732 protein-coding genes, 49 pseudogenes and 1 riboswitch are annotated in these 762,518 nt (G+C 59.7%); of the genes and pseudogenes, 348 read left to right on the plus strand and 433 right to left on the minus strand.

Annotated elements, in window-relative coordinates; translation table 11 throughout:
• Positions 1-46 precede the first annotated feature (46 nt).
• On the minus strand, positions 47-1,261 hold the full coding sequence (locus tag N2599_RS30220) for a phosphotransferase (RefSeq protein ID WP_051336871.1): 1,215 nt from the start codon (positions 1,259-1,261) through the stop codon (positions 47-49).
• Between the two features lie 511 nt (positions 1,262-1,772).
• Here N2599_RS30220 and N2599_RS30225 point away from each other — a divergent pair.
• Positions 1,773-2,057, plus strand: coding sequence for a hypothetical protein (locus N2599_RS30225; RefSeq protein ID WP_027513971.1), 285 nt, complete (start codon positions 1,773-1,775; stop codon positions 2,055-2,057).
• Positions 2,058-2,186: 129 nt separating this feature from the next.
• Here the strand turns inward: N2599_RS30225 and traA are convergent, their stop codons facing one another.
• Positions 2,187-6,806, minus strand: coding sequence for a Ti-type conjugative transfer relaxase TraA (traA, locus tag N2599_RS30230; RefSeq protein ID WP_027513972.1), 4,620 nt, complete (start codon positions 6,804-6,806; stop codon positions 2,187-2,189).
• Between the two features lie 217 nt (positions 6,807-7,023).
• Between traA and N2599_RS30235 the strand changes: the two genes are divergently transcribed.
• The 3 genes from N2599_RS30235 to traG are packed head-to-tail and all read left to right on the plus strand — an operon-like array spanning position 7,024 to position 9,435.
• Positions 7,024-7,308 (plus strand): TraC family protein, encoded by a 285-nt coding sequence (locus tag N2599_RS30235; RefSeq protein WP_027513973.1) that lies wholly within the window; start codon positions 7,024-7,026, stop codon positions 7,306-7,308.
• A complete protein-coding gene (locus N2599_RS30240) occupies positions 7,298-7,504 on the plus strand; it encodes a conjugal transfer protein TraD (protein WP_027513974.1) in 207 nt (68 codons plus the stop codon). Before N2599_RS30235 ends, N2599_RS30240 begins: the two co-directional genes overlap by 11 nt.
• An 11-nt stretch (positions 7,505-7,515) precedes the next feature.
• Positions 7,516-9,435 carry a Ti-type conjugative transfer system protein TraG gene (traG, locus tag N2599_RS30245; protein ID WP_027513975.1) on the plus strand — a complete coding sequence of 640 codons (1,920 nt, stop codon included), beginning with the start codon at positions 7,516-7,518 and terminating at the stop codon, positions 9,433-9,435.
• Between the two features lie 105 nt (positions 9,436-9,540).
• Here the strand turns inward: traG and N2599_RS30250 are convergent, their stop codons facing one another.
• From N2599_RS30250 to N2599_RS30300, 11 genes are all read right to left on the minus strand, one after another.
• The gene (locus N2599_RS30250) at positions 9,541-10,566 is read right to left on the minus strand and encodes a methyltransferase (protein ID WP_037144703.1); all 1,026 of its coding nucleotides are present in this window, start codon (positions 10,564-10,566) and stop codon (positions 9,541-9,543) included.
• Positions 10,567-11,265: 699 nt separating this feature from the next.
• Positions 11,266-11,934, minus strand: a complete 669-nt coding sequence (locus N2599_RS30255) for a L,D-transpeptidase (RefSeq protein ID WP_027513977.1) — start codon at positions 11,932-11,934, stop codon at positions 11,266-11,268.
• A 27-nt stretch (positions 11,935-11,961) separates the two neighbouring features.
• Positions 11,962-12,996: an EscU/YscU/HrcU family type III secretion system export apparatus switch protein gene (locus N2599_RS30260; protein ID WP_027513978.1), complete on the minus strand. Its 1,035-nt coding sequence runs from the start codon at positions 12,994-12,996 to the stop codon at positions 11,962-11,964.
• The gene (locus tag N2599_RS30265) at positions 12,993-13,835 is read right to left on the minus strand and encodes a tetratricopeptide repeat protein (RefSeq protein ID WP_027513979.1); all 843 of its coding nucleotides are present in this window, start codon (positions 13,833-13,835) and stop codon (positions 12,993-12,995) included. Before N2599_RS30265 ends, N2599_RS30260 begins: the two co-directional genes overlap by 4 nt.
• A complete protein-coding gene (locus N2599_RS30270; protein WP_051336872.1) occupies positions 13,832-14,278 on the minus strand; it encodes a hypothetical protein in 447 nt (148 codons plus the stop codon). The genes N2599_RS30265 and N2599_RS30270 overlap by 4 nt, the downstream gene beginning before the upstream one ends.
• Positions 14,268-15,614: a type II and III secretion system protein family protein gene (locus N2599_RS30275; RefSeq protein ID WP_027513981.1), complete on the minus strand. Its 1,347-nt coding sequence runs from the start codon at positions 15,612-15,614 to the stop codon at positions 14,268-14,270. The genes N2599_RS30270 and N2599_RS30275 overlap by 11 nt, the downstream gene beginning before the upstream one ends.
• A gap of 82 nt (positions 15,615-15,696) precedes the next feature.
• Positions 15,697-17,844, minus strand: coding sequence for a type III secretion system export apparatus subunit SctV (gene sctV, locus N2599_RS30280; RefSeq protein WP_027513982.1), 2,148 nt, complete (start codon positions 17,842-17,844; stop codon positions 15,697-15,699).
• Positions 17,841-18,176 (minus strand): type III secretion protein, encoded by a 336-nt coding sequence (locus N2599_RS30285; RefSeq protein ID WP_027513983.1) that lies wholly within the window; start codon positions 18,174-18,176, stop codon positions 17,841-17,843. Before N2599_RS30285 ends, sctV begins: the two co-directional genes overlap by 4 nt.
• Positions 18,173-18,544, minus strand: coding sequence for a hypothetical protein (locus N2599_RS30290; protein ID WP_027513984.1), 372 nt, complete (start codon positions 18,542-18,544; stop codon positions 18,173-18,175). The genes N2599_RS30285 and N2599_RS30290 overlap by 4 nt, the downstream gene beginning before the upstream one ends.
• Positions 18,545-18,569: 25 nt before the next feature.
• Entirely contained in the window at positions 18,570-19,478 is a 909-nt protein-coding gene (locus N2599_RS30295) for an FHA domain-containing protein (protein ID WP_027513985.1), read from the minus strand.
• Between the two features lie 124 nt (positions 19,479-19,602).
• On the minus strand, positions 19,603-19,764 hold the full coding sequence (locus tag N2599_RS30300) for a hypothetical protein (RefSeq protein ID WP_165614753.1): 162 nt from the start codon (positions 19,762-19,764) through the stop codon (positions 19,603-19,605).
• Between the two features lie 370 nt (positions 19,765-20,134).
• On the opposite strand from N2599_RS30300, the gene N2599_RS30305 reads away from it, so the two are divergent.
• The 13 genes from N2599_RS30305 to N2599_RS30365 all read left to right on the plus strand — a co-directional run bounded on the left by N2599_RS30305 (position 20,135) and on the right by N2599_RS30365 (position 31,475).
• Complete coding sequence (locus tag N2599_RS30305; RefSeq protein ID WP_027513986.1) at positions 20,135-20,791, plus strand: hypothetical protein; 657 nt, start codon at positions 20,135-20,137, stop codon at positions 20,789-20,791.
• The gene (locus N2599_RS30310; protein ID WP_027513987.1) at positions 20,788-20,973 is read left to right on the plus strand and encodes a hypothetical protein; all 186 of its coding nucleotides are present in this window, start codon (positions 20,788-20,790) and stop codon (positions 20,971-20,973) included. Before N2599_RS30305 ends, N2599_RS30310 begins: the two co-directional genes overlap by 4 nt.
• Positions 20,974-21,002: 29 nt before the next feature.
• A complete protein-coding gene (locus N2599_RS30315; RefSeq protein ID WP_027513988.1) occupies positions 21,003-21,434 on the plus strand; it encodes a hypothetical protein in 432 nt (143 codons plus the stop codon).
• The gene (sctJ, locus tag N2599_RS30320; RefSeq protein WP_027513989.1) at positions 21,431-22,231 is read left to right on the plus strand and encodes a type III secretion system inner membrane ring lipoprotein SctJ; all 801 of its coding nucleotides are present in this window, start codon (positions 21,431-21,433) and stop codon (positions 22,229-22,231) included. The genes N2599_RS30315 and sctJ overlap by 4 nt, the downstream gene beginning before the upstream one ends.
• A complete protein-coding gene (locus N2599_RS30325) occupies positions 22,168-22,917 on the plus strand; it encodes a SctK family type III secretion system sorting platform protein (protein ID WP_245209348.1) in 750 nt (249 codons plus the stop codon). The genes sctJ and N2599_RS30325 overlap by 64 nt, the downstream gene beginning before the upstream one ends.
• A complete protein-coding gene (locus N2599_RS30330; RefSeq protein WP_027513991.1) occupies positions 22,914-23,519 on the plus strand; it encodes a FliH/SctL family protein in 606 nt (201 codons plus the stop codon). Before N2599_RS30325 ends, N2599_RS30330 begins: the two co-directional genes overlap by 4 nt.
• Positions 23,516-24,862, plus strand: coding sequence for a FliI/YscN family ATPase (locus tag N2599_RS30335; protein WP_027513992.1), 1,347 nt, complete (start codon positions 23,516-23,518; stop codon positions 24,860-24,862). Before N2599_RS30330 ends, N2599_RS30335 begins: the two co-directional genes overlap by 4 nt.
• Positions 24,859-25,347, plus strand: a complete 489-nt coding sequence (sctO, locus tag N2599_RS30340) for a type III secretion system stalk subunit SctO (RefSeq protein WP_084606797.1) — start codon at positions 24,859-24,861, stop codon at positions 25,345-25,347. The genes N2599_RS30335 and sctO overlap by 4 nt, the downstream gene beginning before the upstream one ends.
• Before the next feature lie 4 nt (positions 25,348-25,351).
• Positions 25,352-26,410, plus strand: coding sequence for a FliM/FliN family flagellar motor switch protein (locus N2599_RS30345; protein ID WP_027513994.1), 1,059 nt, complete (start codon positions 25,352-25,354; stop codon positions 26,408-26,410).
• The gene (gene sctR / locus N2599_RS30350; protein WP_027513995.1) at positions 26,403-27,056 is read left to right on the plus strand and encodes a type III secretion system export apparatus subunit SctR; all 654 of its coding nucleotides are present in this window, start codon (positions 26,403-26,405) and stop codon (positions 27,054-27,056) included. The genes N2599_RS30345 and sctR overlap by 8 nt, the downstream gene beginning before the upstream one ends.
• Before the next feature lie 5 nt (positions 27,057-27,061).
• Positions 27,062-27,331, plus strand: a complete 270-nt coding sequence (locus N2599_RS30355) for an EscS/YscS/HrcS family type III secretion system export apparatus protein (protein ID WP_027513996.1) — start codon at positions 27,062-27,064, stop codon at positions 27,329-27,331.
• Positions 27,332-27,339: 8 nt separating this feature from the next.
• Positions 27,340-28,161 (plus strand): type III secretion system export apparatus subunit SctT, encoded by an 822-nt coding sequence (gene sctT / locus N2599_RS30360; protein WP_027513997.1) that lies wholly within the window; start codon positions 27,340-27,342, stop codon positions 28,159-28,161.
• Positions 28,162-28,349: 188 nt separating this feature from the next.
• Complete coding sequence (locus tag N2599_RS30365) at positions 28,350-31,475, plus strand: LysM peptidoglycan-binding domain-containing protein (protein ID WP_027513998.1); 3,126 nt, start codon at positions 28,350-28,352, stop codon at positions 31,473-31,475.
• A 65-nt stretch (positions 31,476-31,540) separates the two neighbouring features.
• Here N2599_RS30365 and ansP read toward each other — a convergent pair whose 3' ends face one another.
• The 3 genes from ansP to N2599_RS30380 form a co-directional block, all read right to left on the minus strand.
• Positions 31,541-33,016: an L-asparagine permease gene (ansP, locus tag N2599_RS30370; protein ID WP_084606798.1), complete on the minus strand. Its 1,476-nt coding sequence runs from the start codon at positions 33,014-33,016 to the stop codon at positions 31,541-31,543.
• A 260-nt stretch (positions 33,017-33,276) separates the two neighbouring features.
• Entirely contained in the window at positions 33,277-36,864 is a 3,588-nt protein-coding gene (locus tag N2599_RS30375; RefSeq protein WP_027513999.1) for a hypothetical protein, read from the minus strand.
• A gap of 116 nt (positions 36,865-36,980) precedes the next feature.
• Positions 36,981-37,208, minus strand: coding sequence for a hypothetical protein (locus N2599_RS30380; RefSeq protein WP_027514000.1), 228 nt, complete (start codon positions 37,206-37,208; stop codon positions 36,981-36,983).
• Positions 37,209-37,997: 789 nt separating this feature from the next.
• Here N2599_RS30380 and N2599_RS30385 point away from each other — a divergent pair.
• Positions 37,998-38,339: a helix-turn-helix domain-containing protein gene (locus tag N2599_RS30385; RefSeq protein WP_084606800.1), complete on the plus strand. Its 342-nt coding sequence runs from the start codon at positions 37,998-38,000 to the stop codon at positions 38,337-38,339.
• On the plus strand, positions 38,326-39,603 hold the full coding sequence (locus N2599_RS30390; RefSeq protein WP_027514001.1) for a type II toxin-antitoxin system HipA family toxin: 1,278 nt from the start codon (positions 38,326-38,328) through the stop codon (positions 39,601-39,603). Before N2599_RS30385 ends, N2599_RS30390 begins: the two co-directional genes overlap by 14 nt.
• Before the next feature lie 280 nt (positions 39,604-39,883).
• On the opposite strand, the gene N2599_RS30395 is transcribed toward N2599_RS30390, so the two are convergent.
• The 10 genes and pseudogenes from N2599_RS30395 to N2599_RS30440 all read right to left on the minus strand — a co-directional run bounded on the left by N2599_RS30395 (position 39,884) and on the right by N2599_RS30440 (position 48,792).
• Positions 39,884-40,300, minus strand: a complete 417-nt coding sequence (locus N2599_RS30395) for a c-type cytochrome (RefSeq protein WP_027514002.1) — start codon at positions 40,298-40,300, stop codon at positions 39,884-39,886.
• Positions 40,301-40,621: 321 nt separating this feature from the next.
• Positions 40,622-40,993, minus strand: coding sequence for a hypothetical protein (locus tag N2599_RS30400; protein ID WP_037144712.1), 372 nt, complete (start codon positions 40,991-40,993; stop codon positions 40,622-40,624).
• 149 nt (positions 40,994-41,142) lie between these two features.
• Entirely contained in the window at positions 41,143-43,821 is a 2,679-nt protein-coding gene (locus N2599_RS30405) for an ATP-binding protein (protein ID WP_027514004.1), read from the minus strand.
• Positions 43,822-44,299: 478 nt separating this feature from the next.
• A pseudogene (locus N2599_RS30410) lies at positions 44,300-44,573 on the minus strand (type II toxin-antitoxin system prevent-host-death family antitoxin).
• A gap of 272 nt (positions 44,574-44,845) precedes the next feature.
• Positions 44,846-45,058: a GDCCVxC domain-containing (seleno)protein gene (locus N2599_RS30415; RefSeq protein WP_084606804.1), complete on the minus strand. Its 213-nt coding sequence runs from the start codon at positions 45,056-45,058 to the stop codon at positions 44,846-44,848.
• A gap of 150 nt (positions 45,059-45,208) precedes the next feature.
• Positions 45,209-45,901 carry an SCO family protein gene (locus N2599_RS30420; protein WP_027514006.1) on the minus strand — a complete coding sequence of 231 codons (693 nt, stop codon included), beginning with the start codon at positions 45,899-45,901 and terminating at the stop codon, positions 45,209-45,211.
• A gap of 6 nt (positions 45,902-45,907) precedes the next feature.
• Positions 45,908-46,276, minus strand: coding sequence for a hypothetical protein (locus tag N2599_RS30425; RefSeq protein WP_063829638.1), 369 nt, complete (start codon positions 46,274-46,276; stop codon positions 45,908-45,910).
• Positions 46,273-46,842, minus strand: coding sequence for a TlpA family protein disulfide reductase (locus N2599_RS30430; RefSeq protein ID WP_084606805.1), 570 nt, complete (start codon positions 46,840-46,842; stop codon positions 46,273-46,275). Before N2599_RS30430 ends, N2599_RS30425 begins: the two co-directional genes overlap by 4 nt.
• Positions 46,843-46,896: 54 nt before the next feature.
• Positions 46,897-47,337, minus strand: coding sequence for a DUF411 domain-containing protein (locus N2599_RS30435; protein WP_027514007.1), 441 nt, complete (start codon positions 47,335-47,337; stop codon positions 46,897-46,899).
• A gap of 27 nt (positions 47,338-47,364) precedes the next feature.
• Positions 47,365-48,792, minus strand: a complete 1,428-nt coding sequence (locus N2599_RS30440; RefSeq protein ID WP_051336875.1) for a multicopper oxidase family protein — start codon at positions 48,790-48,792, stop codon at positions 47,365-47,367.
• A 231-nt stretch (positions 48,793-49,023) separates the two neighbouring features.
• On the opposite strand from N2599_RS30440, the gene N2599_RS30445 reads away from it, so the two are divergent.
• Positions 49,024-49,227: a hypothetical protein gene (locus tag N2599_RS30445; RefSeq protein ID WP_027514009.1), complete on the plus strand. Its 204-nt coding sequence runs from the start codon at positions 49,024-49,026 to the stop codon at positions 49,225-49,227.
• A 324-nt stretch (positions 49,228-49,551) separates the two neighbouring features.
• On the opposite strand, the gene N2599_RS30450 is transcribed toward N2599_RS30445, so the two are convergent.
• The 4 genes from N2599_RS30450 to N2599_RS30465 all read right to left on the minus strand — a co-directional run bounded on the left by N2599_RS30450 (position 49,552) and on the right by N2599_RS30465 (position 55,622).
• The gene (locus N2599_RS30450) at positions 49,552-52,722 is read right to left on the minus strand and encodes an efflux RND transporter permease subunit (RefSeq protein ID WP_027514010.1); all 3,171 of its coding nucleotides are present in this window, start codon (positions 52,720-52,722) and stop codon (positions 49,552-49,554) included.
• Positions 52,719-54,158, minus strand: coding sequence for an efflux RND transporter periplasmic adaptor subunit (locus N2599_RS30455; RefSeq protein ID WP_027514011.1), 1,440 nt, complete (start codon positions 54,156-54,158; stop codon positions 52,719-52,721). The genes N2599_RS30450 and N2599_RS30455 overlap by 4 nt, the downstream gene beginning before the upstream one ends.
• Positions 54,155-54,559 (minus strand): FixH family protein, encoded by a 405-nt coding sequence (locus N2599_RS30460; RefSeq protein WP_027514012.1) that lies wholly within the window; start codon positions 54,557-54,559, stop codon positions 54,155-54,157. The genes N2599_RS30455 and N2599_RS30460 overlap by 4 nt, the downstream gene beginning before the upstream one ends.
• Positions 54,560-55,100: 541 nt before the next feature.
• The gene (locus tag N2599_RS30465; RefSeq protein ID WP_027514014.1) at positions 55,101-55,622 is read right to left on the minus strand and encodes a Spy/CpxP family protein refolding chaperone; all 522 of its coding nucleotides are present in this window, start codon (positions 55,620-55,622) and stop codon (positions 55,101-55,103) included.
• A gap of 66 nt (positions 55,623-55,688) precedes the next feature.
• Between N2599_RS30465 and N2599_RS30470 the strand changes: the two genes are divergently transcribed.
• Positions 55,689-56,243 carry a Crp/Fnr family transcriptional regulator gene (locus N2599_RS30470; protein ID WP_245209349.1) on the plus strand — a complete coding sequence of 185 codons (555 nt, stop codon included), beginning with the start codon at positions 55,689-55,691 and terminating at the stop codon, positions 56,241-56,243.
• Positions 56,244-56,298: 55 nt separating this feature from the next.
• Positions 56,299-56,502 carry a heavy-metal-associated domain-containing protein gene (locus N2599_RS30475; protein WP_027514016.1) on the plus strand — a complete coding sequence of 68 codons (204 nt, stop codon included), beginning with the start codon at positions 56,299-56,301 and terminating at the stop codon, positions 56,500-56,502.
• Positions 56,503-56,550: 48 nt separating this feature from the next.
• Here the strand turns inward: N2599_RS30475 and N2599_RS30480 are convergent, their stop codons facing one another.
• Positions 56,551-57,213 carry an adenylate/guanylate cyclase domain-containing protein gene (locus tag N2599_RS30480; protein ID WP_027514017.1) on the minus strand — a complete coding sequence of 221 codons (663 nt, stop codon included), beginning with the start codon at positions 57,211-57,213 and terminating at the stop codon, positions 56,551-56,553.
• Between the two features lie 160 nt (positions 57,214-57,373).
• Between N2599_RS30480 and N2599_RS30485 the strand changes: the two genes are divergently transcribed.
• Both N2599_RS30485 and cueR read left to right on the plus strand, forming a co-directional pair.
• Positions 57,374-59,854, plus strand: coding sequence for a heavy metal translocating P-type ATPase (locus tag N2599_RS30485; RefSeq protein ID WP_027514018.1), 2,481 nt, complete (start codon positions 57,374-57,376; stop codon positions 59,852-59,854).
• Positions 59,855-59,910: 56 nt separating this feature from the next.
• Positions 59,911-60,378 carry a Cu(I)-responsive transcriptional regulator gene (gene cueR / locus N2599_RS30490; RefSeq protein WP_027514019.1) on the plus strand — a complete coding sequence of 156 codons (468 nt, stop codon included), beginning with the start codon at positions 59,911-59,913 and terminating at the stop codon, positions 60,376-60,378.
• Between the two features lie 109 nt (positions 60,379-60,487).
• Here cueR and N2599_RS30495 read toward each other — a convergent pair whose 3' ends face one another.
• Entirely contained in the window at positions 60,488-60,925 is a 438-nt protein-coding gene (locus N2599_RS30495) for a cytochrome c (protein ID WP_245209353.1), read from the minus strand.
• Positions 60,926-61,425: 500 nt separating this feature from the next.
• On the opposite strand from N2599_RS30495, the gene N2599_RS30500 reads away from it, so the two are divergent.
• A complete protein-coding gene (locus N2599_RS30500; protein ID WP_245209350.1) occupies positions 61,426-62,010 on the plus strand; it encodes an acyltransferase family protein in 585 nt (194 codons plus the stop codon).
• A complete protein-coding gene (locus N2599_RS30505) occupies positions 62,010-62,507 on the plus strand; it encodes an acyltransferase (protein WP_245209351.1) in 498 nt (165 codons plus the stop codon). The genes N2599_RS30500 and N2599_RS30505 overlap by 1 nt, the downstream gene beginning before the upstream one ends.
• A gap of 169 nt (positions 62,508-62,676) precedes the next feature.
• Here N2599_RS30505 and N2599_RS30510 read toward each other — a convergent pair whose 3' ends face one another.
• The 4 genes from N2599_RS30510 to copM all read right to left on the minus strand — a co-directional run bounded on the left by N2599_RS30510 (position 62,677) and on the right by copM (position 65,573).
• Positions 62,677-63,891: an RNA-guided endonuclease InsQ/TnpB family protein gene (locus tag N2599_RS30510; protein ID WP_051336873.1), complete on the minus strand. Its 1,215-nt coding sequence runs from the start codon at positions 63,889-63,891 to the stop codon at positions 62,677-62,679.
• A 251-nt stretch (positions 63,892-64,142) separates the two neighbouring features.
• Entirely contained in the window at positions 64,143-64,583 is a 441-nt protein-coding gene (locus N2599_RS30515; RefSeq protein WP_245209352.1) for a cytochrome c, read from the minus strand.
• A gap of 209 nt (positions 64,584-64,792) precedes the next feature.
• On the minus strand, positions 64,793-65,125 hold the full coding sequence (locus N2599_RS30520; protein ID WP_027514023.1) for a four-helix bundle copper-binding protein: 333 nt from the start codon (positions 65,123-65,125) through the stop codon (positions 64,793-64,795).
• A 10-nt stretch (positions 65,126-65,135) separates the two neighbouring features.
• A complete protein-coding gene (copM, locus tag N2599_RS30525) occupies positions 65,136-65,573 on the minus strand; it encodes a CopM family metallochaperone (protein ID WP_375714156.1) in 438 nt (145 codons plus the stop codon).
• 530 nt (positions 65,574-66,103) lie between these two features.
• On the opposite strand from copM, the gene N2599_RS30530 reads away from it, so the two are divergent.
• Positions 66,104-66,598: a cytochrome b gene (locus tag N2599_RS30530; RefSeq protein ID WP_027514026.1), complete on the plus strand. Its 495-nt coding sequence runs from the start codon at positions 66,104-66,106 to the stop codon at positions 66,596-66,598.
• Position 66,599: 1 nt separating this feature from the next.
• Here N2599_RS30530 and N2599_RS30535 read toward each other — a convergent pair whose 3' ends face one another.
• Positions 66,600-67,040, minus strand: a complete 441-nt coding sequence (locus N2599_RS30535) for a YqaA family protein (RefSeq protein WP_027514027.1) — start codon at positions 67,038-67,040, stop codon at positions 66,600-66,602.
• A 149-nt stretch (positions 67,041-67,189) separates the two neighbouring features.
• Positions 67,190-67,609, minus strand: a complete 420-nt coding sequence (locus tag N2599_RS30540; RefSeq protein ID WP_156915397.1) for a hypothetical protein — start codon at positions 67,607-67,609, stop codon at positions 67,190-67,192.
• A 208-nt stretch (positions 67,610-67,817) separates the two neighbouring features.
• On the opposite strand from N2599_RS30540, the gene N2599_RS30545 reads away from it, so the two are divergent.
• The 7 genes from N2599_RS30545 to N2599_RS30575 all read left to right on the plus strand — a co-directional run bounded on the left by N2599_RS30545 (position 67,818) and on the right by N2599_RS30575 (position 73,681).
• Positions 67,818-68,219, plus strand: coding sequence for a hypothetical protein (locus tag N2599_RS30545; protein WP_260308593.1), 402 nt, complete (start codon positions 67,818-67,820; stop codon positions 68,217-68,219).
• Between the two features lie 89 nt (positions 68,220-68,308).
• A complete protein-coding gene (locus N2599_RS30550; protein WP_260308500.1) occupies positions 68,309-68,536 on the plus strand; it encodes a hypothetical protein in 228 nt (75 codons plus the stop codon).
• Complete coding sequence (locus N2599_RS30555) at positions 68,533-69,999, plus strand: TolC family protein (protein ID WP_260308501.1); 1,467 nt, start codon at positions 68,533-68,535, stop codon at positions 69,997-69,999. The genes N2599_RS30550 and N2599_RS30555 overlap by 4 nt, the downstream gene beginning before the upstream one ends.
• 14 nt (positions 70,000-70,013) lie before the next feature.
• Positions 70,014-71,360 carry a multicopper oxidase family protein gene (locus tag N2599_RS30560; protein ID WP_260308502.1) on the plus strand — a complete coding sequence of 449 codons (1,347 nt, stop codon included), beginning with the start codon at positions 70,014-70,016 and terminating at the stop codon, positions 71,358-71,360.
• Between the two features lie 35 nt (positions 71,361-71,395).
• Positions 71,396-71,875, plus strand: coding sequence for a cupredoxin domain-containing protein (locus tag N2599_RS30565; protein ID WP_260308503.1), 480 nt, complete (start codon positions 71,396-71,398; stop codon positions 71,873-71,875).
• Positions 71,876-71,897: 22 nt separating this feature from the next.
• Positions 71,898-72,182, plus strand: coding sequence for a copper-binding protein (locus tag N2599_RS30570; RefSeq protein WP_027512654.1), 285 nt, complete (start codon positions 71,898-71,900; stop codon positions 72,180-72,182).
• Between the two features lie 143 nt (positions 72,183-72,325).
• A complete protein-coding gene (locus tag N2599_RS30575; RefSeq protein ID WP_027512653.1) occupies positions 72,326-73,681 on the plus strand; it encodes an adenylate/guanylate cyclase domain-containing protein in 1,356 nt (451 codons plus the stop codon).
• 439 nt (positions 73,682-74,120) lie between these two features.
• On the opposite strand, the gene N2599_RS30580 is transcribed toward N2599_RS30575, so the two are convergent.
• The 4 genes and pseudogenes from N2599_RS30580 to N2599_RS30595 all read right to left on the minus strand — a co-directional run.
• Positions 74,121-75,548, minus strand: coding sequence for an oligosaccharide flippase family protein (locus tag N2599_RS30580; protein WP_027512652.1), 1,428 nt, complete (start codon positions 75,546-75,548; stop codon positions 74,121-74,123).
• Positions 75,549-75,603: 55 nt separating this feature from the next.
• A complete protein-coding gene (locus N2599_RS30585; RefSeq protein ID WP_037143235.1) occupies positions 75,604-76,509 on the minus strand; it encodes a CheR family methyltransferase in 906 nt (301 codons plus the stop codon).
• 1,072 nt (positions 76,510-77,581) lie between these two features.
• Positions 77,582-77,791, minus strand: a complete 210-nt coding sequence (locus tag N2599_RS30590) for a dodecin (protein ID WP_027512650.1) — start codon at positions 77,789-77,791, stop codon at positions 77,582-77,584.
• Between the two features lie 147 nt (positions 77,792-77,938).
• Positions 77,939-78,145 (minus strand): annotated as a pseudogene (locus tag N2599_RS30595) (hypothetical protein); the annotation flags it as partial.
• A gap of 12 nt (positions 78,146-78,157) precedes the next feature.
• Here N2599_RS30595 and N2599_RS30600 point away from each other — a divergent pair.
• The 3 genes from N2599_RS30600 (at position 78,158) to N2599_RS30610 (ending at position 79,371) form a co-directional block, all read left to right on the plus strand.
• Positions 78,158-78,532, plus strand: a complete 375-nt coding sequence (locus tag N2599_RS30600) for a transposase (RefSeq protein WP_027512648.1) — start codon at positions 78,158-78,160, stop codon at positions 78,530-78,532.
• Positions 78,533-78,688: 156 nt separating this feature from the next.
• Entirely contained in the window at positions 78,689-79,126 is a 438-nt protein-coding gene (locus tag N2599_RS30605) for a PIN domain-containing protein (protein ID WP_027512647.1), read from the plus strand.
• The gene (locus N2599_RS30610) at positions 79,123-79,371 is read left to right on the plus strand and encodes a hypothetical protein (RefSeq protein WP_027512646.1); all 249 of its coding nucleotides are present in this window, start codon (positions 79,123-79,125) and stop codon (positions 79,369-79,371) included. Before N2599_RS30605 ends, N2599_RS30610 begins: the two co-directional genes overlap by 4 nt.
• A gap of 235 nt (positions 79,372-79,606) precedes the next feature.
• On the opposite strand, the gene N2599_RS30615 is transcribed toward N2599_RS30610, so the two are convergent.
• The gene (locus N2599_RS30615) at positions 79,607-80,215 is read right to left on the minus strand and encodes a LysE family translocator (RefSeq protein ID WP_027512645.1); all 609 of its coding nucleotides are present in this window, start codon (positions 80,213-80,215) and stop codon (positions 79,607-79,609) included.
• 331 nt (positions 80,216-80,546) lie between these two features.
• On the minus strand, positions 80,547-81,533 hold the full coding sequence (locus N2599_RS30620) for a methyltransferase (protein WP_027512643.1): 987 nt from the start codon (positions 81,531-81,533) through the stop codon (positions 80,547-80,549).
• Positions 81,534-82,238: 705 nt separating this feature from the next.
• On the opposite strand from N2599_RS30620, the gene N2599_RS30625 reads away from it, so the two are divergent.
• Positions 82,239-83,486: a flavin-containing monooxygenase gene (locus tag N2599_RS30625; protein WP_027512642.1), complete on the plus strand. Its 1,248-nt coding sequence runs from the start codon at positions 82,239-82,241 to the stop codon at positions 83,484-83,486.
• Positions 83,487-83,606: 120 nt separating this feature from the next.
• On the opposite strand, the gene N2599_RS30630 is transcribed toward N2599_RS30625, so the two are convergent.
• The 13 genes from N2599_RS30630 to N2599_RS30690 all read right to left on the minus strand — a co-directional run bounded on the left by N2599_RS30630 (position 83,607) and on the right by N2599_RS30690 (position 94,709).
• Positions 83,607-84,536 (minus strand): ornithine cyclodeaminase family protein, encoded by a 930-nt coding sequence (locus N2599_RS30630; RefSeq protein WP_051336747.1) that lies wholly within the window; start codon positions 84,534-84,536, stop codon positions 83,607-83,609.
• A 43-nt stretch (positions 84,537-84,579) separates the two neighbouring features.
• Complete coding sequence (gene virB11, locus N2599_RS30635; RefSeq protein ID WP_027512641.1) at positions 84,580-85,629, minus strand: P-type DNA transfer ATPase VirB11; 1,050 nt, start codon at positions 85,627-85,629, stop codon at positions 84,580-84,582.
• A 10-nt stretch (positions 85,630-85,639) separates the two neighbouring features.
• The gene (gene virB10, locus N2599_RS30640; protein ID WP_027512640.1) at positions 85,640-86,809 is read right to left on the minus strand and encodes a type IV secretion system protein VirB10; all 1,170 of its coding nucleotides are present in this window, start codon (positions 86,807-86,809) and stop codon (positions 85,640-85,642) included.
• Between the two features lie 9 nt (positions 86,810-86,818).
• Complete coding sequence (gene virB9, locus N2599_RS30645; RefSeq protein ID WP_027512639.1) at positions 86,819-87,676, minus strand: P-type conjugative transfer protein VirB9; 858 nt, start codon at positions 87,674-87,676, stop codon at positions 86,819-86,821.
• Complete coding sequence (locus tag N2599_RS30650) at positions 87,673-88,344, minus strand: VirB8 family type IV secretion system protein (protein ID WP_027512638.1); 672 nt, start codon at positions 88,342-88,344, stop codon at positions 87,673-87,675. Before N2599_RS30650 ends, virB9 begins: the two co-directional genes overlap by 4 nt.
• A gap of 1 nt (position 88,345) precedes the next feature.
• On the minus strand, positions 88,346-88,630 hold the full coding sequence (locus N2599_RS30655; protein WP_027512637.1) for a hypothetical protein: 285 nt from the start codon (positions 88,628-88,630) through the stop codon (positions 88,346-88,348).
• Positions 88,631-88,667: 37 nt separating this feature from the next.
• Positions 88,668-89,600 (minus strand): TrbL/VirB6 family protein, encoded by a 933-nt coding sequence (locus N2599_RS30660; protein ID WP_027512636.1) that lies wholly within the window; start codon positions 89,598-89,600, stop codon positions 88,668-88,670.
• Between the two features lie 224 nt (positions 89,601-89,824).
• A complete protein-coding gene (gene virB5 / locus N2599_RS30665; RefSeq protein ID WP_245209295.1) occupies positions 89,825-90,493 on the minus strand; it encodes a P-type DNA transfer protein VirB5 in 669 nt (222 codons plus the stop codon).
• A gap of 29 nt (positions 90,494-90,522) precedes the next feature.
• A complete protein-coding gene (locus tag N2599_RS30670) occupies positions 90,523-92,889 on the minus strand; it encodes a VirB4 family type IV secretion/conjugal transfer ATPase (RefSeq protein WP_027512633.1) in 2,367 nt (788 codons plus the stop codon).
• Positions 92,882-93,220: a VirB3 family type IV secretion system protein gene (locus tag N2599_RS30675; protein ID WP_027512632.1), complete on the minus strand. Its 339-nt coding sequence runs from the start codon at positions 93,218-93,220 to the stop codon at positions 92,882-92,884. The genes N2599_RS30670 and N2599_RS30675 overlap by 8 nt, the downstream gene beginning before the upstream one ends.
• A 5-nt stretch (positions 93,221-93,225) precedes the next feature.
• Positions 93,226-93,525 carry a TrbC/VirB2 family protein gene (locus N2599_RS30680; RefSeq protein WP_027512631.1) on the minus strand — a complete coding sequence of 100 codons (300 nt, stop codon included), beginning with the start codon at positions 93,523-93,525 and terminating at the stop codon, positions 93,226-93,228.
• A complete protein-coding gene (locus N2599_RS30685; protein WP_027512630.1) occupies positions 93,522-94,184 on the minus strand; it encodes a lysozyme family protein in 663 nt (220 codons plus the stop codon). The genes N2599_RS30680 and N2599_RS30685 overlap by 4 nt, the downstream gene beginning before the upstream one ends.
• 3 nt (positions 94,185-94,187) lie before the next feature.
• Positions 94,188-94,709 carry a hypothetical protein gene (locus N2599_RS30690; RefSeq protein ID WP_084606603.1) on the minus strand — a complete coding sequence of 174 codons (522 nt, stop codon included), beginning with the start codon at positions 94,707-94,709 and terminating at the stop codon, positions 94,188-94,190.
• A 92-nt stretch (positions 94,710-94,801) separates the two neighbouring features.
• On the opposite strand from N2599_RS30690, the gene N2599_RS30695 reads away from it, so the two are divergent.
• The gene (locus tag N2599_RS30695) at positions 94,802-95,155 is read left to right on the plus strand and encodes a winged helix DNA-binding protein (RefSeq protein WP_027512629.1); all 354 of its coding nucleotides are present in this window, start codon (positions 94,802-94,804) and stop codon (positions 95,153-95,155) included.
• Positions 95,156-95,490: 335 nt separating this feature from the next.
• Here N2599_RS30695 and N2599_RS30700 read toward each other — a convergent pair whose 3' ends face one another.
• The 3 genes from N2599_RS30700 to N2599_RS30710 all read right to left on the minus strand — a co-directional run bounded on the left by N2599_RS30700 (position 95,491) and on the right by N2599_RS30710 (position 96,668).
• Complete coding sequence (locus N2599_RS30700) at positions 95,491-95,784, minus strand: type II toxin-antitoxin system RelE/ParE family toxin (protein WP_027512628.1); 294 nt, start codon at positions 95,782-95,784, stop codon at positions 95,491-95,493.
• The gene (locus N2599_RS30705; protein ID WP_027512627.1) at positions 95,784-96,083 is read right to left on the minus strand and encodes a type II toxin-antitoxin system RelB/DinJ family antitoxin; all 300 of its coding nucleotides are present in this window, start codon (positions 96,081-96,083) and stop codon (positions 95,784-95,786) included. Before N2599_RS30705 ends, N2599_RS30700 begins: the two co-directional genes overlap by 1 nt.
• Positions 96,084-96,311: 228 nt before the next feature.
• A complete protein-coding gene (locus tag N2599_RS30710; RefSeq protein WP_027512626.1) occupies positions 96,312-96,668 on the minus strand; it encodes a VOC family protein in 357 nt (118 codons plus the stop codon).
• Positions 96,669-97,238: 570 nt separating this feature from the next.
• Here N2599_RS30710 and N2599_RS30715 point away from each other — a divergent pair.
• The 4 genes from N2599_RS30715 to N2599_RS30730 are packed head-to-tail and all read left to right on the plus strand — an operon-like array spanning position 97,239 to position 99,291.
• The gene (locus tag N2599_RS30715) at positions 97,239-97,529 is read left to right on the plus strand and encodes a type II toxin-antitoxin system Phd/YefM family antitoxin (RefSeq protein ID WP_027512625.1); all 291 of its coding nucleotides are present in this window, start codon (positions 97,239-97,241) and stop codon (positions 97,527-97,529) included.
• Complete coding sequence (locus N2599_RS30720; RefSeq protein WP_027512624.1) at positions 97,526-97,903, plus strand: type II toxin-antitoxin system VapC family toxin; 378 nt, start codon at positions 97,526-97,528, stop codon at positions 97,901-97,903. The genes N2599_RS30715 and N2599_RS30720 overlap by 4 nt, the downstream gene beginning before the upstream one ends.
• A 12-nt stretch (positions 97,904-97,915) precedes the next feature.
• A complete protein-coding gene (locus N2599_RS30725) occupies positions 97,916-98,164 on the plus strand; it encodes a type II toxin-antitoxin system Phd/YefM family antitoxin (RefSeq protein WP_027512623.1) in 249 nt (82 codons plus the stop codon).
• The gene (locus N2599_RS30730) at positions 98,161-99,291 is read left to right on the plus strand and encodes a tyrosine-type recombinase/integrase (RefSeq protein WP_027512622.1); all 1,131 of its coding nucleotides are present in this window, start codon (positions 98,161-98,163) and stop codon (positions 99,289-99,291) included. The genes N2599_RS30725 and N2599_RS30730 overlap by 4 nt, the downstream gene beginning before the upstream one ends.
• Positions 99,292-99,523: 232 nt before the next feature.
• On the opposite strand, the pseudogene repC reads toward N2599_RS30730, so the two are convergent.
• Positions 99,524-99,778 (minus strand): annotated as a pseudogene (gene repC, locus N2599_RS30735) (replication initiation protein RepC); the annotation flags it as partial.
• Between the two features lie 26 nt (positions 99,779-99,804).
• Positions 99,805-100,278 carry an Lrp/AsnC family transcriptional regulator gene (locus N2599_RS30740; protein WP_027512621.1) on the minus strand — a complete coding sequence of 158 codons (474 nt, stop codon included), beginning with the start codon at positions 100,276-100,278 and terminating at the stop codon, positions 99,805-99,807.
• A gap of 114 nt (positions 100,279-100,392) precedes the next feature.
• On the opposite strand from N2599_RS30740, the gene N2599_RS30745 reads away from it, so the two are divergent.
• From N2599_RS30745 to N2599_RS30755, 3 genes are all read left to right on the plus strand, one after another.
• Positions 100,393-100,938: an RBBP9/YdeN family alpha/beta hydrolase gene (locus N2599_RS30745; protein ID WP_027512620.1), complete on the plus strand. Its 546-nt coding sequence runs from the start codon at positions 100,393-100,395 to the stop codon at positions 100,936-100,938.
• Positions 100,939-101,303: 365 nt separating this feature from the next.
• Positions 101,304-101,828 carry an antitoxin Xre/MbcA/ParS toxin-binding domain-containing protein gene (locus N2599_RS30750; protein WP_027512619.1) on the plus strand — a complete coding sequence of 175 codons (525 nt, stop codon included), beginning with the start codon at positions 101,304-101,306 and terminating at the stop codon, positions 101,826-101,828.
• On the plus strand, positions 101,825-102,496 hold the full coding sequence (locus N2599_RS30755) for an RES family NAD+ phosphorylase (RefSeq protein WP_027512618.1): 672 nt from the start codon (positions 101,825-101,827) through the stop codon (positions 102,494-102,496). Before N2599_RS30750 ends, N2599_RS30755 begins: the two co-directional genes overlap by 4 nt.
• A 304-nt stretch (positions 102,497-102,800) precedes the next feature.
• Here N2599_RS30755 and N2599_RS30760 read toward each other — a convergent pair.
• A pseudogene (locus N2599_RS30760) lies at positions 102,801-102,875 on the minus strand (ATP-binding protein); the annotation flags it as partial.
• A 355-nt stretch (positions 102,876-103,230) separates the two neighbouring features.
• On the opposite strand from N2599_RS30760, the gene N2599_RS30765 reads away from it, so the two are divergent.
• A complete protein-coding gene (locus N2599_RS30765; RefSeq protein WP_027512617.1) occupies positions 103,231-104,325 on the plus strand; it encodes a CapA family protein in 1,095 nt (364 codons plus the stop codon).
• A gap of 349 nt (positions 104,326-104,674) precedes the next feature.
• Here the strand turns inward: N2599_RS30765 and N2599_RS30770 are convergent, their stop codons facing one another.
• Positions 104,675-105,439 carry a GntR family transcriptional regulator gene (locus tag N2599_RS30770; RefSeq protein ID WP_037143228.1) on the minus strand — a complete coding sequence of 255 codons (765 nt, stop codon included), beginning with the start codon at positions 105,437-105,439 and terminating at the stop codon, positions 104,675-104,677.
• A gap of 193 nt (positions 105,440-105,632) precedes the next feature.
• On the opposite strand from N2599_RS30770, the gene N2599_RS30775 reads away from it, so the two are divergent.
• From N2599_RS30775 to N2599_RS30820, 10 genes are all read left to right on the plus strand, one after another.
• Complete coding sequence (locus N2599_RS30775; protein ID WP_027512615.1) at positions 105,633-106,889, plus strand: ABC transporter substrate-binding protein; 1,257 nt, start codon at positions 105,633-105,635, stop codon at positions 106,887-106,889.
• Between the two features lie 123 nt (positions 106,890-107,012).
• Positions 107,013-108,128: an ABC transporter ATP-binding protein gene (locus tag N2599_RS30780; protein ID WP_027512614.1), complete on the plus strand. Its 1,116-nt coding sequence runs from the start codon at positions 107,013-107,015 to the stop codon at positions 108,126-108,128.
• The gene (locus N2599_RS30785; RefSeq protein WP_027512613.1) at positions 108,125-109,024 is read left to right on the plus strand and encodes a carbohydrate ABC transporter permease; all 900 of its coding nucleotides are present in this window, start codon (positions 108,125-108,127) and stop codon (positions 109,022-109,024) included. Before N2599_RS30780 ends, N2599_RS30785 begins: the two co-directional genes overlap by 4 nt.
• Entirely contained in the window at positions 109,021-109,899 is an 879-nt protein-coding gene (locus N2599_RS30790) for a carbohydrate ABC transporter permease (RefSeq protein ID WP_027512612.1), read from the plus strand. The genes N2599_RS30785 and N2599_RS30790 overlap by 4 nt, the downstream gene beginning before the upstream one ends.
• An 18-nt stretch (positions 109,900-109,917) precedes the next feature.
• Positions 109,918-110,442: a GNAT family N-acetyltransferase gene (locus N2599_RS30795; protein ID WP_027512611.1), complete on the plus strand. Its 525-nt coding sequence runs from the start codon at positions 109,918-109,920 to the stop codon at positions 110,440-110,442.
• Between the two features lie 130 nt (positions 110,443-110,572).
• Entirely contained in the window at positions 110,573-111,730 is a 1,158-nt protein-coding gene (locus N2599_RS30800) for a Gfo/Idh/MocA family protein (protein ID WP_027512610.1), read from the plus strand.
• A gap of 13 nt (positions 111,731-111,743) precedes the next feature.
• Positions 111,744-112,628: a carbohydrate ABC transporter permease gene (locus tag N2599_RS30805; protein WP_027512609.1), complete on the plus strand. Its 885-nt coding sequence runs from the start codon at positions 111,744-111,746 to the stop codon at positions 112,626-112,628.
• Positions 112,625-113,482 carry a carbohydrate ABC transporter permease gene (locus tag N2599_RS30810; protein ID WP_027512608.1) on the plus strand — a complete coding sequence of 286 codons (858 nt, stop codon included), beginning with the start codon at positions 112,625-112,627 and terminating at the stop codon, positions 113,480-113,482. Before N2599_RS30805 ends, N2599_RS30810 begins: the two co-directional genes overlap by 4 nt.
• A 73-nt stretch (positions 113,483-113,555) precedes the next feature.
• Positions 113,556-114,761, plus strand: a complete 1,206-nt coding sequence (locus N2599_RS30815) for an ABC transporter substrate-binding protein (protein WP_027512607.1) — start codon at positions 113,556-113,558, stop codon at positions 114,759-114,761.
• Between the two features lie 85 nt (positions 114,762-114,846).
• On the plus strand, positions 114,847-115,980 hold the full coding sequence (locus N2599_RS30820; RefSeq protein WP_027512606.1) for an ABC transporter ATP-binding protein: 1,134 nt from the start codon (positions 114,847-114,849) through the stop codon (positions 115,978-115,980).
• 406 nt (positions 115,981-116,386) lie between these two features.
• Here the strand turns inward: N2599_RS30820 and N2599_RS30825 are convergent, their stop codons facing one another.
• The 7 genes and pseudogenes from N2599_RS30825 to N2599_RS37960 all read right to left on the minus strand — a co-directional run.
• On the minus strand, positions 116,387-116,608 hold the full coding sequence (locus N2599_RS30825; protein WP_027512605.1) for a hypothetical protein: 222 nt from the start codon (positions 116,606-116,608) through the stop codon (positions 116,387-116,389).
• A gap of 285 nt (positions 116,609-116,893) precedes the next feature.
• A complete protein-coding gene (locus N2599_RS30830; protein ID WP_375714140.1) occupies positions 116,894-118,093 on the minus strand; it encodes a helix-turn-helix domain-containing protein in 1,200 nt (399 codons plus the stop codon).
• A 57-nt stretch (positions 118,094-118,150) separates the two neighbouring features.
• Positions 118,151-118,336 (minus strand): annotated as a pseudogene (locus N2599_RS30835) (dihydrodipicolinate synthase family protein); the annotation flags it as partial.
• Positions 118,337-118,891: 555 nt separating this feature from the next.
• Positions 118,892-119,032: pseudogene (locus N2599_RS30840) on the minus strand (IS5/IS1182 family transposase); the annotation flags it as partial.
• A gap of 121 nt (positions 119,033-119,153) precedes the next feature.
• Complete coding sequence (locus N2599_RS30845; RefSeq protein WP_156915336.1) at positions 119,154-119,330, minus strand: hypothetical protein; 177 nt, start codon at positions 119,328-119,330, stop codon at positions 119,154-119,156.
• A 41-nt stretch (positions 119,331-119,371) separates the two neighbouring features.
• Positions 119,372-120,628: a Tad domain-containing protein gene (locus N2599_RS30850; protein WP_244564663.1), complete on the minus strand. Its 1,257-nt coding sequence runs from the start codon at positions 120,626-120,628 to the stop codon at positions 119,372-119,374.
• 225 nt (positions 120,629-120,853) lie between these two features.
• Positions 120,854-121,184: pseudogene (locus N2599_RS37960) on the minus strand (IS110 family transposase); the annotation flags it as partial.
• Between N2599_RS37960 and istB the strand changes: the two are divergent.
• Positions 121,176-121,862 (plus strand): annotated as a pseudogene (gene istB, locus N2599_RS30855) (IS21-like element helper ATPase IstB); the annotation flags it as partial. The pseudogenes N2599_RS37960 and istB overlap by 9 nt on opposite strands.
• Positions 121,863-122,591: 729 nt before the next feature.
• Here istB and N2599_RS30860 read toward each other — a convergent pair.
• The 6 genes and pseudogenes from N2599_RS30860 to N2599_RS30890 form a co-directional block, all read right to left on the minus strand.
• The gene (locus N2599_RS30860; protein ID WP_027512598.1) at positions 122,592-123,128 is read right to left on the minus strand and encodes a hypothetical protein; all 537 of its coding nucleotides are present in this window, start codon (positions 123,126-123,128) and stop codon (positions 122,592-122,594) included.
• A gap of 488 nt (positions 123,129-123,616) precedes the next feature.
• Entirely contained in the window at positions 123,617-123,958 is a 342-nt protein-coding gene (locus tag N2599_RS30865; RefSeq protein WP_027512597.1) for a hypothetical protein, read from the minus strand.
• 175 nt (positions 123,959-124,133) lie between these two features.
• Positions 124,134-125,054, minus strand: a complete 921-nt coding sequence (gene ppk2 / locus N2599_RS30870; protein ID WP_027512596.1) for a polyphosphate kinase 2 — start codon at positions 125,052-125,054, stop codon at positions 124,134-124,136.
• Between the two features lie 329 nt (positions 125,055-125,383).
• Positions 125,384-125,584: pseudogene (locus N2599_RS30880) on the minus strand (IS6 family transposase); the annotation flags it as partial.
• 96 nt (positions 125,585-125,680) lie between these two features.
• Positions 125,681-127,275: pseudogene (gene ggt / locus N2599_RS30885) on the minus strand (gamma-glutamyltransferase).
• 35 nt (positions 127,276-127,310) lie between these two features.
• Positions 127,311-127,571, minus strand: a complete 261-nt coding sequence (locus tag N2599_RS30890; protein WP_375714157.1) for an ABC transporter permease subunit — start codon at positions 127,569-127,571, stop codon at positions 127,311-127,313.
• Between the two features lie 224 nt (positions 127,572-127,795).
• On the opposite strand from N2599_RS30890, the pseudogene N2599_RS30895 reads away from it, so the two are divergent.
• The 5 genes and pseudogenes from N2599_RS30895 to N2599_RS30910 form a co-directional block, all read left to right on the plus strand.
• Positions 127,796-128,038 (plus strand): annotated as a pseudogene (locus tag N2599_RS30895) (hypothetical protein); the annotation flags it as partial.
• Positions 128,039-128,184: 146 nt separating this feature from the next.
• Complete coding sequence (locus N2599_RS37965) at positions 128,185-128,451, plus strand: c-type cytochrome (protein WP_375714158.1); 267 nt, start codon at positions 128,185-128,187, stop codon at positions 128,449-128,451.
• Positions 128,452-128,508: 57 nt separating this feature from the next.
• Positions 128,509-128,940, plus strand: coding sequence for a YeeE/YedE family protein (locus N2599_RS30900; RefSeq protein ID WP_027512593.1), 432 nt, complete (start codon positions 128,509-128,511; stop codon positions 128,938-128,940).
• A gap of 8 nt (positions 128,941-128,948) precedes the next feature.
• Positions 128,949-129,377, plus strand: a complete 429-nt coding sequence (locus N2599_RS30905) for a DUF6691 family protein (protein WP_375714141.1) — start codon at positions 128,949-128,951, stop codon at positions 129,375-129,377.
• Between the two features lie 11 nt (positions 129,378-129,388).
• Positions 129,389-129,538 (plus strand): annotated as a pseudogene (locus N2599_RS30910) (integrase); the annotation flags it as partial.
• A gap of 22 nt (positions 129,539-129,560) precedes the next feature.
• Here the strand turns inward: N2599_RS30910 and N2599_RS30915 are convergent.
• Complete coding sequence (locus N2599_RS30915; protein ID WP_027512591.1) at positions 129,561-129,887, minus strand: helix-turn-helix domain-containing protein; 327 nt, start codon at positions 129,885-129,887, stop codon at positions 129,561-129,563.
• Positions 129,880-130,245: a type II toxin-antitoxin system RelE/ParE family toxin gene (locus tag N2599_RS30920; protein ID WP_027512590.1), complete on the minus strand. Its 366-nt coding sequence runs from the start codon at positions 130,243-130,245 to the stop codon at positions 129,880-129,882. Before N2599_RS30920 ends, N2599_RS30915 begins: the two co-directional genes overlap by 8 nt.
• A gap of 315 nt (positions 130,246-130,560) precedes the next feature.
• Here N2599_RS30920 and N2599_RS30925 point away from each other — a divergent pair, with 315 nt between their 5' ends.
• The 3 genes and pseudogenes from N2599_RS30925 to N2599_RS30935 all read left to right on the plus strand — a co-directional run.
• On the plus strand, positions 130,561-130,833 hold the full coding sequence (locus N2599_RS30925; protein WP_027512589.1) for an AbrB/MazE/SpoVT family DNA-binding domain-containing protein: 273 nt from the start codon (positions 130,561-130,563) through the stop codon (positions 130,831-130,833).
• Positions 130,830-131,234, plus strand: coding sequence for a type II toxin-antitoxin system VapC family toxin (locus N2599_RS30930; RefSeq protein WP_027512588.1), 405 nt, complete (start codon positions 130,830-130,832; stop codon positions 131,232-131,234). Before N2599_RS30925 ends, N2599_RS30930 begins: the two co-directional genes overlap by 4 nt.
• A gap of 289 nt (positions 131,235-131,523) precedes the next feature.
• Positions 131,524-131,898, plus strand: a pseudogene (locus tag N2599_RS30935) (recombinase family protein); the annotation flags it as partial.
• 10 nt (positions 131,899-131,908) lie between these two features.
• Here the strand turns inward: N2599_RS30935 and N2599_RS30940 are convergent.
• Positions 131,909-134,026, minus strand: coding sequence for a carboxy terminal-processing peptidase (locus N2599_RS30940; RefSeq protein WP_027512586.1), 2,118 nt, complete (start codon positions 134,024-134,026; stop codon positions 131,909-131,911).
• 417 nt (positions 134,027-134,443) lie between these two features.
• Between N2599_RS30940 and xth the strand changes: the two genes are divergently transcribed.
• The 4 genes from xth to N2599_RS30955 all read left to right on the plus strand — a co-directional run bounded on the left by xth (position 134,444) and on the right by N2599_RS30955 (position 136,261).
• A complete protein-coding gene (gene xth, locus N2599_RS30945; protein ID WP_027512584.1) occupies positions 134,444-135,238 on the plus strand; it encodes an exodeoxyribonuclease III in 795 nt (264 codons plus the stop codon).
• A gap of 74 nt (positions 135,239-135,312) precedes the next feature.
• The gene (locus N2599_RS37705; RefSeq protein ID WP_245209294.1) at positions 135,313-135,735 is read left to right on the plus strand and encodes a hypothetical protein; all 423 of its coding nucleotides are present in this window, start codon (positions 135,313-135,315) and stop codon (positions 135,733-135,735) included.
• A 17-nt stretch (positions 135,736-135,752) separates the two neighbouring features.
• Positions 135,753-135,938: a type II toxin-antitoxin system RelE/ParE family toxin gene (locus N2599_RS37710; protein WP_244914976.1), complete on the plus strand. Its 186-nt coding sequence runs from the start codon at positions 135,753-135,755 to the stop codon at positions 135,936-135,938.
• Positions 135,935-136,261: a helix-turn-helix domain-containing protein gene (locus tag N2599_RS30955; protein WP_027512583.1), complete on the plus strand. Its 327-nt coding sequence runs from the start codon at positions 135,935-135,937 to the stop codon at positions 136,259-136,261. The genes N2599_RS37710 and N2599_RS30955 overlap by 4 nt, the downstream gene beginning before the upstream one ends.
• A gap of 653 nt (positions 136,262-136,914) precedes the next feature.
• Here the strand turns inward: N2599_RS30955 and N2599_RS30960 are convergent.
• From N2599_RS30960 to N2599_RS30970, 3 genes are all read right to left on the minus strand, one after another.
• Entirely contained in the window at positions 136,915-138,699 is a 1,785-nt protein-coding gene (locus N2599_RS30960) for an ABC transporter ATP-binding protein (protein WP_027512582.1), read from the minus strand.
• A gap of 109 nt (positions 138,700-138,808) precedes the next feature.
• Positions 138,809-139,912, minus strand: a complete 1,104-nt coding sequence (locus N2599_RS30965; protein WP_027512581.1) for a glycosyltransferase family 2 protein — start codon at positions 139,910-139,912, stop codon at positions 138,809-138,811.
• A 3-nt stretch (positions 139,913-139,915) separates the two neighbouring features.
• Positions 139,916-141,076: an acyltransferase family protein gene (locus tag N2599_RS30970; protein ID WP_027512580.1), complete on the minus strand. Its 1,161-nt coding sequence runs from the start codon at positions 141,074-141,076 to the stop codon at positions 139,916-139,918.
• A 247-nt stretch (positions 141,077-141,323) separates the two neighbouring features.
• Between N2599_RS30970 and N2599_RS37970 the strand changes: the two are divergent.
• A pseudogene (locus tag N2599_RS37970) lies at positions 141,324-141,434 on the plus strand (exodeoxyribonuclease III); the annotation flags it as partial.
• Positions 141,435-141,513: 79 nt separating this feature from the next.
• Here the strand turns inward: N2599_RS37970 and N2599_RS30975 are convergent.
• Entirely contained in the window at positions 141,514-141,918 is a 405-nt protein-coding gene (locus tag N2599_RS30975; RefSeq protein WP_084606598.1) for a GNAT family N-acetyltransferase, read from the minus strand.
• Between the two features lie 349 nt (positions 141,919-142,267).
• Between N2599_RS30975 and N2599_RS30980 the strand changes: the two genes are divergently transcribed.
• On the plus strand, positions 142,268-142,738 hold the full coding sequence (locus N2599_RS30980; protein ID WP_027512579.1) for a cupin domain-containing protein: 471 nt from the start codon (positions 142,268-142,270) through the stop codon (positions 142,736-142,738).
• Positions 142,739-142,788: 50 nt separating this feature from the next.
• Positions 142,789-142,968 (plus strand): hypothetical protein, encoded by a 180-nt coding sequence (locus N2599_RS30985; RefSeq protein ID WP_037143223.1) that lies wholly within the window; start codon positions 142,789-142,791, stop codon positions 142,966-142,968.
• Between the two features lie 134 nt (positions 142,969-143,102).
• On the opposite strand, the gene N2599_RS30990 is transcribed toward N2599_RS30985, so the two are convergent.
• From N2599_RS30990 to N2599_RS31000, 3 genes are all read right to left on the minus strand, one after another.
• Positions 143,103-143,753, minus strand: coding sequence for a DNA alkylation repair protein (locus N2599_RS30990; protein ID WP_209444083.1), 651 nt, complete (start codon positions 143,751-143,753; stop codon positions 143,103-143,105).
• A 262-nt stretch (positions 143,754-144,015) separates the two neighbouring features.
• Positions 144,016-144,270 (minus strand): YMGG-like glycine zipper-containing protein, encoded by a 255-nt coding sequence (locus tag N2599_RS30995; protein ID WP_027512577.1) that lies wholly within the window; start codon positions 144,268-144,270, stop codon positions 144,016-144,018.
• Between the two features lie 28 nt (positions 144,271-144,298).
• Positions 144,299-144,601, minus strand: coding sequence for a hypothetical protein (locus N2599_RS31000; protein WP_027512576.1), 303 nt, complete (start codon positions 144,599-144,601; stop codon positions 144,299-144,301).
• Between the two features lie 234 nt (positions 144,602-144,835).
• On the opposite strand from N2599_RS31000, the gene N2599_RS31005 reads away from it, so the two are divergent.
• From N2599_RS31005 to N2599_RS31025, 5 genes are all read left to right on the plus strand, one after another.
• A complete protein-coding gene (locus N2599_RS31005) occupies positions 144,836-145,006 on the plus strand; it encodes a hypothetical protein (protein ID WP_156915335.1) in 171 nt (56 codons plus the stop codon).
• Between the two features lie 289 nt (positions 145,007-145,295).
• Positions 145,296-145,691, plus strand: coding sequence for a DUF1236 domain-containing protein (locus tag N2599_RS31010; protein ID WP_027512574.1), 396 nt, complete (start codon positions 145,296-145,298; stop codon positions 145,689-145,691).
• A gap of 124 nt (positions 145,692-145,815) precedes the next feature.
• Positions 145,816-146,607, plus strand: a complete 792-nt coding sequence (locus N2599_RS31015; RefSeq protein WP_027512573.1) for a DUF1236 domain-containing protein — start codon at positions 145,816-145,818, stop codon at positions 146,605-146,607.
• 547 nt (positions 146,608-147,154) lie between these two features.
• Positions 147,155-147,541, plus strand: a complete 387-nt coding sequence (locus tag N2599_RS31020; protein WP_084606597.1) for a GNAT family N-acetyltransferase — start codon at positions 147,155-147,157, stop codon at positions 147,539-147,541.
• Positions 147,542-147,814: 273 nt separating this feature from the next.
• Positions 147,815-148,162, plus strand: coding sequence for an EF-hand domain-containing protein (locus N2599_RS31025; protein WP_244914974.1), 348 nt, complete (start codon positions 147,815-147,817; stop codon positions 148,160-148,162).
• Between the two features lie 464 nt (positions 148,163-148,626).
• On the opposite strand, the gene N2599_RS31030 is transcribed toward N2599_RS31025, so the two are convergent.
• Positions 148,627-149,253, minus strand: a complete 627-nt coding sequence (locus tag N2599_RS31030) for a DUF1062 domain-containing protein (protein WP_037143238.1) — start codon at positions 149,251-149,253, stop codon at positions 148,627-148,629.
• 482 nt (positions 149,254-149,735) lie between these two features.
• Positions 149,736-150,680, minus strand: a complete 945-nt coding sequence (locus tag N2599_RS31035; RefSeq protein WP_037143220.1) for a LysR family transcriptional regulator — start codon at positions 150,678-150,680, stop codon at positions 149,736-149,738.
• A gap of 106 nt (positions 150,681-150,786) precedes the next feature.
• Between N2599_RS31035 and N2599_RS31040 the strand changes: the two genes are divergently transcribed.
• Together N2599_RS31040 and N2599_RS31045 are read left to right on the plus strand one after the other, a co-directional pair.
• Positions 150,787-151,683, plus strand: coding sequence for an MBL fold metallo-hydrolase (locus N2599_RS31040; protein ID WP_027512568.1), 897 nt, complete (start codon positions 150,787-150,789; stop codon positions 151,681-151,683).
• A gap of 636 nt (positions 151,684-152,319) precedes the next feature.
• On the plus strand, positions 152,320-152,592 hold the full coding sequence (locus N2599_RS31045) for a DUF982 domain-containing protein (RefSeq protein ID WP_244914972.1): 273 nt from the start codon (positions 152,320-152,322) through the stop codon (positions 152,590-152,592).
• Positions 152,593-152,776: 184 nt separating this feature from the next.
• Here N2599_RS31045 and N2599_RS31050 read toward each other — a convergent pair whose 3' ends face one another.
• Positions 152,777-153,202, minus strand: coding sequence for a DUF4142 domain-containing protein (locus N2599_RS31050; protein ID WP_157814355.1), 426 nt, complete (start codon positions 153,200-153,202; stop codon positions 152,777-152,779).
• Between N2599_RS31050 and N2599_RS31055 the strand changes: the two genes are divergently transcribed.
• Complete coding sequence (locus N2599_RS31055; protein ID WP_157814354.1) at positions 153,186-153,665, plus strand: hypothetical protein; 480 nt, start codon at positions 153,186-153,188, stop codon at positions 153,663-153,665. The two genes, N2599_RS31050 and N2599_RS31055, sit on opposite strands and share 17 nt — an antisense overlap.
• A 208-nt stretch (positions 153,666-153,873) precedes the next feature.
• Here N2599_RS31055 and gfa read toward each other — a convergent pair whose 3' ends face one another.
• The 5 genes from gfa to N2599_RS31080 all read right to left on the minus strand — a co-directional run bounded on the left by gfa (position 153,874) and on the right by N2599_RS31080 (position 159,276).
• On the minus strand, positions 153,874-154,449 hold the full coding sequence (gene gfa, locus N2599_RS31060; RefSeq protein WP_027512563.1) for an S-(hydroxymethyl)glutathione synthase: 576 nt from the start codon (positions 154,447-154,449) through the stop codon (positions 153,874-153,876).
• Positions 154,450-154,539: 90 nt separating this feature from the next.
• Positions 154,540-155,667: an S-(hydroxymethyl)glutathione dehydrogenase/class III alcohol dehydrogenase gene (locus N2599_RS31065; RefSeq protein ID WP_260308505.1), complete on the minus strand. Its 1,128-nt coding sequence runs from the start codon at positions 155,665-155,667 to the stop codon at positions 154,540-154,542.
• A gap of 144 nt (positions 155,668-155,811) precedes the next feature.
• The gene (locus tag N2599_RS31070; protein WP_084606416.1) at positions 155,812-156,678 is read right to left on the minus strand and encodes a substrate-binding domain-containing protein; all 867 of its coding nucleotides are present in this window, start codon (positions 156,676-156,678) and stop codon (positions 155,812-155,814) included.
• A gap of 1 nt (position 156,679) precedes the next feature.
• A complete protein-coding gene (locus N2599_RS31075) occupies positions 156,680-157,207 on the minus strand; it encodes a c-type cytochrome, methanol metabolism-related (protein WP_027509254.1) in 528 nt (175 codons plus the stop codon).
• Positions 157,208-157,374: 167 nt separating this feature from the next.
• Entirely contained in the window at positions 157,375-159,276 is a 1,902-nt protein-coding gene (locus tag N2599_RS31080) for a methanol/ethanol family PQQ-dependent dehydrogenase (RefSeq protein ID WP_100770567.1), read from the minus strand.
• A 447-nt stretch (positions 159,277-159,723) separates the two neighbouring features.
• On the opposite strand from N2599_RS31080, the gene N2599_RS31085 reads away from it, so the two are divergent.
• Entirely contained in the window at positions 159,724-160,068 is a 345-nt protein-coding gene (locus N2599_RS31085; protein ID WP_027509252.1) for a hypothetical protein, read from the plus strand.
• 68 nt (positions 160,069-160,136) lie between these two features.
• On the opposite strand, the gene N2599_RS31090 is transcribed toward N2599_RS31085, so the two are convergent.
• The 10 genes from N2599_RS31090 to N2599_RS31135 form a co-directional block, all read right to left on the minus strand.
• Complete coding sequence (locus tag N2599_RS31090; RefSeq protein ID WP_027509251.1) at positions 160,137-160,877, minus strand: ABC transporter ATP-binding protein; 741 nt, start codon at positions 160,875-160,877, stop codon at positions 160,137-160,139.
• Positions 160,837-161,655, minus strand: a complete 819-nt coding sequence (locus N2599_RS31095; protein ID WP_084606415.1) for an ABC transporter permease — start codon at positions 161,653-161,655, stop codon at positions 160,837-160,839. Before N2599_RS31095 ends, N2599_RS31090 begins: the two co-directional genes overlap by 41 nt.
• Positions 161,652-162,641: an ABC transporter substrate-binding protein gene (locus tag N2599_RS31100; RefSeq protein WP_027509249.1), complete on the minus strand. Its 990-nt coding sequence runs from the start codon at positions 162,639-162,641 to the stop codon at positions 161,652-161,654. Before N2599_RS31100 ends, N2599_RS31095 begins: the two co-directional genes overlap by 4 nt.
• 499 nt (positions 162,642-163,140) lie before the next feature.
• Entirely contained in the window at positions 163,141-163,773 is a 633-nt protein-coding gene (locus N2599_RS31105) for a hypothetical protein (RefSeq protein WP_027509247.1), read from the minus strand.
• Positions 163,773-164,648, minus strand: a complete 876-nt coding sequence (gene pedC / locus N2599_RS31110; RefSeq protein WP_100770565.1) for a lanthanide ABC transporter permease protein PedC — start codon at positions 164,646-164,648, stop codon at positions 163,773-163,775. Before pedC ends, N2599_RS31105 begins: the two co-directional genes overlap by 1 nt.
• Complete coding sequence (gene pedB / locus N2599_RS31115) at positions 164,645-165,424, minus strand: lanthanide ABC transporter ATP-binding protein PedB/LutE (protein ID WP_027509245.1); 780 nt, start codon at positions 165,422-165,424, stop codon at positions 164,645-164,647. Before pedB ends, pedC begins: the two co-directional genes overlap by 4 nt.
• A 43-nt stretch (positions 165,425-165,467) precedes the next feature.
• Complete coding sequence (locus N2599_RS31120) at positions 165,468-165,953, minus strand: cupredoxin domain-containing protein (protein WP_027509244.1); 486 nt, start codon at positions 165,951-165,953, stop codon at positions 165,468-165,470.
• A 41-nt stretch (positions 165,954-165,994) separates the two neighbouring features.
• Entirely contained in the window at positions 165,995-166,972 is a 978-nt protein-coding gene (locus N2599_RS31125; protein ID WP_027509243.1) for a YVTN family beta-propeller repeat protein, read from the minus strand.
• Positions 166,973-166,991: 19 nt separating this feature from the next.
• Entirely contained in the window at positions 166,992-168,230 is a 1,239-nt protein-coding gene (gene pedA1 / locus N2599_RS31130; protein ID WP_244914729.1) for a lanthanide ABC transporter ABC transporter substrate-binding protein PedA1, read from the minus strand.
• A gap of 61 nt (positions 168,231-168,291) precedes the next feature.
• Positions 168,292-168,585, minus strand: a complete 294-nt coding sequence (locus N2599_RS31135) for a hypothetical protein (protein WP_143534101.1) — start codon at positions 168,583-168,585, stop codon at positions 168,292-168,294.
• A 196-nt stretch (positions 168,586-168,781) separates the two neighbouring features.
• Between N2599_RS31135 and N2599_RS31140 the strand changes: the two genes are divergently transcribed.
• Together N2599_RS31140 and N2599_RS37975 are read left to right on the plus strand one after the other, a co-directional pair.
• A complete protein-coding gene (locus N2599_RS31140; protein WP_051336497.1) occupies positions 168,782-169,378 on the plus strand; it encodes a VOC family protein in 597 nt (198 codons plus the stop codon).
• Between the two features lie 111 nt (positions 169,379-169,489).
• A complete protein-coding gene (locus tag N2599_RS37975; RefSeq protein ID WP_027509240.1) occupies positions 169,490-169,732 on the plus strand; it encodes a hypothetical protein in 243 nt (80 codons plus the stop codon).
• A 54-nt stretch (positions 169,733-169,786) separates the two neighbouring features.
• Here the strand turns inward: N2599_RS37975 and N2599_RS31150 are convergent, their stop codons facing one another.
• The 11 genes from N2599_RS31150 to N2599_RS31200 all read right to left on the minus strand — a co-directional run bounded on the left by N2599_RS31150 (position 169,787) and on the right by N2599_RS31200 (position 179,501).
• A complete protein-coding gene (locus N2599_RS31150; protein WP_260308507.1) occupies positions 169,787-169,918 on the minus strand; it encodes a hypothetical protein in 132 nt (43 codons plus the stop codon).
• Positions 169,919-169,960: 42 nt separating this feature from the next.
• Positions 169,961-170,167, minus strand: coding sequence for a cbb3-type cytochrome oxidase assembly protein CcoS (gene ccoS / locus N2599_RS31155; protein WP_037141422.1), 207 nt, complete (start codon positions 170,165-170,167; stop codon positions 169,961-169,963).
• Positions 170,164-172,419 carry a heavy metal translocating P-type ATPase gene (locus tag N2599_RS31160; protein WP_027509239.1) on the minus strand — a complete coding sequence of 752 codons (2,256 nt, stop codon included), beginning with the start codon at positions 172,417-172,419 and terminating at the stop codon, positions 170,164-170,166. The genes ccoS and N2599_RS31160 overlap by 4 nt, the downstream gene beginning before the upstream one ends.
• Positions 172,416-173,243, minus strand: coding sequence for a DUF2189 domain-containing protein (locus tag N2599_RS31165; protein ID WP_027509238.1), 828 nt, complete (start codon positions 173,241-173,243; stop codon positions 172,416-172,418). The genes N2599_RS31160 and N2599_RS31165 overlap by 4 nt, the downstream gene beginning before the upstream one ends.
• A gap of 11 nt (positions 173,244-173,254) precedes the next feature.
• On the minus strand, positions 173,255-173,434 hold the full coding sequence (locus tag N2599_RS31170; RefSeq protein WP_027509237.1) for a hypothetical protein: 180 nt from the start codon (positions 173,432-173,434) through the stop codon (positions 173,255-173,257).
• A gap of 8 nt (positions 173,435-173,442) precedes the next feature.
• Positions 173,443-174,324 carry a cytochrome-c oxidase, cbb3-type subunit III gene (ccoP, locus tag N2599_RS31175; protein WP_027509236.1) on the minus strand — a complete coding sequence of 294 codons (882 nt, stop codon included), beginning with the start codon at positions 174,322-174,324 and terminating at the stop codon, positions 173,443-173,445.
• Positions 174,315-174,485, minus strand: coding sequence for a CcoQ/FixQ family Cbb3-type cytochrome c oxidase assembly chaperone (locus N2599_RS31180; RefSeq protein ID WP_027509235.1), 171 nt, complete (start codon positions 174,483-174,485; stop codon positions 174,315-174,317). Before N2599_RS31180 ends, ccoP begins: the two co-directional genes overlap by 10 nt.
• A gap of 17 nt (positions 174,486-174,502) precedes the next feature.
• Positions 174,503-175,255, minus strand: coding sequence for a cytochrome-c oxidase, cbb3-type subunit II (gene ccoO / locus N2599_RS31185; RefSeq protein WP_027509234.1), 753 nt, complete (start codon positions 175,253-175,255; stop codon positions 174,503-174,505).
• A 4-nt stretch (positions 175,256-175,259) separates the two neighbouring features.
• Positions 175,260-176,900, minus strand: coding sequence for a cytochrome-c oxidase, cbb3-type subunit I (gene ccoN / locus N2599_RS31190; protein WP_037141419.1), 1,641 nt, complete (start codon positions 176,898-176,900; stop codon positions 175,260-175,262).
• Positions 176,901-177,558: 658 nt separating this feature from the next.
• Positions 177,559-177,954: a DUF983 domain-containing protein gene (locus N2599_RS31195; RefSeq protein ID WP_027509232.1), complete on the minus strand. Its 396-nt coding sequence runs from the start codon at positions 177,952-177,954 to the stop codon at positions 177,559-177,561.
• 143 nt (positions 177,955-178,097) lie between these two features.
• On the minus strand, positions 178,098-179,501 hold the full coding sequence (locus tag N2599_RS31200) for an aminotransferase-like domain-containing protein (protein WP_027509231.1): 1,404 nt from the start codon (positions 179,499-179,501) through the stop codon (positions 178,098-178,100).
• Positions 179,502-179,869: 368 nt separating this feature from the next.
• On the opposite strand from N2599_RS31200, the gene N2599_RS31205 reads away from it, so the two are divergent.
• Genes N2599_RS31205 through N2599_RS31245 form a run of 9 tightly spaced genes read left to right on the plus strand, consistent with a single transcriptional unit; the run spans position 179,870 to position 187,601 of the window.
• On the plus strand, positions 179,870-180,352 hold the full coding sequence (locus N2599_RS31205) for an MSMEG_0572/Sll0783 family nitrogen starvation response protein (RefSeq protein WP_027509230.1): 483 nt from the start codon (positions 179,870-179,872) through the stop codon (positions 180,350-180,352).
• Between the two features lie 58 nt (positions 180,353-180,410).
• Positions 180,411-181,457 (plus strand): Nit6803 family nitrilase, encoded by a 1,047-nt coding sequence (locus N2599_RS31210; protein ID WP_027509229.1) that lies wholly within the window; start codon positions 180,411-180,413, stop codon positions 181,455-181,457.
• Positions 181,384-182,502, plus strand: a complete 1,119-nt coding sequence (locus tag N2599_RS31215) for an MSMEG_0568 family radical SAM protein (RefSeq protein WP_027509228.1) — start codon at positions 181,384-181,386, stop codon at positions 182,500-182,502. Before N2599_RS31210 ends, N2599_RS31215 begins: the two co-directional genes overlap by 74 nt.
• Positions 182,499-183,041, plus strand: a complete 543-nt coding sequence (locus N2599_RS31220; RefSeq protein ID WP_027509227.1) for an MSMEG_0567/Sll0786 family nitrogen starvation N-acetyltransferase — start codon at positions 182,499-182,501, stop codon at positions 183,039-183,041. The genes N2599_RS31215 and N2599_RS31220 overlap by 4 nt, the downstream gene beginning before the upstream one ends.
• Positions 183,042-183,043: 2 nt before the next feature.
• Complete coding sequence (locus N2599_RS31225; protein WP_027509226.1) at positions 183,044-184,018, plus strand: sll0787 family AIR synthase-like protein; 975 nt, start codon at positions 183,044-183,046, stop codon at positions 184,016-184,018.
• Positions 184,015-185,184 (plus strand): MSMEG_0565 family glycosyltransferase, encoded by a 1,170-nt coding sequence (locus N2599_RS31230; protein ID WP_027509225.1) that lies wholly within the window; start codon positions 184,015-184,017, stop codon positions 185,182-185,184. Before N2599_RS31225 ends, N2599_RS31230 begins: the two co-directional genes overlap by 4 nt.
• On the plus strand, positions 185,177-185,464 hold the full coding sequence (locus tag N2599_RS31235; protein WP_027509224.1) for an MSMEG_0570 family nitrogen starvation response protein: 288 nt from the start codon (positions 185,177-185,179) through the stop codon (positions 185,462-185,464). Before N2599_RS31230 ends, N2599_RS31235 begins: the two co-directional genes overlap by 8 nt.
• An 11-nt stretch (positions 185,465-185,475) precedes the next feature.
• On the plus strand, positions 185,476-186,750 hold the full coding sequence (locus N2599_RS31240) for an MSMEG_0569 family flavin-dependent oxidoreductase (protein WP_027509223.1): 1,275 nt from the start codon (positions 185,476-185,478) through the stop codon (positions 186,748-186,750).
• 2 nt (positions 186,751-186,752) lie between these two features.
• Positions 186,753-187,601 carry a Pnap_2097 family protein gene (locus N2599_RS31245; protein ID WP_027509222.1) on the plus strand — a complete coding sequence of 283 codons (849 nt, stop codon included), beginning with the start codon at positions 186,753-186,755 and terminating at the stop codon, positions 187,599-187,601.
• 54 nt (positions 187,602-187,655) lie between these two features.
• Here the strand turns inward: N2599_RS31245 and pcaD are convergent, their stop codons facing one another.
• The 9 genes from pcaD to N2599_RS31290 all read right to left on the minus strand — a co-directional run bounded on the left by pcaD (position 187,656) and on the right by N2599_RS31290 (position 196,201).
• Positions 187,656-188,444 carry a 3-oxoadipate enol-lactonase gene (gene pcaD / locus N2599_RS31250; RefSeq protein ID WP_027509221.1) on the minus strand — a complete coding sequence of 263 codons (789 nt, stop codon included), beginning with the start codon at positions 188,442-188,444 and terminating at the stop codon, positions 187,656-187,658.
• Between the two features lie 122 nt (positions 188,445-188,566).
• Positions 188,567-189,898: an MFS transporter gene (locus N2599_RS31255; RefSeq protein ID WP_027509220.1), complete on the minus strand. Its 1,332-nt coding sequence runs from the start codon at positions 189,896-189,898 to the stop codon at positions 188,567-188,569.
• Between the two features lie 42 nt (positions 189,899-189,940).
• The gene (gene benD, locus N2599_RS31260; RefSeq protein ID WP_027509219.1) at positions 189,941-190,729 is read right to left on the minus strand and encodes a benzoate diol dehydrogenase BenD; all 789 of its coding nucleotides are present in this window, start codon (positions 190,727-190,729) and stop codon (positions 189,941-189,943) included.
• The gene (gene benC, locus N2599_RS31265) at positions 190,726-191,748 is read right to left on the minus strand and encodes a benzoate 1,2-dioxygenase electron transfer component BenC (protein WP_027509218.1); all 1,023 of its coding nucleotides are present in this window, start codon (positions 191,746-191,748) and stop codon (positions 190,726-190,728) included. The genes benD and benC overlap by 4 nt, the downstream gene beginning before the upstream one ends.
• A gap of 42 nt (positions 191,749-191,790) precedes the next feature.
• A complete protein-coding gene (gene benB / locus N2599_RS31270) occupies positions 191,791-192,279 on the minus strand; it encodes a benzoate 1,2-dioxygenase small subunit (RefSeq protein WP_027509217.1) in 489 nt (162 codons plus the stop codon).
• Positions 192,276-193,634 (minus strand): Rieske 2Fe-2S domain-containing protein, encoded by a 1,359-nt coding sequence (locus tag N2599_RS31275; RefSeq protein ID WP_027509216.1) that lies wholly within the window; start codon positions 193,632-193,634, stop codon positions 192,276-192,278. The genes benB and N2599_RS31275 overlap by 4 nt, the downstream gene beginning before the upstream one ends.
• Before the next feature lie 106 nt (positions 193,635-193,740).
• Positions 193,741-194,679 carry a catechol 1,2-dioxygenase gene (catA, locus tag N2599_RS31280; RefSeq protein WP_027509215.1) on the minus strand — a complete coding sequence of 313 codons (939 nt, stop codon included), beginning with the start codon at positions 194,677-194,679 and terminating at the stop codon, positions 193,741-193,743.
• 75 nt (positions 194,680-194,754) lie between these two features.
• Positions 194,755-195,045: a muconolactone Delta-isomerase gene (gene catC, locus N2599_RS31285; RefSeq protein WP_027509214.1), complete on the minus strand. Its 291-nt coding sequence runs from the start codon at positions 195,043-195,045 to the stop codon at positions 194,755-194,757.
• A 4-nt stretch (positions 195,046-195,049) separates the two neighbouring features.
• Positions 195,050-196,201 (minus strand): muconate/chloromuconate family cycloisomerase, encoded by a 1,152-nt coding sequence (locus N2599_RS31290; RefSeq protein ID WP_027509213.1) that lies wholly within the window; start codon positions 196,199-196,201, stop codon positions 195,050-195,052.
• Positions 196,202-196,296: 95 nt separating this feature from the next.
• Here N2599_RS31290 and N2599_RS31295 point away from each other — a divergent pair, with 95 nt between their 5' ends.
• Complete coding sequence (locus tag N2599_RS31295; RefSeq protein WP_027509212.1) at positions 196,297-197,229, plus strand: LysR family transcriptional regulator; 933 nt, start codon at positions 196,297-196,299, stop codon at positions 197,227-197,229.
• A gap of 473 nt (positions 197,230-197,702) precedes the next feature.
• A pseudogene (locus tag N2599_RS31300) lies at positions 197,703-197,839 on the plus strand (hypothetical protein); the annotation flags it as partial.
• Positions 197,840-197,903: 64 nt separating this feature from the next.
• Here the strand turns inward: N2599_RS31300 and N2599_RS31305 are convergent.
• On the minus strand, positions 197,904-198,542 hold the full coding sequence (locus tag N2599_RS31305) for an RES family NAD+ phosphorylase (protein WP_027509211.1): 639 nt from the start codon (positions 198,540-198,542) through the stop codon (positions 197,904-197,906).
• Positions 198,542-199,162 carry a hypothetical protein gene (locus tag N2599_RS31310; RefSeq protein WP_027509210.1) on the minus strand — a complete coding sequence of 207 codons (621 nt, stop codon included), beginning with the start codon at positions 199,160-199,162 and terminating at the stop codon, positions 198,542-198,544. Before N2599_RS31310 ends, N2599_RS31305 begins: the two co-directional genes overlap by 1 nt.
• Positions 199,163-199,304: 142 nt before the next feature.
• On the opposite strand from N2599_RS31310, the gene N2599_RS31315 reads away from it, so the two are divergent.
• The 3 genes from N2599_RS31315 to N2599_RS31325 all read left to right on the plus strand — a co-directional run bounded on the left by N2599_RS31315 (position 199,305) and on the right by N2599_RS31325 (position 201,425).
• Positions 199,305-199,577: a hypothetical protein gene (locus tag N2599_RS31315; protein ID WP_027509209.1), complete on the plus strand. Its 273-nt coding sequence runs from the start codon at positions 199,305-199,307 to the stop codon at positions 199,575-199,577.
• 622 nt (positions 199,578-200,199) lie between these two features.
• Positions 200,200-200,874, plus strand: a complete 675-nt coding sequence (locus tag N2599_RS31320) for a L,D-transpeptidase (RefSeq protein WP_027509208.1) — start codon at positions 200,200-200,202, stop codon at positions 200,872-200,874.
• A 14-nt stretch (positions 200,875-200,888) separates the two neighbouring features.
• Complete coding sequence (locus N2599_RS31325; protein ID WP_027509207.1) at positions 200,889-201,425, plus strand: OmpA family protein; 537 nt, start codon at positions 200,889-200,891, stop codon at positions 201,423-201,425.
• 248 nt (positions 201,426-201,673) lie between these two features.
• Here N2599_RS31325 and N2599_RS31330 read toward each other — a convergent pair whose 3' ends face one another.
• From N2599_RS31330 to N2599_RS31340, 3 genes are all read right to left on the minus strand, one after another.
• The gene (locus tag N2599_RS31330) at positions 201,674-201,844 is read right to left on the minus strand and encodes a hypothetical protein (protein ID WP_244914728.1); all 171 of its coding nucleotides are present in this window, start codon (positions 201,842-201,844) and stop codon (positions 201,674-201,676) included.
• 178 nt (positions 201,845-202,022) lie between these two features.
• Entirely contained in the window at positions 202,023-202,520 is a 498-nt protein-coding gene (locus N2599_RS31335) for a P-loop nucleotide/nucleoside kinase family protein (protein WP_027509206.1), read from the minus strand.
• A 121-nt stretch (positions 202,521-202,641) separates the two neighbouring features.
• Positions 202,642-203,385, minus strand: coding sequence for a carbon-nitrogen hydrolase family protein (locus N2599_RS31340; protein ID WP_027509205.1), 744 nt, complete (start codon positions 203,383-203,385; stop codon positions 202,642-202,644).
• A 160-nt stretch (positions 203,386-203,545) separates the two neighbouring features.
• Here N2599_RS31340 and N2599_RS31345 point away from each other — a divergent pair, with 160 nt between their 5' ends.
• On the plus strand, positions 203,546-203,755 hold the full coding sequence (locus tag N2599_RS31345) for a cold-shock protein (protein ID WP_027509204.1): 210 nt from the start codon (positions 203,546-203,548) through the stop codon (positions 203,753-203,755).
• A 583-nt stretch (positions 203,756-204,338) separates the two neighbouring features.
• Here the strand turns inward: N2599_RS31345 and N2599_RS31350 are convergent.
• From N2599_RS31350 to N2599_RS31385, 8 genes are all read right to left on the minus strand, one after another.
• On the minus strand, positions 204,339-205,319 hold the full coding sequence (locus N2599_RS31350) for an ROK family protein (protein ID WP_027509203.1): 981 nt from the start codon (positions 205,317-205,319) through the stop codon (positions 204,339-204,341).
• Between the two features lie 15 nt (positions 205,320-205,334).
• Positions 205,335-206,036: a ribulose-phosphate 3-epimerase gene (locus tag N2599_RS31355; RefSeq protein ID WP_027509202.1), complete on the minus strand. Its 702-nt coding sequence runs from the start codon at positions 206,034-206,036 to the stop codon at positions 205,335-205,337.
• Positions 206,037-206,040: 4 nt separating this feature from the next.
• Positions 206,041-206,850, minus strand: a complete 810-nt coding sequence (locus N2599_RS31360) for an alpha/beta fold hydrolase (protein WP_027509201.1) — start codon at positions 206,848-206,850, stop codon at positions 206,041-206,043.
• Positions 206,847-207,692 (minus strand): sugar phosphate isomerase/epimerase family protein, encoded by an 846-nt coding sequence (locus tag N2599_RS31365; RefSeq protein WP_027509200.1) that lies wholly within the window; start codon positions 207,690-207,692, stop codon positions 206,847-206,849. The genes N2599_RS31360 and N2599_RS31365 overlap by 4 nt, the downstream gene beginning before the upstream one ends.
• Positions 207,692-208,768 carry a Gfo/Idh/MocA family protein gene (locus N2599_RS31370; protein ID WP_027509199.1) on the minus strand — a complete coding sequence of 359 codons (1,077 nt, stop codon included), beginning with the start codon at positions 208,766-208,768 and terminating at the stop codon, positions 207,692-207,694. The genes N2599_RS31365 and N2599_RS31370 overlap by 1 nt, the downstream gene beginning before the upstream one ends.
• A 94-nt stretch (positions 208,769-208,862) precedes the next feature.
• The gene (locus tag N2599_RS31375) at positions 208,863-210,008 is read right to left on the minus strand and encodes an ABC transporter ATP-binding protein (protein ID WP_027509198.1); all 1,146 of its coding nucleotides are present in this window, start codon (positions 210,006-210,008) and stop codon (positions 208,863-208,865) included.
• A 342-nt stretch (positions 210,009-210,350) separates the two neighbouring features.
• Complete coding sequence (locus tag N2599_RS31380; RefSeq protein ID WP_027509197.1) at positions 210,351-211,283, minus strand: PfkB family carbohydrate kinase; 933 nt, start codon at positions 211,281-211,283, stop codon at positions 210,351-210,353.
• Between the two features lie 3 nt (positions 211,284-211,286).
• Positions 211,287-212,087 (minus strand): class I fructose-bisphosphate aldolase, encoded by an 801-nt coding sequence (locus N2599_RS31385; RefSeq protein WP_027509196.1) that lies wholly within the window; start codon positions 212,085-212,087, stop codon positions 211,287-211,289.
• 230 nt (positions 212,088-212,317) lie between these two features.
• Here N2599_RS31385 and N2599_RS31390 point away from each other — a divergent pair, with 230 nt between their 5' ends.
• Entirely contained in the window at positions 212,318-213,079 is a 762-nt protein-coding gene (locus tag N2599_RS31390; protein WP_027509195.1) for a DeoR/GlpR family DNA-binding transcription regulator, read from the plus strand.
• 83 nt (positions 213,080-213,162) lie between these two features.
• Here the strand turns inward: N2599_RS31390 and N2599_RS31395 are convergent, their stop codons facing one another.
• Positions 213,163-213,981, minus strand: a complete 819-nt coding sequence (locus tag N2599_RS31395; protein ID WP_027509194.1) for a sugar phosphate isomerase/epimerase family protein — start codon at positions 213,979-213,981, stop codon at positions 213,163-213,165.
• A 274-nt stretch (positions 213,982-214,255) separates the two neighbouring features.
• Between N2599_RS31395 and N2599_RS31400 the strand changes: the two genes are divergently transcribed.
• Positions 214,256-215,404, plus strand: a complete 1,149-nt coding sequence (locus tag N2599_RS31400) for a Gfo/Idh/MocA family protein (protein ID WP_027509193.1) — start codon at positions 214,256-214,258, stop codon at positions 215,402-215,404.
• Positions 215,401-216,336, plus strand: a complete 936-nt coding sequence (locus N2599_RS31405; RefSeq protein ID WP_027509192.1) for an alpha/beta hydrolase — start codon at positions 215,401-215,403, stop codon at positions 216,334-216,336. Before N2599_RS31400 ends, N2599_RS31405 begins: the two co-directional genes overlap by 4 nt.
• A 26-nt stretch (positions 216,337-216,362) precedes the next feature.
• On the opposite strand, the gene N2599_RS31410 is transcribed toward N2599_RS31405, so the two are convergent.
• Positions 216,363-217,397 (minus strand): LacI family DNA-binding transcriptional regulator, encoded by a 1,035-nt coding sequence (locus N2599_RS31410; RefSeq protein WP_027509191.1) that lies wholly within the window; start codon positions 217,395-217,397, stop codon positions 216,363-216,365.
• A gap of 490 nt (positions 217,398-217,887) precedes the next feature.
• On the opposite strand from N2599_RS31410, the gene N2599_RS31415 reads away from it, so the two are divergent.
• From N2599_RS31415 to N2599_RS31425, 3 genes are all read left to right on the plus strand, one after another.
• Positions 217,888-219,135: an ABC transporter substrate-binding protein gene (locus N2599_RS31415; RefSeq protein WP_027509190.1), complete on the plus strand. Its 1,248-nt coding sequence runs from the start codon at positions 217,888-217,890 to the stop codon at positions 219,133-219,135.
• Between the two features lie 84 nt (positions 219,136-219,219).
• Positions 219,220-220,158 (plus strand): carbohydrate ABC transporter permease, encoded by a 939-nt coding sequence (locus N2599_RS31420; RefSeq protein ID WP_027509189.1) that lies wholly within the window; start codon positions 219,220-219,222, stop codon positions 220,156-220,158.
• Between the two features lie 6 nt (positions 220,159-220,164).
• Positions 220,165-221,010, plus strand: coding sequence for a carbohydrate ABC transporter permease (locus tag N2599_RS31425; RefSeq protein ID WP_027509188.1), 846 nt, complete (start codon positions 220,165-220,167; stop codon positions 221,008-221,010).
• 279 nt (positions 221,011-221,289) lie between these two features.
• On the opposite strand, the gene N2599_RS31430 is transcribed toward N2599_RS31425, so the two are convergent.
• From N2599_RS31430 to N2599_RS31485, 12 genes are all read right to left on the minus strand, one after another.
• Positions 221,290-221,691, minus strand: a complete 402-nt coding sequence (locus N2599_RS31430; RefSeq protein ID WP_027509187.1) for a hypothetical protein — start codon at positions 221,689-221,691, stop codon at positions 221,290-221,292.
• A 290-nt stretch (positions 221,692-221,981) separates the two neighbouring features.
• A complete protein-coding gene (locus N2599_RS31435; protein ID WP_051336506.1) occupies positions 221,982-222,872 on the minus strand; it encodes a LysR substrate-binding domain-containing protein in 891 nt (296 codons plus the stop codon).
• 275 nt (positions 222,873-223,147) lie between these two features.
• Positions 223,148-223,882: an MOSC domain-containing protein gene (locus N2599_RS37980; RefSeq protein WP_084606412.1), complete on the minus strand. Its 735-nt coding sequence runs from the start codon at positions 223,880-223,882 to the stop codon at positions 223,148-223,150.
• 2 nt (positions 223,883-223,884) lie between these two features.
• Positions 223,885-224,895, minus strand: coding sequence for a GlxA family transcriptional regulator (locus N2599_RS31445; protein ID WP_027509184.1), 1,011 nt, complete (start codon positions 224,893-224,895; stop codon positions 223,885-223,887).
• Between the two features lie 100 nt (positions 224,896-224,995).
• On the minus strand, positions 224,996-225,847 hold the full coding sequence (locus N2599_RS31450; RefSeq protein ID WP_027509183.1) for an ABC transporter permease: 852 nt from the start codon (positions 225,845-225,847) through the stop codon (positions 224,996-224,998).
• Positions 225,844-226,692, minus strand: coding sequence for an ABC transporter permease (locus tag N2599_RS31455; protein WP_027509182.1), 849 nt, complete (start codon positions 226,690-226,692; stop codon positions 225,844-225,846). Before N2599_RS31455 ends, N2599_RS31450 begins: the two co-directional genes overlap by 4 nt.
• 22 nt (positions 226,693-226,714) lie before the next feature.
• Positions 226,715-227,806 (minus strand): quaternary amine ABC transporter ATP-binding protein, encoded by a 1,092-nt coding sequence (locus tag N2599_RS31460; protein ID WP_037141408.1) that lies wholly within the window; start codon positions 227,804-227,806, stop codon positions 226,715-226,717.
• An 86-nt stretch (positions 227,807-227,892) separates the two neighbouring features.
• A complete protein-coding gene (locus N2599_RS31465; protein WP_027509180.1) occupies positions 227,893-228,744 on the minus strand; it encodes a glycine betaine ABC transporter substrate-binding protein in 852 nt (283 codons plus the stop codon).
• An 81-nt stretch (positions 228,745-228,825) separates the two neighbouring features.
• Positions 228,826-230,172 (minus strand): NAD(P)/FAD-dependent oxidoreductase, encoded by a 1,347-nt coding sequence (locus N2599_RS31470; RefSeq protein WP_027509179.1) that lies wholly within the window; start codon positions 230,170-230,172, stop codon positions 228,826-228,828.
• Positions 230,169-231,686 carry an aldehyde dehydrogenase gene (locus N2599_RS31475; RefSeq protein ID WP_027509178.1) on the minus strand — a complete coding sequence of 506 codons (1,518 nt, stop codon included), beginning with the start codon at positions 231,684-231,686 and terminating at the stop codon, positions 230,169-230,171. The genes N2599_RS31470 and N2599_RS31475 overlap by 4 nt, the downstream gene beginning before the upstream one ends.
• Positions 231,679-232,590 (minus strand): dihydrodipicolinate synthase family protein, encoded by a 912-nt coding sequence (locus tag N2599_RS31480; protein ID WP_027509177.1) that lies wholly within the window; start codon positions 232,588-232,590, stop codon positions 231,679-231,681. Before N2599_RS31480 ends, N2599_RS31475 begins: the two co-directional genes overlap by 8 nt.
• The gene (locus N2599_RS31485; protein WP_027509176.1) at positions 232,587-233,303 is read right to left on the minus strand and encodes a GntR family transcriptional regulator; all 717 of its coding nucleotides are present in this window, start codon (positions 233,301-233,303) and stop codon (positions 232,587-232,589) included. The genes N2599_RS31480 and N2599_RS31485 overlap by 4 nt, the downstream gene beginning before the upstream one ends.
• A 290-nt stretch (positions 233,304-233,593) precedes the next feature.
• Between N2599_RS31485 and N2599_RS31490 the strand changes: the two genes are divergently transcribed.
• Positions 233,594-234,847, plus strand: a complete 1,254-nt coding sequence (locus N2599_RS31490) for an aromatic ring-hydroxylating oxygenase subunit alpha (protein ID WP_027509175.1) — start codon at positions 233,594-233,596, stop codon at positions 234,845-234,847.
• Entirely contained in the window at positions 234,837-235,922 is a 1,086-nt protein-coding gene (locus N2599_RS31495; RefSeq protein ID WP_027509174.1) for an FAD-binding oxidoreductase, read from the plus strand. Before N2599_RS31490 ends, N2599_RS31495 begins: the two co-directional genes overlap by 11 nt.
• 601 nt (positions 235,923-236,523) lie before the next feature.
• Here the strand turns inward: N2599_RS31495 and N2599_RS31500 are convergent.
• Positions 236,524-236,754, minus strand: coding sequence for a type II toxin-antitoxin system RelB/DinJ family antitoxin (locus N2599_RS31500; RefSeq protein WP_051336494.1), 231 nt, complete (start codon positions 236,752-236,754; stop codon positions 236,524-236,526).
• Positions 236,755-237,008: 254 nt separating this feature from the next.
• Positions 237,009-239,045, minus strand: coding sequence for an NADH:flavin oxidoreductase (locus N2599_RS31505; protein ID WP_027509172.1), 2,037 nt, complete (start codon positions 239,043-239,045; stop codon positions 237,009-237,011).
• Between the two features lie 147 nt (positions 239,046-239,192).
• On the opposite strand from N2599_RS31505, the gene N2599_RS31510 reads away from it, so the two are divergent.
• The 5 genes from N2599_RS31510 (at position 239,193) to N2599_RS31530 (ending at position 243,711) form a co-directional block, all read left to right on the plus strand.
• Positions 239,193-239,822, plus strand: coding sequence for a TetR/AcrR family transcriptional regulator (locus N2599_RS31510; RefSeq protein ID WP_027509171.1), 630 nt, complete (start codon positions 239,193-239,195; stop codon positions 239,820-239,822).
• Between the two features lie 10 nt (positions 239,823-239,832).
• Positions 239,833-240,627 (plus strand): pyrroline-5-carboxylate reductase family protein, encoded by a 795-nt coding sequence (locus N2599_RS31515; RefSeq protein ID WP_027509170.1) that lies wholly within the window; start codon positions 239,833-239,835, stop codon positions 240,625-240,627.
• A 68-nt stretch (positions 240,628-240,695) separates the two neighbouring features.
• Positions 240,696-241,697, plus strand: coding sequence for an ABC transporter substrate-binding protein (locus N2599_RS31520; RefSeq protein ID WP_027509169.1), 1,002 nt, complete (start codon positions 240,696-240,698; stop codon positions 241,695-241,697).
• Between the two features lie 93 nt (positions 241,698-241,790).
• Positions 241,791-242,678: an ABC transporter permease gene (locus N2599_RS31525; RefSeq protein WP_027509168.1), complete on the plus strand. Its 888-nt coding sequence runs from the start codon at positions 241,791-241,793 to the stop codon at positions 242,676-242,678.
• Entirely contained in the window at positions 242,671-243,711 is a 1,041-nt protein-coding gene (locus tag N2599_RS31530) for a quaternary amine ABC transporter ATP-binding protein (RefSeq protein WP_027509167.1), read from the plus strand. Before N2599_RS31525 ends, N2599_RS31530 begins: the two co-directional genes overlap by 8 nt.
• Before the next feature lie 64 nt (positions 243,712-243,775).
• On the opposite strand, the gene N2599_RS31535 is transcribed toward N2599_RS31530, so the two are convergent.
• A complete protein-coding gene (locus N2599_RS31535) occupies positions 243,776-244,192 on the minus strand; it encodes a Fic/DOC family N-terminal domain-containing protein (RefSeq protein WP_311319502.1) in 417 nt (138 codons plus the stop codon).
• A gap of 72 nt (positions 244,193-244,264) precedes the next feature.
• Complete coding sequence (locus N2599_RS31540) at positions 244,265-245,839, minus strand: winged helix-turn-helix domain-containing tetratricopeptide repeat protein (protein WP_037141404.1); 1,575 nt, start codon at positions 245,837-245,839, stop codon at positions 244,265-244,267.
• Positions 245,840-245,958: 119 nt separating this feature from the next.
• On the opposite strand from N2599_RS31540, the gene N2599_RS31545 reads away from it, so the two are divergent.
• Entirely contained in the window at positions 245,959-246,393 is a 435-nt protein-coding gene (locus tag N2599_RS31545) for a cupin domain-containing protein (RefSeq protein ID WP_027509165.1), read from the plus strand.
• A 19-nt stretch (positions 246,394-246,412) separates the two neighbouring features.
• Positions 246,413-246,895: a RidA family protein gene (locus N2599_RS31550; RefSeq protein ID WP_027509164.1), complete on the plus strand. Its 483-nt coding sequence runs from the start codon at positions 246,413-246,415 to the stop codon at positions 246,893-246,895.
• Positions 246,896-247,156: 261 nt separating this feature from the next.
• Here the strand turns inward: N2599_RS31550 and N2599_RS31555 are convergent, their stop codons facing one another.
• Together N2599_RS31555 and N2599_RS31560 are read right to left on the minus strand one after the other, a co-directional pair.
• Positions 247,157-248,548 carry an aldehyde dehydrogenase family protein gene (locus tag N2599_RS31555; RefSeq protein WP_027509163.1) on the minus strand — a complete coding sequence of 464 codons (1,392 nt, stop codon included), beginning with the start codon at positions 248,546-248,548 and terminating at the stop codon, positions 247,157-247,159.
• Between the two features lies 1 nt (position 248,549).
• Positions 248,550-250,196, minus strand: coding sequence for an acetolactate synthase large subunit (locus N2599_RS31560; protein WP_027509162.1), 1,647 nt, complete (start codon positions 250,194-250,196; stop codon positions 248,550-248,552).
• A 218-nt stretch (positions 250,197-250,414) separates the two neighbouring features.
• Between N2599_RS31560 and N2599_RS37985 the strand changes: the two are divergent.
• Positions 250,415-250,734 (plus strand): annotated as a pseudogene (locus N2599_RS37985) (zinc-binding dehydrogenase); the annotation flags it as partial.
• A 96-nt stretch (positions 250,735-250,830) separates the two neighbouring features.
• Here N2599_RS37985 and N2599_RS31565 read toward each other — a convergent pair.
• The 3 genes from N2599_RS31565 to N2599_RS31575 are packed head-to-tail and all read right to left on the minus strand — an operon-like array spanning position 250,831 to position 253,988.
• Complete coding sequence (locus tag N2599_RS31565; protein ID WP_027509161.1) at positions 250,831-251,613, minus strand: sulfite exporter TauE/SafE family protein; 783 nt, start codon at positions 251,611-251,613, stop codon at positions 250,831-250,833.
• 4 nt (positions 251,614-251,617) lie between these two features.
• Positions 251,618-252,496 (minus strand): MBL fold metallo-hydrolase, encoded by an 879-nt coding sequence (locus tag N2599_RS31570; RefSeq protein ID WP_027509160.1) that lies wholly within the window; start codon positions 252,494-252,496, stop codon positions 251,618-251,620.
• Positions 252,483-253,988, minus strand: coding sequence for an aminotransferase class V-fold PLP-dependent enzyme (locus N2599_RS31575; protein WP_051336493.1), 1,506 nt, complete (start codon positions 253,986-253,988; stop codon positions 252,483-252,485). The genes N2599_RS31570 and N2599_RS31575 overlap by 14 nt, the downstream gene beginning before the upstream one ends.
• A gap of 94 nt (positions 253,989-254,082) precedes the next feature.
• On the opposite strand from N2599_RS31575, the gene N2599_RS31580 reads away from it, so the two are divergent.
• The 4 genes and pseudogenes from N2599_RS31580 to N2599_RS31595 all read left to right on the plus strand — a co-directional run.
• A complete protein-coding gene (locus N2599_RS31580; RefSeq protein WP_027509158.1) occupies positions 254,083-254,565 on the plus strand; it encodes an Lrp/AsnC family transcriptional regulator in 483 nt (160 codons plus the stop codon).
• Between the two features lie 240 nt (positions 254,566-254,805).
• Positions 254,806-254,926 (plus strand): annotated as a pseudogene (locus N2599_RS31585) (AbrB/MazE/SpoVT family DNA-binding domain-containing protein); the annotation flags it as partial.
• Between the two features lie 315 nt (positions 254,927-255,241).
• A complete protein-coding gene (locus N2599_RS31590) occupies positions 255,242-256,510 on the plus strand; it encodes a DUF3422 domain-containing protein (protein WP_027509157.1) in 1,269 nt (422 codons plus the stop codon).
• Positions 256,511-256,617: 107 nt separating this feature from the next.
• Positions 256,618-256,863 (plus strand): annotated as a pseudogene (locus tag N2599_RS31595) (GTP-binding protein); the annotation flags it as partial.
• A 324-nt stretch (positions 256,864-257,187) separates the two neighbouring features.
• On the opposite strand, the gene N2599_RS31600 reads toward N2599_RS31595, so the two are convergent.
• Complete coding sequence (locus N2599_RS31600) at positions 257,188-258,252, minus strand: D-TA family PLP-dependent enzyme (RefSeq protein ID WP_027509156.1); 1,065 nt, start codon at positions 258,250-258,252, stop codon at positions 257,188-257,190.
• A gap of 188 nt (positions 258,253-258,440) precedes the next feature.
• Here N2599_RS31600 and N2599_RS31605 point away from each other — a divergent pair, with 188 nt between their 5' ends.
• The 7 genes from N2599_RS31605 to N2599_RS31635 all read left to right on the plus strand — a co-directional run bounded on the left by N2599_RS31605 (position 258,441) and on the right by N2599_RS31635 (position 264,106).
• Positions 258,441-259,289 (plus strand): transporter substrate-binding protein, encoded by an 849-nt coding sequence (locus tag N2599_RS31605; RefSeq protein WP_027509155.1) that lies wholly within the window; start codon positions 258,441-258,443, stop codon positions 259,287-259,289.
• A 62-nt stretch (positions 259,290-259,351) separates the two neighbouring features.
• The gene (locus N2599_RS31610) at positions 259,352-260,014 is read left to right on the plus strand and encodes an amino acid ABC transporter permease (protein WP_027509154.1); all 663 of its coding nucleotides are present in this window, start codon (positions 259,352-259,354) and stop codon (positions 260,012-260,014) included.
• Positions 260,014-260,685, plus strand: a complete 672-nt coding sequence (locus N2599_RS31615; RefSeq protein WP_375714142.1) for an amino acid ABC transporter permease — start codon at positions 260,014-260,016, stop codon at positions 260,683-260,685. Before N2599_RS31610 ends, N2599_RS31615 begins: the two co-directional genes overlap by 1 nt.
• A 10-nt stretch (positions 260,686-260,695) precedes the next feature.
• The gene (locus N2599_RS31620) at positions 260,696-261,466 is read left to right on the plus strand and encodes an amino acid ABC transporter ATP-binding protein (protein ID WP_027509152.1); all 771 of its coding nucleotides are present in this window, start codon (positions 260,696-260,698) and stop codon (positions 261,464-261,466) included.
• 50 nt (positions 261,467-261,516) lie between these two features.
• Positions 261,517-261,906 carry a RidA family protein gene (locus N2599_RS31625; RefSeq protein ID WP_027509151.1) on the plus strand — a complete coding sequence of 130 codons (390 nt, stop codon included), beginning with the start codon at positions 261,517-261,519 and terminating at the stop codon, positions 261,904-261,906.
• Between the two features lie 53 nt (positions 261,907-261,959).
• Positions 261,960-262,760 carry an IclR family transcriptional regulator gene (locus tag N2599_RS31630; protein ID WP_027509150.1) on the plus strand — a complete coding sequence of 267 codons (801 nt, stop codon included), beginning with the start codon at positions 261,960-261,962 and terminating at the stop codon, positions 262,758-262,760.
• 119 nt (positions 262,761-262,879) lie between these two features.
• A complete protein-coding gene (locus tag N2599_RS31635) occupies positions 262,880-264,106 on the plus strand; it encodes a GGDEF domain-containing protein (protein ID WP_244914726.1) in 1,227 nt (408 codons plus the stop codon).
• Between the two features lie 129 nt (positions 264,107-264,235).
• On the opposite strand, the gene N2599_RS31640 is transcribed toward N2599_RS31635, so the two are convergent.
• On the minus strand, positions 264,236-265,090 hold the full coding sequence (locus tag N2599_RS31640; protein ID WP_245209220.1) for a DUF309 domain-containing protein: 855 nt from the start codon (positions 265,088-265,090) through the stop codon (positions 264,236-264,238).
• 256 nt (positions 265,091-265,346) lie between these two features.
• Between N2599_RS31640 and N2599_RS31645 the strand changes: the two genes are divergently transcribed.
• Positions 265,347-265,676 (plus strand): ATPase inhibitor subunit zeta, encoded by a 330-nt coding sequence (locus tag N2599_RS31645; protein WP_037141398.1) that lies wholly within the window; start codon positions 265,347-265,349, stop codon positions 265,674-265,676.
• A 27-nt stretch (positions 265,677-265,703) separates the two neighbouring features.
• Here N2599_RS31645 and N2599_RS31650 read toward each other — a convergent pair whose 3' ends face one another.
• From N2599_RS31650 to N2599_RS31670, 4 genes are all read right to left on the minus strand, one after another.
• On the minus strand, positions 265,704-266,075 hold the full coding sequence (locus N2599_RS31650; protein WP_156915240.1) for a hypothetical protein: 372 nt from the start codon (positions 266,073-266,075) through the stop codon (positions 265,704-265,706).
• 170 nt (positions 266,076-266,245) lie between these two features.
• Complete coding sequence (locus tag N2599_RS31655) at positions 266,246-266,602, minus strand: GNAT family N-acetyltransferase (protein ID WP_027509148.1); 357 nt, start codon at positions 266,600-266,602, stop codon at positions 266,246-266,248.
• A gap of 330 nt (positions 266,603-266,932) precedes the next feature.
• Positions 266,933-267,538 carry a hypothetical protein gene (locus N2599_RS31665; RefSeq protein WP_027509147.1) on the minus strand — a complete coding sequence of 202 codons (606 nt, stop codon included), beginning with the start codon at positions 267,536-267,538 and terminating at the stop codon, positions 266,933-266,935.
• Positions 267,539-267,683: 145 nt separating this feature from the next.
• The gene (locus tag N2599_RS31670) at positions 267,684-268,112 is read right to left on the minus strand and encodes a hypothetical protein (RefSeq protein WP_027509146.1); all 429 of its coding nucleotides are present in this window, start codon (positions 268,110-268,112) and stop codon (positions 267,684-267,686) included.
• A gap of 855 nt (positions 268,113-268,967) precedes the next feature.
• On the opposite strand from N2599_RS31670, the gene N2599_RS31675 reads away from it, so the two are divergent.
• The 3 genes from N2599_RS31675 to N2599_RS31685 all read left to right on the plus strand — a co-directional run bounded on the left by N2599_RS31675 (position 268,968) and on the right by N2599_RS31685 (position 270,586).
• On the plus strand, positions 268,968-269,489 hold the full coding sequence (locus N2599_RS31675) for a DUF4142 domain-containing protein (protein ID WP_027509144.1): 522 nt from the start codon (positions 268,968-268,970) through the stop codon (positions 269,487-269,489).
• A 65-nt stretch (positions 269,490-269,554) separates the two neighbouring features.
• Complete coding sequence (locus tag N2599_RS31680; protein WP_087002369.1) at positions 269,555-269,827, plus strand: cupredoxin domain-containing protein; 273 nt, start codon at positions 269,555-269,557, stop codon at positions 269,825-269,827.
• Between the two features lie 42 nt (positions 269,828-269,869).
• Positions 269,870-270,586: an RNA polymerase sigma factor gene (locus tag N2599_RS31685; RefSeq protein WP_027509142.1), complete on the plus strand. Its 717-nt coding sequence runs from the start codon at positions 269,870-269,872 to the stop codon at positions 270,584-270,586.
• Positions 270,587-270,900: 314 nt separating this feature from the next.
• Here the strand turns inward: N2599_RS31685 and N2599_RS31690 are convergent, their stop codons facing one another.
• Positions 270,901-271,695, minus strand: a complete 795-nt coding sequence (locus N2599_RS31690; RefSeq protein ID WP_027509141.1) for a class I SAM-dependent methyltransferase — start codon at positions 271,693-271,695, stop codon at positions 270,901-270,903.
• A 76-nt stretch (positions 271,696-271,771) separates the two neighbouring features.
• On the opposite strand from N2599_RS31690, the gene N2599_RS31695 reads away from it, so the two are divergent.
• Positions 271,772-272,878, plus strand: a complete 1,107-nt coding sequence (locus N2599_RS31695) for an AraC family transcriptional regulator (RefSeq protein WP_244914724.1) — start codon at positions 271,772-271,774, stop codon at positions 272,876-272,878.
• A gap of 409 nt (positions 272,879-273,287) precedes the next feature.
• Complete coding sequence (locus tag N2599_RS31700) at positions 273,288-274,754, plus strand: MDR family MFS transporter (RefSeq protein ID WP_027509139.1); 1,467 nt, start codon at positions 273,288-273,290, stop codon at positions 274,752-274,754.
• Positions 274,755-274,786: 32 nt separating this feature from the next.
• On the opposite strand, the gene N2599_RS31705 is transcribed toward N2599_RS31700, so the two are convergent.
• The 11 genes from N2599_RS31705 to N2599_RS31755 form a co-directional block, all read right to left on the minus strand.
• Entirely contained in the window at positions 274,787-276,034 is a 1,248-nt protein-coding gene (locus N2599_RS31705) for a glucarate dehydratase family protein (protein WP_027509138.1), read from the minus strand.
• The gene (locus tag N2599_RS31710) at positions 276,034-276,831 is read right to left on the minus strand and encodes a sugar phosphate isomerase/epimerase family protein (RefSeq protein ID WP_027509137.1); all 798 of its coding nucleotides are present in this window, start codon (positions 276,829-276,831) and stop codon (positions 276,034-276,036) included. The genes N2599_RS31705 and N2599_RS31710 overlap by 1 nt, the downstream gene beginning before the upstream one ends.
• A complete protein-coding gene (locus N2599_RS31715) occupies positions 276,828-277,862 on the minus strand; it encodes a hydroxyacid dehydrogenase (RefSeq protein WP_027509136.1) in 1,035 nt (344 codons plus the stop codon). Before N2599_RS31715 ends, N2599_RS31710 begins: the two co-directional genes overlap by 4 nt.
• Positions 277,859-278,422 carry a hypothetical protein gene (locus N2599_RS31720; protein WP_027509135.1) on the minus strand — a complete coding sequence of 188 codons (564 nt, stop codon included), beginning with the start codon at positions 278,420-278,422 and terminating at the stop codon, positions 277,859-277,861. Before N2599_RS31720 ends, N2599_RS31715 begins: the two co-directional genes overlap by 4 nt.
• A 7-nt stretch (positions 278,423-278,429) precedes the next feature.
• Positions 278,430-279,179, minus strand: a complete 750-nt coding sequence (locus N2599_RS31725; protein WP_027509134.1) for an SDR family NAD(P)-dependent oxidoreductase — start codon at positions 279,177-279,179, stop codon at positions 278,430-278,432.
• A gap of 17 nt (positions 279,180-279,196) precedes the next feature.
• Positions 279,197-281,527, minus strand: a complete 2,331-nt coding sequence (locus N2599_RS31730; RefSeq protein WP_027509133.1) for an alginate lyase — start codon at positions 281,525-281,527, stop codon at positions 279,197-279,199.
• A 76-nt stretch (positions 281,528-281,603) separates the two neighbouring features.
• On the minus strand, positions 281,604-283,133 hold the full coding sequence (locus N2599_RS31735; protein ID WP_037141394.1) for an extracellular solute-binding protein: 1,530 nt from the start codon (positions 283,131-283,133) through the stop codon (positions 281,604-281,606).
• Positions 283,134-283,193: 60 nt separating this feature from the next.
• Positions 283,194-284,075: a carbohydrate ABC transporter permease gene (locus N2599_RS31740; RefSeq protein WP_027509131.1), complete on the minus strand. Its 882-nt coding sequence runs from the start codon at positions 284,073-284,075 to the stop codon at positions 283,194-283,196.
• A 10-nt stretch (positions 284,076-284,085) separates the two neighbouring features.
• Positions 284,086-285,015 carry an ABC transporter permease gene (locus N2599_RS31745; protein WP_027509130.1) on the minus strand — a complete coding sequence of 310 codons (930 nt, stop codon included), beginning with the start codon at positions 285,013-285,015 and terminating at the stop codon, positions 284,086-284,088.
• The gene (locus N2599_RS31750; RefSeq protein WP_027509129.1) at positions 285,012-286,127 is read right to left on the minus strand and encodes an ABC transporter ATP-binding protein; all 1,116 of its coding nucleotides are present in this window, start codon (positions 286,125-286,127) and stop codon (positions 285,012-285,014) included. Before N2599_RS31750 ends, N2599_RS31745 begins: the two co-directional genes overlap by 4 nt.
• A gap of 30 nt (positions 286,128-286,157) precedes the next feature.
• Positions 286,158-286,868 (minus strand): GntR family transcriptional regulator, encoded by a 711-nt coding sequence (locus N2599_RS31755; protein ID WP_037141473.1) that lies wholly within the window; start codon positions 286,866-286,868, stop codon positions 286,158-286,160.
• A 252-nt stretch (positions 286,869-287,120) separates the two neighbouring features.
• On the opposite strand from N2599_RS31755, the pseudogene N2599_RS38150 reads away from it, so the two are divergent.
• The 5 genes and pseudogenes from N2599_RS38150 to N2599_RS31775 all read left to right on the plus strand — a co-directional run.
• Positions 287,121-287,293 (plus strand): annotated as a pseudogene (locus N2599_RS38150) (IS5/IS1182 family transposase); the annotation flags it as partial.
• 227 nt (positions 287,294-287,520) lie between these two features.
• On the plus strand, positions 287,521-287,778 hold the full coding sequence (locus N2599_RS31760) for a type II toxin-antitoxin system VapB family antitoxin (RefSeq protein ID WP_027509126.1): 258 nt from the start codon (positions 287,521-287,523) through the stop codon (positions 287,776-287,778).
• Positions 287,778-288,164 (plus strand): type II toxin-antitoxin system VapC family toxin, encoded by a 387-nt coding sequence (locus N2599_RS31765; protein WP_027509125.1) that lies wholly within the window; start codon positions 287,778-287,780, stop codon positions 288,162-288,164. Before N2599_RS31760 ends, N2599_RS31765 begins: the two co-directional genes overlap by 1 nt.
• Positions 288,161-288,349, plus strand: a complete 189-nt coding sequence (locus tag N2599_RS31770) for a hypothetical protein (protein WP_027509124.1) — start codon at positions 288,161-288,163, stop codon at positions 288,347-288,349. The genes N2599_RS31765 and N2599_RS31770 overlap by 4 nt, the downstream gene beginning before the upstream one ends.
• Positions 288,318-288,710: a DUF2218 domain-containing protein gene (locus N2599_RS31775; RefSeq protein ID WP_375714143.1), complete on the plus strand. Its 393-nt coding sequence runs from the start codon at positions 288,318-288,320 to the stop codon at positions 288,708-288,710. Before N2599_RS31770 ends, N2599_RS31775 begins: the two co-directional genes overlap by 32 nt.
• A 279-nt stretch (positions 288,711-288,989) precedes the next feature.
• On the opposite strand, the gene N2599_RS31780 is transcribed toward N2599_RS31775, so the two are convergent.
• The 4 genes from N2599_RS31780 to N2599_RS31795 form a co-directional block, all read right to left on the minus strand.
• Positions 288,990-290,666: an ABC transporter permease gene (locus N2599_RS31780; protein WP_027509123.1), complete on the minus strand. Its 1,677-nt coding sequence runs from the start codon at positions 290,664-290,666 to the stop codon at positions 288,990-288,992.
• Between the two features lie 43 nt (positions 290,667-290,709).
• Complete coding sequence (locus N2599_RS31785) at positions 290,710-291,726, minus strand: Fe(3+) ABC transporter substrate-binding protein (RefSeq protein ID WP_027509122.1); 1,017 nt, start codon at positions 291,724-291,726, stop codon at positions 290,710-290,712.
• Positions 291,727-291,823: 97 nt separating this feature from the next.
• Entirely contained in the window at positions 291,824-292,915 is a 1,092-nt protein-coding gene (locus tag N2599_RS31790; protein WP_084606421.1) for an ABC transporter ATP-binding protein, read from the minus strand.
• A gap of 180 nt (positions 292,916-293,095) precedes the next feature.
• A complete protein-coding gene (locus N2599_RS31795; RefSeq protein ID WP_027509121.1) occupies positions 293,096-294,001 on the minus strand; it encodes a LysR family transcriptional regulator in 906 nt (301 codons plus the stop codon).
• A 95-nt stretch (positions 294,002-294,096) separates the two neighbouring features.
• Here N2599_RS31795 and N2599_RS31800 point away from each other — a divergent pair, with 95 nt between their 5' ends.
• From N2599_RS31800 to N2599_RS31815, 4 genes and pseudogenes are all read left to right on the plus strand, one after another.
• The gene (locus tag N2599_RS31800) at positions 294,097-294,819 is read left to right on the plus strand and encodes an SDR family oxidoreductase (protein WP_027509120.1); all 723 of its coding nucleotides are present in this window, start codon (positions 294,097-294,099) and stop codon (positions 294,817-294,819) included.
• A gap of 164 nt (positions 294,820-294,983) precedes the next feature.
• Positions 294,984-295,145, plus strand: a pseudogene (locus N2599_RS37990) (Atu4866 domain-containing protein); the annotation flags it as partial.
• Positions 295,146-295,223: 78 nt separating this feature from the next.
• Complete coding sequence (locus N2599_RS31810; RefSeq protein WP_027509119.1) at positions 295,224-296,273, plus strand: IS110 family RNA-guided transposase; 1,050 nt, start codon at positions 295,224-295,226, stop codon at positions 296,271-296,273.
• Positions 296,274-296,552: 279 nt separating this feature from the next.
• Positions 296,553-296,645 (plus strand): annotated as a pseudogene (locus N2599_RS31815) (Atu4866 domain-containing protein); the annotation flags it as partial.
• A 290-nt stretch (positions 296,646-296,935) separates the two neighbouring features.
• Here the strand turns inward: N2599_RS31815 and ribB are convergent.
• The 7 genes from ribB to N2599_RS31850 form a co-directional block, all read right to left on the minus strand.
• Positions 296,936-297,562, minus strand: a complete 627-nt coding sequence (ribB, locus tag N2599_RS31820) for a 3,4-dihydroxy-2-butanone-4-phosphate synthase (RefSeq protein ID WP_037141387.1) — start codon at positions 297,560-297,562, stop codon at positions 296,936-296,938.
• A gap of 115 nt (positions 297,563-297,677) precedes the next feature.
• Positions 297,678-297,822: riboswitch (FMN riboswitch) on the minus strand.
• Positions 297,823-297,928: 106 nt separating this feature from the next.
• Complete coding sequence (locus N2599_RS31825; protein WP_027509117.1) at positions 297,929-298,711, minus strand: glucose 1-dehydrogenase; 783 nt, start codon at positions 298,709-298,711, stop codon at positions 297,929-297,931.
• Positions 298,712-298,787: 76 nt separating this feature from the next.
• Positions 298,788-299,525 (minus strand): triose-phosphate isomerase, encoded by a 738-nt coding sequence (gene tpiA / locus N2599_RS31830; RefSeq protein WP_027509116.1) that lies wholly within the window; start codon positions 299,523-299,525, stop codon positions 298,788-298,790.
• 4 nt (positions 299,526-299,529) lie between these two features.
• Positions 299,530-300,318: an SDR family oxidoreductase gene (locus N2599_RS31835; protein WP_027509115.1), complete on the minus strand. Its 789-nt coding sequence runs from the start codon at positions 300,316-300,318 to the stop codon at positions 299,530-299,532.
• Between the two features lie 19 nt (positions 300,319-300,337).
• Positions 300,338-301,816, minus strand: coding sequence for a sugar ABC transporter ATP-binding protein (locus N2599_RS31840; protein ID WP_027509114.1), 1,479 nt, complete (start codon positions 301,814-301,816; stop codon positions 300,338-300,340).
• A gap of 28 nt (positions 301,817-301,844) precedes the next feature.
• On the minus strand, positions 301,845-302,774 hold the full coding sequence (locus tag N2599_RS31845; protein ID WP_027509113.1) for a sugar ABC transporter substrate-binding protein: 930 nt from the start codon (positions 302,772-302,774) through the stop codon (positions 301,845-301,847).
• Between the two features lie 117 nt (positions 302,775-302,891).
• The gene (locus N2599_RS31850; RefSeq protein ID WP_027509112.1) at positions 302,892-303,872 is read right to left on the minus strand and encodes an ABC transporter permease; all 981 of its coding nucleotides are present in this window, start codon (positions 303,870-303,872) and stop codon (positions 302,892-302,894) included.
• A gap of 208 nt (positions 303,873-304,080) precedes the next feature.
• Between N2599_RS31850 and N2599_RS31855 the strand changes: the two genes are divergently transcribed.
• From N2599_RS31855 to N2599_RS31870, 4 genes are all read left to right on the plus strand, one after another.
• Positions 304,081-304,890, plus strand: coding sequence for a transketolase (locus tag N2599_RS31855; protein WP_027509111.1), 810 nt, complete (start codon positions 304,081-304,083; stop codon positions 304,888-304,890).
• On the plus strand, positions 304,890-305,846 hold the full coding sequence (locus tag N2599_RS31860) for a transketolase family protein (protein ID WP_027509110.1): 957 nt from the start codon (positions 304,890-304,892) through the stop codon (positions 305,844-305,846). Before N2599_RS31855 ends, N2599_RS31860 begins: the two co-directional genes overlap by 1 nt.
• A 65-nt stretch (positions 305,847-305,911) precedes the next feature.
• A complete protein-coding gene (locus N2599_RS31865; protein WP_027509109.1) occupies positions 305,912-307,378 on the plus strand; it encodes an FGGY-family carbohydrate kinase in 1,467 nt (488 codons plus the stop codon).
• A gap of 21 nt (positions 307,379-307,399) precedes the next feature.
• Positions 307,400-308,353 (plus strand): sugar-binding transcriptional regulator, encoded by a 954-nt coding sequence (locus tag N2599_RS31870; protein WP_027509108.1) that lies wholly within the window; start codon positions 307,400-307,402, stop codon positions 308,351-308,353.
• Positions 308,354-308,856: 503 nt separating this feature from the next.
• On the opposite strand, the gene N2599_RS31875 is transcribed toward N2599_RS31870, so the two are convergent.
• A complete protein-coding gene (locus N2599_RS31875) occupies positions 308,857-309,855 on the minus strand; it encodes a L,D-transpeptidase family protein (protein WP_037141384.1) in 999 nt (332 codons plus the stop codon).
• A 212-nt stretch (positions 309,856-310,067) separates the two neighbouring features.
• Positions 310,068-310,445, minus strand: a complete 378-nt coding sequence (locus N2599_RS31880) for a helix-turn-helix domain-containing protein (RefSeq protein WP_051336505.1) — start codon at positions 310,443-310,445, stop codon at positions 310,068-310,070.
• Between the two features lie 204 nt (positions 310,446-310,649).
• On the opposite strand from N2599_RS31880, the gene N2599_RS31885 reads away from it, so the two are divergent.
• Positions 310,650-310,802, plus strand: a complete 153-nt coding sequence (locus N2599_RS31885) for a hypothetical protein (protein WP_156915239.1) — start codon at positions 310,650-310,652, stop codon at positions 310,800-310,802.
• A 557-nt stretch (positions 310,803-311,359) separates the two neighbouring features.
• Here N2599_RS31885 and N2599_RS31890 read toward each other — a convergent pair.
• The 5 genes from N2599_RS31890 to N2599_RS31910 all read right to left on the minus strand — a co-directional run bounded on the left by N2599_RS31890 (position 311,360) and on the right by N2599_RS31910 (position 314,387).
• The gene (locus tag N2599_RS31890; RefSeq protein ID WP_156915238.1) at positions 311,360-311,716 is read right to left on the minus strand and encodes a hypothetical protein; all 357 of its coding nucleotides are present in this window, start codon (positions 311,714-311,716) and stop codon (positions 311,360-311,362) included.
• Positions 311,717-311,743: 27 nt separating this feature from the next.
• Positions 311,744-312,046 (minus strand): hypothetical protein, encoded by a 303-nt coding sequence (locus N2599_RS31895; protein WP_027509105.1) that lies wholly within the window; start codon positions 312,044-312,046, stop codon positions 311,744-311,746.
• Between the two features lie 4 nt (positions 312,047-312,050).
• Positions 312,051-312,269 (minus strand): hypothetical protein, encoded by a 219-nt coding sequence (locus N2599_RS31900; protein WP_143534138.1) that lies wholly within the window; start codon positions 312,267-312,269, stop codon positions 312,051-312,053.
• Positions 312,270-312,648: 379 nt separating this feature from the next.
• Positions 312,649-313,668, minus strand: a complete 1,020-nt coding sequence (locus N2599_RS31905; RefSeq protein ID WP_027509103.1) for an S-adenosylmethionine:tRNA ribosyltransferase-isomerase — start codon at positions 313,666-313,668, stop codon at positions 312,649-312,651.
• A complete protein-coding gene (locus tag N2599_RS31910; protein WP_027509102.1) occupies positions 313,665-314,387 on the minus strand; it encodes an SDR family NAD(P)-dependent oxidoreductase in 723 nt (240 codons plus the stop codon). The genes N2599_RS31905 and N2599_RS31910 overlap by 4 nt, the downstream gene beginning before the upstream one ends.
• An 86-nt stretch (positions 314,388-314,473) precedes the next feature.
• Between N2599_RS31910 and soxR the strand changes: the two genes are divergently transcribed.
• Positions 314,474-314,908, plus strand: a complete 435-nt coding sequence (gene soxR, locus N2599_RS31915; protein WP_027509101.1) for a redox-sensitive transcriptional activator SoxR — start codon at positions 314,474-314,476, stop codon at positions 314,906-314,908.
• 146 nt (positions 314,909-315,054) lie between these two features.
• On the opposite strand, the gene N2599_RS31920 is transcribed toward soxR, so the two are convergent.
• The gene (locus N2599_RS31920; protein ID WP_167333885.1) at positions 315,055-315,300 is read right to left on the minus strand and encodes a hypothetical protein; all 246 of its coding nucleotides are present in this window, start codon (positions 315,298-315,300) and stop codon (positions 315,055-315,057) included.
• Here N2599_RS31920 and N2599_RS37995 point away from each other — a divergent pair.
• The 11 genes from N2599_RS37995 (at position 315,199) to N2599_RS31970 (ending at position 324,850) form a co-directional block, all read left to right on the plus strand.
• Entirely contained in the window at positions 315,199-315,702 is a 504-nt protein-coding gene (locus N2599_RS37995) for a calcium-binding protein (protein ID WP_027509100.1), read from the plus strand. The two genes, N2599_RS31920 and N2599_RS37995, sit on opposite strands and share 102 nt — an antisense overlap.
• Before the next feature lie 68 nt (positions 315,703-315,770).
• On the plus strand, positions 315,771-316,892 hold the full coding sequence (locus N2599_RS31925; RefSeq protein WP_027509099.1) for a Fic family protein: 1,122 nt from the start codon (positions 315,771-315,773) through the stop codon (positions 316,890-316,892).
• 375 nt (positions 316,893-317,267) lie between these two features.
• The gene (locus tag N2599_RS31930) at positions 317,268-317,591 is read left to right on the plus strand and encodes a BufA1 family periplasmic bufferin-type metallophore (RefSeq protein ID WP_027509098.1); all 324 of its coding nucleotides are present in this window, start codon (positions 317,268-317,270) and stop codon (positions 317,589-317,591) included.
• 32 nt (positions 317,592-317,623) lie between these two features.
• Complete coding sequence (gene bufB, locus N2599_RS31935; RefSeq protein WP_037141460.1) at positions 317,624-318,550, plus strand: MNIO family bufferin maturase; 927 nt, start codon at positions 317,624-317,626, stop codon at positions 318,548-318,550.
• Complete coding sequence (locus tag N2599_RS31940) at positions 318,537-319,337, plus strand: HvfC/BufC N-terminal domain-containing protein (protein ID WP_027509096.1); 801 nt, start codon at positions 318,537-318,539, stop codon at positions 319,335-319,337. Before bufB ends, N2599_RS31940 begins: the two co-directional genes overlap by 14 nt.
• A 1-nt stretch (position 319,338) precedes the next feature.
• Positions 319,339-319,857, plus strand: a complete 519-nt coding sequence (locus tag N2599_RS31945; RefSeq protein WP_245209219.1) for a DoxX family protein — start codon at positions 319,339-319,341, stop codon at positions 319,855-319,857.
• A 1,066-nt stretch (positions 319,858-320,923) separates the two neighbouring features.
• The gene (locus N2599_RS31950) at positions 320,924-322,237 is read left to right on the plus strand and encodes an epoxide hydrolase family protein (protein ID WP_027509094.1); all 1,314 of its coding nucleotides are present in this window, start codon (positions 320,924-320,926) and stop codon (positions 322,235-322,237) included.
• Positions 322,238-322,312: 75 nt separating this feature from the next.
• Complete coding sequence (locus tag N2599_RS31955; RefSeq protein WP_027509093.1) at positions 322,313-322,945, plus strand: VOC family protein; 633 nt, start codon at positions 322,313-322,315, stop codon at positions 322,943-322,945.
• An 87-nt stretch (positions 322,946-323,032) separates the two neighbouring features.
• Positions 323,033-323,731 (plus strand): type 1 glutamine amidotransferase domain-containing protein, encoded by a 699-nt coding sequence (locus N2599_RS31960; RefSeq protein WP_027509092.1) that lies wholly within the window; start codon positions 323,033-323,035, stop codon positions 323,729-323,731.
• A gap of 156 nt (positions 323,732-323,887) precedes the next feature.
• A complete protein-coding gene (locus tag N2599_RS31965) occupies positions 323,888-324,598 on the plus strand; it encodes an SDR family NAD(P)-dependent oxidoreductase (RefSeq protein WP_027509091.1) in 711 nt (236 codons plus the stop codon).
• A gap of 12 nt (positions 324,599-324,610) precedes the next feature.
• The gene (locus N2599_RS31970) at positions 324,611-324,850 is read left to right on the plus strand and encodes a tautomerase family protein (protein ID WP_084606419.1); all 240 of its coding nucleotides are present in this window, start codon (positions 324,611-324,613) and stop codon (positions 324,848-324,850) included.
• 192 nt (positions 324,851-325,042) lie between these two features.
• Here the strand turns inward: N2599_RS31970 and N2599_RS31975 are convergent.
• The 5 genes and pseudogenes from N2599_RS31975 to N2599_RS31990 all read right to left on the minus strand — a co-directional run.
• Positions 325,043-325,252: pseudogene (locus N2599_RS31975) on the minus strand (nucleotidyl transferase AbiEii/AbiGii toxin family protein); the annotation flags it as partial.
• A gap of 22 nt (positions 325,253-325,274) precedes the next feature.
• On the minus strand, positions 325,275-325,490 hold the full coding sequence (locus N2599_RS37715) for a type IV toxin-antitoxin system AbiEi family antitoxin domain-containing protein (protein WP_051336503.1): 216 nt from the start codon (positions 325,488-325,490) through the stop codon (positions 325,275-325,277).
• Positions 325,491-325,721: 231 nt separating this feature from the next.
• Positions 325,722-325,937, minus strand: coding sequence for an AbiEi antitoxin N-terminal domain-containing protein (locus tag N2599_RS37720; RefSeq protein ID WP_084606418.1), 216 nt, complete (start codon positions 325,935-325,937; stop codon positions 325,722-325,724).
• 15 nt (positions 325,938-325,952) lie between these two features.
• Entirely contained in the window at positions 325,953-327,038 is a 1,086-nt protein-coding gene (locus N2599_RS31985; RefSeq protein WP_027509089.1) for an alkene reductase, read from the minus strand.
• A gap of 120 nt (positions 327,039-327,158) precedes the next feature.
• A complete protein-coding gene (locus N2599_RS31990; protein WP_027509088.1) occupies positions 327,159-327,947 on the minus strand; it encodes an SDR family NAD(P)-dependent oxidoreductase in 789 nt (262 codons plus the stop codon).
• A 112-nt stretch (positions 327,948-328,059) separates the two neighbouring features.
• Between N2599_RS31990 and N2599_RS31995 the strand changes: the two genes are divergently transcribed.
• Positions 328,060-328,638: a TetR/AcrR family transcriptional regulator gene (locus tag N2599_RS31995; RefSeq protein WP_027509087.1), complete on the plus strand. Its 579-nt coding sequence runs from the start codon at positions 328,060-328,062 to the stop codon at positions 328,636-328,638.
• Between the two features lie 39 nt (positions 328,639-328,677).
• On the opposite strand, the gene N2599_RS38000 is transcribed toward N2599_RS31995, so the two are convergent.
• From N2599_RS38000 to N2599_RS32050, 11 genes are all read right to left on the minus strand, one after another.
• Entirely contained in the window at positions 328,678-328,905 is a 228-nt protein-coding gene (locus N2599_RS38000) for a hypothetical protein (RefSeq protein WP_027509086.1), read from the minus strand.
• Positions 328,906-328,943: 38 nt separating this feature from the next.
• Positions 328,944-330,563: a GMC family oxidoreductase gene (locus N2599_RS32005; RefSeq protein WP_027509085.1), complete on the minus strand. Its 1,620-nt coding sequence runs from the start codon at positions 330,561-330,563 to the stop codon at positions 328,944-328,946.
• Entirely contained in the window at positions 330,560-332,080 is a 1,521-nt protein-coding gene (locus N2599_RS32010) for an FGGY-family carbohydrate kinase (protein ID WP_027509084.1), read from the minus strand. The genes N2599_RS32005 and N2599_RS32010 overlap by 4 nt, the downstream gene beginning before the upstream one ends.
• Before the next feature lie 31 nt (positions 332,081-332,111).
• Positions 332,112-332,954: a class I fructose-bisphosphate aldolase gene (locus tag N2599_RS32015; RefSeq protein WP_037141379.1), complete on the minus strand. Its 843-nt coding sequence runs from the start codon at positions 332,952-332,954 to the stop codon at positions 332,112-332,114.
• A complete protein-coding gene (locus N2599_RS32020; RefSeq protein WP_027509082.1) occupies positions 332,927-334,675 on the minus strand; it encodes a glycerol-3-phosphate dehydrogenase/oxidase in 1,749 nt (582 codons plus the stop codon). Before N2599_RS32020 ends, N2599_RS32015 begins: the two co-directional genes overlap by 28 nt.
• A 12-nt stretch (positions 334,676-334,687) precedes the next feature.
• Positions 334,688-335,683, minus strand: coding sequence for an aldo/keto reductase (locus tag N2599_RS32025; RefSeq protein ID WP_027509081.1), 996 nt, complete (start codon positions 335,681-335,683; stop codon positions 334,688-334,690).
• Positions 335,680-336,687, minus strand: coding sequence for a sugar-binding transcriptional regulator (locus N2599_RS32030; RefSeq protein ID WP_027509080.1), 1,008 nt, complete (start codon positions 336,685-336,687; stop codon positions 335,680-335,682). Before N2599_RS32030 ends, N2599_RS32025 begins: the two co-directional genes overlap by 4 nt.
• Before the next feature lies 1 nt (position 336,688).
• On the minus strand, positions 336,689-337,678 hold the full coding sequence (locus N2599_RS32035; RefSeq protein ID WP_027509079.1) for an ABC transporter permease: 990 nt from the start codon (positions 337,676-337,678) through the stop codon (positions 336,689-336,691).
• Between the two features lie 22 nt (positions 337,679-337,700).
• On the minus strand, positions 337,701-339,227 hold the full coding sequence (locus N2599_RS32040; RefSeq protein ID WP_027509078.1) for a sugar ABC transporter ATP-binding protein: 1,527 nt from the start codon (positions 339,225-339,227) through the stop codon (positions 337,701-337,703).
• A gap of 61 nt (positions 339,228-339,288) precedes the next feature.
• On the minus strand, positions 339,289-340,317 hold the full coding sequence (locus N2599_RS32045; protein WP_027509077.1) for a substrate-binding domain-containing protein: 1,029 nt from the start codon (positions 340,315-340,317) through the stop codon (positions 339,289-339,291).
• Positions 340,318-340,540: 223 nt separating this feature from the next.
• Entirely contained in the window at positions 340,541-341,440 is a 900-nt protein-coding gene (locus N2599_RS32050; protein ID WP_027509076.1) for a LysR family transcriptional regulator, read from the minus strand.
• Between the two features lie 113 nt (positions 341,441-341,553).
• Between N2599_RS32050 and N2599_RS32055 the strand changes: the two genes are divergently transcribed.
• The 7 genes from N2599_RS32055 to N2599_RS32085 all read left to right on the plus strand — a co-directional run bounded on the left by N2599_RS32055 (position 341,554) and on the right by N2599_RS32085 (position 348,811).
• Positions 341,554-342,486, plus strand: coding sequence for a VOC family protein (locus tag N2599_RS32055; RefSeq protein ID WP_027509075.1), 933 nt, complete (start codon positions 341,554-341,556; stop codon positions 342,484-342,486).
• A gap of 107 nt (positions 342,487-342,593) precedes the next feature.
• On the plus strand, positions 342,594-343,283 hold the full coding sequence (locus N2599_RS32060) for a hydrolase (protein WP_027509074.1): 690 nt from the start codon (positions 342,594-342,596) through the stop codon (positions 343,281-343,283).
• A gap of 72 nt (positions 343,284-343,355) precedes the next feature.
• Positions 343,356-343,646 carry a XapX domain-containing protein gene (locus tag N2599_RS32065; RefSeq protein ID WP_027509073.1) on the plus strand — a complete coding sequence of 97 codons (291 nt, stop codon included), beginning with the start codon at positions 343,356-343,358 and terminating at the stop codon, positions 343,644-343,646.
• On the plus strand, positions 343,646-345,628 hold the full coding sequence (locus N2599_RS32070; protein ID WP_027509072.1) for an amidohydrolase: 1,983 nt from the start codon (positions 343,646-343,648) through the stop codon (positions 345,626-345,628). Before N2599_RS32065 ends, N2599_RS32070 begins: the two co-directional genes overlap by 1 nt.
• Positions 345,629-345,638: 10 nt before the next feature.
• Complete coding sequence (locus tag N2599_RS32075; RefSeq protein WP_027509071.1) at positions 345,639-346,070, plus strand: DoxX family protein; 432 nt, start codon at positions 345,639-345,641, stop codon at positions 346,068-346,070.
• Positions 346,067-347,662, plus strand: a complete 1,596-nt coding sequence (locus N2599_RS32080) for an MFS transporter (protein ID WP_027509070.1) — start codon at positions 346,067-346,069, stop codon at positions 347,660-347,662. The genes N2599_RS32075 and N2599_RS32080 overlap by 4 nt, the downstream gene beginning before the upstream one ends.
• Before the next feature lie 312 nt (positions 347,663-347,974).
• Complete coding sequence (locus tag N2599_RS32085; RefSeq protein ID WP_375714159.1) at positions 347,975-348,811, plus strand: alpha/beta fold hydrolase; 837 nt, start codon at positions 347,975-347,977, stop codon at positions 348,809-348,811.
• A gap of 166 nt (positions 348,812-348,977) precedes the next feature.
• Here N2599_RS32085 and N2599_RS32090 read toward each other — a convergent pair whose 3' ends face one another.
• Positions 348,978-349,883, minus strand: coding sequence for a helix-turn-helix transcriptional regulator (locus tag N2599_RS32090; protein ID WP_244914718.1), 906 nt, complete (start codon positions 349,881-349,883; stop codon positions 348,978-348,980).
• A 291-nt stretch (positions 349,884-350,174) separates the two neighbouring features.
• On the opposite strand from N2599_RS32090, the gene N2599_RS32095 reads away from it, so the two are divergent.
• Positions 350,175-351,008, plus strand: a complete 834-nt coding sequence (locus N2599_RS32095; RefSeq protein ID WP_027509067.1) for a helix-turn-helix domain-containing protein — start codon at positions 350,175-350,177, stop codon at positions 351,006-351,008.
• Positions 351,009-351,259: 251 nt separating this feature from the next.
• Positions 351,260-352,324 carry a class II fructose-bisphosphate aldolase gene (fba, locus tag N2599_RS32100; RefSeq protein WP_027509066.1) on the plus strand — a complete coding sequence of 355 codons (1,065 nt, stop codon included), beginning with the start codon at positions 351,260-351,262 and terminating at the stop codon, positions 352,322-352,324.
• A gap of 8 nt (positions 352,325-352,332) precedes the next feature.
• Here the strand turns inward: fba and N2599_RS32105 are convergent, their stop codons facing one another.
• From N2599_RS32105 to N2599_RS32135, 7 genes are all read right to left on the minus strand, one after another.
• Positions 352,333-354,078, minus strand: coding sequence for a glycerol-3-phosphate dehydrogenase/oxidase (locus N2599_RS32105; RefSeq protein ID WP_027509065.1), 1,746 nt, complete (start codon positions 354,076-354,078; stop codon positions 352,333-352,335).
• Positions 354,079-354,106: 28 nt separating this feature from the next.
• The gene (locus N2599_RS32110) at positions 354,107-355,657 is read right to left on the minus strand and encodes an FGGY-family carbohydrate kinase (protein ID WP_027509064.1); all 1,551 of its coding nucleotides are present in this window, start codon (positions 355,655-355,657) and stop codon (positions 354,107-354,109) included.
• Between the two features lie 37 nt (positions 355,658-355,694).
• Positions 355,695-356,537 (minus strand): DeoR/GlpR family DNA-binding transcription regulator, encoded by an 843-nt coding sequence (locus N2599_RS32115; RefSeq protein ID WP_027509063.1) that lies wholly within the window; start codon positions 356,535-356,537, stop codon positions 355,695-355,697.
• A 181-nt stretch (positions 356,538-356,718) separates the two neighbouring features.
• Complete coding sequence (locus tag N2599_RS32120; protein WP_027509062.1) at positions 356,719-357,666, minus strand: D-ribose ABC transporter substrate-binding protein; 948 nt, start codon at positions 357,664-357,666, stop codon at positions 356,719-356,721.
• Between the two features lie 111 nt (positions 357,667-357,777).
• A complete protein-coding gene (locus tag N2599_RS32125; protein WP_027509061.1) occupies positions 357,778-358,830 on the minus strand; it encodes an ABC transporter permease in 1,053 nt (350 codons plus the stop codon).
• A gap of 2 nt (positions 358,831-358,832) precedes the next feature.
• Complete coding sequence (locus tag N2599_RS32130) at positions 358,833-360,398, minus strand: sugar ABC transporter ATP-binding protein (RefSeq protein WP_027509060.1); 1,566 nt, start codon at positions 360,396-360,398, stop codon at positions 358,833-358,835.
• A complete protein-coding gene (locus N2599_RS32135; RefSeq protein WP_027509059.1) occupies positions 360,395-361,051 on the minus strand; it encodes a DUF2291 family protein in 657 nt (218 codons plus the stop codon). Before N2599_RS32135 ends, N2599_RS32130 begins: the two co-directional genes overlap by 4 nt.
• A gap of 789 nt (positions 361,052-361,840) precedes the next feature.
• Here N2599_RS32135 and N2599_RS32140 point away from each other — a divergent pair.
• The 7 genes from N2599_RS32140 to derI all read left to right on the plus strand — a co-directional run bounded on the left by N2599_RS32140 (position 361,841) and on the right by derI (position 369,033).
• Positions 361,841-363,418 (plus strand): FGGY-family carbohydrate kinase, encoded by a 1,578-nt coding sequence (locus N2599_RS32140; RefSeq protein WP_027509058.1) that lies wholly within the window; start codon positions 361,841-361,843, stop codon positions 363,416-363,418.
• Between the two features lie 41 nt (positions 363,419-363,459).
• Positions 363,460-364,971 (plus strand): glycerol-3-phosphate dehydrogenase, encoded by a 1,512-nt coding sequence (locus N2599_RS32145; RefSeq protein WP_027509057.1) that lies wholly within the window; start codon positions 363,460-363,462, stop codon positions 364,969-364,971.
• Positions 364,972-364,982: 11 nt separating this feature from the next.
• Entirely contained in the window at positions 364,983-365,915 is a 933-nt protein-coding gene (locus tag N2599_RS32150; RefSeq protein ID WP_027509056.1) for a sugar phosphate isomerase/epimerase family protein, read from the plus strand.
• Positions 365,916-365,986: 71 nt separating this feature from the next.
• On the plus strand, positions 365,987-366,922 hold the full coding sequence (locus N2599_RS32155; protein WP_027509055.1) for a sugar-binding transcriptional regulator: 936 nt from the start codon (positions 365,987-365,989) through the stop codon (positions 366,920-366,922).
• A gap of 99 nt (positions 366,923-367,021) precedes the next feature.
• The gene (locus tag N2599_RS32160; RefSeq protein ID WP_027509054.1) at positions 367,022-367,798 is read left to right on the plus strand and encodes a DeoR/GlpR family DNA-binding transcription regulator; all 777 of its coding nucleotides are present in this window, start codon (positions 367,022-367,024) and stop codon (positions 367,796-367,798) included.
• Positions 367,795-368,565 (plus strand): triose-phosphate isomerase, encoded by a 771-nt coding sequence (locus N2599_RS32165; RefSeq protein ID WP_027509053.1) that lies wholly within the window; start codon positions 367,795-367,797, stop codon positions 368,563-368,565. Before N2599_RS32160 ends, N2599_RS32165 begins: the two co-directional genes overlap by 4 nt.
• 12 nt (positions 368,566-368,577) lie before the next feature.
• Positions 368,578-369,033 carry a D-erythrulose-4-phosphate isomerase gene (derI, locus tag N2599_RS32170; protein WP_027509052.1) on the plus strand — a complete coding sequence of 152 codons (456 nt, stop codon included), beginning with the start codon at positions 368,578-368,580 and terminating at the stop codon, positions 369,031-369,033.
• Between the two features lie 171 nt (positions 369,034-369,204).
• Here derI and dhaL read toward each other — a convergent pair whose 3' ends face one another.
• The 7 genes and pseudogenes from dhaL to pdxR all read right to left on the minus strand — a co-directional run bounded on the left by dhaL (position 369,205) and on the right by pdxR (position 375,693).
• Positions 369,205-369,855, minus strand: coding sequence for a dihydroxyacetone kinase subunit DhaL (gene dhaL / locus N2599_RS32175; RefSeq protein WP_027509051.1), 651 nt, complete (start codon positions 369,853-369,855; stop codon positions 369,205-369,207).
• A 17-nt stretch (positions 369,856-369,872) separates the two neighbouring features.
• On the minus strand, positions 369,873-370,868 hold the full coding sequence (locus tag N2599_RS32180; RefSeq protein ID WP_027509050.1) for a dihydroxyacetone kinase subunit DhaK: 996 nt from the start codon (positions 370,866-370,868) through the stop codon (positions 369,873-369,875).
• A gap of 22 nt (positions 370,869-370,890) precedes the next feature.
• Positions 370,891-371,145: pseudogene (locus N2599_RS32185) on the minus strand (SDR family oxidoreductase); the annotation flags it as partial.
• Between the two features lie 1,134 nt (positions 371,146-372,279).
• Positions 372,280-372,393: pseudogene (locus N2599_RS38010) on the minus strand (ABC transporter ATP-binding protein); the annotation flags it as partial.
• A gap of 39 nt (positions 372,394-372,432) precedes the next feature.
• Positions 372,433-373,781 (minus strand): annotated as a pseudogene (locus N2599_RS32195) (DUF7986 domain-containing protein).
• 121 nt (positions 373,782-373,902) lie between these two features.
• Entirely contained in the window at positions 373,903-374,109 is a 207-nt protein-coding gene (locus N2599_RS32200) for a LysR family transcriptional regulator (protein ID WP_156915237.1), read from the minus strand.
• A gap of 126 nt (positions 374,110-374,235) precedes the next feature.
• Positions 374,236-375,693, minus strand: coding sequence for a MocR-like pyridoxine biosynthesis transcription factor PdxR (gene pdxR, locus N2599_RS32205; RefSeq protein WP_027509048.1), 1,458 nt, complete (start codon positions 375,691-375,693; stop codon positions 374,236-374,238).
• A 74-nt stretch (positions 375,694-375,767) separates the two neighbouring features.
• Here pdxR and N2599_RS32210 point away from each other — a divergent pair, with 74 nt between their 5' ends.
• From N2599_RS32210 to N2599_RS32225, 4 genes are all read left to right on the plus strand, one after another.
• Positions 375,768-376,391: an FMN-binding negative transcriptional regulator gene (locus tag N2599_RS32210; protein ID WP_027509047.1), complete on the plus strand. Its 624-nt coding sequence runs from the start codon at positions 375,768-375,770 to the stop codon at positions 376,389-376,391.
• A gap of 30 nt (positions 376,392-376,421) precedes the next feature.
• The gene (locus N2599_RS32215) at positions 376,422-377,117 is read left to right on the plus strand and encodes a B3/B4 domain-containing protein (RefSeq protein WP_027509046.1); all 696 of its coding nucleotides are present in this window, start codon (positions 376,422-376,424) and stop codon (positions 377,115-377,117) included.
• Positions 377,118-377,263: 146 nt separating this feature from the next.
• Positions 377,264-377,512: a type II toxin-antitoxin system VapB family antitoxin gene (locus N2599_RS32220; protein ID WP_027509045.1), complete on the plus strand. Its 249-nt coding sequence runs from the start codon at positions 377,264-377,266 to the stop codon at positions 377,510-377,512.
• Positions 377,509-377,895, plus strand: coding sequence for a type II toxin-antitoxin system VapC family toxin (locus tag N2599_RS32225; RefSeq protein ID WP_027509044.1), 387 nt, complete (start codon positions 377,509-377,511; stop codon positions 377,893-377,895). Before N2599_RS32220 ends, N2599_RS32225 begins: the two co-directional genes overlap by 4 nt.
• A 405-nt stretch (positions 377,896-378,300) precedes the next feature.
• Here the strand turns inward: N2599_RS32225 and N2599_RS32230 are convergent, their stop codons facing one another.
• The 4 genes from N2599_RS32230 to N2599_RS32245 form a co-directional block, all read right to left on the minus strand.
• Positions 378,301-378,990 (minus strand): formylglycine-generating enzyme family protein, encoded by a 690-nt coding sequence (locus N2599_RS32230; protein ID WP_027509043.1) that lies wholly within the window; start codon positions 378,988-378,990, stop codon positions 378,301-378,303.
• 29 nt (positions 378,991-379,019) lie between these two features.
• Positions 379,020-380,057, minus strand: a complete 1,038-nt coding sequence (locus N2599_RS32235) for an aldo/keto reductase (protein ID WP_027509042.1) — start codon at positions 380,055-380,057, stop codon at positions 379,020-379,022.
• Between the two features lie 132 nt (positions 380,058-380,189).
• Positions 380,190-381,053 (minus strand): helix-turn-helix transcriptional regulator, encoded by an 864-nt coding sequence (locus N2599_RS32240; protein ID WP_051336485.1) that lies wholly within the window; start codon positions 381,051-381,053, stop codon positions 380,190-380,192.
• Between the two features lie 55 nt (positions 381,054-381,108).
• Complete coding sequence (locus N2599_RS32245; protein WP_027509041.1) at positions 381,109-381,987, minus strand: LysR family transcriptional regulator; 879 nt, start codon at positions 381,985-381,987, stop codon at positions 381,109-381,111.
• A 131-nt stretch (positions 381,988-382,118) separates the two neighbouring features.
• Between N2599_RS32245 and N2599_RS32250 the strand changes: the two genes are divergently transcribed.
• Entirely contained in the window at positions 382,119-383,546 is a 1,428-nt protein-coding gene (locus N2599_RS32250) for an LVIVD repeat-containing protein (RefSeq protein WP_156915242.1), read from the plus strand.
• A 229-nt stretch (positions 383,547-383,775) separates the two neighbouring features.
• Here N2599_RS32250 and N2599_RS32255 read toward each other — a convergent pair whose 3' ends face one another.
• Positions 383,776-384,687 carry a LysR family transcriptional regulator gene (locus tag N2599_RS32255; protein WP_027509039.1) on the minus strand — a complete coding sequence of 304 codons (912 nt, stop codon included), beginning with the start codon at positions 384,685-384,687 and terminating at the stop codon, positions 383,776-383,778.
• Between the two features lie 218 nt (positions 384,688-384,905).
• Here N2599_RS32255 and N2599_RS32260 point away from each other — a divergent pair, with 218 nt between their 5' ends.
• Together N2599_RS32260 and N2599_RS32265 are read left to right on the plus strand one after the other, a co-directional pair.
• A complete protein-coding gene (locus tag N2599_RS32260) occupies positions 384,906-386,093 on the plus strand; it encodes a beta-propeller fold lactonase family protein (RefSeq protein WP_167333887.1) in 1,188 nt (395 codons plus the stop codon).
• A gap of 392 nt (positions 386,094-386,485) precedes the next feature.
• A complete protein-coding gene (locus N2599_RS32265) occupies positions 386,486-387,682 on the plus strand; it encodes an ROK family transcriptional regulator (RefSeq protein ID WP_027509037.1) in 1,197 nt (398 codons plus the stop codon).
• Between the two features lie 81 nt (positions 387,683-387,763).
• Here N2599_RS32265 and N2599_RS32270 read toward each other — a convergent pair whose 3' ends face one another.
• From N2599_RS32270 to N2599_RS32280, 3 genes are read right to left on the minus strand one after another with little or no spacing between them, the layout of a single operon-like run.
• Positions 387,764-388,582, minus strand: a complete 819-nt coding sequence (locus N2599_RS32270; RefSeq protein ID WP_027509036.1) for a carbohydrate ABC transporter permease — start codon at positions 388,580-388,582, stop codon at positions 387,764-387,766.
• Positions 388,579-389,532, minus strand: coding sequence for a carbohydrate ABC transporter permease (locus tag N2599_RS32275; protein WP_245209218.1), 954 nt, complete (start codon positions 389,530-389,532; stop codon positions 388,579-388,581). Before N2599_RS32275 ends, N2599_RS32270 begins: the two co-directional genes overlap by 4 nt.
• Positions 389,529-390,770 carry an ABC transporter substrate-binding protein gene (locus N2599_RS32280; protein WP_027509034.1) on the minus strand — a complete coding sequence of 414 codons (1,242 nt, stop codon included), beginning with the start codon at positions 390,768-390,770 and terminating at the stop codon, positions 389,529-389,531. The genes N2599_RS32275 and N2599_RS32280 overlap by 4 nt, the downstream gene beginning before the upstream one ends.
• A gap of 304 nt (positions 390,771-391,074) precedes the next feature.
• On the opposite strand from N2599_RS32280, the gene N2599_RS32285 reads away from it, so the two are divergent.
• Both N2599_RS32285 and nagB read left to right on the plus strand, forming a co-directional pair.
• Positions 391,075-392,214 carry an ABC transporter ATP-binding protein gene (locus N2599_RS32285; RefSeq protein WP_027509033.1) on the plus strand — a complete coding sequence of 380 codons (1,140 nt, stop codon included), beginning with the start codon at positions 391,075-391,077 and terminating at the stop codon, positions 392,212-392,214.
• Entirely contained in the window at positions 392,214-392,975 is a 762-nt protein-coding gene (gene nagB, locus N2599_RS32290; RefSeq protein ID WP_209444069.1) for a glucosamine-6-phosphate deaminase, read from the plus strand. Before N2599_RS32285 ends, nagB begins: the two co-directional genes overlap by 1 nt.
• Before the next feature lie 61 nt (positions 392,976-393,036).
• Here the strand turns inward: nagB and N2599_RS32295 are convergent, their stop codons facing one another.
• The 7 genes from N2599_RS32295 to N2599_RS32325 form a co-directional block, all read right to left on the minus strand.
• Positions 393,037-394,785, minus strand: coding sequence for an amylo-alpha-1,6-glucosidase (locus tag N2599_RS32295; RefSeq protein ID WP_260308509.1), 1,749 nt, complete (start codon positions 394,783-394,785; stop codon positions 393,037-393,039).
• Between the two features lie 64 nt (positions 394,786-394,849).
• Positions 394,850-395,854, minus strand: a complete 1,005-nt coding sequence (locus tag N2599_RS32300; protein WP_245209217.1) for an ROK family protein — start codon at positions 395,852-395,854, stop codon at positions 394,850-394,852.
• A gap of 62 nt (positions 395,855-395,916) precedes the next feature.
• Positions 395,917-396,795 (minus strand): DMT family transporter, encoded by an 879-nt coding sequence (locus N2599_RS32305; protein ID WP_167333886.1) that lies wholly within the window; start codon positions 396,793-396,795, stop codon positions 395,917-395,919.
• 675 nt (positions 396,796-397,470) lie between these two features.
• Entirely contained in the window at positions 397,471-398,259 is a 789-nt protein-coding gene (locus N2599_RS32310; protein WP_027509030.1) for a transporter substrate-binding domain-containing protein, read from the minus strand.
• A gap of 94 nt (positions 398,260-398,353) precedes the next feature.
• Complete coding sequence (locus tag N2599_RS32315; protein WP_027509029.1) at positions 398,354-399,013, minus strand: amino acid ABC transporter permease; 660 nt, start codon at positions 399,011-399,013, stop codon at positions 398,354-398,356.
• Positions 399,014-399,015: 2 nt separating this feature from the next.
• A complete protein-coding gene (locus tag N2599_RS32320; protein ID WP_027509028.1) occupies positions 399,016-399,813 on the minus strand; it encodes an amino acid ABC transporter ATP-binding protein in 798 nt (265 codons plus the stop codon).
• Entirely contained in the window at positions 399,810-400,433 is a 624-nt protein-coding gene (locus N2599_RS32325; protein ID WP_027509027.1) for a DUF1989 domain-containing protein, read from the minus strand. Before N2599_RS32325 ends, N2599_RS32320 begins: the two co-directional genes overlap by 4 nt.
• 374 nt (positions 400,434-400,807) lie before the next feature.
• Between N2599_RS32325 and N2599_RS32330 the strand changes: the two genes are divergently transcribed.
• Positions 400,808-401,986, plus strand: coding sequence for a M24 family metallopeptidase (locus N2599_RS32330; RefSeq protein WP_027509026.1), 1,179 nt, complete (start codon positions 400,808-400,810; stop codon positions 401,984-401,986).
• Between the two features lie 72 nt (positions 401,987-402,058).
• Here the strand turns inward: N2599_RS32330 and N2599_RS32335 are convergent, their stop codons facing one another.
• The 8 genes from N2599_RS32335 to pxpB (N2599_RS32370) form a co-directional block, all read right to left on the minus strand.
• Positions 402,059-402,472, minus strand: coding sequence for a VOC family protein (locus tag N2599_RS32335; protein ID WP_027509025.1), 414 nt, complete (start codon positions 402,470-402,472; stop codon positions 402,059-402,061).
• 45 nt (positions 402,473-402,517) lie between these two features.
• Complete coding sequence (locus N2599_RS32340; protein ID WP_027509024.1) at positions 402,518-403,684, minus strand: M24 family metallopeptidase; 1,167 nt, start codon at positions 403,682-403,684, stop codon at positions 402,518-402,520.
• A gap of 135 nt (positions 403,685-403,819) precedes the next feature.
• Positions 403,820-404,452, minus strand: a complete 633-nt coding sequence (locus N2599_RS32345; RefSeq protein ID WP_027509023.1) for a GntR family transcriptional regulator — start codon at positions 404,450-404,452, stop codon at positions 403,820-403,822.
• 10 nt (positions 404,453-404,462) lie between these two features.
• Positions 404,463-405,704, minus strand: coding sequence for a Zn-dependent hydrolase (locus N2599_RS32350; protein WP_027509022.1), 1,242 nt, complete (start codon positions 405,702-405,704; stop codon positions 404,463-404,465).
• Positions 405,701-406,648: an NAD(P)-dependent oxidoreductase gene (locus N2599_RS32355; protein WP_027509021.1), complete on the minus strand. Its 948-nt coding sequence runs from the start codon at positions 406,646-406,648 to the stop codon at positions 405,701-405,703. The genes N2599_RS32350 and N2599_RS32355 overlap by 4 nt, the downstream gene beginning before the upstream one ends.
• Positions 406,645-407,289 (minus strand): GntR family transcriptional regulator, encoded by a 645-nt coding sequence (locus N2599_RS32360; protein ID WP_051336483.1) that lies wholly within the window; start codon positions 407,287-407,289, stop codon positions 406,645-406,647. The genes N2599_RS32355 and N2599_RS32360 overlap by 4 nt, the downstream gene beginning before the upstream one ends.
• Complete coding sequence (locus N2599_RS32365; protein ID WP_027509019.1) at positions 407,286-408,257, minus strand: 5-oxoprolinase subunit C family protein; 972 nt, start codon at positions 408,255-408,257, stop codon at positions 407,286-407,288. Before N2599_RS32365 ends, N2599_RS32360 begins: the two co-directional genes overlap by 4 nt.
• Complete coding sequence (gene pxpB, locus N2599_RS32370) at positions 408,254-408,979, minus strand: 5-oxoprolinase subunit PxpB (RefSeq protein ID WP_027509018.1); 726 nt, start codon at positions 408,977-408,979, stop codon at positions 408,254-408,256. The genes N2599_RS32365 and pxpB (N2599_RS32370) overlap by 4 nt, the downstream gene beginning before the upstream one ends.
• A gap of 185 nt (positions 408,980-409,164) precedes the next feature.
• Here pxpB (N2599_RS32370) and N2599_RS32375 point away from each other — a divergent pair, with 185 nt between their 5' ends.
• From N2599_RS32375 to N2599_RS32385, 3 genes are all read left to right on the plus strand, one after another.
• Positions 409,165-409,938 (plus strand): LamB/YcsF family protein, encoded by a 774-nt coding sequence (locus N2599_RS32375; RefSeq protein WP_027509017.1) that lies wholly within the window; start codon positions 409,165-409,167, stop codon positions 409,936-409,938.
• An 11-nt stretch (positions 409,939-409,949) separates the two neighbouring features.
• Positions 409,950-410,804, plus strand: coding sequence for a D-amino-acid transaminase (locus N2599_RS32380; protein WP_027509016.1), 855 nt, complete (start codon positions 409,950-409,952; stop codon positions 410,802-410,804).
• 240 nt (positions 410,805-411,044) lie between these two features.
• The gene (locus N2599_RS32385; RefSeq protein ID WP_260308511.1) at positions 411,045-411,179 is read left to right on the plus strand and encodes a hypothetical protein; all 135 of its coding nucleotides are present in this window, start codon (positions 411,045-411,047) and stop codon (positions 411,177-411,179) included.
• An 81-nt stretch (positions 411,180-411,260) separates the two neighbouring features.
• On the opposite strand, the gene betI is transcribed toward N2599_RS32385, so the two are convergent.
• Positions 411,261-411,851, minus strand: a complete 591-nt coding sequence (betI, locus tag N2599_RS32390; protein ID WP_027509015.1) for a choline-binding transcriptional repressor BetI — start codon at positions 411,849-411,851, stop codon at positions 411,261-411,263.
• A gap of 108 nt (positions 411,852-411,959) precedes the next feature.
• Here betI and choX point away from each other — a divergent pair, with 108 nt between their 5' ends.
• Complete coding sequence (gene choX, locus N2599_RS32395; RefSeq protein WP_027509014.1) at positions 411,960-412,898, plus strand: choline ABC transporter substrate-binding protein; 939 nt, start codon at positions 411,960-411,962, stop codon at positions 412,896-412,898.
• Positions 412,895-413,731 carry an alpha/beta fold hydrolase gene (locus tag N2599_RS32400; RefSeq protein WP_027509013.1) on the plus strand — a complete coding sequence of 279 codons (837 nt, stop codon included), beginning with the start codon at positions 412,895-412,897 and terminating at the stop codon, positions 413,729-413,731. The genes choX and N2599_RS32400 overlap by 4 nt, the downstream gene beginning before the upstream one ends.
• Before the next feature lie 39 nt (positions 413,732-413,770).
• Here N2599_RS32400 and N2599_RS32405 read toward each other — a convergent pair whose 3' ends face one another.
• Positions 413,771-414,673: a LysR family transcriptional regulator gene (locus N2599_RS32405; RefSeq protein WP_027509012.1), complete on the minus strand. Its 903-nt coding sequence runs from the start codon at positions 414,671-414,673 to the stop codon at positions 413,771-413,773.
• Positions 414,674-414,782: 109 nt separating this feature from the next.
• Here N2599_RS32405 and N2599_RS32410 point away from each other — a divergent pair, with 109 nt between their 5' ends.
• Genes N2599_RS32410 through N2599_RS32425 form a run of 4 tightly spaced genes read left to right on the plus strand, consistent with a single transcriptional unit; the run spans position 414,783 to position 418,520 of the window.
• Entirely contained in the window at positions 414,783-415,865 is a 1,083-nt protein-coding gene (locus tag N2599_RS32410) for a 4-oxalomesaconate tautomerase (protein WP_027509011.1), read from the plus strand.
• Between the two features lie 47 nt (positions 415,866-415,912).
• A complete protein-coding gene (locus tag N2599_RS32415; RefSeq protein ID WP_027509010.1) occupies positions 415,913-416,914 on the plus strand; it encodes an ABC transporter substrate-binding protein in 1,002 nt (333 codons plus the stop codon).
• Positions 416,915-416,929: 15 nt separating this feature from the next.
• The gene (locus N2599_RS32420) at positions 416,930-417,760 is read left to right on the plus strand and encodes an ABC transporter ATP-binding protein (protein WP_027509009.1); all 831 of its coding nucleotides are present in this window, start codon (positions 416,930-416,932) and stop codon (positions 417,758-417,760) included.
• Positions 417,744-418,520, plus strand: coding sequence for an ABC transporter permease (locus tag N2599_RS32425; protein ID WP_027509008.1), 777 nt, complete (start codon positions 417,744-417,746; stop codon positions 418,518-418,520). The genes N2599_RS32420 and N2599_RS32425 overlap by 17 nt, the downstream gene beginning before the upstream one ends.
• A 312-nt stretch (positions 418,521-418,832) precedes the next feature.
• Here N2599_RS32425 and N2599_RS32430 read toward each other — a convergent pair whose 3' ends face one another.
• The 6 genes from N2599_RS32430 to N2599_RS32455 all read right to left on the minus strand — a co-directional run bounded on the left by N2599_RS32430 (position 418,833) and on the right by N2599_RS32455 (position 425,720).
• Entirely contained in the window at positions 418,833-419,291 is a 459-nt protein-coding gene (locus tag N2599_RS32430) for an NAD(P)-dependent oxidoreductase (RefSeq protein WP_037141370.1), read from the minus strand.
• Positions 419,292-419,390: 99 nt separating this feature from the next.
• On the minus strand, positions 419,391-420,623 hold the full coding sequence (locus N2599_RS32435) for an amidohydrolase family protein (protein ID WP_027509006.1): 1,233 nt from the start codon (positions 420,621-420,623) through the stop codon (positions 419,391-419,393).
• 9 nt (positions 420,624-420,632) lie between these two features.
• Positions 420,633-421,982 (minus strand): 8-oxoguanine deaminase, encoded by a 1,350-nt coding sequence (locus tag N2599_RS32440; protein ID WP_027509005.1) that lies wholly within the window; start codon positions 421,980-421,982, stop codon positions 420,633-420,635.
• Between the two features lie 37 nt (positions 421,983-422,019).
• The gene (locus N2599_RS32445; RefSeq protein WP_027509004.1) at positions 422,020-423,216 is read right to left on the minus strand and encodes an amidohydrolase; all 1,197 of its coding nucleotides are present in this window, start codon (positions 423,214-423,216) and stop codon (positions 422,020-422,022) included.
• A gap of 18 nt (positions 423,217-423,234) precedes the next feature.
• Positions 423,235-424,272 carry a questin oxidase family protein gene (locus N2599_RS32450; protein ID WP_027509003.1) on the minus strand — a complete coding sequence of 346 codons (1,038 nt, stop codon included), beginning with the start codon at positions 424,270-424,272 and terminating at the stop codon, positions 423,235-423,237.
• Positions 424,269-425,720: a SidA/IucD/PvdA family monooxygenase gene (locus N2599_RS32455; protein WP_027509002.1), complete on the minus strand. Its 1,452-nt coding sequence runs from the start codon at positions 425,718-425,720 to the stop codon at positions 424,269-424,271. The genes N2599_RS32450 and N2599_RS32455 overlap by 4 nt, the downstream gene beginning before the upstream one ends.
• Positions 425,721-425,939: 219 nt before the next feature.
• Here N2599_RS32455 and N2599_RS32460 point away from each other — a divergent pair, with 219 nt between their 5' ends.
• From N2599_RS32460 to N2599_RS32470, 3 genes are all read left to right on the plus strand, one after another.
• Complete coding sequence (locus N2599_RS32460; protein WP_027509001.1) at positions 425,940-427,226, plus strand: ABC transporter substrate-binding protein; 1,287 nt, start codon at positions 425,940-425,942, stop codon at positions 427,224-427,226.
• A 152-nt stretch (positions 427,227-427,378) separates the two neighbouring features.
• The gene (locus N2599_RS32465; protein WP_027509000.1) at positions 427,379-428,320 is read left to right on the plus strand and encodes a carbohydrate ABC transporter permease; all 942 of its coding nucleotides are present in this window, start codon (positions 427,379-427,381) and stop codon (positions 428,318-428,320) included.
• The gene (locus tag N2599_RS32470; RefSeq protein WP_027508999.1) at positions 428,317-429,135 is read left to right on the plus strand and encodes a carbohydrate ABC transporter permease; all 819 of its coding nucleotides are present in this window, start codon (positions 428,317-428,319) and stop codon (positions 429,133-429,135) included. The genes N2599_RS32465 and N2599_RS32470 overlap by 4 nt, the downstream gene beginning before the upstream one ends.
• A gap of 13 nt (positions 429,136-429,148) precedes the next feature.
• Here the strand turns inward: N2599_RS32470 and N2599_RS32475 are convergent, their stop codons facing one another.
• Together N2599_RS32475 and N2599_RS32480 are read right to left on the minus strand one after the other, a co-directional pair.
• Complete coding sequence (locus tag N2599_RS32475; protein ID WP_027508998.1) at positions 429,149-430,297, minus strand: ABC transporter ATP-binding protein; 1,149 nt, start codon at positions 430,295-430,297, stop codon at positions 429,149-429,151.
• 46 nt (positions 430,298-430,343) lie between these two features.
• Complete coding sequence (locus N2599_RS32480) at positions 430,344-431,129, minus strand: SDR family NAD(P)-dependent oxidoreductase (protein WP_027508997.1); 786 nt, start codon at positions 431,127-431,129, stop codon at positions 430,344-430,346.
• A 164-nt stretch (positions 431,130-431,293) separates the two neighbouring features.
• Between N2599_RS32480 and N2599_RS32485 the strand changes: the two genes are divergently transcribed.
• From N2599_RS32485 to N2599_RS32510, 6 genes and pseudogenes are all read left to right on the plus strand, one after another.
• Positions 431,294-432,145, plus strand: coding sequence for a DeoR/GlpR family DNA-binding transcription regulator (locus tag N2599_RS32485; RefSeq protein ID WP_027508996.1), 852 nt, complete (start codon positions 431,294-431,296; stop codon positions 432,143-432,145).
• A 68-nt stretch (positions 432,146-432,213) separates the two neighbouring features.
• A complete protein-coding gene (locus tag N2599_RS32490; protein WP_027508995.1) occupies positions 432,214-433,014 on the plus strand; it encodes a BtpA/SgcQ family protein in 801 nt (266 codons plus the stop codon).
• A gap of 15 nt (positions 433,015-433,029) precedes the next feature.
• Entirely contained in the window at positions 433,030-434,511 is a 1,482-nt protein-coding gene (locus tag N2599_RS32495; protein WP_027508994.1) for an FGGY-family carbohydrate kinase, read from the plus strand.
• Between the two features lie 73 nt (positions 434,512-434,584).
• The gene (locus N2599_RS32500) at positions 434,585-436,144 is read left to right on the plus strand and encodes a gamma-glutamyltransferase family protein (protein WP_027508993.1); all 1,560 of its coding nucleotides are present in this window, start codon (positions 434,585-434,587) and stop codon (positions 436,142-436,144) included.
• 218 nt (positions 436,145-436,362) lie between these two features.
• Positions 436,363-436,608, plus strand: a pseudogene (locus N2599_RS32505) (hypothetical protein); the annotation flags it as partial.
• A 31-nt stretch (positions 436,609-436,639) separates the two neighbouring features.
• Entirely contained in the window at positions 436,640-436,852 is a 213-nt protein-coding gene (locus N2599_RS32510) for a hypothetical protein (RefSeq protein ID WP_027508991.1), read from the plus strand.
• Positions 436,853-437,135: 283 nt separating this feature from the next.
• Here the strand turns inward: N2599_RS32510 and N2599_RS32515 are convergent, their stop codons facing one another.
• A complete protein-coding gene (locus tag N2599_RS32515; RefSeq protein ID WP_027508990.1) occupies positions 437,136-438,140 on the minus strand; it encodes a PQQ-dependent sugar dehydrogenase in 1,005 nt (334 codons plus the stop codon).
• A gap of 92 nt (positions 438,141-438,232) precedes the next feature.
• A pseudogene (locus N2599_RS32520) lies at positions 438,233-438,484 on the minus strand (Gfo/Idh/MocA family oxidoreductase); the annotation flags it as partial.
• A gap of 365 nt (positions 438,485-438,849) precedes the next feature.
• Between N2599_RS32520 and N2599_RS32525 the strand changes: the two are divergent.
• Positions 438,850-439,104 carry a hypothetical protein gene (locus tag N2599_RS32525; RefSeq protein WP_027508987.1) on the plus strand — a complete coding sequence of 85 codons (255 nt, stop codon included), beginning with the start codon at positions 438,850-438,852 and terminating at the stop codon, positions 439,102-439,104.
• Between the two features lie 119 nt (positions 439,105-439,223).
• Here the strand turns inward: N2599_RS32525 and N2599_RS32530 are convergent, their stop codons facing one another.
• From N2599_RS32530 to N2599_RS32555, 6 genes are all read right to left on the minus strand, one after another.
• A complete protein-coding gene (locus tag N2599_RS32530; protein WP_027508986.1) occupies positions 439,224-439,418 on the minus strand; it encodes a hypothetical protein in 195 nt (64 codons plus the stop codon).
• Between the two features lie 66 nt (positions 439,419-439,484).
• Entirely contained in the window at positions 439,485-439,868 is a 384-nt protein-coding gene (locus tag N2599_RS32535) for a type II toxin-antitoxin system VapC family toxin (RefSeq protein ID WP_027508985.1), read from the minus strand.
• Positions 439,865-440,122: a type II toxin-antitoxin system Phd/YefM family antitoxin gene (locus tag N2599_RS32540; RefSeq protein WP_027508984.1), complete on the minus strand. Its 258-nt coding sequence runs from the start codon at positions 440,120-440,122 to the stop codon at positions 439,865-439,867. Before N2599_RS32540 ends, N2599_RS32535 begins: the two co-directional genes overlap by 4 nt.
• A gap of 790 nt (positions 440,123-440,912) precedes the next feature.
• Positions 440,913-441,143, minus strand: coding sequence for a hypothetical protein (locus tag N2599_RS32545; protein ID WP_244914709.1), 231 nt, complete (start codon positions 441,141-441,143; stop codon positions 440,913-440,915).
• A 668-nt stretch (positions 441,144-441,811) separates the two neighbouring features.
• The gene (locus N2599_RS32550) at positions 441,812-442,081 is read right to left on the minus strand and encodes a hypothetical protein (RefSeq protein WP_027508981.1); all 270 of its coding nucleotides are present in this window, start codon (positions 442,079-442,081) and stop codon (positions 441,812-441,814) included.
• Positions 442,082-442,150: 69 nt separating this feature from the next.
• Positions 442,151-442,924 (minus strand): SDR family oxidoreductase, encoded by a 774-nt coding sequence (locus N2599_RS32555; RefSeq protein WP_027508980.1) that lies wholly within the window; start codon positions 442,922-442,924, stop codon positions 442,151-442,153.
• 138 nt (positions 442,925-443,062) lie between these two features.
• Here N2599_RS32555 and N2599_RS32560 point away from each other — a divergent pair, with 138 nt between their 5' ends.
• The 3 genes and pseudogenes from N2599_RS32560 (at position 443,063) to N2599_RS32575 (ending at position 445,058) form a co-directional block, all read left to right on the plus strand.
• Positions 443,063-443,962 carry a LysR family transcriptional regulator gene (locus tag N2599_RS32560; protein WP_027508979.1) on the plus strand — a complete coding sequence of 300 codons (900 nt, stop codon included), beginning with the start codon at positions 443,063-443,065 and terminating at the stop codon, positions 443,960-443,962.
• A gap of 202 nt (positions 443,963-444,164) precedes the next feature.
• Positions 444,165-444,323, plus strand: coding sequence for a hypothetical protein (locus N2599_RS32565; protein WP_156915234.1), 159 nt, complete (start codon positions 444,165-444,167; stop codon positions 444,321-444,323).
• 211 nt (positions 444,324-444,534) lie between these two features.
• Positions 444,535-445,058 (plus strand): annotated as a pseudogene (locus tag N2599_RS32575) (enolase C-terminal domain-like protein).
• On the opposite strand, the gene N2599_RS32580 reads toward N2599_RS32575, so the two are convergent.
• The 4 genes from N2599_RS32580 to N2599_RS32595 form a co-directional block, all read right to left on the minus strand.
• A complete protein-coding gene (locus N2599_RS32580; RefSeq protein WP_027508977.1) occupies positions 445,027-446,226 on the minus strand; it encodes a mandelate racemase/muconate lactonizing enzyme family protein in 1,200 nt (399 codons plus the stop codon). The pseudogene N2599_RS32575 and the gene N2599_RS32580 sit on opposite strands and share 32 nt — an antisense overlap.
• Positions 446,227-446,243: 17 nt before the next feature.
• Positions 446,244-447,605, minus strand: coding sequence for a mandelate racemase/muconate lactonizing enzyme family protein (locus N2599_RS32585; protein ID WP_027508976.1), 1,362 nt, complete (start codon positions 447,603-447,605; stop codon positions 446,244-446,246).
• 64 nt (positions 447,606-447,669) lie between these two features.
• On the minus strand, positions 447,670-448,836 hold the full coding sequence (locus tag N2599_RS32590) for a mandelate racemase/muconate lactonizing enzyme family protein (RefSeq protein WP_027508975.1): 1,167 nt from the start codon (positions 448,834-448,836) through the stop codon (positions 447,670-447,672).
• 50 nt (positions 448,837-448,886) lie between these two features.
• Entirely contained in the window at positions 448,887-449,597 is a 711-nt protein-coding gene (locus tag N2599_RS32595) for a GntR family transcriptional regulator (protein ID WP_027508974.1), read from the minus strand.
• 208 nt (positions 449,598-449,805) lie between these two features.
• Between N2599_RS32595 and N2599_RS32600 the strand changes: the two genes are divergently transcribed.
• The 6 genes from N2599_RS32600 (at position 449,806) to N2599_RS32625 (ending at position 456,275) form a co-directional block, all read left to right on the plus strand.
• Positions 449,806-451,284: an ABC transporter substrate-binding protein gene (locus N2599_RS32600; RefSeq protein ID WP_027508973.1), complete on the plus strand. Its 1,479-nt coding sequence runs from the start codon at positions 449,806-449,808 to the stop codon at positions 451,282-451,284.
• A gap of 74 nt (positions 451,285-451,358) precedes the next feature.
• Entirely contained in the window at positions 451,359-452,315 is a 957-nt protein-coding gene (locus N2599_RS32605; protein WP_027508972.1) for a carbohydrate ABC transporter permease, read from the plus strand.
• Complete coding sequence (locus N2599_RS32610; protein ID WP_027508971.1) at positions 452,312-453,202, plus strand: carbohydrate ABC transporter permease; 891 nt, start codon at positions 452,312-452,314, stop codon at positions 453,200-453,202. The genes N2599_RS32605 and N2599_RS32610 overlap by 4 nt, the downstream gene beginning before the upstream one ends.
• Before the next feature lie 10 nt (positions 453,203-453,212).
• A complete protein-coding gene (locus tag N2599_RS32615) occupies positions 453,213-454,310 on the plus strand; it encodes an ABC transporter ATP-binding protein (RefSeq protein WP_027508970.1) in 1,098 nt (365 codons plus the stop codon).
• 33 nt (positions 454,311-454,343) lie between these two features.
• Positions 454,344-455,507, plus strand: coding sequence for a mandelate racemase/muconate lactonizing enzyme family protein (locus tag N2599_RS32620; protein ID WP_027508969.1), 1,164 nt, complete (start codon positions 454,344-454,346; stop codon positions 455,505-455,507).
• Positions 455,508-455,528: 21 nt separating this feature from the next.
• Positions 455,529-456,275 (plus strand): ribonuclease activity regulator RraA, encoded by a 747-nt coding sequence (locus N2599_RS32625; protein WP_027508968.1) that lies wholly within the window; start codon positions 455,529-455,531, stop codon positions 456,273-456,275.
• A gap of 250 nt (positions 456,276-456,525) precedes the next feature.
• Here N2599_RS32625 and N2599_RS32630 read toward each other — a convergent pair whose 3' ends face one another.
• From N2599_RS32630 to N2599_RS32640, 3 genes are read right to left on the minus strand one after another with little or no spacing between them, the layout of a single operon-like run.
• Positions 456,526-457,368 carry a type 1 glutamine amidotransferase domain-containing protein gene (locus tag N2599_RS32630; protein WP_027508967.1) on the minus strand — a complete coding sequence of 281 codons (843 nt, stop codon included), beginning with the start codon at positions 457,366-457,368 and terminating at the stop codon, positions 456,526-456,528.
• A 54-nt stretch (positions 457,369-457,422) separates the two neighbouring features.
• Positions 457,423-457,725, minus strand: a complete 303-nt coding sequence (locus N2599_RS32635; protein WP_027508966.1) for a putative quinol monooxygenase — start codon at positions 457,723-457,725, stop codon at positions 457,423-457,425.
• A 14-nt stretch (positions 457,726-457,739) separates the two neighbouring features.
• A complete protein-coding gene (locus N2599_RS32640; protein WP_027508965.1) occupies positions 457,740-458,531 on the minus strand; it encodes an SDR family NAD(P)-dependent oxidoreductase in 792 nt (263 codons plus the stop codon).
• Between the two features lie 97 nt (positions 458,532-458,628).
• On the opposite strand from N2599_RS32640, the gene N2599_RS32645 reads away from it, so the two are divergent.
• Positions 458,629-459,549: a LysR family transcriptional regulator gene (locus N2599_RS32645; protein WP_027508964.1), complete on the plus strand. Its 921-nt coding sequence runs from the start codon at positions 458,629-458,631 to the stop codon at positions 459,547-459,549.
• A 61-nt stretch (positions 459,550-459,610) separates the two neighbouring features.
• On the opposite strand, the gene N2599_RS32650 is transcribed toward N2599_RS32645, so the two are convergent.
• Entirely contained in the window at positions 459,611-460,219 is a 609-nt protein-coding gene (locus N2599_RS32650) for a TetR/AcrR family transcriptional regulator (protein WP_027508963.1), read from the minus strand.
• Between the two features lie 119 nt (positions 460,220-460,338).
• Between N2599_RS32650 and N2599_RS32655 the strand changes: the two genes are divergently transcribed.
• The gene (locus N2599_RS32655; RefSeq protein WP_027508962.1) at positions 460,339-461,373 is read left to right on the plus strand and encodes an aldo/keto reductase; all 1,035 of its coding nucleotides are present in this window, start codon (positions 460,339-460,341) and stop codon (positions 461,371-461,373) included.
• A 329-nt stretch (positions 461,374-461,702) separates the two neighbouring features.
• Here the strand turns inward: N2599_RS32655 and N2599_RS32660 are convergent, their stop codons facing one another.
• Positions 461,703-463,484, minus strand: a complete 1,782-nt coding sequence (locus N2599_RS32660) for a peroxidase family protein (RefSeq protein ID WP_027508961.1) — start codon at positions 463,482-463,484, stop codon at positions 461,703-461,705.
• A gap of 833 nt (positions 463,485-464,317) precedes the next feature.
• Between N2599_RS32660 and N2599_RS32665 the strand changes: the two genes are divergently transcribed.
• Positions 464,318-465,673: a S8 family peptidase gene (locus N2599_RS32665; protein WP_027508960.1), complete on the plus strand. Its 1,356-nt coding sequence runs from the start codon at positions 464,318-464,320 to the stop codon at positions 465,671-465,673.
• Positions 465,670-465,900, plus strand: coding sequence for a hypothetical protein (locus tag N2599_RS32670; RefSeq protein ID WP_027508959.1), 231 nt, complete (start codon positions 465,670-465,672; stop codon positions 465,898-465,900). The genes N2599_RS32665 and N2599_RS32670 overlap by 4 nt, the downstream gene beginning before the upstream one ends.
• A gap of 158 nt (positions 465,901-466,058) precedes the next feature.
• On the opposite strand, the pseudogene N2599_RS32675 reads toward N2599_RS32670, so the two are convergent.
• The 7 genes and pseudogenes from N2599_RS32675 to N2599_RS32705 all read right to left on the minus strand — a co-directional run.
• Positions 466,059-466,487, minus strand: a pseudogene (locus N2599_RS32675) (hypothetical protein); the annotation flags it as partial.
• A gap of 59 nt (positions 466,488-466,546) precedes the next feature.
• Positions 466,547-467,221: a 4-carboxy-4-hydroxy-2-oxoadipate aldolase/oxaloacetate decarboxylase gene (locus tag N2599_RS32680; RefSeq protein ID WP_027513486.1), complete on the minus strand. Its 675-nt coding sequence runs from the start codon at positions 467,219-467,221 to the stop codon at positions 466,547-466,549.
• Between the two features lie 94 nt (positions 467,222-467,315).
• On the minus strand, positions 467,316-468,152 hold the full coding sequence (locus N2599_RS32685; protein ID WP_027513487.1) for an ABC transporter substrate-binding protein: 837 nt from the start codon (positions 468,150-468,152) through the stop codon (positions 467,316-467,318).
• A 31-nt stretch (positions 468,153-468,183) separates the two neighbouring features.
• Positions 468,184-468,948 (minus strand): amino acid ABC transporter ATP-binding protein, encoded by a 765-nt coding sequence (locus tag N2599_RS32690; protein ID WP_027513488.1) that lies wholly within the window; start codon positions 468,946-468,948, stop codon positions 468,184-468,186.
• Complete coding sequence (locus N2599_RS32695; RefSeq protein ID WP_027513489.1) at positions 468,945-469,703, minus strand: amino acid ABC transporter permease; 759 nt, start codon at positions 469,701-469,703, stop codon at positions 468,945-468,947. The genes N2599_RS32690 and N2599_RS32695 overlap by 4 nt, the downstream gene beginning before the upstream one ends.
• Positions 469,700-470,407 (minus strand): amino acid ABC transporter permease, encoded by a 708-nt coding sequence (locus N2599_RS32700; protein ID WP_027513490.1) that lies wholly within the window; start codon positions 470,405-470,407, stop codon positions 469,700-469,702. Before N2599_RS32700 ends, N2599_RS32695 begins: the two co-directional genes overlap by 4 nt.
• On the minus strand, positions 470,404-471,183 hold the full coding sequence (locus tag N2599_RS32705; RefSeq protein ID WP_027513491.1) for an SDR family oxidoreductase: 780 nt from the start codon (positions 471,181-471,183) through the stop codon (positions 470,404-470,406). Before N2599_RS32705 ends, N2599_RS32700 begins: the two co-directional genes overlap by 4 nt.
• A gap of 195 nt (positions 471,184-471,378) precedes the next feature.
• Here N2599_RS32705 and nac point away from each other — a divergent pair, with 195 nt between their 5' ends.
• Complete coding sequence (nac, locus tag N2599_RS32710; protein WP_027513492.1) at positions 471,379-472,338, plus strand: nitrogen assimilation transcriptional regulator NAC; 960 nt, start codon at positions 471,379-471,381, stop codon at positions 472,336-472,338.
• 13 nt (positions 472,339-472,351) lie between these two features.
• On the opposite strand, the gene N2599_RS32715 is transcribed toward nac, so the two are convergent.
• The 7 genes from N2599_RS32715 to N2599_RS32745 all read right to left on the minus strand — a co-directional run bounded on the left by N2599_RS32715 (position 472,352) and on the right by N2599_RS32745 (position 478,406).
• The gene (locus N2599_RS32715) at positions 472,352-473,554 is read right to left on the minus strand and encodes a pyridoxal phosphate-dependent aminotransferase (RefSeq protein WP_027513493.1); all 1,203 of its coding nucleotides are present in this window, start codon (positions 473,552-473,554) and stop codon (positions 472,352-472,354) included.
• A gap of 61 nt (positions 473,555-473,615) precedes the next feature.
• Entirely contained in the window at positions 473,616-474,383 is a 768-nt protein-coding gene (locus N2599_RS32720) for a 5-oxoprolinase subunit PxpA (protein WP_027513494.1), read from the minus strand.
• Positions 474,384-474,468: 85 nt separating this feature from the next.
• A complete protein-coding gene (locus N2599_RS32725) occupies positions 474,469-475,464 on the minus strand; it encodes a 5-oxoprolinase subunit C family protein (RefSeq protein ID WP_027513495.1) in 996 nt (331 codons plus the stop codon).
• Positions 475,461-476,168, minus strand: a complete 708-nt coding sequence (gene pxpB / locus N2599_RS32730; RefSeq protein ID WP_027513496.1) for a 5-oxoprolinase subunit PxpB — start codon at positions 476,166-476,168, stop codon at positions 475,461-475,463. Before pxpB (N2599_RS32730) ends, N2599_RS32725 begins: the two co-directional genes overlap by 4 nt.
• On the minus strand, positions 476,165-476,590 hold the full coding sequence (locus tag N2599_RS32735; RefSeq protein WP_027513497.1) for an acetyl-CoA carboxylase biotin carboxyl carrier protein: 426 nt from the start codon (positions 476,588-476,590) through the stop codon (positions 476,165-476,167). The genes pxpB (N2599_RS32730) and N2599_RS32735 overlap by 4 nt, the downstream gene beginning before the upstream one ends.
• A complete protein-coding gene (locus N2599_RS32740) occupies positions 476,587-477,972 on the minus strand; it encodes an acetyl-CoA carboxylase biotin carboxylase subunit (protein ID WP_027513498.1) in 1,386 nt (461 codons plus the stop codon). The genes N2599_RS32735 and N2599_RS32740 overlap by 4 nt, the downstream gene beginning before the upstream one ends.
• Complete coding sequence (locus N2599_RS32745; RefSeq protein ID WP_027513499.1) at positions 477,972-478,406, minus strand: acetyl-CoA carboxylase biotin carboxyl carrier protein; 435 nt, start codon at positions 478,404-478,406, stop codon at positions 477,972-477,974. Before N2599_RS32745 ends, N2599_RS32740 begins: the two co-directional genes overlap by 1 nt.
• Positions 478,407-478,693: 287 nt before the next feature.
• On the opposite strand from N2599_RS32745, the gene N2599_RS32750 reads away from it, so the two are divergent.
• From N2599_RS32750 to N2599_RS32760, 3 genes and pseudogenes are all read left to right on the plus strand, one after another.
• Positions 478,694-479,374: a hypothetical protein gene (locus tag N2599_RS32750; protein WP_027513500.1), complete on the plus strand. Its 681-nt coding sequence runs from the start codon at positions 478,694-478,696 to the stop codon at positions 479,372-479,374.
• Positions 479,367-480,068, plus strand: coding sequence for an RES family NAD+ phosphorylase (locus N2599_RS32755; protein ID WP_027513501.1), 702 nt, complete (start codon positions 479,367-479,369; stop codon positions 480,066-480,068). Before N2599_RS32750 ends, N2599_RS32755 begins: the two co-directional genes overlap by 8 nt.
• 377 nt (positions 480,069-480,445) lie before the next feature.
• Positions 480,446-480,661, plus strand: a pseudogene (locus tag N2599_RS32760) (IS5/IS1182 family transposase); the annotation flags it as partial.
• A gap of 187 nt (positions 480,662-480,848) precedes the next feature.
• Here the strand turns inward: N2599_RS32760 and N2599_RS32765 are convergent.
• The 5 genes from N2599_RS32765 to N2599_RS32790 all read right to left on the minus strand — a co-directional run bounded on the left by N2599_RS32765 (position 480,849) and on the right by N2599_RS32790 (position 486,803).
• Positions 480,849-482,063 carry a multidrug effflux MFS transporter gene (locus tag N2599_RS32765; RefSeq protein ID WP_027513502.1) on the minus strand — a complete coding sequence of 405 codons (1,215 nt, stop codon included), beginning with the start codon at positions 482,061-482,063 and terminating at the stop codon, positions 480,849-480,851.
• 319 nt (positions 482,064-482,382) lie between these two features.
• Positions 482,383-483,513, minus strand: coding sequence for an NAD(P)/FAD-dependent oxidoreductase (locus tag N2599_RS32770; protein ID WP_027513503.1), 1,131 nt, complete (start codon positions 483,511-483,513; stop codon positions 482,383-482,385).
• Between the two features lie 51 nt (positions 483,514-483,564).
• Entirely contained in the window at positions 483,565-484,365 is an 801-nt protein-coding gene (locus N2599_RS38155; RefSeq protein WP_425338265.1) for a Gfo/Idh/MocA family protein, read from the minus strand.
• 20 nt (positions 484,366-484,385) lie between these two features.
• Complete coding sequence (locus tag N2599_RS37725) at positions 484,386-485,906, minus strand: amino acid ABC transporter permease/ATP-binding protein (RefSeq protein ID WP_027513504.1); 1,521 nt, start codon at positions 485,904-485,906, stop codon at positions 484,386-484,388.
• Positions 485,907-485,966: 60 nt separating this feature from the next.
• Positions 485,967-486,803 carry an ABC transporter substrate-binding protein gene (locus tag N2599_RS32790; protein WP_027513505.1) on the minus strand — a complete coding sequence of 279 codons (837 nt, stop codon included), beginning with the start codon at positions 486,801-486,803 and terminating at the stop codon, positions 485,967-485,969.
• A 226-nt stretch (positions 486,804-487,029) separates the two neighbouring features.
• Between N2599_RS32790 and N2599_RS32795 the strand changes: the two genes are divergently transcribed.
• Positions 487,030-488,094: a LacI family DNA-binding transcriptional regulator gene (locus N2599_RS32795; RefSeq protein WP_027513506.1), complete on the plus strand. Its 1,065-nt coding sequence runs from the start codon at positions 487,030-487,032 to the stop codon at positions 488,092-488,094.
• On the opposite strand, the pseudogene N2599_RS38025 reads toward N2599_RS32795, so the two are convergent.
• The 7 genes and pseudogenes from N2599_RS38025 to N2599_RS32825 all read right to left on the minus strand — a co-directional run.
• A pseudogene (locus N2599_RS38025) lies at positions 488,085-488,174 on the minus strand (LysR family transcriptional regulator); the annotation flags it as partial. The gene N2599_RS32795 and the pseudogene N2599_RS38025 sit on opposite strands and share 10 nt — an antisense overlap.
• A 9-nt stretch (positions 488,175-488,183) precedes the next feature.
• Positions 488,184-488,846 (minus strand): hypothetical protein, encoded by a 663-nt coding sequence (locus tag N2599_RS32800; RefSeq protein WP_027513507.1) that lies wholly within the window; start codon positions 488,844-488,846, stop codon positions 488,184-488,186.
• 224 nt (positions 488,847-489,070) lie between these two features.
• A complete protein-coding gene (locus N2599_RS32805) occupies positions 489,071-489,418 on the minus strand; it encodes a YciI family protein (RefSeq protein WP_027513508.1) in 348 nt (115 codons plus the stop codon).
• Between the two features lie 183 nt (positions 489,419-489,601).
• A pseudogene (locus tag N2599_RS32810) lies at positions 489,602-490,169 on the minus strand (glutathione S-transferase N-terminal domain-containing protein).
• Positions 490,166-490,627 (minus strand): SRPBCC family protein, encoded by a 462-nt coding sequence (locus N2599_RS32815; protein ID WP_027513509.1) that lies wholly within the window; start codon positions 490,625-490,627, stop codon positions 490,166-490,168. The pseudogene N2599_RS32810 and the gene N2599_RS32815 overlap by 4 nt, the downstream one beginning before the upstream one ends.
• A pseudogene (locus tag N2599_RS32820) lies at positions 490,624-490,957 on the minus strand (ArsR/SmtB family transcription factor). Before N2599_RS32820 ends, N2599_RS32815 begins: the two are co-directional and overlap by 4 nt.
• A gap of 339 nt (positions 490,958-491,296) precedes the next feature.
• Positions 491,297-491,554 (minus strand): hypothetical protein, encoded by a 258-nt coding sequence (locus N2599_RS32825; protein WP_027513510.1) that lies wholly within the window; start codon positions 491,552-491,554, stop codon positions 491,297-491,299.
• A gap of 338 nt (positions 491,555-491,892) precedes the next feature.
• Here N2599_RS32825 and N2599_RS37730 point away from each other — a divergent pair.
• Positions 491,893-492,081 (plus strand): annotated as a pseudogene (locus N2599_RS37730) (MFS transporter); the annotation flags it as partial.
• A gap of 29 nt (positions 492,082-492,110) precedes the next feature.
• Positions 492,111-493,259: an ABC transporter substrate-binding protein gene (locus N2599_RS32835; protein ID WP_037144007.1), complete on the plus strand. Its 1,149-nt coding sequence runs from the start codon at positions 492,111-492,113 to the stop codon at positions 493,257-493,259.
• A gap of 257 nt (positions 493,260-493,516) precedes the next feature.
• On the opposite strand, the gene N2599_RS32840 is transcribed toward N2599_RS32835, so the two are convergent.
• From N2599_RS32840 to N2599_RS32860, 5 genes are all read right to left on the minus strand, one after another.
• Positions 493,517-495,658, minus strand: coding sequence for a TonB-dependent receptor (locus N2599_RS32840; RefSeq protein ID WP_027513512.1), 2,142 nt, complete (start codon positions 495,656-495,658; stop codon positions 493,517-493,519).
• Between the two features lie 545 nt (positions 495,659-496,203).
• Positions 496,204-496,956, minus strand: a complete 753-nt coding sequence (locus N2599_RS32845; RefSeq protein WP_027513513.1) for an SDR family oxidoreductase — start codon at positions 496,954-496,956, stop codon at positions 496,204-496,206.
• Between the two features lie 153 nt (positions 496,957-497,109).
• Entirely contained in the window at positions 497,110-497,514 is a 405-nt protein-coding gene (locus N2599_RS32850) for a cupin domain-containing protein (RefSeq protein WP_027513514.1), read from the minus strand.
• Between the two features lie 107 nt (positions 497,515-497,621).
• Entirely contained in the window at positions 497,622-498,377 is a 756-nt protein-coding gene (locus tag N2599_RS32855; protein ID WP_027513515.1) for an SDR family oxidoreductase, read from the minus strand.
• 527 nt (positions 498,378-498,904) lie between these two features.
• Positions 498,905-499,201, minus strand: a complete 297-nt coding sequence (locus N2599_RS32860) for a hypothetical protein (RefSeq protein ID WP_167333950.1) — start codon at positions 499,199-499,201, stop codon at positions 498,905-498,907.
• Between N2599_RS32860 and N2599_RS38030 the strand changes: the two are divergent.
• From N2599_RS38030 to N2599_RS32870, 3 genes and pseudogenes are all read left to right on the plus strand, one after another.
• Positions 499,166-499,377: pseudogene (locus N2599_RS38030) on the plus strand (ATP-binding protein); the annotation flags it as partial. The gene N2599_RS32860 and the pseudogene N2599_RS38030 overlap by 36 nt on opposite strands.
• Positions 499,378-499,723: 346 nt before the next feature.
• Positions 499,724-500,641: an MBL fold metallo-hydrolase gene (locus N2599_RS32865; RefSeq protein ID WP_260308512.1), complete on the plus strand. Its 918-nt coding sequence runs from the start codon at positions 499,724-499,726 to the stop codon at positions 500,639-500,641.
• A gap of 368 nt (positions 500,642-501,009) precedes the next feature.
• A complete protein-coding gene (locus N2599_RS32870) occupies positions 501,010-502,053 on the plus strand; it encodes an alpha/beta fold hydrolase (RefSeq protein ID WP_027513241.1) in 1,044 nt (347 codons plus the stop codon).
• A 148-nt stretch (positions 502,054-502,201) separates the two neighbouring features.
• Here N2599_RS32870 and N2599_RS32875 read toward each other — a convergent pair whose 3' ends face one another.
• Entirely contained in the window at positions 502,202-502,951 is a 750-nt protein-coding gene (locus N2599_RS32875) for an SDR family NAD(P)-dependent oxidoreductase (protein WP_027513240.1), read from the minus strand.
• A 95-nt stretch (positions 502,952-503,046) separates the two neighbouring features.
• Between N2599_RS32875 and N2599_RS32880 the strand changes: the two genes are divergently transcribed.
• Positions 503,047-503,943, plus strand: coding sequence for a LysR family transcriptional regulator (locus tag N2599_RS32880; RefSeq protein ID WP_027513239.1), 897 nt, complete (start codon positions 503,047-503,049; stop codon positions 503,941-503,943).
• A 23-nt stretch (positions 503,944-503,966) separates the two neighbouring features.
• Here N2599_RS32880 and N2599_RS32885 read toward each other — a convergent pair whose 3' ends face one another.
• The 7 genes from N2599_RS32885 to N2599_RS32915 form a co-directional block, all read right to left on the minus strand.
• Complete coding sequence (locus N2599_RS32885) at positions 503,967-504,329, minus strand: response regulator (protein WP_027513238.1); 363 nt, start codon at positions 504,327-504,329, stop codon at positions 503,967-503,969.
• Positions 504,330-504,332: 3 nt separating this feature from the next.
• On the minus strand, positions 504,333-504,497 hold the full coding sequence (locus N2599_RS32890; protein WP_156915367.1) for a hypothetical protein: 165 nt from the start codon (positions 504,495-504,497) through the stop codon (positions 504,333-504,335).
• An 80-nt stretch (positions 504,498-504,577) separates the two neighbouring features.
• Entirely contained in the window at positions 504,578-508,306 is a 3,729-nt protein-coding gene (locus tag N2599_RS32895; RefSeq protein WP_051336818.1) for an MASE1 domain-containing protein, read from the minus strand.
• Positions 508,307-508,591: 285 nt separating this feature from the next.
• Positions 508,592-510,082 (minus strand): cyclic nucleotide-binding domain-containing protein, encoded by a 1,491-nt coding sequence (locus N2599_RS32900; protein WP_027513236.1) that lies wholly within the window; start codon positions 510,080-510,082, stop codon positions 508,592-508,594.
• 158 nt (positions 510,083-510,240) lie between these two features.
• Positions 510,241-510,648 (minus strand): cupin domain-containing protein, encoded by a 408-nt coding sequence (locus tag N2599_RS32905; RefSeq protein ID WP_027513235.1) that lies wholly within the window; start codon positions 510,646-510,648, stop codon positions 510,241-510,243.
• A 75-nt stretch (positions 510,649-510,723) separates the two neighbouring features.
• On the minus strand, positions 510,724-511,479 hold the full coding sequence (locus N2599_RS32910; RefSeq protein ID WP_027513234.1) for an SDR family oxidoreductase: 756 nt from the start codon (positions 511,477-511,479) through the stop codon (positions 510,724-510,726).
• 72 nt (positions 511,480-511,551) lie between these two features.
• Positions 511,552-512,325, minus strand: a complete 774-nt coding sequence (locus tag N2599_RS32915) for an alpha/beta fold hydrolase (RefSeq protein WP_037143805.1) — start codon at positions 512,323-512,325, stop codon at positions 511,552-511,554.
• A 280-nt stretch (positions 512,326-512,605) separates the two neighbouring features.
• Between N2599_RS32915 and N2599_RS32920 the strand changes: the two are divergent.
• Positions 512,606-512,827: pseudogene (locus N2599_RS32920) on the plus strand (lipase); the annotation flags it as partial.
• Between the two features lie 290 nt (positions 512,828-513,117).
• Here N2599_RS32920 and N2599_RS32925 read toward each other — a convergent pair.
• Complete coding sequence (locus N2599_RS32925) at positions 513,118-513,768, minus strand: response regulator transcription factor (RefSeq protein WP_037143803.1); 651 nt, start codon at positions 513,766-513,768, stop codon at positions 513,118-513,120.
• Positions 513,769-514,070: 302 nt separating this feature from the next.
• Here N2599_RS32925 and N2599_RS38035 point away from each other — a divergent pair, with 302 nt between their 5' ends.
• From N2599_RS38035 to N2599_RS32935, 3 genes are all read left to right on the plus strand, one after another.
• Positions 514,071-514,268: a TetR/AcrR family transcriptional regulator C-terminal domain-containing protein gene (locus tag N2599_RS38035; protein WP_027513229.1), complete on the plus strand. Its 198-nt coding sequence runs from the start codon at positions 514,071-514,073 to the stop codon at positions 514,266-514,268.
• 320 nt (positions 514,269-514,588) lie between these two features.
• Complete coding sequence (locus N2599_RS32930) at positions 514,589-514,969, plus strand: VOC family protein (RefSeq protein WP_027513227.1); 381 nt, start codon at positions 514,589-514,591, stop codon at positions 514,967-514,969.
• 199 nt (positions 514,970-515,168) lie between these two features.
• On the plus strand, positions 515,169-515,387 hold the full coding sequence (locus N2599_RS32935; protein WP_027513226.1) for a hypothetical protein: 219 nt from the start codon (positions 515,169-515,171) through the stop codon (positions 515,385-515,387).
• A gap of 29 nt (positions 515,388-515,416) precedes the next feature.
• Here N2599_RS32935 and N2599_RS32940 read toward each other — a convergent pair whose 3' ends face one another.
• The 5 genes from N2599_RS32940 to N2599_RS32960 form a co-directional block, all read right to left on the minus strand.
• Entirely contained in the window at positions 515,417-516,115 is a 699-nt protein-coding gene (locus tag N2599_RS32940) for a DUF2161 domain-containing phosphodiesterase (protein WP_037143820.1), read from the minus strand.
• A 105-nt stretch (positions 516,116-516,220) separates the two neighbouring features.
• Complete coding sequence (locus tag N2599_RS32945; protein ID WP_027513225.1) at positions 516,221-517,132, minus strand: agmatinase; 912 nt, start codon at positions 517,130-517,132, stop codon at positions 516,221-516,223.
• Between the two features lie 296 nt (positions 517,133-517,428).
• Positions 517,429-520,698 carry an error-prone DNA polymerase gene (locus N2599_RS32950; RefSeq protein ID WP_027513224.1) on the minus strand — a complete coding sequence of 1,090 codons (3,270 nt, stop codon included), beginning with the start codon at positions 520,696-520,698 and terminating at the stop codon, positions 517,429-517,431.
• Entirely contained in the window at positions 520,695-522,218 is a 1,524-nt protein-coding gene (locus tag N2599_RS32955; protein ID WP_027513223.1) for a Y-family DNA polymerase, read from the minus strand. Before N2599_RS32955 ends, N2599_RS32950 begins: the two co-directional genes overlap by 4 nt.
• The gene (locus tag N2599_RS32960) at positions 522,133-522,894 is read right to left on the minus strand and encodes an ImuA family protein (protein WP_027513222.1); all 762 of its coding nucleotides are present in this window, start codon (positions 522,892-522,894) and stop codon (positions 522,133-522,135) included. Before N2599_RS32960 ends, N2599_RS32955 begins: the two co-directional genes overlap by 86 nt.
• 246 nt (positions 522,895-523,140) lie before the next feature.
• Here N2599_RS32960 and dinB point away from each other — a divergent pair, with 246 nt between their 5' ends.
• From dinB to N2599_RS33010, 10 genes and pseudogenes are all read left to right on the plus strand, one after another.
• Entirely contained in the window at positions 523,141-524,277 is a 1,137-nt protein-coding gene (gene dinB / locus N2599_RS32965) for a DNA polymerase IV (protein ID WP_027513221.1), read from the plus strand.
• A 206-nt stretch (positions 524,278-524,483) separates the two neighbouring features.
• Positions 524,484-524,754 (plus strand): annotated as a pseudogene (locus N2599_RS32970) (FAD-dependent monooxygenase); the annotation flags it as partial.
• 70 nt (positions 524,755-524,824) lie between these two features.
• Positions 524,825-526,780: an SARP family transcriptional regulator gene (locus N2599_RS32975; RefSeq protein WP_027513219.1), complete on the plus strand. Its 1,956-nt coding sequence runs from the start codon at positions 524,825-524,827 to the stop codon at positions 526,778-526,780.
• 41 nt (positions 526,781-526,821) lie between these two features.
• Positions 526,822-527,844, plus strand: coding sequence for a phosphatase PAP2 family protein (locus N2599_RS32980; protein ID WP_027513218.1), 1,023 nt, complete (start codon positions 526,822-526,824; stop codon positions 527,842-527,844).
• 31 nt (positions 527,845-527,875) lie between these two features.
• The gene (locus N2599_RS32985; RefSeq protein WP_027513217.1) at positions 527,876-529,570 is read left to right on the plus strand and encodes a S8 family serine peptidase; all 1,695 of its coding nucleotides are present in this window, start codon (positions 527,876-527,878) and stop codon (positions 529,568-529,570) included.
• Positions 529,571-529,807: 237 nt separating this feature from the next.
• Positions 529,808-531,253, plus strand: coding sequence for an aKG-HExxH-type peptide beta-hydroxylase (locus tag N2599_RS32990; protein ID WP_027513216.1), 1,446 nt, complete (start codon positions 529,808-529,810; stop codon positions 531,251-531,253).
• Complete coding sequence (locus N2599_RS32995) at positions 531,253-532,212, plus strand: ThiF family adenylyltransferase (protein WP_027513215.1); 960 nt, start codon at positions 531,253-531,255, stop codon at positions 532,210-532,212. The genes N2599_RS32990 and N2599_RS32995 overlap by 1 nt, the downstream gene beginning before the upstream one ends.
• Positions 532,209-532,466 (plus strand): hypothetical protein, encoded by a 258-nt coding sequence (locus N2599_RS33000; protein ID WP_084606689.1) that lies wholly within the window; start codon positions 532,209-532,211, stop codon positions 532,464-532,466. The genes N2599_RS32995 and N2599_RS33000 overlap by 4 nt, the downstream gene beginning before the upstream one ends.
• 74 nt (positions 532,467-532,540) lie before the next feature.
• Positions 532,541-532,846 (plus strand): DUF982 domain-containing protein, encoded by a 306-nt coding sequence (locus N2599_RS33005; protein WP_027513214.1) that lies wholly within the window; start codon positions 532,541-532,543, stop codon positions 532,844-532,846.
• A gap of 502 nt (positions 532,847-533,348) precedes the next feature.
• Complete coding sequence (locus tag N2599_RS33010) at positions 533,349-535,169, plus strand: ABC transporter ATP-binding protein (protein ID WP_027513213.1); 1,821 nt, start codon at positions 533,349-533,351, stop codon at positions 535,167-535,169.
• Between the two features lie 54 nt (positions 535,170-535,223).
• Here the strand turns inward: N2599_RS33010 and N2599_RS38040 are convergent.
• The 9 genes and pseudogenes from N2599_RS38040 to N2599_RS33050 form a co-directional block, all read right to left on the minus strand.
• Positions 535,224-535,346 (minus strand): annotated as a pseudogene (locus N2599_RS38040) (hypothetical protein); the annotation flags it as partial.
• A gap of 207 nt (positions 535,347-535,553) precedes the next feature.
• Entirely contained in the window at positions 535,554-536,531 is a 978-nt protein-coding gene (locus N2599_RS33020; protein WP_027513212.1) for an alpha/beta fold hydrolase, read from the minus strand.
• A gap of 216 nt (positions 536,532-536,747) precedes the next feature.
• Positions 536,748-536,879, minus strand: coding sequence for a winged helix-turn-helix transcriptional regulator (locus N2599_RS38045; protein WP_375714161.1), 132 nt, complete (start codon positions 536,877-536,879; stop codon positions 536,748-536,750).
• 464 nt (positions 536,880-537,343) lie between these two features.
• Positions 537,344-538,234: a LysR family transcriptional regulator gene (locus N2599_RS33025; RefSeq protein ID WP_027513211.1), complete on the minus strand. Its 891-nt coding sequence runs from the start codon at positions 538,232-538,234 to the stop codon at positions 537,344-537,346.
• Between the two features lie 131 nt (positions 538,235-538,365).
• Positions 538,366-538,683: a hypothetical protein gene (locus tag N2599_RS33030; RefSeq protein ID WP_027513210.1), complete on the minus strand. Its 318-nt coding sequence runs from the start codon at positions 538,681-538,683 to the stop codon at positions 538,366-538,368.
• Positions 538,684-538,712: 29 nt separating this feature from the next.
• Positions 538,713-539,178, minus strand: a pseudogene (locus N2599_RS33035) (nuclear transport factor 2 family protein).
• A 68-nt stretch (positions 539,179-539,246) separates the two neighbouring features.
• Positions 539,247-539,795 (minus strand): carboxymuconolactone decarboxylase family protein, encoded by a 549-nt coding sequence (locus N2599_RS33040; RefSeq protein WP_027513209.1) that lies wholly within the window; start codon positions 539,793-539,795, stop codon positions 539,247-539,249.
• Positions 539,796-539,924: 129 nt separating this feature from the next.
• Positions 539,925-541,991, minus strand: a complete 2,067-nt coding sequence (locus N2599_RS33045) for a 2Fe-2S iron-sulfur cluster-binding protein (RefSeq protein ID WP_027513208.1) — start codon at positions 541,989-541,991, stop codon at positions 539,925-539,927.
• Positions 541,992-542,049: 58 nt separating this feature from the next.
• The gene (locus N2599_RS33050) at positions 542,050-542,661 is read right to left on the minus strand and encodes a glutathione S-transferase family protein (protein WP_027513207.1); all 612 of its coding nucleotides are present in this window, start codon (positions 542,659-542,661) and stop codon (positions 542,050-542,052) included.
• An 895-nt stretch (positions 542,662-543,556) separates the two neighbouring features.
• On the opposite strand from N2599_RS33050, the gene N2599_RS33055 reads away from it, so the two are divergent.
• Positions 543,557-544,546, plus strand: coding sequence for an AraC family transcriptional regulator (locus tag N2599_RS33055; RefSeq protein WP_027513206.1), 990 nt, complete (start codon positions 543,557-543,559; stop codon positions 544,544-544,546).
• 58 nt (positions 544,547-544,604) lie between these two features.
• The gene (locus tag N2599_RS33060; RefSeq protein ID WP_027513205.1) at positions 544,605-545,813 is read left to right on the plus strand and encodes an MFS transporter; all 1,209 of its coding nucleotides are present in this window, start codon (positions 544,605-544,607) and stop codon (positions 545,811-545,813) included.
• Positions 545,814-546,043: 230 nt separating this feature from the next.
• Here N2599_RS33060 and N2599_RS33065 read toward each other — a convergent pair whose 3' ends face one another.
• Both N2599_RS33065 and N2599_RS33070 read right to left on the minus strand, forming a co-directional pair.
• Positions 546,044-547,171 (minus strand): NADH:flavin oxidoreductase, encoded by a 1,128-nt coding sequence (locus N2599_RS33065; RefSeq protein ID WP_027513204.1) that lies wholly within the window; start codon positions 547,169-547,171, stop codon positions 546,044-546,046.
• Position 547,172: 1 nt separating this feature from the next.
• Complete coding sequence (locus tag N2599_RS33070; protein ID WP_027513203.1) at positions 547,173-547,571, minus strand: RidA family protein; 399 nt, start codon at positions 547,569-547,571, stop codon at positions 547,173-547,175.
• A gap of 135 nt (positions 547,572-547,706) precedes the next feature.
• On the opposite strand from N2599_RS33070, the gene N2599_RS33075 reads away from it, so the two are divergent.
• Entirely contained in the window at positions 547,707-548,600 is an 894-nt protein-coding gene (locus N2599_RS33075) for a LysR substrate-binding domain-containing protein (protein WP_027513202.1), read from the plus strand.
• Positions 548,601-548,810: 210 nt separating this feature from the next.
• On the opposite strand, the gene N2599_RS33080 is transcribed toward N2599_RS33075, so the two are convergent.
• Positions 548,811-549,311, minus strand: coding sequence for a GFA family protein (locus N2599_RS33080; RefSeq protein WP_027513201.1), 501 nt, complete (start codon positions 549,309-549,311; stop codon positions 548,811-548,813).
• A gap of 199 nt (positions 549,312-549,510) precedes the next feature.
• Positions 549,511-550,395, minus strand: a complete 885-nt coding sequence (locus tag N2599_RS33085; protein WP_084606687.1) for a LysR substrate-binding domain-containing protein — start codon at positions 550,393-550,395, stop codon at positions 549,511-549,513.
• 217 nt (positions 550,396-550,612) lie between these two features.
• Here N2599_RS33085 and N2599_RS33090 point away from each other — a divergent pair, with 217 nt between their 5' ends.
• The 11 genes and pseudogenes from N2599_RS33090 (at position 550,613) to N2599_RS33140 (ending at position 561,632) form a co-directional block, all read left to right on the plus strand.
• On the plus strand, positions 550,613-552,130 hold the full coding sequence (locus tag N2599_RS33090; protein ID WP_037143817.1) for an ABC transporter substrate-binding protein: 1,518 nt from the start codon (positions 550,613-550,615) through the stop codon (positions 552,128-552,130).
• Between the two features lie 67 nt (positions 552,131-552,197).
• Positions 552,198-553,601 (plus strand): class-II fumarase/aspartase family protein, encoded by a 1,404-nt coding sequence (locus N2599_RS33095; RefSeq protein WP_051336816.1) that lies wholly within the window; start codon positions 552,198-552,200, stop codon positions 553,599-553,601.
• Positions 553,601-554,581 (plus strand): ABC transporter permease, encoded by a 981-nt coding sequence (locus N2599_RS33100; RefSeq protein ID WP_027513198.1) that lies wholly within the window; start codon positions 553,601-553,603, stop codon positions 554,579-554,581. The genes N2599_RS33095 and N2599_RS33100 overlap by 1 nt, the downstream gene beginning before the upstream one ends.
• Complete coding sequence (locus N2599_RS33105; protein WP_027513197.1) at positions 554,578-555,789, plus strand: ABC transporter permease; 1,212 nt, start codon at positions 554,578-554,580, stop codon at positions 555,787-555,789. The genes N2599_RS33100 and N2599_RS33105 overlap by 4 nt, the downstream gene beginning before the upstream one ends.
• 12 nt (positions 555,790-555,801) lie before the next feature.
• Entirely contained in the window at positions 555,802-556,770 is a 969-nt protein-coding gene (locus N2599_RS33110) for an ABC transporter ATP-binding protein (RefSeq protein WP_027513196.1), read from the plus strand.
• A 3-nt stretch (positions 556,771-556,773) separates the two neighbouring features.
• Positions 556,774-557,766, plus strand: a complete 993-nt coding sequence (locus N2599_RS33115) for an ABC transporter ATP-binding protein (protein ID WP_027513195.1) — start codon at positions 556,774-556,776, stop codon at positions 557,764-557,766.
• A gap of 658 nt (positions 557,767-558,424) precedes the next feature.
• The gene (gene blh / locus N2599_RS33120) at positions 558,425-559,723 is read left to right on the plus strand and encodes a bifunctional sulfur transferase/dioxygenase Blh (protein ID WP_027513194.1); all 1,299 of its coding nucleotides are present in this window, start codon (positions 558,425-558,427) and stop codon (positions 559,721-559,723) included.
• A complete protein-coding gene (gene bigR / locus N2599_RS33125) occupies positions 559,714-560,061 on the plus strand; it encodes a sulfite-sensing transcriptional repressor BigR (RefSeq protein WP_100770458.1) in 348 nt (115 codons plus the stop codon). The genes blh and bigR overlap by 10 nt, the downstream gene beginning before the upstream one ends.
• Complete coding sequence (locus tag N2599_RS33130) at positions 560,058-560,468, plus strand: YeeE/YedE family protein (RefSeq protein ID WP_027513966.1); 411 nt, start codon at positions 560,058-560,060, stop codon at positions 560,466-560,468. The genes bigR and N2599_RS33130 overlap by 4 nt, the downstream gene beginning before the upstream one ends.
• Positions 560,465-560,896, plus strand: a complete 432-nt coding sequence (locus tag N2599_RS33135; RefSeq protein ID WP_027513908.1) for a YeeE/YedE family protein — start codon at positions 560,465-560,467, stop codon at positions 560,894-560,896. Before N2599_RS33130 ends, N2599_RS33135 begins: the two co-directional genes overlap by 4 nt.
• Positions 560,878-561,632: pseudogene (locus N2599_RS33140) on the plus strand (sulfite exporter TauE/SafE family protein). The gene N2599_RS33135 and the pseudogene N2599_RS33140 overlap by 19 nt, the downstream one beginning before the upstream one ends.
• 668 nt (positions 561,633-562,300) lie before the next feature.
• Here N2599_RS33140 and N2599_RS33145 read toward each other — a convergent pair.
• Positions 562,301-562,465, minus strand: a complete 165-nt coding sequence (locus tag N2599_RS33145) for a hypothetical protein (RefSeq protein WP_156915392.1) — start codon at positions 562,463-562,465, stop codon at positions 562,301-562,303.
• 78 nt (positions 562,466-562,543) lie between these two features.
• Between N2599_RS33145 and N2599_RS33150 the strand changes: the two genes are divergently transcribed.
• From N2599_RS33150 to N2599_RS33160, 3 genes are all read left to right on the plus strand, one after another.
• Complete coding sequence (locus N2599_RS33150; RefSeq protein ID WP_027513905.1) at positions 562,544-563,113, plus strand: nucleoside 2-deoxyribosyltransferase; 570 nt, start codon at positions 562,544-562,546, stop codon at positions 563,111-563,113.
• 193 nt (positions 563,114-563,306) lie between these two features.
• Entirely contained in the window at positions 563,307-563,657 is a 351-nt protein-coding gene (locus N2599_RS33155) for an MbcA/ParS/Xre antitoxin family protein (RefSeq protein ID WP_027513904.1), read from the plus strand.
• A gap of 9 nt (positions 563,658-563,666) precedes the next feature.
• Positions 563,667-564,170 (plus strand): RES family NAD+ phosphorylase, encoded by a 504-nt coding sequence (locus tag N2599_RS33160; RefSeq protein WP_027513903.1) that lies wholly within the window; start codon positions 563,667-563,669, stop codon positions 564,168-564,170.
• A gap of 591 nt (positions 564,171-564,761) precedes the next feature.
• Here N2599_RS33160 and N2599_RS33165 read toward each other — a convergent pair.
• The 4 genes from N2599_RS33165 to N2599_RS33180 form a co-directional block, all read right to left on the minus strand.
• The gene (locus tag N2599_RS33165; protein ID WP_084606540.1) at positions 564,762-564,908 is read right to left on the minus strand and encodes a DUF1127 domain-containing protein; all 147 of its coding nucleotides are present in this window, start codon (positions 564,906-564,908) and stop codon (positions 564,762-564,764) included.
• A 607-nt stretch (positions 564,909-565,515) separates the two neighbouring features.
• On the minus strand, positions 565,516-566,589 hold the full coding sequence (locus N2599_RS33170; RefSeq protein ID WP_027513092.1) for a lipocalin-like domain-containing protein: 1,074 nt from the start codon (positions 566,587-566,589) through the stop codon (positions 565,516-565,518).
• The gene (locus N2599_RS33175; protein WP_027513091.1) at positions 566,579-568,993 is read right to left on the minus strand and encodes an ABC transporter permease; all 2,415 of its coding nucleotides are present in this window, start codon (positions 568,991-568,993) and stop codon (positions 566,579-566,581) included. The genes N2599_RS33170 and N2599_RS33175 overlap by 11 nt, the downstream gene beginning before the upstream one ends.
• Positions 568,993-569,649, minus strand: a complete 657-nt coding sequence (locus N2599_RS33180; protein ID WP_027513090.1) for an ABC transporter ATP-binding protein — start codon at positions 569,647-569,649, stop codon at positions 568,993-568,995. Before N2599_RS33180 ends, N2599_RS33175 begins: the two co-directional genes overlap by 1 nt.
• Before the next feature lie 405 nt (positions 569,650-570,054).
• Here N2599_RS33180 and N2599_RS38210 point away from each other — a divergent pair, with 405 nt between their 5' ends.
• Positions 570,055-570,540 (plus strand): hypothetical protein, encoded by a 486-nt coding sequence (locus N2599_RS38210; protein WP_051336804.1) that lies wholly within the window; start codon positions 570,055-570,057, stop codon positions 570,538-570,540.
• Positions 570,541-570,871: 331 nt separating this feature from the next.
• On the opposite strand, the gene N2599_RS33190 is transcribed toward N2599_RS38210, so the two are convergent.
• A complete protein-coding gene (locus tag N2599_RS33190) occupies positions 570,872-571,903 on the minus strand; it encodes an L-idonate 5-dehydrogenase (protein WP_027513089.1) in 1,032 nt (343 codons plus the stop codon).
• Positions 571,904-571,915: 12 nt separating this feature from the next.
• On the minus strand, positions 571,916-572,863 hold the full coding sequence (locus tag N2599_RS33195) for a 2-hydroxyacid dehydrogenase (RefSeq protein ID WP_027513088.1): 948 nt from the start codon (positions 572,861-572,863) through the stop codon (positions 571,916-571,918).
• A gap of 88 nt (positions 572,864-572,951) precedes the next feature.
• Here N2599_RS33195 and N2599_RS33200 point away from each other — a divergent pair, with 88 nt between their 5' ends.
• From N2599_RS33200 to N2599_RS33220, 5 genes are all read left to right on the plus strand, one after another.
• The gene (locus N2599_RS33200; protein WP_027513087.1) at positions 572,952-573,710 is read left to right on the plus strand and encodes an SDR family oxidoreductase; all 759 of its coding nucleotides are present in this window, start codon (positions 572,952-572,954) and stop codon (positions 573,708-573,710) included.
• Positions 573,711-573,723: 13 nt separating this feature from the next.
• Complete coding sequence (locus N2599_RS33205; protein WP_027513086.1) at positions 573,724-574,215, plus strand: gluconokinase; 492 nt, start codon at positions 573,724-573,726, stop codon at positions 574,213-574,215.
• Complete coding sequence (locus N2599_RS33210) at positions 574,212-575,099, plus strand: NAD(P)-dependent oxidoreductase (RefSeq protein ID WP_027513085.1); 888 nt, start codon at positions 574,212-574,214, stop codon at positions 575,097-575,099. Before N2599_RS33205 ends, N2599_RS33210 begins: the two co-directional genes overlap by 4 nt.
• Positions 575,096-575,428 carry a hypothetical protein gene (locus N2599_RS33215; protein ID WP_027513084.1) on the plus strand — a complete coding sequence of 111 codons (333 nt, stop codon included), beginning with the start codon at positions 575,096-575,098 and terminating at the stop codon, positions 575,426-575,428. The genes N2599_RS33210 and N2599_RS33215 overlap by 4 nt, the downstream gene beginning before the upstream one ends.
• A gap of 84 nt (positions 575,429-575,512) precedes the next feature.
• Entirely contained in the window at positions 575,513-576,532 is a 1,020-nt protein-coding gene (locus tag N2599_RS33220; protein ID WP_027513083.1) for a LacI family DNA-binding transcriptional regulator, read from the plus strand.
• A 49-nt stretch (positions 576,533-576,581) separates the two neighbouring features.
• On the opposite strand, the gene N2599_RS33225 is transcribed toward N2599_RS33220, so the two are convergent.
• The 4 genes from N2599_RS33225 to N2599_RS33240 all read right to left on the minus strand — a co-directional run bounded on the left by N2599_RS33225 (position 576,582) and on the right by N2599_RS33240 (position 579,526).
• On the minus strand, positions 576,582-577,313 hold the full coding sequence (locus tag N2599_RS33225; RefSeq protein WP_027513093.1) for an amino acid ABC transporter ATP-binding protein: 732 nt from the start codon (positions 577,311-577,313) through the stop codon (positions 576,582-576,584).
• Complete coding sequence (locus N2599_RS33230) at positions 577,294-577,953, minus strand: amino acid ABC transporter permease (RefSeq protein ID WP_027513082.1); 660 nt, start codon at positions 577,951-577,953, stop codon at positions 577,294-577,296. The genes N2599_RS33225 and N2599_RS33230 overlap by 20 nt, the downstream gene beginning before the upstream one ends.
• A complete protein-coding gene (locus N2599_RS33235; RefSeq protein ID WP_027513081.1) occupies positions 577,950-578,654 on the minus strand; it encodes an amino acid ABC transporter permease in 705 nt (234 codons plus the stop codon). Before N2599_RS33235 ends, N2599_RS33230 begins: the two co-directional genes overlap by 4 nt.
• Before the next feature lie 68 nt (positions 578,655-578,722).
• Positions 578,723-579,526, minus strand: a complete 804-nt coding sequence (locus N2599_RS33240; RefSeq protein WP_027513080.1) for a transporter substrate-binding domain-containing protein — start codon at positions 579,524-579,526, stop codon at positions 578,723-578,725.
• Positions 579,527-579,725: 199 nt separating this feature from the next.
• Here N2599_RS33240 and N2599_RS33245 point away from each other — a divergent pair, with 199 nt between their 5' ends.
• The gene (locus N2599_RS33245; RefSeq protein ID WP_027513079.1) at positions 579,726-580,748 is read left to right on the plus strand and encodes a LacI family DNA-binding transcriptional regulator; all 1,023 of its coding nucleotides are present in this window, start codon (positions 579,726-579,728) and stop codon (positions 580,746-580,748) included.
• 98 nt (positions 580,749-580,846) lie between these two features.
• On the opposite strand, the gene N2599_RS33250 is transcribed toward N2599_RS33245, so the two are convergent.
• From N2599_RS33250 to N2599_RS33260, 3 genes are read right to left on the minus strand one after another with little or no spacing between them, the layout of a single operon-like run.
• Positions 580,847-581,947: an ABC transporter substrate-binding protein gene (locus N2599_RS33250; RefSeq protein ID WP_027513078.1), complete on the minus strand. Its 1,101-nt coding sequence runs from the start codon at positions 581,945-581,947 to the stop codon at positions 580,847-580,849.
• A gap of 40 nt (positions 581,948-581,987) precedes the next feature.
• Entirely contained in the window at positions 581,988-583,052 is a 1,065-nt protein-coding gene (locus N2599_RS33255) for an ABC transporter permease (protein ID WP_027513077.1), read from the minus strand.
• Positions 583,053-583,069: 17 nt separating this feature from the next.
• The gene (locus tag N2599_RS33260; protein ID WP_027513076.1) at positions 583,070-584,566 is read right to left on the minus strand and encodes a sugar ABC transporter ATP-binding protein; all 1,497 of its coding nucleotides are present in this window, start codon (positions 584,564-584,566) and stop codon (positions 583,070-583,072) included.
• A 279-nt stretch (positions 584,567-584,845) separates the two neighbouring features.
• On the opposite strand from N2599_RS33260, the gene N2599_RS33265 reads away from it, so the two are divergent.
• The 5 genes from N2599_RS33265 to N2599_RS33285 all read left to right on the plus strand — a co-directional run bounded on the left by N2599_RS33265 (position 584,846) and on the right by N2599_RS33285 (position 590,146).
• Complete coding sequence (locus N2599_RS33265; RefSeq protein ID WP_027513075.1) at positions 584,846-586,189, plus strand: extracellular solute-binding protein; 1,344 nt, start codon at positions 584,846-584,848, stop codon at positions 586,187-586,189.
• A gap of 77 nt (positions 586,190-586,266) precedes the next feature.
• Entirely contained in the window at positions 586,267-587,157 is an 891-nt protein-coding gene (locus N2599_RS33270; RefSeq protein ID WP_027513074.1) for a carbohydrate ABC transporter permease, read from the plus strand.
• A gap of 7 nt (positions 587,158-587,164) precedes the next feature.
• Complete coding sequence (locus N2599_RS33275; protein ID WP_027513073.1) at positions 587,165-588,052, plus strand: ABC transporter permease subunit; 888 nt, start codon at positions 587,165-587,167, stop codon at positions 588,050-588,052.
• Positions 588,053-588,082: 30 nt separating this feature from the next.
• Positions 588,083-589,213, plus strand: coding sequence for a sn-glycerol-3-phosphate import ATP-binding protein UgpC (locus N2599_RS33280; protein WP_027513072.1), 1,131 nt, complete (start codon positions 588,083-588,085; stop codon positions 589,211-589,213).
• A 30-nt stretch (positions 589,214-589,243) separates the two neighbouring features.
• On the plus strand, positions 589,244-590,146 hold the full coding sequence (locus N2599_RS33285) for a sugar phosphate isomerase/epimerase family protein (RefSeq protein ID WP_027513071.1): 903 nt from the start codon (positions 589,244-589,246) through the stop codon (positions 590,144-590,146).
• 472 nt (positions 590,147-590,618) lie between these two features.
• On the opposite strand, the gene N2599_RS33290 is transcribed toward N2599_RS33285, so the two are convergent.
• Entirely contained in the window at positions 590,619-591,773 is a 1,155-nt protein-coding gene (locus N2599_RS33290; RefSeq protein ID WP_156915362.1) for a helix-turn-helix transcriptional regulator, read from the minus strand.
• 205 nt (positions 591,774-591,978) lie between these two features.
• Between N2599_RS33290 and N2599_RS33295 the strand changes: the two genes are divergently transcribed.
• Positions 591,979-593,076: a radical SAM/SPASM domain-containing protein gene (locus tag N2599_RS33295; RefSeq protein WP_051336803.1), complete on the plus strand. Its 1,098-nt coding sequence runs from the start codon at positions 591,979-591,981 to the stop codon at positions 593,074-593,076.
• Between the two features lie 58 nt (positions 593,077-593,134).
• Positions 593,135-593,257, plus strand: a complete 123-nt coding sequence (locus tag N2599_RS38050; RefSeq protein WP_167333946.1) for an adenylate/guanylate cyclase domain-containing protein — start codon at positions 593,135-593,137, stop codon at positions 593,255-593,257.
• Between the two features lie 185 nt (positions 593,258-593,442).
• On the opposite strand, the gene N2599_RS38055 is transcribed toward N2599_RS38050, so the two are convergent.
• Positions 593,443-593,760: a hypothetical protein gene (locus tag N2599_RS38055; RefSeq protein ID WP_167333945.1), complete on the minus strand. Its 318-nt coding sequence runs from the start codon at positions 593,758-593,760 to the stop codon at positions 593,443-593,445.
• Between the two features lie 27 nt (positions 593,761-593,787).
• Between N2599_RS38055 and N2599_RS33305 the strand changes: the two genes are divergently transcribed.
• From N2599_RS33305 to N2599_RS33345, 9 genes are all read left to right on the plus strand, one after another.
• Positions 593,788-594,057, plus strand: coding sequence for an acylphosphatase (locus N2599_RS33305; RefSeq protein WP_027513069.1), 270 nt, complete (start codon positions 593,788-593,790; stop codon positions 594,055-594,057).
• A gap of 169 nt (positions 594,058-594,226) precedes the next feature.
• Positions 594,227-594,880: a Rieske 2Fe-2S domain-containing protein gene (locus N2599_RS33310; protein WP_027513068.1), complete on the plus strand. Its 654-nt coding sequence runs from the start codon at positions 594,227-594,229 to the stop codon at positions 594,878-594,880.
• Positions 594,877-595,722 (plus strand): aromatic ring-hydroxylating oxygenase subunit alpha, encoded by an 846-nt coding sequence (locus tag N2599_RS33315; RefSeq protein WP_027513067.1) that lies wholly within the window; start codon positions 594,877-594,879, stop codon positions 595,720-595,722. Before N2599_RS33310 ends, N2599_RS33315 begins: the two co-directional genes overlap by 4 nt.
• Positions 595,719-596,378 carry a glutathione S-transferase family protein gene (locus N2599_RS33320; RefSeq protein ID WP_027513066.1) on the plus strand — a complete coding sequence of 220 codons (660 nt, stop codon included), beginning with the start codon at positions 595,719-595,721 and terminating at the stop codon, positions 596,376-596,378. The genes N2599_RS33315 and N2599_RS33320 overlap by 4 nt, the downstream gene beginning before the upstream one ends.
• A 1-nt stretch (position 596,379) precedes the next feature.
• Entirely contained in the window at positions 596,380-597,759 is a 1,380-nt protein-coding gene (locus N2599_RS33325; protein ID WP_027513065.1) for an amidohydrolase, read from the plus strand.
• 25 nt (positions 597,760-597,784) lie between these two features.
• The gene (locus N2599_RS33330) at positions 597,785-598,882 is read left to right on the plus strand and encodes a BMP family ABC transporter substrate-binding protein (protein WP_198521544.1); all 1,098 of its coding nucleotides are present in this window, start codon (positions 597,785-597,787) and stop codon (positions 598,880-598,882) included.
• A 3-nt stretch (positions 598,883-598,885) separates the two neighbouring features.
• On the plus strand, positions 598,886-600,409 hold the full coding sequence (locus N2599_RS33335) for an ABC transporter ATP-binding protein (RefSeq protein ID WP_027513063.1): 1,524 nt from the start codon (positions 598,886-598,888) through the stop codon (positions 600,407-600,409).
• On the plus strand, positions 600,406-601,506 hold the full coding sequence (locus N2599_RS33340) for an ABC transporter permease (RefSeq protein WP_027513062.1): 1,101 nt from the start codon (positions 600,406-600,408) through the stop codon (positions 601,504-601,506). The genes N2599_RS33335 and N2599_RS33340 overlap by 4 nt, the downstream gene beginning before the upstream one ends.
• Complete coding sequence (locus tag N2599_RS33345; protein ID WP_027513061.1) at positions 601,503-602,414, plus strand: ABC transporter permease; 912 nt, start codon at positions 601,503-601,505, stop codon at positions 602,412-602,414. Before N2599_RS33340 ends, N2599_RS33345 begins: the two co-directional genes overlap by 4 nt.
• An 88-nt stretch (positions 602,415-602,502) precedes the next feature.
• Here the strand turns inward: N2599_RS33345 and N2599_RS33350 are convergent, their stop codons facing one another.
• On the minus strand, positions 602,503-603,573 hold the full coding sequence (locus N2599_RS33350; RefSeq protein ID WP_037143594.1) for a LacI family DNA-binding transcriptional regulator: 1,071 nt from the start codon (positions 603,571-603,573) through the stop codon (positions 602,503-602,505).
• Positions 603,574-603,786: 213 nt separating this feature from the next.
• Between N2599_RS33350 and N2599_RS33355 the strand changes: the two genes are divergently transcribed.
• From N2599_RS33355 to N2599_RS33380, 6 genes are all read left to right on the plus strand, one after another.
• Positions 603,787-604,740 (plus strand): sugar phosphate isomerase/epimerase family protein, encoded by a 954-nt coding sequence (locus tag N2599_RS33355; protein ID WP_027513059.1) that lies wholly within the window; start codon positions 603,787-603,789, stop codon positions 604,738-604,740.
• A 58-nt stretch (positions 604,741-604,798) separates the two neighbouring features.
• Complete coding sequence (locus tag N2599_RS33360) at positions 604,799-606,031, plus strand: ABC transporter substrate-binding protein (RefSeq protein WP_027513058.1); 1,233 nt, start codon at positions 604,799-604,801, stop codon at positions 606,029-606,031.
• Between the two features lie 71 nt (positions 606,032-606,102).
• Entirely contained in the window at positions 606,103-606,981 is an 879-nt protein-coding gene (locus tag N2599_RS33365) for a carbohydrate ABC transporter permease (protein WP_027513057.1), read from the plus strand.
• Between the two features lie 8 nt (positions 606,982-606,989).
• Positions 606,990-607,874, plus strand: coding sequence for a carbohydrate ABC transporter permease (locus N2599_RS33370; RefSeq protein ID WP_027513056.1), 885 nt, complete (start codon positions 606,990-606,992; stop codon positions 607,872-607,874).
• A gap of 4 nt (positions 607,875-607,878) precedes the next feature.
• Positions 607,879-608,961, plus strand: a complete 1,083-nt coding sequence (locus tag N2599_RS33375) for an ABC transporter ATP-binding protein (RefSeq protein ID WP_027513055.1) — start codon at positions 607,879-607,881, stop codon at positions 608,959-608,961.
• A 30-nt stretch (positions 608,962-608,991) separates the two neighbouring features.
• On the plus strand, positions 608,992-610,671 hold the full coding sequence (locus tag N2599_RS33380; RefSeq protein ID WP_051336802.1) for a GMC oxidoreductase: 1,680 nt from the start codon (positions 608,992-608,994) through the stop codon (positions 610,669-610,671).
• Positions 610,672-611,036: 365 nt separating this feature from the next.
• Here the strand turns inward: N2599_RS33380 and N2599_RS33385 are convergent, their stop codons facing one another.
• Positions 611,037-611,912 (minus strand): LysR family transcriptional regulator, encoded by an 876-nt coding sequence (locus N2599_RS33385; RefSeq protein WP_260308517.1) that lies wholly within the window; start codon positions 611,910-611,912, stop codon positions 611,037-611,039.
• 158 nt (positions 611,913-612,070) lie between these two features.
• Here N2599_RS33385 and N2599_RS33390 point away from each other — a divergent pair, with 158 nt between their 5' ends.
• The 3 genes and pseudogenes from N2599_RS33390 to N2599_RS33400 form a co-directional block, all read left to right on the plus strand.
• Positions 612,071-613,144 (plus strand): alpha/beta fold hydrolase, encoded by a 1,074-nt coding sequence (locus N2599_RS33390; protein WP_037143592.1) that lies wholly within the window; start codon positions 612,071-612,073, stop codon positions 613,142-613,144.
• 619 nt (positions 613,145-613,763) lie between these two features.
• A complete protein-coding gene (locus N2599_RS33395) occupies positions 613,764-614,201 on the plus strand; it encodes a VOC family protein (RefSeq protein ID WP_027513052.1) in 438 nt (145 codons plus the stop codon).
• Between the two features lie 126 nt (positions 614,202-614,327).
• Positions 614,328-614,455, plus strand: a pseudogene (locus tag N2599_RS33400) (IS5/IS1182 family transposase); the annotation flags it as partial.
• A gap of 131 nt (positions 614,456-614,586) precedes the next feature.
• Here N2599_RS33400 and N2599_RS33405 read toward each other — a convergent pair.
• The 5 genes from N2599_RS33405 to N2599_RS33425 all read right to left on the minus strand — a co-directional run bounded on the left by N2599_RS33405 (position 614,587) and on the right by N2599_RS33425 (position 619,538).
• Positions 614,587-615,564, minus strand: coding sequence for a 3'-5' exonuclease (locus N2599_RS33405; RefSeq protein ID WP_027513051.1), 978 nt, complete (start codon positions 615,562-615,564; stop codon positions 614,587-614,589).
• Between the two features lie 295 nt (positions 615,565-615,859).
• On the minus strand, positions 615,860-617,389 hold the full coding sequence (locus N2599_RS33410; protein ID WP_027513050.1) for a SulP family inorganic anion transporter: 1,530 nt from the start codon (positions 617,387-617,389) through the stop codon (positions 615,860-615,862).
• 4 nt (positions 617,390-617,393) lie between these two features.
• Positions 617,394-618,098 carry a carbonic anhydrase gene (locus tag N2599_RS33415; RefSeq protein WP_027513049.1) on the minus strand — a complete coding sequence of 235 codons (705 nt, stop codon included), beginning with the start codon at positions 618,096-618,098 and terminating at the stop codon, positions 617,394-617,396.
• Between the two features lie 466 nt (positions 618,099-618,564).
• Positions 618,565-618,819 (minus strand): hypothetical protein, encoded by a 255-nt coding sequence (locus N2599_RS33420; RefSeq protein WP_027513048.1) that lies wholly within the window; start codon positions 618,817-618,819, stop codon positions 618,565-618,567.
• On the minus strand, positions 618,816-619,538 hold the full coding sequence (locus tag N2599_RS33425) for a response regulator (RefSeq protein ID WP_027513047.1): 723 nt from the start codon (positions 619,536-619,538) through the stop codon (positions 618,816-618,818). The genes N2599_RS33420 and N2599_RS33425 overlap by 4 nt, the downstream gene beginning before the upstream one ends.
• A 364-nt stretch (positions 619,539-619,902) precedes the next feature.
• Here N2599_RS33425 and N2599_RS33430 point away from each other — a divergent pair, with 364 nt between their 5' ends.
• The 5 genes from N2599_RS33430 (at position 619,903) to N2599_RS33450 (ending at position 623,768) form a co-directional block, all read left to right on the plus strand.
• Positions 619,903-620,292: a c-type cytochrome gene (locus tag N2599_RS33430; RefSeq protein ID WP_027513046.1), complete on the plus strand. Its 390-nt coding sequence runs from the start codon at positions 619,903-619,905 to the stop codon at positions 620,290-620,292.
• Between the two features lie 108 nt (positions 620,293-620,400).
• A complete protein-coding gene (locus N2599_RS33435) occupies positions 620,401-620,571 on the plus strand; it encodes a hypothetical protein (RefSeq protein WP_156915361.1) in 171 nt (56 codons plus the stop codon).
• A gap of 95 nt (positions 620,572-620,666) precedes the next feature.
• A complete protein-coding gene (locus N2599_RS33440) occupies positions 620,667-621,137 on the plus strand; it encodes a (2Fe-2S)-binding protein (RefSeq protein ID WP_027513045.1) in 471 nt (156 codons plus the stop codon).
• A gap of 10 nt (positions 621,138-621,147) precedes the next feature.
• Positions 621,148-623,322, plus strand: coding sequence for a xanthine dehydrogenase family protein molybdopterin-binding subunit (locus N2599_RS33445; protein ID WP_027513044.1), 2,175 nt, complete (start codon positions 621,148-621,150; stop codon positions 623,320-623,322).
• A 104-nt stretch (positions 623,323-623,426) separates the two neighbouring features.
• Entirely contained in the window at positions 623,427-623,768 is a 342-nt protein-coding gene (locus tag N2599_RS33450; protein ID WP_027513043.1) for a hypothetical protein, read from the plus strand.
• A 680-nt stretch (positions 623,769-624,448) separates the two neighbouring features.
• Here the strand turns inward: N2599_RS33450 and N2599_RS33455 are convergent.
• From N2599_RS33455 to metC, 5 genes are read right to left on the minus strand one after another with little or no spacing between them, the layout of a single operon-like run.
• Positions 624,449-625,234 carry an amino acid ABC transporter ATP-binding protein gene (locus N2599_RS33455; protein ID WP_087001040.1) on the minus strand — a complete coding sequence of 262 codons (786 nt, stop codon included), beginning with the start codon at positions 625,232-625,234 and terminating at the stop codon, positions 624,449-624,451.
• 9 nt (positions 625,235-625,243) lie between these two features.
• Positions 625,244-626,350 (minus strand): amino acid ABC transporter permease, encoded by a 1,107-nt coding sequence (locus N2599_RS33460; RefSeq protein WP_244564597.1) that lies wholly within the window; start codon positions 626,348-626,350, stop codon positions 625,244-625,246.
• A gap of 2 nt (positions 626,351-626,352) precedes the next feature.
• The gene (locus N2599_RS33465; RefSeq protein ID WP_027513039.1) at positions 626,353-627,468 is read right to left on the minus strand and encodes an amino acid ABC transporter permease; all 1,116 of its coding nucleotides are present in this window, start codon (positions 627,466-627,468) and stop codon (positions 626,353-626,355) included.
• A 40-nt stretch (positions 627,469-627,508) separates the two neighbouring features.
• The gene (locus N2599_RS33470) at positions 627,509-628,543 is read right to left on the minus strand and encodes a transporter substrate-binding domain-containing protein (RefSeq protein WP_027513038.1); all 1,035 of its coding nucleotides are present in this window, start codon (positions 628,541-628,543) and stop codon (positions 627,509-627,511) included.
• 31 nt (positions 628,544-628,574) lie between these two features.
• On the minus strand, positions 628,575-629,780 hold the full coding sequence (gene metC, locus N2599_RS33475) for a cystathionine beta-lyase (protein WP_037143587.1): 1,206 nt from the start codon (positions 629,778-629,780) through the stop codon (positions 628,575-628,577).
• Positions 629,781-629,882: 102 nt separating this feature from the next.
• On the opposite strand from metC, the gene N2599_RS33480 reads away from it, so the two are divergent.
• Both N2599_RS33480 and N2599_RS33485 read left to right on the plus strand, forming a co-directional pair.
• The gene (locus N2599_RS33480; RefSeq protein ID WP_027513037.1) at positions 629,883-630,809 is read left to right on the plus strand and encodes a LysR substrate-binding domain-containing protein; all 927 of its coding nucleotides are present in this window, start codon (positions 629,883-629,885) and stop codon (positions 630,807-630,809) included.
• Between the two features lie 18 nt (positions 630,810-630,827).
• Positions 630,828-631,208: a hypothetical protein gene (locus N2599_RS33485; RefSeq protein ID WP_027513036.1), complete on the plus strand. Its 381-nt coding sequence runs from the start codon at positions 630,828-630,830 to the stop codon at positions 631,206-631,208.
• 281 nt (positions 631,209-631,489) lie between these two features.
• Here the strand turns inward: N2599_RS33485 and N2599_RS33490 are convergent, their stop codons facing one another.
• The 13 genes from N2599_RS33490 to N2599_RS33550 all read right to left on the minus strand — a co-directional run bounded on the left by N2599_RS33490 (position 631,490) and on the right by N2599_RS33550 (position 645,457).
• Positions 631,490-632,395: a nucleotidyltransferase and HEPN domain-containing protein gene (locus N2599_RS33490; protein ID WP_260308522.1), complete on the minus strand. Its 906-nt coding sequence runs from the start codon at positions 632,393-632,395 to the stop codon at positions 631,490-631,492.
• Between the two features lie 300 nt (positions 632,396-632,695).
• Positions 632,696-633,619 carry an ArsR/SmtB family transcription factor gene (locus N2599_RS33495; RefSeq protein ID WP_027511454.1) on the minus strand — a complete coding sequence of 308 codons (924 nt, stop codon included), beginning with the start codon at positions 633,617-633,619 and terminating at the stop codon, positions 632,696-632,698.
• A 165-nt stretch (positions 633,620-633,784) separates the two neighbouring features.
• Complete coding sequence (locus N2599_RS33500; RefSeq protein WP_027511455.1) at positions 633,785-634,609, minus strand: carbohydrate ABC transporter permease; 825 nt, start codon at positions 634,607-634,609, stop codon at positions 633,785-633,787.
• A gap of 3 nt (positions 634,610-634,612) precedes the next feature.
• Positions 634,613-635,446: a carbohydrate ABC transporter permease gene (locus tag N2599_RS33505; RefSeq protein ID WP_051336690.1), complete on the minus strand. Its 834-nt coding sequence runs from the start codon at positions 635,444-635,446 to the stop codon at positions 634,613-634,615.
• 102 nt (positions 635,447-635,548) lie between these two features.
• On the minus strand, positions 635,549-636,817 hold the full coding sequence (locus N2599_RS33510) for an ABC transporter substrate-binding protein (protein ID WP_027511457.1): 1,269 nt from the start codon (positions 636,815-636,817) through the stop codon (positions 635,549-635,551).
• A gap of 142 nt (positions 636,818-636,959) precedes the next feature.
• Entirely contained in the window at positions 636,960-638,045 is a 1,086-nt protein-coding gene (locus N2599_RS33515) for an ABC transporter ATP-binding protein (RefSeq protein ID WP_027511458.1), read from the minus strand.
• Between the two features lie 59 nt (positions 638,046-638,104).
• On the minus strand, positions 638,105-639,625 hold the full coding sequence (gene arfA, locus N2599_RS33520) for an arabinosylfuranosidase ArfA (RefSeq protein WP_027511459.1): 1,521 nt from the start codon (positions 639,623-639,625) through the stop codon (positions 638,105-638,107).
• Between the two features lie 173 nt (positions 639,626-639,798).
• The gene (locus N2599_RS33525; RefSeq protein WP_051336682.1) at positions 639,799-640,356 is read right to left on the minus strand and encodes a flavin reductase family protein; all 558 of its coding nucleotides are present in this window, start codon (positions 640,354-640,356) and stop codon (positions 639,799-639,801) included.
• 54 nt (positions 640,357-640,410) lie between these two features.
• Positions 640,411-641,154 carry an aspartate/glutamate racemase family protein gene (locus tag N2599_RS33530; RefSeq protein WP_027511461.1) on the minus strand — a complete coding sequence of 248 codons (744 nt, stop codon included), beginning with the start codon at positions 641,152-641,154 and terminating at the stop codon, positions 640,411-640,413.
• Between the two features lies 1 nt (position 641,155).
• Positions 641,156-641,977: an ABC transporter permease gene (locus N2599_RS33535; protein ID WP_027511462.1), complete on the minus strand. Its 822-nt coding sequence runs from the start codon at positions 641,975-641,977 to the stop codon at positions 641,156-641,158.
• Between the two features lies 1 nt (position 641,978).
• Complete coding sequence (locus N2599_RS33540) at positions 641,979-642,893, minus strand: ABC transporter permease (protein WP_027511463.1); 915 nt, start codon at positions 642,891-642,893, stop codon at positions 641,979-641,981.
• Between the two features lie 154 nt (positions 642,894-643,047).
• Positions 643,048-644,346, minus strand: a complete 1,299-nt coding sequence (locus N2599_RS33545; RefSeq protein ID WP_027511464.1) for an ABC transporter substrate-binding protein — start codon at positions 644,344-644,346, stop codon at positions 643,048-643,050.
• A gap of 28 nt (positions 644,347-644,374) precedes the next feature.
• Positions 644,375-645,457, minus strand: a complete 1,083-nt coding sequence (locus N2599_RS33550) for an ABC transporter ATP-binding protein (RefSeq protein WP_027511465.1) — start codon at positions 645,455-645,457, stop codon at positions 644,375-644,377.
• Between the two features lie 268 nt (positions 645,458-645,725).
• Between N2599_RS33550 and N2599_RS33555 the strand changes: the two genes are divergently transcribed.
• The gene (locus tag N2599_RS33555; protein WP_027511466.1) at positions 645,726-646,442 is read left to right on the plus strand and encodes a GntR family transcriptional regulator; all 717 of its coding nucleotides are present in this window, start codon (positions 645,726-645,728) and stop codon (positions 646,440-646,442) included.
• Between the two features lie 61 nt (positions 646,443-646,503).
• Here the strand turns inward: N2599_RS33555 and N2599_RS33560 are convergent, their stop codons facing one another.
• Positions 646,504-647,514 (minus strand): alpha/beta hydrolase, encoded by a 1,011-nt coding sequence (locus N2599_RS33560; RefSeq protein ID WP_157814293.1) that lies wholly within the window; start codon positions 647,512-647,514, stop codon positions 646,504-646,506.
• An 807-nt stretch (positions 647,515-648,321) separates the two neighbouring features.
• Between N2599_RS33560 and N2599_RS33565 the strand changes: the two genes are divergently transcribed.
• From N2599_RS33565 to uxuA, 5 genes are all read left to right on the plus strand, one after another.
• Positions 648,322-648,897 (plus strand): TetR/AcrR family transcriptional regulator, encoded by a 576-nt coding sequence (locus N2599_RS33565; RefSeq protein ID WP_027511468.1) that lies wholly within the window; start codon positions 648,322-648,324, stop codon positions 648,895-648,897.
• A gap of 96 nt (positions 648,898-648,993) precedes the next feature.
• On the plus strand, positions 648,994-649,281 hold the full coding sequence (locus tag N2599_RS33570; RefSeq protein WP_027511469.1) for a YciI family protein: 288 nt from the start codon (positions 648,994-648,996) through the stop codon (positions 649,279-649,281).
• A gap of 330 nt (positions 649,282-649,611) precedes the next feature.
• On the plus strand, positions 649,612-650,973 hold the full coding sequence (locus N2599_RS33575; protein ID WP_027511470.1) for an APC family permease: 1,362 nt from the start codon (positions 649,612-649,614) through the stop codon (positions 650,971-650,973).
• A 112-nt stretch (positions 650,974-651,085) separates the two neighbouring features.
• Positions 651,086-651,808 carry a GntR family transcriptional regulator gene (locus N2599_RS33580; RefSeq protein ID WP_027511471.1) on the plus strand — a complete coding sequence of 241 codons (723 nt, stop codon included), beginning with the start codon at positions 651,086-651,088 and terminating at the stop codon, positions 651,806-651,808.
• Between the two features lie 39 nt (positions 651,809-651,847).
• The gene (uxuA, locus tag N2599_RS33585) at positions 651,848-653,035 is read left to right on the plus strand and encodes a mannonate dehydratase (protein WP_027511472.1); all 1,188 of its coding nucleotides are present in this window, start codon (positions 651,848-651,850) and stop codon (positions 653,033-653,035) included.
• Between the two features lie 706 nt (positions 653,036-653,741).
• Here the strand turns inward: uxuA and N2599_RS33590 are convergent.
• Positions 653,742-653,994, minus strand: a pseudogene (locus N2599_RS33590) (hypothetical protein); the annotation flags it as partial.
• A gap of 442 nt (positions 653,995-654,436) precedes the next feature.
• Between N2599_RS33590 and N2599_RS33595 the strand changes: the two are divergent.
• Positions 654,437-656,227, plus strand: coding sequence for a methyl-accepting chemotaxis protein (locus tag N2599_RS33595; protein ID WP_027511474.1), 1,791 nt, complete (start codon positions 654,437-654,439; stop codon positions 656,225-656,227).
• Positions 656,227-656,706 carry a chemotaxis protein CheW gene (locus N2599_RS33600; RefSeq protein WP_027511475.1) on the plus strand — a complete coding sequence of 160 codons (480 nt, stop codon included), beginning with the start codon at positions 656,227-656,229 and terminating at the stop codon, positions 656,704-656,706. Before N2599_RS33595 ends, N2599_RS33600 begins: the two co-directional genes overlap by 1 nt.
• A 275-nt stretch (positions 656,707-656,981) precedes the next feature.
• Here N2599_RS33600 and N2599_RS33605 read toward each other — a convergent pair whose 3' ends face one another.
• Positions 656,982-658,304 (minus strand): NAD(P)/FAD-dependent oxidoreductase, encoded by a 1,323-nt coding sequence (locus N2599_RS33605; RefSeq protein WP_051336683.1) that lies wholly within the window; start codon positions 658,302-658,304, stop codon positions 656,982-656,984.
• A complete protein-coding gene (locus tag N2599_RS33610) occupies positions 658,304-659,710 on the minus strand; it encodes an aminotransferase-like domain-containing protein (RefSeq protein ID WP_100770445.1) in 1,407 nt (468 codons plus the stop codon). The genes N2599_RS33605 and N2599_RS33610 overlap by 1 nt, the downstream gene beginning before the upstream one ends.
• Positions 659,711-659,938: 228 nt before the next feature.
• On the opposite strand from N2599_RS33610, the gene N2599_RS33615 reads away from it, so the two are divergent.
• From N2599_RS33615 to N2599_RS33630, 4 genes are all read left to right on the plus strand, one after another.
• Entirely contained in the window at positions 659,939-661,021 is a 1,083-nt protein-coding gene (locus N2599_RS33615) for an ABC transporter ATP-binding protein (RefSeq protein ID WP_027511478.1), read from the plus strand.
• A 52-nt stretch (positions 661,022-661,073) separates the two neighbouring features.
• Positions 661,074-662,123, plus strand: coding sequence for an ABC transporter substrate-binding protein (locus N2599_RS33620; protein ID WP_027511479.1), 1,050 nt, complete (start codon positions 661,074-661,076; stop codon positions 662,121-662,123).
• Positions 662,124-662,192: 69 nt separating this feature from the next.
• The gene (locus N2599_RS33625; protein WP_027511480.1) at positions 662,193-663,449 is read left to right on the plus strand and encodes an ABC transporter permease; all 1,257 of its coding nucleotides are present in this window, start codon (positions 662,193-662,195) and stop codon (positions 663,447-663,449) included.
• Positions 663,449-664,261, plus strand: coding sequence for an ABC transporter permease (locus tag N2599_RS33630; protein ID WP_027511481.1), 813 nt, complete (start codon positions 663,449-663,451; stop codon positions 664,259-664,261). The genes N2599_RS33625 and N2599_RS33630 overlap by 1 nt, the downstream gene beginning before the upstream one ends.
• A 14-nt stretch (positions 664,262-664,275) precedes the next feature.
• Here the strand turns inward: N2599_RS33630 and N2599_RS33635 are convergent.
• Positions 664,276-664,549: pseudogene (locus N2599_RS33635) on the minus strand (DUF2092 domain-containing protein); the annotation flags it as partial.
• Between the two features lie 167 nt (positions 664,550-664,716).
• Positions 664,717-666,522, minus strand: coding sequence for an adenylate cyclase (locus tag N2599_RS33640; protein ID WP_027511483.1), 1,806 nt, complete (start codon positions 666,520-666,522; stop codon positions 664,717-664,719).
• A 177-nt stretch (positions 666,523-666,699) separates the two neighbouring features.
• On the opposite strand from N2599_RS33640, the pseudogene N2599_RS37735 reads away from it, so the two are divergent.
• A pseudogene (locus N2599_RS37735) lies at positions 666,700-666,897 on the plus strand (DUF1254 domain-containing protein); the annotation flags it as partial.
• A gap of 43 nt (positions 666,898-666,940) precedes the next feature.
• On the plus strand, positions 666,941-667,174 hold the full coding sequence (locus tag N2599_RS33645; protein WP_027511484.1) for a hypothetical protein: 234 nt from the start codon (positions 666,941-666,943) through the stop codon (positions 667,172-667,174).
• 80 nt (positions 667,175-667,254) lie between these two features.
• On the opposite strand, the gene N2599_RS33650 is transcribed toward N2599_RS33645, so the two are convergent.
• The 5 genes from N2599_RS33650 to N2599_RS33670 form a co-directional block, all read right to left on the minus strand.
• On the minus strand, positions 667,255-667,635 hold the full coding sequence (locus N2599_RS33650) for a hypothetical protein (protein ID WP_084606542.1): 381 nt from the start codon (positions 667,633-667,635) through the stop codon (positions 667,255-667,257).
• A gap of 45 nt (positions 667,636-667,680) precedes the next feature.
• Entirely contained in the window at positions 667,681-668,019 is a 339-nt protein-coding gene (locus N2599_RS33655) for a DUF2147 domain-containing protein (protein ID WP_027511485.1), read from the minus strand.
• A gap of 546 nt (positions 668,020-668,565) precedes the next feature.
• Positions 668,566-671,637, minus strand: a complete 3,072-nt coding sequence (locus tag N2599_RS33660) for an efflux RND transporter permease subunit (protein ID WP_027511486.1) — start codon at positions 671,635-671,637, stop codon at positions 668,566-668,568.
• Positions 671,634-672,719, minus strand: coding sequence for an efflux RND transporter periplasmic adaptor subunit (locus N2599_RS33665; RefSeq protein ID WP_027511487.1), 1,086 nt, complete (start codon positions 672,717-672,719; stop codon positions 671,634-671,636). Before N2599_RS33665 ends, N2599_RS33660 begins: the two co-directional genes overlap by 4 nt.
• Positions 672,716-673,792, minus strand: coding sequence for an efflux RND transporter periplasmic adaptor subunit (locus N2599_RS33670; protein ID WP_027511488.1), 1,077 nt, complete (start codon positions 673,790-673,792; stop codon positions 672,716-672,718). Before N2599_RS33670 ends, N2599_RS33665 begins: the two co-directional genes overlap by 4 nt.
• 124 nt (positions 673,793-673,916) lie before the next feature.
• On the opposite strand from N2599_RS33670, the gene N2599_RS33675 reads away from it, so the two are divergent.
• Positions 673,917-674,534, plus strand: a complete 618-nt coding sequence (locus tag N2599_RS33675) for a TetR/AcrR family transcriptional regulator (protein ID WP_027511489.1) — start codon at positions 673,917-673,919, stop codon at positions 674,532-674,534.
• 104 nt (positions 674,535-674,638) lie between these two features.
• Here the strand turns inward: N2599_RS33675 and N2599_RS33680 are convergent.
• The 8 genes and pseudogenes from N2599_RS33680 to N2599_RS33715 all read right to left on the minus strand — a co-directional run.
• Positions 674,639-674,921, minus strand: a pseudogene (locus N2599_RS33680) (polyphosphate kinase 2); the annotation flags it as partial.
• Between the two features lie 13 nt (positions 674,922-674,934).
• On the minus strand, positions 674,935-675,546 hold the full coding sequence (locus N2599_RS33685; RefSeq protein ID WP_027511490.1) for an alkylhydroperoxidase domain protein: 612 nt from the start codon (positions 675,544-675,546) through the stop codon (positions 674,935-674,937).
• A gap of 12 nt (positions 675,547-675,558) precedes the next feature.
• Positions 675,559-676,191 (minus strand): CMD domain protein, encoded by a 633-nt coding sequence (locus N2599_RS33690; RefSeq protein ID WP_027511491.1) that lies wholly within the window; start codon positions 676,189-676,191, stop codon positions 675,559-675,561.
• 31 nt (positions 676,192-676,222) lie between these two features.
• Positions 676,223-677,272 carry a putative FMN-dependent luciferase-like monooxygenase gene (locus N2599_RS33695; RefSeq protein ID WP_027511492.1) on the minus strand — a complete coding sequence of 350 codons (1,050 nt, stop codon included), beginning with the start codon at positions 677,270-677,272 and terminating at the stop codon, positions 676,223-676,225.
• Positions 677,269-678,969: a dipeptide ABC transporter ATP-binding protein gene (locus N2599_RS33700; protein WP_027511493.1), complete on the minus strand. Its 1,701-nt coding sequence runs from the start codon at positions 678,967-678,969 to the stop codon at positions 677,269-677,271. Before N2599_RS33700 ends, N2599_RS33695 begins: the two co-directional genes overlap by 4 nt.
• Positions 678,966-679,883, minus strand: coding sequence for an ABC transporter permease (locus tag N2599_RS33705; RefSeq protein ID WP_027511494.1), 918 nt, complete (start codon positions 679,881-679,883; stop codon positions 678,966-678,968). Before N2599_RS33705 ends, N2599_RS33700 begins: the two co-directional genes overlap by 4 nt.
• Positions 679,880-680,824, minus strand: a complete 945-nt coding sequence (locus N2599_RS33710; RefSeq protein ID WP_027511495.1) for an ABC transporter permease — start codon at positions 680,822-680,824, stop codon at positions 679,880-679,882. Before N2599_RS33710 ends, N2599_RS33705 begins: the two co-directional genes overlap by 4 nt.
• A 54-nt stretch (positions 680,825-680,878) precedes the next feature.
• The gene (locus N2599_RS33715) at positions 680,879-682,516 is read right to left on the minus strand and encodes a TIGR04028 family ABC transporter substrate-binding protein (protein ID WP_027511496.1); all 1,638 of its coding nucleotides are present in this window, start codon (positions 682,514-682,516) and stop codon (positions 680,879-680,881) included.
• 755 nt (positions 682,517-683,271) lie between these two features.
• On the opposite strand from N2599_RS33715, the gene N2599_RS33720 reads away from it, so the two are divergent.
• Both N2599_RS33720 and N2599_RS33725 read left to right on the plus strand, forming a co-directional pair.
• Positions 683,272-683,736 (plus strand): hypothetical protein, encoded by a 465-nt coding sequence (locus N2599_RS33720; RefSeq protein WP_027511497.1) that lies wholly within the window; start codon positions 683,272-683,274, stop codon positions 683,734-683,736.
• A gap of 52 nt (positions 683,737-683,788) precedes the next feature.
• Complete coding sequence (locus N2599_RS33725) at positions 683,789-684,325, plus strand: CYTH domain-containing protein (RefSeq protein ID WP_027511498.1); 537 nt, start codon at positions 683,789-683,791, stop codon at positions 684,323-684,325.
• Here the strand turns inward: N2599_RS33725 and N2599_RS33730 are convergent.
• From N2599_RS33730 to N2599_RS33740, 3 genes are read right to left on the minus strand one after another with little or no spacing between them, the layout of a single operon-like run.
• Positions 684,288-685,223, minus strand: a complete 936-nt coding sequence (locus tag N2599_RS33730; protein ID WP_027511499.1) for a DUF2950 family protein — start codon at positions 685,221-685,223, stop codon at positions 684,288-684,290. The two genes, N2599_RS33725 and N2599_RS33730, sit on opposite strands and share 38 nt — an antisense overlap.
• Before the next feature lie 33 nt (positions 685,224-685,256).
• The gene (locus N2599_RS33735) at positions 685,257-686,690 is read right to left on the minus strand and encodes a DUF3300 domain-containing protein (RefSeq protein WP_027511500.1); all 1,434 of its coding nucleotides are present in this window, start codon (positions 686,688-686,690) and stop codon (positions 685,257-685,259) included.
• 47 nt (positions 686,691-686,737) lie between these two features.
• Positions 686,738-687,052 carry a hypothetical protein gene (locus N2599_RS33740; RefSeq protein ID WP_027511501.1) on the minus strand — a complete coding sequence of 105 codons (315 nt, stop codon included), beginning with the start codon at positions 687,050-687,052 and terminating at the stop codon, positions 686,738-686,740.
• Between the two features lie 326 nt (positions 687,053-687,378).
• Here N2599_RS33740 and N2599_RS33745 point away from each other — a divergent pair.
• The 4 genes and pseudogenes from N2599_RS33745 to N2599_RS33760 all read left to right on the plus strand — a co-directional run.
• Positions 687,379-687,567, plus strand: a pseudogene (locus N2599_RS33745) (DUF3302 domain-containing protein); the annotation flags it as partial.
• Positions 687,568-687,694: 127 nt separating this feature from the next.
• Positions 687,695-689,383, plus strand: a complete 1,689-nt coding sequence (locus N2599_RS33750; protein WP_027511502.1) for a SulP family inorganic anion transporter — start codon at positions 687,695-687,697, stop codon at positions 689,381-689,383.
• A 32-nt stretch (positions 689,384-689,415) separates the two neighbouring features.
• On the plus strand, positions 689,416-690,252 hold the full coding sequence (ppk2, locus tag N2599_RS33755; protein WP_027511503.1) for a polyphosphate kinase 2: 837 nt from the start codon (positions 689,416-689,418) through the stop codon (positions 690,250-690,252).
• A 40-nt stretch (positions 690,253-690,292) separates the two neighbouring features.
• Positions 690,293-691,450, plus strand: coding sequence for an AI-2E family transporter (locus N2599_RS33760; protein ID WP_027511504.1), 1,158 nt, complete (start codon positions 690,293-690,295; stop codon positions 691,448-691,450).
• Positions 691,451-691,895: 445 nt separating this feature from the next.
• Here N2599_RS33760 and N2599_RS33765 read toward each other — a convergent pair whose 3' ends face one another.
• Complete coding sequence (locus N2599_RS33765) at positions 691,896-692,207, minus strand: potassium channel family protein (protein WP_179213857.1); 312 nt, start codon at positions 692,205-692,207, stop codon at positions 691,896-691,898.
• 214 nt (positions 692,208-692,421) lie between these two features.
• On the minus strand, positions 692,422-693,516 hold the full coding sequence (gene cax, locus N2599_RS33770; RefSeq protein WP_027511506.1) for a calcium/proton exchanger: 1,095 nt from the start codon (positions 693,514-693,516) through the stop codon (positions 692,422-692,424).
• On the opposite strand from cax, the gene N2599_RS33775 reads away from it, so the two are divergent.
• A complete protein-coding gene (locus N2599_RS33775) occupies positions 693,517-693,678 on the plus strand; it encodes a hypothetical protein (RefSeq protein ID WP_156915310.1) in 162 nt (53 codons plus the stop codon). It begins immediately after the preceding gene.
• A 985-nt stretch (positions 693,679-694,663) separates the two neighbouring features.
• Positions 694,664-696,445 (plus strand): membrane protein, encoded by a 1,782-nt coding sequence (locus tag N2599_RS33780; protein ID WP_027511507.1) that lies wholly within the window; start codon positions 694,664-694,666, stop codon positions 696,443-696,445.
• A 178-nt stretch (positions 696,446-696,623) separates the two neighbouring features.
• On the opposite strand, the gene N2599_RS33785 is transcribed toward N2599_RS33780, so the two are convergent.
• From N2599_RS33785 to N2599_RS33795, 3 genes are all read right to left on the minus strand, one after another.
• Positions 696,624-697,235: a TetR/AcrR family transcriptional regulator gene (locus N2599_RS33785; RefSeq protein ID WP_027511508.1), complete on the minus strand. Its 612-nt coding sequence runs from the start codon at positions 697,233-697,235 to the stop codon at positions 696,624-696,626.
• Between the two features lie 141 nt (positions 697,236-697,376).
• Positions 697,377-700,487, minus strand: coding sequence for an efflux RND transporter permease subunit (locus N2599_RS33790; RefSeq protein ID WP_027511509.1), 3,111 nt, complete (start codon positions 700,485-700,487; stop codon positions 697,377-697,379).
• Positions 700,487-701,599: an efflux RND transporter periplasmic adaptor subunit gene (locus tag N2599_RS33795; protein WP_027511510.1), complete on the minus strand. Its 1,113-nt coding sequence runs from the start codon at positions 701,597-701,599 to the stop codon at positions 700,487-700,489. Before N2599_RS33795 ends, N2599_RS33790 begins: the two co-directional genes overlap by 1 nt.
• Positions 701,600-701,697: 98 nt before the next feature.
• Between N2599_RS33795 and N2599_RS33800 the strand changes: the two genes are divergently transcribed.
• The 5 genes and pseudogenes from N2599_RS33800 to N2599_RS33820 all read left to right on the plus strand — a co-directional run bounded on the left by N2599_RS33800 (position 701,698) and on the right by N2599_RS33820 (position 705,453).
• Complete coding sequence (locus N2599_RS33800; RefSeq protein ID WP_027511511.1) at positions 701,698-702,285, plus strand: TetR/AcrR family transcriptional regulator; 588 nt, start codon at positions 701,698-701,700, stop codon at positions 702,283-702,285.
• Between the two features lie 192 nt (positions 702,286-702,477).
• The gene (gene fabF / locus N2599_RS33805; protein ID WP_027511512.1) at positions 702,478-703,776 is read left to right on the plus strand and encodes a beta-ketoacyl-ACP synthase II; all 1,299 of its coding nucleotides are present in this window, start codon (positions 702,478-702,480) and stop codon (positions 703,774-703,776) included.
• A gap of 61 nt (positions 703,777-703,837) precedes the next feature.
• Positions 703,838-704,021, plus strand: a pseudogene (locus N2599_RS33810) (cell division protein FtsZ); the annotation flags it as partial.
• A 229-nt stretch (positions 704,022-704,250) separates the two neighbouring features.
• Positions 704,251-705,066 carry an oxidoreductase gene (locus N2599_RS33815; protein WP_027511513.1) on the plus strand — a complete coding sequence of 272 codons (816 nt, stop codon included), beginning with the start codon at positions 704,251-704,253 and terminating at the stop codon, positions 705,064-705,066.
• A gap of 90 nt (positions 705,067-705,156) precedes the next feature.
• Positions 705,157-705,453: a hypothetical protein gene (locus N2599_RS33820; RefSeq protein ID WP_027511514.1), complete on the plus strand. Its 297-nt coding sequence runs from the start codon at positions 705,157-705,159 to the stop codon at positions 705,451-705,453.
• On the opposite strand, the gene N2599_RS33825 is transcribed toward N2599_RS33820, so the two are convergent.
• The 6 genes from N2599_RS33825 to N2599_RS33850 all read right to left on the minus strand — a co-directional run bounded on the left by N2599_RS33825 (position 705,450) and on the right by N2599_RS33850 (position 710,778).
• A complete protein-coding gene (locus N2599_RS33825; RefSeq protein ID WP_027511515.1) occupies positions 705,450-705,737 on the minus strand; it encodes a MurR/RpiR family transcriptional regulator in 288 nt (95 codons plus the stop codon). The genes N2599_RS33820 and N2599_RS33825 overlap by 4 nt on opposite strands.
• 127 nt (positions 705,738-705,864) lie before the next feature.
• Positions 705,865-706,857 carry an inositol 2-dehydrogenase gene (gene iolG / locus N2599_RS33830; RefSeq protein ID WP_027511516.1) on the minus strand — a complete coding sequence of 331 codons (993 nt, stop codon included), beginning with the start codon at positions 706,855-706,857 and terminating at the stop codon, positions 705,865-705,867.
• A gap of 42 nt (positions 706,858-706,899) precedes the next feature.
• The gene (locus N2599_RS33835; protein ID WP_027511517.1) at positions 706,900-707,703 is read right to left on the minus strand and encodes a TIM barrel protein; all 804 of its coding nucleotides are present in this window, start codon (positions 707,701-707,703) and stop codon (positions 706,900-706,902) included.
• An 82-nt stretch (positions 707,704-707,785) separates the two neighbouring features.
• A complete protein-coding gene (locus N2599_RS33840; RefSeq protein WP_027511518.1) occupies positions 707,786-708,580 on the minus strand; it encodes an ATP-binding cassette domain-containing protein in 795 nt (264 codons plus the stop codon).
• 2 nt (positions 708,581-708,582) lie between these two features.
• Positions 708,583-709,704, minus strand: coding sequence for an ABC transporter permease (locus tag N2599_RS33845; RefSeq protein ID WP_027511519.1), 1,122 nt, complete (start codon positions 709,702-709,704; stop codon positions 708,583-708,585).
• Positions 709,705-709,830: 126 nt separating this feature from the next.
• A complete protein-coding gene (locus tag N2599_RS33850; RefSeq protein WP_027511520.1) occupies positions 709,831-710,778 on the minus strand; it encodes a sugar ABC transporter substrate-binding protein in 948 nt (315 codons plus the stop codon).
• Positions 710,779-710,953: 175 nt separating this feature from the next.
• On the opposite strand from N2599_RS33850, the gene N2599_RS33855 reads away from it, so the two are divergent.
• The 9 genes from N2599_RS33855 to N2599_RS33895 all read left to right on the plus strand — a co-directional run bounded on the left by N2599_RS33855 (position 710,954) and on the right by N2599_RS33895 (position 725,336).
• Positions 710,954-711,949: a LacI family DNA-binding transcriptional regulator gene (locus tag N2599_RS33855; protein ID WP_027511521.1), complete on the plus strand. Its 996-nt coding sequence runs from the start codon at positions 710,954-710,956 to the stop codon at positions 711,947-711,949.
• 487 nt (positions 711,950-712,436) lie between these two features.
• A complete protein-coding gene (locus N2599_RS33860; protein ID WP_027511522.1) occupies positions 712,437-713,303 on the plus strand; it encodes a MipA/OmpV family protein in 867 nt (288 codons plus the stop codon).
• A gap of 422 nt (positions 713,304-713,725) precedes the next feature.
• Positions 713,726-714,826, plus strand: a complete 1,101-nt coding sequence (locus N2599_RS33865) for an efflux RND transporter periplasmic adaptor subunit (RefSeq protein ID WP_037142709.1) — start codon at positions 713,726-713,728, stop codon at positions 714,824-714,826.
• The gene (locus tag N2599_RS33870; protein WP_051336686.1) at positions 714,823-717,921 is read left to right on the plus strand and encodes an efflux RND transporter permease subunit; all 3,099 of its coding nucleotides are present in this window, start codon (positions 714,823-714,825) and stop codon (positions 717,919-717,921) included. The genes N2599_RS33865 and N2599_RS33870 overlap by 4 nt, the downstream gene beginning before the upstream one ends.
• Positions 717,922-718,837: 916 nt before the next feature.
• The gene (locus N2599_RS33875; RefSeq protein WP_037142712.1) at positions 718,838-719,593 is read left to right on the plus strand and encodes a response regulator; all 756 of its coding nucleotides are present in this window, start codon (positions 718,838-718,840) and stop codon (positions 719,591-719,593) included.
• Entirely contained in the window at positions 719,590-721,002 is a 1,413-nt protein-coding gene (locus tag N2599_RS33880) for a sensor histidine kinase (RefSeq protein WP_027511526.1), read from the plus strand. The genes N2599_RS33875 and N2599_RS33880 overlap by 4 nt, the downstream gene beginning before the upstream one ends.
• A gap of 884 nt (positions 721,003-721,886) precedes the next feature.
• A complete protein-coding gene (locus N2599_RS33885; RefSeq protein WP_027511527.1) occupies positions 721,887-722,507 on the plus strand; it encodes a methyltransferase family protein in 621 nt (206 codons plus the stop codon).
• Positions 722,508-723,269: 762 nt separating this feature from the next.
• On the plus strand, positions 723,270-724,439 hold the full coding sequence (locus N2599_RS33890; protein ID WP_027511528.1) for a patatin-like phospholipase family protein: 1,170 nt from the start codon (positions 723,270-723,272) through the stop codon (positions 724,437-724,439).
• A 195-nt stretch (positions 724,440-724,634) separates the two neighbouring features.
• Entirely contained in the window at positions 724,635-725,336 is a 702-nt protein-coding gene (locus tag N2599_RS33895; RefSeq protein ID WP_311319503.1) for a DUF3313 domain-containing protein, read from the plus strand.
• A 140-nt stretch (positions 725,337-725,476) separates the two neighbouring features.
• Here N2599_RS33895 and N2599_RS33900 read toward each other — a convergent pair whose 3' ends face one another.
• The 3 genes from N2599_RS33900 to N2599_RS33910 are packed head-to-tail and all read right to left on the minus strand — an operon-like array spanning position 725,477 to position 728,420.
• Positions 725,477-726,247 (minus strand): FadR/GntR family transcriptional regulator, encoded by a 771-nt coding sequence (locus N2599_RS33900; protein ID WP_027511530.1) that lies wholly within the window; start codon positions 726,245-726,247, stop codon positions 725,477-725,479.
• Positions 726,248-726,300: 53 nt separating this feature from the next.
• Positions 726,301-727,398: a Gfo/Idh/MocA family protein gene (locus tag N2599_RS33905; RefSeq protein ID WP_027511531.1), complete on the minus strand. Its 1,098-nt coding sequence runs from the start codon at positions 727,396-727,398 to the stop codon at positions 726,301-726,303.
• 11 nt (positions 727,399-727,409) lie between these two features.
• On the minus strand, positions 727,410-728,420 hold the full coding sequence (locus N2599_RS33910; RefSeq protein WP_027511532.1) for a Gfo/Idh/MocA family protein: 1,011 nt from the start codon (positions 728,418-728,420) through the stop codon (positions 727,410-727,412).
• Between the two features lie 260 nt (positions 728,421-728,680).
• On the opposite strand from N2599_RS33910, the gene N2599_RS33915 reads away from it, so the two are divergent.
• Genes N2599_RS33915 through N2599_RS33930 form a run of 4 tightly spaced genes read left to right on the plus strand, consistent with a single transcriptional unit; the run spans position 728,681 to position 733,150 of the window.
• Entirely contained in the window at positions 728,681-729,958 is a 1,278-nt protein-coding gene (locus tag N2599_RS33915) for an ABC transporter substrate-binding protein (protein WP_027511533.1), read from the plus strand.
• A gap of 26 nt (positions 729,959-729,984) precedes the next feature.
• On the plus strand, positions 729,985-730,983 hold the full coding sequence (locus N2599_RS33920) for a carbohydrate ABC transporter permease (RefSeq protein ID WP_084606544.1): 999 nt from the start codon (positions 729,985-729,987) through the stop codon (positions 730,981-730,983).
• Positions 730,976-732,064 (plus strand): carbohydrate ABC transporter permease, encoded by a 1,089-nt coding sequence (locus N2599_RS33925; protein WP_027511535.1) that lies wholly within the window; start codon positions 730,976-730,978, stop codon positions 732,062-732,064. The genes N2599_RS33920 and N2599_RS33925 overlap by 8 nt, the downstream gene beginning before the upstream one ends.
• Positions 732,065-732,073: 9 nt before the next feature.
• The gene (locus tag N2599_RS33930) at positions 732,074-733,150 is read left to right on the plus strand and encodes an ABC transporter ATP-binding protein (RefSeq protein WP_027511536.1); all 1,077 of its coding nucleotides are present in this window, start codon (positions 732,074-732,076) and stop codon (positions 733,148-733,150) included.
• 30 nt (positions 733,151-733,180) lie between these two features.
• Here N2599_RS33930 and N2599_RS33935 read toward each other — a convergent pair whose 3' ends face one another.
• The 8 genes and pseudogenes from N2599_RS33935 to N2599_RS33970 form a co-directional block, all read right to left on the minus strand.
• Positions 733,181-734,095 (minus strand): DMT family transporter, encoded by a 915-nt coding sequence (locus N2599_RS33935; RefSeq protein ID WP_027511537.1) that lies wholly within the window; start codon positions 734,093-734,095, stop codon positions 733,181-733,183.
• 97 nt (positions 734,096-734,192) lie between these two features.
• Positions 734,193-734,821, minus strand: a pseudogene (locus N2599_RS33940) (LysE family translocator).
• Between the two features lie 119 nt (positions 734,822-734,940).
• Entirely contained in the window at positions 734,941-735,585 is a 645-nt protein-coding gene (locus N2599_RS33945; RefSeq protein ID WP_027511538.1) for a CDP-alcohol phosphatidyltransferase family protein, read from the minus strand.
• Positions 735,585-735,974 (minus strand): hypothetical protein, encoded by a 390-nt coding sequence (locus tag N2599_RS33950; RefSeq protein WP_027511539.1) that lies wholly within the window; start codon positions 735,972-735,974, stop codon positions 735,585-735,587. The genes N2599_RS33945 and N2599_RS33950 overlap by 1 nt, the downstream gene beginning before the upstream one ends.
• Positions 735,971-736,921, minus strand: a complete 951-nt coding sequence (locus N2599_RS33955; RefSeq protein WP_027511540.1) for a phosphatidate cytidylyltransferase — start codon at positions 736,919-736,921, stop codon at positions 735,971-735,973. The genes N2599_RS33950 and N2599_RS33955 overlap by 4 nt, the downstream gene beginning before the upstream one ends.
• Positions 736,918-737,562 carry a lysophospholipid acyltransferase family protein gene (locus N2599_RS33960; RefSeq protein ID WP_027511541.1) on the minus strand — a complete coding sequence of 215 codons (645 nt, stop codon included), beginning with the start codon at positions 737,560-737,562 and terminating at the stop codon, positions 736,918-736,920. The genes N2599_RS33955 and N2599_RS33960 overlap by 4 nt, the downstream gene beginning before the upstream one ends.
• Positions 737,563-737,671: 109 nt before the next feature.
• Complete coding sequence (locus tag N2599_RS33965; RefSeq protein ID WP_027511542.1) at positions 737,672-738,973, minus strand: hemolysin family protein; 1,302 nt, start codon at positions 738,971-738,973, stop codon at positions 737,672-737,674.
• A gap of 130 nt (positions 738,974-739,103) precedes the next feature.
• On the minus strand, positions 739,104-740,438 hold the full coding sequence (locus tag N2599_RS33970; RefSeq protein ID WP_027511543.1) for a PQQ-dependent sugar dehydrogenase: 1,335 nt from the start codon (positions 740,436-740,438) through the stop codon (positions 739,104-739,106).
• 472 nt (positions 740,439-740,910) lie between these two features.
• Between N2599_RS33970 and N2599_RS33975 the strand changes: the two genes are divergently transcribed.
• Positions 740,911-741,432 carry a sigma-70 family RNA polymerase sigma factor gene (locus tag N2599_RS33975; protein WP_051336688.1) on the plus strand — a complete coding sequence of 174 codons (522 nt, stop codon included), beginning with the start codon at positions 740,911-740,913 and terminating at the stop codon, positions 741,430-741,432.
• 18 nt (positions 741,433-741,450) lie between these two features.
• Positions 741,451-741,693 (plus strand): DUF2934 domain-containing protein, encoded by a 243-nt coding sequence (locus N2599_RS33980; RefSeq protein WP_027511544.1) that lies wholly within the window; start codon positions 741,451-741,453, stop codon positions 741,691-741,693.
• A gap of 342 nt (positions 741,694-742,035) precedes the next feature.
• On the opposite strand, the gene N2599_RS33985 is transcribed toward N2599_RS33980, so the two are convergent.
• The 5 genes from N2599_RS33985 to N2599_RS34005 form a co-directional block, all read right to left on the minus strand.
• Complete coding sequence (locus tag N2599_RS33985) at positions 742,036-744,276, minus strand: xanthine dehydrogenase family protein molybdopterin-binding subunit (protein ID WP_027511545.1); 2,241 nt, start codon at positions 744,274-744,276, stop codon at positions 742,036-742,038.
• Positions 744,276-744,767: a (2Fe-2S)-binding protein gene (locus N2599_RS33990; protein WP_027511546.1), complete on the minus strand. Its 492-nt coding sequence runs from the start codon at positions 744,765-744,767 to the stop codon at positions 744,276-744,278. Before N2599_RS33990 ends, N2599_RS33985 begins: the two co-directional genes overlap by 1 nt.
• The gene (locus N2599_RS33995) at positions 744,764-746,161 is read right to left on the minus strand and encodes a c-type cytochrome (RefSeq protein WP_027511547.1); all 1,398 of its coding nucleotides are present in this window, start codon (positions 746,159-746,161) and stop codon (positions 744,764-744,766) included. The genes N2599_RS33990 and N2599_RS33995 overlap by 4 nt, the downstream gene beginning before the upstream one ends.
• Before the next feature lie 86 nt (positions 746,162-746,247).
• Positions 746,248-746,502 (minus strand): DUF2934 domain-containing protein, encoded by a 255-nt coding sequence (locus N2599_RS34000; RefSeq protein ID WP_027511548.1) that lies wholly within the window; start codon positions 746,500-746,502, stop codon positions 746,248-746,250.
• A 164-nt stretch (positions 746,503-746,666) separates the two neighbouring features.
• A complete protein-coding gene (locus tag N2599_RS34005; protein ID WP_027511549.1) occupies positions 746,667-747,065 on the minus strand; it encodes a VOC family protein in 399 nt (132 codons plus the stop codon).
• Between the two features lie 175 nt (positions 747,066-747,240).
• On the opposite strand from N2599_RS34005, the gene N2599_RS34010 reads away from it, so the two are divergent.
• Entirely contained in the window at positions 747,241-747,885 is a 645-nt protein-coding gene (locus N2599_RS34010) for a ThuA domain-containing protein (RefSeq protein WP_027511550.1), read from the plus strand.
• A gap of 139 nt (positions 747,886-748,024) precedes the next feature.
• Complete coding sequence (locus tag N2599_RS34015; RefSeq protein WP_027511551.1) at positions 748,025-749,182, plus strand: fumarylacetoacetate hydrolase family protein; 1,158 nt, start codon at positions 748,025-748,027, stop codon at positions 749,180-749,182.
• A gap of 70 nt (positions 749,183-749,252) precedes the next feature.
• Here N2599_RS34015 and N2599_RS34020 read toward each other — a convergent pair whose 3' ends face one another.
• Positions 749,253-749,990 carry an MBL fold metallo-hydrolase gene (locus N2599_RS34020; protein ID WP_027511552.1) on the minus strand — a complete coding sequence of 246 codons (738 nt, stop codon included), beginning with the start codon at positions 749,988-749,990 and terminating at the stop codon, positions 749,253-749,255.
• 44 nt (positions 749,991-750,034) lie between these two features.
• On the minus strand, positions 750,035-752,173 hold the full coding sequence (gene scpA / locus N2599_RS34025; protein ID WP_027511553.1) for a methylmalonyl-CoA mutase: 2,139 nt from the start codon (positions 752,171-752,173) through the stop codon (positions 750,035-750,037).
• Positions 752,174-752,447: 274 nt separating this feature from the next.
• On the opposite strand from scpA, the pseudogene N2599_RS37740 reads away from it, so the two are divergent.
• The 3 genes and pseudogenes from N2599_RS37740 to N2599_RS34040 form a co-directional block, all read left to right on the plus strand.
• Positions 752,448-752,696: pseudogene (locus tag N2599_RS37740) on the plus strand (recombinase family protein); the annotation flags it as partial.
• A gap of 430 nt (positions 752,697-753,126) precedes the next feature.
• A complete protein-coding gene (locus N2599_RS34035; RefSeq protein ID WP_027511554.1) occupies positions 753,127-754,854 on the plus strand; it encodes an adenylate/guanylate cyclase domain-containing protein in 1,728 nt (575 codons plus the stop codon).
• Between the two features lie 50 nt (positions 754,855-754,904).
• Complete coding sequence (locus N2599_RS34040) at positions 754,905-755,387, plus strand: GNAT family N-acetyltransferase (protein WP_027511555.1); 483 nt, start codon at positions 754,905-754,907, stop codon at positions 755,385-755,387.
• Between the two features lie 172 nt (positions 755,388-755,559).
• Here the strand turns inward: N2599_RS34040 and N2599_RS34045 are convergent, their stop codons facing one another.
• Complete coding sequence (locus tag N2599_RS34045; RefSeq protein WP_027511556.1) at positions 755,560-756,762, minus strand: MFS transporter; 1,203 nt, start codon at positions 756,760-756,762, stop codon at positions 755,560-755,562.
• 318 nt (positions 756,763-757,080) lie between these two features.
• On the opposite strand from N2599_RS34045, the gene N2599_RS34050 reads away from it, so the two are divergent.
• Positions 757,081-757,542 (plus strand): helix-turn-helix domain-containing protein, encoded by a 462-nt coding sequence (locus tag N2599_RS34050; protein WP_027511557.1) that lies wholly within the window; start codon positions 757,081-757,083, stop codon positions 757,540-757,542.
• Positions 757,543-757,621: 79 nt separating this feature from the next.
• Here the strand turns inward: N2599_RS34050 and N2599_RS34055 are convergent, their stop codons facing one another.
• Genes N2599_RS34055 through N2599_RS34065 form a run of 3 tightly spaced genes read right to left on the minus strand, consistent with a single transcriptional unit; the run spans position 757,622 to position 761,366 of the window.
• Positions 757,622-759,913: a xanthine dehydrogenase family protein molybdopterin-binding subunit gene (locus N2599_RS34055; RefSeq protein ID WP_027511558.1), complete on the minus strand. Its 2,292-nt coding sequence runs from the start codon at positions 759,911-759,913 to the stop codon at positions 757,622-757,624.
• Positions 759,910-760,893 carry an FAD binding domain-containing protein gene (locus N2599_RS34060; RefSeq protein WP_027511559.1) on the minus strand — a complete coding sequence of 328 codons (984 nt, stop codon included), beginning with the start codon at positions 760,891-760,893 and terminating at the stop codon, positions 759,910-759,912. Before N2599_RS34060 ends, N2599_RS34055 begins: the two co-directional genes overlap by 4 nt.
• Positions 760,890-761,366 carry a (2Fe-2S)-binding protein gene (locus N2599_RS34065; protein ID WP_027511560.1) on the minus strand — a complete coding sequence of 159 codons (477 nt, stop codon included), beginning with the start codon at positions 761,364-761,366 and terminating at the stop codon, positions 760,890-760,892. The genes N2599_RS34060 and N2599_RS34065 overlap by 4 nt, the downstream gene beginning before the upstream one ends.
• A 270-nt stretch (positions 761,367-761,636) precedes the next feature.
• Here N2599_RS34065 and N2599_RS34070 point away from each other — a divergent pair, with 270 nt between their 5' ends.
• Complete coding sequence (locus N2599_RS34070; protein ID WP_027511561.1) at positions 761,637-762,230, plus strand: TetR/AcrR family transcriptional regulator; 594 nt, start codon at positions 761,637-761,639, stop codon at positions 762,228-762,230.
• Positions 762,231-762,518 lie beyond the last annotated feature (288 nt).

Genomic DNA, 762,518 nt, shown 5'->3' on the forward strand with positions numbered 1-762,518 from the left:
CCCTTCGCAGCGGATAGCGGGCCCGATCCGAACCCGGGTGCGCGCTCTAGCTCCCCGCCCTCAGCAATGCCGCCGTCCGCCTTAGCCAGTCGGCGGGATCGTCGCGGTGATAGACTTGTTCCGACGCCTCGATATTGTCTAGGAACCGCCGATAGATCACGGCCTGCCTGGCTGCGGCAATGGGCGCGAGGAGGCCGGCAGCGCGGGCGGGTTCGCAACCGGGCAGCCGGGCCAGCCATGCGCGAGCCCAGTGCTCCTTGATCGTCTCCACGTACTCGAATGCGACGCCGTCGAGAAATGCCGGCTGGTCGAGCATCGGGTGGCCGATCCCGCTGTCGCCCCAATCAAGCAATGTAAGGGTTCGTCCTGTCCCGCGAAAATTGCCGGGGTGGAAATCGCCATGGACCAGGGTGTCAGGCAATCCGCAGGACTCGAGCGCGGCGAAGCGGTTGGCGAGACCGCTCACGAAGCGTTGGAGCAGTGTACGCTCGTTCCGAGACAACTCTTCGCTCGCCCGCTCCGTCACATCGCCGATCGCAGCGATCAAAGCCGGGCCGCCCCAGTCCGGCAGTCCCATGGAGCGCAATTGATCGACGCTGCCGGTCCACGCTGACTGCAGTTCAACCAGCAGGGTCACCATCTCGAGCAGTCGCGGTAACGGCGCCTCATACATGTCCTCACCCGCGACGTCTGCGAGCAGCATGCGTCCGCCGTCGTGGCCAAGCAGTTCCGGAACGGAACGGCCGGCCAATGCTGTGATGACGCGCGGCTCGTGCGCGAAGAATGGCGGCACGACCTTTAGCCATACAGTTTGGCGGGCGACCGGAATGCGCCAGATGCTGGATAGATTCCAGCTGCGGATCTGGACAGGCCTCCCAGCGGGCTTCAGGCCATGCCCGGCTAGTATGCGTGTCGCCCAGGCGAGATCGGCGGCAGGCCCGCCGGGCTCAGCGTAGCTTTGGCGGAGCGGGTGGGGCTCGAGTCGCCCCGCCCAGACCTCGGCCGGAACGGGCTCTGCGACCTCGGCCAGATACGTGATTTCTCCGCCGTGCGGTCGGTCGCGAACTGCCTCCAGCAGCCGCAGGATCGTGACATCGATCCCATGGTATTCCTGGACGGCGAGGACTACCGACTGCGCATCCTGCCACCAGGGAAGACCGACCGGGACCGGTGCCAGTCTGCCGACCATGGCACCCTCTGGCGTAACGAGCACCAGACGGGCGACACGTGGCGGCGGCTCCGATTGCCTCTGGCCGTTCATGCAGCCCCCCTCGCGACCTTGACGCGCTCTTCGCGGCTATCATACCGGCCGAGTCCGCACGCTTCAAGCGCAAGGCGAATGTCTGCTTCATCACGCTCTCTGCCCGTTTCCGATCGAAAACGCTCTGTGTCTGTGAAGCTGAGCCACGTGCTGATCCGGTCCTTCGACGCTCTCCTTGGAACGAGGAGCGGCTGATGCGCGCGTCGCCTCAACTGCGCCTAGGAGCGGCCTTTCGCCCCTATGGTTGAACGGCTGTTTTGGCCCGCTTAGCAGAAGTGGGGGGCCCGACTCGAAAAAGCGGTCTCATTCAACGCACGCCGGCAGAAGCCCGAAGCATTCAATTGCTGATCGAACCCGAAGCCTTGCCCATCCTGCGATAAGGCTCCAACCCGTCATGATCTCTGGGGAACGAACTAGATGATCCGGACGCCGCTGATCGGGCACCTGACCAGATCCCTGGAACCAAATAATGCGTCACGACATTCTCCTCCCACGGAACAAGGAGATGCAAATGGCGTATGATCCTGAAAACGCAAACCGTGATCGCGAGCGTCGAACCCCATCGGTTGATTATCGCCGCACGAATTGGGTCGCATGGATTGCAGCGGCTGGGCTGATTGCGATTGGTGCTTTCGCTCTTATCCAGTCGCCGAACGCACCCGGCACCGATCCACAGACCACCGGTTCGACGAGCAATTCCGAGCCTGCGCCGGCTCCAGCAGTCCCACCCGCGCCGGCCGATAATAATGCCGCGCCTGCTCCCGTCACGCCGCCTGCAGGCACGACGCAACAGTAAGTTTGACTTTGCGGTAGTTGGACGCCGCTTGCGACGGGTGATAGCGACGATGCCAAATGCGCACCACCGCAAGCGCTCTGCCATGAGGACGATGGCAGCATTGGCTGGCGGGCCATCCTTTTTCGCGCCTTATTGATTGAGGCCGCGCCCACGGCCGATTGCTTGCACCCGACGCTCACTCTGGATCTTTTGGCTGCTTTCGATCCGAACAGCCCGCTGCAAGACCTTGAACGATGCCCGCATCGCTTCGAACGCCTTTCGGTCGGCCGGTGGCACCATGTTGACGGCTTCCTTCTCATCGCGCCCGATTGCACCAGGCCCGAAGCGCGCATCGAGTGCCTTGCTAACCGCGGCAAACTCGTCGCGGATCTTCGGATCAAGCGCGCTGATCATTCCGGCAAGTGCCCGCGGGTTCTTCGCGACGGCTAAGGTGAGGCGCGCGAGATCATCGCGGGCGCCCCTGCTCAACCCAGGAATGGCTATCCCCATGCGCCGCCGTTCTTCGCCGAGCGTGCGGAAAGCCGCATCGAACCTATTCGAGTAAGCCGAAGCAAGGGCGGTCAGGCGAATGGCAACCTCCGGAAGGGCTTGGAGCGCATCCCTACGCTCTCGCCCGGAAGCAAGCAGCCGGTCAATCAGGCGATCCGAACCGCGCAGCGCTCCATAAGCTTTGGGATCGCTGGCCACGGCAGCAGCGATGCGGTCCGCCACAATACCCTTTGTGACCAGCGCCTCGATTGTCGTCACCGCTGCGGCAGGATCACGCCAGATGCTGATAGCGGCTTCCGCAAGGGCTACGCGACGCTGGTGGTAATGCGGCGTCGACAAGGCCGCCGCTTTCGCGGCCTCCTCGATCGGCGCCTTGAATTCAGCAACCGCGGCAAGCAGCGGCGGCGCCGAGGCTTTCTGCCGTGTCGGATCAAAAGCTGCAGCGGCGATAATCCGCGAGCGATCCTGGCGTTCAGTCTGATGCTGCGCTTTGGCAAACCTCTTCACGGCCGTAAAGAGCTTCACCAACTCCTCGCGTTTTTTCGACCCCAAATCCTCCGGCATGCGCTCCATAATGACGCGATCGACATGCTCGTTTGCCTTGTCCGTGAAGGCACTCCTGCCGAAGCGGACCGTCAGCGCCTCGCTTACGGCCTTGATTTCCTGCACCACGGAACGATCCTCGGCGGCAAGCGCAAAGGCAGTCTTATAGGCCTCCTCGCCACCCCTTTCGCGAACGGCTTCGATTTCGTCGAGGCGCGCACGGGCACCTCTCGATAGCGCTGGAACCGATAAAGACACATGCATACGGCGCGTCCGCTCACGCGCTGCGAAACGTTCGGCGTTCTTGCGGAAGGCCGCGGCATGGGCGCGCACCAGCGGCTTCAGTTCAGCAAGAGCGGCAATCGCTGCATTGCGCTCGTCACGCGCCGCCCGCCCATCGACCAAACGGTCCGAGCCCAGCAAACGTCCGAGTTGGGCCGGCGCACGCGTGATGTCGTCGGCAAGCCGGCGAGGCATGACACTAGTGTGTGAAGCCCGGTCGTTCAGCAAGGCAAGCGCCCCGCCCGGATCAACAAAGATCTTCCCGAGCCGAGCGCGAAGGATCCCTTCACGCTCCTGACAGCCGGGTGAACCCAATTGCGCCAGGCGCGCATCCTCGTCCACACTCCTCGAGAAGGACGTCACAGGCGCCAGAAGATACCGCATCTCCCCGGCACTGGTCCGCTCGACGGATGGTACAGGGACTCGGTCATCATAAGCGGTGCGCCGCTCGCGCTCGATCGCAAAGCCCAGGGCAACGTTTGCCCGTTCCCACAGCATCGCCAGTTCCTTCCTCATTCCGGCAAGTCGCGCCAGCTGTCGGGCAACGTTCCCCTCTATCCCGGCTGCGACCTGCGCGAAATGATCAATCCCGCGACGCCGCGCGAAATCACCCGCAAAAGTCTGGTAGCCGGCCTCGTCTTCGAAATCGAGCGTGGTGGTCTTAGCGCCGGACCGCGATAACCGTTCGACAAGCTGATTGAACAGTTCGGGCCGGTGACTTTCCTGCTCAATCCGCTTCCGGCGGGCCACCGCCGCCTCGACCTGTCTGGCCCTCCAGACATTGCGATCCACTTCCCTTTCCTCGAAACGTTTCTGCCCGGTTTCCTCATCGATGACAGGAACTTGAACCTTGACTTTCTCAACCCCGTCCTTGCGCAGGGTGACCGTGTCCCCGACGTCGACTCCACCCTCCAGTAGTGCCTTCGGTAAGCTCACACCCCAGAGCCTATGCGTAACCCCGTCATCCGTTTTGACGTCGGCGTAGGGACTTGGATCGGCGCCCCCTCCTTCGCGGAATTGTGCCCCGCCCACATCGACAAGTTCTCCGGTGACGCCGGCCGCATGATCGACCCGGCTCTTCGCGCCCCCTTCCGGTTTTGCCTGAAAATCTTCCTTGGCCGCATAGAGATCGGCACGATCGCGATGGCGGGTCATCGACACATAGGTCAGATGCTGATCCATCATGGCGGTCGCGAGAACGAACGTCCGGTCGACTGTGGCACCCTGCGATTTGTGGATCGTCGCGGCATAGCCATGATCGACATCGCGGTAGCTGTCCTCACTGAAGCTGACATGGCGGCCATTGTCGAGGCGCACTGAGAGCAATGTCCGACTGCCTTTGTCGGTCGTCGAAACAACTGTGCCCAGCATGCCGTTCTTGACATATTGGGCCTCGGGATGCTCGGCGTACGGCTCGAAGAAACGGGCGTTTTTAAGGAAGATGATGCGGTCGCCAATGGCAAACTCGCGCGCCCCTCTTTCGGTCTGGAAGGCATGACTATCACCGAGCGCGCCCTCGGCCGTCATCACGGTCCTTAATGCCTCGTTCAGCCGCTTCACATCCACGTTCGTGTGAGCAAGAACGAGGAGTTCGTCGCCGCGTAAACCGCCCAGGCTTCCTTCATTGACGGATTTATGAAGCAGCTCACGACGAGCATCGGTCCAGTCGGAAACGATGCGTCCGATGGCTTCCTCCCGCGTCTCCGCTTCGACAAGATGGCCTCGCTCCACATAGGCGTGCAGACCCTGTTCGACTTCGCGGCGCGCAAACAGCCGGGACGCGTCGCGTGCCCATTGCTCGCTCTGGCGGCGCACGCCGGAAAGCTCGGCAAAGCCGATCCGCTCCGTGATCGCGCGGAACGCTGCACCTGCCTGGATCGGCTGGAGTTGCATGGCGTCACCGACAAGGACGATTTTTGCGCCGGCCTCTTCCACAACCTTCAGGACGCGCGCCATTTGCTTCGATGACACCATGCCGGCCTCATCGACCACCAGCACGTCCCCGCGCCCAAGCCTGGCGCGGCCGTTGGCCCAGGCGAGCTCCCAGGATGCGAGCGTCCGCGACTTGATGCCGGAACTGTCTTCCAGACCTTCGGCAGCCTTTCCAGCAAGCGCAGCACCGATCACTCGGCGGCCTTCGCTTTCCCAGGCGACGCGCGCAGCATCGAGCAATGTGGATTTGCCCGCACCCGCCAGACCGACGACGGCAGCAATGGCACTGTCACCAGTGACATGTCGGACAGCGTCCACGTGCTCCGCATCGAGCGGGAAGCGCCTTTGCGGATCACGTGTCTCAACGCTTCCGATCGCCTCAGTGATCCGCCGATCGGCAACGGCGTGCCCACCGCGCTCCGCGAGCACCCGAGCCGACTGCGCCATGTCATATTCGGTGCGCAGGATGTCGCGCGTGGTGAAGATTGCCGGCTCTGCAGCTCTTCCTGTTTGCGGATCGAACAGCTGCGGCTTCAGCGTCACGAGGTCGTTCGACGCCATCAGCCGCGCACGGATATTGGCAAAGTCAACCGGATCGTCGACATAGCGGTGGAGCGCCCGGGCGATATCGCGCTCATCAAAGGTCGAGCGCTCATTGGCAAGCCGCTTCAACAGGAGTTCGGGATCCTCAAGCAGGCGATCTACTATTCCCTGCCGGCGGGCAAGCTCCGCCGGCGCGAAGAATATCTCCTTACCCTTGCGTGCCAATGCCACTCGTTCCAGACTGAGACGTTTCCGTGCGATCCCGTCCAGCCCCTGTTCAGCATAGGAGCGGCCGTCGAGCCAGATCTCATGACCGGCGAGTGCCAGATGCCGATTGGCCGTGTCCGCCCAGCCGATCTTCCACGCCTCTATCGTTTTCTTGTCGCCGGCCCATTTCCGATAGACAATCCTGCCCCTCGGCAGGTCCGGCGTGACGACGCGCAGCGGCTTACCGTCTGCTCCTGTTACCGCCATGCGCTTCGGCCCGAATCCCTCCTCCGTCAAAGGACGCAGCGTCACCAGCAGGTGGATGTGAGGATTGCCGTCCTTGTCATGATAGACCCAGTCGACGACCATTCCTTTCGACGTGAGGTTGTCGCGGACGAATTCGCGCACCAGGGCGATGTTCTCAGCTCGCGTCAGTTCTTCCGGCAGAGCAATGATCAGTTCGCGGGCAAGCTGCGCGTCGACGCGCTTCTCGAAGGCTTCGACGGCGCTCCAAAGCACCTCGCTGGCACCGGCGACCGAGCGTCGGTCAACCGCCTCGCGCAGCCACGCCGGCGTCTCATCCGGCAAGGCCAATTCCTCGTGCACCAGTTCCGACGAAGCGCCGCGACGGCCGAACGTCGTGCCGACCTGCTGATCGGTCATTTTCGTGCGATGACGATAGGCGGCGGCCGAGACAATGCTGCGTCCGGCTCCCCTGCTGATCATCTGAGCTCTAACGAACATGATCGCCACAACTGTCTCCTGACCCTCCGGGTACGTCGCGCAAGCGACGTTCGTTGCGCCCACAAACCGATCGGCCCGACTGGCGATGCCGTTTTCTGCGGAAGACGGCCAACGGCGGGAATTCCTTGATTCTTAGCGTCCGCGCAAACTAGCCTATTTAACTACCTTATACTAGTGTGTATAAATGCGCGAGCATCACAGTGACAAAACAAGCGGAGGATCGTCAATGGCTGCCAAAACATCGATTTCCGACCTCGACGCGCAGATCGAGAAGCTGAAGGAACGCCGACGATTTTTGATAGTTAAATCGGCCGAGCGGTTTGCTCGCGCCGCGACCAAGGCCGGCCTGGCGGAGATGGATTTACCCGACGAAGAGCTCGATCAGATCATCGCTGAGATCGCAGCGCGATTTCAAAAGAAAACAAGGGACGCAGCCGACGCATCACCTCAACCGCATCGACCGGAGGCTGGCCGGATTGGAACGGCGGCGGCGGTTTCGCATGGCAGCTGAACGCAAGCGCGAGGCGCGGCAGAAATTTCTGCTTGGCGGAATCGTCCTCAAGGCCGGGCTATCGAAGGCCGACCGGGCGTTCCTGCTTGGCGGCCTGCTCGAACTGGCTCGGATCGTTCCGGGCTCTGCGGAACATCAGAGGCTGCGCGACATCGGCATCGACGCGTTCAAGGCCTCTTCGCGGGATACTGTTTAGGAGAAAGCGAAATGGCACTGACGCATCGATTGCATCCGGGTCCTCTGCTTGTTCTCGTCCCTGTCGCCGCTACCGGCCTTGCCGTCTACGTGACTGGCTGGCGATGGCAAGAATTGGCCTCCGGCATGTCGGCGAAAACGCAATATTGGTTCCTGCGGTCAACACCCGTGCCAGCACTTATGTTCGGGCCGCTCGCGGGGCTTTTGACGGTCTGGCCCTTGCCGTTGCATCGACGCCGGCCGATCGCGGTGGCAAGCCTTCTTGGCTTTCTCGTCACTGCCGGCTTCTACGCCTTGCGGGAATATGGACGTCTTGCTCCCTCCGTTGAGCGCGGCGTCGTCACCTGGGACGTGGCGCTCTCGTATCTCGACGCTTTCGCCGTCGCTGGATCGGCTCTCGGCTTTCTGATTGTCGCGGTGTCGGCGCGTATCTCCGTCGTCGTTGCCGATCCGATCAAACGCGCCAAGCGCGGAACCTTTGGCGACGCCGACTGGCTCTCGATGCCTGCGGCCGCAAAGCTTTTCCCGCCGGATGGCGAAATCGTCGTTGGCGAACGTTATCGCGTCGATCGCGAGCTCGTGCATAAGCTTCCATTCGACCCGAACGATCGTTCGACGTGGGGACAGGGTGGCACGGCGCCGCTCCTGACCTATAAGCAGGATTTTGACTCCACGCATATGCTGTTCTTCGCCGGCTCCGGTGGATTCAAGACAACCAGCAATGTCGTGCCGACCGCGCTTCGATATACCGGTCCGCTCATCTGCCTCGACCCGTCGACAGAAGTGGCACCGATGGTGGTCGAACACCGCCGGCGTGTTCTCGGCCGTGACGTGATGGTGCTCGATCCCGCCGATCCGGCAACTGGCTTCGACGTCCTCGACGGCATTGAAACATCCGTCCGCAAAGAAGAGGACATCGTCGGCATCGCACATATGCTGTTGTCGGAAAGCGCACGTTTCGAATCGTCAAGCAGTGCCTATTTTCAGAACCAGGCGCACAATCTGCTGACCGGCCTGCTTGCGCATGTGATGCTCTCGCCGGAATATGCCGGAAGGCGAACTCTGCGCAGTTTGCGCCAGATCGTTTCCGAGCCGGAGCCGTCAGTGCTCGCCATGCTGCGCGATGTTCAGGAGAACTCAGGGTCCGCCTTTATCCGCGAAACCCTCGGCGTTTTCACCAACATGACGGAGCAAACGTTTTCCGGCGTCTACTCGACGGCCTCGAAGGACACGCAGTGGCTGTCGCTCGACAGTTACGCTGGCCTCGTCTGTGGCAACGCCTTCAGATCCCGCGATATTGTTTCTGGCAAAAAGGATGTGTTCCTCAACATCCCGGCCGCGATCCTGCGCTCCTATCCTGGCATCGGAAGAGTGATCATCGGCTCCCTGATCAAGGCCATGGTGCAGGCCGATGGCGCATTCGAACGCCGCACATTGTTCATGCTCGATGAGGTCGAGCTGCTCGGCTACATGCGCATGCTGGAAGAGGCGCGCGACCGCGGCCGCAAATACGGGATCACGCTGATGCTCATGTACCAGTCGGTCGGACAGTTGGAACGGCATTTCGGCAAGGACGGTGCGACCTCATGGATCGACGGCTGCGCCTTTGCCTCCTATGCCGCAGTCAAGGCACTCGACACGGCTCGCAGTGTCTCAGCCCAATGCGGGGAAATGACCGTCGAGGTAAAGGGCAGGTCGCGCAATGTCGGCTGGAGCAGTTCTGCCATGGGGTCGCGCCAATCGGAGAGTGTGAATTTTCAGCGAAGGCCGCTGATCATGCCGCACGAGATCACCCAGTCGATGCGAAAGGATGAACAGATTGTCATCGTCCAAGGCCACAGCCCGATCCGCTGCGGGCGAGCGATCTATTTTCGGCGCAAGGACATGAATGAGGCGGCCGAGGCCAACCGCTTCGTCAAAACAAGCCTCTAACCGGTCAACGATATCGACGATCAATCAAGATTTATATTTCCATGCCTTTCAATTCTGACTGCCAGGTTCCGAGTAGCCGGCGAACTGCGCGCGGGTGCCAAGCCTCTACTTGTAAGCCACCGCTGCACTTGCAGGTCCCGCCAACGGAATAATCTCGCAGCGACCGAACCCTGCCTCCTTGCACCACTCGGTGAACTGGGCGCCGGTAAAGTCAAACGCCTCGCCAAATTCGATGAGCATGTTCAGCGACATCATCAGACCGAAGCTGTTTTGCCTGCGCTCGTCGTCGATGATGTTCTCGATGGCGACCAGCGCGCCGCCGGACGGCAACGCACGGTAGGCCTTGGCGATCAGCATCTTCTTGTTCTCGAGATTCCAGTCGTGAAGGATCAGTCCCATCGTGATAATGTCTGCCTTGGGAAACTCGTCCGCGAAGAAGTCGATCGCCTCGGCGGTGACCCGGCCGCCGAGATTGCGCTCCCTCAAGCGCCGCTCCGCGATCGGCTGCACATCGGCGAGATCGCACGTCCGGCATTGCATGTGCGGATGCCACGCCGCGACGATGGCCGAAAGCTGCCCGGTTGCGCCGCCTATATCAACCAGCGTCTTGAATTTGGAAAAGTCGAATTTCTCGGCGAACGCCGTGAAATTGCCCATCGAGATGCCGCTCATCGCGTCCATGAACTGCTCCAGGCGCGCCGGGTCCGAATAGAGTTCGGCGAACATGGACCTGCCTGTCTCCTTGATCTCGTTTTGAGGCTTTCCGGTTTGCAATGCCTGCGTGAGATCGCCCCAGAACCGATACAGGCGTGCGTTCGCCATCTCGAGGATTCCACCGATGTATTGAGGGCTCCGCTTGTCCAGGAACAGTGCGGTTGAAGCCGTATTGCCGTATTTGCCGGTTTCACCGGCGCCGTCCCTCTGCAGCAATCCGAGCGCGACAAGGGTGTCGAGAAAATCATACGTTCCGCGCGGATGCAGCCCCATGGCGCCTTGCACTTCGAGGCCCGTTTTGGGGCCGTCCGCAAGCAGCGAGAAGAGCCCCAGTTCCACGGCGCTCAACAATGTCTTGGCTGGCCAGAATCCAAAGCCAATTTGCAGGATGTGGTCTGGAGAAATTCCGTTTTGCATATGAGCCTCCCCGATGGGCGAATGCACCCGTGGGAGCCACGCCGATGCGCCCCGTTATCATTCAATGTTAATCCAATCCGCGGAAATTCACCAGCCGGACGCATGGAACGGGCTATCGGCAAAAACAAGCATCACACGGCCCGGAGTACTATTTACACGCTTCAGAAGGGGGTCCGCCTTCCGGTTCCGCATTTGCCGCCTTGATTTGATCGTTCAGCCACCCTCACCTGACAGCTCCCAGCGGGTCGCTCTGCCCTTTCGCCCGCCTCGACGGCCGCTTCCCTCAGCACCATCACGCCGTAGCGGGTCGCTGCCATCAAAAGCTATTTGGAGATCGGAGAAGGAACCTTTTTCAGCTGGTCACGGGACCGTTCGACACAATCGCTGAGATCGAGACCTAGGAGCGAGAAATCGATACAACCCTCCGCAACCTAGCCAACTTCGGTAGTTCCGATTAAGGTAATTTAAATTACTGTATTTTTGACTAAGGTAATTACGATTAAGGTAATTTAGATTACCTTAGGGAGCCACAATTGAATTTTTTAGGCCGTGAGGGGGAACTCAAGTTATTGAGAAACGCTCGACGCCGCCACGGCCGCTACACTCATCAGGGCGGCGCCTGCGGCAGCGTGGGGCGACCTTCTGCTCGGTCTTGCGCACAAACCGCAGCGTCTCGACTTCCTCGGCTGCCGGGTTACTCTACAGCACGATGACTTTCGCGCCGATTTTTACCCGCTCATAGAGATGGATTACATCTTCATTCGTCATGCGAAAACACCCCGAGGAAGACGACTGTCCGACGCTCTGCGGTTCGTTCGAGCCGTGGATGCGGTAAAGCGTATCTCCCAGATAGATGGCGCGCGCGCCTAACGGATTGTGGGCGCCTCCGGCCATATAGGCAGGAAGGTCCCGTCGCCTTGCGCGCATGTCCGCAGGCGGACGCCAATCCGGCCACGGGCGCTTGGCGCTCACCACCTCGGTTCCGCGCCAGCCGTAGCCTTCGCGTCCAACACCGACACTGTAGCGCAGCGCCCTTCCACCCGCTTCTATGTAGTAAAGGGCGTAATTGCGGGTTTCGATGATGATCGTACCGGGCGCTTCCCGGGTCTGATAGTCCACCACGTGCCGCCGCACGAACGTCCCGGCATGTGGATAGGGCCCCTCTTCCCGGGTTCGCCGTGGCGGGTAAGCCGGCGGTGACATCAGAAAGCCGATATAGCCGCTGTCAATCCAGACCCTGTTGTTTTTCTTGTCCAACAATGGCGGCGAGACCTGGTCTGCTGCCGCGTGGTTGATCGCCGTCGACAAAAGAACAGTGAAAAGCAGCCCGCCCATGCCGCACCTAGTCAGTGCTTTCAGTTCCGACATATGAGGTCTCCATCGACGTTGCGACGTTCAAATCAAACCATTGGCCACCAAAGTATTCGCCACCTGCTGGAAGACACGGTCCGGAACAGGCGCTCCCACCGGCGTCTTGCCAAGCTCTGCGGCGAGTTCCGCATCAGTCACTAATGGGATCCCTTGACCTCTGGCCTGCTCTCTCATCGAGGCCACCGCTTTACCGGCGGCACGACAAACGATGATCGGCACAGGCGTTTCGCCCCGAACGTAGCGGATCCCGACTATTGCCGATTGCTCGCCAATCAGCAGCACTGCGTTGGCAAGACCGGTCCTGCTCGTGCCAAGCAAGTGCGCGAGCTTGCGGCGCTCCCGCCGTATCAGCGGATCGCCTTCCGTGTCCTTGTGTTCGCGTTTGGCCTCCGACTTGGTCATCCGCATTTCGCGCATGAACAGCCAGCGTTGCAGAAAGACATCGAAGGTGCCCATGACGATAAAAGCCGCGATTGCGATGAAGGCCGTGGTTTTCAGCATCGACAGCGAGGTCGCGTGCAGGCAGGCAAAACCACATGCGGGCGCCTGAAACAGCGCCTTCAGGCCCGCATAGAAAACAACGGAAAACGCCACGGAAAGCGCAAGAATCTTGAACAGTGCCTTGCCGAACTCGACAACGCTCTTGAGTGAGGTCAGGCGCTTTACGCCCGCCGCCGGATTGATGCGGCTGAAATCCGGCTCGACGGGCTTTGCCGAGAAGACGAAGCCCTTGGTAATCGCGATGTTCGTCGCAAGGATCGCTGCGACCGTTATCCCGAGGATCGGCAGTACCGTTGCCCAAAGCGCACCGGCGGCAATGGTGCTCAGCCGATACCAGACGTCCGCGAAGGGGCGGTCGTAGATATGCGACGCCTCGTCCAGAAGCATGTTGATCTTCACTTGCAGATGCGGCGCGGCATAGAAGAGAAAGAGCGTCGAGAACAGGATCATGATGCCCGAGACCATGTCGGGGCTGTGGAGCACCTGGCCTTTCTTGCGCGCGTCCAGGATCTTCTTTTCGGAAGCCGGAAGCGATTTTTCTTCGCTTGTCTCGCTCATGTGATGCCGCCATCCTTGGATGACGCCAGCAGGCCGATTTCCTGGGCGCGCCTGGCCGTATCGGAAATCGACCGCAACTTTGCCGCTTTCGCCAAGATCGCGCTCTTCTGCTTCTCCGTCATGTCGGGCACGCCGACGGATCGTGCTTTCTCCGTCTCCCCGGCCATGGTCAGGACGATCAGATAGTTGACGAAATGCCGCCTTTCGGCGAGCGGCGACGCGACCACGCTGCTCATATGCGTTACCGCCTGCGGCAGGTCGTTCGCAAGCGCCTCGGCAAGGGCGAGGTTCGTCGTTGTGTCGAGATTCGCTGGCTGCAGCGAAAGCGCTTTCGAAAAGGCTTCCTCCGCCGCGGCCCCGCTACCGCTGAAGACGAGCGCCGTTCCGAGCCGGTTATAGGCGATGACGGAGTTCAGTGCCTCGGCGGCCGGCGCCAGAGTTCGTGCAGCCGATGCTGCCTCGCCTTTGCGCAATTGGGCGGTGCCGAGCCCGAGCAGTGCCTCAGGATCCTGGGGGCTCACCTGCAGAGCGGCGCGAAAGTCTTTTTCCGCCCCTTCGGCATCGCCTGCCCTCAGGCGTGCATTCGCAAGCCGGACGCGCAGCGATACGTCGTCAGGAGCGTTCGCGGCGGCGCGCTCGTAAAGCGCAAGCGCCGTTGCGCTTTCCCCCTTAGCCTCGATGCTGTGGGCGATGTTCAACAGTTTCGCCTGCTCGCTCGAAGGCTTGTCCTTCTCCTTCTCGGCTGACGTCGTCGTGCATGAGGAAAGTGCCTGAAGCGCAAGGAGTACGGCAATACCCTTCCCTAGCGCTCCGAATTTCAGAAAGGAACGCGCTCTCATTCTTCACCTGTATTGTTGTTCGCCGTGTTGCGGCGTCTGCGGCCCTCCTCGCTGTAACCGTCGAGGTAGTTCTTCGCAGCGCGCGCCACCGGAGCAGCCATGGCAGGACCCATTTCACGGCCCCGGATGAGATGTCCCTGATCCTCTGCCATGAACTGCAGATTGAGATTGTTGGCGCAGCCCGGCGGCAGGTAGAGCGGCTGATCGGCGGTATCGGGGGTGATACAGGCGTCGGGAACCAGCGTCCGGCTTTCCGCCTCCTCGTAACCCTTGCGAACAAGCCCGCCTTTTTCCGGCGCGCCGTGCGTCGAAACATAGCTGTAGTTGGGAGAGTAGGGTTGCGGATGGGAACCGTTGCAGCCCGCAAGGGCAAACAGCAGGCCCGCGGCCAGCATCACGCGGGCCTTTGCCGCACCATCGCCCGACAAACGATCACTCCACATAAAAACCGTATCCGTTGTTGTTGACCGCGGGCTTCGTCTTCTTGCGCGGCGCCGTAATGGCGCCTGCAGGACTATCGAGCGGCGTTTTCATCTTTCGTTCGGAGGTCGGCGACACGAGGAAAGGGGTAATCAGGATGACGAGTTCCGTTTCATTGCGCTGAAACCGTTTCGACTTGAACAACTCGCCAAGGATCGGGACGTCGCCGACGACCGGTGTTTTGTTGAGCGTCTGCGATTCCTGCCGTTGAAACAGGCCGGCGATCGCAAACGTCTGGCCGCTGCCGACCTCGACGGTCGTGTCTGCACGGCGAATGCGCAGCGACGGCACGACTAGGCCGCCGATCGAAACGACGCTGTCCTGCGAAACGCTGCTGACTTCTGGACGCACCTGCAGCGCGATGCGGTTGTTCGGCAGAAGCGTCGGCGTAAACTGGAGTGAGACACCGAACTGCTTGTATTCAATACCGATCTGGTCGTTGCCGACCGGCACTGGCACCGGTATCTCGCCGCCTGCGAGAAAGCTGGCGCTCTGGCCGGTGACGGCGGTGATGTTCGGTTCGGCAAGGATCGTCAATATGCCATTCGCCTGTAGCGCATCGAGCAGCACGTTGACGTTGACGTGCTCGCCCCTTGCGCCGATCGCAATCCCCGTGTCGTCCTCGTTGCTGGCGCCGCCGGTCCGGATGATGCCGAAGGAGAACGATCCACTGTTGACGAAGGCGCTCCAATCGATGCCGTAGCGCGTCAATTCGTTGCGGGCGACTTCGGCGAAGCGGACGCGAATATTGACCTGGTTCGTGCCGGCGATCGTCGTATTGTTGAGCGCCGGATTGTCCGGGGTCGAATAGCTCTGCAGGACATTTTCCATGTCCATCGCTTCACCGACATTGCGGGTCTGGCCGGTGCCGACATATTGGCCGCCGAACAGGCTTATATCGACTCTGGTGGTGGGCTGCAGCGCCCGCGCCGACTGGTTGGCGGCTCGCGGGTTGCCGCTGACGCGAACCTGCACTGTACCGCGCGTGCTCTGGTCGGCGCTGAGCGCAGTGAGATCTGTGTCGCCGATCTTCGTCGCATAGATATAGACCACGCCCGGCGAAACGACGCGCACATCTGCGATCGCCGTATCGGCGAGGAAGACCGACTCGACCGGTTCGTCGAAGCGCAGGATCTGGCCCTCCCCGACGGCGAGCTCAAGAACCTGGCCGTTTTTCGCATCGATCTTCACCTGCGCCTTCGCAGATGGCGCAAAAAAGCCGAGCGCAAGCGTGGCCACCAGGATGAATGAAAGTAAATCTCCTGCCGCAATCGCGCGGAGGCTTCGCAAGCTCAGCATTCCATTTCCTATTCGTTCCCCTCACCGGCGCGCCCGGGCGCGCATGTCAAAGCCTTGTGTTTTATGATGTGCTCCGGAGAATTCATGCACGGCCGCCTTCGAGCTGCGCCGTTCCGGCGACCGGGAGCGCGATATAGCCAATGCACTGGACGCTGAACTCCGGGGAAATTTCCTGGTAGGAAAGAACTGCCACATTTACGTCGTGGCGCGTCAGAAGGTTCCGGATGTGCCGACGGACATCCATCGACGTCAGGATCGCGGTTCGGCACTGGAGATCCGCTTTCTCCTGCCGCTTCTTCAATTCTTCCAGGATCGGCGCCGCCAGCCGGTCCGAAATCGCGCCCGCCGGCCCCATATTCTTTTCGATGGCCGCTCTCACCTCGTCTTCGAACGGCCGCGTCAGCAGATAGGCCGAAACGATCCTGTTGTCGTCGGCAAGGCGGAAGCAGATCTGCCGGCCGAGGCTTGCCCGCACGCTGTCGGTCAGAGCCTGCACACCCTGAATTTGCGCGCCGCGCTCGGCAATCGCCTGAAGAATGATGCGCATGTTGGTGATCGGAACGTCTTCTTCGATCAGCCTTCGCAAGACGTCGGCAAGCTTCTGCACGGAAACTGCCTCCAGAACCTCTCGGATCAGGTCGCCGTAGGGCTCCTCCAGGCGGCCAAGGAGCGCGCGCACTTCCTGTGCGTCGACGAACTCCGGCGCATAGCGGCGCAGGACACGCTCCAGAAGCGTCATCACGACATCGGCTGACTCGCAATAGCCGACGCCGGCAGCGTCAAGTGCTGCCGCATGGGATTGTTCGACCCAGACGAGCTTCAGGCCCAGGAGGTCCGGTTGCCTCACATAGGGGACCAACATGATGTCGAGATCGACCGTTTCGTCCCACACCATGACATGGCCGGGCAAGAGCGCGGCCTCGACGACCGGAACGCCCTCGAAATCGATGCGAAACTCAGCCGGCGCCCGCCGGGGATCCGCCACCAGGCCGATCCCCGGGACGCGAATACCGAGGTCGTCGAGGATCGCTGCGGCGGACGCCTCTGTCCGCTCGGCGAAGACCGGCAGCGGAAGAGCCCGGGCAAGGTCCCCTCCAAGCGATACAGTGATCCTGTGCGCGACCCCGACGAGGTTGCCGGGACCGCCGGGCAAACTGCCGGCTATATGCTCGACGACGGGACTGCCGGAAGAGACCGGCCGGAGCGCCTCGCGTCGGATCGATGCGGTTCCTGCCGCATCGCCGACGGCAGGCCGCCGGCGCGCGGTGTGGGCAAGAAGCCCGGCCACGGCAGCGAGAGTCCAAAAGACAATCAGCGGAAAGCCCGGAACCAGGCCGAAGGCGAAGAGGATGGCGGCCGCCAGCGCCAGCGCGCGGTCGCTCGCACCGAGTTGCCCGAGGATTTCAGAACTCAAGTCCTGCGGGCGCTGGCCAGACGGCACGCGTGTTACCACCGCTCCGGCCGCCACTGCCATCATCAGCGCAGGTATCTGTGAGATCAGGCCATCGCCGACGGTCAGCAGTGAATAGGTATGGGCAGCGTCGCCGACGGTCATGCCGCGTCGCACGGATCCAATCGTAAGCCCGCCGATGAGATTGATCGTGATAATGATCAGGCCCGCGACGGCGTCTCCTTTGACGAACTTCATGGCACCGTCCATGGCGCCGTAGAACTGGCTCTCGCGCTCGAGCTCTTCGCGCCTTCGACGCGCCTCCTGCTGGTCGATTTCGCCGCTGCGGGCCTCATTGTCGATGCTCATCTGCTTGCCCGGCATGGCGTCGAGGGCAAAGCGCGCGCCCACTTCGGCGACACGCTCAGCGCCCTTGGTGATTACAACGAACTGAGCGATGGTGATGATCAGAAAGACGATGAGACCGACGAGCACATCGCCGCCGACAACGAAGTCTCCGAAGGCCGAAACAATCTGCCCGGCGTCTGCCTGCGTCAGGATCAGCCGGGTCGTCGTGATCGAAAGCGCGAGGCGAAAAAGGGTTCCGAGCAGAATGATCGATGGCAGAGACGAGAATTGGACGGGGCTCGACACATAGAGCGCGCCGACAAGGATAAGGAGGCTGTAGAAGAAGTTAAATCCGATCAGAGCGTCGACCAGAAAGGTCGGCATCGGAATGATCATCATCGTGATCGCGAGCATCACCAGTGCCGCAACGACGATATCCGACCGGCGCGAGGCGGCCCTGGCGAACTGGTTGACGGTGGCGATTGCGTTCATTTCACCGCCCTCGCCTGAAGATAGGCCTTGAAGGTGTCGCGCGCCTGGTCTTCCTGTCCACGCAGCCAGTGCGCCCTGCTCCTCAGGCGGGCAAGATCCGGATCGGCTTCCTTTGAGATTTCGCTGATGCGATCGATGGAGGCGATCGCACGCATTCCAGCGTCCGTCTCGACAAATGCGTCGGCCAGCGAATGCAATATCGAGACGTTTTCCGGTGCCATTCGTGCTGCGAGAAGCAAGAAGACGAGGCCGCGCTCATGGTGTCCGGCGCGACAGTAGAGCAGGCCGAGCGCATGAAGAAATTCGAGGCTGTCCGCGCGTTGCTGCGTCAATTGCTTTGCGCCAGCATGAGACGGTGCTGAAGATCGCGGCGACTTTCGATTTCGTCCTTCAGCATGGACGCCGTAAGCTTGGCGACATCCTCGTCGAGGTCGAGGCCGGGTAACACTTCCTGGACGATATAGGCCAGGATCTCCTGGGACCGCGACAGGTCGAACAGGGAAGCGTTCGAGAGCCTCGCCCGCTCCGTCGCACTGGTGCGCGCGCCGCGCGTCTCAGCCTTCTGCCTGGCCTGGCGGACCGATTGCAGGATCCTGGCGTCGAAGGCCTGATGCTGCGCTTCCACGGCCGCATCCGGCCGCACGGAAACCGCGCTTGACTGGGCGCGGCGATTGTCGTGTCGGCGGACCTCCAAACTCATCTTGCTGTTCCTCTCGTCGCGCCTGTCAGAAGCGAAGGATGAATTCTTCGCCTTGCCGCCCCACCTTCAGGCTGCCGTCGCGAATGTCCTTTATGTACCAGCCGTCCTCGAGCGCGGCACCCTTGTAGAGGTGGGTGCCGTCGGCACCGATCGCATAAGGCGTTTCCCCGAACCAAACGGCCTGGAGATTGAATTTTGGCGACGTTTTGGCCGCGGCCTCGCCGACCATGCTCGTCAAGACGTAGTTGGTGCCATAGGACCGGTCGAACCAGGTCTGGATATCGCTCCACGACTTGCGCGCCTCCTCGTCGAGCGCACCGGAAACGGCAAACCGCGTCCCGTCCGCCTTTACCTGAAGATCACTCAAGCCCGCCGCAGCGAGGTTTGCCGCAAGCGCCGAAGACACCTCATCGGCCGAGGGCATTGAGGCGCTCGCAGTTCCGGCCGCCACCGTCTTTTCGTCAAAGCTTGCCATCGGCAGCCGGTCGCCGACATTAGCAATCCCTGCCTGGACCGCAGCAATCGTGAGAAGCGAGAAAGCCGCCGCGCCGCCGATCATCCAGGTTGTGCGCTTCGACTTGTCTGCTTTTCTGCCCGGCGCTGCCTGCGCCGGTCGGCAAAGACGAAGGCGCGCGCTGCCAAGCGAAATCGTCACAGGGGTTTTGACGTGAAGGCCGTGGCCAACGGGCACGCTTGTATCCTGCACCATCACGTCGGCGCCGGTTGCCTCGATCATCACCTCGGAACCCGCAAACTGCAGACGCATATGATGCGCGCTCACGTCGCGGTCACTGAGCATGAGATCGCAGTCCGGGGCTGAACCGATCAAGTAGGAGCCGTTTTCCAAAGGCAAGGAGACGCCACTGTGTACGCCGTTGAGGACATCGAGTGTCAAATCGGCAGCAGCATTCCTCAAGACCAGATTGGATGCCATGAACTCTCACCTCGCTCGCCGTATACCAAAGATACCGACGCCACGCTGAAAGCACGGCGCCGTCCAAGCCAAGTCTTTGCAATGGAGATGAGAGGGGCGACGCAAGTCGCCCCTCGGCTTGTGCTTAGCCGTTCGGACGCTGCTTCGCGGCGTCGAGGGCGACCTTCTTTTCGGTCGTGACTTTGGTAATCTCGGCAGACTTCTCGATCGCCTTGTCGAAGGCTTCCGTCATCGTCTTGATTGAATTGTCCGAGGTTTGCGTACCGCTTACACCGGAAACTGCCATTGTCTTCTCCTTGATAATTCAGTCCGGCCGGGAGCAACGCCCCAGCGCCGGTGTACAGTTCTCATCGAGTCGACCGCCCCTGCATAGGGCACCGTAATGGTTAAAGTTGAAGCTCGGAATTGACAATTTCCAAGCGCATCACATAATCTTTCAATGCGTAATATATCGTGATTTCAAACGATTGAAACGGACGTTTCAATGTCATGGAACTGTTACGCATTGAAGAAACACAGTTATTTTTCAGGGCGTTTCAGTTTTCGCTTGTTTAGCAAATAACATTGCTTTGAATTTTGTCCAACTGCGAGTTGCGCATTCCCGGCTGCTGTAATAGTTTTTGGGCCGCTCGACGCGAACAATCGGAACGTTTGACATGAAGAACGTCATGGTTGCGGGGAAGCTATTTATGTTAGCTACGGCTATATTGGCATCCACATATCCGGCCCTTGCAGCTATGCCGCGCTGGTACAGCAGCAAATACCGCTACGTTTTAATCAGCCAGGATGTTCGTGACGCACTGAAGGAGTTCGGGCGCAACCTTTCGATTCCGGTGATCCTGTCGGATCGAATCCGTGGCCAGGTACGCGGGGAGATTCGCGCCGAAACGGCGGGCGGATTCCTCGACAAGGTGACGCAGGCCAACGGGCTGATCTGGTATTTCGATGGCTCGGTTCTGCACGTCAATGCCAGTGACGAGTTCGCGACACAGATCATCAATATCGGCAGGGCAAACGGCCAGTCGGTCATAAACGAGATCAAGCGGTTAGACCTCATGGACGAGCGCTTCTCGGTACTTGCGACCGCCAACGCCCCGGCTATTCGTGTCTCAGGTCCGCCTGCCTTCATCGCCATGGTGAAGCAGGTCGTTTCATCCGTTCAGCCACCCCCAATGACCCAGGTGGACGATCCCCGGGTGCGGATCTTCCGGGGCGGCCAGCACAACGAGGTTGCGGACGATCTGACTGGCAAGGGCCGCCAGACCGTCGCCAATTCCAGCACAAGCGACACCTCATCAGGAGAACACAAATGACCGGATCGGTAGCCGCGACAGCGCAGACGCCCGCCCAGACGCAAAATGTGGACCCCTCGCAGGCACAATTCGAGGAAGCCTTGCAGCAAGCCGTTGCAAGCGGCGGCGGCCAGTTGATCGGGCAAGAAATGATGAAGATCGCCCAGGAAGTGCTCAACGAAGCCTTGTCCGACGAGGAATAATCCCCTTTTTTCCAGCAGGAGACGCAACCATGACGGTTGTCCAGCCAGTTGAGAATGCAACGCTTGCGATGTCCTCTGCGCCGCAGGATCCGGCCTCGGTCGCGTCGCAAGGCCTGTTCGAGCATTCGGCGCTGAACGCCCAAACCCTGCCGCACGGGGCAAGCCCGGCCGATCTCGGCCGGACGATCGTCGACAACCTGAAAGGTTTCGTCGAGCGCGCCGGAAAATTCGCAAGCAACACCGAGCTTTTCGCCCCATTGGACCAATCTCCGGCATCCCAGTCGTTTGCGCCGGATGCGGCCGGCGCTCAAACAAGCGTGACGCGGACACCGGACGGCGAAGCAGGACGGCTAGTCGAGGCACTGGGGAGGATCTTCGATCATGCGATCGAAACGCAGATGGTCGTTCGCGGCCCGACGCAATTCACAAGCGCAACGATGACCCTCGTCAAAGGTCAATGAATATCTCCTGGTGCTCCTCATCGATTGCGCGCGGACTGCTGCTCGCGCTTATGGTCCTGACGCTGCAGGCTTGCAGCGTCGATCTCTATACCAATCTTGACGAACGCGAGGCCAACGAGATGGTCGCAACCCTGCTCTCGAAAGGCATTGCGGCGAGCCGGGTCGTGCAGAAGGACGGCAAGCTGACAGTGACGGTCGACGAGGATCAGTTCTCGCAAGCCGTCACCGCGCTCAACATGGCCGGGCTACCCAAGGCGAAATTCGCGACACTCGGCACCGTGTTCAAGCAGGAAGGCCTCGTCGCTTCGCCCGTGCAGGAACGTGCACAGATGATCTATGCGTTGAGCGAGGAGCTTTCCCGGACTGTTTCCGAGATCGACGGGGTCCTCTCGGCGCGCGTCCACGTCGTGCTCCCGGACAACGACCCGCTGCAGCGCAATGCCATACCGGCCTCCGCTTCTGTCTTCATCCGCCACGAAAAAGATCTCGACGTCAATCCGCTGATCCCGCGGATCAAGACGCTGGTCGCCAACAGCATATCCGGCCTCACCTACGAAAAAGTCTCGGTCGTGCCCGTCGCGAGCGAGCGGGCGAGCGGGCCTGTCACCGGCGCGGAACTCACATCATTCCTGGGGATCTGGATGCTGCCGGCGAGTGTGGCCAGGGCCAAGCTCATCTTCGTCTGCCTTGCCGGCGCCCTGTTTGCCGCGATCGCCGGCCTTGGATACCTGGCATGGCGCAAGCACAGCAGCCGGCGGAAAGTCTATCCGCTGCAGCCCTACGGTCCGGCAAAGTGACGGATCGCTCATCGGCAAACGGCGCGGCGGCCGCCGAACTGGAGAATGTCTGGGCGGCCTTCCGCACCGCCCCGGCCCGCCTTGTTCATCACCGCCATATCGTTCAAGCCTATGACGAGGCGATCTCGATCGAGGCCGCCGTCAGGCTGCAGCAATCCGATCGGGTCCAGCGGCTGCTTATGCGGCTGCTTATGGACAAATTCGACCTTCCGGACGCCGGCTTTTGCCCTTGTCCCGAACCGGACGATCTCAAACTCCTTGCGTTGCCGCCGGAGGCTGTCGCGCAACATAGCTACCTGGCTGGGGCCGTGTTCTGGGGTCATGCGCTTGCCGGCGAAATCCGCAGCCGCGAAGTCGCCTTGATGAAAGAGCGCGTCGGTGACCGCGCTTTCCGGGTGGCCGTCGATAACCGCGACCTTGCCGCGGGCCATGAGATTGCGGGCGGCCTCGATGCCTTGATGCAGGCGATTGACGTCGACGGTCGCAGATGCTGGGCGAGCTGGCAGGCCTCGCTGCCCACTGCACTGGCGGAATGGCTTCGACTGAGGGGTGAGACTGGCGGCGACGATGCTCCGTTCACCGAGCCGGGAGACGCCGCCACCGGCGCTGCGATCGTCAGGCGCCTGTTGCGGCACGAAACCGCCAGGGACGATCACACCGGCGCCACCGTCAAGGAGGAGCGATGAACGAGATCCCCACAAGCCCGGCCAAGAAAATCCTCAAGCAGGCCGAAGGCGAACATTGGCTTGAAGGCTTCGCATTCTTGGAGGCGGCGAAGGCCAAGGCGGATCAGCAGCTTGCGCAGGTTCGCGACGTCGTCGAGACGAGCAGAAGAAAGGGCTACGAGGCTGGCAGGCTGGAGGGAGAACGGCAGGCAGCGGCCCTGCTCCTGAAGACCACCGCCGACGTCAATGCCTATCTGGCCGGCATCGACCGGCAGATTGCCGAACTCGGCCTAGCGATCGCCGAAAAATTGCTCGGCCGTTTCGATCAGGCAGAGCTGGTCGCCAATCTGGCGCAGCAGGCGCTTCAATCGTTTCAGCATGAGCGCGAGGTAACGATCACTGTCTCTCCCGCATTGGCCGACCGGGTCGCCGAAGTCGTTGAGCGCCACAACGGCAGTGGCGCGCTCAAGATCGCCGTGCTTGCCGATCCGCGGCTCGACGGCAACAAATGCGTTCTCGCCAGCGCCGTAGCCGTCGTTGATGCAGGCCTCGATACACAATTGTCGGTCATCCGCGAAGCCTTGCTCGGCGTCCGGTCCGACCGATCGGAACCTGCCGCATGAACGAGCATGTGCTGTCGGATCCAGGCGCGCTCATCGAGCGCCTGCGCCAGCGGGCGCTCACGAGCGAGACGCGACCCCTTCGCGGCCGGATCCGCAGGATTACCGGCATCATCGTCCATGCGACCGCGCCGATGGTCAGGATCGGCGAACTTTGCCACCTCAGGGATCCTGTTTCCGGTGTGACCGTGCCGGCGGAGGTGGTGGGCTTCGAAGACGAGGAGGCCATCCTGACGCCGATTGGCGATCTTCAGGGCATGTCCACGCGCGCGGAGGTGATCGCAACTGGCAAGACCTTGCAGATCCCGGTTTGCGACGACCTCCTCGGCCGCGTGCTCAATCCCTTGGGAGAGCTCCTCGACTTTGCCGATGATCGTGCCATTCCGGTCGTCACCGACACCTACTATCCGACCCACCGGCCACCGCCCAATGCGCTCCAGCGCGACCTGATCACCGAGCCACTGCAACTTGGGATCCGTGCGATCGACGGGCTGCTGACGGTTGCCCGCGGGCAACGCGTCGGCGTTTTCGGCGAGCCTGGCGTCGGCAAGTCCTCGCTCCTTTCCACCATCGTCCGCGGCACGAAGGCGGATGTCGTCGTCATCGGGCTGATCGGCGAGCGCGGGCGCGAAGTGCGGGAGTTCATCGAAAGACAGCTCGGCGAAGAGGGCCGCAAGCGCTCGGTGGTCGTGGTCGCAACATCCGATCGTCCGGCGATCGAGCGGGTGAAAGCGGCCTACGGTGCGACGGCCATCGCCGAATATTTTCGCGACCAGGGTCAAGACGTCCTTCTGCTGATGGACAGCGTCACCCGTTTCGCCCGGGCGCAACGGGAAATTGGCCTGGCGGCGGGCGAACCGCCGACGCGGCGAGGTTATCCGCCCTCGCTCTTTGCCGCGCTGCCGCGCCTGTTGGAGCGCGCCGGCCCCGGACAGGGCGGCTCGATCACAGCCCTCTATACCGTGCTGACCGAGGGTGACGGCACGCTCGATCCGGTTGCCGAAGAGACAAAAGCCATTCTCGATGGTCACATCATGCTGGGCTCCAGCCTGGCCGAGCGCAACTTCTTCCCAGCCATCGACATCCTGAAGAGCCGCAGCCGCCTGATGGAAAGCGTCGCAGGCAAGGCGCACCGCGATCACGCCGCCCATATCCGCACGCTGCTTGCCCGTTACGAGCAGATCGAACTCTTGCTCCGGGTCGGCGAATACGAGCACGGCGTCGATCCGTTGTCGGATGAAGCAATCGAAAAGCACGGCGCCATCGAAGCCTTTCTGCGGCAGGAGAGCGGCGATTTTTCTTCCCTGGAAGAAACCCAGGAGCAGTTGAAAAGGATCGCATCGTGACCCGGAAGGTCGATTTGCGACAACTCGTCGAGTTGCGGGCGCTTAGAATGCGGCGGGCGCAAGAAAAGGCGCAGCGTCAGCTAGGCCGCCACCAGCAGGCCGCCCGGGCCGCTGAGGCGGCAAGGGACGAAAGCCTTTCCCATGAGGATGAGCGCAGACGGGAAGAAGACGTTCTCTACGCCCATCTCGCTCAAGGCACCGCCGGTCACCGCGACCTCCAAAGTTACCGCGGCGCGCTCTCCGCCATGGACCACCGCGCCCGCCAGCTCGAGGAGCAGGTTCACGCCGCCGAGATGCGCGAAAGGCAGGAGGCAAAGCAAAAGCAGGAGCTTGCGGCCGAGTACCGGCGCAAACAGAAACTGCATGATCGCCTCCTGTTCCTTGCCGAGGAAAGCCGGCGCGAGGAAGCAAGGCGTGCCGACGTCGTCAGCGAGATGGAGGACGAGGACATCACCCACCCGAAGAGCAAGAAGCGGGGAAGGTGACAGGATGAGCATCTCAACGCAGACGCGCGCCGGCGCCCAGGAAGTTCGTACCCTTGCCGAGGACCCGTCCTGCCTGCCAGAGGTCGCGGCCGCCCATGTCGACGCACTCAACATGCTGGCAAGGATCCGCATGGCTTTTCGGCTCTCGCTGGCGACGGCAACCATCGTCATTCGGCCCGAGGACAGCACGCGATCGCTGACGGAACCGGTCGAGCTTGCGTTCTTCATCGGCGCGTCGGCCGGCCGCTTCATGATTCCTGCAGCCGCGCTCGACGAGCTTGCGCCGGGCCTTGGGGTTCGCGGAAGAATAGCGGCCCTTTCCCCTCTGCAGCGCAACATCCTCATCGAGGAGGCACTCGCCTCAAATCTTGCAGAACTGGAAGACCGTATCGGGGAACCGGTCCGGACCGGCCCGCCGCCGGATGCTGCGGGCGAATGTCCCATCAAGCTTTGCTGGACGATCGATTGCGGCAGCTTGCCCCACCATGCGGAACTGCACTTGAGTGCTGCGGCGGCGCTCAAGATCGGCAAGGCCCTTGGTGGGCATGCGAGCGGCCTGGGCGCATTGACGGCAAACCTGGTCCAGCCCATCCAGCTATGCGCCGGCATCCAGCACCTGACCACAGGCGAATACGAAAGTCTTGGCGTCGGCGATATCGTCATGTGCGAGCAGCCCAATGGCGAAGAACCCTTCGCCCTTATCGGCAACCACCTGATCGCCTCGCTGCGCCGGGGCGATTCCGGCCTCGTATTTACGTCTACGTGGCGAGATCTAAGAGCAAGTTGGGAACATTCCGCCATGTCAAAAAAGGATACGCCTCCGTCCGACCAGCTCGAAACGCTGGCAGACCTTCCAGTCCAGCTGGTATTCGAGATCGGCCGCGCCGAGTTCCCGCTGAAGGAAATCGCCAGGATGGGCGAAGGGACGGTTCTTCACACAAGCCCGAGCCTTTCTACCCCCGTCAACATCATGGCGAACGGGCGGCTCGTCGGAAAGGGCGAACTGATCAGGATCGGCGAAGGCCTTGGCGTGCGCGTGGTGCGGCTTTCGGCAGATGGGTGAGGCGACCACCAATCTCATCCCGATCATTATCATCGTCTCGACGATCGGGCTCATTCCGCTCGCGGTGGTGACGATGACCGGGTTCCTGAAAATCTCGATCGTTCTTTTCCTCATTCGCAATGCGCTCGGTATCCAACAATCGCCGCCCAATCTCGTGCTCTACGGCGTTGCGCTGATCCTCACGGTCTATGTCACGACGCCGCTGGTCGGAGAGATGTACCGCACATTGTCAAGCGAGCGGGTCGACGTGCAATCGACGGACAGCATGATGCGGGCGGCGGAGTCCCTGCGCGCACCGCTGCAATCGCATCTTGAACGCTACACGGATGAGAACGAACGTCAGTTCTTCATGCAGGCGACCGAGCGCATCTGGTCGGAGGAAGCCAGAGCCTCGGTGAAGACCGACAGCCTTCTGATCCTCGTCCCGGCCTTCGTCAGTTCGGAGCTGACGCGCGCCTTCGAGATCGGCTTTCTGCTCTATCTGCCGTTTCTCGTCATCGACCTCATCGTTTCAACCGTGCTGATGGCGATGGGGATGATGATGGTCTCCCCTACCCTTATTTCCATTCCGTTGAAGATATTCCTCTTCGTCGCGGTCAACGGCTGGTCGCGGCTGATGCACGGCCTGATCCTGAGTTACGGATAGCGCCGATGGATCAAACCGCCTTCCTCGCCCAAATGCAAAAAGCCATGTTGACCGTGCTGATCGCCTCGGCCCCGGCGCTCGCAATCGCGATCGTCATCGGCGTCAGTGTCGGCCTCATCCAGGCGCTGACCCAGATCCAGGACCAGACGCTGCCGCAAGCCGTCAAGCTCGTCGCCGTCATGCTGCTACTCGTGATTCTCGGTCCGGTGCTTGCCGCTCAGGTCGCCAATTTCGCCAGCAACACGCTCGACATCTTTCCGGCCTTGACGCGGTAGGTGGGCGCGTGGATTTTCTCACCGCCACATCAGCGCTGTTCGATACCATCTATCCGATACTTGCGGGCACAGCCATTGCGATGGCGCGCGCGCTCGGCATGATCGTCGTCACCCCTGCCTTCGTGCGGCTCGGCCTTACAGGGCTGATCCGGTCGGGCGTGGCGATCGCCATAGCCCTGCCGCTGATACCAAGCTTCACGGCAACGCTCGCGGAAGGGCAGGGCCTCTCGACCTTGATGGTGACCGGTCTTATCCTGAAGGAAATCATCATCGGTGTCATCCTGGGCGTCGTGCTCGGCATCCCCTTCTGGGCCGCCGAGGTCGCTGGCGATCTCGTCGACCTGCAGCGAGGCTCGACATCGGCGCAGCTCGTCGATCCGCTGCAGGCGACGGAAACCAGCATCGCCGGAACCTTTTTCGTCCTGGCTCTAGTCGCCCTGTTCTTCAAGTCCGGCGGCTTTTCCCTGCTCGCCGACACCTTCTACAGAAGCTACGAAATATGGCCCGTGACCAGCTTCTCGCCGACGCTGGGCTCCGGAGCGGCCATGGCCGTGCTCGCAATCCTCGACCGGATCATGCAGACCGGCGTTCTTTTGATCGCACCGATCGTGCTCGCCCTACTGATCGCGGACCTCATGCTCGCCTACTTGTCGCGCATGTCGCCGCAATTGCACGTGTTTGATCTTTCCCTGGCGGTCAAGAACCTGATCTTCGCTGTGCTGATCGTCCTCTACCTCAACTATCTCCTGCAATACATGGTTGCAGAGCTCGCCATCCTGAAAGAGGCTCCAGCGATGCTGCGCAGCCTCCTTGGAACGGCGCCTCAATAAAGGTCTCCGCCCGCGGCGCAAGAAATCCGGCCCTTGTCATCAAACCATTAAGCAGGCCCGCCATAGTGGCCTCGCGCGCACGCGCGCAACGACCAGTGTCTTGATTTCAGAGACGAAGTTCGCTTCCGGCGCTTTCCGCTGGATGTGCATCCCTCGCGTGCCGCATAAAGCCAAGGAGATCACGCCCCATGTCCTTTCGCATCGATATCGACGGCAAGAGCCGCTACGACGCAAGCAGCGGTCGCGCCGCCGCCGTTTCCGAGGAGCAGCGCCGGTTCTTCATCGAGCAGATCAACCAGGCCGTGCGCGAACGCACCGAGCAAGGTGGGCCGAAGACGATCGATCCTGGAACCGAGAAAGTGATTGTCGTCGAGAAGGGCGACAGTCTGTCGGAGATCGCCAAGGAGAACCATGTCAGCCTCGACGACCTCATGGCCGCCAACCGCATCAAGCTGACGGCGGACACGGCGGCGATCGACCCCAATGACGTGGTGATCGTGCCGCTCGCCTCGCCCGAGCTCGTTGCGCAAGGTCCCGTGGACGGCAAAGGCGTGCCCAAGGGCGAGGCCGCCTTCATCGATGATCTCTATGGCCGCGGCAACAAGCTCGCCTATGCCGACGACCCTTCGAAAATCGACTATGCCGCCGAAGGCAGGGACATGCAGCGCGACGCCGGAGCCTATCTCGACAACCTGCCGAAGGCGGAACGACAGGCCGCAGCCCTCAGGCTGATCAACAGCGACTGGCTGGATGCGGGCCCCGCCGGCAACGCCGTCAAGGCGGCGATCGAGGAACGCGGCCTGAAGACGGACGAGGAATCGGTGATGGCGGACGGGATCTATGATCGCGGCAACCGGATCCAGTATTCCGACGACCCGAAAATCGACTATCAGGCGGAGACCGGCGAGATCGCCAAGGACCTCAAGACTTATGTCGAAAAGCTGCCGGAGAAAGAGCGCTCCGAGACGCTGCAGCGCCTTTACGACCGCGACTGGACCGATGCGGCACCCGCCCGGATGGCGATCGAAGACACCGCGAAAGCGCTGAATGTCAGCCTGCGCCCCTCGACGCATGCCGGCGTCGACGCCGAAGCCAGGGCACGCACAATCATCGACACTGCAAACGCCGCCGGCGGGCCGGACGAAGCGTTCCGCAAACTCTCTTCAGCCTACGGCTCGGCCGCGCCGGAGGTCCAGCAGGTTCTCGCGCGCTCCGACGACGCGAAGGCCCTGATCGACAAAGCCGCGGACTGGGCATCGAAGCCCCTCGCAGACTACCAGCCTGGGAAGGGAATGAGCAATCAGGGCGATGCCGCAACGACGATGGCTAATCTCGAGCAGCTGACCGCCGGCGCCGATCCGCGGCTGGCCGTCGAGCTGGTCTCTTCCGCCATGCCAACCATCGAGGCGGCGAATACCAGGAAGCAGGAAAAGATCGGCGGCGACTTGATCGGAATGAACGGCCAGGCGGACATGATGACGATCATCGACCGCATCAGCGGCAGTCCGGGCGCCGATGCAATCGTCGAGCGCTTTGCCGAGATCGGCGGCTATCACCCGAACTCCATACCGATGGCGATCGGCAACGGCTCCCGCCTCGACTACCCGATTGCCATCGCGGCCAAGAGTGCGGCGGCCTCGCCCGATTTCGTCGTCCGGAACATCATTCCAAACGTGAAGCAATATGCCGCCAGCAGGGTCAACCAGGATGTCCTTGCCTATTCGGCGCATATGCAGGAGCTGCAGTGGTTGGTTTCCAACCACGGAAGGACCATGACACCCGAGCAACTCGCCAAGGCGATCGAGGACTACAAGACGGAAAAAGGCCCGGAATGGGCCAAAACAGAAAAGCGCCTGGAGGACAACATCGCAGCAAGCGGCGAAAAACTGCTGCAGCAATTGACGGCACTCGGCAATCTGCCGCCGGAACTCGCCTCGCAGCAGCAAGCCGTCAACGATGAGATCGGCAAGATCTTGTCGGACGAAAAGACCGCGATGGCGGTCGAAATCGCAATGAAGAAGAACCCGGCGCTGCTCGACAGTCCGGCCGCGCTGAACCTGCTGGGCGCTCAAGCTCGCCTGACCGACCGGGGCAGGAAGCTCGCCGAAGAGGCAACGACCCAGATCATCCGTCACAAGGTCCTGCCGGCCTTCACCGACCTGCAATCCGGCGATCCGGCCGCACTTGGCAAAGCCAGGAACAGTCTTGAGGCGCTGAAGCAGGGTAAGCTCTCGCAGATGCTCGGCATTCCCAAGGCCGACATGGACGGGGCGATCGATGCGGTCGCCAAGTCCCTGCCCGAGCCGGGCGAGACGGTCGAGCAATCCCGCGCAAAGATGGCCACCCTCAACGACGACCTGAACGATCTGAAGAGTTCGAGCGGCGTCAGGTCTTTTGCGAACACGACCGGCCCTGGCCAGATGCTGCGGCTGATCGGCATTGCGGCCACGGGAGCGAGCGTCGCAAACTCGGCGACTGTGGCGCAGAACAACCCCACTTTCAGAAACGATCTGAAAGTGGTGATCGATGCGGTCGGGCTCGGCCAGCGAACGGTGGAGATTTTAGGCGGAATGGACCGTCTCAACGCCGACTCCGCCGCCGTCAAGCATTTCGGCAGCAGCAGCAGGCCGGCCGTCAAGTTTCTCGGGGCGCTGAGCGGCGGGTTCGATGCGTGGGTGGCCTTCGACTACTTCAAGGCCGGCGACCCGCTCATGGGCAGCCTTTCGGCCGCAGCAGCCGGCGGAACCATCATGGCGGCTCTCGGCACCGGCACGATGTTCGGTCCGGCCGGTCTCGTCATCGTCGGCGCCGCTGTGATTTCCCAGATGATCGTTGCCGATACGCGCGATTCGAACAAATACATGACGGATACCTCAAAGCGCTTCCTCGCCCATTCCGAGCTCGACGAAACCACCGCCGGCGCGCTCGTCGACCAGAGCGGCGACGGCCACAGCCCGGTGCCGATCCTCGCCAGATACGCGGAACTGAAGGGCTATCGTCTCGATCAGCCGGCCGATCGCCAACGTTTTATCGACTGGCTGAACAGCATTCCGAAGGAAGGGCTGGAGAAGTTGCGCGACAATCTGCACCATACGCTCGACGAGTTCGGCGGCGATCCGGCGAAATTGCCGGCGACCACCGGCTCAGACGGAAGCTACACGGACGCGCAGCGATTGAATGAGCGCTATATCAGCGGGCAGGTCTATATACCGAGCTTGGCCGACAAGATCAGAAACGGCGATGCCGCTCCTTCCTCGGCAAAGCAGATCGACGTGGTCCTCGTCGAATTGGGAATTGGAATTCCCGTGGCCTGATGCGCCGTTCCTTTAAGATCAAGGGGCGCCGCCAGGTTGACGGCGCCACTTGAGGAATATGGTGGTCACTGACGCATTTGCTGCGCCAGCATTACGTCGGACAGCGTCTCCGTCCGCCGATGCTTGCTGACCCAGTTCCATCCGCCCCAAAGCGCCAGCGCGACGAAGGGGATCGAGGCGACGGTATAGGTCCCGTTCGGATAGTCGAGCGCCATCAGCACCACGACCCCGCAAAGGAAGGCGAGCGTCAGCCACGAGGTGACCGGGGCGCCGGGCATCTTGAACGTCACGTCCTCGACCTCGCCGCGGGCGACGGCCCGGCGGAAGGCCATCTGGCAAACGATAATGAAACCCCAGGTGCTCAGGATCCCGAGCGAGGCGACATTGAGGACGATCTCGAATACATGAGAGGGCACGAGATAGTTGAGCAGGACGCCGAAGACATAGATGGCCAAGGTCACCAGTATGCCCACATGCGGCACCGCCTGCGCATTCATCCTTGCAAGGGACGCCGGCGCGGAACCGCCTTGCGCCAGCGAGCGCAGCACGCGGCCGGTGGAATAGAGGCCGGAGTTCAGGCTCGACAGGGCTGCAGTCAGCACGACGATGTTCATCACCGTGCCGATGCCGGGTATGCCGAGTGCGCCGAAGAATGTCACGAACGGGCTCTCTCCTGCCTTGTAGGCCGTCCAGGGCAGCAGGCAGACGAGAAGCACGACCGAGCCGACATAGAACAGAGCGATGCGCCAGATCACACTGTTGATGGCGCGCGGCAAGATGGTCTTCGCGTCTGAACACTCACCGGCTGCCGTACCAACCAGTTCGACGCCGGCAAAAGCGAAGACGACACCCTGCACGAGCACGAGCGCAGGAAGCAGGCCGTTCGGGAAGAGGCCGCCGTTCTCGCTGATCAGATGCAGACCGGTGGCACTGCCGGCGACCTCCATGCCGGTTCCAAGGAAAAACGTGCCAACGGCAAGGAAGAGCAAGATCGCCGACACCTTGATGAGGGCGAACCAGAACTCCATCTCGGCAAACCACTTGACCCCGACAAGGTTCATCGAGCCGACGATCAGCAGCGCGCCGAGCGCCGAGACCCATTGCGGCAGGCCGGCGAAGACATCCCAGTAGTGCATATAGAGAGCAACGGCAGTGATATCGACGATGCCGGTCATTGCCCAATTGAGAAAATACATCCAACCGGCCACGAAGGAGGCCTTCTCGCCGAGGAACTCACGTGCATAGGAGACGAAACTGCCGCTGCTCGGCCGGTGCAGTACCAGTTCGCCAAGCGCGCGCAGGATGAGAAAGGAAAAGGCGCCGCAAACGAGATAGACGATCGCCAGAGATGGACCTGCGGCCTGCAGACGGGCGCCGGCGCCTAGAAACAGCCCCGTACCGATCGCCCCGCCAATCGCGATCATCTGCACCTGGCGATTGCCGAGTGCCTTGTGATAATCGGCCTCATGAGACTCCAGCCACCTTCTTTTGTCGAAGATGGCGGTTGCATCGTCCGGTCGCGACTTTTCCATGACAGTCATCAGAACTCTTTCCTCCTTCTTGGCAATTTGCCGGTCGCGTGCTGGGCGCCGCTTCCTCCGCGACAGGCACGCCGATCCCAAGGCGCGCTGCTCTATCCTCAGCCGTGCGTGGGTTGTCCCTGGTTTTGTCTCTGATTTTCCGGTTCGGGCGGCAGCGAGGTTCGGTCAATCGACGCTGAACCCCGCCTTTGTGCTTCCGCAGGTAGCGCCCATCCGCGCGAGTACGGTGGGCGCAGCAGGGCCGGCTCCTTTATGGGCGCCTAAAGATAACCCTTTCGTCTGAGCCACGCCTTCAGTCCCTCGGTGCTGCGCGGCTCTACGTACGAGGCAAAGGCATTTTCATGCATCAGCGTCCCGTCCGAGGGTTGGTACCATAATGGATCGTCGCTCGGCAGCATCGCATCCTCCGCGGAAATCTTCTTCTGCGGCATCCACCACTGGCTGCCGTCCCAATACATTGTCGTCACGGAATCCTCGTAGCGCTTGCGCTCAGCGTTGTATGTCACCGTCGGGTAGTCCGACAGATCCGCCTTTGCTGGATCGACCGGAAGCTTCAGGTATTTCAGATCGTCCTGCGTACCCGGCAGCTTACCCTTGCTATCAGCCGTCATGTCGCGAATAGTTTCGGACAATTCGGTCGCCTGCTCCGGCGTCAGGCGATTGAAGAGCTGGCCAAGACGGGCCCGCGTATATCCCTCGGCGCCGTAGGTCCCGCTCAGAACAGCGTCGGCGCTGCGGGTCCCCTTGTCTCCGCCCATCAAATGTTCATCACCGGGGAAGACCGTCTGCAGGATGCCCATGACCCCTTCGTCGAGAAGATCATTGTGTTCCGCCAGGGCCTCGGCGACCTTGCGATCCTTCACGCCGAACATCACCTGGATCGCGTCTGCATCCGCCTTGTCATAGGTATGGGAGGCATTATAGGCGCTCCGGCCCTGGACAATGCCGGCGCCGGCGAGCTGCAGCACCGCCGCGACGCCGGAAAACTTTAGCGGACCGAGCCGCTTCATGAGCCGCACGAGTCCGTTGTTCGCCGCCTTCGCTTCAAGTGCACCCGCTCCACCAGCGGCCGCAAACATGGCATCACTCACGGTTGCAATGCCGTAGCCTGACGCCTTGACGCCGTCGGCCTTGTCTCCGACGATCCAGCCTGTGCCCTGCATGATGGCGTTGCTGAGATCCGCTCCGACATAGAGCGCGTCGATGCCCGTGCCGCGAAGGAAATGCCCCGAATTCAACGCGCCGCTCCAGACCTTCTTCTGGCCTGAGGAGAGACCGCTGCTATTGACGCGCTCCTTGATCGCGTCGATCCTTGCTTCTGCCGTCGTCGGGACGTCGGGGCCTTTGCCAAGGATTATCTCGCGGGCGTTCGGCATCAGTGCCGTCTTTGCCGCCGTCATCATCATCATGGTGTGCGGCACGTAATAGACCATGTCGTCGCCGGTCGTGCCCAGCGCGTCGAGGTTACGCCCGAACAGGATCGCGCTGCCTCCTCCGGAAACCCTGGTGATCGCATTGGTACCGACATTGAGCCTCTCCATTTGCTGGATTTGGGCCCGTTCGCTGCCGGTCGCCTGGACCCGACCCGCCACGATATCCTTGAGGCGGCCCTCGCCGATCTTGTCCACCACGTCCTTCACGTACTTCTTGAGGTCGGGATTCTTGTCGTCCCCCTTCCCCTCGATATACTTCGTGACGGCGTCCTGCTCCGCCCTGCTCAAGCCGGCTCCACCGTTCGTGAAAGCGGCTTGGATGCGGTTTTCCGCAAGCGCCGTATGGATATCGCCGACACGGCCCTTGAGGCTTTCGGTTACGGCGAAGGTCGCAAGCGCGCGCGCTGAGCGCTCCACCCAGATCGTGCCGGTAGCGGCAGGATCGGCGCCCTTTTCCACGTTCGCGTAGGGATCCGGAGCCTCGTTCTTGGGCATGTCGGGCAGGCCCTTCATCGCCTCGCTGATCGATTTCGACTTCGTCATCATGATGCCGGTGCCGAACAGTGACGGTATCGGCGCATCCGTATTGAGGCCGTCGACCTTGTTGAGCGGCGTCTCGTAGATCTTGAGGGCGAGATCGATGCTTTCCTGCTGCTCCCAGAGCTGCTGCCGGACCTCGCCTTCCTTCACCAGATCCTTGGATTTCTGCTTGTTCTCCGGGCTGAGGTTGTCGATCGCCTCCATGTCGCGGGCGAGCTGCGTGGCGCCCGAAACCGGGTCATCGGGCTTGGCGCCATTCCAGCCGGACAGGCCGTGATAAAGCTCGTTGTAGAGCGTCGTTATCTTCTCGTCTTGCGCCTTCGAGACATTGCCGAAATTCTCGATGCTGTGGCGGACCGCCCACTGCGCGTCGGAGTTCTGCTCCAGATAGTCGTTGTAGCCGAGCTGCCCCTTGGCCTCCAACTCGTCGCTCTTTGCAACTCCGAGCTCTGCCGTGCGGGCCGCGATCGCAGTCAGCAGCGCCGTGCCGCCGCCTTTGGCGTCCTCGCTGCTCAAAATGCTGAATATCCGCTGATGCGAAAGCACGTTGATGTAGCTGCCGGGCAGATCGGTGTTCATCTTGTCGACGAGGCGATTGGCAATATGGTCGACGATCTCCTTGCCAGCGCCGGCTTTCTTGCCGTCGCCATAAAGAATATTCTGCGAGGCAACAGCGAGATCCTGCAAAGCCTTGATCTTCGCCGGGGTGTCGCCGTCGGTCCCGGAAGCGGCGAGGCTGTCGATCGACTGGTCGATCATCTTGCGGACGCGAGGGTCCGATGCGATCAGCGAGCCGCTCGATTGATCGAGCAGCTTCTTTATATCTCCCGCCGCCTTGCCGGAGGTATCTAAACTCGGAAGCGCATGGGCGAGGTCGGTCTTCTCGCTGAGCTTGGCGAGGAATTTCTCGGCACCCTCGACGCCCCCCTTTCCATAGGCGCTTTCGAGATCACGGACGTGGCGATCGACACGCACCTCCTGAAGTGCGTCCTTGATCCCCGCCTTCAGAGCGGCACCGTATTTCTCCGGATCTCCGGCGGTGTAGCCCGCATAGATCGAGGCGCGGTTCGTGAGCGCAGTGATCTGTGCGCCCTCCTCGCTACCGGCGGCGAGGGCAACATCAACGAGTTGATCCTTTGTCTCCTTGGCGACCGCGTCATAGTCCTTCTTGTCGCCGAGGCTGGCGATGCGTCCGAGCTGATCGTCGGTCTTGCCGTCGGCCTTCCACTCCTTCTCCTTCATGTCGCGCACCTGATTGAGCGCCTCCATAAAGATCGGGTCGTCCGGTGCCCGCTCGGCGATGGGGCGGATGAGATCGCTCACCTCGCTCACGTCGAGCTTCTTGTCTTTCTTGTCCGTGCCGAACTTCGGCGTTCCGAGGCTTTTTGAGGCCAGATCGACCTCCTCGGCGATCGCGACCACGAGATCGTCCTTCGCCTTGTCTCGATCGGTCTCGCTCTTGGCCTTGTCGTTGGCCGTGCCGAGTGCCGTTCGCTGCTTTTCGAGCAGATCCAGCCGTTCCGGGCTCAGGACGAAAACATCGTCTCCCTGCTCCAGCGCCTTGTCTGCCTCTTTGCTCGCCGACGGCCGGTTACCGAAAGCCTTTGGGTCGAGCTCGGGCGTCGCCGCCGTTTGCTCGTTCAGCGCCTTGTTATCCTTCGGGTCGATGCCCGCCTCCTCGTAGATGCGGAATGGCCAAAGCCCCGGCTCCACCTGGCGCTCGACGATGCCGGACGGACCGCCATTCCACGGCAGTGCGGGTGGAACCTCGTTCTTTTTGCCGTTCTTTGGCGTCTGATCGATGATCGAGTCGAACGGCTTCGACGAGTCAGGACGTACGAAACGGTTGCGTGCGAAGAAATTGATCAAAGACATCAGCTATTCCCTGCTCCGTTTTTTTGAAACTCGGATCGGCAAGAGTGCCGCAGAATGCAGATCAAAGGGCGGCGGTGCCGCCCTTTGAGAACGTCAGGATCTTGGGGGTGGGCACCCTAGTGGATGCCGTATGCAATGCGCGCATGGTCGCCGATAGATGTGTTCATGCCCTTGTCATCGATGGCTCTGTCGTTTGACGCTTCCGATGACCATGAATGCTGCGGCAGCGCGGCGAATATCTCCCGCCAAGCCTTTACCTGTTGCGGCGAGACGTCGATTTCGCGGATGTTGTCGGCGTTCTTCAGCCGAAACCCTTTGCCGACGACCTCCAAAGTGAACGCCATGATTACCTCCCCTGCGTGCGTCGATCGTGGTGGAGTTATGCCTACTGAAAGGCGTTTCGTTTACTCGGCTCGCTACTTAAGATGTTCTCCATACGATACGTTTGCAAAGATGAAAAGAGACTATAATATCTATTAGTGATTGCAAATATATAAAGAAATGAGCAATATTACCCCATATAGTGGCATAATAGGCGCCGTGGTTCCCTCACTTTCCACCCTCAGCCGAGTTTTGCGACACTCCCGCGCGCGATGCATTCCAAGGGGTTCCGTTTCGCCCGTTAGCGGTTTCTGGTTGCAATCTTTAGGAGAGTAATAAGGTCGGGGGGCGCACATTTTTGGAGCTCTGTTCAAAGGAATGACGAGGGCCGCGGAATCGGCTCGTGACTGCTGCTTCAAACTGCGTAGATCCAACTGCCTGTTGATGAGGCGCACTTCTTCCATGTGGTTGGAACGGCTTTGCTATGCGGTGCTATCGTCAGACGGCAAAGGACCGCTTGCGAGGCGTTTTGCTTCTGACTGTGAGTCCGAGTGCTCCCGCCAGAGCCGACTACCTGAAGCGGAAGAAAGTCAGGGAACCGTTTCGACGCAGTTTGCCGAAACCCACGGCGTATAGAGCAAATGCCACAAGGACCGCTTCCGGTGTTTGATGCACTATCCGATAACGTTACCTTGAAGGCTCACAATCTCGCTTTATGTCACCTTGAGATGACATCTCTTGACATATTGGGTAAGTGCTGTAAATGTTCTCTTGAGGTTACTTTACGGCAGATAAGGAGCTTTCAAGGCATCATGGTAGCAAAAAGCGCATTACTTTTGGCACCCCCTTACGCTGTAGAGCGCTCACTGAACGTTCTTGGGGCAAACCTCAAGACAGCTCGCCTTCGTAGAAATCTTACGCTTCAGGAGGTCGCTGAAAAGATCGGTGTCATCAGGCGCGTGGTTTCAGACGCTGAGAAGGGTAAGCCCTCAACAAGCATTGCCGTATATGTCGCGCTGCTTTGGGTCTATGGCCTTACGGAACAACTCATGCAAGTTGCCGATCCCGAAACAGATCAGGAAGGGAGAGCTCTCGAAAGGGCACGGGCACCTCAGCGGGCACGACAGGAAAGAACATTGGATGACAATTTCTAAAGACGGTCCTTCGAATTGCTTTGTTTATATAACGCTTCCAGAAAAGACCAAGCCGGTAACCGCTGGCCGCTTTTCGCTAAAGCAGGATCGGCAAGGCACAAACGTGGGCCAGTTTGTCTACGGTCGGACCTATCGGGAAAACCCGGAAGCCGTAGAGATTGACCCTGCCGAACTACAAATTGCCGCTCGAACTTATGAAACAGCGGCAATGGGTGGTATCTTTGGTTCATTACGCGACGCAGGACCAGACCACTGGGGGCGTAGACTGATCGAGAAATGCGCTGGCAAAGCGCCTCTGGGCGAACTGGACTATCTACTCCATTCCCCTGACGATCGCGCGGGCGCATTAGGATTCGGATTGAACGTCGATCCACCTGCTCCGAGCCATCATTTCAATAAGACTATTGACCTCGCACGACTACAAGAAATCGCGGACACAATAGTGCGCGACGAGGAGGTCGACGAAGCTGCCGATCGAGAGCAGATCGAGAAAATCTTATTGCTCGGCACGTCCATGGGCGGTGCACGACCGAAAGCAGTCGTTGAAGACGAGAGCGGCCTATGGCTCGCCAAATTTAACCGCACCGACGATCGTTGGAATCAAGCGCGAGTGGAGCATGCGATGCTACTACTCGGCCGCGAATGCGGCCTGGTGACGGCTGATAGCCGCATTACGTCAGTCGCCGGGCGGGATGTCCTTTTAGTGAAACGGTTTGATCGAGAAAAATCCGAAGACGGCTATTATAGAACGAGGATGGTGAGCGGATTGACTTTGCTCCGTGCAGAGGACAGCCACCGTTCTCGTGGTCTATGGTCATACATTTTACTTGCGGAAGAATTACGTCGTGTGTGCGCAGAACCGCAGCGTCAGGCACAAGAGTTATTCAAACGCATGTGCTTCAATGCACTTATCTCGAACACCGATGACCATCCCCGAAATCACGCAGCTATTGCAAAGAATCGGAGCTGGAAGTTGTCGCCCGCCTATGACCTGACTCCCTCGACGCCAATAAGTGTTGAACAAAGAGACTTGGCGCTCATTTGTGGAGATCAAGGTAGGATAGCTCGCGCAAGCAATTTTCTCTCTCAGTGCCATCGTTTCCTCTTAGATAAGGAGGAGGCCGTTAAGATTATAAAAGACATGACAAACATCGTTCGGACGACATGGTACAATATTGCCCGATCAGCGGGAGTATCTGAAAGCGATTGCAGGACCATTGAAGGCGCATTCGTCTATCCAGGATTCGAGGCCGAAAAATTGTGAAGGATGCTTAGATGACCACTTTGACCGTGCGCTTGAGTACGATAGCGGACGCCAAGGCCCGCATTGTCGAAGCCGGAAGGTGCGCGCTAGCGGGTGATACCGTTGAAGCCGTGCCTTCGGTCAATTTCACGTCCTATGACGACATGCATCGGGTGCTTGCTTCTTCCCGCCTCGCTATTGTCAAGGCACTCGCCGGACAGGAGGCGTTGTCGATCCGCGAGGTGGCGAGGCGCGTTCCAGCAACCTGTTCGACCGAACCACTCCTCGGGTCGACGCGGTTCTACGGATCCATTTTTTTGGGCCGACCGCGGCCGAGAGCGCCGTCGGCGCGGGCTTGCAGATAGGCATAAATGTCATCGATATAAGGAGCGAAATTGGGATCGTTGGCGAACCCTTTCATGACCGAGCTCCCGCTCTTGCTCTGCCCGTCGCGGACGACACGCCTGAATGTCTCGATATCGAGGCGCCGGTCGACGAGAGAGGACGCAAAAGTCGAGCCGACGCCATCAGGCCCGTGGCAATGGTTGCAGCCACCATGATAGCGCCGGTAACCGTTGTAGGTCCGCGCATCAGCCTTGCCCTCGACCACTCTGTAGAGCTTATCGGCGGCCGCGGCCTCCTGCGAACATCGCCCGGAACCGACCGCGACGCCACAGGCGACGACAGCGAACAGTACCAGACGCTGCAATGGACGCATCTCCCGTTACCTTAGAAGCCGCTTGGCGGCTCGATCGGCCACGTTGTCCGATGGCGAGTTCGTGCGGACCAATAGCGTAAAGTATCAAGCCCCAACTGTATCACAAGCCCCTGCCGGAAAAGCCGAGCCAGCTTTCTGTGCTCGAAAAGTCGCCTTCTCGCACACAAAGCTCACTCGGCTCTTTCCCCGACCAGCCCTCCGGGTTGATGGTCCTTGCGTTGTCATCGTAGACAGCAAGTATGTTGGGCCGCTCGCCCGGCATGGCCAGATGGGTACGGTCGGAATCACCCTTTCATCGCCCGAGGATTCCGGCCAAGAGGATCACTCCTCGATTAAGGCGCTGGTCGACACGTTATCGATCAAAGTGACGCTGGGCTCCTGCACGAGAAGGACGTCGCCATCGCGTATGATCTCGAAGTCGGCGGACGGCTGGCCGAATGCTTGAGGCACGGAGATTATCAGCCGCTGGCCCGGTGCGAGTGTGGACACGAAGCGGATCGGCTGTACTTCACTTCCGGAAGCCATGGTCGCAACCACCTGGTAGCCGCCGTCTTTGTCGACCGTGTAATACACCGCACCACTGAAGCGGTCGAGATGAATACTGTGGCCGTTCCCCGGCGCCAGTTCCGACGCCGCGGCGGCGCCTGTCGTGGCGAGTAAGGCCAATGCAAATGCGGTAGAACCTCTGGTCATCACTATCCCTCCTCCGCGAACCATCACTTGCCTGGGCATTCACTTCCCATGACGGCAAGCGCAGCTTATGCGCGGAGCAGCTCGGGCACATCGGTACGGTCACCCAATTTCCCGGCGACTGGTACCCTAAATTCTCAAGCTTGCTCGAATTAGCTATCGACAGCGCGCGGAGCGTCAGCGGCTGGCAGGAGCCATGGCTCGCCGCGCAGGCGCAGGAGGACCTCCATACGATTAGCGGCGTTGAATTTGCCGAGGACGGCGGAAACCTGATGCTCGATCGTGCGCGGGGAGCGCGACAAACGTTGGGCGGCTTCCTTGTTGCTCATGCCCGCTGCGATTAAGGCGAGCACTTGTTGTTCGTGCCACGTCAAACCAAGCGGATGATGGCGGGCCACCCCATATGGCCCTCTGCGGGCTTTCGGCAACTGGCTTGCAACACCCAGGCGCTGCGCCTGTTTTCGGGCGAGCGCCGCAGCGGGACGCGCCTCCAAGGTCTCGAACGTCGTGACGGCACGACCCAATGCCGGCCCGGCATCGGCTCCGCGAACCTGCATCAGGGCAAGCGCCGCTTCATAAGGAAGCCCCAGGCGATCCCACTCCTTTGCCGCCGCCAGCGGATCGCCGCGGAGCTCGGCGGAATGCGCCAAGGGAATCTGCGCCTTCGGCGCCGGCAGCGGGATGGTCATGCCGCATCGCCGCCACCACACTGCCAGTTCGCCGAAATCCCAGGTACGGAAGTTATCGAGATCCATCTTGACGAGGACGCTTAATTGCTCATGGCCGGCACTGTCGTCTCCGTCAAGCCAGGCCGCTTCAGCCAGCGCAAGGCGGACTGGCACAATGCGTTGGAGCTCGCCGGTCGCCAATCCCTCTTGGAGCGCCTGCTGGAGAAGCGCCAAGCTGCCGGGCTCACCTAGTCGCGCGCGCACCCTTCCGAGCACAGTGAGCGCCGGCAGGTGCATGACCATCGGTAGGCGTTCCAGGTTCATGACCCCCTGCGCAACGGTCTCAGCTTCGCGAAAACGGCCCTGCTCCATGCGAAGCTGCGCCTGCCGGCCGAGCAGGTATTGCGTCGCTGAATCAAGGTCGTGCCTGGTGGCGAACGCGATACCTTCGGCCAACAAGCGTTCAGCCAGGACAAAGTCCTTGGACACGACGGCGCATTCCGCGAAGTTGGTGTAGGCTCGCGCCGCATCGTCGTGAAATCCGTGCTCGAGCGCCAGCGCCAGGCTTTCCTCCAGCCGCTCGCGGCCGCCCGGACGGTCGGCGAAAAGAAGCGCGGTGCCGACATTGTTCAAAGCGTGGACGCGCGTTTCGATTTCGCCCAGTCGGTCGGCCAGTGAGATCGCGCGCAAGCCCCAATCGATCGCTTCGTCGAAGCGATAATGCAGCATGTGAAGCTGAGAGCGCGTGCTGTAGGCCATCGCCAGTTCCGAGCAAGGCGGCAAGTTTTCCATTTCGCGCACCGCCTGGTCTGCGTAGTCCTCCGCCGGCTGGCCTTCGCCGCGGCGCCAGTGCAGCCGTGACAGCCTGCACAGATTAGGACCGATCTTGTCGGTGCGTCCGAGGTCGCGCCAAATCGCGATAGCACGATGGTGCGCCTCAATCACCGGTTCATAGTGTAGGAGAGCCATTCCCGCCTCATAGGCCCAGTTCTCGTAAAGGTGTGCGGCGAGCTCCGGTGTAGCTTGTGCGACGTATCTGAGAGCTGTCGCCAAATGTGAAGCCGCCTCTCCGTGAGCGCCAAGACGCGCCGCATGTGCCGCGGCTTGTGGCGCGAGTTCGAGAACGCGCGCCCCATCGTTAGCCCCGGCAGCGTGGTGTATCCGGCGTGAAAGCAAGCCAGACGCATGGGTCGTGATGAGTTGCGATATCGCCGCCTCCACCTTTGCATGAAGCGACCTCTGAAGGCTCGGCGGCAGCCGGTCGAGCGTTGCCTGCCGGGCAAGTTCGTGTCGAAACATCACGGCGCCCTGGTCGTCTCGCCGCAACAATCCGCGCGCCACGCATTCGTCCACCAGTGCTTCGGCCTCTACGCCGAGCAGAGGCCGGATGAGCCACGGTTCCACGCTGCCGGGCACTATGCTGATCACCTCAAGCACTTTGCGCTCACCCGCTGTCAGCCGAGACAGGCGCGCCCAGACCGCATCGCGTATGGAATCCGGCACCCGCCCGGGCTCCACCTCGCCGCTTGCCAAAAGTTCGGTGATGAAAAAGGGGTTGCCCTCCGTAACGCGATAAAGGTCGGCCGCGCTGCGGCCGGCCTGCTCAGCCAATACCGTCACCGCTTCGGGAGACAACGGCCCAAGCGCTATGCGGGTGACTGATGCGGACGGAAGATCGCCGATCACATGCGTCAGGGGATGATCGGCGCCGATTTCATCACTGCGCAGACTGAGCACCAGCACGGTTGGAAGCAAGGAGATGCGGCGGCCGAGGTATTTCATGAGGTCGAGCGTCGCGTTGTCGGCCCAGTGGACGTCCTCGAAGATCAGTACGATCACACCACTGGCGTGCTGGAGCACATTCAGCAGTGCCGGAAAGAGCCGCTCCTGCGGAGCCGCCTGATCGAGCAGTGCTGCAACGCGCGGATCAAGCAGGTGCCCCATGTCCTGCAAGGGTCCGAGCGGGCGCGGCGTGAAAAGCGCCTCGCACCAGCCCCACAAGACCTGACAACCGTTGTCGGCATGCTCCGCGAACGCGCGCAGGAGGGAGGTCTTACCAATCCCGGCTTCGCCTTCGAGCAGCACAGTGCTGCCGTGCCCGGCCGCAGCGTTGTGCATTGCACTCAGCAAAGCTTCGAGTGGACCCTCTCGGTCGAGCAGCATCGCGAACCCTCTTCGTCGAGAGTATAACAAATTAGATCATTTTGGCACAATGAGGTCTGTTCGAGTTTACGGCCGTATTTCGTCAGCAAAAGGGATAGGTTTTCGCTTTTTCCTCCTCAGAATGTTAAGTAATCCTCTTGCGGTTGCTTCCGAGTTATACTTGAAACCGGAGCGCGCGGAGATCTGAGCAATTCATTATTGCCACTCATACATCTTTAGATCGCAGAAAGGACAATTTTAAAGTCGATCGCACGCATCAGGGGAAATCAGATTCCAGCGTCATCCGAAAGCGTGATGAAAACAATCACCGAGATTGAGACCATGGCGGTAACAGTCAAGATCACCGTCATGTCGTGAAAGCCTCACGCCAACGGCAACCGGCCGACCTTATGGCCCTCGGTCTCACCCTTGCCGGCCTCCCTCGCCCAAAGATAGGGATAACGGATTACCGTCGTGGTCTGGATGTCGTCATAGCCGCTCATCGGCTGACCTCACGGGTCTCCGCATAGGCGTCGACCGCGGCCTCGAATTCGTCGAGCAGCTCGCGCGGCATTGTTTCAGGCCTGCCAACTGTCCGAGCACCGAATTGCCCGCATCAGCCGCTCGTAGTCATCGATGTTGAGAAGCACGAGGCGCGGTTTGTTGCGTTGGGTGATCGTGACCGGATGGCGTAACGCCTCGGCGATGATCTCGCCGGATCTCCGGGAAAGATCGCTTGTGAAGATCGCTGCAAGAGGACTTGACCTTACCACCACTGGAAACCTTAGGCTTGCCGAAAAGGTGGAGGTTGCCTCGATGCGCACTCGCCCCGATCAACTCGAAGAGAACATCCTCACTCTGTTCAACCGGGCCTGTCGCCAGAGCCGATGGGAGGTTGCCGAACATCTGCTCCGTGCGCTCGAAGCGTCGAGCGATGAGGGTGACGGTTGCGAGCCGCCTTGCGTTCGTAGTCCGCTCACCGACGCCTACCTCTCAATCGCAAGTCTTCACTCGAAACAGTGACGGCCTGCCAAGAGCGATCCTATCAGCAGCACCCACACTGCCGTTGAACCGGCGGACACCGCACCGAGCCGAACGAACAAAACACGCAGCAATCTCCGGGCTTTGGACGAAGCAGCCTCTTGCAATTGGTGCATTCGTAAAAGAACTGACAGGCATCCGTGGGCATGGTCTCGCGTTTGGCAAAGCCGCAATACGGGCAGGTCAACATGGATTCCAGAATGACGGCAGATGTCATTGCCATTTCCTCACTTCAGCCAATGCAAACGAGCATCGGCACGTTTCCCGGAGCCGGAAAGAGGACGTCGACATTCGTCATCGACCGTCTGCGCGGCTGCGGAGCGGGAACCGGCTGCATCGGAAAGCGAATCGTCGGAGAGGTTCGGTATCATCGAAACAATCCCTCCAATTTCTCCCATAGGCTCGGCTCTGGATGTCCGTGAGGCTTCTGGGTTCGGTTGGTGAGCGCGTTGACGAAGACAACGAGGTTGACCGGCTCGAACTTCAACGTGTGAAAGCGGGCTCGAAGGCGGCCGTCCTGATCGATGACGTGAGTGACGATCCCGTGCATCTGCATGCCCTGTTCGCTTTCCGTGAACTTGAGGCCATAGGCCTCGGCGATCTTCCGGGTGCTGTCTTCGGCCTGATCCGACGCGGCGGTCAGAAAGATCCAGTTCTCCGGATCGAGGCCGTGGGCCTTGCCGTAATCGCGCAGGACCTCGCCGGTGTCGCGCTTCGGGTCGGTCGTGATGGTGACGAATTCGACCATCGCCTTCATCGGCGTCTGGTTGATCATCGCTTGGAGTTCGGCGACTCGTTCACTGTGAAGCGGGCACACATCCGGGCAGTTGGTGTAGATAAAGTTCAGCACGACGACCTTGCCGTGCAGACTGGCAAGGCTCACGACGCGGTGATCGGCATCCTCCAACGTGAATCCGGGCGCTTCGCTGTCGACCGGCTGGAAGTATGTCTCCTTGGCGCGGAGGTCCTGGCCAACCTCACCGAGCGAATGCGCCAGTACCGAGGCGACGCAAGCCACCGTCACCGCGATGGCCAGCAGGGCTGAATGCAATGTGCGCATGGGTCGTCACCTTTCGACAGCGGTGGCCGCGTCGTCTTGCCCGGACGAGCAGCACGACCGCGGTGGCCCGATCGGAAGAAAGTCGGATTGGATCTGCGGGCGGACCGCGGATGATGCCTTGCCCTGAAGCCCGGCCATGCGGTTCATGCAGAGCCCGAGCGCGCACATGGCGACGCAGGGCAGCGCGCTCAGAATCAATGGCGCAACACCGGCAGCGACCAGCCAGTTCCAGTTTAGTCCCAGGCCGAATGCAAACATTAGGTCTCCGAGGACGACGAGCCCGCGCTGCCCTCGCAGCCAGGAAGGAAGCCGGCCGGCGAGCGGCCGCGAGGAGGTAGCGTGCGGAGGTGCCTTGGCCAAACTCGGTTTGTTCATAACGGTTTCTCCTTGTCCTGCCTGGTCTGAGGAGCCCCTGGTGGCATACTGTCTTTCCCGATTATCGATCCGAGGAAGGAAATCATATCGGGTGCGTACCAATCGGCAGGCCCCACGAGCCGTCCGAGCTCCTGTCCCTGCCGGTCGATGAGCAGCGTCGTGGGTAGGCCGATGGTGCCGAGCGCAAACCCTGCCTTGGTCGTCGCATCAACGTGGATGGCGAGATGTTGGATGCCGGTCTCGTCATAGAACTTCTTCACCGCCTCCGGCCCGCCGCGATCGATCGAAAGCGCCACAACCTCGAAATCCTGGCCGCCGAGAACTGCCTGAAGCCGATCGAGCGTCGGCATCTCCTCCCGGCAGGGCAGGCACCATGTCGCCCAGAGATTGAGGAGGACGACCTTGCCGCGAAACATCTCCAACGTCTGCGGCCTGCCGGCTTCATCGGTGAATTGAAGCGCGGGAACTGGCTCTGGCGTATCGCGTAGCACAAAGTTCTTCGGCGGCTCGGCGGCGACGGGAGATGCCAGGACAACGAGGAGTGCTGCCATGAGGAATGATTTCATAGCGTCTCTCCCCCTGCGCTGATTTCAGTCACGGACATGTTCTGACGTCCTCGATCACTCCGTCGCGTAGACGGCCGGAGGTTTGCCGTCCTTCGTGACGGAGTAGATCGTGAACGTCTCGGTCTTCGTGCCGACCATGCCGGGCGAGCCCATCGGCATCCCTGGCAATGTGATGCCGGCGATGGCGGGCTTTTCCGACAGGAGCTTGCGGACGACGTTTACCGGCACGTGCCCGTCGACCACATAGCCGTCGATGAACATGGTGTGACAGCCTTGCATCTCCGCCGGCACCCCCGCCTTGCGGCTGATCTCGGCAAGGTCGTTGGTGGGCTTGACCTGGACGCTGAAGCCGTTGTCGCGGAGATAGACGGCATAGCCCTCGCAGCAACTGCACTGCGGGTTCTTGTAGAGCGTTGCCTGGAGGGGCTCGGCCAGTGCGGGAATCGGCAGGAACAGCATGGCGGTCCCTGCGAGGAGAAACGTTCGTCTTTGCATGAGAGTGTCCTTTCTTCAGGTTTAAGTTCAGGCGACACGCAGCACGGTCATCATGCCGCTCATCTGGTGATCCATAACGTGGCAATGCAGCATCCAGTCGCCGGGGTTGTCGGCGACGAAGGCGACTTCGACGACGTCCTTCGGCGCCATCAGCACCGTGTCCTGCCATTGGCGGTGCGGGACCGGCTCGCCATTGCGGCTCAACACCCGCATGCTGTGGCCGTGCAGGTGCATGGGATGCCACCAGGCTGTCTGGTTGCGCAGGATCAGTGCGACGCTGCGTCCGCGCTGGAACGTGAGGGCAGGCTTCATGTCCGCATGGCCGTCGCCGGTCATCGACATGCCGTTGATCGCCCAGGCCGGGCCGCCGGCCGTCCCCATCATCCCCTGCATCATTCCACCACCGTTCATTCCGCCCATTCCCGCCATCATGCCTCCGCCCATCATGCCGCCCTGGAGCGTCAGGTCATGACGTTCGGTGGCGGCAGGGTCGGGGTCCGGCAGGGGATTGCGCGGCAACACGAACGGAGCATCGAGCGGATGCGAGCGAAGCGGCGGAGCCTCTTCATAGGCGAGCTCAGTCAGTTGGTAGGAGAGACCGTCGTAGAAATCGTCGACGACACCGTAGCGCCGTCCCGCTTCCCCCTGCATGTCGAGCACGACATCGACGCGCATGGCCGGACCGAGCAGGATGCGGCCGGCCTCGGGCTCATGCGGGTCGCAGGGCTGGCCGTCGATCGCGACGACCACCGGATTGTGCTCCTCGAAACGCAGCGCCATGATCCGGGCAAGCGAACCGTTGACGAGGCGAAGGCGGACACGTTCGCCGGCTCGGACCGGTTCTGTCTCCGAGACCTCGCCGTTCAGGGTGACGGTGTTGCCGATGCGGCCGGACATCGCCGCTTCCATCCGGTTGCTGAAGCCCGAGGCGATCTCGCCCGTTTCCCTGAGCCGCCAGTCAGCCAGAAGCCAGAGCAGATCGCGGTCGACGGCGACCAGGTCGCGCTCCTCAACGATCACGGCTCCGGCGAGGCCTCGGCCAAGCTGCTCAAGGCTGTTGGCGTGCGGGTGGTACCAGAACGTCCCGGCGTCCGGCGGCGTGAACTCGTAGACGAAGCTCTCGCCGGACCTGATCGGCGGCTGCGTCAGGCCCGGCACGCCATCCATGGCGTTGGGCAGCCTGATGCCGTGCCAGTGGACCGTGGTGTCCTCATCGAGCCGGTTTTCGACGACGAGCCGAGCCGGTTCGCCTTGCCGCAGGCGCACGAGCCGCCCCGGCACGGTTCCGTCGTAGGCCCAAACGCCGGTCTCCGGACGATCTGGGCCTGCGAGACGCGAGCGCGCCTGGGCGGCGACGATTCGGTACTCGTTCGAGTCTGCACGCACCTGCGATGACGGCAGCCCAGCGGCCAATAAGAGGCCCGCACCGGCCTGGAGAAAACCCCGACGCGACATGCGGCCATTGAATTCGGTACTCACGGTCGATCCTTCCGATCATCGTTGATGACGGGACGCGTGGCCTTGTTGGTTGGGATCACCTCCGGGCCGATGCGCACAAAAGCGCAGACGCGTTCGTTCGCCCGGCTTGATCGCTTTAAGCGACGGCCGGAACGTCAGCCGATGTCGGTGGTTCGCGGAGGGTCAGGATCGGGTGGCGCTCGCGTGCCATGAAGGAGCGAGTCACTCATGGAGAACGAGACGAGCTGTCTGACAACCGGCACGGATACTCCCTCGGGAAGCACGGCGAGGACGGGCATCGTGCAAACGACGCTGCATACCATCGCCTTCATGCCGTCGTCACTGCCCGCCGGGCAGTCCGGGCAGCCGTCATGCATCGAACCGGTCATGTCGGAGGTCATCGCCATTTTCATCCACATGCCGGTTGCCTGAGCGGCGGAGAGACTCATCCCCACGGCGACGAAGACCGCGAGGAACACGGCGACAAAGCTGCGAGCCGACCAGCGTTTCATAGCAGTAGAGAAGATGCCGCTAAAATGCGTCGAACACAAGCCGTGACGCGTCTGACCGCATCCCGACGCTCACGTTGTGAAACGACTGTCCACGACGCGGGCGCACATTTCAGCGGTAGAACAGATACTTGATCAGCGCGGCGATCACGAGGATGACCACGACCAGTCCCAGGAGACGCGCAAGCCCCAGGCCCCACATCATGCCGCCGCCCATGATATCGTTCATCATCGCATTCTCCTTTCATCACTCAGCCGCCTCGAGCCTGTCGTCGCTCTCTTCGATGAGCTGATCGGACAGCGATGCTGACGGAAGCCGCCATCCCTTGACTAACCCGTAGACGGCAGGAATTACGACCAGCGTCAGCAGGGTCGACGACACCATGCCGCCGATCATCGGCACGGCGATGCGCTGCATGATCTCCGATCCGGTTCCGGTTCGCCAGAGGATGGGAACCAGACCCGCCATGATGGCGACGACGGTCATCATCTTCGGCCGGACGCGTTCGACCGCGCCGACCATGATGGCCCTGTTGAGATCACCTCGCGTGAACAGCCGCTTTTCGGCCTCGCATTTCGCGCGCTGCTCCTTCATGGCGTGGTCAAGGTAGATCAGCATGATCACCCCTGTCTCCGCCGCGACGCCCGCAAGCGCGATGAACCCGACGGCAACCGCGACCGATGCGTTAAATCCCACCCACCACATCAGCCAAATGCCGCCGACCAGGGCGAACGGCAGGGACAGCATGACGATCATTGTCTCCGTCAGCCTCTTGAAGTTCAGGTAGAGCAGCAGGAAGATCAGCGCCAGCGTCAGGGGGACGACGACGGCAAGCCGCGCCTTGGCCCGTTCGAGATACTCGAACTGACCGCTCCAGGCGACGGAATAGCCTGCTGGCATCTTCACGCTTTTTGCGACGGCCTCCTGAGCTTCCGCCACGTAGCCGCCCAAGTCTCGATTGGCGATATCAACGAAGATGTAAACGGCAAGCTGACCGTTCTCCGTCCGGATTGTCGTGGCCCCGCGTGTGAGTTTGACATCGGCCACTTCCCCTAAAGGCACCGACCCGCCGCCCGGCAGCGATACCTGCACGTCCCGGGCAATAGATTGCGGGTCACTTCGGGAGGCTCGTGGATATCTGATGGCCACGCCGTAGCGCTCCCGTCCCTCGACCGTCGAGGTGACGACTTCAGAGCCGAGCGCCATGCTGATGACATCCTGGATATCGTTGATCGTCAGGCCGTATCGCCCGAGGGAGATACGATCTGGAACGATGTCGAGATAATAGCCACCGATGACCCGCTCAGCGTAAGCGCTGGAGGTGCCGGGGATAGTTTTCAGGACGCTTTCGATCTGGCGAGCGACCTTTTCCATCTCCCCGAGATCGGTACCGTAGACTTTGACACCGACGGGCGTCCTGATCCCGGTCGACAGCATGTCGATGCGGGCCCGGATCGGCATCGTCCAGGCGTTTGAGACACCTGGAAACTGCAAGGCGGCGTCCATCTCCTGTTTCAGGCTGTCGGTCGTCACACCCGGCCGCCACTGCGACTTCGGCTTGAGAGTGATGATCGTCTCGAACATCTCTGTCGGAGCCGGGTCGGTGGCGGTCAATGCACGGCCTGCCTTCCCAAAGACACTCTCGACTTCGGGGAACGATTTGATGATGCGATCCTGCGTCTGCATCAGTTCGGCCGCCTTCGTCACTGATATGCCCGGCAAGGTGGTCGGCATATACATCAGCGTGCCTTCGTCGAGGTTGGGCATGAATTCGCTGCCGATGTGCTTGACCGGCCATGCGGTTGCCGCCAGGATCGCGACAGCGGCCAGGATGGTAAGCGTTTTGACGTTGAGGACGCCCGCGATCACCGGTCGGTAAATCCAAATCAAAAAGCGGTTCAGCGGGTTCTTATGCTCCGGCACAATGCGGCCCCGCACAAAAAGGATCATCAAGGCAGGAACAAGTGTGATTGAGAGGAATGCTGCCGCCGCCATGGCGAACGTCTTGGTGAAGGCGAGCGGCCCGAACAGCCGTCCCTCCTGAGACTCCAGGGTAAATATCGGGAGGAACGATACGGTGATGATCAGCAGGCTGAAGAACAGTGCCGGACCGACCTCGCTGGCGGCATCGACCAGTATCTTGATCCTGGGCTTGTCTGGCGCAGCGCGTTCGAGATGCTTGTGGGCATTCTCGATCATCACGATGGCCGCGTCGATCATCGCCCCGATGGCAATGGCGATACCCCCAAGGCTCATGATGTTTGCGCCGATACCGAGCAGCTTCATCGCGATAAAGGCGATGAGGATGCCCACCGGCAGCATGATGATTGCCACGAGAGCACTGCGAACATGCAGAAGGAAGGCAACCGTTACCATTGCGACGACAATGGACTCCTCGATCAAGGTGCCTTTCAACGTCTCGATGGCGGACTGGATCAATGTTGATCGGTCATAGACCGGCACGATCTTCGTGCCGCCGGGGAGGCTGCTTTGGACCGAAGCCAAACTCTTCTTCGCGTTGTCGATCACGGTCAGGGCATTGGATCCGAACCGCTGCAGGACAATGCCGCTTGCGACCTCGCCTTCGCCGTTCAGTTCGGTTATTCCTCTTCGTTCATCCGGAACAAGCTCCACCCTGCCGACGTCGCCCAGCCTGAGAGGCGCGCCGCGCTGGGTCTTGAGCACGATGTTCTCAATATCGCTGATACCCTTCAGATAGCCGCGTCCGCGCACCATGAACTCGAATTCGGAAAGCTCGATGGTTCGGCCCCCGACATCCGTGTTGCTGGCCCGAACCGCATTGGAAATGTCGGTAAGCGATATGCCCTGAGCCTTCAACCGAGAGGGATCAACGACGATGGAATACTGCTTCACAAACCCTCCGACGCTGGCCACTTCCGCCACGCCCTCCGACTTGGAAACACCGAACCGCACGACCCAGTCCTGCAGCGAGCGGAGTTCAGCAAGGGTCAGGTTCTTGGCGACGATGGCGTACTGATAGACCCAGCCGACACCCGTGGCATCTGGGCCGAGCGTCGGTGTCACTCCTTGGGGCAAGCGGCTCGACGCCGCGTTCAGATATTCCAGCACCCGGCTTCTCGCCCAGTAGGGGTCGGTGCCGTCTTCGAAGATGACGTAGACGAAGGAGACGCCGAAAAAGGAGAAGCCGCGAACGACCTTCGACTTCGGCACCGTCAGCATCGACGTTGTCAGCGGATAGGTCACCTGGTCCTCGACCACCTGCGGGGCTTGCCCCGGATATTCGGTGTAGACGATCACCTGGATGTCTGAGAGATCGGGAATGGCGTCGAGCGGAAGGGACCGTAGGGCATAGATACCGCCCGCTATGGCAAGCGCCGCGCCGACGAAGATGAGAACGAGATTGTGAGCGGACCAGGAGATGACGCGGGCGATCATGGCTTCACCTCTTCTGTCGCCATGCCGCTTAGGGCCGAGTTGAGATTACTTTCGGCGTCAAGAAGGAAGTTCGCCGCCACCACCACCTGATCGCCTGCTGCGATGCCTTTGGTGATCTCGGTCTGCTCCTCGCCGCGCATGCCGAGGGCGACATCCTTCGGCTCGAATTTACCGTCGCCCTTGTCGATGAAGACAACCTGCCGGTCGCCCGTATCAATGACTGCACTGTTGGGCACGGCGACAACGGGCTCCTGTACGCCAGCTTCGATCTCGACGTCGGCGTACATGTTGGCCATCAGAATACCGTCCGGGTTTGGAAGCTCGATCCTGACTTTCGTTGTCCGGGTCTCCTGCTGGATTTCGGGATAGATGAGATCGACGGTTCCTTCGAAGATCTGGCCTGGGAGGCTCCGAACCCTCACGGCAACGGGAACTCCTTTTTGAATGGAAGCCAGATCGAATTCCGGGATGTCGGCGATGATCCAGACATGGGAGGTGTCCGCAATCCGAAACAACGGATCACCCGGTTTCGCCATCATTCCGGTTGTCGCCATGCGTTCGAGGACAACCCCATTGCGCGGGGAAACATATTCGATGCTGGCTGGCACCTGATGCTTCTCGGCGATGCTCCGGATCACTTCGTCCGGTACACCCAGGTTCTTCAGTCGAAGCGCCGAACCAGCATCGCTGCGCAGATCGCCCTTCCCCGCAGCGAATTCCGACCCAGCGGTGGCGATCTCCCGAGAATAGAAGTTGAAGAGGCTCTCTCCCTTGCCGATGCGGTCACCCGTCGTCACATTCGCCACGTCATCGATGAAGGCATCTGTGCGCATGGAAATGACACTGATAAGCCGCTCGTCCAAGGCCACCGTTCCGGGCACCCGGATTTTGCGGGAAATGCTCGCCATTTCCGCCGTGGCCGTCCTGACTCCTGTACGCTGCAGCTTGCCCAGCGAGACCTTAACCGTCGATGCGTCGGGCTGATCGCCTTCAAAGACCGGAATGTAGTCCATTCCCATGGAATCCTTCTTCGGCACCTTGGAAGTGTCCGGAAGCCCCATTGGGTTGCGGTAATAAAGCACCTTGCGTTTCGTCGCGGCCGACCGTGACGCTTTCGTTTTTGGCTGGTCGGAGGCTTCGGTCGTTGTGATGCCTGAGGCTGTAAAGCTGACGTCTTCACTTTCTCGGACGGACACGAATTCGCGCCCATCGGGTGTTTTCCTGGGTTTGGCAGAATATTCGGCAAGGCCGTCGGGATGACGGTAATAAATAATCGGCCCCGACCCTTCAGGCTTGCTCGGCTGAGCTTCGGCGACGGCCATGTCGACGAGCATGTGGAGTTGCTGCTGGCCTACTCCCCGGGCACCAGCCAGGTACGCTCCCCCGCCGACTACGGCGAGGGAGGTAACGGCGACCAGCCATGTTGCGGTCTTCACGGGGTGGCCTTGACGACGACTTCACCTGTCACGGTTTCGCCTTCGCCCTGAACTTTCGCCCCAAGCTGAAAGCGCCATCCGCCTTCCATGCTCAGATTGGTCTTGAATTTGTAAGTCCCCGCCTGTTCCGAGGGCAGTTCCTGGACCTGCGTGGTCATCGTCTCCATACCTTCAGGGGCCATGTCCATACGGGTGGTGAAAATAACCGCGTCAGATACGGCCTGACCGTTTCGTTTATCGACGAGACGAACAGAGACTTCGGCGTCGGATCCCTGTCTCACCTCTTCTGACAGAAGCTGAAACTCATAGTCCTGAGGGCTGGCATAGGAAAATGTCGATGAGGCTGACAAAACGACAACCGCGGCGAGGCTTCCTCGCGCAAAGTTCCTTGTGGTTTTCATAGTTCACATCTCTATAGGCGGGCCACGGCCTCGCCAGGAAACAGGTAGCCGCACTCGCGCTCACGCAAGCAGCGACGGTCAAAAGAGGATGAAAACTAGACGCGTGGCGGTCGTGCCGGAGGCTCCACCAGGGCGGATGCCAAACTTGCGTCATGACCGACCGCGAAAGACGGCGCTCCCGAATAAGACACCGATAGGCTGGCGGCGTCTGAGGCTTGCACAAGAAGCATGGACGCGCAGATGAGCGCCAACGGGCAATTCTTCGAGCAGTCAATCGGTGGCTGCTTCTCGTCCGGACAGCAAGGCATCTCCTCGGTCGTGGAAGCGGTGTCCGCAGACGCCATCTGCATGTCCATGCCTGCCATCGCGGCAGGTGCTGGCGAGGCCATCGCGGTTCCCGCCACGCCCATACTCACGGGACCAAGAATGACCCCGAGCATTGCAAGGACGCAAAGCAGTCGTTGAATGGCAGCGGCGAACTTCATCTGCCTATACTCGCATGCCACCTTGGCCGAAGAAAGCGGGCTCACGAAAATTTGTGCTATTCTCGATATCCGCGAAGCTCATTGTATTTAGCAATCTGCTCTGGCGTCAGGATCGCTTTTACCTCCAAGTGCGCTGAAAGATGAATCATTCGCAGGCGTGAGCGGCTTTCCTCAGCTTTATCGATCAGGGCCGGTAGTTGGCTTTCCGCAACCGACCTGTCCTGGAAGACGGCATCAAGCTCGCGCTCGGCCGCCACGAACCTCTGCCCTTCCTGTATCGCGCGACGTTGCATGTCGGCGAATATGGACTGGACGCGATGAACCTGCTCTTGCGTAAGCCCGATTTCATTTTTCATCGCAAGCAGGTGCGATGGGCCAGGATACCCGTTCAGCTCCGCAGGTTTCGCAAGGCCCCAACCGCCCCCACGCATCAATTCGTCGATGTCAGCTTCGGAAAGCGATTTGATCTGGCGTCCAGTCTCTTCGGTGTATGGCGACATCGTGGCGTGCTGGTGCTGTTCAGTCGCGAAGGCGGCATTGGAAAGAAGAACGACGGCGATAGTCGAAACAACATTCATGAGGGTTCCTCAGGTGGACGCCCTCCACTCTTGCCCGCTTTCGCTCCGTGAGACATGATAGTTATCATGTCCGATCTCTTCCTCGACCATTTTATGGAACTCTCGACAGGCAAAGCAACCTTTGCTGCCGGACAGCACATCTTCAATCAAGGTGACGCGATCACACGGCTCTATCTGATGCAGGCCGGTACAATCCATCTTGTCCGACACCAAGCCGATGGGAACGTCGCCGTGCTTCAGCGGGCCCTGCCGGGTATGGTCCTCGCAGAAGCTTCCGTGTTCTCGTCCCGGTATCATTGCGATGCCGTCGCTGTAACGAATTCGGAGGCGCAGATCATTCCCGTCAACTCAGTCAGACGGCTCCTGCGGAGTGATCACGCATTCGCAGGAACTTGGGCCTCCTATCTGTCGTATCAGCTGCAACAGGCACGAAAGCGTGCTGAGATCGCGAGCCTCAAAACCGTTGCAGCTCGCTTAAACGCGTGGCTTGCGTGGAATGACGGGTTGCTGCCATCAAAAGGCGAATGGAAAAACCTCGCCGATGAGATCGGAGTGTCGGCAGAAGCACTTTATCGAGAACTGGCAAAGCGCGGCAAATCTTTTTCGCACAAGACTTCTTGACCTTCCCACGATGGGAAGCCCCACATGTGAATGATCGCAAATTACGGAGACGACCATGTACGAGTTCGACATTCAGAATATGACCTGTGGCCATTGCGCGAGCACAGTCGAAAAAGCAATCAAAGCAGCCGACCCTGAAGCGTCCGCTACCATCGATCTTACGGCCAGGACTGCCAGAGTGCAGAGCAAGCTCGAACCGGCGGCCATCAAGGCTGCCGTCGAAAAAGCGGGCTATCCGTCCAGCTTCAAGCACATTTGATTTCCGTAGTGGGCCGCCAAGTTAAACAGGTGTCCCATCGGCTTACTGTCACCGGGGCAACTCATAGGTCTGCGGCGACCGTCGATATGCCTCTTCACAACGCGGCGAACAAAACCACGGTCCCTGCGGAGCGGCCCGCCTGAAGGCTGAGTACGGTGCATGCATCTTACACACCGGATCGATCCAGGCTGGGTCCGCCGACGGAGCAAGCTCGATCTCATAAAGAGGGACTTCCCCGGCTACCGATCTAAGCGCCACCATTCCGAGGTCTCGCACCAGGATGCCTCTGGTGACAGCCGCCTCGGCAATGGGTTGAGTGGCAAGCAATTGACCGGGTGATGCGAGCGCGGCGATTCGTGCTGCAATGTTGACGGTCGATCCAAAGAGATCGCCTGCTCTGCGGATGACCGGCCCATGGTTCAGCCCCGCCCGAGTGAGCGGTAGCCGCGATTCTTTGCGGCATGCCTGCAACAGCGTTCCGAGCACCTGGATCGCTGTATCGGGCTCAGGAAACGAGAGCATTGCCTCATCGCCGATCCATTTGATCGGAGGCTCATAGCCGCTGAGGGCGTCGCGGACCATGCGCTCGAATACCTCAAGCACGTCAAGCGCGGCAGCGTCTCCATAAACATCCGCAATAGCACTGAATCCCGCAATATCTATGAACGCAACGGTGGCCGGTGCTTTCTCCAGATTCTCTCGCTGCCTCACATCGCTCTCCATGACCCAACGATTTGATCCCTCGCAGTGCCGCATTTTCGCTTGCGTTTGCTTCCTAAGCAACTTCTGGAACTCATCTCCAACAAGAGCCCTTGACCTTCCCATCATGGGAAGGATTACTTATGTGCGCAGTTCAATGAGGGATCGTCCCATGACTGCCATATCACAGATCGAAAAATCGACCGCGCTGCCCATCCCGACGGAGTTCGGGATCGAAGGAATGTCCTGTGCGTCGTGCGTCGTCCGGGTCGAGAAAGCCATCAAATCTGTTCCCGGCGTCAATGCCGCATCAGTTAACCTTGCGACGGAGCGAGCAACGGTAACTTTCAAGGATGCGGTCGATACCGCTTCCGTCCTGCGGGCCATCGCGGATGCTGGTTATGAAGCAAAGATCGAAACGCAGGAGTTTCTCGTCGAGGGTATGACCTGCGCGTCTTGCGTCTCGCGCGTCGAGCGTGCTCTCAAGGCGGCTCCAGGCGTTACGGAAGCCAACGTCAATCTTGCGACGGAGAAGGCGACAATCCATTATGTCTCAGGCGCAACGACCTCAGCGGCTCTCTCCGCCGCCATCCGCAATGCGGGGTACGAGGCCAAGGTCATCGTCAATGTTGCCCCCGAGGATCAAAAAGATAGGCGCGACGTTGAAATTCGGTCGCTCGGCACACAGCTACTTCTCGCCGCCGCTTTAACGCTGCCGTTGTTCATCGCGGAAATGGGGTCGCACTTCATTCCCGCGATCCATGAATACATCATGGATACAGTCGGAATGCGTGAGAGCCTGTATGCCCAGTTCGGGCTGGCAACCCTCGTATTGTTTGGCCCGGGGCTTCGTTTCTTCCGCAAGGGTGTACCAAACCTCCTGCGTTGGACACCTGATATGAATTCGCTCGTGGTTCTCGGGACAACGGCGGCGTGGGCCTATTCGGTCGTCGCCACGTTTCTTCCGAGCGCCCTGCCCGCTGGTACCGTTAATGTCTATTATGAGGCAGCGGCTGTCATCATCACGCTGATCCTCCTGGGTCGGTACCTTGAGGCTCGGGCGAAAGGCAAAACCAGCCAGGCAATCAAGAGGTTGCTCGGCCTTCAGGCCAAGACTGCCTTTGTCGATCATGGCGGTGAATTCGTAGAAATACAGATCAGCGACGTGGTGGTCGGCGACGTTATTCGAATTCGTCCGGGCGAAAAAGTGCCTGTGGACGGCACCGTGGTGTCAGGTGAATCCTACGTCGACGAGGCCATGATCACCGGGGAACCGATACCCGTCTTGAAGACAGCCGATTGCGAAGTCGTCGGCGGCACGATCAACAAGACGGGTTCATTCACGTTCCGGGCGATGAAAGTCGGAAGCGACACCCTGCTCGCGCAGATCATCAAGATGGTCGAGGCAGCGCAGGGCTCTAAACTGCCAATCCAGGCGCTGGTTGACAAGGTCACCGGCTGGTTTGTGCCTGCTGTGATCGCCGCAGCTCTCCTGACGTTCGGCGCTTGGATGGTATTTGGCCCATCACCGGCTTTGAGCTTTGCACTGGTCAATGCGGTCGCGGTCCTGATCATTGCCTGCCCCTGCGCCATGGGCCTCGCGACGCCAACCTCGATCATGGTCGGTACCGGGCGCGCGGCCGAACTGGGCATCCTGTTCCGCAAGGGCGAAGCCTTACAGGGTCTTCGGGATACACAGATCATCGCAGTCGATAAGACGGGTACACTGACCAAGGGCAAGCCCGAACTCACCGACTTCCAGGTGTCGCCCGGCTATGGCCGTGATGATGTGCTCTCTTGGGTTGCCAGCCTTGAAACCTTCTCCGAGCATCCGATTGCGGAAGCTATTGTTGCAGCAGGAAAGGCTCGTGGGCTGCCGAACCTGGAAGTATCTGGTTTCGAGGCGTCGCCGGGCTTCGGCGTGCGCGGTATCGTTGCCGGGCGTAAAATTCTCGTCGGTGCTGATCGAGCGCTGGCCCGCGAAGGCATTGAAGTCACAGCCTTCGCTAACCTCGCGAGCGATCTTGGTCGGGAAGGAAAGTCGCCCCTTTACACAGCGGTCGACGGACAGCTGGCAGCCATCATTGCGGTGTCGGATCCGATAAAGGAAACGACGCCAGCCGCAATCCAAGCACTACACGCCCAAGGCTTGAAGATTGCGATGATTACCGGCGACAATCGTCACACGGCAGAGGCAATTGCCGCGCAATTGGGTATTGATCAGGTTATCGCGGAGGTTCTTCCGGACGGCAAAGTCGAGGCCGTTAAACAGCTTCGCAAAAACGGCAAGAAGGTTGCGTTCATCGGCGATGGCATCAACGATGCCCCGGCCCTGTCTGAAGCTGACGTCGGCCTGGCGGTCGGTACCGGCACCGACATAGCCATCGAAAGTGCGGATGTCGTACTGATATCAGGCGATCTGAGAGCTGTGGCTCGCGCCATTGCACTCAGCCGGGCAACGATCAAGAACATCAAGCAGAACCTGTTCTGGGCCTTCGCCTACAACGTCAGCCTGGTGCCGGTCGCAGCAGGTGTCCTGTATCCCGTAAATGGCACCTTGCTTTCGCCGGTATTTGCGGCGGGCGCAATGGCAATGTCTAGCGTCTTCGTCTTGGGCAACGCGCTTCGTTTGCGTCGTTACCAAGCCAACTGATAGCAGAGCTGCATCGCGGATTCCCGGTGGAGCTCTCTCGCATGAAGGAAAATAAGATGAACATCGGACAAGCAGCGAAAGCCAGCGGCGTCTCGGCGAAGATGATCCGCTATTACGAGCAGATCAAGCTTATCACGCCGCCGCATCGTACGGAGTCGAGTTACCGGACCTACGCTGAGAACGACATTCACACGCTCCGTTTCATTCGCCGAGCACGCGATCTCGGGTTTTCGGTTGAACAGATGAAAACCTTGCTCGCGCTGTGGCGAGACCGGTCACGCGCGAGCGCAGATGTAAAGAGCATCGCTCTTGAGCACATTGCTGAACTGGAGCGTAAGGCTGCCGCGATCCAAGCGATGACTGAAACGCTTAAACATCTTGCAAATCATTGCCATGGAGATAACCGGCCAGACTGCCCAATCATCGAGGAGTTCGCGAACTCAGGCCAAAAAGATGATGATCTGCCTGCCATCAATGCTCGTTTTGGAGTGAACGGCTTCAGGACAGAGCAGTCCTCGCCCTGACGACGTTCCATATTAAAGGTTGTCGTCAGAACATCTGTAGCCGCCACAACATCCAATATGGCTCGCCGTTGTTGCGCTGTATGAAAGGCTAGGTCGGCTGCCGTTGCCGTCACTCCATCCTGAATCGAGAATGGCAGGTCGTACAGGTTTGCAGCATCAGATGAAAGGCGTGCTCGGCCGGTATGGAGGACAACTGAGCCTCGTTCTTGACATGTGTTCCGAGCGGTCCACCGCCCATCGGCTCCCCCGGCTTCATGCGCATGCTCTCTGTCATCGCTGCAGGATTTCTGTCGGCGGCTGCGTCTAGTGCGGTCGCGTATGACTTCAGATCGTTCGCCAGACGATCAAACCGCTCGCGCTCTTCGACGATATTTGGTTTTGCCTTCGACTTTGGATTGGCGGCTTCGGCTGCAAAATGGCCGACCAGTACCTCTCCGGATTTGTCGCGAATGGTGTCGGCGGCCCACTTGAACTCGGCTGGAGAGTATGTCGCTGGTTCCCTAAACATTCCGGCGATGGTCTTCGTGGCGGTGGCAATCGCTTTCATATCGGATTGCCTCAGCGCAACGATATCGCCAGCAGCAACGACCGCCGACGCAAGCGCGAAGCAACAGGTAATCGCATAGAATAAGACGCCTGGCTTCATTTCAAACTCGTCATTCGGTTTCCACCACTCGGTCGTGTCTCAGCAGGTTCCTGCTGTGGATTCAAAAGACCAAAGGGAGGGCAAAGTGACCATCACCTAACGAAAATGTAAATCAGATGTATCTTCACACATCGAAATTTACGAAAAATTTAGGTTAATTTTATCGATCCAAATCTGCTTGTTTTGGCCTGAAAAAAGAAAGCTTAGGTTGCAACAACACGTCCCTTTGGCGTGTCGCAATCTTTCAGAGGCAGTCACGGATCGTCGCAATGAATACTATTGCCAATGCAGATTCAGCACATCTTCCTTCAGCGCGAAGTCTCTCATCTCAAACCATAGAGAAGGCGCAATCCAGGGCGCTTGGTCCCGATGTTCTTCGATCATTGGCGATCCTTCTCGTTATGCTCGTGCACCTCCCTATCGAGGCGACACCGTCGATGCTCGTCGGTGTCCGTACCTATGCATGGGTGGGCGTCGATATTTTCTTTGTTTTGAGCGGTTTTCTGATCGGAACTCAACTCTTCAAAGAGGTCTCGCGGACGGGAGACGTGGATTTGAAGTCCTTCTATCTCCGCCGCGCCTTCCGTATTTTTCCAGCGTTTTTCGTTGTTCTCGGCCTTTACGCAATTTTTCCCATTCTCCGGGACGCCCCGACGATGCAATCGATCTGGAGCTTTGCGACCTTCACTGTGAACTTCGACTTCGACCCGCGCATAGGTCGGGCCTTTACACAGGCTTGGTCGCTTTGCGTCGAGGAGCATTTTTATCTGGTCTTGCCGCTACTCGTGTTGATGTTGCACCGCCGGATCAGCATGCGCTGGACGCTTGTCATCGCTGCTGCAATGGTGATTGCGGGAATGATCCTTCGGTACACAATCTGGGAAAGCCAGATCGGAGCCCTCGTTGACGCGGACAAGCTGAAAGATGCTTTCGCCGTCTATCTCAGGGACGTGTACTACCCGACATACACCCGCCTAGATGGCTGATGTTCGGCGTGACCCTTGCTGCGGCGAGATTCTTTAAACCGGAACTCTGCAAGCGTTACGCGCCTCCGCGTGTAGCCCTGCCGATAGGCGTCGGCCTCGTCGCGGCCGCTCTTGTGCTGTTTTCGATTCGAGGGCCGCTTGCCGGAACAGATCTTTTTCTCGTCTTTCAGGCGCAGCTTGGTTCGGATGCTGGATTCCCGCTCGTTTCAATCGGTATCGCTCTCATTCTCGGCGCTCTGCTCGACCTGGAGCATGTTTTGAAACGATTGCCGGTTCCTGGTGCCATGGTCGTCGCCACCTTGTCATACAGCCTGTATCTGACCCACAAGTCGGCCTTTCATATCGACAGGCTCATACTTGGGGAAGCGAACCTCCAGGGCGGTTCCGGCTTCGTGGTCTATCTGGTCACCAGCTTCGCCGTAGCATTTGTGCTGTGGTTCTGTGTGGAGAGGAGCTTTCTCCGGCTTCGGGATCGCATTCTCTCACCGAGCAAATGACTTAGACTTGCCAGCTTCGATTACAACTCGACGCTGGCAAGAGTCAGTTTTTCGCGAAGGTTTTTGCAACAGCTCCGAATTGGGCCAGCGGTAGACCGTCGCTCCTGTCGCGTTTGGCATTATTCTTGTGACTTCTCCCCGCCGTGAAGGACGGGGCTTCCGGTCTTGATCACGCCGCATTCGCGCGGGGACTGCTACCGTCTTCTTCCTGCTTCCGACCCGCAGCCGGGTTCGATTCACAGGCCATCTCCGGATGTCCTCCGGTTCGGGCCTTGCGGCCCAGGTGAAGGATGTTCAGCGCCGCATTGTGGTCGGCGCAGGCGGCGTGGCCGCAGGAGAGGCACTTGAACGTGTCCCTGTCGGGACGGTTGGCCGCCTCGATGTGTCCGCACGCGTGACACCTCTGCGAGGTGTAGGCGGGGTTGACGTAGTAGACGCCGCCGCCGGACCGGCGCATCTTGCATTCAATCTGCCTGACGGTCTCGCCCGGCGAGACGTCGAGCATGGAGCGGTTCGATCCCGCCTTCCGGGCGACGTTGGTCCCCGGCTCCTCGACGGTCCCCCTGGCCGAGGCTGTCAGGTTCTTCACCTTGAGGTCCTCGAGATAGATGACGGCGCAGCGGCAGACGACGGCGGTCGTCACCTTGTGCTTGGCGTCGCGGCGACGTCTTGCGATCCTCGCCCTGAAGTTCCGCAGGTCCCGCTGCGCCTTGGCGCGGTTCTTCGACCCTTTCTTGCGCCTCGAGACGACGCGCGCGAGGGTCTCCTCCCGGCGCTTTTCCGCGTCGCTCATGCGCGGCAGGTCGTAGACCGCGCCGTCCGACAGCGCCAGCGCGTTGACGACGCCGAGGTCGCCGCCGAGTTCGATCCCGTCGCGGACGCTCGGCTCGGCCACCTCCCGCTCCACCTGGATCGAGGCGTACCAGTGGTCGCCGCTGAGCGAGACTGTGACGTTCTTCACCGTCCCAACGACCTCGCGGTGAGCGACCATCCTCACCCATCGCGCCTTCGGAAGCAGGATTTCTCCCTCGCGAAAGGCGATTTGTTTGGCGTCCGGATATCGGAAGCTCTCGTTTTCGTACTTGCGCCGTGGCTTGGGATAGGCCGCGCGGCCCTCGAAGAAGTTGGCATAGGCGCGGTGCAGGTCGATGACCGCCTGCTGCAGGCAGTGGTGCGGAACCTCGCGGAGCCATGGCAGCTCCGCCTTGAGGTCTGCGAGCTGCTTGTTCTGGTCGATGGCGCTCAGCCGCCGCGGATCGGAACGGTGTCTTTCCAGGCGCTTCTGTTCGAGGCAGGTGTTGTAGACGAGGCGGCAGCACCCGATGGTGCGGCGGAGCAGGCGGGCCTGCTCCCCGTCGGGGTAGATGCGGAATTTGTACGCCATGCGCTCTTTCATCGCAGACGACGCTACCGCGTTCACCTTATGTTCGCAAGCCGCCGACGGCGGAATGATGAACGGTTCCCGGATGTTGCCAGGAAGATGCCGTCCCGACCGCGCCTTACCATCATCTGAAGGAAAGGGGTTGCGGCGCGAGTGTGATCAACTCGGGTGACAGCAATCCACCAACGAATCCCTACTGCAACCGAAGTGCGAGCCCCCTACACGCCCTCAGCAGAGGGGAACCTTCGACAGGTCTACTGATGTTTCTCCCGAAATCGAGCATGACATGCTTTGCACGTTTGGAGCATCAGGTGGAATAAGTGTTCTGCAGGGATCGAGCCAAGCATCTCAGCCGAGACGTCCGTGCCGAAAGGGCCGCCGCTCATCGGCTTTCCAGGCTTCATCCGCATGTCGTTGGTCATCTCGCCCGGATTTTTCTGCGCCGCCGCTCCCAATGCATCGGCGTACGCCTTGAGATCGTCGGCAAGTCGGGCGAAGCGATCCCTATCCTCAAGGATATTTGCTTTGGCGTCGGACCCCGCCGCCGGAATTTCGAAACTGAAGTGCTCGATGATGGTCTGTCCAGACTTGGCGCTGATCGTCTGGGCAGCGCTACTAAGCGCTTTTGCGTCATAAGTGGTCGGATCGAGAAACATGTCAGAGATTGCCTTAGCCGCCGCGGAGATGTCTTTCATATCCTGCTTTCGCAACGGGACCAGGTCACTTCCTGAAAGGCTTGCGTCGGCTAAAGAGCCCACTCCAATGACGAGGAGGAGAAAAAGACGCGCCTGTAACGGTCTCATAAGGATCACCGGTTCGCCCAGAGAATAGATGCGCGATATGCGATTTGATAATATTATGATTTGCAAGAGGAGGCGGTAGCCACCTCCTCTGAGAGCAGCATTTAAGCTCCCATTTTCTCGCAGCTTTCCGCACAACGACGGCATGCATCAACGCAGCTTTCCATGTCCCCGACGCGTTCGCAGTCGGCCGCACACTCGCGGCAGATTTCTGCGCATTCCCGACAGGTATGCTTGTGGTGCTCTGTGCCGATCAGCATGAAGTGCGCCGATGTCCGGCAGATTTCAGTGCAGGCCATCATGAGCCGGAAGTGCTCTGGCTTCGTGTGCTCTCCGCCCATCTCCAGGCAGTGCGACATGGCCGTCGAGAGGCATTCCTGATAACAGGCGAGGCAGTTGTCGATGCATTGTTTCATCTCAGCCGATTGGTGATGCATGATCGATCTCCTACTTGGCTTCCTTGTTGACCCACTTGGTCATCTGGGCAATCTCTTTCTTCTGAGCATCGATGACCTTTCGGGCCATAGCCTTGGCTTCCTTGTTGTCGCCGTACTTCAGCTCGACCTCAGACATGCTGATCGCTCCCATGTGATGAGCAATCATGCCACAGACGAAGGACACGTCGGCGTCCTTCTTCATCATTCCCTGCATCATGTTCATGTGCATGGACTTCATTCCGTCCATCGATGCCTTCTGATAGTCGGTCATCTCGCCCTTGGGCATGTCGCCCGTCTTCGTATCCCCACCCATGGACATGCCCATCTTCGACATGTCCATTCCTTCAGTCTTGCACTTTTCGGGATAGGCCATTTCCTGGGCCGATGCGGCAAGTGGAGTCAGCGACAGCAGAGCAGTTGCGCCGATCATGGCGATCGAAGTTTTCATGAAAACGTTCATTGGATTCTCCTTTTGAGATCATTTGATGCTTGAAGACCTTCAGACGCCGGTAGCCTTCGGCGGTGGGTCAATCGGCCTGATCAGGAGAAGCGGACTGGAGGTGGCAACCGATGGGCGAACGACGAGCGGCTCCGAAAGTGGCTGCGCGGCGGTTGGAAGTGTGGGCATGATCGGGCAGCAGTGCATGCTCACGCAGCACAATCCCGGGAGACGATTCAGCTGATGACTTTGCGAGTGACCCGCAGGCACACGCAGAGAAATGCAGCCTTCATCGCCGGCATTGGCGAGGCGGCCCGGAATGTTAACCAAGGTCAACGCCACCAGCAGCACGACGACTAGACGGCAGATCTTACTCCAGCTGACCATACGTCGAGATTCCCTTCCGCCGGAGAACTCTCGCGGTAGAAAGATGTTCCGTTACCCTCTGAATTGGGCCAGCCGCGCGAGAAGACAACCGCTTTACCCTTAACCGAAGTTCAATGGACGTGCGGTACGACTGGTGGCGTTGGGGGATTGATATGACGCCGCGCTACTCACTTTCGCAGATTGTGCTCCATTGGGCTGTGGCCGTGCTGGTACCCATCCAGTATTGGACGGGCGGAAGCATCGAGCGGACGCATCACGCGGTTCACATGGGCCTGTCCCCAGACCCTTGGGACGTGATCCAGCATCAGATTCACAACTATGCGGGGATCGCTATCGGGGCGCTCATGGTTGCGCGGCTCACGCTTCGCATATTTGACCGAGGAGTTTTGAGGATATCCGCGAGGGGTCCGGTGGATCGACTTGCACAAGCGATGCATTTTGCATTCTACGCAGCGGTTATCGCTCAAGCAGCTATGGGCTTCGTTGCAAGCTATTTCTGGTTCGGGATCGGTTCATTCCATGTTCTGGGCTCGCGCGTTATTCTCGGGCTGCTGGCACTGCATATTGCTGCAGCTGCCTGGCACACTTTTGTTTGGCGCGACGAAACGGTCGACCGGATGATCATTCCCAGACGCACGAGCTCTTGAATTACGCCATCAATTTCAGAGTGGCGAAAACCAGAACCAAGTAGCGCCCCGTTTTCGCGATGAATACCAAGATTGTGAATGTCAGAAGCGGTTCGCGCAATACGCCTGCTACGACTGTCAGGGCGTCTCCAAAGAGCGGCATCCATGACAGTAGCAGCGACCATTTTCCATACTGTCGATACCAACGCGACGACCGTTCAAGAGCCTTTTCACTCACCGGGAACCAACGTCGATCCCGAAATTGCTCGATCCCTCGCCCGAGGAACCAGTTCAAAATGCTACCTAAAGTATTGCCGACGCTGGCGACGACCAAAAGCGCAAGCCAAGGAAACTTGCCAGTTAAAATTAACCCGACAAGGACTGGCTCCGACTGCATCGGCAATACCGACGCCGCGCCCAATGCCGCGAAAAACAGTCCCAGATAGGTGGAGATATCGATCAATATGGGCGTTCAGCCTTCGAGGACAGACCAGAAGAAGCTGCTAGAAAAATTTCTGAACTTCATTTCAGCTTGGCGGCTCCCGCAGAAAGGACCGGCTCGTATTTGTAATGAGTCAGCTTCAGAGATGAACAGGGTGATTACGACCAACCTCAGGGCGCTTCTGACGGAAGATCCTTATCCGCAACCCAATTCTTGAATTGGCGCTCAGATTGTAATTTCCTTTCCCTCGCCTGCAACTCCGCCTGTGTCATCGCAGCTTTCGTTGCGCATTGGGCAAAGGAGAGATGCGACTTTGTTTTCTCATCCCTTCGAATCTTTTCCAGCATTTTTTCCACTGAGCGGAGCGCGATATCTGTCGGCATGCCACTGAGCCTCAGACTGTTCTCCGCTGCAACACGGGCGTTATTATACCGAGAACGTCCAATCAATGCTCGACAGTTGTAGACAGTCGCCAAGTGGCGATAGGCAGCTCCTACATAGCCGCGATAAGCCTCATCATACCCGTGATCAGCAAAGGCTGGGATCGCGGAAGACGACGATATCAAGCAAACAGACAGGAAGGTTTTCATCAAAACTCAGCTGCTGACTAAATGAGATTGAATTATGGCAGCTACGCTGGTTTCGACCCTGATACTTCGCACGACAACGCTCGACCTTCCAATGGTAGGAATGCTTACCAGACGAACGAGTGCTGTTCGCGCCACAGAAACGACGCGAATCGTTGGCAGCTATTCGTCGCAATTGAAAATCGACTGCTTTGATAGTAGTCGACGGAGCATGGGCAGAATGTACCGAATCGCAATGAGCAAACTGCTCTTGATTGTGCGGCTGGCGATCATCGTATCGCTGGCAGGCTACAGCTTGTCCAATGCGAACGCGGCCATGCACGGCACGCCATTTCCTGAGTTCGAGCAAGCCGCTTCGCAAGCCATGCAGAACGGCGATCGTGACATGAAGCAAATGTCTCCCCACGGTCACTCACGCGATCATGCTGCTGGTGACAAAGACGGCACCAAATTGGTCAAGCAGGAATGCTGCAGCGATTTCTGCGGCGGGCTTGGCATGATTTGTGAAGGCCCCGACGTCGGCGGACCCGTCGAGACATCCATCCGGCAGTTCATCGACGATCAGCAAACCTTTGGCGAGCTGCCGCCCCTGCACCGTCCCCCGAATATCTGAATAGAGACTAACCCGCATTGCCGGGTCCGCAGGGCATTCCCGGTATCACCGGGTCTGCCGCTCGAAGTCTATTATTCGGATTTTCAAAAATGAGACCTTCCATATTGGTGGTGGGGCTGGCCCTTATCATAGGTGGCTGCGCATCCACATTACCTCCCGATGTCATTGCATCGACGGACGTTGAACAGACGTATTCTGTGCGTCCGGTTCGATATCACTCGCCCATTTCCGGCTATGTTTCCCGTCAACCGGTCGACCCCAAACCCTGGCGTCGGCAGAATGAGCAGCAGGCTCCGAAGACCGGAGATGCGTCATGATCACGATCAGGAAACTTGCTGCCGTCGCGACCCTTCCCGTTGTCTTGGCGAGCTGTGTGAGCGGAGCCGACTACGCAAAGCGCGACGCGGGCTTCAGCACCGTCGCGGCGAAGACCTCGACGGTAACCGCCAAGCAGACCGTCTGGGTACAAAATCAGCAACAGGCTCAGGCAGCCTCGGCCCAAGTCAAGACGCTTCTTGCCCGCAAGCAGGCACTCGACGCCGAAACCGCCGTCCAGATCGCCCTGCTCAACAACAAAGGTCTGCAAGCGGCGTATGCCGATCTCGGCGACAGCGCGGCCGACGCCTGGCAGTCGACGCTGTTCATCAACCCGACCGTCTCCATCGGCACGACAGGCATAGGGACGCCGGAACTCGAGGCGTTCAAGACGATCGAAGGGATGATCACGACGAACATCCTGGCGCTCGCGACGAAGAACCGGGACGTGGCGATCGCCGACACCCGCTTCCGCCAGGCGCAGTTGACCGCGGCGGTGACGACCCTCCAGCTCGCCGCCGACACGCGGCGTGCCTTTATCGGCGCGGTGGCGGCCTGGGAAAACGTCGGGCAGCTCCAGCGTGCCCAGGCAGCGGCCGACGCCGCTTCCGAACTGGCCGAGAAGCTGGGCGAGACCGGCGCGATGGCCAAGGGCGCCCAGGCCCGCGAACATGTGTTCGTCGCCGAACTCGCCGCAGAAACGGCGAAGGCCCGCCTGGCGGCCCGTCTCGCCAAGGAGGAACTGACACGGCTGATGGGTCTGTGGGGCTCCGACCTGGACTACCAGGTTCCCAACAGCCTGCCACCGCTACCCAAGGCCGTCGTCCGGCGCGACACCATCGAGGCCGAAGCACTCCGAAACCGAATCGACCTGCAGGTCGCGAAGCTCGAACTGGAGGCCACTGCCAGGTCCTATGGGCTCACCGAAGCCACACGTTACGTCACCGACCTCGAAATCCTGACGGGCTTCGAAACCGAACAGGAAATCGAGGACGACGAGAAGAAGACAAGGACGACGGCTCAGGTCGAGCTGGAGTTCGCCATCCCGATCTTCGACACCGGCAAGGCCCGCATGCGCAAGGCCGAGGTGGCCTACATGCGGGCGGCAAACCAGCTCGCCGAGAAGGCCGTCAATGTCCGCTCGCAAGCACGGTCCGCCTATGAGGCCTACCGCGCGAACTACGACATCGCGCGGCACTACCGCAACGCCGTCGTGCCGCTGCGCACCAAGGTCGAAGAGGAATCCCTGCTGACCTACAACGGCATGATCACCAACACCTTCGAGCTGCTGACCGACACCCGCGACAAAATCAACGCCACCCTGCTTTCCGTCAATGCGAAGCGCGACTTCTGGCTCGCCGAAGCCAACCTCGCGCCGGCGATCTACGGCGGCGGCGCGACGAACGCATCGGCAGAGACCGAGGTCGCCGCTGCTTCCGAAAGCAGCGGCGGCGGCGGCCATTGAGAAAGGAACTCACCATGTTCAACAGACGACAACTGTTCGGTGCGAGCGCGGCGCTGCTGGCGGCCGGCGCCTGGACAAAGACATCGGCGATGGGTCTGCCCGACGCCCCGACAATGGCATCGGCCGACATGCAGCCGCCGCTTCATCCGGCCTCGGGTCCGGACTACCAGCCGGTGGTCACCCTCAACGGCTGGACCCTGCCTCACCGGATGAACAACGGCGTCAAGGAGTTCCACCTCGTCGCCGAACCGGTCGAGCGCGAGATGGCCGACGGCATGACCGCATATTTATGGGGGTACAACGGACAGTCGCCCGGCCCGACGATCGAGGCCGTCGAAGGCGACCGCGTCCGCATCTTCGTCACCAACAAGCTGCCGGAGCACACGACGATCCACTGGCACGGCATGCTCGTGCCGTCGGGCATGGACGGCGTCGGCGGCCTGACGCAGCCGCATATCCCGGTCGGCAAGACCTACGTCTACGAGTTCGACCTCGTGAAGTCCGGCACCTTCATGTACCACCCGCACTCCGACGAGATGGTGCAGATGGCCATGGGCATGATGGGCTTCTTCGTCGTCCATCCCAAGGATCCGAAGTTCATGCGCGTCGACCGCGACTTCGTCTTCCTGCTCAACGCCTACGACATCGATCCCGGCTCCTACGTGCCGCGCATCATGGAGATGACCGACTTCAACATGTGGTGCTGGAACAGCCGCGTGTTCCCGGACATCAGCCCCCTGGTGGTTTCCAGGAACGACCGCGTCCGCGTCCGCGTCGGCAACCTGACGATGACGAACCACCCGATCCACATGCATGGCTACGATTTCGAAGTGACATGTACCGACGGTGGCTGGGTGCGGCCGGAAGCGCGATGGCCGGAGGTGAGCATCGACATCCCGGTCGGCGCGATGCGCGCCTACGAGTTCGACGCCAGGTATCTCGGCGACTGGGCGATCCATTGCCACAAGTCGCACCACACGATGAACGCCATGGGTCACGACATTCCGACCTTCATCGGTGCGGACAAGTCGAAGGTCGCCGAGAAGATCAGGAAGCTGCAGCCGGACTACATGCCCATGGGCACCAAGGGCATGGCCGACATGGGCGAAATGGAAATGCCCATTCCCGAGAACACCGTTCCGATGATGACCGGCTGGGGGCCGCACGGCCCCATCGAGATGGGCGGCATGTTCTCGGTCGTGAAGGTCCGCGAGGGCATCTCGGCGGACGATTACGCCGATCCGGGCTGGTACGAGAACCCGCCCGGAACGCAGGCCTGGGAATGGACCGGCGAACTGCCGGCGGCGACCAAGGCCAAGGACGCGAAGACGCAAATCACCCCGAAGCCGACAAACGGCTGAGGCTCCATCTTCCACATCAAGAAAAGGATTTACCCATGAAGAACTTTGTATTGGCACTGGCGCTGGCCGCCTTCGCAACCCCAGCCTTGGCTGCCGGCAATCATGCCGGCGGCCACGCTGAGAAAATGGCCATCGGCGAACCTGGCGATAAAGCCAAGGCCACGCAGACGATCCGCGTCACGATGAAGGAAACCGACGACGGCAAGATGCTATTCACCCCCGCCGTCTTCAACGTCCGCAAGGGGCAGACGGTCAAGATCGCGATCAAGAATGCCGGGACGGTCGACCACGAGTTCGTGCTCGATCAGGAAGACAAGATCCTTGAGCACAAGGCGGTCATGGAGAAGTTCCCGGAGATGGAACACGACGATCCGAATTCGATCCGACTTCCGGCCGGCCAATCCGGCGAGATCGTCTGGAAGTTCACCACCGACGGGCAGTTCAAGTTCGCCTGCCTGATCCCCGGCCACTACGAGGCTGGCATGCATGGCGACGTCACCGTCGCCGGGAAATAATCGAAACCAAGGAGACACAGAGATGAAAACCGCAATGAAACTCGGCCTCGCCGCCCTGCTTTCGGCCAGCGCAGCCTTCGGTGCGTTCGCCCAGGAATTCACCAAGGGCGTCGTCAACAAGGTCGACACCAAGGCCAACAAGGTCACCATCAAGCATGAGGACCTGAAGAGCCTCGACATGCCTGCGATGACGATGGTCTTCCGCGTCGAAGACCCGGCTCTGCTCGAAAGGCTCAAGGAAGGTTCGAACATCGAGTTCGTTGCCGAACGCGTGAATGGCAAGCTGACCGTCACCGAGGTAAAGTAAGCCAGCCTCCCGCCGTCGCGGAGGCGACTATATACGCGGCCGTTACTGGCGGCCGCGTAACCTTATCCACATAAACTGTGACAACGAGCGCGTCGGTTATAAAACACGCTGGCGCAATCAAATACCTTCCGGTAACGACCGCCATGAAATCTGCAATCGGCGCTCATTGGGACTACGCGCGAGAAATTCGCTCGATCCTTCTGCGCTTTGTCGCCTTCGCCATTCTTCTCGCTAACCTCTTGCTGGGCGGCAATGCAGGTGCCGAAAGGACGCATTCAGTCGTCGTCGTCAGCTATCTCGTCATCAGCATCGCTTCGGTCGCGACAGCGCGATTTCTTCCTGATCGCTCCTGGCTGAAAACGCTGTTTGTCGTACTCGACGCCTTGCTGGTCGTCTTAATTCTATATGGGCACATCCTTGGCGGACCGATTACCGAAAACCACAATTTGACGACTACCAGCTTGGTGGTGGCATTTATCTTGCTCAACCATGTGGGCCTCAAGCTGGATCGGCGGCTGGTCCTTATCTTCTCCAGCCTCGTCCTCGTTTCCTGGATGACCATGCTGGCTATCACCGCTGCGAGACATCATACGGCTGATACGGTGTCGGTAATCGCATCGTTTTTCAATCAGGACCTGGGTCTCACGGTCAGCTTTGGCTTCACCGCCTTTGCAATCTATCTTCTCGCGAAAGACCACGACCGTACGCGCAAGGAGGCGCTGCGAGCGGATGAGCGACGTCTCAACCTTTCGCGTTTCTTCTCGCCGCTCGTGGTCGCGGACCTTGAGGAAGGCAGTTCGGCGCTCGATCTCGAACGTCGCAACGCGGCGATCATGTTCGTTGATCTGCGCGATTTCACGAGCTTTGCCGAGACTGCGCCAGCACGTGAACTGGCATGGGTGCTGGGGGAATACCGGCACCTTGTTTCCGGCATCATTTTTGAGCATGGCGGGACCGTCGATAAGTTTATCGGCGACGGGGTCATGGCGGTCTTCGGCCAGCCCTCCCCCACAGACGACGACGCAGATCGCGCCTTGGCGTGCGCTCTTGACCTCGTCGATGCGCTCAGCGATTGGAAGAACCACAATGTGCGGAATGGCTACACCGCCCTCAACGCAGGCATCGGCTTGCACTACGGCACGGTCGTCGGCGGCGTCCTGGACAGCGGATGCCATAGCGAGTTCACCGTGATCGGTGATGCGGTTAACGTCGCCCAGCGCCTGGAGTCTCTGGCCAAATCATTCGACGCGCGGCTCGTCGTATCGTCAGCACTGATGGCCCAACTGCGTAAGCCAGTCCCGACCGCCCTCTGGATATCGCAGAGTTCGGTGGTTCTGCCGGGACGTCGGCTTCCGATAGATGTGTGGTATTTGTCCCGCGAAGCGGGCCTTGCGCTCGCTGAGTCCAATCTGCGCTACGAGACAGGGGGCATGCAGACCGCCCTCCAAAGGTCGTCCTTCCAGTCATCGCCTCCCGGGCCTGATGTGTGCACCGGATAGTCGATGCCTCGGACGGATACCTTGGCCGGATCGCCACACTTCACGAATGCTCGATGCTTCCCCGGGTCGCTGTAACTGGCACCTGCAGGATTGCCTTGTGAAAGCGAGATCAGGACATCGAAATCGTATCCGGCTCGCTCTGCGGTGTGGTTGCTTACAAGGCCAAGGCTAACAACGGTGTCGTCGTCGAAATGCGCCGTATGAAAAATCAACGGTTCCATTGCCTTCGCATTGGAAACCACTGACAGCCCGGCGACAAATACGGTCAGATACCAACGCATTCACCCCTCCCGTGGTTCATGCGAATGGCAGATCATATCACTTCAACGGCCGGGCTGCTATCAATTCCCAGAGATCAGAAAGAACGCGGGGGACTCAGCGAAACTAGCACGAACTCCCTCGCTTGTTCGGGTACGCAACGGACATCATCGCGCACCGTCTATCTACCTCTCCTACCCGCATTCCACCGGAACCGGGTGATGATCCACAACTGTGACAGCACGAGAATAGCCGCATAGGGGGTAGTAGTTACGGCAGTCCGAAGGATCAGTCCAGCAGCCCCGGGCACGCTGCTGAGCGTCCTGATGCTTCCTGCCCAATAAGCGACGGCAAGCATGACCACAAGCGCTGGAAAGACAACCGTAAGGAGTTGCTTACAGATGTCTCTCCACTTCACTCCGCCACTGCTTTCCTGAAGTGCCGCTATCGCAAAGAGACTATACGCGGCAACGCCACACTGGGCGACCGCCAGTATCATCGGGCCAAACGGTGCGGCCAGGAACGCAACCGCGACCAGGATAACAATATTCCGCATTGTGACACGCAGTCGTTTCCCGATTGCGCCGGTTACTGAAAGAAGCGGCTCGTTGAAGTATCCCGGCAAGAGCAGAAGCTGCCTGACACAAAGAACCGAGGCGATTGCGGCGCTAGCCTGCCACCGGTCGCCCAGCAGGAGATGAATCAACTGACTCGAGTAAAGGAGCAAGGTGATGAATATGGGCGTTGCAACAGCAAAAGTACCCACAACCACGTTTCTCGTCGTCTTCTGCAGCTGATCTTCGCCCTGGACCGATGATTTCCGGAACATCACCCAGGCTATCGCCCTGATGGGCTCGCCAAGCGCCTCGGACACTGCTGCGACAAGCCGTTCCGCCGCCCGGTAATAAGCGGCATCCGTTACGCCCTGAAAACCAGCGACAGCGAAGGTGCTGCAGTAAGAGCCAGCGAATATGATGAGACGGTTGACCACGATATGGTGTGAAAATTCCGCCATGTTCGCCGCGTCCCTAATGCTGGCGCGAAGAGCTGGTGCTTGACCGAGCCTCGCCCATCCCATGAAGAGTGCTAACGTCTGAGAGATGACCTTCCCGAGCGCGAGGGAGAAGACGCCGATACCAGCTGCGAACATGGCGACCGTTGAGCAGAGCCCAACAACCTCTGAGATGACCCGGATCGCGGCTTGAGTACGCAAATAGCCTTGGGCCGTGAAGGCCGCCTCATAGGATGTGGCGAGCGTGCAAGGAAGGATCGAAAGGCTCCAGACCGCGAGCAGAGCTGCCGCCGTGAAGTTGCCAAACTCGAACACGCCAAGAGCCGCGATGCCCGACAGGACTGTGAACAACGAAGCTGTCCAAAATGATAGCGCGGTGACCACGCGGAACATTGGCAGGGTGTAGCCCACCCGAAGCAGTTGCTCTGCCCAACCAGCCTCGGCCATGATTGTCAGCAGCGTTATGACGGCAGCCAGGACCGCGTACAGGCCGAAATCGGCAGCCTCCAGGGACCTCGCTGCGATGAAGAACAGCAGAAACTGGATGGTCTGTGACGCGATCTTTGACGCGAGCAACCACGCTCCGCTCTTGAACATAGACAACCTCAAGCAATTGGGCGACAGCCAGTTTAGCTGCCGCCAGATGAAGCTTTTAGCGAAGCCGCTGGAAAATGATCGTGTACCTCACGCGCCAGTCGGGCTCGCTCGTGTCGATAGGTTCTGCACCCCACCTCAGCCAGGGCCAGCCCTGTTTCGACCCGTCACAACCCCAGATTTCACGCAGGTTTGTGAGGATCGGGGCGAACGGCGCATCCCGAAGTACCCTGGTTTTCAGGTCGAGATCGACCCCGTCCACTACCAGGTACCCCCCCGCTTTTACCAACCTCATCATGTTGTGAAGGCACAGCTGCGCAGAGCGGTCATCCATCGGCCCCATGAAATTGTTGGCAAGGACGAGGTCCTGCGGTCCGATGGAGGTCAGAATGTCATCTTTGATGGCGTCGGCAGCAAACCACGATGTATCATGTCTGAGGAAGTCACGTACGCGGCAGGTGCCGTCAGCCTGCTGTTGAACAATGCCGTTCAGCGCGGAAATCTCATCTTCCTCGATCTCCGGACGGCCCGCGGCAAATAAAGCACCATCAGCCGCTGGAACCCCGGGCGCGTAAAGCGCTCGTTCAGCGATCCTTACGACCTCCGGTGACAAGTCGCAGCCGACACCGATGATCGTTCGGCCGGGCATTGCGCTGCGAAGGGTATAGAGGAGGGAATACAGTTCCGCGCCGGTACTGCAGCCGATGGACGCCACCGCCAGAGCGGTGGACGAACTGTCCCTGGCCATGATTTGCTTGAGCGCGTCGAGCAGAGGTGGGTTGCGCATGAACTGCGTAAAGTGCGTCTGTACCTTGAGAGTGTCTCTGGTGAACCGCCGGTAGAGAAAGCGGCCAGTTCTGTTCATGAGCGGCGTTTGGGCCACAGATGTAGGCATAGCGTCCCACATCGTTCGGCAGACTTTGCGTGGCACTTGGCGAAATTTCGCCAGCGTTTGGTTCAACATAAGCAACTCCTTTAACGCGCAGCCGTCCAGAGGCAGCGTTGAGATGGAAACGATTACGCCAAGCGTCTCGCGCTTTCGCGTTTTCGCCGTGGGTTCAATACGAGAGAGAAAGTCTGCCAATCACAGTGCTGTCGCGAACGCCAAATGCTCGCAGAGCGGCTGGCAGAGCTGAGGGAATTAGGCTCTTGGCGGGCGAAAAATGCTGCAGGGAGGCAAGGACGTCAACGATACGGCTCGCTGCGAGGATCGCTCCTGATGTGAATGGGGCACATTAACTTGAATGATCCCAGTAAGGATAGCTGACGTGTTGCAGGTCGGGCTGCAGGATCGGCTCGACTGATGATGGCTCTTCCCTGAGTGCTCCTCATGTTTGTCGCAATGGACTTCGTCAGCAAGACGTACGGACTGCTGGATCGGTCGAGGCTCAAACGTGTTTTCACTTAAGGCAACCCCGAACGACATCGACAGCGCGAGTATGATCGCGATCAACTTCAGCGCATCTCTCGTCGAAATCGTAGCCATAACCGTTCGTAGAAAAAACGGTGTTGCGGATCAATTTGGCCAGTTGGTCGCGCTTTGGCCGAATTAGGTAAGGGAAGCTGGCAAAAAGAAGGGGAGAGACCACGGCTTCAGCAGAGTTCGAATTCGGAAACAGCGATACCTGCGGTGACCGATTTTGGCTTCGTCACTTTTCCCAAGGCCTATTGACACTTTCACCAGGACGCTATTGACGCTTTCCCCACATTTCTATTGACACTTTCCCCACATCGCTTTTTGCCGAGAAAATGAAGTGACCATCATGGACGACAGTCTCCTACCGCGTCATCTGTCGTCGGCATCGTCGTCTATATGGGAGAGCGCTTACTCAGTTTCGGCGAACATGTTCGCGCTCCCTCTGTCGATATTTTGGTCGTTCAAAGAAGTTTCGTCTGAGTGGGCGATTGGACAGCTTTCGGGACCGGGCCTTTTTCAGTGCGCATGGATTATACTACCATAGCAAGGTCGTTGGCTCACAGGGCGAATCGTTCCGATCAGCTCCTTGGAGCGCTCTGGACCGCAACCGCCCGGCGCATCAGTCGTCGATCCGAAACCCGACTTTCATGACCACCTGGTAGTGGGCCACAACGCCGTCCTTGATTTGTCCGCGGATCTGATCGACTTCAAACCATTCGAGGTTCCTCATCGTCTTCGAGGCCCGCGAGATCGCCGTCTCGATCGCCTCCGTGACAGAGGTCGTCGAACTGCCGATCAGTTCGACCTTCTTGTAAACGTGGTCGCTCATGTCATCCTCCGTTCGGGTCAGGTCGCGATTAGCTTGAAACCTCTCCACCATGGCGTTCAAGCTTGCCGACGACAGCAGACGATCCGGCAATAGGCGCCTGTTGTCAAACGGCCCGGGATACGAGCGCTTTTGACTGGGACGGGACGGTCAGTCGACCCGATTGATCCGGTGCCCGCCGCGCCGGGTGGCATTGGAGAACGTCGCTACGACCTTCATCATGAACGGCTTGGAAAAACGGCCGAGGATATCCTGTCCGGACTCCAGATAGTAGGAACGCTCGGCGATATCATAATTGTATTCGTCGACGACGATCCATGCCCGCTTCAAGTCGCTGAGCCCGCCACGCCGGCATTCCGTGACGGTCGTGTGGCCGCTCAGGTCATCAAGCGGGCCGACGCCGGAACAATCGGGAGGTTCCTCGACCGATTTGTCTCCCAGAATGCCGTCATCCTGTCCGACGACACGGCGATCGGCCGCGCCGCGAAGGCATTTTCAGGTCATGAAACGGTGGCCCACCGCGATCATAACTATGCGGACGGGGAGGTTCATTCCAACACCGCCGAAAACCTGGCGTCTGTCCTGAAGAGGGCGCAGTTCGGTGTGTTCCACTTCCTGAGCCTGCGCCATCTCCAGCCGTACGTCGATGAGATCATCTTCCGGATGAACCAGCACGAGGTAACGCGCAGGGGCCTATCGGAAGGGCGGACGTATATCGCTCGAACTGAGCTGCATCAGCATTGAGACGCAACTGAAGAATCTATTGAAGAGAGCTGTCCGGTCGACACGTCCGCCGATCTCAAAAGGGTGGATGAAGCGGCCGCTGCCAATTGCGCCGGGATTTGGGTCAGCGCCATCGGCGACTTGACGTGACATCACATACGATATCATACTAACGCCATGATTGTTGTCGATCCTAACGTGATGCTTTCGGCTCTGCGCTCGTCAAGAGCAGCGTCGCACCAGCTATTGAGGGAAATGCTCGTTGGCGATGTTCCCTTTGCCGTGTCGCCTGCCGTGGCCTTGGAATACGAGGATGTCCTGAAGCGACCCGGTATACTTGGTGATGAACCGTGGCTGAGCGGGGACGAGATTGACACTGTGCTGGATGCGATTTTCAGCCAAGCTCGTCTCGTTTCCCCATGGTTTCGGTTCAGGCCGTTCTTGGCCGATCCAAAGGATGACATCTATATTGAGTGCGCTTTGGCGGCGGGTGCGACATTTATCGTAAGTAGTGACAGGCACTTCCAACATCCAGCCGTAAAAGCGTTCGGCATGTCTGTCATGAGAGCCGGAGATTTTGTGGCAGAAATAACGAGAAGGAGACAGCCAACATGAGTACCTATCCTCTCAGAATAGCAGATCATGTCATGGAAGAAGCCAAGCGGGCAGCAGCGGAAGACAACGTATCACTGAACCAGTTGCTTTCGGCATTTATCGCTGACGGCATTGGTCATCGACGTGCCATCATGAGCCTTCGTAAGCGGGCGGCACGCGGAAATGTCGATGCGGCGCTTGCCATCCTTGATCATGCACCTGATGTCGAACCTGATCCCGGCGACGAACCGGTCCGCGAGACTTAGAGAGTATGTTTCTACGCAGTGCGCCTGCTAAATGGCGACAACTCACGCTCAACTGGAGCCTTCCAACTTGTTTTTTTGGGAAATGACGAAGCTTTCAACCCAAACGAACCGCCTCGCACCGAAGATGAAGCAGCTTCCATCGGACCAAGCGATCAAGGCTCATCCGGGCCGGACTATGTTTGGCGCATTAGGCATGCCTAATATCGTCGCCCATTGGCCACTGTTCGGTGCGATTTCACATGAGTCTGATCACGGTGATGACTGCGATCGAGAGATAGACTGCGGCGCCGAGGTTCGCAAAGCCGCCGACCTGTGCACAGCCGACCGGTAGCCGGAGATGCGTGATTGTAAAGACGCAGACAGAGGCGGAGACCGAGCGCATGCAAACGTATATCGCGCTCAGCAAGACTATTTGCATAGCGATCGAATGATCCGGATCTATGAATTGTGGGAAGAAGGCGGCATAGAAGAGAAGCGCTGCAGGATTTGCGAAGGCAATCGTCAGCCCATCTAGGACCGGCGGACGAGCGCGAGACAAATTCGGAGAGCGCCAAGGCCGGCGGCGGAGGCGCAACGCGCCCGCAGCGAGCCAGATGAGATAAACGGCTCCGGCGAGTGAAAGCCATCGCAACAGCACTGGCAAGAGTTCACCGGAAAGTGACAGGCCGGCGAACATTGCCCCGAGCAGACACACCTCCCCGAACTCTACGCCAATCGCGGTCGAGAAACCGGCCATCGCCCCGTGCCGAAGCGTATTACAGGCAATGATCGCCATAATCGGGCCGGGCGTGATGAGAATCAGAAGTGTCGCGGCCGAGAATTGGGCAAGACTGTTCCAGTCCATCTTATCAGCTTTCGAATTCGCTTATCGCATCGATATCAGGTTCGTGACTAAACCTGCCTTGACTTCAAGCACGGGCGCGGGGGCCTCAGCATGACCGATGTCCCTCAACTGATCGGGACTCAAATCCGCGATTGCCCGACGTCTTGAGACGGTCCGTTGCCAAGTCCTGAGAGCCGCGATTGCGGTTGCTGTGGTTTTCAGCACGAGTCCAAGCAGACGTACCTTTGACGAGTGACGATTGACGCGAGTTTCCGTGTGAGCCATTTCGGCCTCCATCATCATTGTCGGCAGGGTTGACCTGCAGGGAGCCTATTGCCCTCCGCTTTGCGCTCTACGGCTTGCGCCCGATCACGGCGCCGTTCGCGCCGGGTGCGTCGAACCAGACCGTCTCGATGTGCCGGAATCCGGCTTCCTCGAGCCACGCCGAATATTCGGCCGGCGTGTAGTTTCGCCCTTCCGTCTCGATCAGCATGTTCAGGCTCATCAGTGCAGCCGGCGCCGGCCCGGTCTTTTCGTCATTGACGAGAAGCTCGCTGATGACGACTGCGCCGCCGCTCGGCAAAGCATCGAAGGACCGGCGCAGCAGGGCGCGGTTCTTTGCCTCGTCCCAATCGTGCAGGATCATCGACAGGAGATGCACGTCGTGATCTCCCGGAAGTTGTTCGAAGAAGTTGCCGCAGGCCGTCTCGATGCGGTCGGTCAAGCCGGCCTCGGTTATTTTTCCCGCCGCGATCGCGGCCACATGCGGCAAGTCAAACACGGTCGCGTGCAGCTCCCCATACTGTTTGCAAAGCTCGATGTCGTACGCGCCCGATCCCCCGCCGATGTCCAGGAGGCGACGGAAATAACGGAGATCCACGGCTTCGCCGAGCTTGCGCGCGGTCATCGTGGAGACCGAATGCATCGCCTCCCAGAAGAGTGCCAGCATCGTCGGATCCTCGCCGTCGAACAGCGAGGATTGCACTGCCGGGTCCCACGTGGTTGGCCGGTTCGTGCGCAGCGCCTCTGTAAGCCTTCCCCAGCCCGCGTAGAGTCGCTTGTCGGCCATCTGCACGAAGCCACCGAAGTAATACGGCTTCCCGCGCACGAGATAGGCTTCGCTTAAAGGCGTATTGCGATAACGGCCTTCCGTTTTCTCCAGAAGCCCGAGTGCAGCGCAGCCGGTCAACAGCATCTCGGCCGGGCGTGGATGCAGACCGACCGCTTGCGCGAGCTCGCCAGCAGTCGTGCCTGGGCCGCCCGCAAGGTGGCCGAAGAGGTCCAACTCGTGCGCAGCGGCCAGAGTCTTGAAGGCCCAGAAACCGGTCGAAAGCGCCATCAGCGGGACGGCGGAAGGAAGTTCCGGCGTGGCGGAAATCGGCTGGACGTTTGCATGCTTGGCCGGAGGCGCTGTCCGCGAAAGCTTTCTGGCCATGATTACCTCTCTTCCAGAGCAGGTCACAACCGCAACCGGCTGGTTTGTGGCCATCCACTCGGCGAGCTGTGGCTACCGTCTGCTCAGGTGCGAATCTGGCGGTGCGGGGTTACGCTACGATTTCGGAAGGAGAAAAATTCGGTTACACTTGAAACTTATATTATTTGGTCGGAGCCGGCTGACTTTCTCGATCGTGGAATGTCGATAATTGATTATTGGATGCTTGCGCGCATTGAACACAGCCAACCGGCCGAACTCCCATTTAAGCGCAAGAGGATTGATTGCCTTCGCTTCCATCTTCGCAGTGATTGACCGATCGGCTCAGTAATGTCGGCTAGCCTCCCACCAGTTAACGGCTCGGGCACTCTCGTCAGCGCAAGCGGAGAGGTCGAGTGTCGCATTTCTAAATGGCTGGCGGAGGCGCATCCCTAACCAGCTTTGACATCGAAGCACGGAACGAGAAGATCTTCCGATCATAGGTCACACCCCTGCGCTAGCGGCCGCCTTGTGGCTTCCGGGCGGCGGTCCTAGCGCATCTCCCATGGACTTGTATCCCTGCCAGAAGGCGCGCATACAGTGAAATGGACCAGGAGGTTGGTAGGGGGACGCATGAGCGAGGTTCTCGACGCGCTTGTGATTGGCGCCGGTTCGGCCGGTCTCGGCGTCAGCTATTTTCTAAAGCGGGCTGGCCGCAACCACCATATCCTCGATCGAGGCCGGATCGGCGAGACCTGGCGGACGCAGCGATGGAACTCGTTTAGACTGAACTCGCCTACAATCCGTTCCATCCTGCCCGGTGACTCATATGAGGGACCCGATCCTTGGGGCGCGATAACCCACCACGAGTTCGTGGCATATCTCGAAGGATATGCCGAGCGTCACTGCCTGCCAGTGGTCACCCAAACGCCGGTGGATGAGCTGTCCAAAGACAATGGGCTTTTCCGCGTCGCCACGGCTCATGGCCCGCTGCTGGCGCACAATGTGGTGATCGCCACTGGTGACCAAAACCGACAGGTGCGGCCGCTAGGCTCGACCGCCCTGCCGATCGGTATTCACCAAGTCGATTCTTCGGCCTACCGCAGCACCGCCGATCTCGAGAATGGCGCGGTACTGGTCGTCGGCAGCGGCCAATCGGGCGGCCAGATCGCCGAGGATCTGGCACGAGCTGGGCGAACCGTCTTTCTAGCAACCAGCCGCAACGGCCGTTGGGTCCGGCACTATCGCGCCGGCAATATACTGAATTGGCTGACGCTGTCCGGCTTTCTAGACGTCCCCCGCAAGGAACTCGTCCTCCCTTCCGGTAAGTTGCCAGCGCGCGCTCTCGTCGGCGCGACCCACACGATCAGCCTGCAATCGCTGAGCGCCCAAGGCGTTGTGTTGCTCGGCCGGTTCGGGGGCGTGGAGAATGGCAGTCTCATCTTTGGCGACGACGTCGACGGCAATATGCGATTTGCCGACGACGTTTCCGCGAATACCAAGCGGCTGATTGACGAATACATCGAGCGTGCCGGCCTTGATGCGCCACCAGCCGAGAGCGACCCGGCCGAGACGGTTGAACCGCGTGTGCCCGATCCACGGATCCGGTCGGTCGATTGGATTGCTAGCGGCGTCAGATCGGTAGTCTGGTGCACGGGCTTCACCGGCGACTTCTCATGGATCCGGCTCCCCGGCGCCCTCGACACAGCCGGCCAGCCCGTACACGAGGATGGGGTGGGCACCATTCCAGGCCTGTTTTTCGCCGGTCTCGATTTCGGCTCGACGCGAAAATCAGGCACGATCCCGGCTATTGCAGAGGAGGCAGCTCGCCTCGTTGAGCGGCTCGTCGGCAAAAAGAACTCCACCTGGCCGGCGCGCTAAAACCCTGCTGAGCAGCAATGTCGACGCCGGACTTTGCCGTCATCACCCTCGCTGGCGCAGGAGTTGGCGGATCTCGCCAACGCGGCACAGGCCCGCAAACCAGAACGCGCGGCGGCGTGATCACAGCGGCCTACCCCCCTCCTGCTGGCGGTCCAACTCACCTAGGACCGCCAGCGCGACATAGCTATCCTGTAGCGAGAGGCCAGAGCTGTCGAATACCGCTATCTGCTCGGCAGACTGCCGACCGGGCGCGGTACCCCGTAATACTTCGCCGATCGCAATCAGCGAGGCATCGCTGGGAGCGTGCTGAAACTCGCCGACAGCGCGCCACTGCGTAGGCAGATCGCAGAACAGCCGTGCAGCGGCCAGTAGCGGCACGGGCAATTCCTGCTTGCCGATCGCATCAGATCCCATAGTCGAGACATGGGTGCCGTCCCGAACCCAATCGGCCCGAAACAGCGGCGCTGTGGCCCCAGTTGCCGTGACGATGATATCAGAGCATCGGCAGGCGGCCTCTGCCTCCGACATCTCTGCTGCAATTCCAGCGACGTTCAAGTGTCCGACCATGGCGAGCGACGACGATTGTGCGCGGCCCACGACCAGCACCCGGCGCAGCCGTCGGATGCGTGACAGTGCTGCCACCTCATATTCAGCCTGATGGCCAGTACCAAAAATCGCCAGGACCTCAGCCTCCGGCCTCGCCAGGATGTCAGTCGCGACAGCATCAGTCGCAGCTGTTCGAAAGGCATTCAGCGTGCCGGCCTCGACGATCGTACCGATCCGTCCACGGGTCTGATCAAACAGAAGGATCAGCGAGTTGTGGCGGGGCAGGTCAAGCGCGTCATTGCCAAGAAAGCAGGATCCGATCTTGATCCCCGCGGCGGCAGGCCCAGCGGCGGATTTGATCCGTGAACCGGTCAGATTGCGATTGGCAAGCGGGAGCGCTCTGAGCTTTACAAAACCGCCGATCGCAGATGAACAGCCGTCGTTCCGATTGCGTGGCCCGACAAGTGGACACGCATGATCCACCAAAATGGAAGCCGAGCTCATCGCGGACGCAGACCATGCGAACCAGCAAAACTCGCGCACGGACCTATCGGAACTCACGATGATCGCGACTGCTGCCATCGGACATGCCGGCTGCGGTCGCATGGGCGTCCCGGTAATAGACCTCGCTCACCCGAAACCGTCCATCGATGCGTTTGCACTGGACGATGACGTCAATGGCGATCATCAACAGCTCACGGATATCATGCCTGTCGAGGTCCCTGCCGCCTTCCGATTCCTTGACCAGCAAGGTCAGCTGTTCGAAGGCCAGCTGCGCGGAGTCGGCGTGGACTGTCGTGATCGAACCGGGGTGGCCCGAATTGACATTGCGGATGTAATAGAAGGCCGTTCCGTCTCGCAGTTCCTGCAGCAGGATCCGATCCGGCCGCATGCGCAGGCAGGATTCCAGCAGGTCCTTGGCGCCGACCTTCGCCAGGCCTTGACCACCCTTGGAATAAAAGAGGCGAACGTGGTTCGATTGCGGGATGACCAGCTCGGGCGTGTCCTCGATCGAAATGATCCGCTCGCTTGCCGGGATATGACGGATCAACGCCTTCGACAAGGTCGTTTTGCCGGAGCCCGTTGCGCCGGAAATGATGATGTTCTTTTTCGCTTGGACGGCTTGTCGCAGAAACGCCCTGTAAGCCCTGTTCCTGTAGAACCCCAAAAGCTTGCGGTCCGATGTGTTACCGTCTCTTTCGGCTTTTGCGGCATCGTCGAATAATCCGCCCTGCTCGAGATCGTCGAGGCTCAGCGAGACCGACGACGGCTTTCGGATCGTGACGCTGACGGTTCCCTGCGTCGTTGCCGGTGGGATCACGATCTGGATGCGCTCATCACCTGGCAGCGTGGCCGACAGGATCGGCCGCGTTTCGTCGATCGATTGATTGGAATAGCTTGCGATAGCGCGCGCGAGACGCATCAGCTTGTCGAAGGATAGATCAGGCAGATCGTGGGTCTGCCATCCGGCCGCCCCCTCGGTCACCACCTGACCTGGCCGGTTGACGATGATCTCGTAAAGCGACCGGTCGCGCAGATAGGGGCAAATTGGCGCCAGGAGCTCGCGCACTACACCGGAATCAGCTCCTTCCGCCATTTGCGATCTCCTATTTCGTGACAAGCCTCGATGCGGGACTGAAGTCGCCGCGCAAAGCGCGATCGTAGACCCTGTTGCGAGGCTCGGTAACGCGCAGCCGGTAGATGCCGGAAAAATCAAGATCCCGCGCCACGAAGATTAAGACCAGTTCGCCCTGGTGTTTCTGAAGCGTCGGCGGAATGTTGATCGACTGTTCCACGGCGATTGCCGCGGCCTGTCGTCCGGCGCTCGTCGTGTTCTGCGCTTCGACATCGCCGTCGTGCAGCCGGCTGCTCGCGTAGGAGGTCGCATCGCCGACGATCGACAGCAGGATCGCGCTGCCGAAACGCTCCCACCAGTGGGTGTCGACATGGCCGTCCAAGCCGGCGCGCCCGAGAGGATCCGTCGCAGGCGACGCGAGCGTAACGATCACGCCCTTTGGCGTCTTGGCACGGTTCCACAGGACAAACAGGCGTTTTTGACCGCGGCGAAGACCGCCGCGATATTCGCCGACGATCTGTGTGCCCTTCTCCATCAGCACGATACGGCCATTGTCCGACAGCACGTCGCGATTGATGACGCAGCTTGCAAAGCCCGGCTGGTCCGAGGAAAGCGCCGTTTCCAGCACGCAAGGGATGGACGTTCCCATGGCCACGATAAAATCGCGATCTCCAAGCATGCCGGCGCGCGAGCCTTGCAGTTGCGTCGGCGCCAGAATCCTGTTGAACCGCTGGTCTTCGTTTGCTGCCTGCGAACCGGGAGCGCCGGGATTGACGCCGAACGGAAAGTCGTTTGATGCAGCATCCGAACTCTGGTTCTGCCGATCGCCAACCGGCGCCTTTTCGCCGCCATAAGCGATCACCGGCGCACGGCGAGCAGCGTCCAGGAGCTTATCCTCCTCGACCGGCGCCTGCTCGGTCACGACGGGCGTTGGCAGCTCGACTTCCGCCGGCATCGTGACAGGTTGGACCGGTTCCCTGGCGGGCTCGAAATCCGACGTCTGGCGGATCACGACCCGTTCGGGTTGGGTCCCCTCCGCGGGCTTGTTCTGGCCGCGCATCGACCAGAGTGCAAACGCGACGAAGGCCACGATCGCCATGGCAATCGCGCCGCGTTTCAGGATCGGGTTGTTGTCGAACTGGCGGCCGGCCGTTGTTTCCGCGCGCTCGCCGGGGATCCGGGTGTTGTCTTGCTCGGACATGACGTTTTCCTATTGCGCGACAGCGGGTTGTGTCTTCACGACCCGCTCCACGTACGGTGACGTCGTGTTGGTCTCAGGCTTGATGCCGACACGATCATAGGCCTCGTTGAAGATGCACAAGACGTCCCCTCCCCTGCGCAGAATGAACTTGCGGCTGACGGCATGGACCAGCACCAGATTGCCGTCGACGGATTTCGGAACCAGGCTCTCAGTGCCGTCGGAGTTTTCCAGGTAGATTGCCGGCATTTCCTGATTGCCGGCAAAGGCGAAGGTCGTGAGCCTGCCGTTGTCATAGACGGCCTGCGGTTCGAGCGAGACAGAGCCTTGCGCCGAATAGCGCCAGTTCCGCGGCCCATAGGCCTCATGGAGCGCGAGCACCCGGTCCGCCCGACCTGCCTCAGCAGCCTGAGCACGGAGGGCGGCCTCCTGACGGCGGCGCTCCGCCTCATCGGCTGGGTAGCGGTACTTCACGTAAAAATAGGTGTTTTGTCCGACCTCGACCGTTCCGTCCCGCACGGTCAGTTCCATCTGATAGCTGCGGGTCGATCCGTTGCGCCTTGTCGTCACAACCGAGATATTGGTCACCGGCTGATGTTCGCGCGGCTTCAGGAACAGCATGTTGCCGGCCGGCGCCACCTCCCATGCGACGCTATTGCCGAGCGCCACATGGGCAATCTCCTCGTCAGCAGCAAACTCGACCTGGATCGACGAGCGCAAGGTGCCGACGATCCTTGTGATGTTGTAGGGCTGATAATCCACGAAGCGGATACGGCTATCCTGCGATGCGCCGCGGGGAATTTCCAGGGCACCTGCTGTCAGTGAAAGACCAAGGCTCAAAACAGAGGCGATCAGGAATATCTGTTTCAATTGATGGCCTCCGGATCGGCGCGATATTCGCTGACCGCAAAGCCCAGGGGATTAACCAGACGGTCGGTCGACGACATCGGCGCGTTGACATAGGAAAAGGTGAGCGTTGCAACCCAGTGCGTGGTGCGCACATCGTCTCCGCGGGTGATCGTCCGCATGTAGCGCACGGAGGCCACGTTGGCATTGATCAGGGAGATCGAAACAATATTGATGCGCGCCGTCGCGCTGCGGCCGTAGACATTCTGCGGAGATTGCGGGTTGCTGCCCCGGTAGACGGTTGCAAAACGCGTCTGCTCCGGCTGCGTGGAGAGCAAGGCAACGGTTCGGAAATTCTCCTCGGCCTCGCTCCAGACATAACCTTCTCGCGCGCGCACATACTTGGCCCCGAAGTATTTGGTGACGGCCTCGTCATAGCTCCCGGCGACCGACTTCAAGGCGGAGACGACGTCGACGATGCCGGTGGCGTTGTCGACGCGGACCACAAAGGGCTCGACCGTTTTCAAGGGGGTCAGCCCGGCAATGGCGAAGACGGAGACGGCCGCCACGATGCCGGCACAACCAGCAACGAACCAGGCGATGCGGGCAGAGCGCTCCACTTGGATGAGCCGATCCTGATCGAACCGGCGCGCCTTTTCGAAGTAGCTCTTCAGATTATCCGGCGTCACCATCTCACTCGCCCTTACCTGGATGGTTGGTACCTCCGACATTGAAACGCGCGAAGGCGGCCGGCTTTGCTGAGGCTAGCTCATGCGCGTAGGGCGCGGCATGGCCTGCCGGGTCCGCAGGACTGGCCTTCGACGTAGGCTGCTTCAGCTTACTGTCATCTTCCCACTGCCACATGGACCGGTTCAGCGGCCGGCGGGAGTAGCCGTCGCATTTGGGAAGCGGGTGTGTCATCGCGCTGCAGGCGGAAAGTGTCCCGGCGATGAGAAACAATGAAACGGTGCGAAGCATGCGGAAACAACCTGTCATTTTCTTAGGGAGGCGGCCGTCATTCTGCCCCTTTCGGTCTGAAACGGCGCGAAACGGTGCGGGCACGTCGCCCGGCCGCTCTCGCGGTATACGAGGCTGCCCGGGCAAGCGTGCTTTCGTGAGCATCGCGAGCGGCACCATAGCCGTAGGTCAAGGATGCCCCGCCTGCGGCGAGAGCCGACGCAATACCGGGCAACTGATAGAAGACGTAAAGCGCGGCAAGGCAGATGGAGCAGAGCGCGATCGGGCGCATCAGGACGTCGCTATAGCTTTCGACAGCCGTAAAGGTCGTGTCGATGCAGGTGATCAACAGCGAGCCGATCGCAACGACCAAAACCTGCAGAATGACGAAATTGGCAAGCTGTCCTATCCAGGATTCGGTGAAACGGCGCGTGGACTGGAACATGGCAAGCGCAACGAAGATCGGGCCGATCGCAAGCACGACGGCGAGTGCCAGCCGAGCGTAGAGGGAAATGATGTAACCGATCGCCGCGACAATAAAGCTCGCGCCAATAACCATCATACCGCCGATACCGGTAACGATGTCGACCGGCCAGGAAGCGCGGGACCAGATCTCGTAGGCGCACCTCTGGCCCTTGTCGAGCAGGCTGTCGAACGTCGAGGCGCTCGGCGCAGTGCCCGCATTCAACGCCTGAGAAATCTCCTTGGGCAGCATCTCGAAGAACAGATCGGTCACATAGGTCTGGTACTCGCTGGCGTTCCTCACCAGCATGACGATGATTGCAAGCTTCATTGCCCGAAACGCAAACTCAAGAATGGGCTCCTGGACAGAACCGCGCAGCACAAGGTAGCCGAAGAGCACGACGTAGAGCGTCAGCGCCGCGGTGAGCGGGGCGGTCACCCAGTTGGCGATGTTTGCGGTGCCTGACGAGATGAAATTCTCGAGCGGCGCCTTGAACTGCCCATCCACGAAGCTGAAGACCTGATACATCCCTTAGCCTCCGGGCGACTTGCGCATCGGTCCAGACCGCAGCTTCACGTCCGCCGCCTCCGCGTTTTCTTGCGCGTCAGCAGGTCCGATGCGATTGTTCCGGCACTCGGCTGTGACCTTCGCAAGCAAGGCCTGATCAGCAGGCTGGTCGATGGTAGAGGTTTCTTCCGTCTGACCGAAGCAAACCGGCAATGCCGGCGCGATCATTCCAAGAGGGGCCGGTTTCATTTGAGCGCTGCTCCCATTGCGTCCATGCGGCTGCGCCAATCTTCCGCCTTTCGCTGGTCATCGACCTGCACCTGCGCCTGCTGGACCATCTGCAAACCCTGCATGCGCAGCACGTCGGTTTGAAGAAACGCCGTTTCCGCCTGCAGCCGTGCCTGAAGATCGGCGATGTCCTTGGCGCCCGCCGCGCTGGAAATCTGCTGGCGGAGCTGATCGATGCCCTCGACGCGCTTGGTGGCTGCGTCATAGATCTGTTGGCCGAGGCTCATCTGGCCTGCGTTCTGCTTCTGGGCGCGCTGCAATTCCTGCGCGTAGAAATCATTGGCGTCGGTGTGATAGGTCGAATTGTGCTCGAGGAATTTCGAAGCGGAATTGCCGAAGGCGCCGGTCCCTGCCCCCTTGAACAGACCTTCGATGGCATTAAAGTCCTGTGGCAGCGCCTTGCGGATCGAAGGGTCGTTGAGCAGGCCTGCGACGTCCGCCATGTTGGTGATCTTGTTCAGCGATCCATAAAGCTGCTCAGCCTGCCGGAGCTGCTGGTTCAGCGTGTCGAGCTGGGATTTCAGCTGCGTGATGCTTTCGATCTGCTTTACGATCGCCGTCTGGTCGATGACCGGAATGCCCTGTGCGGATGCCATTGCGGTCGGCAACACGGTAGCTGCCGTCATAAGAGAAAACCTTGCCCTTTTCCTTTGCCTCATCCCGCTCTCCTTCTTTGCTGAAATATCGCCAGCCAGTCCTCGCGCCGGTCACCGGCTTCTGCCCTGATCACCTCGGCAAGTTCCACGTTGGCCGTGCGGCCGGACAATATGGCAAGCTCGTCATCGAAGCCTCTGAGGTTCAGTTCTGCGACGACGCTGTTATGCCCTTGCTTGACGATGAAGCGGCGGCTTTCGGCAGGGAGTTCACGTGCGACAAGCTCGAACTCGCGTTCTGTGAGCTTGAAACCGTCTACGTAGTCGGCATGATCGCCGCGCGGATTGGGAAGGAAGATCTGCGTCGGGCACTGCTCGATGATCGTGTGGGCGATCGGCGACACGATCGCATCGCGCGGGCTTTGGGTCGCAAACAGCATGAGCCCATTCTGTTTGCGGATCGTTTTGAGCTTGTTTTCGGCGAGATCGCGAAAACCTTCGTCCTGCAGGGCCTTCCAGAATTCATCGATCACGATGATGATGCGGCGCCCGTCGATCAGCTGCTCGATGCGGAAAAAGAGATAGGCCATCAAGGGTGTGCGGATTTCCTCATTGTCGAGGAAATCCGTCATGTCGTATCCGATGAATTTGGCACCGATCCCGATCTCGTCACCATCGTTGTCGAAGACCCAGCCAAGCGGCCCTTCTCGTTCCCAGCGCCGCAATCGCGAGGCGATGCCCTCAGGGTCGGTGTTGTTGAGGAAAGTGCGCAAGGCGCCGATGGAGCGTCGTTCGACCGGCAGGTCCGCCAGACCGTCGATGGCCGAGGCGATCTCGCGCAGCTCTGTCACCATCAGCTCACGCTTCGCCGATCCCGCGAGCTTGCCGACCCACCGTGCGAGAAACACCTTGTTTTCCGCTGTGAGCGCAAGTGCCTTGAGCGGTGCGCAGCCGGTGGCAATGCCATTCCTCAGCGGCAGGTAAGCGCCGCCCGCTGCCCGGACGAAAAGGTCCGCTCCACGATCCTTGTCGAAAAAGACCATGTGGGGATCGTGCTTTTCGAGCTGGGAAAGCATGAAGTTCACGAGCACGGTCTTGCCCGTGCCCGATGGTCCGCAGATGAACGTGTTGCCAAGGTCGCCGTGGTGGAAGTTGAAGTAGAAAGGCGAGCCGGACGCGGTTTTCAACATGGCGACGGCCGGTCCCCACTCGTTTCCGTCCTTCTGCCCGATTGGATAGGAGTGGAAAGGCGAAAATGCCGCGAAATTCCGGGATGTGATGGCGCCAGACCGCGCACGGTAGCGAAAGTTGCCGGGCAGTTGCGCCCACCAAGCCGCTTCAAGCCCGAGATCCTCGCGCGCGACGACCGCACCGCCACTGGTAAGGTGCGAGCGCGCCTTCGCCAGATTGTCGGTCAGCTCTTTGACCGAAATAGCGAAGACTGAAAGAGTAAGGTGATGCTCGCCGAGCACGAAGCGGTTGGATTCGAGATCGTCCATCGCCGCGTCGAGTTCCTCGACCTGGGATGCCGCCTTGTCGCCGGCGCTGACCATCTGGTTCTGCTTGCGCCCCATGATGACGCGCGCATCCGCTTTCGAGATGAAGGCGAAGGATTGTGTGAGGATAAGCTCGAACGGGGCCGTCAGAATGCCGTCGAGCATGCCGCTGCGGGTGGTTGCCGGATATTCCTTGAACCCAAACATTGCGGCATAGCGGCTTTCGGCTTCGTGACGGATTTCGATCGTCTCGCGGCCGAAAATCACCCGATCGGAATAGATCGCAGATGAAATCCGTCCTTCCGTCAATGGAACGGGCTCGCGCCGGCCGCCCACGATCTGGTGCAGAACCTCGCTCGGCTCGGAGAAAAGGGTGCCGTCCTGCTCGTAGAGGGAGAGCACGCGGGGCTCGAAGCGTTTCAGGCCCGCGGTGATGTCGGACAGCTTGTCGTGCAGGTGCTTCAGCGCAGTTTCGTTGAGCTCGATATCGGCCCGGCGTGCCCTGCGCAGCCGCGAAAGAATCTCGGCGGCCTTTTCGGCGGGATCTCGTCCGGGATGCCAGACCAGTGAGAGGTAGAGATCGTTGCGAAACAGCTCCTCGCCGATCATGCGCTCGCGGTATTTTGAATTCAGCGCGTCGGAGAAAGAATTGGTGAATTTTCCTTCCGGATAGTCGTTGTCGCGGCGGCGAATGACATGCGTCCAGAGCGCGAGGCGCTCGTCGGCGATGTTCCGGTAGAGGGTGTTCAGGTTGCTGTGCAGGCTGTTGAGGTCCAGGACATCCGCTGTTTCAAAGGAAATGCCTTCGAGCGCGATCATCACCATCAACGCCCTGGAATCGAGCCCGATCGCTATTTCGTCGACATGGCGCACGTAAGGAATAAAGGTCTCAGGCCCGAGTTCGCGGGACCGAAGCGTTGCTTTGCTAGGCAAGGCTCAAGTCCCCTTCGTCATAGCGTCTGGTGAGCTTCAGAGGTGAGAGCGTGGTCCCGCCCCAATAGGAGGTGTTTCGCGATCGACCGCGGGTTTCGATCCACGAAATCAGGATCCGGAACGTGTTGTGGTCATGCTTGACGAGCGTTCGGAATAAGAGGTGGATGACGATTCCGACAAGCGCGTAGGCGATTGATCCCGCCGTGATGTAGAGGATCGTCGTCAGCATGACGTTCAAACCCATCGCCTCCATCGTCACACCGGCGATCATCGCCGGCCGTGTGCAGGCAAGGAACAGGGTGTCTTCTTCGATACCGGGACCTGCCGCCATCGGTCTCATCCTCCAACGATGGTGTTGACGAGTTCAGTGGCGCCAAAGATCCCTCCGATACCAATGATCCAGAAGCCGGCGCGGCGCAGATCCATGTAGCCGAACATCCAGGCAATGCAGATGATGATCACGGCGATGACCGCGAGCAGTCGGGCGATGTTGCCGGTCAGCATATCGACGATATTCTGCAAGACGGTCTCGATACCCGCGGCTTGGGCGAAGGCCGGTTCTGCCATGCAGGCAACAATGGCTGCGGCCGTCAAGGCAGGGGCAGCGACACGGCGAAGACTGGATTTTGAAGTCATTCACTTTGCTCCGATCGATCATTCTGAAACACAAGAACCGAGGATCGCCGCCGGGAATTGAAGACGTCCCATGAGGCGGTCTCACTGGCTTGGGGAAGGCGTTTTGCGACTGCTGGCACGTCCTGTATGTCTGCGGGCTTCTCGAAACGAGCCTCAATGCGCGGCGCGATAACGGAAAGCGACGCCAGTTTGTGGGACAGCCGGACCATTTCCTGGCGGACCTGCTCGTCATACCGGACCACTTTGCCGAGGGACGGATCGCCTCGGCCGAAATGAGACTGAAGCATGATGTTTTCCGCTTGCGCCGGATCGGCGCCTGCGCGCAGGGCACGGCGATAGTATCCATCGAGGAGCGTGGCAGTGGCCTTGAGGTTCAGGCAGGCATCGAACGCATCCGATATAGAAAGGTTCAGCTTGCGCATTTCCTCCAAACCGAGACCGCCAAGGCCGATCTGGATGTCCTGGTGATCCACAATGAGAGAAGTGGCGAGCTCAATTGCCTCCGCCTTCGATGCCGGTTGTGCGGGACGCGGTGGGCCACTGTTGATGCGAGTAGCATAGGGATGGAAATCGCTCTCCAAGCTGACAACGGCGGCGATCGTCTCGACCGCAACGTTGGGAGCGCATGTCCGTGCAAGATCGGCGAAGGCGACCGGCATTGCTCAGTACCACACCCTTTGGCTTCCGATCCCATCGATGGTCACGTCGACGTAATGGGGCCGCATGCGCATATGTGGCTGTATCGTCAAGTAGCGCCGGCATTGCCGCTGGCCGTCATCCCAGCGCCAGCCGGAACTGTGAGTTCCGCGTTCGTGGTCGAAGGTGCATTCGTTGTTTGAGACAGTCTGCGGCGTGGTCGAGATGCAGCTTACCTGCCGTCCGCGATCATTGTATCGAATCGTTAGCCTATAGCCCTCGTCGCAATAATAGGGCGCGTATCCGGGCCTAGATGCCCGGAAACCAGCGCCGTTGCAGCTTGGGAACGCGTGTCCCTTTGAAAGTTCTCGCCACAGTTTCTCAATCGGCGGGCGGCATTCGCCAAATTGTGTTGCTCCACCGGGATTGGAAAGACATAGGATAACCTGGCATCCCCAATCATCTGCCCGCGCATAACTCCCTGAAATGAGATATGATGGCGAGACGTTGAGAAGAGCCAAGAACGTCCTGATCAGAAGGTTTTTCATGAGCCGTCCCTCCGCAATCAACACGCCAACGATGCCGCGGGCGTCTGTGTCGTCTGGAAATTTATACAACCTTATATTATGCAGTTAAACAAATGACAAGAGCACTCAACATTCAGTGGCACAACCTTGCCTTCTCGGCTTTCATATTCCACGAGATTTTTGACAATCCGCTGGAGGATGAAACGCCTCAGTCGCGGTTGAAGCAGATCGGCATGATGAGCGTCCTCTACATCATGCATCAGGGGCATCAGCCGCTAACGCTTTCAAATATCGTCGAAACCACGGGTTTAACGCGCACTGGCGTAACCGAAACTGTCGACCCGTTGGCGCGACGCGGGCTCCTGACGGAGAGCTTCGTGAAGAACTCGATGGGGCGCGGCAAGGCGCGGCGGTTTGAGATCGCGCCGGAACTCCTGGAGAAAATCCGCGGCTTTCAGGGAAATTAAAACCCTGCCAAAGATGACATCGCTGCCGAATCAGAACGCCTTAAACACGTGACTTTGCGCCTGGGTTAGACGTGCGCTCTTCGCTGGCCGGGAAGGTAGCCCTACGATTTCACAGCCTATCGTTCCGTTGAAGATCATTACCCCTTGCGCCCGGCGCCGCGTTTCAATCGGAACGTCTTCCGAGACAAGGCCCCTAACACTCCGAGGTCGGCCGGCAACGTCCTCGATAAGATCAATCGGGGAACCGCGGGGAGGTGAATGCAGCCATTTCGACGATGGCGCTTTGGATAAGAGAGGCACGATCGGGCCGACACGCGCAGACGACTGTTAGAGGCCTACTTGTCTTCTATCTCAGCGGGCCACATCTGGGCGCCATGCAAAATGCGCAGAATACGAATCTTGTCGTCCATCGCCACGTAGGCCGCGATATAAGGTGTACGCGGGATAACAAGTTCGCGTGTCCCAGCAACCCGGCCGGGGCGTCCACTTTCAGGAAACTCAAGGAGACGGCGCGCCGTGCGAACTATCTCTTCATCGACATGAACCGCCGCCCGTGGGTTTGCTGCTTCGATATAGCTGAAGATATTGTCGCGGTCATCAAGAGAGTATTGTGTCCAGACGAGTCTCATCATTCATCGGCTTTGCGCAGCGCTGCTGACCGGCGTGCACTGAAATGCCTATCGGCGTCGGCGTCCTCGACATCGGCCCGCGTATCCTCGAGCGCTTGCAGTACCCTAGCACGGAACCAGGCATCATGGACGTCGCTGTTGCTGACGAGCTCCAATGGCAGGGCGCCTTCATTTGCAGTTCGGGTCAACAGGATGCGGACAGCATCCGAAACCGTCAGTCCCATGTTTTCGAGCACCGCCGTGGCGCGCTCCTTTACAGCGGCGTCAATCCGCGTCTGAACCAGCGCATTTGAGGCCATATGCAGATCTCCCTTTGGTTCTTAGCAATGTAATACATTTGCATGACATGCGCCAGTGTCATCACACTTTTCTGCATCTAGTGGCGAAAGGCTGACACTTGATACCGATGGACGGCAAGAACCGACCGATAGCTTGAAAAAGTCCGGCAGAGCAAGATGTTTTGCCTTCCAATCTCCATCCCGCTCCAAGTCTCTACTTGGTTGCGCGTCCGAACGGAAAACCACCATTTAAGCTGCCCCGGCTTTGTGCGCCAAAGGATGCCTCGGCTGGTAGAGGCCAAGCGAGCCGCCACTGGGAAGCGAGACATGCGTGAGCAGGCCCCAGCCTTCATCGGTGACCGAAGTGCATTCAACATCGCGCGATTTCAGCTCTTGGATTGTGGCATTGACGTCTTCGCACATGAGATAGACTTCGTGGCTGTCACCTTCGGCGGCCGGGTGAACGGCAATCTCGGCCGGCGGCAATGCGAAGATCAACCAGCCTTCGCCAGCATCGATTGCTGGAAAACGCAGAACATTGCGAAAAAATGCGCGATCTGCCTCGGCATCCGTGCTGTAGATGATCATGTGTGCGCCGGAAATCATGGCTCCTTACCTCCCCGAAAAGTGATGCGGACAAGCTATTGCCGTTGCAAACGACGTTCCGGAGCTACCGCCGTCCACACAGCCGCTCGCTACCGGCAAGCTTCAGTTAGATATAGGTCGGCTGGCCGTGATTGCAGGTGCCGGAACCCGGCGTTGCCTCCACTTTGGCCGCCACCGTTATCGAAAAGTGCGGCGACTGGGCATCACTCGGCCAGCGCAGAGAACATTTCCGACGATATCAAGAGCAAATCGTGACTGTCTCATTGCTGCCATTTGAGCAGCGGCCACAGCTTGCCCGCCGACGGCGGAGCCCTTTGCCTAAAAGGCCTGGCTGAAGACGTCTTCCCGCATCCGCAAACGATAAGCATGATGGGGAGCGCCTCCGACGCGCTCTCCTCTAAAGGGCGCGCGAGAAAGTAAATATGTGGGGTTCGTCCCGTCATGGCTGCGGATTTTTAAACTGCATCACTTCCGATAAGTGATGCTTATCGGAAGTTAGATGTACACACGACTTGTACATACGCGTTTGCGGTGATATCGTGGCGCTCAAGAATAATATTGGAGCGCACGATGCCCCAGACCAGCTACAAGATCAGCGAAGCGCGCAAAAATTTCGCCGAGGTGCTCGAGCGCGCCAACCAGGGCGAGGAAATTCTTATCATGCGCGGCAATCAGATCTATGCCCGCATCGGCCCGGCCGATCTCGGTGGTAAAAGGCCGTTCGGCCTGCTGCGCCATCGCGAGCTTCCCGACGATCTGTTCGACGACGCCGATGCCGAGCAGGCGGCCATCGACGCCGGAGACTTCAACGACGATACCGGTGTCTGGCAGGGCAAGTCTAACGGCAAGGCTGACAAATGAGGGTGCTGCTCGACAGCCACGCCGTTTATTGGTGGACGATCGGCAGCGAGCGCCTCTCATCGAGAGCACGATCGCTGATCGAGGACAAGACCAACACCATCCTGGTCAGCGCGGTTTCCTTCTACGAGCTGGACAACAAGATGCGCCTGAAAAAACTCGACTTGAAACCGCAAGAACTACGAGCAGCCGTGACGGCCAGCGGTCTTCAGGCGCTTGCTGTCACCGATCTGCATGCCGAATTGGCGGCTGTCTTTGATTGGGAACACCGGGATCCGTGGGATCGGATTCTGGCAGCCCAGGCGCGGCTCGAGCATTGCACCTTCGTCTCGACGGATGTGGTGTTCGATGCCGTGCTGCACGAACGTGTCTGGTGAGGTGCGCTGCAGATGAAGATCTTGGTAGAGATAGCCGAGGCGGCGATGCGGTTTGAGGAGTTAATTGAACTGGCTCAGCGTCATGATGAAATTCTGATCTGCCGAGAGGGGCAGCCAACCGCGACTCTGACGTCGATTGCCACCCGGAATGGGACGATGGACGAGTTCCTGAGACTGGCTTCTGAGGGGCGTGCCAACGTCCCCTCTGATGCGACCTCCAATCATGACGATCTTTACGACGAACATGGTCTGCCTAAATGAGTGCCGTTGATCGCCGCGCCGAGCAACTCGACACGATCGCCGCGGTGCTGCTGACCGACCGGCGCGATAAGCTCGCCGAACTGCTGACAGACCAGGACGTCGAGACGCTCAAACACCTCGTCAACCAAGACATGGGCGAAAACACGCTGCGGGCGCTGACCTCAGATCTTGCCTATCTTGAAGCCTGGTCGGTTGCGGCAACAGGTAGCCCCCTCCCCTGGCCGGCGCCGGAAGCTCTGTTGCGGAAATTCGTTGCTCACCACCTCTGGGATCCTAGTCGACGCGAGGATGATGCAGAGCATGGCATGCCGGAGGCCGTCACGCTGGAGCTTCGGCAATCCGGCTTTCTCAGGACTGCCGGACCGCACGCGCCTGCAACCGTGCAACGACGTCTCGCCAACTGGTCGACCCTGACGAAATGGCGCGGCCTCGATGGCGTGTTCTCTTCCCCTTCCGTCAAATCCGCGATGCGGCACGCCATTCGCGCCACGCCGCTGCAACGCCGCCGGAAGAGCACCAAGGCGGTCACCGGTGACGTGCTGGCGAAGCTGCTCGCGACCTGCGGCGGCGACAGTCTGTGCGATCTGCGCGACCGGGCGATCCTGATGGTCGCCTTTGCGTCTGGCGGTCGTCGTCGCAGCGAATTGGCCGGCCTGCGCCGGGAGCAACTGACGGTCGAGGCACCGGTCGTCGGCGAGGGCGGAAGCCCCCTCCCCTCGCTGTCCATCCATCTCGGCCGCACCAAGAATTCGGGCCTCAGCCAAGATGAGGTCGTTTACCTCACCGGCCGGCCGGTGGACGCGCTGAACGCCTGGCTGAAAGCTGCGAAGATCGACAGCGGCAGTGTCTTTCGGGCGATCGATCGCTGGGGCAATGTCAGTCGGCGCGCACTCGATCCGAAGGCGGTCAATGATATCGTCAAGCGGCGGGTGGCGGCGGCGGGACTGGAGCGTGCGGAGTTTTCGGCGCACGGATTGCGGTCCGGTTATCTCACCGAAGCCGCGAACCTCGGAGTTCCCCTACCCGAAGCGATGGAGCAATCCCGTCACCGCTCCGTGCAACAGGCATCCAGCTACTACAACAGCGCCACGCGGCGAAGCGGTCGAGCGGCTAGAGTGCTATCGTGAGCGTGGGCGTCGCGGCAGCCACATAACCGTGAAATCTCTCCGCCCTGATGGTCAGGCCAAGCCGATCCCATTGTCGAGAGCAAGTTCACAATCGTCAGCGTTTGTCACCTCGGTCTCGACGACGATGAACTGCCGATCCTCCCACCGCTGATGTTCCTTGTAGTAGCTCTGACCCGCTTGGCTTTGTTATTGAGGGTTGCCCCGTTTTTCAGACGCAGCCCGGTGAGCTTGATGCCACGGCGACGGCGGCGTTTTCGGCTCCAATGACCTCGCAGGCATCCTGATAGGCCGACGGACTGACCCCGAGCATCAATCGCACCACGACTGCGGCCGACATCAGGTCCTGCCCACCGCTGACAGCTCCTCCCGGCCCGTAATCCACGATAGCTGGGCAGGCCTGCAACACCATACCCAGCGGAAACGCTTTTGTCGGCTCCCATATTGGTCGGGTGTCGGTACTCGATTTTGCACCCGGGCTAGGCTCTGCTCGTCGACTGAGGCATACGCTGAGGGTTAGAGCCGCTGGACAAGGTCGCGTCCGATCAACTTGGGCCGCTCGCTCCGCAGCACGAGAGATGTGGTGACCGCCCCGAAGCGCGCAATGGAATCGACGATCGTCTCCAGCTCTCCCGGTGACGGGACGAGCACTTTCAGTAGAAAGCAGTCCTCACCCGTCAGCCGCAACACCTCGATGACCTGCGGCATTTCGGAAAATTGTTTCAGGCACGCGCGAATGTGTTCATGCGTTGTGCGCAGCCGGACGACCGCCATCATTCCTAATCCAAGGCTGGCGGGATCGATCCGGGCGCCGTAGCCGACAATGATACCCCTCTCTTCGAGGCGCTTCACTCTTTCCGACGTTGCTGGCTGCGACAGTCCGATTTTGCGCCCAAGCTCGGAGATCGCGATTCGGCCGTTCTCCTGCAGCGCCTCGATGATTGCAATGTCGGTCGGATCCAGAGGGGAACGATTATTTCGAGTGAGCAAGACATTTGACCTTTAATCTATCGGAATTCAGGCACGTTCTCCGATAGTTCTCCATTCAGTGCGGCGATGGAAGATGCCATCTTTCGATCCACTCAATAAAATAGGAGTAAACGCATGGCCGAAATCGTTATCCTGCCCGGCATCGGCGGCTCGGGAGAGACGCACTGGCAGACTTTTTGGGAGCGCGCAAATCCACGCGCACGGCGTTTCCAACCCAAGAGCTGGGATCAGCCGGACTTGGTCGACTGGATCGAAGCGCTGGACCGCGCCGTAGCCACCGCGGACGAACCGCCGCTGCTCGTTGCGCATAGTCTCGCCTGCCTTCTTGTGGGCCATTGGCAGCGCGCCTCTTCTCTTGCTGTAGCAGGGGCGTTTCTCGTCTCCGTGCCCGATCCGCAATCCGAAGCCTTTCCGGCAGCGGTGGCCACATTCGCGGCTGTGCCCGAGGGTAGGTTCCGTTTTCCCTCGCTCATCATTGCAAGCTCCGATGATCCCTATAGCGAGGTCGAGTATGCCAGGACACGGGCGGCTCAGTGGGGCAGCGGCATTGTCGAGGTCGGCGCATTCGGACACATCAACAGCGGCAGCGGGCTTGAGGACTGGCCAAGCGGCTTGGCCCTCTTTCGGGCCTTTGCAGCGGGGACAGAATGCATGGAATAGCCCACTTGCCCATTACGCTCTTCACTGCATTCCTGATCTCTTTCTCAGAAGCTCTGTTTAATCTCCAATTCTCCATACCCAGCTGGCTCGTTATAATCATGACCCAACTTTCGGGGGTCAGTTCAAAACGCGGTGGCACTGCTTTTCTATCGTCGCGACAAATCACGCTCAGAAGAAGAGTGTGGCAGGTTGCTCCGTTCGGAAGAGATTGGGGTCAGAGGCGCGGAATGCCCGCGCTTATTTCAATAAGCTCGCTCGGCTCTTGAACGTTAAAAGGCTATAGGTGCACGCTCCTGGCCCAGCTTTAAAACTGCTTGCGATTAGTCCAGATCTGGACTATGTCTATTTCAAGACAGGAGGCTATTATGCCGCATGCGCGACGCACAGGGCAACAAGACAAGCATGAGCCGCAGCGCCTGGAAACCGACCGGTTTGCTCCTGCAACCCGCAAAAAGCTGAGCGCGCCGGCGTTGCGAACCTTTCTGGCGATCGCCGATCTTTGGGGCCTGAATGAAGAGCAGCGGATGCTTGTGCTGGGTTACCCGTCCCGGTCCACGTATCACAACTGGGCCAAGCAGGCGCGTGAACATGGTACCTTCACGCTGGACGTCGACACCCTCATTCGAATCTCGGCCGTGCTCGGCATTCACCAAGCGCTTGGGATCCTGTTTCCCAATGAACGCGCCGCCGTCGCGTGGCTGCGGACGCCGCATGAAGCGCTTGTTTTCGGTGGCCATCCCCCGCTCAACGTCCTGACGAGCGGAACACAGGACGGCCTGATGACAGTTCGTCGATTTCTCGATGCGGCAAGAGGAGGCATCTACATGCATCCGAACATCCTGGACGAAACGTTCACACCTTACGACGATGGGGACATCGTCTTCCGGTGAGTGACCGTTTTGCCCAGGCGCCACGCCCTTCGTACCGGCTGATCCCATCGCAATTTCCGCCGATCGGGCTTTTTGATACAGTTGCGACGGCGGCCGATCTCGAAGCCGTAATGGAGCTTGCCGGCTGGACCAATGACCGTCTCGTTGCCGACCGCATCCAACGGCTTCCCGAGGGTGAATGGGTCTATGGCACTGCCAATTCCAGCATTGTGATGGCCGCATTTCTCCATGTAGCGCCGGGAGGAATGCGGTTTAACGGCACCGATCTCGGCGCATGGTATGCCGCCGACGATCTCCGCACAGCCGCAGCCGAGGTAGGCCATCATCTTCGGCGCGAAGCTGTTGCGCGCGGTGTGGCGACGATGAGGCGCACCTATAGAAGCTACACGGCCATCCTGATTGGCGACTATCTCGACATTCGTGGAGAGCAGATGCTTCGGCCCGAGGTTTATGACGGCACCAGCTACGCCGCTTCGCAAGCGCTTGGTGAGCAAGTGCGTTCTAACGGCGGGGCCGGCATCCTCTATGACAGCCTCCGGCGCAGAGCCGGCATGAACATCGTCGCACACCGGCCGCGGAACATTCGCGACGTTATGCAGACCGACCACTTCGAGATCACCGTTTCTGCCGACGATCGACGCATCGATGTGCAAAAGCTCGCAACCTAACGGTATCGCGGCAGCCGCGTGCCGGCGAGATAGCCACAGGAAGGGGCTTCTTCCACCTCCGATTTCAGATGTCTCTTGTATAGGTGATCGGTCACGGTTTCCGCGCGATCCAATGGAAATAAATTAAGCAATTAAGTAACTTAATCGCGGCGAAACGTTAATTAGATGCACGGCGAAACGTTAATTAGCGGTGTCGCTGGCAACCGGGGGTGTCCGAGCATTGCATTGCCGAGGGGACGCTCCAAAGAGTGGCTCCTAGATGGAGTTCATCGTGCGTAAGTGCTGATTCCGATGAAGCCGCCTGGTTTCGCCGCAGGCTTTCCCCGGATAGGTCGACGTGGTGAGCGTTATGAACCAGCCTGTCGAGGATGGCATGGGCCGAGCATAGGCTGTCCGAGTTGCGGACGGTAGGCCTTCAGGAGCGGCAATGCCAGAAAGATCTCGTTCTGCACTCCTTCCGGCAACGCTGAAAACTTCGGGATGCTGCCCGGGTTCTAAAATTTACGGAGTCATAGGGTGGACTCGACTCTTGTCTCTGTCTCAGACTGCCGCCCGATCGGAGCAGGTGTTCAGGCGACATCACGCGACGGAATGGCGATCGGCCAGTTCGGCGCTGGTCGGTAACGCCATTGAGCGCTACCTTGTTCACCGATCCGCAGCCACCGACACAGGGGCCGTGATAAGCGCCCCGCGGTTGATCCGGATCGACATTCAACTGACGAGGATGCGCAGCAATGAAGCTCTTCCTAAGTGGGGACGTGATGACCGGCCGCGGCATCGACCAGATCATGCCGCATCCCTCCGACCCGACCCTATACGAGCCGCATCTCCGCTCAGCGCATGGCTATGTGGACTTGGCGGAACGTCGGTCGGGCGAAATCCCGAGGGCGGTGCCTTTCGACTATGTCTGGGGCGATGCGCTGAACGAGATTGATCGGCGTGAGCCGGATTTGAGGATCATCAATCTCGAAACCAGCGTTACCGCAGACGGAACGCCCGAGCCTAAAGGTATCAATTATCGGATGCACCCCGATAATCTTCATTGTATCGTCGCTGCAGGGATAGACTGCTGCATCCTTGCCAACAACCATACCGCGGATTGGGGGCTGAGGGGCATGAAGGACACCTTGCTTGCCCTGCAGGGGGCGAGGCTTGCGACAGCCGGCGCAGGACTCGATGCCGATGGTGCAAGCCGCCCCGCCGTGCTCGAAACGGTCCCAGGGCGGCGACTTCTTGTATTCGCCTTTGCCTGTCCATCCAGCGGGGTTCCGGCCAACTGGGCGGCCGGGAAGGAGCGACCGGGCATAAACTTCCTCGCGGATTTCAGTGACGACGCACTTGCAGCCGTCGCTGACGGCATCGGCGAGTGGCGACAGCGCGACGACACCGTCCTTGTTTCCATACATTGGGGATCCAACTGGGGCTATGAATTGCCCCTTGAACACCGACGCTTCGCCCATCGTCTGATCGACGGCGCCCGCGTCGACGTCGTTCACGGACACTCATCGCACCACCCGTTGGCGATAGAGATCCATGCTGACAGGCCTATCTTTTACGGATGCGGCGACTTCATCAACGACTATGAGGGAATCGGCGGGCAGGAGAGATTTCGCCCGGATCTGACTCTCGCCTATTTCGTCGATCTGGATGATCAAAGCCATCGGCTGCGCCGAATTGAAATGGTGCCCTTCCGGCTGCAGAAATTTCGGCTCATCCGCGCATCTGATGAAGAAGCCGCCTGGCTCGGCCACACCATGAAACGCGAATGCGGACGTTTTGGCCACGATGTTGCCACGAGTGAGAAAGGGACCCTGACGCTATCGGCCTGAGCGGTACGGGAGGAGATGTGCCTTGTTGTGGCCGACGGTGACGGTCGGCCTAGGGACGAAGCCGCCCTTCTGGCGAGCGTGCTGAGAGGTGTTGAAAGCAGACAATGGTGGGCTTGTATTTGCCCGCGGCGTCGAACGCAGAAGGTTGAGGTCGTTTAGCCCTGCTTGAGCGTGTCGATGACTGCGCCGGCTTTTGCGGAAAGATGGCGCTGGCTCGGATAGTAGAGGAACAGCTTATCATCGGAGGCACAGCTAGTCGTCATTGAAACTTCAGTCGATGCTGTCAGAGAAATGTGCTGCTGGTCGCGGGCTTGCGGCACTTGGACATCGCCAAGACTGTGACATCTCTTCAATATTGCGCGATGTCGCCAGTTTCAGATTGCGCGAGCGTCAGGGGATAGCGCTCCGGGTGATGCACGAGGGCCGTGAGGTTTACCGGCCGGTTGCGGTTGTCGAAGGCGATCTGATCGACGGTCAGAACGGCCGCCGGCGATTGTAGATCCAGCATTGCCGCCTCCTCGGGAGAGGCCAGACGCGCACTCAGCGTTGTCTGTCCGCGCGATGGATGGATATGGTGGTGGCGGCGCAGCTCTGCGTAGAGCGAGCGGTTGCCCACCGTCCAATCCAGATCCAGCAGTCCTGGAACGCGGCCCGCCGGCAGCCAGTCCGTTTGAATGACGACCGGCACCTCATCGAGCAGCCGCAATCTGGAGAGCACGACAACATCGGCGCCGGGCGGCAGGAAAAGTGGCCGGCTGATCTCCAGCGGCGCGCGAAGAACACGTGCCTCGATCAGGCGATGTCCGGGCACCCGGCCGTTCGAGATGGCCGTGGCCGTGAAGCTCTTGAGAACCTGCAGCTCAAAGCCGCCGCTGTGCTCTGCCACATAAAGCCCTTTGCCAGGCTGGCTCGTGACCACGCCCTGCTGGACCAACTCGCGTACTGCGTGCCGAATGGTGATCCGACTTACGTCGAAAAGATCAACTAATTCACGTTCTGAGGGCAATTTTCCCCGCAATGGCAGCTTGCCGTTACGGATTGACGTCAAAAGCGCTTCGTAGACTTGCTTGTGGAGCGGCCGCGGATCCTCCCGATCAACCAGACTTTGAGGCATAATGGAACGCGGGTGCTCCTGACGCTTATTCAAACCTGTTCGCCTTTCCCTTCCCGTCATTTTGCAACCACTCTCCACGCAAATCCCGACAAAGTCCATATTGACATGACTGGATATAACCAGTCCTAATGTGTGCCCAGGAGCCGGAGAGTTCCATAGATACCGAAGCACCATCACAAAAAGGGAACAGTTCATGTTGAAGAGAAGTCTCGCTGCTTTAGCCATCTCCGTCGGCATCTGGACCGGGAGCGCACATGCGGAGACCATTTCGGTCTTCTGCTCACCCACCGAATTCGAGCTTTGTACGACGGTCGCCAATGCCTGGAAGGAAAAGACCGGCAACGAGGCGAAGATCAACAAGATGCCGGCATTGCTGGATGACGCCATCCCGCTTTATCAACAGCTGCTGGCATCGAAATCCAAAGATATCGACGTCCTGTTTTTGGACGTCATCTGGCTCGGCATGTTCAAAAACAACCTGCTCGACCTGAAGACCCTGGTGCCGCAGGCAGACCAGGACAAGCATTTCGCCTCGACGCTCGGTGCGGCCAAGCTTGACGGCAAACTCATTGCCATGCCCGCCTATATGGATGTCGGGCTGATGTTTTATCGCAAGGACCTTCTGGAGAAGTACGGCAAGCAGCCGCCGAAGACTTGGGACGAACTGGCGGCCAGTGCGAAGGAAATCCAGGACAAGGAGCGCGCAGCCGGCAATGGCGAGATGTGGGGCTATGCCTGGCAGGCCAAGAGCTACGAAGGGCTCACATGCGACGCCATCGAACTGATCGCCTCAAACGGCGGCGGCACGATCATCTCGGACGACGGCAAGGTCACGATCGACAATCCGCAGGCAGCCGAAGCGATAGAAAAGGCCAAAGGCTGGATCGGCAGCATCAGTCCGGAAGGCGTGCTGAATTATGACGAGGAAGCCTCGCGCGCGATCTTCGAGTCCGGAAACGCGGTTTTCCACCGCAACTGGCCCTATGTCTGGGGAACGTCGCACCAGCAAGGCAGCTCCATCATCGACAAGGTCGGCATGATGCCGCTTCCCGTCGGCAAGGACGGCGAAAAGTCGAGCGGCTGCCTCGGTCCGATGTATTACGGCGTTTCGAAGTTCAGCGCCAAACCCGAGGTTGCGGCCGACTTCGTCAACTTCATCGCCGGCCCGGACATGCAGAAGATGCGCGCGATCCAGGCAGCGCTTAATCCGTCGATCCAGGCACTTTACAGCGATCCGGACGTGCTGGCGAAGTTGCCCTTCCTCAAGGACAACCAGCAGGCATTTGCCGACAGCGCAGTCCGCCCGTCCGGTTATACAGGCACGAGCTACAACCGCGTTTCGCAAGCCTTTTATCGCTCGGTCCACGACATGCTTTCGGGCGGCGGCGACATCAAGGCCGGGCTGAATGCCCTTGCAACGCGACTTGAGAAGCTGAAGGAGAGCCGTTGAGGCTTTCTGACAAGCCGGCGCGAGCAGGGCCCCTCGCCTGCTCGCGCAGCCGGCTTGCTTGCCGTGCAGCCGGCCACCGAAGTGGCCGTTTCCCTTTCAGCATAATTCAAGTCCGGGTGTAAGATGGCATCGGTTTCATTGGACTCCGTTTCAAAAAGCTATGGCACGCATTCCGTGATCGACGATGTCGATCTTCGGATCAGAGATGGCGAGTTCATCGTCTTTGTCGGCCCTTCAGGTTGCGGCAAATCCACTCTGCTGCGTATCGTCGCTGGCCTTGTTTCCCCGACGAAAGGCGCCGTCAGCATTGGCGGCGACGATGTCACCGACGTTCCAGCCTCCAAGCGGGGCGTTGCCTTTGTGTTCCAATCCTATGCGCTTTATCCGCACATGAGCGTTGCCCGCAACATCGGTTTTGCGCTGGAAACGCTTGGTCTTGCGCGCACCGCCGTCAGCGACAAAGTGCTTGCCGTTGCAAGGATGCTGAAAGTCGATCATCTCCTGAATCGCCGTCCAAGAGAGCTGTCCGGCGGGCAGCGACAGCGTGTTGCGATCGGCCGGGCGCTGGTCCGTCAGCCGGAGATTTTTCTTTTCGACGAGCCCCTTTCGAACCTCGATTCCGATCTTCGCATGGAAATGCGCATGGAGATCGCCAAGCTTCACGACGAACTCAAGACGACGATGATCTATGTGACGCACGATCAGTCCGAAGCCATGACGCTCGCCGACAGGATCGTTGTTCTCAATTACGGGCGCATCGAGCAGGTGGGTACGCCGCAAGCTCTGTACCGCACGCCGGACAACCGCTTCGTGGCAAGCTTTATCGGAAGCCCACGCATGAACTTCCTGTCCGTTTCCATGCAGGACGCTGCCGGCGGCCGGAGGATCATCGGACCGGGTGGTCTTTCTATCGGCGCTGGATTTCTAGGTTCCGATGCAACCGCAGCGACGATTGGCGTGAGGCCGGAGGGACTTGCGATCGCAGCCGATGGGACTGGGCGCATATCAGGCGTCCTCGAGCGCGTCGAGGACCTCGGGCACGAGCATTTTGCCTATTGCCGCATCGCGGAAGACGACGTGTGGGTAATCCGGGTGACTATCCCGCCTGCCAAGGAAACGATCGGCACGCGGATCGGATTGAGGTTTGCTGACGAGGCGGTTTTCGTCTTCGATACGGCCGACCGGCGGATCCCGCACGAAATGGCGACCGCCAGCAATGTGAGGGCAGCCGAACAATGAGTGCGCGTCTGGCACGCCGCGACCATCTGGCCGCATGGCTTTTCCTGGTCCCCGTCATCATCGTGATGCTGCTCGTCGCCGTCTGGCCCCTCGGACGGACGTTCTTCTTTGCCTTTACCGATGCCTATCTCGACGATCCCTCGGTCTATTCGATGGTTGGGATCGCTAATTTCCTCGATGTCATCAATGACAGAAGCTGGTGGGTGGCCGTCAGGAATACGATGGTCTTCACGGTCATTTCGGTTGCCATCGAAACGGTTCTCGGCCTTGCAATTGCGCTTTTGATCAATGAGGCCATTCCAGGTCGAGGGCTGGTGCGTGCCGCCATCCTCGTCCCTTGGGCCATCCCGGTCGTGGTTTCCGCGAAGATCTGGGAATGGATGCTGAACGACCAGTTCGGCGTACTCAACAAGATCCTGATCGGACTGGGTTTTATCGATCACGGAATCGCCTGGACGGCGAGCAGCTCGCTGATCATGGGCGTCGTCATTTTCGCCGACGTGTGGATGACGACGCCTTTCATGGTGCTGTTGATCCTCGCCGGACTGCAGCTGATTTCGCCGGAGATATTCGAAGCTGCGGAGGTGGATGGCATCCCGGCATGGAAGCGCTTCTGGTCGATCACGTTGCCGATGCTGAGGCCGGCAATCGGCGTGGCCGTACTCTTTCGCGTGCTCGATGCGCTTCGGATGTTCGATCTTGCCTATGTCATGGCTGCGAGCAACGAGAACGTCATGACCGTGTCGATCTATGCGCGTGACAGGCTCATCAGCTTTCAAGAGCTGGGCGTCGGCTCGGCCGCATCGACATGGGTGTTCCTGCTGGTGGCGCTCGCCGCCATCATCATCATCGGCGCGCTGCGTCTCGATCGGGCGAGCGGGGAGCTGACGAAATGACGGACGTTGCACTCTACAGAACGGTACGCAAACCTGCCGCTTACTACCGCGTGCGGCGACGCATCGTAAGGTTCTTTCAATCTGCAGCACTCCTGCTCGTGCTGATCTATACACTTTTCCCGTACTATTGGGCCTTTGTGTCCTCGACGAAACAGGGCGCAGCCCTCTATCAGGCAGCGCTCGTTCCCGCACTCGACTTCACCTACTACCGGCAGCTCATCGACAATCCCGTCTTCATGGGTTCGCTGCTCAATTCTGCCTATGTCGCGGTGTCGACGACGTTTCTGTCGCTCGTCATTGGCCTCAGCGCCGCCTATGCGCTCGGGCGGATCGATTTTCCGCAGCGCCGGGTGCTGCTGATGATCATTCTGATGATCTCGATCTTTCCGCAGGTCGTCGTTCTCTCCGGCATGTTCGAACTGATCAACTGGATGGGCCTGTTCAATCGCCCAAGCGCGCTGGTTCTGACCTATCTTCTCTCGACCGTGCCGTTCACCACCTGGGTTCTCACGACCTTCATCCGCGAATTCCCGCGTGAGCTGGAAGAAGCGGCCATCATCGATGGCTGCTCGCATTTTCGCATTCTGATGAAGATCCTACTGCCGCTGATGGGTCCGTCGCTCGCCAGCACCGGCATTTTAGCGTTCATCCTGGCATGGAACGAATTCCTCTTTGCACTCACCTTCACATTGACCGACGAAAACCGCACCGTGCCGGTTGCAATCGGCCTCATTGCCGGAAACAGCCGCTACGAATATCCCTTCGGCCAGATCATGGCGGCCTCGGTCACCGTCACCCTGCCCCTTATATTGGTGGTGCTCTTCTTCCAGCGCCGCATCGTTGCAGGCCTGACGGCGGGCGCGGTCAAGGGCTGAAAGACAAAGGATAAAGTCATGGACATGCTGGTCAAACTCTACGAACTCAAGCCCGACGCCACGCTCGAGAAACGTTTGGCAGATCAGGACATCCTGATCCGCCGGGTGCTTGCACCCGAGCTCAAAGCACTGACCTCGTGGATCGAGCCGCGCTTTGGCGCCGGCTGGGCGGCGGAGGCGACTGTTGCGACGATGCGCCAGCCGCCGTCGTGTTTTATTGCGGTCAAAGGTGGCGATCTCATCGGTTTTGCTTGCCATGAGGCGACGGCAAAAGGCTTCTTTGGACCGACGGGTGTGGATGTTTCAGCCCGCGGGCATGGTGTCGGTCAGGCTTTGCTTGTGACCACCCTGCTCGACATGCACGCCCAAGGCTACGCCTATGGCATCATTGGAGGTGCCGGCCCGATGGAATTTTATCGCCGCAGCGTCGGCGCGATCCCGATCGAAGGTTCCGTTCCGGGCATTTATCGCGACATGCTTGCGATCGCCACGCCAAGCGAAGTATCCGACTCCGAAAAGCCGCTAACGGGAAAATTGGCGTGAAAATCGCGGTCGCATTCGGCGTATGAAAATTAATTTCATGATTCCCGAAGAAGCCGCGTTTACAGTTGACGACTTATAATTTTTGCCCCAACCTGAAGAAAATAAATTACGAAATGGGAACGACAACGGCATGAAAGTGGGAATCGTAGGGCTGGGATTCCGGCTCGGCTATCTTGGCTACGTTTTCAAGGCAATCGACAGCAGCTTTGAAATCGCAGGCTATGTCGATCCGGAGCCTGCCGGTCTGCCCGGATTGACGGAAAAGGGTATTTCTGTCGGCAAAGCCTACGCATCGCCCCAGGAGCTTCTTGCCGGCGAAAAGCTCGACCTGCTGATGATCGGCTCGCCCAACCACATGCATCTCGAGCACATAAGGCTGGGCCTTGAGGCCGGCCTAAAGGTATTCTGCGAAAAGCCGATCGTCACCACGATCGCCGAAAGCATCGAACTCGCCAGGCTGATGGCAAGGTTCGGCCATGAACGGCTGATGGTCGGCCTGGTACTGCGCTATTCGCCGCTCTACAAGGACCTGCGTGCCGTTCAGGCAGCCGGCAAGCTCGGCCAGATCGTCTCGATCGAGGCATCCGAACATATCGAACCCTATCACGGTGCCTTCTTCATGCGCGACTGGCGCCGCTACGAGCGTTTTTCCGGCAGCTTCATGCTGGAAAAATGCTGCCATGACCTCGACCTTTACAATGGCGTCGTCGGTGCCCGCCCCGAGCGGGTTGCGAGCTTCGGCGGACGCAAGAGCTTCATCCCTGCAAATGATCCGGCGCGTGAAGGGATCAACGACCTTGAACTCTTCCATCGCAAGCCAAGCGGCTGGATGGGGTCGGACAGGGTTTTCGACAGCGATGCCGACATCATCGACTACCAAGTCGCCATCGTCGAATATGCCAATGGCGTCGGCATGAACTTCCACACCAACTTGAACGTTCCAGACCAGTTCCGCCGCTTTGCCATCATGGGCTCGCGCGGCATGGCCGAAGGCGATTTCGTCCGCGGCTATCTCGACGTGCACGAGCAACTGACCGGCAAGAAGATCGTTGAGAACAAGTACGCGGCAACCGAACTTTCCCAGCATTACGGCGCGGACGAGCAGATGGCCGCCGACCTGCTCGACAGCGTCCGCACTGGGACCGAACTCCCAGTCTCCACACTGAATGCGCTCGAGGCCGGCATCCTTGCCTTGGCGATGGACGAAGCGCGTATGAAGAGGGCGGTCGTCGATCTGCGGCCGGTATGGGATCGCTTCGACGAGGCGCTCCACGCCAGAGCGGCTTGAGGAGGACGGCAGGATGGGTGTTCAAAAAAGCACGGTCATCTTCGCCTGGATCCTTCTCCTTCCAGCTGTCCTTTACGTCATGGCGATCGTCGCCTACCCGCTGGTCGATACGTTCATTCTGTCCTTCACAGACGCATCGCTCAGGAAGACGACGAATTGGGTCGGCTGGATCAATTACGAGAAGATCTTCAACGCCACATTCGCGGAGGTCATTTTCCGCACCTTCATCTGGACGTTCTTTTCGGTATCGATCAAAATGATCATTGGTACCTTTGGCGCGACAATGCTGAATGCTGCCGTGCCCGGCCGTGCGCTTTTCCGCCTGCTGACCATGCCGCCATGGATCGTGCCGATGGCGATCGGTATCTTCATGTGGGGGTGGATGTATAACGGCCAGTTCGGAATGATCTCCGGCCTTTTGCAGCGCTTCGGTCTGGTCAATGGTCCGGTCGCGTTCCTCGCCTACGGAAGCACGGCGTTCTGGGCAACGATCATCACGGATGTGTGGATCGGCGTCCCTCTGGTCACCATCTACTTTCTGGCCGCGATCCAATCCATTCCGAAGGACCTTTATGAAGCCGCCTGGACTGATGGGGCCGGCCGTTTTTATCGTTTTCGCCGCATCACGCTGCCGCTGATGGTCCCGGCAATTATTACGATGTCGATGCTGTCTTTGATCGCCACGTTCAATTCCTTCGACATCATCTGGATCCTGACCCAAGGTGGTCCGAGCGGCCAGACGACGACGATGATCATCGATACCTATCAGACCGCGATCGGCTCCAAGAAATATGGTGAAGGTGCGGCACGTGCCGTGCTGATTTGCATCTTCCTGTCGCTCTTCTGCTTTGCCTATTTCCGTGTCACCCGCCGTCTCAACCCGGAGAAGCGCGCATGAGCAGTCCCGCAATGATCGATCGCTACAGCTGGTGGGAAATCGTGCTGATCTATTGCGGCATCGCGCTGTTTCTGGCCTTCGTTCTTTCGCCCTTCGTCGAAGGTTTTCTGGTTTCGCTGAAACCGTTGAGCCAGCTCTTTTCGTCGCCTTACCGGTTCTGGCCGGAGAACGGCTCTTTCGAGGCCTATCGAACGATGTGGGTCAGCGTTCCAGGTTTCGGGCGCTATATCTTCAATTCGTTCTTCATATCGATCATCGTCACAGTGATCGTGCTCTGCCTAGTCATTCCGGCGGCTTATGCCTTTGCACGGTTCGAGTTCAGGGGGATGGGCATCCTTCTCGGCGCCTTTCTCACCGTCAACATGTTCTCCGGCGCGGTGCTTCTCATCCCCCTCTTCCGGCTGATGCGCAGCATGGGCGTTCTTAACACTTATCTTGCCATGATCGTGCCGGGCGTGGCTTTCCTCATTCCATCGGCGATCTGGCTGCTTCGGACCTATATGATCCGCATTCCCCAGGAACTGAATGAGGCCGCGTATATGGATGGCGCAAGCCATTTTTACACGCTTCGCCGCGTGATCCTGCCGATCGCCATGCCCGGGATCATCGTCGTCGCGATCACCACCTTCATCGGTGCCTATGCGCAGCAATTCATCTTCGCGCTGACCTTCAACTCGAAGACCGAATACATGCCTCTGCCGGTGGGACTCTTTGCTTATTTCGGTAAGCAGGAGGTCATCTGGAATGAACTGATGGCGGCCTCTTTCGTCGGCATCCTGCCCGCGATGATCGTCATCTTCTTCCTGCAACGCTATCTCGTCGGCGGGCTGACCGCCGGTGCGGTGAAACAATAAGACCAAGAAACGAGTGAACAGCTAACACAAGAACGGGAGTCGTGAAGTGAACATTACCTTCAAAACAGGCCTTATGGCACTCGCCCTGCTCGGTTCGACGGCGCTCACCGCCGTCACAGCCGAAGCCGCCGACCAGGAGATCAGCTGGATTTATTGCGGCGACAAGCTCGACGATATCCATGCAAAGTACATCAAGCAGTGGGAAGAAAAGAACGCCGGCTGGAAGATCGCGCCGGAAGTCGTTGGCTGGGCCCAGTGCCAGGACAAGGCGACGACGCTGGCGGCTGCTGGAACGCCGGTTGCCATGGCCTATGTTGGTTCGCGCACCCTTAAGGAATTTGCGCAGAACGACCTCATCGTCGAGGTCCCGATGACGGACGAGGAAAAGAAGGCCTACTTTCCGCACATCGTCGACACTGTCACCTTCGACGGCACGCAGTGGGGCGTTCCGATCGCTTTCTCGACCAAAGCGCTCTACTGGAACAAGGACCTCTTCAAGCAGGCCGGCCTTGATCCCGAGAATCCGCCGAAGACCTGGGATGAAGAGATCGAATATGCCAAGATCATCAAGGAGAAAACCGGAATCCCGGGCTTCGGTCTTTCGGCCAAGACCTTCGACAACACGATGCATCAGTTCATGCATTGGGTTTACACGAACAACGGCACGGTGACGGACGCAGAAGGCAAAATTACCCTTGATAGTCCCGAGGTGCTGAAAGCGCTGGAGGCCTATAAGAGCATCGTGCCCTATTCTGAAGAAGGCCCGACGGCCTACGAGCAGAACGAAGTCCGCGCCATCTTCCTCGATAGCAAGGTCGCGATGATCCAGGCGGGCTCCGGTGCCGCCTACCGCCTGAAGGACACCAAGATCGATTGGGGCATCACGACCCTGCCGCTTGGCCCGCAGGCCAAGGGACCGGGCACTCTGCTCATCACCGACAGCCTAGCGATCTTCAAGGGTTCAGGCGTCGAGGACAAGGCGATCGAGTTCGCCAAGTTCATCACCTCTCCCGGCCCGCAGGAGGAATACGAGCTGAACGGCGAATCCGGTCTGACGCCGCTTCGCCCCTCGCCGAACATCGACAAGCTGGTGGCTGAAAAGCCCTACTGGAAGCCGTTGATCGAGGGCATCAGCTACGGTGGCCCCGAACCGCTTTTCACCGACTACAAGGGCTTCCAGAACTCGATGATCGCCATGGTGCAATCCGTCGTGACCGGCCAGGCCCAGCCGGCCGACGCACTCAAGAAGGCTGCTGGCGAAATCGAGGCGTTCAAGTAGCCTTCGTGGGGATCGCGGGGAGCAACAACCCGCGATCCTTCCCTGATTGTATAAGCGCTGCTTCGACAGCGACCGGAGACAGGTTTTGGGACAGCTTTTTCTCAATAATGTGCAGAAATTCTACGGCGACTACGAAGTTCTGAAGGGCGTACAGCTCGATGTGAAGAATGGCGAATTCGTTGTCTTCGTTGGTCCCTCGGGCTGCGGCAAGTCCACCCTGCTGCGCATGATCGCCGGTCTTGATGCGACAACTGCAGGCGACATCGTCATCGACGGCATCCGGGTCAACGACCTGCCGCCGGTCAAGCGCGGCATTGCCATGGTGTTCCAGTCCTACGCACTTTATCCGCACATGACCGTTTTCGAAAACATCGCCTTTCCGCTTCGCGTCGAGAAGATGGACGAGACGAAACTCAAGGCCAAGGTCGAGAATGCGGCGCGCATCCTTCATCTCGATCAGCGACTCCAGCAGAAGCCCGGCATGCTCTCCGGCGGCCAGCGCCAGCGTGTCGCAATCGGCCGGGCGATCGTTCGCGAGCCGAAGATATTCCTTTTCGACGAGCCGCTGTCGAACCTCGATGCGGCGCTGCGCGCCGATATGCGCATCGAGCTTGCAAAGCTGCATCGCCAATTGAAGGCTACAATGATTTATGTGACGCACGATCAGGTGGAAGCCATGACCATGGCCGACCGCATCGTCGTGCTGGATGCCGGCGATATCTCGCAGACCGGCGCGCCGCTGGAGCTTTATCACAAGCCGGCCAACCTTTTTGTTGCGGGCTTCATCGGCAATCCGAAAATGAACTTTCTGCCGGTTATCTGCAAACGCGTCAGCGATGCCGGCGTGGAGGTGGACTATGGCGGGCAGACCGCCATACTGCCGGTTACACCGCGCGACGGCATGGCCGGCAAGGCATTGACGCTCGGCATCCGGCCGGAACATGTGCAGCTTGGATCCGGCGACATCTCGCTGACTGTTACGCCCACCGTCATCGAACGCCTCGGCGCCCATACCGTCGCCTACGCTTCACTTAACGGCGAGGGCGAGAATTTCTGCGCAATGCTGCCTGGCAGCGTCGGCATCCGCGCCGACGTGCCGGTTGCCACCGGCATCAACGCTGCCGATTGCCACCTGTTTGACGATACCGGCATTGCCTTCGAGCGGCATGTGGAACTGACGGAAATCGACATGGGCGTGCTTGATCCGACGGCGCCCTAGACCCAGAGCTTCGTGGTTGTGATCGGGCAGGTTGGAACCGCGAGACCGCGGAAGCGCCACGGAGTTTCAGAGCACGATCGTGATACTCACGCGGTCGGGGAACGCCACGATCCGCCGCTGCCAACCGCCCCAAAACCTCGGGGCTCTGGTACTCATAGACGGATGTAGGACTTCCATTCAGGAACCACATTGCTCATCGAAGCGAGAGGTCATTCAAGGCGTTGAATGTAGCAATGGCCAGCGGGGCCCTGATAGTCCCATCAAGGCGACAGAGCGACGGCTTGTACGTGCCGCTCATGCCGCCGGCGGACCGCTTTCGCTAAGAAGCGGCAACGCCGGCGGCCTGATCGAAGGTTGTCGGCGGCCATTTTGCGCTCGTCTGAGAACGCGAAATGGCAACGCAATACTAATTTGCCGAAATCCTTCGAGCGAGAGCCATGACGTAGTCATCGGCGATATCGGCCAAGGTCAAGGCGACCTCCGGTTCATGCCAGCCCGCAGCAATTGCCCTTTGTACGAAGTCCCGAAATGCCGCTGCAAGGACCTCCTCGCGCTCGACGGTGCGGTACGGATTATCCGTAGCGTGCTGAGGCTTGCTGATCTGTATAGTCGGACGAGTGGATTCCATTGATACGCCCCCTCATGGTTGCCTTACTGCATGGAGAGTACATTCGCCATGCACCCAGTCTCTTTTGCATGTACTGCTATTGTGCTTCTTTTCTAATAGGTTACGTGGCAGGTGTCGTTAGCCACGCATCCTGAAACTTGCAGCAGCGTCCATTTCTGCAATCACCGTTCCGCGATCCAAGCCTTGCGGCCGAAGGGCCGCTCGCCATGCCGAACGCAATGGGTATGCGCAGCGAAATTGCGGCGTCACGGGTCGCCTGATGCTGATGATGATGATCAACCGGGATCAGCGACTATGGCCGAGCGCCTTCAACCATCTGTCGAAGGAATGAGCGCTCTCGGCCTCCGGCACCGGCGCAACAGCGTGTCCGAGATGGGGCGGAACGGCAACGTTCCGCGCCTCGCGCGGACTGTAGCCAAACTCGTTGCTGAATGCCCGGCTAAAGTGGGCAGCGGAAGAAAACCCGACCGTGAAGGCGATGTCCGCGATTTTCTGCCGGTTGGCGACGTCACTGAGCGCGGCATGAGCCGTCAGAAGCCGACGGCGTTGAATATAGTGATGAACGCCGCCATCCGGCTCGAACACCTGATACAGGCGGGTACGCGAAACGCCCAGTTCCCGGCATAAACGATCCGTCGTGAGATCGGGCGACGTCAAATTGCGTTGGACGAAACGGCGTACACGCTCCATCAGGGCCAACGTGCTTTGCTGCTCCGGGAGAGTAAGATAAGCCGACGATGATGCAACACATGTCAAAATCATGTCACGCATCGTCTGGACCACGTAGGGAAGGTCTGTTGCGGTCAGGCGCGAAAGGTTCGTCTCGACTCCATCCAGATAGTCGATGAGCAGTTTGGTGTACGTCCCGGACAAGGAGATATTGTTCTTAATCTCAGCGGAAGCCGGAATATCGAGAAACAACTCGCGCGGCAGATAAACCGACAGGGTTTGCGCCTGGGTGGATCGGCCTCGAAAGGGCTCTCCCAAAGACCGCAGGTCCACTTTTCCCGGCTCACCTTCACAGACAAGCCCATGGACTTCGGTCCACGTCCGACCGCTGCGCAAGACCGAAATATGCCAATGATCGATGAGGTTCGATCTTATCTTGGCCTCCGAGCGCATGTAGCTGTGGGGAGGTGTGCTTTGTTGGACGACCAACATCGCACCGAGATTCCATGCCATATGATCGGCTAGAAATTCTGCTTCAGGCTGTATATTTTCTGCGCGTCGGATATCCATAAGAGGCGCCACATAGGCCTGCCAGGCGGCAAACTGATCTGCCGGTTCCAGATCGCGCGTTGAAAACTGCAGCGGCTCCAAGGCCGGTGGAGCCGGAGGTTCTTCATCAGTTACCTTCGGCCGTGGAAAACGGCGGCGCTCGGCCTGCACCGGCCCGGCTCCTTCGACCCGCGCGTCATTTTCAGTCTCAGCGGCGCCGGATGCGGGTGGCTCCTTGCGGTGAACATCTGACAATTTGGCCTCCAAATCGTGTCAGCCCAAAATAGTCACCACGAAATCTTGTTTTCGGATCTATCAAGGAGTGAGAGCTCTGAGCACCATTTCGCGCTCGCGGCCGCCAATCGACGATCCTTCGCCGGTCATCCCAAACAGCGTGACGCTTGAGCAACCAGCCGCGAGACTGCGTCTGTCCTGCGCAATCATCGCATTCACTGCAATGTTACCCTCACAATCGAAAGGTGTCGCCAGCGCGACCGATAGCCGAAAAATGCAACGAAACGGTGTCCTCTATCTTGCTAACGTGTCAGTCGTGACTCGGCAAGCGGAATTTCACGAACTCCAGCCAGTCATGGAGCGAGAGAGGAGCTGCATCAGGCGCAGGGCCTATCCCCAAAAACAGGCTTTCGATATCTCGGCTCGTGCCTCCTGTGGCGTGACGCCGATATCGCTCATATCGGCTCCAATCTCTGTTGAGTTGATGCATCCGGCAAATCCGGGCGCGGTCCAATCGGTTCGTATGGCTGGGTAACACGCCAATCTTTGCAGATGTGAACCACAGATCGAAAGACAGCGCTATCAACTGGCGCCTGGAAGACAACATGTTCGAAGTCCTCGAGACGCAATACGTGAGAGTTCTAAACCTGAATCACCCGTTTTTGTTTTTCAAGGCTAGGATGTCGCAAGTTCCCGCGTCTAAGCCGTTGGCATTGTTTAGCGGAAAACCAATGCCACGCCCGCTAGCGCGTCCGTATGTGTCAGATGAAGCGTGGCTCTTGCCCCGCTGAGCCCACTGCCGGGGCGATCACGGGGCGCGTGCTGGGATTCCCCGTTGGCCTTGTCAGTTCGTCTGCCAATGTGGAGGGTGAACCTTGCGATCTTTTGCAAAGCCCCTCGCATTTTTGCACCGGCATATCCTCCATCGGCGGAGATATGCCTGAGCCAGCGGATGAGGATCGTTTTGAGGACTGGATGTCGGCGTGCCTTGATCATTCAGTCTCTACGAGAGAATGCCAATGCGCACTTGGATGTGTGCAATCAGCGCCCCGGAGAGGGAACGCGGGTGAAGGCACTGTTTGCGCGGGACAACTCAGTCGATGATGGATGAAAGCGCACTGGCGTAGGGTGAAAGAATGATCGCCGCCGCAAGGCCAACGATCGCTCTACGGATGCCGCAAACTAAACCGCAGCCCGTCACCACCTCCGACGGCAGAATCGTGGCGCTGGTCACCGCCGGAATTCGATGCATCGCATCTTCGAAGATCACGACCAAAAATCCTGCACGGCCGTCCGCTGGTCATCACTCCCTCATTCGATCAGCCGGATGGCACCGGGATTGTTGATCTCGTTGTTTGCCAATTCCGCCTTGCAATCCAGCTTAAACGTGCTGTTGCCGATCATGGTGATTTTCTGGGCGATGATGCGCACGCATTCGCCGGTCGTGGCGCCATTGCCGGCATACTCGATTTCCTCGGCCGCGGGCATATAGATGATACCGTTGAGATGCGAGTTGCTGTTGCCGGTGATGACTGCGGAGGCGGTATTGTTGCGGTCGGCGACGATCGAGAAACCAGCCCATGTACCCGACGTCGGGGCGGTGACATTGAAGGTGGAGCCGCCATGAATATCGATCTGGGCACCGTTCAGCAGAAAGAAGGTGACCTGATCGCCGGTGATGACCGACTGGCTTGTGAACTTCAGCGTGCCGCCGTCGATAAGGTAATTGCCGGGTTGTAGCTTCACATTGCCCTTGATTTCAAGGTCGTGGTAGGTCCCCGGCTTAAGCGTCACGGTATATCCATCGGGCACCTTGTTCGGCGTCTTGCCCATGCCGTTGCAGTCGCCATTGCCGCCGCCGTTGCCCACAAATGTCTGTCCGCATCCTCCCAGGTCCACCCAGAATCCGGCCTCCGGCATGACTTTGCGCTTAAATGGGTCGCTGGCCGGTGACGTTCCCTCGCCCGCCTTGTCGCATTCGAGATCAATGCTGCTCGGCAAGGCGGAGACCTTGCCTGGTGTATAAAGGCATTCCGTCTTAAGGGTCCCCGACCCGCCTACATAGATGGCTTCGCTACTGCGCGAGTTTGCGGTGATCGTGCATCCCGATGTGTCGACCGTCGAACTGCCGCTCACTTCGAAGGCGCGATCGGCCGTGGGGTTGAGCGCCAAAATGCATGCCTCCTTGTCCGGCTGGCGAGCGGCGGCGCTGCGGCGGGAGATCGGGAACGATAACCGGGTCAAGAACACCGGTTGGTAGTTGAGGGCATAGTCGCCCGTCGCCATGACACCTTGCCCCGCCTGGGCATAGACGATGTGGAGGGATGGGAGTTCCGCCGGTGGCGTGGTTTCCTCGGTGCCCCGGAATAAGGCCAAATTGCCGAAGAACATTTCGTTTGCCAACTGGGTGGCTTCCTCCTCGCTGCTGCCTTCGCCGTAAAGCCGCACCGCTGCCAGCACGGCGGTGTCCAACGACTCCTGCAATTTGTCAGCCTCGAACCTGGCGTTGGTAAAGTCGACCGCGACGGAGGCCGCCCCTAGCAGCGGAACCATTGCCAGCGCAGTCATGACTGCGAAATTGCCACCTTGGTCGCGCAGAAATCGATTGGCATGCCGTTTGAGAAATTCATGCATCTCTGCGCCTCGGGTCCGTTTCAACCTATACGTACTTTATACATCAGTAATATACGGTTTATTACTCCATCTACTCGAATTGTAATTAACGCAAATACCGCGCTCGCATTCAGTTGATCTGACAAGCCACCCCGCCACCCCGCCGTCTCCCCTCGAGCCCACGGCGCGGATCCCCGGGATCGTCATCAACAGCTTCGTCGCCTGGCTTTCCCGCGCCGCTACGAGCAACTGGCAATCAAGATCGGCTGCGCGCTTGCGTATGTCGCACCACGCCTCAGGCGTCATTCCGATCGAACGGTTCCCTGACATTGCCATCAAACGCCCGATCTATTCCTTTGGGGACGATAAGATCGAACGTCTTCATCAGGCCGCGGATCTGGTTGCTGAGGTGGGTTGAGATGCTCAGGAGCCGATTGCGAGCTCCGACCAGCGTGCGTGTCAGCATGCTGTCGAACGCTTTCACCCGGATCGCCTTGTAGAAGCGGGCTTCGATTTCACGTTCCAACATCGCTCGACAGAGATCGGATCTTCACCCTCGCACAACTCGGCTTTGTTCACCGCAACGAGGCCATTCACTTCCTCGGGCCACCGGAAACCGGCAAAAGCCATCTGGCAGTTGCGCTCGGCGTCGAAGCCGTCAAAGCCGGCAAAAGCGTCTACTTCTGCCCACTGGCCGATCTCATTGCGGCCCTGTCCAGAGCCGAACGCGAAGGACGACTTCAAGAACGCATCCGCTTCTTCTGCAGGCCCAGTCTCCTGATCGTTGACGAGATCGGTTATCTCCCGGTCATCGCTGGCGGAGGCAACCTGTTCTTCCAGCTCGTCAACGCATGCTACGAGAGAGGCGCAATGATCCTCACATCCAATCGCGGCCTTGCCGAATGGGGCGATGTTTTTGGAGATGCCGTGGTCGCCACAGCTTTGCTCGACCGACTTTTGCACCATGCCGTCGTCTACAAATCGAGAGATCAAGCTACAGGCTGCGCCAACATGCCGAATTGATGCCTGAACACGTGCGATCGAAGGCTTTGATCACCCCGCCGCCCTTCGCTCCGCCGCAACGCCAACGCGAGAGACGCCGAAAAATACGCAAGTCTCCACGTCGTCCGAGCGGCATAGTTGGGGAATTTTACTTCGGCACTTCTGCGGAAATTTCACCCGGCATTGACAACATGATTTGCTGGTTGGTCAATTCTTCACCGCCTTGTCGCCCGCGTCCCCAAAATAAAGCAGTATGTCACTTCCAAGTCACTCGACAATATTTATTAAGTATGTTTGAGTAGTTGTTGCTCGGCTAATCAGCTTTTTAGAAATGGCGATACTTGCATGACAAGAATTCGAGATGCACTTATGACCGTTGAGACTTGGGCGCGTTACCCTGTGTCAGACTTGGAGGACATGGACGCCAACTTGCCGGGTCTCCGCGAGGCTTGGGAGATGGATCTAGTTCAGGAAGACAGTTCCGGCTTCGACGTCAGCATGAACTTCTCATTGACCCGCGCCGGTGTAGAGTTCCTTCACGGCCCTCAACCTTCGTTGTTTGATCAAATATTGAAGTCTGCGAGAGGCCTGTTCGGTCACATCGTGGGGTATCCCACCGCTTGAACGAACGTCCTGAACGCAGGATCGTTTTGAACATACATTTATGTCCACTATCAATTGCAGCGCGACGTTGGGTCGCGCTCGCCTCTCGAGGCCGCTCAAATACCGCTGGCTGAAGTCCGTCCGCGATTCCACGTCCTCCTGCATCAGATCCATTTCATGACTCAAGCGCCAAATTTTCGGCCGCTATCAAGTTTTGCTCGGCCAGACCATCGCAGCCATGCTCTCGGAGGGATCAATGAAGATCGATCGCCCCCAGCGGTCAGCCTCCTCCTCCCGCTGCCCGCGTTCGGCCTCAGCTTTTGCGCAGCTCAAGGTTTAGGCTCTGACCTCGACCCGGCTTTGTTCCACGAAGTGTCAAAACCATGCCGCCGTCCCTTCGCACGATCGTCAGTCGTGCGGGTGGGTTGGGGCGAATACTCTCTGGCGTTTCGGTAAAAGAGAGCGAAAGCATCTGGCCCTGTCGAGAGCCTGCGAGGTCTGCGATTGTGCCCATGCTCTCGCGAAACGAGCCCGAATAGCGCCCCGTTCCCGCATCGTATTGGATATCAATGCGCATCGATGTACCAAATATGATTGCCGTTGAGCAGCGCCCATCCAGGAGAACTTGCCGCCCTTCACTATTGCCAGTGAACCTGCATGTCAGCCTATGGCTCGAACCGCTGGCACGCTCCAGGCTGCCGGTTCCGGCAAACTGCCCGTCAAACGCACGAAGAAAGGCGATCTCGCGGCTGACAGCACTGGGCGCCGGCTGCGCCGTCGCTGTCGGCGCCGCCACGGCCAGAAGCAAGACCGGGGCAAATGCCTTGAGTGTTATTGCGCGATGAAACATCGGATTCCTCCAGTAAGCCGAAACGTCGGTCATCGAGCGGCGACGCTTGCTCCCATTCAATGTTTGCTCAGAGGTTGCGCAAGTTGCAGCTGCTTCTGCAGCGCCGGTGATATTTTCATCCGAACTTTGGGAGCGTAGTTCTGTTCCAAGGGCGCGGGAGATCGATTGTCGCTTTCACGTCCGGCAAAGTGCTTCGTCAGGTCAATGCAGCAGTTCATACCTTGCAGCGGACGCATCGGGTCGAAACAACTCACCTGGCACATTCGAACGAACTCCGAACCCAAGTTCAAGAAGACGGCACACGCTCGGCTCTTAAAGCTGCCTCACCGCCGGCCGCAGCCGTAAACATTCCGCCTCTGCTTGGTGGGCAGCGGAAAGACTCATGCTTTCATCAACTCATGTGCGTTTCAAACGACAACGGTAGATATTGGTGGGCGGTCAACGCGAATGCTTTGTCCCTTGGGCGCCCGACTATCCCGGTGCCGGGTTCAATTCGGATTTGCTTCCGGGGGCATCGAAGCAGATGCGGCCGTCTTCTTCAACTTCCGCAGAACTGGGCTCTTTTCTGCAGGATCTTCCTCATCATCGGGGTCACTCGTCGACCCGACCTCATCCATTCGGTGCGCTATCGCAAGCGCGTAAATGGTGTGCAAAACATTGCGATCCTTCACGTGAGGATCCGAAAGAGCAAGAAGCGAGGCACGCACAATCTTCTTGCTGGTCGCTTTAGGACAGCGCCGCAGCACGAAATTGTAAAGCTCCTTACCGGAAAGACCTTCTGTGGCACCATCCAACAGCGCCTCGTAAACTCGTTTGCGTTTTTCGCTCACGGTTCCTCCTACCTCCAACGATCATCGCGGCAGCTTCTGTCGCAAAACTGTCATATACAATAAATCACCGCGCGCAATTCCAACGCGAACTCGCGCCTACGCCAGACACGTCGCCGCAGCCCGCGACAGCTGATCCAGGACCACAGCAGGTGTTTCTTGGCGACCCTGAGCTGACCTAGTATTTCGACGGCACATAGAGCTCCGGCGGGAGGACCTTGCGTTCGTAGTCGGGATTAAATACCCGCTCGGGAAGCGTGATGTCTTCGTGCGGCACGTCTTCGTAGGGAATCTGCGTGAGCAGGTGGTCGATGCAGTTGAGGCGGGCGCGCTTCTTGTCGTTGCCCTCGACGATGTACCAGGGCGCCTCAGGGATGTTCGTGCGGGCGAAGGTCTCTTCCTTGGCCTTGGTATAGGCTTCCCAGCGTACGCGTGATTGCAGGTCCATCGGCGACAGCTTCCACTGCTTCAGGGGATCGTGGATCCGAACGAGGAACCGCATCTGCTGTTCCTCGTCGGTGATCGAGAACCAGTACTTGACCAGGCGGATACCTGAGCGCACCAGCATACGCTCGAACTCGGGAACGTCGTCGAAGAATTGCTCCACCTGATCCTCGGTCGCAAACCCCATGACCCGCTCGACACCCGAGCGGTTATACCAGGACCGGTCGAAGAGCACGATCTCGCCGCCGGCCGGCAGATGCGGCACGTAGCGCTGGAAGTACCACTGGGTCTTCTCGCGATCTGATGGGGCCGGCAGCGCCACCACCCTGACGACGCGAGGGTTGAGGCGCTGGGTGATGCGTTTGATCACGCCGCCCTTGCCGGCCGAGTCGCGTCCCTCGAAGATCACCACGACCTTCTCCTTGTGGTACGAGACCCAATCCTGCAATTTGATCAGCTCGGCTTGCAGCGACAGCAGCGTGCGGAAGTAATCGATGCGTGGCATCGAGGGCGGATGCGACTTGCGATAAACCTTCCGGATTTCTTCCGACAGGGCCGGTTCCGAAAGTTCAAGTTCGTAATCCTCGTCAAGTGTATCGGCCAGTTCGGCTTGCAGCCAGTCAGGTGTATCGAAATCGTCCTTCGATCTATTCATGTCGCTCTCCACCGTGCCGCCACATCATGCTGCAACGTTACCCTTATTCCATTACCGGATGAAGGGAATGTGAAGCAGTTCCGTCATGTTCAACGGCGATGCAACAGTCCTTAAAAGACGCCGATTTGACGCCGCGGCATGCGCACGGCGTCAAATGCCCTTTATCCTGCCGGGCAAGCTGCGCCGGTTTCCACCCGGGCCTGGTAAGCTCACCAAACTCGGCCTGCGTGCCCGGAACCGGTTCGCGGCCTTCGCCGGGGGTGCAGCCCCAATCCGTGCTCGACGATCTGGTTGAGGTCCTTGCCGCTGTTCCGCGCCCGGTCCTTCCGGCGCCAGTGCCATCGCAACCGCTTTTCAATCTCCGGAGCATATTTCTGAACCCAACGATAAATCGTGGAATGATCGACTGGCACACCCCGTTCGCCCATCATTTGCTCAAGGTCGCGGTAGCTGACCCCATAGCGGCAATACCATCGTACCGCCCACAAAATCACTTCACCCTGAAAATGACGCCACTTGAAATCGCTCATCAAAAATCTCGCTCAGAATCTTCGCGCTCCTTCGGACATCAACGGGATTTTTTGCAACAGAGCGGCCGGACGTCCCCGGGGGGCACCTGTCTCTCATCAAAGGCCAAGTGCTACCCCGTCCTTGCGTGATCCCGACGCGCCGGTCAGCGTGCCGTTTTCCCAATCGACGCGGATCACCTGCGCGCCACCGATCGGGTCCTCAGTCGGTACGATCTCGAAGCCGCGCGCCTGAAGTTCGGCAATGGTCGCGGCCGGAACGGTCTGCTCCGCCTCGATCTTCGGCGCGAGCCCGCTTGCCGGCACCAGGCGCGGCAGGTCGATCGCGTCCTGCAAGTCCATGCCATAGTCGAGCACTTTGGAAATCAAATGCGCGTGCCCCATAGCTTGGTAGTACCCGCCCATGACGCCGAAAGACATTTCGGTTCGACCGTTGCGCGTCACCATACCAGGGATGATCGTGTGCAGCGGACGCTTTTCCGGCGCGATCATGTTGGGATGGCCGCGCTTCAGCGAGAAACTCTGACCGCGGTTGTGCAGGATGACGCCCGATTTCGGCGCAACGATGCCGGCGCCAAAACTGTCGAAGATCGAGTTGATGAAGCTCACCGAATTCCGCTCAGCATCCACCACGGAAATATACACCGTGTCGCGGTGTCGCGGCAGTTCGAACGGCGGCAGATCCGCAATGGCCTGCGCCAGGTCTATCCTGCCCGCGAGCCGACTGGCCAGCTCGTCGGACAGCATCTCCGCGACCGGTACATCGGCCTTGGCGGGGTCCGCCAGCCAGGCGTCGCGCGCCGCATAGGCAAACCGCGTCGCCTCGATTTCGATATAGATGCGGTCGATCGCGTCCGGCGCGCCAGCGGCCTCAAAGTGCGACAGAATGTTGAGGATCATCAGCGCGATGATGCCTTGCCCGTTGGGCGGGCATTCATTGATCGTGTAGTCGCGGAACGTCGTGGTGACGGGCGTGACGTACTCGCCCCTGGCGGCGGTGAAGTCGTTGAGTGTATGAAGCCCGCCAAGCGCGCGCAGGCGCTCCACCATGTCTTCGGCAACCGGCCCGCGATAAAAGCCGTCGCGGCCTTCGGTAGCGATCCTGCGGAAGGTTGCGGCCAATTCCGGCTGGCGATGTATCTCGCCGATGCGCGGCGCGCGGCCTTGCGGCAGGAAGATGCGCGCTGCTGCCTCGTCGGCAGCAAGCACCCGCTCCTCCTTCGCCCAGTCATGATGCACACGTGGCGAAATCGCATAGCCGTTCTCGGCAAAGGTGATGGCGGGCGCCAGAAGCTCGGCAAAGGCAAGACGGCCATGATCCGCGTGAAGTCGCGTCCAGGCGTCGATGGCCCCGGGAACAGTCACAGAGGAAGGCGACTGGCGCGGCACTTCGGTCAGGCCGCGTTCTTCGAACCAGTCCACCGTTAGGGCTGCCGGTGTGCGGCCCGAACCATTATAGGCAATGACATCGGCTTCGCCCTTCGGCGCGTAAAGCGCGAAGCAGTCGCCGCCAATGCCGGTCGATCCCGGCTCGACGACGCATTGGACGGCGCAGGCGGCTATGGCAGCGTCCATGGCATTGCCACCTGCCTGCAGGATGTTGATCGCTATCAAGGTAGCGGACGGTGCGATGTCGCGGCCATTGCTTGAGCGGACACGGCCACCGATCGTGTCGGCGTCTCGAAATTGCGCATTGTCTTTCAGTCTCCGTAGTATGCGGTCATGGTGGTCAGGCACGTACGCGATCAGGCGTCAGCCTTGTTTCAAGCCGCGCAAGCGCCCACACGGTGATGAAGTTGAGGACGAGGTAGATTGCGCCGGCGGCGATGAACACCTCCATGGCGCGATAGGTCTGCGAGATCAACTCCTGCGCAATGCCGGTCGCTTCCGTCAGCGTGATGATGGAGGCAAGCGAGGTGCCCTTCACCATGAGGATGATCTCGTTACTGTAGGCGGCCAGAGCTTGGCGCAGCGCCATCGGCAGGACCACAAGCCGCAAAGCCAGAACTCGCGACAGACCCAACGCCGGATCGACGAGATGCGCGATTATGGCAGACGGGCCCGCTGATTTTAACCTCCACCGGATTGCGATTGGAGATCCGACTTTGAGCTCGATCAAGGCGTTGCCATGCGCGCGAAGCATAATGCTTGAGTGAACACTCTTTGGTGGCTCGAATTGGTGGCTCGAAGCGCATGCGCGCCGGGAGGATGAAAATGCCCTTGAAGTTGGTCCGTGGAATGATGAAGGCATCGGGTGACGAGGCGCTTCTGATCATGGAAAGAGACATCGGGGGCGACGAAATCGTCCTTGTTGCGAAGGAGGCCCTGCTCGATATCGCCGACGAGTGCCGCCTGCAGGAATCTATCTCAGACTTCAGCGATAGCGCGTCCCGCAAATTCGATGCCAAGGAACTCACGTCCGATGGTCGCGTGGCAGTAAACGCGACTGATGCGTCTGATCATCACCTGGACGCGGCTCGAAATGGATCGAAGGCAACGCTAGCCAATGACCGAACGCGAGTTGCTGGTGAACCCTATAGGACCCGGCTGCAATGAAGCGAACACATGGCCTGCAATGCGCTATTACCGTTGCTCTCCTTCTGATGGTCATTGGCGAGAGCGCTGCGGCCGATCGACTCCGCGGCCGCAGCATCGCCCAACGCTGGTGCGGCGAGTGTCACGTCGTTGCACCCGGACAAGTTCACGGCTCCGATACTGTCCCGACGTTCGCTCAGATTGGTGAATCGGAGCAGTTTGACGCAGCGAGCCTTTCGGCCTTCTTGGCTGCACCTCATCACTCCCGGATGCCCAATCTGTCCCTGACACGTACCGAGATTGCCGATCTCGTCGCATATATAAAGTCGAAATAACCTTAGCCGATCCGTCGTGACGATCGACGCCCGAACCGAAAACGCAGTGTGAGCGCAATGACTGAAATATATTATCTCTGGCCCCTGGCAGGCGGCCTCCTGATTGGCCTGTCGGCAGGCCTCTACCTTCTGCTGAACGGAAGGATAGCCGGAATTTCCGGTCTGGCCGCCGATGCAGCCGGATTGACCCATGACGGCGTCAGCAAGTTGGGACTGGGTTTCATAGTCGGCCTCATTGCAGGAGCGTGGCTGGCGGCCGCCCTCGTCCGCCGACCCGACATCGCTATCACCTCTTCCCCAGCACTGCTGATCGTTGCCGGAATATTCGTTGGATATGGCACCCGACTCGGATCGGGTTGCACGAGCGGCCACGGCGTTTGCGGGCTTGCCCGTCTTTCGCCGCGTTCGCTTGCCGCCACAGCGATCTTCATGGCTGTTGCGGGTGCGACGGTCTTCGTCGCGCGACATCTCCTTGGAGTGCAGCAATGAGGGCCCGCATGGTAGCATCGGTCTTCTGCGGGCTCATCTTTGGCGCAGGCTTGGTAATCTCCGACATGATCAATCCCGGACGTGTGCTAGCTTTCCTCGATGTCGCGGGTAGCTGGGACCCGTCGCTGGCCTTTGTCATGGGTGGCGCGCTGATTCCTTCTGCCGTGGCTCACATCATCCGCGCTCGCCGCTCGGCGCCCTTGCTCGACAGCCGCTTCTATGTGCCGGCGAACAGATCGATCGATTGGAAACTGGTGACTGGCGCGGGCTTGTTCGGGCTTGGCTGGGGACTGGTGGGGTTCTGTCCCGGCCCCGCCATCGCTGCATTGTCGACGGGGCGGTGGGAGGCCGTTCTGTTCGTTGCGGCCATGCTGGTTGGTATGTCGGTTTACCGCTTATCACGCCGCCAGCGCCTTCCGGGCTACTCGGCAAATTGAAGTGTACTCCCTCACGGCGCGCCGGCCTGGCTTCGTCATCCGAAGTCGATGAGCGCTATATCCAGAGGCAACTCGGCCATGCCTCCGCTGAAATGACCCGCCGCTATCACCGCCACCGCGACCGTTTCCGCGTCAACTTGACGAAAGCGGCAGGACTGTAGCTCCCCTCCCCTGCCACGGCGTTCAGAGCTTTGAACCGCGTCGGGAACGCTCTGCAATGCTGGAAAGATCGACTTTCTTGCCCGCGACATCCGCGACGATCTTCAACGTGCCGCCGAGGGATTCGACATAGTCGCGAAGCGTCGACAGCTTCATGTCGGCGCGCTTCTCCAGTCTTGAGACGTTGGTCTGCTTGAAACCGGTCCCGGCAGACACGTCTTCCTGCGTTCGTCCAGCAAGTGCCCGCAATTCACGCAGACTGTGTGCTGCGAAAAGCTCGTCGGCACGCTTTGCAACGGCGCGCTGTTCATCATCAGGAAGCGTCTGTATCAGCTTATCGAGATCATCCATGTTTCTTCTCCAACTCGCTCAAATGCTCGTCGTATCGTTTGTCCGCCAGATCGATCAGCCGTTTATAGGAGAGTTTCTGGCTCACACCGCTCTTCGCACCACCGCAGAGAACCACAGCCTTTCGCTCCGGATCAAAGGCAAAGGCGAACCGCCATTGCACCTTCAACACCTTGACGCGCAGTTCCTTCATGTTCGCGTGTTTGGATCCTTCGAGTGTGTCGACCTCAGGTCGTCCCAATCGAAAGCCCTTCTCGCGAAGTAGCACCAAATGCGCGAGCAATTCGACCCGAACATCGGCTGGAAGGTCTGTGATCTCGCCTTTGAAGCGGTCATGAAACTCGACCTTCCATTCCGTCATTTCATATCCTGAATGATATAGATACTTTGGGATATATAGTCCACGTCCTCATGCCAAGCAATAGGTGGCACTTCCTACAGAAACGCCCACAAACGATCGTTTATCCGCATCTTCTGCGTTTGGAAATCCGGTGTGAGCCGACCACCGTTAGTGCGCAAGGCCTTCTTATCGGTACCGAGTTTTAAAGCCGCTAGGATTAGGGGGTGGGCCGAGCGACCTCCTGCGCCCGACCTTGCGCCGCGATGAACGAGCAGTCGGACTTGAATCGGCGCAACACGGCATATACATTGTGGCATATACAACGGAGGCTGCCATATGCCTATTTCATTGCCGTCATCAAGACCGAAAGAAGTGAAGCTGTTCCGCAACAACCGTAGTCAGGCGGTGCGCATCCCTGCGGAATTTGAGTTGCCAGGGGATCGCGTGATGATCCACCGCGAGGGGGATAAGCTCATCATCGAGCCTGTAACCGGGCCGTCCAATTTCGCGGAGCTTATTGCCGAGTGGAAGAAGGAGCCTCCGCTCGGGCCTGAAGACCAGTTCCCGGATATTGAGGATATGCCTGCAAAGCCGGAGAACATTTTTTGAACGGGTACTTGCTTGATACGAAGATCATCAGCGACATAATACGCAATCCCTTCGGACCGGCGGCTCGCCGCATCGAAGAGATCGATCCCAAAGAGATTTGCACCAGCATCATCGTCGCAGCGGAGTTGCGATACGGTTGCGCAAAAAAGGGATCAGCCAAGCTACTGGCCAAGGTCGAAAGCGTGCTCGAAACGCTTCCCATACTGCCCATGGATATCCCCGCCGACATCAAATACGGCGCCATCCGTGCGGAGTTGGAAGCAGCGGGGCAGACGCTTGGCCTCAACGATCTATTGATCGCCGCGCATGCCTGTGCGCTAGACCTGACACTTGTGACGGACAATACACGCGAGTTCCAGCGCATTCGCGGCCTCACCCTCGAAAACTGGATTGTGAGATAGCGGGGTGCATCATGGGACCAGTAGCAAATTCCGAAACGCTCGCATCCATTTCCCCGGCCAGCGCAGGGAAGCTCAAAGGGCATGCACTGATGAGTGCTGAGGGTGATATGTCGCCATTTTTCCTTTTCATCGACACGTTTTCCGGAAATGTTGATCGGATCGTCATATCGTGTCTGCTGTGATTCTCAGGCGAGACCGACATGAAACAGGCGAAAGGCCAACTTATAGGCTACGCACGCGCTTCGACGGAGGAGCAAGCGACTGAGGCCCAGGAGATTGAGCTCCGCTCGGCCGGCTGCCTGGCAACCCGGAGATCCGGGAAAAACGCCCAGATGCGTTGGCCAAAATGACTGCCGCGCAGAAAGCCGCCTACAGCGATCGCATCGCTTCCGCGAGCCAATGGCTTCCCACCGTCCGGCGCATGAGGCCGGACCACACATGGGACGACATCGCTCACGTGCTCAAGCAGCGGGGCCTCGACTGGACGCCGGAACGCCTTCGCCGCGCCGTGAAGTGGATGGTCGCGGAGCGCATCGCCGATCCCGTCTTGCTTCGTAAATCCCCTCCCCGTCTGCCCGAGGATCGATTGATGACGTTGGTCGCCGGCATCCGTTCGTCTAACCCCGACCTGACGATTGCGAAGCTTCCCATACCGCTGCCCCGGTCGGTGTGACTTATTTTCCGTTCGCGTTTCCCCATTGCTTTGTGGCTGCCTCTCCGACGTGTTCCTGCAAATCCGTCTCGTCTGCAAGAATGGCGGCGGCCTCGTCCAGCAGGACGTCTTTTGCCTTCTTGCGGGCATTCTCGATGGCAATAGCAGCGCTCAGGCTGCGCTCATCTGCCTCCAGACCATCGTCTCCACCAGGATCCTCGCCATCGCTTGCCTGCGCTCGAGCCTTGAACCGATTCTTTCGAGCAGTCGCTTCTTTGCGACGTTCCGTTTCATTCAGGGAAACAACCCCCTTCTCGCGCTGCGCCTTGAGGTCGGCAATGTCTTGCAGCAGACGTTGGAAGTCCGGATCACCCTTGACCCGCGCATCATGGCGGCTTTGCAATGTCGGCAGCAAAGTCTTGACGGTGTCGTCGGGAGCGTAGTTCGCGGGCTTGATCTGCGCCCACGGCAGCGCATTGTCATAACTGGTCTCGCCGAAGCTCGTCGGATCGGAAAGTCCCGGCAAGCTGATATCAGGCTTCACGCCGCGCAGCTGCGTAGTCCCGCCATTGACCCGGAAAAACTGGGCAATCGTTACTTTCAGCTCCCCGAATTCGGGTTTGCTGTTGCGAACGATCCGGTCAAGATCAATGACGGTTTGAACAGTGCCCTTCCCGAAACTGGGTTCGCCGACGATCACGCCTCGACCGTAGTCTTGGATGGCCGCGGCAAAAATCTCCGAAGCCGACGCCGAGCCGCGATTGATCAGGACACCCATCGGACCTGTCCAGACAGGCGCTGCAAACTCCGCGCTTTTGACTTCGATCTTGCCGTTGCTGCTGCGTTGCTGAACAACCGGGTCATTGCCGATGAAGAGACCAGTCAAATCAATCGCCTCGTCCAATGAACCGCCGCCATTGTTGCGCAGGTCAATGAGAACACTGTCGACCTTTTCCTGCTTCAGTTCGTCGAGAAGTTTGGCGACGTCGCGGCTTGCGCTTTTGTAATCCTTGTCTCCTTTGCGCTTGGCTTCAAAATCCTCATAGAATACCGGCAAAGTAATGATCCCGATTTTGCGCGCGGCGTCGCCCGCCTTCACGGACAGCACAGCCTTCCTGGCAGCCTGCTTATCGAGACTGATTTTATCGCGCACCAGGCTGATAATGCGATGCGTGCCATCTGCTCCAGCATCTGCCGGCAGGATGTCCAACCGCACGACGGAGCCTTTTTTCCCGCGTATCATCTGCACGACTTCATCAAGGCGCGTGCCCACCACTTCTTTTATCGCCCCATCCTTGCCTTGACCAACGCCGGTAATGCGGTCTCCGACCGAGAGGCTGCCGGACAGCTGCGCCGGCCCGCCAGGCACGAGCTCACGGATCGTCGTGTAGTCGTCGCGCTCCTGCAGCACAGCACCGATACCAAACAGCGAAAGCTTCATCGAGACATTGAAGTCGGCTGAAGCGGCCGCGCCGAAATAGTCCGTGTGCGGATCAATCGACGTTGAATAGGCGTCCATGAACGACTGGAAAACGTCGTCGCTTTTAAACTTGTAAGCGCGCTCGAGTCTGTTTTCATAACGTTTATCGAGCGTTTCGCGAATAGCCGCGTCGGTTTTGCCGCCCAGCTTCAGCCGCAACCAGTCGCTTTTGACGCGCTTGCGCCAGAGCTCATTGCTTTCGGCTTCCGACTGTGGCCAAGGCTCTTTGTCGCGCAGCACGGAATAGTTTTCCTGTGCGCGGAAGTCGAAGTCCTGTTTAAGCAAGTCGCGCGCGTAGTTCATGCGATCAACAACGCGCTGTTCATAGGCGTTGAAGATGGCAAATGGGATCTTCAAGTCCTTCCGTTCTATCGCATTGTCAATCTCGCTGCGGTCAGACATGAACCCGTCGATGTCCGCTTGCAGGAAGAGCATGCGGTCGGGATCAAGTGACTTGATGAACCGATCCATGACCCTGGCCGACAAGGTGTCGTCGAGTGGAATGGGCCTGTAGCTATACCGCGTAAGAAATTGCGCACTTAACTGGGCGGCTTGCGCCTGTCGCGTCAGCGGCTTCAAAACAGGCGGTGGTGCGACTTCAGCATATGCGGACTGTACGATTGCAAGAAATGCACCGAGAAAAACGTAGGGTATGCGCATTCAGCGTTGATCCAATTCTTTATGCCTGTTGTCGACGTATGATCTAGGCGAGGCAATTATGGTTTTTTGGTAACCAGGTGGCGAACGGCATCGTCTGCAAAGCCGCGGAAAAAGTATCCGGCATGATCAAGCAGAAGAAAATGAAGCGTATCGTTATCTTCGAAACGGCCGCAATCTGTCGGCGCCGGGAAATCGTCCGGGCCGGCGGCAGGCGTCCACATGAACGTCAAGCCGTTCGCGGAGTTCATCGCGGAGCGCACTTCTTGGTCGATGAGCAAGGCAGTCTCAAATCATCCAATTGTCCGCTCTGCGCCGAGGGATCCGTCGGGAGCCATCAATTGCCTTCCTGCCCAAGGAACTTTGCCTTTCAGCTTCCATTTCCTTTCTGGTTGAGATTTGGAAATGCGGTTCGGTCCGGTGAAGATCGCCACCTACAACGTCAATGGTATCAATGGTCGCCTTGACATCCTCCTTCGATGGCTGAAGGAGGACAAGCCCGACGTCGTCTGCCTTCAAGAGCTGAAGACCGAAGACACAAGGTTTCCGCGGAGAGAAATCGAACGGGCCGGCTACGGCGCCGTCTGGCATGGGCAAAGGAGCTGGAATGGCGTCGCGATCCTCTCGAACGGCTCGATGCCGGTCCTGACGCGTCGCGGCTTGCCCGGCGATCCCGACGATAGCCATAGCCGCTACATCGAAGCGGCGATCAACGGCATTTTGATCGGGTCCTTGTATCTTCCGAATGGAAACCCTGCGCCTGGTCCGAAGTTCGACTACAAGCTTCGGTGGTTCCAACGTCTCCATGAGTACGCGGCCGAGCTGCTTGAACTTGAGGTCCCTACCCTCCTCGTCGGCGACTTCAACGTCATGCCGACGGAGATCGATGTTTACAAGCCGGAACGCTGGCTCGACGACGCGCTCTTTCGGCCGGAAGTTCGGAAGGCCTATGCTGATCTCGTGGCGCAGGGATGGACGGATGCCGTGCGCCATCTTCATCCTGGCGAACGCATTTACACCTTCTGGAAATACTGGCGGAGTTCCTTCGAGCGCGACGCCGGGCTGCGGCTCGACCACTTCCTGCTCAGCCCCGTCGTCGCTCCATGGCTCAAGTCGGCGAACGTCCGGAGGGCGCCCAGGAGCTGGGCGCATACGAGCGACCACGCTCCCGTTGTGATCGAACTCGATGTTCCCAAGCCCCGGGACGACGGCTGAAGGAATTTGAAAGCGTCATGATAAAACGACGACCATCGGCGATATCTGCTTCAAGCATGCCTCTGAGCGCTTCAGTGCTCCTTGCGGATCGGCGCGGCTTGCAGGTTTCGTGTATCCCAAATGTCTGGGTCGAGGTGAATGAGATCAGCATCTTTGACCCGAATCGCCTGCGCGCCTCTTTAGGTGCGGTGGTCAGAATCGATACGCGGCTGAGAATTCGTTCGGATCATCAACCTCGGTCACGCTGCATGACTTCCGGAAAGCAGAACCAGTTGTCACCCTTCCCAGTACGGATGGCGGCCGCAGCGCGATTTTCATTGACGTGTGTTGATAAATATATCAACATGGACTATATGCCAGACAACGTCCGTAGAGTATCGTGGATCAAAGCCGCCCGGAAAGACTTTGAGGATTTTCCGCCCGGCGCACAGATCGAAATGGCGCGGGCGTTGAATGTGGTTGCCGCGGGCCCCATCCCGATATCGCAAAGCCGCTGACGGGCCTCGGATCGGGCGTGCTCGAGCTGGCATTGAAGCACCGGGGCGACGCTTTCCGCGTCGTCTACGTGTTGCAGATCGATACGGACATATGGGTTGTCCACGCGTTTCAGAAAAAATCGAAGTCGGGCATTGCGACGCCAAAAGCCGAAATCGATCTGATCCGCGAACGACTAAAACGACTGAAGGAGGCTTTACGATGAGCGATGATTTGGAACTGGTCCGGGGCAGCGATAACATCTTCCGCGACTTCAATATGCCGAACCCGGAGCTGGAGCATCTTCGGGCGACTCTGGCGGCGCAGATTATCAAGACGCTCGACAAGCGGAAGCTGTCGGTGCGTGAAGCCGGAACGCTGACCGGAATCAACTACACCGAATTCTCCCGCATCCGCCGCGTCAAGCTGGACGGCTTCACGGTCGATCGCATGTGGAAGATGCTCGACCTTCTCGGCCAGACGGTGGAAGTGAAGGTCAAAGTCCATCCGGCCGCAAAGCCGCCGCGGGCTGTGCACGCCCATGCGTAAGATCCGCAGCCGCTGAAGGGCTGCTCCGGCAAACGAGCCTTTGACCGTTCCTGTCCTGAACTGCTGGATCTGCGGTGCGCCCGCAACCACGGGCGAGCACAAAACCAAGCGTTCCGACCTGCAGGCCGTGTTCGGCCGTCCGTCGCAGGCTGCGCCGCTGTTCGTCCACGACTACAAAACGAAGAACCGGCGCGTGGGCAGTCTCAAGTCGGATTACCTGAAGTCTTTCGCGCGGCTGTGCGAACCCTGCAACAGCGCGCGCACGCAGCCGCACGACATGGCGTGGGAAAAAATGTCGGCGGCGCTGCGGTCACGGATGCCGCCGATTGCGCCCGGCGCAATCGTGCGGGACAACCGGATTTTCGCGCAGGATACCAAGCGGCAGATGCTCAACGTTCATCTGTACTTTGTGAAACTGTGCGGCGGCTCTTTCAAAGGGCAACGTCCCGATAGACACCGGGACGTTGGGCCAGGCCATTCAGCAGGGCAGGGCGCATCCGCGCATTTGCCATCTAAACGCGCCGCGCGCATATCTTGCGGTGTACAACCAGATTATGCCAAAAGAATTCCGGAGGCTCCACCACCTTCTCGGTTCCTAGATTGGCACAATCCCCGATGCCCGCAACTTCCGGCGGGCCGAAACATGCCCTCGGTTAGGAAGCAGGCGTTGCGTGTTCGTAGAGCTGGTCCATGCTTAACGTCGCGATTTCGGCAAACGGGGTCTGATGCCTGACGCGGCCGCCGTCAAGGATCACGATGTCGTCGCAAAATGAAATCGTGCTGCGGTGATGGCTGATGACGATCGTCGCACGACGACCGGCTCTGGATTTCAAGGTCTCCACGATCGCTGCTTCGGACAATCCGTCCATGGCATTCGTGGCCTCGTCCAGGATGAGGATTTCCGGATCGCGCACCAGTGCCCTTGCCAGCGCAATCCGCTGCCGTTGGCCAGCCGAAAGACTGGCCCCCCTATAGCCGACGATCGTCTCATATCCGTCAGGAAGCTTCTCGACGAACTCGTGCGCCTCAGCAAGCTTTGCTGCGCTCTCCGCTTCGGCCAAAGAGGCATTGTGACCATAGGTGATATTCTCAAGGATAGTACCGTCAATCAGCTCAAGGTCCTGGCTGGCGAGCGCAATTTTCCGTCGCCATTGGACTGGGTCGATTTGATTAAGAGAGGTGCCGTCGATCAGAACCTGCCCTTCATCGGGCTCTACAAATCGGCACAGAAGATTGACGATCGTGGTTTTTCCGGCGCCAGAGCGTCCGACAATGGCCGTCGAACGACCTTGGCGAATTTCGAAAGTCGCAGCGCGCAGCACCACGTCTCGCGAGCCAGAACCCGGATATTTGAAGGTCACGCGATCAAATTTGATCTGCTGGAGAGGGGCATGAAGCTGGCCGCCGCCTGCTGGCGGCGCTGGCTTATCGGATGAGTCCAGAAGCCATCTGACCTCCTCCAGAGAGCCGCTCCAGCTTTGCACCTGGCTCCACGCCATTTGCAGTGAACGTACATGTGGCTGCAGCCGATAGAGCAGCACCACGAAAGCAACAATAATCGGGAAACTCACGCCCCAAAGCCAGGCGCTGACGACGACGGCTAAAAAAAGGCCCGAATGCAGCGCCTCCGTCAGCGGCGGCAGTACGGCCTGGCGGGACTGTAGAACGAAACCTGATTTTCGTACGGCATCTGAAGCAACATCAAAGACTGCTCTCTCGCGCTGCTCCTGTCCGAATGCACGGATGAGCCGTCCGGCGTGTACAAGATGAAGCATCCTGGCGGCGAGCTCGCTGTTGAACGACGTGACACTGCGGCTCGGGGCTTTCAGGCTGGCTGACAAGATCGCGTGAAGGGCTTGGATCAGAACAAGACCCAGCGCAACGCACAGGGTCATCTGCCATGAAAGAAGCAGGAGAAAGGCGAGCAGAATGACAATGGCCGAGGCGTAGACGATCGAAGCGAGCATGGTCTGGATTGCATCCGAAGCGCGCCAGGATTCGTTGGAAATGATATTGAGCAGCCGCCCAGGACTTTCCTTGAGGAAAAACGGGTATCCGATTGTCAGAAGCTGACCGGCAAGAGAGCTGCGGAGCGCGTGGCCCGCTTTGCCGTAGATGAAACCGGCAAGCACGGCGTTGGCAAACGCTAGCACATTCTTTAGAGTAATCAGTCCAAGGATGGCGGCAGCAATTGCAATCAGTCTTGTGCGGTCGTCCAAACCGGCACCCACTTGCTGGAAGACCGCTGAGAGCCCGGCCATCCCCGAAGGATCCTTTTCGCCGGCAATGATGCCGAGCATCGGAATGATAAGACCAATGCCCGTGCCTTCAAGGACAGCGCTGCCTAGCCCAAGAACGACGACAACCGCAACGAGGCCGATCTTGTTGCCCAGCGCCTGGCGCAATAGCCGAAAACTCGACGCAATGAATTCTAGCATGGCGGTTGTGACCTCGGCAGACGAGTTCTACAGTCGAGCAGGGTTACCTCTGACAGCGCCTGCCCTAAGAAGATGACAAGAGGCGCAGACCTGGCAGCAACGCCGTCCACTATGTGAGCCCCTGAAGCGGCGGGACCGTTTTGACAGGCACCGATCGGCAGTAACGCGCCAGCGTGTCCACCCGCCGGGTGGCCCCGTCCGAAAAGCGACATAGCCACGGGGCATGAACGGCAGAGCGAAGTCCATATCGCTCGCGCCGCCGAATGACCTGCCACTTTCCGGTTCGCGTGAGAAACTCATGGGTTAGGTCGGGACGCTGCTCATCGGCAATGAGCTGATAAAGGAAATAGAAGAAAGACAAGGCTCCCTCCGCATAGCTGGTGGCTGCCGGTGCAGCCTGCTTGGCGATGTTTCTCTCCACCGTGAGGATGCAATTTGCAGCACGGCGTACCGTGTCTAGTGTGACGGCTGCACCGATGTCATGAAGAGCCTCCGGGTCATCGTTGAGAGATAGCCGTTCGAGGTTCTCGGCAACGATCTTCAGATGGGTCCGGCGCATTTGCGGCTTATGTCTGTTTGTGATGCTGTCGCCGTGAATACGATAGGCGACCAGGCTTTCATCGATCATGGCCGCCGGAAACTCTCGTGCGATGCGCCTGAAGAGATCGAAATCTTCCGCGTGCACATAGCTGGCGTCATAGACCAGCATGTCCTCAGGAATGAGCTTTCGGTTAAACATCACCGTCGAGTGCAAGAAGATTGTGAAGAACAGCGACAAGATGTGCCAATCCCCGGACTGATAGACCGGATTTGGCTTACCGCGTACGACGCGATTGCCGAGAAGCTGATCGATGCCCGTGCCACTCATCGCGAGCTGGGGCTGCTGCGCAAACAGCGCCACCTGGCGTGAAAAACGAGACGGATAGGAAACATCATCTGCGTCCATCCTGGCGATGAGATCACCCTCCGCCAAGGAAATGCCCTCATTCAAAGTCGCCACAAGCCCGCGGTTCTCCCGCGAAACGATACGGACGCGCTGGTCGACGTCGCGATACCGTTGAAGAATAGTCAGCGATCGATCGGTCGACCCGTCGTCAAGCGCGATGACTTCAAGGCGCCGGTAGTCCTGGCGCAGAATGCTCTCTAGCGCGGCCGCCACATAGGGTTCGGCGTTGTAGACAGGCAGCACAACGGAGATCAATGGAACAGACATCGTTCAGCTCGCACGTTCGTCGGAAATGCGGCGATAGGCCGAAGTATCATATTCCCGTCCGCCAGCCTCACTTGGCTTCATAGACGAAGGAAGGCTGGCCACGCGTCCGGCGCGGACGTAAGGGAAGTAGCGTTTAAACTGGTTGAGCGGTTTTTCAAAAGCCAGCCACGAAATCGAAGCGACCAGCAAGGTGGCCGTCGTTCCAATCATGAATCGCCAAGGACCCTGTTCAGAAACATTGACCGGGATAAAAGGCTGGGCCTTGACGATCAGCGATAGGACGATTGGATGGAAAAGGTAAACGCCGTAGCTTACCCGCCCCACGGCAACAACCGGCGGCAGCTCCAGCAGGCGGCCGAAGGCGCCTCGCAAGCCTGCCGAACAGCATCCAACGAGCATGACGAGCGGGACGAGCGGAGAAACCTCGCTGCCAATCCACGTCAGCCATTCGAGCGCCGGCGTCATCGAGATTGATCTCAGCCAGAGCAAAATGACGGCGGCAGCAGTCAGCGGAGCCCAGCTTAGCCGTATCCATTGTGGCCAAGCCTCGGTGCTGCTTCGATAAACTGCGAGGAGCGCGCCTGCGACAAGCGCATCCATCGACGCGGGAGGAAGAAGGTCACGCGCAAGCGATGGTATGCCTGTCAGTGGCCAGTAGAAACGATACCCGAGTGAGAATGTGATGACGGCGATGCAAATCGGTGCAATCAACCGGCGTGGTGCGAACAGGATGACCAGCGGCCAGACGATGTAGAACTGTTCCTCGATGCTCAGGCTCCAAGTGTGGCACAACACCCATGGCGTCCATTCGTCGCGAAGGGCATACCAGAAATTCGAGAGATAGAGCGCGTGCCATTTGAGGCTGCCTCGAGCGCCCTCGAGATTGACGAGCCAAACGAAGCCCAGGATCGCGAAGTAGGGGGGAAATATCCGAAGCGCGCGGCGAATGTAGAACGACTTCAGCGTATTGCCTGGCTCATATTGGGTTGCCGATCGGGATTCCAGGAGGAGCCGCGTTATCAAAAAGCCGCTGAGCACGAAGAACAGGCGAACGCCGAGATGGCCCAAAACTGAGCCTTCGCCTGCCCAAAAATGGTCGTACAGCACCATTGAAACGGCAAAGGTCCTCAGACCATCCAGTTGCCGTTCGCGTGCATAAGACATGGATCCCCCTCAGTCCCGTAGGCCTCTTGTCGCCGGACTCCCCGGGCGGCACCCGCTCAGCCTGCTGCTGCTTACTCCGGTCCCGGATGGGGCGGATCGATGTATCAAAGCGCTTTCTAAAAATTCCGGGGAATCGGGCCAAACTGTGACGCTGACGCTTTTTTCGGACTTTAGTCCGATACGGTTGCACAGTATCGACCGCGACTTCGACTGAGTTCTGTCCCGCGCGTTTCGGGCGAATCAGCCGGTGACGATTGCCACCTGCAACGCCAATGGTCTCAACGGTCGCCTTGGCATCCTCCTTCGATGGCTGACGGAGGACAGCCGCGCCTTGAGGCTAATTCCAGAGCTGTTGACCGGTCATTGAAGCAAGGCCGCCGCAGGTCCTTCCTGTGAAAAGGAAGCACGAACGAACTCCGCGTACCGTAGATGATGTCTTACCGGCCTGCACCGCTTTTCAGCGACATGACAAGCGTCAGAGGATTGGCAGGGGATGGGATAAAGCCATAGTGTTCGTAGAAGGCCTTGGCCTCTTCGAAGATCGCGTGGAGCAGAAAGCCGCGAATACCCATGATATGGGCCGCCTGTCCGGTCCGCAGCACAGCGCCTTGCAACAGCGCGGCTCCGAGTCCTTTTCCCCACCAATTGCGATCGATAGCCAAGCGGCCAAGCACCGCCAAGTCACCGACGACCCGGGCACCCGGCAACAAGCTCTTGCCGATTGCGATCGTCGACGAGTTTGTATCGTTCAACCCAACCAGCGACACAATGGCGTTGCCGCAGATGCCAAGTGCAAGCACAATAAGAAGTGAAGTCGGGCCCGTCTTAATGGAAATGTTCATTCTGCCCCCTGAAAATAAACTTTCGCTAAATTAATCGAAAGAAATGGAATTGGTTAAGCGGCTGGCCGGTCGCGACCGGGCAGCTCTTCAAGGGTACGGCGGGCGAGTCGGCTGCGCCGGATCGCGTGGTTTTGTGGCTCTGGTACGGACACTCGCAGCGCCTTTGGCGAGGAGAGACTTCGTCGGCTCCCGAGGAGCTTTTATCATCCCCTCCGTCCATTAGAAAATTCTTATAAAATCCATTAGTGAGAGCTTGCTTAGACGTGGTGCGCGGACGTACTATTTGCAGTTCGCGAGCCTTGCCCCTGCGCTCAGCCGAGGTAAAGGCCTGGCGAGAGGGAGGTTTGTCATGAGAGTTGCATCGATATTCGCAGCCAGCGTGATCGGATTATGCGGGATGGCCTCCTTTGCTTCGGCAGAGGGTGCGCACACAATGGTCACTCCCGATGATGTCAAGTGGGGGCCGGCCCCCAAAGTGCTTCCTGCCGGAGCAGAAGCGGCGGTCCTATTCGGCGATCCCACCAAGGAAGGTTTGTTTGCCCTCCGGCTCAAGGTGCCGTCGGGCTATGCGATCGCGCCCCACACACACCCTGCGGATGAAGTGGTCACAGTCGTATCGGGGACTACTAATCTTGGAATGGGCGAAACGGCCGATCGGAAAGCCGCCAAGGCACTGCCTGCAGGCAGTTTCTTCGCGTTGCCGCCCGGCATGGCGCATTTCGTTTACTTCGACGAGGAGACAGTCGTTCAAATTACGACTACTGGCCCATGGGGCATCAAGTATGTCAATCCGGCCGACGATCCTCAAAAGTCACAGTAGCCAGCCGCTGCGTTGATGGCCGACTGCCCCGCCGAGGGCGGCGGGGCTAGATGCCTGTTGCGGTCACGGATCTTGCCGACAATCATATGCTCGCACTGGCGCCGAACGACGACACGTCCGCCTTGCTTGACGTGCTGAAGAGGTGGCAGAGCTTGGGGCTTGCCAGTGTTGCCGACAACGGCGGTGTTGAAGGAGTTTGGCGTCATCCCGGCGCCTCGTCTGAATCATGAAACCAGTCGAATGCGAAAACCACATCCTCGATGCAGACTACGCTTCAGTCAACATGACCCGCTCCCGGCATTTTGGCGGACTGAGGCGGACCGTTCGGGCAAGTCCCACGCCGAAACACACGCTGGAGGTGTGGTCATGGACCTCCCGTCCCTTCCAGTCGGCGGACCATCTCGGCGATCCAGACCGGTGCGTAGGGTGGCGTGCAGCCAGGTGATGCAGGGTAGTCGATCAGGACGGCGAGCCGCTCGCCAATGCCCATAGCTCGCGCGCGGTATTCTGGATGATGAATGCCAATCTCGGCAAGGCAATGATTCATGGCCCACTGTTTCTGAGCAGGTGCCTGCTTCATCTCCTTCTCGATCTGGCCGAGCAATGCATCGAGGTCGAGGCCCTCAGGGTTCTTGACGACTCTTTCAGTTGTCAGGCTCCAACCGGCGCGACCGACAAGGTCGTCGCCGTCCTTCCAGCCCAGACGGAGTTCCTCGGCGTAGCGACCGGGCTTGACCACGTTCACGATAAACCAATCAAGCAGCTTTGGAGAGCGAATGTCGCGGATCATTGCGTTGAGCTGGGCCGCGGAGAAGGCCTTGGGCCTGCACACGAGGGTCGCGAGAAGGCGCGCGGCGGTGTCGCGGGTATCCCACAGATGAAGTGCGAGTTCTTGCTGTGTCTTCAGCCGCCTGGCGAGAGAGCGAAGATGGGTAAGGTTCACGCCGTGATCGTCACCACGGCGTTCATTAGCCGCGCGCATCTTCGGGTCTTCGAGTGCGGCGAGCTCGCCCATGACTTCCTTGATTGTCATTCCCGGTGACATGATGCTCCCTTCGTCATGCTCCCTATGCTCGCTTGATCTGTGAGTTGCACGCCTCTTCGATCCGCAATCTCCGCGTATCCTCTGGCGTTGCGCGGCCAGCTATTCACGAATGTGTTCCAGTCTATCGGGACATACATAGGGCAAAGGGCCGCAACACATCAAATCAGCCGCCTTTCCTTGCCGAGGAAAACGGCTCTCTCTTCTGGCTGGATGCGATGAATCAGCCGTTTTTCTAGCAACGGGCCTCGTAGGTCCGTCCGTAGCGATCTCGATACACGCAGTAGCCGCGACGTTCGGTGGAGCGGCCAATCAGGGCGCCGGCGACGCCACCAGCGACGGCTCCAACCGCAGCACCTTCAACGCTGTTGCTGACGGCTCCGCCGATGATCGCTCCGGTGCCGGCTCCAATGGCCGTTCCCCTCTCGGTGGCTGTGCAAGATGCCAGGGCGCCAACGAAGGCACTGGCAAGAACAATTTTTCTCATCATTTTGAATGTCTCCTTCTCTGCCAACAATTTACTGCTGTGCGGGAGCCGCCGGCGGTGTAGGCGGTGCCGGCGCCGCGCTGTTATCAGCGGGTGCCGTCGGCTTTGCCGGGACAGATGCAGGCTCAGAATTCGTGGTGGATGCCGTTGTCTGCAAATCGGAACCCGGCGTATCGGTCCACAGCGTGTAAGCAAAGGCGGCCACGGCGATCGCGGCGATGGCAGCGATCCAGCCCACCCACGGTTTGGAGCGAGTACGATCCACCGGCGTAGTTCGTACGTCCAGATCACTTAGGCGATTAGGGTCGTGCAGGGGATTGGGATTTTGGATCATCATACATTCTCCGCGTTTTTGACGACAGGGGAAGCATTTCACCGACTGTTTGTTCCACAGCGACGCCCGCTCAAGCGCCCGTATTGGACTTCGGTCCCTGACGGGATCGGACTTTGGTCCGTGAACGACAGGGTCCAAAGCCTCTCGGGCCTTCGGACTGTGGTCCAGGGCGGGAACGTCATTTGCTGCCGGGCATTGGGTGCGATGAGGGAAGATAGTCAATGGAGGATTGCGATGAAAGACGAGGGATCAACCCGGGGCAAAGCTGGCTGGTGCACGGCGGCCGTCGCACTTGTCATCGCCCTTGCCGGCTTGCTCTATGTCTATGGCGAGCTCCTTTCAGGCGACGGCGGGCAGTTGACGATAAGACTTCGCGATGCCGTTGTCGTGGGCGATGGTGGCTAAGGAAATTCGGAAAGCGCATGGGATCCCTAAACGGACTGCTGACGTTGACGGTCATTCAGCTCGTAGTCGGATTTTCGATCGATTCGACGATCGAGCCAAGCCCTCGGTTCTGCGCTCTCAAGTTAAACATAGATGTTGCGATGCGAACATTAGTTATTACTAAAAACCCAGTCAGACTAAAGTCTTACGTCATTCCGGCCTATGGTCTTATGTAGGGAACTCCTTCATTGAACCATCGTTTGGTCACTGCGCGGTTGCCAAGACAGCCGCTGAACCAATGGAGGAAACAATGCTCAAGAAGATCCTGGTTTCCACCACAGCGCTCGCATTTATGTCGGGCGCGGCTTTTGCAGGATCGTCGACGGTAAACGGTGCGGTTGGTGGTGCAGCAACAGGCGCGATCCTCGGCGGCCCGGCTGGTGCCGCAGTCGGTGGTGCAGCAGGCGCCGTCGCCGGCACTCTGCTTGCGCCGCCGCCGCCAAAGGTGGTCACCTACGTCCGCGAGGCACCGGCTCCGTCGGATACCGTCGTGATTGAAGAGAAGGTTGCAGTTGGCCAACCCCTTCCACAGACGGTCGTCGTGACGCCCGTGCCCGAAGACCCGAAATATGCTTACGCTGTGGTCAACGATCAGCGGGTGATCGTGGAGCCTTCTTCCCGGAAGGTCATCCAGATCGTCAACTGACGACAAGGAATGGGTGCGGCCTGCAGCATCCATTCCGTCAAACGCTCAAGTTGATATCGACGCTTAAGGACGCCGTGTTGCGACGCCCGCTGGAAAAGTGCGTCCCAACCCAAAGGAGATAGACATGAACCGCAAGATCCTACCTATCCTGATCGCCTCTCTGGCGCTCGGTACGTCACCGCTTTGTCTGCTTTCCGCATCTGCGCAGGATGCGGCTCCCATACTGCCGAAGAAAGGCGCCGCGCAGGGCGAGCAGCCGCAGTCCGGCACGCAGCAGCCGTCAGGCGCAGAAGCGCCAAACGCGGGCTCGGGTCAACAAGCCCCGTCCGGCGGAACGGGCGACGCCACAACCGTCAAGCCCGACGTTGGCGGAACAGGAACATCCGACTCGTCTTCGCAAGGGACGGATCAGCCTGACACGCAGCAGCAAGACACAACGAGACCGGCCGAGGGATCCTCATCAGAGAAGGCGCCTGCATCCGGCAGCGAGAGCGGCAAGAGCACGACGAAGAGCTCCGGCGAGGCAACGTCGCCTGATGGAAAAACCACATCCGACAAGCCGGCAGGCGACGCAGGATCGGGCAATGCCGGCACCACGGGCGGGAACACCTCGTCGGGCACGTCCGATCAGTCCTCGACGACGACTGGAGGCGACACGACTGTCAATATCTCCGTCGAACAGAAGACCGAAATCCAGCAAGCCGTGAAGGAAGTCAATGTCGAGCCGGTTCGCGAAACCAACTTCACGGTGGCTGTCGGCACGACGATCCCGCAAACCGTCCGGCTTGAGCCGCTGCCGCCGCGGATCATCAAGATCGTCCCGCAATACGAAGGCTACCGCTTCTTCATCTTGGCCGATGGCCGGATCGTCATCGTCGAACCTTCGACGTTCGAGATCGTCTACATCATTGCCTGAATTGGCAAGGGACCTTCCCGGCGGCGGCGACCGCCGGGGCCTGCGCCGGGAGCGACTTTGGCAATCCGCCAGCGCCGTATCAGCATGTCGACCCGGCCCTTAAGCAAACGGGCTCTTGTACCGTTCCACGTGCGTCTGGTTGGCAATAGCCCCATTGCGGCTCGGGTATTTTCGCGCCAGCTATCACGCGATTTACTGCCCGCGTCATGGCCGTACGTCCGCCGTCGCTTTCAAGTGAGACGTTGTGCTTTCGCACCAGCTTCCGATCACGTAACCGTTGCCGTCGAGCGGTATGCTCCACAACTTTGCGTCCCTTGACCAGGCGGCCTTATTTGGAACCGTGCAGCGTCGAATGAACATCTGGCGCAGTACGCAAGCCAACGCATTGGCAAACCAGCGTCAGGTTTGCCGGAGGCTCCAACTCGTGAGAGATTGGAGCTCGTCAGATTCCGCCGGAAAAATCGCGAAATTGAGATCGGGTCAATACGCTTTCAACACTTGTTGCCATCGCCGACGACGCCGACATCAGTGAACGGGGATAGACCTAATGGTAACACTTCGAATTGATCCCTTTCCATCTGCAGATGAGCTCTATGCGCTTTGGTTGGAAGCCTGGGGTAGCCATGAACGAAAAGACTTCTCTGCCATTCTATCTCGGAGCCTCACCCATATAGGGGCTTATGAAAACAGTCAGTTGGTCGGCTTCGTGAACGTGGCGTGGGATGGGGGCATTCACGCATTCATCCTTGACACTTGCGTCCACCCTCGGATGCGAAGGCAGGGGATTGCCACACGTTTGGTAAAAGAAGCGACGAGGGTCGCTCAACATCGAGGAGCACAGTGGCTACATGCGGACTTTGAACCGCATCTGAGCTCCTTCTACCGGGCTTGCGGGTTTAGACCTACTGAAGCAGGCCTCATTAGGCTTAAATGACCAACTCCCCGGCCGACGCTGGCTATATCTTAAGTTGCAACCCGCTGGCCATCTAGCAACGCTGGCCTCTGGGGCAAACCGTTACAGTTGCAATATAGCGCGTTAATGCAAGTGATCCGCAAGCTTGAGGCAAGTCCTGTTCTCCAGCCTGCACCGGCTTAACGAATCCAGAAAAGGATATCGATTTTGAGAATAGGGTCAGACAATTCAATTTATAGCCTCTTTGCGCCGAAGTCCCGTAAAGGTCCATCGGTGGCAGACGAGAAGATCGACATGACGCCTACGCAGCCGCCAAGGGCTCCACCGGTCCGGACTGATGAGCAACTTGTTGCCGAGTTTTACGCTCGGCTGACCAAACAGCAACTTGACTGGGCGGATGCGGACAATGACGACAGGGTTACCAAGAACGAGTATATGGACGGTCAAGTGCGCTTGGCACAATTGAACGGAAGGCCGCTCGACGCAACGTCCTTCGAAAGCCATTGGACGACGATCGACCCAACTGGCAAGGGATGGGTTGACGAAGCCGAACTTCGCGAAGGACTTGAAAAGATGCTCCCCGTCAGGGTTGGGCATCTGGATGCAAACTACGCCGAACGCCTACGGACAAAGCAAGCGTGAGATCGCGCCGAGCACGCAACTAGGCGCTGTAGACCTGAATTGCGGTGGCTGACGAACCATTTCGTGAGGTTTATGAGCAAAGCCGCTCAAAGCGTTAAAGAGATCTACGTCGTAGACGTTGGACCATCATAGACTTCTGCGACGGTCGACCCCCAAGACGCCGGCCGCGTTGTGACCTGCCGGTAGCGCGAGCAGGCAATACCGATAGCGAGCATAGCGGCCCACAGCGATAGCGTCATCTCGACCACTTGGAGATTGAGAATTGGCGGCAACGAGCGGCACGGGAGCTGGATACCATCGCCGGGTACACGCTTGATTATGGGATCGTGCAACGGGAATTGGCTGTGAGCGCCCGACTAGCGACGCTACGTTTCTACAACGAGGAGGGATTCCCCTCTGGTGGACCGCGTAGAGGTCAAGCGCAGCAGGAAGCGATCCTGCCGCGCTTGGCATGGAGCCGCCAGCTATCGACCACACGCTGCCATTTCGATGGATGGCTGATCACTTGGATCGGCCACATCCAGCACCAGCCGCAATCCGTGCGTGACGCGCCGCCGCAGTATATTGCCCCTATCGGTGTTAGATCGGATCGCAGAAGCGGCCCAAAGTGACCGCACCCGATTGCGCGACAAGCCAAACTCGGAGGCAATCAGCTTGTCGACGCGAATGCTTGCCAGCATCGGCACGACCATGTTGATTTCCACCAAAGACCAAACCGGCGTCACGCTGAGGACGACCTTCCGCACCTCCACATCATCGAATTCGTCGATACGTTGGGTCTTTCGTCTCAGCGCGACTAGGTCGAACGCTTGGACGCTGATCCAGGTCGGATCGTTGCCTTGGAGGGCCTGCAGCGTCTTGGCATCAATATCACCGATATTGCGGCGCTCAAAAATTGGCCGGTTCCAGGTCTTGCTGCATGCTGGGCACCCGTAGATCAGCCAGGCATCGAGCTTTTTGCCATTGGCATTCAGCCTCGCCTTACCGCTGCATTCAAACGGTCTCGGGGCAGAGCATCCATTGCAGTCGAGCCACGGCTGTGGTGGAATTTGGGGAATAATGGTCCATTCAACTTTAAGAACATTGCTCATGTCGTCTTGGTCTTCCTGAAGGAAGCTCATCAAGACGGTGGCGAGATCAGCCCATGGCGGGCACGGCATGGCGATGTTTCGGGCGACGGAAGAGCTGAGACAGCTGAAGCTGGCGCATGGCACATTTCAACAATGCCAAACCGGTCTCAGACCACCACCCGATGAACGTGATTACAGTCAGGATGAGCGCGAAGCTATCCTGCCTATGAGGGTGAAACGGATTGAGACCGGTGTTTACGACGGCAAAGTGGAACCTCAATGTGCCCAAGCTCTTCGCCTCAAGCCATACCAAATGAAACTGCACTTTAAAAGTGAGAAGGTTACAAGGCCCCCAATCACTCGCGCCTCAGCCAGTCGGTTGCTGGCGGGTCAGGTTTGTACTCCTGCGAAAAAGCAGGGCCGTCTCCAATGTAAAGACTGCTGCTGCTTGGCGGACGGGGCATCCGCGATCGTTTGCATTGCACAGGCTCCGTTTCCGTTTGCTATGGCGCCATCGGGTCAAGCGTCGATATGACGGAGGTTTCCCGTATACGCCTGCGCTCCGCAATCACCAGCATGTCAAGAAAAGCCCTGACCTTGGCCGGCCGAAACCGGGCAGGTGGAAACACGGCATGAATGCCGCCTTGCGGCAGCTCCCATTCAGGAAATAGCCGAACGATCTTTCCAGCCCGCATATCCGCCGCCGCCATGTAGTCGGGAAAGACCGAGACACCGATGCCGGCCAGCACGCAAGCGTAAGCGGCCGGCGTCTTGTCCGTCGTAACGATAGGGCGCGTTTCGATTGTCACGGCTTCCCTTTGCCCGTGGGAAAATGTCCAGCGAAGGGCATTTTTCAGGGCGCCATTGGCGATCCATGGAAGACTGGCCGCGTCTGCCGCAGCAAGGTCAGCCGGGATGCGGGCGGCAACCGACGGCGTCGCGGCAAGAACTTGCTCGAACGTCCCGAGCCGGCGCGCCTGATGACTGGAATCCGACAGCCACCCCACCCGAATGGAGAGATCGATCCGATCGGCGACGAGATCGTTGACGCTGTCGTCAAAGATCGCGTCGACGTGCATCTGCGGGTAGGCCTGAAGATAGTCCGCGATCGTGGGCGCCACGACTGCCGCTCCGTAGTCGAGCGGAGCCGTCAGCGTCAGCGTTCCGGAAGGCTCCGCGCTACGAAGCGACATTTCCCCATAGGCGGATTCCGCCTGCCGCAGAATGAGCACGCAGCGCTCATAAAAGAGGCTGCCCTCTTCCGTTGCGTGTAGGCTGCGGGTCGTGCGCGTCAGCAGCGTCACGCCCAGTTCCTCCTCTAGGCGCGCGATCTGGTGGCTGACGACCGCCTTGGCGACGCCGAGACGGTCTGCGGCGGCCGTAAAGGAGCCAGCCTCGATCACGGCGGTGAAAAAGATAAGCCGGTTGAGATTAAGGTGGTCGCCCATAGTTTGTCTCAATAGATCATACAGTCTGTACGATTGAACGATATTTATTGCCCTATCAAGACCTGAGATACAGAAGGAAGAGCGATTCAACCTCAGGAGACATGCCATGATCACCCGCCGCGAAACCCTCAAGATGGCCGCCGCCGGCTTTGTGACGGCCCTTCCCCTGACCTTTGCCCAAGCGGACGGTGGCGGCGGCCTTGCGTGGACGTTCTTTCAGGCCAGCGAAACAGGCTTCCGCCGCACACCAGTGCTGCTGACGGGCGACAAGGACGCGATCCTGATCGACGGTGGTTTCACCCTTCCCGACGGGAAAGCCGTCGCGGATGCGATCAAGGCAACGGGTAAGCGTCTGACCACGATCTATGTGAGTTGCAACGATCCGGACTACTATTTCGGCCTGCGCCCGATCGTTGATGTATTTCCCGAGGCGAAGGTCATTGCAAAGCCCGTCACCGTCGAGGCGATCAAGGCCAATGTCCAGGCAAAGCTCGGGGTCTGGGGACCGCAGTTGAAGGAAAACGGTCCGCAGACACTGGCGGACGTGGTGATCCCGCAAGCTTCGGACGCCACATCGCTCGATCTGGAAGGCAATGCGATCGAGATCGTCGAGGTCCCCGGCATGCATGACCGGCGCTACCTCTTCGTACCCGTGCTCGAGGCGGTATTCGGCGGTGTTCTGGTCGATTCTGGCAACCACGTCTGGATTGCGGATACGGCAACCACCGAACTGCGCGCAGCCTGGATCAAGGCGCTCGACGGCATCGCCGCCCGCGCGCCGAAGATCGTCGTTCCGGGCCACCAGGTCGAGGGCGCGGCCCAGGGTCTTGAGGCCGTCGCGTTTACCCGCGCCTATCTCATCGCTTTCGAGGAAGAAGTGAGCCGGACCAAGGATAGTTCCGAACTGGTTGCGGCGATGATGAAGCGCTACCCGGACCTCGCCGACGTCTCCTCGCTGGAGCTGGGTGCGAAGGTCGCGAAAGGCGAATTGAAGTGGGGCTGAAGTGCTGCAACACTCGAGCCTCATCCGGAAAAGGTCGCCTCTCTGTCCGGCGCGGAGCCGTTAAGGTCGATGTCTCGGACAAGGACGGTCTCTAGCGTCGATATTCGCCGATACCGCTTCGTCCGAAGCGAGGGTCCCGCGTCACGCTCGACGGCGCTTCCGTCCAGGCGGACGTTTCGTGCCAAAGGCCGGATGATTCATGGGTGGTCGGTTGGTTGCGACTGGCGAATGCGGATCCGGACCGTCTTGCGCTCCTGATCTCCAATCCGACCAGATGAGCGGAGAAAAAGCCCCGTGGCTTAGACGGGGCAAGATCAAGCTCGTCTTCTGATAGGATCGCGGCAGCTGTTGACGAGGAAGGGAAGCGTCCGCACCGCGGTCTAGCACAACAACGAAATGAGTCGCCCGATGTTCCAAAACGACCGTCGAAAACGAGGCTCATCTGATGAAATAGCCCGGCAACTTCAAAGCTGAAGACATCGGAGAGGTCCTGAATGTTGGCTCAAACCCAGACGCCGGACCGTTTCGCCTGCCGACCGAAATTGCGCGCAGCATGACCATCGCAGCGCATTTTTTTTGATGGAACGTTTCCAATTTTCCTGTCGTTTACGGTTAGGCTTCAGGAGGAGCCCAGCCATGACCCCAGCCATGAACATCGAAGCGAGAACCCCCCCTCTGATATATTGGAGCGCACCGGTGAATGTCAGAGTAGGAAACGGTTTCAGCGAAGCGATTTTTGGCCCAGAAACCGCACTCGACTATCTTGAGCATCGATGGCCAACGAGAAGTGGCCCGCATTATTTCAACGCGCTGCGTATCTGCAGGGCGGCGGTCGACAGAAGGGAGCCGCCCGATTTTGCTCGCGACGCATTTATCGCCGCAGGCATTGAAGCGGGCATGTTGGCCTAGTTCGACCCCAGGCCGAGCGGAATCGAGCATCCATCTGAGGCCCCAGAATTGCTCACCTGTCGCCGCGGTTGCGTTCAGAACCGAACCCGCGGCAAACGCAATGAGCATCATGGTACGGCACGATGAGGCTGTCATTCCGCCAAAGCCGAAAACGACCCAGCGAGCGGTCGATGTTTTCCGGTTTTCAGTGTCTGCTCAGCGATTGCGCAAGTTGCAAATGCTTCTGCAGCACCGGCAACATTTTCTTTGCAAATTCCGGGACCGGCCTGCCACCCTCGCCGGCCTTTTCCTTGAATTCCGCAATATCCTTCTCGAGGTTCGAGATCATATAGTCCACGAACGCCTGGTCAAACTCAGGCCCGCTCTTACGCTGCAGCTTTTCAACCGCACTTTGCGCCTCGACGGTGATAGTGGTGGTTATCTTCACCTCAAGATCGCTGGCGAGAGCCGTGGCTTCGTCCTTGGCTTTACGGTGGTCGTCAACCAGCGCCCGTCCTAGCGAGCGCACATCCTCGCTTCCACCCTTTTGGGTAGCGAGTTCCCCGAGCGTGATTTCTGAATTGTCGCCCTTCATCGCGTCGCTCAGAAATTCCTTGTCGCTCTTGGCCATTCCAGCAGAGGCCAGTGCAAGGATCATCGCTATCGTCATAGCGGCAAATATCAGCATAGATCGCATTACTGCACCTCGCAATTTCATAGCGCGACACCAAAAACCTAAAACCCCATCGGACGAGGTGTTGTTCCGCTTTGTCTACACTATTATCGAGAACAGACGCCTGCCCGGCAGTGACGTCGCCGTGCGGGCGGCCGAAACGACTCTCACGCAGCAACCTACCGTTGTCGCCCAGATCTGCCTTGCCGGTCAGGAGCAACAGAAATTGTACGGCTGCCACATCGCCGTAACATTCGACGGTCAGTCACGCCTCCTACTCAAAAGAAAGGCCGCCCAAATCAGCGGCCCCGAAGTGAAGAAAGAGCCTCCAGTGAAAACCGGCGCGACCGCAATCGAGAAAAGCAAACCAGACGGCAATGACACAATGGACCATCCGCAATTTGCGGATGATTTCCAATAAGCCATTGGCGCAGGATGCTACTCATGCGAGATGCGGCGCAGGTGGGATTTCGTCCAATCGATGAACCATCTTGTCGATGAACGCCATCATATCGAGGCATCATGGTCTGCCCGGAGGGCGTCAGAAGAACTTCCAAATTTCGTCATCGAGAGGCTGTCAGCGTGCTTGTCCTGCACGCTGACAGCCTTCATCAATTCCGTCTGCTCATTCAACTAGGCAGAGCACCGGACTTCTTTGCGACGAAGGTGGCGACGACGTCCATCAGGGTCGGCGACAGGCAGTCGTATGGTTCCAGTCCAAGCTCCCGCAAGCGGGCGCGTATGCCGTCCATTCGGCTAGGATCAACGCCGGATTCGATGATCGAGGAGACAAAAGCCGCGAACTCAGGCGGAGCCCAGCCGGATTCTTGAAAACGCTCGGGGTGAACGAAGTCCAGCCCTTGGAACGCATGTTCTCGCTCTACCGGCCCATACATGTGCACGCCGCATTGCTTGCAGGCGTGACGCTGGATCAACGCGCTTGCATCGACCACCTGCAACTTGTCGCCGTTCTCGAGCACGGTCACCTTGTCATGTGGGACAACCGCAACGACGGAGAAATAGGTGCCTTTGGGCTTCCAGCATTTGGTGCAGCCGCAAACGTGGTTATGGGCGACCTGTCCTTCGATCCTTACCTTGACCGGCCGGTCCGTGCACGCACAAACAAGCGTGCCGCCGGTAAAGCCGGGATTGGCGGGCTTCAAACCGCCATCGACCGCCGGATGAATTTGAACTGCGCTTTCCATTGCATGTTCCTCCCCTGTTGCGCCGAAGCCCGTCCGGGTCTCCGGACAGTGGCTAACCTCGGCTTTGATGCGAGCGCCCGGCTGACGCGCTCAGTAGATGACAACACTCCTGATGCTTTCGCCGGAATGCATGAGCTCAAAGCCCTTGTTGATGTCTTCGAGCGGCATGGTGTGGGTGATCATAGGATCGATCTGGATTTTGCCTTCCATGTACCAGTCGACGATCTTCGGCACGTCGGTGCGGCCGCGCGCACCGCCGAAGGCGGTGCCCATCCAGCTGCGGCCGGTGACCAGCTGGAAGGGACGCGTCGAGATCTCCTGGCCGGCGCCGGCAACCCCGATGACCACCGACTTGCCCCAGCCGCGATGGCTGGCTTCCAGCGCCTGGCGCATCACCTTGGTGTTGCCGGTGCAGTCGAAGGTGTAGTCGGCGCCGCCGATCTGGTCGGCGCCGCGCTTTGTCATGTTGACGAGATAGGGCACGATATCGTCGCCGACCTCCTTCGGATTGACGAAATGCGTCATGCCGAAGCGCTCGCCCCATTCCTTCTTGCCGTTGTTCAAATCGACGCCGATGATCATGTCGGCACCGGCGAGCTTCAGCCCCTGGATGACGTTGAGGCCGATGCCGCCGAGACCGAAGACGATGGCCGTTGCACCGATCTCCACCTTGGCGGTGTTGATGACGGCGCCGATGCCGGTGGTCACGCCGCAGCCGATGTAGCAGATCTTGTCAAAGGGGGCGTTAGGATTGACCTTGGCGAGCGCGATCTCCGGCAGCACCGTGTAATTGGCAAAGGTCGAGCAGCCCATGTAGTGATGGATCTTGTCCTTGCCGATCGAAAAGCGCGAGGTGCCGTCCGGCATCAGGCCCTGGCCCTGGGTGGAACGGATCGCGGTGCAGAGATTGGTCTTGCGCGACAGGCAGGACGGGCATTCACGGCATTCCGGTGTATAGAGCGGGATGACGTGGTCGCCCTTCTTCACCGAAGTGACGCCCGGGCCGACATCGACGACGATGCCGGCGCCCTCGTGGCCGAGGATTGCCGGAAAGAGACCTTCCGGATCGGCGCCCGACAGGGTGAAATCATCGGTATGGCAGATGCCCGTCGCCTTGACCTCGACCAGCACCTCGCCGGCGCGCGGACCCTCCAGATTGACCTCCTTGATCTCCAGCGGTTTTCCTGCCTGAACGGCAATCGCAGCGCGGGTTTTCATATCGTTATCCCCCTTTAATGGTCATTCCCTCATCGATCCGGCTCCGGGAGATAGCCTGGACAGGCGGCGGCCACTCCCGTTGCGGCAACCGGCGAACAACGGATCGAGATGATTGACGTGTGCTGCTTTTCAAGCGCCCGAACATCATTGCGTGATCCTCTGATCGTGCTCATCAAGCAGCGGCACGTCAGACTCGATAAGCAGCTTGTTGATTTCGGCCTGGTTGTCCCTGATGAACGTGTTGAGCGTGCGTTTCCATTGCTGGTCGGAAGGGCGGACGCCCATGGTGATTCGATAGGTCATGGGCTGGCCACCCTGCTCTTTGGTCAACGGCACGATCGCCAGATCGGCTTCCGACTTGCGGGCGTAGTAACCTGCCATCGGCCCCCAGATCACGGCAGCGTCGATCACGCCTGCCAACATGTCCCGTATCATGACTTCCGCCATCGACGGCGTGACGCGGGTGTCGACCATGAGCGGATAGATCTTGGCCTTGCGCATGAGATTTGCTGCCGCCATATTCGCCGACGGCGGCGTCCCATGGACCACGCCAATCCTCTTGTCGGCAAGTTTCTGGTCGGTCAGCGTTTCGACGCCCGCAAGATCGCCATCCTTCTTGTAAAGCAGCACATAGGAGGAGCGATAATAGGCATTGGTATTCTGGACGAGCTCGTCGCCTTGCGGGTATCCCATGATGATATCGCAGCGATTGGCGCCGAGCGTATTGCGTACAAAACCGGTAATCGAGGGAAACCACGTATAGGCGACGGAGCGACGTCCTGTCCCGGTGGCGACCAACTTGGCAAGCTTATCCTCGAACCCTTCGCCGCTTTGGTCGGAATAAGGCATGTTGGAGGGGTCGGCGCAGACACGCAGGATGTCGGGGTCGACCAGTTCGCCGGCCGCCCCAAGCCCGGCGCTCTGTGCATATGCGGGCAACGGGGCCAATGCTACGACGGCCGTGATGACCAGGGCCGCCTTGTAACTTGCCTGTCCGTCGCATCGCGCCATGTCATCCACCCATACAAGAGGCTTCGTGGTCCTTCGCCGCTTGCGGCTTGTCTGCCTTCTTGGGCGGACGACCGCGTGGCGCGTCACCGACGGCTCGGGCACGCAGATAGACGTAGATGTCGTCAAGGTAGCAATAGACGTTCTTGTTTTCGCCGAACGCGGGCATGACGTTTTCCTTGCCGCCGCCGACATTCTTGCGGCCTTCCGCGACGATCGACAAGAACGTTCCGTAGTCCATGCCTTTCATGCTGTTGATCAATGGGGGCGCATAGCTCGAGCCGACGCCGTCCGGTCCATGGCAGACATGACAGTCGGCATGGTAGCGCCGGTAGCCGCTGAACGTGTACCAGTCGACCGTTCCGTCATCCTGGATCTTGAATGTCGGATTGCCTTCCGCATCGAGATATTTGCCATCCTCGTCCTTCACGGCAGCGGCCTTTTCTTTAGTGTCTTGCGCCTGGGCGTGGCCTGAAATCGTCAGTGGGAGAAAGATCATTGCGAGTACCGAAATTGCGTTGCGAAGAAACATCCGTACCTCTTTTTCGTTTCGCGACGGACACCGGTTTGCTGTCGCGATGCGGCGTTGAAAATGCGTTGCGATTGCGCGGCGAATTCGAGAGCCCGGTCGGTTCCGGACCCGGGCTCTCGTTTCTCAGGTCTTCTGGCAAGACCTCGGCGGTTGGTGGTTTCCCAGAATCAGTCCGGGAGACCGAAGACCGTGAGTTGACCGCCCAGCGTCGTATAGTCGGCAAGGGCTGCGTAACCACCGACAGCGCCCAGACCTGCCGTAGAAATGGCCTTTTCTTGGTCGGTCGGAGCGTTCTGGCCCGCTACCGCCTGCTGCCAGGCTGCAGCGCCTTCGGCCCCTAAGAGACCACCCGCAAGACCGATGCCGGCCCATCCGCCGACACCCGACAGAACAGCCACGTACTGCTTACCCTTGTGCTCAAAGGTGTTGATGTTTCCGATGATGCCGGACGGCGTTTTGAACTTGTAGAGCTCCTTGCCTTCGGTATCGACTGCCTTGATGTAACCCTCCAGCGTGCCGTAGAAGACGACGTCGCCGTCGGTGGCAAGCGCGCCAGACCAGACCGAGAACTGCTCGGGTTTGGACCAGACGATCTCGCCCTTGGCTGCGTCCCAGGCAATGAAGTTGCCCATGCCGCCATGGCTGCCGGGCGTCGGGTACATAGCCACCGTGGCGCCGACATAGGCCTGACCGGCGGTGTAGCCGACCCGGTAGGGCTCATAGTCCATGCAGACATGGTTGGTCGGCACGTAGAAGAGACCGGTCTTCGGCGAATAGGCTGCCGGCTGCTGGTCTTTTGTTCCAAGAGCCGCCGGGCAGATTCCCGTCGAATTTACGTCCTCGCCGTTCTGCTGGGTCGAGTACTGGGCAACCACCTGCGGACGACCATACTCCTTACTTTTTGGATCCATGACGACTTCCGTCGCCCAGTTCACCGTAGGATCGTACTTCTTGGCGACGAGGAGCTCGCCGTTTGCGCGGTCCATCGTATAGGCGAAGCCGTTGCGGTCGAAATGAACCAGCACGTCGCGTTTCTGACCGTTGATGTCCATGCCATCGACAAGGATCATCTCGTTGACGCCGTCATAGTCCCATTCGTCGTGCGGGGTCATCTGGTAGACCCACTTGGCCATCCCCGTATCGGCATCACGTGCGAATATGGTCATTGACCAACGGTTGTCGCCTGGACGCTGGACGGGGTTCCAGGTCGAGGGATTGCCAGTTCCGTAGTAAACGAGATTGAGCTTCGGATCATAGGAAAACCAGCCCCAAGTGGTCCCGCCGCCGGTCTTCCACTGCTCGCCTTCCCAGGTGTTGATGCCGGAATCCTTACCGACGGGCTTGCCAAGATGGGTGGTCTTTTCCGGGTCCATCAGAGTCGCGTCATCCGGTCCGGTAGAATAACCCTTCCATGCGAGCGAACCGTCCTTGAGATTGTAGGCGGCGATCCAGCCGCGGACCCCATATTCCGCACCCGACACGCCGATGAGGACCTTATCCTTAAAGACCATCGGTGCGGCGGTGCCGGATTCACCCTTGCTGCCGTCGGTCTCGGCGTTCTTCACCGACCACACGACCTTGCCGGTCTTGGCGTCGAGGGCAACGACCGTCGTGTCAGCCTGGTTGAGGATTATCTTACCATCGCCATAGGCGACGCCACGATTCACAGTGTCGCAGCACATGATCGCAATGACGTTGGGATCCTGTTTGGGCTCGTATTTCCAGAGGATCTTGCCGTCGTTGTTAAGATCCAGGGCATAGACTGTGTTGGGGAACGGCGCATGGACGTACATGACGTCGCCGATCACCAACGGTCCGCCCTCATGACCACGCAGGACGCCGGTCGAGAAGGTCCACTTGACCTGCAGGTCCTTCACATTCTCCTTCGTGATCTGGTTGAGCTTGGAATAACGCTGATTGGCGTAATCGCCGGTCGGCATCGCCCAATTCTTCGGGTCGGACGCAAGTTTCGTCAACTCGTCATTGGCCAACGCATTTCCAAAAGAAGCCGCGGTCAGAAGTCCAGCGGCGGTCAGCGGTAGGTATATACTTTTTCCGAGTGTGCGCATGCGAAGTCCTCCCGATGTTGATTTTCACCCGAGGATCGTCATTACCAACCTCGGGAGACCACAAGGGCCGGCCCAAGCGTTCAGCTTGTCTATGGGACATGCGCTTCCGTCAGCGTGTCACGATTCGGCAGGGTGGGCAGGGGCACCGTTATTGCCCATCCTCGTACCTACGAGACTCTGCCGCTCCCATGCAGCAAAGCCTTGAAGCCGGAAACCATCAAAAAGAATAATCCTTTCAAAGGGCGTAAGCAATAATAAATATATCGCCTTGTGCAGAGCAATATATTAATGCTGCCCTGCAATATACTAATGCTGCTTAGCAATATTCCTCATAATGCAAACGACGCAATCCAGCACCAGAGTGCCCATAGTAATTATTTGCGCATATAACACTATTAGGCGAGAATAGATTAGTCAGGCTTCAGATCAACGTCGGCGGAGGTTGCAGTGCTTACCGAAGTCCTACGAGCCATCGTCTTTCTCGCTGCGCTCACGGGTGCGATCACAGCTTCACGGGCCGCCACCTATCCTACGATCGCAATCGTGGACTACGTCTATGCCTGCATGAAGGCCAATGGAGAAACACGCGCTGCGCTCGAAAATTGTTCTTGCTCGATCGACGTCATCGCCTCGATCGTCCCGTACGAACGCTACGAGGCGGCTGAGACCTTCAGGAGCCTTGGACTCCAGACCGGCGAGAGGGGTGTGCTGTTCCGGCAGAGTGCGCCGGCGAAGTCTGCAGCCACTGAGTTGAGGCGCGCCCAGGCCGAGGCAGACGTCCGCTGCTTCTGACGGGGCCCGTCGGGCCACGGGCGACCGGTCTTGCGGCAGGTTAAGACTTCTCCTGTTGCGGACGCAAGTCAGGGAAACCTCGTCCGGAAATCCGAAACCAGGTCGTCCAGCGCCTTCGTGTCGCGCGCCTGGCGCGCCATCTCCACTTCGAAGATGCCGAGCACATGGGCTGGCCGTGATGACAGCACTATGACGCGATCTGCCAACAGAAGTGCCTCCCGTAGATTGTGTGTCACCATCAGGGCGGTGGTAGGTCTCGCCGACCAGACCGTCATCAGAAGGCGCCGCAATCTGTCGGCCGTCCGTTCATCGAGTGAGGCGAAGGGCTCGTCCAGCAAGAGCACTGCGGGTTCTGTGGCAAAGGCACGCGCCAGGGCAGCGCGGCGTGCAAGGCCGAGCGAAAGCTCCGAGGGATAGAGCGACCGCATGGCCGACAGACCCAGAATGTCGAACAGCCCGTCCAGGTCCATGTCCCGTGCATCTCGAGACAGCGCAAGGCGGACATTCTGCTCCACCGTTCGCCAGGGGAGAAGCACCGGCTCCTGGAAGACCGCGGCGATGCGACTGGAACCGCCTTCCGGCAACTGGTAGCTACCCGAAAACTCCCGGTCCAGCCCCAAAAGGATGCGCAAGGTCGTGGTCTTGCCGCAGCCCGACGGCCCGAGCAAACAGGCAAATTCTCCCTGCCGCACCTCGAATGACAGTCCGCGCAGGGCCGCAATGATCACGTCCTCAGCCGACCGGAACGTCTTCTCGGCGATTTCGACCTTAAGCGGGGCGGCGGCGCCAGCGTGTTGCGTGTCGTTCAAATGGCTGCACCAGAAAGAGTTCGATCAACAGCATAATGGCAACGAAGGCCAGCGAATAGGCGAGGATGGCGGCAACGTCGAATATCTGGAAGTGAAGATAGATCTGGAAACCCACCCCGTTTGACCGGCCAAGTAGTTCGACAACGAGCACGATCTTCCAGATCAGCGCAATACCTGACCGCGAAGCGGCCGCAAAATAAGGCTGCAGTTGCGGCATCAGGATATGGCGGATCCTGTCGAGCGGACTGAGGCGGTAGACTTTCGCCATTTCGGCGTAGCGGGGGTCGAGTGCACGCGCGCCCTCGCGCATGGTGACCACGACGTTGGGTATCTTGTTGATCGCCACCGCGCTGATCGCAGCCGCTTCAGTCAGGCCGAACCAGATATACGCAAGAACAATGACGACCAGTGCCGGGAGGTTGAGAAAAAGGACAAGCCACGGATTGAAGAAAGAATCCGCCCGCCGGTGGGTGCCGAGCAGGACGCCGATGACCGACCCGGCCAGCATCGCAACAACATAGGCGCCGGCAACCCGGAAGAGCGTCATGGCGAGATGATAGGCGAGATCGCCGCTTGCCGCCTCCTTGACCAGCACGCGCCAGACTTCGATCGGCGGCGGAAACACCCGGCTTGGCCAAATCCCGGCCGCAAGGTTCCAAAGCAGGCACAGTCCGAGCAGGGATGCCAGCGCCGTTGCTGCCGGCAGAAGACCACGGGAGATGGCGTGCGCTCGCCGGCCTGCAGCCACCCCATTTTCCAGCCCGGGTCCTGCTGTCATGTCTTTAAGGCCCAGAACGTTCCCGGAGCCATCTGCCGCGCCTCACCGACAAGCTTCTCCCCACCCAGTTCGGCCAGGATTGCGTATAGCTTGGCGGCATCTCTCTCCTCCTCTGCGAGCGGCCTGTTCGGGATGCCTTCGCGGTAGCGATCGCGCAGCACCTCGAGTTCCCGGCCTTCGGCCCGCACTATCGGTGCCAGCCGCTGCCATTCAGCATCCGAGCGGGCCAGAAGCTTCTTCGCCTCCCCGCTTGACCGGAGAAAGTTCAAGGCCACGTCCGGGTTTTCGTTCGCCCATTTTTCATGGAAGACATAGCCGAGCGCCGAAACCGGCCCCGATGCCCCGAGCGCCCTGGCGGCATCGTCGGCACCGATGAGGCGACGAAAACCGTTTGCCTCCAGCCGGGCGCAGAAATGCCAGAAATTCAGCACTGCATCGAGTTCGCCGGAGATGGCCTTTTCCGACAGAAGGGGCGGTGCGCCGAAAACGATGTCGCTTTTAGTGGTCAGGTCAATCTTGTGATCACGCCGGGCAAGGCCCTGGATCAGAAGCCAGCTCTTGTCGAGCGAACCGCCGGTCACACCGATTTTTTTTCCGACGAGATCAGGGATGGCACGAATGGGCGCATCCTGCTTGACCATGATGGCGCCAACCGCAGTCGAGTAAGGTGCGAGAGTGAGATCCGTGCCCTGCGAACGCTGGCGCGACACCCACAGCCAATCGGAAACGATCATGTCGAGGTCGCCGGCCAACATGGCGACGTTGGTGGCGTCTTCGCCCGCAAAGTAAACGATCTCCACGTCGATCCCGTTGGCGGCATCGAACTTGTTGTGCTTGATGGTGTCGAGTTCCCAGTTCACCGTCCCGAACCTCAAGACACCGACCCGGATCTTAGGCGCTGACGGCTTGGCCAAGGCATGGAAGCTCAGGGGGCTTACCGCAGCCAGCAAGGCTGCTGCGCAAATCGCGCGCCTCGATATGTTCATGATGCCACCTCCCGGCAAAATGTTTGCAGCGACGTCATATGTCCCGCCTCCTGCCCGGAAAGACACATGTCCAACGGATGACCTTCAGCGACGGATGGCTCCCGGACCACTTTGCGATCTCCGCCGGCGCCAGGATCATGCATTGGCCAAGCGAGCCGCGGCTTTCAAAGTAGAGATGCTCGGTGCGGCAACTGGTCGGGTTGGCCAACAAGCAGACGGTCAGGACGAGATCGACGAGGTTCAATGAAGCACCTTTCACTGCACGGCATGCGCATGCGAAGAACTGCGGACTTGCGTACTTGGCATGCCGCCCGCTTGGTGGCTTTCACAAGGTGCCCGATGGGAAGCCGGCAGTGAGGATACGCGGGTCACAAAGACGCGTCAATCATTCCGCGAGGAACTGCGCCACCTCTGGAGAGTGCCGCGGCCATGTTGACATGCCCCCAGTGTCATATCCTGCCTGAAGCAATTCTAGAAACAGGGACCCGGCCACCAGCTGTCATTTCGCCTCGAGCGCCTCCGCGATCGTCTTGGTAAGCGCATACAAACGCTGTTCGATCAGCGTCGGGACCTCGCAGACGAAGGTCAGCGACTGCGCACGCTCCTGAAAAACACGTGTCTGGAACATGAGCCGGTCATTGCGCAGCGCGACCTCGTTCGGATCAGCATCGGGCTTTGCCCGAAGGGCGTCGACCGCGGAGGCCTCCTGACGCAAGAGTGTTGCCATGTCCCTCTGCCGGTGGGCATACCGCGCAATGCCGGAGATGACGTCAGATCGCTCCCGGTTCATATGATCGAACAGCCCCCGCACAAGCATGGCCATGCGGTTCTTCCTCTCGCCCTCCGACAGGCTTTCCTCAAAAGCGCTGATCTTTTGCTGCGCTTCCGGCAACGAAACGCGGCGTGCCGAAAGCTCCTGCACCAGCGCAGCGATGGCCGCATCTTTGGACCAATCGGCGGCCGTTTGCGGCAGCTCGGGGCCATTCCAGATCTGACCGAGCGAAAGCAGTGGCACCTTGCGCTGGATACACGGCCAGTCCGGATCGTTACCCTGCGCGGACAAGGCGGGCCACGAGACGATTGCGCCAAGTGCGACGGCGGGGAGAATGTATGTCGGAGATCGCCACCCCATCAGGTATTTCCTCCCGTGTCCTGCCTGCGGCTGAGCAAGCCATTCGATGGATCATAGGCAAGAATTGCGCCCCCGAGAAACAGCGCCGTACATCCGATCACGACGGCAAGCGATCCCCAATCGATCTGTCCATAAATGGCGAAGCGAACCAGCTCGACCGCATAGGTGAACGGATTTGCGAGGCAGATCTTGTGGAGGAGCGGGCTCGATTCCTGGATACGCCAGAGCGGATAGAGCGCGGGCGAGGCAAAATACATCGGGAAGATCACGAAGTTCATGATGCCCGCAAAATTCTCGAGCTGCTTGATCATCGACGACAGGAGCATGCCGAGCGAGCAGAGCATCATGCCTGACAGGAACAGCGCGGGCAGAACCAGCAGGTAGCCGACCGGCGGCGGTTTGACACCCCAGAACCATGCAATGGCCAGGAAGGCATAGACCTGCATGATCGATACCGCAACCCCTGCAAGCAGCTTGGAGACCAGCAGGAACCAGCGTGGAAACGGGCTGACGAGCAGGGTCCGCATGTTGCCCATCTCCCGGTCATAGACCATGGAGAGCGATGACTGCATGCCGCTGAACAACAGGATCATGCCGCACAGGCCAGGTGTGATGTAGACCTCGTAGAGCACGTAGGTCTTGTAGGGTGGGATGATCGAAACACCGAGCACCTGGCGAAATCCTGCGGCGAACACGAAAAGCCAAAGCAGCGGGCGAACCAGCGAGGAGATGAAGCGCTCACGCTGGTTGAGGAAACGAAGGCCTTCGCGATATAGAATTCCCTTCAGACAAATGAGATGCTGACGCAAGCTGAAGCCGCGAGTTGAGGCAGGATCAGCAGGAATTGTGCGTGGATCACCTTGGAATGCCATCATGGTGCTCCTTCCGCCGGAGCGAGCCCGGTTAAGGCGACAAATGCCTGGCGAATGCCGTCTGTACCAGCCGATCGGACGACGTCGTCCACGGTACCGTCCGCCAGTACCCTCCCCTTGTGGAGGATGACGACATTGTCGCCCTCTTCAACCTCATCGATCAAATGAGTCGCCCAGAACACGCTGATACCATCGGCAGCCACAAGCTCACGGATGGTCGCAAGGATCTCTGCGCGCGACTGTATGTCGAGCCCAACGGTTGCCTCGTCGAGCAGCAGCAATGGCGGCCGGTGCAAGAGTGCGCGTACAATCTCGATGCGCCGCATCTGCCCGCCGGAAAGGCTACGCGCCTTGTCGTAGAGCCTGTCGCTCATGTTCACCTGGGCAAGCAGTGTTTTAATCCGCTCCATAGCCTGTTCGCGGCCGATTCCATGCAGCGAGGCGTGGTAGGAAAGGTTCTGGTAGACGCTGAGGTCGAGATCGAGCGTCCGCGCCTGGAACACGATACCGAGGCGGCGCAGCGCTTCGCCAGGCTCCCGGCTGATATCGTGGCCAAAGATGCGGATCGAGCCTTGGCGGGTGTTGTAGAGATGGCTGATCAGCGAAAGCAGCGTGGTCTTGCCGGCCCCGTTAAGGCCAAGCAAGACTGTAAAATGGCCTGCCGCGATCGAGAAGGAAACGCCGGACAAAGCCTGCTGCTTTCCATAGAAATGGCTGACCTTCGAAACGTCAAGTGCGGCGGGCAGGCTCACCCCATCGTTCGCATTCACATGCTGCATGGCGCCGTATCCTCCCACCTGAAAAACCCCAATCCTCCCTGTCCTATTTGATGGTGATCGTTCCTTTCATGCCCTTGTCGGCCAGATCGGGAACGGACCACCTGTACGTGCCAGGCCGGATCGTCGTGAATTGCACCTGCATCGTGCCTTCTTTATCGAATTCCAGCCACGCAGGCGCGCCGTTCATGTGAACCTCCAGATCGTTGATGACGATCTGGTTCATCCAGACATTGCGGAAAAAGTCCGTGGCAAACTTGTATTCGAGCCCCGCTGCCGACGTAATTTTCCAGCGGTATCCCTGCCCGGCGATCAGTTCGAAATCCTTCTGATTGACGGTGAAACTGTCGGCGGCCGATCCGAGGATTAGTTCAGGCACATCCTTGCTGGCACGGGTCACCTTCTGAGCGGCGGCCGGAGCGGCTGCGGTATCGTCATCATCGTTGTCATCTGCATCTTGTGCAAAGCCTGGAACCACCAACAAGGCTGTTCCAACGAGCACAGTCAGCGCGATGGCCTTATATTTCTGCATATTTTCCTCCCTTTGATTATCAGAAATGCCTGCGCAACCAGTCAGTTCGGGGACACGACGACACCCCAGGGCAGCGACCCGACAGTCACGGATTGAACCGGCTCATCGGTCGCGACATCGATGAACGTGATGTCGTTGGACACCCCGTTTGTGCTGATGATCGCCTTTTGGTCGGGGGTGAAGGCAAGTTGCCAGACCCGCTGCCCGACCAGCACATATTTTTCGACCTCGTAGGTCTGCGCATCGACCACTGCGACACGATTGGCAGGACCGAGCGCGACATAGGCCTTCTTGCCATCGGCGGTGATGCGCACGCCCACCGGCTGAATCGCTTCCGATCGCAGGCCGGGTATCTCGAAGGTGATCTTGTGCTTCACTTCCCGGCTGGTGTTGTCGATGACGGAGACGGTACCGCCGATTTCGGCGCTGACCCAGACCTCCGAATTGTCCGGCTTGAACTCGGCGAACCGTGGCCTGGAATCGACGAGAACATTGTGGGTGATCTCGTTGGTTTCCGTATCGATGAAGTGCGCCATGTTGGTCGTTTCGGAGGTGTTGACCATGGACTTTCCGTCCGGGCTGATGCCCATGCCCTCGGGTTCGACGCCGACCGGCACTTCGGCCCGCACCTCTTTGCTTTCAAGATCGATGACCGTGACGAGATTGTCGTCCTCGTTGGCGACATAGAGCGTCTTTCCATCAGGCGACAGGACGAACAACTCCGGATCAGGCCCGGACGGCAGCGATCCGACGATCTCGTAAGTCGTCGTATCGATGATCTCGATCGTGTCGTCGTCGCTTGCGCAGAGGTAGATGAACTTGCCATCGCGTGAAATGGTGATGCCGCGCGGCCGCTGGCCGACATCAATCGTGCGCAGCACTTCCTTCGTCTGCGAGTCCACCACGCTCACCGTGTTGTCCTTCTCGTTGGAGACATACACCATGTAGGCACAAGCAGGTGCCTGCAGGCCGGCCGCCACGACAAATCCCAAGGTCAGAAAAGTCAGTCTTCGGTGCATCTGGCTTTCTCCAATGAAGCTATTTCAGCGTACATCGGGTTTCCGGCTGATCGACACCGAGCGTGTCGAGTTCGGAAACCTGGTGCAGAAACCCCTCTTGCGGTGACGTCGACACCACGGAACGCCCGTCTCCGAGGAAGATCGGCTGGCGCAATTGCCAGTTCCAGTTCCGGAAGGTCAGCTTCTGTCCCTTAAAAGCCGCAATCGAAAAATCATCGGCGCGGATGAAGGCGGAAATCTTCCCGGGGTCAGTACCTTGCGTGCGCGTCGCCGCCTCGCCGACAATTCTTGCCGCAGTCCACGCGGCCATGTCCTTCGACAGCATGCGCCTGCCATTCGTCTTGGCGAAGCGGTTCTGGATCTGGGTGCCGCCCCATTGCTCGCTTGCCGGATGCCAGGCGGATGGCATGAGGCCGGCCGTTCCGGCAACAGGGCGCGGGATCCATGTGCGGAATGGTACGTAGGTGCCGAAGACCTCGCTTTCGTCGGCCACGAGCAACACGTCGTAGTCGGGAAAATCCTGCGTGAAGACCGGCATTTGCCGCTGAATCTGGACCACGCCGGTATCCGTCCGCCGCGCCGTGCCGGTGTCGATAAACTCCTTTTCCGCGACGATCTCGCCGCCGAAGCGCATGGCGGCGCGCCGCAGCGCGTCGGCAAAAAGCTTGTCCGGCGCATGGGAGCCGAAAACCAGCACCCATCGACGCCACTGTTTCCAAATCAGATACTGCGCCAGCCCGTCGGCGAGCATGGTGCGGGTAGGCGCAGTGTGAAACACGTTCACCCGGCACTCCTCCTCACGCAGACTGTCGTCGGTGGCGCCGACATTGAAGATCAAAACGCCCCGTTCGCGAGCCAGATCGGCGATCGACAGAAGCTGGCCGGCTGACAGGTCCGCGAGAACATAGAGAACACCTTTCGATATCATCTCGTTAAAACCCGGAACGATGTCAGCATCGGGCCTGACCTCGGCCACGTCGAGCGAAAACGTTTGTCCAAGAAAGGACCCGGTGGTGTTGTTGTCGCCGATCGCCACCTTCGCGCCCGCAACGCCTTCGTCGCGCGGCGGTACATCCAAGACGGAAAGCGCCAGCCGGGGTGCATAGGCGCGAAGATAGCCCAGCCGGATCTGCGAAACCTGCTGCTGGGATTTGGCCGGCTTGTTGACCGGAGCGGAAGCGGGTTCATCCGCAACGGCGCTAGACGGGCCGAAAGGCGCAAGAAAAGCCACGACAAACAATATGAGGACATTAGGCACCGTACATCCCACACGATGAGCAGAATGCTTCAGTTCCGACGAAAACCGGATCTGTGCAATTCTAAGGTGCCGCCGTCAGCTTAAACGACATACTTTCGATTTCAAACTGAAAATTTAACGGCGTCACCGCGCCGCCCTGCTTCGGACCAGAACCTGCGTGGCCTGGTCTGTATCCGCGCCCGATCGGCTCCACGTGTGTGCAGGAGCGAGACGAGACGTTCTCGTTGGATTCGATCTTGGTTTCGTCGCGGCGGTGAATGAGCCCATCCTTCAAGGCCGGATGCGACGCCACGTCCGCCATCCCGAAGTCGCGACAAATGCAGAGCTCCCAATACTTGAGGCGGTCAAGGTCCAAGCGCTCGTCGTTTCGGTTGGCGGTTGGGCAAACGGGTGGTGGTGCATATGAGACAGGCGGTCGCGTATTGTGTTTCAACTGAAAGCAGATTCCTGCCCTCCTGAAATCAGAATGCAACCTCCCTCCCGAATTCTCGCGCCCGCCGTCGTTCGTATCTGATCGACGACGGAATTGAATAAACACGGAGGTTGTCACCATGACTGGGAAGCACGCCAAAACCGGGGTGATCGTCGTCGATCGATCCGATCCCGCCATCGTGCCGGCGAAGAAAACAAATGGGCCGAGCGGGCCACAGATCGTCGGTCTCCGTCACGTCGGCATGGTCGCCGAAAACCCGGCTGCGCTTGGACGATTCTATCAGGATACCCTGGGGCTTCAGCTGGTCGGCGGCAGTGGCGAAGAAAACCCGTTCGGCGCCAGCGCCTTCCTGACCAGCGATCCAGCCGAAGATTCTCATCAGATCGCTATCTTCACCGATCCTGCCTTGCGCCACGTCGCATTCAAGGTCGCTACATTGGCCGACCTGCGTGCCGCATACCATCGCATCGTCGACATGGGGCTGGCGATCAAGATGGCCTTCAATCACGGCGTATCGCTTGCGTTCTATTTCGAAGACCTTGAGGGGAACCTCGTCGAGGTCTACTGGGCAACCGGCATCGCCCTTGGCCAGCCTTATGGGGATCCGCTCGATCTGACGCTGCCCGAAGAGGCTTTGCGGCGAGATATCGAGCGCGTGGCGCGGCAGGCAAATGCGTTTGGTCCTCTATCTGCGCCATCCACATCAGCGCCATAGCGCGGAGCTACTCTCCCCGTTCATCCCTGCCATTCAATTCACACCTGAAGAGGAAATAGCAATGACGAAACCGCTATCGCTACCGCGCGCCCTTCTGCGCCCGGCGACGACATGACGGACGTCTGGCAGTCCCATATGGTCGATCTCATCTCACGGATCGTCGGAGAAGAACGCATCGTCGACGAATTTCTGTTCTCTTTCATTCACGACAGCGAGATGGCGTGGATCTTGCCCGGCGTCGAGCCGACCGGCTGGCTGGTGAACATCCCGGTGTCATCGCGTCGGACTTGCACGGTCGCCCGTGGGGACGTTTCGGAGTTTCCATGTGTTGCTTTTATCATAACGCGTTATTGATGAGGCGGGCGCGACGGGCATCAGGCAGTCGAAACCAAAAGCGATCGCCGGCAGTTAAAATAATGCGGAAGCAATCGCGAGAAGGCTCACGGCTAGCGCAGCAAGACTGGGGATCATGACGGCGACGCCGGAAACCAACGCCAGCGCGGCTACCCAATCGAACGGCCTGTCAACAGACCTGATCATGACAGCTTCCCTTCTTTCTGTCCTTTAAACGAACGATGTCGATCAGACGTATGTTCCATGTCCTCTGCAGCCCTCGCCTTTCCGCTTCTTGTCACGAAGGGGAGCGTCCGCGGCATTGGGTAGCAGCACCCTTTCCGCCGCTCCGTCGAGATCGTCGTACTGGCCGCTGCGTATCGACCACAGGAATGCCATCAGGCCGACGACACCCATTCCCAAGGCGATTGGCACGAGATACACGAGATAGTTCATCGGGCAGCCTCTTTGAGATCAAGCCCACGAATAGCCTTGGGCCGCCGCCGGGACGAAACCTTGTCGCCCGAAAGGCGCAAGGCATTGCCGACAACGAGGATCGATGACGTGGACATCGCGACCGCCGCCATGAGAGGCGTGACATGGCCCGTGATAGCAACAGGCACGACCAGAACATTGTAGCCGACGGCAAGGGCGAGGTTCTGCCGCACCAGTCCGGCGGCGGCACGCGCAACGCCTATCGCTTGCGGGACAGCTTCCAGGCTCCTGCCCAGGAAGACGAGATCGGCGGCGTTCCGCCCGATATCCGCGGCCGACGAGGGCGCCATCGAGACATGCGCGGCAGCGAGCGCCGGGGCATCGTTCAACCCGTCGCCGACCATCAGGACGTGGTGGCCGGCCGCCGCCAACTCCGTCAGCCGCTTGACCTTATCTTCGGGGATGGCGCCGTGGCGATGTTCGGTGATGCCCAGCACAGCGGCAACCTTGCCGACCTCCGCGGGACGGTCGCCGGAAAGAACCTCAGTTGCCAGTCCGTCGGCTGCCAGCCTTTGGACCGCGGTCCCGGCGCCGGGGCGCGTTTCGTCGGCGATTGCGAACCAGCCCGCCGGCTGGCCGTCGCGCAAAAGCCATACGTCTGCCTGTTTCGAATCCTCGAATGTGCCCTTGGAGACCCATTCCTTGCGTCCCAGCCTATAGACGGTTCCGCCGATACGGCCTTCGATTCCGTAACCCGGAATCTCGCGGAAATCCTCGACCTCGGCCTCGGCTGGCTGTAGCGCCGTGACGGCCCGCGCTGCCGGATGCCTCGACAGCGCGGCAAGCCCGGCCGCGGCGGCCAGATCCCACGGCGCGACGGTGTGCTCGATGACGCGGGCGACTCCGGTCGTGAGCGTCCCCGTCTTGTCGAAAACCACGGTGTCGACCTCGGCGAGCCGCTCCAGCGCGCTGCCATCTTTGAGCGTGATGCCGAGGTCGAACAGCCGGCGGGCGGCCATGACCTGGACCATGGGCACTGCCAGGCCCAGCGCACATGGGCAGGTGATGATGAGGACCGAAATCGCCACTGTGATCGACCGATGCCAGTCGCCCGTCTGCAGCATCCAGGCGGAGAAGGTCGCCAGTGCGAGCAGATGGACGATGGGGGAGTAAAGCGCTGCCGCGCGGTCGGCGATGCGGCGGTAGCGTGCACGGCTGTCCTCCGCCGCCTCCATCAGTCTCACCATGTCGGCAAGGAAGGAATCCTGTTCCCTCCTGTCGACCCTGACTGTCAGCGCGCCATCGACGCTCATCGTTCCGGAAAGAACGATGCTCCCGGGATGCGCGCTTTCAGGCGCGGACTCGCCGCTTGCCACCGAAACGTCCAGGTTCCCCGTGCCCGAAACGACCGTTCCGTCGACAGGTATACGGTCGCCCGGCCCCACGAAGACGATCTCTCCCGGTTCGATCTTCGTCAATTCGCGGAACTCGCGGCTTCCGTCCGCCCCAATCACTGTCGCGCCCCGCGGCAGCAGGCGGGCAAGTCCGGTGACGGCAGTCCGCGCCTTCTGCCGCATCGCGTGATCCAGCGTGCGTCCTGCCAGGAGAAAGAAGATCAGCGACGTGACGGCGTCGAAGTAGGCGTGCGGTCCTCCGGCAATGGTGTCGTAGAGGCTCAGTCCCAGTGCGAGCAGGATACCGACGGAGATCGGCAGATCCATGCTGGCCGTCCGCTTCCTCACCGCATTCCACGCCGAAACGAAGAACACCCGTCCGGAATAAGCAACAGCGGGTATGGCCAGCAGCGCAGAGATCAGGTGGAAGGCATTCCGTGTCCCAGCGTCCGCGCCCGACCAGATGGACACGGACAGCAACATGATGTTCATGGCGGCGAAGCCCGCGACCGCCGTCGCTCGCAGCAGCCGGGACATTTCTGGATCGCGTCCACCGTCCCCCGTCTCTGCAAGACAAGCGTCGTATCCGAGGTCCCGCAATGCCTCGATCATCGGAGGCACTTGGTCCTCGGCCCTCCACCTGACGGCGACGCGCCGGGACGTCAGGTTCAATCGTGCCGCCACGACGCCGTCAAGGCGCTGCAGCGCGCCCTCGATCGCGGCAATGCAGGCGGCGCAACGCGCCTGCGGCACCGAGAGGTCCGTCTGGAACATGCCATCGCCGAGGTCGCGGCTCGCGAGTACGATTTCGCGCGCGGAAATTTCTCGCGGCGGCACGAGCAGCAAGTCGGCTTCGGTTCCCATCGCACAGCAGCTCATTGTCCTGGCTCCTCGGAACGTGCCACGGCCCTGTAGGCATGCCAGGTGGCGTGGCCCAGCAGAGGAAAGAGAACGATCATCCCGATGAGGCCCGTTGCGACGCAGGCTGCAAAGAGCACGAGCAGCATCGCCCCCCAGGCGACCATCGGCGTGAGGTTATTCCACACCACCTTCATGCTCGAACCCATAGCGGTCAGCGCATCGACACGCTGATCAAGTAGCATCGGCACCGAAAAGACGCTGACGGCAAAGGCAAAGGCCGCAAAAAGGCCGCCAATTGCCGTCCCGACCACCAGCATCGTCCAGCCGTAGGCCGTACCGAACAGCATGCCGGCAATGTGGTCGAGGCCGGGGAATGCTGTCACCCCGAAAAACAGGGCGTAGAGGAGCACGGCGGCCCGCATCCACAAAAGCACGAGCATGAAGAGGAGCAGGCCGGCGAAGAACACCTGCGCACCGGCACGGGGCCGTACAAGCAACATCGAGCCGAAGCCGATCTGTCGGCCCTCTTCGATCGACCGGCTCTTCTCGTAGAGGCCGATTGCCAGAAACGGGGCAACGATCATGAAGGCCGCTAGCGCAGGAAATAGAATGTAGTCGAGCCCAAAGGCGACGAGCATCCAGACGAACGCGACGGAAAGAAGGAAGACGCCTATTCCGTATGCCAGGCTCGAAGCCGGCCGCGTCCACAAATCCCGCCAGCCCGCTGACAGCCAACGGAGCCCCTCAAGGACGGGCAGCCCTCGCTGAAGGCGGGGATCCCGCGTTTCGCCAATGCCCGACGTCTCGCTCAGCAGCCAGTACGACTTGTCGCTCTCGCCCATCTCGTGTCTCCTCAGCATGCCGGCTTGGCAGCACGATAGCCGTGACCATCGCCCACTGACTTCGAATGCTCGACGCATTCAGGCTGCGACTGGATTGCCACGTAGACCAGGTGCGCATTGGCCGCGGCCACGAGAAGCAGCCCTGCGGGGACCAGCGCCCAGAGGAGCCACTTCGTTCGGGATCTCTTCATGCGTCCGGTCATGGCTGTTGCGTCCCCAGGTCGTGGACGTAGAGCGCCAGCGTCCGGATCTCGGCGGTCGTCAGCCTCTCGTCCCAGGTCGGCATGTGGCCCTGGCGCCCGCCGTGCACGGAGGCGATGATCGTGTCCAGGTTACCGCCGTAGATCCACGTGGAGTCGGTGAGGTTCGGAGCGCCCACGTCGCTTTTTCCCTTGGCGTCTTCGCCGTGGCAGGCGGCGCAGGTGGCGATGAACACTTCGCGCCCGGCCTCCAGGCGGTCGACGTTTGCCGGCGTCGAGTAGTCCGAGTGGGACAGCGAATAGACATAGGCGGCGACGCTTCGGACCTGCTCGCGGTCGAGCATCTGATCGCGCCCGAAGGCCGGCATCTGCCCGATCCGGCTTTCCGCATGCCGGGTGTTGATGCCGACGCGCATCGTCTGCTCGATAAGCTGTGGACCTCCGCCCCAGAGCCAGTCGTCGTCTGTGAGGTCGGGGTAGTTCGCCCGCCCCTTCCCGTCCCTGCCGTGGCAGGCCGCGCAATTGTCGCCGAAGAGCTGCCGTCCGGTATCGCGCACGGTCTGCATCAGCGCTTCGTCGGAGAGAATGGTGTCGTAGGGCTCTGTCGCGATGCGGCTCATCCAGCCGGACCGGCTGCGCTCGGCCTCGACGACCTGAGCCTCGACCGTGGTCTTCTGGTCGATGCCAAAGAGCCCCTTGGTGTAGGTCGTTCCGAGCGGCCAGGCCGGCACGAAGAACCACCAGGCAATGGCCCAGATGTGGGTCACGATCAGGAAGATGAGAACGCCGCGCGGAACGGGGGTGTCCAGTTCCGTGATGCCGTTCCACTCGTGGCCGGTCGTCTCGCGGCCGGTGACAGGATCGCGCTCACTCACTTCCATGGCGTGTCGTCCCGCTCGAGGATGCTGTGCTTGGCCCGGTCGAAGCGCGTCCGGTTCGACGGCCAGAAGGTGTAGACGAGCACGCCGACTGCAAGGGCGATCAAGTAGAGCAGTCCCCAGCTCTTGGAGAATGCGACGACGGTGTCGTGGTCCAGGTCCATGTGACAGTCCTCCGCCTTCAGTTTCCGGGATCCGGTTTCTTCTCGGGAGCCGCGGTATGTTCGTACGCGGCATTGGTCAGCCGTCCCAGCACCTGGAGATACGCGACGAGCGCGTCCATCTCGGTGACGTGCGTCGTGACGCCGTCGAATGCGCTCACCTGCGTCTCCTCGCCGTAGCGCTCGGTAGCTCCCGCGGCAAAGTCCGTGTCGGGAGTGGCCTGGCCGTAGGCGTCCCGCGCTGCGTTTTCCACCATCTCGTCGGTGTATCGAACGCCAAGGGCCTGCTGCACCGCGAGGTGCTGTGGCAAATCCTCCATCTTCAGCGGGTTCCGCGCCAGCCAGCGATAGGCGGGCATGTTCGATTCTGGGACGACGTCCCGCGGGTTGGTGAGATGGGCAACGTGCCAGAAGTCGGAATACTTTCCGCCGACGCGGGCAAGATCCGGGCCTGTCCGCTTCGAGCCCCAGAGCATCGGGCGGTCATACCGGGATTCGACGGCCAGCGAATAGGGGCCGTATCGCTCCACTTCGTCACGGAGTGTGCGGATCATCTGGCTGTGGCAAGCATAGCATCCCTCGCGGATGTAGATGTTGCGCCCGGCGAGCTCCAGAGGCGTATACATCCGCATGTCCGGCGCCTCTTCGACCGTCTCGTCGATGGTGAAGAGAGGGGCGATCTCGACGATGCCGCCGACGCTCGCAGCCGCAATAATTGCGATCACGAAGCCGATCGCCGAACGCTCGAGCTTGCGGTGGAAGAGTTCTGGCATGTCGTCACTCCCCCGCTACGGCGGTGGGGACGACGGGCGTATCCCCTTCATGCGCCACGGCAAGCTGCGCGGACCGAACCGTCATCCAGATGTTCCAGCAGCCGACGATGGCGCCGAGAAGAAAAAGCAGGCCTCCGAAAGCGCGGGCGATGTAGTACGGATACATCGCCACCAGGGAATCGACGAACGAATAGGCAAGCGTCCCCTCCCCGGTATAGGTCCGCCACATCAGGCCCTGGATGAGGCCGGAGTTCCACATCGCGAAGACGTAGATCAGCGTTCCGGCGATCGCCAGCCAGAAATGCACCTCGACGAGCGCCGCCGAATACATACGCTCGCGCTTCCACAGGCTAGGCACCAGTGTGTAGAGCGAACCGAAGGTGATCAGCGCGACCCATCCGAGCGCTCCGGCATGGACGTGACCGACCGTCCAGTCCGTGTAGTGCGACAGCGAGTTCACCGGCCTGATGGCGAGGAACGATCCCTCGAAGGTGGAAAGCCCGTAAAATACCGCGGCCGCCATCATGAAGCGCAGCGTCGCGTCGTCTCGAACCCGGTGCCAGGCGCCGTTGAGCGTCAGCAGCGCGTTGCCCGCCGACGCCCAGGACGGCACCAGCAGCATGACCGAAAAGGTCATGCCGAGCGTCTGGACCCAGTGTGGAAGTGCCGTGTAGTGCAGGTGGTGGGAACCGGCCCACATGTAAAAGAAGGTGATGCCCCAGAAGCTCAGGATCGACAGCCGGTAGGAGAAGATCGGCCGCTGCGCCCGGACCGGCAGGTAGTAGTAGAGCATTCCGAGGAAGCCGGCCGTCAGGAAGAAGGCGACGGCGTTGTGTCCGTACCACCACTGCACCATCGCGTCCTGGACGCCCGGCCATATGGTGTAGCTCTTGGCGTGTCCCAAGGAAACCGGGAGGGCGAGATTGTTGACGATGTGGAGGATCGCGACGACCAGGATGAACGCCATGAAGTACCAGTTGGCGACATAGATGTGCGGCTCCTTCCGGCGGGCGATCGTTCTGATGTAGAGCACGAGATAGGTGACCCAGACTACGACAAGCCAGATGTCGGCGTACCATTCGGCTTCCGCATATTCCTTGGACTGGGTGATACCCATCAGGTAGCCTGACACGGCCAGCACGCAAAACAGGTTGTAGCCGAAGAGCACGAACCAGGGACTGAGCTGGCCCGCCAGCCGCGTCCGCGAGGTGCGCTGGACGACGTGGAAGGAGGTAGCGATCAATGCGTTGCCGCCGAAACCGAAGATGACGCCTGTGGTGTGCGTCGGCCTCAGGCGACCGAAACTGGACCATCCGGCGTCGAATGCAAGATCCGGCCAGGCGAGCTGCGCCGCCACCCAGACTCCCATGAACATCCCGAACACAGCCCAGGCCATGGAAAGCACGATGCCGATCTTGATGGGATCGTCGTAATATGACGCCTCTCGGTCCTCAACTGCTTCAGGCTCGAAGAGCGACGACATGACGAGGTAGAGGAGGACGCCGGAAAACAGCATGACGATCACGCCGTGGACCCCGAGGACGTCCGACCGGCCGGCCGCTGCCATCGTTGCGCCGGCTATCGCGACGGCAATCGCGATGGCGAAGGCGCTCTGGCGCTCCGAGATCGTAAGCTGCGTGATCATTCTTTATCCCCCGCGCGGTGCAATTCACCACGCGACCTCTCGCAACCGCCACGGACGTTGGAAGCGGCTCCCACACAAGTAAAGTGTGTGTGCATACGATATCGGCAAGGTGCAGCCGTCGAAGACTTTGGCACCCCCTGTCGGCCGGTGAGGTGGGAGGAATGCGCGGTGCGCCCCGCGAGACGTGGAAACGACTGGAGGCAAGAATATGAGAAAGAGCAATTTCGCATTGAGGCTGCAACCCTCGCTTCTCGACGAAGCCGCAAGGTCGCCGAGACGGAAGGCGTGGCGCTCTCGGCGCTGCGCACGGAAAGCTATTTTCAGGAACGCGCGGCCCGCGCCGACATCCCCAGATGTGCTCGACATTCTCAAGCGGGCTGGCAAGGGAAATCCGCCCGTCAAGGGCGATTAAATGCCGAACTGAACAGGCGAGCGACCCCGAATGACCCGTGAGGCTGCTCCACCGGCAGATGTTGGGCACCTGCGCTCCCACCAAGCCTTGTTTGCTTCCTGGCTCGCTGCCGGGCCTGAACCGGGCTGTCCCTCGATCATCACCTGCATCTCAGTGATCCGTTCTCTCAGCGGGCGCGGCCTCTTTGATGCCACCTCCTGTTTTCCGAGAAAGCGCTATACGACCCGTGGGTAGCGTGAACGGAACTTAAACCTTTTTCGGCGCGGGAGAGGTGCGGGCAAGCTTCCCTTCTTCCGCCTTGTAGAAATATTGGCTGGCAATCAGCCATCCCTTGAGAGGCCGCAAGGGCGGGATACAGGTGGCCAGCATAAATGGACCGGTGACCAGCAGATGGACCCACAAGGGCGCGCTGTACTGGACCTCGAGCCACACGCCGAGCAGGACACTGGGCACACAAGCGAAGCATATGACAAAAAATGCGGGACCATCTGCCGGATCGGCGAAACCGTAGTCGAGGCCACAGACTTCACATTCGGGCCGGATTTTTAGGAAGCCGTTGAAAATATGCCCCTGGCCGCAACGTGGGCATCGGCCTCTCGGCCCCGTTGTCGTTGGGGGGATTGGCGGCCACTCCATTTGCATGACGAATGCTCCCATATCTACGATCAATAGTGTTATTGACTGCATTCAATATAGATACATTTGCCTGATTGATGCGATACGACATAGTGCCGCAGAGCCCATCGCCCATGAACGAGAGCAAATTCGCTGATGCGAAGTCGAAACTAGAAGAAGGACGCCGCGAGTTCGGGCGGGCCTTCGAGTGCGTGCCCCATGAATTCCAGAGCACCCCGGAGCTTTTCGCGGTCGATCGGGCCGCCCAGGCAGACGCGCACCGCTTCTGGCGCCTGGCCTTCGACCGTGAAGGCGTCGCTGGCAACGACGCCAATGCCCGAGGCGCGCATATGGCTGCCGAAGGTCGACCGCGTCCAGCCATTCGTCAGCGGCAGCCAGATGTTGAAGCTGATGGGATCGCCGCGATAGCTACCGGCCGGAAGGATGGTTGCAACCATTTCCTGGCGTGCTGTTGCCTCCTTGCGGATGAATCGAAGGATGGTATCGGCTGTGCCATCCTCGATCCAACGCGTGGCAAGCGCCATGTTGAGCGGCGACGCCATGACATTGTTGGCACGCATGGCGCTCACGAAGGGCCAGATCGCCTTGGTATCTGGTGCAACGACATAGGCCAGCCGGAGACCGGCGCCGATGCATTTAGCCAAGCCACCGATATGCCAGGTGAGGTCCGGAGCCATTGCCGCAAGCGGCGGCGGCGCATGCAGCGGAATGAAGCCATAGGCGTCATCCTCGATGATCGGGACGTGATATTTGCGCGCCACTGCGCAGATCTCTTCGCGCCGCCGCTCCGGGATAGTCAGGGTCAGCGGGTTCTGCAGGGTCGGGTTGAGATAAAGCCCCTTGGGTCTCAATCTCTCGCAGGCTTCGGCAAAGGCGTCCGGCAGAATGCCGTCAACGTCCATCGGCAATCCCGAAAGATTGAGACGCAGCTGCGCCGCAATCGAGCGGATGCCCGGATAGGTGATGCTTTCCGACAGGATGGTTTCCCCGGGCTTCGCCAGCAGGCCGCAAATCGCCAGCAGCGCCGGGTGAGCGCCGGGTGTCACGAAAATACGCTCCTGGGAAGGGACAAGGCCGCGACGGCTGAGCCAGGCGGCGGCGGCCTCCTTGTCCATGCCCGAGCCGCCAAATCCCTGATAACGCAGAAGCGGGATAAGGCTGGAAGCCACCGCCGAGATACCCTCGCGCATCCGCGTGATCAATTCCGGATCGGTCGGCTCCGGCGGCATATTCATCGAAAGGTCGATCGCCGACATACGGCGCGGATCGGGGGCGGCGCCGGACGCAAAGCCCCGGCGCTCCTTGTCGGCCCCGCCGGTGACGAATGTGCCACGGCCGACGTGCGAATCCACCAGTCCGCGCTTCTGCGCCTCGGCATAGCCCCGCGCAACAGTCGTGAAATCGATATCCAGATGTTTCGCCAGTTCGCGCTGCGGCGGCAGACGATCACCGATGGCCAGATGACCGCTACGCAAATCCATCTCGATAAGGTCGGCAATAGCCATGTAGCGGGGGCTGCTGCTGCGGGTAAGGTCGGGTCGCCAGTCTTTCATCGTAATATCGCCATGTCCTTCTTCATCGACATTGACTGTATATTGTTGCAATCGCCCTCTGTCACGAAAAATGACACAAATTCCAGTGCCAATGGCGACAGATGCTCAACGTTATAGACATAGTTTGCCTTTCCATGAATGATTGATGGTCAATTGAATGCATTCATATTGAGCTTTCGTGCATTCTATTTTTGCGTCTGATCGCCCAGAAAATCAGCCGATAAAATTTCATCCTCATAATTGATCGCATAATTGAATGTATTTTTGCATTGTTTGACTGCCATTTGTGCAAAATCAATCTGGCACACAGCTTGCAATTGGATGGATGCTCCCCGGATGGGGATCGGATTTCAACCAAGGAGCCATCCATGCCCGCAGTGACCAAGCCAGCCAATCAAAAAGGCGACTTTCTTGTCGATTACGAGGAAAAGGTTTTTGAGGACGTACAGGCCGGCGACGGTGAAAAAGCCCTCGTCACTTTCCATACCGTGGCCTTCGAAGGATCGATCGGATTCGTCAACCTGCTGCAGGCGACGCGCCTGAGGCGGAAAGGTTTCGAGACCTCGATCCTTCTCTATGGCCCGGGCGTGACGCTCGGCGTCCAGCGCGGTTTTCCGACCCTCGGCGCGGAGGCTTTTCCCGGCCATCTGAATTTCAACAACCAGATCGTCAAGTTCATGGAAGAAGGTGGCAAGGTCTACGCCTGCCGTTTTGCCCTCCAGGCGCTTTACGGCCATGGCGAAGGTGCGCTGATCCCCGGCATCACGCCGATCAGTCCGCTCGACGTTCTCGACCTAGTCCTCATCCATCGCCGCGACGGCGCCTTCATCCTTGATACCTGGACCCTTTGATCCGCTGGGGCGGAGCACCCTGCTCCGCCCTCTCAATTCACTGACCGAGGATTTTGTTATGGAGAAAAAAACGAGCGTCCGGGTTGCCGCCGCACAGATCGCGCCGGATCTGACCTCGCGCGAGAAAACGCTCGCCCGCGTACTAGAAACGATCCGCGAGGCGGCTGCCAAGGGCGCCGAGCTGATCGTCTTTCCGGAAACTTTTGTCCCCTGGTATCCCTATTTTTCCTTTGTGCTGCCGCCTGTTCTCTCCGGCAAGGAGCATGTCCGGCTTTACGAGGAAGCCGTCATCGTTCCGAGTGCTGCCACCGATGCGGTCTCTGCAGCCGCCCGAGAGCACGGCATCGTCGTGGTGCTTGGCGTCAACGAGCGAGACCATGGATCGCTCTACAATGCCCAGCTGTTGTTCGATGCTGATGGCACGCTCATCCTCAAGCGCCGCAAAATCACCCCGACTTTTCACGAGCGGATGATCTGGGGCCAGGGAGACGCCTCCGGCCTGAAGGTGGTCGACAGCGCCGTCGGACGTCTTGGGGCGCTGGCCTGCTGGGAGCATTACAATCCTCTGGCCCGCTACGCCCTGATGGCGCAGCACGAGGACATCCATATCGCGCAGTTTCCGGGCTCCATGGTCGGGCCGATCTTCGCCGACCAGATGGAAGTCACCATTCGCCACCACGCGCTGGAAAGCGGCTGCTTCGTGGTCAATGCCACGGGTTGGCTGACCGACGAGCAGATCACTTCGATCACGCCGGATGCAGGCCTGCAGAAGGCCCTGCGCGGCGGCTGCATGACCGCAATCGTCTCGCCCGAAGGCAAGCATGTCGTGCCGCCGCTGACCGAAGGCGAAGGGCTGCTGATTGCAGATCTCGATATGAGCCTGATCGTCAAACGCAAGCGGATGATGGATTCGGTCGGCCATTATGCCCGCCCCGAACTGCTGCATCTCGTCATGGATGGCCGCGCCACGGCGCCGATGGTCGCCACCTCCCAACCATCCTTCACCTCAGCCGAAGCAAGGACCCTTTCCGATGGAGAATACGACACGTCTTCCGACCGAGATTCTGATCAACGAATTGCAGTCCTACGGAGCCCGGCTCGTTGATCCCAAGGTAGGCCACGAAAGCCGCCGCGGTGGCGCCGGACCGTCCGACCACAAGGCGCTGACCATCGACGGCATGACGGTGATGGTGCCGGTGCACACCGCACCCGCGTTTGAGAGCCCTTATTTGGTGGAGAAGCCGGATGATATGGGCCGCAGCCGCATCAGCCGGGATGGCACGGTGCTGGGCGAGGTTTCCTTTCCGCTGCGGCCGCGCTTCTACGAGCGCTCGACCGCCGACGGCATCCCCTATTCGCAGATCGCCGTGCTGCACGGCAAGGACGTGCTCGCCACGACCGTGCTACAGACCTGCATCCGCTATCAGAGCCGCACCAAGACCTGTCAGTTCTGTGCCATCGGCCAGTCGTTGGCGGCCGGCCGCACCATCGCCTACAAGACGCCCGAACAATTGGCGGAAGTCGCCAGGGCCGCCGTCGAACTGGATGGCGTCAAGCACATGGTGATGACCACCGGTACGCCGAAGGGCGACGACCGCGGTGCTGCCATCCTGGCCGACAGCGCCCGCGCCATCAAGGCGGCCGTCAACATTCCCATCCAGGCGCAATGCGAGCCGCCGGAAGACGACATCTGGTTCACGCGCATGAAGGAGGCCGGCGTCGATGCGCTGGGCATGCACCTGGAAGCCGTCACCCCGGAGGTCCGTGCTCGCATCATGCCTGGCAAGGCGCAGGTGTCGATCACCAAATACATGGCTTCGTTCAAGGCTGCCGTGGAGGTCTTCGGACGCGGCCAGGTCTCGACCTATATCCTGGCCGGCCTCGGCGACAGCCGCGAGGCTATTCTGGATATCTGCGAAAAGCTGGTCGCGATCGGCGTTTATCCCTTCGTCGTGCCCTTCGTGCCGATCTCAGGCACGCCGCTCGAAAGCCACCCTACCCCCAAGCCCGACGTCATGCATTCGATCCTCAGCCCGCTGTCCCGGATGCTGGTCGACAGCGGTCTGAAGGCCGTCGACATCAAGGCCGGCTGCGGCAAATGCGGCGCATGCTCGGCCCTTTCCACCTATGAAAGGATGCTGTCCAAATGATGCTCGAACCCTTTGCCCCGTATCGCTCCAGCGAATTCCAGGTGAAGTTCGCGACATCCGGTTGGGAGCGCAGCGAAGCGCATGCGCTGCGCCGCGCCGTGTTCTGCGAGGAACAGCAGATTTTCGAAGGCGACGACCGCGACGCGATCGACGATCACGCTATCCCAATCGTTGCCCTCTCCATGCTGGGCATTGCCGCCGACCAGCTAGTCGGCACGGTGCGTATTCACCAGGCCGAACCCGGCCTCTGGTGGGGCTCGCGGCTGGCGGTGCATCAGGATTTTCGCAAGATCGGCGCCTTGGGGGCGACCCTGATCAAGCTCGCCGTGTCGTCCGCCAATGCCATGGGATGCCACACGTTCCTTGCCAATGTGCAGTTGCAGAACAGCCTGCTGTTCCGCCGGTTACACTGGCACGTCATCGAGGAATTCGAGATCTATGGCAAACCGCATCTCAGGATGAAGGCCGATCTTGCCTGTTATCCGCCCTGCATCACACCCGAAGCCGGCTTCGTCGCCCTTCCCAGGAAGGCAGCGTGAGCATGGGCGCGATCGACATCAGCATACTGGCGGAAAGACTCTCGGCAAGCATCGGCATTGCTGCCAAGCAGGATATCGGCATGATCGCGGCAAGGCTCGGCCTGCAGGGGCAGCAGGATGCTGTCGGCGATGATTGCGCGGCGCTGCGCGACGGCGACGGCTACCTGCTCTTTGCCATCGAAGGGTTCATGAACGAGTTTGTCGCCGCCGATCCGTGGTTTGCCGGTTGGTGCGGCATCATGGTCAATATTTCCGACATCGTCGCTATGGGCGGGCGGCCGATCGCCGTGGTCGATGCCGTCTGGGCCGATGGCGAGGAGGGCGCGGTCCCCGTTCTGGAAGGCATGCGGGCGGCATCGGCCACCTTCGGCGTGCCGATCGTCGGCGGCCACACCAATATCCGCACCGATCGCGGCCAATTGTCGGTCGCCATTCTCGGCCGTGCCCATAAACTGCTCACGAGTTTCGATGCACGGCCGGGCGATGTGCTCGTCGCGGCCATCGACCATCGCGGCCGCTACCGTGAACCCTTCAACAACTGGGAAGCGGTCACCGATACCCCGCCCGTCCGCCTGCGCGGCGACCTCGAGTTACTGCCCGAGATAGCCGAGGCGGGGCTGGCGCTTTCCGCCAAGGACATCAGCCAGGGCGGCATCGTCGGCACGGCCATCATGCTGGCCGAATGTTCGCGTGTCGGCATCGATATCGACGTCTCCGCCATCCCACTGCCCGCCGGTGTTAGCCTCGATCGCTGGCTCGCCACCTTTCCGAGCTTCGGCTACCTGCTCGCCGTCGCACCGGAACATGTGGCCGATGTCGTCACCCGCTTCACCGCGCGCGGCATCAGCGCTGCGGTTATCGGCGCCGTCGTGGCTGGCGCCGAAGTCGCACTGGTCGATGGCAAGAGCCGCGCAGTTGTGCGCAATCATGCCGAAACACCACTGCTGCAGCTTGGCCGGCAGGAGGTTGCCGCATGAGCCTCCCCTCGCACCGAACCCTGCGCATTGCCATGCTGACCCATTCCACCAATCCGCGTGGCGGCGTGGTGCATGCCATGCAGCTCTCCGAAGCGCTAACGGCCTTGGGCCATGACGTGGTCCTGCATGCGCCTGACGCCAAGGGAACGGGCTTTTTCCGCACACCGTCTTGCGGCGTGGCCTGCATTGCCGTGCCGCCAGCGCCCACAGAGATGACGGCCATGGTCGAACAGCGGATGGCGGACTACGTCGACTATTTCCGCAGAACTGGAACCGGCGGCTTCGATCTCTTCCACGCCCATGACGGGATTTCCGGCAACGCGCTGGCGACCCTCAAGGCGGAAGGCCTGGTCACCCGCTTTGCCCGCACCGTCCACCATATCGATCAGTTCGCCGATCCGCGACTGATGGCGCTGCAGGACCGATCTATCGACAAAGCAGATGTGTTCTTCACCGTCAGCGCCCATTGGCAGAAGATCCTGCAAGACAGGCGCGGCATCACCTCGACTGTTGTTGGCAACGGCGTCGACATGGAGCGTTACGCACCCACCTGGAACGGCGAGCAGACCGCCCTTCGCGACCGGCTGAAATTGCATGCTGGACCGGTCTTTCTTTCGATCGGCGGCATCGAAGCGCGCAAGAACACGCTCGGCATCCTGGAAGCCTTCCGCCAATTGCGCGCGGTGCGGCCGGACGCCCAGCTGATAGTCGCCGGCGGTGCCTCGCTGCTGGATCACCGCGACTATCATGAGGAATTCCGCTCCGCCCTTGCAGCACTGCACGATCACGCCCAGGCCGTCCACATCATCGGCCCCGTGCCGGATGCGGACATGCCCAACCTCTACCGACTAGCCGATGCGCTGGTCTTTCCGTCCTTGAAAGAAGGCTTTGGCTTGGTGGTGCTGGAGGCGATGGCAAGCGGTATTCCCGTGATCGTCCCGTCCATCGCGCCCTTCACCGAATATCTCGGGACTGATGAGGCGATCTGGTGCGACCCGCACCATCCGGCTTCCGTTGCCGAGGCCATGGCTCTTGGCCTGATCCCGGAACTGCGCGACCGGCTGATCCAGCGGGGGCTCGAGGTTGCCACCCGGTTTAGCTGGCCACAGACCGCCGCGCAGCATCTGTCAACATACGCGACAATGATGGAGACCGCCCATGCCTGAAATGCGCTTCGTCATTGCTTGGCCCGATGGCCGCAAGGAGACCTGCTACTCGCCCTCCCTGGTGATCAAGGACTATTTCGCCGAGGGCCAAAACTATCCGCTGTCCGACTTTCTCGATCGCAGCCGCATCGCACTCACGATCGCCAGCGACAGGGTCAAGGCGAAATACGGCTATCCCTGTTCACTGGCGCTCGGCCAATTGTCGCGCATCGAACAGGCCGCCACTCCCTATCTCACCGACGCAGCGGCCGAAGTCCGCTGCGAAAGCTTCATCCTGTGAAAGGACCCACCATGACCATACCATCCCTCAAGAGCCACTACAGCGCGGTCGTCATCGGCGGTGGCCAGGCCGGGCTCTCGGCCTCTCACTATCTGAAGGGGCACGGCATTGATCACGTGGTTTTCGAAAAGAAGACCGTTGCGCATAAGTGGAAGAACGAACGCTGGGACGCCTTCTGCCTGGTGACACCGAACTGGCAATGCCAGCTTCCCGACCATCCCTATGACGGCCCGGATCCGCATGGCTTCATGGTCAAGGACGAGATCCTTGCTTATGTCGATCGCTTCGTGAAGAAGGTCGACGCCCCGGTCTTCGAGCAAACCAGCGTGACGTCGCTCCAAAAACATGGTCACCTCTTCCGGCTCGAGACCTCGGCCGGCGCGATGACCGCCGATGCCGTCGTGATCGCCACTAGCCTCTATGCCGATCCGGCCATTCCGCGCGCCGCCGAACGCCTGCCGGACGAGATCGTCCAGCTTCACACCGCCGCCTATCGCAATCCCAATCACCTGCCGGAGGGCGGCGTCATAGTCGTCGGCTCTGGTCAGTCCGGCTGCCAAATTGCCGAGGATCTGCATCTGGCCGGCCGAAAGGTGCACCTGGTCACTGGCAATGCGCCGCGCTGCGCCCGTTTTTATCGCGGTCGCGATGTTGTCGATTGGCTCGCCGATATCGGCCAATATGACATCAGCGTCGAGCATGACGGCATGATCAAGAAGAAGCACGACACCAACCATTACCTGACAGGACGCGACGGCGGCCGCGACATCGACCTGCGCAAGTTCGCGCTGGAGGGCATGGCGCTGTATGGCCGGATGTCCGGTGTCGCCGGCGGCAAGATGCTGTTCGAGTCGAACTTGAAGGCCAATCTCGACGGCGCCGACCGTGTCTACAACGGCATCAATGCCCTGATCGACCGGCATATCGCAGAGAAGAACATCAAGGCACCCGACGGTTCCGTCTATGAACCTGTATGGGAGCCCGAAACCGAGATAACCGATCTCGATTTGAAGGCAGCGGGCGTCACGTCCGTTATTTGGGCCACCGGCTTCAGCCCCGACTGGTCCTTCGTCGGCCTGCCGATCTTCGACGGCAACGCCTATCCGGTGCATCGCCGCGGCGTCACCGCCGTCGACGGTGTCTATGTGCTCGGGCTTCCCTGGCTGTGGACCTGGGGCTCGGGCCGGTTTCTCAGCGTCGGCAAGGATGCCGAGCATGTGGTCGGGCACCTCACGGCTCGACTTTCGGCACAGACATCATCTCTCAAGCAAGCGGTAAACGCCTGATCATGAACGCAGCCCTTCTCGATTTCCCTCCTGCAGGTCCTTTGCCACGCGACCTGATGGAACGTGCCCTTGATCCGCATATCCTTCTCGGCATGCCTCATTTGAACGGCTCCGGGCTGTCGGAAACCTGGCTGATGAAGGAACTCGGCCATCGTCACTGGCTGATGCTTGCGCGTCACCTCGGGATCGACAATGCAGACTTCAGAACGGCTGAAGGAGAAGAAGCCTACGCCGCAATCTGCGCAACCTCGCTTGCGGCTGCGCGCTTCGATACGGTGTGTGCAAACGACATTCTGACCATCCATTCGAGACTGTCCGCAGTATCGAGGACCCAGACGTCGACACGACACGAGTTATCTGTTTACGGCAGAAGCGTCGGCACGGTCGAATTAATCTCAACCTTCGTTCACAGGAGAATCAAAGGCAACAATCACTCGATAGCACGAGTGACGTTGCGTGGGGCGCAGGCGCAGCGGTTCGAGTTCAGCCCTCTGGCGCAGAATGCTGCAGATATCCGGAATGGGCGGCTCGGGACGCATTTCGGGTTTCCTGTCTTCGCTAACGAAGCGCTCCGAACCTTTAAATTTTATCCTAGCACCTCGCAAGAATTCAATGGCGCCGGACTATTTTACTTTGCCGAGTATCAGGCCCTGGTCGATCGCGCCTTAGAAAATTGGTTTCCCGGAAGGGGGCCGGTTGTTCAACGAGAGGTCTATTTCCTCGGCAATATCGAGAAAAATGAGAGCGTCTTCTTTGAACTGATTGAATGCTCTGTCGAAACGGCCACAATCTACGGGCTGCTCCGACGCCAGAATGGGAAAGTGATCGCTAGAATATTCAATACCTCCTAACGACAGCCGTATGTGTCCGCCCAAAGTCTCACATTGGACTGAGCAAATGGCTTGCTATCTATAGAACTCCAAAAGCGCAGCGTTGAACGCACATGCTGACTCGATATTGACGATGTGTCTCCCCCGCAATGACATATGCCGGCCATGCTGAACGTTATTGGCAATGTCTTCAAGATCTGAGGGCGGGCACACCGGGTCGTCATCTCCTGAAACGGCAAGCACGGGATTGACGATGCGTTGGAGGTCTTCGCGCAAGTCGGCCTGCCCGAGCGCTGCGCAACAGCCAATATATCCTTCGGCCGAGGTTGCGACAAAGGTGTCGAGTATCGTGGCAACAGTTGCAGGTGTGGCGGCATGGAAATAGGGGGTAAACCAGCGTTCTGCTGTTGCAGCAGCCAGCGTCGCAAGACCGTTCTCTCTTACGACGGCCATACGTGCTCCCCAGCTTTCTGTGGTGCCGATCTTGGCTGCAGTCGCACATAAAGCGATCTTGCCGAGGCGCTTTCCGACGTGAATGCCCAACCATTGCCCGGTCAGGCCGCCGATCGACAAACCGCAGAAATGCACCTGCTCTATGTTAAGCGCATCGAGCAGCGCAACTGCATCGCCACCAAGGTCTGACAACGCATAAGGCGCAGGAGTAGTGGAGGACATGCCATGGCCCCTCCTGTCGTACCGCAATATGCGAAAATGCCGCGACAATTCGGGTATCTGGCGATCCCACATATGGAGATCGGTGCCTAGCGAATTGCAGAACATCAACCAAGGTTTACCCTGATCGCCACGAGTGTCGCCGTCGATGCAGTAGTGCAGGCGGTGGCCGGGAAGATTCAGAAAAGCCATCTCGTATCTTCTCAATGTCGGAAGCCCAGCTCCCGCCGGCTTCGCTACTCAACGTTACCGCAATCGCGTAGGGCATCAGTTCACGGCGGCCGCGCGAAGCTGTCCGCACCCGCCGTGCTTCCTCATGCAGGGACGAGCTGCGCCTCGCTTGAACGGCGCGCATTGCTTATCGCGAACACCAGCATCGCCAGAGCCGAGACCGCCGCCGGGATGGAGAAGATCAGGAAGTTCTGCTGAAGCGGGAGTTCGTTTGCCAGAAGCGCTCCCCCAAGGGTCGGGCCGACAATCGCACCGATCCGGCCGACGCCTGAGGCCCAGCCCAGGCCGGTCGAGCGCACCGAGAGATTATAGAGCTGCGCCACGCTGGCATAGAGGAGGATCTGTGTGCCAATGGTCGTGGCGCCAGCAATAAACACTAGGAGAAACAGCAGTCCCGCCGGCGGGTTGAAGCCGATCATCGCGATCGACAGGGCCGCGACGACGAAGAAGCCGACGACGACCTTCGGCAAGCCCAGCCGGTCGCCGAGCCAGCCGCCGGCGATGGCACCGGCCATGCCGCCAAAGTTGAGCGAGAAAAGGCTGAGCAGGCTGGCCTTCTCGGCATAACCGGCTTCCTGCAGGACCTTCGGCAACCAGGATGACAGGAGGTAGACAAGCAGAAGGCAGCAGAAGAAAGACACCCAGAGCATGACCGTGCGCAAGGCGCGTTCATGGCGGAACAGTTCGGAAACGGATGCCGATGCACCCTTGGTCTCGGAGAAAACGAGAATGTCGGAACTGCCCAGCTCCAGGGCCGGATTGATCCTGGCATAGATCCGCCTCGCCTGCTCCTGCTTTCCCTGACGAATGAGGAATCCCAGCGATTCCGGCAGTTTCCACAGGATGAGCGGCAGCATAAGCAGCGGAACCGCGGCGACAAAGAACATCGGTTGCCAGCCATATTGCGGGATCATGCCGATGCCAAGTCCCGCCGCAACCATACCGCCGACCGAGTACCCGGAGAACATCAGCGCGACCATGGTCCCGCGAAGGCGTTTCGGCGCATATTCGTTCATCAGCGCTACGGCGTTCGGCATCAGCCCGCCGCAGCCGAGACCGGCAAAGAAACGAAAGACTTTGAACTCGCCCGGCGAACTCGCAAAGCCTGTGAGAAGAGTGGCTACGGTGAACAGCAGGAAGCTGATCGCGATGCCTTTCTTCCGACCGATCCTGTCCGCCAGCGGCCCAAAGATGAGGGCTCCGAACATCATTCCGAACAGCGCCCAGGCTTGCAGGGCGCCGGCTTGCGGCTTGGTAAGCCCCCACTCCGCGATCAGCGTCGGCAGCACGGTGCCCGCGACGAAGACGTCGTAGCCGTCGACGATCAGCAGCAGCGCGCAGAGCGCGACCACTGTCCACTGAAAGCTACCAAATGGGCTCCGGTCTATGGCTTCATTTACATCGATTGTGCGCATCATCGCTCCTCCTCGAGTCGTTACGCATTCAGTCTCAAGTTCTCAGCCGAGATCGCCGCCGGCGACCGGCAACACGCTCCCGGTGATGTAGGACGCCTCGTCTGAGGCCAGGAACAGGATCGGCCCGGCCTGCTCCTCGATGGTGCTGTATCGCTTCATGAAGCTGGATTGCTTCACCTGCCCGACGACCTCGGCCATCCAGCTCTTTTCGGCCTCGCTATCGCCTACAGCGTTACGCGGAATGCGGCGCGGCGGCGCCTCGGTCCCGCCCGGCGCTGTGGCAACCACGCGGATGTTGCGCTCCGCCAGTTCCATGGCCAGCGACTGTGTGATGGCGTTCACGCCGCCCTTGGCCGCCGAATAGGGCAAGCGATGAATGCCGCGCGTGGCATTGGAAGACACGTTGACGATCGTGCCACCGCCGCGCGCGAAAAGATGCGGCAGCACGGCGTGACAGCAGTAGAGCGTCGGCATCAGCGAGCGACGGATTTCCGCATCGATCTGCTGCGGCTCGAATTCGCCGTAGGGCCGCATGCGGATGGCGCCGCCGACATTGTTGATCAAGATGTCGACGCCGCCGAATGTCTCGGCAGCAAAGCCCATGGCTGCCGCGGCTCCCTCATAAGTTTCCAGATCGGCGCTGAAGGCGGCGGTTTCGCCCCTGCCAGCCTCGGTCGCGACCTCTGCGACGAAATCAGCGCGGTCCACGAACAGCACCTTACCGCCCTCCTCCGCCGCCCGAATTGCCACGGCGCGGCCGATGCCCTGGGCCGCGCCGGTAACGACCAGCACCTTGCTGGCAAAACGACCCGTGAAGCGCGCACCGCTCATGCCGCTTCCTTTGCTGACGCATTGGGCGTGAACTTCTCGTAGTGGAAGCTGTTCGGCTTGACTCCGTTGTCGTCGAAATAGTGGCGCACCGCATCCACCATCGGCGGCGGACCGCAGAGGTAAACGTCGACGTCGCCGCCATTCAGCACCTCGGCCGACATGTGCTGGGTGACCCAGCCCTTGCGCGGATGGTCCGACGCCTCCTCGGCCACCACCGTCGCGAAGGTAAAGTTGGTCAGGCGTGCCTTGTAGGCCTCGATCTCGTCGACCAGCACCAGGTCGAGATCGCGCGTCACGCCATAGATCAGGTGGATCTTCTGCTGCGCGTTCTCGCGTGCCAGCACCTCCAGCATCGACAGGAACGGCGCGAGACCTGTGCCGCCGGCCAGAAACAACAGCGGGCGCTTGACCTGCCGCAGGTAGAAGCTGCCCATCGGCCCTGTGAGCTCAAGCTTCGTGCCGATCTCGGCGCGCTCCAGCCAACTGCTCATCAGCCCGCCGGGTATCTTCTTGATGAGGAAGCCGATGCGCCGCTCGCCCGGCGCCGAATTGAACGAGTAGGAGCGATGCTGCCCGCTGCCCGGCACGTCGATATTGACGTACTGGCCGGGCAGGAAGGCAGGCGCGGAGTCCGCGTCCAGCTCCAACATGATGGCCGCGTCGTTGTGCGGGCTCACGCGCGTCACCCTGGCAGTGAATTTCTGCTGTCCGGTCTTGCAGGAGACCGAGATCGTCGGGACCGCGATCACGCAGTCCGACGATGGCTTCATCTGGCAGGTCAGCACCAGACCGCTCTCCGCTTCGTCGGCCGTCAACGCGTCGTCGATGAAGTCGTCGCCAAGGTCGTAGCTGCCGCTCTCGGCCCGGCACTTGCAGGTGCCACACACGCCGTCGGAACAGTCCATCGGCAGGTTGATCTTGTTGCGGAAGGCGGCATCGAGAACCTTCTCGCCGTCCTTGCAATTGATGAAGCGGGTCACCCCGTCCTCAAAGTTCAATGCAATCCTGTAGCAGGCCATGCAACCCTCCTCAGCAGTCTTTGTACCGGCCGGCGACGTTCCTCAGATGTGATAGACGTCGATGACCTGGCGGATGTAGTCGTTCTTCAGCACGATCTTTTTGTTGGTGATCAGCAGCCCGTCGCCGCTTTGGCGCAGGGTGACGAACATGGTTCCGAAGAACTGGTCGGTGACCTTGTAGCGATGGTTCAACGTGTGGAAGTTGTAGCGCACGTCCGTCTCGTCGCCGCGGACCTCCAGTACTTCGACATTGGTCACATTGTGGCTCGTGCGCGGCTCCGGCGTAGAGGCGCCTGAACGCTCGGTCTTGATGCGGAACACCCGGTCTTCCAGGCCGTCGCGGCTCGGATAGTAGATCAGCGAAATCTGCGACTGCGGATCCTCGGTGATCTGGTCGTCATCGTCCCAGGCCGGCATCCAGTAGGTCACGTCGGGTGCGTAGCAGGTCAGCCATTCATCCCACTCGCGATCGTCCAGCAGACGCGCCTCCTTATAGAGAAAGGCGCAGATGGTTTCGTGGGACATGCTCATGCGACCGCTCCGTCCTTCTCGGCGACGAGCGCCTTGCGCATCACCTTCGCCCAGTATTCGTGCTGGCGGACGAACAGGCCCTCGTCCTCGCTGCGCTCGCCGGAAAGCAGCGGCTCGATGCCCATGCGCCTGGCGTTCTCGTCAGGGCCATCGATCCAGAGCGGCGCGCCGCGCGACAGGTCGTTCCAGAGCGCGGCCGTGCCTGCATAGCCGGCCTGGCATGCGCGGAATTCTTCCAGGTCGTCAGCCGTGCCCATGCCGGACACGTTGAAGAAATCCTCGTACTGGCGGATGCGCAGTGCACGGTCCGAAGCACTTTCGCCCTTCGGCGCGAAGCAGAAGATGCTGATCTCGGTCTTGTCGACGCTGATCGGGCGGGTGACTCGGATCTGCGTGCTGAACTGGTCCATGAGGAACACGTTCGGATAGAGGCAGAGATTGCGGGTCTGGTTGACGATGAAATCTGTCTTGTCTTCGCCGACGCGTGCCTTGATTTCGTGGCGCTGGTCGTAGACGGGGCGGACCTCGGGGTTCATGGTATTGGTCCACAGTAGGATGTGGCCGTTCTCGAACCCGTAGACGCCTGCGACGGACCGGCTCCAGCTGTTGGCATCGACCGCCTTCGTGCCCTCTTCCTTGCGCCGGCCCATGGTGGCGGCGTAGTTCCAGTGCACGGAGCTGACGTGATAGCCGTCGCAACCGTTCTCCATCTGCAACTTCCAGTTGCCATCGTAGATGTAGGACGAATTGCCCCGCAGCACTTCCAGCCCGTTCGGCGCCTGATCGACGATCTGGTCGATGATGACCTTTGTCTCGCCGAGATAGTCCTGGAGCGGCGCCACGTCCTGCTTGAGGCTGCCGAACAGGAAGCCACGATAGCTTTCGAAACGGGGAACGCGCTTCAAGTCGTGCGAGCCGTCTTTCGCGAACTGCTCAGGATACTGCGTGGTCTTCTCGTCCTTGACCTTGAGCAGCTTGCCGGTGTTGGAAAAGGTCCATCCGTGGAAGGGACAGGTGAAGCTGCCCTTGTTGCCGTGCTTGCGCCGGCACAGCATCGCGCCGCGATGGGCGCAGGCATTGATGACAGCGTGGAGTTCGCCGTTCTTGTCGCGCGTCACGACCACCGGCTGACGGCCGATATAAGTTGTGTAGTAGTCGTTGTTCTCCGGGATCTGACTCTCATGGGCAAGATAGACCCAGTTGCTCTCGAAGATGTGCTTCATCTCCAGCTCGAACAGGTCTTCGTTGGTGAAGATGTCGCGGCGGCAGCGGAATATGCCGGCCTCCTTGTCGTCTTGCACCGCGGTTGCAAGCAGTTGATCAAGATCCCGGGCTTTGTCGATAATCGCAGACATGACCTACCTCCCGCAAAGGGCGCGTTGCGGAGCGCAGCCTTTGCACACAAGTCGTTGATGACGATGTTGTCAGGGTGGCGGCCCATCAGGGCCGCCGGTATTCCGCTCAGGCGGCTGCGCGCTTGCGCTGCTCGTTGATCTGGTTGTCGGCGCCGTCCACCAGGGCCGTCAGGTAGATGTCGAATTCGATCTCCGCAAACGGACCGGTCAAACCATTTGTCTTGATGCTGGCCTCGTCGCTCCGCTCGATGACGGCCGGAACCAAACCGTCGCGGGTCGCATAGGCGAAATCGTCATTGACCAGCGGGTCGCCCTCGATGTTGATCTGCGTCGTCAGCTTGCGGTGGCCATCGGCGCTGATGAAGAAGTGGATATGCGCCGGTCGCTGGCCGTGGCGGCCGAGTGCGTCTAGCAGTTGTTCGGTCGGGCTGCCTGGCGGCACGCCATAGCCGTGCGGCACGATGCTCTGGAACTTGTAACAGCCCTTTTCGTCGGCGACGATCGTGCGGCGCATATTGAACGGCGCCTGCTTTCCCGTCGGGTCAAAGTGCGAATAGAAGCCACGGGTATCACAGTGCCAGACTTCGACCGTGGCGCCCGGCTGCGGATTGCCGTCGGCGCCATAGACAGTACCATGCATGATCAGGGTATGCCCGTTGGCATCGGTGCCGTCGTCAAGACGGGCAAAACCATGCGACACGGGCGCACCGGCGACGTAGAGCGGACCTTCGATCGTGCGCGGGGTGGGGTTGTTGATGCCGAGTGCCTCATCGATTGCGTCGAGACGCTCATCGAGGAAATGGTCAAGGCCGAGACCGGGTGAGATCAGGCCAGCCTGGCCGGCGGCGCCAATCTCGTTGAGCCAGGCGATGCCGGTCCAATATTCGTCGGGGGTGATGTCGAGATCGTCGATGGCCTTGAACAGGTCCGACATTATGCGATGGACGATCAGCTTGACGCGCGGATTGCCGCCATCCTTGTCAAGGCCGCTCAGGACCTTCAGAAAGTCCTGAATGTCCGGTCTTTCGAAAATCTTTACACTCATATTGATTCCTCCACTTGGATTCTTTTGAAACTGCAGTTGTTCCCCGTCCTCCCGGGAAACCCGCTGACGAAGGTTCTAGGTATCGTCCTCGCGGATGGCATTGGGATGCCGCAGCAGCGGCGTCACCTCAATGTCCATGAACTTGAATAACGGCAGGCCGGACAAAATCTCATGCAACTCCACGTTGTCATTCACGTCGAGGACGCTGTAGTTCGCGTACTCGCCGGCGATGCGCCAGATGTGCCGCCACTTGCCGCTGCGCTGCAGTTCCTGCGAATAGGCCTTTTCCCGTGCAATGATCTCCGCCGTTTCCTTCGAGGGCAGATCATGGGGAATGCGCACATCCATCCGTACATGAAACAGCATGATCTCACCCCACCACGCGCAAGGTCGAAGCGTGCTTGCCATCCCTGCGGAAACGATTGACGGCTTCCTCGGCGAGCGTTACTCCGAGTCCGGGACCCTTTGGCAATTGCAGCTCGAAGTTCTCGAAGCGAAGCGGCTCCTCCAGGATTTCTTCGGTCAGAAGCAGGGGACCGAAGAACTCGGTGCCCCATTCCAGTTCCTTGACGCCTGCCATCAACTGAGAGGCGGCGATCGTGCCGACCGGTCCCTCCAGCATGGTACCGCCATAAATGCTGACGCCCGCGGCTTCCGCGATCGCGATCACCCGGGCGGCGGCAAACAGCCCTCCCGCCTGCTCGATCTTGATCGAGAACACGTCGGCAGCCCGCGCAGTCGCCGCCTCGAGCGCGCTCTCAGGTCCAACCAGCACCTCGTCTGCCATGATGGCTATCGGGGAAGTCCGCCGCAAACGGGCGAGCGGTGCGATCCCCGGCACAGGTTGTTCGACCAGCACACAACCGGCGTCGGCCAGAGCCTGGATTGCCTTGCGCGCCTCCCGCTCCCGCCACGCCATGTTCACGTCGACCCGGATGGTGGCCAAGTCCGGCAATGCCTTGCGGATTGAACTTACATGGCGGATATCATCTTCAACCGATTTTACGCCGATCTTCAGCTTGAAATCCTTGTGCCGCCGCCGATCGAGCATGGCTTGCGCCTCATCGATGTCCTTGGCAGTGTCGCCGGAGGCGAGCGTCCAGGCGACCGGCAGGCTGTCGCGGCGGCGTCCACCGAGCAGTTCCGACATCGGCAGACTAAGGCGGCGCGCATGGCAATCGAGCAGGGCGGCCTCGACCGCGCATTTGGCGAAGTGATTTCCCTTTACGGATTTGACGACGAGGTCCATGGCAGCCTGTATGCGTGTCGCATCACGGCCGATCAGCAGTGGCGCGATATACTCGTCGATCGTCAACTTCATGCCTTCCGGACTTTCCGGCCCATAAGCGAGACCGCCGATCGTCGTCCCCTCTCCGAGCCCCTCGAAGCCGTCAGAGCAACGGACACGGACGATCGTCATGCTCTGCCGGTTCATGGTCACCATCGACAGCCGATGGGGCCGGATGGTGGGCAGATCGAGCATAATCGTCTCGATTGCGCTGACGCGGATTTCCGTAGACACCAGGCTTCTCTCCTTTGATTACGAGGAAACTAGCGTCCAGTTTAAAATCAGTCCAAAACTATAAAAGTTGGTTTTGATACCTGAAAGGTATGATGATGGAACTGAGACAGCTGCGCTATTTTCTTGCTGTCGCGCGCGAGCGGAACTTCTCGCGTGCCGCGGACATCCTGCATATCGCGCAGCCGCCCCTCAGCCGACAGATCCAGCAATTGGAAGACGAACTGGGCGTTCTGCTTATCGACCGGTCGAACCGTCCTCTCGATCTGACGGAAGCCGGCCGCTTCTTCTACGAACAGGCTGGACAGATCATTGCCCGAACCGAGCACATGCGAGAGCAGACGCGCAAGATCGGCTTGTCCAAGCGGGAGCGGTATGTCATCGGCTGCGTCGGCTCGACCCTTTATGGCGGCATGCCGGACCTTGTCCGCCGCATGCGCCAGCGCTGGCCGGAACTCGACATCGAGATCCGCGAAATGATGTCGACCGAGCAGGTCACCGCTCTCAAGGAGAGGCGGATCGACCTTGGCTTCGGCAGGGTTCGCTTCAACGATCGGGAGGTCGAGAGGCTGACGCTTCGAGAGGAACGACTGGTTGTGGCTTTCCCCAAGGGGCATCCGAAATCGCTCTCCTCGGACCCAATCGCGCTTGCCGAACTGGAGGGTGAACCGCTCATCGTCTATCCATCGGCGCCGCGTCCGAGCTTTGCCGACGAGATCCTCAACATGTTAACCGAGCAAGGCATTTCTCCTGGCAGCGTGGAAGAGGTCCGTGAAATCCAGACCGCATTGGGTATCGTGGCAGCCGGGGTGAGCTTGTGCATCATTCCCGCGGCGTCGCAGCGGCAAAGACCCGACGACGTGTGCTACCGCACCATAAAGGACGAGAACGCCACGTCGCCGGTCATCATGAGTTTCAGACGCGACGACGCCAAAGGAAGGATCGGAGAGATCAAGCAGCTCATTCGCGAGATGTACGCCGACAACCCGCCTTGGCTGCAACTATCCAACGTACAACTCGACGGAGCCTGAAGTTTGCCTTGCCGTACTGATTATGTGGGGCCGCGAACTGCGCCGCCAAGGCAGACTTCCACTAATTGCGGCTTTTTCCTGGGGGTTACCCTGATGGGACCGGTCATCTGCCTGAGTTGCTGAACGACTTTCTCATTGTCACTGGCGGGCGGGTTTTCTATCAGAGCCCTGACGCCGGCGTAGAATGGCCGTGACGTCAAGTTTCCCTCTTCTAGACGCTCCCTGTTGATTTCCGGTTTCGCACGCAACCTCTCAGCTTGGCGCTCAAGCTGCTGGAAGCCGTCTGAGCCGCGGAGAAAGCCGCCCGTCGATTCATCCAGAAGAAAATCGCTTGCAGTGGGCAGATCGTAATTTCACGTTTCGAAACGCTATCGACGTCGAGAACAGCCAATCTCCCTATCGCGATTGGTTGCGAGGGTCGGCCAACCCGATTTTCACCTGCGGTACTACGCCACTGATTTTATTGGATAAAGATGTCGACGCTCGTGGGGGCCATGGGAATTTACATTCCGTTCTCGCCGCTGGGAGCCATGGTCGGAATGACCCCGTCCCATGGGAATACTTCCCCCGGCTGGCGGCGACCGTGGTCTCCTACTGCCTCGTCGCGCAGCGCCACGGTGATATTGCGAGAACGCAAAGACGCCGCTTTTCAAACGTGGCTTTTGGCCATTTTGTCATGCGCCGTGCGATATCGATTTACCATAGCCGTCGAGCAGATCTGCGACGTCCTTGAGCATGGCCGTCAGGAGCTTTGTTCCGCTGATCATAATCGCGAGGTCCGCACGCTCGAACAGAGCAACGCAGATCTCGCCGGGATCGTGCCTCGATTGGTAGGCGATGCCATCCGGACTGTCCGGATGGTCCCAAAGTGCATCGGCCCATAGCCCGCATGGCTCATACGGACCCGTCGAAATCGCATTGTCCGTGCCGAGCGCTTGCAATCCCGTCCCGTGCATGCGCACAATGCGAAGTTCCCTTTGAGAGCTGAGCTCAGTTGCAGCCCGATCGGTGATCTCCGTTGCAGCCACCATCAGGCGCTGCGGATTGCGCAGGATCGTCTCTGCCAATGCGCCGCTTCGGGTCATTCCGACATAGAGAATTCCGAAGCGACCGCTCACGCTGTCGAAGCGGTTGGTTGGAGCGATGCCTTTTCCCGGTCCGAAGAAGATCGGGGAGAACGTCGAACGGTGGATGCGATGAAGAAGCTGTCCAGCGGGCAATATGTCGATCGGCAGGGACTTGGTGTTGAGCCAGTCAGGAGGTGGCAGGGCAGCGCCGGAAGGACCACGCTGACGGATGCGTCCCGCCGGCATCAGGCAAAGCCATCCGATCCATTGGCACGGACAAGCCGCAGGACCGCGTCCGGCTCGCCGCCGCGCAGCATCTCCAGGGGCGAGCGCCCGCCAAGCACCGTGTCAGGCGCCAGCAAAAAGTCCAGTGTCGCCCAGGGACCTGCTGATGCAAAGCCACGCACGACATCGGCGATCCCGGCAACCACCTCACCCTCATCGAACTGGCAAGCAGGGTAGCGCCAGTCACTTCCTTCGCGCACAGCCAGCATGGTATTCGACCGCCGTCTCTTGTCGACCGCCTGTCTGGTGATACCCAGCGTCCGTCCGGCCTCGTCTGCGGACAACACGCCGCCGGCGAGCTTGAGCAAGCGCTGGCGATGTTCGACATTCCGGGCCAGCGCCGGGACCAGGGGATCGAGATCGGTCACTGCCGATCCAATGATATCGGAGCGGCTGAGAAGCTGGGCGAGGGAGCCGGCGTCGGTCGGGGCGGCGAGCGCATCCGTCAGGGTCTTCGTCGACACATTCGCGGAAATGCGCTCCAATGCCGACATCGCTCGACGGAGGAAAGCTGCCTGGACGGAATCCGGATCGGCATGAATGTTGAGCACCAGGCTCGAAGCTGGATGTTCACGGGCCATGTCGGCCTCCTTTTTGGTTGTCGTAGTATTTATATGGTGAATGCATCTACGAAGTCAACTTTCCTGACGCGCCCTTGGTCATGAGAAGGGCTTCCAGGACAGCCGGGTTGAAAGCGAGCACATCTATTGGGACCAGGCCTCGGTGCTGGCGCAGGTCGGACTGCTCGACGAGGCGACTCTGCCGATTCTCCGCGCGGCGCAATCGCGCGTGCTGAGCGACGCGGCCGAGCCGCTCAACACGCTGATCTCGCCTTCGTGCGCTTCGTGCGGCGTGCGGCGTGCGGCGTGCGAAAAGAAAGATGCAACGACCGGCGACGGGATTGCAACCAAAGAGGCCGATGAACGATATACATTGATCAGTGCCGCGGCTCCCGGATTGACTATTCGTCCGTCCATTAATAGGCCGGAACGCTAATTCATTCTGGAGGAAATTCGCAGTGGCAGGTCAAATTGGTCGCACCCATCAACATTAGCAAATTCAAACGGGTGACATTTCCCTAGTCGGTGAGACGAGATGATAGCAGGAACAAAATGAAATTCGTTTCAGTCATAGTTTTAACGTTTATGTCGATTTTTTCTGGATGGTTATTCTATGAAAGGTACTGGAAGTTTCGAGATTGCATATCCCAAGCATTATCCAGTTGCCTCACTCCCGGTGGTGATAATCTAACGCAAGGCGGTTCTCTGTGGGCCGGTTTCGCAGGGTTGTTCTTGTTGCTCGCTATGATGTCAGCCTGGCGCGCGCTCCGGAACGGGGATGATGCTGACAAATAGCTGTAGGGCCTGCATTCGAAATGTTGCGAACTGCAGGACATAAGCCAGGGCTTGCGTTAGCTACCACCCGTTTTGCCGTCGATACGGTAATGGAGGCAATGACTGTAATGTTATCCTCCCTGAGTAACGATCAGGGCGATGCAGATCCAACTCAGCTGCAACTCGATCTCGGCCTTTCGGAAGGAGACGAATTTTCGGTTGTAGCAAATGAAAAATCTGATTTATTGACACTTCGCTGCTTGGCTTTCAGGGGGATATTGCCGATGGTGCGGACGCGCAGGGATATTTTGCTTGGTGGTTTGGCGTTACTTGGCACCGGCGCGGTGCAGAAACCGGCGCTCGCCTTGGCCTCTTCCTATTTTGCCGGCACCGAGGTCGACAATGGGGTGACGTTCCGAAAGACCAACTTCGCCAAGATCGACAAGCAATGGCACCGCCAGGTTGTCAAATATTTCAGCAGTGAGCCGGTCGGGACCGTTGTTGTCGATACAAGGCACCATTTTCTCTACGTGATCATGGAAAACAAGACAGCCATCCGCTACGGCGTCGGCGTCGGCCGCGAGGGCTTCAAATGGTTTGGCCGCGCCACGATCGACCGCAAATCACTTTGGCCGCGCTGGACGCCGCCGCCGGAGATGCGCAAGCGCCATCCCGAACTGCCCGAATTCGTGGCGGGAGGCTCGCCGAAGAATCCACTCGGCCCCCGCGCCATGTACCTGCTTCGCGACGGCGTCGACACCGGCTATCGCTTCCATGGCACGCTTGAGCCCGGGAGCATAGGTAGGGATGCCTCCAGCGGCTGTATCCGCATGTTCAACGAAGACGCCATCGATCTTTACCAGCGTTGCCCCATCGGCACCGCCGTGCAGGTCTTGCCGCATATAGCCGACCAGGCTGAAAACGCCGCTCAGGTCAGCGTCACAACCCCGGTCGAATGAGGAATACAACCCTGATGTCTGCTCCGACCGGATACGCGGGACGCCTTGCGGCCGCGGCCATGCTCCTGGCGCTCGCCGCCTGCACCACCACCGATATCGCCTCGGTGGAAGAACCTACTGCGGCGCCAATGACTGGTCAGACCAACGATCCAGCGCCCGGTTTCGAGAACATCACGGCTGGCAGCGAAGAGGATTTTATCCTCAATGTCGGCCGACGGATCTACTTCACGGAGGACTCCGCCACGCTCGACTCCGTCGCCATGGCAACGTTGGATAATCAAGCCATTTGGCTCAACAAGAACCCAATTTGGCTGCTCAAGCTGCAGGGATTTGCCGACGATTCCGGTTCCGCATCCAAAATGGAGGCGCTGTCGCAGAAGCGCGCCGATGCGGCGATGGCCTATCTCGCCTCGAAGGGCGTGGACGCTAGGCGAATGTGGGCCAAGGGTTACGGCAAGGACCGCGACGTCCGCGACTGCACGGAGCGCTCGTGCAAGGTGCAGAACCGGCGTGTCGTTTCCAATCTGCGCACCCAGCGTGAGGGGGTCTGAGCGCACGTTGCCTGAGCCTCGTTTCGCGATTCACAAAGTCGCGCATGAAGTTCGCATTAGGAGACGTCGATCTGGCTTCCCTTCGCTGATATCGCCGACGCTGGATAGCCGGTACCCCGGGCGAACTGCATCAAGGCGTCTCCACAGGTAGAATAGCGGACGATCTGCCTAGGCTCAAGCAGTGTCGCCCTCGATAATTTCCTCAAGACCGGTCATAAGTTCCTCGTGGATGTCTTCGGGAGCATCCATCAGGCCGTATGCAGCGGTGTGGGAACGACCGATGAGCTTACGGTATTGCTCAGCGGTAAGGATACGAGCTTTTCCTTACCGCGCTTCGTCAGGGTGACAGGCTCGACCAAAGCCGCCTCGAGGATTTCCTCCGAAGCGCGGTTCATATCTGAGAAGGTGAATTGCTTCACGGCCCTATGTCTCTCTATTGAATTGCCTGTCATACGTATTCTATGCAATTGGAATGGCGATCGTTGCCCCGGTCGTTTGTCACCTAAATCAACAGCAGCGTGGAGCATTCGAAACCTCCTCGCTGCTGACGATGATCTATTTCGACCGACGGTTGGCTCTCAGGCTAACCGCATCGCGTCATCCGCCATTCAATCGCACGACCAGTTCATCAACGGCAGCCTCCACGGTTTTTGAAGCCGTATCGATGACAATCGGGCCGTGCCATTCGTCATACGCTCTTTCGGAAACTTCTTGCCATGTAGGCTTCACGAAACCTTCGACGTCGGTGACGCGTGTTTCAACACGCTTGCGGTGCTCCGCTTCATCTGAGCATACCACCTCGACCTCCACCGCCGTCACGCCCGCAGCTTGCGCGACCGAAAGCCAGGATACCCGGGTGATTTGGAGTGGATTGACGGAGTCCGCGATGACCGTTCTGCCGAGGGCCAGATTATCTCCGGCAATGCCGTAAGCAACGATGTAGCCTGCAGGTCCGACGTCATCTGCCACTCCGGAAGCGCGGATTGCTTGCTCGATGGTATCGACGCGCACATGGATAGCACTCAGCCGCTGCGCCAAAGCGCGGGCAATCGTCGTCTTTCCACTGCCAGGCAGACCGCCGAAGATAATGAGCATGAGGTGACCGTGGAATAGGTTGCTGAAAATTCCCGTCAAAATTCAGCTTACCGACTTCCAGCGCACGATCAACGACCGAATTCACGTGATGAGGACGGCCATTCATCGACTTATCGATCCGTCACTCGCCACAAGGGATATCGAAAAACAGCAGTCCCGGTTCGCCAAGGGAAAGCTGCGCCACAACTTGGCCTTCCGGATTCAGGATAGCGGTTGGTCCCCAGGCAATACGCTCGTCCCGCTCGCCGGTCACGTCTGCGGATATGATCCATAGCCCCGTCTCACGGCATCGATCACCTCGCACGGCATTGTGCAAATCCTTGAAAGCTTCGGCCTTTTGCCGTGGCATCATGTTGTTTGCGCAGCAGACAATCAGCGATGCTCCAAGTTCGGCGACCTTCCGCGCCGCCTCGGGAAAGTTGGTATCGTAGCAGATGTTGATTCCGAAACGCAGGCCATCGACTTCGAAGATAGGGGCGTCATTTCCTACGTCGAACACCGCCTGCTCGCGATCGAGAAGGTGCTGCTTGCGATAGCGGCCGACAAGGACCCCGCGTTTCACGACGACGGCGGTATTGAATATTCGCCCATCCTCTATTTCGATTAATCCGAACACGATCATCGGCCGCGCTTTGGAGAGCCGTCGCAACACGGAACCGAAGACGTCTGATCGGAGATCGACGGCGACCCGTCGGGCTGAGAGTTCGTCGGTCAGATAGCCCTGAAGAAAGCACTCCGGGAAGCAGATCAGAGACGTGTTGTTCTCCTCGGCCTGACCCACAGCATCAATCGCATGTTGGGTCGCAGCTTCAATCTGGTCTCGGAACTCAGGCGTCTGGGCCGCAGCAATCCGTACGGTCTTCATGATGACAGGCCTCGCTCCACCTCCGGTACCCAAATGGCCCATCAACATTCCGATCGCGGATATTCACGCAAATGACACGATGGCACTGATGTGGCCCCTTGCCAACGCACGACCCTTCTTTCAATGTATTTGCACGAGGCTTCCATAGACGAGGATCAAAATGCCAACGGGAACCGTGAAGTTCTTCAACCAAGCCAAGGGCTTTGGCTTTATTCAGCCGGACGACGGATCGACCGACACGTTCGTTCATATCTCCGCCGTCGAGCGCTCGGGGCTTGCCAGCTTGAGCGAAGGTCAGAAGGTCAGCTACGAGATCGTTCAGGATCGCCGGTCAGGCAAATCGTCCGCCGAGAACCTGAAGGTCCTGTAGATTTCAAATTGTTATCGGCGATTTGCCGGTAACGCTCAGGGAGGCAGGCACGTCAGGAAAGAAGAAAGCCGCAAGCGCCAACGTTGTTCCTGCTCGCAAGCATCGCTTACGGCCGAAACGAGGTGTGCGCCGCGGCGTGCTCGTCAAGGCAAATCGTCAGATCGCACTGCTTGCTGCACTCGCGGCTCTGCTCTTCCTCTTTGTGCTCACGGTGGGCACACTTTTCGACTGAAATGGAGTGCGCCCCTGGGGGTGGGCAGATATCAGCCGCTGTTTTGCTAGTCGGCCGCTGATCCTCGAACTGGTGCGAGCTCAGGAACATGTCGAGCCTGCCTGTGCACATTCGCTATCCTGAACGGGCGTTCCCATACTGAGGGCGATGGCGCCGACCTCCTCTCGACGGGGATGCCGCCGGCAACGACGAGCAGGCGTCCGACAATTCTGGTATTGATTCCGTAAGACGGTTTTCCTGACTGGCTCACATCCACATCGCCATAGCGCTCGGTGGTGCGGTTGGGGTCCGGCGGCCCCACAGGCCTTGTCCTGTGCCATGATGGTCCTGGTCCTCGACGTCCTTTGTTCTCTAAGTTTTGCGAGGTTGACGGGAATAATCCCGCGGCGACTTCTCCGCCAGGAAAACAAGCGCCGCCGCGCCTGCCAGGCCCGAGTTCTGGCCCATTGCCGCCCGGACGATCTTCACGTCCCTAAAGGCCGGCATGGCCCATCTGGCAATATAGGCCTCGATTCCCGGATGAAGCCGGTCGAATTCATTCGAGAGGCCCCCGCCCATTACAACGATGTCCGGGCTGAAGATATGGACCAGGCTCATGATGCCCCGCCCCAGAATTTCCGCCTCCTCGTCGACCAACTGGTTCGCAACGCGGTCGCCCTGTCTTGCGGCAGCAAAGACATGCTGGCTGTCGATCGTGGCGCCGTCACGTCCCAGGACGGTCTCGCCGCATTCGATAGCCCGCATGCGCGCGCGCAATGTAAAGGCGGTTCCCGACCCGCAGGCTTCGAAGCATCCCCTGTTGCCGCAGGGACAAAGTGCGCCGTCGGGCATGACTGACATATGCCCGATATGGCCCGCCATGCCCTTGCGCCCGCGAAGCACCCGGCCGTCTGCGACAATTCCGCCACCGATGCCGGTGCTGACCGTCAGATAGACCAGATTGTCGAGCGCCCTGCCCGCCCCAAAGCGCCATTCTCCGATCGCAGCCGCGATGCCATCGTTTTCGAGGCTGACGGGGAACGGGAAGCGTGCCTGCAACTTTGCCTTTAGCGGAAAGCCGGCGAAGCCGGCAAGCGTCGGCACGTCGCTTGCCACACCTGCGACTGTGTCGATCGGGCCCGGTGCGGAAACGCCGACACCAACCACCGACACCGTTGGAGATGCGGCAAGCAAGCCTTCGGCCAAGCCATGAATTTGAGACAGCACGCGTTCAGGACCGGCCGCCGCGTCTGTCCTGTCCTCTGCGCGGGCAAGAATATTGCCCTGCTCGTCGACGAGTGCGGCCCGAACCTGCGTTCCACCCAGGTCTATTCCGATGGCGATCTGCTTCATCTCGCAACCGGACCACTAGAGGGCGTGCAGCCACGCCATGCGCTCCTCGAGCGACGGCGCGTTGAACGCGAGCGAACCGAGGACGACGGTGTCGGCCCCGGACTGACGAAGCAGAGGCACGGTATACTCGCGAATGCCCCCGTCGGCGGCCAGCACGATCCGGTGCGCCGCCCCGCATTCTGCGATGATCTTTTGCGCTTCTTGCAGGCGTTCTCCGGCCTTTTCGTTCAGGCCCTGACCCTTGACGCCGATCGCCGTACCAAGCAGCGTCACGAAATCCAGGCGGGCGGCATATTTGCGCAAGCGCTCTACAGGTGTCTCCACCTTCAGGACCATGCCGGCCGCGACGCCCCGGCGCGCGATGAGGTCGAGGGCGGCCTCGGCAACGCTTTCATTTTCCACGTGCAGGCTGATCAGGTTGCTGCCGGCCTCGGCAAACTGTTCGATCTGCGAAAGCACGATGCTGTCGGCCACCATGAGGTGGACGTGGATCGGACGCGCGGAAATACTGCGGACAGCAGCGACGAGATCGGGGAAGAACAGCATTGCTGGCGCGAAATGCCCGTCGGCGACGTCGATATGCAGCAGGTCCGCATGCGCATCGACGCGGGCGAGATCATCCGCCAGCCGCACGAGGTCGGCCGACCAGACGGAAAACTCCGCGATCAGCCGATTCGTGGGAAGATCGGCAATCCAGGTCTTGGAAGGGACGTTCATAGTCTCAAAGCTCCTTCATAAACGTGCCCATGGCATGCCGGAAGTCGGCAACATATTGCGTGCGGCTTTCAGCTTTCGGGGTGATTTGCACGAAGCGCGCCGCCGGGATCCAGTTCGCGAGAGCGCGCGCGTAGGCGATCGGATGGATGATGTCTTGCTCGTGGCCAATCACGAGCGTCGGGACGGCGATGCGCGCCACGTCGGCGTCTGTGACATCCGGCCCGTCGTTAGAAATCGCGGTGAGAAGAGCAGCCGTTACCGCGATGGGTTCTCGCAAGAAGAACCCGACAAGCGATGCCAGATTGTCGGGGGCGTCGACGGCCAGGCGTTCGCCGACAGGCCCTGCTAGGAATGCTGCCTTTGCCTCTTCCAGGGGCAATTGCGTGAGCAGACGTCCAACCTCCGCATTGGGGATCATGTTATCCGGCGCCGGTGCGGTCAGCCATGCCGACCTTGCGATGGCCAGAGCCCTGACCAGATCGGGTCGTTTGACCGCCAGGCGAAGCGAAATCGCAGCGCCCATGGAAATCCCGCCGATGGCGACCGGTGCGTCGAGGTTTTTTTCGATGTAGGCGACGACGTCGTTAGTGAAGGTGGCAATCGACAGTTGCTGCAATGTGCCAGGCTCAGAGTGGCCGTGGCCGCGCGCCTCGATCGTGATGCGGCGAAACCCGGACTCCGCCGGGAAGGCCTCCGCGGTCTGGCCTGCATCCCCGCACAATCCGTGCAGGAAGATCATGGGCGGCCCCTCTCCCGCCACGTCGACGTTCAGGCGCGTGCGGTCGCTTGTTTCGAAGACCCCTGCCCCGCTCATCGCCCTGCTCCGGCAGGGATGTGCGCGAGTTTTTCGGTGAGAAAGGCGGCGACCCCCTTGGCTTCGACGGCAGAGAGCCCGTGCGCAATCAGGCTGCCGGTAAAGCCGCTTGCCTTCAGCTCGTCGAGATAATGCGCGTAGTCGAGAACACCCTTGCCGGCCGTCGTGAAGCTGCCGTCCGGGTTGCGATCCTTCGCATGCGCCATGACGATGCGGTCGGCCAGAAGATCGATGGCGGACGAGACGATGGATCTCTGCGCGCCGAGCGGCGCGATCTCGAAGAGGTTGGCCGGATCGAAGACGATCTTGATTCGCGGGCTCTGCAGCTCATCGATCAGCCGCCGCGCTTTTTCGGCCGAGTTGACCACATTGGCGAGCTCGGGCTCGATGCCGACATCGACATCGTAGTGTTCGGCGATCTCCACTGCCGTTTCCATGGCTTCGAGCAGGTCCCGCCAGGCTTCCGGTGTGTTGTTATCGGGATGCGCCTTCCACTGGTCTAAGGGATCGCGCGTGCCGGTACAAAGTGTGATGAGGCCCGTCGACAAGGCACCGCACCGTTCCGCCAGCGTCGACAGCCGGCGATGACCGGCCTGGCGCACCTCCTGATCGGGATGGATCATATTATAGGTGCCGGACACGGCGGCGATCTCTATGCAGGTATTTTTGGCCGCATCCGCGACCTCGCGCGCCTCCGCCTCGGAAATTACGTCCGGCATGGAGGGCAGGCCCGAGCAGGCCATGTTGTACTGCGCGCAGGCGAAACCCGCATCGGCGACGGTCTTGAGAACCGACCCCGGCTCCGTCCCCCCAAAAGTCTTGGCGAATATCCCGAGCTTCATCAAACACCACCCGCCACATCGGACAGTGCAACGGCCTTGCCGCTTTCGGCGGAGCGGGCGATGGCGACCATGGCCTGCACGCAGGCGAGGCCGTCGTCGATGTCGGCTCCCTCCATCGGCGCGCCGTCAAGAACGGTGCGGGCGAAGCCTTCGACCTGCCGGCGATAGAAATGACCGTCCGCGCCGAGCACACGGTGCGTCGCACCATCGGCCTCGCGGAAAATGTCCACCTCGCTCGTCTTGTAGTACCACGGGTTATAGGTCTTGCCGAGAATGCTGCCGTTCTTGCCGTAGATCTGGAAGCCTTCGTGCCAGTCCATGCGGACCTGTACCGTCAGGTCGAGATGACCGAGCGCGCCGGAGCCAAATTCCACGTCCACGAACCAGCACCAGATGCCCGCCCGTTCGGAGAGGCGTGCATTGACGGACACGATGTCGCCGGCAAAATAGCGGGCCGTATCAATCAAGTGGCAACCATGTGCCAGCATGTAGTAGCGCCGGAGATCGGCCTTCGGATCGGCGGAGGGCTTGCGGGCATTGGCGCTGCTGACGATCAGCGGCTGCACCGCATCGGTCATCGGATAGCGATGCGTGCTATCGCAGTACCAAGCCTTGAGGGCTACCATCTCGCCCATTTCATTCTGGATAAACGACTTCGCCGCCTGGAGGCCGGCATCGAAACGCTTCATGTGGCCGACCTGGAGGACTTTTCCGGATTTTTCGACCGCGGCCTTCAGTTCAAGGCATTCCTCTACCGTGACGCCGACCGGCTTTTCGCAAAGCACATGCTTGCTAGCCTCGAGCGCTCGAATGGACGCCGGGACGTGAAAGGCATCGGCCGTCGCGATGATCACCGCATCCAGGTCCGGATCGGCAAGCATCCTGTCATAGTCGTCGTAGGATTTCTGCGCCCCGTGCGTGATCGCCATACGCTCGCGAAGATCGTCGGCGACGTCGCAGATCGCATAGAGGTCGGCATTCGCCGCCTTGGTGCAGCTTTCGAAATGGGCGGCCTGGGCAATCTGGCCTGCACCAAGCACGCCCACGCGAAGACGTCGTTCCTGTTTTGCTGGCATCGGTAACCCTGGTCTCATCGTTGCGGAACGGCACCGGTCACGGCACCGAAGGAATTTGCGTGCAGGAACGGCACCATCGCGCCGGACCTTGGCCTCACAGCGCGATATGCGTCTGCGGGTCGAAAAAATGCAGCTTCGCCGGATCGACGGCCAGGTCGATCCGCTCGCCCGCCCGGACCGTGCTGGCCGCTTCGAACCGCCCGACGGCGTTGGCGGCACCAGTCAGATCTTCGACGGCATCGGGATCGCCGGAATCGACGCGAACGGCATCGAGGTTCAGATGCACGATCAGCTCGGATCCCAATTCCTCGATCGACTTCACCAGGGCTGGAATCGTGGGATAGATACCGCCCGACGGCGGGCGGCTGTCATAGAGGTCTTCCGGACGGATGCCGAAGACCACCGTCTTGCCTTCGAAGGCGGGAAGACCGGGCGCCCGTTCGAGCACATTGGCCGGCAACGGGATCGAGAAGCTCGGCAACTGGATGCTGCCGCCCTCCACCCGCCCTTCGAAAAGGTTCATGGAGGGCGAACCGATGAAGCCCGCGACAAAGGCGTTGACCGGCCGGTTGTAGAGCGCCTTGGGCGTGTCGACCTGCTGAAGCACGCCGCCCTTCAGGACAGCCACGCGGTCGCCCATCGTCAGCGCTTCGGTCTGGTCGTGCGTGACATAGATCGTCGTGACGCCAAGCTGGCGCTGGAGGTTCGCGATTTCTGCCCGCATCTGGACGCGCAGCTTCGCATCGAGGTTGGAGAGCGGTTCATCCATGAGAAAGGCGGCCGGTTCACGCACCATGGCGCGCCCCATCGCCACGCGCTGGCGCTGGCCGCCCGAAAGCTGCGCCGGCTTGCTGTCGAGTAGCATTTCCAGTTGCAGGACCTTCGCGATTTCATGGACGCGCCTGGTGCGCTCTGCCTTGCTCTTGCCCGCGAGTCTCATCGAGAATGCGATATTGTCGAACACGGTCATGTGCGGATAAAGCGCGTAGCTCTGGAATACCATGGCAATATCGCGATCCTTCGGAGGAAGATCCTCGACATCCTGCCCGCCGATGCTCAATGTTCCGCTGGTAATCTCCTCGAGCCCGGCAATCATGCGCAGCGCCGTCGATTTTCCACAACCGGACGGACCGACTAGGATGAGGAACTCGCCATCATTGATGGTCAAGTCCAAATCTTTGATCGCATGATAGTTGTTCCCATAGGTCTTACAGATCTTGTCCAGCACAACTACAGCCATGTCGTTTCCTCCCGCCATATGCCGCGACGCCGCAAACGGCCCTCTCCGCCATCTGCCGGTTTTCAAATAAAAGGGGCAGTGCCGCTCGTCAAAGTCAACACAAAAACGCACGCTGAAAATTTAAAAGATGATCTTGCGTAAGCTATATCCTTGTAAATGTTAATGAATTACAGTTCAAAAAATTATATGCGTGACATTTTATTTCTTAACGCGCGTAATTTTTTTCTGAAGACCCGGAACTGGGCCTGCGCGAAGCGCTTTATCTCGTTTTGGGTTGCACGGGCGACCGCAGAGAGGTCGTTTTTGGGGATCGGTGGACGCGCAATGGCCCGGTCGCTGCCATCAGCCCGCAATCGAAGCAGGCACGGGCGCATCGTCCCGCGCCATCCAGGCGCGGCATGTAGCATCGTCGGGCAGGCCCTTGCGGCCGCCCCGCGCCGTGACGGAAATCGCCGCGGCGGTCGTGGCGTAGACAACGCAGTCAAGCGGCACTTCACCGCGCGCAAGCGCAAGCGCATAGGCTCCGTGAAAACAGTCCCCGGCACCGGTGGTATCGACGGCCTCCACCCTGTAGGCCGGAACATGCCAAACAGCCGCATCGTCCTTCTGCCGGAGATAGGACCCGTGATCGCCATCGGTAAGCACCACCGCAGAGCGCTCGGGCGACCAGAGCTTGTCCAGGATCGCCGCCGGATCGTTTTCGCCGGCATAGGTCCGTCCGAAGGAGAGCGGCAGCACGAGATGATCGGAAAGCGCGATGATCCCGTCCGTCGCCGGCCCGGCCGTCCATTCGATATCTGCCACCACGATGAGTCCGAGCGCCCGCGCACGCGCAACCACTGCTTCGGAATGCGTGGCATAGCCGTCGATCAGCAGCACCGGCGCCTGGGTCAGAACCTCGTCCGGCAGCGCCTGCGATGTGCCATGCAAGACGTCGTCGTCATAAGCGATGAACCGGTCGCCATCAGGACCGACCGTGATGACGGACCGGATCGGCGCTGCATCGGCGTGGCGTGGCGCGAAGGAGATGTCGACGCCATCCCTTTCTAGTTCGCTGCCGCCAAAATCCGTCAAAGGCTGTTCGCCGAGCCATCCGACGAAGGCGGCACGCCCGCCCAGACGGACGACCGCGACGAGCGCCGTGGCGACGTTACCGCCGTGGTCCGTGACGCGCTTTGTGACCTTTCCCTTGCCGGCCGTCAGTGCTCGATCGACATACACGATGTCGTCAATTGCCAGGGCGCCGAAGCCCATAACGTGGAAAGGCCAGGACACGGCTCAAGCGCCGGCAGCCGCCAGCGCCTCTTCAGGCGCCGTGCCGTCGTGAATGACCGCCTTGAAGGCACGGGCCGCCCTGGTCGTGTCGCCGTGCCCCCAGAGATTACGGCCCACCACGGCGCCCCTGGCGCCTGCGCGTAGCGCGTCCGACGTCTGGACAAGCGCGCCGAGCAGCGTTTCCATTTTTGGGCCGCCGGCAATGACGACGGGAATGGGGCAGGTCGCGACCGTGTCGCGAAACGACGCAAAATCGCCGGTATAGCCGACCTTGACGACGTCCACGCCGGCTTCGTAGCCAATGCGGACGGCATAGGCGATTTCATCTGGCGTAAAGACGATCTTGCCGCCGTTGGAAAAGTCGCGCGGATAGATATGAGCGATCACCGGCATTTCGAACCGGGCGGCGGCGTTCACCGTATCGGTCAGCCAGCGGATATACTCCCCTTCAGTGTTGCCGCGCACCGGAATGGCAACGGCCAGCGCGTCCGCACCGTAGCGGACGGCGTCCTCGGGCGTCGCGATGAGCTGGCGGATACGGTCGTCGGCGGTAAAGCAGCCAGCCTGGACGACGAGTGCAGCCTTGCCCGCATATTCCGACCAGAGGTGGCGTGCCGCGCCGGGCTGGATGCTGATGTAATCGGGACCGCCCGCCATGACGCGCCTGAGCGCACCCGGCAGGTCCGCAAGGCCGCCTTCACGCACATTGCCATAGCCGACGAAATGGTCGACCGCGCCCCCGAACAGATTGCCCGACGGATTGGAAAACAGGCGAGAGAGGCGAACTTTGGTTCCGAGACCCATGGCAAAAATTCCTTCACGTTTGCTGCCGCCGAGGTTTGAGGGAGCCTAGCTCGAAAATAAAGCAAAACTCAATATTTCGATTTCTTTCATTTCATTCTTGGCGTACGATTTTTGATGTAAATTTTAGCGTATGGCCGTCGCGTTCTCGATCGAAAGCAATCGAAAGAAGCAAAATGTTTTCGAATTTCGAAAGTCACAGTTGCCGTCCAGAGGCTATGCCGGAGCAGTCCATGCTTGCAGTACAAAGACGACATCAGATCATGCTGGAGCTCCAGCGGGTGGGTCAGGCGCGCACGCGCCAACTCGCCGAACTCTTCGGCGTCTCCGAGGTGACGATCCGGTCGGACCTCGAAATCATGGACGGGAAGAAGCAGCTGATCAAAACGCACGGCGGCGCGATCGCCCTGCCGGCGGACTCGCCCGCGGCCGCCTTCGAAGAACGCATGCAGCGCAACTTCGACGCCAAGCGGCGGATCGCCCAGATGGCCGCCCGCCAGATCATCGACAACCAGTCGATCGTATTCGACAGCGGCTCCACCCTCCTGCAAGTCGCCATGCAGATGCCGCCAGTCAGCAACGTCGTGGTTGCGACGACGGCCATGAACATCGCCCAACACCTTATGTACCGGCCAGGACTGGACGTCCACATGATCGGCGGGCGCGTATTTCCCGGCACAGTCAGCACGATCGTCTCGGATTCCGACAAGGCGGTCGGCGGCCTCGTGGCACATCAGGCCTTTGTCAGCGCTCATGCGATCGATCCCGCCTTTGACGTCGTGGATATCTCGGAAGATATCGCGCGCACAAAGCGCAACTTGGTGCGCATGGCGCGTCGTGTCGTCCTGGTCGCCGATTCGAGCAAATGGGACATTGGCGCCTCATCGAAGGCGTTCTCGCTATCACGCGTCGACCTCATCATCACTGACAGCAACATGCCGCACAGCATTCGCAACCGCTTGGAAAAGCTGGGCGTGGAGGTCCGCTACGCGTGAGAGAAACAGGCCTTCCCGCAGGAAAGGGAGCGATGAACCGCGGCCATGCGCTGTGCCCGACAATACTTGCCAGCGGCCACCCATCAGAACCCGAAGCGATGAAGTGTCTCGCGGTTTGCGCGCACCGCTGCGGCAGGATCGGAGCCGGCGCGGTCCGATTCCTCCTCGACCACCACCCAGCCGGTGAACGCCGGCGCGCCGCAAACTGCCGCGATCACGGCCTGCACGTCGCAAGCGCCCTCGCCCAGCATGGCCCAGGCGCCGTTCGCATCGACATCCTTCAGGTGCACGTAGCGTATACGGTCCCGGAACGCGGCCAGGGTGTCGAACATCGTCTGGCCGCCGCGCAGAATATGGCCCGTGTCCGGTACCCAGCCCACCTGCGGGTCCAGAAGGGCAAACAGGCTGTCATAGTCCTCCCGTGTGAAAAGGAGCGTATTGTGATGCGACGAAGGATGAACCGCAACGCTGACGCCTGCGGCTTTTCCTATCTCCGCCGCGCGGTTGTAGCATTCGGCCGCAATGGCGAATTTGTCCGCAAGCGGACCATCCGAGACAATAGTGGCCGATCCCATCGAGACGAGCGCACCGGAGAAGTTCGCCGCGAAATCGATCCAACGCCGGGCCGCATCGACATCGACGTCAATCTTTTCCCGCACCGTGAAGCCGCTACCCGAGCCGAAGGCGAAGGAGACAAGCGTCAGACCCGCCTCTCGAAGCGTGCGCGCGAAGGCGTCGGGCGCCGCAGCGTACCGGCCGATCATCGTGTCGGTGATTTCGATGCCCGAATATCCGCCATCGGCAATGGCGCGTACAAGGTCGTCGGGGCCACCGCGCCAGCGTTCGCCCAGCATTTCCCATGTGAAGGTCTGGCAGCCGATTTTCAGTTCCGCATTCTTCATGTTTGGTCCTGGCCCGTTCATCGATCAGCGTCCGATACGGAAGACGGCCGCTTGCACACAGATCCGACGGGTAAACGTATCGCCCGGGCCTGCGCCAGGCAAAGCGGAGACCGTCATCTCGGTATGTGCATGAAGCCAAGGCGCCTCCCGAATGCCTTGTCTTCACGTAAGATAAAATGTTATCGTGCGTCAATAAATTTTCTGCTTTGCGTTCAATAACAAGATCTCGTCCACCCTCTCCTCCTCACGCAACAACAAGAACCAGGCCCTTCACATGACACAGGCCAAAGGCACGAAACTCAGGATCGGCGTAGTGGGATGCGGCAACATTTCGATGGCCTACATGCGCAACGCTCCGCTGTTTTCGGGCGTCGAGATCACGGCCTGCGCAGACCTCGACGGGCAAGCGGCACGGCGCCGTGCAGACCAATTCAACCTACGCGCAACAGATGTCGATTCCCTGATCACCGCCGACGACATCGATCTCGTCTTGAACCTGACCGGTCCGTCTGCGCATTTCGACGTCTCCATGCGCGCGCTGTCGGCCGGAAAACATGTCTTCACGGAAAAGCCTCTGGGCGTGACCGCCGACGAGGGAGGCCGCCTTGTCGATACGGCCGCTGCGAAGGGATTGGCTCTGGGGTCGGCCCCCGATACATTTCTGGGCGCGGCCGGACGCCACGCGCGCCGCCTGATGGACGCCGGCGCCATCGGCAAGCCGGTGACGGGCACCGCCTTCATGATGGGGCGCGGCATGGAGCACTGGCATCCCGACCCGAGTTTCTACTATCAGGCCGGCGCCGGACCGGTAATGGACATGGGTCCTTACTATCTCACCATGATGGTCAACTTGATGGGCCCCGTGCGCCGCGTGCAGACCGTCGCCACCAGCGGGCACGAGGAACGGATCATCACAGCCGAGGGGCCAAAGAAGGGCACGCGCTTCAAGGTCAACACGCCGACCAGCGTCCTCTCTCTCCTTGAATTCCAGTGCGGTGCCACCATGACCTTCGGCGCATCCTGGGACGTGTTCCGTCACTCCAACCACCCCATCGAACTGCATGGCACGGAAGGCTCCCTACGCCTGCCAGACCCGGATAATTTCGGCGGCGTGGTTGCCCTGTCGAGCCAGGGTGCGCAGTGGCAGGAGACGGACACAGCAGGCGAACTCTTCGGCGCAGCCAACTGGCCGGCCGCCGCTCCGGACCGCGCCAACTATCGGATGCTCGGCCTTGCCGATCTGGCCCGATCGATCGTCGAGGGACGGCCGCCCCGCGCGTCCGGCGATCTCGCCCTGCACGTGCTGGAAGTCATGGAAGCGATCCTGCGTGCCGGCGAAATCGGCGCCGCCCAGGCCGTTTCCGGAACTGTCGCGCAGCCGAAGGAACTGCGCGAAGACGAGGCCCGGAGCCTGCTGGCATGACGGGATTGGACGAATCTGCAAGGCGTGCCCTCGCATGGCCAAGCACCCCGCTGAAGCCGGTGGAAGATTGCACGCCGGAAGAAGCGCGGCGCCAATATCTCGACCGCTTCGCGGACAAGCAGTGGCCGCTCGAAGACGTCGGCGAAGTCCTGGAAAGGCAGGCGGGCGGTATTCGACTGAAAGTATGGCGCGGGCGGGATGCGCCGCGCGGCCGCCAGCCGGCGCTGCTCTATCTCCACGGCGGCGGTTGGGTGATCGGAGCGCCGGAGACCCACGAGGACATCTGCCGGAACCTCGCCAATGCAGCCGGCGCCGTCGTGGTTTCGCCCGACTATCGCCTTGCACCCGAGCATCCCTTTCCCGCAGCGCTCGATGACTGCGCCGGCGCGCTCATCTGGATGAACGAACAGGCCGGCGCGCTCGGTATCGATCCGACCCGCATCCTGATTGCGGGAGACAGCGCCGGCGGAAACCTCGCCGCCGTCGTCGCCCTTCTGGCGCGCGACGGAACGCTGCCGGCGGTCATCGGACAGGTGCTGATCTATCCGGTCACCGATCAGCGGCAGACGTCGGAAAGCTATTACCGCTATGCGCAGGATTTCGGCCTGACGGCCAAGGGCATGCGATGGTTCCGGGATCACTACATCCCGGAAGGCGCCGGCGGTGTTGACTGGCGTGCCTCGCCCCTTCTGGCAGCATCGCTGAAAGGCGTTGCAACGGCATTCCTAGTCCTGGCGGGACACGACGTGCTCTTCGACGAGGGCCACGCCTATGCGCGGCGCCTCGAGGCAGAAGCGAGCTGCACCTGCCGCATATGGCCGGGCCAGATCCACGGTTTCGTTTCAATGGGGCGCGCAATACCGGAAGCGCGCGAAGCACTGGATGCCATCGTGGCGGCCTGGCGTCGGATGGATCCGGCGTTCGGCCCGTGACCTCCGCGGGCAGGATCTGAAGACGCTCAGGCGGAGTCACGCATGACGAGGGTCGCCTCGAGGATGACTTTGTTTACCGCAACCTTCCGGTCGGCTTCCCGATCCTCGATGCCGCCCAACAGCAGTTCCACGGCATTCGCCGCGATCTCAGAGGCATTCTGGGCCATGGTCGTCAGCGAGGGGCAGGCGTATCGGCTGAGCGGATGGTCGTCGTGGCCGGCAATGCGCACATCGCACGTCTCGGTGCGGCCGATCTTCAATCCCGAAGCAAAAGCCGCAGCCATTGCACCGAAGGCAAAACGATCGTTGGCGCACAAAAGCGTCTTGCCGGGCAGGCCATTCTTCGCGAGAATTCTCCGCATCTGCTCGTAGCCGAGCCGTTCGAACTCCCAGGAGGGCGGCGCGTCGCAATCGATGACCAGCGGCGAATGTCCCTCCTTGATCATTGCTGCGCGGTAGCTGTCCTGTCGCTCGCCCGCATTTTCCGTCAGATGCGGAACATCGAGGAAAATCGGCGGCTCGCCGGATCGGCAAAGATACTGAACGATTTCCGCCACGCTCTGAGAATTGTCGTTTCCGACGAAAGGCAGGTCGGCGCTTGCAGGATTGTCGAAGCAGACAACCGGTATGGCATCCGTCAGCCTTTCCAGGGCCGAACGGCGCGAGCCGGACCCCAGGGGCGCCACGATCACACCGGCCACCTTCAGCGATAGCAGCGTCCGCACCGCCTCCTCTTCCAGCTCGGGTCGCGTATGCGACGAAAGCTGCACCGGCCAGAATCCCTTGGCACGCAGCTTGAGCTCGATCAAAGACACGACCTGGACATAGAAAGGATCCGACATCGTGGGGACGATGATTCCAATGTTCTTGGTCCGCTTGCGGTTGAGGTGCCGCGCAAAGAGGTTCGGCTCGAAGTTCGATTTCTTGAGGGCCGCCTCGATCCGCTTGCGCGTAACATCCTTGATCAGCGTCGGATCGTCAAAATACTTCGACAGCGTCGGACGCGATACGCCGCAGGCGCTGGCGAAGTCGTCCATGGATCTGTAAGTCTTCTTGGCCATTCAATTCCTTACCGCCGTGCGGATCGTTTCACTAACGGTCGAATCTGCCTTTGCACACGCAGCAAGACATTCAATGACAGGCGAAATTAGGCAATAGATAAATCGTATCAAATCGCACCGGGCAACCCATTGCCGTTTCGAGCAGAAGCATTCTCGAAGACCTCGCAAACCGGAACCTCGCGCCGTTTTCCGAAGAACGAGGTGTGAATTCTCGACGCCGGAATTCCGACACATTGGGCAAACTTTCATTTGCTTACGAAAGTAAAGAAAAAACACGTCGCAAGCAATAAAAATGATGCAAGAACTTTTCGCGCGCAAAATTTTTTAAATTGTTTTAAATCAATAATTTATCGAGAAAATCGATATCTTGATGATGCCATGATGGCACCTTTCAAGCGCTTCCTTGTTGACAGGCAGGGGCGTCCGGGAACCTACTCTTCAAGCGATCTTTGGGAGGATCGATCCATTGAACGTCTAACGGGAGGTAGACATGAGATTCAACAATTTCAGCAGGAGTGTTAGAGCCGCCGCGGCCGCTTGGGCGCTCTGTGCCACGTCCGCATTCGCAGACACCACGATCGAGTTCATCCAGTGGTGGGAACCGGAAATGCCCGCCGGCGCGTTGCGCGGCATCATGGATGATTTCGAAGCCAAGAACCCCGGCATCAAGGTCACGCTCGTCAGCGGTCCCTATGCCACGACACGCGACCAGATCGTCGTCGGCGCCGCTTCTGGCACGCTGAGCGACGTGGTGGGCCTCGATGGCGCATGGGTCAACAGCCTCGCCAAACAGGGCGCCATCGCTTCGATGGACGAGCTGATGGACGAGGTGGGCTACGATAGGACCCAGCTTGCCGATATCGTCAAGGTCGACGGCAAGAGCGTGATGTTCCCGCTCGCCTCCTTCGTCTATCCGGTCTTCGTAAACATGGATCTGGCCAAGGCTGCCGGCATCGACAAGATGCCGTCCACGCGCAGCGAATTCGCCGACGCCGCGAAGAAGATGACCGATGCCTCCAAGAACCAGTACGGCTGGGTGCTGCCGCTGTCGCTGCAGTCCCCGGGCGGCATCCAGAACGACGTGATGTCCTGGGTCTGGGCCTCAGGCGCCTCCATGTTGAAGGACGGCAAGCCGGACCTCGAAAACGAGGCCGTCGTCGGCACGCTCGACTACATCGAGTCGCTGAACAAGGCGCACGTCATCTCGCCCGGCATCTTCGCGAAGAAGGAACAGGACAAGGTCGAGGAATTCGTCAATGGCCGCGTCGGCATGATGGTCGATTCGCTCGCGCACGTTAACCTCATCCGCGAGCGCAGTCCGAATCTCAAATTCGGCATCTCCGCGTTGCCGGCCGCCGACGGCTACACGGGCAAACGCGGCATGCCGTACGCATCCTGGGGCATTGGTATCAGCGAGGGCAGCGAGCACAAGGACGAGGCCTGGAAGCTGGTCGAATATCTGATGAGCCCGGAAGTGAACGGGCGTCTCGTGTCGATCGCCAACGCCTTCCCCGGCAACGTCCATGCGAAGCCCGACTTCGTCGCCTCCGACCCGATATTCGCGGAAGCCTTCAAGATCTTCCAAAGCGGCTATCCGGCCAACGAATTCGTCGGCCTTCCGGTCGCCGAAGAGTTGATGCGCGACCTGAACGTCGAAGTCCAGAAGGTGTTCGATGGCGGCCAGACGACCAAGGAAGCGGTCGCCAATGCGCAGAAGGCCTGGCTGGCCAAGTTCTGATCGACGATGTTTTACCAGCACCGGCAGCGCAACCTGCGCCGTCGGTGCAAATCGTCAGTTTCCGGCACATTGGAAAGTCGCACAATGATTGGTTACGCTCCGGCATTGACCACGGCACAGACAAGGACGCACAAGAAGGGCTGGCTCAGCTATAACACCCTGAGAAAGCTGGTACCGTATTTCTACGTGTCGCCGGCCACGTTTCTTCTCGTCCTGTTGATGCTGTTTCCCATGCTGATGGTCCTACGCTATTCGCTGATGGACGGTGCGATCATGAAGAAGGACGCTGCCTTCGCCGGATTGCAGAACTACATCACCATCTTCGCGGATCCGGTTTTCTGGCAATCGGTCGGCCAGACGCTCTATTTCACGGTGATGAGCGTGGTCTTCCATTTCATCATCGGCCTCGCCTTCGCGCTTCTGCTGAATACGACACGCGTCGACCCGGTCATTCGCAGCATCCTGCGCGTTCTCTACATCCTGCCGTGGCTTTTTACGGCTGTCATCATCGCCATCATCTGGCGCCTACTGCTCGACCCGAACGGTGTCGTCAACAGCGTGCTGTCGGCGCTCCACGTCATCGACTTCAAGGTCGAGTGGTTCTCCTCCACGAGCACCGCAATCCATGCGCTCACCTTCGCGAACATCTGGGCAGGCTATCCGCTCTACATGGTTAGCCTGCTTGCCGGCCTCCAGGGCATTCCGAAGGAGTTGTACGAAGCCGCCAGCATCGACGGCGCCAACGAATTCGACATGTTCTGGCATATCACCATTCCCCAGCTGATGCCGATCATCGTCAGCATCGCGCTCCTGGATTTCATCTGGACGATGCAGGTCTTCCCGCTCGTATGGATGACGACGGGAGGCGGTCCGATCTACTCGACGGAAATGCTTTCCACATTCACCTACAAGCTCGCTTTCGCCCGTTATGAATTCTCGCTCGCCTCGGCCAGCGCGATCATCATTCTCATCATCTCGATGAGCGTCACTTACTTCTACATCAAGCACCAGCAGCGCAGGTAGGCGGCCATGGCAAAGCGTTCCTTCAAAAACACGGTCCTGCCGACCATCCTCACCTATATCGGGCTTGCCATCGGCCTCGTCTTCGCGGCCTTCCCGATCGTCTGGATGTTCTTCAGCTCCCTGAAATCCAACACCGAGATCTTCGCCCTCCCACCCACGCTTCTGCCGAAAACCTTCACGATCGCGGCGTATCTCACGATCTTCAACGACCCTGTGAAGGTCCGGTTCTTCATCAACAGCTATTTCGTCGCGAGCGTCGTGACCTTTCTGACAGTGGTGATCGCGATCCTGACTGCCTACGCCTTCAGCCGCTATTCGTTCCGCTTCAAGAACACGTTGAACGTCTTCATCATCAGCACGCAGACCGTTCCGCCGATTACCTTGCTCATCCCCTATTTCGGCATGGTCGTGGCGTTCCGGATATTCGATACCTATCTGGCGCTGGTTATGACCTACATGGTCTTCACCCTGCCCTACGCCGTGCTCCTGATGACCGGTTATTTTAACACGCTTCCGAAAGAACTCGACGAAGCGGTTATGGTGGATGGCGGATCGAGCTGGACGGCCCTGTGGCGGGTGATCGTCCCCGTCTCGGTCCCCGGGATCGTCGCGACGGCGGTCTACACCTTTCTGCTGGCCTGGAACGAATTCCTCTTCGCCCTGACGCTCACCAAGTCGATGGATCTCAGAACGGTGCCCATCGGCATCCAGCTCCTGATGGGACAACACGCCTTCGAATGGAACGAGATGATGGCGATGAGCGTGCTGGGATCGCTTCCGCTTCTGGTTCTATACCTCGTCGCCCAGCGCTATTTCCTGGCCGGTATGACCGCCGGTTCCGTGAAGAGCTAAAGCGGTCCCGAGCTTCCACGCGGCGCTAAAGACATCATCAACCGCAAGGGGATTGGCGAAGAGCTCGTCCGCCGCGCCCGACCGCCTTCAGAAAGCGCATAACGAGATCAGCAAATGTCTCGCTGGCGGCGAATGCGATCATAAGGTGATGTTTCGTCTTCGCCCAAATCGAATTTCGAGACTGCCACGGTGCCGGCCTTGAGATAGAATTTTCGCGATGAGCCTATGTTTGTAGAATTCCGCGGCTACCGATCCCATCAACGGCGCTCATCAACCGCCTTATTCGGCAGCTGCCAGAAAGAAGCTGTTTTGTGAGGAAGCGGCGAGAGCATGAACCCTAGCTTCAGTCTTGGCGATCAGCTGATAGAATTCGTCCTGCGCCTCCACATCCAGCTGGATGACAGCGTTGACATCGTCTGGCGTGTCACAGATGCAGGCGACTGCCGAGATCGGACAGATGCCGCCTGGATAGCGTTTCCCGGTTCCGGTATAGGCGCGGCGGCCCCAGCGTTCCGAATAAACTGTCTCTTCGCGGTCGAGGTGCAGAATGGTTCCCTTGCACGCGGTGACGATGGCGGCCTTGCCGTAGGCGAACCAGTGGTAGTTCAGCTTCCGCAGAATATATTTGCCGGTGATGTCCTCACCCGCCAACTCCGCTGGGTCATCAATCATTCTGATCATGATGGCTACCTCTCATGTCGCGCTAATATCCTTCAGCGTTGCCAGCGCGACAAGATAGAAAAACGTAATATTCGTAGTAGCTTAGTCACAAAGTGTTTCCGATTCTTACACTTCGAGCACCCGTTCAGACGGCTGGTGGTGTTTGGGAAGAGCTGAATCGAGTTGGAATCAACCGAAAGCGCGTCGTTTCGTGGTGAAGGTTCAAAGATACGTGGGACGGCCGAGCCGATGGCATAAATTACCCTGACCTGCGTGTCCGACGAGCTTTTTAGCGACGACTTATCTTTGAACTACTGGTTTGGTTCCAGGTCCCGCGCTTCAACCCTCAGCCACTCGACAAACTGTGCAACGCGAGCATTCTTGGCGCTTCGCGACGGCTCGATGAGGAAGTAGCCGTTTCGTGTAGTGACCGAATGCCCGGTAAGTCTGACCAGAGCTTTTTGATCCAACAAGTTTTTGACCAGACGCTTCCACCCCAATGCAATTCCCTGACCGTTCAAGGCCGCGTAGATAGCTTCGGTATAAAAACTGCATCGCAAGCCTGCCGGCCGTTTCGGGGCCTGAATCGCAAACGCGGCGAACCACTCGTCCCATCCGGTCCAGCTTGGATCTTCGGTGTCAGAGCTGATTAGAGGGTGCCGCGTTAATTCGTGCAGGTCTGCAAACTGCCCCAGCTGCTCGGCATAATCCGGGCTGCAGACCGGAAAAATCTCGTCCTCGAAGAGAAGTTCGGCTCGACCGTCTGGCCACATCCCATTTCCATAACGGATCGCTAAATCGATATCGCTTCCATCGAGGCTTGCAGCATTGTCTTGAGAGATGATCCGAAGCGGGATCTCCGCGTACTTTTTAGAAAATGAGGCGATCTTCGGCAGTAGCCAGAAATGGGAGAAGGCGACGCTCGCCGAAATCGTAAGGCCCTCGTGGCTTTCGTCCCTTTTTATTTCCGCGATCGTGTCAGCCATAAGGTTAAAGGCCGTCGTTGTAGCCGCAGAAAGGCTCCGGCCCTTGTCTGTGGCTTCGATCTTTCGATGCAAGCGCCTGAAGAGCGGAACGCCAAGGTCTTTTTCCAGCAGATGGATCTGACGGCTGACGGCTGCTTGCGTGACGCCCAATTCACTCGCCGCCTTGGTGAAGCTCCCTAGCCGGGCAACAGCTTCGAACGCGGTCAATCCGGTCAAAGGAGGGAGCTTTCTACGCAAACTCACCAAGACAAAGGACCTCCTATGACCTTAACCGCCGTCTCTTTAGCATTACACTGAGTTATGTCCTATACGGTTGAGAAATGCCATTGACGACGACGTCTGCAGGACTTCATCACGATCCATAGCATAAGGCCAAATTATAGTCCGGCTCGAACGTGGCAGCGGCAGATGGAAAACGTTTCCCGTCCTCTCGAACCGTCTAATTCGGCAAAAGGCGCTGAATCCGCCGTGCTGGGCGTCGGTTCCCGGCCTTAAAGAAGCACGGGGTCGCCGACCCTCAAAATGCCTCGATGAGCAGGTCGGCAATAGACACCCATATTCCGGTTGCCATACCGGATGACATTCCTGAGTATTTCAGGATCATTCTCGAGGCCTTCCTGAGCGATAATTGTAAACCCACAACGCTTCGTCGGCGCGACTACGGCGTTTGAGACTGCTCCCAGGCGGAGCGGCCGACCGATCCAGTCCAACTCAGCAAAGCCTTTGATGCCGATATCAGATTTCACGAATATATTAGGCCTAAATCTCCGGCAGTCTGGATCGCCGTCGGGATGGATGGATTTAAGGTATTCCACAGAAGCGCTTGTGAGCAGATGGAGTGGCGCAACATCATATCGATTGACGGCAAATTCCGTTTCGGCCGTACCGTATCCGGATCGCTCATACGGTCTCACAGTCACTTCGAAACCGAAGAATGCAGACAAAAGGCTCGTGAGATGTGGTGCGCCGATGGCAAGCCAATCTTGGTCTGGCACTTGGACTTCAACTCCGCCGGCAGCCGCAGTCCTGGATTTGACGAATATGGCTTTATGCCAACGCTGATCGCGTTCGGGATGGGCAACAGTTCCCGTCGCTACCTCCACCAGGGCAAACCGTCGATCACCGACCACTCCGTCGACGGAAACCTCAGCATGATCCAGCCTCTCTCCCGCCACTGAGCTTACCGGATAGCGCCAAAGTTCACCGATGCTACCTATTTGCCGCACGTTTAATGAACTCCCACGGTCGCAGCGCGAAGCTGGGAGGGAGTCTGTCCGAATAGGCGCTTGAACGTTCTCGTGAAATGAGACGCGTTTTCGAAACCGACGTCGAGGGCAATCTCGATCATCGGCAGTCTTGAATGGGCGAGCAATGACTTTGCACGCTCCATGCGCACACGGGTATAGGCCTGGGCTGGCGACATTCCAGTCTTCTCAAGGAATACGCGCTCGAGTTGGCGCCGCGACAGTCCCACCGACGACGCCAGCGCCGGGATCGAGATCCCGTCTTCCAGATGCTGTTCCATCGTGATCATCGCAGCCTTCACGCGTGCATCGTCATAATTTTCGTGGAGCGGCCGGCGGGGCTGTACATCGGCTGGAGACCGTGCCTTTTCGATCTGCAAAACCTCCAAGGCGTTTCGCTCAGCCTCCCGGCTGATGTATCGTCGCACGAGCAAGGCAGCCATGTCGGCAGCGCTGCTTCCGCCTGCGCAAGACCCGCGCTGGCGATCGAGATTGAAAATCCGATCCGACCGCACCGGAAGATCGGGAAACCTCTCCCGGAAACTCTTGGCATGCAGCCAGCTTACGCACGTCTCATGACGCGTCATCAGACCGGCATCCGCAAGAATGAACGAACCGGTGCAGAGCCCAATCAGCGGTACCTTCTGGATGGAGGCCCGCTTCAGGAAGGCAACCGTCTCCTGGTCAACAGGCCGCTCCACGCAGAGCAGCCCGCCAACCACGACGATGTAGTTGAAACGGGACGGATCGACGAAGTCCGACGTGGGAGCGACCTGGACACCACAACTCGATGTAATCAGATGTCTGGTACTTCCGAGCACCTGCCAATCGGCAAGGACCCTTCCGGAACGATCAGCTTCGTCGCTCGCCAGGCGCAAGGTATCGACGAACAGCGCGAAGGCCGAAAGCGTAAACGATCGAGCCAGAACGAAGCCCACCTTAAGGCGCTTAGGTGGTACCGTGGTATCTCCGGTTCGTAAATCTTCTCGTCGCATCATCTTGTCTCCCTGGTACATTTGCTCGCCTGGAGCAGACGTTGATTTGATCCGAAAACTGCGAGCAAGCAGTGTTCATCGATGCAGAAGAAGCTATTTTTCATCTCGGCTTTGAGAGACTGTTGCGATTAAACAGCCCGCGGGACAACCGGTCGAGCAGCAGCGCGACTGCGACGATCGCCAAGCCTGCCCGCAGGCCCAGGCCCATTTCCATGCGCGTCAGACCGCGTGTCACCTCGGCTCCGAGACCACCCGCTCCCACGAGGCCAGCCAACACCACCATCGCCAGGGAGAGAAGGATGCACTGGTTGAGCCCCACAAGAAGCGTCTGCTTCGCAAGAGGGATTTCAATCTTCCAGAGCACCGACCGAGGATGGGCGCCGATGGCGCTGCCGAGTTCCATGAACTCCTTCGGCACCTGGTTGAATGCCAGCGTGGTCAAACGGAGCATCGGCGGAATGCCGTAGACGATGGTGGCAATAATTGCCGGGACGCGCCCGAGGCTGAAGATCATGACCGCCGGGATAAGATAGACCCACGGCGGAACGGTCTGCATCACGTCGAGAACCGGGCGAACCATTGCCTCCAAAGTCTTGTGGCGCGAACATAGCACGCCGATCGGAAACGCGATGAGAACGGATATCAACACAGCGACGGTCACCAGAGCGACAGTCTGCATTGACGCCGTCCATAGCCCCACGAGCAGGCAGAAGCCGAGGCAAAGGCCCGCGAGGACTGCGGCGCGGAGGCCGACAGCAAGAAATGCCAGGCCAACAACGATCGCGATCAGCGCATAGGGCGGCACGAAGAGAAGCGCCCCCTCGATTCCGGAGAGAACCACTTCTACCACATAGCTGATTGCGGCAAACAGCGGATGAAGATTGGTATTGAGCCAATCGACCGCGGGGGCCAGGAAGGTACCGGGCGAAAACTGCAAGATCGAAGGGTTCATGACATCCTCCCCGTTCCGAGGCTGGCCGCACTCTGGGTTATCCGGTCAAGCACCATGGTGAGGACCACGATGGCGATCGCTCCGTTGATCGAGGTCGCGATGTCTAGCGTTCGGATCGCGCCGTAGATTGTCTCCCCGAGCCCACCGGATCCGACGATGCCTGCGATGACGACCATTCCGAACGCCATCATCAGGCTTTGGTTGATGCCTGCCATGATGCTGGGCAATGCAAACGGAAGGCGGATCTTGAAAAACATCTGGCCCGGCGTGATGCCGCTTGCCTCGCCGAGTTCGATGAACTCCTTCGGAGTCATCCGGATACCGAGTGACGTCAGCCGGATGGCAGGTGGCATGGCAACGACGACGGTTGCGATCAGCGCAGTCGCCGGCCCGTAACCGAGGAGCGCGATCGCCGGCAGCAGGTAAATGTACGGCGGAAGCGTCTGGATCAGATCCAGGCCCGGCTCCATGAACCCGTCCAAGGCGGTGAAGAAGCCCGCTAAAATGCCGATCGGGATTCCGATCGCCAAGGCGAGAACGGTTGCGGTCAACACCAGGGCCAAGGTGCTCATCGTTTCCGGCCAAAGCCCCATGGAAAAGCAGAGCGAAAGTGCGGCGGCGCTTAGTATCGCGAACCAGGCATTGACCAGCCGCCAGCCGACAACCGCTACGATCAGAGCAACCACGTAGAATGGCGGAAGCTCCAGGAGCCACAGGATCGCATCGTAGAGTCCTTCGAGAATCCATCTGAGATAGTCGAAGAGGAACTCGCCGTTGTCGCTTACCCATTCGAGGGCGGAGTCCGTCCATTCGTCAAAGATATTGGTGAAGCCTGAACTGTCCATGTCAATGAGCTCCAGTTAGGGATCACGCGGCTGCGAGATTGTGTGTGGAAGTTCCCTTGACGCCCATCAGCAGGCTCCGTGGCGTGACCACGCCGATAACCTGATCGTTGTCTACGACGGCGATCGCATCGCGTTCCGACTGCATCGTCAAGGTGATGAGCTCGTCGATGTCGGCATCGGGCGTCGTGCGCACCAGCGACGAAATGTCTGAGTTTGGCTCGCTCCGCTGGAACTCGTTGACGCTGCGCATGACAGAATGTGCCTTGATCAGATGAAGGCGGGATATGCCGGCAACGAATTCGGCGACGTAGGCGTCGGCGGGATTGAGAATGATCTCCTCGGCCGTGCCCGTCTGGATGATCACGCCATCCTTCATGATGGCAATGCGATCGCCGATCCGGATGGCTTCGTCGAGATCGTGGGTGATGAAAACCGCAGACTTGCCGAGCGCCTTGGTCAGTTGCCTGAACTCATCCTGGAGCTGGCGCCGGATCAGCGGATCGAGTGCGCTGAACGGCTCGTCCATCAGGATGATTTCGGGGTCAGCGGCGAGCGCGCGGGCAAGGCCGACGCGTTGCTGCATGCCGCCGGAAAGTTCATTGGGATAGCGGTTCACCCAGTCAGCAAGGCCGACCTTCTCCAAAGCCGCACTTGCGGTCGCGTTCCGCTCGGGCTTTGGAATTCCCTGCACTTCAAGGCCGAAGGCCGCGTTCTCAAGGACCGTCCTGTGCGGCAACAGAGCCACGCTTTGAAACACCATTCCGATATTGCGGGCGCGCATCTGCCTGAGATCAGCAGGAGACATGGCAGCCAAGTCGCGTCCCTTCACCAGGACCTTTCCCGCACTAGGCGTGATCAGCTTGTTGAGGAGACGGATGAGCGTCGACTTTCCGCTCCCCGACAGTCCCATGATGCAGAAGATTTCACCCCGGCGGACCTGGATGCTCGCGTCGGATACGCCGACAACGCAGTTGAACTCCTGGAGGACCCGCTTTTTGCCAAGGCCGCGCTCTGCGATGGACTTCATCGCGGCAGAGGACTTGTCTCCGAAGACCTTCCAGAGGGATTGGCAGTCAATCAGGACTTCATTGGTATCGACATTTGCGGTTTTCATAGCGATCCCCTTTGAGCCAATTGGCGCTGGCTTTTCTCGTTGGCTTCAGCGTGGCCGCCCGACAAGATCGGACGGCCACGACGCGATTAGTTCTTCTTGATGTTTTCCCAGCGCTTGATGAGGTCGGCATGGGCGCCGATCCAGTCCTGGACTGCCTGTTCCATGGTCTTGCCGTCCTTGACTTCGCCATTGATCGTCGTGATGTCGGCGAGTGGAACATAGACACTGGCCATCACTTCACGAGCATGCGGGTTCTTTTCCGAAAAGCCCTTTTGGCCGATCCAGTAATAGCTCTGCGGCGGCGGGAAGACGCTTTTTGGATCCTTGAGATACTTCACCTCGTACTTCTGGACCATCCACGACGGCTCCCAGATCGTCACCGCGATCCACTCCTTGCGGTCGTAGGCGGATTTCAGCGCCGCGGTCATCGCGGCCGTGCTGCCTTCGACAAGCTGCAGCTTGATATCGTAGTCCTTGACCGCGTTCGACGTGTCGCGCATGAGGCCGGAGCCCGGCTCGATCCCGATGATCTTGCCGCCGAACTTGTCGGCATTTTCGTTGAGCTGTTCGAGCGAATCGATCGGGACGTATTTCGGAACGGCAACGCCCTGGTAGAGACCATGCGAGACGGGCGAAATCTTTTCGAGACGGTTCTTGTTCTTGTCCCAGTAGTCCTGGGCGACATAATCCGTCTGCGAGGCGAGAACCTGGATGTCGCCCTTGGCAAGCGCGGCATAGGCAATGCCCCATTCGGAGAACTCGGTCACCTTCACGGTGTAGCCGGCGTCCTCAAGAACCTTCTTTGTTATTCCGGTGATGGGCGTCAGGTCTTCCCACGACAGCGTGCCCATATTGATCGTCTTTTCTTCCGCGTGCGCTGGAAGCATGCTCATTCCGATCATCGCAGCGGCGCAGAGCGCCTTCCACAAAGCCTTCATTGTTCTTACTCCTAGTTCTCGTTCCCATTCTCATTGAAGGCCTGCGGGCGGCGCAGTCTTCATATTGCGTGGGCCGAGGGATCATCCCTCGCGACCTGCACGCAATTCCTGAAAGCGGATGACCGAATTGACGCCCAGCCATGCGATCGGCTCGGGAGGCAGCTTGCTCGGTTCCGGTTGCTTCTTGTACTGATTGAGTTCACGGCTATCGGCTCCGGCCGCCAGATCGGCGGCCATCATGCCCGCGAGCGTGCTCTTGACGGTGCCTAGACCATTCTCGCAACACGCGGAGAAAAGGCCCTCTTCCACCTCGCCAAACGCCGGCACATGGTTCCTGCTGAGGCACAGCGCACCGGCCCAGCTATATTCCATCGGCACGCTCTCCAGTCCGGGGAAACGGGCATCGAACGACCGACGCTGCTCAGCGGCAACGCCGGCCACGCGTCTTTCCGATACCTTGAGACCTGGGTCGTATGTAAACCGCGTCCTTATGACGATCCTGGAAAGTCCGTTGGTAGTGATCTTGCGAACGGTCGCTCCCATGGGATCGGCCGGCAGCAGCGCCCATCGATCAGCGCCTGCAACGTCGCCGCCGAATTCGTTCTGGGAGAAGGCGGCGGTCATCGATGCGTAGGTGAAGATATGCATCAGCCGTCCACGGAAATGGCCGAAGCTTTCAACGTGGCCGTTCACGCCTAAGATGACTTTCGGCGCGGAGACGGATCCGCGGTTGGATAGAGCCTTCCAAGACCTGCCTTCGCGCGAAAGCTCCAGCACTGGCGAGTGTTCGTAGATGGCGATTTTCGATCGAAGCCCGCAGGCTAGGCCGCGAATGTAATCGGCGGGCTGGATCATTACGGCCCCTGGGGTGTAGAGCCCTCCGCGATAATAGCGCGAGCCGGTCATCTCCCGCATTTGATCGGCGTCGAGAACGCGATGCTCTTCACCGATCTTCTCAAGCGATTTCCGGTAATTGTGGTTGAGGCCGAGCCCTCGGTCCGTAGCCGCGGCATTGACCTTGCCTGACGGATCGAACGTCTCCTTCGGCAGGTCGTATTCGGCTGCGACGCCCGCCGCGAAAGCGATCGCCAAGCGGTTCTGCCTGATCTCGTCCTTGGTCGCCTGCTCGTCGGCCACCGAATATTCGCCTGCCGACAGATTGTGCGGCACGTCGATCATGAACCCGGAGTTCCTCCCGGCCGGTCCCTTTGCGAGTTCGCGCGCCTCCAGGACGACGATCTTGTCGTGGGGCCGCAATTGCGAGAGACGTCGTGCCGCCGACAGACCGGCAAATCCCGCGCCGATGATCAGCCAGTCAGCCGTTATGTGGTGGTCAAGCGCCGTTGCGGGAAAGGTGCGTTCGCTGATCGCCTCCCATCCAGAAACACCGGTGTCGATCGGTAGACGCTTGATCACATGGCGGGTCATCGGATCGTCTCGTCAACCGACCGGTCCGAAACGTCGATCCAGATGGTCTTGAGTTCGCAATAATTGTCATGGGCGAAGACCGACTTGTCGCGGCCGCCGAACCCGGACTCCTTGTAGCCGCCGAACGGCGTGGTCGCGTCCCCTTCTCCGAAGCAATTGACGGTGACGACGCCCGCGCGGATTTCGCGCGAGAGCTTGATCGCGTTGCGCAGACTCCCGGTGTAGACCGAGGCCGTGAGTCCGTAGTTCGTGTCGTTGGCAAGAGCGATGGCTTCACCGAGCGAATTGACGGTTGTGACCGAAAGAATCGGTCCGAAAATCTCCTCCTGAAAAAGTCGGCTGGAAGGCGTCACCCCATCGACCACCGTCGGCTCGATGAAGATGCCGCCATGCGTGTCACCGCCGTGGGCGACTGAGAGCTTCTCTTTCTTCGCGTCGTCGAGGAAGGATTTCACCTTCTCGAAGTGGGTCTTGCTGACGAGCGCACCGATACGGTTTTCGGGATCGAGCGGATCGCCGGTCTTCCATTCGCGCATGTAGGCTCCGATGCGCTTCAGCAACTCGTCCTTGACCTTGGCATGGACGATAAGCCGCGACGTGGCCGAGCAGTTCTCGCCCATGTTCCAGAAGGCACCGTTGACCACCTGCTCGGCGACAAGGTCGAGGTCTTCGGCGTCGTCGAGAACGACCGCCGGATTCTTGCCTCCGCATTCGAGCACGACGCGCTTGAGGTTGGAGTCGGCGGCATAGCGCAGGAAGCGACGGCCGGTGGGTGTCGATCCGGTAAACGCCACCATGTCGACATCCATGTGCATGCCGATCGGTTCGCCGACCTCCTTGCCGCCGCCGGTAACAACGTTAAAGACGCCCGCAGGGATCCCGGCGTCATGGGCAAGTTCGGCGACACGCAGCGTGGTGAGCGTTGTTTCCTGCGCAGGCTTCACGATCACCGAGCAGCCGGCTGCAAGAGCCGGACCGATCTTCCAGGCCAGCATCAGCAGCGGGAAATTCCAGGGAAGCACACATCCGACCACACCGACAGGTTCGCGGACGATCATGGTCAGTGCGTTCGCCCCGACAGGTGCGGTGCTGTCGTAGAGCTTGTCGATCAGTTCGGCATGCCAGCGAATGGTATGAATGGTATCGGGAACGTCGACCGTCTGGCATTCGCGGATCGGCTTGCCACTGTCCAGGCTTTCCATAACGGCGAGCTCATGACGATTGCGCTCCAGCAACTTGGCGAGCTCGAGGAGCACGGCCTTGCGCTCGCCAGGCGAACGCAACCGCCAGCGGCCATCGTCGAAGGCTTGCTTGGCCTTGGTCACGGCGTAGTCCACATCGGTGGCATCGCACGCGGCGATTTCGGCAAGAACGTCGCCCGTGGCAGGGTTCGTAGACGTGAATGTTTGGCCGGAATGCGCCGGACGGAATGCGCCGTCGATAAATGCATTCGTCGGGAATTGAAGGCCTGCGGCGATCGCCTTGTATTCGGGAGCGGTCAAGGGTTCATGCATGATTTGCTCCCGACGTGATCTGGGCGACCGTGCGCTTCAACATGGCGACGACGGTCTGAAGGGTTCGCTTTTCTTCGGAATTCAGCGGACGCAGCGGTGCGCGGACCGGCCCTGCATTCAGGCCGATCAACTCGCATCCATGCTTGATCGACTGGACGAACTTCCCGCACTCCAGGAAATCCATAAGCGGCAGCATCGCCGTCATAATCGCGCGGCCCTTGTCAAAGTTTTTTTCCAGGACGCAGGCTTCGTAAAGTGCGACGTGCTCGCGCGGAAGGAAGTTGGAGCCGGCACATACCCAGCTCTTCGCGCCCCATGCGAAAAATTCGAGAGCCTGGTCGTCCCAGCCGCAGGAGAGCGAGATGTGCGGATACTTGCGGGCGAGAAGATGAAGGTTGCCCATGTCGCCGGAACTTTCCTTGATGGCGACCACGTTCCTGGATTTGCCGACGCGGGAAAAATACTCCTCCGCCATCATGACGCCCATGCGAGCCGGATAGTTGTAGAGCATGATCGGCAGGTTGGCCGCGCGATCGACAGTCAGTGCATGGACTGCGTTCTCACGTTCTGTCGGCAGTGCGTAGGGTGGCGAGGACACGAGGATCGCATCCGCGCCGATTTCCTTTGCCGCCTTCGCGTACTCGACCGAGTCTTCGGTTCTCGTTGCGCCCGTTCCAATGACGAGCGGCAGCCGGGTACCGATGACGTCCTTGGCATAGGCCGCAAGTTCGAAGCGCTCCTGGCTGCTCTGGGCGTAATACTCGCCCGTCGAGCCGCCGACAATGATACCGTGCACGCCCGCATCGATGAGTTGCTCGATGACGGCGGAAAACGCCACGCGGTCTATCTGCCCATCCCGGTCGAGCGGCGTCACCGCCGGCGTATAGATCCCCTCAAACTTCACGACGACCTCTCCAATGATTGCGTAGCCGGACCGCCGACGAAGGCGTCCGCCTTGAGTCCTTGCGGCGCGATAAACATCTCCATGTTCTCGCGAGACAATTCCCAGTGCTCGAAGACAAGGTCGACCACCGCGTCCTCGTCATGAACGCTAAGCGCCTCGATGAAGCTGTCGTGATGTTCGATAGCCAACTGGAGTCGCCGCTTCATGTCGTCGTTCCTGGGCCGGAAGAACGTGTGCCCGATACGCGCGTGATCGATGAGGAGCCGGCCCAGGCTGGGCTGCAGGTAGACGTTGGCCGACATCTCCCCGAAGATCTCGTGAAAGCGGTTGTTCTCGATCACCATCGCCAGGACGTCCATATTCTCGCTGGCGGCGCGGAATCGCTCTTGAGTTTGCTTCAGGTCTGAGAGCTGGACGGGCTTGAAGTTCTGCACTGCGAGACGGCCGATTGCCGCGTAGATCATCGGCGCGACGAGAAAGAAGTTCCGCAGAGTGGAGTGGTTCATCGGGATGACTCGCGCACCCCTGTTCTCGCGAATGTCGACGTAACCCTCGCCCGCGAGACGGCGGAATATGTCCCGAACGGGCGTTCGGGACAGACCGTACCGCTCGCTTAGACTCGCCTCGTCCAGGTCGGCGTCCGGGTCCAGTTCCATCGTCAGGATCTGACGCTTCAAGTCCTCGTAGAGATTGCTCTTGACGCTCTTCGCCATCGGTTATCTCAGCCCCTTTTTTCATCTGACCAGGCCACGTTCGCATGGCTCGGCACTGGAGTCAACGCTTGTGTACTTTGCGTACACAATTCGTATTGTTAAAAAATACAATTGACAGATCGACCATTTTGACGCTCGCGAGCCCGCTAGGTCTCAGGTGAACCGGCAAGTTCTCATGGTCGCGTCTTCGCCGTGCCATTACATCTGGTTATGTGAGCAAGGCTGATTTGTGCCGTTGAACCATAGGAAGATCGAGCGGATTATTTCCCATCCAACCATGAGGTAGAATTATGCTTCAGACCTTCGCTTCTTCGATTTCCTCGCTTCTCGACACGAGGGCGGACGGCCATTCGCTTCCAGCCGGGCTCTACACCCGCGAGGATGTTTTCGAGGCCGACATCGACGTATTCTTTCGCAAACACTGGATTTGCATAGGTTTGGAATGCGATGTTCCCGAACCAGGAGACGCTACCGTTGTCGATATCGGCAACAGCGGCCTCATCATTCTTCGCGACGATGACAATCAGGTTCGCGTCGTGCATAACGTATGCCGTCATCGCGGCTCACGAATCCTTAACGCGGGATCAAGCGTCATCTCCAAGCTCGTCTGTCCATACCATCAGTGGACATACGAGCTTGACGGCGAACTCGCCTACGCGCCTCACATGGGCGCCGATTTCGACAAGAGCTGCAAGAGCCTCAGGCCGGTCAATTTCAAATCGATCGGCGGTCTCATCTATGCTTGCCTCTCCGACAACCCTCCGTCCGACATCGACCGCCTTGAAGAGGCGATGACAGAACGGCTCGCGCCTTACGATATCCGCAACACAAAGGTGGCGTTTCAGGCTGACGTGGTCGAACACGGCAACTGGAAGCTCACTATGGAAAATAATCGCGAATGCTATCACTGCTCCGCGAACCATCCCGAGCTCTGTGTGTCGTTCGTCGATCTGGATTTCGGATTCGATCCGGAAAGCCTGAGCCCAGAAGACAGGGAGCAGGCAGAACAGCACGAAGCCCTGTATGCAGAGCGAACCAAGAGCTGGGAGGCCGACGGTTACCCTTCTGCCGCCGTCGAACAACTCGTCGATTGCGAGACAAACTTCAGAACGCAGCGCCTGATCATTTCGGGTGCCGGTGAATCGCAGACGCCCGATGCGACCGCCGCTTCGTCAAAGCTTCTCGGCACCATGACCCGGAAAGACTTGGGTGACACGCATCTGTGGGGACACAATAGCTGGAACCACTTCATGGGCGACCATGCGGTCGTTGCGATCGTCATTCCGCTCTCCGCTGACAAGACCCTCGTGCGCACGAAGTGGCTTGTTCACAAGGATGCCGTCGAAGGCATCGACTACGATCTCGAAAAGTTGACGAACGTTTGGGTCGCAACGACCGACCAGGATGCGGAGCTTGTCGCCCGATCTCACGCCGGTGTCCTCGATCCTGCATATGTACCAGGACCCTACTCGCCGTTTTCCGAGACCAACTTGGACCGGTTTGCGGCCTGGTACATCGACCGGATGCGGGCTCATGGATACTAAGATCGTGCACCCCTCATCAAGCAATCGGAATGACGCCTGGGATCCAGAGCGCGACGACACCGTCGTCTGCATAGACGTCCATCAGGAGACGCACGACGTGAAGAGCTTCACGTTTGCGTCCCCGCAAGGCAAGTGGTTCGCCTTCGACAGCGGTCAGTACTTCTTGTTCGATTTCCCACTCGGCCCCGACGCTGAAAGCCGCTGCTACAGCATTTCCTCTTCGCCTCAGCGGACGAGCACCTTCACCGTTACGGTTAAGCGCGTCGCGGGTGGAAAGATCTCGAACTGGCTGCACGACAAGCTAGCGAGCGGCACAACGGTCAAGGCGCAGGGGCCGCTCGGTCATTTCGTCCGGCCGCGTGGTGCTGGAAGAAAATTCCTGCTGCTCTCTGGTGGATCCGGCATTACGCCGGTTATGTCCATCGTCAGAGACCTGGCTGATACATGCGAGCCAACGGACGTCGTCTTTCTCCATGCCGCTCGGACCCCCAAGGATCTTATTTTCAGGGAAGAGCTCTCGAATTTGGCAGGCAGGATGAAAGGATTGAGACTTCATTTCCTTCCGGAAGTGGTTGCCGGGGAGCCGTCATGGGCTGGCTTGACCGGCAGGATTTCGCCGGAATTCATGAAACTTGCGGTTCCAGACATTGCCGAGAGGATCGTTATGTGTTGCGGACCGGCCCCATTCATGGCCGCAGCACGGAAGATCTCCGCCGAACTCGGGGTGCCAGCGTCGAGCTACATCGAAGAAAGCTTCGACGCCGCAGTGATCGATGAAACGCAGCTTTCCATTGGAGAGGTCGTCACTGCGAGATCCTTCGAGGTGGAGTTCCTGAAGCAGGCGCGGACGATCGACGTTGCCGGCGAACAGACGGTGCTCAGTTGTGCCAAGAAGGCAGGATTGAGAATTCCGTCCTCATGCGCGAACGGAGTATGCGGTACTTGCAAGTCCAGGCTCGTCTCCGGATCTGTGGATATGAAGCACAACGGCGGCATAAGGCAGCGAGAGATCGACGCAGGCTTGTTTCTCCCTTGCTGTTCCAAGCCGTTAAGCGATCTTGTGATCGATCGGTAGAAGACCTTGCGCGTAAAGGAGCGTAGATACCACGCTGCACGAGCGCGCTACATATCTGGAGAAAGGGGGACCGTTGCCGGGCGCTTGATGTACATCGACCCTTTCTCTCAGAAGATGGAGTTAGAGCTGGGAAGTGTGCCGCGCATCGTGGGATTCGACCCCACGCGGCCATCTGCGATCATTGACTTGAGTGAATTCAAGGCGGCGAAGGCATCTGGTCACCACGCTATCGCAGAATGCGTGCATTCCCGAGGTGTGCGATCTTTTCAAAAGGAAGAGAGACGCGTTCGAGCGTCTAGCCTGCATTGGGGCCAATCCGTCGAATTTGCTGTCACTCGTGCCCGGTGAACTGTTCGTCGTTGACGTAGACTGGGCTAGCCAATGGTCAATGAAATGACATCACACAGCAAGCTACTGCGTTCATCACTTATCTGTCCTGATTGGGACAGACCCTTCCCGAAAATTGTTCGTGGACAAGGCAGCATACTTTTTGATGACCACGGCCAAGAATTGCCGCGGCTTGCGGGAAGCGGACTTCGCTCGTTTCTTATCACTTGACAATCTTGTGTCCCTCGAGTGACTCAAACATCTCATCAGCAGTTTAAAAATGCTTGCCGTGGCCCGCCTTGATAGCTCTTGCTTCCTCCATCGCAGCGATTGTTTTGGCGTTCGGTCGAGTCAATTCGACGGGAAGAGCTTTATCTCGGGCGATCCTGGTCAAAACGATTCGGATGATATCCGAGGTGGTCAGTCCGAGACTATCGAGTACCAAGGCGGCGCTATCCTTCACCGAAGGTTCAATGCGGGCGCGTACGTATGCGTTTGCAGCCATTTCTTGCCTCCTTTTCGAGTTTGATACGGATGTGGCTCAACTGAGCAACATGTTCAAGCTCCGTGATGAATCGATCGAACTGGGGCCGCCATGATAGTTGCCCCACACACTCGCCACTCCTGCGGGAATCCCAGGTAAGAACCTGAGCTATGTCCAGGATGATGCCCATGCAGCTCTGATCTTCCCGCGGCGTTTTTCGTCCGCCGATCCGCTGTCTCTGCCGTCAACTTCTGGAGCCTGAACCGCCATTTTGATCAAATATCCTTGGCGATCCGCAACCCATCGTAGATGGCGGCATGGGTATTGCGAGCGGCCACGGCATCCCCGATCCGGAAAAGCTGGAATTTCCCTTCAGGATTTCGGACCACAGTCTGGGGTTCACCGGCGACCAATTGCTGCTGCGAGATTTCACCGAGATTGGTGGAAGAGGGTTTCATCTCGAAATAGAGTTCATCGAGCGGTATCGTTCCATGGTTGATCACAACCTGGTCGACCGTGCGCCTCTTCGCAACACCGCCGTAATCGCTGCCGACACGGGCTATGAGCTGATTGCCGTTCTTTTCGACCGCTTCGAGCCTGAAGGTTACGGTGAAGGTGACGTCGAGTTTCTGCAGCGAACGCATGTAGGGCACGAGGTTCATCGCCATGACTTCCGGCGCGAAGGAACGGTCGGGTGTCATGATTTCCACCTTGGCGCCTGCCTCGGCAATGAACTCGGCAGCCTGCAGCCCTGCGTGATCGCCCGCGTCATCGAAGATGAGAACGTTGGCTCCTGGTTTCACGTCACCTGAGATGATGTCCCAGGCCGAGACGACCAGTTCGTTGCCTGCCGAGAGGACTTCCGTATGCGGCATGCCACCCGTGGCGATGATTACCACGTCGGGCCTCTCCGCCTCCACTGTGTCTGCTTCCGCCCAGGTGTTGAAATGGAAGACCACACCGTACTTCTCGCACTGGTTCATCCGCCAGTCGATGATGCTGATCATTTCCCTGCGGCGCTCGCTTTGGGCCGTTAGGCGGATTTGGCCGCCGGGATCGTTGGCCGCCTCGAATACGACGACCTCGTGGCCACGCTCGGCTGCAACCCGTGCAGCTTCGAGCCCACCTGGGCCTGCGCCGACGACGACAACTTTCTTCCGAAGGTCCGCCTTTTTGACCACGTGCGGCATAGTCAGCTCGCGGCCGGTTGCTGCATTGTGGATGCAATAGGCCGCCCCGCCTTGGTAAATGCGGTCGAGACAGTAGTTGGCGCCGACGCAGGGACGGATGTCCTCTTCGCGCTTCTCCATAATTTTGCGAACGATGTGCGGGTCCGTCATATGAGCGCGGGTCATACCGACCATATCGACCTTGCCCGACGCGATCGCATGGCGGGCAGTTGCAACATCCGGGATTTTGGCCGCGTGGAAGGTCGGGAAATCCGTCGCGGCGCGAATTTCGCCCGCGAAATCGAGGTGCGGGGAGTTCGCCATACCCTGGATCGGGATGACGTCTGTGAGGCCGGCATCGGTGTCGATATGACCGCGGATCACGTTCAAGTAGTCAATCAGGCCGCTTTCCTTGAGACGCTTCGAAATTTCGAGGCCGTCAGCCTTGCCGGTGCCGCCTGGAAGACATTCATCAGCGGTGTAGCGTATTCCCAGAATGAAGTCCTCTCCAACCCGTTTCCGGATCGCCCTTAGAACATCCAGACAGAAGCGCATGCGATTGTCGAGCGAACCACCGTAAGGACCTTCGAGTTCGTTCGTCAGCGGAGATGCGAACTGGTCAAGAAGGTGCCCGTAGGCCTCGAGCTCAACGCCATCCATACCGCCGGCCTTCATGCGTTCTGCAGCGTCGGCAAAGTCCTTTATGATGCGCTCGATGTCCCAATCTTCGATCTTCTTGGGGAAAGCCCGGTGCGAGGCCTCGCGATGATGCGACGGTGCGACAATGGGAAGCCAGTCGCCCTTGTCCCAGCGCGTGCGCCGGCCGAGGTGAGTGAGCTGGATCATGATCGCCGCCCCTTCCTCATGCACCGCATCGGTCATTGCCTTCAGCCACGGTACGATCTCGTCCTTGTAGGCGAGCAGGTTGTTGAAGACGGGCGGGCTGTCTTTTGAAACAGCCGCGGAACCGGCCGTCATCGTCATGGCGACACCACCCTTTGCCCTTTCCACGGTGTAGGCGAGATAGCGCTCCTTGGGCATACCGTCTTCCGGATATGCCGGTTCGTGCGACGTCACGATGATGCGGTTGCGAAGCTTCAGGTGCTTGAGTTGATAAGGCTGAAGGAGAGGATCGTTCGACATCTGTCGGGCTCCGGACTAGGACAGTTGTGGTAAACGCTAAGCGGAAATGTACATACATGTCAACTAACAAAACACTTAAGTCATTTCCATTGACATAGATGTACATTTTTCTTGTATCGAGTTTCATTTTTTGTTAGGAGGTCAATCATGGAACAGGCTTTGAACGATACCGGCTGGCGTGGATCGCAGGAGGGCTGGCTGGAAGCAGCCTACGAGTCTCTCCTGGAATCCGGCGTCGATTCAGTGAAAATTCTTCCCTTGGCCAAGAAACTCAACCTTTCGCGGACGAGCTTCTACTGGTTCTTCAAGGACCGCGACGAATTGCTTGCCGGCCTGATTGCGCGCTGGCGGGAGAAAAACACCGGAAACATAATAAAGCAGAGCGAAGCCTACGCGGAATCACTTGCCGAGGCCATGCTCAACGTTTTTGACTGCTGGCTCGATCAGAACTTGTTCGACTCCAAGTTCGAATTTGCCGTACGCAGTTGGGCGCTGCAATCAGAAGAGATTCTTTTCGAGGTTCAAAAGGCAGATCAAATTCGGCTTGAGGCGCTCAAGCGAATGTTCCTGCGCTTTGGATACGAGGAAACAACAGCCGACGTCCGAGCCCGGACGACCTATCTCGTTCAGATCGGCTACATCTCGATGCAGTCCCGCGAAGAGATCGCGGTGCGAATGAAGCGTATTCCCGAATATATCGCGATCTACACCGGCCAGATTCCCCAGCAAAGAGAGCTTGATCGCTTCTTTGCCAGGCATGGCCATAAACCGAAATGAGAAGAAGCGGATGCAGGACTCGATGAGGATCGGAGTGATCGGTGGCGGAGGGTGGCTCGGGAAAGCCCTTGCCAACGCGATTCTCAACAAGGGAGTTGTTCGGCACGAAGCACTTGCGCTCTCCTATCGGCACAAGAGGCCTGCGGGTTTTCCGAACGTTTACTGCACGCAAGACAACCAGGAGCTTGCAGAGCGATCGGACGTGATCATCGTTTCTGTCCGTCCGGCCGATTGGCCGTCTCTGTCGGTCGAGGCCCAGGGCAAGCTCGTCATCTCTGTTATGGCGGGCATCCGCCTGCACCAGCTTGCGGCACATCATCAAACGAGCCGCGTTGTCCGTGCCCTACCCAACGCCGCAGTTGAGGTTGGCAGATCCTATACGCCGTGGATTGCATCAGGTGGCATGGACGAGGCCGATCGAAATGTCGCACGTCGTATCTTTCGTGCTTGTGGCGTCGAGGACGAAGTGAATGGCGAAAGCGATATCGACTATTTGACCGGTTTGTCCGGGTCAGGGCCCGCGTTTCCGGCGCTATTCGGCGCCGCGATGATGAAAGATGCCGTCCATCACGGCCTTTCCACAGACATCGCACGGCGCGCCGTGAACACGGTGCTGATAGGGGCTGGGGCTTTGCTGGAGCATCGGGATGACTGTCCAAACAACATCGTCAATTCGTTTCTCGATTATCGGGGAACGACCGCAGCGGCAATCGAGGCGATGCGCGCTTTTGGCCTGGAAGCCACCGTTTCGGAAGGACTTTCGGCAGCATTCAGAAAATCGGTGAGTATGGGAGATGCCTCCTGACAACCGCTTGAGCGGGCTAACGCAGCGCCCCGCTTCGCAAAAGCGCCGCTTAAATAAAGGGAACGATAATGAACAGACTCCTTGCATCAACATGCCTGATGTTCGGCCTCCTGGGTGGAGCATCACTTGCGAACGCCGCAGAGTGTGGAAGCGTGACGATTGCGAGCATGAACTGGCAAAGTGCAGAAGTTCTCTCGAACCTCGACAAAATAATCCTGAACGAAGGCTATGGATGTAGCGCGGACATCACCGTTGGCGACACCGTTCCGACCATCACCTCAATGGCGGAAAAAGGCCAGCCGGATATCGCGCCGGAAGCTTGGATCGACCTTTTGCCGGATGTCGTGAAAAAAGGAACCGAAGCAGGCCAGATCATTCAGGTCGGCTCCCCTCTTCCCGATGGCGGCGTTCAAGGCTGGTGGATTCCCAAATATCTTGCGGACGCTCATCCCGACCTCAAGACAATCCCCGACATGCTGAAACACCCCGAACTTGTCCCCGATGCGGAGGATTCGAAGAAGGGCGCGATTTTCAACGGTCCCCAGGGTTGGGGAGGAACGGTCGTCACCTCGCAGCTCTACAAGGCTTTCGCCGGCGAAAAAGCGGGCTTCACGCTTGTGGATACTGGTTCGGCCGCCGGCCTCGATGGGGCGATTGCAAAGGCCTATGAGCGTCAGCAAGGCTTTGCGACATATTACTGGGCTCCGACTGCGCTTCTTGGCAAGTATGCGATGGTAAAGCTGGATCCCGGTGTGCCCCATGATTCTGCCGAGTGGAAGCGTTGCAACACTGTGGCGGATTGCCCTGATCCGAAGCCGAACGCCTGGCCGGTCGACAAGGTCGTGACCTTGGTGGCGAAGCCGTTCTCCGAAAAGGTCGGCCCCGAGGTCATGAGCTATCTCGAGAAGCGCTCCTGGAGCAATGACACGGTCGGCAAGCTGATGGCCTGGATGACTGAAAATCAAGCATCCGGCGAAGATGGTGCGAAACACTTCCTAAAAGAAAACAAGGACATCTGGACCAAGTGGGTCTCGCCTGAAGCAGCAGAGAAAATCGAAGCTTCTCTTTAAGTTCTGTGTGCGGTGCGTATCCATGCGCACCGCACTTAAACGCCGAAAATAAGAAGAATTTGGCCGGCTCTTTTTAAGAATAAGGGGAACCGCATGGAATGGTTTTACAAATTCCCGCATATGGATGATGACGCTCTTCGCAATCTCAAGAAGGCGATCGACGACGGGTTTCGCACATTCACCCGCGCTTATGGCGATGCGATCGAAGGTTTCTTCTCCCCGCTGCAGCATTTTCTCATCGCCGCCGACCGGTTTATGACGCAGACGCCGTGGCCGATCATCACCGTGCTTGTCCTCGCGATCGCCTGGGCGGCAAGCCGCAGCTTCAAGGTCGCATCAGGCTGTCTTTTTACGCTGCTGGCCATTGGCTATTTCGACATGTGGGACGACACCATGCGCACCGTCTCGATGATCTTTGTGTGCACCCTACTCTCTATCGCCATCGGTATTCCGGTCGGCATTTTAATGTCCCAGTCTGACCGGGTTCAGAGGATCGTCAATCCGATCCTTGACGTTATGCAGACCATGCCGAGCTTCGTCTATCTCATCCCGGTGGTCATGCTCCTGGGGATTGGCAAAGTGCCCGGGCTGATTGCAGTCGTCATTTACGCCATTCCGCCGATGATCAGACTGACCGATCTGGGTATTCGCCTCGTCGACAAGGACGTCCTTGAGGCCGCCGATGCGTTCGGATCATCAGGCCGACAGAAGCTGTTCAAAGTCCAACTGCCGCTGGCGCTTCCGACCATCATGGCCGGCATCAACCAGACCATCATGATGGCACTCGCCATGGTCGTGGTCGCATCGATGATTGGCGTGCAGGGGCTTGGCCAGCCTGTTCTCAAGGCGATCGCGAACCAGTACTTCACATTGGGAATTTTCAATGGCCTTGCCATCGTCGGCATCGCCATAATCTTCGACAGAGTCAGCCAAGCCTATGGCAAGAGACTCCAAAGGCACCGGGAGATCGTCCATGGTTGATCACCATTTCGGCGGCATCAAAATCCGCCGCCTCTACAAGATCTTCGGGCCCAACGGCGCTACCTATGTCGACGCCGTCCGGAACGGTCTCGGAAAAGCCGAACTGAACGAAAGGCACGGACACGTGCTCGGTCTGAAAGATATCAACATCGAGATGCCGGCTGGTTCCATTCAAGTGATTATGGGGCTGTCGGGCTCCGGGAAGTCCACGCTGATCCGGCATATCAACCGTTTGATCGATCCGACCGCCGGCGAGGTTCGAGTGAACGGTGTCGACGTTGTCAAGATGAACCCCGCGGAATTGCAGGAGTTTCGTCGCCACCAGACGGCAATGGTGTTTCAGAAATTTGCGCTGCTTCCGCATCGCACTGTTCTTGAAAACACGATCTACGGATTGGAAGTCCAAGGCGTCCCGCGCTCCAAAGGCGTCGAAACAGCCATGCAATGGATCGAGCGCGTCGGGCTGAAGGGATTCGAACAGAAATATCCCAATCAGCTTTCAGGAGGAATGCAGCAACGCGTCGGCCTTGCCCGCGCGCTGGCCAACGACGCGCCCGTCTTGCTCATGGACGAAGCGTACTCGGCCCTTGATCCGCTGATCAGGACGGACATGCAGACCGTCCTGTTGGACCTGCAAAAAGAGATCAAAAAGACGGTCGTATTCATCACTCACGATCTCGATGAGGCTCTCCGCCTGGGTGACCAGATAGCCATTCTCAGGGATGGCGAGGTCATTCAGCAAGGCACCAGCCAGGACATCGTCCTTAGACCGGCCGACGAATACATCGCCAATTTCGTGAAGGAGGTCAATCGGGGACGAGTGATCCACGTAGATGCGGTTATGACGCCGGCCGGGCCTGAGCATCGCCTGAATGGCACGAACATAGCATCGGGAACGACAATCGAAGATGCAATAAGGATATTGACCGATCGACGCGCGGACGAGGACGTGGCCGTGACGGATTCGACCGGAGCGGCCATCGGCACCCTTAGCCTCCGACAACTGGCATCTGCGATAGTCACTCCTCATTAAACTGGCCGCTCCGGCCTTCTGCAGAAGACCGGAGCTGCGCTTGAAACAAAGGAGCCGACCAAAATCAATGAAGGGGAGGTGCGGACGAATTCTTGGGAATTGCAGCATAAACAGTCCAAGAATTCGTCCGCACCTCCAGGGGGCCAATTCCTCGATTCGCTTGACAGGTCGAGTACTGCCGCGGCCCGGACTGCGTGAAACGCAGCTGACCAACGTGAGGCCCTCGTGACCTCTTCGATGTCGGCATTGGGTGCAGAATGCTCTTCGGCGTCGAAGGTGAGAAGGTCAACGAGCGATGCCTTGGTGTGCCCTCGACCTGCGACGAGATCACCGCCTCCTTGCGCACGAAGGCGTCGATGAACCAATCGAACGATGGCACCATCTCGCCTGCCAAATCGAGCCGAACGGGCGCCTGGTCGGCTTCCCGAAGGCGACGCTCAAGCTTGCCGTCAGTTATGAGCGGTGGCCAGGCGGGTCGCATTCCCCTGCCGACTCCACCAAGAACGAAGTCTTTATTAACAAGATTCGTTAGTAAAGGAATCGTTCCTCGTTCCTAGACTTCTGGAAAGGTGGTGGTACGATCGGAACCGGTCGTTTGATGCCCCGCCTGTCGCAGCAGGCCCTCGAGGCAGGTCGCCCATTCCTTGTTGCCATCTCTGAACGGACCAAGCGCATCGCCGGCAGGCTCCGGGAGATCGCCTGCAGCGGCGGCGAAGCGGCGAGCCTCCTGACTATCTCCCACGGCCGTGTGGCAGCACGCCTGAATGCGGAGCAGCGCCGGCCAGTCAGGCCGCGCCTTTAGCGCCGCACGCCCCGTGTCGAGCGCGCCCTCGAGGTCGCCCGAAAAGAACAGCGCAAGCATCAAGAGGCTGAACCAGACCGCATTCTGAGGATCGTGGGGGTTGAGTTCGAGGCCGCGAGCCAGCGGCTTTCGCGCACCGGCCGCATCGCCCACGAAAAGACGGGCCATGCCGAGCACGAGATACCCCAAGGCGAAGCTCGGACCGAGTTCGATGGACCGTTCCGCTGCGAGGATCGCCTGGTTAGCCCTGCCTGTGTAGGCCGACACAATCGCCAGCGCATAGTGGGCATACGGATTCCGGGCGTCGAGATATATCGCCCGCAGGGCCGCATCGAGTCCTTCCTTCCCGTCCGAGGCGGGATTTTCCGTCCAGCCATAGGCGATGAGGCCTGCGTTGACCCGCGCCCGCCAGATCTGCGCCTCTGGCAGCATGGGATCGAGCTCCGCGGCCTCTCGGAAGAATCGCCGTGCGAGAAGGTGGGTTGGCTGCGTTACCTTGTGAAAATTGAATGTACCTTGCCGTACAAGGTCCCAGGCGGTCACGTTGCCGGTGTGCGGAGCAACCTGAAGTCCATGGCGCAAGAGCAGTTCGGGCTCGACCGCAGCTGCGATCCGCTCGGCGATGGCGTCCTGCACCGCAAATACCTCGACCACTTGAAGATCGTAATGTTCGGACCAGACGGTGGCGCCCTTGATTGCGTCGGCGAGGTGCACCGATATCCGCATCCGATCGCCGGTATGCCGGATGGCTCCATCCACCAGAAAATCGACGCCAAGGTGGTGCGCGATAGACTTCGGATCCCTCGGGCCGTTCCTCAATGCGAAACTCGCCCCACGCGACGCGACGCGGAACCATCGGAACCGAGCAAGCGCCATGATCAGGTCGTCGGCGATACCGTCGGCCAGATATTGTCTCTCGGCATCGCCGCCGAGATTCTCGAAAGGCAGTACTGCAATCCCGGGGCTGGATCTCGCCTCCGAATGCCTTGGGCTATCGGGTCCGTCGGTCCGGCGCTCCACCGGACTGGAAAATCTGTATCCGACCCGCGGGACCGTGACGATCCAGTCGCCGCCGTCTGATGCCGGGCCGAGCAGCTTGCGGAGGGCAGCAATCTGAACGGAAAGATTACTCTCCTCGACGGCGAGGCCCGGCCAAACGACATCCATCAGCGCCGACTTGGTGACGACACGCCCATCTGCAGCGAGTAGAACGGCAAGCAGCGAAGCGCCACGGGCGCCGATGGCGACAGGCCGATTGTCACGGAGAAGGCATCCGTTCTCGGCAATGAACTCGAAGGGGCCGAATGCAAGGCGCTGGGTGCTCATGATTGGGGATGATACGCCCGATTTCGGAATTTTTTGGAATTTTTCGGCCCTCGTTTCAGGACTTGCGCCGGCTCCGCGAGCAAACTCAGCTCCATGCAGCAGTTGAGGTCCTGAGAGCGATGAAGAACGAAGCAATGCAACCGAAAAATGCTCATGTATTAACCGCGAAAATCGTAGGCGGGAGTGACAGCTATGTCGCCGAGCAGGGATCTGTCTATCGCTCGGGAGTCTCGGCGGAGAGCGTCGGATCCAGCATCCTGTGGCTCGGGATGATATCGCTCCCCGCAGGGAGACGAACCAGCGCCCATCGCCATCAGGGACACGAGACGGCCCTGCTTATGACCGCAGGCAAAGAGATCGAGATTTGGTCGGGGGCCGGGCTCGAACGGTGCGAAAAGGTCTTCCCCGGCGACTACCTATTCATTCCGGCCGGCGTTCCGCACGTGGCCGTCAATCGCAGCACGGAAACCGCCGAGTTCCTCGGTGCCCGCAACGACCCCGCAGCGAACGAGAGCGTCGTGCTGATGCCGGAACTCGACGACATCGTACCCTAATCAGGCCGGGAGGTGCGCTATGGCCATCATTGAACAACGTCTGGCCGCTATGGGTCTGGAACTGCCCGAGCCTCTGAAAGTGCGCGAAGGGCTGCATATGCCTTTCGCCTGGGTCCGGGTGCGCGGCACGCGCGCCTACATCTCGGGTCACGTCGCGTGTAACCGGGATGGGACATTGGCAAGGCCCCTCGGCAAGGTCGGGACCGAGGTTTCGCCGGAGCAGGGTTACGCGTCAGCGCGGCTCGTTGCCCTGGCCCATCTCGCGAGCCTCAAGCGGGCTGTCGGGAACCTCGATCGGGTTACGGCCTGGCTGCGCGTCTTCGCCATGGTGAATGTTGCTCCGGGATTCAATGAGACGCCGCTTGTCACAAACGGTTATTCTGACTTGATACTGGAGCTGTACGGGCCTAACGCTGGCGCTCACGCCCGCTCGTCCATCGGCATGGCCATCCCTTTGAACGCGCCCGTAAACTGCGAAGCGGAAGTGGAAATTGACGGGTGACCGCTTAGGATCGATCTTTAACCGTCTTCGAATCCCAAGGCCGTCTACAAAAAGCGTAGCGTCGTCGAGCGCATGTTCTGCCGCCTCAAGGATCGCCGGCGCATCGCTTGTCGGACGCTAAGCGGCGCGGTCGATCGCTACCCACTTGCAGATCAGAGCGACCCGGGCCGGCCCTACGGGCCCAGGTCTCCTGAGACGATTCGGCGTTGCACGTTCTCCAACTGAATCCCTGAGGCATGGATGCTGCGACGACGCGATTGCTTAAGAAACGTGGTTGAACACGATCATTTTGTCGTCGGCCATCTCTTCCATCGTCCAGGGAATGCCGCCGACCCCGTATCCCGACTGCCGGCGCCCTGCAAACGGCATCCAGTCGGTCCGGAAAGCGGTGTGGTCGTTCACGAGCACAGCCGACGCATCCAGACGCTTCGCCGCCCTCAGGGCAACTGCCATGTCGGAGGAAAAGATGCTCGCCTGGAACGCATATGGCAACGCGTTGGCAATGCGGATTGCCTCGTCAAGTTCGCTGTAACGATATACGCAGGTCAGTGGCCCGAAAACCTCGAGACGAGATACCCTGGCGTCTTCGGGAGGATCAAGAAGGACCGAAGGCAGGAGGGTGGTCTCTGACATCCGCCCTCCTCCGAGCTGCCTGGCGCCGGCGTCAACCGCTTCCTTGATCCAGCTCGCGACACGTTCGGTCTCGCGTGGCAGGATGAGCGGTCCGACCTCTGTCTCTTTCAGTGTCGGATCACCGACACGAAGGGTGCCGACCTTGGCGGCGAGAGTGTCCGTGAACGCGGTCAGAATGTCCTCATGCACGAAGAGACGCTGCGCGGACACGCAGACCTGCCCGGCATGATAATAGCCGCCTTTGACAATGGCACCGACGATCACGTCGAGGTTTGCGCTGCGGTCAACGATGACGGGCGCCGCCCCGCCGTGCTCGAGCGCGCATCTGGTGCCTGGCGAAAGCTTGCTCTTGAGGTACCACCCAACTTTCGCAGAGCCGATGAAGCTTAAAAACGCGACGCGGTGATCGGTTGCGAACGCTTCGGCAAGCGCATTGTCCTCCGTAACGAATGTCTGACACCACCGCTCATCGAGGCCGGCTTGCCAGAGCAACTTGGCAATCTCCACGCAGGAAACCGGCGTCGTCGCCGCCGGCTTTATGATCACCGGGCAACCGACGGCGATTGCTGGCGCGATCTGGTGGATGACGAGATTGAGCGGATGGTTGAACGCCGAAATCGCCGCCACCACGCCCATCGGCTCCTTGGTGGTGAAGGCCCATCGATTCGTGCTGGCAGCAGTAAGTCCCATCGGGATTTCCTTGCCGCCGAAGTTACGGAGTTCGTCGGCCGCGTTGACGAGGCCGTCGATCGCGCGTGTAACCTCAATGACCGCATCCGTAAGCGGCTTGCCGCCCTCGCGAGCGATCATCATTGCAAAGCGGTCACGGTTCTCCTCCAAAAGCTCCGACGCCTTTCTCAGGATCGCCATCCTCTGATGCGCTGGCAGCCAGGCATCGCGGTCGGCGAAGGCTTTCGCGGCGACAGAAAGCTTGTGATCGAGAGCCGCGGCATCGTCGGCTGGGACTTCCGCGATGAGTTCGCGATCAAACGCCTGGTAAACCTTCAAGTTGAGCGGCATCTCAGATCTCCAATATCGCGGGGAGCCGTTCACGGAGCTCCTTCACCAGCACCCGTTCGTTTTCCGAGTAGTCGACCGGGACGGTCACCAGATGCACGCCGCCGCCGGAGAACGCATTTTCGAGAACCTGTTCGAACTGGCCGATGTCATCGACCCTGGTCCCGCTCGCACCGTAGGACTCGGCATATTTTACGAAGTCGGGATTTGCGAACGTCATGCCGAAGTCAGGGAACCCGTCGACGGCCTGCTTCCAGCGGATCATTCCGTACGCACGGTCCTCGATGACGAGGACGACGAGGTTCAGTTTCATGCGCACCGCCGTCTCGAGTTCCTGGCTGTTCATCATGAATCCGCCGTCGCCGCAGATCGCCATGACACGGCGATCGGGGTGGAGCATCGAGGCGACCATGGCCGAGGGCAGCCCTGCTCCCATCGTGGCAAGCGCGTTGTCGAGCAGCAGCGTGTTCGCCATCTTCGTCCGATAATTCCGGGCAAACCATATCTTGTACATGCCGTTGTCGAGCGCGAGGATGCCGTCGTGCGGCATCACCTCACGGATGTCGTGGACAAGGCGCTGGGGCGTGAAGCGGTCCTCGGTGGCGCGGGCCGCGATGCGCTCGAGGATACGCTCCCTGAGGTGGAGCAGTGCCTGGGCGTTCGGGAGCCGGCCTTCAATGCGATCGGCAAGCGCCTTAAGCGACGGCCCGATGTCGCCGATCACCTCCGACTGTGGAAAATAGACCTGTTCGACGGTCGCCGGCTGGTATCCGACATGGACGACATGAGGGCCGCCCTTACCCATTATGAACGGCGGCTTTTCGATCGTATCGTGGCCGATGGTAATGATCAGGTCGGCCTGCTCGATGGCCTCATGGACATAGTCCCGCTCCGAAAGCGCGGCCGTGCCCATATAAAGTTCGGTCCCGCCTGGAACCGTGCCCTTGCCCATCTGGGTCGTGAAGAACGGGATGCGGGTGCGCAAGACGAACTGCGCAATGTCGGACGTCGAGCGCGGGCGCGAGGCAGCGGCGCCGAACATCAGCAGCGGACGTTTCGCTGCAGTGATGAGGGCGGCGGCGCGATCAAGCGCCGCATTGCTTGCGGTCGGCAGCTCGAGCTGATGCGGCGCGACCATGGCCATCGGCTGACATTCCTCGGCGGCGATGTCCTCCGGGAGCTCCAGGTGAACGGGGCCTGGCCTTTCCTCCTGCGCAATCCGGAACGCTTCCCTGACCGTCGTCGGGATCATCTGCGGCGATACGATCTGCCTTGCGAGCTTGGTAAGCGGCTTCATCGAGGCAACGACATCGACCACCTGGAACCGGGCCTGGCGAGACGACAGGATACCTTTCTGACCGGTAATCATCACCATCGGCATCGCGCCGAGCAGCGCGTATGCCGCACCCGTCGAAAGGTTCAATGCACCCGGCCCAAGCGTCGCCAGGCACACCCCCGGTTTTCCCGTCAGGCGGCCGTAGGTCGCAGCCATGAACGCGGCCGCCTGTTCGTGGCGGGTGAGCACCAACTGGATTGACGATTTGCGGATGGACTCGACGACGTCGAGGTTCTCTTCGCCGGGAATGCCGAAGATGCGGTCGACACCTTCGTTCTCAAGTGCGGCCACGAGAAGATCAGAGCCTTTGGTCATGGATGGGTGCCCGTGCTGGTTGGCGTGTCGATCGGTCGAGGGTTCCAGGATTGGAAGACGGCAACTCTGAAGATAGGCGCCTTTGCGGCGTAGTCCAATCGGATTTGGCGCCGGTTCTGACGGGGCGCCATCGGCTCATCGATTGTTGCCTTCAACGAGAAAGTCTGTCGCGACGGCCAGCCACCTGATATTCTCCCCCAACCTTGGAGATCAGGCTCGGGATGAAGCCGATCTCGATTCCCGGTCCGCCCGATCCGGGCTTTGCGAGGCAGAACGGCTACGGCTGGCTGCGTCAACAGGTCATGCGCCTGCTGAGCTCCGGCATCAGGAGAAAATCGAAACGCCGCCCAAAGGATCGGCCATTCGTTTCTCTCCGTGACAACGAACGGCGGGCAGCTCGGAAACATCACCTCCCTGATCGAGGGGGTCAAATCCGCCCAGTGATGGACGGATCTTCCCGTTCGAGAGGACCACGAGGCGCTGGGACTGCGCCGAAACGGGTCGTGCGGAGGGGAAGGTCATGGGCGCGGTGCAGTGACGCCCGGGCTGGCGAACACGATCCTGTTAGGGCATGCTCGCGTGCTAGCGGACAGGAAGCGTCAGGTTGGTTTCTTGTATGCGGATGCGAGCAGCACTAAAATGCGGCGTAGCTGCGCCATAAAACATAAAGGCTGACGCAGAAGACGACCCACCGGAAGATCTGGGCAAGTGCGTTTCGATGGGTTGCCAGCCGACTGGCGGCTATGGTGCCGACAATTCCGCCACCAATGCCGCCGGCAATAAAGTATCCAGCGGTCAGCCAATCTACAAAGCCAGACGCGGCATAGTTTGCGGCCGTCATCAGACCGAAAGTGCCGACAGCGAGAAGTGACGTGCCGACCGCATTGATGAGGGGCATGCCGGTGGAAAGTAAGAGGCCCGGGACGATGAGGAAGCCACCGCCTATTCCGAAAAAGCCCGAGCTCAGTCCGGTTACAAACGCAACCAAGCTCGTCTTCCCATGCGTCCGGATCGTCAGCGATTGTGCTGTGACATCTGGCTGGCTCCTCGTCTTTCGCATGACAACACTGACGAACATCATCAATAGGCCGAACATGAAGAGCAAGCTTTGCCCCTCGGCGATCTTTCCAAGGCTCGAACCCAAATAGGCGCCGAGTGACCCGGTGATCGCGAAGATAACGGCGCATCGCCACCAGACGTGGCCCTTAATGGCATGACCGGCCAGGTTGAGGTAGGCGTTGACCGAAACGCCAAGGGCGCCGGTGCCGATCGCCATATGAACATCGCGCATCCCGACGACGTAGATCAACAGGGGCGTGGCGAGGATCGACCCGCCTCCGCCAATCAGACCGAGCGTACATCCGATCAGCGATCCTGAACCGATCGCGAGTAAAAGCTGCTGGAGAGAACCATCCACTTCGTTACGAACCCCAGACCGATCCTGGCAGCGCGTCGAGCGGGATCTTCAGATAACGCCGGCCATTTTCCTCGGCCTGAGGCAATTCCCCTCCACGGATATTGACCTGTAGCGCATGCAAGATGAGCTTTGGCATCGGCAATGTCCTGTCGCGGGTCTCTCGAAGCCTGATGAAGTCCCTCTCTGATTGGCCGGCCACGTGCGGGTTTTTTTCCTTCTGGTCCGCGACCGAACTCTCCCACAGAGCCTGGCGCCCCCCCGGCATATAGTCGTGCCCGGTGAAGAGGCGGGTTTGGTCGGGTAGGCTCAAAATGTCCTGAATTGAGTGCCACAGGCTGGCTGCACTGCCGCCTGGAAAATCTGCGCGGGCAGAGCCGCAATCGGGCATGAAAAGTGTGTCGTGAATGAACGCTGCATCGCCGATGACATAGCTGATCGACGCCAATGTATGTCCTGGCGAATGCATGACGCGGGCTTGCAATTCACCGATGTTGAATGTCTCGCCGTCGCAAAACAGCCGATCCCATTGTGAGCCGTCGCAGGCGAGATCCGGCCAGTTATAGATCTGTTGCCAGATCTTCTGCACTTCCGTCACATGCTCGCCGATCGCTGTCGGCGCGCCGGTGCGTGACTTGAGATAACGTGCAGCCGAAAAGTGATCGGCATGCGGATGGGTATCCAGAATCCACTCGAGCGTCAGATCGTGGCTGTTGACATAGTCAAGGATACGGTCCGCATTTGTCGTTGCTGTCGAGCCAGACTTTTCGTCAAAGTCGAGCACTGGATCGATGATGGCGCATTTACGCGTACTCGGGCATGCAACGACATACTGGATACTGCCCGTGCGAGTATCGTAGAACCCAGCGACTTCAGGCTTTCGCATAGGCTGTGCCTTCTGTGGCTGCGGCTCGCGGAAAGAATCTAGCCCGGTGCGGATCGACGTCATAGTCGGATTCGAAGGTCGTTGCGTCGGCCGCGATCTGCGCCACTGAATCGAGAATGAATTGTACCTTCTCGTCCGGCAGCAGAACGCTGAAATTCAGCCGGATGAAGCCGGGTTTCTTGATCTCCTCTCCGAAGAGAATGGCTTGCCTTATCTCCTCGGACTGCTGGTCATCGATCGACAACAGTCGATGGACGTATGGTCCGGCACAGGCGCAGCCACCGCGGGCCTGGATACCAAACCGGTCGCTCAGCATGCGCGTGATCAACTGCTGGTGGACATACCCGCCCTTTGCGTTTTTCACCCGGAAGGAAAAAATCGGCAGCCGGTCGGGGTCGGATAGACCGAGGAGCTCCAGTTGCGGCACGGCCTTCCAAGCGCTGAATGCACGCTGCGCAAGCTCGCGATTGCGCCTTACCATCGTATCAAGCCCGATCGCATCCTTGACGATGAAGGCCAGCGCGGCACGTATGTCGCCGACCACGTTCGGCGTGCCGGCTTCCTCGCGGGACTCAAGACTGTCACTGTAATCATGCGTCTTCGGCGAGACGAACTTCACCGTCCCGCCGCCTGGCCACGACGGTTTATTCGTCGAAAGCGCGTCTCGACGGAGGATCAAGATCCCGGAGGCGCCGGGACCGCCGATGAATTTGTGAGGTGAGACAACGATGGCGTCGATCTCCGCATCAGTGGCGGGCGACATGGAAATCGGCACATAGGGGCCTGCGCCCGCGTAGTCCCAAATCATCTTTGCACCGGCAGCCTTCACTATCGCTGTGATTGTCGCGACATCGCTGGTGATGCCTGTGATATTCGATGCAGCAGACAGGCTGCATATCGTCAGATCTGGCGATCCGTCCCCCAGCGCCTCTTTGAGAAGGGACAGGTCAGGCCCGCCGGACCCATGCTCGGCGATCTCAACGATCTCTGCTCCGCTCTCCCGCCAGGGCAGAATATTGGAGTGATGCTCATAGGGGCCGATAATGATCCGGGGGCGCTTGCCCGCGGCGGCAGCTTCGGCAACACCGAACAGCTTGACGAGGCGGTTGATCCCCGATGTCGCGCCGGAGCCGGTGAAGATCACGGCATGCCGTTCGGTGGCACCGCAGAACCCGCCGATCAGCGCGCGTGCCTCCCGCCGCATCCGGGTCATGAAACCTCCGCAGTAAGAAGCTTCCGTGTGACTGTTGGCGTAATAGGGAAGCACCTCCTCCAGGACGAAGTGCTCGATCTGATGGAGTGCGCGGCCTGATGCGACATAGTCGGCGTAAACCAGGTCCTTTTCCCCGTAAGGCCCGGCTATTTTCGCGGTCGCGCCGACGAGTCCATCTCTAAGGTCGGCAGTCACGCCCGCATTTCTCAGACTCTGGCGGAACCTGGAAAGAGGGGTTGCGGTCTGACTTGTCGCTGGGCGAACGGCTTCCACGGTCATTCTCCTTGGCTCGGGATATTGACACAGATTGTAATCTGCTCCACCGTGAGAAAAATCACTTATTTTCTGCCAATTTTCGCAAAAGACGTGTCACATGATCGATATTTTAAATAAAGTCGACACATTTGATATGAAGATTTTGACGGCCATGCAGATCGACGCGAACCTCTCGCAGCGTGATTTGGCGGAAAAGGTCGGACTGTCTCAAAATGCTTGCTGGCGGCGGCTCCAGCGCCTCCACTCGCTCGGTCTGATACGTGGATCGCACAGCGATATCGACCTCCAAGCGCTTGGGCTCGACCTGACCGTCTTCGTGATGATCCGCACTCGCCACCATTCAAAGGAGTGGAGTGAAAGCTTCCGTGCTCATGTCGAACGGCTGCCGGAGGTAATCGATTTCTATCGGATTGGCGGGGAGTGGGACTATCTGATCAAGGTCGTGACGAAAGGCATGTCCGGCTACGATGCGTTCTATCAGAAGCTGATCACGAATTTCGACCTTGCGACGGTGACAGGCTTCTTTTCAATGGAAGCGATCATCAACAATCGTCCAGTGGATCTGAGTAAACTGCGATGAGCGAGCAGGTGCAATGACGACCGCCCCTTGCAGCCTGCCCTGCTTGCGGGCACGCCGCTCGTCGTGTCGCGCGCAACTGCCGTTGCCACGCCGTGCCGCAGTGCCGCCGGTCAATTGCCCGATCCCGCCTTCGCAGGCCGCCATAGGCGGCAAGTAGAGCGTGGCCCGAAGCGCGACGCCCCTGTAATTCAAGAGTTGCGAAGTTTGGTCTATCCCAAGTGGATATGCCGGAGGTACGCCATGACCAATGCCACGGTTTTCATCAGCAATCGCAGCCAAGCGGTCCGGCTTCCTAAGCCTGTCGCCCTTTCCCGAAGACGTGCATCAGGTCGACATTCTCAAGATCGGCCGCAGCCGGTTGCCTTATCGTTAATTGCGCCAGCTGCTGTGCGTGAGCAACTCGTTCGACTGAACTTGACCCGGTGCACCTTCCTTGCTCTCTTGAAGTCTCAGGCCGCTGTCGTCAGCGTCGACCTGCGGCTATGCGAGACTGATGATCTCGCCGCGCCGGCGTCTGTCAGTGCCAATTGGAGAGCGGGAAGTGAGACCATATACTGCGAAGCTCGAGGATGCCGGTGCCGTCCCGGTCTATGAAGATCCCGCCGACCTAGATCATCAAGTCGACGAAGTTGGAGGGGAGAGATAGGTGGCGAAAACACGGGCGACATCGAGCAGTATCGGCTCCCCTGCACGGCTCTCGTTCCCAATTGCGGAAAACCGCAGCCAGGCGCTGGGCGAGATCCACGCGCGCCCGTTCGTGGCAGTTACGTGCCCGCGGGTGATCCTTCAACTGGCTTTTTTGATGGAGTCTGGCCACGCCAGCCATCAAGAGGCAATCGAGGATCTTGCACGCTCCCAAGGGGCGGCGGTGCCAGATCGAGCCTCTAGACATTGCGCAGTGCAATGGGGCCAAGGGACGTTGCGCTGGGAAAGACACACGGAGTTCTCGACATGGTTCTGGGACGGGCCTGCAGCGACGGAATTCGGAGGAGCCATTCCACGTCATCCCTTTGGAGGGAACTTCCGCGCTCCAGGTAGCCTAATCTCAGGTATCAGGCTCGAGATTTGGCCGGAGGGGGCAGCGGCAGAAAACGCGCTGGCGTTATTTGACATCGCAAGTCTGTGTCGAAGCCGCGTTCGCGGTGGTATGGCGGAGGTCGCCACCGATTTTCGGCAGGATGGCGATGGTCTGACCCGCATGTTGCTCATCGACCGCGGTCTCACCGACCTCGGTCGCGGCGCCACGGTGCAATGCCTCCTTGACATCGAAACCTACCGCACTCTTGCAACACTGGCTCTACCTCTGGCCCAGTCATTATCCCCAGAGATACGGCAGATCGAAGAATCTCTGGGCGCAGTCACACAGGAAATGAGGGGCCAGGTGTGGGAGAGCGCCGATGGAATGCTGACCGAAATAACGAGGCTGGCATCGGAACTAGAGGCAAACGCGGCCCAGTCGCTTTATCGGTTCGGAGCCAGCAAAGCCTATGACTCGATCGTAAGCGAACGCATCGCCTCGCTCGGCGAGGAGCCGATTGCCGGCGAGACATTGGGTTCCTTCCTGGAACGGCGGCTTGCCCCGGCCATGCGCACGTGCAAGTCGCTCGAAGAGCGCCAGGGAAATCTGTCGCTCAAGCTTTCGAGGACGACAGATTTGCTGCGCAGTTGGGTTGACGTAGGTCTCGCACGCCAGAACACCGCACTCCTTGCGTCGATGGATCGACGAGCAAAGCTTCAGCTCCGGCTCCAGCAAACGGTTGAGAGCCTCTCGGTCGCGGCCATTTCCTACTATATCATAGGCCTACTCAGTTACGCAGCGAAGGCCTTGAGCCATGGCCTCTCCGAGACAATGTCATCCGTTGCATTGGGAGTGTCTGTACCCGTCGTAGTGGTCTTTGTCTGGATCTTTGTTCGAAGTGTGAGGCGCCGGCACGCAGACTCTTAGCGGGCCGATCGGGCCAAACTAGCCGCGACGTCCAGTTTCTCCTGCGATTGGAACCGGAAATTTCAAGCTCCCGCATGCCACAAAAAGGATCACCTTCGGTCGGCGGCGCCGCTGTCGTACGCGATGGTGGCGCGACCCTGTCCCCCACACGCAGGAGCGGCTGGTGGAGATGACCAAGGGCTGTATTTGTTGCACGTTACGCGATGACCTGCTCAATGAGGTGCGCGGCTGAACAGAACCGGTTCGCCTACCTATTGATTGAATCGAGGGGTATTCCGGAGCCCCTGCCGATTGCAGCGACCTTCGATTTCCGCGACGAGAATGGCCGGAGCCTTTCGGACTGTCGACGCTTGACACAATGGTTATGGATGGCTCGCCGTTTTGGGATGCACCGCCCAATGCCCGGGTTCAAAGATTAGTGGAGAAGCTGAAGCACCCTCTGGTTGCTGACACCGTTAAATAGGCAGCAATGCACTTCGATTATCAATGTCGAATGCTAATTAACGTCGGCACATTTAGTCGATTCGGAAGGGCCGAGGTTTTCCCTATCAGGAGATTCAACGCCATTGATGTCGTCCACAATCACAATGACGGAAAGCCTGTTTTCCGACCTGCGTGGTTGATTGAGAATTCTTCTCGACCTCGTACGAAAGGGGCGGTCTTGCATGACCGGCGTTTCAAACAATCTGTCCGCGCGCAACCACCGGCCAGATCTCCGGCTGTTGGAAGCCGTCGCTCACCACCACGAGACGGTCAACCATATTGGAGACAACGCAAGCGTGATTGGGGACGATCCGGACTTGGTCACCAACATTCAGGCCAATTAGCCCGTCGGCAACCAGCCGCCCGTGCTCTTCAGAAAGCTGATCTATTACGATATCGTCCCGACCGACCACATGTCCGTAACCAGAAAGTCCAAGCAGATCGGAGGTAAGCACCTTCGAGCCGGCGTCGATAATTGCTCGATTGCTTGATGGAACCGACACAACTGTAGCCAGCACCGTCAGCGCGCAGTCTTCCCAACCGCAGGCACCGCGTGAAACGAGCGATCGATCGTTATAGACGTAGGTGCCCGGTCGGTATTCCGTTGTTACGGGCGCTTCGGCTGCGTCCATCATTGAAGGGGTTCCTCCGGAGGTAATCACCGGGACTGCGAGGCCACTTGCCTCAATGCGAGCTTTCGCTTGCATCATGAAGCTTTCAACTGCCTCAGCGCCGTTCACCGGGGGGTATGTCATCAACCCACCAAACACGAGGCCGGGTGCGGCGGCGATCTTATGCGCGAGCAACAACGCCTCCTCCGGGCTTGCGACGCCGCAACGGTCTGCGCCTGTATTGCATTCGACAAGGACCCTGAGCGGCGTTGGCTCACTTGCAAAAGCGGACGAGAGTCCATCAATGACAGTCTCGTTGTCGGCAACAACACTCAACGCGACCTTGCGGGCCAGGATTTTCAAATGCTTCAGTTTTTCCGCACCCAGAATGTTGTAGGTGATCAGAACATCCCTAATCTCCGGGCTGCCCGCAATCATAGCTTCCGCTTCAGATAGCTTCTGGCAGGTGATGCCGATCGCACCTGCCCGCAACTGCATCTCTGCAATGGCGGGAAGCTTATGCGTTTTGATATGTGGCCTCACCTTCAAACCATGTGCATCCGCATAGTTCTGAAATCGACGGATATTGCGATCAGCAATATCCAAATCGACCAGAACGACGGGTGTATTCAGCCCATGAAATGACATCGTTGCCATGCTCAAAAGTGCTCCACTGAGTGCTGATCGAACTCGTCTGAATCTGAACCGCGCTTCTCACCATACATCATCCCTTGACAATCTATGCATCTTGGCGCTCACTACGTCAATCCGATAAAGCGGACTCATGTCCGATATATTGGACATCAAAAGAACGAACTGTTCATCAGGGGAACATCATGACCATCTCACTGCGCACCAGCGCGCTCTCGCTGGCCACCGCTTTCGTCCTTTCCGCAATGCCGGCCGCTGCTCAAGAGGCAAAGAGCAGGCTCGATGAAGTGTTGTCCCGTGGCCATCTGGTCATGGGTACCGGCAGCACCAACGCGCCTTGGCACTTCAAGAGTGCCGACGACAAGCTCCAGGGCTTTGACATCGATATGGGCCGCATCGTGGCCAAGGCGCTCTTCGGCGATCCCGACAAGATCGAGTTCGTCAACCAGTCGTCCGACGCCCGCATTCCGAACATCACGACCGATAAGGTGGATCTCACCTGCCAATTCATGACCGTCACGGGCGAACGCGCGCAACAGGTTGCTTTCACGATTCCCTACTACCGCGAGGGCGTGGGCCTGATGCTGAAGTCTGATGGCAAGTATGCAGATTATGCTGCACTTAAGGCTGCGGGCTCTTCCGTGACTGTCTCAGTGCTGCAGAACGTCTATGCGGAATCGATGGTTCATGCCGCTCTCCCGGAAGCGACAGTGGACCAGTATGAATCGGTGGACCTCATCTATCAGGCGCTGGAATCCGGCCGCGCCGATACGGTTGCGACGGACCAGTCCTCGCTTGCCTGGTACATGACGCAGAACAGTGGCCGCTACAAGGACGCGGGCTATGGCTGGAATCCACAAAGCTACGCCTGCGGCGTCAAGCGCGGCGATCAGGACTGGCTGAACTTCGTCAACACCGCCCTGCACGAAGCAATGACCGGTGTCGAGTTCGATTTCTATGCCAAGTCCTACAAGACTTGGTTTGGCAAGGATCTCACGCCGCCGCAGATCGGTTTTCCGGTTGAATATAAGTAAAATCGTCTAGGACGGAAGGTCTCCTTCCGTCCTTTCCTCGCCCTTGATTGCAGGACTGCGCCATGGGTTATACGCTTAATTTCGCCGCCGTCTGGCGCAGCTTCGATCAACTCCTGGAAGGCTTGCTGCTCAGTCTCGGCCTGGCTTTCGTTTCCATCGCCATCGGTGCAGCGCTCGGTCTCCTCGTTGCCTTTGCATTGACATCGAAAAGCGGCTGGGTGCAGAGACCGGCTGCGCTCTATGTCACGATCATTCGGAATCTGCCGATTCTCGTCCTCGTTCTCTTCGCCTTCTTTGCCCTGCCGCAGCTGGGCGTTCGGCTCGGCAAGATCCAGAGCTTCATCGGCGTGCTATCGATCTACTCCGGCGCTTATCTTGCGGAAGTGTTCCGGGCCGGATTGCTGTCTATTCAAAAAGGCCTGACGGAAGCCGGTCTTGCGATCGGGCTGACGCCGACGCAAATTCGCGTCTCAATCATCACACCACTTATGCTGCGCAATGTATTGCCATCGCTTTCTTCGACGATCATCTCCTTGTTCAAGGATACCTCGCTCGCAGCCGCAATTGCCGTGCCGGAGCTGACCTTTGAAGCGAGGAAGATCAACGTCGAGAGCTTCCGCGTCATCGAGACCTGGCTTGTCGCCTCGGGCCTCTATGTTGCAACCTGCTCTGTGCTTGCCGCGCTGATGCGCGTCGTCGAGCGCCGCCTTGCCGTTCCGAGGTGATGCCCATGGCAAGCATTTCTCCTTTTCTCGACCAGCTTTGGATTGCCCGCTTCGTTATCCTGAAGGGGCTCGGCGCCACAGTTTCAATCTCGCTGCTTGCGATCATCGTCGGGTCACTGCTCGGAGTTCTTGTCGGTCTGGCGCTCGTCTACGGCAATCGCATACTGCGGCTGATCGTCCGAGCTTACACGGACTTCATCCGAGGAACACCGGTTCTGGTGCTCGTCCTGGCAAGTTACTATGTGCTTTCGACCGTCGGAATCGAACTCGGCCCGTTCCAGGCAGGTGTGCTCGCCTTGGCAGTTTTCTGCTCCTCACATGTCGGAGAAATAGTACGCGGCGGCCTGCAGGCCATTCCTGTGGGCCAAACCGAAGCGGCAAAAGCGATCGGCCTCACCTTCGGACAAACGTTTGCCTATGTCCTTTGGCCGCAAGCGTTGCGTCAGTTCCTACCCGCGTGGGTTAACACCGCGGCAGAAATGGTCAAAGCCTCGACGCTTCTTTCGGTGATCGGAGTGGCCGAATTGCTGTTGCGAACGCAGGAGATCATCTCGCGTAATTTCATGAGCCTCCAGTTCTACTTCTTTGCGGGGCTTCTCTACTTTGTAATCAATTACGGCATCGAGCGTTTCGGCAAATATGTCGAGCGCAAGACAGCCGTACCGTCGTGAGGGCTCAACCATGAGCAAGGTACTTCTCGAAATTCAGGGGCTCCACAAACAGTATGGCGCGGTTGAAGTGCTGAAGGGCGTTGATTTGACCATGCACCAGGGCGAGGTCATCTCGATCATCGGCTCGTCGGGCTCCGGCAAAACAACAATGCTACGCTGCATCAACATGCTCGAAGAATTCCAGGGCGGGCGCATCCTTCTGGAGGGTGAAGAGATTGGCTACGAGCAGTCAGGTGGGATCCGCAAACGCAAGAGCGAACGGGATATCGCGCGTCAACGTGCGCTGACTGGAATGGCGTTCCAGCAATTCAACCTGTTCCCGCATATGACGGCCGCCCGCAATGTCATGCTCGGCCTGGTGAAGGTCAAGAAGATGCCGCGCGAGGAGGCGCGCGCCATCGCGGAAAAGTGGCTCGAGCGAGTGGGTCTCGCGTCTCGTGCCGATCACTACCCCGGCCAGCTCTCCGGTGGACAGCAGCAGCGCGTTGCGATTGCCCGTGCCATCGCGATGAACCCGCGCCTGATGCTGTTTGACGAAGTCACGTCCGCGCTCGATCCGGAGCTCGTCGGCGAAGTTTTGCAGGTTATCAAGGGCTTGGCGGCCGATGGTATGAGCATGCTGCTCGTCACCCACGAAATGCGCTTTGCCTACGAGGTTTCCTCCCGCGTGATCTTCATGAATAAGGGTGTGATCTGTGAGGAAGGACCTCCGAAAGAGATGTTCGTAAACCCGAAGACCGAGCGGCTGGCCGAGTTCCTGAAAACGTCCAGTTTCAACTGACGGGAACCAGGTGATCGACCATTGCTTTCCAAAAAAGAAAGAGAGATCGTATGACTATCAAGCGCTACGGCGTCGGAGAAACCGGGGCTGGCGGACAACCCCTGCCCTTTGCCCGCGCCGTTGAGGCTAATGGCTGGCTTCACGTATCGGGCCAGGTGCCGATGGAGAAGGGCGAAATCATCGGCGGGGGCATTATCCCCCAGTCCCGCAAGGCAATCGAAAACCTGATCGCCATCCTGGACGAGACCGGCTATGGAATCGAGGACGTTGTGCGTGTCGGTGTTTGGCTCGACGATCCGCGCGATTTCTGGAGCTTCAACGGGGTCTATGCCGAGTACTTCGGGAAAAACCCGCCAGCGCGCGCTTGCGTCCAGTCGCGGATGATGGTCGATTGCAAAGTCGAAGTGGACTGCATCGCCTATCGTGCCGACAGGACGTGAGGTCATGGGATGCGGCCCTGTACGGGTCGTGTCCGACATCGAACGAGGTAATTATGGCCGACAGCGCAGAGGACATCACATCGCGACGCATGCGTGGGCTTGATCGCGCCTTCGAGATTCTTGAGTTTCTGCGGGTCAAGCGTCAACCGATGAGACCAAACGAGATCGCCGTTGAAATTGGTGCTCCCCGCTCCTCGGTCTATGAGTTGGTTAATCTCCTCTTGCGCCACGGCATGCTCGACTACCAAGGCGGCGATGGGCGGGTCTTCGTTGGGCGGAAGCTGTATTTTCTCGGCACGGCTTACGCCGATCAGTTCGATCTGATGCGCGAATCCGAAGAGATGCTGGTGCGTCTTGCCACCGAAACCCGTGAGACAGCGCAGATGTGCCTATTGGAGGGCAACAAATATACCGTGGCGATGATGCGGGAGGGAATCAGGCCTTTCCGGATTTCGTCCAACATTGGCGAGTTAGTGCCGATCCCATGGACGGCGTCTGGACGGCTCCTCGTCTCACATCTGACAGACAGCGAAATTCTCGATTTCATCCCAGCAGATGACTTTGTGCTGCCGAATGGCAATCCCCTTGATCCGGCGAAGTTCATAGCCGAGGTTAGACAGGCCGCGATCGACGGCTATTTTACCTTCAATAGCGCGGTTGAGAATTTTACCCATTGCTTTGCCGCTCCGGTAAAACAGGTCGACGGCCAAGCGGTGGCAACTCTTTGTCTCGTTGCGCCAAAGGAAGACGGATTGCGCAATCGTACGCAGTATCTCGAGAGCCTTCTTGCGGCTTCGAACGAGATCTCGGAGCGACTTGGCTTCAGCGCGACTCGCGCTAGGATGGCGAGATAGTGGGATGCCTCGGGATCAGGACATTCCCAACAACGTGAGGCGCGCATAATAGCTCTTTAGGACGTATTCAGACTTTTTTGTTACGAAGACGTAAGTCTGCTTCTTGAACCGGAGAGTCGATGATGGGCGTCGCGACGCTAGAGGACGTCGATCGTCAAATCGGCAACGGATTTAGGCTGCTACGTTTTACACCAACCGTTGAGGCGGCTTTCCTTTGCGACTATGCGGCAAGCCGGGTCAGGCTCGCAGCCATCTGGGCTCTGATCGGCACGCTGATCTACGATATGGTGTTCTTCGGCGACGCCACGATGATGCCGGATGTGTTCTCCGAACTCGTTGCGGTGCGGTTTGGAATTTTCACGCCATTTGCGTTGTTCAGCGTGCTGGCCTTGAGGCGCTGGCCGACCGCACGGAACTACGACCTGCTATCCATTGCCGTCGCGTTGCTCGGCGTTCTTTTGCCGATGTCGGTCGCGGTCTACAGTCATAGTCCCTACTTGTTCGTCTACCAGAACGGCAATGTCGCCGCATTCCTGTTTTTCGTCATCGCGCTGCGGCCGCGCTTTGCGACCATCGTGCTCGGCCTCGTGCTGATGTGCATCGTGCAATTCACGACGACGAAGTTGAACGGGTCCTTTGATGCGGTCACCTATACCGGAATTGTCACCTTTTACGTTACCCTCGCCATTTTTCTGGCGATGAGTGCCTATTTCATGGAGCACAAGGATCGGATGAATTTCCTCCATCAGCTGCGCGGCGGCCTGCTGCATGCTGAGCTGGAGCGCAAATCGGAGCGCGATGAACTCACCGGCCTTTTCAACCGCCATTCGCTGGCGCGGAATCGCGATACGATCTGGTGCGGGGGAAATGCCGCCGCTTCGGTCGCGGTGATCATGCTTGATATCGACAGGTTCAAGCTCTTCAACGATGTTCACGGCCATATCGACGGCGACGACTGCATCCGCGCCGTCTGCCGGTGCATTTTGCGCGAAGTGGCAAGTGCGGGCGAAACCTTCCGCTTCGGCGGCGAGGAGATCCTCGTGTTGATGGCCAATGCCGACCGCGATGCGGCACAAGCGATGGCGGAAAGGACAAGGGCGGCGATAGAATCCCTCGGTATCCAACATCGCGGGCTCAGCGACGGACACGTCGTCACAGCCAGCCTCGGCGTGGCTTATGGCAAAACGTCGGAATTCTCGCTTGAGGACCTGCTCAAGGGTGCCGATGCTGCGCTCTATGACGCGAAGCGGAACGGCAGGAACACCGTTTCGATGTTCATGGCCGCAATGGCCGATCGTTCCGGAGAAGCCAAAGGGACGATGGAGACAGCGCTTCTGACTTGTTGACCAGCTGACGGCTAGCTGATTCGTTCTTCCGACGACTTTGCACGCCCAAAAAGCGGGTCACCGAGCACTCCCCCGGCGTCCCTTTCTCACCCTGCGGTCACACGGAGTCGCGCTTGCAGTTCAGAACAGTTAAAGGTGAGCTTGCCCTCTCGCACGTGCTTTTGGCCCGAGGATAAAATCAAACACCGGTTCAGGCTGTCCCGGCATCGTCGACGCTAAAACAGCGGGCGTTCTCGCGGCTATCTCCACGTGCTCAGCAAGCACCGCCGGCGACATGCCAAGTGCCCGCGCGAAGGGGTGACGCGGCCCTATCATCAATCGGCGAAACAATGCGGCGGCGCGTCCGGCATGACGTACGGTTGCGTCATGTTTACCCTCGCGGATTTTCACACCCGCCGCCGAAACCAGAATTAATCCCTTCAGGAGCATGCGCATTGCACTGCCGCGTTCCGCTACCTGCCAAAGGCCTTCCCAAGCCTCATGCGCCTCCCAGTAATAGCCGTGATTGAAGAGATCTTCGCCCCAGGCGAAGGCGTCAGAATCCAACGATGCCTTTGCTGCGAGGGGCAAAGGTCCGACATGATAGCTGTGCCCCGCGGGATCACGCACCGGATGCGGCTGCCGACCCGGCAGATAAGCATAGTCCGGAAAACTTCTTTGCGGCAACAAACGAGGACGTTTCACAACACCGATAGCCGAAGCGGATAACATAATGGCAATGACCATGGTCCCATATAAACCTGTTGCCAAGTCTGTTTGCAAATCGGCCGAGCGCTTCTGGTCCATGATGCTTGCGACGGAGATGACGGAAAAACTTTGGACGAAGAAAGAAGCGGGCACGGTGCGAACTGTTTCCGTGATCTGACCGGATCGCTCAAATGGAGAAATACGTATCCACTCGGCGTGGTTCGAACACTGCCGTCGTCTTCTGCAGTGGCGACGGTCATCCTTGATATAATTCATCCTCGGAGAGAGGTGGCTCATCCGTCAGGCCACCATCAGCGGGGTCCTTGCGGTCGGCCAAATTGCTCAATCGAACAACAAGTCGGGAACGGCAGGCCCTGTCACAGCGTTTTCAAACGAGCGAGCCTGATCGCTATCAAAGCGTCTTGCCGTCGCGCGCGTATAGTCGCCTCAAACGGAGGTAAGGTCATGGCGCACAAGCAAGTCCTGTTTTCATCTGGTCACACTCGACCGCACCCGGCCTTTGCGCGTGGCGAGAAAAAAGGAGAGCTTTCACATGACATCCTTGGACGATAGAAGACGGGCGCTTGAAGACAAATACATTCTCGACCTTGAGCGGTCACTGAAGGTTCGGGCCCGCCGAAACCGCCTGTTGGCAGAATGGGTTGCCGCTGCAATCGGCCGAAACGACCTCGAGGCTTATGTGGATGAGGTTGTGGCAACGGCCCTCGCCTCACCGGAAGATCAGGATTTGCTGCGGAAGATTGTCGTGGACTTCAATGCCGCCGGCCAGGCTGCCGATGAAGCATTCATTCGCGAAAAGATGCACGACCTCATGTACACGGCTGCGGAAGCCATGGAGGGCGAGGCCGCAACGCCCAGTTAGCGGTGTCGGACGTCGCCGAAATCCGAGTCAGGGAGCAACCGAACTGGCTGCGATGTCCTCGATCGTCCGCAAGGCCTCGCCGCGTGCGATTGTCTCGGTCTCTTTCGCAGCCTTTGCCGCCACGGCAAAGATTCGGCTGCTTTCGCGCGCATAGTCCGTGATCATTTCTGCTGAGAAATCATTGAAAACGTCTAATGCGTCAGGTGCGGCCTGCGCGCCCGTCAGGGCGCCGACAAACGCGACGTCCTTCTCGATGCGATCGAGCCAGAACGTGAGGCCCTCCATCTGAAACCGAAGCGCCGCACCCGCGAACCCGGCTTGAAACCTCGTGCTTGCCAAAATGGCAGCGCCGAAGGGGCTGAATTGCGAAAATGGAAGTGGCATGTGCAAACTAGTCATGTGCGGCCTCCGCGGTTGTTCAGAATATCAGGCTAGATTGTTTCTTCGCCTTCGTCCTTGATCTCTCTCAAGCCGGATCGGGCAATGACCGCTGCCGTTCGTGGCGTCCTGTGACAGATCACGCTTGTTCCGCCCCCCTGCCGCATTTGGATCGGCAAGCCTGAGGCGCACTAGTTCAAGCCCCGCATCACCAGATGAGGTCGCGACCTCAAATCCAAGCTTGCGGCACAACCCGAGCATCTTTGCGTTGCCGCGCAGAACGGAGCCACGGACCTCCGCCAGACCTCTGCGCGTGCGAACAGCAGGAGCTGCTGCAAGAGCGCCGTTCCCAAGCCGATGCGCTGTTGGTCGCTCCTGACGAGCAGGTCATAGTCGCCCCACTCCCGCCCCGCGTCAATCACGAGGCGAGAAACGCCTACAAGCTGGCCTGCCGGATTGATCGCCACGAAGGCCATCTCCCTCTCGTAGTCGATATGCGTTATGCGGACAATTGGCGCCTTGGATTTGATCCCGGAACAAGGCGTCATCGGTCTGTCCGATGTCGCGTGGGAGGAGGCGAAGCGGAGCGTGGTAGTTATCCGCCCGCTCGCTGAACTGCCGGCTGCGCCAGCGCATCTTGCGCGACGAGCTGGAAGGGTATTCGGCCTTACGGAGCGGACGGTCTATGCGCTCATCCGCCGGTATCGCCAATCCGGGGTCTTGTTAGTTCGTTAGCACCCAGGCCTTCGTCACGCGGCAAGGGCCGTCGTCCGCATACGGCGGAGACAACCACAATCGGCATGCTGGCTGGCGCTCGTTTTTGTCTACCGGTCGCTTGCAATGCGCAAGCCCGAACTCAATGCCGGTCCCCACGCCTACTATACGTCAAATCGCTCAAGCATCCTTTTAAGCTGAATATTCTGCAACTGGAGCTTTTGGGCCAGCTCGGCTCTCAGTCGCCTGATTTCATCGTCCAGGACTGCCACCTCATCGAAGAAGGCTTCCCGGGAGGGCGAGGATCGCGCACTTTCACCCTTGTTCCCCGGGGCATTGCTCTGGGAAACCACGTCGGCTCGGGCATTCTTCGCGCGTCCTGACAGCTTCGCCAAGGGTGCTCGCGGGGTTTTTTTGCGTGTTGCGCTTCGCGGCACCAACGCATGCGCTTCAGCACCCGACCGACTGACCTCTTGATGCGCAGCTGTTTGGATGTCTTCAGCATCGATTGGCGTCGAGAGTGCTCCCCCGGTGTCCGGATGGCGTTCGCTTCTGTTTGAAGTCGTTGCTGCCCCGAGATCAAAAGGTCGGTTCTCGGCGCGGTCGGATACGGGGAATGCATCTGTTGAATTTAACGGAAGTACCGTCGATTGTTGCGCTTCGCTTTCGCTGGGCTTGGAATTGGGACTATGCCCGGCCGAACTCTCTCGAACTTCCGCCGGTCGTCGCGGCGACGTTAACTGAGCAAGGAATTTCCATGGTGATTTCATTGTGCTTCGACCTCGAGTGACCCCCGCGCTGCGACGTTGCCGCAGCCTCAGGTCCAAGCTCATGACGTGAGCCCGGCGAATTTCTCCTACCGAAAATGTAGTGGCTGAGGCCGATCTCGCAACCGGTCCTGTTGTTACTCGGTGATCAATCGAGTCCAAGCCGCTTGCGCAGATCGGCGTTTTCCGCACGCAGCTTTTCTGCCATAGCTTTCCGGAGCCTTTTATTCTCTTCCTCGAGGTGAATGAGGTCTGCCATCTCATCCATCGTCGAAAGAGTCGCCTTTGCCGTTGGTCCGGGTTGCTTTGCCGTCCTCTTTCTGCCCCTTGCCTCGATGGCGTCCTTCCTCGTGCTCTTGCCGGTGACTTCCGTTCCCACGGGCGTCAGCTTCGCTTCTTCAGCGTGTTCGCCACTCTTCTTGCGACCCCTCGGCAACTTCGCTGAGGCGATTACCGTTGCTTCGGCAGTTGCCTTCTGACGCCGTGGTGCGCGTTGCTTCTTAAGCGCCGGCTTTTGTGCCGAGGTATTCGTTTCGACGCCCTCCGTAGTGGAGCCCGTATTATTCTGGTCAGCCATCAATTATCCCCTTTGTGCCCGACAGTCTTGTCGGCTGGGCGAAAGGCGGAGTCAACATGATCATTATGGAAAGCCCGCAATTTTCGGATGCACCGCCTAATCGGTAGCGCGTTGGAGCTCGCTCAATTGTTCAATGCTTACCTTGAATTGGGTCGCGTCGCGTGCAAGCGCGGCCCGTCCAGAAAGATCGGGATCGATTTGGGCTCGACGCGGATAATGCGGTTCCCACCGAAGCCAACGCGATCCTGAATTTCCCGCCAATCGTTACCATTTTCGGGCCGGCTCCTCATCTCGCCGCGTTATGCCCGCAGACCGACCGCCCTCTATGAAGACGGTATCGAACGTGATCCGTGCGTTTCCCACAAAGTCGAGGTATCCGACGTCGAAGTCACGGCAAAGGGTCCGCGCGTCCTGAGATAGGTAGGGAGCGATGAAGATCGCCACCGCTGGCGGGTCAAACTTCTCCGCAGCCCTCCGAAGCTGAAAAACTGCGGAACACACATGCCGCGGCCGGCTGACCGGTTTGAATTCGCAGACGAGGGAGCGGCGGCTCCCTGCTAACCACGCCAACCCAGCAACCTTTCAAATGCCTACGCAATCCGGCTGCAACCCTCTACGCCTTGAGTGAATTTGAACCATTGACCCGCGAATGGCATTCTGGGGCACTGGCCTCTAATCGATACTTGCGGTTGTCACGAAGCAGTTCGTGAGCCAGGCTGTGACCCTGCTTCTGTCATTTGAATCCGTGCCAAATATTTCCGGGGAACCTTTCCGGGGATGCTGCATCCAATGTCTGCCGTCGAATACAGGAGTCGCCTGTTTCGGCGCAATAGTTGGACCTTAGGGAGTTAGATCATGTTGAAGCGCATTCTGGCAGCGACCTTCTTCGCGGCATCATTGGCCACCGGTGCGATGGCTGACGATGCCAAGCCGACCGATCCGCAGATCGCCCATGTCGCCTACACAGCTGGACAGATCGACGTCACCGCCGCAGAGCAGGCGCTGAGGAAAAGCAAGAACGCCGATGTCATCGCATTCGCGAAAGTTATGGAACGCGATCACAAGGCGGTCAATGAACAGGCATTGGCTCTGGTCAAGAAGCTGAAGGTTACGCCGGAAGACAATGCGATCAGCCAGTCCTTATCCTCCCAGGCGACAAAGGAGTTGGCAACGCTCGACGCGCTCAATAGTGCCGCCTTCGACAAGGCCTATGTCGAAAACGAGGTGGCCTACCACAAGGCGGTCAATAGTGCGCTCGCGGAAACCCTGATCCCCTCCGCAAAAAATGCCGAACTCAAGGCGCTGCTGGAAACCGGCCTGACGTTGTTTAAGGAACACCAGATGCATGCTGAGCATCTGGCCTCGATGATCAAATAGACGCAACGATGACCTCGGCATTCAGAACGGTATTGCTCACGGTGGCGGTTGCGGCAACCTTTGCCATGGCATCGCCTGCTGCTTTGGCGGCGGAATATCAGATCACGATCGCCAATATGGGGTTCGGTGCGCCGGCGGGCTCGCTTCACGTGGGCGACGTGATCATCTGGCGAAACGATGATATCTTCCGTCATACAGCCACGGCGCGCGACAAGAGCTTCGACGTCGATCTTCCGCCGAAGTCGGAGAGACGAATAACGGTCAGGCAGAGAGGAGTCATCGATTTCTACTGCCGTTTCCACCCTGCGATGGTGGGGAGACTGGACGTCCAGCGATAGGGCTGGACGCTGCCCGACAACAGCGAAAAAAACGGAGAATTCATGGTTATTCCACTGGTCACGGCCGAACGACAGAATCTGGAAACATTTATGCTCGCCGAAAACCAGCTCGTCGAGCTTGCACGCGAGGGCAACGAACGTGCGATCCGCATGATTATCCAGCGGCACAATCGACGCCTGTTCCGTACAGCGCGCGCCATCATTCGCGACGATGCCGAGGCGGAGGATATCGTGCAGGCCGCCTATGTTCAGGCCTTCACACATCTGGCTTTGTTTCGCGGCAAGGCCCGGCTGTCCACCTGGCTGACAAGAATAGTCCTCAACGAAGCGCTCGGGCGCATACGCCGTCAACGGAAGACCACCGGGCTCGAGGACCTTGACATGCAGTTGAAGAACCATGGAGGCCAAGTGTTGCAGTTTCCAATGTCGCTCGCTGTGTCCGATCCAGAGATGGAACTTTCACGCAGTGAAGTTCGCACGTTGCTCGAGCACGCGGTTGACGGGCTGCCGGTCGATTTTCGCGCTGTCTTTGTGCTCCGCGACGTGGAAGGCATGAGCACTGAGGAAACCTCGGCACATCTCGATATCAGGATCGAGACGGTCAAGACCCGTCTGCACAGGGCGCGAAAGCTGATGCGCGTGGCAATAGAAAAGCAGCTTGCAGGAGCGTTCTCGGCCCTCTTCCCCTTCGATGGCTCCCGCTGCTCATCTATGGCCGATCGGGTTATCGTGGCGCTGCAGTCCCGCACGAAGGCTTGAGATCAGTGCGCTTTTATCGCGATATGTAAGCTGCATAGCATTCATGGCGACATCAGCTCGGGACAAAGGGCGGGTTCATCGGAAGCGGCACTTTGAAGCAGATAGCGAGAGCATGGTCAGTCACCCAGTTACTCGTGCATGAACCCTCGTCGGATGATTTCGATCATCGGCCTCGTTTCGACCTTCTGCCTCTCGTTCGAATTAGCCCTACAGCAAATCCTGGTTACGCTTGCGACCTTCCGGCGACCGTTCGTCAGAACTGGAGGCGCCGCTGCCTCCATTCGCCGGAGCCGCCTTCTCAACTTAGATTTAGACTACGACTTGCGTACCTTCATGATGAGCGACGGCATTTGGAATTCGATCGAGCCGTCATCGATCACGAAGGACCTGAGTGCCGTCTTCGATTCGTTGAGAAGCTGCTCGAACTGTTCGTCGGTGAGCACACCACCGAGCGTCCACACGCAGGCGCGTTCGGCGGACACCAGGGCGTCGATCGACTTGAAGCGGACTTTTCCTTCGCGGCAGACAACCTCTGCGCCTGCGACACCCGCTGTATTGCAGATTTCATGCAGCCGCCCGGCATCACCGAGGCTGAAGGGCGCGCGGAAGGCATTCCCCACCTCCTTGCCGAACAGCCGGTCGAGTAACAGCGCGAATGCGCTGTATCCCGGCGAGTTCTCGACCGCATCGCATACTGCGACTACCAGCCGGCCGCCCGGTTTGAGGACCCGCATCATCTCGGCGAGCGCCTTCGGCTTGTCCTCGAAGAACATGAAGCCGAACTGGCTGACAACGGCGTCGAAGCTGTCGTCCGGCAATGGCAGCGCCTCAGCCATTCCTTCCATCCATTCGATTTTGCCAGGTTTGCGGCGCGCAACCACCAGCATTTCCGGGTTTGCGTCAAGCCCGACAACCGAACCCGACGGACCGGTGATTTCAGCCGCGGCGAACGTCAGAGCGCCGGTACCGCAAGCCACGTCAAGTACGCAGTCGCCCTTCTGCACCCCGGCTTCAGCAGCGATGACCCGTCCCCATGGGGCAAACAGCGCCGGCACGAAATGGGCGTCATAAACCTCGGACGGACTGCGCACTTCCTCATGCGTCACCATGGCTTTCCTCCACGTTGAATTCGCGGCACCGGCACATTCGCTGGATATGCCGGTGCGCACAGGATATGCTTCAAAAATGGTTCAGGCCCATGATCGGACGTCTTTGTCGCTTGCCGCATCGTCCAAGATGCTCGATGGGCGAGGGTGCGACGGCCCTTCTGCGGCAGCGGAATCGCGTGCCCAGCACAGGCCGCTTGGCACCGACCCGCTTTCGGACGTGCTGGGCACAGTCAAGCTGACGGGAGCGCTATTCTTTCTTGTGGAGGCGTCCTTTCCCTGGGGCCTGGAGGTGCCGCACGCAGCGGCGTTTTCCTCGATTATTCTGCCACGCGCCCAGCATATCGTATCCTATCACATTATCCTGAAGGGCTCGGGCTGGGCCGGCATTCCACACGCCACCTCGACATGGTTCGAGGCCGGCGACATACTTGTGCTGCCGCATGGCGACCCGTATTCGATGCTCAGCGAACCCGACCGGGCGCCAGAATTCGACGTCCAAGCGACAATGGACTTTTTCCGCGACATGGCGGCGGGCAAGCTGCCCTTCGTGTCCAGAGAAGGCGGCGGCGGCGATCCGCGCTGCGAATTCGTCTGCGGCTTTCTCGGCTGTGACATGCGGCCGTTCAATCCCTTGCTGTCAACCCTGCCGCGCCTTCTGCGGATCAAGCGGTCGCACGACCGGCGCGAGGGACTCTTGAGCCCTCTCATCGACCTCACGCTTGCCGAGGCGCGCCGGCCGCGGGTTGGCGGCGGATCCATCCGGCTGAGATTGAGCGAGCTGGTTTTCGTCGAGCTGATGCGCCAATATCTGGAGAGCCTGCCGGCCCATGAGACCGGCTGGCTTTCGGGCCTGCGTGATCCTGCGATCGGTAAAGTCTTGATCATGCTCCATGAACAGCCCGCATACCCGTGGACGCTGAACGAGTTGGCAAGTCGCGCCGGCATGTCGCGCGCAGCCTTTGCGGGACGTTTCACGCATCTCGTGGGCCATGCGCCGATGCAGTATCTGACCCTCTGGCGTATGCAGATTGCCGCGCGCTTCCTTGGCGACAGCTCCATGAAGGTGGCGGCTGTAGGCCGTGAAATTGGTTATGAATCCGAGGCTGCCTTCAGCCGGGCATTCAAAAAGACCGTGGGCGTTTCACCTGCAGCATGGCGGGGTAATGCCGCTGGAACCGGCTGATTTCGATACGGGCTGCTTCTCAAGCTCAGTGGCATTCGCAGCTCTGGTCGCCTCAGTCACCCATCGACTTTGCCCAATATCGGAACGTGGAACTGCGACCTCATGCCGAGCCTGCAGGCGACGGTTTCGTCAAGGCAGGCGACACGGCCGAACCTTTCGAACTGATTGCGGTCGGCGCAGACAGACTGACCCGCAACGTGCTTCTGCAGATATCACTCAATGCTGTTTGCCGGCGAATAAGAGCTGATGATCGGCAGGAACAGATATTGCTGGGCCGCCTGGGTCGATAGCAGTCCAATCGTTGCTTGACGCCAGGGATCTGAAGAGTAGTTAGGTCCTCATGCAATAGCCCCTCATTGCCGCCCAAGCCCTCCCCCTCAAGGCGTCCTTTTTGTCTGAAGAGCCATCCATGTCTGAAAAAACTTCCCATCGCGGGCTCGTTGTGGTCGCGATCATGGCAAGCATGGCGATGATTGCCATCGAGGCAACGATCGTTTCGACGGCGATGCCGCAAATCGCCGCCCAGTTGGGGCAGATCAACCTCTATTCCTGGGTTTTCTCGTCATTCCTTCTGACGCAGACGGCAACCACCGTTGTATTCGGCAAGCTCGCGGATATTTATGGCCGCAAACCGATGATCCTCCTGGGTATCGGATTGTTCCTGTTCGCATCCGTGCTTGCCGGCTTCGCATGGTCGATGCCGTCGATGATTGCTTTTCGGCTGCTCCAGGGTATCGGCGCCGGATCGATTCAGCCCGTCGCCATGACCGTAGTTGCCGATCTTTTTCCCGGAAACCAGCGAGGCAAGGTCCAAGGCTATCTCGCAAGCGTGTGGGCGCTGTCGGCCGTCGTTGGCCCGCTCCTCGGCAGCCTGATCATTCACAATCTCCCATGGGCCTGGGTATTCTGGATCAACGTGCCGGTAGGACTTCTCGCGGCATTGGGGTTCATACTGTTTCTGCACGAGGAGAAGCGGAGTCGAATAGTCTCTGTCGATGTGCTCGGCGCGACACTTTTCGCCATTTCTATTTCCTCGTTGATGATTGCTTTGACGGAAATGGAAAATGCCGTATCGGGCCAAACCATCGCTGCCCTCGTCGTCGCTGTTGTCACTCTCACCGCTTTCATCTGGCAGGAACGCCGTGCCGAAGCGCCCATGGTCGCTCCTGACCTGTGGCTGAAACGGCCGATAGCATTCGCAAACCTGGCGGTCTTTTTCGCAAGCATGTCGATCATGGGTCTGACGACATTCCTGCCGATGTACGTGCAGACGGTTCTCAACCGCTCGCCTCTCGTGGCAGGCTTCGCATTGACCATGTTGCTGCTGGGCTGGCCCTGCGGTGCAACGATCGCATCCCGCCAGTTTGGCCGCTTCGGTTTGCGACCCATCATGATCGCCGGCAGCGTCTGCATTCCGGCGGGCACGTGCCTGCTGCTTCTCTTGACACCCTCGAGTTCGGCTGTCCTGGCTGGCGCCGGCTCACTTGTGATGGGTTTTGGCATGGGATTACTCAATATCTGCGCCTTGATCCTCATCCAGGAAAGCGTGAACTGGTCTGAACGCGGCAGCGCTACCGCCTCGAACGTCTTCTCGCGAAATCTCGGTAGCACGCTCGGCGCAGCCGTCCTTGGTGCAGTGCTGACCTATGGCCTGGCGCACACCGCCAGCGGCCAGGCGATAACGCCGGAGCAACTGCGGGCTCTCTTGAATGGCACGGGTGCTGTCGTCAGCAGTGCAGAAGAGCTGCGGCTCGCCCTTCAGCACGCACTACATTCTACCTTCCTAGTCATGCTGGTGACCGCCGTATTGATCGTTCCAGCCTGCCTGCTTGTTCCGCGACCCGTAGCACGTCTGGAGATGCAACAGGAGACCTGAGCTTAACGCTCGCCCCACAAGCTCGCCAAAAACTACCATCGGGGCACTCGTCGCTCGTAGCCCGGATCAAACTGCTTCATGTAAGCGGTGTCATCGCGCTCCTTCATGTCCGCCTGTTTGTAGAGAGCCGCCAGTTCGGCCAGACTGTCGCGATCAAGGGTAACGCCAAGACCCGGACCATCCGGCACAGTCAAGGCGCCGTCAGAAAAAGTGAATGGCGCACCCTCGATCACATCGACGCCGATCCAGGGGTAATGGGTGTCGCAGTCGTAACTCAGGTTCGGTGTTGCCGCCGCCACATGAACCATTGCCGCAAGGGTGATGCCGAGATGCGAATTGGAATGCATGGAAACGCCGAGGCCCAAGGTCTCGCATAATTTGCCGAGATGCGTCGATGCTCGCAAGCCACCCCAATAATGGTGATCGGACAGAACGATCTGCACCGCTCTTTTGCGAAAGACTTCGGCGATCTGATCAAATTCCAGCACGATCATATTGGTGGCGAGCGGGATCGAGGTAGCGGCGGCGACTTCCGCCATGGCATCCGTGCCGATGACCGGGTCCTCCAAATACTCCAGGACGCTCTCCAGCTTGCGCGCAACATGAATGGCCGTTTCGACAGTCCAGCCGCCGTTGGGATCGATCCGCAGTGGATGATCGGGGAAGGCCTCCCGCAGCTTCAACATCGTCTCGATTTCGAGGTCTGGATGCAGCACGCCGCCCTTCAGCTTGAGCGAGCGGAATCCGTGAGCTTTGATCATGACCCGCGCTTCGGCGACCATCTGCTCCGGCGTGAGCACCTCGCCCCACGTATCTTGTTCCTGCCCGACATGGGCGCCGAACTTGAAGAAAAGATAGGCACTGAAGGAGACACTGCTGCGCACCGCGCCTCCGAGCAGGTCGGCCACGGGGCGCCCGAGCAGCTTGCCCTGGATATCAAGACACGGAACCTCGAAGGCGGACGCAACCACATCGGTCAGCTTGTGATCGGCGACTGCGGACCTCGCATTGATGCCGCCGCCTTCGGGCAGCGCCGTTATGACGCGCGACTTCAGCTCGTGAAGATGGAAAGGATCGAGCCCTATCAAAGCGGGCGCCGCACGCCGCAGGCCTTCCAGCGCCTTGGTGCTTCCGTAGCTTTCGCCCAATCCGACCGTCCCGTCATCGCAAATGACCTCGATCACAGTGCGCAGCGCATAAGGCTGGTGGACGCCCTTGCAGTTCAACAGGGGTTTGTCGGGTATCGCGACAGGTGTGAGATGGATTTCGGCTATGCGCATCAGAAAACTCCTTGTCGCCACCAACCAGACGCTGCCGTCAATGCGTCCTCGAGGGGAGGCAATTCCGGATGCCAATGGCGCTCCCATTCCAGACTGATCGGCAGGCGGCGCTCGTCCGACGAAAGAAGCGACATCAGCCCTGCCATGGGAAAATCACCCTGTCCCGGCAGGACGTAATGCCGGCGCCCATCACCATCCAGCGCGCTGTCCTTGACGTGCAAATGGACGACGCTCGCCGCAATGCGGCCCCAGAGAGCCTCGGCGCCCGACCCCTTCGCCCATGTATGATGCGTGTCCCACAAAATTCGCGCTGCCGGCACCTGCTCGACAAACGCAACAAGTTGCTCGAAATCCGCCAGCGCATCGTGGGTCTCGATCATCAGGTCGACCTTCAGACCACGCGACTGCCGCATCGCCTGCCAAGCATCCAGCATGTCCCCGGCTTGCACCATACCGGCTTTGCTCAATCGGCTGCCGCCATCGAAGACACGCAGATATCCGGCGCCCGCCGCCTCAGCCCAGGCGATAAATGGTTCGATCGGGGACAGATCGGGCCCATCGAACAGACGTACGGACGTATTCAGCGCAGCGACTCTTATCTTTTGACGGGACAGGAAAGCCGCCAAGCCGGAAGGCTTGCCGAACTCGGCGGCAAGTGCCGCCGGCAGATCGAGTGTTCCGGAAAGCCCACGCAGTTCTACGGCCTCGATGCCGTTTCGTTTCGCCAGATCGGCCACTTGGTGCAGGTTCAGGTCCGAGCAGCCAAGGGTGGAGAAGCAATATTCCAATCCCCTCATGCCATGTGCTCCAGATCACGCTTATGCACGGGATGGAGCGGCGGGAGGCCGCCGACGAACCGTTCGATCTCGGTAATCGCAAGGTCGGAAAGCGCCCTCAATTCATTGCCCAACGCCCCGGCGATGTGGGGAGTCAGCACGACATTGGGAAGATCGTAGAACGGGCTATCCGGTGGCAGAGGCTCGGGATCGGGCGTATCGATCAGAATGCGCAACCGCCCCGACCGGGCTTCGACCAGCAGCGCGCCATGATCGACAAGCCAGCCCCGCGCCGTATTGATCAACACAGCACGATCTGCCATCAGCGACAATTCGCGCGCGCCGATCATATGGCGGGTCTCGGGCAAAATCGGCGCATGGAGCGAAACCGTATCGGACCATGCGAGAAGATCATGCAGTTCCATCTTCATGGCGCCGAGTGCCGCGGCTTCTTGCGCTTTAAGGAAGGGATCGTAAACCGCGATCTGGAATTTGCTGCGGGCGAGCATCTCGATGATCAGACGGCCAATCCGCGAGGCCCCCACAATCCCGACGCGACGGGAATGATTGCCGAGATAGGGAAAATTCAGGCCGCGCCGGCTGCCGAAGCCACCAGCACCTCGCTCGGCTCGGTGATCGTCGCGCAGGCGGAAGACATCCTTGCCGCACATGATGATCGCCGCAAAGGTGAATTCGGCAACAGGAACGGCCATGGCCGACGCGGCCGTCGTAACGAGGATGCCGGGCGCGTCCCAGAATTCAGCTGGCGCGAACGTGCGCACGGACGCTGCCGCATAGGCGACCATCCTGAGCCGGGGCGCACGCTTGAGACGCGCCCTCGTCAACGCCGGGGTGCCCCAAGCCGCCAAAAGAATATCCGCCTCGGCAAGCGCTTCGGCACCCGTCAGCGTGTCGAAGTCGGTGAAGGGGAAACCCGGAATAACATCCACCACTGCCTTCAACCTCACCCATTCGTGCGGCCCGAAAAATCCCTCGGGAAGTTCGTCCCGCATGGCGACGAGCAGTCTTGGTTTACGCGAGCTTCCCGTCATGCGCGTACCGGACTTGGAACAGGCCGAATGTCGATACGGGAAATCTTGATCTCGAGGGGCCTCGCATCCGCGCGCAAGATGACATCGAGGTGAAGTTCGGGCGCCTTGGCACCGGCCTCGAGCTTCAGCGGCGGTGTCCCAATCGCTCCTCGCCAGGATGTGCTCTGGAACGGAAAAAACGAGCCGTCATCGGCGCAAAATGGCGCGAGCGTAATTGCCTCCTGGCTTGTGTCGGCATCGACGACGATCAGATCGAAATCCGATGCGAACGGCCGCGGCAGGCGGGGCTCGATCTCGATTGCTTTCTGTCCGGAACCTCCGAAATTGCGGCCCGAAAAGAAGCGACTGACGCCGTCGCGATTGCTGGGCTCCCAGCCGGAAACAATACCTGGATCATGATGGATGGGACAAGAAAGCCGGCCGTTCGACAACACCTCGGCCCAACTCATCCAGCCGCGCGCCGAGGTGGCACGCGACGTAGCATCACCAATGTGGTTCTGCTGGACAAGCGAGGTGCCAAGAATGGCGATGCGGCCTGCCCTTCGTAGAGACACGGACATCCAGACCTCAGGAAAACAGCACGCCGCCATTGATGTCGTAGCAGGCACCGGTGATGTAGGCCGCGTCGTCCGACACCAGGAAGGCCACCAGCGCCGCGACGTCTTCGCTCGATCCTTCTCGTTTCATGAGCGCGGCACCGGCCACCCGTTCGCGAACTTCGGGCTTGGTGAAGGTGTCATGAAAGGTCGTCGCGATCATGCCAGGGCAAACTGCATTGACGCGAATATTGGGGCCGACTTCCTTTGCAAGACCCCGCGTGAACGTCATGACGGCACCTTTGGACGTGGCATAGGCGATAGCACCTGGCCCGCCGCCATCGCGGCCAGCCTGGGAGGAGAAGGTCACGATCGCGCCCCCCTTCGCCATCCTCGGAAGGACGGCCTTTGCCGTCACGAACAAAGACGTTAGGTTCACGTCGAGGACCTGATGCCAGAACGCCTCGTCCATCTCGGCTATGGTCTTGCGAGCGACCATGCCACCGGCGACATGCACAAGGCTATGAATGGCACCGAACCTGTCGGAGGCTGTGGCAATTGCCGCTTCGGCATCGGCACGTTTCGTAAGGTCGGCCTTGATTGCTAAAGCCGAACGGCCGAGCTTCTCGATTTCGGCCGCTGCGCTCGCCGCCCCCTCTTCGGCACCGTTGTAGGTGAGCACAACATTCGCCCCTTCCTGGGCAAAACGAATGGCGCACGCACGCCCGATATCGCGACCGGCTCCGGCGACGACGACAGTCTTGTTTGTGAAACGCTGCATTGAAAACCTCCGACGGACTAGAATTGCTTGGGAAGAGACAGTTTGAAACGCTGGTCATCGACATCGGTAAAATAGATGTCGGTGGAGAAGCCCTGATCGTCGATGAAGCTGAAAATGCGCTTCGGCTCCTTCAGGCTGTAGGGAACGAGAAGGGTCACAAGGCTGTGGCGCGTCGCCGCCGGCGCGGTGGCACAAATGTGGTGATGCACTTCGAGCCCTTCGAGTTCCGCCGGATCGATGCCGGGGAATCCTTCGACGGCCGTGATTTGAGGCATGCCCGCGGAGGAAAAGATGAACTGTCCATAAAAGCCTGCCTTCCGACCATTGTAGCGGAAACTCGATCGGCCGGCCTGCGGCGCGCCCACCGTGTGGCAAAGCCACTGCAGTTCCTGCGGCTCGGAGCACTCCACGTGATCGACAATCACGAAATAGCTGTCGTTGACGAAGTGGATTTCGCGCTCGGCTTTTTGAACTAGCGGATTGGCGACCTGATAAGCAGCCGTCGCATCTCCAAGAATACGAAGATGGCCGGGATTTTCCTCGACCTCAACGATGCGACCGGCGGCGCGGCGGGCAAGCGCCTTATCCTTTTCTGCATACTGCCCCTTGCCGCCGATGAGCACCGCATTTTTCGACCGGGTCTGGCGCCGCCAGTGGAGATGCATGCTGGAATTGAAGGCGATGTAATAACCTGACTGGATCGCCAGATCTTCGCCATAGGCATAAAGAACGAAGGCGTTCTGGTCACCGTGGCTGTGGCTCAGCGAACCATAGGGACTCGATTTGAAGACGAATTGCAGATGCTGGTCGGGATCCTGCATATTGTTCTGGATCGCCACCCAGCCGATATCGTTGAAGACGGCAAGCGCGGGGAGGTCGGCAGGCGAAGCCGCTGCCACCTCCCGATAATCGTGACGATAGACCAGTTCGTCGAAATTCAGGTCCCACCAACCGTAGTTATAGAAGGCCGCTTCCGTGCCGATCGCATCCGCCTTGATGCGATCGAAATACCACTGATAGTGGCCATCCCCGGTCACGCCGGCAAACTGGCGCACATTGTAGCCGACCTTCAGGCCGGGCAGATCGCCCATGGTCGAATCATCGCCAAAACCGGCACGCCGCGTTCCCGGTGCCTTGGTGTAAAGGGGAAACCGGCCGGTATTCTGAAAAAACGGCCGCTGATAGAGATCGAAGCCGATATAGGACCGGATCAGGTTGGCGGCCTCGATGAGATAGGCCATGCCGGTCATCCAGTAATGGGGGCCCTCGGCCCATCCCCCGTCTGTTCCCGCCCAGGGGGAATAGAGGGTCGCTAGGAATTCGACGGTATAGTCGAGCCATTCGACCGCCTCGTCGCTTTCGCCGTAAAGCGCGATGCAGGCCGGCGTCAGCACCGCCGAGAGCGAACGCACCGCATGGCTGTCGTAAGGAAACACGTGGATGCGGGCGTGGGCGATGACATGTTCAGCCACCTCGCGCGTCCGGCGCAGAAGGACGGCTCGAACTGTATTGCGTTGCTCTTCGCTCAAGTGGTCATGAAGCCAGTCATAACCCCAGGCCAATGCGACGACGACGCGGAACGCGGCTTCATCATTATAGGCGCGCGAGGTTGCGCCGGTCGGATCCCATGCCGCAACGGCGAGCAACCAGTCGCGGGATGCGTCCAGCAGATCGTCCCGGCCCAGGACGCGGCCTGCGATGGCAAGATGCCGGATCGCATAGATGGCCTCCTGGCAATCGATGTACATCTGCCGCCAAAGTGTCGCGACGCGCACATTGTTGGGATAGGGCTTGGGTTCCTCGATGATCGGACGCTCAAGCCAGGGTTTCGCGGATTTCGCAAAAAAATCCGACCAGCCGCAGTGATCCGGATCCTTTGCCACGGCTGCCGCAAAAGTTTCGAGCCGATTGGAATTCATCCACAGCCGAGGATGACTGATATGCGAGGCAGTGTGTCGGGCGGCCCTGCCCGGCAGCGGGGTCAGCGGCAATTTTTCACTGATTTCAAAACTGCGCACCGCGCTCCAATTGGAACTGCATGTGGCGGTCTTCGGATCCCAAAGCGCATAGGACCAATGATAGCGACCTTCCGGCAGGGTTTCGTCCGGAGTGAAAAAACTCCAGGCAAGGTCCTTATAGGTCCTCGTCTTGTCATCGGCGAAGCCGGGATCGGCCGACACCCGCAGGATATATCGCCCTCCATCATCGATGTCGGGCAGCCAGGAGAAGCGCGGCGGGTTCTCTGTCGGAGGGCTCTGCTCGCTCGGCGCGTAGCCAATGGTCAATGAACCCGGTCGGGGTTCATCGAGATGAGCTTGTTTGACTATGGCCGGGGCAGAGTGACGCATCGCGGCTCGAACTCCTATGAAAAAGCGTGGTGTGAGGATGGCAGCGACCGGCGCCGCCATCCAGGATAAGGAAGGATTACCGCGCCGCCTTATATTGGCGGTCGTAGGCGGCCTGCATGATATCGATGACCTGATCATAGCCGATGTCGGTCAGGCGCTTCTTGTAGGCGTCCCAGCCCGTATTGATGTCCTGAGCACCGAGGATCCACGTCTGCTGCATCTCGGTCATGTAGGTGAGGATGCTCGGCCAGTAGCGGTCGAAGACGGCCTTTTCCTCGGCATTGAGCGACACGCCCAGGAACTCGTCCTTGAGGCAGTTGCACTGCTCGTACATGTCGATGCCTTCAAGCGCGATCTTGTTGGTCCACTGGCGCTCGTATTCGTAGGTCATCCAGAACCCGCGCGGTACCTGGGCGCCGACCCCCCAGAGCTGCGCGTTCACGGGGTCCTTGTTTTCCAGAACCTCCTTTTTGAACTGCGGCTTCCCGCTGACCATTTCATAGGTCAGGCCTTCAACACCGAAGTTAGACAGAGTGCGGCCTTGGTCGGAGAACCAGAAGTCGAAATATTTGATGGTCTCGACCGGGTGCTCGTTGGTCGCCGAAATTGCCCATCCCGCCGGCTGGACGCGCAGCCGCCGGGCATCCTCAAATCGCTCGCCGGAGGCGGTTTTGGGCGGCAGCATCGGTTTCAGGGCAAAACCCTCAATCTTTCCCGACAATGCGTCGTTGTAGGTCGAGGTGCTGGCGAACCAGTCATGCGTCATGCCGCCGAGATTATTGCCCAGGAGATATTCTCGCGAGCGCGCGCCGCGCGTGAAGATCTCCTTGTCGATCAGCCCTTCCTTGTACCACTGCGCGACATGCGAAATCCCGGTCTTGTAGTTTTCCTCGGCCCAGGGATGGCGAAGTTTTCCATCATAGACGGCGAAATCGCCGTAGCGCTCGGACCCCGACACGCGCGCATCCCAGAGATTGATGAGGCGGACCGCGTCGACTTCCTCGCGGGCAAAATAGGGCACTTCGTCCTTGATACCGTTGCCGTTGGGATCCTTGTCCCGGAAGGCCCTGAGGACTTCATGGACCTCTTCCGGCGTTTCGGGTCGCTTCAGTCCGAGCTTGTCGAGCCAGTCCTGGCGGATAAACCAGCCGCGCGAGAGCTTCCCGTCCGGCACATAGGGAATGAAATAGATCTTGCCGTCCGGTCCGGAGATCGCATTGCGAATTTCAGGATGGCTGTCGAAGAAGGCCTTCAGATGCGGTGCGTTTTCCTCGATCAGGTCATCCAGCGGGATAAAGGCGCCTTCCAACCCGTAGCGAATGAAGTCTTCCTTCAGCCCGCCGGTCGCGTCGCCGCCGACGATATCGGGAAGATCGCCCGAGGCGATTAGGAGGTTGAACGCATCGCGGCTGCTGGTCGTTGCAAGCGACGCCACGTTGCGGACATGGATATTGGTAATCTCTGCCGCCTTTTGCTCCACCGGCCACTTTTCCGAATAGACATATTTGTCGCGGAAGTGGAAATGGATCGTCAGCTCCAGCGGATCCTCGGTTACCTTGCCCGCATCCTGGGCCGAACCGGGCGATGCCATCATCACGGCCGTCATCAATGCCAGTAGGGGCGCTCCTTTATGCAGTGCTTTCACAGGTTTTCCTCCCTTGTGTTGCTACTCTTTGACCCCGCCCAGCAAAATTCCCTTTGTGAAATACTTCTGTGCGTAGGGATAAATGATGAGGACGGGGATGATGGAGGCGATCATGATCGCCGAGGTGACCGTCTCGAACGAATACCGGGCCGTCAGCAGGCTGGAGGCAAACTCGTCATTCGAGTTGAGATCGACGATCACGCGCTTGAGGTAGACCTGCAGCGGGATCTTTTCCTCGCCGCGCAACAGTACCATTGCCCAGAAGTATCCGTTCCAGCGCGAGACGATGCAGAAGAGCGCGACGGTGACGATGGCCGGCTTGGAAAGCGGAATGAAGACCTTCCACAGGAGCTGCAATTCGCTCGCGCCGTCCATCTTGGCGGCTTCCTCAAAGGATTTCGGCACCGCTTCGAAGAAGTTGCGCAGGAGGATGACGTTGAAGGCATTCGCGGCAAAGCCGATGATGATGCCGAAACGGCTGTCCAGAAGCCCGAGATCCCGCATGTTCAAGAAGAACGGGATCATCCCGGCGTGGAACCACAGCGTGAAGGCGATCGCGACGTTGAAGAAGGTGCGGCCGCGCAGGCGTTTGCGCGACAGCGCATAGGCACCTGGTATCATGATCGCCAGGCTCATCAGCGTGCCGCCGAAGGTGTAGATGAAGGTATTGCCGTAGGCGACCCAGAACATCCTGTCCGAGAGCACGCGATCATAGGCGGCGAGCGTAAGATCAACCGGCCAGAGCGTCACACGGCCTGCCGTGACAGCCGCGCCGGAGGAGACCGAAACCGCAAGGACATAGATGAACGGATAGAGCGTCGACAGAACGAACAGGCCCAAGAGAATGGCGTTGGCCCAGCCGAAAATCCTGTCGCTGCGGGAATAAAGATTGAAGCTTGCCATCTTCAGCTCCTCACCAAAGCGATGTCGAAGAGACTTTTCGGCTGATGCGATTTGCCGAATAGACAAGGGCGAAAGCGATGACCGCGTTGAATAGGCCGGCAGCGGTGGCCAAGTCATATTGGGTTCCCTGCAGACCAGTCCGAAATATGAAGGTCGAGACGACGTCGGCGGTTTCATAGGTCGACGGACGGTAGAGTAGAATGATGTATTCGAAGCCGACCTCGACCAGATTGCCGATCCGTATGATCAGCATGATGATGATGGTGGGCAGGATGCTGGGGAGCGTGATGCGCCACATCATCTGCCAGCGTGATGCTCCATCCACCCGCGCGGATTCATAAAGGGTCGGGCTGACGCCCGCGATCGCCGCAAGGTAGACAATCGACTCGAACCCGGCCTCCTTCCAGATCGACGAACCGATGAAGACGGGCCGGAACCACTCAGGCTGGGTAAGGAAGTAGACGGGCTCCAGCCCGAGGCTTTTCACCAAGAGATTGACGACACCGGTGGAGGGCGAGAGGAAGTTGATGACGATGCCCGCAACGATCACCACCGAGATGAAGTGCGGCAAATAGACGACAGTCTGGGCCCACCGGCGCGCCGTCGCGCTCTGAACTTCGTTGAACATTAGCGCGAGGATGATGGGCACCGGAAACGCGAAGATTAGGCCCAGGCCGCTGATGATGATCGTGTTCCCGAAAGCCCTGACGAACATGTCGTTTTGAAAGAGTTCCGCGAAATTCGCAAAGCCGACCCAAGGGCTTCCTTCGATGCCGCGGAAAATCGAAAAATCCTGGAAGGCGATCAGAAGCCCGTACATGGGTTTGTAAAGAAATAGTGCAAACCAGATGATCGTCGGAGCTAGTAGCAGATAAAGCTGCCAATCCCGGCGCAGATCATCCCAAAAATCATGCATGCTCTCGCGTAGGTTGTGCTTCATGGCCTCAACCCGCTCCCTGCCTTGAGAGACCGGCCGGTTGCGGCATCGAAGACATGAATGCGCGCCGTATCGATACCGAGCCGCGCCACGGCATTCAGTTCATGATGGGAGTAGAGCGTTTCCGCCTTGGCGATGAAGGAATGCCCATCCGTCTTGCCATGAAGCAGCGCCTCGGCACCGAGGGGCTCCACAAGTTCGATGGCGCAGTCCAGCGTTTCGCGTCCGTCGCCGGTCCGGACGGACATGATCTCAGGCCGGAGGCCGAGCTTGATCGGCTGGCCTTCTGCTGCGGCCTTCGCAAAAGCGTCTGGGATGCTGAGGCTCTGGCCGGTATTGCCTGTCAGCACGGCCTTCACTCCACCGCCGCGCTTTGCAATCACGGCGTCGAGAAGGTTCATGGGCGGCGAGCCGATAAAACCGGCAACAAAGGTGTTTGCCGGTTCGAGAAACACCTCCATCGGCGAACCGATCTGCTCGATATTTCCGCCGTTCATGATGACGATACGGTCAGCCAAGGTCATCGCCTCGACCTGGTCGTGCGTCACATAGATGCTCGTTGCCTGCATGCGCTTGTGCAGATGCTTGATCTCGGCGCGCATGTGGGTACGCAGCTTGGCATCAAGGTTCGAGAGCGGTTCGTCGAATAAAAAGACCTTGGGCCTGCGAACGATGGCGCGGCCCATGGCGACGCGCTGGCGCTGACCGCCGGAGAGATCGGCAGGCTTGCGGGCCAAATAATCCGTCAATCCCAGGATTTGCGCGGCTTCCACAACTGCCTTGTCGATCACGTCGCGCTTCTCGCCCCTGACGCGCAGGCCGAAGGCGATATTCTCCGCCACATTGAGGTGGGGATAGAGCGCGTAGTTCTGGAACACCATCGCGACGTCCCGGTCCTTCGGCGCAACCTTGTTGACCACCCGTCCGCCGATCGAAACCGTGCCGTCGGAGATATCCTCCAACCCGGCAACCATGCGCAGCGTCGTCGACTTGCCGCACCCCGACGGACCGACCAGGACCACGAATTCCTGGGGTTGGATCGCCAGATTGATGCCATGGACGACTTCGAGAGCACCATATCGCTTGACGACGTCGTTGATTTGAACTGCAGACATGAAAGGCCCCTCCTCAAAAGCCTTGGATGTTCAGGCAGGCAATTTGGAGCCCCTTGAGACGCGTTTCTTGGTGACGCGCGTGTTGACCTGTTCGATGTAGGTCCAGATTTTCGGATTCTTGGAGAGTTCAGTGATCTTGGATTCGAGCGATCCGAGATGGAGCTGAACCGCCTCGCGCGCCCGCTCGATATCGCCGGACTCGATGGCGGCCACGATATTCTCGTGCTCCTCGATCACCTTTTCAGTCCGGCGAACCGCAAATACGCGCTTCAGATGCCGCATCCGGTCCATCTCGCCCTTTGCTTGGTTGACGACGCTCCAGGCGCCGGGAAGGCGGGCCGCTGCAAAGATCGTGCGATGGAACTCCTCATCCAGCAGGAAGAAATCGGTGAACTGCTCGTCCTCGGCGGCGGCGCGCTGCTGGCCAAGGCAGGTCTTCAGGCGCGCAATATCCTCCAGCGAATGCCGCTTGGTGGCCTCGACAACAGCCCCCTCCTCCAGCTTGAAGCGGATGAAACAGGCTTCCATGTAGCGCTGCACATCGATCGGCGCGATGTAGGTGCCGCCCTGCGGCACGACGGTGACAAACCCTTCTTCTGCAAGCCGGATGATGGCTTCTCGAACGGGCGTCTTGCTCACATGAAGCAGTGCCGCGATCTCCTTTTCGGAAAGCGCGCGGCCCGGCAGCAGCTTTACCTCGACGATGAGCTTGCGCAACAGCGCGTGAATACGGTTGGTCATGTTCCCCCCGGCCGGCAAATCCTGCGGAGAGACCAGATCAGAAAGCGGCAAGGATGGAAATTCGACAGCGTTCGACATATCAATTCCATAACTGAGATATCAGATATCTAATTGACATATCTCGGGTCGTCAACACCCTCGATCTGCAAAGAGAAACAAAATGAGACGCGATCCTCCCCGCCCGAGTTCGAAGTCCACGGCGGCAAAGCCGAAGGAGGGCCAAGACGGCCTGCCCTCGGGCGGGTTTGAGGCACACCCGAATACGAGCGTTCCTGGCATCGCCGCAAAAAGGTCGATATGCATTTCGTCCAGCTCAAACGCATTCTCCGGATGGCTCGTTTGGGCTGCAAGGTGCGGCGCGCGAGACGAATTCCTGCTTGCTGCAACTGGGCCGGAACCTGAGGAGATTGGCGAAACTCAGACCATCAAGGCCGCCACTCGGCAATTCATCGCCGCATAAACGACTACGAAGACAGCGCTGCGAGAAAGCGCGGGACACACCGGATCATCCTCGTCCCAAAAACGCTGAGAGAGTCCTGAAAACGAGCAATCTGCCGAGTTTTTCAACGAAATCCTTGCCTTATCGGAGGTTTTGACGGCGAGAGATTTTCGAGGTAGAAATGCGTTAAAAGGTAGAATGTCGGAGATGGTCATGTCCCTGAACATCAAAAATCCCGCCACAGTCGCTCTCGTTGACGAGCTGGCGCGGCGGCAAGGTATCAGCAAGACCGCAGCTATTCATCAGGCTTTGACCGAACGCTTGCATCGCATGGGATACGGCGGTGTGGCGCAGGAGCGTCTGCTCACCGAGATGCAGGCGATTCGAGGACGACTGGCGCGATTGCCCGAACTCGACAGTCGCAGCGATGAAGAGATCATCGGCTATGATGAGCACGGAATTCCGAACTGATGGTGATTGACACTTCCGCCATCGTTGCGGTTCTGCGCAGCGAACCTGAGGCCGCAGCGCTCGAGAGGAAAGTCGTCGCCAACCCTATTCGCTTGGTCCCTGCGACATGTGTCCTTGAGGCGCGCATGGTGTTGGTCAGCCGGCGCGGCGAACACGCACTGGCCGAGATCGATCTGTGGCTTGCCAGAATCGAGGCCGACATCGTGCCGGTCGACGCCGATCTGGTGGATCTGGCAACGCAGGCCTGGCTGGCCTACGGCAAGGGCCGCCATCCGGCGGGGTTGAATTTTCCCGATTGTTTCTCATACGCTCTGGCAAAGCGCGCAGACGAACCGCTGCTCTTCATCGGCAAGGACTTTTCTCAAACCGATATCGAGGCCGCATGACGACGGCAGACGACGATAGTTCCCCCAAAGATCTTCCTGACATCCTCCCCTCTTCCGGAGGGAGATGGCAGATTACCGGCCATCTCGAACATCTCGCCGATCGGGCCCGCGTTTATGTCGAGCCGGCCAGTTCCATCAACAACCGCAAGGCCTATGCCAGCGAATGGAAGCATTTCGACGCCTGATGTCGGCGCTCCAACCTCTGCTTTCCCCCCGGATCCGCAGACCATAGGGCCTTACATCGCCTGCCTGCGCATCGGGTACGGGTACCTTATCCAGCTGTGCAAGCATTTCGCGCATAAGGTCGAGGTCACCTATTCGGGCACCCATGGCGAATGCCGCTTCGACCGCGGCGTGGCCACGCTCGATGCGGATGCGGGTGGTTTGCGCATGGCGGTGAAGGCCGAAGGCGAGGAGAGCCTTGCGTGGGGGCCAATCGGTTATCGAATCGCATCTCATCCGCTTCGAAGGCCTCGATTGGCAGCGGCAGGACGAGGCCACCTGACGGTTCTCGTCCTCAGGCTAGTGAGGTATGCCAAATGCTGAAATGTCTTTTCCTTGCTGGTGCCGTCGCTCTGATCGCTGTGGCGGTCGGGTCATCTGGGGTGGCGAGCGGTAGGCAGGTTTCCACCTTCCGCAACTCACGATGAGCATCTGACTGCCGTTGCGGCGTGGAGGCAGGCGGAAGCGCGCCACCGAGGCGCTTGGGCCGCTCCTGGCGGGGTCGATCAGGGCGCTCGATTCAAGCTGCAGGGGGCCGGTCATGGTCGATGTTGTCAAATCGGCGTCGCAACAACCATTGCCGCTAGAACTCACCGCTTCCCATCAGGATTTCCACCGCCCGATTCGCGCAAGAATGATAACCGGCAAGGTGCCGACGAGAACAATGGCAAGCGCAGCAATCGACGCTTCCTCATAGGTTCCGCGCGCCGCCTCGCCATAGAGATGCGTCGCCAATGTCTCGAAATTGAGCGGCCTCAAGAGGAGCGTGGCTGGCAGCTCCTTCATGCAGTCGACGAACACGAGCAAGCCTGCGGCGACGAGCGAAGGTTTCGAAAGCGGCAAATGAATAAGTCGGAACGTCCCTGTCACATTCTCGCCGAGGCTGCGCGCGGCGTGATCGAACGAGCGCGGAATGCGGCTGAAGCCCGCCTCGATCGAACCGACCGCAATCGCCAGGAAGCGCGCGACATAGGCATAGCCGAGCGCGGCCCCGGACCCGATCAGTAGCAGACCGGTTGACGTGCCCAGCCATTCGAGCGCAGTTTTATCGATCATCCGGTCGAGCGCAGCGACCGGTACCAATATTCCGATGGCCAACACCGTCCCAGGCATCGCATAGCCGACCGTGGAAATCCGCTGCAATGCCGCCGTGATGTGACCGGGAAGCGAACGTGCCGCATAAGCGGTGACCAGGCCGAAGAGCAGGATGGCGAGCGTCGCCATCGCCGACAGGATCACGGTGTTGAGCGTTTCCGACAGAAGCCGGGACGAGAGCCCGGTGAAGCGGAAGCGCTTCCACGCCTCGATGGCAAGATAGCTCGCCGGGACGATGAACCCGATGAACACCGGCAAGAAACCGAGCGCAAACGCGGCCAGGCCGGAAGCGGTCCCGAGACGATGCGGCGTGAAGCTCCGCGCCTTTTGAGCGCTCGACCAATAGCGCTGGCGACGGCGCGCCCAGCGCTCGATCGTGACGAGCGCTATCACCAATGACAGCATGACGAGCGCGATCTGCGCCGCGCCCGGCAGGTCGGACCGCGTCACCCATGTCGTGTAGATCGATACGGTCAGCGTCTTCACCCCGAGGAACTCCGAGGCACCGATATCGTTCAGCGCCTCCATCAAGGCCAAGCTGACGCCGACGGCGATCGCCGGCCGCGCCAGCGGCAACGCGACCCGCCAGAAGACACGGCCTTTTCCGCTTCCGAGCGTGCGCGAAACCTCGACCAGATTGGCCGACTGGGTGAGAAACATCGCGCGTGTCGTGAGGTAGACGTAAGGATAGAGCACGAAGCCGAGCAGCAAGATGCAGCCGGCCATCGAGCGGATATCGGGAAGGCGGAAGTCGCGGGGGCTCGCATAGCCGAGCACCGCTCTGATTGCGCCCTGAACCCAACCGATCGGATGGAGAAGGTCGAGATAGGCGTAGGCGATGATATAGGTCGGCACGGCAAGCGGGAGGAGCAACGCCCATTCGAGCAGCCTGCGTCCGGGGAAATCATAGGCTGTGACGAGCCAAGCCGTCGAAGTGCCAAGAAGCGTGACGAGGACCCCGACGCCGACGAGCAGCATTCCGGTCTGCAGGAAGGCTTGCGGCAGCACATAGGCGAAAAGATGCGGCCAGAGTCCGCTTGATCCCTGAAGCGCCTGCCAGAGAAGGGCGAGGACCGGAGTGGCCACCAGGGCGGCGATGAAGACGGACGCACACAGCCACCGCCGCCCGGAACGATACCGGGCAGCCTTCAGTGTGGAGGAAGGTTGCAGATTGAGATGCGACATCGGCAGATTACCAGGCACGGCGCTGCCGAGCCCGGTTCGTCCATCAGTTGTCGAAGCCGACCTTTTCGGCCAGCTCGCTTGCCTGCTTGCGATGCTTGACGATTTCCGTCATCTGCACGGGATCGACCTTGAGCTCGCCAAACGAGGCGATGATCGGATCGATTGCCGCGCCGGCCTTGACCGGATACTCGTAGTTCGCCTCCGCATAGAGCTTCTGGGCCTCGTCCGAAACGAGGTATTCCAAGAGCTTCACCGCCTCATCTTTGTTCGGCGCGTGCTTTGCGACGGCCGCGCCACTGATGTTTACCTGCGTGCCACCGTCCTCGAAGGTCGGCAGGATGACCTTGATCGCGCTACCCCAGGCGACCTGCTCCTCGCCGCCCTTGCCGGAGCGCATCAGGCCAACGTAATAGGAATTGGCGATGCCGATGTCGCAAAGGCCGCCGAGGATGTCCTTGGCCACATCGCGGTCGCCGCCGCCCGCCTTGCGGGAGAGATTGCCTTTGACGGCGGCAAGCCATGCTTCCGTCGCCTCGGCGCCATGATGCGCGATGTAATCGGCGAAGAGGGCCGTGTTGTAGGGATGCTGACCGGAGCGGATGCAGATCTTGCCCTTCCATTTCGGATCAGCCAGGTTCTCGTAATTGAAGCTGGCGAGATCGAGGTCCTTGGCGGCGTAGAGCACACGGGCGCGCATCGAGAGGGCAAACCAGTTGTTGGCCGGGTCGCGCAGGTTTTCCGGCACGGCGGCTTTCAGAGCGTCCGATTCGACTGGCTGCGTCAGGCCCTTTTCGGCCAGGTCGGCGAGATTGCCGACATCGACCGTCATGAGGATGTCCGCAGGAGAGCTCTCCCCTTCCGAGGCCACGCGCTCGGCAAGGCCGTCCTTCAGGAAGACCGTATTGACCTTGACGCCGCTCGAGGCGGTGAAGGCGTCAAGCAGCGGCTGGATCAATCCGGGCTCGCGCGTCGTGTAAATGTTCAGTTCGGCCGCCATGGCACCGGCGCCACTGGCGAGAGCGAAAACGCCACCCAGCAGGGCATGCCGCAATACGGAAATGTTCTTCAAGATGCGGTCCTCCATCAAATTGTTCTGGTCTGGCCGACGTACTGACAGCCAGCAAATTGCTCGAACATATATGATCGAAACGGTCAAGTTATTTCTCGAAAGCAGCCGTTTCGGCTCGCTCCGCAGCAAAGACCAGGACGCCTTTTGGATCGACGCTCAATGAAATCCACTCGCCCGGCCGTACATCGGCGCGGCCTGTTGTGCGCAGGCGCAGGAGGTCAGGAACGCCTTCGACCCTGAGCGACAGTTGCTCGATCTCGCCAAGGAACGAGCAACCCACGACAAGGCCGGCAACCCCTTCGCCTCCAGGCGAGAGGAAGAGGGCCTGCGGACGAATGCAGGCAAATGCCTTAGCGCCCTCCGGCAGATCGAGCCGGGCCGGAAAGGTGCCCAGCGCTGTTTCGATCCGGCCCTGGCGGTATGTCCCGTTTATCCTGTTGCAGGGGCCGAGGAATTCGGCGGCGTAGAGCGACCGGGGATAATCGTAGATATCGTATCCAGTCCCGATCTGCACGATGACCCCTTCCTTCATCAACACGACCCGGTCTCCCACCGAAAGCGCCTCCTCTGGGTCGTGCGTGACGAGAATCGCCGTCGTCCCCAAGGCCCTCAATGTCGCGATGGTCTCCTCGCGCACCCGCTCCCGCAGGCCACGGTCAAGATTCGAGAAGGGCTCGTCCATGAGGAGGATCAACGGTTTCGGGGCAAGGGCGCGCGCGAGGGCGACGCGCTGCTGCTCGCCGCCCGACAACGTGTGCGGATAGCGGCCGGAAAGCGCCGAGATGCCGATGCGATGTATCACCTCGACCGCGCGGGCACGTGCCTCATGCCGCTGCAGCTTTTTCAGGCCGAACGTCACATTCTCCTCGACCGTCAAATGCGGGAACAGGGCGTAGTCCTGGAACATGAAACCGATTTTACGGTCCTCGGGTTCGACGAACCCGTTCGCGCCCGCGATCACCGCGCCGTTCAGCAGAATTTCGCCGCTGTCTGCCTTGTCCACCCCGGCGATTATGCGCAGGAGCGAGGACTTGCCGCAACCGGACTGGCCGACGAGACAGACAATTTCGCCAGGCGCGAGCGCGAACGAAACGTCATTCAGCGCCTGCGTCTCGCCAAAACGCCGGCTGACATGCGCCAGCACAAGCATTCCACTGACCCCCTGGATAGATCCGTGCATTTCCAATCCTTCAGTCATTGTGAGCATCACGTCCATACTGTTCCAGATGGCTCCATCGTGAAACAGAAATCTTCCAACTTCCCCATGCCGCGCAAAAGGACCGATAGCCCTGATGACCCATGAAGTCCTTGAGGGCGTAGAGCGACGTCCAGCGCCCTCGACGGCGCATCCGACGCCCGATCATCCTCCTAACCGTGCCTTCTGCCATTGCCGCACATGGTCGATCAACGCACGCAGCTTCGGCGCCATGTTGCGGCGTTGTGGAAAGTAGAGGAAGAAACCTGGAAAGGGCGGCAGGAACTCTTCCAGCAGCGGCACGAGCGAGCCGTCTTCAAAATGCGGCTGCAGGCAGTCCTCGGGGGCGAAGGTGATACCGGCTCCCGCCAGGGCAAGGCGGAGCATCAAGCGAAGGTCGTTCGTCGTGATTTGCGGCTCCACCGCGACGTCGAACGGGCGACCGCCTTCGACGAATTCCCAGCGGTGAGGCGCAATCTCCGGCGAGAGCCGCCAGCCAATGCAACGATGTCCGACGAGCTCGCCTGGATGTGCGGGCGCACCGCGCTCGGCGAGATAAGCGGGCGCTGCGGCGGCGCGCTCCCGCTGCTCGCCGCTCACGGGCACGGCAATCATATCCTTCTCAATCACCTCGCCCAGCCTGACTCCAGCATCGAACCCATGGGCGACGATATCGAATTCCTCATCGGTTACCGTCACATCGACGGTCACATGGGGACAGCGCGCGACGAAGCTCGCCAGCAATGGACCGGAGAGGAAAGGCTCGGCGATCGAAGTTGCTGTCAATCGGAGATGGCCGCGCGGCTCATCCGCCGTCCCGGTCGCATCCAGCGCACTTCCTATGTCGGTCAACGGCCCTTCCAGTGAGCTAACCAACCGCGCGCCTGCTTCAGTCAATTGCACCGACCGCGTGGTGCGCACCACGAGTGCAGTACCGAGATGATCCTCAAGCCGTCGGATCGCCTGACTGACGGCGGAACGGGTTACGCCCATCCGATCGGCTGCCGCACGAAAGTTCCGCTCTTTCGAGACTGCAAGGAAGAGGGGCAGAAGATTCAGGTCCATTTTCATTGTCCAGTATCGCTAACCAACCAGTACAGCAATTGACATCTACAAACGACGGAAAAGTCGCTCCATCTTGCCGATGACGAAACAAGGAGCCGGACATGGACAAGGTTATTCTGATCACGGGGGCATCCAGCGGAATCGGGGAAGGCATCGCGCGAGCTTTGGGAGTGGCGGGTGCCAAACTCCTTCTGGGCGCCCGCCGCACGAATCGGCTGCAGGCCATCGCCGACGACATCCGCGCGACGGGCAGCACCGTCGAAACCCGCCCTCTCGACGTTACCGATCGCACGTCGGTTGAGGCCTTTGCCGGTGCTGCCCTGGAGACTTGGGGGCGCATCGACGTGCTGGTGAACAATGCCGGCATCATGCCACTGTCGCCACTCGTCGCCGGCCACTACAAAGAATGGGACCGCATGATCGAAGTGAATATCAAAGGTGTTCTGTGGAGCATTGGGGCGGTTTTGCCGCACATGCATGCTCGCGGCGCTGGACAGATCATCAACATCGCGTCGATCGGGGCGTTGTCCGTCGAGCCTACCGCAGCGGTCTACTCGGCAACAAAATTTGCGGTCCGCGCAATCTCGGAGGGCCTGCGAAAGGAACACCCCGAACTCCAGATTACGTGTATCAATCCCGGCGTGGTCGAAAGCGAACTGGCCAACACCATCACCCATGCCGAGACCATAGCATTCATGGACGAATACCGCGCCAACGCCTTGCAGCCAGCCGAAGTCGGTCGCGTGGTGCGCCATGTGATCGAGACCCCGGCCAGCGTCGGCGTGAACGAGATCACCGTGCGGCCTCAGGGCCAAATCGGATGATCAAGGGTCAGGCCCCGGCCCTGAACGCTTATCGGAGTCTGGCGCGGCGAAGGCACGCGTACCGAGTGTTCGGCAAGAACTGGCTCGCTCTCACTGTGTTGGCAATTCTTTCCGCCCCGGCGAACGCCTCCGATGCAGGCAGCAATAGGCATGAAATAAAGGATGAACACAGGATGACAGATCATCCCTACGTCGGCATGTGGACGACCAGCGACAATAGGGTTCGGCACAATCTGCTGCCGAGCGGACGTTACGACGAAGCGCGCGGAAATCGCGAAAGCGCCTATGAAGGTCGCTACGAGATCCGGGGCAATCACATCGAGTATTGTTGAAGTGGACGGCTCCCAACGGCATCGAATGTGCCAGAATGAGTTCGTTGAAAGCTCAATCGAGGGAGACCGTCCGTGGAACAGATTATCCGAATTGGAATGGATACGTCAAAGAACGTTTTCCAATTGCATGGCGTGAATGCCAACGAGCAGCCTGTGCTTCGCAAGAAGCTATCCCGCAGGGAAATGGTGAAGTTCTTCGAGAAGACGCCGCCGACCACTGTTGCGCTTGAGGCGTGCGGCGGTTCGCATCACTGGGCGAGATTGCTAAGCTCGTTCGGGCACGAGGTGAAGCTGATCGCGCCGCAACTGGCAAAACCTTACGTCAAGCGCGGCAAGAACGATGCGGCGGATGCAGAAGCATTGTGCGAGGCGATGAGCCGGCCGACCATGCGCTTCGTGCCGGTGAAGACTGCCGATCAGCAGGCAGCCTTGATGCTGGTCGGAGTGAGGGAAAGGTTGATCCGCAATCGCACCCAGCTTGCCAATACTATCCGCGGCTTTGCGATGGAATTCGGTGTCACCGCCGCCAGGGGCATATGCCGGATCGAACCGTTGCTGGAGCGGATCGCCACCGATCAGTCTATGCCGGAACTGGCACGCGAGCTCTTTGCCATGCAGGGTGAGGAATATCGCGAGCTGCTTGCCGAGATCAAAATCGTCGATGAACAGCTGATGGCCCTGCATCGCGCTGATGAATGCAGCAAACGGCTGGCGGAAATCCCCGGCGTCGGACCGATCGGCGCTTCGCTTCTGATGTTGAAAACCCCGGACCCGACGATGTTTAAATCCGGACGTGATTTTGCCGCCTGGATCGGCCTGACGCCAAAAGATCATTCGACGGCCGGCAAAGTCAGGCTCGGTGTGATCACCCGCGCCGGCGACGAGATGTTGCGAAGTGTGCTGGTGGCGGGTGCAACCGCTGTTCTTCAGCCTATTCGCACAGGTCGGAGTAAAAATGCTTCTCCCTGGCTCCTTGAGCTCCTCAAACGCAAGAAGCCAAAACTGGTCGCGGTGGCACTGGCCAACAAGATCGCCCGGATCGCCTGGAAGCTGATGGTCAGCGGGGAAGCGTACCGGAGACAACCCCAAGATATCCCGCAGGCCGCAGGACTGGCGGCATAACAGATCAGCCCATCACGGTGAGCAGAGAATGACCGCTACTGTGCTGAGCTGATGCGTGAACTTGCAAGAAGGAAGCAGATGGTGTGATCGATCGATCCAAGACGCGTGATGCTCCGTTTGTCCCACTGGCCGTTAAAGGTCGAAGTATTGTTTGGAACTCGCGTCGCGGAAACCATCTTGGCCAGTGGTCATGTGCGGCCACACCCAAAGGCCGCACATATGGAAGCAAGCGATCCGATCAAAATTATCTGCAGAAAACACTTGCAAGTGGGAGCCGTCCACATATGGGACGACACCGGCTTCACGGCCGACGGAACCTTCGTCGACCGAAACACCCTTCACCATGGCGGAATGATTCTGCGGCGCCGCTGAAGACCTGAATAAGCTGAGACAACGAACAGCGCCGACTTTCCCTGTGAATAGCTCGCCGTTCGAAGCGCGACGGAAAACGTCCATCGCGCGCGCTCGGGTACGAGAGTGCGTTCAGCACAGCACCTTCTTCAGGCGCGTGATGGGATGCTCGCCGAAGTCAGACCGGTCAATGCTCGGTTTTGATTTCCACTAAGAACTGACCCGGCCTTGCGGAATATTTCCATCGAGAATTGACCCATGTTTGAACTTTGCCCCCGCACATGAAAGCAGGCGCCACGAGCGCTTAGGAACTAGGCAGCCTTAACGGACACGCTCGCTGCCCTGAAGGCTATGAGGTCTTCAATCGTGATCAGATGAAGACCATGCTGTTCGGCAAAGCGTTCGAGCTCCGGCAGACGTGCCATCGTGCCATCGTCGTTGGCCACCTCGCAAATCACGCCGGACGGGGATAGACCGGCAAGCTTGGCGAGGTCCACCGCTGCTTCGGTGTGGCCAGGGCGGGAAAGGACGCCGTTCGCATGGGCTCGAAGCGGAAAGATATGACCTGGCCGGGCAAAATCGTCGGGGCGAGAACCTTCCCTGACGAGTGCTCGAACGGTCGCGGCCCTGTCGGCGGCGGATATCCCAGTCGTCGTTTCGGGAATGTAGTCCACGGAGACGGTGAAGGCGGTCTTCAGCACCTCGGTGTTGCGTGGCACCATCAAAGGAATATCAAGCTCATCAAGCCTCTCGCCTTCCATCGCAACGCAGACGAGGCCACGAGCTTGATTCATCATGAACGCGATTGCTTGCGGAGTTACGGCTTCCGAAGCGATCACGAGGTCGCCTTCGTTTTCCCGGTCACGGTCATCGACAACAACGACGATCTCGCCCCGCGCAATTGCGGCGATCGCATCGTCGATTTTGGAAATTGCCATCTTCTTGCCTTTCAAGGGTTAGCCGCTGTGAGCGGCGTGCATGGCCTGTCAGAGCCACCATTTTCCCTTGGGCGAACAAGCATACGAAACGCCGCTCTTGAGGCGGCGTCCGCTGCATTGCTCTCTTCCATCCGGACTGTAACCGTCGGCTCCGGCATCTCACCGGATCTGCTGACCCTCCGTATCCACGAAGGCGCTCGCGGGCTCCGAGTTGCCTCGATACCGCCGGTGGGGAATTGCACCCCGCCCTGAGAACGCATGCAACATAGAGGATCGATGCCTTGTTGTGCAAGAGGTCGCCGGCCGCCGACCGAGCGAAAATCCGGTTTTCCCAGTGAACGCACCGTTCCTTATTGTCGAATAAAGCTAGGACATGATCAGGCCGCCATCGACGTTGATCGTCTGGCCGGTGATGTAGGCAGCATCGTCGCTGGCGAGGAAAGTGACGAGACCGGCGACGTCCTCACCTGATCCGGCCCGTTTCATCGGAATGCCTTCGACCCATTGCTTCATGAGTTCCCCAGGGCCATAGTTCCCAAGGAGCTTCCCCCACGCCTGATCGTTATAAGCCCACATATCGGTTTCGATGATGCCCGGGCAGAAGGCGTTGACGGTGATGTTTTCGGTCGCGACTTCCTTGGCAAGGCTTTGGGTGATCCCGACAACGCCCATCTTTGAAGCGGCGTAGTGTGGCGTGTAGATGAAACCGTCGCGCGCTTGGCCGGAGGCGGTGTTGATGATACGGCCACCTCGTCCATGCTTGCGCATGCGCAGAATTGCTTCCTGCGCGCACAAGAAGACGCCCTTGGTGTTAACGGCCATGACCTTGTCCCACTCACCTTCCGTCATGTCTTCGATGCGGGCGATTGTGATGACGCCGGCGTTCTGGATCGACACGTCCACAACGCCGTAAGCGTTCTCTGCTGCGTCGTAGAGAGCCTTCACGCTGGCTTTGTCGGTGACGTCTCCGACGAAGGAGATAGCATTGCCAGCATCGGTTTTGATCTGCTCGGCGACTGCATGGACCGACTCTTCGTTGGCGGAGACGACGAGATTGGCGCCTTCTTTTGCGAAGCGCTTGGCGATCGCAGCGCCGATGCCGCGGCTGCCTCCGGTGATGACCACGGTTTTGTTCTCAAAGCGTTTCATTCTTTCTTCCTTCCACGTGCCAGACGATCTCGGGCGTCGACCGCAGAGCCGGCGACCCCCTTGCGTCATGCCGCCATCAAGCGGCTGCAGAAATGATCTCGGCGAACTCTGCCGCCTTCAGCGATGCGCCTCCGACCAAGGCTCCATCCACATTTGCCGCGCGGAAGATGGCGGCTGCATTCGAAGCCTTCACCGAACCACCGTAAAGGATCCTCACGAGGCGCCCATCATCGCCCAGTCGCTCTTCAAGCATCTGTCTTATCGAGGAATGCACTTCCTCGATCTCCTCAATGGTCGGAACCAAGCCGGTTCCAATGGCCCAGACCGGTTCATATGCGATCGCCATGTTCGAGCTGGCGGCGCTCGCGGGCATTGAGCCTCGCAGCTGTCCACCCACGACATCGATCGCCTTTCCATCATCGCGTTCATCGCGGGTCTCGCCGATGCAAATGATCGTGGTCAGTCCGGCCTTGTGAGCCGCGACGGCCTTGCTGGCGACTATCGCATCTGTTTCGTTGTGGGACGCGCGGCGTTCGGAATGGCCGAGAATTACGAAGCGTGCCCCCGCGTCGACGAGCATGCCCGCGGAGATGTCTCCGGTGCGGGCGCCGGACGCCTCGGGGTGGCAGTCCTGAGCGCCGACGATAACGGTCGAATCCTTCGAGCGCTTCGCGGCGTTCTCGATCAGCGTGAAGGGCGGGCAGACGACGATGTCGCACGCCGCCTTGCCCGTGAGCCCCTTCAGCGCCTCGATCTCAGCCAGGGAGGAAGCGAGACCGTTCATTTTCCAGTTGCCGGCAATCAACTTTCGCATCGCATCACCAGCAGCAGAAACCGCCGTCGACAAGCAGATCGACGCCGGTTACGAAGCTTGCCGCATTCGACAGCAGGAACACCGCCGGACCGACCATTTCGTCGACCGTTGCCATGCGCTGCATTGGCGTCTGCTCTTCGAAGAGCTTGGTCTGATGAACCATCTCCGGACGCGTGTTCATGGGCGTTGCCGTGTATCCGGGCGAGATCGTGTTGACACGGATGCCGCGACCGACCCATTCCATCGCCATGGACTTAGACATGTGGATCACGCCGGCCTTGGAGGCGTTATAGTGCGCCTGGCTCAGTCCCCGGTTTACGATCACGCCGGACATGGAAGCGATGTTGACGATGGACCCGCCTCCGTTCTTCAACATGGCGCGCGCCTCGGCCTGACAAGAAAGGAAGACGCCTTTCAGGTTGATGTCCATCAACGTCTGGTACTGATCCTCTTCCATCTCTTCCGCGGGATTGGCGTTGGCGATACCGGCGGCGTTGACGGCAAGCGTCAGTGCGCCGAGTGCGGCCTCGGTGCGGGCTACCGCCTCGCCGAGGGACGACTTGCTCGTGACATCAGCTGCGATCTGGATAGCGCGGCGGCCGGCGCCCTGAATGTGTCTAGCCGTGTTGGCCAATCCGTCGTCAGTCCGGCGGTCAAGCAGCGCGACGTCAGCGCCGCACTGCGCGAGACCTATGGCGATGCGCTGCCCAATCCCGCTTCCAGCTCCGGTCACGATGGCAACCTGGCCGCTGAGATCGAAAAGCTTCGGGGCGTTCAGAGTGATGTCGGACACCGCTCTTCCTTTCTTCTGTTTAGATTGTAGCTAGCTCCATGACCGAGACGTCGTTTGCCTCGTCACGATCGAGAATGCCTGCCTGCTTGCCCTGGGCAAGCACGAGGATGCGGTTTGAGACGCCGAGAACTTCCTCGAGGTCAGAGCTTACGACGATGACCGCCACGCCCTGTTTTGCGAGATTGACGATGATGTCGTAGATGCCCGCCCGGGCGCCGACGTCGATGCCTCTGGTGGGTTCGTCGAGTACAACGACCTTCGGATCGCGCATGAGCCACTTCGCGATGACTACCTTCTGCTGATTGCCGCCGGACAGGTCTGAAGCATACTGCTCGGCACGACCCTTTACGCCGAACTTGACAACCGCCCTCTCCGCGAACGAACGCTTGACGCGCGGCGTAATCCAACCCCCACCCAGCTTGTCAAGGTTGGCGTAGATAATGTTCTCGCCGATCCGGTGCCCGACGACCAGACCCTGATCCTTGCGGTCTTCCGGAACCATTACGATTCCCTTGGCGATCGCGTCAGCAGGATCGCGTAGCCTGAGTTCTTCGCCTTCCAGCTTGATCGAGCCTGCACTGATCGGATCCGCTCCCGAAATCGCACGGACAAGTTCCGTGCGTCCGGCGCCGACTAGTCCGGCAATTCCAAGGATTTCGCCTGCCTTCACGTCGAAGGTGACGTCGCGGAACGAATTGTCCGGAGAACTCAGCCCGAACACCTGAAGTACCGGGCGCTCAGTCGGAACAGGCAGAGCCGGGAACAGGCGGTCGAGCGAGCGTCCGACCATGCTCTCGACAATCGTTCGCACGGGCGTCGCGCTGTCGGCGAATTCCTGCACACGCTCCCCGTCCCGAAGCACGACGATCCGGTCAGTGATCTGCTTAATCTCCTCCATGCGGTGGGAGATGTAGATGATGCCAACGCCTTCCGACCGAAGCTTCCGAACCTGTTCGAAGAGAGCTTCCGTCTCCGCGCCACCGAGGGCCGCGGTCGGCTCGTCAAGGATTAGGAGCTTTGCATTGAGAGCCAGCGCTTTCGCGATCTCGATGAGCTGTTGATTTGCGGTCGAAAGGCCGGCGACCCTCCGCGTTGCCGGTATGTGAAGGTTCAGGCGCGCGAGCTGCTCCTGAGCGCGGCGGACCATCTGGGCGCGGTCGACAATGCCGTTCGTCATGGGCCAGCGTCCGATGAAGACGTTCTCTGCGATGGAGAGCTGCGGCAGGAGTTGCAGTTCCTGGTGGATCAGGACGACGCCGTTGTCGATCGCCTCCCTTGGGGTGGCCGGGGCATAAGTCTGCCCCAGCCATGTCATGGATCCTTCGGATGGCGTGCGTGACCCGGCGATGATGCCGGAGAGCGTTGACTTGCCCGCTCCATTCTCACCAAGAAGTGCAACCACTTCGCCCGGATAGACGTCCAAGCTGACATTCTTCAGAACCTGGAGCGGTCCATATCGCTTCGATATGCCCCTCAGGGAAAGAACCGGATCAGTCACGGCGCACCTCCTCAAGATCTCGACTTTGTTACGGATGGCTCGCGATGAAGCCTGTGACGTTTTCCTTGGTCGTCAGCGTGGCGTCCATGAGCTGCACCGGAGGTATCTTCTCTCCGGCGACGAGCTTGGCGGCATTTTCCACCGCATCGCGGCCCATCTTCTGCGTCTGCTGCGTCGCAGTCACGTCGAAGACACCCTTGCTCAGCGCTTCGAGGGCTGCTGTGTCACCGTCGAAACCCCCAACCACGATCTTCTGGGAGGGATTGGCGACCTTGATTGCCTGCGCGGCGCCAAGCGCCAACGCGTCGGCCTGTGCGAACACGATCGAGACGTCGGGATTTGCCTGCAGCATGTTCTGCATGATCTGGAATCCTTCGTCTTGGCTCCAGATGTTCGAGTACTGCTCGGCGACAACCGTCACGTCCGGATTGGCCTTAAGGGATTCAGCGCATCCCTTGGAGCGGTCGACTTCGGGCGTCGTGCCCTTCTGACCATGGATGATGACCATTTTGCCCTTGCCGCCGGCTTGCTTCAGAATGTAGTCGCAGACGGCCTTGGCAGACGCGACGGAATCCGTGGCAAGGAAAGTGTCGCCTGGCGCGCCGTCAGCATTGCGGTCGACGTTCACCACCGGGACGCCGGCGTTCTTGGCAAGCTTGACCGGAACAGTCGCGGCGGCCGCCCCCGCCGGAATGTAGATCAGTGCGTCGATGTTCTGCGTCAGAAGGTCCTGGATCTGGTTCACCTGCGTCGGTCCGTCGCCCTTCGCGTCGACGGTGACGACTTCTATGCCACGCTTCTTGGCTTCGTCCTCGACAGACTGCTTGATCTGATTGAAGAAGTTTGCCTGAAGGTTAGCAACGGCCAGGCCGAGCTTCTTCAGCTCCGCCGCGTGTACGGGGCCGAGCGTGAGACCAAGCAGTGCGGCAGACGCGAGCATGGTGCGCGCAATTTTCATTGTATTTCCTCCGTTGTTTGATGGGACCCTCGGGTAATACCTCCCCCTCGGGGTATTGATCCGCCCCAACCCTTCGGGGCGGAATTCGTGGCGTCCGCCAACTCGGCGGGCCGCTCGTCAGGCGCGACGCCGACGAATTGTCTCCGCGCCCACCGCAAGTACGATGACGATGCCGATGATCACCTGCTGAAGGAACGGCGAGACATTAAGAAGGTTGAGCCCGTTACGAAGGACACCGATGATAAGAACACCGATCAGCGTCCCCCCAATACCGCCGGCGCCGCCGGAGAGCGAAGTCCCACCAATGACGACCGCAGCGATCGTGTCCAACTCATAGCCAAAACCACTGGACGGCTGGACCGAGTCCAGGCGAGCCGCGAGCACGATGCCTGCTAGTCCTGCGAGGACTGCACTCACCACATAGACACCGATCGTCACGAGCTGGACGTTGATACCCGCCAGACGCGCTACCTCCGGATTTCCACCCACCGCGTAGAGCATGCGACCTTCGGAACGGAAGTGCAGGAAAAGCCAAGCTGCAAGGACTACGGCAAGCATCAGGAAGACGGTAGCCGTCAGCACGCCGAAATGACGATCGATTGCGAGCATCATGAACCAGTCAGGGAATCCCACGATCTGTTGACCGTCTGTGATCATGTTTGCGACGCCGCGAGCTGCAGACATCATGGCCAGAGTGGCGATGAACGCCGGAACGCTGAACTGCGTCACCAGCAGGCCCACGATCAGCCCCGAAACGGCCGATGCGAGCAGTCCGAAAGCGATCCCGACGGGAAGCGGAAGACCGGCGATGTTGGCGGTCCAGCCCATGACCATCATCGCAAGGGCAAGTACCGAACCGACCGATAGGTCAATGCCGCCAATCAGAATGACGAAGGTCATCCCGACCGCCATGATACCGAGGACGGTGATCTGATCGAGGATATTGAGACCGTTTCTGACCGAAAGAAACGCGTCCGTGCTGAAGCTCAGAAAGACGCACAGCACGAGCAGCCCCACGAGCGGACCGGTGGCGCCTTTGAGCTTGCTCAGCCAGGTGCCGGACGAAAGTCTCTGTTCATTGATGTCGAGCGCCACCATCATTCCTCCCTGGGTCTCGTCGTCAGTAGATATTTGTGCAGGCAAGAATAATTATTCACACATGCCAGAAAATGAATTAACAAGTTGCCTTCTGGCTGTCAACAGGATTTGTCCGCCCCCTGCTGGCGGTATGTTTTGCGCAAGGGCTTGACTAAACCTCGTCTTGTGCAAAAATATTGCCTAGTGAATATTTATGCACGAGGAATCCATGGATATCATAGAACTTGAGCGCGTCGCTCGCGAGATCCGATTGCGTGACCTTCAGGCAGTCTTCGAAGCAGGTGCCGGCCATATCGGCGGAGAGATGTCGGTCATCGACATCTTGACGGCCCTTTATTTCCGCGTGCTGAACGTTTGGCCCGATCAGGCGAAGCACCCCGATCGGGACAGATTCGTTCTTTCCAAGGGGCATACGGCGTGCGCCCTGTACGTGACCCTGGCAAAGCGCGGCTTCATTCCGGAAGAGGAGATTTCCACCTTTCTGCAGCCGCACTCGAGACTGAACGGGCATCCCAACTGCAACAAGGTTCCAGGCGTCGAAACGAATACCGGTCCGCTCGGCCACGGTCTGCCAGTCGCTGTCGGCATGGCCAAGGCCGCCAAGCTCTCCGGAGCGAAGTATCAAACTTACGTCATCACCGGAGACGGCGAGATGCAGGAGGGTTCCAACTGGGAGGCTCTCATGGCGGCTGCCCAGTTTGGCCTCGACAATCTAACGCTGATCGTCGATCACAATCGCTTCCAGCAGGGCGCGTCCCTGGCTGATACGAACAACGTTGCGCCGCTGCGGCCGAAGCTTGAGGCGTTCGGCTGGGATGTGACCGAAATCAATGGCAACAGCATGGATGAAATCGTGCCTGCGTTGGAATATCGAGGCTCCCGTCCGCATGGCATCGTCGCCCACACCAACAAGGGCCATGGCATCTCATTCATGCAGGACCGTGTCGACTGGCATCATAAGGTGCCAAGCAAGGAACAGTATGACATCGCAGTAGCAGAACTTTCGGAGGCACTGTAATGAACGCGCCGGCAAACACACCCAAATTTTACGACTGCCGCGATGCGTTCGCGGCGACCCTCGAGGCGCTCGCAGTGACCGATGACCGGATCGTCGCGGTGTGCAACGATTCTGTCGGTTCATCGAAGCTCGGCGGCTTTAAGTCGAAGTTTCCAGACCGGCTCGTCAACGTCGGCATTGCTGAACAGAACATGGTCGGCGTCAGCGCGGGACTCGCAAACGGCGGACGGCTGCCGTTTGTTTGCGCCGCCGCGCCTTTCTTGACAGGCCGCTCGCTTGAACAGATCAAGGCGGATATCTCTTACTCGAATGCGAATGTTAAGCTCGTTGGAATTTCCTCCGGAATGGCATATGGCGAGCTCGGTCCGACCCACCATTCGATCGAAGACTTCGCCTGGACGCGAGTCCTGCCGAACCTTCCGGTGATTGCTCCTTGCGATCGGATCGAGACTGCCGCTGCGGTGCAATGGGCGGCCTCCTACGACGGCCCCTGCTTCCTTCGCCTGTCACGCGTGGGTGTGCCTGACCTTCTGCCGGAAGGTCACAAGTTCGAGCTTGGCAAGGCAAACCTCCTGCGCGATGGTTCCGATGTCACGCTCATTGCGAATGGCACATTGACTCACCGTATGCTGAAAGCCGCGGAAATTCTCGCAGAACGCGGCATCCAGGCAAGAGTCCTCAACCTCGCGACTGTTCGCCCTATCGATGAGGATGCCATCATTGCCGCTGCTGAGGAAACTGGAGCGATCGTGACAGCAGAAGAGCATTCGATTTTCGGCGGGCTTGGCTCGGCAGTTGCCGAGGTAGTGGTCGACAACGCTCCCGTCCCGATGAAGCGCCTGGGCGTTCCGGGCGTCTATGCTCCGACCGGTTCGGCGGAGTTCCTTCTCGATGAGTTCGGCATGGCTCCATCGGCAATCGCGGACGCCGCCCAGATGCTCATCAAGCGCAAATAACCTGGGTCGCACGTGATCAAGCCGGGACGCTCCGCCGCCTGGCCTTTTAGTTTGTGGAGGATAGGATGCTCGCTATTCTGGCGATCGATCAGGGCACGACCAATTCTAAGGCAGTTCTAGTTTCCGAAAAGGGAGAAGTCCTCGCTAGAGGCTCCGCGGCTGTCGGTATTTCGCATCCGAAGCCCGGCTGGGTCGAACAAGAACCAAACCGTCTCTACACCTCGGTTTGCGAGGCAATCGAAGTCTGCCTGGAAGCGGTCCCGGACGTGACCATTGCTGCTGTGGCAATTTCCAATCAGCGCGAGTCGGTTACCGTTTGGGATGCTGAGACCGGAAAAGCACTGGGACCCGTCCTAAGTTGGCAATGCAGGCGGACGGCGCCTGATTGCGAGCGTCTCCTCGCCGAGGGTCATCTTGATCGTGTGCAGACGCTCACCGGGCTTCCGCTGGATCCCATGTTTCCTGGCTCTAAGTTCCGGTGGCTGCTCGATCGGGTGCCAAGCGGCCGATCAGTTCGGCTGGGGACGATCGACAGTTGGCTGGTGCACTGCCTAACGGGTGGGCGCAGGCACGTCTGCGATGCCTCGAACGCCGCCAGGAGCCAGTTGTTCGACCTCCAGGAGCAGACATGGAGCAAGGAGCTCGGCGAAATTTTCGGCGTCGATACCGAACTCCTCCCGGAGGTGCTCGACAGCTCTGCCGATTTCGGGAGCACGCAGGGGCTGCCGGGCGTGCCGGACGGAACGCCCATCAGGGCGGCAATCGGGGACAGCCATGCGGCCCTGTTCGGTCACGGAGCGTTCAAACCTGGCGATGGAAAGGTAACCTTTGGAACGGGCTCTTCCGTGATGACGACGCTTCCAGGCTTCATCGCCCCGCGAAACGGTATCACGACCACCGTCGCTTGGCGCGTTGGCGGAACGCCGACGTTCGCATTTGAAGGCAACATCCTCGTGTCGGCAGCCAGCCTGCCGTGGATGACCAGCATCCTGGGACTTGCGGACGTCGCTGCATTCGTCGATCTCGCAGCAACCGCGGAACCGGGTGGACCGGGATTCGTGCCAGCCTTCGTCGGCTTGGGGGCACCATATTGGAATTCCGACGCGCGTGCTCTCTTCTCTCAGATCAATTTCAGTACGACGCGCGCGCAGATGGCGCGCTCGGTGACAGACTCGATTGCGTTCCAGGTCCACGACGTGATCGCGGCCATGCGCGCACAGAGCGGCGGCGAACTCGGCGCCCTCTATGTCGATGGTGGACCAAGCCAGAACCTCTTCCTGATGCAGTGCGTGTCGAATCTTATCGAACACGCCGTCATCCAGTGCGAGGCGCCCGAGGCGTCGGCTCTGGGAGCCGCATATTTGGCAGGGCTGTCACTTGGCCTGTGGAGCGATCTGGGGGTCATCGCAGGACTGCCCCGAAGCACGCAGATCATTAATCCAGAACCGGTGGACCGAGCAGCGCTCCTGAATACCTGGAATGATGCTCTCGCCCGCTCGACGTTGCGCCAAACACCGGCTAAAGGTGAATAAAAATTCACACCGGGATCAGCTATGTCTCGCCTAAACGAACTCCGCCTCATTTCAAGAGTCGCCCAGATGTATCACATTGAGGGAAGGCGACAGGCGGAGATAGCGCAGCATCTTCGCCTGTCGCAGGCCACAGTTTCCCGAATGCTGAAGCGTGCCGAGGCAGAAGATATCGTCCGGACGAGCGTCATCCCTCCTGTCGGAACCTATAGCGAACTCGAGGGCGCGCTCCGAGATAAGTACGACCTGCCCGAGGCAGTTGTGGTGGAGTGTACGGAAGATCGCGACGGCGCCATCATGGCCCGGATCGGAGAAGCGGCAGCTCATCTCTTGGAGGTCACGCTCGCGCCCGGCGAGATCATCGGAGTTTCGAGTTGGAGTCAAACTATCTTCAAGATGGTCGAAAACATCCACCCTCAGAAGAGCGCGCAGGCGAAATACGTCGTTCAGACGCTCGGCGGCATGGGCGATCCATCAGTGCAAACGCACGCGACCCAACTTACTACACGGCTTGCGCGGCTGACCGGTGCGGAGCCTAAACTTCTTCCTGTGCAAGGTGTGACCACCTCGCGAGAGGCCAAGCTCCTCATGCAGTCCGATCCATTTGTCCGAGAGACGATGGACTTGTTTGGCAGCATCACACTTGCGATCGTCGGCGTCGGCGCGGTCGAACCCTCCGAGCTCCTCGCACGGTCGGGGAACATCTTTTCGTCGCGGGAGCTTGCTGATCTCGCGGATGCAGGTGCCGTCGGCGACATCTCGCTCCGATTCTTTGATATGAACGGCAAAGCGGTGAAGACGCCTCTGGATGAGCGTGTTATCGGTATCCCTCTTGAGGATCTTGCGCGGGTGGATCGTGTCATTGCCTTGGCGGGCGGCTCGAAAAAGGCGGCCGCTATTGCCGGCGCGCTACGACTTCGCGTCATAGACACGCTGGTGACCGACAAGTTCACCGCTCAGCGATTGCTCGAGCCGTAGTATCGCTCAATGTACTGATGGCGCGATCCCGTGATATCGAGGCGGAAAGTTCAGTCAGTCGACACCGTAATAAGCCCAGCGAAAATAACTCGCTTTTTACTCTCATGCTCGGAACGTTTGTCGCCGGCGCGTTTCTTGCCCGTGTTTTTCCGCTCTCTCAAGCCTCATATTTATGACAGCCTTGGACGGGCGGACAGGACGTTCGCGTTCCTTGCCAGGAAATAGTGGCCGTCGATATCCTTCCCTCTCGCGTCTTGGTTCTCCCTTGAGTGGAGAGCCAGAATATATAGGCACAGGTTCGTTGCCTGTGCCCCTATATGTTTCGGTACCGCGTTTGCGCCCCCCGTGTGAAGAAGATTGAGCTCGACAGGACACAGGGCCGGATCGTGATGTGAAGATTCGTGCACTCACCAATGGTTGCTTCCATCCGTTGGTTGGAATCCCTGGGAGAACGCGCTGAGGAGAGCGGATTTTCCGCCGTGCCGAACGAATTGGCATCCACTTCACTTAGGAGCGGCCGGACTCCGACTGACGAAGTCCACCAAGACTCCCGGCTTGACCATTCCGGCCAGCTCTTCGGCGTCCCAGTTCGTCAGACGTACGCAACCGTGCGATCCAACCTTGTCGATGAGCTTCGGTTCAGGCGTCCCGTGTATTCCATAAGTAGGCTCAGTGAGGTCAATCCAGACGCTGCCGACCGGACCGTTCGGCCCCTTTGGTATCGTCAAAACCTTGTTATTCTTCCCCTGCCTGAAATTAAGCCCCGGGTCGTACCTGTAGACCGGCATCCTCGCGACGCCTTTCACCTTGTGCTTGCCCGACGGGGCCGGATTGTCTTTGCTTCCAATCGTCGCGGGATAGACTGTAAGCAGCGATCCGTTCTCGGCATAGGCCAGGACCTGCCCTGTCGTCTTGCTGGCCTCGATTCTCGCGACTGTTCCTTCTTTCGCAGGGCCGGGCGTCACGACCCAGACCGCGTCGCCAGGAATGAACCGCGAAGCGGGATTGAGGGCTTTCATAAGGTCAACGTCCATGTGGAACCGCTCGGAAAGCTTCTCCTCAACGCTCGTGTAGCCGAGCCTGTGCATCTTTGCCTTCTCGTCGTAATCTTCAGGGATCCTGTCGACGAGACCCGTGGCATCCTCTGGCGAGACGACGTAGCTCTCGACGATGGGCGTATTGCCTTCCAAGCGGGAGACCACCTCCGGGTCCGTCTTCCCATCGACAGGAAGACTGTTCATCGCCTCGAACGCGGCCACAGCTTTGCGGACATTCTCGCCGTAGAAGCCGTCGATCACACCTGGAGACGAGCCCGCGCGATCGAGAAGGACCTGAAGACGGACAACCGCTGGATCTGGATCGGCAGGCGCTTTTGTCGACCGCTCTGCGACGATGGAAGCGATCGAAGCGGCATTAATGGCTTCGCGCCGGAGTTCTTGCGCGGCAACACCATCAACGGTGAAGACCAGAGCGAGCAGCGACATCGGCAGGGCTGTTTTCATGGACAACAAATGGCCGGTATCGGGAACTTGTTCCACAACCCGCGGGGCCCAAACTGTCCCTTTTCATTGCGGCGGGCATAGCGTTCGTTGGTCCTCCCTGCGCATGATGAAAATATTCATACGCATTCAGGGCCAAACGTCTTGCTTTTGCAGGTTTCCCAGAGTTTTGGCTGATCTTTAGCCGTTCCTGCTGCGATACAACAGGATTTCCCTTAAGGCGTCATTTCGCCCCTATCGGAACCGACGCCTTCCCGCGACGCAAGCGATTTTACCAAACTCACGATCTTTTGCCGTATGCGGGCGTTTTTTACAGCAAGAAATGCACGATTGAGTGCGAGCCCCTCGGCGGTGGAAACAAATCCTGTTAGATCGTCTATGCCGTTCACTAGGCCTGACTTTGCAGTCTCGGGCGCTCCCGGAATTGCTTCGAAAAAGAACGAGACAGGCACATTGAGACAGTCGGCAATGCCCTGAAGCCGGCTCGCTCCCACCCGATTGCTGCCTTTTTCGTATTTCTGCACCTGCTGAAACGTGACATTGACCTTTTCAGCAAGCGCTGATTGGCTCATGCCACGGGCAAGTCGGTGCATTCGGATTCGCTGGCCGACCTCCACATCGATTGCATTCGGCTGCTTCACATTCACGGCTTTATTCACGTTCGTCCCTTTCGCCTTGCGGACTTAGATTGAGAATCCGCTGGCCTAAAAATGCTTTTGCCGACTAATCCAATCAAGTTAGCTCTTCAGAGCAATAGGTTACCCCTATCATAGTATACCAGCCCATGCGCCTAGCCCTTGGGCCTGCCATTAGCGTGCTGCGGCGACGGCAACAACTTCGGCGCTCAGCGCCTCCAGCTCGGTGAGCACGACATCCTCATCGGACTTCAGCTCGGTCTCGTCGAGCTCGACAAGCAGATCGCCCGCCGTGAACCCTGGAGCCGTTGCTGACTGAAACCGACGTCGTCTTGCCGTCCTCGATCGACTGGGTGACTTTCACCGGCCGGTCGGCTTGATCTTCCCCGGGGCGGTCGCGACGTCGAACACGCCGAGATGGCTCCAGAGCAGCCGACGACAACTGCAATAAACCACATGGAGCGACGCGGATCGGCGACGCAGCAGATCACGCCGGCAAATGTCATCCAGTATCTGCTGCAAGCATCTACTAATGCGCTTTGGTAGACGTCGGTGGGCGCTCGACGGATTTCGGTCCATCGTAGAGAGCAATCAGAAGCGCGGCCAGATCATCGGCGGAACCATGGCCTTGCTTGAACAGATCGATCACGGAACTGCACAGCACGACGGAACATCTCGTGTCGGGTGCCAAACCAAAGTGTCGGTACCAAGCCTGAACCGCACCTGACATCAAGCGCAAGTCACTTTCTCTGAATGAAGCCCCCAGCATCTGACCGCCCCCGGTTATTTCTGCAGATGCTAATTTAGCTAGGATTGAAATATCGTCAACTTGGACTAAGGTCCGACCTTTCTGTCAGCCGAAGGCCGATCGCTTAGGTGTCGTCCACAGACGGTGTCACGTCTTCCCAAACCGGCCGCCGGATGGTCTTGATCTTCACCAGGCGCCTAACCTTCAGCTTGGTCATTTCGCTTGTCATCAATGAATCCAGCGACACTTCCAGATAGTCTTTCCGGCCGCATCTCTCGCATCGGAATTGCCGCGTAACCTTGTCGAGCGCGACGTCGCCGCAAACCTCAAGGAGATCCTGCGGGCGGTAGTGATGCCTTATCTTGCACCGGATGCAATTGATGTTGATCAGCATGTTGCTGCCGTCGTCGTACTGCGACAACGTCGGGATGTGGTATGCCGCCCCGGGATCTCCATGCTCTCGTCTATAGCTCTCAGGCATTTCGGCCTCGATCGTGTTTCCCAAGATTTAATGTCGCTCCAGCTCGGATGGACGCGGCTTTCCTTCGCGCAAAACGGTTTCCGCCAGCGGAACGCAATCCTCGAAAATGTCCTCGTCACCGTCATCCGGAGCGACATGATATTCGACGAGCTTGGCGAAAACGCCACGCGAATCATTCAGCATATGAAGCAACTCGATCGACTTTTGCCGCCCGCCGTTTTCTCTGAGCCGGTCAAAGCATTCGCGGCTGACATAATCGCTGAGTGTCATGGTGGCCTCGGCCTCCGTCGCAGTCAGCTCGAGGTCGTAGTTGATCGTATAGCCGTGCATTTGCCTATACCTCCCGTTCGTATTTCGGAGACCACCCGCGCGTGATGCCGCGGCTTAACACGCTCTCCGCCAAGGCCAGCTGGTGCCTGAGGTATTTGCAGTCGAGCAGCAGTGTCTCGATCGCCGCTTTGGCGTCATCATCGTGAAAGGCAAGGATGGCCTGCACCTCCCAGTCGAGGTCGGTGCCTTCGGGCGGAGTCTCTTCGATCGCCAATGGACGCACGTGTATCTTCCTCCCGCGCCGGCGCGCGGTACCCGAGTCTTGAGCTTCATGGAATGCCGCTTGATCGCGACGCCAATGTTCTCATTATGTTCTCATGCCGAAATGAGTCAAGGGCGAAAAAATAGATGGGCCTTCAGAGAGCGGCTACATTGCACTGCTCATGCGGTTGCGTCTTGTTTCGCTGCCATACCGTCTCATGCTGGCGGGTAGACGGGCAATCATTCAACCTACCGAAGCGCGCTTCTCGAGTTCCGGACAGGCCACCGCACGAGGCAGGCGATGCATTTCTCAATCGTCTCCAGCGCTCCGATCAGTTCGGCAGGGAATCTCTTCACCTCGACCAGTTCTGCAGGCCGGATCGGATCGATAAGAGCAGCCGTTAACAATTCAGCAGCACAGAATCGCCAAATTCATGGGCGCGGTAGCGGCACGCCGTGAGAGCTGCGGAGGCCTTCGCGAGCAGGGCATCATCGGCGAAGGCGCGCAGGAGCTCGAAGTGGCTTTCGCCGGGCTGGTGGACGCCCGTGAGAATCGCATCGACAACGCGGAGCGGTGTGCCCCGCTCGATGCGCCCTGTCGCAATGCCATTTCCGGCGCGCACGCTGCCATCGGGATTAGCGGCCGCCTCGAGCGCGCGCACGACGCTCGTGCCGATCGCGATGATGCGGCTGCCGCGCAGCTTCGCCCGCGCGACCTGCGCTGCGGTGCGCTCGGAGATGCGGTACGGCTCATCAAAGGGAAGGCGCGAGTCGAGCGCAGGATCGCCGGTAGAAGAGACGCCCGCGGCATGCGTGAGTGCTGCGAAGCCGACGGCGCGCCGACGCCAGGCTTGGAGCGTGCGCCAGTCGAGCCCGAACCCTGCCGACGGCGCCTCGAACGCGAACGGTCGGGCGGCAATCTTCGTCCAAACATCCCACAGCGCCAACGGCTCGGGAACATGCGCGTACTGGATCGGCCGGCCGTGCTGCGCCATTCCTGCAAGCACCGCTGCGCGGTTGCCTGGGAAGCACAGTTCGAGAAGTCGAGGATGGTCGAGAAGGCGCTCGACGACGGCTTCAAGCGGACCGAGCCAGAGGCGATCGCCTGTTGACAGCGCAGGCGGAGGCAGCCGGTCTTCCGTGCGCGTGCGATGATCGCCCAAGCCGAAGGCAATCGCCACGAAACGGGTGGGATCGGGAAGTGATAGCCAGCCGGCCAGGCGGATCTCGATCGCCTTCCCGCTTGGGACATGCGTGCCTTGCAAGCTGGCAGGCAAGGTCGCGGCGTCATTGGCGACGACCAGGTCTCCGGGATCGAACAGCGTTGCGAGTTTGGTGCGCGGCAGGTCGCGCATCATTCCGTCCGCCGCGACGACGAACAGCCTGGCGGAGTGCCGATCGGGGCGGGCGACGGCAATCATGCGTGTTCCCCGGCGAGAAGCCTGGCCTGGACCGACAACGCGTCGAGCATCTTTTCGATGATCTCGGCAGCTGCCAGCTCGGGGGCCTTCAAGGTCGACGGATCTGCGTCTGGAAGCGCCAGCGCGTGCAGCGGCGTGTCCATATCACCAGGGTCGAGCGCGAGGAGCCTTATGCCATCGTCTTTCACCTCCTCATCCCAAATCGCCGTTAGGTGCGCAAGAGCGGCCTTGCTCGCACCATACGCCCCCCAGCCGGGATACGCGTTCACCGCCGCGTCGCTGGAGATGTTGACCACCAGCGCGCCGCGGCCCTCGCGTGCGGACGCGGCAAGCGCACCGAACAACGCTTTCGTCAGCCGGAACGCGCCGAGGAGGTTGACGGCAAGCGCTGCTTCCAGCTTCTCGCAATCGGTATCGGCAAGAAGCGCCAGAGGGACAGGACCGAGGCTCGATGCATTGTTGATCAGGACGTCGACCCCGCCGAGGCCGGCAGTGACCTGCATCGCGATCGGGTAGATGTCGTCCTTCCTGCTTATGTCGGCGACTATGCCGAGCGCGCCCGTCTCGGCTGAGACGCGCTCGACATTCGCGGCGCTGCGGGCAACGAAGGCGACGCACGCAGCCTTCGCGGTAAGCTGCCGCACAAGCGCCAGTCCGAGGCCGGAGGTGCCGCCCGTGACCGTCACGCGAAGTCCCTGAAGATCGATACTCGTCTGCATTGCCAGTGCTCCTTCAATCCGTAGGACTAGTTGCTACAAGTTCAAGTTAACTTGAAGTCAAGTGGGAATCGTGCTTTCGTTTATGCATGGATCCGATGCTGACCATCACCGACGTATCGCGGCGCAGCGGCGTCGCCTCATCCGCCCTGCGCTTCTACGAAGAGCGCGGGCTGATTGCATCCGAGCGGGCCGGCTCGGGGCATAGGCGCTATCACCGGTCCGTGTTGCGCCGGATCGCCTTCGTCATCTTCGCGCAGCGGATCGGACTGACCCTTGAAGAGATCGGCGCCGAGCTCGCCAAGTTGCCAGCCGATCGCGTGCCGTCGCGTCGGGATTGGTCGCGGTTGTCGGGCGAGTGGGCAAAGCGCATCGACCAGCGCATAGCCGAGTTGCAGCGCCTGCGGTCCGGGCTTACCGAGTGCATCGGTTGCGGCTGCCTGTCGATCGACCGGTGTAGCTTGGCGAACCCTGCTGATGTGGCAGGACGCAAGGGGCCGGGACCAAGGTATTGGCTGGGGTGACGCGGCCTCCGGCAGAAAGGTCAACGATCCTCGGGTGGTTTCCCGCCTCCGCGACTGGGCGTATTCGATCGCGGCCGGAGGCGAAGCGAAGGGAAGGATGGCGCGAATCAGCCTGGATGGTACCGCGGCGCCGCGCCTGTGGGAGTTTAGCCCCTCTCCGCCTTCAGGAATAGGTATGCCGATAGCAGCCACAGCGCAACGAAGAACCCGGTCGAGAGCACGATGGCTTCTGGAAAGCTAGGCGCCGTGGATCCGAATTCCGCGGCCAGTGCAATGATACCGACCAGTACTTGAGCAAGCGCAGTTGCGGAGAGCGCCCGCGTCATTCCAGCGGACTGGAAGCGGCCGCTGGCTGCGCCGATGACCGCGATGGCGAGTACTCCGCCATACATCAGGTTGGCCGCAATGATGTCGTCCGCGGCGCCAACGGTAATGATACAATCATCTCCGGTCTCGGGAGCGACCAGCTCTTTGGGGATGCCGGAAATGATACGCTGACTGGTGGCCGAGACCGCGATTTTCTAACGGGAGGGACCGGGGCAGATACGTTCTCCTATGAACTTACGATAGATGCGGCGATTGGAGCAGCGACCGCTGATCAGATCCTCGATTTCAGCACTGCCGATGGCGACAAAATCAGACTCTCAGACATCGATTCCGACACATCGACGACGACCAATGACACTTTCAGTTTCATTGGTTCCGCGGTCTTCAGCGGCATTGCTGGGGAGCTTCGTGCGGAAACGATCAGCGGAGTCACGCATACCTGCGAAAAAGCTTTGACTGAATCGTGAGTGATAGAATTCATTGCCATCACTCACTGAAGCAGGCATTGTGAGTTATAGAAAGGATACTATAGCTCATGAAATGGAACTGGACACAGGAAGGCTGGCCGCGTTTCGTTTATGACCATGCGCTGCTCGAACCACTCGAAAGTCGATTTCTCCTGTCATCGGGGGAAGTAATAGGCGCTGTCCGTCATGTCAGTGATGAAGAACGCAATCTGCTGCGTATCGAGCTTTTAAGCGACGAGGCGGTGAAAACCTCAGAGATCGAGGGCGAGATGCTCGATCGAGCGAGCGTACAATCTTCATTGCGCCGGCAGTTCGGCCTCGACGCTGACAATCGGCCAGTAAGACCGCAAGAGCGCGGAATCGCGGAAATGATGGTCGACGTATATGATACCTGGTCGACTCCGCTCAATCACGAAACCCTGTTTCGTTGGCATGGCATGTTAATGATGGGAAATCGTCATATCGGAACAATCGGCGGATACCGGACACATGACGATGCCATGCAGATTGTGTCCGGCCGCCTCGATAATCCAACCATCCATTACGAAGCGCCGCCATCAAGGCAAGTGCCAGCGGAAATGGCGGCCTATATGGAGTGGTTCAACAGATCGGCGCCTAAGGGCGAGGTCCCCTTGCCCGCTCTCAAACGGGCGGGTATAGGCCACTTGTACTTCGAAAGCATTCATCCATTTGAGGATGGGAATGGAAGAATTGGCAGAGCGCTTGCGGAAAAATCGCTCGCCCAGAATATCGGGCAACCAAGCCTGATTGCGCTTGCCTATACAATCGAGCATAGCCGCAAAACCTACTACGCTCAGCTCGAACAGCATCAACGCACGCTCGATATCACCGAATGGCTGGTTTATTTTGCCGAAACCATTCTCGAGGCGCAACAGACTACTCTGAAGCGGGTGGCCTTCTATATCGCCAAGGCGCGCTTCTATGACCGGTTCCGACGCCGGTTCAACGAACGCCAGGAGAAGGCCATCGCTCGTATGTTCCGTGAAGGCTCTGGGGGTTTTAAGGGCGGGTTGAGCGCCGAGAATTACATTTCAATCACTCGGGCGTCGCGAGCGACCGCCACGCGCGATCTTCATGATTTGGTGGAGAAAGGGGCGCTCACGCGCACCGGTGAGCGCAGACACACGCGCTATGCATTGAATCTGCCAGAGACCAGGGAAATGGAATAGTCACGGACAAGAGGCGGTCGCCAGACCCTCAATTCGCAAACGTGTTCCATCAAGGTATCGTGGAGCTTGCTTCCTCCAGCGACGGCGGGCAGCGCGGTCTCGCCGGGCTGGTCTTCGCCGTTTGTTAAATTTCTGCTCCGCAAACCTCGCCGCTGTTACGGAGTGAGCGAAGTACGGGACCGTCCGTATTCCGCTCCCTCACGGCGGTTGATCACGTTCAGCTCGGAGCAAGTTGGTCCATAGTCATCGTAGTCCGGCCGTCTGCTCACGAAACCGTGTACGCGGGTAATGTAACAAATCGCCCTTTGGCTGCGAACAAGGCTCCGTGTGGCCTCGATCACGGGTCGCACAGGTCCTCAAAAATGGAGAGATGTCATGTCCACGAAATCCACGATCAGTGCGGCCATGTTGGCCGGTGCCGTAGCGGCAGCGGTGTCATCATTTGCGATCGCCGCACCGCTCTCGCAGGAGCAGGTCAAGGCCGCGATGGATGCCGGAAAGGAGAAGTGCTTCGGCGTCGCGCTCAAGGGTCAGAATGATTGTGCGGCCGGCCCCGGCACGACCTGCCAGGCCACCTCGACGGTCGATTATCAGGGCAACGCCTGGAAATTCGTCGACGGCGGCACCTGCACGACGATGGATCTGCCGGGCGGCCGCAAGGGCTCGACAGAAGCGCTGTCGCGCGACCTTCCCTCGTAAGCCCAACCAGACACCGGAAAGTGGAGGCAATGATGCCCAATTTGGCAAAGCATACGGATATTGGCGCGTCGGGAACTCTCCGCTTTCCGGCGTATCCGATCGATGGCCGCGCTGGTACCAGCTTCAAGCACCAGCATCTGCCGTCGATCCTCGCGGACGATGATCGGAATGGAGGCTTCTTCGAAGTCCATGCGGAAAACTACATGGGCGCGGGCGGCCCGCCGCATGCCGCACTCGCGCGCGTCCGCGAGGACTATCCTGTTTCGCTCCATGGCGTGTGCATGTCGATCGGCGGGCCGCAGCCGCTGGACAAGGCACATCTGGGGCGCTTCGCGGGGCTAATCGAACGATATGAGCCCGCGCTCGTCTCGGAACATTTGGCCTGGTCGACTCACGACACGACCTACTACAACGACCTGTTGCCGCTCCCCTACACCGAAGCCACGCTGCGGCGTGTCGCAGAACATATCGATGAGGTTCAAGAGGCAATCCGCCGGCCGCTTCTGTTAGAGAATCCTTCCACGTACGTGCTATTCAGGGAGTCGACGATGACCGAGACCGCGTTCATCCGGGACATCGTGAGACGCACCGGCTGCGGGCTGCTGCTCGACGTCAACAACGTCTTCGTCTCGGCAATCAACCACGGCTTTTCCGCTCTCGACTACCTTTCCGAATACCCGCTCGAACATGTCGGCGAGGTTCATCTGGCGGGACACACGGAGCAGGAGGACGACGAGGGTGATCTCCTCCTAATCGACAGTCACGACGGGCCGGTTGCCGACGCGGTCTGGAAGCTGTTCGACATCGTGATCGGGCGCTGCGGCCCTGTTCCGACGCTCATCGAATGGGACAGTGCCATTCCCGATTGGCCGGTATTGAAGGCCGAGGCAAAGGAGGCGCAGGCGATCCTCGATCGGTACGCGGCTCTGCGACTGGAGCGGATCAATGTGCGCGCTTAGGGGCTATCGTATCGAGGCTGCCAACAGCCCCGACTATCCGGAAGGCATCGTGGCTGGGCTGCTCGATCCCACTCGCGCGACACCCCTTATCGTTGCCGGCCCGAACGGCAAGGCTGCCGGCAAGCGTTTCAATGTCTATCGCAACAATGTGACCGTTAGCCTGATCGATGCGCTCGCGGCCGTCTTCCCCGCCACGTTGCGCATCACCGGAGAGACGTTCTTTCGTGCCATGGCCCGGTTCCACGTCCGCGAGACGCCGCCGACATCACCGTTGCTGTTCGAGTACGGCCGGGATTTTCCGGATTTCATCGAGCGCTACGAACATGCGCAATCCATGCCATGGCTCGCCGACGTCGCGCGCATCGAGCGGGCCTGGCTTGATGCCTATCATGCGGCAGATTCCGCTGTGTTGCAGCCGAATGTCCTTGCCTCCGTCCCGCCGGAACGGCTCGGTGACCTCATTTTCGATCCGCATCCGGCAACCCGCATCGTTCCTTCTGCCTATCCGGCCGTGACGATCTTTTCGGTCAACAGGGCGAGCGATCCGGTCGGCCGCGTCTCGGCGACTGCAGCGGAGAGCGCACTGGTAACGCGGCCGATGCTGGAGGTGGAGGTTCGCGGCCTTCCGCCAGGCGCCGATATCTTCCTCGCCCACCTCATGGCGCGCGAGCCACTTGGAAAAGCTGCGGCGACAGCGAGCACGAGCTGCCCAGAATTCGATCTCGCGACCGCTATTCGCACGATGTTCGAGGCGGGTGCGTTCACGGCGGTCCGCGATGGAGGATGAGATGCTGACTTCTATACGAAAATTTTTCCACAATCCCGTCACCCGAGGGAAGACAGGCTGGCTCGGTCGGATCGATGGCCTGATTGCCACCTTTGCGCCGACATCGCTGGCCCAACTCGCCTTGCGCTTTGGGCTCGCCGTGCCCTTCTGGCGCTCAGGCATGAGCAAGTGGGACGGCTTCCTGCAGTTGAACGATGTGGCCATCCTCCTCTTCGCATCGGAATTCAAATTGCATCTGCCGGGCGGGCCCTATGACTTCCCGGCGCCAGCCGTGATGGCCTTTGCGGTCGCGTGCGCGGAAGTTTTGTTGCCGATCCTTCTGGTCCTCGGATTGATGACGCAGCTTGCGGCGCTCGGACTGCTCGCGATGACGATCATCATTCAGCTCACGGTGCCAGACGGATGGCCCATTCATTTGACCTGGGCGGCGATGGCACTCGGTGTTATTACTTGGGGGCCGGGCAAGTGGGCGCTCGACAGGTGGATCGCCGCCCGCACCCCCCATCCCGGCGACGAGTAACCGCTAACGTCTGTTATCAGTAGCGGTCGTCTGTCAGAACTCACGATGGCAGCTTTTGCATGGGTCGGACCGCATATCTGGCTGAAAGTGTCGGCCCGCCTGCATCAAAGCGCCGCCCGCAACATGAAGCCAAGCCAAAACGCTCGCGGGAGAGAAGCAAGGCGATCAAGAAACGCTACGCTCGCCGTGCTCGCCTACGTCGTGCCGACCTTCATCACGAGCTTTGTCTGGCACCTTGTGGCGTTTCACCACGCTACGAGACTGAATATCTACCGGCCCGACCCAATCATCCCGTCCGGGGTCTGGCTCGATGCTCGTACAGGGTTTGACGTATTGCAGATTCGGAGGCAATCCCGCCCCCGCATTCCGAAATGATGCCGCTCCGGTCCGCCGTGGCCGAGGGCCACGACCTGCCCTTCAGCCACGGCAACACCGAACTCGTTGCTTACCGGCCAGGCTACGCGCTGTGATTAGTCAGTTCCCATCATTGAGATAGCCGGCGAACCCGACCGCCTTGAGCGGAACCGAACCGCAGAGCCACTCAATGCTGCTGTGCAATTCCAGTTGAGACACTATGCGACATTCGAAGCACAGACCGGGAACATTTGGGATTGATCGGCCAGCCCCCTAAGTGCAATACGACACGAGCATGTCCCACTCGCGTAGATGCTGCCAGTTACTCACTTTGGGTTAAGTGACACTAGTATAGTTCTCGGCTATAGCTGCCTCGCCATTCGACGCCCAGAAATGCACCTAAATAATCCCATTCTTTACACCGAATTCGATTAGCAAATGCGGGCGCGCAGTGCTGCACGAAAGGTATCTGATAATCGACAAAGATGGCGAAGAACGAACTTTTCGTCATGTCCCATATGCGATGTGTCGGCTACCAAAGTGATTGATGCCGTTGGCCACGCCTTTAGTCCTACTGTTGTTGCGACCCAGTGTAGGGCGGCTCGATCATAGGTCACTGTCATTTCCTATTGGAGGATGCCCTGGCAACCGCGGCTGACCTCAAGGTTTGGCAGTCAAACCGCTGAACGCAGACGCAACAAGGAGATTCAAGATGCGTAAGCGACTGAGTCCCGAAGTTATCAATCACGACCGGCGCCGGATCTTTAGCGCAGCTGCGATGGGAATTGCGGCTGCGGCTGCCGCGGGCGTTTTCCCTTATCCGACGATGGCGGCCACGGCTGACGAAATCCGCCCATTTCGCGTCGATATTCCGGACGACCAACTTGTCGATCTCCGCCGCCGCATCGCCGCCACACGGTGGCCTGACCCGGAGACGGTTAATGATCAGTCCCAAGGCATACAGCTCGCGAAGATCAAGCCGCTCATCGAGTATTGGGGGACCGACTACGACTGGCGGAAGGTGGAAGCAAAACTGAATTCCCTGCCCCAATTCGTTACCAAAATCGACGGAATTGACATCTATTTCATTCACGTCCGTTCGGAGCAGCCCGGCGCTTTGCCTGCGGTTATCACCCATGGCTGGCCCGGTTCGGTGCTTGAGCAACTCAAAATCATCGATGCGCTCACGGATCCAACCCGCCATGGCGGGCTTGCTGAGGACGCGTTCGATGTGATCATTCCGTCGATGCCGGGCTATGGCTTTTCCGGCAAGCCAACGAGCGTCGGTTTTGGCCCCGACCATATCGCGCAAATCTGGGCCAAGCTGATGAAGCGCCTCGGTTACACGCGCTACGTTGCGCAGGGCGGCGATTGGGGCTCCCCAGTCTCAAACGCGATGGCGCGCCAGGCACCTGAAGGTTTGCTCGGCATCCACATCAACCTGCCGGCGATCGTACCGCCCGAGATTGCCGCGGTGCTTGCGGTCGGCGGGCCTGCGCCAGCGGGATTGACCGAGAAGGAGCGCGCGACGTTCGATGCGCTCAGCGCTGCCGCAAAGATGGGGAACAGGTCATATGCGGTGATGATGGGAACGCGGCCGCAGACGATCGGCTACGCGCTTGCGGACTCGCCGGTCGGCCTTGCCGCGTGGATGCTCGGGCATCCCGGTTTCTCGATGTGGACGTACAATAGCGACGATCCCGAAAAGTCGCCTGACGAGGTGCTTGACGATGTCACGCTTTACTGGCTGACGAACAGCGGTACTTCATCGGCGCGGCTCTACTGGGAAACCGGTGGCCGTAGCCCTGCATTTGCGGGCGCGGAGATGACATCCGAAATTTCGCTCCCGGTCGCCATCACCGTTTTTCCGGGCGAGAGCTATCGCGCGCCGGAGACATGGGCGCGGCGCGCCTATCGCAACCTGATCTATTTCCACGAGGTCGACAAGGGTGGTCACTTCGCCGCTTGGGAACAACCGACAATTTTCGCCCAAGAATTAAGGGCGGCATTCAGGTCGTTGCGATAACCAACCTGATGGGGAGTAGGACGCCCCACTCAAGGCCTGACGTTCCATTCGATGTCAATATCTGCGGATCGAAACATGCCGCGCTCAGTGAGAAGTTCGTCCAATAACAAGGAGATAACTATGACAAATGCAGGAGCAGACATGAGACTCGAGGTGGCCGTTATCCCTGTATCGGATATCGATCGCGCCATGCGCTTTTACGATAGCCTGGGTTGGAGGCTTGATGCCGACTTCGTCAGGAAAGATGGGTCTCGCGCCGTCCAGTTCACGCCTCCCGGCTCACCCTGTTCGATCCATTTGGGTAGGGCAACAGGCCTTTTTCTCATCGTGTCCGACATCGAAGCCGCGCGTGCGGAACTCACCGAGCGCGGTGTCGAAGTCAGCGAGGTGTTCCACAGCGGGGATGGGCCTGGCCGAGTCCAGGGCGCGGATCCGGAGCGGCGCAGTTACGCCTCATTCGCCTCATTCAGCGATCCAGACACCAACAGCTGGCTGCTCCAGGAGGTGACCGCGCGGTTGCCTGGACGCGTCGACACCGACAACACGACATTCAACTCGTCTGCGGAGCTTGCATCAGCGCTCCGTCGCGCAGCGGCTGCGCACGGCGAGCACGAAAAACGCACTGGCGGTCAGCACGATGAGAATTGGCCGGATTGGTACGCCGAATACATCGTGCGGGAACAGGCGGGCGAGCAGCTGCCGGCATGACTGAAGACCCCCGTTCGCCAGCGAGCTTATTGCTGCGTTGTCTATCGTTATGGGCACCGCACCAACCATGATCAAGGAGAGTTGGCAATGAAGATCTTGATGGTACTGACGTCGCACGATGAGCTTGGCAATACCGGAAAGCCAACCGGCTTCTGGCTTGAGGAGTTCGCTGCCCCTTACTACGTATTCAAGGATGCGGGGGCCACCGTTACCTTGGCCTCGCCGAAGGGCGGCCAACCGCCGATCGATCCCAAGAGCGATGAACCTGGCAACCAGACCGACGCTATGGCGCGGTTCAAGAGCGATCCGGCGGCACAGAAGGAACTGGCGAATACTGCGAGGCTCAGCGGCATTCAAGCGGAGGACTATGACACGGTCTTCTATCCAGGCGGTCATGGACCGATGTGGGACCTTGCCGATGATCCAACGTCGATCGCTTTGATCGAAGCCTTCCACAATTCCGGCAAGCCGGTCGCTGCTGTCTGTCATGCTCCGGCGGCTCTACGCAAGGTCAGTTATCAGGGACAGCCCATTGTGAAGGGCAAGCGGGTTACGGGCTTTGCCAATTCCGAAGAAGAAGCCGTGCAACTGACCGAGGTGGTGCCGTTCCTCATCGAGGATGAGCTTAAACGACTGGGCGGCCTCTATGAGAAGGCTGCCAACTGGGCTGATTTCTCCATCGTCGACGGACGACTGATCACCGGCCAGAATCCGGCCTCGTCCGCCTCTGCTGCAAAGCTGCTGGTCAAGTTGTTACAAGCTGAACCTGCGGTCGCGGGCAACTAGCTATAGGGGACGGTCGCTCGCTCTCTTAAGATAGGCCCTCAGTAGTTATTCGCCCAAGATGAGGGGTCGATACATCAGAAGGCGGGCTGACAGGCCTGTCCCGATCCAGGCTTCCGGCAGCATTCCGCCAGCCGGTAGATGTTATGGAGGCTCAGCATGGACAGTGAACGGAAAGTGGCGATCATAACCGGCGGCTCGCAGGGCATTGGTGCGGGTCTCGTTAAGGGTTATCGGGATCACAGCTTTAGGGTTGTGGCAACATCTCGCTCAATCGAACAGAGCAGCGACTCGGACATTCTCACTATCGCAGGCGATATAAGCGATCCCGAGACAGCCGAACGTATTGTACGGGAGACAATCTCGCGCTTTGGCCGTATCGACACCCTTGTCAACAATGCAGGCATCTTTATTGCCAAGCCCTTCATCGAATACACAGCAGAGGACTTCGCCTCGAAAGTCGCAACAAATGTCGCGGGCTTCTTTTATATAACGCAGCGTGTCGTCGTTGAAATGCTTAGACATGGATCCGGCCACATCGTCAGTATCACGACGAGCCTGACCGATCAGCCGGTTGCCGGCGTTCCTACGGTGCTTGCCAACCTTACCAAGGGCGGCATCAACTCGGCCACCAAGGCACTCGCCATCGAATATGCCGCAAGGGGCATACGGGTGAATGCCGTTTCGCCCGGCAACATTAGTACCCCGCTGCATCCTGTTGAGACCCACGAATTTCTCGCGGCGATGCATCCGGTCAAACGCATGGGTGAGATTCGCGACGTCGTCGAGGCCGTTCTCTACCTGGAGTCCGCGTCCTTCGTCACCGGCGAAATCCTTCATGTCGACGGTGGCCAGAGTGCCGGCCATTAAAGGAGTTTACCCATGCCTATCGTCACCATCCAAGTTACGCGGGAAGGATCCGCTCCTAGTCGCGATTCCGTGACGCCAGAGGAGAAAGCATCCTTGATTGCCGGAGTGAGCCAACTCTTGTTCGATGTTCTTCACAAGCCTCTTGAGGCGACCTTCGTGGTCATCGAGGAGATTGAACTGGAGAACTGGGGTTGGGGCGGCCTGCCGGTGGCGGAATACCGTAAGCAGCTCGCCAAGACTGGCGATCAGTGACGGCAACGAGCAGGTGAACGCCGTGATTGTCAAATCTGCACAGAACAGTCCGATCCTGGTGACCGGAGTATAGATGCCATTGGCGGCCATCTCACCGCAATGCTTCTTGCCAAGGGGAATAAGGTGTGCGCCTTGGTTCGGCGGGAACCCGGCGCACCCGCCACATGCTCCAGCGCTAGCCGCGACGCCTCCGGGCGCGCCGCCGTTGGCGGCGCCGGTGATACGATCCAGCGTTTCATCGATCTCGGCTAGGCACTCCGCGCGGTCACGGACCGGCAAGAAGGTCAGGTCGATATCGACCGAAAGCCGGGGCATGTCGCGATAGAAGCGATTGATCGCGGTCCCGCCCTTTAGCGCAACGACCTTTTCCGCTGCGATAAAGGGTAGAAGCCGCACCTGCAGCGCGACCTAGGCGGCATAGGCTTCACGGGCCATCGGCAGCTCCTGTTGAGGTTTCGAAGGGACCATGATGCGGTAGCGGAGGAAGGATTTTGCCGCCCTTCACCAGGGTGCAGTCGCCCGTGCCGAGCTTGAAGTCGTCGGGATTAAGACGTTCACGCCAGGAATGTTTGGGGCGATCGGCGAACACGAAGAACAGGCGCCTGACCTTGATCTTCCGGCAGCTCTGCAGCAGCGCCATCAGACGGCGCGGATTGAGCGTGGCGAGCCCCTCAAACACCGTGTCGAGATTGTGGAAGCTCTCGGGCGGGCAGTTCGTCGATGGGTTCCAGAATGGCGCGCTCCGGTGACGACATGCGGATCACCCAGCCCCATTGCGTCGTAAGAGCGTTGCCGGACTTGTTCTCGGTGAGGCCCACGCTCGGGTCGCTGAACAAGGACGTGCCGCGGGTGATGAGAGGCGCGTTGAGCTTCAGGCGCGGTAGCCATGACAGGATATCGTCGCCCTAGAGCCACACAGGTGTAGGAGCGCCAGAGGCAGGTAATGGCGATAGCCCTGCTCGCCGAGGGCGGTTATGCCACCGGCATGGATCTTGTAGCTCCTAATGTCTGGAGCGAGGGGCAGGAAGGTCTGCCAGTCGAGCGGGGCCGGCTGCGGCGCCGGACGACGGAAGACGCCGCGCAGCAGCGCGGCGCCGGTTTGTCAGGCGCGGCTCGAGGCGGCGATGGAGGGATAGTCGGTATATCCTTCGGCGCCGCCGCCGTAGATGGTCGCTGGGTTCAACTCTGCCAGCGGAACAGCAGTCTTCAGCCTCTCCACGAGATCAGGATTGGCGATAAATGGCCGGCCAAAGGAAAACAGATCAGCCTCGCCCTTCGTCAATCGCGACGTTGCGCGTTCTAAGTTGTAGCCGTTGTTTGCAATGTACGTGTTCCCGAACTTGGCCCTGAGCTCTGCGTAATCGAAGGGAGCAACATCATGCGGCCCGCTTCGCGCACCTTCAACGACATGAAGATAGGCAATATCCATCTGGCCAAGTTTCTCGGCGATGTAGTTGAATTGAGCCTGCGAATCGGTCGACGTGACGGCGTTGACCGGCGAGATCCGGACTCCCGTCCGCTGTGCACCGACCTCTGCAGCAACTGCGGCAGTGACCTCAAGTATCATCCGTGCACGATGTTCGATTGAGCCACCATAGGCGTCAGTACGCGTGTTGGAGCCATCCTTGATAAACTGTTCCAGCAGATAGCCATTGGCGCCATGGACTTCGACACCATCGAAGCCCGCAGCAATTGCGTTGGCGGCGGCGCGACGAAAATCTGCAATGATGCCTTGGATCTCATCAAGTTCGAGGGCGCGAGGTTCAGACACATCGGCGAACGCATTGTTCACGAAGACCTTGGTTTCAGCCTTGATAGCGGATGGCGCGACCGGTGCCTGCGCATTCGGCTGCAGATCGACATGCGAAACACGACCGACATGCCAGAGCTGCAGAAAGATGCGTCCGCCTTTGGCGTGCACTGCGTCGGTGACTTTCCGCCACCCGGCGATCTGAGCTTGTGTATAAATCCCCGGTGTATCCTGATAGCCCTGCCCCTCCTGCGAAATCTGCGCACCTTCCGATATGATCAAGCCTGCAGTCGCGCGCTGGGAATAGTATTTCGCGGCAATATCACCCGGCACGAAGCCGGGGCCGGCTCTGTTGCGGGTCAAAGGCGCCATGACGATACGGTTCGCCAGCGTCAGGGTTCCGAGCTTATAGGGTTCAAAGAGTGCATTGTCGGTCATTGCATGTCTTTCGTCTGGAGTTGGTGAATCTCTGTCAGGTCAGGGCTTCGCGCCGGCAGCACAGACCGGCTGGCCTTTTGCAGTACGGCCTGTGCTGCCGGCGCGTTCCTACAGGAGGCGCTACTGGGCGGAGCGATAGCGCTCTGCCGCACGGACCTGTGCAAATCCTGGGATCATCGCTTGGCGCGCAGCATGATAGGCTTCCCATTGGGCGGCATCGTGCAGCGGCGGGATGGTGACGGACTCGCGCCTGTCAAAGCCTGCCAAGGCTGCATCCACAAGTTCGCCCACTTCCATCACCCCCGGAAGCGTGTTGACGTCAATGCCGACAAGCTCCCAGAGCTCCGTCCGCGTCGCCGCAGGCAAAACTGCTTGCACATAGATTCCCTTGGGACCGAGTTCGAGGCTGAGCCCTTGGGAGAGAAACGTCACGAACGCTTTGGTCGCGCCGTAGACGGACATACCGAATTCCGGGGCAAGCCCTACGACCGAGGAGACGTTGATGATCGCGCCCGAGCCCGCCTCGATGAAGCGTGGCGCCACGGCACTGGCGAGGCGAGCAACCGCCGTCGCATTGAGCGCGATAAGTTGGGAGAGATCGTTGGCAGCTTGATCCACAAATGTTCCTCCCAGGCTCGCACCGGCATTGTTGACAAGAATTCCGATCCTGCGATCGTCGCGTAGTCGCGTTTCCACGGCCGCAAGATCATCGGAATTTGTGACATCGGCCTGCAGAATGTCGACCGTCACGCCGGTTTCGTCGCGGATTCGTCCCGTGACAGCCTCCAGTTTTGCCTTATTGCGGGCGACCAGTACGAGATCGTGCCCACGCCGGGCGAAGCGTTCTGCATATGCCGCTCCAATACCCGAGGACGCGCCGGTGATGAGGACGGTGGGAGTTTCAGCCATTGCCTTGTTCTCTTTCGATGAGTGTTGTATATTTATGATGACGATACTAATTACGGCTTTAAGGTGATGGCTATCATAAAAAAGTCAATGGCAGACATGGAGAAATCTCAAAATGAAGATTAGCCGCGAACAGATGGCCAAAAACCGCCAAAGGATCCTGGAGATCGCAAGCCGATTGTTTCGGGAGAAAGGATTTGAGGCAGTCGGCGTCGCAGAGGTCATGAAGGCCGCGGGGCTCACGCATGGCAGCTTCTACGGTCATTTCAGCTCGAAGGATGACCTCATCGTCCAAGCGCTTGCTCACGCGGTTGGCCAACGCAATGGCGCGACACTTCCCCTTCGCGCATACATGGAGGAGTATCTATCGCCGCGCCATCGCGACAACAGGGCTGGTGGCTGTCCAATTTCCGGACTTGCCGCCGACACGCTGCGCCAGACACCAGAGGCCCGTGCGGCGCTGACGGACGGCGTGCGAACACAGATAGACTGGATGAGCGAGAAGGTCGAAGGGCCCGCCGAAGCCGACCGCCGCCGCCGGGCGATCGCAAGCTGGTCCGCGATGGTCGGCGCAACGATCCTGGCACGGGCGATGGTCGATCCTGACTTGTCGAAGGAGATATTGACGGAGACGCTCGCCTGGATTGATGACGGACCCGGCAGACCTACTTCCGCACTTTCAGAGCCTCAATGAGGAACCATCGAGGCTGGTCCTGCGTCTTGCTCCGCAGCGTCATGCCATCGTCGGCTTCAAGACCATCAGCAGTAACTGCTTGATGACGTCTACACGTTCGGAAACCGTGCCGCCGGAAGGCACCGGGTGTGGTCCTTCATCACGATCTGCCTTGCGCTCCTTCAGTCTTCCCAGAAAGGCTTTTGCGGCGCGGCGACCATTAGTCGTCGAGGTGAAGACCGGGTTGAATTTCGGGGCTCGCTGCGTCAGCAAGCCCTTGAACGTCAAAAGCCGGCTTCGAGAACATTTCCGATTAATGTTCGCAATTACTTCAGAATGATTTCCGATGCCTTCTCCGCGATCATGATTACCGGTGAGTTCGTATTGCCGGAGACAATCGTCGGCATGATTGAGGCGTCGACAATACGCAACCTGCCGATCCCTTGCACACGCAGCTTCGGGTCCACCACCGCCAAAATGTCATTCCCCATCTTGCACGTGCCGACCGGGTGAAAAATGGTCGTCGCGATATCGCCGGCCCGGCGGATCAGATCCTCTTCGCCGTCGTGCTCCCGCCCGGGAAGCATTTCCTGCGGCCGGAAGCGCGTAAGCGCCTTCGTTTTCATAAGGGTGCGGGCGTGGCAGATGGACCGTGCCGCCAACATCCGGTCACCGGCGGTGGAGAGATAATTCGGGCGGATTTCCGGCGGCAACGCCGCGTCGCATGTAGTCACATGCACCGTGCCGCGGCTTTCGGGCCGAAGATTGCAGACGGACACCGTGACAGCCGGATAGCGATGGAGCGGCTCGCCAAGCCGGTCGGTGCTGAGCGGCTGGACGTGGTACTCGAGATCGGCCGTCGAGACCATCGGATCGCTCTTGGCAAAGATACCGAGTTGGCTCGGCGCCATGGAGAGCGGTCCGGACCGGCTGATGGCATATTGCAGACCCATGCCGGCGCGGCTGAAGAAACTGTGATACAGCTGGTTCAGCGTGCGCGCGCCTTCGATCTTGAAGACGGTGCGTATCTGAAGATGGTCCTGAAGGTTCTCTCCGACACCCGGAAGATCGTGGTGGACGGGAATGCCGATGGCGGAGAGCACCTGCGGCCGGCCGACGCCCGATAACTCCAGGATTTTCGGCGAGTTGATCGCGCCAGCCGACAGCACGACCTCCCGGGCTGCACGAGCGACACAGGGGCGCCCGCGATGCTGGAAACGCACGCCGGTGACCGTCTTTCCGTCGAATTCAAGTCGCTCCGTTTCGGCGCCAGTGAGCAGGCGCAGATTCTTGCGTTTCATTGCCGGCCGCAGGAAGGCTTTTGTTGTGTTCCAGCGCACGCCGCCGCGCTGGTTGACCTCGAAATAACCGGAGCCCTCGTTGTCACCGTTGTTGAAGTCGTCGGTCTTCGGAATGCCGAGCTCTTCCGCCGCGTCGCGAAAGGCATCGAGGATCGGCCAGGAGAGTCGTTGGCGCTCGACGCGCCATTCGCCGCCGGCGCCGTGCATCGCGGACGTGCCACGATAGTTATCTTCTGACTTCAAGAAGTAGGGCAGGACGTCGCCCCAGCCCCAGCCCTCGTTACCGGCCTGGCGCCAGCCGTCGTAGTCGGCCGCCTGTCCGCGCATGTAGATCATGCCGTTGATCGACGAGCAGCCCCCGAGGACCTTACCGCGCGGATAGTTCAGCGCGCGGCCGTTGAGGCCGGCTTCCGCAGCCGTCTTCATCATCCAGTCGGTGCGCGGATTGCCCATGCAATAGAGATAGCCGATCGGCACATGGACCCAGTGGTAGCGGTCGCTGCCGCCTGCTTCGAGCAGCAGGACCCGGTTCCTCGGATCGGCCGACAGGCGGTTCGCCAGGACGCAGCCGGCCGAGCCCGCACCGACGACGATGAAATCGTAGCTGCCTTCGTCCACGGGCATTTCAGTGCTGTGCACAGTCATGCCACAGATCCCGCCACGTGGCCCGAAAGCCGCCGCCAGAGCGGGGTCATCGCGTCTGCAATATCCTTGTACAGCGCATAGCGCCTGTTGTAGTGCGCCGCCAGCGCATCGTTCGGCCTGTAGTGCCGGTCGACCTGCACCATGGCATCTGCCCCTTCCGTGAAATCTGCAAAGAGGCCGACGCCCGTTCCCGCCGCAATCGCCGCCCCCAGTGCACCCGTTTCCCGCGAGACAGCGACGGAAACCGGCATGCCCAGCACATCGGCGAATATCTGCGGCCAGAGGCGGCTGCGTGATCCGCCGCCCGACAGCACGGCCTCGTCAAAGCTGGCACCCGCCTTGCGGATCGCCTCGATATGCTGGCGATGCCCGAAGACCACGCCTTCCAGAAGCGCGCGGACCAGATGCCCTTTGCCGTGCCAGCCGGCAACTCCATAAAAGCCGGCCCGCGCATGGCCGTCCTGCTGGGCACCGTAGAGATAGGGATGATAGATCGGATCGTCGGATGCCGGCTCGATCGCCGCCGCCAAAGCGCAGCAGGCGTCGAAGGGCGACATGCCATCCAGATGTTCCCCCTCGAAGAACTCCCGCACCAGCCATTCCAGATTGGCGGCCGAGGTCGCGCTGTTCTCCATCGCCATGTAACGGCTGCGGTCGAAAGTCGAGGACATGAAGACCGGCCCATCGAGGACGGGGCCGTCGATGATCACCTGATTGATGCTCCACGTCCCTGCGATGATCGAGGCGCTGCCAGTGCGCGAAACGCCCGAGCCGAGCGCTGAGGCGACGACGTCGAACAGCCCACCGATGACTGGGGTGCCAGCTGCAAGTCCGGTTTCCGCAGCAACCTCTTCCGTCACGGTACCGGCGATGTCGGCGCTTTCGATGAGCGGCGGCAGCAGGTCCATGCAGTCGGCCAGCCCATAGGCAGCCATCAGTGTCTGGTCGTAGCGGCGGGCGGCGAGATCAAGCAGACCGGCGCCGGACATGTCCGACACCTCGCTGACGCGGCGGCCGGTCAGACGGTTGACGACGAAATCCTTGGAAAGGAACACTGTGCCGATGCGCTCGAAAAGCTCCGGCCTGTGACGCTTCAGCCAGGCAAGAAGCGTTGGCGTCTGTGAGGGCCACGGGCGCTGGCGGCCGATCGGATAGGTCCGGTCGCCCACGCCTTCCGCCGCCCATTCCTCAACGAGACCTATCGCCCGCGTGTCGAGCGACTGGATGCCGAGGAGCGGTTCGCCCTCCCGGTCGAGCGCATAAAGCCCGTTGCCATGGCCGGCACACCCGATAGCGGCGATATCGGTCGCCGCGATGCCCGCCTTGTCCAGGCAGGTGCGGATGACACGCTTGGCATTCGCCCAGAGCTCGCTGAGATTGCGCTCGACATGGCCGGGGTATGGCATGCGGCTGTGGCCCTCTTCCCCCATATGAGCCAGTTCCCGGCCCCTCCTGTCGAAGATTACCGCCTTGATCACGGTGTTGCCCGCGTCGATCCCTAAAAGATAGTCTCCCATTCAAAACCCCTCCCAAGGTTCGGTTAGGCCATCAGCGCTGCTGGTAGAGCGCGACGGCGTCCTCGCCGCTCGCATCCTCGTGCACGATCGCCATGAGCCCGCGCACCACGGCGCTCGGATTGGCATGTTGGTAGATGTTGCGTCCATAGACCATGCCCATCGCGCCCTGCCGCATCAAGGCCGCGGACTTGTCGAACACAGCGCGCAGGTCTTCCTTGCCGCCGCCGCGCACCAGAACCGGGCAGCGCGCCGCCTCAACCACGCGGTGGAACTCCTCTATATTCGTCGTCGGGTCCGCCTTGATGATGTCCGCGCCCATCTCACGGGCAAGCCGTGTCAGAGTGACGATCTTGTCGGCATTGCCATCGACCATGTAGCCGCCGCGCTCAGTGACCGGCTGCATGACAAGCGGCTCGATCATCAGCGGCACGCCGTACTTTTCGCAGTCTGCCCGCACACGAGAAATGTTCTGCACGCATTGGCGGAACAGATCCGGCTCGTCCGGCAGCATGAAGAGGTTGAGCACCACGCAGACGGCATCCATCTGCAACGCGCCGATCAACGGCTCCGCCTCGTTCTGCAACACCGCCCACATGTCGCGATGGCGGATCCGGTTATAGGGGTTGCCCATGTCGATGCGCATGACGAGCGCCGGCTTCTCCTTGCCGGGAATGTCCTGCAGCAGGTCGGCTTGGCCGTAGTTCATCTGGATCGCATCAGGTTTCGCATCGACCAGCGCTTTTACGACAGCCGGCATGTCCTCCAGTCCGTCGAGGAACGACGGTTCGTTGCACACGCCGTGATCGATCGCCACATCCAGGCAACGGCCGTTGCCGAACAGCCGGTTCATCCGGATCTTGCGGTTGTCTCGCATAGTACGCTCCTTTGTGTGTTCCGTGCGGAAAGGGCTGCCTCCGCGACGCCGTGGCGCTCGCGCATGAGGGTGAGAAAACGGGTGCGCTCTTCGGCCTTGCACTGCGGTGGCCAGCCTTTTTCGTCGGCGAGGAGGTCGAGCGCGACCTCGACCATCTCGAGGGAAAGCTCACCGGTGATGGCGAGTGTTGTGCGTCGAAGGAGCAGGTCATCCAGATGCTCGACCGCCTCAGTGCGGATGAGATGCAGGAGTTCCCGTGCGCTGTAGCCGGCATGAGGCAAGAGGGTGTCCGGCCCCGCGGCGGTGAAGCGGACGACGTCCTGCGCATCTGTGCCGTAGCGCTCGAAAAGCGTTGCGGCGCGATCGAGCGAAAGGCCTGTCGAATCCGACAGGTCCCGGATCCAGCCGCTACGGTCGTTCGGAAATGCCCGTCCGCCGCCGAAGGTGCGATCCGCTGTATGGACGCGGCGGCTCCTGCCAAGCCGTTCCAACGCCACGTCGGCGGCGAGTTCGCCGAAGGAGCGGAAGGTCGTCCACTTGCCGCCGATCATGCAGAGCACTGGCGGCGCGCCGTCGCGGCCTTCGAGAACGGTGCAGAAATGGTCGCGCGGGATGCGGCCGGTGAAGCTGTCATTGCTTGCCGGCAGCGGGCGCACGCCGGCGAACTGGAAGACAATCTCGTCCGGGCGGATGCGGACATCCGGCAACACGAAGGCGAGCGATTGCAGGATATATTCCCGCTCGTCGGCCTCGCAGCGCACGTCGCCGGGATCGTCCACCCGGATATCTGTCGAGCCGACCAAGACCTTTCCGAGATAGGGAAAGAGGATGCAGATGCGCCCGTCGTCATTCTCGTAATAGATCATGTGGCCGTCGAGCATGTCGCGCAGCCCCACATTGTCGATGATGAGGTGCGAGCCCTTCGTGCCGCCCATCAGCGGCGCGGGACGAGCTGCTTCAGAAAAGAGTGCATAATTGACGATGTCGATCCAACCGCCGGTCGCGTTGATGACCAGTGCCGGCTTGATTGCCAAGGTTTCGCCCGAGACCCCGTCGTGCAGCAGAAATCCTCCAGCCGGAGCATGTTCGATCGTCGCATAGTTCAAGGCGCCGGCATTCGGGCCGGCCGAGAGCCCATCGCGCAGGAGCTCGATGCCGACGCGCTCCGGGTGACTCACCCAGGCATCGTAATAGGTGGCGGAGTTGCGGATCGCCGGGTTGAGCGCCGGCCATTTCGAAAGCGTGCTCCTGCGTCCCCGAAACTGATGGCGCGGCATCAGGGCACGCTTGCGCGTCAGGAAGTCGTAGATGCTCAGTCCAGCCTTGATGGCGACGGCGCCGCGGCGGCTAGGCCGGCGGGTGAGCCCCAGAAAGCGCACGATGCCGTTGGCGAGACCGGAAAAGACATCGAAGATCGGCACCGTGGTCGGGAGCGGGGCGACATAGTGAGGGGCGTTGCGCAGCAGCCGGTCGCGCTCGACGAGCGATTCCCGCACGAGGTCGAACTCGCCGTTTTCCAGGTAGCGCAGACCGCCATGCACCATGCGCGAGAGCGCGGCGCTGGCGCCGGAGCAATAGTCGCCCTTTTCCACGATGAGCACGTTGACGCCCTGCAGCGCCAGCTCGCGGAACACGCTGAGACCGTTGATACCGCCGCCGAGGACGCACACGTCCACCCTCGGGCTCCGGCGAAGCCCGTCCAATGTCTCTTCACGGTTCATGTTGTCAATCCGTTACCCGTCCATGTTGGTCAGCTTCGCCGATAGGGCGGAATCGATGGCAGCGAGATCTCCCGCAGAAAGCCGAAGCGTGCCGGCCCGCGCGTTGTCGAGTGCCTGTGCCGGGTTGCGCGCGCCGCAAAGGGCAAAGGTCACACCTGGCTGCGCCAGCGTCCAGGCGATCACCGTCTGGACGATGCTCGCGCCGTGACGCTCCGCGACGGGCCGGATCGCCTCGGAGAAATCGCGAACCTTCTGCCGGTTGGCGACGGAAAAGCGCGGGTTGTCCTTGCGCTGGTCGTCGCCGGAGAAGATCCGGTCCGGCCCAATGGTGCCCGAAAGAAGCCCGAGCGCCAACGAGGAATAGCTGAGTGTCGATACTCCGTCTGCAAGAGTGAGCGGCAGCAGGTCCGCCTCGATCTCGCGATCAATCATGCTGAACCGCTCCTGGATCGCATCAAGCGAACCAGAAGCTATGTACTGCTCAAGCTGGAACCGCTTGACGTTGCTGGCGCCGATGGCGCGAATCTTGCCCGCCCGCTGCAACTCCTCTAGCGCCGCGACGGTCTCCTCGACGGGCGTCGTCGCGTCCTGCCAATGAGTAATATAAAGGTCGATATGGTCCGTGCCGAGCCGGCGCAGGCTATCCTCCACTTCATGGACGATCGAGTCCCGGCCGAGATAGCGGTGAACCGGCTTTCCGTCCTGGTCGAAGAAGTGATTGCCCTTCTGCGTATGCCAGACGAGGCCGCATTTCGTGGCGATCACCGCCTTGTCGCGCCGGCCGGCAAGCGCCTTGCCGACGATTTCCTCCGCGCGGCCGAGCCCGTAGGCGGGCGCCGTGTCAATGAGGGTGACGCCGGCGTCGAGCGAGGCCTGGATGGCGGCAACGGACTGCGCCTCGTCGGTTCCGCCCCACATCCAGCCGCCGATCGCCCAGGTGCCGAGCCCCACGGCCGACGCCTTGACGCCGGAGCGCCCGATCTCGCGGATCAGCTGTTCGCCGCTCATGCCGAAACCCCTCCCTCGGATACAATTTCAAGAATGCGGGCCCCGGTCGCCTCGTCGGTGACAAGCGTGTCGAGATGCTTGCCGCGCAGGACACTGAGGATCGGGCCCGCCTTGTTTGGGCCGCTGGCGACGCCGATCTTCATCGGGATCGAGGCGAACTCCGGCAGGGTGAGCGACACCAGCGAGCGGTTGAGGCTGTAGTCGCAGACCCGGCCCTGGTCATCAAGCAGGTGGGCAAGCAGTTCGCAGCTTGCGCCCGAGCGCTCGATCGCCACCCGATCAGTACTGGAGGAAGGATGCAGGTCGTAATAGCTGGAGTCGTCCGTCAGGATCGAGCCGATGCCGACCACCGCCACCTTCGCCTCGCGCGCACGTTTGAAGACGTCGGCGACCGAACGCATGTTGATCAGCATCGCCCGCTGCTCGGCATCGTCAGCGAAGAGGGGCGCATGAATCTGGTAGGAACGTCCCCCGAGCCGGTCGGCCATCAGGGTCGAAACATGGTTGACGTCGGTATAGTGCTTGCCCTGCACGCAGCCAGTTGCCGGAATGACCTCGACATCAAAACGGCGTGGTGGTTGCAGACCGGTGACGACGGCGCTCACCCCTTTGCCGCCAGTGATGCAGATCGTGTCGCCGTCGCCGATCTCCTCCATCAGCAGGCGAGCCGCCGCCTCTCCGACCGCCTGAAGCGCGGTCTGCGGATTGCCGGAGACGGTCGGGACCACGATAGCGCGGCTGATGCCGCCGAGTGCCAGAAGCCGCTCCTCCATGTCGACCAGCGGCTCGACCGGGGACTTGATCTTAATCTCGACGAGGCCGAGCTGACGGCCGCGTTTGATGAGGCGGTTGACGGTGGCTTGCGAGATACCGAGCTGGCCGGCGATCTGGGCCTGCGTCAGGCCCTCCATAAAGTGCAGAACGAGCGCCCGGTGCATCTGGCGGGCGATGACGATCTCCTCGCGCGGTGCTGTCATCTTGGGTTTCAGTTTGGCAATTGGCATGTCAGGCAGCCTTCTGCTTGTGCAGGAAATGGTCGATCGAAACGGCAGCGAGCAGAATGCACCCCTTGATCATGTCCTGCCAATAGACTGAAACATTGAGCAGGATCAGAGAACTGGTGACGACAGAGAGAAGCGCGATGCCGAGGATGGCACCGAGTATCGTGCCCGAGCCGCCGTTGAGCGAAGCGCCGCCGATGACCGCGGCAGCGATGATGTTGAGTTCCATGCCGACGCCGAAGGTGGGGGTCGCCGCACCGAAGCGGGACATGTAGATGACGCCTGCGACCCCGGCGAGCGTGGAGCAGAGAACCGTCACCCAGAATTTCACCTGATTGGTCTTGATGCCTGAATAGAGCGCAGCCTTCTCGTTGCTGCCCGTATAGAAGACTTTGCGGAAGGCAGTGGCCCGGCGCAGCAGGAAATCGAATAGGATGACGACGGCGACGAAGATCAGGATGACGTAGGGGACGCCGTAAAAAGTGCCCTGCCCTACCGCCTTGAAGCCCGCCGGCAGCGTGAAGAGCGAGAGCGGCGTACCCTTTGTGATGATGAGGCAGAGGCCACGGACGATCACCATAGCCGCAAGCGATGTGATGAAGTGGTTGAGACCCACGACCGTCACAAAGAAGCCCATGATGCCACCGATGGCGCTGCTTGCGAGGATGCCGACGAGCGAGGCCGTCCACGGGTCGAGCCCGGCGAGGAAGAGCGAGCCCGAGAGCACCATCGCAAAGCAGACGACGGAGCCGACCGCAAGGTCGATGCCGCCGACGATGAGCAGGATCGTCATGCCTACGACGACGATGCCTTCAACGGAAAAACTCATCAGCATGGCGCGGAAATTGCCAAGTGTCAGGAAGTGTGGCGAGGCAAAGCTCATGATCACGCAGAGCGCGAGGATGATCGCGATCAGCCCTGCCTCGCGCATTGTGCCGATGCGTTTGAAGGACGATGTCTTCGGCGCGCCTGTCGCCAACGTGTCGATTGTCATTCCCGTCTCTCCCACTTTTTCTTCAGGCGGCATGGCTCGCCGCCTTGGCCGTTCCCACCCCCGAAGCGAGGCGGATCACGGCCTCCTCCGTCATCTCGTCGGGGCCGAGCTCGCCGGCGATGCGCCCCTCCCGGATGACAAGCACGCGGTCGCACAGCCCGAGGAGCTCCGGCATTTCGGAAGAGATGACGATGATGCCGATGCCCGACCGCGCAAGCTCGCGCAACAGGCGGTGAATTTCCGCTTTCGCGCCGACATCGATGCCCCGCGTCGGTTCGTCCATCAGGATGACTTTCGGCTTCACCGCAAGCTGCTTGGCAAGCGCGACCTTCTGCTGATTGCCGCCGGAGAGCGCTTTGACCGGCGCCTCAATGCCACCCATGCGAACCGACAGCCGACGCGCGAAATCCTCTGCCAGTGCGGCTTCCGCACGACGGTTCAGCAGGCCGATCGGATTGGTCAACGACTTAAGGTCCAGCACGGAGATGTTCTGTGCGATGGACAGTTCTAAAAACACACCCGACCCCTTGCGGTCTTCGGAGAGATAGACGATGCCGGCCTTCACGGCATCGGAATAGGCGCGGATCGGCTGCGCCTTGCCATGCAGGCGCAGCGCACCCGCCGAGCGCGATCTGAGCCCGCAGATGCCTTCGGCGATTTCGGTGCGACCGGAGCCGATGAGGCCCCCGATTCCGAGGATCTCTCCCTTGCATAGGTTAAAGCTCACATCATGGAAACGCTCGCCGTCGCCGATATTGTTGACCTCCAGGATCGTCTCCCCGGACGCGTCGTCCGCACCGAGCTTGTCTGGATAGAGCTGCGTGATCTCGCGCCCCACCATGCGGCGCACCACCTCGTCTGGCGTGATGTCGGCGATGTGGCCGGTACACACGCAGCGCCCGTCACGGAACACGGTAACCCGGTCGCACAGGCTGAAAATCTCGGCCATGCGATGGCTAATATAGATGATCGAAATGCCGTTCGCCTTAAGGTCGCGTATGATCGCAAAAAGCTGCCGCGCCTCGGTTTCGGTCAGCGCCGCGGTAGGCTCGTCCAGGATCAGCACGCGGCAGTCGAGCGTCAGAGCCTTGGCGATCTCGACGAGTTGCTGGCTGGAAATCGGCAGGTCCGCAACCTTGCGGCGGACGTCGATGGCGGCAAGACGGTTCATGACGGCCTGTGCATCGCGCTCCAGGGCGCGATAGTTCATGAAGGGAGCATTGCGGCGGTTGGTCGCCGCCATGAACATGTTTTCGGCCACCGTTGCATCCGGGCAGAGCGCGATTTCCTGGTGTACGAGCCCGATGCCGAGCGACTGGGCCGCGGCGGGGGAGGATATTCGCACGACCTTGCCGTCCACGCGAATTTCGCCTTCGGTCGGCTGCAGCACACCGGCGATGATGTTCATCAGCGTCGATTTGCCGGCGCCGTTCTCGCCGCAGAGCGCATGGACTTCGCCGCGCTCCAGCGTGAAATCGACGTCAGTCAACGCTGTCACCGCCCCGAAATGCTTGGTCACGCCATGAATGGTGAGCACCGGCTCCGCCATCGTCTTCCTCCCCGCGTCACGACCGTCCGCACCGAGGGTGCGGACGGCGATCCTTAGAAGCTTATTCCTCGATGCCCTTCGTGCCACGACGCTTCAAGTACTTGTCCCAGTAGAAGTCGTCGGCATTTTCCGCCGTCACAATGGACAGGCCGTTATCGACAACCGGGATGCTCATCGGGTTGAAGCCGGAGCGCTTGGCGTCGTTCATCGGGTCTATCAGTTCCGGATGCTTGGCGAACCACAGCAGCATGAAGCCCATATAGCCCTGCATGCCCTGGTTGGGGTTGATTGAGCCGAAGACTTCACCGGCCTTGATCATGTCGAGGATGTTGGCATTGACATCCGCGCACATGACGAGGATCTTGCCGCCGCTTTCCTTGTTTGCCTGCGCGGCGCCGATCGCCGAGTTCGCTTCGGGCATGAAGACCGCGCCGAGGTTCGGATTGGCCTGAATAAGGCTCGAAAGCCCCTGATAGGCCTTGGTCGGGTCCTGATTGGAAGCCGCGCGACCGACGAGCTTCATGTCCGGCCACTTCTCTTCCATGCGGGCGATAAAGGCCACGATGCGCTTGTCATGGTTGTCCTGGCCCGGATTCTCGAGAACCGCATATTCGCCCTTGCCGCCCATCTTCTCGGCGATCGCGTCGGCGGCATAGGTACCTTCGCGGGTGTTGTCCGAGGTAATGAAGGAGACGCGCTTGGAAAGCGGGGAGTCGGCCGCAAACGTGGCGACCGCCGTGCCCTGGTCGATCGCGCGGTTGATCGGCTCGATGAACGGATCGGAGTTCATCGGATGCACGAGAATGCCGGCCGGGTTCTGTGCCAAGGCTTGGTCGAAGGTGGCGATCTGCTTGTTGACGTCATATTCCGGCGTGCCGGTATATTCCGTCTCACAGCCGAGCTGCCGGCCGGCCTGCTTGAACATTTCATAGACGGGAAACCAGTATTCCACGCCCGACACCATGACGTTCATGACGTATTTTTCGCCCGGCTTACAGCGGAACGGGTTTTCCGTTTCGGCGGCCGCGGAACCGGCAAAAAGCGTTGCCGTAAGGACCGCCATCGCGGTCGTGCTGAGAAAAGTGCGCAAGTGTCCTCCTCGAGGCCGAAGCCCCTCCCAAAAGCCCAAAGGGCGCCAAACCGACGCCGGTGATCGCTGTGATGACCGGATTTCCTCCTCGAAGTCCGGTATGGACAGCTAAACGCAAGGTGTAGCGCATGTCAATATAATTCATGTGGTGAATTATAATTCAGGCTGTGGGAACTCGACGCGACGATCAGCTCGAGCAGCTTCCACTCTATGTCTGCGAAGATTATTCCATTGCAGTGATAAACGCCGGTACCTGTTGTTCGAAGAACTTCGAAAACGAGGCAATGCGCGGTGGCAGCGCCTGGTACGGCGGATAATATAACGTCAACCACAGGTTTGGCGGCGACCAATTTTGCAGGACATGAACCAGCCTCCCCGTGCGCAGGTGCTCCGCTACGTGGAACTTCGGCAGCATGGCCACGCCTGTACCATCGGCAGCCATGCTCGCAAGTACTTCTCCGTTGTTGGCACTGAACGCCCGGCCGGCAGACAGGATCGCGCTGCCGCTGCCATCCGACAATGTCCAGTTCTCTCGTTTGCTCTCACCGCTGTAGGCGAGGCAATCATCCGGCGACAGCTCGTTCGGATGTTCAATGCCCACAAATCGGCTTCCTGGCGCAGCTACGAGAATGCGGCGCACGACGCTGATCTTCCGCCAGATCGTGAACTTGTCGGACGGAGCGGCGGAGATGCGGACAGCGAGATCGTAATCGTCGTCGATGATGTTTACGAGACCGTCCGCCAAGGAAATCTCGAAGCTAATTTTCGGATAGCGCTCCCTGAACGCCGACAGGATCGGCGGCAAGACTTGCTGGCCGAACCAAGTCGGCGCGCTGATCCGCAATCGGCCATGATCCGCCTTGTGGGTGTTCATGACGTCCTTCCGCGCGTCTTCGAGAACCTTCACGGCTGGCTGTATCTGTGCGGCAAAGATCGCGCCGTCCGTCGTCAGTGACACCTGCCGCGTTGTGCGAATGAAGAGTTGAACGCCGAGATCACCCTCCAGGGCCGCGATCGCCCGTGTGACCGCCGCCGGCGTCATGTCCAGTTCGCGTGCTACTTGTGCAAAATTCCGTTTTTCGGCAGCCAGCAGAAACGTTCGAAGGGCCTTGTAGTCATTCATTTATTATTTCATCCTGCGCAATTCATTGACAACTATTATTGCAATTCCGGCAAGCGATCAACTGGCATAGATTTCTATTCACACGAGGCGAACAACCACGGAAAGACGACATCATGATCAAGGATATCAAGGGACTGCATCACATCACATCCATGGCTTCGGATGCCCGTCAGAACAATACGTTCTTTACAGACACCCTCGGCCTGCGCCGCGTCAAGAAGACCGTGAACTTCGACGACCCGAACGTTTACCACCTCTATTACGGGGATGAAGCCGGAACACCCGGCACCGTCATGACCTACTTCCCATTTCCTGACGTGATGCGCGGCCGGTCCGGCGTTGGCGAAGTCAGCGAGACGCAGTTTACCGTCCCGAAAGATTCGCTCTCCTTCTGGCAGGATCGCCTGACATCAAAAGGTGTCAGCAATGTTCAGACCGACACCACTTTCGGTGCCGACCGCCTGCGGTTCAACGGACCGGACGGTGAAAGTTTTGCCCTGATCGAAGCGGACGAAGATGCCCGAAAGGCTTGGAATGGAGCGGGGATTGAGGACAGTGTCGCCATCCGGGGTCTCTCCGGGGCACGGTTTCGGCTCCACGACATGTCTGGCACCGCTGAGCTTCTTGGGTTCATGGGCTACCAGCGCGCCGAGACCGAAGGTGACGTAACCCGCTTCATCATCCCGGGTGGAAATGGTGCCGACACGATCGACCTAGAAGCGCTTCCCCGGACGCCTTTTGCAAGGCAGGGTGCGGGTTCGGTCCACCACATCGCCTTTGCCGTTGAGAGCCGCGCAAAACAGCTCGAAGTCCGCAAGGCCCTGATGGATACGGGTTTCCAGGTCACCCCGGTCATCGACCGCGACTACTTCTGGGCGATCTACTTCCGCGCCCCAGGCGGGGTGCTGTTTGAAATCGCTACCAACGAACCCGGTTTCAACCGCGACGAAGACACGGCGCACCTTGGCGAGGTTCTGAAGTTGCCAGCCCGCTACGAGCCTTACCGTGCCCAGATCGAGGCCGGGCTTACGCCACTTGCGGCCTAATGTTCCAACTAGGTCGCTTTCCGACAATCCAGCGTCCCAACGTTCAAGACGCGCAGCGATCCCTGCCCCATTGCCTATCTTCAATCCAACTAGAAGGAAAACAAGAGATGTCTAACAAGCTTCAGGTCCTGACCCCGCAGAACAGCCAGATCATCTTCATCGATCAGCAGCCGCAGATGGCCTTTGGTGTCCAGTCGATCGACCGCCAGACTTTGAAAAACAACGTTGTCGGCCTTGCCAAAGCAGCCAAGATCTTCAACATCCCGACCACGATCACGACCGTCGAGACCGACTCTTTCTCGGGCAACACCTACCCTGAACTGCTCGCCGTCGTTCCTGAGAACGACATCCTCGAGCGGACCTCGATGAACTCATGGGACGACCAGAACGTCCGCGATGCACTTGCCAAGAACGCCGCCAACGGTCGCAAGAAGATCGTCGTCGCTGGTCTGTGGACCGAGGTCTGCAACACGACGTTCGCGCTCTCTTGCATGAACGACACCGATTATGAAATCTACATGGTCGCGGACGCCTCCGGCGGCACGTCTGTCGATGCACACAAATACGCTATGGATCGCATGGTTCAGGCAGGTGTCGTTCCAGTTACCTGGCAGCAGGTCCTGCTTGAATGGCAGCGCGACTGGGCACGCAAGGAAACCTACGAGGCGGTTACCTCTTTGGTGAAGGAGCATTCCGGTGCTTACGGCATGGGCATCGATTATGCCGTCACCCACGTTCACGGCGGCTCCGAGCGGGTCAGCCACGGCAAGCGCATCGGCCCCAACCCGGCCAAGTAAACCCGGCATCGCTCCGGCAGGACGCCGCACCTGCCGGAGCGAATTGCTCCCCCAAAGCGAAGGGTCTCCTCCATGAAAATCTATCTCCTGTCACTCGGTGTCGGCCTGCTGGTGGGCGTGATCTATAGCCTGCTCAATGTCCGTTCGCCCGCCCCGCCTGTCGTCGCTCTCATCGGTTTGCTTGGGATCCTGGTCGGCGAGCAGGTCGTGCCGTTGGCAAAAAGCATCTGGGCTCGCGAGCCTGCTGCCCGTTCCTGGCTTCATCAGGTAAAGCCGCACATGTTCGGCCACCTCCCGAAGGGCAGTCTGAGCGTGGTGGAGGTGACCTCCCCCCGCGATGGTCCGACATCGGGGAAAAGCTGATGACGACGCGCCGCACATTCCTGGGCGCAGCAACGAGCCTCGCCTTTTCAAACCTGGTTTCGCCGGTCAACGCAGCCGATCCCATCAACACCGGAGCCGCTTCCATGAACGCAGACATCGTTCTTCGCAACGGACTGATCACGACACTTGATCGCGCAAATCCGAACGCCAACGCGATCGCCGTCAAGGACGGTCTATTCATGGAGGTGGGCACCGACAGCGAGATCATGGCGCTCGCCGGACCGGACACGAAGATCGTCGACCTCAAGGGTAAGCGTGTGCTTCCCGGTCTGATCGACAACCATACCCACGTCGTGCGCGGCGGCCTCAACTTCAACATGGAGCTCCGCTGGGACGGCGTCCGTTCGCTCGCCGATGCGATGGACATGCTGAAGCGGCAGGTCGCCATCACGCCCGCCCCCCAATGGGTTCGTGTCGTCGGCGGCTTCACCGAGCATCAGTTCGCCGAGAAGCGCCTGCCGACTATCGACGAGATCAATGCGGTCGCGCCTGACACCCCAGTATTCCTGCTGCACCTCTACGACCGCGCTCTGTTGAACGGGGCAGCCCTTCGCGCCGTCGGTTACACGAGGGACACGCCAAACCCGCCGGGCGGCGAGATCACCCGCGACGCCAACGGCAATCCAACCGGCATGCTGCTGGCGAAGCCGAATGCGGGCATTCTCTATTCGACGCTTGCCAAGGGGCCGAAACTGCCTTTCGACTATCAGGTCAATTCCACGCGGCATTTCATGCGCGAGCTGAACCGCTTGGGTATCACCGGCGTTATTGATGCCGGCGGCGGATTCCAGAACTATCCGGACGACTATGCCGTCATTCAGAAACTCTCCGATGAAGATCAGCTTACCGTTCGCCTAGCCTACAATCTGTTCACCCAGAAGCCGAAGGAAGAGAAACAGGATTTCCTGAACTGGACGCAGTCTGTCAAATACAAACAGGGCAACGACTACTTCCGCCACAATGGCGCTGGCGAGATGCTGGTCTTCTCCGCCGCGGATTTCGAAGACTTCCGCCAGCCGCGCCCGGACATGCCACCGGAAATGGAAGGCGAACTTGAAGACGTCGTACGGGTGCTGGCCGAAAACCGTTGGCCCTGGCGCCTTCATGCCACCTATGACGAAACCATCAGCCGAGCGCTCGACGTGTTCGAGAAGGTCAACAAGGATATCCCGCTCGAAGGCCTGAACTGGTTCTTCGACCATGCAGAAACGATATCGGAGCACTCAATCGATAGGATCGCAGCGCTTGGTGGTGGCATCGCGACGCAGCATCGCATGGCCTACCAGGGCGAGTACTTTGTCGAGCGCTATGGTCACGGCGTTGCAGAGGCCACGCCGCCGATCAAGCGGATGCTCGAGAAGGGCATCAACGTCTCCGCCGGCACGGATGCGACCCGCGTTGCCTCTTACAATCCGTGGGTTTCGCTCTCCTGGATGGTGACCGGCAAGACCGTTAGCGGCATGCAGCTTTATCCCCGCGCCAACTGCCTTGACCGCGAAACAGCGCTCAGGATGTGGACCGAAAAAGTCGCTTGGTTCTCCAACGAGGAAGGCAAGAAGGGCCGCATCGAGAAGGGCCAGTTCGCCGATCTCGTCGTGCCGGACAAGGACTTTTTTTCTTGCTCCGAAGACGAGATTTCGTTCTTGACGTCGGACCTCACCATGGTCGGCGGCAAGATCGTCTACGGTGCCGGCGACTTCAAGGCGCTCGACGAAAACGATGTGCCTCCCGCCATGCCAGATTGGTCGCCTGTTAGGGCTTTCGGCGGCTATGCCGCCTGGGGGGACCCGGAAAGCGCCGGCAAGCGCTCGCTTCGCCGCACGGCGATATCGACATGCGGCTGTGCCAGCGACTGCGGTGTGCATGGCCACGACCACGCCGGCGCATGGACCTCGAAACTGCCGATCGCTGACCTGAAGGGCTTCTTCGGTGCTCTCGGTTGCTCCTGCTGGGCCGTATGAGGAAAAGATCATGACATCGGACATCCCTCTCCGGAACAGCGTCGTTTCACTGCTCACGTCGCCGGTGACGCGTTTCATCGCGCTACTCGGCTTATGCGCGGCCTACATCCAGGGGCCACTGACCAAGATCTTCCACTTCTCCGGTGCAATTGCCGAGATGGAGCATTTCGGCCTTCATCCGGCGGCGTTCTTCGCGGTCGCGGTCATCGCCTTCGAGCTTGCGGCTTCCGCCATGGTGCTTTCCGGCTTCCTGCGTTGGCTCGGAGCGCTGGCTCTCACGGGATTCACGTTACTTGCAACCCTCGTTGCGCTCCGATTCTGGGAAATGCCTTCCGGGATGGACCGCATGATGGCGACCAATGCCTTCTTCGAACATCTTGGCCTCGCCGGCGCCTTCGTCATCGTAGCAACAATTGACATTGCCAAGGGAGCGAGCAAATGAGCGTCACAAAATCCTCCGGTAGCTTCGCACCGCTCCGTCAACCCGTTTTCGCAGTGCTCTGGGCGGCCACGGTTCTAGGCAACACCGGAAGTTTCATGCGTGACGTTGCCAGCTCTTGGCTGATGACGGATCTTTCCGCTGCCCCTGCGGCCGTCGCCATGGTTCAGGCTGCTGGCACGCTGCCGATCTTCCTGCTGGCGATCCCGGCAGGCGTTCTCTCGGACATCCTCGACCGGCGCAAGTTCCTCATCTGCGTTCAGCTTCTGCTGGCGAGCGTCAGCATAACGCTGATGGCATTGTCCTATCTGGGCATGCTGTCGGTCAGCGCGCTGATTGGCTTGACGTTCTTGGGCGGTATCGGTGCGGCCCTCATGGGACCGACATGGCAGGCGGTTGTGCCCGAACTCGTGCGTCGTGAAGATGTGAAGAGCGCCGTCGCTCTGAACTCGCTAGGCATCAATATTGCACGCTCAATCGGTCCTGCGGCCGGTGGCTTGCTGCTTGCCGCTTTTGGTGCCGCCGTTACCTACGGCGCTGACGTTGCGACGTACGTCCTCGTCATCGCGGCGTTGATCTGGTGGCCCCGCGCCAAGGATGCCAACGACGCGTTGTCGGAAGGGTTTTTCGGCGCCTTCCGAGCAGGACTGCGCTACACCCGCGCCAGCCCGACGCTTCATGTCGTGCTGCTCCGAGCGACGGTCTTCTTTGCGTTCGCCAGCGCTATCTGGGCGCTGCTTCCGTTGGTCGCGCGCCAACTCCTGGGAGGTGACGCTAGCTTCTACGGCATCCTTCTCGGCGCTGTCGGTGCAGGTGCAATCGGCGGTGCGCTCATCATGCCGCGGCTGCGGCAGCGTCTCGATGCCGACGGCCTACTACTCGGATCTGGGCTCGTGACGGCGTTGGTCATGGCGGCGCTGTCGCTGGCTCCACCGCAATGGCTGGCGGTTGTTATCCTTCTGTTCCTCGGTGCAGCATGGATCACCGCCCTCACCTCCCTCAACGGCGCCGCGCAAGCAATCCTGCCGAACTGGGTGCGGGGGCGCGGTCTTGCCGTCTATCTGACCGTCTTCAACGGTGCGATGACGGCGGGTAGCCTCGGCTGGGGTGCCGTCGGCGAAGTTGCCGGCGTATCGGGCACATTGCTGATCGGCGCGGGCGGACTGCTCGTGGCTGGGCTGATCATGTACCGTATCAAGCTGCCGTCAGGCGATGCCGATCTGGTCCCATCAAACCACTGGCCCGAGCCGCTCGTCGCAGAACCGGTCCCGCATGATCGGGGCCCGGTCCTGATCCTAATCGAATACAATGTCGAAAAACATCATCGCGCCGCCTTTCTGCATACGCTGGACAAAATGTCCCACGAGCGGCGGCGTGACGGTGCCTATGGATGGGGTGTGACGGAAGACTCTGCCGATCCGCAAAAGATCGTCGAATGGTTCATGGTGGAATCTTGGGCTGAACATCTCCGGCAGCACAAGCGGGTATCGAACGCCGACGCCGATCTTCAAGGTCAGGTCCTTGCCTATCACTCAGGAACGGACAAGCCTGTCGTCCGGCATTTCCTGGCAATCAACCGGCCGAGCGCGGCTTAAAATGCCCAGTAGAGGGCGGCCAGGCCGCACCCTCCATTGTTGCGAAAATCGCAACCAAATCGAAACTATTCGTGCAATTGTCGGCATTGCCTCTCGGCGGCAATATCTCGCTAACAGTCGAACACAGCCTGAGGGCACAAAGACAGGGATCGTAGGACGCGAAAAATGAGTGAGAACTTCCTTTCCATCACGCGCCGCGGCGCATTGCTTTCTGGGGCTGCCGCCGCCGCGGCGATGGCGCTCCACACATCGTTCGGCTTTGCGGCCAACATTGCTTCCACCACCACCACGCCAATTAAAGGAGACGATACAATGGGCTACATTACCACCAAGGACGGCGTCGAAATCTTCTATAAGGATTGGGGTCCGAAGGATGCTCAGCCGATCGTCTTCCACCATGGCTGGCCGCTCTCGTCGGATGATTGGGACGCACAGATGCTGTTCTTCCTATCCAAGGGCTATCGCGTCGTCGCTCACGACCGACGCGGTCATGGACGCTCCGCGCAAGTCGCAGACGGTCACGACATGGACCACTATGCTGCCGACGCCTTCGCTCTCGTTGAAGCCCTCGACCTGAAGAACGCCGTTCATATCGGGCACTCGACGGGTGGCGGCGAAGTCGCCCGTTATGTCGCAAAATTCGGTCAGCCTTCCGGCCGCGTCGCCAAGGCCGTTCTGGTCTCGGCCGTTCCGCCGCTGATGCTGAAGACCGAGACAAATCCGGCCGGCCTTTCGATGGCCGTCTTCGACGGCATTCGCAAGGGCGTTGCCGAAAACCGCGCGCAACTCTTCGTCGACTTTCCCACCGGTCCGTTCTACGGATTCAACCGACCCAACGCTAAGGTCTATCCGGGCGTCATCCAGAATTGGTGGCGGCAGGGCATGATGGGCAGCGCTAAGGCCCATTACGATGGGATCAAGGCCTTCTCCGAGACCGACCAGACGGAAGACCTGAAGGCAATCACCGTTCCGACCCTCGTCATGCACGGCGATGATGACCAGGTCGTGCCGATCGACAATGCGGGCAGGCTGTCCGTGAAGCTGGTGCAGAACGGTACTCTGAAAGTCTACAAGGGTTATCCGCACGGCATGCTGACAACCCATGCCGATGTCCTGAACGCCGATCTCCTGGCGTTCGTCGAGGCCTAATGAGTCAGTCCGGGTGCGGCTCTTATCGCCGCATCCGGATCCGTGCGAAACAATCCCATCCAAAATGGTCCTCATCAGAACATTCCTAGGCTTCTTCCTCGAAGCCGAGATCGACGGGAATGGAGGTGGGAAAGATCGTAGCGCAGCGCCCTCGATCGTGAATCTCTCAGTGCCGGTTGCGTGAGCGCCACTCCGCCGGAGTGACTCCCATGGCCTTCGTGAAAGTTTCGAGGAATGTGTTCTCATCCGGAAAGCCGCACGTTTCAGCCACTTGGGCGATGGCCTCACCGGTCCTGCTCAACTGTGATTGGGCTTTGCTCATCCGACGTGCCGAAATCCATTCGAGAACAGACTGCCCAGTCGTATTCAAGAAGCCAGAACAGAGCTCATCCACTGAAAAACCGGTCGCGTCGGCAATATTATCGACCGGTATGTTGCCCGATAAGTTCGCAGCTATGTACGTCTTGATACGCTTTTCCTGCATCGGAGACAGCCGGCCGGTGGCCGACAGGCGCTGGGCGGGGGACCGTCCGTAACGGTGCGCGACATGGGCGCTTAACGCCAGCCCGATATGCGGAAGCAGCGTGTCCCTGACCTCGTCCGGCATGTCGAACATCGGCATCAGTGCTCCACCAATATTGCGGATTACCTGATCGTCGATCCCGCGGCAAGTCGCAAGGTCATCGACGCGCGGTTCTCCTGCGTCCTCGGCGAGCTCGGCAAAGTGCGAACTCGGGATATGGAACGCAAGCGCCTCGAAACGACCGCGGATGGAAATTGCGGCCCCATCCTTCAGGCCGATTAGACAAATCGAACCCTTGGGATACCTCTTGCAAGGTGCCGGAGGTCGGTCAGGCCAGATGTCGGAATGATCGACATTGACGAGATAAAGCATGATCAGGAAGGCGTCATCTGCCGGAAGGAAGACAGGATGCCCGCCTTCTTCATAGACGTGGTCAAGATGAACGACAGAGAGCCTCGCCTCGCGAAGAGGCCTGATCGCCAGCGCCCTCGCCGCCTCGATACCAAAGCATGCCGCAATTCTCTCGTTGGTCGCCAACGCTTCACTCACATGTGTCTCGATCATCCGCGCTGGGGACTATATAGCCGTCAGCTGAGATGCCGCGCCTTGAAGGTTCCTATACACCTTTCAAACGTCTATCTTGAACAAAAGCATCCTCGTCGACGAGATTCGGCGAATTACCAGAAGACAGCGCGAAGGCCTGAGCCACTAGGGTGGGTCAGAACTCACCTTTCAGCGTCGTCAAGATGAAAGCTGTGCGTCTTGGTTCCTAGTTCCGACAGTCAAATCAGATCACCCGCTGGACCGGTGACGGACGGTTTCGGATGTCCTCTGAAGCAGTTGTCTATCAATCAGGCTCTGGTAGGATCGGATATCGCGGTCTTCCGTAAGGCAACGAGCGTTATGCAGCTCGATCAGGTCAAGACATCGGCAAGCGATCGAGGTTTCCTTGTCGGCGTATCTTCGCTCGGTGGCCATACGCGGCGCATCTATCATCAACATCATGCGACCACCCACGATTTTACGGGAAACTCGATCTATATCCGCGATCTCTCCGAAGGCTACAAGGCAGATCTCAGCGGTCCTTTCGATTTCCTTCTGTTTGAAATTTCGCCTGCGTCGCTCATCAGGATTGCCGATGGCGCTGAACTTCCCGGTGTGACGTCGCTGACAGCCGAAACCGCTTCAAAAGATATCGTGCTTGCCAATCTCGCTCGCGCGCTGATCCCGGCACTCGAAAAACCCGAGGAGGCAAGCGCGCTGTTCGTCGACCAAATGGCGACTGCCATCGGGACCTATCTGGTCCAACGCTATGGCGGTCGGCCCATCGCAGCCTCCAACAGATCACGAAGCCTGTCGCGTTTGCATGAGCATCTGGCGAAAAGTCTGCTTCTCGAAAACCTCGACGGCAACATCTCGATTTCGGAGGTCGCGGAGGCTTGCAATCTGTCTCGCGGCTATTTCATTCGCGCTTTTCGCGAAACGACCGGGATGACACCATATCAATGGCTCCTGAGCGAGCGGATAAATCGCGCCCGAGAGTTGCTTCGGGCCTCGAACGCGCCGCTTGCCGAGGTGGCCATCGCCTGCGGCTTCGCAGATCAGAGCCATTTCACACGGGTTTTTTCGAATATCGCCGGCCTGACGCCTGGCAATTGGCGCCGAAACTCCTGAGTTAAGATTTTGAGCTCTATGGATGCGATGTAGTTGCAGCTGTCCATTGAACTCGTCTCTGCGATCCGTCGCGTGCATGCGAAGATTTGCTGCCATAATATCATACTAACTGTGATATTGTTATTATTGCTTGTTACATTCCTCCTCCCATGCCATTCTGCTCTCTCAAAAACTCGGTGCTCGAAGCGCCCGGGTTCTACTTTCGACAGGATGGCGGCGTTCCGTTCGACCATCGAATGGGGAAATCTTGGATGGCACGCATCACGCTGAGGCAACTGCTCGACCATGCTGCGGAGGAAGGCTACGGCGTTCCCGCTTTCAACATCAACAACATGGAGCAGGCACTCGCCATCATGGAGGCCGCAGACGTGTCTCACGCGCCGGTCATCATGCAGGCGTCGCGCGGAGCGCGCGCCTACGCCAATGACATCATGCTGAAGCACATGATGGATGCGGTCGTCGAAATCTATCCACATATTCCGGTCTGCGTCCATCTCGACCACGGGAACGATCCGTCGAGCTGCATGACGGCAATCCAGGCGGGCTTCACTTCGGTGATGATGGACGGTTCGCTAAAGGCGGATGCCAAGACCCCCGCTGACTGGGCCTACAATGTCGGCGTCACCAAGATGGTAACAGACATGGCTCATCTCGGCGGCATCTCGGTCGAAGGCGAACTCGGCGTGCTCGGCTCGCTTGAAACCGGCATGGGCGAGGCCGAGGACGGCCACGGTGCCGAAGGCAAGCTGTCCCATGACCAGCTGCTGACAAACCCCGACGAGGCGGTAAAATTCGTCCGCGAAACCAAGGTCGATGCGCTGGCGATCGCCATGGGAACGTCGCATGGCGCCTACAAGTTCACCCGCCAGCCGGACGGATCCGTGCTGGCGATGGGCGTCATCGAAGAGATCCATCGCAAACTGCCGAATACGCACCTCGTCATGCACGGCTCGTCGTCAGTCCCGATCGAGCTGCAGGAGGTCATCAACAAGTACGGCGGCCAGATGAAGCCAACATGGGGCGTGCCGGTCGCAGAAATCCAGCGCGGCATCAAGAACGGCGTTCGCAAGGTGAACATCGATACCGATGGCAGAATGGCGATGACCGGCCAGATCCGCCGAGTGCTGCAAGAAGATCCGAGCGAATTCGACCCGCGCAAATATCTCAAGCCGGCGATGGCTGCGCTCAGCAAGCTCTGCAAGGAGCGCTTCGAACAGTTCGGCACGGCCGGAATGGCAAGCCGGATCACGCCGCTTCCTGTGTCGGAAATGGCAAAGCGCTACAAATCCGGTTCGCTCGATCCGGTCTTCTCTTGAGCTGTAGTCTATACTGACGCCGGGCGCTGTGCCTGCTCGGGCCCCGTGGCAGGCATCCTGCTTACGAGTGTCTGGCCGTGGAATTTTTCAAGCTGGCTGACGACGTCCTCGATCTCGCTTGCAATGCGTTCGGCGTTCCAGCCGAGCGCAGCCCCGGCGACACCGGCGATTTCCCGCAAACCTTCGAGCGTCAAGCGGCCTTCGATCGCAAGCGTCGTGCGCCGAAGGACGATATCGGAGAGGTGTACGACGAGTTCGTTTCGAGCAATCCAGTCGACTTCCTTGAAACTGTAGTGCCCCGCGCCCGTTAGCCGCTGTTCATCGGAGCATGCCGACGAGAAAGAGAGCATGGCCGCAGCCGTCGTTCCGTAGCGGCCAAGCAGTTCGTCCACCCGATCGACTGGTACGCTGGTCCGCGCCGCGGCTTCCCTGATCCAGACGCTTCGTTGCAGCACGTCCACCGGAAAGGCCTTTCCGCCACCGATCGGCAGGTAGCGGGTCGATTGCTTGCGGACATGCTGCAGGCGCGCGAGGATGGAATCGGCAACTTCCTCGGCAAAACCGCGGAAAGTCGTCCACTTTCCACCGACGAGCGAGATGATCGGAAACGGCCTGCCCTCTTCCGGCTCCGTCACCGGTGCAGAATGATCGCGACTGATCAATCCTGGGGCGGTCGCATCAGAGGCCGGGAGCGGACGGATGCCGCTATAACTATAGATGATCTGATCACGATCGAAGCGAAGCGTCGGTAGCAGCGAGCGGACGCTATCGAGGAAATATTCGGTTTCCGGTTCCTCGCAGCGGACATTATCCGGGTCATAGGCAGGGATATCGGTGGAACCGACGAGCGCCAGCCCGAGATAACTGTAGACGAGGCAGATGCGCCCATCGTCGGCCTCGAAATAGATCATGTGGCCGTTCAGGCTGCGAACCAGCTCAGGGTGATCAAGCAGAATGTGGGAACCCTTCGTGCCGCCAATCATTCGAGAGGGAGCGCCGAGCGCCCCATTAACCTGATCGATCCAGGGACCGGCGGCGTTCACCACCAGTTTGGGGGAAATTGCCAATTCGCCGCCGTCCGGTTGCCTGAATGTCAGGCGCCCGCCGGCGACTGCCGCCAGCGTTGCAAAATTGGCGGCAAGGCTCTTCGCATTTGCCTCGAGCCCGTCCATGACAAGTTCGTAGACGAGCCGCTCGGGCCTGCTGATCTTGGCGTCGTAATAAATTCCGCCGGCGACGATTGCCGGAGTGACATGCGGCATCTCCTTGCGCGCCTTCTTTCTCAAGATCAGCCGATGGCGTGGCATGACCCGGTCGCGTGATCCAAACAAATCGTAGAGCCCAAGCCCGATCTTGATGAGAACAGCCCCACGGCTGCGCGGCGCAGTCTTGGAGCCCAGCAGCGTGCGCAGCGCCGCCCAAATACCCCGTGTCCAGGAAAAGACCGGTATGAAGGTAGGCAACGGCTCGACGCAATGCGGAGCGTTCTTCAGCAGCAGATTGCGCTCCAACGTCGACTGGGCGACCAAGCCGAACTCGCCTGTCTCGAGATATTTCAGTCCGCCGTGAATGAGGCGCGATGGCGCGGCACTCGTCCCGGAGCCGAAATCGGCCTTGTCGACGATCATGCAATTGACGCCTTGCGCCGAGAGGTCGCGAAACAACCCGGCACCATTGATGCCCGCACCGATGATCAGGACGTCGATGTCGGCCTCTCCAAGGTTCGAGAAGCGCTGCTGCATGTCGGGAGTCATGATCTTGTCGTCCTAAATCGCGGGCACATCAGTGCCGAGCTTCCGTCTCGTCGGCTACCGATTGCTCCGGCGCTAGGCCGGCAATTTTCGGCCAAAGGGGCATCATAGCGTCGGCGATCTGGCGGAAGACCCGGTAGCGCTTGTCATAATCTGCGCTGCGTGCGGCAACCGGCTGGCACGTCTTCGCGATGCGGGCGATATCGCGCGGATCGCTCTGCGGATCGGCATAGATGCCGGTGCCCGATCCGGCGCAAAGAGCAGCACCCCAGGCGGCGGCCTCATCCGTTTCGGTCACGGTCACTGGCATGCCGAGCACATCGGCGAACATCTGAACGACCAGCGGGTTGCGCGAGATACCCCCGGCAAGCCTTGCCTCGTCAAATGCAAAGCCGTCGCGAAGTGCGTCGACATGGATGCGGTGATTAAAGGCAATACCCTCGAGCACGGCGCGCAGCATGTCGCCGCGATCGTGCCAGCCGCCGAGGCCGAAGAAGCCCGCACTTGCCGAAGCACCGTAGGGCGAACCGAACAGATAGGGATGGAAGAGCGCCGTCGATGGCCGATCGAAAGCGGCATCGACCTCCGGCGCGAGCAAAGCGTGAATGGAGCTGCCTTGCGCCTCGCCCTTCGTCCGCTCGCCGGCGCACAGCTTATCGAGAAACCAGTCGTAATTCGCGGTCGATGCTGGGGAGATTGACATGTTGTTCCAGATGCCCGGCGCGATGCCGTTGCGGCAGAACCAACGCCGGTCGACCCGTGGTTCCGACGACAGCGTCTCATTGATCGAATAGGTACCGGCAATAACGGCGACGATGCCCTTGGCATAGCCGCCCGCCCCGAGCGCGGAGGCCGTTACATCATGCAACCCGGCGACGACAGGCGTTCCCTCTGCAAGGCCGGTCAGATGCGCCGCCTCACGTGTCACCCGCCCGATGATCTGATCAGAACGCGCGGCCGGCGGCAGAGCATGGACGAGCTCCTGCAGCCCAAAAAGCCTCAGAGCCTCCTGGCTGTATTCCTGTGTCTTCACATCGGTAAAGGAGGTACTTGCCTCCGTGCGATCCGTACCGATGATGCCCGTCAAACAAAAACGCAGCCAGTCCTTGCAGCTCAGGAAATGACCAATGCCTTTGAACCGCTCGGGTTCCATGTCGCGGATCCAGGCAAGCAGTGTCGATGGTGCGGAGACATGCGGGATCTGCCCCGTGAGCTCGATGGCACGCTCGGCGACATTGCTTTCCATCCACTGATCGACGATGGCACCGGCCCGGCTATCCAGCGACAGGATGGCCCGACCCAATGGTATCCGCTCATGATCGAGCAGATAGATGCCATCCCCGTGGGCCGTTGCGGCGATGCCCTGGATGTCGCTGCCCGGCCGATTGCTGAGGGCGATCGCCTCCCGAATTGCATCGGCCGTCGCACTCCACAATTCGTCCATGTCCCGCTCGATATGGCGGGCCTTTGGGATAAACTGCGTGACGCGGCGCCGGGCGACTGCGAGCGGCGTGCCGTCAATATCGAAGATGACGGCCTTGGTGACCGTCAGGCCACTATCGATCCCGAGCAGACTCGGCATTCGCTTTAACCTCGTTACCAGCAACAGGCTTGCCCAGTCACGAGCGCCCTCCGGCGCCCCTGGCGATGACAACGTTGATATCTCTGGACCGCATGCGGTCGATGTGCACCGGCTGCGTCTTGTCGTCGACGATGACGACGTCAAACTCATCCAGTGCGGCGAAACTGTGAAGCGCCCGCCGCTCGAACTTCGTATGATCGGCAAGCAGGATGCGCTTGACAGAACAGTCGAACATGGCACGCTTCGTATCGACCGTCTCCGGGGATTGGTGCAGCACCGTGCCGTCGCTGATCGCCGACATGGAGATGAACGCGACATCGGCCCTCAGACCCCTGATCTCGTTGATGGTCATGCGACCCATGAAGGCGTTACACCAGTTGTAATACTGCCCGCCGAGTGCGAGCAGCGTCACGTCGTGCATGCCCTTCAGCGCGTTCATTAGCGTCAGCGAATTGGTGATAGCCGTGACCGGCACTTTCGATGGCAGATGCGCTGCCATCTGTAGGACTGTGGTCGAATCATCGAAAAAGATTGCCTGCCCCGGCTCAACGAACTGCATCGCCGCTTCGGCGATTAGCTTCTTCTCCGTCGACTGGCGGTTCGAGCGATAGACCTCGCTGGATTCTATGAGGTTGGTGGCAGCCGCAGTGACGATACCGCGCGTCTTCCTGAAGAGACCGCGGCTAACAAGTTCGTCCACGTCACGATGAGCGGTCATCAGGCTGATCCCGAAACGATCGGTGAGGTCTTCTATCCGCATCGAGCCTTCATTCATGACGGCCTCGGCAATCATGCGCCGGCGCGCGATCTGGCGCGTCTGGCGGCTGTCGCTCGTAAGCTGGTCCAACAGATCCTCGCCCTGGCTCGTCTTTTGTGTCACGGGTCACCCTTGTCGCTGAACTCTGGATGCCAGCTTCGTACAGTGATTGCCGCCCCAAGGCAAAAAGACGACATGGAACGGGCGGTTGCGGCCGCAAATTGGCGTTTCCGGCATCCGAAGAGCCGAGCGGCCGATGCCGCCGGCGCGGAAAGGGGCGCCTTTCGAGCGCCCCCTTCGGCGATTACTGCGACAAGACGAAAGGACCCGTGTACTCATCCACGTTGTCCTTGGTGATCAGCAGGCAATCGAAGAGCTGTTTCTCGCTCTTGGCACCGGTGTTGCCGGTCTTGATGACGCTGTCGGCCTGCTTCACCGCTTCTGCGGAGAATACGGCAACCGGCTGCAGGACTGTGTACTGGAGTTCACCTGCCTTGATGGCCGCAACAGCATCCGGAGAACCGTCAAAACCGCCGACCTTGATGTTGGCGAGCTTGCCGGCTTCCTTGAGAGCGGCGATGGCGCCCAGCGCCATTTCGTCGTTGCCAGAGATGACGCCGACGATGTCCGGGTTTGCCTGCAGCATGGACTGCATCTTGTTATGGCCCTGAGTACGGTCCCAGTTGGCGACTTCCTTGGTGGCCTTCTTCAGGTCCGGATACTGCGAAAGCACGGTCTCATAACCGTTGGAGCGCGTCGCCGCATTATTGTCCGACGGTGCGCCGAAGAGTTCGGCATAGTTGCCCTTGTCGCCGATAGCTTCGACCCACTGCTGGGCACCGAGTGCTGCACCCTGGGCGTTGTTGGAAACCAGCTGCGCCTTCGCCAGGCCTTCCTGGTTGATTTCCGCGTTGACGAGGATGACCGGAATTCCTGCTGCAACGGCCTTCCTCACCGCACCGACGGAACCGTCAGCATTCGCCGGGTCGAGGATAATCGCAACGGACTTGTTGGTGATTGCCGTATCGATCAGGTTGCTTTCGGTGTTGGTGTCACCCTTGTGCGCGCTGACCGAGGCCGTGTAGCCGAGCTTTTCGGCGGCAGCTTTGGCAACGTTGCCTTCCGTCAGCCAGTACGGGTTCGACGGATCGTTGACAATGATCGTCATCATCCCGGCCGCCCAAGCGGAGCTTGCAAGAAGCGGTGCCACAGTCGCGGCGGCAAGAAGAATGCGCATACCTTTTTTAAACATAGTCTCTCTCCCATTCGTTTGCTCAGTTATTGCCGGAGACCCGGCGGTGCTTTCCCCAATCGGCCTTCGTGGAACCCAGCCTGCCGTCGCGGATAAGTTCAGTCGCAGCCGTCAGGATGATTTGACCCGGCGGCCGTATTGGATGCTATTCATGAGGACGGCGAGAACGATCACCGCACCGGTGAAGACGGTCTGCCAGTAGGCTGAGACGCCGATGATCACGAGGCCGTCCGAGAGGAAGCCGATGACGAAGGCCCCGAGCATGGTGCCGCGTACCGTACCGCGGCCGCCGGTCAGCGCGGCACCACCAATGACGACGGCTGCGATCGCCGTCAGTTCGTACGTGGTACCGGCAGTCGGACCGGCGGAGGTCAGCTGCGACGAGAGCACCAGGCCGGCGATCGCGGCACAGACGCCCGACAGCACATAGACGACGATCTTGACGCGCTTGACGGGAACGCCCGAAAGGTCGGCCGCACGTTCGTTACCACCCGAGGCATAGAGCCAGCGGCCGAAAGCCGTGCGGCTCAGCACGATGCCGCATACGATTGCCAGAACCGCAAGCACAATCACGCCGATTGGGATGCCTCCAAGCCGGTTAAAGCCGAGCCAGTCGAACCCGGTATTGCCGAGTTCCGGGCGGCCGCCGAGATTGTTGTAGGTAAGACCATTGGTCATCAGAAGCGCAATACCGCGGGCTACATAAAGCACACCCAGCGAAGCGACGAAGGCCGGTACCTTGAGATAAGCGATCAGCACGCCGTTGACCGCGCCCACCAAAGCACCAAGCGCACATGTGATGACGACGACCGCCCAGACCGGCGGATAGAGGATGACGCCGAAATAGTTGAGCGTGACGCCTTGCATCAGGAAGCCGGCGATGCAGCCTGCGAGCCCCAGCGTCGAGCCGACCGACAGGTCGATGCCGCCGTTCAGGATCACCAGCAGCATGCCGATCGCCAAAATGCCAAAGATCGCGACGTGCGACGCCATGATCAGGAAGTTGTTCATCGTGAAATAGTAAGGCGACAGGAACGAGAAGACTGCGATGATGACGATCAGTGCAAAGAATGCCCGGCCTTCCAGGATGAGGCGCACGACGTTCGTATTGCGCTTCTGCCCGGTGGAAACTGACTTCTTCTCGGCGATGTTAGTGACTGACATGCTCAGCGCTCCATAGTTCCAGGCTCGTGCGCGACCACGGCTTCGCCGGAGGCGGCCATGATCTTTTCCTTCGTAACGTCCGAGCCAAACTCGGCCGATATCCTGCCGCGGCGCATAACGATGATGCGGTGCGCGATGCTTAGGCATTCATTGACCTCGGACGTCGAATAGATGACCGCCAGTCCCTGCTTGGCGCGCTCCGCGAGCAGCTTGAACACTTCGGCCTTGGCGCCGATATCGATCCCGCGGCTCGGTTCGTCGAGCAGGATCACCTTCGGTTGGGTTACCAGCATCTTGCCGATGACGACCTTCTGCTGGTTGCCGCCGGACAGCGAGCCAATAGCCGCCGCGCCGCCATCGGTCTTCACATGCACCCGGCGGATCGCATCGTTGACGAGATCGCGCTCCCGATGGCTGGAGGTGAACAGCCCCCTCGTAAAGGCGCTGATGCTCGCAAGCGACAGATTGGATCCAACCGTCATCGTCTGCACCAGACCATCGCGCTGGCGATCTTCGGGTACAAGGACGAGACCGCTGGCGATACGCCCGGCGATACTGAGCCCGCCGACATCCTGTCCTTCGAGCAGAATCTTGCCGCCGTTCGAACGCAGGCGACCGGCGATGCATTCAAGGAGTTCCGTCCGCCCGGCCCCCATCAAGCCGTATATGCAGACGACCTCGCCGGTGCGCACCTGCAGCGATAGGCGGTCGACCGCGTTATAGGCAGCGCCAAAAGGACCGGGAACACTGAGGTTTTCGATGGAAAGCGCCACTGCGCCTAACTGATGGCCTTGCGGTGGATTGCCGAGGTCAAAGTTATCGCCGACCATGTTGCGGACGATCCATTCGAGGTCGATATCCTTGCGCTCCGCATAGGCCGTCATGTTTCCGTCGCGGAGGACAACGGCGTGGTGGGTGATCTGCAGAGCCTCTTCCAGATGATGCGAGATGTAGACGATTGAGACGTCGCGGCTGGTTAGGTCGTGGATGACCTTGAAGAGCACTTCCACTTCGGTGGCACTCAGCGCCGAAGTCGGTTCGTCCATGATAAGGATACGCGAGTTGACCGAAAGCGCGCGCGCGATCTCGACGATCTGCTGCTGGCCGAGGCGGAGATCCTCTACGCGCGTGAGCGGATCAATGTCTTCCTCGAGCTCCTCCATGAGCGCGCGCGTCTGGCGCTCTTCCTCGGCGAAGTCGACAACACCCCCCTTGATGATCTCTCGACCCATGAAGATATTGTCACGGACGCTGAGATTGGGCGCTAGGCTTAGCTCCTGGTGAATGATAGAAATCCCGCACTCGCGCGCATGGGTCGACGATGTAAAGCTGATAGGCGAGCCGTCGAGGATGATCTCACCGGAACTCGGCTGCACGACCCCCGAAAGGATTTTCATCAAAGTCGACTTGCCCGCGCCATTCTCACCGAACAGAGTGGTGACCTGGCCGCGATGGATGTCAAAGTTCACTCCTTTCAGGGCGTGAACATTGCCATAGGACTTGGCGATGTTGCGGGCGGCAAGAACAACCTCGCCCCGGCCTCCGGAGTTGCACAACGGCTGGCTCATTTGAACTCGACCTTCACCGGCGTGACGAGCCAGTTCTTCGGGTTGATGAGCTTGAAGACACCCACCACGGTCGCCGTCTTTCCATCCAGCGTGTCAGGATCGAGGCCCGCAAAGACCGACTTCTTCATCTCGTTATTGATGGCCGAACCGGCATCCTGATACTGGATCTGGTTGGTAAACTGCCCGAACTCGATGGTTCCGGTCGCGTCACGGAGGTCCGTGCCGTTGACCGCAGGACCGGTCTGGACACGGACCACCGTCTCGGGAGGCAACCCATCGACTTTCATTTCGCTCATGTTCGCCTTGCGGGCGCCGAAGACACCTGTCAGCGTAACAGGGATCACCGGTCCAGTGCTCGTCGCTGTCCCGTATTTTTCGGCGGCTGCCTTCTTGTCGGCGGCGATTGCGGCAGCAAGCTCGGCGGCCGCTACAGCACGATCCCCGACATTCGCCTTAATCTTCGGGAACTGCTCTGCGCCGAAAGTCTCCGGAGAAAATGCCTGTTGCCTGACATCATCGGCGGACCCGATCTTGACGACCGTGGTGTCGAGCGCAATCGCCCCGACAACGATGACGGCAAGCGCTGCGCTTGCAATGAGCTTGAAATTGCCGCTGCTCGGCTTTGATGCTGCATAATCAGGCTGTGTACTCATGTCCGGACGGCCTTTGACTTGAATGGCGAGGAGAAGGACGAGCGCGGCAACAATCGCGGACCGGCGGGCCTATTGTGCCGCACCAGAGCAAGAATCGGCGGGTCGCCGGCAGGGCCGCAACCCTGGACAAAAATCCTCATTTGGAAGCCTCCTCAGCAAGCCGGCGATTGTCTCCTCCAACCGCCCGAGCCAGCAACTCTCGATCCGGAAGCGCACTTCCGTGATAGAAATATGTTATTTACGCCGCAAACAATGTTATAATTTTCGGCACCTGTCAACGGGCGCTTGACGGGAACTTGAGCAAAAATGCGAGACTTCACGTTCAGTTTCTCTCGCTGCAGAGCAGCATAGTTGGAAGCAAATGCACAATCCATCTCCGCGTGCCTTAGCCTCTGGAGACATATAACTATCTGTTGCAGCTATATATTATTGAGACAAGGGCAGCGGCGATTGCCGATGACGGCGTGGCAGCCCATCATTTCCAAGCGGCAAGCGATACTCCTTATGCCACTCATTTTATCTGAAAAAAATTTCAGTTCTAGCAAAATCTTACTAGCATTATGGTATCATTATGTTATGTTCGCTACGAGAGTCGTCGGAGCTTCGGCTCGCATATTTCCATCCAGGATACTGCAAAAGGCAGCGCGCTTGCCGCATCCGGCAGAAAGACCGAAGTTGGCAGCCGGATGCCTCATCCCAACCTAATTTGCCGATCGGGAGGACTTCAGATGAATTGGACGCGCGCAACACCCGCCGTAGCGTTCGCAATCGTGGCGAGATAGTCCTGCGATGACATCGACTGAGAAGATCATCATCGGGATAGATGCCGGTACCTCCGTCATCAAGTCGGTGGCCTTTGATCTGTCCGGCCGCCAGATCGCCACGGCCTCCGTACGCAACAGATACGCGACCGGTGACGATGGCTCTGCAACGCAGTCGCTGAGTCAGACCTGGCTCGATTGCGCCAGCGCGTTGCGCGGCCTCGGAGAAAAAGTACCCGATCTCGCATCACGCACCGCAGCCGTCGCGGTCACGGGACAGGGCGACGGCACCTGGCTCGTCGGTCGCGGCAATGCACCGGTCGCCGATGCCTGGCTATGGCTTGATGCGCGCGCCGCACCGACAGTCACGTCACTCGCCGGCGGAAAGCAGAACCGTGCCCGCTTCGAGGCAACGGGCACCGGCCTCAACACTTGTCAGCAGGGTGCGCAACTCGCCCATATGGATCGCTATACGCCGGACCTTCTCGACCGGGCGGAGACGGCGCTGCACTGCAAGGACTGGCTTTATCTCAACCTGACAACCGTTCGGGCGACCGATCCGTCCGAAGCGAGCTTCACTTTCGGCAACTTCAGAACGCGGCAATATGATGCGGTGGTGATCGATGCGCTCGGCCTGAGCCATAGACGGACGCTTCTGCCTGAAATCATCGACGGCACCGAGATCAGCCACCCGCTAACGCCCGAGGCGGCGAGGGCCTGCGGACTTCTTACGGGTACGCCGGTCTGCCTTGGCTATGTCGACATGGTGATGACAGCGCTCGGTGCAGGCGTGCGCAGCGGCGCTCGCAACGCCGCCTGCTCGACGATCGGTTCGACGGGCGTGCATATGCGTGCCAAGTCTGTTGCTGACGTTCAGCTCAATCATGAGGGAACAGGCTATGTAATCGCCCTGCCCATCCCCAGCATCGTCACCCAGGTCCAGACGAACATGGGCGCTACGATCAACATCGACTGGATCCTGAACGTCGCCGCCTATCTGATGGCCGAGGCGGGAGGCAAGCCTGCTTCGCATACTGACCTGATTGCGCGCATCGACGGCTGGTTTGCGGAAAGCCGGCCGGGTTCGGTGCTTTACCATCCCTACATCTCCGAAGCTGGGGAACGTGGACCTTTCGTCAACGCCAACGCACGCGCGGGCTTCACGGGACTTTCGACGCGCCACGGCTTCCCCGACCTACTGCGCAGTGTGATCGAAGGGTTGGGGCTTGCCACCCGCGATTGCTACGAGGCAATGGGCGCGATGCCCGAAGAGCTGCGGGTCACGGGCGGCGCAACACGCTCAGTCGCCCTTCGCCGTTCACTCTCGGCCGCCGTGAACGCACCTATCCGCCAGTCGCGCCGCGATGAGACGGGGGCCGCCGGTGTGGCGATGATGGCCGCGGTGGCTGTCGGCGTCTATTCCAGCATGGATGATTGCATTGCAGACTGGGTGACGCCACTGCTCGGCGAGGCGGAGATTCCGGATGCGAACGAGGCCGCCCGGTTTGACCGGCTATTTGCCGCCTACACCGATGTGCGCCAGGCAACGGCGCCTGCCTGGGACAAACTCGCCGGAGCCGCAACCACATCACCGGCGGGCGAGTAAATCAAGTTCTGATGCAGCGGGCATCGAAGGGAAAGAATAACATGACTGAACCCGAACTCCTGGATCTCTTCGTCATCGGCGGCGGCATCAACGGCGCGGGAATCGCACGCGATGCTGCGGGCCGCGGCCTGAAAGTCGCGCTGTGCGAGAAGGACGATTTGGCACAGGGGACCTCGTCTCGCTCGGGCAAGCTGGTGCATGGCGGTCTGCGCTATCTCGAATATTACGAATTCCGCCTGGTGCGCGAGGCGCTGATCGAGCGTGAAGTGCTGCTCAATGCCGCGCCGCATATCATCTGGCCGATGCGCTTCGTCCTGCCACACAGCCCGCAGGATCGTCCGGCGTGGCTCGTGCGGCTCGGCCTGTTCCTTTACGATCACCTTGGCGGGCGCAAAAAGCTGCCGGGGACACGCACGCTCAATCTGCTGCGCGATCCGGAAGGTACCCCGATCCTCGATCAATACACGCGCGGCTTCGAGTATTCCGATTGCTGGGTCGATGACGCCCGCCTCGTGATCCTGAATGCGGTCAGCGCGGCGGAAAAAGGCGCCACTGTTCTCACTCGGTCGGCAGCAGTCTCGGCGCGCCGTGAGATTGGCAGCTGGATCGTTACGACGAAAAACAGCCTCACGGGAGAGACGCGAACCTTCCGCGCAAAATGTCTCGTCAACTGCGCCGGCCCCTGGGTGATGGATATCATCAATCGTGTCACCGGCTCGAACTCCGGCCGCAACGTCCGTCTCGTGAAGGGTAGCCATATCATCGTGCCGAAGTTCTGGGTCGGTTCCAACGCCTATCTGGTCCAGAACCACGACAAGCGCGTCATTTTTATTAACCCCTATGAGGGCGACAAGGCGCTGATCGGGACGACCGATATCGCCTATGAAGGCCGCGCCGAGGACGTGTCCGCCGACGAGGCGGAAATTGATTATCTGCTGAAGGCCGTCAATCGCTACTTCAAAGAGAAGCTTCGCCGGGAGGATGTGCTGCATAGCTTCTCCGGCGTTCGTCCACTTTTCGATGACGGCAAGGGCAATCCGTCCGCGGTTACCCGCGACTATGTCTTCGATCTCGACGAGACGGACGGCGCTCCTCTGCTCAACGTCTTCGGCGGTAAGATCACCACATTCCGTGAGCTTGCCGAACGGGGCATGCAACGTCTCAAGCATATTTTTCCGACGATGGGCGGAGATTGGACCGAGAAAGCGCCGCTGCCCGGCGGCGAAATTCCGAATGCCGACTACGAGACCTTCGCCAACAGCCTGCGCGATGCCTATCCGTGGATGCCCCGCAAGCTCGTGCATCACTACGGCCGTCTCTATGGCGCCCGCACGAAGAATGTGGTTGCAGGTGCAACTGGCGTCCAAGGGCTTGGGCGGCATTTCGGCGGGCAGCTTTATGAGGCCGAGGCCCGCTATCTCGTTGCGACGGAGTGGGCCGCGACGGCCGACGACATCCTCTACCGCCGCACCAAGCATTACCTGCATCTGAGCGAAGCGCAACGTGCAGCCTTTGGCGAGTGGTTTGCTTCAATCCGCCTTGCCGCAGCTTGAAGGATACTCCCATGGCGCTGACCCTTTCGCTCAATACCAATCCACTGGTCAATCGCTTCGCCGACCTCGACGACCTCATCGAGACGGTTGCGCGAGATTTGAGGATCCGCGACCTCCAGCTGACCCACGAGTTCATCAATCCTAGCTGGCAGGCGCCCGTGATCCGCCGCCTGGCGCGCACCATGAACGCCGCGCTGAAGCGCACGGGTGTGCGGATCACATCAGGCATGACGGGGCCTTACGGCCGCCTCAACCACTTCGGACATCCAGATGCCGATGTGCGCCGCTATTACATCGACTGGTTCAAGACTTTTGCCGACATCACCGCCGATCTCGGCGGTCACTCCATCGGAACGCAGTTTGCAATCTTCACCTACAAGGACTTCGACGATCCGGCCAGACGCGAGGAACTGGTCAAGATCGCGATCGACTGCTGGGCCGAGATAGCCGACCACGCACGCGCTGCAGGGCTTTCCTTCATCTTCTGGGAGCCGATGAGCATCGGCCGCGAGTTCGGCGAGACGATTGCCGCCTGCCTGTCGCTGCAGGGGCGGTTGGCAGCCGCCGGATTGGCCATCCCGATGTGGATGATGGCGGATATCGATCATGGCGACGTCACCTCCACCAACCCCGACGACTACGACCCCTATGCTTGGGCGCGCGCCGTGCCGCCGGTATCGCCGATCATCCACATCAAGCAGAGCCTGATGGACAAGGGCGGACACCGGCCCTTTACTGCAGAATTCAACGTCAGGGGCCGCATTCAGCCCGCGGCTCTGCTCCAGGCGCTTGCCGAAGGTGGGGCAAAGGACAATGAAATCTGCCTGGAACTCTCCTTCAAGGAACGCGAGCCGAACGATCGTCAGGTCATCCCGCAGATCGCCGAAAGCGTCGCCTTCTGGGCACCGCATATCGACACTGGCGTCGCCGACTTGAACATCTGAGGCGCGGATCTTTAAAAGGCAGCACTGCGATACGGCGCAATCGCCGCCTGTGACATTCGAAAGGGACCGTGATGACGGACGCCGATTATACGCTAGCCGTGCGTGCTGCCTGGCTCCACTATGCAGGTGGGCTCACGCAGTCCGAGGTCGCCCGGCGCCTCGGCGTGCCATCGGTGAAGGCGCATCGCCTGATCGCACGAGCGGTTGCTGATGGCGTCGTCAAAGTCACCATCGACGGGGATATCGTCGAATGCGTCGAGTTGGAGATGCGGCTTTCCGAACGGTTTGGGCTTCAATATTGCGAAGTCGCACCCGATCTCGGCGAGGAAGGGTTGCCGCTTCGCGCGCTCGGCCATGCGGGCGCCGGCTATCTCAAGCGCGAGATCGAGCGCGGCGACAATACGGTCATCGGCCTTGGTCATGGCCGCACGCTTTCCGCCGCCGTCCAATATATGCCGAGGGTGAGCGCGAAGGGCCTGCGCTTCGTCTCGTTGCTTGGCGGCCTGACACGAAACTACGGCGCCAATCCGTATGACGTGATGCACCGCATCGCCGAAAAGACCGGTACCCATGCCTATGTCATGCCGGTTCCCTTCTTCGCCAATACCGGCGAGGACCGCGAAGTGTTGAAGGCGCAGCGTGCCGTCAAGGAGGTCTTCGATCTGGCCAACAATTCCGATCTGAAGCTCGTCGGCCTGGGAACTGTCGATGCAGACGCGCAGCTTGTTTTGTCCGGCGTAGTTGAGCCCCGAGAAATGGAGGAAATTGCCGCCGCAGGCGGCGTCGGCGAGATCCTCGGGCACTTTTTCGACGCCGACGGCCACATCCTTGAGACGATGCTAACAGCGCGCACGCTCTCCGCGTCTTTCCCTAAAACCAAGAGCGAGCGGCTTGTGGCGCTGGCAGGTGGACAGGCGAAAGTGCCGGCCATCCGGGCAATTCTCAACAGCCGCCGCCTTTTCGGGCTCATCACGGACGAGCGCACCGCCCAGATACTGCTGAGTTAGCATGTCGCGGCAACACAAATTTATCGCAAAATAACACAAATAATGTTGCTTATCACGAAATTTCTCGTTATTTTGACATCAAACAAGGCAAGGACCGGGATGAGGCGGGAAGAGCGGCAGCAGCTGATTGTTAACCTGCTCATCGAAAACAAGACCGTCGATCTCGACGACCTTGCCGATCGCTTCGCCGTGTCGAAGATGACGATCCATCGCGACCTCGATGATCTCGAGCAGGCTGGCGTCCTGCGCAAGGTTCGCGGGGGCGCGACCATTGATGCCGGAATGCAGTTCGAAAGCGACTTCCGCATTCGCGAGCGCCAGGGCACCGAAGCCAAGCTCGCAATGGCGCAGACCGCGCTGGGCTTGGTCGAGCCTGGAATGACCGTGATGGTAAACGATGGCTCGATGGCGGCCGTGCTCGGGGAAATGCTGCTGCAGAAGCGCCCGCTGACGTTGATCACCAACAACGCGGCGATCATGGAGCGCCTGAAAGGCGAAAGCGGCATCACGCTGATCGCGCTCGGGGGCATTTATTCGGCGAAGTTTAACGCCTATCTCGGCGTCGTCACCGAAGAGGCACTATCGCGGCTGAGGGCCGACATCGCCTTCATTTCGACGCCGGCAGTCAGCGGCAGGCTCGCCTATCACATGGACGACAACGTCGTGCGCGCCAAGCGGGCAATGATCGCGTCGTCGGCCAGAACCTGCCTTCTGGTCAACCACCAGCGCATTGGCCACACCGCACTGCATGTCATGTCGGATCTGGCCGACTTCGACGCCGTTATCACCGACACCGCACCGGATGCCGCTTTCCTGGAGGAATTCGAGCAGGCGGGCATTACGCTCACCATCGCATCAACGCAGGATCCGACATGACCGAGAAACCGCGCTTCTGGATTGGCACCAGCTGGAAGATGAATAAGACGCTTGCGGAAGCCGAGCATTTCACGCGCGGCCTCGAAGTCGCCGATGCCACGCGCGACCCGCGCATCCAGCGCTTCGTGATTCCGCCCTTCACGGCGGTACGCGAGGTCAAGGAGATGCTTGCCAAGACCTCCGTGAAGGTCGGCGCGCAGAACATGCATTGGAGCGACCAGGGTGCCTGGACGGGCGAAATCTCGCCGGTGATGCTGAAGGACTGCAATCTCGATCTCGTCGAGCTCGGCCATTCCGAGCGGCGCGAACATTTTGGAGAGACCGACGAGACAGTTGGCCTGAAGACCGAAGCGGCCATTCGCCACGGTCTCATTCCGTTGATCTGCATTGGCGAGACGCTCTCCGGCCGTGAAAGCGGGAAGGCTGCCGAAATCCTGGCGGCCCAGGTGCGTGGCGCTTTTTCGAAGCTTTCGAGCGGGCAGAAGGGCGCCGAAATCCTGCTGGCCTACGAACCCGTCTGGGCGATCGGCGAAAAGGGCATTCCGGCGACTGCGGATTATGCGGATGCCCGCCAGTCTGAAATCATCGCCGTTGCCGAAGCTATTCTAGGCCGGAAGATCCCCTGCCTTTACGGCGGATCGGTCAACCCGCAGAACTGCGAAGAACTGATCGCGAGCCCGCATATCGACGGGCTTTTCATTGGCCGTTCGGCCTGGAATGTCGAAGGCTACCTCGACATCCTGGCAAAATGCGCCGCCAAACTCTGAGGAGAAAGAACAATGAAGCTTGCCATTGCAGGAGACAGCGCCGGCGAAGACCTCGCCAAAGTTCTGGCCGACCATCTAAAAGACCGCTTTGAAGTGCACGAAGTCTCGCGCACGAGCGCCGGTGCCGATCCTTTCTACGCCAACCTTTCGGACCGCGTCGCCTCGGGCGTCATCGACGGCACCTACCACAAAGCGATCCTCGTTTGCGGCACCGGCATCGGCGTCTGCATTTCGGCCAACAAGGTTCCGGGCATCCGCGCCGCCCTGACGCACGACACCTACTCTGCCGAGCGCGCCGCGCTTTCCAATAATGCGCAGATCATCACGATGGGAGCCCGCGTCATCGGAACAGAGCTTGCAAAGTCGATCGCTGATGCGTTTCTCGCCCATACCTTCGATGACAACGGTCGTTCTGCCGGCAATGTCAAAGCCATGGATGATCTCGACGCGAAGTACAAGGCCCGTTAGTCCATGCTGACTGCGGCGCCGGGGTCCGGACATTGGGGGTTGCCGGCACTTTGTCGAAACCGCCCGCGACCGCCATGCGTGCCGATCATCATCGTCAGGATGTCATGCCCCATGCCGATCGTGCGATCGTCGAGCGGGCCGGCGACCGGCTCTCGCCAAAGCCCAAGATTTTCATGCGGATGGCTGCAGCCTGTCCTCGATGCCGAGCGCCAGCGATTTGAGGATCAGCGCGCAGGACGTCGCACCGGCATCAAGGACACCGAGCGAGCGCTCGCCAAGCCGGCTCGCGCGGCCGACCTTTGCCACCAGATCACGGGTGCTGTCGCGGCCCGCCTCGGCGGCGGCAACCAGGGCATTCAGCGATTCCGCAAACGACTTGCCGTCGCCGTTTGCCGTATCGAATGCCGTGATCGCAGGCACCAGCGTATCGAGAAGCGTCTTGTCGCCGACCTTCGCGGAACCGATGGCCTGTATGCCGTCAAGCCCGCTGTGCAGCATTTTGCTGAACATTGCCGCATCGATCATTGAGGCCTTTTCGATAATTTCGGCGAACTGGATAAACATAACGCCGTAGAGCGGACCCATCGAGCCGCCGATCTCGGTCATGAGGACCGTGCCCAGCGTATCGAGGGCGCCGGCCAATGACATTCCGTTGCCCTTGATCCTCTCGGCCGCCATGCCGAAACCCTTGGCCATGTTGACGCCATGGTCGCCATCGCCGATCTTGCCATCGATCTCGCTGAGATAGGCGCGGTTCTCGATGATCCGGTCAGCTACGGAAAGGACGATGTCTCCGGATGTGGCGTTCTGGAATTGCTGCATTTCGTCTGCCTTTCCGTTCAAAGCATGGCCGGGCACTGAACGTCGACGTCCAGCAGCCGCTTCAATTCTTCATCCAGCGCCATGACGGTCAGCGTCGCGCCAACCATTTCCAGCGAGGTGAAATAGTTGCCGATATAGGTCTTCTGGATCTTCAGTCCGCGTCCGGTGATTTCGGACTCGATCGTGTCATGGAGAATATAGAGTTCGTTGAGAGGCGTGGCTCCGAGACCTGAGACAATCACCGCGACTTCGGTTCCGGCAGCGAGATTGTGGTCGTCGAGAACGGCATTCGCCATGTCGCGTGCAACTTCGCTTGCCTGTTTCAGAGGTTCGACCCGCACGCCCGGCTCACCGTGATGGCCGATGCCGACCTCCATAGTCCCGGGCTCGATCGAGAAATTGGGATGTCCGACAGCCGGCAGGGTGCAGGGACTGAGGCCGACGCCGATCGAGCGGCAGTTGTCGATCGCCCGTTGCGCGACTGCTTGAACCTCTTCGAGGCTTCCACCCTCTGCCGCCTTGGCGCTACCGCACTTCCACATGAAGATCTCCCCGGCGACGCCGCGGCGTTTCTCCCGCTCGTCTGGCCCGGCCGAACACACGTCATCATTGGCGACGACGGTCGTGATGGTGATGCCTTCCTTCGCCGCAAGCTTGATTGCCATTTTGACGTTCATGTTGTCGCCGGCATAGTTACCGTAGAGGCAGACGACGCCACTGCCGCCATTCACTTCCCGCGCCGCGTCAAGGAAACTCTTGGCGGTCGGCGACGAAAACAATTCACCCACCGCGACGGCATCCAGCATGTTGCGGCCGGCATAACCGATAAACGCTGGCTCGTGGCCCGATCCGCCGCCGGTGATGACGCCGACCTTGCCGCTGACCGGCGCATGGCGGGAGACGATAACGCGCGGATTGCTACTTGCGAGCCTGACGATATCGGCATGCGCCTTGACGAAGCCCTTAACCGTATCCTCGACGACTTCGTCAGGATTATTGATGAACCGCTGCATTGTAACTCCTGTTCTCCGTTCGTCAGACAATCGTGTAGCCGTCGTCGATCAAAAGGTCCGCGCCGTTGATCATATCGGCCCCGTTCGAGGCCAGAAAGACCGCGGCTGCGGCTATTTCTTCCGGGAAGGCGAAACGGCCGGTTGGGATGCGCTGCTTCAGCGCCTCACCGCGCGGACCATCCCATGCCTTCCTGCCAAGATCTGTCAGGACGACAGTCGGAGAAATGGTGTTGACGGTAATGCCATGTTTGCCCCATTCGGCAGCAAGCGTCTTTGCTGCCGATGCCGGACGCGCCGCCGGTAACCAGGGGCGACCTTACCACTCAGCGAAAAGTTCAGATCAACCTGTATTGGATCAGTCATGGTTCTCTTCCCGACCTGTCGGAATGAGGGGTGGAAACCCACCCCTGGATGGAATTGCTTGCGCGTGGACAGAAGCGGGTCGACGTTCCCGGCCGTCACCAGCGTCCATGGTACATTGTAATTCTTGTCCTTGCCGTCGTTCCACCCTTATATTTTCGGGTGTCTCTCGGCCGCGTGCTGGAAAGATGGCAATCGCCGCGGACGGCATCTGTTTCACAATATCGAACAGCGCGGCTATTCAGGCAGCTTCTCAAATCTCGAACGACCTCTCAAAAGCTGGCGCCCCGCCACGGTCCTCTGCATGAAGCCACGAGGCCTCCTGAGATCAAACACGCGAGAAAGGTGGTGAGGCTGCTGCCAATCATGAGGAAGTTGCACAGGCCACGTCGCGATGGTTCGGCAAAGCCAAAATGTAGGGAAGGCTCGGTTGCGCGGCATCGCGCGGTTTTCCTGCAGGTGAGCAGAGCAGTTTTCCGGTGGAAAAGAGAGGCTTCGAACGACAAAGCTTGGCCGTAGACGCAGCTTGAAGCCTTAGTTCGTGCATCTTGAAGATGCGACCTATGAGGCGTAATTTCCGACGTCGCCCGCTCTAGGGCGCTGCTCATCATTTCTTGAGCCCCGTACCCTTGCGGGGCTTCTTTTCCCAGCGCGTCATCACCAGGCATCGTCCGGGAGAACACGCGAACTTGTTTCGCGCGCCACGAAAACGCGCTCGCTGTCGTTGCGACCGTGAAAAGCTCTAAAACTCTCACGGACATCATAATGGTCGCTCAACCACTTGCTACTTAGGAGCATGGCCGGTGAGATCCTCGACTGTATCAGAGTGTCGATATCGTCCGTTGCCTTCGATTTCGACGTCCATCGGGCTGATAAAATTGGGGACCTCACCGAGCCATGCGCCTAAACTCCATTGCGTTTATTAGAATTCAGTAAATGGCGCCTTGAAATAATTTTCTTCCTCGCCGGCATCGAAGCTTGCGGCTTGTATCACAACGTGCCCCAACACTGTCGACCGACGAGCCTCACTCTACCGTCACTGAAATGTCCTGCGGCGGCGCCGTGCGATCTCCGAGCGCATATGGACGCGCAATTCAGTGTCGAGATTCGACAGCGGTTCGTCGAACAGGAAAACATCCGGATTACCTGCAGTGGCGCGGCCGATAGTCTCGGTGCAGTATTAGGACACAGACCGACGGCAGGGTTACTGGCGCAGATCGATGACGTCGAGTTCGTGCCACATCCACTCGAAACTGTATGTGGCCATGGGGTCTGCGGAGTTTGGCCGTTTTGCGGATTGATTTTCGAGATATTTCAGCCAATCGGCAACCTGCTGGCGACCGGATGCTGATTTTGCGGCCTGGCGCGGCGTCTTGTTGCCGAGCATGCCGACCGGCTGGTCGAGGGTTTCACGATACTGGCGGTCCATGAACTGATGGACGATCTGCTCTGCGATTTCGGGCGGAATGTCGGATCTCGCTTCTGTCTGATCGGGAGAAGAACGTTCGGCCATCATCTGCTCAGCGGTGCGGATTTCCGTGAGCGGAGTGAGCACGAGATCGCCGAGGATCTTCTGGATCAGGGCCGTTCCTTTTTCCGCACGCTCAGTTGAGTTGGTCGCCAGATGCGGAAGCGACTCTTGAGCTCAACATTTCCCAGCACGCGCAAGCCGCTGTCCATGGTGGTGTCGAGAGAAAGCCCGGCGTTCTTCTTGTTCTTGCTTTGCGGTGGGTCCTCTAACCAGTTCCAGAACTTTGCGCTCTCCTGCGACATGCCGGGAATGCTGTTCACGCGAGGAGCAATGTCCTTCTGGGTTGTGCCGGATGCTAGCGGAAATCTCACATCGTGGAAGACGAGATCGTCCCCGTCGGCATTCTGGAGCCGCGGCATGTCCATTGTCCGCTCAAGCGTGTCGATCAGCCATGAGTGGGTGAACATGGGGGCTGCGGCCAGCAGGTCTTCATCCTTGATGGCCGGCAGTTTCTTTGCGTTTTTTTTGCCGAACACCTGCCGCAGGCCATCGAGCAGTGCGTCGGTAGCTTGCGGCGTGAACGGCAAAAGTCCGCCGGCAAAGACATCTTTTCCCATGACGGAGACAATGCGGGCAGCAATCCTGTCCCACTGCTTCGGCGTTTTCGTGGCCGTTCCCTCGCTGACGGCGAGCGGCTCGCCACCCCGAATGAGGTCACGCGCCATGAGAGACTTGCCCGGAACGACCTCACTGACCTCGTACAAGCTCATGACGGAGGTTCGCAGCGCCGTCATATAGGCTTTTGCCTGGGCATTTTGCTTCCAGCCGCGGCGTTTGAGATATTCATCGACGATGTTACCGCCCTCGACTTCAAAATCCTGAGTGAGGAAATCCTCGAAGGCGCAACCCCAGAGTGTCATGGACCAAACTTCACCGAGGATTTCGGCAATGTCCTCGAAGTCTATGCCGCTGGCATCGAGGACCGGCCTGAAATGGTCGTAAAACACCTCGTCGAAGCATTCACTCCATTCGTCCCGGGCGAGGAATTTCATGAGCCCCTTGAGGTCAGGGCTGGTTGGCATAGAAAAATCTCCAGGTTCTGGCGATGCTCGGCCGCGATGCGTGAAACGGTCGGCACGCTGATATCGTAGAGTCTCGCCGTTTCGGTGCCGCTCTTTTGACCGATGCGAACTTCGGCTTCCCCTAGTTCGCCAAGAGTTCTTGCCCGGCGTTAGTAGGTGGCAGCCCGCGAGAGGTTCTGCTGAGAAATTGCGTCCCGACATGAGCCTCAAGCCCCGCGATTTGTTTGTTCGCGGCAGGCGGTCCGATACCAAGTTCACGACCGACATGGGTGAAGCTGCCATGATCTACGACCCGGACGAACAACTGCAGTGACGAAAATCGATCCACGGAACCATCCCCTATTGGCGTATCGTTGGTACGACCTCTTCAGAACCTCAAGTGACTTTGACCGGCAGCCTTTGCCAGAAAACGGCTGTACAGCCGCAGCACCATGTCCGCTCGGGCTCAAACCGGTCATGCCGACCATAACTTGGATCGGTAGACTCGTTCTAGGTTATCTATCCCCTTTGCAATCAGCGCAACAGCGATTGACGCGTATCCGAATATGAAGCCCGCGCGTTGATCAGTTGGAGCCTCGAACAAGCGCGAGATTGGATAGATGCCGACACCATCCTTCCTGGCACGGGCGGCGAAACTCTCTTCATCGCTTGCCGCCATGCGGTTGAACCACACGACGACATGAAGACCCGCCGACGTTCCTACGATATCAACCTCGCCGCCAAACGCGTCCGCCATTGCTTTTAAGAAAACGGCACGTCTTTCCGCGTTCAGTCGCCTCATCTTCCGAACATGGCTCTCATATGCTCCCGATTCGATCATTGCGGCGAGCGCCTCTTGCTCGAAGCTCGAGCTGTGGCGATCCGTGATCTGCTTGCAACGTACGAAGGGGTCGACAAGCTTGCCAGGCAGCACCATGTAACCAAGTCGAAGTGTCGGCGACAGGGTCTTGGATACGGTGCCGACATAGATGACCCGACCCTGACCGGTAATCGACAGCGGGGGGATCGGACGTACGTCATAGCGATACTCGCCGTCGTAATCGTCCTCGATGATGTAAGTGTTCCCGGCGTTCGCCCATTCAATAAGGGCCTGGCGACGATGAGAGGGTAGGACGCCACCCAACGGAAACTGATGACTGGGCGTCACAAATGCCAGGGCGACATCCTTCGGATCGGGAAGCTGAGTGGTATCCATTCCGTCCCTGTCGCAATATACTGGAATGGACTTTGCCCCTGTAGCAAGCATCACGTTCCGGGCCATCGCGTAGCAAGGCTCCTCGAGGACAACTAAGCCTCCAGGATCGACAAGTACCCGCGCACACAGGTCCAACGCCTGCTGGGAACCGCTGACGATGATCATCTGCGAGACATCGCATTCAATGCCACGGGCTCGCCAGAGATAACCTTGCAAGGCATGGCGAAGTGCCAGATTCCCGGCTGGGTGCTCATAGCCAAGCCGTTCTTTGTGAGCCAGAACGGCGGAGTTCAAGGCACGCCGCCAGGCAAGCTTGGGAAAGTCAGATGAAGCGATGTCTCCGTACCGAAAGTCGTATTGCAAGGCTTCCTGTTCGGCGCTGATGTTCTTCGGCAACGCCATTACGCGCGAGGCATACTCAGACACCTGAGGCGCGGTTTCCCGCCCCTGCGGTGCTTCTCTAGTATCGGCAGGTCGCCCACTAGAGGTGACCGTCGGCCGCGTACCCTGCCGCACCTGAATGTATCCCTCAGAGATCAACTGGTCGTAGGCAGCCGTTACGGTGGTCCTGGAGACACCGAGTTGGTCCGCAAGCGCGCGGCTCGAAGGCAATCTGTCGCCCGGCGCGTAAACGCCAGACATGACTTGGTCACGCAAGGAAAGGTAGATGCGGCGGGTCGCGCCGGTTTTTCTTGAGCCTTTTCGAGACTGGACCAACAAAACATTCCCTAACTGGCGGTGTATTTTGGGCCACCTGATGTGAATAATGCGCTCACGTCAAGGAGATGCTTATGTACACCCCGCCAGCCTTTGCCGTGGAAGACGCGGCCGAACTCTATGCAATGATGCGGCAATGTCGCCTCGCCGATTTCGTAACGGCTACACCCGATGGCCCGATGGCCACACCCTTACCGATGTTCCTCGATGAGACTGAGGCAGAAAAGGGCGTCCTCTATGCGCATCTCGCTCGACCGAACCCGCAGTGGCAGGCCAATGTCATTGGACATGGACTTGCAGTCTTCATGGGACCCGACGCCTATGTGACCCCCTCTTGGTATGCCTCAAAAGCCGAGCACGGGAAGGTCGTCCCGACGTGGAACTACACAGCAATCCATGCGAGTGGGCCGGTGGAGTTCTTCACGGAGGCCGATCGACTGCTTGAGGTCGTGTCGCGCCTTACGGGCATTCACGAGGCGTCACGCCCGCTGCCGTGGGCCGTCACGGATGCCCCCGAAGCCTACATCAAGGCTCAGCTACGCGGCATTGTCGGCATTCGCATGCCGATCGTTTCGCTGCAGGGGAAGCGGAAGATGAGCCAAAATCGGCCTGAGGCTGATCGAAAAGGGGTAAAGCAAGGGCTCGGCGATAGCCCCAGCCATACCGCCCAGATCGTTTCGGACATGATCCCGGTCTAAGGTGAGCAATTGGGTTTGAGTGGAAGTCTGATGTTAGCAATAGATGGTGAGTCACCCGTGATCGACGAACGGATCAAGGAAATCGCGCCTGGATTTAGGGCGATGAGCATTCATGTCGACGCGACAAACGCTGGGCAAGGGAGCCTCTCACCAAAACTTCTGACAGATGCCTGCAATTATGTATTGCAGGGCGGCCCGACCTGGGCTGAGGCCCATTTGGCGAGTTGGGCCGACGCCTATGTCCGATTTGGATCAAAGCCTAAACGGACGCCATGTTCGGCGCAGGCGCTGAGAAGGCGGGTGTTAAAAGACGGATCAATCCCTTCTATCAATCCCATCGTCGATCTCTACAACGCTGTCAGTCTCAAATATGCCATTCCCGTTGGCGGCGAGAATTACGATGCCTATCTCGGACGTCCGCTTTTGACTGTGGCCGACGGAAGCGAGACATTCGAAACGGTCATGAACGGCGAAGCGGTGATCGAAAATCCCCTCCCTGGAGAGGTCATCTGGCGAGACGACGCAGGCGCAACATGTCGGCGATGGAACTGGCGGCAGGGCACCCGCACTCGACTGGATGCTGCGGCTGGACGAATGTGGTTTGTATTGGAAAGCCTTGAGACGATGCCAGACGATGCTCTTGCAGAAGCGTCGGACATGCTCGTCGATGGGCTAGAGACGTTGATGCCCGGTTGCTCGGTGTTCGCTCAGAGAATTGCTGTCTGAAGATGACTTGTCCGCTACGGCGCGAAGGAGACTGGACTGTTTTCAGCATCGACCCACCGGACGTTATTTTGCAGGCTTGAAATCGGCGCGGTTTTTGTATAGAAAGCTAGAAATAATGCTGTTTTTCTAGATGAAGGTTGGCGCTGATGAGCCTCAGCATCAAGGATCCGGAAGCCCATCGCTTGGCACAGGCAATCTCCCACGCCACGGGAGAAAGCATGACTCGCGTCGTGACTGAGGCATTGCGCGAGCGCCTTGCGACAATCGAACGCCGAAAGGGCCGAGCGAGCGTCGAGGAACTTCTGGCGATTGCTGACCGCGCCGCCGCGCACGTGAAACACCCCTATGTCGATCACGCTGATCTTCTCTATGACGAACACGGCATTCCGAAATGATTGTCGATACCTCAGCACTGGTCGCAATCCTTTACCGCGAGCCCGAAGCGGCAAGCTTTGTAAAATTTATCCACGACGCCGAAACGACCAGGATGAGTGTCGCGAATTATGTTGAGTTGTCCATGGTGGTGGAAAGCCAGCTCGGGCCTGACGGTATGCGCCAAGCTGAAGCTTTCTTCCGGCGTGCCGGCATTATCGTCGAGCCCGTCACCGTCGAGCATGGAGAACTGGCACGACAGGCTTTTCTCGATTTCGGCAAAGGCCGCCACAAAGCCGGTCTCAATTTCGGCGACTGCTTTGCCTATGCTTTGGCCAAGGCATCTGGCGAACCGCTGCTGTTCAAGGGCGACGACTTTTCTCAAACCGATATCCGGGCGGCCTGATCATGGCCGACGATGCACGGTTAATCGGACACAGTCCCCACATCGTTCCTGCTCAGAGCGAACCCCCTCCCCGCCAGCACATCTGCTGGATCTGACGAAGCGCGCCCGCACTTATGTCGTGGCCGCCAGTTCCGCCAACACCCGCCGCGTCGGGGCCAGTATATCGACCGCCCCAATATCCCGATCCGGCAATGCCGAAGCGATGATCTGTCGCTGTTCGTTCCCTAGCAGCTCTCAACGTGCTGATCGCAATCGAGCCGTCTCAGGACGAATTTCGGCATGGTGTTGGATTTCATTGGTGGCCGAGCCTGAGAATGCCGTAGCCGGTCGTCGCCCTCACCGTGCACTCAAGGCAGCGATGGCCGAGCGCGAGACCCCGCCATGACTGGTTTGAAACAGCCAGAATCACGAGGGCGACGGATACGCACAACGAAATCCGACATAGACTGCGTAAAAGTCGAACCGCTTCCACTGCATGGCGTCAGCTGTCGTCTGTTCACTGCCATACCACCACGAGCCGCCCGCCGTGAGCGCCTCTCCGCCGCGCCGATCCGCAATCCACTCCCAGACATTGCCTCCCATATCGTAGAGACCGTTGACGCCCGGGGGCGTCGATCCGACGCTCGCATGGCGAGGCCAGGGATCGCCATCTCGCGTGTTCATCCCGTCGGCTGTCTCGCCGGAAGGAAAGCGGTAGACACGCCCAGCTTCGAAGCCGGCCGATGATGCCCGCGTTTCGGTGTAGGCGGCACGACGCCACTCCTGTGCGGTTGGCAGTCGCCCGTTGCGCCAGCGGCAAAATGCGGACGCCTCGTCCCAGCTCACATGTACGGCCGGCTCGTCAAGGGACGCGGGTTCAACGCCGAACGGGCGATAGACGGTCCAACCGGCGCGACGCTCCCAGCCAGAACCCCACTCGAAGCCGCCGCCCGATTTCTCGGCGGCGGTCTTAAGACCGGTCGCTTCCGCGAATTCACGAAACTGCCCGATGGTGACCTCGCTAGCATCGATCACGAAATCTCCGATCGCGAGACGCCCTCCGACTTCGGCGCCCGCCGCAGAGGCAAAACCGACAGTGAGTCCGATGAAAAGCAAGGCCTTCTTTCCGCACCCAATTCCCACGCTCAGCTCCTCCTGAACGGCCATGTGACAACCCCACCATAGTTCTTGCCCGGATAGGGCGGCTGGCGCAGCGTATTGGCGAAGCCCTTGATACTTTCCATCTGCCGGACCATCCTCGCCCGCATGGCTTCATCCGGGAGATTGCCGTAGAGAGCGCCCACGTTGTCGGTCAGGTGGTCGGGATTGCTCGTCGCAGGTATCACATTTGTGACGGCCGGGTGGGCGATGATGAACTTCAGGAAGAACTGCGCCCAGCTCTTTGCGCCGAACTCTGCGGCGAATTCGGGAAGCGGCCTGCCCTCGACGCAGGTGAAGAGCCGCGCCTTCTCGAATGGGATGTTGACTTGGACGGCAACGCCATTGTCCGCGCAAGCCGGCAGGATGCGCGCCTCCGCCTGGCGCGAGAAAATCGTGTAGTTGACCTGAACGAAGTCGAGATCACCACTGCGGATCAGCCGCTCCATGGTATCGTAATATTCGGGGCTCCACTGCGTAACGCCGATATATCGGACGCGCCCCTCGCTCTTCCATCGCCGAAGCGTATGCAGGACTTGATCGACATTTTCCAGACTGTGAACCTGCTGGACGTCCATCCTGCTGCGCCACAGCCGCTCCATCGAACGGCGGAACTGTGCTTCCGAATGGCTTTCATCGGAAAGCCATTCTCCGGTCGTCCACGTCTTGTTGGTGATGAAGAGATCGTCGGCGATACCAAGTTCGGTCGCGAAGTCGCCGACGCTCACCTCCGACATGCCATACAGCGGAGACGTATCGACCACCCGTCCGCCAGCCTCATGAAAGCGGCGCATAATCTCACGGATGTGCGCACGGGGTTCGCCCGGGAGCACGTCGAACGTCTCGAATGTGCCGAGGCCGACGACCGGAATCTCCTCCCGGGTCTTCGGGATCGCCCGCCGGATGATGGACCGATCGGCTGTCGCCTGGGCAAATGCGTGGCCGCCACCAATGGACCCGACTGCCATCGCGCCGATCGCCGCGCCCGCAGCCTGCAAGATTGTCCGCCTGTGAACTCGTCGCATCTCAGTCTCCGTGCCTTGTTTACCAGACTCGAGGATTAGAGTTTTCGCAGCGGAAGGTCGCTCACGATCCTGATCGGGAGCGCGGAAAACTGATATTTTTTGGAAAATGTCGCCAGACCGTTCAAACACATTTCAGTGAGATCGATATTCTGACGGAAGGCATCCCACTACTCTGCGAAATACCCGCGCGAAGTGCGTTGGACTTGAGAATCCGACCGAAAACGCGAGTTCTGCAATATTGGTCGGGTGTCGCGCGAGCATTTGAACAGCCCTCTGCACCCGCAACTCGTTTATGAATTGAAGAGGAGTTCGTCCGGTTGATGCGCGGAAGGCGCGATGAAAGTGACCGTCCGATAGGTCAATCAACCTCGCTAATGTCGCGACGCGGATTTCTCCAGGCAACTGAGCCTCAATGTAGTCGGCGATGCGGCGGAGCATCCATGGTGGCAGCTTCAGGGGGCGCTGCGCAGCCGGCCGGTTTCCCGGTCCGTAGCGGATCTTCAGATGCTGGGCGAGCGCCATCAACATCCCATCGAGGTATGCGGGATCAAGATGACCATCCTGGTTTTGGTGCCAAGCGAGTTCGCTCAGCAAAGCGGCCAAAAACCGGTCATCCCTAGTGCTGAACGCGCGAATTTTGGCGCCGTCAGTCAAGTCTCGGAACCGGCCGGGCGAGATCGCGATACCTGCCCAGCGCCATGACACGGCTTCAAGCCTGAGGCGACGCTGGGAATTTGCCGGCAAGATGGAGACGGAGCCGGGCGCATCGATGCCATCGTAGCGGTATCCGCAATCGGTCACGTAGCGGTGGCGAGCGGCACCGCCTTCCAAGGTGCCCATAACAAGGTGGCTGGTCGAAAGGATCGAGCCCTCTACAAGATCAGTATAGCCCCGACGCGCCACATCGAATTGTCCATCCGAAAAGGCAAAGGTGCTGTGTTCGCTGGCGCGAGAACTGAGATTCTGAAGGTAGTTGGCATGTCCGGCGACACTCATTGCGCTCTCCCTCTATGACTTCCCCTGATAACGCATCATTGCGGCCTTGTTTCCCTCACAACGTCTCGCGCACGATTTCGAGGAAAGCCTTCAGCACCGACGAGGGCTGTTCACGCCGGTAGATGATCGACGTGTCGATAGACAAGCTTCGGCCCTGAATAGGGCGATAGACGACGCCGCTCCGGCGCAGGTTTTGCAGGCAGGCGGGTAGCAGCGAGACGCCCAGCCCGACCGATACAAGTCCGATGATCGTCTGCTTGGGCGTTGCTTCGCGCACGATCCTCGGGCTGAAGCCGGATGAACGGCACAGCCCGATGATCTCGTCATAGAGGGACGGATTGATGCTGCGTGGGAATTGAATCAGCGCTTCGGAGGCCAGGTCGGCTAGCGGGACCTCTGCTTCGGAGGCCAGCCGATGCGTTTCCGGCAGGGCCACGATCAGCGGTTCGACCAGTATGCTTTCGACCTTCAATGCCTTGTGAACGACGGGAGGATGAATAAAACCTATATCGAGCTGGCGTTCGACCACGGCCCTGACCTGATTGGGAATGCGCAGATCGGTCAGGCTCAACTCGACCTCAGGATAGCGCTCGGTGAAGCGCCGAACGACAGAAGGCACCACGCTGTAGATAGCCGCGTCGATGAACCCGACGGCCAGATGGCCGGTTTCGCCGCGATCGGCTTTGCGTGCAAGCTCCACCGCTTGCTCTGTCTGATGAAGCACGGCCCTCGCTTCATCAAGGAACACGCGCCCCGCCGGAGTCAGCTCGACCTTACGTTTGGTGCGCTCCAGCAGGCGCACACCCATGAACTGTTCCAGTTGCTGGATCTGCTTTGTCAGAGGCGGCTGCGAGATATGCAGGCGCGCCGCAGCACGCCCGAAATGCAGCTCTTCCGCAACAGCCACGAAGGACTGCATCAGCTTGTAGTCCATCCTTTAATTCCCAAATCGAATTACTGATTGCTCAAACGATATTGGACGAAAAATATCGAGCATGCAAAATCAGCAAAGTTGCAAGACCGGGAGACATGCTTTTGAGAGATTCCGAGATTTCACGCCGCCAGATGCTGAAGGCGCCCCTAGTTGCAACGATTGCCGCGGCGTCTCAGTCAAGTCTTGCCTGCGAGGCGCTTGACCAGCCCATTCCTGCTGCCTCGCCAGCGCCCGTTGGCGCATTTGCCCACAATGTCGAAGCGGTGGGCTATACCGATTTGGAACATCGTCCAGCCTTCAAGATGGCGATCAGGCATGTTGGCGGACGCTGGTATCTTTACACCGGTCACTTCTGGCACTCGGGCTGGAGCATCGTCGATGTGACCGATCCGGCTAAGCCCGAGGTCGTCAAGTTCATGCCTTATCCCAATACGAATACTTGGACTCTGCAGATGGACTTGTCCGGCGACACAATGGTGACCGCTCTTGAGAGACCCTTTGCAAATTTCGGGGGTGACCCCGCCGCGCCTTTCGATGAAGGCGTTCTGATCTGGGATATCGCTGATCCCATCAATCCGAAACAACTCGGTCACTACCAGACCGGCGGTAGTGGCACGCATCGCAATCTCTATCCCGGCGGGCGTTATGTCCACCTTGCTGCTGGCATGCCTGGGTACAAGGGCAACATCTACGTCATCCTCGATATTTCGGATCGCGCGAATCCCCGCGAAGCCGGACGCTGGTGGGTTCCAGGCCAGCACGAGGCGGGAGGCGAGGCAATCGGATCGACGGACTCCGTCGCTGAATCCGGTGAGGCGACTGACCACTATCGGTTGCAGCTTCGAGCGCAATGCATGTGCGGCGCTTTCTGTGCGAGTGCGGGCGAAGACGTGTCGCTGCACGGCCCTCCCTATGTCGTGGGAGATCATGCCTATTTGCCTTATGGCGCGGCGGGCATTGTCGTGCTTGACATCAGAAACGTCTCGCAGCCGAGGCGGATCGGCGGTCTGAGCTTCAGCCCGCCCTTCCACTCGCGCTTCGGCGTGCACGGCGTGCTGCCGATCCAAGAACGTGGTATCGCTTTCGCCAACTCGGAGAACGTCACCTACGGACGCGGCCCGATGCACCACGCGTCGATCATCGATATCTCCGATCCGAATGAACCATTCCTGCTGTCGCTTCTGCCCGAGCCCATACCGCCCGAAGGAGCTTCCTATACCGACTTCACGACTCGTGGCGGCTGGCGCGGGCCGCACAACATCAATCATCACCAGCATCACCCCGACGTGCAGAAACAGGGCGATCTCTTTTACATCGCACATTTCAATGCGGGGCTGAGGGTCTACGACGTCTCAAATACTCGGCTTCCTCGCGAGGTCGGCTACTTCATTCCGCCGGAGCCAAACCGACGCTACGGCCCCATGCCGGAAGATAAGCTGGTTGTTCAGACCGAGGACGTGGTCGTGGATCGGCGCGGCTTCATTTATATAAGTGACAAGAACCAGGGGCTCTGGATACTCCGCTATACCGGCCCGCAGCCGGGAACGGATCGAACGTGATTGTTACATTCACCCTGGAAAGACTGTTCGGGTACCGCCTTCGCAAACCTGAGACGCGGCCCTGGCGGCCCTCCAAAACGCGCAGACACAGCTGGTGGCCGACTGTGAATAGGCATTGTGCAATAACCCCGTCACCTCAGCAAAAACAATTATCTAACCTGCCGATCGGCACCGAGACCCCGATGCCGATTCACAAACTGGAAGCCACCGTGACAATCCTAAGGCGCCATTAGGAGGGATTCAAAGTCGCGCTTACGCCAGCGACTAAGCGCCGGAGCCAAGCTTGACCGGGGTCACTATCATTTCGCCGATGCCAAAGCATGGTTTCCGTGTAACCGCTATATTCGAGAGGCACAGGAAAGGACCTTACATCCGGCCAGTCCGCCAAATCGAGCACACCGGATGACAGGGTGCAAATCATGTCCGTACGAGAAATGATGGCTGGCACCGCCAGAGCGTAGGGCAAGCTCATCGCGACCGTCCGCTTGAGGCCACGGTCGTCCAGCATCCGATCGATGTAACCTTTCAAGTCACCCACGTGGGTGACCAGCAAGTGCGGATATTTCAAGAACAACTCCAGGGTCAGTTCATCACGGACTTCGGGATGGTTCACTGAAACAATCGAAAGCCACTTCACATGAAAAAGAGGAGCGCGTTTGATGCTCGTCGGCGCGTCGGGCAAGATTGTAATGGCAAGATCAACAGATCCCTTCTCAAGGCTATCAACGACGTCCTGCCGATGAAGATTTCGAATGATGATCGCAATCCTCGGCGCGATTGATCGCAGAGACGCCATCAAACTCGGCATCAAAGTCGCTGCAAGGTGATCTGTCGTCGCAATCCTGAAAACCCGACCAGACCGTGTTGGCGAGAATTGCCCGAAGCCGCCCAACGCTTCTTCAATCTGGCGCAGCGCCGAGCGGATGGGATCGGCAAGGTCCAGCGCCTTTTCTGTTGGGCGCACTCCATCTGCATGTCGGATAAAAAGATCATCAGCGAAAAGCTGCCGCAAGTGAGCCAACCGTTTGCTCATTGCCGGCTGGCTCAGGCCGATGCGGTGCGCCGCGGCACTGACGCTCCCCTCGCCCAGCAGGGCGTCAAAAGCGACAAGCAGATTCAAGTCGATTGCAGCCAAGTTCATGACGCCATCCTACAGCGATATATAGCTGCGAGGAATATACAGATTCCCAATATCGATTGGACGATTGAGCCGAAAACTGGAAGACAAAGCCAGTCGTATCATCAGGAGCCACAATCATGCGAATATGCTCAGGCCTCTTGGCTTTAACGATATTGCTGTCGCATTCCGAGGCTTCCAGCAGCGAAGCCGAGGCTGTTTACGTGTTGTCAGATACAGATATGGTCCCGACTGTCTACGAAACCGGCGAACTCGGTCCTCCAGACATGAACAGCAAGGACACGCTGTCTGTTATCACGTCGCCATTGAGCCCGGTGCCTTCGGTAACAGGGATGGAAATCTCGAACTCGACCTATGGGCCGCCAGGAGCTCTCGATCTCTCGCCGGACGGCGGCTTCGCTTTTGTTTCGGAGACATACCTCCAGCGGCCCACAGGAGCGACCCGTCTCGATGAACTGCCACCAGGCAATACGATCCGCTCCCTAAATCTCAACAGTGAGCGCTCAGTTGTCGACAGCGTGGAAATCGGGAGCCGGCCGCAGGCGATCGACGTGAGCCCATTGGGGGATCTTATCGCCGCGGTTACGGTCGAAAACAATCGCGAGCTTGCCTTTGTTTCGGTCGATGGCGGTCGTTTCGGCAAGGTTGCGAGCTTCGACCTTGGCCTGGAGCCACCAACCGGCTTCATCCCGCTGAAGTCGACCTGGGTGCAGTGGCATCCAAGCGGCCGCTATGTCGCGGTGAATTTGGTGGACCGCAATCAGGTCGCCTTCTATGAGGTAATTCGCGATCAGTCTGGTCACGTCGCAAACATCCATCCGTGGGGCAATCGTGTCCAGACAAACAAATTCCCGTTCGTCGGCCGTTTTTCACCGGACGGGCGCTATTACATCACCGCTGACCTTCAGTGGGGAATTGATACAGATGGCTTTTACGGGGTACAGGAGGGGATTCTGACATCCATCAGGCTCGCGGATGTCGGCTCTTCCGGTGACGCTGCGCGGCACAGGGTTCCCCACATTGCTCTTGGCGGCTGGGGATCGGAGACGATGGCCTTCAGCCCCGACGGCCGCTTCTTGGTCACGTCCAATCTCCGAGGAACTGGAAAGCCGGACGGTTCGCGTGACTGGACGGAGCGGGCCTCCCTCAGCCTCTACGAATTGAATGCCGAAACTGGCCGATTGACGCTTCACGGTGAGTGGCCGATCTCGTCCGTGCTTCCACAGGGTCTCGCCTTCGATCGCAGCGGGCGGAATGTTTTCGTCGGTGTCAACCGATACAGAAACGAAAGTTCTCCGCTCGGAGCAGTCGAGATCTGGCGGATTGTCACCGAAGGTCGTCCATCGGTCGTCGCAACGAAGGGCCGCATCCGGCTGCCACCGGGCGTACACACGATCGTCTCGCGCTGATCCCCGGTGGTTCATTGGTATCGGTTGAATGCCCTCTTTCGATCACAGAGGGCGCACATAAATGGCGAGCCTTTAGACTATAGCTCGGCATCGTTAGAGCCTCGGGCGCTGCGACTACCCGTTGGACGAATGCGTGGCTTGCCCCCCAGCTTCGCTTTCTATGTCGGATCGAGCGACAGGTAGGGATGCCGGCGCTCTTCCGGTATCCGACGTGAATGCGAACCGGCCAAAGCTACCGCATTGTTTCTCCGCTATCTTTCCGTATTATTCGTCAGTCTAACGAACGATTTGCACGGTCACCCTGCATGCGATATTTTGGGTGCCAAGATTAGGGTCTGACGCGTCAAATTTGAGTCAGACCCAAGATTACGTGCCGAATGAAAGTGAGAACAATGAACGTCTGGACCAATGCCCCTCCCATGCTTCGCCAGATTTCAGTTCGCGCTGCTATGGAAATCCTCTTGCACGAGGGACCAACCTCACGCGCCGAACTTGCGAAGAAGACCGGGCTTTCGAAGCAGACCATGTCCGAGGTCATACGCACGCTCGAGGAATCCGGTTGGGTGCGCGTCAAAGGTGTCGTCTCCGGAAAGGTCGGACGAAGTGCCGTCACCTACGAGGTGGCTCCGGATGCGGGGTATGTGATTGGCATCGATCTTGGCTCCACGACCGTCCGTGTCGGCGTGGTCGATATTGCCGGAAGGATCCTGCAGGAGATCGAAGCCCCGGTGGATGGCCACACCGGAAAAGCCCTTGTTCTCCATTTGAACAAGCTTGTCGAAGCAAGCCTGAAGAAAGCGAAAGCTCCCCGCAACAAGGTACTGCTCGCCGCAGTAGCGACGCCGGGTGTCGTCGATCCGGAGAGGGGCACGCTGTCACTTGCCCCCAACATGGCAGATTTCGGCGGCCTGGACGTTGCAAAAACCTTGAGGGAGATTCTGCGCTGCGATGTCATTATCGAAAACGACATCAATGCAGCGGTCATTGGCGAGAGCTGGAAGGGTAGCAGTATAGGGCTCGATTCCTTGGCCTTCATCTCGCTCGGCACCGGGATCGGCCTTGGAACGCTGGTGAACGGGAAGCTGATGAGGGGCGCAAAAGGCGCCGCCGGCGAAATCTCCTACCTCCCCTTCGGTGCGGATCCGTATGAACCGGAAAGCCTTGAACGGGGTGCACTGGAATGCGCAATCAGCGCACGCGGCATTGTCGAACGCCATCGCCCATATGAAAGCAACCTGACGGCTCGCGATGTACTTGAGCAGGCAGAGGATGGCGATGTCCAGGCTCTTACGACCGTCGAGGAAACGGCACGGCTGGCGGCCCTTCTGGTAGTCTCCGTCGATGCCATGCTCGACCCGCAGAAGATCATTCTGGGTGGCAATGTCGGGCGGCACCCCTTGATGGTGCGTCTCATCCAAGAGGCGCTGCCTGCTTGCACCAAGCGTATGATTTCCGTCGAGGCCAGCGCGCTCGGCTCGCGCGCCACGTTGATGGGTGCGGTCGCCATCGCACTCAACCAGTTGCACAACGCCCTGTTTTCGCCGCAGGACCTGCCCAGCGAAATGCGCCTGCCGACACTCACGACATAAACATGCGGCCATTCTGAACGAGCCACAAAGCCCGCGGAGGATCTCTCATCCGCGGGCTTTGTTGCTGAGGTCGGGAGGACCTTATTCCTTGGTTGCGCCGGCCATAATGCCCCCCATCATTAGGCGTTGCAGCGCGGTGAAGACCACGAGCACCGGCAGCACGGACAGCACGGACATGGAGAGCAGCTTCGGCCAATCGATACCGAAACGTCCGATCGAATTGGCGATCGCGAGTTGGACGGTCCACTGATCTTGATCGGTGATGATGAGGAACGGCCAGAGATAGTCGTTCCAGCGCCAGACCAGGTTGAACGCCAGCAGGGTTCCGATCGCCGGCAACGACAGCGGAACGACGATGCGCCACAAAATACGCCATTCCGGCGTCTTGTCCAAACGCGCTGCTTCGAGCAGGCTGTCTGGGATGTTGACGATGTACTGCCGCATCAGAAACACGCCGGTCGGCGTGGCGGCCGGCGCGATGATGACGCCTGCCAGTGTTTCCAAGAGCCCGAGATCACGCAAGACCAGGAAGACGGGGATCATGATGATCTGCAGAGGTACCATCAGCGAGGACATGATCAACAGGAAGAAGATCGTGTCGCCTTTGAACCTGAACTTCGCCAGCGCATAGCCGGCCATTACGCTGATCGTGACGGACAGAAAGGCCGACAGGACCGAAACGATGGCCGAGTTCTTGAAGAAAAGCAGGAACTTGGCGCGCGAGATCGTGTTCACGAAATTTTCCAGCGTCGGATTCGCCGGCCACAAGGTCGGAGGCCACTGGAAGATTTCGGCCTGCGGCTTAAGCGCCGACAGGAAGAGCCAGACAGGCGGCAGAAGAAAGACCACAAGAACGAGAGCGACAAGCGCCAGGCGCGTTGGCGAAGAGGCGTTCGTCATGCTTTGCTCCTTGCGAGACGCAATTGAACGATAGCAAGAACCATCAGGACAACGAAGAGGACCGCTGACTGGGCGGCCGCGATGCCCGCCTGCATCGGGAGCTGGAAGGCGGTGTCGTAAATCGTCTGGATGAGGTAGACGGTCGCCTTGCCGGGGCCACCACCGGTCAGCGAGACGACAAGTTCGTAGACCTTGAAGGCCTCGATCGATGACAGCACCACGACGACAGCCATGGTCGGCCGCAGAAGCGGCAACGTGATGTGGGTGAACTGGCGCCATTTGCTGGTGCCATCGATAGATGCTGCCTCGTAGTAGTCCGGCGAGATGGCCGTCAGGCCCGAAAGGAAGATCATCATGTTGACGCCCGCCTGCCACCAGATCCAGGCGACCACGACGGCGATCTGCGCCATGGTGTCCTGCTCGAGCCACGGAACGGGCGCGATGCTTGCCAGCGACAGGACATAGTTCACAAGACCGTTGTTCAAGCCGAACAGCCAGCGCCATGTGATGCCGATGATCAGCAAACTGATCATCGACGGGAAGAAGACCACGGTGCGGGCAAACGCGAAGAGCTTGGTCTGCGGCTGCAGCAACACGGCTAGTGCCAGCGATAGCACGACGTTGAGCGGCACAGCCACCACAACAAAGATGACCGTTTTCAGCAACGAGATACGAAAATCGGCGTTGTCGATCAGGCTGACGAAGTTGTCCAGGCCGACATATTGCGGCAAGGTCTGCCGCGCCTGAGGCAGGACCACCACGCCTCGCTTGAACAGGGACATATAGAGCCCCTGAACAAGCGGATAGAGCGTGAATGCGACGATCAGCCCCATCGTCGGCAACATCAGGAAATAGGGCCAGACCTTGCGTCTAATGTCGCCAAGCCGCCGGGACGACGGCGGCCTTGCGGCCGTCATCGTCCGTGTGATTGGGGCGACGAGCTCGGTCACTGCGCCGCTTCGACCGCAGCGTCCGCGGCTTTCTTGATCTCAGCCACGGCTTGCGCAGAGGTGATCTGACCGGCGACAGCTTGGGTTACCGCCGACTTGATCGGGCCCCAGACCGCCTGCATCTCCGGCCAGGCCTGATCGGTCGCGGCGAAGGCCGGACTGGCGTCGAGCTCGCCTTGCATGATCTTGACCGCCTGGGAGGCCTTCGCATTTCCATAGTCGACGGCATCCGCTTTCAGATTGGTAGGGATGACGCCCAACAGCTTGGCATATTCGGCCTGCGTTTTCGGGCTCGTCATCCACTTGATGAACTCGACGGACTCTTTCAGGTTCGGGCTTGTGTTAAAGGCAACGAGATAGTCGCCGCCATAAATTGAGGAGCGGACGGTTCCATAAGGGGTCGGGCCAGCTTGCCAATCGAAGTTTGCGTTGGCGGCAAGCGCCGGAATCTGCCAACTGCCCGACATGTAGGCGACGGCCTGACCCCCTAAGAAAATCTCCTTGGGATTGTCGGAGCTCGCGCCGCTCCAGAGACCGGGCGGCATGGCATCCTTGGTTATCGCAATGAAATCATCCAGCGACTTCTGCCACTTGGCTTCATCCATCACGACCTTGACGGGCGCTTGTTCGGAGAACATGTGGTTGCCGTACTGGAATTGATGGACGATCCAGCGGCTGGCTGAGACATCCCACACCAGTGGATAGCGCGTGCCGGACTTTTCAGCGACTTCCTTGACCTTGGGAATGAATTCTTCCCAGGTCCAGCTCCTGTCCTGCGCGGGAATTTCGACGCCTGCCTTCTTGAAGGCATCGACGTTGTAGAAAATGCCGGTCGAGCTGACGTTAAGCGGAGCCGCGATCACCTTTCCTTCAAAACGAGCGCCATCGGCCCAGCCTTTAACGAAATCATTGATCCAATCGGGACCGATTTCCTGATTTAGATCCGCCAGAAAAGGCCGAATGACCGGTTCCATCGAGGAGGTCAGCGAAACATCCGGCATGATGCCGGAGGCAGCGAACTGCTGGAACTTCTGAATCATGCCGCTATAGGGCGTGATCTGTAGATCGAATGTGGTTTCAGGATGCTCCGCCGTATATTTGTCCAGCACGCTGCGGATAATGGCCTCTTGCGCATCGTCCTCAACATACCACAGCAGTTTAAGTTCAGCAGCCGATGCTGCCGACATCGTGATGGACGTGACCAAGGCTGCACTGCTCATCAACTTGAAGATATTCATCGCGTTCCCCTTTCCGGCGCTTTCCGGATGTCGTGTTCCACTGAAGGTTCGAGGTTGATTGCCTCGGAGTATCCAATGCGGACCGAATTTGTTCGTTACCAAGACGAATTAAATACGGGCCGCCGATCCTGTCAAGCCTTCTTTTGGCGGCGCGCAGGAGTCGTCCTGCGCCGGGGTCCCAATCGAGGCATGGAGCATTAAAGTTATGTTCGGCACCTTGACGAACTATGGAGAGATGCGCAGAGTGGCCGTGGGTGCTGCTGAAAACCAACAGGCAGCAGTTCGACTTATAAGGGAACGAGCAATGGCAGGTTTGACGCTTCAGAACGTGGTGAAGCAGTACGGCACCCACCCCATTCTTCATGGAATCGACCTTGCCGTCAAAAACGGTGAATTCGTGGTTCTGGTCGGCCCGTCAGGCTGCGGCAAATCAACCTTGCTTCGTATCATTGCCGGCCTGGAGCCAACGACTAACGGACAGATCCTAATCGGCAACGAGGATGTCACCGGCCTCCAGCCTGGCGACAGAGGCATTGCGATGGTCTTCCAGTCCTATGCGCTATACCCACATATGACCGTCCGCAAGAACCTCTCCTTCGGTCTTGAGAACCTCTCACTCAGCAAGCAGCAGATCGACAGCAAGGTTTCAGAGGCCGCTCGCATGCTGGCGATCGAGCCATTGCTCGAGCGTCATCCCAAGCAACTGTCTGGCGGTCAGCGCCAGCGCGTCGCGATCGGCCGTGCCATCGTTCGAGACCCGAAGATCTTTCTCTTCGACGAACCACTCTCCAATCTCGATGCCGCACTTCGCGTCCAGACCCGCGGTGAGATCAGCCGGTTGCACAAGCGGCTTGGCGCGACAATGGTCTATGTCACGCATGACCAGATCGAAGCCATGACCATGGCGGACCGGATTGCCGTCCTAAACGGCGGCAACCTCGAACAGTTCGGCGCCCCGCTCGAATTGTTCGAGTTCCCGGCCAACAGGTTCGTTGCCGGCTTCATTGGCTCGCCGCAAATGAACTTCTACAATGGGAGCATCCGTGCTGTCGAAGCCGAAAAGGTCACTGTCTTCGTCGACGGCCTCGGGCTCATCCAGGCTCCGGTCTCAGGCGCGAGTGCGGTGGTCGGCGACAAAGTCGCGCTCGGCATCCGACCCAACCACTTCCATCTTCTGCCACAGGCCTCCGATGCCCACCAGATGGTGCGCTTCCGCGTCAGCTATGCCGAAAGCGTCGGCACCGAGACCTATGTCTACGGACAGATCGAGGGCAATGACACGGCAACCGTCGCGCACTTGCCCGATCACGTGCCTGTCGCCGCGAAAGACGTCATCGAGTTCGGCGTCGAGCCGGCCTGCTTCCATCTGTTCCACGGCGAAAGCGGTCTCTCCTTTGCCAAGCGCCGCGCCGATGGCAGCATCATTGCGCCGCGTAAAAAGTAATGTCTGACCTCATCATGCTCGTGTCCTCCTCCCAACGCCTGACATACTCCACAGAGGCCGCGGTGGGCCAGGCTGTCGGCGATCTGATTGTGGAAATCATCGGACGTAAACCCGCCGCTGTTCTCGGGCTGGCAACGGGCGCGACCATGGAGCCTGTTTACGCCAACCTGGTGGCTGCGTTCAAACGCGGTGATGTCAGCTTTGCCGGTGTCACGAGTTTTAATCTGGATGAGTACGTGGGGATTCCGACGAGTCATCCGCGTTCATATCGCAGCACGATGAATGCGCTGTTTTTCGATCACGTCGACATCGACAAGAACCGGACATTCCTGCCCGAGGCGTCCGTGGACAAGCCGGATGAAGCAGGCGAGCGCTATGAACGCATGATCGCGAAGGCCGGCGGCATCGACCTGCAATTGCTCGGCATCGGACGAAATGGTCATATCGGCTTCAATGAACCGGGATCGGCCAAGGACAGCCGTACGCGGCTGGTCGAGCTGCATGAGGATACGCTTCGGGCGAATGCCCGTTTCTTCTCCGATCGGCCCGTGCCCTCCTCAGCCATTACAATGGGTATCGGCACCATTCTTTCGGCAAAGCAGATCGTCTTGACGGCGACGGGCGTAGCGAAAGCCGATGCGGTCCGTCGCGCGACCAGCGGCGGCTTTCAGGCCGATTGCCCGGCGTCCGCCTTGCAGGAGCACGACAAGGTCAGCTGGTTTTTCGACCGAGCCGCGGCGGGCCTGCGGATGGCGGCCTAGACGAGCGCTTTGAAAATTCAATCCAGGCTGGAAAGGCCGGCCGTACGCCGGCCTTTCCGCTTTATTCCAACTTGCCCGCGGCTATGGCCGCCTCGATCTGCGGCTTGTATTCCAAGATGGCCGCAGCTGACATACCGGTCCAGCCCTGAAGCAGCGAGCCACGTCCAAATGGCGGCGCGAAATATTCGACGGAACCTATCCAGCCATTCTCGAGGCTCGTCCGCCACCAGCGCAGCATGGGATAGTCCCATCCATCGAGCCCGTACTTGAGCCGCTGCTCGGCGTAGAGGCCCGACAGATAGGGCCAGTCCGAGCCATTGTGATAGCGATAGGCAAACGCGGACTTGGCGCGGGTATCAGCCGAGCGTTTGAATGGTGGCCAGGTGCACATGACGCCCCAATCGCCGTAGGGCTGCTTGGGATTGTTACGGGTCTCGAGCAAAGCGGAAACATGAGCGAGGACTGTTTTGGCCCGATCTTCGGAAACGGCATCGAAACGCAACAGCGTCAGGCTGTCGAGCGTCAGGTGATCCTCGAGGAAATCTTGCTTGGTGCCGTAATCCGCGTACCAGCCAGCTGGCGTCAGCAAGACGTTATCGAGCGAGGCCCTTGCCTTGACCGCCGTCTGCCTGGCTTCGTCGGCAAGCTTGCCATCAACGGCTACACCGTATTTTGCGATGACATCCAGCGCTCCCACCCAAAGACCAAGGTCATAGGCCACATAGCCGTGACGATAGACATTGTCGGCCCAGTCACGGTCATGGCGCGGCTTCTGCGGCAGTCCGTTCCTTGCCTTGTCGAAACCGAGATAGCGGCGGAAAATCGCCTCGACCGTCTTCCAGTGCTTGACCAGCGCTGCATCGTCACCGGTAGTGCGGATGTAGTCACCGATGGTCAGGATGAAGAACAGCGGGCTGTCGAAATGATCGCTCCACCAGTCCGTTGGACGCAGGTGCTCCATCTTGTATTCCGGGGTGGTGGTGCGGAACTTTTCCCATTCTAGTCCCTGTTCCGGTCCAGTCAGGATGACGCCGCTCGGTGCCTCGCCATCCGGCTGGATGCCCGTTGCGAGAAGGTCGATCTGGTCGCGCACTGCCTCTGGATCGAGAAACAACAGCGCCTGCAAAGTCCAGTAACCGTCGCGATAATAGGTGCGTGTCGGGGCACTATATGCCTGCCCGGCAGCGAGCCCAAGGAAGGAGCCGTCTTGGCCGCGTCGAATGCTCGACAGGCACGCATGGGCGCTCTGGATTGCCATGCTGCGCATCAACGCAGGCGCTGCCGGCAAAAGATCGCAGCGCTCTATATAGGCATTCGCCTCGGCAATGATCGCCTCTGCCGGAAGTGCCATGCCGCGCTCGGCCTCGGCAACGCTTGCGCCTGCAGCAATCACAACGACACCCGCGCCGCGATCTTCGACGATGGTCACGCCCCAGGGCGTTGTCGCAACGCGACGGGCGCCTTTTCGGGTAACTTTCTGCGGCTGGGTAAGCGTACCCCACCAGGCGCAGCGCCGCGCAGGGCGTATCGCCTTGATCGCAGCGCCGGTGATGACGAGCACCGGCGCAGATTGAGCAACGTGGAGGCTTTGACCCTTTGTTGTTATGCGGTTGGGCGCGTAGACGAATGGTCCAGTCCAAGGCTCGAGGAAGACGTTGGCCATCCTTCCACAACCCCAAAGGGACACTTCAAGACGACCGTCAGGGAAGAGGTCTCCCTGAAGGCGCGGCGCCATAAAGGCATACTGCAAGGGCAAAGTGCTCTCAACCAGACCATCAGGACGGGCATTCGCCATCGGCATCGTCTGCATTTCGCTCTCCTATGACACAGCCTCCGCTGCAGTTGTCCGTCACACATGCGGTGCCCCGCAGGGATCAGCTTGCGAGATGGGAACGTTGTTCAGGTCCTTTGGCGAGATGTCTGGCGGCCAGCATGACTGCGCCGACCATGCCGGCCCTTGGACCGAAGTGACTGTGTTCAATGCGACATGCAAAGGGCAGCAGTGGTGTCAGATGTGCCTTCAGAAGCTCAAAGAACTCGGCTTGGCTACCAATGCCGCCGCCGACAACTGTAATGGCCGGATCCAGCAGCGCGTGGATGGCGGCCAGGCCAACGGATGCCGATCGGGCGATTTCGTCAAGCGCAACGAGCGCTTGGCTGTCTCCACCGCGTGCTGCGGCAAAGAGATCCGAAACCGTGTCTCCGTTGCTGGTAAAGCGATCCCTTATGCCACGGCTTCCCACAGCGTCTTCGTAAAGGCCGTTTTGGGAGAAAGGAGCGATCATGTGCGGAGCTTCGCCGACCGGCAGATATCCGATCTCCCCCGCCCGGCCGAATTCGCCACGCCACAAGTCGCCGTTGAGCACCAACCCCATTCCGACGCCGGTTCCAAATGAAATAAAGACGAGCGACCTCTCACCCCGGCCCGCCCCTGCGGAAGCTTCGGCATAGGCGGCCAGGTTAACATCATTCTCAACGACAACCTCGCATGCAATACGCGATGCCATGAGATCGCGAAGGGACCGATCCGCAGGAAGTGCCAGATTTGGCGACAGTGAACCTAGGCCCGTTGCCGGATTCACCGCGCCCGGGATGCCAATCACAACGCTATCCAGATCGTTGATGCTGCTTCCGATGTCAGCGACCAGATTATGGATCAGGAGAGCCATCTGATCGAGAACCGGCGCACCTTCACCGTGCAGCGTCGCCTCTTCGCGTGTCGCCAGAATGCGACCGTCAGCGTCTGCAATGCCGGCGAGGATCTTGGTGCCGCCAAGATCGACGCCGACGATCCGCCCTACCAGACGAGGTTCACTCGATCCTTTTGGATTTACTGATATCAGCATTTCGACAGTAACAGGCATCGCCGAACTAGGCACTGATTCGATTCCTCATTTGTTCGGTACGTTGACGAATTTACTATGGAGAAGAGCGCCCTGAGTCAAGCGGCGCCGAGAGCGATTTGAGAAAGACGCTCGCGCTTTTCCGCCTGCGCAATTTTTCGTTCTCGGTACCAGATGAAGAGCCCCGAGCCGACGAGCACCAGCGTCCCCAGCAAAGTCCACATTGTCGGTACATCGCCGAAGATCGCAAAGCCGAGAACGAGCACGGCGAGAAACTGAAAGTACTGCAATGGCGCCAGAAACGATGCCTGCGCGTACCGATGAGCCTGAATGTGGAAATAGTGGCTGATGGCACCAAAGAACCCTGTTCCGACGAGCGGCAGCCAATCGGCGTAGTCCGCTGGCCAGACCCAGGTGAACGGCATAAGGGGCGTCAAGATAATCGCGGGAAGGGCGGCCATGATGAGCAGCATGCTACCCGCAGATTCCGTCGCAGCCAGCCGGCGCGTGATGATGCTATAGCTCGCACCGATCAAAACAGACAAAATGATGAACCCAAAGGCCGGGTTGAATTCACCAATCCCAGGCCTCGTGATGATCAAAACGCCGATGAAACTGATGAAGATGGCGCTCCAACGATAGCGCCCCACAACCTCTCCTAGAAATAGAACGGAGAGAAGCGTGACAAAGATCGGTCCCATGAACTGGATCGACAATGTCTGGGCGATCTGGAGATAGCTCAACGCAAGAAAATTCAGTCCTGTGCATGCAATCTGAACCGCAGCACGGGCGACTTGAAGTTTCGGCGCGGTGGTCCGCCATGCTGTCGGCGCACGCCACGGATTAAGCAGGATAGCGACCAGAACGAAGTGGATTGTAAAGCGGAACCAGACGACTTCGATTGCCGGGACAACTGTGCCACCGAGCTTGGCTGTACTGTCGAGGCATGCAAATAGCGTCACTGCAATTAGCATCATGACTGCGGCTTTCGCTTTGTCATCGCCGGCCGTCTCAGCAATCGTTCGTCCGGCCTGCGCTACTGCATTCAATCCAGAAGGCCCGGCGCCCATGCTAAAATTCCTACATCCGTCCAAGAGTGCCTGGTCAAGTAGTGTTCGTCAGCGTGACGAACTATTATCCATTACGACCATTCTTGTCCATTCCGCAAGTGGAAAGCTCCCATGCATCGCCGATCTTTCGCGCAACGAAGGGCATTCGGTTCCTCGACGTTAGCTTGTCATCGCGCGGGCTGGGATTCGCAACGGCTACGGGGCCGCTTCACCAATGCGCACTAAAAACACGGATGCACTGCCGGTCATCCGGCAGTTGCTCTCCAACAAACGTGGCTTTCATTTGAACGGGCGACGAGGAGGAACGACCATGCATAAGCTGCTTGTGATCATCGGTGGAGTTGTCCTGTTGGGTGTCTTTGCATTGTATGGAAAGCTGTGGGGCGGCCGCATCTCATAAGCCCGGAGCTTTTGATCGATCCCGCGAAGGTCAATACAAGTCCTCGCCCAAATCCCGGCTTAGACTTGCGCCCTTGCGACGGAAGACAGAGATCAAGCCGATTTTCAGCGGCTTGATGAGCGAAACATGCAGGCTCACCGTGGCAGGCGTGGCATCCCACGGCGATAGAATTGCGCCTCTGATTATTGAATGCTTTTGATCGGGTCTTTCGGCGCGGGATTGAAGCCCACCAGATCCGTCGTGAGCTTGGCGTAGGTACCATCTGCAACCATGTCGGCGAGCGCCTTGTTGACCGCCTTGACGAGTTCAGGCTTGCCCTTTTTGACGGCGAAACCCTTCTGGACATGGCTGACAAAATCCGGAAGGACCTCAAGTGGCATGTTTGCTGACTTGATCATGTAGCCGGCGCCGATCGCATCGGTGATTTCGGCGTCGATGTTGCCGTTGATCAGATCCTGGATGCCGTCGGTCTCAGCCTTGTATCCCTTGACGGTAGCACCCTTGTCTTCTGCGATCTTGGCGAAGGTGGAAGACGCCAGGGCGCCGACGGTCTTGCCCTTCAGGTCAGCCGGCGTCCTGATTGCGGAGCCCTTCGCAACAACAACGACGCCGCCGGATTCGAGCCACCCGTTGGCAAAGACGACCTGCTTCTGGCGCTCGGCCGTGATGTCCATCGCATCGCTGGTGATGTCGTATTGATCGGCCTGAAGTCCGATCAACAAGGATTCCCACTTGATGATGACAGGCGTGTATTCGAGGTCGAGGCGTTGGCAGATTTCCTTCATCACGCGGATCTCAAGTCCATCCAGGGTGCCGTCAGCAGCGCGCATGCTGAAGGGTGGAAAAGTACCTTCGGTGGCTACGAGTAACTTGCCGGGCTGGAGCAACTCGAGTTCGGCGGCCGAGGCGGCAACGTGGCTGGAAAAGGCGGCTGCTGCGGTCAAGGCAAGGGCGATTATCTGATGTTTCATTTCTGTTCCCTTTTTAATTCTTCGAGGCCCCTCGCCGGCTGGCAGAGAGGGGTTAGGTTCTTCGGGCACGATGCTCGAGGAATAGGTCAATGGTTCAGTTATGCACTGCATAGCGGCGCTCGAGCCAAGCGGCGAGCTGCGTGAGAATAGTCGTCAACAGCAGATAAATCACCGCAACTGCAATGTAGAAGTCGAACGGGCGAAAAGTCATCGCAATCAGTGTCTGGGCATAGAGCGTCAACTCGATGACGGTGATCGTCGACAGGAGCGAGGTATTCTTCAGCGTCGAGATCGCCTCGTTGGTTAGCGACGGAAGAACGATGCGAAACACCTGCGGCAGGATAATGCTGCGCATTGTCGCGGCCTGGCTGAAGCCGATCGCAAGGGCGGATTCCGTCTGGCCCCGAGGGATAGCCGAGAGCCCGCTGCGGATGATTTCCGCAACATAGGCGCCGCTGTTGATGCCGAGTGCGAGAACCCCGGCCGTAAAAGGCGAAAGCCTGATCCCTATCTGAGGAAAACCGAAATAGACGATGAAGATCTGGATGATCGTCGGCGTGCCGCGAATGAACCAGATGTAAAACGCGGTGACGGAGCGAACAGCGCGCCATCTCGAGGTTTGCCCGAGCGCGGCCAGCAGACCGGAAATCCAGCTGACGATGATGGTCAGGACCGTGAGCCAGAAAACCGTCCAGGACGCCATCAGGAACCCGAAACCGTAGAGCCTGACATCCGCCAGAGAGTTAGACAGCATGATCAAGCTCCTTCCGCTGCTGCACTGCCATAAGCCAGGCCATCATGCAGAATGCGATGAAGGAATTGCCGCAGCCGGTCGCTTTGAGGATTTCGCAGGATATCGGGCGCTCCCCATTCGGCAATCACGCCCTTGTCAAAGAACAGCACGCGCGAGGAAACGTCGCGTGCGAAGGCAATCTCGTGCGTGACCAGCAGCATGGTCATTCCTTCCGAGGCAAGCGAAGCCATCAGCACCAGCACTTCGTGCACCAGTTCCGGATCAAGCGCCGAGGTGACTTCGTCGAACAACATAAGCCGCGGCTTCATGGCGAGCGCCCTGACGATCGCAACGCGCTGTTGCTGACCGCCGGAAAGCCGAGACGGATAGCTGTGCCGCTTGTCATAGAGGCCGATGCGCGACAAAAGCGCCTCCGCCTCTTCGATTGCCCGCGCTTTTTGAAGCTTCAACAGTGCCATGGGCGCATGGATGACGTTTTCCAGCACCGTCATGTGCGGCCACAGATTGTAGCTCTGGAAAACCATGCCGACCCGCTGCCTGAGCGACTGCATTTGCGCAGGCGTGGGAAGAAAGCGGGACTCCGTGCGAAAATCGAAGGATAGCTCTTCGAATTTCAGGAAACCCTCCTGCGGCATTTCGAGACCGTTGATGGAGCGCAGGAACGTGCTCTTTCCGGAGCCGCTGGCACCGATGATCGACACGACTTCACCGGCCTGTACGTCCAGTGAGACACCCTTGAGGACCTCATTTTCGCCGAAGCTCTTTTTGATGTCCTTGAGCGCAAGAAGCGGTCCGGTCATTGTAAAGCCTCCGGATATTCACCGGCAATCCGGATTGCTATGTTCCGGGGCGTGCGATCGTCGCCGTTTATGACCGTGATATCCTGAGGGCAGGCCGAGAGTACTAGAAGCAGATCCATTTCAGCCCGTAGCGCGACATAGTCTCCTGCCTTCGACGCGGGCGCATGCCGCTCAAGGCTGCCGTCGGCGTGCACCGGGACGTTCATAAAAAGATTGAGCGAGGCGGGAGTGAAAGGAAGCTGTCTCTCCTTGGCGGCAAGCGCTTCATGAAAGTTGTCGGAGCAACTGCGATGATAGCCATCGCAGCCGAGTTGTTCGTAGATTTCCGCATTGCAGGGGCAGAGCAGTGTGTCGTGACAGAGCAGCGCGCTATCGTCGAGCAATGTCATCATGGGCCGCCGCCGATTGCTGACGACCTTCATACCCTTCTCCAGGTAGATGCTGCTGTTGACCGAGCGGGTGTGATCCATGGAGCTGAACTCCAATGGATCGGTCTCGGACAAGGCCCAGGCGTCCACAACCTGGTTGCCGTGCAGATTGGCAATTACGGCAACCTGCCCAGCCTGCATGCGATATGCGCGCCCATGGCTCGCCGGCACCATTTCAGAAATCACGGTCATTCTTCACTTACCCAACGATGCTCAGGTCACGATGCGCAACGGCCTGCGGAAGCGATCTACAACCTCATTCGGCCGCGTACAGAAAAGCTTATTCAGTATACCACTGGAATTCAACTATAAAATTCAGATATTTATGATGATCTTATAGGCATAATGCACAATTGAAGGACTCCGAATGATGCAATTTTCATCAGACATAATTTATGAGCAGATTGGGTTGATCGAGCAATTGACGTCAGAACACAGTCGGTGTACCGAAATCATTTAACTGCCGCGGCGTGATCGCGCGCTTCAATCCATTGCCGCTGCGACAACGCACGTTTACTTCGAAAGAGGTGTCGCTCCCGTTCTGATTGACGTTCTCAGGAGACCTGATGACCCCCTATTTCCCACAGGAAGAATATGAAAACCGTTGGGATCGTGTTCTTAAGGAAATGCAGTTGCGCGGTTTCGAAACCGCCGTCGTCTTCGGCCGCGGTGGTGGCACCACGGATAATTGCGGCGATATTCTTTATCTCTCCAATCATTATGCCATCAGCGGCGGCATGGACTCGCTGATATGGTCGGCGCGCTCGTTCTCCGGCGTTATCCTTCAGCAGGGGACAGAGCCACAACTCCATATCGACGAACCCGAGGTGCGCACCGATCTCGTGTCCATCTCGGACGCACATTGTTCGAACCATCCCTTCCGTAGCGTGGCGAAGGCACTCACAGAGAGGGGCATTACCGCGCGCGTGGCACTGGTTGGCACACAGTTTATCCCGATGAAATTCTATCAGCAGCTTCTTGAGGACGCGCCGGACATTCAATGGATCCCTGCCGATGATCTCGTCCGTTCGGCACGGCGGATCAAAAGTCCTCGTGAGCAGGACTGTTACCGCATCGGCGGCGAGACTGCCACGGCCGGCCTCAACCGTTTGATGGAGGGCTTGATCAGCGGCCTTTCAGAGCAGGAAGCCGCGGGCGAGGCTGCCCGCGAAGTGGTGCGGCGCGGTGGTCGTGTGCAGATGATCGGAACGAACCATGGCGAAACGCTCGGCTTCGACCAGCGGTTTCCGCTGACGGGCTATAGCGCCGATACGCCCAAACCCGGCGATATCGTCACCGGCACCCTCCATGGCGCCTTTCACCAGGGTTACTATCTTGATCCGGGCCGGACGGGCGTTCGCGGCAGGCCAAATGCAGATCAACGAAGGCTGATCGATGCGGTCGCGGACCTCGTACACCGTCTCTCGGAAATGATGCGCCCTGGGGTCAGGCTTCTTGATGTCGCTGCAGAAGGTGACCGGCTGACGGCGGCCTTCGGCGGATCGATCTCGCCGATCATGAAGAACTTCCCTTTTTACGGACACGGAATCGGCCTGGGGTTCGAGCAGCCGCGCATTTCCACCGTGATGTCTCTGCCGGAAGATGTCGTCGACGAAAACATGGTGTTCGGTGTCGAGGCCTTCCTGTCGCACGATGGCGTCGGCGCGGCCTTTTACGAGGACATCATCATCATCGGCAAGGATAGCAACGAGTTACTGACGCCCTCGCCCACCCATTGGTGGTAAGCGGGAGGCTTATCTCTTCGCAAAATCCACGGTGATGAGAAAACCGGCGACCTTTGGCCGCCGGGTTTCTTTCTAATGCGCGAAAACGCCGTCGAAATCCTTGAAGCCCTTGACCTCGATCGGATTGCCGCTCGGGTCGAAGAAGAACATCGTGCGCTGCTCGCCCGGTTCGCCCTCAAAGCGCACGACCGGCGGGATGTCGAAGGCAATGCCGGCGTCCTGCAGGCGCTTCGACAGCGCGAACCAGTCGTCCAGCGGCAAGACGACGCCGAGATGCGGCATCATCACCATGTGGTCGCCAACCTTGCCTGTGCGGGTAACCTCAAACGGCTTGCCGAGATGCAGCGAGATCTGGTGGCCAAAGAAATCGAAATCGACCCATGTGTCGGTTGACCGGCCTTCTTCACACCCCAGGACGCCGCCGTAAAACTGGCGGCATTGGTCGAGATCGGTCACGTGATAGGCGAGATGGAAAAGCGAACGCATGATGGCTCCTTGCGATGTTGGAATGCTGAAGTTGTAGAACCGGTTTTAGCGGATGGTGAGATCACGCTGCAAATTAGACAGAGGCTCGGCGCCGTTCTCTGTCACGATGACGGTTTCGGAGGCGCCAACGGTCCACACACCGTAGCTGCGCAGGGTCGCCGGCAGATGGAAGACCATGCCGGGCTCGATGATCCGGTCGACGCCGGAAAACAAACTAAGGATGCCGCCCTCCCCCCAGTCCGGCGCAAAGGCGACCCCCATCGAATAGCCGATCCGCTTGCGGAAGGCGGCCGTGTAGCCTGCCGCGTCGATAACCCGCTGTGCTGCCTCGTGTGGCGCTGCGCAGGACGCCCCAGGCTTTATCTCGGACAGTGCTGCATCGAGCGCGGTCAGCGAACAATCCATCATTCGTCGCGCCTCAACGGGTGGCTGACCGATCCAGACGGTTCGCATCAGCGCAGCATGATAGCGGGCATGACTGCCTGCCAATTCGAGAAACACGGGATCGCCCTCTTCAAGTCGTCGTCGTCGCCACGTCATGTGCGGCAAGCCGCTGCGCGGGCCGGAAGAGATCAGCGGCTCCATTGCCATCACCTCGGATCCCGCCCGCGTGGCAGCATCGAGCATGGCAGCGGCGATGGCATTTTCGTCCGTGCCGGCGCCACTGGCCGAAATTCCCGCGGCAAGACCGGCTTGCGCGTAAGTCGCGGCCAACCGGATGGCTGCCAATTCTGCGGGTGACTTAACCGTTCTGAGCGGCACCAGAATGCCGGAGCCATCCGGCATGGTCTCGACGCCGATTTCGGCGGCAATCTTTTGTGCCAGCATCGGCGACAAGAACCAGCCGGCAAGCTCGATGGCCGATCGCCTTATGCCCCGTTCCCGCAGAAGCTGGACCAGCAGGGAGGCCGGCTCTTCTCCATCCTGATAGACGGCAATATCGTCCAGCCAGGTGTTGGCGATAGATCCGACCAATTCCAGTTGGCGAACCAAAAGCGTCGGCTCGCCCTCCTCGGGCATGATCAGAGCCTGAAAGGCGAAATAGCCCGCCGTCTGGCGGCCCGTCAGCCAGTAGATGTTTTCCGGGGTCGTGACAATCAGCGCGTCGTATCCGGCGGCGTTGATTGCGGCCCGGGCGCGGGCCTGTCGGGCCTTGAACTCGTCTTTCGGGAAAGAGGCTTCGCAACCTCGGAATTCGGCAAGCTCAGGCATGTAATCTTACTCGGCTCAGGAAATGGCGTCTCTCTATCGAGACAGGCAGGCGCGGATTTTGGAAATCCAATATGGTGAGTGATGCAGTCGGCAGCCTTCCCTTCGAAAATCGTATCGCATCGGCGAATGCTGGCGCTAAGGCCGGGCAAGCCATCGCAGAAACCGACTACGCACGCTATCAAAATGGGCCTCCATGGCCCCTGCCGCTGCCGCTGGATCACGCGCCTCGATGGCGTCGATCACTGCGATATGCTCGGCGGCCTGCTCGGCAAAGCGGTCGTGAGTGCGGGTGATCGTACAGCGCCGGGCGATGCTGCGCATTTCCCTGAGCATGGCGGGGAGAAGATGCAGATCGGCCGCCTCGGCGACGGCTTCGTGGAACGCGTCGTCATCCGTCCAGAAATGATCGAAGGCCACGTCCTTTCCCTCAACATAGGCCTGCATGATCTTGCGCGATTGCTCGAGCGCCGGCGTCATCGGACGCTGGGCGGCGCGAGCGGCAGCTGCACCTTCGACAAGACGGCGGATCTGGACGATTTCCAGCAATTGCTCGACGGTGACGGGCAGGACCATCAATGTGCCGTTGGTCAGCCGTGAGATGACACCCTCTTTTTGAAGCCTCGAAATCGCCGCACGAAGCGGCGTGCGGGAAATGCCGGATTCGATCGCCAAAGTCCGTTCGGTCAGCAGATCTCCGGCCTTGATGGCCCCTTCGAGAATGCGCTGCTTGATGTCCTTGTAGGCTTGCTGGGCCAGGGTTTCGCTCATGTTTCCACTCTCACGATTTCGACCAGGCATGATGCAGAACCTTGACGGCCTGTATCAGGTCCGCGGGGTTCATGGCCTCATCCGGATTATGGCTGCCATTCCAATTGCGCAGAAACACCATGACCGAGTCCCAGCCAGCCTGGGCGAAGGCGGCGGCGTCATGGCCGCCACCGGATAACATCGTCCGAGGCTTGAGACCGAGTGCGACAGCGGCGGCGGTGATGGTCTGACCGAGGTCTGGAGACAACCGGGTCGGCTGGCTTCGCGATTGCGCACCGGTGACGAAGCGCACCCCTCTCGCCTTTTCTATCCTGGCAATCTCGTCATGAAAAATCCGGTCGAGCCGTTCCATGATTGCAGTATCGTCGCTGCGGATGTCGATGCAGAAATCAACCCGGCCCGGGACTTTGGCAAAGGCATGTTCGGCCGTTGCCGCATCGACGCGGCCAAAGGTCACCGCAAGGTCATGCCCCTCTTCCAAGACAGTGCCCCAAGCCTTGTCCATCGCCACAATGAGATCTGCAAGCGCAAATACGGCATCCGATCTCGAAACGCGTGGTGCGCCGCCGGAATGCGCCCAGACACCCTCAATGCGGGCGTCCCGGTAGCGCAGGCCGCCACGCACGCCGTCAACTATCCCGAAGGCTTCGCCTGCGTCGTCAAGGACCGGCCCCTGTTCGATGTGCAGTTCGAGGAAGCGAGCAGGCGCGAGCCCCGAGCTGCTGATCACCGCGTCCGGATCGCCGCCTTGTTCGCGCATGTGATCGGCGAGCGTGCGGCCGGTGTCTGTGCGCTTAGCCTGCATCTCCGCCGCCGTCAGGCGACCAAGCGCCGATCGCGAACCGATGTAGGAGACAGGAAACCAGACGCTTTCTTCGGCTCGGATTACTGTAACGACAAGATCGGTCGGCGGCGCTTTGCCACTCTTTACGAACGCCGTGGCGAGCGCCATGGCCCCAACAACACCGGCCGTGCCGTCATAGGCGCCGCCCATCGGAACTGTATCCAGATGCGAGCCGACGTAGAGCGCAGGCGCCTTTCGATCCCGGCCCGGCAGCCGCGCATAGAGATTCATAGCCGCGTCACCAGTTACTTCAAGGCCGAGGGCCTCTGCCTCTTCGGCTATCACGCGATGGGAATCAGTTTCCAAGGTGCTGTAGGACGGCCGAGTATATCCCGGCCCGGGCGCGGAAATGGAATTGATCTTCTCCATCAGCCGGTCAACTGTCTCCTTGATCAGCGTATCCGTCATTCCGGCATTCCTACGGGAACGTTAAGGGCAGTCGCGGGGCGTCCGCCAGAAAGAGCGGTCAAGACGTTGCGGGCCGAACCCACGGCAACACGGCGTAGTGCCTCCTCGGTCGCGCCGCCAAGATGCGGAGTGAAGATCACCCGCCCGCCCGCCGCCAGCGGACCAAGCGGTGCTTCGTGGGTATAGACATCGAGACCCGCCGCAAAAATACGGCCGGCGTCGATGGCCGCGACCAGTGCTTCTTCGTTGACAAGGCCGGCACGCGCAGTATTGACGAGGATTGCTCCGGGCTTGATGACCGACAGCGCCGTTTCGCCGATCAAATGGCGCGTCTCCGGACGAAGCGGTGTATGCAGCGAGACGAGGTCCGCTTGGGAGAGGCCGGTTTCGAGGCTGGTCACTCTTTCGAAGCCCTGAAGGTCGGTAACACGCGGCGAGTACACCAGAACACGCATGTCGAGTGCTGCCTTGAGCATATGGCCGAGCCCTGCGCCCGTTGCGCCGAAGCCGACAATCAGTGCTGTCTTGCCCGAAAGCTCGAAGAACGTCTCACGCTCGCGAAAGCCATGCGCGCCGGTTCGTTCGCTGCGATCGGCGGCGGGAACGCGCCGGGCGGCGGCTAGCGCCAGAGCCAGTGCCAGTTCGGAGACCGATCGGGCATTGGCGCCTGGTGTGTTACAGACGAGAACACCCTTGCGCGTTGCCGCATCCTTGTCGACCGCATCATGACGGGCACCATGGACAACGACGACGCGCAGGCCGTTGCTGGCCTGAATGGCTACAGCGGACAAACCGGCATCCCGCGTGATGACTGCATCGCAACCCGGAATCATCCGCGCGACCGTCTGCATGTCGGATTTCGCGCACAGCACCGGCTCGACGCCGGCCTGGCGCAGCAGTTCCAGCCCTTCGGCATGGATCGGCTGAACGATCAGGCACTTCATTCCCCGGTCCTTTCAAGGGATTGTGCGAGCCTTTCGAGAATGGCATCGCGGGCGTGGTTGATGTGCTCCTCCATTAGGAGGCCTGCCCGCTCACCATCGCCAGCCCGCAGGGCATCGAGCATTTCCAGGTGCTCTTCGCAGCTCTTCAAAAAACGGTGCGGCAAATTGCTGTGGTCGAACATGCAGGTGCGACGGCGCAGGTCGGCTATGGTGCTGACCATCATGTCGTTGCGGGTGGACAGCGCAAACGTCCGATGCAGGTCATCGTCGACCCGGCGCTGTTCGTCTTCCTCGCCCGGACCATGTTGCAGCAGATGGCGAACCCGGGCATCCAGTTCGTCGAGTACGGAAACGGCAACCGAGGTTGCCTGTCTGGCGCAGTGGGATTCCAATACCCGACGCAGGAAGAAGATTTCCTCGACTTCGGCGGCGGTCAGCGTTCGCACTTTCAGAAAGCGGCCGTCCTGAACAGCCAAGCCCTCTGCTTCGATCCGCTTGATTGCCTCACGCACCGGGGTGCGCGACATGTCCAATGTGTCGCCCAGCTTTGCTTCCTGCAGCGCATCGCCCGGCATCAAGGTACCGGACAGGATCATCTCTATGATCTTCCCATAGGCCTGTTGAGCAAGCGGCTGGTTCATTGCGATATCTCTCCCGGTCGATCGTTACTGGCCGGCTTGGCTACCAGATTTGCAAGGACGCTGCGCAGGGCCTGCCGTTCGGCGATCAACAATTCCTCGGCCTGCCACTGCGAAATGCGAGCAAAGCGGACTGTGCGGCCGGTTGCCACCTGGGCCAGCCTCGGCAGATCGACAGAGGCTACCGTGGCGATCTTCGGATAACCGCCCGCCGTCTGCCGTTCCGCCATCAGCACGAACAACTTGTTGGAAGACGGCACCTGGATGGAGCCCGGGCATGTCCCGTCGGAGACGATATCGTGCCCTCCGACTGCCCGGATCGGCGGCCCGTCCAGCACCTGCGCCATGCGATCCCGGGTGGGCGACACGATGAAGGCCATCTCCAGAAATGTCTGCCTGACGTCTTCGGCAAAATAATCGTCCTGTGGTCCGCAAACCACCCGTATGGGACGCCCGCTCCGGCGCCAGGGTTGCCCCAAGGCAAGATTGATAGAACTAACGGCGTCACCGATCGGCAACCGGTCGCCCGCCTGTAACCGGCGCCCGTGGTGGCCGCCAAGCCCGCTGCGAAGATGGGTGGATCGCGAGCCGAGGACGGGCGCCACGTCGATGCCTCCGGATATCGCCAGATAGCCCCAGACGCACTCCCGCAAGGCGCCGATCGTCAGCGTCACGCCCGACAGAAGATCGTAGCTTTCCCAGGGATGTGCCCTTATGCCATCGAGCCTGATATCGACGTCACCGCCCGTCACCGCAAAACGCACAGGACGTGAGACAGTAAAACTGCCGCCGACGCCGGCAAACTCCAGCCCGGCGCACATCGGATCATTGCCGACCAAGGCATTGGCGATACGGAAGGACGGGGCATCCATCGGGCCCGAACCGGAGACGCCTGCATGTTGCAAGCCCTTTCGACCGAGGTCCTGGACCGTTGTCATCGGCCCTATCTGCCTGATGTCGATGAAGCTCATTGCGGCACCGCCTCGCCCGTCATCCGTCCCGCAGCGATCGCTCGATCAAGCGTCTCGGCCTCGTCCTCGCTGACGGGCCGAAATGTGACGCGATCGCCGGCTTTGAGCAGAAATGGCTCGGCTCTTGCCGGATCGAAAAGCCGCAGTGGCGTCCGGCCGAGAAACCGCCAGCCGCTTGGCCCTGGAACGGAATTGATGCTCGCCTGCTTGCCTCCGATGCCGATCGCGCTTGCCTCTATCCTTTGCCGGGGCGTTGCAAGACGTGGCGTATGCAGGATTTCCGGCAGCCCACCGAGATAGGCAAAGCCGGGCGCAAAACCGATCATGAAGACCCGATATTCAGCCGACGAATGAAGTTCGATCAGCTGGGAAACCGTCAGATCCTTCATGTCGGCGAGTTCCTGCAGGTCCATACCCATTGTCCCGCCATAGACGACAGGCACGTGGAAACGCCGCACGTGGTTAGCGCCGACGACAAGGGCATCCAATCGCAGACGCAACGTCATCGCGAGACTGTGCCCGCGAACCGTTTCAGGATCATAAAACACCATCAACGAGCGGTAGGTCGGCACCAGCTCCTCGACACCATTCACCGGCGCATCCGCTAGATTTTGTGCGAGCGCTATGACTCGCTCGCTGACTGCCTCGTCAATGGTGTCGCACAACTCAACAGACAAGGCGCTGTCGCCGCAAGCATGAATGCGCGGAAACATCTTGACCATCGTATGCAGTTCCCCTTCGTCCGTTGCAGACAGGTGCGATTCTCGCTTATCGCGCGCTATTGCTATTTCAGTATACCAACTGTATGTCAACAAAAACTGCTTTAAATGCAACGCGCCAAACTTAAATTGCGCAGAGAATCCCTAATTGCTGCAACGCCGGTCCACCCTGCAAGGAGTTCTATCGCATGGCAACCATCGACCTCAATTGTGACATGGGAGAAAGCTTCGGCGCCTACAAGATGGGCGATGACGAATCGATGCTAGAGCTTATTTCCACCGCCAACATTGCCTGCGGATTTCACGCGGGAGACCCCGTGGTTATGCGCGACACGATCCTGGCCGCCAAGGCCAGAGGCGTGGCGATCGGTGCCCACCCGTCCTTTATGGATCTTTACGGTTTCGGCCGCCGCCGCATTGCCGGCGAACGTCCTGAAGATCTGGAAGCGCAGATCATCTATCAGATCGCGGCCATGCAGGGCATGGCGACAGCCCTGTCCTGGCCGATAACCCATGTCAAAACCCATGGCTCCCTCGGCAACATGGCGGCGATTGACGCCGAACTCGCCGCCGTCTGCGTTCGCGCCATCAAGGCAGTCGATCCAACGCTCGTGTTCATTACCCTTCCCTATTCGGAAACGATGAAGGCAGCAGAAGTCGCCGGTCTTCGCGTCGCCTGCGAAATCTATGCCGACCGGACCTATGACGATGCCGGCATGCTGACCTCCAGGCAGATGGAAGGATCGGTCATTCACGATCCGCAGCAGAGCGTCGACCAGGTTGTGTCGATGGTCCGGGATGGCGTTATTCCAACCATGGGCGGGAGAAGGTTGCCCGTAGAAGCGGCGACGATCTGTGTTCACGGCGATAATCCCCATGCTGTAGCGATGGTCCGCGCCTTGCGCACATCACTCGCCGCCCATGGCGTCGATATCGCTCCCTTTGCAAAACCTGCGATCTGAACGAGGACGTAATGAGCCGCATTGTTTATTTGAATGGCACCTGGCTTCCCGAAGCCGATGCGAAAGTGTCCGTTTTCGATCGTGGCTTTCTGTTTGCTGACGCCATCTACGAAGTCACAGCCGTCATCGGCGGCAAGCTGATTGACTACCATGGCCATAGCGCGCGTCTTCAGCGGTCCCTTTCAGAGCTCGGCATTCCCTGCCCGCTCTCCGAACCGTCGCTGCTGGACGCCCATCGGGAGATCGTCCATCGCAACGGGCTGGATGAGGGGCTGATCTACCTACAGATCAGCCGTGGTGCCGCGGATCGCGATTTTGCCTATCCCGCCAAGGCGGAGCCGACGCTGGTACTCTTCACCCAGGCAAAGCCGATATTGAACAATCCGCGGAGCGAGACTGGCATCTCGATCGCCACCGTTCCGGACTGGCGCTGGGAGCGACGGGACATCAAAACCGTGCAACTGCTCTATCCATCCATGGCGAAGATGGAGGCGATGCGGCGCGGTGCCGACGACGCGTGGCTCGTTGAGGATGGGCTTGTCACCGAGGGCAGCGCTGCAACAGCCCACATCGTGAAAGCCGACGGAACGCTCGTGACACGTGGCCTGTCGAATGCGCTGCTACATGGGATCACCCGCGCGAGCATCATCGATCTCGCTCGCGGCGCTGGAATGGCCGTTGAAGAAAGGGCATTTTCTGTGGAAGAAGCTCAGGCGGCGGCCGAAGCCTTCATCACGTCTGCAACCAACTTCTCCACCTCGGTGATCAAGATCGATGAGGTCATCATCGGTGACGGCACGCCTGGCCCCGTCTCAAGAAGGCTTCGCGCGCTTTACACGGAGAGTCGCTTGGCTTCAGCAATTTGACAATAAGGATTTGAGAGGATCGCTTTTGGTATCTCAGCAGTAGGCGTGGCAGCATGGAGTCCGCGCCGGGCTGAAATGACGGATGCTGGTAGGGACAGAATAACAGATTGAGAGACAGCAACAGAATCGTTATCGCTCCTTTGGTTCATCGTCGACCAACATGCAGTCGCACGGGAGGGCCTATTCGGCTGCCGCATTTCAGGCTGTTGGCTGGTTGTTAAACGCTGCGTCCGATGAACGATGACGGACCTAAATGACAGCGGTCATAATTCTCTGGCGCAAGCTCTCGATGTGGCGCGCCGCAGCGTCGTTGGCAGCTTTGCCATTTCGCTCGCGCATGACGGTCAGGACAGCGGTATGTTCATTGCCCTGTAAGGTTGAAATCATGAAACTACCATAACGGTAGAAACCAAATCCTGGACATGCGCTCATGGACGGATCGCAAAAAGTCCGCGATCAGACCGTTGGCTGAAAGGGGAGGCGGTGATCGAGATAATCTCGCATCTGCGCAAGCGCCGTGTCGCGGCTGAGGCCTCCCGATTGAAGTCCGGCGCGCAGCCACAACCCGTCGATCAAGGCTGTGATCGTCAAGGCCACCTCCTCGCATTCGGCGCGAGGCAGAAGGTGGACGAGGGCCGACATCAGGTTGGAGCGCATGCGTGCGTGGATCACCGTCTGAATGCGGGCGAGCTGCGGCTCCCGTGGCACCTCGGCGCAAAGTGAAAGCCAGGCATGGCAGATCGAGGGTTGAAAGAAACGCGCCTCGAAATTGCCATCGATGATCGCCTCCAGCCGCTCATAGGGCGTTGTCGCCTGTCTCAGCCGCGCGCTGACGGCTTCGCTCAGCACGAGGTTGGCCTCGCGCATGGCATGCTCGAAAAGCTCCTGCTTGTTGCGGAAATAATGCAGCACGATGCCCTTTGAAGCGCCGGCATGGGCGGCGACCTTTTCGAGTGTTGCGCCGGCCATGCCTTCCTGCTGAAGCACCTGGAAAGCCGCCTGCCGCAATTCCTTGCGGCGAATTGCACTGATTTTCGTGAGTTTCATGCCCGTGCCCGTCTGTGTTCCCTCATCATTGACAATTCTTCCGCAAAGATCAATTATTGACCCAATGGTCAGTTTTCTGACTTTTTGGTCAAGACAGGGGAATGTGCAATGATGCAGCATTTGAAAACAGGCATGCTTTCCATCCTTCTCGGTGCGGTCGCCATGCCGGCTTTTGCCGCAGACCCCGAAAGCTGCAAGGTCGTTCGCATGGCCGAGCCCGGCTGGAACGATCTGGCATTCACCACCGGCATCAGCCTGACGCTCCTGAAGGCGCTCGGCTACGAGCCGCAGAGTTCGCTGCTTGGCATCGATGTCATCTATCTCAGCCTGAAGAACAAGGATCTCGACGTCTTCCTCGGTTACTGGGATCCGGCCATGGTCAGCTACTACAAGCCCTACAAAGACGATGGATCGGTCGAGGATGTCGTGACCAATCTCAAGGGCGCGAAATACACCTTCGCAGTGCCGGTCTACGTTTGGGAAGCGGGCGTCAAGGATTTTGCCGATCTGCAGAAATTCCCCGACCAGTTCGAAAAGAAGCTCTATGGCATCGAGCCCGGCTCGAACCAGCTGATGATCGATGCGACCAAAGACCCGGCGCTGGGGCTTGCCGGATGGGAGGTGGTGGAATCGAGCGAACAGGGCATGCTGGCCGAAGTCCAACGCCACGCCAGGGACAAGGCCTTCATCGTCTTCCAAGGCTGGGCGCCGCATCCGATGAACACTGCGCTCGACATTCGGTACCTCACCGGCGGCGACAAATTCTACGGTCCCGATTTCGGCGCGGCGACCGTTTCGACGCAGGTGCGCAAGGGTTATCTCCAGGAATGCCCGAACGTCGCGAAACTCTTGTCCAATCTCACCTTCGACATCGACTTCGAAAACAAGGGCATGGGCTATCTGATGACGGACGGCCTGTCTCCGGAGGATGCGGCCATGAAAGCACTGGTCGGCGAACCGCAGCGGCTCGATGCCTGGCTCGACGGTGTGAGCAGTTTCGACGGCAAGCCGGGGCGCGACGTTGTGAAGGCGAAGCTGTTCCCGTGACAACCGTCGAACAGGGCGGCTGGACGAACCGCAAGCGCCTCTTGTTTCTGCCGGATGGCCCGCCCATGGCCTTCATCGATAGCGGCGGGCCAGGACCGGTGCTTCTGCTGCTGCACGGCTATTCGGATTCCAGCCGCAGCTTCTCGCTGCTGGAGCCATGGCTTTCGGCCTACCGCTTGGTCGTGCCGGATCTGCCCGGCCATGGCGCTTCTGCTGTCGGCAGCGGTCTGGCGGTCAGCGATTTTGCCGATGACGTTGCCGCCCTGGTCGGCGCCCTCGGCATAGACCGCTGCATCGTTGTCGGCCATTCGATGGGCGCAATGATCGGCATGACGCTTACAGACCTGCTGCCGGAGATGGTTGGGGCGCTCGTCATGATCTCTGGCACCCTCCGGCCGACCTTTCCGAAGGACGACCTGGTGACGGAAGGAATTCTGAGCCTGAGCGACCCGATCAACCCGGCCGATCCCTTGTTCGATCTCTGGCATGCTGGCCCGTATCCGATCGATCGGACGTTCCTCGATCCCGTGAGTCGCGAGGCGGCGGCGATCCCGTCGAGCATCTGGAAGGGCATCCTGGGCGAATTTTCCCGGCTTGACATGACGCGGACGGCAAGCCGGATTTCGGTGCCGGTCCTTTGCATTGCCGGCAGCGAGGATATGCTTTTCGACGCGGGCCATCGTCTTGCGCTCGCAAGCGCCTTGCCCGATGCAAAGTCCGTCCTCATGGACGGTTTCGGCCACAATCCGCATTGGGAAGATCCCGAGCAGGTGGCGCTTCATGTCGAACGGTTTCTTCAAGGCGTTCTCGTTGCGGAGAGAACATTTGACTGAAAAGTAGTTGGGATTCTATCCCGGCAGCTCTTTAGTTGCTCAGTTTGCTTCAGCCCACGTCCCAATCAACATGGTCATGAAGCGCTCGGCTGCCGGCGAAAGCGTCCCACCGCGACGGCGCACAATGCCGATCGTTCGCGAGATTTGAGGATTGCAAATAGGTCTCGTGACGAGGAACGGGTGCTCTTCCTGTGGTGTAGCGAGTTTCGGAAGAACCGAAATTCCAAGCCCGGCCTCGACCAGACCAAGCGATGTCGAAAGATGCGTGACTTCATAGGACCAACGCAGTTTCAGGTTCGATTTCGCCAATGCTGCATCAAGAAGGGTGCGATTGCCGCTGGACCGGTGAACCGTGATCAGTTGATAGGGCGCCAGATCATCCCACTCGAGTTCGCTCTTCGTCGCCAGCGGATGATCCTTGCGTGCTGCCAGCACGAACGGATCCTCGATGAGCCGGTCAAAGACAAGGTCGGGATCTGAGAAGCCCATGATATTGATGCCGAACTCGACTTCCCCGCGGGCGACCGCCTGCAGCCCGTCCGTGGCAGGCAGGTCGAGGATGCGAAACCGAATATGGGGATACTCGGCGCTGAACTGCTTGATGACCGTCGGCAGGAAATAGAAGGCTGCCGTCGGCAGGCAAGCGATGGTCACCAGACCGCTGCGCTGGGACCCGACATCGCGCACCGCAAACAGCGACGTGTCGAACTCCTCGAGCATGCGTCGCACCAAGGGGATCAGCTCCGCCCCGAGGGCAGTTGTCGAGACATGCCGCGTCGTGCGCTCGAGCAACGGCGCCCCGATTGCCAGCTCCAGCTTCTGAATTCGTCGGCTGAGTGCCGGCTGGGAAAGATTGAGAGCTTCGGCAGCTCGGTGGAAATTCTCCAGTTCGACGACCGATAGAAACGCGCGCAAGTCCAATATCTCACAATTAATGCTCATAACGCATCATTCCCTCTGATATTCGCATTTCACATATCAATCATTTTGCCGCTTACTGCAACAAAGAAGCTGATTGATATTTAAATCACATCAGTATGCGGGCACAACCATGAACGACCTGATTTCCATCCCCTGCGTTCTGATGCGAGGCGGCACCTCCAAGGGACCGTTTTTTCTCGCATCCGACCTTCCGTCGGATTCGCGTCAACGCGATCAGATCCTGCTTTCGGTTATGGGATCCGGTCACCCGTTGCAGATCGATGGAATCGGCGGTGGCAATCCGGTCACCAGCAAGGTCGCCATCGTTGGCCCAGCAACAGTGTCCGATGCCGATGTGGATTATCTGTTCGCCCAGGTCCGCATCGATCAGCAATTCGTCGATACCTCGCCCAACTGCGGAAATATGCTGGCGGCCGTCGGGCCGTTCGCGGTTGAGGCCGGCCTGGTCAAGGCGGCGACGGGGGTAACCCGCGTGCGCATTCACAACGTTAATACCGGCAAATTGATTGAAGCCGAGGTTCCGACCCCTGATGGCCGCGTTGCCTACATGGGAGATGCCTCGATCGACGGCGTGCCCGGCAATGCCGCGCCAATCGCGCTGACCTTCATGGATGCCGCCGGGGCGCGCACAGGCATGCTTTTTCCCACCGGCAACCCGCGCGACAGGATTGACGGTATCGATGTCACCTGCATCGACTGCGCTATGCCGATGATGTTGCTGGAAGCCACCGCCCTCGGCGTGACGGGCAACGAACCTGCGGCCGAGCTCAACGCCAACGGTTCTTTGCTGGAACGGCTCGAAACTCTGAGGCTCGAGGCCGGCCGGCGCATGGGTATGGGTGACGTTAGCAATCAGGTCACGCCAAAGCCGGTTCTGATCTCCAGGCCCGACAAGGGCGGCGATCTCGGCGTGCGCTATTTCATGCCGCATCAGTGCCATCCATCTCTTGCAACGACCGGTGCGGTTGGGATTGCCACGGCCTGTATCAGCGACGGAACAGTCGCCTCGCGGCTGATCGGGGACCGCAAGCCGCCGATCGTTCTCGTTCTGGAACATCCAAGCGGTCGTTTGGAAGTGAAACTGGATACCCGCGACGGCAAGACAGTTGCCGGAATCCTGCGGACGGCCCGGCGCCTCTTCGAGGGCCGGGTCTTTGCAAAACCTATCGCGCAAATGGTTTGCGCGGCATAATCGAAAGTGGTTGCCGGGAGGGCGCCACGCATCAGGGAGGAATACACATGCGTAAACTTTTGATCGCCCTTGCGGCAACGGTCGCTTTCGCCGGTTCGGCCTTTGCGGAACCCGTCCGCATCAGCGTCGGGTCCTACAACCTCAACAACCTGCCCTTCCCGGTCGCAGCCGGCCTAGGTCTCTACGAGAAGGAAGGTCTTGAGGTGACCGTCGAAAACTTTGCATCTGGCGGTTCCAAGACGCTGCAGGCGCTTGTCGCCGGCTCGACGGATATCGCCGTCGGCTTCTACGATCATACGATCCAGATGCAGTCGCAGAACAAGGCCGTTGTGGGCTTTGTCCAGCTTGCGCGCAATTCGGGCCTGGTTCTAGCTGGCGGTAAGGGCACAACCTTCGATCCGGCTAAACCCGAGACAATCAAGGGCGCGAAAATCGGCATCACCGCACCGGGTTCATCCTCGGACTTCTTCGTCCGCTACTATTTGCAGCGCAACAATCTTTCGGCCGACGACATCTCGTTGATCGGCGTTGGCTCAGGCGCGGCCGCAGTCGCGGCACTCGAGCAAGGGAAAGTTGATCTGTTGGTCAACTACGATCCGGCAGCAACCTTTATCGAAGCCAAGGGTGTCGGCAAGATTTTGATCGACGCCCGCAGTGACGAGGGTGCCAAGGAAATCTACGGTGGAATCTACCCGACCTCCGTCCTTTATGCGACGCAGGCCTATATCGATGAGAACCCGGAAACCATCCAGAAGGTCACGAACGCGACCGTTAAGGCACTGGCCTGGATGAACACACATAGCGCTGAAGAGATCGTCGAAAAACTGCCGAAAGAATTCATCTCCGGCGACCGGGACACCTATGTGAAGGCCGTCCAGAATGCCAAACCGATTTTCTCAGTGGACGGCAAATTCAGCGAGACCGACACGCAGACACCGTTGGCCGTTCTCAAGAGCTTCAACGAAAAGGTTGCTGCTGCAACAATCGATCTTTCCAAAACCTACACGAACGCTTTCGTGGACAAGGTGACGGATAAGACCACCAACTGATCCTAGGAGGAGGCCATGTCTTTGGCTGTCGTAACACCTATGCCTATCCCGACGGGACAGCAAAACGCAAAGTCGATGGTATCGATCGACGCCGTGACAATGTCGTTTGGTTCCTATGTCGCGGTGCAGGACGTCAACCTGGCGGTTGACGATGGTGAGTTTCTCACCATCGTCGGCCCGACCGGTTGCGGCAAGAGCACCATTTTGAACGCGATCGCAGGGCTTCTGAAACCCACGAGCGGAACGGTGACGATCGACGGTACGCCGGTAAAGGGCGTCCAGAACGACATCGGCTATCTCTTCCAGCAGGACGCGCTACTCCCGTGGAAAACATCCATTGAGAATGTCGAACTCGGCCTGATGTTCAGGGGTGTTGCAGCCGCCGAGCGCCGCGAGCGTTCCATGAGCTGGCTTGCCAAGGTCGGGCTCAAAGGCTTCGAACATCGCTATCCGCACCAACTGTCCGGCGGCCAGCGCAAACGTGTCCAGATGGCGCAAGCGCTCATTGCCGGTCCGAAGGTGATCCTAATGGACGAACCGTTCTCGGCCCTCGACATCCACACGCGGCATCTCATGCAGAACGAACTGCTGCGGCTTTGGCAGGAAGAACGCCGCGCCGTCGTGATGATCACACACGACCTCGAAGAGGCCATAGCCCTTGGAGACCGCGTCGCCATTCTGGCCGCCGGCCCCCGTTCGCGGGTCATCGAAAGTTTCCCGGTGGATCTCGAGCGGCCACGGGATGTGGCTGAGATCAAGCTCGATCCACGCTTTATGGATTTGTATCGCAATATCTGGGCTTCCCTGCGCGGTGAAGTGGAGAAAAGCTATGAACGTCGTGACTGAACGCATTATCCAGCTCGGCATGCTGGTTTTTATCCTCGGCGGCTGGCAGCTCGGCGTGACCGCCGGCTTCATCGATGTCTTCTTTTTCCCGGCGCCCCTCGATATCTTCAACCAGATCATCAACTGGGTCGTTGATCCGAGCTTTTACAAGCATGTCTCGATAACCCTGACGGAAACAGTGCTCGGCTACATCATCGGCACAGGTCTGGGCGTCGCCGCCGGTGTCTGGCTCGGTCTCAGCCGTAGCGCTGCCCGGATCCTCGATCCGTTCATCAAGGGGCTCAACGCCATTCCCCGCGTCGTTCTCGCGCCGATCTTCGTCCTCTGGCTGGGCCTGGGTCTCTGGTCCAAGGTGGCGCTCGCCGTCACGTTGGTTTTCTTCATCACTTTCTTCAACGCGATGCAGGGTGTGCGCGAAGTCAACCCGGTGGTTCTCGCAAACGCAAGGATCCTCGGGGCCAAGCGGTCCGATCTGCTGCGGCACGTCTACTTCCCGGCAGCGGCAAGCTGGATTCTGTCCTCGCTGCGCACGTCTGTTGGCTTCGCGGTGGTCGGCGCCATCATCGGCGAATATCTCGGCTCCTCCGCAGGTCTAGGCTACCTGATCGCCCAAGCGGAGGGCAACTTCGATGCGGTCGGCGTATTCGCCGGCATCATCATCCTTGCGATGTTCGTTCTCATCATCGATCGAGTTCTGGATGTTCTGGAGGGACGGCTCATCAAGTGGAGGCCGAACGCCGCAGAAGAAAGAGCGGCGTAACTATCCGGATCAGGTTTCATGTGAGTTGAATGGGGGTACTGGCGTCGGCACCCCCATTCTTTTCAGATTTGAGTTCGAACGCGAAGCCGACACCTGATGTCAATCAACGCGGTAAAATCGCGGGCGTTTCCGAGCGGCCATTGTTTTAGTACGACAATGGATTGGGCCAGTACCCCCAGACTCTCGGTCTACATCTAAAATCATGATGGTCGCTCTTGAGGGGATTAGAACCGTAGACCCCTCTATTATTAGGCTATTAGGCACTCAAAAACCGAAAGACCTGACTTACGGAAGTGATATACTTCCTTCCAGTTAAACGGATTCGAACCGTGGGCCGATAGATTGAACTACCGTTTGCGGCATCGTCGACCGCCGGACTTCATCAAGATGGATGCCACATGACAGCGTTTGATTGCGGTCCGAATCTCCCGACAGAACCTCTGCCAAGTCCGGAGCCGCTACGTGACCGGCAGTAAATGCCGGCAAACCATTCCAACTTGGATTTTCAGAATGCCGGACTATCAGCGGCTTCCCCGGGAAATTGGCGGTTAGGTTTGCAACTATGAGATCCCCGACCGCGGCGCGGGTCTCTTCCGTCCGGCTGCCCTGTTGCGGCGAAAGCACGACGTTGTCGAGATCGAGAAGCGCGGCGGGCACAGCCGGCTTTTTGTCGAGCACGTCGAGCGCTGCGCCGCCGAGTTGCTTCGACACTAACATTTCGACCACCGCGTCCTGATTCACCATGTTGCCACGTGCCATGTTGACGAGCACGTCTTTCGGGCCAAGCCCTCTCCAGAGCTTCGCGCGAGATGATCCCGGTCGTTGATGCGTTGCCGGGCGCGATCATCTAGCGCGAAGCGTGTGTGGTGCCTAGCCTTGGTCCAGGAAAAGCTGCGGCCGCGGGCGAAGGAAGCTCCGACGACCATTTTTCCAGCCGGCGCTCGCCGGGGCGATTGTCGCGACGGCATCGGCAGCCGAGGGGGCGTCGAAGAGGACGATATCTGCCGCGCTGCCGATCGCAATGTCGTAACCCTTTCTTCCCAGGAGGGTGGCAGCCTGCGTCGTGATCATGGCGAAGACACCGTCGAGGCCATCGGCGGTGCCGATCTGGGCAACGTTGGCGTAGAGATTGGCCATGCGCATCAGGTTGACGTCGCCGAAGGGCGTGAATGGGTTCAGGATATTGTTGGTGGAAATGGTCGTCACGACGCCGAGCGCTGCCAGGCGATGAGCAGGCGTCACGCCGCGCGGGACGAGATGGGTCGAATTGCGGCCGGTCAGGAAGAGATCGGTGGCCGGCAGGACGGTCAATGCGATGCCGGCTTCGGCAAGCTGGCGGCCGATCGACTCCAGCTCCGCCGGCGGCAGAGCCGAGAGCTTGGTGACATGGCCGACCGAGACGCGCCCCTGGTATCGGCGCGCGACAGTTTCGGCGATGACAACAGGGAGATTGGAGCACGCGGGGTCGAGATCGAAATCGAGGTGGAAATCGACGGCGACGTCGTGGCGCATGGCGAGGTCGAAGATGCGGCGGATGTGTTCGACGGGCTCCGGATCGGTGTAGGGGCAGCCCCCCACCATATCGGCACCCGCCTTCAGCGCCTGTTCCAGCATCTCCTCGGTGCCGAGGTCGTTCGTCAACCCCTCCTGGGCAAAGGCGCAGATTTCGATGTCGATGAGGCTGGTATAGTCGGCCTTCAGACGCTTGATCGCCTCGAAGGAGCGGAAGCCGGCGCGCGGGTCGATCTCGACGAAGGTGCGCAGGCGGGTGGTGCCGTTGAGGATTGCCTTTCCGACGACCGCGGCAGCACGAGCATAGACATCTTCCTCGGTGAAGGCGGCCTTGGCTCGGGAGGTTTCGCTGACGGCCTCCGCGAGCGTGCCGGTGCAGAGATTGCAGCGGCTGATGATAGCTGCCTTGTCGAGGTGAATATGGGTTTCGATGAGGCCTGCGCAGGCGAATTTTCCCCCGGCATCATGCTGCGGCGCATCGCAGACGAAACGAGGCGAGATCGCCGCGATGCGGCCCGCCTCGAAGGCGATATCGGTCGGCTCGGTCAAGCCGGCGATTTTGACATTGCGGATGACGAAATCGATCGCCATGGGACCTCCTCAGACCGACAGAAGGAAATTGCGGGCGACGCGGTTGTGATCGGCGATCAGCGCCTCGATATCGACGTTCGCGGGTATACGGTCGGTAACGCGCCATTCGCCTGCGATCATGACGCGGTCGGCCGTGGTGGCCCCGCAGAGCACCAGGGCTGCCAGCGGGTCGCCGGCACCGGAGAAACGCAATTCGTCAAGCTTGTAGAAGGAAAGGTCCGCCTGGCGACCGGGCGCGATGATCCCGATGTCGTCGCGGCCGAGCAGCCTTGCCGAACCCGCGGTGCCCCAGCGCAGCGCATCGAGATGGGTGACCGCTTCGGCGCCGTAGGTCAGCCGGTTCAGCATCAAGGCATGGCGCACGCTTTCCATCAGGTTGGAATTGTCGTTGGAAGCTGAGCCGTCGACGCCGAGACCGATAGGCACCCCTGCGGCTTCCAGCTCGCAGGTGCGGCACATGCCCGACGCAAGCACCATGTTCGAGGTCGGGCAATGGCAGATGCCGACGCCGTGACGGCCGAGCGCGGCGATCTCGGCATCGTCGAAATGAATGCCGTGGGCGAGCCAGGTGCGGGCGCTCAGCCAATTGCAGCGATCGAGATATTCCACCGGCGTGCAGGCGAATTTGCTGCGGCAGAATTCTGCTTCCGCCCTGGTCTCGACCAGATGGGTGTGAAGCCGGCAATCGTAGCGTTCCGCCAGTGCCGCCGTTTCGCGCATCAGCTCCAGCGTGACGTCGAAGGGCGCGCAGGGCGCGAGCGCCACCTGCGTCATCGCCCCTTCGGAGCGGTCGTGATAACGCCTGAGCACACGCTCGCTGTCGGCGAGGATCACGTCGTCGTCCTGCACGACATTGGCCGGCGAAATGACGCCTTGCTGGTCTTTGATATTGAGACTGCCCCGCGTCAGCGTGATGCGCATGCCAAGGCGAGCCGCCTCCTCGGCCTCGACATCCATCGCGTCTTCTAGACCGGCAGCATATAGATAGTGGTGGTCGGAGGTGGTGGTGCAGCCGGAGAGGAGGAGTTCGGTCAGCGCGAGGCGGATCGCAAGACGGAAGGCTTCGGGCGTCATGTGTCTTGCCCAGATCGGATAGAGCGCGCGGATCCATGGCCACAGCGACTTGTTGATGGCAGCCGGATGCGCGCGCGTCAGCGTCTGGAACATATGGTGATGGGTGTTGACGAGACCGGGGATGACGACATGCCGGCCGGCGTCGAAGCGTGCATCGACCGGGCTCTGAGGCTGCCGTCCGGTCGCGACCAGCTCGACTATGCGGCCATTCTCGATAACGATGCCGCCCTCGGCACCCTCGGCCATGATGGCGAGCGGCGATTGGATCCAAAGTCGGCCCTTCATCTACGGTGCTCCCATGCGCCATGCATTGACGGAAAAATCAGACGACAAGCCGGCCCCCGCGGGCGATGATGGCGCCGCCGCGAAAGACGGTGCGATCGAGGGGACGAACGGCGACGGCCTCTGCCAGCGACGCGGAAGGCAGGATGATAAAATCGGCAGGCGAACCGGCTTGGAGCGGCCCGACGGGGCGGCCGAGGATTTCGGCCGGCGCCTGCGTCGCCAGGCGGAAGGCCGCAGCCAGATCCTCATCCGAACGGAAATCCTGGCGATCGCAGAGGATGCCGACGCGCTCCAGCATGTCGCCATTGCCGAAAGGCGACCAGGCGTCGCGGATATTGTCGTTGGCGCAGAAGAGCCGGACGCCGGCGGCGGCAAGCCGCTTGACCGGCGGCATGGGCACGGCTCCCGGCGCGCTGGTCATGATCGCCACGCCTGATCCGGCGAGGGCCGCGGCAGTGCGGCCGAAATCGGCATCCTCCAACTCCCCGAGGCAGAAGGCATGGCTGACGACAACCTTGCCTTCAAGGCCGAGTGCTGCCGTGCGATCGGCGATCTGGCGAAGTTCGAAGGCGCCAAGTGCGCCGCCATCGTGCAGATGAATATCGAGCCCGACGCCGTATTTGGCTGCGACCGCGAAGATCGCATCGAGATGGCCGGTCACATCGTTGTCGATGCCAGCGGGATCGAGGCCGCCGACAAGATCGGCGCCGGCGGCGATCGCCGCATCGAGCAGCGCCGCGGTGCCGGGATCGCGCAGCACGCCGGATTGCGGGAAGGCAACGGTCTGGATGTCGACGAGATGACCATGGCTCTGCTTCAGCGAGAGCACCGCCTCGAGGCCTCTTAGACCGACCTCGGTATCGATGTCGACGTGGCTGCGAACGGAGAGAGTGCCATAGGCGGCGAGCCTTTCCAGCAGGGCGCCGCCGCGGGCTTCGACCGACAGCGCCACAGTGCGCCGCAGGGTTTTCTCTGCCTCGATGCGCTTGGCGACCGTATCACCCGGAATATGCGGGATGAAAGGCAAGCCGATCAGCGTCTTGTCGAGATGAATATGACCGTCGACGAAGGGAAGGCAAAGCAGGCCGCCGGCAGCATCGAAACGCGGCACTGCGGGGCCGATGCCGGCCGCCGCATTCGGACCGATCGCGGCGATCCTTTCATTGTCCAGAATGAGCGAGACGACCTCGCCGGCTTCGGTCCTGGCGTTTTCGATTACGAGGCTCGGCGTCATCAACCCTTCCATCATCCGCTATGCAATCAGCCCGACCCTGCGCGCCGCGACGACGCGATAGAGCGGATCCTTCCAAACCTCTTCCTCCTGCAAGGCGGAAAAAACGAGGCTGACGTCGTGTTCGTCGTCCGAAGCAATAGCGGCGCGTTTGATCTCTGCCCAGGCGGGCGCCTGTCGACTGCGCATTTCTTCCAGCGCCTCGGCGGTGGGGAGTGCCGGAAAACCGATCTTCGGCACCAGCGAGGCGATCACCTGCCAGAAGGCGCGGTAGAAAGGCTCGGCGTTTTCGAGGTGCGGAGAGACGAGGCGCAGCCAGTGCATGCCGGTGACAGAATGGAGTGCGGAGAAATCCATGGTTCCGGCAAAGAGGGCAAGCGAGGTCGCGGCCATGCGGCGCGGCGTATCGGGGCTGAAAGCCAGGCGATCGATAATGGGGCGGAAGCCCGGAAGTGCGGCGACGGCGCGGATATTATGCCAGAGCAGATCGGTTTCGGGCTCGTAGCTGAGAATGCCTTCGATATTGCCGACATCCGCAAGTATCCTTCCCGGGTCGTCCGTATCCGGAGCGGCGCCGGTCGCGGGTGGCAGCGGCAGATAGCAGGCCGCCCAATAACCGAGCGCGGTGCCGACCTCCTGGTCATCCTTCTTGAGCACACCATAGGCAAGGCGCATCAGCGGATGCGTGGCGCTGCCGGCAAGGCCGTTCACCATGGCGGGCAGATAGGTGCGGATAACGGTATCGATGCCGAGCCGGCGGGTTTCGGCGATGAAGAAGGCGCGGTAATCGGCCTCACGCGTGCGATCGCCGAGCGCCTCGGTCCAGGCTGCTCTGATAATCGGGGCAACCGGTGGCGGCACGGGCGGGAGTGCATGGCTCTCGCGATACTGCTCGTACCATTGTTCCAACCGTTCCGGCGAGGCGCCGAGGCGATCGAGCGCGATAAGCACCATCGGAACGTGGTTGGCCAGCAGATAGGGAAATTCGACGCTATCCGCGCGGGCCCGCAAAAGGATGGTCTCCAATCCCGAAAATTGAACGGCAGCAGCCTGTCTCATGCCAAAACCTCCCTTGGTGTCGTGACGTCCTCGTCTATGCCGGGATTGAAATGCGGTTCGTCATAGGCGGCCAATGCTGCAAGATACCGGTTGGAATCCTCGATGAACAGCGCTTTCACCAGCGCGCCGACGATGCGCGGCACGCCGTATTTGAGCCCGGTGACGCCGTTGCTGATCGGGCCGAGGCTCGCCAGCGCGCCGGCATTGAACATATGGATGCGCGAGACCCAGCCCGCTTCGGCATGCCTGGGCGCAAGTTCGAAACCGGGGCCGAGATAGGGATAGCCGGCAAGCATGGCGTTCTCCTCTCCCTGTGGCGGCTCGAAACGGTCCTTCCAAAACGCTGCGGTCTCGGCGAGGCCGGCAAGCTCGGGCCTGAGTGCGAAATTAATCTCATAACCGGTGCCGAGCAGAAGGTGATCGGCATAGTGAATACTGTTTGCGGTCGTCAGCCTGATCCTGCCGCCGTCCATTACGAGCTCGCGGACGCCACAGCCGATCTGCATGGTGAAACCGGGGTGGCTGCGGGCCCGGTCATATTGCTCCTGCGTCGGCGGCACCTTGAAATTGAAGTAGAGGTGGGCGAACCGCCAGCGCTCCAGATCCGGCAAGTCGGCGAAATGGCCGAGGAAGCCGGGAAAGTTTGTCCAGGCGAGAACCTCCGTGCGCGGCAGATCGGCGCTTCGCGCAAACATCGTCACTTCCCGAGCTCCGGTTTCGAGCGCCGCCACTGCCCAGTCGAAGCTCGACGTGCCGCCGCCAAGGATCGCGACATCCCTGCCCTTGAGGAAATCGATCGGTATTGGCTCGTTGCTATGCGTCCAGGCGGATTTCGGCAGCGTCTTGACCATCGCAGGTATGCGCGGGCCGCCGCAACCGTCGATGCCGGTCGCCATCACCAGGCGGCGGCAGGCGATCGTGCGATTGGTACCGTCAGCCTTCATCAGCGTTAGAGCAAGTCCGCCCTCCCGCTGATCGATCGAGGAAAGTGTCGTGCCGTTTTCGACGTCGATGCCGACCGTCTTTCGAAACCAGATGAGATACGCCATCCAATCTTGGCGGCCGATCTTGTCGAGCGCTTCCCAGGCGTCGGCGCCATTCAGCGCCTCATACCAGGAGCGCAGCGTCAGGCTCGGGATGCCGAGGTCCGGGCCTGACAGATATTTCGGCGAACGCAATGTCTGCATGCGAGCGCAGGTGATCCAGGGGCCTTCGCGGCCCTCCTCGCTCTGATCGATCACATGGACGGACCTGATGCCGCGCCGCTTCAGGGCGAAGGCGATCGACAGGCCGGAGAGGCCGGCGCCACAAATCACGACGGAATGCAGGTCGTCGCGGTCTTCATCGTCGAGTTCCGGCCAGTCGGCGCAGAGCGCTTCTATGCGCGCCATCTCATCATGGGCGCGACGTTCCAGCTCTCTCAAACGCTCGTCCGGCGTGGTCTTCATGAATGTGCAACTCGTGCGCGTTGGACAGGACAGTATAAACGCGCAGGGAATGATCAACTCCCCGCTATTTTTTATGCAACGCGCACAAAATATGGACATTTATGCGCGAATATGTTCTAATTTGTGATTTTTAGTGTTTACGATTTTTTGTCAAGTGCGCTTGAGTGCGATTTTGTTTGATGTATAGTGCCCCAAGCCAATCAAAAAAGGGGAGCAAACATGAAATCGCTCAGCAGTTTCACACGAAAATTGGCGATCGCGGGCCTCGTCTCGGTCGCATTTGCGGGCTCCGCCGTCGGCGCCGACAAGAAATATGAGGGCATCACGCTCACGCTTGCCTCGCAGAACGACCAGTTCGCCGCCGTTCTGGCTGCCATCGCCCCCAAATTCACCGAGGAGACGGGCGCCACCGTCAAGGTCGATATTCTCGACTACGGCTCGCTGCTGACCAAGACGACGACCGATTTCGTCGGCGGCACCGGTGGCTACGACTTGGTGACGATGGATATCGTCTGGGCGGGCCAATATGCCGAAAACAAATACACCGTCGACCTCACCGAGTGGATGAAACGCGACGCCGCCGAACTGAAGCTCGACGACATCTATCCGACGCTTCTCAACGCGCTTGGCCACTGGGGCGACAAGCAGGTCGCCTTTCCCTTTGCCGGTTATGCCAACGTGCTCGCCTATCGCAAGGATCTCTTCGACGCCGCCGGCCTGAAGGCGCCGACGACGATGGAGGAAATGGTCGAGGCCGCCTACAAGCTGACCGACCCCAGCAAGAACATCTACGGCTTCGTCGCCAACGGCCAGAAAGGCCCGGCGGTCGCCCAGGATTGGATGCAGTACAATACCGAGATGGGCGGTTCGATCCTCGGTCCCGACGGCAAGCCGGCACTGAATTCCGAAGCCAATATCAAGAGCCTGACCGTCTACAAGGACCTCTTCATGAAGGCAGCACCTCCCGGCGCCGTTAATTATGACTGGGGCGGACGCGAGGAAAGCTTCCGCCAGGGCATTGCCGCGACCATGCAGACATGGTCGGTCGGTGCGCCCGGCTACTATGATCCGTCGATTTCCAAGATCGTCGACAAGGTGGCGATCACGACGGCGCCACGCGGCGCCGGTCTGCCGAAGGTCTATGGCATCGGCGGCTGGGGCATGGCGATCAACGCGGGCATCAAGGACACGCAGAAGGAAGCCGCCTGGGCCTTCATCAAGTGGCTGGTCAGCCCGCCGGTGCACAAGGAGTTCAACATGATGGGCGCCGGCAGCTTCCTGCGCAAGAGCGAGATGACCGATCCCGATCTGCTGAAGAAGTTCCCCTTCCTGCCTGTCATCGCCGAAACCTTTGAGCATGGTGACGGCGAATATCGTCCGCGCATCCCGCAATATCCGGAGATTCAGGACCTGCTCGGCACCGCCGTCAACGACGTGCTCGTCGGCAATGCCGATCCTAAGAAGGCGCTCGACGCCGCTCAGGAAGCCGCGGCAAAGCTCTTCTGAGAACAAAACGGTGCCTCCCCGGGGCCGCGGCCTATGTCGCGGCCCTGCCGTTTCCAGACCATTGATCCGATGCGCCTCAGGCTTCATGATCGGGTGAGCCCCGGGCTCGATCCCGGTAGCGCGCATCGAACCAGGAACCTGATGGACGCGACGTGACCCTATCCCTCACTTCCGCGCTGAGGCCCTTCCCGGCCTTGAGCGTTTCCTATGTGGAGCGCAGGCGGCTGTTCTTCATCTTGATGACACTGCCGGCCGTCATCTATGTGCTCGTCATTGGCGTCTGGCCGCTGGCGCAGGGCATCTGGTTCAGCCTTTACGAATATAATTTGCTGAAGCCGGCGCGGACGCATTTCGTCGGCCTCGGCAACTATATCGACCTTCTTTCCGACACGGTGACACGCGGGGCCTTCGTCAACACCGTCATCTTCACGGTCGGCGCTGTGACTGTCGAACTGCTGCTCGGCTTTGCCATTGCGCTGGCGCTCTGGCGCGACGACCGCTTCAACAGGATCTGCCTGGCGCTGATCCTGATCCCGGTGACGATCACGCCGCTGGTGGTCGGACTGATCTTCCGGGCGCTGCTGCTCGCCGATTACGGACTCGTCGGCTATTATCTCGCCGAGTTCGGGCTTTCCGATCCGCGTGGGCTTTTTGCCAATCCGAGTTCGGCGCTGGCGACCCTTATCTTCGTCGACATCTGGGAATGGACGCCGCTGGTGGCACTGATCCTGCTTGCGGGCCTGAAAGCGCTGCCGGGCGATATTCTCGAGGCATCCGAAGTGGATGGGGCAACGGCGCTGCAGCGGCTGAGGATCATCGTCATTCCACTGATGCTGCCTTCGATCCTGCTGGCGCTGACGCTGCGCACCATCGATGCCTTCCGCATCTTCGACAGCGTCTACGTGACGACGGGCGGCGGGCCGGGCAACGCCACCAACACGCTGATGCTGCATGCGGTGAAGCAGGGGCTGGAATTCTTCAATATCGGCCGCGCCTCGGCAATCTCCAACCTGACACTGATCTGCATCGCCGTGATTGCGGCAGGCTTCATCCTGTTGATCCGCAAGGCGGACAGAAAGGCGAACGGGCGATGAGCACACGCACCCTCAGCCGCATCGGCGAGCGCAGCTTCATCCTTGTCATGCTCGCCTTTTTCCTGCTGCCCTTCCTGTGGCTGGCATCAACCGCTTACAAGCCGTCGCGCGACATCTTCTCGATCCCGCCGAAACTGACCTTCCCACCGACCTTCGAGCAGTTCGCTACGGTCTTCCGCCTGTTCGACGTCTGGAGCCTCGTGTCGTCGAGCCTGCTGATCGCCGGCGGTTCCGTCATCCTGTCACTGCTTCTCGGCGTGCCGGCGGGCTATGCGCTGGCGCGCTCGACCAGCCGCTATGCCATTGCCGTTGCCTATTTCTTCATGGCGATCCGCATGGTGCCGGCGGTGGCGGCGCTGATCCCCTTCTATCTGATGATGCGCGATATCGGGCTGCTCGGCAGCTGGGTTGCCGTCGTCCTCATTAACGCGATGCTGAATTCGGCCTTCGTCACCTGGATGATGTTTTCCTATTTCCGCAGTCTGCCGAAGGAGCTGGAAGAGGCGGCGTTGACGGATGGCTGCACGCTGTTTGGCTCCTTCTGGCGGGTGGCGCTGCCGGCGGTCCGCTCGGGCGTCGTCGCCTCCACACTGTTCTGCCTGATGTTTTCCTGGAACGACTTCCTCTATCCGATGTTTCTCACCCGGCTCGATTCCAAGCCGATCTCGGTGGCGCTGCTTTCAGCCTACGGAACGAAGGATATCACCTGGGGCACACTCGGCGCACTGGCGCATTTTTCGACGATCCCGATCGTGCTGATCGTGCTCTTCCTCAACCGCTATTTCGTGCAGGGCCTGACGAAAGGCATTCACTAAAAAGGCGATGCGCTCAGCCACGAATGGCCGCTTCGGTCGCGGCATCGAAGACGTGGACGCGGGCGGGGTCGGCGGCGAGCGACAGGCGCTCGCCGATCTTGACGCGGCTGGTGCCGTCAATGATGACGCGCAGGCGCGGGGCGGACAGCGCCACGTCGTCCTCTTCGGCCGAAAGCGACTTCAGCCGGTCGGCGGCCTCGACATCGACATGAACGAGCAGGTTGGCGCCGAGATCCTCGACGAAGGCAACGGTTCCAGTGAGGCCGCCTGCATCGACCGGCTGGAACGCTTCCGGTCGGATGCCGAGCACGACGGCGCGACCGACGGCGGAGGCGATGCGTGGCCGCTCGGCGAGCACCTCGCCCGAGAAAAGGATGGAGGCCTGGCCGAAGCGGGCCTCGGGGCCGTTCTCCGTCGCGAAGAGATCGGCCGCCAGCAGGTTCATCGCCGGCGAGCCCATGAAGCTTGCGACGAACAGATTGGCCGGCTGATCATAGAGGCTGCGCGGCGTGCCGAGCTGCTGCAGGACGCCGCTCTTCATGACGGCAACGCGATCGCCCATGGTCATGGCTTCGACCTGATCGTGGGTGACATAGACCGTGGTAATGCCCGACATCCTCTGCATGCGGGCGATTTCGGCGCGCATCTGGCCGCGCAGGCGAGCATCGAGGTTGGAAAGCGGTTCGTCCATCAGGAAAGCCTGAGGGCTGCGGGCGAGCGCCCGGCCCATGGCCACGCGCTGGCGCTGGCCGCCGGAGAGCTGGGCGGGCTTGCGGGCGAGATAGTCCTCGAGTTCCAGAAGCTTTGCCGTCTCCTGCACCTTGCGGGCGATCTCGGCCTTGTCGAGGCCGCGGACGCGAAGGCCGAAGCCAATATTCTCGGCGACGGTCAGATGCGGGTAGAGCGCGTAGGACTGGAAGACCATGGCGATATCGCGGTCGCGCGGGGCGAGGTCGTTGACGACGGCGCCGTTGATCGTCAGGCGGCCGTCGGTGACCTCCTCGAGGCCGGCGATCATCCGCAGTGCAGTCGACTTGCCGCAGCCGGAAGGGCCGACCAGCACCAAGAATTCGCCGTCGCGGATGGTCATGTTCAGGTTGCGGATCGCCGCATAGCCATCGCCGTAGCTCTTGCTGATCTGGTCGAAGACGATTTCAGCCATGCTCTTTCCTTGCCGAAGGGGAGTCCTGCCGTGGAACCTGGATGGGTCAGGTGGTGTAGACGCCGCCGGTGACGTTGACGCCCTGTCCGGTCATGAAGCGGGCCGAATTCGAGCAGAGGAAAACGACGACATCGGCCACGTCTTCAGGTGTTTCCAGCCGGCCGAGCGGCGTCTGGGCGATATAATCCGCAACGACGCGTTCCGGCGTGACGCCACGAAGGCTCGCCTCCCAGGCGATCTCGCGCTCCTGCATGCCGGTCTTGACGAAACCGGGGCAGACTGCATTGACACGGATGCCCGAAGCCGCGAGCTCGCGGCCGAGCGCCTGCGTCCAGCCGAGCACGGCAAACTTGCTGGCGGAATAATGGGCCAGCAGCGGTGCGCCGATCTTTGCGGCGAGCGAGGCGGTGTTGACAATGACGCCGGTTCCGGTGCTCGTGAAGCGGCGAGCAGCAATCTGGTTGGTCAGGAAGATGCCGCGAATGTTGACGTCGAAATTATAGTCCCACTCCTCGTCGGTCAGTTCCAGCGCATGCTGCATCGTGGAGACACCAGCATTGGCGCAGAGGATCTCGTAACCGCCCGTCCTCTCGACCACCTCGGAAAAGGTCGCCTCGACGGAGGCGCGCTTGCGAACATCGATCGCATAGGCAGTGGCGCCGTTGCCGATCTCGGCCGCCGTCTGTTCGGCGGCCGCCAGGTTGATGTCGCAGATCGCCACCTGGATCGACTGGCGGGAGAGCGCGGTCGCGATCGCGCGCCCTATCCCAGTCGCCCCGCCGGTTACGATCGCACGCATGCCGGATAGTTCTGGAAAGCTCGGAGACTGCATGTTCGCCCTCATCGACTGGAAACATCACCGATCATATAACAACAAAATCATACACAACAAGAAAAATTTATGTTTGAATTTGTTCGAGTCATTCGATACATAAGGAGCAACAATCAGACAATCGTAGCCACGAGTTGCGACGGCGGGAGGATGAGAACAGTATCATGGACGCGGAACAGCAGATGGTTGCCGCAGCGGAAAAACCGAAGGTTCTGGCCCAGGTGCGGCATGCGCGCATCCTAGAGACACTGGCGCGCAAAGGAGCGGTCTCCGTCAGCGATGTCGCCTCCCAGCTTGCCGTTTCCGAAATGACCGTCCGCCGCGACCTGATCGAACTCGAAAAGGACGGCAGGCTGGTGCGCACGCACGGCGGCGCGGTGCGCAGCGGCAAGGCCTTCGAGCCGATCGCCAGCGAAACGGTCGATCGCGAGGAACCGACCTTCGAATCGCGGCTGACGCGCAATGCCGCCTCGAAGCGGACGATCGCGATGGCGGCGGCAGGCGTTGCTGCCGGCGCGCGCACCCTGGCGCTCGACGTTGGTACCACCACCTATCTGCTGTCCGGCCTGCTGCTCAACCAGCCGCATACGAAGATCTTCACCAACAGCGTGCGCAACGCCATGCAGCTCGGCACCGGCTTCGGCGAGGTCTATCTGCCCGGCGGACGCATGCGCGGCGAGGAAATGGCGATCAGCAGCCAATCGGCCGTCTCGCAGTTCGAGGAGCTCTGGTTCGATATCGCCTTCGTCGGCGTGTCCGGGATCACGGCGCAGGGAATCTATGACTATTCCTTCGAGGACACCGACATGAAGCGGGTCTATCTGCGTCGCGCGACGCAGAAGGTGGTGCTTTGCGATTCCACTAAGTTCAAGCGCATGTCGCTGGTGCATATCGCGCCGCTGCAGCAATTCGACATGCTGATCACCGATGCCATGCCGCCGGCCGACCTTGCCGATGCGCTCGCCGCCGCTGGCGTCGAAGTGCGCATCGCGCCCGAGGAGCAGCCGCTGCTTTGATTTGCCCTTTCCCGCATCCGTCCCCCAGCGGATGACCGTCCACTCGATTTCGCTTCAGGGAGTTTCGTATGGTCTTCGACTTTTTTGGCGTCAAGAAGAAGGCGGTCATCGCCATGGCGCATATCGGCGCCCTGCCCGGCTCGCCCGCCTATGACGCCGCCGGCGGGCTGAACAAGCTCGTCGACCACGTGCTTTCCGATGTCGAGAAGTTGCAGGCGGGCGGTGTCGACGCCATCATGTTCGGCAACGAGAACGACCGGCCATACGTGTTCGAGGCCCCGCCGGAAGGGCTGGCGGCGATGACCGCGATCGTCGAGCGGGTGAAGCCGCAACTGACCGTGCCGTTCGGCGTCAACTATCTCTGGGATCCCTCGGCAAGCGTTGCGATCGGCGCAGTGACGGGCGCGAGCTTCGTTCGCGAGATCTTCACCGGCGTCTTCGCATCAGACATGGGCATCTGGCAGCCGGATTGCGCCAAGGCCGCACGGATGCGACATAGCCTCGGCCGCGACGACATGAAGATGCTCTTCAACATCAACGCGGAATTTGCCCATTCGCTGGACCAGCGACCGATTGAACTCAGGGCGAAGAGCGCCGTGTTCTCATCGGTTGCCGATGCCATCCTGGTATCGGGACCACTGACCGGACAGGCCGTCGATCAATCGGACCTCAGGCGCGTTTGCGAGACGGTCAAGGATGTCCCCGTCTTTGCCAATACCGGCGTCAACAAGGACAATGTGCGCGACATATTGAGCGTTGCCAGCGGCGTCATCATCGGCACGCATTTCAAGGTGGACGGCAATACGTGGAACCCGGTCGACGGCGACCGGGTAAAGCGCTTCATGGAGATCGTCGAGAGGCTGCGCTAAGTGAAGGGAGCCGCTATGTCCATCACGCTCGGCCTCGATATCGGCACCACCTCCACCATCGGCATCTTGATCGAACTGCCGAACCGCGTGCTCGGCCTGACCTCACGACCGTCGACGCTTCATTCGCCGCAGCATGGCTGGGCCGAGGAAGACCCGGCGGAATGGTGGTCGAATGTCTGCGAGATCACCAGGGAACTGATTGCAACGAGCGGGATCGAGGCCGGGGAAATCTCGGCCGTCGGCGTGACCGGCATGCTGCCGGCCGTCGTGCTGCTCGATGACGACAGCCGGGTGCTGAGGCCCAGCATCCAGCAGAGCGACGGGCGCTGCGGCGAAGAGGTCGAGGAACTTAAGGCCGAGTGGGATGAGGCGGATTTTCTGCACAGAGCGGGAAACGGCATCAATCAGCAGTTGGTGACAGCGAAGCTTCGCTGGATCGCCCGGCATGAGCCCGCTGTTTTCGAGCGCATTGCCACAGTCATGGGGTCCTATGATTTCATCAACTGGAAACTGACCGGCGAAAAGGCGATCGAACAGAACTGGGCGCTGGAAGCGGGCTTCGTCGACATCAATACCGGCAAGCTCGACGACGAACTGATCGGGCTTGCCAGAGTTCGGCGAGGCGCCATTCCTAGGAAAGCGGTGTCGCATGCGGTACTTGGCCATGTGACCGACGACGCCGCCAAGGCGACGGGGCTTGCACCCGGAACGCCTGTCATCGGCGGGGCAGCCGACATGATCGCCTCGGCCTTCGGCGCGGGTATCAACAAGGCGGGCGACGTGCTGCTGAAATTCGGGGGTGCCGTCGACATCCTGACGGCGACGGATGCCGTGCTGCCCGATCCTCGCATGTTTCTCGATTATCACCTGGTGCCGGGGCTTTACATGCCGAACGGCTGCATGTCGACCGGCGGCTCGGGGCTCAACTGGTTCATCAGCACCTTCGCCGGACGCGAAGAGGTCGCGGCAAAGGCAGAGGGAATATCCGCACACCACTATCTCGACCGGCTGGCCGCGCAATGCGCGCCCGGTGCGGACGGGCTGACGATCCTGCCTTACTTCCTCGGCGAGAAGACGCCGATCCACGATGCCGGCGCGCGCGGCTTGATCGACGGGCTGACGCTGTCGCATCATATCGGCCATCTCTGGCGGGCGATGCTGGAAGCCTATGCCTATGCGTTGCGCCATCATATCGACGTGCTGAACGATATCGGTCATCCGACGACGCGTTTCATCGTTTCAGACGGGGGTTCGCAGAGCCGGATCTGGATGCAGATCGTTTCCGACGTGCTGCAGCACCCGCTACAGGGTCTCACCGGCCATCCCGGCTCCTGTCTCGGTGTCGCCTGGGCGGCGGCAATCGGTGCCGGACTGACCGAGGATTGGTCCGGCGTGACCGCCTTTGTCGGCAAAGGTGAAAGGATCGTGCCCAACCCCGACAATGCGGCGGTTTATGATCGGGCCTATCGGACCTATCGTGCGCTGTATAGGCGATAGACCGAGTGGGGATTTGATCGCGATGACACTGACAGATCGGGATTCTAAAAAGCAGGCGGCCGGACGCGGTGGTATGGTAACAAGCCCGCATGCGCTGGCGAGCGAGGCAGGCGCGGCGATCCTGCGGGCCGGGGGCAATGCGCTGGAGGCTGCGATCGCCATCGGCAGCACGATTGCCGTCGTCTATCCGCATTTCTGCGGACTTGGCGGCGACTCCGTCTGGATCGTCGCCGATCGTGGCGGGCGGAAGACATGTTTTCTTGGCATCGGCCAGGCGGCGCAGAAATTGCCGGATTTCGGCGGCAGCATTCCGCTGCGCGGGCCGCTTTCGGCGCTGACCTCGGCCTGCGCCGTCGATGCGTGGCGGCACGCGCATGAGTATTCCGCGCAGCACTGGGGCGGAACGATCGGTTTTCCTGCCTTGCTTGCCGATGCGATCCGCCACGCTGAACAGGGCTTTCCGGTCACGCGCTCGCAGAGCTTCTGGCTTGCCTTCCGGCGAGAGGAGGCGGCCGGCTGGCCAGGTTTTGCCGCGCTCTTCATGCCGGATGGCGCGGCGCTGGAGACAGGCAGTCTGTTTCGGCAGAAGAATCTGGCGCGGTCGCTTTCGCTAATTGCTGCCGACGGGCCGCGCTCCTTCTACGACGGCGAACTCGGGACGAGCATTGCGGCAGGGCTGCAGGCGGCGGGTTCTCCGCTGAGTGCCGACGATCTCAAGGCGACCCGAACACGCGAAGTGGCGCCGATCAGCCTCTCATATCGCGGTTTCGAACTGCTTGCGCCGCCCCCACCAACACAGGGTCTGTCGACACTGGGGATCATGGGCATTCTTGCTCATTTCGATCTCGCCGTCCATACGCCCGGCAGCGCTGACCATCTGCACCTCTGCGTGGAAGCCGTCAAACACGCCTTTTTCGACCGCGGCGGTATCGCCGATCCCGATGTCGCGCCGCAGCCGGTGGAGGAATGGCTGAGCGCACAGCATCTCGCGCAGGTGGCGGCCTCCATCGATCCCGTGCGGGCACTCGAATGGCCAGCACTCTTTCGCAGCGGCGACACCGTGTTCTTCGCCGCAACCGACGCAGAGGGCGGCAGCGTCAGCGTCTTGCAGAGCACCTATTTCGACTGGGGCAGCGGCGTGGTGGTCGGCGATACGGGTATTCTCTGGCAGAACCGCGGGGCTGCCTTTTCGTCCGATCCCAAGCATGTCAATGCCATCGCACCCTGCAAACGGCCTTTCTATACTTTGAATCCCGGCCTCGGCCTGCGCAACGGCAAGCCTGCGCTGCTCTACGGCACGCAGGGCGCCGACGGTCAGCCGCAGACGCTGGCAATGCTGCTGACCCGGCTGATCGACTTCGACGAGGAACCAGCAGCAGCGCTGGCCGGTCCACGCTTTCTCCTCGGCAAGACCTTTTCCGACAGCCGTGACAGCCTCAAGCTGGAAAGCGATGCCGGCGAAGCAGTGCTTGCCGAACTGGCCGCACGAGGCCACGCACTGTCACCGATCGAGGCGCAGAGCCCGCTTGCAGGGCAGGCAGGTGTGATCGTTATCGACGAGGACGGCATGGCGACCGGCGCACATGATCCACGTGGCGACGGACTGGCGATCGGGATCTCTTCCGGGGCATGAGTTATGGGGTTACGCGCCGGCGAGACGCCTTCAAACGCACGGAAACGGGAGAAAGCTAATAATTGATCAGACGGACCGCTGAAGACTCTTCCGGAACATCGTACTCCTCGCAGATCGGCGACGTTCTCCGCATTGGGCATTACTCCGCTACGGATTCGAAAGTCGCCGAGGGTCCCAGTGGAGGGCCTTGTCGCTTTAGGGTTAAAATCGGCGATGGCCGTGACCTCTGCCTTGGCGTCGAATTACACTTGAAGTTCATGCGGAGCTTCGCGGCCCGCGAAGCAGAATCACCGCGCGCAATGGCCGTCATGGCGCCAGGCTGGATACGCACCGACCTTGGGGGGCCGGATGTACCACTCACAATCGATGAGAGCATCCCCAGCCTCGTGCGCGTGCTGCTCGCCAAACGCGAAAGACCAGGCCTGGAATACCTCAACCAGCACGGCGAGACTGTTCCTTGGTGAATATGGCCGACGTTGGTGAGAGGAAATGACCATGAAGTTGATTGGCATTGAAGAACATTTCATCGTTGAAGAGGTTCCCCAGGCATGGACCTTCGCCGGACTCGACGATACCGACCCCAGCGTGGCCTATCATCCTGACGACATCGAGCGAAGGCTGCTCGATATCGCCGATGAACGCATCGCGTTTATACCCGCTGAACCCGTCGCAAGAAGATGGCGCAAGATAAGCTCCTGCGACGGCTGAACGGGCGAACCGCCGCCGGCGATCGGAAGCGAGCGTGCGGTAGCCAGGAGCGGCGCCGAAGGTGATGCGTGGCTGACCAATCAGTTCCTCACCGTGGCCACATCCCGTCTCCGTGCTGCCGTGATTTTCGCTGCCGCCCTTCAATCGGGCGGCGCACGCGCCGGGATGGGCTTGCTGGGATCCTGTTCGTTGATGAAGCATCGCGCCGCATCTCAGCTGACTAGTTCGACCTGGTGGCCAATGGCCCACAAGGCCGCGCTTGGCGGGAACGCGCCAATGGACATCACCGCCTGAGGACGTAAATCGCGCCTCCGGCGTCGTCGGATACGAGGACGGAACCATCCGGCGCCTCCTTGACGTCTACCGGCCGGCCGACGCCTCTGGCGAAAGTCGTCGCCGAGACTGGGCGCGCCCCTTGGAAGCGCACCCGCACAACCTGACGGCCGACCGGAACCGACCTGTCCCAACTGCCGTGCTCGGCAACCAGGGCGTCGCCGCCGAGGCTGCGGAAGAAATGGATTCCCAAGGTCGCGACATGCGCCTGAAAGTTGAACACGGGCGAAATCTGCCGCGCGGGCGGCGACGCGTCCTGGAACCCTTTGAGCCGGATTTGGCCTCCGAAGAAGGGAAAGCCGTAAAAGCCGCCGGGCTGCAACTCGTTCAGCTCGTCAGGTGGGATATCGTCGCCCATTCGGTCGGCGCCGTTGTCCGTAAAGAACATCGTGCCGCCGCGCCAGTCGAAGCCGACCGAATTGCGCACGCCCCAGGCGACTCGTCGAAGGTCGGACCCGTCCTGGTCCATGCTGACGATCGTGCCTTGCAGCCCGCGTGGCAAGCAAATGTTGCAAGGCGATCCGAACGAGACATAGAGCCGGGAGTCGGGGCCGACAGCGATATAGCGAAAACTGTGGGCTCCCGAATTCGGCAAGTCTCGACGAATGTCGCGCCTGCCGCTCAGGGCGCCCCCGCGCCCGATGTTGAACGCGGTTACGCTGTTCCTCGAAGCAACGAACAAACGACCACGGGAACATGCGACCCCGTTGGGAGCGGAGAATCCCGAAGCGACCGGCCGGGCGCGACCGCCGGACAATGGCACGGCATAGACCGAGGAACCTTTGGTCCCGACGAACAATGTGTCGCCGCAAACCGCCATTTCGCGCGCTGCGGGAACACGTGCGAGAAGTTCGGCGCGCGCCGGGCCGAGGGCCATGCCGGAGGCGACCGCGGCAAGCGCGAGCAATCCGATTCTAGCGAATAGAAATCCGGCTTTAGTGGAAAAGACGTTCATCGGCGCCCTCCGAATACAAGCTGAATTTGTTGGAGGGAATTGGAGCGGGTTATTCTCGTTTCAAGCCGGAGCCCAGGCCTCGCGGCGAAGTGATTCATGCCGAGAGGCCACTCGGAAAACACCGACTTCCCGGCCTCGAGCGCCGCGGTCACAATTTGAAGGTGTTCCGGCACCCGAACGGTTACAACCACGAGGTCGACGTCAGGATGGTTCACGAGCTCCTCCGTCGACGACACCGCGTGGTCGAAGCCGAATTTCTCGGCGGACGCCTTGGCGGTTTCGATCCCGCTATGACTCAGGGCAGAAAGGCGGTACTGCGGCAGCGCCCGGAACGCTGGCACATGCACGATTTCCGGAACGAGCTGTATCACGTCGGGCTACAGCATGAATCTATCCTGCCATACATCGCCCGATTTTACCTTTCGGTCGCCTGCGGTGTCTTGGAAAGATTCAAGGGCCGGGGCCTCAGCTATTGGCACGGCACCCAGCTGCCGGAGCGATGTCAACAGCCCATTAATGTCCTGTGTGGCTATCAACCGGGGTCTAAGCCAGGGCACTATAATGCCTCCAAGGCCGCCATAATCCATATGTCCTGATGGTGGAAGACGTTTTGTCCGTGGGTTCGAAAGGCCGCGCGTTATACCGGCGCCTTTTCGCATCTTTATGATCGCTCGTGCGTTCTTCAGTCTTCAAAAGAAAGGAAAAGCCCATGCACTTCCCACGACCACGAACCGAGGAACCGTCGCTGCGCTTCGAAGAGGCCAAGTCCGCCGCTCGCAATGCGCTTGAAGAAGTCATTGACGCCGCCAACGAAGCCGGATGGGGAACTGACGAGATTACGGTGGCGATGTTCGAAGCGGCGCGTTTTCTGAAGGAAGCCAACGAAAAGGATCCTGATCCGGCCGCGGGCACCGTTCGCGACGCGGCAAAGGAGCAGATCGGCCGCGACGAACGCTACGATTGATCCGGAGTGGAAGCACTCTTTCAGGCGAAATCGTCGATCTGTTAATTCAAGGCGCTTGAGCTGAAACAGGCACGTTAATTGAGTGAACCTCTCTCGCGTCCGCAATTGCGGCGCACTCATCAGGAAAAATCGTTGCGGCCGGCGGTAACCTGACCCACGACGAAACGTCCGCAATCGAGGAAGGCTTCGATGATCAACCGGCGTCCGAGCTGGAATTGGCTAAAGGGCGAGCAAGTCTTTCTGCTGAAGCGAAGCTCCTCGGGGACTTCTGGCGGATAGCTCGGGATCGTAACGTCCACGACGATGGTGTGCAAGTGGACTTGCCGTCGTTATCACCCACCCCTCCGGCACTTTGCTTGCTTCTTCTGTCGTTTCTTCCTTCACAGAACTCTCTCAATGTCGGTCTTCGAAAAATCGTCGCCGACATAGAGCAGGCGGCAAGCATGTTCCTTCGCCACCTCATAGGCGAAGCAATCTCCAAAATTCAGCGCCGCCGGATGGACACCCTTTCCCCAGCGTTCGTAAGCGCTTGCTACGCGCCGCGCTGACGCCGGGGTCACATTCACGATTTCGAAGCCAAGCCCGTGAATCATCCGCGCCATTTCCTCACCGACATTTCGCCTGGCGGAAACGATCAAGGACTCGGCCACCGTACCTGCAGAGATTATAAGATCGTCTTCGGCTTCAAGCGCTCGAACACAGGCATCCGCTTCTAACTCACCGAGCACGATCGCCATCAGCGCCGACGTATCTACGGCGATCATTCTGGAAGTCCATCAGCACCGTAAAGGAAATCCTGGCTACGCGCAGCATCCGGTCCGGGCGTCACCTTTTCGGCCGCCGCGGACCGCACCGATTCGAGTAGCGCTCGGCGAGATTTCGCGTCCTGCGCGACCCTGACGGGCACTAGGCGCACGGCCGCGTGACCATGGCGGGTTAAGATGATCTCATCTCCCGCCTCCGCGCGACGAACCAGTTCCGTCAACTGCCCCTTCGCATCTGTCACCGATACCCGCATCGCTCGTCTCCCATTCCGGACCGTTAACAGGTCCAACATCGCAGATTAATCTAGACCATTTGCTGGTCCAAATCAACAACAATCGGAGACTGCGCTGGCGCAAGAAAATTGTTGCGCTTCAATTCATGGCCACCTGGGTAGACGAGCGAGGCCCGAAGCCGGGTCTTCGGCCGAGCTTAAAACGATATGTGCTCTACACCCTCATCAAGCCCGCAGTCCGGAGGACGGATAATAACAGGTTCAGCGCTCGAACCGCGCCAGCATCCTCTTCAGTTGTGCGTTTTGGGGCTGAAGTTTGCGCGCCAGCTGGTCCCGCAGCAGCCTGAGCTCCTCATCAAGGCTGATTGCATCGTCAGAAACGGCGGGAGCGTCTGGAGAGGGTGGCGGGACGGCTTCACCCCTTGCCGCTGTCTCGCCCCGCCTTGCTGCGCTTTCACATTGCATCTTCGGAAATCAACAGCGTGTTTGGACGAAGCCGTCTGGCTCCAAGCTGCTGATTGGTCTTTGAACGGATCCGACCCAAAGATCTGCTCTATAAGATCCGCGACCGAAAAATAGTAATGGCGGGTGCTCAGCCAAAAAAGCGATCCTAATGGGTTGCCTTCAACCACTAGATGTTTTTTAGACGGCCTGCCAGCACTTTGACGGTCCGGGTCAAACAAACCATGTCACAACCATTCCGACGACAGCAAGGCGGTTTGCATTTGACACTCGTTCGCACGCCCATACCCGGGCCGATCACAGCAGTGGTCGGAAAGGCGCTTTAGCAGGTCGTTGTTAGATAAGGTCTTCACTTTTCTCCAATGAGACCTTTGATTTCCGCCAGCTTCTTCATGCAGCCCTGCTCATCACCGGCCTGGGCCATTTTGCGGGCTTCCGCCAGGATCTTGCTTGGCTTGTCGGCACTTTCACCAGTCCGTTTCCCGGTTACCTGTTCCTGGTGGGGCGAAATCGCTTTCGTCTGGGTACCGGTTGATCCTGTTGTTTCAGTTCCGACGCCCTGCTTCTGTTTGCCGGCCATAACTTCTTCCTGGTGCTTCGTAACGGGAACACCGGACTTGCTGCCGCTTGCACCCGTTTCCGCGGAAACTATAGCTTGCTCGAGTTTCGCGAGTTCTTGACTGCAGTCCGCGAATGCTGGCGCAGCCAGGAGAAGGGGGGCGGCGGTAGCGGCTATGAGACGTATCAACATTTTGCTCCTCGCTCGCTGTTTAGGGACGCGACGCATCCGATACACGTGTGGAGCAAACGAAGCTGTGGGCGAAGAGTTCCTTGCAGATCACCGAGTTCCTCTTAAATTCAGCTCGCCTCTAATTTCTAATAATTACGGGGACTTCCTGGCGTTCGTTCACGGATGGTTTTCGAGGCAGGGTTGTCGGCGTCGCCTGCCCCCCCAGCCAGCCTGACGACCGGTTTATGATCATCTTCTTCCATGACTTGGTGTCCACCTATTTTTTGGTGGACACCTCATGCCTCAGCACACTCAACAGCAAAAGGTGCGGGGAAATTCGCGTTTACTTTGTTGTCACCCATCATATGGCCACGCAGCATGTAAAGCATCTCCGGTCCGGCGCGCTGGACGATGGCCACGACCACCGTCGCGCCGAGCAGCACGACAACCGGAACGAGGCTGAAGCCGCAGTGAAAGGCGGCCTCAGTAGCGAGGGCAACGTCTCGGCGACCATCGGGTCAGCCTCTTACCAGTCGCCACGCCACGACGGCGGCGAGCGCTGCCGGGACGGCGAAGACGACGAGCAGGATCGGCAGTTCCTGGGCGACCGTATAGCCGGCCCTAGTCACGCCGACCCACATGTTGACGAGCGTCACGGCCAGCCACAGGGGAATAAAAGCCTTCGCCGCCGTTGCGACTCCGGCGACATCGCCGCCCCAGAGTTTTCCGAACAGCGCGAACACGCCGAGCAAGACAACTCCCCCGATAATGACTAGCAGCATATGCATGAGCGCCCCCTATTTTGCAGGCAAGTTTTGTTTCGGCGGCCCGTCTTCACAGGCGGACCGCCGCTGCCCTCACTTGGTGGTATAGCCACCGTTGACGAGAATGGTCTGGCCAGTCATCCACCAGCCATCGGAGACCATGAAGCGAATATAGGGGACGATGTCCTCGATGTCGGTGAGGCCGGTCTTGGAAAAGCCGGACAGGGCGGCAGCGGTCTTGTGATAGGCGACCGCGTCGGCACCCTCGGCCGGATAGAAGAACGGCGTGTCCATCGGACCGGGGCCGATCGCCGTTACCGAGATGCCGCGCTCGCCGAACTCCTTGGATGCCGCGCGTGTGAAATGCTCGACCGGCGCTTTGGTGCCGGCATAGGCAGCATAGAAGGGTGTGAAAGCACCGAGCAGCGAGGTGACGAGCGTCACCAGCTTGCCGTTGTCGTTGAGATGCTTGCCGGCTTCCTTGATGAAGAAGAAGGCCGTCTTCGAATTGACCGCGGTCATATCGTCATATTCGGCTTCCGAAATCTCAACCATCGGCTTCTTCAGTACCTTGCCGACGGTGTTGATGGCGATGTCCGGCCGGCCAATTGCGGAAACCGCATCGGCAAACAGCTTCTCGACAGCGCCCGCAGTGGTCAAATCCGCCTGGAAGGCAACCGCTTCGGCGCCGGTGGCCTTGACCGCAGCCACGGTCGCGTCGGCATCCGCCCTGGTCGCAGCGCTGTTGTAATGGATGGCAATCGCCTTGGCGCCGTGGGCAGCGAGATCGCGCGCGATAAGTCCCCCGAGATTTTTTGCGCCACCGGCGATGATGACGGTTTTGCCTTTGATGCTGTGATCGGTCATGGATCGGCCTCCTTTGCCGGTATGGCGGCTGCATAGTGGCCGCTTTCGTCGGACAAGAATATCGTCTAGCATTGCACAATAAAGACGATCATTCTGACATCACTTGTCAGAAAAGCAGCACAATGGACATCATCTACTTTGGACCGCGTCGACCTGTTCCGTATCTTCATCCGTGTTGTCGATTGTTCGAGTTTCACTCGGGCGGCTGATACGCTTGGCGTACCGCGCTCCTCGGTTTCGGCGGCTATTCAGGACCTGGAGGGACGTGTCGGCGCGCGGTTGCTTCATCGCACCACACGCAAGGTCTCACCGACACAGGACGGCCTTGCCTTTTATGAAAGGTGCCAGCGTGTTATCGCCGACGTCGAAGATACGGAGAATCTGTTTCGGCAGACGGCGGCGCAACCGTCGGGCAGACTGCGGATCGACGTTCCGGGTCGTATCGGGCGACTGATCATCGCTCCGGCGCTACCCGACTTTCTCGACCGCTATCCCGAGATCGACATCGACCTTGGTGTCACCGACCGGGCGGTGAATCTGGTCGAAGACAGCGTTGATTGCGTGCTGCGCGTCGGCCCGCTCGGCGATTCCGGCCTCATCGCCCGGTCTATCGGCAATCTGCCGCTGATCAATGTGGCCAGCCCGGTCTATCTGGCGCGACACGGAACACCGCAAACGCCCGACGAACTCGGCGAACATCGGGCGGTCAACTATGCCTCGCCCTCCAACGGCAGGGTCGAAGACTGGGAATGGGTGGAGCACGGCGCGTTGCGCGCAGTGTCGTTGCATGGCCGCGTCACCGTCAACAGCGCCGAAGCCTATATCGCCTGCTGTCTTGCGGGTCTCGGATTGATCCAGATCCCGGCATACGATGTTAAGCGACACTTGGAAGCGGGCGAACTGGTCGAGGTGATGCCCGGCCACCGGGCGGAACCCATGCCGATGGCCCTACTTTATCCGCATCGCCAACATCTCTCACGCCGGCTACAGGTCTTCGCGGACTGGCTTGAAGCGCTGCTGAAGTGTCAGCTGTTGTAGTCCGTATGCGAAACAAGGAAGCTGGTGGAAGGGGCCGTTCCCGGACCTGGCGAGCCCGATGTGAGGCCTCACTCACTTCGGCACAGGCCGCTATCAGCCACACGCTTGTGGCGAGCCGTGGGTGGAGCAATGGCGCCCGTTTTTCGAGGCGAGACCGGACATTCAGGACGGGTGGTGGAACAAGCTAGGGAGAGACTGCTGAGTGATCAGATCCCTCATCTATTTTCAGTATCGCGTGACGAAAATTCTCACGCTGCTCTTCAACGAACGCGCGATCCAAGATGACATGAATAGCTGCATCGAACTCAGGTGTGGCGCTTGGATGCACACCTCGCCCCACCTTGCCGGCGCTGCCAGCTGAGCCCGATAGTTTCGCTGCGTCGGGCTTGCTCGCAGGCGCACTGGCTGGGGAGCAAGTTGGTAGAGATGCTTTATCGGGCTGAACCAAGCGATAGTGCCTTCGCCAGCATCAACTCAAACACGAAGGGTCCCACGTGGCGGCTAAGTGCTCTAGAAAACGCCGGCACGTTAACAGCGAAATCTGACACGCCAAGCGGCTCGAGGAACTCGACATCGAATATTTCGAAGGCCCATCCTGGGGCCTTGAGGGAAATGCCGCGGTGCGAAGCAGGATCCGCGTGCCGATCGCAACCAACATGTATCCGGCCCGTTTCGACGATCTTGGGCCTGGCATTCGAATGAACGCCGCCGACGTCATCCTGACCGACCTGCATTACTGGGAGGTCCGCGGGGCGTGAAGGATCTCTGCGCGGTCTGCCAGACATTCCAGATCGGCGTCGCGATGCATAGCGGATCCGAATTCGGCATCGAGCTTGCCGCCATGCTGCATACCGCGGCGACCATTCCGGAAATGATCTACGCCGGCGACGCCCACTATCACTACCTGACGGACGATATCATTGTCGGCGCCGCCGCCCTACCCGATAGCGACAAGACCTTGAAGATCGAGGCCTTCATTTCCTGTTTACAGATCGATATCACCTATTTCGACAAGCCCTATTACCTGGCGCCCGACAAGATGGACACGGCAGGTGGAGGGAGGTTCAGTCGAAAAAACCCGCATCCTCTTCGCTGAGATATCTCCTGGCCCCTTCAGCGTCGATATCGAGGCCCAGCCCCGGCGCTTCCAGTAGGTCTACCATGCTGTCCTTCACGATCTGCGGCGGCAAGCCGATTACCAGGTCCTCCCACCAGGGGTCGGAGGCGGTCGGATATTCGAAGGCGATGTAATTTGCAGGCAACGTGGCGCAGACATTGATCAACGCGCCGAGGCCCAGCAGGCCGTTAGCGGTGCCGTGCGGTGCCATCAGGATCGAGTGCATGTAGGCGTGCTCGGCGACCCATTTGAGCTCGGCAATGCCGCCAACATCGGCTGGATCGGGGCCGATGACGCGTACCGCCTGCGTCTCGATCAGTTCCTTGAAATTGTGCCGCAGGTAGATCTGCTCACCAGTATGGATTGGCGTCGAGGTGGAGGTTGTCAGTTCCCGATAGGCCTGCGGATTGACCCACGGCACGTAGTCGCCAGTCAGCATGTCCTCGAGCCACATCAAATTGTACTTCTCGACAGCGCGAGCGAACTTAATCGCATCGGGCAGCATCCAACCCGGGCCGCAGTCGAGCGCCAGGCTGACTTTATCGCCCAGCACTTCCTTCATCGCGATCACGCAGTCGAGCATGTGATTGAAACCGCGCTCGCTGATCACGCCCTGATCCATGGCACCGTGATAGCCGGCCTTCTTCTGCGTCACGCCGTAGTGGAAGCCCTCGATAGTGTCCTTCATGTTGGAGTGGAACGAGATTCCTTGCTTGACCATGAAGAAGTTCTGCGGCTGCTCCATCATCCATTTGACGTCAGCGGCGTAATCCTCCGGCCGGTCGCCCGTGCGTTTCTGGCGAATCTCACCATTGTAGACGCGCACCTTGTCCCGCACCTTGCCGCCCAGCAGTTTATAGGCGGGCACGCCCGCGGCCTTGCCAGCAATATCCCACAGCGCATGCTCAATAGCGCTCACCGCCGCGCCGTACGGCTTGAAAGAGCCGCGTTGGCGGATCTTCAACATTACTCTCTCGACATCGGTCGGGTCCTCGCCGACCAGCGCCTCGCGGAAATGCAGCACCCAGGGCTTGAGGTAGGACTTGGTGAATTCGACTTCGCCCAAGCCATAGAGGCCCTCGTCCGTAACGATGCGGACGATCGGGTGTTTGCCGATAACGGCGCAGCGGAGATCGGTGATCTTCATCTTCGTTCCTTTTCGCCTCAGCTCCAGGTGCGATCCCAGGAATACTCATCGTCCCAGTGATCCGTAGGCTGCCAGATGCCGGCGACGCCCGGCTGCAGATGCATCGAGATCACCTCGTCGACGACGTCGTCGATCCCAAGGCCCGGCTTGTCCGAAACAGTGATGAAGCCGTCCTTTACTAGCGGCTTGGGAAGGCCCGTGACGATATCGTCCCACCAGTCGACATCGGCAGAATGGTATTCAAGCGCCATGAAATTCTCGGTCGCGGTCGCAACATGTGCCGCGGCCATTGCGGCGATTGGACTTTCCGCCATGTGGATAGCCATCGCGACACCGCGGTCTTGCGCCATGTCGCCGATCTTCTTGGTCTCGAGGATGCCTCCGCTGGTGAGCAGGTCCGGGTGGATAACGGAGACGCCGCCGCTGTTAAGCAGGGGCTCGAAGCCCTCCTTGAGGTAGATGTCCTCGCCAGTGCAGATCGGCACCGTCGTTGCGTCCTGCAGTTGCCGGTACTGCTGCGTATACTGCCATGGGATCACATCCTCGAGCCAGGCTGGCACGTATTTTTCAATTCGCCTTGCGAGGCGAATGCCGTTCTGCATCGAGATATGGCCGATATGGTCGATCGCGAGCGGCACATCCATGCCGATGACTTCACGAACCTCGGCGATGTACTGCTCAAGCAGGTCGAGGCCCTTGTCGGAAAAGTGAAGGCCGGTAAACGGATGCTGGACATTATGCAAATCATACGAAGCGTTGCGGGCACGCCGCTCTTCAATCGTCTTCAGCGGTCCGCGATAAGGACGGTTGTGGTATCCTTCGAGTGAGCCGGCAGGAAACACGACCGCGCCGGGGACGTCCGCGATCTGCATCAGTCCGAGATCCATCTTCAGGAAGGTGAAACCGAGCTCCATGCGCTGCTTGAGGCGCCTCCCCGTCTCGGTGCCGCTCGGCACGGTGGCGTCCGTATCGCAGTAGACGCGCACTTTCTCGCGGAAGCGGCCACCGAGCATCTGGTAGATGGGGACGCTATAGGCCTTGCCGGCAAGATCCCACAATGCGATTTCAACCGCCGAGACGCCGCCGCCTTGGCGGCCGTGTCCGCCGAACTGTTTGATCCTACGAAACAGCCGATCGATGTCGCAAGGGTTCTCGCCAAGCAACCGGCTCTTCAGCATCAGCGCATAGGTGGCGCTGGCACCGTCGCGCACCTCGCCAAGCCCAACGATGCCCTGATTGGTGTAAATCTTGAGTAACGCCGAGGTGAACGGCGCGCCATCAATTTCGGCGACCCGCATGTCGGTGATGCGGAGGTCAGACGGCCTGGAACGCGTATTCACCCGATTGAGCGCCTCGTCGGCTCCATCTGCCTCTAGCATGATTTGATCCTCGTTCTGATCGGTGGGACTCCTCGCCACACGCAGGCGCGGCGTAGAGCGTTGTCTAGTCCAGTTCTATCTCGTGGTTTTGAAGGTAGTCGCGGTTCATTTCGATGCCGAGGCCAGGCTTTGACGCAAGCTTGAGGCTGCCGTTCGAGACATCCAGTGGCCTGTCGATGAGCTCATCATATTTGCCCAGGTTCCACTCCGACGTTTCAAGCTTGTAAAAGTTGGGAACGGTCATCATCACCTGCGCTCCCGCAACCACGTTGATCGGCCCTGCGGCGTCATGCGGGGAGACCGGGATGTAGTAAGCCTCGCATAGGGCAGAGATCTTCTTGAGTTCGGTGATGCCGCCGGTCCAAGTGACATCCGGCATGATGTAATCAGCTAGCCTGTTTTCGAGCACCGGCACGAAATCCCATTTCGTATGGCCGCGCTCGCCCCAAGAGATGGCGGCGCTGACCTTCTCACGGACCTGTCTGAGAGCGTTGAGGCTCTCCGGCGGACAGGGCTCCTCGAACCAGTCGATCTGACCAGCTTCCTCGAGGCTCCGACAAAGGCGAATGGCGGTTGGAACGTCGAACCGGCCATGCGCATCGATGAGGATGTCGACATCAGCGCCCGCCGTTTCGCGGATCAGAGCCGTGAGTTCGGCGGCTTCGCGCTCATCCTTGCGGGTCATGCTGCCATCGAGGTAGCCGTCCCGCTGTTCGCGAGGCTGTCCATCGGCGGTGCGGCCTTGGTGGGGGAAAGGATCGAACTTGAGTGCAGTGTGACCGGAATCGACGATGTCTCGGATTTCCCTGACCACAGCCTCCTTACTGGTAAACTTGGCCTGGTTGGGGTGGGTGTAGAGCGCAATGTCATCACGTACCGCTCCACCCAACAGCTCGTATATTGGCTTGCCCAGGACTTTGCCTCGGATATCCCAAAGGGCTATGTCGATAGCACTGACGCATTCGACTGCAGCGCCGCGGCTGCCCATGTAGGTGAAGCTTCGGAATATCTTGTGCCACAGATATTCGATACGCGCCGGGTCCTCGCCTTTCAGAGCGGCACCAATCTGCCGCAGGATCGTGCAGAGGGCGCGATTGGCGAGCCTTGTCGTCGTGGTGATCTCTCCCCAGCCGCTCACCCCCTCGTCGGTCGTCACTTCGACAAAGAGATATTCTCCCCAGTAAGAAGCATCAGACCTGATTAGCCACGGGCGAACGCTGGTGATTTTCATCTCAACTGCCTTTTCTGAAGTGCTCGGGATAACAAGGTTTCAGGCGCGTCTTATCCCGCGCGAGCGGCGTTGCGCGCACGCATATGTTCAAGGATGTGCCGGCCGGAGCCCTCCACATGGCGAGCGATGAGTTCGGCCGCCTCGTTCGCATTTCCCGCCTTCACATGCGCGATGAGCTCGCGATGCTCGCTAAGGATTGCGGCACGCCGGGCGAGCGTGAAGTCAAAACGTCGGCTCACTGCTCGCAGCACTTCGCGATGCTTCCACCAAAGCTCGGCTGCATGGCGGTTGTAGTGCTTCTGGTACATCACAGTATGAAAGGCAGTGTCCAGCTCGCTGTGCCTGAAGGTGTCAGCGAAGTTGTTCTCTTCAATCAGGCCCTGAATGCGTTCGAGTTCAGCTATGTCCTCGACGGTGGCCATGCTTACGAACCATCGCGTCAGTGCCGGCTCGATCAAGACTCCTATCTCGTAGATATCCCGAACAAAATCCTGATCTATGGGCCGGACGCGCGCTCCGCGGTTGGGAACGAAGGTGACAAAGCCCTCCCCGCGCAACAGTTGCAGAGCCTCGCGCACAGGGTTGGTCGAGGTGCCGTGGCGCCGGGCGAGATCGGTGACCACGAGCCGTTCGTTGGCAGCGAGCCGCCCCTCGATGATGTCTTCCCGGATCAGTTGGTAGAGCGAGGCGCCCTGGCTGGATGCCCCGTCAGCGTCGATGCCCTCGGGTGGCTTCGCCCTAAAGTCGCTCGTATCGGTCAAAACTATCCCCAATTAATACACATATTCCTCGCATATCACGCAAATCTCGCCCAAACAATGTACGATTTCCCCGATTGACAGGTGTTCGGCGATCTGAAAACGTATGATCTGCTCGAAGGAATACATTGACTGGGAGGTCCTGAGCCGTCGAGCAAAGACCGCTCGCCTTGGTGCAGAGCGGCATGGGAGAGAAACCTGGAGGATACCTATGACGAGGATTTCACTCGGAGGTGCCGTCCTGCGCGGCACTGTCTCCACTGCTTTGACGGTATCATTGATGTCTGCGTCTGCGCTGGGGGCGCCGGTCGACCTGAGCAAGTGGTCGCCGCAATATGTCCGCTCCATTGCCGGTACACAGGAATTTGACACGGCGGCTGATTGCGGCAAGGTCACCCCGCTTGACTACAAGGGCCGACTGACCTTCTGGTATCAGGGTGTGTTCGAGGGCGACCCCGACCTACTGCGCCAGTATTACAAGGATTTCTTCGCGACGTTCCGCAAGACCTACCCAAACATCCAGCTTGAGGAACAAGCCCTCACCTACAACGACCTCTTGGACAAGTTCCGGACCGCGCTCCTTGGCAATGCGGCTCCGATGGCGGTCCGCCTTCAAATCCTGGGTGGCACCGAGTTTGCTTCAAAGGGCTATCTGCAGCCTCTGAAACCGGAGGATGTAGGGTATTCGACCGAGGACTTCTGGCCAGGAGCGATGAAAGCTGTAACCTGGGACGATGTGACCTACGGCATTCCAACCAACAACGAGACGATGGCGTTCATCTGGAACGCCGATATCTTCAAGCGTGCCGGCCTTGATCCCGACAAGGCCCCAGCAACCTGGGATGATGTCGTCAAGTATTCCAAGCAGATCCACGACAAGCTCGGCATTGCCGGTTATGGTCTCGTGGCTCGCAAGAATGCAGGTAACACGCCCTACCGCTTCATGCCGCAGCTTTGGGCCTATGGCGGCGGTGTCTTCGACGAGGCTACCGCCGAGCCGACCTATAAGACGGTCGAGCTCGATAGCCCGCAAAGCAAGGCCGCATTGCAGGCCTCCTACGACATGTATGTACGCGACAAGTCGGTTCCGGTTTCGGCGCTTACCAATCAGCAGGCCGACAACCAGCCCCTCTTCCTGGCTGGCCAGCTCGGCATGATGATCTCCCATCCTTCGGATTACGACGTCATGCTCGACCTGCAGAAGAAGGCAACCGACACCGACAAGCAGAAGGCGCAGACCGTAATCGACAATATGCGCTACGGACTGATCCCGACTGGCCCCAACGGCAAACGTGCCGTGGTGTTTGGCGGCTCGAACATTCATATCCTGAAGCCGGAATATGTGGAGGGCGGCAAGGTAGACGAGCCGGCAGCGAAGGCCATCATCTGCATGTGGACGAGCCCCGAATGGTCATTGAAGATGGCCTATGCAGGCTCAAACCCGGGAAACCTCAACGGCTTCAAGACCAAATGGATGAAGGAACGTCTGGACAGCATCAAGTTCCTTGATGTCACGACCTCGATGCTGCCATACGGCATCCCGTTCCCGGCATTGCCACAGTCCCCGGAGATCATGAACATCATAGTCCCGGACATGCTGCAGAATGCTCTGACTGGGGCCATGACGGTCGACCAGGCAGCCGACGACGCGGCCAAGAAGGTCAAAGAACTGATGGACGGTGGGCTCTAGTTCAAGTCCGACGATCTGACCGGCTGCGCATCGATTGCAGCCGGTTTCGTTCCCATGGATGAGGGCTCTGCACAGTGACGATCTTGACTGGAAAGGCCGAGGCTCCCCGAAGACTGCTTGTCAGATCCGGTGTGCTGCGAAAGACCTGGGATCATCGCGCCGACTACGCGTATGTGCTCCCTGCGATCGCAGTGATGCTGATCGTGATAGCCTACCCTATCTACTACACGATTGAGCTGTCGTTCTTTAATACACCGCCTGGCCTGCAGCTTCGGGACAAGATTTTCGTCGGGCTCGACAACTACACCGCCATCCTCAAAAGTCCGGTGTTCTGGACCGTCACCTCGAACACTCTTATCTGGACGATTGGATCGACGTTCGTCTCGTTTGTCCTGGGATTCGCCAGCGCTCTGGCGCTCCATCGTGACTTTGCCGGCCGCGCCATCCTGCGCGCCGTCCTGATCATTCCATGGGTCATCAGCGCGGTTGCCGCATCCTATATCTGGAAATGGATCTACCATTCGGACGTTGGGATCATTGGCGCGGTGCTGGTCAGCCTGGGATTGACCGACCGGCCGCCGAATTTCATCGACAGCGTGAGCACGGTGCTTCCCTCGCTGATCGTCGTCAATATCTGGCGAGAATTCCCGTTTGCCATGATCATGATGATGGCTGGGCTGCAGACGGTCCCCGACCAGTTGCTGCGCGCCGCAAAGGTCGACGGAGCGAATGCATGGCAGCGGTTCTGGCACGTCACCTTTCCACATGTAAGGAATGTCTCGACGGTGACGATCCTTTTGCTGGCAGTTGCCAACTTCAATTCGTTCATCATCCCCTGGATCATGACCGGCGGCGGGCCGTCGAACGCTTCTCATATCTGGATCACCCACATTTATGAACTCGCCTTTGGTCGCCAACGCTGGGGAGTGGCATCGGCCTACTCGGTGCTGCTGTTCTTAATCCTGATGTCGTTTGGCTACTTCTACGTCCGGGCGCTGAGCGGTAACGAGCGGAAGGACGGAAGCGAATGAGCACGATTGCCGAGACTGCTCATCGAGGTCAGGCGCGTCGCCGTGTGCGCATCGATGGATGGCGGTGGGGTGGACGCATCTTCCTGCTCTTCATGCTGCTTTACACCACATTACCGATGATCTGGATGCTGATCACATCGATCAAGTCAGGCTTCGCTGCGTTGCAGTTCCCGCCGCAATGGTGGCCGGACCAACCCACCCTCGCGAGCTACCAAAAGCTGCTCGATCCGCAAAACAGCGTCGGCCAGGACTTCCTGCGCTTCTTCTGGAACAGCCTTTTTGTCTCCACCGCCACGACCGTCCTTTCGGTGATCGTGGCAGTTCCCGCGGCTTATGCGTTTTCACGCTTCACCTTTCCTGGCCGGAACTTTCTGTTCTTCGCCGTCTTGCTTCGGAACATGTTCCCGGCGGTGATCTTTCTCGTGCCGCTCTTCATCCTGATGCGCGCGATCGGGCTGGTGAACACGCATGGGTCGCTCATTCTCACCTACCTCACATTCGGACTGCCGCTGGCAATCTGGCTCCTCAAGGGCTTCTACGACAACATCCCGGTGCAACTCGAGCAGGCGGCGCGCATCGACGGAGCGACACGGTTCCAGGCCTTTGTCCTAATCGTGATGCCGCTCTCGGCGCCAGGAATCATCGCCACGGCGATCTATTCCTTCATCGGCGCGTGGAACGAGTACATCTACGCCTACACCTTCCTCTCCAAGAACGACCAGTTGACGCTGCCGGTCGGCATCCAGCGCTTCTTCTCGGAAAATACGACGGACTTTCCGGGCTTGATGGCGGCCAGCTTTATGATGAGCGTGCCTGTCGTGGTCCTGTTCCTCGTCCTGCAACGATACTTCGTACGCGCCCTTACAGAAGGCGCAGTCAAACACTAGGGAGTTGCCGGTGGCCCACGTGGTCCTCAAAGATCTTGTCAAGACGTATGGCAGCTTCAAAGCTGTCAACGATGTTTCGCTGACGGTCAATGACGGCGAATTCGTTGCCCTCGTCGGCCCTTCAGGCTGCGGCAAAACAACCACGCTCAATCTTGTAGCAGGGCTCATCCCCATCACATCTGGCGACATCGTCATCGGCGACCGGGTGGTCAACGACCTCGACCCCAAGGACCGGGACATCGCAATGGTGTTCCAGAACTACGCGCTCTATCCGCAGAAATCGGTCTACAAAAACCTGGCTTTCCCGCTGCAGATGCGCAAACTGCCAAGGGACGAGATCGACAAGAAGGTCAAGGAAGCAGCGCGCGTGCTCGACATGACGCAGCTGCTTGAGCGCAAGCCTCGCGAACTTTCGGGCGGGCAACAGCAGCGCGTGGCGCTGGGCCGTGCCCTCGTTCGCGATCCGGCGGTCTTCCTGATGGATGAACCACTCTCCAACCTCGACGCAAAGCTGCGCGTGCAGATGCGGTCGGAGATCAAGCGTTTCCACCAGGACCTCAAGGCGACGATCATCTACGTGACGCACGACCAGCTCGAAGCGGTAACCATGGCCGACAGGATGGCGGTGATGAACGGCGGCTACCTGCAGCAATACGATTCACCGGCGCAGGTCTTTGCCCATCCGGTGAACATGTTCGTCGCCAGCTTCGTCGGCAGCCCGGCAATGAGCCTTGTTCCGCTGGAGGCATCAACGGAAAGCGGCAACACTGTTTTGACCAGCGCAGAGGGCTGGCGCCTCGAGCTTTCGCCAACCAACGCGCAGAAGGTCGCGAGGGCAACCACCAAGAAAGTCGTGCTCGGCGCACGTCACTCGACGATCAAGCTGCACAAGAGTGCGGTGCCAGGCAGCATTCCTGCCAAGGCCTACACGGTGGAGCCGACCGGAGACGTCACCTTCGTTCAGGCGTTCCTGTCTGGCGCCATTGTCAACGTCAGTGTGCCGCCGACCATTGCCGTCGCGCCCGACGAACAGATTTGGCTCGAGTTCGATCAGGAGCGGATGCATCTGTTCGACGGCGAAACAGAAATGGCCCTCAAGGCCCACTGAGATAGAGCCGATGCGTGTGAAACGAGGGCGTGGATGACTGCGAAGCTTAAAATCACGGCGATCAAGCCCTATCCCGTATGGGTGGGAACGCGCAACCAGATGCTGGTCAAGGTCGAGACCGACGATGGCATCTTCGGCTGGGGCGAGAGCGGCTTGAGCGGTAGGGAGAAGGCCGTGGCCGGCGCGATCGAGCACTATCGCGAGTTTCTCATCGGCCGCGACCCGATGCAGATTGGTCGGATCTGGCAAGAAGTTTATCGCAGCCAATACTTCGAAGGCGGGCGCGTCCTGCAGGCGGCGATTTCCGCCATCGACATTGCCCTGCATGACATCAAGGGCAAGGCGCTGGGGGTGCCGGCCTACGAACTGCTGGGCGGCAAGCAGCGCGACCGCATTCCTACCTTCGCCTCGACCGGTGACGAGGCCGAGGGCGATGTTGCTATCGAGCGAGCCCGCGAACTACGCGCACAGGGGTGGCAGGCGATCCGCTTCTTTCCCATCGGGCAAAACAGCAAGGACATCTTTGAGCCGCGGGAATCGATCGGCGCTACCGCAAGCATGCTAAACAAGGCGCGCGAGGCGCTGGGCGACGACGTCGTCCTCGGTATCGACTATCATCATCGCCTGTCGGTGGCAGAGGCGGCGAGCTTCTGTAACAAGCTCGGCCGTGGCGTGCTTGATTTCCTCGAGGAGCCGATACGAGACGAGACACCGGAGGCCTACGAATCCTTACGCACGATGACCGACATCCCGTTCGCCATCGGCGAGGAATTTGCCAGCAAGTGGCAATTCCTGCCCTACATCGAGCGCGGCATCCATCAGTTCAACCGGCTCGATGTTTGCAATGTTGGCGGGCTCACTGAAGCGATGAAGGTGGCTGGCTGGAGCGAGGCACACTATGTGGACCTGATGCCGCACAATCCCCTTGGCCCAGTCTGCACGGCCGCGACTATCCATCTCGCCGCCGCGGTACCGAATTTCGCTTGGCTCGAGACCAGGGCGCCCGAAGCAAAACTGGGCTTCGATAATTCCGACTTCTTCCCCGTGCAACCGCGGCTCGATGGCCCCGACTATCCGGTCAGCGATCTGCCAGGGCTCGGCGTCGAGATCAACGAAGAGGCAGTCGAGGCGGAGAGCTTTCGTTTCTGGGAAGCGCCTCACCTGAAGCGCAGCGACGGTTCTGTCACAAACTGGTAGTTTCATCCACCGGAGCCTAGAATGATGCATACGCCCGACATTACGCGACCGCCCAAAGAGCTGATCGACGCACTGAAGGAAATCGGCGCCGCGACGGTTTCCGGCACGCTTGGCCACATGGGCTTCCGCAATCCGCACATGGTCGGTCCCGTGCTGCAGAACCGCGGGAAGTCGATCGTCGGGCCGGCCCTGACGCTCCAATTCATGCCGCAGCGGCCGGACCTCTTCACCGAGGGAGAATATGCAGATCCGGAGACGCAGTTGCACCGCCATGTGCTTTATCACGTGCAGGAGGGCGATGTGGTCGTGGTCGACGCGCGCGGCGACATGAGTTCGGGCGTCTTCGGTGATATGATGTCGACGTATTTCAAAGGCAGAGGCGGCGCTGGCATCGTGATCGATGGGTGCATGCGCGATCGGCCCAATGTCGAGAAGCTAGATCTCCCTCTATGGCTCCGCGGCTGGACGCCCAACTATCATGTGCAGACTGGCATCTATCCCAACGCCGTCAACGTTCCGATTGCCTGCGGCGGTGTAACGGTAATCCCCGGAGACATCATCGTCGCCGACGATGACGGGGTGGTGGTGCTTCCAGTCGCAATGGCCTCAAAGGTAATCGAAGAATCGCAAAAGCATCACGATTGGGAGGAGTTCTCGCGAGTGAAGCTTATGGGGGGCGGGTCGTTACAGCGCTACTATCCGCTGCATGAAGATGCCCGCGGAGAGTACGAAGAGTGGCGCAAAACAAACCGCTCGGGAACACCTTAGCCAATGGATTACCTAGGCGGGCGGCGAACTTTCTGGGATATCGCCGTCGGCGCCCGCTTTTCGATCTGGCAGCCGGGATCCAGCCGCCGAGGTTGGCCGAATGTCACCTTCTATGAAGGGTTTCGGATGCCGGCAGCTTTGGGCCGAAGTGTTCGTTCGACCTCAGCATGTCCGGGGAACAGTTCTTGTTCCGGCCCGACCCCGAAACGATGACGCCCATAGGGGCATCATCACAAACTTTCGGCGAACGCTACTTCAGTCGGCGCAGCAGCTCCTGGGCCACGGCCGGAGCAGACGCAGGGTTCTGACCCGTGATCAGCTCGCGATCCACCACGACGTGCCCGGCGAACGGTGCCTCGGCCTGACTGAATTGCCCCCCTGCTTGGGTGAGCGCGTCCTGTGGATAGAACTTCATCTCGCCGCCGCCCAGCAACCCCTTCGCCATTTCCTCTTCCCGGTTGCTGAAAACGGTCAGCCTGTATCCGGCATAGATCCAGCCGGATTGCGCCTTGGCCGTTCCCGCCGTCTCGAACTTCGTGACGAAGCCCGTCGCATCTGCCAGCGTAGACAGCAACGCGATCGGGCCATGGCAGGCGAGCGCGGTCGTCTTGCCGTTTTCATGGAAATAGGTGAGTAGTTTGCCGAGTTCGGAACTCACCAGAAGATCCTGCATGGGTGCGTGACCGCCCGGGACGTAGACCACGTCGAAATGGTCGTAACCGACCTGCTCGACCCGTGCGAGGCTGACGACCGGCGACTTCTCGCTTGACAAGAGGCCCAGGTCCGAAAGCCGTGTTTCGCTGGCTTTCATCGCGGCCTCGTCACCGCCAAAATACATCTTGTCGATGGACGTCCTGTCAACGGATGGAGCGGTCCCTTTCGGGGTGGCGAAGGTAATGTCGTGGCCGGCGTCGAGCAACGCCTTCACCGGCTGCATCAGTTCATTGAGGTAGAAGCCGGTCTCGAGTACGTTTCCGTCCTTCAGGTCGAGGCGGTCGGAATCGGACAGGACGATCAGCACATTTCCGGCATGGGCACAGACGGTGCTGGCACCAAGCACAAAGGTGATGGTGAGGCTGCGCAGAAGTTTCATGGTTTATCTCCGAATGTACGAAAATCCGATTGGGAATGAAAAGGCAGCCGCTTATCAGCCGGCGACCTTGGTCAGCCGGTGCAGGGTGAAGTCGGCGAAATATTCGCCCACGCCGCTCGCCTGAAAGCGCTGCATGGCAGCGCCCTGCATATGGGCGCGCCATTGGACCTCGCTTGCCCAAGTTTCGACGAAGATGCGGACGCGTCCTTCATCGAGCGACTGGTGCAGTTCGTAACGAAGGCAGCCGTCTTCAGCCAGAGTCTCTGCGACCAGCTTTTCCTGGGCGGCACCGAGCGCTGCTTGCTTGCCGGGCTTAGCCGTGGTGATGGCGATAATTGTCAGAGGTGTGTTTGACATGGGTAAGACCTTACTCAGGCGATGGTGTTGACGAGGCCGCCTTCGGCGCGAAGGGCAGCGCCGTTGGTCGCGGATGAGCGGGGGCTGGCGAGATAGGCGACCAGGTTTGCCACCTCCTCCGCTTCCACCATGCGCTGGAGGATCGAAGCCGAGCGGGCTGTGGCGAAGAATTCGGCCTCGACCTCTTTGATCGGCGCGGACGGGTCGCTTGCCTGACTGCGCAGGAAAGCCTCAATGCCTTCCGAGCGGGTCGGTCCCGGCAGCACGGAATTGACCGTGACATTGGTCCCGCGGGTCAGTTGCGCCAATCCGCGCGAAACCGAGAGTTGCGCGGTCTTGGTCGTCGCGTAGTGGATCATGTCCTGCGGAATGGCGAGGCCCGACTCACTGGAAATGAAAATAATGCGGCCCCAGTTGCGCTCCAGCATGCCGGGGAGATAGGTCCGTGACAGGCGCACGCCGCTCAAGACATTGACGTCGAACAGATGGCTCCAATCGGCATCGCTGATGTCGCCGAATGCCTTGCTCTCGTAGATGCCGAGATTGTTGACGAGTATATCGACCGAAGCCTCAGCCCTTGCGATGATCGCGGCACCCTCGGCGCTGGCGGCGTCTGCCAGAACGCCAGCGATGTCCGATCCGCCGGATTCCTTAACGGCAGCGAGCGCGCTATCGAGCTTGGCACGGTCGCGTCCTGTGATGACAACGCGTGCACCTTCGGCGGCGAGAGTGCGGGCGATTTCGAGGCCAATGCCGGCTGTGGCTCCGGTAACTAGGGCAGTCTTGCCGGTGAGTCGCAGGTCCATGTCGTGTCTCCAGATTGTTGCTGCGGACAATTTATGATCTAAGAACCACAGGAACTATTGCGTGTAGGAGACATGCACCTGTGAATGAGGATCATCAATGCCGCGTATCCTGATGGAACGCTCGGGCGAGATGGAAGTGTTTGCCCGCGTTGTCCAGGATGGGGGATTCTCCGCCGCCGCGCGCAACCTTGACCTCACGCCATCGGCAGTCAGCAAATTGATCGCCCGCCTTGAAGCACGGCTTGGCACACGCCTTCTGGTGCGAACTACTCGCGCTCTTACGCTAACGGAAGAAGGCGAGGCCTATCACCATGCAGCCCTTCGGATTCTGCAGGAACTGAACGATGCGGATCAGGAAGCCGCTGGAGGTGCCGTCCGTGGGCGGTTGCGGGTCAACACAACGATACCGTTCGGCACGATGTTCATCGTGCCGGCAATGCCGGATTTCATTGCGCATAATCCCAATCTGATCGTCGATCTCAGCTTCACTGACGGCATTGTCGATCTGGTGGCGGAAAAGACTGATGTCGCCATCCGCATGGGCAACCTGCCCGACAGCGGGCTGATCGCCCGCAAGCTGGGGCAGAGCCGGCGCGTGGTCTGTGCTGCACCTTCCTATCTGGAACGCAGAGGACGGCCAGAAACACCTGCCGACCTGGAACATCACGACTGCCTGACCTTCAACTTCCGACGTGCAAGGCCGTCGTGGCCGTTTCACTGCGAAGGCCGGGAGGTCGCACAACCGGTCAAAGGCAGCATCGTGGTGAACAACGGCGAAACGATGAAACAGATGGTGCTGGCCGGCGTCGGCATCGCCCGGCTTGGTTTGTTTCATGTCGCGGATGAGATCGCGGCGGGACGACTTATCCCACTGCTCGAAGATCAGAATCCAGGCGACCTGGAACTGGTTCATGCCGTCTATGTGGGCGGCGGCCCACTGCCTCACCGCGTCCGCGCCTTTATCGAGCACATGGTGATAACATTGGCAGAAACGCCACTGCTGAAAGGGACTTCCTAAGCAGAGATCCTCTGGACGGGCACCTGGTGGAAGCGGGCTTTGTAGGTATTCCCCTGTGATGCTAACTCTTTGGATTTGGTCGGTGGCGTAGACCGTCCGTGAGCAGTGACACCATTCGCCTCGCCTGCTCTGTGTCACCGTCACTCGACGGTGTGGCGAGACGCAGTCCGGCGTTCAGCAGGTCGCTTGCGTTTACGTCGTTCCTGATCGCTCCTGAGGCTGCGGCAGCATCGAGCAGCCGTCGAAGCACTGGTGTGAACTGGCCAAGAACAAACTCCGGAAGTGCCTGGTAGGCGGGGTCGCCTGAATGTAGCGCTGGACCCAGGGCTTTTTTCGTGGAGATGAAATCAACAAGACGCGTCATCCATTTAGCGAGTGCCTCCGCTGGCTCAAGCTCTTCTGCGTAAGCCGCCGCAGCGTCCGCCTGAGCAAGAACGTCGCGTTTGATCAATGCCTTGATGAGGTCAGAGCGCTCGGGGAAATGGCGATAGAGCGTGCCAACACCAACCCCTGCCCTGTCTGCGATAGTTCGCATCGGCGCATCAACGCCCAGCTCGCTGAAGACAGCCATTGCAGCTTGAAGCAGTGCGTCGAAATTGCGCCTCGCATCGGCCCGCACTGCCGGACGGGTCGCGCTGCTAGACTCGTTCTTTTGTTCGTCTGACTTCATCGGGCGACTATACCTATTGCAAAACGGAACAGTGTTCCGTATAATCGGACGAATGTTCCGATTACCCTCTGTATCGCGCCTGCTGGAACGTTGCAACCGTAAGCACAAGGAAAATGAACATGCTCTATCGCACTCTCGGCCGCACTGGCATCAAGGTCAGCTCCTATTGTCTAGGCGCGATGATGTTCGGGAAGATGGCCAACAACGACCACGATGAGTGCGCCCGCATGATCCACAGAGCACTTGATGCGGGCATAAACTTCATCGATACCGCCGACCGATACAGTGATGGCGACTCTGAAGTGATCGTCGGGAAAGCCCTGAAGGGAAGGCGCGACGATGTTGTTCTCGCCACCAAGGTTTTCGGCCCGATGGGCGACGACCCGAACCGGCGTGGTGGTTCGCGGCGCTGGGTGACGCAAGCAGTGGAGGACTCGCTGCGCCGACTTCAGACTGACTATATTGACCTTTACCAGCTCCATCGCCCCGTCCCTGACACCGACATCGAGGAAACGCTTTCGGTGTTAACTGACCTGATGCGTGCGGGTAAGGTTCGCGCCATCGGAGCGTCAACCTTCCCGGCGTCGGACATTGTCGAGGCGCAATGGGTGGCCGAGCGCCGAGGGCTTGCACGATTCCGCACGGAGCAGCCGCCCTACTCTATCCTTAATCGTTCAATCGAGCGTGAGGTGCTGCCAACCTGCCAGCGTTACGGGATGGGCGTCATGGCATGGAGCCCGCTCGCCAAAGGAATGCTCACAGGTAAGTATCGGAAAGGTGAGCCAACGCCGGACACCCTGCGAGCAAAGTTCTTCCAGAAGGCAATGACTGACCAACAGACCCTCGACAAGGTCGAACAGCTCATAGCGCTTGCCGATGAAGCAGGCATCTTGCTGATGCATATGGCCCTCGCCTTCGTCGTTTCGCATCCGGCTCTATCGTCAGCGATCATTGGACCGCGTACTCCCGAGCAGCTTGAAGGCCTTCTTGCTGGTGTTGAGGTATCCCTTGACGATGAAATTCTTGACCGGATCGATGAAATTGTACCACCGGGAGAAGACGTGGGCTTGCTGGAGGGGTCGGCGTACATCCCACCGTCACTCGAACAGGTGGCGCTCCGTCGACGCCCCCTCCCCGAACGAGCGGCTAGGTGAGACCACGCAGCTTTGAGAATAGTTGTAGGACGACGCGATAGCGGTTGGTGTGTCGGCAGATCTCAGCATTCGAACGGGTCGGCAGCGTTTCCACAAGCGGTGACGCTGTTTTTGGTCGGCGATTGTTTGCTTTCCGCCTGCAAGGACGTCCATTTATGCTTGCGGGACACCTGGATCCTATAGGAGGCGTGACCGTTGCTATCGCAGGATTTCGATGCGCGTAGGACCCTCATCGCCGGCAAACGCAGAAGCAGCACCAACGATCTTGAGGCTGCACGCATGTCGCTTTGCCCCGCCGCAGTGCGGCGAAGCAGCACTCTTACGCGCCACTACTGCATGACGGCCGCGAACCGCATCCACTTGGCGATCGAGTCGATCGGCGAGTTGTCCGGCATCTTAAGGGGGCTCTGATCGGGCGTGAACCCGCGCGAAAGGGCCGAGTCCGGATCCGCAAGCAGCACGCCTACGAAGGTCAACGCCACGAGACAGCTCCCAACTTCACCCAATCGATTTCCACCGGCAGCCTCGGCTTCAGCAAGAATGTAGAACCATAACGGTGCGCGCTCGTGGAAGCGCGATGTGGTTCCGGCGAGGAAGTTCTGCAGATCGGGCTTCGTGGCGAACAGCGCTGAGACATCCTGGATCGGCGACGACTCCACTGCACCAATTTGCTTGAGATGCTTGTGCAGAGCCTGGCCCGTCGGGAGCCTGAGATTGTAGCCTCTACGAAGGTTCCTCCTTGCCAGGTTCTTGAACAACTCTTTGAGTTGTTGATCGGCCTGGTCTTCCCCTTCCTTGAACATCGTGTGCAATGGCGGGGCGAGTTCGGTATCGATCTTCCTGGCGAAACGGGCCGGTTCTCCGTCGCTCCCATCATGGGGATCGACGCCCGTAAAGCGTGTCCAGTCGATGATCCAGTTCTTGGGCAGCTTCTTCTCGGTATCCAGCCTGCCGCCGCCTCCAGTGAATTCGAAAAGCAACTGCAAGGTCGCACGCGGTAGAAAACCTGTGCCCGGCCGCCCAAAGATCTTGTTGTAGTCGTAGAACGCTCTGACCATGGAATGACCGAACCGATAAGCTGCCGCCGAGAACTCCAATGGCAGAGCATTTCCAAGGCGAGTATTCTGCCTTCGGGCATCAAACTCGGCTCTGAACTTGAAGAAATGAGACGCCCGATCCTTGACGACGCGGTCCACCACAACCGGATCGCAAACGCCCTTGAGGTATCCTTCGACAATCAACCATTGGTAATGAAGTCTCGTCAGAGCCTGCGCCGAGCTGAAATCGGCGATCCAACCCGTGTCGTGCGACGCAAGATAGTCGATGGCCTTGTTATGGAACCGAAGAAAACTCAGATGGAACTGCGCGACGACGAGATTTTCGTCGTTGCGATTATCCCCGATTATCGCGCGCTGGGGCAACGTATCGGAGAATTTCTGAAACGCCTCAGGAGTCATCGCGGCCTGAGCCAGACGTAGAGCCGCTTCCCGGACAGACGACTGGACCTGGCCATAGCGAGGCAGGTCTCGATGTTGGTCGAGGCTGTCGGGCAAGGGCCCCGGTTCGATCGCTGTTCCGACGCGCATTTTGTCCTTCAGCGTGGGGTGGCGAAGACCAGAAATCACTTTGACAACGTCTGCACCTACCCCCTCGCCGACGGCAGATCCGCCGTAGACACTATCGAGATCGAAGCGGGGCGAGCGGGCATTCCTGAACTGGCTCTCCACCGTCGACGAGGCGACAGGCGGGTGTGCGTTGACCATGCTCGAAATCGCCCCTTCACGATCGGTTCGGGCCGTCAGCTCGTGATCCAGGAATTGTCCCCAATAGGTGAAAACCGGCGGGAGCGTGGAATCTTCCGTCGGATCCTCGCTCGTCGGCGTGGCGACGACGTCGATCAACATTTCGCCGAGCTCATCGAGCTCTCCAATCGTCTCCGCCGTGTTTGGCAAGTAGTTCTCGGGCGCATCTAGTGGCGGTACGAAATAGCCGAAGTCAGCCTCTTCATCGACCGCGACGTCACCCGTCGCTGGCGGCGCGGCCCGAAGGCTCGGCCTTGGAACGGCGCGCTTTTTCTCTGTACCCCCGTGCGATTGAAAAACGATTGCCATTGGCCAACACCCTCCGTTTTCCAGCCCGCGGGATAATTCGTACAGCTAGAAGGCGAAGTCAATTAATCATATAGGGTTATTTCTCGCCTTAAAGTTGGTAAACTAGCCGTAAACTCAGTCAGTGTGTGTGTCCGGATTCAGCGCAACTCGCCTTGTTGCAGCCTCGTATACCCGGTTGATTCATTCGCCGTCTCACGGCGTCGAACTTGATCTAAGGCTGCTACACGATGTTCTCCAAAAGGAGCACATCGACCTTGCCATGTTTCCAAAGCAGCGAGAACAGTTCCTGCCCCCGCCGGAGCCTCGTTGTAAGGGTGCCATTTCCGGCATCGCTGGCGATTTTTCGCGGGCATGATTCGGTTTTCTGAAAATGAAACTTCCATTATCGCACTGCAGTATCGATCATCGGACTGAGTTTCCTCCGGCACAAAATAACGAGGAAATCCAACGGGGAGGAGATGCAAAAGTATACTTCACCTGAAAGGCAATGAAATGCGGGCGAACCGCTCGCTGGAACTTTTACTTGCTAACTCAACAATAAGATGTATATTTGCCGCCGAGATTTCGTCTAGGGGAACTACATCCCGAAATCGATCTACAAGGTACAACTAATTCTTCTTTGCCGAATGCTCCAATTTTCGGTCGGCGAAGCTTTGCGGTCTCGCAGCAGTCAGCGGAAAAAACCACCTAATCAATCCGCTTCGATCTAACTGCAGAGCCATCCACTGCCCCGAACTCGAGTGTCGGCTTAACTAACGGATTGCCGCGTCCAGCTTGCGAGTTTTGTCATTGCGTATCGTCTTTGAAACCGTGAAAGAAGGGGGAATTGTACTATGGCGAAATCAACGCGAGGCCGGGTTAACGCACAAGGCGACGGCACATCGGGTCTTGGCATGGTGGTGCGATTTACACCCAAAACAAAGAGCGAGGGTGTACAGCAACTTGAAAAAGGCGGATTCCGTGTCGCGTCGTCCAAGGACTTTCGAAGCGCCGCCGCGGTGCCAAATGATTTCGATGGCGCTGATGTTCAGTACTTCGAGCGTTTCGGGATCGCGATTGTGCGCCGGGACGGCGAGAAGCTGAAGCCCATGCTGCAAAATGCCATGCAGCAGAAGGTCGTAAGTGCGGTTCGGCCAGAGCGATCCTATCGTGCCCTCGGCGGCCCACTGTCGAAGCGACTGGACCTCGCACAGGTAACCGTGGGCGGCTTTGCAACTCCTTTGGACAGTGACTACCTGCTTGGGTATCGTGACGCTGTCAACGAGCTGGTCGATCGGTTGCTGGGCAGAAAGGGGGCAGAGGGAGTTATGGCCCGGGCTGCCTTTGACGAGACGAGCAACACTTGGGGACTGCAGGCTGTCAAGGTTATCGAAAGTGACCTAAGCGGGGCCGGCATCAAGGTGGCAGTGCTGGATACCGGATTTGACGAAACTCATCAGGATTTTGTCGGCCGTTTGATCACTAAGAAGCTCTTTGCAACGCGTAGTTCCGAAAGAGACGTGCACGGTCACGGAACCCATTGCATCGGTACGGCATGCGGTCCATTGCGACCGGCCATCGGCCCGCGCTACGGTATCGCCTACGAAGCGGAAATTTACGCTGGAAAGGTGCTAGGCGACGACGGCTTCGGTACTGACCGGTCGATTATTGCGGGCATGGAATGGGCGCTGGATGAAGGTTGCCACGTTATTTCGATGTCGCTAGGAGCTGCGACGCAAGTTGGAGATTCGCCGAGCGACGATTACGAGCAAATTGGGCGGGTATGTTTAGACGCGGGTGCTTTAGTCGTTGCCGCCGCTGGGAACGAAAGTTCACGTCCTCAGCATATTGCGCCCGTCGGTTCTCCGGCGAACGCGTCCACGATCCTCGGGGTTGGTGCCGTGGATCGCTTCTTTGCGCCAGCGTCGTTCTCGTGTGGCGGATTGAATCCTGGCCAGGAAGTAGACATTGCCGCTCCTGGCGTCGACATACTTTCGAGCTTGCCTGATGACAACTATGATCGGTGGAATGGCACCAGCATGGCGACCCCACATGTTGCTGGCGTTGCGGCTCTGATTGCTCAGTCTGATCCGACGTTTCGCGGATGGGCGCTGTGGGCGCGCTTGATTCAGCTTACGAAGCCACTATCTTCCCCTGCCAGGGATGTTGGTAAGGGTCTGCTCCAGGCAAAAGGAAGCGGTGAGGTATGACGACCGATAAAATTGGAGTTACCATTCGAATCGACAAAAGCGAGGCCCGCAGTCTGGGCGAGGTCGTCGATGACTTGAAGTCGCAAGGCCTCGAACAGGTGCAAAGCCACGAGCGCTTCATGATTGTCAACGGGAGTGTCAATCCTGACGCACTCGATGCGCTTCGCGCGGTAAAGGGAGTCGCTTCGGTTCGGAAAGACGTCGTCTACAAAGCTCAAGCGAGCTGATTATTCGCGGATGGCATGGCCTTTGCGCAGGCGGCGCGCCTTTCTTGCCCTTTGGATTCTTCGTCTTCGTTTCCGACAAGCTGAGAACCGCCTCCGGTGCTTCCGGCGCCGGGTCGAAGGCAACACAGTAGCCCGCGATTGAAGGCGATCTTTTCTGAGCGCAGTTCGTCGAACGCTCGATAAGGCACTGTCCAAAGTCGGCGATCCGCGTCCCAGCGCGCAAAGGGGATCTCTCGAATTTCGTTGACGACAGTGCGCGAGTATGGCGTCCTGACCTGAAAGGCCGAAGGCGCTGCTTCGAGATAGCGGCTTTCGATCGGATCGAATGCGAAAGCATCCCTGCCCTTTTCATCGGCAAAAGCGTCGGCCTCTGCTTCCATCTCAGCCAGCCAACGACCGATGCGCCTTTCGGCGGTGCGGCCGGGCACGAACCAAGCCTTCAGACTGTCGCTCCAGCGCGCGCGTGGGAAAGACTCGCGAAAACGCTGCACCGTGATGCGATCGTGAGGCAGGTCGGCCGTGGCGCCGACACGCGGTTTTGAGGGGACGGTGTCGTTCGGTTCCTTTTCCGTGCTCCCATAACGCAGCAATGCAGCCTATGTTCTTCGGCTCGTGGCGCTCAACCAATCAAGCTTGCGGCGTCACGTCAAATGTCGACGACAAGGCCCTTCGCTTTCAGCACCGGTTCCAGATTGCTGACCTCGATGACCGACGTCCCCTGCTTATATGCCGCGATATAGCCGGCCTCAGCATCTTCGCGAGCCTGCGAGAGCCTGGCGACTTCCTGCGCTTCCTGCCTGCGGATGATCACCAGGCCGTCGGCATCTCCTGCGATGATGTCGCCGGGATTGATGATCTCGCCGCCTACGATGATCGTGTCGTTCACCGCCGCAATGGTTTCCTTCACCGTCCCCTTGATGGAGACGCTGAGCGAGAAGACCGGGAAGCCAAGCTCCCTCAGCTGAAGCGTGTCGCGCACGCCCGTGTCGGTCACGAGGCCGCCGATGCCCTTTGCAATGCAGGCATTGGCGAGGACATCGCCGAAGGATCCGGCCTCTTCGTACTCGCCGGCCGATACGACGATGATATCGCCCGGCCTTGCGTAATTGATGGCGAGCTGCAGCATGATGTTGTCACGCGGCGCGCATTTCACTGTAAAGGCCGGACCGCACAGTTTCATGCGGTAGTCCACGGGCTTGAGGCGGGAGGAAAGGGCCCCGCGCCGCCCTTGGGCTTCGTGGATCGTCGCAGGCGAAAATTTGGAAACGGCGTCGATATCGGCTTTGCTCGGCCGTTCAGCGATATCTTTTATATGAATCATGGATGATGCCTCCCATCGTTGGCCGACAGCGGGCATGTCCCGCCGTCTGAATTCGTTTGGACATTGTCATCGGATGGCACCGAGGCCGGGCGGCCTACGGGATCGGGTCGAATTTCAGCTCCGAGAGGGTTACGACCTTATCGGTGCGCGTCATTTTGTATTCGGTATCCGGGCCGAGCCACTTGTCCCAGATCTTGTTGATGTCGCCCGATGCGTCGAGCTTGCGAAGGATCTCGTTGATCTTGGCGGTCAGCGCCGGCTGATCCTTGGCCATGCCGATGCCAATCGGCTGGAACAGCATCGGCTCCTCGATCATCCGCATTTCCTTGCCCTTGCTCTTCGATTCATTGACGAACTTGGTCGTCGTCATGGTGTTGGCCACCATGCCGCGCGCCTTGCCCTGCTGGACGGCGAGATAGGCCGAGGCAGTATCCTGGAACGTCAGCGGGTCGGATTTGTTGAGCTTAATCGACATCTCGGAGGTTGAACCCTTGGTCGAAGCGATGCGCTGGCCGGCGTAATCGGCCTTCTTCTTGCCGGGATCGTCCGCCGGTACGATCAGCATTTCCTTGGCGAGATAATAGGGATCGCTGAACTGGATCTGCTCGGCGCGGCTCAGAGTATAGGCAAGGTTGGCAACGGTGATGTCGACGCGGCCGAGCTTGACCTCGGGCACGCGCGCCTCGACCGAAACCGGCTTGATTTCAGCCCTTACGCCCAGTTCCTTGGCGATGACGCCGCAGAGATCGACATCGAAACCGGCCATTTCGCGGGTCTTCGGATCGGGTGAAGCGAAGGGAGGAACGTCGGCAAAGGTCGCGCAACGCAGGGTTTTCGCCGACATGATGTTGTCGAGCTGATCTGCTTGTGCGGGCAAAGCGGCCGCCATGCCGGCGAATGCGATGGTGAGGGTTAGGCATTTCCAGTTCATTGCTGTTCTCCTTTGTTATTGGTGGTTGGTATCAATGCCGCAAATCAGCGAGGAAACGCTGCGCACGGGGATGGCTGGGATTGCTGAAGAACTCCTCGGGGGTCGCCATTTCGAGGATCTGGCCCGCATCGATGAACCAGACCCGATCCGCGACGTCGCGCGCGAAACCCATTTCATGGGTGACGCAGAGCATGGTCATGCCTTCGGACGCCAGGCTCTTCATGACGGCCAGCACTTCGCCTACCATTTCAGGATCGAGCGCGCTTGTCGGCTCGTCGAACAGCATCACCGGCGGTTCCATGGCAAGGGCGCGGGCGATTGCCACCCGCTGCTGCTGGCCGCCCGACAGTTGACCCGGATAGGCCCGGGCCTTGTCGGCGAGGCCGACCCGATCGAGAAGTTTGAGCGCCTTGTCCTGGGCGACGTCAGGCGCCACGCCTTTCACCCGGATCGGCGACATCGAGACGTTTTCGACGACCGAAAGGTGCGGAAACAGGTTGAAGTTCTGAAATACGAAGCCGATCCGGCTGCGCAGCGCGTTGAGTTCCTTTGCCCGCATGGCGGCGTGAATGTTTTGCCCGTCGAGCGTAATCGATCCGCTGTTGATTTCCTCGAGGCGATTGATCGTGCGGATCAGCGTGGATTTTCCCGAACCGGACGGCCCGCAGATGACCACGACTTCGCCGCGCGACACTTGCGCATCGATATCCTTCAGCACCGGATAGTCGCCATAGCTCTTGCAGACCTGCGAAAGCCGGATCGTCTGCAATTCCTGCGCTGAAACTGACATGGTCATGGCTGCTCCGATATGATTTTCGATGGCGCGACCAAGGCGGCGGCAGGAAGGCTGGAAAGTCCCGCACGCCGCCGCGTGATGCGCCGCTCGAGGCGATTTGCGAAGTGGGTGAGCGTCCAGCAGATGGCGAAGTATACGATCGCGAGGATGAGGAAGACCTGGAAAGGCTGCGTCAGGAGCTGGTTGTTGACCTGGCTTGCCGCAAAGGTCAGGTCCGGCACGTTGATCACGTATCCGAGCGTGGTGTCCTTGATCGTCGAGACGAAGGTGGAGATGATGCTGGGGATCATGTTGTAGAGCGCCTGCGGTAGGATGATGAAGCGCATCGCACCGACATAATTGTGGCCAAGCGCACGCGCCGCGTCCATCTGGCCCGGTCCGAGCGCGACAATGCCAGCACGGACGACTTCGCTGAGGAACGCGCTCTGATAGACCACGAGTGTCGTCAGCATCGTGACAAAGCTCGGCACATCCGCGCCGCTCACCAGCGGAACGAGGAAGTAGCTCCACAGGATGAGCATCAGCAGCGGCACGCCCCTGGTGAAATAAACAAGGGCAGTGACCGGCCAGCGCAACAGTGGCGACTTGGAGAGCCGTGCCAATGCGAACAGGATGCTGGCCGGAAAGGCGAGAGCAATGCTGAGCGCCGAAAGGATGAGCGTATTGGCGAGTCCGCCAAGCGGTCCGTTGGGATATTGGCCGATCAGCAGCAGCAGCCAGTAGTCTCGGATGATGGCGATCATGTCGTGGATCATGCGCGGGCGCTCCTGGCGGGATCCGCGCGCATCGACAGATAGGCGCCGATGCTCATGATCACGAGCGAGAAGAAAAGGTAGAGAACCGTGCCGATCACGTAGATCTCGAAGGTCCGGAAGCTGAGGTTCTCGATTTCCTTGACGGCATGCGTCAGTTCCGACGCCCCGATGACGACGGCGAGACTGCTATTCTTGAACAGGGAAACGCTATGATTGATGAGCGGCGGCAGCGCGTTGCGCACGCCCTGCGGCATGATGACGAAACGCATCGCGGAAACATACCCATGGCCAAGCGCGCGAGCTGCCTGCATTTGGCCGGGACTGACCGAGCGCACGCCCGAACGAAGATCTTCGCTGAAATAGGCCGCCTGGCAGAGCCCGAGCCCGATCACCGCGAAGATGGCCTCCGCATTATGGATTGCCAGCCATGTCGCTACCCCGCTCGGCATCAGGGTGAAAATCCCGAAGTACCATAGCATGAGCTGAACCAGGGTGGGGACGTTCCGGTGGTAGGAGACGTAAGCCGCTACTAACGGATCGCCAAAGCGAAAGGGTGACAAACGCAAACCCAGCAGCAGAAGCGCAAGCGCCATCGCCAGCGACCAGGAGCCGGCATAGATGATGAAAGTCATCTCGATGCCATGCAGCAGCATGGCGGCATACTCAGGATTTCCCAGGATTGCCGAAAGGTCGAAACCGCTCACGGGTTCGGCTCCCCGGATTGATCTGTCTTCGCAGAAGGTTGAGGCTTCGCCGTCTGCAGGCCGCCCATGACCTGTAGCGTGGGCGTGATCTCCATGTGTCCGATATTGACAGCCACGGGCGCTGCTATGGCGAAGGCGATCGCATCGGCGATATCGGCTGCCTGCGGCAATTCGAAGCCGTCGATGAACCGTTCCCGGACGCTCGGGTCATCGCCGTGGACGTGATTGAAGATATCCGTGGCGACTCGACCGGGGCAGATTTCCGTGACCCGTACCCGCTTGCCGAAAGCGTCGATACGCAGCTGGTTGGACAGCATGCTCACCCCTGCCTTGGTGGCGTGATAGGATGAGTTGCCGCCAAAATTGTAGGCGCCGGCGATCGACGAGATGTTGATGATGTGCCCGCGGTCGCGCGCCACCATGCCGGGCACGACCATGCGGCAGATGTGCAGGACAGCTCGAAGATTGACATCGACAATGAGATCGATATCGCCCTCGTCGGCTTCCAGGAACTTCTTCGGTCGGTCGATGCCGGCATTGTTGACAAGAATATCGAACTCCACCCGACGCGTGAGCTCGGCCACGGCCTGACGGTCGGTCACATCGATGACGTGGGCGATGCAGCCCGTCCGTGCGGCGAGCTGCTGCAGCGCGTCGGCGCTGCGGGCAACGGCATGGACCTCGATGTTCTCCCGGCAGAACCGCTCCACCACGGCTGCGCCGATACCGGAGGATGCGCCGGTCACCAGTGCGGTCTTGTAGTCGGAGAATGGCATTGTCGTTCCCTTGTTGTTGATCCGGACAGTAGCGAAGCTTAAACCCCTTGCCTAAGACCGATTATCTCTGGAGCAATAAGCAACGGTTATGGAGCCTAGACCAGCTGCTGAAGAATAGTGGCGGCATCGTCTCGCGGCGTCCGTGGCCTCAGGCAGTCCCCCGGAGGCTGGCGACTGCGTCGCGTTGCAAAAGCAATGCGCGTCTGCAAACATGCCAGCCGCGCAGATCAGAACGGTACCCCGATCCTCATGGATATTAGACGCCTCAAATCTTTCATCGTGATCGTCGATAGCGGCAGCATCACGCGAGCGGCGGACCTTTTGCATATCGCCCAGCCGGCTCTCAGTCAGCAACTTGCAGCACTGGAGGAGCATTTCGGCCACAAGCTGCTGATCCGCAGCCAGCAAGGCGTCAGCATGACTGATGCGGGACAAGCAGTTTATCGCCATGCGCAGATTATCCTTCGGCAGATGGAGCAGGCGCAGGCGGATGCATCGGCAGCCGGCAATTCGCTTGCCGGGCGCGTGTCCGTTGGGCTCGTGCCCTTCAGCAGTGCCGCCACGCTGTCGGTCGACCTCCTGGCGGAGACCCGGAAACGACATCCCGGTATCCTACTGCACCTGACTGAAAGCGTCGGCCAGACCTATAGCCAGATGATCATGAATGGCCGGCTGGAGATGGCGCTTCTCCATGGAACCGGACCAATCAAGGGCGTCCGGTTCGAACCGATCCTGAGCGAAGAGTTTTTCCTTGTCGCGCATCGGGACTTTGCGATCGAAGCGGATGTGAAACCCGTTCCGGTCAATGCTCTCGACGGAATACCGCTGCTGTTGCCGCCAACCTATAATTTCGTCCGTCGCGCGGTCGATACCGCCTTCACGCGCACCCGCACCAACCTGAAAGTCGTGGCGGAAGTCGAAATCGTCCGCACCCTCGCCCGCGCGGTCGGAAGCGGTCTCGGTGCGACGATCATGCCGAAAGCCATCGCCGATCGCATCGTATTGGAATCGAGCGAGCCGCTGATCCGCCGGCTCGTCTCGCCGCGGATCGAAGAGACCCTGTCGCTTTGCGTTTCCGACCAGAACCCCTTGTCGGAACCTGCCCTTGCCGTCCGGGACATCCTTCTCGAGCTGACAGCGCGGCTGAAAAGCTGAAACGCGTTGCCGATCAGCGCATATCCCTGCAGAACTGGGCTATTCGCGCGCATCCTTCGCCGAGCTGCTCCATGCTGGTAGCGTAGGAAATGCGAAAGAAGGGGCTCATTCCGTAAGCTGCTCCCTGCACGGTCGCGACATGATGCTCCTCCACGAGCGCCATGACAAAATCAACATCGGTTTCGATCTTTCGCCCGCCCTTGCTGGTCTTGCCGATCAAACCGGAAATGTTGGGATAGATGTAAAAGGCGCCTTCGGGCCTATGGCAGCGCAGACCGTCCACTTCCGACAATTTGTCGAGGACGAAGTCGCGTCTTTCCTTGTAGATCGCGGCTCGCTCCTTCAAGAGATCCTGAGGCCCATCCAGGGCAGCGATCGCCGCAGCCTGCGTCAGCGTCGCGATGCCGCCACCATTCTGTCCGTTGACGTTGCTGACGGCGGAGATCAGGTCTTTCGGCCCGGCGCAAAAGCCGAGCCGCCAGCCTGTCATCGCGTAAGCCTTGGAAACGCCATTCATCGTCAGGACGCGCTCATAGAGCCTGGGCTCGACTTCCGCGATCGTGCAGAACTGGAAGTCGTCATAGACCAGGTGTTCGTAGATATCGTCGGTCATGATCCAGACATGCGGATGACGCAGCATGACCTTGGCGATCGCAGCCATTTCCGCCCGGGAGCAGGCGGCGCCGGTGGGATTGTTCGGGAAATTTAGGAAGAGCCATTTGGTGCGCGGCGTGATCGCCACCTCCAGATCCTCCGGACGCAGCTTGAAGCCGGTCTCCTCGTGGCAAGGAACGGCGACTGGGACGCCGCCAGCGAATTTGACGATATCCGCATAACTGACCCAGGAGGGCGTGGGAATGACGACCTCGTCGCCTGGATTGCAGGTTGCCAGCATGGCATTGAAGATCACCTGCTTGCCGCCGCCCGACACGACGATCTGGCTGGCATCGTAGTCGAGATTGTTGTCCCGTTTGAACTTCCTGATGATGGCGGACTTGAGCGCCGGCGTACCGTCCATCGGAGGATATTTCGTATCGCCCGCAAGAGCTGCCGCATGAGCCGCCTCGATCGCGTGCGCCGGGGTGGGAAAATCCGGCTCGCCGGACGAGAGGCTGACGACTTTGATCCCATTGGCGGCCAGTTCCCTGGCGCGCTGGGTCATGGCGGCGGATGCAGATATGGAGACATTTTTCAGGCGGTCGGCTATGGCGGACATCAAGATGGTCCTTCGATGAGAGATTGGAAAGAGAGACCGCCCGCAGGCGATCAGGATCGCGTCAGTCGGCGAGTTCGGCGGCAGGAGCGAGCGTGGCGCCCGTGGCTTCGATCTCGCCGCGCACGATGCCGGCAAGCTCCAGGGCGCCGGGTGTGTCGCTGTGTACGAGAATGGAGCGGGCCGGCATCGCGATCACGGCTCCATCGATCGTCTCGACGGTTCCTTCGAGGAGGAACCGTCGGACGCGCGCGCGAACCGAGGCTTCGTCTTTGATGACGGCGCCAGCGAGCCCGCGCGCGACAAGCCTGCCGCCGGCGTCATAGGCCCGGTCCGCAAGGAAAAGCGCCAGCGTCTTCAACCGCGCGCGTCTGGCCGCCTGTTGGATCTCGCTGCCCGGTGTGACGAAGACGACGAGGCCGGCGTCCACGGTGGCGATCGCATCCATCATCAGGTCGGCAAGGACAGGATCGCGGTTGACCATATTGCCCATGGCCGCATGGAAGCTGATATGGGAGACGGCGACACGCTCGCTTCTGGCGATCGCCATCAGGGCGCCGAGCTGATAGAGCATCTGCTGGCGAAGCTCGTCCGCCTGAGACGGTATTTCGCGCCGGCCGAACCCCAGCCGGTCGGGCAAGCCCGGATGCGCGCCGATGCCGACGCCGTTCAGTTTCGCAAGCCGGACCATGCGCCCCATCGTCTCAGGGTCGCCGCCGTGGAACCCGCAGGCGATGTTGGCCGACGAGACAAGTTTCATCATCGCTTCGTCATCGCACAGCCGGTAGGGGCCAAATCCTTCGCCCATGTCGGAATTCAGATCGATCTTCATCAGTTCTTCCTTTTGGCGGCCGGTATGTCTGTGTTTTCGTGCAGGTCGTCATCTCAAGACCGCTTCACGCTTTCGGCGACACGCGTCACTTCATTGCCTTCAGGGCGCGCTTGACCATCCGGGATGTTTGCCTGACGTCGTCGACATAGCGGGCGACAGCCTGTTCCACCGCACGCGCCTCTGAATGCGTCGACCGAACGAACCTCAGGCGGGCGCCTATGCGGGCTTGCCCGAGCCGCCATAGGTCGCATTCGATCACGCCGGCGATCTTCGGATATCCGCCGGCGGTGTTCGCATCGCTCATCTGCACGATCGGTTCGCCGCCGGGCGGAACCTGGATCACGCCGGGCACGACGCCATGGGAGCGCATCTCGACAGACGCCGTCGGCTTGATTGGTTCGCCTGACAACCGGTAGCCTGTCCGGTCGCTTCGGGAGGAAATCCTCCAGGTCTGTCTCCAGAAAGCTTCGCCATCGCCTGCGAAAAGATCGTGCTCGCCGGCAGGCAGGGCACGGATCGGCAATGCGCCATCGACGGGCGCCGGGAAGACCTTGCGCAGTGCCACGGCGGGTGCGACGACGGCCAGGCCGGGGGCCGGCAGCATGACGATCTCCGCGTCCTCGCCGATCGCGATCCGATCGCCCTTCGCCAGAGACCGGCCGGAATTGCCCCCGAAACTGCCGCGCAGAGACGTGCTTCGCGAGCCCATGACAACGGGAATATCAAGCCCTCCTCCGACCGAAATATAGGAGCGCGCAAGCCGCGGAGGCTGCTTCAGTTCGAGAACCTGCCCGGGTTCCGCGATGTAGGCGCACCAGGAAATCAGTTCCGTCCCGTCCAGGTGAGGATTGCCGTCGGCGCCGGTAACGGCAAAGACGATGCGCCGCTCGAAACGCAGGCTGAGCGGGAAGGTCTGCACCTCTATCGCTGCCGCATTTTCGTCATTGCCGACGAGAATGTTGCCGATCCGGACCGCAAGCGGATCCATCGCGCCGCTGGCCGATACGCCGATATCGCGATAGCCGGGACGTCCAAGATCCTGCACCGTGTTGAATGGGCCGGTTTCGACGATCTCGATCATAGCTCGATCCTTGCTGGCAGGAACCGCACCGTATCTCCCGGCGCCATCATGGCGGGGCTCGGCGACGTGGGGTCGAACATCTCCAGTGCCGCGAAGCCTATGGAATTCCAACCGTTGGGGCCTGTAAGCATGGCGACGCCGGTTTGCATGCCGCCGATGGTCACGCAGCCCTTCGGCATCTTCAGCGAGGGCACGGGCTTTCGCGGCATGTAGATGCGCGGATCGAGACCATGCAGATAACCGAAACCGGGAGCGCTGCCCAAGGCGAAGACCCTGTAGGTCGCTTCATGATGGATGCGGACGACTTCGTGATCACTGAGCCTGGAGCGATCGCAAAGGGCCGGAAGATCCGTCGCATATTCGCCGCCATAATAGACGGGGATCTCAATGGTCTTGCCCTTGAGATCGATGCTGCGCGCATTTTCCCATGCCTCCAGCAGCCGGGCGACTACCGCATCGGGATCTTCGGGCGTCTCCTTGAAGATCAGCAGCAGATTGGTCATGCCCGGGATGTTTTCCGCAAGGTCCGCCCAGCCGTTCACGGTCTGGGACAGGGCCCAGATCCGCCGCTGCGCGATGAGATCGAAGTCGCCGGGCGCCTCGAGCAGGAAGGCTCTGGCACCGATCGAGGAAACCCGCGCCCGGCTTCTGGTGGCTGGAACGATCTCGCGTTGCGATGCGTCTCTGCTCGTCGTGGCGATCATGATGGGAGCTCGATTTCGACCAGAGGATCGCCGAAGCCGACCAGTGCGCCGGGCTCGGCGAGCAGCCTGGTCAAAACACCGGAACGGCCGGCGCGAAGGGGAAGAAGGATATGTCCTACCCCGACGAAGCCGACGATATCCGCATCTGATACGGAGCGCGGCAGATTTTGGGGCTCGGCGGAGGCGGCCGGGTGCTCGACACAGAAGCGGCCCGCCATCGGTGCCTTCACGACGGCCGATGCGGAGCCGGGAGCGTGTGGTGTCGCTTCTGCCGAGCTGATCCGGGCGCCGCCATTTCCGGCGACAACGATGCGTAGCTGTCCGCCCGGCCGGGAGATTTCCAGACCGTCCACGCCAGCGGCCGTCAACGCGTCGGTGAGGAATGCGATGGTCGCCGGATCGCTGAAATCGATCGAGCTCATGCCGCCCTCCGCAGCTTCAGCCATTGTTCGAGATAGTGGATATCCGTCTCACCGCGCGCGAATGCGCCGTCCTCGAACAGAGCGCGCAGGAAGGGGATATTGGTCGAAATTCCCTCGACGTCCGTGCCGACAAGCGCTTCGCGCATTCTTGCCATCGCTTCCGCCCGCGTCGGCGCATGGACGATCAGCTTGGCGATCAGAGAATCGTAGTAGGGCGAAACCTTGTAGCCGGCATGAATATGCGTATCGACGCGGATGCCCGGCCCCGCAGGCAAAGCCAGATAGGTGACGATACCCGCCGACGGCAGGAAGGTTTCCGGATCCTCGGCGTTGATGCGGCATTCGAAGGAATGGCCCTCGCATGTCACATCGCCTTGGGTGAGGTCCAGAACATGACCCTGAGCCGCCTTTATCTGCGCCTGGACGATATCAAAACCGCTCGTCATCTCGGTGACGGGATGTTCGACCTGAAGCCGCGTGTTCATCTCGATGAAATAGAAAGCGCCGTCCTGATACAGGAATTCGAAAGTTCCGACGCCCCGGTAGCCGATCTGAAGGCAGGCCTGCACGCAAGCCATGCCGACCGACTGGATGATGTCGGGCGCGATTCCCGCCGCCGGCGCCTCCTCCACCACTTTCTGATGGCGGCGCTGCATCGAGCAATCCCGGTGTCCCAGCCACACGGCATTGCCGTGATCGTCGCAAATAACCTGTATCTCGATGTGACGCGGATGCTGGAGGAATTTCTCCATGTAGAGCGAAGGTGAGCCGAAGGCCTTGCGGGCCTCTTCCCGCGTCAGCGCAACTGCTTCATGGAGCAAATCCCCCCTTGGCACGACGCGCATGCCGCGTCCACCACCGCCGCCGGCTGCCTTGATGATGACTGGATATCCGATCTCGAGCGCTATGCGCTCGACCGAGACGGGGTCATCAGGCAACGCGGTATCCGGACCGGAAACGCAGGGGACGCCGGCCGCCATCATCGCCCGCTTTGCCGAGATCTTGTCGCCCATGATTGCAATCGATGAAGCGGTCGGACCAATGAAGACCAATCCGGCCTCTTCGACGGCGTCGGCGAAGGCGGCGTTTTCCGATAGAAAACCGTAACCCGGATGGATGGCGCCGGCATCGGACAGGCGCGCAGCCAGAAGGATGGCATCCTGATTGAGATAGCTCTTGGCAGCACTCGACGGGCCGATGCACAGAAAGCTGTCTGCGGTGCTGCCGTAAGGCGCTTCCCTATCCGCCTCGGAACAGATGGCGACCGTCTTGAGGCCGAGCTCGCGACAGGCGCGCTGAATCCGAGCTGCTATCTCGCCGCGGTTGGCGATCAGAACGGTGTCGAAGCGGCCGGTTGCGGATTGTTGAGGCGTCTCCGACATCAGGCAATCTCCGCGAGCAGGTCGCCGGTCTCGACCTCGCCGTCGTCGATTTCGGTGAGATGCGTGATGCGCCCTGACCGCGGCGCGGCGATCTTGTTGAAGACCTTCATTGCCTCGATAATGAAAAGGGTCTGCCCCTCCTCCACCTCGTCACCGATCGCGACGAATGGCGGCTCCCCAGGCGCAGGGGTGCGGTGCAGAACGCCGAAGACGGGCGCCTTCACCGCATAGGACGCTTTCTCAGGTCTCGAAGGCGTGTCGGAGCCGGCATCCTGGGCAAGGCTCATCGTCGATCCCGCCTTTTGCCTGGGCCCGGAAGCAGCCTCCTGACCCTGGAAGATCCGAACCGTCACATCCTTCTCCGTCACGGTCAGCTCGTTAATGTTCGATCGTCCGACAAAGTCGATCAGCGTCTTGATCTTCGAGAGGTCCATATACGTGCTCGGAATTTCGGAATTCCACCGCGCATACCTGAAATTTCAAGTCACTCGGTGTTGTGATTTTCCGTAGCACGACGCGTCGGTTGATGGGGTCAGACGAACTTTTGATGGACCGTCTCATATCGTCACCCGTAGCCAGGGAACCAACGGGCGTCCGCCCCATTTGGGACCAGTTCATATCCATAGTCTTGAGTAGAATCGCAGCCGTTGCGACACGTCCTTGATGATTTCGGTTATCGTGCTATATACATAACCATGATCATTTAAATCGGAGCGAAATCATGGCGCTTGCCCACGAGTCAATTGAGCTGTCCGGCTTCGCGACGCTCACAGGAACGCCCAAGCAGGTCGGCGACCAGCTTGATGGGCTTGTTGCAGAGCAAGTAATCGCATTAACGCTCGAGCATGGAAGTGGACCCGCAGTCAGGGCCCTGGCCGAGACGGTTGCTAGCATTGCGCCGCTTGTTCGCACCATTCTGGAGCGTCGTCAGCGTGAAACTATCCAATCAATAATCGAGGCCTTGGTGCCCCAGGTGCCACCGCCTCAGCATATGCTCGTTGAAGCTCGCATGACAGCGGACGCGAGAAAGGCCGTGCTTGAAAGCGGAGATTGGCTGACGGCTGCTCAGATCGCGGAAGTCGCGGGCTTCAGCACAACCAATCCAAGTGCCCAACCCAATAAATGGAAGAAGGATGGCCTGATCTTTGCTGTCAGGCATCGCGGTATCGATTACTTTCCGGGGTATGCGTTGGATCCGGGAACTGGCTATCGCCCGATCAAGACACTCGCCAAAGTCCTGAGGGTTTTCGGGGAGAAAAAGGACGACTGGGGTCTCGCATACTGGTTCGCGTCGGTAAACAGCTTCCTAGGTGGCAGGCGGCCACAGGACATGCTGGCGCACCAGCCCGATCGTGTTGTTGCAGCCGCTGAAGATGAGTTGGTTGGCGCCCTCCATGGGTAAACCGAAAGCCCGACTAGGAGATAGACCGGTTCCGGCATCAACCGGAGATTTCCCCGCCCCGCCAGATGACCTGTCGAAATTCGTGAAAGTAATGATCTGGCCGAAGGGCCAGATCATTCATCGAATTCATCTGAACCTGTACCGGGGTGCACAGTTCAATCCAGGTGTGAGAGGGAATGCGCGCTTCAGCCCGATAAAGGATGCGACGGGGGCGAGCGTACCAACACTCTACGGAGGCACAACGTTCGACTGCGCCGCAATGGAAACGGTCTTTCACGACGTGCCTTTTGCGGCCGGCCTGAAGACCTATGATAGGCACAAGCTGACCGGACAGGTCTACTCGCAAGTCGCTCCGCAACGCGACTTCGCGCTGGCGGACCTAAGTTCAACCGCCTTGCGAAAGCTTGGTATCCAGCGCAACCAGCTGATCGACACAGAAAAGGATTGCTATCCAAACACGCGTGCCTGGGCGGAGGCGATCCATACTCAATGTCCCGATATCGAGGGCTTATGCTGGATATCGCGCCAAGACGATCGTGCTCAAGCTCTCATGTTGTTCGGGGATAGGGTACCGGCGAAGGATCTCGTCCCGCAGCGTGATCCAATTGACGTCGTTTCGGACCTTGATATCTACTCGGTGCTACTCGGGTTGGCGGATCGGATTGGCGTGAACATCGTCAACGGAAAGGCATAACGCGGCAGGCAGGATCGTAGCACAACGAATGGTGCGGAGACACGAGGCAGTGCCGTTAGAAGGCCGGCCACGACGTCGTTGGGCAACCTCGGCCAAGGGCGCTCAAGCGCCTTCGCCTTGAACGGATAGGAACCGCAGACTCGTTCTTCGTCATCGAGGCGAGCACAAAGTTCGCGTTTCCGGCACACTCCCTGTTGAACAAACAGACGTGTGGATTCAACGGAGAAGTCGCATTCATCTACCAAGTCGGATCGCAGGAATTATGCAAACCGATCTATAGAGTGAAAACGACCCGTTTTCCAACGCGGCCTTTTCTCCGAGTGTCCCGGGTCGAGGCTGGAGGTGTGGACTCTTGGGGCTCTCACGGCTGAATCAGATACCTGATCGTCTATTCCACCATCATCCGCGCCCATCCGCACGCCGCGGTGAAAAAAGGGGCTGAAGATCAGGGCCTTGGCCGTTCTCGCAGCGGCCTGAGCACGAAGATCCACATGGCTGTGCGGTGGTCTCGGCTGCCCGGTCGCTTCACACTGACCGCAGGCCAGAAGGGCGATGCGCCGCAAGCAGATGCCAAACAAATGAGATATCCTGCCTCCGCCAGGGTCAATGTCCTGCGCCGAAAGGGTCAAACTTCCGTGTATATTCAGATGCTTACTCACCTGACAGTTGCCGCTGAAGGAACTGTGCACCCGCTAACGCTAACTGGCGAATAGTTATTGGCCATGAAATCGACGAACACGCGGATCTTCGGCGACAGATAACTGGCCGGGCGAGGTTTGCTTATCGAGCCGCTTCGACTGGCGCGGCGTCACCTTGTAGCGCCAGTTCCACCAGAATTAGCGAGCTGACGCCGGCGATAGAAAAACCTACTGCCAAAATCATGGTCGTACCGTCATAGAAGCTACCTATTCCGATAGCGAATAGGGTGGCAATGAGGCTCGATCCCGACGCGATCAACGATGCGCCCAGGCCCGCAACCTCGCCGAGAGAGCGCATCGCCATGGCATTGAGATTGCCGAATAGTATCCCTATGGCAAAGAAGGCCCAGAACCCGAACATCATCAGGGCGACAAGAGGCAGGCTACCGTCCCATAAAATCGACGCGAACAGCATTTGAAGGCCGACCGATGCCAATCCGATGAAGGCGGCACGCGCCATGGCTTCCATGCCGAACCGCTGCACGAATTTCCCATTGAGAAACGAGGCAAGTCCTATGCCTGTCGCCAAGACTGCGAAATAAAATGGGAACGTTTCCTTGATCCCGTAGGTGTCAAAAAACAAGTCGGCCGCCGTGCTGAGATAGAGGAGCTGCGCCCCGAACACGATCCCGGTGGAGATGATCAGTAAGGTGACGCGGCGCTTCGACAGGATGCGTCGGCCATTCCTGAACAGAAGTTTCGGCCGGAAAGCAATACGTCTGTCAGCTGGTAGGGTTTCCGGGTGTCGCATAGCCAGCCACAGGCCGAGCAGTACAGCGATCACGAGATAAATGCCGAAGACGCTGCGCCACCCGGCAAGGGAGATCACACCCTGTGCCAAGGCGGGGGCCAGCATCGGGACGACAATGAAGAGCGTGAACATGAAAGACATGACGCGCGCCATCGCGTCACCCTCGAATTGATCGCGGATCATCGCGCGCGTTGCGATCTTTGGGCCAGACACACCTACGCCCTGAAGGAATCGGCCAAGGATCACCATTTCGAGCGATCCGGCAAACATGGCAATGATGGTTCCAACCGCATAAACGCCGAGGCCGAGCATGAGCGCTTTCTTGCGCCCCATCGTATCCGATAATGGCCCCAGGAGCATTTCCCCGAACGCCATGCCGAAGATGAAGAGCGATATGATGTGCTGCGTGGATAGCGGCGGTGCGACAGCGACCTCCTCTCCGATCTGGCGCAACCCTGGCAGGAGCGCGTCGATGCTGAGGGACGTCAGCGAGGTCAGAAGGGCATAGAGGGCAATGCGTTCGCGAAAACTGATGGAGTATGTCATGAGCCGTGTACGCTGAAAAGGAATGGCCTCGACCTCTACCAGTTTTCGCGCAAAGGTCTCGTAATTTTGTGTCTCGCAATTCCCTGCAGATTGTCTGAAAACTCGGACTAGGCATGGACGATCTGCATAAGTTCCATGCGATTTGCCAAAAGGGTCGTTCACAGACCTTCGCAAGCACCCTTCCAGTGGCTGATCCGAAACGGTTGGGAAGCCAGCCTTCTCTAAGATCGTGCATAGCTTGGAAAGGTCATCAATGACGAGTCCTGGATGAGTCTTTCTGGCAGGCGAAAAATTCCCATTTCCTGATTCCCCTCCAGCGTTACTGCGACAGGAAGCGCTCGGGGCGGAAGGTAGCGAGCATCGGATGTTGCCTACTCGTCGCGATCTCGTAGGCGAGAAGCTCGCCCACGATGAGGCCGAGCGTCGCGCCGCTGTGGCTGAAGGCGACGTAGTAGCCGGGGATAGCCTTGATGGCGCCTACCACCGGTTCGCCATCGCCCGGTATGGGCTTGCCTCCAACGCCGATGGAGGCAATTTCGAGCCTCGGATTGCCCTCCATAACCTTCGACGCCTCGGCAAGCAGTGCCTCAACGACCGCCTCGTCGATCTCATGACTACCGTCCTTGCGTATCGTCACACCCTCGTCCGCCGCCCAGTCGGCATCCAGCGAGAAGGTGTTGCCCGGCGCGGGGCGGATGGCTACGCGCGGGGTGTTCAGCACAGCGCGTAGGGAATGAGCGAGCGGCCTGGTCTGCACCAGCAACGCAACCGGCGTTCCGTCGCCGATCGCTTGACCCGCTTCCCCCGCCATCCTCGGCACCGCTGGGCCGGTGGCAAGCACGATGGCATCCGCGAGGAAGCGGCTGCCGGTCGCGGTCTCGGCGCCGACGGCCCGGCCGCCTTCGATCACGACCCTTGCTGCGCCCTGGTCGGTGACAAGTCTACCACCGAGGGCGGCAAATTCCTCCAGAAGTAGGCCGATCAGGGTCGGCAGGTCGACCCAGCCCTCGCCCGGATTGAAGATCGCCCCCTGCGGTGTGATTGCACGCGCATCGACGCCGGGCGTTGCTGCCGCGATATCCTCTGCGGCAAGATGCCGGGTGTCGTAGCCCAGCGAGACTTCATGGCGGTAAGCGGCGTCGACTCCGTTGCTTTCGTCGTCGGCATCCCAGGTCAGGCCACCCTCGAAGCGAAGCCAGTTCGCATTGGGAAAGCGTGCCGAAAGGGTTCGGTACCGATCGATGCCCGCCATGCGCAGCCGATGATAGGCTTCGGAACGCATGCGCGCCGAATTCAGCCAGGAGAGCGAGCGCCCAGACGCGCCGTTGGCCGGGGGACCGTCATTGACGATGGTCACGCCAATGCCGCGCCGGGCGAGCTGCAGACCGGTGGAAACGCCGAAAATACCGCCGCCGATGATGACCGCCGAGGTGACGATGTTGTCTGTCATGGTCGCTTGTCTTTCAATTCGTGGAACAATCAGGGTGGTGGAAGGAATGGCTCAGGGCGCTTCCCAGCGGCCGGTCGTCGCCGAGCGGAACAGGGCGTCGATCGCTTTCATGTTGGCAATTGCGTCGTCCAGCCCTGAGAAGAAAGGGTGAGCTGCGTCGAGCAGGTGAAGGCGAGCTGCCGGCCCTCGGGAAGCTCGAGCAGTCCGCTCGCGAGGCGGTCCGTACCGAAGGCGCGGTCGCGTTCCATCAGCGCGATCGCCCGCAAGGGTTCGGCATTGAACAGGAAGCGCGCCGTGTTGACGGCGTAGCATCCGACGTCGAACAGTCCCGCCACCGCCGATATTAGCCTGGTTTCGCACGTTCCGCGGATCGTCGAGATAGTAGGAGAAGATCGTCTGGATGACTCGAGCCTCGCCGATCCAGCCTTCGGCGACCAGCGCCTGCGCCTTCTTCCACTGCGGATGGTGGCGCGCAATGAAGGCTTCGGCGACCGGCAGGTTTGCGGCCTTCTGCGCGGCCGCCAGTGTCATCGCCTCGCCGGCACTCAGGGCGATCGGCTTTTCGCACAGTACTGGCTTTCCCTGTTCCAACGCCTTGATCGTCAGCGGCACATCCAGGTGATTGGGTAGCGGGTTATAAATCGCGTCGATGTCGGCGTCGGCAAGCAGCGTTTCGTAGCTGCCATACGCCTTGGCAATGCCGAACGCCGCGGCTGTTTCCTCCGCCCTCTTCGGGTCGCGCGAGGCGATCGCCGTGACCCGTCCGGACCGGCTGGACTGGATCGCGGGGATGACCGCCTTGATCGCGATCCCGGCGCAGCCAAGCACACCCCATCGTATCATTTGTGTCATTGTGGTCTCCTTGGTCGGGGTCACAGAACTTCGGCAAGAAAGCGTTGCAGGCGTGGGCTCTGGGGATTGTCGAAGATCGCGTCAGGCGTGCCGGCTTCCATGACGCGTCCCTCGTCCATGAACACGACCTGATCGGCGACGCGCCGGGCGAAGCCCATTTCGTGCGTGACGACCACCATGGTCATGCCGCGATTGCCGAGGTCGGCCATCAGGTCCAGCACCCCCTTGACCAGTTCAGGGTCGAGGGCGCTCGTCACCTCGTCGAACAGAATGACCTCCGGCTCCATGGCGAGCGCGCGGGCGACGGCGACACGCTGCTGCTGGCCGCCGGAAAGACCACCCGGTCGGTGATGCTGGCGGCCGGAGAGCCCGACATCGGCGAGCCGCGCCTTGGCGATGCGCTCGGCTTCGGCCGTCGGCAGGCCCTTGATTTTCGTCAGCGACAGCATGACGTTCTCGAGCGCTGTGTGATCCGGGAAAAGGTTGAAATGCTGGAAGACCATGCCAACACGGCGGCGCAGCTTTTCCGGCTTCATAGCGAGAATGCTGTCGCCATCGAGAAGGATGTCTCCGCGCCTCGGCTCGACGAGACGGTTGAGGCAGCGCAGCAGCGTCGACTTACCGGACCCGGAGGGGCCGATGATGCAGGTGACGCTGCCCGCCTTTACCGAAAGATCGACGCCCTTAAGCACTTCCAATTCGCCATAGGCCATACCAAGGCTACGCACATCGAGACTGCCACCCCTGAACGAGGCTTGATCCGCCGCGAGAGCACTCCGATTGGCACCGGCGAGTTCGCTAACTTCCTCCAGCCCGCTCGTGACGATCGCCGGGCGCTGCTTGCCGAACCGCAAGCGGCTGTCGATGGCATTGACAACATGGGTGAGCGGCACGGTGACAACGAGGTAGAAGACGCCTGCCAAAAGCAGTGGCGACAGATTGCCCGTTACAACGGCCTGATCCTGGCCGACGCGGAAAATCTCGCGTTCGGAGGCGAGCAGGCCGAGGAAATAGACGAGGCTCGAATCCTTGACGTTGCCGATGAACTGATTGACCAGCGCCGGCAGCACGCGTCGCACGCCCTGCGGCACGACGATGAGCCGCATGCCCTGCCCATAGCTCATGCTGAGCGCCCGGCAGGCTTCCATCTGGCCGCGCTCGACGCTCTGGATGCCTGAGCGGAAGATTTCGCCGATGTAGGCCCCGGCGATTAGGCTGAGCGCGAGAATGCCGAGCGGATAGGGCGACGGACCGAAGAGCTCCCGGCCAAGCCGCGCAAAACCTTGACCGATTAGGAGAATGGTGACGATGGCCGGCAAGCCGCGAAAGGCGTCCGTATAGATACGAGCGGGGATGCGCAGCCAAGGCGAACGGGAAATGCCCATGATGGCGAGCACCATGCCGATGACGACGCCAAGCACCGTCGAGGCTGCCGCAAGGATCAGCGTGTTTTTGAGACCGACTGTAATCATTGTCGGCAGCACTTCGGCCATGGCGTTCCAGTCAAGGAAGCTGCGGCGCAGGTTTTCAAGCCAGTTCATCAGGCGGTCCCTTAAACGAGAAGCCGGTCCGACGGGCAGCCGCCGGACCGGAAGGCGAAATCAAGGCTTGGGAAGGTATGCGGCCGGCATAGGCGTGCCGGGGAACCACTTTTCATGCAGCGTTTTCCACGTGCCGTCTTGCATGGCGGCGCCAAGGCCCTTGTTCAATGCGTCGCGCAGCGCATCGTTGCCTTTGCGCACGACGAATCCGGCCGGCGCATCGAAGCTTGGAATATTGACCGCCACCTTCAGCTCCGGATAACGGCCTGAATAGTCCTTCGCCGCCTCATAATCGAGAAAATGCGCGTCTATGCTGCCGTTGTTGAGCGCTGCAACGGCAGAGTTGTTGTCCGGGAATTTGACGAGATCGGCGTCGGTGAAGTTCTTCTCGGCATAGATTTCCTGGAGCGTGCCCTGCACGACACCGAGCCGCTTGCCCTTGAGGCCGGCAGCGTCGGTGATGCCAGGGTCCGGCGTAAGCACAGTGAGATAACCTGCCAGATATCCGTCGGAGAAATCGACCGTCTCCTTGCGCTTCTCCGTCGTCCCGATTGCGGCCGCAGCAATGTCGAATCGGCTGTTGGCGACCGAGGGCATGAGGGCGGAGAACTCCTGGCCGGTGAAGATCACCTGCTCTTTCTTGAAACCGATCCGCTCGGCCACATTGAGGAAGAGTTCAATGTCGAAGCCCGTGAAATTTCCGTCGGAGGTGGTGAAGGCATAGGGCTTGGCGTCGCCCATCGTGCCGACGCTGATGACGATCGGGTCGATCAGGCCATAGGGATTGTCTTCGGCGACGGCGGGTGCCGTCGCCCCTGCCGCTATGCCGAGAGCGGCCGCAACGAGAGCGGTGCGCAGTATGACGAAGGGGGAACTGACAACTTCGGAAATTTTCATTTTTTGTCTCCTCTGGTGGTTTCGTTTGCGACGTTTCAAGACGTACAGATCCGTAGCCGGACGACGGCAAAAACCGTCTTTCCGGCCCATAACATCACGAGTTGAAATAGAGCATCTTCTTGTTTATGAGACCGGTCTCTTATGAGATGAGACCGGTCTCTTTGCTTTTGTCAATTGTTATCTTCGCATTTGCCAGTCGTCAATATCTCTTGTAAGGCTACCATTCATGGACCAGCCGCCGCCCCGATCCCCCTCCGTCGCCGACGTCGCGCTCAAAGCAGGCGTCTCGAAGGCGACCGCCGCGCGCGTTCTAGGCGGATATGGTACCGTCAGCGACCGGGTGCGCGATGCCGTGACCGCCGCCGCCCGCGCGCTCGACTATCGGCCAAACGAACTTGCCCGCAGCATGACGACGGGCCGATCCGGCACAATCGGCGTGGTGGTGGGCGACATCGAGAATCCTTTCTTTAGCCTCGCCGTGCGCGGGATCACCGACGTCGCCCGGCAGGCCGGGTTCACGGTCATCCTCATCAATTCCGGCGAGGACGTTGCATCCGAGAAGGCGGCGGTCCGCACGCTTCTGGCCAAGCGTGTCGACGGCCTGATCGTTTCGCCCTCCAAAGAAAGCGATGTCGAGCATCTGCAGGAGGCCGCCCGCTCCGGCCGACCGCTCGCGCTGCTCGACCGCGGCAGCGAGGCACTCGACGTCGACACGGTGATTGCCGATGACAGATACGCCGCCGAAGGTGTTACACGGCGGTTGCTTTCGCTCGGCCACCGCCGCATCGCCTATCTCACTGCCTGCGACACCCCCGACCACCTCTTCCGCACGCCGGCCGACATCAATACCGGATCGGTGCGCCGGCGCATCGAAGGCTTTCTCGGCGTCTGCCGGCAGGAAGGGTTGAAGGATATGGAACGCTGGGTGCATGTAGGTGCGGTCACGCCGGACGATACACGCCGCATCGTCACGGCCATGTTGCAGGCGGGCGAACGCCCGACTGCGATCATCGCCTCGGACAGCGTGATCGGCCTTGAAGTCTTCAAGGCAAGCCGGACGATCGGCCTTGCAATTCCAAGCGACCTGTCGCTCGTCTCGTTCCACGATGCAGACTGGACTTCGGTTACTTCTCCACCTGTGACGGTGGTGCGGCAACCCGTCTATCAGCTAGGCGAAACGGCTGCGAGGCTGCTTGTCGAGCGGCTGAACGGAGAGGGCGCCAAGTCCCGGCGTGTCATTCTTCAAACGGAAGTCGTCGAGCGCGCTTCCGTCGCCGAAGCGCCGGCGTAGATGTGGTCCAGCCCGGCACCGGCGACGGCCCTTTTGATCTCGGCGGAAAGGTCGACCTCGCTCAAGATCTGCGCGCATCGCAGAGCCTGTCAACCTTCCAGCATGTGATCCGCCAGGCTGTAGCAGTGGCTCGTATGGTAGGCGTTCCGACCTCGGTTCATGTGCGTCAGATTGAAAATCCGAATGCCGCGCAACACGCGGCCGGTCGCGAGGAATTTGCGGATCGAGGCGGAGCCCCGCACATTGATGCCGAAAATATCCTCGCCGTGCGGGAAGAAATAGCCGACGTCTTCTGGCGTCGTGACGCAGTGTTCGAGAAAGGGTTCGTCCACATGGTCCTGCACCGGTGAATAGTCCGTGGTGAAATCCGAAAGATGCACCAGGAATCTCGCACGGATGCCCTCCCCGTCCACATAGAGCGTGAAAAGCTCCATCCAGCTCGCATTAACGCGGACAAGCGGCTTGTCGGAGGTCGACGGCAGACAGGAAACCGACCAGTAGTGACGCTCGGTCTTGCGCGGGAGGGGGATGCAGTTTTGGCCGTAGTATCTGAGAATCTCCAGAACTTCTTGTACCTGCGGGCGGCGAAGCAGCTTTTGAAACCGCGCGACGTACTTGAACCGTTGTTCCAGGGACTCCGAGCGCTCGTCGGCGTCGCGCAAGTTCGTCTTGCCTTCTATCCAATCGCCCTGCTGCTCGAGATTCAGAAATTGGCGCAGGCCAGGGGTAGTGCGGCGAGGAGTCGTACTCATGTCAGGTGCATCCACTCGTCCTCCTGCGAAGTGCCGCACCCGACGCGCTGCGACTTGTGACCCTTGCCATCAGAGCAATTTAGGCTGTGAATACGCACGGAACTTCACCCCTTTCAGCGCAGAACATTGACCCTGGTGGAGGCAGGATATCTCACTTGTTCGACTTGCAGAATTTGGCATGCTGTCGGGTTGGGGGTCAAACGCTATGCCAAACACATTCGAAGCTAAAAACCGGCGGTCTCGCGCACTTCGATCGCCCCCATCCGAGCGAGTGAGTCCCGCTCCGCGATCTCCATCGCCTCGGCAAGATTCTTCGCTTCAATGAGCAGGAAGCCTCCCAGATGCTCCTTAGTCTCTGCGAAAGGCCCATCGGTCCAACTCGCCTTGCCGGCACGAACGCGCAATGTCTTTGCGGTCCTTGGATCGGCAAGGGCGTTGGAGGCGACATAGTGGCCTGATCGTTTGAGCTCGTCATTGGAAGCCAAGGACTCCCGGTCGATCTCGGCCCATTCCTCCTTGCTGGCGGCGTCAGCAAGGTTTTGATCAATATAGAAGAGACAAAGGTAGCGCATCCGGTTCCTCCATGGTGTCGTTCTATGTTAGTCGAACTTGGAGCCCGCGATTCGACAAAGAGGAGAAGAAATTCTGCCAGTTCCGCTTAAGGAGAAGTTGTCGGTGATGATGGGCCTGCCCTGCTCGCGAGTCATGATCATTGCGATCTTCTCAACCCTTTTCGTCGGGCGTTTGATTGCTCGCTAAGCCAGCCCTTCGACGCATAGCGTCCGCTGCACCGCCGGGCGTGCCTCAACTCGCTCGGCATAGGCGATGAGACGATCCGGAATTTTCAGTCCGGAATCGCGCGCCCAGCGAACCATTACATAAAACAGCGCGTCGGCGGTACTGAAGGCGTCGCCGAACAGGTATTCATCCTTCAGTCGCTGACTCATCAGCGCCAGCCGCCCGGCGATCGCCTCGCGCGCAGCCTGCTTTTCGGCGTCCGCCGGTGAGAACATCGAACGCATGAATGGCCGATGGATTTCCGTGGCGAGGACGGCCAGCATTTCGACGTTGCGCGACCGACCAAGCGGGCCGTCGGGCGCGAGCCACCCAATCCATGATCGCGACGTTCTCAGTCAGCACCTCGCCGTCGTCGAAGACAAGGGCCGGCACATAGCCTTTCGGATTGACTGCGGTGTAATCTTCGCCGTGCTCGGTGCGCCGCGTGCTGAGATCGACCTTGACAGTCTCGACCTGAATGCCGGCCTCGGTCAGCGCGATATGGTCAGCCAGGCTGCAGGCGCCCGGTGTGAGATAGAGTTTCATTGCTCGAGATACCTTCCGAGTTGGTTGAGCGTCTCGTTCCAGCCTCCCAGATGGCCATCACGCGAGGCTTCGCTGAGGAAGAAGGCTTGGTGCAGCGTGAGCCGCGTCTTGCCGTCATCGGTATCGGCCAAAGTGATGGTTACAACCGTCTCGTGTTCCGATTCGCCCGCTTCGTTCTGCCAGGCATGGGTGAAGACAATCTTCTCGTCGGGCACGATTTCCGTGTAGGTTCCGCCGAGCCAGTTGTCCTCGCCCCGCGGCGAGCGCATGCAGGTGCGGAATGTGCCGCCCGGCCTGATATCGCCTTCGGAAAAGGGGATGGTGAAGCCGGTCGGGCAGCACCAGCGCTTGAGATGCTCGCCATCGGTCCACATTCTAAAGACCAGCGATCGTGGCGCGTCGAAGGTGCGGCGTATGGTGAGCTCGGGCCGGGCTTCGGTTTTCGGCAGTGCGTTCATTTTTCTTCTCCATGCTGAACTTCTTTCAGATACGCGCCGAGGCGGTCGAACCGCTCCTCCCAGAGACAGCGATAGGTTTCGAGCCAGCCCGCGACATCGCGCAGGGGCTCCGGTTTGAGCCGGCGCGGACGGAACTGTGCGTTGCGACCTTGCTCCACCAGCCCTGCCCGCTCCAGCACCTTGAGGTGCTTGGAAACCGCCGGAAAGCTCGAATGGCTCCGCCAGTTCCGACGCCGTTGCCTTGCCGCGGGCGAGCCGAGCCAGGATCGCACGCCTGGTCGGGTCGGCGAGAGCCGATAAGGTGAGGCTAAGCCGATCCTGCGAGGTCATCGGAAAACCAATTAGTTAATTATCTTATTGGTTAAATACAGCGAGCGGCAGTTCGAGTCAAGCGCCTTGACGGCGCGGAGAGAGAGAGATTCCCCGACCCCCGAACCTATGTGATCCTTAGTCAATCTGATCGCGGCCGGAAATGCGTTGAGACACGCCCGTCGACCCAGACGTATCTCTTTGAGGAGCTCGACCGGAACCCTCAGTCAGGCCGAACTACAGGGCGCGCCGCGGCAAGGGAGAAGGGGCGAGGCCCGGTGGCAATCATGGCTCACGCTTCTCGGTTCGGATTTCGTCCACCGCCCCAACATCTACTGCGTGCCGAGCCTACCAATTGACCTAGCCGGTTTTTGACGGTGACCAGCGGCGGGCCGCATAGAGCGTCCGGTCGGGAGCCAATTCGACCTTGTAAACGTCCGCCACCTGCCAGAGCCCGTTCGCATCGAGATCGATTCGGCGCTCCACCGGAGACATGGCGAATACTGCCCGTTCAAGCAGCGCAAAGCATTGCTCGGTATCGTCGTGGCGGCCATGGTAGGCAATGCCGTCCGCCGCTACGGGGTGACATGCTCGAGCTTTCGACCAGTTTTGCGGCACGTCACAGGCGCGAGCGCGGTTAGATTCTTCCTTGTTCCAGACAATCGCTCACCCGATCCGAAAATCGGAGCCTCGCACCATCTTCAGTTCTCTTTTTTCTCAACCACCACGAGCGCACCTGTCTCGTTTTGGATGCAGGATTGCCGCTACGTTGAAAAACCATCAACGCCGTCGGTACTTCCCAACGCTCGAAGCAATCGATCATTGAGGACACTATTGACGCCACAATCATGGCTGGTTATAGCGACAATAATCTTGAGTTAAAGACTCAAGATTATGAATGCGATGTAAAAGAGCGAGCGCGAGGCCGGACCGAATGGAATACTGCCTTCTCTCCCCAGACCGATGTCCTGGGGCTCGCGCAGACCTGCCAGCAGGTTGCCTCCGTCGCCGGTATCATCGCTGGCGTCGTTGCCACGCAATTGTTCGGTCTCGAAGTCGCGTTCCCCCTCGTTGCAAGCCTTTACGGCCTATCTTTTTTAGGAGCTCTTGGCTTATGGCTCAAATCACGTCGATCATCGGGTTAAGGAGAATTTTCGTGAGGAGGAAACGTTCAATGTTGCGTGCGATGATCGCCACTCTTGTCTTGATGGCGCTAGACCCAGCGATGACATTCGCCGAGGAACAGTCGTCAGCGCAAGCCCCGATCACCGTCACCGACATTGCCGGCCGCCAGGTGACGGTGAATGCGCCGGTCAAGCGCATTCTCCTTGGAGAGGGGCGGCAGCTTTATCTCATCGCCTCGCTCGAGACGGAAGACCCATTGGCCCGCATCGTTGCATGGCGCAATGATCTGATCGAGGCCGATCCAGCCACCTATGCCCAATATCTCCAGGCCTTTCCCAGACTGGCAACGCTTCCAGCCTTCGTGGGAAAGGAGAACGGGCTGATCGATATTGAATCGACGATCGTCCAGAAGCCCGATGTGGTCTTGCTTAATCTCGAGGCGATGAGTGCCAACGAGGACGTCAAATATATCGAGAAGCTGGCGGAGTTGAAGATTCCGGTCCTCTATATCGACTTTCGTCACTATCCTTTGAAGAACACCGAACCGACCATTCGCCTCCTTGGCAAGATCATGGGGCGTGAGAACCGCGCGGAAGAAATCATTGCTTTCCGCCATCAGGCCATGGCCCGCGTCACCGATGTGCTTGCTCGCGTCGAGCCGCAACGCCCGAGAGTGTTCGTCGAACGGATCGGCGGCTATGCAGATGATTGCTGCCTGTCATTCGGTGCGGAAAACTTCGGCAAATATGTCGAACTTGCCGGCGGGCATAATATCGGCAGTGATTTGCTTCCCTCCACCTTCGGACAGCTGAACCCTGAGCAGGTGATCGCCGCCGATCCCGAGCAGGTGGTGGTCACGAGCGCCGACTGGGAAGCCTATGTGCCAGGGGGCAAGTGGATCCCGCTTGGCCCGGGCGCCGATCCCAAGGTGACCCGCAAGAAGCTCGAATGGTTCACCACTCGTAGCGCCTATACCGGCATCGCCGCGCAGAAGACGCGGAACTTCCATGGCATCTGGCACCAGTTCTACAACAGCCCCTACGAATTCATTGCTGTCCAGCAATTAGCGAAATGGTTCCATCCGGACCTGTTTGCCGACCTTGATCCGGACGCGACATTTGCGGAGTATCACCGCCGCTTCCTGCCCATCCCGTATCGGCCGGGCTATGCCGTCAGCCTTTCTGACAGCGCGAATTAACAGGACTCCGCCACGCAATTTGCTTGCAACGGGCGAGGCTCGAATAAAGGAGAGCCTCCTCTTCCCTCTCCTTTATCCGCGACGCGAGCTGAAACGAAGATTGCTTCTCTTAGCGACAATTCGCTGGTTGGCTAAAATCGCTCTTTTTTATTGGGTCCGGTCAACCGAGCAAAACAGAAGAAGTGCCGGCCTGTGGTCAGCGCTTTCCTGCACATCGCTGAGGCGGTTCGTCCGTCGATCCGGCACCCGCCCCACGACTAGAAGTCAGTTGTCATCGAGACCTTCACAGTCAGCGGTGCTCCCTGCGAGATCGTGCCGAAGCTCGCAACACCGGACCAGTAATCGAGGTCGAAGACGTTCTCGACTTCGGCGCGGAACGTGACGGGCTTTTGGTTGATTTCGGTGTGATATCTGGCCCCGAGGTCAAGGCGCGTCCATGAGGGAATTTTCTGCGTGTTCGCCGTGTTGACGAACTGCTCGTCCGTGTGGATGACATTGCCGGAGAGCGTCAGCCCGGGCATGAAGGGCGTATCCCACTCCGCTCCCAAGTTGACCTGCACCGACGGCACGCCAATCGGGGTATTCCCCTGGGTCGTTGGGCTGTTCGTTTTCGTCAACTCGCCATGGATGAAGGTCACGCCGCCAAGCACCCGGACGTCAGGCGTCACTTCACCAAAAATATTGAGCTCCACACCGCGGTTGCGCTGCTCACCGCCCTCGACGAAGACGAGGTCACTGCCGCGCGTTTCAAGCTGACCGAAGGGTTTTTCGATCTGGAATGCGCTGACCGTGATTGCCACTCGTCCGAGGTCGACCTTGGTGCCTATCTCGTATTGTTTGGACCGATAGGGAGCGAGCGTCTCGCCGGCATTGACGGCTGTCGTGGGAGCGGTATCGCCGACGCTCAGGCCTTCGACATAGTTGGCGTAGAGGGCGACGTTCTCCCATGGCTTGACGACGATCCCGACCAGTGGGGTCAATGCGCTCTCATCGGAAGAGGTGGTGACGTCGCCCGTGACCGGGCTGAAGTTTTCGGTATCGATATGCTGCCAGCGCCCACCCAGCGTCAATTGCACACGCTCGTCAAGCATTGACATCGTGTCGGAGAGAGCAAAACCGTAGAAGTTGTTCTCCGACACTTTCGGCACGTGGCTCGGTTGCGGCACGTCCTGTTCGGGGCGGGGAAGCGGATCAAAGAGATTTGTGAGTTGAGCCGTACCCGAGTTCGAGCCTCGATTGAGGGTCTGCTGGAGACCACTGACCTGGAACGTGACAGCGTGTTCCACGGCCTCCGTGTCGAACTCAGCCCTTATGCCTGTCTCGGCCGTGAGCCGGTCGACATCGAAAATGAAATTCTGCGGCGTGATGCTTACGTCGCCGGCGGAATTGAGAATGGTTGGCGTGCCGAAGAGGCGCTCGACGCGCGAGTTGCCGCCGCCAACGGCACCAAACACCGTCACGGTGTCGCTAAGATCGTATTCGACCCGCCCCAGCCAGGACAGATCCTCGCTCTTCGACCACTCCCACGGTTCCTGAACGTTTGAGCGGCCATCTGGCGCGTCTGGAATTTCGATTCCAGCCATCGGAAAGAACGGACGCTGCGGAGCGTCGAAGTCTTCGCGCTGGCCGATGATGTCGAGTGTTGCCCTCAGATCTTCGCCCTCGTAGTCGAGCGCCAGAGCGCCGACCGCAATGTCGCGCGACTGATTGTCGATCGGCGTGTCACCACCATGAAAACTGCCGTTGAAGCGCGCGCCGAACTGGCGTTCCTCGCCGAAACGGCGGCTGAGATCCAGATGGATTCCGCCGTAGAGATCCGAAGCATAGTCGGTTGTCACCCGTGTCAAGTCGACGTCTGAAGCGCGCTTCGGCACGATATTGATGGTGCCGCCGACGCTGCTGTTCGGCGAGATACCATAAAGAAGCGCCGTTGGCCCCTTGAGCACCTCCACACGCTCTGCATAGTCCGTGAACAGCCGGTAAGTCGGCGCGACACCAAATACCCCATCGAAGGCGATTTCACCGAAGTTCCCCTCGTTGAGCGGGAAGCCCCTGACGTAGAAGGAGTCGAGCATGCCGCCTGACGCATGGGTGCTTCTCACCGATGGATCATTGGCCACAACATCGGCCACCGTCTGGGCGCCTTGATTTTCGATCGTCTCTGCGGTGTAGCTGGTGATGTTGAACGGCGTGTCGACGAAGTCTCGGTTGCCGAGCAACCCAACGCGACCGCCACGCGCCACCTGTCCGCCCGGATATTCTTCCGGAGCCGTGCCGATCGTCGATGTCGAAGACCCCGCCTTGACTTCGATGCGCTCCAACGCCGTGGCATCTTGCGCCAGTGCAGCGCGGCTTGCCGTTGCCAGCAAAACAGCGAGCAGTCCAAGACGCAGTTCCATATACAGCCCCTCTCATGCGTGAACCAAATAAGCACTATGCTCGGTTGGTTTCAGGGGTGTTAGATAACATGACTATAATTGTCAACATATTCGAGGATCGGTGCAGTATCGTTCCAAGGAACGTTGCCGGTGATGCCAAGATGCACCCGTGGGGGCCGCCGCAATAGGTCAGGAGTGCTCCAGGACTTCAGTGTTCTCGGCACCCTTCTCCGCCTTCACCAAGGTCGCGTCCCGGCTGGTGTTGGCTGCGTGCAATCGCATTGGTTCGGTATTCTCGGCCTGCGATTGCAGCCGGGTTTGAACAGCCGGTTGGCGGAGCAAATCAACCCGTGAACGCACACCATCTGGCGAAGGCGATTCCCCTGGAAAATAGCAAGGGATGCTTTGTCCGTGGAATGTGAAGCGCGGTCTCAGACGCATCGAGAATCTCGTTTGCGCTAAATTCCTGTTTTCGGTCATCTTAGGGCATGATGTGCTGCGCGAACGCCTGCGATCCCCAAATGAACCATCTGGAAGTGGCTCTCGAGCAGCAACCGGGTTGCTGCCTAACCGGCCATTTTCAGAAACAGCCAGTCTAAATACCGTCGTGAAGACGTACGTGCGCCCTGGCTAGGCAGGAGAGTGTCGTCATTTAGTTCGACACCATAGTAAGACGCTTTGTCATCGCTAATGACCTGGCGTCGGTCTTCATTTGCTGCCAAGTGCATACGGGCAATCTCGTCAAGACCAAACCGCTCCGGTCCGGCAATCTCCACTGTGTCATTGCTTGCGGCACCTAGCGCCAATTCCGCCAATACATCGCTGACATCAGCCGCGGATATGGGCTGTATCGAGGCTGGTGGAAGCCGGAATCCACCGCCATTTGCACCCATATCAATCACACCGCCTATGAACTCGAAAAACTGCGTAGAATGGAGAATAGTATAGGGTTTTCGCGACGCTCGGATAAGATTCTCCTGTACCATCTTTGCCCGGAAATAGTCACTCTCGACCAGGCGAGGCGTTCCCACCACGGAGAGCGCCAAATAGTGTCCCACGCCTGCATCAACGGAAGCAGCAAGAAGATTTCTGGTGGAGGTTTTAAAAAAAGCCAAGGCAGAATTATCGCCAAATGACGCGGCATTGGTAACGTCGATGACAACGTCCGCTCCAGCCACAGCGGCTTCAAGGCCTTCGCCCGTGACACTATTAACCCCGAAAGACGGAGATGCTGGGATTACCTCGATACCTCTGCGTTGAAGATTCTGAACGAGTGGCGCTCCGATAAGTCCGCTCGCACCCATAACCGTTATTTTCATCAACTTGCTCCCCTTGATTATTTCGGTGCGTCGGTTTTAGCCCGGTCGCAGCGAGCAAAGGCTGCGACCATTCCTCCGGCGACCGAAAAAGCGGCGCCTCCTTCCAACCCATGAACAAAAACAAGGCCGCATGGTTTTGTGTCGCACGGAAGATCACTCGACCGGCATGACGACCGGAGCGTCCTTGTTCTTCAGCAGCACAACGATAAATTTCGCCGGTTTGGACGTACTCGCGTTGCGACTGACCAAGTGAATGTCGGAAGGACCTTCATAGTAAGTCTCCCCTGGCGACAAGGTGACTTCTTTTTCACCTTTCACCTGCATCACGATCGAGCCTTCGAGAACGTAGACGAATGCGTTTGCATCGTGTTTGTGAATAGGCGAAGAGCCGCCCGGCTCGTACTTAACTGATATCATCAGCCCCTCCTTGCCAGGATAATTTGGCAGGTCTTTTTGCATGAGCGGTGTCACGATTGCACCATCCTCAGCGGCAGCTGCGAAAGTGCCCAGAAGGCCAACAGTTGCTGACACAACCAGTGTTAACAAAACTGATCTCATTGTCGTAATCCTTTTGGTTTTGAATGCATCTGTGCGTGACGCAAAGCGCGTTCGATCTCGAATGTGCCGAGGCCAACATTCACTTGGCCAGGGTGTCGCTGATGGGTTCACTTCGGTTGCCGGGATTGCCGGAACCATTCTTCGAAGTCGATCCTGCCAAGCCGTGCGCCTTCCCCAGGCACAAGAGACTGGTCATTCAGTTCGGTGCCGAAATAGCGAGCATGAACATCTGCCTCGACAGTCCGGGGATCATTGTTTGCTTTGAGATACCGCGCAATGATCTCGTTCATGGGAGCGCGCTCGGGTCCAGCAATCTCGATTGTTCCGTTGAGCGGCTTGCCGAGAACGACGTCGGCCATGACGTCAGCTACATCGTCGGATGCGATAGGCTGGAAAGATGCAGGAGAAAGGCGAGCGACTGTACCCACTGTTGCTGCATCGGCAATGCCCTTGAGGAATTCGAAGAACTGCGTGGAATGGACGATTGTGTAAGGGATCGGGGAGGCCTTGACGAGTTGCTCCTGAACAAGTTTGGCCCTCATATAGCCGCTTTCCGGAAGCCGCTCTGTTCCTACGATGGAAAGAGCAATGTGATGCTTCACGCCGGCCTTTGCCTCGGCAGCCAGCAGATTGTGGCCCGCCGTTTTGAAGAATTCGAGAACCGCCTCGTCTTCGAAAGAAGGCGAGTTGGCGAGATCAAGCACGACGTCGCAACTTGCTAGCACTTCATCAAGACCTTCTCCGGTGATCGTATTGACCCCGGAATTTGGTGAGGCAGCCAGTACATCGTGTCCCTTGGCCCGCAACCGTGCAACGGTCTTTGACCCGATAAGGCCGGTCCCGCCAATCACAACAATTTTCATATCGGATGTCCCTCATAACTTGAATTTTCAGATCATTTCGATCGCTTCAGATTCAGATAATGACGGGAGCGGCACATTCATTCTATCGTGCATGGGGCATAGCGTTCTAGTCGCCGGGTTTAGCCAAGCCATCCTCAAGTCTAGGAATACGCGACGCGACTGTGGCGACCGGACGCAAGGAGTCGTTTTCGCGACAAAAAAATGCCTTCACTGTAAAAAAACGAAGGCGTGGCAAATTTCAAATCCGTGGTGCAAGTGATTTGACGCATTCATCAACTACGATCAAATCGCGGTATCACAGATGGCAACTGGCGAACTTTGCCATGAATGTACCAGCAGTTGGGATCTCGCAGCGCAGAAGCAAAAGGCGCAGATTGGAAGTCTGAACTTTCGCAATCGGCAGCTCAACTTTCGCGATCTAGTCTGGCAGCCCTGCCTTTCGCAACCCTTCCGCGAGCAGTGCGAGATCGTCCGGTCTACGTTGGTTGTCAATCCGTTAGATTGGAGATGCGTAGCATCGGATGGAGCTAGCGCAAACGGTTCATCGCCTCCTGTGCCTTGTCGCTCCGGCCAGCGAGCGCATGGTTTGCAGCGCTGGTGGTCACAGCCACGAGGAAGGTTGGCATATAGTTGAATGATTTTTCCGCCCTTAACGACGCTTCGTCGAACCGCCTTGCAAACAAATGCGCCATTGCCATCCCGGTCTGCAAGAACTCCCGGTTGTCCGAGGTGATCGTATCCAGTTGCAGCAGGCGATCGTTACCCTGATGGTCAACAGCATTCAGGCCATGAAGGTCACGTCCCCAATTCAACGTGAGATTCATCTCGAAACAGGTTTAAACGAAACCGGCCGTATCGCGTTTTCAATCAGGGATACCGGGACTGGCATTCCCCTTGATCACATGGATCAGATATTTGATGGGTTCTTCACTACCAAGGAAGGCGGCCTGGCATAGGACTGGCCATTTGCCAGTCGATCATCAGAGCCCATGGTGGGGAGATAACCGCTTCGAACCATCCGCAAGGCGGTGCCCGGTTCCACTTCTCGCTACCCGCCGACGGCATTGCTAACGGCCAGTTTCACAAATGCCTTTCCAACTGCCCCTGTCTTCAGGCACAGGACGACAAAATCGATCGTATAATTTAATGCGACTTCAGCCATTGTCATCTCCGTCCGCGGCGCTCTCGCCGGCGTCCGTTCCGGTTCATGACGCGAGCCGTATGACAAGACCTATACCGTGGTATGGCTCACCCTACTCCTCGACTCAATTTACCGCGAACACCCCCCGACATAGCGTCATTGATGCCTTGTGTAAGGCGGCGATCAGTAAACACAGGAGACGGACATGAATCTGGACATTACCCCACAACCCGCTAGGTCGGTACCCGAAGAGTTGGTTCCGTCGCGCTACGCGGTGCGGATCGGCGAGATTGACGTGCTGGTTGTCAGCGATGGAGTACTGCCGCTCCCAACCGTGATGTTGGGCCACAACGCCGACCCGGCCGCCCGGGCCGCCTGGCTGGGCGACATGTTCCTGCCGCCGGACGCCTTCGACTGGGCGCTGAACGTGGTCGTCGTGCGCAGCGGCGGGCAGACCATACTCATCGACGCTGGGCTGGGACTCGACCCGGACTTGAACCTGCCGCGGGCCGGGCAGTTGATAAAGCGACTGGAGGCCGCCGGCATCGATCTTGCATCCGTGACCGACGTGGTGCTGACCCACATGCACATGGACCACGTTGGCGGGCTGCTCGTCGACGGGGTGAAGGAACGGCTGAATCCGGACCTGCGGATCCATGTGGCCGCGGCCGAGGTCAAATTTTGGAAGTCGCCCGATTTCTCGCGCGTCTCGATGCCGGCGGGCTTCCCGGACGCGCTTCGGGCGGCCGCCAAGCGGTTCAGCAAAGAGTACCAGAGCCAGCTGCGGTTGTTCGAGGATGAGCACGAGGTGGCGCCGGGCGTGGTCGTCTCTCGGACCGGCGGCCACACCCCCGGGCACAGCGTGGTCCGCGTGGCCTCAGGCAACGACCGGCTGATGTTTGCCGGCGACGCCGTGTTCGCGGTCGGCTTCGACCACCCCGACTGGCACAACGGTTTCGAACATGACCCCGAGGAGGCTGCCCGCGTTCGGGTCCGGCTTTTGCAGGAGCTGGCAGCGAGCGGCGAACTGCTGGTGGCAACTCATATGCCGTTTCCTTCCGTTGGCCACGTCGCAGTCGACGGCAACGCCTTTCGTTGGGTACCGGTCTTCTGGGACTACTGACCGCCATTGGGTTAAGCAGGAATACACGTCTGCCAGCGCTGAACGAATCAGCGGTGTACTACATCGTCATATCCTTGCTGCGGCGAAAAATGCGGCCGAGCGTGCCACAGATCCGGCACATCTAGCGAGGTCCGGTGATAGCCCGGACCTCGCCTCAAGGTGGCCGCGTGCATCCCTCACACTGCCAATTACGGTCGATTTGGCCCGATTGGCCGATGATCTGTGGGCGATATACCGTCGTATGACCGATACTTCGTTCAGTAGCGACCTTTCGCCTACCGTCTCAAACTCCTCTCGTCCAATGCGCTCATTGAGGTGCCGCCTCTGAGGCAGCGCCGCACAAGCATCCACTTTCGGAGAACGTAGTCATGGAAAACATTGAACTCGCGAACCTGACCCGCCGATCGCTCGGCGGCGTCGCCCTTGGGCTGATGGCGACAGGAATACCTGGAAAGAGCGCCCGAGCGGCTCAGGGCACCGAAGAAGCGAAAGCTGGCCAAACGCAGGGCGCGACATTGGAGGCCAGCAAGCGCATTGACGCCGGCGACCTTAACGTCGCCTACGCCGATCTCGGCCCCCCCGAGGGATCACCCATACTTCTGCTACACGGCTGGCCGTACGACATCAACAGCTTCGTCGAGGTCGCGCCACTGTTGGCAGACCATGGTCATCGCGTAATCGTTCCATATCTGCGCGGATACGGCGCAACGACGTTCCTATCCGACAAGACGAAGCGCAATGGGCAGCAGTCGGCGCTCGCACTCGACGTCGTGAAGCTGATGGACGCCCTCAAGATCGAGAAGGCGACCATCGCCGGCTTTGACTGGGGAGCCAGAACTGCCGACATCATCGCGGCTCTCTGGCCGAATCGATGCAAGGCGCTCGTATCCGTCAGCGGCCACCTGATCGGCAGCCAGAGCGCGGGCAAGAAACCCCTCCCGCCGTCGGCCGAGCTTCAATGGTGGTACCAGTACTATTTCGCCACCGATCGCGGCCGCGAAGGCTACCAGAAATACACCAACGACTTCGCCAAGCTGATCTGGAGGCTGGCTTCGCCTCGCTGGACGTTCGATGACGCCACATTCGACCGGAGCGCGGCGGCCTTTTCCAATCCAGACCATGTGGAGATCGTCGTACACAACTACCGCTGGCGTCTCGGCCTGGCCCAGGGCGAGAAGCGCTTCGACAAGTATGAGGCCAAGCTTGCCGACGCCCCCGACATCGAGGTCCCGGCGATCACGCTGGAAGGCGATGCCAATGGCGCTCCTCACCCCGACCCCAAAGCGTATGCAGGAAAATTCAAGGCGAAGTACGAGCATCGGCTGATTTCGGGCGGAATCGGCCATAACCTTCCGCAAGAGGCACCCGAGGCGTTTGCCAAGGCCGTAATCGACGCCGAAACGTGGGCGTAGGCGATCAAAGCCATCAACGCGCAGCAACGCAGAAGACAGCCGTCACCGTATGAAGTCTTTCGGCCGACCCTTTCGGCGCAGATGCGACGCACCGGATAGCTTGGTGCGTCGCGCAAATCGAGCTTTCCCGCGAACTCACATCGGTCCTTCAAGCCAAAGTCATGCCGCCATCGACATGCAGTTCGATACCATTGACGAAACTTCCCCCCTCGGAGGCGAGGAAGAGAGCGGCGCGCGCCAGTTCTTCCGGTTGTCCCAGGCGGCCCGCCGGGATAAGCGAAGCCATGTGATGTTCGAATGCCGGGCGATCAGCTTCCGAAACTCCAAGTTTTCCGAGAATAGCGGTATCGACCGGTCCCGGGCTCAAAATATTGACGCGGATCCTTCGGTGCTTGAACTCGATCGCCCAGTTCTTCGCGAACGCGGCGACAGCAGCTTTCGAGCCGGCATAGACGGTGTGATCCGGCAGAACCTTGGTAGCTGCCAGGGAACTCGTGACGATGATGCTGCCGCCATCGCGGATCACCGGCTCGATCGCTTGTACGCCGAAGAACACCCCGCGCGTATTAATGGCGAAATGCCGGTCATAGTCTTCCGGCGTCGCATTGCCGGAAGCAGTGAGATTGATGATCGCGGCATTGGCTATATAGATGTCCAGGCCGCCAAAGCGGTTCTTCACCGTCTCGGCAAGCGTTCGATGGTGTTCGATGTCGGCAACATCACCAACGACACCGACAGCGCCATGGCCGATTTCGTTCACCGCTTGATCGACGACGTCCTGGCGCCGGCCGGTGATGACGACCTGCGCCCCTTCTTGCGCGAACAGGCGCGCAGTTGCCTTGCCGATGCCGCTGTTACCGCCCGTGATGACGGCGACCTTGTCTTTCAGATGCTGCATTGCTTATCTCCGTTTCCGTTAAGGTTGAGATAAACCCGCTCGCCTCGCGCCATTAGAATGCAGTCAGGCACATGATTTGTGCCGCGGAGATGCAAATGCCAAATCTGCTGAGTGAGACGTCGGGACTGATGGCTTTTGTTCGGACTGTGGAGGCCGGCTCCTTCAGCGCGGCTGCACGCGACCTGAACACAACGCCATCTGCGGTCTCGAAGAGCGTGGCGCGGCTGGAAAAGAAAATCGGAACACGGCTCTTCCTGCGCTCCACCCGCGCCCTAACGCTCACGCAGGACGGCCAGATTTTCTTCGAACGCGTTGCGCCGCTCTTGCGAGATCTGGATTCGAGCGACGAGGCGATCAGGTCGCAGGCTGCCCCATCCGGGCGCCTGCGCATCAGCATGCCCGGCGAGCTGGCGCCCTTGCTGCTGCCCCGGCTGTTTACCAGCTTTGCGGCCGCCTATCCGGACCTGCATCTGGATATCGGACTGACGGACCGGTTCGTGGATCTGATCAGGGAGGATTACGACGTCGTGTTGCGCGTCGGTGATCCCACACAAGGGGACCTCATTGTTCGTCATCTGTCAGATCTGCCGATGGCAGTGGTTGCCTCCCCGCGTTTCCTTGAGACCTGGGGCAGTCCAAATTCGGCGGAAGCTCTGGCAAGCCTGCCCTTCGCTCGATTTGCAATGGGCGGCATACCAACGTCCGTGCGTTTGGCCGATGGAACCACGTTCACCCCCTTCGGGCGCGTCAATTGCGATTCAGGAACGGCACTGATCCAGGCGGCGCTGAGCGGACTTGGCGCGGCATATCTTCTGCGATGCCTGGTGGCCGGCGAACTGAAAGACGGGACACTGGTCGATCTCGCACCAGAGATCGCCCTTCCCAAGCTTCCCTTCAATGCCCTGCATGCCTTCGGACGCACCGCCCCCTTGCGCGTGAGGCTGCTCTGCGACTTCATGGCCACCGAAGCGAAGGCCATCACAGGGGTGTGAAAGCTAGGCAGGTCCGGCCCGCCTCAATCGCGTAAGGCGTCTCCGATGGCCGCAAGTAGTACCCGGCCATCGAAAGGCTTGCGGAAAAATCCGCTAATGCCTTGGGCACGGCCCTGATCCGCTATCTCGTGGCGGCCAGTGATCAAGAACACGGGCAGTTCCGGATGTGCCTCCCTCACCAGATCACGAAGTTCAAAGCCGTCCATGCCCGGCATTCCAATGTCGGTAATGAGCACATCCACGCCCGACAGTCCGCTAGCAAGGAGCGATCCCGCCGACGAGAAGCTGCGGGCCACGTAGCCCGCGGACTCCAGCAGTTCTTCCAGCGACTCAAGTACCCGTGGGTCATCATCAACAATCGCCACGACAGTTTTTTCTTCGCTCATACTCTACTCCATCTCGCCCGGCGCGAGCGAGTTATAGATATTTCCACCGCCACTCTCTCCTGCATAACGTTCCTTCTGTCGATTTGCTGCATGACCCCGCAGCTCTGCGGCAACGAATTCGTCCAAAACGCTGCCCACCACCAACGGCGGCCCCTGTTTGCGCATCATGGCGGGCGCGCTCCGATCTTGTTTCTCGATTTCGAACGACTGACGGCCCCGTGGCCGGGCGCCTCCGAATGCACCCATCGTCATCCATTCTGGATCCGCATTGACGATCTTTCGTCATGGAGACTGTTCACTTCAGCCGGCAACGTGAAGATGAACATCGCGCCATACGGTTGGTTTTTCTCCGTCCATAACTGTCCACCGTGTGCCTCGACAATTGAACGGCAGATCGCCAGCCCCATACCCATCCCTTGCTCTTTCGTCGTAAAGAACGGCTCGAATATTCTGTCGGGAAATTGGACGCCCCGGCCGGAGTCGCTGATCTCGATCCGAACCACGTCCCCAACTTGGTTTACACGTATCCGAAGAATCCTGTCATTCGGAACAGTAGCCATCGCATCCATGCCGTTGCGGATGAGATTGATCAGAACCTGTTGAATCTGGACACGATCGAACGCGACAAGCCGAAGCGCGCGCCCGACCGCTATATCCATGCGGACGCGACGACGTGATGCCTCCTCCGCCAGGAGATCGCGCGCCTCGGCGATCACACCGTCGAGCGTCGTACAGTCCCTCGTGTCTGCGGATTGCTTGAACAAGGCGCGGATGCGACTGACAACGTCGGCGGCGGAGTTTGCGCTATGAATGATGCGCTCCACCGTTTTTTGTGCCCGCTCGATATTCGGCGGTTCAGCCGTAAGCCAACGCTGGCAGGCGCTCGAATAGTTCATCACGGCAGACAGCGGTTGATTGACCTCATGGGCGATGGATGCCGAGAGCTCGGCAAGACTCGCCGCCTGGTTCGCGCGTGCGAGACTCTCTTGCGTTAGAAGCAACTTTTCCTGCGCTCGAACCTCACCGTCGATGTCCAGGCAGATGACATTCCACTGCACGATGGCGCCCTCGGCGTTTCGCATCGGGGCGGCGCGCGTCTCGACCCAGCGATATTCTCCATCGAACCGCCGCAGACGATGCCTCTGCGCATACGGCTCGCCGGTCGCCAACGAATGGGCGTACTGCTCCTTAACTCCCGCGATGTCGTCGGGATGAACACCGGCATCCAGTGCGCCGTCTAACCGGGATTTTCCCTTGCTGTCCAATTCTTCAAGCTCGTACCCGAGGAATTCGCGCAACTGCTGGCTGCGATAGACCGGCTCGCCATCCGGTGCGACACAATCGATCAAGGCCGGCAGCGTTTCAACCAGCTCCCAGAGAAAGCGTTCTCTCTCGCGCAGCGCCTCCTCGGCATGCACTTGATCTTCGATGTCGTGACAGAGGCCGTACCACTGGAGGATACGTCCGCTCTCATCCCGCAGCGGCTCCGCGCGGCTCGACATCCAGCGATAAATCCCATCCGCACGACGCAGGCGATAGTTAAGGGAAAAGGCCTCACCTGTAGCGAATGAGTGGTTGAGCGCCTCCGCCAGCCGGGTTGCATCATCGGGATGGACGAGAGCCGCAATGGCCGCAGCTAGCCCGCTTGATCCCGGCCTATCGTAATCCCCTACGTCCAAACCGAAGAATTCGATCATGCGTTTGCTGAAGAAGACCGGTTCGCCCTCCGGGCTTAATCGCCAGAGCAGGCTCGGAACCATGTCGACGAGCTGCGAGAACTCCCGCTCCCGGTTACGCAATGCCTTCTCTGCCTTCTTGCGCTCTGTGATATCGATAAAGCCGACCAGACTCTTGTCGGCGACAGCGCCGGGACGGGCGGTGGTGAACAGGACGTCGATGACGCTGCCGTCCATTCGCGCCACCTGGGTCTCTTCCCGGAAGACCTCCTCGCCGCGATAACGCGCCTCAATCGAGCGGCGTATGGTGGAAATGCTCGGCTGCCAGTAGCGGGTAATTGGCAGGTGCATCTCCTCCGCATTTTTCGCGCCGAACATCTCGATGATATGTTGGTTGACCTCTTCAACCTCCAGAGCTTCCAGTGCGCGCGGCAGGAATTCGGGGTGCTCGTCAATGTACGTTTGGAGTTCCGTCACTCCCTTTGCACGCAACTCCTTGAACAAGGGAACCAGTTTGCTGGCGTCCACCTGCGTGAGCCCGATCGGCATATAGTGGAAGAGGTCACGGTAGCGGCGCTCGCTTTGCTGCAAGGCCTCCTGAGCGGTCACCAGGTCATCTATATCGAGGCAGACGCCATACCATTGCACGATCCGGCCGTCCGGGTCGCGCAGCGGGTCCGCACGCCCCTCTGTCCAGCGATAGGTTCCATCTGACCGCTGCTGGCGATACTTCATTGCGAAGGTGGTACCCGTCTCGAACGAGCGCGTCAGCGCTTGCCCCACCGCCTGCCTGTCTTCGGGATGGACATCGGCCAGGGACCGCGACGCGTCCGGCGCGGTCAAGTCTTCCAGGGTGACGCCGACCGTATCCATGAGCCGTTTGTTGATGTAGGACGGCGTTCCTTCAGGCGTCGCGCTCCAGATCAGAGCGGGCACGGCGTCGATGAGCTGCCGAAGCTGCCGCTCGCTTTGGCGCAATGCTTCCTGTGCGCGCACCTCGTCGTCGATGTCGATGGAAATTGCGTACCATTGCACAATCACGCCGCCTTCATCCCGCAACGGCTCCCCGCGGCCATCAACCCAGCGGTATGCGCCGTCCGCACGACGCATGCGATACTTCATGGCGTAGGGCTCGCCGGTGGCGAGGGAGTGGCGGACTGTCTCGAGCAGGCACGCCGCATCTTCGGGATGGACGAGAGTCTGTATGGCTGCCGCCAGCCGGCTCATGTCTGGCCTATCCAACTGCGCTACGTCGTTCAAACCGAAGAAGTCAAGCAAGCGCTTGTTGAAGAAGGTCGGCTTGCCTTCGGGCGTCAGACGCCTGATCTGGACGGGGACCATATCCACGAGCTGCGAGAGCTCCCGCTCCCGGTCGCGCAATGCCTCCACGCTTTGGCGCAATGTGAGCAGCGCCAGCTGATGCTGCCTGGATATAGCGGCTACGATGAGCGCCGAAAATGCCGAGATGGCTAGAAAAAGCTGCAGCATGATCTGCTTGTGCTTCTGGGACTCGGGATCGCCGGCAAATTGGCTGGCGCCGGATATTGTGAATACCGCCGTGATCAGAGCAAGGAGGGTCAAGGCGACGGCGGCGCCTCGAAACTCAAAGCGCGCCGCGGCCCAAAGAAGAGGCGGCATGATGATGTAGGCGAAGGGCAGGTAACCGCTCAAGGAAAGGGCGGCGACACCAAGAAAGATCAGCCCAAGGACGCAAGCTTCCATCCATCGCGCGGCCGAAAGCTGGGCCTTGCCGCGCCAGTTCTGGAACACGACCAGCGCCAGTGGCGCTACGATCAGGATCCCGGTGGCATCCCCGATCCACCATAAAGGCCAAGCCGCCGCGAAAGTTTGCGATTGTATGCCAAACCACGCAAGAGTCGCACTTCCCACCGTCGCGCCAATGGTTGGCGCAACTCCAGCGGCCAGGACGACGAATGCGAGAACTTCCTGCAAGGTTTCCAGCCGAACCGGACGCCTGCAGGTCCGGTTCACGAGCCACGCGCCGACCGCTGCTTCAAGAGCGTTGCCGACATAGATCAGGACGGCCGCGGGCAGCGGACTGTGGAACCACAAGAAATTGCTGAACAGCTCAGCCAGACAGCCCCCCAGCACCCACCATGGCCAGCTGTACCCGGAGGCCAGGACAAGCGTAGCAATGAAAAGCCCGCTCGGAGGCCAAATGGAAATACCTGTTCCAGGTACGATTGCAAGCGACTGAGCAAATCCGCATCCCAACATATAGGCCACAACAAAAAGCCCCAGGTGCAGGAATTGGGGGCGGTGCGACCAGAGGCGCATCATGGGCTGCTCCTGTTGGACAAAGCAGGCCCGGGACGATCAGCGCCTCGTCCGGCACTTGTCCTCAACATCCCGGCTGACCTAATCATACTCAAACTTAATCCCACCACGCTTCATGGTGTTGTGCCTCTCTTCGTGAAACAGGCCCGGCGCTCCTGCGTGAGCAGAGTACCTGGAACCAAGCGACAAAAATACCTGTCCTGAGGAATAGGTTCTCGCGCCTCAAACTGCGCCGACGCGCCGCAGCAACGATCAACTCCCTCAAGAAGCATCCTGGCACAGGAGATGTCAGTTGCGGAAGATCGCCCGTATTGCCTTAAGGAGCGCGCGGGCGCTCCGCTCCTGCCCTGTTGCGGGTAGGGGCAGATGACGGACGTCATCGGCACGGGCGGCGAGCGTTGTAGCTATCTTCTCTGCTATCGCCGGACGGGCCTCGAGCAGCGGCGCGAAGCTCTGCTGATCGATCTCGTAGACAGTGACAGGAGTGAGCGCCTGCAGCGTGCAAACCTCGCCCATTCCCGCAAGCAGGCCCGTCTCGCCGAAGAAGTCTCCGGGCGAAAGACGTCTCTGTTCCTGCTCGTCGTTCCGCATTGCGACGATCCCGGCACGAATAATCATCAGCGAGGGCAGCGTTTGACCCTGATGAGCGATGATCTCACCCTTCTGAAACTCGCGGACCGCACTTGATTGTGCCAGGAGTTCCTTCTCGGACTTCGTCAGGTGTGAGAAAACCGGAATCGCTTCAATGAGGCTAAGCGGCGTGATCTCAGGCGGCCTGGCGCCCTCCTCCGTCGGCAGTTCGTTCATAAACGCGATTGCCGACGGTGGCATCGCCAACAGCAGTCCGGCGGATTTGCATTGGCGATAAAACAGATCGATCACCTCGTTTCGGGCTTGCGTCCGCAGCGACGGGCTCGTCACCCGAAACAGCAGCTCGATTTCCAGGGCGACAGCGTCCACGCCCTTCAGCGCCACCTGTGGAGGCGGCTCCTTGACGATCGAATTGCAGCCGGCCAAAACCGACTGCATAACGTCTTCAATGATGGAGGGCATTCTGGTCGGTGCGACGCGGACGGTCATTCTGAGGAGATGCGTTTCATCGGGTTGGCTGATGTTCGTCAATCCGAGTTTGGCAAGCACGCCGTTGGGCAGAACGACGACATTGTTTGCCACGGTGAGAACGTGTGTCGACCGCCATGTGCTGGCAATGACGCGTCCCTCCGTTCCGTCCGCAAGGAGAATCCAATCGCCCAAAGAGTAGGTGCGCCCGAGCGTGAGGGCGATGCCCGAGAAGACGTCACCGAGGGTGTTTTGGAGCGCCAGACCGAGGACGATAGCAATCACGCCGGATGTAGCAACCAGCGTTCCGATCGGAACGCCGAACACGAAGGCGAGAGCCGATAGCATTACGCACAGATAGACCAGTCCGACGACGATATCCTGCAGAAGGCGGGCTTCGCGCGGCCTTCCTTCAAGAACGAGATAGATGCGGACGAAGCCGATGATGGCCCATGCCAGATGAAGCCACCACAGCAGTTTCGCCACGATGACGAAGATCGCTCGAGTGTCTTCAAATCGATAGTCTTGAAATCGGCCGGGCGAAATATCGCTCTCGATAAGAGCCGCGGTCATCGCGGCAAAGAAGGCGATCTGCACGACCAGCCGGAGGTTCGCACGTCGAGGCGAGAGCAGATACCATACGACTATTCCAGCCAGCCCGAGGAGGATGAGCCAGGCGAGAGGATCGCTCGCGAGTTTATCAAGATGTCCCTGTAGCATGATGACCATCTCTTGGCGTGGGTGGCACGGCCGAAGTGGCACTGTAGGGCCTACGCCGCTTCGACATGACCAGCAAGCGTCAGCTCCGCATAGTTCACGCGCGGCGCGGCAACGTTTCCTTTTGCCTGGCGTTCATGCGCTTTCTCCTTGTGTTGAACTCATTTCTCGTAGGTCGCCAGGTTGGTCTCGTTCGCGTCGAGGACGAACACGGCAAGCAAGCGAGCACGCTCCGTCGTGCTGGCATTTTCGCTGACGCTGTGGCGGTCACCCGGAAATTCCGACCAGCTCTCGCCGGTCTTATAGGTGACCACCGGCCCGTCATTGACCTGGCTCCGGATCGCCCCTTCGAGAACCGTCGCGTAGATGAAGGCGGAGTTCGGATGCGTATGAGCAGGCGAAGTGCCGCCTGGCTCGTATTCGACGAGTACGCCCTTGATGCTCTTGCCGGGCACGTTTGGAAGCGGCTGGTCGTAGACGACCTTTACGTTTGCCGCCTCATCATTAGCCATTGCTGCGGTCACGGAAGCGGCGGCTAGCGTCACCGCGTACAGGAGTGCCTTGATCATTTTCATCTCCATGTCTGGCCAACGGTTTTCGATCCGACGGATCGGTGAACCGAGAGGATCTTCGTTTGGAACTGACTATTTCTGTTGTGTGGAATGGCTGAGCCATTCTTCGAAGCGGATTGCCCCGAGACGGGCTCCCTCGTCCGGAACGAGCGTCCGATCGTCGATCTCCACCTCGAAATAGCGGGCATGCGGATCGACCACGATGTTGCGCGGGTCGTTCGTCGCTTTCAAAAAGCGCGTGACGAATTCGCTGAGAGGTGCCCGCTCCGGACCGGCGATTTCGATCATGCCGTTCAAGGGCTCTGCCAGGGCCACGTCGGCCATGGCATCGGCGACATTATCGGCTGCAATCGGCTGCAGGGCGCCCGGCGACAGTCGAACAGTCGTCCCCGTGGTTCCGGATTGGGCGATGGCGCCTATGAATTCGTAGAACTGCGTGGCGTGAACGATCGTGTAGGGAATTCCGGAGCTCCTGATCAGCTTCTCCTGAGCCATCTTGCCGCGGAAATAGCCCATTTCCTGCAGCCGCTCGGTGCCGACGACGGACAGTGCGACGTGATGACGAACGCCTGCTGCCTTTTCAGCTGCGAAGAGATTACGCCCGGATGTCTCGAAAAACTCCAGAGCGGCCTTTTCCTCGAATGACGGCGAGTTCGCCAGATCGACGACCACTTGCGCGCCGGCAAGAGCCTCGGCCAGACCTTCACCGGTTATGGTGTTGACGCCTGAATTCGGCGATGCGGCCAGGACTTCATGGCCTTTCTTACGCAGCCTCTCCACGGTCTTAGACCCGATCAGCCCGGTGCCACCGATGACGACGATTTTCATGTCGTTTCTCCTGTTTTGCGTTCCGATATTGCGTTGCTGACGGAATGCCGGCCCTTGCGGCCGGCCAGATATTCACTTTGCCGATGCGGCTTCCTCGATGAGCGAGGCGACCGCGTCGGGATGTGAAACCATGATCGCGTGGGATGCTCCCTCGACGACCACTGCCTTCACCGCATGTGCGCGCTTCGCCATGAAGCTCATCATAGTCGGCGGGATATTGCGATCCTCCGAACCGTAGACCATGTAGGAAGGAAGCTTCTTCCACGAGGCGACGCCCGAAGGTTCGGCAAGGGCGGCCTGCGTCACGGGCCGCTGGGTCGCCGCCATCAGCTTGGCCTGATCTTCGGAAACATCTGCGGCGAACTGGACACGGAACTTATCCGGCTGGATGTAAAGATCCTGGCCCCCATCCGGCAGGGCGATCGTAGCGATCGCGCCCGCCAACGTACTGCCTGGGAACTTCTCCGAGAGCGTAAGGCTGGATTCGCCGGTCTCCGGCGCAAAGGCGGCGACGTAGACCAGAGCTTTCACATTGGCGTTGCCGTTGGCAGCCTCGGTGATGACCGGCCCGCCATAGGAATGGCCTACCAGCACGACCGGTCCGGAGATCGAACGGACGATGGCGGAGACTGTCGCCGCATCTCCGGCAACGCTGCGAAGCGGATTGGCCGCTGCGATGGCCGTGTAGCCGTCTCGCTTCAATTCGCTAATGACGTCGTTCCAGCTCGAAGACTCCGCGAAAGCCCCGTGCACAAGCACGATCGTCGGCTTCGTTTGCGGATCCGCCGGCTGCGCGAGCGCGCTGCCTGATACGCCAATTGCTGCGGCGAGCGCCAGGGCTCTCATGATATCTCGCACTTGCTTTCTCCCTTGTGGTCGTTGGATCTATGCCGAGGAGAATGCGTCAGTCCGGCGCGCTAGCCTATCGAACGGAAGCGTTGGCCATCCGATGCCGAAGTACAGGTCGGATATACTAGGTGATTGGCAATCCTCATCGAAACGAGCCTGAGGTTGCGATTTCCGGCACGGGCTGGGTTCGACGTGCGTGCAGATAGCCGACGAGCGCCAGGTGTGGGCACATGGCGGCCGGAGCGACAGCCCGCGCAAGTGAGGACGCTCCTAACCGTTGATTGTCAATGAGAACGCCGTCCGGCGCGACGAAGGCGAAGCCTATGGGCGCAAGCTGGCGCAGGCCGGCGGCCGCGTCACTTCGCTCAGGTACAACGGCACGATCCACGATTCCGTGATGTTGAATCCGATCGCACAAATTCCGGCCATGCGTGCGGCAGTCGGCCATGCAATCGGCTATCTACGCCACGTGTTTGCCGCCGCTGACCGACGTCTTTGACCATCAGGCGGGAGGCAGTCCAGTGTGTATCTCATGGGACCACCTCCTGTCGCCTGGACTCAATACGGCCTGAGAGGCCGCAGGCCAGAAACACATGCAATCAAGGCATCTGCTCCGTCAGATTCAGGACGGAAACCGGCAGCGAGAATAGGAACTGCGCGCCGCCGTCGTCGTCAACGACCGCAATGACGGGCGACTCGAACAAATAGATGGTCTTTGTTGCTGCTGCGCCCCCAGGCCGGCTCCCTAAGGTCTCGCTGAATCCGCTCAACATCGTAACCATACAAAGTCTATGGTTGAGGCTTTTCGCGAAGGTCTGCGGGCAGAGCGTCCCAGGCGCGGATGAGCTCCCCCACTGAAATCGTCCGCATCTTGCGCATTACATTGCTGCGGTGGAGCTTGACAGTGATCTCGCTGATGCCGAGTTCGAAGGCGATCTGCTTGTTGAGCCGGCCGTGCACGACTTCGCGCAGGACCTGCCGTTCGCGAGGCGTCAGGGTCGCGAACCGCTCGACGTGCTGCTTAACCGTCTGGGCTTGTGCCCGCTGTGCGACATCCCGCTCGATACCGGCTATCACTGCATCGAGCAAAGTCTGGTCGCGAACCGGCTTTGTGAGGAAGTCGATGGCTCCAGCCTTCATCGCTTGCACCGACATGGGAATGTCGCCATGGCCAGTGAGGAAGATGATGGGCTTTGCGTTTCCCCTTGAAGCGAGTTGATGTTGAAGGTCGAGACCACTCGATCCGGGCATGCGAACGTCGAGCACCAGGCAGCCTGGCCGCTCGGGAAACTCCGATTCCAGCAATTCGCGCGGCGAGGCGTAACAGCTGACGTCGAGACCAACGGACAGCATGAGCTCCTGAAGCGACATCCGCACCTCATCGTCGTCATCGACGACCAGGACCAACGGGCGATCCGTATCAGCGGCGGGCGCGGTCATGGGAATACCTCCACGGACGATTGGACGGCGAGACCCGAGCCCCTGAGTGGCGCGGACCGGCCCTAGCCCGATGATGCAATTGGCACCAATCTGGCACGCGGCAAATTGTGCCAAACGGATCAGGTAGATACAATACGCTACGTAGCGTGGTCAACTGGTAGCATTGGTTCGCGGCACAGGTGCCGTGTGCCTGAACCTCGCGGAGAAGGATTGTTGGCGATCGATAGTAAGAAAGGGCGGGGGAGCGTGCGAAGGAGCGCCGCCACTTCCGTCGCGATTACCTGGGGCTGAGCAGGCTCTTTGTGCGCTTGCAGGAGGACTCACTTATCGTTAGCGGCGATGCAGGATCGCTTGCTCGACAGTTTCACGGCATGATCCTCACGGAACTCCAAATGGGACGTCTTCTCTTCAATCAGCCGATGCCAACTGACGCACAGTTGTCCAAACACGTCGATAACGCGATCGATATCCTGATGGTCGGTATTGAAAAGGTTAAGTAATTAGGTGCGAGATTATCATTCGCCGGCGGCGGTTATGCCGCTGTCGATTTAGGCCGAAAAGACTCCGTCCAGAGGGTGAGGCGGGCGAACAGGTTGGAGATTTGGCGATACGTACCGATCGGGCCAATATAGGTCCGTTCGCGCGTTTCTACAAACGTCTCCTCGACGGCGGCAAAAGTCGATCGCGCCATCGCTGCGTTCTTAAGGTGGTCATTTCGGGTGTGTTGAACATCCGCGTCACCTCGTCAGTCTTCTGGACGATTTTCGGCAAATGCGTCTATTCTCTGGACATGAATTGAACGACCGATGGAGGGACTGACATGCACTATTCCCGCCTGTGTGCTTTGCTGATCGATTGTAAGATGCCTGACGTCGATGCCGCCGCTGGCTTTTGGGCTGAGGCACTGGGTCGCCCAGTAGACCTCAACCACCCGGGTAGCCGCGACAGCTACCGAATGCTGGCGACGCCGCCCGATGAACCCATCGTGCAAATCCAGCAGGTGGACCACGAGAGCCGTGTCCATATAGACATTGAGACCGATGACATTCCCGCGGAAGTCGCGCGCCTTGAGAAGCTTGGAGCAAAAGTCGTGAACCGGCTGGAGCGCTGGGTGGTGATGCAAGCCCCCACTGGCCAACGCTTCTGCGTCGTGCGTGTACAGCGCCCTGGTTTTCCGAAGAATGCCAATCTGTGGGATTAGGGCGACACCCGATCTTTCCCGTTCCTTGGGCATCATCTCAAGATGGGGTGACCATAGCCGAGTCGCCTTTCAATGCGGCGACAGGCTCTTTTCGGGAAACCGACTGTGTGCATCCCTCGCCTTGAACGGAAGCGAACCGCAGAGGGCGTCGGACACGCGCTCCACGCGGCGGCGATTGAGATTGGCAAGGTTCGGATGAATGTCCGACGCGATCCGTGCCCTGATCGACCGCATCGCGCTCACGCCCGGCCCGAAGCGCGGCGAGATCGCCGCGACGCTGCATGGCGACCTCGGCACTATCCTCGAATGGGCGGGCCAAAAACAGAACACTCCCGGCCGGGCTGGCGCAGGAGTGTCGGTATCAGTGGTTGCGGGGGCAGGATTTGATCCCACAGTCTTAAGCGGACTCGAACGATAGACTATGTTTTCGATTCGGGGGCATAAGGTCTATTGTTGAGCGAAAGTAAGGCCGGGTTGGCTATTGATCGGCCTGCAGTCCGGCTGCGGCCATCGCTGGAGTGCTTCCCGTCCAGCGTCTGTCAAGCCGTAGACGCCTCTGTCGAGCCGTTCGAACCAGCCGTAGACATTCGAAAGCAAAATCTTCCCGGCATCCGGTACGCTGGATCTGATTTCACGCACGCGCAACGGTCCTGACGCCAGTGCTGCTGCGCAGCCGAGTGCCTGCTGGCGGTACGCCGTCATAACTGGCGCGCGTGTGCTCCCACCTAGTGCTGGATCACCGCGCCGTCTCTGGTGTTCGCGCATGAGCTTCGAACGCCGTTTCGGATTGCTTCGCGGCATCGGCGATACGGAACCGACAATAATGCCGACATCGCCGGCATCGGAAATGCCGAGCATGCCGATGCCGAGCCTGCGGCATAGGTCACGGTACCGTTTGTCGGCCTCCCGTCCTTTGCCCTTGGCTGAAACCCTGGCGGCGATCCATACCTCATCTGAAACGGCAGCCCGGTCGACGGCCTGCAGTATGAGCTCCAGATTGAAGCTCAGTTTTAACTCGCAGATTACGACAACAGGCGGATCGTCAATACTGAGGCCGACAATGTCGCAGCCGCCAACTTCGCCCTTGACGATATAACCTGCCTTCTCGAGAAAGCCTTTGACGGGCAAGTAAAGCGAAGTTTCCATATGCCGGCAGACCGAAGCAGCGATTCGTTCCATACGAATACATCGATCCGCCCGTGCGGGATAGCGCATCGATATTCAGGTTAGCGCTGCGACAGGAACCCGATTTCAAATCTGCCGGACAATGGCGCCGATCGCGTTGACGAGAAGGCGCGCGGCGATGAGCGCCGACAGGCCGTCGATATCGGCGGGAGGATAGAGCTCGACAAGGTCGAATCCTGCGATCCTGGCGCGCCTGCCAAGGCCTGCGATCAGGTCGATCACCTGCGTGTAGGTGAGGCCGCCGGGCGTACGCGCCGCCACGCCCGGCATGATGCTGGGATCGAGGCCGTCGCAATCAAGAGTGACCACGACCCGCGCTCCTTCCGGAATATGCCGGAGAGCGGCTTCGACGCCTTGGGCGTGAATCTCGCGGGCCGTCACGAAGCGGCTGCCATAATGCCGCGCCGCTTCGATGTCGGCAACGCGCGCGCTGCCGACGCTACGCAGACCGACTTGCACGATTCCAACGACATGCGGCATCTCGCTTGCCCGGCGCATCGGGCTCGAATAGCCGTAGCGTTCGCCATGCAACTCGTCGCGCCAGTCGATATGGGCGTCGATCTGCAGGATCCAGACCGGCCCGTGATCTGCAAAGCCGGCGAGGAAGGGAATGGGCACGGAATCGTCGCCACCGAGGAGGATCGGTACGGCCGGCAATGTCAGGACCTCGCGCGTTTTCGCCTCGATCCGGGCCTGGTTGCCGGCATTGTCATGCATGGTGGTCGGGATATCGCCGGCGTCGATGCAGCAGGCCGGCTTGCCGTCGAACAGCGAGCCGGCGAGATCGAAATCCCAGTGGTCGACGAGCGCGGCATCGTCCTGGCTTGCCGCGCGGATGGCGTCGGCGGCCAAGGCGTAGCCGCTGCTGTCCTTGCCGCGATAGGTGCTGCCGTGACCGGCTCCGAAGATCACGGCACGCGGCCTGCGGCCGTCGGCGAGGCGATCGGGAAAGCCGAGAAAAGGAGGCGAGATGGTCATTTCTTGATGGTCTCGATGATGGTCTCGATGATGGTCTAGCTGAAACGTCGGTGTTGAGGGCGCAGGAAACTCACGGTCCGAACGGCCGCCCGGCTGAAGCCGGGACCGCTTCCCAGTAGTCGACACGTAAGCATGATGACGGCAAGCGATTTTTCCGTGAAGATCGCGTAAGATTCAAAATTGTCCGCCGATCTCGCATAAACCTCGAACAGTCACCGCTCTACCGGTGCTGCCTTTTCTCTGCGGGCGCCATCTACATCGCCTTGATGGAATTCGAACCAGGCCTCTCTTTGCCCTCACCGGAAATCCCGCGTCTTCACCTTGATCGCGTCGAGATGCATATAAGGATCCACGATATCCCTCGGACGCAGCCCCTTCGACAACCCGCGTGGATCGGGTCTCGGCGCACCATGATGAAACTCGTCGCCACGCCCATGCGGCAACGGAAATGCCATGTCCCGATCGCCAACGCTTGCGAGTTCCGCTGACAGATCGGTCAGCCGGTGGGCGACCAGATGCACGACGTCCCCTTCCCGCTGGATGCGGCCATAGACGCCGATCATCCCGGCGCCGAGAACGATCTTGCGATACTTCTCGAACACTTTCACCCAGACGACGAGATTGGCGATGCCGGTCTCGTCTTCAAGCGTGATGAACATGACACCCTTGGCGGAGCCCGGCCGCTGGCGGACGAGAACAAGGCCGGCGGCCTCCAGCCACTTGCCGTCGCGCGCCTGCATCGCTTCTGAGCAAGTGACGATACGCCGGCGGTTGAGATCGGCACGCAGGAACGACAGCGGATGGCTCCGCAGTGTCAGCCCGACATGACCATAATCCTCGACCACCTCGCCGCCTGCCGTCATCGGCCTGAGCGCCACGATCGGCTCATCGATCTCCACCACGGTCGCGTTCTCCCGAGCCGATGCGGCGGCAAACAGTGGCAGCGGCTCGTCGCGCAGCGCTTTGATCGCCCAGAGCGCCTCGCGCCGGGCAAGTTTCAGCGAAGGCTGAAACGCATCCGCTTCGGCAAGCTGAACCAGAGAGGCTGCCGGCACCGCAGCGCGGCGCCAGAGATCATCGACCGAGACGAAGGGCTGGCCGGCGCGTGCGGTGATGATCGCCGCGGCGTCGGCATTGGCAAGACCCTTGACCATGCGTAGCCCCAGCCGTACGGCAAACCGGTCTTCGTCATCCGTCGGCTCCAGCGTGCAATCCCAGCGGCTCAAGTTGACGCAGGCGGGGCGCACCTCGACGCCGTGATTGCGGGCATCGCGAACAATCTGGGCCGGTGCGTAAAAACCCATCGGCTGGGCATTGAGGAGAGCGGCGCAGAAAACGTCGGGATGCCAGCATTTCAGCCAGGAGGACGCGTAGGCGATCAACGCGAAGGAGGCCGCGTGGCTTTCCGGAAATCCGTAGCTGCCGAAGCCTTCGAGCTGTTTGAACGTCTTTACCGCAAATTCCGGCTCATAGCCGTTTGCCACCATGCCGGCGATCAGTTTTTGCCCGAATTTCGATACCCCACCGGTATGCTTGAAGGTCGCCATGGCGCGGCGCAACTGATCGGCCTCTCCCGGCGTGAAACCGGCGCATTCAATCGCCACGCGCATTGCCTGCTCCTGGAAGAGCGGCACACCGAGCGTCTTGCCGAGCACCTTTTCCAGTTCGGGCTTGGGATAATCCACCTTCTCCTTGCCCTCACGGCGACGAAGATAGGGATGCACCATGTCGCCCTGGATCGGGCCGGGGCGGACGATCGCCACCTCGATGACGAGGTCATAGAAGGTGCGTGGCTTGATCCGCGGCAGCATCGACATCTGCGCCCGGCTTTCGATCTGGAAAGTGCCAAGTGTGTCGGCCTTTCTGATCATCGCATAGGTGCGTGGATCCTCCGCCGGGATGGTCGCCAGATCGACAGTGATGCCCTTATGCTCGGCAAGCAGATTGAAGCCGCGCTTCATGCAGGAGAGCATGCCGAGCGCCAGGCAGTCGACCTTCATGAATTTCAAGATGTCGATGTCGTCCTTGTCCCATTCGATCACCTGGCGGTCGACCATCGCCGCCGGCTCGATCGGCACGAGTTCATCGAGGCGGTCACGGGTAAGCACGAAGCCGCCGGGATGCTGCGAGAGATGGCGCGGAGCGCCCATCAGTTGCCGGGCGAGATCCAGTGTCAGGCGCAGGCGCCGGTCGCCAAGGTTCAGATTGAGATCCTCGGCATGCCTGGCACCGACATCCTCGCCCCAGCCCCAGACCTGCGATGACAGCATCTTCGTCATATCCTCCGGCAGGCCTAACGCCTTGCCGACGTCGCGGACAGCCCCCTTCGAGCGATAGCGGATGACGGTCGAACACAAAGCAGCATGGTCGCGACCATAGGTGTCGAACACCCATTGCATGACGATCTCGCGCCGTTCGTGCTCGAAATCGACGTCGATATCGGGCGGCTCGCGGCGCTGTTCCGAAACGAAGCGCTCGAACAGCAGGTCGTTGCGGTCCGGGTCGATTGAGGTAACGCCAAGCACATAACAGACAGCGGAATTGGCAGCCGATCCCCTGCCCTGACAGAGAATGTCCTTTGAGCGAGCAAAGCGGACGATCGAGTTCACCGTCAGGAAGTATGGTGCGTATTCGAGCTTCTCGATCAGTCGCAGCTCGTGCTCGAGGTTCCCCCGCACCTTGTCCGGCAGACCTTCGGGATAACGCTCAGCCGCCCCTTCCCAGGTGAGCTGCTCCAGCGTCTGCTGCGGTGTCAGTTCCGGATGCGAGCGTTCCTCCGGATATTGATAGGCGAGTTCATCGAGCGAGAAACGGCAGCGCTCCATGATTTCGATGGTGCGGGCAAGCGCCTCCGGATAGCGGTTAAAGAGCCGCGCCATTTCTTCCGGTGGTTTTAGATAGCGATCGGAATGCCGTTCACGCCTAAAGCCGGCATCATCAATGGTGATGTTGTGGCGGATGCAGGTGACGACATCCTGCAGGATGCGTCGCTCGGGATCGTGAAACAGCACGTCATTGGTCACCACCGTCGGCACCCGCGCCGCCGCCGCCATGTTCGACAGTTCGTGCAGACGCAGTTGATCGTTCGGCCTTCGGCGCAGCGTCAGTGCCAGATAGGCGCGATCACCGAAGGCCTCGCGCAGGCGACGCAGGTTGAGAGCGCAGGTCTCATCGGCGTGGTCCGGGATGAAGACGGCAATCAGCCCCTCGCCATAGGCGACGAGATCTGCCCAATCGAGGCGGCATTTCGCCTTGCCGGCGCGTTTCTTGCCGAGCGACAGCAAACGGCAGAGCCGCGCATAGGTCGGCCGGTCAGTCGGATAGACAAGCACCGACAGACCGTCGGTGAGATCAAGGCGACAGCCGACGATCAGCCGGACGCCGGTATCCCTGGCCGCCTGATGAGCGCGGACGATACCGGCGAGCGAATTGCGATCGACGATCGCCAAGGCCTCAATGCCGAGTCCGGCCGCCCGCGCGAACAGTTCCTCGCAGGAGGACGCTCCGCGCAGGAACGAAAAGTGCGAGGTGACCTGCAGTTCGGCATATCGTTCAGTTGCCGTCATCCGAATATCCCATGGAGGAACCATTTGTGGCTGCCGGTTTCGCTGTGCTCACCGTCACCGGCGCGAAAGATCCAGTAGCGCTCGCCGGCATCGTCCTCGATCTGGAAATAGTCCCGGACCGCGACCAGTTCAGCATCCCTCTTCCACCATTCGCCGAAGACACGCTCGGGGCCATCGGCACGCTTGACGCGGCGTCGCGTGCCACGCCAGGTGAAACTGACTGGCGGATGATCGGGCAACAGCGCCATCGTCTCGATCGGCTCGGGATGCAAAAGCAGCCGGGCCGGTCGCGCCCAGTGATCCGGCCAGGTCTCGCCATTGTCCGGGGTCATCGGCGCCACGCGGGTAACGGAACGCTCGGGCACATCGCTGGCAACCGGCGCGAAACGATAGAGCCGCCTCTCGCCGATGCGGTTGCCAAGGATGTCGATCAACCCGGAAACATCGGCTTCCGGTTCCTCGACCAGCGACGAGATCACCTGCCGCGCGACGAGCGGTTCGGCATGGGTCGCCGTCAGCGACATGATCTCGATGCCGAAGCCGGGTTCGATGGTCTCGATCCGGTCGGTGAGCAACCGCGTCAGCCGCTTGACGTCGCGAATCGGCGTCGCGGTTCCGGCCCGGATGGCCTGATAGGAGCTGTCGACGCGGTGGAACAAGAGATCGACGCGGCGGGCGCCGAGACCTTTTTCCTCGAGCGCGTGACAGAGCTGGTCGACGAGCTTGGCGGTATAGCGCGCGATTGTCTCGGCCGCGGCGATCGGCTCGCCAAAAGCACGGCGGACCTCGACCAGCTCCGGCGTGCGCACCGGATCGATCGGCTCGGCGATCCGTCCCATCGCCTGATCGAGACGGCGGCCGAGTTCCGGCCCGAAGCGAAGGGCCAGCGGGGCGCGCGGCTGGCTCGTAAGTTCGCCGACCGTGTTGAAGCCGAGAACCCGAAGACCATCGACGATGGCTGGGTCGACCCGCAGCGCGGCGATCGGCAGATCTCGGATGACGTCAGCCTGCGTACCCGGCGGAACGACAAGCGTCGGGTTGGCCCGGAATCGCGCACTGGCATGGGCGGCACCCCAGGTGTCTGCGACTGCCGCGCGTGCGGCAATGCCCGAGGCGAAGAAGCGGTTGACCATGCCCGACAGCATCAGCTCCTCGCCGCCATGCAGGTGATCGGCGCCGGTCGTGTCGATCACCAGACTGTCAGGCGGATCGGCGGCAACGATCGGCGCATAGCGTTGCAGCGCCCAAAGCGCCAGACGTTCGAGCGCCTCGGTGTCGGCGGCCGGATCCGCATCCATGACGACGAGGCCGGTCACCAGTGCCTGCGCCTTGGTTGCCGGCATCCCGATCCGCAAGCCGGCCGCGCGTGCTGCCTGATCGACGGCCAGCACGAGGCGCCGCCTCTGCTGGCGGCCGATTAGGACGAGCGGCGTCTCAGGCGGAGGCGCGGCGTCGCCCAATCTCCGTCTGAGGCGATCCGTGGACCACATCGGAAGGAAGAGCGATACGACCCTTGGCATCTGGGGCCTCCACTTCAAAATCAGCACTTTCACCGGCGCGACAGCGGATAAGTTCAAGCAGCCAGCGGGCGCGGCCGACGCCTGGAACCGGCAAGGGAGAAGACGGCAACACCGAGACGCGCCAGCGTGTAACCGATGCGGTCGGTTGCCCGAAGTCGGAAGCCTCGGTCTGCCGCCGCCAGCGGCGGATGGCGATGCCGATCGTGCCTGAACTTTCGGCGGCAAGCTGCAGCCGGCGGGACGCTGTTATCGAAAGCCGTGCCAGTTCGCCGACGACAGCGCCAAGCCCGCCATGGCGCAGTCCCTCCTCAATGCAGGAGAGTAGTGCCTTCTCGTCACCCGCTTCGACATAGATGACCCGCCCAGGCAGCAGGCCCACCTGGGCAAGTGCCGGTGCGAAGAGGTCCGGCCGTGTGACGCACCAGAGCACCTTGCCCTTGGTACGCGCCGCGATCCCGGCGGCAAACAGTGCTGCCGCGGCGCCATCGATCGCGCCATTGCCGCCGCCAGCAACCTCATGCAGCGCACCCAGCGCCAGCCCGCCTCCCGGCAGCCGGCGGTCGATCGCCGGAACGGCGAATGGAAGTGTCGCCCGACCACGAACCACCCCGCCCTCCAGCCGCTCGATGCGTTCGCGCAGCTCGGCGATGATAGTGTTGACGGCGCGGTCACGCATGCGAAATGGCACCTCCTCGGGCTTGCAACGGTAGAAACTGCTGCTATGTTCCCTATTTGTTCTTAAACCGAACAGGAGTCAATCAACCCTCGAGCGACTCTTCTGGGTTGAGCACGATCCCATCCGCAAATTTCGATGGGCGGCAGAGAGGGTGGTCGTTCACGATGCCAGGATCGTTCGCTCACTGCTGCTCAATCCCGGCGCAGGTTCGGATAAGATGGATAGCCGTAAAGTGAAAGGAAATACATGTTGATCGCGCGGGAGCCGGAAGGCGATGGCAGGAGCGGAGCCGACGCGGTTCCCTCCCCTGCCGGCGGCGTGCGCAAGATTCTGCATGTGGACATGGACGCGTTCTATGCCTCGGTCGAGCAGCGCGATAATCCGGCGCTCCGCGGCAAACCGGTCGCCGTCGGCTATCCGGAGGCGCGGGGCGTGGTCGCCGCCGCCAGTTACGAGGCACGCAAATTCGGTGTCCATTCGGCGATGCCCTCGGTGACCGCCAGGCGCAAATGTCCAGAGCTGATCTTCGTGCCACACCGCTTCGACGTCTACCGGGCGGTATCGGAGCAGATTCATGCGATCTTTTCCGATTACACGCACCTGATCGAACCGCTGTCGCTCGACGAAGCCTATCTCGACGTCACCGAAAACCTCAAGGGCATGGAGTTCGCAACCGAGATCGCCGAGCAAATCCGCGCCAGGATCAGGGCCGAGACCGGGCTTACAGCATCGGCCGGTGTTTCGTACAACAAATTCCTCGCCAAGATGGCCTCCGACCAGCGCAAGCCCGACGGATTGTTTGTCATCACGCCGAAGCAGGGTCCAGCCTTCGTCGAGGCCCTGCCCGTCAAGAAGTTCCACGGTGTCGGACCCGCGACAGCTGAGAAGATGCTGAGGCTCGGGATTGAGACCGGCGCCGATCTGAAAGCCCGCGATCGCGCCTTCCTGCAGCAGCAGTTCGGGAAATCGGGGCCATATTTCTACTGGATCGCCCGCGGTATCGACGAGCGCGAGGTCAAGCCGGATCGCGTCCGCAAATCCATCGGCGCCGAGGATACCTTTCGGGAGGATATTCATGATGTGGAGGCCGCCAGCGCCGCCCTGCAGCCATTGATCGACAAGGTCTGGCGCTATTGCGAGACCAACGGCATTCGCGGCAAGACCGTGACGCTGAAGGTGAAGTGGGGAGATTTCACGCAGATCACCAGGAGCAAGACCGCAGCCGTACCGGCTACGAGCGCGGCCGAAATCGCTGCCATTGTGGAGCTGTTGCTGTTGCCGATGTTTCCTGTTCCAAAAGGAATCCGACTGCTGGGCGTGACCCTCTCGTCCCTCGACCATGATGATGAGAAAGACGAACCGCAGCTCGCATTTGCTTTATGAACCGCATCGCCAGAATCCATTTTCTCTCACCCGTACTATTTTCAGACTGAAGCTTTATCGCGCATCTCCATACTGTCGCACAACCGTGGTAGATTTCGGCCAGCCAATGGCGGAAGGCGGGTGTGCGCGGCCTTTTCGCGCCCACCATCGAAGCCTTCTACCGCCGCGGGCCGCATTGCGCTCGAGAACTTCTATGAAGACGTCGAGGAAAGGGCTTAACCTTAGGGCTTGAGACGCAATGGACCTGGGATGGAAGCTGGCTGCCACGATCCGCGGCGATGCGCCGGTTGGTCTGCTCGACAGCTATGTGAGCGAACGGCATCCAGTGGAAGCACAGGTCCTTGACCGGTCGCACGCGCAGGTCGCACTCATGCGGCCAAGCGGGGTTCACGCGCGCTTGAAGCCATCATCCGCGATCTAATCGACGGGCGTGACGGAGCGACCTATTTCGCCGAGCGCGTCTGGGGGGTGTCTCTCCTTTGACGCTGCTTTGACGGCGGGGTGCTACGGCCGGTTTGCGAAATTACCCAGAGGAATTCAGCCGGTTATGCTTCAGTTCGACCATCGCCAAAGCGTCAATATGCCTTTCGGAATCCCAATTTCCCTTCCCGGTGGCTTGCCAGGCGCCGCAATTATGGCAGACTGGTTTGCGGATGCTAGGTCTTCGGGCTGCCAAACGAGCGCGTCGGAGGCAACGGGGGCGGGGCCTGTGGATCGCATGGACAAGGAGCAAAATCCGTTTCGGATGTTCCTGCTCGGGCCTTTTGCCCTTGTGGACGCTGGAGGGCGGCCGGTTACTCCGAAATCCAAAAAAGCCCAGGCTCTTCTGGCGATGCTTGCGTTGTCCGCTCGAGGCTCGCGCTCGAGAATCTGGCTTAGGGACAAGCTGTGGAGCGATCGCTCCGACGACCAGGCGGCAGCTAGTCTGCGCCAGGCCCTTTTGGACATTCATAAGACTTTGGGAGCGGCACGTGATCTTTTGATCGCGGACAAGAATACCGTTTGGCTGGATATGGATCGACTCGTACTCGACACCGACCTGGTGGTTCGGATGGAGCGGTCGGCCGACCAAATCACCGACGAATTGCTCGAAGGTATCGACATCCGCGATCCGGAGTTCGAGGACTGGTTGGCGCTGGAACGGCAGAACTGGTATCGCCGGCTCGATGAAGGACAAGTCCACGATGTATTCGAGCCGCGACAGCAGCCGAGCCGCGATATCGCCAAACATTCCGCCCTGCTGCCATTAACAGGCGCCCCGGATAGGCCGAGACAAGGCAAAGCCCTGGAAATCGCCAGCAGCAACTCATATCGGGGGCCAGGCGACGGTGGCTGGCAATGGATCATGGCCCTTCAGTCCCCCATCGTGGTGGGTGCCGGAGAGGGCGGACAAATTGCTGCGACACGGTTCCAAAACCTCATTGCAAAAGCCATCATCGATGGACTGGGCATTGGCGTCACCGACCTCTCCTTCACCTTGCCGGATATTGAACAGCGCGAACAGCAGATCAGCCTTCCGATATTTCTACAGCTTCGCCTGACGTTTGACGGTGACATGGTGCTGATCGAACTGGTGATGAAGCACCTGATCAACAACCGTATTCATTGGCTGGGCAGTCAGGCAATCAGCCGCACGCAGTTTGAGCGAGGCGAGTTCGGTACCGCTGCTGCGTTGATCAGCCAGACCGTTGATCAGCTGGCCTATTTCCAGGAGACTCAGGCAAACGATGGCCGACTGTCGCAAGACGGCCTCCTGATCGACGCCGTCAATGCGATCTTTCGGCTGTCCCGCGGCGATTTAGATAACGCGGAGCGGCGCCTGGAAGAACAGATCCAGTATCAGCCGCGGTCATCGACGTTTGCCTGGCTGTCATTCATTCGAACTTTCCAGGTCGGCCAACGTTTCAACGCGCTCGACGCGCATCTGATCGAGGAAGCCCAGGTCTATGCGCGCAAGGCGCTGGAGCTCGATCCGCAGAATTCCGTGTCGCTCGCGCTCGTCGGCCACGTCCATTCGTTCCTGTTCGGCGAATATGACTACGCGGCTAACCTGTTCGAAAAATCAATCCGCCTGAACCCGGCTCTGCCGCTCAGCTGGGATCTCTACGCCATGCTTCATTGCTATGCAGGCCAGCCCGATAAAGCCGTGGCCATGGCGCGTTGGGTACAAGAGCTCGGCGTCTACAGCCCACATAGATACTACTTCGATACGACCAAATGCATTGCAGCAGCGCTTGCAGGCGATCATGCCGCAGCCATAGCTGCAGGTGAAGAAGCCCTGCGGTCACGGCCGAACTTCAACAGCCTGCTGCGCTATCTTGCCTCCAGTCATGCCCATTCCGGCGATCTCGGCGGCGCGCGCCATTACCTGCAGCGTCTTGAGGTGGTCGAGGGCGGCTTCTCCATCAATGCCCTACGCGGCAGCGGCTATCCGCTGCTCAACACAGGCGGCGGCCAGATCTTGATCGACGGCCTGCTCAAGGCAGGCGCCAAGCTGCGCTGAACCCAGGACAATTCTTCATATCATCGCGCAAGGAGGCTGCAATGGAAGCGGAGACTATCCAGGAATCGCAATCAAAAATTGTTTTATTTCTAAACAGATATAAATTCAGGATTGAGCCGGATACGGTCCTTCCGTGCGAGCCCAGGGACGATGCCAGCGCTGATCCTCTCGCCGGTGCATCGCAGGCTGCGCCTGATGCAGCCTCCGCACCTGCGCTTTTCCTCGGCACGGATGAGGATGCATCGCCCCTGGCCGGACCCATGATGGCGACGATGGCCGTCGCCTCGGTCCTCAACAAGAGCGTGGCGAACAAGTCGGTGCTCAACAAGGCGTCGCTGAACAAAAACAAAAACAAAAATAAGAATAAGAATAAGTCGCCCATGGACGGCGCCAGCCCCGGCGTGTCGCAGCTTATCCCCTACTTCGAGCTGCGCAGGCTGCACCAGCAGCCGTCACGCAACGCCTATACCGCGGCGCGGCGCTTCACTTGGGAAGTGCTGGATATACTTCCGCCACCCGGCCCGGATTATACCCGTCTCGAGACGACGGTACTGCTCTCCATGCAACGCCGTGACCGCGAACGTGTGCGGCGCCTGCCCGATATCCAAATCGAGTCGACGATCTCCGTGGCGGAATTCACCCGCGTATTGCATATCGAGGATCTCAGCGGTTTTGAGCAGACGGAAGGCCTTTTCCAGGCGGTCCTGACGGCCTGCGAATATGTCGGGCTGATCTACAAGAGCCAGTTCAACCGGCTGCGGCCAAATCAGTTCGAGCCCATGCTGCGGCCGTTGCTGGCCGTGCCGGTCCACGCGTCCTATCCCAGCAACCACTCGTTCCAGTGCTTTTCGATCGCCTTCGCGTTCTCGACGATCCTGCCGGAACATCCGGCCACCGACGAGCTAGCCCGCATCGCCCAGAACGTCGCCGAGAACCGTGAATGGGCTGGCCTCCACTATCCCAGCGACACGCAGGCGGGGCGAGATCTCGCCCGACGCTTCGCTCCCTACCTCCACGACGCGTTCGGTCCTCTATTCCAGGCCGTACACGACGAATGGGTCTGAATTCGCCAGTTGCACAACAGGGATCATGAACATGACGGATCAATCACAAATGCCTAAGCCCGCGCCGATCAACTACTATTATCTCTGGCACCTGACTGCGCTTGGTGTGGTCGACGCGGAATACGGATCAGCTCCGCCTGCTCCACTCGCGCTCGATGCGAGCGCCGCACGCGCGCTCCCCGATCCCCTCATCACCGGCACGGTCTGGGATGCCATCGCTTCCGCCGGCCCGTTGCGTCCCGCGCGGGTCGCGCTGATCGATGTCGGCGTATCACCGGACCATCCTAATCTGGCAACCCGGCTTGACCGGGAAGCGTCAATCGATTTGACGACCCATCGTTACGGCGCGCGCGTGCTCGAGATACTCGATACGACTACGTCGTTTGACCGTGAAGAAAAACATGCCTTCTTTGCCGGGCTCAACATCGCTCCGCTCGGCAATATCGGCCTTTCGAATGACGACCGGGATTATCTCAGTGACCTGGTTGCCGAATATGCCACGTCGGAGGGTGTTCTCCGGCGGCTCTACAATCCGGAATCGCTTTTTGCATCACATGGTACGTGCTGCGCAGGACTGATCGTCGGCGAACCCGCCGTTGTTGCGGAAGAAGGCACAGCAAGCGCTCCACCGGAGGGAGCCTTCTACGGCAATGGCGACGAGTTGCGTACGAGCGGTAATCGCAATGTCATCCCCTATTTCGGCGTTGACCCTTTTTCAAGGATCATCTCTATCAGGACGTCCTTCGAAGACGATGTCAGGCAGTTCATCGCTGCCTTTCTTTATGCCTATCATCAGAAGGCGGACGTGATCGTCTTACCGCGTGGTCTGCCGGATCCAAAACGCAGCATCGTTGATCCGAAGAATGAGCTGAAGGCCGACTTGGAACTGTGGAAAAACCAGGATGCCGCCAATCTCTTCACGCGCATTGCCCTCGCCGACCAGGGTGAGCCTGAACTGGAGCCGAAGGCTGCGCAGAAAGGCTCCAATCCGGATCGCCCGTGGCATATCCTCAAACAGCTCATCCTCGCCATCAGTCGGCACATTCCGATCGTCTGCGCCGCGGGAAACAGTGGCGAGAGCCAGCTGATCTATCCGGCAAGTCTTGCCGCCGACGACAACGGCATCATCGCCGTCGGGGCCGTTACCGTCGAAGGTTTCCGTTCGGGCTACAGCAATTACGGCGAAGGATTGACGGTTGTCTCTCCCTCCGACGACGGTGAGGTCTTCAACCGGCATCAGTTGCGCCTCGACCGGCTTTCTCCATTTGCCGCACAGCACGACTACAGTGCTTTTCGAATGCGGGAATACTACTATTCGCACTTCTCGCTTCTGACGACGGACCTGTCGGGGATTTTCGGCTATGATCACGGCTCCGATCCATGGTCGGCGATCGTGCCGTTCGGAACCAATCCCGGCACCGGTGGAGGATACTACACCACCTTCGGGGGCACCTCCGGCGCGTCGGCGCAGGTGGGGGGGCTATGCGCCCTGATTCAGCGGGCCTACAAGAGCCGCCACAATCCCGGTGACCGCCTCTCGGGTCCTCATGTCAAGTCCATTCTGAAAGCCGCGTCCCGCCTGGACGCCATTGTCGCACCCGGAACGAGGAAACTGACGGCGGATTGCATGAATGCAGAAAGCGAGGACGCTCTCGAAGCGGCCTATTTCTTCGGGTCAGGCCTGCCGAATGCGCGGGCGGCGGTACAGGCGGCTCTGGCGATCTGACCGCTGCGCATGCGTTTCCAAATTTAAGCCTCCTCGATCGGAGGCTTTTTCTTTGTTTACGTCATTTTTACGGATTTTTAACGCGGAACTGGCGGGCGAATGACGCCCTTGGGGAATAGTGCCTCTCAACCGACGACGCGCGACGTTCCGATGCCGGACGAAGCCGTCCCGAACTCGGGCACTTTCGCCTGAGATGGAACCTTGATCCGTCCGAAGACTAACCCACGGAGCCTGCCGATGTCCGCGTCCCGTATACAAGAACTAGCAGATGAGGCGCGTCTCCTGCTCAAGCGCAATCCCCTGATGGTAAGCACCGTCTCCCTGCAGCGCGTGGCAACGCGCAACCTTTTGAAGCGACGCTTCCAGTATGGCCGCACACTTGCGGCGGCTTCCAAGCTCGCCGATTGTTCGGTCGGGATAGAGGCGCTGGCAGGTTATTTCCCCGATCTTGCAAATGGCGGATACACTCGTCTGCTGGAGCTTCCGCCAGCGGTTGCCGGACCGGTCGGTGCCGACCCCTACCGTTCATCCGCGCTTGCAGCCTGGATGGGCGGGCTCGCGCGCAGTCTGGAATGGCAGGCAGCCCGCCCCGATGTGCAAGTCGTCAGCGGTTATCTGCAGCCGGATCTGATCGCATCGGATCTTGACCTCGAACGTCAGCCGGCGTGCCGGCTCTCTTGCGGCATCGGCCTCGTCCGCATCGAAAGCGCGGCGCGAAGCCCTATCATGCAAGCCCTCATCCGCCAATGCATGCCGGACTATCCCAGGCCCGACCGCCCCATCACGGACGATGCGGAATTGGATCGCATCGCCGACCATCTGGAGAAGGCTTTCGCATTAATCGCGGAATTTGACGAGTGCGGCCATCAGCATCTGATCGCCGGCCTGCACACGCTTCACGTTGGCGTGCGGCGCGAACCGCAGTGTTCCTTTTCGAGTTCGAACGAATTGCCGGGCAGCGCGCTCATCGCTCTTTCCAGAGAGAGATTGCGCGACGGCGATCATGCCGCGACCGCAGCCCAACTGCTTCACGAGGCGGCGAATATCCTGCTTGGGTTTTATACGACCTCGGCGGCGGCATCCCTGCCTGGGGAGTTCCAATATGTTTCCCCATACAAAAACGACCTACAGACGCTCGAGAGCATCCTGCATACGGCCTACACCATTCCCTGGGAGTGCGCCATGCGCATGGCATGCCTATCCACCGAGGCGGATCCTGAGCGCCGCGCCCGGAAAACGGCATTCATAATCGCCTATGCCGCGCGGCAAGTCCCGCTCATCGACATCGCTCGGAAAGGGATCGAACGTCTCGGCGGCGATGTCCTCCTCGACCTCCCAGACATCGCCGCCATTCCTTCCTGGAGTGGCCGGATCCTAGAGCTCGTGGGCCAGTTGCTTGCCGAAGAGCCTGTCGCGCACCGCCAGGCCCATCTCGCCGAGCGCCAGCGAGTTCTCGATCGCCAAGCCTGGGATATCGGACAGATGCTCCTGCGCGGCAAGGAGCCGATCGATCCTCGGATGGGCCGGCGACAGATCGATGACAGCGGCGACAATATCAGCCTCTGGTACAACGGAAAATTCCACGTGATCCCGAAGGCCGCCGACTATGCGGTGGGCAAGGACTACGGTCGCTACGCCGCGACGATCCACGGAATCGCGCCCAGTGAAATGGAGGCAATGTGATGATCAATTATCGGTCTAGACGATTGTCAGCGGCGGTCCGTGCGCCCGTCGATTTTCCGAACTTCTTCGCCCACAACCTTGGGTCGCGCGGCAGGGGGGCTCTGTTTGCCGGCAATAGTACCGATGCTGTCGAGGAACAGAGCCCCACTGTTACTAGGCCTGCATGCGGCGTCTCACTGAAGGCTTCCGATATGCCGGCGGAGGACGAGTATGTCGCCGCCGCAACTAATCACCACGACGCCTTCCTGACGCCTCGTTGCCATCGGCGACGCGACTTCGCACGGTTTCGCGAAATCGACTTCGTCATCATCGGATGCGGCGGCTTGGGCTCGCAGATTGCCATCCAGCTTGCGGCCCTCGGCGCGCGCCATTTCCTTCTCGTCGATGCGGAACGTATCGACGAGAACAACTTGAACCATCTCCCATGGGCGAGCGAGGCGAATCTCGGCTGGCTGAAGACAGACAGGCTGGCGACCCATCTGGCCGCGCGTTTCTCGGCGAATGTCTTCGCGCTGCCGGAATTTGCGGAAGGCGCCTCGGCGCTACGGCTAATCGCAGACTACGCTAACAATCCGTTCTTCATTCTCGCCGGCGACGGTTCTCGTCCGGCCCAAGATCTCCTGTCGGTCTGCCTAACATCGGAAGCCGGCCTGCCGCCCCATCTGCATGTGGGCCGCTCGGCAGGCTACCGCATGGCAGGTCCCTTGGTCGCGGTGCATGAGGACGCATGTCCCGTCTGCCACTGCGCCACCCAAGTCACAGCCGACGACGCCTTTCACGCCCCACCGGCCACCGTCCACAACCCATCGGTCGTCGGCCTTGCCGTGTCGCAGATTGCCCAAAAATGCCTTTCGAGACACTCGATCGCACGGGGACGCCGATGGATATTGAACCTCAAGAGCCATCAGGCCGAGCTGCGTTCTCTCTCCGAACACGCCGAATGTAAGGTACGTCCATGAAAGTGCTATTTTCCTCGGGATGTTATTGCTCCGTTGGCGCAACTGCCGAAAAGAACGATGAGCTAACGATATCCGAAGCTCTTAGTGATCCACTAATCGCCATCGTGATGCGCGCAGATGGCGTGATCTCCGAAGAGTTCAAGCGACTCCTTGAGACGGCAGCCCGTGAGCTGGAAGTCAATCTGGCTAACTCGGTCAGCGGAGGTGGGAAGGATACGCGACACGTTTGTCGAAACGATGCGGAAGATGGTTGACGAGCATGTGTGGTCAACCCTGGTCCGAACCATGGCCCGGCATTGGCACTGCCGTCCCGCGAAGTTTAGGGGCAATGAGATTGGATATGTTGAGAAGGTTCCCAACGATAATTCTTGGTTTTGCCGAAGGGAAAGATCGCAAGGTGATCCGTACCGCTCGCGAGGCTGCCCAACTGTTGCTGAAGGAATGGCCTACCGACGATGGTGAAGAATTCTTCACGGCGGTGAGAACGTGTTTGGACGTCCTTACTGGAGAGATCGAACCCGAGAAATTGCACGAGGCGATCGTCCGCGCCGCATATGAAGCGGGTATTGCAGCAATCACGACTGATCACAGCCTGGGTATCCTCAGGATCTATCCAGTCAGCGAGGTCAGATAGTTGACCGCCGTGCATGCGCTCATCGCAATCCCGCTCCCATCGAGTCGCTTCGGCTATCGCCAATCCCGAAGAACTGCACCATTCAGGCTTGCGGACACGTGATCGGTAATGGCTCGTGGTCATCGTCATGCCGACGGGCCCGCGCCCCATTTGGTGACTACCGAGTTTTCGGGGGAGCTTACGACCTGGCTGATGTTGCAAGTATGCCGCATCTCAAAGATTCGCCGAAAATTTCGCCGGATTTGACTTGGCCTGCGCGCCCAACCAATCTAGGATTGATAAACATTCAACACGGTTCTAGGGAGTTTTCGATGGCTATTTTTTCCAACTCCCCAGTGGCTTCCGCGAATATCGCCTGAAGCCGCCAGCGTTTTCCAATGCGACAGAACCTGATGGACTGGTGCTAACCTTCCCGTCGATCGTTCCTCACCAAACCATTTCGCGCGGTTTTGCGCGGACATTTTTTTCCCTATGACGGAGCCGGCGAAAGCCGGATACATCAATGGCTCTTGGTTTCAAATCCCGCCGCGGCGGTGCTTTTCGCAGCGTTTTCCGTTATTGCTGGGCTCATTGGAAGCGTCAGCCGGGCCGTGCCTCCTTCATGTTGTTCACAGCGATGCTGTCGACGCTTGCGGATGTGCTCACGCCCTTGTTCTCCGGCCGACTGGTCGACGCCGTGGTGTCCGGCCAGGCCAGCGACGCTGCAATATGGAACAGCGCCTTCAACGCCTTTTGTTGGCTGATGGTACTGTCGGTCGGCGCCGTTATCCTGCGGCATGCCACGTTCACCGCCATCATCGGCTTCACGCTGAAGTCGATGTCGGAGATCGCGGCGAACTCGTTCTTCCATATCCAGCGCTTTTCGAGCGATTGGCACGCCAACAGCTTTGCCGGTTCCACTGTTCGCAAGGTGACACGCGGCATGTGGGCGCTCGACCTGCTCAACGACACCGTCTTCGTCGCGCTTTTCCCATCGCTGGTGATGCTCATCGGCTCGACCATTCTGATGACATGGTACTGGCCAATGATGGGACTGCTGGTCGGCGCCGGATCCGTATTCTTCATCGCGTTCACCGCGACAATGGCTTTGCGCTATGTTGCGCCGATGGCCAGCATGGCCAATAGCTGGGATACACGCCTCGGCGGCGCGCTCGCCGATGCGGTGACCTGCAATGCCGTGGTCAAGGCCTTTGGCGCTGAAGGCCGGGAGGACAAACGTCTCGCCTCGGTCACCCGCAAGTGGCAGGATCGCACAGGGCGCACCTGGACGCGGGGCACCCTGAATGGCACCTCGCAGAATGCGCTGCTCAGCCTGTTGCGCGGCGGCGTGCTGGGCCTTGCCCTTTGGCTCTGGGCTAACGGCAAGGCCAATGCGGGCGACATCACGTTCGTCCTGACAGCCTTTTTCATCCTTCAGGGCTATCTGCGTGAAATCGGCATGCATATCCGCAACCTGCAGCGTTCGGTGAACGACATGGAGGAGCTTGTCACCATCCATGCACAGCCTTTGGGCGTGGAGGACGTTCCCGGCGCGCCAGCTCTCCATGTGACGGCCGGCCTGATCACGTTCGATCATGTCACCTTCCATTATGGCAACCACCATGCTCCGCTCTACAAGGACTTCTCGGTCACCATCAAACCGGGTGAGCGAGTTGGACTCGTCGGCCATTCCGGCTCCGGAAAGACGACTTTCATCAAGCTGATCCAGCGTCTGCATGACGTCAACCACGGCACGGTCTCGATCGACGGGCAGGATATTTCCAAGGTAGCGCAGACCTCTCTTCGCCGCCAGATCGCCATCGTGCAGCAGGAACCCATCCTGTTTCACCGCTCGCTGGCGGAAAACATCGCCTATGCGAGGCCGACGGCCACGCAAGCGGAGATCAGAACGGCTGCGCGGCTTGCCAGCGCCCATGATTTCATCGAGGCGCTGCCAAAGGGCTATGCGACGCTTGTCGGCGAACGCGGTATCAAGCTTTCCGGCGGCGAACGGCAACGCATCGCCATCGCCCGCGCATTCCTGGCCGATGCGCCGATCCTGATCCTTGACGAGGCGACCTCGAGTCTCGATTCGGAATCGGAGATGCTCATCCAGCAGGCAATGGAGAGGCTAATGGAGGGACGCACGACACTGGTCGTCGCTCACCGCCTGTCGACGGTGCGCGCGCTCGATCGGCTGCTGGTCTTCGACCACGGACAAATCGCCGAGGAAGGTACTCATGTTAGTCTCATCCGGCGCAAGAGCGGGATCTATCGCGGACTGTTCGAGCGTCAGGCGCTGGAGCTGACGAAGGGCATCGCGAGTGAAGGGCTGATTGGCTAACGAGTACTGAGAGCACCGCTGATTATATCGCAGCGCATCTTTCGAGTCGTAAGCGCTGTTTTGCTCACCGGCTTTTTGGGCAGCGCGAATAGTGGCGATCTTCTCGGCCGCCGCATCAGAGCGGTCTGCGGAGGGGGAGTCCCGCTCATGGTTATGCCAACGAGCTAACCTCAGCACCTCGGGATGAGCGCGATAGCGATCGAAGAGTCTGGCCGCATAAGCGGGCAGGTTATTGGGATCGACCGTTGCTGGGCCGATTTGTCAGGATGGCGCTCGTAATAACGTGAAAGAGATGATCCGCCCGTGGCGCGAATCCGGGTTGGCCGACGAGCCAGCCGAGCGCCGACAAGGCCGCGCAGCTGCCTGAGCTGCGCGGCTTCGAATTCAATTACCTTTTGCGACTTTCCGGTCGAGGAAGCCGTGAATGAGCGGTGCCATCACGTCCAGTTTGTCTTCCAGTGCGAAATGTCCGGTGTCCAGAAGATGCAGTTCGGCGTCCGGAAGGTCGCGGAGATAGGGATGTGCTCCCTGATGGGGGAAGATCTTGTCGTTCTTGCCCCACACGATAAGCGTCGGGGGTTTACGTTCGCGGAAGAAAGCCTGGAACTGCGGGTAGAGCGGGACATTGGTCCTGTAGTCATAGAATAGATCCAGCTGAATGTCCTTATTGCCGGAACGATCAAGTAGTGCCTGATCATGAACCCAGTTGTCTGGACTGATGCGGGTCAGATCTCTGACACCGTCGGTGTACTGGAACTTCGTGATCTCCAGCGTCACGAGACCGGAAAGCGCCTCGCGGCTTTCCTTCGTCCCATCAGCCCAATATTTTTTGATCGCATCCCAGAATTCGCGGAGGCCTTCATCATAGGCATTCCCATTCTGGACGATGAGGGCGGCCACGCGATCCGGATGTTTCAGGGCGAGGCGATAGCCGACGGGCGCGCCGTAATCCATGACATACATGGAATACTTCTTGGCGCCGATGTGATCGAGCAGACCGTCCACAAGGTCGGTATAGTGGCCGAACGTATAGGCGAATTTCGTGTGGTCGGGAGCGTCGCTTTGGCCGAAGCCCGGATAGTCCGGAGCAATGACACGATAGCGATCCGCAAGCAGCGGGATCAGATTGCGGAACATGTGCGAAGACGTCGGGAAGCCATGCAGCAGGACGACCACTGGGCCGTCTTTCGGACCGGCTTCGCGATAGAAGATGTTCACGCCATCAATCGCTGCCGTCCGGTAATGGACGGTTGCGGGAGCCTGCTGCGTGATGGCTGCTTGGTTGGGGGTGGCCGACGAGGCAAAGGACATTGGCGCAAAGCTAACGGTTGCCAGCATTAGGGTCGTGATCAGGCGTGTCATGGTAGGTCTCCTTCGGGTTTGAGGTGCCAGCTACGACTGGCCTGGAGACAAACATATCCATCCACGAGAAAACGATAATCCGCTCAATTTGGAAGTGATAATTGCGATATGTGAACCAATGACCGCAATCATCCAAAGAGCTAGGCAAAGAGTAGGATCGATCCCGGCCTTCCTGATCCGCGCGAAGTTCGCCCCTGAACGAGTAACCCCAATCCCTCATGGCCAACATGACCGAAGTAAGGCTTTGCCAAACTCGGACAGGTCATATTCAACTCTCGGCAGGACTTCTACGAACACCGTGCGTTCGATAATCCCGTCCGCTTCCAGCGCCCGAAGCTGGATCGTCAGCGAACGTTGGCTGGATCTCCCATCAAGCGTCGCAACTCACCAAACCGGCGCGGACCCATCTCCAGGAGCCAATAGATAATCATCGTGGCCAACATCGACACTGTGGTTTGCGTGCCTAGCTCGGGAGGCCGTAGCGTCGTGCCTATGACCCAAGATGCGGGGGAGAGGCTCTCGATCCCCTTTGTCTCTGCCCTTCTCGGCGGCTTTGCCTTACGCTGTTTTATTTTTACACCATGCCCGAGACGAGTGTTCTGCAAGGGGCTGACGGGATCACGGCCTGCATCGCTTCGGGGATACAGGCCCGCAATTGCGATGAAGCTACCGCCGGATTAAATCGCAGACGCGCATGAGGCCGCAGGAAAGGGGCAAATCCATCGTCAAGATTTTGATCGAGGCGCGACTGGCGATTTCCACCAGGAGCCTTTCGATGTGGCGCCACGTCTGCGCGCGAACCGACAGTGGTGCTAGTTCAGCAGCCGGTTTTCCCGGAGGCGTGCCGCTGCCATGTCCACGAAGGCGCGAACCTTGGCGGGCGCGTGCCGCCCTTCCGGATAAAGGATATGGATGGGCATTGGCGGCTCTTCATAGTCGCTGAGAACGATCTGCAACTCCCCCGCAAGCAGGGCCGGGCCGATTTGATAATGCAAGGCCCTGGTCAATCCCCAACCTGCCCGGGCCGTCGCAATCGTGGCTTGGTTCGTATTGCACTGAAGGATGGGGTCGATCGTCACACGCTGGTCGTTTGCGAAGCGCCATTCCGGCGAAGCCCAGGCGCTTGTTGAAGCCGCGATGCGATGGTTCTTCAGGTCCGCAGGCGTGCTTGGCACGCCATGCCGGTCGAGATAGCTCGGGGATCCGCATATGACGTGCCGAACGGCTCCGACCTTGATAGCTGTAAAACCTGAATCGGGGAGATGGCCTATACGAACAGCGACATCCACCCCTTCTTCGACGATGTTGACGGGCCGATCGATAAACAGCGTCCTGGCGCGGATCGTCGGATAGGCATTCAAGAACTCGGTCACGATAGGCAACACGTACATCTGCCCAAACAGCGCGGATGCCGTGATTGCCAGGGTTCCAGTCGGAGTGGCGTAGGAGCCACCGGCTGCCGCCTCTGCCTCCGCGATATCCGCCAATATCCGACGGCAATCCTCGAAATACCGTGTCCCTGCTTCCGTCATCTTGACGGAGCGCGTCGTGCGAACAAACAGGCGTGCGCCGATGAGATCCTCAAGCGCTGCAACGGCCCGCGTCACCGCCGGCGCGCTCATATGCATGTGGCGCGCGGTCTCCGCAAAGCTCTCGGTTTCCGCAACCTTTGCAAAGACTCTCATCGCCTGCCATCGATCCATTCGCCCCCCCAAGATCGCCCGTGCTGATTGAACACGACCATTGCACATAAGTTTGTATCAATCTCGAAACACGTCTCGCAAGACTGTTTCGAGATTTGATTGCAATGACATGACACAAGGGCCGGCGGAGGCTATGCGGATTTCAACAGGGACCGGTCCATGTACGAGATGGCCATCTTTTCAATGTCCGCGCAGACCTGAGCGCCTAGACCTGCTCTCGTGGCGCGCGCGCGTCGTTCATCGTTTGTCGCGAGCGCCAAAGCGATCGCTCTGGAGAGCTGGAAATCGAAGCTCGAGCCGCTGCGCGCCATGTCGATTTCCGCCCCGGTCATGCCGAGCGCTTTTGCATCTTTCTCCTGCTGTCGGATGAAAACACTATCACCGCTGGCGGCGGTGAGCGCGAGCTCAATCGATAACCGTGCTCGCGCGTCAAGCTTGAATCCTGTCATGGCGGTGATCTCTGCAATGCGCGTTTCGCCTAGAAACCAAAGTCGCTCAGGCCCGGATAATCATCCGGCCGACGACCGAGCGGCCAGCGGAACTTGCGGTCCGCTTCCGTGATCGGGTGTTCATTGATACTTGCGTGGCGCGCCTGCATCAGCCCATCCTCGGCGAATTCCCAGTTCTCGTTGCCATAGGCACGAAACCACTGCCCGCTGTTGTCGCGGTATTCGTAGGCATAGCGAAACGGCGATGCGGTTGCCCTGGAACGCCCAAAGCTCCTTGATCAGGCGGTAATCCAGCTCACGGTGCCATTTGCGCGTCAGGAAGGCTTCAGCCTCTGCGCGGCCTATCAGAAACTCCGCGCGATTGCGCCAGCGCGTGTCGATCGTATAGGCGAGCGCCACCTTGGCGGCATCGCGGCTATTCCAGCCATCCTCGGCTAGGCGGACCTTTTCAATGGCAGTCTGTTCATCAAAAGGAGGAAGTGGCGGACGAGACATGGGTCAATTCCTTTGGGTTTAAGAAGGGGTGGTTGGGTGGCCGCAGACAGGCGACCACCGTCAGTCGGTCATGCTGCAAGGCGATCGATGCGGGGGAAGTCGATCTCGGTGCCCAGAGCTTCGTTGACGTAGTTCGTGAACGTATTCAGCGCGACATGCGCGATGATCTCGACAATTTCCGCATCGCTGTAACCGACGGCGCGAACCTTTTCGACTCGGCCGAGTGCCACAGAGCCGCGAGCGTCGACAAGGGCGCGGGCGAATTCGACAGCGGCGGCGGCCTTCGGATCATTCGAGGTGCCGCGGCGGTTCGCTTCGATCTCGCTCTCGTCCAGCTTGGCGAACTTTGCGCCGGTATAGGTGTGCGCTGACAGGCAGTAGTCGCAGCCATTGGCCTCGGCCATGGTCAGTGCGATCCGCTCGCGGGTGGCCGGAGCCAACTTCCCCTTTCCGAGCGCGCCTTGCAGCGCGGTCAGACCGTTCAAAGCGGCAGGGCTGTTCGACACCAGCCGGAAGATGTTCGGCACGGAGCCGATCTGCTTCTGAATGGCTTCCAGGATGGGGCGGGAAGCTTCCAGTGCATCGCTTATAGTAGCAGGTGTGGGAATGCGTGACATATCTATCTCCTTGATTTTAGTAACGAAAGGCTATCCTTGTCGCCACGATCAAGATGCTTCGGTTTTGCCCAATGATGAACGTCGAAAAAGAGGAAGATACTCTTGCGTCGGACGCATCAATGACGAACGTTAGAGTTCGAGCTGGATCCTGTTTTCCTCGTCGGTTTCCTGTCCAGCAGGGACGGCCGAGCACAGCAACACTTCGCCCTCGGCGATCGCCGCCGTTGGCTCCCTGATATAGGTCACCGCACCCGTGGTGAGCTTTGTGCGGCAGGTTCCGCAACTGCCTTGCCGGCAACTGAACTCCGGGTTCAGGCCGCGCGCTTCTGCAAGTTCCAGCAGGGTGCCCGACTCAGGGGTCCAGCGCGCCTCCTTCAACGACCTCATGAAGGCGACCGGCACTGGCGTTGTGGATGGTGGTCGGCGGCTCTGCGCGGTCACCCCGGCGTCGAGCGTTCGCTTCAAGGATGAAGGGCCGAAGGCTTCCGCGTGTATCCGACCATCTGCGATGTTATAGCCTCGCAACCCATCATAGAGCGCCTGGGTGAACTGCGGCGGCCCGCAGACGTAGAACTCATAATCGTTGAACGGCAGGTGGCGGGAAAGCAGCGCCATGTCGATGCGCCCGATGGCGTCGTAGTCTGCGCCTTCTTCCGCACCACTGGCGTCGCTCAAGACCCGGATGAGCCTGACGACCCCCTGCCCTGCATTGACAAGCTCGGCGATTTCCCTGTCGAACGGCCGCTCCTGCTTGGAACGCGCCGCATGGAAAAGGATGATCGGACGGATGCGTTGCTTGCGAAGCCCCTCGTAAACAACGTGGCGCAGCATGGCGAGCATGGGCGTAATCCCTACGCCGCCGGCAAGCAGCACCGCCGGCCGAGTAGCGCGGGCATCGATGGTAAAATCGCCGGCTGGCGCGCGCGTTTCGATGGTGTCGCCAACGTGAATGACGTCGTGCAAGTGGTGCGACACAAGGCCGTCGCGCTTGACACTGATGCGGTAGACACCGTCCGAAGGAGCGGCGGACAAAGTGTAAGTTCGGATGACAGGCTTGTCGACGCCCGGAACGGTCAAGCGGATAGGCAGATGTTGTCCAGCAACATGCGGCAGCAACCCCGCTCCATCGCCAGGCTGCAGGTGAAACGAGCGGATCGAGGCACTTTCCTCGACGATCTTCGTCACCGTTAGGGCGCGCCACTGATTGGCGAGCTCCGTGGCACGCAGCCGATCGGCCGCCTGCGCCCAGTCGCCGGTCATCAACGAGTTCGCAGACCATCCGTCTTCCCGGAAGGCCCAGCGCAGCGCCAAGGCGTTGCGCCGGCGAACGATCCGGCGTGCCTTGAAGGTCCACAGCCGTTCGGCACCCTGGAAGGCGGCGATCTCTGGCGAATCCAGGATGACCTCGGCGTTACCCGTCATCTGCAGCATGTCGCCGTTTGCGTAATCGATGAAGAGTAGCCCTGCCTTGCCGTTCAACAGGATGTTGCCGAGCGTGGAGAAGAAGAGATTGCCATCGAAGTCCGGAATGGTCAGCGTCCCGTCATCTGCAGCGCGAACGAAGCCAGCCTTGCCGCCGCGATGCGACACGTCGACCTGGCGCCGATCTTCGCGATCGACATACGACGATACGAAAAACGCATCTGCCGCCGCGATCATGGAACGTGCAGCATCATCGAGTGCGGGCAGATCTTCGACCGTGCCGGAGAAGGCTTCGCCCGGATCACAAACGAATTCAAAGTCACGCAGCTGGATGTAACGCGGGCAGTTCCCGAAACTCTGGTCGACATCAATCCGGATACCTTCGGGTGAGGTGGAGACGATCCCGTTCATACGATTGCGGCGGCGGGTGTGCATCTCCATGCCGAGAAGGCCGATTGGCTGACTCTGTGATATACCTTCGCTAGCGGGATCACTGGCATCGCTTTTTGCCGCGATGTTCAGGATGGTTGACGACGGAGAGGACATGAACCCGGGCCGACCTTCGAGGAACGTCGCCCAGGCATCGCCACGGTTATCGACACTGCCCACAACGATGTAAGGCAGCTGAGCGTAAAAATCGCGGTGTTGATCGGGCATGAAGTCGCGGATTACGCGCTGGCCGACAGAAGCCATGCGCTCGGCGACGCCCACCTTCTGCTGAAGCAACAGCTCGCCCTCGTGCCAGACCGGCAACGTCGTCAAAGTCTTGCTCATTTCCGTCTCCCCAAAATAAATGGAACGGGCGCACGTAGCCGCACGCCCGGATCAGGCGTCAGGCGGCAAGGCCGGCGGGCGTTTGAACGAAGGCAACGAAGCCCGGTAGAGCTTCGATACGACGGAGAAATGCATCGACCGCGGGATAGGTGGAGAGATCGACATTCCCCTCCGGCGCGCGAGCCACGTAGCTGTAGATCGCAACATCCGCGATCGTTGGCCCACTACCAACAAGCCAGTTACGATCGGCGAGATGGCTTTCGAGCCGACCCAGCAGCGTATGGGCGCGGCCGATAACTTCTTCAGGATTAAACTTGGCCCCGAAGACGGTAATCAACCGTGCTGCCGCAGGGCCATAGGCGACTTCGCCGGCGGCAACCGAAAGCCAGCGCTGAACAGCGGCGGAGCCCTGAGCGTCTTCTGGAAGCCAATCGCTGCGGGCAGCTTTCTTTGCGAGATAGACCAGGATGGCGTTGCTATCGGAGATGACAACGCCATCGTCTTCCAGCACCGGCACCTGCCCAAATGGGTTCAGCTTCAGAAACTCAGGCTTCTTGTGCGCACCTGCCTTCAGGTCGACCTCAACCAGTTCGTGAGGCAAGCCAAGCAGCGAGACGAACAGGCGGGCTCGGTGAGCGTGACCCGACAGCGGATGATGATAAAGTCTCATTGTGTGCTCCTGCGAAATTCTGAACGGGTCCATTCCCGATCTGCATTGCGAAAGTGCTACAGTCGGCTGTCCATGAGAACGGCCGAGTTTCGCAGTTCATAATTGCAGCTGACGCAACAATCCCAGGGAACCGACCATTCCACGGGCTCGATGCGCTTTAACGCGCGCCGGCGCGACACGATCGCCAACCGGCGTCCAAGCCGGTATTGGTTAAAGGGCCGACCAAGTCTTTCTGCTGAAGTGAAGTTCCTCGAGCATTTTCTGGCGAATAGCCTGGGCTCATAATGTCGGTCACGATGGTGTGCAACTGACCTTCCTGCCGTCTCAAGAGCGACGAAGCGCAGCCTTCAAGCCCGCGATCTGTGTATCAAGCCCAAAACGCTGATCGGCATTGGGCTCCGGCAATGAGCGGCGAATAAGTGGGCGCCGTCCTCAGAACCACGCCGTGCCCTAGGTCGTAAGGACTGCCACTGCGATAATCCTGCTTACAGGCATGGCTGACTTTCCAGCATAATGCGTCTGTCGTGGGAGCTGGGCTAACTTGTCGGCTCCACCAAGATCGTCAATAGATATATTGACGCTTTACCTTTGAATGTATAGTTTTGTGTTGACGAAACGATTTAATCCGTCAACGGCTGAAGGCTGGATCCGACCGGTGCGTAAAGCTTTGGGCATGTCGGGCGCGCAGCTCGCCAAGGCCGGTGTTGCCGGACTGCCCGGCTACGATCCCTACAATATGGCCAAGGAAGCCGCAATCCATCGGTTGACAGCATGAGAGAGGCCGGTGCTGGCAGCGATCACGCTCGAACTCACAGAAAATACCGCTGCCGGAAGACAATCGCCTCGCGACACGATCGTGCTTGCATGCCAGACGCTCGAGACCTAAATTGGCTAAATGCTTGACCATTCGTCTCGACCGTTGTCGCCGTCAAATATCCCAATGGATGCGCTAAGCGAAGTGCTACAAGACTTTCGCTTGAGTGGCGTCAACTATGGGCGCTGCGAACTCAGACATCCATGGAGCATCGCCTTTCCGCAACAACAGCTACTTCGTTTTCACTTCGTGAGCCAGGGTCCGTGCTGGATCCATACCGAAGCGCAAGGGTGGCAGGAGTTGAACGATGGAGATCTGGTGCTGCTGCCGCAAGGTATCGCGCATCGATTAGCCAGCGCGCCGGATGTTGAGGGCGACTGCCTCAAAAGCTGTCAGATAACAAGGTTGGGCAGCAACGTCTGCGAAGTGGTGCGGGAAGGAACGGGTGCGACCAGCACCCTCTTCTGCGGCTCCATGACTTTGAGCGCGTATGCGCTTAATCCTTTGATCGCCTTGATGCCGCCAATGATCAAGGGCTGCGATGTAGCCGGCAATGACCCGATCGTTGGCCCCCTGCTGGCGGCGATGACGGCGGAGGCTTCACAGCCTCAGATGGGTAGCGCGACCGTCCTATCGCGTATGGCAGACTTGCTCGCAGCGCGGCTTATCCGCTGCTGGGTAAATTGCAGCGGCGCCTCGACCACCGGCTGGCTCGCCGCGATCCGCGACCCCCACATCGGTCGTGTGTTGGCAGCCATGCACCGGGACCCCGGCCATAACTGGACCCTCGAAAGCCTCGCGACCGTGGCAGGCCAGTCGCGCTCGATCTTTGCCGAGCGCTTCAGCGCTATCTTAGGAGAAGGCGCGGCACGTTATCTTGGCCGTCTGCGGATGCAGCTTGCCCGCGAGTTGCTGGGCCAAGGTGGCATGTCAGTTGCCGAAGTTGCTTCCCGATTAGGTTATGAGTCGGAGGCATCTTTCGCTCGCGCCTTCAAGCGCATCACCAGCGTGTCACCGGGCATTGTGCGCCGCACAAGTTCTGGACGAATGGACATGAATTTCGGATTGTAAGACACATATCATCCTAAGATGTTCGTCTATGAAATCTCCGAACGTAGGAGATAATTCAATGACGGACACGACATCAGAACTCGCCGACGCGGCGATAGACTTTGATACCGCCGAGCCAGCCGCCTGGAGCGCCGCGACTTGGTTTGCCGTTCTTTCGATGGCGGCAACCAGCTTTGCGCTGGTATCGGCTGAGTTCCTGCCGGCGGGCCTGTTGACGCCAATGGCGCGCGATCTCGGGATTACTGAGGGAACAGCCGGACAGGTCGTCACCGCTACCGCTTCCGTCGGCGCCGTGACGGCGCTATTGAGCAATGTTCTCATTGGCAGACTGAACCGCAAGGCGGTGCTGGTCGGTCTTAGTGCATTGGCGATCGGATCCAATATTCTTGCAGCGCTAGCGACCGATTTTTGGCTACTGTTGTTGGGACGGGCCGGGCTAGGCATCGCGCTTAGCGGTTTCTGGGCGCTTTCAGTCGCGGTCGTGGCGAGATTGGTTGGCGCAAATGCGACAGGTCGGGGCATGGCTATTGTCACCCTCGGCGTCTCGCTCGCCACCATAGCTGCGCCATCGATGGGCGCTTTGATCAGCGATTGGCTGGGATGGCGAATCGCCATGGCGATGACCGCCGGACTTGCCGCACTTGCGATGGTGTTGCAGGCGCTCAGCTTGCCAACGCTGCCCGCAAGCACAAGCAACAGCCTCGCCGACGTGTTCCGGCTGACAAGCCGGCGTGGCGTTCAACTGGGAATGCTTGCCATCCTTTTGCTGATGACAGGGCATTTTGCCGGCTCGGTTTATGTGCGTCCCTTCCTGGAACAAGTGACGCGTCTTGAAACCGAATCGATTGCCTTGGCGCTGCTTGGGTTCGGTATCGCCTCTGTGATCGGTAACGTCGCCGGTGGCCGAATGGCCGACGCAAGTATCCGCCTGGCGCTTGGTGTAACCGCCACGCTGATGGCGGTTGCGGCGCTCGCCTTGGTGCTTTGGGGTCCTCATACAGGCGTTGCATTCGCCTTCGTTTCACTTTGGGGCTTCGCGTTCGGCATGGCGCCGGTGGTGCTGCCGACCAATCTGTCCCGCGGAGCACCTGACGCGCTGGAGGCAGCGGGGAGCCTGATGGTCGTCTCTTTTCAGGTCGCCATCAGTATTGGCGCGGTTTTCGGCGGCTATGTCGTCGATCACTACGGCGCTGTCGGCCCCTTGACCCTTACCGCCGTCCTAGCCGCATCGACGGTCGCCTTGGCGCTGCTGCAGCCTCGCAGCTGATCTTCGCCTTCCGGGTTGAGCAAGTGCGACCTCTCGTTGACTGGCAAGCGTCCCCGAGAGCTGGACACTCATACAATACGTCGCCTTGAAGGCGAATAGAACCAACGACCCTGTTGTTACAATAGGCCTCGTCTCAAATTCCCCTATGCCGACAGTCCGCTTCCGGCGCTGGTGCGATGGAAGCGGACTCTACCGGGTCGTCGCGCGGGAATGCTTCGGCTGGACCGATGCTATTTAGTCGACTGGACACGATCGGCGTTGTCGAGGTCGGCGAGGGGCGACAATATCCGGCGGTCGAACTCGGCGAGCGCTGTACCCTGCGCGACGCGATGCGGCCAGTCTGCATGCGTCAGCGCGCCGCGGCCGAGCGTGATCATGTCAACCTGATGCTCAGAGAGTAGTTCGGTCGCGCGCTCAGGATCATGAAGCGATCCGTTCGCCAGTACCGGCAGGCCGCTATGGTGCTTGGCTAGGCTGGCGAGGCTGGGGCCGTCGGTGAAGGCTGGGCGCCACGCCTCGAACTCGGTGGTGTGGAGATAGTCGATCGGAAGCCGGCCCAGGAGGCCGTAGATTTCGGCTGCTTCGTCCTCGCCACGCCATTTGTGGACGAAGTCGTTGACCTTGCCCTGGGAACTCCGCACGCCAACCGTGGAGTCCGGGCCAACCGCAGCGCGAACCGCCTCGACCGTCTCCAGCGTGATCCGCAGGCGTGCCGCAGCCCCGCCGCCATAGGCGTCCGTGCGAATGTTGACGCCTTCGGTCAGGAACTGGTCGAGCAGATAGCCATTGGCGCCGTGGATCTCCACGCCGTCGAAACCAGCTTCGCACGCCCGGACCGCGGCCGCAGCAAAACCCGCGATCGCCTCGTCAATTTCGGCCTTGGTCATCTCGACTGGTAGCGGATACACCCCCGATCCACGATAGAACGCCATTTGATGCCCGACCGGTCGGATCGCCGACGGACCGCGCGTGTCGTCGCGGAAGCGATTGCCCTGGCCGAGCGCACCGGCGTGCATGAGTTGCGCGACGAAGCGCGCGCCGCCCGCATGGACACGCTCGACGATCGGCTTCCAGGCATCGCGCTGTACGTCATCCGACAGGCCGGGCTGGAAGAGATAGCCCTGCGAGAAGACCTGATCGGTGTATAGACCCTCGGTGATGACGAGGCCGAAGCCGCCCTCGGCAAAGCCGCCATAATAGTCGCTCATACGAGCCGTGGCATGGCCAGCCTCAGTGGCGCTGACCCGGGTCATCGGCGCAACCGCGAGCCGGTTGCGGATTTCCAATTGCCCGATCTTCAGCGGATTGAAGAGGCGCGCCGTGTCGGTGCGCTCCCCGGTGGATGCGGACGCGTCCATGTCACTTGCCCTCCGCATCGCGGATCGCGGCGATCGCCTCGATCTCGATCATCACGTCGGGATTGTAGAGCGCCTTGACCTCGGCGATCGTGTCGGCCGGATAGGGTTCGGAGAAGAATTTCCGGCGCAGCTCGACCACCTCTTGGAAATTGCCCATGTCGGTAACGAAGATCGTCACCTTAATGACGTCCTTGAGGCTCGATCCGCCGGCCTTCAGCGCGCAACGCAGATTGGCGAACGCCTGTTCGCCCTGCGCGCGGAAACCGCCTTCGACGATCTTTCCGTCCTCGCCCGCGCCAGCCTGACCGGAGATGAAGAGCAGATTGCCGAACCTGATCCCCTGCGATAGCAGGAAGGGCGCATAATTGTCCGGCGTGGTGAATACACGTTCCAGTTTCATCATTTTACTCCTTCGCATTTGGGGCTACGGTGAAGAAAAACTAACCGATACCCAGGTTGATGACTGGAAGATCGTGCGTTAAAGCTCTCACGACAAACTCCAAATCGTCATCCGATAGATTAGGTGAATTCATCCATGATCCGACGCCTCCCGCCTTTGTCCGCGCTTCGCGCCTTCGAGGCCGCTGCGCGCCATGGCAGCTTCAAGCGGGCGGCGAGCGACCTGGCGGTGACGCCCACGGCGGTCAGCCATCAGATCCGCGCGCTCGAGGAACATGTCGGGATCGCCTTGTTCGAGCGGCGTACCCGGCAGGTCGTGCTGACCGATGCCGGGGCACAGCTCTATCCTGTGTTGCGGGACGGCTTCGATGCGTTTGCGGAGGTAATCGAGCGCCTCACGCGCCGCCGGAGTCGCGCGCAGGTGACGATTTCCGCCACAATCGCCTTCACGGCGCGTTGGCTCGTCCCGCGCGTGACCGCTTTCCGCGCGCTGCATCCGAATATCGACCTGCAACTTCAGGCGTCCGACGAAGTGGTCAATCTCGACTCCGCCGGGGTCGATATCGCGATCCGCTATGGTACAGGCCCTTATCCGAGCTTTTCCGTCACGCCCCTGTTCGCGGATCGCTTTGCGCCGGTCTTCAACCCGATGCTGAAGGTCGCGAGCGTTGCCGATTTCCTTCAGTGGCCGCTGATCGACTTCCAATGGCGGCGGCGGCATCCCGACAATCCGACATGGTCGCGCTGGTTCGCCGAAGCTGGGTTGCCGGAACCCAGGGAGCCCGCCCAACTCCGATTCTCCGATGAGAGCCATGCGATCCAGGCGGCGGTCGCCGGGCAAGGCATCGCGCTGGCCAGCCTGGCGCTGGTGAAGGATGAACTCGCGGCTGGCCAACTGGTGCAACCGTTCGGCCCATTGATCGCCGGCTTCCGTCATCACGTTCTGACACGGCCAGGTGAGTCAGCACCCGAGATTGCTGCCACCGTGCAGTGGCTACAGGCCGAAGCCGCAGTTGCCCTCTACCCGTGAAGCTGAACGAATGGCCGCTTCTGGGTGCAGGACACCAGTGCTGACATCGGAAGCTGACGGGCTGCTTCGAGGCAGCTAAAGAGCAGACCTTCAGGCACCCTGCGTGCATCATCTTGAAAGTAAGCCGTTGCTGTCGTCGGTTTCCGGCACGACGGCTTTTCGGAATAGCAGCAACGGACAGCGCCGCACCTGCAACCGCAGGAATAGGACTCAGCCTTCACGCCCCCTCACCGCCCATGAGGTGGTATCGTGATCGGGGTGCTGGTTGTTGCTCTCCTTGATCGCCGCGGCCCAGTCGGCGCCGTTGCTTTCGGTCGCACCGGTATTTTCTATGCCCGTGATCGTCTCGAACCATGCCACCATGTTCTCGGTGCAGGTATTGGCAAGCGGCGAGAAGGCGTGCGGATCGTCAAGCGAGCCGATCATCAGGTTGGTGCGACCGTTTTCGAGGTGGTGGAAGAACAATGGCGTGCCGCAATTGGCGCAGAAGCCTCGCTCGACAAGCTCCGAGCTCTTCCAGACGCTCGGCTTGCCGCGTGTCCAGGTGAGCGCATCATCGGGCGCAGCGACGAGCGCGGCAAAGATGTTGCCCGAGGCTTTCTGGCACATGCGGCAATGGCAGAGATGCGAATTGTCGAGCATAGCGCTTGCGTGGTAGCGGACCGTACCGCACTGGCAGCCGCCGCTCACTTCCATCTCGATGCGTTTCATTCTTTCTCCTCCTTCAAGAGGCGGGTTTGGGCTTAATCTCTTTTAGGTTTTCGTCTTTTGATCGTCCAGCCTCCCCAGAGCGGATCCGATTCTGGTGTTAGTGGGCGTAGTTTGCCAGCCCAAAAGAATGGACCCGATCACGCCTTCACCAGAAGAATCCAGGTATGTTAGCGCGCCGCGGACTGAACACCGGCCTGTTCTATTCCACAACCGCGTCCCTCAGCCAATTGCGAAAGAATCGGAAACTGTCGGATCGAAGTTTCGGATCGGCGAACATGAAGAAATAGTGCTCATGCACCATGTCTTTCTCAAACAGCGCAACGAGTTGACCATCCGCCAGTTCCTGCTTGACCAGCTTCTGGCGAACAATCGCAATGCCAAGTCCTTCGATTGCGGCCGTCAGTTCCAGGCCGGAGCTTTCGAGATCGATGAAGCGCGTGCTGGAAAAAATTCTTGGAGCGCGCTGCCCCAGCCAACGCTCCCAGTTGCGGGTGAATTCCGCGGAACGAAGCAAAGTATGCCGTTCCAGATCGTCGGGTGTATCGAGGGGTGGCGCGCGGCGAAGATAGGCAGGGCTGCAGACCGGTGTGAGGTCAGCGTCGCCCAATATCTCGCACACGAATCCCTTTTTGCTGATTGCCTCGCCCACATGGATTGCACCGTCCACCCCCTCGACATCATGCCCGCCCGTGACGAATTTTACGACGATGTCGGGACGGCGCGCATAAAGCGTTCCAAGCACCGGCATGATACATTTCTGCAGAAAGACGCGCGGGCTACCGATGACGAGCGGTCGCCGTTCGACGCCGACTGATAGGTCGCTCGTCACCGCGCGTATCTGGCCGAGTGAAACATGGATCTTGTCCCAGTAGACTTCGCCGACCGGCGTGAATGTGATCCTTCGATGCGACCGCTCGAAGAGATCGCAACCGAGGAATAATTCAAGATTCTGGATCTGCCGGCTAACTGCGCCGGGTGTCAGACAGAGTTCGTCGGCCGCCTTGGCAATACTCATGTGCCGCCCCACCGATTCGAACACCGGAAGCGAGGTCATGGGTGGCAGGTCCCTACGCCTTGTTTGCATTTGTGTTTTCCTCCCGCCGCCATCTCTATCGTTCAATTGAGAAAAACTCAATCGAGTCCAGAAAAATTCGATTTCTCACCAGACAGTGCGGCGATACGGTCCCACAGAATAAATGGGAGGAGGACCTATGAAAAACTTGTCACTGGCATCTTTTGGCTTGGCGCTCGCAGCCGCGACATCGCTTGTGCCGCTTCCGGCAGCGGCTGAACAATTGCGCGTGGGTCTCGCCGCGCTCGCCACCTCGGTCGATCCGCATTTCCACCGCGCCGGCTACAATTTCGATCTTCGCGAGAACATCTCGGACGCGCTCGTCTACACCAATGGCGTCAACGGCAACGTCGAACCGCGCCTTGCGAAATCATGGGAGATCCAAGGTGATACCAAGTGGGTCATCACGCTCGAGCCGAAGGCGAAGTTCGACGACGGCAATGCGCTCGGAGCCGACGACGTGATCTATTCGATCTGCCGGGTGCGCAATGTGCCCAATAGCCCCGGCCTCTTCAGCAGCTTCATCGCCACGATCGCCGATATCAAGGATGCCGGCGATGGCAAGATCGAGATAGACACCAAGAAACCCGATCCGAACCTGCTGCGCAGCTTGAGTAATATCGGCATCGTCCAGAACTCGACCGGCCGCACGCTGGCCTATGACGGCAAGACCTGCGGTAACGACAACTGGTTAGAGACAGCCGGCTTCAACAGCGGCAAGGTATCGCCCGGCATCGGGCACTACCGCGTCAAGAAGTTCGCGCCCGACGTTGAGATCGAATTAGAGCGCAACGAACAGTATTACGGCACGCCGGCCGCCTACGATTCGGTGCTGGTCAAATCCCTGCCGGACAACAGCGCCCGCATCGCCGCCCTGCTCGGCGGTTCGGTGGATGTCATCAACGCCGTGCCAATCAACAGCATCGACAGCATCCAGTCCTCGGGCAAGTACCACCTGTCGTCCATTCCCTCCACGCTGCTGATCTTCCTGCTGCCCGACCAGGGTCAGGAAGAGACGCCGAAGGTTTCTGGTACCGACGGAAAGAACCCCTTCCTTGACCCGCGCGTCCGCAAGGCGCTCAACCTCGCCATCAACCGCGAGCAGATCGCCGAAACCGTGATGGGCGGCATGGCTCAACCGGCAAGCCAGATCATCGTGGACGGTGTCTTCGGCCATAATCCCGGTCTGCAGCCTTATCGCTACGATCCGCAGGAGGCCAAGCGCCTGCTGGCCGACGCGGGCTATCCGAACGGTTTCTCGATGACGCTGAACGCCCCCAGCGACCGCTACGTCAATGGCGCGCAAGTCGCTCAGGCGGTGACCGCCATGCTCTCGCAGATCGGGCTGAACGTGACGCTCGAGACCTTCCCGTTCAGTATCTACTTCACCAAGGCGAGCGCCTACGAGTTCAGCCTCTATCTGGCCGGTGCCGCCGCCGACACGGGCGAAGGCCTGAGCCAGATGATCAATCTCGCCGGCACCCGAAATCCCGACCGCGGCTGGGGCGGCGCAAACCGTGGGCGTTATTCCAGCAAGGTCACCGACAAGGCGCTTGAAGACGCACAGTCGACGCTGGACGACGCAAGGCGGGAAGAACTGATCCTTGCGGCGGTGGCCGAAGTCTACGAGGACGACGGCTATGTGCCGCTCTACCACGAGTTCGGCGTCTGGGGCGTACGCAATGGCGTGCATTACGACCCCAACGCCAACCTGACCAACATCTTCTACACCGCGCGCCCCGAATAAGACGATACCGGCAAGGCTGGCGGGCACGCCGGCCTTGCCTTCTCATTCATGAAAGTGCGAAAGCCAGATGGGTACAGAATTCAACGACGCCCTCACGTCACAATACGACTACCGGGGACTGCGGGACGCTTTTGCTCCGCCGGCCATGTACCAGGCCTTCCTGGATGTCGAAAAGGCTGTAGCGCTCGCTCAGGGAGAGCTCGGCATGATCCCGATCGCCTCGGCGGAGGTGGTCGCTGAACATTGCCGTTACGAGTATCTGGACATGGACCGGCTGGACACGTCGTACCGGACGACCCGTCACCCTCTCATGCCGCTGATCAACGAGCTCGTCCGGCTCTGCGGCCCACAGCACGGTGGCTATGTCCACTGGGGCATCACCACGCAGAACGTCATCCAGACCGGACTGCTGCTGCTCGCCAAGCGTGCCCAGGCGGTGCTGGACGGGCTGCTCGCCGACATCCTGCGCCATCTTGGCCGCCATGCCCGCACCCACGCGAAAACCGTCATGGCGGGGCGCACCCATTACCGTCATGCGGTGCCGATCACCTTCGGCTTCAAGGTCGCGGTATGGATCGACGAATTCCTTCAGGCCTCGGACAGGCTTCGGGAAGCCGAAAAGCGGGCCTTCGTCGTCATAACCGGTGGCGCAGTTGGCTGTTTCTCGGCTCTGGGCAGGCAGGGCCCGGCCTTCCAGTCACGCGTGGCAGCACTTCTCGGCATGGGCGAAATGGCCATTCCCTCGCGGGCGATCCGCACGCATATGTGCGAATATGTCAATGCGCTGAGCCTGACGGCTTCCATCTGCCACAAGATCGCCGAAGAGGTCTACCAGAGTTCCTCCGAGGAGTACGGGGAACTGCACGAAGGTCGTATCGAAGGCACCATCGGCTCCTCCACCATGCCGCAGAAGATCAACCCGATCCTCTGCTACGGCATCATCGCCAACAGCAACAAGCTCTATTCCTGCGCCGGCATGCTGATGGCGACCGCCCATCGCCCGTTCGAATCCGACGGCAGCGCCAACCAGATGTTCGAGGACGGATTGGCAGAGGTGATCAGCGCCATTTCCGAAATCCTCGTGCGGACCGAGCTACTGGCGCGCGACCTCTATGTTAGTACGGAGCGGATGCGGACCAATCTGGACCTGTCGCACGGGGCGATCTTCGGCGAGTTCGCCATGATGCGGCTTGGCGAGACCCTCGGCAAACACAGGGGCCATGAGTTGGTCCACGATGCCGCCATGGCCGCAGCAGCCGGCAAGGCGCCCTTCCTGGACGAACTGGCACAACTCCCGGGCGGCCAGGCACTGCGCACTGAGATCGAGAACCGGCTTGAGACCGGCAGTACGGGCGGCATATGCGCCGAATATGCGTTGCATTTCGGATCGCTGGTCCAGGATCTTGCGGCGGGGGCGATGCCGACCGTCGAACAGCGCAACATCAACGCCTATCTGAAGGCTGCCCGCTGATGTCCTCCTTCGTGCTGCAGCGCCTGTTGCAAAGCGTGGTCGTGGTCTTTGTGCTGTCGGTCGTGCTGTTCGTCGGAGTGTGGCTGATCGGTAATCCGGCAGACATCCTGATCTCGTCGGAAGCTTCGGAGGCCGACCGGCTGGCCGCCATCACCGCACTCGGGCTCGACAAGCCGCTCTGGCAGCAATACCTGATCTTCCTCGGCAATGCCGTGCAGGGAGACTGGGGCACCTCCTTCGTCTACAAGGAACCCGTCACCAGCATCCTGCTGCAGCGCCTGCCGGCGAGCCTCGAACTCGGTCTGGTGGCCTTCATTATCGCCATTGCCGTTTCCGTGCCGGCCGGGCTTTATTCGGGGCTTAGACCGGAATCGCCGCTCGGGCGTGGCGTCATAGCCTTCTCCCTGATCGGCGTCAGCATCCCCACCTTCTGGCAGGGCATGCTCCTGATCGTCGCCTTCGGCATCGCTCTGCCAATCCTGCCGGTCGGCGACCGGGGCCAGGTGGCGACCCATTTCGGCATCACCACCAGCCTCTGGACGCTCGACGGCTGGTCGCATGTCGTCATGCCTGCTTTCAGCCTGGCGCTCCTCAAGATGTCGCTGCTGATGCGCGTCACGCGCGCCGCGACGATGGAAATCTCCCGTCTCGACTTCGTTAAGTTCGCCTACGCGAAAGGCGTGCGCACCCGTAAGGTGGTCGTCAGGCATATCCTGCGCAATGCGCTGGTTCCGCTCATCACCGTAACAGGGATCGAACTCGCCAACCTACTGGCCTACGGCGTGATCACCGAAACAGTGTTTTCCTGGCCGGGGCTTGGCAAGCTGCTAATCAACTCGATCAAGGTACTGGACCGTCCGCTGATCGTGGCCCAACTCACCTATACGGCGCTACTGTTCATCGCCATCAACTTCATCGTCGACATCCTGCATATGGCCATCGATCCGCGCGTGAAATCCGTTCTGAGGCGGGCGGCATGAGCCTAACCGGATTCAACGATTTCGCGCGGCGTTTCGCCGAAAGCCGCACCGCCATCATCTGTCTGCTAATCAGCCTCGTTTTCGTCGTCTGCGCCCTCCTCGCGCCCCTGATCTCGCCAACGGACCCCTACGACCTGACGCAGCTTCAGCTTTCCGATGCGTTGAAGCCCGCCGGCTCGAAGCGCATGGTGCCGGGAGAGGAAGTCCGCGCCAACATCCGCCTCCAGGTGGGTGCGGCCTCCGTCGAACCTGCCTCACCGGCACAGACCCGCAATAGTATCGCGGCGGAGTCCTGCGGAGCGAACTGTCTCGGCGTCGGCGTGCTGCCGGAAGGCACCAAGCTCGCCAGCCTGCAGATCCGCAACTTGCCGGCCGGCGCCACCGTGGAAGGCGGCAAGAAGCATATCGTCCAGCCCTGGTGGACCGTCGATAACCCGGAGGGCGGCAAGGTCAGAATCGTTTCGAACGGCACGCTCCCTGAAAACTTCACCGTCCTCGCCATCGCGAAATCTCTGGAGCAGGAGACGAATTTCGTCTTCCGTCTCGGCACCGACAGCTTCGGCCGCGACATGCTTTCCGCAATCCTCTACGGCATCAGGATCAGCGTCTTCGTCGGGCTGGTGGCGGCAGGCGCCGCAATGGTGCTCGGCACCGGGCTCGGGCTTCTCTCGGCCTGGCGTGGCGGCGTGACAGACGCGATCATCATGCGTGCGGTCGATTTCATGCTCGGCCTTCCCGCCCTGCTCGTCGGGCTTGCGATCCTCGCTATCCTGGGCAACGGCGTCAGCAAGGTCGTGCTCGCCATCGTCATCGTGCAATGGTCCTATTATGCGCGCACGGCACGATCCTTCGCCATGAGCGAACTCAGCAAGGAATATGTCGAGGCAGCAAGGTGCCTGCGCCTTTCGCCCACACGTATCATGCTACGCCACGTGCTTCCGAATTGCATGCCGCAGATCATCGTGCTCTTCACGCTCAACATCGCCGCGGCGATCTCGCTCGAATCCTCACTGAGTTTCCTCGGCGTCGGCCTGCCACTCACCAGGCCCTCGCTCGGCATGCTGATCGCCAGTGGCTACGAATTCATCTTCTCGCACAAGTACTGGATCAGCATCTATCCGGGGGTGGTGCTGCTGGTGATGATCGTCGCGATGAACCTGCTTGGAGACCGGTTGCGCGATCTCAACAACCCGCGGCTCGACCGCTAGAGGAGCCGGGCAATGACGGAACCCTTCTTCCAAGTCGACCACCTCAACACCTGGTTCTTCACTCGCCAAGGTGTGGTGAGATCGGTGCGCGACATTTCCTTCGACCTTCGCCGCGGCGAAGTGCTCGGCATCGTCGGCGAATCCGGTTCGGGCAAGTCGGTGACGGGGATGTCGATCATGGGCCAGGTCGATGAGCCGGGCCGCATTGTTTCCGGCTCGATCTCGCTCGATGGTACGGAGCTGACGGTACTCGACTTCGAGGAGATGCGCCGCTATCGCGGCCGGCGGATCGCCATGGTCTTCCAGAACCCCTTGATGACGCTGAACCCGCTGATGCGCGTGCGCGACCAGATGTACGAAGCGATCGGCGAGCACGAGACTGTCTCCCGCAAGGAGAAGCACGAGCGCTGCATCGAGGCGCTGAAGGCCGTGGGTATTCCCTCGCCGGAGGAGCGGCTGAACGCCTATCCGCACGAGATGTCGGGCGGCATGCGCCAGCGCGTCGTCATCGCCACCGCCCTGCTGCTCGGACCGGACATGATCATCGCCGACGAGCCGACGACGGCTCTCGACGTGACGATCCAGGCCCAGATCATCTACCATATCCGCCGCCAGATCGATGAACGCGGCCTCGGCATGATCTGGATCACTCACGATCTTTCGACGCTTTCGGAACTCGCCGACCGGATAATGGTCATGTATGCCGGCGCCATGATGGAGATCGGCACGACCGAGGACATCATCGGTTCCCCGCGCCATCCTTACACCCGCAAACTTCTCGATTCCGTTCCCTCTTGCAACATACCAGGAGAGAAGCTGAGGCAGATCCCGGGCAACATGCCCTCGCTGCTTTCGCTCGGAAAGGGCTGTCCCTTCGCCAGCCGCTGCGAGCGGGCGACGGAGATCTGCAGCGAGCCGGTGCCGGCGACGGAGCTATCAGCCACGCACCGCATCTGGTGCTATCATCCATTCGAGGGCTGACGCATGAACGAGATGATCTTCGAAGCAAAGGATCTGTCGCGCAACTTCATAGCGGGACGCAGCGCATTTCGCGATCTCGCGAACCACTTTCTGCGTGACCGCCCGCCCACCGTGCTGCGCGCCGTCGACAACGTCTCGCTCACGCTGCGCAAGGGCGAAACACTGGGCGTCGTCGGCGAATCCGGCTGCGGGAAATCGACACTGGCGCGGATGATCGCCGGCATCCTGCCTGCCTCTTCCGGCGAGCGGCACTTCCGCGGTGAGCCCTACGACAGCTTCCTGACCCGTAAGCGCGATGCACTGAAAATCCAGATGGTCTTCCAGGATCCGCTTTCCTCTCTCAATCCGCGTCTACGCGTCGGCGAGATCGTCGGCGAGGCGGCGGTCCTGCACGGGCTAGTGCCGCGCTCACGGGTGAAGGATTATGTGGTCGATATCCTTGCGCGCGTCGGCCTGCCCGCCGACAGCGTCGGCCGCTACCCTCATCAATTTTCCGGCGGTCAGCGTCAGCGCGTGGGCATCGCCCGGGCGCTGGCAGTGAAGCCCGACATGCTGATCTGCGATGAGGCGGTGGCCGCGCTCGACGTGTCTGTTCAGGCGCAGATCATCAATCTCCTGATGGACATAAGGCGCAACAACGGCCTTGCTATGATCTTCATCAGCCATGATCTTGGCGTCATCCGCCATTTGTGCGACCGGGTAGCCGTAATGTATCTCGGCCGCGTCGTGGAGCTTGCCAAGACCGAGCAGCTCTTCGCATCGCCTGCGCACCCCTATACGCGCATGCTGCTCGACGGTATGCCGAAGATCTCGCTGCAGCGACGTAAGTTCATGCCGATCCAGGGCGAAATCCCCTCGCCGCTCAACCCGCCCTCCGGTTGCCATTTCCATCCCCGCTGTCCAATCGCGACCGAGCATTGCAGACGGACGCGTCCGGAGTTGCGAGAGATTGCATCGGGGCACGTTCACGCATGCTTGAATGTCGAAGCTCTATAAGGAGGGGCGGGCTTTGATTGGAAGTTTGGTTGCGTGGGCCTGACCGCACAGAGACTTTGTAAAATCGACATATCGCACCCTCAAATCGGAATGGTTTCCGCTTCGCGTAGAAAATGTATTACGCACCGTAATCGCGCTGGCCAAGATGGGGGCCGATTGCGGACTGGTAGATTTCGAGCTCCCGACTGAACAAATCTGCCGTTCTTGGCTCAGCGATTTTGATTCAACGGATGACGGCCGGTGTCACCCATCCGCGCTTCACCCGGAAGCATTCACCGACCCAGGTGGCGGAATTTATCGCCGCCTAAGCTAAAGCAGCGGATGGGGCACGCCTTACTGCTGCTTCCCGTGAAGGCCAATGTGGAAGCATTCGCCTTGAGCGTTCGCTCGATTCCCACTCCCGGTCAAGTTCCGCCAGCCTTGTTTCGATCTGATCGGGATGAGCCTTGTACTAGGCGAGCCTCTCCTCCATCTGCCAGCGCAGGCGTCGGTTGATTTCGTCGGATGTCTGGGCGCCACCCGGTTCGCTGTCGTGGCCAGGGTGCTTCTCCTCTGCGCCGGAACAACAGGGCGAGCACAAAGTTCCGCGCCTGATCTTGAACACATATCATTATACAATATATTAGATCGTATATTGATGCGATTCATGGAGCCCGTCATGCCTATCACCGCAATATCCGAGAAAGTGTCGGTCTCGCCACAGCCAAGTGTCGAGGACGTCCGGTCGTTGCGCGACCAAGGATTCACGACACTCATCAACAACCGACCGGACAACGAGGATCCTTCCCAGCCGGGAACGCAAGCCGAAAGCCAGGAAGCGAAGCAGTGCGACCTGTCCTACGCGTTCATTCCTGTCACGGCGGACACGATCACCGAAGCGGACGTACGTGCCTTTCAGCGGGCGGTCGATGAGTCGGAAGGCCCCGTTCTTGCACATTGCACGACCGGCAAGCGTTCGCTGAACCTCTACCTCATTGGCGAGGTGATTGATGGTCGGATGTCAGCCGACGAGTTCGTTGAATTCGGACGCAGCCGGGGCTTCGACACGTCTTCCGCTGCAGCTTGGCTGGAGAGGCATGCCGCGCGCCGGCCGCAGGTGAAGGGCTTCTTCGACAAACGCACCTGGAGCGTCCAGTACGTGGTGTCCGATCCCGCGACCTGCAAGTGTGCCATCATCGACCCAGTCCTCGACTTCGACGAGAAGGCCGGAGCAACGGCGACCATCAATGCCGACGCGATTCTCGACTACGTCCGCGAAAAAGATCTGACGGTCGAGTGGATTTTCGACACCCACCCGCATGCGGATCATTTCTCCGCAGCCCAGTATCTGAAAGAGAAGACGGGCGCCCGAACTGCTATCGGCGAACGGGTCGTGGACGTCCAGGAGCTATGGAAGGGCATCTACAACTGGCCCGAACTTGCCGCCGATGGCTCGCAATGGGACCGGCTCTTCGCTCATGGCGAGACCTTTAAGGTCGGCTCCATCGATGCGAAGGTGCTGTTTTCGCCAGGACATACGCTTGCCTCCATCACCTACGTTATCGGCGACGCGGCCTTCGTGCACGACACGCTCTTCATGTCCGACAGCGGCACGGCTCGGGCCGACTTTCCCGGCGGCGATGCCCGCGTCCTGTGGAAGTCGATCCAGGAAATCCTCGCACTCCCGGACGAGACGCGGATCTTCACGGGCCACGATTATCAGCCGGACGGGCGCGCACCCCGTTGGGAAAGCACGGTGGCCGAGCAGAAGAAGTCCAACCCGCACCTTGCCGGCGTAAGCGAGGAAGAGTTCGTGGCGCTGCGGACAAAGCGCGACAAAACGCTGCCGATGCCGAAGCTCATCCTGCATGCCTTGCAGGTGAACATCCGCGGCGGGCGCCCGCCGGAGCCGGAAGCCAACGGCAAGCGCTACCTCAAGTTTCCCCTCGATACATTACAGGGAGCAGCATGGGAATGAGTACCGACCTTAAGGCAATGATGAAGGCGCGGCTTTCCCCCGCCGAAATGGCCAACCGGGCCGGAGAAGTCGCAGTCCTCCTGAAAACGCTGTCCCATCCGGCGCGCCTGATGATCGTCTGCACTCTTGTGGAGGGCGAGTATTCGGTCGGCGAGCTTGAAGAGAAGGTCGACGTCCACCAGCCGCATCTGTCGCAGCACCTGACGGTGCTGCGCGGCTCGGGCATCGTCGAAACCCGTCGGGAGGGAAAACAGATCTTTTATCGCCTGACGGAAGAGAAGGCCGCGCAATTGGTGGCCGCGCTCTATGACATCTTCTGCGCGAAGGAAGACAAATGAGCACTTACCTCCCACCTCTGCTCGGCGGCATGCTGATCGGCGCATCGGCCGTCATGCTTCTGCTCCTCAACGGCCGGATTGCCGGGATCAGCGGGATCGTCGGGCGTCTCGCCCAAGGCGTCGGCTTGACCACCAATCTCGCGTTTGTGCTCGGGCTGCTGCTTGGGCCGCTCACCTACCTGCTGGCGTTCGGCGGCTGGCCGGCCGTGCAGATCACCGCCGGATGGCCGCTGATCATCGTCGCGGGGCTGCTCGTCGGCTTTGGCTCGCGCATGGGATCGGGCTGCACCAGCGGCCACGGCGTTCTCGGGCTTGCCCTCCTGTCGCCGCGATCGATGGTGGCGGTCGCCACGTTCCTGACGGCCGGCGTGTTTGCCGTCGCAGTTCTGCGAGGTCTCGGACTATGAACAGGAACATCTACCAGTTCGGGGCCGCTCTCGCCTCGGGCATCGTCTTCGGTTTTGGCCTGTCTTTATCCGGCATGCTGAACCCGGCCCGCGTCCAGGGCTTCCTCGACCTGTTCGGCGCATGGGATCCGAACCTTGCCTTCGTCCTCGGCGGCGCCGTCGTCGTCGCCTTCATCGGCCTGCAGGTGATGAAGCGTATGCGGCATCCAGCCTTCGACGACAGTTTCCATGTGCCTACGAGCCGGCGGATCGACGCGCCACTGGTGATCGGCTCGGCCTTGTTCGGCCTGGGCTGGGGGATCGGCGGCTTCTGTCCGGGTCCGGCGGTTGCGTCCCTGTCGAGTGGCATCCCGCAGACAGCGCTGTTCGTCATCGCGATGCTAGTCGGCATGACCTTGTACGACAGAGTATGGAGCAGACGGACGTGAGCACCTCTATTTTGGCGACAGTCGGCTCCGGCGGGATCGTCGGCTTCATGCTCGGCCTCCTGGGCGGCGGGTCCATCCTGGCGACGCCGCTGCTCCTCTACGTCGTCGGGGTGACGCAGCCGCATATCGCGATCGGAACGGGTGCGCTTGCCGTCTCGCTGAATGCCTTTACGAACTTCGCGACCACGCGATCAAGGTCACGTCTGGTGGCGCTGCGCAGCCGTCTTCTCCGCGCTCGGCGCCCTCGACGGCTCCAGCCTGGGCAAGGCGATGGAAGGGGGCCGCCTGATCTTTCTGTTCGGCATCCTCATGATCGTCGTCGGTGTCCTGATGCTGAAGCCGAAGAAGGCGATGGCGGTCGAGTGCCGTCCCGTCGACCTCAGGATGTGCCTCGCAACAGCGACCGTGGCACTCGCCGTCGGGGCTGCCTCCGGCTTCTTCGGCATCGGCGGGGCTTCCTGATCGTTCCCGGCTTGATGCTGGCGACGGGCATGCCGATGATCATCGCCATCGGCACATCTGGCGACGGCCCCCGAACTATGCCAGCTCGGGCCTGGTGGACTGGTGGCTCGCCGCGGAGTTCATCGAAGGCGGCATCGTCGGCGGCGTACTCGGCATGCTCCTCGCTACACGGCTCAGCGCCTGTAGGAACATCCTCAACCGCAGTTCGCAGCTCGCACTCGTAGCGGCTGGTTACATTCTATATCGGAACTGGGGAACGCTTTTCTCCGGCTGAGTGGATCGTGATGCGTCCCCTCAATCCAGGTTCGCTATTCGTTTGTAAGCCTTCTTTCGAGCGCAAGCGCCTTCCACGTGCTGTGCCGTTCATTTTCACCGGTAGGCAGGTCATGGTGATCAATGTCCATTTCTCATCGAAATGGGGAAGTGATCCTATTTACGGCAAGAACCAACGACCGAGGACGCCACGATCGCGGCCCGAACCGAACAAGCTCGGGCTGTCAAGCGTTCAGAACTGCCACCTGACCGGAACCGCTCAGTGCTTGTTCTCGGCGACTTCAACACCCTTTGGTACGAGATGCCTATGCTTCTCCTGGCAGGTGGTGATCCCGCAGTGTCAAACCTCGCTTTGGTTGAGCCGCACTGCTCGCAAGGGACCTAATCGATTTTATTTGCTGCACCTGCGAAATTATGTTGCACCGCATATATTTCGGCCCTTACATTCTTGCAGCGAACTAAAGTAGACCGATGGAGTTCGATATGACTGTTACCTTTCCGCTTTCTGATAAGCGCAATGTCGATCAGCTATTGAAGCATCTGACCTCGCACAATCTTACATTCCCCGGCAACTGCGCCGTGACATTGAAGACCCATGTTGCGCATGTAACGTCCTCACACACGTTCGCGTTAGGAACGGCTCGAACATCTTGGTAGATGAGTTGTGCTTCACTTCTGATCGAGCGCGAGCCGAACGAAGTCGGCATCTTCTGCGCGAAGCTTATCTGCCAGGGTTAGGCCGGCCTTGCCGAACAGATCACCGAGCTTCTTCAGCTGTGCCGTCTGCTCTGGATAGCGATCGAACACCATGACGGGTAGGCGGTTTTCGCCCACTGGATTGTGATCCTTCTTCGCTGTAGAGCGAGGAAGGAATTTTTTGTTGCCGAGCCCATCCCTTTCAGGTGCAATTTTATGACAAGAAAAGTTTATCTGGCCGGGCCGGAGGTCTTCCTTCCCAACGCCCGCGAAATCCTCGACCGGAAGGCAGCACTTGCCCGTGAGGCGGGACTTCTCCCGCTCTCCCCCGGCGATCTGGAAATCCCGCACACGAACTCGAAGCGCGAGCGCGCCGCAGCGATAAACGCGGTGGACGAGAAGATGATGATCCAGGCGGACGCGATCATCGCCAATCTGACGCCCTTTCGTGGCATTGCCGCCGATACCGGGACGGCTTTCGAACTCGGCTTTATGTGCGCAAGCGGTAAGCCTGTATTCGCTTATACGAATGTGGCCCGCGATCACAGCGGACGAGTGAGCGATCTTTATGGCGGGGCCGTCGCGTATGATGCTGAAGGTCGACTGCGAGACCCGGACGGGATTGCGGTCGAGGATTTTGGCCTGGCCGACAATCTCATGCTGCACGCCGGGATTGAGCGGCGCGGTGGCGTCCTCATCATCGGAGACGCGGCGCGGGATGCGCTCTATACGGACCTTGCCGCGTTCAAGACGTGTCTTGCCGTCGCCGTTGAGAAGCTGCGCTAGGGAGTACCGCGCGCCCCTCACCTGCCCGGCCGTGCCAATGACCGTGCAATATCGACGATGTCGTCGCGCGAGCCGGTCTAGCCGATCTGCGACTAGCTCCCTTCCCCTTTCTTCTTTTATCGGATTGAATGCCTCCCTTTCTGACGCTATATATAGTCAGTAAGATTGGCATTCGAGAACGGACGTGAGAGAAATGGGACTCGCTCAATATGCGGATAATGGGCTGTTCGCGCCGCGCAAAATCGCGGAGGCGTTCCGCACGACCAGTGAAGAAATCGCCCGCACCGCCGGACTCGGCAAGGATGCGATCCAGCGCAAGGACCGGATCCGCTCCGGCAAGACCCAGCGGCGCCTGCGCGAGATGATCGAGGTCGTCAACAAGGTCGAGCCGCGCTTCGGCTCGGCGCTGATGGCCTATGCCTGGTATCGCTCCGAGCCCCTGCCCGGCTTCTCGGGCCAGACGGCCATGCAGCTGGTGCGCGACGGCCGTGCGGATGAGGTGCTCGACTATATTGACGCGGTCGACGCCGGTATCCACGCGTAGCCCCAGCCGATGCGATATGAAGGTAAGCTCTACCGGGCACTGAACCCGATATATGCTCGCCAGCCACTCTCGGGCCGGGGAGCCGAACTCTATGGCGGCCGGTTCAATCCAAGGGGGATGCCGGCGCTCTACACGTCGCTATCAGTGATGACTGCGTTGCGCGAGGCCAATCAGGTCGGCAACCTGCAGCCGACAACGCTCGTTTCCTATGACGCTGCTTTCGAGCGCATCTTCGACAGTCGCGACGATGATGCGCTTCGGGCCGAAGGAATGGACGCTGCCGCGATTTCAGATCCGACATGGCGCGACCAGATGAAGGCGAGCGGCGAGGCCAGAACGCAGGGCTTCGCCAGGCGGCTGGCCGCCACCGGCTATCATGGTCTGCTCGTCCGAAGCTTCGCCGCGGCAGCGACCGGGGAGGATCTGAACCTCGTCCTTTGGAAATGGGGCGACGGTGCTCCAGCGCGACTGATCCTGATTGACGACGACAATCGCCTGGGTCGACCGCAATAGCCCGCCCCAATGCATGGGAAGCGAAGCTCACGTGAGCCCGCGCCTTCGATATCGGCTGCGAGCGCCATTCGATATCTGCCAACTGCCTGCACTGCCGCACGTGTGGCCCAGCACCGAAGGTTGACCCTGCTGAGATCCGGAACAACGATCTGGAGGTACTGCAGAAACAGAGAAAACAGCGGAGTCACGATCGACGCCCGAACAGCCGCAACTCAACCTCGGTCTTTAAGCAGACAGCCCGGAAACGAAAAAGCCTGCCGCGGGAGGAGGTGCGGCAGGCTTTTCGAAAAGAACCGAACAGCGACGGGGGAGGAGTGCCGCTGTTCCTACAGACGCCCCTGGGAGGAGGAGTGGGCCGTCTGAGACACGAAGCTTTGCGGGAGGAGGTGCATCGCTTCGTCGAGAACGACCATAGACGATCGCGTGGTATTGGATAGGCGTTATGTTGCACTGCAGCTATGCAGAAAACACAAACCACAAGGCGCGCGACAAGGCACAATCCAACAGAGTGCGCATCCATGATGGGCCGGCGCAAAAACGCCCGCGTGATGAGCGGGCGTCGAGCAGTCGCAAGCGAGTTGGGTTCCAGCGCTATTTAGCGAGCGATCCCCGGGCAATGCTGCGGATGTCGGCGCGGTCGATACCGAGGTCCTGCAGTTCACGGCTGGACATGCGGCCAAGTTCGGCAACGGTCTGACGGAACTTGCGCCAGTTGTTGAAAGAGCGTGCGACGTTCATGATAATCCCCTTTCCTGAGGGCTGTCTGACGTCAGCAACCTTGCTTGGCTCCGGCGTCGTTTCGATGGTTGGAATATAGGCGTTTCAATCGGTTTAAAAAAGTGACAATCCCTCACTGCACCTATGCACACGACGCATAGGCTCTTCGGTTTTCGCGGGAAATGATTGTTTGTAGGTCGCAGACCAGGCGATGAGGCTTGCTGAGGTCGAAGGCCTTTTCACCGGTGCCGGGAGGATATGAAGCCAGATGACCTCGTCGTTGCGAAGGCCGGTGGTTCGATATCAACGATTACGCCATTCGGAGGAAATTCCGCGCGGGAAGCGTGACGAGCGGACGGGAACTATCCAGGGAAGGGCACGATAGTTGCCGGTCTTCTCCAGAGGCCGCACCATATCCTCTTTACAAAGAGGTTTGCCATCGCCAAGCTTAGGCATGGCCTCTTGAAGTTCCTCATCGATGAATGCGTGCAGACGTCACTCGTGGCCGTGGCTCAAGATCACGGCAACGAGTGTTTCACGTTAACTGGCTGGGGTTGAGCCACGAGACCGCCTTGGACCTCATGCATCGGATCGCGAGGAGGATTTTCACCGTCGCGGCTGATCCCTTTTAATATCCCGTCATTTCCAAATAACCATGCCCCCCGGTACTTCCACTGAAGGTAATTGGGCCTTCCCAATAAGGCGTGGTGGTCGCCATCCATGCCTGGTCGTTCAAAGGGCTGGTCGTGACGTCGAGGCCGCGCTCGGGGATCCGGACACGCCATGCAACAGGGACGTTCCGGTCGCCGACGCGTGCTGTGCGCACGGGGGATATCTCCAGTGATCCAGGCGGCAGAGGCGTCGGTTTGCCGTCCGGCGCAATCCAATTCGCCGATCTGTAGCCACCGCTGCCGTCGCGAAGCCGAAACGCCATGACCTTCTCACCGGAATCGAGATGGAGCGAAAACCACTCCCATCCGGTCTGGTCCTTTGCGAGAGGCTGTGAAGACCATTCCCGATCAAGCCATGCCTTGCCGCTGACCAGAACGGTCTTTCCGGCGACGTCGAGAGATCCTGAGACATCATAGAACGGTTGCGAGTAATAGTAGCTCGCCTGTCCATTTGCCGATTTCACAGAATAGCCCTGCTCGCCCTGCAGCACGAGAGGACCGTTGGCGGACAGCTGGAGCGTATAGCCAAAATCCTTTCCGGTTGCATGCAGGCTGACCTTGTCCAGCTGGTCGACGCCCGATTTCAGCAGGCCTTTCATTTCCCAATCGTCAATCCAGGCAAAAAAGGGTACGGCGACGACACCTGCTTGGCCGACCCCGCCGCGGGCGAATTTTTCGGCCGCGAGATGCCGATCCTTCGTGGTGATCGCAGCATGGCCCATCCAGACTTGAGGATCGGACCAACCGCTCTCGGTCTTCGGCGCGAGCGCGGAGCGGAAAAGCGTCCATTGTACGCCGAACTGCGTCCCGTCCTCACCCTGAAGATTTGCAGTAATGTACCACCATTCGATCCGGAATTCGGGATGGGGGCCGTGATCTGCCGGAAAGCGGAGTTGCATGCCGGGGCGTGGAACAGCGAAGCCCTCGGCGGTCGAGCCCAGTCCGGCAAATCCTTGCGAAATAGCGGCGGCAGGAACGGAGATTGCCGTGGCTGCGGCAACAAAGGCAGCCAGAAGAGGTCTAGCGTTCATTGGCAAACACCCTCAGCAAATCCGATGGCCCGATCGTCGCCAGCCGTCGGAGCGGAATAAAGACAGACACGATCGCCGCAGCTAGCGCCACCGATCCCAGGACGAGCCAGTCCATCGGAAAAATCCGCATCGGCAGCCGCCACCCGAAAGCCTCGACATTGACGATCGACAGCAGCACCCAGGCAAGCGCAAGGCCGACAGGAACGGCGGCAACGAAGGTCGCGAGCCACAGCGCGAGCGTGCGCAGCACTTCGAGCAGGGCAAGATCGCGCCGCCTGATCCCCATCGCCCAGACGGGGGCAAGTTGAGGCAGTCGAATGCCTGATAAGGTGAGCAGGCTGGAAAACATCGCAAAACCTGCGACGCCGAGGGTGAAGAGATTGAGCACTCCGGTCACAGCAAACGTCTGGTCGAAGACTGCCTGCGATTGCCGCTTCAAGGAGGCCTGGTCGATTACGTTTTCGGACGGCAGACCGAATTCGGTCGTCAGGCGTTCCTTCAGCGACGGGGCGTCGGTCGGAGGAACACGCACGCCATATCTCAGCTTTGGAACGTCAGGATAATGTGCCGTCAGGGCATCGATGCCGACGAAGACCTGTCCTTTTGGATTGCCGTAGTCGGAATAGACCCCGACGACGGGGAGTTTCCAATCACCGGGTAAGGCCAGACTATCTCCGATGTTAAGCCCGTTGCGACGCCAAAGCTGCTCGTTGACGAGCGCCCCCTGCCCCGCGGCGACCCGGTCCCAGACATCGATGGTTCCCGAAAGGAGCCGCCAGTTGTCCCGATAGGTCGGATCGCCTGCTGCCGCGCCGAAGATCTGCAGCCTGTCTCCGAGCACCTCACCCTCGACGCTCCAGATGGGAAGAACCGATGTCGAATGAGCCAGCAGCCATCCTCGCAGTCGCGCCGCTTCGTTCTCGTCTCGTGCCGCGACATAAAGCTCGGCCGCCAGCCGTTGGTCGAGCCAACCGATGAACGTCAGCCGGAAGCTTGAGACCATCGTGCCGACACCGACATTGGCGGCCAAAGCCAGCAACAGCGCCATCAGAGCCAGGCTGAGCCCAGGCAGCTGCTGCCGCGTATCGGCCCAGAACCACGTGACGAGCACGCGCGACGAGTTTCTTTGCATGACAGCAAGACACGCGGACAGCACTGCCGGCAGCATCAGGGCCGCTCCGAGTAACAGGCAAGCCAGAACCGCGAAGCCCGCCACCAGCCCATGTCCGACACTTGCCAAAGCGCCCGAGGTGATCAGTAGACCCAGTCCGCCTAAAAGCTGCAGTCGGATACCGATTGCCGTCGCACGCGCCCAGGCACGAGGTTGCGCTGCAGCCAGCAACGGCATGCGGTGGACCCGCCAGAGGCTTTGGGCCGACGAGACGATGGTCCCGGCAATCGCTATTCCCAGCCCTGTTGCCCACCATTCCGGTCGAACGGTCAGCGTGCCCGGGACACTCGCCGCCCCGTAGAGCCCCTGCAGGGTTGCCGCCACACCCGGCAGCAACAGGGAGGCCACGAAATACCCGATCACGACGCCGACGAGCCCGGAAAGGAAGGCCAGCGCCAGAAGCTCCGTCATCAGCAGGAAGTTCAGCGACGACATGGAAAGCCCGAGAGAGCGTAAGGTCCGAAAGGTCGCTCTGCGCTGCTCGAACGCCAGGCCGATCGTGGCATAGACAATGAACAGACCGACGGCAAAAGCGAGAAACCCAAACGCCGTCAGGTTGAGGTGGAAGCTGTCGGTCAGCTGGGCGACATCCGGTCGGTCGCCCGGCGGCTTTATTGCGATCTCGGGTGCGAGAATGTCGAGCGAAGGCAGGTTCGGCCACTGTTCCGGCGCAACGACGAGACGGCTCAGCTCACCGCGTCTGTCGAGGATGTGCTCAGCTACGGCGATGTCGGTGAACGCGGCACCGTCCGGCAGGTCCGGCGATACCTTGAGCTGCATCTCGGTATGGCCCTTAAGGTTGAGGGCAGTCGCCTTGGAAACCACGAGGACACCCGGATCCGCGATGAAGGCTGACAGATCATTGGATCCTCCGGTTTCGAAGCCTCGCGCCTGCGCAGGCATCGTCAGCGGATCACCGCCGATAAGCCGCACACGGACATTCCCAAAGCGATGGTCGCCTTCGATAATGGGCGAGACATTCCAGCCTGCCCTTCTCAATTTGGCATATGTTGTTAGGGGAATGGAATTGCCCTTATTCGGCACGAGTTGAGTCAGCTCGTTCTGGTCAAGCACTGCGGCTGCCCGCGCATAACTCGCCCGCGCCTCTGCGTTTATCGCCTGGACACCCGACCAGAGCGCGGTGGCCAACGAAAGGCCGAGGATGAGGGTAACAAGCTGAAGAGGCCGGCGCCGCCAATGCGAAAGGAGAGCCGTTGCGGCGGTCCAGAGCATCAGGCGATCTTTCCGCCGCTGAGATGAACGTTACGGTTGAGCTTCTGCGCCAGCCTCGAAGAATGCGTCACCATCAAAAGCGCAGCACCTGCACTCTTCGTCAGCGACAGCATGATGGCGAGCACGGCATCCCCAGTCGCTTCGTCGAGATTGCCTGTCGGTTCGTCGGCGAGAACCAGGGGCGGGCGCGCGGCAAGCGTTCTGCCAATCGCCACCCTCTGCTGCTGGCCTCCGGAAAGCTGCTCGGGGTATCGGGCAAGAAGCGCCTGGATGCCAAGATTTTCCACGAGCTGCCGCTCCCAGGCAGGATTGTGCCGCCCGGCAAGCTTTGCATGAAAGGAAATGTTGGCCGCGACATCGAGCGACGGAATGAGGTTGAAATGCTGAAACACCAACCCGACCGCCGTACGTCGATACTCGGCCCTTCCCCGATCATCCAGCGCGGCAATATCTCGGCCGGCTGAAAGGACCTGCCCGCCATCGGGATAGTCAAGCCCGCCGACAAGGTGAAGCAGGGTGCTCTTTCCGCTTCCGGACTCTCCCGTCAGTGCGACGCTTTCGCCTGCGTTGAGATCCAAATCGATGCCTTTCAGGATCTCAAGAGGTCCTTCTGCGGTCACATAGGATTTGCTGACATTGCGGAGCGAGAGCAGCATCTGATTTCGGGACCGATGAAGATGTCAGAGTATGTAGGCATGACCTTCGGCTTTGTAACCATTCTTGCATGTCGATTTTGGGCAAGCTGGGTCGATTCCGTTGATTAACAAAAAGGCAATTTCGTCAATTCATGCGGCATGCTAATTAAGGCTGGGAACATTTGGCCGACTCGGCAGGCTTACATTAGGGAAGAAGCTGCTTATCGGGATCGATGGTGAGGGTTCGCTCAAGGTCTCCTTTCCCTTGTCACTTCCACCCGTTTGGTCGAGCGGATGAAGAGTTGCACGCCGAGTTGCCGCTCCAGGCCCTCGCATGGTTACTGAGGGCCCGTTGGGCGGTGCGAAACGCAGTTCCTTGGCCACCGCGGCAAAGTACAGGTGACGTTTCGGCCACAGAGGATGATCATGACGGGACGACGTTCCAGAGAGACCAGCGCTTGCTGCATTTCGGCAGCGATCTTTTTTTGGTCTTACGCTCCGGTTTCAGCAGACTGCCGGTCGGCCCTCAATAGCCCAGAGTGGCCGAGCATCGCTAGATCCATTGCTACGTTGCAGTTGTGCGAACAGATTCCGATCGGCCCAAATCAAACTGTCCGATTTCAGGTGGAGTCGGTCGATTTCTGCCCCGTTTCGAGCGGTGTCTCGTCGGTCACAGCGAGGGCGTTGCTGACTTGCGAGGCAAATTCGGAGGCGCTTTTCCAGACGCCACCAATCGACAGTCTGGTTGTGGCCACTGTAACGCTTGATACGGTTGCATGCAGGATAAGGGATACAAACCTCGAAATCAGCGGTGAGATCGGCGTCCTCTTGTCTGGACTGGCAGAAACCCAGCAGATCGCCCGCGATTGGGCTCAATCACAGCTCTCACTCCTATGCCGCATGTACCGGTGAGCATCCATAAGCTCAATACCTGCCAGCCTAGGGGATACTGAAGCAGCAATAGGCAGCAAACGTGACCAGGCTGATCGCTCATTACTATGCGCGGGTGGCGGCGAGTTGCGGATCACCTGAAATCGATACTTTTCTCAAAGACTCCGGTGCATGGTTCCTCTCACAGCCCGCATACGGCCCCTATCTCACTCCGATCGAAATGGCATTCTCAAAAATTAAAGCCCGCCTGAGGGCCGCAGCGGCCAGGACTTTCGACGCGCTCGCGACACACTCGGCTCAATCTCAAGCTCTTCGCACAGCCGTTCGGAAAGCACGACGCGCGGGACTGGTGTCAACTAAAGGCAATCTGCGTCTTCATCGCCTGGCTCCGGTCAGTCGCCAGTTCGAAAGCCGCCTCAGCGTCCGATAGAGGCAGCGTGTGGGTAATCAGCGGCTTCACATCGATCAGGCCCTTTTGCATCAACACGACGCCGGTCGCGAACTCCTCGTGAAAGCGGAAGGAACCGCGCAGGTCCAGTTCCTTGGCCGTGATCGCCATCATCGGAAGGTTCATGTCTCCACCAAGGCCAAGCTGTATGATCACGGCGCGTGGGCGAAGAGCAGCGATGCCGGCGACCAGCGCAGGCGCTGCACCAGAGCATTCGTATAGTATGTCGAATGAACCCTTATGGGCTGTATAGGGGGAAAGCGCATCCGGTTCGCTACGCATATTGATCGTCCGGTCCGCGCCGGCCTTGCGTGCCAGCGAGAGGGTGAAATCCGAAAGATCCGTTGCAACGATTTCGGCGGCCCCGGCACGCCGGGCGGCAATGATCGACAGAAGGCCGATTGGCCCGCAGCCGGTCACCAGAACCCGTTTACCCAATATTTCTCCCGCCCTGCGGGTCGCATGCAGAGTAACAGCCAGGGGTTCAGCCATCGCCGCCTCGCCTGCGGTAAGACCATCGGCCGGCACGCACTGAACGGCATCGGCGACAAGAACCTCGCGGAAAGCCCCCTGGATATGCGGGAAGGGCATGGCACTGCCGTAAAACCGCATATTGAGGCATTGGTTATGCAGTCCTTCCTGGCAATAAAGGCAGGATCGGCACGGTCGGGACGGTGAAACAGCTACGAGTTGGCCCGGTTTCAATCCGTCGACACCCGCGCCGAGGGCCTCCACATACGCGGAGACCTCGTGCCCCAGGATCATCGGCTCACGCAGCCTGACGGCACCGAAACCGCCGTGGTTATAATAGTGCAGATCGCTGCCGCAGATGCCGCCGGCCGCAAGGCGCAGGCGCACTTCTCCTAGTCCTGGCGCTTCGATCGGGCGCTCCTCGATGCGCAGGTCTTTGGGACCGTGAACGACGATAGCTTTCATCGGCGCGTCTCCTTAAAGAACCGGGGTCAGCAGGGGCTGCCCGGCAAAATGCGCCACGAGATTGTCACGCACGAGCTGTCCCATAGCCTTGCGTGTCTCGATGGTTCCAGACGCGTGATGCGGCTGCAGGAGCACGTTGTCCAGAGGGAGAAACCGTGGATTGAGCGCCGGCTCGCCTTCGAACACGTCAAGGGCGGCGGAGCCGAGCGCACCGCTTTCGAGTGCATCGAGCAGGGCCTCCTCATCGATATTGGAGGCGCGGGAGATATTGATCAACATTCCCTCCCCGCCGAGAGCGGCGATCACGTCGCGGCCCACAATGTGGCGGGTTGCGGCGGACGCGGCCAGCGTGACGAAGAGAAAGTCGGACCGAGTAGCAAGCGCGACGGGATCGGCAATAAACTCCCAATCGGCGGCGAAATCCTTTGGCGCCATATCCGAATAAGCGATCTGCATGTCGAAGCCTTGGAGGCGTTTGGCAACTTCATAGCCGATCCGGCCAAGACCGAGTACGCCGGCACGCCGCCCCCAGACGCGGCGCTTCAGCGGGTAGAGGCCTTTTGCCATCCAACTTCCGTCCTTTACCCAGCTTTCCGCGCCGATCATGCCGCGCGACAGGCACAACATCATCGCCACGCCAAGATCCGCGACGTCGCTCGTCAGCACGTCCGGTGTGTTTGTGACGCCGATGCCGCGTTCCCGACAGGCGGCCAGATCGACGGCGTCAAAACCGACCCCGTAAACCGAAATCAGCTCGAGCGCGGGGCAGGCCTCGATCATGGCCCGGCTAGCGCCGAGTTCGCCTCGCGTGGCGATCGCTCGGACTTGCGGACCGACGGCGGCAAGAAAGCCTGGCTTGTCGGCTGCCTCGAAATAGCGATGAACAGAAAACACAGCATTCAGAGGCGCTTCGTCCCATTCCGGATAGGGCCCGACCTGAAGGATCTGGGGTTTGCTCATTTCGGTGTCTCCGTCCCTTGACAATTAATGTTATCGATAACATAAAGACGGACATGAGGAATGTCGAGACAAAAAATAAGGGGGAACCATGGGGCAGGACTTGTTTGATTTGACGGGCCGCCGAGCTCTCGTCACGGGATCGTCGCAGGGGATCGGCCTTGCTCTTGCGCGCGGCCTTGCGAATGCCGGTGCCGAGATCGTGCTCAACGGCCGCGACACCGGAAAGCTTGCGGAAGCCGCGAAAGGCCTTGGTGACGGTACGCATCAATTGGCATTCGACGCGACGGATCATGAGGCAGTGCGCGCAGCGGTAGACAGCTTCGAAGCAAAAATCGGCGCGATCGACATCCTCGTGAACAATGCGGGAATGCAGCACCGCACGCCGCTCGAGGATTTTCCGGCGGACGCGTTCGAGCAGCTTATGCGAACGAATGTCTCCACTGTTTTCAACGTCGGCCAGGCAGTCGCGCGACACATGATCAAACGCGGAGCCGGTAAGATCATCAATATCGCCAGCGTGCAGACGGCACTGGCTCGTCCCGGCATTGCGCCCTACACGGCGACCAAGGGCGCCGTCGGCAATCTGACCAAGGGAATGGCGACCGACTGGGCCAAATACGGGCTGCAATGCAATGCCATTGCGCCTGGCTATTTCGATACCCCATTGAACGCCGCCCTGGTCGCTGATTCCACCTTTTCCGCCTGGCTGGAAAAACGCACGCCGGCCGGCCGCTGGGGCAAGGTGGACGAATTGGTCGGCGCCTGCGTGTTCCTCGCCTCCAATGCATCCTCATTTGTGAATGGACATGTGCTTTATGTTGACGGTGGCATTACGGCCTCTCTCTGAGGTTCCGCAGCGAATGGTGCTGATGGGCGTTGCGGGATGCGGCAAGTCCTCGGTCGGCGCCGCGCTCGCCGACCGATTGGGGGCGGCATATTTGGATGGCGACGAGCTTCATCCGCCATCAAATATCGACAAGATGCGACGCGGCGTGGCCTTGGACGATGGGGACCGCTGGCCGTGGCTGACACTTGTGGGTCAGACACTGGCCAGAGCCGAGGGGCGACAAATCATTGGCTGTTCAGCGCTTAAGCGGGCCTACCGCGCTCATATTGCGCAAACCGCGGGAGAGGTGATTACCTTCGTTCATCTCGCCGGGTCGCCCGAGGTCATCAAGGCGCGAATGCATGCCCGGACAGGCCATTTCATGCCGGCCGGCCTGCTGGCAAGCCAGTTCGCGACACTGGAGCCACCGGACGCGGACGAGAATGCATTCAGTGTGGATATCGACCGGCCGCTCGGCGCGATCGTCGAGGCAGTCGTCACGCAATTAAAGGGAATGGAAACATGACGAACAAGGTTGCATTGATCGGCGCCGGCGCGATGGGCGGCGCCATCGGAACACGGCTCGTAGAAGCCGGGAACCACTTAACGGTCTTTGATCTGGACGCAGCCAAGATGCGCGAGCTGGTCGACAGAGGCGCTACGCCGGCGGCAAGTGCGGCGCAAGCAGCGGCCGGTTCGGACTATGTCATTCTCAGCCTCAACTCGGCAAAAATTGTGCGGCTCGCCGTCTTTGGCGAGGGCGGCGTTGCTGGCGGCGCCAGGCCCGGAACTCTCATCATAGACATGTCCTCGATCGACCCTGAGGCGACGAAGGCCCTGGCGTCCGACGCGGCGGAAAAGGGCCTGCGCTGGGTCGACAGTCCCTTGTCGGGAGGCGCGCCCAAGGCGCTGATCGGACAGCTCACGCTTATGGCCGGCGGCAAGGCCGAGGATGTCGCCGATGCACATGAGGTGCTGCGGCACGTCGCCTCGAACTACACACATATGGGGCCGTCCGGCGCTGGCCAGACCACGAAACTGATCAACCAGGTTCTCTGCGGGCTCAATTTTCTGGCCGTGGCGGAAGCGACGCAATTGGCGCTCGACGCCGGCGTGGATGCAGCGAAGATCCCACAGGCGCTGAAGGGCGGCCGGGCCGACAGCGCAATTCTGCAGGAATACATGCCGCGCTTTGTCGCCAAAGATTACCGTCGCACCGGCCGGATCGACAACATGGTCAAGGATTTGAATGGGGCGCAAGATCTCGCCCGCCGCACTAATACCGCCATGCCGCTGACGGCGCTCTGCGCCGAAGTTCATCGCATGCTGACTGCCGCCGGTCTCGGCGGTGAGGACCAGGCCGCCCTGATGGAATTTTTCAAGGGACCCAACAAGGATATCGTACAATGATAACACGCTACGCCCTCTTCGAAGGAAAAGTGAAGAACGGTCAAACTGAGGCGTTTCGGGCCGCCGTTCTCAACGACATCCTGCCGAAATGGAAGGCCTTTCCCGGCGCGCTTGATGTCAGAGTGACATTCGCGGATGCCCGTGATGAAGGAGCTCCGGAAATCCCCATGATCCTTGCGATCAACTATCCCGATCTCGCAACCGTCGAAGCCGCGCTTGCAAGTCCAGCCCGTTCGGCGGCCAAGGCAGCAACGGAAGAGGTGTTGGCGCGCTATTTCGACGGCCGAATCCATCATCACGTCACTCAGGCAAACGAGTTCCCGCTTTGAGGCAAGCATCACAGAAATCACAACCTGCTTGCAATTAGGCCCAAACATGGTTGTAGTGGTCTGGTAACGATAACATGGATGCAAATGCCCAATATTCGTAAGCCACCAACCATGGCGGATGTCGCCCGTATGGCAGGCGTGTCGCCGATGACGGTGTCGCGCGCTTTCAAGCGCGACACCTCCGTCAGCCAGGAGACGCGCGAGGCTGTGCTGCGCGCAACCGAGGAACTTGGTTACGTCTTCGACAGTACGGCTTCCAATCTGCGATCGCAGCGCACCGACTTCGTGGCAGTCACGATCCCATCGATCAACAATGCCAATTTCGCCGATACGGTTCGGGCACTGTCGGACGGTTTGTCGGATAAGGGTTTGCAGGTCCTCCTCGGCTACACGAACTACGACGTTCGTGAAGAGGAGCGGCTGATCGAGCAGCTCTTGCGGCGCAAACCGGAAGCAATCGTGGTGACGGGCGGCAAACATACGCCCCGAGCCCGCAAACTGCTGTCGAATGCCGGCATCCCTGTCATTGAAACCTGGGATCTTCCGGAAGAACCGATTGGACACGTGGTTGGCTTTTCCAATGCCCTGGCTGTACGCAAGATGATCGATCATTTTGTCACTGTTGGCTATCGGAAGATCTCCTTCATCGGTGGCGATGCTGACCGCGACACGCGCGGCAGCGATCGGCGGGCCGGCTTCATCACTGCGATGGAGGATCACGGGCTGGACGCGACGCGGCTGATTGCCGCCGGGCCGCCACCGATTTCAATGCGCGAGGGCGCGAACGCGATGGGCCGGTTGCTGGAGCATTTTCCAGATACCGAAGCGGTGATCTGCGTCTCTGATCTTTCCGCCTTCGGCGCGCTTACCGAATGTCAAAGGCGCGGCATTGCGGTGCCGGACCAGATCGCCATCGGCGGCTTCGGCGACTATGAGATCGGCGCAATTTGCGTCCCCAGTCTGACAACGATCAACGCCTTCGCAGCTGAAATCGGAGCGAAAACGGCGCGGCTCATTCTCGACGTCTTGGACGGGACGCTTTCGGACAGCGCGGGACTGATAACGATCCGGCCGGATTTGATCCTGCGCCAAACAAGCCGCTGATGGATCTGCGGGCCGGAAGCAGATTTTCTCCAGGCCCGCTGTGTCAGGACTACTTGACGTCCGATTTCACAAACTGCCTCAACTCCGGCGTCTGTGGATTAGCGAACAACTCCTTGGATGCCCCCTGCTCCCAGATCGTGCCCTTGTGCATGAAGATCGTCTGCGTAGCCACCCGCCGCGCAAAACCCATCTCATGCGTGACAAGTATCATGGTCATGCCGTCGCGGGCCAGTTTTTCCATGACCACCAGGACTTCCTCGGTCAGTTCCGGATCGAGCGCAGAGGTGACTTCGTCGAAGAGCATCACCTTCGGCCGCATCGCAAGCGAACGGGCAATCGCCACCCGCTGTTGCTGGCCGCCAGAAAGCTGGTCCGGATAGGCATCGAATTTTTCCGATAGGCCTACGAGTTGAAGGACCTCGCGAGCTATCTCCCGTGTCTCCGCTTTCGCAACGTCTTTGACAATGCGGGGCGCCAGCATGATGTTCTCGCCTACGGTCAAATGCGGAAAGAGGTTGTAGCTTTGGAAGACGATGCCGACATCGGTGCGCAGGCTTCGCAGCGCCTTTGCGTCTCCTTCAAGCGCATGGCCGGCGATCTCGATGCGGCCGGAATTGATCTTTTCCAGGCCGTTCATGCACCGTAGCAGTGTGCTCTTACCAGAACCGGACCGGCCGATCAGAGCGAAGACCTCCCCGCGCCCGACGCTCAGCGATACCCCCTTGAGAACTTCGAGCGCACCGAAGCTCTTGTGAACATTTTCAACGATTACTTCCGGCATGAAACCTCCTCTCCAGCCAACGCGACAGCTGGGACAATGGATAGCAGACGACGAAATAGAGACCGGCCACCGCGATGAAGACGCGGAAGGGCTGGAACGTCGTGTTGTTGACAAGCTGACCTGCTCGGGCCAGTTCGACGAAGCCAATGATCGAGGTGATCGAAGTATTCTTGACCACCTGCACCGCAAAGCCGACGGTTGGCGGCAGCGAGACGCGGATCGCCTGCGGCAGGATGATGTAGCGGTATTGTTGCAGCCGGGTCATGGCAAGCGATTGCGACGCTTCCCATTGTTGCTTCGGCACCGCCTGAATGCAGCCGCGCCAGATTTCCGCGAGATAACCTGACGCGTAAATCGTCATCGATGCGCCCGCGGCAAAGAGCGGCGGCAATTCAAGCCCGGCAAGGCTGAGGCCATAATAGGACAAAAACAGGATCATCAGCACCGGAATGCCCTGGATAACCTGGATATAGGAACCTGCGGCAAAGCGCATGGCCTTGACGGGCGAGGTTCGGGCAAGCGCTACGGCAAAGCCGAGCAGACCTCCGCCGATCAGCGCGATGACCGTCAGGAGAATGGTCCATTGCAGCGCTTGCAGCAGAAAACCGAATTCATTGAAACCGAATGTTCTCAGCGTCATGCCGGCACCTCCGGCAGGGCCGTCATCGTACGGCGGGCAACCCGCCGGCCGAAAAGCCGCATGCCGAGGAGCGCCAAGCCTGCGCGCAGCGCCAGTGCCAGCGCGAGATAAATCAGAGTGACGACAATATAGACTTCGAACGACCGGTAGGTTTGCGATTCGACGAAGGCGGCCGAGGCGGCAAGTTCATGGGTCGAAATTGCCGAGCAGATGCTGGAGGCCAGCATCATCAACACGAACTGGCTGCACAGTGCCGGATAAACCTTGGCGACCGCCGGCACCAGGATGACGTGGCGATAGATCTGGAAGCGCGTGAAACCGAGCGCCTCGCCTGCTTCGATCTGAGATTTATGCACGGCCTCAATGCCGGCGCGGATGATTTCCGTCGAATAGGCGGCAAGATTGATGGTCATGCCGATCAGCGCCGCCGTATCGGCGCCCACGCGAATACCAAGTCCAGGCAGGCCGAAATAGACAATAAAGAGCTGGACCAGAAACGGCGTATTGCGGATCACCTCGACATAGGCATCGACAAGATACCGCACCGCGCCGCCCTTTATGGAGCGCAGAGATGCAAGCATGACACCAGCCACTGAGCCGAGAATGATCGAAAGGACCGACAACTTAATCGTCAGCCAGATGCCGCTCAGGATTTCGCCCTGATACTGCGCCAGTACGCCGAATTGAAATGTATAGGACATAAGTGAGCTCCGTCGAAATTTCGCGGCCTGCCGGCCGATGTCACCGGCAGGCTCGTGTGCAAGCTCAATCAGAAGGACGGAAGGGTCGGCATCGGACGGCCTGTCCATTTCGTCGCAATCTTGTCGAGATCGCCGGAGATCTTCATCAGATAGATCGACGTATTCAGCCACTGACGCAGTTCGAGGTCCTCCAGCTTCGTCGCCATCGAATTGCCTTGCTGGAAGAAGGTGAAGCCGACCTGCAGGCCAGCGTCAGGACGCTGCTTGATGATCGCTTCACCCACAGTCGACGGCAGTGCAACCGCATCCGCCTGACCGGCAATTAGCGCCTGCGCACTGGTGGAGTCGTCCTCGAAAACTACGATTTCCAAGTCCGGGACGGCCGCCTTGCGGAGCGCGGTTTCCTGTGACGAACCCCGATTGACCGCAACGCGCTTGCCCTGAAGATCGGCAAGGCTCGCAAACTTCTGGTCGGGACCTGATATGATGTCCATGTTGAAGGCGCTGTAGGGCTGGGTAAACATGACGGTTTTTGCCCGTTCACCCGTCGGGGCCAGCGTCGCAACGAGGAAATCGACCTTACCGGTCTGGAGTGCCGGAATGCGGGCCGGCGGCGTCAATGGTACGAGTTCAACAGGCAGCGAGAGATATCCGGCAATCAAGTTGGCGACGTCAACGTCGTAGCCGGTAGGATTACCCTTTTCGTCCACCATGCCCATGGGCGGCGCACCGGTCAGGACGCCGATCCGAACCGTGCCGCGTGATATGATGTCATTGAGCGTGACCGCCCTGGCTTCGGCGGTCATGGCCAGGGCCGTGATGCCGATTGCGACTGCTGTTACAACCGCGCGCATAGAATTGAAAACTTTCATGACTTCCTCCACCTGATTTGACTGGGCTCTTGCTGCCGATGCGAAGCGACAGAACCGCCCCATCGCTCGCCTCCCCCGATTCCCCTTGCACTAGGCATTGCATCCCAACAATGCAAAGGTTATCGTTAACCTCCTTAATGTTATCGATAACAAATGGCATGTCAAGCTAGTTTGCTTTTCACGGCACGGGATAGGGCAAATGGCACAGGACAGGGCGAGGATCGTCACGCTGCTTGATGTGGCAGCAAAGGCGGGCGTAAGCAGCATGACGGTCTCAAAGGTAATGCGAGGCGTCGGCAACATTTCCGAGGAGACGCGGCAGAGGGTGAGGCGTGCCGCAGACGAGCTTGGCTATTTGCCGAACAGCCTTGCGGGATCATTGAGTTCGCGCAAGAGCCGGATGGTAGCGGTGATCATCCCATCGATCAGCGACATCGTTTTTTCCGAAGTGCTGAGCGGGGTAAACGCCATCCTCCGGCCAAGAGGGCTTCATACATTCATTGGGGAATCCCATTTCGATCCCGGCATCGAAGCAGACCTCATCCGGGAGATGCTGTCGTTCCGTCCGGCAGGGCTCTTGCTGAACGGCGGCATGGCGCGAAGCTCCGCTTCCGATAAATTGCTGGAAAGACGCAACTGCCCGGCGATTCAATTGTGGGATTGCGACAATGAAGATCTCGATTTCAGCGCTGGCCCTTCGCACGCCGAGGCGGGGCGCCTCGTTGCGGCGCATTTCCTCGAGCGCCGCCTTAGACGCATTGCCTATGTCGGAGCCGAATTGGAGAAGGATCTGTGCGCCCGCTGGCGCTACCTTGCCTTGCGGTCATCGCTTGCGAGCGCCAATATCGACGTGATCAGCATGGTTTGTGAAAACCGGCCGAGACAAGCCGAAACAGGACGCGCCCTGACGCAGCAACTGATCCGCAAGCATCCCGAGATCCAGGCGATTCACTTCCTGAATGACGCGATGGCGCTTGGTGGCCTCTCCTATCTGCACGAAGCGGGAATAGCGGTCCCGGAGCAGATGTCGGTGGTGGGATTTAACGGCACGTCCATACCCAACACGGTGCGAACTAGGCTTACAACCATTGATGTGCCGAGGGCCGCGATCGGAGAAGCAGCGGCTCAGGCGCTCTTGAATATACTTGCAGACGTGCATCTGAACAGGTCGTGGCGGGCTGAGATACAGCTCATCCAGGGCAACACCACGACGAAACCATGATCGATCGCGTGCCCATCGCTTCTTTCGATATCGCTTGCGACACAACGTGCTAAAAAAATGGCACCATTCGCGGTGCCCAGTTTCCGGGAGGAAGGCCGTTACATCTTGCCCCAGAGCTTTTTATACTCGTCGCGGTAGCCGTTTTCCGGATCGAACGCGTTCTTGGGGCCGCCGTCGAATTCGACATTGTCGGCGGTGACGACATGGAGCGGGGAAAGATAACCCGACCATTGTTCGCCGGCGAAGGCGCGGTTCAGCTCGTCGACGAGCTGCCAGCCCTGCAGGTTGAGCGGCTCGGCGACCGTAACCTTCTGGAATTGCCCGGCGCGGATGCGCTGGTAGGCCGATTCCGAGCCATCACCGGCCGCGACGTTGATCGGCGCGTCTGTGCCGCCCTTGCCGGCAGCTGCCAGTGACGGGCCCATGAAGTCGAAATAAAGATCGTTGATGGCGAGCGAATGGGTCCACTGGTCGCCGTATTTCTGCAGCAACGATGTCGTCAGCTGCGGCATGCGCTGGGAGGTTTCGGCAATGGGCGTGTCGACATATTCAAGAACCTTGCCGCCGAGTTTCTCAATCTCCTCTTTCATCCTGTCGGCCTTGGCGATGGCAATCGCATAGGTCGAATCGGTGAAAATCACGACGCCCGGCTTGCCTTTCGCATCGGCATAGGCCCAATCTGCAGCCGACTTGGAAACCTCCATGGCGTCGGTGCTGACGTTGGCGAAAAGGCCGGTTTTTTCGTCAGGACCGATCACCGGCCCTGCATGCCAGGCAACCAGCGGAATTCCTGCAGCCTTCGCCTGCTCAAGAGCCGGCGCCTGCTCGACGGCATCGAAGCCGTTGATGATAATCCCGGCGGGCTTCAGGGCCATGGCCTGGCCGAATGCTGCTGTGCGGCCGCCGATCGAGCCCGCACCGTCGAGAACCTTGACCTGCCAACCCATGGCGGCTGCGGCTTCCTCGACGCCGGTGGTAACACCCAAGATGCCGCCGTTCTTCAGATCGCCGGCGAGTACGACGATCGTCTTGTCTTCTTGTACCTTAGGTCCTGTCGTCGGACCGTCCCAGGTGGTGACGCGGGTCGCATATTTGTCGACCACGGCCTTGGCGTCGGACATGGCATCCGCCAGCGCCGGTCCCGCAAGTATCAAGGCCAACACGGTGACGGAACTCTGGATAAGCGTTCTGCGTTTCATGGTTCTTCCTCCCTTTGAAGATTGTGCGCGCCGGGCGCGATCAGTTTTTCGATGGCTTTCCAGACACTGGACCTGGGACCGCGGCTTTTCCGACAGCACCCCGCTTCCTCTGCGCGTAACCGGCGATGCCGATGGCCACGAGCAGAGTGATGCCGTTGAAGAGTGGTTCAACGAAGAACGAGCCACCGATTTGCTGGATGCCGGAAATGCCGACAGCAAGAATGATGACACCGGTCATGGTGCCCCAGACATTGACCCGTCCAGGCTTGATGGTGGTGGAGCCGAGAAAGGCGCCGACGAGCGCCGGCAGCAGGTATTCGAGGCCAACACTGGCCTGGCCGATACGCAGCTTCGAGGCGAGCAGGACGCCTGCAAGCGCGGCAAGCGTGCCCGACGAGACAAAAGCGCCGATGACAAAACGGCGGACCGGAATGCCGTTCAGCGCCGCCGCTTTCGGATTGGCACCGATCGCATAGACGTAGCGGCCAATCGGCAGATATTCGAGAACGAGCCAGAGCACGAGGGCAAGCAGCAGCACATAAAAGCCGGTGATCGGCAGGCCGAACACCATCGTACCGTTCAGTGAATAAAAGCCCTCCGGCAAGACTCCGACGACCTGGCGTCCGCCGGTGTGCCAAAGTGCTAGCGCGTAGAGAACCGTACCGGTGCCGAGCGTTGCGATGAACGAGTCGATGCGCGCGACCTCCACCAGAAGACCGTTGAGGAAACCGGTGACTGCGCCGAGCGCAAGCACGATGACAACTGCAATCGGCCACGGCACGCCGAACACGGTCTGCAGGCTGATCGCAAGAATGTGCCAGAGCACGATGCCGTAGCCAACAGTGAGATCGATGCGGCCCGCAGCCATCGGGATCATTGCTGCCAGCGACAGGAGGGCGATGATCGCCTTGTCGGAAACGATCGAGCGAAGATTGAGGACCGTCGGAAAGGTCTGCGGCAGGAGAAGCGAAAACAGCATGATAAGCAGCAAAGTAAGAATGACCAGCCCGTAAACCGGCAGGAACCGCAGCAGTTTCTGCATGAAGCTGAGGCCTGCCAGCTCGGCTCGGGTCGGCTCAAGGGCGGTGGATTCGATCGACTGCATTATCTTTCTCCCGGAACTCAAGCGGCTTCTGAAGCCGACGCGGCAGCGATCACCGCCGATGTGGTTAAATCCGCACCTTGCAATTCACGGACAATCCGTCCGCGCGAAAACACCAGGGCACGATGGCAGATATGTGCAATTTCCTCGAAATCCGTCGACACGACGACGACCGCGAGACCTGCCTCCAGCGCACGGGCGATCAACCGATAGATGTCGGCCTTGGCACCGACATCGACGCCTGCGGTCGGATCCTCGGCGATCAGAAGCTTGCGGTCGGTTGCAAGCCAGCGGCCGACCACCACTTTCTGCTGGTTGCCCCCCGACAGCGCTTCGATCGGCAGGCTCTGGTCATTCGGCCGCAACCCGACGCTCTCCCCGATCGCGCGCGCCAGGGAAGCTTCCTTAAACGGCGAGAGGAAAGAGAAGGGCCTGCGTCCGGAGGCTGCAGGATTGATGAAGGTGTTTTCTCGAAGCGACAGCGACATGGCGATGGATTCTTCGGTGCGGTCGCGCGCGATCAGCCCTATGCCGGACTTCATTGCCGCGACCGGGCTCGACAGGTCCGGTACCGCCCCACCGATATTTACTGCGCCGGAAAAAGCTTCGCAGCCAAAGAGTGCCCGGCCGATCAGTTCTTGACCGGCGCCGCGCAAGCCAACCAACCCAAGCAGCTCTCCTTTTCGGATGTCGAAGGAAACAGGTCCGGCGCTGCGGCAGGCAAGGTCCCGAACATTGACGATCGTCTCGCCCGGGTTGCCTGCTGCTTTGGCGAAGAGTTGGTCCGCCTTTCGGCCGACGATCATTTCAATCAATTCGTCCGGCGTCGTCTGTGCCACCGGCTTCTGGCCGACCAGGCGACCGTCGCGCAAGACCGCGACCCGATCGGCGATGCGGAAAATCTCATCGAGCCGATGCGACACGTAGATCATCGCGACCCCTCGCGCTTTCAGCGGACGGATGGCGTTGAAGAGGCGTTCCACCTCATCGGCCGGAAGGCTGGCGGTCGGCTCGTCGAGAACGAGCACGTCGGCTTCTACGGCGAGCGCGCGGGCGATCGCCACAAGCGATTTTTCGGTGCGGGTGAGGTCCTGGACACGCGTCGACGGCTCAAAATCGCAGCCGACGAGGTTCAACGCCTCCCGGGCCCGCTCCTCCGTCCGCCTCCAGTCGATCAGGCGCGAACGCATGGAGAAACCCTGCGCCAACCCGACATTTTCGCCGACCGTCATCCATTCGATCAAGCCAAGGTCCTGGTGGATAAAGGCAACCGACTGACGTTCGTTTGGCTTTGGCGGCCGATGGACATAAGGCTCACCACGGAACTGAATATCGCCGCCGTCCGGCTTATAGATTCCGGCCAAGGTCTTGATGAGCGTCGATTTGCCTGCGCCGTTTTCTCCGAGAAGCGCGAGGATCTCCCCTGGGTGCAGATTCAGGGATACCTGAGACAATGCCCGGGTGCCGCCGAACTCCTTGGTGATGGAGCGAAACTCCAGCAGCTTTTCGCTAGTCATCGGCGCTCCTCCCAAAGCCCAGTGAACCTGCAAGCCATGGTATGTTATCGATAACAATCCTGTCAACAGGAATTAAGAAGCCGGTTGGTTGCGATCAAGGCATTGCAATGGCTTGTGGCCTCGACACCGAACAAGACAAACGGAATCGCGAAGTTCGTCATCCAAGTTTCACGGAAATTAGCGCTGACTGTCACATTGGGCTGCTAGCTGAAGCAGCGAACGAGCCGTGGCAATCCAAGGGCCAGCGGGTCATCGTTACACTTCCAAGGAGCACTTGCGATGAGACTCACTGTTCTTCAATCAGCTCTGGCGTCTCTTCTGGCCGCCACCGCATTTGGTGCTGGTCCGGCCTATGCCGAGAAGACCAAGTTCGAATTCTGGTACGGCCTGTCCGGCGATCTCGGCGAGCGCGTACAGGACGCCTGCAAAAAGTTCAACGACATGCAGGCGGACTACGAAATCATCTGCACCTCGCAGAACGGCTACGACGCGACGCTTCAGAACACGATTGCCGCCTATCGCGCCAAGAAGCAGCCGGCGATCACCCAGATCTACGATGCAGGCACGCTCGACATGATGCTTTCCGGAGCCTTCGTGCCGGCCAAGAAACTGATGGCCGACAACGGTTATACGATCGACTGGACCAACTATTTCAGCGGCATCGCCAATTACTACGCGACGGCTGCAGGGGAATTAAACTCCTTCCCGTTCAACTCTTCGACCGCCATGTTCTATTACAATGTCGACGCCTTCCAGAAGGCCGGCATCGACTTTAAGCCGGAAACCTGGGAACAGGTCGAGGAAGCCGCCCGCAAGCTGAAGGCGGCGGGTTTCGAATGCCCGCTCGGCTTTAACTTCGATACATGGGCGATGATGGAGCAATTTTCCGCCATCCACAATCAGCCGCTCGCAACCAAGGGCAACGGCTATCAGGGTCTGGACGCCGAACTCGTCTTCAACAAGACCAAGTTCGTCGACCATGTGACGTTCTTCAAGAAAATGGCCGACGAGAAGCTGTTCGTCGTCAAAACGAAGCAGCTCGGCATGGACATCGTCCCCGCGTTCACCTCGCAGACGTGCCAGATGATCCAGACCTCGATCGCTGACCACGGTACAGTCGGCAAGACGCTGCCGGAAGGCGTCAAGTGGGAAGTCGCCATGCTGCCGGTCTGGAAAGGCACGCAGCGGCAGAACTCGCTGGTCGGCGGTGCCTCGCTATGGGTCATGGCCGGTCGTCCGGAAGCCGAATACAAGGGCGCAGCCGCTTTCCTGAACTTCCTCGCCACGCCGGAAATGGCCCAATGGTGGTCGACGGTTACTGGCTACATCCCAGTCACCAAGACCGGCTTTGAGGGCATGAAGGCAAACGGTTTCTACGACAAGGCTCCCTACAAGGGCCGCGAGCTCGCAATCGCCAGCCTGACCTACACACCGACCTCGGAGAACACGCGCGGCATCCGCCTCGGTGGTTTCACCCAGATCCGCAAGGAGGCCTCTACGGCGCTGGAAGCGATTTTCATGCAGAACGCCGACGTGCAGGCTGAACTCGACCAAGCCGCCGAGCGGGGCAACGCCGTGCTGCGTCGCTTCGAAAAAACCTATGCCGGCCAGAAGCTGAACTGAGTTTCGCAAGCAGTAAGAGCCTGCCAGCCGGGTGCAGGCAGGCTCTCGTCCCCGAAATATATTGGTTTGATTGATCCATGGAAAAGCGGGCCGTTTTCAACAGCTGGTGGCTGCCAATCCTTTTCGCCCTGCCGCAGATTCTTCTGATCCTTCTTTTCTTCTATTGGCCGGCACTCGCGGTGATGAAGTGGGCTTTCACGCTGGAGCCCCCCTTTGGCGGGGCAGCGGAATTTGTCGGGCTGACGAATTTCGACGAGGTGTTTTCCGATCCCTTCTATTGGAATTCTGTCGCCGTCAGCCTCGTTTTCGCGCTTTGCGGGACTTGCTTCACCATCCTGGTCGGTCTCGTTTTGGCAATTGCAGTTGATCGGCGGCTCCCCGGTTCGGGACTATTCCGTTTCCTCTATATCCTTCCCTACGCAATCGCCGGACCGGCCGCCGGCATGGCATTCCGGTTCATTCTTTCGCCCGAACGTGGGCTGATGGCCTCGGTCAACGCCGCTTTCCCCGATTTCTGGAACCCGGCAAAATACGGCAGCCACGCGCTCATCCTCGTCATCGTCATCTTTGCCTGGAAATGGGCCGGTTACACCTTCATCTTCCTGTTGGCCGGCCTGCAATCCGTGCCACGCTCTCTGACGGAAGCCGCTGCCATGGACGGCGCCGGACCGATCCGACGTGCGATCGATATCCAGGTTCCGCTGCTGGCGCCGACACTGTTCTTTCTGCTCGTCATCATGATGACGGAGGGGTTCGTCGGTTCGGACACCTTCGGCATCGTGCACAGCACGACAAGTGGCGGACCCAATCACGGCACGGAGGTCATGGTGTTTCGCATCGTCGATGAGGCTTTCAAGGGGCTCAATTACTCTGGCGCCTCGGCGCAGAGCATCGTCCTGATCGGCCTGATCATGGTCTTCACATTCATCCAGTTTCGCTTCATCGAGAAGCGCGTGCACTACAAGTGAGCCCATCATGATCCAGCGCACCCCGATCGCCGATGCACTGACCTACGTGTTGATGGTCTTCGGCTTCATCCTGTTGATCGGCCCGTTCCTCGTCATTCTGGCCGGTGCCAGTCAAACGCTGCAACAGATCAACAGCGTGCCGTTCCACTTCCTGCCGCAGGACCGCTTCCTTGAAAATGCCTCTGCTGCCTGGTCGCGCGCCAATCTCGGCTCGGCCATGATCAACAGCCTGATCATGGCCTGCCTCGTCACTGTCGGCAAAGTGGCCCTTTCGGCCTGCACAGCCTTTGCCATCGTGTTCTTTCGCACGCCGCTCAAGCACTTCTTCTTCTGGATCGTGTTCATCACGCTGATGCTGCCGCTCGAAGTTCGCGTGGTCCCGACCTATGCCGTGGCTGCCGACCTTTTCCAGCCGTTTCGATTGCTGATTTCGGCCCTGACAGGCATTGAGGTCTCGGTCGAATGGAACCTGCTTAATTCCTACGCCGGTCTCACCCTGCCGCTGATTGCCACAGCAACAGGCACATTTCTCTACCGGCAATTCTTCATGACGCTGCCGGACGAACTTGCCGAAGCCGCCCGCATGGACGGTTCCGGGCCTGTGCGCTTTTTCGTCGACATGCTGGTACCCCTTTCGCGCACCAACATGCTGGCGCTCACCACCATCATGTTCGTTTACGGCTGGAACCAGTATCTGTGGCCGCTGCTGATGATCACGGACCCGGCCTACAAGACGACAATGATGTCGCTGAGCGCGCTGCTCCCTTCGGAAAACGGCCTGCCCGACTGGAATGTCACGCTTGCAGGGTCGCTCATCATCATGGCGCCGCCGCTCATCGTCGTTGCGGTGCTGCAACGCTGGTTCGTCCGTGGCCTGGTCGCAACCGAAAAGTGATCCGGCGATTTAAAGAAACGAGGTTCAAACATGGCTGACATCGATATCCGCGCCGTGCGCAAGTCCTACGGCAAGACCCAGACGCTGCATGGCATCGACCTCTCTTTTGCCTCAGGCGAATTTGTCGTCATTCTTGGCCCCTCCGGCTGCGGCAAGTCCACGCTTCTGCGCATGATCGCCGGACTTGAGGAAATTACCTCCGGCGAAATCGCAATCAGCGGTCGCGTCGTCAACCGGCTCGAGCCGCGCGAGCGCGGCTGCGCCATGGTGTTCCAGAACTATGCGCTCTATCCGCATATGACTGTTGCCCAAAATATCGGCTACGCGCTGAAGGTTGCCGGTGTGTCAAAGTCAGAGCGCGAAACGCGCATCGAGGAGACGGCGAAGATCGTCGGCCTTTCCGAATATCTTGCGCGCAAACCAGCAGCATTGTCCGGCGGCCAGCGTCAGCGCGTCGCGATGGCGCGCGCCATCATCCGTGAGCCGCAGGTGTTTCTGTTCGACGAGCCGCTGTCGAACCTCGACGCGAAGCTGCGGGTCACCATGCGGGCGGAAATCCGCAAGCTGCACCAGCGCCTTTCGGCAACGTCCATCTTCGTCACCCATGATCAGATCGAGGCGATGACGCTTGCCGACAAGCTGGTAGTCATGAACAAGGGGCATGTCGAGCAGGTCGGTCAGCCGCTCGACATCTATCATCGGCCAGCAAGCACATTTGTCGCATCCTTCATCGGCGCCCCCGCGATGAACCTCTTCAATACGCGCGTCGAGGTCGAGACGGCCTCGGTGCTTTTCGGCGGCGCGCAGGTGCCCATCGACCCTGTTCTGGCGGCCAGCTTGCGCGGCAGAGATGTCACGATCGGCATTCGGCCGGAGCAATGCGCCGTTTCGGCGGACGGCCGCGGCGTGCCGGCGACGATAGATTTCATCGAGGAACTCGGCTCTGGCCGCGTCGTCCATGCTGAGATCGATGGCTTACCTTTTGCATCTGTCATCGGCGAGCACATGAGCGTGCGTCCCGGCGATCGAGTAGGTTTGGAATTGCCGCCGTCCCAACTGCATGTCTTCGACCGCGATAGCGGTCGCCGGATAGACATCGAGATCAATTCGAGCTTCCCGCAACAAGTGGCCGGCGTTTCGCAGCTGGCGATTGTTCACTGATTTTCTGAATTCCCCCCAGGAGAAACCCGCATGAACAACATCATTTCCGCCGTCGGCTTTTGCAACCGGACCGGCAAGGGCGACCTGAGTGTGCTTGACGCTTCGTTGCGGGAAATCGCCGAAACGGGGGCCGATGCCTGCGAGATCGGCGTCTATGCCGAGGAAATCATCAGCGGCGGGCGCATCATCGAGGACAGGATGCTTCGCCTCGCCGATATCGTTCGCCGGTATACTTTCAAAAAATTATCGCTGCATGGCCAGATCCTCTCCAACTTCATGGATCGCGAGCATCTGCACCTGCAAAAGAAGGTCGTTCGGGCGATGCTCGAATTGTGCGACCGGCTGGGCGCGGGCATACTCGTCCATCATTCGGGTGCCGGGCAGCTTGCCAGTGGTGAAAATGGCGCCGATCTCGACCGAATGGAGCGCGAGGCGTTGGCTGAGATGGGCGATGTCGCGAAGGGCTATGGCGTACGCATCGCACTTGAAAACATTTTCACCACTGAAAGCGGCCAGTACCGGCAGACGCCGAGTGAAGTGGCTGCAACCGTCAAGGCGATTGGCTCGGACAACGTCGTCGCGCTGATCGACTTCTCGCATGCCTATATTGAGTCGACCTATCGCAATCTCGATTTCCTCGAAGAATTGCGCGCAATGGCTCCAGTAACCGGTCACCTGCATGTGCATGACAGCTTCGGCCTGCCCTATTCCATGACGCGCTTCTATCATCCGGCCGAGGCAACGGCGCTCGGCATCGGCGATCTGCACTTGCCGATCGGCTGGGGCGACATCCCTTGGGCGGATATCTTCAGCACGCTTACATTCCTTCCGGACACGACGCTGATCATGGAAATCAACGCAGAGCGCTTTGGTGACCAGCAGGCGGCCTGCTTGGAAAGGGCACGACGTTTGGCGGCAATGCAGCGCGGATAAGGGGTGGGACAATTTTCGATATAGTGTCCGCGCCGAGCTAACAGGAGTGACCCTTTCGCGATTGAACGCCGCGGCCGCGTGCACCGGAAACAATTCCGCTTCAACTCGTTGCCCGGTCGATCTTTTGTCGCCGCGTCTCTAAGCAATGGGGTCGACCGATCCGGCCTACACAATCCGGTCCGCGGCGTCTCCTGCTCACCTCGGGACTCGGTATAGGAGGACGGCTCTTCCTGAAGCAGGTAATACAAGCGCCTGCGATGTGGCAAAGGGCTCAACAGACACAGAGCGATTATGATATTTCGACGGGGCAAGGTCACGAACGCTGCGCGAGCCCCAGCCCGTCAATCCCGAACAGCTCAAAAACTTGCCTGCCGTGTTTTGAGCAGCCACACAAGTCGCCCAACATCGCGGCTGCCTCAAACTCTACAATCTGACGCGTGTCAACGATGTCGGTCCGCTGCCATCGGCGTTATTACGTTTCATGCGAAGACCCAATCTGAACCGGCGGTGTTGCCTGTGCGGCTAATCGCATGAACTCGGACTGGCGACCGACACCTGTCTTCATAAAGATATTCTTGACGTGCGTTTTGACAGTATTCTTAGCAATACCCAAGTCGTTGGCAGTATCGGCCAATGTGAGACCCGCTAACAAACTATTCGCAACCCTGGTTTCTGCCGGCGTGAATTTGAAGGCCGTGGCGAGGGTAACAGCGCCATGTTTCTCATTGGAACTTGCATCGATAAATATGGCTGCAACTGCTGTTGGCTGTAGGTTCGTACGCACATCACCGCCAGTCATGGGCAGGACGTGAGCGAACAGAGGACGAGGACTTGTATCCGTCAGCCGGATGGAAGTTCCGGTTCGGCCGATTTTGGTTTCGTCTTGAGCGGCAAGTTTGATCGCTTTTTGCAATTCATTGTTTGCCAACCGGGATTTCGCGATGAGTTTGCCGCCGTTTGAACCGATGGCGCTTTCGTTGCGGAGCAAGTCCTCCGCCGAACGATTAGCGTGCAAAATCGTGCCACGGTCATTCGTCAATATGACCCCATTTCGAAGAGCGTCAAGCGTTGCTGCCATCTGGTCGCGTTCGATAATTTGCAGATCAAGAACATTACTGATCGTTACCGCACGGCGCAGATGCGGAAGCAGAATCAACCCATCTTCAATCTCACTATTGGTGAGGATGCCCAGCCGATTTTGTTTGGCAAGCACCAGTTCAGAAAAAAATGCGGGTGTTGAAACAAGGAAGTAGTGCGCAATGTCCACGATGCCGAGAGGCCGCAAACAATCTCGGACATACGGTGAACTGTCGAAATAGTGCTTTGGTATTTCACGTGAGGCAACAAATGGTCGATCGGGCGAGGTTTGCAGAGTAAGCCACTCGGTCAGCTTTGCGTGAATCTCCGGAATGTGCTTGTTACGCTGTTCCAGCCAATACGGCTCCCAGCCCACCCTTCGATGGATTAGCACACAATCGCGCTCGATATCGTTGAGCGATAATATTGCGTGGCCGCATTTTAGCGCACTTGCTACATCGGCGAGAGTGTCGTCCCATCGTCCCGGATCGAGCGCACAGTCGTAAATCGATCCGATCAGTCCAGACAATTCACGGTTTGAAAGCGTCACGGCTAGTCCCCGAAGCCACAAGCGTCTTAACAGGAATTCAAAATCTGATCGCGACTGTCGGTGCGATACCTATCCAGCCGCACTCAACGTTACATTTATCTCCCCCAAATGGATGATGTGCAATAGCGAGATTTGTGGGAGCCTGCGTCGCTGTGAAATGCGCCATATAAAACCCTAGACCCGCTCGCAAATTGGAGAACTCGCCATGCATCTGGGAGAGGTATCATCTTGGTCTAGCATTCAAAGTATTTCACTCATGCGTGAAAGGACTCTCGATTTCCTTTGGCTGGAACTTACCAATCGATGCAATCTGCAATGCGTCCATTGCTACACGGATTCAGGTCCCCATAGCGGCGACCGCGATATTCTCACAATTGATGACTACGTCTCGATCATGGTTCAGGCCCGCGCGCTCGGCTGCAGCAAGATGCAGTTCATCGGCGGTGAGCCGCAGCTCAATATCGATTTTCGGGAACTGCTGGTTAAGGCTAAGACCCTGGGGTTCGAATTCATCGAAGTTTTTAGCAATTTGACCCGCCTCGCTGACGAGACGGTCCAATACGCCGCCGACAATGGGATTTGCTTTGCTACTTCGGTCTATTCGAACGAAGCGAGCGGGCACGACGCGATAACCCGTGTGAAGTCGAGCCATGCCCGGACGATGGCCAACCTCAAAATGTTGATCGGAGCAGGCATCGAGACCCGCGCTGCCATTATTGTGATGGATCGGAATAAGGACACAGTTTGCCAGACTAAGGATTTCCTTCTCAGGCTCGGCGTGCGGCATGTTAGTTCCGGCGAAACTCGCGAGTTTGGGCGTGGCGAGCAGATCCTAGCGCAGAAGGCCCGGCTTTCCGGCCTGTGTGGGCATTGCTGGTCGGGGAAGCTCTGCATCGCACCCGATGGAGAGGCATATCCCTGCGTAATGGCCCGCCAATGGCCGGTCGGCAATGTACTGGAGACCCCTTTGGCCGAAATCGTGCGCGGCCGCCAGCTGGAACGTATCCGCCAGGTGATCTTCGACGAGGTCTGGTTGCCGAAAGTTGCCCCCAAGGTACGGAGAGAGGACGAGACACTCCTTGAAGGCTCGCTCTGTCCTCCGGCTGAGCAGACATGCGGTCCAGATTCCGGCGCGCCTGATTGCGCTCCCGAGCTTTCATCGCCGCGGCAGCGCGAGGTGCCAGCGGACGAGCCAGAACCCCAGCCAGCTGAGGAATGTCCGCAAAGCTGCACCCCGATCGATGAGTCCACGTGCGAGCCGATGGCATGCCCGCAGAGCTGTCTTCCCAATCGCGTGGAATAGCACGCATCGGCTGTGGGGGGAGTTTGAAGACCCTCTGACGGTGAGGATTGGCATTTATATGGGGCGGCTGACGCACGCAGGTGTGATAGGCACACGCAAGCTGCTCTACGATGTCTGGGGCGATACGGTGAACACACTTCACGGATGGAACCGCACGGTTCAGCTGGCAGGATTCAGGTGACCGGGGATGCCCGGAAAGTGCTGGGGGATCGATAGAAGTTTCTCATGCGCGGCGTTGTCGACGTTAAGGGAAGGGGCCGATCAAGCTTTTCTATCTCGTCAGCAGGTCCGCTTGACCGCGGGCGCATCCTACAGTCCGAGCCTGCCATTGCCGTCTGTGCTACCGTCCGCGTTTGAGAGCGCGGACTAGGGGGACGGTTCATGGAACGCAAGCTTGCAGCCATACTCGCTGCCGATGTCGCCGGCTATTCCGCCCTTATGGAAGCCGACGAAGCCTGCACATTCGAGCGACTGAGGGGCGACCACGCCGTACTTCCACGAGGTCATCGACCAGCAGGTCGATGCTGCAGGCTCGTCCCGCAACCCGCGCCAGTATCTCACGGTTCGGTCGAGGCGAAGATCACTGCCTCGACCGTTCGAGTTTGAACCCCAGCCGGAACGCGCATTGTCACCCTCGCCTTGATGATCACCCTTCCATAAGTTCGCCCGGGCGTTATGCTGCACACCATGACACCGAGCATAGGGCCTTTTATGACGAAGCAACATCAGAGCGACTTGCGGGAGCGGATGACGATCCTTGGCGATCTTGATGCCGCTTCCTTCGTTCCCTGGATCCGCCGCCATGCCGCCAAGCTCGGACTCTCACAGGCCATATCTCATACCGGCTCCGATCGGATCGAGCTCGAGGTCGCGGGACCGGTGGAACTGATCGACATGATGGAGATGGGATGCTCTCTCGGGCCAATCGACGTCTGGGTCGAGACGATACACCGCACACCGGTTGACGCAGGAAGCGACTAGGCCTCGACCGGCCTCTTTTGCGCTGTACGCGCGTCTCCTGCCCTTTATTTAATCAATATTGCCAATGCAGAATAATTATGCAAACGTGAGGGCACTGAGAGGCGACCATCGACGTCAACGCCGAGGCTCTCGCCACGCAGGCCATTGATTTTATATAGAAAGCCGAGTGATGCTGTCAGATACGACGGGCTCTTGGACGCCAGTCGCCCTTTCTGCGGATTTGCCAGCAGGAACCGTTATGCCGGCCCGGACGCCAGCCGGGCCGATTGCCCTCTGGCGAAGTCAGTCGGGGCGCGTGGCAGCTTCGACAGACCGATGTCCGCATCGCGGCATGCGCTTGTCTTACGGCTTCGTGCGTGGCGAGGCCCTTTCCTGCATCTACCATGGCTGGAGCTACGCCCAGACCGGAAACTGCCTGCGCATCCCCGCCCATCCGGGCCTCACGCCGCCGGAAACGATTCGCGTAGAAACGCAGCAGGTCGAAGAGTCCGACGGGATCATCTGGGTTACCGCGGGACAACTCGCGGCCGAGCCCCCGCGGCTTGAAGGCCTTGCTCCATTGCGCTCCCTGGTCGCACATGCCGGCGTCGTGGCGGTCGAGGCCGCGGCAAGCGCGAAGGCAGTTCCAGAGGGCCTTGTCTGGCAGCCGCAGAATTCGGAGACAATCCGGCTATTGCTCGTTCCGCAAGACAGCGACCAGACGTTGATTCATGTTCTGCTGGACAACGGCAGTAGCCTGTCCGCGCGTATTGCCGCGTCACGGGCCGCCGAGACCTTGCGGCGGATGGCCGAGGAGCTTCAGACGAAAGGGATCGCGTCATGAGGCAAAACGCGATGATCGACGAGTGGTATCCGGTCGGTCTCTTCAGTCAGCTCGACATCAACGGGCGCAAGACGGCCCTGATGGGAGAGCCCATCAAGGTGGGTCTCGACGAGCAGGGCGACGCCAAGGTGACATCCAGCAACGGACGCACTCTCCCCGTTTGCGTTCGCTACGACCACGTCTGGTCCTCTCTCGGCAAGCCTCGAAAGGATCTTTTTCCGATCCCCGAGGCTGATCAGCCTGGCCGCCGGTTTGTCGAGGTTGGCGTGGTTCGCGTGCGCTGCTCACCGCTGCGCGCCGTCGAGAACTTTCTCGACATCGCTCATTTTCCCTTTGTACATACCGACATCCTGGGTGCAGAGCCGCACACGGAGGTGCAGAACTACAAGGTGGAAATCCGGGAGGACGAGGATGAGGTATGGGCAACGCAGGTGAAATTCTACCAGCCCCAGGCTGCCAAATCGGCAAGCGGCGGCATCACGACGGAATACATGTACCGCGTGCCGGCACCGACCTGCTCCGTTCTTTACAAGACCTGCCCGCCCCGTCCCGGTGAATGGGACGTCATCACACTGTTCGTCCAGCCACTTGCCGAAGACTTGTGCGACGTCTGGCCGTGGATGGCACTCTTCGACGATGTTACGCCGATGACCGACCTGATCCAGTTTCAGCAGACGATCTTCCTGCAGGACCGGTCGATCCTCGAAAACCAGATTCCGCGGCTCCTGCCGCTTGATCCCGGGATGGAAATTCCAACGAGAGCCGACCTGACTTCGATCGCCTACCGACGCTGGCTGAAACGCCACAGCTATACATACGGCGCACAGCTGGTGGCGCAATGAAGCTCTACGACTATGTCCTCTCGCCGAGTTGCTACAAAGTCCGTCTGATGGCGGCGCTGACGGGTGTGAAACTGGAATTGCGCCCGGTCGATTTTCACCCCGGCGCCGAGCATCGTGGCCCGGAACTCATGGCGCTTAATCCGGCGGGTTCCATCCCGATCCTCGAGGATGGGGATCTAATCCTTACCGAATCCGCCGCCATGCTCGTCTATCTCGCCACCAAGGTAGCGCCGGCGTGGCTCGGCAGCGGCACACCAGCGGAAACGGCCCGTATCCAACAGTGGCTTTCGTTCTCGCACCGGCTGACCGTCAACCTCGGAGGGGCGCGCCTTCATGAAATGCTACTCCGCCCAGGGGACATAGACGCCCTCCAAACGCAGGGCATCGCGGCACTTCGCGAGCTGGAAGCCGGGCTGGTCGAACAGCGCCTGCGCGGCATGGGTTTCGTCGCGTCGAACCGGCCGACGGTTGCCGATATCGCCTGCTTTCCGTACGTCGCACTCGCGCCGGACGGCGGCATCCCGCTCGACCCCTATCCCACCATCAGGCTCTGGTCCCGGGCGATCCGCAGCCTCGAAAACTTCATCGAGATGCCCGGCATCCACCGGCTGCACGAGCTGAAGCCCGAACCGCAAATCGAACCGGGCGAGGCGTGACATGGCCGGCTATCTCCTGAAGAACTGCGCGGCGGTCATCGTCGACGAGGGTAAGGGCCCGAGCGTGCTTCGCAACGTCGACCTCCTGACGAACGGACGTGCAATCGCGACCATCGGCGAGGGCCTTTACAAAGGCGACCTGCCGGCCGGGACGATCGTAGAGGACGCCAGCGGCTGGTTCGTCTATCCGGGCCTCGTTAACACGCACCACCACTTCTTCCAGTGCTTCGTGCGCAACCGCGCCGATCTCGACTGGACGAAGCTCTCGGTTATCGAATGGCTCGACCGCATCTATCCGATCTTCTCGCGGCTGACTGAGGACTGCTTCTACCATGCCTCCGTCACAGCGATGGCCGAGTTGATCAAGCATGGCTGCACCACGGCCTTCGACCACCAATACTGCTTCCCGCGCCACGCTGGCAAACGGCTGATCGATCGTCAATTCGAGGCTGCCGACCTTCTGGGCATGCGCTTTCATGCAGGCCGCGGCGGCAACACATTGCCGAAGTCGGAAGGCTCGACCATTCCGGACGTCATGCTGGAAACGACGGACGAATTCATCGCCGATTGCGCGCGCCTGATTGACACCTATCACGATACCAACCCCTTCAGCATGCGCCAGGTCGTGGTCGCACCCTGCCAGCCGGTCAACTGCTACCGCGAGACCTTCGTGGAATCGGTCGCGCTGGCGCGTGATCGCGGCGTGCAGATGCATACCCACGTCGGCGAAGGCGAAAGCCCGGTCATCGAGAGCCGGTACGGCATGCGGACGGTGGATTACTGCGCGGAGCTCGGATTTGCAGGCCCCGACACCTTTTACGCCCATTGCTGGGAGCTGACACACGACGAACTGCGAAAGATGGCCGCAACCGGCACCGGTGTCGCCCACTGCCCCGAGCCGGTCTACCTGGTAGGCGCCGAGATTACGGACATTCCGGCGATGTCGGCCTTCGGTCTTCGACTGGGTCTCGGCTGCGACGGTGCTGCCTCGAACGACAATTCCAATCTCATGCACTGCATCCACTCCGCCTACATGCTGCAATGCCTGATGGCATCGACGCGCACCCATCCCGTCCCGCCGCCGGTCGATTTCCTCAGCTATGCCACGACGGGCGGCGCGGGCCTCCTCGGCCGCCGCGACATCGGCAGGCTTGCTTCCGGCATGGCTGCCGACCTTTTTGCGATCGACACGCGACGCATGGACTACATCGGCACGCGGCACGATCCGCTGAGCCTGATTGCCAAAGCCGGCATCGGTGCGCCGACCGACATGACCATGATCAACGGCCGCATCGTCTGGGCAAAGGGTGAATTCGTCGGGCTCGACGAAGCGCGACTGTTCGCCGAAGCCGAGGCTGCTCTTGCGACGGTGGAATTCTAAAACACAAAACAAGGGAACTGACATGCTGAAAAACCTGACCCGCAGAACACTGATGAAGGGCGTTGCCGCCTCCGGCCTCGCCGGCGCGCTTGGCGGCCGGTCCGCAATGGCCGCCGACGAGCCGCTCGGCATTTCCCTCGTGATCCCCTCGCCGGTCGGCGACGTCGGCTGGGGCCACGCGCTTGCCGCCGGCCTCGAACCCGTCAAGGCCGCCTACGGCGACAAAGTGAAGATCACTGTCATTGAGAACATTCCGGAAGGTCCGGACGCCGACCGCATCATGAACAAGACGGTCGCCGACGGAAACAAACTCCTGATCGCCGGCTCCTTCGGCTATCAGAACGGCGCCCTGCAGATTGCCCGCCGGAATCCGGCGGTCACCGTGCTGCATGCCTCCGGCTTCCAGGTGGCACCGAACTTCTCGCCCTTCGCCGCCAAGTATTTTCAGGGAACCTATCTGCTCGGCATGGCTGCCGCCGCGCTGTCCAAGACCGGCAAGCTGGGCTCGGTCTCCGCCTTTGCCATTCCGGAGTTGATCACCTCCGTCAACGCCTTCACACTGGGCGCCCAGGCGGTGAAACCTGATATCGAGGTGTCGGTCGTCTGGGTGAACTCGTGGTTCGATCCGGCCAAGGAGCAGGAAGCTGCCAAGGCGCTGATCGCCCAGAAGTGCGACGTAATCTTCTCCAACGCGCAGGATACGCCGTCCGTCATCGCGGCCTGCGAGGAGGCCGGCGTCTACGCGTTCAACCTCAACTCGTCGATGAAGAGATATGCTCCGAAGACCTATCTCGGTTGCGTGGCGACGGACTGGTCGCCGTTTTTCAAGGCCGCGGTCGATGCCCATGTCGCCGGCACGTTCAAGGGCGGCAATACCTTCCTCGGCGTCTCCGACAAGGTCGTCGCGGTCGTTGACTGGAATCCCGATATTCCGGCCGACCTCATGACCAAGATCAAGGAGATCGAGGTGAAGATCGCTAATGGCAGCTTCTCTCCCTTCACCGGACCGATCACCAAGGCAGACGGCAGCGAAGGGGCCGCCTCCGGTGCAACGCTCGCCGATAGCGAGGTCGTCGCCATGGACTGGCACGTCAAGGGCGTCATCACGCCTCTGCCGAAGTGAGCCATGACCGTCCCGCTCCTGTCCCTCCGCGGCATTTCCAAGAGCTACGGCCAGATCCGGGCTAATCAGGCCATCGACCTGGACGTGGCGCCACAGTCGATCCATGCGATCCTCGGAGAAAACGGGGCGGGCAAATCGACGCTGATGAAGCTGATCTACGGCGTCGAGCAACCGGACGACGGAACCGTCGTCTGGGAAGGAGAACCTTTGAGCTTTGCCTCCCCCGCGGAGGCAAGGCGCAAAGGCGTCGGCATGGTCTTCCAGCATTTCTCGCTGTTCGAGACCCTGACGGTGGTTGAGAACACGCAACTGGTCGTGCCGGGCCGGAAGGCCGATCTTATTGAGCGCATCCGAATGCTCGGGCGCGACTTCGGGCTCGAAGTCGATCCCGCCGCTCATGTGCACACGCTTTCCGTCGGCGAGCGGCAGCGGGTGGAGATCATCCGTTGCCTGCTGACAAACCCGAAGCTGCTGATCCTCGATGAGCCAACCTCCGTCCTGCCGCCGCAATCGGTAAACAAGCTCTTCGACACGTTGCGTCGCTTGCGCGACGGCGGCGTCTCCATTCTCTTCATCTCCCATAAACTGGAGGAGATCCGCGCGATCTGCGACCGGGCGACCATCCTGCGCGGTGGACGCGTCACGGGACATGTGGACCCGCGCGAACATGATGCCCATGACCTTGCCCGCATGATGATCGGCCGCGATATGCCGGAACCTATGCCGGCGCTGCCCCTGTCCGGCGGGGAAAAGCGGCTTGAAATTGTCGGCCTCGATTATCAGCCGGACGACCCCTTTGCCGTGCCACTCTCCACCGTAAGCCTTACGGTTCGTTCGGGCGAAATCCTCGGCATCGCCGGAATTTCCGGCAACGGGCAAAGCGAGCTTGCCTCGCTGATATCCGGCGAATTGGTCCTGCCGCGAGAACAGCGCGACCGCATCTACATGATGGGAAAGGACGTGGGCACGCTCAACGCGGCTGCCCGCCGGCGGCTTGGATTTGCCTTCGTGCCCGAAGACCGGCTCGGGCGCGGCGCCGTACCGGAAATGTCACTCGCCCTCAACAGCCTGCTGACAGCGCATCCGCTCGACCTTCTCAGGCATGGTCTGGTCGACGAAACGAAGGCAATGGCATTCGCCCGCGAGTGCATCCGCCAGTACGATGTGCGCACGTCCGGACCGGAGGCGGAAGCCGGCTCGCTCTCTGGCGGCAATCTGCAGAAGTTCATCGTCGGCCGCGAAATCATGCTCTCTCCGAAACTGCTGTTCGTGGCGCAGCCGACCTGGGGCGTCGACATCGGAGCCGCATCCGCCGTGCGCAGGCGGCTCGTCGCGCTGCGCAACCAAGGCATGGCAATCCTTGTCATTTCCGAGGAGATCGAAGAGCTTTTCGAACTCTGCGATTTTATACAGGTGTTGCACCACGGCACACTGAGCCCGGCTCTCGTCGCACGGGAGACGCGGCCGGAGGACATCGGCCGATATATGATCGGTGCACATTCTTCGCAGGAGAAGGCCCTGGCATGAGCGCTTCATTTGGGGCTTTCCTTCCCACCCTTGTCCGTCGCGAACGCGGCTCGCTTGCAGCAACCTTGCTTGCGCCTCCCATTGCTTTGGCGGTGGCCACCATTCTCAATCTCGGGCTTTACGTGCTGATGGGCCGCGATCCGGCCGCCGTCGTCTATGCGATGCTTCTCGAACCCTTACTCTCTTGGGCGTCGTTCTCGGAAGTGCTGCTGAAGGCCGGACCCCTTCTCCTCATCGCACAGGGCCTGGCGATTGGCTTTCGCGCGAAGGTCTTCAACATCGGCGCCGAGGGCCAGTTCATTCTGGGCGCGATTTTCGCCTCGGCCATCCCCGTATGGTTTCCGCAGGCAACAGGTCAGTGGATCTGGCCGGTGATGCTGCTCCTTGGAGCAGCGGGTGGTGCGCTATGGGCTTCACTTACCGCTTTCTGGCGCGTCAGGCTCAACGCGAACGAGATCCTCGTTTCCCTGATGCTGAGCCTCGTTGCCGCACAGTTGCTCAACTACCTGCTCCTCGGCCCCTGGAAGGACCCCAACGGCTTCAACTTTCCTCAGTCTGTGATGTTCCAATATGACGCGATGGTGCCGTTGCTGATTCCTGGCACGCGCGTCAATGTCTCGCTGCTGCTTACGATCGTTCTGTCGATCGCGGCATGGATCTTCATGCAGAAGAGCTTCATCGGCTACAAGCTAAAGGTCGGGGGCCTCGCCCCGCGTGCTGCCGGCTACGCCGGCTTCAATCAAGGGTGGGCTATCTGGCTTTGCCTTCTCATCGGCGGATGCGCCGCAGGGCTCGCTGGCGCGGCCGAAGTTGCCGGTCCCCTCGGCCAGCTGCAGCGCTCGATTTCGACCGGCTATGGCTATGCCGCCATTATCGTAGCCTATCTCGGCGGCCTGCATCCGATCGGCATCGTATTCTCGGCGCTCATCATGGCGGCCCTCTACATCGGGGGGGACAATGCCATGGTGTCGGCAAACTTGCCGATCGCCGCGGTCCGCGTCTTTCAGGGCAGTCTCCTTGCCGCCTACCTCATCGCCGTCGCCTTCGTACGGTACCGTCTCGAATGGCGTCGCTTAGCCTACCGGAGCCAGGCATGAACGGCATCGAATTCATTCTTGCCGGCATGCTCGCGGCCGCGACACCCTTTCTGCTTGCGGCGCTCGGCGAGCTGGTGGTCGAGCGTGCCGGCGTGCTGAACCTCGGGGTAGAGGGATTGATGGCGTTCGGCGCGGTGCTTGCCTTCATCATCGTCTATCACGGCGGCGGGCATCTCTTGGGCTTCGTCGCAGCCGGCCTCGGCAGCGCCGCTCTTTCGCTTGTTTTCGCCGTCATCGCAATCGGGTTTCGGGCGAACCAGGTGGCGACAGGCCTTGCGATCGGTATCCTCGGTCAAGGTCTCTCGGCACTTTTCGGCAAGACTTATGAAAGCCTCACGGTCAAGGGGCTTCCAAAGCTTGCCTTTCCATGGCTTTCCGAAATCCCGATCTTCGGCCGCCTTTTCATCCAGGACGCCGTCGTATGGCTTTCCCTTGCCGCAACCTTCGCCATCTGGGCGATGTTTGCTCATACGAAGACCGGTCTTGTCGTCCGGGCCATCGGCGAGAACCCCAAAGCCGCCCACGCCATTGGCTATTCGGTCATTGCCGTCCGCTTCGCCGCCGCGGCATTTGGCGGAGCGATGGCAGGCTTTGCCGGCGCCTATGCGGCGGTGGTTTACACGCCGCTTTGGGCGGACGGGATGATCGCCGGGCGTGGCTGGATCGCAATCGCACTCGTCGTCTTCGGGACGTGGCTCACCGGCCGGATCTTCTTGGGGGCGTGCCTCTTCGGCGCCGTCTCCCTGATGGGCCTCGCAGCCCAGGCGACCGGACTGGACGTCCCATCACAACTGCTTGCGAGCCTGCCCTATCTCGTTACGATCGTCGTTCTGGGCATCATTTCGGCGGACCGCCGTCTGCTGAAGCTGAACGGCGTCGCCTCGCTTGGCGAACCCTTCGAACACTAAGGGGCGGGCCGCTCACACCACGGTCATAACGTCTAGCCCCAACGTGACGCGGGTTTACGGTACCGCCTTCAGGTCGCGCATGTCATCTTCATCTCCTCGGAGCGGCCATGCTTTCTCGCAGGATAAGCCTGCTGCGGACCACGGTGCGCGTCTCCGGCTCGTTGTCCGAATCCCCGATGGCGCCAAGTAGTCGAGCCACTGCAGCTTGTCCCATCTCTTCCACAGGCTGTTCGATCGTTGAAAGCGGCGGCGAGCAGAATTCGCAGACCGGTGAGCCATCGAACGAAACGACGGACAGATCACCGGGAATGTTCAGGCCGGTCCGCTGCACGCGACTGATGAACGAAATAGCCATATCGTCGCTGGTTGCGATCACCGCTGTCGGCTTATCCGTCAACCGCGCGAAGTCGGCGGCCGCCTGAACACCGATCTCGAAGCCCTCCTGGTAATCGAGACTACCCCCTGATCGTGAAACCGCCTGCTCGGAAAGTCCCGCGCCGCGAAGCGCCTCAAGCGCGCCGCCATAACGTTCCACGTCGTGGTAGTTGCCTTCCGGGCCGGCAATATAGAGAAAGCGCCTATGGCCCAGTCTGATCAGCTCCGTGGTCACCTCCCGCACCGCTTCGCGGTCGTTCGTTACGATACTCGGCAATCCGGCATCGCTCATATCGAGCAGCATGGAGACGATCGGCAGGCCGGCATTGGCGAGAGATCGCCCGTCTACCTCTGGAAGTTTCGATGACAGAATGATCGCTCCGCGAACGGTGCCGCCGAAGGCAAGATCGAGAATGTGCCTTTCCGACTCTTCGTCGCGGTCCAGGTTTGCGATCATCAGATTGTAACCGTTCTGGATTAGAGCCTTGTTTATGCTTTGCAGAACCTGCGGAATGATTTGGGATGCGCCATAGTAGAGCGACCCCGGCAGGATGATCATGATAATGTTGGACTTGCCGACCCTCAGGCTGCGGGCCATGGCATTTGGCGTATAGCCCAGCTGCTTGGCGGCGGCATCGATTTTGACGCGCGTCTTCTCGTTCACGCGGCCGGGATTTGCAAGCGCGCGGCTGACGGTCGAGATCGCTACCCCTGCCAAGCGAGCGACATCCGCCATCAAGGGCCCTGATTGCTCCTCCACGAGCACATCTTTGTTTTTTTTCACTTTTCTACTTCCTTCCCGATGGCTTCTGCGCCGGATGCTACGGTAGTCGCGGCCGTTTAGCAAACGATTGCCAAAAATCGCTTGCATAAAAAAACGACTTGTCTATTATCTAGGCACGGCAAACGATTGCCAATTGCAGTGCATTGAAATCATTATGGTTATTCGTTGCGGATGTCGGCGCCGCAATCGATCCTCTATGCCCGGAGAAGCGTCATGACCTCAACCGAACGGCTTCGCTTTGGCGTCGATCTCGTCACCTTTTTCCACCCCGATTTCTGGGATGTGAAGGATTATGACGGCATCATCGCTCTGTCCCGCAACGAGCCGCGCGTTTTCTGGGACAAAATTCTCGACGCCGTCCAGGCCTCCGGCGTCACGGGCGTCGAACTGACCTTCTCGCCGTTCAACTGGCAGGATGCGACGAAGACCTATGGCTCGGTCGAAGCTTTCGCCGCGGAGCTTTCGAGGCGCGGGCTGACGCTGGCGAGCGGCTTTTTCGCCGAACTCGAAGCGGCCGGTGATTTCACGGAGGCTGACGCACAGGCCGCCATCATCGAGAAGGCCGAAAAATACGCCGAATTCCTCAAAGCCTGCGGCAGTGACATCATGGTCATCGGCGCACCGTTGCGCCAGACGCTCGGCGCCCAGCCGGTGCGATTTTATGATTTCGAACAGGCGCGCAAGATCGCCGATTTCCTCAATCGCCTCGGCGCCACTCTCTACGCAAAGGGTATTCGGCTGGCGCTCCACACCGAGGCTCACTCGATCTTTGCTGCCGCGCGCGACGTCGACCTGCTGATGCTGCTGACGGACCCGGCCTATGTACACATGTGCCCGGACACGGCGCACATCATTGTTGCCGGTTCCGATCCTCTGCAGGTCGTCGAGCGTCATCATGAGCGCGTCATTATCGCCCATTGGAAGGATGCCCTCGGGCCTATGCCGGCAGACACACCGATCGATGAGCATATCCATGATCGCCACCGTCCCTATTTCTGCGGCTTCGGACTCGGTCGCGTCGACTGGCCAGGCTGGACCAGGCTCCTGCGTGATCGCGGCTACGACGGCTGGGCCATTCTCGAGCTCGACGCCGCCGCCGATCCGCTCAGTGACATCGCAAATGGGCTCAAGCTCGTACGGCAGGCACTTTTGCCGATCTATCGCTGATTTCCATGACCCGAAACCAATGGCCCCGCCAAGAGGGCTTTCTTGAAGAGGTGGAACGATGAAGACCGTAATGAAACTGTTACTGGTGGGAGCCGCGCTCTCAGCAGCCGTCTCCTCGGCCCATGCCGAAGACAAACCGAATGCCGAAGTGATGACCTCCTGGACGTCCGGCGGCGAAGCGGCAGCTCTGAACGTCATCAAGCAGGAATTCGAAAAGCGCGGCGGGGTCTGGAAGGACTCTTCCATCGCCGGCTTCGGCGCTGCCGATGCCGCCTTCCAGAACCGCCTGGTCGCCGGCGATCCGCCGACCGCCAAACAGGCGGTGATCGGCCTCGCCAATGCCGATTTCGTCAATCAGGGTCTCCTGAGCCCGATCGACGATGTGGCAAAAGCCGGCAAATGGACGGACGCTCTGCCAAAATCGATCGCCGATCTCGTCTCCTACAACGGTCAGGTCTATCTCGCACCCACCGGCGCTCACGGCGAAAGCTGGGTGTTCTATTCCAAGGAGGCCTTCGCCAAGGCGGGCGTGAGCGAGGAGCCCAAGAGCTGGGACGAATTCTTCGCGGCCCTCGACAAGCTCAAGGCTGCCGGCATTCAGCCGGTCGCCTGGGGCGGCCAGTCCTGGCAGGAGACCAAAGTCTTCAATATGATCCTGCTCACCCAGGTGGGCATTGACGGCTTCCTCAAGATCTATGTCGACAAGGACAAGGGCGACGCCTCCACCGAAGGCGTGAAGAAGACACTCGATATTCTCGGCAAGCTGCGTGCCTATGTCGATCAGGGCGCACCGGGCCGCAACTGGAACGACGCCACCGCCATGGTCATCACCGGCAAGGCGGGCGTACAGTTCATGGGCGACTGGGCAAAGGGCGAGTTCATCGCCGCCGGCAAGGAGCTTGGTAAAGACTACGGCTGCATGCTCGCGCCGCAGTCGCCGGGCATGGTCTATGTCGCCGACGCCTTCTCCTTCCCGAAGATTGCCGACGCGACATCCCAGAAGGGCCAGACTTTGCTTGCCGAGGTAGCCATGGACCCCGCCGTGCAGATTGAGTTCTCGCTCAAGAAGGGTTCCGTGCCGATGCGCACCGACGTCGACCAGTCCAAGCTCGACATCTGCGCGAAGAAGGGACTGGAGCTGATGAGCGCCGGCAAGATCGTGCCGGACCAGGCGCTGATCCTCTCGCCGCAACAGGCCGGCGCGCTCAACGACTTCGTCGATGAGTTCTGGACCAATCCTTCCGAGGATAGCACCTCTGGCGCCGAGAAGTTCTTCGCGATCTTCGAATAGGCCGTGCAGCAGGCCGATTGGAAAGAAGAACGCCGATCGGCCCTGCACATTCCGTTTGAGAAAGTTTGCTCATGCAAGCCAAGCGCAGACGTTCCCCTGCTGCGACTATCGCGCTCCTGCCGACATGGATCGCAGCGATCTTCATCTATATCGGCACCATGGTCTGGTCCGTGAGGCTGTCGTTCACGGATTCGACCATATTTCCTTCGTCCAACTATGTGGGCTTTGCTCAATATGCCAAGCTGTTCCGGACGTCGAGATGGCTCGCATCCCTGGAAAATGTCCTGATATTCGGCGTGCTCTATGTTGCTGGCTGTCTCGCCCTCGGCTTCGTTCTGGCGGCCTCGCTTGACCGCAAGGTGCGCTTCGAAGCCGTGTTCCGCACCATTTTCCTTTACCCCTATGCCATGTCCTTCGTGGTCACCGGCCTCATCTGGCAATGGATACTGAACCCGACCCTCGGCATTCAGGCAACCGTGCGGGCGTTGGGCTGGCAGAGTTTCACATTCGACTGGATCGTCAGTCGCGACATGGCGATCTATACCGTCGTCTTCGCTGGCGTCTGGCAGGGGGCAGGCCTCGTCATGGTGATCGCGCTTTCCGGCATGCGCGGCATCGGCGATGAACAATGGAAGGCCGCACAGATCGACGGCATCCCGATCTGGCGGATCTATCTGTCGATCATCCTGCCGCAGCTCGGACCAGCACTTGCCGCATCGGGAATGCTGCTCTCCATGGGCGTAATCAAGACCTATGACCTCGTCGTGGCGCTGACCGGCGGCGGACCGGGCACCGCGACCGAGGTGCCGGCTAAATTCATCATGGACAATCTGTTCGAACGCCAGAATCTCGGCCTGGCGAGCGCGGGCGCCACGGTGCTGGTGCTCTCCGTCGTCATGGCCGTCGTCCCGTTTCGTTATGCGCTTTCCATGCGCAGGAGAAGAAGGTGAGCGCACTGATGGCCACTCTTCACGCCCGCGGCCCGAAACCCTCACGGCTCACAATCGGCCGCATCGGGCTCTATGCCTTCCTGATCCTTGCGGCGCTGTTTTTCCTTTTGCCGCTCTACACGATGCTCGTCACCTCCTTGAAGACGATGGAGGAAATCCGTCAGGGTCGTATCTTCGCACTGCCTGATACCGTCGATTTCGACGCCTGGAAAACCGCCTGGTCAGGGGCCTGCATGGGCACGCAATGCCTGGGCGTGCGCGTCGGTTTCTGGAACTCGGTAAAAATCACCGTGCCGGCGGTCGTCATTTCCGTCTTCATCGGCGCGATCAACGGCTATGCTCTTTCCTTCTGGCGGCCGAAAGGCTCTGGCCTGCTGTTCGGGCTTCTGATGGCCGGCGGCCTGATCCCCTATCAGATCTTCCTCTATCCGCTGGTGCGGCTGCTCGCCAATGTCAGCCTCTACAATTCGGTGGCCGGAGTCGTCCTGGTCCATGTCATTTTCGGCCTGCCCTTGGTCACGCTGCTCTTCCGCAACTATTTCATGGCGATCCCCGAAGAGCTCTGCAAAGCGGCTCGCGTCGACGGCGCCGGCTTCTGGCGCATCTTCCTCGAGATCATGCTGCCCATGTCGGCTCCGATGGTCGTGGTCGCCTCCATCTTCCAGTTCACAGGCATCTGGAACGACTTCCTGATCGGGCTGGTTTTTGCCGGGCGGGACAATCTGCCGATGACGGTTCAGCTCAACAACATCGTCAACACGACCATGGGCGAGCGCACCTACAATGTGAACATGGCCGCCACCATCCTCACCGCCTTTGTCCCGCTCGCCATCTATTTTTTCTCCGGCCGCTGGTTCGTGCGCGGCGTCGCCGCCGGCGCAGTCAAGGGATAATGCCATGCAGCCTGCCGTCTCCATAAAGGATCTCAAGATCGCCTATGGCGATCACGCGGTCATCGAAAAGCTGTCCATCGATATCGCGCCACGCGAATTCGTCGTGCTACTGGGGCCGTCCGGCTGCGGAAAATCGACGCTGCTGAACGCCATCGCGGGTCTGCAGGACATTGCCGACGGCGAGATGTGGATATCCGGCAAGAACGTTACCTGGGACGAGCCGAAGGACCGCGGCATCGGCATGGTCTTCCAGTCCTACGCGCTATATCCCCGCATGACGGTCCGCAAGAACCTGTCCTTCGGCCTGCGTGTTGCGGGCTTGCCCAAAGCCGAAATCGAAGCGCGCGTCGCCCGCACCGCATCGCTTCTGCATCTCGACAAGCTGCTCGACCGAAGACCATCGGAGCTGTCCGGCGGCCAGCGCCAGCGCGTCGCGATTGGCCGCGCCCTGGTGCGGGAGGTGGACGTCTTCCTGTTTGACGAGCCACTCTCCAACCTTGACGCCAAGCTGCGCAACGAATTGCGCGTCGAGATCAAGAAGCTGCATCAGAGCCTTGGCAATACGATGATCTATGTGACGCACGACCAGGTCGAGGCGCTCACCCTCGCTGATCGCATCGCGATCATGAAGGACGGCGTGATCCAGCAGCTCGCCGCTCCATCCGAGATCTACCATCGCCCGGCCAATCTCTTCGTCGCGGGCTTCATCGGCGCGCCGGCGATGAATTTCATCGAGGGCAGGACCGCCCTCGAGACCGGCACACCCGTCTTCGAAAGCAACGGACTGAGGATCGATCTTTCCGGCTATCCTTTTCTGACTTCCATCAAGGCCGGCCCGACCACGCTCGGCATCCGGCCGGAACATCTCGCGCCCGACGGAGCGGCAAGGGGTTGGCCCACCATTTTGGGCACCGTCTCCGTTGTCGAGCCAATGGGCGCGGACACGGTGATCTGGTTCGACTTGGCCGGCGACAGCCTGTCCTGCCGGGTGATGGGCGATGTGGCTTTTGCGCCGAAGACGCGGATCGCGCCTGGTCTCGATATCGCCAAGATCTCCCTTTTCGACGCCCATGGCGCCCGCCTTTAACACTGCTTTCAGTTCATACGGAAATTGTTCATGTCTCAGACTGTCTACGATGCGTTGGTGATCGGTTCTGGCGCGGCAGGCTCCTTCGCCGCCAAGGAACTGACAGCACAAGGCCTGTCAGTGCTGCTGCTCGAGGCAGGCCGTGCCGTGACGCAAGATGACTTCGATCCCGCCCGCAAGAAGGAGCCGGCCAGTAGCATCAATATCTGGGAGCGGGCGCGCGCCACGATCAAGGGCCAGCCTATTCAGGCCCGTGCGGCCTTCTTTACGGAACGTTTCAGCCACTTCTTCGTCAACGACCGGAAAAACCCTTATACGACCCCCAAGGATGCGCCGTTCCTGTGGATTCGCGGCCGCCAGGCCGGCGGCCGTCTGCACAGTTTCGGCCGTGTGTTGCTGCGTTGGACCGACGATGATTTCAAGATCAGGTCCCGGACGGGCAAAGGCGTCGACTGGCCCGTTTCCTACGACGAACTCGCACCCTACTACGCCGAAGTCGAATCCTGCCTCGGGCTCTATGGCAATAAGGACGGCGTTGAGACCTTGCCGGACGGCATCTATGCGCATCCGGCCGACCTGACGCCTGCCGAAGAGATCTTCAAGAAAGAGGTGGAAGGCCGCTGGCCCGAGCGGCGCGTCGTCTCCTGGCGCTATATCGCCCCGGACGCAGAGCGCACGCCGAAGCCCTTGCGCGAGGCGCTTGCAACCGGTCGCCTTACCATACGCCATGACGCCATCGTCCGCCGCATCACGACGGACGACAGGAATGGCCGGGCGACCGGCGCGGAATTCATCGACCGGCTAACGGGCGACGTAGAGAATGTGCACGCTACGCTCGTGGTGCTTGCGGCATCGCCCATTGAAAGCGTCCGGCTGCTTCTCAACTCTGCATCCGCCAGACACCCCGAGGGGCTGGGGAACAGCTCAGGCACGCTCGGGCGCTATTTCATGGACCAGCTTCCCTGCCTGGCCTTCGGTTCCTTCCCGAAGGCCAAAGGCTGGGCCCACGATGCCTCTGCCCCGACCGATCCATTCTATAATCCCTCCGGTGGCATTTTCATTCCGCGTTTCGGCAGGGGTGACGCCGCCCGTGGCGATTTCGATTATCAGGGCAGCGTCGGGCGCTCACCGACCCCTGGTGATCAGCCCTCCCGGCTTGCTTTCTTCGGGTTCGGCCGCATGCTGCCCAATGCGGACAATCGCATCACACTCGATGCCCGGCGCAGGGACGCCTGGAATATTCCTGTCCCCCACATACGCTGCGCGATGTATGATGAGGAGCGCGCATTGCTGGCCCAGCAGGAAGAAACGATGATCGATCTGGTGCAGGCGGTCGGCGGTGAGCTTGAATTCATCGGCTCGCCCACCGGGCTCAAGGAAATGGGGCGCGGCGCCTTCCCCGACGCCGATCCCTTCAGCCGCTTCATGTTCCGCAAGTGGTTCCGCAAGACCATGTGCGTGGGCGCCGCAATTCATGAAACAGGCGGCGCGCGGATGGGGGATGACCCTGAGAATTCGGTGCTCAATCCCTACAACCAGCTCTGGGATGCACCCAATGTCATCGTCACGGACGCCAGCGCTTTTCCCGGCAGCGGCATCGCCGGCACGACACTCACTGTCATGGCATTGGCGATCCGCGCCTGCCGGAATCTCGGACCAATACTGAGGGAAACGCGTAGACAGTCTACGGCGACCAGCGACGCAAAATGATAACGCCTTAGGGGGACTGGCGTAGCGATAACTTAAGGTCCCACAGCGGCGGAAATGTTCGAGCCATCGACGATTGTCCGCTTCCTGCATCCATCCATTGCGGGATGTCCCGTTTGGCATGAAGCTCGCGCCATACGTCAAGATATCCTGTCTGGTTAGTGATCCTGTCGCACGTCATTCGCAGGCCGCGACCTTGGTGAGGCGCGCAGGTGACGCTGACGCGTTTACGCCCGGCGGGCGAGATCTTTCGCCGCCGGCTCACCCAAAGTGGCTCATCGTCCGACTGGTGTGGAGCGGGCGGGCAGCTACGCGCCGCAACCGCTTCATAAGCTTTGGCATTGGTCAGCCTTGATCAGGAAAGCCGGCTACATTTCAGACTTCAGCTTCTGACCGACGGTTCGAACCACCTCCAGGAAGTTCCGCAGGGCTTTTCGTGCGCCTCGCGGTTGCCATCCGATAGCCATTTCCCAGGCAATGTCCGCAGGTGTGTCAACCAGTGGGATAAATGCTACGCCAGCGATCCTCATCGTCGTCGCGCCCGTGGGCACCAACGACACGCCCAACCCGGCGGCGACCAAACTCAAAATTGTATGCATCTGCCGTGCTTCCTGGACGATGTTTGGTACGAACCCCGCCGCCCTGCAGGCATTTGTAATCTTCCCGTGAAGCGTCGGGCCTTGCTGGTGGGGAAACATAATGAAATCGTGTCCAGCCAGATCAGCAAGCCGACAGAAGTTCAACGCAGCGAGTGGATGATGCGATGGCACTGCGACAATCAGCTTGTCCCGGTGGATCAGTTCCACCGCGAGGCCATCGACGGTCTTGATCGGTGGATGGAAGAAGCCAAGGTCGATATCACCGCCCGCAAGGCCGGCCAGTTGCGCCTCCGTGGGACGTTCATCGAGGCGAATTGTCGTATCGGGCCAAATCTCATGGAAGGCGCGAATGGCCTGAGGAAGCAGACGGTAGAGAGCTGCGGAAACAAAGGCGATGGAAATCTGGGCAAGGTCGTCTGAAGCCGCGCGGCGGGCCAAACGAACGGCGTCTTCAGATTGCGCGATCGTTCGACGAGCCTCCTCCAGAAACACGCGCCCGGCTGCGGTGAGGCGCACCGCGCGTTGGGTCCGCTCGAATAGCGGAAATCCCAAGCGCTCCTCAAGCCTCTTGATCGATTGGCTAAGTGGCGGTTGCGCCATGCCGAGTCGGGCGGCGGCGCGTCCGAAATGCAGTTCTTCGGCCACGGCAATGAAATGCCGCATATGGAGGAGGCTGGTCATCATATCGCAGCAATATCAATAAACACTGTTTTGATATTGGAAACGTCTGCCCGTCGCAACGATTTAGAGTCGATCCAGCCGAAGCCACCCTTGGCTGGGCCACGATTTTGAAGGAGCAGACCATGCAAAGACTCGCTGTTTACTGCGCTACCATCGCAGCCACCTTCGGTGCTGTGCCTGCACTCGCAGAAGTCGAACGCAAGGATTTCCGGATAAATGCCGCACCCGGTATCGAACTGGCCATCCGCGAAGTCCAAAATACAGGGCCAAAGCGCAATGGGTCGCCGATCGTCCTTGTCCATGGAGCGCGGGTGCCGGGTATTGCCTCGTTCGATCTGCCGGTCGAAGGAGGATCGCTGGCTGCTGAGTTGGCAACCAGAGGATATCGAGTGTTCATTGTCGACGCCCGTGGCTACGGAGGATCGGACCGTCCAGGACAGGATGGTCCACAGGAGGGCAGGCCGCTGACCCATTCCAACGAAGTCGCCCGCGACATCGATGCTGTGGTCGAGGCTATCCGGGATCGGACTGGCAGCCGGCAAGTAAGCTTGCTCGGCTGGGCCACCGGCGGGCACTGGGCAGGCATGTACGCGTCTCTTTTCCCGGAAAAGGTCAGCCACCTGGTCATCTACAACTCGCTTTACGGTGCCACCTCTGGACATCCCACACTTGGCGCAGACAGCGAGAACGCCGACCCGAATGATCGCCGTCGCTTCAATGTTGCGAAATTCGGGGCATACCGATTGAACACGGCCGCTTCACTCATGCCCTCCTGGGACAAATCCATTCCTGCCGAAGACAAGCAGAGCTGGCGTGATCCGGCGGTGGTCGAAGCCTATCAACACGCGGCGTTGGCCTCCGATCCGATAGCTGACGATCGGGAGCCAGCTGTATTCCGCTCCCCTTCCGGTGCGATGGAAGACAGCTTCTATCTTGCCTCCGGCAGGCAGCTTTGGGACGCTGCGTCGATTACCGCACGCGTGCTGATCATCCGTTCTGAGAACGATTTTTGGAGCCGTCCTGATGACGTAAAGATGCTGGAAGGCCACCTCGTCAATGCTGCCCGTGCCCGTAGCGTGACGATTCCTGACGCCACGCATTATGTCCACCTCGATCGTTCCGAGCGCGGCCGTTCCCAATTCATCGCGGAAGTGGTGAGTTTCCTTTCGGAATCCGTCAACACCGCAAGCCCGTAGGTTCATGCTCAACGGCTGTGGCTCGGCGAGCCTCTAAGCAACGCCCAAATCCGCATCAGGTCGGGCTCCCGTGACAGCGACCGTCGCAGCAGACGAGATAAGTAAATTCCGACGGAAGATTTCGCGTTGGATTGGGATTCGCATATCGAGCTCCACTTCGTTTGTTAGGTGGCATAAGGGGCGAGATTGCTAAGGCCGCGGGCCTGCAAGGGACGTTGGTGCCAAACCACAGAATGATTGGTGGTTTGCGCTGCACACAGCTCTCGATCGGATCCATGAATGGAACACCCATAGGCAAACACAAGGATGTGCCCATGGATCTTTTCACACCACGTCACTTTGAAGGATCCGGTCGGCACATTATCGAGCGCATGCGCCTCGACAGACGATATCCCTAGATTCCTCCTCAGAGCCAGCTCGTTTCGGGAGCAGATTTTGAGGATTGATCTAAGAGATCGTTTGAAAACGGGATGGCGGTTGAGGCGGCCATGATTCAAGCTTCTGATGTGAAAAGCAGCGAATTGGGCGTGGATGGCTGTCGGTGTTGGGCTTCCTCAGTCGTCCTTTGTCAGACGAGGCGACTTGTCGATTGAAAAATGACACCTTGGAGATTGGAAACATGGCGCTCAAGCGAATGGACAACGTAGGAATCGTCGTCGAAGACCTCGGAGTGACGATTGATTTCTTTCGCGAACTCGGCCTCGAGCTCGAAGGGCGGGCCACGATCGAAGGAGAATGGGCTGGACGCGTCACAGGACTGGGCGATCAGCATGTCGAGATTGCCATGATGCGAACACCGGACGGCCACAGCCGCCTCGAGCTCTCCCGCTTCCTCACGCCGCCTGTCGTCGCAGATCACCGCAACGACCCGGTCAACGCCCTAGGCTACCTCCGCGTCATGTTCACCGTGGACGACATCGACGAGACGCTTGACAGGCTCCGCAGGCGCGGTGCGCAGCTCGTAGGCGAAGTAGTCCAGTATAAAGACGCGTATCGGCTCTGCTATATCCGTGGGCCTGAAGGGCTTCTCATCGGACTCGCCCAAGAACTCAGCTGAGCGCAATACGAAGGACAAATGGTGAAGAGTGACCAATGTCAGCCAGCGCGTCCGGGACCGACCGCCTGTTCGAGGTTCCCTCCACGGTCGGCCGCGTTCTCGCAAGCACGATTAGGTCGTCAACCGGAGCGGACCTTCGGCTGGATGACACGATGGCGGCGCTTCGTCCGCGACTACGAGGTCTGCATCGACGTGGCAGAAGCCATCTCCATGTCGCCATGGGCGGTCTTCTGCTCCGACGTATCAGCCACTGACGTTCTCAAACCGCTCTAAGGCTTGCCTCCTAACGCAGTGCGGCGGCTCACTATCCAGCCATGCTCACCACTGACCGGCGTCGAAGAGCAGACGAACGGCCGCTGAAAAGCCCTATCAGGCCGTTCTTCCGTCAGGCTCTGAACCGATCGAATGCCGTCAGGTGTAAAGTTGGCGGGTCCGCCTCGTCCCATTGATAAATATCCGAGCGCAGATAGTGAAGCTCCTCGCTGAGATCATCCTCATCGAGTTCGATCCACCAGGACTTCGGACGGCCGTCGCTGCCGTCCGACCAACGATAGCCCCTCGCCTTCAACTGATCCTTCATGTCAAACGGGCTGTGCTCCGCAAAGATGCGAACCCGCGAACGCTGGCTGGCGCGGTAAAGTTCGCTGAACGGTGTCTCTTCAGTGGCTCGCTGCTGATCGAGGACTTCCAGGAGCGCGAAGCAGTCATCAACGGCGCGGTGGCCTTCGTGGAAATAGCCAGCCTGTCCGACGAGGTAACCGAGCTTCGTTCCCTCGAAGCCGCGGGCGCTCCAATCGATTTCCGAGACTGAACAGGCCCAGGCTTTACCGGCAAAGATGGTCGAAAAAGCATCGCAGAACGGCCGGTCAAAACCGGCGTTATGGGCAATGATCAGATCTGCCGGTTCAATCAGCCTGCGCAGGGACTGGATGTCGATGAACTGTCCTTCGACTAACGCGTCCGTGATCCCCGTAAGCCGGGTGATCTCTGGTGGGATGGGTTTGGATGGCCGCTGCAGGCCGCCATAGACCCCGATGATGTCGCCGACAGCTCCATCATCGTTGAATGTGAAGGCAACAGCGCCGATTTCGATAATCTCGTCGTTACGGTGGTTGAGCCCCGTTGTCTCCGTGTCGACAATGACGCCAACACGGGAAAACTCAGGCCGTCTGACCGCGGCAACAGGGCGAGCGACGTGTCTTCTGAGGATACGATAGTTTCCGGTCTCTTCAAGCTTTCGCGCCATCTCGTCGTCGGAGCGCGCGACAGCCTGTGAGCGTCGAGAACGAGATTGAGCAGGCGCGATCGCTTTTTCCACCGTCGGAGACAGCGCATTCGCGAACAAGTCCAGTTGGGAATCCATCTTTTACTCTCACCGCATGGTCGCAAAGGATAGTGGCGCTCAGCATCGCGAGCAACGAAAGATGCGGTTTATGCACTGGTTCTGAACGATCGCCAATCCGTGGGACCCTTGACCAGCCCCAGGGCGAAAAGGTCATCAACCGGAACACGTTTGAGGACGCCTTCAACAAAGCAAGCTGAAGGCGTCACGCCTGCCACACTGCTCGTTACTGCTGTCGAGTCCGACCCGACCGAACTGACTTTGCAGCTCGGCGCAACGAGATGGGAGGGCAATGGAATTGCCCTCCTACAAACGATCAGGCTGCTTCGGCAGAAAACCGCGCAAATAGCGGCTTGAGACGGGGATGACGCTCCGCCCGAGGCGGATGAACCTGGACGGTTCGACCGGATTTCGTCTCGCGCCTGAGCCATTCGCTGATGGTCTCTGCACTGGTGTGATCCATGAAACGCAGGTGTTTGCCGATGATATTGACTTTGCGGCCTTCGGGCAGCCCTTCGAGCGTGCTGAGTAGCGCCGGCACGTCCTTGCAGGTGAGCGCTCCGCCCAGTCGGACATGAATTTCATCGTCGACTTCGGAATGCCTGATCGCGAGCTTTCGGCGCAGATAGGGAAGAACTTCGAGGATCGACAGCGCCAGGCCGAGCGCCACACCGACCAGCAGGTCCTGCAGGACGACCATGGCCACCGTGACGGCCCAAATTCCAACCGGCATGAGACCATGGTGCTCGAACAGGTGGCGTACGTGGTGAAGGCTGATCAGCCGCCAGCCGGTGACGAGCAGTACGGCGGCGAGCGCCGTCAATGGTACCATTTCCAGCAATCCCGGCAAAAGCGCCATCAGGCCCAGGATCCATGCCCCATGCAATACTGCCGAGGTCCGCGTGCGAGCCCCGGCCTGGATATTGGCTGACGAACGGACGATGACACCGGTGATAGGCAATCCCCCGAGTAATCCGCAGAGCCCGTTACCGACGCCTTGGGCGAAGAGCTCCTTGTTGAAGCGCGTGCGCTCCCCGTCGTGCATGCGATCGACGGCGGCCGCCGAAAGAAGCGTTTCGGCGCTCGCAATGACGGTAATCATCAGAATCGTCAAGATGATGCCGGGCTGCACTAGCTGGGCAAAGCTCTCGGCCGCCGGTATCGATATGCTCTCTGCCAGTGAGGCAGGCACTTTCACGCGGGCTATCGGGAGGTCAAGTGTGGTAGCCAAGACCGTGGCGGCAGCAACGCCGACAAGGGCCCCAGGAAGCGGCGCCAGAAATTTCGGGCGGAATTGTTCCCAGCAGACCATCGCGAGGAGAGCGATGAGACCGACCAGAAGCGCGACGGCCTCGTTTGTCACGCTGGTGCCCCACAATCTACCGACGCTCTCGTTGATCGCGGTGATATTCTCGATGCCGCCGGCGGCAGGCCTGGCATCCATGAGCACATGGATCTGCCCCAGGATGATCAAAATGCCAATGCCAGCCAGCATGCCGTGAACGACGGCCGGCGAAATTGCTCTGAACCAGGAACCGATCCTTAGGAAACCCGCTATGATCTGCAGCAAGCCGACAACGAGCAGCACGGGAGCGAGCATGGCAACGCCATACTGTTCGATGAAGCCGAAGACGATGACAGCAAGACCGGCGGCAGGCCCGGAGACCTGAAGAGGCGAGCCCGCCAGGAGGCCGACGACGAGGCCGCCTATGATACCGGAGATTAGTCCCATAGCCGCAGGCACCCCGGAGGCGATCGCAATTCCCAGGCAAAGCGGAATGGCGACAAGAAAAACCACCAGAGACGAAGCGAGATCGCGCGAGAAAGCAGAGCCGTTGTTTATCATGGCGTTACTCCCCGGCAAGCGTTGCAGCGGCCCGCGGCATGACATGCGGGTGATCTCGTCCTATGACGGCGACCGGCAGCGGCTCGCCCTCTTGCACATCGGTAAATGTCGCCAAGACCCCGTCATAGACCTGGACCTCGCCCGTTCCAATGTCGAAGAACCAGCCGTGCAGCGTGATTTCGTTGGTCGCGAGTTTTGCAGCCACCGCTGGATGGGTCTTCAAGTGGTCGAGCTGAACGACGACGTTTTCCATCGCTACAGCCCGCACGCGGTCAGCTTCGGAAAGGTCGTCAGGATAGGCCTGGCAAACAATCGAATAGGCAGCGTGGCTGTGCCGCAGCCAGGCTGCGACATTCGGCATTGGTTCCAGCATTGCTGGGTGGCACAACCCTTTCATCGCCCCGCAATCTGAGTGACCGCAGACAACAATGTCGCTGACGCCGAGGGCTAGGATGGCATATTCGATTGCGGAAGAGACGCCGCCATTGAGGGTCGAGAAGGGGGGAACAATATTGCCGGCATTGCGGCAGACGAAGAGATCGCCGGGACCGGACTGTGTTATCGTTTCCGGCATCACCCGGCTGTCGGCGCAAGATATCATCAGGGCATGTGGCTGCTGGCCTTCGCGCGCGAGCTTGCGGTAAAGCGCCGAATGACTCGGGAATACGGCGCCGCGGAAGCTGGAGATACCTTTCAGGAGATCACCCATATTTTCGGATCCTCTTTCTGGCCGGACGTCGGACTGGGAGGAGCACGTCTCTCATCCGGCGGGTTGCAAAAGCGATCTGTTCGCAGATGCACAATAAAGGGAGAGAAGAGATCAAAAACAGAGCCACGCAGCATATTGCGGCGCAACATTTTTCAATAAAACGTGATTTACGCAATCCTAGATGGCATTTATCTCAACGCCGAACCCTTGGATCACTGAGAAAACTCGCGTAGGCGGGCCTGAGCGAGCATCAAACGACTAGTCACTCGTCCGCAGAGATGGCGCGCCGCTCTCAGAGCTGGCGGGACGCCTCCGGCTGTCAGGCGGATTTCGCCGGGCCTGAATTCGGGCAGCTTCTCCACGGTCTCGCTCCGCCCAAGAGCCTCGGCAGCCGAGGCAAGCCCTCACAGCGGCCGGGCAATGCGATTGCTAGTGAAGACACCGATGACCAAAAGCACGATGGTTGTTATCCCGAGCGAGAACAGCGATTGCGTGTTCCACTGGCAAGCAGGACTTCCTGGCGAAGGGGAGCAGGCAGGGATTCGAGCAGGCTCGCAGGCAATGCGGTGCGGCTGAAGAACTCGCCCCTGGTGGCCGCCCGCAGGGCCTCGTCGCGCTCGCCCCAGGAGATAAGGAATGCAAGGGCCTGCGATACGACGGGCGCAAGCAGCATGAATTCGATGAACTGGGCGGCGAGGCTCCTTTTCCACCATAGCATCATCCGGATGCCACCTCTGCAGAAAAGCGGTAGCCGCCGCCCCAGTGGGTCTTGATGATGGCGGGATTTTTCGGATCGAACTCGATCTTCTTGCGCAAGCGGCTGACTTGGTTGTCGATGCTGCGATCGAAAAAATCTGCGGTGCGGCCGACGGTCAGATCGAGAAGTTGGTCACGGCTGAGGACGAGGCCCGGATGTTCCAGGAAGGCCTTGAGCAGGCGAAACTCCGCGATGCTGAGCGCGATGCCGACGCCGTCCTCGCCGATCAGCTCTCGGCGCCCGACATCGAGCCGCCATTGATCGAAGGTCACGGTTTTCGACTTGATCGTCTCGCGCTGCTGCTGCGGCAGGCTGTTGACCCTGCGCAGCACGGCCCTGATGCGCGCCAGAAGCTCACGCGGGTTGAAGGGCTTGGTAAGATAGTCGTCGGCGCCGAGCTCCAGTCCGATGATGCGGTCGGTATCGTCCGCCATCGCCGTCAGGAAGATGATCGGTATCTCCATCGTGCCGCGCAGCTGGCGACAGACTGATAGACCATCCTCCCCCGGCATCATGATATCGAGAACGATCAGGTCCGGGGCGCCACGTTCGACGATGCGCCGAAGAGCCGCGCCGCTTTCGGCGACGCTGACGTGGTAGCCCTGCTGGGAAAGATATTTGCCGACGAGGTCACGGATGTCCCGGTGATCGTCTACGACGACGATATGGTGTGCCGTTTGCATAGAGCGCCTCACGCAAGGAATGAAGATATGAACGGCAATATAAAGTGACGGAAAAATCCGGCACCTCCAAAAGTGTATCAAAGTTTGCCGAAACCGGCGATCCGGTTACCTGACGAATGCCCGCCATTCCAAGGAATAGCCTGAACTGGCGGGTCCGTCTTCGGTCTCGTCTAAGCTTGAATGAAGACATGTCCGGACGGCTTGAGACATTTCGCGACAATTCCCTACCCGTCTGGCACATCTCTGCGACAAACCGCCCTTAGCCTGCAAGCGTCGAAACGATCTGCATCGAAGCAGCCGTTCATCCGCATCCGTGCAGTCCCAAGTCCCAACTATGCAGGACGCAATGACACAAGGACTTTCAATGAAACCAATCTGTCTCGGCTCAATGCTGGTGTTCTCCCTGTCGCTGGCGGCTGGCGGCCGGAGCCTGGCGCAGGAGCCGGTCAATCCGGTGGGCGAACGGCTGTTCCGCACCCGTTGCGGCACCTGCCACAGTGTCAACATCGGCGAAAACCGGATGGGGCCGCATCTTTCCGGCCTTCTCGGTCGGTCGGCGGGAACCATTGAAGGCGCACGCTACTCGAAAGCGCTCGGCGGGTCCGGCATCGTCTGGGACGAGGAGAGGCTGCAGGCCTTTCTGGCCAATCCGCGGCAAGTCGTTCCCGGCACGACGATGACCGTCACTATTCGTGACGAGGCGCAGCGATCGGCGATCATCGCCTATCTGCGCAGGCTTTCCTCCGTCGACTAAAGCGCATGCGCCGGGCGGGGAAAAGACGGAGCGGAAGCTCCAGTAGCAGCCCGAGATCGGATCGTCCGCTCTCAGGCAATTCAAACTCCAACCAGAAGTGAGGCATTCATGAAGAATTTTCTCATCGCATCGGCAGCCTCCGTCGGCCTTCTTGTGGCCGCAGGCAATGCCTTGGCCCAAGGGTCCGGTTGCACGCGGCTCCCGTCCGCCAGCTCGCAATCGCAGCCGGCTCCCCCGGCCGACCAGTCTGGCTCGGACGGGCAGCGCAACGCCAGCTGACCAGGATACCACCCCTGCATCCTGATCGAGCGGCACGCGATGGCGGGAAATCCGCCATCGCATCTTGGACTTCTTTCAAGAGATTGGAGCATGTGATGGTTCAACTCACCATTAACGGCGTGGCCCGCGATATCGACGTGGATCCTGAAACGCCTCTTTTATGGGTTTTGCGTGAACAGGCCGGCCTGACCGGCACCAAGTTCGGCTGTGGCATTGCGCAATGCGGCGCATGCACGGTGCACATCGACGGCGTCGCCACGCGCTCCTGCGCTATGCCGGTCAGCGCGATCGACGCAGCCCAGGAGATCGTCACGATCGAAGGGCTTTCCCCGGAGGGCTCCCATCCGGTCCAGCAGGCATGGCTCGCGCTCGACGTGCCGCAATGCGGCTACTGTCAGGCCGGCATGATCATGGCGGCCACTGCCCTGCTGAACACGACTCCGAACCCAACGGATGACGATATCAACGCGGAAATCACAAATATCTGCCGCTGCGGCACCTATAACCGGGTGCGGGCCGCGATCAAGCTCGCCGCTGCAAACAGCAGTGCCGCGCAGAAAGGCTGAGGGTAGAACGATGAATGTGGTCACGCTATCACGCCGCAAGTTTCTGATTGGTACGGCCGCGGCGGCCGGCGGATTTTCACTCGGCTTTCAGATTCCGCTACCGGCAAATGCCGAGCAGGCGGCATCGGATATATTGCCGGAAGTCAACGCCTGGGTTCTGATCCATCCGGACGACACCGTCGTCATCCGCATCGCCCGCTCGGAAATGGGACAAGGCACGCTCACGGGACTGGCGCAGCTCGTCGTCGAAGAGCTCGAATGCGACTGGTCCAAGGTTACGACCGAATATCCGACCCCTGGGGAGAGCCTTCGACGCGAGCGCGTCTGGGGTAGTTTCTCGACCGGGGGCAGCCAGGGAATTCGCGGCTCGCACGAATACGTCAGGCAAGGCGGAGCTGCCGCACGCGAAATGCTTGTTGCAGCCGCCGCCAGCACCTGGAATGTTCCGCGTTCCGAATGTTCCGTTCAGAACGGCATCATCACCCATCCCGCTTCCGGACGTACGACGCCTTATGGCGCCGTGGCGACGCTTGCCACGCAGATGCCAGTTCCGAGCGCGATCGCGCTCAAGGACCCGAAGGACTGGAAGATTGCCGGCAAGCCGCTTCCGCGCCTTGATACCGCCGACAAGCTCACCGGAAGGCAGATCTACGGCGCCGATGTTCAACTTCCCGGAATGCTGAACGCCTCGGTGAAGGCCTGCCCGGTGTTCGGTGGCAAGATTGCAAGCTTCGATGCCGCCGCCGTCTCGGCGAGGCCGGGCGTGCGCAAGGTCGTGCAGGTCGATGAGGCAACCGTGGCCGTGGTTGCCGAGACCTGGTGGCAGGCGCAATCGGCGCTCAACGCACTTCCGATCGTCTGGGACGATGGTCCGAACAAAGCCGTTACGAGCGCCTCCATCGCCGCAATGCTCGCCGAAGGCCTCGATGCAGACGACGCGTTCCTCGGCACTTCGACAGGCGATGCGCCCGCAGCACTTCAGGAAGCAGCACGGGTCGTCACGGCAACCTATTCCTTCCCCTATCAAGCCCATGCCACGATGGAGCCGATGAATGCGACAGCACGGTATACGCCAGACAGATGCGAGGTGTGGGTGCCGACACAAAACGGCGAAAGCAGCCTTGCGAACGTGGCGGAAGCCTCCGGCCTGCCGATCGGACAATGCGAGGTCTACAAGCTGCATCTCGGCGGCGGCTTTGGCCGGCGCGGCTCCAACGAATCCTACGTCCGCCAAGCGGTTACGATCGCCAAGGAGTTTCCAGGCACGCCGGTGAAGCTGATCTGGTCGCGTGAGGAGGACATGCTGCACGGCTCCTATCACCCGACGACGCAGTGCAGGATGCGGGCCGCACTCGATGCCGACGGCAATCTGACGGCGCTTCACATGCGCATCAGCGGTCAGTCTATCCTCTCTTCGCTCCGTCCGCAGATGTTTCGCGAGAACGGTCACGACCCAATCGTGTTCCAGGGGCTGAACGCCAGCGGTAGCGAGGGTGTCTTTGGCTACACCATCGCCAATCTCCTCATCGACCATGCCATGCGCAATCCTCCCGTACCACCCGGCTTCTGGCGTGGCGTAAACCTCAACCAGAATGCCTTCTACGTGGAAAGCTTTTTGGACGAACTTGCCCATGCGGCCGGAACCGATCCCCTCGATTTCCGCCGTAAGCTTATGGCTGACCATCCGAAGCATCTGGCGGTTCTGGAGGCCGTCGCCGAACGCATCGGCTGGGAAACGCCGGCGCCGCAAGGCATATACCGTGGCCTTGCGCAGATCATGGGTTTTGCCAGCTATGTCGCTGCAGCCGCGGAAATCTCCATCACCGACGGACAGTTGAAGATCCACCGCATCGTCGCCGCGACGGACCCCGGACATATCGTCAACCCCGCCCAGGCCGAACGCCAGGTCGAAGGGTCCTTCGTTTACGGTCTCTCCGCCTGCCTCTACGGCGAATGCACCATCAATGGCGGCCGCGTTGAACAGGAGAATTTCGACACCTACGAGGTGATGCGGATGGAGCAGATGCCGGCGGTCGAGACAATCATCATGCCGTCCGGTGGCTTCTGGGGTGGCGTTGGCGAGCCGACCATCGCCGTCGCCGGCCCGGCCGTCCTGAACGCCGTCTTCGCCGCTACTGGCAAACGGATCCGGCAACTGCCGCTGAAGAACAATAGCCTTTCATAAACAAGGGGATATGCAGCCTTTTACAAGGGAAAAGGGGTTCCGCAACGAATGCCGGGAGGCCTCTTTGCGGGCCCAACCTCTAGGATCAACCAAGCGAGTTTGTCATGCGCCACGAAGACAGAGATCAAGAACCGGACTATCTGGAAGAGTATCTGCTCCGCCGTCGGCATGCGATATCCGACCAAGTCGTCGGCGTCGCACTTTTCGCATTCTCCATTCTGGCGATGGCGATAGGCTTGGACGCCGCGTCGGTGCGCACGGCTCCGGCCCCCGTCCAACCTCTGTCGGCATTGGTGACCGCGAGGCCTCCAACGCCCTGCATCGACGACAGGATGCCGGCGGGAGGCCGCTCGGAGGCGATGAGATCGCGCCATGTTCTGGACCAGAACATCAATACGACGCTCGCCCTTCGCAAAGTGTCGTCGAGATCGATCGCAATCCGCTGACAACTTGGCAGATAGCCGCGTTTGTTTTGGCCGTTTTGACCCCAACGTGCGCATTGAACATTGACCCCGACCTTGGCCCCCATGGCCAGGACGTCACCGACCATCTTTGCAAACCGCACCGTAATCGGCAGGCCGTCGTTGAAGTTGCACGAATCTAATTGATTTTGTTGAACCTCATGATGTCGGCAAGAACGTCATCAATTTTGGGCATATTCTTGATGCCCAAGAGGGTGATGTGAAGCGGGTTTGGTATCTCGGGCCGATATGGGTGTCGAGCTGCGGCACATAGCCATTGGTCCACAGATAGTCGTCTTTTCGTCGAGGATCGACCCAGTGCCGCGCAGGACCGGATAATCGTCGTCGCGAAACACTTGGTCTCTCCGCCGGTCGTAGGATGCGCACGCCCACGACATTGTCTCCTTGGGCGCCGCTTGCGAAAACGCGTCCCACTCCTCGTCGTTGGAATAGGTCTGGCCGTGAATGAACTGTTCGCGCAGGGGCTGCGCGTAATTGTCCTGGTGGGTCTCAAGGACCATCGAAAGGAGCGAGCCTCGCCTCCCGTCGAGATGCTTGTCACGCACTCAATCGCGGCCTACATAGTCATCTCGCACACTCGATCTGTGTTTCGTGCCGCGCTTATAGAGCAGCGGCATCGGTTCAACGAAGCTATCAGTCGGAGGTCAGTGCAGGATCTGGCTGAGGAAGAGCTTTGTCCGCTCGTGCTGCGGGTTGTCAAAGAACTCGGCCGGCGCGTTCTGCTCGACGATCTGGCCCTGATCCATGAAGATCACGCGGTTGGCCACCTGGCGGGCGAAGCCCATCTCGTGGGTAACACAGACCATGGTCATGCCCTCTTCGGCAAGCTGAACCATCGTATCCAGCACTTCCTTGATCATCTCCGGATCGAGCGCTGATGTCGGTTCATCGAACAGCATGATGCGCGGGTTCATGCAGAGTGATCGGGCAATCGCCACACGCTGCTGCTGGCCGCCGGAGAGCTGACCCGGATACTTGTTGGCCTGCTCGGGAATCTTGACGCGCTCAAGATAGTGCATCGCGATCTCATCGGCCTTTTTCTTTGGCATCTTGCGCACCCAGATTGGTGCCAGCGTGCAATTTTCGAGGATTGTCAGATGCGGGAACAGATTGAAGTGCTGGAATACCATGCCGACCTCGCGGCGCACTTCGTCGATCTTCTTCAGGTCGTTGGTAAGCTCGATACCGTCAACGATGATCTTGCCGCTCTGATGTTCCTCCAGCCGGTTGATGCAGCGGATCATGGTCGACTTGCCCGAACCGGATGGCCCGCAAGCGATGATGCGCTCGCCGCGCATCACGTTCAGGTTGATGTCCTTCAAGGCATGGAAGTCGCCATACCACTTATTTAAGCTCGTCAACTCGATAGCAACTTCCTCATTCGGAGAAACAGGTTGATGGCTGGACTGGCCCACAATGGATAAAGTCATGCAATCCTCTCAATGACTGATGCGGCCACGCCGTTCCAAGAAATCGGAAAAACGGGCGAAAGAGAAAGAGAGCGCGAAAAAAATCGCGCCAATGAACAGAAACGTTTCGGCCGCTGGCGATGGCCATGCTGGGTCGGCCAACGCCGCCTTGCCCGAGCTGATGAGATCAAACAGTCCGACGACAAGCACCAGGCTGGTGTTCTTGATCATCACAATGATCGTATTTGCAAGAGCGGGGATGGCGATACGAATGGCTTGCGGCAGAATAACGAGTTGTTGCGTGCGCCAGAACGAAAGACCGAGAGCTTCAGCGGCCTCGTACTGCCCACTCGGGACGGCCTGCAGGCCGCCGCGGATCACCTCAGCCAAATAGGCCGACGCAAACAGCGTCAGAGCGACCAACGCACGTACAAACTTGTCAGGCAAGAGATAGTCCGGCAAGAACAGCGGGAGCATAATCGACGCAACGAACAGGATAGACAGCAGCGGGAGTCCACGAATCCCCTCTATGAAGGCCACTGCCATAATTCGTACAGTTGGCATCGTCGTAGAGCGTCGTGCGAGTGCCAACAAGACGCCGACGGGAAAAGCGACCCCAATGGCCACAACAGTCAAAATAAGGGTTACTGGAAGTCCGCCCCAGGACGATGTGGGAACACTTACCAGTCCGAGACCACCACTCATCAGCCATCCGACGAGCGCCAGGGCTGCGATCCAAAGTTGTAAAAGTTTCGGCGTCCAACTGGCGGGTCGAACCGACCAGGCGAGAAGGGCAATGATCAGGACGCAAACCAGTGCCGGACGCCAACGCTCGTCAAAAGGGTAGATCCCAAAAAGCAATTGGCCGGATTTTGCGTAGATAAAGCTCCAGCAAGCGCCGGAAGCCGCACGGCATGCGTCGGGATCAGGGTCAAACAGAACCGCGTCCAAGAAGAACCACCGAAACATCGGGGGCACCGTAGCAAACAGGCCAGCACCAAAAATGATGCTGAGCGTTGCATTCAAGGGTGTACCGAAGAGAAGCTTGGCTGTTTCGCGAGCCCTGCCGGCCAAAGCTCCCGATGAAACTGGAGGCATAATTGGCTGCCCTACGAGTTCTGCGGATATTGGTTTCATAGTCATCGCTCCACTATTGCGATACGACGGTTGTACCAATTCGCGGCAGCCGACAAAGTCAGGTTCAGCGCAAGGTAGACACCGAGGATGATAAACAGCCCTTCGATCGAATGACTCGACTTGCTTATGGTCGTGTTCATAACCGCCAGGAAATCAGGATAGCCAACCGCAATCGCAAGCGTCGAGTTCTTGACGACGTTGATGTATTGGCTGTTCAGAGGAGGCACGATTATGCGCAACGTCTGCGGGATGACGATCAGTCGCAATATACTGGTTCGGGACAGACCGAGTGATCGGCCGGCATCCCATTGGCCCTTTCCAATGGCCAATACGCCGCCCCTAACGATTTCCGCAACGAAGCCGCTGGTGTAGATCGTCAAACCGACCAGAATTGTGCTGAGTTCCGGTGTTAGCGTGATCCCTCCCCGGAAACTAAAACCCGTAAAGACCGGCCAATCTACATTGGCTGGCACATTTGCCACCCAGATACCGATTGCCACTGCACCCACCAAGGTGAGGATCGAACGCGAATGAATTTGCGGAAAGAACGTACGGAATGCTCGCGCTCCAAGGAAAAGAATCGCCAGGCCAAGGAGACCCCATCCAATTGATTGCAAGCTGAGGTTGACGGACGGCATCACCATACCACGCATTGACACGTAGGTGCCGGGCGCAAGATTGAAGGCTTCGGTAATCGGCGGAAGTACCTTCCACCACAACGAATAGAGAAAAATGAGCAGGACAATTGGAGGGGTGTTGCGCGCGACCTCGATCCAGACCTTGCATGTGCCTGAGGCGAGTGGATTGCTGCTCAGGCGCGTGATTCCCAGGATCAGGCCTATGATCGATGAAAAGCCGATGACCAGTGCCGAAATAAGGATCGTGTTGGCGATCCCGACAACAATCGCCCAATAGTAGGGGTCTCGCGGTCCGTATGACAGCATCGACTCGGAGATCACGAGCCTTGACGGCATAGTGAGGAAGTCAAAGCCTATCGGGATGCCACGCGCTTCGAGATTGGTGACCGTCGTGGTGAAGAGGAGAGTCGCAAACCCAATGAGCACCAACAGTAAAACACCCTGAACGGCAATCGCTCTGGCCTTCACGTCGTTGAACATCTGACTCTCCTCACTTCTGCTTGTATGGACGGTAGTAGTGTCAGTTCCACGGAAGCGGGTAGTTCAACCCACCATCCTTGGCCAGGGCGTTCATACCGCGTGCGACTTTAAGTGGGCTCTTCATCCCAAGATTGTTGTCCCAAATTTCCGCGTAGCTGCCCATCTGTTTGATGACGTTGTAGACCCACTTGTCATCAAGCCCGATTGGCTTGCCGAAACCGGGCTCCTCTCCCAAAACACGCTTCACTTCAACGCTTCCTGTTTTGAGTTTCTCATCGATGTTTTTCGAGTCGATACCGTTGGCCTCGGCCCAAAGTAGCGCGTTGACGGTCCAGCGGACGATATCGAACAATTGGTCGTCACCGCGTGCGATTGCGACCCCGTTCGGTTCGACGGTATTTCCGACTCTAATAATGGCGTAGTCGTCCGGGTTCTTGGCGACCGAGGCACGTTGTCCGGCTGCGGCAGTGCCGTCGGTGACGTAACTGTCGCAACGTCCGCCGAAAAAGGCATCCCGCGCCTGTATCGTAGAATCAAAGTAAACCTTCTGCATCGATATGTTGTGCTCTTCTTCGGTCTCCTGGATTGCTGTTTCCGTAAGGCTGCCACCACCCTGCAGGCAGACCGTCCTGCCATCCAGTTGTTTGGGGTCTGTGATATTGTCCGCCTTGCGAACGAGGAGTCCGTCCACGTCGTAGAGGGTTAGCCATACGAAGCGGACCACCATATCGCGCGTGTAGGTCAAGGTTGATGTCCGGGAGAGAATGTCGATCTCGCCCGTCTGCAGCGCCGGGAACCGCTGGCCTGCATTAAGTGGCACAAAGCGGATTTTGTCCTTGTCGCCCAGGATGGCGACCGCAAAGGCCCGGCAAATGTCGGAGTCGAAGCCACGGTAGTAGCCTTTCTCGTCCGGCCGCGAGAGCCCCGGCACGCCTTGGCTAGCACCGCAGCTCACATAACCGCGCTCCTTGATCTTGTTTACGACAGTTTGAGCTTCCGCCGGCGCTCCCAGCATGGCTGAGGTAGCGATAGCGATACTGGCAAAGGCCAGCGATTTGAAAGTTCTAAGTTTCATGCTCGTGTTCCCTTTTTTCTTGATTGGATATCTAGATTTCCCGCCGGGTGGGCATGGAAGGTTCCACCATCTCGGCCGCCAGGATCCGAAATGATTTCTCGAGATCGGCCAGCAGATCATCGACATGCTCCAAGCCGATACTGAAGCGGATCAGGGGCCCCTGTATGTCGGTTCTGGTCGTTGTCCGAGCCGGCTGTGGATCAATCACAGCCACGATGCTTTTCGTGCCGCCCCAACTTGCCCCTATGCTGAAGAACTCCAAGGATTCGATCGCCGATGCGACGCGCGGGCGCGTCCACGATTGCAAAACCACAGAGAACAAGCCCGAAGATCCCAGGAAGTCGCGTTGCCACAATTCGTGCCCGGGGTGGGAAGGAAGCGCCGGGTGTAGAACGCTCAGAACTTCAGGGCGCTCCTGAAGCCACTTTGCAATCGCCAGGGCATTCGCTTCTGCGCGATCGAGACGAATGGGAAGCGTCTCGATACCTCGCATGACAAGCGAGCAGTCTTCTGGCGACACACCGTAACCAAGATAACGCGATACATCCCGAAGGCGTCGGTAGAGGGTTTCATCGCGGACGGCGACTGACCCCATCAGCACGTCCGAGTGGCCGGAGAGATATTTCGACAGAGCACAGATGGAGAAGTCGATCCCCATCGCTAGCGGTTTGAGTCGAAGCGGGGTCGCCCACGTGTTGTCAGCGGCCACGAGCGAGCCGCTTGCCCGTGCGGCCTTTACAATCGCCGCCATGTCCTGAATTTCCATCGTTGCCGAGCCAGGCGATTCGACCAAGACCAGCCTGACGCGGTCGTTGAGGAGTGCCGCAATCCCACCCCCGATCAGCGGATCGTAATAGCCGACCTCAATTCCTAGAAATGAGAGAAAGTTATCGGACAGTGTTCTTACCGGATCATATACACTGTCCGGGAGCAGCACCTGATCGCCCGCTTTGGCCACCGCCAGAATTGTCAAGACTATGGCAGCAAGACCAGACGGCACAACGTGGGAGTAGGTTCCGCATTCCAGCGACGCGATGCGCGCTTCGAGAGCCCGCGAGGTTGGGGTGCCGTAAAGCCCGTAGGAATAACCATCGTAGAAAGTCTCCCGACGGCGTTGATAGGCATCGACCGTAGGGAATACGACCGTAGAGCCACGGAACACAGGAAAGGACAGGCTTTGAAAGCCGAGTGGGGCTGTGGCGTCGTTTGTCTGAAGGCATCTGGTGTCGTCGTGCATATTTAATGTTTCCTTGGCTGCTTCCGACAGTAATCGTGTGATTGAGCCGCCACAAATGTATAGTGATCACCAAATCATTCACTGTGGTTATAATGGATCGCCATGAACCTTGCCCTGATTGAAATATTTAGCGCAGTCATGAAAACGGGCTCGACCACGAGAGCTGCTGATCTACTGGGAATTTCGCAGCCTGGCGTCAGTCGTGGTTTGAAGCGGCTCGAAGACACAACCAAACTCAAGCTGTTCGAACGCTCTGGCCCCCGGCTTACGGCGACGCCGGAAGCTCTTCTGCTTTACCGCGAGGTTCAGGCCGCCCACGCTGGCCTTGATAGGTTGAAACAAGCGGCAGCACGCATCCGGGAAGTGGGGACAGGTTCGCTCAAGGTCGCGAGTTCCGCCGCTCTGGGCCTGAGCTTCATGCCGCGAGTGATCGCCAAGTATTTGAAGCACCGGCCCGCCGTATCGATTACCTTCGAAATCGCGGGCTCGTCTGCAGTTCGTGATCTGGTGGCGAGCGGTTTGTTCGATTTTGGGCTTTGTGCCGATGAGATCGACACTACCAATCTGGTCGCCGAGCCTTTCATTGAAAGTTACGGTGTATGTGTGTTCCGAAAAGGTCACGCACTCGAAAGTAAACGTATCGTGAGCCCGCTTGACCTCGAACGGGAACGCCTGATCTGTCTCGCGCCTGAGGACACCGCTCGAAAGCAACTCGACCGTCATCTCGCCGCCCAGGGTGTGTCGCCTCGCATGATCGTGGAAACGCAATTCTCAGCCACAGTCTGCCAACTTGCGATCGAAGGCGTGGGCGTGGGCGTCGCCAACGTCCTAAGCTACGTGTCAGAGGGATACGAAAAAGCAGGACTCGTTGCCCGCCCCTTGCTTCCCGCAGTCACCTTCGTGACATTGCAGATCCTGCCGCCACAAAGGGCAAGATCGCGTCTTGTGGATGAGTTTGCAGCGGATCTCATGCAAGAGCGCGATCAACTCCTGCAGGAATGCAGCAGCTATAGCCCGCATGGTCGCTAGGGGTCGCGAAAGCGCAACATGTTGGAAGATCGATTTCTCAAGCGCCTGAGTAAGAAAGCCCGGAAGGGATTGCGGGGATGGCCAATTGCAACGATTGCCTTCTACGGTCCGAACCTGAGCCAAGCAACAAAGGTCGCTGTTGGCATCGTCCCATCCGAGAATGCAGCAGTGGAAGAGTTGCGCGACTGGAAAGTGGAACGCGGCGATGTCCGCGCCGACCCCGCCATTGCCCGTGAGATACTCGAATTTATCGAGGAGCATCAGGCGCAATCCGTCGTGATGACCGATGGCATCATTGGGTGCCCTCACCAAGAAGGGGTCGATTACGACGGCGAATGGTGTCCAGTTTGCGAGTTTTGGCACGGACGAGATCGCTTTACAGGGCAGAGCGTCCAATAGTTCTGCTGCAAGGGGGAGGCTTATCGTAGTCGGCAGTCTGTCAGGGACGACCGATTGAGACGGCCGTGAGCACTACGCCGGCCGGGCTAACGCGGCTTTCGAGTTGCCTTTTAACTCCGACGAAGGGTGCCACCGGTCTCCGTCATCGCTGTCGCGCTGATGCGAGTGCCGCGCATATCAGGGCTATTTTACTCTCCTGGAGAGAGCGACAAAGCCATCTTGGCCGTCGCCGGTGATCTGTTCCCGATAGCACGGCCCTAATGCCGAATTCAGCGGAATCGTCAAACGGTTGCCCGTTCCAACTCCGCAAGGCGCTCCTGGCAGATGGTCGCGACAATCTGATGGAGATGCTCCGTCCGCTCAAGCAGCCAGCCTAGCGCCTCTTCGGTGATCTCGAAGTGCTTCGAGTATCGGGCCTTGACATAGGCTTCGTTGAGAATGTTGTACCAGGCAGTATAGCGGTGCTGGTCACGCGGCCAGGCGTCGATGAGCCGGCGGTCCTGATCTTCGGCGAGCCCGCGGAGGAATTTCAGATTGTGCGACGGCGGGCTGTAGTTGGTCAGCGTGAGAAGCAGACAGGAATACGCGGTTTCAACCGCTTGGTGGAGCATGAAAGCGGCGAGGGCCAAGTTGGTTTTGCTGAGATAGAACCTACTTCCGTCGGCGAAATCTTTTGCATTAACGAAATGCTTCGCAAAATGCTCCTTCGCCACCCTATACGCATCGGTAGCGGAAAGCTTTCTTGGTTCGGCGAGCGGCCGGTCGTCGAGCTCGTAGAGCACGATGCCCTCGCGCAGGATGTCGACGAAGAAATACTGGCCATCGGCCAAAAAGTTGTTCACCTCCCTGGCGCCATGGACGATCAGCCCGACCGGCGTCTTCACGCCTTTGTCCCAAAGGAGCCGGTCGGTTGTTTTGTCCCAGTATTGTGGTTCGGCCAGTTGTTTGGAATTGACGATGACGAGGATGTCGTAGTCGGAGCGGTAGCCCTTCATCGTGTGCGGCTCGTCGACCCAGGTGCCGCGCGCGAAGGAACCGAAAAGCAAAATCTTTAAGATCCGGCCGCGCTTCTTGAAGGCGGCCGACGTGCCTGACAGCGCGTCGGCGAACTCCTCATGGATGATCGCAACGACGCGGGCAAGCTCGCGCTGCTTTTCTTCCGGCAGATGTTCCAGGGACGATCGCATGGGTTCATCGATAGGCCAAAGACGATTCGCCGTCCACTACTGGAAACTGTAGGAACCGCGGCATGGAAGACGAAGGATTGATCCGGCGGTGAAATCGATCGATGACCTGCGGAGTGTCGAGCGACCACAATCGCTGCACCGTCCAGAAGAGGTGGGGGCCTGCATAGTTTCCGCGCCAGACAGGAACTTTTTTGTCAAAAGCGGCGTTTGGCTGCTGTCACCGGACTCGACCAAGTCGATGACATTCATGGGGCTCGCTGATATGGCAGGAGGCGAGCCCCTTCCGTATCCGGGTTCGCTTCAAAAGTAGATCGACATGACCAGATCCTGGTCGAAATCCCCGAAACCCTTGCCGAAAATGTTCATGCCGCCCGGATTGTCCGCCTTCTCGTCAATGCCGATGCGGAAGCGAATGGAATGATGATCGGCGATGCCAAGCGAGACGATCGTCTGTGTCGAGACCATCGCACCATCGATCCAGGTTCCTTTGTCGTCGATCGTCCAGGTCTTGAGCTTGCCGTATTGCGAGCCGCTGAGTTTCCACCAGGCGGGCGAATACATGCCGCGCCGGTCACCGAAATCACCCGGCGACGTCCAGTGACCGGCCTTGATGCCATTCACCCAGATCGAAATATCGGACGGCCAGTTGGCATTGGTCGCCGGCGTCTCGGAGCTGAGCTCGGCCGAAAACTCCAACTTGCGGATCTTTCTGCCCGTGACCCTGGCATTGTTCGGGAATTTGTATTCCACGTAGCCACGGGTGAACCACAAAAGCCCGGCCTGCATGCGCTGCGGGTCGAGGAAAACTTCCTGCACGTCCAGCATGCCGATGACATTATTGACCGAGCACAGGCCGCAGGGCGCCTCCACTTCGAATTCCGTAAAGAGTCCGATCGGCATGCTGACGGTAACGACGTCGCCGGAGGACTTCGTGCCGTTCGTGTCGAAGCGGATAAGAATCTCGTCATAGATGCTGGAGCAGACCTTCTGATTGCCTTTCGTCGCCTTCATCGTCTGTGTCTGGATAAGACCCGCCTGTTCCAGCGCTTTCAAATTGGTCGCCGTCGTCGACTGCGGCAAGCCCATGTGACCGGCGATGTCGTTGACATTCAAAGGGCCTTTCTGGCGCAGCAGATTGAGCATTTCGATGCGCGTCGCTGATCCTAGGGCGTGGACGACTTCGCCATCCTTCATCGGATCGACTGTTAGAAGCTTAGTCTCCATGCTCGACTACCGGTTCTCCAGTCTTTCTTGGTTGTATTTCGCTGATATCATGCGGCATGGACAGTGTCGCCGTCTTTTCTGAAGGTGCCGGCCCGCGCCTCGGGAGAGCCATCGCGGACCGGCGGGGCCTTCTCACCTCGGCCCGAAAGGTATGCTTCATTCGTCTTACCCCTTGATGCCGGAAGAGAGCATGAGCGCCTGTGTCACGCGCTTCTGGAAGAGCAGATAAGCCACTGCGACCGGCATGGCTGCGAGGATCGCGACGGCCATGTCACGGGCATATTTGACGCCGAAGGCATCGCTGATTTGGGTAATGCCGACGGTGACCGTCATCATGTTCTCGGAGCTCGTGACGAGGAAGGGCCACAGGAAGGCGTTCCAGGCCATGATGTAGGTGATGATCGCCAGTGCTGTGGTAATGCCCCAGTTCAGCGGCAGATAGAGCTTGAAGAGGATCTGGAACTCGCCGCACCCGTCGAGCTTTGCCGCTTCTCGCAGTTCTTTCGGAACAGAATCGAAGAACTGCTTGTAGACGATGACGACGACCGGCACGATCAGCTGCGGCAGAATGATGCCACCCCAGGTGTTGATCAGGCCCAGCCGGTGCATGAGCACGAATTGCGATACCACAAGGGCTTGCGACGGCACCATGAAGCTCGCGAGGATTATACCGTAGAGCAGCTTTCGCCCCGGAAACACGATCTGCGACAGCGCATAGGCGCACATCACGCTGATGACGATGACGACGACGGTGACGGTTATCGAAGTCACGATCGAATTCAGGTACCAGGTGGCGAGATTGGTCTGAAACAGGGCAAAGTAATAGGCGGAGAAATTGAAGACCTCCGGAATGAAGGTCGTTTTCATCACCACCTCCTGCTCCGGCTTGATCGACGTGACGACTGCCCAATAGATCGGGAAGGCCCACATGCAGGCGATGCAGAAGGTGAGAACGAGAAGAAGCGCGTTACCGATGGTCTTGCCGGGCATGTGTCAGCGCTCCCTTACGCGCAGAAGCTGGTACTGCAGCACGGAAACGACAACGATGATCAGGAAGAGCATCACTGCGACGGCCGAGCCGACGCCACCGTGGTTGAGGCGGAAAGCCTCGCGATAAACGAGCTGCAGCAGCACATAGGTGGAATTGAACGGTCCGCCCTCGGTCATCAGATAGACCTGGTCGAAGATCTTCAGCTGCAGGATGAGCTGAAGAGTGAGAACGAGCGCTGTAACCGGCCAGATCAGCGGCCAGGTGATGCGGCGGAAGCATTGGAGGCGCGTCGCACCGTCGAGCATCGCAGCCTCGTAATAGTCCTGCGGAATGTTGCGCAGTCCGGCGATGAAGAGCAAAAGGTTGAAGCCGTTCGTCCACCAGACCGTCACGAGTGCCACCATCGGCATCGCCCAGACGGGGTCACGGAAAACGCTGACGCGCTTGCCGGTGAAGAATTCGATGATGTGCTGCGCGATGCCGAACTGCTGGTCGAGAACCCATTGCCATATCTGCGTCACGACCGATACCGGCAGGATATAGGGGATGAAGAAGAGCACGAGTATCAGGCTCTGCAGCCAGCCCTTCAGGCGCACGACCATCAGCGCCAGGCCAAGTCCGATCAGCGTGTTCGGAATGACCGTCAGCACGACGAAATAACCGGTGTTCCACACCGAGGTGTAGAAGAGCTTCTGGCCGAAGAGCTTCACATAGTTGCCGAAGCCCACCCACTGGCCCTCGCCGATCAGCGGCGCGTCGGTGAAGCTCAAGGCAAACATCTTGTAGACCGGATATGCAAAAACGACCAGATAGGCGATCAGAAACGGCGCGATCATGACGATTGCCGTCAGCGTCTTGCCTCGTCTTTCACTGCTGAACACTAAGCTTCTCCTTCAAGAGCAGCCGCCGGCCGGAGGGTGGCTCCGGCCGGCGAATTCTCACATCTGGCTCTTCAGTTCTTCGCGCATCTGTTCGATCGCGTCTTCCGGTTCGAGCTGTCCGTTCAACGCCGGAACCACGAAGTTCTGCGTCGCTTCGTAGATCGGACCGCCAACGCCCGCGAGTTTGGAGACCGGATCGAAGACGGCCGTGTCTGCGAGCTTTGCATAGGTCGCATTCGGCTGCATTTCCTTGAATTCCTTACTGTCGGTCACCGGCTTGTAGGCCGGGATGTGGCCGGCGTTAGCCCAGGAAATGCTATGCTCGTTCATCCAGTTGATGATCTCGAGCACGATCTTCACCTTCTCCGGAGAGATCGGCCTGGCTTCGCTGTTCGGAATTGCGAAGGAGTGGGAGTCCGCCCAAGTCGCCTGCGTGCCCATCAGGTTCGGGATTTCGATGGCGCCCCATTCGAAACCGAGATTGCCATTCTTCTGCAGATCGGCCATCGTCGGCACCTCCCAGACGCCGTTGATATGCATGGCGGCCTTGCCGGAGGTAAAAAGCGCAATCGAGGCTTCATAGGAAATCAGCTTCGGCGAATAGCCGGTGGAGACCCAGTTTGCCATGGTCTTCAGCGCATTGACGCCGGCATCGCCCGGCAAGATCTCGTCTCCCTCGATGAACTTCGCGCCCTGCTGGGCGAGCAAGGTATAGAAGACACGCCACATCGAGCCGCCTTCGTCGGTGTGCAGCGACAGCGGATACTCGACCTTGCCCGTTGCCTTGATCTTTTCAAGCGAGGCATTGAAATTGTCGAGTCCGTCGAGACCCTTAGGCAGGCCATCGTCGCCGAGCAGGCCGGCTTCCTTCAGGATGGTCTTGTTGTAGTAAAGAACTATCGAGTGAATATCGAAGGGAATGCCGTAGACCTTTCCGTCGGAGGTCGCCTGCTTCCAGCTGGCGTCGACGTAGTTCTCCTTCTTGATGCCTGCCGCTTCCAGTTCTTCCGGCGCCAGCGGGCGAAGGATGCCGCTCGGCACGGCCAGCGGATAGCGCGACATGTGATAGGTCATGATATCCGGCTGCTGGCCGACGGCCGCAGCCGTCTGGACCTTGGTGTAGAACGGCACGCCCCACTCAAGTGTCGTGGCGTTGATCTTGATATCCGGATGGGTATCGTTGAACTCCTTGATCAGCGCCTTCATGCGGACGCCGTCGCCTCCGCTTAAGAAGTCCCACCAGGTAACGTCCGTCTGTGCGAATGCGGCTGCCGAGGGCAGCAATGCGATTGCCGCCGAAACGGCCAGTTTCAGTATCTTTTTCACGTCGGTTCCTCCTCGATTAAAGCATCGGTTATGACCATCCCGCAGCACGGGATGGCTTTCGTTGCGAACCTCCTCCAAGGCCCACAATCCCATTCCAGCATTTATTTCCGAAATCCGGGTTCAGACGCCCAGATTCCGGGTATCAGCTGAGCCTTCTGCCTTCGCTGTCGAAGGCCAGCATTTCGGGCACTCTCAGAGAGAGGCTGATCTTTTCCTTGGGCTGCGGGCGGCTGTCGCGGCACTCGACCGTCATTTCAGTACCGCTTTTAGTCAGGATGTGCAGGTAGCCGGTCCCTCCCAACTCCTCGGTGAACTCGGCCACGGCCGCAAGCTTCACGGTGCCTTCGCTCGCCACAAGCCCGATGTGCTCGGGACGGACGCCGACATGGACAGATGTGCCCCGCGCGAGCCTCGCGCCGGTCGGCAAGTCGAATGGTTGGCCGGGCGCGTCGTCAAGCTCGACCCGCAAGGAGCCTTGCCCGGCGCTCATGACTTTTGCCTTCAGGAAGTTCATGCCCGGCGAGCCGATGAAGCCTGCGACAAACATGTTTTGCGGATCCCGATAAAGTTCGAGCGGCGCGCCGACCTGCTGGACGACACCGTCCCTCAGCACGACGATCTTGTCGGCAAGCGTCATCGCCTCCACCTGGTCATGCGTGACGTAGACCATGGTCGCGCCGATCTGCCGGTGCAGACGGGCGATCTCCATGCGCATCTTCACGCGCAGTTCCGCATCAAGGTTGGACAGCGGTTCATCGAACAGGAAGACGCGCGGCTCGCGCACGATCGCCCGGCCGATCGCCACGCGCTGACGTTGGCCGCCGGAAAGCTGGCTCGGCTTGTGACCGAGGTAGTCGCCGAGACGCAGAATATCCGCCGCCGCCTTTACCTTCTGCTGAATCTCCGCCTTCGGCCGGCGTGCGATCGATAGGCTAAACGCCATGTTTTCGAAAACGGAGAGATGCGGATAAAGCGCGTAGGACTGGAAGACCATCGCCACGCCACGCTTGGAAGCCTCCCTGTGCGTCACGTCGTCGTTCTCGATACGGATTTCCCCGCCGCTCGTCTCCTCCAGTCCCGCGATCATTCTGAGCAACGTCGACTTTCCGCAGCCCGAAGGGCCGACAAAGACTGCGAACTCACCCTGTTCGATCTCGATATCGACGCCATGAATGACCTTGAACGCGCCGAACGACTTGCTGACATTCGTCAGCTTGATACCAGACATGCATCCTCCCGATTGTCGTTTTCATCAGGGCGGCTCCCCCGCCGCCCCATGGCAATCAGTTACGCCGAAGCAACAGACAGCAGTATGAAATGATAGGACTTCGCCGGCAGCGAACCGATGAGCGCACCCTCGTCGGTGACGGAAAGACCCGACCCCGCCTTGGGGACGACGCGGTTCTGGTCCTCGACCGAGTTCCTGGCTTTCAGTTCCTCGCCGGTCATGACGTGATGCTGCATGACCGTGAGGCCCTTGAAGCCCTGCAGGTCGACGCTCAAGTCCATCGCCTCGTTAAGGCTGCGGTTTATCGCAAAGAGCGCAATGCTCTTGCCGTCGTCGTGCAGCACTGCCGACAAGTCGAGATAGGGAACGTCCTGGGCAACATCGCAGTCATAGGTTGGACCAGAGGCGGAAACCGTCAGCGCCGTGCCGCGTCCGTATTTCGAGGCAAACTGCAGCGGATAATAGATCGACTGGCGCCATGCGGGGCCGCCTGCCCTGGTAAGGATTGGTGCAATCACGTTCACCAACTGCGCCATGCAGGCGATCTTGACTCGGTCGGAGCGGCGGATGAAGACATTGATCAGCGAAGCGACGAAGATCGCATCCTCGAGATTATAAAGCTCCTCGAGAAGCGGCGGTGCTTCCGGCCAATCCCAACTGGCGATACGCTCGCCGTCTTCCTTGCGGTCGTGATACCAGACGTTCCATTCGTCGAAGCAGATCTTCACGTCGCGCTTCGACCGCTTCTTCGCCTTGATGTAGTCGATCACACCGCCGATGGTGACGATATAGCGGTCGAGCTCGATCGCCTTGGCATAGTAGTTCAGCGTGTCGTTTTCTTCATTGCCGAAGTACTTGTGCAGCGAAATGTAGTCGACGCTGTCATAGCTGGCATCGAGAACCGTCGCTTCCCATTCGGGATAACTCTTCATCTTGTCGTTGGACGAGCCGCAGACCACTGTCTCCAAAGTCTTGTCGAAATACTTGAAGGCCTTGCTGACCTCATTGGCGAGGTGACCGTATTCGGCGGCACTCTTGTGGCCGACCTGCCAGGGACCGTCCATTTCGTTTCCGAGGCACCAGATACGGACATCGTGCGGATCCTTGTAACCGTGCTTGACGCGAAGGTCGCTCCAGTACGTTCCGCCCGGATGATTGCAATATTCGAGGAAGTTGCGCGCATCGTTCAGACCGCGCGAGCCGAGGTTCATGGCGAGCATCATCTCGGTATTTGCGAGCTTCGACCAATCGGCGAATTCGTTGATGCCCATCTGATTGGTTTCACGCGTCCGCCATGCGAGATCAAGCCGCGTCGGACGCTGGTCCCGCGGGCCGATACCGTCTTCCCAATGATAGGCCGAAACGAAATTGCCGCCGGGATAGCGCACGATCGGCATGTCGAGGTCGCGCACCATATCAAGAACGTCGGTCCGAAAGCCGTTCTTGTCCGCTTTTTCATGGCCCGGTTCATAAATTCCGGTATAAACCGCACGGCCCATGTGCTCCAGGAAGGAGCCGTAGACGCGCTTGTCGACGGTTGAAATCGTGAATTCCCGGTTAAGGGTCGCTCTAGCCCGCATGGATGTTCCTCGTTTATTGAATCTGATTTTTTGCCAAGCTATTCTGGGAAGTTTTTTTTATCAAGTATTTTGTTTTGTATCCGAAAATCAGTTTCAAAAAAGGTATGCACAGGCCGATGGACGGCCTGTTGGGCAGGATGCTTGCAGTGATCTTTCGGTTTGAAAAGAATGTGTTAGAGCTGCGGCGTCAGCATTCCGAAGCGGTCGCGGATCGTGCTGCAGGTGTCGCCGCCGAGACGCGCGATGGCGTCGACCTCGGCCGGGTCGACGCGCAGCCGCTCGGGATCGACGACCCCGTTGCGATAGTGCGCGTAGATGATCTCATCCAAGATGATCTGCCGCGATTTGCCAAGCTCTAGCGTGACATGCCGGCGGCATTCGAAGGCGGCAGGAGCTTCCGCAATCCATGGCGAAACGACCTTTTCGCCGGGCATGGCCGTCAGACCAGCCTGCTTCAATTCGTCGACACCGCGCGGAAATTTCCCGCCGCAGACATGCATAGCCTCGGCGATCGCAAACGAGACGATGTTAACGGTGAAAACCTCGGTCATGCGGATATTGTGGGCAGTATCCTTAAAGGACATGTCCGGATGGTTCTCGACGCCGAGCGCCAGGATCGGCGGATCGGCCGATAGGCAGTTGAAGAAGGAAAAAGGCGCGGCATTGATGCGGCCGTTCTCATCGACCGTCGTCACCAGGGCGATCGGCCGCGGAATGACCGTGCCGATCATCAGCTTGTAGCGCTCGCGCTCGCTCAGTGCCGTAAAGTCGAAGGAGATGCCATCTCAGCTGGCTGTCCCCATCGCGGCAAAGCTGCTCATTGCGCCCGTGAAGGGCTTGGGAAGCGGCGAGGCATAAGAGCCGCGCTTGCTGGTCGAAAGCCCGAGCGAGACCAGCGCTTCAGCCTGCTTCACGGCCGCGGCAACGCCATCGACGACCGGAACGCCATAGATCTCCTGCAGATCGCGCGCCAGATCGGTCATGCCCGCACAGCCGAGCACGATCGCTTCGGCACCATCCTCGGACAGGGCCTTCTCGATTTCGGCGCGGAGCTTTCCGATGGCACCTGAGGCCTCGTTTTCGAGTTCCAGCACCGGGATGTCGGACGCCCTCACCTTCGCCCGGCCGCCCATGCCGTAGCGGCGGACAAGATTGTCAATGAGTACGCGGGAGCGTTCCAGCGTGGTGACGACGGTGAAGCGCTGCGCGAGAAAGCCAGCCGTCGCCACGGCGGATTCGCAAAGGCCGAGCACCGGTACATCGGCGATCGTGCGCGCGGCATCGAGGCCAGTATCATCGAAGCAGGCGATGATTGCGGCATCGTAGCCAACGCCCTGGCGTTCCTTCAGCTCCATCAGCAGTCCCGGGATCGCGAGCGCCCCATCATAATGGCCCTCGATCGAAATTGGCCCCATACGGGACGTGACGGCGATGATTTCCGTCCCTGGTGCCGCGACAGCGCGCGCGGCGACCGCAGCCTTTTCGGTCATCGAAGCCGTCGTATTGGGATTTACCATCAATATGCGCATGTCAGCTGATCTTTGCCTGCTGCCGGCTGAGCATCATCATGATGCCGAGCGCGACGAGGATGATGGTGAAGGAGAAGAGCGTCGTCACCGTTCCGAGCGCATAGAGCACCGGCGTCGTGACGTTCGTCGTCATGCCGTAGATTTCGAGCGGGAGCGTGTTGTAGGTGCCCGACGTCATCAGCGTGCGGGCGAATTCGTCATAGGAGAGCGTGAACCCGAAGAGACCGACGCCGATCAGGCTCGGCAGGATCATCGGCAGAACGACATGCCGGAAAGTCTGCCATGCGCTGGCGCCGAGATCACGCGCGGCTTCCTCGTAGGCGGGAGAGAACCGGTTGAAGACGGCAAACATGATGAGCACGCCAAACGGCAGCGTCCAGGTGAGGTGGGCGCCGAAAGCCGAGGAATACCAAGCGGGCTTCAGGCCGCCCTGCTGGAAGACGACGCCGATGCCGAGGGAAATGATGATCGAGGGAACAACGAGGCTCGCAACGGTCGCATAAAACAGTGCGGTCGAGCCGCGGAATTTCCGGCGGAAGGCAAGGCCTGCGAGCAGTGAGACGACGACGGTAACGACCATGACCATCAGCCCCAACGTGAAGGAGCGTTTAAACGAGGCCCCAAAGTCGCCGACGGCCTGCTTTTCGAAAAGGTTGAAGAACCAGTGAACCGAAACGCCGTTCAGTGGGAACGTCAGGCCGCCGTCCGGCCCCTGGAATGATAGAATGACAATCGCCGAGAGCGGGCCGTAGAGAAAGAGCACGAAAACGATAAAAAAGACCGCAAGCACGTAGAATTCGAAGGTCCGCTTTTCGTGGTTCATCTCAAAGCTCCTTGCGGATGTCGACGACGCGCAGGATGGCGGCGACCATCAAGAGCACGACGACCAGAAGTACCACGGCGTTGGCGGCAGCGGCCGGATACTGCAGCAGCGACATCTGGTTTTTCATCATCAGTGCGACGGAAGCGCTCTGGCCACCGGACATGACCTGCACGGTCGAAAAATCTGCCATTACCAGCGTCACGACGAAGATGGTGCCGATCGCGATGCCGGGTTTTGCTAGTGGGATGACGACGTTCCAGAGGATTTGCCAGCCGCTGGCACCGGCATCGCGTGCCGCCTCGAACAGCGAGCGGTCGATACGCATCAGCGTGTTGAAGATCGGCGTCACCATGAAGAGTGTGTAAAGATGCACCATGGCGAGGACGACGGCGAAATCGGAATAAAGCAGCCACTCGATCGGCTGCGGGATGAGCCCCGTCTCGATCAATGTCGTGTTGACGAGCCCATTGCGGCCGAGCACCGGAATCCACGAGATCATGCGGATGATGTTTGACGTCATGAAGGGGACCGTGCAGACGAGGAAGAGGATCATCTGCGTTGAGGTCTTGCGGATATGGAACGCCAGGAAATAGGCGACCCAGAAGCCGATGAAAAGCGTCAGCGCCCAAACGATGACGGTGAATTTGAGCGTATTGAGATAGGTCTTCCAGGTGACCCACGAACCGAGCGTATCGGTGTAGTTCATGGTGAGGAAGGCGGGATAGAGCCCTGCGAAGTCATAATCCCAGAAGCTGACGAGCGCGATCATCGCGATCGGCAGCAGGAAGAAGAAGCCGAGGATCAGGAAGAGCGGCAACGCCTGAAGATAGGAGATCGCGGAAAGCGGCAGGCGAAAGCCCCCGCTTCGAACGCGCTCAGTCGTCTCACTGGGTTGTGCGGAAGCGATCGTTGCCATCTGCCATCCTCTCGGACATTGCGAAAACCAGGGAGGGAAGGGATCCGAAAGACCCCTCTCCGACCCACCCACGGGGAGGAGCGTTTTTCTGCCGCAACCTCTCCGGACTGCCTCCCCGTGTGGGGAGGCTTGGGAGGGGAAAGCGGCGAACACCTTAGGCAGCGATGAACTCGTTCCAGCGGCGGAGCATGTAGCGGTCTTCGTCCATGACCGAATTCCAGCAGGCGACAGCACCCATGCGGGCCTCGAAGGAGCCGCCATCGCGCACGGCACCGGCCTTTTCCATCACCTTGCCTTCCGGCGAGAGGATGTCGCCCTGGGCCGGCTTGCCCTCGATCCAGTAGCCCCATTCGTCAGCCGACATGAAGCCCTTGGCGGTTTCCATGCAGGCGGAATAGTAGCCCTGGCGGTTGAGGTAGCCGCCGACCCAGCCGGACGTGTACCAGTTGATGTACTCGTAGGCGGCGTCGAGCTGAGCGCCCTTGAGGTGCGAGGCAATGCCGAGACCGCCGCCCCATGCGCGGTAGCCTTCCTTGAGGGGCTGGTACTTACAGGCAATACCCTTGGAACGGACAGCGGCGACAGCCGGCGACCACATGGACTGGATAACGACTTCGCCCGAAGCCATCAGGTTGACCGACTCGTCGAAGCTCTTCCAGAAGGCGCGGAACTGGCCTTCGCTCTTTGCCTTGATCAGGAACTCGATCGTCTTGTCGATCTCTTCCTTGGTCATGTTGCCCTTGTCGGCATACTTGATGTTGCCCATGGCTTCCATGATCATCGCCGCATCCATGATGCCGATCGACGGGATGTTGAGGATCGAGGTCTTGCCCTTGAACTTCGGGTCCATGATGTCGGCCCAGGTCGTGATTTCACGGCCGACAAGGTCCGGACGGATGCCGAGCGTATCGGCGTTGTAGATCGTCGGAACCATCGTCATCCATTTCGTCGGTTCCTTGGCGAAGGTCTTGGAATCGACCCCTTCAACGAAGCCCACGGTATGCGGTGCAGTACCCTGCGCAATGACGCTGTCCGGTTTCATCTTGCCGTTGATGAACAGTGGCACGATCTTGTCGAAATATTTCAGCTTCGACGTATCCATCGGCTGAAGAACGCCGGTCGGGAAGACCTTCTTGGCAATCCAGTATTCGATATCGGCGATGTCATAGCTGTCCGGCTGGGTGACGGCGCGCTGTGCAGCAGCATCCGAGTCCGTTGCCGTCATTTCGAGCGTGATACCGAGATCTTTTTTGCACTGTTCGGCGATCGCATTGATGTTGGAGACGCCCGTGCCAAACTGGCGGAGCGTGATGCTGGACTGCGCCCAGATCGTCGGAAAGCCGGTGATCAGGCCCGAGCCGGCGGCAGCGCCGACTGCAGCAGCGCTCGTCTTCAGCAGCGAACGGCGGGAAATCCCCTTCTCCGTCTTGGTGGTTTTCGTTTCAGTCGTCATGTCAGTTCCCCTTTTTTCGATAGCTAATTCATGCATGGCCGAGCAGGACTGCATCCTCCAGGGCCCAACTCAGAGACACCGCATCGCCGACCGATACGGGTTTGGCGAAGTAATCGCCGTCGCTCGCGATGACCGTGAAGTCGTCGCTGCCCGCGCCGATTGTGGTGATCTTCACCGAAGCGCCGCGATATTCGATGTTGGATACGACGCCGTGGAAGCCGAGCGTCTTTTTTGCTGGCGCTTCGAGGCGGACACGATCGGTGCGGACGCCGATATCGACAGCCTCGCCCACCTGCCTGCCCTCACCGCGCACGGAAAATGTCTGGCCTTCCGGCCCCTTAAATGTGATCACGCCAGCTTCGGCAGAGACGATGCGACCTGAAAGAACGTTATGGTCACCCATGAAACGGGCGACGAAAGCTGTTGCCGGGCGCTCGAAGACCTGGCGGGGTGCTGCCGCCTGTTCGATCTTTCCGTCATTCATGATGACCATGATGTCGGCCAGCGCCATCGCCTCTTCCTGGCTGTGCGTTACATGGACGAAGGTTATGCCGAGCGTCTTTTGAAGTTTCTTCAGTTCGGCGCGCATGCGGATCTTCAGGAACGGGTCGAGGGCCGAAAGCGGCTCATCAAGTAGCAGCGCTTCCGGATTGGTGATCAGTGCACGGGCCAGCGCCACGCGCTGCTGCTGGCCGCCGGAAAGCTGTGCCGGACGCCTGGTCGCGTAGGCTTCCATCTGCATCAGCTTCAGCATCTCCAGCGCCTTGGCCCGGCGCTCGTCCTTTCCGATCCCCTTCATCTTCAGGCTGAAGGCGACATTGTCGACAAGGTCGAGATGCGGAAAGAGCGCATAGGACTGGAACATCATCGCCGTGCCGCGCTTGGCCGGAGGAAAGTCTGTCACGACCGTATTGCCGAGGCGGATATCGCCGGAGGAGATGCTTTCATGGCCGGCGATCATGCGAAGCGTCGAGGTCTTGCCGCAGCCCGAAGGGCCAAGGAAGCAGCAGTACGATCCAGCAGGAATCTTCAAGCTGATGGCGTGCACAGCGGTTGTCGTGCCATAAACCTTCGAAACGGACGCTATATCGATTTCTGCCGCTTTCAACATCACGTCTTCCCCTGTTCGAGAAAGACGATGCATCCGCCGTGCCAGTTTCCGTCGCCGGCATCAAAACCTTACGAATCCATCGGGATTTGGCAAATCCATCGAGGCGCTTCATTGCGTGGCATTCCGCGACCTGCACAGGAAATAGGCTCTTGTCTGCAATTTATGCAGATGATCGTATACAATTTGACCCGTGTTTTGCTTGCAAATTCCGTTTAACTTTTCTTCCGAAGCTGGCTATCATTGTGACGATTCTTAGGTATCCGATTTCATGAAGCCCACCTCCTCCGACGCAGTTCTGCCGGCAGACGATTCAGCCGAAACGAGCACCCAGCAAATTCGCGACGCGATCCGCGATGCAATCATCGAGCGACGGCTTTCGCCAGGCACGAAGCTTTCCGAGGGCGATGTCGGCAATCTCTTCAACGTCAGCCGCACGCTTGCCCGCGCCGCGCTCCAGGCCCTGTCCTATGAGGGTCTCGTCAGCGTCGAGAAGAACCGTGGCGCCTTCGTCGCCTATCCGTCCCCGGAAGAGGCTCGTCAGATCTTCGCTGCCCGCCGGCTGGTGGAGCCTGGAATTCTGCGCGAAGCCGCCGCGCGCATTACGCCTGCGCAGATCCAGCACCTGAAGCAGCTATTGCTGGAAGAGGGCCGCCTGATGGGCGAGCGCGGGCAGACCGCACGACGCGCCGAAATCAAGGCCTCCGGCGATTTCCACCTGATGCTCGCTTCGGTCTCCTGCAATGCCATCATGCAGCGCTTCATGGAGGAACTCATCGCCCGCTCCTCGCTGGTCATCGCGCTCTACGGTCAGTCGACCGTATCAAGCTGTGGCCATACGGAGCACGGCGAAATCGTTACGGCTATCGAGCGCAATGATCTCGACACCGCCTGCCGCCTGATGGTGCACCATATTTCCCATATCGAAGCCGATCTCGACCTCCGCGAACGTAAGAGCTTCGGGTTAAAAGAAGCCTTTGCAATGTAGGATCCAACCAGCCTGGCGGACGAAGGCGAATACCGGCTGTCGGAGCATCGCCAACTCGGCTTCACTGCGGTGGCTTATCGGCGAAATGAGCCATGGCAAACTCCGCCGCATGCTGATTGGATCTCCTGGCTTGGTCGAGCCAGAACGGAAACAACGAGGCCTCATGGAACAGGCCCGGCACGACGTCCAGTCGCGCATCGACGTTTGCAGCCTTCAGCTTTTTGAAAAGACGCTGAACATCCCCCCGCAAAGCCTCCTTGTCGCCGACCTGCAGGAGGATCGGAGGGAAACCTGAATAATCGCTATTTATCGGCGACACGGTTTGAAGCGAGGGGCTCCCCTTCCCCGCATATTCCCTCCCCACCTGCTGCAGCCACTCGCGGCCGACGGAGACCTCGTCTTCGCCATGACCCGGAACCGCCGCACCTTCAAAATCGGCAACCGGGCTGATAGCGATCACGGCAGCGGGCTTCTCGCCGTTCCTGGCGATCTGGCGAAGAGACATTTGGAGCGCTAACGTTCCGCCGACGGAATCTCCGATCACCACAATGTTTGCCGCCTCGTAGCCGGATTCAAGCAACCATCGAAATGCAGTGACCGCATCCTCGACCTGGCTCGGAAAGTGGTATTGAGGCAAAAGCCGATATTCGATCAGAAGCACATCTGCAGACGACGCCTTCGCGAACGACGCAGCGATGTTGCGATGGCTACGCATGGAGCCGCTATAAAAGCCTCCACCGTGGAGAAAGAGGATGGCCCGTTTGCCAAGCGGGTGGTGGAGGCGAGCGGGCCAGATCAATTCGCCCTCAACGCCATCGGCATCGACCTGGCGTATCTGCACGCGGGTTGGCTCAGGCGTGGCCCGCATCGCCTCCTCGAAGCGCTGCCTTCGATCGCGAAAATCGGTCTTGTCATCGACAAGCCGCGTGATGATTTCCTTGGCGCGTGATCGCGGATCCGACTTTGTTGCGCTGGGATTGTCGGCGCGGGCAGTGCCGATCATCGGTGATGATGCCAGAAGCAAGCATGCCATCGCCCTGCCAGCCAAACCGGTTTTTGATCGCAATGCCATGAAGCTCCTCTCCATTCTCGCCTCGCCTGAATATCAGTGGGGTTCGCCAAGACTGTAGCGGCAATTGCTATCGTGTAAAGAAAGGGCAGCAAGTGCGAGGAGCATTATCCCAAGCCTGCCGCAAGGTCCCCTCAGGCCACTGGCGCGGCCGCTGGCATTTTGGCTGACGGGCGCGGCGGCTGGTCTGAGCATGGGATAACAGCAGTCTTCGCTGCCGCGTCCGATCGATCGTGTCAGTCAGCGGTTATCGCCGCTCTATCCCATGTTTCGGCGCGCTGCATCAACGATACCATGATCCACTTGCGCAACGAAAAGCCCGACGCGGGAGGAGATGCGCCGGGCTTCGATCGTGACTGACAGCTTGGGAGGAGGAGCGCTGCCCGTCGGACCGAAGCGGCTCGGGAGGAGGTGAATCGCTTCGGATCATCATAAGCTAATGCTGCGATGCAGCAAATTCAAGCCTCGCGACTGCGCCGATGTCGCATACCTTGAACGGAACAGAAAAGGCCGGGGCGAGCCTCAGCCCCCTAACTGAAACAGGAATACTTGCTGTCGCAAGAATCGATCGCATAACTTCGAACTTGCGATTGAGTTTTGCGACAGAAATCATCGTGAGCTTTCAGAGCCGGTGATTTTGTTGCGAAGATTAGGATTTTTCTCTCCTTTGCTTGTTTCGGGCTGGCTTCATTAGGGGCTTGACGGAGTTAGGACAAATGACCTAATAGAATAGGACAAGTGACCTACGCCTCTTTGAGGAATATTCATGGCCGCCGAAAGGCACCGGAAGACCAAGAAGGAAGCACTACGATGGGAAATCGGGCGACACGCGAGGAAATTATCCGCGTAGCCGACGATCTTTTCTACCGCAAGGGATTTGATCACACATCCTTTGCAGACATCGCCGAGCTCGCGAAGATTTCACGCGGCAACTTCTATTACCATTTCAAGACGAAGGACGACATTCTAGAAGCGGTGATCGAGAAACGCCTGGCTGATCGCAAGGCGATGCTGGAGCGATGGGAGATGGAGGGCAAGACACCGGTAGAGCGGATCACCAGCTTCATCGACATCCTGATCGTGAATGGGGATAAGATCAAGCTATATGGATGCCCGATCGGAACGCTAACGAGCGAGTTGGCGAAGCTGAGCCATGTAGCGCAGGCAGACGCCAGCAGGTTGTTCATGCTGTTCCGGACGTGGCTTCGCCGTCAGTTCGTCGCACTCGGCCGAGAAGCCGATGCGGATGCGCTTGCCATGCATCTTCTCTCCCGCAGCCAGGGTGCTGCGACCCTTTTCAATGCCTTCCAGAATCCAGACTTCGTTCAGCGCGAGGTTGATCAGATGAAGGACTGGCTGAAGGATATTGCGGCCGAGGGCTCCTAACTCACCGAGAAGAGGCCGAACAAACGTGTCCAATGCTGTCATAACGCGGGGACGCCTCTCTTCCACTCCATCACAGCTCAAAAAACGGAACAGTTCATGTTTATCGTATTTCTCAGGTTTTCGTCCAACAAGATGCAGGCCGCCCAATTCCTTGAGGGACATAATGCCTGGATCAAAGGAGGCTTCGACAGCGGCACTTTTCTTCTTTCAGGCAGCCTCCACCCGAACGCGGGCGGGGCACTCCTCGCCCATAATATTGATCGGAAAAGCCTTGAAGCTTTGGTCCAGGAAGATCCTTTTGTGGCAGCGCGTGTGGTGAGCGCCGAGATCCACGAAATTACGCCAGGCCGCATTGATGAACGACTTGTTTTCCTGAAAGGATGATCGGTGGGCGGAACTTTCCTGGGTCATGACAGTCGGTTGTGCTACCGCTGGTGCGCGGCCGCACCGGAGTTTCTTCATTATCATGATGCAGCGTGGCTGGGGGGCGAGCCAGCCTTGCGACTATCGCATCGCCGAAATAGGTCATTGCCGGCGGAGCCGTAGGCATCACCTTCAGCAGCCGGGCTTGTGCCGCCAGCCGCTAAGCCAGCCTCGCGGCAAACTCCAACGCTCAACATACCGCTTTTCTCCCTTAATTTCCGCTGTAGTTGCCAACAAGGCAGAGCCTGACGCTTGAATGCAGTCAGGGCTGTACAGCTAAAAGGAGGGCGCATGAGCGGGATACCGTTGGAGACGCTGCCAGAGCAGCCGGAATTAAAGCGGGTCATGGGACCCGGTCTGCTCTTGCTTTTCATCGTCGGTGACATTCTTGGAACGGGCATTTATGCGTTGACCGGACAAGTCGCCAAAGAGGTGGGCGGTGTCGTCTGGCTGCCGTTCCTGGTTGCGTTCGCCGTCGCGCTGCTGACCGCCTTGAGCTACCTCGAACTGGTGACGAAATATCCGCGCGCCGCCGGTGCGGCACTTTATACGCACAAGGCTTTCGGCATCCACTTCCTCACCTTCCTCGTCGCCTTCGCCGTGATGTCCTCGGGCATAACGTCCGCGTCGACGGCCTCCCGTGCCTTTGCGGCCAACTTCTCGACAGCCTTCGGCTTCGATTTCGGCGGCTATGGCGTGACCTTCATCGCCATTGCCTTCATCTCGCTTGTCGCGGCAGTCAATTTCCGCGGCGTCGGTGAGAGCGTCAAGCTCAACGTGCTGCTGACAACGGTCGAACTCACCGGCCTTTTGATCATTATCGGCATCGGCTTTTGGGCAATCGCCGGCGGACAAGGCGACGTTTCCCGAGTCTGGACCTTCCAGCCGAGCGGCGATCGCGGCGTTCTCTGGTCGGTCATCGCGGCGACCACGCTCGCCTTCTTCGCCATGGTGGGGTTCGAAGATTCGGTCAACATGGCCGAGGAATGCAAGGCACCGAGCCGGATATTCCCGAAGGTGCTTCTGGGTGGCCTCGTCATCACCGGCGGCATCTATGTCCTCGTCGCCATATCGGCGATCACCTTGGTGTCCGCTGCCGAACTTGGCGAAGGCGAAACACCGCTCTTGAAGGTCGTGCAGGCTGGTGCGCCGAATTTCCCGATCGGCATTTTCGGTATCATCACGATGTTCGCTGTCGCGAATTCCGCTCTCATCAACATGATGATGGCAAGCCGCCTGATTTACGGCATGAGTCGCGAACAGGTTCTGCCGGAAATGCTCGGGAAGGTCCACGCCGCCAGAAGGACGCCGTATGTGGCAATCGGCTTCACCACGCTGCTTGCCGTCGCGCTGATCATGTTCGCGGGTGGCGTTCCGGCGCTCGGCGGCACCACGGCTCTGCTGCTTCTCTGCGTCTTTGCGGCGGTCAATATTGCGGTGCTGGTGCTTCGCCGAGACAGCGTCGGACACGCGCATTTCAAAGCACCTGTGATCGCACCGGTGCTGGGCTCAATCACCTGCATCTTCCTTGCCGGACCATGGACCGGCCGGGATCCGGTTCAGTACCTGATCGCTGCCTTCCTTCTCGGCCTTGGCATCGTGTTGTGGTTCGTAACGGTCGGCATCATGCGCGTCAGCGGTCAGACCGCCTGAGCGAAGATCAATGCACCGGTTGCTGTTTTGCACCCCTCTTCTTCGGTCGCCTTGGCAACAGAATTGAATTGATATACTAGTATGCACAACGACATCATGTTCAGGCAATGCCATGCGGCAGGCATCCAGCTTCGAAGCCATAGACTTTCCGGCTCTTTCGGAAAGACCAGCGAAGCTGCGCCGTGTGACGGCGGCGGATGCGATTTTCGAAGGGCTTTATGCCGACATCGTTTCGCTGCGCATGCCGCCAGGAATGGCGCTTCAGGAAAAGCGTATAGCTGACGAATTCGGCGTCAGTCGCACGCCTGTGCGCGAAGCGCTGCTTCGTCTTTCGGAAGGTGGGCTTGTGGATATCTATCCGCAGTCAGGTACCGTTGTTTCACGCATCCCCGTATCAGCGATTCCCGAAGCCGTCGTCGTTCGCAAGGCGCTTGAGAGCACGACCGTCGAGAGGGCTGCCAGAATTGCCCAACTGCACGACATCGCCCGGCTCGATGCCATCATCGCACGACAGAAGGCGCTTACCGTCGTTGGCGACGCGTCCAGCTTCCATGAAGAAGACGAGGTCTTTCACCAGGCGCTGACCCAGATCGCGGGCTACCCTGGTATCTGGACCATCCTGAAGACAGTCAAGGTGCAGATCGATCGGGCGCGGCGGCTGACGCTTCCGGCCTTGGGCCGCATGGACAATGTGGTTCCCGAACACATCGCTATCCGCGATGCGATCGCAGCCCATGATGCGGAAGCCGCCCGCGACGCCATGCTTCACCACCTGAGCGCCGTCATCCCGGACGTCGCCGAGCTTCGCACGCGCTATCCCGATTATTTCTGCTGAAGCAGCCCATAAGCAACGAGACAAACAAGGAGGAAACAGATGCGGCAAGGTTGGAGATGGTTTGGGCCCGAGGCGCCCGTCACTCTCGATGAGGTGCGCCAGACGGGCGCAACGAACATCGTGTCCTCGCTGCATCAGGTGCCGATCGGCCGCGCCTGGACGGAACGCGAAGTCGGCGACCGCAAATCCATGATCGAGAATACGCCGCCAGGCCGTTCGCCCCTCACATGGTCTGTCGTAGAGAGCATTCCGATCCCCGATGCGGTCAAGCGCAAGGGCGGCCAGGCAAAGGCCGAAATCGACGCATGGATTGCCAGCCTGGAGGCGGTCGCCGCCTGCGGCATCTCAATCATCTGCTACAATTTCATGCCGGTGGTCGACTGGACACGCACCGAACTCGATTACGAAATATCGACAGGCGCAACCGCCATGCGCTTCGACCACGAACGCTTTGCTGCCTTCGACCTCTTCGTGCTGCAACGTCAAGGCGCCGATACGGAGTATTCGGCGGAGGATCAGGAACGCGCCCGAAAACTCTATGAGACGATGCCGGAAGCGGAGATGGCTGAGATCACCCGCATCATAACCTCGGCACTGCCGGGCTCGACCACCGAGCCTCTGACCATCCCCGGCTTCCGCGAAAAGCTTGCCGCTTACGCCGGCATCGACGCCGCTAAGCTCCGCCAGAACCTCATTGAGTTCCTGCAGGCCGTCATACCTGCCGCCGCAGCGCGCGGCGTCAAGCTCACGCTGCATCCGGACGATCCACCGCGTTCGCTCTTCGGGCTGCCGCGCATTGCCTCGACAGCTGAGGACTATGCCGCTCTCTTCGAGGCTGTACCATCAGAAGCAAACGGCATGTGCTACTGCACCGGCAGCCTCGGGGTGCGCGCCGACAACGACCTGCCGGCGATCGCCCGCCGCTTTGCCTCACGCATCTACTTCGCGCATCTGCGCGCCACCAAGCGCGAAGGCGATGGCCGCTCATTCCATGAGAGCGCCCATCTGGAGGGCGACGTCGATATGGTCGCTGTTCTCAAGGAACTCGTGACTGAGGACCGCAAGCGCAGCCCGAAAGACGAAATCGTCTTCCGTTCCGACCACGGTCACCGTATGCTCGACGATCTCAACAAAACCGTCACGCCGGGCTATCCGGTGATCGGCCGCATGCGCGGACTGGCGGAACTGCGCGGCATCCTGCACGCGCTCGATGCCAAACCATCTTGATCCAGAAGGGACTGTGCCAGACCGGCATGGTCCTCTCCATTTCTTTGATCGGCGAAGGTTGCTATAGCGCGGGTGGAGGCGACCCAAGAGAAAGCCAAAAAGGCTGGCGCCTGGCTTAGCAAAGCCATCGAGGTTGCGCGCGGTTTGCGTTGCCGCCGGTCCGAAGGGGCGAGACAACCGTGGACGCGCAAGACCTTGCCGTTGGTGTGGGGCAGCGCGAGAAAGGGCGAAAAGCCCAGCTTGCGCGCCAACTCGACTGCGGCGAGCGCAACCTTTGGATTGAAATGCGCCGTGAAGGCACTTGTGCTGGATCCATGCAGAACGCCTGCACCAGAAATCGATGCCGGCGACACCGAAACAGAAACTGCAGGCCGCGGCGATTCGTGATCTCGTCTGGCGCTTTTTGCAAGACGCTGAAGGTCAGGAAACAAGAGTCTTAACCGTATTCATCAGCGGATTTCGGCGCAGGTTCGACCGGATATTCAACGCTGCGAAACGACCTGCGGGCTTACGTCATCCGGAGGAAGATCTCCGGCGACACCATAAGCCTTGACGGTGGCATCGCCCGCGATGTCATCGCTCGGTCTGATGAAGACATCCCAAGAGCTCGGCATCTCGTGTTACCACCATCTCGGCGATCGGCTCGGCTGGGACCCCGGCAAGCCAATACCGCCTCTGTCGGGTTCGTCATTACTCCGGCCGGAGTTTAGACCTTTCTCGGAAATGGCACGAGCTTGCCGCCCTGCAATTCCCCAGCACGCTTTTCTTTTCGCAACAGCTGCGGTGAGACATTCCATTGGCGGGCGGTGTCGCCGTGCACCGTGACCGTATTGCGGTTTCTACGGATCACGATTCCTGCCTGCGTCCGGCCGTCATTGTCTTCGAACATCACACGCTCACCGATCGCCAGTTCAAGCAGCGCGCGTTGTCTTCTGCTGATGCAGAAACTGCAGCCGATCGAAATCCGGCCTCGCCAGCTAGTTTGCCCCATGTACTATCTCTATACCGCGCAGCCGGCGTCGTGGCCCTCTAAATGCTTGATTAACCATCTTTTTACGGAGGACCTTCCTTCGCGGCAGAAGCTCGTAGCCCTTGCCCCTTTCACATGGCTAATTCGGCGTTCGTTTCCTTGAGCTCCAGCTGTAATCCAACTCACCCTGTTTTTGCGCCCGTAAGTATATCAGGTTGAGTAAAACTTGACCCACTGCGCTTTATGATTGTCGTCAACTTGATAGTGAGCAAGAATTACTGGATTTGTGCGAAATTCGAGCACTATCATTCGAATATTCACATATCTTAAACTCCTTCATCGGAGAATTGGTACTATCAAGAATGATGGTCGCTCGTGGCTTGCCGCGTGAACCTCGCTTGCCCGTCCAACCACAGGCTTTGGGGGAATAAATGTTAGGATTTGGCGCCGGCGCTGACGCAAAGGCCATTCTCGAAGCGATGAGCAAGTCTCAGGCGATCATCGAGTTCAAACTAGACGGCACGATCATCACCGCGAACGAGAACTTCTGTCGGGCGCTTGGTTATCAGCGGTCCGAAATCCTTGGCCAGCACCACCGCCTTTTTGTCGATCCGGCGGAAGCCGACACCTCTGACTACAAGGATTTCTGGGCAAAGCTCGCGCGTGGAGAATTCGACCGTCGCCAGTACAAGCGGATTGGCAAGGGCGGCAGGGAGGTCTGGATCGAGGCCTCCTACAATCCGGTGTTCAGCGGTGGAAAGCCCTATAAGGTCATCAAATTCGCGACCGACATCACCGAACAAAAACTGAAGAGTGCTGAAGATGCCGGCAAGCTCGACGCGATTTCGCGTGCGCAGGCGGTCATCGAGTTCACGCCGAAAGGCGATATTCTCAACGCGAACGAGAACTTCCTTCAGACGCTGGGCTATCAACCGTCAGAGGTCCTGGGCAAGCATCATTCGATGTTCTGTGAGCCAAGCTTCGCAAACAGCGAAGAGTATAGGCGCTTTTGGGCAAGGCTTGCTGGTGGTGAATTCATTGCGGACGAATTCATGCGCATCGGAAAAGGTGGTAAAAGGGCCTATATCCAGGCTTCCTACAACCCCATCTTCGACATGAACGGCAAGGTCTTCAAGGTCGTGAAGTTCGCGACCGACGTCACCACACGCGTGGGCAACGTCGACCAACTCGCAAGTTCCCTGAAGGCTCTGTCGGAAGGCGACCTGATGCAGACCCTCGCCACACCTTTCCTGCCTTCGCTGGAGAAGTTGAGAGTAGACTTCAACGAGGCTTCTTCCAAGCTTCGTGTCACACTGCAGACGGTCTCCCAGAACGCCGGCGCCATTGCCGCTGCATCGCAACAGATCCAATCCGCCTCCAACGATCTCTCCAAACGCACCGAGCAACAGGCCGCTTCCGTTGAGGAGACCGCTGCGGCGCTTGAGGAAATCACAACGACGGTAACCGACTCCAGCCACCGAGCCCAGGAAGCCGGCCAGCTCGTGCGCAAGACAAAGGAAAATGCCGAGCACTCGGGCAACGTCGTCGGTCAAGCGGTCGAAGCCATGGGCAAGATCGAGAGATCGGCAGGCGAAATTGCCAACATCATCGGCGTTATCGATGAGATCGCTTTTCAGACCAATCTTCTGGCGCTCAACGCCGGTGTTGAGGCAGCCCGTGCAGGCGACGCCGGCAAAGGCTTTGCTGTCGTCGCACAAGAAGTTCGCGAGCTTGCCCAGCGTTCCGCCAAGGCGGCAAAAGAGATTAAGGAGCTGATCAATACATCGAATGAGCATGTAAAAAGCGGGGTCGCATTGGTCGGCAATACCGGCAAGGCATTGCAGGAAATCGTAACACAAGTCGTGCAGGTGGATGGCAACGTCGGCGCCATCGTCGAAGCCTCCAAGGAACAGGCAACGGGCCTCAAAGAAATCAACACGGCCGTCAACACGATGGATCAGGGCACACAGCAGAATGCGGCCATGGTCGAGGAAACGACCGCGGCCGCCCACAGCCTCGCCAGGGAAGCAGAGCAGCTGTTTGGGCTCCTGGAACAATTCAATATCGGGACAGGGGCGACGACACATCGTGCCGCGCCGGCTGCGGTTAACCAGCATTCGCGCCCTGTGGTATCGCCAGCTCGCCGGATGACGGCCAAAGTAGCCCAGGCATTCAACGGCAACGCGGCGCTCAAGGGCGGCGACAGCTGGGATGAGTTTTGATGTCGCAGATGGAGCCTTCGATCAGTCTCGATAACAAGCAGATGGAAATAATCGCCTTCCGGCTTCAAGGTCAGGAGTTCTGCGTTCTGACCAAGATCATCCGCGAGATTCGCGGCTGGTCACCCTCCACTCCGGTTCCCCGCTCCCCCCGTGAAATGCTTGGAGTGATGAACCTGCGCGGCGTCGTGATCCCGATCATCGATCTGGCGACCAAACTTGAAATGATGCCGACCGCCCCGAACGAGCGGAGCGCGATTATTGTCGCTGAGATCCACACGATGATCGTCGGCTTGCTGGTTGACCAAGTCTCCGACATTCTGACGGTCAAGGCGAGCCAGATTCAGGCAATCCCTGAAGTCGTCACTTCGTTCGATCGTGGCTTCTCCGACGGAATCATTACGCAAGAGAACGGGATGATCTGCTTTCTCAATCTGGCCCAGATGTTCCGGGCTAACGATACAGAAGCCTACGCAGCATAGGCCGGCTTTTGGGAAGGGAACTGGTCAGGCCATCGATAAGGACAAGGTTCTCATCGCCTGCAACGCAGCCGGGCTCCCAAGACGCGGGTCGCTTGACCAGTTCCACCCCCCAGGACCGGATAAGCCGGGGTGGAAAGAACCTTCATGAAATCGGCGAGTCCTTCCGGACCCATGCGGATCAGCAGCACCTCAAACAGGCCATGTGGCACCGACCTGTAGATTGAACCTAGCGAAACACCTCGGTCGCTTTGGCAAAGAGGATTGCAGGGCGCGCGTTACCTCCGTCCGCCAAAACGGCTAAACCGATCCGGGCGCAATGGGCTGAGATCTATTGCTGGCTTCCTTTTCGAGATAAGATCGACCACCAGCAGGCCAGTGATGCCTGCGAGCGTCAGCCCCAGATGGCCATGCCCGAACGCATAGGTCATATTCGGCGATGTCGGCGAATTGCCGACAACCGGCAGGGAATCCGGCATGGACGGACGAAAGCCGAGCCATTCCCTCGTGCCTTCGCCAGCCGCCGGCAAAAGGGTTTGCACCCCGTTGCGGATCATCGCCGTGCGGCCGCGATTGGGCGGCGCTTTAAGACCTCCAAGCTCCACCGTGCCGGCTGCGCGCAACCCATCGGCCATCGGCGTCATGTAAAAACCGTGTTCCGGGTAGCAGACCGGGCGTTTCAGGAGAGCCCCCGCAGCAGGAAACAGAACGTGATAACCTCGTTCTGTATCGAGCAGAACATCATCGCCTATCTTCCTGGCAAGTGCGCGCGACCAGGCACCGCCGGCAACCACAGCATGAGCGGCATGTAATTCACCGCCAGCAACCCAAACGCGGATACCCGTCTCTGTCGCCTCAAGCCCGCTGGCTTCGCCGCCAACAAACGTACCGCCCCGCCTGACTATCGCCTCAGCAAGTGCAAACGCCAACAGTCTGGGGCTTGAAAACGTATAGGCGTCGCGAAACAGGACGCCGCGTTGGTAAAGAGGAGCGAGATTGGGTTCCAGGTCACGAATTGCTGCCTTGTCCAACCGATCTAGAGCGACGCCATGCCGCTCGCGAAAGCTGGCTTCCGCTTCCGCTGCCTGAAACTGCGCCTCTGTCTTATAAAGATAGAGGCAACCGTCACGTCGCTCCAGCGCTTGCGCGCCTGACTCGTCGATAAGCGGGCGCCATGCGGCATCCGATTGCGCAAGGAGGTTAGAAAGCACAGTTGCGATCCGCTCGACTTCGGCCGTGCCGCTTGATGCCAGAAATGCACGCAGCCAAGGCGACAGATGCGGCAGGTAGCGCCAGACGATGGCCAGCGGGCCAAGCGGGTTCAGAAGCATCCCAGGGACGCGCCAAGCAACGCCAGGCGTCGCCACGGGCACGACGCTGTGGGGCGCGACCGTACAGGCATTGCCGTAGGAACAGGCCTGTTCAAAGGATGCGTTGCCAAGCGGTGGTTCACGGTCGACGAGCGTGACACGATGGCCAGCCTTCTGCAGCCATAGCGCTGAACTGAGGCCGACAAGACCAGCGCCGATCACCAGCACATGCCGTCGTTCAGTTTCGGGCAAGGGCAGCAATCCCAAACCTATCGCGCCCGGCTCCTGCATCAGACATGCCCGATCAGCGCGCGGGGGCGATCGGCGAGCGTGGAGGCGATGATGCGCAGCGCCGTCGCCAGTTCCTCCCGCGAGGAGGCACAACCGATATTGACGCGGACGGCATGCTCGACCGGCTGCCTGTCACAGGCAAAGGCCGCGGCGGGCATGACGGCGACGCCGTGGGCCCGCAGGTTGGCGGTGAAATCCTCCGCCCGCCAGGGTGCTGGCAATCGTAGCCAGATGAACATGCAGCGCGGGTCCGATGCAAATGACTGGCCCGAAAGGATGGTCGTCGCAAGCGCGTGGCGTGGCGACAGTTCGGCAAGCTGGGCCTTCAGAATGGCATTGGCGGTGCCATCCTCCAACCATCGGCTTGCAATCAGGAGCGGCAACGGCGCCGGCATCCAGGCGGTGGTGCGCACCGCTTCCGCGGTCACCTGCGCAAGGCCCGGCGGGCAGGTCAGATAGCCGATGCGCAAGCCCGGCGCCAGGGCCTTGGACAGGGCCGAGATATGGTAGGTCCGCTCCGGCGCAAGCGTGGCGAGAGCCGGCGCGCGCGCGCCAAGCATCGGTCCATAGACATCGTCCTCGATGATCGCCACATCGTGGCGCTCAGCGACGGCGACAAGTTCGCGACGCCGCGCCTCGCTCATCGTCACGACGCTTGGATTGTGCATCGAGGGAACGGTGAATACCGCCCGAACCGTTTCCCGGCGGCAAACTTCGGCGAGTTCGACCGCGGACATGCCCTCATCGTCGCTGCTGATACCGACGATCCGGAAACGGAACATCTGTGCGAGCGCCTTCAGGCCATAATAGGTGAGCCGGTCCGAGACGATCACGTCGCCCGGCTCAATCAGGCTACTGATTGCCGCCAATAGCGCGTGCTGCGCACCGCTGGTGACGACAATATCATTGGCGGAGGGTTCGAAGCCGTTGAGCGCGATCCAGCGCCGGCCAGCGGCGCGTGCCCAGGCGGCCCCTTCCGGTGGCTGATACTCCTGTAGTTCCCTGAAGCGGGGATCGGCGGAAAGCTTAGGCAGTGTTTCAGCCAGCCGTTTCTGGAAATCATCGACCGCCGGGCGGTTCACGGTGAGGTCGATGATACCGGCAGGCGTCGTCGCGCGGTCGACGCGCGGCATCGCACCTTCCGTCATCACGATCGTGCCGCGACGCGTGCTGCCGACGACCAGGTTAAGGTTCTGCAGCTCGCGATAGGCCTTGGTCACGGTCGAGACATTGACCGAGCGCTCCTTCGCGAGGTCACGTTGGGGCGGCAACTGGCTTCCGGGCGAAAGCTCACCGGAGCGGATCTTGGCCTCGATCTCGCTGGCAAGCTCCAGATAGGCCGGCCTGCGTGGCTGTCGCTTCGGATCAGCGCTCTTTGTATGGTTTTTATCCGATATCCGTGTCATACAAACTTCCGCATCTGAGGCCATCCGCCAGACCAAGCGAATGCATTCTTTCGTGTGTTTCACGTTATTTCCTCGCTGTTACCACTTTTTGCAGCAAATTTCGAGAGGATACTCGCTCGCCGTACAAAATTATTTGTGTGGCTTGACAAAACAACTATGAGCGAGACAATATCGAACAAACACCGAGACAAACGGCAACAAACCCGGCCGGTGACTGGAGAATATCTCATGACCGAGCGTTTCATCGCCTTCGAGGGCGTGCGCAAATCCTATGACGGCAAGAGCTACGTCGTGCGCGGGCTCGATTTGCATGTTGCGCAGGGCGAGTTTCTCACCCTGCTCGGACCTTCCGGCTCCGGCAAGACAACGACCCTGATGATGCTTGCCGGGTTCGAGGCGCCGACCCACGGCACCATCACACTCGACGGCAATCGCATCGACAGCGTGCCGCCGCACCGCCGCAATATCGGCGTCGTCTTCCAGAACTATGCCCTCTTCCCGCACATGACCGTCGGCGAAAACGTGGCGTTCCCCTTGAAAATGCGGCGGCTTGGCAAGGCAGAACTAACAGAGCGCGTCCGCCGCGCGCTGGATATGGTTCGCATGGCAAGTTTTGAGACGCGGCGGCCCAACCAGCTTTCCGGCGGCCAACAGCAACGCATTGCGCTGGCCCGCGCGCTGGTGTTCGAGCCGCAGCTTGTACTGATGGATGAGCCGCTTGGCGCTCTCGACAAACAACTGCGCGAGCATATGCAACTGGAAATCAAGCATCTGCACGGCCGGCTCGGCATCAATGTCGTCTATGTAACACACGACCAGAGCGAAGCGCTGACCATGTCCGACCGCGTTGGTGTCTTCAATGACGGCACGTTGCAACAGGTCGCCTCACCGCATGCTCTGTACGAAACACCGGCCAACCCGTTCGTCGCCACCTTCATCGGCGAGAACAATGCGATTGCCGGCGAAGTGGTCGAGCTTTCCGGACAGAATTGCCGGATCAGAACGACCGACGGCTCGGTTATCGCAGCACTGGCCGGCGAGGGGCTGAAGCAGGGAGCCCGAACGACGCTGGTGCTGCGGCCCGAACGCATCACACTATCGCCTGCACTCGGAAGTCCAAACTGTTTCACGGCCAAGATCGATGAACTGATCTATCACGGCGACCACCTGCGGCTGCGCGTCCGGGCCTGCGGCTGCGACGACGTGCGGGTGAAGGTGCCCGCAACGCAGGCACACAGCTTTCAGGCATCGGGCGCCGAGATTGGCATCGGCTGGGCGCCGGAGGACTGCCGGGCATTGGCTCTATCCTAAGCACAACGTCCGTCGCGACTGACTGAATTCAACCAGAACAGGGGAACTGAAAATGAACCGCATATCGCTTTTGCTTCAAACATCCGTGCTTTCCCTCGCCATGATCGCACCCGCACTCGCAGAGGAGACGTTGACGGTCACGTCCTGGGGCGGCGCCTACACCAAAAGCCAGGAGCAGGCTTTCTTTACGCCCTTCTCCAAGGAAACCGGAGACAAGATTCTCCAGGACGAATGGGATGGCTCGACCGCCAAGTTGAAGGGTATGGTCGAAACCGGCCAGGTCACCTGGGATGTCGTCGATGTCGAGCCGGGGCATGCCTTGCAGGGTTGCGATGAAGGATGGCTCGACGAAATCGACTACTCCAAGCTCGGCGGCAAGGAAGCCTTCATCGAAGGCGCTGCTATGGATTGTGCCGCAGCGACGATCGTTTTCGGCACGATCTACGCTTATGACGCCGCAAAATTCCCAAATGGCGGCCCGACGACCATGGCCGACCTGTTCGACACGCAGAAATTCCCCGGACCCCGTGCGCTGCGCAAGGCGCCGAAGACGACGCTCGAGTTCGCGCTGATCGCCGACGGTGTCGCGCCCGCCGAAGTCTACGACGTACTCGGCACGCCGGAAGGCGTCGATCGCGCCTTCAAGAAACTCGACACGATCAAGAAGGACGTGAAAGTCTGGTGGACGGCCGGCGCGCAGCCGCCCCAGCTTCTGGCCGACGGCGAAGTGCTGATGACGACCGCTTGGAACGGCCGCATCTACGATGCCGTCAAGAACAGCGGCAAGGATTTCAAGATTGTCTGGGACGGCCAGGGCATGGACTTCAACCTCTGGGCTCAGCCGAAGGGTTCGCAGCACAAGGAGACGGCCGATAAGTTCATCGCCTATACGATGAACCCGGACGTTATGGCCCGGCAGTCACAGTACATCTCCTATGGCCCGACGCTGAAGGCCGCGATTGCCAAGGTTCCGGCCGACATCCTGCCTGACCTTCCGACAGCTCCGGAAAACACCAAGACTGCTTTCGTGGTTTCTGCGGAGTTCTGGGCCGATCATGACGAGGAGCTGACCGAGCGCTTCAACAAGTGGCTGGCGCAGTAATCCTCTCTTCGGGCAGGCCTCTCCTCCCGGGCCTGCCCGCCTTCTTCTTCACAAATGAAGGCGCTTGCCATGGCGATCACGCTCACAGATGAAGTCGTCCGGAATGCAGTCGACACGGCCACCCTCACCCGCCGGCTGCGTGGTCTGCGGCGCAAGGGCCAACTGAGAGCGCTGCTGTTGGTCGCACCGCTGATGCTTTTTTTGCTGACGATCTTTGTCCTGCCGATCGGCATGCTTCTGACGCGAAGCGTCGACAACAGCGACGTGGCGCGGACGCTGCCGAGCACCGTAGCCGCACTTGCCTCCTGGAATCTCGAGGCCGTACCTGACGAGACGATCTATGCCGCCTTCGCCGCCGACCTGAAGGCATCGCCGCGCGACGATGTGGCCGAGGTCGCCAAACGACTCAACTATTACGAAACCGGCATGCGCTCGATGCTGCTGAAGACGGCACGTACGATCCGCAATGCCGAGGCGCCCTACAAGGACGCCTTCATCGCCATCGATGAGCAATGGGGCACACCACGCTACTGGCTGATCTTGAAGCAGGCGATTCCGGAGCTGACCGATTTCTACCTGCTCGCAGCCCTCGACATGAGCCGCAACGAGGCCGGCGCGATTGCCGGTATCGCCCCCGAAAACGCCGTGCATGTCGACGTGCTCCTGCGCACCTTCGCCGTCAGCGCCTCCGTGACATTGCTCTGCCTGCTGCTCGGCTATCCGCTGGCAGCGCTGATCGCCCGCTCGAAAGGGGCTGTCGCCAATACTCTGTTGATCCTCGTGCTCCTGCCCTTCTGGACGTCCCTTTTGGTGCGCACCAGCGCCTGGGTCGTGCTGCTGCAGAGCCGCGGCGTGGTCAACTCCGCTCTTGCCTGGCTCGGCATCATCAATCCATCGCAGCCGCTGGAGCTGATCTACAACCGCATCGGCGTGCTGATCGCTATGACCCATATCCTCCTGCCTTTCATGGTGCTGCCGATCTACAGTGTCATGAAAAGCATTCCGCCGGTCTATCTGCGCGCTGCCTCATCGCTCGGTGCGCCGCCACTATCGGCCTTCTGGCGGATTTATCTGCCGATGAGCATGCCGGGCGTCAGCGCCGGCGGGTTGCTCGTCTTCATCCTGGCGCTCGGCTATTACATCACCCCGGCGCTCGTCGGCGGCCCGCGCGACCAGATGGTCAGCTATTACATCGCCTACTACTCCAACCAGGTGACCAATTGGGGCATGGCCGCAGCACTCAGCGCCATTCTCCTCGTCGCGGTGCTCATCCTTTACGCCATCTACAACCGCGTCGTCGGTATCGACCGTCTGAGGATAGGCTGATGAACCACTCGCTCTCTTTCACCCGCCTCTTCCCGGTATTGCTTTGGCTTGCCGGCGGTGCCGTGGTCCTCTTCCTGATCGCACCGATCATCGCGATCGTGCCGTTGTCCTTCAACGCGGAACCCTTCTTCACCTATCCGATGCCCGGCCTGTCGCTGCGCTGGTACGAGGAGTTCTTTTCCTCCGACGTGTGGCAACTGGCCCTGAAAAACAGCATCATCGTCGCTGTCTGCGCGACGCTGTTGTCAACCGCGCTCGGCACGCTGGCGGCCATTGGCCTCAGCCGGCCGGACTGCCCCTTTCGCGCGACGCTGACCGCCATCCTGATTTCGCCGATGATCGTTCCCGTCATCGTCTCGGCGGTCGGCATCTACTATGCCTTTGCTGCGGTCGGTCTACTTAACAGCCTGACCGGTTTGGTCTTTGCCCATACCGCAATCGGAGCACCCTTTGTCGTCATCACCGTGACGGCAACGCTCGCCAGTTTCGATCACAATCTGATGCGCGCCGCCGCGAGCCTCGGCGCGACGCCGGTTGAAGCGGTGCTGCGCATCATGCTGCCGATCATCGCGCCGGGTGTCGTGTCAGGGGCACTGTTTGCCTTCGTCACGTCCTTCGATGAGGTGGTGATTGCGCTCTTCATCGCCGGCTCCGAGGAACGCACCCTCCCCCGTCAGATGTGGAGCGGCGTGCGCGAGACTCTCAGCCCCACCATTGCTGCCGTTGCGACGCTGCTGATCCTGTTTTCGACACTGTTCCTCGCCACCATCCAGTGGCTGCAGCGCAGGGCGGAACGGCAAAAGCTGATGTGAGCAACAGAAAAACCTGTGCCGGGGACCTCGACCTGCGTGTAGAGATTAGCGTCCTTGCCGAACAGCGCCACGGTCTCGCCGTCGAAGACCATCTCGACTTTGGCGAAGCCGCCCATTCGTGTCGCACGCAACTTATCCGGCCGTCCCAACTCGATCTTGCCGGAACCGGCCAGCAGCAGCTTCCGGTGATCCTTGGTGACGACTTCGAGATTGGTGTCATAGGGCAAATGAAATCGCCTGCTGCGAGGCGAGATAGTCGGACATCGCCTTGAGCAGGATCTTGGCCACCTCTTCTCCGGCCTATGCCTCTCGTTGCGTGGCATGCGGCAATCGCCGACTGACGACTGTCATCGGCGAAACTCTACGAGCAGATAGAGCGAAACGCCGTAGCATCTGGTATACACTGGGCAGTGGAACCCGTGGAATCCGTCCATACGGCGAGGCGGCCAAAGGGCTCAGAAGCCGTTTGACGCGGGGGACGCCAGGAGCCTGGCTTCGACGTCCACTGCACCCGGCACGGGCAGGCCAGCCTTGCGAAGCGAGGCGATCATGCGGATATTGTCCTTCGGCTGGATGTTGCGCTTCCTGTTCTCTTCGATGACGTCGCGGATGTACTCAGGACGCATCGTCATGAAGACCTCTCCCTCGCGCTTCGCATCGTCGATCAGGCCGGCCTCGGCATAGATTGCGGCTGCAACGGCATGAAACAGAGGGAACTTCTGCAGGTCGGCTTTCCGGATTAGGCTCACCGCCTTTTCGTGATCGTTGAGCATATAGGCGGCAAGCGCGCGTGTCCCGTTGTAGTAACCGGCCCCACCAGGGTTCAGTGCAAGCGCCCGATCAAGCAAATCCGCCCCCCGCCTCCACTGCCCGCACATGGCAACCCGCGTCCCGAACTCTGCCAGCAGTTCCGTGTCGTTGGGATTGGTCGCCAGTGCCTCGTCGCCGACCTCGAGCGCTTCGGTCAGTTGCTGGTTGAAGAACAAGGCAATCATCAGAGATTGAAGCGCGCGCGTGTTACGCGGTTCGATGTCGATCGCGCGACGGGCAGCGCTCAGCGCCCGTTCCATCGGCGCTGGCTGGCCAGGCTTCAGGTTGTACCTGAAGCGGTCTTCATCGAGATAGGCGATAGACAGCATGGCCCATGCCGTCGCATAGGTCGGGTAGCGTGCGACGGCGCTTTCCAGGCAAGCACGTGCCGTCAGATGCGTTTCCGGACTGAGTTCTGCGCGGTAGGCGTAGAAGCGAAGGGTGCAGTCGTAGACGCCAAGGTCGTCCGGGGGAGGATTGGCCGTCACGGCCTGCGCAATGATGCCGTAAGGCTGGGCGACGGCCGTGGCGACCTTGCTTGCGACGTCGGACTGGATGGTGAACAGCTCTCGCGTGGTCAGATCGTCATCGTAGTTCTGCGACCAGAGGATCGCACCGTCCGATGTGTCGACAAGCCGAGCAGTCACCCGAACCCTCGGGCCTGACACCCTGACGCCGCCAGCGAGCAGATAGCGAGCGCCGAGCCCCCCACGCACTTCCGACGCCTGCACTTCCGGTGGCAGCGATTTCGACGTCTCGCGCCCGAACACTCTGATCTCCTTGAACCGGGGCAGTGCGGTCAGCAACTCCTCGGTCAATCCCACGGTATATAGCTCGGCCTGCGGACCATCACCGAGATTGGCGAAGGGTGCGATCACCAGGGTCGGTTCGTCAGGCGCCTCGGTGACGTTGGACTGTCTCGCGCCGGCGACGAAACGGTCGGTTGCCCAATACGTGAGCGCCGCCGTGCAGACGACACCGACGAGACCAGCAAGGATCGGCAACCGGGGCCGCAGCCAGCCTTGGCCAGGGCGCTTGCCGGGGTTCTCGACTGCGGCTTCCTTGCGGTCCGTGATCGCCGCATCGTTCCATGCGAAAGACGGAGCATAACCGCCTTTTGGGATGTCGATCTTGATGGGATCGCGCTGTCCGGCGACGAGATAGTAGCGCTCGAGGGTGCGCCGCAGGCGCCCCGCTTCGATGCGGACGACAGGATCGTCCTGGGTGAAGCCATCGCTGCGCTTGAACACCTCGACCGCGACGGTATAGCCCTTCAGGCGCTGTGCGCGGCCAGACAGTGCCTCCTCGACAACGAAGGTTAGAAACGCTGCGCCACGCCCGGCTTTCGGAAACTCCGGACTGGAAATAATGCGTGCGAGTTGCGCGCGAATCTCGTCCGGACATGGTAACGGCTCCGCGTCCCCGGACGCGTCTGTCACAGAGGTGTCCATAACTCGCTCCCCCTCACACCCTCAGGCGCAGCAATCACAGATTTAGTTAGCGTGCCCGGTGTAACCTACGCCACCAAGGCGGCCCCGTCCAGAAACATAGCAAGCCTTCATGAACGTTATTGTTGAGCTGATCCGATTCACTACCGCAGTGGTGGGTACGTGTATCGGGGCATGTGGGTCGACGGCAACACCCACAATTTCGGCTATATCGGCACGTGCGCCACGGGGACCGAGGCGGGCGACTGGTGGTCGGCCCCGATTGGAAAGGTGAAACGCCGATAAGGATCAAGAAGGTCTTCCAATTGACGGCGCCGTTCACGCTCGCGCTTATCCGCCCTCATTCCCGACGACATGCCGAACGTCGAGATAATTCAGCATAGAAGAAGCGGGTTTCGTCCGCCTCTCCGTCGCAAGGTTGTTGCGATACCCGCGTGCCGGCAGCCAAACCTGCCCATCGCCCGCCGCCGCGGCCGACGCGGACGACTCTACGACGATCTATTTCGGTCCGGAGCAGCCGGAGGGCGTGAAACGCGGCAACTGGATTCAGAAGATGCCAGGCAGGGCGGGTTCACGCTCCTGCGCCTTTACCAGGCCGCTCGAGCCGTTCTTCACGAAGGAATGGCGGTTAAGCGAGATCGAACTGGTTCCCTGAGGCTGAAACAATATAAGACGTCCGCGGCGACGTGCGGACCTCTTATCATACCCCCGGTTCGGGCAGCGGAGACCTTTGGGTCAGTTCGGGCAGACATCCCAGAAACCTGTCGTGCGGGCACTATTCGTATAGTACCAGCAATAGCCTGACTGCGGCGGTGACCCCGCGACGGACGCTGCGGCTGCGCCTGCGAGGAAGCCTACGGCAGCACCCGCTGCGATCGCTCCACCAGGCCTCCAGTAACGGTTTGGACTGAGGACCACGACACCACGTGGCCGACGGGTGGCGGCAGCGGCAGCGCATCCTCGGGGGCCGCATGCGGCAGCCGCGCAACCATGGCGGCCACAGGCTGCGGCAGCCTGGCGGGCCTCGGCGGGAATCGCCGACAAGACCGGTGCGACCGCGAGGACGAGGGTTACGACGACGGTTGCAACGTTCAGCATGAGTAACAGAGGTTTCATCTGCTTGTCCTCGTTTCGTGCGAGAGGGGGGTGAGGTTGGTTCCCTTAGAGACGGGGCCAGGTCTGCGATTCGCAGACGACCTTGAGGACGCAGCCTTTCATCTTCAACGCACTGCCGGAGACTGTCAGCGAGCCGTCGTACGTCTTGTTGGCATCGGGATCGGTGATCTTGCCTGAATAGCTGCCATCCTTGCCGCTGAAAGTGCCGATCTGCTTGCCCGCGTGCTTGCCCGATTTCAACGTGATGCAGTAGCCGGCGCCACATGGAGCGATGGCGGCGGTGTCGCCGAGCTCAGTCTTCCAGTTGCCGATGATCGGGTCTCCGGCATGGGCGACGGTGGTGGTGATCGCGAGTGCGGCGGCAATGAAGATGATGCGTTTCATAGGAGCTCCTTCGGTTGCCGACCGCAAGGGGTCGGCGTTTTGACGTGACGTCGTGAGCCTACGCGCGCTCGGCGTCGGACACCCGTAACATCTCGTATGCTCTGTGTGGGGAGGTTAGGGCGGTGTGTCTCGCATCGGGAAAAGGCGTCGCGCCGAAAGGCGCTAACTCGGTGTTACTGTAACTTACGCCCCAAAACCGAAACGTTGGGGCATCATGCGATGCCGACGGCAAGTCCGTCATGCGGTAAAGGGTATTGGGGAGGCAACTTCGAACTTGGTCGGCATTCTTTGATGAGCTCCTTGGCCTCCTGATCGAGACGCAACTGCTTCCAGCCTCCGCTCGATAGATTTGTACACCGTCTTGCGATCGATGCCAGTCTGCCAGCATCATCGTCTCCAACTGATCACTAAAATCCTTTTCCGACTGAGGCGTGAAACCACAACGACTTGTAACTTCCGGATCCGCCGATGGGCGGGCGCAGCTCTTGAGGCTCCATCGAGACCCGTCCGCAAGTGAGGGCGGCCGCAAACGGGTGGCCCCGAATGCTAGGGATGTGCGGGTTGCCGCTGCTCCAGATTCTCCTCCTTCGGTATCCGGAACCACGCCACATAGAGTGCCGGAAGGAAAAGAAGCGTCAGTGCGGTACCGACAACGATGCCCCCCATCATGGCATAGGCCATGGGACCCCAGAAGACTTCCCGGGAGATTGGAATGAGTGCGAGAGTCGCGGCGGCCGCCGTCAGCATGATCGGACGCATCCGGTGCTCAGTCGCCTCGACGACGGCGCGCCATGGCGCTACGCCTTCGCTCCGAAGCTGTTCGATCTGCACGACCAGGATGACAGAGTTCCGGATCAGAATCCCTATCAGCGCAAGCACACCAAGGATTGCGACAAATCCCATAGGCGCGTTACTGAAGAGCAACGCTACAACCACACCGATAAGCGCCGTCGGAGCCACTGCGAACACCAGGAACAGCCTGCTGAAGCTTTGCAACTGGATCATGAGGATCGTCGCCATGGCAAATAGCATCAGCGGCGCGACCGCAGCGATCGGCCCTTGCGCCTTTGCGCTTTCCTCGACGGAACCACCGTTGGCGATGCTGTAGCCGGCTGGAAGGCCCTTGCGGAACGCGTCGACTTTGGGTTGTAGTTCGCTGACGATGGTCGCGGGCTGTGTCGGCCCGACGACGGCAGCCTTGATGGTGATTGTCGGCGTGCGCGTGCGACGCCAGATCGTCGGCTGCTCCAGCTCGTAGCGGAAATTGGCAACCGCCGAGAGCGGTACCGATTTGCCATTTGAGCCAGGCAGCTGAAGGTTCTGCAGTGTCTCGATGGAGCCGCGCTCCGAGGTTTGGGCCCTGCCGATCACATCGATGAGATAGATGTTGTCCCTGATCTGCGTGGCCGACGATCCCTCCACGATCCCGTTAAGGGTTGTTGCAATGTCTTGCGACGAGACGCCCAGTTGCCGCGCTTTGTCCTGCAGAACATCGACCTTCACGACACGAGACGGCTCATTCCAGTCAAAGGTCATGTTGGAGAGTAGCGGATGCTCGCCGACGATGCCGGCAAATTGCTGCGCGATATCCCGAACCTTCTGGATATCCGGCCCGCTAATGCGATATTGCACAGGCTTGCCGACCGGAGGCCCGATGTCGAGGAGCTTTACGAACGCATCGGTTCCGGGGAAGGTTTTCGTCAGATAATCCTGCAGTTCGCTTTTGACCTTGTCGCGAACATCAAGCCCCTTGGTCACGATAATGGTCTGCCCGAAAGACACGTCGGGCGTCTGAACATCAAAGGACAGGATGAAGCGGGGAGCACCTTGTCCGACATAACTCGTCCAGTGCTCGATATCTTTGTTGTTCGCGAGCATCTCCTGCTCGAACTTGGCCATCTGCCTGTTCGTCTCGGAGATCGAACTGTTGTGCGGCAGATTCCAATCGACGATCAGTTCGGGTCTGTCCGAGGACGGGAAGAACTGTTGCTGCACCAGGCTCATTCCACCGATGGAGAGCGCGAAGGCCACGACTGTCGCGCCGATCGTGATCCAGCGCCACCGCATGGAAAGGGTCAATAGCCAGGAAAAAGCTCTCGCCAGCCGGCCTTTCTGATCATGATGCGACTTCATTGTCTTCGGAAGGATGCTCACGCCCAAAAGTGGCGTGAACAACACAGCGACGATCCACGAAACTACGAGCGAGACGGCAATCACCACGAAAAGCGTGAAGGTGAATTCGCCCGCGGCACTGTTGTTCAAGCCTATGGGAATGAAGCCGGCGACCGTTACGAGCGTGCCCGTGAGCATCGGGAAGGCCGTAGACGTGTAGACATGTGTTGCAGCTTTTTTCAGATCGTCTCCTGCCTCCAGCCGGGCGACCATCATCTCGACGGCAATCATCGCATCGTCAACGAGAAGGCCAAGCGCAATGATCAGCGCGCCGAGCGAAATACGCTGCAGCGAAATGCCCGAATAGGCCATTACGAGGAACGTGATCGCCAGCACAAGCGGGATCGAGATCGCGACAACCAGACCCGCGCGAACGCCCAGGCTGATAAAACTGATCGCAAGAACAATGACAATCGCCTCGAACAGGGCGCGCGTGAAGCCCGACACTGCTTCGTCCACGACTTGCGGCTGATCGGAAACGCGTTGAACATCCACACCGATCGGCAGATCGGTCACGACGCGATCCATCTGCTGGTCGAGTGCCTTGCCGAATTCCAGCAGATTTGCGCCGGTCTTCATGCCAATGGCGAGACCGATTGCGGGCTGACCGTTATACCTGAACAGCGACGACGGAGGATCAATATAGCCGCGTTTAATTGTGGCAACATCGGTCAGCGGAAAGAACCGGTCGTTGACACGCAGATTGATCGACCTGAGGCTTTCCTCCGACGTAAACTGACCGCCCACACGCAAAGCGATACGCTCGGGGCCGGCGTCAACGAAGCCCGACTGAGTGACGGCGTTCTGCGCCTCCAGCGTCTCGATAACCGATTGCTGGTCGATACCAAGGGCCGCAATCTTTCGGGTCGAAAATTCAAGATAGATCGCTTCGTCTTGCGCACCGATAATGTCCACCTTACCGACATTTTGAACGGTCAAGACTTTTGCGCGGGCGTCCTCGACAAGGTCGCGAAGCTGGCGCTGCGTGAGCCCGTCGCTGGTGAAGGCGTAGATATTGCCGAAAACGTCGCCGAAGCGGTCGTTGAAAAACGGCCCCACGACGCCGCTCGGGAAATCTCCCTTGATGTCGTCGATCATGTTGCGGACGCGCACCCAGGTTGGGTTGACATCCCTGGCCTTCGTGGTCGGCAAGAGTTCAACGAAAATCGTTGTCCTGCCGGCAACCGTCTGACTGCGGGTGTAGTCAAGCGACTCCAGCTCTTCGAGCTTCTTCTCGATGCGGTCGGTGACCTGCTTGGTCACTTCCTCGGCGGATGCACCAGGCCATTGCGCTTGGATGATCATAGTCTTGATGGTAAACGCCGGGTCTTCTTCACGACCGAGACCGATGTAGGAAAACGCGCCGGCAAGAATGAAGACGATCATGAAGTACCAGACGAGCGAACGGTGCTCGAGCGCCCAGTCGGAAAGATTGAATTTTTTCACGGGTTTTCCCCTTGATCCACCCTGACAGCCTGGCCGTCAGTAAGCTTGTGAACACCAGCGACGACGATGCGTTCGCCCGGATTGACTCCCTCAGCGATGCGAACGGCGCCTCCCTCGGCAATATCTCCGTCCATCGCGATCGCCCGAATGGAGACCTTGCTGGCTGCGGTATCGACGACCCAGACGTTCGGTTTCCCGTCTTTCATCAGCACCGCGGACGATGGCAGCAGGATCAGTGGTTGGGCCACGATGGTCGCAGTAGCCGTCACGACCGAGCCCAAGCGAAACGCCGCGGGCGGATTGACGAGCGTTATTCTCGTGCGGCGGGTACGGGTCGTCGTCTCGGCTTCGGGTGCGATTTCTCTCACGACGCCGCTCGCGCGAATGGTTGGGTCTAACTGGAGGGAGACCTCAAAGGGTGACCCCACTTTGAGGCCGTCGAAGCTCGCATCCGGTATATCGATGACCGCATCCCGCTGATCGGGGCGGGCAATGGTGGCGATGCTCTGGCCTGCGGCGACAACTTGGCCCACCTCCGCAGAGGTGGCCGTCACAACGCCATCGAATTCTGCGCGAAGCTGCGCGTAGCTTAGTTGTTCTTTGGCCTTGTCCAGATTGGCCTGCGCTTTTGCAACGGCAGCAACCGCACTCCGCTGTCCCAGTTGAGCCTCTTCGAAAGCGGCCTCGCTTCCGGATCTCGTTTCAGTCAAACTCCGCTGGCGCTCTTCCGTGGAGACGGCATTTGTCAGTTGCGCCTGCGCATTGGAGAGCTCGGACTGCGCGCTTCTGAGCGCAAGCTCCAGAGCCAGCGGATCAATGGCGGCAACGACGTCACCTTTCTTGACGATGTCGCCGACGCTGACCTTGCGGGCTATCACCCGCCCGAGGACGCGAAATCCGAGCTCGGTCTCGATCTTGGCCTCGACCGTGCCTGGCAGGCTCAGGGACAAAGCGGCTGTTGATTTGGCGACAACGGAAAGAACGGGGCGGGGCGGCTCCTCACGCGCTTCATCCTGCTTCTGGCAAGACGACAGCAGCAACGGCCCAAGGAGCAGCAGGCCGGGTGTCACTCGGATACTCATTTCGCGGCTTCCTTGTCATATGAGACGACCTCGTTGGGCCGTAGGAATTTGGTACCATCGGATACGACGATTTCACCTGGCGACACGCCCGCGCGCACGGCGAACCGGCCGGTCCCATAGCTGGAAACATCGACCGGCCGGATGGACACGCTGGACGACGACGGGTCCACGATCCAGACGGCCGGATGGCCATCCTTCGAGGTCATTGCCGACCACGGCAATTCGATTGTGTCCTGTGCGATGGAACGGAAGGAGCCGACGACCGGAGCGCCAAGCTGCATGTTCGGCGCCCCTTCGAGACCCACCTTCACCCTGATTGTTCCCGTCGACGCATCGATGGTCGGCGAGATTTCGCGTACGGCCGCATCTATTTTCTGGGATGAACTCGAAAGCAGGCCGACCGTGACATTGTTCTCAAGCTTTCGTCCGAGATAGAGGGATTCAAAGACGTTGAAGACCGCGTCACGCGGTCCTTCATGGGCAAGCGTGAAGATCCGTTGCGCGGCCTGCGCGACCTGGCCGATCTCGGCGTTTCGCGCCGTGATCACGCCGTCGGCATCGGCGCGCAATTCCGTGTACGAGAAAGCGTCTCGCGCTGTGTCGAGCTGGGCTTGCGCCGATTCGACGCTTCCTTGGGCAGTCAGCAGCGCCTCCTGGGCTTGATCAAGTGCTGCGCGGGTCGTGACTTGCGCCTTGAAAAGATTCCGCTGCCGGTCGAATGCCAGCTGGGCTTGTGTCTGCTGGGCTTGGACTGATTGCAGGTTCGCCGTGGCGACATCCAGATCGGCCCTCTGCTCTTGAGCGTCGATGCGCGCAAGCACCTGCCCTGCCTTTACGGGCGCACCGACATCGACCAGACGCTCGACGATCCGTCCACTGACCCTGAAGGACAGGTCACTCTGCACGCGAGCGCTTATCTCGCCGGTAATGAAGTTGACTTCTGCGACAGGCGCGGTCTTCACCACGACGGTCTCGACCCTCTTGGACTTCACCTCATTCGTGGCCTGCTTCTCGCACGACGAAAGCGCGACTGCGCCCATGGCCAGCAAGGCGGCAACAAGGATAGTTCTCATGAATTGACCTCTTGCATCAGTTGGCGCATTCGATATTATTGACTGACCTATTAGTCAATAGAACTCGGCAAGAAATTGTCCTGGCGCCGAGCCACGGAATGATAAGGAGCGCTCAAGGTGAGACATGCCTGATACGAAGAAACTGACGCGTGCGGAGCAGAAAGCTCGCCGCCCTGCACAGATTCTCGATGCGGCCTTTGAAGAGTTCGTGGAGCGCGGCTACGTGGCGACACGCGTCGAGGATATTGCCGAAAGGGTTGGGGTAACGAAGGGGACGATCTATGTCTATTTCGAAACCAAAGAGCAGCTTTTTGAAGCGATGATCCGGCACATCTCGGTGCCCTTCGAAGATCTCTTGGCTAGCGCCCACGAACTGACCGGAACCTGTGCGGAGCGACTCGAAGGGTTTATAGCGCTAGTCTACGACCGCCTTGTCGAGAACCGCAGACTGCGGGAGTTGATGAGGTTCGTCATCGCGGAAGGATCACGCTTTCCCCAAGTCGTTGACCGGCACCACCAAGAGTTCATCGACCCGCTCAACGCGCATTTGCAGGCCCTCATCGATGAGGGCGTGAAACACGGGGAGTTCCGGCCGGCGCCAGCCGCATTCGCTGACGCGGTAGCGGCTCCTGCTATCGCCATGCTGGTCTTCAAGCTCATCTTTGGTGACCGACGAATTTTGGATAAGACGACTTACCTGGAAGCACATGTCGATCTGATTTTGCACGGTTTGATACCTTGACTGCTTCATGTGCCCAAAATTAAAGGGTAGGCAGCTGCGATTGGGTCTCATTTCAGCACTCAGGACAGTCTTGGTTGACGCTTCCAACGCGGCCAGGAGCAGCGTCAGTATTTCGACGGCGCATAGAGCTCCGGCGGAAGGACCTTGCGTTCGTAATCGGGATTGAACACCCGCTCGGGAAACGTGATGTCGTCGTGCGGTACGTCTTCGTAGGAATCCGCGTGAGCAGGTGATCGATGCAGTTGATTGCCTCGACGATGTACCAGGGCGCCTCACGGATGTTCGTGCAGGCGAAGGTTTTCCTTGGCCTCGGTCTAGGGCTTCCCAGCGTACGCGCGATTGCAGGTCCATCGGCGACAGCTTCCACTGCTTCAGGGGATCGTGGATCGGTACAGCACGATCAGAATGCAGCCGCAGGTGTTGGCTCGCCGAGCGAGAGCATCAACCGATTGGCCCAATTGAAGAAGGCGGCACCATGGATCGTGTCGGCAATTTCCAGATCGTTCAGGCCTTCGGACCGCAGCCGGGTGACTTCTTCTTCGTCGAAGGCAGATGGTGTCGCCGTCAAAGCTACCGAGGCCTCAACGATTGCATTCCACCTGCGGCTGCCGAGGTCGGTATGCGTTCCTTGGTCGAGGAGGCGCTGAACATCGCTGGTACGCTTGGAATAATGCGACGCGAAACGGGAATGGACCGAGGCGCAGAAAATGCAGCCGTTCACCCGCGACGCAGCCGTTGCCGTGAGCTCCCTATCGGCACGCGGCAGACCGGCCGTCGTGTTGTAGAAGATGTCCTTGTCGGTCTTCGTGCGAGCCTCTAGAATCTCCGGATCGCGTGCAAGCAGCATGAAGTAAGCCGACCTGGCGCGCGATGGATCGACAAGCCCGGCCCAATGCCGGTCGGTCAGTTCCGCTTCTGCGAGAGGCGCCAGCCAGGGTGTCCAGCCGATCTCGGCCTGTGTGAAGGCGGTGGGGCGGTTTTCGAACTCAGGATGGATTGCAGTCTCCGTCATGTCATCTTCACCTTATTCGGCTGCTGCTGAAGCAAGTGTCCCCTCGCCCGCCTTGGACAGCGCCGAAAGCCCTCTGACCACGCGGATCTGGAATGCAAGGAAGGCGACGATCTGCGAGAGCGTGACGATCGCCGTCGTGTTCCATCCGGCATCCAGCAGTTTCTGCAAGGCAGCCGGAGAGGCCTCTCGTGGCCGGAAGACGAGCAAGTGGCTGTGGTCCAACGCGGCGGAAAGCCTGGTCCCGAGAGCGACACGGCCGAAATCGGAAACCTCGAAGATCAGGCCCGACTTGTCTTCAACCGACAGGGGTCCCGCGAGATACTTGCCGTAGGGGCCATGTGTGCGCCCCTTCTCGACCTCTGCTCTGACGGCCGCGGCAAGAGAAGCGCCGCCCGTCGTCTCAATGATGCCGGCCGTGTAGAATTCCGCCACCGCTCTTGCATCGTGCAATCCGGCAACGAAGGCCGCAACGGCAAGCCGTTCCACCCGCAAGAAGTCTACTTCCTGTACCGGTTCGAAAAGTGCGAGATAGCTCTTCTGCGCATTTGCGCGGGTTTCCGGCCGTTCCGCGCGAATGCGATCGACGAAGGATCCGGTGTGGATGCCGGCCAGAAGATCGATGACGTCAGGTGTCGAGGAGGTCATGGTCGTTACCCTTTCCTGGATAGCCGAAATGTCAGGCGGTGGCTGCAAGCCGCCGTTCCTGGTGAAGCGGTGCTTGGCGCATCCAGCCAAGCGCAGGCGCCACGATTGTTGCGGTCAGTTCCAACGAACGCAGAATGTGCTCATGCGGTGGGTCGACCGAATGCACCTGGAAAACGAGATCGGTCACCCGCGAGAGCGCGGTATCGGCCTTCAGAGACGCAATCACGTCGTCCGGTGTGCCGACATGTACGTCGAAAGCGTTGATGAGGTCTTCCGTCGTCGTACCCGTGATTTTATGGCCGCTTGCGATGAAGCGCTCGACGCTGCGCCTGAGCCCGAGATCGGCAAAATGCAGCGCCTCTTTCCTGTCATCGGCGACAAAGAGACTGCGGGAGCCGAGAATGCGCGGTTCGCGGCCGTCGGGAAGCGCTTCGAGATAGGTATCGATGATCGGATTCTGTAGCTCCCAAAGCTCTGAATGCGGCGCCTCGGGCTGACGCGGCTGCGTACGCGAGAGCATCAGACCATCACCGTCGCGCCCGGCACGCTCGCCGCCGCCAACGGAAAAGGTCGCCTGCCAGATGCGGTCGAGCAGGTGCGGCGCATCCGGATAGAGGCGGTTGCCGCCTTCCAGCTCGCGACCGGCCCAGGCATCGCGCACCGTTTTCAAGCTCTCTGCGTACACTGCGGCGCGATCGGCACTTCGCAGACCGAACGGCAGAAAGGCTGCAGGCGTTCCGCCCGTGCCGAAACCGATTTCAAGGCGGCCATTCGAAAGGATATCGAGAACCGCCGTGTCCTCCGCAACACGAACGGCATTCTCCATCGGAAGCGTGATCACGCCTGTTCCGAGCCGGATGCGCGATGTTCTGGCCGCAAGTTCGGCAAGGAAGACAAGGGGCGAAGGAAGTCCCCCTTCTTCGCCATCGAAGTGGTGCTGGGCAATCCAGGCGCTATCGAATCCGAACTTTTCCGCATGGATGATCTGCTCGGCGACCAGCCGGTAGCGGGTGGCTGGATCGGTCTGGTCGAGTACGCGACTGAAAAAGCCGAGGCGCTTCGGCTGGACGGGATATGTCATGGATTCGTTCCTGCATCGGTCAATGACGGCCGCCTGGGGATCGGCGGATATTTCTTTCCGGGAATGGCATCGATCAGTTCTCGTGTGTAGGCGCTCTGTGGATGACCGAAGACATCCTCCACCGGTCCGCTGTCGACGAGCTTGCCATCCTTCAGCACCGACACAGTGTCAGCGATCTGCCGGACCACGGCGAGATCATGGGAGACGAAAAGATAGGTCAGCCCAAGCTCCCGCTGCAGTTTGTCGAGCAATGCCAGGATCTGCGCTTGCACGGTGACGTCGAGTGCAGAAACCGCCTCGTCGAGAACCAGGATCTGCGGATCAAGAACCAGCGACCGGGCGATCGCAACGCGCTGCCGCTGTCCGCCGGAAAGCGCATGAGGCCTGCGTTGCAGCATATCGAGCGCGAGCCCGACCCTGTCGATTGTGCTTGCGACCCGCTCGGCCCTCTCAGCGCGCGGAATTGCGTCGAAATTCAGCAGCGGTTCTTCAACAATCCGGGCAATGGTCTGGCGCGGATCAAGTGAACCGAACGGGTTCTGATAGACGAGCTGGATCCTCTTGCGGAACAGCCTGAGCGTTTCGCCACGCAGCGAAGCAAGGTCGAGCCCGTCGACGATCACCTTTCCAGCCGTCGGCTTCTGGAAGGCCGCGACGGTGCGGATTGTCGTTGTCTTGCCGGACCCCGATTCACCGACGAGCGCATGCGTCGTGCCGCGCCGAACCCGGAACGAGACGTCGTCAACGGCGCGAAAGTGGTCATTCTGTCCACCGAGGCCGAAATCCTGAATCAGATTTTCGACAACGATGATATCGTCCGACTCTGTGGCTGGTGCTCCGGCAGCAGCTGGCACGCGCCGTCGACCGGCATTGAGGGACGGCGCGTCGGCAAGAAGCTGTCGCGTATATGCACTTTGCGGCGCCCTCAGGATATCGCCGGTACGGCCTTGTTCCTGAATGCGGCCATGCTGCAGCACGACCAGCTTGTCGGCCCGGTCGGCGGCAACTCCGAGGTCGTGCGTCACCAAAAGTAGCGCCGTCCCGTATTCACGGCGCAGGTCGTCGATGAGATCGAGAATATGCTTTTGGACCGTCACATCGAGCGCGCTCGTCGGCTCGTCGGCGATAATCAGCGAGGGTCTCAATGCAATTGCGATCGCGATCAGCACACGCTGCTTCATGCCGCCGGAGAGCTCGTGCGGATACTGCTGGGCGCGCAACGTCGGCTGATAGAGGCCGACGCGCCCAAGTAGTTCGATTGCCTGAGCATAGGCGACCGGGCCGGAAGCCTCGTGGTGGATTGCGAAAATCTCCGCCACCTGTTTGCCGATCGTCTTGACCGGATTGAGCGCGTTGCCCGGATCCTGCGGTATCAGGCTGACGACCGAACCGCGAATGCCGTCCAACCGCTTCTCAGGCCAGCCGGCAACCTCTTGCCGGTTCAGCCGGATGCTGCCTTTCTCGAGGCGACCGTTTTCCGGAAGAAGGCCGATGATTGCCTGCGCCGTCGAGCTCTTCCCCGACCCCGACTCGCCGACAAGCGCCACGACCTCGCCCGGATCGACGCGGAAATCGATCCCACGCACCGCAGTATACGCTCCGTTTCGATCGCTGTAGGACACTGTCAGCCCCGATACTTCGAGGACTGCGGAGGGCTGGGTCGCGCCGTTCGGGCGATTGACTGGCTGGATCGTCATCTCTGCACCTTTCCGATTGCCTGGCTGATCCGGTTTACCGAGAGCACGACGAGCACCACGGCGATGCCGGGTGCAGCCGTCAGCCACCATGCGGTTGCGATATGGTTGCGGCCTTCGGCAATCAGCAGGCCCCATTCCGGCGTCGGCGGTGGCGCGCCGTAGCCAAGAAAACCAAGTGTCGCAAGTTGCAGGATGGCCGATCCGACCTGCAGCGCCGCAAACGCGATGACTGAAGTCAACGAATTCGGAAGGACGTGGCGCCACAGTACGTTCAGGAAGGTGCCGCCGCTGCCGAAGGCAGCCTCGACGTATTCGCTGCGGCGCACCGTCACGACCTCGGAGCGCACGATGCGGGCAAAACTTGCAATCGACGTCACGCCGACGGCGATGGCAGCGTTTGTCGTGCCGAAGCCGAGAAGGATGATGACGCTAAGCGACAGCAATAGCGCCGGGATCGAGAGCAACACATCGATGAGACGCATGATGACGCCGTCAACCCAACCGCCCGAGGAACCCGCAAGAAGGCCGAGCGCGGTGCCGATGGCAAAGCCGATCGCGACGGCGGCAAGTGCGCCGGAAAGCGTGTGAACCGAGCCATAGACGAGCCTCGCATAAAGATCTCGGCCGAGTGAATCCGTGCCAATCAAGTGCGCCGCGCTAGGCGGCTTCAACTGCTGACCCCCAAGCCCCTGGATCGGGTCATAGACTGTAAAAAGCGCCGGAGCGACAGCCCATAGAAGCACAACAGCCAGGCTCAGAACAGCAAGCGCAAGGCCCGGCTGGACGCGGACGCCGCGCCTTTTCCCTCCGGTGATCCGCGACGCCTCATCGACCGCGGGCGCTGCAGGGATCCAATCGACCGGATTGGGACTGTCGATATTGAGGTGCCGTTCTGCACTGTCGAGACGGGTCATTGCACGGTCCCTAATTTGGTTCGCAGTCGCGGATCGAGCACGGGATAGAGCAGGTCGATCGCGAGGTTTATGGTGACGAAGGCGGCGGCGGATATCACGACGATCGCCTGCAAGACGGCGACATCCTGGAAATTCACCGCCTGTTCGGCGAGGCCGCCGATCCCGTTGAGGCCGAAGACGGCTTCAGTAACGACGGCACCGGCAAGCAGTTCGCCGAAAAGCACACCGGCGACCGTCAGCACCGGTAGCAATGCATTCTTTGCGACATGACGCCACAACACCCAGGAATGCGATGCGCCCTTGGCGCGCACAACCGCCACGAAGGGACGCGCCAGGACCTCATCGACATTCCGAAGCAGTATCTGCGCCATCGGCGCGGAAATCGGAACGGCAACGGTCAGGACGGGAAGGATCAGTCCCTCCCATGGGCCGGGATTGATGACCGGAACGAGCTTGAGGCGGAACGAGAATATCTGGATCAACATGATGCCGAGCCAGAAGGTGGGAACGGAGACGAACAGCGAGGGGATCGAATGGATGAACGAATGCAGCCGGCCAAAGCCCGAAATGTTGGAAAAGATCGCAAGAATGACGGCGAGGATTAAAGCGGCGGCAAAGCCGTACCCTGCAAGTCGGATGGTCGAAGGCAGATTGGCGGCAAGCTGCGCGCTGACGGCGACACCGCGCTGCAGCGAGTAACCGAAATTGCCGGTCAGGAAATTGCCGATCGTTTGGAGATATTGTGACGCCAGCGACCCGTCTGCCGCGTAGGCCGCACGGATGTCGGCCAGTTGTTCCGGGCTGAGGCCATATTCGGGGCTTTGGAACTTGATCAGCACCGCGTCACCAGGCATTGCCTGCAGCAGCATGAAGGAAATCGTGAAGGCGGCCCAGAGCACCAGAAGCGCCTGCCCTATGCGTGAAAGAACATATCTTGCCATGGCAAACTCCGTCTCAGCGGGCGCAGCCCGGCGCCTTACCGGGCTGCGAACTCATCAGTGCTCCGCAAGCCAGGCGCTGTAGAAGCTCGGGCGGCCGACCGCCTCGAACGTAATGCCCTGCACATAAGGTGCACCGGCAAAGGCCTGCGGCTCTTCGAAGATCGGGATGGCATAGGCCTGGTCGATCACGTAAGTCTGAACCTCGCCGGCGATCGCGAGGCGCTTGGCACGATCAGGTTCGGAAGAAAGCTGCTCAAGCAAACCGTTCAGCTTGCCGTCGGCAAACGACTTCACCTTGTCGCTCAATCCGCCCTTCTGGCGAAGCACGTCGCGGTTCTTCGGATAGTATTGGCTCTTGATGACGTCGGGATCGGCGCGGCCGACCATCGCCGGCGAAACGGGCGTCTTTTCCGGATCGAGATCATCGACTGTCTTGCTGCCGGCATCGCCTGCAAGGACGTTCAGCGTCACGCCAAGTCTTGCCCATTGCTGCGCGACCAGTTGCAGCGTTTCCTTGTTCTGCGGCTGCGGCGGAGATTCATAGGCTGTCAAGACAAGCTGCTGGCCGTCTTTTGCGCGCGCGCCATTGGCACCGACCTTCCAGCCGGCATCATCGAGCAGTTTTGCTGCTTCCGCAGGATCGTAGGCGAGCTTGGCGGACAGATCGACATAACCCTGCGCCGTCGAAGCGATGATCGACTTTGCCTGCGGGTAGTTGGCAGAAAAGAGCGTCGAGACGATCTCTTGCGTATTCGTGCCGTGCAGTAGCGCCTGGCGGACGCGCAGATCGGCGACAAACGGATTGTCCGGGCGAAAGACAACGCTGTTGTTCACGCCGCGTGTGGGTGGCGCATAGATCTTGAAACCCTGGCTTTCGACCTGCTCTTCGTCATAGGCCTGCACTTGGCGGATGAAATCCGCCTGGCCAGAGAGCAGCGCGCCGATGCGCACGCTGTCCTCGCCGGTAATGACGTATTTGATGCCATCAAGATAGGCGCGACCTTGATGTTCGAGCTTCGCGGGGCCCCAGTTGTAATCTTCGCGGGCCTTCAACGAGATCTCCTTGCCGAGCGTTTCGCTTTCGACGACAAAGGGGCCTGAGCCAATGATCTCGGTTGCATCACCGAGCTGTTCGAAGGGAAGAGTCAGCGTCTTGTGCGAAACCAGGCCGGAGCCGATGACCGACGTTCCCTGCAGAAAGCCCGGCGACGGTCTTTTGAAGTAGAATTTTACAGTCAGCGGATCGATGACTTCGGAATGGTCGTAATTGTTGATGACTTCCGAAACCGGCTGCTTCAGCACTTTATTGCCAAGACCAAAGGTGTCGTAGTTCTTCGCAACCGCATTTGCATCGAGCGGCGACCCGTCCGAGAAGGTCACGCCTTTGCGGAGCTTGAAGGTATATTCCGTCGCATTATCGTTGACCGTCCAGGATTCCGCGATCCAGGGCTCGATCTCGAGCGTCTTCGGATTCTGATAGGTCAATTTATCAGTAATCTGATTGAGCACGCCACCATTCGGATAAAAGCCTCCGGCCGGCGGATAAAGATTGGTGTGCGGCTGCTGCTCAAGATAGATCAGCGTGCCGCCGTTCACCGGTTTGGCCGCATCTTCCGCGAGACCCGCAGAAGCAGAAAGCGCAAGCGACAATGCCCCAATTAAAGTCGCTGCTCCAAAATGTGTGATGCCCATGTTTATCTCCCTCAGATGAAATATGGCTGAAGGATATGGCTTCTGTCTAATAATCCATAGAATTAGTGTTCTATTTTGCGCATTCGAGATGAAATGAAGAACCACGCAGCAACGAAAACCGGCAATATCCGGCAAACGGCGACGCCCTATCGGCACGCAAATTTTGCCTACGATCGCTCGCAGCGCCTCCTTGCAGGCTGCCTTGGCGAGATCGGTAACAGTCGGCTGTTACCAACCGCCGGCTGATCGACGGGCTTAAGTTTTGTTGGTTGGGGGCACGCAACCAACGATTCCTGCGATTGGTCGAGCGCGAAATACCGAAATTGGCCGCGTAAAACGATCGCTAGCGACCACACAAAGCGGATTCACTCTATGGCCCGTCCAAATCTAAACATCATCGGCATTCTTTGATCAGCCCCACCGTTTCCTGATCGAGACGCACGTGCTTCCAACTGCTGATTCCGACGAAGCCGCCCCCTTGTACCGAGATGATTGCGCCCCCCGAATTCCGGGATGATCTCGCCCCGGGGTCTTGATTGTTTTGAGTTAACGTCGCCTTGAGTCAAGATTTTCAGGGCCGATTTCGCCACAAGCTTTCCCCGGATAGGCCGATACGGTGGCTGTTAAACGGGCGCAACGTGAGCAATCCGAAAGCCAAGCGTAACATACCGTATACTACCCCGGGGGAGGCGTATTTTACTGCCTTAGCGCCTTCAATCGTCCTATCATCTCCTCAAATTTCGGAGGACATGGCGATGACTGCAAGCGAGACGACCCCTCAGCCGATGACCAGCGCCGAAGAGCTGCGCAAACGGGCCCTCGAACTTCAGCTTCTGGAGATGGAGCGCGACGAAAAGATCAAGGCTCGTGAAGCAAAGAAGCATGCCGAGTTCTTGGAGGACTTTTTCCGCAAGCAAATCAGTGAAAATGAACGCACCATCATCAAGCGCCTGGTGATGAAAGCCGCCGCAGACGGGAAATACGAGGCGATGATCTTCAGCTTCCCGTCCAGTCTCTGCACGGACAGCGGTCGAGGCATCAACAACAACCTGCCCGGTTGGCAGAACACCCTGCAAGGCAAGGCAAAGGAGTTTTACGATCTCTTTCAAGAAGTCGCAAAGCCCCGGGGCTACGGCCTCAAAGCCGTGATCATCAATTTCCCGGGAGGCATCCCCGGCGACGTCGGCTTCTTCCTGACCTGGCAGCCGCCCGTCGAATGATGACCCGAGCAGGCCGTCGCTCGGTTGATGCTCGCAGGGCGGGAGGATGGTCGTGAAGACGATCGAAATCGAGCGAAAGTTTCTTGTCCGAAACAACACATGGCGTGCTGACGCCATCGCTTCGCATGCTTTCCAGCAGGCGTATCTCTCGCACGGGAGCAAAAATACGGTGCGTGTGCGCATTATCGACGGCCTGTCGGCTCGCCTGGCTGTGAAATTTGGCAGGCGTGGGCTCAAGAGAGAGGAATATGAATACGAGATTCCTGTTGCCGAAGCGCAGGAGCTTTTACGCCACGCGAACGGACGCGTGCTCGAAAAGAGGCGATATGACGTTTCGCATAAGGGCAGAATCTGGGAGGTCGACGTTTTCGGAGGCGCCTATCAGGGGCTGACGATCGCGGAGATCGAAATGTCTACCGAGGACGACAAGCCCGTCCTGCCCCGGTGGCTCGGACGGGAGGTTACAGGCGACAAGCGATTCTCCAACCGCACGATGGCCACCCATTCGTTCGTCAGCCCCGCACTCACGCACGCGGCTACGGGCATCGGAACTAATCACGCACGATCGTCCAGTTGGAGTCGGGATTGAAGTCTTCGATCGCCGCGGCCCGCTCTTCCGTCCGCGGCCCCAGGTCGCGCTGATAGATGATGCTCACCCCATTGATGATAAATGTCTGCACGCCGGTCACCCGATATTTGACCGGCCAGGCAAGCAACGCAAAGCCCGTGGTCATGTGGCCGTTGACGATATAGCTTTGTTTTCCGCCGAGCACATTGTCCCCTTGTCCCGTCAGGATGCGATAGCGATATCCAAAGTAACCCTCGCCTCGCTTGGCTCTATCGAAGGCGGCCGTCTCGACCAGAGCACTGGCCGGGCTTTCTGCACCATACACGCTCGGATCCCAGTACAGACCGTCGGCCTTGCCGGGGTTGCTGATCAACCTCTGGGCATATTCGTAAATGCCATCCCCGTCGCGATCCTCGGATGCATATTCCCCCTGGGCTATGACATAGTCGTGCATGGTCTGGATCGTTGCTAGTTCATTCGCGCCGATGCGGCGGTTGACGATTTCCTGTAACCCGACCTGAGTATCGAATGCCCACTTGCCATCCTTGTCCTGCGACAGGGGGAAGGGCAACGGCCACAAAACATCTCCCACCTGAACGATCTGGCGATCTCCCAGAGCCTGAAGACGCAACTGCCGCGCAGCGCCTTCGCGGATGATACCATAGCTGGTCATCGCCTCATTGCTGGACCGCAGCTTGGCAACATCCAAGCCAAGGAGCTTTGCCAAACCGTCGAGATCGTCGTCGCTCAGCACGGTTTTGAACCGCTGAAGCGCCGCCGATGGATCGTCGAACGATGGCGGGGTTCCAGCCGCAAACTCCGAAAGGTTCGTCTGCATCTGAGCCGTGGACGGGCCTGCGAAAGCCACGGAGAGAGCCGTTCCGAGCAGCAGCGGGATCAATCTCAACTGTAGTCTCATGGTTTGTCTCCGGTAATCTGAAAGGCTGGGAACCTACCGCCGGCCGCCGCCGCCGCGGCCACCACCGCCACGCCCGCCGCCACCGCGACCGCCGCCGCCTTGCATCCTCGGAGGCGGACGATTGGCAACGCGGGGCGCACCGCGATGCCCGCCTCCCATGCTCTGCCCTCCTCGCTTGGAAGCAACCGCTTCGCGGCGGCCGGACTGCACGTTGCCGAGCGCGCTTGGCTGACGCGAACGATTGTCCGGTCGCGCCGCCATCTTCTTTGCGCTTGGCTTCTTGCTGGCCTTGGCGGCCGGTTTTGATGGACGGTTCGCAGCAGTGGCCGGGCGATTGGCCGCATTACCTGGACGAGCATCCGGACGGGATGCGCCTGGTCGATTGGCGGCGACATTTCCCGCCTGCGATCTCGGATTTGCCTTCAGGCCTTCTGCCGTGCTCTTGCGGATGTCGTCAGCACGGGCGCCGATACCTCCGGTGCCTGGCCCGATGTTGCCCTGGCGGTTGCTAACCTTGTTCTTGATCTGGTTGCGGTTGTCGGACTGGAGGCTGGACTTGATCGCCGAACGATCGAGATTGGCGATCTGATCCTTTCCGATACTCAGCTTGCTTCGGTCCACTTTGGTCCAGTCGACGTCGTTCCACTTGACCTTGCCATTGAAATCTCGATCGTTGAAGCAGTTGTTGCAGTCGATGTCGACGTCACCACCCCAATCGCCGCCCCACACGCCCCAGTCGTCCCAGTTAACGATTGCGGCCCATGCGACCCCGGTTATCGCACCAGCGAAGAATGCGGCGCCTGGATAGTAGTAGCTGTCGTAGGGATCGGGATAGTAGGAGATCGGCTCGATCGCGTAGCCCGGTTCATAGAACATTTCCGGGGGGTACTGCGGGATGTAAACCTTCTCCGGATTGGTCGGCCTTATGACGATATTTTCGTTCTCCGTGAAAACAGTCACCTTATCGTCCGTCTTGATGATGTCCTTTGCCACCGCCTCGTCGCGAAGCTGCTGAATGGCAATAAGCACGTCCTTTTGCTGATTGGTGAGTGCACTGGCAAGCGACTGCGTCCAATCGAGATCGTCGCTCATCATCTTGACGATATCGGGATAATTCAAAAGCGAGATGACGCTGCCATCCCAATCGTCTTTCGGCTTGAGATCGACGTCCTTCTTTTTGGCCTCCAGGAAGCGGGCTGCCTCCACGACTTCTAGCGGAAACAGCGACGCCGCCGAGATCGCGGCGACCAGCTCATCCGGATAAAGGGCGATGCGGGCCACAAGCACCTCGAGCTCGTCCTCGGAAAGCAGGTCGGTTTCCGCCCCGGCCTCGACAGTCTGCGCGGACGCGGGTTTTGGTTTTGGTGTCGGTGTTGGTGCCTGCGAGTACGCCAGGGGGCCTGGATGCAGCGATATGATTGCGAGGGCGGAGAGTCCGCCGAGCAGTTTGCGGGAAATTGCTTTCATCGCGCATCGGTCTCCTATCAATCAAACCAGCTGCTATGATGCGTGCCTCACGGAGAGTTTGGTCTGGTGTTCGGTGGTCGCCTGAGCATCACGATCTTCGACTGGGCGAGCGCCTCTCTCATTTCCAACAAAAGGGCATCGACCAGGGCGGCATATTCTTGCCGCCGCGCTTCCCGCAGGCCGTCCGGCAGGTGTTCGGCATGCGCCAAGGCCTCCTCTGCGGCAGCCAGGTCCTCGCACATGCTGTGAAATGCTTCATTCACATAAAAGAGCCGCTGCACCAGCCTCTTTTGGTCAGGGAAATGTGTCTCGGCCGTCTCGAGAATCGACAAATGGGTCGAGTTGCTGTTTCCCAGAGTCATCCCCGCCTCCGCCATCGAAGCGCGTTAAGCAGATCGGCACACTATATACTAGCTGCAGAGGGCGGAGGCGTAACTTACGCGATTATACGTTGGCCAGGCTTCCCGACGGGCAAAACCGGTTCGGCGTGCTGAACAAATCCCGCACCCCTAAGCGAGTCGGCCGCAGCGGCCATTCGTGGTCATCCTGCAGCAGCGATCCGCCTTGATCGCATCGATAGAGGTTACACGATGCTACGGGCCTTTGGACCAAAGCGGGTCTAATATTTATGGTCGACGGTCGATAGCGACCGAACGGCTCGGCTGGGCCAAGCCGAAAAGGAGGGGCCGTGTTTCTCGACTATTTTGCCTTGGGCGTGCTGGTCTTCGTCGTCGTCACCTTGTTCTACGCGGTGATCGCGATCCACGACATTCCGCATCTGATGGCCAAGGCGCGAAGCCATCCTCATCAGGACGCGATACATGTCGCGGGATGGGTCAGCCTTTTCACGCTCCATGCCATTTGGCCGTTCCTTTTTTCTGCGCATGAGCAGTTGGATGAACTACGTGTTTCTCGAACACTGAAGTAAGACGCCGGTCCCTTCGATCGTCGTCGATGCGACGGAGGGAAACAGGATCCAAGGACAAAGTGATAAGGAGCAAGCAGTGATAGGCAGTCTTCCGTTGTTGCGGGGCTTGGCTGGTTTCAATCGAGATTGGCTCCGCAGTGATATTCCGGCCGGGCTGTCGATTGCCGCGGTCGGCTTGCCGAGCGCCATCGCCTACCCGGCGATTGCCGGTCTGCCGCCGGAAACCGGAATTTATGCAAGCATCGTTGCTCCGATCGCCTACGCGATCTTCGGTCCTTCCCGGCTCTTGGTCGTCGGTCCCGACGCCGCCACTATGACTGTGCTTGCTGCTGCTATGGGCGTCATCATCGCAGCCGAGCCCGCTGCCGCCGGCGTCGATCGGGTTGCCATCGCATCGGCCCTGGCCCTCGGCGTCGGTGTCTTCTGCATCGCTGCGAGACTGCTGAAGCTCGGAGTCCTGGCAAGCTTTCTATCCCGTCCGATCCTCGTTGGGTTCTTCGCAGGGGTGTCGCTCTCGATCCTCGTCGGGCAGATCGGTCGCTTCACTGGGGTGAAGATCGAGTCGGATGGGCTGATTCCGCCACTCGTCGAGATCCTCGGAAAGAGCGCCTCCATCCATTGGCCGTCGCTCCTCTTCGGCCTGTCGATGTTTGCACTGCTTTGGATCATCAAGGCAATCAACCTCAAAATCCCAGGCCCTGTTCTCGTCGTCGTGATCTCCGTCATACTCTCGGCGCTCTTCGACTTCCAACGGCACGGCATCGCCGTCGTAGGCGACATCCCGAGCGGGTTGCCGACGCTCTCCTTGCCGGCACTTTACACGATGCCTCTCGACAAGATCGTACTTGGTTCGGCTGCGATCTTTCTCGTGAGCTTTGGCGCCGGGATCGTAGCTGCGCGAAGCTTTGGGTCGCGCACCGGCGAAGAGGTTGATGCAAATCAGGAGCTGATCGGCCTTGGCGCTTCCAACATCGCGCCGGGACTCTTCGGCTCCTTTCCGGTCAGCGTGTCGGATTCCCGAACCGCCATCAATCTGTCGACAGGTGGCGTCTCACAAGCCGCAGGGCTGGTTTCGGCCGCCACGCTGATTGCAGCACTTGTTTTTCTTCATAGCGCCCTGCGGATACTTCCTATCCCTGCGCTCGCCGCCATACTTGCAACGGCGGCCATCAGCCTCATCGACGTTCACGAACTCAAGAAGATCTGGCGCATCAGCCGCATGGAATTCGTCTTTGCGCTGATCGCCATGTGGGGCGCAATCAGTTTCGGCGTTCTCAACGGTGTGATCGTCGCCGTTGCGGCAACCCTCGTCTATTTGTTGCGCAAAACGATGTTTCCGCGCGACGGCCTTCTTGGCCACATCGAAGGACGGCACGGTTTCTTCGACCTCGCCCGCTTCCCGGAAGCTCGTCCGGTCGAAGGCGCGGCAGTCTTCGCGATCCAGGGCAGCATCCTATTCTACAACGCCGATTATGTGCGCATGAGGCTGATTCAGGTTGCGAAAGAGCTCGCCGCCGGAACCAGGTGCCTTGTTCTCGATGCCAGCGCCATAACGCATATCGACAGCACCGGCGCTGCAGCGCTCGACACGGTGGCCGGGGACCTTGCGAAGCGGGACATCATCTTCGCGATTGCCGACCTGAGCGAGGAAAGCAGGGGCATTCTCGACCGTGCCGGCGTCATCAAGGCGATCGGCGCTCACAACCTTTTCAATGGCAGAGAAGAAGCGCTGCGGACGCTCATAGGCAATTCCGCACGGCAGTGAATGTGGGTGACATGAAGACAATGGAGGAAGCGATGAACGAAGTATATGAGCCGCAGCAAGAGACACCAACCGAACGCAAAGGAAAGAACAAGAATCGGAAATTGTGGAACTACAACAAGGAGATCAAACGGCTGCAGGTCGAACTGGCGCATCTGCAGGCATGGGTAAAGAAATCGGGCGCTAGGATCGTCATTATATTCGAAGGGCGTGACGCCGCCGGGAAGGGCGGCATGATCAAGCGGATAACGGAGAAGGTCAGCCCACGCGTCTTTCGCGTCATCGCCTTGCCCGCTCCCACCGATCGTGAAAAGTCGCAGATCTTTATGCAGCGGTACATTGCGCACTTGCCTGCGGCGGGCGAGATCGTGATCTTCGACCGCAGTTGGTACAACCGAGCGGGAGTTGACCGTGTGATGGGCTTTACCAGCGAGAAGAAGGCCCAGCGCTTCCTTGAACTGGCACCCCGCTTCGAGGCCGCAATCGTGGAAAGCGGCGTCATTCTGCTGAAGTATTTCCTGACCGTCAGCGAGGAGGAACAAGACCGTCGCTTCAAGCGCCGCATCGATGACCCGGTCAGGCAGTGGAAACTCAGCCCGATGGATGTCGAATCCTACCAGCGCTGGTGGGACTACACCCGCGCTTATGACGAGATGTTGCGGATGACCGACAGCAACCACGCGCCATGGTGGATTGTCCCGTCCGACGACAAGGAGCGCGCGCGGGTGAACTGCATCTCGCACATCCTGCAATCCATTCCCTATGAGCGCGTGAAGTTCGACGCGCCCGACCTTGGAAAGCGTCAGAAGCGCCCGTCAGGCTTCATCGAGGATCACAGCATTCGGCACGTCGTGCCCGACACGACCTCGTGAAAATGGCGTCGGCTGGGACGGCCGAGGATGGGATGCGACGATGGATCAGTCAGCAACAGATGCGACGGCGCAAGGCGCCGAAGCGAGGCAAATTTCAATAGAGGCAAGAGTAAGCGACCTCGTCAGACTGGGCATCATCGGGCTCTTTGCCTATTGGACCCTGCTTCTCATCGCTCCTTTCGCGCTGATCACCGTCTGGTCAGCCATCCTTGCGGTGGCGCTCTTTCCCATGTTCGAGGCACTTTCGAGGCTGTTCGGAAACAGGCCCGTGATTGCCGCGACTGTCATTGTCGTGGCCTGTCTCGTTTTGATTATCGCACCCCTGGCACTCGTTGCCGTCAACTTTGTCGACGCGTTACAGGCGCTCGTCGGAAAATTGCGAACCGAAAACTTTGCGTTGCCAGCAGCGCCGACAACCATTCGCGAATGGCCGATTGTCGGTGAACGAATCTATGGCGCATGGAACCAGCTCGCAAGCAATCTGGCGTCGACCATCATAAAGTTTCAAGCGCCAATTCGTGAGGTCATGGGCGTCGTTATCACAAAGTTTGCTTCGATCGGCGGCGGCGTGTTGAGCTTCATCGCCTCGATCATTCTCTCCGGCATCTTTCTCACCATGTCGGCGCGCCTGGCTGTGGCAATACAGATACTTGCAAGCCGGATCGCTGGCGACAAGGGCGTCGGCTTTGCGCGTCTGGCCGGAACGACCGTGCGAAATGTCTCACGGGGGGTCATAGGCGTCGCCTTCCTGCAGGCGCTGTTATGCGGGCTGTGCTTTGCCTTCTTTGGCGTTCCGGCAAGCGGAGCCTTAACTTTTCTGGTGTTTGTCCTCTGCGTGATGCAGCTTGGGCCTGCGCTCGTACTCATGCCCGTTGTCGTTTGGGCGTGGCTCTCCTGGCCGGCTTTGATCGCATTTGCCTTTACCGTCGTGGCGGTCCCCATCATGATCGTCGACAACATATTGAAGCCGATCTTGATGGCGAGAGGCCTCTCGACCCCAATGCCGGTAGTACTGATTGGCGTGATAGGGGGCACCCTGTCATACGGCCTGCTGGGGCTGTTTTTGGGGCCGGTCGTTCTCAGCGTCTTCTATGAACTGCTGAGAGCCTGGGTCTGGCCCTCAGAGGCATCAAGCGGACCGAGAAGTGCCCGGGACATAAGCGTGACCAGCGAGCCGGGTCGTACGAAGACACAATAAACTCGTGTCATCTCATCGGAAGACGAAATATTTCTATCCTCCAAGGGAACTATCTTCCACTCCCAAGTGCTTGTTCTTGCAAATGATACGAAATCGTTGGAACGACAGATCGTTCCATCTGAGGTCTGCATCAATAAATTTTCACAATGGGACGTTCGGCCGGATCACCTGTATAAGAATTACATGGCCGCCGGGAGGCAGTGCGATGTGCTTTTAATTGATAACATTGATCATCAATTGTTCTCGCTTGGATCAATCCGTCGATGACGCCGTAAGTGGCAACGCTATGAGCCCTGTTAGGCCAAGGCGGCCCTCTGTCCCGATGATCAGGAACTGCCGCAAAGAATGGTGAGCGATTCGCCCATATTCCCCGAACAAGCCCGGCGGAAGTCCGATATACAAGAGAGATCGTCCCCAAGGCGTCCCAAATTTCCCGCTGATGTCTCTATTCCGCGCTGTCCCGGTCGGTCGCGTTCAAAGCCTTCACCGTGACAGCTGCAACGATGCCAGTCAGCACAATTCCCGCAAAACCGATCACCAATGCCAGCACCCGCGCCGCGACATGTTTGGGCGTAAAGTCGCCATAGCCGATGGTGAGTCCTGTTACGAAGGTAAAGTAGAGGGCTTCATCGATCCGCCAATTCTCTATGCGCCAAATTGCAAGCCCGGATCCAACCATTACCGAAATGATTCCGGACAGGATTGGCCAGATCACACGAAGCTGCTGGACGAGCGCGATGAAGAATAAGCGCCTCATTTGCTTCGGGAGGCGCGGCTCGCTGCCTGTTTCTGTCGGCACGACTTTCGACCTTTCTGAGGTTCATCGTCAGGAGAGCCGTGAAGGGTGAGACTGGAAACATCTCGGGATCCTTATCCAACCGCCAACAGGCGCTCATGCATCCGGTCCGCTCCTCCTTACTGCAAGTGATGGCCCTTGCCCCTGGGACGCGAGACTTTATCGCAGATCGGTTTCACCGCATCGCCGGGGGCAAGACATACAGCGTCATGGCGAAGATCATATAAACCATCAACGCCAATACGCCGACAAACCATGCCGACCGCCCGCTGTTGGTGACGAACATCGCGGTGACGGTCGCAAGGAGCACCATCACGACAGCACCCGGCCAGAACTGCAGGTCCATCGGCGACGGGCCGATCAGGTAACTCAACAAGACCAGGACGGGTGCGACGAACAACGCGATCTGGGAAGCGCTCCCCAGTGCGATACCCACGCTCAAGTCGAGTCGGTTCTTGCGTGCAGCGGAAAACGCCGAGGCCATTTCGGCGGCGCCGCCAACCAGTGCGACGACGATGAAACCGACAAAGGCAGGGGTCATTCCGAACGCTTGGGCTGCCTTTTGCACGGACTCGACGAAAATCTCGCTCACCAGCGCCACGAGCACGGTGACACCGGCAAGTGTGGCCAGGGCCAGGCCGATCGGCCACGGCACTTCGCCCGTTTGGGTATGATCCGCTCCGGCGAAAATCTCACGATGCGTCCTGAGCGTGAACAGCAGGCCCAGTCCGTATCCGGCCATGAGCAGAACGGCCAAGCCAAGGCTGAGTTTTTGGGCTGCTGCAGCAGCTGATGTCGAGTCCGCTCCGGCAACCGCCGAAGGCATCAGCAGGGCGATTGTGGCCAAAAAAAGCAGGCCCGATTGAAGACGTGCGCTGGCTCGGTTGAACTCCTGGAAGTGATATTTGAGCCCGCCAAGCAGAAACGACGCCCCCAACATGAACAGCGTGTTGGTGACGATCGCGCCGGCGATGGATGCCTTCACCAACGTGTACTCCCCGGCGCGCAGGGCAGCCAGCGCGATGACCAGTTCGGTTAGATTTCCCAAGGTGGCATTGAGCAGCCCGCCGGCGGCGTCACCCGTCTTGGCGGCAACGGATTCGGTAGCGTGACTTAGCAACCCAGCCAGCGGCACAATGGCGAGCACCGACAGGATGAAGAGCGCCGTGTGAGCTTCGGGGACGAGTATCGCAGCAGCGAACACCACCGGCACAGCGGCCAGTAACCATAGCATTGGGCTGTCGCGAATCTCTTTCAAAAGGAGGTTCAATTGCGCACTCCCGTTCGGTCACCCAGCCGGATGGGTCTTCGTCCCGCCAATGCAGTGATTGCGGAAAGCGATGACCTCTTCCAGCGCGCGCTCAATGCCACTTGTCCGATCGAGCTGAAGCTCGGATTGCCTCGACCTGCTCTGCACTACCAGGGTACCTGACGACCGAAAATCGGTTGGTATGAAATGTCCGCACAGCTTTCGGCAAGTTTTCAAACCAATTCATCCCTCGGTGTTCCTTGCGACACTCCTGAGCTATCGCAGCAGCAACCGCAGTTCCAACAACCGGGGCCAACTTCCTGATCGCGCCTACACCCTCGGAAGATGATGCATCCCTTCACTTCTAGATTAGCCGAACAATGAGGCGGCGTCATTGAGCCGGATCAACGGAAACAAGACCGATCCAATCCGCGAAGGAGTATCCCACCTTGGGCGCCGGCGCTCGGTGTCGGCACGATGCTATCTCCAAAAGATGTTACGCGATGCACTGATCATACGTCCAAAGATGATAATGTCATAGAGGGTCAACGGGGACCGGCAATTGAACTCCGGGGCGATGGATCATTGATGTCGTTTGAGACGGAGATGCCGCTTTTAGCCAGGCGCGGATCCGCCTTTTTGAGTGCGACTGTGAGAAGTCTATGACCTCATGCCGGACGCTATGTTCTTCCTCAACGGCGGCTATAGAATCTCGACCTGCAACAGGACGGCAGCGCGTTGTTTGGTTATTTGTTATGACGAGGACGAGTTGATCGGCCGTGAGATCGGTTTCGTCTGGCAAGCGGTGCGTACGACTGAAAGGACGTTGGGCCTATCACGGCTCGGTGCGCGCCGGAATAGCGATGACAAAGAGCGGAGAGACGCTTCCGACGTTTTTGACGATTGTCAAAGAGGAAGGCGCGAAAGGCACCTCAACAAATGTGATGGCCAAGATGGGAGCACACGCAATCTAGCGGAACTCAGGCGGATGGTCATAACCTTGTATGGGATCGTATATCCGCTCACGAATATGACGGCCTCGTCCCGAACCCGCAGCCTACCTTCATCGGGCGGATCAAATTCAATTTTTGCTACCACTCATAGCTCTAAGATACTATAAGTTAGAAATGCCTTAAATAATGGGCATGATCCTGCTTGGGGGGCGATCATGAACAGCGCAGAGGTCAACCGTTTCAGCAGCCCTGGACCAACGGCAGAAGAAGTCTGCCAGCAACTTGAACGGGTCTTTTCAAGCGGGGAATTTCATTCGACGGAGCGAGGCCGAAGGTTCCTGAAATTCATCGTAAGCGAGACGTTGGCAGGACGATCGGAGTTCTTGAAGGCCTTTACGATTGCAAATGATGTCTTCGGTCGAGAGGTTTCATTTGACGCACAGAATGATCCCGTCGTCAGGATCGAAGCTGGGCGAATTCGAAGGGATCTCGAACGTTATTATCTCGTCGCTGGACAGACCGACCCGGTAGCGATCACCGTGCCCAAGGGCGGATATGTGCCGCATTTCGAATACACTCATCACCCGGAAGTGCCGGCATCGCCGGCGCTAAGCCCCGATGCTCTGAAAGACGTCGGATCCGTCAACCATGAACGTCTATTTCCCAGACCTGACCGCTCGAAATTACTGATCGCGCTCATTCTCGGGACCATTCTGGTGATCGCCGCAGGTTCTCTCTACATCTTCCCCGCTCCTGAACCTTCTGCCTCGGGCGAAGCCCTCTCCGGGACATCGCCAACGGAAGCATCCGGGCCAAAGGTTGTCGTTGAAGCGTTCGAGGAAGGTCGGCCCGTGGATACAACTTTCGACATCGCGCATGGCCTGAGGGATGAAGTTATTGGTCAACTCGCAAAGTTCGATGACATCGTCGTGATCGCGGATCCATCCAAGGCCGATCGTGCAGGTACTGCTGGCTACGCGCTGCAAGGCAGTATTCAACTAGACGGCGAAAGGCTGCGTGCCGTCGCTCGATTGATGCGTCAATCGGATGGCGCCGTCATATGGGCCAACAACTATGATGCGGATCTTCGTGCTCAGAGCAAACTCGCGATTCAGGCCGACGTCGCAGAGCAGATCGCGAGCGCCGTTGCTCAGCCATATGGTGCCATTTTCCGGGCTGACACCGAAACAATCGCCCGGCAGCCGCAGAACGGAGGTTGGGACGCCTACGCCTGCACCCTGGCCTATTACAGCTATCGCCGATCGATGAACGCTCAGAGTCACGACACCGCACGCGATTGCCTGCAACGAGCGACGCAGCGGTTTCCCAAGAGTGCCACGTCGTGGGCACTTCTGTCTCTTACCTATCTGGATGAGATGAGATTTCGCTATAAGCTCGGCACATCGTCCACAGTCCACCCGCTCGAACTCGCCGCCAGTGCCGCAGAGCGCGCGGCAGCGCTTGCTCCCAATAATGCGCGCGTCCTCCAGGCCCTTATGCTGGTGAGCTTCTTCAGGGATGACATCGAAAAAGCTTTGCAGACCGGCGCGGCGGCCTATGCCATCAACCCCAACGACACGGAAGTCGCCGGTGAGTACGGCTTGCGGCTAGCAATGTCCGGAAAGTGGGAATCAGGCTGCGAGCTGGTTTCCAGCGCGATCAACAAGAACGCCAGCCCTGAGGGGTATTACGAAGTTGGCATGGCATTATGCGCCATCATGAGGAACGACGTTCAGGCTGCGGAACTGTGGTCCCGCATGTCCGATTTGCAGTATAATCCCATGCATCGCCTCGTGCTCCTGTCGATCCTTGGCGCGGAAGGAAAGACGACCGACGCCAAGCAGGAACAGGATTGGCTCAACGCCAACGCGCCCGAGTTGATGAACAACATCCGCCGGGAAGTCTCCCTTCGCCTGCAACGGCCGGAAGATCAGGACAAATTCTTCAGCGGACTGCGAGCCTTGGGCATCGCCATTGAGTCCACCCAAACAGAGTAAAGACCAGCCGGACGTGCAGATGAAGGATATTTCCGTCGACGACATAGGTCATCGCCCGTCCAGGACTGTGCTGAAGCGGCATCCGTTGCGGTTTGCTGAGCCTGCAGCTGTCGAAGTCTCTTCAGTCGCGCCGGGGTACGGCGCGTGCCGATACGGGCGGATAGGCGGACAATGCTAATCAGAACCCGCCGAGAGCTTTCAGAATGAAGCGGATCTGCTCATGCAGACCTTCTTCTGTATCTTCGCCGTTTCGGACGCGCTGCTCGACGAGAACGGGGTGGTAGAACGGCGTGAACGCGTTCATCACACTTCGGGCGGCTTGCGCGGCATCATCAACACTAAACTCGCCTGCTTCGATCCCCTCTTCTACCATCGTCCCGATGATCGCCACGAGCTGGTCTCTGTGGGTTCTGATGATCGCCCAGTTATCCTCCGTTGCGGCGACGATCAGATCGTGGACCGGTTTCTCTTGGATGAACGTCGTTCTCCTTTTCTGGTGGAGGATATTCAAAAGACTTACGAGCTTCTCCTGAGCCGGCACCTGCATCCGTGCGATCGAATCTGCGAACTGAGCAGTTTCCGCGAAGAAGCGGCCACAGATCGACCTGTTGATTGCCGCCCTTGAGGGAAAAAAACGGTAGATATTGGCGCTGCTCATTCCGAGGCAGGATGCAATGTCGGCCATCGACGTCTTTTGGTAACCAATGCGGCGAAAGTGCTCTTCCGCCACATCCAGAATGCGCGCCCGCGAGAGGTCGACGTCAATCTCCATAGGGGTACGGCGCCTCATGACATCTCCAGCGCGAAGTCTAACCAACTGGCGTTCCTAGACGTCTCCGATTTTTGCCGGCGACCCGCTTCCCTGACGCGTGCCGGTTGGCACGGAAGCGGCCACTGAAAAACCGGAGGATTGTCCTGCACACGAAGGCCCCTATTCGGCGGCCATTGCTGCCGGTGGTTCCAGTCCTTCAATCGTCTCCCCGTGGCTGTCTTCGTTCGTTGGCTTGATCCGGAACCACACAGCGTACAGTGCCGGAAGGAAGAGCAAGATCATCACTGTGCCCGCCGCCGTTCCGCCAATCAGTGTATAGGCCATCGATCCCCAGAACACCGAATGGGTCAACGGTATGAAGGCCAGGACCGCTGCAAGCGCGGTCAGGATGACAGGGCGTGTCCGCTGCACAGTCGCTTCGATGACGGCGTGATAGTCGTCAAGACCGGCAGCTTGATTTTCCTTGATTTGCTCTGTCAGGATCAGGGTGTTGCGCATGAGGATACCCGCCAATCCTATCAAGCCGAGGATGGCGTTGAAGCCGAAGGGCTGATTGAACAGAAGCAACGTCGGGACCACCCCGGCAAGTCCGAGGGGTGCGGTCAACATGACCATGGTCATCGTTGACAGGCTGCGCACCTGGAGGATGATGACGATCAACATGGCTGCAATCATAAGGGGGAAGACCTGGACGAGTGCGACATTGGCCTTGAGCGATTCCTCGATGTTTCCACCCATCTCGATGCGATATCCAACAGGGAGCGATGCGATGAGTGGCTGAAGTGCCTTCATGACTTGCTGTGAGACCTCCGGGGGTTGCGTCGCCTCGTTGATGTCGGCTCGTATCGTGATAACCGGCGTTCGATCGCGACGTTTCAGGATTGGTTCCTCAAACCGGATCTCGGAATGCCCGATCTGATCGAGTGGAACCTGACGGCCATCCCTGCTCATGAGCGAGAAATCGCCCAGCCTTGAAGGATCAAGCCGGTTGTCACCTGCGCTACGTGCGACAACGGGCACGTTACGGATGTTGTCGCGCACCTGGGTGACAGGGATGCCGCTGAGCAGTAACTGCATCTGCTGGGCTGCCTCAGCGGGTGAAAGACCGATCAGATTGAGCCGACCCTGATCGGGGACAAACCGCAGCACCGGGGTTCGGTTGCCCCAATCCCGGTTAGCCTGTCGGACATCAGGCACAGCTTTCATAATTGTCAGGGCCTGTTCAGAAATCTTGTAGAGCTCATCCGGATCCGGTCCCATGATCCGAAACTCGACCGGAAACGGCGTGTAGGGCCCAAATACAAGCTGCGTTACGCGCACGGATGCCTCAGGAACAAGCCCGTCCGAAACGGCGGCTCGAAGGCGGTGCTTCAAAGCCTCGCGCGCATGCGCATCCGGAGTGAGCACCACCACCTTGGCGAAGGCAGGGTCAGGCAATTCAGGCGCCATGGCGAAGAAGAAGCGAGGCGCCCCCTGCCCCACATAGCTGGTGACGATTTTTACCTCCGGCTGCGTTTGCAACCAGCCTTCGACTTTCTCCACTGCGGCTGTCGTGGTTTCGATGCTCGTACCCTCGGGCATTCGAACTTCGACCAGCACCTCGGGCCGATCCGATGTCGGGAAGAACTGCTGCTTTACGCTTCCCATCCCGACGACCGAAACAGCCATCGTGATGCCCACCACGGCGCAGGTCACAAATTTATGGCGAACCGCGAACTCGATGAGGGAGCGCAGGCGACGGTAGTTTGGAGTATCATAGATCGCGTGATGTCCACCTTCGACCGGCTTGATGTCAGGCAGCATCTTGACGCCGAGGTACGGCGTAAAGATCACTGCAACAAACCACGAAACGATCAGCGCGAAGCCCACGACCCAGAAAATGTTGCCGGCGTATTCACCTGCAGTCGATCTTGCAAAGCCCACGGGCATCAGCCCGATGATTGTGACGAGGGTGCCGGACAGCATTGGCGCCGCCGTATGGCTCCAGGCATAAGCGGCCGCCTTGACGCGGTCCATGCCCTCCTCCATCTTCACCACCATCACCTCAATGGCGATGATGGCGTCGTCTACGAGAAGGCCCAGCGCAAGGATTAACGCGCCGAGCGTAATACGATCGAAGAACCGGCCGGTTTCCAGCATAATGAGGAAGACGACGGCGAGCGTCAGCGGCACAGCAAGCGCCACAACAATGCCAACGCGCCAGCCCAGAGCGATTAGGCTTACGAACAGCACGACGCCAAGCGCCATCGCGAACTTGAGCATGAATTCGCCGACCGCCTCGTCGATGTTGACGGCCTGATCGCTGACTTTGGTGAGCGTCATGCCCAGCGGCAGTGTCTGGGCGATCGTAACGGACCGCGCTTCAAGTGCCTTGCCGAGATCAAGACCATTCCAGCTTTGTTGCATCACGGCACCCAGCATGATTGTCGGCTCGCCCTCATGGCGGATGATGTAAGTCGCCGGATCTTCATACCCGCGCCGCACATCCGCTAAATCGGAGAGCTTCAACGTCCGTCCAGCCGCCACGATCGGCGTATCGGCAATCGCCTGCACGCTTTTATAGGCTCCGTCGAAACGGATGAAGACCTGCGGCCCACGCGTGTCGATCGAGCCGGCTGGCGTGACTGTGTTCTGTCTTTGCAAAGCTGCGGCGATATCCTGGGCCGATATCCCAAGTGTCGCGAGCTTGGCATAGGAAAATTCGACGAAGATCTGTTCGGGGCGCTCCCCGAGGATGTTGATTTTCTTGACGCCCGGAACATGCAGGAGATCCTGACGGATGACCTCCGCCTGCCGCACAAGGTCTCGCATCGGCATCCCCTTCGCCTTCAGCGCGTACAGGCCGAAGCTCACGTCGGAGTATTCATCATTAACAAAGGGACCAATGACGCCTGGAGGGAGATTTCGAGCCTCATCGCCAAGCTTTTTGCGAGCCTGGTAGAACTCTTCCTCGACCGCACCGGGTGGCGTACTATCCTTTAACGTAACGGTTAGAAAGGCGTAGCCTGGCCGTGTCGTTGTCTCGACACGGTCATAATAAGTCAGTTCCTGGATGCGCTTTTCGAGAGGTTCGGCGACAAGGTCCTGCATTTCACGCGCAGTGGCACCCGGCCAAACTGAAGTGACCGTCAGGGTCTTGATGGTGAAGGAGGGATCCTCGGCGCGTCCTAGCTTGACGAATGCATAAGCTCCGGCGGCAGCCAACAGAACGATAAAGAATAAGGTAATGGCGCGTTCGCGAACCGCGATGGCTGAGAGATTGAAGCTCATCACTTTGTCACCTCTTGCTGCGAGGCAATCCTGACAGCCGCGCCGTTTTCCAGAAGATGCGCGCCCAGAGCGACAACCTGCTCACCGATTCCAATGCCGGTGACAAATGCCGTCTCCTCGCCGATCCGTTTGATTTCGACTGGAGTGAACTTCACAGTGGACGTGGCGTTGTTGACAACCCACAGACCTGTCCGGCTACCGTCGTTCAGGATGGCACCTACCGGAACGGCGACCTCCGACTGCCTGTCCGCGTCCGGGATTTTAATCGTCACCGTCGAGCCGAGTGGGGCTGAGGCGGCGGCGCCATCGAGAACGTAGCGCGCCTCGTAAGTGCGTGTTTGCGGATCGGCAGCATCGGAAATCTGTCGCAGGCGGGCTTTTCCGCTGAGATCGTTGCCTCCGTAGACACTGGCCCCCGCTTCCGATCCTATGTCGGGTCGCAAAGTCTCAGGTAGCCAAACAACGGCTTCTCGCGGCCCTGCCTGTGCGAGTTGAACGACCGTCTGGCCTGCAGTCACGACCTGTCCGGGATCTCCAAGCGTATCGACGACGGTTCCATCCGAGTCTGCAAAAAGAACGGTATAGGTGGCTTCATTTTCTGCGACCTTAGCGTCAGCTTCAGCCGCGGCAAGCTGAGCCGAGGCCGTGTCGAGGGCTGCTTTCGCTTGTTCATATCTTTGTGGCGTGGCGGCCAATCCATTTTTCACCAACGCCGCATAGCGCTTCTCATCTGCTTCTGCCTGGATGAGGACGGCGCGTGCTGCAATGACCGTATTGCGCTTTGCCGTAAGCGCGAGGTGGAGATCTGTTTCATCGATGCGCATCAGGGCCTGGCCTTGTCTCACCTGTTGACCCACATCGACCAGCCGCTGCACGATTTTGCCGGCAACACGAAACCCGAGGTTGCTCTGTACTCGCGAAGCGACCGTGCCGGTAAAGGACCGCTCCGCTGTTTCAGTCTTCTCCGCCTCGGCCACCTTTACCAGCGGTGGAACGGTCCTCGGATCTGCGGCTTCGGCTTTCCGTTCAGTCGTTTCGAAAACGAGGAAAAAAGCAGCGGCCGCCGCCGCTCCTACCAGACCCAGAAAAGTCAGGACATGTTTGCGTTTCATTTTACGTTCTCTTCTTGACCAGCGAACCGGATGAATTAGATTGCGATCAAACGCTATTTGCGTTATAGATGTCAAGTGAAATCTAATTGGAGATCGACATGAGAGTGAGCCGCGCACAAGCTGAGGAAAATCGGGAAACTGTGATCAACGTCGCAAGCCGCCTATTTCGAGAGCACGGCTTCGATGGGATCGGCCTGAAGGACCTGATGAAGGGCGCCGGCCTGACGCAGGGCGCATTCTATAAGCAGTTCTCGTCCAAGGACGATCTTGCTGCCCAAGCATCCAGGCGAGCGATGGAAAGCGCCACACGCAGATGGTCGACAGCTGCAGCGACAAGCTCCGATCCCCTGGAGGCCGTTGTGTCGTTCTATCTTTCAATGGGCCATCGTGGGGAAAAGGCAGACGGTTGCCCTCTCGTAGCGCTAGGATCTGACGCGGCGCGTCAAAGTGAGGAAGTAAGGCGTCCGTTTGAAGATGGAATTAAAGCCCATCTCCAGGTCCTGGATGAATTGATGGACGACCCCAGGAGCTCGGATCCCAAAACTAAGGCAATGGCGATACTGTCTCTCATGGTGGGTGCCGTCACGCTCTCCCGCATCATGGAGGACGAGAATTTGTCGCAAGGGTTCCTCGACGTAGCCGCCGGGGAAGTCAGGCGTATTGCAACCGGTGAAGATGTCGCCTGATGGCGCAGCCGGTTCGTTTATCTAGCGGCGGTCCTTGGCCAACAAGAGGATAGACCGCCCGAATGTGCGGGCGAAGAACGCTCTTCGTGAACCTGAGAAAACTGCATATGTCGAGAACCGGCACTAGCCGTATCACAGGTCAGAAAGCTCAATGTCGTGCGTAATATTAATGACAAGACAGGTGGAAAACGTATGCGTCGTATCGTTGTTACAGGAATGGGAGCTGTAAGTCCTCTTGGAGCGAACGTCGGTATCTCGTGGTCGCGCCTCCTCGCGGGTCAGAGCGGCATTCGGCGACTGGGGGAAGATGTCGTCGGAGATCTCCCGTCCAAAATAGGCGGGGTGGTCCCTTCAATCGTTGAAGACCCCGAAGGGGGCTTCGATCCGGATACTGTCTTGGCTCCGAAGGATCAACGCAAGGTCGATCGATTTATCCTCTTTGCACTGGCGGCCGCTGACGAGGCACTCACCCAGGCGAGGTGGAAGCCAATTTCCAGTGATGACCGGCTGCGTACCGCGACGATTATCGCTTCGGGCATCGGAGGATTTCCAGCGATAACCGAAGCGGTTCGCACCGTCGATCAACGCGGTGTACGTCGTCTTTCGCCCTTCACCGTGCCGTCGTTTCTCGTCAACCTCGCAGCGGGGCAAGCTTCGATCCGTTTCGGCTTCAAAGGTCCCATTGGCGCACCTGTGACAGCGTGCGCGGCCGGCGTTCAGGCGATCGGCGATGCAGCCAGACTTATCCGTGCAAACGAGGCTGATATCGCGGTATGCGGCGGAACAGAAGCATGCATGAATATCGTCAGCCTTGGTGGTTTTGCCGCAGCTCGGTCTCTTTCGACGGGCTTCAACGAAACGCCGAGCCGGGCATCGCGCCCCTTTGACATGATGCGTGATGGTTTCGTCATGGGCGAGGGAGCCGGCATTCTTGTCATCGAAGCCCTGAGCCATGCGCTTGCCCGCGGCGCCACCCCGATTGCCGAACTCGTTGGATACGGCACCACAGCCGACGCCCATCACATTACTTCCGGTCCCGAAGACGGCAATGGTGCGCGCAGAGCCATGGAGATCGCCATTGCGCAAGCTGGAATAGCCCCGCGCGAAATTGGTCATCTGAACGCGCACGCCACCTCGACGCCGGTCGGAGATCTCAGTGAAATCAGGGCCATCAAGAGTGTTTTCGGTTCCGACAATACGGTCGCTGTCAGCGGGACGAAATCAGCAACGGGACACCTGCTCGGCGCGGCCGGAGGGCTGGAAGCCATCTTCACGATTCTGGCGCTCAGCAACCAGATCGCACCACCGACCTTGAACCTGAATGCTCCGGATCCGGAAGCCGTCGGTATCGATTTCGTCGCCAACGACGCGCGGCGAGTAGAGATGAAATACGCAATATCGAATGGCTTCGGCTTTGGCGGGGTCAATGCCAGCGCACTATTCCGACGCTGGGAAGAAGGAGGCCCTGGCCGCTCACCCTCTGTTAGCTGATGCGAATTCTCGCGCCCACAAGAATGTCAAACTATGCCGCTGCTAAGGAGGTCGACTCGCTATGAACCCAACAATGGTTACTCCGCAAAACATCGTTGAGCTGAAGCCAAAGATCACTGTCATTGTCGTCGGCGGCTGTGTGGAAACGCTGTGAACAACATGATCGCGCAGAATTCATCGCTGCAAACACCGATGCACAAGCTCTTTCCATGTCAAAGACGTCGCGGCTTGTCGCAGTCAGTTCACGGAAAATCGCGAAACCCTGATCAGCGGCAAAGCCGCTCTTTCGGGAGCGAGGCTTTGACGGCATCGGGCCTTGAGGAGGACGAATGAACTGACCGGTGCGAGCACCGGACGGGCCGGTGATCGAAAGACTGCCTCCAACCGTTCCTATTTTCCTGACACCAGACCTACGGCCACAGGCCGGCCGATATTCTCGAAACGCAATCCAACACAAAGAAAGAAGTGATTTCCATGAACAAGACCAATATTGGCGTCGCGCTGGTGACGGGGGCATCCACCGGCATCGGGCACGCAGCGGCCAAGGCCCTGCAGAACGCGGGTTTTCGCGTATTCGGAACCAGCCGTCGTGCCGTCGGCCAGAGGAGCGACGGCGTTACCATGCTGACTTGCGACGTGACCGACGACGCGTCCGTCGCGAAACTGGTTCATGACGTGCTGGCCGAGGCCGGGCGCATCGATCTGCTTGTCAATAATGCTGGCATGGGTCTGCTTGGTGGCGCGGAAGAGTCCTCGATATCCCAGGCCAAGTCGCTGTTCGACGTGAACGTCTTCGGCGTTTTCCGTGTGACTAATGCGGTATTGCCGGCAATGCGACGCCAAGGGAAGGGCAGAATCGTTAATTTGAGTTCGGTACAGGGATTCATCCCCGCTCCCTATTTCGCGCTTTACTCGTCAACTAAACATGCCATCGAGGGTTATTCCGAATCGCTCGATCACGAATTGCGCCCGTTCGGCATTCGCGTTTCATTAGTGGAGCCTGCCTATACCCGTACATCATTCGAGGACAATCTCGCTAAGCCGGATCAGTTGCTTGATACCTATGACTCCGCACGCGCTGGCATGAATGTAGTCGTGCGGAAAGCGATGGAAAAAGGCGACGCGCCCGACGTGGTAGCCAAGGCCGTTTTGGCTGCTGCGACCGATCCCGCTCCCAAGAGGCGCTATGCGGCGGGAAAAATGGCACGCCAGGTTACTCTTCTGCGCCGTTTCGTCCCCGCATCCGTATTCGACAAGAGCCTGCGAAAGATGCTCGGGCTGCCGGTCTGACATCGACATCGACGATACCCTGTTCCGCTCGATGAGGCAGGCGCTTTGAGCCCATTTCAGAGAATGAAGCGTTTGGCGAAAGGACATCTCATGAGAATCGGTCTCAGCGGCGCGGGAAATATTGGCGCCCATTTGGCTCGAAAGCTTGCCGCGAGCGGCCGTTGGCAGGGCGGCGCGCGGCGTGGCGAACTGCGCCTGTCCGTGCCGTTCGGCTACATCTGGCATCGTGAAGCCGGACTCGGACTTGATCCTGATTTGCGCCTGCAGGAGGTAATCCGGGCCATCCTGGCCATGGCGACGGTGTCATGGATTGCGCGGCCTGAACAGTCTTGTTCCGCCCCCAAAGTCATCCTGATGACAACAGCCGACAACGCGCTGTTTCTCTAGCGGTGATTTGCGGCGGTCTTGCGAAGATGATTTCTTATCATCGCGCGAAACTCGCCGAACGTTTGAAACCCAATGCGCTGTGCAAGTCGGTGAACCGTCGTCTGAGAAACCTTGCAATTGCGCGCGATTGTCGCAGCACTTTCGAAAGCAGCCATTTCCGGGCGCTCTATGATTAGCCTCGCAACCTGTTCCAGACGATCGGGAAAGACAATTTGCCGCTTGGCGATCTGGTACTTCAGTTCCTGCAGCGTCGCGGGAGGACGATGATCCCGATCCTGTAACATTGCGCTTTATCCCCCAATGCGCTGTCGATCCGTCTCCAGATCGCGGCGCAGACAGCAGTGCAAAGATGTCGCTTCACCCCGTAGCGATGCGGCAATGCGAAAGCGGAGCCGCATCGCGCGAACCATGTCAGTCGATCTCAACCGGCTTGCCGGTCCGCCAACTGACAGTGGCGGCCTCCGCCAATTTTTGGGCCTGGAGGCCATCAAACCCGCCGGGCTTCGGCGAGCGGGTGCCGCTGTCGATCGCATCGATGAAGGCATTGATCTCGTTGGCATAAGCCTGCGCATAACGTTCAAGGAAGAAATATTGAACGGGATCGCCGCTGACACCGTTCGCATTGGAAAGCTCGACGCTGGTTGCGTGGATATTTCTCGCCGCAAGCATGCCGGCAGCTCCATGGACCTCGATGCGCTGATCGTAGCCGTAAGTCGCCCGGCGCGAGTTGGTGATGACGGCAATGCGTCCGGAAGCCGTTTGCATCTGCACGGCAGCGGTATCCACATCGCCCTCGGCCCCGATCGCCTTGTCGACGAGCGACGAGCCAAGTGCATTCACGACGACGAATTCCTCGCCCATGAGGAAGCGGGCCATGTCGAAGTCATGGATCATCATGTCGCGGAACAGACCGCCGGAGGATTTGACGTAATCGGCCGGCGGCGGCGCTGGATCCCGGCTGGTGATCGTCACGATCTCGATTTCGCCGATATCGCCGCGACGCAGTCGCCCTTCCACGCTGGCGAAGTTCGGGTCAAACCGGCGATTGAAGCCGATCATCAGGGTCGACCTGTTCTTCTCGACGACGTCGAGGCAGGCATTGATGCGCTCGACTGACAGGGACACCGGCTTCTCGCACAGGATTGCTTTGCCGGCCCTCGCCGCCGCCTCGATGAGAGCGGCGTGGCTGGGTGTCGGGGTCGCGATGAGGATCGCATCGACGCCTGAGGATTTGATGACATCCTCCGCGTCGGCCACCTCTGCACCCGTTTGCGCGGCAAGCGCCTCCGCCGACGCCTTGAAGGCATCCGCCACATAGGCGAGCTTCGCCTTTGGGTTCGCCGCGATGGTCGCAGCATGCACCTTGCCTATCCGGCCGGCGCCGATCACTCCAAACCTGACCATTGATTTCTCTCCATTGTATGTAAGCGTTGACTATCGAAGTTATCAAACCGTGAAGGCGTCGCGGAAGCGGGCAAGCGCCGTCTCGTCGTCGCCGGAGGCCCAGGCCTCCATGCCGATCGTGCCGCGATAGCCCATGTCTTTAAGCGCGCCGGCGATTGCCTTGTAGTTGATCTCGCCGGTGCCCGGCTCCATACGGCCGGGAACATCCGCCACCTGGATTTCGCCGACATGGGGCAGAGCGCGCCTGCACAGCTCGATCAGGTTTCCTTCGCCGATCTGGGCGTGATAAAGGTCGAGATTGAGCTTCAACGCCGGTCTGTTCACCGATGAGACGAGCGCAAGCGTATCTTCGGCCTTGGCAAACGGTGTCTTGGGGTGATCGACTGCTTCATTGAGGTTTTCGAGCACGAAGGTGACGCCCTCTTTCTCGCCGAGGTCGGCGATGCGGCTAAGCGTGTCGCGCGCCTTGAGCCACATGGCGCCCGTCACCTTGTCGGCCTTGACCACCGGCAGACCCTGGCCGTCGAGACCCGTCCCGTGCAGGTTGAGGCGCGGGCAATTGAGCTCCCTAGCGATCGGGATCGATTGCTTCGCGGTTCGCAACAATTCGTCGGCGCCCTCGTCATCGGCGAGCGTGCCGGTCACATAGCCCGTCATCGACGAAAAGACCGCTCCTGATCTTGCAAGGGCGGCGATGTCATGTTTCGTCCAGTCCCAGATCTCGGCGTGAAAGCCGAGGTCGCTGATGCGCTTGAGCCTGTCGACGACAGGAAGCGACTTGAAGACCATCTCGGCGCAGACCGCGAGCGTGAAGGGGGATGAGGCATTCGACGAGCCGTCGTTCATGACCGTATTCCATGGTTGATGATTGAGTGAAAGGGCGACGGCCTTTGATAGCCAAGCGATCGCCGCCTCGGGAGCAAGCCGGCTAGATCGTACCGCCGAGGTCTTCGGACAATTGCTGCAGTTCTTTGCCACCGGCCATGAGGTTCTGAAGCTCATCCATCGCGATGTCCGCCTTGGCAAAGGTGCCAAGCGTCTGGCCGCGATTGAGGATGGTGAAGCGGTCCGCCACCGCATAGGCATGGCGGACATTGTGGGTGATGAAAATGACGCCCAATCCGTTCTGTCGAACCTGGTGGATGTATTTCAGCACCATCGAGGTTTGCGCCACGCCGAGGGCCGAAGTCGGCTCATCGAGAATGAGAATCTTGGCGCCGAAGTAGACCGCACGCGCAATCGCAACGCATTGGCGTTCGCCCCCCGAAAGAGTGCCAACCGCCTGATTGGGATCGCGGATATCGATGCCGATCTTACGCATCTCTTCACGCGTGACATCGTTGCAGTGCGTGAGGTCGAGGTGGCGAAAAGGGAAGAAGCCTTTGCGAGGCTCTCGCCCCATGAAGAAATTGCGGGTGATCGACATCAGCGGGATCATGGCAAGGTCCTGATAGACGGTCGCGATCCCTGCATCGAGCGCGTCGCGCGGACTGCGGAAATTGACCGGTTTGCCTTCGACCAGGAACGCACCTCCGCTTGGGCGGACGACGCCGGAGAGCGTCTTGATCAAGGTGGATTTGCCCGCGCCATTGTCTCCGAGGAGACAAAGCACTTCTCCGGCTGATACGTGCATCGATACGCCATTGAGCGCAATCACGGAGCCGTAGTGTTTGATGATGTCGGTCACTTCGATGATCGACGTTCGATTATTGACATCAGACATGATCAGCGCTCCCCGGTAACCTTGCGGCGGATGAAATTATTGAAGAGAACGGCCAGCAGCAGCATCGAGCCCAGGAAGACCTGAAACCAGTCGGAATCGAACTTGGTGTAGGTCAAGCCGATCGAGACCGAACCGAAGATGATCGCGCCGAAGAAGGCGCCGATCGCCGAGCCATAGCCGCCTGTCAGCAGGCACCCGCCAATGACGGCGGCAATGATCGCCTCGAACTCTTTCTGAAAGCCGCGTCTGGCGTCAGTCGAGCCGGCATCGAGGACGGTGATGATGGCGACCAGGGCCGCCGCGCATGCTGTCAGCGCAAACAGGCCGGTCTTGACTCTGTGAACCGGGACGCCGGAGTTTCTCGCCGCATTGGGATCGCCACCGGCGGCAAAGATCCAGTTGCCCATGCGGGTGCGCAGGAGGACCCAGGTCGCAGCCAGGGCAAGCGCAACAAACCACAACACGGATACCGGGATGCCCGTAACCTTCGGGATGCCATTGGGGAATTTGTCGATCAGATCGTGATCCGCAAGCCAGACAAAGAAGCCCGTCAGCGCATCGCCGGAAAAAAGGCCAAGCAGCGGACTGTCGCTGACCCGGTCGCCGATGCCGCGAAGCTGCGTTGAGCCACCCGTCGCCCATTTCAAGCCGACAAGCGTCAGGCCGCGCAGGATGAAGAGGAATGCCAAGGTCACGATGAAGGATGGAAGGCGCGTATGAATGACGATCTGCCCATTGATTGCGCCCATGAACGCGGCAAACAGCATCGTCATGACGATGGCAACCGAGAGCGGCTGACCGAAATTCGTGAGAATGATGCCGAAGATTAGTCCCGCAAAGGCCACCATCGAGCCGATCGAAAGATCGAACTCTCCTCCGATCATCAGAAGTGCTGCCGCAATGGCAAGGATTCCCAGTTGCGATGCCGGCGCCAAGATGGTCATCAGGCCGGAAAGCGAAAACATCGTCGAATCTGCGGTGAGAAAGAAAAAGACGATGACGAGAACAAGGCCTGCCACAGCACCAAGCTCGGGCCGTCGCATCATGTGCGTTAGAAAACTCACTTGTTTGACGCGCTCATCGGCCTTCGGCGCGACCGCCGTTCTCTGCTCAAGCGAAGCCATAACTCCTCCCACGGGATCGTAATTTAGGGTAGCGTTGGGCGCTGCTCGGCAGCGCGCTCTATCAGCCAAATCCCCTCCCCCACCAAGGGGAGGAGATTCTGGGAGAATGCCTTTAGGCAATTCCGGTCAGCGAATGCCCTTGGCGGAAAGATCCACAACCTGGGCCGCCTTTTCCTTGGTGATAAGGTTCGGGCCGGATGGAACATTTCCTCCCGGAATAAGCCCGTATTTTGCATAGTTGGCTAGAAAGACGACCGGCAGATAGCCCTGCAGGAACTGCTGCTGATCGATCGCGAAGGCTGCCTTGTCGTCGGCCACGGCCTTAAGGAAATCGGCTGAAAGGTCAAATGTCGCCACATTGATCTTGCCGGTCATTCCGACATCCCCGACGGCCGCGAGCGACGGCTCGCCGGCCGTGCCGGCACCGAGCGCCATGACTGTGTCGACGCCAGTATTGGAACTCAGCGCCGCCTTGACCTTCGCGCGGACATCGGCCGGATCGTTGCTGACGGGTAGGACCGTGACCTTGCCGCCGAAACCATCGGCAAAGCCCTTGCAGCGCAGATCGAGCGAGACATTGCCGACCTCCTGGTTCACGCACAGGCCTTCCTTACCGCCCAGCTCATGCAGCTTCGCGCCGGCGGCCTTGCCGGCGGTATATTCGTCCTGGCCGACATGCAGAAGCGCTCCAAGCCCCTTTGAAACGTCGGAACCGGAATTGACGGAAATAACCGGGATACCGGCGGCGACAGCCTTCTTGATCGATGGACCCAGTGCCGAGGCGTCCGGAATGGAGACGATAATCCCATCTGGCTTCTGATTGACGGCAGCATCGATGAGCTGCCCCATCGACACCATGTCGAAGGTTTCCGGAGCGCGATAATCGACGCTGGCACCCATGTCTTTCGCCGCTGCGCTGACGCCGTTCTTGACGACCGACCAGAAGGGATCATTGGCCTGGCCGTGGGTGACGGCGACGATGCGAATGTCAGCAGCGTTGGCGATTGCCGAAGAGCACATGAGCGCAGCAGCAACGGCCGCGCCCGCAAGAAGCGATTTCAAACCGAATTTCATTCTACTCTCCCAAAAAAACAGTCCGCTCTAGCAGACCTCCCAATGCTACCGGTTGCAACCTCATTTGCACCCGGTAGCAAGCTCGATAAAATTACTTTATTGTCGACAAAAATCAAGCATCCATTCCATTTTTATTTTTTTGTGGAATATTCATTCCAATTGAGAGGAGACGGTCATGCGCAAACGGGCGACGGCGAAAGAGGTGGCGGCAGCCGCCGGCGTGTCGAAATGGACCGTCATCCGTGCGTTCACGCCCGGTGCATCCATTACGGACGCCAGCCGGCAAAAGGTTCTTCAGGCTGCCGAGGCCCTGAATTATTCGCCCAACCTGCTTGCCCGCAGCCTTGCGACGAACACTACACATCAGGTCGCCGTCTTCGTCGACGACTTCGCCAACCCGCACAAGCTTCCGGTTCTGGAGAGGTTGACCGAGCGCCTGCAGGCGGAGGGTCTATTGACCGTATTGATCAACATTAACCGCCATTTCGATCACGTTCACGCATTGATCAATGCCGACCAACGACAATTCGACGCCGTGATCCTGTTCGGCACCGCCTTTCGCGAGGAAACCCTGGGCGATCGACGGCTTGGCCCAGGTTTCCCGCCGATGTTCGTCCTTGCGAGAGACAGCCAAATCCCCGGCGTTCCCGCGATCGCTTGCAACGCCGAACTCGCTCTAAGCGAAATCGTCGACTACCTGTTCGACAAGGGATATCGCCGCCCCGGCTTTATGACGGGAGCGCGAACCCTGTCGACGGCGCTGGGAAGGCGGCATCACTACGCAAATTTCTGGCGACGGAAAGGCATCGAAGGCGTCGCAGAGTTGGTTGCGGAAAGATATAGCGCACAGGCCGGCGCCGAAGCGGCACGCACTTATTTGAGCGCCACTTCGCCCACATCGCGCATCGACGTATTGATGTGTGAAAATGACATTCTGGCGCTGGGAGCGATGGATGTCGCCCGGAGCGAATTCGGGCTTGGAGTTCCACAAAACTTGGCAATCGTCGGCTTCGACAATATCGAAGTCGGCGGGGCTCCGGCCTACGAACTGACCAGCTACGAACAGCCCACTGACGAGATGATCAACGCCATGGTCGCAATGATAACAGGCAAGCGCGACGCCGAGATGGTTGTCATGCAGGGGCGACTTGTGCCGAGGTCATCGGCATGAAGCGTCTCAAGGATCGTCCAAGAACCACCCTGCGCGCGCCACTTCCGACCAAGATCGAAGGGTGTCGGCCCAGTCGATACCGGCAAACCATCGAACCTCTCCTGTCATAGTCAAGACCTCCCTTCGTCGGCCGGACCACCGCGACATACGTCGTTCCCTGTACTAGCGCTCGACGGCGCAACCTCCCACTGGACACCTGTCGCGGCCGTCCCGCCGGGGCACCGGTCCGCAACAGGTGCTCGCAGCACAGCAGGCTTTGGGTTGCTCTCGACGGGAAGGCCCGGTCACGCCAGCCTACAACTCACACCGCAGCCACCGATACCTAGGCCGCGGGTCGGCGGCATCGACCGAGATAACATTTCTTAACATCACAAAACCCAAGTTAATGACGTCGTCTGGGACAGTGCGACCCGCGAGAGGCCGGCGCGTCGGGCTTTCACACTTGTACGCGTAGAAACTCTCTATCGGATCCCAGGAGCCAATTCGAATGTCATTGACCAAGTCCTTTTTAAGCCGTCCGCGGCGTGCCGCCATCGCTGCGGGGCTCGCAGTTGTTGCTTGCCCCCTAACCCAGGCACGCGCTGCCGACCCTTATGAGGGTGAAGACGCCGCTATCCCCGCGACAGCGAACTTCGACAAGGGACGGTTTGGTGGCATACGCCAGAAGCTTTCCGACTGGAACGTTATGGTCGGCGCCGGAGCCGTATATGCACCTAAATTCGAAGGATCGGACGAGTTCGAACTGGCCCCCATTCCTATGATCTCCGCGACCTTCGGTGATCGCGTTACGATCGATCCGGGCGGGCTCGAAGTCGATGTGCTGAAGTCCAACGGATTTAAGTTCTCGGTGAAGGGCGGTTACGAGTTGGCGGGCGGGCGCGATGAAGATGATTCCGATCACCTGAAGGGTCTGGGTGACATCGACGCCGGCGCTGTCGTCGGAGCGCAGCTCTCGTATGAAATGGGACCACTGGAATTTTATGCTTCTGTCGACAAGACAATTGGGGGCAGCGACGGTCTGGTCGGTCAGGTCGGAGCAAATGTCTCGCATCACTATGATCGTTTCATCCTTTCCGCAGGCGCTTCCGCGACATTTGCCGATGACAATCATATGGAGAGTTATTTTGGGGTAACCGCTGCACAGTCTGCAAGATCGGGATTGCGGCAATATGAGGCAAGCGCGGGACTGAAGCGTTTCGATATTGAGGCGTCGGTAACATACATGGCGACGGAACACTGGGTTATCCGTGGCCAGGCAGGTGTCGGTTTTCTGACCGGCGACGCGAAGGACAGCCCGATCGTTCAGAACGACGTACAGCCATCTGCGATGCTGCTCGTTGGTTACAAATTCTAGGGCTTGGTCCGTCGCTTCCCCCTCTTCAACGGCGGCTCACGTCGCGCAGCAGTACGAAGCGCGGCATCAACCTACGATGTGGCGGTAGCCGCCTACGAATCAGGCGTGCTCGATGCGATCGAGACCGTGCTCGTGCGGATCGACAGCACGCGACGGCGCATCGGCGACGCTACGGTCGCGGCGCGCAACTACCGCGCCTATTTTCAATGCCGCCGATCCGAACTGGAAGGCGGGTGGCGCGAGCCTCCTCGACCGCGAGTACGCCCGGCGTTCGGCGCAGTCGGCCGAGGTCTCGCCCATCGAGATCCGTCGCGACTCCCTGCGCTACTGGATCGCCCTTTACAAGCACTCGGTGGCGGCTGGAACGCGAGCGCCGCCACTCCTGGAATTCTCCAGAAAGAACCAAAAGGAAACCAGCTCTGATGCGAGCGAAGCCCCTTCTTATTGCTCTTTTCCTAAGCGTGAACCTTGTTTCCGCGTTAGAGCCTGTGCTCGCGCAACAGAACGCGGCCGCAGCGCTTACCGTCGCCGTGGCAAGGCCTGCAGAACGCCGATGGCCCGAAACGGTACCGACCAGCGGCTGGCTGAAGCCCTGGCACGAAGCGGTCGTCGCCGCGGAAATCGGCGGCCTTCGTGTGACCGATGTCCTAGTCGATGTCGGATCGGTCGTCTCGAAGGGGCAGGCCCTCGTCCGGCTTGCCGACGAGGCTGTCCGCGCAGAACTGCGTAAGGAGGGGGCCGCGCTGGCAAGTGCCAGGGCCGACCTCGCCAAGGCCAGGGCGAATGCCGGCCGGGCACGCAAGATGCAGGGAAGCGGCGCGCTTTCGGACGAGAAGATCAACGAATATCTGATCACCGAGCAGACGGCGATCGCGGGTGTCGAATCCGCGGAAGCCCTGCTGGATAGTCAGAAGATCAAGCTTGCCCAGACGACTGTCCTGGCCGCCGACGACGGGCTGATCACATCCCGCTCGGCCCAGCTCGGCGCCGTGGTCTCCTCCGGCACGGAGTTGTTCCGCCTCCTTCGCAAGCAGCGCGTCGAATGGCAGGCGGAAGTGTCTGCACGCTATTTGCCTCGCATAAAGGAAGGTCTGACCGCCACGATCGTAGGTCCTGGTGACCGACGCGTCAAAGGAACCGTTCGGCTTGTCGGACCAACGGTCAGCACCGACACCGGACGGGCGCTCGCCTATGTGGCGCTGCCGGCGGAGGCACACCCGCCCATCGGCATTTACGTCACCGGCCAGATCGAGCTTGAGACCACGGCGGCGCTCACCGTACCCGAGACGGCGCTCGTCCTGCGTGACGGCATCGCTTACGTCTTCACCGTGGATGCAGACAAGCGTGCGTCACGCGTTCGTGTGGAAACCGGCCGCCGCAATGGCAGCGAAGTGGAAATCCTCTCGGGCCTCGACCGCTCGACCGAGGTCGTGATGACGGGCAGCGCTTTCCTTTCGGACAAGGCCTTCGTCCGGGTGACGGGAGACGCGCTCGTCAAGCTAGAAGAGGGAGAATCGCGATGAACTTTTCCGCCTGGTCGATCCGCAATCCGGTTCCTGCCATACTCCTTTTCATCCTGCTTACTGTCGGCGGCCTCATCGCCTTCGACCGGCTCGCGGTGCAAAATTTTCCCGACATGGACCTGCCGACCATTCAGGTCAGCGCCACGCTCGAAGGTGCCGCGCCGGCCCAGCTCGAAACAGAAGTCGCGCGCAAGATCGAAGATAGGCTCGCCTCGCTGGGCCTTCTCGACCACATCACGACGACGGTCACGGACGGGTCGGTCTCCATCAATGTCTCGTTCCAGCTGGGAAAGGACAGCGAGGAAGCGTTGAACGAAGTGCGCAATGCCGTCGACGGCGCGAGCGGAGACCTCCCTTCCAAGATGCAGACGCCGAGCGTAACGAAGGTGACGGTGCAGGGCTCCACCCTCCTCACCTACGCGGTGCGCTCCACCCGCCTCAACGAGACGGAACTCTCCTGGTTCGTCGACAACGACATGACGAAGGCCCTGCTCGCCGTATCTGGCGTCGGCGAGGTCGGCCGGATCGGCGGCATCGAGCGTGAAGTGCATATCGACCTCAACCCGCAGCTCATGAGCGCGCTCGGTCTCAGCGCCGCGACCGTTTCCTCTCAGCTCAAATCCGTGCAGTCGGACGCCTCGGGCGGTCGAGCCGAGATCGGCGGCGGCAAGCAGGCAATTCGCACGCTCGGCGCGGTTTCCTCGATAGAGGAACTGAAGGCGCTCGAAATCCCGCTTCCGAGCGGCGAGCTCGTGCGGCTGGACGAGATCGGCACAGTAACGGACAGCTTTGCCGACAGGTCGTCGATCGCCTATCTCGATGGCGAACCCGTGATCGGTGTCGAGGTAAAACGATCTAACGGCTTTTCTGATACCGGCGTCGCGGCCGCCATCGAAGCGGCCATGCAGGACTTTGCCGCGGCCAACCCCGATGTCGAGATCGTCCAGGCCTACAGCACGGTCGGGCCGATTATCGAAAACTACGACGGCTCCATGCACATGCTCTATGAGGGTGCACTCCTGGCGGTCGTGGTGGTTTGGCTCTTCCTGCGCGACTGGCGGGCGACCTTGCTTTCGGCGGTGGCGCTGCCGCTCTCGGTCATCCCGACTTTTCTCGTGATGTACCTGGCGGATTTCAGCCTCAATACGGTGACGCTGCTTGCGCTCTCCCTCGTGGTCGGCATCCTCATCGACGATGCGATCGTCGAGATCGAGAACATCGCGCGCCACCTGCAAATGGGGAAACCGCCGAAAGAGGCTGCGCTCGAGGCAGCCGATGAAATCGGCCTTGCCGTCATCGCAACGACCTTGACGCTCGTCGCGGTCTTTCTGCCGACCGCCTTCATGAGCGGTATTCCCGGCCTGATCTTCCGTCAGTTCGGCTTGACGGCAGCCGTGGCGGTTCTCGCCTCACTGGTCGTCGCGCGCCTGCTGACGCCGATGATGGCCGCCTACATGATGAAGTCGCATCCCATCGAGTTGAGGGACGGCCGTGTCATGCGCGCCTACATGGCCTTCGTCAAAACCTGCCTGCGCTATCCTAAACTGACCATCCTCGGCGTCTGCATATTCCTCGGGCTCTCGCTCTCGACGATTACCATGCTGAGCGCCGGTTTCCTGCCGCCTTCGGACGATTCGCAGACGCAGGTCACTCTGACGCTCCAGCCCGGCAGCTCGATCGAACAAACGGACGCGATGACGCGGCGGGCAGCAGATATCGTTTCCCGCCTGCCGGACGTCACGCGCGTGTTCTCCGCCGTCGGAAGCGCCTCGTCGGGTGACCTGATCGATTCCGCCACAACCATGGATACGGCGACCACCTCGCTCGTCGTCGACCTGAAGAAGATCGGCGAACGCAGCCGCAAGCAGGCCGAGATCGAGAACGACATCCGACAGGCGCTCGCCGTTCTCCCGGGTGTCAGGATCGAGGTGGGCACTGGAGGCAACGGTACGACACTGGAAGTCACGCTCGCTAGCGACGATTCCGATGCGCTCGACCAGGCGGCGGGCGCACTCGAAGAACAGCTGCGCAGCCTTCAGGGCATCGGCGCGGTGACCTCCAGCGCCTCCCTGCAGGCCCCGGAAGTCCAGATCGTCCCGGACCTCGACAGCGTCGCGGCCCTCGGTGTCACGGCAGAAGCGATTTCCGAGGCGGTTCGCGTGGCCACGAGCGGAGACTACTCCTCCTCGCTCGCCAAGCTCAACCTGCCGCAGCGCCAGCTTCCCATCCGCGTCCGGCTCGATCCCGGCGACCGGACGACGCTCGAGGACATCGCCAATCTTCGCGTTGCCGGTGCCAGGGGTAGCGTCGATCTCGGTTCGGTGGCCGAGATCCGTATCGGCGGCAGCCCGTCGGAGATCAGCCGCATCGATCGTTCGCGAAACGTCACCCTGACGGTCGAGCTCAACGGCCGCATCCTTGGCGAGGTCTATAGCGAGGCACGGGCGCTGCCTGCCTTTCAGAGGCTTCCCGACGGGGTCAAGCTCGTCGAGCAGGGCGAACTGGAGCGCAGCTCCGAGCTTTTCAACAATTTCGCCATCGCAATGGCGATCGGCGTCTTCTGCATCTACGCCGTTCTGGTTCTACTCTTCCACGACTTCCTCCAGCCGCTGACGATCCTCATGGCGCTTCCGCTTTCGCTTGGCGGCGCGCTGCTGCCGCTGGTGCTGACCGGAACCAGCTTCTCCATGCCCGTGCTGATCGGCCTGCTCATGCTGATGGGCGTGGCGACGAAGAATTCGATCCTGCTGGTCGAGTACGCAATCATGTCGCGTCGCGCCGGCCTCTCGCGGTTCGACGCGCTGGTCGACGCCTGCCACAAGCGCGCCCGCCCGATTGTCATGACGACTATCGCCATGGGCGGCGGCATGCTTCCCGTGGCTTTGAGCCTCAGTGGCGGCGATGCAAGCTTCCGTCAACCGATGGCAATCGTCGTCATCGGCGGCCTGATGACTTCCACCGTCCTCAGCCTCGTCGTTATCCCCGTCATATTCACGTTCGTTGACGACTTCCTGCTGCTTTTAAAGCGGATGTTCCGTCTTGAACCGTTGTCCCCTCGCAAAGGAGCACGTGATGTCCTCAGTACGCCTGCCTAACGACCGCTCTCCTTGCCGATTTTCCATAGCGCTGATCTTTATCGCGGCGGTTTTTTCCAATGAACCCGTCCAAGCCGAAGAAATTCTCGCTGGCGTCATAGCCGACGGCAAACCGTGGGAGATGTACGTCGTCAAACGAAGGGTTTCGAACATACTTGCGTTTCGACCGGATGGTGGCGGAACGATCAGCGACAGCGCGGTGAGCATAAACGCGATGTGGAGGGCTGTTCCGGAGGGGATTTGCATAAGGCCACAACCTGGAGGGGACGAAAGATGCCTTCAATTAACGCGAACCAAAACCGGTATTGCGGCTTCTCAGAACGGCAGGACCATCTGGGTGCTGAAGCGGTAAATTTTGGATTTTGCGATTGAAGATGGAACAGCCCATGTCACAGTTGGTAGTCAACACTCTATCAAACCGTGGGCGAATAGCTGAAGTGTGCTGACCTGACGGGATCCCCGTCTTGCTTTGGCAGAACCGCCATCCACGGCGATGAACCGCGCCAGCGTCAGTACGATCAACCGGACCGTATTCGTACGCGGGTAGCCGCTCTCCATGGCTATCGGTGAATAGTTTTGCCACGCGGGCGGCTTCAATCTTGGAAAGGCGCCTTCCATTTTGTGCAACTACGCAGGTGGCAACGCACTTCGGAAATGATGAACGCGCAGCGTGGGTGTCTTTGCCAACGCACTGATCAAATTAGGCAATGGCTTGTTCTTCAACCGCTGAGTTGAGTTCCGACGAGCTTTCGCGAAGCACATTCGTGGCAGATGTGGACGGGCAAACGCCGGTTTAAACGCAGCGGATGTTTGCTCGAAGGAGTCTGTCGTGGAACCGCAGCAACAAAATTAAACACAATTGTTGCTGACAACCATACTGTGAAACGGGCTTACTAATAATCGGATCCCGACACAAATGGCCAAGCCTATGAATAACATCGTGTACAACGTTCCTACTCAAGCTTCATCCCGAATCCTCGTCGTCGAGGACGATCGGGATATCGCGAGCATGCTGATCGACCTGATGACGGAGGCAGGTTACGCCGCCGAGGCAGTCGGATCGTCGATTGAAATGGACCGCGTACTAAAAAAGAAGGACTTCCACCTTATCGTCCTGGATGGAATGCTGCCAGGTGAGGACGGTTTCAGCATATGCAGGAGAATCAGGTCGTTTGATACAATACCCATCCTCATGCTTACCGCGCGAACGAAAGAGATAGACAGGGTCGTTGGATTGGAATTGGGCGCCGACGACTATGTCACAAAACCGTTTAAATCCAGGGAACTTTTGGCGAGAATAAAGGCGCTTCTGCGCCGATCGTCGTATTCCGTACAAGTCAAGCCAAAGCAGGAACCGATGACGTTTGCGGGCTGGCGGATTGATCCGGTCACCCGAGAATTGACTGACCGTGACGGTTTTCATGTGTCGCTCACGACGGCGGAGTTTGATGTGCTGCTGGTGTTTTGCCAGAATCCTCGAAAGGTAATGAACCGCCAGGAAATACTTGCCCTCACCCACGCAGGCTCTGCGGGACCTGTTGAACGCAGCATTGATGTGCACGTCAGTCGTGTCCGGCAGAAAATCGAACCGAATTATAAGGATCCGACATTCATCAAAACTGTGCGCCTGGGCGGGTATATCTTCACTCCAGAGGTTGCGATAGCACCATGATTGATCGCTTCCGCAAGGCGTCCATACGAACACAATTCATGGTGTTCGCATCTATTCCTGTTCCGTTGATGGTTATCTGCATTATTGCGATTCTACCTGAGCCGTTCATTTTCCAAAATGAAAAAATGCTTATGGTCAAAGGCGCTCAAATCGAGCTGCTTGTGAATCAAGTCAGAAGCGCCAGAAATGACGCCGAAGTCGAGCATCTGGTGAGAACAAGCGCATCCAGCGGTCTCGAATTGAAGATCCTGCCATGGAGCGATGTCAGTAGCGAAGGGGCGCGTCAAACGGATGACCATCTCATCCCGGATGAGCTTCAGGACTTCCTGCCTGCCGATATTGAAGCGGTAGTCCTTGAAAACACTTCGGATGGCGAGGGACACAGTACACTTGCGGTGCGCCTTGACGCGCTGCGTGCTCTCGTCATCGGGTTCACCGGTGCCGATGTTTCGCCCTCATCTTTCAGCGCAGTCGTCGAGTTCATCGCCAAAGCCAACATCCTGATGCTGCCGATGCTCCTCCTGGTGCTCTATATAAGTCGCATGATCACGTCGCCTCTCGTTCGCTTTGCCGACGCGGCAAAGAGACTGCGCCTCGACGGTAACGAGGGAGAACAGTTCACGGCCGAAGGCGCCAAGGAACTTCGCACGCTTGCGACGGCGCTCAACAACATGCGTCACCGTATTCGCAAAATGGTCGATGATCGAACACGAATGCTGACGGCCGTGAGCCACGATCTAAGGACGCCTCTGACACGGCTGCGAATGCGCGTCGAACGCTCGAAGGATCCCACGTCAAGGGAAGCGATGCTGGCGGATATCGACAACCTTACCACGATGATTGAGGAAAGCCTTCAGTATTTAAGCAGCACTGCGACAGTAGAGCCGCTTCGAAAGGTTGATATTTCCAGTCTTCTGCGGACCATCGCGTCGGAATTTTGTGATCTCGGGCATAACGTAATTTACTGCGGACCAGAGCGGTTTGGATATTTGTGCCAACAAAAGGCTCTCATACGCGCTATCACCAACATTGCGGAGAACGCGGTAAGGTTCGGCACGAAGGTAGCTGTCGAATTGCGCAATAGTCCGCAAGGTGGAGCGGTCATCATTGTGAGCGACAACGGCCCCGGCCTTGAAGAAGGGCTCCACGGTAAAGTCCTGGAGCCGTTCTTCAAGGTTGACGAGGCCCGGTCACTAAATTCCAACAGCGGTTTTGGACTGGGGCTTTCGATTGCGGATGAAATCGTAAAAGGTCACGGTGGCTCGCTGTTACTTGAGGACATATTGCCGCATGGTCTGCGAGTGACGATACAATTGCCGCCGGCTCAGGTTGTTCAACACCAAAGCAGCATGGCGTCCGCTGCCAAAGGAGAAGCACTCGATCGAAAGGCTTTCGCCAAGGAGAGGTAGTCGACCATATGAGCGGTTCGATCGCAAAATTCCTCCCACATCCATTGGGCCAGATCACATAGACGCCAGTGTACGACGCCATCGAGATAGGGCGTTAGGCCGGGCTTAAAGGCTTGCGCTGAGGCCGTGCGCTGATCGTCGTTCAACAACGACGGCTTGCCTTGACCTTGGCCGTTGGCCAAACCGCGCGCGCTGAAGCGCACCACCCAGTCACGCACGAACTGCAGGGTCACGCTGCCCAGCCGGCCAGCATCTTCGCGTGAACCACCATCATAGATCGACGCAACCGCCAGGAGCGCCGCGCCTGCCTGGCATCTTTTGTTTGTCGGTCCAGAAGACGCAGCCTGTCCCCATCAAAGTCTGCCCGTAAAGAAACTGCTGACCCCATCGCAAACCTCCTGCTTGCGCCATCGATTCAGATTGGTCGCCTTTTGGGAATCTGGAGCGTCAACATCAAAGAGGTTTGGTATCGGTCATTCCCTTGGTCACCACAGCATAACTTAACATGTCTTAAAACACAGAAACACGTCTTCCGCCTATCTGGGTAAGCGAAACTTCAGCCCTCAGGAGCAAGCCATATGTGTGTTCTACATCCGAGCCAAGCGGTTGACAGGCTGCTGATAACAATTGACCTCAGTAGCGCCTTCCTCGCCTCGCTTCTGGGGATGTCTCTTCCTGTCCTGCCGTCCTATGTTCTTCTCCCAGCAATCGAAGTGAGAGCATCAGGCGTCGCTGACCTTGTTTTGCGATGTGTCTCTTGGTCCATACATCGTCGACATCTGGATCGAGATCCGGTGGTGGTTTAGCGAGATGGACGACCGCTACGACTCGGCACCAGAAGCCGCGGGCACGGCTAGAGGGCGGCTAACTTTTGAGGCAGACCAGTGAACAATGTTTCGCTTTCCACTGTCCAACTCACCCGCATCAACATCCTTCGAAGTCTCGCATTCTTGTATTTTTGGGGTGTTTGTATCAGTCAGTCGTCTTGGCCGAGCGATGGCTTGGCTCACACGATTTTGGCTTCGACAGGTCTCGTCGCAACATTTGTAGCAATCTTTGGACGTATGTGGTCGACACTGTACGTGGGCGGAAGGAAAAGTGCCACCTTGGTCATGGACGGACCATATTCTGTCACGCGCAATCCACTCTACTTCTTCAGTCTGGTGGGGATCGCTGGTATCGGGGCGCAAACGGGCAGTATCTTGGCGATGCTAATTTTCGTCGCGACAGCATTCGTCGTCTTTGCGGCAACCGTCGCCCAGGAAGAGAAATTCCTGCGGGAACGTTTTGGGACAGTCTTTCAAGATTATTTGGCTTCAACACCAAGGCTGCTTCCCAAGCCTTCCCTCTGGCGCGACACGAACGAATTGGAAATAAAACCCCGAATCTTTCTCAGGACGCTACGAGATGGTTGTATTTTCCTTATTCCGTGGCCGCTCTTTGAGCTCATCGAAGCCGGACAAAGCAATGGAGTCCTGCCAGTTCTTGTTCGTCTGCCTTTCTGAAAAGGCGCTGGCAAGCCCGAAGGTTTGACAACTGAGTTTAATTGAAAGGGATCGATCTAAGGACCGGTATTCCAGCTGACTTAGGGTTCGATAGCGACCCGGTGTCGCGTACCTCCTAGGGCATTCACGATCTTCGCAAAGCAGCTCCTTGCCGTCGTCTATCTCGGACGAATTGGCCCCAATTGGTCCGGGGTAAACTGGCCGGGCTCAGCCCAAGTCCGGTCAGTTCAACCATTAATCTTCAAGAAGACTTTTATGTAGACCACGCGCGATCGGGAGGCTTGGCCATCTGCCCATGCAACGCCGCCGTCAAACGACAAGAGATCGAGGCGGCGATGGTTGAAGCCCCCATCCGACCATCGATGCGGTTCATGGGGAGAAAACGTGCAGCGGCGTATGAGGCCTGCCCTTCGATCTTCCGGGTAAATGTGCTCCCGGCGCGGAGCACAGGCTTATTGCGTCACAGGCATAGCGAACTGACCGTGGCAACACATGAGGTGGCTGCTCTTCTGCAATGGGATGTCGGTCGCGGACGAGCAACAACTCTTAGTAATACAAAATCCACAGCAATGACGATCCTGAATTAATTCAGCAGATATGATCCAGAGCGAAGATTACAATGAATTACAAAAGCTACCTTATGCCGCGGAATTTCACCATAAGACTATGGAACGCGCAAACAGAACTCGCGGATGTCTGCTGTGTGGCAGGTAGAGACGTGGATGTCTCCTGCGAACAGTCGCCCGGCGTAAGGCGATAGACATGCATCGTCTAATTGCCATCTTCATGCTGGCTTTCCTTGCTGGCTGCATGGCGCCGGACCGTATTGCCTATGGGCCGAAGGCTGCCGCGACCGCCAATATCGAGGGGTTTGGCGATATCCGTATCTATGCGGATACGAGCCGGAATCTGCCCGAGGCGCATGCGTGGCTGCCCATCCCGAGACACAAGGAAATCAACTACCTCGTTTTGTCGGGCGGCGGCGCCGGAGGCGCGTTTAGCGTTGGGGCGCTGAAGGCCTGGTCGGATAGGGGACAGCGGCCCGAATTTGACATCGTCAGCGGCGTCAGCACGGGTGCGCTGATTGCGCCTTACGCCTTTCTTGGCTCGGCCTATGACAACATCCTCGTCGACCTGTACACAAGCGGCGTTGCCAAGGAGTTGGTCGATGCAGATTTCCTGCCTCAGGGTCTGTTGGGCGCAAGCCTCCTAAAGCAGAAGCCGCTTCGAACGATGGTCGAACGGTACCTGACGCTGGACGTACTGGCGAAAATCGCCACAGAGCATCGCAAGGGACGGCGCCTACTTGTTTTGACCTCGAACCTCGATTCCCAAAGAGCGGTGATCTGGAACATGGGCGCCATCGCCGACAGCAGCCGGCCCGACGCGCTACAACTTTTCCGAGACATTATCATCGCCTCGGCAAGCATCCCCGGCCTTTATCCAGCGGTGCTCATCAAAGCAAAATCAAGCGATCAGTCGTTCGAGGAAATGCACTCCGACGGGGGGTCGGCCTCCCAAATCCTGACGATTCCGGAGGGATGGATGGCCAATTCGGACAGGGTCGAGTGGCCCAAGGGCGTGAAGCTAAACATGTACATTATCATCAACAACGCGCTGATGTCTGAATTTTCAACCACCACGAACAACACCTTTACAGTCATGGCCAGGGCGAATTCCTCCCTCATCAAGGCACAGACACGAAGCGCGCTGGTGGCGACTTACGTCTATGCCCAAAAGAACGGCATTCGGTTCCGTGTGGCCTCGATCGATACGCAGGTCGCCTACAGCATGACCGATCCATTCAACACCAATTACATGCGGGCGGTCTACAACCTCGGATACGCAAAAATGGCAAGCGACAGCCTGTGGAAAGACAGGCCTTCGTTCACCGACACGCTCACAGCCACACAGGCAGCACAGTGGCGATAGCCGCATCGCCTTTCCCTCACCCAACAGGAGAACAAAATGTTACATCCTCGACTTGGCTTGGCAGGCATTCAGCCGTGTCATCGACTGATCGCGCCCGCTCTCCTTGCTTTGTCGCTTGGTGGGTGCGCGGCTGTGCCACTCGAACGGGCAAATTCGCTGACATCCTACGACAGTTTGACATCGAACAACGGGCGATTGACGAAGGCAAATTATCGGGTCGCTTCAACCGATCTTGTATCAACCAAAACGATTTACATTGAGCCAACGAAGGTTTCAGGCGGTGCTGCACTATCCATCAAGAAATCTTCCGATCAAGCCTTGGTCGCGAATGTAATCAGCCGCGCCCTCTGCCTTGGCGTCAGCGATCGTTTCGTGGTTGTGGAGCGGAAAGAGGATGCGGACCTGGTCGTTAACGCAACCATCACCCGCATCGCGCCGACCAATGCCACGGTGGCCGCCCTCTCGACTGCAACGTCGCTCGGAGCCAACTTCGTCGTTCCGGTGCCCGTCCCGAGGCTGCCCATGGGGCTTGGAGGTCTTTCCGTAGAGGCCGAGGCAACCACAAGGGAAGGCAAGCAAGTGGGCGCGATGGTATGGGCAAAGGGAGCGAACTTCGTGACCACCAGTGCGCGCGTTTCACAGATTGGGGACGCCTATTCGCTTGCGGCAAGCTTCGGCAGTGATTTTTCCAAGATGCTCGTCACCGGCAAGACACCCTTCAAGGGCCTCCCAAAAATTCCGTCTGGACAGAGAATCAAGTCCGGTCTTGGTGGAAAGCCGAAATACCCTGCTTGCGAGAAATTTGGCCGGTCGCCCGGTCTGGTGGACTTCGCGGCCTCTCAGGTCGGGATGCCACCGTCCTGGACCGACAAACAGCGTCCGGCCCAGGGCCAATAGAAAGGAACCGACGAGCAAATGTTTCAAGTCGCCGAGGACCGCGTCGAACTGCCGCTCGACACGTTCGGATCATCAAGGTTGGAGTCAATGTACGAGAACGCTTCCGCACCATGATCCAGAAAATGCTTATCCCGAAACGGCTAACGGCGTTTCAAGTCGTCTGCGTGCACGACCTCGGGCGCAAACCGCCCTCGTTCGTCCGCTTCCATCAACTCGTTGCTGACGTTGCGGATATGGCGCGCCATGGCCTTGTAGGCGGCGTCAGGATTGCGAAGGCGCAGCGCTGTCAGGATTGCATGGTGATCGCCGATCCAGAGCGGGCGCACGCTTGGCGCATGGATATGCTCATGCAGTTTTTTCCACATCAGCGACTCGTCGCGCTGAACCCAAAGCGCCTCGACGATTGAAACGATGATGGCATTTCCGGTCATGCGGGCGATCGTCATATGGAAATCGCGGTCGCCCTTTTCGTTATTCAGGGTGACATCGGTCTCATGCTCCATCTGAGCGATACAGTCTTCGAGCACGGCAATGTCGTAATTCGTGGCGCGTTCGGCCGCCATGGCGGCGGCACTCGCCTCAACTGCAAGCCGGGCTTCCAGAAGCTCGAACGGGCCGGGGCCGGCATCCGCGCTGATCTTGTCGAAGTTGACCTGGTTGCCGCGAACCGGCAGGACGACGATGCCGGCCCTGCCCTTGACCTCGACGAGACCGCGCATCTCCAGAGCAATGACCGCCTCGCGCACGACGGGGCGGCTCACTTCGAGTTGTTCAGCAAGCTCGCGCTCTGAAGGCATGCGCCAGTCCGGGTTCTTGGCGTTTGCCTCGATCATGCGCGCAATACGGCGTGCAACGATCTGATAAAGCCGCTGTTCCCCCTGAAGCCGAAGCGCTGGTACGGCTGCCCCCATGATACCTCCTTGCGGCGCCACCCTTAAGACGGGGGGCGCATTTCTGTTGGCGCTCAGGCGCTGGCTGCCATACGCCGCTCTTCGTCAGGAAGCCACGAGTGGTAAAGCGGGTGTTCGGCGGTGATCGGCAGCGGCGTCGGCTTGCCGGTGCGCTGCGAATGATAGGCAGCCGTCACCAGTTCCAGCGAATTACGCGCGTCCTGCAGCGTCACCGGTGGCTCCTTGTCCTCGATGATCGCCTGATGGAAGAGCTCGAACTGGCGGGTATACCCGTCTTCCTTTACTTGATAGCCTGCGAGCGCTTCGTCGACGCGTTTCTGGTGTTCTTCGGTTCCCGCAATGAAGGTCCACGGATCGCGACCCATCGTATAAGGTTCGAGAATGCTTTCGGCGACGAGATCATGGAAGCAAAAGCGCAGGCGCGAGATTTCCTTGCGCGAGCCGAGCGTCATGGAAAGGGCCGCCAGCGAGCCGTTCCGCATCTTGACCGCAAGCGCCATCGTATCTTCGACTTCGATCTTATTGACCAGCGTCGCGCCAAAGGCAAAGACTTCGGCGCAGGCGCCGTGCACATAGTTCAGCATGTCGTGCGCATGGATCGCGTGGCCAAGCAGGCCGCCGCCGAGTTCGCTCTTCCACTTTCCGCGCCACGGGACTTCGTAATAGGCAGGCCCGCGCCACCAATGGGTCTCGATCGTCGTCATGAAGGGGCGCCCGGTCAGTCCAAGTTCGATCAGCATCTTCAGTTTCTGAAGACCAGAGCCGTAGCGATACTGGAAGATCGGCATAAGTTTCTTGCCGCCGGAACGCGCGACAATGCGGCCCATCTCGTCGACGTCGGCGATTGAGCCGAAGAGCGGCTTTTCGCAGATCACGTGTTTTCCGGATTCGATACCCTTCTTGCAGAGCTCAAAGTGGGAATCCGGCGGCGTCGAAATATCGATGATGTCGAGATCGTTCCGCGCAAAGAGTTCATCGACGTTCTGCGTATATTCCGCAATGCCGTGCGTCGCGCAAAGTTCGCGGCCGCGATCCTGGTCCAGCGAGCAAAGCACCGGCACGTCGAAAAGATCCTTGTTCCAGTCGTAGCCGATGAGATGGCGGGAAGCGATGCCCGCGCCGATCACGCCGACGCGCAATTTCTTCGTCATGATATCTCCTCCTATCGTCCGCCGAGCCGGACGGCCTTGGCCTGCGCTTCGAGTGATAGGCGGCAGACCTCGTAGACATGCGTTTGAGTCATCGCCGTTTCCGTGCGGTCGCGCACGTCCGCGGTGAATGCTTCAAAATAGTCGAGCTTCTCGCTGCTGCAATCGATGTAGGTGTTTTCCTTGCCATTCACGAGGAACAGGTGATCCTTGCCAGGGCGGCCGGAAATGTCGATGTACTTGCGGAGCTCTATGTAGCCTTCGGTGCCGAGAATGGTCAGTCGGCCGTCACCCCAGGTCGGCAGCGCCTCGGGCGTGAACCAGTCGACGCGCACATAGCCGGAAGCCTTATCGGAGCGAAGCAGCACTTCGCCGAAATCCTGAAACGCCGGCTTTTCCGGCATACCGAAATTGCCGATCGAGCTTGCGACCACCTCGCCGCTCGTCGAGCCGGTATAGAAGAGAAACTGGTCGACCTGATGCGAGGCGATGTCGACGATAATGCCGCCGAAGGCTTCGGGATCGAAAAACCAGTCCGGCCGCGTCGGCAGCTGCAGCCGGTGCGGCCCCATGCCAAGCGTCTGGATGACCTTGCCGATCGCACCTTCCTTGACGAGTTTGGCCGCTTTGACCGCGGAGCGAACGCAATGACGCTCGGAAAAGCAGATCGAGAAAATCTTGCCCGTTTCGGCTACCGTCTTCTTGACCGCCTCCAACTGCTCGAACGTCGTGACGCCCGGCTTGTCCGTCATCACGTCCTTGCCGGCTCTCATCGCGCGGATCGCGAGGTCGGCGCGATCGCGCGGAATGGCGGAGATGCAAATGACGTCGATGGACGGATCGGCGAAAATCGCCTCGCGATCGATTTGCGGTGTCTCCGGATAAGTCTTCTTGAAATTTTCGAGCAGCGCCGGAACGGAGGTCTTCGGGCAATAGCCGGCAAATTCTCCTCCCGCCGCGAGCAATCCTTTAACGTGATCGAACGTGTGCCCATGGTCGATCCCGACAACGGCAAATCTCAGCATTTTAATGTCTTCCTCCTGCAAAAAGCCGCGGGAGCAGCGGCACTCATCTCCTTGTAATTGGTCAAACCAGATACTCAAAGCTCGGACCTGTCAAGGACGTTTTTGTGACGAAATCGCGACAAAATGTGCCACTTCTGCCGTATTTCGGCCGGCCGAAAATCTTTCAGTTTAGCGGTTGACAAACTGGTAAGACCAGACATGTTTATCGCAGATCGCCACCCGGGCGGGAGGCTCGGCCGCGATCGCTGGAGGAGCTGAATATGAAACTCACCCGCATTGGCTTATGGGCGGCGTCAACGCTACTTACGGCCACGGCGCCGATGGGTATTGTCCAGGCGCAGGAAATCACCGTTTATTGCGACGATATCGGCTTCGGCTGCCTGACGATGGATCCTGTCGTCAAACGATTCGAAACCGAGAATCCAGGCGTCAAGGTCAAGCTGGAGACTGTTCCCTACCAGTCGCTTGTCGAAAGCCTGCCGGTACAGCTCGAATCCGGCGAGGGTCCGGATGCTGCGATCATCACCGACCTCGGTGGTTTGAGCCGCTACTATCTCGACCTGACACCCTATGTGAACGCGGCGAATTTCGAGAAGGAATACAGCCAGACGCTGCAGTGGCTGCGCGGTTCCGATCCGACGAGCAAGGCGATCAACGGCATGCCGACGACGCTCACCGTCAATGGCGCCTATGTCAATCTCACCTTATTCGAGCAGGCCGGCGTTCCGGTTCCCAAGGAAGGCGCTACCTGGGCTGAATGGGCGGAAGCCGCGCGCAACGTGGCCAAGGCCACCAATACCGAATTCGCCATGGAGATGGACCGTTCCGGCCATCGCTTTGCGAGCCTTGCCATCAGTTACGGTGCAGAACTGGTCGATGACCAGGGCAAACCTGTTATCGACAAGGGCTTGAAAGATGCCGTTGAACAGTTCGTCGCCTGGCACAAGGACGGGACAATGCCGATGGATCTCTGGGGAGCGGTCGGCGGTGCGACGCATCGCGAACTCTTCACAGACTTCCTGAATGCCAAGACCGTGCTTTATTTCGGCGGCTCCTGGACGCTGAGCCAGATGGATAAGGAGGTCGGCGACCTCTTCGACTGGGAAGTGGCACCTGCGCCCTGCGGGCCTTCATCCTGCACGGTCATGCCCGGCGGTGGGGCGCTCGTCGGCTTCAAGCACACCAAACAGCCGGAAGCCGTAGGCAAGCTGATCGACTATATCGCCCAGTCCAAGAACAATGCGGAAATCGTCTCGGCAGCCGTCGAAATCCCGGCATCTAAATCACTGATCGAGGGCGGCGTGCAATATCCGGGTGCTTCGCAGCGAACGCAGGAATCGCTTTCGACCTACATCGCCCAGATCCCAAAAATGGCGCCGGCAGCATACCGCTTCCAGGGCTGGCGTTATCAGCGTGCCATGATGAACGCACTGACGACGCGCATCAGCCAGGTCCTGAACAGCGAACTGGAGGTCGATGCAGCACTTGATCGTGTCAGGCAAGACGTCGAACTCGCCATCAAGGCGGCTGGCCAATAGACAGACGGATCCGGAAGGAGAGCGGTATGGGCATAAGGGCTCGACTTGCAGCAATTGCCGGTGGCATCATCCTGCTGCCGGCAAGGCTCGCGGAGCCTTTGATGGCGGGACTGCAGAAAATCCTCGGCATCAAGCGTATGCCCTGGGTCTTTCTTTTGCCGAACCTCCTCGCCGTCATGCTCTTCTCTCTCCTTCCGGTCGCAATCAACGTCTTCTATTCGGTGACCGGCAGCGACCGGCTCTATCCGAGCGAGCGGCCCTTCGTCGGCGTGGTCAATTACGAAACGCTCTTCGACTGCACCAACTATCTCGATGCATCCACCTGCTCGAGTGATCTGTTCTGGCGGGCGCTCGCCAACAGCCTCGTCTTCGTTCCCGTCCAGGTCACCTTCATGATCGGCATCGCGCTGGTTGCGGCTGTCTGCCTCAACCGCGAGATCCGCGGCCGCGGCTTCTTCCGCGCCATCTTCTTCTTTCCGGTCATGCTCTCACCTGTCGTCGTGGCCCTGACCTGGCAGTGGATCCTGCAGCGCAACGGCGCGCTGAACGGCGTTCTGACCTGGCTCGGCGTTTCGCCCGTTAACTGGCTGGTGTTTCCAAATACGGCCTTCTTCTGGTCGGTCTTCGTCACCGTCTGGGCACATATGGGCTTCTATACGATTATCCTGCTTGCCGGCCTGCAGTCGATCCCGCGCGATGTCTACGAGGCCGCCAAGATGGATTCTGCCACGAACTGGCGTGTCTTCACACGCATCACGCTGCCGCTTCTAAAGCCGGTCCTGCTCGTCGTTTTCGTGCTCTGCGTCATCCGCTCGGTCCAGACCTTCGACGAACTGTACGTGTTGACAGGCGGCGGTCCCGGATCTGCGACGATGCTGATCGTCCAATATATCTACGAAGTCGGTTTCGCCGTGCAGCCTCGCAATTTCGGCCTTGCGGCCGCAGCCTCCCTGCTGCTCGGCGTCGTGCTCTTGATCTTCACCGGCCTGCAGCTCCGATTGTCGAGGAATTCGCAAAATGGCTGACGTCGCCTTGTCCAAATCCGGATCTTCCATGCGCGGCCTCCTGTCTGCCCGGCGCGGCCGCAACAGGCTCGATGTTTCCGATTGGCTGACCTATGGCTTCCTCGTTCTTGGCCTGCTGATCATGTTCACGCCGGTCGCCTGGGTCGTTCTGTCTTCTTTCAAGACGCAAGCCAATCTGCAGGAATTCCCGCCGAGCATTCTGCCGTATTCCAGCGAAACAGCCATGGTTGGAGGTTTCGACCAGCCGCTGCCGCTCTTCGATGTAACCTTAAAGGACGGCACGAAGGCTAGGCTTGCGCAAATCCGCCGTGTCGGCAGGAATGCGCAGATGATCGATCCGGAAAATCCCGGCGCCGGCCGTGTCACCGTCGCCGTGACCGACGCGGTCGCCGTGCGCAAGGTGCGGCTTGCGACCGAGAACTACACCAACCTGGTCGCAAGCTCCGGCCAGGCGATGGGCCGCTATGTCTATAACAGCCTTTTTATCACGACTGTCGCGACCATCATTACGCTGGTGATGAATTCCATGGCCGCCTTTGCGCTTTCAAAGTACCGCTTTGCAGGCAGCAGCGTCGCCTTGATCTCGATCCTGTCGACGCTGATGATCCCTGCGACCGTCGTTCTCGTGCCGACCTATCTCATCGTTGCCGAGCTTGGACTTGTCGGAAATCTCTGGGGCGTCATTTTGCCGACCGTCGCGACGCCGACCGGCGTCTTTTTGCTGCGCCAGTACATGCTGACGATCCCCGATGAACTAATCGAAGCAGCACGCATGGATCATGCGAGCGAGTGGCGCATCTTCTGGAGGATCGTCCTGCCGCTTTCCAGCCCGGCGCTTGCCGTTGTCGCGATCTTTTCGATCCTGTCGCGCTGGAACGATTTCCTGCTGCCCTTGATCGTTCTCAATCGCCGCGAGGTCTATACGCTGCAGCTGGCGCTCAACTCTTTCCAGAGCGAGTTCGAGATCCGCTACGATCTGCTGCTCGCCATGACGACCTTGACGGCGCTGCCGCTTGCCTGCGCCTTCATTTTCCTGCAGCGCTACATCACCGTCGGCGTCGCATCCACGGGTATCAAGTGAGTTTCGTTCATGGCCAACCTCGTCCTTGAAAATATCAACAAATCCTTCGGCCCGCTGCAGGTGATCCCCGATATCAATCTCGATATCAAGGATGGCGAGTTTGTCGTCTTCGTCGGCCCGTCCGGTTGCGGAAAGTCGACGCTGCTCAGAATGATCGCAGGGCTCGAAGAGGCAACAGGCGGCGACATCCGCATCGATGGCGAAAGCGTCATCGACACGCCGGCCGCCGATCGCGGCGTCGCCATGGTTTTCCAGTCCTATGCGCTTTACCCGCACATGACGGTTCGCCAGAATCTGAGCTTCGGTCTTGAGAATATCCGGATGCCGAAGGACGAGATCGTTCGGCGGGTTGAAGCAGCCGGCAAGCTTTTGCAGATCGACACGCTGCTTGAGCGACGCCCCCGCCAGCTGTCCGGCGGTCAGCGTCAGCGCGTCGCAATTGGCCGCGCCATCACCCGCGACCCGAAGATATTCCTCTTCGACGAGCCACTTTCCAACCTCGATGCGGAATTGCGGGTGCTGATGCGCGTCGAGATCACCAAGCTGCACGAGCGGCTCGGCAATACGATGATCTATGTGACGCATGACCAGATCGAGGCGATGACGATGGCCGACAAGATCGTTGTCCTGCGCAAGGGGGCGATCGAGCAGGTCGGCGCGCCGCTTGATCTTTATAATCGCCCGCACAACACCTTCGTCGCGGGCTTCATCGGCTCGCCGCGCATGAACCTCATCGAAGGCGCAATCGGCGCTTCGATCAATGGGAGGCTCGCCTTCGAAAGCGCCGGCCTGCCGCCGCTGGAACTGACATCCGGAGCCGAGCTTGTGGCCGGACAGAAAGCGACGCTCGGTGTACGGCCCGAAGATTTCCTTGCCGGCGAAAGGGGCTGGCCCGCCGAGGTCGCCGTTGCCGAACAGCACGGCGCCAACAGCTACCTGCATTGCACCCTTCCGAGCGGCGAGCCTATCCTGGTCCACCAGCAAGGCCAGAGCCGGGTCGCGCGCGGCGATGTCCTGAACATTGCGCCCCGTTCCGGCCATTGGCATCTGTTCGATGAAAAAGGCCTGCGGATCAAAACGGATTGATCCCGCCGGGACAATTCTCCGACTGAACGCTTAATGTCCGTCCGGTGGAACGGCGTCCGGCGTGATCGTGTCCCTGAGGTTCTTCCGGTGGAAGATGAAAAGCCCTGCAACGACGATGATCGCCGCACCGACGAGGATCTGCATGTCAGGCACATCATCGAAAAAGATCATGCCAAGCACGATCGCCCATAACAGCAGGGTGTATTGCAGCGGCGCCAGCAGCGAGGCGGGCGCAAGCTTCAGCGAGCGGGTGATCAGCAGATGGGCGCAGGACGCGACGACGCCGAGAAGCAGCATGCCGGAATAATCGAGAAGTGTTGCCTGACGCCACTGGCCGATACTGAGGACGATCCCGGCGATAAGAGCGGCGATCGTCTGCCAGGTGACCAGCGTGGTGTCACTTGTCGAGCGCAGATAACGGTTCATCACCAGCGTTAGCGCGAAGGCGAAGCTACCCGTCAGACCAAAAAGAGACGGCAGGGACAACATTGCAGACGATGGACGGAGCGCAACGATGACACCAGCAAATCCGACGAAAACCGCAAGCCACCGGCGCCAGCCGATCCTCTCGCCGAGGAAGAAGTGGGAAAGCGCGGCGACATAGATCGGACCTGCCATGTAGAAGGTCATGACGTCTGCAAGCGGCAAATAGGAAACCGCGGCATAAAACAGGCTGACGTCGCAGGTCGTCATTGCGACGCGCATCACCTGCAGCCTCTTCTGCTCGACGATGAAGAGCTGCCGCGTCCCTTGCCGGATTATCATCGGACCGAGCACGATGAAAGCCCCGACCGAGCGGATCACCAGCACCTGGCCGACAGTGAAACTCGCAACCAGCCATTTGCCCATCGCGTCGTTGAGCGCAAAGAGGAAATCGCCGAGCAGCATCAACAAGACGCCCGTCAGGATCACGTTCGAACTGACGGCAACGGCGCTGAGCTTCATCTTGACATTCCTTGCAACACCCGCCGGACAAGGGGCCGTGTGCGGCTTCTGCTTTAACAGCACCGATGTCAAGCTCAGGATGAGGCTTTGCAGGTTGTTAGCGGCGCGATTCTAGCGCCATGCGAACAGCAAGTCCTCCAAGCACGGTTGCCATTAGCATGCGCTGCGCCCGCATCCAGACCGGCCGCTCGCCGAGAAAGAGTGCAATGGTTCCGGCAGAAAGGGCGATCAGTGCGTTGACGCTGACGCTGATTGCGATTTGCGTAAAACCGAAAACGATCGATTGCAGAAAGACGCTTCCGACCTGCGGGTTTACGAATTGCGGCAGCAGCGAGAGATAAAGGATGGCGATCTTCGGGTTGAGCAAGCTGGTGACGAAGCCCATGGCGAAGAGCTTGAGATTGGTATCGCGCGGCAGGTCGCGAACCTGAAAGGCTGAGCGACCGCTGGGCTTTAATGCATTCCAGGCAAGCCAGGCAAGATAGGCCGCGCCTGCCAGCCGAAGCGCATCATAAGCGAGCGGCACGGCGAAGACCATTGCCGTGATGCCGAGCGCTGCCGATAGCATGTAGACCACGAAACCGAGTGCCACGCCGCCAAGCGAGATCAATCCGGCGGTCCCTGGCAGATCGAGCGCGATACGAGATAGATCATGTTCGGGCCGGGCGTCAGCACCATGCCGAGAGCGATCAGGGCAATGGCAAGCAGACCTGGAAGTTCGGGCATGGCGGATCTCCGGCTCGATCACCTACTGATGAAGGAGCCCCTGACACGCCGCAAGAGTGGAATTGTGAGGATGGCAATTTCGAGCGGCAGCGGCTATCGCCCCGCCGCCCGGAGCCCTGTCAGAGCGGGTGTTTCATGGACCGGATCAGGCGCAGGCTGCGCCGGCCCGCGGTCGCGGCGGCACCGACAAGGACGACCCAAAGCGCAAGCCAAAGGACATGGTTTTGCAGACCCCAGTAAGGCTCGCAGATCGAGACAACAGCAGCCACAGTGACGACCGCCATGCGGTGCTGCTTCGCCATAGGGCCGGAGAAATCGCTGCCATGACCCGTCGCCCGCCCAAGCTCGCGGACATAGGCCGTCAGCACTGCGAAGGCTGCAGCCGCCCAGCCAAGGCCCGGATAGCCGATGCCGAGCCCGATGCCAGCAAAGATCAGTATGTCGGCGGCGCGATCTGGAAATTCATTCCAGAAGGGACCGTCGGCTTCCGCCTTGCCCCCTTCGACCGCCACCATGCCGTCAAAGAGATTGCAGAGCAGTCTCGCCTGGCAAGAGAGCGCTGCGAACGCGAGAAGACCCATGCGCGAGTAGCCGGCGTCGCGTCCGGCAAGAAAGAACAGGAGACCGGCGATCGCAGCGGCAGCGATGCTTGCCTGCGAAATCTGGTTCGGCGTGACGGATCTCGCCGCGATCTTCTGCGCGATCGCCTTTGCCCACCAGCTGTTCCGGCTGTTCAGTGGCCGGCGGTCTTCAGTGTCGGTCATCACTTACCTTTCGCGATCGCAATGGAATAGTTGTAAATCGCTGCATAGCTGGTGGAGACGGCAAGCGGTACGGCAACGGTTCTTAATATTTCGGGTGTTCCGCTGAGTGTATGGATGACAATGAGAATGCTTGCCGAGCCGAGGCAGGCGATCAGAGGTGGGGCAATGAATGCAGCAGAACGTGAGAAGCGCTTCGAAAGGCTTTCGACCGCCGATTTCAGGAACAAGGTGAGGCAGCCAGAAAGCGCACCCTGAACAAACCCGGCAAGCAACATGCGCGGCAGCGGATGAGCTCTATTGGCGAAGAGTGCCCAGCTGCCCATCGCGAGAAAGGCGAACGATACATGCACGGCGCTGCTGCGCCCGAGCCGTCCGATCCAGTCACTCATGTCAGCGACCACCAGTAGCGGACGAGGTGAAAGAAGATTGGTGCCGAAAAGACCACGGAATCGAGCCTGTCGATTAGGCCGCCGTGACCCTCGATGAGATTGCCCCAATCCTTGACACCCCGGTCACGCTTGATAGCCGACATCACCAGACCGCCGAAGAAACCCATTAGAGTGATGACCAGCGAAAGCAGGCCTGCCTGCAATGGCGTAAACGGTGTGATCCACCAGAGCGACGCCCCGATCAGCGTTGCACTGGCGACGCCGCCTGCAAAGCCCTCGACGGTTTTCGACGGCGAGAGTTTCGGGGCGATCTTCGTTCGCCCGAGAAGTTTGCCCCAGACGTACTGCAAGACGTCGCTAAGCTGCACGACGATGACCAGAAATGCGATCAAAAGAACGTTGCGGCCCTCGTAGCCGGGAATATTCAGCGTCAGCAGCGCCGGCACGTGCGACGCGCAGAAGACGCAGATCATTAAAGCCCACTGAACCTCGGCAATGCGGATAAGGAAGCGTTCGGTGTCTCCCCGAAGCACGGAAATGATCGGCATCAGCAGGAACGCGTAAACCGGTACGAAGATCGAATAGATCCCGTATTCTTCCGCCCACAGAAGATAATATTGAATGGGTAGAACCACGAAGAACGCCGAGGCAAGCGCCCAGTGATCGGCCCGCTTGGTGTTCGTCAGCGTGATGAATTCTCGAAGCGCTGCAAAGGAGCAGAAGGCGAAAAGAACGATGACGCCCGCGCGGCCCGCCAGAAAGGCGATGCCGATGAAGATCACCATGATCCACCAGGCCTTGATGCGGGCATTCAGGTTCTCGACGGCACTGTTCGAGCCGTCCGGCGAGAGACGCCGATGCAGGACATAGCCGACCAGCGAGGCAAAGATCAGCACGGCGAAAATGCCGAGCACCAGCGTGATGAGATCGGAGCGCGCGTCGTTCATTCGCTGCCGCCTGAATGTTTCGGAGAAAGGGAAATCAAGGCTGCCCTTGCCCTTCCCAGGAAGCCATCCTTGGTTTCGCCGGGTTCAAGCCGTATCGAATTGCCGAAGGTGACGGTGCAGATCAGAGGGATTGGCACGATCTCGCCTTTCGGCATCACGCGGTTGAGATTGTTGATCCAGACGGGCACGAGATCGATGCCGGCGCGAGCCGAGGCGAGGTGGAAGATGCCGCTCCTGAAGGGCAGAAGCGGCTCGTCGGTCTGGTTGCGCGTGCCTTCTGGAAACAGGATCAGCGACGAGCCGGCATCGATTGCGGCAACCATCTGCTCGATCGGGTCCTGCGTGCGCTTTTCACGGTCACGCTCGATCAGCACGGCATTGAAGACTTCGCGGCCAATGAAAGTGGTGAGCGGCGATTTCAACCAGTAGTCGGCCCCGGCCACAGGCCTTGCGCGCCTGCGCAGGCGCGGCGGCAAGACTGCCCAGATCAGAATGAAATCGCCGTGGCTCGAATGGTTGGCAAAATAGATGCAGCGCCGCGGCGGCAGACCTTCGCCCGCCCAGATCGCACGCACCGCCGTGATTGCGCGGGCAAACAGGACGATAGTGATCGCGACTGGCTTTGCGATCAGTCTTTGCATCTGCCTCATCCGGCCGTATTCCCACATTCAGGAAACACGAACGTAGCTGCGTTTTTGCCAAACCGGAAGATATTCGAAGAGCCGGGTAAAGATTTCCACATGCTGCGGACTACGCCGTGCGCTCTTCACCTTGGGAAAGCTCCCGCGAAACGAGGATCTTGTCGACGCGGCGGCCGTCAAGATCGATGATCTCGAAGCGCCAGCCATCCTTCACGAAGCTTTCGCCAAGGTCCGGCAGGTGTTTCAACTCTTCCAGCACAAGGCCGGCGACGGTCTGGAATTCAATGTTATCCTCCAGCTTGAAGCTCATGAATTCCGCGAACTCGTCGATCGGCGTCCAGCCAGAAACAAGATAGGAACCGTCGGCGCGGCGAACGATTGCCTGCTCATCAGCAGGTCCTTCCTGCAGCGCGCCCATGATCGCTTCCATGATGTCGCCGGACGAAACGATACCCTCAAAATGCCCGTATTCGTCATAGACGAGAACCATGTGGACCGGCGATTTACGGATTGCTTGGATGACATGCGTTGCCGTCGAAAGATCCGAGATCACCGGGACGTCATGGGCAAGGGACTGGATATCGGCATGACCATGCGTGTGCAGCGCATCATAGAAGTCTTTCACAAAGAGTACGCCGAGCACCTCGTCGGAGCTGTTGCGGCGCACGGGCAAGCGCGAGCGGCGCGTCTGGTGCAACTGCTTTCGCGTTTCCTCAAGGCTGTCTTCGATATCGATGACTTCGACGTCGCGGCGCGGGGTCATCAAGGCTCTCGCCGTGCGGTCCGCAAGGCGCATGACGCCGGAGATCATTGCCGATTCCTGGCTCTCGATCACGCCGGCACTCTGCGCCTCGGCGAGCACGGTCTTGATTTCCGCGTCTGTCACGCCATCACTGCCTTTTCCGGATTGCCCAAGTAACGAAAGCACAAGCTTACCGGAGGCATCGAGAAGCCAGACGAGCGGCAAAGCAATCTTGGAAAGTACAGCCATGGCCGGGGCCACCTTGCTGGCGACCGCTTCCGGTTCGCGCAGGGCAATCTGCTTCGGCACCAGCTCGCCGACAATGAGCGAAAGATAGGTGATGGCAACGACCACCGTGCCGACGCCAAGCGCATCGGAGACGGCAGGGGAAACGCCCTGTACGCCCAACCAGGCAGAGAGACGGCCGCCAAGCGTGGCGCCCGAAAAGGCACCCGAGAGAACGCCGACAAGTGTAATCCCGATCTGAACGGTTGAGAGAAAGCGTCCGGGATGTTCGGCGAGTTTGATAGCTTGGGCAGCCCCTCGGCTTCCCTGATCGGCTAGCACCCTGAGACGCGCGGGACGCGAGGAAACGACGGCAAGTTCGGACATTGCGAGCACACCGTTCAAGATCGTGAGCAGCACAACGATTGTGATTTCCAGAAACAAAAGAAGCCTATGATATTGACAGCAATGCCTCAAAATAGGGGCAAAGCGCCGACAATGAAAGCAGGGCTGCACCCTTTGCGTCGGCTATTTTTGTTTTGACGCTTCCATGTGTTCGCGCGGATTGATCTTTTCACTGTGCCGAAGCCGGTGAGACCCGCCATATGGTGTTGCCTACGTCGTCGGCAACGAGCAGCGCGCCCTTGATATCGATTGCAACGCCGACAGGGCGGCCAAAGGCTTTGTCGTCAGGACTGACGAAACCCGTCAGGATATCTCGCGGCGGACCGGAAGGCTTGCCGTCGGCGAAGGGCACGAAAATCACTTTGTAGCCGCTGCGAGGCTTGCGGTTCCAGGAGCCATGCTGGCCGACGAAGGCGCCGCCGACATAATCCGGGCCAAACAGATTGCTCGTATTGAAGGTGAGACCGAGTGAGGCGGTATGCGGACCAAGGGCGTAATCCGGGACGATCGCCTTGGCGACGAGATCGGGATTCTGCGGCTTAACCCGGCTATCGACATGCTGGCCGAAATAGCTGTAGGGCCAGCCGTAGAAACCGCCATCTTTCACTGCGGTCATGTAGTCGGGCACGAGATCGCTGCCGAGCTCATCGCGTTCGTTGACCGCAACCCACAGCGCGCCAGTCCGCGGCTGCCAGGCAAGACCATTCGGATTGCGCAAGCCGCCTGCGAAGACGCGAACGGCCTTTGAGGCAAGATCGATTTCGAGGATCGCGGCACGGTTCTTTTCGGCTTCCATGCCGTTTTCTCCAACATTGCTGTTGGAGCCAACGGTGGCATAGAGCTTGGTGCCATCGGGACTGGCGATGAGATCCTTGGTCCAGTGACGATTGATCGGACCTGCTGGCAGATCGGCGATCTTCTCGCCTGGGGTGGTGATTTCCGTTTCACCGTCCTTATAGGGAAAAGCCATGACCGCATCGGTATTGGCAACGTAAAGGATGCCGTTGGAATACGCCATGCCGAAGGGTGAGTTGAGACCCTTCAGGAAAGCCGCTCGCATCTCGGCTACACCATCACTATCGGCATCGCGAAGCAGGGTAATGCGGTTTGCACTCGGCATCTCCGCTCCGGCTTTGCCCATCATCAGCCCCTCCACCCAATCACGGGGGCTGAAACCGGTCTTATCGATATTTGGCGGCCTGTTGCTTTCGGCAATCAGGACATCGCCGTTCGGCAGGACATGGATCCAGCGCGGGTGGTCTAGGTCCTTGGCGAAGGCGTGAACCTTCAGCCCGTCCGCGGCTATTGGCGTGGCGCCATCTGGCCAGCCTGCTGCTTCCGCGACATTGACCGTCGGGATCAATGTCGGGTTCGGCGCGGGCAGCGCGGGCGAGGCACCGTAACCTTGCTCGATCGGGACGGTTGCGGATTCACGCTCAAAAGCGAATATCCACCCGCCCGCGACAAGGATGAGAAGAAGGACGGCAGCGATGATCTTCTTCATGGAAGACCTCCATGCAAGTCGGGTGCTAACGCCTTGGTACGCTATAGGTTTCAACGTTCCCGAGAAAAGTTCCAACTTGGGAGCAACGTCACAATGCTCACGATGCCAACAACTGGACGGCACGACGGGCAAATGCAGCTCTACAGCTTAGCCCAGCCTCCATCGACCAAAAGGACGGTAAGTCCGGCGGCAAGAACCTACGATGTCGAGGGGCCCGCGGGTGCACGTGCCGGAGGCGGTTGTCGACAGAGGTGACCGAGTAGAAGGCGGTGAGCTATCCGTGTGATGGACATCGCCGGTGTCGATGAAGGCGGCGCGGCCGGTGCGTTGCAGCTGCCGGCGGGCTCGATCCGACAAGCTCGTAGAAAAGCGCAACAGCGGCTTGACGACATCAAATGTGCACGTGCTCACGAATTTTATCGGGAACACACCGAGCGCGAGGACATTAAGTCCTCCGTAGAAGGAGGATGCCATGCCGGACGTTTCAAATTGCAGCGCGCAGTCAGAAATTATCTCGCTTCTTCCGGCGCTTAGAGCCTTTGCGCGGCGTTTCGAGCGCGTCGACAACGACGCTGAGGATCTCGTTCAGGAGACGGTTTCGAAGGCGCTTTGCCATATCGAGCAGTTTCAGGACGGTACGAGCCTGAAATCCTGGCTCTTCACCATCATGCGCAACACTTATTGTAGCAGCTACAAACGCCGCAAGCGCGAACCGGTCGGCTGCATCGGCGACCTCACCGAATGCCAGGTGCCGGTCAAATCGACGCAGGACTGGTCGCTGAGAGCCCGTGACGTGCAGGCGGCGATCGACAAACTCGGCGCATCTCATCGCGATGCATTGATGCTCGTGGCGAGCGGCACGAGTTACGAGGAAGCGGCGGCGATCTGCGACTGCGAGGTGGGCACCATCAAGAGCCGGGTGAACCGCGCCCGCAACCATCTTCTGGAAATGCTCGGCGAGACGCAATCTTCCGAGGCGGCTTCGATGCACTAAAATAAAAGGGACGATACGATGAACCACCAAAACAGAGACGAATGGATCGCCAAACGGGCTTATGCACTCTGGGAGGGATGCGGCCGTGAACATGGCCGCAACGTCGAGCACTGGGCGCAAGCCACCCGCGAGTACGATGAACTGGAGCGGACACGCGCCTCGGCGGATGGGCAGGAGGTCTTGGTGCGGTTCCGGCCAAAGCCTGCAATCACGATATCGCCGCGACGCGCTGAGCCGGGTTCCGCCGCCATGAGGGGCTGAGAATTCAGCGATAGGGACGGCTGAGGCGCCGCAGAGGCAGCAAAATCGGGCAAGTCACGACCGCGCGCTGGCACGGGAACAGGGCCTTTAGGGGGCTCTGCATGCAGGAGGCGCGGCGGCGTTAGTTTTTTGTTCCAGCTTGAGATTTGGCTATCGTGAAGATCACTCCGGAGATATCTGTGCAGCCGAAATCTTCACCCCCTGGCGCAACCTGCATTCATGCTCCTTTGCCCGTAGGGCAAGGCGATTGCCGAAGTTCAGCGCCGCTGGATGCAGGTTGTTGCAGCTGTCGCCCGGAGCCCTTCTCCCTTCCATTCGCGGTTTATGAGCCGACTAACAGGTTCAGCCGAGACCGATCGCTTCCTTCACCCTCTTGCGCGACAGCGGCAGATCGACCAGCCGCTTCCCGGTCGCGTTGCGGATCGCGTTGGCGACTGCCGCACAAGCCGGTCCTTGCGCCGCCTCGCCTGTACCGAGGAAAGGCTGACCGGGCCGGTCGATAATATGCACTTCGACACTTTCTGGAACGCTTGCAAAGCGCAGCATCGGATAGCTCGACCAATCGGTGCTGGTAATGCGCGTGCGATCGAAGGTGACGGCTTCGTAAAGCGTCCAACTGATCGATTGCAAGATGCCGCCCTCCGTCTGGTTGCGAATGCCGTCAGGATTGACGGCCTGGCCGCTGTCGATGGCGGCGACGGCGCGCAGCACCTGCACGCGCCCGGTTTCGCGCTCGACCTTGGCTTCCATGGCGACCGCCAGATAGGCGGCATGGTTCTTGTAGCGGGCGAAAGCAAAGCCGCGGCCATGGCCCTGCGGCACTTCGCCCCTTCCCCAGCCGAATTTCTCCGCCGCGAGCTTCACGACATCGCTGGCGCGATCATCTTCCAGGTGACGCAGGCGGAATTCGACAGGATCGGCCCTGGCGGCGATCGCCAGTTCGTCCATGGTGCTTTCGATCGAGAAGATATTGGCATAGGCACCCAAGCCGCGCAGCGCCGAAACCCGGAGCGGCATGTCAGGAATGAAATGCCAAAGCACCCTGCGGTTCGGGATCGCGTAGAGAGGATCGGCATTCCGATCGCCGCTGCCGTTGGGATTGATACTAAGTGTCGGCGGCTTTTGAGGCGTTGGCCGCTCCTTGGTGCGGCCGGCAAGCAGCGCGCCGGCATCGCCGGGGCGCGTGCTGTGCGTATTGCTCCACAGATCATAGGTCCAGTTGTCGATCCTGCCGTTTGCATCAAGCGATGCCCGAACCTTTGACACCATGCCAGGCCCGAAAGGTTCCCACATGTGTTCCTGCTCGCGCATCCACTGGACGCGTACCGGGCGACCGGGAATTTTCATGGCGATGAGTGCTGCGTCGGCTGCCGCGTCGTCCGCGCCATTGTGCCCGTAGCAGCCGGAGCCTTCCATATGGATGACCCGCACCGTGTCTTCCGGCAGGCCAAGCATTTGCGCGATCGCCGTACGATCGGGGAAAACGCCCTGGGTGTGAGACCAGATATCGAGGTTGCCCTCGGCCTTTAGAAGCGCCACCGCACAGGAGGGGCCGATCGAACCGTGCATCTGATAAGGGCGCGTGAAGGTTGCCTCATAGATCGCGCCGTCCGGGAAGCTCGGAATGCCGGATTCCGCCACGGTTCCGACATCCCTTTCCAGGGCGACGAGAACGGCGGCCAGGTCGGTCTGGTCAGGAAGCGTCGCGGGCTCGTCCCAATGGGCCGCCCTTTCGATGGCGCGCATCGCCTTCACCGCCTGCCATTCTTTCTCCGCCACGACGGCAAGGAAACTGCCGTCACGGATGACGGAAATGATACCGGCCATGGCAGCGGCCGCAGTGGAATCGATGTCTTTCAGCACCGCGCCGTAGCTCGGCGGGCGTATAACGCGCGCGTGCACCATGCCTTCGAGGCGCAAATCCTGCACATAGGCCACCGCACCGGTGACCTTGCCGGGAATGTCGATGCGCGGCACATCGCGGCCGATGATGCTCAGCGCATCCGGCGGTTTCAGCTTCGATTGCGGCTGGGCTTCGAGATGCAGGAACTGGCCCGTGACCAGTTCGCCATAGGTCACCGATCTGCCGTCCGGAGCCGAAATGCTTTTCTTTTCCGCCTTGAGCTGTTCAGGCGGCACGTTAAAGCGCCGCCCCGCCCCGGCAATCAGCAGTTCGCGAACCTGCGCGGCGGCATCGCGGATTGCGGTGCCGCTGTTCTGCATCGACTGGCTGCCGGCCGTAAAGCCTTCGTCAGGCGTGCGTCCGGTGTCGGCTGTCACGAGCGTGATGTCGCCGGGCTCGACTTCCAGTTCCTCGGCGGCGACCTGGATCAGCGGCGTGCGGATACCTTGCCCAAGCTCGGCTTTGCCTGTGAATACCGTGATCTTGCCGTCAGAATCGATCCTTATCCAGCTATCGAGATAACGGTCGTCGTCCAGGCTGCCCGGCAGCTTGGGTTTTTCGTGCGCCGCAGCCGGCGTATCCTGCGCCAGCGCGCGGATTGCAGAGAAGCTGACAACGAGTGCTCCGGTGCCGGCAAGTAGGCCACGCCGGGTGATTTCATGCTTGGTAAGAATACCCATCATCCTGCACTCCCATCGGCAGCCAGCCCGGAAGCTTCCATCAATTCGCTAGCGCGCCTGATGGCGGCAAGGATGCGCATATGCGTGCCGCAGCGACAGAGATTGGTGCGTAACGCCGACCGGATTTCCTCGTCGGTCGGTTTAGCGTTCTTCGTCAGCAACGCTGCTGCGCTCATCATCATGCCGGGAATGCAAAAGCCGCATTGCACCGCCTGTTTCTCGATGAAGGCCGCCTGCAGCGGGCCGGGTTTTTCGGCGGTTCCAAGCCCCTCTACGGTCAAGATTTCCTTGCCTTCGACGACGATGAGCGGCGTCACGCAGGAAAGCACGGCGTGGCCGTCAACCACGACGGTACAGGCTCCGCATTGGCCGAGGCCGCAGCCGAATTTCGCGGCGTTGAGTTCAAGATCGTTGCGAAGTACATAAAGCAGTGGTGTGTCGGGCTCGCTGTCGACTTCATGGATTTGTCCGTTGACGTTGAGCGTTGTCATTTCGCCTCCTTCGCGCCGACATTGGCCGGCGCTCTCTCAATTCCTTCCGAGGGGCGGACGGCGACGAAATATTCGCCGGAACGTGTGCGGCTGACGAGCTGCTGCAGATCGAGCCAGGCGTCGCGTCTCGTGAAGCGCCGGCGCATGAAATCCAGCAGATCGGCGACCTGCCGGTCGTTCAATGCGCCAGCAAAGCCGGGCATCACAGCACTTGTCTGACCATCGGCAGGCGGCAGGCCGAAAAGCACGACATTGACGATGTTCTGCGGGTTGGCGGCATTGACGGCGGTGCTGAGATTGAAGTTCAACCCGCCAAACGGCGCCGCGCGGCCGGACTCATGACAGGTGGCACAAGCCGCACCATAGATAGCGGCACCCGGATGCGCGACAAGATCGGCCGAGGCTCGGTTCTCATCGATCGACGCAGTAAGCATCCCGTCTTGGTCTGGGACGAACTGTTTCTTCAGCTGCTCGGCCTTCTGCACACGCTCGGGAGCCGGCTCGCCCATAATCGAGGCGACATAGACTGCAATCGCGTTAATATCGCTATCGGGAAGCGCACCGAGATTGCCCGTGACTTCCGCCATCGGACCACGCGAAACACCGTGGAACGCGTGGTAGCCGTGGCGAAGATAAAAGGCGAGCGACTCCTTGTCCCACGGGATCGGCGACGGGCTTTCGGCATTGATTGCATAAGCCTGCCAGCCTTCCGCCTCACCGCCTCCGAGGTGTCTGCTGCGATCTTCGGCGCCGAGGGCGTTTCGCGGCGTATGGCAGGCGCCGCAATGGCCGAGGCCTTCCGCAAGATAGGCACCGCGGTTCCATTCGCCGCTTTTCTGCAGATCGGGCGCGAAAGCTCCCTTGGTGAAGAAGAGCAGCTTCCAGCCGGCAAGGATCGGCCGCACTTGGAGCAGGAACGGCAACTCATTTTCCGGTGCCGTTGCCTTGATCGGCGTACGCGTCATCAGGAAGGCATAGAGTGCCTTGTTGTCCTCATCGGTGACGCGGGTAAAGTGTTCATAAGGGAAAGCCGGGTAAAGGTGATTGCCTTCCCGATCCACCCCTTCGCGCATGGCGCGCTGGAAGGCAGCTTCACCCCAGCGCCCGATGCCGGTTTCATCATCCGGCGTGATGTTCGTCGAATAGATGTTCCCGAAAGGCGTCGGGAGTTTAAGACCCCCGGAGAAAGCTTCCTTTCCCGGGACCGTATGACAGGCGATACAGTTTCCGACCGCCGCGAGGCTTGCTCCCTTGGCGATCAGCGCGTCATCGAAGCGCGCGTTCTCCGACGGGTTCCGAGGCTTTATTTCTGGGCGCCAGGCAAGAAAGAAGAATGCGAGACCGAAAATGATGAAGAGGGTAAGGATCGTTGAGAGCAGGCTGATGGCTCGCATTGCCGATATGACCCTCCCGGAGTGCAAACCGAACTCCACAAAACGCGAGGGACAGGGATTTGTTCCCGAAATACGCGCTGGTATCGCTAGCGCTTGGCGATCGTGCGGGCCAGCTTCAGGTCGCCGCGGGCGTCATCGTCGCAGGTGCGCATAAGACGCCCGGTGGCGCGCAGCATCTCGATCAGGTCAGTGCCATCGCTGGACGCCTTTGTCATTTCGAGCTGTTCAAACTCGGCCGCCGCCTGCCGCCAGTTTTTCGCATCGCTCCCATAGGGGCGTCCCTCCGCCTCCCAGATGGCATAGGCGCGCTGGCTGATCCAATCTTCCTTATTGCGAAACATGACACCCAGCTGAAACGAGAAAAAATATCGGGTTGGAGGTTGCCAGATTTCGCTTACGGAGTTGTTACTTCAGCCCGCGAATTTGACCAGAAATTCTTTGCAAATGCGCCATTTCAGATCTTCTCCAAATTCCGCCTGCCGAAGCAGCCACGAAACCCGCGGCCTCAACCCGTCCGCTCAGCAAGCTCGATGAGGATGCCGTCGGGATCGCGCAGGAAAGCAACCTTGTGCAGAACTTCGGAATTGTAAGCGAGACGCGGGCGCTCCTTCATCTCGACGCCGGCCGCTTCGAGCTTCGCGAAGGTTTCATCGACGCTGCCGAACAGAAATGTCAGATGGCGGAGACCGGCCGCGCCTTCCGGCACGTCGGTTGCCCGCACGGCACCGCTCGCGGGCGCGAAGATTTCCAGCATGCCGCCGCCGGCATCGAGAAAAGCAACGTGCGAGCCGTCCGGCATCGTCTTGCGCAGGTGCAGCCGAAGCCCGAGCAGGTCGCAATAAAAGGCGACGGCACGGTCGATGTCGCTTACCGTCATGCCGATATGTTCGAAGGATTTCAGCATTCAAAATTCCTCCCGGAGATGACGCTCGAACTGACTGCCGTGGCTTGCCGCCGTCAAGACAGAATCGTGTGATGGCAATCGAAGCGACCATTCGGCTTGCGGTCGATGAAATCGGACGCTATCTGACTGGGGCCGCTAAATCACGACTTAACCATCGAAAGCCGGGAGACAGGGCATGCGAAAAGCGATCATCGTCTGGGGCGGCTGGCAGGGCCACGAGCCGGAGGCATGCGCAAACGCCGTCGGCGAACTGCTGCGGGAAGACGGCTTTTCGGTCGAGATTACCGCCGATCTCGACATCTTCGGCTCGCCGGTGATTGCCAACACCGATCTGCTTGTTCCGATCATTACCGGGGAAAAGCTGGAGAAGGAGCATGCCAATGCGCTAGTGACGGCGGTTCGCGGCGGCCTTGGCCTTGGCGGACATCACGGCGCGCTTGCCACATCCTTCAAGGAAAATGCGCCATTCCGCTATGTTTCGGGCGTCACCTGGGTTTCGCATCCAGGCAACATCATCGACTTCCGCGTGAACGTGAGCCGGCAAAACGATCCGCTGATGCAAGGCATTCCGGACTTCGACTACCACTCGGAGCAGTACTACCTGCACTACGATCCGTCGATTGAAATCCTGGCGACAACCACATTCACCGGCGAGTATGACGAGGCCGCACGCAATGTCGTGATGCCGGTGGTCTTCAAGCGCCATTTCGGTGCGGGCCGTGTCTTTTATTCCGCGCTCGGCCATGTTGCGGCCGAATTCGACCATCCGTACATGCCCCTCATTCTTCGCCGTGGCCTTGCCTGGGCTTCACGCCGGTAGCTCTTCGCCCGGCGGCGGCCTGTCCAGTCATAATTTGACCTTGCCCCGCCGGGACAGATGTGATCGATTTCGGGCGCTGCTGGAGGGCGGCAAATTTCAAATCACATGAGCGCAAGCTCGACCGCGACGGAAGGTCATCATGTCTCAGCTTCTCGACGACGCCTCATCGGGCGGCCTGTTTGTCGGCCGCGTCTGGAATCCGCAGGCAGCCGGTCCGGCCATTGTCACGATCCGTGACGGAGAGATTATCGACATAACGTCCAGGGAAGCGCCGACATTGAGCGCGCTTCTGGAGAAGGATGATCCGGTCGCCTTTGCGCGCGCTGTAACCGGCAAAACACTCGCTTCGCTCGAAACAGTGGCGGCAAATAGTGTCGGCCGACCTGATGCGGCTAGGCCTTATCTACTGGCACCAGCAGACCTTCAGACCGTGAAGGCTTGCGGCGTGACCTTCGCGCAATCGATGATCGAGCGGGTGATCGAGGAGAAGGCTGCCGGCAATCCGGATCGTGCGGCGTCGATCCGCGACCGCGTCGGTGCGCTGATCGGTGGTAGCCTCGCCAACATCAAGGCAGGCTCTCCGGAAGCGGCAAGGGTCAAGCAGGCGCTGATCGATGAAGGCATGTGGTCGCAGTATCTCGAAGTCGGCATCGGGCCGGACGCCGAGGTCTTCACCAAATCCCCGGTGCTGTCCTCCGTCGGCTGGGGGGCCGATGTCGGCCTGCATCCGATTTCGACCTGGAACAATCCGGAACCGGAAATCGTGCTTGCGGTGAACAGCCGCGGCGAGATCAAGGGCGCGACCCTCGGAAACGACGTCAACCTTCGCGATATCGAAGGCCGCTCGGCACTGCTGCTTGGCAAGGCGAAAGATAATAATGCCTCCTGCTCCATCGGCCCTTTCGTTCGGCTATTCGACGACTCTTACGGCCTTGGCGATGTCCGCAAGGCCGAGCTCGACCTGAAGGTCACCGGCGAGGACGGCTTCGTGCTTAACGGAAAGAGTTCAATGTCGAAGATCAGCCGCGACCCGACCGATCTCGTCAGGCAGACCTGCGGAGCCCATCATCAATATCCGGACGGTTTCATGCTGTTCCTCGGCACGCTTTTTGCCCCGACACAGGACCGCGACGCACCCAATCAAGGCTTTACGCACAAAATCGGCGATGTAGTCGAGATCTCTTCAGTTGGGCTTGGAACGCTTACAAATACGGTTCGTCTCTCAACCGAATGCTCTCCATGGACGTTTGGCATTTCGGCGCTGATGACCAACCTCGCAAAGCGGGGGCTGCTCTAGCTTGGGAGCGCCCACAGGCTGCTCTCGCTCAAGCCGTTGCGAAGCGATGCCGTTGTCATCCAGCGAGCACTCAAATCTGCACGATCAGGCCGTCTTCGGCAGTCTCGAAATTTACGGTCGGTCGTTCAGCTAACATATCCTCGCTCATGTGGGTCAAGATGACACGCTTCGCACAGATCGCCGGAAGATGGTTCTCGAGCGTCGCCAGATCGAGATGGAGCGGCACCGGCTTTCGCCGGAAGTACGCCTCGGCGATCAGGAGATCGGCGCCTTCAGCCGCTGCGACCAAGGTGTCGGTCCATTCGGTGTCACCCGTGTAGGTCACGATGCGTTTTCCAATCTCGAGTCTAAGCGCGAAGAACGACCCCTCCGGCTGCCCGTGCCTGACAAGGAAGGGCGTCACCTTCACATTGCCGAAATCTGCCTGCATCCCGGGCTCGAGTTCCCGCAATTGCAGATCAAAACGCTGTTTTGTTTTTGCAGACCCTGGAAATCCCGTTTCCATCACCCTGACGAACCAGTCCGGCAGCCCTGGAGGCCCGGCAATGAGCAGCGGCTCCGTCCGCTTTGAAAAGAACTGCGCATCCAGAATGAAGAACGGCAGGCCGCCGAAGTGATCGGCGTGGAAATGGGTCACGAAGATCGCCTGGATATCGTTTCGGCCGATCCCCAGCTTCTTCATCGCAATGAGTGACGAAGCTCCACAGTCGATCAGGAAGTTCGTGCGCTCGCCTGTGACATGGAAGCAAGTGTTGAAGCGTCCGCCGCTGCCAAAGGCATCGCCGCATCCGACGAATTGCAGTTGCACCGTCATATTATTCTCCAACGCGAATGTAGCCGTTTGTTTAACCGCTACCGGTTGCGCCGGATCCCCTGCAGGAGATCGAGAACGGAGTTGGCGGCATCGAGGACGTTCGTGCCGGGGCCGAAAACGGCGGAGATGCCGTGATCGGCCAGAAACTGATAGTCCTGGCGCGGGATGACACCGCCACAGATGACGATGACATCGCCGCCGCCCTTGGCTCTCAAGCTCTCGACGAGCTGCGGCAGCAGAGTCTTGTGGCCGGCGGCAAGCGACGAGACACCGATGACGTTGACCGTCTCGCTGATCGCCATTTGGGCGGCCTCTTCCGGTGTCTGGAAGAGCGGGCCTGTCAGTACGTCGAAGCCGATATCGCCGAAAGCTGACGCGATCACCTTGGCGCCGCGGTCGTGCCCATCCTGGCCGAGTTTAGCGACCATGATCTTCGGCTTGCGGCCCAGCGCCTCGCTTACCGTCGACATGCGGTTCTTCAAAACGGCGAGTTCCGGCTCGCCGCGATAGGCTTCGCCGTAGACATCCCGGACGACCTCGGGTGTCGCCACATGATCGCCGAAGGCCCGGCGCATCGCATCCGTTATCTCGCCGACGGTGGCCCGCGACCGCGCCGCCTCGATGGCGGCTTCGAGCAGATTACCTTTGCCGCTGCGCGCCACCTCCGCGAGGGCTGCGAGCGTTTCAGCGGCCTTGGCGCCGTCGCGCCGCCGTCTCGTCTCCTCGAGCCGCTTGATTTGCGACGTTCTCACGGCACTGTTGTCGATATCGAGGATGTCGATCGGCTGTTCGTTGTCGAGACGGTATTTGTTGACGCCGACGATGATCTCGTCGCCCTTGTCAACCGCCGCCTGGCGGCGGGCAGCGGCTTCCTCGATCAGCCGCTTCGGCAGGCCGTCGTTGACGGCGCGCGTCATGCCGCCAAGCGCCTCAACCTCCTCGATCAGGCTCCATGCCTTGTCGGCAAGTTCCTTGGTCAAGCTTTCTACGTAGTAAGAGCCGGCAAGCGGATCGACGACCTTGGTGACGCCGGTCTCGTGGCTCAGGATGAGCTGTGTGTTGCGGGCGATGCGGGCGGAAAATTCCGTGGGCAGCGCGAGGGCCTCGTCGAAGGAATTGGTGTGCAGCGACTGCGTGCCGCCAAGCACCGCCGACATCGCCTCGAAGGCCGTGCGGACGATATTGTTGTAGGGATCCTGTTCCTGCAGCGACACGCCCGAGGTCTGGCAATGGGTGCGCAGCATCAGCGAGGCCGATTTTTGCGGTTTGAAGTCCTCCATGATCCGGGTCCAGAGCAGGCGGGCGGCGCGCAGCTTTGCCGCCTCCATGAAGAAGTTCATGCCGACCGCGAAGAAGAAGGAAAGACGTCCGGCGAAATCGTCCACGTTCAGGCCCTTGGCGATGGCGGCCCGCACATATTCGCGGCCGTCGGCCAGCGTGAAGGCGAGCTCCTGCACCAGCGTCGCACCTGCTTCCTGCATGTGATAGCCCGAGATCGAGATCGAATTGAACTTCGGCATTTCCTTCGCCGTATATTCGATGATGTCTGCGACGATCCGCATCGAGGGTTCGGGTGGATAGATATAGGTATTGCGGACCATGAACTCCTTGAGGATGTCGTTCTGGATGGTCCCGGAAAGCTCTGCCCTCGATACGCCTTGCTCCTCGCCTGCAACGATGAAGGAGGCGAGGATCGGGATCACCGCACCGTTCATGGTCATCGACACGGACATCTCGCTCAGCGGAATGCCGTCGAAGAGGATCTTCATGTCTTCGACGCTGTCGATCGCCACGCCGGCCTTGCCGACATCTCCCTCGACGCGCGGATGGTCGCTGTCGTAGCCGCGATGGGTGGCGAGATCGAAGGCGACGGAGAGACCTTTCTGGCCGGCGGCGAGATTGCGGCGATAGAAGGCATTGGATTCCTCAGCCGTCGAAAACCCCGCATATTGCCGGATCGTCCAAGGCCTGCCGGCATACATGGTGGCGCGCGGGCCGCGGGTGAAAGGCGCAAATCCCGGAAGGGAGTCGAGATGCCCAGCGCCTTCCAGATCTGCGGCCGTGTAGAGCGGCTTGACGTCGATGCCTTCCGGTGTGCGCCAGGTCAACGTCCCGAGCGGAGCGCGCAGTTCCTTCTCCGCTAATGCCGCCCAATCCGCAGTCGTCTTCTTGGCCATGTTTTCCTCCGGCATTTTTGGTTTTGACCGTACGCTATCACTCGAAGCGCATGCGACGCGATAGGGCCTTAGGATAATTTACGCAGGAAGCCGGCGATTTCCATGGCCAGCGTGACGCCTATCGCGCCTGTCTCGACCGCCAGCGCAGGAGGTAGGATTCGAGCGCATAGGCGTGACCGTTGAGAGAGAAGCCGGCTAAGCCGAGAACGAACACACCGATCATGACGAGGGCCATGTCGAAACGCTCGCAGCCCGGCGATGACCAGCGCGCCGGGAGTTCGAACGAGAACTGATCATTGAACGGACCAAAGCCGGTCTGCCGTCAGCCGGCGCAAGAAGACGACATGGCGGTCGTCGCTTCAAGATGACCCCGGCCAAGATGCGTCTCGCGCATGCAGTAATTGGGAAACCGGAAACCAGTGTGCGCGATCTTTGTGAGGAACTCGGGATTACCCGGCAGACGCTCTACGGCTTCGTCGGATCGAACGGTGAATTGAGAGCTGATGGTGAAAAGCTGCTCAGCCTCGCAAGCGCGAAACCTGAAGCATGCGAGGCAGACAGCGTCCCCCTTCTCCGGCCGCTCTCGACGACCCCATCTCGTACCTTGGTTCGGGGAAGTTTTACAGCAAGCCATGACCCTATCCGGACCTTTATACGCCGATTTCCTTCCCCGATAACTGACATTGCGTGCAACCAATGGTCATAACCTAAACTCGCCCTTTATCGACCCATTTTCGCTGCCCGATAAGCGACATTCGCGCGACCGCCTCCCATGACCCTTGCTGACCTTCTTGAGCCGTTGCTCTTGCCAGAAAGCAGACATTGGCCGCGACCAGTGCTCATGATCCGTTCCTGACCTTTCCTACGAGGTAGTCCGGGGTCGGACTGATAGACTCGGTCATGAAGCGTCGGTACACTGCCGGACTGCTTTCTGATGTGAGTAATCGCCGAACATGACCGACGAACACATCCAGCGTCGACTCGCCGCCGTAATGGCTGCCGATGTCGTTGGCTACAGCCGCCTCATGGAAACGGATGAGGCCGGCACGCTGGCCGCGCTCAAGTCCCGACGTAAGCAAGTGCTGCAGCCGTTGGTCGCCAGGCACCATGGCCGGGTCTTTAAGGTGACTGGCGACGGCGTGATGGTGGAGTTCGCCAGCGCCGTCAATGCTTTGCAATGCGCCGTAGACGTGCAGCATGCGATGGCTGCCGCCAATGCCGCTCTGCCTGAGAAGCTCCGTATCGTGCTGCGCATTGGCGTCAATTTAGGTGATGTGATGGTCGAGGGCAGTGACCTTTATGGCGATGGCGTCAACATCGCTGCGCGACTGGAAACCACCGCCGAGCCAGGCGGCATCCTTATCTCCGGAACGATCTACGACCACGTTCGAAATAAGATCGAGGTTGGTTTCGAGGATCTCGGGGCCCAAGCCGTGAAGAACATTGCCCTGCCAGTGCGCATCTACCGCGTTTCCGGCACGCCGCCTGTTGTGATTTCCACATTCAAGACCATCGCCGACAAGCCTTCGATTGCCGTTCTGCCATTCACGAACATGAGCAGCGATCCCGAGCAGGAGTACTTCGCTGACGGTCTGGCGGAAGACCTGATTACTGACTTGTCGAAGGTGCCCGGTCTGTTGGTGATCGCACGCAACTCTACATTCGCCTACAAGGGGAGGTCAGTCGATGTCCGCTCCGTCGCCAGGGATCTGAGAGTGCGTTATGTGCTTGAAGGAAGTGTGCGCAGGGAGAAGGCAAGGGTGCGGATCAATGCCCAGCTAATCGACGCGACGGACAGCAGTCATCTCTGGGCTGATCGCTTCGACCGAGATTTGGCGGACGTCTTCCTGTTGCAGGACGAGGTCGTCCATACGATTGTAAGTGCCCTGTCCGGCGTGTTGCCGGGCGCTGTGACCTTCAGCACACGTAGGACGGCAAGTCTCGAAGCGTATGATCTCTTCGTCCGCGGCCGAGTGCTGGTGATTCAGTCTCCCGAAAGCAACAGGGCCGCGCCGCCGCTCTTGGAAAGGGCAATCGAGCTTGATCCCGGCTTCGCCGATGCTCACGCATGGCTCTCGATGAGCCACCATTTCGCGTGGGCCTATTGGCTGGATGCTCCAGAGCGACATCATTCGCTGGCTCTGGCGGCCGCCCGGCGCGCCGTATCGCTTGACCCGGAAAATGCAGTGGCCCATGCAATCCTCGGCGACGTGCTGATCTACGATGGCAAGCCGGATGAAGGCGCGGCGGAACTGGCCATGGCCCTTCGGATCAACCCCAATCATGCCGATGCCTGGGCGTTCCTGGGGCAACTGAAGGCGTTCGAGGGAGAGGCTATCGAGGGCATCGGACATTTGCGCCACGCCATTCGCCTCAATCCGCACCCGCCGGGGTGGTACTATTGGCTTCTCGGGCTCGCCCAATACGCAGCGGGTCAATACGCCGATGCTGTCGAAACGCTTCGGCATGAGGCAACGCACCGGCTCGGCTCGCAACGCATCCTGGCTGCGAGTCTGGCGCGGCTGGGGCATATGGAAGAGGCCAAGGAAGAAGCAAGGGAATTCCTCGCCTTGAACCCAAGCTTTTCAATCCAGCACTGGGCAAGCACACAACCGTTCCGGCACCAGGCCGATCGACAGCATTTCATCGATGGCTACGAAGACGCCGGCCTGCCACGGTAGGGCCGGACGTGGCCGCAACCCACCCGTGCAAATTTGGATATCTAGCCTTGCTGACCATTCGCACAGCCACATTTGCCGACGCAGACGCGATTTGGAGCATAGTCGAGCCCATCTTGCGGGCAGGCGAAACCTACGCGCTGCCGCGTGACTGGAGCAGATCCGACGCGCTGTCATACTGGTTTTCCCCGGATTACGAGGTGTTCGTCGCAGAGACAGACGAACTGGTGATAGGAACTTATTATCTGCATGCGAATCATCGGGGCGGCGGTGCCCACGTCGCGAACTGCGGCTATATGACCGCGCCGGACTCGGTCGGCCAAGGCGTCGCGACGGCGATGTGTCAGCACTCTCTGAGACACGCGGCTGCGCGAGGCTTCCGGGCCATGCAGTTCAACTGCGTGGTCAGTACCAACAAACGCGCGGTCAAGCTTTGGCGTCATCTTGGATTCGACGTTGTCGGAACGATTCCGCACGGTTTCGAGCATCCGATTGTGGGATTCGTGGACACCCTGGTAATGCACCGATCGCTCTGACTGGCTATGCGCAGGCACATAGCGGCCGCTTCTGTAACAGGCCCTCCCGAGTCAATCCCTTACGAGCTTAACCCCTCGCCGAGTGCTTGCTTCTGTCCTCAGTCGACACTGAGGTCATGTCGTTGGGCCGGAAGGGCAGCTGTAGATTATATAGGGTGCGTGGGCGGCCGGCTCAGGCAGCGTTGCGCCTCGGAATGCGCGGCAGGAAGACCGTGAGCAGGCCGAGCAGCGGCAGATACGAGCTGATCCGGTAGACGAATTCAATGCCATGACTGTCGGCGAAATCACCGAGGAAGGCAGCACCCAGGCCTCCTGCCCCGAAGGCGAAACCGAAAAACACACCGGCAATCAGGCCGACACGGCCGGGCACCAGTTCCTGCGCAAAGACGACGATCGCCGAGAATGCAGAGGCAAAGACGAGGCCAATGACGACGCTGAGCACGCCGGTCCAGAGGAGGTTTGCATAAGGGAGCAGCAATGCGAAGGGGATGACGCCAAGGATCGAGAACCAGATGACGAAACGAGACCCGAAGCGATCCCCGATCGGGCCGCCAAGGAAGGTGCCGACGGCGACCGAACCGAGGAAGAGGAAGAGCATGAGCTGCGCCTGCTGCACATCGAGCTGGAACCTCTCGATGACGTAGAATGTGAAGTAGCTCGACACGCTCGCCATATAGACGTTCTTCGTTGCCGTCAGCAGGACGAGAATAGTGAGTGCGATGACCACCTTGTTCTGCGGCAAGGGCAGAGTGCGGCTTATGGCGTGCTTCCCGGCATTCTGCCGGCGGTGGCTCATGTACCAGTTGCCGACCCAGCCGAGCACGACAATACCGACCATGGCGATGGCAGAAATCCAGGAGACGCTATGCTGGCCGAACGGCAACACGATGAAGGCCGCAATCAGCGGGCCGATCGCCTGCCCGGCATTGCCGCCGACCTGGAAGAAGGACTGCGCAAAACCGTGACGGCCGCCGGAGGCAAGGCGGGCGACGCGCGAACTTTCCGGATGGAAGACGGCCGAACCGAAACCAATGAGGCTGGCGGCGACCAGCAGCAGCTCGAAACTTCCTGCGTTGCCAAGCAGAATGAGGCCGCAGAAGGTGCTCGCCATGCCGACCGGCAGCGAATAGGGCATCGGCCAGCGGTCGGTGACGATCCCGACCAAGGGCTGCAACAGGGAAGCTGTGACCTGGAACGTCATCGTCAGAAGTCCGATCTGGACGAAATCGAGATCGTAATTCGCCTTGAAGAGCGGATAAAGCGAGGCAAGCAGCGACTGCATGATATCGTTCAGCATATGGCAGAAGCTGACTGCCACGAGGATCGACATTGTCGTCTTCTCGAAACGGGGCGCGGTCTCGCTCAATACGGCCATAGGCATTACTCCCGCGGCTCGCTGCTGATGCCGCTATCACTTTTCATGAAGAAGATTCTAACGAACGGAGCCAAGGCTTTCGGCAACGGCCGCCTGGGGATGCATTTATCGCAACCTAGGCGTCAGTTACAGCCCAGTTTTTGCCAGATCGGTACGCCGGTGCCTTAATTTTTCACTGGAACGCCTTTATTGCTGCGCGAATGGACATGCCACACGAAAGTATCAATTGAATTTTCCTATATGCTCATACACAATCACTTCGCCCGCGATGCTGCCTCGAAAAGGCGCCCCCTCAACACAGTCCATGGAAATAACGAAATGAATGCAAAAGCTCCAAATGCAATCGACATCTATGTGGGCTCGCGCGTGAGGATGCGCAGACTGTTATTGGGGTTTAGCCAGGAGCGGCTGGCAGATCAGATCGGCGTTACCTTTCAGCAGGTGCAGAAATACGAGAAGGGCATGAACCGCATCGGCGCGAGCCGGCTACAGAGGATTGCCGAAGTGCTCGCCGTACCGCCGAGCTTCTTCTTCCAGCAGGATCCTTCTAAGCCGCTGAGCCTCGACGGACTGGAGCTTTCCGGGAATACCGATCCGGTCGGCGAATTCCTGCATTCGAAGGAGGGCCTGGCGCTCAATCGCGCGTTTCTGAAAATTACGGACGCCACCGTGCGCGAAAAGGTGCTTTCGCTGGTCAAGGCGATGGCCCAAGCCGGAGACCGCCAGGATATGGATGCCGGCACCACAAAATCGGAAACGGGTGTTCCGCTGAACGGCTGATGGGAACGCTGCGCAACTCATGAAGTCCTTACCCGGCTTCTGCCGGGGTAAGTGACGGCCGCCCTAAAGGCATCGCCGCTTAAATCAGCTTTTCGAGCGTGATTGGCAGCTCGCGAATGCGCTTGCCGGTCGCGTGGAAGACCGCGTTGGCGATCGCGGGCGCCACCCCGACGATCGGCAATTCGCCGACAGCCTTGCCGCCAAGCACGGACGCATGGTGATCGGGAATGCCGACGGAAATGACCTCAAGATCCGGCACGTCCGAATTGGTGGGCACGAGATAATCCGCCAAGTTGTTGTTGATGACGCGGGCATAGCGTTCATCGACAATACCCTCCTCCATAAGCGCCTGCCCGATACCCATGATGATACCGCCGCGCCATTGGCTTTCGGCGAGCTTCGGGTTGTAGAGCCTGCCTGAATCGAGCGCTGAAACCATGCGCGACACGCGAACGGTGCCGAGATCCTCATCGACGCGGACTTCGACGAAATGCGCACACCAGCTGTGAAGCGAATAGCCGCCTTCGGTAGGCGCTTTCATCGTCATCATCGTCGTGAAGTTGTCGTAGCGATCTTCTCCCTCCCGCTTGTCTTCCGGCAGCGTATCGCGGAGCGTCTCGACCTTTTCGCGGCCAATTTGCCGCATGAAATCTATGATCGCAACGCCATCACCTTCTCTCGGCGGCAAGATCCGCCCTTCGGAGATCGTCAGCGTATTTGCCTGCGCATCCCGGAACGGCGAGTTCGGGTCATTGAGGGCAAGCCCGATCAACTCGTCGCGCGCGGCAAGGGCGGCCTTATGAACGGCACCTGTCATCAGGTTCGCGAGCTGCGAGCCGCCGGCGACGGGCGCACGCGGCAAGGCCGAGTCGCCGAGATTGACGCGGACCTGCTCGACCGGGATGCCGAGGACTTCGGCGGCCGTCTGAGCCAGGATTGTATAGGTTCCCTGGCCCATGTCGATGCCACTGCTTGCAACCTCGGCTGTACCATCGGCAAGGATTCGGACAAGCGCCTCGCCGGGCGTGCGGCGCACCGGATAGGTGCCGGCTGCCACGCCCCAGCCGATCAGCTGCTTGCCGTCCCGCATGGAACGAGGCTCAGGCGAGCGTTTCGGCCAGCCAAAGGCATCCCCACCTGCGGCAAAAGCCTCGCGCAGTTGTCTCGTCGACCATGGGATCTTGGCATGCGGGTCGCGCTCGGCATAGTTCAGCAGGCGGATTTCGACAGGGTCGATGCCGACTGCATAGGCGAGTTCATCGATCGCCGACTCGAGGCCCCATGCGCTGGGATTTTCGCCGGGCGCCCGGAGCGCGCCGGGCAGAACCGTATTCACCGGGATGATATTCTGCTTCGAGCTGAAGTTCGGAACATCATACATGATCGAGGTAACGGCACCGAGCGGCTCGACGGCAACACCAGTCATCGCGGTTTCGTTGGCACCGCGCTGGACGATCGAAAGCAGCCTGCCTTGCTTCGTTGCGCCGAGCGCCAGCGTCTGCCGGGTGGCGGGGCGGCCGCCGAAGGCCGTGAATGTCTGCGGACGGGTGACCGCGAGCTTGATGGGACGGCCAAGTTTCCTTGCCGCCATGATTGCAAGCGCCGCATGCGGAAGCGAAAGCGCCTTTGAGCCGAAACCGCCGCCGATATAAGGGGAGATAATCCGGACGTTCTCGAACGGCAATCCGAACCACTCGGCATAGCTGCGCGCCATGCCGTCCACCCATTGGCTCGGCTCCCAAAGCGTCAGCACGTCGCCGTCCCATTTGGCGATCAGCCCATGGGGTTCGATAGGCACGTTGTATTCACGGGGTGTCTTATATTCGTGTTCGATCCGAACGGGGGCTTCAGCCAGCGCGCCTTCTGCATCGCCCCATTCGATCGTCATTTGCTCGACGGCAATGCCGTCCCCTGCCCGTGGATCATCAAAGCCGAAGATTGCCGGTTTTTCGTCGTAGCTGACGTCGATCAGCGCCGCTGCCGCGGTTGCCTGCTCGAGCGTTTCGGCGATCACGGCCGCCACATGCTGTCCGCTGAAGGTAATCTCCTTCGTCAGCGCGAGATAGGGACCTTCGGGACCAGGCGTGCCGGCCCAGGTGGTTGCCGATTTGAGTTGCATGATGTTGTCGGGCGTCAGCACGAGCAGCACACCAGGGGCGGCCTCAGCCGCGGAAATGTCCATGGATTTGATGGTGCCTGCCGCCACCGTACTCTGGATCGTCACGCCATGGACGACATCGTCGACTTGGTTTTCGATCGCGTAGACTGCCTTGCCGGTGATCTTCGCAGGTCCGTCCATGCGCGACAGGCGCCCGCCGAGCACGCCATCGGCGGCGTCGCCGCGCTTGATCTTCGTTTCCATGACGGTCATGCGAGACCTCCCATTTTCTCTATGGCGCGGGCAACGACCCGCGGCGCCAGATCGATCTTGTAGCGGTTGGCGCCATGATCTACGGCACCTTCCATCGCGAGCAGGCTTGCTTTTGCAATCGCGGCGGCATCGAGCGTCTTGCCGATCAAGGCACGTTCGACCGCGCCGGCGCGCCACGGCTTGGTCGCAACCCCTCCGAGTGCAACGCGAAGGTCACGGATCGTTTTGCCGTCATCTTCCAGCGCGAGGCCGACGGCAGCGCTGGCTGCGGCGAACTCGTAGGATTGCCGGTCGCGGACCTTGAGATAGGTGGAACACCGGGCCGCTTGCGAAGCGGGGATAGAAATGGCGGTTATGAGTTCGCCGCGTTCAATATTGTGTTCCAGATGCGGCGTGTTGCCCGGAGCCACAAAGAAGTCGTCGACAGCAATCTGCCGCTCGCCGAGATGGATCACGGCGTCGAAAGCGACGAGCGCTACCGCGAGATCGCCTGGATTGCCGGCGATGCAATGCGCGCTGGTACCCAGGACTGCGTGATTGCGGGTGATCCCGCCGATTGCCGAGCATCCCGAGCCCGGTTCGCGCTTGTTGCAGGCCTTAAAAACTGCCGGATCGCGGAAATACGGACAGCGGGTGCGCTGAAGGAGGTTGCCGCCGATCGTCGCCATGTTGCGAAGCTGGGCGGATGCCGCCAATGACAGCGATTCCGAAACCGCTGGGAACGCTTCCATTATGACCGGATGCTCAGCAACCTCGGCCATCTTGGCAAGCGCACCGATCGTAACGCCCGTCTCGGTCGATGAGATTGAATTCAAGTCGGGAATAAAGGTGATATCGACGACCGTTTCCGGCTCGGCAATACCGCATTTGGCAAGATCGAGCAGCGTGGTGCCGCCGGCAATCAGCATCGCGCCATGTCGGACGACTGCCTCACGGGCCTGGTCAGTCGACGACGCGCGGAGATAGGAAAACTCTTTCATCGGGCCATCTCCGCAGCTTCACGCACCGCCGCAACGATGCTGTTGTGGGCTCCGCACCGACAGAGATTACCGGACATATATTCGCGGATCTCGCTATCGGAACCCGTATGACCCTCGCGAATGCAGGCAACCGCCGACATGATCTGGCCTGGCGTGCAATAGCCGCACTGGAAAGCATCATGCTCAAGGAATGCCGCCTGGACCGGATGAAGGCCGCCATCCGCCCCAGCCAGACCTTCGATCGTCGTGACTTGCCGCCCTTCGGCCTGAGCCGCGAGTGTAAGACAGGCAAGCACGCGCTTGCCATCGATATGGACGGTGCAGGCGCCACACTGCCCCTGGTCGCAGCCTTTCTTCGTGCCAGTGAGAACCAGATGTTCACGTAGTGCATCGAGCAGCGTCACACGCGGTTCGACAGCAAGCGCGTGTGACGTGCCGTTGATATCAAGCCTGAGGTTGATTGTCCGGGTCATGGTGTTCTCCTGCCTTGACGGAAGAATTTGCATCGTGATCGAAAGTTGCCGGTCTTGAATCGCAAAGTGCGTGAACCAGCTAAAGCCTGGCCTCTGCGGGATTCGCTTTCATCTAGGGCGCCTGCGCAATTGAGACATGACTTTCCGCCTCTTTCTGCGATAACAGGTGCAAGGCACTCTACTTAAACGGAGGCGCCTCCGATTAAACTAGCGGCTCGCGCGGCAGCGTCAAGCCCCTATCCGCAGGAGAGGCTTTTGACCGGAAAGGCAATGGCCGGAGGCGAGGCGAAAACCGAAAGGCGCACGCGTGCCGATGCGCTGCGCAATCGCGACAAGCTGATCGCCGTTGCGGCTGTCGTCTTCGCCGACCACGGCGTCGAAGGTTCGCTGGAGGAGATCGCCCGGCGCGCCGGTGTCGGCATCGGTACGCTTTACCGCCACTTTCCGACGCGCGAACATCTGGTCGAGGTTGTCTATCGGCGGGAACTGCAGAATCTGGCGACAGCCGCTAGCGATCTTGCGGCCACGCGTCCGGCCGACCAGGCCCTTGAGGAATGGATGCACCGTTTCGTCAACTACATCGCCGCCAAGCGCGGCATGGCACAAAGCCTGCGGATTTTGCTCAATTCCAACTCGGAGCTCTTTGCCGAAGGCTCTGGTATCATCTCCGGTGCTCTTCGACAGTTGGTGGACAACGCGGCCATAAAGGGCATGATCCGCAACGACGTGGAGAGCACCGACCTTTTGCATGCGCTTTCCAGCATCTATTCGATGCCCGACTCGCCCGAATGGCGTGAGCGCACAGGCAGGCTAATCCGCCTGCTGATGGATGGACTTAAATGGGGTGCGAATAAGTCTGGTTGATTGGGCCGTCCGATTCGGCTTGTTCGGACGCTTGGCTCTTCCAGGTAATACGATGATATGATTAGTCTTCGTTTCGTTACTGAAGTCAAAGGCCAGTTGAGTTCTGTAAGCCGTACTTTTGGGCCGAGTGCCAAATGCGTGCGGCGGCGACTGAGAATTGTGCGAAAACCTCTAAGAAAGAGGCTTTAACCCGCTGTTAAGTCTAATGGCCTTGCAAGAAAATGAGAATCGGCGCTAAATGCGGTTTCATAGCCATCGCGGCGTTAAAATCGCATTTTCGAGATTTCC

It is taken from the genome of Rhizobium sullae (assembly GCF_025200715.1).
In the GTDB taxonomy this organism is placed as follows: Bacteria; Pseudomonadota; Alphaproteobacteria; order Rhizobiales; family Rhizobiaceae; genus Rhizobium; species Rhizobium sullae.

Excerpts from the sequence above, each read along its gene's own strand:
- N2599_RS30510 (WP_051336873.1), bottom strand. The coding sequence starts at position 63,891 with ATGGCGTACAAATTCCGCATCTACCCCGACGGGGAGCAGGCCCGCCTG.
- N2599_RS31665 (WP_027509147.1), bottom strand. The coding sequence starts at position 267,538 with ATGAAATCACCATGGAAATTCCTTGCTCAGTTAACGTCGCCGCGACGA.
- catA (WP_027509215.1), bottom strand. The coding sequence starts at position 194,679 with ATGAGTGTAAAGATTTTCGAAAGACCGGACATTCAGGACTTTCTGAAG.
- N2599_RS32070 (WP_027509072.1), top strand. The coding sequence starts at position 343,646 with ATGACGACGCGCCGCACATTCCTGGGCGCAGCAACGAGCCTCGCCTTT.
- N2599_RS30785 (WP_027512613.1), top strand. The coding sequence starts at position 108,125 with ATGAGTGCGCGTCTGGCACGCCGCGACCATCTGGCCGCATGGCTTTTC.
- soxR (WP_027509101.1), top strand. The coding sequence starts at position 314,474 with ATGGATCCGATGCTGACCATCACCGACGTATCGCGGCGCAGCGGCGTC.
- N2599_RS31165 (WP_027509238.1), bottom strand. The coding sequence starts at position 173,243 with ATGGGCGAGAGCGACAAGTCGTACTGGCTGCTGAGCGAGACGTCGGGC.
- N2599_RS33555 (WP_027511466.1), top strand. The coding sequence starts at position 645,726 with ATGAAGCCCACCTCCTCCGACGCAGTTCTGCCGGCAGACGATTCAGCC.
- N2599_RS31170 (WP_027509237.1), bottom strand. The coding sequence starts at position 173,434 with ATGAAGAGATCCCGAACGAAGTGGCTCCTCTGGGCGCTGGTCCCCGCA.
- N2599_RS31655 (WP_027509148.1), bottom strand. The coding sequence starts at position 266,602 with ATGACGCCTTGTTCCGGGATCAAATCCAAGGCGCCAATTGTCCGCATA.
- N2599_RS32940 (WP_037143820.1), bottom strand. The coding sequence starts at position 516,115 with ATGGAAACTTCGCTTTACTTGCCCGTCAAAGGCTTTCTCGAGAAGGCA.
- N2599_RS31340 (WP_027509205.1), bottom strand. The coding sequence starts at position 203,385 with ATGAAGACCGTACGGATTGCTGCGGCCCAGACGCCTGAGTTCCGAGAC.
- N2599_RS30970 (WP_027512580.1), bottom strand. The coding sequence starts at position 141,076 with ATGTCTTATGCACGCGAACGGCAACTGGATGGTCTGAGGACCTTTGCC.
- N2599_RS31610 (WP_027509154.1), top strand. The coding sequence starts at position 259,352 with ATGGGTTATACGCTTAATTTCGCCGCCGTCTGGCGCAGCTTCGATCAA.
- N2599_RS33020 (WP_027513212.1), bottom strand. The coding sequence starts at position 536,531 with ATGACACGCCTGATCACGACCCTAATGCTGGCAACCGTTAGCTTTGCG.
- N2599_RS32245 (WP_027509041.1), bottom strand. The coding sequence starts at position 381,987 with ATGGACTACAAGCTGATGCAGTCCTTCGTGGCTGTTGCGGAAGAGCTG.
- N2599_RS30395 (WP_027514002.1), bottom strand. The coding sequence starts at position 40,300 with ATGCGTCCATTGCAGCGTCTGGTACTGTTCGCTGTCGTCGCCTGTGGC.
- N2599_RS33710 (WP_027511495.1), bottom strand. The coding sequence starts at position 680,824 with ATGGCAAGATATGTTCTTTCACGCATAGGGCAGGCGCTTCTGGTGCTC.
- N2599_RS33780 (WP_027511507.1), top strand. The coding sequence starts at position 694,664 with ATGAACAGCGCAGAGGTCAACCGTTTCAGCAGCCCTGGACCAACGGCA.
- N2599_RS37725 (WP_027513504.1), bottom strand. The coding sequence starts at position 485,906 with ATGAACTGGCTTGAAAACCTGCGCCGCAGCTTCCTTGACTGGAACGCC.
- N2599_RS34005 (WP_027511549.1), bottom strand. The coding sequence starts at position 747,065 with ATGCTGAAATCCTTCGAACATATCGGCATGACGGTAAGCGACATCGAC.
- N2599_RS30485 (WP_027514018.1), top strand. The coding sequence starts at position 57,374 with ATGACTGCCATATCACAGATCGAAAAATCGACCGCGCTGCCCATCCCG.
- N2599_RS30585 (WP_037143235.1), bottom strand. The coding sequence starts at position 76,509 with ATGTTGAACCAAACGCTGGCGAAATTTCGCCAAGTGCCACGCAAAGTC.
- N2599_RS33230 (WP_027513082.1), bottom strand. The coding sequence starts at position 577,953 with ATGACGCTGAGAACATTCGGTTTCAATGAATTCGGTTTTCTGCTGCAA.
- N2599_RS33320 (WP_027513066.1), top strand. The coding sequence starts at position 595,719 with ATGAAGCTCTACGACTATGTCCTCTCGCCGAGTTGCTACAAAGTCCGT.
- N2599_RS33815 (WP_027511513.1), top strand. The coding sequence starts at position 704,251 with ATGAACAAGACCAATATTGGCGTCGCGCTGGTGACGGGGGCATCCACC.
- N2599_RS30625 (WP_027512642.1), top strand. The coding sequence starts at position 82,239 with ATGAGCGAGGTTCTCGACGCGCTTGTGATTGGCGCCGGTTCGGCCGGT.
- N2599_RS33130 (WP_027513966.1), top strand. The coding sequence starts at position 560,058 with ATGAGCACTTACCTCCCACCTCTGCTCGGCGGCATGCTGATCGGCGCA.
- N2599_RS30415 (WP_084606804.1), bottom strand. The coding sequence starts at position 45,058 with ATGACATCTGCCGTCATTCTGGAATCCATGTTGACCTGCCCGTATTGC.
- N2599_RS32950 (WP_027513224.1), bottom strand. The coding sequence starts at position 520,698 with ATGACGGCAACTGAACGATATGCCGAACTGCAGGTCACCTCGCACTTT.
- N2599_RS30530 (WP_027514026.1), top strand. The coding sequence starts at position 66,104 with ATGACGCCGCGCTACTCACTTTCGCAGATTGTGCTCCATTGGGCTGTG.
- N2599_RS32660 (WP_027508961.1), bottom strand. The coding sequence starts at position 463,484 with ATGGCAATCGTTTTTCAATCGCACGGGGGTACAGAGAAAAAGCGCGCC.
- N2599_RS31845 (WP_027509113.1), bottom strand. The coding sequence starts at position 302,774 with ATGAAAATTGCGCGCACCATGCTCGCGTCTGCCGCACTGCTTGGTCTC.
- N2599_RS31015 (WP_027512573.1), top strand. The coding sequence starts at position 145,816 with ATGAACCGCAAGATCCTACCTATCCTGATCGCCTCTCTGGCGCTCGGT.
- N2599_RS30770 (WP_037143228.1), bottom strand. The coding sequence starts at position 105,439 with ATGCCTCAAAGTCTGGTTGATCGGGAGGATCCGCGGCCGCTCCACAAG.
- N2599_RS30920 (WP_027512590.1), bottom strand. The coding sequence starts at position 130,245 with ATGACGGAATGGAAGGTCGAGTTTCATGACCGCTTCAAAGGCGAGATC.
- N2599_RS33515 (WP_027511458.1), bottom strand. The coding sequence starts at position 638,045 with ATGTCTGGTATCAAGCTGACGAATGTCAGCAAGTCGTTCGGCGCGTTC.
- N2599_RS31685 (WP_027509142.1), top strand. The coding sequence starts at position 269,870 with ATGGTTATTCCACTGGTCACGGCCGAACGACAGAATCTGGAAACATTT.
- N2599_RS30470 (WP_245209349.1), top strand. The coding sequence starts at position 55,689 with ATGTCCGATCTCTTCCTCGACCATTTTATGGAACTCTCGACAGGCAAA.
- N2599_RS32210 (WP_027509047.1), top strand. The coding sequence starts at position 375,768 with ATGTACACCCCGCCAGCCTTTGCCGTGGAAGACGCGGCCGAACTCTAT.
- N2599_RS31425 (WP_027509188.1), top strand. The coding sequence starts at position 220,165 with ATGGCAAAGCGTTCCTTCAAAAACACGGTCCTGCCGACCATCCTCACC.
- N2599_RS32815 (WP_027513509.1), bottom strand. The coding sequence starts at position 490,627 with ATGAACGCACTGCCGAAAACCGAAGCCCGGCCCGAGCTCACCATACGC.
- N2599_RS32525 (WP_027508987.1), top strand. The coding sequence starts at position 438,850 with ATGCACTTCCCACGACCACGAACCGAGGAACCGTCGCTGCGCTTCGAA.
- N2599_RS30560 (WP_260308502.1), top strand. The coding sequence starts at position 70,014 with ATGTTCAACAGACGACAACTGTTCGGTGCGAGCGCGGCGCTGCTGGCG.
- arfA (WP_027511459.1), bottom strand. The coding sequence starts at position 639,625 with ATGCGGGCTAGAGCGACCCTTAACCGGGAATTCACGATTTCAACCGTC.
- N2599_RS31390 (WP_027509195.1), top strand. The coding sequence starts at position 212,318 with ATGCTTGCAGTACAAAGACGACATCAGATCATGCTGGAGCTCCAGCGG.
- N2599_RS31050 (WP_157814355.1), bottom strand. The coding sequence starts at position 153,202 with ATGGCCAAGAGCGACAAGGAATTTCTGAGCGACGCGATGAAGGGCGAC.
- N2599_RS33655 (WP_027511485.1), bottom strand. The coding sequence starts at position 668,019 with ATGAAACGCATCATCTTCATTGCCGCCGCACTCGCGATCACCACCACC.
- N2599_RS32650 (WP_027508963.1), bottom strand. The coding sequence starts at position 460,219 with ATGAAGTCAGACGAACAAAAGAACGAGTCTAGCAGCGCGACCCGTCCG.
- N2599_RS33595 (WP_027511474.1), top strand. The coding sequence starts at position 654,437 with ATGTTAGGATTTGGCGCCGGCGCTGACGCAAAGGCCATTCTCGAAGCG.
- N2599_RS32655 (WP_027508962.1), top strand. The coding sequence starts at position 460,339 with ATGCTCTATCGCACTCTCGGCCGCACTGGCATCAAGGTCAGCTCCTAT.
- N2599_RS30520 (WP_027514023.1), bottom strand. The coding sequence starts at position 65,125 with ATGCATCACCAATCGGCTGAGATGAAACAATGCATCGACAACTGCCTC.
- N2599_RS30780 (WP_027512614.1), top strand. The coding sequence starts at position 107,013 with ATGGCATCGGTTTCATTGGACTCCGTTTCAAAAAGCTATGGCACGCAT.
- N2599_RS31405 (WP_027509192.1), top strand. The coding sequence starts at position 215,401 with ATGACGGGATTGGACGAATCTGCAAGGCGTGCCCTCGCATGGCCAAGC.
- N2599_RS32745 (WP_027513499.1), bottom strand. The coding sequence starts at position 478,406 with ATGGACCTCTCGAAGATCAAGACGCTGATCGACTTTGTCGGACGATCG.
- N2599_RS30390 (WP_027514001.1), top strand. The coding sequence starts at position 38,326 with ATGACAATTTCTAAAGACGGTCCTTCGAATTGCTTTGTTTATATAACG.
- N2599_RS32350 (WP_027509022.1), bottom strand. The coding sequence starts at position 405,704 with ATGACGGATACGCTGATCAAGGAGACAGTTGACCGGCTGATGGAGAAG.
- N2599_RS33820 (WP_027511514.1), top strand. The coding sequence starts at position 705,157 with ATGAGAATCGGTCTCAGCGGCGCGGGAAATATTGGCGCCCATTTGGCT.
- N2599_RS30615 (WP_027512645.1), bottom strand. The coding sequence starts at position 80,215 with ATGGACTGGAACAGTCTTGCCCAATTCTCGGCCGCGACACTTCTGATT.
- N2599_RS31195 (WP_027509232.1), bottom strand. The coding sequence starts at position 177,954 with ATGCAAATGGAGTGGCCGCCAATCCCCCCAACGACAACGGGGCCGAGA.
- N2599_RS31800 (WP_027509120.1), top strand. The coding sequence starts at position 294,097 with ATGGACAAGGTTATTCTGATCACGGGGGCATCCAGCGGAATCGGGGAA.
- N2599_RS33525 (WP_051336682.1), bottom strand. The coding sequence starts at position 640,356 with ATGATCGGCACGGTCATTCCGCGGCCGATCGCCCTGGTGACGACGGTC.
- N2599_RS32340 (WP_027509024.1), bottom strand. The coding sequence starts at position 403,684 with ATGCCTGAGCTTGCCGAATTCCGAGGTTGCGAAGCCTCTTTCCCGAAA.
- N2599_RS32860 (WP_167333950.1), bottom strand. The coding sequence starts at position 499,201 with ATGAATCTCACGTTGAATTGGGGACGTGACCTTCATGGCCTGAATGCT.
- N2599_RS38155 (WP_425338265.1), bottom strand. The coding sequence starts at position 484,365 with ATGACACAAATGATACGATGGGGTGTGCTTGGCTGCGCCGGGATCGCG.
- N2599_RS32450 (WP_027509003.1), bottom strand. The coding sequence starts at position 424,272 with ATGAGACAGGCTGCTGCCGTTCAATTTTCGGGATTGGAGACCATCCTT.
- N2599_RS32945 (WP_027513225.1), bottom strand. The coding sequence starts at position 517,132 with ATGACCATCTCGCCTCCTTTTCTCGGCTTTCCCGATCGCCTCGCCGAC.
- N2599_RS32630 (WP_027508967.1), bottom strand. The coding sequence starts at position 457,368 with ATGAAACTTCTGCGCAGCCTCACCATCACCTTTGTGCTTGGTGCCAGC.
- N2599_RS31720 (WP_027509135.1), bottom strand. The coding sequence starts at position 278,422 with ATGTCCGTGTCTCTACGAAGGGCAGGCCGCATCGCCATTCTTGGCACC.
- N2599_RS32330 (WP_027509026.1), top strand. The coding sequence starts at position 400,808 with ATGACCCCCTATTTCCCACAGGAAGAATATGAAAACCGTTGGGATCGT.
- N2599_RS33275 (WP_027513073.1), top strand. The coding sequence starts at position 587,165 with ATGATCCAGCGCACCCCGATCGCCGATGCACTGACCTACGTGTTGATG.
- N2599_RS33405 (WP_027513051.1), bottom strand. The coding sequence starts at position 615,564 with ATGGATTCCCAACTGGACTTGTTCGCGAATGCGCTGTCTCCGACGGTG.
- ansP (WP_084606798.1), bottom strand. The coding sequence starts at position 33,016 with ATGACTGTCATGGAAAAGTCGCGACCGGACGATGCAACCGCCATCTTC.
- N2599_RS30220 (WP_051336871.1), bottom strand. The coding sequence starts at position 1,261 with ATGAACGGCCAGAGGCAATCGGAGCCGCCGCCACGTGTCGCCCGTCTG.
- N2599_RS33460 (WP_244564597.1), bottom strand. The coding sequence starts at position 626,350 with ATGAAACCAATATCCGCAGAACTCGTAGGGCAGCCAATTATGCCTCCA.
- N2599_RS30685 (WP_027512630.1), bottom strand. The coding sequence starts at position 94,184 with ATGCCGGTCGCCTTCGCCGATCTTGCACGGACATGCGCTCCCAACGTT.
- N2599_RS32180 (WP_027509050.1), bottom strand. The coding sequence starts at position 370,868 with ATGCAGCGGTTCATCAATAATCCTGACGAAGTCGTCGAGGATACGGTT.
- N2599_RS31350 (WP_027509203.1), bottom strand. The coding sequence starts at position 205,319 with ATGAAGCAGATCGCCATCGGAATAGACCTGGGTGGAACGCAGGTTCGG.
- N2599_RS30540 (WP_156915397.1), bottom strand. The coding sequence starts at position 67,609 with ATGAAAACCTTCCTGTCTGTTTGCTTGATATCGTCGTCTTCCGCGATC.
- N2599_RS37975 (WP_027509240.1), top strand. The coding sequence starts at position 169,490 with ATGACGGACGTCTGGCAGTCCCATATGGTCGATCTCATCTCACGGATC.
- N2599_RS31395 (WP_027509194.1), bottom strand. The coding sequence starts at position 213,981 with ATGAAGAATGCGGAACTGAAAATCGGCTGCCAGACCTTCACATGGGAA.
- N2599_RS38050 (WP_167333946.1), top strand. The coding sequence starts at position 593,135 with ATGGGGCGGCTGACGCACGCAGGTGTGATAGGCACACGCAAGCTGCTC.
- N2599_RS32890 (WP_156915367.1), bottom strand. The coding sequence starts at position 504,497 with ATGATGCGCAAACAGGGGCCGCCGTTGGTGGTGGGCAGCGTTTTGGAC.
- N2599_RS33560 (WP_157814293.1), bottom strand. The coding sequence starts at position 647,514 with ATGGCATTGCGATCAAAAACCGGTTTGGCTGGCAGGGCGATGGCATGC.
- N2599_RS31490 (WP_027509175.1), top strand. The coding sequence starts at position 233,594 with ATGCTTCAGACCTTCGCTTCTTCGATTTCCTCGCTTCTCGACACGAGG.
- N2599_RS31910 (WP_027509102.1), bottom strand. The coding sequence starts at position 314,387 with ATGCAGACGAGTATCGATCTTCAGGGACTTCGCGTGACGGTCACGGGC.
- N2599_RS33630 (WP_027511481.1), top strand. The coding sequence starts at position 663,449 with ATGAACCACTCGCTCTCTTTCACCCGCCTCTTCCCGGTATTGCTTTGG.
- N2599_RS30445 (WP_027514009.1), top strand. The coding sequence starts at position 49,024 with ATGGAGAACGAGACGAGCTGTCTGACAACCGGCACGGATACTCCCTCG.
- nagB (WP_209444069.1), top strand. The coding sequence starts at position 392,214 with ATGTCTGACCTCATCATGCTCGTGTCCTCCTCCCAACGCCTGACATAC.
- sctJ (WP_027513989.1), top strand. The coding sequence starts at position 21,431 with ATGAATATCTCCTGGTGCTCCTCATCGATTGCGCGCGGACTGCTGCTC.
- N2599_RS33030 (WP_027513210.1), bottom strand. The coding sequence starts at position 538,683 with ATGACAGGATTCAAGCTTGACGCGCGAGCACGGTTATCGATTGAGCTC.
- N2599_RS32030 (WP_027509080.1), bottom strand. The coding sequence starts at position 336,687 with ATGCCAATTGCCAAACTGAAACCCAAGATGACAGCACCGCGCGAGGAG.
- N2599_RS32480 (WP_027508997.1), bottom strand. The coding sequence starts at position 431,129 with ATGCAGTCTCCGAGCTTTCCAGAACTATCCGGCATGCGTGCGATCGTA.
- nac (WP_027513492.1), top strand. The coding sequence starts at position 471,379 with ATGCGCGTCTGCAAACATGCCAGCCGCGCAGATCAGAACGGTACCCCG.
- N2599_RS31210 (WP_027509229.1), top strand. The coding sequence starts at position 180,411 with ATGGAGAAAAAAACGAGCGTCCGGGTTGCCGCCGCACAGATCGCGCCG.
- N2599_RS31580 (WP_027509158.1), top strand. The coding sequence starts at position 254,083 with ATGATCGATATTTTAAATAAAGTCGACACATTTGATATGAAGATTTTG.
- N2599_RS30745 (WP_027512620.1), top strand. The coding sequence starts at position 100,393 with ATGGCCGAAATCGTTATCCTGCCCGGCATCGGCGGCTCGGGAGAGACG.
- N2599_RS31150 (WP_260308507.1), bottom strand. The coding sequence starts at position 169,918 with ATGATCAGGTCTGTTGACAGGCCGTTCGATTGGGTAGCCGCGCTGGCG.
- derI (WP_027509052.1), top strand. The coding sequence starts at position 368,578 with ATGAAGCTTGCCATTGCAGGAGACAGCGCCGGCGAAGACCTCGCCAAA.
- N2599_RS30965 (WP_027512581.1), bottom strand. The coding sequence starts at position 139,912 with ATGTCTGTTCCATTGATCTCCGTTGTGCTGCCTGTCTACAACGCCGAA.
- N2599_RS30295 (WP_027513985.1), bottom strand. The coding sequence starts at position 19,478 with ATGGCATCCAATCTGGTCTTGAGGAATGCTGCTGCCGATTTGACACTC.
- N2599_RS30440 (WP_051336875.1), bottom strand. The coding sequence starts at position 48,792 with ATGTCGCGTCGGGGTTTTCTCCAGGCCGGTGCGGGCCTCTTATTGGCC.
- N2599_RS30905 (WP_375714141.1), top strand. The coding sequence starts at position 128,949 with ATGGTAGCATCGGTCTTCTGCGGGCTCATCTTTGGCGCAGGCTTGGTA.
- N2599_RS32750 (WP_027513500.1), top strand. The coding sequence starts at position 478,694 with ATGGCGCTTGCCCACGAGTCAATTGAGCTGTCCGGCTTCGCGACGCTC.
- N2599_RS30810 (WP_027512608.1), top strand. The coding sequence starts at position 112,625 with ATGAGCAGTCCCGCAATGATCGATCGCTACAGCTGGTGGGAAATCGTG.
- N2599_RS33740 (WP_027511501.1), bottom strand. The coding sequence starts at position 687,052 with ATGACTCTGGGAAACAGCAACTCGACCCATTTGTCGATTCTCGAGACG.
- N2599_RS32355 (WP_027509021.1), bottom strand. The coding sequence starts at position 406,648 with ATGAAGTGCCTGATCGTTCAGCCGATCCATGCCGAAGGGCTGGAACTG.
- N2599_RS30720 (WP_027512624.1), top strand. The coding sequence starts at position 97,526 with ATGAGGGTGCTGCTCGACAGCCACGCCGTTTATTGGTGGACGATCGGC.
- N2599_RS30250 (WP_037144703.1), bottom strand. The coding sequence starts at position 10,566 with ATGCAAAACGGAATTTCTCCAGACCACATCCTGCAAATTGGCTTTGGA.
- N2599_RS30260 (WP_027513978.1), bottom strand. The coding sequence starts at position 12,996 with ATGAGCGAGACAAGCGAAGAAAAATCGCTTCCGGCTTCCGAAAAGAAG.
- N2599_RS30305 (WP_027513986.1), top strand. The coding sequence starts at position 20,135 with ATGAAGAACGTCATGGTTGCGGGGAAGCTATTTATGTTAGCTACGGCT.
- N2599_RS30925 (WP_027512589.1), top strand. The coding sequence starts at position 130,561 with ATGCCTATTTCATTGCCGTCATCAAGACCGAAAGAAGTGAAGCTGTTC.
- N2599_RS33650 (WP_084606542.1), bottom strand. The coding sequence starts at position 667,635 with ATGAAACCTCTGTTACTCATGCTGAACGTTGCAACCGTCGTCGTAACC.
- N2599_RS30960 (WP_027512582.1), bottom strand. The coding sequence starts at position 138,699 with ATGCTAGAATTCATTGCGTCGAGTTTTCGGCTATTGCGCCAGGCGCTG.
- N2599_RS32260 (WP_167333887.1), top strand. The coding sequence starts at position 384,906 with ATGGTCCCGACTGTCTACGAAACCGGCGAACTCGGTCCTCCAGACATG.
- N2599_RS31225 (WP_027509226.1), top strand. The coding sequence starts at position 183,044 with ATGGGCGCGATCGACATCAGCATACTGGCGGAAAGACTCTCGGCAAGC.
- N2599_RS33575 (WP_027511470.1), top strand. The coding sequence starts at position 649,612 with ATGAGCGGGATACCGTTGGAGACGCTGCCAGAGCAGCCGGAATTAAAG.
- N2599_RS32610 (WP_027508971.1), top strand. The coding sequence starts at position 452,312 with ATGAGCACGATTGCCGAGACTGCTCATCGAGGTCAGGCGCGTCGCCGT.
- N2599_RS31325 (WP_027509207.1), top strand. The coding sequence starts at position 200,889 with ATGTCTGCTCCGACCGGATACGCGGGACGCCTTGCGGCCGCGGCCATG.
- N2599_RS31370 (WP_027509199.1), bottom strand. The coding sequence starts at position 208,768 with ATGCCAGCAAAACAGGAACGACGTCTTCGCGTGGGCGTGCTTGGTGCA.
- N2599_RS30550 (WP_260308500.1), top strand. The coding sequence starts at position 68,309 with ATGAGACCTTCCATATTGGTGGTGGGGCTGGCCCTTATCATAGGTGGC.
- N2599_RS32515 (WP_027508990.1), bottom strand. The coding sequence starts at position 438,140 with ATGAACGTCTTTTCCACTAAAGCCGGATTTCTATTCGCTAGAATCGGA.
- N2599_RS31930 (WP_027509098.1), top strand. The coding sequence starts at position 317,268 with ATGTCCACGAAATCCACGATCAGTGCGGCCATGTTGGCCGGTGCCGTA.
- N2599_RS32250 (WP_156915242.1), top strand. The coding sequence starts at position 382,119 with ATGCTGAAGGCGCCCCTAGTTGCAACGATTGCCGCGGCGTCTCAGTCA.
- N2599_RS30265 (WP_027513979.1), bottom strand. The coding sequence starts at position 13,835 with ATGAGAGCGCGTTCCTTTCTGAAATTCGGAGCGCTAGGGAAGGGTATT.
- N2599_RS31790 (WP_084606421.1), bottom strand. The coding sequence starts at position 292,915 with ATGCACGGATCTATCCAGGGGGTCAGTGGAATGCTTGTGCTGGCGCAT.
- N2599_RS31895 (WP_027509105.1), bottom strand. The coding sequence starts at position 312,046 with ATGCACGGCTATACGATCAACTACGACCTCGAGCTGACTGCGACGGAG.
- N2599_RS32080 (WP_027509070.1), top strand. The coding sequence starts at position 346,067 with ATGAGCGTCACAAAATCCTCCGGTAGCTTCGCACCGCTCCGTCAACCC.
- N2599_RS33040 (WP_027513209.1), bottom strand. The coding sequence starts at position 539,795 with ATGTCACGCATTCCCACACCTGCTACTATAAGCGATGCACTGGAAGCT.
- N2599_RS31485 (WP_027509176.1), bottom strand. The coding sequence starts at position 233,303 with ATGGCGAAGAGCGTCAAGAGCAATCTCTACGAGGACTTGAAGCGTCAG.
- N2599_RS32445 (WP_027509004.1), bottom strand. The coding sequence starts at position 423,216 with ATGACGCCGAGCCTCGTAATCGAAAACGCCAGGACCGAAGCCGGCGAG.
- N2599_RS33065 (WP_027513204.1), bottom strand. The coding sequence starts at position 547,171 with ATGGACGCGTCCGCATCCACCGGGGAGCGCACCGACACGGCGCGCCTC.
- N2599_RS33570 (WP_027511469.1), top strand. The coding sequence starts at position 648,994 with ATGTTTATCGTATTTCTCAGGTTTTCGTCCAACAAGATGCAGGCCGCC.
- N2599_RS30675 (WP_027512632.1), bottom strand. The coding sequence starts at position 93,220 with ATGGCGGCAGGTCCCGGTATCGAAGAAGACACCCTGTTCCTTGCCTGC.
- N2599_RS31675 (WP_027509144.1), top strand. The coding sequence starts at position 268,968 with ATGTTGAAGCGCATTCTGGCAGCGACCTTCTTCGCGGCATCATTGGCC.
- N2599_RS38210 (WP_051336804.1), top strand. The coding sequence starts at position 570,055 with ATGACGGGACGACGTTCCAGAGAGACCAGCGCTTGCTGCATTTCGGCA.
- N2599_RS33010 (WP_027513213.1), top strand. The coding sequence starts at position 533,349 with ATGGCTCTTGGTTTCAAATCCCGCCGCGGCGGTGCTTTTCGCAGCGTT.
- N2599_RS34070 (WP_027511561.1), top strand. The coding sequence starts at position 761,637 with ATGGCCGGAGGCGAGGCGAAAACCGAAAGGCGCACGCGTGCCGATGCG.
- N2599_RS32870 (WP_027513241.1), top strand. The coding sequence starts at position 501,010 with ATGGAAAACATTGAACTCGCGAACCTGACCCGCCGATCGCTCGGCGGC.
- dinB (WP_027513221.1), top strand. The coding sequence starts at position 523,141 with ATGTTGATCGCGCGGGAGCCGGAAGGCGATGGCAGGAGCGGAGCCGAC.
- N2599_RS33340 (WP_027513062.1), top strand. The coding sequence starts at position 600,406 with ATGAGCGCTTCATTTGGGGCTTTCCTTCCCACCCTTGTCCGTCGCGAA.
- N2599_RS30985 (WP_037143223.1), top strand. The coding sequence starts at position 142,789 with ATGCCTGTTGCGGTCACGGATCTTGCCGACAATCATATGCTCGCACTG.
- N2599_RS32910 (WP_027513234.1), bottom strand. The coding sequence starts at position 511,479 with ATGAAAATCGTCGTCATCGGTGGCACCGGGCTGATCGGGTCTAAGACC.
- N2599_RS30270 (WP_051336872.1), bottom strand. The coding sequence starts at position 14,278 with ATGTGGAGTGATCGTTTGTCGGGCGATGGTGCGGCAAAGGCCCGCGTG.
- N2599_RS31075 (WP_027509254.1), bottom strand. The coding sequence starts at position 157,207 with ATGTTTCTTCGCAACGCAATTTCGGTACTCGCAATGATCTTTCTCCCA.
- N2599_RS31855 (WP_027509111.1), top strand. The coding sequence starts at position 304,081 with ATGGATATCATAGAACTTGAGCGCGTCGCTCGCGAGATCCGATTGCGT.
- N2599_RS31920 (WP_167333885.1), bottom strand. The coding sequence starts at position 315,300 with ATGTATGGCGGAGTACTCGCCATCGCGGTCATCGGCGCAGCCAGCGGC.
- N2599_RS33915 (WP_027511533.1), top strand. The coding sequence starts at position 728,681 with ATGAAACTCACCCGCATTGGCTTATGGGCGGCGTCAACGCTACTTACG.
- N2599_RS32415 (WP_027509010.1), top strand. The coding sequence starts at position 415,913 with ATGCGTAAACTTTTGATCGCCCTTGCGGCAACGGTCGCTTTCGCCGGT.
- N2599_RS33945 (WP_027511538.1), bottom strand. The coding sequence starts at position 735,585 with ATGACCGACACTGAAGACCGCCGGCCACTGAACAGCCGGAACAGCTGG.
- N2599_RS30435 (WP_027514007.1), bottom strand. The coding sequence starts at position 47,337 with ATGCAAAGACGAACGTTTCTCCTCGCAGGGACCGCCATGCTGTTCCTG.
- N2599_RS32900 (WP_027513236.1), bottom strand. The coding sequence starts at position 510,082 with ATGCTACAGGGACATCTTGATAAACTCGCGAGCGATCCTCTCGCCTGG.
- traG (WP_027513975.1), top strand. The coding sequence starts at position 7,516 with ATGGCACTGACGCATCGATTGCATCCGGGTCCTCTGCTTGTTCTCGTC.
- N2599_RS33025 (WP_027513211.1), bottom strand. The coding sequence starts at position 538,234 with ATGGATCGATGGCAGGCGATGAGAGTCTTTGCAAAGGTTGCGGAAACC.
- N2599_RS33335 (WP_027513063.1), top strand. The coding sequence starts at position 598,886 with ATGACCGTCCCGCTCCTGTCCCTCCGCGGCATTTCCAAGAGCTACGGC.
- N2599_RS31645 (WP_037141398.1), top strand. The coding sequence starts at position 265,347 with ATGACATCCTTGGACGATAGAAGACGGGCGCTTGAAGACAAATACATT.
- N2599_RS33045 (WP_027513208.1), bottom strand. The coding sequence starts at position 541,991 with ATGAGCAAGACTTTGACGACGTTGCCGGTCTGGCACGAGGGCGAGCTG.
- N2599_RS30255 (WP_027513977.1), bottom strand. The coding sequence starts at position 11,934 with ATGTCGGAACTGAAAGCACTGACTAGGTGCGGCATGGGCGGGCTGCTT.
- N2599_RS32740 (WP_027513498.1), bottom strand. The coding sequence starts at position 477,972 with ATGTCGGAGACGCCTCAACAATCCGCAACCGGCCGCTTCGACACCGTT.
- N2599_RS33860 (WP_027511522.1), top strand. The coding sequence starts at position 712,437 with ATGTCATTGACCAAGTCCTTTTTAAGCCGTCCGCGGCGTGCCGCCATC.
- N2599_RS31505 (WP_027509172.1), bottom strand. The coding sequence starts at position 239,045 with ATGTCGAACGATCCTCTCCTTCAGCCTTATCAACTCAAGCACCTGAAG.
- N2599_RS31710 (WP_027509137.1), bottom strand. The coding sequence starts at position 276,831 with ATGAGGGGATTGGAATATTGCTTCTCCACCCTTGGCTGCTCGGACCTG.
- N2599_RS32705 (WP_027513491.1), bottom strand. The coding sequence starts at position 471,183 with ATGCCATTCTCCGACTACAAGACCGCACTGGTGACCGGCGCATCCTCC.
- N2599_RS30225 (WP_027513971.1), top strand. The coding sequence starts at position 1,773 with ATGGCGTATGATCCTGAAAACGCAAACCGTGATCGCGAGCGTCGAACC.
- N2599_RS32735 (WP_027513497.1), bottom strand. The coding sequence starts at position 476,590 with ATGAGCTCGATCGATTTCAGCGATCCGGCGACCATCGCATTCCTCACC.
- N2599_RS33730 (WP_027511499.1), bottom strand. The coding sequence starts at position 685,223 with ATGAGACTACAGTTGAGATTGATCCCGCTGCTGCTCGGAACGGCTCTC.
- N2599_RS33115 (WP_027513195.1), top strand. The coding sequence starts at position 556,774 with ATGAACGAGATGATCTTCGAAGCAAAGGATCTGTCGCGCAACTTCATA.
- N2599_RS33760 (WP_027511504.1), top strand. The coding sequence starts at position 690,293 with ATGGATCAGTCAGCAACAGATGCGACGGCGCAAGGCGCCGAAGCGAGG.
- sctR (WP_027513995.1), top strand. The coding sequence starts at position 26,403 with ATGGGTGAGGCGACCACCAATCTCATCCCGATCATTATCATCGTCTCG.
- N2599_RS30300 (WP_165614753.1), bottom strand. The coding sequence starts at position 19,764 with ATGGCAGTTTCCGGTGTAAGCGGTACGCAAACCTCGGACAATTCAATC.
- N2599_RS32145 (WP_027509057.1), top strand. The coding sequence starts at position 363,460 with ATGACTGAACCCGAACTCCTGGATCTCTTCGTCATCGGCGGCGGCATC.
- N2599_RS33415 (WP_027513049.1), bottom strand. The coding sequence starts at position 618,098 with ATGGGTGATCTCCTGAAAGGTATCTCCAGCTTCCGCGGCGCCGTATTC.
- N2599_RS31430 (WP_027509187.1), bottom strand. The coding sequence starts at position 221,691 with ATGATCAGAATGATTGATGACCCAGCGGAGTTGGCGGGTGAGGACATC.
- N2599_RS33465 (WP_027513039.1), bottom strand. The coding sequence starts at position 627,468 with ATGTTCAACGACGTGAAGGCCAGAGCGATTGCCGTTCAGGGTGTTTTA.
- N2599_RS30460 (WP_027514012.1), bottom strand. The coding sequence starts at position 54,559 with ATGAAAACCACAAGGAACTTTGCGCGAGGAAGCCTCGCCGCGGTTGTC.
- N2599_RS30790 (WP_027512612.1), top strand. The coding sequence starts at position 109,021 with ATGACGGACGTTGCACTCTACAGAACGGTACGCAAACCTGCCGCTTAC.
- N2599_RS33850 (WP_027511520.1), bottom strand. The coding sequence starts at position 710,778 with ATGAAATTCGGTTTGAAATCGCTTCTTGCGGGCGCGGCCGTTGCTGCT.
- N2599_RS32470 (WP_027508999.1), top strand. The coding sequence starts at position 428,317 with ATGAGCACACGCACCCTCAGCCGCATCGGCGAGCGCAGCTTCATCCTT.
- N2599_RS33610 (WP_100770445.1), bottom strand. The coding sequence starts at position 659,710 with ATGACACGGATATCGGATAAAAACCATACAAAGAGCGCTGATCCGAAG.
- N2599_RS31040 (WP_027512568.1), top strand. The coding sequence starts at position 150,787 with ATGATCACCCGCCGCGAAACCCTCAAGATGGCCGCCGCCGGCTTTGTG.
- N2599_RS33930 (WP_027511536.1), top strand. The coding sequence starts at position 732,074 with ATGGCCAACCTCGTCCTTGAAAATATCAACAAATCCTTCGGCCCGCTG.
- N2599_RS33000 (WP_084606689.1), top strand. The coding sequence starts at position 532,209 with ATGAAAGTGCTATTTTCCTCGGGATGTTATTGCTCCGTTGGCGCAACT.
- N2599_RS33855 (WP_027511521.1), top strand. The coding sequence starts at position 710,954 with ATGCGCAAACGGGCGACGGCGAAAGAGGTGGCGGCAGCCGCCGGCGTG.
- N2599_RS34000 (WP_027511548.1), bottom strand. The coding sequence starts at position 746,502 with ATGTTTCGCAATAAGGAAGATTGGATCAGCCAGCGCGCCTATGCCATC.
- N2599_RS32375 (WP_027509017.1), top strand. The coding sequence starts at position 409,165 with ATGGCAACCATCGACCTCAATTGTGACATGGGAGAAAGCTTCGGCGCC.
- N2599_RS33105 (WP_027513197.1), top strand. The coding sequence starts at position 554,578 with ATGAGCCTAACCGGATTCAACGATTTCGCGCGGCGTTTCGCCGAAAGC.
- N2599_RS32365 (WP_027509019.1), bottom strand. The coding sequence starts at position 408,257 with ATGAGCTTCATCGACATCAGGCAGATAGGGCCGATGACAACGGTCCAG.
- N2599_RS33070 (WP_027513203.1), bottom strand. The coding sequence starts at position 547,571 with ATGAAACTGGAACGTGTATTCACCACGCCGGACAATTATGCGCCCTTC.
- N2599_RS30860 (WP_027512598.1), bottom strand. The coding sequence starts at position 123,128 with ATGTTTCATCGCGCAATAACACTCAAGGCATTTGCCCCGGTCTTGCTT.
- N2599_RS33245 (WP_027513079.1), top strand. The coding sequence starts at position 579,726 with ATGGCACAGGACAGGGCGAGGATCGTCACGCTGCTTGATGTGGCAGCA.
- N2599_RS32120 (WP_027509062.1), bottom strand. The coding sequence starts at position 357,666 with ATGTTTAAAAAAGGTATGCGCATTCTTCTTGCCGCCGCGACTGTGGCA.
- N2599_RS33705 (WP_027511494.1), bottom strand. The coding sequence starts at position 679,883 with ATGACCCGTCTCGACAGTGCAGAACGGCACCTCAATATCGACAGTCCC.
- N2599_RS30795 (WP_027512611.1), top strand. The coding sequence starts at position 109,918 with ATGGACATGCTGGTCAAACTCTACGAACTCAAGCCCGACGCCACGCTC.
- N2599_RS31745 (WP_027509130.1), bottom strand. The coding sequence starts at position 285,015 with ATGAAGCACAACCTACGCGAGAGCATGCATGATTTTTGGGATGATCTG.
- N2599_RS32455 (WP_027509002.1), bottom strand. The coding sequence starts at position 425,720 with ATGAAGACCACGCCGGACGAGCGTTTGAGAGAGCTGGAACGTCGCGCC.
- N2599_RS33080 (WP_027513201.1), bottom strand. The coding sequence starts at position 549,311 with ATGAAACGCATCGAGATGGAAGTGAGCGGCGGCTGCCAGTGCGGTACG.
- N2599_RS33355 (WP_027513059.1), top strand. The coding sequence starts at position 603,787 with ATGACCTCAACCGAACGGCTTCGCTTTGGCGTCGATCTCGTCACCTTT.
- N2599_RS31160 (WP_027509239.1), bottom strand. The coding sequence starts at position 172,419 with ATGAGCTGCTGTGCGATGGGAACCGAAGCCGACTTGCTGCTCGTGCCG.
- N2599_RS33785 (WP_027511508.1), bottom strand. The coding sequence starts at position 697,235 with ATGAGGCGCCGTACCCCTATGGAGATTGACGTCGACCTCTCGCGGGCG.
- N2599_RS33005 (WP_027513214.1), top strand. The coding sequence starts at position 532,541 with ATGAGATTGGATATGTTGAGAAGGTTCCCAACGATAATTCTTGGTTTT.
- N2599_RS33450 (WP_027513043.1), top strand. The coding sequence starts at position 623,427 with ATGCGCCACGAAGACAGAGATCAAGAACCGGACTATCTGGAAGAGTAT.
- N2599_RS31545 (WP_027509165.1), top strand. The coding sequence starts at position 245,959 with ATGAAGAACGAAGCAATGCAACCGAAAAATGCTCATGTATTAACCGCG.
- N2599_RS33135 (WP_027513908.1), top strand. The coding sequence starts at position 560,465 with ATGAACAGGAACATCTACCAGTTCGGGGCCGCTCTCGCCTCGGGCATC.
- N2599_RS31795 (WP_027509121.1), bottom strand. The coding sequence starts at position 294,001 with ATGAAAATGGACCTGAATCTTCTGCCCCTCTTCCTTGCAGTCTCGAAA.
- N2599_RS34065 (WP_027511560.1), bottom strand. The coding sequence starts at position 761,366 with ATGACCCGGACAATCAACCTCAGGCTTGATATCAACGGCACGTCACAC.
- N2599_RS31475 (WP_027509178.1), bottom strand. The coding sequence starts at position 231,686 with ATGCATGAACCCTTGACCGCTCCCGAATACAAGGCGATCGCCGCAGGC.
- N2599_RS32270 (WP_027509036.1), bottom strand. The coding sequence starts at position 388,582 with ATGACGAACGCCTCTTCGCCAACGCGCCTGGCGCTTGTCGCTCTCGTT.
- ppk2 (WP_027511503.1), top strand. The coding sequence starts at position 689,416 with ATGAACGAAGTATATGAGCCGCAGCAAGAGACACCAACCGAACGCAAA.
- N2599_RS32410 (WP_027509011.1), top strand. The coding sequence starts at position 414,783 with ATGAACGACCTGATTTCCATCCCCTGCGTTCTGATGCGAGGCGGCACC.
- N2599_RS32625 (WP_027508968.1), top strand. The coding sequence starts at position 455,529 with ATGATGCATACGCCCGACATTACGCGACCGCCCAAAGAGCTGATCGAC.
- N2599_RS33220 (WP_027513083.1), top strand. The coding sequence starts at position 575,513 with ATGCCCAATATTCGTAAGCCACCAACCATGGCGGATGTCGCCCGTATG.
- N2599_RS33365 (WP_027513057.1), top strand. The coding sequence starts at position 606,103 with ATGCAAGCCAAGCGCAGACGTTCCCCTGCTGCGACTATCGCGCTCCTG.
- N2599_RS32130 (WP_027509060.1), bottom strand. The coding sequence starts at position 360,398 with ATGAGCCAGCCGTTGTGCAACTCCGGAGGCCGGGGCGAGGTTGTTCTT.
- N2599_RS33970 (WP_027511543.1), bottom strand. The coding sequence starts at position 740,438 with ATGAAGAAGATCATCGCTGCCGTCCTTCTTCTCATCCTTGTCGCGGGC.
- N2599_RS33240 (WP_027513080.1), bottom strand. The coding sequence starts at position 579,526 with ATGAAAGTTTTCAATTCTATGCGCGCGGTTGTAACAGCAGTCGCAATC.
- N2599_RS31450 (WP_027509183.1), bottom strand. The coding sequence starts at position 225,847 with ATGAACCCTTCGATCTTGCAGTTTTCGCCCGGTACCTTCCTGGCCCCC.
- N2599_RS33315 (WP_027513067.1), top strand. The coding sequence starts at position 594,877 with ATGAGGCAAAACGCGATGATCGACGAGTGGTATCCGGTCGGTCTCTTC.
- N2599_RS31200 (WP_027509231.1), bottom strand. The coding sequence starts at position 179,501 with ATGAAAGACTGGCGACCCGACCTTACCCGCAGCAGCAGCCCCCGCTAC.
- N2599_RS32500 (WP_027508993.1), top strand. The coding sequence starts at position 434,585 with ATGGTAACAAGCCCGCATGCGCTGGCGAGCGAGGCAGGCGCGGCGATC.
- N2599_RS31025 (WP_244914974.1), top strand. The coding sequence starts at position 147,815 with ATGACGCCTACGCAGCCGCCAAGGGCTCCACCGGTCCGGACTGATGAG.
- N2599_RS31080 (WP_100770567.1), bottom strand. The coding sequence starts at position 159,276 with ATGCGCACACTCGGAAAAAGTATATACCTACCGCTGACCGCCGCTGGA.
- N2599_RS31465 (WP_027509180.1), bottom strand. The coding sequence starts at position 228,744 with ATGAAGGCTTTGTGGAAGGCGCTCTGCGCCGCTGCGATGATCGGAATG.
- N2599_RS31620 (WP_027509152.1), top strand. The coding sequence starts at position 260,696 with ATGAGCAAGGTACTTCTCGAAATTCAGGGGCTCCACAAACAGTATGGC.
- N2599_RS33325 (WP_027513065.1), top strand. The coding sequence starts at position 596,380 with ATGGCCGGCTATCTCCTGAAGAACTGCGCGGCGGTCATCGTCGACGAG.
- N2599_RS31970 (WP_084606419.1), top strand. The coding sequence starts at position 324,611 with ATGCCTATCGTCACCATCCAAGTTACGCGGGAAGGATCCGCTCCTAGT.
- N2599_RS33975 (WP_051336688.1), top strand. The coding sequence starts at position 740,911 with ATGCCGGACGTTTCAAATTGCAGCGCGCAGTCAGAAATTATCTCGCTT.
- N2599_RS32545 (WP_244914709.1), bottom strand. The coding sequence starts at position 441,143 with ATGGCCGGCAAACAGAAGCAGGGCGTCGGAACTGAAACAACAGGATCA.
- betI (WP_027509015.1), bottom strand. The coding sequence starts at position 411,851 with ATGAAACTCACGAAAATCAGTGCAATTCGCCGCAAGGAATTGCGGCAG.
- N2599_RS31705 (WP_027509138.1), bottom strand. The coding sequence starts at position 276,034 with ATGCGCATAGCCGAAATCCATCTCACACCTGTCGCGATACCCGACAAA.
- N2599_RS32960 (WP_027513222.1), bottom strand. The coding sequence starts at position 522,894 with ATGCGTGACCGCGCCGTCAACACTATCATCGCCGAGCTGCGCGAACGC.
- N2599_RS32635 (WP_027508966.1), bottom strand. The coding sequence starts at position 457,725 with ATGTCAAACACACCTCTGACAATTATCGCCATCACCACGGCTAAGCCC.
- sctV (WP_027513982.1), bottom strand. The coding sequence starts at position 17,844 with ATGAACGCAATCGCCACCGTCAACCAGTTCGCCAGGGCCGCCTCGCGC.
- N2599_RS30700 (WP_027512628.1), bottom strand. The coding sequence starts at position 95,784 with ATGAGACTCGTCTGGACACAATACTCTCTTGATGACCGCGACAATATC.
- N2599_RS33880 (WP_027511526.1), top strand. The coding sequence starts at position 719,590 with ATGATTGATCGCTTCCGCAAGGCGTCCATACGAACACAATTCATGGTG.
- N2599_RS33150 (WP_027513905.1), top strand. The coding sequence starts at position 562,544 with ATGACAAGAAAAGTTTATCTGGCCGGGCCGGAGGTCTTCCTTCCCAAC.
- N2599_RS33050 (WP_027513207.1), bottom strand. The coding sequence starts at position 542,661 with ATGAGACTTTATCATCATCCGCTGTCGGGTCACGCTCACCGAGCCCGC.
- N2599_RS30315 (WP_027513988.1), top strand. The coding sequence starts at position 21,003 with ATGACGGTTGTCCAGCCAGTTGAGAATGCAACGCTTGCGATGTCCTCT.
- N2599_RS33800 (WP_027511511.1), top strand. The coding sequence starts at position 701,698 with ATGAGAGTGAGCCGCGCACAAGCTGAGGAAAATCGGGAAACTGTGATC.
- N2599_RS33690 (WP_027511491.1), bottom strand. The coding sequence starts at position 676,191 with ATGACCTCCTCGACACCTGACGTCATCGATCTTCTGGCCGGCATCCAC.
- N2599_RS33605 (WP_051336683.1), bottom strand. The coding sequence starts at position 658,304 with ATGCAGGAGCCGGGCGCGATAGGTTTGGGATTGCTGCCCTTGCCCGAA.
- N2599_RS31955 (WP_027509093.1), top strand. The coding sequence starts at position 322,313 with ATGCCGCGCTCAGTGAGAAGTTCGTCCAATAACAAGGAGATAACTATG.
- N2599_RS34045 (WP_027511556.1), bottom strand. The coding sequence starts at position 756,762 with ATGGCCGTATTGAGCGAGACCGCGCCCCGTTTCGAGAAGACGACAATG.
- N2599_RS33215 (WP_027513084.1), top strand. The coding sequence starts at position 575,096 with ATGATAACACGCTACGCCCTCTTCGAAGGAAAAGTGAAGAACGGTCAA.
- N2599_RS32150 (WP_027509056.1), top strand. The coding sequence starts at position 364,983 with ATGGCGCTGACCCTTTCGCTCAATACCAATCCACTGGTCAATCGCTTC.
- N2599_RS33995 (WP_027511547.1), bottom strand. The coding sequence starts at position 746,161 with ATGCGAGCCATCAGCCTGCTCTCAACGATCCTTACCCTCTTCATCATT.
- N2599_RS32590 (WP_027508975.1), bottom strand. The coding sequence starts at position 448,836 with ATGAAAATCACCAGCGTTCGCCCGTGGCTAATCAGGTCTGATGCTTCT.
- N2599_RS30660 (WP_027512636.1), bottom strand. The coding sequence starts at position 89,600 with ATGTATCAGGTCTTCAGCTTCGTGGATGGGCAGTTCAAGGCGCCGCTC.
- N2599_RS32005 (WP_027509085.1), bottom strand. The coding sequence starts at position 330,563 with ATGACTGTGCACAGCACTGAAATGCCCGTGGACGAAGGCAGCTACGAT.
- N2599_RS31575 (WP_051336493.1), bottom strand. The coding sequence starts at position 253,988 with ATGACCGTGGAAGCCGTTCGCCCAGCGACAAGTCAGACCGCAACCCCT.
- N2599_RS30620 (WP_027512643.1), bottom strand. The coding sequence starts at position 81,533 with ATGGCGCTTTCGACCGGTTTCTGGGCCTTCAAGACTCTGGCCGCTGCG.
- N2599_RS32495 (WP_027508994.1), top strand. The coding sequence starts at position 433,030 with ATGTCCATCACGCTCGGCCTCGATATCGGCACCACCTCCACCATCGGC.
- N2599_RS30975 (WP_084606598.1), bottom strand. The coding sequence starts at position 141,918 with ATGAACATTTCCATTAAGACGGGCCCGACTTCACTTCTTATTGTGCTT.
- N2599_RS31535 (WP_311319502.1), bottom strand. The coding sequence starts at position 244,192 with ATGCGACCCGCCTGGCCACCGCTCATAACTGACGGCAAGCTTGAGCGT.
- N2599_RS31005 (WP_156915335.1), top strand. The coding sequence starts at position 144,836 with ATGAAAGACGAGGGATCAACCCGGGGCAAAGCTGGCTGGTGCACGGCG.
- N2599_RS31825 (WP_027509117.1), bottom strand. The coding sequence starts at position 298,711 with ATGAAACGCTTTGAGAACAAAACCGTGGTCATCACCGGAGGCAGCCGC.
- N2599_RS33310 (WP_027513068.1), top strand. The coding sequence starts at position 594,227 with ATGCTGTCAGATACGACGGGCTCTTGGACGCCAGTCGCCCTTTCTGCG.
- N2599_RS31865 (WP_027509109.1), top strand. The coding sequence starts at position 305,912 with ATGCTCGCTATTCTGGCGATCGATCAGGGCACGACCAATTCTAAGGCA.
- ribB (WP_037141387.1), bottom strand. The coding sequence starts at position 297,562 with ATGGCAATTTCCAAAATCGACGATGCGATCGCCGCAATTGCGCGGGGC.
- bigR (WP_100770458.1), top strand. The coding sequence starts at position 559,714 with ATGGGAATGAGTACCGACCTTAAGGCAATGATGAAGGCGCGGCTTTCC.
- N2599_RS30710 (WP_027512626.1), bottom strand. The coding sequence starts at position 96,668 with ATGATTTCCGGCGCACACATGATCATCTACAGCACGGATGCCGAGGCA.
- N2599_RS31870 (WP_027509108.1), top strand. The coding sequence starts at position 307,400 with ATGTCTCGCCTAAACGAACTCCGCCTCATTTCAAGAGTCGCCCAGATG.
- N2599_RS34035 (WP_027511554.1), top strand. The coding sequence starts at position 753,127 with ATGACCGACGAACACATCCAGCGTCGACTCGCCGCCGTAATGGCTGCC.
- N2599_RS32755 (WP_027513501.1), top strand. The coding sequence starts at position 479,367 with ATGGGTAAACCGAAAGCCCGACTAGGAGATAGACCGGTTCCGGCATCA.
- N2599_RS31120 (WP_027509244.1), bottom strand. The coding sequence starts at position 165,953 with ATGCAGAAATATAAGGCCATCGCGCTGACTGTGCTCGTTGGAACAGCC.
- N2599_RS32135 (WP_027509059.1), bottom strand. The coding sequence starts at position 361,051 with ATGAGTACACAGCCTGATTATGCAGCATCAAAGCCGAGCAGCGGCAAT.
- N2599_RS32485 (WP_027508996.1), top strand. The coding sequence starts at position 431,294 with ATGGACGCGGAACAGCAGATGGTTGCCGCAGCGGAAAAACCGAAGGTT.
- N2599_RS33055 (WP_027513206.1), top strand. The coding sequence starts at position 543,557 with ATGCTTGACCATTCGTCTCGACCGTTGTCGCCGTCAAATATCCCAATG.
- N2599_RS33795 (WP_027511510.1), bottom strand. The coding sequence starts at position 701,599 with ATGAAACGCAAACATGTCCTGACTTTTCTGGGTCTGGTAGGAGCGGCG.
- N2599_RS33155 (WP_027513904.1), top strand. The coding sequence starts at position 563,307 with ATGGGACTCGCTCAATATGCGGATAATGGGCTGTTCGCGCCGCGCAAA.
- N2599_RS33225 (WP_027513093.1), bottom strand. The coding sequence starts at position 577,313 with ATGCCGGAAGTAATCGTTGAAAATGTTCACAAGAGCTTCGGTGCGCTC.
- N2599_RS32320 (WP_027509028.1), bottom strand. The coding sequence starts at position 399,813 with ATGACCGGACCGCTTCTTGCGCTCAAGGACATCAAAAAGAGCTTCGGC.
- N2599_RS30575 (WP_027512653.1), top strand. The coding sequence starts at position 72,326 with ATGAAATCTGCAATCGGCGCTCATTGGGACTACGCGCGAGAAATTCGC.
- N2599_RS33845 (WP_027511519.1), bottom strand. The coding sequence starts at position 709,704 with ATGGCTTCGCTTGAGCAGAGAACGGCGGTCGCGCCGAAGGCCGATGAG.
- N2599_RS31525 (WP_027509168.1), top strand. The coding sequence starts at position 241,791 with ATGGAATGGTTTTACAAATTCCCGCATATGGATGATGACGCTCTTCGC.
- N2599_RS33640 (WP_027511483.1), bottom strand. The coding sequence starts at position 666,522 with ATGGACACCTCTGTGACAGACGCGTCCGGGGACGCGGAGCCGTTACCA.
- N2599_RS32125 (WP_027509061.1), bottom strand. The coding sequence starts at position 358,830 with ATGTCAGTCACTAACATCGCCGAGAAGAAGTCAGTTTCCACCGGGCAG.
- copM (WP_375714156.1), bottom strand. The coding sequence starts at position 65,573 with ATGAAAACTTCGATCGCCATGATCGGCGCAACTGCTCTGCTGTCGCTG.
- N2599_RS32055 (WP_027509075.1), top strand. The coding sequence starts at position 341,554 with ATGATCAAGGATATCAAGGGACTGCATCACATCACATCCATGGCTTCG.
- N2599_RS31065 (WP_260308505.1), bottom strand. The coding sequence starts at position 155,667 with ATGAAAACCCGCGCTGCGATTGCCGTTCAGGCAGGAAAACCGCTGGAG.
- N2599_RS33905 (WP_027511531.1), bottom strand. The coding sequence starts at position 727,398 with ATGACGAAGAAATTGCGCGTCGGCGTGATCGGCGCGGGCATCGCTTCC.
- N2599_RS31695 (WP_244914724.1), top strand. The coding sequence starts at position 271,772 with ATGGTTCAGGCCCATGATCGGACGTCTTTGTCGCTTGCCGCATCGTCC.
- N2599_RS30690 (WP_084606603.1), bottom strand. The coding sequence starts at position 94,709 with ATGAAAAACCTTCTGATCAGGACGTTCTTGGCTCTTCTCAACGTCTCG.
- N2599_RS32980 (WP_027513218.1), top strand. The coding sequence starts at position 526,822 with ATGGAAGCGGAGACTATCCAGGAATCGCAATCAAAAATTGTTTTATTT.
- N2599_RS31455 (WP_027509182.1), bottom strand. The coding sequence starts at position 226,692 with ATGGACAGTTCAGGCTTCACCAATATCTTTGACGAATGGACGGACTCC.
- N2599_RS32990 (WP_027513216.1), top strand. The coding sequence starts at position 529,808 with ATGTCCGCGTCCCGTATACAAGAACTAGCAGATGAGGCGCGTCTCCTG.
- N2599_RS31530 (WP_027509167.1), top strand. The coding sequence starts at position 242,671 with ATGGTTGATCACCATTTCGGCGGCATCAAAATCCGCCGCCTCTACAAG.
- N2599_RS31445 (WP_027509184.1), bottom strand. The coding sequence starts at position 224,895 with ATGCGACGAGAAGATTTACGAACCGGAGATACCACGGTACCACCTAAG.
- N2599_RS31205 (WP_027509230.1), top strand. The coding sequence starts at position 179,870 with ATGCCCGCAGTGACCAAGCCAGCCAATCAAAAAGGCGACTTTCTTGTC.
- N2599_RS33250 (WP_027513078.1), bottom strand. The coding sequence starts at position 581,947 with ATGAAACGCAGAACGCTTATCCAGAGTTCCGTCACCGTGTTGGCCTTG.
- N2599_RS33270 (WP_027513074.1), top strand. The coding sequence starts at position 586,267 with ATGGAAAAGCGGGCCGTTTTCAACAGCTGGTGGCTGCCAATCCTTTTC.
- N2599_RS33265 (WP_027513075.1), top strand. The coding sequence starts at position 584,846 with ATGAGACTCACTGTTCTTCAATCAGCTCTGGCGTCTCTTCTGGCCGCC.
- N2599_RS32715 (WP_027513493.1), bottom strand. The coding sequence starts at position 473,554 with ATGTCCGCCATAGCCGACCGCCTGAAAAATGTCTCCATATCTGCATCC.
- N2599_RS33380 (WP_051336802.1), top strand. The coding sequence starts at position 608,992 with ATGTCTCAGACTGTCTACGATGCGTTGGTGATCGGTTCTGGCGCGGCA.
- N2599_RS33865 (WP_037142709.1), top strand. The coding sequence starts at position 713,726 with ATGCGAGCGAAGCCCCTTCTTATTGCTCTTTTCCTAAGCGTGAACCTT.
- N2599_RS33395 (WP_027513052.1), top strand. The coding sequence starts at position 613,764 with ATGGCGCTCAAGCGAATGGACAACGTAGGAATCGTCGTCGAAGACCTC.
- N2599_RS33440 (WP_027513045.1), top strand. The coding sequence starts at position 620,667 with ATGGTTCAACTCACCATTAACGGCGTGGCCCGCGATATCGACGTGGAT.
- N2599_RS30850 (WP_244564663.1), bottom strand. The coding sequence starts at position 120,628 with ATGACTGCGCTGGCAATGGTTCCGCTGCTAGGGGCGGCCTCCGTCGCG.
- N2599_RS30330 (WP_027513991.1), top strand. The coding sequence starts at position 22,914 with ATGAACGAGATCCCCACAAGCCCGGCCAAGAAAATCCTCAAGCAGGCC.
- N2599_RS32345 (WP_027509023.1), bottom strand. The coding sequence starts at position 404,452 with ATGAGCGAAACCCTGGCCCAGCAAGCCTACAAGGACATCAAGCAGCGC.
- N2599_RS33445 (WP_027513044.1), top strand. The coding sequence starts at position 621,148 with ATGAATGTGGTCACGCTATCACGCCGCAAGTTTCTGATTGGTACGGCC.
- ccoS (WP_037141422.1), bottom strand. The coding sequence starts at position 170,167 with ATGAACTATCTCGTGTATCTCGTGCCAATCGCCTTGGGAATGGGTGTC.
- N2599_RS31255 (WP_027509220.1), bottom strand. The coding sequence starts at position 189,898 with ATGCGCACAATCGATGTAAATGAAGCCATAGACCGGAGCCCATTTGGT.
- N2599_RS31100 (WP_027509249.1), bottom strand. The coding sequence starts at position 162,641 with ATGAACATATCGAGGCGCGCGATTTGCGCAGCAGCCTTGCTGGCTGCG.
- N2599_RS32865 (WP_260308512.1), top strand. The coding sequence starts at position 499,724 with ATGAATCTGGACATTACCCCACAACCCGCTAGGTCGGTACCCGAAGAG.
- pedC (WP_100770565.1), bottom strand. The coding sequence starts at position 164,648 with ATGATGGCATTCCAAGGTGATCCACGCACAATTCCTGCTGATCCTGCC.
- N2599_RS32380 (WP_027509016.1), top strand. The coding sequence starts at position 409,950 with ATGAGCCGCATTGTTTATTTGAATGGCACCTGGCTTCCCGAAGCCGAT.
- N2599_RS32925 (WP_037143803.1), bottom strand. The coding sequence starts at position 513,768 with ATGACCGCGCCCGCCGCTGATACGGATCGCCCGTTGGTCCTGGTCGTC.
- N2599_RS31940 (WP_027509096.1), top strand. The coding sequence starts at position 318,537 with ATGTGCGCGCTTAGGGGCTATCGTATCGAGGCTGCCAACAGCCCCGAC.
- N2599_RS32535 (WP_027508985.1), bottom strand. The coding sequence starts at position 439,868 with ATGATCGCCGTAGATACGTCGGCGCTGATGGCGATCGTGCTCGGTGAG.
- N2599_RS33935 (WP_027511537.1), bottom strand. The coding sequence starts at position 734,095 with ATGAAGCTCAGCGCCGTTGCCGTCAGTTCGAACGTGATCCTGACGGGC.
- N2599_RS33170 (WP_027513092.1), bottom strand. The coding sequence starts at position 566,589 with ATGAACGCTAGACCTCTTCTGGCTGCCTTTGTTGCCGCAGCCACGGCA.
- uxuA (WP_027511472.1), top strand. The coding sequence starts at position 651,848 with ATGCGGCAAGGTTGGAGATGGTTTGGGCCCGAGGCGCCCGTCACTCTC.
- N2599_RS31650 (WP_156915240.1), bottom strand. The coding sequence starts at position 266,075 with ATGACTAGTTTGCACATGCCACTTCCATTTTCGCAATTCAGCCCCTTC.
- N2599_RS32325 (WP_027509027.1), bottom strand. The coding sequence starts at position 400,433 with ATGACCGTGATTTCTGAAATGGTGCCGGCGAGCCATGGGCGCGCATAT.
- N2599_RS30310 (WP_027513987.1), top strand. The coding sequence starts at position 20,788 with ATGACCGGATCGGTAGCCGCGACAGCGCAGACGCCCGCCCAGACGCAA.
- bufB (WP_037141460.1), top strand. The coding sequence starts at position 317,624 with ATGCCCAATTTGGCAAAGCATACGGATATTGGCGCGTCGGGAACTCTC.
- N2599_RS32420 (WP_027509009.1), top strand. The coding sequence starts at position 416,930 with ATGTCTTTGGCTGTCGTAACACCTATGCCTATCCCGACGGGACAGCAA.
- N2599_RS33765 (WP_179213857.1), bottom strand. The coding sequence starts at position 692,207 with ATGAGGCGCTTATTCTTCATCGCGCTCGTCCAGCAGCTTCGTGTGATC.
- N2599_RS30335 (WP_027513992.1), top strand. The coding sequence starts at position 23,516 with ATGAACGAGCATGTGCTGTCGGATCCAGGCGCGCTCATCGAGCGCCTG.
- N2599_RS30505 (WP_245209351.1), top strand. The coding sequence starts at position 62,010 with ATGTTCGGCGTGACCCTTGCTGCGGCGAGATTCTTTAAACCGGAACTC.
- N2599_RS32295 (WP_260308509.1), bottom strand. The coding sequence starts at position 394,785 with ATGCAGACGATGCCGATGGCGAATGCCCGTCCTGATGGTCTGGTTGAG.
- N2599_RS30355 (WP_027513996.1), top strand. The coding sequence starts at position 27,062 with ATGGATCAAACCGCCTTCCTCGCCCAAATGCAAAAAGCCATGTTGACC.
- N2599_RS30765 (WP_027512617.1), top strand. The coding sequence starts at position 103,231 with ATGAAGCTCTTCCTAAGTGGGGACGTGATGACCGGCCGCGGCATCGAC.
- N2599_RS32265 (WP_027509037.1), top strand. The coding sequence starts at position 386,486 with ATGAACGTCTGGACCAATGCCCCTCCCATGCTTCGCCAGATTTCAGTT.
- N2599_RS33675 (WP_027511489.1), top strand. The coding sequence starts at position 673,917 with ATGCCTGATACGAAGAAACTGACGCGTGCGGAGCAGAAAGCTCGCCGC.
- N2599_RS33280 (WP_027513072.1), top strand. The coding sequence starts at position 588,083 with ATGGCTGACATCGATATCCGCGCCGTGCGCAAGTCCTACGGCAAGACC.
- N2599_RS33875 (WP_037142712.1), top strand. The coding sequence starts at position 718,838 with ATGGCCAAGCCTATGAATAACATCGTGTACAACGTTCCTACTCAAGCT.
- N2599_RS31780 (WP_027509123.1), bottom strand. The coding sequence starts at position 290,666 with ATGTCGCATCTCAATCTGCAACCTTCCTCCACACTGAAGGCTGCCCGG.
- N2599_RS31735 (WP_037141394.1), bottom strand. The coding sequence starts at position 283,133 with ATGACGGCCGTGATGATGGCATCGCCCGGTTCGGCCCAGGATGCGGGC.
- N2599_RS33505 (WP_051336690.1), bottom strand. The coding sequence starts at position 635,446 with ATGATCGCGCCGTTTCTGATCGCCTATCTGGTCGTTTTTGCATATCCG.
- N2599_RS32985 (WP_027513217.1), top strand. The coding sequence starts at position 527,876 with ATGACGGATCAATCACAAATGCCTAAGCCCGCGCCGATCAACTACTAT.
- N2599_RS32645 (WP_027508964.1), top strand. The coding sequence starts at position 458,629 with ATGCCGCGTATCCTGATGGAACGCTCGGGCGAGATGGAAGTGTTTGCC.
- N2599_RS32725 (WP_027513495.1), bottom strand. The coding sequence starts at position 475,464 with ATGATCGAGATCGTCGAAACCGGCCCATTCAACACGGTGCAGGATCTT.
- N2599_RS31635 (WP_244914726.1), top strand. The coding sequence starts at position 262,880 with ATGATGGGCGTCGCGACGCTAGAGGACGTCGATCGTCAAATCGGCAAC.
- N2599_RS30495 (WP_245209353.1), bottom strand. The coding sequence starts at position 60,925 with ATGAAAGCGATTGCCACCGCCACGAAGACCATCGCCGGAATGTTTAGG.
- N2599_RS31310 (WP_027509210.1), bottom strand. The coding sequence starts at position 199,162 with ATGGCCCGTGAACATCCAGCTTCGAGCCTGGTGCTCAACATTCATGCC.
- N2599_RS33535 (WP_027511462.1), bottom strand. The coding sequence starts at position 641,977 with ATGAACCACGAAAAGCGGACCTTCGAATTCTACGTGCTTGCGGTCTTT.
- N2599_RS32995 (WP_027513215.1), top strand. The coding sequence starts at position 531,253 with ATGATCAATTATCGGTCTAGACGATTGTCAGCGGCGGTCCGTGCGCCC.
- N2599_RS32550 (WP_027508981.1), bottom strand. The coding sequence starts at position 442,081 with ATGCATATGCTGCTAGTCATTATCGGGGGAGTTGTCTTGCTCGGCGTG.
- N2599_RS33470 (WP_027513038.1), bottom strand. The coding sequence starts at position 628,543 with ATGAAACTTAGAACTTTCAAATCGCTGGCCTTTGCCAGTATCGCTATC.
- N2599_RS34050 (WP_027511557.1), top strand. The coding sequence starts at position 757,081 with ATGAATGCAAAAGCTCCAAATGCAATCGACATCTATGTGGGCTCGCGC.
- N2599_RS33700 (WP_027511493.1), bottom strand. The coding sequence starts at position 678,969 with ATGACGATCCAGCCAGTCAATCGCCCGAACGGCGCGACCCAGCCCTCC.
- N2599_RS31415 (WP_027509190.1), top strand. The coding sequence starts at position 217,888 with ATGAGATTCAACAATTTCAGCAGGAGTGTTAGAGCCGCCGCGGCCGCT.
- N2599_RS32685 (WP_027513487.1), bottom strand. The coding sequence starts at position 468,152 with ATGAACTGGAAATGCCTAACCCTCACCATCGCATTCGCCGGCATGGCG.
- N2599_RS30275 (WP_027513981.1), bottom strand. The coding sequence starts at position 15,614 with ATGCTGAGCTTGCGAAGCCTCCGCGCGATTGCGGCAGGAGATTTACTT.
- N2599_RS33085 (WP_084606687.1), bottom strand. The coding sequence starts at position 550,395 with ATGCAAACAAGGCGTAGGGACCTGCCACCCATGACCTCGCTTCCGGTG.
- N2599_RS33980 (WP_027511544.1), top strand. The coding sequence starts at position 741,451 with ATGAACCACCAAAACAGAGACGAATGGATCGCCAAACGGGCTTATGCA.
- N2599_RS30955 (WP_027512583.1), top strand. The coding sequence starts at position 135,935 with ATGAGCGATGATTTGGAACTGGTCCGGGGCAGCGATAACATCTTCCGC.
- N2599_RS33955 (WP_027511540.1), bottom strand. The coding sequence starts at position 736,921 with ATGAACGACGCGCGCTCCGATCTCATCACGCTGGTGCTCGGCATTTTC.
- N2599_RS30450 (WP_027514010.1), bottom strand. The coding sequence starts at position 52,722 with ATGATCGCCCGCGTCATCTCCTGGTCCGCTCACAATCTCGTTCTCATC.
- N2599_RS31140 (WP_051336497.1), top strand. The coding sequence starts at position 168,782 with ATGACTGGGAAGCACGCCAAAACCGGGGTGATCGTCGTCGATCGATCC.
- N2599_RS33620 (WP_027511479.1), top strand. The coding sequence starts at position 661,074 with ATGAACCGCATATCGCTTTTGCTTCAAACATCCGTGCTTTCCCTCGCC.
- N2599_RS31245 (WP_027509222.1), top strand. The coding sequence starts at position 186,753 with ATGAACGCAGCCCTTCTCGATTTCCCTCCTGCAGGTCCTTTGCCACGC.
- N2599_RS30570 (WP_027512654.1), top strand. The coding sequence starts at position 71,898 with ATGAAAACCGCAATGAAACTCGGCCTCGCCGCCCTGCTTTCGGCCAGC.
- N2599_RS31180 (WP_027509235.1), bottom strand. The coding sequence starts at position 174,485 with ATGGACCTGGACCACGACACCGTCGTCGCATTCTCCAAGAGCTGGGGA.
- N2599_RS34060 (WP_027511559.1), bottom strand. The coding sequence starts at position 760,893 with ATGAAAGAGTTTTCCTATCTCCGCGCGTCGTCGACTGACCAGGCCCGT.
- N2599_RS31625 (WP_027509151.1), top strand. The coding sequence starts at position 261,517 with ATGACTATCAAGCGCTACGGCGTCGGAGAAACCGGGGCTGGCGGACAA.
- N2599_RS33550 (WP_027511465.1), bottom strand. The coding sequence starts at position 645,457 with ATGTTGAAAGCGGCAGAAATCGATATAGCGTCCGTTTCGAAGGTTTAT.
- N2599_RS30515 (WP_245209352.1), bottom strand. The coding sequence starts at position 64,583 with ATGAAAGACATCTCCGCGGCGGCTAAGGCAATCTCTGACATGTTTCTC.
- N2599_RS31860 (WP_027509110.1), top strand. The coding sequence starts at position 304,890 with ATGAACGCGCCGGCAAACACACCCAAATTTTACGACTGCCGCGATGCG.
- N2599_RS33870 (WP_051336686.1), top strand. The coding sequence starts at position 714,823 with ATGAACTTTTCCGCCTGGTCGATCCGCAATCCGGTTCCTGCCATACTC.
- N2599_RS30325 (WP_245209348.1), top strand. The coding sequence starts at position 22,168 with ATGGCGCAAGCACAGCAGCCGGCGGAAAGTCTATCCGCTGCAGCCCTA.
- N2599_RS31995 (WP_027509087.1), top strand. The coding sequence starts at position 328,060 with ATGAAGATTAGCCGCGAACAGATGGCCAAAAACCGCCAAAGGATCCTG.
- N2599_RS31555 (WP_027509163.1), bottom strand. The coding sequence starts at position 248,548 with ATGCCGCTCAACTTGAAGGTTTACCAGGCGTTTGATCGCGAACTCATC.
- N2599_RS31410 (WP_027509191.1), bottom strand. The coding sequence starts at position 217,397 with ATGGCCAAGAAGACTTACAGATCCATGGACGACTTCGCCAGCGCCTGC.
- N2599_RS33985 (WP_027511545.1), bottom strand. The coding sequence starts at position 744,276 with ATGGGTATTCTTACCAAGCATGAAATCACCCGGCGTGGCCTACTTGCC.
- N2599_RS32875 (WP_027513240.1), bottom strand. The coding sequence starts at position 502,951 with ATGCAGCATCTGAAAGACAAGGTCGCCGTCATCACGGGCGGTAACAGC.
- N2599_RS33420 (WP_027513048.1), bottom strand. The coding sequence starts at position 618,819 with ATGATGCTATGGTGGAAAAGGAGCCTCGCCGCCCAGTTCATCGAATTC.
- N2599_RS33500 (WP_027511455.1), bottom strand. The coding sequence starts at position 634,609 with ATGCCCGGCAAGACCATCGGTAACGCGCTTCTTCTCGTTCTCACCTTC.
- N2599_RS31755 (WP_037141473.1), bottom strand. The coding sequence starts at position 286,868 with ATGACCAACCGTATTCACGCGCTGTTGCGCAAGCTCATCGTCGAGGTA.
- N2599_RS32460 (WP_027509001.1), top strand. The coding sequence starts at position 425,940 with ATGAAATCGCTCAGCAGTTTCACACGAAAATTGGCGATCGCGGGCCTC.
- N2599_RS31375 (WP_027509198.1), bottom strand. The coding sequence starts at position 210,008 with ATGGCTGTAGTTGTGCTGGACAAGATCTGTAAGACCTATGGGAACAAC.
- N2599_RS32935 (WP_027513226.1), top strand. The coding sequence starts at position 515,169 with ATGTCCGACGCGATCCGTGCCCTGATCGACCGCATCGCGCTCACGCCC.
- N2599_RS32060 (WP_027509074.1), top strand. The coding sequence starts at position 342,594 with ATGTCTAACAAGCTTCAGGTCCTGACCCCGCAGAACAGCCAGATCATC.
- N2599_RS31320 (WP_027509208.1), top strand. The coding sequence starts at position 200,200 with ATGGTGCGGACGCGCAGGGATATTTTGCTTGGTGGTTTGGCGTTACTT.
- N2599_RS30705 (WP_027512627.1), bottom strand. The coding sequence starts at position 96,083 with ATGGCCTCAAATGCGCTGGTTCAGACGCGGATTGACGCCGCTGTAAAG.
- N2599_RS31460 (WP_037141408.1), bottom strand. The coding sequence starts at position 227,806 with ATGAAAACCGCAAATGTCGATACCAATGAAGTCCTGATTGACTGCCAA.
- N2599_RS31045 (WP_244914972.1), top strand. The coding sequence starts at position 152,320 with ATGACCCCAGCCATGAACATCGAAGCGAGAACCCCCCCTCTGATATAT.
- N2599_RS31515 (WP_027509170.1), top strand. The coding sequence starts at position 239,833 with ATGCAGGACTCGATGAGGATCGGAGTGATCGGTGGCGGAGGGTGGCTC.
- N2599_RS32220 (WP_027509045.1), top strand. The coding sequence starts at position 377,264 with ATGAGCCTCAGCATCAAGGATCCGGAAGCCCATCGCTTGGCACAGGCA.
- N2599_RS33790 (WP_027511509.1), bottom strand. The coding sequence starts at position 700,487 with ATGAGCTTCAATCTCTCAGCCATCGCGGTTCGCGAACGCGCCATTACC.
- N2599_RS30425 (WP_063829638.1), bottom strand. The coding sequence starts at position 46,276 with ATGAACAAACCGAGTTTGGCCAAGGCACCTCCGCACGCTACCTCCTCG.
- N2599_RS33495 (WP_027511454.1), bottom strand. The coding sequence starts at position 633,619 with ATGGAGACTAAGCTTCTAACAGTCGATCCGATGAAGGATGGCGAAGTC.
- N2599_RS32930 (WP_027513227.1), top strand. The coding sequence starts at position 514,589 with ATGCACTATTCCCGCCTGTGTGCTTTGCTGATCGATTGTAAGATGCCT.
- N2599_RS32680 (WP_027513486.1), bottom strand. The coding sequence starts at position 467,221 with ATGATTCATATAAAAGATATCGCTGAACGGCCGAGCAAAGCCGATATC.
- N2599_RS32540 (WP_027508984.1), bottom strand. The coding sequence starts at position 440,122 with ATGCGGGTATCGGTGACAGATGCGAAGGGGCAGTTGACGGAACTGGTT.
- N2599_RS32285 (WP_027509033.1), top strand. The coding sequence starts at position 391,075 with ATGGCAGGTTTGACGCTTCAGAACGTGGTGAAGCAGTACGGCACCCAC.
- N2599_RS32790 (WP_027513505.1), bottom strand. The coding sequence starts at position 486,803 with ATGAAAATTTCCGAAGTTGTCAGTTCCCCCTTCGTCATACTGCGCACC.
- N2599_RS33910 (WP_027511532.1), bottom strand. The coding sequence starts at position 728,420 with ATGCTGAGATTTGCCGTTGTCGGGATCGACCATGGGCACACGTTCGAT.
- N2599_RS31295 (WP_027509212.1), top strand. The coding sequence starts at position 196,297 with ATGGAACTGAGACAGCTGCGCTATTTTCTTGCTGTCGCGCGCGAGCGG.
- N2599_RS33900 (WP_027511530.1), bottom strand. The coding sequence starts at position 726,247 with ATGGGGGCAGCCGTACCAGCGCTTCGGCTTCAGGGGGAACAGCGGCTT.
- N2599_RS33615 (WP_027511478.1), top strand. The coding sequence starts at position 659,939 with ATGACCGAGCGTTTCATCGCCTTCGAGGGCGTGCGCAAATCCTATGAC.
- N2599_RS33665 (WP_027511487.1), bottom strand. The coding sequence starts at position 672,719 with ATGAGTATCCGAGTGACACCCGGCCTGCTGCTCCTTGGGCCGTTGCTG.
- tpiA (WP_027509116.1), bottom strand. The coding sequence starts at position 299,525 with ATGCGAAAGTTGATTGCCGGCAACTGGAAAATGAACGGTCTCGCTTCC.
- N2599_RS31690 (WP_027509141.1), bottom strand. The coding sequence starts at position 271,695 with ATGGTGACGCATGAGGAAGTGCGCAGTCCGTCCGAGGTTTATGACGCC.
- N2599_RS31990 (WP_027509088.1), bottom strand. The coding sequence starts at position 327,947 with ATGGCTGAAACTCCCACCGTCCTCATCACCGGCGCGTCCTCGGGTATT.
- dhaL (WP_027509051.1), bottom strand. The coding sequence starts at position 369,855 with ATGCAGCAATTCCAGAACGCCACATCCGGAGACATCGTCCTTTCCGTA.
- N2599_RS32770 (WP_027513503.1), bottom strand. The coding sequence starts at position 483,513 with ATGACAGACAACATCGTCACCTCGGCGGTCATCATCGGCGGCGGTATT.
- N2599_RS31890 (WP_156915238.1), bottom strand. The coding sequence starts at position 311,716 with ATGCCTGAGAGCTATAGACGAGAGCATGGAGATCCCGGGGCGGCATAC.
- N2599_RS32855 (WP_027513515.1), bottom strand. The coding sequence starts at position 498,377 with ATGAAAATTGTTGTGATTGGCGGGACCGGCCTTATCGGGTCAAAGACC.
- N2599_RS30555 (WP_260308501.1), top strand. The coding sequence starts at position 68,533 with ATGATCACGATCAGGAAACTTGCTGCCGTCGCGACCCTTCCCGTTGTC.
- N2599_RS32280 (WP_027509034.1), bottom strand. The coding sequence starts at position 390,770 with ATGAATATCTTCAAGTTGATGAGCAGTGCAGCCTTGGTCACGTCCATC.
- N2599_RS31700 (WP_027509139.1), top strand. The coding sequence starts at position 273,288 with ATGTCTGAAAAAACTTCCCATCGCGGGCTCGTTGTGGTCGCGATCATG.
- N2599_RS32435 (WP_027509006.1), bottom strand. The coding sequence starts at position 420,623 with ATGGCGATCGATTTCGTCATCCGCAATGTCAAAATCGCCGGCTTGACC.
- N2599_RS31095 (WP_084606415.1), bottom strand. The coding sequence starts at position 161,655 with ATGACAGCAGGACCCGGGCTGGAAAATGGGGTGGCTGCAGGCCGGCGA.
- N2599_RS30900 (WP_027512593.1), top strand. The coding sequence starts at position 128,509 with ATGACTGAAATATATTATCTCTGGCCCCTGGCAGGCGGCCTCCTGATT.
- N2599_RS30990 (WP_209444083.1), bottom strand. The coding sequence starts at position 143,753 with ATGGGCGAGCTCGCCGCACTCGAAGACCCGAAGATGCGCGCGGCTAAT.
- N2599_RS33685 (WP_027511490.1), bottom strand. The coding sequence starts at position 675,546 with ATGACGGAGACTGCAATCCATCCTGAGTTCGAAAACCGCCCCACCGCC.
- N2599_RS33950 (WP_027511539.1), bottom strand. The coding sequence starts at position 735,974 with ATGAGTGACTGGATCGGACGGCTCGGGCGCAGCAGCGCCGTGCATGTA.
- N2599_RS32050 (WP_027509076.1), bottom strand. The coding sequence starts at position 341,440 with ATGAATGACTACAAGGCCCTTCGAACGTTTCTGCTGGCTGCCGAAAAA.
- N2599_RS33345 (WP_027513061.1), top strand. The coding sequence starts at position 601,503 with ATGAACGGCATCGAATTCATTCTTGCCGGCATGCTCGCGGCCGCGACA.
- N2599_RS30500 (WP_245209350.1), top strand. The coding sequence starts at position 61,426 with ATGCTCGTGCACCTCCCTATCGAGGCGACACCGTCGATGCTCGTCGGT.
- N2599_RS31760 (WP_027509126.1), top strand. The coding sequence starts at position 287,521 with ATGTCCCTGAACATCAAAAATCCCGCCACAGTCGCTCTCGTTGACGAG.
- N2599_RS32310 (WP_027509030.1), bottom strand. The coding sequence starts at position 398,259 with ATGAAACATCAGATAATCGCCCTTGCCTTGACCGCAGCAGCCGCCTTT.
- N2599_RS31775 (WP_375714143.1), top strand. The coding sequence starts at position 288,318 with ATGCCAGCGAATGGAAGCATTTCGACGCCTGATGTCGGCGCTCCAACC.
- benB (WP_027509217.1), bottom strand. The coding sequence starts at position 192,279 with ATGAGCATGTCCCACGAAACCATCTGCGCCTTTCTCTATAAGGAGGCG.
- N2599_RS37715 (WP_051336503.1), bottom strand. The coding sequence starts at position 325,490 with ATGGCGCTGCTGCAGAGCTGCCGGAAGATCAAGGTCAGGCGCCTGTTC.
- N2599_RS33580 (WP_027511471.1), top strand. The coding sequence starts at position 651,086 with ATGCGGCAGGCATCCAGCTTCGAAGCCATAGACTTTCCGGCTCTTTCG.
- N2599_RS33530 (WP_027511461.1), bottom strand. The coding sequence starts at position 641,154 with ATGCGCATATTGATGGTAAATCCCAATACGACGGCTTCGATGACCGAA.
- N2599_RS33540 (WP_027511463.1), bottom strand. The coding sequence starts at position 642,893 with ATGGCAACGATCGCTTCCGCACAACCCAGTGAGACGACTGAGCGCGTT.
- virB10 (WP_027512640.1), bottom strand. The coding sequence starts at position 86,809 with ATGTCCGAGCAAGACAACACCCGGATCCCCGGCGAGCGCGCGGAAACA.
- N2599_RS30715 (WP_027512625.1), top strand. The coding sequence starts at position 97,239 with ATGCCCCAGACCAGCTACAAGATCAGCGAAGCGCGCAAAAATTTCGCC.
- N2599_RS32640 (WP_027508965.1), bottom strand. The coding sequence starts at position 458,531 with ATGGACCTGCGACTCACCGGCAAGACTGCCCTAGTTACCGGAGCCACA.
- N2599_RS31215 (WP_027509228.1), top strand. The coding sequence starts at position 181,384 with ATGGAGAATACGACACGTCTTCCGACCGAGATTCTGATCAACGAATTG.
- N2599_RS33485 (WP_027513036.1), top strand. The coding sequence starts at position 630,828 with ATGTTGGAAGATCGATTTCTCAAGCGCCTGAGTAAGAAAGCCCGGAAG.
- pxpB (WP_027513496.1), bottom strand. The coding sequence starts at position 476,168 with ATGATCGCCACGACGAGCAGAGACGCATCGCAACGCGAGATCGTTCCA.
- N2599_RS31240 (WP_027509223.1), top strand. The coding sequence starts at position 185,476 with ATGACCATACCATCCCTCAAGAGCCACTACAGCGCGGTCGTCATCGGC.
- N2599_RS31400 (WP_027509193.1), top strand. The coding sequence starts at position 214,256 with ATGACACAGGCCAAAGGCACGAAACTCAGGATCGGCGTAGTGGGATGC.
- iolG (WP_027511516.1), bottom strand. The coding sequence starts at position 706,857 with ATGGTCAGGTTTGGAGTGATCGGCGCCGGCCGGATAGGCAAGGTGCAT.
- N2599_RS32665 (WP_027508960.1), top strand. The coding sequence starts at position 464,318 with ATGGCGAAATCAACGCGAGGCCGGGTTAACGCACAAGGCGACGGCACA.
- N2599_RS33425 (WP_027513047.1), bottom strand. The coding sequence starts at position 619,538 with ATGCAAACGGCACACCATATCGTCGTCGTAGACGATCACCGGGACATC.
- N2599_RS32335 (WP_027509025.1), bottom strand. The coding sequence starts at position 402,472 with ATGCGTTCGCTTTTCCATCTCGCCTATCACGTGACCGATCTCGACCAA.
- catC (WP_027509214.1), bottom strand. The coding sequence starts at position 195,045 with ATGCTGTTTCATGTACGGATGGATGTGCGCATTCCCCATGATCTGCCC.
- N2599_RS30610 (WP_027512646.1), top strand. The coding sequence starts at position 79,123 with ATGAGTACCTATCCTCTCAGAATAGCAGATCATGTCATGGAAGAAGCC.
- N2599_RS33835 (WP_027511517.1), bottom strand. The coding sequence starts at position 707,703 with ATGAACGACGGCTCGTCGAATGCCTCATCCCCCTTCACGCTCGCGGTC.
- N2599_RS33695 (WP_027511492.1), bottom strand. The coding sequence starts at position 677,272 with ATGACATATCCCGTCCAGCCGAAGCGCCTCGGCTTTTTCAGTCGCGTA.
- N2599_RS32305 (WP_167333886.1), bottom strand. The coding sequence starts at position 396,795 with ATGATGCTAATTGCAGTGACGCTATTTGCATGCCTCGACAGTACAGCC.
- N2599_RS32720 (WP_027513494.1), bottom strand. The coding sequence starts at position 474,383 with ATGAAGATCGATCTGAATTCCGACATGGGCGAAGGATTTGGCCCCTAC.
- N2599_RS31035 (WP_037143220.1), bottom strand. The coding sequence starts at position 150,680 with ATGGGCGACCACCTTAATCTCAACCGGCTTATCTTTTTCACCGCCGTG.
- N2599_RS33295 (WP_051336803.1), top strand. The coding sequence starts at position 591,979 with ATGCATCTGGGAGAGGTATCATCTTGGTCTAGCATTCAAAGTATTTCA.
- N2599_RS33455 (WP_087001040.1), bottom strand. The coding sequence starts at position 625,234 with ATGACTTTATCCATTGTGGGCCAGTCCAGCCATCAACCTGTTTCTCCG.
- N2599_RS32695 (WP_027513489.1), bottom strand. The coding sequence starts at position 469,703 with ATGATCCACGACATGATCGCCATCATCCGAGACTACTGGCTGCTGCTG.
- benD (WP_027509219.1), bottom strand. The coding sequence starts at position 190,729 with ATGAGCGGTGCGCGCTTCACGGGTCGTTTTGCCAGCAAGGTGCTGGTC.
- N2599_RS33210 (WP_027513085.1), top strand. The coding sequence starts at position 574,212 with ATGACGAACAAGGTTGCATTGATCGGCGCCGGCGCGATGGGCGGCGCC.
- N2599_RS30775 (WP_027512615.1), top strand. The coding sequence starts at position 105,633 with ATGTTGAAGAGAAGTCTCGCTGCTTTAGCCATCTCCGTCGGCATCTGG.
- N2599_RS31640 (WP_245209220.1), bottom strand. The coding sequence starts at position 265,090 with ATGAGCCACCTCTCTCCGAGGATGAATTATATCAAGGATGACCGTCGC.
- N2599_RS33060 (WP_027513205.1), top strand. The coding sequence starts at position 544,605 with ATGACGGACACGACATCAGAACTCGCCGACGCGGCGATAGACTTTGAT.
- N2599_RS31560 (WP_027509162.1), bottom strand. The coding sequence starts at position 250,196 with ATGACCAAAGGCTCTGATCTTCTCGTGGCCGCACTTGAGAACGAAGGT.
- N2599_RS31965 (WP_027509091.1), top strand. The coding sequence starts at position 323,888 with ATGGACAGTGAACGGAAAGTGGCGATCATAACCGGCGGCTCGCAGGGC.
- N2599_RS31630 (WP_027509150.1), top strand. The coding sequence starts at position 261,960 with ATGGCCGACAGCGCAGAGGACATCACATCGCGACGCATGCGTGGGCTT.
- N2599_RS33095 (WP_051336816.1), top strand. The coding sequence starts at position 552,198 with ATGGGTACAGAATTCAACGACGCCCTCACGTCACAATACGACTACCGG.
- N2599_RS31715 (WP_027509136.1), bottom strand. The coding sequence starts at position 277,862 with ATGACGGGAAGCTCGCGTAAACCAAGACTGCTCGTCGCCATGCGGGAC.
- N2599_RS33260 (WP_027513076.1), bottom strand. The coding sequence starts at position 584,566 with ATGACTAGCGAAAAGCTGCTGGAGTTTCGCTCCATCACCAAGGAGTTC.
- N2599_RS33920 (WP_084606544.1), top strand. The coding sequence starts at position 729,985 with ATGGGCATAAGGGCTCGACTTGCAGCAATTGCCGGTGGCATCATCCTG.
- N2599_RS30605 (WP_027512647.1), top strand. The coding sequence starts at position 78,689 with ATGATTGTTGTCGATCCTAACGTGATGCTTTCGGCTCTGCGCTCGTCA.
- N2599_RS32020 (WP_027509082.1), bottom strand. The coding sequence starts at position 334,675 with ATGAACCGTGAAGAGACATTGGACGGGCTTCGCCGGAGCCCGAGGGTG.
- N2599_RS30545 (WP_260308593.1), top strand. The coding sequence starts at position 67,818 with ATGGGCAGAATGTACCGAATCGCAATGAGCAAACTGCTCTTGATTGTG.
- N2599_RS32235 (WP_027509042.1), bottom strand. The coding sequence starts at position 380,057 with ATGCGACGAGTTCACAGGCGGACAATCTTGCAGGCTGCGGGCGCGGCG.
- N2599_RS33890 (WP_027511528.1), top strand. The coding sequence starts at position 723,270 with ATGCATCGTCTAATTGCCATCTTCATGCTGGCTTTCCTTGCTGGCTGC.
- N2599_RS33410 (WP_027513050.1), bottom strand. The coding sequence starts at position 617,389 with ATGATAAACAACGGCTCTGCTTTCTCGCGCGATCTCGCTTCGTCTCTG.
- N2599_RS32215 (WP_027509046.1), top strand. The coding sequence starts at position 376,422 with ATGTTAGCAATAGATGGTGAGTCACCCGTGATCGACGAACGGATCAAG.
- N2599_RS31355 (WP_027509202.1), bottom strand. The coding sequence starts at position 206,036 with ATGAACGTCCCTTCCAAGACCTGGATTGCCGATCTTCCCACGAATCGG.
- N2599_RS31105 (WP_027509247.1), bottom strand. The coding sequence starts at position 163,773 with ATGGGGTGGCGATCTCCGACATACATTCTCCCCGCCGTCGCACTTGGC.
- N2599_RS33435 (WP_156915361.1), top strand. The coding sequence starts at position 620,401 with ATGAAGAATTTTCTCATCGCATCGGCAGCCTCCGTCGGCCTTCTTGTG.
- pcaD (WP_027509221.1), bottom strand. The coding sequence starts at position 188,444 with ATGGCTTTTCTGAATCTTCCCGGCCACCGCCTGCACTACTGCATCGAC.
- N2599_RS30380 (WP_027514000.1), bottom strand. The coding sequence starts at position 37,208 with ATGGCGTTCACTTTGGAGGTCGTCGGCAAAGGGTTTCGGCTGAAGAAC.
- N2599_RS33200 (WP_027513087.1), top strand. The coding sequence starts at position 572,952 with ATGGGGCAGGACTTGTTTGATTTGACGGGCCGCCGAGCTCTCGTCACG.
- N2599_RS33990 (WP_027511546.1), bottom strand. The coding sequence starts at position 744,767 with ATGACAACGCTCAACGTCAACGGACAAATCCATGAAGTCGACAGCGAG.
- N2599_RS32585 (WP_027508976.1), bottom strand. The coding sequence starts at position 447,605 with ATGCTAGAGGCAGATGGAGCCGACGAGGCGCTCAATCGGGTGAATACG.
- pedB (WP_027509245.1), bottom strand. The coding sequence starts at position 165,424 with ATGCAGCATGTGAATGCGAACGATGGGGTGAGCCTGCCCGCCGCACTT.
- N2599_RS32360 (WP_051336483.1), bottom strand. The coding sequence starts at position 407,289 with ATGAACCAGCCGCTTGCTCAACAGGCCTATGGGAAGATCATAGAGATG.
- N2599_RS32160 (WP_027509054.1), top strand. The coding sequence starts at position 367,022 with ATGAGGCGGGAAGAGCGGCAGCAGCTGATTGTTAACCTGCTCATCGAA.
- N2599_RS31615 (WP_375714142.1), top strand. The coding sequence starts at position 260,014 with ATGCCCATGGCAAGCATTTCTCCTTTTCTCGACCAGCTTTGGATTGCC.
- N2599_RS32835 (WP_037144007.1), top strand. The coding sequence starts at position 492,111 with ATGTTGCGTGCGATGATCGCCACTCTTGTCTTGATGGCGCTAGACCCA.
- N2599_RS32110 (WP_027509064.1), bottom strand. The coding sequence starts at position 355,657 with ATGCCGAGTCTGCTCGGGATCGATAGTGGCCTGACGGTCACCAAGGCC.
- N2599_RS32600 (WP_027508973.1), top strand. The coding sequence starts at position 449,806 with ATGACGAGGATTTCACTCGGAGGTGCCGTCCTGCGCGGCACTGTCTCC.
- N2599_RS33490 (WP_260308522.1), bottom strand. The coding sequence starts at position 632,395 with ATGCGATCGTCCCTGGAACATCTGCCGGAAGAAAAGCAGCGCGAGCTT.
- N2599_RS31985 (WP_027509089.1), bottom strand. The coding sequence starts at position 327,038 with ATGACCGACAATGCACTCTTTGAACCCTATAAGCTCGGAACCCTGACG.
- N2599_RS31385 (WP_027509196.1), bottom strand. The coding sequence starts at position 212,087 with ATGGGTCTCGGAACCAAAGTTCGCCTCTCTCGCCTGTTTTCCAATCCG.
- N2599_RS32620 (WP_027508969.1), top strand. The coding sequence starts at position 454,344 with ATGACTGCGAAGCTTAAAATCACGGCGATCAAGCCCTATCCCGTATGG.
- N2599_RS30915 (WP_027512591.1), bottom strand. The coding sequence starts at position 129,887 with ATGGATGATCTCGATAAGCTGATACAGACGCTTCCTGATGATGAACAG.
- N2599_RS33190 (WP_027513089.1), bottom strand. The coding sequence starts at position 571,903 with ATGAAAGCTATCGTCGTTCACGGTCCCAAAGACCTGCGCATCGAGGAG.
- N2599_RS33370 (WP_027513056.1), top strand. The coding sequence starts at position 606,990 with ATGGCCACTCTTCACGCCCGCGGCCCGAAACCCTCACGGCTCACAATC.
- N2599_RS33235 (WP_027513081.1), bottom strand. The coding sequence starts at position 578,654 with ATGTCCTATACATTTCAATTCGGCGTACTGGCGCAGTATCAGGGCGAA.
- N2599_RS33165 (WP_084606540.1), bottom strand. The coding sequence starts at position 564,908 with ATGAACGTCGCACGCTCTTTCAACAACTGGCGCAAGTTCCGTCAGACC.
- N2599_RS32555 (WP_027508980.1), bottom strand. The coding sequence starts at position 442,924 with ATGACCGATCACAGCATCAAAGGCAAAACCGTCATCATCGCCGGTGGC.
- N2599_RS30375 (WP_027513999.1), bottom strand. The coding sequence starts at position 36,864 with ATGTCTTTGATCAATTTCTTCGCACGCAACCGTTTCGTACGTCCTGAC.
- N2599_RS32490 (WP_027508995.1), top strand. The coding sequence starts at position 432,214 with ATGGTCTTCGACTTTTTTGGCGTCAAGAAGAAGGCGGTCATCGCCATG.
- N2599_RS32805 (WP_027513508.1), bottom strand. The coding sequence starts at position 489,418 with ATGCGCTACCTTTGTCTCTTCTATATTGATCAAAACCTTGCTGACGCC.
- N2599_RS32225 (WP_027509044.1), top strand. The coding sequence starts at position 377,509 with ATGATTGTCGATACCTCAGCACTGGTCGCAATCCTTTACCGCGAGCCC.
- N2599_RS32255 (WP_027509039.1), bottom strand. The coding sequence starts at position 384,687 with ATGAACTTGGCTGCAATCGACTTGAATCTGCTTGTCGCTTTTGACGCC.
- N2599_RS31420 (WP_027509189.1), top strand. The coding sequence starts at position 219,220 with ATGATTGGTTACGCTCCGGCATTGACCACGGCACAGACAAGGACGCAC.
- N2599_RS32915 (WP_037143805.1), bottom strand. The coding sequence starts at position 512,325 with ATGAGAGCCCTGGCGCTCGCCGCAGCAATTGGCGTATCAGGCAGCGCG.
- N2599_RS33100 (WP_027513198.1), top strand. The coding sequence starts at position 553,601 with ATGTCCTCCTTCGTGCTGCAGCGCCTGTTGCAAAGCGTGGTCGTGGTC.
- N2599_RS31510 (WP_027509171.1), top strand. The coding sequence starts at position 239,193 with ATGGAACAGGCTTTGAACGATACCGGCTGGCGTGGATCGCAGGAGGGC.
- blh (WP_027513194.1), top strand. The coding sequence starts at position 558,425 with ATGCCTATCACCGCAATATCCGAGAAAGTGTCGGTCTCGCCACAGCCA.
- N2599_RS30680 (WP_027512631.1), bottom strand. The coding sequence starts at position 93,525 with ATGACTTCAAAATCCAGTCTTCGCCGTGTCGCTGCCCCTGCCTTGACG.
- N2599_RS30235 (WP_027513973.1), top strand. The coding sequence starts at position 7,024 with ATGGCTGCCAAAACATCGATTTCCGACCTCGACGCGCAGATCGAGAAG.
- N2599_RS30655 (WP_027512637.1), bottom strand. The coding sequence starts at position 88,630 with ATGCTTCGCACCGTTTCATTGTTTCTCATCGCCGGGACACTTTCCGCC.
- N2599_RS31335 (WP_027509206.1), bottom strand. The coding sequence starts at position 202,520 with ATGCTCATTATCTTCGGCGGTCTGCCTGGCAGTGGAAAGACGACGATT.
- N2599_RS32895 (WP_051336818.1), bottom strand. The coding sequence starts at position 508,306 with ATGATGCGCCTCTGGTCGCACCGCCCCCAATTCCTGCACCTGGGGCTT.
- N2599_RS33840 (WP_027511518.1), bottom strand. The coding sequence starts at position 708,580 with ATGTCTGATGTCAATAATCGAACGTCGATCATCGAAGTGACCGACATC.
- N2599_RS32690 (WP_027513488.1), bottom strand. The coding sequence starts at position 468,948 with ATGACCATGTCAGTTTCAGCGCAGGAATTGCAGACGATCCGGCTTTCG.
- N2599_RS31495 (WP_027509174.1), top strand. The coding sequence starts at position 234,837 with ATGGATACTAAGATCGTGCACCCCTCATCAAGCAATCGGAATGACGCC.
- N2599_RS31540 (WP_037141404.1), bottom strand. The coding sequence starts at position 245,839 with ATGAGCACCCAGCGCCTTGCATTCGGCCCCTTCGAGTTCATTGCCGAG.
- N2599_RS31925 (WP_027509099.1), top strand. The coding sequence starts at position 315,771 with ATGAAATGGAACTGGACACAGGAAGGCTGGCCGCGTTTCGTTTATGAC.
- N2599_RS30565 (WP_260308503.1), top strand. The coding sequence starts at position 71,396 with ATGAAGAACTTTGTATTGGCACTGGCGCTGGCCGCCTTCGCAACCCCA.
- N2599_RS33255 (WP_027513077.1), bottom strand. The coding sequence starts at position 583,052 with ATGCAGTCGATCGAATCCACCGCCCTTGAGCCGACCCGAGCCGAGCTG.
- N2599_RS32105 (WP_027509065.1), bottom strand. The coding sequence starts at position 354,078 with ATGACTCCCGACATGCAGCAGCGCTTCTCGAACCTTGGAGAGGCCGAC.
- N2599_RS33305 (WP_027513069.1), top strand. The coding sequence starts at position 593,788 with ATGACGAAGCAACATCAGAGCGACTTGCGGGAGCGGATGACGATCCTT.
- N2599_RS33160 (WP_027513903.1), top strand. The coding sequence starts at position 563,667 with ATGCGATATGAAGGTAAGCTCTACCGGGCACTGAACCCGATATATGCT.
- ccoO (WP_027509234.1), bottom strand. The coding sequence starts at position 175,255 with ATGCCAGAACTCTTCCACCGCAAGCTCGAGCGTTCGGCGATCGGCTTC.
- N2599_RS32075 (WP_027509071.1), top strand. The coding sequence starts at position 345,639 with ATGACATCGGACATCCCTCTCCGGAACAGCGTCGTTTCACTGCTCACG.
- N2599_RS33825 (WP_027511515.1), bottom strand. The coding sequence starts at position 705,737 with ATGTTACAGGATCGGGATCATCGTCCTCCCGCGACGCTGCAGGAACTG.
- N2599_RS32040 (WP_027509078.1), bottom strand. The coding sequence starts at position 339,227 with ATGGCGGAGCCGGTGCTCACCATTCATGGCGTGACCAAGCATTTCGGG.
- N2599_RS30240 (WP_027513974.1), top strand. The coding sequence starts at position 7,298 with ATGGCAGCTGAACGCAAGCGCGAGGCGCGGCAGAAATTTCTGCTTGGC.
- N2599_RS30345 (WP_027513994.1), top strand. The coding sequence starts at position 25,352 with ATGAGCATCTCAACGCAGACGCGCGCCGGCGCCCAGGAAGTTCGTACC.
- N2599_RS32065 (WP_027509073.1), top strand. The coding sequence starts at position 343,356 with ATGAAAATCTATCTCCTGTCACTCGGTGTCGGCCTGCTGGTGGGCGTG.
- N2599_RS30695 (WP_027512629.1), top strand. The coding sequence starts at position 94,802 with ATGACAAGAGCACTCAACATTCAGTGGCACAACCTTGCCTTCTCGGCT.
- N2599_RS30725 (WP_027512623.1), top strand. The coding sequence starts at position 97,916 with ATGAAGATCTTGGTAGAGATAGCCGAGGCGGCGATGCGGTTTGAGGAG.
- N2599_RS31960 (WP_027509092.1), top strand. The coding sequence starts at position 323,033 with ATGAAGATCTTGATGGTACTGACGTCGCACGATGAGCTTGGCAATACC.
- N2599_RS31520 (WP_027509169.1), top strand. The coding sequence starts at position 240,696 with ATGAACAGACTCCTTGCATCAACATGCCTGATGTTCGGCCTCCTGGGT.
- choX (WP_027509014.1), top strand. The coding sequence starts at position 411,960 with ATGATGCAGCATTTGAAAACAGGCATGCTTTCCATCCTTCTCGGTGCG.
- ccoP (WP_027509236.1), bottom strand. The coding sequence starts at position 174,324 with ATGGAAGTGAGTGAGCGCGATCCTGTCACCGGCCGCGAGACGACCGGC.
- N2599_RS32385 (WP_260308511.1), top strand. The coding sequence starts at position 411,045 with ATGACGGACCTAAATGACAGCGGTCATAATTCTCTGGCGCAAGCTCTC.
- N2599_RS30995 (WP_027512577.1), bottom strand. The coding sequence starts at position 144,270 with ATGATGAGAAAAATTGTTCTTGCCAGTGCCTTCGTTGGCGCCCTGGCA.
- N2599_RS30420 (WP_027514006.1), bottom strand. The coding sequence starts at position 45,901 with ATGCGCACATTGCATTCAGCCCTGCTGGCCATCGCGGTGACGGTGGCT.
- N2599_RS31680 (WP_087002369.1), top strand. The coding sequence starts at position 269,555 with ATGGCATCGCCTGCTGCTTTGGCGGCGGAATATCAGATCACGATCGCC.
- N2599_RS32795 (WP_027513506.1), top strand. The coding sequence starts at position 487,030 with ATGGACCAGCCGCCGCCCCGATCCCCCTCCGTCGCCGACGTCGCGCTC.
- N2599_RS31305 (WP_027509211.1), bottom strand. The coding sequence starts at position 198,542 with ATGCCGGCGGGACGCATCCGTCAGCGTGGTCCTTCCGGCGCTGCCCTG.
- N2599_RS33075 (WP_027513202.1), top strand. The coding sequence starts at position 547,707 with ATGATCCGACGCCTCCCGCCTTTGTCCGCGCTTCGCGCCTTCGAGGCC.
- N2599_RS32315 (WP_027509029.1), bottom strand. The coding sequence starts at position 399,013 with ATGCTGTCTAACTCTCTGGCGGATGTCAGGCTCTACGGTTTCGGGTTC.
- N2599_RS33960 (WP_027511541.1), bottom strand. The coding sequence starts at position 737,562 with ATGCAAAGACTGATCGCAAAGCCAGTCGCGATCACTATCGTCCTGTTT.
- N2599_RS33600 (WP_027511475.1), top strand. The coding sequence starts at position 656,227 with ATGTCGCAGATGGAGCCTTCGATCAGTCTCGATAACAAGCAGATGGAA.
- N2599_RS31740 (WP_027509131.1), bottom strand. The coding sequence starts at position 284,075 with ATGGCAAGCTTCAATCTTTATTCCCGCAGCGACAGGATTTTCGGCTGG.
- N2599_RS33360 (WP_027513058.1), top strand. The coding sequence starts at position 604,799 with ATGAAGACCGTAATGAAACTGTTACTGGTGGGAGCCGCGCTCTCAGCA.
- N2599_RS31765 (WP_027509125.1), top strand. The coding sequence starts at position 287,778 with ATGGTGATTGACACTTCCGCCATCGTTGCGGTTCTGCGCAGCGAACCT.
- benC (WP_027509218.1), bottom strand. The coding sequence starts at position 191,748 with ATGGCCTGCTACAGGATTGCATTGAACTTTGAGGACGGGGTGACCCGC.
- N2599_RS32440 (WP_027509005.1), bottom strand. The coding sequence starts at position 421,982 with ATGAAGGGCCGACTTTGGATCCAATCGCCGCTCGCCATCATGGCCGAG.
- N2599_RS33545 (WP_027511464.1), bottom strand. The coding sequence starts at position 644,346 with ATGACGACTGAAACGAAAACCACCAAGACGGAGAAGGGGATTTCCCGC.
- N2599_RS30980 (WP_027512579.1), top strand. The coding sequence starts at position 142,268 with ATGAGAGTTGCATCGATATTCGCAGCCAGCGTGATCGGATTATGCGGG.
- N2599_RS33195 (WP_027513088.1), bottom strand. The coding sequence starts at position 572,863 with ATGAGCAAACCCCAGATCCTTCAGGTCGGGCCCTATCCGGAATGGGAC.
- N2599_RS33430 (WP_027513046.1), top strand. The coding sequence starts at position 619,903 with ATGAAACCAATCTGTCTCGGCTCAATGCTGGTGTTCTCCCTGTCGCTG.
- N2599_RS33925 (WP_027511535.1), top strand. The coding sequence starts at position 730,976 with ATGGCTGACGTCGCCTTGTCCAAATCCGGATCTTCCATGCGCGGCCTC.
- N2599_RS31000 (WP_027512576.1), bottom strand. The coding sequence starts at position 144,601 with ATGATCCAAAATCCCAATCCCCTGCACGACCCTAATCGCCTAAGTGAT.
- N2599_RS31725 (WP_027509134.1), bottom strand. The coding sequence starts at position 279,179 with ATGCAGCGTTTCACAAACAAGACTGTCGTCGTCGCCGGAGCCGGTCGC.
- N2599_RS31550 (WP_027509164.1), top strand. The coding sequence starts at position 246,413 with ATGGCCATCATTGAACAACGTCTGGCCGCTATGGGTCTGGAACTGCCC.
- N2599_RS30650 (WP_027512638.1), bottom strand. The coding sequence starts at position 88,344 with ATGGTGACGCCGGATAATCTGAAGAGCTACTTCGAAAAGGCGCGCCGG.
- N2599_RS31950 (WP_027509094.1), top strand. The coding sequence starts at position 320,924 with ATGCGTAAGCGACTGAGTCCCGAAGTTATCAATCACGACCGGCGCCGG.
- pxpB (WP_027509018.1), bottom strand. The coding sequence starts at position 408,979 with ATGGTCAAGATGTTTCCGCGCATTCATGCTTGCGGCGACAGCGCCTTG.
- N2599_RS30630 (WP_051336747.1), bottom strand. The coding sequence starts at position 84,536 with ATGAGCTCGGCTTCCATTTTGGTGGATCATGCGTGTCCACTTGTCGGG.
- fba (WP_027509066.1), top strand. The coding sequence starts at position 351,260 with ATGGCACGCATCACGCTGAGGCAACTGCTCGACCATGCTGCGGAGGAA.
- N2599_RS32475 (WP_027508998.1), bottom strand. The coding sequence starts at position 430,297 with ATGGCTGAAATCGTCTTCGACCAGATCAGCAAGAGCTACGGCGATGGC.
- N2599_RS32905 (WP_027513235.1), bottom strand. The coding sequence starts at position 510,648 with ATGATCAAGGCACTCCTGTACGCGGTGACGCTAGCCGCCGCTTCCGTG.
- N2599_RS31500 (WP_051336494.1), bottom strand. The coding sequence starts at position 236,754 with ATGGCTGCAAACGCATACGTACGCGCCCGCATTGAACCTTCGGTGAAG.
- fabF (WP_027511512.1), top strand. The coding sequence starts at position 702,478 with ATGCGTCGTATCGTTGTTACAGGAATGGGAGCTGTAAGTCCTCTTGGA.
- N2599_RS31470 (WP_027509179.1), bottom strand. The coding sequence starts at position 230,172 with ATGACCCGCCATGTGATCAAGCGTCTACCGATCGACACCGGTGTTTCT.
- N2599_RS31905 (WP_027509103.1), bottom strand. The coding sequence starts at position 313,668 with ATGATTGCCGTCGCCCGCCCCGATCGGCACTCCGCCAGGCTGTTCGTC.
- N2599_RS32800 (WP_027513507.1), bottom strand. The coding sequence starts at position 488,846 with ATGAGTACGACTCCTCGCCGCACTACCCCTGGCCTGCGCCAATTTCTG.
- N2599_RS31030 (WP_037143238.1), bottom strand. The coding sequence starts at position 149,253 with ATGAGCAATGTTCTTAAAGTTGAATGGACCATTATTCCCCAAATTCCA.
- N2599_RS32840 (WP_027513512.1), bottom strand. The coding sequence starts at position 495,658 with ATGGAACTGCGTCTTGGACTGCTCGCTGTTTTGCTGGCAACGGCAAGC.
- N2599_RS32425 (WP_027509008.1), top strand. The coding sequence starts at position 417,744 with ATGAACGTCGTGACTGAACGCATTATCCAGCTCGGCATGCTGGTTTTT.
- N2599_RS32165 (WP_027509053.1), top strand. The coding sequence starts at position 367,795 with ATGACCGAGAAACCGCGCTTCTGGATTGGCACCAGCTGGAAGATGAAT.
- N2599_RS30290 (WP_027513984.1), bottom strand. The coding sequence starts at position 18,544 with ATGAGTTTGGAGGTCCGCCGACACGACAATCGCCGCGCCCAGTCAAGC.
- N2599_RS33480 (WP_027513037.1), top strand. The coding sequence starts at position 629,883 with ATGAACCTTGCCCTGATTGAAATATTTAGCGCAGTCATGAAAACGGGC.
- N2599_RS34055 (WP_027511558.1), bottom strand. The coding sequence starts at position 759,913 with ATGACCGTCATGGAAACGAAGATCAAGCGCGGCGACGCCGCCGATGGC.
- N2599_RS34010 (WP_027511550.1), top strand. The coding sequence starts at position 747,241 with ATGCGAAAAGCGATCATCGTCTGGGGCGGCTGGCAGGGCCACGAGCCG.
- N2599_RS31570 (WP_027509160.1), bottom strand. The coding sequence starts at position 252,496 with ATGCGAAAGCCTGAAGTCGCTGGGTTCTACGATACTCGCACGGGCAGT.
- N2599_RS31945 (WP_245209219.1), top strand. The coding sequence starts at position 319,339 with ATGCTGACTTCTATACGAAAATTTTTCCACAATCCCGTCACCCGAGGG.
- N2599_RS37965 (WP_375714158.1), top strand. The coding sequence starts at position 128,185 with ATGGTCATTGGCGAGAGCGCTGCGGCCGATCGACTCCGCGGCCGCAGC.
- N2599_RS32580 (WP_027508977.1), bottom strand. The coding sequence starts at position 446,226 with ATGAAGATCACCGATCTCCGCTGCGCCGTTATCGGCAAACACCCGATC.
- N2599_RS30465 (WP_027514014.1), bottom strand. The coding sequence starts at position 55,622 with ATGAATGTTGTTTCGACTATCGCCGTCGTTCTTCTTTCCAATGCCGCC.
- N2599_RS31365 (WP_027509200.1), bottom strand. The coding sequence starts at position 207,692 with ATGAAGCTCGGGATATTCGCCAAGACTTTTGGGGGGACGGAGCCGGGG.
- virB11 (WP_027512641.1), bottom strand. The coding sequence starts at position 85,629 with ATGGCGGAAGGAGCTGATTCCGGTGTAGTGCGCGAGCTCCTGGCGCCA.
- N2599_RS32025 (WP_027509081.1), bottom strand. The coding sequence starts at position 335,683 with ATGAGCGGCGAACAGCTGATCCGCGAGATCGGGCGCTCCGGCGTCAAG.
- N2599_RS31220 (WP_027509227.1), top strand. The coding sequence starts at position 182,499 with ATGATGCTCGAACCCTTTGCCCCGTATCGCTCCAGCGAATTCCAGGTG.
- N2599_RS32010 (WP_027509084.1), bottom strand. The coding sequence starts at position 332,080 with ATGGGAGACTATCTTTTAGGGATCGACGCGGGCAACACCGTGATCAAG.
- N2599_RS30800 (WP_027512610.1), top strand. The coding sequence starts at position 110,573 with ATGAAAGTGGGAATCGTAGGGCTGGGATTCCGGCTCGGCTATCTTGGC.
- N2599_RS30805 (WP_027512609.1), top strand. The coding sequence starts at position 111,744 with ATGGGTGTTCAAAAAAGCACGGTCATCTTCGCCTGGATCCTTCTCCTT.
- ccoN (WP_037141419.1), bottom strand. The coding sequence starts at position 176,900 with ATGATCACGCAGCTTACGATCTCGGAGCGCCAGAGCGCCTTCGCCATC.
- N2599_RS30815 (WP_027512607.1), top strand. The coding sequence starts at position 113,556 with ATGGCACTCGCCCTGCTCGGTTCGACGGCGCTCACCGCCGTCACAGCC.
- N2599_RS33625 (WP_027511480.1), top strand. The coding sequence starts at position 662,193 with ATGGCGATCACGCTCACAGATGAAGTCGTCCGGAATGCAGTCGACACG.
- N2599_RS33180 (WP_027513090.1), bottom strand. The coding sequence starts at position 569,649 with ATGCTGCTCTCGCTCCGCAATGTCAGCAAATCCTATGTGACCGCAGAA.
- N2599_RS32015 (WP_037141379.1), bottom strand. The coding sequence starts at position 332,954 with ATGCGAGACAACCGCAAGATCCGGATGAACCGGCTGTTCGGCAACGGC.
- N2599_RS32975 (WP_027513219.1), top strand. The coding sequence starts at position 524,825 with ATGCTTCAGTTCGACCATCGCCAAAGCGTCAATATGCCTTTCGGAATC.
- N2599_RS30940 (WP_027512586.1), bottom strand. The coding sequence starts at position 134,026 with ATGCGCATACCCTACGTTTTTCTCGGTGCATTTCTTGCAATCGTACAG.
- N2599_RS32035 (WP_027509079.1), bottom strand. The coding sequence starts at position 337,678 with ATGACAATCGACACGTTGGCGACAGGCGCGCCGAAGACATCGTCCTTC.
- N2599_RS30750 (WP_027512619.1), top strand. The coding sequence starts at position 101,304 with ATGCCGCATGCGCGACGCACAGGGCAACAAGACAAGCATGAGCCGCAG.
- N2599_RS31020 (WP_084606597.1), top strand. The coding sequence starts at position 147,155 with ATGGTAACACTTCGAATTGATCCCTTTCCATCTGCAGATGAGCTCTAT.
- gfa (WP_027512563.1), bottom strand. The coding sequence starts at position 154,449 with ATGGAAAGCGCAGTTCAAATTCATCCGGCGGTCGATGGCGGTTTGAAG.
- N2599_RS32955 (WP_027513223.1), bottom strand. The coding sequence starts at position 522,218 with ATGCCAAGGGTCGTATCGCTCTTCCTTCCGATGTGGTCCACGGATCGC.
- N2599_RS33205 (WP_027513086.1), top strand. The coding sequence starts at position 573,724 with ATGGTGCTGATGGGCGTTGCGGGATGCGGCAAGTCCTCGGTCGGCGCC.
- N2599_RS32845 (WP_027513513.1), bottom strand. The coding sequence starts at position 496,956 with ATGAAAATAACGGTTATGGGTGCGAGCGGACTTATCGGAGCGCCACTC.
- N2599_RS31275 (WP_027509216.1), bottom strand. The coding sequence starts at position 193,634 with ATGTCTGCGATTATCGACAAAGCCCGGGATCTTGATCAACTGCTTGCA.
- N2599_RS32405 (WP_027509012.1), bottom strand. The coding sequence starts at position 414,673 with ATGAGCATTAATTGTGAGATATTGGACTTGCGCGCGTTTCTATCGGTC.
- N2599_RS31010 (WP_027512574.1), top strand. The coding sequence starts at position 145,296 with ATGCTCAAGAAGATCCTGGTTTCCACCACAGCGCTCGCATTTATGTCG.
- N2599_RS31605 (WP_027509155.1), top strand. The coding sequence starts at position 258,441 with ATGACCATCTCACTGCGCACCAGCGCGCTCTCGCTGGCCACCGCTTTC.
- N2599_RS33110 (WP_027513196.1), top strand. The coding sequence starts at position 555,802 with ATGACGGAACCCTTCTTCCAAGTCGACCACCTCAACACCTGGTTCTTC.
- N2599_RS33735 (WP_027511500.1), bottom strand. The coding sequence starts at position 686,690 with ATGAAAGCAATTTCCCGCAAACTGCTCGGCGGACTCTCCGCCCTCGCA.
- N2599_RS33390 (WP_037143592.1), top strand. The coding sequence starts at position 612,071 with ATGCAAAGACTCGCTGTTTACTGCGCTACCATCGCAGCCACCTTCGGT.
- N2599_RS32240 (WP_051336485.1), bottom strand. The coding sequence starts at position 381,053 with ATGAGTGTCGCCGGACATGCCAACTACCTTCAGAATCTCAGTTCTCGC.
- N2599_RS31880 (WP_051336505.1), bottom strand. The coding sequence starts at position 310,445 with ATGCACCGACTTGCCCGTGGCATGAGCCAATCAGCGCTTGCTGAAAAG.
- N2599_RS34015 (WP_027511551.1), top strand. The coding sequence starts at position 748,025 with ATGTCTCAGCTTCTCGACGACGCCTCATCGGGCGGCCTGTTTGTCGGC.
- N2599_RS30430 (WP_084606805.1), bottom strand. The coding sequence starts at position 46,842 with ATGAAATCATTCCTCATGGCAGCACTCCTCGTTGTCCTGGCATCTCCC.
- N2599_RS30580 (WP_027512652.1), bottom strand. The coding sequence starts at position 75,548 with ATGTTCAAGAGCGGAGCGTGGTTGCTCGCGTCAAAGATCGCGTCACAG.
- N2599_RS31070 (WP_084606416.1), bottom strand. The coding sequence starts at position 156,678 with ATGGCGCGATGCGACGGACAGGCAAGTTACAAGGCGGCCCTGGTCATC.
- N2599_RS33175 (WP_027513091.1), bottom strand. The coding sequence starts at position 568,993 with ATGCTCTGGACCGCCGCAACGGCTCTCCTTTCGCATTGGCGGCGCCGG.
- N2599_RS32140 (WP_027509058.1), top strand. The coding sequence starts at position 361,841 with ATGACATCGACTGAGAAGATCATCATCGGGATAGATGCCGGTACCTCC.
- N2599_RS30825 (WP_027512605.1), bottom strand. The coding sequence starts at position 116,608 with ATGGAATCCACTCGTCCGACTATACAGATCAGCAAGCCTCAGCACGCT.
- N2599_RS32880 (WP_027513239.1), top strand. The coding sequence starts at position 503,047 with ATGCCAAATCTGCTGAGTGAGACGTCGGGACTGATGGCTTTTGTTCGG.
- N2599_RS30400 (WP_037144712.1), bottom strand. The coding sequence starts at position 40,993 with ATGACCAGAGGTTCTACCGCATTTGCATTGGCCTTACTCGCCACGACA.
- N2599_RS31850 (WP_027509112.1), bottom strand. The coding sequence starts at position 303,872 with ATGGTGGCGCTCGACATCAATGAACAGAGACTTTCGTCCGGCACCTGG.
- N2599_RS33375 (WP_027513055.1), top strand. The coding sequence starts at position 607,879 with ATGCAGCCTGCCGTCTCCATAAAGGATCTCAAGATCGCCTATGGCGAT.
- N2599_RS30405 (WP_027514004.1), bottom strand. The coding sequence starts at position 43,821 with ATGCTGCTCGACCGAGAGGGTCCACTCGAAGCTTTGCTGAGTGCAATG.
- N2599_RS31125 (WP_027509243.1), bottom strand. The coding sequence starts at position 166,972 with ATGCACCGAAGACTGACTTTTCTGACCTTGGGATTTGTCGTGGCGGCC.
- N2599_RS31875 (WP_037141384.1), bottom strand. The coding sequence starts at position 309,855 with ATGAAAACAGCCCTGCCGATGTCGCTGCTCGCTCTGGTCTTCACCGTT.
- N2599_RS31235 (WP_027509224.1), top strand. The coding sequence starts at position 185,177 with ATGCCTGAAATGCGCTTCGTCATTGCTTGGCCCGATGGCCGCAAGGAG.
- cueR (WP_027514019.1), top strand. The coding sequence starts at position 59,911 with ATGAACATCGGACAAGCAGCGAAAGCCAGCGGCGTCTCGGCGAAGATG.
- N2599_RS31600 (WP_027509156.1), bottom strand. The coding sequence starts at position 258,252 with ATGTCATTTCATGGGCTGAATACACCCGTCGTTCTGGTCGATTTGGAT.
- N2599_RS31770 (WP_027509124.1), top strand. The coding sequence starts at position 288,161 with ATGACGACGGCAGACGACGATAGTTCCCCCAAAGATCTTCCTGACATC.
- N2599_RS30730 (WP_027512622.1), top strand. The coding sequence starts at position 98,161 with ATGAGTGCCGTTGATCGCCGCGCCGAGCAACTCGACACGATCGCCGCG.
- N2599_RS32765 (WP_027513502.1), bottom strand. The coding sequence starts at position 482,063 with ATGACATACTCCATCAGTTTTCGCGAACGCATTGCCCTCTATGCCCTT.
- N2599_RS32670 (WP_027508959.1), top strand. The coding sequence starts at position 465,670 with ATGACGACCGATAAAATTGGAGTTACCATTCGAATCGACAAAAGCGAG.
- ppk2 (WP_027512596.1), bottom strand. The coding sequence starts at position 125,054 with ATGAATAGATCGAAGGACGATTTCGATACACCTGACTGGCTGCAAGCC.
- N2599_RS30385 (WP_084606800.1), top strand. The coding sequence starts at position 37,998 with ATGGTAGCAAAAAGCGCATTACTTTTGGCACCCCCTTACGCTGTAGAG.
- N2599_RS30365 (WP_027513998.1), top strand. The coding sequence starts at position 28,350 with ATGTCCTTTCGCATCGATATCGACGGCAAGAGCCGCTACGACGCAAGC.
- N2599_RS31670 (WP_027509146.1), bottom strand. The coding sequence starts at position 268,112 with ATGGCTGACCAGAATAATACGGGCTCCACTACGGAGGGCGTCGAAACG.
- N2599_RS32510 (WP_027508991.1), top strand. The coding sequence starts at position 436,640 with ATGAAGTTGATTGGCATTGAAGAACATTTCATCGTTGAAGAGGTTCCC.
- virB5 (WP_245209295.1), bottom strand. The coding sequence starts at position 90,493 with ATGACGGCAGCTACCGTGTTGCCGACCGCAATGGCATCCGCACAGGGC.
- N2599_RS33670 (WP_027511488.1), bottom strand. The coding sequence starts at position 673,792 with ATGAGAACTATCCTTGTTGCCGCCTTGCTGGCCATGGGCGCAGTCGCG.
- N2599_RS30590 (WP_027512650.1), bottom strand. The coding sequence starts at position 77,791 with ATGAGCGACCACGTTTACAAGAAGGTCGAACTGATCGGCAGTTCGACG.
- N2599_RS33285 (WP_027513071.1), top strand. The coding sequence starts at position 589,244 with ATGAACAACATCATTTCCGCCGTCGGCTTTTGCAACCGGACCGGCAAG.
- N2599_RS30475 (WP_027514016.1), top strand. The coding sequence starts at position 56,299 with ATGTACGAGTTCGACATTCAGAATATGACCTGTGGCCATTGCGCGAGC.
- N2599_RS31345 (WP_027509204.1), top strand. The coding sequence starts at position 203,546 with ATGCCAACGGGAACCGTGAAGTTCTTCAACCAAGCCAAGGGCTTTGGC.
- N2599_RS33565 (WP_027511468.1), top strand. The coding sequence starts at position 648,322 with ATGGGAAATCGGGCGACACGCGAGGAAATTATCCGCGTAGCCGACGAT.
- N2599_RS32850 (WP_027513514.1), bottom strand. The coding sequence starts at position 497,514 with ATGAGATCAGTTTTGTTAACACTGGTTGTGTCAGCAACTGTTGGCCTT.
- metC (WP_037143587.1), bottom strand. The coding sequence starts at position 629,780 with ATGCACGACGACACCAGATGCCTTCAGACAAACGACGCCACAGCCCCA.
- N2599_RS32885 (WP_027513238.1), bottom strand. The coding sequence starts at position 504,329 with ATGAGCGAAGAAAAAACTGTCGTGGCGATTGTTGATGATGACCCACGG.
- scpA (WP_027511553.1), bottom strand. The coding sequence starts at position 752,173 with ATGGCCAAGAAGACGACTGCGGATTGGGCGGCATTAGCGGAGAAGGAA.
- N2599_RS32085 (WP_375714159.1), top strand. The coding sequence starts at position 347,975 with ATGGGCTACATTACCACCAAGGACGGCGTCGAAATCTTCTATAAGGAT.
- N2599_RS31730 (WP_027509133.1), bottom strand. The coding sequence starts at position 281,527 with ATGCGTCACTCTGCCCCGGCCATAGTCAAACAAGCTCATCTCGATGAA.
- N2599_RS31750 (WP_027509129.1), bottom strand. The coding sequence starts at position 286,127 with ATGTCTGCAGTTCAAATCAACGACGTCGTCAAGCGATATGGTGCTCTC.
- N2599_RS33715 (WP_027511496.1), bottom strand. The coding sequence starts at position 682,516 with ATGGGCATCACACATTTTGGAGCAGCGACTTTAATTGGGGCATTGTCG.
- N2599_RS33720 (WP_027511497.1), top strand. The coding sequence starts at position 683,272 with ATGACTGCAAGCGAGACGACCCCTCAGCCGATGACCAGCGCCGAAGAG.
- N2599_RS31230 (WP_027509225.1), top strand. The coding sequence starts at position 184,015 with ATGAGCCTCCCCTCGCACCGAACCCTGCGCATTGCCATGCTGACCCAT.
- N2599_RS32155 (WP_027509055.1), top strand. The coding sequence starts at position 365,987 with ATGACGGACGCCGATTATACGCTAGCCGTGCGTGCTGCCTGGCTCCAC.
- N2599_RS31360 (WP_027509201.1), bottom strand. The coding sequence starts at position 206,850 with ATGAGCGGGGCAGGGGTCTTCGAAACAAGCGACCGCACGCGCCTGAAC.